823 protein-coding genes, 5 tRNA genes, 3 rRNA genes, 8 pseudogenes and 4 riboswitches (2 of these 843 cut by a window edge) are annotated in these 922746 nt (G+C 45.0%); of the genes and pseudogenes, 418 read left to right on the top strand and 421 right to left on the bottom strand.

Going from position 1 to position 922746, the window contains the following annotated elements:
- Together UQW94_RS08105 and UQW94_RS08100 are read right to left on the bottom strand one after the other, a co-directional pair.
- On the bottom strand, nt 1-47 hold the 5' end (the start) of the coding sequence (locus UQW94_RS08105) for a formyltransferase family protein (RefSeq protein ID WP_322142169.1). It extends 766 nt beyond the left edge of the window; the window shows 47 of its 813 coding nt (coding positions 1-47); it begins with the start codon at nt 45-47; its stop codon lies off the left edge, out of view.
- Nucleotides 48-54: 7 nt separating this feature from the next.
- Entirely contained in the window at nt 55-1353 is a 1299-nt protein-coding gene (locus UQW94_RS08100) for a hypothetical protein (RefSeq protein WP_053304510.1), read from the bottom strand.
- Between the two features lie 1367 nt (nt 1354-2720).
- Here UQW94_RS08100 and UQW94_RS08095 point away from each other — a divergent pair.
- Nucleotides 2721-5393 (top strand): ATP-binding protein, encoded by a 2673-nt coding sequence (locus UQW94_RS08095; protein ID WP_322142168.1) that lies wholly within the window; start codon nt 2721-2723, stop codon nt 5391-5393.
- Nucleotides 5394-5527: 134 nt separating this feature from the next.
- Here UQW94_RS08095 and UQW94_RS08090 read toward each other — a convergent pair whose 3' ends face one another.
- Nucleotides 5528-6001 (bottom strand): DUF1842 domain-containing protein, encoded by a 474-nt coding sequence (locus UQW94_RS08090; RefSeq protein ID WP_005373450.1) that lies wholly within the window; start codon nt 5999-6001, stop codon nt 5528-5530.
- A gap of 283 nt (nt 6002-6284) precedes the next feature.
- On the opposite strand from UQW94_RS08090, the gene UQW94_RS08085 reads away from it, so the two are divergent.
- The 3 genes from UQW94_RS08085 (at nt 6285) to UQW94_RS08075 (ending at nt 10151) form a co-directional block, all read left to right on the top strand.
- Nucleotides 6285-7976, top strand: a complete 1692-nt coding sequence (locus UQW94_RS08085) for an FAD-dependent oxidoreductase (RefSeq protein WP_322142167.1) — start codon at nt 6285-6287, stop codon at nt 7974-7976.
- 87 nt (nt 7977-8063) lie between these two features.
- A complete protein-coding gene (locus UQW94_RS08080; RefSeq protein ID WP_005373454.1) occupies nt 8064-8390 on the top strand; it encodes a hypothetical protein in 327 nt (108 codons plus the stop codon).
- Between the two features lie 471 nt (nt 8391-8861).
- The gene (locus UQW94_RS08075; RefSeq protein WP_258479505.1) at nt 8862-10151 is read left to right on the top strand and encodes a linear amide C-N hydrolase; all 1290 of its coding nucleotides are present in this window, start codon (nt 8862-8864) and stop codon (nt 10149-10151) included.
- A gap of 146 nt (nt 10152-10297) precedes the next feature.
- Here the strand turns inward: UQW94_RS08075 and UQW94_RS08070 are convergent, their stop codons facing one another.
- From UQW94_RS08070 to UQW94_RS08050, 5 genes are all read right to left on the bottom strand, one after another.
- Complete coding sequence (locus UQW94_RS08070) at nt 10298-11341, bottom strand: GMP reductase (RefSeq protein WP_053304513.1); 1044 nt, start codon at nt 11339-11341, stop codon at nt 10298-10300.
- 437 nt (nt 11342-11778) lie between these two features.
- Entirely contained in the window at nt 11779-13320 is a 1542-nt protein-coding gene (locus tag UQW94_RS08065; RefSeq protein WP_161441179.1) for an NAD(P)H-hydrate dehydratase, read from the bottom strand.
- Nucleotides 13321-13406: 86 nt separating this feature from the next.
- The gene (locus UQW94_RS08060) at nt 13407-13844 is read right to left on the bottom strand and encodes a PAS domain-containing protein (protein ID WP_005373463.1); all 438 of its coding nucleotides are present in this window, start codon (nt 13842-13844) and stop codon (nt 13407-13409) included.
- Nucleotides 13844-14848, bottom strand: coding sequence for a response regulator (locus UQW94_RS08055; RefSeq protein WP_322142166.1), 1005 nt, complete (start codon nt 14846-14848; stop codon nt 13844-13846). Before UQW94_RS08055 ends, UQW94_RS08060 begins: the two co-directional genes overlap by 1 nt.
- Nucleotides 14849-15215: 367 nt before the next feature.
- Entirely contained in the window at nt 15216-16124 is a 909-nt protein-coding gene (locus UQW94_RS08050) for an aldo/keto reductase (RefSeq protein ID WP_151515713.1), read from the bottom strand.
- Nucleotides 16125-16219: 95 nt separating this feature from the next.
- Between UQW94_RS08050 and UQW94_RS08045 the strand changes: the two genes are divergently transcribed.
- Nucleotides 16220-16633, top strand: a complete 414-nt coding sequence (locus UQW94_RS08045; RefSeq protein ID WP_005387686.1) for a helix-turn-helix domain-containing protein — start codon at nt 16220-16222, stop codon at nt 16631-16633.
- On the opposite strand, the gene UQW94_RS08040 is transcribed toward UQW94_RS08045, so the two are convergent.
- Nucleotides 16614-17093, bottom strand: coding sequence for a hypothetical protein (locus UQW94_RS08040; protein WP_322142165.1), 480 nt, complete (start codon nt 17091-17093; stop codon nt 16614-16616). The genes UQW94_RS08045 and UQW94_RS08040 overlap by 20 nt on opposite strands.
- 590 nt (nt 17094-17683) lie before the next feature.
- On the opposite strand from UQW94_RS08040, the gene clcA reads away from it, so the two are divergent.
- Nucleotides 17684-19087: a H(+)/Cl(-) exchange transporter ClcA gene (clcA, locus tag UQW94_RS08035; RefSeq protein WP_258497259.1), complete on the top strand. Its 1404-nt coding sequence runs from the start codon at nt 17684-17686 to the stop codon at nt 19085-19087.
- A 261-nt stretch (nt 19088-19348) separates the two neighbouring features.
- Nucleotides 19349-20296: a TDT family transporter gene (locus tag UQW94_RS08030; RefSeq protein ID WP_005373475.1), complete on the top strand. Its 948-nt coding sequence runs from the start codon at nt 19349-19351 to the stop codon at nt 20294-20296.
- Between the two features lie 45 nt (nt 20297-20341).
- On the opposite strand, the gene folE is transcribed toward UQW94_RS08030, so the two are convergent.
- A complete protein-coding gene (gene folE, locus UQW94_RS08025; protein WP_005373478.1) occupies nt 20342-20995 on the bottom strand; it encodes a GTP cyclohydrolase I FolE in 654 nt (217 codons plus the stop codon).
- A gap of 288 nt (nt 20996-21283) precedes the next feature.
- On the opposite strand from folE, the gene moeA reads away from it, so the two are divergent.
- The 5 genes from moeA (at nt 21284) to UQW94_RS08000 (ending at nt 27032) form a co-directional block, all read left to right on the top strand.
- The gene (gene moeA, locus UQW94_RS08020) at nt 21284-22519 is read left to right on the top strand and encodes a molybdopterin molybdotransferase MoeA (protein WP_213895772.1); all 1236 of its coding nucleotides are present in this window, start codon (nt 21284-21286) and stop codon (nt 22517-22519) included.
- A 9-nt stretch (nt 22520-22528) separates the two neighbouring features.
- On the top strand, nt 22529-23278 hold the full coding sequence (moeB, locus tag UQW94_RS08015) for a molybdopterin-synthase adenylyltransferase MoeB (RefSeq protein WP_005387678.1): 750 nt from the start codon (nt 22529-22531) through the stop codon (nt 23276-23278).
- A gap of 175 nt (nt 23279-23453) precedes the next feature.
- The gene (locus UQW94_RS08010) at nt 23454-25559 is read left to right on the top strand and encodes an LruC domain-containing protein (protein ID WP_262592095.1); all 2106 of its coding nucleotides are present in this window, start codon (nt 23454-23456) and stop codon (nt 25557-25559) included.
- A 12-nt stretch (nt 25560-25571) separates the two neighbouring features.
- Nucleotides 25572-26072, top strand: coding sequence for a hypothetical protein (locus tag UQW94_RS08005; protein ID WP_130546363.1), 501 nt, complete (start codon nt 25572-25574; stop codon nt 26070-26072).
- 129 nt (nt 26073-26201) lie between these two features.
- A complete protein-coding gene (locus UQW94_RS08000; protein WP_042522665.1) occupies nt 26202-27032 on the top strand; it encodes a sulfurtransferase in 831 nt (276 codons plus the stop codon).
- Nucleotides 27033-27197: 165 nt separating this feature from the next.
- On the opposite strand, the gene UQW94_RS07995 is transcribed toward UQW94_RS08000, so the two are convergent.
- Nucleotides 27198-28199 (bottom strand): sugar-binding transcriptional regulator, encoded by a 1002-nt coding sequence (locus UQW94_RS07995; RefSeq protein ID WP_005387670.1) that lies wholly within the window; start codon nt 28197-28199, stop codon nt 27198-27200.
- A gap of 466 nt (nt 28200-28665) precedes the next feature.
- Between UQW94_RS07995 and tal the strand changes: the two genes are divergently transcribed.
- Together tal and tkt are read left to right on the top strand one after the other, a co-directional pair.
- Nucleotides 28666-29616: a transaldolase gene (gene tal / locus UQW94_RS07990; RefSeq protein WP_005373488.1), complete on the top strand. Its 951-nt coding sequence runs from the start codon at nt 28666-28668 to the stop codon at nt 29614-29616.
- Nucleotides 29617-29741: 125 nt separating this feature from the next.
- Nucleotides 29742-31733, top strand: a complete 1992-nt coding sequence (tkt, locus tag UQW94_RS07985; protein ID WP_042522667.1) for a transketolase — start codon at nt 29742-29744, stop codon at nt 31731-31733.
- A gap of 140 nt (nt 31734-31873) precedes the next feature.
- Here tkt and UQW94_RS07980 read toward each other — a convergent pair whose 3' ends face one another.
- From UQW94_RS07980 to aroG, 3 genes are all read right to left on the bottom strand, one after another.
- On the bottom strand, nt 31874-33436 hold the full coding sequence (locus UQW94_RS07980; RefSeq protein WP_005389027.1) for a methyl-accepting chemotaxis protein: 1563 nt from the start codon (nt 33434-33436) through the stop codon (nt 31874-31876).
- A 209-nt stretch (nt 33437-33645) separates the two neighbouring features.
- The gene (locus UQW94_RS07975) at nt 33646-34818 is read right to left on the bottom strand and encodes an MFS transporter (RefSeq protein ID WP_021035943.1); all 1173 of its coding nucleotides are present in this window, start codon (nt 34816-34818) and stop codon (nt 33646-33648) included.
- 159 nt (nt 34819-34977) lie between these two features.
- Nucleotides 34978-36030: a 3-deoxy-7-phosphoheptulonate synthase AroG gene (aroG, locus tag UQW94_RS07970; RefSeq protein WP_017635200.1), complete on the bottom strand. Its 1053-nt coding sequence runs from the start codon at nt 36028-36030 to the stop codon at nt 34978-34980.
- A 459-nt stretch (nt 36031-36489) separates the two neighbouring features.
- On the opposite strand from aroG, the gene UQW94_RS07965 reads away from it, so the two are divergent.
- On the top strand, nt 36490-37482 hold the full coding sequence (locus UQW94_RS07965) for an OmpA family protein (RefSeq protein WP_005373499.1): 993 nt from the start codon (nt 36490-36492) through the stop codon (nt 37480-37482).
- A gap of 88 nt (nt 37483-37570) precedes the next feature.
- Here UQW94_RS07965 and UQW94_RS07960 read toward each other — a convergent pair whose 3' ends face one another.
- Nucleotides 37571-38173 (bottom strand): beta-phosphoglucomutase family hydrolase, encoded by a 603-nt coding sequence (locus UQW94_RS07960; RefSeq protein WP_017819896.1) that lies wholly within the window; start codon nt 38171-38173, stop codon nt 37571-37573.
- Between the two features lie 76 nt (nt 38174-38249).
- On the opposite strand from UQW94_RS07960, the gene arfB reads away from it, so the two are divergent.
- The gene (arfB, locus tag UQW94_RS07955) at nt 38250-38663 is read left to right on the top strand and encodes an alternative ribosome rescue aminoacyl-tRNA hydrolase ArfB (RefSeq protein ID WP_017635196.1); all 414 of its coding nucleotides are present in this window, start codon (nt 38250-38252) and stop codon (nt 38661-38663) included.
- 100 nt (nt 38664-38763) lie between these two features.
- Complete coding sequence (locus UQW94_RS07950; RefSeq protein ID WP_064354851.1) at nt 38764-40533, top strand: methyl-accepting chemotaxis protein; 1770 nt, start codon at nt 38764-38766, stop codon at nt 40531-40533.
- A gap of 89 nt (nt 40534-40622) precedes the next feature.
- Here UQW94_RS07950 and vmeZ read toward each other — a convergent pair whose 3' ends face one another.
- On the bottom strand, nt 40623-43775 hold the full coding sequence (gene vmeZ, locus UQW94_RS07945) for a multidrug efflux RND transporter permease subunit VmeZ (RefSeq protein ID WP_017635194.1): 3153 nt from the start codon (nt 43773-43775) through the stop codon (nt 40623-40625).
- A gap of 8 nt (nt 43776-43783) precedes the next feature.
- The gene (gene vmeY, locus UQW94_RS07940; RefSeq protein ID WP_064369359.1) at nt 43784-44911 is read right to left on the bottom strand and encodes a multidrug efflux RND transporter periplasmic adaptor subunit VmeY; all 1128 of its coding nucleotides are present in this window, start codon (nt 44909-44911) and stop codon (nt 43784-43786) included.
- A gap of 419 nt (nt 44912-45330) precedes the next feature.
- Here vmeY and UQW94_RS07935 point away from each other — a divergent pair, with 419 nt between their 5' ends.
- On the top strand, nt 45331-45795 hold the full coding sequence (locus UQW94_RS07935; protein WP_005373515.1) for a dCMP deaminase family protein: 465 nt from the start codon (nt 45331-45333) through the stop codon (nt 45793-45795).
- Nucleotides 45796-45877: 82 nt separating this feature from the next.
- Here the strand turns inward: UQW94_RS07935 and pepT are convergent, their stop codons facing one another.
- Complete coding sequence (gene pepT / locus UQW94_RS07930; protein ID WP_322142164.1) at nt 45878-47107, bottom strand: peptidase T; 1230 nt, start codon at nt 47105-47107, stop codon at nt 45878-45880.
- A gap of 170 nt (nt 47108-47277) precedes the next feature.
- Nucleotides 47278-48141: a DUF6279 family lipoprotein gene (locus tag UQW94_RS07925; protein ID WP_053349259.1), complete on the bottom strand. Its 864-nt coding sequence runs from the start codon at nt 48139-48141 to the stop codon at nt 47278-47280.
- Nucleotides 48142-48402: 261 nt separating this feature from the next.
- On the opposite strand from UQW94_RS07925, the gene UQW94_RS07920 reads away from it, so the two are divergent.
- A complete protein-coding gene (locus UQW94_RS07920) occupies nt 48403-48576 on the top strand; it encodes a hypothetical protein (RefSeq protein WP_005373524.1) in 174 nt (57 codons plus the stop codon).
- 90 nt (nt 48577-48666) lie between these two features.
- Here UQW94_RS07920 and UQW94_RS07915 read toward each other — a convergent pair whose 3' ends face one another.
- Complete coding sequence (locus tag UQW94_RS07915) at nt 48667-49281, bottom strand: response regulator (RefSeq protein ID WP_031777156.1); 615 nt, start codon at nt 49279-49281, stop codon at nt 48667-48669.
- Nucleotides 49282-49285: 4 nt separating this feature from the next.
- Nucleotides 49286-51022, bottom strand: coding sequence for a nitrate/nitrite two-component system sensor histidine kinase NarQ (narQ, locus tag UQW94_RS07910; RefSeq protein WP_053349410.1), 1737 nt, complete (start codon nt 51020-51022; stop codon nt 49286-49288).
- A gap of 247 nt (nt 51023-51269) precedes the next feature.
- On the opposite strand from narQ, the gene napF reads away from it, so the two are divergent.
- From napF to UQW94_RS07880, 6 genes are all read left to right on the top strand, one after another.
- Entirely contained in the window at nt 51270-51755 is a 486-nt protein-coding gene (gene napF / locus UQW94_RS07905) for a ferredoxin-type protein NapF (RefSeq protein WP_080276949.1), read from the top strand.
- A gap of 47 nt (nt 51756-51802) precedes the next feature.
- Nucleotides 51803-52111: a chaperone NapD gene (locus UQW94_RS07900; RefSeq protein WP_005373535.1), complete on the top strand. Its 309-nt coding sequence runs from the start codon at nt 51803-51805 to the stop codon at nt 52109-52111.
- Nucleotides 52108-54597, top strand: coding sequence for a periplasmic nitrate reductase subunit alpha (napA, locus tag UQW94_RS07895; protein ID WP_005373537.1), 2490 nt, complete (start codon nt 52108-52110; stop codon nt 54595-54597). Before UQW94_RS07900 ends, napA begins: the two co-directional genes overlap by 4 nt.
- A 78-nt stretch (nt 54598-54675) precedes the next feature.
- A complete protein-coding gene (locus tag UQW94_RS07890) occupies nt 54676-55131 on the top strand; it encodes a nitrate reductase cytochrome c-type subunit (RefSeq protein WP_005389061.1) in 456 nt (151 codons plus the stop codon).
- Between the two features lie 28 nt (nt 55132-55159).
- Nucleotides 55160-55738, top strand: coding sequence for a NapC/NirT family cytochrome c (locus UQW94_RS07885; protein WP_005373542.1), 579 nt, complete (start codon nt 55160-55162; stop codon nt 55736-55738).
- A gap of 11 nt (nt 55739-55749) precedes the next feature.
- The gene (locus UQW94_RS07880) at nt 55750-55884 is read left to right on the top strand and encodes a TIGR02808 family protein (protein ID WP_005373546.1); all 135 of its coding nucleotides are present in this window, start codon (nt 55750-55752) and stop codon (nt 55882-55884) included.
- Nucleotides 55885-56054: 170 nt separating this feature from the next.
- Here the strand turns inward: UQW94_RS07880 and phaC are convergent, their stop codons facing one another.
- The 4 genes from phaC to UQW94_RS07860 all read right to left on the bottom strand — a co-directional run bounded on the left by phaC (nt 56055) and on the right by UQW94_RS07860 (nt 60251).
- On the bottom strand, nt 56055-57830 hold the full coding sequence (gene phaC, locus UQW94_RS07875) for a class I poly(R)-hydroxyalkanoic acid synthase (RefSeq protein WP_322142163.1): 1776 nt from the start codon (nt 57828-57830) through the stop codon (nt 56055-56057).
- A gap of 66 nt (nt 57831-57896) precedes the next feature.
- The gene (locus UQW94_RS07870) at nt 57897-58244 is read right to left on the bottom strand and encodes a phasin family protein (protein WP_005373550.1); all 348 of its coding nucleotides are present in this window, start codon (nt 58242-58244) and stop codon (nt 57897-57899) included.
- A gap of 45 nt (nt 58245-58289) precedes the next feature.
- Nucleotides 58290-59498: an acetyl-CoA C-acetyltransferase gene (locus UQW94_RS07865; protein WP_137283142.1), complete on the bottom strand. Its 1209-nt coding sequence runs from the start codon at nt 59496-59498 to the stop codon at nt 58290-58292.
- Nucleotides 59499-59510: 12 nt separating this feature from the next.
- A complete protein-coding gene (locus UQW94_RS07860) occupies nt 59511-60251 on the bottom strand; it encodes an SDR family oxidoreductase (RefSeq protein ID WP_005373555.1) in 741 nt (246 codons plus the stop codon).
- 739 nt (nt 60252-60990) lie between these two features.
- On the opposite strand from UQW94_RS07860, the gene UQW94_RS07855 reads away from it, so the two are divergent.
- On the top strand, nt 60991-61611 hold the full coding sequence (locus tag UQW94_RS07855; protein WP_021035942.1) for a LysE family translocator: 621 nt from the start codon (nt 60991-60993) through the stop codon (nt 61609-61611).
- Between the two features lie 15 nt (nt 61612-61626).
- Entirely contained in the window at nt 61627-61893 is a 267-nt protein-coding gene (locus tag UQW94_RS07850) for a hypothetical protein (RefSeq protein WP_005389279.1), read from the top strand.
- A 58-nt stretch (nt 61894-61951) separates the two neighbouring features.
- Here the strand turns inward: UQW94_RS07850 and secF are convergent, their stop codons facing one another.
- From secF to UQW94_RS07830, 4 genes are all read right to left on the bottom strand, one after another.
- The gene (secF, locus tag UQW94_RS07845; RefSeq protein ID WP_005373567.1) at nt 61952-62854 is read right to left on the bottom strand and encodes a protein translocase subunit SecF; all 903 of its coding nucleotides are present in this window, start codon (nt 62852-62854) and stop codon (nt 61952-61954) included.
- Nucleotides 62855-62856: 2 nt separating this feature from the next.
- Complete coding sequence (gene secD / locus UQW94_RS07840) at nt 62857-64695, bottom strand: protein translocase subunit SecD (protein ID WP_005373570.1); 1839 nt, start codon at nt 64693-64695, stop codon at nt 62857-62859.
- 164 nt (nt 64696-64859) lie between these two features.
- A complete protein-coding gene (locus UQW94_RS07835; protein ID WP_005373572.1) occupies nt 64860-65339 on the bottom strand; it encodes a hypothetical protein in 480 nt (159 codons plus the stop codon).
- 168 nt (nt 65340-65507) lie between these two features.
- The gene (locus UQW94_RS07830) at nt 65508-66176 is read right to left on the bottom strand and encodes an SH3 domain-containing protein (RefSeq protein ID WP_005385650.1); all 669 of its coding nucleotides are present in this window, start codon (nt 66174-66176) and stop codon (nt 65508-65510) included.
- Nucleotides 66177-66279: 103 nt separating this feature from the next.
- Here UQW94_RS07830 and UQW94_RS07825 point away from each other — a divergent pair, with 103 nt between their 5' ends.
- A complete protein-coding gene (locus UQW94_RS07825) occupies nt 66280-66828 on the top strand; it encodes a hypothetical protein (RefSeq protein WP_017635183.1) in 549 nt (182 codons plus the stop codon).
- 526 nt (nt 66829-67354) lie between these two features.
- On the opposite strand, the gene UQW94_RS07815 is transcribed toward UQW94_RS07825, so the two are convergent.
- Complete coding sequence (locus tag UQW94_RS07815; RefSeq protein ID WP_167416148.1) at nt 67355-67978, bottom strand: class I SAM-dependent methyltransferase; 624 nt, start codon at nt 67976-67978, stop codon at nt 67355-67357.
- A 5-nt stretch (nt 67979-67983) separates the two neighbouring features.
- Nucleotides 67984-68439: an Lrp/AsnC family transcriptional regulator gene (locus UQW94_RS07810; protein WP_005373581.1), complete on the bottom strand. Its 456-nt coding sequence runs from the start codon at nt 68437-68439 to the stop codon at nt 67984-67986.
- 148 nt (nt 68440-68587) lie between these two features.
- On the opposite strand from UQW94_RS07810, the gene UQW94_RS07805 reads away from it, so the two are divergent.
- Together UQW94_RS07805 and UQW94_RS07800 are read left to right on the top strand one after the other, a co-directional pair.
- Nucleotides 68588-69514: a DMT family transporter gene (locus tag UQW94_RS07805; protein ID WP_025767932.1), complete on the top strand. Its 927-nt coding sequence runs from the start codon at nt 68588-68590 to the stop codon at nt 69512-69514.
- Between the two features lie 95 nt (nt 69515-69609).
- A complete protein-coding gene (locus UQW94_RS07800) occupies nt 69610-70272 on the top strand; it encodes a flagellar brake protein (RefSeq protein ID WP_017635180.1) in 663 nt (220 codons plus the stop codon).
- 2 nt (nt 70273-70274) lie between these two features.
- On the opposite strand, the gene UQW94_RS07795 is transcribed toward UQW94_RS07800, so the two are convergent.
- From UQW94_RS07795 to UQW94_RS07760, 8 genes are all read right to left on the bottom strand, one after another.
- The gene (locus UQW94_RS07795; RefSeq protein ID WP_017635179.1) at nt 70275-71312 is read right to left on the bottom strand and encodes a DUF2955 domain-containing protein; all 1038 of its coding nucleotides are present in this window, start codon (nt 71310-71312) and stop codon (nt 70275-70277) included.
- A 12-nt stretch (nt 71313-71324) separates the two neighbouring features.
- Nucleotides 71325-72383: an HlyD family secretion protein gene (locus UQW94_RS07790; protein ID WP_005373588.1), complete on the bottom strand. Its 1059-nt coding sequence runs from the start codon at nt 72381-72383 to the stop codon at nt 71325-71327.
- A 35-nt stretch (nt 72384-72418) separates the two neighbouring features.
- Nucleotides 72419-72874: a transcriptional regulator SlyA gene (gene slyA, locus UQW94_RS07785; RefSeq protein ID WP_005373589.1), complete on the bottom strand. Its 456-nt coding sequence runs from the start codon at nt 72872-72874 to the stop codon at nt 72419-72421.
- Nucleotides 72875-73169: 295 nt separating this feature from the next.
- Nucleotides 73170-75746, bottom strand: coding sequence for a quorum-sensing autoinducer 2 sensor kinase/phosphatase LuxQ (gene luxQ / locus UQW94_RS07780; protein WP_322142162.1), 2577 nt, complete (start codon nt 75744-75746; stop codon nt 73170-73172).
- On the bottom strand, nt 75746-76843 hold the full coding sequence (locus UQW94_RS07775) for an autoinducer 2-binding periplasmic protein LuxP (protein ID WP_104976231.1): 1098 nt from the start codon (nt 76841-76843) through the stop codon (nt 75746-75748). Before UQW94_RS07775 ends, luxQ begins: the two co-directional genes overlap by 1 nt.
- Nucleotides 76844-77173: 330 nt before the next feature.
- On the bottom strand, nt 77174-77491 hold the full coding sequence (locus tag UQW94_RS07770) for a GIY-YIG nuclease family protein (RefSeq protein ID WP_005373593.1): 318 nt from the start codon (nt 77489-77491) through the stop codon (nt 77174-77176).
- Nucleotides 77488-78138: a YceH family protein gene (locus tag UQW94_RS07765; protein WP_005373594.1), complete on the bottom strand. Its 651-nt coding sequence runs from the start codon at nt 78136-78138 to the stop codon at nt 77488-77490. The genes UQW94_RS07770 and UQW94_RS07765 overlap by 4 nt, the downstream gene beginning before the upstream one ends.
- 165 nt (nt 78139-78303) lie before the next feature.
- Nucleotides 78304-78507, bottom strand: coding sequence for a hypothetical protein (locus UQW94_RS07760; protein ID WP_031777159.1), 204 nt, complete (start codon nt 78505-78507; stop codon nt 78304-78306).
- A gap of 241 nt (nt 78508-78748) precedes the next feature.
- On the opposite strand from UQW94_RS07760, the gene UQW94_RS07755 reads away from it, so the two are divergent.
- Together UQW94_RS07755 and UQW94_RS07750 are read left to right on the top strand one after the other, a co-directional pair.
- Nucleotides 78749-79063 carry a DUF496 family protein gene (locus UQW94_RS07755; RefSeq protein WP_005373603.1) on the top strand — a complete coding sequence of 105 codons (315 nt, stop codon included), beginning with the start codon at nt 78749-78751 and terminating at the stop codon, nt 79061-79063.
- A gap of 121 nt (nt 79064-79184) precedes the next feature.
- Entirely contained in the window at nt 79185-80528 is a 1344-nt protein-coding gene (locus UQW94_RS07750; protein WP_025767935.1) for an MATE family efflux transporter, read from the top strand.
- Between the two features lie 68 nt (nt 80529-80596).
- Here UQW94_RS07750 and UQW94_RS07745 read toward each other — a convergent pair whose 3' ends face one another.
- Nucleotides 80597-83233, bottom strand: coding sequence for a hybrid sensor histidine kinase/response regulator (locus UQW94_RS07745; RefSeq protein WP_167416150.1), 2637 nt, complete (start codon nt 83231-83233; stop codon nt 80597-80599).
- Between the two features lie 615 nt (nt 83234-83848).
- Here UQW94_RS07745 and UQW94_RS07740 point away from each other — a divergent pair.
- A complete protein-coding gene (locus UQW94_RS07740) occupies nt 83849-85282 on the top strand; it encodes a glyceraldehyde-3-phosphate dehydrogenase (RefSeq protein ID WP_005373606.1) in 1434 nt (477 codons plus the stop codon).
- Between the two features lie 240 nt (nt 85283-85522).
- Complete coding sequence (locus UQW94_RS07735; protein WP_005373607.1) at nt 85523-85744, top strand: hypothetical protein; 222 nt, start codon at nt 85523-85525, stop codon at nt 85742-85744.
- A 125-nt stretch (nt 85745-85869) separates the two neighbouring features.
- Here UQW94_RS07735 and UQW94_RS07730 read toward each other — a convergent pair whose 3' ends face one another.
- From UQW94_RS07730 to UQW94_RS07715, 4 genes are all read right to left on the bottom strand, one after another.
- Nucleotides 85870-86199, bottom strand: a complete 330-nt coding sequence (locus UQW94_RS07730; protein WP_005373609.1) for a hypothetical protein — start codon at nt 86197-86199, stop codon at nt 85870-85872.
- A gap of 329 nt (nt 86200-86528) precedes the next feature.
- A complete protein-coding gene (locus tag UQW94_RS07725) occupies nt 86529-87143 on the bottom strand; it encodes a LysE family translocator (RefSeq protein WP_005373611.1) in 615 nt (204 codons plus the stop codon).
- Nucleotides 87144-87252: 109 nt separating this feature from the next.
- Nucleotides 87253-88167 carry a LysR family transcriptional regulator gene (locus UQW94_RS07720; RefSeq protein WP_017819875.1) on the bottom strand — a complete coding sequence of 305 codons (915 nt, stop codon included), beginning with the start codon at nt 88165-88167 and terminating at the stop codon, nt 87253-87255.
- 40 nt (nt 88168-88207) lie between these two features.
- Entirely contained in the window at nt 88208-88663 is a 456-nt protein-coding gene (locus tag UQW94_RS07715; RefSeq protein WP_005373615.1) for an Lrp/AsnC family transcriptional regulator, read from the bottom strand.
- Nucleotides 88664-88990: 327 nt separating this feature from the next.
- On the opposite strand from UQW94_RS07715, the gene yjeH reads away from it, so the two are divergent.
- The gene (yjeH, locus tag UQW94_RS07710; RefSeq protein ID WP_017635168.1) at nt 88991-90253 is read left to right on the top strand and encodes an L-methionine/branched-chain amino acid transporter; all 1263 of its coding nucleotides are present in this window, start codon (nt 88991-88993) and stop codon (nt 90251-90253) included.
- Here yjeH and UQW94_RS07705 read toward each other — a convergent pair whose 3' ends face one another.
- Nucleotides 90254-91699: a PLP-dependent aminotransferase family protein gene (locus tag UQW94_RS07705; protein WP_213874316.1), complete on the bottom strand. Its 1446-nt coding sequence runs from the start codon at nt 91697-91699 to the stop codon at nt 90254-90256.
- Nucleotides 91700-91799: 100 nt separating this feature from the next.
- Here UQW94_RS07705 and UQW94_RS07700 point away from each other — a divergent pair, with 100 nt between their 5' ends.
- The gene (locus UQW94_RS07700) at nt 91800-92456 is read left to right on the top strand and encodes a pyridoxamine 5'-phosphate oxidase family protein (protein WP_322142161.1); all 657 of its coding nucleotides are present in this window, start codon (nt 91800-91802) and stop codon (nt 92454-92456) included.
- On the opposite strand, the gene UQW94_RS07695 is transcribed toward UQW94_RS07700, so the two are convergent.
- Nucleotides 92437-93759 (bottom strand): ATP-binding protein, encoded by a 1323-nt coding sequence (locus UQW94_RS07695; RefSeq protein ID WP_191115785.1) that lies wholly within the window; start codon nt 93757-93759, stop codon nt 92437-92439. The two genes, UQW94_RS07700 and UQW94_RS07695, sit on opposite strands and share 20 nt — an antisense overlap.
- A gap of 3 nt (nt 93760-93762) precedes the next feature.
- Nucleotides 93763-94455 carry a response regulator transcription factor gene (locus UQW94_RS07690; RefSeq protein ID WP_005373624.1) on the bottom strand — a complete coding sequence of 231 codons (693 nt, stop codon included), beginning with the start codon at nt 94453-94455 and terminating at the stop codon, nt 93763-93765.
- A gap of 366 nt (nt 94456-94821) precedes the next feature.
- On the opposite strand from UQW94_RS07690, the gene UQW94_RS07685 reads away from it, so the two are divergent.
- Together UQW94_RS07685 and UQW94_RS07680 are read left to right on the top strand one after the other, a co-directional pair.
- Nucleotides 94822-96357, top strand: a complete 1536-nt coding sequence (locus UQW94_RS07685) for a hypothetical protein (protein ID WP_213867605.1) — start codon at nt 94822-94824, stop codon at nt 96355-96357.
- 12 nt (nt 96358-96369) lie between these two features.
- A complete protein-coding gene (locus UQW94_RS07680) occupies nt 96370-97059 on the top strand; it encodes a hypothetical protein (protein ID WP_262593116.1) in 690 nt (229 codons plus the stop codon).
- A 91-nt stretch (nt 97060-97150) separates the two neighbouring features.
- Here UQW94_RS07680 and UQW94_RS07675 read toward each other — a convergent pair whose 3' ends face one another.
- A complete protein-coding gene (locus tag UQW94_RS07675) occupies nt 97151-98152 on the bottom strand; it encodes an AraC family transcriptional regulator (protein WP_062731051.1) in 1002 nt (333 codons plus the stop codon).
- 107 nt (nt 98153-98259) lie between these two features.
- On the opposite strand from UQW94_RS07675, the gene UQW94_RS07670 reads away from it, so the two are divergent.
- From UQW94_RS07670 to UQW94_RS07605, 14 genes are all read left to right on the top strand, one after another.
- Entirely contained in the window at nt 98260-98586 is a 327-nt protein-coding gene (locus UQW94_RS07670; RefSeq protein ID WP_017635162.1) for an MFS transporter, read from the top strand.
- Entirely contained in the window at nt 98586-99809 is a 1224-nt protein-coding gene (locus UQW94_RS07665; protein ID WP_005373637.1) for an HlyD family secretion protein, read from the top strand. Before UQW94_RS07670 ends, UQW94_RS07665 begins: the two co-directional genes overlap by 1 nt.
- A 101-nt stretch (nt 99810-99910) precedes the next feature.
- Entirely contained in the window at nt 99911-101233 is a 1323-nt protein-coding gene (locus tag UQW94_RS07660; protein WP_005373639.1) for an ABC1 kinase family protein, read from the top strand.
- A 112-nt stretch (nt 101234-101345) separates the two neighbouring features.
- Nucleotides 101346-102692, top strand: coding sequence for a magnesium transporter (locus UQW94_RS07655; RefSeq protein WP_005373641.1), 1347 nt, complete (start codon nt 101346-101348; stop codon nt 102690-102692).
- Nucleotides 102693-103497: 805 nt separating this feature from the next.
- Nucleotides 103498-104736, top strand: a complete 1239-nt coding sequence (gene codB / locus UQW94_RS07650) for a cytosine permease (protein ID WP_064354865.1) — start codon at nt 103498-103500, stop codon at nt 104734-104736.
- A 9-nt stretch (nt 104737-104745) separates the two neighbouring features.
- Nucleotides 104746-106023, top strand: coding sequence for a cytosine deaminase (locus tag UQW94_RS07645; protein ID WP_085569158.1), 1278 nt, complete (start codon nt 104746-104748; stop codon nt 106021-106023).
- 248 nt (nt 106024-106271) lie between these two features.
- On the top strand, nt 106272-106910 hold the full coding sequence (locus UQW94_RS07640; RefSeq protein WP_017819864.1) for an HD domain-containing protein: 639 nt from the start codon (nt 106272-106274) through the stop codon (nt 106908-106910).
- Nucleotides 106911-107669, top strand: coding sequence for a helix-turn-helix transcriptional regulator (locus UQW94_RS07635; protein ID WP_322142160.1), 759 nt, complete (start codon nt 106911-106913; stop codon nt 107667-107669). It abuts the gene before it with no gap.
- A gap of 146 nt (nt 107670-107815) precedes the next feature.
- A complete protein-coding gene (locus UQW94_RS07630; RefSeq protein WP_322142159.1) occupies nt 107816-109669 on the top strand; it encodes an MFS transporter in 1854 nt (617 codons plus the stop codon).
- 117 nt (nt 109670-109786) lie between these two features.
- On the top strand, nt 109787-110404 hold the full coding sequence (locus UQW94_RS07625; protein WP_322142158.1) for a triacylglycerol lipase: 618 nt from the start codon (nt 109787-109789) through the stop codon (nt 110402-110404).
- A 104-nt stretch (nt 110405-110508) separates the two neighbouring features.
- A riboswitch (FMN riboswitch) is annotated at nt 110509-110649 on the top strand.
- 113 nt (nt 110650-110762) lie between these two features.
- Complete coding sequence (gene ribB, locus UQW94_RS07620) at nt 110763-111419, top strand: 3,4-dihydroxy-2-butanone-4-phosphate synthase (RefSeq protein WP_005373655.1); 657 nt, start codon at nt 110763-110765, stop codon at nt 111417-111419.
- A 105-nt stretch (nt 111420-111524) separates the two neighbouring features.
- On the top strand, nt 111525-112070 hold the full coding sequence (locus tag UQW94_RS07615; protein WP_033906358.1) for a glutathione peroxidase: 546 nt from the start codon (nt 111525-111527) through the stop codon (nt 112068-112070).
- Between the two features lie 10 nt (nt 112071-112080).
- Nucleotides 112081-112524 carry a DUF3429 domain-containing protein gene (locus UQW94_RS07610; RefSeq protein WP_017819861.1) on the top strand — a complete coding sequence of 148 codons (444 nt, stop codon included), beginning with the start codon at nt 112081-112083 and terminating at the stop codon, nt 112522-112524.
- A gap of 152 nt (nt 112525-112676) precedes the next feature.
- On the top strand, nt 112677-112922 hold the full coding sequence (locus tag UQW94_RS07605) for a hypothetical protein (protein WP_005373664.1): 246 nt from the start codon (nt 112677-112679) through the stop codon (nt 112920-112922).
- Nucleotides 112923-112992: 70 nt separating this feature from the next.
- Here UQW94_RS07605 and UQW94_RS07600 read toward each other — a convergent pair whose 3' ends face one another.
- Together UQW94_RS07600 and UQW94_RS07595 are read right to left on the bottom strand one after the other, a co-directional pair.
- The gene (locus UQW94_RS07600) at nt 112993-113592 is read right to left on the bottom strand and encodes a thiol:disulfide interchange protein DsbA/DsbL (protein WP_005373667.1); all 600 of its coding nucleotides are present in this window, start codon (nt 113590-113592) and stop codon (nt 112993-112995) included.
- An 83-nt stretch (nt 113593-113675) separates the two neighbouring features.
- Nucleotides 113676-114056 (bottom strand): hypothetical protein, encoded by a 381-nt coding sequence (locus UQW94_RS07595; RefSeq protein WP_238952748.1) that lies wholly within the window; start codon nt 114054-114056, stop codon nt 113676-113678.
- A gap of 278 nt (nt 114057-114334) precedes the next feature.
- Between UQW94_RS07595 and UQW94_RS07590 the strand changes: the two genes are divergently transcribed.
- The 10 genes from UQW94_RS07590 to UQW94_RS07545 all read left to right on the top strand — a co-directional run bounded on the left by UQW94_RS07590 (nt 114335) and on the right by UQW94_RS07545 (nt 123372).
- Nucleotides 114335-114631: an isoamylase early set domain-containing protein gene (locus tag UQW94_RS07590; RefSeq protein WP_005373671.1), complete on the top strand. Its 297-nt coding sequence runs from the start codon at nt 114335-114337 to the stop codon at nt 114629-114631.
- Nucleotides 114632-114844: 213 nt separating this feature from the next.
- On the top strand, nt 114845-115558 hold the full coding sequence (locus tag UQW94_RS07585; protein WP_005373673.1) for a response regulator: 714 nt from the start codon (nt 114845-114847) through the stop codon (nt 115556-115558).
- Entirely contained in the window at nt 115558-116856 is a 1299-nt protein-coding gene (locus UQW94_RS07580; RefSeq protein ID WP_005373675.1) for an ATP-binding protein, read from the top strand. Before UQW94_RS07585 ends, UQW94_RS07580 begins: the two co-directional genes overlap by 1 nt.
- A gap of 119 nt (nt 116857-116975) precedes the next feature.
- Complete coding sequence (locus UQW94_RS07575; RefSeq protein WP_248486491.1) at nt 116976-117368, top strand: glycine zipper family protein; 393 nt, start codon at nt 116976-116978, stop codon at nt 117366-117368.
- Nucleotides 117369-117495: 127 nt separating this feature from the next.
- The gene (locus tag UQW94_RS07570) at nt 117496-117852 is read left to right on the top strand and encodes a diacylglycerol kinase (protein WP_017635149.1); all 357 of its coding nucleotides are present in this window, start codon (nt 117496-117498) and stop codon (nt 117850-117852) included.
- Nucleotides 117853-117873: 21 nt separating this feature from the next.
- A complete protein-coding gene (locus UQW94_RS07565; RefSeq protein ID WP_239939187.1) occupies nt 117874-119529 on the top strand; it encodes a phosphoethanolamine transferase in 1656 nt (551 codons plus the stop codon).
- 123 nt (nt 119530-119652) lie between these two features.
- The gene (locus UQW94_RS07560) at nt 119653-120585 is read left to right on the top strand and encodes a Gfo/Idh/MocA family protein (protein WP_115386524.1); all 933 of its coding nucleotides are present in this window, start codon (nt 119653-119655) and stop codon (nt 120583-120585) included.
- A gap of 218 nt (nt 120586-120803) precedes the next feature.
- Nucleotides 120804-121235, top strand: a complete 432-nt coding sequence (locus UQW94_RS07555) for a YccF domain-containing protein (protein ID WP_005373685.1) — start codon at nt 120804-120806, stop codon at nt 121233-121235.
- 690 nt (nt 121236-121925) lie between these two features.
- Complete coding sequence (locus UQW94_RS07550; protein WP_017635147.1) at nt 121926-122264, top strand: hypothetical protein; 339 nt, start codon at nt 121926-121928, stop codon at nt 122262-122264.
- A 259-nt stretch (nt 122265-122523) separates the two neighbouring features.
- Nucleotides 122524-123372 (top strand): patatin family protein, encoded by an 849-nt coding sequence (locus UQW94_RS07545; RefSeq protein WP_322142157.1) that lies wholly within the window; start codon nt 122524-122526, stop codon nt 123370-123372.
- Nucleotides 123373-123514: 142 nt separating this feature from the next.
- On the opposite strand, the gene UQW94_RS07540 is transcribed toward UQW94_RS07545, so the two are convergent.
- The gene (locus UQW94_RS07540) at nt 123515-124363 is read right to left on the bottom strand and encodes a pirin family protein (RefSeq protein WP_137282785.1); all 849 of its coding nucleotides are present in this window, start codon (nt 124361-124363) and stop codon (nt 123515-123517) included.
- Nucleotides 124364-124764: 401 nt separating this feature from the next.
- Between UQW94_RS07540 and UQW94_RS07535 the strand changes: the two genes are divergently transcribed.
- From UQW94_RS07535 to UQW94_RS07515, 5 genes are all read left to right on the top strand, one after another.
- Nucleotides 124765-124974 (top strand): cold-shock protein, encoded by a 210-nt coding sequence (locus UQW94_RS07535; RefSeq protein ID WP_005373691.1) that lies wholly within the window; start codon nt 124765-124767, stop codon nt 124972-124974.
- 240 nt (nt 124975-125214) lie between these two features.
- A complete protein-coding gene (locus tag UQW94_RS07530) occupies nt 125215-125424 on the top strand; it encodes a hypothetical protein (RefSeq protein WP_005373692.1) in 210 nt (69 codons plus the stop codon).
- 50 nt (nt 125425-125474) lie between these two features.
- Nucleotides 125475-125615 carry a PA3496 family putative envelope integrity protein gene (locus UQW94_RS07525; protein ID WP_017633782.1) on the top strand — a complete coding sequence of 47 codons (141 nt, stop codon included), beginning with the start codon at nt 125475-125477 and terminating at the stop codon, nt 125613-125615.
- Nucleotides 125616-125852: 237 nt separating this feature from the next.
- Nucleotides 125853-125952, top strand: a riboswitch (purine riboswitch).
- Between the two features lie 89 nt (nt 125953-126041).
- The gene (locus UQW94_RS07520) at nt 126042-127058 is read left to right on the top strand and encodes an adenosine deaminase (RefSeq protein ID WP_322142156.1); all 1017 of its coding nucleotides are present in this window, start codon (nt 126042-126044) and stop codon (nt 127056-127058) included.
- Between the two features lie 125 nt (nt 127059-127183).
- A complete protein-coding gene (locus tag UQW94_RS07515) occupies nt 127184-127657 on the top strand; it encodes a peroxiredoxin (RefSeq protein WP_005373699.1) in 474 nt (157 codons plus the stop codon).
- 60 nt (nt 127658-127717) lie between these two features.
- Here the strand turns inward: UQW94_RS07515 and UQW94_RS07510 are convergent, their stop codons facing one another.
- From UQW94_RS07510 to yghU, 5 genes are all read right to left on the bottom strand, one after another.
- The gene (locus UQW94_RS07510) at nt 127718-128995 is read right to left on the bottom strand and encodes a S1 family peptidase (RefSeq protein WP_151515744.1); all 1278 of its coding nucleotides are present in this window, start codon (nt 128993-128995) and stop codon (nt 127718-127720) included.
- A 235-nt stretch (nt 128996-129230) separates the two neighbouring features.
- Nucleotides 129231-129638 carry an SPOR domain-containing protein gene (locus UQW94_RS07505; RefSeq protein ID WP_005373701.1) on the bottom strand — a complete coding sequence of 136 codons (408 nt, stop codon included), beginning with the start codon at nt 129636-129638 and terminating at the stop codon, nt 129231-129233.
- 211 nt (nt 129639-129849) lie between these two features.
- The gene (locus UQW94_RS07500; protein WP_053304564.1) at nt 129850-131019 is read right to left on the bottom strand and encodes a D-alanyl-D-alanine carboxypeptidase family protein; all 1170 of its coding nucleotides are present in this window, start codon (nt 131017-131019) and stop codon (nt 129850-129852) included.
- A gap of 1141 nt (nt 131020-132160) precedes the next feature.
- A complete protein-coding gene (tnpA, locus tag UQW94_RS07495) occupies nt 132161-132595 on the bottom strand; it encodes an IS200/IS605 family transposase (RefSeq protein ID WP_017633711.1) in 435 nt (144 codons plus the stop codon).
- Nucleotides 132596-132816: 221 nt separating this feature from the next.
- A complete protein-coding gene (gene yghU / locus UQW94_RS07490) occupies nt 132817-133674 on the bottom strand; it encodes a glutathione-dependent disulfide-bond oxidoreductase (RefSeq protein ID WP_005373705.1) in 858 nt (285 codons plus the stop codon).
- A gap of 253 nt (nt 133675-133927) precedes the next feature.
- On the opposite strand from yghU, the pseudogene UQW94_RS07485 reads away from it, so the two are divergent.
- Nucleotides 133928-134038 (top strand): annotated as a pseudogene (locus UQW94_RS07485) (dihydrofolate reductase); the annotation flags it as partial.
- Nucleotides 134039-134164: 126 nt separating this feature from the next.
- Here UQW94_RS07485 and UQW94_RS07480 read toward each other — a convergent pair.
- From UQW94_RS07480 to UQW94_RS07470, 3 genes are all read right to left on the bottom strand, one after another.
- Nucleotides 134165-135619, bottom strand: coding sequence for a sucrose-6-phosphate hydrolase (locus UQW94_RS07480; protein WP_322142155.1), 1455 nt, complete (start codon nt 135617-135619; stop codon nt 134165-134167).
- Between the two features lie 31 nt (nt 135620-135650).
- Nucleotides 135651-136574, bottom strand: a complete 924-nt coding sequence (locus UQW94_RS07475; RefSeq protein ID WP_152163562.1) for an aminoimidazole riboside kinase — start codon at nt 136572-136574, stop codon at nt 135651-135653.
- 165 nt (nt 136575-136739) lie between these two features.
- A complete protein-coding gene (locus tag UQW94_RS07470; protein ID WP_322142154.1) occupies nt 136740-138179 on the bottom strand; it encodes a sucrose-specific PTS transporter subunit IIBC in 1440 nt (479 codons plus the stop codon).
- 235 nt (nt 138180-138414) lie between these two features.
- Between UQW94_RS07470 and UQW94_RS07465 the strand changes: the two genes are divergently transcribed.
- Nucleotides 138415-139401: a LacI family DNA-binding transcriptional regulator gene (locus tag UQW94_RS07465; protein ID WP_009698245.1), complete on the top strand. Its 987-nt coding sequence runs from the start codon at nt 138415-138417 to the stop codon at nt 139399-139401.
- A 72-nt stretch (nt 139402-139473) separates the two neighbouring features.
- Here UQW94_RS07465 and UQW94_RS07460 read toward each other — a convergent pair whose 3' ends face one another.
- Both UQW94_RS07460 and UQW94_RS07455 read right to left on the bottom strand, forming a co-directional pair.
- Entirely contained in the window at nt 139474-140847 is a 1374-nt protein-coding gene (locus tag UQW94_RS07460; protein WP_009698246.1) for a carbohydrate porin, read from the bottom strand.
- Nucleotides 140848-141568: 721 nt separating this feature from the next.
- Nucleotides 141569-142927: a PLP-dependent aminotransferase family protein gene (locus tag UQW94_RS07455; protein WP_225474197.1), complete on the bottom strand. Its 1359-nt coding sequence runs from the start codon at nt 142925-142927 to the stop codon at nt 141569-141571.
- A gap of 161 nt (nt 142928-143088) precedes the next feature.
- On the opposite strand from UQW94_RS07455, the gene UQW94_RS07450 reads away from it, so the two are divergent.
- Entirely contained in the window at nt 143089-143697 is a 609-nt protein-coding gene (locus tag UQW94_RS07450) for a LysE family translocator (RefSeq protein ID WP_225474198.1), read from the top strand.
- 1018 nt (nt 143698-144715) lie between these two features.
- Here UQW94_RS07450 and UQW94_RS07445 read toward each other — a convergent pair.
- Both UQW94_RS07445 and UQW94_RS07440 read right to left on the bottom strand, forming a co-directional pair.
- Nucleotides 144716-146845, bottom strand: a complete 2130-nt coding sequence (locus tag UQW94_RS07445) for a peptidase domain-containing ABC transporter (RefSeq protein WP_225474199.1) — start codon at nt 146843-146845, stop codon at nt 144716-144718.
- A complete protein-coding gene (locus UQW94_RS07440) occupies nt 146845-148095 on the bottom strand; it encodes an HlyD family efflux transporter periplasmic adaptor subunit (RefSeq protein WP_262634369.1) in 1251 nt (416 codons plus the stop codon). The genes UQW94_RS07445 and UQW94_RS07440 overlap by 1 nt, the downstream gene beginning before the upstream one ends.
- A gap of 262 nt (nt 148096-148357) precedes the next feature.
- Here UQW94_RS07440 and UQW94_RS07435 point away from each other — a divergent pair, with 262 nt between their 5' ends.
- The 4 genes from UQW94_RS07435 (at nt 148358) to UQW94_RS07420 (ending at nt 151563) form a co-directional block, all read left to right on the top strand.
- Nucleotides 148358-148684 (top strand): hypothetical protein, encoded by a 327-nt coding sequence (locus tag UQW94_RS07435; protein ID WP_171346316.1) that lies wholly within the window; start codon nt 148358-148360, stop codon nt 148682-148684.
- Between the two features lie 299 nt (nt 148685-148983).
- On the top strand, nt 148984-149781 hold the full coding sequence (locus tag UQW94_RS07430; RefSeq protein ID WP_171346317.1) for a hypothetical protein: 798 nt from the start codon (nt 148984-148986) through the stop codon (nt 149779-149781).
- 4 nt (nt 149782-149785) lie between these two features.
- Nucleotides 149786-151138, top strand: coding sequence for a TcdA/TcdB catalytic glycosyltransferase domain-containing protein (locus tag UQW94_RS07425; protein ID WP_225474201.1), 1353 nt, complete (start codon nt 149786-149788; stop codon nt 151136-151138).
- Complete coding sequence (locus UQW94_RS07420; RefSeq protein ID WP_225474202.1) at nt 151135-151563, top strand: hypothetical protein; 429 nt, start codon at nt 151135-151137, stop codon at nt 151561-151563. Before UQW94_RS07425 ends, UQW94_RS07420 begins: the two co-directional genes overlap by 4 nt.
- Before the next feature lie 1086 nt (nt 151564-152649).
- On the opposite strand, the gene UQW94_RS07415 is transcribed toward UQW94_RS07420, so the two are convergent.
- Both UQW94_RS07415 and tnpA (UQW94_RS07410) read right to left on the bottom strand, forming a co-directional pair.
- On the bottom strand, nt 152650-153564 hold the full coding sequence (locus UQW94_RS07415; protein WP_225474203.1) for a hypothetical protein: 915 nt from the start codon (nt 153562-153564) through the stop codon (nt 152650-152652).
- A gap of 458 nt (nt 153565-154022) precedes the next feature.
- Entirely contained in the window at nt 154023-154457 is a 435-nt protein-coding gene (gene tnpA / locus UQW94_RS07410; RefSeq protein WP_017633711.1) for an IS200/IS605 family transposase, read from the bottom strand.
- A gap of 271 nt (nt 154458-154728) precedes the next feature.
- Here tnpA (UQW94_RS07410) and UQW94_RS07405 point away from each other — a divergent pair, with 271 nt between their 5' ends.
- The 4 genes from UQW94_RS07405 to UQW94_RS07390 all read left to right on the top strand — a co-directional run bounded on the left by UQW94_RS07405 (nt 154729) and on the right by UQW94_RS07390 (nt 158377).
- Nucleotides 154729-157182: an S-type pyocin domain-containing protein gene (locus UQW94_RS07405; RefSeq protein ID WP_322142185.1), complete on the top strand. Its 2454-nt coding sequence runs from the start codon at nt 154729-154731 to the stop codon at nt 157180-157182.
- Entirely contained in the window at nt 157182-157427 is a 246-nt protein-coding gene (locus UQW94_RS07400; protein ID WP_225473908.1) for a hypothetical protein, read from the top strand. The genes UQW94_RS07405 and UQW94_RS07400 overlap by 1 nt, the downstream gene beginning before the upstream one ends.
- Nucleotides 157428-157770: 343 nt before the next feature.
- A complete protein-coding gene (locus tag UQW94_RS07395) occupies nt 157771-158055 on the top strand; it encodes a bacteriocin immunity protein (protein WP_322142153.1) in 285 nt (94 codons plus the stop codon).
- 91 nt (nt 158056-158146) lie between these two features.
- Entirely contained in the window at nt 158147-158377 is a 231-nt protein-coding gene (locus tag UQW94_RS07390; protein ID WP_322142152.1) for a hypothetical protein, read from the top strand.
- 182 nt (nt 158378-158559) lie between these two features.
- Here UQW94_RS07390 and UQW94_RS07385 read toward each other — a convergent pair whose 3' ends face one another.
- The 4 genes and pseudogenes from UQW94_RS07385 to UQW94_RS07370 form a co-directional block, all read right to left on the bottom strand.
- Nucleotides 158560-158814: a hypothetical protein gene (locus UQW94_RS07385; RefSeq protein WP_262635726.1), complete on the bottom strand. Its 255-nt coding sequence runs from the start codon at nt 158812-158814 to the stop codon at nt 158560-158562.
- Nucleotides 158815-158846: 32 nt separating this feature from the next.
- Complete coding sequence (locus tag UQW94_RS07380; RefSeq protein ID WP_225473901.1) at nt 158847-159278, bottom strand: hypothetical protein; 432 nt, start codon at nt 159276-159278, stop codon at nt 158847-158849.
- A 287-nt stretch (nt 159279-159565) separates the two neighbouring features.
- Nucleotides 159566-160546 carry a porphobilinogen synthase gene (gene hemB / locus UQW94_RS07375; protein WP_225473899.1) on the bottom strand — a complete coding sequence of 327 codons (981 nt, stop codon included), beginning with the start codon at nt 160544-160546 and terminating at the stop codon, nt 159566-159568.
- Between the two features lie 336 nt (nt 160547-160882).
- Nucleotides 160883-161208: pseudogene (locus UQW94_RS07370) on the bottom strand (transposase); the annotation flags it as partial.
- A 395-nt stretch (nt 161209-161603) separates the two neighbouring features.
- Between UQW94_RS07370 and UQW94_RS07365 the strand changes: the two are divergent.
- Complete coding sequence (locus UQW94_RS07365) at nt 161604-163208, top strand: S8 family peptidase (protein WP_318122971.1); 1605 nt, start codon at nt 161604-161606, stop codon at nt 163206-163208.
- A 257-nt stretch (nt 163209-163465) separates the two neighbouring features.
- Here UQW94_RS07365 and fabG read toward each other — a convergent pair whose 3' ends face one another.
- From fabG to UQW94_RS07345, 4 genes are all read right to left on the bottom strand, one after another.
- Nucleotides 163466-164185, bottom strand: coding sequence for a 3-oxoacyl-ACP reductase FabG (gene fabG / locus UQW94_RS07360; protein ID WP_213874331.1), 720 nt, complete (start codon nt 164183-164185; stop codon nt 163466-163468).
- Between the two features lie 300 nt (nt 164186-164485).
- Nucleotides 164486-165280, bottom strand: coding sequence for a metal ABC transporter permease (locus UQW94_RS07355; RefSeq protein ID WP_130546403.1), 795 nt, complete (start codon nt 165278-165280; stop codon nt 164486-164488).
- 3 nt (nt 165281-165283) lie between these two features.
- Complete coding sequence (locus UQW94_RS07350; RefSeq protein WP_322142151.1) at nt 165284-166210, bottom strand: metal ABC transporter solute-binding protein, Zn/Mn family; 927 nt, start codon at nt 166208-166210, stop codon at nt 165284-165286.
- Entirely contained in the window at nt 166200-167342 is a 1143-nt protein-coding gene (locus UQW94_RS07345; protein WP_213874333.1) for a hypothetical protein, read from the bottom strand. Before UQW94_RS07345 ends, UQW94_RS07350 begins: the two co-directional genes overlap by 11 nt.
- Nucleotides 167343-167550: 208 nt before the next feature.
- Between UQW94_RS07345 and UQW94_RS07340 the strand changes: the two genes are divergently transcribed.
- Complete coding sequence (locus UQW94_RS07340) at nt 167551-168222, top strand: cupin domain-containing protein (protein ID WP_213910126.1); 672 nt, start codon at nt 167551-167553, stop codon at nt 168220-168222.
- A gap of 72 nt (nt 168223-168294) precedes the next feature.
- Here UQW94_RS07340 and UQW94_RS07335 read toward each other — a convergent pair whose 3' ends face one another.
- Nucleotides 168295-168534, bottom strand: a complete 240-nt coding sequence (locus tag UQW94_RS07335) for a YdcH family protein (protein WP_213874335.1) — start codon at nt 168532-168534, stop codon at nt 168295-168297.
- A 232-nt stretch (nt 168535-168766) separates the two neighbouring features.
- Here UQW94_RS07335 and UQW94_RS07330 point away from each other — a divergent pair, with 232 nt between their 5' ends.
- Nucleotides 168767-169804 (top strand): DUF4382 domain-containing protein, encoded by a 1038-nt coding sequence (locus tag UQW94_RS07330; protein WP_130546407.1) that lies wholly within the window; start codon nt 168767-168769, stop codon nt 169802-169804.
- 81 nt (nt 169805-169885) lie between these two features.
- On the opposite strand, the gene UQW94_RS07325 is transcribed toward UQW94_RS07330, so the two are convergent.
- Nucleotides 169886-170782, bottom strand: a complete 897-nt coding sequence (locus UQW94_RS07325; RefSeq protein WP_213867584.1) for a LysR family transcriptional regulator — start codon at nt 170780-170782, stop codon at nt 169886-169888.
- A gap of 80 nt (nt 170783-170862) precedes the next feature.
- Complete coding sequence (locus UQW94_RS07320; protein ID WP_064369384.1) at nt 170863-171732, bottom strand: AraC family transcriptional regulator; 870 nt, start codon at nt 171730-171732, stop codon at nt 170863-170865.
- A gap of 124 nt (nt 171733-171856) precedes the next feature.
- On the opposite strand from UQW94_RS07320, the gene UQW94_RS07315 reads away from it, so the two are divergent.
- Together UQW94_RS07315 and UQW94_RS07310 are read left to right on the top strand one after the other, a co-directional pair.
- Nucleotides 171857-173005 (top strand): PLP-dependent aminotransferase family protein, encoded by a 1149-nt coding sequence (locus UQW94_RS07315; protein WP_017819834.1) that lies wholly within the window; start codon nt 171857-171859, stop codon nt 173003-173005.
- Nucleotides 173006-173416: 411 nt separating this feature from the next.
- Entirely contained in the window at nt 173417-174445 is a 1029-nt protein-coding gene (locus UQW94_RS07310; protein ID WP_322142150.1) for a hypothetical protein, read from the top strand.
- Nucleotides 174446-174513: 68 nt separating this feature from the next.
- On the opposite strand, the gene UQW94_RS07305 is transcribed toward UQW94_RS07310, so the two are convergent.
- Nucleotides 174514-174840 (bottom strand): DUF4156 domain-containing protein, encoded by a 327-nt coding sequence (locus UQW94_RS07305; RefSeq protein WP_322142149.1) that lies wholly within the window; start codon nt 174838-174840, stop codon nt 174514-174516.
- A gap of 225 nt (nt 174841-175065) precedes the next feature.
- On the opposite strand from UQW94_RS07305, the gene UQW94_RS07300 reads away from it, so the two are divergent.
- Nucleotides 175066-175776, top strand: a complete 711-nt coding sequence (locus UQW94_RS07300) for a lipoate--protein ligase family protein (RefSeq protein WP_322142148.1) — start codon at nt 175066-175068, stop codon at nt 175774-175776.
- A 51-nt stretch (nt 175777-175827) separates the two neighbouring features.
- Here the strand turns inward: UQW94_RS07300 and UQW94_RS07295 are convergent, their stop codons facing one another.
- Genes UQW94_RS07295 through UQW94_RS07285 form a run of 3 tightly spaced genes read right to left on the bottom strand, consistent with a single transcriptional unit; the run spans nt 175828 to nt 179525 of the window.
- On the bottom strand, nt 175828-176865 hold the full coding sequence (locus UQW94_RS07295) for an HlyD family secretion protein (RefSeq protein WP_322142147.1): 1038 nt from the start codon (nt 176863-176865) through the stop codon (nt 175828-175830).
- 1 nt (nt 176866) lies between these two features.
- Nucleotides 176867-178183, bottom strand: a complete 1317-nt coding sequence (locus UQW94_RS07290; protein ID WP_322142146.1) for a glycosyltransferase — start codon at nt 178181-178183, stop codon at nt 176867-176869.
- Nucleotides 178170-179525: a diguanylate cyclase domain-containing protein gene (locus tag UQW94_RS07285; protein ID WP_064354545.1), complete on the bottom strand. Its 1356-nt coding sequence runs from the start codon at nt 179523-179525 to the stop codon at nt 178170-178172. The genes UQW94_RS07290 and UQW94_RS07285 overlap by 14 nt, the downstream gene beginning before the upstream one ends.
- A 718-nt stretch (nt 179526-180243) precedes the next feature.
- Between UQW94_RS07285 and UQW94_RS07280 the strand changes: the two genes are divergently transcribed.
- A complete protein-coding gene (locus UQW94_RS07280) occupies nt 180244-181812 on the top strand; it encodes a DEAD/DEAH box helicase (RefSeq protein WP_322142145.1) in 1569 nt (522 codons plus the stop codon).
- Between the two features lie 106 nt (nt 181813-181918).
- Here UQW94_RS07280 and UQW94_RS07275 read toward each other — a convergent pair whose 3' ends face one another.
- Nucleotides 181919-184798 (bottom strand): MGH1-like glycoside hydrolase domain-containing protein, encoded by a 2880-nt coding sequence (locus UQW94_RS07275; RefSeq protein WP_322142144.1) that lies wholly within the window; start codon nt 184796-184798, stop codon nt 181919-181921.
- A gap of 220 nt (nt 184799-185018) precedes the next feature.
- Between UQW94_RS07275 and UQW94_RS07270 the strand changes: the two genes are divergently transcribed.
- On the top strand, nt 185019-185930 hold the full coding sequence (locus UQW94_RS07270; RefSeq protein ID WP_005392753.1) for a LysR family transcriptional regulator: 912 nt from the start codon (nt 185019-185021) through the stop codon (nt 185928-185930).
- On the opposite strand, the gene UQW94_RS07265 is transcribed toward UQW94_RS07270, so the two are convergent.
- Nucleotides 185883-186818: a LysR family transcriptional regulator gene (locus UQW94_RS07265; RefSeq protein WP_322142143.1), complete on the bottom strand. Its 936-nt coding sequence runs from the start codon at nt 186816-186818 to the stop codon at nt 185883-185885. The two genes, UQW94_RS07270 and UQW94_RS07265, sit on opposite strands and share 48 nt — an antisense overlap.
- 199 nt (nt 186819-187017) lie before the next feature.
- On the opposite strand from UQW94_RS07265, the gene grxB reads away from it, so the two are divergent.
- A complete protein-coding gene (grxB, locus tag UQW94_RS07260) occupies nt 187018-187647 on the top strand; it encodes a glutaredoxin 2 (protein WP_213970312.1) in 630 nt (209 codons plus the stop codon).
- 10 nt (nt 187648-187657) lie between these two features.
- Nucleotides 187658-188782: an alkene reductase gene (locus UQW94_RS07255; protein ID WP_213970311.1), complete on the top strand. Its 1125-nt coding sequence runs from the start codon at nt 187658-187660 to the stop codon at nt 188780-188782.
- Nucleotides 188783-188864: 82 nt separating this feature from the next.
- Here UQW94_RS07255 and UQW94_RS07250 read toward each other — a convergent pair whose 3' ends face one another.
- From UQW94_RS07250 to UQW94_RS07240, 3 genes are read right to left on the bottom strand one after another with little or no spacing between them, the layout of a single operon-like run.
- Nucleotides 188865-189923 carry a zinc-binding dehydrogenase gene (locus UQW94_RS07250; protein ID WP_322142142.1) on the bottom strand — a complete coding sequence of 353 codons (1059 nt, stop codon included), beginning with the start codon at nt 189921-189923 and terminating at the stop codon, nt 188865-188867.
- A gap of 4 nt (nt 189924-189927) precedes the next feature.
- The gene (locus tag UQW94_RS07245) at nt 189928-190440 is read right to left on the bottom strand and encodes a 2,4'-dihydroxyacetophenone dioxygenase family protein (RefSeq protein ID WP_104976255.1); all 513 of its coding nucleotides are present in this window, start codon (nt 190438-190440) and stop codon (nt 189928-189930) included.
- Nucleotides 190441-190480: 40 nt separating this feature from the next.
- Complete coding sequence (locus UQW94_RS07240; RefSeq protein ID WP_322142141.1) at nt 190481-191242, bottom strand: SDR family oxidoreductase; 762 nt, start codon at nt 191240-191242, stop codon at nt 190481-190483.
- A gap of 131 nt (nt 191243-191373) precedes the next feature.
- On the opposite strand from UQW94_RS07240, the gene UQW94_RS07235 reads away from it, so the two are divergent.
- Nucleotides 191374-192396, top strand: a complete 1023-nt coding sequence (locus UQW94_RS07235; protein WP_213874343.1) for a helix-turn-helix domain-containing protein — start codon at nt 191374-191376, stop codon at nt 192394-192396.
- Nucleotides 192397-192416: 20 nt separating this feature from the next.
- Here UQW94_RS07235 and UQW94_RS07230 read toward each other — a convergent pair whose 3' ends face one another.
- Entirely contained in the window at nt 192417-193850 is a 1434-nt protein-coding gene (locus UQW94_RS07230) for a PLP-dependent aminotransferase family protein (RefSeq protein ID WP_213874344.1), read from the bottom strand.
- 271 nt (nt 193851-194121) lie between these two features.
- On the opposite strand from UQW94_RS07230, the gene doeA reads away from it, so the two are divergent.
- From doeA to UQW94_RS07200, 6 genes are all read left to right on the top strand, one after another.
- The gene (gene doeA, locus UQW94_RS07225) at nt 194122-195309 is read left to right on the top strand and encodes an ectoine hydrolase DoeA (protein WP_005373780.1); all 1188 of its coding nucleotides are present in this window, start codon (nt 194122-194124) and stop codon (nt 195307-195309) included.
- 54 nt (nt 195310-195363) lie between these two features.
- Nucleotides 195364-196371 carry a N(2)-acetyl-L-2,4-diaminobutanoate deacetylase DoeB gene (gene doeB, locus UQW94_RS07220; protein ID WP_005373782.1) on the top strand — a complete coding sequence of 336 codons (1008 nt, stop codon included), beginning with the start codon at nt 195364-195366 and terminating at the stop codon, nt 196369-196371.
- Between the two features lie 124 nt (nt 196372-196495).
- A complete protein-coding gene (locus UQW94_RS07215; protein WP_053349313.1) occupies nt 196496-196975 on the top strand; it encodes an Lrp/AsnC family transcriptional regulator in 480 nt (159 codons plus the stop codon).
- A gap of 155 nt (nt 196976-197130) precedes the next feature.
- A complete protein-coding gene (locus tag UQW94_RS07210) occupies nt 197131-198651 on the top strand; it encodes an NAD-dependent succinate-semialdehyde dehydrogenase (protein ID WP_262639733.1) in 1521 nt (506 codons plus the stop codon).
- Between the two features lie 41 nt (nt 198652-198692).
- On the top strand, nt 198693-200096 hold the full coding sequence (locus tag UQW94_RS07205) for an aspartate aminotransferase family protein (RefSeq protein WP_005373789.1): 1404 nt from the start codon (nt 198693-198695) through the stop codon (nt 200094-200096).
- Nucleotides 200097-200268: 172 nt separating this feature from the next.
- The gene (locus UQW94_RS07200) at nt 200269-200790 is read left to right on the top strand and encodes a DUF2058 domain-containing protein (RefSeq protein WP_054574550.1); all 522 of its coding nucleotides are present in this window, start codon (nt 200269-200271) and stop codon (nt 200788-200790) included.
- A gap of 93 nt (nt 200791-200883) precedes the next feature.
- On the opposite strand, the gene UQW94_RS07195 is transcribed toward UQW94_RS07200, so the two are convergent.
- The 3 genes from UQW94_RS07195 to UQW94_RS07185 form a co-directional block, all read right to left on the bottom strand.
- Nucleotides 200884-201498, bottom strand: a complete 615-nt coding sequence (locus tag UQW94_RS07195) for a LysE family translocator (protein WP_017633575.1) — start codon at nt 201496-201498, stop codon at nt 200884-200886.
- Between the two features lie 77 nt (nt 201499-201575).
- Nucleotides 201576-201968 carry a ribosome recycling factor family protein gene (locus UQW94_RS07190; protein WP_017819813.1) on the bottom strand — a complete coding sequence of 131 codons (393 nt, stop codon included), beginning with the start codon at nt 201966-201968 and terminating at the stop codon, nt 201576-201578.
- 19 nt (nt 201969-201987) lie between these two features.
- Nucleotides 201988-202857 carry a LysR family transcriptional regulator gene (locus tag UQW94_RS07185; RefSeq protein ID WP_005373812.1) on the bottom strand — a complete coding sequence of 290 codons (870 nt, stop codon included), beginning with the start codon at nt 202855-202857 and terminating at the stop codon, nt 201988-201990.
- A gap of 105 nt (nt 202858-202962) precedes the next feature.
- Here UQW94_RS07185 and UQW94_RS07180 point away from each other — a divergent pair, with 105 nt between their 5' ends.
- Entirely contained in the window at nt 202963-204219 is a 1257-nt protein-coding gene (locus tag UQW94_RS07180) for an adenylosuccinate synthase (protein ID WP_054574549.1), read from the top strand.
- Between the two features lie 370 nt (nt 204220-204589).
- Nucleotides 204590-205654: an L-asparaginase 2 gene (ansB, locus tag UQW94_RS07175; protein WP_053304594.1), complete on the top strand. Its 1065-nt coding sequence runs from the start codon at nt 204590-204592 to the stop codon at nt 205652-205654.
- Between the two features lie 76 nt (nt 205655-205730).
- Here ansB and UQW94_RS07170 read toward each other — a convergent pair whose 3' ends face one another.
- Complete coding sequence (locus UQW94_RS07170) at nt 205731-206567, bottom strand: pyruvate, water dikinase regulatory protein (RefSeq protein WP_005373820.1); 837 nt, start codon at nt 206565-206567, stop codon at nt 205731-205733.
- A gap of 251 nt (nt 206568-206818) precedes the next feature.
- Between UQW94_RS07170 and ppsA the strand changes: the two genes are divergently transcribed.
- The 4 genes from ppsA (at nt 206819) to tyrS (ending at nt 212483) form a co-directional block, all read left to right on the top strand.
- The gene (gene ppsA / locus UQW94_RS07165; RefSeq protein WP_005373822.1) at nt 206819-209191 is read left to right on the top strand and encodes a phosphoenolpyruvate synthase; all 2373 of its coding nucleotides are present in this window, start codon (nt 206819-206821) and stop codon (nt 209189-209191) included.
- Nucleotides 209192-209361: 170 nt separating this feature from the next.
- A complete protein-coding gene (locus UQW94_RS07160) occupies nt 209362-210141 on the top strand; it encodes a hypothetical protein (RefSeq protein WP_104976261.1) in 780 nt (259 codons plus the stop codon).
- 193 nt (nt 210142-210334) lie between these two features.
- Nucleotides 210335-211141: a response regulator transcription factor gene (locus UQW94_RS07155; RefSeq protein WP_021707696.1), complete on the top strand. Its 807-nt coding sequence runs from the start codon at nt 210335-210337 to the stop codon at nt 211139-211141.
- Nucleotides 211142-211223: 82 nt separating this feature from the next.
- The gene (tyrS, locus tag UQW94_RS07150) at nt 211224-212483 is read left to right on the top strand and encodes a tyrosine--tRNA ligase (protein ID WP_322142140.1); all 1260 of its coding nucleotides are present in this window, start codon (nt 211224-211226) and stop codon (nt 212481-212483) included.
- A gap of 106 nt (nt 212484-212589) precedes the next feature.
- On the opposite strand, the gene UQW94_RS07145 is transcribed toward tyrS, so the two are convergent.
- Together UQW94_RS07145 and UQW94_RS07140 are read right to left on the bottom strand one after the other, a co-directional pair.
- The gene (locus tag UQW94_RS07145) at nt 212590-213624 is read right to left on the bottom strand and encodes an ABC transporter substrate-binding protein (RefSeq protein ID WP_005387081.1); all 1035 of its coding nucleotides are present in this window, start codon (nt 213622-213624) and stop codon (nt 212590-212592) included.
- Between the two features lie 137 nt (nt 213625-213761).
- Complete coding sequence (locus tag UQW94_RS07140; protein WP_322142139.1) at nt 213762-214121, bottom strand: DUF6559 family protein; 360 nt, start codon at nt 214119-214121, stop codon at nt 213762-213764.
- A 167-nt stretch (nt 214122-214288) separates the two neighbouring features.
- Between UQW94_RS07140 and UQW94_RS07135 the strand changes: the two genes are divergently transcribed.
- Nucleotides 214289-214543 carry a hypothetical protein gene (locus tag UQW94_RS07135; RefSeq protein WP_005387084.1) on the top strand — a complete coding sequence of 85 codons (255 nt, stop codon included), beginning with the start codon at nt 214289-214291 and terminating at the stop codon, nt 214541-214543.
- 79 nt (nt 214544-214622) lie between these two features.
- Here the strand turns inward: UQW94_RS07135 and UQW94_RS07130 are convergent, their stop codons facing one another.
- Nucleotides 214623-217031: a beta-mannosidase gene (locus tag UQW94_RS07130; RefSeq protein WP_322142138.1), complete on the bottom strand. Its 2409-nt coding sequence runs from the start codon at nt 217029-217031 to the stop codon at nt 214623-214625.
- Nucleotides 217032-217334: 303 nt separating this feature from the next.
- Between UQW94_RS07130 and UQW94_RS07125 the strand changes: the two genes are divergently transcribed.
- Nucleotides 217335-218921: a BCCT family transporter gene (locus tag UQW94_RS07125; RefSeq protein WP_005373846.1), complete on the top strand. Its 1587-nt coding sequence runs from the start codon at nt 217335-217337 to the stop codon at nt 218919-218921.
- A gap of 62 nt (nt 218922-218983) precedes the next feature.
- Here the strand turns inward: UQW94_RS07125 and UQW94_RS07120 are convergent, their stop codons facing one another.
- On the bottom strand, nt 218984-219712 hold the full coding sequence (locus UQW94_RS07120) for a UTRA domain-containing protein (protein ID WP_115386502.1): 729 nt from the start codon (nt 219710-219712) through the stop codon (nt 218984-218986).
- Nucleotides 219713-219922: 210 nt separating this feature from the next.
- On the opposite strand from UQW94_RS07120, the gene UQW94_RS07115 reads away from it, so the two are divergent.
- The 9 genes from UQW94_RS07115 to UQW94_RS07075 all read left to right on the top strand — a co-directional run bounded on the left by UQW94_RS07115 (nt 219923) and on the right by UQW94_RS07075 (nt 230445).
- Nucleotides 219923-220990, top strand: a complete 1068-nt coding sequence (locus UQW94_RS07115) for an ABC transporter substrate-binding protein (RefSeq protein ID WP_239939088.1) — start codon at nt 219923-219925, stop codon at nt 220988-220990.
- 12 nt (nt 220991-221002) lie between these two features.
- Nucleotides 221003-221827, top strand: a complete 825-nt coding sequence (locus tag UQW94_RS07110; RefSeq protein WP_005373854.1) for an alkaline phosphatase family protein — start codon at nt 221003-221005, stop codon at nt 221825-221827.
- Nucleotides 221824-222714: an ABC transporter permease gene (locus UQW94_RS07105; protein WP_017633568.1), complete on the top strand. Its 891-nt coding sequence runs from the start codon at nt 221824-221826 to the stop codon at nt 222712-222714. The genes UQW94_RS07110 and UQW94_RS07105 overlap by 4 nt, the downstream gene beginning before the upstream one ends.
- Nucleotides 222715-222716: 2 nt before the next feature.
- The gene (locus UQW94_RS07100; RefSeq protein ID WP_005373859.1) at nt 222717-223505 is read left to right on the top strand and encodes an ABC transporter permease; all 789 of its coding nucleotides are present in this window, start codon (nt 222717-222719) and stop codon (nt 223503-223505) included.
- Nucleotides 223502-224521, top strand: a complete 1020-nt coding sequence (locus UQW94_RS07095) for an ABC transporter ATP-binding protein (RefSeq protein ID WP_005373862.1) — start codon at nt 223502-223504, stop codon at nt 224519-224521. The genes UQW94_RS07100 and UQW94_RS07095 overlap by 4 nt, the downstream gene beginning before the upstream one ends.
- 2 nt (nt 224522-224523) lie before the next feature.
- The gene (locus UQW94_RS07090) at nt 224524-225183 is read left to right on the top strand and encodes an HAD family hydrolase (protein WP_225473857.1); all 660 of its coding nucleotides are present in this window, start codon (nt 224524-224526) and stop codon (nt 225181-225183) included.
- 192 nt (nt 225184-225375) lie between these two features.
- A complete protein-coding gene (locus tag UQW94_RS07085) occupies nt 225376-226032 on the top strand; it encodes a TetR/AcrR family transcriptional regulator (protein WP_225473855.1) in 657 nt (218 codons plus the stop codon).
- Entirely contained in the window at nt 226019-227347 is a 1329-nt protein-coding gene (locus UQW94_RS07080; RefSeq protein ID WP_225473854.1) for an efflux RND transporter periplasmic adaptor subunit, read from the top strand. Before UQW94_RS07085 ends, UQW94_RS07080 begins: the two co-directional genes overlap by 14 nt.
- A complete protein-coding gene (locus UQW94_RS07075; RefSeq protein ID WP_322142137.1) occupies nt 227344-230445 on the top strand; it encodes an efflux RND transporter permease subunit in 3102 nt (1033 codons plus the stop codon). The genes UQW94_RS07080 and UQW94_RS07075 overlap by 4 nt, the downstream gene beginning before the upstream one ends.
- Before the next feature lie 498 nt (nt 230446-230943).
- Here UQW94_RS07075 and UQW94_RS07070 read toward each other — a convergent pair whose 3' ends face one another.
- The 5 genes from UQW94_RS07070 to UQW94_RS07050 all read right to left on the bottom strand — a co-directional run bounded on the left by UQW94_RS07070 (nt 230944) and on the right by UQW94_RS07050 (nt 237723).
- The gene (locus tag UQW94_RS07070; RefSeq protein WP_322142136.1) at nt 230944-231792 is read right to left on the bottom strand and encodes a DNAase; all 849 of its coding nucleotides are present in this window, start codon (nt 231790-231792) and stop codon (nt 230944-230946) included.
- A 396-nt stretch (nt 231793-232188) separates the two neighbouring features.
- Complete coding sequence (locus UQW94_RS07065) at nt 232189-232455, bottom strand: hypothetical protein (protein ID WP_005373876.1); 267 nt, start codon at nt 232453-232455, stop codon at nt 232189-232191.
- A gap of 337 nt (nt 232456-232792) precedes the next feature.
- Entirely contained in the window at nt 232793-233227 is a 435-nt protein-coding gene (gene tnpA / locus UQW94_RS07060; RefSeq protein ID WP_017633711.1) for an IS200/IS605 family transposase, read from the bottom strand.
- Between the two features lie 166 nt (nt 233228-233393).
- Nucleotides 233394-236552: an efflux RND transporter permease subunit gene (locus UQW94_RS07055; protein WP_322142135.1), complete on the bottom strand. Its 3159-nt coding sequence runs from the start codon at nt 236550-236552 to the stop codon at nt 233394-233396.
- Nucleotides 236553-236565: 13 nt separating this feature from the next.
- Entirely contained in the window at nt 236566-237723 is a 1158-nt protein-coding gene (locus UQW94_RS07050) for an efflux RND transporter periplasmic adaptor subunit (protein ID WP_025767993.1), read from the bottom strand.
- 518 nt (nt 237724-238241) lie between these two features.
- Here UQW94_RS07050 and UQW94_RS07045 point away from each other — a divergent pair.
- Nucleotides 238242-239759 (top strand): phospholipase D family protein, encoded by a 1518-nt coding sequence (locus UQW94_RS07045; RefSeq protein WP_322142134.1) that lies wholly within the window; start codon nt 238242-238244, stop codon nt 239757-239759.
- A gap of 90 nt (nt 239760-239849) precedes the next feature.
- The gene (locus UQW94_RS07040) at nt 239850-240437 is read left to right on the top strand and encodes a class I SAM-dependent methyltransferase (RefSeq protein ID WP_262645163.1); all 588 of its coding nucleotides are present in this window, start codon (nt 239850-239852) and stop codon (nt 240435-240437) included.
- A 54-nt stretch (nt 240438-240491) separates the two neighbouring features.
- Here the strand turns inward: UQW94_RS07040 and UQW94_RS07035 are convergent, their stop codons facing one another.
- Nucleotides 240492-240962, bottom strand: coding sequence for an ASCH domain-containing protein (locus tag UQW94_RS07035; protein ID WP_017635141.1), 471 nt, complete (start codon nt 240960-240962; stop codon nt 240492-240494).
- A 200-nt stretch (nt 240963-241162) separates the two neighbouring features.
- On the opposite strand from UQW94_RS07035, the gene UQW94_RS07030 reads away from it, so the two are divergent.
- A complete protein-coding gene (locus UQW94_RS07030; protein ID WP_005373890.1) occupies nt 241163-242008 on the top strand; it encodes a tetratricopeptide repeat protein in 846 nt (281 codons plus the stop codon).
- 13 nt (nt 242009-242021) lie between these two features.
- Nucleotides 242022-242417: a DUF2391 family protein gene (locus UQW94_RS07025; protein WP_005373896.1), complete on the top strand. Its 396-nt coding sequence runs from the start codon at nt 242022-242024 to the stop codon at nt 242415-242417.
- A 9-nt stretch (nt 242418-242426) separates the two neighbouring features.
- Here UQW94_RS07025 and soxR read toward each other — a convergent pair whose 3' ends face one another.
- Nucleotides 242427-242861: a redox-sensitive transcriptional activator SoxR gene (soxR, locus tag UQW94_RS07020; protein WP_005373898.1), complete on the bottom strand. Its 435-nt coding sequence runs from the start codon at nt 242859-242861 to the stop codon at nt 242427-242429.
- Nucleotides 242862-243062: 201 nt separating this feature from the next.
- Here soxR and UQW94_RS07015 point away from each other — a divergent pair, with 201 nt between their 5' ends.
- The 5 genes from UQW94_RS07015 (at nt 243063) to fusA (ending at nt 249773) form a co-directional block, all read left to right on the top strand.
- A complete protein-coding gene (locus UQW94_RS07015; RefSeq protein WP_225473846.1) occupies nt 243063-244271 on the top strand; it encodes an MFS transporter in 1209 nt (402 codons plus the stop codon).
- 153 nt (nt 244272-244424) lie between these two features.
- Nucleotides 244425-245306, top strand: coding sequence for a LysR family transcriptional regulator (locus UQW94_RS07010; RefSeq protein WP_005373905.1), 882 nt, complete (start codon nt 244425-244427; stop codon nt 245304-245306).
- Between the two features lie 101 nt (nt 245307-245407).
- The gene (gene dgcN / locus UQW94_RS07005) at nt 245408-246412 is read left to right on the top strand and encodes an N-acetyltransferase DgcN (protein ID WP_005373907.1); all 1005 of its coding nucleotides are present in this window, start codon (nt 245408-245410) and stop codon (nt 246410-246412) included.
- A 50-nt stretch (nt 246413-246462) separates the two neighbouring features.
- Nucleotides 246463-247455 carry an N-acetyl-D-Glu racemase DgcA gene (gene dgcA / locus UQW94_RS07000; RefSeq protein WP_225473844.1) on the top strand — a complete coding sequence of 331 codons (993 nt, stop codon included), beginning with the start codon at nt 246463-246465 and terminating at the stop codon, nt 247453-247455.
- Between the two features lie 293 nt (nt 247456-247748).
- Entirely contained in the window at nt 247749-249773 is a 2025-nt protein-coding gene (fusA, locus tag UQW94_RS06995) for an elongation factor G (RefSeq protein ID WP_047102779.1), read from the top strand.
- Nucleotides 249774-249848: 75 nt separating this feature from the next.
- Here the strand turns inward: fusA and UQW94_RS06990 are convergent, their stop codons facing one another.
- A complete protein-coding gene (locus tag UQW94_RS06990; RefSeq protein ID WP_005373920.1) occupies nt 249849-250043 on the bottom strand; it encodes a hypothetical protein in 195 nt (64 codons plus the stop codon).
- Nucleotides 250044-250230: 187 nt separating this feature from the next.
- Between UQW94_RS06990 and UQW94_RS06985 the strand changes: the two genes are divergently transcribed.
- Nucleotides 250231-251043: an aminoglycoside phosphotransferase family protein gene (locus UQW94_RS06985; protein WP_213867563.1), complete on the top strand. Its 813-nt coding sequence runs from the start codon at nt 250231-250233 to the stop codon at nt 251041-251043.
- On the opposite strand, the gene nqrM is transcribed toward UQW94_RS06985, so the two are convergent.
- The 3 genes from nqrM to UQW94_RS06970 are packed head-to-tail and all read right to left on the bottom strand — an operon-like array spanning nt 251021 to nt 252019.
- Complete coding sequence (gene nqrM, locus UQW94_RS06980; RefSeq protein WP_017635136.1) at nt 251021-251230, bottom strand: (Na+)-NQR maturation NqrM; 210 nt, start codon at nt 251228-251230, stop codon at nt 251021-251023. The genes UQW94_RS06985 and nqrM overlap by 23 nt on opposite strands.
- Nucleotide 251231: 1 nt before the next feature.
- Nucleotides 251232-251732, bottom strand: coding sequence for a NifB/NifX family molybdenum-iron cluster-binding protein (locus tag UQW94_RS06975; protein WP_025577643.1), 501 nt, complete (start codon nt 251730-251732; stop codon nt 251232-251234).
- Nucleotides 251729-252019 carry a DUF134 domain-containing protein gene (locus tag UQW94_RS06970; RefSeq protein WP_005373924.1) on the bottom strand — a complete coding sequence of 97 codons (291 nt, stop codon included), beginning with the start codon at nt 252017-252019 and terminating at the stop codon, nt 251729-251731. The genes UQW94_RS06975 and UQW94_RS06970 overlap by 4 nt, the downstream gene beginning before the upstream one ends.
- Nucleotides 252020-252519: 500 nt before the next feature.
- On the opposite strand from UQW94_RS06970, the gene UQW94_RS06965 reads away from it, so the two are divergent.
- The 4 genes from UQW94_RS06965 (at nt 252520) to ompV (ending at nt 256434) form a co-directional block, all read left to right on the top strand.
- Nucleotides 252520-253419: an ABC transporter permease gene (locus UQW94_RS06965; protein ID WP_064354518.1), complete on the top strand. Its 900-nt coding sequence runs from the start codon at nt 252520-252522 to the stop codon at nt 253417-253419.
- Nucleotides 253412-254641: a glycine betaine/L-proline ABC transporter ATP-binding protein gene (locus UQW94_RS06960; protein WP_322142133.1), complete on the top strand. Its 1230-nt coding sequence runs from the start codon at nt 253412-253414 to the stop codon at nt 254639-254641. Before UQW94_RS06965 ends, UQW94_RS06960 begins: the two co-directional genes overlap by 8 nt.
- 261 nt (nt 254642-254902) lie before the next feature.
- On the top strand, nt 254903-255436 hold the full coding sequence (locus UQW94_RS06955) for a copper resistance protein NlpE (protein WP_005373930.1): 534 nt from the start codon (nt 254903-254905) through the stop codon (nt 255434-255436).
- A 221-nt stretch (nt 255437-255657) separates the two neighbouring features.
- Nucleotides 255658-256434, top strand: a complete 777-nt coding sequence (gene ompV, locus UQW94_RS06950; protein ID WP_017635134.1) for an outer membrane protein OmpV — start codon at nt 255658-255660, stop codon at nt 256432-256434.
- Between the two features lie 75 nt (nt 256435-256509).
- On the opposite strand, the gene UQW94_RS06945 is transcribed toward ompV, so the two are convergent.
- From UQW94_RS06945 to UQW94_RS06935, 3 genes are all read right to left on the bottom strand, one after another.
- Complete coding sequence (locus tag UQW94_RS06945) at nt 256510-258177, bottom strand: ABC transporter substrate-binding protein (RefSeq protein WP_225491676.1); 1668 nt, start codon at nt 258175-258177, stop codon at nt 256510-256512.
- Nucleotides 258178-258337: 160 nt separating this feature from the next.
- Nucleotides 258338-258952 (bottom strand): outer membrane beta-barrel protein, encoded by a 615-nt coding sequence (locus UQW94_RS06940; RefSeq protein WP_005373936.1) that lies wholly within the window; start codon nt 258950-258952, stop codon nt 258338-258340.
- A gap of 180 nt (nt 258953-259132) precedes the next feature.
- Nucleotides 259133-260017, bottom strand: coding sequence for a LysR family transcriptional regulator (locus UQW94_RS06935; protein ID WP_213866887.1), 885 nt, complete (start codon nt 260015-260017; stop codon nt 259133-259135).
- Between the two features lie 93 nt (nt 260018-260110).
- On the opposite strand from UQW94_RS06935, the gene UQW94_RS06930 reads away from it, so the two are divergent.
- Nucleotides 260111-260992 carry a DMT family transporter gene (locus UQW94_RS06930; RefSeq protein ID WP_005373940.1) on the top strand — a complete coding sequence of 294 codons (882 nt, stop codon included), beginning with the start codon at nt 260111-260113 and terminating at the stop codon, nt 260990-260992.
- Between the two features lie 63 nt (nt 260993-261055).
- On the opposite strand, the gene UQW94_RS06925 is transcribed toward UQW94_RS06930, so the two are convergent.
- The 4 genes from UQW94_RS06925 to pncB form a co-directional block, all read right to left on the bottom strand.
- On the bottom strand, nt 261056-261835 hold the full coding sequence (locus UQW94_RS06925) for a methyltransferase domain-containing protein (RefSeq protein WP_085569201.1): 780 nt from the start codon (nt 261833-261835) through the stop codon (nt 261056-261058).
- 170 nt (nt 261836-262005) lie between these two features.
- Nucleotides 262006-262524 (bottom strand): glycine zipper 2TM domain-containing protein, encoded by a 519-nt coding sequence (locus UQW94_RS06920; protein WP_238844263.1) that lies wholly within the window; start codon nt 262522-262524, stop codon nt 262006-262008.
- A gap of 214 nt (nt 262525-262738) precedes the next feature.
- Entirely contained in the window at nt 262739-263098 is a 360-nt protein-coding gene (locus UQW94_RS06915; protein ID WP_005373947.1) for a hypothetical protein, read from the bottom strand.
- Between the two features lie 320 nt (nt 263099-263418).
- Nucleotides 263419-264729: a nicotinate phosphoribosyltransferase gene (gene pncB / locus UQW94_RS06910; RefSeq protein WP_042523435.1), complete on the bottom strand. Its 1311-nt coding sequence runs from the start codon at nt 264727-264729 to the stop codon at nt 263419-263421.
- A 298-nt stretch (nt 264730-265027) separates the two neighbouring features.
- On the opposite strand from pncB, the gene UQW94_RS06905 reads away from it, so the two are divergent.
- The 4 genes from UQW94_RS06905 to UQW94_RS06890 all read left to right on the top strand — a co-directional run bounded on the left by UQW94_RS06905 (nt 265028) and on the right by UQW94_RS06890 (nt 267873).
- Nucleotides 265028-265753 (top strand): NUDIX domain-containing protein, encoded by a 726-nt coding sequence (locus UQW94_RS06905; RefSeq protein WP_005373953.1) that lies wholly within the window; start codon nt 265028-265030, stop codon nt 265751-265753.
- Nucleotides 265754-265785: 32 nt separating this feature from the next.
- Nucleotides 265786-266439 carry an isochorismatase family protein gene (locus UQW94_RS06900; RefSeq protein ID WP_017635129.1) on the top strand — a complete coding sequence of 218 codons (654 nt, stop codon included), beginning with the start codon at nt 265786-265788 and terminating at the stop codon, nt 266437-266439.
- Nucleotides 266440-266468: 29 nt separating this feature from the next.
- Complete coding sequence (locus UQW94_RS06895; protein ID WP_042523322.1) at nt 266469-266825, top strand: VOC family protein; 357 nt, start codon at nt 266469-266471, stop codon at nt 266823-266825.
- 154 nt (nt 266826-266979) lie between these two features.
- Nucleotides 266980-267873: a DMT family transporter gene (locus UQW94_RS06890; RefSeq protein ID WP_322142132.1), complete on the top strand. Its 894-nt coding sequence runs from the start codon at nt 266980-266982 to the stop codon at nt 267871-267873.
- Here the strand turns inward: UQW94_RS06890 and UQW94_RS06885 are convergent, their stop codons facing one another.
- A complete protein-coding gene (locus UQW94_RS06885; protein ID WP_017635127.1) occupies nt 267874-268614 on the bottom strand; it encodes a DNA-binding transcriptional regulator YciT in 741 nt (246 codons plus the stop codon).
- A 217-nt stretch (nt 268615-268831) separates the two neighbouring features.
- Between UQW94_RS06885 and UQW94_RS06880 the strand changes: the two genes are divergently transcribed.
- Nucleotides 268832-269311 (top strand): peptide-methionine (S)-S-oxide reductase, encoded by a 480-nt coding sequence (locus UQW94_RS06880; RefSeq protein ID WP_005388723.1) that lies wholly within the window; start codon nt 268832-268834, stop codon nt 269309-269311.
- Between the two features lie 38 nt (nt 269312-269349).
- On the opposite strand, the gene UQW94_RS06875 is transcribed toward UQW94_RS06880, so the two are convergent.
- From UQW94_RS06875 to UQW94_RS06860, 4 genes are all read right to left on the bottom strand, one after another.
- The gene (locus UQW94_RS06875; protein WP_322142131.1) at nt 269350-270405 is read right to left on the bottom strand and encodes a nitronate monooxygenase; all 1056 of its coding nucleotides are present in this window, start codon (nt 270403-270405) and stop codon (nt 269350-269352) included.
- A gap of 187 nt (nt 270406-270592) precedes the next feature.
- On the bottom strand, nt 270593-271996 hold the full coding sequence (eat, locus tag UQW94_RS06870; protein ID WP_005373969.1) for an ethanolamine permease: 1404 nt from the start codon (nt 271994-271996) through the stop codon (nt 270593-270595).
- Between the two features lie 11 nt (nt 271997-272007).
- The gene (eutC, locus tag UQW94_RS06865) at nt 272008-272892 is read right to left on the bottom strand and encodes an ethanolamine ammonia-lyase subunit EutC (protein ID WP_005373971.1); all 885 of its coding nucleotides are present in this window, start codon (nt 272890-272892) and stop codon (nt 272008-272010) included.
- Entirely contained in the window at nt 272885-274297 is a 1413-nt protein-coding gene (locus UQW94_RS06860) for an ethanolamine ammonia-lyase subunit EutB (RefSeq protein ID WP_322142130.1), read from the bottom strand. Before UQW94_RS06860 ends, eutC begins: the two co-directional genes overlap by 8 nt.
- 184 nt (nt 274298-274481) lie before the next feature.
- Here UQW94_RS06860 and UQW94_RS06855 point away from each other — a divergent pair, with 184 nt between their 5' ends.
- Nucleotides 274482-275432, top strand: coding sequence for a helix-turn-helix domain-containing protein (locus tag UQW94_RS06855; RefSeq protein ID WP_322142129.1), 951 nt, complete (start codon nt 274482-274484; stop codon nt 275430-275432).
- Nucleotides 275433-275476: 44 nt separating this feature from the next.
- Here UQW94_RS06855 and UQW94_RS06850 read toward each other — a convergent pair whose 3' ends face one another.
- Nucleotides 275477-276004 carry a TetR/AcrR family transcriptional regulator gene (locus UQW94_RS06850; RefSeq protein WP_005373975.1) on the bottom strand — a complete coding sequence of 176 codons (528 nt, stop codon included), beginning with the start codon at nt 276002-276004 and terminating at the stop codon, nt 275477-275479.
- A gap of 122 nt (nt 276005-276126) precedes the next feature.
- Here UQW94_RS06850 and UQW94_RS06845 point away from each other — a divergent pair, with 122 nt between their 5' ends.
- Nucleotides 276127-276348, top strand: a complete 222-nt coding sequence (locus UQW94_RS06845) for a hypothetical protein (protein WP_017635120.1) — start codon at nt 276127-276129, stop codon at nt 276346-276348.
- Between the two features lie 98 nt (nt 276349-276446).
- Here the strand turns inward: UQW94_RS06845 and UQW94_RS06840 are convergent, their stop codons facing one another.
- Both UQW94_RS06840 and UQW94_RS06835 read right to left on the bottom strand, forming a co-directional pair.
- Complete coding sequence (locus UQW94_RS06840) at nt 276447-276818, bottom strand: VOC family protein (protein ID WP_258650054.1); 372 nt, start codon at nt 276816-276818, stop codon at nt 276447-276449.
- A gap of 59 nt (nt 276819-276877) precedes the next feature.
- Nucleotides 276878-277768, bottom strand: a complete 891-nt coding sequence (locus UQW94_RS06835) for a LysR family transcriptional regulator (RefSeq protein ID WP_258650052.1) — start codon at nt 277766-277768, stop codon at nt 276878-276880.
- A 109-nt stretch (nt 277769-277877) separates the two neighbouring features.
- Here UQW94_RS06835 and UQW94_RS06830 point away from each other — a divergent pair, with 109 nt between their 5' ends.
- A complete protein-coding gene (locus UQW94_RS06830; RefSeq protein WP_308387471.1) occupies nt 277878-278489 on the top strand; it encodes a LysE family translocator in 612 nt (203 codons plus the stop codon).
- A gap of 130 nt (nt 278490-278619) precedes the next feature.
- On the opposite strand, the gene UQW94_RS06825 is transcribed toward UQW94_RS06830, so the two are convergent.
- The 3 genes from UQW94_RS06825 to UQW94_RS06815 form a co-directional block, all read right to left on the bottom strand.
- Nucleotides 278620-278829, bottom strand: a complete 210-nt coding sequence (locus UQW94_RS06825; RefSeq protein ID WP_115386481.1) for a hypothetical protein — start codon at nt 278827-278829, stop codon at nt 278620-278622.
- A gap of 105 nt (nt 278830-278934) precedes the next feature.
- Nucleotides 278935-280533 carry a chaperonin GroEL gene (gene groL, locus UQW94_RS06820; protein WP_053304624.1) on the bottom strand — a complete coding sequence of 533 codons (1599 nt, stop codon included), beginning with the start codon at nt 280531-280533 and terminating at the stop codon, nt 278935-278937.
- 33 nt (nt 280534-280566) lie between these two features.
- The gene (locus UQW94_RS06815; protein WP_005373989.1) at nt 280567-280857 is read right to left on the bottom strand and encodes a co-chaperone GroES; all 291 of its coding nucleotides are present in this window, start codon (nt 280855-280857) and stop codon (nt 280567-280569) included.
- Nucleotides 280858-281124: 267 nt separating this feature from the next.
- Between UQW94_RS06815 and UQW94_RS06810 the strand changes: the two genes are divergently transcribed.
- A complete protein-coding gene (locus UQW94_RS06810; RefSeq protein WP_025768015.1) occupies nt 281125-281475 on the top strand; it encodes a rhodanese-like domain-containing protein in 351 nt (116 codons plus the stop codon).
- Between the two features lie 93 nt (nt 281476-281568).
- Here the strand turns inward: UQW94_RS06810 and UQW94_RS06805 are convergent, their stop codons facing one another.
- The 4 genes from UQW94_RS06805 to UQW94_RS06790 form a co-directional block, all read right to left on the bottom strand.
- The gene (locus UQW94_RS06805) at nt 281569-281967 is read right to left on the bottom strand and encodes a GFA family protein (RefSeq protein WP_005388696.1); all 399 of its coding nucleotides are present in this window, start codon (nt 281965-281967) and stop codon (nt 281569-281571) included.
- A 252-nt stretch (nt 281968-282219) separates the two neighbouring features.
- The gene (locus UQW94_RS06800; RefSeq protein WP_322142128.1) at nt 282220-282483 is read right to left on the bottom strand and encodes a DUF3012 domain-containing protein; all 264 of its coding nucleotides are present in this window, start codon (nt 282481-282483) and stop codon (nt 282220-282222) included.
- A gap of 194 nt (nt 282484-282677) precedes the next feature.
- Entirely contained in the window at nt 282678-283697 is a 1020-nt protein-coding gene (fni, locus tag UQW94_RS06795; RefSeq protein WP_322142127.1) for a type 2 isopentenyl-diphosphate Delta-isomerase, read from the bottom strand.
- Nucleotides 283698-283935: 238 nt separating this feature from the next.
- Complete coding sequence (locus UQW94_RS06790) at nt 283936-285735, bottom strand: cation:proton antiporter (protein WP_005388694.1); 1800 nt, start codon at nt 285733-285735, stop codon at nt 283936-283938.
- 440 nt (nt 285736-286175) lie between these two features.
- Between UQW94_RS06790 and UQW94_RS06785 the strand changes: the two genes are divergently transcribed.
- Nucleotides 286176-288839, top strand: a complete 2664-nt coding sequence (locus tag UQW94_RS06785) for a DUF2339 domain-containing protein (RefSeq protein ID WP_049872757.1) — start codon at nt 286176-286178, stop codon at nt 288837-288839.
- An 88-nt stretch (nt 288840-288927) separates the two neighbouring features.
- Here UQW94_RS06785 and UQW94_RS06780 read toward each other — a convergent pair whose 3' ends face one another.
- The 12 genes from UQW94_RS06780 to flgB are packed head-to-tail and all read right to left on the bottom strand — an operon-like array spanning nt 288928 to nt 298918.
- Nucleotides 288928-289968, bottom strand: coding sequence for a flagellin (locus UQW94_RS06780; RefSeq protein ID WP_005373996.1), 1041 nt, complete (start codon nt 289966-289968; stop codon nt 288928-288930).
- A gap of 18 nt (nt 289969-289986) precedes the next feature.
- Nucleotides 289987-290886: a flagellar hook-associated protein FlgL gene (gene flgL, locus UQW94_RS06775; protein ID WP_005373998.1), complete on the bottom strand. Its 900-nt coding sequence runs from the start codon at nt 290884-290886 to the stop codon at nt 289987-289989.
- Between the two features lie 13 nt (nt 290887-290899).
- Nucleotides 290900-292273 carry a flagellar hook-associated protein FlgK gene (flgK, locus tag UQW94_RS06770; protein WP_322142126.1) on the bottom strand — a complete coding sequence of 458 codons (1374 nt, stop codon included), beginning with the start codon at nt 292271-292273 and terminating at the stop codon, nt 290900-290902.
- Nucleotides 292274-292822 carry a rod-binding protein gene (locus UQW94_RS06765; RefSeq protein ID WP_005384422.1) on the bottom strand — a complete coding sequence of 183 codons (549 nt, stop codon included), beginning with the start codon at nt 292820-292822 and terminating at the stop codon, nt 292274-292276.
- A 10-nt stretch (nt 292823-292832) separates the two neighbouring features.
- Nucleotides 292833-293969: a flagellar basal body P-ring protein FlgI gene (locus UQW94_RS06760; RefSeq protein WP_086026720.1), complete on the bottom strand. Its 1137-nt coding sequence runs from the start codon at nt 293967-293969 to the stop codon at nt 292833-292835.
- Nucleotides 293954-294625: a flagellar basal body L-ring protein FlgH gene (gene flgH, locus UQW94_RS06755; protein WP_017635111.1), complete on the bottom strand. Its 672-nt coding sequence runs from the start codon at nt 294623-294625 to the stop codon at nt 293954-293956. The genes UQW94_RS06760 and flgH overlap by 16 nt, the downstream gene beginning before the upstream one ends.
- 32 nt (nt 294626-294657) lie before the next feature.
- Nucleotides 294658-295443 carry a flagellar basal-body rod protein FlgG gene (gene flgG, locus UQW94_RS06750; protein ID WP_005374008.1) on the bottom strand — a complete coding sequence of 262 codons (786 nt, stop codon included), beginning with the start codon at nt 295441-295443 and terminating at the stop codon, nt 294658-294660.
- Nucleotides 295444-295467: 24 nt separating this feature from the next.
- A complete protein-coding gene (flgF, locus tag UQW94_RS06745) occupies nt 295468-296199 on the bottom strand; it encodes a flagellar basal-body rod protein FlgF (RefSeq protein WP_005374009.1) in 732 nt (243 codons plus the stop codon).
- Nucleotides 296200-296211: 12 nt separating this feature from the next.
- Nucleotides 296212-297408, bottom strand: a complete 1197-nt coding sequence (gene flgE, locus UQW94_RS06740; RefSeq protein WP_322142125.1) for a flagellar hook protein FlgE — start codon at nt 297406-297408, stop codon at nt 296212-296214.
- Nucleotides 297409-297435: 27 nt separating this feature from the next.
- The gene (gene flgD / locus UQW94_RS06735; RefSeq protein WP_322142124.1) at nt 297436-298119 is read right to left on the bottom strand and encodes a flagellar hook assembly protein FlgD; all 684 of its coding nucleotides are present in this window, start codon (nt 298117-298119) and stop codon (nt 297436-297438) included.
- Nucleotides 298119-298553, bottom strand: a complete 435-nt coding sequence (flgC, locus tag UQW94_RS06730; protein WP_005374012.1) for a flagellar basal body rod protein FlgC — start codon at nt 298551-298553, stop codon at nt 298119-298121. Before flgC ends, flgD begins: the two co-directional genes overlap by 1 nt.
- Nucleotides 298554-298555: 2 nt before the next feature.
- The gene (gene flgB, locus UQW94_RS06725; RefSeq protein ID WP_005374013.1) at nt 298556-298918 is read right to left on the bottom strand and encodes a flagellar basal body rod protein FlgB; all 363 of its coding nucleotides are present in this window, start codon (nt 298916-298918) and stop codon (nt 298556-298558) included.
- Nucleotides 298919-298995: 77 nt separating this feature from the next.
- On the opposite strand from flgB, the gene flgA reads away from it, so the two are divergent.
- From flgA to UQW94_RS06705, 4 genes are all read left to right on the top strand, one after another.
- A complete protein-coding gene (gene flgA, locus UQW94_RS06720) occupies nt 298996-299793 on the top strand; it encodes a flagellar basal body P-ring formation chaperone FlgA (protein WP_322142123.1) in 798 nt (265 codons plus the stop codon).
- A gap of 135 nt (nt 299794-299928) precedes the next feature.
- Entirely contained in the window at nt 299929-300210 is a 282-nt protein-coding gene (gene flgM / locus UQW94_RS06715) for a flagellar biosynthesis anti-sigma factor FlgM (protein ID WP_005374016.1), read from the top strand.
- A 20-nt stretch (nt 300211-300230) separates the two neighbouring features.
- Entirely contained in the window at nt 300231-300668 is a 438-nt protein-coding gene (gene flgN / locus UQW94_RS06710) for a flagellar export chaperone FlgN (protein WP_005374018.1), read from the top strand.
- Nucleotides 300649-301395 carry a lytic transglycosylase domain-containing protein gene (locus UQW94_RS06705; protein ID WP_054576173.1) on the top strand — a complete coding sequence of 249 codons (747 nt, stop codon included), beginning with the start codon at nt 300649-300651 and terminating at the stop codon, nt 301393-301395. Before flgN ends, UQW94_RS06705 begins: the two co-directional genes overlap by 20 nt.
- Nucleotides 301396-301830: 435 nt before the next feature.
- Here the strand turns inward: UQW94_RS06705 and UQW94_RS06700 are convergent, their stop codons facing one another.
- Nucleotides 301831-302349 carry an NUDIX hydrolase gene (locus tag UQW94_RS06700; protein ID WP_322142122.1) on the bottom strand — a complete coding sequence of 173 codons (519 nt, stop codon included), beginning with the start codon at nt 302347-302349 and terminating at the stop codon, nt 301831-301833.
- 277 nt (nt 302350-302626) lie between these two features.
- Between UQW94_RS06700 and UQW94_RS06695 the strand changes: the two genes are divergently transcribed.
- Both UQW94_RS06695 and UQW94_RS06690 read left to right on the top strand, forming a co-directional pair.
- Complete coding sequence (locus UQW94_RS06695) at nt 302627-302893, top strand: DUF333 domain-containing protein (protein ID WP_005374023.1); 267 nt, start codon at nt 302627-302629, stop codon at nt 302891-302893.
- A 249-nt stretch (nt 302894-303142) separates the two neighbouring features.
- Entirely contained in the window at nt 303143-303799 is a 657-nt protein-coding gene (locus UQW94_RS06690; RefSeq protein WP_005374025.1) for a hypothetical protein, read from the top strand.
- On the opposite strand, the gene UQW94_RS06685 is transcribed toward UQW94_RS06690, so the two are convergent.
- Entirely contained in the window at nt 303789-304631 is an 843-nt protein-coding gene (locus UQW94_RS06685) for a YdcF family protein (RefSeq protein ID WP_322142121.1), read from the bottom strand. The two genes, UQW94_RS06690 and UQW94_RS06685, sit on opposite strands and share 11 nt — an antisense overlap.
- Before the next feature lie 131 nt (nt 304632-304762).
- On the opposite strand from UQW94_RS06685, the gene UQW94_RS06680 reads away from it, so the two are divergent.
- Nucleotides 304763-306133, top strand: a complete 1371-nt coding sequence (locus UQW94_RS06680) for an L-serine ammonia-lyase (RefSeq protein WP_017819764.1) — start codon at nt 304763-304765, stop codon at nt 306131-306133.
- A gap of 121 nt (nt 306134-306254) precedes the next feature.
- Here UQW94_RS06680 and UQW94_RS06675 read toward each other — a convergent pair whose 3' ends face one another.
- Complete coding sequence (locus tag UQW94_RS06675; RefSeq protein WP_005374030.1) at nt 306255-306491, bottom strand: hypothetical protein; 237 nt, start codon at nt 306489-306491, stop codon at nt 306255-306257.
- Nucleotides 306492-306739: 248 nt separating this feature from the next.
- On the opposite strand from UQW94_RS06675, the gene UQW94_RS06670 reads away from it, so the two are divergent.
- On the top strand, nt 306740-307615 hold the full coding sequence (locus tag UQW94_RS06670) for a LysR family transcriptional regulator (RefSeq protein ID WP_005384388.1): 876 nt from the start codon (nt 306740-306742) through the stop codon (nt 307613-307615).
- Nucleotides 307616-307683: 68 nt separating this feature from the next.
- On the opposite strand, the gene UQW94_RS06665 is transcribed toward UQW94_RS06670, so the two are convergent.
- From UQW94_RS06665 to UQW94_RS06630, 8 genes and pseudogenes are all read right to left on the bottom strand, one after another.
- Nucleotides 307684-308553, bottom strand: coding sequence for a LysR substrate-binding domain-containing protein (locus tag UQW94_RS06665; protein WP_064369425.1), 870 nt, complete (start codon nt 308551-308553; stop codon nt 307684-307686).
- Between the two features lie 200 nt (nt 308554-308753).
- The gene (locus tag UQW94_RS06660) at nt 308754-309734 is read right to left on the bottom strand and encodes an OmpA family protein (RefSeq protein WP_322142120.1); all 981 of its coding nucleotides are present in this window, start codon (nt 309732-309734) and stop codon (nt 308754-308756) included.
- A gap of 454 nt (nt 309735-310188) precedes the next feature.
- A complete protein-coding gene (locus UQW94_RS06655; protein ID WP_222712018.1) occupies nt 310189-311313 on the bottom strand; it encodes a M14-type cytosolic carboxypeptidase in 1125 nt (374 codons plus the stop codon).
- 113 nt (nt 311314-311426) lie between these two features.
- Nucleotides 311427-312827 (bottom strand): annotated as a pseudogene (locus tag UQW94_RS06650) (FAD-dependent oxidoreductase).
- 116 nt (nt 312828-312943) lie between these two features.
- Nucleotides 312944-313691, bottom strand: a pseudogene (locus UQW94_RS06645) (IS5 family transposase).
- Nucleotides 313692-313813: 122 nt separating this feature from the next.
- Nucleotides 313814-315352: a hypothetical protein gene (locus UQW94_RS06640; protein WP_155489403.1), complete on the bottom strand. Its 1539-nt coding sequence runs from the start codon at nt 315350-315352 to the stop codon at nt 313814-313816.
- 165 nt (nt 315353-315517) lie between these two features.
- Nucleotides 315518-315852, bottom strand: a pseudogene (locus UQW94_RS06635) (transposase); the annotation flags it as partial.
- A gap of 207 nt (nt 315853-316059) precedes the next feature.
- Complete coding sequence (locus UQW94_RS06630) at nt 316060-316419, bottom strand: DUF3316 domain-containing protein (protein ID WP_322142119.1); 360 nt, start codon at nt 316417-316419, stop codon at nt 316060-316062.
- Nucleotides 316420-316831: 412 nt separating this feature from the next.
- Here UQW94_RS06630 and UQW94_RS06625 point away from each other — a divergent pair, with 412 nt between their 5' ends.
- A complete protein-coding gene (locus UQW94_RS06625; RefSeq protein WP_005384371.1) occupies nt 316832-317758 on the top strand; it encodes a VirK/YbjX family protein in 927 nt (308 codons plus the stop codon).
- Nucleotides 317759-317770: 12 nt separating this feature from the next.
- Nucleotides 317771-318322, top strand: a complete 552-nt coding sequence (locus tag UQW94_RS06620; RefSeq protein WP_005374044.1) for an outer membrane beta-barrel protein — start codon at nt 317771-317773, stop codon at nt 318320-318322.
- A gap of 68 nt (nt 318323-318390) precedes the next feature.
- Here the strand turns inward: UQW94_RS06620 and UQW94_RS06615 are convergent, their stop codons facing one another.
- The 6 genes from UQW94_RS06615 to UQW94_RS06590 all read right to left on the bottom strand — a co-directional run bounded on the left by UQW94_RS06615 (nt 318391) and on the right by UQW94_RS06590 (nt 325527).
- Nucleotides 318391-319296 (bottom strand): EamA family transporter, encoded by a 906-nt coding sequence (locus tag UQW94_RS06615; RefSeq protein ID WP_239945240.1) that lies wholly within the window; start codon nt 319294-319296, stop codon nt 318391-318393.
- Between the two features lie 66 nt (nt 319297-319362).
- Complete coding sequence (gene phnR / locus UQW94_RS06610) at nt 319363-320067, bottom strand: phosphonate utilization transcriptional regulator PhnR (protein WP_005374048.1); 705 nt, start codon at nt 320065-320067, stop codon at nt 319363-319365.
- A 9-nt stretch (nt 320068-320076) separates the two neighbouring features.
- Nucleotides 320077-321801: a putative 2-aminoethylphosphonate ABC transporter permease subunit gene (locus tag UQW94_RS06605; RefSeq protein ID WP_322142118.1), complete on the bottom strand. Its 1725-nt coding sequence runs from the start codon at nt 321799-321801 to the stop codon at nt 320077-320079.
- Between the two features lie 8 nt (nt 321802-321809).
- A complete protein-coding gene (locus tag UQW94_RS06600) occupies nt 321810-322916 on the bottom strand; it encodes a putative 2-aminoethylphosphonate ABC transporter ATP-binding protein (protein ID WP_025768029.1) in 1107 nt (368 codons plus the stop codon).
- Between the two features lie 374 nt (nt 322917-323290).
- On the bottom strand, nt 323291-324328 hold the full coding sequence (locus tag UQW94_RS06595) for an IS110 family transposase (protein ID WP_161440720.1): 1038 nt from the start codon (nt 324326-324328) through the stop codon (nt 323291-323293).
- A 188-nt stretch (nt 324329-324516) separates the two neighbouring features.
- A complete protein-coding gene (locus UQW94_RS06590; RefSeq protein ID WP_322142117.1) occupies nt 324517-325527 on the bottom strand; it encodes a putative 2-aminoethylphosphonate ABC transporter substrate-binding protein in 1011 nt (336 codons plus the stop codon).
- A gap of 265 nt (nt 325528-325792) precedes the next feature.
- Between UQW94_RS06590 and phnW the strand changes: the two genes are divergently transcribed.
- The 3 genes from phnW (at nt 325793) to phnX (ending at nt 329474) form a co-directional block, all read left to right on the top strand.
- The gene (gene phnW / locus UQW94_RS06585) at nt 325793-326896 is read left to right on the top strand and encodes a 2-aminoethylphosphonate--pyruvate transaminase (RefSeq protein ID WP_322142116.1); all 1104 of its coding nucleotides are present in this window, start codon (nt 325793-325795) and stop codon (nt 326894-326896) included.
- Between the two features lie 26 nt (nt 326897-326922).
- A complete protein-coding gene (locus UQW94_RS06580) occupies nt 326923-328302 on the top strand; it encodes an aspartate aminotransferase family protein (protein WP_161441644.1) in 1380 nt (459 codons plus the stop codon).
- Between the two features lie 356 nt (nt 328303-328658).
- Nucleotides 328659-329474: a phosphonoacetaldehyde hydrolase gene (gene phnX / locus UQW94_RS06575; protein WP_122069386.1), complete on the top strand. Its 816-nt coding sequence runs from the start codon at nt 328659-328661 to the stop codon at nt 329472-329474.
- Nucleotides 329475-329559: 85 nt separating this feature from the next.
- Here the strand turns inward: phnX and UQW94_RS06570 are convergent, their stop codons facing one another.
- The gene (locus tag UQW94_RS06570) at nt 329560-329922 is read right to left on the bottom strand and encodes an ATPase (protein WP_011999176.1); all 363 of its coding nucleotides are present in this window, start codon (nt 329920-329922) and stop codon (nt 329560-329562) included.
- 9 nt (nt 329923-329931) lie between these two features.
- Entirely contained in the window at nt 329932-331962 is a 2031-nt protein-coding gene (locus tag UQW94_RS06565) for a S8 family serine peptidase (RefSeq protein WP_025768035.1), read from the bottom strand.
- 466 nt (nt 331963-332428) lie between these two features.
- On the opposite strand from UQW94_RS06565, the gene UQW94_RS06560 reads away from it, so the two are divergent.
- Nucleotides 332429-333685 carry a type 2 secretion system lipase gene (locus UQW94_RS06560; RefSeq protein ID WP_017819748.1) on the top strand — a complete coding sequence of 419 codons (1257 nt, stop codon included), beginning with the start codon at nt 332429-332431 and terminating at the stop codon, nt 333683-333685.
- Nucleotides 333686-333836: 151 nt separating this feature from the next.
- Here the strand turns inward: UQW94_RS06560 and UQW94_RS06555 are convergent, their stop codons facing one another.
- Nucleotides 333837-334439, bottom strand: coding sequence for a TetR/AcrR family transcriptional regulator (locus UQW94_RS06555; protein ID WP_047102806.1), 603 nt, complete (start codon nt 334437-334439; stop codon nt 333837-333839).
- A 111-nt stretch (nt 334440-334550) separates the two neighbouring features.
- Here UQW94_RS06555 and UQW94_RS06550 point away from each other — a divergent pair, with 111 nt between their 5' ends.
- Complete coding sequence (locus UQW94_RS06550; RefSeq protein ID WP_005374097.1) at nt 334551-335093, top strand: carboxymuconolactone decarboxylase family protein; 543 nt, start codon at nt 334551-334553, stop codon at nt 335091-335093.
- Nucleotides 335094-335188: 95 nt separating this feature from the next.
- On the opposite strand, the gene UQW94_RS06545 is transcribed toward UQW94_RS06550, so the two are convergent.
- From UQW94_RS06545 to UQW94_RS06535, 3 genes are read right to left on the bottom strand one after another with little or no spacing between them, the layout of a single operon-like run.
- Complete coding sequence (locus UQW94_RS06545) at nt 335189-336565, bottom strand: efflux transporter outer membrane subunit (protein WP_322142115.1); 1377 nt, start codon at nt 336563-336565, stop codon at nt 335189-335191.
- A 14-nt stretch (nt 336566-336579) separates the two neighbouring features.
- Nucleotides 336580-338544, bottom strand: a complete 1965-nt coding sequence (locus UQW94_RS06540; protein ID WP_213903188.1) for a MacB family efflux pump subunit — start codon at nt 338542-338544, stop codon at nt 336580-336582.
- Between the two features lies 1 nt (nt 338545).
- A complete protein-coding gene (locus UQW94_RS06535) occupies nt 338546-339721 on the bottom strand; it encodes an efflux RND transporter periplasmic adaptor subunit (RefSeq protein ID WP_005384341.1) in 1176 nt (391 codons plus the stop codon).
- Between the two features lie 772 nt (nt 339722-340493).
- Between UQW94_RS06535 and UQW94_RS06530 the strand changes: the two genes are divergently transcribed.
- The 4 genes from UQW94_RS06530 to UQW94_RS06515 all read left to right on the top strand — a co-directional run bounded on the left by UQW94_RS06530 (nt 340494) and on the right by UQW94_RS06515 (nt 343721).
- A complete protein-coding gene (locus tag UQW94_RS06530; protein ID WP_322142114.1) occupies nt 340494-341837 on the top strand; it encodes an OmpP1/FadL family transporter in 1344 nt (447 codons plus the stop codon).
- Nucleotides 341838-341915: 78 nt separating this feature from the next.
- Nucleotides 341916-342635, top strand: coding sequence for a carbonic anhydrase family protein (locus tag UQW94_RS06525; RefSeq protein ID WP_322142113.1), 720 nt, complete (start codon nt 341916-341918; stop codon nt 342633-342635).
- A gap of 79 nt (nt 342636-342714) precedes the next feature.
- On the top strand, nt 342715-343266 hold the full coding sequence (locus UQW94_RS06520; RefSeq protein ID WP_005374105.1) for a YtfJ family protein: 552 nt from the start codon (nt 342715-342717) through the stop codon (nt 343264-343266).
- 20 nt (nt 343267-343286) lie between these two features.
- Entirely contained in the window at nt 343287-343721 is a 435-nt protein-coding gene (locus tag UQW94_RS06515; protein ID WP_005480927.1) for a hypothetical protein, read from the top strand.
- 79 nt (nt 343722-343800) lie between these two features.
- On the opposite strand, the gene UQW94_RS06510 is transcribed toward UQW94_RS06515, so the two are convergent.
- Nucleotides 343801-344340: an NUDIX domain-containing protein gene (locus UQW94_RS06510; protein ID WP_017635078.1), complete on the bottom strand. Its 540-nt coding sequence runs from the start codon at nt 344338-344340 to the stop codon at nt 343801-343803.
- Between the two features lie 51 nt (nt 344341-344391).
- Nucleotides 344392-345066, bottom strand: coding sequence for a pyrimidine 5'-nucleotidase (yjjG, locus tag UQW94_RS06505; RefSeq protein WP_005374109.1), 675 nt, complete (start codon nt 345064-345066; stop codon nt 344392-344394).
- A gap of 138 nt (nt 345067-345204) precedes the next feature.
- Between yjjG and UQW94_RS06500 the strand changes: the two genes are divergently transcribed.
- The 4 genes from UQW94_RS06500 (at nt 345205) to UQW94_RS06485 (ending at nt 347639) form a co-directional block, all read left to right on the top strand.
- A complete protein-coding gene (locus UQW94_RS06500) occupies nt 345205-346128 on the top strand; it encodes a LysR family transcriptional regulator (protein WP_053307145.1) in 924 nt (307 codons plus the stop codon).
- Nucleotides 346129-346243: 115 nt separating this feature from the next.
- A complete protein-coding gene (locus UQW94_RS06495) occupies nt 346244-346558 on the top strand; it encodes a hypothetical protein (RefSeq protein ID WP_025637937.1) in 315 nt (104 codons plus the stop codon).
- Between the two features lie 47 nt (nt 346559-346605).
- The gene (locus tag UQW94_RS06490) at nt 346606-347292 is read left to right on the top strand and encodes a helix-turn-helix transcriptional regulator (RefSeq protein WP_213867539.1); all 687 of its coding nucleotides are present in this window, start codon (nt 346606-346608) and stop codon (nt 347290-347292) included.
- Between the two features lie 164 nt (nt 347293-347456).
- Complete coding sequence (locus UQW94_RS06485; protein WP_005393690.1) at nt 347457-347639, top strand: hypothetical protein; 183 nt, start codon at nt 347457-347459, stop codon at nt 347637-347639.
- Nucleotides 347640-347709: 70 nt separating this feature from the next.
- On the opposite strand, the gene UQW94_RS06480 is transcribed toward UQW94_RS06485, so the two are convergent.
- The 5 genes from UQW94_RS06480 to UQW94_RS06460 form a co-directional block, all read right to left on the bottom strand.
- On the bottom strand, nt 347710-351828 hold the full coding sequence (locus UQW94_RS06480; RefSeq protein ID WP_322142112.1) for a M66 family metalloprotease: 4119 nt from the start codon (nt 351826-351828) through the stop codon (nt 347710-347712).
- Between the two features lie 31 nt (nt 351829-351859).
- Nucleotides 351860-352729, bottom strand: a complete 870-nt coding sequence (locus UQW94_RS06475) for a hypothetical protein (protein ID WP_318222417.1) — start codon at nt 352727-352729, stop codon at nt 351860-351862.
- Nucleotides 352730-353764: 1035 nt separating this feature from the next.
- Entirely contained in the window at nt 353765-353995 is a 231-nt protein-coding gene (locus tag UQW94_RS06470; RefSeq protein WP_025535771.1) for a hypothetical protein, read from the bottom strand.
- An 87-nt stretch (nt 353996-354082) separates the two neighbouring features.
- Entirely contained in the window at nt 354083-354637 is a 555-nt protein-coding gene (locus UQW94_RS06465) for a sugar O-acetyltransferase (protein ID WP_322142111.1), read from the bottom strand.
- A gap of 129 nt (nt 354638-354766) precedes the next feature.
- Entirely contained in the window at nt 354767-355165 is a 399-nt protein-coding gene (locus UQW94_RS06460) for an OsmC family protein (RefSeq protein ID WP_005374132.1), read from the bottom strand.
- 202 nt (nt 355166-355367) lie between these two features.
- Here UQW94_RS06460 and msrB point away from each other — a divergent pair, with 202 nt between their 5' ends.
- Both msrB and UQW94_RS06450 read left to right on the top strand, forming a co-directional pair.
- The gene (msrB, locus tag UQW94_RS06455; protein ID WP_005374134.1) at nt 355368-356510 is read left to right on the top strand and encodes a peptide-methionine (R)-S-oxide reductase MsrB; all 1143 of its coding nucleotides are present in this window, start codon (nt 355368-355370) and stop codon (nt 356508-356510) included.
- A gap of 33 nt (nt 356511-356543) precedes the next feature.
- Nucleotides 356544-356690 (top strand): DUF2256 domain-containing protein, encoded by a 147-nt coding sequence (locus tag UQW94_RS06450; RefSeq protein WP_005374142.1) that lies wholly within the window; start codon nt 356544-356546, stop codon nt 356688-356690.
- A gap of 61 nt (nt 356691-356751) precedes the next feature.
- Here the strand turns inward: UQW94_RS06450 and UQW94_RS06445 are convergent, their stop codons facing one another.
- From UQW94_RS06445 to UQW94_RS06435, 3 genes are read right to left on the bottom strand one after another with little or no spacing between them, the layout of a single operon-like run.
- Complete coding sequence (locus UQW94_RS06445) at nt 356752-357459, bottom strand: SDR family oxidoreductase (protein ID WP_017819732.1); 708 nt, start codon at nt 357457-357459, stop codon at nt 356752-356754.
- On the bottom strand, nt 357459-359003 hold the full coding sequence (locus UQW94_RS06440) for a cryptochrome/photolyase family protein (RefSeq protein ID WP_138939785.1): 1545 nt from the start codon (nt 359001-359003) through the stop codon (nt 357459-357461). Before UQW94_RS06440 ends, UQW94_RS06445 begins: the two co-directional genes overlap by 1 nt.
- Nucleotides 359003-360355 (bottom strand): DASH family cryptochrome, encoded by a 1353-nt coding sequence (locus tag UQW94_RS06435; protein ID WP_322142110.1) that lies wholly within the window; start codon nt 360353-360355, stop codon nt 359003-359005. Before UQW94_RS06435 ends, UQW94_RS06440 begins: the two co-directional genes overlap by 1 nt.
- Before the next feature lie 349 nt (nt 360356-360704).
- Between UQW94_RS06435 and UQW94_RS06430 the strand changes: the two genes are divergently transcribed.
- Complete coding sequence (locus UQW94_RS06430) at nt 360705-361718, top strand: GGDEF domain-containing protein (protein ID WP_047102820.1); 1014 nt, start codon at nt 360705-360707, stop codon at nt 361716-361718.
- Nucleotides 361719-361808: 90 nt separating this feature from the next.
- Here UQW94_RS06430 and UQW94_RS06425 read toward each other — a convergent pair whose 3' ends face one another.
- On the bottom strand, nt 361809-362387 hold the full coding sequence (locus UQW94_RS06425; RefSeq protein WP_005374156.1) for a malate synthase: 579 nt from the start codon (nt 362385-362387) through the stop codon (nt 361809-361811).
- A 174-nt stretch (nt 362388-362561) separates the two neighbouring features.
- Here UQW94_RS06425 and UQW94_RS06420 point away from each other — a divergent pair, with 174 nt between their 5' ends.
- The gene (locus tag UQW94_RS06420) at nt 362562-364118 is read left to right on the top strand and encodes a DUF3612 domain-containing protein (protein WP_080773721.1); all 1557 of its coding nucleotides are present in this window, start codon (nt 362562-362564) and stop codon (nt 364116-364118) included.
- Nucleotides 364119-364505: 387 nt separating this feature from the next.
- Here UQW94_RS06420 and UQW94_RS06415 read toward each other — a convergent pair whose 3' ends face one another.
- Nucleotides 364506-365861: a diguanylate cyclase gene (locus UQW94_RS06415; protein ID WP_322142109.1), complete on the bottom strand. Its 1356-nt coding sequence runs from the start codon at nt 365859-365861 to the stop codon at nt 364506-364508.
- A gap of 132 nt (nt 365862-365993) precedes the next feature.
- Here UQW94_RS06415 and UQW94_RS06410 point away from each other — a divergent pair, with 132 nt between their 5' ends.
- Together UQW94_RS06410 and UQW94_RS06405 are read left to right on the top strand one after the other, a co-directional pair.
- The gene (locus tag UQW94_RS06410) at nt 365994-366599 is read left to right on the top strand and encodes an alpha-ketoglutarate-dependent dioxygenase AlkB family protein (protein WP_213910678.1); all 606 of its coding nucleotides are present in this window, start codon (nt 365994-365996) and stop codon (nt 366597-366599) included.
- A gap of 69 nt (nt 366600-366668) precedes the next feature.
- Complete coding sequence (locus UQW94_RS06405) at nt 366669-367757, top strand: DUF3541 domain-containing protein (RefSeq protein ID WP_322142108.1); 1089 nt, start codon at nt 366669-366671, stop codon at nt 367755-367757.
- Between the two features lie 54 nt (nt 367758-367811).
- On the opposite strand, the gene UQW94_RS06400 is transcribed toward UQW94_RS06405, so the two are convergent.
- Complete coding sequence (locus UQW94_RS06400; protein ID WP_017635515.1) at nt 367812-369020, bottom strand: NupC/NupG family nucleoside CNT transporter; 1209 nt, start codon at nt 369018-369020, stop codon at nt 367812-367814.
- A gap of 412 nt (nt 369021-369432) precedes the next feature.
- Between UQW94_RS06400 and UQW94_RS06395 the strand changes: the two genes are divergently transcribed.
- The 3 genes from UQW94_RS06395 (at nt 369433) to UQW94_RS06385 (ending at nt 370307) form a co-directional block, all read left to right on the top strand.
- On the top strand, nt 369433-369615 hold the full coding sequence (locus UQW94_RS06395; protein WP_021035910.1) for a hypothetical protein: 183 nt from the start codon (nt 369433-369435) through the stop codon (nt 369613-369615).
- A tRNA-Leu gene (locus tag UQW94_RS06390) sits at nt 369580-369663 on the top strand. Before UQW94_RS06395 ends, UQW94_RS06390 begins: the two co-directional genes overlap by 36 nt.
- A 32-nt stretch (nt 369664-369695) precedes the next feature.
- Nucleotides 369696-370307 (top strand): DUF2913 family protein, encoded by a 612-nt coding sequence (locus UQW94_RS06385; RefSeq protein WP_005374167.1) that lies wholly within the window; start codon nt 369696-369698, stop codon nt 370305-370307.
- Nucleotides 370308-370385: 78 nt separating this feature from the next.
- Here UQW94_RS06385 and UQW94_RS06380 read toward each other — a convergent pair whose 3' ends face one another.
- Nucleotides 370386-371786 carry a tryptophanase gene (locus UQW94_RS06380; protein WP_104976313.1) on the bottom strand — a complete coding sequence of 467 codons (1401 nt, stop codon included), beginning with the start codon at nt 371784-371786 and terminating at the stop codon, nt 370386-370388.
- A gap of 298 nt (nt 371787-372084) precedes the next feature.
- Nucleotides 372085-373329 (bottom strand): NADH:ubiquinone reductase (Na(+)-transporting) subunit B, encoded by a 1245-nt coding sequence (locus UQW94_RS06375; protein ID WP_322142107.1) that lies wholly within the window; start codon nt 373327-373329, stop codon nt 372085-372087.
- A 159-nt stretch (nt 373330-373488) separates the two neighbouring features.
- Here UQW94_RS06375 and UQW94_RS06370 point away from each other — a divergent pair, with 159 nt between their 5' ends.
- From UQW94_RS06370 to UQW94_RS06360, 3 genes are all read left to right on the top strand, one after another.
- Nucleotides 373489-374877 (top strand): cytochrome ubiquinol oxidase subunit I, encoded by a 1389-nt coding sequence (locus tag UQW94_RS06370; protein ID WP_238855207.1) that lies wholly within the window; start codon nt 373489-373491, stop codon nt 374875-374877.
- 10 nt (nt 374878-374887) lie between these two features.
- The gene (gene cydB / locus UQW94_RS06365) at nt 374888-375886 is read left to right on the top strand and encodes a cytochrome d ubiquinol oxidase subunit II (RefSeq protein ID WP_005374173.1); all 999 of its coding nucleotides are present in this window, start codon (nt 374888-374890) and stop codon (nt 375884-375886) included.
- A 174-nt stretch (nt 375887-376060) separates the two neighbouring features.
- Nucleotides 376061-376465 (top strand): cystatin, encoded by a 405-nt coding sequence (locus UQW94_RS06360; protein ID WP_213870221.1) that lies wholly within the window; start codon nt 376061-376063, stop codon nt 376463-376465.
- Between the two features lie 47 nt (nt 376466-376512).
- Here the strand turns inward: UQW94_RS06360 and lhgO are convergent, their stop codons facing one another.
- From lhgO to UQW94_RS06345, 3 genes are all read right to left on the bottom strand, one after another.
- Nucleotides 376513-377739: an L-2-hydroxyglutarate oxidase gene (lhgO, locus tag UQW94_RS06355; protein ID WP_258614174.1), complete on the bottom strand. Its 1227-nt coding sequence runs from the start codon at nt 377737-377739 to the stop codon at nt 376513-376515.
- Nucleotides 377740-377747: 8 nt separating this feature from the next.
- A complete protein-coding gene (locus UQW94_RS06350; RefSeq protein WP_009705104.1) occupies nt 377748-379871 on the bottom strand; it encodes a TRAP transporter permease in 2124 nt (707 codons plus the stop codon).
- Between the two features lie 88 nt (nt 379872-379959).
- Nucleotides 379960-380970 carry a TAXI family TRAP transporter solute-binding subunit gene (locus UQW94_RS06345; RefSeq protein WP_017635521.1) on the bottom strand — a complete coding sequence of 337 codons (1011 nt, stop codon included), beginning with the start codon at nt 380968-380970 and terminating at the stop codon, nt 379960-379962.
- A gap of 836 nt (nt 380971-381806) precedes the next feature.
- Between UQW94_RS06345 and brnQ the strand changes: the two genes are divergently transcribed.
- Both brnQ and UQW94_RS06335 read left to right on the top strand, forming a co-directional pair.
- The gene (brnQ, locus tag UQW94_RS06340; RefSeq protein WP_104980348.1) at nt 381807-383117 is read left to right on the top strand and encodes a branched-chain amino acid transport system II carrier protein; all 1311 of its coding nucleotides are present in this window, start codon (nt 381807-381809) and stop codon (nt 383115-383117) included.
- 103 nt (nt 383118-383220) lie between these two features.
- Nucleotides 383221-384429 carry a GGDEF domain-containing protein gene (locus tag UQW94_RS06335; RefSeq protein WP_005374203.1) on the top strand — a complete coding sequence of 403 codons (1209 nt, stop codon included), beginning with the start codon at nt 383221-383223 and terminating at the stop codon, nt 384427-384429.
- 43 nt (nt 384430-384472) lie between these two features.
- On the opposite strand, the gene UQW94_RS06330 is transcribed toward UQW94_RS06335, so the two are convergent.
- Entirely contained in the window at nt 384473-385822 is a 1350-nt protein-coding gene (locus tag UQW94_RS06330) for a sigma-54 dependent transcriptional regulator (RefSeq protein ID WP_322142106.1), read from the bottom strand.
- Nucleotides 385823-385993: 171 nt separating this feature from the next.
- On the opposite strand from UQW94_RS06330, the gene UQW94_RS06325 reads away from it, so the two are divergent.
- From UQW94_RS06325 to UQW94_RS06315, 3 genes are all read left to right on the top strand, one after another.
- Nucleotides 385994-388066 carry a sensor histidine kinase gene (locus UQW94_RS06325; RefSeq protein ID WP_322142105.1) on the top strand — a complete coding sequence of 691 codons (2073 nt, stop codon included), beginning with the start codon at nt 385994-385996 and terminating at the stop codon, nt 388064-388066.
- Nucleotides 388067-388278: 212 nt separating this feature from the next.
- Entirely contained in the window at nt 388279-389406 is a 1128-nt protein-coding gene (locus UQW94_RS06320) for a conjugal transfer protein TraF (protein WP_322142104.1), read from the top strand.
- 191 nt (nt 389407-389597) lie between these two features.
- Nucleotides 389598-390989 (top strand): 6-phospho-beta-glucosidase, encoded by a 1392-nt coding sequence (locus UQW94_RS06315; RefSeq protein ID WP_322142103.1) that lies wholly within the window; start codon nt 389598-389600, stop codon nt 390987-390989.
- 99 nt (nt 390990-391088) lie between these two features.
- On the opposite strand, the gene UQW94_RS06310 is transcribed toward UQW94_RS06315, so the two are convergent.
- A complete protein-coding gene (locus tag UQW94_RS06310) occupies nt 391089-393125 on the bottom strand; it encodes a PhoX family protein (RefSeq protein WP_005384183.1) in 2037 nt (678 codons plus the stop codon).
- Nucleotides 393126-393391: 266 nt separating this feature from the next.
- On the opposite strand from UQW94_RS06310, the gene UQW94_RS06305 reads away from it, so the two are divergent.
- Entirely contained in the window at nt 393392-393730 is a 339-nt protein-coding gene (locus UQW94_RS06305; RefSeq protein WP_005374208.1) for a YggL family protein, read from the top strand.
- Nucleotides 393731-395061: 1331 nt separating this feature from the next.
- Complete coding sequence (locus UQW94_RS06300; protein ID WP_053349393.1) at nt 395062-395961, top strand: LysR family transcriptional regulator; 900 nt, start codon at nt 395062-395064, stop codon at nt 395959-395961.
- On the opposite strand, the gene UQW94_RS06295 is transcribed toward UQW94_RS06300, so the two are convergent.
- Together UQW94_RS06295 and UQW94_RS06290 are read right to left on the bottom strand one after the other, a co-directional pair.
- A complete protein-coding gene (locus UQW94_RS06295) occupies nt 395929-396273 on the bottom strand; it encodes a DUF5329 family protein (RefSeq protein ID WP_033906240.1) in 345 nt (114 codons plus the stop codon). The genes UQW94_RS06300 and UQW94_RS06295 overlap by 33 nt on opposite strands.
- Before the next feature lie 95 nt (nt 396274-396368).
- Nucleotides 396369-397382, bottom strand: a complete 1014-nt coding sequence (locus UQW94_RS06290; RefSeq protein ID WP_213879698.1) for an MBL fold metallo-hydrolase — start codon at nt 397380-397382, stop codon at nt 396369-396371.
- A 155-nt stretch (nt 397383-397537) separates the two neighbouring features.
- Between UQW94_RS06290 and UQW94_RS06285 the strand changes: the two genes are divergently transcribed.
- The 3 genes from UQW94_RS06285 (at nt 397538) to UQW94_RS06275 (ending at nt 399881) form a co-directional block, all read left to right on the top strand.
- Complete coding sequence (locus UQW94_RS06285; RefSeq protein WP_137282875.1) at nt 397538-398152, top strand: TetR/AcrR family transcriptional regulator; 615 nt, start codon at nt 397538-397540, stop codon at nt 398150-398152.
- A 329-nt stretch (nt 398153-398481) separates the two neighbouring features.
- On the top strand, nt 398482-399387 hold the full coding sequence (rimK, locus tag UQW94_RS06280) for a 30S ribosomal protein S6--L-glutamate ligase (protein ID WP_005374224.1): 906 nt from the start codon (nt 398482-398484) through the stop codon (nt 399385-399387).
- A gap of 65 nt (nt 399388-399452) precedes the next feature.
- The gene (locus UQW94_RS06275; RefSeq protein WP_005384193.1) at nt 399453-399881 is read left to right on the top strand and encodes an ATP-dependent zinc protease; all 429 of its coding nucleotides are present in this window, start codon (nt 399453-399455) and stop codon (nt 399879-399881) included.
- Nucleotides 399882-399947: 66 nt separating this feature from the next.
- On the opposite strand, the gene UQW94_RS06270 is transcribed toward UQW94_RS06275, so the two are convergent.
- Nucleotides 399948-400673, bottom strand: coding sequence for an MBL fold metallo-hydrolase (locus tag UQW94_RS06270; protein WP_044129549.1), 726 nt, complete (start codon nt 400671-400673; stop codon nt 399948-399950).
- Nucleotides 400674-400996: 323 nt separating this feature from the next.
- On the opposite strand from UQW94_RS06270, the gene speA reads away from it, so the two are divergent.
- The 4 genes from speA (at nt 400997) to UQW94_RS06250 (ending at nt 407920) form a co-directional block, all read left to right on the top strand.
- Nucleotides 400997-402907 carry an arginine decarboxylase gene (gene speA / locus UQW94_RS06265; RefSeq protein WP_033906546.1) on the top strand — a complete coding sequence of 637 codons (1911 nt, stop codon included), beginning with the start codon at nt 400997-400999 and terminating at the stop codon, nt 402905-402907.
- A gap of 1 nt (nt 402908) precedes the next feature.
- Nucleotides 402909-403829, top strand: a complete 921-nt coding sequence (gene speB, locus UQW94_RS06260) for an agmatinase (RefSeq protein ID WP_322142102.1) — start codon at nt 402909-402911, stop codon at nt 403827-403829.
- Between the two features lie 409 nt (nt 403830-404238).
- Nucleotides 404239-405444: a multidrug efflux MFS transporter EmrD gene (gene emrD, locus UQW94_RS06255; RefSeq protein ID WP_322142101.1), complete on the top strand. Its 1206-nt coding sequence runs from the start codon at nt 404239-404241 to the stop codon at nt 405442-405444.
- Between the two features lie 310 nt (nt 405445-405754).
- Entirely contained in the window at nt 405755-407920 is a 2166-nt protein-coding gene (locus UQW94_RS06250) for a S9 family peptidase (protein WP_081886414.1), read from the top strand.
- Nucleotides 407921-408134: 214 nt separating this feature from the next.
- Here UQW94_RS06250 and UQW94_RS06245 read toward each other — a convergent pair whose 3' ends face one another.
- The 19 genes from UQW94_RS06245 to UQW94_RS06155 all read right to left on the bottom strand — a co-directional run bounded on the left by UQW94_RS06245 (nt 408135) and on the right by UQW94_RS06155 (nt 425164).
- A complete protein-coding gene (locus tag UQW94_RS06245; protein ID WP_017635534.1) occupies nt 408135-409130 on the bottom strand; it encodes a porin in 996 nt (331 codons plus the stop codon).
- A 215-nt stretch (nt 409131-409345) separates the two neighbouring features.
- Nucleotides 409346-410215, bottom strand: a complete 870-nt coding sequence (locus UQW94_RS06240; protein ID WP_225496542.1) for a metal ABC transporter solute-binding protein, Zn/Mn family — start codon at nt 410213-410215, stop codon at nt 409346-409348.
- Between the two features lie 22 nt (nt 410216-410237).
- Nucleotides 410238-411113, bottom strand: a complete 876-nt coding sequence (locus UQW94_RS06235) for a metal ABC transporter permease (RefSeq protein ID WP_005374244.1) — start codon at nt 411111-411113, stop codon at nt 410238-410240.
- Nucleotides 411113-411841 carry a metal ABC transporter ATP-binding protein gene (locus UQW94_RS06230; RefSeq protein ID WP_017635536.1) on the bottom strand — a complete coding sequence of 243 codons (729 nt, stop codon included), beginning with the start codon at nt 411839-411841 and terminating at the stop codon, nt 411113-411115. The genes UQW94_RS06235 and UQW94_RS06230 overlap by 1 nt, the downstream gene beginning before the upstream one ends.
- Nucleotides 411841-412767, bottom strand: a complete 927-nt coding sequence (locus tag UQW94_RS06225; protein WP_322142100.1) for a metal ABC transporter solute-binding protein, Zn/Mn family — start codon at nt 412765-412767, stop codon at nt 411841-411843. Before UQW94_RS06225 ends, UQW94_RS06230 begins: the two co-directional genes overlap by 1 nt.
- Nucleotides 412768-412789: 22 nt before the next feature.
- Nucleotides 412790-413341 carry a DUF6162 family protein gene (locus UQW94_RS06220; RefSeq protein WP_225496544.1) on the bottom strand — a complete coding sequence of 184 codons (552 nt, stop codon included), beginning with the start codon at nt 413339-413341 and terminating at the stop codon, nt 412790-412792.
- Nucleotides 413338-413658 carry a hypothetical protein gene (locus UQW94_RS06215; protein ID WP_005374251.1) on the bottom strand — a complete coding sequence of 107 codons (321 nt, stop codon included), beginning with the start codon at nt 413656-413658 and terminating at the stop codon, nt 413338-413340. The genes UQW94_RS06220 and UQW94_RS06215 overlap by 4 nt, the downstream gene beginning before the upstream one ends.
- A gap of 42 nt (nt 413659-413700) precedes the next feature.
- The gene (locus UQW94_RS06210; protein ID WP_322142099.1) at nt 413701-414531 is read right to left on the bottom strand and encodes a DUF4198 domain-containing protein; all 831 of its coding nucleotides are present in this window, start codon (nt 414529-414531) and stop codon (nt 413701-413703) included.
- A 15-nt stretch (nt 414532-414546) separates the two neighbouring features.
- On the bottom strand, nt 414547-415086 hold the full coding sequence (locus UQW94_RS06205) for a DUF2271 domain-containing protein (protein ID WP_225496549.1): 540 nt from the start codon (nt 415084-415086) through the stop codon (nt 414547-414549).
- A 21-nt stretch (nt 415087-415107) separates the two neighbouring features.
- Nucleotides 415108-415737 carry a PepSY-associated TM helix domain-containing protein gene (locus tag UQW94_RS06200; protein WP_021035904.1) on the bottom strand — a complete coding sequence of 210 codons (630 nt, stop codon included), beginning with the start codon at nt 415735-415737 and terminating at the stop codon, nt 415108-415110.
- Nucleotides 415738-415870: 133 nt separating this feature from the next.
- On the bottom strand, nt 415871-417043 hold the full coding sequence (locus UQW94_RS06195; protein ID WP_054574485.1) for a tetratricopeptide repeat protein: 1173 nt from the start codon (nt 417041-417043) through the stop codon (nt 415871-415873).
- A complete protein-coding gene (locus UQW94_RS06190; RefSeq protein ID WP_005374256.1) occupies nt 417040-417660 on the bottom strand; it encodes an energy transducer TonB in 621 nt (206 codons plus the stop codon). Before UQW94_RS06190 ends, UQW94_RS06195 begins: the two co-directional genes overlap by 4 nt.
- The gene (locus tag UQW94_RS06185; RefSeq protein WP_005374257.1) at nt 417660-418064 is read right to left on the bottom strand and encodes an ExbD/TolR family protein; all 405 of its coding nucleotides are present in this window, start codon (nt 418062-418064) and stop codon (nt 417660-417662) included. The genes UQW94_RS06190 and UQW94_RS06185 overlap by 1 nt, the downstream gene beginning before the upstream one ends.
- Nucleotides 418061-418615 (bottom strand): MotA/TolQ/ExbB proton channel family protein, encoded by a 555-nt coding sequence (locus UQW94_RS06180; RefSeq protein WP_017635540.1) that lies wholly within the window; start codon nt 418613-418615, stop codon nt 418061-418063. The genes UQW94_RS06185 and UQW94_RS06180 overlap by 4 nt, the downstream gene beginning before the upstream one ends.
- Entirely contained in the window at nt 418615-419982 is a 1368-nt protein-coding gene (locus tag UQW94_RS06175; protein WP_053304674.1) for a MotA/TolQ/ExbB proton channel family protein, read from the bottom strand. Before UQW94_RS06175 ends, UQW94_RS06180 begins: the two co-directional genes overlap by 1 nt.
- The gene (locus tag UQW94_RS06170) at nt 419983-420750 is read right to left on the bottom strand and encodes a DUF3450 domain-containing protein (RefSeq protein WP_053304675.1); all 768 of its coding nucleotides are present in this window, start codon (nt 420748-420750) and stop codon (nt 419983-419985) included. It abuts the gene before it with no gap.
- A gap of 74 nt (nt 420751-420824) precedes the next feature.
- Nucleotides 420825-422918: a TonB-dependent siderophore receptor gene (locus tag UQW94_RS06165; protein WP_322142098.1), complete on the bottom strand. Its 2094-nt coding sequence runs from the start codon at nt 422916-422918 to the stop codon at nt 420825-420827.
- 207 nt (nt 422919-423125) lie between these two features.
- On the bottom strand, nt 423126-424499 hold the full coding sequence (locus UQW94_RS06160) for a sensor histidine kinase (protein WP_005374264.1): 1374 nt from the start codon (nt 424497-424499) through the stop codon (nt 423126-423128).
- Nucleotides 424499-425164, bottom strand: a complete 666-nt coding sequence (locus UQW94_RS06155) for a response regulator transcription factor (protein ID WP_005386018.1) — start codon at nt 425162-425164, stop codon at nt 424499-424501. Before UQW94_RS06155 ends, UQW94_RS06160 begins: the two co-directional genes overlap by 1 nt.
- Nucleotides 425165-425393: 229 nt before the next feature.
- Here UQW94_RS06155 and UQW94_RS06150 point away from each other — a divergent pair, with 229 nt between their 5' ends.
- Nucleotides 425394-426104 (top strand): glycerophosphodiester phosphodiesterase family protein, encoded by a 711-nt coding sequence (locus UQW94_RS06150; protein ID WP_115386912.1) that lies wholly within the window; start codon nt 425394-425396, stop codon nt 426102-426104.
- A 35-nt stretch (nt 426105-426139) separates the two neighbouring features.
- On the opposite strand, the gene UQW94_RS06145 is transcribed toward UQW94_RS06150, so the two are convergent.
- Nucleotides 426140-426622 carry a L,D-transpeptidase family protein gene (locus UQW94_RS06145; RefSeq protein ID WP_115386911.1) on the bottom strand — a complete coding sequence of 161 codons (483 nt, stop codon included), beginning with the start codon at nt 426620-426622 and terminating at the stop codon, nt 426140-426142.
- Between the two features lie 241 nt (nt 426623-426863).
- Between UQW94_RS06145 and UQW94_RS06140 the strand changes: the two genes are divergently transcribed.
- Nucleotides 426864-427859, top strand: coding sequence for a 2-hydroxyacid dehydrogenase (locus UQW94_RS06140; protein WP_054579202.1), 996 nt, complete (start codon nt 426864-426866; stop codon nt 427857-427859).
- 85 nt (nt 427860-427944) lie between these two features.
- The gene (locus tag UQW94_RS06135) at nt 427945-428301 is read left to right on the top strand and encodes a YibL family ribosome-associated protein (RefSeq protein ID WP_005374274.1); all 357 of its coding nucleotides are present in this window, start codon (nt 427945-427947) and stop codon (nt 428299-428301) included.
- Nucleotides 428302-428464: 163 nt separating this feature from the next.
- On the opposite strand, the gene UQW94_RS06130 is transcribed toward UQW94_RS06135, so the two are convergent.
- The 10 genes from UQW94_RS06130 to UQW94_RS06085 all read right to left on the bottom strand — a co-directional run bounded on the left by UQW94_RS06130 (nt 428465) and on the right by UQW94_RS06085 (nt 437179).
- Nucleotides 428465-429496 carry a cytosolic protein gene (locus UQW94_RS06130; protein ID WP_115386910.1) on the bottom strand — a complete coding sequence of 344 codons (1032 nt, stop codon included), beginning with the start codon at nt 429494-429496 and terminating at the stop codon, nt 428465-428467.
- 103 nt (nt 429497-429599) lie between these two features.
- Nucleotides 429600-430361 (bottom strand): cytosolic protein, encoded by a 762-nt coding sequence (locus tag UQW94_RS06125; protein ID WP_115386909.1) that lies wholly within the window; start codon nt 430359-430361, stop codon nt 429600-429602.
- Nucleotides 430362-430637: 276 nt separating this feature from the next.
- A tRNA-Ser gene (locus tag UQW94_RS06120) sits at nt 430638-430728 on the bottom strand.
- A 99-nt stretch (nt 430729-430827) separates the two neighbouring features.
- Nucleotides 430828-430944: ribosomal RNA gene (gene rrf / locus UQW94_RS06115) — 5S ribosomal RNA — on the bottom strand.
- A 94-nt stretch (nt 430945-431038) separates the two neighbouring features.
- Nucleotides 431039-433929 (bottom strand): 23S ribosomal RNA (locus UQW94_RS06110).
- A gap of 358 nt (nt 433930-434287) precedes the next feature.
- Nucleotides 434288-434363 (bottom strand) — tRNA-Val (locus tag UQW94_RS06105).
- A 28-nt stretch (nt 434364-434391) separates the two neighbouring features.
- Nucleotides 434392-434467, bottom strand: a tRNA-Lys gene (locus UQW94_RS06100).
- Between the two features lie 2 nt (nt 434468-434469).
- A tRNA-Glu gene (locus tag UQW94_RS06095) sits at nt 434470-434545 on the bottom strand.
- Between the two features lie 89 nt (nt 434546-434634).
- Nucleotides 434635-436187 (bottom strand): 16S ribosomal RNA (locus tag UQW94_RS06090).
- The 16S, 23S and 5S rRNA genes sit together here with 4 tRNA genes alongside, the layout of an rRNA operon.
- A 467-nt stretch (nt 436188-436654) precedes the next feature.
- Nucleotides 436655-437179, bottom strand: a complete 525-nt coding sequence (locus UQW94_RS06085; protein WP_033907183.1) for a DUF3087 domain-containing protein — start codon at nt 437177-437179, stop codon at nt 436655-436657.
- Nucleotides 437180-437339: 160 nt separating this feature from the next.
- Between UQW94_RS06085 and trmY the strand changes: the two genes are divergently transcribed.
- Entirely contained in the window at nt 437340-437939 is a 600-nt protein-coding gene (gene trmY / locus UQW94_RS06080) for a tRNA (pseudouridine(54)-N(1))-methyltransferase TrmY (RefSeq protein WP_017634347.1), read from the top strand.
- A gap of 77 nt (nt 437940-438016) precedes the next feature.
- Here trmY and UQW94_RS06075 read toward each other — a convergent pair whose 3' ends face one another.
- A complete protein-coding gene (locus UQW94_RS06075; RefSeq protein WP_154204139.1) occupies nt 438017-439360 on the bottom strand; it encodes a TldD/PmbA family protein in 1344 nt (447 codons plus the stop codon).
- Entirely contained in the window at nt 439360-440745 is a 1386-nt protein-coding gene (locus tag UQW94_RS06070; protein WP_017820998.1) for a TldD/PmbA family protein, read from the bottom strand. Before UQW94_RS06070 ends, UQW94_RS06075 begins: the two co-directional genes overlap by 1 nt.
- A gap of 311 nt (nt 440746-441056) precedes the next feature.
- Nucleotides 441057-441164, top strand: a riboswitch (TPP riboswitch).
- A 97-nt stretch (nt 441165-441261) separates the two neighbouring features.
- Between UQW94_RS06070 and thiD the strand changes: the two genes are divergently transcribed.
- From thiD to UQW94_RS06030, 8 genes are all read left to right on the top strand, one after another.
- Nucleotides 441262-442119, top strand: coding sequence for a bifunctional hydroxymethylpyrimidine kinase/phosphomethylpyrimidine kinase (gene thiD, locus UQW94_RS06065; RefSeq protein ID WP_005383329.1), 858 nt, complete (start codon nt 441262-441264; stop codon nt 442117-442119).
- Nucleotides 442109-442864: an ABC transporter ATP-binding protein gene (locus UQW94_RS06060; RefSeq protein WP_033907185.1), complete on the top strand. Its 756-nt coding sequence runs from the start codon at nt 442109-442111 to the stop codon at nt 442862-442864. The genes thiD and UQW94_RS06060 overlap by 11 nt, the downstream gene beginning before the upstream one ends.
- On the top strand, nt 442857-443657 hold the full coding sequence (locus tag UQW94_RS06055; protein WP_322142097.1) for an ABC transporter permease: 801 nt from the start codon (nt 442857-442859) through the stop codon (nt 443655-443657). Before UQW94_RS06060 ends, UQW94_RS06055 begins: the two co-directional genes overlap by 8 nt.
- A gap of 47 nt (nt 443658-443704) precedes the next feature.
- Nucleotides 443705-444655, top strand: coding sequence for an ABC transporter substrate-binding protein (locus UQW94_RS06050; protein WP_322142096.1), 951 nt, complete (start codon nt 443705-443707; stop codon nt 444653-444655).
- 18 nt (nt 444656-444673) lie between these two features.
- On the top strand, nt 444674-445342 hold the full coding sequence (gene tenA / locus UQW94_RS06045; RefSeq protein WP_322142095.1) for a thiaminase II: 669 nt from the start codon (nt 444674-444676) through the stop codon (nt 445340-445342).
- A gap of 12 nt (nt 445343-445354) precedes the next feature.
- Entirely contained in the window at nt 445355-446146 is a 792-nt protein-coding gene (gene thiM / locus UQW94_RS06040; RefSeq protein WP_322142094.1) for a hydroxyethylthiazole kinase, read from the top strand.
- A 64-nt stretch (nt 446147-446210) separates the two neighbouring features.
- Nucleotides 446211-446825 (top strand): thiamine phosphate synthase, encoded by a 615-nt coding sequence (thiE, locus tag UQW94_RS06035; protein WP_213966462.1) that lies wholly within the window; start codon nt 446211-446213, stop codon nt 446823-446825.
- A 182-nt stretch (nt 446826-447007) separates the two neighbouring features.
- The gene (locus UQW94_RS06030; RefSeq protein WP_322142093.1) at nt 447008-447733 is read left to right on the top strand and encodes a phosphatase PAP2 family protein; all 726 of its coding nucleotides are present in this window, start codon (nt 447008-447010) and stop codon (nt 447731-447733) included.
- Between the two features lie 70 nt (nt 447734-447803).
- On the opposite strand, the gene UQW94_RS06025 is transcribed toward UQW94_RS06030, so the two are convergent.
- Entirely contained in the window at nt 447804-450251 is a 2448-nt protein-coding gene (locus UQW94_RS06025; RefSeq protein WP_322142092.1) for a trimethylamine-N-oxide reductase 2, read from the bottom strand.
- Between the two features lie 22 nt (nt 450252-450273).
- Entirely contained in the window at nt 450274-451368 is a 1095-nt protein-coding gene (locus UQW94_RS06020) for a NapC/NirT family cytochrome c (RefSeq protein WP_005374302.1), read from the bottom strand.
- A 270-nt stretch (nt 451369-451638) separates the two neighbouring features.
- Here UQW94_RS06020 and UQW94_RS06015 point away from each other — a divergent pair, with 270 nt between their 5' ends.
- The 5 genes from UQW94_RS06015 (at nt 451639) to UQW94_RS05995 (ending at nt 454515) form a co-directional block, all read left to right on the top strand.
- Nucleotides 451639-452154 carry a GNAT family N-acetyltransferase gene (locus UQW94_RS06015; RefSeq protein WP_262639087.1) on the top strand — a complete coding sequence of 172 codons (516 nt, stop codon included), beginning with the start codon at nt 451639-451641 and terminating at the stop codon, nt 452152-452154.
- Nucleotides 452155-452163: 9 nt separating this feature from the next.
- The gene (locus UQW94_RS06010; protein ID WP_104980318.1) at nt 452164-452895 is read left to right on the top strand and encodes a glucose 1-dehydrogenase; all 732 of its coding nucleotides are present in this window, start codon (nt 452164-452166) and stop codon (nt 452893-452895) included.
- A gap of 1 nt (nt 452896) precedes the next feature.
- Nucleotides 452897-453367, top strand: coding sequence for a GNAT family N-acetyltransferase (locus UQW94_RS06005; protein ID WP_062730850.1), 471 nt, complete (start codon nt 452897-452899; stop codon nt 453365-453367).
- A gap of 119 nt (nt 453368-453486) precedes the next feature.
- A complete protein-coding gene (locus UQW94_RS06000; protein ID WP_213966459.1) occupies nt 453487-453954 on the top strand; it encodes an HAD family hydrolase in 468 nt (155 codons plus the stop codon).
- A gap of 33 nt (nt 453955-453987) precedes the next feature.
- Nucleotides 453988-454515, top strand: a complete 528-nt coding sequence (locus tag UQW94_RS05995; RefSeq protein WP_213966458.1) for a GNAT family N-acetyltransferase — start codon at nt 453988-453990, stop codon at nt 454513-454515.
- A gap of 37 nt (nt 454516-454552) precedes the next feature.
- On the opposite strand, the gene UQW94_RS05990 is transcribed toward UQW94_RS05995, so the two are convergent.
- The 3 genes from UQW94_RS05990 to UQW94_RS05980 all read right to left on the bottom strand — a co-directional run bounded on the left by UQW94_RS05990 (nt 454553) and on the right by UQW94_RS05980 (nt 456550).
- Nucleotides 454553-455143: a type II secretion system protein gene (locus tag UQW94_RS05990; protein WP_225455765.1), complete on the bottom strand. Its 591-nt coding sequence runs from the start codon at nt 455141-455143 to the stop codon at nt 454553-454555.
- Between the two features lie 153 nt (nt 455144-455296).
- Entirely contained in the window at nt 455297-455584 is a 288-nt protein-coding gene (locus UQW94_RS05985; protein ID WP_005374318.1) for a hypothetical protein, read from the bottom strand.
- A gap of 66 nt (nt 455585-455650) precedes the next feature.
- Nucleotides 455651-456550, bottom strand: coding sequence for a DMT family transporter (locus UQW94_RS05980; protein WP_017634359.1), 900 nt, complete (start codon nt 456548-456550; stop codon nt 455651-455653).
- 92 nt (nt 456551-456642) lie between these two features.
- Between UQW94_RS05980 and UQW94_RS05975 the strand changes: the two genes are divergently transcribed.
- The gene (locus UQW94_RS05975) at nt 456643-458079 is read left to right on the top strand and encodes a PLP-dependent aminotransferase family protein (protein ID WP_322142091.1); all 1437 of its coding nucleotides are present in this window, start codon (nt 456643-456645) and stop codon (nt 458077-458079) included.
- A gap of 95 nt (nt 458080-458174) precedes the next feature.
- Here the strand turns inward: UQW94_RS05975 and UQW94_RS05970 are convergent, their stop codons facing one another.
- From UQW94_RS05970 to UQW94_RS05960, 3 genes are all read right to left on the bottom strand, one after another.
- On the bottom strand, nt 458175-459311 hold the full coding sequence (locus UQW94_RS05970; protein ID WP_213890965.1) for a glycerate kinase: 1137 nt from the start codon (nt 459309-459311) through the stop codon (nt 458175-458177).
- A gap of 16 nt (nt 459312-459327) precedes the next feature.
- Entirely contained in the window at nt 459328-460680 is a 1353-nt protein-coding gene (locus UQW94_RS05965; RefSeq protein ID WP_017634362.1) for a GntP family permease, read from the bottom strand.
- A 158-nt stretch (nt 460681-460838) separates the two neighbouring features.
- Nucleotides 460839-461981: a sugar diacid recognition domain-containing protein gene (locus tag UQW94_RS05960; protein WP_080259109.1), complete on the bottom strand. Its 1143-nt coding sequence runs from the start codon at nt 461979-461981 to the stop codon at nt 460839-460841.
- A gap of 234 nt (nt 461982-462215) precedes the next feature.
- Between UQW94_RS05960 and UQW94_RS05955 the strand changes: the two genes are divergently transcribed.
- Entirely contained in the window at nt 462216-462389 is a 174-nt protein-coding gene (locus tag UQW94_RS05955) for a hypothetical protein (protein ID WP_005374332.1), read from the top strand.
- Nucleotides 462390-462458: 69 nt separating this feature from the next.
- Here the strand turns inward: UQW94_RS05955 and UQW94_RS05950 are convergent, their stop codons facing one another.
- Nucleotides 462459-462821, bottom strand: a complete 363-nt coding sequence (locus UQW94_RS05950) for a hypothetical protein (RefSeq protein ID WP_322142090.1) — start codon at nt 462819-462821, stop codon at nt 462459-462461.
- Between the two features lie 276 nt (nt 462822-463097).
- On the opposite strand from UQW94_RS05950, the gene UQW94_RS05945 reads away from it, so the two are divergent.
- From UQW94_RS05945 to UQW94_RS05925, 5 genes are all read left to right on the top strand, one after another.
- Nucleotides 463098-464945, top strand: a complete 1848-nt coding sequence (locus tag UQW94_RS05945; protein WP_322142089.1) for a M3 family metallopeptidase — start codon at nt 463098-463100, stop codon at nt 464943-464945.
- Nucleotides 464946-465014: 69 nt separating this feature from the next.
- Nucleotides 465015-465551, top strand: a complete 537-nt coding sequence (locus UQW94_RS05940) for a DUF924 family protein (RefSeq protein ID WP_064369523.1) — start codon at nt 465015-465017, stop codon at nt 465549-465551.
- Nucleotides 465552-465575: 24 nt separating this feature from the next.
- The gene (locus tag UQW94_RS05935; protein WP_017634368.1) at nt 465576-465905 is read left to right on the top strand and encodes a DUF4144 domain-containing protein; all 330 of its coding nucleotides are present in this window, start codon (nt 465576-465578) and stop codon (nt 465903-465905) included.
- A gap of 139 nt (nt 465906-466044) precedes the next feature.
- Complete coding sequence (locus UQW94_RS05930) at nt 466045-466530, top strand: VOC family protein (RefSeq protein ID WP_005374344.1); 486 nt, start codon at nt 466045-466047, stop codon at nt 466528-466530.
- 175 nt (nt 466531-466705) lie between these two features.
- The gene (locus tag UQW94_RS05925) at nt 466706-467131 is read left to right on the top strand and encodes a VOC family protein (protein ID WP_017821017.1); all 426 of its coding nucleotides are present in this window, start codon (nt 466706-466708) and stop codon (nt 467129-467131) included.
- A 77-nt stretch (nt 467132-467208) separates the two neighbouring features.
- Here UQW94_RS05925 and UQW94_RS05920 read toward each other — a convergent pair whose 3' ends face one another.
- A complete protein-coding gene (locus UQW94_RS05920; protein ID WP_322142088.1) occupies nt 467209-468345 on the bottom strand; it encodes an MBL fold metallo-hydrolase in 1137 nt (378 codons plus the stop codon).
- Between the two features lie 182 nt (nt 468346-468527).
- Here UQW94_RS05920 and UQW94_RS05915 point away from each other — a divergent pair, with 182 nt between their 5' ends.
- A complete protein-coding gene (locus tag UQW94_RS05915) occupies nt 468528-468773 on the top strand; it encodes a Rho-binding antiterminator (RefSeq protein WP_005374351.1) in 246 nt (81 codons plus the stop codon).
- A gap of 96 nt (nt 468774-468869) precedes the next feature.
- Here UQW94_RS05915 and UQW94_RS05910 read toward each other — a convergent pair whose 3' ends face one another.
- From UQW94_RS05910 to ompW, 3 genes are all read right to left on the bottom strand, one after another.
- Nucleotides 468870-470360 carry an MDR family MFS transporter gene (locus UQW94_RS05910; RefSeq protein WP_006740970.1) on the bottom strand — a complete coding sequence of 497 codons (1491 nt, stop codon included), beginning with the start codon at nt 470358-470360 and terminating at the stop codon, nt 468870-468872.
- Nucleotides 470357-471382, bottom strand: a complete 1026-nt coding sequence (locus UQW94_RS05905) for an HlyD family secretion protein (protein WP_322142087.1) — start codon at nt 471380-471382, stop codon at nt 470357-470359. The genes UQW94_RS05910 and UQW94_RS05905 overlap by 4 nt, the downstream gene beginning before the upstream one ends.
- Nucleotides 471383-471596: 214 nt before the next feature.
- Nucleotides 471597-472238 carry an outer membrane protein OmpW gene (ompW, locus tag UQW94_RS05900; protein ID WP_065275593.1) on the bottom strand — a complete coding sequence of 214 codons (642 nt, stop codon included), beginning with the start codon at nt 472236-472238 and terminating at the stop codon, nt 471597-471599.
- 497 nt (nt 472239-472735) lie between these two features.
- On the opposite strand from ompW, the pseudogene UQW94_RS05895 reads away from it, so the two are divergent.
- The 3 genes and pseudogenes from UQW94_RS05895 (at nt 472736) to UQW94_RS05885 (ending at nt 474361) form a co-directional block, all read left to right on the top strand.
- Nucleotides 472736-473381, top strand: a pseudogene (locus UQW94_RS05895) (Qnr family pentapeptide repeat protein).
- A 9-nt stretch (nt 473382-473390) separates the two neighbouring features.
- Entirely contained in the window at nt 473391-473702 is a 312-nt protein-coding gene (locus UQW94_RS05890) for a cupin domain-containing protein (RefSeq protein WP_005383281.1), read from the top strand.
- Nucleotides 473703-473740: 38 nt separating this feature from the next.
- Nucleotides 473741-474361 (top strand): HAD-IB family hydrolase, encoded by a 621-nt coding sequence (locus tag UQW94_RS05885; protein ID WP_047102502.1) that lies wholly within the window; start codon nt 473741-473743, stop codon nt 474359-474361.
- Nucleotides 474362-474477: 116 nt separating this feature from the next.
- Here UQW94_RS05885 and UQW94_RS05880 read toward each other — a convergent pair whose 3' ends face one another.
- Nucleotides 474478-475656, bottom strand: coding sequence for a lytic polysaccharide monooxygenase (locus UQW94_RS05880; RefSeq protein WP_322142086.1), 1179 nt, complete (start codon nt 475654-475656; stop codon nt 474478-474480).
- Nucleotides 475657-475869: 213 nt separating this feature from the next.
- Complete coding sequence (locus UQW94_RS05875) at nt 475870-476310, bottom strand: Lrp/AsnC family transcriptional regulator (protein ID WP_031780811.1); 441 nt, start codon at nt 476308-476310, stop codon at nt 475870-475872.
- 114 nt (nt 476311-476424) lie between these two features.
- On the opposite strand from UQW94_RS05875, the gene UQW94_RS05870 reads away from it, so the two are divergent.
- Both UQW94_RS05870 and UQW94_RS05865 read left to right on the top strand, forming a co-directional pair.
- On the top strand, nt 476425-477009 hold the full coding sequence (locus UQW94_RS05870) for a LysE family translocator (RefSeq protein WP_062730858.1): 585 nt from the start codon (nt 476425-476427) through the stop codon (nt 477007-477009).
- Between the two features lie 179 nt (nt 477010-477188).
- Nucleotides 477189-477962, top strand: a complete 774-nt coding sequence (locus UQW94_RS05865) for a siderophore-interacting protein (protein ID WP_258660446.1) — start codon at nt 477189-477191, stop codon at nt 477960-477962.
- A gap of 99 nt (nt 477963-478061) precedes the next feature.
- Here UQW94_RS05865 and UQW94_RS05860 read toward each other — a convergent pair whose 3' ends face one another.
- Both UQW94_RS05860 and UQW94_RS05855 read right to left on the bottom strand, forming a co-directional pair.
- Nucleotides 478062-478934: a LysR family transcriptional regulator gene (locus UQW94_RS05860; RefSeq protein WP_017633836.1), complete on the bottom strand. Its 873-nt coding sequence runs from the start codon at nt 478932-478934 to the stop codon at nt 478062-478064.
- Between the two features lie 80 nt (nt 478935-479014).
- The gene (locus UQW94_RS05855; protein ID WP_322142085.1) at nt 479015-479821 is read right to left on the bottom strand and encodes an arylamine N-acetyltransferase family protein; all 807 of its coding nucleotides are present in this window, start codon (nt 479819-479821) and stop codon (nt 479015-479017) included.
- A 293-nt stretch (nt 479822-480114) separates the two neighbouring features.
- Here UQW94_RS05855 and UQW94_RS05850 point away from each other — a divergent pair, with 293 nt between their 5' ends.
- The 5 genes from UQW94_RS05850 to UQW94_RS05830 all read left to right on the top strand — a co-directional run bounded on the left by UQW94_RS05850 (nt 480115) and on the right by UQW94_RS05830 (nt 484582).
- Nucleotides 480115-481263, top strand: a complete 1149-nt coding sequence (locus UQW94_RS05850; protein WP_213906617.1) for an S-(hydroxymethyl)glutathione dehydrogenase/class III alcohol dehydrogenase — start codon at nt 480115-480117, stop codon at nt 481261-481263.
- Between the two features lie 62 nt (nt 481264-481325).
- Nucleotides 481326-482165 (top strand): S-formylglutathione hydrolase, encoded by an 840-nt coding sequence (gene fghA / locus UQW94_RS05845; RefSeq protein ID WP_005374382.1) that lies wholly within the window; start codon nt 481326-481328, stop codon nt 482163-482165.
- 444 nt (nt 482166-482609) lie between these two features.
- Nucleotides 482610-483065: a hypothetical protein gene (locus UQW94_RS05840; protein ID WP_005374384.1), complete on the top strand. Its 456-nt coding sequence runs from the start codon at nt 482610-482612 to the stop codon at nt 483063-483065.
- A 5-nt stretch (nt 483066-483070) separates the two neighbouring features.
- Nucleotides 483071-484168 (top strand): GGDEF domain-containing protein, encoded by a 1098-nt coding sequence (locus UQW94_RS05835; protein WP_005383270.1) that lies wholly within the window; start codon nt 483071-483073, stop codon nt 484166-484168.
- A gap of 24 nt (nt 484169-484192) precedes the next feature.
- Complete coding sequence (locus UQW94_RS05830; RefSeq protein ID WP_322142084.1) at nt 484193-484582, top strand: hypothetical protein; 390 nt, start codon at nt 484193-484195, stop codon at nt 484580-484582.
- A 110-nt stretch (nt 484583-484692) separates the two neighbouring features.
- On the opposite strand, the gene UQW94_RS05825 is transcribed toward UQW94_RS05830, so the two are convergent.
- Together UQW94_RS05825 and UQW94_RS05820 are read right to left on the bottom strand one after the other, a co-directional pair.
- Nucleotides 484693-485496, bottom strand: coding sequence for a Cof-type HAD-IIB family hydrolase (locus UQW94_RS05825; RefSeq protein WP_047706325.1), 804 nt, complete (start codon nt 485494-485496; stop codon nt 484693-484695).
- Between the two features lie 95 nt (nt 485497-485591).
- Nucleotides 485592-486479, bottom strand: coding sequence for a LysR family transcriptional regulator (locus UQW94_RS05820; protein ID WP_025553238.1), 888 nt, complete (start codon nt 486477-486479; stop codon nt 485592-485594).
- A 126-nt stretch (nt 486480-486605) separates the two neighbouring features.
- On the opposite strand from UQW94_RS05820, the gene UQW94_RS05815 reads away from it, so the two are divergent.
- The 3 genes from UQW94_RS05815 to UQW94_RS05805 all read left to right on the top strand — a co-directional run bounded on the left by UQW94_RS05815 (nt 486606) and on the right by UQW94_RS05805 (nt 489883).
- Nucleotides 486606-487472: an MBL fold metallo-hydrolase gene (locus UQW94_RS05815; protein ID WP_005497688.1), complete on the top strand. Its 867-nt coding sequence runs from the start codon at nt 486606-486608 to the stop codon at nt 487470-487472.
- Nucleotides 487466-488086: a DsbA family protein gene (locus UQW94_RS05810; RefSeq protein ID WP_005497686.1), complete on the top strand. Its 621-nt coding sequence runs from the start codon at nt 487466-487468 to the stop codon at nt 488084-488086. Before UQW94_RS05815 ends, UQW94_RS05810 begins: the two co-directional genes overlap by 7 nt.
- A gap of 117 nt (nt 488087-488203) precedes the next feature.
- The gene (locus UQW94_RS05805) at nt 488204-489883 is read left to right on the top strand and encodes an RluA family pseudouridine synthase (RefSeq protein ID WP_322142083.1); all 1680 of its coding nucleotides are present in this window, start codon (nt 488204-488206) and stop codon (nt 489881-489883) included.
- A gap of 94 nt (nt 489884-489977) precedes the next feature.
- Here UQW94_RS05805 and UQW94_RS05800 read toward each other — a convergent pair whose 3' ends face one another.
- Nucleotides 489978-491318, bottom strand: coding sequence for an MATE family efflux transporter (locus UQW94_RS05800; protein WP_322142082.1), 1341 nt, complete (start codon nt 491316-491318; stop codon nt 489978-489980).
- Between the two features lie 506 nt (nt 491319-491824).
- On the opposite strand from UQW94_RS05800, the gene UQW94_RS05795 reads away from it, so the two are divergent.
- Nucleotides 491825-492973, top strand: a complete 1149-nt coding sequence (locus UQW94_RS05795; RefSeq protein ID WP_025768745.1) for a GGDEF domain-containing protein — start codon at nt 491825-491827, stop codon at nt 492971-492973.
- Nucleotides 492974-492976: 3 nt separating this feature from the next.
- On the opposite strand, the gene UQW94_RS05790 is transcribed toward UQW94_RS05795, so the two are convergent.
- Nucleotides 492977-493258: a hypothetical protein gene (locus tag UQW94_RS05790; protein WP_005374405.1), complete on the bottom strand. Its 282-nt coding sequence runs from the start codon at nt 493256-493258 to the stop codon at nt 492977-492979.
- Between the two features lie 132 nt (nt 493259-493390).
- Nucleotides 493391-493675: a pyrimidine/purine nucleoside phosphorylase gene (locus UQW94_RS05785; RefSeq protein WP_005383244.1), complete on the bottom strand. Its 285-nt coding sequence runs from the start codon at nt 493673-493675 to the stop codon at nt 493391-493393.
- A gap of 328 nt (nt 493676-494003) precedes the next feature.
- Between UQW94_RS05785 and UQW94_RS05780 the strand changes: the two genes are divergently transcribed.
- Together UQW94_RS05780 and UQW94_RS05775 are read left to right on the top strand one after the other, a co-directional pair.
- Nucleotides 494004-494507, top strand: a complete 504-nt coding sequence (locus tag UQW94_RS05780; protein ID WP_053308095.1) for a DUF2850 domain-containing protein — start codon at nt 494004-494006, stop codon at nt 494505-494507.
- A gap of 369 nt (nt 494508-494876) precedes the next feature.
- Nucleotides 494877-497423, top strand: coding sequence for a glycosyl hydrolase family 18 protein (locus UQW94_RS05775; protein ID WP_322142081.1), 2547 nt, complete (start codon nt 494877-494879; stop codon nt 497421-497423).
- Between the two features lie 168 nt (nt 497424-497591).
- Here the strand turns inward: UQW94_RS05775 and UQW94_RS05770 are convergent, their stop codons facing one another.
- Together UQW94_RS05770 and UQW94_RS05765 are read right to left on the bottom strand one after the other, a co-directional pair.
- Nucleotides 497592-498449, bottom strand: a complete 858-nt coding sequence (locus UQW94_RS05770) for an alpha/beta hydrolase (protein WP_017633823.1) — start codon at nt 498447-498449, stop codon at nt 497592-497594.
- Nucleotides 498450-498577: 128 nt separating this feature from the next.
- Complete coding sequence (locus UQW94_RS05765) at nt 498578-499168, bottom strand: TetR/AcrR family transcriptional regulator (RefSeq protein ID WP_047102492.1); 591 nt, start codon at nt 499166-499168, stop codon at nt 498578-498580.
- Nucleotides 499169-499418: 250 nt separating this feature from the next.
- Here UQW94_RS05765 and UQW94_RS05760 point away from each other — a divergent pair, with 250 nt between their 5' ends.
- The gene (locus UQW94_RS05760) at nt 499419-500444 is read left to right on the top strand and encodes an acyltransferase (protein WP_322142080.1); all 1026 of its coding nucleotides are present in this window, start codon (nt 499419-499421) and stop codon (nt 500442-500444) included.
- 420 nt (nt 500445-500864) lie between these two features.
- Nucleotides 500865-502295, top strand: a complete 1431-nt coding sequence (gene nhaD, locus UQW94_RS05755) for a sodium:proton antiporter NhaD (RefSeq protein ID WP_054576508.1) — start codon at nt 500865-500867, stop codon at nt 502293-502295.
- Nucleotides 502296-502332: 37 nt separating this feature from the next.
- Here nhaD and UQW94_RS05750 read toward each other — a convergent pair whose 3' ends face one another.
- The gene (locus UQW94_RS05750; RefSeq protein ID WP_033907219.1) at nt 502333-502728 is read right to left on the bottom strand and encodes a GFA family protein; all 396 of its coding nucleotides are present in this window, start codon (nt 502726-502728) and stop codon (nt 502333-502335) included.
- 201 nt (nt 502729-502929) lie between these two features.
- On the opposite strand from UQW94_RS05750, the gene UQW94_RS05745 reads away from it, so the two are divergent.
- Nucleotides 502930-503538: a YitT family protein gene (locus UQW94_RS05745; protein ID WP_005374427.1), complete on the top strand. Its 609-nt coding sequence runs from the start codon at nt 502930-502932 to the stop codon at nt 503536-503538.
- A gap of 72 nt (nt 503539-503610) precedes the next feature.
- Here the strand turns inward: UQW94_RS05745 and UQW94_RS05740 are convergent, their stop codons facing one another.
- From UQW94_RS05740 to UQW94_RS05730, 3 genes are all read right to left on the bottom strand, one after another.
- Complete coding sequence (locus tag UQW94_RS05740) at nt 503611-504429, bottom strand: hypothetical protein (protein ID WP_322142079.1); 819 nt, start codon at nt 504427-504429, stop codon at nt 503611-503613.
- A gap of 100 nt (nt 504430-504529) precedes the next feature.
- Nucleotides 504530-505012, bottom strand: a complete 483-nt coding sequence (locus UQW94_RS05735; RefSeq protein ID WP_005374431.1) for a methylated-DNA--[protein]-cysteine S-methyltransferase — start codon at nt 505010-505012, stop codon at nt 504530-504532.
- Complete coding sequence (locus UQW94_RS05730; protein ID WP_065275580.1) at nt 505009-506376, bottom strand: AlkA N-terminal domain-containing protein; 1368 nt, start codon at nt 506374-506376, stop codon at nt 505009-505011. The genes UQW94_RS05735 and UQW94_RS05730 overlap by 4 nt, the downstream gene beginning before the upstream one ends.
- A 194-nt stretch (nt 506377-506570) precedes the next feature.
- On the opposite strand from UQW94_RS05730, the gene UQW94_RS05725 reads away from it, so the two are divergent.
- The 3 genes from UQW94_RS05725 to UQW94_RS05715 all read left to right on the top strand — a co-directional run bounded on the left by UQW94_RS05725 (nt 506571) and on the right by UQW94_RS05715 (nt 508248).
- Nucleotides 506571-506774, top strand: coding sequence for a hypothetical protein (locus UQW94_RS05725; protein ID WP_017633816.1), 204 nt, complete (start codon nt 506571-506573; stop codon nt 506772-506774).
- Nucleotides 506775-507099: 325 nt separating this feature from the next.
- Nucleotides 507100-507543 (top strand): DoxX family protein, encoded by a 444-nt coding sequence (locus tag UQW94_RS05720; RefSeq protein WP_005374434.1) that lies wholly within the window; start codon nt 507100-507102, stop codon nt 507541-507543.
- Between the two features lie 9 nt (nt 507544-507552).
- Nucleotides 507553-508248 (top strand): pirin family protein, encoded by a 696-nt coding sequence (locus UQW94_RS05715; RefSeq protein WP_017821043.1) that lies wholly within the window; start codon nt 507553-507555, stop codon nt 508246-508248.
- 81 nt (nt 508249-508329) lie between these two features.
- Here the strand turns inward: UQW94_RS05715 and UQW94_RS05710 are convergent, their stop codons facing one another.
- A complete protein-coding gene (locus tag UQW94_RS05710) occupies nt 508330-509223 on the bottom strand; it encodes a LysR family transcriptional regulator (protein WP_005374436.1) in 894 nt (297 codons plus the stop codon).
- A 149-nt stretch (nt 509224-509372) separates the two neighbouring features.
- On the opposite strand from UQW94_RS05710, the gene UQW94_RS05705 reads away from it, so the two are divergent.
- A complete protein-coding gene (locus UQW94_RS05705; RefSeq protein WP_005374439.1) occupies nt 509373-509726 on the top strand; it encodes a DUF413 domain-containing protein in 354 nt (117 codons plus the stop codon).
- A 147-nt stretch (nt 509727-509873) separates the two neighbouring features.
- Here the strand turns inward: UQW94_RS05705 and UQW94_RS05700 are convergent, their stop codons facing one another.
- A complete protein-coding gene (locus tag UQW94_RS05700; protein ID WP_005374440.1) occupies nt 509874-510125 on the bottom strand; it encodes a DUF3081 domain-containing protein in 252 nt (83 codons plus the stop codon).
- Between the two features lie 374 nt (nt 510126-510499).
- On the opposite strand from UQW94_RS05700, the gene nagB reads away from it, so the two are divergent.
- A complete protein-coding gene (nagB, locus tag UQW94_RS05695) occupies nt 510500-511300 on the top strand; it encodes a glucosamine-6-phosphate deaminase (protein ID WP_005374441.1) in 801 nt (266 codons plus the stop codon).
- 90 nt (nt 511301-511390) lie between these two features.
- Here the strand turns inward: nagB and UQW94_RS05690 are convergent, their stop codons facing one another.
- Nucleotides 511391-512257 (bottom strand): hypothetical protein, encoded by an 867-nt coding sequence (locus UQW94_RS05690; RefSeq protein WP_005374442.1) that lies wholly within the window; start codon nt 512255-512257, stop codon nt 511391-511393.
- Nucleotides 512258-512411: 154 nt separating this feature from the next.
- On the bottom strand, nt 512412-513638 hold the full coding sequence (gene gltS, locus UQW94_RS05685; protein ID WP_025768732.1) for a sodium/glutamate symporter: 1227 nt from the start codon (nt 513636-513638) through the stop codon (nt 512412-512414).
- Between the two features lie 413 nt (nt 513639-514051).
- Between gltS (UQW94_RS05685) and UQW94_RS05680 the strand changes: the two genes are divergently transcribed.
- From UQW94_RS05680 to UQW94_RS05670, 3 genes are read left to right on the top strand one after another with little or no spacing between them, the layout of a single operon-like run.
- Nucleotides 514052-514423 carry a GntR family transcriptional regulator gene (locus UQW94_RS05680; RefSeq protein WP_005374444.1) on the top strand — a complete coding sequence of 124 codons (372 nt, stop codon included), beginning with the start codon at nt 514052-514054 and terminating at the stop codon, nt 514421-514423.
- Nucleotides 514420-515277 (top strand): ABC transporter ATP-binding protein, encoded by an 858-nt coding sequence (locus UQW94_RS05675; protein ID WP_322142078.1) that lies wholly within the window; start codon nt 514420-514422, stop codon nt 515275-515277. Before UQW94_RS05680 ends, UQW94_RS05675 begins: the two co-directional genes overlap by 4 nt.
- Nucleotides 515277-516107, top strand: coding sequence for a hypothetical protein (locus tag UQW94_RS05670; protein ID WP_213966445.1), 831 nt, complete (start codon nt 515277-515279; stop codon nt 516105-516107). The genes UQW94_RS05675 and UQW94_RS05670 overlap by 1 nt, the downstream gene beginning before the upstream one ends.
- Nucleotides 516108-516208: 101 nt before the next feature.
- On the opposite strand, the gene gltS (UQW94_RS05665) is transcribed toward UQW94_RS05670, so the two are convergent.
- Nucleotides 516209-517444 (bottom strand): sodium/glutamate symporter, encoded by a 1236-nt coding sequence (gene gltS, locus UQW94_RS05665; protein WP_005374448.1) that lies wholly within the window; start codon nt 517442-517444, stop codon nt 516209-516211.
- Between the two features lie 862 nt (nt 517445-518306).
- Here gltS (UQW94_RS05665) and UQW94_RS05660 point away from each other — a divergent pair.
- From UQW94_RS05660 to UQW94_RS05645, 4 genes are all read left to right on the top strand, one after another.
- Nucleotides 518307-519101 (top strand): DUF4344 domain-containing metallopeptidase, encoded by a 795-nt coding sequence (locus UQW94_RS05660; RefSeq protein WP_065275575.1) that lies wholly within the window; start codon nt 518307-518309, stop codon nt 519099-519101.
- Nucleotides 519102-519125: 24 nt separating this feature from the next.
- On the top strand, nt 519126-519512 hold the full coding sequence (locus UQW94_RS05655; RefSeq protein ID WP_322142077.1) for a DUF393 domain-containing protein: 387 nt from the start codon (nt 519126-519128) through the stop codon (nt 519510-519512).
- Nucleotides 519513-519687: 175 nt separating this feature from the next.
- Entirely contained in the window at nt 519688-521349 is a 1662-nt protein-coding gene (locus UQW94_RS05650; RefSeq protein ID WP_025768726.1) for a methyl-accepting chemotaxis protein, read from the top strand.
- Nucleotides 521350-521470: 121 nt separating this feature from the next.
- On the top strand, nt 521471-521965 hold the full coding sequence (locus tag UQW94_RS05645) for a peptidylprolyl isomerase (protein WP_005374458.1): 495 nt from the start codon (nt 521471-521473) through the stop codon (nt 521963-521965).
- 140 nt (nt 521966-522105) lie between these two features.
- Here the strand turns inward: UQW94_RS05645 and UQW94_RS05640 are convergent, their stop codons facing one another.
- From UQW94_RS05640 to UQW94_RS05610, 7 genes are read right to left on the bottom strand one after another with little or no spacing between them, the layout of a single operon-like run.
- Entirely contained in the window at nt 522106-522897 is a 792-nt protein-coding gene (locus UQW94_RS05640) for a LytTR family DNA-binding domain-containing protein (protein ID WP_322142076.1), read from the bottom strand.
- Between the two features lie 15 nt (nt 522898-522912).
- The gene (locus tag UQW94_RS05635) at nt 522913-523935 is read right to left on the bottom strand and encodes a sensor histidine kinase (RefSeq protein WP_115386889.1); all 1023 of its coding nucleotides are present in this window, start codon (nt 523933-523935) and stop codon (nt 522913-522915) included.
- Nucleotides 523936-525264, bottom strand: a complete 1329-nt coding sequence (locus tag UQW94_RS05630) for a hypothetical protein (protein ID WP_322142075.1) — start codon at nt 525262-525264, stop codon at nt 523936-523938. It abuts the gene before it with no gap.
- Between the two features lie 45 nt (nt 525265-525309).
- Nucleotides 525310-526095, bottom strand: a complete 786-nt coding sequence (locus tag UQW94_RS05625) for an outer membrane lipoprotein-sorting protein (RefSeq protein WP_258661953.1) — start codon at nt 526093-526095, stop codon at nt 525310-525312.
- Complete coding sequence (locus UQW94_RS05620) at nt 526088-527356, bottom strand: ABC transporter permease (RefSeq protein WP_322142074.1); 1269 nt, start codon at nt 527354-527356, stop codon at nt 526088-526090. The genes UQW94_RS05625 and UQW94_RS05620 overlap by 8 nt, the downstream gene beginning before the upstream one ends.
- Complete coding sequence (locus tag UQW94_RS05615) at nt 527344-528042, bottom strand: ABC transporter ATP-binding protein (RefSeq protein ID WP_005374479.1); 699 nt, start codon at nt 528040-528042, stop codon at nt 527344-527346. Before UQW94_RS05615 ends, UQW94_RS05620 begins: the two co-directional genes overlap by 13 nt.
- Before the next feature lie 9 nt (nt 528043-528051).
- Nucleotides 528052-528720, bottom strand: coding sequence for a hypothetical protein (locus tag UQW94_RS05610; protein ID WP_243327406.1), 669 nt, complete (start codon nt 528718-528720; stop codon nt 528052-528054).
- A gap of 392 nt (nt 528721-529112) precedes the next feature.
- On the opposite strand from UQW94_RS05610, the gene rodA reads away from it, so the two are divergent.
- On the top strand, nt 529113-530195 hold the full coding sequence (rodA, locus tag UQW94_RS05605; protein ID WP_322142073.1) for a rod shape-determining protein RodA: 1083 nt from the start codon (nt 529113-529115) through the stop codon (nt 530193-530195).
- A 73-nt stretch (nt 530196-530268) separates the two neighbouring features.
- On the opposite strand, the gene UQW94_RS05600 is transcribed toward rodA, so the two are convergent.
- The 3 genes from UQW94_RS05600 to UQW94_RS05590 all read right to left on the bottom strand — a co-directional run bounded on the left by UQW94_RS05600 (nt 530269) and on the right by UQW94_RS05590 (nt 533329).
- Entirely contained in the window at nt 530269-530985 is a 717-nt protein-coding gene (locus tag UQW94_RS05600; RefSeq protein WP_005374482.1) for a YebC/PmpR family DNA-binding transcriptional regulator, read from the bottom strand.
- Between the two features lie 135 nt (nt 530986-531120).
- Nucleotides 531121-531330, bottom strand: a complete 210-nt coding sequence (locus UQW94_RS05595) for a DUF3283 family protein (RefSeq protein WP_005374484.1) — start codon at nt 531328-531330, stop codon at nt 531121-531123.
- Nucleotides 531331-531430: 100 nt separating this feature from the next.
- A complete protein-coding gene (locus UQW94_RS05590) occupies nt 531431-533329 on the bottom strand; it encodes an ATP-binding protein (RefSeq protein WP_017633805.1) in 1899 nt (632 codons plus the stop codon).
- Between the two features lie 68 nt (nt 533330-533397).
- Here UQW94_RS05590 and UQW94_RS05585 point away from each other — a divergent pair, with 68 nt between their 5' ends.
- Complete coding sequence (locus UQW94_RS05585; RefSeq protein ID WP_005374490.1) at nt 533398-534153, top strand: substrate-binding periplasmic protein; 756 nt, start codon at nt 533398-533400, stop codon at nt 534151-534153.
- Between the two features lie 68 nt (nt 534154-534221).
- Here the strand turns inward: UQW94_RS05585 and ribA are convergent, their stop codons facing one another.
- Together ribA and UQW94_RS05575 are read right to left on the bottom strand one after the other, a co-directional pair.
- The gene (ribA, locus tag UQW94_RS05580) at nt 534222-535283 is read right to left on the bottom strand and encodes a GTP cyclohydrolase II (RefSeq protein ID WP_017635221.1); all 1062 of its coding nucleotides are present in this window, start codon (nt 535281-535283) and stop codon (nt 534222-534224) included.
- A 238-nt stretch (nt 535284-535521) separates the two neighbouring features.
- Complete coding sequence (locus UQW94_RS05575; protein WP_005374493.1) at nt 535522-535719, bottom strand: PA3496 family putative envelope integrity protein; 198 nt, start codon at nt 535717-535719, stop codon at nt 535522-535524.
- Between the two features lie 361 nt (nt 535720-536080).
- Here UQW94_RS05575 and UQW94_RS05570 point away from each other — a divergent pair, with 361 nt between their 5' ends.
- Genes UQW94_RS05570 through UQW94_RS05560 form a run of 3 tightly spaced genes read left to right on the top strand, consistent with a single transcriptional unit; the run spans nt 536081 to nt 538331 of the window.
- Nucleotides 536081-536929: an ABC transporter ATP-binding protein gene (locus tag UQW94_RS05570; RefSeq protein ID WP_005374497.1), complete on the top strand. Its 849-nt coding sequence runs from the start codon at nt 536081-536083 to the stop codon at nt 536927-536929.
- A gap of 2 nt (nt 536930-536931) precedes the next feature.
- Complete coding sequence (locus UQW94_RS05565; RefSeq protein WP_017821873.1) at nt 536932-537864, top strand: ATP-binding cassette domain-containing protein; 933 nt, start codon at nt 536932-536934, stop codon at nt 537862-537864.
- Nucleotides 537864-538331, top strand: coding sequence for a hypothetical protein (locus tag UQW94_RS05560; protein ID WP_047102478.1), 468 nt, complete (start codon nt 537864-537866; stop codon nt 538329-538331). Before UQW94_RS05565 ends, UQW94_RS05560 begins: the two co-directional genes overlap by 1 nt.
- 289 nt (nt 538332-538620) lie before the next feature.
- On the opposite strand, the gene UQW94_RS05555 is transcribed toward UQW94_RS05560, so the two are convergent.
- Nucleotides 538621-540591, bottom strand: coding sequence for a replication initiator protein RctB domain-containing protein (locus UQW94_RS05555; RefSeq protein ID WP_017635223.1), 1971 nt, complete (start codon nt 540589-540591; stop codon nt 538621-538623).
- A 1238-nt stretch (nt 540592-541829) separates the two neighbouring features.
- On the opposite strand from UQW94_RS05555, the gene UQW94_RS05550 reads away from it, so the two are divergent.
- From UQW94_RS05550 to UQW94_RS05535, 4 genes are all read left to right on the top strand, one after another.
- A complete protein-coding gene (locus UQW94_RS05550) occupies nt 541830-543047 on the top strand; it encodes an AAA family ATPase (protein ID WP_005374503.1) in 1218 nt (405 codons plus the stop codon).
- Between the two features lie 7 nt (nt 543048-543054).
- Nucleotides 543055-544029 carry a ParB/RepB/Spo0J family partition protein gene (locus UQW94_RS05545; protein WP_005374504.1) on the top strand — a complete coding sequence of 325 codons (975 nt, stop codon included), beginning with the start codon at nt 543055-543057 and terminating at the stop codon, nt 544027-544029.
- A 105-nt stretch (nt 544030-544134) separates the two neighbouring features.
- A complete protein-coding gene (locus UQW94_RS05540; protein ID WP_322142072.1) occupies nt 544135-546162 on the top strand; it encodes a tRNA(Met) cytidine acetyltransferase TmcA in 2028 nt (675 codons plus the stop codon).
- 251 nt (nt 546163-546413) lie between these two features.
- Entirely contained in the window at nt 546414-548093 is a 1680-nt protein-coding gene (locus UQW94_RS05535; protein WP_115386882.1) for a DUF342 domain-containing protein, read from the top strand.
- 56 nt (nt 548094-548149) lie between these two features.
- Here UQW94_RS05535 and catC read toward each other — a convergent pair whose 3' ends face one another.
- The gene (gene catC, locus UQW94_RS05530) at nt 548150-548809 is read right to left on the bottom strand and encodes a type C chloramphenicol O-acetyltransferase (protein ID WP_322142071.1); all 660 of its coding nucleotides are present in this window, start codon (nt 548807-548809) and stop codon (nt 548150-548152) included.
- Between the two features lie 88 nt (nt 548810-548897).
- On the opposite strand from catC, the gene UQW94_RS05525 reads away from it, so the two are divergent.
- Nucleotides 548898-549809 (top strand): LysR family transcriptional regulator, encoded by a 912-nt coding sequence (locus UQW94_RS05525; protein WP_085569464.1) that lies wholly within the window; start codon nt 548898-548900, stop codon nt 549807-549809.
- A gap of 37 nt (nt 549810-549846) precedes the next feature.
- A complete protein-coding gene (locus tag UQW94_RS05520) occupies nt 549847-550512 on the top strand; it encodes a peptidase E (RefSeq protein WP_017821878.1) in 666 nt (221 codons plus the stop codon).
- Between the two features lie 89 nt (nt 550513-550601).
- Here the strand turns inward: UQW94_RS05520 and UQW94_RS05515 are convergent, their stop codons facing one another.
- The 3 genes from UQW94_RS05515 to murQ all read right to left on the bottom strand — a co-directional run bounded on the left by UQW94_RS05515 (nt 550602) and on the right by murQ (nt 554191).
- A complete protein-coding gene (locus tag UQW94_RS05515) occupies nt 550602-551657 on the bottom strand; it encodes a porin (RefSeq protein ID WP_017821879.1) in 1056 nt (351 codons plus the stop codon).
- 148 nt (nt 551658-551805) lie between these two features.
- Complete coding sequence (gene murP, locus UQW94_RS05510) at nt 551806-553260, bottom strand: PTS N-acetylmuramic acid transporter subunit IIBC (protein WP_322142070.1); 1455 nt, start codon at nt 553258-553260, stop codon at nt 551806-551808.
- Between the two features lie 28 nt (nt 553261-553288).
- Nucleotides 553289-554191 carry an N-acetylmuramic acid 6-phosphate etherase gene (murQ, locus tag UQW94_RS05505; protein ID WP_053303963.1) on the bottom strand — a complete coding sequence of 301 codons (903 nt, stop codon included), beginning with the start codon at nt 554189-554191 and terminating at the stop codon, nt 553289-553291.
- Nucleotides 554192-554433: 242 nt separating this feature from the next.
- Here murQ and UQW94_RS05500 point away from each other — a divergent pair, with 242 nt between their 5' ends.
- On the top strand, nt 554434-555285 hold the full coding sequence (locus tag UQW94_RS05500; protein ID WP_053303962.1) for an SIS domain-containing protein: 852 nt from the start codon (nt 554434-554436) through the stop codon (nt 555283-555285).
- Between the two features lie 19 nt (nt 555286-555304).
- On the opposite strand, the gene mpaA is transcribed toward UQW94_RS05500, so the two are convergent.
- The gene (gene mpaA, locus UQW94_RS05495) at nt 555305-556015 is read right to left on the bottom strand and encodes a murein tripeptide amidase MpaA (RefSeq protein ID WP_033907251.1); all 711 of its coding nucleotides are present in this window, start codon (nt 556013-556015) and stop codon (nt 555305-555307) included.
- A gap of 141 nt (nt 556016-556156) precedes the next feature.
- On the opposite strand from mpaA, the gene UQW94_RS05490 reads away from it, so the two are divergent.
- Nucleotides 556157-557782 (top strand): ABC transporter substrate-binding protein, encoded by a 1626-nt coding sequence (locus UQW94_RS05490; protein ID WP_322142069.1) that lies wholly within the window; start codon nt 556157-556159, stop codon nt 557780-557782.
- Nucleotides 557783-557845: 63 nt separating this feature from the next.
- Here UQW94_RS05490 and UQW94_RS05485 read toward each other — a convergent pair whose 3' ends face one another.
- The gene (locus UQW94_RS05485) at nt 557846-558430 is read right to left on the bottom strand and encodes a flavodoxin family protein (RefSeq protein ID WP_025521460.1); all 585 of its coding nucleotides are present in this window, start codon (nt 558428-558430) and stop codon (nt 557846-557848) included.
- A 193-nt stretch (nt 558431-558623) separates the two neighbouring features.
- Here UQW94_RS05485 and UQW94_RS05480 point away from each other — a divergent pair.
- Nucleotides 558624-559828 (top strand): IS3 family transposase gene (locus tag UQW94_RS05480; RefSeq protein ID WP_086013821.1). Its coding sequence is split into 2 segments (ribosomal slippage): nt 558624-558975 and nt 558975-559828, totalling 1206 coding nucleotides; the frame shifts between segments, so codons are not numbered across the junction.
- 20 nt (nt 559829-559848) lie between these two features.
- On the opposite strand, the gene UQW94_RS05475 is transcribed toward UQW94_RS05480, so the two are convergent.
- From UQW94_RS05475 to UQW94_RS05445, 7 genes are all read right to left on the bottom strand, one after another.
- Nucleotides 559849-560454, bottom strand: coding sequence for a mechanosensitive ion channel family protein (locus tag UQW94_RS05475; protein ID WP_258650571.1), 606 nt, complete (start codon nt 560452-560454; stop codon nt 559849-559851).
- Nucleotides 560455-560947: 493 nt separating this feature from the next.
- A complete protein-coding gene (locus tag UQW94_RS05470; protein ID WP_005374556.1) occupies nt 560948-563062 on the bottom strand; it encodes a type I secretion system permease/ATPase in 2115 nt (704 codons plus the stop codon).
- A 15-nt stretch (nt 563063-563077) separates the two neighbouring features.
- The gene (locus tag UQW94_RS05465) at nt 563078-564991 is read right to left on the bottom strand and encodes an EAL domain-containing protein (protein WP_182016056.1); all 1914 of its coding nucleotides are present in this window, start codon (nt 564989-564991) and stop codon (nt 563078-563080) included.
- A gap of 5 nt (nt 564992-564996) precedes the next feature.
- Nucleotides 564997-565680 (bottom strand): transglutaminase-like cysteine peptidase, encoded by a 684-nt coding sequence (locus UQW94_RS05460; RefSeq protein ID WP_005374561.1) that lies wholly within the window; start codon nt 565678-565680, stop codon nt 564997-564999.
- Nucleotides 565681-565794: 114 nt separating this feature from the next.
- A complete protein-coding gene (locus tag UQW94_RS05455; protein ID WP_005374562.1) occupies nt 565795-567186 on the bottom strand; it encodes an HlyD family type I secretion periplasmic adaptor subunit in 1392 nt (463 codons plus the stop codon).
- Between the two features lie 173 nt (nt 567187-567359).
- A complete protein-coding gene (locus tag UQW94_RS05450; RefSeq protein ID WP_064376340.1) occupies nt 567360-568583 on the bottom strand; it encodes a sigma-54-dependent transcriptional regulator in 1224 nt (407 codons plus the stop codon).
- Complete coding sequence (locus tag UQW94_RS05445) at nt 568576-570450, bottom strand: sensor histidine kinase (protein ID WP_225495770.1); 1875 nt, start codon at nt 570448-570450, stop codon at nt 568576-568578. The genes UQW94_RS05450 and UQW94_RS05445 overlap by 8 nt, the downstream gene beginning before the upstream one ends.
- Nucleotides 570451-570565: 115 nt before the next feature.
- Between UQW94_RS05445 and pdxH the strand changes: the two genes are divergently transcribed.
- Nucleotides 570566-571201, top strand: coding sequence for a pyridoxamine 5'-phosphate oxidase (gene pdxH, locus UQW94_RS05440; protein ID WP_005374570.1), 636 nt, complete (start codon nt 570566-570568; stop codon nt 571199-571201).
- A gap of 73 nt (nt 571202-571274) precedes the next feature.
- Here pdxH and UQW94_RS05435 read toward each other — a convergent pair whose 3' ends face one another.
- Nucleotides 571275-571994, bottom strand: a complete 720-nt coding sequence (locus UQW94_RS05435) for a PAS domain-containing protein (RefSeq protein ID WP_017820063.1) — start codon at nt 571992-571994, stop codon at nt 571275-571277.
- A gap of 972 nt (nt 571995-572966) precedes the next feature.
- Here UQW94_RS05435 and UQW94_RS05430 point away from each other — a divergent pair.
- From UQW94_RS05430 to putP, 4 genes are all read left to right on the top strand, one after another.
- Nucleotides 572967-573779: an AraC family transcriptional regulator gene (locus tag UQW94_RS05430; protein ID WP_225495768.1), complete on the top strand. Its 813-nt coding sequence runs from the start codon at nt 572967-572969 to the stop codon at nt 573777-573779.
- Between the two features lie 406 nt (nt 573780-574185).
- On the top strand, nt 574186-577317 hold the full coding sequence (gene putA, locus UQW94_RS05425) for a bifunctional proline dehydrogenase/L-glutamate gamma-semialdehyde dehydrogenase PutA (RefSeq protein ID WP_222712164.1): 3132 nt from the start codon (nt 574186-574188) through the stop codon (nt 577315-577317).
- A gap of 11 nt (nt 577318-577328) precedes the next feature.
- Nucleotides 577329-578036: a 1-pyrroline-5-carboxylate dehydrogenase gene (locus UQW94_RS05420; protein WP_005374581.1), complete on the top strand. Its 708-nt coding sequence runs from the start codon at nt 577329-577331 to the stop codon at nt 578034-578036.
- 136 nt (nt 578037-578172) lie between these two features.
- On the top strand, nt 578173-579666 hold the full coding sequence (gene putP / locus UQW94_RS05415) for a sodium/proline symporter PutP (RefSeq protein ID WP_213873680.1): 1494 nt from the start codon (nt 578173-578175) through the stop codon (nt 579664-579666).
- A 124-nt stretch (nt 579667-579790) separates the two neighbouring features.
- Here putP and UQW94_RS05410 read toward each other — a convergent pair whose 3' ends face one another.
- Entirely contained in the window at nt 579791-580324 is a 534-nt protein-coding gene (locus UQW94_RS05410; protein WP_017820066.1) for a GNAT family N-acetyltransferase, read from the bottom strand.
- Between the two features lie 148 nt (nt 580325-580472).
- On the opposite strand from UQW94_RS05410, the gene UQW94_RS05405 reads away from it, so the two are divergent.
- The gene (locus UQW94_RS05405; RefSeq protein WP_005374587.1) at nt 580473-580712 is read left to right on the top strand and encodes an RNA recognition motif domain-containing protein; all 240 of its coding nucleotides are present in this window, start codon (nt 580473-580475) and stop codon (nt 580710-580712) included.
- A gap of 91 nt (nt 580713-580803) precedes the next feature.
- Here the strand turns inward: UQW94_RS05405 and UQW94_RS05400 are convergent, their stop codons facing one another.
- Both UQW94_RS05400 and UQW94_RS05395 read right to left on the bottom strand, forming a co-directional pair.
- Nucleotides 580804-581238 carry a hypothetical protein gene (locus UQW94_RS05400; RefSeq protein WP_222712163.1) on the bottom strand — a complete coding sequence of 145 codons (435 nt, stop codon included), beginning with the start codon at nt 581236-581238 and terminating at the stop codon, nt 580804-580806.
- A gap of 18 nt (nt 581239-581256) precedes the next feature.
- The gene (locus tag UQW94_RS05395) at nt 581257-581790 is read right to left on the bottom strand and encodes a GNAT family N-acetyltransferase (protein ID WP_053350137.1); all 534 of its coding nucleotides are present in this window, start codon (nt 581788-581790) and stop codon (nt 581257-581259) included.
- 358 nt (nt 581791-582148) lie between these two features.
- Between UQW94_RS05395 and UQW94_RS05390 the strand changes: the two genes are divergently transcribed.
- Together UQW94_RS05390 and UQW94_RS05385 are read left to right on the top strand one after the other, a co-directional pair.
- Complete coding sequence (locus UQW94_RS05390) at nt 582149-582397, top strand: hypothetical protein (RefSeq protein ID WP_005374593.1); 249 nt, start codon at nt 582149-582151, stop codon at nt 582395-582397.
- A 292-nt stretch (nt 582398-582689) separates the two neighbouring features.
- Entirely contained in the window at nt 582690-583166 is a 477-nt protein-coding gene (locus UQW94_RS05385) for an Lrp/AsnC family transcriptional regulator (RefSeq protein ID WP_005374595.1), read from the top strand.
- A gap of 103 nt (nt 583167-583269) precedes the next feature.
- On the opposite strand, the gene UQW94_RS05380 is transcribed toward UQW94_RS05385, so the two are convergent.
- Nucleotides 583270-583977: a DUF445 domain-containing protein gene (locus UQW94_RS05380; RefSeq protein WP_322142068.1), complete on the bottom strand. Its 708-nt coding sequence runs from the start codon at nt 583975-583977 to the stop codon at nt 583270-583272.
- 592 nt (nt 583978-584569) lie between these two features.
- Complete coding sequence (locus UQW94_RS05375) at nt 584570-586420, bottom strand: ABC transporter ATP-binding protein (RefSeq protein ID WP_005374597.1); 1851 nt, start codon at nt 586418-586420, stop codon at nt 584570-584572.
- A gap of 404 nt (nt 586421-586824) precedes the next feature.
- Between UQW94_RS05375 and UQW94_RS05370 the strand changes: the two genes are divergently transcribed.
- Together UQW94_RS05370 and UQW94_RS05365 are read left to right on the top strand one after the other, a co-directional pair.
- Nucleotides 586825-587826: an arginine deiminase-related protein gene (locus tag UQW94_RS05370; RefSeq protein ID WP_005374598.1), complete on the top strand. Its 1002-nt coding sequence runs from the start codon at nt 586825-586827 to the stop codon at nt 587824-587826.
- Nucleotides 587827-588091: 265 nt separating this feature from the next.
- On the top strand, nt 588092-589330 hold the full coding sequence (locus tag UQW94_RS05365; protein ID WP_256913718.1) for a DEAD/DEAH box helicase: 1239 nt from the start codon (nt 588092-588094) through the stop codon (nt 589328-589330).
- Between the two features lie 66 nt (nt 589331-589396).
- Here UQW94_RS05365 and UQW94_RS05360 read toward each other — a convergent pair whose 3' ends face one another.
- A complete protein-coding gene (locus tag UQW94_RS05360; protein ID WP_005383543.1) occupies nt 589397-590089 on the bottom strand; it encodes an MOSC domain-containing protein in 693 nt (230 codons plus the stop codon).
- 111 nt (nt 590090-590200) lie between these two features.
- Here UQW94_RS05360 and UQW94_RS05355 point away from each other — a divergent pair, with 111 nt between their 5' ends.
- Both UQW94_RS05355 and UQW94_RS05350 read left to right on the top strand, forming a co-directional pair.
- The gene (locus tag UQW94_RS05355; protein WP_025768697.1) at nt 590201-591016 is read left to right on the top strand and encodes an AraC family transcriptional regulator; all 816 of its coding nucleotides are present in this window, start codon (nt 590201-590203) and stop codon (nt 591014-591016) included.
- Nucleotides 591017-591104: 88 nt separating this feature from the next.
- Complete coding sequence (locus tag UQW94_RS05350; RefSeq protein WP_154204091.1) at nt 591105-592097, top strand: zinc-dependent alcohol dehydrogenase family protein; 993 nt, start codon at nt 591105-591107, stop codon at nt 592095-592097.
- Between the two features lie 73 nt (nt 592098-592170).
- Here UQW94_RS05350 and UQW94_RS05345 read toward each other — a convergent pair whose 3' ends face one another.
- The 3 genes from UQW94_RS05345 to UQW94_RS05335 all read right to left on the bottom strand — a co-directional run bounded on the left by UQW94_RS05345 (nt 592171) and on the right by UQW94_RS05335 (nt 594370).
- Nucleotides 592171-592866, bottom strand: a complete 696-nt coding sequence (locus UQW94_RS05345) for a VC0807 family protein (protein ID WP_005383527.1) — start codon at nt 592864-592866, stop codon at nt 592171-592173.
- Nucleotides 592867-593032: 166 nt separating this feature from the next.
- Entirely contained in the window at nt 593033-593563 is a 531-nt protein-coding gene (locus tag UQW94_RS05340; protein ID WP_322142184.1) for a sigma-70 family RNA polymerase sigma factor, read from the bottom strand.
- 120 nt (nt 593564-593683) lie between these two features.
- The gene (locus tag UQW94_RS05335; protein WP_005374612.1) at nt 593684-594370 is read right to left on the bottom strand and encodes a DJ-1/PfpI family protein; all 687 of its coding nucleotides are present in this window, start codon (nt 594368-594370) and stop codon (nt 593684-593686) included.
- A gap of 126 nt (nt 594371-594496) precedes the next feature.
- On the opposite strand from UQW94_RS05335, the gene UQW94_RS05330 reads away from it, so the two are divergent.
- A complete protein-coding gene (locus UQW94_RS05330; protein WP_322142067.1) occupies nt 594497-595453 on the top strand; it encodes a LysR family transcriptional regulator in 957 nt (318 codons plus the stop codon).
- Nucleotides 595454-595580: 127 nt separating this feature from the next.
- Entirely contained in the window at nt 595581-596120 is a 540-nt protein-coding gene (locus UQW94_RS05325; RefSeq protein ID WP_213962284.1) for a CAP domain-containing protein, read from the top strand.
- A gap of 77 nt (nt 596121-596197) precedes the next feature.
- On the opposite strand, the gene UQW94_RS05320 is transcribed toward UQW94_RS05325, so the two are convergent.
- Nucleotides 596198-596617 (bottom strand): VOC family protein, encoded by a 420-nt coding sequence (locus tag UQW94_RS05320; RefSeq protein ID WP_186585576.1) that lies wholly within the window; start codon nt 596615-596617, stop codon nt 596198-596200.
- A gap of 319 nt (nt 596618-596936) precedes the next feature.
- Here UQW94_RS05320 and UQW94_RS05315 point away from each other — a divergent pair, with 319 nt between their 5' ends.
- Complete coding sequence (locus UQW94_RS05315) at nt 596937-597542, top strand: AHH domain-containing protein (protein WP_198039125.1); 606 nt, start codon at nt 596937-596939, stop codon at nt 597540-597542.
- Nucleotides 597543-597553: 11 nt separating this feature from the next.
- Nucleotides 597554-598123 carry an imm11 family protein gene (locus tag UQW94_RS05310; protein ID WP_322142066.1) on the top strand — a complete coding sequence of 190 codons (570 nt, stop codon included), beginning with the start codon at nt 597554-597556 and terminating at the stop codon, nt 598121-598123.
- A gap of 250 nt (nt 598124-598373) precedes the next feature.
- On the opposite strand, the gene ahpF is transcribed toward UQW94_RS05310, so the two are convergent.
- The 3 genes from ahpF to UQW94_RS05295 all read right to left on the bottom strand — a co-directional run bounded on the left by ahpF (nt 598374) and on the right by UQW94_RS05295 (nt 601599).
- Nucleotides 598374-599942, bottom strand: coding sequence for an alkyl hydroperoxide reductase subunit F (ahpF, locus tag UQW94_RS05305; protein WP_238952382.1), 1569 nt, complete (start codon nt 599940-599942; stop codon nt 598374-598376).
- Between the two features lie 334 nt (nt 599943-600276).
- A complete protein-coding gene (gene ahpC / locus UQW94_RS05300) occupies nt 600277-600834 on the bottom strand; it encodes an alkyl hydroperoxide reductase subunit C (protein ID WP_005374632.1) in 558 nt (185 codons plus the stop codon).
- Nucleotides 600835-601140: 306 nt separating this feature from the next.
- Nucleotides 601141-601599, bottom strand: a complete 459-nt coding sequence (locus tag UQW94_RS05295; protein WP_238855405.1) for a MarR family winged helix-turn-helix transcriptional regulator — start codon at nt 601597-601599, stop codon at nt 601141-601143.
- A gap of 137 nt (nt 601600-601736) precedes the next feature.
- On the opposite strand from UQW94_RS05295, the gene UQW94_RS05290 reads away from it, so the two are divergent.
- Nucleotides 601737-602159: an organic hydroperoxide resistance protein gene (locus tag UQW94_RS05290; protein WP_005374640.1), complete on the top strand. Its 423-nt coding sequence runs from the start codon at nt 601737-601739 to the stop codon at nt 602157-602159.
- Between the two features lie 77 nt (nt 602160-602236).
- On the opposite strand, the gene UQW94_RS05285 is transcribed toward UQW94_RS05290, so the two are convergent.
- Both UQW94_RS05285 and UQW94_RS05280 read right to left on the bottom strand, forming a co-directional pair.
- Nucleotides 602237-603334, bottom strand: coding sequence for an ElyC/SanA/YdcF family protein (locus tag UQW94_RS05285; RefSeq protein WP_322142065.1), 1098 nt, complete (start codon nt 603332-603334; stop codon nt 602237-602239).
- A gap of 298 nt (nt 603335-603632) precedes the next feature.
- A complete protein-coding gene (locus tag UQW94_RS05280) occupies nt 603633-604532 on the bottom strand; it encodes an AraC family transcriptional regulator (protein WP_322142064.1) in 900 nt (299 codons plus the stop codon).
- Between the two features lie 184 nt (nt 604533-604716).
- On the opposite strand from UQW94_RS05280, the gene UQW94_RS05275 reads away from it, so the two are divergent.
- A complete protein-coding gene (locus UQW94_RS05275; RefSeq protein WP_322142063.1) occupies nt 604717-605580 on the top strand; it encodes a helix-turn-helix transcriptional regulator in 864 nt (287 codons plus the stop codon).
- A gap of 90 nt (nt 605581-605670) precedes the next feature.
- The gene (locus UQW94_RS05270) at nt 605671-606258 is read left to right on the top strand and encodes a GNAT family protein (protein ID WP_322142062.1); all 588 of its coding nucleotides are present in this window, start codon (nt 605671-605673) and stop codon (nt 606256-606258) included.
- A gap of 110 nt (nt 606259-606368) precedes the next feature.
- Here UQW94_RS05270 and UQW94_RS05265 read toward each other — a convergent pair whose 3' ends face one another.
- The 5 genes from UQW94_RS05265 to UQW94_RS05245 form a co-directional block, all read right to left on the bottom strand.
- Entirely contained in the window at nt 606369-606635 is a 267-nt protein-coding gene (locus tag UQW94_RS05265; protein ID WP_004746427.1) for a DUF2999 family protein, read from the bottom strand.
- A gap of 79 nt (nt 606636-606714) precedes the next feature.
- Complete coding sequence (locus UQW94_RS05260) at nt 606715-607839, bottom strand: lipocalin-like domain-containing protein (RefSeq protein WP_054576546.1); 1125 nt, start codon at nt 607837-607839, stop codon at nt 606715-606717.
- Complete coding sequence (locus tag UQW94_RS05255; RefSeq protein WP_322142061.1) at nt 607839-610349, bottom strand: ABC transporter permease; 2511 nt, start codon at nt 610347-610349, stop codon at nt 607839-607841. Before UQW94_RS05255 ends, UQW94_RS05260 begins: the two co-directional genes overlap by 1 nt.
- Nucleotides 610336-611046 carry an ABC transporter ATP-binding protein gene (locus UQW94_RS05250; protein ID WP_041059132.1) on the bottom strand — a complete coding sequence of 237 codons (711 nt, stop codon included), beginning with the start codon at nt 611044-611046 and terminating at the stop codon, nt 610336-610338. Before UQW94_RS05250 ends, UQW94_RS05255 begins: the two co-directional genes overlap by 14 nt.
- A 487-nt stretch (nt 611047-611533) precedes the next feature.
- Nucleotides 611534-611779: a DUF3297 family protein gene (locus UQW94_RS05245; protein ID WP_005374689.1), complete on the bottom strand. Its 246-nt coding sequence runs from the start codon at nt 611777-611779 to the stop codon at nt 611534-611536.
- 304 nt (nt 611780-612083) lie between these two features.
- Here UQW94_RS05245 and UQW94_RS05240 point away from each other — a divergent pair, with 304 nt between their 5' ends.
- On the top strand, nt 612084-613805 hold the full coding sequence (locus UQW94_RS05240; RefSeq protein ID WP_225473609.1) for an ArnT family glycosyltransferase: 1722 nt from the start codon (nt 612084-612086) through the stop codon (nt 613803-613805).
- A 39-nt stretch (nt 613806-613844) separates the two neighbouring features.
- Nucleotides 613845-614846, top strand: a complete 1002-nt coding sequence (locus UQW94_RS05235; protein ID WP_005395558.1) for a glycosyltransferase family 2 protein — start codon at nt 613845-613847, stop codon at nt 614844-614846.
- 20 nt (nt 614847-614866) lie between these two features.
- Here UQW94_RS05235 and UQW94_RS05230 read toward each other — a convergent pair whose 3' ends face one another.
- The 3 genes from UQW94_RS05230 to UQW94_RS05220 form a co-directional block, all read right to left on the bottom strand.
- Nucleotides 614867-615751 carry a hypothetical protein gene (locus UQW94_RS05230; protein ID WP_225473611.1) on the bottom strand — a complete coding sequence of 295 codons (885 nt, stop codon included), beginning with the start codon at nt 615749-615751 and terminating at the stop codon, nt 614867-614869.
- Entirely contained in the window at nt 615741-616385 is a 645-nt protein-coding gene (locus UQW94_RS05225; RefSeq protein WP_322142060.1) for a class I SAM-dependent methyltransferase, read from the bottom strand. The genes UQW94_RS05230 and UQW94_RS05225 overlap by 11 nt, the downstream gene beginning before the upstream one ends.
- 152 nt (nt 616386-616537) lie before the next feature.
- Nucleotides 616538-618529: a U32 family peptidase gene (locus UQW94_RS05220; protein WP_322142059.1), complete on the bottom strand. Its 1992-nt coding sequence runs from the start codon at nt 618527-618529 to the stop codon at nt 616538-616540.
- A 227-nt stretch (nt 618530-618756) separates the two neighbouring features.
- Here UQW94_RS05220 and UQW94_RS05215 point away from each other — a divergent pair, with 227 nt between their 5' ends.
- Nucleotides 618757-619203: a DUF302 domain-containing protein gene (locus UQW94_RS05215; protein ID WP_023584460.1), complete on the top strand. Its 447-nt coding sequence runs from the start codon at nt 618757-618759 to the stop codon at nt 619201-619203.
- Between the two features lie 96 nt (nt 619204-619299).
- On the opposite strand, the gene ptsG is transcribed toward UQW94_RS05215, so the two are convergent.
- Entirely contained in the window at nt 619300-620742 is a 1443-nt protein-coding gene (gene ptsG / locus UQW94_RS05210; protein ID WP_025500127.1) for a glucose-specific PTS transporter subunit IIBC, read from the bottom strand.
- A gap of 265 nt (nt 620743-621007) precedes the next feature.
- Here ptsG and UQW94_RS05205 point away from each other — a divergent pair, with 265 nt between their 5' ends.
- From UQW94_RS05205 to UQW94_RS05195, 3 genes are read left to right on the top strand one after another with little or no spacing between them, the layout of a single operon-like run.
- Nucleotides 621008-621715, top strand: coding sequence for a response regulator (locus UQW94_RS05205; RefSeq protein ID WP_021450481.1), 708 nt, complete (start codon nt 621008-621010; stop codon nt 621713-621715).
- The gene (locus UQW94_RS05200; protein ID WP_322142058.1) at nt 621705-623135 is read left to right on the top strand and encodes an ATP-binding protein; all 1431 of its coding nucleotides are present in this window, start codon (nt 621705-621707) and stop codon (nt 623133-623135) included. Before UQW94_RS05205 ends, UQW94_RS05200 begins: the two co-directional genes overlap by 11 nt.
- A gap of 2 nt (nt 623136-623137) precedes the next feature.
- Complete coding sequence (locus tag UQW94_RS05195) at nt 623138-624382, top strand: ABC transporter substrate-binding protein (protein WP_322142057.1); 1245 nt, start codon at nt 623138-623140, stop codon at nt 624380-624382.
- A 73-nt stretch (nt 624383-624455) separates the two neighbouring features.
- Here the strand turns inward: UQW94_RS05195 and UQW94_RS05190 are convergent, their stop codons facing one another.
- The 5 genes from UQW94_RS05190 to UQW94_RS05170 are packed head-to-tail and all read right to left on the bottom strand — an operon-like array spanning nt 624456 to nt 631704.
- Nucleotides 624456-625658, bottom strand: a complete 1203-nt coding sequence (locus tag UQW94_RS05190) for a type III PLP-dependent enzyme (RefSeq protein WP_322142056.1) — start codon at nt 625656-625658, stop codon at nt 624456-624458.
- Nucleotides 625651-627480, bottom strand: a complete 1830-nt coding sequence (locus tag UQW94_RS05185; protein WP_322142055.1) for an IucA/IucC family protein — start codon at nt 627478-627480, stop codon at nt 625651-625653. The genes UQW94_RS05190 and UQW94_RS05185 overlap by 8 nt, the downstream gene beginning before the upstream one ends.
- Nucleotides 627452-628657: an MFS transporter gene (locus UQW94_RS05180; protein WP_151515253.1), complete on the bottom strand. Its 1206-nt coding sequence runs from the start codon at nt 628655-628657 to the stop codon at nt 627452-627454. Before UQW94_RS05180 ends, UQW94_RS05185 begins: the two co-directional genes overlap by 29 nt.
- 6 nt (nt 628658-628663) lie before the next feature.
- A complete protein-coding gene (locus UQW94_RS05175) occupies nt 628664-630496 on the bottom strand; it encodes an IucA/IucC family protein (RefSeq protein WP_322142054.1) in 1833 nt (610 codons plus the stop codon).
- Entirely contained in the window at nt 630493-631704 is a 1212-nt protein-coding gene (locus UQW94_RS05170; protein WP_151515255.1) for an ATP-grasp domain-containing protein, read from the bottom strand. The genes UQW94_RS05175 and UQW94_RS05170 overlap by 4 nt, the downstream gene beginning before the upstream one ends.
- 250 nt (nt 631705-631954) lie before the next feature.
- Here UQW94_RS05170 and UQW94_RS05165 point away from each other — a divergent pair, with 250 nt between their 5' ends.
- The 6 genes from UQW94_RS05165 (at nt 631955) to fecE (ending at nt 640041) form a co-directional block, all read left to right on the top strand.
- Nucleotides 631955-633991 carry a TonB-dependent receptor gene (locus tag UQW94_RS05165; protein ID WP_005383467.1) on the top strand — a complete coding sequence of 679 codons (2037 nt, stop codon included), beginning with the start codon at nt 631955-631957 and terminating at the stop codon, nt 633989-633991.
- A 120-nt stretch (nt 633992-634111) separates the two neighbouring features.
- Nucleotides 634112-636247: a TonB-dependent receptor family protein gene (locus UQW94_RS05160; protein WP_213966415.1), complete on the top strand. Its 2136-nt coding sequence runs from the start codon at nt 634112-634114 to the stop codon at nt 636245-636247.
- Between the two features lie 101 nt (nt 636248-636348).
- Nucleotides 636349-637272 (top strand): Fe(3+) dicitrate ABC transporter substrate-binding protein FecB, encoded by a 924-nt coding sequence (locus tag UQW94_RS05155; protein ID WP_308387653.1) that lies wholly within the window; start codon nt 636349-636351, stop codon nt 637270-637272.
- A gap of 74 nt (nt 637273-637346) precedes the next feature.
- Nucleotides 637347-638306: a FecCD family ABC transporter permease gene (locus UQW94_RS05150; RefSeq protein WP_370685978.1), complete on the top strand. Its 960-nt coding sequence runs from the start codon at nt 637347-637349 to the stop codon at nt 638304-638306.
- Entirely contained in the window at nt 638303-639274 is a 972-nt protein-coding gene (locus UQW94_RS05145; RefSeq protein ID WP_322142053.1) for a FecCD family ABC transporter permease, read from the top strand. The genes UQW94_RS05150 and UQW94_RS05145 overlap by 4 nt, the downstream gene beginning before the upstream one ends.
- A gap of 2 nt (nt 639275-639276) precedes the next feature.
- On the top strand, nt 639277-640041 hold the full coding sequence (fecE, locus tag UQW94_RS05140; RefSeq protein ID WP_005477430.1) for a Fe(3+) dicitrate ABC transporter ATP-binding protein FecE: 765 nt from the start codon (nt 639277-639279) through the stop codon (nt 640039-640041).
- 118 nt (nt 640042-640159) lie between these two features.
- Here fecE and UQW94_RS05135 read toward each other — a convergent pair whose 3' ends face one another.
- A complete protein-coding gene (locus tag UQW94_RS05135) occupies nt 640160-642046 on the bottom strand; it encodes a methyl-accepting chemotaxis protein (RefSeq protein ID WP_015313668.1) in 1887 nt (628 codons plus the stop codon).
- Nucleotides 642047-642462: 416 nt separating this feature from the next.
- On the opposite strand from UQW94_RS05135, the gene UQW94_RS05130 reads away from it, so the two are divergent.
- Entirely contained in the window at nt 642463-645213 is a 2751-nt protein-coding gene (locus UQW94_RS05130) for a M16 family metallopeptidase (protein WP_322142052.1), read from the top strand.
- 88 nt (nt 645214-645301) lie between these two features.
- On the opposite strand, the gene UQW94_RS05125 is transcribed toward UQW94_RS05130, so the two are convergent.
- Both UQW94_RS05125 and UQW94_RS05120 read right to left on the bottom strand, forming a co-directional pair.
- A complete protein-coding gene (locus tag UQW94_RS05125) occupies nt 645302-645754 on the bottom strand; it encodes a bactofilin family protein (RefSeq protein ID WP_080773744.1) in 453 nt (150 codons plus the stop codon).
- Nucleotides 645658-646611, bottom strand: coding sequence for a M23 family metallopeptidase (locus UQW94_RS05120; RefSeq protein WP_005374721.1), 954 nt, complete (start codon nt 646609-646611; stop codon nt 645658-645660). Before UQW94_RS05120 ends, UQW94_RS05125 begins: the two co-directional genes overlap by 97 nt.
- Nucleotides 646612-647038: 427 nt before the next feature.
- Between UQW94_RS05120 and UQW94_RS05115 the strand changes: the two genes are divergently transcribed.
- Both UQW94_RS05115 and tnpA (UQW94_RS05110) read left to right on the top strand, forming a co-directional pair.
- Nucleotides 647039-648793 (top strand): hypothetical protein, encoded by a 1755-nt coding sequence (locus UQW94_RS05115; RefSeq protein WP_206970572.1) that lies wholly within the window; start codon nt 647039-647041, stop codon nt 648791-648793.
- 157 nt (nt 648794-648950) lie between these two features.
- Nucleotides 648951-649385 carry an IS200/IS605 family transposase gene (tnpA, locus tag UQW94_RS05110; RefSeq protein WP_017633711.1) on the top strand — a complete coding sequence of 145 codons (435 nt, stop codon included), beginning with the start codon at nt 648951-648953 and terminating at the stop codon, nt 649383-649385.
- A 102-nt stretch (nt 649386-649487) separates the two neighbouring features.
- Here the strand turns inward: tnpA (UQW94_RS05110) and UQW94_RS05105 are convergent, their stop codons facing one another.
- The 12 genes from UQW94_RS05105 to UQW94_RS05050 all read right to left on the bottom strand — a co-directional run bounded on the left by UQW94_RS05105 (nt 649488) and on the right by UQW94_RS05050 (nt 662696).
- Nucleotides 649488-650132: an START domain-containing protein gene (locus UQW94_RS05105; RefSeq protein ID WP_213869922.1), complete on the bottom strand. Its 645-nt coding sequence runs from the start codon at nt 650130-650132 to the stop codon at nt 649488-649490.
- 77 nt (nt 650133-650209) lie between these two features.
- The gene (locus tag UQW94_RS05100; RefSeq protein ID WP_213867928.1) at nt 650210-651394 is read right to left on the bottom strand and encodes a multidrug effflux MFS transporter; all 1185 of its coding nucleotides are present in this window, start codon (nt 651392-651394) and stop codon (nt 650210-650212) included.
- Nucleotides 651391-652035, bottom strand: a complete 645-nt coding sequence (locus tag UQW94_RS05095) for a recombinase family protein (RefSeq protein WP_322142051.1) — start codon at nt 652033-652035, stop codon at nt 651391-651393. Before UQW94_RS05095 ends, UQW94_RS05100 begins: the two co-directional genes overlap by 4 nt.
- Before the next feature lie 146 nt (nt 652036-652181).
- Nucleotides 652182-653189 (bottom strand): LacI family DNA-binding transcriptional regulator, encoded by a 1008-nt coding sequence (locus UQW94_RS05090; RefSeq protein ID WP_322142050.1) that lies wholly within the window; start codon nt 653187-653189, stop codon nt 652182-652184.
- Between the two features lie 218 nt (nt 653190-653407).
- A complete protein-coding gene (locus tag UQW94_RS05085) occupies nt 653408-655141 on the bottom strand; it encodes a sodium:solute symporter family transporter (protein ID WP_206970575.1) in 1734 nt (577 codons plus the stop codon).
- Nucleotides 655134-656129 (bottom strand): ester cyclase, encoded by a 996-nt coding sequence (locus UQW94_RS05080; protein WP_262647319.1) that lies wholly within the window; start codon nt 656127-656129, stop codon nt 655134-655136. The genes UQW94_RS05085 and UQW94_RS05080 overlap by 8 nt, the downstream gene beginning before the upstream one ends.
- Nucleotides 656130-656178: 49 nt before the next feature.
- Nucleotides 656179-657153 (bottom strand): ester cyclase, encoded by a 975-nt coding sequence (locus tag UQW94_RS05075; RefSeq protein WP_213871304.1) that lies wholly within the window; start codon nt 657151-657153, stop codon nt 656179-656181.
- Between the two features lie 524 nt (nt 657154-657677).
- Nucleotides 657678-658958 carry a TRAP transporter large permease gene (locus UQW94_RS05070; protein ID WP_054578612.1) on the bottom strand — a complete coding sequence of 427 codons (1281 nt, stop codon included), beginning with the start codon at nt 658956-658958 and terminating at the stop codon, nt 657678-657680.
- Nucleotides 658955-659518 (bottom strand): TRAP transporter small permease, encoded by a 564-nt coding sequence (locus UQW94_RS05065; protein ID WP_054574865.1) that lies wholly within the window; start codon nt 659516-659518, stop codon nt 658955-658957. Before UQW94_RS05065 ends, UQW94_RS05070 begins: the two co-directional genes overlap by 4 nt.
- 58 nt (nt 659519-659576) lie before the next feature.
- Nucleotides 659577-660572 (bottom strand): TRAP transporter substrate-binding protein, encoded by a 996-nt coding sequence (locus UQW94_RS05060; RefSeq protein ID WP_171344789.1) that lies wholly within the window; start codon nt 660570-660572, stop codon nt 659577-659579.
- 267 nt (nt 660573-660839) lie between these two features.
- Entirely contained in the window at nt 660840-661796 is a 957-nt protein-coding gene (locus tag UQW94_RS05055; protein ID WP_025768661.1) for a LacI family DNA-binding transcriptional regulator, read from the bottom strand.
- A gap of 150 nt (nt 661797-661946) precedes the next feature.
- A complete protein-coding gene (locus tag UQW94_RS05050) occupies nt 661947-662696 on the bottom strand; it encodes an HpcH/HpaI aldolase family protein (protein ID WP_005374748.1) in 750 nt (249 codons plus the stop codon).
- 288 nt (nt 662697-662984) lie between these two features.
- Here UQW94_RS05050 and hisD point away from each other — a divergent pair, with 288 nt between their 5' ends.
- The 4 genes from hisD to UQW94_RS05030 all read left to right on the top strand — a co-directional run bounded on the left by hisD (nt 662985) and on the right by UQW94_RS05030 (nt 666834).
- The gene (gene hisD, locus UQW94_RS05045) at nt 662985-664277 is read left to right on the top strand and encodes a histidinol dehydrogenase (RefSeq protein WP_005374756.1); all 1293 of its coding nucleotides are present in this window, start codon (nt 662985-662987) and stop codon (nt 664275-664277) included.
- Between the two features lies 1 nt (nt 664278).
- Complete coding sequence (locus tag UQW94_RS05040) at nt 664279-665013, top strand: SDR family NAD(P)-dependent oxidoreductase (protein WP_025768659.1); 735 nt, start codon at nt 664279-664281, stop codon at nt 665011-665013.
- A 101-nt stretch (nt 665014-665114) separates the two neighbouring features.
- Nucleotides 665115-666119 (top strand): cupin, encoded by a 1005-nt coding sequence (locus UQW94_RS05035; protein WP_005374765.1) that lies wholly within the window; start codon nt 665115-665117, stop codon nt 666117-666119.
- A gap of 1 nt (nt 666120) precedes the next feature.
- Nucleotides 666121-666834 (top strand): alpha/beta hydrolase, encoded by a 714-nt coding sequence (locus tag UQW94_RS05030; RefSeq protein WP_322142049.1) that lies wholly within the window; start codon nt 666121-666123, stop codon nt 666832-666834.
- Nucleotides 666835-666903: 69 nt separating this feature from the next.
- On the opposite strand, the gene UQW94_RS05025 is transcribed toward UQW94_RS05030, so the two are convergent.
- From UQW94_RS05025 to UQW94_RS05015, 3 genes are all read right to left on the bottom strand, one after another.
- Nucleotides 666904-667989, bottom strand: a complete 1086-nt coding sequence (locus UQW94_RS05025; protein WP_009706550.1) for a porin — start codon at nt 667987-667989, stop codon at nt 666904-666906.
- A gap of 177 nt (nt 667990-668166) precedes the next feature.
- Nucleotides 668167-669183, bottom strand: a complete 1017-nt coding sequence (locus UQW94_RS05020; protein ID WP_005374772.1) for a nuclear transport factor 2 family protein — start codon at nt 669181-669183, stop codon at nt 668167-668169.
- Between the two features lie 101 nt (nt 669184-669284).
- Entirely contained in the window at nt 669285-670580 is a 1296-nt protein-coding gene (locus UQW94_RS05015) for an MFS transporter (protein WP_158173275.1), read from the bottom strand.
- Nucleotides 670581-670919: 339 nt separating this feature from the next.
- Here UQW94_RS05015 and UQW94_RS05010 point away from each other — a divergent pair, with 339 nt between their 5' ends.
- Both UQW94_RS05010 and UQW94_RS05005 read left to right on the top strand, forming a co-directional pair.
- Nucleotides 670920-672461, top strand: coding sequence for a sodium:solute symporter (locus UQW94_RS05010; RefSeq protein ID WP_158173274.1), 1542 nt, complete (start codon nt 670920-670922; stop codon nt 672459-672461).
- A gap of 11 nt (nt 672462-672472) precedes the next feature.
- Nucleotides 672473-673843: an L-serine ammonia-lyase gene (locus UQW94_RS05005; protein WP_005383410.1), complete on the top strand. Its 1371-nt coding sequence runs from the start codon at nt 672473-672475 to the stop codon at nt 673841-673843.
- Nucleotides 673844-673920: 77 nt separating this feature from the next.
- Here the strand turns inward: UQW94_RS05005 and glgX are convergent, their stop codons facing one another.
- A complete protein-coding gene (glgX, locus tag UQW94_RS05000; protein ID WP_033906651.1) occupies nt 673921-675912 on the bottom strand; it encodes a glycogen debranching protein GlgX in 1992 nt (663 codons plus the stop codon).
- A 446-nt stretch (nt 675913-676358) separates the two neighbouring features.
- Between glgX and UQW94_RS04995 the strand changes: the two genes are divergently transcribed.
- The 5 genes from UQW94_RS04995 to UQW94_RS04975 all read left to right on the top strand — a co-directional run bounded on the left by UQW94_RS04995 (nt 676359) and on the right by UQW94_RS04975 (nt 683046).
- Nucleotides 676359-677630, top strand: coding sequence for a maltoporin (locus UQW94_RS04995; protein WP_005374784.1), 1272 nt, complete (start codon nt 676359-676361; stop codon nt 677628-677630).
- Between the two features lie 100 nt (nt 677631-677730).
- Nucleotides 677731-678540, top strand: coding sequence for a MalM family protein (locus UQW94_RS04990; protein ID WP_005374786.1), 810 nt, complete (start codon nt 677731-677733; stop codon nt 678538-678540).
- A gap of 317 nt (nt 678541-678857) precedes the next feature.
- A complete protein-coding gene (locus UQW94_RS04985; RefSeq protein WP_017634473.1) occupies nt 678858-679364 on the top strand; it encodes a hypothetical protein in 507 nt (168 codons plus the stop codon).
- Between the two features lie 120 nt (nt 679365-679484).
- Nucleotides 679485-681098, top strand: coding sequence for an alpha-amylase family glycosyl hydrolase (locus UQW94_RS04980; protein ID WP_322142048.1), 1614 nt, complete (start codon nt 679485-679487; stop codon nt 681096-681098).
- A 331-nt stretch (nt 681099-681429) separates the two neighbouring features.
- The gene (locus tag UQW94_RS04975; RefSeq protein ID WP_322142047.1) at nt 681430-683046 is read left to right on the top strand and encodes an endonuclease; all 1617 of its coding nucleotides are present in this window, start codon (nt 681430-681432) and stop codon (nt 683044-683046) included.
- A gap of 99 nt (nt 683047-683145) precedes the next feature.
- Here the strand turns inward: UQW94_RS04975 and pulA are convergent, their stop codons facing one another.
- Nucleotides 683146-687135, bottom strand: coding sequence for a pullulanase-type alpha-1,6-glucosidase (gene pulA, locus UQW94_RS04970; RefSeq protein ID WP_239938921.1), 3990 nt, complete (start codon nt 687133-687135; stop codon nt 683146-683148).
- Nucleotides 687136-687681: 546 nt separating this feature from the next.
- Here pulA and UQW94_RS04965 point away from each other — a divergent pair.
- The 3 genes from UQW94_RS04965 (at nt 687682) to pdxY (ending at nt 690177) form a co-directional block, all read left to right on the top strand.
- Nucleotides 687682-688878, top strand: a complete 1197-nt coding sequence (locus tag UQW94_RS04965; RefSeq protein ID WP_132936243.1) for a tetratricopeptide repeat protein — start codon at nt 687682-687684, stop codon at nt 688876-688878.
- Nucleotides 688879-689017: 139 nt separating this feature from the next.
- On the top strand, nt 689018-689206 hold the full coding sequence (locus UQW94_RS04960) for an AbrB/MazE/SpoVT family DNA-binding domain-containing protein (protein ID WP_017634469.1): 189 nt from the start codon (nt 689018-689020) through the stop codon (nt 689204-689206).
- 101 nt (nt 689207-689307) lie between these two features.
- On the top strand, nt 689308-690177 hold the full coding sequence (gene pdxY, locus UQW94_RS04955) for a pyridoxal kinase PdxY (RefSeq protein WP_182038106.1): 870 nt from the start codon (nt 689308-689310) through the stop codon (nt 690175-690177).
- A 65-nt stretch (nt 690178-690242) separates the two neighbouring features.
- Here the strand turns inward: pdxY and sstT are convergent, their stop codons facing one another.
- From sstT to malT, 7 genes are all read right to left on the bottom strand, one after another.
- Nucleotides 690243-691460, bottom strand: coding sequence for a serine/threonine transporter SstT (gene sstT, locus UQW94_RS04950; RefSeq protein WP_213869934.1), 1218 nt, complete (start codon nt 691458-691460; stop codon nt 690243-690245).
- 356 nt (nt 691461-691816) lie between these two features.
- Entirely contained in the window at nt 691817-692893 is a 1077-nt protein-coding gene (gene rsgA, locus UQW94_RS04945; RefSeq protein WP_225473757.1) for a ribosome small subunit-dependent GTPase A, read from the bottom strand.
- A 275-nt stretch (nt 692894-693168) separates the two neighbouring features.
- Nucleotides 693169-693477: a PTS transporter subunit EIIB gene (locus tag UQW94_RS04940; RefSeq protein WP_005384641.1), complete on the bottom strand. Its 309-nt coding sequence runs from the start codon at nt 693475-693477 to the stop codon at nt 693169-693171.
- Nucleotides 693467-694081: an SCO family protein gene (locus UQW94_RS04935; RefSeq protein ID WP_017820122.1), complete on the bottom strand. Its 615-nt coding sequence runs from the start codon at nt 694079-694081 to the stop codon at nt 693467-693469. The genes UQW94_RS04940 and UQW94_RS04935 overlap by 11 nt, the downstream gene beginning before the upstream one ends.
- A 9-nt stretch (nt 694082-694090) precedes the next feature.
- Nucleotides 694091-694516 (bottom strand): hypothetical protein, encoded by a 426-nt coding sequence (locus tag UQW94_RS04930; RefSeq protein ID WP_017820123.1) that lies wholly within the window; start codon nt 694514-694516, stop codon nt 694091-694093.
- A gap of 243 nt (nt 694517-694759) precedes the next feature.
- Nucleotides 694760-695677 (bottom strand): DUF368 domain-containing protein, encoded by a 918-nt coding sequence (locus UQW94_RS04925; RefSeq protein ID WP_017820124.1) that lies wholly within the window; start codon nt 695675-695677, stop codon nt 694760-694762.
- A 578-nt stretch (nt 695678-696255) separates the two neighbouring features.
- Nucleotides 696256-698964, bottom strand: coding sequence for an HTH-type transcriptional regulator MalT (malT, locus tag UQW94_RS04920; protein ID WP_005374834.1), 2709 nt, complete (start codon nt 698962-698964; stop codon nt 696256-696258).
- Between the two features lie 734 nt (nt 698965-699698).
- Here malT and UQW94_RS04915 point away from each other — a divergent pair.
- From UQW94_RS04915 to UQW94_RS04895, 5 genes are all read left to right on the top strand, one after another.
- A complete protein-coding gene (locus UQW94_RS04915) occupies nt 699699-702152 on the top strand; it encodes a glycogen/starch/alpha-glucan phosphorylase (protein WP_005374836.1) in 2454 nt (817 codons plus the stop codon).
- Between the two features lie 117 nt (nt 702153-702269).
- Nucleotides 702270-704450 carry a 4-alpha-glucanotransferase gene (gene malQ / locus UQW94_RS04910; protein ID WP_213866692.1) on the top strand — a complete coding sequence of 727 codons (2181 nt, stop codon included), beginning with the start codon at nt 702270-702272 and terminating at the stop codon, nt 704448-704450.
- A 283-nt stretch (nt 704451-704733) separates the two neighbouring features.
- On the top strand, nt 704734-706926 hold the full coding sequence (gene glgB / locus UQW94_RS04905; RefSeq protein ID WP_322142046.1) for a 1,4-alpha-glucan branching protein GlgB: 2193 nt from the start codon (nt 704734-704736) through the stop codon (nt 706924-706926).
- 150 nt (nt 706927-707076) lie between these two features.
- On the top strand, nt 707077-707754 hold the full coding sequence (gene mtgA, locus UQW94_RS04900; protein ID WP_062855380.1) for a monofunctional biosynthetic peptidoglycan transglycosylase: 678 nt from the start codon (nt 707077-707079) through the stop codon (nt 707752-707754).
- A 180-nt stretch (nt 707755-707934) separates the two neighbouring features.
- Complete coding sequence (locus tag UQW94_RS04895) at nt 707935-709995, top strand: alpha-amylase (protein WP_322142045.1); 2061 nt, start codon at nt 707935-707937, stop codon at nt 709993-709995.
- A gap of 69 nt (nt 709996-710064) precedes the next feature.
- Here the strand turns inward: UQW94_RS04895 and UQW94_RS04890 are convergent, their stop codons facing one another.
- Nucleotides 710065-710781, bottom strand: a complete 717-nt coding sequence (locus tag UQW94_RS04890) for a DsbA family protein (RefSeq protein WP_005374842.1) — start codon at nt 710779-710781, stop codon at nt 710065-710067.
- A gap of 96 nt (nt 710782-710877) precedes the next feature.
- Nucleotides 710878-711165: a hypothetical protein gene (locus tag UQW94_RS04885; RefSeq protein WP_049872671.1), complete on the bottom strand. Its 288-nt coding sequence runs from the start codon at nt 711163-711165 to the stop codon at nt 710878-710880.
- Between the two features lie 448 nt (nt 711166-711613).
- On the opposite strand from UQW94_RS04885, the gene UQW94_RS04880 reads away from it, so the two are divergent.
- The 4 genes from UQW94_RS04880 (at nt 711614) to UQW94_RS04865 (ending at nt 714539) form a co-directional block, all read left to right on the top strand.
- Nucleotides 711614-712354, top strand: coding sequence for a nucleoside recognition domain-containing protein (locus UQW94_RS04880; protein ID WP_213891063.1), 741 nt, complete (start codon nt 711614-711616; stop codon nt 712352-712354).
- On the top strand, nt 712354-712821 hold the full coding sequence (locus UQW94_RS04875; RefSeq protein WP_005374849.1) for a YjiG family protein: 468 nt from the start codon (nt 712354-712356) through the stop codon (nt 712819-712821). Before UQW94_RS04880 ends, UQW94_RS04875 begins: the two co-directional genes overlap by 1 nt.
- Before the next feature lie 9 nt (nt 712822-712830).
- Nucleotides 712831-713955, top strand: coding sequence for a M20 family metallopeptidase (locus UQW94_RS04870; RefSeq protein ID WP_262634429.1), 1125 nt, complete (start codon nt 712831-712833; stop codon nt 713953-713955).
- A 209-nt stretch (nt 713956-714164) separates the two neighbouring features.
- Nucleotides 714165-714539 (top strand): YkvA family protein, encoded by a 375-nt coding sequence (locus UQW94_RS04865; protein WP_322142044.1) that lies wholly within the window; start codon nt 714165-714167, stop codon nt 714537-714539.
- Nucleotides 714540-714643: 104 nt separating this feature from the next.
- Here UQW94_RS04865 and UQW94_RS04860 read toward each other — a convergent pair whose 3' ends face one another.
- From UQW94_RS04860 to UQW94_RS04850, 3 genes are all read right to left on the bottom strand, one after another.
- The gene (locus UQW94_RS04860) at nt 714644-715948 is read right to left on the bottom strand and encodes a dicarboxylate/amino acid:cation symporter (RefSeq protein ID WP_017820133.1); all 1305 of its coding nucleotides are present in this window, start codon (nt 715946-715948) and stop codon (nt 714644-714646) included.
- Nucleotides 715949-716337: 389 nt separating this feature from the next.
- Nucleotides 716338-717603, bottom strand: coding sequence for a DUF1835 domain-containing protein (locus tag UQW94_RS04855; protein ID WP_085569412.1), 1266 nt, complete (start codon nt 717601-717603; stop codon nt 716338-716340).
- A 280-nt stretch (nt 717604-717883) separates the two neighbouring features.
- A complete protein-coding gene (locus UQW94_RS04850; RefSeq protein WP_322142043.1) occupies nt 717884-718774 on the bottom strand; it encodes a LysR family transcriptional regulator in 891 nt (296 codons plus the stop codon).
- Between the two features lie 109 nt (nt 718775-718883).
- On the opposite strand from UQW94_RS04850, the gene UQW94_RS04845 reads away from it, so the two are divergent.
- Both UQW94_RS04845 and UQW94_RS04840 read left to right on the top strand, forming a co-directional pair.
- Nucleotides 718884-719192 (top strand): monooxygenase, encoded by a 309-nt coding sequence (locus UQW94_RS04845; RefSeq protein ID WP_005374871.1) that lies wholly within the window; start codon nt 718884-718886, stop codon nt 719190-719192.
- Nucleotides 719193-719199: 7 nt separating this feature from the next.
- Nucleotides 719200-719571, top strand: a complete 372-nt coding sequence (locus UQW94_RS04840) for a hypothetical protein (RefSeq protein WP_017634450.1) — start codon at nt 719200-719202, stop codon at nt 719569-719571.
- Nucleotides 719572-719636: 65 nt separating this feature from the next.
- On the opposite strand, the gene UQW94_RS04835 is transcribed toward UQW94_RS04840, so the two are convergent.
- The 3 genes from UQW94_RS04835 to UQW94_RS04825 form a co-directional block, all read right to left on the bottom strand.
- Nucleotides 719637-721805, bottom strand: coding sequence for a polysaccharide biosynthesis tyrosine autokinase (locus UQW94_RS04835; RefSeq protein ID WP_322142042.1), 2169 nt, complete (start codon nt 721803-721805; stop codon nt 719637-719639).
- A 51-nt stretch (nt 721806-721856) separates the two neighbouring features.
- Nucleotides 721857-722297, bottom strand: a complete 441-nt coding sequence (locus UQW94_RS04830; protein ID WP_031780905.1) for a phosphotyrosine protein phosphatase — start codon at nt 722295-722297, stop codon at nt 721857-721859.
- Nucleotides 722298-722426: 129 nt separating this feature from the next.
- Nucleotides 722427-723545, bottom strand: a complete 1119-nt coding sequence (locus UQW94_RS04825; RefSeq protein WP_017820139.1) for a polysaccharide export protein — start codon at nt 723543-723545, stop codon at nt 722427-722429.
- A gap of 458 nt (nt 723546-724003) precedes the next feature.
- Between UQW94_RS04825 and UQW94_RS04820 the strand changes: the two genes are divergently transcribed.
- Entirely contained in the window at nt 724004-724897 is an 894-nt protein-coding gene (locus UQW94_RS04820) for a hypothetical protein (protein WP_017820140.1), read from the top strand.
- A 69-nt stretch (nt 724898-724966) separates the two neighbouring features.
- Here the strand turns inward: UQW94_RS04820 and nfsA are convergent, their stop codons facing one another.
- Nucleotides 724967-725689 (bottom strand): oxygen-insensitive NADPH nitroreductase, encoded by a 723-nt coding sequence (gene nfsA / locus UQW94_RS04815; protein WP_149191710.1) that lies wholly within the window; start codon nt 725687-725689, stop codon nt 724967-724969.
- Nucleotides 725690-725883: 194 nt separating this feature from the next.
- Here nfsA and UQW94_RS04810 point away from each other — a divergent pair, with 194 nt between their 5' ends.
- Nucleotides 725884-726525 carry a MarC family protein gene (locus UQW94_RS04810; protein WP_005374889.1) on the top strand — a complete coding sequence of 214 codons (642 nt, stop codon included), beginning with the start codon at nt 725884-725886 and terminating at the stop codon, nt 726523-726525.
- Between the two features lie 190 nt (nt 726526-726715).
- Nucleotides 726716-727588, top strand: a complete 873-nt coding sequence (locus UQW94_RS04805; protein WP_322142041.1) for a patatin family protein — start codon at nt 726716-726718, stop codon at nt 727586-727588.
- A gap of 53 nt (nt 727589-727641) precedes the next feature.
- On the opposite strand, the gene gbpA is transcribed toward UQW94_RS04805, so the two are convergent.
- The 3 genes from gbpA to UQW94_RS04790 all read right to left on the bottom strand — a co-directional run bounded on the left by gbpA (nt 727642) and on the right by UQW94_RS04790 (nt 731640).
- On the bottom strand, nt 727642-729105 hold the full coding sequence (gene gbpA / locus UQW94_RS04800) for an N-acetylglucosamine-binding protein GbpA (protein WP_205461240.1): 1464 nt from the start codon (nt 729103-729105) through the stop codon (nt 727642-727644).
- Between the two features lie 98 nt (nt 729106-729203).
- Nucleotides 729204-729304, bottom strand: a riboswitch (cyclic di-GMP riboswitch).
- 273 nt (nt 729305-729577) lie between these two features.
- On the bottom strand, nt 729578-730078 hold the full coding sequence (locus tag UQW94_RS04795; protein WP_322142040.1) for a fasciclin domain-containing protein: 501 nt from the start codon (nt 730076-730078) through the stop codon (nt 729578-729580).
- Nucleotides 730079-730158: 80 nt separating this feature from the next.
- Nucleotides 730159-731640 carry a cryptochrome/deoxyribodipyrimidine photo-lyase family protein gene (locus tag UQW94_RS04790; protein WP_170893945.1) on the bottom strand — a complete coding sequence of 494 codons (1482 nt, stop codon included), beginning with the start codon at nt 731638-731640 and terminating at the stop codon, nt 730159-730161.
- A gap of 109 nt (nt 731641-731749) precedes the next feature.
- On the opposite strand from UQW94_RS04790, the gene UQW94_RS04785 reads away from it, so the two are divergent.
- On the top strand, nt 731750-732055 hold the full coding sequence (locus UQW94_RS04785; RefSeq protein ID WP_005374898.1) for a DUF6482 family protein: 306 nt from the start codon (nt 731750-731752) through the stop codon (nt 732053-732055).
- A gap of 68 nt (nt 732056-732123) precedes the next feature.
- On the opposite strand, the gene UQW94_RS04780 is transcribed toward UQW94_RS04785, so the two are convergent.
- Both UQW94_RS04780 and UQW94_RS04775 read right to left on the bottom strand, forming a co-directional pair.
- Complete coding sequence (locus UQW94_RS04780; protein ID WP_132936263.1) at nt 732124-733104, bottom strand: rhodanese-related sulfurtransferase; 981 nt, start codon at nt 733102-733104, stop codon at nt 732124-732126.
- A gap of 464 nt (nt 733105-733568) precedes the next feature.
- Nucleotides 733569-734864, bottom strand: a complete 1296-nt coding sequence (locus UQW94_RS04775) for an alpha/beta fold hydrolase (protein ID WP_322142039.1) — start codon at nt 734862-734864, stop codon at nt 733569-733571.
- 210 nt (nt 734865-735074) lie between these two features.
- Between UQW94_RS04775 and UQW94_RS04770 the strand changes: the two genes are divergently transcribed.
- Complete coding sequence (locus UQW94_RS04770) at nt 735075-736232, top strand: D-alanyl-D-alanine carboxypeptidase family protein (protein WP_322142038.1); 1158 nt, start codon at nt 735075-735077, stop codon at nt 736230-736232.
- An 84-nt stretch (nt 736233-736316) separates the two neighbouring features.
- On the opposite strand, the gene UQW94_RS04765 is transcribed toward UQW94_RS04770, so the two are convergent.
- A complete protein-coding gene (locus UQW94_RS04765; protein ID WP_322142037.1) occupies nt 736317-738974 on the bottom strand; it encodes an alpha-amylase family glycosyl hydrolase in 2658 nt (885 codons plus the stop codon).
- 129 nt (nt 738975-739103) lie between these two features.
- Nucleotides 739104-740567 (bottom strand): helix-turn-helix transcriptional regulator, encoded by a 1464-nt coding sequence (locus UQW94_RS04760; protein ID WP_322142036.1) that lies wholly within the window; start codon nt 740565-740567, stop codon nt 739104-739106.
- Nucleotides 740568-740749: 182 nt separating this feature from the next.
- On the opposite strand from UQW94_RS04760, the gene nfsB reads away from it, so the two are divergent.
- Nucleotides 740750-741403 (top strand): oxygen-insensitive NAD(P)H nitroreductase, encoded by a 654-nt coding sequence (gene nfsB, locus UQW94_RS04755; protein WP_322142035.1) that lies wholly within the window; start codon nt 740750-740752, stop codon nt 741401-741403.
- A 69-nt stretch (nt 741404-741472) separates the two neighbouring features.
- Nucleotides 741473-741763 carry a putative quinol monooxygenase gene (locus tag UQW94_RS04750; RefSeq protein ID WP_322142034.1) on the top strand — a complete coding sequence of 97 codons (291 nt, stop codon included), beginning with the start codon at nt 741473-741475 and terminating at the stop codon, nt 741761-741763.
- Here UQW94_RS04750 and UQW94_RS04745 read toward each other — a convergent pair.
- Nucleotides 741760-742683 (bottom strand): LysR family transcriptional regulator, encoded by a 924-nt coding sequence (locus UQW94_RS04745; protein WP_322142183.1) that lies wholly within the window; start codon nt 742681-742683, stop codon nt 741760-741762. The genes UQW94_RS04750 and UQW94_RS04745 overlap by 4 nt on opposite strands.
- A 150-nt stretch (nt 742684-742833) precedes the next feature.
- Between UQW94_RS04745 and UQW94_RS04740 the strand changes: the two genes are divergently transcribed.
- Entirely contained in the window at nt 742834-743052 is a 219-nt protein-coding gene (locus tag UQW94_RS04740; RefSeq protein ID WP_005396617.1) for a VF530 family DNA-binding protein, read from the top strand.
- Nucleotides 743053-744280: 1228 nt separating this feature from the next.
- Here the strand turns inward: UQW94_RS04740 and UQW94_RS04735 are convergent.
- On the bottom strand, nt 744281-744733 hold the full coding sequence (locus UQW94_RS04735) for an acyl-CoA thioesterase (protein ID WP_005374933.1): 453 nt from the start codon (nt 744731-744733) through the stop codon (nt 744281-744283).
- Between the two features lie 210 nt (nt 744734-744943).
- Between UQW94_RS04735 and UQW94_RS04730 the strand changes: the two genes are divergently transcribed.
- Together UQW94_RS04730 and UQW94_RS04725 are read left to right on the top strand one after the other, a co-directional pair.
- Nucleotides 744944-745708, top strand: a complete 765-nt coding sequence (locus tag UQW94_RS04730; protein WP_005374935.1) for a ferredoxin--NADP reductase — start codon at nt 744944-744946, stop codon at nt 745706-745708.
- Between the two features lie 180 nt (nt 745709-745888).
- Nucleotides 745889-746335, top strand: coding sequence for an RDD family protein (locus tag UQW94_RS04725; protein ID WP_047102393.1), 447 nt, complete (start codon nt 745889-745891; stop codon nt 746333-746335).
- Nucleotides 746336-746394: 59 nt separating this feature from the next.
- On the opposite strand, the gene UQW94_RS04720 is transcribed toward UQW94_RS04725, so the two are convergent.
- The 10 genes from UQW94_RS04720 to UQW94_RS04675 all read right to left on the bottom strand — a co-directional run bounded on the left by UQW94_RS04720 (nt 746395) and on the right by UQW94_RS04675 (nt 757594).
- Entirely contained in the window at nt 746395-747066 is a 672-nt protein-coding gene (locus UQW94_RS04720) for a DUF2057 domain-containing protein (protein WP_017634411.1), read from the bottom strand.
- 216 nt (nt 747067-747282) lie between these two features.
- Nucleotides 747283-748431, bottom strand: a complete 1149-nt coding sequence (locus UQW94_RS04715) for an AI-2E family transporter (RefSeq protein ID WP_005386936.1) — start codon at nt 748429-748431, stop codon at nt 747283-747285.
- Complete coding sequence (locus UQW94_RS04710) at nt 748424-749110, bottom strand: potassium channel family protein (protein WP_017634413.1); 687 nt, start codon at nt 749108-749110, stop codon at nt 748424-748426. The genes UQW94_RS04715 and UQW94_RS04710 overlap by 8 nt, the downstream gene beginning before the upstream one ends.
- A 16-nt stretch (nt 749111-749126) precedes the next feature.
- Nucleotides 749127-750017 (bottom strand): HlyD family secretion protein, encoded by an 891-nt coding sequence (locus tag UQW94_RS04705; protein WP_047102391.1) that lies wholly within the window; start codon nt 750015-750017, stop codon nt 749127-749129.
- A gap of 12 nt (nt 750018-750029) precedes the next feature.
- A complete protein-coding gene (locus UQW94_RS04700) occupies nt 750030-750233 on the bottom strand; it encodes a DUF1656 domain-containing protein (protein WP_005374946.1) in 204 nt (67 codons plus the stop codon).
- Nucleotides 750233-751876, bottom strand: coding sequence for a TolC family protein (locus UQW94_RS04695; protein WP_025768612.1), 1644 nt, complete (start codon nt 751874-751876; stop codon nt 750233-750235). Before UQW94_RS04695 ends, UQW94_RS04700 begins: the two co-directional genes overlap by 1 nt.
- A 10-nt stretch (nt 751877-751886) precedes the next feature.
- Nucleotides 751887-754061 carry an FUSC family protein gene (locus UQW94_RS04690; protein ID WP_213875842.1) on the bottom strand — a complete coding sequence of 725 codons (2175 nt, stop codon included), beginning with the start codon at nt 754059-754061 and terminating at the stop codon, nt 751887-751889.
- A 388-nt stretch (nt 754062-754449) separates the two neighbouring features.
- Complete coding sequence (locus tag UQW94_RS04685) at nt 754450-755319, bottom strand: DMT family transporter (RefSeq protein ID WP_322142033.1); 870 nt, start codon at nt 755317-755319, stop codon at nt 754450-754452.
- A 141-nt stretch (nt 755320-755460) separates the two neighbouring features.
- A complete protein-coding gene (yidZ, locus tag UQW94_RS04680) occupies nt 755461-756429 on the bottom strand; it encodes an HTH-type transcriptional regulator YidZ (RefSeq protein WP_047102388.1) in 969 nt (322 codons plus the stop codon).
- Complete coding sequence (locus tag UQW94_RS04675) at nt 756404-757594, bottom strand: MFS transporter (RefSeq protein WP_005386919.1); 1191 nt, start codon at nt 757592-757594, stop codon at nt 756404-756406. The genes yidZ and UQW94_RS04675 overlap by 26 nt, the downstream gene beginning before the upstream one ends.
- A 132-nt stretch (nt 757595-757726) precedes the next feature.
- Between UQW94_RS04675 and UQW94_RS04670 the strand changes: the two genes are divergently transcribed.
- Together UQW94_RS04670 and UQW94_RS04665 are read left to right on the top strand one after the other, a co-directional pair.
- Complete coding sequence (locus UQW94_RS04670; protein ID WP_017634420.1) at nt 757727-758197, top strand: GNAT family N-acetyltransferase; 471 nt, start codon at nt 757727-757729, stop codon at nt 758195-758197.
- A 24-nt stretch (nt 758198-758221) separates the two neighbouring features.
- The gene (locus UQW94_RS04665) at nt 758222-758680 is read left to right on the top strand and encodes a GNAT family N-acetyltransferase (RefSeq protein ID WP_053303884.1); all 459 of its coding nucleotides are present in this window, start codon (nt 758222-758224) and stop codon (nt 758678-758680) included.
- Nucleotides 758681-758714: 34 nt separating this feature from the next.
- Here UQW94_RS04665 and UQW94_RS04660 read toward each other — a convergent pair whose 3' ends face one another.
- A complete protein-coding gene (locus tag UQW94_RS04660) occupies nt 758715-759227 on the bottom strand; it encodes a DUF2799 domain-containing protein (RefSeq protein ID WP_005374970.1) in 513 nt (170 codons plus the stop codon).
- Nucleotides 759228-759487: 260 nt separating this feature from the next.
- On the opposite strand from UQW94_RS04660, the gene UQW94_RS04655 reads away from it, so the two are divergent.
- The 5 genes from UQW94_RS04655 to UQW94_RS04635 all read left to right on the top strand — a co-directional run bounded on the left by UQW94_RS04655 (nt 759488) and on the right by UQW94_RS04635 (nt 763602).
- Nucleotides 759488-760198, top strand: a complete 711-nt coding sequence (locus UQW94_RS04655; protein WP_322142032.1) for a response regulator — start codon at nt 759488-759490, stop codon at nt 760196-760198.
- Nucleotides 760198-761640: a two-component system sensor histidine kinase CreC gene (gene creC / locus UQW94_RS04650; protein ID WP_104980176.1), complete on the top strand. Its 1443-nt coding sequence runs from the start codon at nt 760198-760200 to the stop codon at nt 761638-761640. The genes UQW94_RS04655 and creC overlap by 1 nt, the downstream gene beginning before the upstream one ends.
- A gap of 75 nt (nt 761641-761715) precedes the next feature.
- Nucleotides 761716-763056 (top strand): cell envelope integrity protein CreD, encoded by a 1341-nt coding sequence (creD, locus tag UQW94_RS04645; protein ID WP_322142031.1) that lies wholly within the window; start codon nt 761716-761718, stop codon nt 763054-763056.
- Nucleotides 763043-763471, top strand: a complete 429-nt coding sequence (locus UQW94_RS04640; protein ID WP_322142030.1) for a DUF2809 domain-containing protein — start codon at nt 763043-763045, stop codon at nt 763469-763471. Before creD ends, UQW94_RS04640 begins: the two co-directional genes overlap by 14 nt.
- Nucleotides 763468-763602 (top strand): hypothetical protein, encoded by a 135-nt coding sequence (locus UQW94_RS04635; protein WP_258644613.1) that lies wholly within the window; start codon nt 763468-763470, stop codon nt 763600-763602. The genes UQW94_RS04640 and UQW94_RS04635 overlap by 4 nt, the downstream gene beginning before the upstream one ends.
- A 109-nt stretch (nt 763603-763711) precedes the next feature.
- Here the strand turns inward: UQW94_RS04635 and UQW94_RS04630 are convergent, their stop codons facing one another.
- Nucleotides 763712-764386: a fructose-6-phosphate aldolase gene (locus UQW94_RS04630; RefSeq protein WP_009706445.1), complete on the bottom strand. Its 675-nt coding sequence runs from the start codon at nt 764384-764386 to the stop codon at nt 763712-763714.
- A gap of 254 nt (nt 764387-764640) precedes the next feature.
- Here UQW94_RS04630 and UQW94_RS04625 point away from each other — a divergent pair, with 254 nt between their 5' ends.
- Both UQW94_RS04625 and UQW94_RS04620 read left to right on the top strand, forming a co-directional pair.
- Complete coding sequence (locus UQW94_RS04625; protein WP_061007638.1) at nt 764641-765582, top strand: glycyl-radical enzyme activating protein; 942 nt, start codon at nt 764641-764643, stop codon at nt 765580-765582.
- 2 nt (nt 765583-765584) lie between these two features.
- Nucleotides 765585-768008 carry a formate C-acetyltransferase/glycerol dehydratase family glycyl radical enzyme gene (locus UQW94_RS04620; RefSeq protein ID WP_322142029.1) on the top strand — a complete coding sequence of 808 codons (2424 nt, stop codon included), beginning with the start codon at nt 765585-765587 and terminating at the stop codon, nt 768006-768008.
- An 84-nt stretch (nt 768009-768092) separates the two neighbouring features.
- On the opposite strand, the gene UQW94_RS04615 is transcribed toward UQW94_RS04620, so the two are convergent.
- Nucleotides 768093-768638, bottom strand: a complete 546-nt coding sequence (locus UQW94_RS04615) for a TetR/AcrR family transcriptional regulator (RefSeq protein ID WP_239933071.1) — start codon at nt 768636-768638, stop codon at nt 768093-768095.
- 98 nt (nt 768639-768736) lie between these two features.
- Between UQW94_RS04615 and UQW94_RS04610 the strand changes: the two genes are divergently transcribed.
- The 4 genes from UQW94_RS04610 (at nt 768737) to UQW94_RS04595 (ending at nt 770283) form a co-directional block, all read left to right on the top strand.
- Nucleotides 768737-769210, top strand: a complete 474-nt coding sequence (locus UQW94_RS04610; protein ID WP_064369614.1) for an HPP family protein — start codon at nt 768737-768739, stop codon at nt 769208-769210.
- Between the two features lie 138 nt (nt 769211-769348).
- Nucleotides 769349-769564 carry a TIGR02450 family Trp-rich protein gene (locus tag UQW94_RS04605; protein ID WP_005374999.1) on the top strand — a complete coding sequence of 72 codons (216 nt, stop codon included), beginning with the start codon at nt 769349-769351 and terminating at the stop codon, nt 769562-769564.
- A 112-nt stretch (nt 769565-769676) separates the two neighbouring features.
- Nucleotides 769677-770054 carry a PH domain-containing protein gene (locus UQW94_RS04600; protein WP_086047234.1) on the top strand — a complete coding sequence of 126 codons (378 nt, stop codon included), beginning with the start codon at nt 769677-769679 and terminating at the stop codon, nt 770052-770054.
- A gap of 10 nt (nt 770055-770064) precedes the next feature.
- Nucleotides 770065-770283, top strand: a complete 219-nt coding sequence (locus UQW94_RS04595) for a DUF6500 family protein (RefSeq protein ID WP_065275490.1) — start codon at nt 770065-770067, stop codon at nt 770281-770283.
- Here the strand turns inward: UQW94_RS04595 and UQW94_RS04590 are convergent.
- The 9 genes from UQW94_RS04590 to fliD form a co-directional block, all read right to left on the bottom strand.
- Nucleotides 770280-770567, bottom strand: a complete 288-nt coding sequence (locus UQW94_RS04590; protein WP_005375002.1) for a hypothetical protein — start codon at nt 770565-770567, stop codon at nt 770280-770282. The two genes, UQW94_RS04595 and UQW94_RS04590, sit on opposite strands and share 4 nt — an antisense overlap.
- 77 nt (nt 770568-770644) lie before the next feature.
- On the bottom strand, nt 770645-771640 hold the full coding sequence (locus UQW94_RS04585) for a flagellar motor protein MotB (RefSeq protein WP_005375003.1): 996 nt from the start codon (nt 771638-771640) through the stop codon (nt 770645-770647).
- Nucleotides 771640-772497: a flagellar motor stator protein MotA gene (motA, locus tag UQW94_RS04580; protein ID WP_005375006.1), complete on the bottom strand. Its 858-nt coding sequence runs from the start codon at nt 772495-772497 to the stop codon at nt 771640-771642. Before motA ends, UQW94_RS04585 begins: the two co-directional genes overlap by 1 nt.
- Nucleotides 772498-772507: 10 nt before the next feature.
- Complete coding sequence (locus UQW94_RS04575) at nt 772508-773236, bottom strand: FliA/WhiG family RNA polymerase sigma factor (protein WP_005375008.1); 729 nt, start codon at nt 773234-773236, stop codon at nt 772508-772510.
- A gap of 12 nt (nt 773237-773248) precedes the next feature.
- Nucleotides 773249-773749, bottom strand: a complete 501-nt coding sequence (locus UQW94_RS04570; protein ID WP_005375011.1) for a flagellar basal body-associated FliL family protein — start codon at nt 773747-773749, stop codon at nt 773249-773251.
- A gap of 22 nt (nt 773750-773771) precedes the next feature.
- On the bottom strand, nt 773772-774845 hold the full coding sequence (locus tag UQW94_RS04565; protein ID WP_213871272.1) for a flagellar hook-length control protein FliK: 1074 nt from the start codon (nt 774843-774845) through the stop codon (nt 773772-773774).
- Complete coding sequence (locus tag UQW94_RS04560) at nt 774842-775162, bottom strand: hypothetical protein (protein ID WP_005375013.1); 321 nt, start codon at nt 775160-775162, stop codon at nt 774842-774844. The genes UQW94_RS04565 and UQW94_RS04560 overlap by 4 nt, the downstream gene beginning before the upstream one ends.
- Complete coding sequence (gene fliS, locus UQW94_RS04555; RefSeq protein ID WP_005375014.1) at nt 775146-775532, bottom strand: flagellar export chaperone FliS; 387 nt, start codon at nt 775530-775532, stop codon at nt 775146-775148. Before fliS ends, UQW94_RS04560 begins: the two co-directional genes overlap by 17 nt.
- Before the next feature lie 32 nt (nt 775533-775564).
- On the bottom strand, nt 775565-776911 hold the full coding sequence (gene fliD, locus UQW94_RS04550; RefSeq protein ID WP_042521679.1) for a flagellar filament capping protein FliD: 1347 nt from the start codon (nt 776909-776911) through the stop codon (nt 775565-775567).
- A 416-nt stretch (nt 776912-777327) separates the two neighbouring features.
- Here fliD and UQW94_RS04545 point away from each other — a divergent pair, with 416 nt between their 5' ends.
- On the top strand, nt 777328-777615 hold the full coding sequence (locus UQW94_RS04545) for a hypothetical protein (protein ID WP_005375016.1): 288 nt from the start codon (nt 777328-777330) through the stop codon (nt 777613-777615).
- Between the two features lie 70 nt (nt 777616-777685).
- On the opposite strand, the gene lafA is transcribed toward UQW94_RS04545, so the two are convergent.
- The 9 genes from lafA to UQW94_RS04500 all read right to left on the bottom strand — a co-directional run bounded on the left by lafA (nt 777686) and on the right by UQW94_RS04500 (nt 785896).
- Nucleotides 777686-778537 (bottom strand): lateral flagellin LafA, encoded by an 852-nt coding sequence (gene lafA / locus UQW94_RS04540; protein ID WP_005375019.1) that lies wholly within the window; start codon nt 778535-778537, stop codon nt 777686-777688.
- Between the two features lie 301 nt (nt 778538-778838).
- Nucleotides 778839-779609: an EAL domain-containing protein gene (locus UQW94_RS04535; RefSeq protein WP_005375023.1), complete on the bottom strand. Its 771-nt coding sequence runs from the start codon at nt 779607-779609 to the stop codon at nt 778839-778841.
- A gap of 19 nt (nt 779610-779628) precedes the next feature.
- Nucleotides 779629-781719 (bottom strand): flagellar biosynthesis protein FlhA, encoded by a 2091-nt coding sequence (flhA, locus tag UQW94_RS04530; RefSeq protein ID WP_005375024.1) that lies wholly within the window; start codon nt 781717-781719, stop codon nt 779629-779631.
- A gap of 31 nt (nt 781720-781750) precedes the next feature.
- Nucleotides 781751-782878: a flagellar biosynthesis protein FlhB gene (flhB, locus tag UQW94_RS04525; protein WP_005375025.1), complete on the bottom strand. Its 1128-nt coding sequence runs from the start codon at nt 782876-782878 to the stop codon at nt 781751-781753.
- A complete protein-coding gene (gene fliR / locus UQW94_RS04520; protein WP_005375027.1) occupies nt 782875-783651 on the bottom strand; it encodes a flagellar biosynthetic protein FliR in 777 nt (258 codons plus the stop codon). The genes flhB and fliR overlap by 4 nt, the downstream gene beginning before the upstream one ends.
- A complete protein-coding gene (gene fliQ / locus UQW94_RS04515; RefSeq protein WP_005375036.1) occupies nt 783651-783920 on the bottom strand; it encodes a flagellar biosynthesis protein FliQ in 270 nt (89 codons plus the stop codon). Before fliQ ends, fliR begins: the two co-directional genes overlap by 1 nt.
- Before the next feature lie 12 nt (nt 783921-783932).
- On the bottom strand, nt 783933-784691 hold the full coding sequence (fliP, locus tag UQW94_RS04510) for a flagellar type III secretion system pore protein FliP (RefSeq protein WP_005375037.1): 759 nt from the start codon (nt 784689-784691) through the stop codon (nt 783933-783935).
- A gap of 18 nt (nt 784692-784709) precedes the next feature.
- Nucleotides 784710-785081 (bottom strand): flagellar motor switch protein FliN, encoded by a 372-nt coding sequence (gene fliN, locus UQW94_RS04505; protein ID WP_005375038.1) that lies wholly within the window; start codon nt 785079-785081, stop codon nt 784710-784712.
- Nucleotides 785078-785896 carry a FliM/FliN family flagellar motor switch protein gene (locus tag UQW94_RS04500; protein ID WP_005375039.1) on the bottom strand — a complete coding sequence of 273 codons (819 nt, stop codon included), beginning with the start codon at nt 785894-785896 and terminating at the stop codon, nt 785078-785080. Before UQW94_RS04500 ends, fliN begins: the two co-directional genes overlap by 4 nt.
- A 379-nt stretch (nt 785897-786275) precedes the next feature.
- On the opposite strand from UQW94_RS04500, the gene UQW94_RS04495 reads away from it, so the two are divergent.
- From UQW94_RS04495 to fliJ, 8 genes are read left to right on the top strand one after another with little or no spacing between them, the layout of a single operon-like run.
- Nucleotides 786276-787295, top strand: coding sequence for an OmpA family protein (locus tag UQW94_RS04495; RefSeq protein ID WP_256896028.1), 1020 nt, complete (start codon nt 786276-786278; stop codon nt 787293-787295).
- On the top strand, nt 787295-788626 hold the full coding sequence (locus UQW94_RS04490) for a sigma-54 interaction domain-containing protein (RefSeq protein ID WP_031778880.1): 1332 nt from the start codon (nt 787295-787297) through the stop codon (nt 788624-788626). Before UQW94_RS04495 ends, UQW94_RS04490 begins: the two co-directional genes overlap by 1 nt.
- Nucleotides 788627-788641: 15 nt before the next feature.
- A complete protein-coding gene (gene fliE, locus UQW94_RS04485) occupies nt 788642-788998 on the top strand; it encodes a flagellar hook-basal body complex protein FliE (RefSeq protein ID WP_005375045.1) in 357 nt (118 codons plus the stop codon).
- A 3-nt stretch (nt 788999-789001) separates the two neighbouring features.
- Complete coding sequence (gene fliF, locus UQW94_RS04480) at nt 789002-790753, top strand: flagellar basal-body MS-ring/collar protein FliF (RefSeq protein ID WP_005384024.1); 1752 nt, start codon at nt 789002-789004, stop codon at nt 790751-790753.
- Nucleotides 790722-791735: a flagellar motor switch protein FliG gene (locus UQW94_RS04475; RefSeq protein WP_005375048.1), complete on the top strand. Its 1014-nt coding sequence runs from the start codon at nt 790722-790724 to the stop codon at nt 791733-791735. Before fliF ends, UQW94_RS04475 begins: the two co-directional genes overlap by 32 nt.
- 4 nt (nt 791736-791739) lie before the next feature.
- Entirely contained in the window at nt 791740-792495 is a 756-nt protein-coding gene (fliH, locus tag UQW94_RS04470; protein ID WP_005375050.1) for a flagellar assembly protein FliH, read from the top strand.
- On the top strand, nt 792488-793834 hold the full coding sequence (gene fliI / locus UQW94_RS04465) for a flagellar protein export ATPase FliI (RefSeq protein ID WP_005375057.1): 1347 nt from the start codon (nt 792488-792490) through the stop codon (nt 793832-793834). The genes fliH and fliI overlap by 8 nt, the downstream gene beginning before the upstream one ends.
- 24 nt (nt 793835-793858) lie before the next feature.
- Nucleotides 793859-794299, top strand: a complete 441-nt coding sequence (fliJ, locus tag UQW94_RS04460) for a flagellar export protein FliJ (protein ID WP_005384016.1) — start codon at nt 793859-793861, stop codon at nt 794297-794299.
- Nucleotides 794300-794315: 16 nt separating this feature from the next.
- Here fliJ and UQW94_RS04455 read toward each other — a convergent pair whose 3' ends face one another.
- Together UQW94_RS04455 and UQW94_RS04450 are read right to left on the bottom strand one after the other, a co-directional pair.
- The gene (locus tag UQW94_RS04455) at nt 794316-795371 is read right to left on the bottom strand and encodes a serine protease (protein ID WP_322142028.1); all 1056 of its coding nucleotides are present in this window, start codon (nt 795369-795371) and stop codon (nt 794316-794318) included.
- A gap of 73 nt (nt 795372-795444) precedes the next feature.
- Entirely contained in the window at nt 795445-796338 is an 894-nt protein-coding gene (locus tag UQW94_RS04450) for a LysR substrate-binding domain-containing protein (RefSeq protein WP_033906699.1), read from the bottom strand.
- A gap of 128 nt (nt 796339-796466) precedes the next feature.
- Between UQW94_RS04450 and UQW94_RS04445 the strand changes: the two genes are divergently transcribed.
- The 6 genes from UQW94_RS04445 to UQW94_RS04420 all read left to right on the top strand — a co-directional run bounded on the left by UQW94_RS04445 (nt 796467) and on the right by UQW94_RS04420 (nt 801491).
- Nucleotides 796467-797390 (top strand): DMT family transporter, encoded by a 924-nt coding sequence (locus UQW94_RS04445; RefSeq protein WP_322142027.1) that lies wholly within the window; start codon nt 796467-796469, stop codon nt 797388-797390.
- Nucleotides 797391-797489: 99 nt separating this feature from the next.
- On the top strand, nt 797490-797936 hold the full coding sequence (locus UQW94_RS04440) for an SRPBCC family protein (RefSeq protein ID WP_005375065.1): 447 nt from the start codon (nt 797490-797492) through the stop codon (nt 797934-797936).
- Nucleotides 797937-798019: 83 nt separating this feature from the next.
- A complete protein-coding gene (locus UQW94_RS04435; RefSeq protein WP_322142182.1) occupies nt 798020-798772 on the top strand; it encodes a phosphatase in 753 nt (250 codons plus the stop codon).
- Between the two features lie 156 nt (nt 798773-798928).
- Nucleotides 798929-799318, top strand: coding sequence for a cytochrome b562 (locus UQW94_RS04430; protein WP_005375067.1), 390 nt, complete (start codon nt 798929-798931; stop codon nt 799316-799318).
- A gap of 219 nt (nt 799319-799537) precedes the next feature.
- Nucleotides 799538-799897 carry a hypothetical protein gene (locus UQW94_RS04425; protein WP_318118680.1) on the top strand — a complete coding sequence of 120 codons (360 nt, stop codon included), beginning with the start codon at nt 799538-799540 and terminating at the stop codon, nt 799895-799897.
- Between the two features lie 154 nt (nt 799898-800051).
- Complete coding sequence (locus UQW94_RS04420; RefSeq protein ID WP_318118681.1) at nt 800052-801491, top strand: PepSY domain-containing protein; 1440 nt, start codon at nt 800052-800054, stop codon at nt 801489-801491.
- Nucleotides 801492-801542: 51 nt separating this feature from the next.
- Here UQW94_RS04420 and UQW94_RS04415 read toward each other — a convergent pair whose 3' ends face one another.
- The 3 genes from UQW94_RS04415 to UQW94_RS04405 form a co-directional block, all read right to left on the bottom strand.
- The gene (locus tag UQW94_RS04415; RefSeq protein ID WP_237305712.1) at nt 801543-801926 is read right to left on the bottom strand and encodes a VOC family protein; all 384 of its coding nucleotides are present in this window, start codon (nt 801924-801926) and stop codon (nt 801543-801545) included.
- 30 nt (nt 801927-801956) lie between these two features.
- The gene (locus UQW94_RS04410) at nt 801957-802886 is read right to left on the bottom strand and encodes a LysR family transcriptional regulator (protein WP_042601221.1); all 930 of its coding nucleotides are present in this window, start codon (nt 802884-802886) and stop codon (nt 801957-801959) included.
- A gap of 77 nt (nt 802887-802963) precedes the next feature.
- Nucleotides 802964-803437 carry a hypothetical protein gene (locus UQW94_RS04405; protein WP_085569384.1) on the bottom strand — a complete coding sequence of 158 codons (474 nt, stop codon included), beginning with the start codon at nt 803435-803437 and terminating at the stop codon, nt 802964-802966.
- 288 nt (nt 803438-803725) lie between these two features.
- Between UQW94_RS04405 and UQW94_RS04400 the strand changes: the two genes are divergently transcribed.
- The 4 genes from UQW94_RS04400 to UQW94_RS04385 all read left to right on the top strand — a co-directional run bounded on the left by UQW94_RS04400 (nt 803726) and on the right by UQW94_RS04385 (nt 807482).
- Entirely contained in the window at nt 803726-804409 is a 684-nt protein-coding gene (locus UQW94_RS04400) for a spondin domain-containing protein (RefSeq protein ID WP_005384002.1), read from the top strand.
- Between the two features lie 9 nt (nt 804410-804418).
- Nucleotides 804419-805114 carry a spondin domain-containing protein gene (locus tag UQW94_RS04395; RefSeq protein WP_045413258.1) on the top strand — a complete coding sequence of 232 codons (696 nt, stop codon included), beginning with the start codon at nt 804419-804421 and terminating at the stop codon, nt 805112-805114.
- Between the two features lie 146 nt (nt 805115-805260).
- The gene (locus UQW94_RS04390; protein ID WP_054574909.1) at nt 805261-805992 is read left to right on the top strand and encodes a response regulator transcription factor; all 732 of its coding nucleotides are present in this window, start codon (nt 805261-805263) and stop codon (nt 805990-805992) included.
- A 116-nt stretch (nt 805993-806108) separates the two neighbouring features.
- Nucleotides 806109-807482: a sensor histidine kinase gene (locus UQW94_RS04385; RefSeq protein ID WP_213871262.1), complete on the top strand. Its 1374-nt coding sequence runs from the start codon at nt 806109-806111 to the stop codon at nt 807480-807482.
- Between the two features lie 27 nt (nt 807483-807509).
- Here the strand turns inward: UQW94_RS04385 and UQW94_RS04380 are convergent, their stop codons facing one another.
- On the bottom strand, nt 807510-808025 hold the full coding sequence (locus tag UQW94_RS04380) for a superoxide dismutase family protein (RefSeq protein ID WP_322142026.1): 516 nt from the start codon (nt 808023-808025) through the stop codon (nt 807510-807512).
- A gap of 541 nt (nt 808026-808566) precedes the next feature.
- Between UQW94_RS04380 and UQW94_RS04375 the strand changes: the two genes are divergently transcribed.
- The 11 genes from UQW94_RS04375 (at nt 808567) to UQW94_RS04325 (ending at nt 822281) form a co-directional block, all read left to right on the top strand.
- Nucleotides 808567-809976, top strand: coding sequence for an aminotransferase class V-fold PLP-dependent enzyme (locus tag UQW94_RS04375; protein ID WP_005375092.1), 1410 nt, complete (start codon nt 808567-808569; stop codon nt 809974-809976).
- A gap of 62 nt (nt 809977-810038) precedes the next feature.
- Entirely contained in the window at nt 810039-810971 is a 933-nt protein-coding gene (locus UQW94_RS04370; RefSeq protein WP_005375093.1) for a transporter substrate-binding domain-containing protein, read from the top strand.
- The gene (locus UQW94_RS04365; protein ID WP_053307924.1) at nt 810968-813298 is read left to right on the top strand and encodes a putative bifunctional diguanylate cyclase/phosphodiesterase; all 2331 of its coding nucleotides are present in this window, start codon (nt 810968-810970) and stop codon (nt 813296-813298) included. The genes UQW94_RS04370 and UQW94_RS04365 overlap by 4 nt, the downstream gene beginning before the upstream one ends.
- A 212-nt stretch (nt 813299-813510) precedes the next feature.
- Nucleotides 813511-814704 (top strand): glycine C-acetyltransferase, encoded by a 1194-nt coding sequence (locus tag UQW94_RS04360; RefSeq protein ID WP_005375095.1) that lies wholly within the window; start codon nt 813511-813513, stop codon nt 814702-814704.
- A gap of 44 nt (nt 814705-814748) precedes the next feature.
- On the top strand, nt 814749-815780 hold the full coding sequence (gene tdh / locus UQW94_RS04355) for an L-threonine 3-dehydrogenase (RefSeq protein ID WP_005383983.1): 1032 nt from the start codon (nt 814749-814751) through the stop codon (nt 815778-815780).
- A 390-nt stretch (nt 815781-816170) separates the two neighbouring features.
- A complete protein-coding gene (locus tag UQW94_RS04350; RefSeq protein WP_005375099.1) occupies nt 816171-816716 on the top strand; it encodes a spore coat U domain-containing protein in 546 nt (181 codons plus the stop codon).
- A 39-nt stretch (nt 816717-816755) separates the two neighbouring features.
- Complete coding sequence (locus tag UQW94_RS04345; protein ID WP_044129605.1) at nt 816756-817253, top strand: spore coat U domain-containing protein; 498 nt, start codon at nt 816756-816758, stop codon at nt 817251-817253.
- A gap of 20 nt (nt 817254-817273) precedes the next feature.
- Nucleotides 817274-818029 carry a molecular chaperone gene (locus UQW94_RS04340; protein ID WP_025768578.1) on the top strand — a complete coding sequence of 252 codons (756 nt, stop codon included), beginning with the start codon at nt 817274-817276 and terminating at the stop codon, nt 818027-818029.
- Nucleotides 818029-820455, top strand: a complete 2427-nt coding sequence (locus UQW94_RS04335) for a fimbria/pilus outer membrane usher protein (protein WP_411912990.1) — start codon at nt 818029-818031, stop codon at nt 820453-820455. The genes UQW94_RS04340 and UQW94_RS04335 overlap by 1 nt, the downstream gene beginning before the upstream one ends.
- On the top strand, nt 820452-821420 hold the full coding sequence (locus UQW94_RS04330; RefSeq protein ID WP_318118696.1) for a spore coat protein U domain-containing protein: 969 nt from the start codon (nt 820452-820454) through the stop codon (nt 821418-821420). The genes UQW94_RS04335 and UQW94_RS04330 overlap by 4 nt, the downstream gene beginning before the upstream one ends.
- A 141-nt stretch (nt 821421-821561) precedes the next feature.
- Nucleotides 821562-822281, top strand: a complete 720-nt coding sequence (locus UQW94_RS04325; RefSeq protein ID WP_322142025.1) for a carbonic anhydrase — start codon at nt 821562-821564, stop codon at nt 822279-822281.
- 72 nt (nt 822282-822353) lie between these two features.
- Here UQW94_RS04325 and UQW94_RS04320 read toward each other — a convergent pair whose 3' ends face one another.
- Nucleotides 822354-823457: a mechanosensitive ion channel family protein gene (locus UQW94_RS04320; RefSeq protein WP_065275477.1), complete on the bottom strand. Its 1104-nt coding sequence runs from the start codon at nt 823455-823457 to the stop codon at nt 822354-822356.
- A gap of 301 nt (nt 823458-823758) precedes the next feature.
- On the opposite strand from UQW94_RS04320, the gene UQW94_RS04315 reads away from it, so the two are divergent.
- Together UQW94_RS04315 and tnpA (UQW94_RS04310) are read left to right on the top strand one after the other, a co-directional pair.
- On the top strand, nt 823759-824106 hold the full coding sequence (locus UQW94_RS04315) for a helix-turn-helix domain-containing protein (protein ID WP_005375109.1): 348 nt from the start codon (nt 823759-823761) through the stop codon (nt 824104-824106).
- 184 nt (nt 824107-824290) lie between these two features.
- A complete protein-coding gene (gene tnpA, locus UQW94_RS04310; RefSeq protein WP_017633711.1) occupies nt 824291-824725 on the top strand; it encodes an IS200/IS605 family transposase in 435 nt (144 codons plus the stop codon).
- Between the two features lie 85 nt (nt 824726-824810).
- Here the strand turns inward: tnpA (UQW94_RS04310) and lldD are convergent, their stop codons facing one another.
- On the bottom strand, nt 824811-825950 hold the full coding sequence (gene lldD / locus UQW94_RS04305) for an FMN-dependent L-lactate dehydrogenase LldD (RefSeq protein WP_005383962.1): 1140 nt from the start codon (nt 825948-825950) through the stop codon (nt 824811-824813).
- 315 nt (nt 825951-826265) lie between these two features.
- Nucleotides 826266-827957 carry an L-lactate permease gene (locus UQW94_RS04300; protein ID WP_005375111.1) on the bottom strand — a complete coding sequence of 564 codons (1692 nt, stop codon included), beginning with the start codon at nt 827955-827957 and terminating at the stop codon, nt 826266-826268.
- A 162-nt stretch (nt 827958-828119) separates the two neighbouring features.
- Here UQW94_RS04300 and UQW94_RS04295 point away from each other — a divergent pair, with 162 nt between their 5' ends.
- Nucleotides 828120-829019 carry a LysR family transcriptional regulator gene (locus UQW94_RS04295; RefSeq protein WP_005375112.1) on the top strand — a complete coding sequence of 300 codons (900 nt, stop codon included), beginning with the start codon at nt 828120-828122 and terminating at the stop codon, nt 829017-829019.
- A 120-nt stretch (nt 829020-829139) separates the two neighbouring features.
- Nucleotides 829140-831173, top strand: a complete 2034-nt coding sequence (locus tag UQW94_RS04290) for a prolyl oligopeptidase family serine peptidase (RefSeq protein WP_086047242.1) — start codon at nt 829140-829142, stop codon at nt 831171-831173.
- Between the two features lie 242 nt (nt 831174-831415).
- On the opposite strand, the gene UQW94_RS04285 is transcribed toward UQW94_RS04290, so the two are convergent.
- The gene (locus UQW94_RS04285; protein WP_169628867.1) at nt 831416-833047 is read right to left on the bottom strand and encodes an ABC transporter ATP-binding protein; all 1632 of its coding nucleotides are present in this window, start codon (nt 833045-833047) and stop codon (nt 831416-831418) included.
- A gap of 85 nt (nt 833048-833132) precedes the next feature.
- Complete coding sequence (locus UQW94_RS04280; RefSeq protein ID WP_005375116.1) at nt 833133-833630, bottom strand: hypothetical protein; 498 nt, start codon at nt 833628-833630, stop codon at nt 833133-833135.
- A 187-nt stretch (nt 833631-833817) separates the two neighbouring features.
- Between UQW94_RS04280 and UQW94_RS04275 the strand changes: the two genes are divergently transcribed.
- The 3 genes from UQW94_RS04275 to UQW94_RS04265 all read left to right on the top strand — a co-directional run bounded on the left by UQW94_RS04275 (nt 833818) and on the right by UQW94_RS04265 (nt 839457).
- Nucleotides 833818-836178: a Lon protease family protein gene (locus tag UQW94_RS04275; RefSeq protein ID WP_005375118.1), complete on the top strand. Its 2361-nt coding sequence runs from the start codon at nt 833818-833820 to the stop codon at nt 836176-836178.
- A gap of 293 nt (nt 836179-836471) precedes the next feature.
- Nucleotides 836472-838100, top strand: coding sequence for a methyl-accepting chemotaxis protein (locus UQW94_RS04270; protein ID WP_005375120.1), 1629 nt, complete (start codon nt 836472-836474; stop codon nt 838098-838100).
- Nucleotides 838101-838497: 397 nt separating this feature from the next.
- Entirely contained in the window at nt 838498-839457 is a 960-nt protein-coding gene (locus UQW94_RS04265) for a porin (RefSeq protein ID WP_053350045.1), read from the top strand.
- 123 nt (nt 839458-839580) lie between these two features.
- Here the strand turns inward: UQW94_RS04265 and UQW94_RS04260 are convergent, their stop codons facing one another.
- Nucleotides 839581-840327, bottom strand: a complete 747-nt coding sequence (locus UQW94_RS04260) for a flagellar brake protein (RefSeq protein ID WP_042521645.1) — start codon at nt 840325-840327, stop codon at nt 839581-839583.
- A 127-nt stretch (nt 840328-840454) separates the two neighbouring features.
- On the opposite strand from UQW94_RS04260, the gene UQW94_RS04255 reads away from it, so the two are divergent.
- A complete protein-coding gene (locus UQW94_RS04255; RefSeq protein WP_017820514.1) occupies nt 840455-840730 on the top strand; it encodes a GNAT family N-acetyltransferase in 276 nt (91 codons plus the stop codon).
- The gene (locus UQW94_RS04250; protein WP_206970624.1) at nt 840727-841704 is read left to right on the top strand and encodes a phosphotransferase; all 978 of its coding nucleotides are present in this window, start codon (nt 840727-840729) and stop codon (nt 841702-841704) included. Before UQW94_RS04255 ends, UQW94_RS04250 begins: the two co-directional genes overlap by 4 nt.
- Nucleotides 841705-841750: 46 nt before the next feature.
- Here the strand turns inward: UQW94_RS04250 and UQW94_RS04245 are convergent, their stop codons facing one another.
- The gene (locus UQW94_RS04245) at nt 841751-842251 is read right to left on the bottom strand and encodes a GNAT family N-acetyltransferase (RefSeq protein ID WP_017820512.1); all 501 of its coding nucleotides are present in this window, start codon (nt 842249-842251) and stop codon (nt 841751-841753) included.
- Between the two features lie 395 nt (nt 842252-842646).
- Between UQW94_RS04245 and napG the strand changes: the two genes are divergently transcribed.
- The 4 genes from napG (at nt 842647) to UQW94_RS04225 (ending at nt 846140) form a co-directional block, all read left to right on the top strand.
- The gene (napG, locus tag UQW94_RS04240) at nt 842647-843417 is read left to right on the top strand and encodes a ferredoxin-type protein NapG (protein WP_064376387.1); all 771 of its coding nucleotides are present in this window, start codon (nt 842647-842649) and stop codon (nt 843415-843417) included.
- Nucleotides 843417-844271, top strand: coding sequence for a quinol dehydrogenase ferredoxin subunit NapH (gene napH, locus UQW94_RS04235; RefSeq protein WP_017635480.1), 855 nt, complete (start codon nt 843417-843419; stop codon nt 844269-844271). The genes napG and napH overlap by 1 nt, the downstream gene beginning before the upstream one ends.
- Before the next feature lie 199 nt (nt 844272-844470).
- Nucleotides 844471-845652 (top strand): MFS transporter, encoded by a 1182-nt coding sequence (locus UQW94_RS04230; RefSeq protein WP_005375129.1) that lies wholly within the window; start codon nt 844471-844473, stop codon nt 845650-845652.
- Nucleotides 845653-845858: 206 nt separating this feature from the next.
- On the top strand, nt 845859-846140 hold the full coding sequence (locus tag UQW94_RS04225) for a YrhK family protein (RefSeq protein WP_025768568.1): 282 nt from the start codon (nt 845859-845861) through the stop codon (nt 846138-846140).
- A 122-nt stretch (nt 846141-846262) separates the two neighbouring features.
- Here UQW94_RS04225 and UQW94_RS04220 read toward each other — a convergent pair whose 3' ends face one another.
- The 9 genes from UQW94_RS04220 to deoD all read right to left on the bottom strand — a co-directional run bounded on the left by UQW94_RS04220 (nt 846263) and on the right by deoD (nt 856952).
- On the bottom strand, nt 846263-847102 hold the full coding sequence (locus UQW94_RS04220; RefSeq protein ID WP_322142024.1) for an energy-coupling factor transporter transmembrane component T: 840 nt from the start codon (nt 847100-847102) through the stop codon (nt 846263-846265).
- Nucleotides 847099-848838, bottom strand: a complete 1740-nt coding sequence (locus tag UQW94_RS04215; RefSeq protein WP_149191632.1) for an ABC transporter ATP-binding protein — start codon at nt 848836-848838, stop codon at nt 847099-847101. The genes UQW94_RS04220 and UQW94_RS04215 overlap by 4 nt, the downstream gene beginning before the upstream one ends.
- 6 nt (nt 848839-848844) lie before the next feature.
- Nucleotides 848845-849393 carry an ECF-type riboflavin transporter substrate-binding protein gene (locus UQW94_RS04210; RefSeq protein ID WP_005375133.1) on the bottom strand — a complete coding sequence of 183 codons (549 nt, stop codon included), beginning with the start codon at nt 849391-849393 and terminating at the stop codon, nt 848845-848847.
- 335 nt (nt 849394-849728) lie between these two features.
- Complete coding sequence (locus tag UQW94_RS04205; RefSeq protein ID WP_005375134.1) at nt 849729-850859, bottom strand: HlyD family secretion protein; 1131 nt, start codon at nt 850857-850859, stop codon at nt 849729-849731.
- Nucleotides 850859-851239: a DUF3302 domain-containing protein gene (locus tag UQW94_RS04200; protein WP_005375135.1), complete on the bottom strand. Its 381-nt coding sequence runs from the start codon at nt 851237-851239 to the stop codon at nt 850859-850861. Before UQW94_RS04200 ends, UQW94_RS04205 begins: the two co-directional genes overlap by 1 nt.
- A gap of 244 nt (nt 851240-851483) precedes the next feature.
- The gene (locus tag UQW94_RS04195) at nt 851484-853067 is read right to left on the bottom strand and encodes a GGDEF domain-containing protein (RefSeq protein ID WP_252094189.1); all 1584 of its coding nucleotides are present in this window, start codon (nt 853065-853067) and stop codon (nt 851484-851486) included.
- Complete coding sequence (locus UQW94_RS04190; RefSeq protein ID WP_213972887.1) at nt 853051-854535, bottom strand: hypothetical protein; 1485 nt, start codon at nt 854533-854535, stop codon at nt 853051-853053. Before UQW94_RS04190 ends, UQW94_RS04195 begins: the two co-directional genes overlap by 17 nt.
- Nucleotides 854536-854701: 166 nt before the next feature.
- On the bottom strand, nt 854702-856171 hold the full coding sequence (locus UQW94_RS04185) for a hypothetical protein (RefSeq protein WP_005383936.1): 1470 nt from the start codon (nt 856169-856171) through the stop codon (nt 854702-854704).
- Nucleotides 856172-856241: 70 nt separating this feature from the next.
- Nucleotides 856242-856952, bottom strand: a complete 711-nt coding sequence (deoD, locus tag UQW94_RS04180; RefSeq protein ID WP_005375140.1) for a purine-nucleoside phosphorylase — start codon at nt 856950-856952, stop codon at nt 856242-856244.
- Nucleotides 856953-857350: 398 nt separating this feature from the next.
- Here deoD and UQW94_RS04175 point away from each other — a divergent pair, with 398 nt between their 5' ends.
- From UQW94_RS04175 to UQW94_RS04160, 4 genes are read left to right on the top strand one after another with little or no spacing between them, the layout of a single operon-like run.
- Nucleotides 857351-858301, top strand: a complete 951-nt coding sequence (locus UQW94_RS04175) for a YbgA family protein (RefSeq protein WP_138939428.1) — start codon at nt 857351-857353, stop codon at nt 858299-858301.
- The gene (locus UQW94_RS04170; RefSeq protein ID WP_005375142.1) at nt 858291-859091 is read left to right on the top strand and encodes a MerR family transcriptional regulator; all 801 of its coding nucleotides are present in this window, start codon (nt 858291-858293) and stop codon (nt 859089-859091) included. Before UQW94_RS04175 ends, UQW94_RS04170 begins: the two co-directional genes overlap by 11 nt.
- 22 nt (nt 859092-859113) lie before the next feature.
- Nucleotides 859114-860529: a deoxyribodipyrimidine photo-lyase gene (gene phrB, locus UQW94_RS04165; protein WP_322142023.1), complete on the top strand. Its 1416-nt coding sequence runs from the start codon at nt 859114-859116 to the stop codon at nt 860527-860529.
- Between the two features lie 6 nt (nt 860530-860535).
- Entirely contained in the window at nt 860536-861462 is a 927-nt protein-coding gene (locus tag UQW94_RS04160) for a L,D-transpeptidase family protein (protein ID WP_005383933.1), read from the top strand.
- Between the two features lie 26 nt (nt 861463-861488).
- On the opposite strand, the gene UQW94_RS04155 is transcribed toward UQW94_RS04160, so the two are convergent.
- Nucleotides 861489-861743 carry an Lpp/OprI family alanine-zipper lipoprotein gene (locus UQW94_RS04155; protein ID WP_005375145.1) on the bottom strand — a complete coding sequence of 85 codons (255 nt, stop codon included), beginning with the start codon at nt 861741-861743 and terminating at the stop codon, nt 861489-861491.
- A gap of 550 nt (nt 861744-862293) precedes the next feature.
- On the opposite strand from UQW94_RS04155, the gene UQW94_RS04150 reads away from it, so the two are divergent.
- The 6 genes from UQW94_RS04150 (at nt 862294) to UQW94_RS04125 (ending at nt 872417) form a co-directional block, all read left to right on the top strand.
- Entirely contained in the window at nt 862294-863637 is a 1344-nt protein-coding gene (locus UQW94_RS04150; RefSeq protein WP_151515347.1) for a DEAD/DEAH box helicase, read from the top strand.
- Between the two features lie 324 nt (nt 863638-863961).
- Nucleotides 863962-865959: a prolyl oligopeptidase family serine peptidase gene (locus UQW94_RS04145; protein ID WP_322142022.1), complete on the top strand. Its 1998-nt coding sequence runs from the start codon at nt 863962-863964 to the stop codon at nt 865957-865959.
- Nucleotides 865960-868101 (top strand): TonB-dependent hemoglobin/transferrin/lactoferrin family receptor, encoded by a 2142-nt coding sequence (locus UQW94_RS04140; protein ID WP_017635425.1) that lies wholly within the window; start codon nt 865960-865962, stop codon nt 868099-868101.
- 9 nt (nt 868102-868110) lie between these two features.
- Complete coding sequence (locus tag UQW94_RS04135; RefSeq protein ID WP_322142021.1) at nt 868111-870363, top strand: proprotein convertase P-domain-containing protein; 2253 nt, start codon at nt 868111-868113, stop codon at nt 870361-870363.
- Between the two features lie 25 nt (nt 870364-870388).
- Nucleotides 870389-871840, top strand: coding sequence for a DUF1566 domain-containing protein (locus UQW94_RS04130; protein ID WP_322142020.1), 1452 nt, complete (start codon nt 870389-870391; stop codon nt 871838-871840).
- 1 nt (nt 871841) lies between these two features.
- Nucleotides 871842-872417 (top strand): DUF1566 domain-containing protein, encoded by a 576-nt coding sequence (locus UQW94_RS04125; RefSeq protein WP_213968266.1) that lies wholly within the window; start codon nt 871842-871844, stop codon nt 872415-872417.
- Between the two features lie 107 nt (nt 872418-872524).
- Here the strand turns inward: UQW94_RS04125 and UQW94_RS04120 are convergent, their stop codons facing one another.
- Nucleotides 872525-874168, bottom strand: a complete 1644-nt coding sequence (locus UQW94_RS04120; protein WP_154203997.1) for a methyl-accepting chemotaxis protein — start codon at nt 874166-874168, stop codon at nt 872525-872527.
- Nucleotides 874169-874498: 330 nt separating this feature from the next.
- Here UQW94_RS04120 and UQW94_RS04115 point away from each other — a divergent pair, with 330 nt between their 5' ends.
- From UQW94_RS04115 to UQW94_RS04095, 5 genes are all read left to right on the top strand, one after another.
- On the top strand, nt 874499-875320 hold the full coding sequence (locus UQW94_RS04115) for a phosphate ABC transporter substrate-binding protein (RefSeq protein ID WP_005375153.1): 822 nt from the start codon (nt 874499-874501) through the stop codon (nt 875318-875320).
- A gap of 100 nt (nt 875321-875420) precedes the next feature.
- Nucleotides 875421-876353 carry a phosphate ABC transporter permease subunit PstC gene (gene pstC, locus UQW94_RS04110; protein WP_005375154.1) on the top strand — a complete coding sequence of 311 codons (933 nt, stop codon included), beginning with the start codon at nt 875421-875423 and terminating at the stop codon, nt 876351-876353.
- 22 nt (nt 876354-876375) lie between these two features.
- Nucleotides 876376-877239 carry a phosphate ABC transporter permease PstA gene (gene pstA / locus UQW94_RS04105; protein WP_005383923.1) on the top strand — a complete coding sequence of 288 codons (864 nt, stop codon included), beginning with the start codon at nt 876376-876378 and terminating at the stop codon, nt 877237-877239.
- Between the two features lie 60 nt (nt 877240-877299).
- On the top strand, nt 877300-878049 hold the full coding sequence (pstB, locus tag UQW94_RS04100) for a phosphate ABC transporter ATP-binding protein PstB (protein ID WP_005375156.1): 750 nt from the start codon (nt 877300-877302) through the stop codon (nt 878047-878049).
- A 327-nt stretch (nt 878050-878376) separates the two neighbouring features.
- Nucleotides 878377-880500: a diguanylate cyclase gene (locus UQW94_RS04095; RefSeq protein WP_238843698.1), complete on the top strand. Its 2124-nt coding sequence runs from the start codon at nt 878377-878379 to the stop codon at nt 880498-880500.
- A 129-nt stretch (nt 880501-880629) separates the two neighbouring features.
- On the opposite strand, the gene UQW94_RS04090 is transcribed toward UQW94_RS04095, so the two are convergent.
- The 6 genes from UQW94_RS04090 to UQW94_RS04065 are packed head-to-tail and all read right to left on the bottom strand — an operon-like array spanning nt 880630 to nt 887498.
- Nucleotides 880630-882276: a BatD family protein gene (locus UQW94_RS04090; RefSeq protein WP_322142019.1), complete on the bottom strand. Its 1647-nt coding sequence runs from the start codon at nt 882274-882276 to the stop codon at nt 880630-880632.
- 4 nt (nt 882277-882280) lie between these two features.
- Nucleotides 882281-884098 carry a VWA domain-containing protein gene (locus UQW94_RS04085; RefSeq protein ID WP_322142018.1) on the bottom strand — a complete coding sequence of 606 codons (1818 nt, stop codon included), beginning with the start codon at nt 884096-884098 and terminating at the stop codon, nt 882281-882283.
- The gene (locus tag UQW94_RS04080; protein ID WP_318122849.1) at nt 884091-885095 is read right to left on the bottom strand and encodes a vWA domain-containing protein; all 1005 of its coding nucleotides are present in this window, start codon (nt 885093-885095) and stop codon (nt 884091-884093) included. The genes UQW94_RS04085 and UQW94_RS04080 overlap by 8 nt, the downstream gene beginning before the upstream one ends.
- A complete protein-coding gene (locus UQW94_RS04075; RefSeq protein WP_322142017.1) occupies nt 885088-885564 on the bottom strand; it encodes a DUF4381 domain-containing protein in 477 nt (158 codons plus the stop codon). Before UQW94_RS04075 ends, UQW94_RS04080 begins: the two co-directional genes overlap by 8 nt.
- A gap of 37 nt (nt 885565-885601) precedes the next feature.
- On the bottom strand, nt 885602-886528 hold the full coding sequence (locus UQW94_RS04070) for a DUF58 domain-containing protein (RefSeq protein ID WP_318303318.1): 927 nt from the start codon (nt 886526-886528) through the stop codon (nt 885602-885604).
- A 13-nt stretch (nt 886529-886541) separates the two neighbouring features.
- Nucleotides 886542-887498, bottom strand: a complete 957-nt coding sequence (locus UQW94_RS04065) for a MoxR family ATPase (RefSeq protein ID WP_318303317.1) — start codon at nt 887496-887498, stop codon at nt 886542-886544.
- Between the two features lie 310 nt (nt 887499-887808).
- Between UQW94_RS04065 and UQW94_RS04060 the strand changes: the two genes are divergently transcribed.
- From UQW94_RS04060 to UQW94_RS04025, 8 genes are all read left to right on the top strand, one after another.
- Complete coding sequence (locus tag UQW94_RS04060; protein ID WP_017821859.1) at nt 887809-889725, top strand: methyl-accepting chemotaxis protein; 1917 nt, start codon at nt 887809-887811, stop codon at nt 889723-889725.
- Nucleotides 889726-889781: 56 nt separating this feature from the next.
- Nucleotides 889782-889982 (top strand): restriction endonuclease subunit S, encoded by a 201-nt coding sequence (locus UQW94_RS04055; RefSeq protein ID WP_005375165.1) that lies wholly within the window; start codon nt 889782-889784, stop codon nt 889980-889982.
- A gap of 246 nt (nt 889983-890228) precedes the next feature.
- Entirely contained in the window at nt 890229-890897 is a 669-nt protein-coding gene (locus tag UQW94_RS04050; protein ID WP_322142016.1) for a LuxR C-terminal-related transcriptional regulator, read from the top strand.
- Nucleotides 890898-891125: 228 nt separating this feature from the next.
- Nucleotides 891126-891782 (top strand): LuxR C-terminal-related transcriptional regulator, encoded by a 657-nt coding sequence (locus UQW94_RS04045; protein ID WP_005383910.1) that lies wholly within the window; start codon nt 891126-891128, stop codon nt 891780-891782.
- A gap of 206 nt (nt 891783-891988) precedes the next feature.
- A complete protein-coding gene (locus tag UQW94_RS04040) occupies nt 891989-892579 on the top strand; it encodes a calcium-binding protein (protein WP_005375168.1) in 591 nt (196 codons plus the stop codon).
- Nucleotides 892580-892731: 152 nt separating this feature from the next.
- The gene (locus tag UQW94_RS04035; protein ID WP_053350060.1) at nt 892732-894450 is read left to right on the top strand and encodes a type I secretion system permease/ATPase; all 1719 of its coding nucleotides are present in this window, start codon (nt 892732-892734) and stop codon (nt 894448-894450) included.
- Complete coding sequence (locus tag UQW94_RS04030; protein WP_005383906.1) at nt 894425-895765, top strand: HlyD family type I secretion periplasmic adaptor subunit; 1341 nt, start codon at nt 894425-894427, stop codon at nt 895763-895765. Before UQW94_RS04035 ends, UQW94_RS04030 begins: the two co-directional genes overlap by 26 nt.
- A gap of 95 nt (nt 895766-895860) precedes the next feature.
- Nucleotides 895861-896709, top strand: a complete 849-nt coding sequence (locus UQW94_RS04025) for a mechanosensitive ion channel family protein (RefSeq protein WP_005375171.1) — start codon at nt 895861-895863, stop codon at nt 896707-896709.
- 95 nt (nt 896710-896804) lie between these two features.
- Here the strand turns inward: UQW94_RS04025 and fhuB are convergent, their stop codons facing one another.
- Genes fhuB through UQW94_RS04005 form a run of 4 tightly spaced genes read right to left on the bottom strand, consistent with a single transcriptional unit; the run spans nt 896805 to nt 902628 of the window.
- A complete protein-coding gene (gene fhuB, locus UQW94_RS04020; protein WP_322142015.1) occupies nt 896805-898772 on the bottom strand; it encodes a Fe(3+)-hydroxamate ABC transporter permease FhuB in 1968 nt (655 codons plus the stop codon).
- Complete coding sequence (locus tag UQW94_RS04015; protein WP_154203993.1) at nt 898769-899698, bottom strand: iron-siderophore ABC transporter substrate-binding protein; 930 nt, start codon at nt 899696-899698, stop codon at nt 898769-898771. The genes fhuB and UQW94_RS04015 overlap by 4 nt, the downstream gene beginning before the upstream one ends.
- A complete protein-coding gene (locus tag UQW94_RS04010) occupies nt 899689-900474 on the bottom strand; it encodes an ABC transporter ATP-binding protein (RefSeq protein WP_005375174.1) in 786 nt (261 codons plus the stop codon). The genes UQW94_RS04015 and UQW94_RS04010 overlap by 10 nt, the downstream gene beginning before the upstream one ends.
- Nucleotides 900475-900525: 51 nt before the next feature.
- The gene (locus UQW94_RS04005) at nt 900526-902628 is read right to left on the bottom strand and encodes a TonB-dependent siderophore receptor (RefSeq protein ID WP_025768541.1); all 2103 of its coding nucleotides are present in this window, start codon (nt 902626-902628) and stop codon (nt 900526-900528) included.
- A 145-nt stretch (nt 902629-902773) separates the two neighbouring features.
- Here UQW94_RS04005 and UQW94_RS04000 point away from each other — a divergent pair, with 145 nt between their 5' ends.
- The 6 genes from UQW94_RS04000 (at nt 902774) to UQW94_RS03975 (ending at nt 909939) form a co-directional block, all read left to right on the top strand.
- Entirely contained in the window at nt 902774-904627 is a 1854-nt protein-coding gene (locus UQW94_RS04000; RefSeq protein WP_213962338.1) for an ABC transporter ATP-binding protein, read from the top strand.
- Between the two features lie 237 nt (nt 904628-904864).
- Nucleotides 904865-905899 (top strand): DUF4118 domain-containing protein, encoded by a 1035-nt coding sequence (locus UQW94_RS03995; protein ID WP_031778887.1) that lies wholly within the window; start codon nt 904865-904867, stop codon nt 905897-905899.
- On the top strand, nt 905896-906594 hold the full coding sequence (locus UQW94_RS03990) for a response regulator transcription factor (protein ID WP_005375179.1): 699 nt from the start codon (nt 905896-905898) through the stop codon (nt 906592-906594). The genes UQW94_RS03995 and UQW94_RS03990 overlap by 4 nt, the downstream gene beginning before the upstream one ends.
- Before the next feature lie 151 nt (nt 906595-906745).
- Nucleotides 906746-907399 (top strand): potassium channel family protein, encoded by a 654-nt coding sequence (locus UQW94_RS03985; RefSeq protein WP_005375180.1) that lies wholly within the window; start codon nt 906746-906748, stop codon nt 907397-907399.
- Nucleotide 907400: 1 nt separating this feature from the next.
- Entirely contained in the window at nt 907401-908765 is a 1365-nt protein-coding gene (locus UQW94_RS03980) for a TrkH family potassium uptake protein (protein ID WP_322142014.1), read from the top strand.
- 247 nt (nt 908766-909012) lie between these two features.
- Nucleotides 909013-909939, top strand: coding sequence for a LysR substrate-binding domain-containing protein (locus tag UQW94_RS03975; RefSeq protein ID WP_005385892.1), 927 nt, complete (start codon nt 909013-909015; stop codon nt 909937-909939).
- Between the two features lie 65 nt (nt 909940-910004).
- Here UQW94_RS03975 and UQW94_RS03970 read toward each other — a convergent pair.
- Nucleotides 910005-911209, bottom strand: a protein-coding gene (locus UQW94_RS03970; protein WP_086013821.1) for an IS3 family transposase whose coding sequence is annotated in 2 segments (ribosomal slippage) — nt 910005-910858 and nt 910858-911209 — 1206 coding nt in all. Because the reading frame shifts where the segments join, the coding sequence is not laid out codon by codon here.
- A 71-nt stretch (nt 911210-911280) separates the two neighbouring features.
- Here UQW94_RS03970 and UQW94_RS03965 point away from each other — a divergent pair.
- The 5 genes and pseudogenes from UQW94_RS03965 to UQW94_RS03945 all read left to right on the top strand — a co-directional run.
- Nucleotides 911281-912144: pseudogene (locus UQW94_RS03965) on the top strand (aldehyde dehydrogenase family protein); the annotation flags it as partial.
- A 142-nt stretch (nt 912145-912286) separates the two neighbouring features.
- A pseudogene (locus UQW94_RS03960) lies at nt 912287-912448 on the top strand (rubredoxin); the annotation flags it as partial.
- A complete protein-coding gene (locus tag UQW94_RS03955) occupies nt 912437-913720 on the top strand; it encodes an NAD(P)/FAD-dependent oxidoreductase (protein ID WP_225495832.1) in 1284 nt (427 codons plus the stop codon). The pseudogene UQW94_RS03960 and the gene UQW94_RS03955, both read left to right, overlap by 12 nt.
- Before the next feature lie 12 nt (nt 913721-913732).
- The gene (locus UQW94_RS03950; protein WP_005385877.1) at nt 913733-915049 is read left to right on the top strand and encodes an NAD(P)/FAD-dependent oxidoreductase; all 1317 of its coding nucleotides are present in this window, start codon (nt 913733-913735) and stop codon (nt 915047-915049) included.
- Nucleotides 915046-915396 carry an ethanolamine utilization protein EutQ gene (locus tag UQW94_RS03945; RefSeq protein ID WP_005385875.1) on the top strand — a complete coding sequence of 117 codons (351 nt, stop codon included), beginning with the start codon at nt 915046-915048 and terminating at the stop codon, nt 915394-915396. Before UQW94_RS03950 ends, UQW94_RS03945 begins: the two co-directional genes overlap by 4 nt.
- A gap of 226 nt (nt 915397-915622) precedes the next feature.
- Here UQW94_RS03945 and azu read toward each other — a convergent pair whose 3' ends face one another.
- The 4 genes from azu to norR all read right to left on the bottom strand — a co-directional run bounded on the left by azu (nt 915623) and on the right by norR (nt 919778).
- Nucleotides 915623-916075 (bottom strand): azurin, encoded by a 453-nt coding sequence (gene azu, locus UQW94_RS03940; protein ID WP_005375211.1) that lies wholly within the window; start codon nt 916073-916075, stop codon nt 915623-915625.
- A 335-nt stretch (nt 916076-916410) separates the two neighbouring features.
- Complete coding sequence (locus UQW94_RS03935) at nt 916411-917061, bottom strand: HAD family hydrolase (RefSeq protein ID WP_005385872.1); 651 nt, start codon at nt 917059-917061, stop codon at nt 916411-916413.
- A 267-nt stretch (nt 917062-917328) separates the two neighbouring features.
- Nucleotides 917329-917847, bottom strand: a complete 519-nt coding sequence (locus UQW94_RS03930; protein ID WP_005375218.1) for a hypothetical protein — start codon at nt 917845-917847, stop codon at nt 917329-917331.
- Between the two features lie 398 nt (nt 917848-918245).
- On the bottom strand, nt 918246-919778 hold the full coding sequence (gene norR, locus UQW94_RS03925) for a nitric oxide reductase transcriptional regulator NorR (RefSeq protein WP_322142013.1): 1533 nt from the start codon (nt 919776-919778) through the stop codon (nt 918246-918248).
- Nucleotides 919779-919968: 190 nt separating this feature from the next.
- Here norR and norV point away from each other — a divergent pair, with 190 nt between their 5' ends.
- The 3 genes in view from norV to UQW94_RS03910 are tightly spaced (at most 42 nt apart) and all read left to right on the top strand, a layout consistent with a single transcriptional unit that may run on beyond the window.
- Complete coding sequence (gene norV / locus UQW94_RS03920) at nt 919969-921471, top strand: anaerobic nitric oxide reductase flavorubredoxin (protein WP_213897542.1); 1503 nt, start codon at nt 919969-919971, stop codon at nt 921469-921471.
- A gap of 10 nt (nt 921472-921481) precedes the next feature.
- On the top strand, nt 921482-922630 hold the full coding sequence (gene norW / locus UQW94_RS03915) for an NADH:flavorubredoxin reductase NorW (protein ID WP_161441255.1): 1149 nt from the start codon (nt 921482-921484) through the stop codon (nt 922628-922630).
- Nucleotides 922631-922672: 42 nt separating this feature from the next.
- A protein-coding gene (locus UQW94_RS03910; protein ID WP_225496357.1) for a DUF1971 domain-containing protein crosses the window boundary here: on the top strand, nt 922673-922746 show its 5' portion. 265 nt of this gene lie beyond the right edge of the window; 74 of the gene's 339 nt are visible here — the first part of the coding sequence; its start codon is at nt 922673-922675; the stop codon falls past the right edge of the window.

Raw genomic sequence — 922746 nt, 5'->3', positions numbered from 1 at the left:
GGCAAGGCGTAACAACTTCCTGTAAAAACGACGTATTTTTGCTGCATATCGAAATCATCCATGGGTGGCGACAAAACCTGGCAATCCGGTTAACTGATAATAGAAACTGACCTTATCCCCTCCCTTCGCTTCAAAGTAATGGTGTTCAACAGCTTTGGGCTTGGCATCCACATAAAAAGTCATGTCGGGTTTAGGATGGGTAATACCAGAGTCGTATTGTCCGACCATCGCATCTCCGTAAGTATCGATATGGCTGTAAATGGCGAGGATACGTTTTGCCATATCTGGCACATCTTTCGGCAGCTCAATGGTGTTGCCTTGCAGCATTTTTATTCCACCATCTAGCTCAAAAATCTCGCTTCTGAGCAACATGGCTTTATTGACGTTAAGAATTTCTCCCAGATCAATTCGATCATCGATCGCTTCCGGCTGGCAATGGTTGGAATGTGCATACTCTGCTTTTTCCCATTGTTGATTAAATTCCGTCTCCCCGATGACCATCATGGCGCGCACAGATACCTGATTGGGGATCATTTCGCCTTGAATATGTAAATATTGAACCAAATGTTTCGCGATGCTGAGGAACCCTTCCCGACTAAAGCCATGCTGCATCGCTTCAAGTATCAGGAGATCAAACGTTTGAGTTGGCGAAAATTGGGTAGCATCTTCTTCCACTAAGGCTTCAATGTAGTCTGCGATATCGAGATCCGCGATCAATTGATTGAGTGCTTTAATGGCTCCGGGGTGAATATCTACTAGTGTCACCTGAAGCTGCTCTGCGCTAATTCGATCACTTTGTTTGTAGTGAGCAAGTAAAGGCAGCAGCAATGGTGCAAAGGGGCCGCAAGCTGGATAAAGCACTTTAACCTGTGACTTGTTGGCAAGCATATGTTGGATAGCTTTGTTTATACCACACGCAAAGCCTTTAATTCGGTACACATCTTTGATGGTGTGTTTACAGTTAAGTGGGGACATCACCAGCCCAGACGTGGAAATGTACTGTCGGGTCAGTTCCTCTTGAGTGAGTTTAGCCAGAGAAAGAGATTGGCAAGCGTTGCCATACATGGTCTGAAAGGCTTGCACCAGTGTTCGGTGCTCAACTTTCGTCTCCTTCAATACGAGCTCAACTGCCGCAGCGAAACTCTCTTTCAGTTGTCGTCGGCGTTCAGCCGTGCTGAGTTGGTTTTGGAGCATAGCCTCAAGTTGAGTCCGTAATGAGTACTTAAGCAGCTCATCCATTTCGGGTTCAGCAAAACCAAACTGTTGAGTTTGTTGCTGCACTTCTTCAACACCGACCGTCTCACGAGATTGAGGACGTTGCTGGTAGAATTCTATAGATGAGCCTTTTTGCATAATTCATGAACCTCACTTGCCGCTGTAGCAGTAGTTAATGATGTAACACACCTGTACTTGAGAAAAACATATGCCAGAGGTCCGCGTTACAATATCTCAGCTCCCGGCTCTAACTTCATAAACCGTACTGACAAAATTGGGCAGAAAAATTGAGATAAAAACAGTTCTAATCCTGTAAATTCAGAGAGTAGTAAATAGTTAGGGTAATAGGCCTTTCGATAGGATTCTTCTAAAGCAAGCGCTTGCCAATCCCCTCGATGGCAAGATCGTTTGACATATGGCAGCCACGCAGTCTCCTTAATAGAGGTAAGCGCGGCACTCAAGTGTGGTGTAATATGAAAGCCTTTTAACAGGCAGAAAAAGCCAATATCCATAGTATAAAGCCAACTATTTATAATATTGAAATTAAAATAATTTTTTCGGCAGTTATTTTGAAATTGCCGATATTTGATTTATAGACTAGAAAAAATCAGTTAGCCAGAATAGAGAATCAAAAAAAACACTAAAAATAAGATTGTCAATTTATATCTCTAAAATTAAAGAATTTAATTTTTAAAGTTTAATGAAGTCCAATATAAGTTTAAGGTGTGCAATCTTTTAAAAGATATAAGTTTAAAGATATTTCAAAAAACTTATTAAGAAAAACATGAACTCACAAAAATAAATATCAAAATTATTAATAAAAAACACCACTAATATAACAATGAATTAAGGTGGTTTGAAGATTAAAATGCCCATTTCATTTTCGTATATAACATTTTAACTACTAGTATTATATGTGGTGAAATAAGATAAATTTATTCAATCAACATATCCAATCGATTCAGGTTTACTGGGAAAAGCTATACGTTACAACGGAGTGAAATATGGCAAATAGGGATGGAAGAATTCCACTCAACGTATTACGACTCAAAGAACTGAGAAAGAAATTAGGACTGAGCCAAGAAAGACTGGCGGAAGAATGCTTTCAACAGGGTTTTGTCGTATCTATTGCTTCTATAAAGCGAGCAGAGTCTGGGGCGAATGTGCTGTATCGTACCGCATCCAATCTCGCGGAATACTTTTCTGTCCCCGTAGAGGACCTTTTAATAAATCGGGCCTCAGAACCATTATTTACAAATGTATCTTCATCACCACCATATTTTTTTATTTTTGCAATCGAAGCAAAGTGTGATTTGACCGCAAAGGCTCTGCAAACCTTACTTCTCAGCCAAAACACTACACCCATAATACAAAACCGAACGTTTGTTCTTACTTGGTCTTTACAGGAATCGGACGAATATATTTTTGAGCGAATTCGACAACTAGCCCTTCAATTAAAGGTTGCTCTTTCGGCTTCGATTCGGTCTTTTATCAATGTGAAATACATGCATCGAATCACTGAGCTATCGGAACATCCGAATGCGATAACCCCAATCAATGAAATCCTAGTTAAAATCCCTTGGGGAGAAATAGCTGCTTGTCCTTGCTTTATCTCGTCCAATTGTGCCAGACCAATAAAACCTTTTCTAACAGGAGAGCCAGACTTCAACAACTGGCATTTTGTATCCTTACACCAAAACCATACTGACTGTTTCGTAGGGCGTAAACTTGAACTAGAAACATTGAATAGCGGAATCAAGCGATGGCAAAAACAAGAAGCAGGCCAAACGTATTGTATTACTGGTACCGCAGGGATAGGAAAGACCAGCCTACTCAACCAGGTCATTTCGTCTTTGAGTCGTTCTTCGTGTTTAACCACAGAGATTCAAATCCTGAATCATGGCAGTGCTGATCTCTTGTCCCCTCAAAATATATTCACTCGGGCAATTTGTTCATTTACTCGTGAAGATACCGATGATTCTATTCGTCAGCAGACTGTCGAGTCATCAATTCCCTCTTCTTTCCATCTCTGCCTTTATTGGTTAATGGGGGTAACACTCAACGAATCAGAAAAACAGCTGCTGAACTTAATGGAGTTCCAAACGCTGAAACAAACGATAGAGCAATCTATCCCTTTCTTAATTCAACAACGGCAGAGCAGCAAACCGCATTTGATTATTGTTGAAGATGTCCATTGGGCCGACGAGGTAATGTTGGCATTTCTTGAGACACTGCTACCTTATATTACAAACACCAATATTTTACTCTTTCTGACGTTTAGGCAGCAAAAACGACTTAGTTCCAAACAATCTTGGTTTGCCAACGTGAATCTAATCGAACTTAGGGAGTTATCATCTGAAGAGTCTTACGAGTTAGCTTGCTCAATCACATGCCAACAGAATAAACATATCAATGACTGTATAAAGCTTGCGAAAGGCCATCCTCTATACTTACGCCAAACACTACTTTGTTCTCAGTTTGATAAAGACGTTCCGGAGTCATTGGAACATTTAGTTTCGATACAATTAGCTCAACTTCCAGCCCAAGATCGCCAAGCACTCTGTACTGCATCTGTGTTGGGGCAGTACTTTCAACTGGAGCAACTGCGTGAAATCACTCGAATTCCCGGCTACGTACCAGATAAGTTAGTCGACGCTGGCTTAGTAAAACTCAATGGCGATCAATACCTTTTCCATCATGATTTGATTTGTAATGCTGTTTTCCGTCAAATAGACAAGTCACAGTGTTCAAAAATACACATGGCCTGCGCAAAATGGTATGAGAACCGAGATCGGTTCTTATATGCAGTCCATATCAATCATGCCAAGGGCGAAGGTGTATTTACTGTTCTTGACCAGACCGCCAAACATTACCTGAGCAATTATCAATTTGAAAAAGCACTGACTCTTATTGAATACGCTATTAAAGAGTCACCTAAAGCACAGATGGCGTATGCACTAAATATGAAAGGAAACTGCCTGTATTCGATGGGACGCATCAAAGAGAGTATTGAGGTTCTTGAGCAAGCGATTCATCACACAGAAAATGATTCTGAACGTGTTCAATACTATTTAGACCTCATTAACCCCTACCGTTTAACCGACAACTTTGTACAAGCGATGTCGATTTTAGACCAAGCCCAAGCCCTGTGCGAAAAGCTGACGTTAAATAAATCTTTGTGTGAAATTCACTCGATGAGAGGTAATATGCTGTTCCCCACTGGGCAGCTAGACGAATGTGAGAAAGAACATTTACTTGCATTAGATTACAGTCAACGAGCAAACTGTTTTCGCGCGAAAGCAAAATCGCTTGGCGGCCTCGGTGATTGTGCCTACGCACAAGGAAAAATGGCTCGCTCATACGAGCACTTAACCGAGTGTTTGCAACTGTGTGAAGAGCATCAGTTGCTTTCGATTGAAACTGCCAATCGCTACATGCTGGCAACAGTGATGATCTATCAACTGCAATCTGACGAAGCACTAAAACAGGCTCAGCATGCCTCGAATCTTGCCTATCTCACGGCAAACCGCCGAGCAGAAATTGTTTCTAGGCTTACGGCTGCATGGATCTTTCTCGACCGTAATGTCTTGGTGCAAGCTGAAAACGAAATCTCGACCGCTCTACAACTTTCAAAACAGCTTAATGCTCATCGATTTGTCGCTTTTCTTTTGGAGTCCAGTGCAAGATTGCACTGGTATCAGGGAAAAGAGGAGAAAGCCCTTTCGGACATCGACACGGCTCTAGATCTTGTTCATATCAATAAGCTACACAATTTTATTGGTCCTTGGCTCGTATCTACCAAGGCACTTATTTGTGGCGATGAATCAACGGCCCTCTCCGCTTTGCGCACTGGTGAGGCTTGGCTAGAATCTACCTGTGTTGGTCATAACTATTTACGCTTTTACCAACAAGGAATCCAAGTAGCGTGGCAGTATAAGCAGCCTACGCTACTTCGAAAATATCGCGATAAGCTGTCTAACTTCACCCAAGAAGATCCGCATCCATGGGGTGATTTTTATATTGAACAAGCGAATCTGATGCTTGCCTTACTCGACCAGTCCAGCTCCGTCTCTGAGTTGTTAAACTTCAATCAGGCCGCGCGTAAGCATCAACTGAATCAGGCTCAAATAAGTGTTGATGAGCTCGACCATTGGCTCTCCACATCTACTCAACCATGAAATATTCAATAAACGAAGAAAGTCGATTAATTGCACCGTCAAGTCATCGTGTTTACTCGATTTACCTCGTCAAACACAGATATTCGAAACCATCGAATATCTGTGTTTTGGCACAGTGTCATCGCTGATGAGATTTATGCTGGCGCAAGATCATTTTGCTCCACCTTAAAGTTCTCGATGCTAGGAACATGCTCAGGCAAAAGTAGAGTAACGCGTTGATTTGCTGCTTCAATCCATTTACCTGAACTATTTTTATATCGATAGAATGCCACGCCTGACTTCCAATCATCATTAAGTAGGAGGTTGAGCGTTACGTTATGAAGATCAGCTCCTAAAGGAGCAATGCCTAGATAAGGCTGGTAGCCCTGCAACGTCACCATGATATGACAATCACGCATCGTGCATTGATAGTTGAAACTACCATTGAGATCAGACACCACATTTAACGGTGGGTTAACGGCCTGAAAGATATGTCCTTTACCCACTATTGATTTGTCTTCGCTGGCCACGAGTAGATTAACATCGAAGCTCACTCCTCCAGGTAAGCCGTTACCAATTTGATAATGAGCAGTAAAAATTGCTTGTGATTCTTTTGAGTCCATTTTCATTGTGTTCTCCAACTGAATTTATTGTCGTTAGTGACCCATTCAATGTAGATAACACGTCATTCTGGTTCAGTATCAATTTAGGCTCAGATCTACTTGACTACATAAATTATCCACGGTCACGCAGATGCCGATCGTTCTTTTCATCAACCAGATATTGTTGCTCTCTCGCTGATGCTTTTGGCGATTTGTACAGAACAACTGATACCAAACTGATATGGTGAATGTATGCATTTGGTTTAATATTTGAACAACTATTCAATACATAAGCCAAATGGAAAAAATAATGGAACATGAATGGATGCAGGGAACTAAAGAAAACCAAGTGGTAGAACAGCACACTAACCCTCAAATACAACGCCTCGCTGTACTTAGCGCGTACTCAATCTCAGTCAATAATGCCAAACTGTTTATTCAGAAAATGGATAAGTGCGGTTTTCCTAAAGAACGATTACTGACACCTCTTGAAAACACGGTTTCACCGGTTCCCGGTTTGAACCAATATCAAGTCGAGTCACTCATCTTCAATACTCGCTATCAACACCAACCCTTTGTCATTGTCATGTGCGAAAGTACGCAAGAAGTTCAGCAAGCCTATCTAACAGCAACTCAATTCAATCTCCCGATTCGTGTTCGCTCAGGAGGGCATGATCACGCAGGTGAATGCAGTGGTGACAACGTCATTTTGATTGACGTGAGCAGAATTAAGACCTTCCAATTGTGTGACAATATTGCCACCATTGGTGCTGGCTATCGCTTCTATCAACTGACACCAAAACTTGCAGAGCATGATCGAATGATTGCACATGGAACCTGTGCCACAGTTGGGTTGACTGGCTATATTCAAGGCGGAGGATGGGGCCCTTGGACGCGAAAATACGGCATGTGTTGTGAGCACCTAGTGAGTGCAACCGTGGTATTGGGTGATGGTACGATCACAGAAGTCTCAGCAGAGTCCAACCCTCACCTATTTTGGGCACTAAGAGGCGGCGGAGGCATGAGCTATGGCATTGTTACCGAGCTACGCGTAAAAACATTCCCTTTACCCAAAGAGATCCACCGCTTCGAGCTTCAGTGGAACCTCTATCCAAAAATCAACGGTATGCTTCAGCCAATACCAACGCACCCTACCATAGATGTGCTAAAAAATTGGGAGCAGGCTATAAAAAGCCTCGATACGCCTAAACTTCTTGGCACCAACTTGCAAATTGATGCTCTGCCTGAATCATCTAACCACTGTGATATTGAAACCATCAGCCATCACTGCACCATGTATGGCTACTGGGAAGGAACAGAACAAGATCTTCACCAATTTATAGCCGTTCAATTTGGCGCTTGCTTCCCTGATTTAGTTCAAGTCTATGAAGCACATGGCACTGACTTTGACGGGAAGAAATACGATCACTCCCTGATGAGCACATGGGGGCGCGATTCTTTGTGTCAAAACGGTTCTCCTTTCCCTCCCGATTATGACGCCCCAGCACCTCACAAAATCACTTCGCGATTGGTGTCAGAGCGAGGTCTTAAACCAGAAGGCTATACTGCACTTTTGCAAAGCTTAACTTCACCTTTGATAAAGCCAGAAAACCGCGATCAAGGGCTATTTAGTTACGTAACCTTAGGGGCGATCACTGGCAGTTTTTATCATCACTCAGACGACCTTGAAGACATATCTTTCCCCTACCGCCAGTGTCAATATACAGTCCAATACCAAACCTGGTGGAATGAAGAGATAAAGCAAAAACTAGAACTACAAAACAACCCAGTACTTGTTGATGTAAACAGAGCCATGGACTGGATTGATAAAGCCAGAGAAGCTGATATACCGGGAACCTATGGTGCCTTCATCAGCTTTAAAGATCCGGCAATTCCGACAAGCGTTTATTTTGATCGAAGCTACCGCGACTTAATCGGTATAAAAGAAAAATACGCTAAGGATAAGTTTAATCACCTTAGAACTAATAAGACCATCATTTAACATCAATATGCATCTTAAAAAGCATATATTAACAGAACGTCATTTGGCCGTTCTATCACGTATAGAAATTAAAAAAGAGGAAAAATTATGACAACTAAGGGTTCATTTTACGTTAAAAATAACTCCAACGATAAAATCACCGGATATGTGAGATTTAAAGACTCTCCGGAAATGGAGGTTCATTTCGACTTGAATATTGGCGAACAATCTGAATCTGCTAGTTTTGAATCCGGTGCCGCTACCCATGACTCCTGGTATTACAGTTTCAAAAAGGCAGGTAAAACCTATACTGGGGACAAGTCCTGTGCATACTATGCAAAAGATGAAAATAAAGGCCCCGTCGTTGTAGAAATCTTTAATGATAATTTAAAAATATCTCCACCACTTAGCGGTTCTTGTGAGAAAACTTTATAGCTGCTCACCTGATTCATCACTTCGCCCGAGACAGTTGCACAACTTCTCGGGCAGTTTCATTTCTCGGTATTTGGATTGAAGACTCTCCCCATTTTCAATCACAATCTGAAATTGTTAACTTTATGTTCTCACTTTATATCACCACTGCAAGATAATCGAATAAATACAAATCACTTTTAAAATAAACTTTAAATCTAGAGTAACCAAGATTGAAAAAATAAATATATTATTAATTTCTAGAATCAAAGAGTTTTACTTAATACATCACTTTTTATTTTAACTCTATCAACTGATACTAAACTGCTACTGACGTTTTTTGATTGAATGCTTAACTTAATAGCATGTGCTTATCTCAATGGCTAAAACCATTACTAAAGCGCAATTCATCTATATCCACGTAATCTCTAAGCATTTGATTCAGAGGGTTTCTTGGATATTCATCATTCAAGATAAACAACGGAAAGCATGGCTATGTGTACAGATGTTAATATCAATTATGGTTGCAACAACCAAACCTTATCCGCTAGAACCATGGAGTTTGCAGTTAACCTTCAGACCGAGATTTGGTTTAGAGCCCAACAAACTTACCAAATTACGACCTTTACTTCCGACGGAAAAGCCGACCGTGTTTTCAATGGTCAGCCGCCAAAACGTCACAGTAAAGAATGTGAGTTTCGAGCAAATTGGCAGGGAGAGTTGAGCTTCATACACTGCAATGCCATTACCCGGTATAATAACCCTCTTTTAACAGCTGATGGCATTAATGAATCTGGCCTTTCTGTTGGGTCACTGTACTTGCCCATTCTCAATCAAAATGTATCGACCTCTCACATCCCTGATGATGCCTTTGCATTAGGCAGCGGCCTGTTTGGTACTTTTATCTTGTCTACGTTTAATACTGTGGACGAGATGGTGACCTACTTCACCACCCACCCCGTTTACGTGTTTAACTCGACTATTTCAACTGGTGAAACAGAGAGTGACAACATGGCTTTGGACCAGCATTTCGTGATTCACGATGCAAATAATGACAGTGCCGTCATTGAGTTTCTTAACGGTAATATGCATATCTATCGAGCATTCAAAGAAAGCGATATGTTCAGCAAAGAGGAAAATCAGCAAGCACGCTATCAATGTACCGAATACGACTTTGATGATTATAAAGTGGTTGTGGACCACTCCTACGTTGGAGTAATGACTAACTGCCCAAATTACCATTGGCATGTCAATCACCTCTCTTATTTTTCTAATTTGCGCAACTACAACCCAGAACCGAACAATGAAGCAACCATGCAACGTCATATCCAAGTGCCTGGCCCACTTCAATCAATCAATGGCGCTGGCTTGATGGGTCTACCCGCCGACCCAACACCGCCGTCTCGATTTGTACAAACCTATGCAATTAAGCAGTTAAGCGAACAACCAACTAACTTCGACGAAGCCTTCTCACTCGGACAAAAGCTACTTAATCGCGTTGATATACCTTTGGGCATCATGGCGAATGAGTTTGAGACATCCGATAACCCTGAAGTCTTTTTTAGTGATATTACCCAATGGAGCGTTATTAGACATAACAGTCATCAATCACCCGCGTTCTATCTGCGTACTTACGGAGACATGACTTGGCGAGTCGCTAATGTCAAAGACTATATTGGGTTAAATAGAGACTGTCAGATTTCAAGCGTTTTACAGCTCATGCCAGTTACAACATCATTACCGTTTGAACAAGTCGAATCTCGACCAACTATTAAAATCGCTTAGAGTTAATTTTGAAGCGCAAACAAATGAGAAGCAAAAAGCCAGAGTAAGAAATCAATCTCACTCTGGCTCATAGCTGCATATAGTATAGTTTTATCTGCTATAGATATAACGTATGGTTGCTTTTACACTTGTTACATTCAGTCGACTTACTCTTTACCGAACACGTTGTTCTCTTGTTCTTGAACGCGGATGAATGTAGTACGCTTGGTTAGCTCTTTAAGCTTTGCTGCACCCACGTATGTACAAGTTGAGCGAACGCCTCCAAGGATGTCTTGAATAGTACCGTGAACGCTACCACGGTATGGCAATAATACGGTTTTACCTTCGGCCGCACGGTAGCCAGCGACACCACCTGAGTGCTTATCCATCGCGCTCTTCGACGACATGCCATAGAATTTCATGAACTTCTCGCCGTCTTTCTCGATCACTTCGCCGCCTGACTCTTCGTGACCCGCTAGCATCCCGCCTAGCATTACGAAATCCGCTCCACCACCGAATGCTTTCGCTACGTCACCCGCACAAGAACAACCACCGTCACCGACGATCATGCCACCAAGGCCGTGCGCTGCATCGCCACACTCGATGATTGCAGAAAGCTGCGGGTAACCAACACCCGTTTTTACACGAGTTGTACAAACTGAGCCTGGGCCGATACCCACTTTAACGATGTCTGCACCAGCTAGGATTAGCTCTTCACACATATCACCAGTAACCACGTTGCCTGCAGAAATGACCTTGTCTGGGAACTCTGCTCGCACGCGTTCAACATACTCGACCAAATGCTCTGAGTAACCATTTGCAATGTCGATACAAATGAAAATAAATTCATCTGAAAGTGCCATGATGTCTTTGGTTTTTTGGAAGTCTGCGTCAGATGTTCCCGTAGACACCATAACGTTATTCATGGTTACTTTATCTGCTGATTTAGAAAACTCAGCCCAATCTTCTACCGTGTAATGTTTGTGAACAGCGGTCATTACACCATGCTCAGCCAGCGCTTTAGCCATTGCAAAGCTACCAACCGAATCCATGTTTGCTGCGATTACTGGCACACCAGACCATTGACGACCACTATGCTTGAATGTAAAATCGCGGGTTAAATTTACTTGAGAACGGCTCTTAAGGGTAGAACGTTTCGGGCGAAACAGTACATCTTTAAAACCTAACTTAAGTTCTTGTTCGATACGCATTGTGTAATTCCTTGATTCATATGTATATGGGTCATTTCAGAGTGCGTAGTGATTTCGTTGGCAGACGAGTTCACTGTTCTTCGGACACAAAAAAACCGGAGCGTTGGCAGACGCTCCGGTTTTCAGCATTATAGGCTGTGATTTATTTCCTACAAGTCTGATATTTGAATTTTTTTTGTGATACCATCTTGAAAATCGCATATCAAAAACGCTCCCCAAGTCACCAAAACCTCTTATTATTTATAACTATCAACAACTTGAGAAAGCACTTAAGTTAACCCATTGCGCAAACCTTTGCGTCATATCTTAAAAATTAAAACGCATCACCTCTCAAATCTGCCTAAAACTCAATCACCTAATACTAAGATGCCCTGCTAATTCGTAAAAAAAGTACTCAAAAAAATCGACCAATTTTCTCAGCAATGCATGAAATCTAATTAATTTCGATAGAGCTCTTGGGTGATAGCGGTACGAAGAGTGCTAACGACATCACTTGCCAAAAGACCAATTTGACCATTCTGACTCACGTTTATATCAGCAGCATGACTGTGAAGTACCACACCTAAACGTGCGGCAACAGAAATTGGTAAACCTTTGGCTAGTAATGCACCAATGACTCCAGATAACACATCTCCCATTCCCCCCGTCGCCATTCCGGCGTTACCCGCTAGACAGACGTACATTCTCGTTCCATCGTAAATAAGCGTCCCCGCGCCTTTTAAAACCACTACACCGCCATAACGCTCTTGCAGTTGTCTTGCAGCAGAGTATCGGTCACTTTCTATTTGTTGAATGGTTACATTTAGTAGTCGAGCTGCCTCTCCAGGATGCGGCGTGATCACTCGATGGTTGTCGCACACTAGAGTGCCATCGCATCGCTGGCTCAGCATCGCTAGAATATTGAGGCCATCAGCATCAACAACTTTAGGTTTCTGCTCTTGAGCCAGATATTGATAGGCTTGATAAGCCCACTCATCATCTCCAAAGCCAGGACCAAACACTAATACGTCAGCCCAGCGTATGCGTTTAGTTAAGTCGTTCTCAGTATCCCTGAGCAAGTCAGTGGTGATGCTCTGGCTCATTACTTCTGGGCAACCAACCTGCAGTGGAATAAGGCTACTCGTGTGAGTAATTGCGGCAGTTAAACCCGCTCCGGCTCTAATCGCTGCGGAGGAACATAAACGAATCGCCCCAGACATCCCTTGATTGCCACCAACACAAAGCAACTTCCCGTTGTCACCTTTATGGACCGTTGGATTTGGCTTGGGCATTAATCTTGAAACAACCTGATGATCAATACCTAATGCACTTTCTACTTCGATAGTATCAAACTTAGTATTGACGCCTAAACCACAAAAGTAGAGCTCGCCAACTCGATCTCTCGCTTGTCCAGTGCATAAGCCTTGCTTAACCCCAATGAAGGTTACAGTATGCTCGGCACGAATAGCATCACCTAAAACTGCACCTGTATTAGCACACAGACCAGAAGGAACGTCGACTGCAATCACAGGGGTATGAATTTGATTAATTTGGTCAATATAGCGACGATACTCCGAACGAACCTCACCGCTTAAACCAGTGCCTAACATGGCATCGATGATCACATCTGCTTCTAGCAATGCGGTATTCCATTCATCCCAATCATTGTTAACACCGTCGATTGACTGCCAGTCTTGGTATGCGCGCAAAGCATCACCTTTTAGCACAGATACATCACCAATTTGGAAAACATGTACATTGAGTTGAGCTTGTTTCGCAAGAGATGCAAATACGTAACCATCGCCACCGTTATTCCCTTTACCGCAAATCACTAAGATATTTTTTGATTTAGGATACAGATGTAAAAAGCGCTCATACACGGCCATACCAGCGCGTTGCATTAAGCTATACATAGAAACACCAGCCATTTGCGCAGCCAGCGTTTCACCGTTTTTTACTTGCTCTGCGGTGTAGAGTTTTAGGGCGAGATTAAAGTCCATATTCACGTTCTACGCATTGGGAAACACAATTATAAGTATACAAAAAAGCCAAGGCGGACCTTGGCTTTTGAGAAAGTTTTTTATCGCTATTGATTCTGAGACATCAGAGCTTCAGCCGTCGCGTCTTGTATAGACAAAAACAACGAGTTGATTTTTCCAGTCGGTGTGCGCATTGGGTTCAACGTAACATTCTGGTACATAAACTCCGCTTGCTGCGTAACTGGTCGAACATTGCGACAGCAGAATAAGTAAGGTCGTTGTCGCCATGTGATGAAGCTGCGACAGCCTAGGTCATACACTGGTTTTGTTTTTAATTTAAACCACTCCTGTGGGATTTCAGGGAAGATATCAAATATAGAACGACCTATCGCATCATGAGACTGCAAACCACTGTGATGAGTCATAAACCCATTCCAGACCTGTACATTGTAATCTCGATCAATGACCACTAAGCCCATGTCGACGTTTTGTACCATATCCACCATCCAATGGAATTGTTCAAACTCTGCTGGCATATTCAACATTAGAACTCCTCCATTAGATAAGACAGTTTGTTATCAAGCAGCGGCAAGGATTCATCCACAAACATAAACAACAAGTCACAACGAATCGACGTTCCTTCAATGTTGTAGCTCACTTCGAATGTCATCGTGCGGCTGAATGCTCCAGTTGTAGATTCAATGATCGAGTCAATTGAGATATGCTGACCAAGGAGTACTGGTGGACTTTGGAAGAATCGGACTTCAGACTGCTCGCCTAAACCATTTAAGAACGACCCCACCAAAATATTAGAAATATCCATTAGCAACTCAAGCTCTTCTAACTCTTCGCTGTCTGCTGGTACTTTCATCAACTTTTTGAGATCAGATACGCTTGAATCACTCAAAATCACTAGCGCTTCGCCAGCAATACCTTCGCCACAAAATCCCTGACAAACACCCGATACGTTGTCATGCGACGCCAAGTCGCGTAGGGCCATGTGAAGTTCGCTCACTTCAAAGATATTGACGTTCGGCAGAGGTAGTTGCACAAACACATCAAAGTGACGCGCCAATGCATCGGCTGCTCGACCAATTGAAACGTTAGCCACTTCCATGTAAATATCGCGACGACGTAAAATCGGTAACTCAATAGAGACAGGCGTGATAATTTGAGGACGAGGTTCTGGCTCGACCAACTCTTTAAGCGCCTTCTTGAGTTCATCTTTGGCGATCGGTTTTTGAATAAACGCTTTTGCACCCAGTGCGAACACGCGCTCTTTCGCTTTAGGTTGGATATCCCCCGACACCACAACCAACGGAGTTTTATCCCCCAACCGTTGCATGTGCTCTAGTGTTTCAAAGCCATCCATTTCTGGCATGGTCAAATCAAGAAACATCAATTTAAACTCGTTTTTTTCGAGTTCTTCTAGCGCGTTTTTTCCGTGGATAGCAAACGTAATATCGGCATTCAATGTGGCTGGTAGTGATCTCGCCATCTGTTTGCGTGCTAACGCTGAATCATCACAGATGAGTACGGGAAAAGACATTCAATCACCTTTTTATATTCCACAATCTGCGCCGGAGTCTAACAGATTGTTACAGCATGTAATACGAGAAAACTGACGAGTTTTTTATTTCTTTATTATTCAGTAAGCATACGCAATATGAATGAATGAGTGAACAAAATGACTAAAAAGCAAGCATCACATTCGCTGTTTAGTGACATAAAACAAACATGGGTAAAACTCCTCCACCCAAAGTAAGCAAAAAGTTGCAGCTAACATCCAAAGCCCATTTTTGCTCGAATTTCATTCTTTCTATTTCCATAATGGGTAAACAGTAACGCGCTAAAACTAAAAAGGCACCCTGCTAGAGGATGCCTTTAATAACAATTTCATCGATAAGATATCAATTCTATGGCACACCATGACCTTTAGAAGCCACCCATACGCGATACCATTGCTCTCGAGTAAGTTCGATGTTCAATGCATTAACTGCAGTTTGCACACGCTCGATTTTACCAGAGCCAATGATTGGAATAGGGTTAGATGGCAAACGACGTACCCAGGCATAAATTACTTGGTCAATACTCGCTGCGCCCACTTCTTCACGAATTGCTTCTAATTCGTTACGGACACGAACAGCTTGCTCACTGTCACCACTAAAAATTGAACCACCACCGAGGCAAGACCAAGCCATTGGTCGCGTGCGGAACATTTGCATTTGATCAAGCGTTCCATCGTGAGCAACCTCAAAGTTAAGTGGGTTGATTTCCACTTGGTTAGTAACCAACGGCTTACCTAAGCGAGATTGCAGCAGTTCAAACTGGCGTGGAGTGAAGTTAGACACGCCAAAGTGCTTCACTTTGCCGACTTTGTGAAGCTCAGAAAATGCTTCTGCAACCTCGTCTGCATCCATTAACACGTCAGGACGATGAATTAAAAGTACGTCGATTTCATCCACATTCAAACGTTCTAGCGAGTTATTCACCGATTGGTAGATATGTGCTGAGCTCGTGTCGTAGTGATTGATCTTACGCTCTGGCGTTTTATCGCCACACAAATTGATGTCGCATTTCGTCACGATCTGAATTTGCTCACGAACACTCTTGTCTAAAGCTAACGCTTCACCAAACAACGCCTCACACTCGTAATTACCGTAGATGTCGGCGTGATCGACTGTCGTAATGCCTAACTCAATGTGTTGCTTAAGAAATGACAAACGCTCTTGAGCCGTCATTCCCCACTCAACTGCACGCCAATATCCTTGAACCAGCTCTGAGAACTCTGGGCCTTTTGGTGCAGTTACTACTTTTGCAACCATGGATTTTCTCCTTCAATTGATCTGCATTCATCGTAGTCTTGTTTTCGTACCGGCTCAACGGGTAAACTTTCGCAATTCGAACTGGAGTACGAAATATGTCTTTTGCCCAACGCCTAGCCACCCTGATCGGAGAAGAAAGCATCAGCGGGTTCGCACGACGCGTCGATGTGTCTGAAGCTTTAATACGCAAATACCTTAAAGGCAGTGAACCTAGCCTAACTAAAGCAAATCAAATTGCAATGCGCGCCAATTGCTCTCTCGAATGGTTAGCAACGGGATGCGGTTATTTATATCGCCGTGCTGAAGTCGTGGATATGGATGCGTACAAACTTGCCTTTCAACACGTTATGAATCAGCCGTTGTCAGACGATGCAGAAGAGCTACACCGCAAGCTAATCGCAGGCTATCAATACCTGCGCGCTCACAAAAAATCGGATGGTTTTTTGGATGAATCAGCAATGGCGACCTTCCTATCTCTCCATAAAGAATCTAAAAACGAGTCACTTTGACCTCGATAATTTCGCCATCACTGCGCAAGTGCACATTTAAGGACGGTGATGGCGTAAGAAACTCGTCCGGTTTTACCCAAAGCAAACTTCGAATCGTTTCTTGTGGATAGCGGTTCATCAACAAAATAACTTCTTTATCGACAAGCTCGGAAGATTTCTTTTCCAGAGCTTCAACGACATCATATTGCTCTTTTCCGATAGTGACTCTGCGTAAAACTAACCCATCCTTTCTTAAGTTGAGAAGTAAGTCATTCAGACGCTGCCACTCGTATTCAGTAAGAAACGAGAACTGAGCACTTTCTCTTCTCAAAATCACTTCACCATACAAGTGCTGCTGGTAGTACGAAAAATCATCCAAACAAAATGCGCTGATAAACGTTGAGTTGTCTCGCAGCTGCACTTCGCAACCATACCAGCTTCCACTTTTTTCTATACGTTCTTTTAGATTGGAATATGGCATTGCTGACAACGTGTCTTGCCACCAGCTCGGCGTTGAAAGTGCCGGAAACGTTACCGAACAACAACATAAAGAAAGTAAGGGTCGAAGATAAAAGCGCATGCACTGCTCTAGTTGGTTGACATCGAACTAAGACATTACTAACTGCAAGAAAATGTTCAAGAGAAAAATAGTTGTAGGTGGTGATGAAAGTTATGACGCAGAAATTAAGAAGGCGCACATGTGCGTGCGCCTCTACCTCGTTACTCAATCGTGAGTGTGCGAATCGGCGATGTCTATTGATGCATCCCGAACATAAAACGAGGACTTACCGTAGGGTTTGAATCCATCCAAATTGTGTGTAAAACCTCACATCCCTCCTTCTGAAGCAGTCATGTTGCTTTACATTTAAAGCATGGTTCATTTTTCTCAAAAAACAAGTTTTTTATCCTAAATTATGAGAGCAATAGCACAATCTGAGTGAATGAATAATATCGCGACACTTCAAACACTCAATAGTGAAAAGCTAAATTGCATCTTTATTGATTAGGTCTAGACTCTGCGAAGCGTATACTTTCTTTCGTCCCTTCCCCCAGCAACAGGAGAGCTTGTTAATGACCAAACGCGAGAGAATTGTGAAATCTGTGTTGGCGCACGTACCGAAAGATGCGATTAACCAGTTTGTCTCTCGAGGGTCAACACCATTTTCTGTTCTCATTATGGCCGCCATTGTGGGTACGTTGGCTGGTTTTGTCGGTACGTATTTCGAGCTTGCCGTTCATTTCGTTTCTGAAACACGAACAGAATGGTTAAGAAGCGAAATTGGTAATGTTCTACCGTTGTGGCTGGCAGCGGTTCTCATTAGCGCACTTTTAGCTTTTATTGGCTATTTTCTTGTGCACCGCTTTGCGCCAGAAGCGGCAGGTTCTGGTATTCCTGAAATCGAAGGGGCAATGGATAATATTCGTCCAGTGCGCTGGTGGCGAGTTCTACCAGTAAAATTCTTCGGCGGCATGGGAGCACTTGGCTCAGGTATGGTGCTGGGTCGTGAAGGCCCAACCGTTCAAATGGGTGGTGCTGTAGGTCGAATGGTGACCGATATATTCCGGGTAAAGGATGACGATACCCGCCACTCCCTGCTCGCTTCTGGTGCTGCTGGCGGTTTGGCTGCGGCTTTTAATGCCCCACTCGCAGGCATTATGTTCGTTGTGGAGGAAATGCGACCTCAGTTTCGCTACTCTTTGATCTCAATTCGCGCAGTGATCATTTCTGCCATTATGGCGAACATAGTGTTTCGCGCCATCAACGGGCAAGACGCCGTTATCACTATGCCGCAATACCAGTCGCCAGAGCTTCAAACCCTATGGCTGTTTTTATTGCTTGGCGCATTGTTTGGCGTGTTTGGCGTGATCTTCAATAAACTGATTACCGTGGCACAAGACAGTTTTGTCGCAATTCACAAAAACGATCGTAAGCGCTACTTGATTGTGGGTTCGTTACTGGGAGGCGTGTTTGGTTTGCTTCTTTTGTACGTACCCCAACTAACTGGTGGTGGTATCGACCTTATTCCTGACATTACTAACGGTAACTACTCGGTATCCATTTTAGTTTTGCTTTTCTTTGGTCGTGTAATTACAACCCTGCTCTGTTTTGGTTCTGGTGCGCCGGGAGGCATCTTTGCACCTATGCTTGCTCTGGGAACCTTATTTGGCTATGCGTTCGGATCAAGTGCTGATGTCTTGCTCCCTGCGCTTGATATCGAGCCTGGTGTATTTGCGATTGCGGGCATGGGTGCCCTGTTTGCTGCAACGGTACGTGCACCGATTACTGGTATTCTGTTAGTGATTGAAATGACGAATAACTACTACTTAATCCTGCCATTGATCATTACTTGTTTGGGCGCTGTGATTATTGCTCAATTGTTGGGTGGACAACCTATTTACAGCCAGCTGCTGCATCGCACAATCAAAAACGAAAAGTTACGCCAACAGGATCTACCGGAGAATCAATCAACATAACATTCTCTTTGTTATCACTTCGCTCCAGACTATCGAAGGGTTTGGAGCGATAAACGCTGCATTTTTGCATCTTTTCCCAAATATTCGATACCAAACTCACAAAATTATCATTCTCTGATATTTGCTCACCACCTTTCATGAGAAACCCCTCTCCATACTTGTTAGTATTCGCTACTTAAATAGAGCATTTCATCCAAATCGTCATGTTTTGTTTCATTCAGGCAAAAATCAAATGGAGTAGATTTGAACTGGAGAAGACTTGTGCAGTTTTATAGTGTCCCGCCGTCTCAAGCCGCGTTGGCACTAGGTATGATAGGTTTAGGGCAAGCTTGGGCACTCTATGTTCCTGAGATTGGTGAACCGATACGCCCATTTTTGGCGTCACTCGGCGCACTTTTACTCGCCCCTGTACTCATAAAATATGCCGCTAATCCACGATTATTCATGGTCGACATTCGTCACCCGCTGAGTGGTAGTTTAATGGCACCAATGAGTATGGCGTTACTGATCCTTGCAGATTATCTTGCCGCTGTAGCGCCTATCATCGCTTATCCACTTTGGTTTATGGCGCTTTTGCTGCATTTTACTATGATGGTGCTGTTTTTTAGCTTTCAGCTAATGAACTTCAAAATGTCCAATATCGTACCGAGTTGGTTTCTTTATCCGGTGGGGCTGATCAGTAGTTCACTAGCCGGTTCTCAACTAGGTCACAACTTATTCTCCGAAACGCTAGCGATGATGTGCATCGGCATTTATTTCTTCATGCTGCCACTCGTGTTGTATCGTTTGGTGTTTTTCGGCTCTCTACCAAGGCGAGCAAGACCGACCCTCGCGATTATGGCCGCGCCGGTAAACTTATCATTAGCAGCATACTTGGTGAACTTTCCCTTACCTGATCCGATACTAACAGGCGCATTGGCAGGGATCGCCATCACTATGACTTTATTGATCTACTTATGTTACTTCCGCTTACTTCGCTTGAAGTTTCAACCTTCTATCGCGGCAGTAACCTTTCCTTCCGTGATCAGCGCTATCGCAATGCATCGCTTAACCTCTTTTTTTGCCGAATCGCACCCTCACTGGCACTGGCTACACGACTTTGGTTTTCTAGAGCTCAGTATCGCGACTGTATTGGTTGTTTGGGTATCGGCAGGTTACGTCAAAATGTATTGGCCAGAAATCATGAAGTCATTTTCTAAACAAGCATAAAAAAAGGATGGCGTTTGCCATCCTCTTAGAAACTTGCTTAGTTACCTAGCGTAAACCGTGCAGAAATTCGGCACGCGTTGCTGGGTTGCTCTTGAAGATACCGCCCAATGCTGTTGTCGTGGTTTCGCTGGTTGCATCCATCACACCGCGAGATTTCACGCAGTAGTGTGTTGCGTCAATCGTCACTGCCACATCATCGGACTCAAGCAACGTTTGAAGTGCAACAAGAATTTGCTGAGTCATACGCTCTTGAACTTGTGGACGCTGGGCAAAGAAGCGAACGATACGGTTGATCTTTGACAGGCCAATGATCTTGCCACGTGGAATGTAAGCCACAGCAGCCTTGCCATCGATGGTCACAAGGTGGTGTTCACAAGTACTGGTCACTGTGATGTCCTTCACGCGAACCATCTCGCTCACGTTCATCTTGTTCTCAATCACCGTGATTTTAGGAAAGTTGGAGTAATCCAGACCAGAGAAGATTTCGTCAACGTACATCTTAGCAATGCGGTGAGGGGTTTCTTCTAGGCTATCGTCAGTGAGGTCAAGTTGAAGCAGACCTAAGATCTCACGCATGTGGTGTTCGATCTTCTCTTTCTTCTCTTCACGACTTACGTTGTTTGGACGCATTGGCGTTTCCAAACCGCGTTGCTCTAGCGCTTCTTTTACTAACTTCGCTGACTCGCTAAGACCTGACATTCCACTTCCTCTTTTGTTTTACTTCAGCCTTCGTACAAACCCAATCAAAATTGCATTCATACTTTTCGCTTTGAGTTGCTCAGTTCGTGTCTTTACACCAAGTCACATCAGATGAAGGTACTGAGCTGATTTTCTTGAGCTCCGCAGGTTTTTTACCCCTTTTGGATGGCTGACAAGGATACTCGGATTTTTGAATAATTACACCCATATTTTATAGGTGGACATTCTTACTCGGTCCCCTTTTTATGGTAAAGTTGCCACAAAACAAAAGAACACAGGATTTTCTCAATGGGCTGCTGCGACGCACCTGGCTTGATGCCAATTGAAGAAGCGATGGACAAAATGCTATCGCGAATCAAACCTATCCAAACAACGCTTTCTCTTCCACTTGCTGAAGCACTCGGTTTTGTACTGGCAGAAGACATTTTGTCTCCTATTCACGTACCACCATTCGATAACTCAGCAATGGATGGCTACGCTATTCGCATTCAAGATCTTGAGTCATCTTCTGTATTGCCTCTGGCAGGTAAATCATTTGCAGGACAACCTTTTGAAGGTGAATGGCCTCAAGGTACCTGTGTTCGCATCATGACTGGCGCAAAAATCCCACAGGGTTGTGATGCCGTTATCATGCAAGAAAGCACTGAAGTAACAGATGCTGGCATTCAGTTCAACCAAACCGACGTGAAGCCACAAAACAACATCCGCCCAACAGGTGACGACATCAAGCAAGGCGACATCGTGCTGGCAAAAGGTGCACGTTTAACACCTCGCGATATTCCGATGATCGCGTCGCTTGGTGTTAGCCATGTGACAGTAGTACGTAAACCCAAAGTTGCGTTCTTCTCTACTGGTGATGAACTTAGACCACTGGGCGAGCCGCTAGACGAAGGTCAGATCTACGACAGCAACCGTTACGGTATTAAACCACTTATCGAGAACTTCGGTTGTGAAGCCGTTGATCTTGGCATCATTCCAGATTGCCCAGAGACTCTAAAAGCAACCTTTGAACAAGCGCAAACATTGGCAGATGTGGTTGTGACCTCCGGCGGTGTCAGTGTAGGCGAAGCGGATTACACCAAAGACATTCTTGAAGAGCTTGGTGAAATCGGTTTCTGGAAGCTAGCAATCAAGCCGGGTAAACCTTTCGCGTTTGGTAAGCTAAGCACTGCTTGGTTCTGTGGTCTGCCGGGGAACCCGGTTTCTGCCGTGCTCACTATGTACGTGCTTGTTCAACCAATGCTGGCAAAACTTGCAGGCCATACCGAATGGAAAGCACCCGAGTCTATTCCAGCAACAACCAAAACCGCCTTTAAGAAAGCACCAGGTCGTACCGATTACCAACGTGGTATCTACACATTGGAAGATGGCAAGTTTGTGGTTGAAACAACCGGTAACCAAAGCTCTGGTGCATTCCGCTCAATGAGCCTAGCGAACTGTTTTGTTGTCTTGGAACGTGAGCGCGGCCGAGTTGAAGTGGGCGAAACGGTTCAGGTTCAACTATTCAACTCAACCCTTTACTAGGAAGACGTTGTGGATATTCTTTCCGATCAGGAAATGCTGCGTTACAACCGCCAAATCATTCTTCGTCAGTTTGACTTTGAAGGACAAGAAGCACTCAAACAAGCATCGGTATTGATGCTTGGTGCTGGCGGTTTAGGCTGCGCATCAAGCCAATATTTGGCGACGGCTGGTGTCGGTAAAATCACGCTGATTGATGATGATATCGTCGAGTTGTCTAACCTTCAGCGCCAAGTACTGCATCACGATGCGGATATTGGTCGTAAGAAGGTAGAATCAGCGGCCGATGCACTACGCGAGCTTAACCCGCACATCATTGTAGATACCATCGCAAAGCGTCTTGATGATACAGAGCTAAAAAGCTTGATCGAACAGCACACTATTGTTGTCGATGCATCAGATAACGTCGATACGCGCAATCAACTTAACCGCCTATGTTTTGCGACCAAAACACCGCTGATTTCAGGCGCGGCCATTCGCATGGAAGGCCAAGTGAGTGTGTTTACTTACGATGATCCAGCGCAACCATGTTACCAGTGCTTAAGTGCCCTCTTCGGCAGCGATGCGCTAAGTTGTGTCGAAGCCGGAGTAATGGCGCCTGTTGTGGGTATTGTTGGCGCAGTGCAAGCGATGGAAGCGATTAAAGTGATTGCTGATTACGGCCAACCAAAGAAAGGAAAAATTCTGATTTTGGATGCGCTCAGCATGTCTTGGCGAGAAATGAATCTGATGAAAATGCCCTCCTGTCCGGTTTGTAGTTAGTTCTATACCTCTAATCATTCCCAAAAAGCCCAACTCGATGTTGGGCTTTTTCTCATTTTGACAATCAGATTTACAACCCTTCTTCTTACAAATCTTAGATCTATAAAATTCAACAACTTAAAAGTTGGCACATTCCTTTCATTGCATATATCACGAACCAATGAGAGGGCGAATTATGAAAAGGACATCACTACTACTTGGGTCTCTAATAGCGAGCGCTTACGCACAAGCGGCGCCATTTGATACGTGCCCAAGCCAAGCATACCTATTCCAATCAACCCCGGTTCAAATCTATGGCGTCAATTTGGTTACAGGCTCTACGACTCTTTTAGAGGACGACACAGGTTTGGCTTCGGGCATCAACGGTGTAGGCTTTAACTTCACTGACCGTTATATCTACGGCTACGACACCACAAACAAAAAGATTGTTCGTCTTGGTCAAGACTTCCAAGCAGAGACACTTAATGTTTCGGGTCTTCCTACCGACCACACGTTTTACGTAGGTGACGTTTACAACCACGTCTACTACTTGTACCGCAAAGGCAAAGGACTTTTCTCCATTGACCTTTCTCCGCTCGATTCTGATCCAAATGCGACATTGAGCATCGTGAAAATCAGCTCAACAGCGACTGTGAACCTAACCGACTTTGCATTCCATCCAGGTGATGGCTCCCTTTACGGCATCGACAACAACTCTGGTTTGCTATATCAGTTCAACCCATCAAATGGTAGCGCAACTGCGATAGGTGACACAGGTGAGAAAGGCACATTTGGTGCTGGCTACTTCGATGTAAACGGCAACTACTATGTGTCACGTAACCAAGATGGCAAAATCTATCGCGTTGACCTTTCGGAAGGTAAGGCAGCCAATATCGCAGCAGGTATCGTTCCTGCGGTTGAGTTTGTATCCAACGGTCCAAGCTCAAGCCAAAATGACGGTGCACGTTGTGCAAATGCTCCGGTGATTAACGAAGACGAGCCAATTGATTTCGGTGATGCTCCAGACAGCTACCACACAACACTTGCGTCAAACGGTCCTCGTCACGAAGTGGACGGTGTAACTTGGCTTGGTTCCGTCGCTCCAGATGGTGATGCCGACGGTCAAGCAAACGACAACTCTGTGGGCACAGCCGATGAAGATGGTGTTGGTTTTGTATCCGCACTTGATCCAGGCTTAAGCTCAATTGTGAATGTGACAGCTTCTACTTCTGGCTACCTATCAGCATGGTTTGACTGGAACCGCGATGGTGACTTTGATGATGAAGGCGAACAGGTCTTTACTGACCAATTACTGTCTGCGGGTAATAATCCCCTACCGTTTGTCGTTTCAACCGCTGCAACGGAAGGTTCAAGCTGGAGTCGATTCCGCTTTAGCCAACAAACCGGATTAAACTACGATGGTGGTTCGACATCTGGTGAGGTGGAAGATTACCCAATTACCATCACTGGTAATGGCTACTCAGTGGAATATTTCCCGAGTGCAGAAGATTACGCCACCGTGGCTTATGAAGATAATTGGCCATACACCGCAGACTACGACATGAACGATGTGGTCGTGAAATTCCGCATCACTGAAACCAGTCTTGCTGGTCATGTTGAGAATATTCAGATTACTGGCGACCTAGCGGCTTACGGCGCAAGTTACAAAAATGGCTTCGCAATCCGACTACCGGGTGTATTGAGAAGCTCGATTGAAAACGGATTAACGACGCTATCCTTCAATGGTGTAGAGCAAGCATCCAATGGCTTGGAAAGCATTTCTGATGAAGCCATTTTCATCATCAGTGAAGACTTAAGCACACACGCGGCGAGCAGCTGTAGCTACTTCCGTACCGAGTCTGGCTGTGATGATAACGTTTCACTCACCTTTACCTTGAATGTGTACTTCACTGAAGGATCTGACCGTTCAGCCATTCAAGCCATGCCATACGACCCGTTCATCTTTGCAACACCGGGCACTTACCATGGCGATGGTATTACCTTCCAGCCAGGTCGTAAATGGGAAGTTCACTTAGCAGACCAAGCACCAACTGAACAGTTTGATGACCAAAACCTCTTCGGTGTCGGAGTCGATGCAAGTGACCCAGCACAAGGTGTGTACTTCAAAACAGCAAACAACTTACCTTGGGCACTGTTGATAGTAGAAGATTGGGATTGGCCGCTAGAGCGTGTAGACATGGTCGATGCATACCCTCAATTCCAAACTTGGGCTGAGTCTGGTGGCGAACTAAGCACAGATTGGCACACCGCTCCAACACCTAACAAATGCTACATTCCATAGGGAGATAACATTATGAAAGCACTTATCACAATCATCATGGGATTAGCACTAACAGCTTGTGGCGGAGGCGGTGGCGGCGGAGGTGGTAACAGTACACCACCTTCACCAACCCAAACCACCATTGCAGAGGAAGAGACTACCCAACAGGAAGAAACAACTGAAGAAGAGACAACGGTAACAGTGGAAGATGCAACCATGCAGGATCTAGTAGTACCAGATGGCTTTAGCTACAACCCAGTGACGGAAGGTACGCTCAATGTAGACATCAGTGGTTTCTCTTCACAACGAGCACACCTAAGCGTGTACAAAGAGTTTGTCGAGAACAGTTCAGGTAACTACGATGCAAAATACCCAAGCAAAGTCGCATCGGTTCCACTCAACAATGGTACAGCAAATGTCGACTTTAATGTTTCTGATAGCCAAGGTAGCCTACTTGTTGAAATTTGGTTCTATGACGGTAGTGACCCAATTCAGAAAGTGATTACTTCTGGAGACAACACTTGGACCATGTAACTGGGTAAATCGAAAGCTGTCTTTCAGAACAAATCTTCAATCTTTAACTTAAAAATCGCATCGTTCTTTTGAACATGCGATTTTTTTGTTGTAAAACAGTAAGATTATCCACCTAGCAAACTAAAGACAATGCAAGCACTGATTAGTACTGATGAACTCAATAGCCTTCTCGGCCAACCTAACGTCAAGCTCCTCGACGCTAGTATTGCGTTTCAAATCCCTTCTGAAGGCAAAAAGATTCAAGATAAGTGGATTCCAAATACTTTACGCTTTGATTACGACAATGACTTTTGCTTACCCGGTTCTTCTCTGCCGCATATGATGCCAACAGAAGAAGGCTTCAACCAAAGTGCGAAACAACTCGGTTTGAACAACGAAGATTTGATTGTGGTTTACGACAACTCTGGCACTTTAGCCGCGCCAAGAGCTTGGTGGATGTTCAAAGCTATGGGACATGATAATGTTCGAGTCTTAAACGGCGGTCTTCCTGCTTGGATTGAAGCCGGATTTCCTGTCGAAAGTGCCCTATCGCAACCAAGCGAAAAAGGTAACTTTGCGGGTAAGCTCAATCAAAATGCCTTTTTGAGTGCACAAGATGTTCTTGCTCATTCCACCAATAAAAGTGCAAATATCATCGATGCCAGAGCCAAAGCACGCTTCCTTGGTGAAGTGCCTGAGCCACGAGAAGGTCTACGTAGTGGGCACATTCCAAATTCGGTTTGCTTACCGTTTCAAGAACTCTTAACCAACGGTCACATTAAACCAAATTCAGAGTTGCAACAGATATTTAGCGCACTAACGATAGATAGTGACACTTCAATTATTTTTAGTTGCGGCTCCGGTGTGACCGCATGCATTTTATTACTCGCGGCGTATCAAATTGGTCTGGACAATCTGTCGGTGTACGACGGTTCTTGGACCGAATGGGGTGCAGACCACTCTCTACCTATCGAGCGTTAAGACAAGTGTCTGTTTAACAAAGTATCTTACGTTTATCTAAAGATGATGTGTTCCAATATACTAAACGCAGCTTCTAAACCAAACTTGTCATTTCGAAATAGAAACTGGCTATGAGTGATTTGTCACCCCTCATAGCCTGACTACATCAAAAGCCGACTATTTCCGTTAGCGTTCAGATGTCGCGTTGCCGTGCATTTGCTCATCTAAGTTGAGCACGGTTAATGCGTTGCTAACGCTCGTGGCGATCACGTCTATCGCTCCAGTTCTTAATGCTCCGAGTAGAGCGAGTGGCTTGCTGTTCTCAGCTGCGATCGCAATGACTTCCGAGATCGGCCGAAACTCTTCAATACCAAGTCCAATTACTCGGTCACTCATTACCGTGTTCGCTACATTACCGTGAATATCAAAGAAGTCATAACCTGCAAAATCCCCTACCACACCTTGTTGAAGTCTCGACTGAACCACTTCATCAGGCGTAAACCAACCTAAGTCGACCATGTAACTGTTTTCGCTCATGTCACCAATACCAACCAAAGCGACATCGGCTTTACGTGCTAGGTCGAGCGTTTGTTTCACGGTTGCATTTTGCATAAAGGCCAACTTCTGTTCTCTGTTTTCTGCGTAAGCCGGCGCATAAAGTGTTTCAGAGGTCCCCCCATATTTCTTCGCCAACTGACGACAAATATGGTCGGCGTTATACATACCGCCACGCGGATGAATACCACCAATGCCACACACAAATTTACAATCACGCGGCGTAATAACACCAATATGGTGAGCGACAGACGACACGTTGCGCCCTTGTCCGACCGTCACCACCATGCCGTTTTTGAGCGTGCTAGTGAGATAATTGGACACCAATCCCGATACCTGTAGTCGTTGCGCTTCTTCATTCGGTTGATCAAGAGCAACAAGCGCGCGCTTAACGCCGAATCGCTCGATCAAACGTTGTTCGATCTTGGCGCTGAACACCGGATGGTATTTAACGGTAATTTCAACAATGCCTTCATCACGCGCCTGCTTGAGCATTCGCCCAACCTTTGCGCGTGATATGGCAAATTTTCTCGATATCTCTTCCTGAGTCGCACCGTCTTGATAATACGCGACGGAAATCTCTGTCAACAAATCCGTGTTTTCAATGGAAATATCTTGATTAGAACTGCTCATGGTTTCTCTCGCCCTTTAAGAGGATCGATATTGTATGCAATAAGTGAACATATGCTCATTGACTTAGCATATGTTCTTTATCAATTTAAACGCTACATTTGCTCATCGCAATAACATTTTCTCACTACAATTTTTTACCCTATTGGACAACGCTCAAGCTTTGAACAATAAGGGCAAACGTTTATTTGGGTTAACCACTAAACACACAGTAAAAAAACGTTGATGAAGTTCACTATAAGTCCATTTCAGCGATTGACTTTCAGCATAGATAGGATAAATATGAACACATCATTTACTCAGCTATCGATCAAATGTTCATAGCATTTGTTCGGTAACGAAATTTTCCGTAGTTGGCTGAGCAGATGTCTCATTAAATGCGATGAGACGGTTAGCTAACTCGCTTGCAAATGCACAAGCTGTGATAACAAAAATCACGCTTAAGCCCATTTAAATAGGATGATCGATTATGAGCAACAAGTTAGAGCAACTTCGTAAACTAACGACTGTAGTAGCAGACACTGGCGAAATTGATGCAATTAAAAAGTATCAGCCAGAAGACGCAACAACTAACCCTTCTCTTATCCTTAAAGCCGCTCAAATCGCAGAGTACGCACCTCTAATCGATGCTTCAATCGAATACGCTAAAGCACAGAGCAACGACAAAGCTCAACAAGTTCAAGACACTTGTGACATGCTTGCAGTAAACATCGGTAAAGAAATCCTAAAAACTATCCCAGGTCGTATCTCTACAGAAGTAGACGCTCGTCTATCTTACGATATGGAAGGCAGCGTAGCGAAAGCTCGTCAACTAGTGAAAATGTACAACGATGCTGGCATCACTAACGACCGTATCCTTATCAAACTGGCTTCAACTTGGGAAGGCATTCGCGCAGCTGAGATCCTAGAAAAAGAAGGCATCAACTGTAACCTAACGCTTCTATTCTCGTTCGCTCAAGCACGTGCTTGTGCAGAAGCGGGCGTATTCCTAATCTCGCCATTCGTTGGTCGTATCATGGACTGGTACAAAGCGAAAGAAGGCCGTGACTTCGAAGCTCAAGAAGACCCAGGCGTACTATCTGTAACTAAGATCTACAACTACTACAAAGAATACGGCTACAAAACTGTAGTTATGGGCGCAAGCTTCCGTAATATCGGTGAGATCTTAGAACTAGCTGGTTGTGACCGTCTAACTATCGCTCCTGCTCTACTTGCAGAACTAGAAGCAGCTGAAGGTGAAGTAGTTGAGAAACTAGTTGATTCTAAAGGCGCAGCTGAGCGTCCAGCACCAATGACTCACGCTGAATTCCTATGGGAACATAACCAAGACCCAATGGCTGTTGAGAAGCTGGCTGAAGGTATCCGCAACTTCGCCGTTGACCAAGGCAAACTAGAAGCGATGATCGAAGCTAAGCTTTAATTGCTTACCAAAAGCGAGTAGCCCGTCTACTCGCTTTTACCATCAGCACTATTTTCAAAAAATTCTATTTGAACTTGTTTCGGCGAGTTCCCTCTATTTAAATCAAATATCGAGAAGTAATCACTATGGATCGTAAACATCTAGCAAATGCAATCCGTGCGCTAAGCATGGATGGTGTTCAACAAGCTAACTCTGGTCACCCAGGTGCACCTATGGGTATGGCTGACATCGCTGAAGTTCTTTGGCGCTCTCATCTAAACCACAACCCATCAAACCCTGAGTGGGCAGACCGCGACCGTTTCGTACTGTCTAACGGCCACGGCTCAATGCTGATTTACTCTCTACTGCACCTTGCAGGTTACGAGTTGTCTATCGATGATCTGAAAAACTTCCGTCAGCTTCACTCTAAAACTCCTGGTCACCCAGAGTATGGTTACGCGCCAGGTATCGAGACCACAACGGGTCCGCTAGGTCAAGGCATCACTAACGCGGTTGGTATGGCTCTAGCTGAAAAAGCGCTAGCAGCACAGTTCAACAAAGAAGGCCACGACATCGTTGACCACTTCACTTACGTGTTCATGGGCGACGGCTGTCTGATGGAAGGTATTTCGCACGAGGCATGTTCTCTTGCAGGTACTCTAGGTCTAGGCAAGCTGATCGCGTTCTGGGATGACAACGGCATCTCTATCGACGGTCACGTTGAAGGTTGGTTCTCTGACGACACACCTAAGCGTTTCGAAGCTTACGGTTGGCACGTAATCCCTGCAGTCGATGGTCACGATGCTGACGCAATCAACGCAGCAATTGAAGCAGCGAAAGCGGATCCACGTCCTACACTTATCTGTACTAAGACTATCATCGGTTTTGGTTCACCAAACAAATCTGGTTCACACGATTGTCACGGTGCGCCACTAGGTGCAGAAGAAATCGCAGCAACACGCAAAGAACTAGGTTGGGAGCACGGTCCTTTTGAAATTCCGCAAGAAGTCTACGCAGAATGGTCAGCGAAAGAAACAGGCGCAGCTAAGGAAGCAGCGTGGAACGAGAAATTTGCAGCTTATGAAGCAGCGTACCCTGAGCTGGCAGCTGAATTTAAACGCCGCGTAAACGGTGAGCTTCCTGCACAGTGGGAAGAGAAAGCAAGCCAAATCATTGCTGATCTTCAAGCTAACCCAGCAAACATTGCATCACGTAAAGCGTCTCAAAATGCTCTAGAAGCATTTGGTGCTCTACTACCAGAGTTCATGGGTGGCTCTGCTGACCTAGCACCTTCTAACCTAACAATGTGGTCTGGTTCTAAGTCTCTAGAAGCAAGCGACTTCTCTGGTAACTACATCCACTACGGCGTACGTGAATTCGGTATGACAGCGATCATGAACGGTATCGCGCTACACGGTGGTTTCGTTCCTTACGGCGCAACATTCCTAATGTTCATGGAGTACGCACGTAACGCAATGCGTATGGCTGCGCTGATGAAAATTCAGAACATCCAAGTGTACACGCATGACTCTATCGGTCTTGGCGAAGATGGTCCAACTCACCAACCAGTTGAGCAAATGGCATCGCTACGCCTAACACCAAACATGAGCACATGGCGTCCATGTGACCAAGTTGAGTCCGCTGTAGCTTGGAAACTAGCGATTGAACGTAAAGATGCACCGACAGCACTTATCTTCTCTCGTCAAAACCTTGCGCAACAAGAGCGCACAGCAGAACAAGTAGCAGACATCGCGAAAGGTGCTTACATTCTGAAAGATTGCGAAGGCAAGCCTGAGCTAATCCTTATCGCAACAGGTTCTGAAGTTGAACTAGCAGTAGAAGCAGCAGCACAGCTAACTGCTGAAGGTAAGAAAGTACGCGTTGTTTCAATGCCATCAACAGACGCATTTGACAAACAAGACGCCGCTTACCGTGAAGCTGTACTGCCATCAGACGTAACAGCACGTATCGCAATTGAAGCAGGTATTGCTGACTTCTGGTACAAGTACGTAGGCTTTGACGGTCGCATCATCGGTATGACTTCATTCGGTGAATCTGCACCAGCTGGCGAACTATTCAAAATGTTTGGTTTCACAACTGAAAACGTAGTGAACACAGCAAAAGAGCTACTCGCGTAATTGCAGTAAAAAGATAGTCAGTTTTCTCTATTGCGAATGTGAAAACTGAAAAGCCCCACCAGCAATGGCGGGGCTTTCTTTATCTGGCTCCTATTCGCATAAACGCAGCCAGGGCATAAACATCACAACTTTCGTTACGACTATTTGTCTTCAAATCGAAGTGCGAGCTGATAGAAATCTTGTACTTGGTCTTTCAACTGTCGGCTATTTTGCTCAACTGAATGTGTTGCTGCCAAGTTTTGTTCTGCGGTCGAAGCGATAGAATGAATGTGCTGGTTTACATCACTAGATAGCTTTAACTGGTTATTCGCCGCTTCTGCTACATCAACCATCAGCCCACTCATGGTTTGCATCATCTGTTCAACTTCAGACAAACGCAACGCGCTTTGTTCTGCTACTTGAGAACAGGCATCGGTTTGCTCTTTGTTTGCCAGAATATCTTTCTGCCAACTTTGAATCGTTGCCAACATAGTGGAGATAGAAGCTTGGATTTGTTCAGTTGCATTGGATGTACGCCCAGAAAGCGCGCGGACCTCATCAGCTACAACAGCAAAACCACGACCTTGCTCCCCTGCCCTTGCTGCTTCAATCGCCGCGTTAAGTGCCAGTAAATTGGTTTGCTCTGCGATCCCACCAATCTCTTCCATCAAATGGTTCACCTTCTGCGCCTGATCACTCAGTTGATACGTCGTTTCCGTCGCTTTTTCAGCTTGAAGGCTTAATTGCGCTAGATTGGTGTGCGTTTGATCAATGGTCTCCTTCGCCATCAAGCATGACTTCAATGTATCATCAATCAACATATGGGCATCATTGGTACTCGAAGAAACCGAATTTGCCGACGACTCCACCTCTTGGGTAGCATCTCGCACACGATGAATATCGGTATTTTGCTGATTTAATGCAGCCGAGACTTCTGCCGTTGTTTGACTGAGCTCTTCGGCGCAATGCTGCAAAGGCAATGCGGAGTCAGTCATTCTTCCTAACACGGTTCGAATTCTTGCGGATAGCATTTTGATATGGAAATCGGCAATCGAAAATGCCGTGTTACCGGAATAGATCAAGCGACTTACGCTGTCATATTGCTTTTGTAACTTTTTAAGTTGCTGAGGTGTATCAATTAACTCTTGGCGGAATAACAGAGCCAGAACACTTGCAGGTAACGCACTTGCAAGCCAAGCCAACGGCCCTTCAACAGACAACGCATATGCGGTTGCAGGTGCGGTTAGTGCACCAAGTAGAATCGCATAGCGAATGGTTTCATTGATTTTCAACGACCAAGTTCGACCAGACTTCTCTGCAGCACGCATGCTTTTGTAGGCTTTTGTCGCAATATCAACCCACTCTCGCTTTGGTTTCACGCGCACTGATTGATACCCAACAACATGGTTGTCTTCGTAGATAGGGGTGACATAAGCATCAACCCAATAGTAACCGCCAGACTTAGTGGCATTCTTAACCATTCCACGCCAGGCTTTACCTTGTTTAAGGCGTGCCCACATGTCACCGAAAGCGGCTTTAGGCATATCATTATGACGAACTATATTGTGGTTCTGACCGACAAGTTCTTCGTGAGTGTATTCAGCAACGCGGCAAAAGGCTTCATTACAATATGTAATAACACCTTGTAAGTTCGTTGTTGAGACGAGTTCCTCAGACTCCCTCACGAGAGTTTCTTGAGCTTTATGAGAAATATTGGCTGACATAGACGAAACTTCTTTAGTTTTTATTGATTTTCGGCAAGATATATACAGGATTTTTATTTTTATTACAAAAAGTTAGATAAAAAGTCTTATCAAATCGACATTTTTATTGTGGGAATTCACATTATCGATAAAAACATAAAGAAGAGATTGTTGATTTGAGCTAATAAACAAACCCGACACGATCGGCCGGGTTATATATTAAGCCTTAATTAAGCGGTTTGTGATTCTGGCTTTTTATTCGTTTTTAACGCAAACATCGCGATAACGAGTAACACAAATGGAAGAACATACAAATTAAGATTCTGCCAACCTACGGTAGACTCAAGCCAACCAGATAGTAATGCGGTGATGGTGACACAACTGAACACGAAGAATTCATTAAACGCTTGAGCCTTGCTTCTGTTTTTCGCTTCATAGCTTTGACTAAACAGCCCGGTTGCTGCGATAAACATAAAGTTCCACCCTATTCCTAACAGGATTAAAGCAAGACTAAAATGCCAGATAGACACTCCATGTATATTAATTCCAATACAAGCAACAAATAGCAATCCACCCGCCAAAATCATATTCTTAGCGCCAAACCGTTCTATCAGACGGCCCGTGACAAACGCAGGTGCAAACATACCCAACACGTGCCATTCGATCACTCCCGCCGCTTTATCAAAATCAAAGCCACAACCAATCATCGCTAAAGGAGTTGCTGTCATTAAAATGTTCATCACCGCGTACGCAACCATTGCCGCGATAACTGCCAGCATGAAATTAGGTCGACGAATAATCAGTCTCAGCTTATCCGCCTTAGCGTGTAGCGCCTGCGTGTGTGCAGGTGGAAAACGAATGGTTTGTAGCACAACCAACGCGGTTATATAAAGCACGACAAGCACAGCAAATGCACTAATGTATAAGCCATCATCTGACCACTGCTGCGAGTACACGGCCAGATTAGGCCCAAGGATCGCCGCTAACACCCCACCCGCCATAGATATCGAAATCGCCCTATGCCTTGCCGACTCTTCACACACTTCAATGGCAGCAAACCTGTATAGAGTACCGAAACCTATACCAACACCAAGCAAAAACGTAGACATGCAGAACAGATAGAAGTTTTGTTGACTTAATGCATACGTCGCTAGACTAGCACCCAAAATGCCAATGACATTACCAAGGCTAAAACCAAGGCGACGCCCTAACTTGCCCATAATTAGCGACGCAGGAATTGTCGCGGCCATCAGTCCCAAAAACTGCAGTGCAACTGGTAATGTGATAAAACTTGATGACGGCGCAAGTGTTTTGCCAATAAGGGCAATAACAGATATGAGTAAAATATTCCCTGTCATTAATAAGGCTTGGCAGAGGGATAGAAGCCATACATTACGATTCAATTCCAAATTCCTTTTGGTTACAACGTATACAGATAACATATAGGAAAGCAGAAACAATAGAAAGATATGAGAGTAATTCTCAACAAAAAGAGCCAGAGGCATAGTACCTCTGGCTCTTCACTATTCACTTTTCGCTTTTAAAAAGTTTTTCTGTTGAGCTTACTTGTTGCGGCGCGCTTTTACTGCATCAGAAAGCTGACGAAGTACCGTTTCCGTATCTTCCCAACCAATACATGCATCAGTAATCGACTGACCATAAGTGGCAGCTTTACCATCCACTAAGTCTTGGCGACCTTCAACTAAATGAGACTCGATCATCACTCCAAAAATGGCTTCTTCGCCAGCAGAGATTTGCTCGGATACATCATCAGACACCAGCATTTGACGCTTGAACTGCTTCGAGCTGTTAGCATGGCTAAAATCAATCATCACTTTTTTCGGCAGACCTGCAGTGTCCAGCTCATCTTTAATTTGAGCTACATGTGCTGCACTGTAGTTTGGTTCTTTACCGCCACGTAGAATAATATGGCAGTCTGGATTACCAGCGGTTTCTACGATCGCGGAATGACCGTATTTTGTTACTGAAAGGAAGTGATGGGAAGCGCTTGCAGAACGAATCGCGTCGCTCGCTATTTTAATATTCCCGTCTGTACCGTTTTTGAAACCTACAGGACAAGAAAGACCAGAAGCTAGCTCGCGGTGAACCTGAGATTCTGTCGTACGAGCACCGATAGCGCCCCAACTGATCAAATCCGCCACGTACTGAGGTGTGATCATATCTAGGAATTCACTTGCCGTTGGCAAGCCCATATCGGTTAGATCAAGAAGAAGTTTACGTCCGATACGTAGACCATCATTTAGCTTATAGGTGTCATTTAAATAAGGGTCATTGATAAGGCCTTTCCAACCAACGGTCGTACGCGGCTTTTCAAAATAAACTCGCATAACAACCTCAAGCTGCTCGCCCAGTTCATCACGTAGTACTTTTAGCTTTTTGCCGTACTCAACCGCGGCAGCCGGATCGTGAATAGAACACGGGCCAACGATCACGAGTAATCGATCGTCTTTTCCTTCAAGAATATTGTGAATGGCGTTACGGCAATCAAAAGTGGTCGAAGAAGCGGTTTCAGTCGCTGGGAACTTCTCTAATACTGCAACAGGTGGCAATAACTCTTTTACTCTATTTATTCTTACATCATCAGTTTGAAACATTACTTCTACTTCCTGGTTTTATTTCCGACCCCATTTTTACCAACTGAACTCATTGCAACATTGTTCACAAAGCGAGCAGCATCAAGGGCTGTGGTCATTTTCTGTCTAGCGTTTAAGTAACTTATCGGCTTAGGCGTAGACTTGCAATCAGTTTTTGCAAATAAATGCAAATAAAAACCACCTGTTAACCACCGCGCACAATGTAAAGTAAAGTTTACGAAAAAAAGTTCAAAATAATCATCAATTTTCTTATGCACCAAAAAATCTTTACTACAATGTAAGAAATATCAGAAGTTTGTGAGGTATTTTTGGGTAGTAAATGTTGATCAAGTTCAAATATATTGTTGCTTGATATGAAATGATTAGAATATTAAACTAATTTCTTATAAACGCTGGTTTTTTCTAATTTTTTGATAAAACGAAGTAGAAGTTAATATGCAATCAATACAAGGAAACATTATGAACAAAGTAGCAATTGCAGTAGCAGCAGTGGTAGCTGGTAGTAGCGCGCTTTTAAACTCTGCTCAAGCTGAAATGTACATCGGGGGCAAAGTGGGCATGACTACACTTGACGACGCTTGCTATCTAAATAGCCCTTGTGATGATGAAGCGTTCGGTGCAGGACTACATATCGGTTATGACTTTACCGATATCATCGGGCTAGAGTACGGCGTAGACTTCTTAGGCGACTATGAAGGAAACTCTAGGTCAGGGGCTAATACGATTAATACGATTGACGGCAATCTAACGGCTTTAACACTTGCACCTAAATTCAACTGGCACTTAAACGACTCTTGGAATCTGTTTGCTAAGATCGGTGGTGCTTACATGATGTCTGATGACGAAACAGACTTTGTCCCAACAGGTTCTTTGGGTGCTGAATACTCGATCGATAGAAACTGGAGTGTTCGCGCTGAATACCAACGTTACCAAGACATGTCTGACGACGTGTGGGACGACATGGATGCTAACTTCTTTGGTATCGGTGTTAACTACAAATTCGCAGCAGCTCCAGTTGTTGCAGCAGTTGTAACGGAAGAAGTGATCGAGCCAGATCCAGAACCAGTGATGATGAGCAAGGTGCACAAAGAAGAGTACGGTACAGGTACGTTTGAATTCGATAGTGCTAAGTTAACAGAGTCCGTTTCTGAACGTCTGGACAACTTTGTTTCATTCTTGAACGAATATCCTCAAGCTCAAGTAGAGATTACTGGTTACACGGATAGCTCAGGCCCTGCGGCATACAACCAAAAACTGTCTGAGCGTCGTGCTCAATCTGTTGCTGATTACCTAACCGCAGCTGGCATTGGTTCAGATCGTTTGACAGTTAAAGGTATGGGTGAAGAAAACCCAGTTGCTGACAACAGCACTCGCGAAGGTCGTGAGAAAAACCGTCGCGTAGAAGTTGTGGTACCTTCATTTGAATACCAAGAGCTAGTTCAACCAGAATAAGCATCTATGATTCATGATCGATGATGTGGTAAAAATTAATGGGGTGCATTTGCACCCCATTTTGATCTCATATTAAGGGATATTGCCACTATGGTTTTGGGAAAAAGATCAACTCATTATCTTGCACCATAACGCAATCCATACCAGCGGCATGCGCCGCTCGTTTCCCCAGCTCAGTATCCTCGAACACAAGACACTGTGACGCCTCCAAGTCGAGTTGTTCCGCGGCCACCAAAAAGGTATCTGGAAAGGGTTTATGGTTCTCTACATCACTCGCGGTTACTACAACATCCAACTTGTCTAATAAACCTGCATGACTTAATAAGCGCATGGCACTTTCTCGTTGGCTGCCAGTCCCGACTGCAATTTTCTTATGGCCTAAATATTCCTCTAACACGATGTTCGTGCAAGGAATAACGTCACCATGAAGCTCCATAGCAGCGAATGTTTCCATTTTAAATGTCGCGACAGTTTTAGGATCTAATGAAAGCTCATGCACACGATTTAGTTCCTCAACAATTTTAAAGCTCGGCATCCCTCCTAAACTGTGAAACCACTCCTGACAAAACGGAAAATCAAAACGCTCAGCAGTTGCTTGCCAAGCTGCCAAGTGGGCTGGCATGGTATCGATTAGAGTACCATCCATATCAAATATGAATCCTTCATAGGGTCTAAAATCAATCGTGCTCATGTCTTTTCTTCTATTTGTGCATCTGTAATGTTAATTTATCAGCTCTTTCAATCGTCCTTACCGGCATTTACTTATCATGCTCAAAATTTCGAACTCCGTCACAATTCAAGAGTGGGAAATTCAATTATCCCCAATTAGAGCTCAAGGAAATGGTGGCCAGAACGTTAACAAGGTAGCGTCCGCTATACACCTGCGCTTTGATATCCGGCATTCAAGCTTACCTGACTTTTACAAAGAGCGATTACTTGCACTTTCTGATAGTCGTATAAGTAAAGATGGCGTGATCATCATCAAAGCGCAACAATTTCGGACACAAGAACAAAATAAGGAAGACGCCCTAAATCGGCTTCAAGCATTGATAAAAGCTGCCGCTTTACAGGAGAAGAAGCGTATTAAAACGAAACCAACCCGCGCTTCTCAACGCCGACGACTTGATACAAAAAACAAGCACGGAGCGAAAAAACAGCAACGTAAAAAAGTGCTGTATTAGTGCATGTCGTTTTCTCGACATGTTAGTTGAACAACGTTTGCTAGCCCTTGGAAATCTCATTGGATTTCTCTTTTTAGTTACTTATTCAGGAAACAACAATATGACTATTAGGCAAAAACTCTACTTCCTCGGAGTTATCGCCATTTTAGGCATCGTGGCCCTTTTGGGTACGTCATCCCATTTTGAAAATAAGAGCAATGACCTTAATCACGCCATCAAACTCGTTGGTGATCTAGAAATACGCTTACTCAACTTACGCAGAAATGAAAAAGATTTCCTACTACGTAGTAATGACAAATATCTAAATAAGTTTGACGCCAATGTTGACAAGTTTATAGACACAGAAAAAGAGCTTGCGAACATACTCAAGAGTAATGAATTACCTTCCAGTCAACAATTTAAGCAAGACTTGCTCGCATACCAAAGGGGCTTTCAGAATCTGGTCAGCGCTTACCAACTATACGGGCTTGATTCCAAGAGTGGGCTTCTCGCTGGTTACGAACAAGCACTATTAGAAGCAAAACAACGTTCAGACCACCAGCAGTTATTGGCATTAGTCCGTTTTGACTCTGCGGTAAAAGCAGGACTATTCAATAGTGACTTGCTTGAGGGGCAATATGCTCCGGAGCTTATCAAAACAGGTAAGCAATTGGCGGCCCAAAAGCAAGTTGTTGGGGTTGCTTATGACAAAGGCCTACTCGGTGAAACTCGCGCATTATCTCATGCCGTAGAAGAGCAATTTGAAACCTTTTCCACAGCCCTTAGCTCTGCTGCCGCACAACGTGATGAACAAATGTCGACCATCAAGCAGGTCATTACAGCTCTGATCTTAGTCGTTATTTTCGCATTGATTTGGCAAATTTCACGTTCAATCAATACGCGAGTGAATAGCTTACTTGGCACCATTCGAAGTATCAGCGAAACGAACAACATGGGACTTCGATCTGATTTGAAAGGTCAAGACGAGCTATTTGATATCAGTCATCACCTCAATGACCTATTGGATAAGCTTGAGCATCTAATTAGTAGTACCCAAGAAAAATCGGCGCAACTCACTGCAAGTACCGATAATATGCATCGTGAGTTAGAAGGCGTTATGGAGCAATTCCACACTCAAACTGACCACACTGCATCAATGGCGACGGCAGTTCAGCAAATGGTTGCCACAATAGGTGAAATCTCTGAAAGCACATCAGTTGCGGTAGAAGGCGTACATCAGGCAGCGAATAATGCCGAACAAGGTCGAGGAGTTGTTGAGGCGACGGTAACCAACATCGGTCAACTAACCACGATTTTATCAAACAGCCAGCAGTCGATTGGCTCGCTGAATCAGCATGTAGATAAAATTGGTGGTGCCGTGAACATCATCCAAGAAATAGCAGAGCAAACCAACCTACTAGCTCTCAACGCAGCAATTGAAGCCGCGCGAGCAGGCGAACAAGGCCGCGGGTTTGCAGTTGTTGCCGATGAAGTACGCGCCCTAGCTAGCCGAACTCATCAATCCACAGAGGAAATCACGCGAGTCGTTGCAGATATTCAAACTCAAATGTCTACAGTTGTTGCTGATATTGATCAATGTAACGATCAAGGGCAACAAACACTTAATGCTTCTGAAAAACTGGATTCTAGCCTGCAGCAGATCATCACTGACATGCATTCAATTCAAGGTAATTCGGAGCGCATAGCTTCAGCAATTGAAGAACAAGGTATCGTTATGAACCAAGTTAGCGGTTCAATCACCGAGCTAAACGCAATATCTGAGAATAACATGCAATCCGCTCAGGAATGCTTGCATGAAGTGAACTCTGTCTCTGCTCAAGCTCATGATATGGATGAAGCCGTTGCACAATTCAAAACTGCGCTAAAATAACCCTTTTCAAAATAGAAAGCCCGAGGCAATCATTGCTTCGGGCTTTTTTTCAATTGTCACTTCGTGCTTACTGCGCACTTCGGATGTGATTACTCATCATCAAGAGGAACCAGCTTGGTGTTGCCGCCATGAACTTTCTCACGCTGTCTTTGCACCAGGGCGTAGAAGCCTGGGATCAAGAATGTACCTGCTAGAAGCACACACAATAGACCACCAATCAGCGACACGCCGAGTGAGTTTTGACTCACGTGCCCCGCACCAGCGGCAAAGATAAGCGGGAAGATACCCAGGATAAATGACCAAGATGTCATATTCACAGCGCGGAAACGTAACGTGCCTCCTTTAACCGCTGCACTATCGATATCAGCATCTTTTTCTTCACGCTCTTGCTTGGCGAACTCCACAATCAAAATTGCGTTTTTCGCCGCCAAGGCTATGAGCAAGACAAGACCAATTTGGGCATACAAGTTAAGCGGCGTGCCAGTTAGATTCAACGCAAGGAAGGAACCTAACGTTGCTACTGGGACCACCAAAATAATAGCCAGTGGAATACTCCAACTCTCATACTGAGCCACCATAAACAAGTAAATGAAGATCAAAGCCAGCGCAAACGCATAAATGGCTTGGTTACCCGCGAGCACTTCCTGATAAGCCATACCTGTCCATTCATACGTGTACCCTTGTGGAAGAACTTCAGCAGCAACGCGTTCCATTGCGGCAATCGCATCACCACTAGAGTAACCCGGTGCTGGTTGGCCTTGAATGATAGCACTGCGGTACATGTTGTAACGCCACGCCACATCAGGCTCAAACACTTGCTCGTAGCTCACTAGCGTACTTAACGGAACCATATCACCGTTCGAAGAACGAACATGGAAACGCTCTAGATCTTCCATGCTGCTACGGTGCTGGCTATCAGCTTGCATGGTTACGCGGAAGTTCTTACCAAACATGGTGAAGTCATTCACATAAAGCGAACCTAAGTTGCCTTGCAAGGTTTGGAAAATAGACGACAGCGAAATACCTAATTGCTGCGCTTTCTCACGATCGATATCAACGTAGTAGTGCGGAACATTCGCGCGGAACGTGCTAAACGTGTAGGCAATTTCAGGCGCTTGGTTAGCCGCTTGGATCATTTCTCCCATGACCATCGACAAATCGGTACGACTTCGCCCTAGCGTGTCTTCAAGCACAAACTCAAAACCAGACGCAGCGCCCATACCAGGGACCGCCGGTGGCCCCATCGCAAAAACAACCGCTTGAGGTAACTCTGTCGCCGCTCGCCCGTTAATACGTGCCGCGATAGCATTAGCAGAGTGCTCTCCTTGCAGCGAGTTACGAGTATCCCAGTCATGCAATTTGATAAATACAGAAGCACCGTTTGATGCTGCTGCGCCTGTCATAAACGAGTAACCGTTCGCAACCGTCACACCATCCACACCAGGTTCTTCACCGATCATTTTCATTAAATCATTGGTGACTTCTTCAGTACGTGATAAAGAGGCTGAATCTGGTAGCTGTACGTTAACCAGCAAAATGCCTTTATCTTCTTGAGGAACAAACGCTGTAGAGGTGGTTTTCGCAAAGAAAGTGACCGCTGCGATAGCAACTATAAAGAACGTCACGAGCAGTAAAGACTTCTTCACCAAGAAACCAGCGATCTGGCCATAACGCGTAGTGATGCGCTCTAAGCCTCGGTTGAAAGCCTGGAACCAGTTAGCGGTATTGCCCCCACCCTGCTTCAATACCAGAGAACAAAGTGCTGGGGACAGCGTCAATGCATTGATGGATGAAATCACAACCGAAATACAGATGGTCAAAGCGAACTGGCGATACATGATACCGGTGATACCTGGCAGCATGGCGACGGGTATGAATACCGCAAGTAGAACCAAGGTCGACGTGATGATTGGTCCCGTGACTTCTTTCATCGCTAGCAACGTCGCTTTACGCGGTGAAATGGTTGGGTCTTTCGCCATGGTAGTATCGACGTTTTCGATAACCAGAATCGCATCGTCCACCACGATACCAATCGCAAGGATCAAGCCAAACAAAGTAACCGTATTAATGGTGAAGCCCGTTGCCTGCATGATGGCAAACGTACCAATCAGAGAAACGGGGATCGCGACAACAGGAATCAACGTTGCACGCGCACTACCCAAGAACAAGTAAGTTACAGCAATCACCAATAGAATCGCTTCAATCAGTGTTTTTACTACCCCTTTGATCGATTCAGATACGAACACGGTTGTATCGTAGCTGGTCTCGTATTCCATTCCCTCTGGGAAGTTTTTGCTCAAGCCTTCAAGGAGCTCCATGACGGCCTGACCACTTTCTAACGCATTCGCATCCGATTGAAGAGACAACGCAACGATTGACGCGTCCTGGCCACGGAACTTACCGTTACCATCGTAGAACTTTTTGCCTAGTTCAACGCGAGCAACATCTTTCAGATAAACCGTAGAGCCATTGGGATTAGCTCGAAGGACTACGTTCTCAAACTCACTCACGCTTTCCAAGCGACCTTTGGTCACAAGGTTAAACTGAACTTCTTGCGGATTGTTGTATGGTGCTGCACCTACACGCCCTGCCGCAACTTGGACGTTCTGTTCAGCCAAAGCGGCGTATACGTCTGACGTGGTTAGCTTAAGGTTGGCCATTTTTTCAGGATCTAACCAAACACGCATTGCGTATTCGCCACCACCAATCACGTTAACTTCACTGATACCTTTCGCACGAGCCAACTGATCTTTTACATTCAAGTTAATGTAGTTAATCAAGAACTGATCATCGTATTTGCCATCAGGTGAATAGAAGTTAAGCACCATCAGCAAGTCAGGTGAACGCTTTTTCACCGTCACACCAACCATGCGAACTTCTTGAGGCAGTTTTGACTCAATCTGTGACACGCGGTTTTGCACGTTAACTTGCGCCATATCTGGATCGGTGCCGACATCGAACGTGACGTTTAGGCTGTAAGAGCCATCGTTCGCGCTCTTTGAAGACATGTATATCATATCCTCAACGCCGTTGACTGAGGTCTCTATGGGGTCCGCAATGGCCTGCTCGACAACTTCCGCACTCGCGCCAGTGTAGTAAGCCGAAACGCTGACTGATGGCGGGCTTATCTGTGGATACTCAGCCACTGGCAAAATCGCCAGTGAGATCGCGCCGGCTAGCGTTAATATGATCGAAATAACCAGCGCGAATTTAGGTCTCTGAATAAAGAAACGACTTAACATAGTGCCCCCTACTGCTTGTCTTCAGCAGGTGCTTGAAGGCGCACTTCTACACCATTACGCACACGTTGTAGGCCTTGTGTAATAACCGTATCTTCCTGATCGAGCCCTTCTCGAATGATAATGCCTTGTTCAACCTGAGGGCCAAGCTCGACGTTACGACGCTCTGCCACATTTCCCTCAGCCATCACCATCACAAAGTCACCTTCTAAGTCAGTCTGAACGGCACGTCGTGGAATAACAATAACGTCTTTCGTGTTCTTATCTCTCAAGTTCACTTTGATGTGTTGACCCGGAAGTAACTTCTGCTCTGGGTTTGGCACTAGCGCGCGCATAGCAATCGTACCCGTTTTGGTGTCAATACGATTACCTAAGAAATCAAGCTTACCGAGATGCTCAAAAAACTGTCCATTTTCCAGTTCAAGCTGAACTTCAACGCGGTTTGATTCAGCCGAGCCATCACCTTTTACTTGATCCATACCCATAGCTAAACGCTCACGCTCACTCACACTAAATGAGGTATGAACGGGATCTAAACTCACCAGAGTTGTCAGCACGCCAGATGATGGAGACACCAGATCACCCGTACTCACTTTGGTATCACTAATACGTCCGCTAAAAGGTGCTCGGATTTGAGTATAGGAAAGGTTAACTTCAGCAAGTTTAAGTTGAGCATTTGCCGCTTCTAGCTCTGCTCTCGCACCAAGAAGTGCCGCAGTTAAAGCATCAAACTCAGATTGAGAGATACTACCGCGAGGCAACAAGTTTTTACCTCGAGTATGATCTAATTCGGCTTTTTTTAGCGCCGCTTTAGCTTGTGCAAGTGCGGCTTTAGCACTCGCGACTTGGGCTTCAAAAGAAGATGGCTCGATAGAGTAAAGGAGCTGCCCTTTTTCTACCATTTGCCCTTCTTCAAAGTGACGAGCTTTTAAGTAGCCAGAAATCTGCGCGGTAATATTGGTATCTTCTACTGCTTCAATGCGACCGATATAAGACTTGCTCGGTTGGTAGTCGATAACCGTGACATCCTGAGTCACTACGAGAGGCGCTTGACCTTTCGTTTGGGCATTATTAGCTTCCCCGCATCCAGCGAGGATTGCTGTAGCCGCCATTAGTGCGACAAGTGGTTTCTTTTGCATGTATTTACCGTCTTTATAGAACAGGATATTGTTGAATTCCTATCAACCTTACTCCTTGCTGCCACTGAAAACTTCACTGAAAAGCGCCCAAGGTGTTTCTAAATGTAAACATGAGAAACAAAAGGAAAATAAAGTAATTTAGTTAACAGTGGTATTCAATGAGCAATATACATACAAGTCAATCATAACTATTTAATATACGCCTTAGGAGATCGCGAATTTTAGCGTGGGCTTGGAAACACTAACGGGAGTATTGTATTCGGGCGTAAAGTGAGATTCAGTGCTCAAGATAAGAACGTTTTGTGGCTAAAAAGGTAAAAAGTGACGCCTTCATACTCAAGACCCCGATTTTGACTATTTTTTTAATATAAATGGGTTATCATTCAATTAATTCAACGCCTTCGACAGAGAGGATGACTATGATTTCTAAATGGGCGAAACGCTTTTACCAGATGGCAGAACTAGTGGCGTCTTGGAGTAAGGACCCATCAACACAAGTCGGTGCCGTTATTACTAAACAGAATCGCATTGTATCTGTTGGATTTAATGGCTATCCGCATGGTGTTTCTGACAGTGTCGACACCGATGAGCGCGAGTTGAAATACCTTAAAACACTGCACGCGGAAGAGAACGCAATTTTGTTCTCAAAACGTGACTTAGACGGATGTGATATTTGGGTAACGCATTTTCCTTGCCCTAACTGCGCGGCAAAGATCATTCAAACAGGGATCTCACACGTACACTGCCCTGAACAGTCTGAAGACTTTTTATCTCGCTGGGGAGATAAAATCCAAGTCAGTCAAGATATGTTCGATCAAGCGGGTGTGAAAGTCGACTGGTTACCACTAGAAGACATTGAAATTGAAGACAAAGACGTGCGCTAGTATTCCATCTTAATATTTAAATAGCCCAGAGAGATCTGGGCTATTTTGTTATTAAATCTGCAAGAGGTCTCGACGTAGTCTTTTAACTGTGTTTTTTCGCTGTAAGCTCAGCAATTTTGACGATAACGAGTACTGATTTTTCCATCATTTCAACAGAAATAAACTCATGAATTCCGTGGAAGTTAAAACCACCGGTGAAGATATTCGGGCACGGCAAACCCATAAAAGATAAACGAGCACCATCTGTACCACCACGAATAGGTTTTATAATCGGTTCCACATCACACGCTTCCATCGCTTGCTTTGCCAGCTCAATGATATGAGGGTAAGGCTCAACCATTTCTCTCATATTGTAATAGCTGTCTTTTATTTTTAGCTCTACAGAACCATGGCGTAAACCCGTGTTCATTTCATCGACGAGTTCCTGCATAAAGGCTTTTCGATCCTCAAGTCTTTGACGGTCAAAGTCTCTAATAATGTAACCTAGCTCGCTTCGTGCAACGCCCATTTCTGCCGATTTTAGATGGAAGAACCCTTCGTAACCTTCGGTTGTTTCCGGAGTTTGATCTTGGGGCATTTGAACTTGAAATTTCGCAGCCAAGTTCATCGCATTGACCATTTTGCCTTTTGCAGTACCTGGATGAACGCTAACTCCATGAAAAATTACATCAGCGTTTGCTGCATTAAAGTTTTCGTATTCCAATTCACCTTGTGGGCCACCATCTATAGTGTATGCCCATTTCGCGCCAAATTTTTTAACATCAAACAAATCTGCACCACGACCGATTTCTTCATCCGGAGTAAAGCCGATACAAATGTCGCCGTGTGGAATGTCTGGGTTTTCCAGTAGCAGAGCTACCGCGGAAAGAATCTCTGCGATACCGGCTTTGTTATCCGCGCCAAGTAATGTAGTGCCATCGGTAGTAATAAGATTGTGGCCATGTAGGTGATGTAAATCTGGGTATTGCACGGGAGATAACACTTCATCCCCCAACCCTAATGCAATATCGCCACCCTGGTAATCTTCGATGAATTGCGGCTTTACGTTTTTGCCAGATGCATCCGGCGCGGTATCCATATGGGCAATGAAGCCGATAGGAGGAACCTCATAATCAACATTGGCTGGCAGTTTAGCCATCAAGTAGCCATTTTTATCCAAAGTCACGTCACTTAAACCAAGCTCGATCATCTCATTTTTAAGTAACTCAGCAAACACAAGCTGACCAGGTGAACTTGGGCAAAGCGTCACATGTGGATTGGATTGGGTATCAAACGTGACGTATCGAAGAAATCTTTCAACTAAATGTTTCATATTTATTCTCATTGTTTTGTACGATGAGGCCTTATCACGCATTGATAAGCTGACGTTGCCTCATCAAACCTCACGCTATGTTACGCTCTTAGCTCAATAAGAATTTGCTTTGAATCATTTTTTGATAAGAAAGGCTTTTGCGCTTTGCTTTCGCTCATTGAAGCATGAATTTAATCTAAAAGTTCCTCAGCCAGTACTCGCCACTCTTTAACCTTTTCACGAAAATGACGCCATTGCTTATCGGTCATCGAACGAGAAACATCTAATGTCAGTTGATCAACCAATGCAAAGTTAGAATCAATATTCAGAGAAAGCTGCTCACTATAATAACTCTCTGGCTCGAACAAGAGTCGCATAAATATATCTTGATAAGTCACAACATTAGATTTGTTGTCGAACAAGTATTCGAGCTCTTGATATACCGTGGCTCGATAATCTCTCCATAAAGGGCTGTTTAAAATAACTTGCTGAGAAAATGTTTGAGCTAGTTGACGCTGATTTCCTGATAGATTCCCCAGCCATTCTTCCATCCACTCTTCAGTGTTATCCAGAATAATTTCACGCACTTCGTCTTCTGTCTTATCGGCATATTTTGTGTTTCGCTCTTGATAATGTTCTTGTACATTACTCAAAAACTCGCGTTCTTGCTCTTTCGTTAATTGCAAACTTAACGCAAAAAGATCTGGTGCTGCTTTGCTGACCACTCTATCGTAATGCGCTCGCATTCTATCTCGATTTTGTTGTAAGTAATTTAAGGTGATATCGCTCGCTTTTAATCTCTCAAGGTCTTTTAAATGTTCGATATATATTGGTAACTCCTCTTTCTTGTGCCAGTCTGCCAACAATAATAAGCGCTCTTCCACCAGGACTTCTTGTTCCCCTTGCAACGAGACATAGTCCTCTAAGTAATCGAGCACGAACCAATCGATATTGCTGTATAAAAACTTTTTCGCACAACCGGCAAGCAGAAATACGAAGCAAAATAGAAGGCCATAACGAAGCGCCTTATTAGATACATCCTTTAATTTAGTCACTTATTCGTATTCCCTTTTCTGTTGATTAAGTTCTATACTCAACCTGTATCACTTAGTATTGCGGCAAACTTACACCAGTGTGACAAATATTGATTGCCACCTTAATAATATATAGAGTTTGAAATTAACTTTTTGATCACAGCTATCCGCAAAAAAGTGAGTTAGAGCGCAATTATCGGCTAAAAAACGTACCGAACGACGCTCCCTATAACGGTATATAATTTGCATGGATGTTTTTTGGATGGTTTATGGAGGCGAAGTATGGCAGCCGCTGAGCAACTTGATACCAGTGTAGAATATGAGATTCGATATTTTGAACAGGGGAAAATGCACTGCATGAGAGTCATTGCTGAAAGCAAAAAAGTGGCTTATCAGTACTATTTGGAGTGTGGTAAGCACAACAGTGACTTGTACTCTATTCGCCCAGACAAGTAAAAAAACCGCCTAAAAGGCGGTTTTTTTACTTGTCAGAATCCATATAACTGTTTGATTTTATTTATTATTACAGATTAAAATCCAACAATGTTATTTGATGTCGCCAAAGCGCTCAAGATAAAGGACGGTTGCTGCAGTACGAGAAGGAACTTGAAGCTTTTTAAGTAAACTCTTCATATGTACTTTAACCGTAGACTCAGAGATAAAAAGACGATCGGCAATTTGCTTGTTGCGGAAACCTCTTGCCACCTCTCTTAAGATCTGCGATTCACGATCGGTCAGTGTATCAAACACGTCCTCTTGCTCTGAACGTTCACTCAAATACTTAGAAACTTCTTGGCTGTATGCCTTGTCCCCTTGATGCGCTTGTTTTAGCAACTCAACCAACTCATCAGGCTCAGTGTCTTTCAATAAATAGCCATCGGCACCACTTCGAACTATTGCTTCTATATCTGCTGGGCTATCCGAAACGGTTAGAATGACAATTCTGGCTTCACAGCCATCTGCACGCAGTGCTTGCAAAGTATCAAGGCCAGACATGCCTTTCATATTAAGATCAAGAAGTACAAGATCCAGTTCCAGCTCATGCGCTTTCGCTACTGCATCCGCGCCATTACTTGCTTCTGCAATGACCTCAAACTCAGGCTCAAAGCTTAAAAGCTGGTGGATACCTCTTCGCATGAGTGGATGATCATCCACCAGCATTACTTTACACACTGTCACTGTTTACTTCCTTACTATGTTGGAATTCTAATTTTACGGTACAACCTTTGTTTATCGATGCTTCGATGTGCAGATCGGCATGCAGTCTAGCGGCCCGCTCTTGCATGATACTCATACCGTAATGATTTAATTTTTCGTCTTGATGTTCAAAGCCTATTCCATCGTCGCTAACGGTTACTGTGACTTTTCCATCATTATCGAGACATTGAATGTGAATATTATCTGCTTGCGCATGTTTGATAGCATTAATTGCCGCTTCTCTTATCAACTGTAGTAAATGAACCTGCTGATGTGCATCCAGTTCAGTTGATGAAAGTCTATTTTTTAGCGTAATGTCCGCAGTAGTTTGTTCACTGAGCGTTTCAACCATGTCTTGCAATGCTTGGCCAAAACTGCCCTCTTTAATCGTAAGACGAAACGTCGTCAGTAACTCGCGTAACTGCGTATAAGCCGCAGATAAGCCCGTATCTAGCTCAGCAATAACTTGATTAGCCTGCGCGATCGCCTTTTCGTCAGGCAAGTTCTTTACGCTTCTCTTTAACAAAGCGACCTGAATTTTTAAGTAAGAGAGTGCTTGAGCCAATGAATCATGCAACTCCCGAGCAATAGTGGCTCGCTCTTCCATCAGCAGAATTTGTTCTGCTTGGCGCTGCGCCCGATTGTAATACACGGCGCGTGATAAAATCTGCACGAAGTTGTCAATAAGAGCCTCGTTCGGACAAGGTAACCCTGCTTTCCAATATAAATAACCCAAGTGCTCACCATCTAGCATCAGGGCTTTACCGTGGCAATCTTCATCACAATCTTGGCAGCATTCTTCTCCTTCCATCAATATCCAGCTCGGTTCTCCCAGCTGCTCGATTTCAAGTTTGACCGCTTTAATGCCCTCAAGACTGACGATATGCTGCAAAATCGCCTGGAAATTGTCTTGATTAATACGCGACGCCGTGAGTTCTTTTGACGAGTCATACAGCACCTCTAAAGACTGGTTGGCATGCTGCAATTTACGTGTTTTCTCATCAACCGCTTGTTCTAATCCTCGGTACAACTTACCAAGGTCTGTCGCCATCCGATTAAAGGTTCGAGTCAGTATTCCCATTTCATTATCGCTGGATACATTGAGCGATATATTAAATGAGCGATTTTTAATTTGCTCGCTAGCAAAAACTAAGGCACGCAGAGGCCGAACAACTTCGAGGCGCACAAAATGAACGACAAACATACTGACACAAAGAATGCCCCCCAACCCTAACCCGCCGATCCAGGCTAAGTTAATCAGTTTTTGCTCCGAAAAGCTCTGCAGCTTAAATACAAACTCATCGATTTGTTCAACAAAACCGGCCACTAGGAGTTGATATTCTGCCGGGTTGTCTCCTCTCAGCACCGCCTTGAGTTCATGCCATCTGATAATAAGACGGTAGTAATCGTGAGTGATGTCTTCTGGCACAGACCAATGCTGAAGCGCTTTCATTGAAGGTGAATATATCGAATGTTCAAATGCGTCAATATGTGAAGAATAGTCAACAGATTTAACCTGAATATCATTCGCCAGACGGTAGCTTTGCATTCGCATCGAGCCAGCAACATTGACGGCTTCAGCATCGTTCAAACTCGACGCTAACGTAAAAATCGCAAAACCAGTCGTAGCGACTGAGAGCAGCAAAATAAGAAGCATCGCGGATGCAATCGTGCGCGTCACCGACTTTTTCACATTTTTAAACAATCTGAGTTCCTCGCCCATTAACAATCCTATATGTACGTGCAATGAACCCATTACCTTTCAACTTTATCAATATGTGATCACCTGCGACGGAATTTATTGATCCAAAACAATATTGCATACCATTTACCCCCTAAGAGGTATTTATACAAATATGTCAAAAACTACAATTTCGTTAGTTTAAATGACAGTTTATTAATGAAAATTGTGGACTATGCTTAGTTTGGGTTCCAAGTTTCGAGGTGACTAAGTGGTAGACCTTTCCAGAAGAAGACTCTTTGCAAGAAAAGCGCACCCCGACAACGCCGTACGTTTGCCTTGGTTAACTAAACCGCAACAGTTTACGGACGATTGCACTCGCTGCGGTAAATGCATTGAGGCCTGTGAAACAAAGATTATAACCAAAAGTGATGGCGGATTCCCCTCGGTCGATTTTTCCATCGATGAATGCACATTTTGCTATCAATGTGCAAACGCCTGTCCTGAGCCCCTTTTCTTGCCAGAAACAGAACAACCTTGGCAAGCAAAAGCAAGTATCAACGATAACTGCTTAGCAAAACAAAATGTCGAATGCCGAAGCTGTGGGGATATGTGCGACCCGATGGCAATTCAGTTCAAATTAGAACTGGGGAAAGTAGCACAACCCAATTTAGACCTTGATGAGTGTAACGGCTGCGGCGCCTGTGTTTCAGTGTGCCCGACTTCATCCATCAATGTGAGCAATATAACAGCCTAAGCCGAATGTCGTCGGCCAAAGGCAATAAAAATAAATGAGAGAGCTATATGTCACTAAATGAAGTGCATATTTCAAGTTTGGTAGTACATGTGCTGCCGGAACATTTGGACGAAATCAAACAAAAGATAGAAGCACACGAAAATGCGGAAATCTATGGTGACAGTCCTGAAGGCAAGATTATCGTCGTACTTGAAACTGAGAACCAAGGTTTCATCACAGACACTATCGATGCCATTAACAATTTACCGAACGTCTTAAGCACGGTATTGGTTTATCACCAAATCGAAACTGGGCTTGAAGAAACGGATGAAGAAGACACTGGAACACAACATTCCCAAATCGAGGGTGAAGTATGAAAATGACAAGACGTGCGTTTGTGAAAGCAAACGCGGCTGCATCAGCTGCTGCTGTCGCAGGTGTGACACTACCAGCATCTGCAGCCAACCTGATTGCAAGCTCTGATCAAACCAAAATCACATGGGACAAAGCACCTTGTCGTTTCTGTGGTACAGGCTGTTCTGTTCTTGTTGGCACTCAAAACGGCAAAGTGGTAGCAACACAGGGTGACCCAGAAGCACCAGTAAACAAAGGTCTGAACTGTATCAAAGGTTACTTCCTTTCTAAGATCATGTACGGTCAAGACCGTCTAACTCAACCGATGCTACGAATGAAAGATGGCAAATTCCACAAAGATGGTGAATTTACACCTATCTCTTGGGATGACGCTTTCGACATCATGGCTGAGAAATGGAAAGCTTCCCTCGAGAAAAAAGGCCCAACAAGCGTAGGTATGTTTGGCTCAGGCCAATGGACAGTAATGGAAGGCTACGCTGCATCAAAGTTAATGAAAGCAGGCTTCCGATCAAACAACATTGATCCAAACGCTCGTCACTGTATGGCTTCTGCCGTTGTAGGTTTCATGCGCGCATTCGGTATCGATGAGCCAATGGGTTGTTACGATGACTTCGAGAACGCAGACGCTTTCGTTCTTTGGGGCTCAAACATGGCAGAAATGCACCCGGTTCTATGGACTCGCATTACTGACCGCCGTCTAAGCCACCCTCACGTTAAAGTGAACGTGCTTTCTACTTACTACCATCGTTCATTTGAGTTGGCAGACCACGGCTACATTTTCAATCCTCAGTCTGACCTTGCAATTGCTAACTTCATCGCAAACTACATCATCGAAAACGATGCAGTAAACTGGGACTTCGTGAACAAACACACGAACTTCACTCAAGCAGACACTGACATCGGCTACGGTCTACGTGACGATGATCCGCTACAAAAAGCAGCGAAGAACCCGAACTCTGGCAAACTCACTTCTATCTCATTCGAAGAGTACAAGAAATCAGTAGCGCCATACACAGTAGAGAAAGCATCTGAAATCTCTGGTGTTGAGAAAGAGAAGCTTATCGAGCTTGCGAAGCAATACGCGGATCCAAACACGAAAGTGATGTCTCTATGGACGATGGGTATGAACCAGCATACTCGTGGTGTATGGATGAATAACTTGGTTTACAACATCCACCTACTAACCGGTAAGATCTCGACTCCGGGGAACAGCCCATTCTCACTAACGGGCCAACCATCAGCATGTGGTACCGCTCGTGAGGTTGGTACGTTTGCTCACCGCCTACCAGCGGACATGGTGGTTGCTAACCCTAAACACCGTAAGATTGCAGAAGACATCTGGAAACTGCCAGAAGGTACGATTCCACCAAAGCCTGGCTTCCACGCCGTATTGCAAGACCGTATGCTGAATGACGGCGTTCTGAACTGTTACTGGGTTCAATGTAACAACAACATGCAAGCCGGTCCAAACATCAACACAGAACGTCTTCCAGGTTACCGCAACCCAGAAAACTTCATCGTTGTGTCTGACCCATACCCGACAGCAACAGCACAAGCAGCAGACCTTATTCTTCCTACCGCAATGTGGATTGAAAAAGAAGGTGCTTACGGTAACGCAGAGCGTCGTACCCAAGCTTGGTACCAACAAGTGGGCACAGTCGGTCAAGCAAAATCCGACCTGTGGCAGCTAATGGAGTTCTCGAAACGCTTCAAAATGGAAGAAGTGTGGCCTGAAGAGCTTCTAGCGAAAGCGCCTCAATACCGTGGTAAAACAATGTACGACGTACTTTACCGCAATGGTAACGTCGACAAATTCCCTATCGAAGAAGCTCGTGAACTGAATGACGATGCTCACCACTTCGGTTTCTATGTCCAAAAAGGTCTGTTTGAGGAATACGCAACATTTGGCCGTGGTCACGGGCATGATTTGGCTCCATACGACCGTTACCATGAAGTACGTGGTCTACGTTGGCCTGTTGTTGATGGTAAAGAAACACAGTGGCGCTTTAAAGAAGGTTCAGACCCATACGCGAAAGAAGGTTCTGGTTGGGACTTCTACGGCAATGCTGATGGCAAAGCGAAGATCATTTCCGCGCCATACGAAGCGCCACCAGAAGTACCGAACGATGAATTTGATATGTGGTTATGTACTGGTCGTGTTCTTGAACATTGGCACACAGGCACCATGACTCGTCGTGTACCTGAATTATACAAAGCAGTACCAGACGCAGTGTGTTACATGCACCCAGAAGACGCAAAAGCACGCAATGTTCGCCGTGGTGAAGAAGTACTCATGGCAAACAAACGCGGTGAAGTACGCGTTCGTGTTGAAACTCGCGGTCGTAACCGTCCGCCAAAAGGCTTGGTATTCGTACCGTTCTTTGATGCACGTATTTTGATTAACAAGCTTATCCTAGATGCGACTGATCCACTGTCTAAACAGACAGACTTTAAGAAGTGCCCAGTCAAAATTACTAAGATTGCTTAACCTTCAGATACTGAATGCTACGGCCGTCATTATGGCGGCCTAATAAAGAATTTAAGCCATAAAGGCGGAGATGAAATGATGAAAAAATTACTTGTCGCAGTTTTATCTGTAGGTGCGTTAGTGACAGGCATTGCGCAAGCTGAGTTGGATAATCCAGGTGGTATTGGTGGTCTAGAATCTTTACGTGGAATGTCTCAATTGGAAGATACGCGTCCAGCAGACGAGTTCAAAGACTTCCCTAAAGATCAAATTGTTGAAGACAGCTATGTTTATCAACCACCGTTGATCCCACACAGCATTCGTCACTACGAAATTTCGTTAAATGCTAACAAGTGTCTTGCATGCCATAGCTGGAAAAATGCAAAAGAGTCAGGTGCGACTAAAATTAGCGTAACGCACTATGTAAACAGAGAAGATGCGGTACTGGCAGATATGTCTCCTCGTCGTTACTTCTGTTTGCAATGTCACGTTCCACAAACGGATGCAAAACCACTAGTGGAAAACGAGTTTAAGGCAGTCGATTCGCTTCAGTAATTGAAACGCGAGTACTAAGAGGTTACTTATGAAAATACTTAAAGCGTTTTGGAAGAGACTGTCGAGCCCGAGTAAAGCTGCCGCTGGTGTGGTTTTATTTCTAGGCTTCGCTGGTGGCCTTCTATTTTGGGGCGCATTCAACACAGGTATGGAAGCAACCAACACAGAAGAATTCTGTTCTGGCTGTCACGCGCCGATCGTTGCTGAAATTCAAGAAACAATTCACTACTCCAACCGATCTGGTGTTCGTGCGATTTGTTCAGACTGTCACGTTCCTCATGAATGGACGGATAAGATCGTTCGTAAAGTACAGGCATCTAAAGAGCTATTTGCACACTTCGTAACGAAGACGATCGATACGCCAGAGAAGTTCCAAGAGCGTCGTGGACACCTCGCAGAACGAGAGTGGGCACGTATGAAAAAGAATGACTCTCTTGAATGTCGTAACTGTCATGAATTTGATTTCATGGATTACTCTCAGCAAGGATCACGTGCGGCAGAACAACACTCCACCGCTCTAGCTTCAGGCGAGAAAACATGTGTAGACTGTCACAAAGGTATTGCGCACAAACTACCAGACATGAGCGGCGTTGAAGGCTGGCACTAAGGAGACTTACCATGAGTACATTAGAATCTGTAATTTGGCATATCCTTGGCTACAGTGCTATGCCAGTGATTATTCTTTCCGGCTTTGTGGCGGTAGCAGCAATCTCTCTCTGGCTGCTGTCATTTGGTAAGGATAAAGAGGTGTAACGTAACGCATCTCTACTCGTCAACTAGCCTATTTGTTGACACTGAGCGCCGAGCAAATGCTCGGCGCTTTTTATTTATTAATCAATGGTACTTGCCAACAATAAACAAGCAATCATACATAAAAAAAGCGACCATAAAGGCCGCTAAGATTTACTGCTATAGGGAGTCGTTTAAGATTCTTTTACTGGCAGAACCTGTTTGACGTATTGTCCTGGCGCCTCATCAATAACCGGATGGTTTTCTGAGCCAATAGGGAAAGGCTCAACTTGCTCTTTAGGGTTGAATTGGAGTAACCACTCGTTCCAGTGTGTCCACCACGATCCCTCTTTGTGTTCCGCGTTATTCAACCACTCATCAGCAGAGTCATCCAAATTATCGTTCAACCAATAACCATACTTATTTTTAGCTGGAGGGTTCACGATGCCCGCAATATGACCAGACTCACCGAGGACAAACGTTTTGTTACCACCCGTGTTCAGCGCACCACGGTAAGTTCCCTGCCATAACGCAATGTGGTCTTCTTTCGTTGACACAAAATAGCTAGGAATTTTGATCTTATTTAGATCAATCCATACTCCACCAATTTTGACGCCTTTATCTTGCACCAGCTTGTTCTCTAAATAGAGCTCGCGAAGCAAGAAATTGTGAGATGCAGCGCTGACGTTGGTGCTGTCACTATTCCAGTACAACAAGTCAAAATCAACCGGACTGTTACCCTTCAAGTAATTGTCGACGTAGTAGTTCCAGTACAAGCTGTTTTCACGCAGTAAACTAAACGTCACGCTTAAGGAACGGCCGTCCATATACCCTTTTGCGTTATTTTGCGCTTCAATTGCACTAACAATGGTGTCATTGATATACGCGCCGACTTCACCTGGTTGAGAGAAGTCGAGCAACGTGGTGAAGAAAGTGGCAGACTTAATGCGCTTCTTCATACGTTTTGCAGCGTAGTACGCAACCGTGCTTGCTAAAACAGTACCACCAATACAATAACCAGCAGCATTGATTTGCTCTTGTCCTGTTATATCTTCAATTGCAGCGACGGCTTTCACTACGCCTTCTGTCACGTAGTCACCAAACTCTATGTGCGCTTGTGGCTTGCCTGGATTGCGCCAAGACATCATAAATACACTGTGCCCCTGCTCTAACAACCATCGAACCATTGAGTTCTTTGCCGTTAAATCAAGGATGTAGTATTTATTGATGAAAGGTGGGACGATGAGCAGCGGCGTCGCATTCACTTTCTCTGTTAGAGGTCGATATTGAATCAACTCAAACAATTCGTTTTGAAAAACCACATTGCCCTGTGTCGTCGCAACGTCATCTCCCACGCGGAATGCATTGTTATTCGTCATACGAATTTTTAAAATGTCTGCGCTCGACTCAACGTCTTCTTTCAACTGCTCTAAGCCTGCCAGTAAGTTTTGACCGTTTTGCTCAAGTGTCAGCTTCAAAAGCTCTGGGTTAGTGGCGATGAAGTTGGAAGGAGAAAGGGCGTTAATGGCTTGGCGAGAGAAAAAAATAATACGTTCTTTCGTCTTTTCATCTAAGCCTTCCAAAGACTCGATGGTGTCCAGATAGGTCTTACTAAATAAAAGGTAGGATTGTTTGATGAAGCTATACATGGCTTCATTTTGCCACGCTTCGTTTGAGAAACGCTTATCCCCTTTTTCAGCTTCGACGATTTGTGCTTGGTTCCCTGCCAATGCAACATTCTGCCAAATTTGCAGCTGCTGTTCCCACCACTGTGCTTGCAGCTTTAAAATCGCAGCAGGCTGATTCGCAGCTTGTTCGAACAGTTTGGCAGTATCCTCAAAGTTCACTTCTTGCATGGCCTTGTTTAAAGGAGAGTTCACGACTGCCTTGTTCACTTCGAAATCATGCCACCACTGATGATTGGTTTCCTGAAGCTTCACAAGATAGTCCGAAAAGAAGTGTTGAAACATAGTCTTACTCCTATATTCGGAAAAAACAACGCCGCCCAAATCTAGGGGCGGCGAGAATCGGACAAATTACGCTGGAGTAACAGTCTTTAGATTTTCCGAAGTCATTTTCTCAACGTCTTCTTTGAACTCTTTTGCAATCGCTTGAAGCTTGTTGCTGTCATCCATCATTTGTTGAGAAAGTTTAGTAAGTACGCTTAGTTGCTGACTGTTGAAAGCAGTCAATGACGTTACGTCTTTGATTTCTGTCGCTGCTTTCATCTGGTTTAGACCCACTTCACTGTATGTGCGAATGGCGTTCAATTGAAGCTCGGTCAACACTTCTACGTTTTTTGTCACTAGCTTGTTGAACTTCAAGTAAGGTTCTAGATTTTTTTCAGTTTGATCGCTAAATGTTTTGAAGAAATCGGTGTACATGGTTTGTCTCCTAGAGAAAGAATTAAAAAATGTCCGTTTAAATAATTACTTAACTGTCTTTACAACCACAGCCGTGCCCATGCCGCCGCCCACACAAAGTGAAGCAACGCCATATTGACCATTTTGCTTATGCAGCTCGTGAACCAGCGTGACTAAGATTCGGTTGCCAGATGCACCAAGCGGGTGTCCTAGCGCGATAGCACCACCGTTAAAGTTCGCTTTATCTTGAATCGCGTTAACTGGAACTTGGTTTGTTTCCGCCAACTGATGAATCACGCCAAGTGCTTGCGCTGCAAATGCTTCGTTTAACTCGTAAACGTCGATATCATTTACTGTGAGTTCCGCTTTTTCGAGTGCTTTATTGACCGACTCAACAGGACCTAGGCCCATGACCTTCGGATCAAGACCCGATTGCGCGTAGCTTACGATCTCAGCAAGCGGCGTTAATCCATGCGCTTTAACTGCGCTTTCAGACACCACGATAATCGCACTCGCGCCATCGTTAATGCCTGATGCATTACCCGCAGTCACAGTGCCTTCGCGGTCAAAAGCAGGACGTAGCTTGCTTAAGGCTTCCATTGTCGCGTTCGCTTTTGGGTATTCATCCGTATCAAACATCACGGTTTCACGGCGTTGCTTTACTTCCACTGGCACAATTTCGTCTTGAAATTTGCCAGCTTCGATAGCGGCTACCGCTTTCTGTTGGCTAGACAGCGCGTATTCGTCTTGCTGCTGGCGAGTTAAGCCGATTTGTTTTGCTACGTTTTCTGCCGTCACACCCATGTGATATTGGTTGTAAACATCGGTTAAACCGTCCGCTACGAGCAGATCTTTTAGCTCCAGATTGCCCATTTTGTTGCCATCACGAATGCTGCTTGGTGCGGCAAACGGAATCTGAGACATGACTTCAACACCCGCTGCAACAACGATCTCAGCATCGCCACTACGGATATGGGACACGGCATCCATGACCGTTTTCATGCCACTACCGCAAACCATGTTTACGCCATATGCAGGAACAGATTCAGGAATCCCCGCAAACAGTGCCGCTTGGCGGCCAACACCCATTCCTTGACCTGCACCAACAACGTTGCCAACAATCACTTCGTCAACCTTGTCGCCAGGCAACTTTGCCGCTTCCAACGCGCCTTTAATCGCTACTGCTGCCAGATCGCCAGCAGAAGTATTTTTCAGGCTGCCACCAAAAGCACCAATTGGAGTACGCTTCGCCGCTACGATAAATACTTTTTCCATCATCTTCTCTCCTTAGTGCATGTATAGGCCGCCGTTCACCGACAAAGTCTCTCCGGTGATGTAGGCGCCCGCATCGCTGACCAAGAAGCTCACTGATGCTGCAATTTCTTCTGGTGTCGCAAGACGTTTCATTGGAATTTGGTTCGTGATGGATTCCAGCACTTCTGGCTTCATTTGCTCAACCATTGGCGTACCCGTGTAACCCGGAGCGATAACATTAACTGTCACACCCGAGCGAGCACCTTCGTATGCTAAGGCTTTAGAGAAACCGATCATCCCAGCTTTCGCCGCCGAGTAGTTTGCTTGACCAAACTGCCCTTTAAGACCATTGACTGAAGAGATATTGATGACACGACCACCGCCTTTTTCGCACATTGCTGCAAAGAGGGGTTGCGTAACGTTGAATAAACTATTGAGGTTGGTATTGATGACATCATTCCAAGCTTGCGCAGTCATCTTTTTAAACACGCCATCACGTGTGATTCCTGCGTTGTTGACAACAACATCAATGGTTCCTTCCTCCCCAAGCAATTGCGCCAATTTCTCTGCACACTCTGTCGTGTTTGTTACATCCAACTCAAAAAGGCGAACCTGATCTTTGGTAAACCCTTTGCTGTTGAACCACTCCAGCGCACATTCGTAGTTACCTGTGAAATAAGTAGCGATTACACGGTAACCGTCATTGACTAATTGAGAGGAAATAGCAGAACCAATTCCGCCTTTTGATCCAGTGATCAAAGCGACTTTCTTCATTGAAGACTCCATTCTTAACGGCATTTAAAAAGCAAACTTAATACACTGATGAAATAGTTCACCACCTGACGTGTTTATTTATTCTTTTGACAACCAATCCCGTGCTGCCTTTATTTTAAGTTAACCTAGAAATATTACATTTCAAATAAAAAACTCACCCAATTGCATAAGATTGATTTAGATCTCATTACCCGTGAAATGTTATAAAATGGTTAATTTTACATAAGTCATTGTTTTAAATCACACTTCCACAAAAGCCACACCAACAGAAATAGAAACATAATTATTAAATATCATGCACTTACATACAGAATGGTAGACGTTACATTATGTCATGATTTAAGATCTGAATCTTAAGCCTATATGATTACAACAAACTTGAGATTAGAATAATAATTCAATTATCAGTAAAAATAATTATCAAACATATCATTTAATTACTGCATTTAATGATAATTTAGTTATCAATTTGATTATTTTAATACAGTGATAATTAATACCGATAAAATATAATAAATTAAATATATTTAATCTAAAAATGATATAAGAGCTTGTCTCATACTGGTGCAATACGCACTATTATGACGCATAGATTAAAATATAATTTCATTTTAAATTTATATATTCGAAGAACATCAACTAGCTACTAGTGAAAGTAATCGTTCGCTTTGTAGTAGCATCCTTTTCCACTTTGCACTATCTTTGTGGCTTCTCTTTAATCACTAAATCATCAACAGATATGAATCTTGCATTGCTCAGTATGTTCATCCCTACTTTCTTTTTTGTCTCAATCACGCCTGGTATGTGCATGACTCTCGCCCTAACGTTAGGTATGAGTATCGGTTATCGTCGCACGTTATGGATGATGATAGGAGAGCTTCTCGGTGTTGCGCTGGTGTCAGTCTCTGCGGTGTTAGGCATCGCTGCGATTATGCTCAATTATCCTTGGATGTTTATCGCGTTAAAGTTCATTGGTGGCGGTTATTTACTCTATCTTGGTGTTGAAATGTGGCGATCGCGAGGGAAACTTGCGATTAATGTCGACAACTTAGAAACACCAAAGAGTGACAATATCGCACTGATCATGCAAGGCTTCGTTACCGCAATCGCAAACCCAAAAGGCTGGGCATTTATGATTTCTCTTTTACCGCCTTTTATAGACCAAAACGCAGCGCTTGCACCGCAACTGATCATACTTGTCTCCATTATTTTACTGTTTGAGTTCATTTGCATGTCTCTGTACGCTACTGGTGGTAAAGGATTGAAACACGTATTAGGTCAGTCTAAGAATGTACGTCTAATGAACCGTATCGCAGGCACTTTAATGATGGGAGTTGGTGTCTGGTTGCTACTAAGCTAAGGCAAACTGGAAACAATGAAAAATATTCTGAATAAAATCGCTAAAGTCATGGGTGAAGTATTGGACTTTCAAGCCCGAGTTTGGGTTGTGAACGTCTATACCGGTGAGCATAAAGGCGAGTCTTATGTCGTTAATGAAGATGCTTTCTCTGTACCTCTTCAGTGGATGAAGAAGAAAGGCTACCAAGAGTCAATGTTGAATAAAGTCGAAGCAATGAAGCGCTCACAAGTCTTAGAGTTCGATTTGGGACTTGTGAAACATCGCTTGATGCGCGTGAAATAAGCACAAAAAAGCGCCACTCAAGATGAGTGGCGCAAGCACTTTTACCTTAAAAATAATGCTACGGCGCAGCGTCGATCTCAACTGGAAGATAATGTTTCGGCTCCAGTTTCAACCACTCAGGCAGCACAGTACCAATCGAAATCGAAGACCATGTACCCGACAGAACGCCAATAAACATGGCGGTTGAGAAACCAGCCAAAGGCGCTCCTCCCATAATCCATAATGCACCAACAGTGATCAATGTCGTACCAGATGTCACCATAGTGCGTGAAAACGTCGCGATAACAGCTTGGTCATTGATGTCTTCTGTTTTCCAACTCTGCTTCGCAATCAACAGCTCACGGATTCGGTCTGCAATGATGATCGAGTCATTCAATGAGTAACCTAAAATCGCCAGCACAGCAGCAAAAACGGTTAAGTTGAACTCCATTTGAGTAATTGCAAAGAAGCCAAGCACTAAGATCACATCATGGGCCAAAGCAAACAGTGAACCACTCGCTAAACGCCACTCAAAACGGAAACACAAGTAACCGAGAATACTCAACACACAAATCAACAATGCTAAGCCACCTTGCTCAAACAAGTCTTGGCCAACTTGAGCGCCAACTATACTGTTGCTGACAACATCAACTTGGTGAGAGATTGGCTTCAACACCTCTTCTACACTTGGCAACGTTTGCCCATCTTCCGGCGCAGAGTAACGAATCACCCAACGGCCATCTTCACCAGAGCGTGTCACTGACGCAGATTCACCAAGCTTTGGTTGCAGAACGTCAAGCAGATCATGGTTAGTTAGCTGCTTATCTACCTTTACTTCTGTCACCATACCGCCAGTGAAATCCAAACCTAGGTTCAACCCTTTAAAGCCTAGAGCGACGATGGCGATCACCGTTAAAATGATGGAAACTAGCGTAGTAAAGTAGCGAATTTTACGAATATTTTGTTTTAGCATTTCGACCATGATTAAACCCTCACATCACGACGGGCATCGCGGCCCCAAATTAAATTGATCATTGCTCGAGAGGCAAATACGCCTGTAAACATACTGGTTAACAAACCTAATCCGAGTGTTAAGGCAAAGCCTTGGATTGGGCCATTACCGATGGCGTACAAAATCACGGCGGTGATCATGGTAGTAATGTTGGCATCAAGGATGGTCGAGAATGCGCTGTCAAAGCCAAGATCAATCGCTTGAGCGAAGCTGCGGCCTTCACGCATTTTGTCCTTAATACGTTCGAAAATAATAACGTTGGTGTCCACTGCCATACCGACGGTTAACACTAAACCGGCAATACCCGGAAGCGTTAGAACCGCTCCTGGTAACAAGGCGATTAAGCCAAGCAAACAAAGCATGTTGGCACAAAGCGCCACGTTTGCTACCCAACCTAAGCGGCGGTACCAAAGTGCCATAAAGGTCAGTGTTAAACCCATACCTAAAGCCAGTGCTGCAAAACCGTTTTCAATGTTTTCTGCACCCAGAGAAGCACCGATTGTTCGCTCTTCCACAATAGTAACCGGCGCAGTTAGTGAACCCGCTCGAAGTAATAGCGCTAACTGCTGTGCATCGTCCATGCTACCTGCCCCAGTAATACGGAACTGGCTACCAAGTTGAGATTGAATAGTTGCGACGCTGATAACGCGCTCACTACGCTCAGTTACACCGCGATCGTTTGTTTTGTACTCTCGGTAAACGGTCGCCATTGGCTTGCCGATGTGAGTTGCTGAGAAGTCACTCATTTTCTTACCACCAGCGTGGTCAAGAGAAATATTTACCTCTGACATGCCCATTTTGTCGACACCAGCACGAGCGTTCACGATGTGCTCGCCCGTTAGAACTGGTCGTTTTGCCAAAATCACAGTACGACCGTCATTATCTTGAAGAACAAGATCTTGGCTGCTGTGTGCTTGGCTCGCATCTTTCACTTCATAAAACGCCAAGCTTGCTGTTGCACCAATAACGTTTTTCGCTTGAGCAGGATCTTGTACACCAGGGAGCTCAATTCGAATGCTCTCTTTACCTTGGCGTTGCACTAGTGCCTCTGTGATACCAAGTTCTTCAATACGACCACGCATGATCTTCAGGTTTTGTTGAAGAGTCGACGATTGAAATTCTTGGATATTTTGTTCACTCGGTTCAAGCACAAAGCCACGAGATGAACTTTTTGAAATCCAGCCCGGGTAGTTTTGACGCAAGAACTTGTTTACTTCCGACAATGCTTGCTCGCTGTCACTGTTTACCGTAATTCGGTTGCCGCTTTCTGCTCGAACTTGCACACCACGAACACGTTGATCACGCAGATTCGCTTTGATTTCATCAATCAACGCATCACGTTGCTCTTCAAACGCTTTATTCACATCAACATTCAACAAGAACTGAACGCCACCACGAAGATCAAGACCGAGTTTAATTGGGCTAAAGCCCATCTCATTCAACCATTCTGGCGCAACCGATACGTATGAGAAAGTGATGCTGTCGTCTTTATTTAGCTCTTTGTTTAACAACGCACGAGCTTTACTTTGCGCATCTTCACCATCGAATACAATGGTTGTTTTGCCGTCTTTTTCGATGATTTTGTCGGCTGAAATATGGTTGGTTTTTAGCAGTTGATTCAGATGAACAACCGACATTTCACTGTTGTTTTGATCCGCAAACGTCAACTGGATAGAAGGCTGTTCGCCAAACCAAGTTGGTATAGCACTTAGGGTTAAAATAATGACCGTCGTGATTAATACGACATATTTCCAAGCTGAGTAGTGATTCATCAGCTTTCTGTTCTTTTGCTGCTTTGGTGTTTTTTTCATGTAAACATCATCCCTTCACAATGAAGTGAAGCTTTTAATAACAAGGCTTAACACACGACAGATGCTCCCAGAATAAATTCAGGGTATGAAATGCTCAGAACGCTCACGTCCTGTCGAATACAATCGTCGTGTTAAGAGTGCACAATGGTGCAAATAAATGGTGTTTAGGCAGAAAACTGACTATTGAGTGCGACGTACATGGCATTGGTCTCTTTCCAACCAGAAATGCGATGATCGCTTGTGAAATGATAAAATGTGGACTGGTTGTGACGCCAGTTAATGTCCATCAAGCTGTATGCGTAACCCGCATCAGCGTAAAACGGAGTAGTGAGATCGCCGACAAAATCTACGTGCTCGTCATCAAGCCCTTCCCGTAAGTAAGACGTCCAGCGCTGAGAGTTAAACAAAGCAACGGAATCGAGACTTGCATGGCCTTCAGATACTGGAGATTGAGAGCTTTCTTCTGAAACTTCAGAAAAATCGACGGAAGAGTTTGGCGATACACTTACGGCTACAAAAGGTTGTAGCTTAGAAAAGTGCGGTACGTGAGCCTTGTGGTCGATTTGCGCAGCAGATACATGCACTGGTAGCAATACCATTGCAAATAGCAGCAAAATCAACTTTCTAAGGTAAATCCAAGGCATAGGAACTCACTAAAAACACAAAGAGCCAAGTTAGGTCACTTGACTCGTTGATAGTATTCCTATTGATTATGGTTCACAACTAAAAAGTTATAAATCTCTGATTTCAGGTTTGCATCGTTATTGCATTTATCAAAACGTCTTTAGAAAACTAGTGTAATTGGTGGTGAGTTATCGATAAAAAATATCGCCCTTATCAACATCTAAGTAGATCTTGTTCTCTTGCTCCAAACCGCCACAATAGATGAAGTAAACGTTGCGCTTTTTGAACGTCACAGAACGAACCCAGCCTCCGAGCTCCTCAAAATCACTCGGATCACAGGTTTCATCGTCTAACAATTGCTGTGTTTTCTTACGGAAAATATCCAAGTGAACTTTTAAATCATCCGACTTCTGTAGGTATTCATCCAATATCTCTAAGCGCTCTTGCTCTTTAATAACTGGCTCTGCATCCGATAACCCTTCAGCATTCAACCATTCGGCTTTTTCTTCTCCACCCTCTTCATAGACAAGATAGCCGGAGATTCGGTACCACCCATCTACTTTTTCTAACACCGATACTTTTTCTCCCTTATAGAGCGTATCGACAACTAAAGCATTAGGGTTAGGCTTGTTGTAAACATTGACACGACGCTCAATAACGTAGTACTCGGTAACTTCCGGGGGAACGGCTTCTAAATCCAGAATCGGTTTGGATGTTTCTTTTTGCAGTGACGATTGCTCGACTTGTGTAGCCTTTGGTGCTTCAGGTTCATCTTTCTGCATAAAGAAGAAATAGTATCCAGCCCCCGCTCCGCCGAGCAACAGCATGACAATCAATGCGACGAGAATTTTCTTCATGCCCTTTTCCTTTTCATTCTTTATTCTTATCCCACCAGCAGCACGCATGTCGTAGAAATTTGGGTATATACTCAAAAGAGCAAGTCAACTAACGCGAGCAATAATGATCAACAGACTCAATTGGATACTACTATTTCTTCTGTTCCCGATAACGGGGCACGCCAATATTCAATGTAACCCATCGTCGTGGAATGACAATCTTACCCAATTCAATCGTTTAGAGTCCAATTACAATCAGCATGTTGAGGTATTCAATACACTTTTGACCGAACATAAACAGCGTCAGTTATTGTCCGAAACCTTTTCACTGCATGAGCTCGTGCTACTTTGGCGTGCCAAGTCGAACCAAAATGTGTTCAAAGCGCAATTAAAAGCATCGATTCAATACAAAGAAGAGCTCACAACTAAAGCGAATCAGCTGCTTAAATTGAGCACACAATCCCAATGGTCAGCAAATGGGTGGGAGATACTGGCCCAGAAGTGCCGCGAGTCAAACAAAACAGCCAATCAAATAACTGCGGAATGGTATAACACCAACGCTTTGGAACTTGCTGAAGATTACAAGCGCCTCTCTTCACAATATCAAACTCTGTCACAAGTCTATGATAAAGAAGCCCGAGCGCTTCAATACGCTCAAGATGTTTCGAAGTAAAAACAGAGCCAGTTTTGAATAGACGATGTTGGTTTTTCACTCCAATATTGGACGTTATTCGTGCTTTTTATCTTTCCTTAGTCGTGAACGATATCAAATGTAAATAATGGGATTGTTCCCTTTGACAAACTTGACTAAACCATGACCAAGACAATCAATTTATAGAGACATACGTCACATTAATGCTTTACTTATGGACATTTTTTGGTTAGTTTAGCCATTAATAAAATTTAATAAAAAGTCACATTTGGCTGGAGATGATGCTACAAACATGGTTATCAATCGATTAAGTAACAGGGAATGTCCTAATGCTACCAAAGCCAAGTTTTTGTCAGTAGTTAGGCACGTAAAAGAGTTCGGTTCAATCAGTGATTTGGATCTTTGTAAAATCTTCGGAGAAACAATATGGAGTGATGGGAGGGAATACCATTCAGCCGCGTTCTCATTCAAGGTTGATAGATACACAGGTAACTGTGAAATCTCACAATACAAAAACCAATAAGGCTTAAGAATTTATTAAGCGGAGTCAGGAAACGGACTCCGCTTTTTTGATCATGGCAATCGTAAAGTCGTGCTCGGAGTATCCCTCAATCAATCGTGTATTCGGACACAGCAACCGACAATAGCGAAAGACACCTTCTTTATTGTGCGACGCTAACATTTTCATGCTGGGTAGTTTGGATTCATCCAACAAGTTAAACACACAACCTTTCTCTGTCGCTCGGTACATTTTATCAATCATTTCAATGGTATGATTTGGGTTGGTGGATTGATAGTTCAATGATCCGGAAGCAAAAACAAAATCGCAACGAGGCAATACCAACGTTGAAAAGTCGCCACATATAAACTTACTTTGCGTACGAAAATCTCGTTTTCTGGCTTCAGAGATAAATTGTTTTTGCTGATCAATGCCAATATAGCTTTGAGGATGCAACCCCGTAAGTTCGATAAACGCTAACAAGTCTCCGTAGCCGCACCCAATATCTAAAATACTTGAACCGTCTAACGTTAACCCTCGGCACAACGCCTCAAAACGGCTGTTCTGACTATACTTATCTGCCCATCCCAAAGTTCGGGCTCTGTCTTTACCAAACTGTCTATATCGCTTTCGATGATAGTGGGCAATCTTAAGTCTATCGAAAAATTTCATCTTTCTTATGCATAAATCGGCAAACTGCCATTTCCTTTCACTTGTCTAATCGCCAGGTGGGTATGAATATCTTTCACATTTTCTAATCGCTGTAACTTTCTAGTAAATGTTTCATAACCAGCGAGATCTTTACTGACCACCTCTAACAGGTAATCATAGGCCCCTGATACGACATGGCATGAGATCACTTCATCCATCTCAACAACGGCATGTTCAAACTCATCAATCGAAGAAGCTTGGTGGTTATTTAAACTCACTTCAACAAATACAGTCATTGCGATGCCTACAGTGTCTCTGGACACAATAGCTCGATAACCACTTATTACACCTTCCTGCTCCAAACGCTTAATGCGTCTTGCACAAGGTGATGCCGATAGCCCTACTTGATCAGCAAGTTCTGCCGTTGTCAGAGTGGCATCCTTCTGCATTAGGTTGATAAGTTGCCTGTCAATTTTATCCATTTATTCTTCCGTGCCTTTAATCACCAACAATTAACACTTATACGCAATTTATCACCAACATCAAGCCTAATCACGTCAAACTTTGCCTCCCTTTGGCAAGAGTTTTATTCAACAATTAACACATCATTTACAAATGGACATGTCGATAATGATCTTGGGATACGCAGCTATATTAACGACCTTACTGCTTTGGTCTGGTTTCTTTATTTCTTTAAAAGGGGGCGCAATTTCTGCCTTGCAGCCAGCCGATATCGCGTTAGTTCGCTTTCTCATCCCAAGTATAATTTTATTACCATTTGTGATTAAGCATAAACAGTCGCTGCGCGTAGTGCCTAAACGCTACCTGGTTGGTGTTGTGGTTGGAAGCGGCCTTCCCTATCTTCTGGTCGTCGGAACGGCTATGCATTTCGCTCCCGTGGCGCACGGCAGTGCATTAGTACCTGGCACTTTGCCATTGTTTGTTTCTGCTATCGCGGTACTTTGTTATCAACAGTCGCTGAGTGCTCACCGCTTAATCGGGCTTTCTACGGTGCTGTTAGGGATTTTCGTATTCCTTCTTTCTAATAGCGGCGCAGAGTACAACTGGTCTCAATTACAAGGGCATATCCTGTTTCTAACTGGCAGCATCATGTGGGCTGCTTTCACCATCAGCGCTCGTGTCGCCAATCTTAATGCACACGTCTGTGCAGGATTCGTTGCAATCGCGTCTTTGGCTCTGCTCATCATCGCCGTTGGTTTCGGGTGGGTAGACAGTTATTTGGTGGTAACACCGTTCAGCCAGTGGCCATGGGAGGAGTTATTTGGCCACGCGATGCTACAAGGTGTTGGCGCAGGTTTAATCGCTTCTTTCACTTTCATTTATGCAATTAGGATCATCGGTGCCGAAGCCAGCGCTGCTTTTGGTTCATTAACTCCAGTCGTCGCGACACTTCTTGCCGTTCCAATTTTTGGTGAACAACCAGATTCTCTCACTTGGTTAGCGCTGATGTTGGTCACATGCGGCAGTATTGTGGCAAGCCAAATCTTTATGAAAGATGGAATGAACCAAACTTATCGCCCACCACTTCACAGATAGCGATGATTTTACAAAAACTTATGCCTTACTATCTTGAATAACAAAATGGCGTTTTGATAGCCTCAGCTTAACTAAAAAATTAAAACGCCAATGTGATGCCAGCCACTCATACTAAAGATGAACTGCATAGGTTTCTCAAACCGGGAATGAAGCTTTCTACTAATTTCGAATTTGGGCCTAAGGATCAATATACGTATTCCACCACCTATCTGGGGATGAAAGAAAATGCTTATTTGATTCTTGATATACCAATGCGTTTGCTTGAAGAGCAAGTGATGAGAAAACTCCCCAACGCCGATGTCATCGTGCGTGGTGTATCAGATACGGAGTTAGGCCATGTCATTGCGTTTAAGTCCAGCGTGCTGACGACGACCGTTCGACCATCCCCCCTTTTGTTTATCCGCATTCCAGGAACATTTGCAACCAAACCAGTTCGGGAACATGAGCGTTACAAGTTGCAAATGGACTGTAACGTTATTCATGCAGGGAATGTCTACGACGGTAGCCTTATCGATTTCTCTCTAGCAGGTGTTGGTATATCAACCTTGATTGAGCCCGAATTCAACGTGGGTGAGAGTGTTACCATCGAATGCCCGTTAAGCCACTATATCGGAGAAGAAAATCGATGTGTCATTGCCAACATTAAGAAATTGGTGAAGGGATGGGTAGTTGGAATTAAGTTTGCCAGTCCCATTGAGATGACTCACGAACTAAAAACAGAGTTACTGGAGCAATCCTTTCTAACCAGTAACGTCTGAACTTACTGCTCGCTAAAGCGCGTCGCCTCAAAGCTGTTGAGTATTCTGTGAACCGTATAGGTCACAAGCAGCGTCGCAACAATAGCAAACAAAATACTGCTCACGCGATACAGCGCACTGAACATTAAGTCACCATCCGGAGTAAGATATTGGCCGAACAAAATGCCTAATGTGGTTAAACCGCCAAATCCGGCTCCCGAACCGCTAGACTCTTTCACGTGCATATAACTGAACATCATCGCACCAATCCAAAGCAATGGGACGATAAACAATAAGGTATCCGACCAATCGTATAATACAAGTTGTCCGACGATACCAAAGGTCACCCCCATCAAGGTTCCCATTGCTCTTTTTCGCGCATACCCTAAAGCACCGTTCCAATGCATAGGAAACAATAAAAGTAAGGTTGTCGCCTGAGCAGACATAGAGTCACTGAGGTCAAATAGCTGGAATACAAGGAAAGACATTGTAGCGATACTCGCCCCCATAAGGGCTTCATGACGCATTCGATGACTCTGTTTAGGCTGCGACGGTTTCGCTGGTGGCTGACGAGGTTCCGCATCGGGAATCAAAAATGTCACCACATAAGCAACGATCACTGAAATAACATTCGCTTGCAGATTGCTAAATATTAGGTCATTTAAGTCAGTGGTTGGATAACTCGCAAAATGCAGCATGATGCTTAAGCTCAGTACGCTGTTCGCTCCAAATAAGAACAAGCTCCCTTTTGACATACAGGCGAATTTATACAGAAACAACCCGAATGCAATGATTGTCATCATGCCAGGGTGCCCACCAAATAACCCACCAAGAACACCAACTTCTAATCCACACACAACCGCTGAAAAAATCAGTTGTCGTGCGGCATGTAGACTCATGACTGGCACCATTCCAAGTAACAGCATCGGGGTTACAGTAAAGAATACGCCATAGTTCCAACCAAATACTTTACATAAAGTGAAACCAATGGTCGCACCAGTTGCAATGCGCAAACACTGACGGAAGTCGTTTTCCGACATGGGGTGGTCCCATAACTTCATATCGCCTCCTCGTTAATAAATATAATGAAGAAGACTCAAGAATTGGATCTGGCACCTCGCTAACCAGCCAGATAATGCGTTTTCTGGCAACAACTGCACGGTTGCTCGTGCCCCTGCTGGAAATGCGCGCTGCTGAGGTTCATCGATAGCTAAATGTAAACGTAAGCGCTGCGCGTCTCTCACCCAACGGTTTGAGTCAGTTGGTGTTGCTAAGCGACCATCCGCATCGAATTGACCCGAGCTGACCCCGGCATCCACACTTGTAATACGAGCTTCAAATACATCACCAGGCAAGCTATCAAAAGCCACTAACGCACGGCTGTTCTGATTAAAGTGTCGTAAACTCTTTTCACGAAAGTCGGCAATGATATCCACGTCATCGGAGACTAAAGCGACAAGAGGTGTACCAGCTGCCGCATAGGCCCCCGTCTCCAACTGCAAGTTAGCGACAACGCCATCATGTTCCGCCGAGACTTGAGTGTAAGACAGATTAAGTTCCGCTTGTTTTAGCTGGTTTTGCGCTACGCGGATATTCACATTCGTCGCGCCTAAATCACCGCGGTTTACTTCCAACTCTTTTAAACGAGCACGTGCGGCCAGTAAGTTCGCTTTAGCTGCCGTTGCACTGCTCTGTGCGTCATCGCGCTGCTGTTGCGAAGTACCATTACGGTGAAACAGAGTATTAAGACGTTTTGCTTCGCGAACTTTTTGTTCCGCCACGATTTTGCTCGCTTCAACGTCTGCTTTTGCCGCAGCAATAGAAGCATCAAGTTGTTCGTTGTTTTGAATCACACGCTCGAGGTTAAGCTGAGCCTTTTCTACGGCGAGCTGATAAGGCTGGGGATCAATCTGAAATAGTAGATCGCCTTGGCTTATTTCTTGGTTGTTGGCAACATAAAGATGCGTAATCTGCCCACTCACACGGGGGGCCACTTTAGTTACCACACGCGTTGCCATTGCCTGAGGCGTCAACGGCATAGCGAGATCTGCAACTAGAAAATAGGCAAAGACAAGGACAAACGCGACGCAAGAATATTTGATCCAACGTGCGAATTTTTGATCTGGAGTCATAGGCGTTTACTTCTCTTTTTATTCGGTTTTCTGACTTATTCGCTAAGTGAATCAAGCGCATTGTGAGCAATCTGATCAAGAATCAATGAAAGCTGCTGAAGTTCCTGGTCGTTGATGTCCGTTAGGAGCTTGCTTCGAACTTGAAGAATCCGAGCCTCCATTTGCTTTAGTAGGGTTTTCCCCTCTTCTGTGAGGCTAACAATACGTGCTCGCTTATCGTGTTCACAGCAATGGCGAGTGATCAGAGATTGCTCTTCTAATAATTTTAATGTTCGCATCAACGACGCTAACTCGATCTCAAGCGCTTCAGCCAAATGCTTCTGACTGATGTTGTCACCCATTCGATAAAGCTTCCATAACGCAGTCCAACGCGGATACGTTAGGTTTAAAGGCTCTAACTCGCGATCTGCAACCATTTTCCACAAACGAGCAACACGAGATAATTTTTCAGCCAGAGAAAGGTCTCGCAAACTGTTGATGTCTTGAATCATAAGATCTACTCAATTACTTAGCGTGCTAAGTAATATAAAATAGTTAGCACGCTAAGTAAATATCTTTTTGTGATTGAAATCACGTTGGGTGTGTCAGTGAAGGGGCAGAAATCTAAGTAACACAACACTATGTTTGAACTTGAAATGCAGCGATGTACACAACAAACGTCGAGACCAATAAAGTCTGATTTGTATAAGAGTAAAAGGGTCAGATACAAAAAAGCACAACCCACAGTCATGGTGTTGTGCTTTTCAGATAATGAATAATTGGGTTATCTCGTAGTGAGCCAATTATTCATGTTCGCTCGACTAAGAACCGCTGTTTAAAATCCACAAATGCTTCATGGAGCGCATTTTCTTTAATCGGCTTGAGAAGCACGTAATTTGCACCCGATTCCATAAAGGCGTCACTGGTTTCTTTCGCGGTGTCAGCAGTACACGCATAAATTGGCGTGCCTAGTTTTAGCTTTTGTCGGATCTCTTTGGTCGTTTCAATTCCACCAAGATGCGGAAGTTGGTTGTCCATCAGTATCAAATCGTAAGTATGATCTTTTAAGAATTCCATTGCTTCTAACCCATCTTTCGCCCAATCAACCTGCATTTTGTACTTGTTACAAAACGCTTTTAGAATGAATGCGTTAGTATGGTTATCCTCTACCAACAACACTTTGAGACTCTCTGCAAATAGTTCACCTGGCTTAACTCGCAAACTCGAATCAAGAGGGGTGAGTACTCGCTCACGATCTTTCACTGGCATTGTAATGACAAAAGTCGTTCCTAAACCTTTCTGACTGCGGACTTGAACATCACCTTCCAGCATGTCGACAAGGCTCTTCACAATGGTCAGCCCTAAGCCACTACCACCGTATTCTCGAGTCGTTGTTGCTTCTTCTTGAACAAAAGGTTCGAACATTTGGTCGAGTTTGTCAGACTCGATGCCGATACCTGTATCCGTAATTTCCACGACCAGCACGCTATTGTCAGCACCATAGAACTGCTCCAGTTCCGCATGCAAGCGCACGCTACCCGAGGGCGTAAACTTCACAGAATTACTGACTAGGTTGAATAAAATTTGGTTCAGACGAACTTGGTCAGTAAAGATTTCAACATTGGGATCTATTTTGTTTTCAATGACAAGGTTGACGCCTTTACTTTCACAAATAGGACGATAAATGTTTTCTAACGTTCGAATTGTATCAGTGAAAGAAAACGGGTGCTTTTGGATATTAAACTTACCCTGCTCAATCTTCGAAAAGTCCAAAATATCATTCAAAACAGCAAGTAAGTGCTCACCACTATGCCGAAGTACGTCAATTTGGTTATTCTGCTCTTCTGTTTCCACAGAGTCTTTTAGCAATTGAGCAACCCCTAAAATTCCATTGATTGGCGTTCGGATCTCATGGCTCATTTTAGCCAGAAAGTCGGCACGGGCTTGAGCAGATTTTTCTGCTTCTTTGCGCGCCAAGTTACTCTGTTTTTCCGCCTCAATAAGCGTGGTTATATCCTGACCTTGAACAATAATACCGCTAATATCTCCATCAACTCGAATCGGCGATAAGTTCCAGCGATATACTTTGTCTCCAATTGGCACATTAACGCCTGTCAACGTAGCTCCCTGAGCCGCCATGCGAAGGTGTGGCATCAACTTTTCTTTGAAACCTTTGAACACTGGGTGCATGGTTTCAACATCGTTTTCCATGACTAACTCTTTGCGTGCTGCCGGATTGATTTGGACAAGTACACCCGATTCAGACCACACCATAATAGGTGATAACGCAAAGTTAAACAGGTCGCGGAAAGACCGCTTTTGTGCTTCAAGCTCTTCAAAAGTGTTTTCTAGTGTCGAACCAATATGATCGAATTCCTCAATATCTGACCCCTCAAAACGCTCAAATCCTTTTTCTTCACGAGCCGAGCGGGTATATGCCATCAGGGATCCTAACTCTTCAACTACACGATTCTCGATCCATTCTTTAGTCATTAGCGCAATCATGACCATACCGATAACTGAGGCTAGCATTGCTAGCAGGTGTTGGATTTGCAATGTCACCACGCTCTGATTGTCTTGCACAGTAAGCAAGCACAAGTCAGTCTCGGCGGCATTTACCTCAATAGGGGTTTTGATGATCAATAATTGGTCAAGCTTGTGCTGGGACTCTCGTCGTTTGAGTACGTCAAATATTTGATAAGCCTCATCTCCTACTAATGAACTTGCCAATGGTGTGTTGTTAGCGACCAACACAACATTGTCGACGTTGCCTTCATTTTTTAGCCTTTCCATCAACCCAAAGTTATTATCTAAAACAACAACATTGTAAGAGTACCCCATCACTTCACCGGTTTTAGGTTGTAAAACGGGTACGCGACGAAGTAACAGATGGCGAGTTCCCATCGGGGTCTGTGAGGGTAGATAATACCAGTTGTTGCTAAAGGTCACCTGACTGGCAAGTCGGCTAAGTATCAGATTGTTGATGCCATAGAAATGCGCGTTGCCATCGTCCCAAATAATACCTTGATGATCGGTTAGGAAACGAAACTCTGGTGTATGGGAAGGATCACTCTGGTCAATACTCATGAAAAAGTAATTGAGTGCCTCTTCATCACGTTCTGTATAAAAATCCAATACAACATCACTTTTCGAATTGCTGTTGTGATGAATCTGAATCGCTGCAAAATGGCTATCAAAAATGTTCAGGATCAGGGCAGAGGTCTGCTGATTGGTTCGGTCGACTTCCTGCCAAATAATCTGCTTCGAGAAGTAATAACTCTGAACAAAGATGCCTAGAATGATCGGAGCAAGTACGAGAATAATTATTTTGGTAATAAGCGTCGACAGTGAGCGACGCTTTCTTGTTTTTGATGTAGTTGTCATCAATTATCTGAGTATCTAAATGCACGTTTTCTTAATGCTTCAATTCTTTCTGGAGAGTCCGATTTGGTAACGACTTCAAAATCACCAGAGTAAACGGTGGGAACTGGCTTTCCTTCTAAATCCCACTTAATGGCCTCAGCCATTGCAATACCTGTATCATCGTTCATACGCATAACGGTAACGTCTAACTCCCCTTTAGAAAGCGCCTCTAACTCTGCTGAACCGCCGCCCCAACCATTGATCATGACATCGTCACGACCTAACTCTTTAAGAGCGTCAACAGCACCTAATGCTACATCGGTAGAACACGCGTAAATGAAATCAACGTCCGGATACTTCTCCAAACTGGCTTTTGCTGCTTCATACCCAGATTGCTTTGTTGCTTTGGTGTAGTAAGCAGATTGTAGTTTAAATTGATTATCGCGGTTCACTTGGTTGATAAAAGTGTTGCCTCTGATGTCACTAATGTAGCCCTCTGAGAAGTAGAGAACACTATAGTGGCTATGTTTAGGGAAACGCTTGCCAAACTCAACGGCCAATTCACGACTTCCTTCTGCGTGGTCGAAACCAACATAAAGAAACGGCTGATGATGTTCCCAATCCCTAACAGGTGTGGTGATATTTTGTAAAATTAACTTGGTTTTCTTTGAATCTAAGACATGCTCAACAAACTTACGATGTCTTGTGGTATCTAGAGTAAAGATCAAGTAATCGGAGTTGCTTTTCAGCGCCTCCATTAAAGACAAACTTTGCTGCTTTATATCTGCATTAGGACGAGTAAACACTTGATTTAGTTGATAGTCGATATCAAGCTTATCTAGGCGTTTTTCAAACGCATCGATGTTTCGAATCCAATAATCAGAGATCTGCTGCCCTGGATAAACAACAGAAATTTTCAGTGGACGCTTTTTGTCTTTTGCTACGGGTACAGGGGTTTCTCTTACCACTTCAGCCAACGCACTAGTTAACTGCTTCTGTTGTGGAAACTGGTCTAAAAACTCTTGATATGCCCAATACCCATTAAGAACTTGGGTGGCCTGCACATTCGGCGCAAAAGCGGCCATTGAAATCAGGGAGAATACTAACGCTTTTTTCATCTACTGCTCTTTTAGCTTTTTTATGAGCCTAATTCAGCTCTATTCATTACCTAGCCGAGTCATCCTATACTCTTGTAATCTACCTTCCTCTTAGTGCCTGTTTCAATAGTAAATTGGTTCTTGGTCTGAGTGGATGCAAATAAAGTACATTGAGTCGCTTCCTTTGTCTCGATAACGTAGAGACATTTCGCGCTTTTCATATTCAGGACCTTTAAACAGAACACCAGCCCATTATGCGTCAGTTTATTCCTACATGGTACTCCAAAAACAAAAAGAAACCGCCAATGTGACATAGGCGGTTTCCGTGTATCTTTGCGTAGCAAGGGCTTGTCAGAGTGCCACTATCTCTAACATCATTTGTTGATGTTCGTCGACGACAATATTTGCTTTTGACATAACGAGCAGCTCTTTTTTCGCTTTAGTTAGTTGCTTAATATAGTACTCTGCTCGCATGGCAAGCGTCTTTGAGTCAAAATCCGATGACCATTCCAATACCAAAGGGCCTTTTCCCTTCAAAGCTTTCGCTCCTTTTCCGGTTTGGTGCTGATTGAATCTTCGTTCAACATCATTGGTAACACCACAATACAACGCGTTGCGGTTATTTCGTATCAGGTAGACACTCCAACGCTGCGTTGTATTTTCCATCATGAAAGCAGTGACTCAACCTTAGCTTTTAATTCATCCAGCTCTTCTTTCAGCTGAGCGACTTCGAGCTCTAGCTGACTTACTCGATCGGAGCTCGAGCTTGCAGCAGACACAGGCGCTGCAAGTTCGGACGCATCAACATCACCACAGAACAAATGCATATAACGCGACTCCCGCTTACCAGCCTCACGTGGTAATTTGACCACTAATGGTCCTTTCTCTTCGCTTGCTAAATGCTCAAGGACCGTTTCCACTTCTTTTACATCATGAAATGTCGCGAGACGATTAGTACGAGTACGAATTTCCCCAGGTGTTTGAGCACCGCGCAAAAGCATACAGCATACAATGCCCTTCTCCTGCTCTGTCAGCTTTAAATCACCAAATTCCGTATTACAGAAACGGTGTTGATACTTGCTGACGCGGCTGTTGAACGCACTTTCGTCACTGACGAGCCTGCGCTCAATAAGAGCATCAACGGCATCGAGAACGTCTGACTCAGAGAGTGACATCACGGGATCACGGTTGCTTTTTTGATTACACGCGTTGGTTAATGCGTTTAGGCTGAGGGGGTAAAGATCTGGGGTAGTGACTTCTTTTTCGATCAAGCAACCAATAACTCGTGCTTCAATTGCCGTTAGCTCAACTTTCATAATGCATTTCCTTATTATTTTTGCATTTGACTTTGTACCTAAATCGCTTCGAAATCATACGCCATAAATTCACACAGCAGTGCAAGAAGCGTTAGCGGTTCAGGTGTTGGTGTCAGGCTAAAGCATAGCGTAAGACCTGACACCCCTTACGAATAGGGTCAGGTATCAATGCTCCGAGAGAATCGGCACTCTCGTCAAATTGCCATCTTGGTCGACCATCATTATTTTTGAACGATTAAGCTCAACTTCGATGATTTCGAGTTGCTCGCGAGCGTTGATATACGCCGTTTTTAACTTTTCAGCCACAGAGCGAGTGACTTGCTCATTATCTTGACTATTTACTTGCTCCGCAGTGTTACCAGAGTCCATATCAAGTTCATCATTTTGCATTCAATGGTGTTGATAATATAGTGAAGGCCACGTTATGACAATGAATCGATGGATTCTACAATGTTGGCCAAAACTCGAAGAAAGCAGCACGATTATATGGACACAACGCAATTGGTTGAGAAATGTTCAACTCTGCATTGCTATTGATCTAAAGACTGTTATGCCACTGGATGTTGTGCTTTAATCGAGGAAGATATTCATAAAATTAGGAAAGAGAACTATGAGTAGCGTATTTGAAATCGTTAACCAAGCTCGTCGTAAAAACAAACTAAAACGTGAGCTTCTTGATAACGAGAAGAAAGTTCGTGATAACCGTAAACGTGTTGATCTTCTAGAAAACCTTCTAGACTACATCAAACCAGAAATGACTCACGATGAAATCGTCGCAATCATCAAAAATATGAAAGCAGACTATGAAGATCGTGTTGATGACCACATCATTAAAAGCGCTGAGATCTCTAAAGCACGTCGTGACATCAGCCGTCGCATTCGTGAGCTGACTGAAGAAGACAAGCAAACTAGCGGCAAAAAATAAACGCGTAAGCTAGATTTTCGAACCCCGAGCAAGAATATCTTCCTCGGGGTTTATTTTTGTCTCTAAACTAACCGCCGTGTACAATCAATCTAACTCTTATTCCTAACGCATTCAGCTTTCTATGTCTTCAACTACGACAAGTACACAACCAACGCTTGCAAAACAATTATTTACGATGACCTGGCCAATGCTTTTTGGCGTTCTGTCTTTAATGAGCTTTCAGCTTGTGGATAGCGCGTTTATCGGTCAGCTCGGCGTTTTACCGTTAGCCGCTCAAGGTTTCACTCTGCCTTTGCAAATGGTCATTATCGGCATTCAAGTCGGTCTAGGGATCGCAACGACAGCGGTCATTTCTAAAGCTCTTGGGGCGAATGAAAGTCGGTATGCCAAACAACTGGGCGGATTAGTATTGATGATCGGCTCAATTGGTGTCGCTATTTTTGGCGGGCTAATTTGGCTTTTGCGCTACCCCATTTTAGCTCTATTAAGCGCTCCAGAATCTGTTATGCCGATAATCGACAGTTACTGGCCTTGGTGGTTATTAAGCTCATGGACTGGTGCGGTTTTGTATTTTTATTACAGTATCTGCCGAGCTAATGGCAATACAATGTTACCTGGCACAATGATGATGATAACCAGCGGCGTGAACCTTGTGCTCGATCCGCTATTTATTTTCACATTTGACTTGGGTATTAACGGAGCGGCAATAGCAACCATCGTCGCTTTTGGGTTTGGTATTTTAGTCGTCGCTCCTCGCGTGAAAAAGAATCACTGGGCAACGACACAATGGCAAGATCTTAACGTAGCCAAAAGTGTTGCATCTATCGGTAACATTATGGGCCCTGCGATGATTAGCCAACTGCTGCCACCGTTGTCTTCCATGCTAGCAACAAAATTATTGGCGAGCTTTGGAACCGCAGCAGTCGCCGCTTGGGCGCTTGGTTCACGCTATGAGTTCTTTGCTATCGTTTCGGTCTTGGCGCTGACAATGTCTATGCCTCCAATGGTTGGACGCTTACTTGGAGCAAAGAACTATGAAGATATCCAAAGGCTCGTCAGTATTGCCGTAAAATTCATTCTAGGTTTCCAACTTTTGATTGCTGCCATTACATTTGCCGTCGCAAACCCACTCGCATTATTGATGACAAGTGATGTGCAAGTGGAGCAAGTCTTGGAAATGCATTTACTGATAGTGCCGATCAGTTTGGGTTCATTAGGGGTTTGTATGCTAATGGTTTCTCTTTGTAATGCATTAGGCAAATCTTACACCGCGCTCACTATTTCAGCGCTGCGCTTGTTTGTCTTTTTCCTACCGTGCTTGTGGGTTGGCGCTCAAATGGATGGAATCCGAGGTTTACTCTTAGGCGCTTGTATCGGCAACCTGTTAGCTGGTGTTTCCGCATACCTAACCTATCGCCAAACCATACGCAAACTCGCAGGCGCTCAAGCCAACGCACAACAATGAATAATCAGAACTAAGCCCCTGAAGTGGGGCTTTATCGTTTTGACGCCTTGTCTAAGTTGAAATGTTAGCTAGGCGAGTTTTAATTCACTAAAGAGCTCAAATAACTGGTTCGATTTATACGGCTTAGGTAAATAAGCATCCATGCCTGCCGCAAAACAGTTGTGGATGTCTTCTTCCAAAACACTCGCAGTGAGTGCGATAATCATCGTTTTTTCACGTCCTGCTTTCTTTTCCCAACGACGAATTTCTTTCGTCGCGGTCAGTCCATCCATCACGGGCATCATGCAGTCCATTAAAATTGCATCGAATTCTTCTCCCTTTGTGATGGCTTCTAACGCTTCTTGGCCGTTGCTTGTTATCAAATAGTCATAACCTGCTTTATCCAGAAAAAAACTCGCTATTTTCTGGTTCATCAAATTATCCTCCGCAATTAAGATCCTCCGATGAGAGCGCGACGCTCGATATTCAGAGCTGACAACATTATTGGTGACATTGTCACTTGATATAGTCTTTTCAACCTTAGCTAAATCATCAATGACATGCTTAAATCGATTGCCAAGGAAAGGTAATGTGAGTACGGCATGTACTTTTTCTGCATTTTCGTAGGGAGTGGATAAATGATGCTGGCAAATAATCACACGGCGAAGATCGTAATTAAATGATAGATTATCCAAAACTTCATCGGTATTAGCGTCGTTACTGTGGCACAGAAATATGACATCAAAGTCATCATTTATCGCTTGCACTTCATTCACATTATTAACGCCAAAGAGATTGATTTTCGCTAAGCGACACTCTTTTAATATTTGGTCGGCGTAGTCGTAATTTGAGCAGATCAAAAGCCCTTTATTAATCACCTCCGAACGCCAGCCAAACACCGGAATTGCTTCAACCTCAATCGAGAATTCAAAGCATGTGCCCACTCCTTTTGTAGATGTTGCTACGAGCTTGCCCCCCATCATCGACACAAGCTGACAACAAATTGCCAAACCCAACCCTGTACCGCCAAATTGCCTCGACACTCCTTCATCTTCCTGAGTAAAGGGTTCAAAAATCGTGGTTAACTTATCTTGATCAATGCCTATTCCGGTATCTTCTACTTTAAACGTCAGCACTCCACGTTCTTTCTCAAGTAACTCTTCATAACTAACATCAACGCATACATGCCCACTTTCGGTAAACTTAACCGCATTCGATACCAGATTCGTAACTACCTGTTTGACACGATGATCATCGACCATCACGCGAATGGGGATATTTTCAGCTAAATTAATACCTAACTTTAGCTGTTTAGATGTTGCTTTGGATTGGAATAAAATCATCGACTGATACACGACTTCTCGGATATCCGCTTCTATTAGTGACAGCTCCAATCGTCCAGACTCGATTTTAGAGAGATCCAATATATCGTTAAGTAAAGTAAGCAGTGTTTGAGATGAGGAGTCAATGTCATCAACAACTTCTTGTTGATGCGAAGACAACTCACTTTGAGAGAGTATTTCTGTCATGCCCATGATCCCGTTAAGGGGCGTGCGTATTTCATGTGACATGTTGGCAAGAAACACAGATTTTGCACGATTAGCCGATACTGCTGACTCTTTTGCATGCAGTATTTCTTCAGTTTGTCTCTGCATTTCTTCAACCACTCGATTCACTTGCTGAGCAAAAATGGTCAGTTCATCACTTCCATCAACTTTGACTTTTGTTTGCTTCTCTTCGGAGTTGATCAACGCGTTTAAAGTATGAATGATCGCATCGAGTTTGCTGTTAACTCGGAACCAAGTACTAAATCCGAGCCAACAAAGCAGGATAACCACTAAGGCGACGCCAAAACTGATCATCGCTATATTGGCCTTTTGTTCATGAACCTGCGTGAGAAGCGACTGCTCAGTTTGTTTGGTGAACCCATCAATGAGCACTTGTAAGCGCTGCACACGAAAATCGAGTTCTTTTAAATACGCGGCGTAGTCACTTTGTGACATGTCTCCTGACATTAATTGTCCGCGAGACGCCAAGTTTCTCTGATATCTCGGCGAAGTAAACAAGCCAAGCAATTTATCCACTTGCTCGTATGACCCACCTAAGTTTAAAAACGCATCCAAATTTTGCTGCTGTCGGTCAATCGCCTGATAAAACATACTTTGACTTAGCCGACTCTTAGGGTCTTGGACTAAACGGTTCGTCAGCCAAGCTTCTTTCTGTGTCCAAAAAGAGAGCTGAGCAAGGTAGGCAATAAAATTTTGCATGCGAATGCCGTCGTCACTGCCATACCATTGATGATTTTGCAACAAAGAGCGCGACATATTTTGGAGCTGTTGAAATGCCCAATCACCCAGGTCGTCCATCTCACTCAATCTACCTGACAATACCCCCAGCATGGCTTCTTTCAGTTCATCAGCATACTCAGCAGTATTAGGGTTACTCACAAACTTTTGATGCAAAGAAGAAATAACTTCACCTTGTTCTTCAATATTAATGGCTGCAGAGACTTGAAGATCAGGCTGTCGGCGTACTTTCTCTATGGAGTAAATAAAGTGGGAGGCCTTGGATATCAATTGGAAACCTTGAATATTGCTAACCGTTTGATTGAGACGGCTCACGCGCAACGCATTATCAGAAAACTGCTGAACTGCAAACACCACTATTACCACAGCGGGTAATAGTGCGAGGAGTGCTAAGCGTGTTTTTATTGATAATCTCAACATCCATCAGCCTAATGGTTGATTTCATCCGTTTATTTAATATTAGACTAGTTTCTTGCATTGAAAGGCATATACGACATTGTTACTTTCAAACAACATTCACCTACCTAGATTATGGTTATTGTGAGTGTTTTATCATCGGCTAATGAAGTGGCAATTGTGATTCAAGTCATATTTTTTGATCTTAAAGTTGGATGCAAACAATAAAGTTTCACTCACAACTAAGAGTCGCATCACTTTTCAGGAAATCATCTATTGTATGTTTACCTATTGAGTTGCCTTATCGAGTCAAATCACACAAAAATGCAAAATATCCATTTTTGTCAACAAAACTAATTTGAAAGCAAACGTTATCATCGCAAAAAAAGTAAGTTACTTTCTAAATGTCAATACGTGAAAACCACTGCTTTAGTCACATTAATCCACCACTAACGTCCCCTTAAGTAGTGTTTTACACTGGATTTAATTTTCCTAGCAGAATAAGGACTCCGACCTTAGAATCCGCACACATAACTATTACAACCCGATTACATAACCCACCACACTCTTGCACGCTGCCGAAGAGGCAACAGCAGAGAGTATGGTTAGCCCCCAAAACGTGAAAGGTCTAATACAACAATGAGTCCAGAGAAATATCTCCAAGACTGGCAAACTAGCCAAACGATTGCTGAATCTATTTCCCCTCTAATTGGTAAGCTATATCGTCAAAAAGGAATCGAAGTGGTTCTGTTTGGTAAAACGCTTATTAATGCTACTACTATAGACATTCTCAAAACTCATCGCGTTGCAAGACGTTATACCGGTAACCCACTTTCGCTTGAGCACACGATGCCTATTATTCAAGCGCTTTGTGAAATGAGCATTTCTTCATGCCGTGTCGATGTTGGCCAATTGGCAACTATGTACTGGAATGAACATGACGATACAAGCTCTCTAAACGATTTCCTTATCACTGCACTTGATGGTGCTCGCGACGCAGATTCTTCATTGAAAGCGCGTGATGTGGTTCTTTACGGGTTCGGTCGCATTGGTCGACTACTTACTCGCCTTCTCATTGAGAAAAGTGGTCCAGGTTACCCACTAAGACTACGTGCGATTGTGGTTCGTGGCGGTAAAAAAGGCGATTTGGAGAAGCGTGCTAGCTTGCTGCGTCGTGACTCAGTTCACGGTCAGTTCAACGGTAGTATTGTTATCGATGAAGAGCGTAAAGCACTGATCGTTAACGGCAACTACATCCAAATCATCTACGCAAATAACCCAAGCGAAGTGGATTACTCAGCTTTCGGTATCAATAACGCGCTAGTTGTTGATAACACAGGTGTTTGGCGTGATTCTGAAGGCCTGAGCCAACACTTAGCGTGTCAAGGCGCAGAGAAAGTACTGCTAACAGCACCAGGTAAAGGTGACATCAAAAACGTTGTATTCGGTGTAAATGAGTCGGTAATTAAAGAAGATGACACCATCATCTCTGCGGCAAGCTGTACAACAAATGCAATCACGCCAGTCCTTAAGGCTCTGAACGATAAATATGGTGTTCTTTCTGGCCATATTGAAACCGTGCACTCATACACAAACGACCAAAATTTGATTGACAACTTCCACTCTGGTGACCGTCGCGGACGTAGTGCTTCGCTAAACATGGTTCTGACTTCAACAGGTGCGGCAAAAGCAGTTGCTAAAGCATTGCCAGAGCTTGCAGGCAAGCTAACAGGCAACGCGATTCGCGTACCGACACCAAACGTTTCTATGGCAGTCGCTAATCTAAACTTAGGTGAAGACGTAGACCGTGATTCACTGAACGATTACTTGCGTGAAATGGCGTTGAACTCTGAGCTTTCGGCACAGATTGACTACACCGATTCAACAGAAATTGTATCAACTGACTTAGTTGGTTCTCGTCATGCAGGCGTCGTAGATGGTCAAGCGACTATCGCACAAGACAAGCGTTGTGTACTTTACATCTGGTACGACAACGAATTCGGTTACAGCTGCCAAGTTGTGCACTGTATGGAACAAATGATGGGTGTTCGTTACCAAACATTCCCTCGATAGGTGAACATTGCTCCACAACGTTAACCACACAGCGTAGCGGACAATATCTCATATTTGTTCTAAATAATAAGCGCCATGCGCATTACTAATATTTTTCCCCGTTTATACGCCTGATCACCCTCAGGCGTTTTTTCGTTTCATTCATTTGACACTCTCCGGACAAACTGAACGTCAGCATTCATGTTTTGTTCATGTTCACAGCATTAATCTGAGCACATAAATTACAGAGAGGTCATGATTATGAATCGGATTATTGTAACTGCACTAGCACTGATTACCGGCTTTTTTACGTTAGTATTTAGCTTGATCATTGCGATTCCGTTGACCATCGCAGCATTAATTACCGGTAAACGTATTGAAAAGCGCGTCAAGAAAATGCAGAGAGAAATGCACGAAGAGTATGAGTTTAATACAGGTAAAGCAGATGCGATTGAAGGTGAATTTGAAGAGGTTCGCCGGTAAGTAAATAAGATTTAGATGAGTTTCTCTCCCCCGACCGCTCCTGAGAAACTTCTTGCTTTCACCCTGTCCTTAAAATGGCAGGGTGCTTTTTTGAAAAGCACAATATTGAATAAGCACCTAGCGGTTTATTGCTTTATCTTTTTGTTGTAGGAGGCTGTGTAACCAGCCTCCCATAAATCACCATCGACACCAGAGTATGGGTTGGATTCTTTCGGAGCGCCGCTTAGGCAAGCATCTTTGCCTTCCTTCTTAATTTCATCGATGTGATTTAAAACAAAGTCAAAGTGTTTAGGATCAGCCTTTTGTAGTAACCCGTACAAAAGGCCAAAGCCAAGCATCGTAAATACAAACAGTTCAAAAAACACCCAAATGCTCTTTGTTGAAAAGAATATCCAGGCAACGCTGCAAACACTGGTCAAAATTACTACTGGAGCTAAATCTACTATTCTTTGCATATTGCTCTCACCTTCTAAACGGTCATGAAGTCTCTACCCCTTTCATAGGGTAAGTAAGAGGAAAGTCCGTTTTTATCCAATAAAGCACTCTCGACTTAATATGCGACACTGTTAGTATTAACGTTAAGTGGCTATCGTTCTCATTATAACAATGCGTTGGAAAGTAGCTTTCACAGCAAATGAGAATATGAACCAAAGTAACACTATTGATAATATTAATTTTAGCAACATTTAGCGTCAGAATTACGTAAATTGTGTAAGGGTTACTGAGAGTAGACAAAAAAGCAGCCACACGGGCTGCTTTTAGTATTTCTGTCTTGCGAGCTTGTCTATACCGTTACGACCACTCTAAGAGCCAGCAGCATGAGTACTACTCCTGACAAACGATCAATCAACACTGCCTTAGAGCGAATTCTGTCAACGACTTTAGAGCTCGATAGCACTAGGGTAATAAAGGTGTACCAAAGCCCATCCACAACAAACGGCGTGGCAACAATGATCATCTGATTACTCAAATCATTACCGAGCGCGACAAACTGACTGAATAATGCGATAAAAAACAAAGCAATTTTGGGACTTAAAATCGAGATAAAAAAGCCTTCTCGCGCAGACTGGATTACCGTTGTTTCCTCACCTGACTCCAACTTCGCAGCCACACCACCTTTTGAACGCAAAGCATTAAACCCTAAATACGCAAGATATGCCGCACCCACAAGGCTAATCGTCTTGAACAGCATCGGGCTTTGCTGCAAAACAACAGCGAGCCCAATCAAGGTAATAAACGCATATATACCAATGCCAAACGCATGAGCCCAAGCCGTAGCTAATCCATTGATACGTCCACCAGCCAACGAGTGCTTAGCGACAATAGCTAAACTGGGACCTGGTGACATAGCCCCTAATAAACACACGGTAAAAAGTGATAACCAAACTGTTAGTGTCATAAGAATCTCCCCTCTTTGACGCTCACTCTATCAACGGAAGAGGTATAATTAGAAATCAAAGTTATTCATACTAATCATGACTTCAAGTCATGGCTAAACGGTGTACGTATTAGCGAATGGAATATTCAGAGATTTGCATTACTGAGCGAATCTCTTCTCGCACCCATTTATGCGCAGGATCCGTGTCGTATTTGGGGTGCCACATTAACCAATATTGATGAATAGGTGTTTCGAGTGGTAATGCTTTATGGGTTAAGTCCCAATGCTTAGCGAGGTTAACGGCAATATGTTCAGGAGCCACCATCAGGTGCTCACTTGCAACTAAGCGATTGATCGCAGCAGAGAAGAATGGAACCTTAAAGGTAACGTGGCGGGTGTGCCCTAGCTCTTTCAATGCTAAATCAGTGTAGGAATCTTTGTCTCCGCCGCCAGTCACTTTGATGTGTGAATATGAAATCAAGTCTTCAATACTGATCTGGTCCTGCTTTGCTAACGGATGAGAAGATTTCATCAAACAAACTGATGAATCCTCACCAATTTTAACGCTCGACACACTCTGTGGTTTTTCTGGATACATAGAAGACGCGATATGGATGCCCGTCTCATGAAGTTTATCAAGAAAGTTGGGTTGCCACAGTCGGTACGCCATATCTAACTGTGGCGCTTGTTCACCCAAGTGAGAGGCAATATCGGGCAATACGTATTGCGCCACGTAGTCACTAGAAGCAATAACAAGCTCACCTTGCCACTGCCGCGGCTCAAAAGGTTGGTCATCGAGTAAATGGTCAAACTCAGCCAGTAATGCATCAAGCTTTGATTTTAACGCTATTGCTCGTGGCGTTGGTATCAGTTGATTACCTTGACGAATAAGCAGTGGGTCACCACACAGATCGCGCAATTGTGCAAGCTGTCGACTGACGGCAGACTGCGTAATGTGCAAACGGTCTGCGGTCCGGCTGACATGACACTCCTCTAAAAGTACATGCAAGGATCTAAGTAGATTCAAATTAATGTTGTTTAACATATTCGCTCAGAAGGGTTTTCAACATGGCATCCATTCATGGTCACTTCACAAACAGGTTCCCAGTCGTGTTAAAGAATTCAGCTAAGACGGTATGAGTCATCAGGTTTCGAAGCTCTGGATATCGTTGAATTTGATCTCTGATTTCATTCAAGCGAGCCATAGTAGGCACTTCGACAAAAACCATCATGTCCGTCTCACCGCTGATCGCATGACACCATTTTACGCCATCAATTTTGTATAATTCGTCCGCGTATGATTCGCAATAATACGTAGAGGTTGATTTATCGAACTTTAAGGCAAAATAGGCGCAAATCGAATCCCCACCCGAAGGCGCAATTTCAGCGTGATACCCTAGAATCACTTTGTCATGCTCTAGCTTACGAATACGGGCCGTTACCGCAGAACGAGAAAGGTTTACTTTATCCGCAATTTCAGTCACCGACAGCCGAGCGTTGTGCCTGAGCAGATCCACAATCTTATGATCAAACTTGTCCATACCGTTACCAAGCTTTCCTTATTTTTCTCATTCTATACCGATTCTAACTGCATAAGAAACCAACATTTTGTTGGAATTATTTAAAACAACCGTCATATTGACGGTTTAGTAAATCATTTTGTTATTAACATTTTGGATATGCTATTTGGCGGGCATGAGATGAGTGCTGTTATCCATTTCAACAGAAAATAGATAACACATTGAAATCAAATTCCCAACTTAAGTACTCAGCACATAAATAGCATCGCTTAAACACATAAAACGAAATAACCAGAAGCCACAAGCTTTTTCGTAATAAGCCTCATAACATTGGATGAATCAATTCGCATGGAAGAGCTCAAAAAAGACATTTCACTCACATCAGGTATCGCACAGTTATCCACCACATTAATGGGAACGGGGCTGTTTATGATCCCGGCTATCGCAGCAGGTATAGCTGGCCATTTTTCACTATGGGCTTGGATTTTATTGTTCATCGCGATTTGTCCTATTGCGCTGACTTTTGCTCAACTGGGTAAACGATACCCCAACGCGGGCGGAACAGCCTTTTTTGTACGCAAAGCCTTTAACGCCAAGCTGGAAAGTAGTGTCGCTTGGCTATTTGTTAGTGTCATTCCGGTAGGGGTTCCGGCCGCGATTGCACTCGCCGCAGGCTTTCTACAACAAATATTGCCAGAGCCTATTAGCAACAATCTGTTTGCACAAGTTCTCACGGTAGTACTTCTTGTGTTCGTCAACTTGATGGGCACAAAATCATCAGGTCATTTACAAACTCTTATTGCTTTGAGTGTCTTCGCACTTGTTGGCGCATTTTTATGGAAAGGCGACGTTAACAGCGCCGATCTTGTGATGCCCGCCATCACACAAGAGTCAATTTGGCCTATTACCGCAGCGTTAGGCGTGATGTTCTGGTGTTTTGTTGGCATAGAGGCTTTTGCCCATATGGGGGAAGAGTTCAAAAACCCTCAAAGAGATTTCCCTATTGCCATTGTGGTCGGTTGTTTTGTAGCAGGGGCTACCTATTGGGCATGCTCTGTCGTTATTTTAAAATTTGGCGCGTATGGTAACGCTCAATTTGATAACGCATCCATCCCCTGGCTTAGTGCCCAACTACTAGGCGATGGAGCCAAATGGATAATCAGCTTGATAGGTTTCTCCGCTTGTTTCGCGAGCGTTAACTTATACACACAGAGCCTAGCGCGAATGGTCTGGGCTCAAGCTCGGGAACATCGTCCTTCTAGTCCACTAGCCAAGATTTCGCGTCGTGGTGTCCCTTTCTCAGCCACCATATTAGTTGGCGGTATATTATTGATATCTTGTGTGATAGGAACCCTATCACAGCTCGATCTGGAGTTTTTCCTAAAACTCGCAAACAGCGTATTCGTTCTGGTTTACATGTTGGCGATGTTAGCCGCTTTTAAATTGCTTCGAGGATTTGGTAAAACACTTGCGGGACTGTCCCTACTGCTTTGTACCGGTGTTTTTATATGTTTAGGCTGGTCAATGTTTTATGCACTTGGCATTTTTACTCTACTTTTACTGCCTTGGAAACAGTGGCGACATAAGCGACAAACACGTGTAGTTGAATAGTCATCGCTTCCCATTTCGAAATATGTGAGCTAAACGTTGGATACCAGCGTCTATGTTCTCTAACGCGATATTGCCGTAACCAAGCACGGCACCATGCCAGTGACGTGCTTGAAAATCTGGGTGTTCATAATAGCTCAAAGGTCGCAAGATGATCCCTTCATGCTCTGCTAGTTTTATAAAACGCTGCTCATCCATACCGTCTTGCCATTTCAACGTAACATGAAGCCCCGCCGCTTGGCTAACGACGCAAACACGGTCGCCAAAATGCTGTTGAATGGATACATGCATCTGTTCATGCTTAGTTTTGTACAGTCGACGCATTTTTCGAATATGACGTAATAACCCACCTTCAGTAATAAAGTCTGCCAATGCTTCTTGTGTATGCGTCGGCGAATCACCACTTAACGCATCCTTAACCACTAAGCATTGCTCTACTGAACGTTCAGGAACTACAAGGTAGCCAAGCCGCAATCCGTTAAACATCACTTTACTGAAGGAACCCACATACAACACACGATCATCTCGACCCATTTGAGCTGCTAGCCCCTGTAAGCTGGTATAGGGACGATGAGCAAACTGAAATTCGCTGTCATAATCATCCTCGATGATCCAACTTGATTGTTCGACCGCCCAGTTGATGATCTTTCCTCTTTGCTCGGTATTGAGTGTGGTACCCATCGGATATTGATTACTTGGTGTAATATACAGCGCATCGGCATCGCTTGAGGTCACCGCTTCCACATCAAAACCTAATTTCTCTGTTACGAACAAAGGCTCAAATTGATAGTTTTGGAACTGAATCAACTTCCGCATTTGCGCGTAACCTGGTTGCTCCATCAGAACCTTATCACCTTGTTTGAGCACTACCATCGTCGCAATCGACAACGCTTGCTGCGCCCCAGAGGTAATAATAATGCGCTCTGGAGAACAATTCACTGAACGGCTTGATGCGAGGTAGTCAGCTAAAGCACAGCGCAATGCCCAACTACCCTGAATATCTTGATTCCCCAACAAGCAAGTACGAGACATATGGCGAGTGAGTAACTTTTGCCATTGCGCCATCGGAAATGCGTCCAAATCCGGCACACCCGGTGCAAATGCGCGGTTGATATCAAAGTGAGCTTTCGGTGATGAGTCTCTCTGAACTGAACTAGGTTCAGGCAAGTACTGCTCTGGCAGTTCTACGGCAACATAAAAACCAGAACCCTTTTGGCTGTTCAAGTACCCTTCCGCCACTAACTGTTCGTAGGCAGAAATCACGGTGTTCCTACTTAGATTAAGCTCTTGTGAAAGCTTCCGCGTAGAAGGCAGCTTCCCATTCTTCATCCACAGTCCTTGAACAATTTTCTTGCGAATAGCAAAAAACAACGCTTGCTGACGCGTTCCATCACTGTCTTTTAAATGCAGGTCACCGATATCAATCAAAGACAAACTGGATCCATCCATTAGTTAAAAGTGGCTCTCTTTAAGCTACCAGTTAAACGCTACATTGCAATCAAAGAATGAGGATCAATCGCTCGTAATCGTGAGCAAACAAGGAGAGAAAATGCTATCCAACACCAATAGAACGGAAGTTAAGAAAGGCGCACATAAAGCCGTCTCTGATGTTAGCAAACTGCACGCCATCATAGATGAAAGCCTAATCGCTCATATTGCGATAACCAACGAGTCAGGCCCTGTGGTCATCCCTATGCTGGCATGGCGTGTCGATGATTACGTGTATATCCATGGTGCCAACAACAGTCGACTGTTACGCTCACTCAAACAAGGAGTGCAAACGTGCTTAACCTTTACTTTGTTTGATGGTTGGGTATTGGCTCGAAGTGCGTTTCACCACAGTGCGCATTATCGCAGTGCTGTGGTCTTTGGCCAGTTTGAGGTGGTGGAAGATAACCAAGAGAAAGACAGGTTGCTGAATCACTTTATTGAACAGATCGCTCCGGGGAGAACAGAACAAGTCCGTTTGAGTAATGAAAAAGAACTCAAAGCCACCATGCTACTGCGTATCCCGCTCACGGAGGCATCAGTGAAAATCAGCAATTTTGGCGTCAACGACGATGCGGAAGACATGGACATCCCTGTTTGGGCAGGTGTCCTACCCTACCGAACCGTCGTAGGTCCGCTGCAATCTTGTGACGATTTGTATGAAGGTATCGCAGAGCCAGACTACCGCAGTGCCTACTCTAACCGTTGGCAGGAATAAGCACCGTAAAACGTGCGCCGCCTAAGTGACTCTCGCCGACAGAAAGCTCCCACCCCAGTTGCCGCGCTGCACTGGTAGCGATGGCAAGCCCTAAACCAAAGCCTTTCATGTCGGCGTTGCGGCTTTTGTCTAAGCGCGAAAATGGCATAAATACTTCTTCTCGCATCGCCTCAGGGATGCCCGGACCATCGTCCTCAATATCGATGCTCCAGCAATCCGCTACCGTTCGAATCGTCACCTCAACGCAGGATTCACCGTAACGCTTGGCGTTTTGCAGTAAATTATCGAGGACGAGGTTACCCAAAGTAGGCTGAAAGTGAATCAATTGGTTCGCGAGTTCATTTTCTGCTCTCAACATGGCGGACTCTAAGCCTAGGTAATTCATGCGGCTTTTACACCAAAGTGGCAGTTCCATGGTTTCAACAGAATCGATCCATGAGTGGTTTTTCACACTCAAGCGAGACAGCATGACGATGTCGGATGTTAAATCCGTCACTACATCAACGTATCGTTCAATATCGTCATGTAACTCTGCCTGCATTTCACCACTCGTGCGTCGAGCTAAATCCGTCGCTAGCTGAATACGACTCAGCGGAGTGCGCACTTCATGAGGAATAGCTTGAGTAAAGATGTGTGTTTGGCGCACTCGTCTCTCAATCTCTTCAGACATGCAGTTGAAGCCTTGGGCGAGCTCTTTCACGGGTTGCGAAAATTGCTTTAGATCGACTCGCGTATTCAACTCACCAGAACCAAATTGTTGTTGCGCAGCCGTTAGTTGCCGAATTTGGCGGTCAAGACGTCGTACAGGTATGTAAACCATAATGCCTAAACTGCATACAACAACCAAAAGCAGAGTAAGTATAAATACAATCTCAGAATCTTCATTCCAATCAACGTGTGGGCTAAAGAAGTCCGTTTTTTCTTTGAAAACTAAATTCTTCGAGGTGTTAGGTAAAGGGAATACCGCGGCATAGGTACTGCCATCAATAAGATAAACAGGTATCCCTTGCATTCGGTACAGCAGCTTACAATCTCGACAAGGCGGTGATCCGTCCCAGTTTTCAACCAATGTTAAATCAAAGATAAAGAAATCTTGCTTGCCGTTTTCGGTTAACTTCTTATAGAGAGAATCCGGAGTGCCTCGTTGCTCAATGTATTGATCGACAAAATAAGCACCATCACTCAAAAAAACACCGACTTCTGTTTTGCGCATGTACTCTTCCCCCATAAAGAGAAACAAAGCAACAGTCAGCGCAAGGCCAGTAACTAACCCCACATATAGACGAGTAAACAGGGAAAACATGCGTCATTTACCTGTCAGCATATAGCCGTGGTGACGTATGGTCTTAATGGTAGCAGTATGGATATGAGCCTTAGAGAATTTCTTCCTTAGTGAGGATATACGCATATCAATCGAACGATCAGTAATGCAGTATTCAATGCCTCTGGCAAGACGGCAACATGATTCACGAGATACTGGCTTATCGACATTCAGCATCAGGAGCTCTAAAATTTCAAACTCAGAACTCGTTAAACCAATATCTTTTTGCAAATAAAATGCTTGGGAGCGACGAAGACAAAGACTAATGCCATATCGGCTCAGCTTTTCTTCTTCAACGATATCAACTTGACGACAATAGCGACGCAACGCTGCTTCAATACGGGCGAGCAAAATATTACCTTTTATCGGTTTGGTAAGGTAATCATCAGCACCGAACTTAAATAAGCTCACCTCGCTCATTTCATCATCGGTCGCAGTCAAAACAATGATAATACCATGATAAAACTTACGCGCCTCTTGGCATATTTCTGCGCCATTTTTTCCTGGTAACATCAAATCTAACAGCACTAGGTCCGGCTTGAGCCCCTTAATCGTTTCTAATGCATTTTGACCGTTATCGATGACAGTTACCGTATACCCTTCGGCTTCGAGGTACATTTTGGTTAATCGAGCAATCTCTGAGTCGTCTTCTACCAGTAAGATTGTATTACCCACCATGAATCATTTACTCCACCAATATGATGGAGGGAGTATATCGCTCGTCCTATACTGCGCAACCTACTTAAATGATAATTTTAATAAAACGCAGGCTTACATACGCTTACAAACCATACATATACGATAATCCTAATCATTCTATACCCCTAAAGCCATGCAATAACCTGAGGTTTTATTCATTATCAGAATATAGCTTCACATAGAAAATAAAATTCGGAATAAAAATCCACTATATTTTTAAATATATCGAATAATAGGTCTTACCAAAAAATAATATCAACATATATGACTTAGTTTGCTTATATAGACAGGACTTTATGTTGCTTCTAAGTTTCCTGCTCTAATAAAGTCTACGAGTAACATGAAATGAGATATTCCAAATTAACACCTTTAGCCATATTTTGCGCGATAAGTCTAACTGCTTGTGGCGGCAGTGAATCTAATCCGAAACCATCGAAAACAACACCTCCACCAATGCCAACATTGAGCACTGTCACAATCCCAACTGTCGTTTCTACAAAGTTTCCAGCCAAGTTAAAAGTGGCTGCTGATTCGGGCTTCACCCACTATGTGAAAATCTCCCTTTCCGAAGCAAACAACAACGATACATTTCACATTGTGGCTGTTGATGACGGTGCGAATAATGAAAAAATCTTTCGTGCAGCCAAAATCATCCAACACCTTCTCACAAACCAACCAGACTCTAAGTACGGTGCTGACAAGTCTCGTATCGCTAAGACATTAGCCGAGCGTGATGCCACACTAATGCTGACCGAAAACGACGAACAGAATGATGAGATGTTAACCAAAATCTTTATCAACGAACTGATTCGCCAAGACAAATTGAACGATGCAGTTGCAAACTCGGGCTTAGCACACTCTTTTGATACGAGTTCTCTAGAAAAGTTTGTTGTAAGCATGATGGTACTTAGCGAAGATGATATGGATACACTTGTCACATCTATCGCGTCAACATTAGTAACTAGTAAAGAAACACCAAACTGGCTAAGGAATAGCCAATCTTTAATGTATCGAGAACTGACAGTTGAAGGCGATTGCCATTACATGAGTAATTTTGCCGATTACTGCGCCAATCTTGGCAAAAAAGCCGAACGAGACGCCGCTTTTGAAGAAATTTTACACTTGGTCCAAGCGCAAGGTATTGCACCTAACACGGAGACTGCGGCACTGCAAAATGACATTCAAGCTCATGCGTTAACAATCTATAACGATATTAAATCGGGCAAACCGACGGTGTGGCGCCCTACTCAGTATGACTGGGACGATTGGAAATCGGACGACTTCGATCCTGAAAGTGTGAAACAAACGGGCCCCTCATATTCTCACGAATATTTTGCTGCCGCTTTTGAAGCTTACATGGGTGTAGCAAAAGCAAACGGACATGGTCTAGATGGCTACCAAGCGTTAACGCGTGAAGAAATGCAAACCCAAGATCCACAAGCCGTTGATTGGATCAGTGGCTTATTCCACGGATACTTGCAATATACCGCGAATATCGACTCTGCGGGCGTCAAGCTCTACACCGAAAAGACAAATCCAGGCACAGTACCTACCTTCCGTATGGCTCCCAACAAAGATGGTTTGATAGAAGCGTACACCTACAAATCTCAATGGCTAACAAAAGTGAAGATCATTGGCGACGACGCGATGAATGTGATCGGTAATGATCAAAACAATACTTTTGAAGGCAACAGCAAAGACAACAGCATTTATGGTGAAGGCGGTATCAACACCTATATCGTGCCACACAAACTGGCGGAATGTACTGTTATCAAAGCAAAGAGTGTTTCTGTTGAGTGCCCAAATACAGGCACTGACGAGTTGTACGACATTCAGAACATCCAATTCACCGACCAAACCCTAGATGTAACCAAGCTATAAACAATGAAAAACATGAAGAAACTTATTCTATTCGCTCCCTTGCTCCTTGTTGGTTGTGGTGGCCTAGCCGTCATGGATCGTACTGATGCCGTAAAAGCACAACCAGAAATGCTGATCAAAACCGACGGTGATTTTTGGGGATTCGGTGCAGATGGCCATTTTGATTTTGCTGGTAAGTACAAAGGCAAGTATTCACGCAGTGCTTCTAACTCAAGTTGGTTTAACCGTATCTCTTTCAAAGAAGGTTCAATGGGCGCAGAAGTGACTCGTATCGACAGCGGGGAAACTTGGCTTTTGAACTGCACTGGAGGCGGTATGTCGGTTAACTACATGGGCGTCGATTTTGGTGGGAATGATCCTTACACCTGTGACATTACTCAAGATGGTAAAAAAGTCGGTGAGTTTGCGATGGAGCCAAAATCCGCTCTCATCGACATCAGCTTTGAGAAGAAAGAGACAGGCGTAGTGCGTATTGGTAGCACCCACTTTAATGTAGAAACTGTACATACTAGTCCTGACGCCATGATGGCGGTAGACATTCCATTGGGTTATAGCTTTAAGGAAGGCACACAAGAAATTGCCGCTGTGCAGACGAACGGTACCATTGCGGTACAGATGCTCCCTGAACTTAGCGAACAAAAAAAGGATGTAGTTGCCATCGGCGCTGTTGCAAGTGCACTAAGTTGGCGCCCTAAAAAATAGCCATTACATAAAACAACAACACACAAAAAAACAAAGCCCTCTACTTTTTTGAGGGCTTTTATTGCTTGTACTCATAGAAATAAGTGGAGCACTACTTCTCTAATCTTCCCATATACTGCTTGGGCGTTAATCCACGATGTTTCTTAAACATACGATTGCAGCTCGCCACATTGGTGTAACCAAGGCGCGTGGCAATGTCATCAATACTCACGCGCTTACTCAACAAACCAGCTGCAATATTACTCAATACATAGCCAGAAACCGTCGAAAAATTGAGCCCTAATTTATGCAAACGACGTTGAAACTGCTGTTCAGATAAATCAAGCAGAGAAGACACGCGCTCTAACGTTGGCAATCCATAATGGCTGCTGTAATTCACCACTTCATAAATCACTTTCAACTCATCTTCTGGGTCGGGCATATTAAGCAAATCATCCAAATCGGAAAAACTCATCGCTAGACGGTTGTCTTCTCGATGGCTCACTTGGCGAGAAGCTAGTCGGTCATCTCCCGGGATCCATATCTCTGTTTTTGGCTGACTCCATTCCACCTCGCAGCCGAAATATTCCCGGTATCGCTCAGTATTTTTTCTCGAGCCTGAAACCTTGACACGTAAAGGCTGGTAATCTTTACCAAGAAATTCGCGTAACACCTTAATCATAAATACCGCACAGCGGATACTATCGTGCACCTTTACTGACGTTTCTATAAACGGGTTGTGGTAAGTCCATTTGATGATTTTACCCGACTGTTCGCCAGCAAAAAACGCCCCTGATTGTAGGTTGCTCACACCATAATTCACTCGCCGAATGGTACTGGCCAAATCATTGCCGGAGAATAACCAGCGTCCCACTGGCCCTAGCTTTTGCAGTTCAATACCTCGGCTGAGACTCAACACCACATCCGGGTCACCACTGGCTTGTTCAACACAACGATACCATTCCGCAACGGCTTTTAGCGGGATCAGTGTCATTGGGTTACGAAACACCGATGCTGGGATCCCTAACTCATCCGAGTCCAAATTGTATTTAGATAACGCGAGGTTATGCATGTTTAGAATGCCCATCGCGCGAATAAACCGAACCGTTTTCATAACCAATTACATCAAATTTAATCCTATAGTGATTGAATCTGTCACAAAGAAAGCCGCAAATCAAATTCAGATCACAATACACCAACAGTTTGATAGAGGAGTGTTTAATGAGTTTACTGAGTGTCCCATTTGTCGGTACAGGCGCAGATACGGCGTTACATGTTGTCGCTGCTGTCGTTTTAATCGCGAGTGTCGCGGGCGCGTGTTACGGCTTTTGGAAAATCCATGAATTACCTATCAATAAAGCACACAGCAAAGACCATCATCAGATAGGGCTCATCACTGCGCTTACCTGGATAGGGTTTGTCTGGCACTGGGTTTGGGTGCTAGCCGTGATCTTTGCATTCGTTGATATGGAAAAAGCCATCATCAATCTGCGTGATACATGGAAAAGTAAACCGCAAACAGAAACACAGCCAAAAGAGGAAGCATAATGTTAGAAGGTTTAGCGGTATGGGCACTCTTCATCTATCTGTTGCGTTTGGTTGGCATGCCTTGGAACAAAGCAACCAAATCGTTCGCTTATCTTGGCGGCTTGGGTTGGCTAATGTTCGTCTGGGTAGGTTTGATTAACTTCACCCCGATGGATTTATCCGGCGGTTCTGTCGTGCAGTCACCACACATCCAATTGCGTCCAGATTCAACCAATGTAAAAGGTAAAGTTGACCACATTTACATTGAGCCGAATCAGAAAGTTAAAGAAGGTCAGCTCATTTATGAACTTGACCCAACGCAATACAAAATCGCATTAAATCAAGCGAACGTATCCGCTGATTCTGCTCGCGTTGCATTAGCTACGGCAAAAGGCGACATCGAGATTGAAGAAGCTAACCACGAGGCGCTAGTGCAAGATCTAGAAACATCTAAGAGCCAGTTGGAAGCGGCGAAAGTTGACTACAAATTGCAGAAAAAAATGCTAGATCGTTATGTTGAGCAAAACCGAGTGGTGCACAACACCATCACGGAAAGCGATATCGACAAACAATCGAGTGCGGTTGATATGGCACGTCACAACGTGTTGACCCTTGAGTCTCAAATCAAGAAGAAACAAGTCGATATTTCCCGTGCAAAACTGGCGATTCATAAAGCGGAACTTGCAGTTGAAACTAAACAAGCCGAACTGCGCCAAGCTGAAGAGCAAATTGCAAAAGCGCAATGGGATTTGAATAGCACAAAAGTTCATGCCCCAACAGATGGCTTTGTCACCAACTTTATCCTGCGTGAAGGTCAGCGTGTATCGATGATGCCGCGTATCAACATGTACACTAACGAGAAGTACGTGCTGATGCGAGTCAACCACCAGGCGATTCGTAACATCAAACCGGGTCAGCCAGCGGAATTCTCTTCGTCCGTTTACCCAGGTAAGATCTTCTCAGCGACCGTCGAAGGCATTGTTGAAGCAACAGGTGAGTCACAAGGTAATCTACTGGGTTTCGATGATTCCGTACGTGTCACCACTGGAAAGAACTTACAGAACAAACACCACTTTGTTCGTCTTAAGATTGATGAGCCAGAAGGCTACGATATCCCAGTTGGCTCTGTTGGCCTGGCATGGGTCAGCGGTGAAAAACCGATAGGCTTCATGGCCTTCTTAGATGTGATTCGCGGGATCATCATCCGAATGAAGTCTCAACTGTACTTCTTCTACTCTATCTAAACTCGCAAACCGCCAGTTACGCTGGCGGTTTTCTTTTCATTTGTATCCAAACATATCCTTTTCCCGTATAACAATTAGTTAGTAAATAGCGGAGAAGATTCATGTCGGCAAAGGAAAGAAGCCTACCTACCCATCGCATCTCAAGATTCAGCAAGTTCGCTTCACTTGCTACCCGTGTCGCAGGCAATGTGATTACAGAAGGCACGAAGCAGATAGCCAAAGGCAACAAACCAAAAGCGAAAGACCTCTTGCTGACGCCACAGAACATCGCGCGTTTAACTGACCAACTTGCTCACCTACGTGGCGCTGCAATGAAGCTTGGTCAAATGCTGTCAATGGATGCTGGTGATGTTTTAGAACCTGAACTTGCCGATATTCTTTCCCGTCTTCGTTCCAACGCAGACCCAATGCCTGCAAAACAACTCAACGCAGTAATGGAAAGTTCGCTAGGAACGAATTGGAAAGCTGAGTTTCTGTCATTTAACTTCAAACCAATCGCCAGTGCATCAATAGGACAAGTGCACCAAGCTTACAGCGATGCGGGCGATAACCTAGCCGTCAAAGTGCAATATCCGGGCATACGGAAAAGTATCGATAGCGACGTCGATAATGTCGGTACACTGCTCAAGGTCGTTGGGTTGATTCCCGAGTCTGTCGACTACAAAGGATTGCTCGAAGAAGCGAAAAAGCAGCTACATGACGAGGCCGATTACGCACGAGAGGCACAATTTGCCATTCGTTATCATGACGCTTTGAAGGAGCACCCTCATTTTGTCGTACCGAAGATTCATACTGAAAGTTGCTCAGACTCCGTTCTCGCGATGGAATTCATTGATGGTAGCCCGATTGAGCAAATCGAACATTATGATCAGAGTACACGGGATTTTGTCATGCACAGCCTACTCGAATTACTGTTTCGAGAGCTGTTCGAATTTAAGATGGTACAAACCGACCCAAACTTCGCCAACTACTTATATATCGAAAACACTCGTCAAATCGGCTTGCTAGATTTCGGGGCGACCCGCGAATACAGCGAACGGTTCAGTACCGGCTATCGCCAAGCTTTTGCGTCTGTCGTGAATAATGACGAACAAGGCTTAAATGATGCGCTTGAACAAATAGGCTTCTTCAGCCAAACCATCCTTCCAGACCAGCGCCAAGCGATTCTCGATCTAGTGAAAATGGCATGTGAACCGATGTTAGTTGATGAGCCTTATGACTTTAAAGCCAGTGGCTTAGCACAAAAGCTTCGCGAAGCTGGCACTATTTTAAGCATGGAACAAGAATACTGGCATACTCCACCAGCAGATGCCCTATTTTTGCACAGAAAAATAGGCGGAATGTACTTGCTGGCAGCCCGTATTGGCGCAAAAGTGAACATTCGCCAATTGGTACAGCCATATCTCACCATCAACAGCAAATAGCCTATTGTTTTTCTGTTACTTTCAAGTACCTTGAGCAAGGTTAAGATGCATAGTTGTGCATCTCAATAACATGCCATACTTCCATAAAACGAATTAACTATCGGGGTACTCGGTGAGCAAGTTTCAAGATCTCTCCACTCTAATCCAGCAAATTGGCCAAGCCGAAGAAGCGGATCAAGTCGCAACGCTCAATGAATCTATTGAAGCGGGCCTCGAGCCCGGCGCGGTTGCCCTGATTCTAGAAGCATTTCCAATCGACGATCGTGTTCGCTTATGGCGAGCTTTACCACTAGAGCTACATATCGACGTGTTAACGGAAATGCGTGCGGACGTACGTTTCTCTATCATCAATGCGTTATCTGAAGTCGAGCTAAAGCTCACTCTCGCTAAACTCGACAACTTGTCGCTCATCGAATGGGCCGATTCGTTGCCAGAGTCGATCATCAACGAAGCGCTCTCGTTGATAGAAAAAGATGAGTTGGAACTTTACGATCAAGCAAACGAGTATGCTGATGAAGAACTCGGCCACTGGGCTGAACGTAAGATCATCACCCTGCCCTTCAACATTACGATTGGGACAGCTAAGCAGTTAATGGAGCGCTATAGCTACGACACGCCTCAACAGGTGTATCTGATTAATCGTAATAAACAGTATCGTGGAACGGTCAACTACTTCGATATCTTACGTGGTGACCCCGATACTCGCTTAAAAACACTCGTTATTGAGGCTGTGACGGTTCTAGACAGTAAAATGATGCTTCCTGAAGCGGTAGAGGCATTAGAACACAGCACACTGCCCGCTCTCCCTGTAACTGATGCAGACCAAACACTGATCGGTGAAGTCGATTGGCAGTTTGCATTGAGTACACAGCGTGAAATCTACGAAGCACGTTTGATGGCCGGTACAGGTATGGATGAAGGCGATGACTTGTTTGCGCCAGTATTAAAAAGCTCGCAAAAGCGCGGTGTTTGGTTAGGCATCAATTTGCTTACTGCGATTTTGGCGTCTGTCACTATCGGACTATTTGAAGATGTAATTGCGCAGGTGGTGGCTTTGGCGGTGCTCATGCCAATTGTTGCATCCATGGGGGGCATTGCTGGCAGCCAAACGCTCACTCTAATGATTCGTGCGATGGCGCTTAATCAGATCACCCCAGGTAACCGTTTCAAGCTATTGAAAAATGAGTTGGGTATTGGCTCTCTGAACGGCATTGCTTGGGCGTTAATCATCGGCGGGCTCGCCGGATTGTGGTTTCAATCTCCGGTTCTAGGTGGGACCATCGCGCTGGCCATTATCGTCAATATTATTACCGCAGCTTTATTTGGTGTGCTGATTCCCATCATTCTGGATAAGTTTAAATTGGACCCCGCTTTGGCTGGCTCGGTGATTCTAACAACAGTGACAGATGTAGTTGGTTTTTTCGCCTTTTTAGGAACGGCGAGTTTAGTCATGCTTTAAAAGGTTCATTGTTTATTAATCAATCATTAGCATAATAGAGTCAAATTGCATAACGCAGTTGCAAATTGCAAACACACTCAAACTTTAAGCAACGCATGTCACAGAAACTACGTATTTTAGGGCATATTAAAGTTGGCACAGTAACTGCATTATATAAATCGACCCTTCTTAAGCCGAGGGTCACCTAGCCAACTGACGTTGTTAGTGAACTTGATTTTGTTCACATGTATATAAGCCAATCGCACTCTTTGCGGTTGGCTATTTTTTTATGTGGCTATTGCCCTCTTATCCTCTGACCGAGCTCGGTTGTACTTTTCTTACCCACAACAGATTGTTTACTGTTTATAAAATTCAAATATTCGCCCACTAAACCATTAGAAATGCCAGCTTCAACAAAAACAAATCACCTACATAAAATAAAACCAAGAAAACACACCCAAGAAAAGAACAAATAACGTCCAAACCAAAAACCTCATCATGAAATCGTTTTCTTTTCATAGAAATCGACTGAACAATCCAGAGTTATAGATAAATTTAATCCATAAAAACAAATAGCAATTCAAAACATTCATTTCACATAGAAAACCTGTCTATAAATCATAGAAAATACGTAAAATCAAAATTTCCACCTTTAGAATTTAAAAATCAAACCATTGTTATTAAAAGAAAAAATACACATCAAAAACAAAGCAAACGTTTAAATTGCAATTTTATCATTGACTATTAAATTTACATCACGATAATACGCGCCGTTTGCCTGAAAATCAGGTGCTATAATTTAATATTTCAATGTGCGGAGGTAATAATGGCTGGAGACAATAACTACAGTCTTGGACCAGTTCCTAACACGGCCAGAAAAGGCGTGGCGTCACTTACAATGGTGATGTTAGGACTCACTTTTTTCTCCGCAAGTATGTGGACTGGGGGTTCTCTCGGTACTGGGCTCTCCTTTAATGATTTTTTCCTCGCTGTTCTCATCGGTAACCTAATCCTCGGTATTTACACTTCTTTCCTCGGTTACATCGGCGCTTCTACTGGTCTCTCTACTCACCTTCTTGCTCGTTTCTCTTTTGGTTCTAAAGGCTCTTGGCTTCCTTCTGCTCTTCTTGGCGGTACTCAAGTTGGGTGGTTTGGAGTTGGTGTCGCGATGTTTGCGATTCCGGTGCACAAAGCAACGGGCATCGATACCAATACTTTGATCCTCGTCTCCGGTTTGCTCATGACCGCGACCGTTTACTTTGGCATCTCCGCACTGATGGTGTTGTCAGCAATTGCCGTTCCTGCCATTGCGCTACTTGGCGGCTACTCTGTCATCGAGGCAGTAAATAGTGTTGGCGGTATAAGCGAACTACAACAGGTTCAACCAACCGAGCCACTCGATTTTTCAATAGCTCTCGCGATGGTTGTCGGCTCTTTTGTCAGTGCTGGTACATTAACGGCGGATTTCGTACGCTTTGGTAAAAAGCCGCGCAGCGCCGTGATGATCACCATGGTGGCATTTTTCATCGGTAACTCGTTAATGTTTATCTTTGGCGCGGCAGGTGCGTCGGTGACGGGTCAATCAGACATCTCTGAAGTGATGATCGCGCAAGGTCTTCTTATTCCAGCTATCATCGTTCTTGGCTTGAACATCTGGACGACCAACGACAACGCGCTCTACGCATCGGGTCTTGGATTTTCCAACATCACAGGCTTACCAAGTAAATACATCTCAATGGCGAACGGTCTTGTTGGCACACTTTGCGCTCTCTGGCTCTACAATAACTTTGTTGGCTGGCTGACCTTCTTATCTTTGGCAATTCCACCGATTGGCGGTGTGATCATCGCTGACTTCTTCACGAACCGTAAACGCTACGCAAACTTTGAAGCCGCCCAATTCCAAAACGTTAACTGGGCTGGCATTATCGCTGTCGTGATTGGCGTTGGTGCGGGACACTTCCTGCCTGGCGTAGTGCCGATTAACGCTGTACTTGGCGGCGCAATTAGCTTCCTGATTCTTAATCCTGTTCTCAACAAAAAAGCACTGGCTACACAGCCAGCGTAAGGAACCATCATGACAACACTACTGATCAAAAACGTAACGCTAAAAGGACAAGAAGGTCTGCAGCAAATTTTGATTGAAGATGGTCAATTCAAGCGCATTGAAAGCAACGATGTGGAGCTTAGTCATAACGGTGACATCATCGATGCTGAAGGCGGTATGGCGGTTGCGCCTTTCTGCGAGCCACACATTCACTTAGATACAACTCAAACCGCAGGTGAGCCAAGCTGGAACATCTCTGGCACATTGTTTGAGGGTATTGAACGTTGGGCTGAGCGCAAAGAAATGCTGTCGATTGAAGACGTGAAAGCGCGCGCAAAACAAACCTTAAAATGGCAGATAGCAAACGGCGTACAACACGTTCGTACCCACGTCGATGTTTCAGACCCTACCCTAATTGCCCTAAAAGCGATGGTAGAAGTGCGTGAAGAGATGAAAGAATGGGTAGATATCCAAATCGTCGCCTTCCCGCAGGAAGGAATTCTCTCTTACCCAAATGGCAAAGAGCTGCTAGAAGAAGCCGTCAAATTAGGTGCGGACGTGATTGGCGCGATTCCACACTTTGAATTCACACGCGAATATGGCATTGAATCGCTGCACTACGTATTCGAGTTAGCGAAAAAATACGACCGCCTGATCGACGTGCATTGTGATGAAATCGATGACGAACAATCTCGGTTCGTTGAAACACTGGCAGCATTAGCGCACAAGTTTGATATGGGGAATAAAGTCACGGCCAGTCACACCACAGCGATGGGTTCCTACAACGGTGCATACGCATCTCGCCTGTTCCGTTTATTACGCATGTCCGGTATCAACTTCGTGGCAAATCCATTGGTGAACATTCACTTACAAGGACGTTTTGATGATTACCCAAAACGTCGCGGCGTAACACGAGTGAAAGAGATGCTGAATGCCAACATCAACGTCTGCTTTGGACACGATGATGTATTTGACCCTTGGTACCCACTAGGCACTGCAAACATGCTGCAAGTACTGCATATGGGTCTGCACGTGTGTCAGGTGATGGGTTACGACCAAATCAACAACTCACTGGATCTGATCAGCAACAATTCAGCACGTACACTGAACATTCAAGACAAGCACGGCATTGAAGAAGGCAAACCAGGTAGTTTACTGATTCTTCCCGCAGAAAATGGTTTTGACGCAGTACGTCGCCAAGTGCCGGTTCGTTACTCTGTTCGTCACGGTAAAGTGATTGCAGAAACACAGCCTGCGACAACTCATATTCATCTTGAACAAGCAGAGCAAGTAACGTTCAAACGCTAAAAAGATCGGCGAAACGAAAAAGGCCTGACGACATCGTCAGGCCTTTTTTCTACTGGTAAACATCACTGCTCGCTCTGTCTATTCTTGTCTCATAAACCACTGAACACATTGAAAGGCCATATAAAACGGCTCAGTACCAAACGTTGCACAAGGTTCTGGTGGCTGAATCTCAATTACACCATCGCACTTGGAAATTATTCTAAGCGTTGGGCATACTTCTGACTTCATTTTAGTTGTAGATATGAACCATGACGTCATTAAGCCAGATAGAACCGCAATTTTTGGAATTTATGCAGCAAGAGATGCAAGTAGATGCAGCTCATGATCTTAAACACGTAAAACGCGTGGTCAAAACAGCGAAACAGCTCTGCAAAGAAGAAAATGCAGACATCGCGATTGTATTACCGGCTGCCTATTTGCATGATTGCTTTACTTACCCGAAAGATCACCCAAATCGCAAAGAGAGCTCAATCATCGCAGCCAAAAAAGCGGTCGCATTTTTAGAGAGTATCGATTATCCGCAGCAATATCATGATGCCATTGCTCATGCGATAGAGGCACACAGCTTTAGCGCAAACATCAGGCCAAATACGTTGGAAGCCAAAATCGTCCAAGATGCCGACCGTCTGGACGCTTTAGGCGCAATTGGCGTGACGCGATGCATTCAAGTCAGCACTCAATTTAACGCGCAACTTTACAACGACAGCGATATATTTGCCGAAGAACGTGAACTTAACGATAAACAATTCACTCTGGATCACTTTCAAACCAAGTTATTCAAAATCGCTGAAACCATGAACACGGAGTCAGCGAGACGCGAAGCGCAAAAACGCAAAACCTTTATGCAAACGTACCTAGAGCAGTTACACGACGAGGTAACAGCGTAAATGTCAGAAAGCTATACGTTAATTAAAGAGCTTAAACGCCAACTAAAGTTAGCTGGGCTGCATTATGCGGATGTTGCACAACACCTTAATTTAAGTGAAGGAAGCGTCAAACGTTTACTCGCTGAAGGTCAGCACATTAGCCTTGAGCGCTTAGAACGAATTTGCCAATTGATTGGTTTAGAAATGGCGGAACTATTTAAGCTCGCGGCTGCGCACAATAAAGGTCTAGAGTCGCTAACGTTAGAGCAAGAAAAGCAGCTGGTTGACGATAAAGCCCTGCTGCTCGTGGCGATCTGTGTTGTAAATGGCTATCAGTTTGAACAAATCGTTCAGCAATATACCTTCAATGAGTTGGAACTGGTGCAAAAGCTTGCTCATTTGGATCGGCTGAACATCATCGACTTGCAGCCAAATAACAAAATTCGTTTGCGTATATCTCCGACATTTAAGTGGCAGATGGGCGGCCCTATTCAACGGTTCTTCCAACAGCAAGTTCAAGACGCCTTTTTCCAAAGCTACTTTTCTGGTGAAGATGAAAAGTTCTCCATGGCAACAGGATTGATGAGTGTACCAACCAACAAGAAGCTACAACAGAAACTGCAAAAGGTCATCGATGAGTTTTATCAGGCTTGCCAAAGTGATAGCTCTCTCGATATGGACGAAAAACACGGCACCTCTCTGATTATTGCGATGCGTCGCTGGACGTTCCCTTTATTTGAACCATGGGAAAGAAAACCTACTCAGAAGTCTCGCAATTAGTAACTCAATAAACAAATGGAAATAGAAGTAACGAATTTCGTTACTTTTGGTGGCATACAACGTCACTTGAAAGAGAAAGCTGGTTTAATCGTTCATTGAGCATAAAGTGCTCCCATCTCATTCGACTTTGTTTAATCGGGGCCCGTATGTTTTTCTCAAAACGCTTTTTTCCTTACTTTGTGACGCAATGCCTTGGCGCACTCAATGACAACATCTACAAAAACGTTCTGTTATTGATGGTGACATACAGCCAAATTGATAACCTACCAATATCCGTCAATCTATTCGTTAATTTGGCGGCAGGCTTATTCATCCTACCTTTCTTTCTATTCTCAGCGCATGCTGGTGCCGTCGCTGACAGCATGGACAAAGCCAAATTAATCCGACGTCTAAAGCTCATCGAGCTGGCTATCATGTCTTGCGCAGCAACCGCTATTGCCACCCAAAGTGCCATGCTGATGCTGGTTCTGCTGTTTATGACAGGCACTCAATCGGCCTATTTTGGTCCCGTGAAATACGCCTTGCTACCACAAGCGCTCAAACCAAATGAGCTTGTTAAAGGAAATGCTTGGGTTGAAATGGGCACGTTCCTTTCGATTCTTATAGGTACGCTTAGTGCAGGCCTGCTGCTATCCATTCCTAATGGTACCTTGATTGCTTCTTGTACCGTGATTGCCTTGTCTTTGCTTGGGTTCATGAGCAGCGTGAATATTCCAGCGATGCCTAGCCAATCGAATGACAAAGCGAAATTTGAACCGATTTCTGGTCTAAAGGACACGTTAAAAGTGGCAAAAAAGCAGAGAGGCATTTGGATGTCTATTCTAGCTATCAGTTGGTTTTGGTTCATGGGTGCGACTTACCTAACTCAATTCCCTAACTTCGCACGCGAACATTTGTTCGCAGATAGCACTGTCGTTTCTTTACTGTTGGCATTGTTTTCCATTGGTATCGCTACAGGCTCTTGGTTGTGTGAAAAACTTTCTTTCAACCACGTTGAGCTTGGTATTTTGCCATTCGGTATCCTTGGTCTGACAGTCTTTGGCGTCGACTTGCTATGGGCAGTCCCAAGTTATCTATCACTTCCGGTGCACTTTTATGATGTGCAAAACTTCGTTGCTGAATCCAAACATCTGCGCGTCATGATTGACCTGTTCCTTGTTGGTGTAAGCGGCGGTGTCTTTATTGTTCCTCTTTATGCGTTCATCCAATCTCGTTCAAACAAAGGGGAGTGTGCACGTGCCATTGCTGCTAACAACATCATGAATGCGTTGTTTATGGTGGTGTCTGCTTTGGTTTCGATCGTTGTACTCAGCGTACTAGAGCTTTCTATTGTGGAACTGTTTGCCATGATGGCAATAGGTAACTTCTTCGTGGCGATCTATGTCTATCGCCAAGTACCGGAATTTACACAACGCTTTATCAGTTATTTACTCAGCCATTGTATGTATCGTGTGTACGTAAAGGGGCGCCAACATATTCCTGAACAAGGTGCTGCGTTAATCGTGGCTAACCATGTTAGCTATGTCGATGCATTGATTTTGATGGGAACCTCTACTCGCCCGGTTCGTTTTGTGATGGACAAGTCCATCAGCGAGCTACCTGTTCTTAAATATGTATTCCGTCATGCCGGTGTTATCCCGATCTGTTCTCCACGTAAGTGTGCCGACACTTACCGACGAGCATTTGAACAGATTGAACAAGCACTTAACGACGGTGAGGTTGTCTGTATCTTCCCTGAGGGTCGTTTAACGTCTAACGGTCAATTGGGTGAGTTTCGCCCAGGTGTAGAAAAAATCCTTGAACGTAACCCTGTTCCTGTCATCCCTATGGCGTTAAAAGGGCTTTGGGGTTCTTTTTTCAGCCACAAAGGCGGACATGCTCTCACAAAACGACCGACTCGTTTTTGGTCAAAAGTGGATGTTGTTATCGGTGAAGTGTTAAGTCCTGCGTCTTTAAATCGTCATCAATTACAACAACAAGTACAGGATTTACTGGGCTGAGTCGCTTGCTATACCGATCAAACTTTGCAGCAAAACGTAAATATGCACCACAAAGGGCAAGTAGTTCTTTGTTAATTAGAGTAGGATATCTACAACGTCATAAATCTAGGAGGTATTATGAAAATCATCATCTTACATGGTCTTTATATGCATGGGCTGGTCATGCAGCCTCTTAGCCAAAAGCTGAGAAAACTCGGATACGAAACGCAAGTACTCAGCTATAACACTGTTGCTATCGATGAGTCTTCACTGTTTGCTTCTATTGATCATTCGCTTAATCCACTGACCACAAACGTGCTCGTGGGACACAGCTTGGGAGGCTTGATGATTAAGCGCTATCTCGCCAACAGAAAACCGAGCACTAACTTAATCTCTCATGTTGTCGCTATCGGTTCGCCTCTGAAAGGCGCGTCCATTGTAGGTCGAATTCAAGATCTCGGATTGGGTGCAATTTTAGGCAATTCGCCACACCACGGATTAAACAAACATGATGACGCTTGGGATTTCCCTCAAAAACTCGGCAGTATCGCAGGAACGATGCCGATTGGCGCTCGCCCATTGTTGATCCGTAATGACAACACCATGTCGGACGGTACCGTTACCGTAGAAGAGACAAGACTGGACGGTATGCAAGATCATATCGAAGTGAAGCAAACGCATACGAGCCTGATTTACAACACCTTCGTGCCGCAGCAGATTGATCACTTTATTCGCACAGATTATTTCCGTCGATAGCACACTTTTCCATCATACAGATGGAATCGACTTTCCAAGCTATTCAGTTCGCAGTACTATCCTAGCTCCACTTCTTCACAACTTGGATGAAGTGGTACATTTTTAATTGTTCTCAGGGCGGGGCGAAATTCCCCACCGGCGGTATACTTTTTCAAGTGAGCCCGCGAGCGCTCGATTCGTCGAGGTCAGCAGATCTGGTGAGATGCCAGAGCCGACGGTTATAGTCCGGATGAAAGAGAATAAGAATACACCAGCATAGCGAGTCAGATCGCTAAGAATGCTGGTGCACTTCTTTTTGATCGTATTTTACGGCGATCTCTCATACCGCCCTGATTCTGGTGAAATTTAGGAGTTAACCATGAATCAGTCATCACTACTTGCCGAATTCGGCGACCCAATTACTCGCGTTGAAAACGCACTTATCGCTTTAAAAGAAGGCCGTGGCGTACTGCTTCTTGATGATGAAGATCGCGAAAACGAAGGCGATATCATTTATTCAGTCGAGCACCTCACTAACGAGCAAATGGCATTGATGATCCGCGAATGTAGCGGCATCGTTTGTTTGTGCTTAACAGATGCTCAAGCAGACAAACTGGAACTGCCTCCAATGGTGGTAAACAACAACAGCGCAAACCAAACCGCATTCACGGTTTCTATTGAAGCGAAAGTTGGTGTAACAACGGGTGTTTCAGCAGCAGACCGCGTAACGACCATTAAAACGGCGGCAAACCCGCACGCAAAACCGGAAGATCTTGCTCGCCCGGGTCACGTATTCCCTCTGCGCGCACGTCCAGGTGGTGTAATGACTCGCCGTGGTCACACAGAAGGTACGATTGATCTGATGCAAATGGCAGGGCTTCAACCCGCTGGCGTACTGTGTGAAGTGACCAATCCAGATGGCACGATGGCAAAGGCACCGGAGATCGTAGCATTCGGTCGCCTGCACAACATGCCGGTACTGACGATTGAAGACATGGTAATGTACCTGAACCAGTTCGAGTTGAAACTGGCATAGTCAGATCTCAGCTCTTGAAAAAAGCCGCGCATTTGTGCGGCTTTTTTGATCGATCCTCTTTGCACTTGAGTAGTTATACTTATTGAAAACAAGGGGAACAACACCATGAAAGGATTACTGAAACTCGCCGCTCTCGTTAGCTTTCTCTCCATGAATTCGCTTGCTCTTGCATCTGAGTGCCCTGATATTCTTCAAGGTAAGCAAAGGTTGTTAAACTCAACGGAAGAAGTCGATCTATGCGAAAGCTTTAAGGGAAAGACACTACTAGTCGTCAATACAGCAAGTCAGTGCGGCTTCACTCCTCAGTTCGAACAGTTAGAAACCCTCTATCAAACTTACAAAGACCAAAACTTCACCGTTATCGGTTTCCCGAGCAATGACTTTCGACAAGATAGAGGAAGCGAAACAAACACAGCGAAAGTCTGTTATCTCGATTACGGGGTAACCTTTCCAATGATGGCTCGCTCTTCAGTATTAGGTGTAGATGCGAACCCAGTCTTCAACCAGATTACTAACCAAGCAGGCATAAAACCAAAATGGAACTTCTACAAGTTTCTAATTAGCTCTGAAGGTAAAGTTATTGCTACTTTTCCAAGCTCCACATCACCGACAAGTACTACGCTTACCAATATGATAGAGCAACAATTATAAGGTGACGACCATGACAACACGCTCAACCATGCTACAACTCGGTTACTTAGGCCTGGTTCCATTTGTGTTTAGTTTAGGGCTGATTTTCACTGACATCTCACTCTTCAATTTAAGTGGTCAGCAATTTTTCATCGCATATAGCGCCGTTATATTAAGTTTTTTATCCGGCATCCTTTGGGGTAATGGCATTGAGCATTACTACCATCGCCTTAGCCGAAATGTATTAATTCTCAGCAACCTTTTTGTCTTACTGGCTTGGGGCGCATTACTGCAGGGCCACAAACATTACGCAGTCGCAACCCTACTATTAGCAATTGGGTACCTTGCTGTTTGGTATGCAGAAAAGCTCGTGAGGAAAGTCGAACAAGACGCCGAACCCAAGGGATATCAAGGAATGAGGAGCAAACTGACCTTCGGCGTAATCGTAATGCACGGATTGGCTTTAGTTTCATAACCTGGTCTGTCCAGTACTAAGATCACAAAAAAACGTCTTTTTATAAAACAATGTTCATTTCGTGAATGCACACATATTTTGAACACTGTTTTGTTTCATTTATGAATCAATCCACATATAAGTAATTCAAAGCATTCACAAAGGATATGAATATGTTTTTTCGCAAACTTTTGTTTAGCACTGCGATGATCAATGCAACGACAGGTTGCGTGTCTTACCAGGCACAACAAGCCGCCGCTCAAACAGTAAATAATACAGGCGCTGTGCTTACCAATGTGATTAAAACCACGATTGCTCAGCCATGTAATGTTGCAATCACTGCTGCTAGCTTGTTTTATCCGCATGCCATATTTATGACTAGTGTTCCGACTCAAGCATGTACAAGCGTTCTTAGATAATACGAAAGTGATAAGCATAAAAAATGGCGACTCTACCGTCGCCATTTTTAAGCATCAATGCTATTTACAGTTACAGCGTCAATAAGTAATTAACTAATTGATTGTACTCGTCGTAAGTACGAATTTCGTTGGCCAAAACAATGTATTTATTGTTCACAACCACACCCGGAACCCCTCTTAACGTGCTGGCAGAGAATTGCTTATCAAAACCTTTCTGCATTGAGTTTACGGCGAAACTGTTGTACGCCGCATCAAACTTCTTACCTTCTACGCCATTATCAACGAACAGTTGTTTCAGCTCAGCTTCGTCTTTTGGCGCTTGTCGCTTTTGATGAATTTGGGCAAACATGGCAGGAATCATTGTATCTTCAACTCCTAGCGACACCATCGTCGCGTAGGACTTGGCCATCGGAATCGCCATATCTCCGCCCATGAACCCCACATGCACCTTTTCAAACTTTGCCTCTTTTGGCAGAGCAGGTTTTAAACGCTCAATAAGCGACTCAAACTTGTAGCAATGTGGGCAATAAAAAGAAAAGAATTCCGTCACAACAGGTTTCGATGCTTTCTTTACATCCAGAACTTTGTAGTGCTTCCCTTCTTCAAATTGCGCTGCATGAGCGGTAAAAGTCAGTAAAAGTGCACTACATAAGGCAAGTAGTTTTTTCATTGTTTATTTCCTTGTGGCATTCAAATGCCAAATCATTTCATTTGGTAAAAAGGGGTAAACCCCAAGTAATTTGAGATGAGGAATTAAACAATCGGAGGACGATAAAGCTTGGTGATCACTGTCACTACTTTTTCGACTAGAGGCCTACCAATCAAGGCAAGGCTATAAGGAAGAAGCAGTAAGTCGTTTTGAGATAAGTTGGCGGGAATTTTGACCATGCAGGAAGAGCTACAACTCGTGTGAGATTGTTGTGCCTTATTGATGGCTGACTCATCGTGATGTGATTCTACGCAGTCGTCATTGACGCCAAGTTGTTTGTGTAGAGCAGCCTGTTGAACAATAAGATCGCGTACTTCAATTGTTTTCATCGGAACGGAAGCCTGCGCCACAGGAGCGACACTACTCAAAAGCATAGCAACTAAGCAAACTATCGCAGTCAACAATGTACGGTTAAACTTCAACATAGCTACATCAAGGAAAATGGTGATTTAAGATAATACATGATAACGGTTTGACTTCAAGATACGGACTCTCGGCTCGCTAACAAACTCTGTTCTTTGACCATTTTAGGCTAGTGAATTTTCTCTCTAACGCTCCCTCAGTACACGAAACCAGCACAACGAACTATTCACCGTTCGGATACTCCCCTCATCAGATACCAGCAACAATTCGATAAAACTTGAAATCATTATGAAACACGAGTAATAGTTAGAACAGTTTTTGTACGAACAAGGAAAGATCAATGCTTAAAAAGAGATTCTTTAAGACAAAAGATGAAGTCGAAGTCACGTTCGAGCTAGATAAAGATCAGTGGGACTCTGTCCAAATTGCTGGAGACTTCAACAACTGGCAGCCAGAACCGATGAAATTAGTGAAGAAAAGTCGTCAGTTTAAATTTAAAACCCGCTTACCTAAAGCGCAGAATGTTCAGTTCCGTTACTTGCTCGATGACGCGAAGTGGGAAAATGACCCACAAGCTGATGCTTACGTTCCAAATGCATTTGGCAGCGACAACAGCGTCGTGTGTACCACCGAATAAGCGGTAATTTCGCTTTAAGATTCCATACCTAGGCGCAAACGTTGCGCCTTTTTGCATCTCTCTAAATGTGATAGGTGATTAGATTTAAATCATTAATTGGCAATTTTATCCAGTTAACTCATCCGATAACCTTATTCTGAGAAAGCTTTATTTGAAATAATTCGTAAATTTGTTTAAGTTCCATTGATATTAAATATTGTATACATCACTTAAATGAACGCACAACAAATCAAACCATCTCTAATCATTGTGGAAGACGATCCCAAATTACAAACTATGTTGGGTGAGTATTTTGTTGAACAAGGTTTTCAGGTCAAATGTATCGACAATGGGACGGACGCACCTAATGCGATTATTGACACACAACCAGACGTGGTGCTGTTAGATTTGATGCTACCCGGGCAAGATGGTCTGAGTGTATGTCGTCAAATCCGAGAATGCTACAAAGGCAAAGTGTTGATGCTGACAGCAAGTGATGATGACTTCGATCATGTCGCCGCATTAGAAATAGGCGCAGATGACTTTGTTACTAAACCCATCAAACCTCGCGTATTACTGGCTCGTATTCGCATGCTATTAAGAAGAAAAGAGGCGGCGCCTACCGAGTCCGAAAACGGCCTACAAATTGGTGTTCTGTGTTTAAACCGATTGCGTAAATCGTGCGTAATGAACCAAGAAGAAATTGCGCTGACAGACGGCGAGTTCGATTTGTTGTGGGTTCTTGCTACGCATGCTGAAAAAACACTATCACGTGAGTGGCTGACCAAAACACTACGTGGTATTGAATACGATGGAACAGACCGCACCATTGATAATCGCATAGTGACACTGAGAAAGAAGCTAGGCGATGCTTCTTGCTCACCACAAAAAATCATTACCGTTCGCGGCAAAGGCTACCTATTTATGCCTGATGCATGGAATGAATAATGAGACGGATTTATCTGGAAAGCTTTGTTGGCCTTATCATTCTGTTTATGGCTAGCTTGTGGGGATACGAGTTCTTAGTTTATGAGATAAACACAGATTATGACTACCTATTACAAGAGCATGAGGGTCAAGCTTTTCACGATCTGATCTACCCTATCTATAAAGAACACGGATTAGAATATACTCAACAACAGTTGGAACAATTTGCCACATCAAGCCATCGTTTGTTGGTGCCTCATACGCTTGAAGAGCTTCCAACAGACATCAAAAAGGCGTTTGAAAGTGATACCTCCGTTAACGTCGCTTACGATGAAGAAAGGGATATCTGGTTCCGCCTAGATGCGAGCACGCCTATCTTTAAAATGAGCGATAATCCGAATAGTCCTGTGGTTAAAGCAGCCAACTTTGATGACAATATCGTTTGGTTGTTCTTTTTAGCTGGATTTGCTCTGTATTGCATATTGTTGATCTGGTTCTTAAGCCGTCGGATTCGAGAGCTAGAGAGAGTGACCGTTGAGTTTGCCTCAGGTAACTTCAAGGCTCGAGCTAGTACCTCAAGCGCTAAGTCTGTTGGGACGTTAAACAAAAGCTTTAACACGATGGCCGATAAAGTATCTCGCTTGATCACTAGCAATAAAATGCTAACTAACGCCGTTGCACATGAATTGCGTACCCCAATCTTCCGCTTACAATGGCAAGCAGATTTGTTATCGGATTCAACCTTAACTGAACAACAGAAAAAGTATGTTTACAGTATCGTCGAAGACATTGACGAGATGGAAGAAATGGTTGAAGAATTGCTTTACTACGCAAAGATGGAGCGTCCTGACACAGCATTACAAACTCAAGAAGAAGTCGTCCTATTCAACTTAGTCAAAGAGTTACGACAGAGATGGCAAAAAGAGACTACGCTCGCTATCTCGCTTCAAGAAGTAAACTCAGAAAACGTTCTCGCGTTTGCTGACCCAAAATTGTTAAAGCGAGCCTTAGATAACTTGCTGCGCAATGCAATGCGGTACGCAGATAAGCAGATTTTAGTAGAGATAAAACACGATCAGCACCGCTGCTTCATCAATGTTCATGATGATGGCATAGGTATTGAAGAAAAGCATTGGCCTCATCTATTCGAACCATTTTACAGCGCGGATGAATCTCGCAACAAAAAGACGAGCGGGTTTGGGCTCGGTTTGGCGATTGTCAGACAGATAATGGAGCTTCAACGTGGAGAAGTTTCGATTTGCCATAGCCCACTTGGAGGAGCTTGCTTCACACTTAGCCTCAAAAAATCAGACAGTTAACTTAACCTTCCTACCCCGTTTACAGAAGACGACACTTCAATACACTCAAGCGACAGAGCCCAACAATAAAACAGTGTACATTTAATCCATAAGATTCACACACTAAATGGATAGTACTCATGTATAAATCTTTTATCCTGATTATGGCGCTTACTTCTACGCTTACAGCTTGCGCCTACAACCAAAAACCTGTCGTCGACATGACCAATGTCGACCCTAGTACATATGAACAAGACTTTCTTTACTGCCAAGGCTATGCAGAAAATGTCGACAAATCAGAGGCAGCGAAATCTGAAGCCACTAATGGGGCAGTTACAGGCGCATTGATCGGCGCAGCTGCTGGTGCGCTAGAAGACGGATTAGGTGGAGTGGCTGTCGGTGCTGCTGCCGGCGGTGCTGTAGGAGCTGGAGCTGGTGCTTTGAGTGGAACAAATGATTCAACCAAAACTCAATCTCTCGTATTGCGTAAATGCCTCCAGCACAAAGGCTATACCGTCTACGATCTTGATTAAATAAGCACTTTTCTTAAATTATCGCGCGATGGATTCTATTCACAAATGTTTCACGCTGTAACGATTAATCTCGTTACCTCTCTGGGATATGTGTTCCATCCCAATGCTTAAATAGTAAGGTCATATTTTGAAGCCAGGTAAAACAGGTATACGCCGTGTCATGGATGCGACCGGCTATTCATTTCAAGGATTGAAAGCCGCATGGACACACGAAGCCGCTTTTAGACAAGAATTGATTCTCGCCTTGGTGCTTTCCGTCTGTGCTTTTTTCCTTCCTGTCACCACATACGAAAGAGTGCTGATGATCAGTAGCCTGTTCTTGGTATTGATCGTCGAACTCATTAATTCCGCCGTAGAAGCGGTTGTCGACCGTGTTAGCGATGACTGGCACGAGCTCAGTGGTAGAGCCAAAGATATTGGCTCAGCAGCAGTATTTGTTGCGTTAACTCTTGCCCTTTTTATTTGGGCTTCGTTCTTGCTCTAATTTTTATTCAAGACACTCATTATGAAGACACATGATTTACAACAGAGAGGTATCTCTTACGTTACCTTTACTTTCCTGTTGGCGCTGTATTTCGCTCTCGTCGTAAATATCCCTATTTATAAAGAACTGATCGGCATCTTTACACACTTAGATAATGTCAAGATTGGATTTATTATCACAATACCAATTTTCTTTCTTGCCGCGCTCAATTTCCTTTTTAATTTATTTAGTTGGCCTTGGATCGGCAAGCCGTTCTTTATAATTTTAATCATTGTTTCAAGTATGGTGAGCTACGCAAGCTATAACTATGGCACACTTTTCGATTCTGGAATGATTGCCAATATTGTTGAAACCGATTCGAGCGAGGCGAGTTCTTACCTGAGTGCTCACTCTGTAATTTGGACGCTGATTATGGGAGTTATCCCAGCGATAATTGTCTTTAAGGTCAAGCTGCAATCTCAACGTCACCAATTACTGTACTTCTCTGTTACCAAATTAGTATCGATGCTGTCGTCGCTAGCTGTCATCGCCGTCATTGCCAGCGTGTACTATCAAGACTACGCATCTGTAGGGCGCAACAATAGCCACCTAAAAAAAATCATCATACCCACCCAGTTCGTTTACAGCGCGACCGGGTATGTGAAGGAGAAATATTTCACCACGCCAGAGCCATATCGAGAAATCGGCACAGATGCAAAGCAGTCAGATAGCGCCGTACAGCAAGCACAGCACAAACCAACACTACTGGTTTTTGTCGTAGGAGAAACCGCTAGAACGCAGAACTACCAACTCAATGGCTATACACGAGAGACAAACCCTTATACTAGTAAATTGGATGTTATCTCATTTCAAGACGTCGCATCTTGTGGCACCGCGACTGCTGTATCTGTGCCTTGTATGTTTTCACAGCTCACGCGAAACGAGTTTGAACGCACCAAAGCGGATAACCAGGACAATGCTCTCGATATAATGCTGCGCGCTGGGGTTGACCTCATTTGGAAAGAAAATGACGGTGGGGATAAAGAAGTAGCCCACAAGATCAAGAAGATTGAAGTGGATCGAAAGCAAGTAAGCCCTATGTGTAATGGCCAAACTTGTTACGACATGGCGCTATTAGATCATTTTGATCAGGAAGTCGCGGATATGCACGGTAACCGAGTGGTCGCCATGCACCTTATAGGAAGCCACGGTCCGACCTACTTTCAGCGTTACCCAAGAGACAACGCCTTCTTTAAACCAGACTGTCCACGTGCAGATATCGAAAACTGTAGCATCGAACAAATAGTGAACACATATGACAATACAATACGCTACACCGATCTTGTATTGGCAGAAACCATCAAAAAACTTAAAGCGTTAGAGTCTGAGTATAATACCGCGCTAATTTACATATCGGATCACGGTGAGTCACTAGGCGAAAACGGATTGTTCTTACATGGTATGCCTTATGGCCTTGCACCAGATTTCCAAAAACGTGTTCCTTTGATTATGTGGCTGTCTTCGGGCTTTAAACAAGCGAAGCAGATCAATACCGACTGTTTGTATAAACAAGCACAGAATGCAGGCCAATACTCACATGATAACGTGTTCCACTCTTTATTAGGCATTATGGATGTACAAACTCAAGCCTACGATAGCAAGTTAGATATATTCAAAGCCTGCCGAGCCGTTTCCTAAATCATTCAATAAAGCCTGGCTCAAAGTGTGAATCAGGCTTTTTCTAACAAGGTATTTAAACTCATCGCCGCGCCAAGCGTTATACTGACAGTCCGCGATCCATACATCGAGATAAGGACTAGGATGAAAATTGGTATTATTGGTCTAGGGGATATCGCTCAGAAAGCATACCTTCCTGTTATCACTCAGCTTCCAAATATCGAACTTGTATTTTGTACCCGCAACCCAAACACACTTGAGAGCCTGGCTAAGCAGTATCGAATCTCAGAGATCTGCCAAGACTACCAGCAACTTCTGCACTTTGGCGTCGATGCCGTCATGATTCATGCGGCAACAAGCGTACACCCTCAAATAGCGGCATTTTTTCTGCAGCATGGAATTCCAACCTTTGTCGACAAACCATTAGCGAATAGTGCTGATGACGTGGAAAAGCTGTACGACATTGCCGAAAAAGAGAGACAGCCACTCTATGTGGGCTTTAACCGTCGTCACATTCCACTTTACAACCAACATATGCCACAAGTGCAGCAAGGCAACATATCTGACTTAAAGTCGCTACGCTGGGAAAAGAACCGTCACCAACTACCGGGGGATGTTCGTACCTTTATATTTGATGATTTTATTCACCCATTAGACAGCGTTAACGTCACAGCCAAAGCCGATCTAAAAGATGCTTATGTAACTCATCAACTTGAAGGCGGTCAGTTGGCGCGTTTAGATATTCAGTGGCAACATGGAGATACTTTGCTCCACGCCTCGATGAATCGCCACTTCGGTATCACTACAGAGCGCGTTCAAGCTTGTTATGCAAACAAGGCAGTTGAGTTCGACTCCTTCGTTGAAGGCAAACTATGGCAAGCTAACCAAGAGCAAAAAATCAATTTGAAAGACTGGACGCCAATGCTGACGAGTAAAGGTTTCCATTCGATGTTGCTCGATTGGTTTGGCGTCGTTGAGTCTGGAAATATTGCTGATGAAGTAGTAACACGCAACATTGCTAGCCATCGATTGGCAGAGCAAATTTGTCAATATCTCGAGAAAGTTGTCTCTAGATAATGCGATTCTTGGCTATATGCTTGATTGAGTATTACGCTCTATACTAAAAAGACTTGCCTTAAGGAAGGCATTCATTCTCTGTTAAGACTACGGCGATTATTCTATCAATCAGGTGAATGAGGGCACAAAAGCACACATCGACAAAACAGACGGTTTAGATTTGTTTTACACTGCTCTCAGGTATCTGAATCATCACATTCAAGAATAAAGGAAATAGAATGAGAACACTTGGTAACATCATTTGGTTTGTATTTGGTGGCGTATTTATGGGGTTGCTATGGTGGTTTTTTGGTATTTTGGCCTTTATTAGCATCATCGGAATACCTTGGGGGCGTGCGTGTATCGTTATGGGTAATTTTTCCTTTTTCCCATTCGGTAAAGAGGCCATCTCACGCGATGAATTGACCAATGAAATGGACATTGGCACGAGTCCGCTCGGCGTTATTGGTAACGTCCTTTGGTTTGTATTTGCAGGCCTTTGGTTAGCTATCGGTCACGTACTTTCTGCCGCAGCATGCTTTGTCACCATAATCGGCATTCCGTTTGCGCTCCAACACCTCAAGCTAGCGGTTATTTCACTCGCACCAATTGGTAAAACGGTTGTATCGTCAGAAGAAGCTGCAATGGCTCGATACAACATCAATCGTTAGCAAAAAGCTAATGCGCTTTCTATCCTCTGGGCAGTCATGCTCAGAGGGTAACGCCCGTCAAAAGTAAGCCTATAATCGCTATCGCATATTCAATAATGGCTGATTGTATATTCATACCGTCACCTTTACGTTGAAGTTTATCCTAGCTCAGCACTGCTTTACTTTTATAATTAATTAATACGCCCAATCGAGTTCAAGATGCTAGACTCATAGCGTCGTCACTGACTCAAACTCCAAGAACGACGTAACGAAAAAGCGAGCTATCCTATGCTCGAAATATGGATTCTTTCCCCCTCGAAGTAGAGTTCAACAACAAAAAGACGAACTATAATCATAGCCAAAATTAATGCTTTTCGACCTAAAATATCTCACATCAATCAAAGAAAGCTTCTAAGATTTTCTCTTTTTGAGTAAATATAGACAGTTACAGTAGCGAAATTCTTCTCGGTAAAACTCCCCACTCAATCTCATGATCAGTTTTTTTAAAAAACAACAAAAATTCGTTGTTATCTAGAGTAATTATTTTATTTGTCGCAGAGCAATTCCATCAATATCATTTGCGACATCGGAGTGCTAGAGCATTGAACTTTTTAGCATTTATCACAGGTATAGAACGTAAAAAACCTTTTATTACTTATTTTTCTTTTTACATATGTTCTAACTCAACGTCTATTCAGACAGGAATATACCGTGGATAAATATCAAGCAGCTTATGCTAAGCGTCTAGAGAAACTAAATGGGGATCCATCTCCTAAAACGATAGCCCGCCTTTCGGCTTGGGATGCGTTTTTTAACAAGGAGTACGAGCTCCAAGACTTGGAATACCAGCTATCGGACGCTGCGCACCAGCACTATGAACAGTCGCATGCGAAGAGCGACATTAGCTTCAAAGAATTCAAACGAGCGTTCTATAATGAATCCATCAAAATTTACAATTTAACTGATGGCGCTTCTATCCAGAAAGTATTCACCCCATTACTTTTGCTTACAACGCTCTGGATAGTGTTTGTATGCCTATTTAACAAGTGATCATCAAACTATTCCAACAACGATCAGTATGGGACTACAGGTATGGCTCTATGTAAGGGGGCTAATTCGCTCGGTCTCCTTCACTAAATTAGCGACTCAATTACCCGCAATTCCATAAGCTAAAAGTGACAAGGGCATCCGCTGATGCCCTTTTTATTCAAAGGAACGCAACCAATAGACCTTTGGCCCACTTGGGTATAAAACCATTATGCGTTAAGCTGCACGCTATTATCCGATTGATAAAGAGTGGAGCGAAGTGATGGAAAAAGTAGGCTCTCGAGCATTGATTGTCGAAGGTGGAGCCATGCGAGGCGTATTTTCATGCGGCATACTCGATCATTTTCTTGCTAGCGAGTTCTCTCCATTTGATAGCTTTTGGGGAGTGTCTGCGGGTGCTAGCAACTTGGCTGCCTACTTAGCTAAAATGCCCGGACGTAACTTAAAAATCTACCTCGATTACAGCTTAAGAAAAGAATTTATCTCTCCATCTCAACTTCTACGTGGTGGTGATATGATGAACTTAGACTGGATGTGGAATGTCACCCTCGAAGAACTTGGAATCGATAAATCTGCGCTCAAAGCTGATTCACGACCTTTCTTTTTAGGCGTGACGCGTCAAGACAATGGGCAAGCGGAGTACCACCTTCCTGATGTCGACGACTTGGCAGAAATAATGAAAGCCAGCAGCGCACTGCCTGTACTTTACCGAAATGGCGTATCACTGAACGGAATTCAATACGTTGATGGTGGCGTCTCAGACGCACTTCCTGTTGCAGAAGCAATAAAGCGAGGAGCCAAAAAGATTATGGTTTTACGCAGTCAGCCCGCAAGCTATCAAAAGCCAAGAGGAAAATTCAGCGCCCTAACTAGGAGGATGTTGAAAGAAACGCCCGGATTAATTGAACCTATGTTGACACGTGAAGTTCGCTACAATCAGACCTTAGCGCTGATCAACAACCCACCACCTGGTATCGAAATCATTCAAGTGTGTCCTCCTGAAACATTCAAGTTGAAACGGCTGAGTCGATCGCCAGCACCACTGCGTCATGCTTATGAGTTAGGAATTGAAGCAGGAAAGGAAGCCATCATACGCTGGAGTCAGAAGTAGAAAAAAGCCACGTGGATTAAACGTGGCTAACGCAAATTCGATGGCAGTGGATTATCGTATTTGCTTCTGGTCGAGCCCAATATTCAGGCTCAAAACTGTTTTAATTTGCTCGCTAACTGAAAAAGCGAGTAGGCAGTCAAAACTAGTAAGTTTCAAATAACCCAGAGTTGTAGTCTTGGATAGCTTGTTCTATCTCTTCCATGCTATTCATGACAAAAGGGCCATAATGCACCACGGGTTCATTAATTGGCTCACCAATAAAGATCAGTGCACCACTCTCTTTTTCGGCCTGCAATTCAGCCCATTCACCTTTCGATAAAATGGCCATTTCGCCTTGATTGATCTCACGACCTTTTAATTGAATACGACCTTTATAGACATAGAGCATCATGTTGTTGTCTTGCTCCGTGTTCAAATTCAAAGCTTGACCACCCATCGCTCTCCAATCGGCTACCGTGGCAGCAACACCTGTCTCTGTTAGCGGCCCCTGAATTCGTTCGTTGTTTATAGTCATATGACCCGCAATCAAACGTACAACCCCCGTATTCGGAGTATCAAACTCAGTGATCGTTTCAGGTTGAAAGTCATGATATTGAGCTGGCTGCAGCTTATTTTTCGCGGGCTGGTTAATCCAAATTTGGAAACCATGCAATTCGCCTTCCTTCATAATAGGCATTTCGCTATGGATGACGCCTCTTCCTGCCGCCATCCACTGTGCACCACCGGAACGAAGCTCACCAACATTATCCATATGATCACGATGCTGGAAATGACCTTTCAACATATAAGTAAGCGTCTCGATACCGCGGTGCGGATGCGGAGGGAAACCGCCGATATAGTCAGCACGGTCTTCTGATTTGAGTTCATCCATCATCAAAAATGGAGAAAAGCTAGCATGATTGAAACCCGCTACTCGGCGAATTTTCACTCCATCACCATCAGCAGTAGGTTGCGCAGGAATAAGCTGACGAATTTCTCTGAATGTACTCATACTAGTTCTCCTAGTTTATCTTTGTGACCGCTTGCAAATCGCATGTTCAATCTATGGCTATCTATAAGGTTCTATTTTAGGTTGATGAGCTAAAATTATGAGCCATACTATTCGTTCTACTTATTCAACTTTTTCGAACAATACAGTTTATCGAGTTAATAATGAGCACATTTAATTTATCTAAAATAAATGTAGCTATTTTCTAAACAAGGTGTATAGTGTGCCTTGGCTCTTAGAAGAGAGCTGTTAATGCAACATTTAGTTTAAGTTTCCTCTCAGTAAAATCTTGAATTCCCAATTCAGACACCTGCGTACAACTTCCTCTTGATTGAACATTCAATAGCTTAGAAAAGATCCACAAAACAAATCATAATTTTAATGTTTAATTCAAAGGTATTTTTATGTCTAAAGTAACTGGTTCAGTAAAATGGTTTAACGAAACTAAAGGCTTCGGTTTTCTATCTCAAGACAACGGCGGCCAAGATGTATTCGTACACTTTAACGCTATCGTTTCTGACGGTTTCAAAACACTGACTGAAGGTCAGAAAGTAAGCTTCAATGTAGAGCAAGGTAAAAAAGGTCCTCAAGCGACTGAAGTAACTCCTCTATAATACTGCTTTTCTTGGTGTAGCATGCCCATGCTGCACCAAACCTCTCTCCTTCAAAAATATTCTTTCATCAATCACTCAGCCTAATTTTAGGCATTGCTTTGTGCTATCTAAAATAAACTGAATAGTACTGCTTAATTTATTATTTATAGGAAAAATCATGTCCTCAAAAAGAACTGGCCGTCAAAGGCATTGGTATCAATTACTTAACAAAGAGAAAATCACTAAAAAACAGGAGAATAAATGTTAGAAATTGAATTTAATTTAGAACAACCTCAAACCTCTTGGAACGCTAAAATACATCAATTAAATGGTGATATTTTACGAAGACACGTATTACCGAAACTTCTTTCTCATAGCTTCATGATCGATTTTGAATATTGTGAGAAAACGCAATCTGGAACTATTCTCTGTGATTCAGGTTCAAAGTTAGGAAGTTTTACTGTTAACTGATTCAGTTTTCATGCATTAATGGATAATGCAACTAATTTGGAAGGTATCCAATGGCTAGAAAAAGTAAGAAGCAGTCAGAAAAAGACAAAAAAGAGTCTGAACAAAACGCGGCGGCGGTAAAGCAGAAAACTCGACGCCGCATAGAAGACATTATGGAACAAAGAGAATTTGATAAGTTATTCGATCTATAAATGCTCTCTAGTGCTTTCTCTGCCTTTATCGTTGTGCAAGGTACCGCCACCTACCTTTGCTCAAACGAATCTCCACTCTTTTAGACTACTCTTCTAATTACACGTGCCTCTCACACACGCAAAAACAACTGGCTCCTCTATACTCAAGTGACTTGCAAATAGTCGTTTCGCTCACAGGAAAACCCGTGACTAATGACAGTTAGGTTATTTGCGTATAGCCAAAGCGATATTTTTGCGTATAATCCCTCTCGTTTGCTTCGTATAACCCCAATGATATGGTTTGGGGGTCTCTACCAGTTCCCGCAAAGTGCTGATTACGAAGAGTTGAGATCATCGTGGGTCTTACTCTTTGTGATAGCGTTCGATTTATTTCTATCTATACCTATTCTTAGAGTAACTGCATCCACAATACACATAAGGTGGAATATGAACGCATTTATTCAAGGTCTTCCAAAAGTAGAGCTGCACTTACATATCGAAGGTTCACTTGAGCCGGAACTCTTATTCAAATTAGCAAAACGAAACGGCATCGAGATCCCTTACTCTTCTCCGAGTGAACTACGCAGCGCATATCAGTTCACAGACTTACAATCATTTCTCGACCTCTATTACCAAGGAGCGGGAGTTCTGCGTACTGAGCAAGATTTTTACGATCTCACTTGGGAATACTTACTGCACTGTAAAGAAGACAACGTTATTCATACCGAAATCTTTTTTGACCCTCAAACACACACAGAACGCGGCATAGACTTTGACACTGTTATCAATGGAATCGCTCGTGCGCTAAAAGATGGTCATGAAAAACTTGGCATTACCTCGCAAATTATTGCGTGTTTTCTCCGTCACCTTTCAGAAGAGAGCGCCATAGAGACCCTACAGGCTATTCTGAAACACCGTGATAAGATCATTGGTGTTGGACTAGATTCTTCAGAACAAGGTCATCCGCCAGCTAAATTCAAGCGCGTATTTAAACAAGCAGTAGAAGAAGGCTTACTTACCGTTGCTCACGCAGGAGAAGAAGGCCCCGCACAAAATATTAGCGATGCCATTGAAATGCTTTACGTGAGCCGCGTGGATCACGGTGTTCGCTGTGTTGATGATGAAGCATTAGTTGAATCCTTAATCGAAAGCCAAATGCCACTGACAGTGTGTCCGTTATCGAATCTTAAGCTATGTGTATTCGACGATATGAAAGATCACAATATTGTGGATTTGCTACGAAAAGGTGTCGCAGTAACGATTAACTCAGACGATCCTGTGTACTTTGGTGGCTACATGACGGACAACTTTTTGGCCGTCAACAACGCACATCCAATGAGTAAGAGTGAACTTGCCCAATTTACAATGAACGCGATTGTTGCCAGCTTTATCGATAACGAGTTAAAGGCGAAATATCGTCACCTTGTTAGCCAATACGTAAACCAGCACGAAGCGTTGCAATAAAGGCATAGTGCCACGCCTTAGGTCAAACGCGTAGGTATTAAAACCCTACAAAGACTCTGTGGTTAACCGCATTTATAAACGCTAGACTGAGAAAGCTAAACTAGCACACAAAAAGGAATAGAATCATGATTCAACAAGGCCAAGCTCTACCAGTTGCAACTCTTAGTGAGTTGACTGCCGATGGTATGGTTAACCACGACGTTACAGAACTGTTTGCGAACAAGAAAGTCGTACTCTTTGCTGTACCTGGCGCATTCACCCCTACCTGTTCAGAAGCTCATCTACCAGGCTATGTGGTATTAGCTGATGAGCTAAAGGCAAAAGGTGTTGATTTAATTGCTTGCGTTTCTGTAAACGATGCATTTGTGATGCAAGCGTGGGGCGAAGCTCAAAACGCTTCTGAGATTCTGATGTTGGGTGATGGCGACGCTAGCTTTACTAAAGCATTAGGTCTTGAAATGGATACAGGCGGCTTTGGTGGTATTCGCTCACAACGTTACGCAATGATCATTGAAAACGGCACAGTGACTAAGCTAAACGTTGAAGAGCCAAAAGAGTTTGAAGCAAGCAAAGCAGAAACGATTTTAGCGGCGCTTTAAACTAAAAATAACTGTCGCCCCACAAACCTGTGGGGCGTTCATCTTTTAAAGCTTTTCTCACTATCTTCTTCGAATCCACATTATCAGTAACATAGCGAACAAGTAAACTTTCTCAGTGGTTCCTCCACTACCGCTTTCATCATTACAACCAAATTCCGTTTCTTCTCCCCCAATATTTATCTGACTCGGATTATTACATTGGCTAGTGTCAGATACTTCCTCTTCATCACTTGGGCTATCGCTATCTTCGTCTTCTTGAGCTTCATCATCAGAGCTTAATAAAAAATCAGGCTTGGTCACTATATCCTCTGGAGGTTCTGTAGACGTAGTAAATGAGTCGATCCAATCTCTAAAGTGAGAAACATTGGTATACCAAGTAGGCAGAGTGATTGAACTACAAACCGTATTTATTATCGGGCTAGCACTAATAATTCCAACTTGATAAAAGCTATTATCATCAATGCTATATCTTAACAATGGGCCTCCTGTATCCCCCCCACATGCTCCATTTCCATAAATGTTGTCCCCTCTCGTAATGCTCTTCGTAGGCAATGAACATAACTTTGTGGGATCAACCGGGGATTCAATGTAGATAGGTAGATCTTCCGCAGACTCTAAACGGTTGTAGCAAAGAGAAACTGGGTAATAAGAGACATCAGTTTCTCTAAATTTTGTATTACTTTCACCTATATCTGGGTCGTTATCTCCTCCACTACCCCACCCTGCGACCTTGAGGTTCGGCTCTGGCTCTCCAGAGTCCCAATCACTCTCAGGATTTACCAAATCTAACAGCATCTGATCACTATCAGAGTTACCCAATAATAAGGAATTGGCCATTTCATCTGGAAAATCCCTCTCTACGTATAACAATGCTAAGTCATTTTGATAAGCGGTCGATTCCACTACCGCCAAACCGGACTCGTCAGTGGTTACTGAGTTAATAGGATAATAATCGGGATGAATAACGACATGGGTAACTTTATATATATCTGGTAGCTCAACTCTTTCCAAGTCAGACTTCCCTACAGTCACCGATATTTCTTTTGGTTTTGCTACATCGAAATTGGTGAAGACATCTTTGTTTTCGTTACCGTCCTCATAACTTGCATCCGAAGCAACTAGGCAATGTGCAGCTGTCAGCACCCAGCGACTGCTGATTATAGTGCCGCCACAAGAGTGGTCTTCGGCGAAAATACTAGCCCTTACTGATGCCATAAAGGAATAGTGAGTTTCGTACTCATCTTGAGTTGGTACGGTATAATTGTCTTCAACAACAATTGCATACGCTGGTATACAAGTGATCAATAAGCTGATTAAAAATCTCCATCTGTTCAACATACTACCCCCCTCCCCCTAAGTTTATTGAAACAGAGATAAATGCATGCTGAGCTTCAATTGCACTCACATGCATAGATAAGTGTTCTTAGAGAGTGTAGGTGCTCATTCAACTATTGACTTAATTTCTACCTAAAGTTGAAAAATATGTGATTGCATTCCAATAAATAAGACCCTTAAACGAGGCCCCCTACTTAATTAGATCCTGTTGCAGGGGGCCTAGAGAAGAGCTAAAGGGCTAACGCATTCTCACAACACTCGTTTGTTGCTTACGCTGCATTTCCGCAAAAGTCAGCACAAACGGGGATGACTGCTTTACACGGCTTGGTAATGAAGAAAGCGCATTGTAGGCATCCTGTTTCGTTTTAAAATCACCAACAGTTACCGTATACCAACGCGTGCCTCGGCTGTTTTTCCAGTTAACCCAAACCGGATGCTTAGGATCGATATAGCGAATATAATCTTTCACATCTTTTTCTTGCTTTAGCGCGAGTACCTGCATCGTGTAATGGTTTGGGTTTAAATAACCATATGCATCCTGAGAGGTCATGACTCCAACACATTGGCCGCTATCGACCTCCTGCTGGTAAGGCATAGCGCAGCCCATGAGCGATAAAATCAATGTCAAAGATAAAATCTTGTGCACGTGTCACTCCATTCTTGTTCTAGTTTCTTTTCTCTCGCACCCAAAAACACAAAACGCTCTTGGTCAGGTAAAACACACCCTTACAAGAAGGCCTGCGTTTTAACGCAACGAGTATTCCAAAAACGTAAGGCGACCACGTTGGCCGCCTTAGTAAATTGATTTAATAGAACATTAACAAGATAGAGTGATATAGACAGAAGTTCGCTACTATTTAGAACCAGCTAGCGACCAATTGCTTAAACCAGTCTAAAATTCGCTTGAATAAACTGCCTTCCTCCACTGACTCCAATGCAACTAGCTCGGCTTCATTTACGACCTTACCTTCGACTTTGTAAAGCACTTTACCAACCACTTGTTGCTCAGAAATTGGCGCAACTAAATCACCGTTGTATTCAACTTCCGCTTGCAGATTTTTTACATCTCCTTTTGGCAAAGTGAGATAAACATCGTTAGCTACGCCGACAGTAAGCTCGTCTTTTTCGCCCATCCAAACTCGAGCTTTCGCAAGTTCCGCACCCGCCTCAGTCGGCATTACCGTATCGTAAAAGCGGAAGCCATAACTCAACAGCTGCTTGCTTTCTGATTCACGAACATTCTCGCTCTTCGCTCCCATCACTACGGCAATCAAACGCATATCACCTTGTGTTGCAGAAGTCGCTAGACTATAACCAGCACCGCTTGTATAACCAGTTTTCATGCCATCGACATTCATACTACGATCACGAAGCAAGCCATTACGGTTGTATTGAGTGATGCCATTGTAAGTAAACGAGGTTTCGCTATACAGCGGATAGATATCAGGTAAGTCACGAATAATCGCTTGGCCCAACTTGGCAATATCATAAGGTGTCGAATATAAACCGTCACTGTCTAGGCCGTGAGGATTGGTGAATGCCGTGTTAGACAATTCAAGCTTGGCGGCCCAACTATTCATCAAACTCACAAACCCTGATTCACTTCCCGCAACATGCTCAGCAATAGCAACACTGGCATCGTTACCAGATTGAACAATCAGACCACGGTATAAGTCAGACAAAGAAACGGAAGTATTGACTTCAATAAACATTTTTGAAGAATCTGGGAAGTTTTTTGCCCAAGCATTTCGGCTGATGACAACCTCATCATTCAACGTAATATTGCCTGTATTAATTTCTTGACCAGCTACATAAGCAGTCATCAACTTCGTTAAACTCGCGGGGTTTAAACGTTTGTGGGCATCACGTTCAACCAGTACTTTCCCCGTATGGAAGTCCATCAAAACATAACCACGAGAACTGAGTTCCGGCGCATTTGGCACAACTGAAGGCGCAGCATAAGCCAACGAGGATACAGCAGCGAACCCTGTAATTAACACTGTGTGTAATATAGTACTTTTTCTCATCATGACATCTTATCTTAGTCGCATTTAAGGCTTACAAACGGTACCCGAATGAATTCAAAGCGCGGGATTACCTAGTTAAAAAACGAGTATATTGAAACGGCGCTCAGTTACAGCCACCTTGTTACGATTGGTTACTTTTACTCAATGTTTGTCGAAAATAATGAGAGGTAGGTAGAGCTTTCGTCTTGAAGAATGAAACAGGAGCGAAAATAATTCCGTAACGCTATGTTTTTTGAGAGGAGAGAAAAAGCGCGCAAGTCAATTCAGGGAGTAAGTTGGTATAGGAAAAGTAGTTGAGCTTTTATCCATATCTAAATAGGAAACAACAAAAACAATCAACAATAAGCCCAGCTAATTACTTACCAAGAAAACATACTGAAAACGCATCATAAAATCGCAATTAATTATCGATAAATTTAAAAACCTCAGATTATAATTTATGTAAATTTCATTTATTATTAAATCGGAGAAAAATACAGCTTTCCTTTTTTAAAACTAAGAGACGATTTTTTCGATGTTTTTAGGTTTATCTCATCAGAGAACTTGGTATAACAGTGAGGGATAAGGCATCCGGACTTAGCGCGAAAGGATAACCCACTGTTATTTAAGTTCACACGCTGCTTTTTAATGACTAGAGACTTTAAACTGCGGTTACCTTGGGTTTGTGTAGCTATTCTTTGACGTATCCCAACCCAATACGACTCAAACGACGACATCATACATATCCTCTTTCATGATATAAGCATTAATAATTAAACATCGCTAAAAGCTAAGCTTGTCTTAAATAAAAGTACTAGAAATTAATTTTATTTCTTCAAAACAAATCAACCCGCATATTCCACATAAATTTAGTGGTTATGTCAAATATTAATTATCATTAATTTTATTTATAATGGATATAAAATCGGTTTATAATTTTTAAATAATTTAATTATTAGAAAGCAGTATAACCAGTCCATATTTAACATGGAAATATGAGCTTTGTTTTGCATCATAACATATAAACACATTAAAGATTCATCTACGAACTAAATGCTCTTCAATAGGTGATATAAATTAGAATTTCGAGACTAAATGAGAGTAAATTACCACCTTCTAAAGAAGGTGGCTTTGTGTGAGCCCCCTAAAAGGGGGCCTTTGTTTAGTCCAGCGCCAATTGCTGCTGCTCTACTCGCTCTTGCTTCTCTTGATGTCTTACATATCGGCGTATTATTTCTTCATTGATTCCAACACTATCGACAAAATAGCCTCTTTGCCAAAAGTGATTACCCCAAAGCCTGTTCTTCCTAAGGTGAGGAAACTTGCTAAATAGCTTTAAGGCTATTTTGCCTTTCAATACCCCCATCAACTTGGATATCGAAAGCTTTGGTGGGACCTTTACAACTAAATGTACGTGGTCAACTTGTACGTTTAGCTCTACGACTTCACATCCAAGTTGATTACAGTAAACATAAATACATCGATAAACTTCTTTACCTATATTGTTCTTCAAGATCCTAAATCGATACTTTGGCGTCCACACTATATGGTATTGACAACGCCAAAATACGTGGGAAGCTTGATTGTATCTACTCATGTTATTTGTCCTCTTTGACTTCTGGAAAAATCAAAGACGCATTTAGCATGAGTAGTTTTACAGGCAAAGCCGAAACGGATGATAACCACCTACTGAAGTAGGTGGTTTAGGGCTGAAAATAAAAATAGCGCACCGTATATGGTGCGCTATAGATTTGATTAAGGTCACTGTATAAGCATAGATAAAACTAAACTCATTTGACGTAGCTAGGCCAAGATTGCTTATGGTTTAAGTTTCAATACTTTATCAATATCTTCTGCGCTGTGGCGCTCAGGTAACTGCTCCCATTCTTCACCCCATGAACGGTTCACAATTCGACCACGTTTTACCGCTTCACGCTCATCAATTACTTTTGCCCAACGCACAACGTTTTTGTAGCTTTCTACGTCTAAGAATTCAGCCGCATCGTAAGCACGACCCAACACAAGGTTGCCGTACCATGGCCATGTTGCGATATCAGCGATGCTGTACTCATCGCCACCTAGGAATTCATTGTTCGCAAGACGCTTGTCTAATACATCTAACTGACGTTTTGCTTCCATTGTAAAGCGGTTGATTGGGTACTCGAACTTCTCTGGTGCGTACGCATAGAAGTGACCAAAACCACCGCCTAGATATGGCGCAGAACCTTGCAGCCAGAATAACCAGTTCATTACCTCAGCACGCTTAGCGCCTTCTTTTGGTAAGAAATGATCAAACTTCTCTGCTAGATAAAACAAGATGTTGCCAGATTCAAACACGTTCACTGGCTCAGAACCCGAACGGTCAACCAATGCCGGAATTTTTGAGTTTGGGTTAACAGCCACAAAGCCAGAGCCAAACTGGTCGCCATCGCCAATCTTAATCAGGTATGCATCGTATTCTGCTGCCGTTACGCCAGCCGCCAAAAGCTCTTCAAACATGATCGTCACTTTCTGACCATTTGGGGTACCCATTGAGTAAAGTTGGAATGGGTGCTCACCAACTGGAAGCTCTTGCTCATGACGTGCGCCAGAATCCGGACGGTTGATGCTCGCCCACTGACCGCCGTTTTCATTATCGTTTGTCCAAACTTTTGGTGGAATGTATTCGTTAGCCATTGTTTTCCCTTATTGTGTTTGAATGCATCTTCAAACTGACGGGTCTTACGCGCCAGCAAGCATTATTAACATCACCTCTTCGCCAACTGCGATTAGGCATACTCAAGATATTAGGTCGAATTCGCCAAATAAAAGTCCTGCAATCTCTTTTAGTTAGAACCTTTGGTTATGGGATTTTCTTTCACGCTATAAGTAAAAACGTCGCGATAATGTGAACTAGGTTCGAGATGCCAACGATGAGTAAGCTACACTCGGCGGCGCACCTCTATTTGGGGATTTAGAACAACCGCTAAACTTCAAAGTCACCAAGAGTGAAGTTGTTTTGGATACTTTAGTTCAAACGACCTACGTGCGTGAAAGATAATCTACCTAGGTATTTTGAACAAAAAACGCCCTTCATGGAGATATGAAGGGCGTTTTTGATGCCTACTGAGGAGCTGTTATATCAAAAGGCTCGTATATCAAAAGGCACTCCGCTTGATATGACCAATTATAAAGATGACTCAAACAAGCCTGTAATACCTTTCAAAGGGAAAAGCCTTGCTTGCTCCAACCCTCTCAACGTTACCGTATTCAGGTCATCAATAAAGAAACGACTGGTCATCGTGTGTTTGCCACCATTAATGAAAATCTCGATGACAGAATTGTCGATATATATATCAATCGTCTGCTTAGCGTCCAATCTTGGTGCTTTTCGAATGCTACCAAATTCTTCTGCGTACAAATGAGACATGTGACGACGGTCCAGCATAAACTCGTGCTTTGTCGCACTAAAGACGATGTTGTCACCTTTGAGGTTACTCAGCTCAAGTTCAAAGCCATCGCCCACAAGGTCTAATTGGATCAAACAACTGGTGCTTTCCAGTGTATGGGATTGTGCAAAGATCACCTCTTCTTTTCTTAAACTTTTCAGCTCAGGGAGCGGAGTTTGAACAAGAAAACCATCTGTCAACGCTAGTTCTCTAGGAAGAGACAACATTCCTGCCCACTGGTGTGTGACCGATGGTGTGTCGATTTCTGGCAACCCTATCCACGCAATAAGAATGCGACGCCCATTCTCATCTAAATAGGTTTGTGGGGCGTAGAAATCAAACCCATAATCTGGCTGCAAAATATCTTGGTGGTTTTCTAAAGTCATCGACTCTAGGTTCAACTGATCACCCACGATATATGCGACAGAATAGATGTTTTTAAAATCATAAGGATTACTACTGCTCACGCCCTGTGGAGAAAACAGCATCACCGATTGACCATTAATCTCAAAGAAATCAGGACACTCCCACATGTACCCAAGGTCAGAAAACTTGGTCTTGATAGAACCTTTATGCTGCCACGTTTTCAAATCTTTGCTTTGATAGAGCGCCATTGAACCATGCTCAGTTTTGGTTTGAGCACCCACCACCATCAAATAGTCGTCGCCTTTCTTCCAAACTTTTGGATCACGAAAGTGCTCCGTGTAATGTTCGTTCTCAATGACCACACCGTGCTTTTCAATGTTGCCGTCTGAATCCATGGTGGCAAAACACTGTGTTGGGATTCGATTCCAGTTTTGGTCACGCTTGTTGCCAGTAAAAAACAGCAAAGCCTTGTTGTTTTCCACCAAAGCGCCGCCCGAATAGACACCATGTGAATCGTAGTCTTGGTCGGGATGAAGACCCACGCCATGATCAGTAAAATGGATGAAGTCTTTAGTAGAAAGGTGATACCAATACTTCATTCCATGAACTGGTCCCACAGGCGTCCACTGGTAAAAGATGTGGTGCTCACCATTGAAATAGCACAACCCATTTGGGTCATTTAACAGCCCAAATCTAGGGGCGATATGAAAACTAGGAAAGCCTTTATCTTGCTGACGTAAAAGTGTCATTTCTTCGATATCACACTGAGGGATTTGCTCAAGTCGGCGATATCTTTGCTCTACAGTCCAACGGTTGTTTAAGCTCATAATTTTTCTCAACTGAAATTGGATCTGAAGATCATTGCCCAATAAACTGCAGCAATTCTGTCTGGGTTGGAAGCGCGGTCATTGCGCCTTTTTGCGTCGTCGCTAATGCACCACAGCCATTTGCCCATTGAATCGCAGAGCTAACAACAGGATGATTTTTCCAATCGTCATGCTGAGACAGACATGCCAGTAGCCCTCCGACAAAAGCATCACCCGCACCTGTGGTATCAATCGGACTAACGACTTGACCTGCGATCAGTTCACTCTGACTTTCAAAGACGCGCCAAACACCTTTCGCACCTTGTGTCACCAAGACCAAAGCAATATTCAAAGCGGCTATTTGTTGTAAACCTTGTGCCATCGATGTTGAGTCAGTTAAAAACAAAAGCTCTTCTTCAGAGAACTTAACCACATCAGCCATCGCTACAGCCTTCATCACGACAGCTTGGATTTCTGATTGATCTTGCCACACTTCATCACGCAAGTTAGGGTCAAAGCTAATGAAACCACCAGCGGCTTTTGCTCTTTTAATCGCCTCAAATGTGCTGCTTCTACTTGGCTCATTTGCCAGTGAAATCGAGCAAACATGCAGCCAGTCACCTTGCTTAAAGTTTGGGATATCTTCAACAGACATAAACTGATCAGCGCTCGGTTTTACCATAAACGTAAAGCTGCGCTCACCTTGATCGTCTAAATCCACCACCACTGTTGATGTTCTTTGCTCAGGATCTTTAACGAGAAACTCCGTGCACACGCCCTCTTGATCCAGAGTTGATTTCATAAAGCGACCAAATGGGTCATCACCCACACGTCCAAAAAACGCACTCTTACCAGATAGACGAGCAATTGCTACGGCGACATTCGCTGGTGCACCACCGGGACATTTGAGTAAAGAAGTCTCAGATTCCGGTATTAGATCGACAACAGCATCACCAGTTACCCACACTTGATTCATCTTGCTTACCTTAAAATTAAAGCCCTGATAGCCCAACGTGTTGAACACCTTCACTACCAAGTAAAAATTGAAAAAGGCTAGCCAAGCCATTAGTGCTTGGCTAGCACCCCAAACATTTAGGAAAAGAAGTGGATTTTGGGGGACTCCACCCTTAAGGAGTTCAGATTAAGCCGCTGCTTTTTTACCGACTTTAGTGCGGTCACGCATACCAAGAACAATGGTGAGAACAAATGCGGTCAAGAACGCGATTACCATACCCGCGATGTAGTAACCAATCTTATCCGGCGTGATGGAAATGATGCCTGGAAGACCAGCTGCCCCCAATGCCTGAGCTTTCACATTAAACATTGTGATGAACGCACTTGATAACGCCGCAGCGCAAACTGCCGCAATAAATGGGTAACGTAGTTTTAAGTTAACACCAAACATGGCTGGTTCTGTAATACCCAGCAAACCCGTGACACCCGATGGAATCGCAATACCTTTCATCTTCTTATCTTTACTCATCACGCCCACCGCCAACGCTGCTGCGCCTTGAGAAACGTTAGACATCGCCGCAATAGGAAAGATAAAGGTGCCGCCTGTCGTCGCAATATCCGCAAGAAGTTGCGTTTCAATCGCAATGAAGCTGTGATGCATACCGGTAATAACAAACGGAGCATAGATAAGACCAAATACCGCACCACCAACAAAGCCAGCTGTGTTGTATAGCCAGTTCAGACCATCACCCAATAGGAAACCGATATCACGCGTGAATGGACCAACGACAGTAAACGTCAATAAACCCGTGATGAAAATCGCAAGTAGCGGCGTTAAAAGGTTATCTAAAACAGAAGGAATGACCTTGCGCAGACCTAACTCAACCTTCGCAAGAATGAATGCCGATACCAAAACCGGTAACACCGAACCTTGGTAGCCCACTTTTTGAATTTCAAAGCCAAGAATATTCCAAACCGGAATGTTGCCAGATACCGCAGCCCCCCCGAAGCCCCACCCGTTAAGTAATTCTGGGTGAACCATCAACATACCTAGCGCCGCCCCTAAATATGGGTTACCGCCAAACTTCTTACTGGCTGAAAATGCCAGCAGAATAGGCAGGTAAACAAACGGAGCATTCGCAAACGTGTTGATCATGTTCGCCAAGTCTGTCAGTCCTGGGTTGGCATCAATCAAAGATTTGCCATCAATAAACAAGCCTTGGGCAGTCAATAGGTTATAGATACCCATCAACAAACCGCCAGCGACGATTGCGGGAATGATTGGAACGAAAATATCAGACAGCCCTTTCACCGCGCGCTGAACGATGTTTTGTTTCTCTGCGCCAGCAGACGCAACGTCGTTGGTGGACATTTCACTCATTCCCGTCAACTTCGCCATTTCTGCATAAACTTGGTTTACGATGCCTGATCCAAAAATGATTTGGTACTGACCCGCAACTTTGAACTGCCCTTTTACCCCTTCAAGGCTATCAATCGCTTGTTCATCTATTTTTTGCTCATCTGCAACGGCAAGGCGTAAGCGTGTCGCACAATGTGCAAGTGCGGTGATGTTGCTTTTACCACCTAATAGAGTTAACAACTCTTTTGCTACTGCCGGATAATTCATTTCATACCCCATTGGATTATTATCTGAGCTTGCGAAATTTTCGGGAACGTTTGCAAAACAGATTTTTGCTCAATAAGACCAAATGATCAAAGATAAAGCAGAGAGAATGTGAGAATGATCGTCAAATTCTCTCCCTAAGAGCAGTATAGGAGGTTAGAATCGCTACTTATCAAAGAGCTTTTCATCTTCTCTTTGCAAACAATCCCAAAAACGAAAAACAGAATGGATAGGAACAATGGCGAGTCTGCATGATGTCGCCCGTCTGGCTGGCGTATCAAAATCAACAGTGTCACGGGTTATAAACGATGAGTATGGCGTAAAAGAAGCGACAAAACAGAAGGTCCGCCAAGCAGTAGCGGAGTGTGGCTATGTGCCGAACCAAGTAGCTAAAGATCTAAAATCTCAAAAGACCAATCTGGTTGGTGTCATTGTTCCTCGGGTTTCCTCTCATGCCACATCCCAAGGTGTCGATGGATTAACCGATGTCCTTGAAAAAGCTGGGAAACATGTCTTACTTGCTAGCACTCACCAAGCCCACGAAAAAGAACTGGAATACATTCAGATCTTTAACCAAAAACGGGTTGAAGGGATCATTCTTTACGCCACCCACCTCGATTCCAAGCTGGTAAAAGCAATTCAAAACTCAGCCGTCCCAGTTGTGCTCGTCGGTCAAGATGGTTCCATGTTTAATATTCCAAGCATCATTCATGATGACGCACGAGTAGGGTTTGAAGCGGGAAATAGACTGGTTGCAAAAGGTTGCCAAACCATGGGTTTTATTGGTGTGCAAGGTGACGATATCGCGGTAGATAAGCAACGCTCTGAAGGATTTGTTCAAGCGCTACAACACCATGGTTTTGAGCTCGCCTTCCATGCTCGTGGTGACTTTACAATCGATTCTGGCTATTCATTGGCAAAACAACACTTAACAAAGAACCCTAAGCTAGATGGCTTGTTCTGTGCGACAGACCGTATTGCTATCGGTGCGATGAGAGCGATTCAAGAGCTCGGGTTAACACCGGGTAAAGACGTTTTAGTGCTAGGAGTTGGTGATGATGAGCTCGCATCAGTGTGCACCCCAACCTTATCAACATTTAACTATGCATTTGATAAAGCAGGGGAAAATGGTGCGAAACTATTACTAGATAGAATTGCCAACAGAAGTTTTGAAATGAGTAAGATGGTACTAACCTTCAAAACAATTGAGCGTCAGTCCTGTTAATGAAAAAGCGCCAACTGAAATCAGTTGGCGCTTTTCTTATTACTCTTTTTACTCTTTGTCGGTTAAAGCCCTTTAGAACCAAGTTTCCATTTGCAGTGCAAACAGAACTTCACCGCCATCACCCATCGTTGCAGCACCCGCATCCTGGCTAATCGAGTAGCCATTCAAGTCTTCGCTCCAATCAACGTAGCTAACTGCAAAACGTAGCTCCGGACGGTCAAAGAAACCTGCTGCGGTAGACATCTTAAGCGTTGGTGCAATTGTCGCTTTATAAAAACTGCCACTTGCTTTATCAATCGCATTGTCTAGGTCCATGTATTGGTATGAGCCTTCATAAACCATCTCAAAGTTTTGTGTAAACTCTTGCGCTAAGCGGATGTTGAACGATGCCCAAGTAAATTCATCATTTTTAGCAAAGCGATCTTGGCTATGTTCTGCTAGCAACGCAGGTGCTACACGCCAGTTGTCGCCGATGCGTGTTACACCATAACTGAACAAACGTACGGCTTTTGCGTCTTCTAGCAAATCACCGTTTGAACCAATGCCTTTAAGTTCTGCACCCAGTCCATCACCCATCAAAATACCAGTTTTAGAGAAGCCTTCACTCATGCCAAAGAAGTTATCGCCATGGTAAGCAAACATCGCATGTAAACCTTTGTCTGCTGCACCTTCTACGCGATCATTGTTATCAGCAGACGTCATGCCGCTCAGCATCAATTGCCAATTACCAAAACGGTTGTTCATTGTCGCGATATAGTTTTCAACATCAGTTGACGAGCTATCAATCTCACCAAAATCACGACCATAGATCGAGAAGTTTGCTTTCCATGAATCGTTCATTTGGACGTCATACACGCCAGCACCAGTACCAGATAGGAAAACGATATCCGAGTCAAAGAAGTGAATGTCAAAGTTATCACGGTCAAATCGTTTACCTGCCCAAAACGTTGCGTCAGCAAACGCACTTGATTCAGAGAACATGCTCAACTTGTTTAGCTCAGCATATACCTGACGAACGTTTAATTGACTCTCACTCGCTGTCCATTCGTTATTGGTTTCCGTACTATCTGCCAACATGATTCGGAACAATGCGCTGGAACCATCATCTGCAAAGCGTTTGTGAATAAGGTTTGCTTCCACATAATGATCATCCTCAACCCCTAATCGTCCAATTGGCGCGCCAATAGCACCAGCTGCCGTCATGTAAGGACCAGTACCCACTGCACCATTCAGATCATCATTAATGAGCAGCCCGGAACGAGCGTAGCCATGAAACTCAAAGCTTGAGGCTTTCTCATTTGCTTCTGTGGATACTTTTTCTGTCTGTTCAAGTCTCTGTTCTAATTCATTAATTCGCTTTTCAAGAGCGTCAACATCTGTTGTTGCGAATGCAGGTGCTGTAACCAGCCCAAGCGCTACTGCCATCGTCAAAGTGTGTAGTTTCATTTCCATAGTCTCACGTAAATTTATACTTAGGTTATTTGCAAACGTTCCCAAGTAAAATTGCAAACTTATGGTGACTTTAAATACCTATCTAAAGTCTGAATTTCAGAGCGCTCAGACTCAGAGCGTCTCTACCACTTGTGTCAATGATGGCGATAATATATAAACTTTTCGGGAACGTTACCGTTAAGAGGCCATTTTGTTACTTCTATCACGTTCAATTGTGTTACTTACAGAAAAATCATTAACCAGCGCACATTTGAATTAATTGTTAGCGCTAGAGGAAGTAGTTTGAAGGTGACAGGCTACAAGGAAGGAGTTTAGTGTTCATTTGAGAGAATAGTGCTCACTCGCTTCTCTATGCTCCTTGATGGTAACTCATCTCTATTTATTGATGAAAAGTAGCAGCTAAGGTTGAACGTAACTAAGAGCGAAGCGGATCTCGATACCTTGGTTCAAACGACATGAAAGGCAGTTAAGACCCTTAACTTTCGTGAAGAGCGTTTTGTTATTCTAGTCCAAGCTAACGAAACTCATTTTTGGACAAAAATGAGTTAGATTTCTTGCTCAAACTCACCGATCTAGGATTAGCAACACTAAACCATATTTTCTAGCAGCAAAATGTAAGACCTGACTCCATCGTGTTTTGTAGCTACGAATGCTTATATCCCACTGCCTAGTGGTGCTTAGTTAGGCAGTGAATAATCAATATGAGCTATGAAGTTTAAGTGAGCCTTGTGATTTGGTCTCTGACGATATCTAGAGCTGATTGCAATTGTGGGCGGCTTAATGGACCTGCCAGTGATATCCTCACTGCTGCCGGCACTTCATACCGACCCACAGCAAACATTTCCGCTTCTCTCACTCTGACCCCATGTTTCAACAACGATTGGTTAAAATGATACCCTGTTAACGGCTCTGGCAAAGGTAGCCAGACATTGTAGCCAGGAACGCCGATATGGATTTCGGGAAATACAGTCTTCCAGATCCGATGACGAGCACTGAGTTCCATTGCGATCTCTTCATCTACTGCCTGCATAGCTCCACTGGTTAGCCAACGACATACCAGGTCGATGATTAGAGGGCTAACATACATACAACTGGCTCGTAGCGCACGTTGCAATAAATCCTTAAAGGGTAGTGGCAAAATGATAAATCCCAGTCGTAATCCCCCTGCGAAGTACTTAGAAAAACTGCCCACGTATAAGGTAATATCTGGAGCGATAGCAACTAAGGGACTCTTTCGATCAGGCGGTGGGCAGTAGAGAACATCGTCCTCAATAATCAACACATTGTAACGACGACATATCTCTATGATTTTTAGTCTTCGGCTATCCGTTAACTGAGCTCCGGTCGGGTTCTGTATTCCCGGCGTTAGATAAAGCAGTTTTGGGCGATGCCTCTTACAGTGCAAAGCCATATCTTCTGGATCCAATCCATGTTCATCGACTTTTACTGGCACTAGCTTTCGTTCGGATTGCTGACATGCATAGATGAACTCTGGATAACACAGCCCTTCAGCAAGAATTGTATCTTTAGGGCGGCTCAGAGATTGAATAATCAACGATATCCCGTGTTGCCCTCCATGAGTCCAAACTAGACGCCGTGCATCAATATCGATATTGAATTTGGTCATCAGCCATTGTCGAAGAGTCTCGTTATGACCCTGAATGCCATCAGCGGAGTAGTAATCCAGCACGGCTGCCTGCGCAATTTCCTTGTGTGATAGCTCTTTCAACGCATTCGCCAGAAATTTCGGCTGCGATAATAGCAAAGGTCGGCAACGTGCCAGATCAATGCCTTTTTCTTCCAATACCGGATGATAAAAGTGGTTCAGTTCAGTTTCTCTGTTACGTACATAAGTACCGCTTCCTACTTTTGGTTCCGTTAAGCCCCTCCGCTCTAGCTCCCTATATGCCCTCGTCACCGTTCCAACCGTCACACCTAAGCGATAAGATAAAATACGCTGAGGAGGTAATTTCGTATCTGGTTCGAGTTCACCACTCTCTATCACCTCTGCAATCGCTTCAGCCAGTGCCATAAACTTAGGTCCGGAACGACCCGATATATCAGGGACTAACATTGTCTCTCTCCGAAGGGGTACAATTAATTCTTGTATTCAGGATAAATAAGGCCTGACGAAAATGAAATCAAAGAATTGTCACCATGACGCATTAACTGTAGGTCTCTCTCACTTCATCCCTTTATTCTTGGCTTATCAGCACTAATTTGAGAAGAAAAGAAATGACAACATTATGGGAACTCACTCCAGCGATGAGTTTATTTGCGTTTGTCACCGCCATAACACCCGGCCCAAATAATTTATTGCTCGCCAACTCTGGGGCACAATTTGGTATAAGGAAATCATGGCGACACCTAATTGGTATCCGTATTGGCGTAATAGGGTTAATTCTGCTTTGTGCGTGTGGTGTCGGTGTAGCCCTCCAGACTCATCCAAGTTGGTATCTAGCCATAAAATACATCGGTCTGGTTTACATGTTCTGGCTGATGATTAAGCTGCTATGTACCAACCCTTTCTCGGGCGAACCCACTAAAAGCAAACCAATCAACGTAACTCAGGCTACGTTGTTTCAACTGGGTAATATGAAGGCTTGGATGGCATCACTTGCTTTGGTCACAAGTTATAGTCTCCCTTCTAACTATTGGTTCTCTGTTACATTGATTACTTTCGTGTTTACGACATTCGGACTGTTTGCAAATATTACTTGGGTCTGGATTGGTAAAAAAATTCGTATTTATCTCAATACCGTATTAAGACAGCGCATGTTCAACATCAGCCTAGCGACGATCACATTCATATCATTGTTACCAGTTTTGGGGCACTCTGCCTGAATGGCAAAGATTAGAATTTTGTATGCCTAAAAGTGTAGATTATCTAAATTCGGATTTTGAATTGTAACGCACTTCGGGGCACTTCTGTGCTACGAAGTGCCAACTGTAAAGGTTCTGTACAGAAATCATTTACGGGAATTTGAATATTAACAAGCAATGAATTTATTAAAAGCATGGAAAGTAGATCGTGTTTGATAACACAGCTCAAAGTCCACTAGAGCTCTAGTTCAACAACATTGCTTAAGTGTGTCTATACACAAATGCAACTCGAAACTAACCAAACTCGCAAACATTGTGACACAGGCATATCAGAGGTTTTGCCAGTGCCCTTTTCCCAGAGGTGATTACTTAGCTAGCTACTGTTCCACAAACGTTTGCCAATAACACATATCTGCCCCCCCAAATTTCATCATTAAAGTCATAAAGTGGATTGTGAAGTGCCGCTCTACCGCATTAATCGACGCCATTAACAACTATGTTATAGCAGCTTTTTACCTCACGTTGCATTAAGGGGACCTCTTCACTATCAACGGACAACGCATATAGAGTACATACATCTTAATTGAAGTACCCCCAACCCAAAGTATTATGATTTAAAACTAATACCAAAATTTAACTCCAGTTTTGGTATTCCACACTTTTCGTGTCGTATATTTGAGCGCCAATACTAAAAGCAACGCTGGATTTAGTACATGTACTCAAAATGTGCATAAACTTTTGTTGTATTCCTGTACCTACTCAACAACATTATTGCCACCTTTAGCTGTCGCCAATGCTACCTTCTAGTTAAGTTCAGGAGAGTTGTTTCCACGTCTTTCAGTTATAATATGTTTCAATGATTCTAAAAGCCTGTCAAAACAGGTCAATAACTGAAAACCATGTTCGAAGATTAGGGCGACTTCTGTTAAGCCTTGTGCTTAAGCTAATTAAAACAAAGTTGAATTCTGGAGTTTGAGGTGATAATGGAACAAATATCAACCTAAACCTAAACCTAAACCTAAACCTAAACCCAAAAACTTTACGACAGAACATTAATTTTAGAAAGTTCTATAACACGATCTGCTCGTTCGATAGTTTGCTTTCGATGTGCTATTACGACCTTAGTAACTCCAAGTTGAGCTAAGTTATTATTGACCGAAATTTCATTGTTTTCATCTAAATGACTTGAGGATTCATCTAAACATAATAACTTTGGTGATTTATACAATGCTCTGGCTAAAAACAAACGTTGCAACTGCCCGCCGGAAAACGCGCTCCCCATGTCCCCTACTAAAGAGTGATATCCCATTGGCATTAAGTCTATATCATCCGAAATACAAGCCATTTTGCAGCAATCGAGCATCTTTTTTTCATCAAGGCTAGAATCAAACATCGTAATATTTTCTGCAATCGTACCGGATAACAAGCTATCATTTTGCATCACAGAACCAATACAGGATCGATACTCACTCAAGTTAAAAGCAGTGATATCAATGCCATCAAGAAAGATCTTCCCTTGAGTAGGCTTTAGTAACCCTAATAAAAGCTTCATCAAGGTGGTTTTGCCACATCCAGAAGGCCCTGTAATTGCGATACATTCACCAGGTTTTACATCGAAAGACACTGACTTTAAAACCCACTCTGTATTATCTGCATAGCGAAAGGCAAGGTTTTCCACTGTCAAGTGCCCTTGAATTTGTGTAGGTAAGACAGCTTTTGCATCGGTACTTTCTCGATTTTCTAGTGCTATATCGGAGAGCCGTTCAAGATGGAGCCCAAGTAATTTAAAGGAGATTACGTTATCAATGAATGCGAACATACTTGAAGTAAACTGTCCTTTGTAAGCAATAAATGCTAGAAGCATTCCAACTGTCAACTCGTTCTCCATTGTTGCTAATGCACCAAAGTACACAACCAATATTGATTCAAGTCCAGATAGTAGGTTGACCAACACTCCTTCAGAGATACGTAGCTTACCCAATCGAATGTCAGTATTGATAACTTCCGCGTATCGGTTGAGCCAATTGTTTTGCCTCACCGACTCATGGCTAAATAATTTTATAGTTTGAATCGCCCTAATAGACTCAAGAAAATTAGAATCTTCCTTCGCACTAGCAACAATCGACTCTTCTGTAACTTGACGGCAAGGATAGTAAAAAAAAACCTGAATAATAAACGATGTAAATACAAACCCTAAAACTAAGGTCGCTAACATAGGGTGATATAAATACATCATGATAATAACGACTATAGCCATGACACCATCAATAAATGTCTCGACTAAACCTGTCGTAAACAACTCTCGAATAGAATTGAGGGAACTAAAGCGTGAAACAACATCGCCGACATGACGTTTTTCAAAATATAACAAAGGTAAACGTATCATATGCTGAAATAGATTTGCACCCATTTGAATGTTAAGGGCACTACTGAGGCGAATTACAATCCAGCTCCGAAACGCACTGATTAGAATTTGGACTAGATTGAGTAATGCAAACCCAGAAGCAAGTACAAATAGCAGAGGTTTATCGTTACTGAGTAAAACATTATCTATCACCCATTGCATGTAATAGGGGGAAATCAATGCCGAAAATTGTAATAGCAATGAAAGTATCAATAACGTACCTAAAGTTCGTTTAAGGCCTGTCACCTTTTCCCACAACTGATTGATACGAATTGTTTTACTAGTATCATTTTTCTCAAACTTGGCGGTAGGAGTGAGTTCCAACGCTATACCCGTAAATGATTGACTAAACTGTGCGAGAGTGAGTTTACGTCGACCAAAAGCAGGGTCATTGATATAAACGTGCCTTGACGAGACTTTCGTAAGTACTACAAAATGATCAAGATTCCAATGTAGAACACATGGTAATGCAAGGTGTGAGATATCTTCGGCTTCACATTTGACTCCGCGGCCCGCGAGATGTAGTTGATCTGCTATGTGAATTACTTGCTTGAGATTCATTCCTTGTAATCCAAGCTTCATGTGACTACGCAGAGAGCTAACGTTTACTTTATGACCGTAGAACGATGAAATCATGGCCAAGCATGCTAAACCACACTCTGATACCTCTGACTGTAATATGATAGGTACACGCTTAAGACCTGAGAAAGAAAGTAGATCTAGGGATTGAGTTGTGATCTTGTCAGATATATTTGAGACTTCCATTAACCTAATTGCCCTTTAAGCGCGTAAATGGGGTCTAGGAGCCATTCTAGCAATGTTCTCTTCTCTAGTATAATGTCTGCATCAGCTATCATACCTACCTTAAGTGGAAATTCTTTTCCATAGGCGGTAACTGACTGCTGATTTATCTTTGCTCTAACACGGTACACTGCTTCATTAATTTTAACCGGTAGCACTTTGTCTGTTGGCAAGATCAATGCTTTATCCATATTCACAACCGCCCCCGTTATCAAACCAAATTTTTGGTAAGGAAAAGCATCAAATCGAACTTGTACTATATCTCCATTCTGAACAAAACCTGCAGAACGTGTCGGAAGTAGTAATTCAATTTCCAACGATGAATTCTCAGGAATGATGCTAAGAATGGGAGATTGGTTATTTATACGCATGCCTAACGATGGATGAATTGCAGTTACCACTCCTGATTCTGGTGCCATTTTTACAAATTCATATTGGTTTTCTAACTCGTATTGCCTTGTCTCCAATTCGGAAATTTGTCTTTCTAATAGAGCTTTCTTTATTAACATCTTTTCTGGCAAGCTTTCTAATTCAGACTCCAATTTAGATAAATCAACCATAGTTATTGCTATTTCTCTCTCAAAACGATCATTCGTTTCCTTAGTTTCGAGATATTCTTCTTGAAACATAGAAAGCTGTGTATCAGAAATATACCTTTTTTTAAATAGTTTTAAGTTTTTTAAGTATTGTTCTTCTTTAATAGTCAGGCGTCTTTTATTCGTGGCTCTTGCTTTTTTCACAGAAGACAAACTCTGATTTAATTGTACAATCTGTCGCTCAATCCGTAACCGTTCATTTCCAAGAATTTTCTCTCTTGTCTTAAGCTCTACCCGAAGTGTTGATATCTGCTTACCAATTTCTTTACTCAATGCATCAGATAGTTCCATACCAGTTGCTAAACTTTGACTATTTCTGACCTTGATTAATGGTTGCCCAGCGGTAACGTATTCGGCCTCTTGAACATATAGTTCATCTACAACACCTTCTCTATCCGAGAACACTTTAACTAACCCTTTCTCTGGAATTAAGTACCCTTTAACTTTCTCTTTACGTGAGTACTCAGAATGTGTGAGAAACATTACGACCAAAATAAATATCAAGAATATCATTAAAGAAGAAGTATAAATTGATATAGGCTGAACAATTATTATATTCCCAGTAATTCTGGTTCGCTTAGATTTAACAACCTCATCCCTAAACAGCATTGATTCCATTCCAAAATTATAGAATTTAGATATATCTATAGTATGCCCTAATCATATAAATGGAATAGTGAATAATTCACAAAACATGTGCCAAATGTCACACATCATGAATTTATGTAATAATTATGTTGAAATCATTCACTTTGAGAGCGTATAAGTCATACAGCAGCGCAATATTTCATTAACAAAACTAGTTTTATTGTGTTGTTTGCAAAAGCACCGGCTTTTTAAGGTCACGCTAATATAAGTTAAATTGACAAGGATATAAATAATGAAGAAAGTGACTTGCTCTAAAGTTCAAACTTTAAGTGAAGAAGATTTAAATCAAGTTGTAGGCGGCTTTGACCCCAGAAATCCAAATGATTATACAAATGCAATAAATGAGATTGTAGGTAGTGCGTTAGGCGGTGGTCAGTATGGTGGTTCTGGTACAAATGCAGCAAACATTAAGAAAGGTAACGATATGGGTCAAAGCACTCCAATTAAAACCGGAGGCTGTAATACCCGAGCCAGTGGCAGAGGTCGAGGTTCAAGTAGCAGTTCGAGTAGCGGTTCTGGCCTAAATGTAATTCGCGTTTTCGCTGCTAAAGCATCTTAGAAACTTAAAACTAATAGCCAAACTTAAATATAACTGTACCATAACTTTCCATATTTTTACCAAATAAGGTTGTTTTTGTTAATTATTTAGTTGATTTAGTTCTTTATATGAAAATGTTTCTCATTTCAAAAGTTACAAATCAAGTTTGGCTTATTCTATAGATTTTTAGGCTTTGGCTTATACTGTTTGGTATTGAGACTAAAAAATTTTTTGGTTGACTGTACGGATTAATTATTAGTTAACAAATAGCTAATTAGATTTATCTGCGTCAAAGTAATTAAACTTTAATAACTTTTAATATGAAAAAAAAATCACTCTTCTTTTTGGGATTTTTTGCGTTATTGTTCTTCTTGTCGTGGTTATTGTTTTCTAACGCAAATACTTCTAGAGAGAATGAACTAGTAGTGCATAAATGTAGTAAAAATGATACATTAACCACCACTTTAAAGTTTTTCGTCGAGCGCTCAATTGATATGAGTGAAGACGAGATTTTACTCCAGATTTCCGAATTAGTGGCCACCTCCAATCAAGTTTTGCAACGTTCATGTATACCTATTGAACGTCTCTTGACTAGTGTTACTTTTGTTGATAATGCTTTCACTCCGCACAGTGCGAAAGAATTTTCACTTTTATACGATCGCCTGATAAACAATTTGTCTGACCAAGAAAAGCAAGAGCATCTAGGGTCATTAACTGACTTTATAGTTGTTGTCGTTAAGACTCTACCATCAGAATATAAAGGTTACACTTATCCTGGAGACGTTGCTCGAATGGCTGCTATTACACTAAATGGTAACCAATATGTTCTTGAACATGAACTAGGCCACCTTGCAATGGCAGGTCATGAGAAAGGCGGACTCCAATGGTTTCAGTCAGCACAATCCCAAGCGCACGCTTACCATTGCGGACCTTACCGTACAGTAATGAATGAGAACCTAAAAGATGGTTTTGTGATTGGTTTGTATTCGAACCCTGATATTAGTATTGGTGGTCAGCAATGTGGAGTGCAAAACGAAGCTAACAATAGTGAGGTGCTCAGGCAATGGGTTACTTTTACTCAAGAGAAGCAAAAATTGCTAGAGAAAGTACGAGGATAATTAATTGGTCGACTTATTTAAACGAGCGGTCTGCACGTTCGATAAATTTATAGATGAAGAGAACTATGATCTAATCAATGAGATTATCTGCAAAGAAAACATAAGAACGAGAGAACTTTCTAGCTTAAATATGTATGAAGTGCCAAATTCGTGTCATTTTATCTGGCTTGGTAACCTTAACCTAAATAGCTTGGATTACTTAAATATCTGGCAAAAAAAAACTTCATCTTTGACACTTTGGATAGACAGTCAAACACAATACTCTTCTTTGAGAAATGAATTATTGAACTTAATTTGCAATAAAAATGGCTGTAATCTTATAAAATCACAAAATATTTTATATCAATTTGCAACAAAAAATGGGATTTCAAGCTTAGATAAAACATTAGAGTCATACTCTCAAATTTATTTCCCAGAATTAGTATTCAAACTTCAATTAGAGAAAGATAAATATAGTCATAATTTATCAATTTTGGAAAGTAAGTTTGAAGTCAAAGATATACGTGGAGATTTTGAAGCTATTTTTTTTGATGATGATTTCAAAAAGTTCTACTTGTATGAAACGATCTTAAGGGGTAATTTCGCAGCTGCAAGCGATATATTAAGAATATTGATCCTTAAGTTGTATGGTGGTGTTTATATTGATGTGGATACACTTCCTAAATTGGAATACAACTCCACATTACTTCAACATACAAGCCAACTGACCCCTTCTCTTTTAAATTTAGTTGATGTTGTACTTAGTCACACCGCCGCATCTCAGTTGCTAGGTAGCAATCCTAAGAATGAACCTGAGTTAGATGGTTGTATTGAGCTGCTCAATGCGCATCACCCGAAGGTCTTATCTGAGTTAGAACAAGTCATCTCTAAGGGGCTGCATTTTTCAATGTTTAAATATCCTGTTGTACACCGGCACCTTTTATCGATATCAGCTTCTAAGAACAGTTTGGGTGAATTTAATAATAATCTCATAGCTGCTCATCCAAACTCAAAAGCGCTGGGGATAGTATTAAGAGAAATGAAAAAACGCTATCGACACTGTGAAACTCACGGCTACATATTTGAGGCGTTATCTAATACTAGGATGAATGACGATGATTATTACCGAAGACTCCAGCACTATCGTTATGATGGACTTAAAAAAGGAGTTGATGAAGAAGTAACCCTTATACTAACTGGACCATCACTATTGTTAGAAGTCATGATTGGATGTGCTTATCAATTGTGCAAACTAGACAACGAAGCAAGCCCCAGTGCTATCTCCTATGCTTTTAAACTTAGACAGTTTGGTCTTTCTTATTCAGAGCAAACTATGTTCACCCTCAAACACATAAACTCTTCTTGGATGAATAAATGAGATTATTACTAATTTTGATATTTAGCTTCTCCAGTTATACGTATGCTAACGAAAAGTCCATTTTAGGCAGTTGGAAATGCATCAAAGACGGACCCGCCGCAGCCACTATTGATAAGACCATCTACAGTCAAGAATCCTTTCAAAGTGATATATTCACACTACTATTAAAAGTCCCCGGTGGAGAGGTTTTACGATACAAGACAGCAGTAAAAGGGCAATGGAAATTGTTAGATAATACTGTGCATCACCAAATCCAAGAGATCCAAATTACAGCGCTCAATGAACTAGCATCTTCTTATGTCAAAGTACTTAGAAAAAAGGCAGATAATATCACTGGATACAGCTCAAAAATTCACAGTGTTGGTCCTCGCTTTATGAGTTTTTGGGTCTCCTCACAAAGTCTTAGCTACTGTTTTAAAATATAATGTGCTTTATTGCGTGGTTTAGTTTCAAAGCCAAGCGAATTTTTTGCGAAATTCAACTTGAGATTGAACACTAACAAAATTGTCTGCATTTTAAACGATATACTGAGTTTCGAGTATGCCTATTCCTGTTAGTTTGTTGAGTTATTTTATCATGGCGTATGTCTCCGAAAATTTCGAAGCGTTAGTGAAGCGCATATGTAGGAGAGGAATAAAGTTTCATACTACTTCCTACTACAAAGTCTGACTCACGCTACAACTGAGTGATAAAGTATCAAACTGGTTGTCTTGAGCATCCACAGATTGAGCGGTCCCATTCAAACACGTTTCTGGACATTTTTGAGTTAGTGATTTTGCTAAATTAGCGAAATACTGATTAGTTTATGTATGGATGGGCTTCAAATGCGTGGCCAAACTCCTTTGGCCACTACAAACGGTAGGATTAGTATCCCATTAACCAACCAAGGTGTGTTAGCTCCAAGAATGGTAAGAATGCTGAAAATTGGCTAGGACATTCGTGACGTGCACCACCCAGTGGACGTTAATGATATTACCCCTATGAAGATGCCCCTGCGCTATGTGACGAAGTATTGGCAGTGATTACCAAGCTTCCTCAAAAAGTAAACGGCTATTTACTTTCATTGATTACCAGTTCGCTAGTGGCCATCTTCACTAAACCTTTAATCGCAAGTCTCGGGTGGAAGAACATAAGTTTTGCTTGAGAACTTCAATGCAAGCTCCCGTTCAGATACACATTCAATATAGCCTTTCTCATTAAGCTCTTGTTTTGTTGATACATTCGTATGCCAACCATATGCAAAGGAAGCCAAGAATAAGCAGCTTAGAACTAGCACAACCGCTTTAGGTAACCATCTTAAGCATCGGCCAGTAGTGAATACTATCAATGACAATAACGATGCAGTGATCATTGCGTAGCTAAGAGCCAGTAATGACGCGTCATTTAGTGGGCTGTATATTTCGACCACATTTGGGAGACTTTCTGAGTCGTAAAGGCCATTGGTAGAGAACGGGACTATGAGCAATGATGATGCTATGCATGCCGCCAAAAATAGTCCAGAGCGAAAACGATTAATTTTCATCAATCAACCTCTCAATTTCTTTTTTCATTGGTTCGGTGAACTTGTATTGGTCATCAATAGCCGAAACAACTTTACCAATACCGAAAGCAGTAAGCACAAAGAAACCCAACAATAACGCTGTTGGTGGCGCTGCAAACGCTGCGGTAACTCCAACTCTAAGCCCTATCGTTATGCCTTGAGCAATCACACCAGCAACCACACCTTTTGATACATCCGATGTAAACTGTCCTACTACCTCACCTAGCGTTTTTTCATCGTGCAATATGTAATCAACTGCATTAACCGCACCAATGAACACAAGTTCTACATAGATATTGCTGCTCAAGAAACTGACATTGCCTCGAACGGTGTTTAGGTCGTGGCCAATTTTAAGCATTTTAGACGTTGCTTCCTGCCAACGGACACCTAAATCTAAATATCGAGGCTTGTAGTTCTCAACCACAATGTTCATTACACCATTGATATTGACGGCTTTGGCGGTTGCCCCAAATCCACCGAGAGCTTTGGCCACGTCATAAGCGTCTTTAAGTCCCTTGCTAACGCCAGTGTAGTCCTTACCTATAGTGAGCTGTCCGTGCGTGTCTTTAATGAGCAAATCCAAATACTCGTTGGCTTCTTCAACGGTTAGTACGGCAATACTGACGTTCTCTTGTTGAGAGGTGTCCCATTGATATTCTTTAGCTTGCTTTTGTAAATCATCGTCCCATTCTTTTTCTGTTAAGCCATAAGCTTGTTGGGCAGCTTTGCGTTCAGCAAGAACGCGCTCTCTATTTTCAGCCCATCGTTTCTCATCGCTCGCGGTATATCTCAGCTCTTCCTGACGTTCTAGGCGTTGACGTACTGTACGTTCTCTTGTGGTTTTTTGTCTTTCTACTGGATCTACAGGAGCGGATTCATATCTCATGGGGTTTAGTTTTACTAGTAAATGAAAAAGGATAATAACAATATTTTCAGTGCTTTATCATTCCCCAACAAGATGCCTCGAGGAATTAACTGGTTAAATAGGCAAATTATCAAGTCAAACAAGCAATAGTGAAGGGGCAGTTATGTTGGTTTGTATTCTATCGGATAACTTTTTGTAGGGTAAATTTACATCAGCAAGATATGAAAGAGCATTTACTCTGAATGACTTTGGGGCAAAACCTTCTTAGAACTATTACATACACAACGTGCCCACTACGAATGTGTTCACGGGTAAAAACACCATATGTATCGCTTCAACTAAACAGGTACCGTACACAAAGACCACAGCCAACATCGACCAACTTCTTGGATTTGTATCCAACTTTTTGGCTCGATAAGTAAATTACCACCTTCTAAAGAAGGTGGCTTTGTGTGAGCCCCCTAAAAGGGGGCCTTTGTTTAGTCCAGCGCCAATTGCTGCTGCTCTACTCGCTCTTGCTTCTCTTGATGTCTTACATATCGGCGTATTATTTCTTCATTGATTCCAACACTATCGACAAAATAGCCTCTTTGCCAAAAGTGATTACCCCAAAGCCTGTTCTTCCTAAGGTGAGGAAACTTGCTAAATAGCTTTAAGGCTATTTTGCCTTTCAATACCCCCATCAACTTGGATATCGAAAGCTTTGGTGGGACCTTTACAACTAAATGTACGTGGTCAACTTGTACGTTTAGCTCTACGACTTCACATCCAAGTTGATTACAGTAAACATAAATACATCGATAAACTTCTTTACCTATATTGTTCTTCAAGATCCTAAATCGATACTTTGGCGTCCACACTATATGGTATTGACAACGCCAAAATACGTGGGAAGCTTGATTGTATCTACTCATGTTATTTGTCCTCTTTGACTTCTGGAAAAATCAAAGACGCATTTAGCATGAGTAGTTTTACAGGCAAAGCCGAAACGGATGATAACCACCTACTGAAGTAGGTGGTTTAGGGCTGAAAACAAAAAATTGTATCGGCGTATACTTCTATCGTCCTACCTAGCTGATTTTTTCAGAAGAAAGTTAATGGCATGCTTACTGCTTATTTCCGTAATAACTAGTATTTACTTTAGGTATTTGTGTGTCCTATAAAGTCCTCCCTCTTTCGGAAGTGATGTCTCATGAATTTGGATTGATAGAGGGCAACTTCCATAATATTTCGAAAGCAGATATCGCCTCTGCTATTCCTTCACATCTTACTTTTGAACAGCTAAAACAGCATCTCTACGAAGGCAATCTCGCACTCGTGAGTGATACGCCTCAAACTCCCGCTCTGCTTAGTTACAACGACCCAATAGGTCCTAAAACTTGGCGGCTGAATTCTGAGGTTATCTCTGAGCTTTCGGATGATGCGGCTAATAATTTGTTAGCAATAACGAAAACCACCAGAGCAACGGGAGATTACCGCTCTTGTATCGGGGAAACCTCGACGCCCGAACGAGTTTACACGCCGCCGCCAATCACAACCGCAAGTGAAGAGGAACTAATCAAGGAGTTTGAGTACAGCTTCGAAGTCGGATGCTCGGATACCACCATAAAGAAAATGGTGCACAGTGACTTTGCTTTAGCGAAAACTGAAAAAGAGAACGCGGTGACCCGTTGGGAGCAAGCCAATACCGAGCAAGGCACCCGCTACACAGCGTTATGTGTGTTTGATGAGCCAAAGCGTTTAAATATCCACATCGCTGATGACAATCTCGGACTGACACCATTGGAAGCCGTCACATTACAAAAAGCCGGCAGCCATAAAGCTGAGGAAGGTTTTATACCTGTTGTCCCTGCAGTGCGATTGGGTGAACGTTTAGGTTTGCCTACAGAAGGCTATTACTACCACTTTAATGATGGCGAACTTGTCCAAGAATACAAAATTCTTGGGGAAGAAAAGTGGGCGTTTTACGCTACGCAATCGACACAAGACAAGCTCAATGACGAGCGTGGTTTTACTAAAGACCAAAGCGCTATTTTGGTGTATTGGAAATTAGCCGATCAAATCATCGAAAATCAATACATCATTTATCTTGAGCGACAAATCACGCGTGAAGAGCTCGATAATCTCAGTGAAGATTGGCTGTGTGAAAACGGGATAAAGTTGGATATCCCCGCATTGTTTGATACGGTCAAACAGCCGGAAGAAGCGCGCTCAGAAGTTAACAACGATGAGACGCAAGCGGAACAAACCGCAGCGACGCACACCGTAACAGCAGGGGAAGACTGGCAAAGCATCGCTGAACTATATGGTATGGGAGCTAAAGCCTTGCTCTTGCTTAACCCAGTGTTTGAGGCCGACCCTCTGTCACTCGCGGTCGGTGATGAAATTACTGTTGCTGAGAAACAGCAACAACAAGCACCGGACAAAAAGAATACCTTTCCGCCGCTGCGCCCACAAACTTACAACCACATCCGCAACAGTCATTATCAGCACAGTGATCCATTGCTCGGGTTGACCAAATATAGAGCCATTAACACTGCCGATTGCATAGAAGGCGATGTGGTAATCCTCAATTTAAAAGACGCCACAAGCTTGCTCGTGTTCGCTAAATCCTGCACCAGACCAGAGGGATGTATTGAAATTGGCGACCAACAAGAGTCAATAAGTAACTTTGGTCCTTGGTCATTCTTCTTTGCACAAGCCAATGCAAACCCAGCTGCTGTCATACCCGCCATTCAAGCGACACAAGCACAAATGGCTATGGGCAGTTCCGCAGCTGTCGCCGGTTCCCCAGAGCAAATGCAGCAAACTCAAACCGCAGCGATGCAGTTAGATAAACTGGCCGGCACATTGAAAGACAAAATCGTCGAGGGCTACCGCTGGCAGGTCGAGGGCATTGGCGCTTTGTTTGCCATGCAGCAAAGCTTGTTTGGTGATAACACCCAATACACAGACCAAGATTTACGCCAAGTGACCACAGCGCAAAGCCGTGTTCGTGTCCACATTACCGAGCCCCAAGATGGCGAGTTTTATCCGCACGTACAGGGCTATCATGTAGATGACACACGAATCCCCATCAAATATGTGAAACAGGGGAACAATGGTCAGTTGTTCGTTGCGATTGAAGAGAACGGACCAACCATCTATTGGACACCAGAAGAAAACGGTGAAGCAAGTTGGCAAACTACCCCCGATCATAGTGATGGGTTTGAAAAAGACGATATACTGGTCACGCCAATCCACTCGGGTAGCGATGCGAACGTCACCGTTACGCCTGCGCCAGAAGAAAAAGACTGGCGTGATGCGATTTTAGTGTTCCCTGAAAGCTCAGGTATTGCTCCGCTCTATGTGGTTTACAACAAACCGAATAGCGATATTAAGTACATTCCAGCCCCTAAGGGGAGCCCACCATTACCCGTTTTCCCTGATGCAATTAAAGCAAAGAAAAAAACGTCAGTACAAGGTGGAGGGAAACTAAGAGAACGGTGGAAAGATAAAAAAGGACGAATCTACGAGTGGGATTCTCAGCATGGAAAAGTCGAAATTTATACGAAAAATGGTAAACATATCGGCGAGTTTGATCACATATCGGGAGAGCAAACAAAAGAAGCAGACCCGGCTAGAAAGGTAGAGAAATAATGAAAATTGTTATTGAAAAGTTCGACAAACAGACTGAGTTACTCGTTTCAGAGTTAGCCATTGAACAAGAACACCTCGATGGAATTGCTCAAGTATTAGGGTTAAAAGAAGATGATATTCAGTTCCTAACAAGTGGGGTTGGCGGATTTGATATTAGTGACGCGCAAGCTTTAGACATAGAGAAGTTGATTGATAAATACTTCTATGAACCAGAGTATGATTATCAGTTAGGTACTGCCGACTAAATATGAGAAAACCTCGGCTCCGATGAATCTATCACAAATAGTACAAAACAATAGGCATTTACATTTAGATCCTGACTTAACTATTTACATTGACAGTACATGGAATCCTGAATCCCATATTTTACTTTGCACAGAGCCAGAGGATGGAGGCTTACCGAAGGGGTATGACTACTTCTTAAAAGTATTTATACTGCAAGAATTACTTGAAGGTGTCCCTGAAATCACCGTCGAGCGAATCATCAAATATGCTCAAGTTAATGCTTAATATCAGCTCAAAACTCTCTTGTGACACTTTCAAAGCGGACATTTACTACTGTTGCTGAGATACATAAGGTTCAATAATATGAAGCTTGTGATTAAAGATGCCTTACAAGACTACACCGAGGCGGAATTGTATCGCTTCTTAGAAGAATTTTTCGAAGATACCGACACTAACGATTTAGATGATGAAGCTTATGACTTGCATATATCAAATCTATCCGCTCATTTTTCAGAGTTAGTATCTCACCCTGATGGTAATGCTGTGATCTTCCACCCTTCCCCAGGTAGAGATGACTCTCCTGACGGTGTTATTTTAGAAATAAAAGAGTGGTATACTAATCAAGGAAAACCTTGCTTAAAAGAGTAAAAAGCAAAAGGAGTCACGATGACGCCTTTTCTTATTCACACGATTCAATCTGTTCTAAAAACAGTTCAAAGTCCTCTTGTGTCAGAACCTTATGGCTGTTCTCGGTGAACATAACATTTTGTCCATTGCGATTGAAGATAACGGACCAACCATCAATTGGACGCCAGAAGAAAACGGTGAAGCAAGTTGGCAAACTAATCCCGATTCAAGTCAATTTATACCTGAGAACCTTAAAAAGATGATGGATGGCAAAGCTCCTCAAGCAAGGTTTAAGGGTGCCGTTGGGGGAAGACGTTCTTTCGAAATGCACCATTTTGAATAAATACAACATGGCGGTTCTGTATACGATGTAGACAACTTAAGAACCCCCCCGTAATACAACACGAGGATTAACAACGAACAGAATTAGAAGAATGGATTACTTTTAGTAAGGCAAAACCCAATTAACAGGATATGAATGAGTATTTACTCTGTCTTATAATGGGGAAAAAATAAGCTATTTTGTTACAGCCCATCAATTAAGTAATTTGGAAAATGACCGATATCCCATGGCTTTTCATTCTTTGCTTCGAAGTCATTCATGACGCTCTCGAGCAAAGTATCACATAGTTTAGCCAAAAATTGAGTAGGGTAAATAAGTTCTAGTTGACCGCCATTCTCAAGTTTATTCCAGAAAATGTAATGTACGTTTTCTTGTTCCTTCGGAAATAGAGGCAAGCCTTTAGCAGCATACTGTTGGTGTAATAGTCCATTTCTCATACCGTATAGTAAATTTGCGTAAGTGAAATGACTTAGTGTTTTTTTATGATGTTTTTTTCTCCATTGTCCGGCCATAATACCGCTATTTCAATTTTGGTCGGAGCTAAATCTAGAAAAATCATACCATCCTGGTTGCTTCTCCAATCATCGATTAAAAATGCCAAGTGTTGTGTTAGTTTGGGCAAGCCTGGTGAGATGTCCAAAAAACGATGTAGATGCATTGGGCATATTTTTTCAGCTTCGAGCCAATTGCCATGTTCTATGATTACACGAGTAAAGCGTTCTCGAGTGTCAACATTACTACCATATCGTGTAGCCCCTAATGCATCTATAAAGGATGAGTACAATACAGCCTGCATTACGGGGAGGTTGTCCGGATGTGCTTGAATCTCATGTATATCAGTTAATCGTACTTGCAGAAAGTAGCGAACTTCTGTAATACGGTCTTGAATTGCCGCTACCATAGCTACCTCTTTAATCGGCATTAGAGTGATATATAGTTGCATATTAAGTGTATTAGATTAATTGAGTCAAAAGAGAACTTTCGCAAATGTTGCAACCATGAGTTCTAACACACTTAGGGGCAGAAATGTTTCAGCCAGAACGGGCTGAAACCTTAAAGCTTTAAACACTTGGGAATATGCCAAATCTGAAAGTTGAATAATGTGGACGAAGAGCATTCCTTTAGTCCACAGTCCTGTTGCGGCAGAGAACTTATGTTACTTATTAAAATTCATAGTCAAATATTCAGCTAAACTTCTTCACTTAACCATTTCGCATACTGCTTGGTGTAGTAGCTGACAATTAAATCTGCTCCCGCTCGTTTTAGCCCAATAAAAGTTTCGTTCACCACTAACTTTTCATCTAGAGCACCAGCCAGAGCCGCAAATTTAATACTCGCATACTCTCCACCTACTTGATAAGCTGCTAACGGTAAATGAGTCTCTTGTCTTAAGCGGGAAAGCACATCTAAATAAGGTGTACCTGGTTTGACCATAAGGATATCAGCACCTTCAGCTTCATCAAGTGAAGCTTCGAGTAAAGCTTGTCGACCGTTGGCATAGTCAAGTTGATAGTCTTTCCTATCACCATTGAGTTCACAATCTACTGCCGTTCTAAATGGCCCGTAAAAGGAAGAAGCAAACTTAGCTGAATGTGCCAAAATTGCCACGTCATGATAACCGGCAGCATCAAGACCCAGACGAATCGCTTTTACTTGACCATCCATCATTGCTGAAGGGGCTAACATGTCAGCACCCGCTCGAGCTGCTGCTAAAGCTTGCTTGACCAAGTTTTCAACCGTAAGATCGTTACACACTTTACTACTCTTTATTGCTCCACAATGTCCATGATCAGTATATTCACAGAAACAAATATCTGGAATGACCATCATATCTGGCACAGCAGACTTTATTATTTTAATCATACGTGCAAGTAAACCATGATCATTCCATGTGTCGCTTCCTTGCGCATCTTTAGTATGAGATATACCAAAAGGCATCACATAGCGTATACCTAAAGCATAAAGTTCTCGGACCTCATCCGCTAAATGAGACTCTGGGATTCTGCTTATGTTAGGTAGAGTAGAAATTGGCACAGCTCGCTCTATATGTTCCTCGACAAATATAGGATGAATTAAATCACCTAGCTGCACATAATTTTCTCTTAATAAATCTCGCATAGCTTCGGAACTGCGGAGGCGTCTAAGGCGTCGTATTGGGGCCGTATTCAAAATATCATATCCTAATTTAAGTTACTCGATGAAAAGATTCGTTAGTCAGATCTTATGATTTCTCTTTAGCAACAAATCACTTTTTGATCTAAAAATGCAGTTTTTTCACTCTGCTCTTCAATACAAAATCAGTCAATAGTTATTTAAGAAATGAGGTGGCAGCCCGTAACGCAATACTTTTCTATATTTAGGATTCGTATAACTTAAGGTATGGAAAACATATGCCCTCAAAGTTTAAAAGAGTATTTGCACCAAATGATTTTGGGGCAAAAGTGTGTTTCAGTTCTTAAATGGGGAAGTGTTTTCCTCATATTCCTCAACCAATACAGCTAGCCTTTCAAGTTTACAAATTAGTCTTATATTTGCTTTATCGAAAGGCATTGAGGTTACTTACCTTGGCGAGATTTTTTAAAGTACTCAATACCGTGTTGTAAGCGAAATTCAACACTTTTACTGTTTCCCTAACGCCAGAACTATTCGTTGACATATCGACAATTTTTTCTTTTTCATCTGGCTTGCAGGCTTCGTAAACTTAATCGAGCTGAAAGCTCTTTAGACACTCGATACATCTGGAGCGAGGAAAGCCAGAATGCCCTTTTCCATGTTCACGAACGGGCTCTAGTTTTATTATAGAAACGACATTGAACTTGGATAGTAACCATGAGTTAAAAAACATCAGAAATCAGGTGGCTATATTAACATCTATCAACCGATTTGAGTTATGACCAATAAAAGGATAATTAGGTTTTTATTGCGTAAATCATCGGTAAGATGAAGTCATATAACAGGCAATATGTCAGGTGTGTAGAATTATTCTATTTTAGGGATTTTGCTCTAAGTCTAAATGAATCTTTGCATTTCAATTTCAATAAAGCTTGGTTATTGATCATGTTTCTGAGTATGCGAATTATTATCAGTTATGCATATGATTGCTCATTGTCTAGTTTGACTTGTGTAACGTCACTTCAGCACGTACTACGCTGATTGTCTGTGTTTTCGTGTTGACAGTTTGGTACTAGGTAAAAATCAACAAGACTATGATTTCAAGGAATATTTTATGTTAAAGAAACTACTAAGTTGTTGTATCACCTCCGCGCTCTGTTTTCATTCTTCTCTCGCTTTTTCGCAATCCAATGAGATTGTGTACAGTACAGAGTTACAACAAGCTCCGGACATATTACCAGCCACATTAATGCTCGCACCGGACGAGATCGCCATTGCAGATCGCTACATAGTGGTATTTCAACAACCACAAATGATGGCGAGCAACTCACCGGAACTCGAGCAATTCACGCAACAATCCGTAGACCGCATGTCTGGTTTGTATTCGATACAAGTGGAGTCGGTTTTTGACCACTCGATAAGTGGATTTGTCGCTAACTTGAGTCCTGAGCAACTAAAAGATCTGCGTTCTGATCCTCGTGTGGACTACATTGAGCAAGACAGAATCCTATCGCTTGACCCAATAGTCTCGGAAGACGCAAATCAAACCAATGCCATTTGGGGACTAGACCGAATCGACCAACGAAACTTGCCACTCGATAACAACTACAGTGCCAACTTTGATGGGACTGGGGTAACGGCTTATGTTATCGATACTGGTGTGAATAACGCGCATGTTGAGCTCGGTGGTCGCTCAGTTTCAGGGTATGACTTTGTCGATAACGATGCAGATGCAAGTGACTGTAATGGACACGGCACACACGTAGCTGGCACCATTGGCGGCAGCTTGTATGGTGTTGCAAAAAACGTCAACCTTGTCGGCGTGAGAGTATTGAGCTGTACCGGATCGGGTTCTACTTCTGGTGTTATTGCCGGTGTGGACTGGGTGGCTGCGAACGCTTCCGGACCTTCAGTCGCCAACATGAGTTTAGGCGGCGGTCAATCCGTCGCTCTGGATAGTGCGGTGCAAAGTGCGGTTCAGTCAGGTGTCAGCTTTATGCTTGCAGCAGGTAACTCCAACTCCGATGCGTGTAACTATTCTCCAGCACGCGTTGCTTCCGGAGTAACTGTCGGATCGACCACTAGCACGGATGCACGTTCGAGTTTTTCAAACTGGGGCAGTTGTGTGGACGTGTTTGCGCCAGGTTCACAAATCAAATCCGCATGGTATGACGGTGGCTACAAAACCATTAGTGGCACTTCGATGGCGACGCCACATGTGGCGGGTGTAGCAGCATTATATCTTCAAGAAAACCGTTCACTGTCTCCAAGCCAAGTAGAGGCCTTGATCGTTAGCCGCGCAACTAGCGGAAAAGTGACGGACACAAGAGGCAGCGTGAACAAGCTACTTTATAGCTTAACGGATGCAGATTGTGGCCAAGACTGTGGTGGCCCAGATCCAACACCGGACCCAGAAGGCAAATTAACCTCGGGCGTGCCAGTAAGTGGTTTAAGTGGTTCAACTGGTCAAGTAGCGTATTACTATGTTGATGTAGAAGCTGGGCAGCGCTTAACCGTACAAATGTATGGTGGCAGTGGCGATGCGGATTTGTATCTCCGTTTTGGAGCAAAACCAGCACTGAATGCATGGGACTGCCGACCTTTCAAATACGGTAACAATGAAACATGTACGGTCAGTGCGACGCAAAGTGGAAGTTATCACGTCATGATTCAAGGTTACTCAAACTATAGCGGTGTCAGCATTCAAGCGAGCTACTAGTTATTCTTCTCTTTACTAAAAGAGAACAAAGCCCGCTTTTCGGTGGGCTTTTCTTTTGGGAATACGGTGCTTTAGGGAATGCAGTGTTTAAGAGGAGACGCTATTCAAACGTATTGGCCTTTTGCTTCAAAAACTCAACTCGAAGCGGCATCGAAGCTTTCTATTAGTTAGTAGTACTCGCATAAGTCGGGTTCCTCAAACAAAAAAGCCCTTTACATAAGTAAAAGGCATTTTTAATTTAGTTTTTGATTAACGAGCTATAATACCAACCCACCGTCAATCTTGAGCACTTGGCCTGTGATGTAGGCGCTCTTGTCTGAGGTTAGGAAAGAGACGCCATTGGCAATATCTTGCACTGAGCCCATGCGCCCTAAAGGGGTTTTGCCTTCCATCATTTGAATGACTTTCTCTGGCAGGTTCTTGGTCATATCGGTGGCGATAAAGCCTGGCGCGACACAGTTGACGCGTATCTGTGCACCCTTTCTTGAAAGTTCTTTCGCCCAGCCTTTGCTCATTGAGATGACGCCGCCTTTACTTGCGCCGTAGTTGCTCTGGCCGATATTACCATCCGTTCCCACTATAGAAGAAATGCTAACAATACTGCCTGTGCCCTGCTCTAGCATGACAGGAGCAACACGTTGGGTGAGTAAGAACACCGCTTTTAGGTTCACGTCGATCACGCTGTCCCAGTCTTGCTCTAACATATCTGGCAACAATGCATCTCGAGTGATGCCCGCGTTGTTAACCAGAGCATCGATTCTTCCGTGCTGCTCTACAACACTTTCTACTACTTCACTGACGGCTTCGGCATCACACAAGTTGACTTGATAACTGCTTAGCTGCGCCGACTGATTCCATTCCACGGGAGATATGTCTAGCCCGATTACGTGGAATCCATCCTCCAGTAATTGCTCACAAATCGCTTGGCCAATACCACGAGCCGCACCAGTGACTACTGCTACTTTTTCCGGTTTCATCTTGGTCTTCCTTAAATGTTGAGATTACAAATTAGCTTGTATCCCTAGCGTTTTTTGTTTTTATGCCTAGTCGCGTTACAGCTGCGCTTCTCATACGCAGGGTCTTTTATATCTTATAAAAACTATAGAAACAGTCTGGGAGTCGGATGTGAACTAATCAAGGCAACTTGATGACTATGGCAAGATCAACGTAAGAAAGTGTGTTGGAAGGCGCAAAGTTACGCGATTGGAGGACTTGGATAGAAAAGTATTGGTCTGATTAATCAAATACTACTTCATCAGACCAATATTACTTGTCTCTTAATCTCTTACAAAAGCTGGTTTTGTTATTTTCACCAGAAAAGGCTGAAGCAAGAGATTAAACAACATGCCAGCAATAAACAGGGTGATCACAATACTCGCACCACTCGGTAAGTCATAGCGAGCCGATGCGGCAATACCCGATAAGATCCCAACAATACCAATGCTGATACTGGCGACAAAGAATCGAGTTCCCTTCAATGCTGCCGCACATAAAGCTGGAATCACCAACAAAGCAAATTCTAAATAAATGCCGGTTAACTTGACCGTAATGGGCATCAGAATAGCAAAGATCAGATAAAAACCACTACCGCGCATAAACGCAGGTTTTAACCAAACTAATAGCAACATCGCAGCGGTAATGAGTGCCAAAGGCCAAACGTCTGCCCAAGTCGCCCATAACAGTTGCCCATTAAGAATGCCTTGAATAAAGTCTCCGCCGTGTGGGTCTTTGCTCACCAGCAGGATCGCCAACGATGCAGACACGACAAACAAGCTGCCAATCATAGGCTCTAAATGTTGCTGGTATCGCTTCTCCATTAAGGCAATCAAACCGCAAAGCATCAAAGACATCACCCAAGGGCCAATCATTTCGCCAAAGAATGAGCCTGAGAACAGCGCGTATTGGCTCAACCAGTAGTGGCTTAGTGCTGCCCCCAATGCCGCGACTTGCGCCACCGCCAAATCTATAAAGATGATCTGACGATTAAGAACTTGCTGCCCCAGTACGATGTTGCCAACCAACGCAATTAAACCACAAAAAACCGCAGGTAAAAGCCATGCATAATCAGCCATGGCTTAGATCTTCACAGGAACGGGCGGCACTAACACATCCAGTAAATCATCAATGACCTGATCGTACATCTCATCCAAGCTTTCACCCTCAGAAACGGTCAATGGGAGTTGAATCACAGGTTTGTCAGTATGATCTTGCAACCAGTTCGCTGGACGCTGATCCTGATGAGAGGAGTAAACAATCGCATCAAAACTGTCAGCATCTAACTTGGTAAGCGATTGCAGGTGAGATGTGGTCGGTGAAATGCCCGGTTTAGGTTCGAGATCGGCAATCTGCTTCATTCCGAGCCAATCGTACAAATAACGATACGTCGCGTGATAACCGACAACTTGCTTACCCTTTAAAGCCGCACCTTTCTCATTCCATTCTTTAAGCTTTTTACGCCAATGAGCACGAAACTTCATACCATTCACTTGGTAACTTGGTGCGTTCTCGGGATCAATCGCTTTTAGGCGCTCTGTGACTTTACGAGATAATGGAATCATGTCATTTGCCGCAAATTGAACATGTGGGTTACCGTGAGCGTGTATATCTCCCATGCTACGGTCAACGTGAGCATGAGTATCTAACATGCGCACGAAGTCCGTCGCGTAGATCATGCTCGGCGCACCATTTTGCACCGCCGCATTGCTGCTACGAACTTGCAGCATAGGTAACCACCCCACCTCTAGTTCTGCGCCCGAACACATTGCCATGTCCGCTTGGCGCATCTTCGCAATCAAAGAAGGGCTAGCTTGTACGTAATGTGGGTCTTGCTTGACCGTTGTCGCTGAATAAATACTGGCATCTGGCGCGTGGCTTTCAAGAAAGGCTTTCCATTCTGGCTCACAAACGAAAATGTTGAGAGCCAAAGCTGGCGAAGAGATGATGGCAGCTCCTGCCGCCATCATCACCAAGCTGCATTTATTCAATGTTAGCTTAGAACACATGAGCACCGTGCGCTCCAAATGTCATCACGTATTGCAGAGTGAATACGTTGTCTGTCTCACTGTCTTGGTTATCAATGCGAGTGTATTGCGCACGGATAGTACCGAAATGAGAAGAATCCCATGCGATCATCGCATCCATTTCTTTATCATTCAGCTCAGTAAAATGCATGTGGTCGCCGTGTGCATGACCATCGTAGCTTTCTGCTTCGCCGTAACGTAGACCTGCTGACCAGCTTGGGTTGAAGCGATAAACGCCCGAAACATAGTAGGCGCTTAAGTTGTCTGGTGACTCTGCATCGTTTTTATATTTACTGTCTACCACACCGTCTAGCAGCATGTATTCAGCCGATAGCGTGAAGTTGCTGTATTTGTAATTACCGTCTGGTGCCCATTTCCAAACAAAATCAGCCCCGTAAAGGTTCGCACCTGTCACTGCTGCGCCATGATGGTGATCGTGATCATGCTCTTCTTCATGACCGTGGTCGTGATCTTCGAATTCTTTAACCTTGCCGTTTTCGTTGCGCAGGTAACTTAAACCAAACTGCCAACTTGAAGATTCGGAGAAGTCATTCCCAAGCTTCAGCGTCGTGGTGTACACGCCAACTTCAGAACCATCTTCGACAGAAGACATTTTGCTACCACTAAGCGCTTCTACACCAAATTTTACGTAAAGGTCGGTTGGCAACACGATGTTTGCACGTACACCATCATCGTAGTAGTGCGAGCCAAGGAAAGTACGATAAGCAATTGGACGCTCGACAAAGCTATCGGTGTGCATGTGTTGGTTATTCAGATAACCAAAGTCAGATAGGAATCGGCCAGCGCGCACATTTACACCATATGGCAATGCCAAAGTTTCGATGAATGCCTCTTCAAGCTCTAATTCTGTCTCATCACCGTGACTTTCAAGAACCGCGGTCAATGCACCGTAAAACTTGTCGTCGATATTCGATGAGAAGTTTAATTCCGTATGGCCTAGACCAAAGCCTTCTTCGCGCTCAGAATTATGACGTTGGCCATCTTGGTAGTAGCCATCAACAACAACACCAATCTGTGGGTTCGATAGTGTGTCGGCAAAAACAGGGGATGCAAAAATGCTACCGATCACGAGAGACACCAATTTCTTATTCACTACTTTTTCCTTTTTGTTATGTTATAACATTTAATTTTGCGATGTTATAATATAACAATTCTCATTACACAAGCAGAAATTTAAATTAGGTTCCGATTTCCTGTTCGTACTCAATCCATGAATTAGGCTATCAACAAATGAATCAATTGATGTTTTTTAAACGTATACTAATGAGAATTAGTAATTAAATAAGTAACGGAATTTCAATATGTTGAATATGGATTTTTCAAAAAGAATCGTGATAGATACTGCTCAACAGGAATGGATCGCCAGCCCTTCCAAAGGTGTGTGGCGTAAACCTTTGGAACGAGAAGCCAAAGAATCAGGGCACACCACCAGCGTCGTTAAATACGAGCCAAATTCGCACTTTTCGACTCATCCTCATCCTCACGGAGAAGAAATATTAGTGCTCGAAGGAGTGTTCTCTGACGAATACGGTGACTACCCTGCCGGCACTTACCTTCGTAACCCTCCAGGAAGTCAACACGCACCATTTAGCAAAGAAGGCTGTGTGATTTTAGTTAAACTAAATCAATTCAATTCTGATGATCTTGAAACAGTTCGCATCAACACGAACGAAGCGAATTGGTTACCTGGCATCGGTGGGCTGAAAGTCATGCCATTGCATGATTTTGAGCATGAACATGTCGCATTGGTTAAATGGCCGAAAGGCGAGAAGTTTCAACCACACCGTCACTTTGGTGGTGAAGAAATTTTTGTGTTATCGGGGGAATTTAAAGACGAGCTAGGAACCTATCCTCCCTACTCTTGGATACGCAGTCCACATATGAGTGAGCACTTTCCTTTTGTAGAGCAAGAAACGGTCATTTGGGTAAAAACAGGCCACCTGCCACTCCAAGCTCCTGCTCAGCAATCCTAATGTTTGCACACTGGCATCGTCCATTGGAACTAAAATCGGCCCGCTATTTACGAGCCGATGATCATTTCGTCACTAAGAACCCATTATTCGCGAGTGGAGCCAGTCTTTGAGCCCAGCCCGGTTATGTTTTAACACGTTCATTTCGTGATCATCAATCGGGCTTCCTTGCAGTTCTAGTACGCGGATTTCCTTATCTAAAGCATTGTAGTTTTTAACGGTTTCAGCAAATGATGCATCGTTTTCGGCAAGCTGAGTAATGGTATCCAAATGTTCTGGGAATTCATGAGTTAATGAGTGATTTTCACCTAACATAGAGACCTCTTGGCTAGAGTTGTTGATGTATTTACCCGCTCATTTTTTGAGCGACACATTTCTAACCATAGCACTTCAAATAGCACAATATCGTCGATTTGAGCACACTTTTACTGAACTTCTTAGTCATGGTTTATCACTCTTTTAACCGCGCGACTCCGCTCGTTATTATTCTGTGTTTTATCAATAATCGACTACATTTAATACACTTCTCATAAAAAGGTACATCTAAATGAACAGCATGAAAATTGGCTTGATCAGTGCGTCAATAACAGTTGCGTTGATTGGCTGTAATTCAGACAGTGACTCTGTCAGCACAATGACTCCGGTTACCTTGTCTGTATCAGATGCCCCTATTGATGACGTATCAGAAGTGGTTATCGCATACAACAAAGTGGCATTTCTCCCTTTGGATGGTGGTACACCACAAGTTTTCGATGTGTATAAAACCGACGAAGACGGAAATTTCGTTGACGAAAATGGTAATCCTCTGCTCGATAATGAAGATCCAATACCATTAAGCGTTAACTTACTCGACTTCCAGGGCAGTAACGCTCAAGAGTTAGTGGACGATGAGCTGATACCCACTGGCAATTACAAACTCTGCGTGTTTGCGAATGATGGCGATCATCCGGATTATCCATCCTATGTTGTTGATGAAGCGACCGGCAATCAAATACCACTGACCGTAAAAGGTAATGGGGCTTGTCCGCAGGGAGTCGGAAAAGATCCGAATTCTGGGGTACTGTTCTTTAATGATACCTTCGCAGTCAACCCTGACAACAACGAATTTGTGGTGGAGTTTGACCTGCGTCGTGGCTTAAAAGACGGAACTGGACAAAACGAGGGTTACAGTATTCAGCGCACCTCAGTCACTTTAATTAACACGGTTACAACGGGTGAAATTCAGGGAGATATCGCAACATTGACCTACCAAAACTGCGAAACGGATACCCCAAGCGCAAATGGGTATGCACACGCGGTCTACCTATATGAAGGAAATATCGCCGAAGAGAACATGGGGCCATTTGCAGGCGCAGAAGGCCAAATAATGCCAATCGCAGCGGCGAACGTAGTGGAAGACATTGATGAAGCAAATTACGAATATGAATTTGGCTTTGTAGAGCCCGGTACGTACTCCGTCGGCTATACCTGTACCGCAAATGACGATTCTGTAGATGGTATTGTTGCAGGTGAAACCTTTAGCATTTATCAATCTACCAGCGGAATTAGCGTCTTTGTTGGTACCGATACAAACGCAGACTTTTAATCTCTCTAACACTGCAGACCCTGCATGGGTCTGCTTTTTTTTGCTATTCCAACTGAGCACGGATTATGGTCTTTGTGACTTTTAAACCTCTTCCCAATAAGGTGGCGTGCCATAGTATTCAGCAAAGTAATCAATAAAGGCACGCACCTTAGGCGCAATTAAACGAGAGCTTGGGTACACAGCCCAAATCCCAGCATCCATCGCTAAAGGGTGATCTTCGAGTACTTCCACTAGCTGACCACTTTGTAATTCTTGATAAACACTCCAAACCGAGTTGATAGAAATACCTAACCCGTTTACCGTCGCGTCTCTCATCGCATCACCATTATCGGTTTTAAAACGACCAGAAGTTCTTACATTGAACATTCCATCTTTTGTATTGAATGACCAATTATTCATTCCAACTAAGTTAATACATTCATGATTCGTCAAGTCTTGGGGCTTGTTAGGTCTCCCAAATTGTTCAATATAATCTGGTGATGCAACGATAATACGACGATCTGGCGCAAGCTTTCTTGCGACCAATGAAGAATCTTTCAACTCAGCGACACGAATGGCGACATCAAAACCTCCCTCAACCAGATCAATAATGGAATCAGAAAATCGGCAGTCCACGGTTAACCCTGGGTAACGCGCCATAAAACCTTTTAATGCGGGCACAATATGCAAGCGACCAAAAGTTGCAGAAGCGGTTATACGTAATACTCCCGTTGGCGCGCTCTGCCCTGAGCCAACAGCTCCCCTTGCTGCCTCCACTGTTGCAAGGACCTCCTCCGCGTGAGGTAAAAATGCCTGCCCCTCTTCAGTTAAGGAAACTTTGCGTGTGGTGCGATGAACTAAACGTACTCCTAAGCTGTCCTCAAGTTTATTGATGTGTGCGCTAGCGACAGCAGGAGAAAGTCCAAGCTCCTGGCCAGCCATGCTGATGTTGTGTGTCGAAGCCAAACGGACAAATAGCTTTACATGATCGATGTTCATTTAATTTTCAATTATTTGTAAAAAATCACCATATAGAGCTTAGCATTTTCTTCCTTACGGATAGTAAATAAATACTCCGGTTAGAAAAAACTGACGGGAAGATAGAAGTCCAGCTCAAACGCCTCATCATGGCTGAGGAAATGGTTTTTATGATAGTGAACATAAGCGGGAGTAGAACGCTGCTTAAAGCCTGAATTCGGCAACCACTTCTCTAATACCATACTCAGTTGAGGAAGAAGCTCACCATATACTCCCGTTAAGCGAAAAACAGCATGTAAACCACCCGGAATCGTCATTTGATTCACGACACCGCGTACTTTAAGCGGCTTATCAATCGCCATACAAGCCACATAGCGACACTTATCTAGCTCGACCCAAGCGGGGTTGGAGTGATGCAAACCATATTGAACCGAAAAGTCCCGATTCTCAGAGCTTGCCCACGCCTTCAAAATCAGCCACGCATTGCGAATGGAACGGCTATAACCCTCATGCCGCACATAAGCCGCAAAGCGTTGTGGAACCTCCATAATTTTAGGTTCTGGCAACTCGCGTTTAGCAACCCGATGATAACCCGCAGCCACTTCCGGATCTTTTAGATACGGCTTTTCTGCGACTTGTAAATCATGCTTTCGCCACGCACCAGGAGACATAGCGAACGTTGCTTTAAACGCTCGGCTAAAAGAAGATACCGAGCTAAAGCCGCACTTGTTAGCAATGTCTAACACCGATGAGCTGGTATCAAACATCAGTTGATTGGCTGCGTATTCCATTCTTGTGCGACGGATATATTGATGGACAGACTCCCCTACCACATCTTTAAAAATACGATGGAAGTGCTGTTCAGAATAGGCTGCTACATCTGCTAGCTCTTTAGCCGATAAATCTCTGCTAATGTCCTGGTGAATGTAAAACAGCACGTCATTGATTCTGGAAACTTGTTGATGGCTCACGGAGTAAACTTTCACTTAAATAGCATAAATGGACATGTTTAACAGCATAAATGGACACACCAAGCTTGGCAATTTACCTATACTATTTCTGACATAAAAAAGACAATTACGAGAAGCACAGCACATGGAAATCGCACAGTCATTACAACAAACTAAGTCATCCTACATCCGAGAGATCCTCGCAGCAGCGAGCGATAAGAACGTCATTTCTCTTGCAGGTGGCTTGCCGGACGAAAAAACCTTCCCGATCGACTTAATGAAACCGACGCTAGAAAACCTCGCGAATATGCCAGAGGTGTTTCAATATGGCGCAACAGCAGGCTACGCACCGCTACTTAATTTTTTGACCGATTATTACCAGCTGCCAGAATCTCATTTGGCTATGATCACAACGGGCTCTCAGCAAGGGCTAGATTTGATTGCGCGTGCGTACGTAAATCCGGGCGATAAAGTGGTGATGGAAGCACCGAGCTACCTTGGTGCTATGCAAGTATTCGGTCTAGTGCAAGCCAACATCGTGACCGTTTCACAAACCGAGTGTGGCCCAAACCTTGAAGAACTCGAACAATGCTTTGCCACGCAGCAACCAAAAATGTTCTACGCCGTACCCGATTTTCACAACCCAACGGGCGTATGCTGGGCGCTAGAGACTCGCCAAAAAGTTGCCGAGCTTTGTATCCAATACGACGTTGCATTCATTGAAGACGCACCATACCGTGAGCTGCGTTTTTCTGGTGAAGCACTACCGCTAGTTTCAGATTTCTGCCCGCAACACTCCATCGTATTGCGCTCTTTCTCCAAAATAGCTTCACCAGGCTTGCGTATTGGTGTAGTTACGGGCAAAAGCAGCTACCTTGAGCCACTTATCAAAATTAAACAAGGTGCCGATCTGCACTCTAGTATTCCTATGCAAGCTTTGCTGCATGGTCTACTGCAACATGACAACTTCGAAACGCACATTTCAACCATCTGTGCTCTTTACAAATCACGTTACGATGTCATGTTTGCTGAACTGCAAAAACAGCTGCCAGAAAGTTGCGTACTCAAACCCGTCGATGGTGGTATGTTCGTTTGGGTCGAGATTCCAGAATGCGACACCTTCGAACTGGCGAAAAACCTTCTCGCAAACTGGGTTGCTGTAGTGCCGAGCCCGGTCTTTTATCCAGAAGGTTCAAAGGTAAAAGCCGCTCTGCGTCTTAACTTTACCAATGCTACACCAGAAGAACTGACGACAGCTGTCTCTCGACTCGCGGATGTCCTCAACACATTGTAATTGAACGCGAGTGTAAGAACCTGCCTTTGAAATTCAAAAAAAGTCTCAAAGGCAGCATCAAAAAAGTTCCCCAAAAAAATTTATATTTTTCCTTCAAATCAACTCTCTACAGTAAGTGCCTGTTTTCTCTTGAACCTCTCACTCATATAAAAATGAGAACTCAATCACGTATTTGATGGTTGGAAAAGTTACGTCTATCTTTCAGTCAAAGACATCAACTTCGCAGCGTTAATGCTCTCAATTTCAGACACTTTATCAATCGTGGCTTAGCGGTTGATAAACGACTAAAAAAGCATCTGTGGGCATACCCACTACGAAGGGTTGACCAGAACCATTCTGAATGTCGCGAGCCAATCTTTTGATTGGCAATTACGTCAGTGAATCGCACCAAATGACAGAGGGGTTATCAGGATGAATACTCGAACCACGACAGGACTCGTCACCATCGGCTGGTCCGTTACACTTTCACTTTTTACCGCATTCGCCGTGTATGCCAATACGTCGCCAAACTGTAGTGACGTATTAGCGGGCAACACAACCGCCGCATCGCAAAAAATGATGGTTTTATTGGGCGAAGACATCACCAAATCCAACCGTATCACTACGGTGATTCCTGCCGAAAACAATCCATTTGTGACCGAAGAACTGGTTTCGGTTTCTAACGACGTATCGCCAAACGGTCGTCTTTCACAAAAGAGTTTGGAAGAGATTCGGAAAGTCCGCTCAAATCTAGAGAAAGCAGCACAGGAAGTAAGCCGATTACAAGGCACTTTTGAAGTGGCTTTCATCAGTTTGATTGATGGTTACTGCCAATTTTCTAATCATAAACGTACTCAACATGCCAAAATCGACTTTGACCATTTGGAAGGCCTCACTTTGTATTCAATCCCCGCTTTAATAGCAATGGTCGATCAGTCGTACTACATGGCAAAGAATCGAATCGCTAATGAGCAGAAACAGTTAAGCGACATTGAAAAAGAGAAACAGAGGCAGAAACAGCAAGCAACTGCGGCAGCAGCCGCTCGTTACCAAGACAGTAACGTACTTGTAAGAGTCGAGAACTTTGATGGCGCTAATGTGACATTTTCCGTTACTAACATTGGTTCACAAGGATCATTGCAACCAAATTTCAACTCGTTTAATGCATATCGCACAGAAAGTGGAGAATTAATCTACAAGTCAGAATCTTTACTACACCTGGCGGATACTGCCGGTAACACACTTGAAACAATGGGTATCGCTGAGCTCTCATCACAAGGTGGAAGTGACATATCGATCTCTCCTAGAGAAACCCGAAAATTCGTTACTAGCATTGCTTCAGAAGTCGCGCCACATACGCAGTTGAGCTTAGAGTTTCCAGCCAAAGTGCTTAATACCGAGCGAGACTTTACATTGTCGTTTTCTGATACATCAGCGGTGGCGACAGCAAACGTCAATTAACGCAAAGTCTCCAGTATTTGTAGAGCGCATCAAAGACAGGCGAGCAGCGCCTGTCTTCAAGCCTATAGCTACTGTTTGCACTTGTAAGCATTTGCAAACATCGTTACTGACGTAGAAAAGCTCAATGGTTGATATAAGTACAAGGTATCTGCGTCTAAATCCGCCGCCTTGATGCGCATTTGGTTTAGCGTACCCCAAACCATGTCTTTATCTGCGTGAAGCCAATAGTCGTAAAAGTGTCCTTCTGAGCCGATCACGGTACCTATTAGTTCACAGTTTTCAATCGCATTAACATTGTCCCAAAGCACCTGTACTTGCTCAGATTCTTGAGTTGGGAACGTTACACATCCCGTTAATGATGCCGCTAACGCGAGAGTCATCACTCGCTTTTTCATACTTATATCGCCAAAATTTTTCATAGATGGCAGATTTTATGAATGGCTGATGTGATGACTAGCAAAAACTTTTTATCGCGTGTTCAAGTAGAATTAATGGACAACGGAAAAGATCCAAAAGGTGATCATGCAGCTAGCGAGCAAAAACCTAATAATCACAGACCTAGCAATAAAGCTGTATCTGAGATACAACAGTAATGATTAAATAGCCGCGAGGGATAGAGTTTGGTTGCTAAAAATAAGCTAATTCGCTACACAGCTACGGAAGTCGCTGATGCATTTGACAAAGAAGATGAGCTCATTAAACAAGTTCAGTCCAACCAACTCTCGCAAGTGCTATTGCTTTGGCAAGTAAAAAGTCCAACGCTCGTGCTTCCCGCGGGTAAGAAATGGCCAGTGTCTAATGAGTTAGAACATGCGTTAAATACGTCTGGCTGGAAGCTCTTTTCTCGTAAAACCGGTGGTGCACCAGTCCCTCAGGTGCCAGGTATTATCAATCTATCCCACATTTACCACTGGTCAGAAGGCGAGCCTTACAACATCAAAAAAGCGTATTTCGATTTATGTGCGATATTAACGGTTTTCTTTAAACAGCTCGGCGTGAAAGTGGATGTTCATGCTACGCCTTATTCCTACTGCGATGGCGAGTACAACCTCAACATTGGCGGGCAAAAAGTCGTGGGAACCGCGCAGCGTGTTTTACTTAAAAAAGGCGGCGGACAAGTGGTATTGTCACAAGCATGCATTCTGATTGATTCCGACGTCGAGAAGATTGTCGAACCAGTACGAATGTGTAATCATTTTTGTGGTCATGACGATGATATTCGTGGTGATGTCCACACACCGCTCTTCCATCATATATCCGACCGTCCGTCGGTAGATTCTCTCTTTCAGCAATTAACTAGCGCGTTTTTAATGCATGCAAAAGCGGAGTAAAAATCAGTGTAAACAAAAAGGGAGCAAAAGCTCCTTTTTTGTTTAACGATATTAAAAGCGAACTTCGACTTCTACGCCTTCAATCCAACGGCTTTTTTCTAGAGCTTCATCAAAACTCAGCGTCACCTTCAAATACGCAGATTGACCTTCGAATGGACTTTGCAGTTCAGAAGGCAACTTGTTCACAACCTCAACTGGCTTCGATAGCGTCGCTCTAAACTTTCGACCATCAGGAAATACAACTTTCGCTTTAGTATCCATCTTACTGTATTGGAGATATTTAGGGTTTAAGAAAGCGGTTATCTCCGGCGTAACATTGCGAGCGATCGTAAGTAAGGGAGTATTTTCAGAGACATTTTGCCCTTCGTGTACATGAACATCGAGCACACGCCCTTTCATAGGAGAACGAAAAGTTAAATTTTCTTGTTGCGCGCGTTTGACTACCAATTCACGCATTAATGATCGATACTCTTGTGTCACTGGACCAGCCAACTCTAACTCTTCCAAGTTACGCATCGCATCCACATAAGCAATTTTCTGACTGCTTAACTGATTGCTCAGTGAGTTATTCACACTCACAATAGCCGCGTAATCCACCTCAGACACCTGCCCTTTCTTTCTGTAAACGTCGTATTTTTTCTGAATATCACGGACCTTCTTCAAGCCTTCGGCTGAGCTTTCAATAGCACTTTTGTATAGCTCATCAGTACTCTGAACTTGATTTTTTGACAATTTAATCAACTCTTCTTTTATAAAATCAATCTCCTTGTTCAACGCATTATCTTTTAACAACACCAGCGCTTGATCCTGAGTCACTTCCGTACCGACATTCACAGGCACTGGCCCAACAATGGCAGAGCGAGTTGCCGTCACCGTAAGTGGATGTGACGTGATAATGGCGGGTGCCGTCACTAATACTTGCGTTCTAAACAAGTAATAAGCCATAAACAAAAGCGGACTGATTACAATCGCTAAAATCAAGTACCAACGGAGACGATAACCGCCACGCTTTGCCTGTCCGTAGACGACTTTCATCCCGTTCTCAGACTGCGGTTTATTTTTCTTATCTAAGTGAAAGTTAACTTTCATACTAAAACTTTTTACCTCGCTTCAATACCCACCAAGGTGCCATACTCGACTCTTCATGACTTCTCCTTACAACTTCATTAACCATTGAGAAAGCGGTAATCAAACGCATGAAAAACTGGTAGAAAGGGTAAAGAAATAACCATTTCGCTGACTTCAAATCCTCTTTTTTTCTCTCTGATACAAGCCCAATGTAGACAACAAAAATCAGAGCAGATAAGAAGAGGTAGACAAAATAGAGCATTAGCATCAACGCCAATACAAATTTAAGTGGATAGACAATCACCATGTACACGCTAAATATCACCACAAGCAGCGGCAATAAAACGTTTTGAATCACGCCATAAGCCAAAGTGAATAAGAAGTTTCCCCAACCAAGTAACCGTGGAGACAACCCTTCATTGTGTTTACGCAAAAACAAAAACAATAAATCGCCATCCCAACGCAACCGCTGCAATACCAAACCTTTCAACGTATCTGGTACATCAGTATGGCCGATGGAGTGCGTCGAAAAGGCCAATTTATTATCAGGGTAACGACGTTTGTATTGCTTCAAGCGCATGGTTAAGTCGAGATCTTCTGCGGTATGCGTATCCCAGCCCCCCACTTGCTTAAGCAGGTTCTTCCGAAACGCTCCGAAGGCGCCAGAAATGTTATTGAGCACTCCCCACGTCGCCATCCCCGTTTTACCGGCTTGCATCGACAGCATGTACTCCAAGGATTGCATTTTGGTCAACAAGTTGGCGTTATGGTTGCGAACTCTTAACGCACCACCGCTCGCAATCACATTTTTATCCGCAAACTGTTTCATCATGGTGAAGACCATGTCGTTATCGAATGACGTATCTCCATCCACGTTAATGACGATTTCACCACTAGCCATTGATAAGCCAGCATTCAGTGTTGAGACCCTGCCTCCTCGTTGCCATTTTGGCAACACGCGCACTTTACGATTACGAACGCCTGCATGCCTTTTCTCACCATTTAACGCGGCTTGATAGGTATCTTGGTTTTGTACCGCCCCATCAACCACAGCAAGTACTTCAATATGACCTGGGTAAACTTGCTCAACTAACGTATCGATAGTGATCCCAATCGCATCACCTTCACCATAACAAGTAATAACGAAACTCACTGAAGGAAACCGCTTTAATTCTTGGTCTTCTTGCGCATATGACCAACGAAATATCCCTGTTAGCACCAGCAAATATAGAGGTAGCTCGATAATGATCATGACGGGAAACAGTAATAGCCATAACTCTTCATTGTGAAGTAGCATGCCTCGAAGATAGTCGAGCAGAACGAGACTATCTTGCAGCATAAATCTCACCCATCAGCGATTCCATCCAAACAGAAACACCGTCTTCAATGATCGGATCGGGCAGGTCCCAAGCAAAGACATCCAACTCAAACTCTTCGTCTTCAACTAGTTCACCCAGATCCGATAATTTTTGCTGTAAAATGGACAGGCTCGCGTTGGTCGTATTTGGCATTAGGACAAGCAAAACATCCTGTTTGTACTGACAACAGATATCGGTATCTCTAAACAAGCCGCTAAGACGACGCGTCAGTTGATCCATCAATGAGAACAATCTTGCATCGCCATATTGCTTACCGTATTCATCGATCGTCGGTAAATGCAGTCCAAGTAGAAGGTGCTGTTCTTTGTGTCTCAGCGCGACTTTATTTAACCATGCAAGCAAATTTTGGAAAAAGCTGACTTCCACTTTGCCTTTGATCGAGAGTTCAGGAGCTTGAATGGACTTACCGTGTTGGAAAATGTATTCACCCACTTCACCAAGTCGATATTGGTAAATTTTACGGACAACAAGCTCTTCAACCTTGATCTTTGAGTCACAACTTAAACATTGACTGATCGTCGCCGCTTCAACAAATAAACTGGAGCAACTATTACAAACGTGGTTTTCAAGCGGGCGATCATAATCAACGCCGATATGGCGCAGCTGAGTCAAACATTTGGGGCACTCGAGCTTTCCACGGCGCTGAAAGCTGTGTTGTTCACCAACATGGCCACAAGTGAAGCAGTGCAAAGAGCTTTGAGAGTCGATATCGATGCTGCTGCAATCCGGGCACACCTCTACATAATTCAAGTGCCCGCTATTACATTGAGAACAAACACGAATTCTGTCGATCAGTACTTCTGCTTCTAATACTCCGCGACCTTGCTCTGAGAGTACGTATCGATAAGTCGAATAAATATCAGGAAAGAACATATCGATAATTGGATACGAATAAACCGACATAGACTCTAAGCTTTTTAAAGCAGTCACTCTTCGCTGACGATTGACCCCAAGCCAACCAATCAAAGGGTCTAACACTTCCGGTTCATCAATGGCATCGAGCTTATTTTGAATAGATCGCCAAATTTTTATTGATTCTCTAACTTCAAATACACCGTCGGTAACGCATCGAGAATAAGGGGTTTCCACGGAGACATAAACCGCCCAAGACCAACGTCCTTTCTCCTGATAAAACGCTTTCAGCGCGGTATCTATTTGGTGTGAATCTTGATAAGCAATACACACCATGCCACCGAGTCCCGTTGCCACCTCATCAATATGATTAACCAAAACCATATCTTCAGCTAACTCACTGACAGGCTGTTCACCAACCCAGTAGAAATTGTTATTTATTGACGACATTTTATTAGTTCTCACAACCACAAAATTAATTCATAACATCAGAAATATAGAACTTGCAGTAACAAGGCACTCTAGGTAGACAAACCTTGCCACCGTTAAATACAACAATAGAACAAATATTTAGAGAGCTTTAACTCAGGCAGTAAAAGCAGAAAGATCTCTGAATAAAGTGTGAAGGAGTCTGTGAGTAGAGAAATCGGACAGCAAAGCGCATAGTACAACCTTTTGTTAGCAAGCTGGGATAATAGTGCGATTTGATGCAGAATTAGATCCTTGCATTCACATCAAGCTCATTGTTTTATATCAGTCGATTCCTTTCTGCTCAGCATTTAACCATACCGTCATGTATCAAATCTGAGACTTGGTAATACTTTACCAACTAATTTCCATTAAAATTGAGTGGCAAAACACTGAATAACATTCAATCATTCTGATTATTTATCAAATAAGTATTTTTAAGCCGTTTGAGTGATTAATAATCACCATTTTTCTCGCTGTTTTTTCCGAAAGAACACGTAACACATTCAAACTACAGAATGAATCTACGTCACTTTTCTATGCTCTTTTTTGTTCAAAAAATAAATGAGATCCAGTTCAAATATTTATCCATGACGGAATTAGTTGAAGCCTGCGCGTAAAAGCCTCAGAATGTCGCACTTTTCGCACCGATTTATTTTCGGCGCGTTGTTATCTAACTCTACAATTGAGAATCATACATATGGGTTTTACCTCGTTAGGTCTATCTGCTCCAATCCTTAAAGCTATTCAAGAGAAAGGCTACGACACCCCTTCGCCAATTCAGGCAAAAGCAATTCCTGCTATTTTGGAAGGGAAAGACGTAATGGCAGCAGCGCAGACTGGTACAGGTAAAACTGCAGGCTTTACGCTACCGATTCTTGAGCGTTTATCGAACGGCTCTCGCGTCCGTGCTAACCAAGTTCGTGCACTTATCCTAACGCCAACACGTGAGCTTGCAGCTCAGGTGCAAGAAAACGTGTTTATGTACGGCCGTCACCTTCCACTAAGCAGTGCGGTTGTTTTTGGTGGTGTGAAGATCAACCCGCAAATGCTGCGTCTTCGCAAAGGTGCGGATGTGCTGGTAGCAACACCAGGCCGCCTGATGGATTTGTACAACCAAAATGCGGTCAAATTCGACCAACTAGAAGTTCTGGTACTGGACGAAGCAGACCGCATGCTGGATATGGGCTTTATCCGTGACATTCGTAAAATCCTAGCTCTGCTACCAAAACAGCGTCAGAACCTACTTTTCTCTGCAACTTTCTCGGATGAAATCCGCGACCTTGCGAAAGGCTTGGTGAACAATCCGGTTGAGATTTCAGTGAACCCGGCGAACTCGACAGCGAGAACGGTTGAGCAAAGCATCTACCCAGCAGACGTGAAGAAGAAAGCACCGATTTTGGTTAAACTGATCAAAGACGGCGATTGGAAGCAAGTGCTGGTGTTTACGAAAACGAAACACGGCGCAAACCGTCTGGCGAAGTTCCTGATCGAACAAAATCTACCGGCTGCTGCCATCCACGGCAACAAGAGCCAAGGCGCACGTACCAAAGCACTGGCGGATTTCAAATCGGGTGAAATTCGTGTGTTGGTCGCGACGGACATTGCTGCGCGCGGTATCGATATTCCGCAATTACCGCAAGTGGTGAACTTTGAGCTACCTAAAGTGGCAGAAGACTACGTTCACCGTATTGGTCGTACTGGCCGCGCAGGCGAAGTAGGTAAAGCGATTTCACTCGTGTGTGCGCTAGAAGCATCTGAGTTGTTTGCGATTGAACGTTTGATTCAAGAAGTACTACCACGTAAAGAGCTGGAAGGTTTTGCGCCAACCAATGTGGTGCCAGAATCTAAACTGGATACTCGCCCAATCAAACCGAAAAAACCTAAGAAGCCGAAAAAACCAAAAGCGCCAAATGCTGCAAGTGAAAACGCCCCAGCAATCCATAAGAAATCAGGCAATGGTGCAAACAAACCTAAACGTCGCTTCAACGGCGGTAACAACGGCAACAAAAACAGCACCAACCAAGGCGGTGCGGGTAAGCCTAAAGGTAACCGTGAAGGCCAAGGTCGTGCACACAGCAAACCAGATGACCGTAAACCTAACGGCAACAAGCCAAATGACAATAAACCGAGTGGAAATAAACCAAACGGTAATAAGAGTGGCAACGCTGGTAAACCGTCTGGTAACCGCAAGCCAAACAATGCTAAGCCTGCAGGAAACAAACCGTCAGGTCAGCGCCGTAAACCTCGTCCGCAGGCTGCAAACTAATCTGTAAACGGCCACCGATAGCAAATACAACAAAGCCGCTGATAATCTCAGCGGCTTTGTTTTTCTTAGAACACAGTTTTCTAGAACACTGCTTTGTTAAAACAGCCTACATTAAAGGTGTGATTCGAATATCTGCGATTTGCGCTTCGTTCTTTTCACCCTCAATACCACCAGCGTAGATGTAGGTTTCATTCGATTTGAGGTAACTCATATTGAAGTGGTCCTTCAGCGCGATCTGATAGGTTTTCCCCTGCTCCAACGCTACTTCAATTGGCGTTGAGTAACGCATACCTTGGTTTTCACCAATATGGCCCATCTGCAAGTAACCTTGACCAACCACTTTACCTGCATCATCCAATACCTCTAACAGTTTCACGGTATTCGTGATGCCAGTATTAAGTTGCCCTAGGTTATTGTTGTACCAAGCATCGAACTGGTAAGTGCCCGTTACAGGGGCTGTAAACGACTCTGCACCTTTTACGATGCCACTGTCTTTACTCACCGTAACCACTGAGACATTATCTTTGAGTGGCTGATATTCGCCATCGAGTTTGATGCGGATCTCTTCACCGACACAAACTGGTTGGCTTGGGTTAGAACGGAAGCCTTTATCGTTAATGCTTTCAGCCAAATAACAAGCAAAACCTGTTGGCGTATCGGAATAAGATTGAGCAATCACGTTCTTTTGAATCAGCTCGCCATTGCGATACAAGTTCACGTTGTACTTGCTCGTCACGTCAATCGAAACCGAATTATCAACGCTTTTTACCACCAATGTTGGCTCTTGCGGAGAATAAACGCGACTGTCTTCACTCACATACGGTTTCACCCCAGAAACTAAAGTAATGCTGCTATCTACATTCACAAACGCGCCCAGTGTCACGTGGAAATGCCCCTCTTCGTCCATCGTGACATTTTCAACTGGGTAGTAACCTGTTTCATCTTTGCTTACTTCAGGCAAGTCAATCGTTACCGAGTAGTTCTTTCCTTTGAAGGCAAAGTTTTCCAACGTGATTTGTTCAGACTGAGCCAACAAGTTATTGCGCACCCAACTTGTGATAAATGGCTTCACTTCCAAATTACCCGTTTCGGTATGGATGCCGAATAGGGTCTCTATCACCATGTTCAAGTAGCCACCCACAGACCAAAGCTGACGCTGAGAGTTAATAACTGGGCCATCCATGCTTGGATCTTCACCATGATCACTATGGATGATGAATGACTTACCAGAAAGCCACTCTAAGTTTTCCATGTTGGATAAATTAGTTGCCGTGCCACGAACCAACGATTGAATCGCATTGTTCGCCGCAGCCACGTTTTGTGTTTGATGCGCGGCGCGCAAGCTGTACGCGGTAACAAATGGCCAAATTGCGCGATTATGGTACACAGGCACGTCCGGTTGTTGAGGGAAGTAAACCGGCACGCCAAACTCACTGTGTGGGTAATTGGCCATGATTTGTTTCGCCTGCGCATCACTTGCCACGCCACTGATGATCGCCAACGCTTCGCCCAACATATCGTATTTGTCGACCGCGATGTCTTTGCCATTGTCAAACAAATAGCTTACGTACATACCGCGTTCGGCATTCCAAAACTGATCGTTGATAGCGGTTTTTAACTGCTCAGCCCACTCGGTGTATTTGACCGCGTTGGTTGAGTCGTACTTCTCTGCCAACTTAGCCGCGAGCTGAATCGCGCGATAGTGAACCACGTTTGTCGATAACGCTTTGCTGCTACCAATCGCATTGACATCGTTTGGCGTCCACGTTGAATACGTTTGCTCACGCCAATCGAGGAAGGATTGTTCACCAGTGTATAAACCGGATTTCGCATCAAAAGCCGCCAGGCGATCGGCTTCAAGTGTATTGCTGATAGCTTTATATGCGCGCTCAGCAAACTGGTTGTACTCTTCTCCATCCAATGCCGAAAGTAAGCGTTCTGCACCAAGCGCCCAAGTCGTGCGGTCGGTACTGATTGGCCAACTGCCGCCAGTGCCCGTGTCTTGCACAATCTGCTCGCCATCGTATTGCTGATCGGTCGTGTCGCGGAAAGCAGACAATTTGAAATTCAAACCATTTTGCACCCGAGTTGGATTCATCAATGCAAGCGAAAGGTCTGCTGCGTACGCCAAATCACGCGTCCACACGTAATGCCACTTCGCGCCCGTCTCAAAAACTTCCGCTTTGATTGGGTTGTTGTAGTTGTAATTGCCGTCTTTGATTTCAGAAACAGCAAGCTGGTCTAGCTCTTTCATCGTCAACGCAAACAACGCGTCAAACGCGACATCATCCGACACCACTCGCGGCCCTGCTTGCTCATTAATCACTAAGCCTTGGTCGAGCGCATCACGCAATTCTGTCGTCGTTGAAATACCAAATTCACGCAGTTCAGCTTTAGGATCTTTCACCGAGAAAATCACGGTATCACTCGAGTCATCGTAATTGGCGAACAGTTTCACTTCTCTGCTCTGATGCCCTTCATGCACCATTGCAGGGTCGAGAATCGCATCAGAGTAGTATTTTTCCGCTTCTTCTTGCGTTGCTTTCGTCACAGTCATTGTCGCGCGACTTTCATCGGCAAAGCTCACAGAAAACTTGTAATACCCTTTGTCTTCAAACGTGATCTCAGAGTTGCAATCATCGTTCATACACGCTTCATTCGTGTCTGGTTTTGGCAGGTACTCCTGAGCTTTATCGAACGCCGCGGGCTCCTCAAAATAGGTGTATTGGATCTGCCAACCCGGATCAGCAATCTTGAACTGATTGCTACCTCGAGCGACGCGCAGTACGGTTTCGTACTCGTTATTACCCAAATAGTTTAGCTTGGCATGCTCTGCCGTGCCCCAATCCCCATTTAAACCACGTAAATATAAGTCGGCTGAAATAATTGGTTTGTCGACCGGCACAGGCGCATCAGAGGAATCTGACCCACATCCAGCAAGACCAATACAAGACGCGACAGCAAGCGCAATAAAACTCGGTTTCATGTTCATCCCTTAGATTGTTGTTTTGGCGACAGTCTAAAGAACACCTTTTTGAGGGGAAAATAGGAAGTCAGGAGCGAGCTATAGATAACATCTATACGTCAGACCCCAACAGTGATGTAGATCTATGAAATGCGCATAATTTCAATCAAATGAGATTACAGATTTGTGATTTATAAATGAAATTGTGCAAAATACCCCTCGTTCTTAGAGGGGAAAGAAAATGGACAAATCTCTGCAGCAATTTTTACTGGTTGCACGCTGCCAAAGCATCAGCGCTGCGGCAAGAATGGCAGGGTTAAGCCAGCCAACGGTAACAAGCAATTTAAAGAAGCTGGAAGAGAATCTCGGCGTGACGCTGTTTGAACGTCATCCTAATGGCATGGTGTTGACCGAATACGGACGCATCCTCTATCGCCATAGCAACGCGATGCAGCATGAATACAACCAAATGATGCAAAGCATTGATGAACGGAAACAGTATCAAGTCGGAAAAATTAAAATGGGTACTGGCGATGCGTGGTGGCCGCTGTTCGTCAAACAAGCACTCAATGAACATCTGACCAAGCAGCCATCGGCATCTACACACGTCGAATTTGGCAACCACTTAGGCTTGATGGATTCATTAATCAACGAACAGATTGAATTTTTCATCGGCCACGAGATTGTCGGCTTGTCGTCTAAATGCGATGTTACGTTTATTCCGTTATTTCAAACGGTTGATGCCTATTTTGTTTCCCCAAACCATCCACTGCTAGGTAAAACCGTCACCGAAGAGATGCTGCACGAATACCCTGCTCTTTCGGTCACTTATGACGCTAAGAAATTCGCTCACGTCATCGATAACCCAATCCCGAAACAAAATGAACGCGAAAGGCAGCAACTGGATGACAGACCGACTTACGAAGTGGATTCTCTGCTCGCCAGTATTGATGTACTGAAAGAAAGCGTCGCGGTGATGTCTTATACCGGCCACCTCAAACCGTATTTGGAATCCTTTGGCTTACGATGCTTAACCATGGAAAACGAACCAAACCCTGGCACCGTCGGGATTTATCGCCACCGCCGAGAAACCTCTGAATCGCATCTAGATCTGATTGCTGGCATCACTCAGCGCGCTAAATTGCTCAACTAGAAAGTCCAAAAACAGGCGAACTCTTTTCGGTTGATATTGGCGGCTTTTATAAATGACATGTAGATCCGCTTCAGCGCCTTGCGAAAAGGCGCTGAAGTTTTTCATATACCCATCCAAAACCGTTACTAAACGTTGCTGTTTGAGGTCTTGCTGAATATCTAAAATCGATTTCAACGCAATCCCCGCCCCCTCCAACGCCCATTGTCGAATCACTTCACCATCATCAGAAAAGCGCTTTGGCGTGACCGTGATCGTTTGGTGAGACTCTTCATCTTTAAAGTGCCACGTCTTTAATTCTTCATTGCTGCGCACCATGGCTAAGCAGCGATGGTCCGCGAGATCTTGTGGACAGTTTGGGACACCTTGCTTCGCCAAATAATCAGGTGACGCGCACAGCACGCGTTGACTCGACGCCAGCCTGCGCGAAATGAGATTACTGTCCGCTAACTCACCGTAACGAATCACTAAATCGAGCCCCGATTCAGCCAAGTTCGATAAATTGTCATTAAGATAAAGATAAGGCGTCACATCCGGATATTGCTCAGAAAAAGCCGACACCATCGGCGAAATAATTTGTTTGCCAATATCTCGTGGAGCTGAAATTTTCAACGTTCCGCGCACTTCCGAAATACCCGTTTGCAGCAAGTTTTCCGTCTCTTTCACGCTATCAATGATGTTCAGACAAGCTTGATGGTACATTGCCCCTGCGTCCGTGAGTGATACGTGGCGTGTGCTTCGGTTGAGCAGCTTTACACCATAGCGTTCTTCTATCGCTTGCAGCCTTGCCGTTACCGTCGCCGGAGACAAACCTAACTCCCTTCCCGCCGCTGCCAGACCTTGATGTTTAACGATGCTAACAAACAACGTCATATCCGAAAACTTATCCACCTTCGCGCCCTTATTATTTGGAAAAACTGAATAATCAATTCAGATATAACCCAATTATCAAATTAAGTCGAATCCATATACTGACCCTATCGACATTGTTTAGACCCAGAACGTTATGTGACAGGGCAAAGTTAAACGCCGTAACGCTGTTCAACGCACAACAACACGCCCTACCCAGCCAAGAGATAGGAAACAAAAAATGAAACTGTACATTTATGAACATTGCCCCTTTAGCGCCCGCGTCCGTTTTGTCGCAGGCATGCTGAATATTCAGCTCGACGTCATCAACATTGCTTATGACGACGAGAGCACCACCACAAACATCATCGGCGCAAAACAAGTTCCTCTTTTGATCAAAGACGATGGTGAAGCGATGGCGGAAAGCTTAGACATCATCAACTACTTCCTTGAATTGGCATCTTCCAAAGAAAGCAGCCAACCCTCAGCACCGGTTTTAGACTGGCAAAAACAAGCGTTTTTACCGCTACAAAAAGTCGGGTATCCGCGTTGGTCAAACATGACGTTACCGGAATTTGCAACAGAAACCGCTAAACAAGCATGGCGTGCAAAAAAAGAAACCGAAGCGTTAAATTTTGAAGCCTTGATTAACGATACACCTGCGATTGCGAAAGAAGTCGCCGCTTTGATAGAACAAACCAAACCCTTGCTCAACCTAAGTTCAGAAAAGCAAACGTCACTGGTTGACCAAGCCATTATGTTCTCCATTCTACGCGGTTTTTTCAGTGCGCCCGAAGTGCAATGGGATCCAGCCGTACTTCACTGGATGGCAACCGCTCGTAAAGCGACCAACGTGCCAGTACTTATCTGAGGAGCGCAACATGAAACAAAGAACAAATAAGCTGTTTGAACCAGCTCAACTAAAAGCGTTGTCACTACAAAACCGTATTGTCATGGCACCAATGACTCGCGCACGCACCACTCAGCCGGGCAACATCCCGAATGAGATGATGGCAACGTATTATCAACAGCGCGCTTCTGCCGGGCTGATCATTTCCGAAGCCACGCAAATTTCGGACGATTCTCAAGGCTATTCGTTCACCCCTGGCGTTTACACCGATGCGCAAGTGGCGGGCTGGCAGGGTGTGACCCAAGCGGTCAAATCACAAGGCTCAGCGATGTTTTGTCAGCTATGGCATGTGGGCAGAGTGTCTCACCCAACATTCCAAAATGGTGAACAGCCTATCGCACCATCTGCGCTCGCTCCGGTAGAGACGCAAGTTTGGATTGCAGATGAACAAGGCAACGGCAATATGGTCGATTGTGTTGAGCCTCGCGCCATGACACAAGCGGATATCAACCGAGTTGTCGGTGATTTCGCGAACGCAGCCAAACGCGCCATTGAATCGGGTTTTGATGGTGTAGAAATCCACGGCGGGAATGGGTATCTGATCGATCAGTTCTTAAGAACCAACTCAAACCATCGAATAGACAACTACGGCGGTTCACGAGAAAATCGTATCCGTTTTCTTATCGAAGTAGTGGATGCAGTTATCGCCGCTATTGGTGCGCATCGAGTTGGGGTGAGATTGGCACCATTCATTACCTTTAAAGATATGGACTGCCCAGATATCGTGCCAACGATCTTAGAGGCATCAAAACAGCTACAGGAGCGCGACATTGCCTACTTGCACTTGTCCGAGGCCGATTGGGCCGATGCACCAACGATTCCAGAGACGTTCCGAATCGAACTTAGAAAGCGCTTTCGCAACGCTATCATTGTCGCAGGTCGCTACAATCCTCAACGAGCAAACGAAGTGTTAGAGAAAGGCTACGCGGATCTTGTCGCATTCGGACGACCATTCGTAGCAAACCCAGACTTGGTCTCTCGATTGCAACATCACCATCCGTTGGCAGAACTCGATGGCTCAACGTTGTTTGGCGGAAACGAACGAGGCTACACCGATTACCCTGCTCTGCAACAGGAATGCGCAGAACAGGCCTAACAAAAAAGCCCCAACCTAGCTGCTACGGTTGGGGCTGTCACCAAACTAAAATTGGTTTTAGCTAGCTAAATCTGGCTAAGAGTTAAATCACTTCTAACGCGCCGCTGCGCCAAGGTTCGATAACCACTTTGATGTGGTCATTGGGAGTCATTAACTGTCTAAACGCATCTTCCACACCATCGATCCCTACTTTGGCAGTGAGCATTTTCTGCCAAGGCAACGTATGTTCGGCAATCGCTTGTAGGCATTGCTCAAACTCGTGCGGTTGATAGTAGTAAGAGAATCTCAAGTCGAGCTCTTTTACCGTCGCGTACGCGTAGTTAATGATTGCGGGTGTAGTATGGATACCCGAGATGACGATTCGCGCTCGGGCAGGGGCGCGGCGCAGAAAATCGTCAATCAAAGTATGCTTGCCAACACACTCGTAAATGACCAGACGTGAGTTCATCGCGTACTGCTCACCAACGGCGATCTCGTCTTCCTTGGTCGAGTTGATCAATCGATTTGCGCCAAACTCACTAGCAAGTTGCAGTTTCTCTTCCTGAAGATCGACCGCAAGAATATTGCTCACACCACGTTGTTTCAGTGCAGCAATCACCGCCAACCCTATAGGGCCGCAACCGACAACCAGCGCGGTTTCTTCCGTCTCGATTTCACTGCGATTGACCGCGTGCAAACCGACCGCCAGTGGTTCGGTTAATGCCGCCGCCTCAGACGGCATTCCGTCTGGGACAGGTAGCAATAACGCTTCATCAAGCAGGAAGTACTCAGAGTACGCGCCATAAGTACCCGGAGTAACACCAACGCCCGCGCCATTTTGACTGAGCAACATCGGCACTGAGGTGACTCGGCTACCAACGGACAACGTTTGCTGCGTACCGGCACCGTATTCGACAATTTCCGCACAGAACTCGTGCCCTAACATCACTTGAGCGTGCTCACCGGCTTCATCAGGTATCAACCCGAGCTGGTGGAATACATCAAATACCTCATCCGCGTGTCGAGTAATGTGAAGGTCGGAGCCACAAATGCCACAGGCAAGGCTGCGAACCAACACTTGTCCCGCTGCAGGTTTGGGGATTTCGACTTGCTTCAGGCGGACACTACCATCCTGCATTATGATACTGTTCATCTGTTGCATGGGGTTACTCCGCTAGCTCATCGCTGAGACCAGCAATCGCACCCGGTTTGATGTAGCGCGCGGTGAAGCCTTGTGCTTTCGCTGTTGCAATAACAACTTGCTCAATCCAACCTGCATCCATGATGTTGATGAAGTTACCCTCGTCGTCAAAGTTAATGTTCGCACCTTGGATCACCATAAAGCCATCTGCACCACCCGACTCTTCTGGACAGTGAAAGGTATGAATCGAACCGCCCGGCTCATATAAGTAGCTACCAGAAGTTTGGACTTGATCTGGGTACTCAATGTAGTGCCAAGCGCCACTCAGCGTATAGAAATGCACCACGCCAGTGTGGAAGTGCTTAGGCAGAGTGATACCCGGTTTGAATTTGGCACGAATCACCCAAGTACCGTTTTCTGGGTCAAGAAACAACGGGTAAACATCAACACCCGGTAACGCGTCTTTGATGAGCGACTCCTCATTGGTATTAAGAGTTAATAAGAAATCTTGGTGCTGAATAACTTCTGGTAATGACATAACTTACATCCTCGCTATTGCTGTAATGTGGCGTACTCGCCTATCCCATAAGTGGGTACTTAAAATTCTCGAAACCGTCAGATGCGCTGATGGTACAACCGTTGATACAGTTGGCTTTCTCGCTGACCAGAAACGCCACCACATCAGCAATCTCTTCTGGTTGTGTGAAGTTTTGACGCATCTGTTCTTTGCGGATGTGGTCCCACAGGCCAATCTCTTCGTATTGCCTTAACATAGGAGTATCAACGCGTCCCGGAGCGACAGCGCAAACACGAATACCCAATGGTGCGAGTTCTAATGCGGCGCATTTGGTCATCATATCGACTGCGGCTTTACTGACGTTGTAGGTAAAGGTCATCTCAGACGCCATTCGTGCGTAAACAGAAGAAGTATTGAGGATCACGCCCGGCGTGCCTTGCGCTTGGAATTGTCTTCCAGAGGCAAGAATGCCGTAGTAAACGCCATTTTGGTTGACCTTAGAGATCGGCTCAAAATCGGCAATTGGGTCGTGGTCAAGCAGAGGTTTCGGTGCACCGATGCCCGCGTTGTTGACCATGATGTCAAGCGAGCCAAACTGTTCAACCGCGCACTTCACCATAGCTTCAACTTGTTGGTAATCGGTGACGTCCGCGACAAAGGTTCCCAACTGCTTTGGGTCAAAACTTGTGTACATTGGCAATGATTGTTCTGAAATATCGACAGCAAGCACTTTGGCTCCTTGCTCTCTCAGCTTTGCAATGATGGCTTGGCCAATTCCACCAGCTGCCCCAGTCACAATGGCAGTTTTATTGATAAGTTCCATACAGCTTCTCATCCATGCGTTGTTGTTATCGAAATGTAACTTAGATCAACTCACTGGCACTCACTTGACCTTTTACGAAGTAAATTTGATACATTGCGATTTACAACCTGTTAACATTTAAAAATCGAGACATGTATATCGTACGAAGTGGCGCTGCCGATAAATTTGATAGCTTGGTTTCCGAACTGGGGCAGAATCCGGTTGAGATTATGGCTGCCGCCGGGCTGTCTGCGGCGCAGTTTCGCAATCCCGATACGTATCTCGCCTACCCTAGGCTGGCTGAATTGCTGGAGGAAGCGGCTGCTCGTTGTCAGCAACCGCTGTTTGGCGTGTTGCTCGCCGAGCGTCAAAACCTACAGAGCTTGGGAGACTTGCCAATGCTGGTTTCCCGGGCGCAAACGGTCGGTGAAGCCTTGGCGCGGGTGAATGATTTTCTCTATCTGCATTCGTCAGGGGTCACTCTCAACATGACGCCACAAGATGATTGGGTACGGTTGTCGCTCAATATTGATGTGCACAGCGAACGAGGTATCGCGCAGTTGATGCAGCTCAGTGTGTCGCATCTGGCGATGTTTATTGCCAGTCTGCTTGATATTGAAGCAAGTCACTTCGCGCTACATTTGACTCAACACGCAACATTGGAAGTAGAAAAAAGCAAGTTTGCCCAGCAGAACAAACTGCGTTTCGGTGATAAGTTTGACGGTATCCTACTTAAAGCGACTCTGCTTAACGCTAAGAACCACCAAGATGAAGACGCACTAGAGCGCCATTTTCAACAGCACCTCAAAGAGCTGCAAACCCGTTACCCCAACAATCTCAGTGACCAAGCAGCAAACATGATTGGCCGTCTGCTCTCAACCGGAGAATGCAGCGTTGAGCGCGTTGCAAGAGCATTGGACCTGCATCCGAGAATGCTGCAAAACAAGCTGAAACAACAGGGCACAAATTATCGACAGCTTTTACAACAAGTGCGTCAGGATTTCGCCGAACAGCGATTGCATGAGAATATTCAGAGTATTACCGATATCGCGTTGCAACTGGGCTATGCAGAAACTGCGGTCTTCAGCCGCCACTTTCGTCGCTGGACGGGAAAATCACCAAGGCAATGGCGACAAGAAAAAACTCAGTTACAAACGTTTAAGCCCATCAGTTAAAAGCATAAATAACCTATCGTTCAAACCAAAAAGTGTGAGGTGGGAGGGTTGGTATCGAGAATTTCAGCAATCACAGATAACCCGTGTTTGATGTAGCCTCGGTTTGTTTCTGCTCCCAAGCTGATTCGCACGTAAGGCATTGGCTGATTAGTATCGAGAACAAACGGTTTATATCCAGTGATCTGCACCCCTGAACGCTTAGCCGAAGCAACCAGGTCATCGCTATTCCACTGCTCGGGTAGTCTCAACCAAATGTGCTGTCCATTCGGGTGCGAGCTATAAACATGCCCTTCTAAAGCGGCTTTTGCTATTCGCTGTCGCTTAGCAAACTCATTGACTTGAAAGCGAATAAGTCGATTTAACGTACCGTTTTCGATCCACAAATGAGCAACTTCAAATGGTAATGGAGTCGCAGACCAACTCGTTGCCGCTAAACGACCAATCGCGTGCTGCAAAAAATGACGTGGGACCGTCAGATAGCCAGTGCGCATGCCTGGCGCTACAACTTTGGTTAAACTGGTGACATAGAAAGCTTGTTCGGGTAACAATGTGGCAAGGGGTGGGACACGGTTAGGTTCTAGTGCTCCATACACGTCATCTTCAATGACATAGATGTCGTATTGCTGCGCAATATTCGCTATCGCCTCTCGGCGTTCAACATCCATATGCGCACTAGTCGGGTTAGCCATGCTCGGTGTGCAACACAATACCTTGATTGGTTTGTGTTTACATGCCCATTCAAATGCATCCGGCGTTATACCAAACTCATCCATTTCAAGTGGTTGCAACTTAAATCCAAGCATTCTCGAGCGAGAGATCAAGCCATGATCAACCAAGTGACCACAAGCAACTACATCACCGTGTTCAACAACTGTGCTTAAAGCCAACGTTAAACCATGGCATGCACCATTTGTGAGTAATATTTGATCGGCACCCACATCCAGCCCTTGGCTACTTAGAAATCGTGCTCCTGACTCAATATGATGAGGCTGACCTGTTACCGGCTTTGCTTTACTGATCAAACCACGATTGTTTGTTTGCCCAGCAATCGCCATTAACGCCTGATTAAAAAGCGTAATGTGGCGATCGGTCACCACTGGATGTGCAATCGACATATCAATTTCATCCGGCGTTTCTTTCATCTCTTGTGTCAGCATGAACTCCGTGTCCGTACTTTCATCCACAAAACCTGATTTGACAAAAGTACCATTCCCAACCCAAGACTCGATCGCCCCTTTTTTCTCTGCATAACCATATGCATGGCTCACCGTTTGTACGCTGACGCCAATTTGCTCTGCAAACTCACGATGTGTGGGTAATCGAGTCCCCGGTTTTAGATAACCACTGCGGACACATTCGACAAGATAGTTACCAATGGAGATGTATTTAGCGGTGCCTGGCCGAATGATCGGGTTCAAAGAAATTGTCATGACACAATATTTTAATTGATTCATTTTTAACGCTCATTGTAACTTCCATTTAACAAATGGCGAACTTTAACTCACAAAATGAGGTGAAATGCACAAAAATAAACCACAATTGTAATGATTGATATGAAATGTATGGGTTAAACAAACATGTTAAACAGCATCGTTTAATCCAAATACAACCCCAGAGGTAAGTTGCAATCATTTTTAACGCAGATCTGGCTAGCTGGTAGAAGGTAGAAATACCTCAGCGTCTCCGAAGGCCCATAAGGCGTCGGATTTCTAACAAGGAGAAAATATGAGAGGCGTTGCTTTGCATTTTACACTGGATGAGTTCCAGGATCGGTTAACGAAAGTTCGGCAATCGATGGAAGAAAGAGAATTGGATGTCCTTATCATTCATGACCCTTCTAACATGGCGTGGCTGACAGGCTATGATGGGTGGTCTTTTTACGTGCCACAATGTGTCGTTGTTGGTCCATCTGATGAACCCGTTTGGTTTGGACGCTGCCAAGATGCCAACGGAGCATACAGGACTGCGTATATGTCGGCAGAAAACATCACCTACTATCCAGACCATTATGTAATGAATCCGCCGCTACACCCGATGGATTTCCTGGTCGAAGCCGTACTGGCTCCGCGCCTTTGGGATCGTGGTCGTATCGGTGTAGAAAAAGATAACTATTACTTTAGCGCCACCGCTTACGAATCACTCACCACGCACCTACCGAATGCTCAACTTCTCGATGCAACTGGACTAGTCAACTGGTGCCGCGCCGTTAAATCCGATCAAGAACTGGCGTACATGTACCGTGCCGCTCGCATTGTTGAAAATATGCACCGTGTCGCGTTCGACATGATTGAACCAGGATTACCGAAACACCACCTTGTTGCCGAGATTAACCGCCAAGCCGTGCTCGGGCATGAAGACCACTTTGGCGATTACACCGCGATTGTGCCGCTTTTGCCATCAGGTTCTGATGCTTCCGCACCTCACCTGACTTGGGATGACAGACCCTTCAAGAAAGGCGAAGGGACGTTTTTTGAAATTGCAGGAGCGCACCGCCGTTACCATTGTCCACTCTCTCGCACTATTTTTCTTGGCGAGCCTGACGACAAGTTTAAACGAGCCGACGAAGCCCTAACTTTAGGGCTTGAAGCAGGCTTAAAAGTGGCAAAGCCCGGAAATACCTGCGCCGACATCGCCAATGCACTAAACCAGGTTCTCGATAAAGCGGGATTCTCACGCGAAGGTGCCCGTTGTGGCTACCCAATAGGTTTGAGCTACCCACCAGATTGGGGGGAACGAACCATGAGTTTGCGAGACACCGATAAAACCATCTTGAGAGAAGGCATGACATTCCATTTTATGCCGGGGCTGTGGTTCAAAGATTGGGGGTTAGAAACAACGGAAAGTATCGTCATTACCCATGATGGAGCAAAAACATTGTGTGATTTTCCACGCCACTTATTTGTTAAACACTAATTTTTCAAACCTTAAGCTCTGTTGAGCCAGGTCTGAGAACTAAAAGGACTTGATATGCAAAAAAGCTCGATCACAGCCACCATAGACTTTGACCGAGAAGGTGTACAGCACGGCTTTTTAACGCTGCCCTATTCACATGACGACTCCGCTTGGGGCAGTATTATGATACCTATCACCGTGATCAAAAATGGTCACGGACCAACCGCACTGCTTACTGGCGGTAATCACGGAGACGAATACGAAGGCATCACCAGCCTGCTAAAATTGACGAACTCGCTTCAGGCAGATCAAATCCAAGGTCGTGTCATTATTGTACCCATGATGAACTTACCTGCGGTACAAAATGCCTCACGTACGTCGTTTATCGATAAAGGGAATTTAAATCGCAGCTTTCCTGGCAACCCCATAGGCACAGTGACCGAGAAAATTGCGGATTATTTTACTCGTTACCTAGTTCCTAAGTGCGATTTTGCGTTAGACATTCACTCAGGTGGTAAAACGTTAGATATCGTGCCGTTCGCCGCTGCCCATCGTCTCGACAATCTCGATCAAGAAGAAGCCTGCATATTAGGTGCAAAACTGTTTGGCGCACCTTACACCATGATCTTGCTCGAAATGGACGCCACCAGCCTGTATGACACTGCCGTGGAGTCTCAGGGAAAAATCTTTGTTACCACCGAACTCAGAGGAGGCGGAACCAGCACTCCAGAAACAATCGCTTATTCCGACCGTGGCATTCGCAACTTCTTACGCTTCTCAGGCAACTTGCCCGGTGACTACGAACAACCAACCCAACCAACTAAGTTATTAGATATGCCAGATGCAAGTTGTTATGTGCAAAGCCAACACCACGGCATCACAGAATACTTATTTGATCTTGGCGATACCGTCAAAAAGGGCGATGTATTAGTGAGAATCTTCTCGACCGAGCGCACAGGTACCGCCCCCGTTGAGTACAAGTCACAGCGCAATGGTATTTTCGCGGCACGTCGTTTTCCTGCTATGGTGAATATCGGTGACACTATCGCAGTTATAGCCGAAGACTGCGGCGAGATAGGCTGATTGAAAAGCCAACTAAAGAAATCAAAACAAATGGCATACCAGAAGCAAACTGGAAAGCACCTTATAACAGCGACCAGTCATCAGCCTTTCATGAAATGATTAGTATTCAACAGGGAGACTCATAATGCGCCTCGATCGCTACGACGTAAAAATTCTACAAATACTTCATGATAATGGTCGTATCACCAAATCTCACCTTGCCGAGGCCATCAACCTATCCGTGAGCCCTTGCTGGGAGCGCGTCAAAAAACTGGAAGAAGCAGGCATCATTGAAGGTTACGGAGCAAAAGTAAATACCGATATTTTGTTCAAACGAACGTCAGTTATGGTTGAAGTTACGCTCAAAGAACACAACGCCCAAGCGTTCAAACGCTTCGAGCAACTGGTTCAACATTCACAAGAAGTCACTGATTGCTATGCCACGGGCGGTGGTGTCGATTACATCCTTAAAATTCAGTCAGAAGATATCGACCAATATCAGCGGCTTATCGACAACTGGTTAGACTCAGATGTGGGCATTGAGCGCTACTTTACTTACATTGTGACAAAAACAATCAAACGTGATGCGGGCACATTCGAAGTAAACCAAAACGCTTTGTTATAAAAGGGAAAATGCGTATCAGGCGTGAACAGAAAAAACACCATATTTAACGGCACTAAAAAGAAAGTTCTGACGTTTTAAACCTCGGTATCAGAAATTATTTCGGTCACTTCTCCATTACAGTTTCATTATGGACAACGATGCTGGGAGAAGGACTCATGGCAGCACTGCACAGCTTACACGCTGAAGAATTAAAAGCCTCGCACGACATGATGGCGATAATGAAAGACGTACGTTTGGTGAGAGGTTTAGCGTACGTGAATGGCAAATGGGTAAGTGGTGATCAATTTCATCCGGTGGATAATCCAGCAGATGGCACGGTCATCGGTTACATCACTAAGCTATCTCAGCAACAACTCTATCAAGCGATTGATGAAGCCGACCAAGCCTTTCGTCAATGGCGAAAAATGCAAGCAGAAGAGCGCGCTGAAATTCTCATGCGTTGGCACGACCTGATTCTAGAATCAAAGCAAGACCTTGCTCATTTGATGGTGATGGAGCAAGGAAAAACACTAGGTGATGCTGTAGGTGAGATTGACTACGGCGCATCCTTTGTTCGTTGGTTTGCCGAAGAAGCACGCCGCTGTTATGGCGAAACCATCCCAAGTCATATTCCGAATGCGCAGCTATCAACGGTGCGCGAGCCAATTGGTGTCGCAGCTCTGATTACACCATGGAATTTTCCTAATGCCATGATCACACGCAAAGCCGCAGCCGCACTAGCAATAGGCTGTCCGGTGCTCATTAAGCCCGCCAGTGAAACGCCTTTTTCTGCGTTAGCGTTGGCAGAGTTAGCAGACCGAGCTGGCTTTCCACCTGGTGTATTTAACGTTATCACTGGCGATGCGATGATGGTGTCACAAACCTTGTGCCACTCCGATAAAGTCAAAGCGCTCTCGTTCACAGGCTCAACTCGAGTAGGCAAACTATTGCTACGCGACGCGGCACAAACCGTGAAGAAGTGCAGTATGGAGCTCGGTGGTAACGCCCCTTTCATCGTGCTGCCAGATATGGATGTCGAGCAAGCAGCCAAAGCCGCCGTGGATGCGAAGTTTCAAACCGCAGGACAAGACTGCTTGGCCGCAAACCGTATTTTCGTCCCTGACGATAAGTACGAAGCGTTTTTGGAAGCGTTTGCCAAAGAAATGAGCCACATCGTTTTGGGCAATGGCTTAGACGAAAAAACCACCATGGGACCGCTTATTAATCGCACTGCGGTGGATAAAGCGCATGATTTGGTGCGTGACGCGCTCGACAAAGGCGCGCGATTGGTAGCGGGATACCACCAGCCCGTGCCAGGCGAAAACTTCTTCGCGCCGACATTGCTAGCCGATGTAACCCCTGAAATGGCGGTGTATCGCGAAGAGAATTTTTGTCCTGTGGCAGGCGTATTGCCTTACCAAGACTTAGATACCGTGATTGAAATGAGCAACGACACTGAGTACGGCTTAGCTGCCTATGTTTATGGTCACGATATTCACCAAATTTGGCACTGCATGCGCGGTTTGGAGTTTGGCATGGTGAGCGTGAACTCCGTCAAAATGACAGGGCACCCTATCCCATTCGGCGGCGTGAAACAGTCTGGTCTTGGACGAGAAGGAAGCCGTCACGGATTTGAAGAATACAGCGAAATCAAATACTGCTGCTTAGGCGCTTTACCAACCGTCAGTGGCAGTTGAGACACGAAATATGGATATCCAATTATTCGAGGAGAAGGATCATGAGTAACAAAACCCAACAACTTTTAGAGATCGATCGTCAGAGAGTATTTCATGCCTCAACCCACCTGAAGCAGTATGCGGCCGGGGAGCTTTCGGGAAGAATTATCTCGAGCGGAAGCGGAATACGCATCACCGATTCAGAAGGCATCGAGCTGATAGACGGCTTTGCCGGGTTGTATTGTGTGAACATTGGCTATGGCAGGACTGAAATGGCCGATGCGATTTATGAACAAGCCAAAGAACTGGCGTACTACCACACGTACGTCGGCCATACGAACGAAGCGCTCGTGACACTGTCAGATCGCATCATCAAAATGGCGCCTGAAGGCATGAGCAAAGTTTACTACGGCATGTCAGGCAGCGACGCGAACGAAACTCAACTTAAGTTGGTGTGGTATTACAACAATGCTCGTGGTCTACCAGAGAAGAAAAAAATCATTTCGCGTGACCGCGGCTACCATGGTTCAAGTATCGCGTCCGGTTCAATGACAGGTTTACCGTTGTTCCACGCCCATTTTGATTTACCACTTGAGCGTATCAAACACACCATCGCGCCATATTATTATCGCCGTGAAGACGAGAGTATGTCTGAGCTTGAATTCTCTCAATATTGCGCAGATCAACTCGAAGCGATGATCTTGGAAGAAGGCCCAGAAACGGTAGCAGCAATGATTGCGGAACCAGTGCTCGGTACTGGCGGTATTGTGCCACCACCAGCAGGGTACTGGCAGGCGATTCGCAAAGTACTCGACAAATACGATGTACTCTTGATTGCGGATGAAGTGGTGTGTGGCTTTGGTCGCCTCGGCTCCGATTTTGGCTCACTCCACTACGACATGAAACCAGATCTCATCACGGTAGCGAAAGGGTTAACCTCAGCGTATCAACCGCTGTCTGGCGTGATCGTCGGTGAACGAGTTTGGAGTGTGCTAGAAAACGGCACCGACCAATGGGGCGCTATCGGACACGGTTATACCTACTCTGGTCACCCAATGGGAGCGGCAGCCGCGAACTGCAACCTCGATATCATTGAGCGTGAAGGCTTAGTGCAAAACGCGGCCGAAGTCGGCGCTTACTTGCAGCAACGTATGGCAGAGACGTTTAACGATCATCCATTAGTCGGTGATACTCGTGGCGTTGGCTTGTTGCATGCGTTGGAGTTTTCTTCAGACAAGCTTCGCCGAGCACACTTTGATCCAAACTTGAAAGTAGGCCCGCAAATCGCGGCGGCCTGTTTAGAGCAAGGCTTAATCGCTCGCGCTATGCCACATGGTGACATCCTCGGTTTTGCTCCACCGCTTATCGCGAATCGCAACGATATAGACACCATTGTCGACAAAGCGCATCAAGCGGTAAACAAAGTGATGGATAACCTCGTCACATCTAAACAGTGGCAACCATAACCCACCTAGATTTCAGTAATGCTCGCGGGCTTTGGAGAAGGCCCGCTTTGCACTTTCCATTAAAGAGATAACAAGCCAACCAAACATTTTAGACCCATAGAAAGCACTATTATTTACTACAAGTGGCAATAGTGGGTAAAATGCCCAAAATTGCGCACTAACTGGATAAAACATGGCAAAACTTACCCTTCAAGAACAAATGCTGAAAGCTGGCTTAGTTAATGAAAAGAAACTAAAGAAAGCGAAGAAAGGCTCTAAAAAATCACGCGTTCAAGCACGCGAAGTAAAAGCGGCGGTTGAAGAGAATAAACGCCAACAGTTAGAGCGTGATAAACAATTGAGCGAGCAACAAAATGCTGAGCGATTAAATAAAGAGATCAAAGCGCAGATCAATCAATTGATTGAGATGAACAAGATCGACTTAAAAGATGGCGACATCAAATACAACTTCACTCACGGTACGCTAGTGAAATCACTTTATGTAGATTCACTTATCCGCGAGCAGTTGATCAAAGGTATTTTGGCAATCGCAATTGTTGGTGAAAGCTATGTTGTCATTCCACGTGGAGTAGCGAATAAAATTACTCAACGTGATGAGTCCGTAATCATCGAACAAAAAGAACCTGAATCGGACATTCCAGCAGAAGACGATCCATACGCAGATTTCGTCGTGCCTGACGATTTGATGTGGTAACAATAAATTAATCGATACATCAACGAAAAGAGCCGCTAATGTAACATCAGCGGCTTTTTTTATAGAAAAATAATCTACAGAGATGATGTTTTGTTATTGCTTACTTAGAAGCAAATTCGCACCTGATGCAGCTAAAAACAACGAACATCCGCGATTGAAACGTTTCGCCATTTTTGGATTTGAAAACCAGTGTCTCAAGTACAAACCAAAGATGGCATAGATTGAAATGGCGACCATTTCTAATATCAAAAACGTCGAGCCAAGGGCAAAAAACTGCTCTTGAACGTTGGCATTGGCATCAACAAATTGCGGCAAGAATGCAGTAAAAATAAGAATCGCTTTCGGGTTGCCAGCAGCAAGCGTAAATTCTTGCTTCGCAAGTCCTGCGTAATTGCGCGAATTGTCCAAGTCAGAGATCGGACTGGACTCTGAACGCCAAAGGTTGAACGCAATCCACAGTAGATACAGCGCCCCTACCAGCTTTATTGCCAAAAATAGCATTTCTGACGTATACAAAATCACAGCCAGACCTGATGCAGACAACGCAATCATTGCTGAAAAAGCGGCAATTCTGCCTAAACTGGCCGTAAACGCGGCCCTAAAGCCGTAACAACGCGCATTATTCATTGCCAATAAATTGTTTGGGCCTGGAGCCATATTTAGAGCGAAGCAAGCAGGAATAAAAAGGAGAAGCTGCCAAATATCCATAATAAAATGGTCTTAGTGAGTGATATTGATCGGTACCCTAACATCTGTTAATAAAGTGAGTAAACCACAAACCGATCTTAAAGCAACTCAGCATCAAATCGTGCCGTGCGAGCTTGAACTAACGTGCAGTTCGTTTCAGCCATCAGCTCCGCTAAGGTGATGTTTGGGTTTTGTCTCACCAAACGTATCAACTTCACGTCCAAAGGTTCCAATTTGTCTTGGTGAGCAAGTAGAGCTTGTTCGATTTTGTTGATCGCAAATCGCATCGTCTCTGCTTCTTCGTTTTTGAGATGCTCTAAAAACGCTTTTACATCCAAAGCCTCGCCCGAGATTTGCCAGTGACGAGATCGTCTAATTCGCTTAAGATCGCACTGTTTTTCTGCTGCGAGTGTTTTCGCTCGCTTGGCATGGTCGCCCCCAATACGGTGAATCAAGGATGGGAGCGAAATCGTAATCTTCGTCTCTTTCATGGCCTTTTCTTTCATCGTCTCAGCCCTCAACCACCGACACATTCTCGCCAACCCAAGCCAACAACTGTTTTGCCGCTTTGGATAACACCTGATTTTGACGCACGATGTAGCCGAAATCAGTGTTTGGAAAACTTGGCAAAGGCGTAACTTCACGAGAAAGCTTTAATCTCGGATCGAGCGAGAAATCCGGCACAATAGCAGTCCCAAACCCCGCTTCCGCCCAGTCGATTTGTGCTTCCACACTGCCCACTTCCATCACGCGATGCTTAGGCAGATTTAGTTCAGGTAAAGACGCATCAATCAGCTCTCGGGTTCGAGTATCGTGCCCTAGCAGGATCAGCGTCTGGCTCTCTTTTCGATTGTCTTGCCACTCAAAAATGTTATCGCCAAACGCACACCAGTGAATCTGCGTGAGAGGCGTAAAATGCAGCGGTTGACTCTCTTTTTGTGCGATAACAAAGCCGATATCGGCACGCGCACTTTTCACCAAATCCACCGCTTGAGAAGATGTGGTGTTGAACAATGCCAAGTCGATCCCCGGATATTCACTTTTGAATTGCTGAAATGGTTTGATAAGCAGTAAACGTGAAACAATATCGCTCGCCGCAATAGAAAGCGTCCCCTGCGTAAGATCGTTGATGGCATTGAGATCTGACTGACAAATTTGCAGCTCATTGAGCATCCGCTGCGCCGTAGCTAACAAACGCTTCCCCGCTTGCGTCAACTGCACGGGATTTCGCTCAATCAATTTCGTGCGCGTGGCTTGCTCCAACTGCTTGATATGCAAACTTACGTTCGGCTGCGTCATGTGCAGTTCCGTCGCTGTTTTACCAAAGTGTTTTACCTCTGCAAGAGTTACGAAGGTTCGCAGCCAGTTCAAATCTAACATTGCCAATTCCGATATGAAATTCTTATCAAGTTAATGAGTATAATTAATTTCTCTTATTATGGCGAACACCTTAAGATTTTTGCATCTGTTTTTGGAGATTAAATTATGTCGTCTATCGTTGTTGTGGGTGCAAACTGGGGTGATGAAGGCAAAGGCCGCATCGTTGACTTTTTGGCAGAGCAAGCTTCTGCGAGCATTCGTTTCCAAGGTGGTAACAACGCGGGTCACACCGTGGTTAACGATCTAGGTACGTTTAAGCTGCACCAGCTACCAAGTGGCGTATTCAACCCAGACTGTTTGGCAGTGTTAGGTCCGGGTATGGTTATCAGCCCTGCGTTGCTGTCTCAGGAGATTGCGGAAGTTGAAGAAGCGGGCGTAAAAGTGAATATGTGCATCTCTGATCGCGCAACACTGTGTCTACCTCTACACGCACTAGAAGATACGCTAGAAGAACAACGTTTAGGCGACAAAGCATACGGTTCAACTCGTCAAGGTATTGCACCTGCGTACGGTGACCGCGTAATGAAGAAAGGCATCCTAGTTGGTTGGTTAAAGCAACCAGAAGTATTGGTTGAGCGCCTTCAATTCATGATGGATTGGAAACTGCCGCAACTGCGTGCACTTTACCCGACGTTCGAGTTTGAACAAACCGCTGAAGAACTGGCGAACTGGCTGCTAGAAGTCTCTGCACCTTGGCGCAATTCAATTTGCAACGTAACGCTTCCTCTAAAAGAACTACAAGCGAAAGACAAAACTCTATTGTTCGAAGCGCAGCTTGGCGCGGGTCGTGACCTTGTTTACGGTGAGTACCCTTGGACAACATCTTCTAACGTTGTATCAATGTACGCGGGTATCGGTAGTGGCCTTCCGGCACTTCGTCCTGAACGCGTTATTGCGGTTGCAAAAGCCTTCAGCTCATCAGTGGGTACTGGTACGTTGATCACTGCAATGGAAGAGCAAGACGCTTTCCGCGAACTTGCTGGCGAGTTCGGTGCAACTACGGGTCGTCCACGCGACATGGGCTACTTCGACGCAGTCGCTACGAAAAATGGCGTTGAACTGCAAGCCGCAACTGAAATTGCACTAACGAAAGTAGACTGTTTGACTGGCCTTAACGATCTGAAAATCTGTGTTGGCTACGAAGGCGACCACAGCGAAAACCCAATCTGGCCTCAAACTGCCTCTCTTGCGCCAATCTACGAGAAGATGGAAAGCTGGAGCGAGGACATCACAGGTTGTCGTAAGTTTGAAGAGCTTCCAGTAGCAGCACAGAAATACGTTCTACGCATTGAGGAACTCATGGGCGTACCAGTAAAAATGGTGTCTGTGGGTCCTGGTCGTGAACAAATGATTATGCGATAAGATGTGAATTAACACATCATTGGCAAGCGGCTTTTATCTGTTCCGGGGTAAAGCCGCTTTTTTTTACACTGTAAACTTTGAAAAATTGCACGGCTAAATTCATGTTTAGTAACCTCATCACGAGACTCCTACCTCCTTTATTTATAAATCAATAAATTATAGGGCTTAACACGTTGTGCACGTTACTAGCACATCTCACTTGTTAAAGAAGCACGTCAATTAGGTTAACTGGTTGATTTGATATTCTTTAAGTGATTAGTTGATCACGATCTTCATCTGCAATTTGTTGAACTAGTACTCAAAAAATCTAACCCGCTGTTTTTAGGATAGATGAGTTCCCCAACATCCAACCTAACAGCAGGTGATTCCCATGACGAAAAATCTTTTCCGCCTCAGTACGATAACCCTTGGTTTGTGCCTTAGTTCTTTGTCTTTCGCGCAATCCGATCTTCCGAACATTAAAATTCTTGCCACTGGCGGCACCATAGCAGGCGCAGGTCAATCTGCAACAGAGTCAAACTACACAGCAGGTAAAGTCGGCGTTGAATCATTGATTTCTGCGGTGCCGAGTATGACCAACATTGCCGATATTTCTGGAGAGCAAGTGGTCAGTATCGGTTCACAAGATATGAATGATGAAGTGTGGCTAAAATTATCGAAAAGAGTTAATGAGCTACTCGCTCAAGATGATGTTGACGGCATCGTCATTACTCATGGTACGGATACGTTAGAGGAAACCGCTTACTTCCTTGATCTGACCGTCAAGAGCAAAAAGCCTGTCGTGATCGTCGGTGCAATGCGTCCTTCCACCGCAATGAGTGCTGATGGACCAGTCAACTTATACAATGCAGTCGTAACAGCCACCGATGAAGATTCAGAAGGACGTGGCGTGCTAGTCGCAATGAATGACACGATTTTCGATGCGCGAGATGTGACAAAAACCAATACAACCTCCGTCAGCACTTTCCAGTCACCCAACTTTGGTGCTATCGGCTACATTCATAATAGCGATGCCAAATATCAACGAAGCCCAGAGCGTAAACATACGACAGAAACCCCATTCGATGTATCAAAGCTTACTAAGTTGCCTAAGGTCGGTATTGTTTATAACTATGCAAATGCCTCCAATTTGCCAGTGAAAGCCTTTGTGGATGCGAAGTTTGACGGCATCGTAAGTGCTGGTGTCGGTAATGGTAACTTGTACCACACTGTGTTTGATGAGCTAGAGAAAGCGAGTAAAGATGGCGTTGTTGTTGTAAGAAGCTCCCGAACGCCTAGCGGCTCAACCACTTTGGATGCTGAAATTGATGACGAAAAATACGGCTTTGTTGCCGCTGGTACATTGAACCCACAAAAAGCACGTATCTTACTGATGCTGTCACTGACTCAGACCAAAAACTATCAAGACATCCAAAAGATGTTCCAATACTATTAATTCTGTCTAAGGTTCATTCGATAGAGGAGGTACACACCTTACCTCCTCTTACACATAGCGACATAAGCGTCTCTTGTTAGCCAAACAAGCGACGCTTCATTCCTGCTTTTTCCAGAATACGCGTAGTAATTTCCTCAACAGACAGAGAGGACGTATTGATATATGGGATCGCCTCTCTTCTAAACAACGCCTCAACAGTGTCTAGCTCCAGCTTGCACTGCTCTGTGCTAGCGTAATCACTTCCAGACAAACGATTTTCACGGATTTCAGTCAAGCGCTCGGGATCGATAGTCAGCCCAAACAACTTATGACGATGGATCTCAAACTCAGGCAACAAACGCATCATCTTCACATCTTCCGCAATGAACGGATAGTTCACAACACGTAAACCAAATTGCATCGCCATGTACAAGCTAGTCGGCGTTTTTCCGCTGCGCGATACTCCCAGCAGGATAATATCGGCTTGTTCCAACCCTTTTAGCGTGATGCCATCATCATGCGCCAATGTGTATTCAATAGCCGCAATACGGTCAAAATAGGTGTCGGAATCTTTCCCCACACTGCGAGAACGCTGCAACTTAGGCTTTGGTGCCATCTGAATGTCGTCTTGCACTTTCTGCACAATACTCTCCAACACATCGTAACTGTATGCCGGCGCTTCAAGCAGCATTTCACGTACTTCTGGAACGACAATTGAGAAAAAGACCAGAGGTTTGACGCCATTGCGCTGGTAGGAAGTTTCAATTTCTTTGACTACGTCAGTAGCTTTGTCCTGGCTTTCTACGAACGGAAAGGTTTTTTCGTTAGGAATGAACGGAAATTGACCGAGAACAACATGCCCTAATGTCTCACATGTTATCGCCGTACCGTCAGAAACATAGAATACATCACGACTTTGGTTATTTATTTGCATTTCTGTTTAATTTTTCAAAATCTTTTGAGTAGGATGGTACACATAATATTAATAAATCAGTTTGGCTTTCAGTTAGGTTCACCACAGCTTTAAAAATTCTTTTGAATTTTTTTCAGCCAGAACGTAATCGTTTGCCTTTGATATCAATCTAAATGAAGCAATGTATGGTCAACGTGTAATAACAGCCAACATGCGATTGTTTAGATCGATTTAAGTCCCCCTACTAAGCTGCAATGTTTCTGGAGAAAGACATGCAAAAGAACACCCTCTGGTTCAATGGCCTATCCATGGATGATGTCGACAAAGTCGGCGGTAAGAATGCTTCACTTGGCGAAATGGTTTCTAACCTAGCAAACGCAGGCGTTTCTGTACCAAATGGTTTTGCGACAACCTCATACGCGTTTAACCAATTCCTTGACCACGAAGGTTTGGATGAGCGTATTCACCAATTACTCGATGAACTAGACGTTGAAGATGTAGAAGCTCTGCGTAAGACAGGTGCAAACATTCGTCAATGGGTATTAGAGGCCCCTTTCCCTGCGGACCTTGAACAAGAAATTCGTGAAAACTACCAAGAACTGATCGAAGGCAATCCTGAGCTTTCAGTCGCAGTTCGTTCATCTGCTACGGCAGAAGACCTACCTGATGCTTCTTTTGCTGGTCAGCAAGAAACGTTTTTGAACGTGAAAGGCATCGACGCAGTACTAGAAGCAACTAAGCACGTTTACGCTTCTCTATTTAACGACCGTGCGATTTCTTACCGCGTTCACCAAGGGTTCGACCACCGTGGCATCTCGCTATCTGCGGGTATCCAACGTATGGTGCGTTCAGATAAAGCCTCGTCGGGTGTTATGTTTACACTAGACACTGAATCGGGTTTCGACCAAGTTGTCTTCATCACCTCTTCATGGGGTCTAGGCGAGATGGTCGTTCAAGGTGCAGTAAACCCTGACGAGTTCTACGTTCACAAGCCAATGCTTGAAGCAGGCGAACACCCAATCGTTAAGAAAACATTTGGTTCTAAGTTGATCAAAATGATCTACTCAGATAACCAAGAAATCGGCAAACAAGTTGATATCGTTGATACTTCTGATGAAGAGCGCAACACGTTCTCATTGAACGACGACGAGATCAAAGAGCTCGCAAAACAAGCAATGATCATCGAAAAGCACTATCAGCGTCCAATGGACATTGAATGGGCAAAAGATGGCATTGATGGCAAGCTGTACATTGTTCAAGCGCGTCCTGAAACCGTATGTTCACAAACGGAACAAAACGTGATTGAGCGCTACGAGCTACAAAACAAAGCGGATGTTTTGGTTGAAGGTCGTGCAATCGGTCAGCGCATCGGTAAAGGCGTGGTTCGCTTGGTTGACTCTCTGGACCAAATGTCTTTAGTCCAAGAAGGTGACGTGCTAGTTACAGACATGACTGACCCAGATTGGGAACCAGTGATGAAAAAAGCATCTGCAATCGTAACCAACCGTGGTGGCCGTACTTGCCACGCTGCCATCATCGCTCGTGAGCTTGGTATTCCTGCAATCGTTGGCTGTGGCGATGCGACAAGCAAGTTAACCGATGGCGCAACCGTGACCGTATCTTGTTCAGAAGGTGAAACGGGCTACGTTTACCAAGGTGAACTTGAGTTTGACGTAAAACGCTCTTCTGTTGATGAACTGCCACTGCTACCAACAAAAGTGATGATGAACGTGGGTAACCCTGATCGCGCGTTTGACTTCGCACAAATTCCAAATGAAGGTGTTGGTCTTGCTCGTCTTGAATTCATCATCAATAAGATGATTGGTATCCACCCGAAAGCATTACTTAACTTTGATGCACAAAGCGATGAGCTAAAAGCAGAAATCACTCAGCGTATTCGTGGTTACAAAGATCCTATCGATTTCTACGTAAGCAAGCTGACAGAAGGTATCGCAACCATTGCTGCGGCATTTTGGCCGAAACGCGTTATTGTTCGTATGTCTGACTTTAAGTCTAACGAATACAGCAACTTGGTTGGCGGTAAAGCATACGAACCGCATGAAGAAAACCCAATGCTTGGCTTCCGTGGCGCGTCTCGTTACATTTCTCCAGTGTTTGAAGACTGCTTCGAGCTAGAAACTCAAGCAATCAAACGCGTTCGTAACGAAATGGGTCTGAAAAACGTTGAAATCATGATCCCATTTGTTCGTACACCAAGCGAAGCAGCATCAGTGATTGATTTGCTAGCGAAGTTTGATCTGCGCCGTGGCGATCAGGGTCTTAAAGTCATCATGATGTGCGAACTGCCATCCAACGCGGTCCTTGCCGATGAGTTCTTAAAGTACTTTGATGGCTTCTCGATTGGCTCAAACGACATGACTCAGCTAACGCTTGGACTTGATCGTGACTCTGGCGATGTTGCACATCTATTTGATGAGCGTAACCCAGCGGTTAAGGTGATGCTTCAGATGGCGATTGATGCAGCAACAAAAGCAGGCAAATACGTTGGTATTTGTGGTCAAGGCCCATCAGACCACGACGACTTAGCGGAATGGCTAATGGATCAAGGTATTAGCTCTGTATCACTAAACCCAGATACGGTTATCGATACTTGGTTAAAACTCGGTAAAGTTAGCAGCAAGTAACACACGATAAACTCTAGCCCTCACACACCCCTTGTGAGGGCTTTGTTATTCACACGTCATTTCACAATCAGTTCGTGATTCCTCTCTCAAGTTCGTCATTTAGTCAATTTCATTATCAAAGTCTGATGACCTAAAATGAATGGTATATCGATAACTCCAGAGAGAATTTGATGAAAAAGCCTATCGCACTCCTTACTACATTTATGCTCCTGGCATCCCCTGCTTATGCCGATTGGGATGAAATTTCCAATAAAATGTCTGAGCTTGGCGACGCAGTTTCTGATACTGCACAAGATGCTTGGGACGATACCAAAGCGTTTTCAAAACAAGCGTGGCAAGATTTCACGAACTGGTCCGAGGAAGCGATCAATACCGCAGGCGAATGGACAGAAGCCAGCATCGAGAAGAGCAAAGAATGGATAGATGCTGCCGACAAAAAAATTGATGAGCTGATGGAAGGCGATACGCCAGAAGAAGCTCGCCAAGCCGTGGACTTAATGGCAGATAGCGCTTTGCTCAAGTTATTTAATGAAAAGCCGGAGGCAAAAGCTATTTACGACAACGCGTACGGCTACGCGGTCTTTGATTCTCGTAAATTATCTTTGCTGTTTCACACCAACTCAGGGTCAGGAGTCGCAGTGAATAAGGAAACAGAAGAACGCACTTATATGAATATGTTTGGTTTGGGCGTTGCACTTGGGGCTGGCGGCAAATTTTACCAACAAGTGGTTCTGTTTGAGAGCAAAGAAGACTTTGATACGTTCGTCAACGAAGGATGGGAGGCCACAAGTGAAGCCTCTGCTGTTGCGGGCGAAGATTCAGAGCAACTTTCAAAACAATTTAACAGCGGCGTCGCCGTCTATCAGTTGAACGCTAAAGGTTTGCTCATCGATGCTAACGTGTCTGGTTCTAAATATTGGGTTAACGAAGAGCTCACTAACTCGCAGTAATGCATAGCAACTAATCGCTTAAATAAAACCGTTGTTATGCACCCTTATCAATAAGTTAACGGGGATATGATTCCTCAAAACTGAGCACTTACGCAACTTTCTCTATGGAAGTCACCAGAAGATGGCGACTTCCCTTTCTCGTTGGATTGCTTTTGGTTATGCTTGCGCAAAACCACCTGCAATTCGGTATCCCATGCCTGACAATAACTTTAATAATCTGCTAGCAGAAGCAATTTCTGCTCTTAACACGCCTAACTTTACTCCTAAACTTATGCGTGTCATTCGCACTCTTTTTCATTTTGATTGCGCAGTTATTTTAGGTTACCGAGAAGGTAAACATCCTATTTATCTCTACGACTCAATTGAGAACGAGCGAGAGTTACTTTTTCAACGCTACCTTACTGACTCATTTCAAAATGACCCTTTTTTTCTCAAACTAAACGAGACAAAGCAACAAGGCGTATTTACGCTCAAAGACGTGGCGCGTAAAGGCGTTGACTTCACCTCATACTGCGAGCAGTTCTATCATCAAACAGGGTGGAAAGACGAGCTTAGCATGCTAGTCGAAGTTGAATCTGGCCGTTGGGTCATGCTGTACTTCGGATATATGACTGATGGAAAATACTTTTCTCAGCAACAAATCAATAAGCTAAAGCCCTATTTCCCGATAATTCAGTCGCTTTGTCAGCAGCATTGGAAACAAACGGAATTTACCTTTTCTGAGCCTGTTTTTGCACAGAGTGCTTATTCTGGCAGTATGCGATTAGCCATTGAGCAAGCTTTAGCAACGTTTGGCGTAGAATCACTCACCCGTCGCGAACAAGAGGTAGCTTCGCTTCTCGCTCAAGGGTTTGACACAAAAGAAATTGCCGCGCGGTTACACTTAGTTCAAGGCACGGTCAAAAATCATCGAAAGCGAATTTACTCGCAATTAAATGTGTCTTCATTGAGTGAGTTATTCCAGCTTTTCCTCAATCACCTCATTCTCCATTCAAGATAAAAAACTGTCCCTTAAGGGATATATCGAGAAAAGGTGTCGCGTTTTAGTCTGAATGTAACAACCACTAAAACAGACAAAAAGAATGACGACACCATTACTGCAAGATTTACAAGATCGCGGCTTGATTGCACAAGCCAGCGATTTGGAAGAAATTCAGACACTTCTCTCACAGCCACAAACCGTTTACTGCGGCTTCGATCCTACAGCTGGCAGCTTACATATCGGCCACCTCGTGCCTTTGATTATGCTTAAGCGCTTTCAAGATGCCGGACACCAAGCTGTTGCCTTGATTGGCGGTGCAACGGGCATGATTGGCGACCCAAGCTTTAAAGCGACTGAGCGCAGTCTGAACTCAGAAGAAATCGTCTCAGGCTGGGTTAACGATCTTTCTAATCAAATTCAGCAGTTGATGAACCACCAACTGACCAAGCCGATGATCATGGTGAACAATGCTGACTGGATGAAAGCGATCAATGTGATCGACTTCTTTCGCGATGTGGGTAAGCACTTCTCGATCAATACTATGGTCAACCGAGAATCGGTAAAACAACGCCTGCAACGACCTGACCAAGGTATCTCCTTCACCGAATTTAGCTACGCCCTACTGCAATCGTACGATTTTTCCGAGCTAAACCGTCGATACGGTTGCCGTTTGCAAATCGGTGGCAATGACCAATGGGGAAACATCGTCAGCGGGATCGATTTAACTCGCCGTCAAAATGGTGAGCAAGTATTTGGCTTAACTCTGCCGCTGATCACCAAATCCGATGGTACCAAATTTGGCAAAACCGAAGGCGGTGCAGTATGGCTAGATCCTAGCAAAACCTCTCCTTACGCGTTCTACCAGTTCTGGCTTGGCGCAGAAGACGCAGACGTTTACCACTTCTTGCGTTACTACACATTCTTGAGCTGCGAAGAAATTGCCAGCATTGAAGCGCAAGACCAAGCAAGCCAAGGTAAGCCACAAGCACAACGTATCCTCGCTGAGGAAATGACGCGATTTGTTCATGGCGAAGAAGGCCTAGCTAGCGCCGAGCGCATCACTCAAGCTTTATTCAGCGGTAATGTGCAACAACTGAGTTTGGGTGAATTAAAACAATTGGAGTTGGATGGTTTACCAAGCATTGAGAGCGCACAACAAGATTTGGTTGAGCTGTTGATTGAGTCGGGTTTAGCAAGTTCGAAGCGTGTTGCACGCGAACACATCAGCAACAACGCCATCAGTGTAAACGGTGAAAAAGTGGCGGCTGATAACCCAAGTTTGAGCTTCCCACTGTTTGATCAATATTGGTTACTGCAACGCGGTAAAAAGCACTTCTGCCTCGTGAAGCGTGCCGCGTAGTAACACTCGAAGTACAAAGCCCATAAAAAATTCCCCTCACCGCTTTCGTGATGAGGGGAATTCAAATTTGAACGATTTTAAGCCTAACAATAGGCAAAGGCGTTGCTTATTGCGTTCTTAAACGTTGCCAGTACTTTTCGTAAATCGCTAACGTTTCTGCGCCAACATCATTAATAAACTCGCCTTTTTTCATGTCTTCTGATGAAGGGAAAATAGTACGGTTATTTTTCAACTCTTCTGGCAATTTGTCACGCCCAGCGTTCGTTGCCGACGCATAACCCAAACTGGTCACGATTTCCGCTTGGTTCTCTGATTGGTACATAAAGTTAATAAATTTATGCGCCAATGCTTTGTTTTTACTGCCAGACGGAATAGTGAAGTTGTCCATCCATAATACCGCGCCCTCTTCCGGCATCACGAACTTCAGCTCAGGCATTTCAACCTGTCCTTGGAATGCGTTGCCGTTCCATTGCATGCCGACCGATGTTTCACCGGACACGTAAGGGACTTGCGGCGCATCTGAGTTATACAGTAATACGTTGTTTTTCAGCGCAACTAGAGAATCAAAAGCCTGTTCGATTTCAGCTTCGTCTTTTGTGTTCACGCTATGGCCATTTTTCTTCAGCGCCATACCGAACACGTCGCGGACGTCATCAATCAACATAACTTGTTGTTCGTATTGCGACTCCCATAAGTCAGCCCATTTTTTCACTGGTTGCTCAACCATGGATTCGTTGTAGCTGATCCCGGTAATGCCCCAAATATAAGGCAGAGAGTAATCATTTTTCGGATCGTGCGCTTGGCCAAGTAAACCGTCCATTGTGTCTTGCATGTTTGGCACTTGAGCGTGATCTATTTTCGAAAGCAGCCCTTCTCGACCCATTTTTTCAATGAAGTACGCAGAAGCAAAAACCACATCGTAGCCAGAACCTTTTAGCAATTTCAGCTTAGTGTACATTGATTCATTATTCTCAAATGTCGAATAATTAATCGTAACGCCTTCTTGTTTTTCAAACGCTTTTAACGATGCTTCCGGCAAATAGCCACCCCATGCATAAACGTTCAACGTTTTGCTATCTGCATGAGCAAACATGCTGAGCACAAGAGCACTCAGCCCCAATCCTTTGATGATTAATTTCATGGTATGCAATCCAACCAGTCCAGCGACGCGCTGGGATTCGGGTGCATAATTAGGTAATTGTTACCCAATTGAAAGAAAATTTAATTAATCTTTAACAGCAAAAATATTTATCGAATTTATAAAATTAACGCATGTTTTTAATATCGACTGTGCATACCAAAATGATGAGACATTCCATCTTCCATTCGGCCGCCTTTCCAGCCACCAGAGCCGAGTAAATTAAGCACATCTTGAGCGGTATAGTCGGCACCAGAAAAGAAATCATGCGCCACGTCTGAGCGTATTGCTTGCAACTCTGGTTGATTTTCCAAATCAAGCTCTTGCGGATCCGCATATAATGCTAACGCAATTTTTTGTTGGCACGCGCTTAACTCACTGGTGCTCGTCTTTACCTGACCAACCGAAAAATACTCACGACTGCCGTATCCCACCACCAATCTGGTACTCATTAGTTTAATCACTTTCTTAATGCGACGACGTTGTATAAATCTCAACATGTTTTGTTATTCCTGTATTAAGTTGGCTATGGTCGTATTCTTTTGTTCGAATTAAAACACTCTGTTTTATCCGCGAAATTTCTCTAGCGCTTTTCGCGATGATCGGTTGTATAATACGATCCTGAAATATTTTGTTACGTTACCTCGGTAACCCCTGAGACTGCAACATGAACAACAGCAGATGGGTCGGCTTTATAGGCGGCACGATTGTCTTACTTAGTACCTTTATCCTCTTCGGATCTTCCGTCCACGCTGCTTGGTACCGAATCCCTGCGGAAGCCATTCATGGTATCGCCTTCACTTTGGCTTTTGGTTTAGGGTTAAACAGCCTGCTGGCGTACGCGACGGCAGTGATTACTCTTGCTGCACTATTCTACATTGGCTTTGTCGTTAGCTATCGGGTCCATCAGAAACTTAAATAGCCTTCTGTCTCAACCTGAGCTTAAAAGGGAGCAAACGCTCCCTTTTTAGTTATCAGCATGTAGATGTTCTATGCCCGCTTTAATCATTAAGGTGGCATACCCTCAACGACTGCTGCATACCTGAAACATCATCACCTAAATACTCAACCGTCATTGGAACCTTGGCCAACAGAGTAAAACTAGAGTCACTGAACCTTCCATCAGCGTCACTCTCCAAATGAACAAAAAACGCAGGCTTATCCGCAATCAATGTAATTCGCCTCCCTTCAATAGAGACACCTATATTGGCTTTCGCTATCGGCAAGGTTTTTAGCTCGTGAGTACTAAACCATGTGTTGCTTATTCTGTCTTCACCGATTTGCGCTTCAACATAGAAGAAGCCTGACGTAAGTTCATCCTTCTCGATCAATTCATCCAACTGCCACAAAATCGTATTGCTGTCTGCTATGACTGTTTGTTCTAAGCTCCAACATTGCTTTTCTTCCCCTTGCCAATCTACCCACTTAAGCAGTGCGTTGACGCTTGCGGATTCTTTGGCATCATTGAGCAAATGTAGGCTCAACTTGCCTGTATGCTCGGAAAATACCAAATACTGTGGCGCAAAAAATCGCTTCGCATGGTAGTGCAACTGCTTCCATCGACCACTGTATTCCAAACTAGACCAAGAACTGACAGGCCAATTGTCGTTGAGTTGCCAGTACAGCATGCCGCGACAAACTGGAGAAATGGCACGCCAATGATCGCATGCAGTTTTGATCGCGATTGCCTGCTGAACTTGACTTAAATACAGCATGCTCTCGAATCCAGAGGGAAAACGAAAATAGCGCGTGAACATCTCTGTGATAATACTATTACCTCGAGGGTTCTTCTGATGTTGTTCGAAAGTTGGGGATGTAATATTCCAGTCTTGCTCAGGGACAAACCGCTTAACTTCAGCAAAAGATGGCCAAGATTGAAAACCAAACTCAGAGCAAAAACGAGGATTCACGTCAAGGTAGGCACTGAATGATTTTCCTGAATGCCAAACGTCCCAAAAGTGCATATCGCCTTTACTATCATCATGCCACGCATCACCGAAATCCAGTTCACCATTACATGGGGAACTTGGCCAGAAACGGCGAGTGCTATCTTGCTCGGTAATCTCCTTCTCAATCATGCGGTTGAGGCGATCGTAGTTAACCGTGTATTTGACTTTACTGCGCTTAGATTCGTCATACCAACCAATAGCTCCAATCACTTCATTGTCACCACACCAAAGTGCGATTGATGGGTGCTCCTTGAGCCTCGGGATTTGGAATCTAAGTTCTTCTTCTACCTCTTTTAAAAACTCGTCGTTTGATGGGTACAACGAGCAGGCGAACATCATGTCTTGCCACACCAACAAGCCAAGTTCATCACAAAGGTTATAAAAGATTTCACTCTCGTACTGACCACCGCCCCATACGCGAATCATGTTCATGTTGGCGTCAACCGCACTTTGCAAAAGGTTGCGATAACGTGTTTCGCACTCTCGCCCCGGCATTGCGTCAATAGGGATCCAGTTGGCACCTTTAGCATTAATCGGTACGCCATTGACGATAAATTCCATTGCAGAGCCGTGCTCATCAGCTTGATTATTTAGAGTTAGCTGACGCAAACCAATGTTGTGCGTTAACTTTTGCTCTCTGCAAGAAATGGTAATGGGATAGAGATACGCTTCGCCATAACCCGATGGCCACCAGCGTTGAGGCTCCAAAATGTGGAACTGGCAATGATAGTGACCACTTCCTTTTGTTTGAATACATTGACGCTCACCATTAAATTCAACCATCATTCCATGGCGTTGACTGTCCGTTTCCACTTCAACTACTACATCAAGAAACACACTTCCATCGGCTTGCCATTGCTGCTCTGTCGAGAAGCCTTTGAGCCAAAGCTCATTCACAATGTCGATTTGAATGGGGTCGTAAATACCCGATACCATCAAGCAAATGCCCCAGTCCCATCCGGAATGGCATTGTGTTTTGCGGATCAAGTTCATGTGTGGAATTTGGTTGTTGCCGATTGCCGATGGAATAGGAAATGGCAGTTTTTTTGCTCTTGCGATACCTTCTAAATCCACCCGAGCAAACTCAACCCGAATCGTGTTAGTACCTTGCTTTAAATGCGGTTTAATATCCACACGTTGCTGGGTAAACATGTTGCTGCAAGTTAGTGCTAACTCACCATTAACATAGAAGGTTGCCAAGGTATCGACACGAGTTAACGTCATCCAAATTTGTTTGGCAGACAACGTAAACGCGTCGACGTCAAACTCACGTGAGATATGCCACTCACACTCTTCAATCCATCGAACTTTGTTTTCATTATCGGCAAAATAAGGATCTGGAATCTGCTCTGCTTGTAAAAGCGCCGACACATTATCGCCCGGAATAAACATTGGAATTTCAAGATCGGGACGCTGTGGCGAGGTAAGCATCCACTGCCCGTTAAGTTCGAAGTGAGCCATCGAGTTAAACCTTAGCTTGGGAAAAACATGTTTTCTCAATGTAATCCTGACAATCCCATGCAAAAACAAGGGAAATGTTAATTACATACGAAATGCGGTGCATTTCACGTAAAAACTCTTTCTTTTGATCTCTACCCAAAAATCAGCAACTTGGCTAACCTGTTAAAAATTAATCGAAATCTAAGGTTATATTTGCAACTTCGACATGTTAACATCATCGGCTTTTTGAACATCCTCACACTTTTCGTTGAAACGATGTGAGGGGAAATGCACGGCTTCATAGCCCTAAAAAGCGAAGTAATTATGTCAAATATGACGAATGCCGCCTCCCACACAGCGCCTATTCAGGATGCTGACTATTCTGCTATTCATCCCCCATCTTTACTCAAGCGCCTCGAACTCACCAATCCTGTCTTTTGGTTAAGTGGTAGCTTCCTCACTCTATTCGTTTTACTTGCTCTAACGAATACCGACTCTCTAACCGCAATGGTTAACACCGGCTTCGGCTTTGCTACTAAATATTTCGGAGCTTACTGGCAAGTACTGCTTCTTCTGAATTTCCTAATTGGTTTGGCTCTTGCGTTTGGTCGCACTGGTTATGTGCGCCTAGGTGGTCTAGCGAAACCTGATATTGATAACTTTAAGTGGTTGTCAATCGTACTCTGTACTCTACTTGCAGGTGGTGGTGTGTTCTGGGCCGCTGCTGAGCCTATCGCGCACTTTGTGACTGCTCCGCCTCTATACGGGGAAGCCTCACCGAAAACTGCCGCAATCAATGCCCTATCTCAGTCTTTTATGCACTGGGGCTTCTTAGCTTGGGCGATCCTTGGTGGTCTATCTTCCATTGTCTTAATGCACTTGCATTACGATAAAGGCCTGCCTCTTAAACCGCGTACTCTGCTTTACCCTGTGTTTGGTGATAAAGCCATTAAAGGCTGGATTGGTGATGTTGCTGACGCATGTAGCATCATTGCAGTAGCAGCAGGAACCATTGGTCCTATCGGCTTCTTAGGTTTACAAATTAGCTACGCGCTAAACTCATTGTTTGGCCTGCCAGATACGTTCGTAACGCAAAGTATGGTTATTATGGCTGCGATCCTGATGTATACCCTTTCCGCACTGAGCGGTTTGAGCAAGGGTATTCAAATCGTCAGTCGTTACAACATCATTTTGTCTGTACTATTAATTGGTTACATCCTGTTCTTCGGGCCGACAAGCTTTATCGTTGATGGCTACGTGCAAGGCGTTGGTCGTATGGTGGATAACTTCTTCCCTATGGCACTTTACCGTGGTGATACAGGCTGGCTAAGTTGGTGGACAGTATTCTTCTGGGGTTGGTTTATCGGTTATGGCCCAATGATGGCGATCTTTATTGCTCGTATCTCTCGTGGTCGTACAATTCGCCAATTAATCATGTCTATTAGCATCGCGGCACCGCTGATTACTTGCTTCTGGTTTAGTATCGTTGGTGGCAGTGGCCTTGCGTTTGAACTTGATAACCCTGGTTTGATTTCATCTGCGTTTGAAGGCTTTAACTTGCCTGCAGCACTGCTAGCGATTACTGGTGAATTACCTTACCCAATGATCATTTCGGTTCTTTTCCTGATCTTAACGACAACATTTATCGTGACGACGGGTGACTCGATGACTTACACAATCAGTGTAGTGATGACGGGCTCAACAGAACCAAACGCAGTGATTCGCTCGTTCTGGGGGCTGATTATGGGTATTGTCGCTATTGCGCTTATCTCAATGGGCTCTGGTGGTATTTCTGCATTGCAGTCTTTCATTGTGATTACCGCCGTACCTGTGTCTTTCATTTTGCTGCCAAGCATTTGGAAAGCACCCGGCATTGCAAGCAGAATGGCGAAAGAGCAAGGCCTCGTTTAAACCGCCTCTCTAACCAATATGCGAAAAAGAGCCCTTCATTGGGCTCTTTTTAATTCTGCGCTTTATCCTACGCTATCAATGCGAATCATCACTGCGTCTGGACGCCAATACTCGAATTCGCAGTCCATTAAATGCCCATCTTGTTTGTAGTTTACCCGCCGAATTTTCAGAACGGGTTGTCCTTCAACTAGGTTCAACGCCTTAGCGACATGAGCAGGAGCTGACGTGGGAATCACATCAAAACGAGAGCGCTTTGTCTCGTAACCATACTTCTCACGATAAATGCCCGTCAGGGACATGGTGAGGTTCTCAGACAATATACCCTCAAACAGTGCCGCTTTGAGCACGTTCTCAACAAACAATACCGCTCGCCCATCAATAAAACGTAACCGTTCAATTACATAAATTGGGGTAATTCGCTCCACCTCTAACGATTTGGCATACTCACCTGCGGCCATTTCACTTCGCACGTTGAGTAACTTAGTTTCTGCAATACGATGCTGCTCTCGAATCATCTGATGGAAGTGAGAACGAGACAACGGGTTGTAACAGATACGCTCAGGAGATACATACCAACCCCGGCGCTCTTCTCGATAAATAAGACCTTCCGTTTCCAAAGACACCAACGCATCTTTGATAGTGATTCGAGTTGTAGAAAACAGCTCACTGAGCTCTCTCTCTGACGGCAGTTTTTGTCCTTCCGACATGATGCCGGAAAGAATCTGCTGTTTTAAGCTGCTTCTAATTTTTCCTAATTGGGTACCAAATTGTCCGGTGCCTGTCGCTCTCATTCTGATCTAGTCCAAGGATAATTTGACGAATAACATAAGGCGTTTACGTAACAAAAATATGACATTAATCAACAGAACACATACTGAACGTATGAAATATAAGTGCCATATAAAATCAGCAAAACTGTCAAATTACTTGCGCTAAATCGTCACATTCCATCCATAGCATACAAAGCGAACTTACTGACCTAGTCCAGAAGGATGGAGACAATGAAAACTTTGCTAAGTCGTTCAATTACCGCACCAGCGGCAATCATTGCGGTAACGCTCTCTACGCCAACAGTAGCGAAAGAAGCCGATATTGAATCTTTGGTAGTAGCAGCACAAAAAGAAGGGGCGGTTTACAGTGTGGGTATGCCTGACAGTTGGGCAAACTGGAAAGACACTTGGGCTGATTTAAAGTCAAATTACAACCTTAAGCACCAAGACACGGATATGAGCTCGGCTCAAGAAATCGCAAAATTCGAAGCTGAGAAAAAAAACGCGACCGCAGACATTGGTGACGTAGGCTTTGCCTTCGCACGTGTAGCGGTTAAAAAAGGCGTCACTCAGCCATATAAACCAACAACTTGGAATGACATCCCAGATTGGGCAAAAGACGAAGATGGTCATTGGGCACTTGCTTACACTGGCACTATTTCTTTTATCTCCAACAATAACCTCGTAAAAGACGCGCCAAAAACGTGGGATGACCTATTAAAAGGCGACTACAAAGTGACCGTAGGTGACGTAGGCGTAGCAGCACAGGCAAACAACGCGGTTCTCGCCGCAGCGTTCGCCAACGGTGGAGACGAATCCAACCTCAAGCCTGCGCTCAAATTCTTTTCTGAACTCGCGAAGCAAGGTCGTCTTTCATTTACCGATCCGAACATCGCCAACCTAGAAAAAGGCGAAGTGGAAGTGGCGATCATGTGGGACTTCAATGCATTGAACTACCGCGACAAAATTGACCGCGACCGCTTTACAGTGAGCATTCCTCAAGATGGCTCTGTGATTTCTGGTTATACAACCATAATCAATAAATACGCGAAGAACCCTAATGCAGCAAAGCTTGCTCGTGAATACATCTTCAGCGATCAAGGGCAAATTAACTTAGCAGAAGGTTATGCGCGTCCAATCCGCACCAACATCACACTGCCTCAAGCAGTGCAAGACAAGCTAATTGCTAATGACCAATACAGCAATGTTCACCCAGTGACTGACTTCTCAGCTTGGGAAAAGTCCGCACGTAAGCTGCCACGTCAATGGCAAGAAAGTGTCTTAATCCACCAGCAATAAGAGTAAGTCGTTATGAGCAATAAGGTCATCCTGGTTGTTCTAGATGGACTGAACTATCAGGTAGCCCGTGATTGCATGGGCTACCTCAATGGTCTTCTAGAACAAAGTCGTTCCCAACAAGAAACTCGCGCAACGCTTTATCCTGTGCAGTGTGAGCTGCCCTCTATGTCTCGCCCACTTTATGAGTGCATTTTAACGGGCGTTCGCCCTGTAGAAAGCGGCATCGTAAACAACAATATCGTTCGTCTATCCAAACACGATTCCATTTTCAGTTTGGCAAAAGCCCAAGGAAAAGTGACCGCTGCGGCTGCCTACCACTGGGTAAGTGAGCTTTATAATCGCGCGCCATTTGAACCTGTTCGCGATCGTTTCACGCATGATGAAACCCTGAATATCCAGCACGGCTGCTTTTACCATTGGGATCATTATCCTGATGAAGCCTTGTTCCTGGACGCAGAGTATTTACGTCGAAACTATCAACCTGATTTCTTACTGATCCATCCGATGAATATCGACGATACAGGACATAAGTTTGGCCTAGACTCTCGCCAATACCGCAATTGTGCGCGAGGTGCAGACATTATTCTTTCCAACTACATCGATCAATGGCTTGCTGATGGGTATCAAATCATTGTGACCAGCGATCATGGCATGAACAACGATCTTTCTCACGGTGGGATTTTACCTGAAGAGCGAGAAGTTCCCCTGTTTGTCATTGGTGATAAGTTTACCCATCAAGATTGTCATATTAAGCAAACTGATATTTGTGGCACCGTTTGTCAATTGCTAAACCTTGACCACACGAAGCCATACACTCAGGAATTGTTAGCACTATGAGCAGTTCAGTCCTCTCCCCAAGCTCCAGCGAATCACGTTCAAATTTGGCAAGTACTTGGTTAAAGCGCTTTAAGCCAGCCATTTGGTTGGCGCCTTTCGCACTGTTTTTCTATCTATTTCAACTCGCACCGATGATTTGGGTACTGTTAAACAGCTTTATCTACGATGGCGAGTTTGCCTTCGATAACTACATTGAAGTGCTCGACTCCGCCTTTATGATGCAGGCGTTTGGCAACAGTTTGTGGTTAGCTGTATGGTCGAGCATTTTTGGCTTAGCCATTGCGACTCTGTTGGTCTCTTCTCTGCGCAGAGTCGATTCTAAAGTCCGCGACGGTGTGATTGCGTTTACGAACATGAGCAGCAACTTTGCAGGCGTACCTCTGTCATTCGCTTTTATTATTATTTTGGGCACCAATGGGGCGATTACCCTTTTGCTCAAGCAGTATGGCTTACTCGGTGATTTCGACCTTTATGGTAAATGGGGCCTGCTGGCCATTTACATCTACTTCCAAATCCCGCTGGCGGTATTGTTGCTCTACCCTGCGTTCGACGCGTTGAGTGATGATTGGCAAGCTGCTGCTGCGCTACTGGGAGCCAAAACATCACAGTATTGGGCGAAAATCGCGCTGCCAGTGCTCTCACCAGCCTTATTCGGTACCTTTATTATCTTAATAGCCAACGCAATTGGCGCTTATGCGAGTGTTTATGCGCTGACCTCCGGTAACTATAACGTCATCACAATTAGAATTGCGAGTCTGGTATCGGGAGACCTGTTCCTTGAACCTAATCTCGCCGCTGCAATTTCGGTGATTCTAATGGCGTTACTTGCCTTTATCACAGTGATTAACCAATGGCTCATTTCGAAAAGCTATGCAGGTAGGAAGTAGTCATGAACAACGTTAATACTCGATTCCATAAAACGGTGGTTTATTCCATTGTTGGGATCATGCTCATCCCGATTTTAGCGACCTTTGTCTATTCGCTTTCATCACGCTGGGGCGCCACGGTGCTTCCAGATGGTTTCACTTTTGATTGGTACGTTAAATTGCTGACCGACCCACGCTTTTTGCAAGCGTTTGGGCGTTCGCTGTTTATTTGTATTGCTTCGCTAACCCTCAGTGTGATTCTAGTTCTGCCAGCGATATTCGTGGTGTTTTACTACTTTCCAAGGCTCGATAAGCTCATGAACGTATTGATTTTGCTACCATTCGCTGTACCACCAGTGGTGTCCTCCGTCGGCTTGCTTCAACTTTATGCTGACAGTGAAATCTCCCTTATCGGTACTCCTTGGATTCTAGTAGGTACTTACTTCACCATCGCGTTACCGTTCATGTATCGTGCGATTTCTAATAGCTTCGAAGCAATTAACCTTAACGATTTAATGGACGCTGCACACTTGCTAGGAGCAAGCACAACCAAAGCGTTTTTGATGGTCATTTTACCTAACCTCAAAAAAGGACTGATGGCATCGCTTTTCCTTTCATTTTCATTTCTATTGGGAGAGTTTGTGTTCGCCAATATTTTAGTCGGCACACGTTATGAAACCCTGCAAATCTACTTGTATAACATGCGTCAGACGAGCGGCCACTTTACGTCTGCCTTAGTGATGACCTACTTCCTATTTATTTTTTTACTGACTTGGTTGGCAAGTCGTTTCAGCCGAGGAGTCAAACAATGAGCTACGTAACAGCGAAAAATCTGACTAAACGTTTTGGTGATAACACCGTATTTGAGGACATTCACTTTAACATCGAGCAAGGTGAATTCATTACGCTTTTGGGCCCTAGCGGTTGTGGTAAATCGACACTACTTCGCAGCCTTGCAGGGCTTAACCCTGTCGATGGAGGCGAGATTTGGGTAAACGGAGAAGATATCACGCATCAAGTCCCGCAAGAGCGTGGTATTGGGATGGTCTTTCAATCGTATGCGCTGTTTCCCAATATGACCGTCGAAGGCAACATTGCATTTGGCTTAAAAATGAAAAAGCTTGCGAATGATGATATTCGACGTGAAGTGGCTAAAGTCATCAAACTGGTGGATCTGGCAGGTAAAGAAAAACACTATCCGCATCAACTTTCTGGCGGTCAGCGCCAGCGTGTCGCACTCGCACGAGCGTTGGTGGTGAAACCTCGCATATTATTGCTTGATGAACCACTTTCTGCGCTTGATGCCAAAATCCGCAAACACCTTCGTCAGCAAATCCGAGACATTCAGAAAGAGATGAATCTCACCACTATCTTCGTAACTCATGACCAAGAAGAGGCGATGATTATGTCTGATCGTATCTTCCTAATGAGTAAAGGGGAAATTGTTCAAGCAGGAACACCTGAAGAAATTTATACTCATCCTGCTAACGAGTTTGTGGCCGGTTTCATGGGGCACTACAACCTTGTAGAGGCCAATAAAGCCAAGCAACTCTTCAACATTGATACCGAATGGAAAGTAGCGATTCGCCCAGAGTCTATATATGTAAAAGAGCAAGGTCGTCAATATGATAGCCACATCTCAGCGCCACAAGTAGGTACGATCACCAACCACCAGCTTCTAGGTAATGTTATTCGCTATCAAGTGAACGTTGAAGAGTGTGAGCTCACTGTTGACTTGCTTAACCGCTCTTCAGAACGCTTACTAGCGAATGGCAGCCAACTAGAGCTACTCTTTAACCTAAACGAAATTCAGCCAGTGAGAGCCTAAACATGTCCAAACCTTTGTATGTTTTTGATATGGATGAAACCCTAATAAACGCTGACTGCGCAATGATTTGGAACGAGTTTATGGTTGAGAGAGACATCGCGACTGATCCTTTATTTATTAAGGAAGATCAGCGTCTAATGGCCTTGTACTCTGAAGGCAAAATGGACATGGAAGATTACCTAGCGTTCTCCATGAAGCCACTAGAAAACATGCCGATTGAAGAAGTAAACGCCTTGGTTGAAGAATGTGTTGAAAGCCATATTTTGCCTAAACAGTTCCCTCAAGCCAAAACCCTGATTGAGCAACTGTCTCGTGATGGTATAGATATGGTTATCATCTCTGCCAGCGTCACTTTTTTGGTGGAAGCCGTTGGTCGCCGTCTTAATATTCCAACCGCACTCGGAATTGATTTAATCGAGAAAGACAACTGTTTTACCGCTGAAATCGAGGGTATCCCGAGTTATCGTGAAGGCAAAGTCACGCGATTAAAACAGTGGCTAGAAAATCAGCCTGAGCGTTATTCCGAAATCCATTTCTATACCGATTCAATCAACGATTTACCGCTTTGTGAATACGCGAACTACGCTTATCTGGTAAATCCATGCCCACAACTAAAAGAACACGCCAACAGACCGAATTGGAGTGTGTTAAGTTGGGGGTGATATAGCCTCACAAGACCGTTCTTCCTAAGTAAATACTTTTCTATTTGTTCAAAGAGCAGTTCTTTCTGCTCTTTTTTACTTCTCTTCATCACAAATTAATCACTTGATTAAATACTGATTAATTTTTCACATGTCGCATGAGAAATCAGCGTCTTATAATTAATCAAATGTTTAATATTTTGAGAGAAGATTGTGACGGAAGCGCATCGAAGGGCGGGAAGACCCACAGATAATATCGACGCACGGGAAAAACTGATTTTCCACGCGCGCGAACTCTTCACCATTATGGCTTATGACAAGGTCTCTACTCGCCTAGTCGCGCAGAAAGCAGGCGTGAACGTGGCGATGATTCGTTACTACTTTGGCAACAAAGAAGGCTTGTTCGAGACCATGTTGCGCGAAACACTGTCACCGATGCAAAAGCAGATGCAGACGTTGGTATCCAACAGTAACGAGCAAAACTTTCTCGATCTAATGCGCACCTACTACCGCGAAATGATCAAGGTACCACAGTTCCCACGCTTAGTTGCCCAAGTTATGAATATGCCCCCATCGGAAACCCAACGCAAACTGCTCGAAAAAGTCTTCGCAGATATCAGCAAGCCAATGCAAGGCGTGATCTTTGATAAGTTGATCGACAGTGGCGTTTTACGAAAAAACGCCGACCCTCAACTTTGTCGCGTCTCTTACATCAGCTTGATGGTGTTTCCTTTTATGGCACCACCAGCACTGCTCGCCATTCATGGCATTGAACTTTCTGAAGCCTTCTTGAACCGATTATTCGAACACAACATACAACTGATGAAACATGGATTTTTGGACTCGGGCGACCAATATGAAGATAAATAAAAAGCTGCTGTTCTTTCCTGCTCTTGCGGTGGGGGTCGTCATTCTGTTTTTGGCGATTAGCCTAAAACCAGATTTGCCCGTAAAACCCTCTGGAGATCGTGCACGGTTGGTCGAGACGATTCCACTTGAGCTAAAAGCCATTGCTCCAGTAGCCATAGGGTTTGGCAAGATCGCCCCAAAAGTGGAATGGAAAGCGATAGCCGAAGTGACGGGTAAAGTGGTCTACCGCCATCCGCAACTGGAAAAAGGACAAGTGTTGCAAGCAGGGACAGAAATCTTGCGCATCGACCCGCTCGATTACGAGTTGAAACTGGTTCAAGCTCAAGCCGATCTCAAATCTGCCCAAACCTCTCTGGCTAAGCTGAACCAAGAAGAAGCGAATCTCAAAAGCACACTCAAGATAGAAGCCAACCGTCTGGTTATCGCCAACAAAGAGTTAGACCGTAAACAAAACCTACGTAAGAAAGGCTTAACCTCGCAATCGGATGTAGATCAGCAAGAGCAAAGCGCGCTCTCTCAACGTAAGTTAGTACTGGATATTGAAAATCAAATTGGTTTGATGCCGGATGAGAAACGAGTCGCGGAAGCCCTAGTTAAAGTTAATGCATCAAAAGTGGATGAGGCCGAACGCTCGCTTGATAAAACCATCATCACGCTTCCTTACGATTTGCGTATTGCTGACGTAGAAATTGAGAAAAAGCAAGTGGTTAACCTCCAACAAACCATGGTGACAGGACATGGTATTGATGTCATGGAAGTGGAAGCTCAACTATCCATTCATGACATGCAAACTTTGGCGGCGAGCATCGGTGAGTTTGTCCGCGATGAATCTGGTATTCCACAACCTGATATGAATGCGATTCATGCCAACATTGAACTCAGCAGCGGTAACCTCTCTGCAAGCTGGCCTGCGAAAGTTGCACGCATCAGCGAAACGGTTGATCCAAGCCAAGCGACGGCCGGTGTGATTCTGGAAATTGAACAAGACTACCGTGCATTAAACCCAACGTCTGCGCCTCCATTGGTGAACGGCATGTTTGTGCGAGCCTTAATTGAGGGGCAAGAGAACCCGAGTTGGGTCATCCCAGAGCGTGCGCTTCATGGCGATAAGATTTACCTGATGGGCGATGACAACCGTCTGCAAGTCGTCACGGTTGAAGTGTTATATCGTCGCAATAACCAAGTGGTGATCGATGGTGAACTAGAGCAAGGTCAGAAGCTGATCATCAACGATTTGCTGCCTGCGATTAACGGCATGCTATTGAAAGAGTCACCTGAACAGTCAGAAACGGCTATTGAGGAGTCTGATTCATGATCCGATTCTTCGCCAAGCATCCAACAGCAGCCAACTTGCTGATGCTAACGCTGCTGATATTGGGGATTTCTTCACTTTCCACGATTAAGCGTGAAACTTTTCCTGAGTTTGATCCGCCCTACATCCTAGCTGGTGTGGTTTACCCCGGCGCTTCCCCTCAAGAGGTAGAAGAGAGCATCTGTATCCGAATGGAAGATGCTGTCGATGGCCTTGCCAACATTAAAGAAACTCAGTGTGAAGCGATTGAGGGTTCTGCGCGTCTTATCTTAAAACTGAATGAAGAAGCCGACATTGGGCGCATGTTGGTTGATGTTCAAACCCAGATCAACTCGATAAACGACTTCCCACAAGAGATTGAATCTCCTGTGGTCCAAGAGCTCGATTGGAACGAGCCAGTTGTGGATGTCGCGATCACCGCAGATACCACATGGCCAGAGCTAAAAGCGTATGCCGAACAGCTTAAACGCACGTTAAAAATCGATTACGATGTCTCTTTGGTTGAAGTTGCAGGCTTCTCTGACCACCAATACCGAGTAGAGTTAGATACTCAAGCCATTCGCCAACTTGGCTTGAGTGTGGGTGATATTGCAGAGCAGATTGGTCGTCAAAACGTCAAGTTGCCAAGTGGTAATGTCGAAACGCCAGATAAGAACTTTCTGATCCGCTTTGACGAACGACGCGTGACGCCGGAAGAGCTTGAGACTATCGTCGTGGGCTCTGGTACAAATGGCTCAATCATCCGTCTAAGAGATATTGCGACGATTACCGACCGGTTTGAATTGGACGAACAGAAAGTCCTCTTCGATGGTCACCCTTCTGCCCTACTAAAAGTCAGCAAAAACGAAGAAGACGATGCACTGCGCATTAAAGAACGTGTTGCTCAATTTGTCGAAGAACAACAAGCCATCGCGCCAGACGGTGTGATGCTACAAATGACCAATGACCTTTCATCCGTGCTTTGGGATCGCCTGACCATGATGGTCAAAAACGGTTGGCAAGGTATCATTCTGGTCTTCGCCACCATGTGGTTGTTCTTTAGTTTTCGCTATTCCTTTTGGGTCGCAGCTGGTTTGCCCGTTGCCTTCTTAGGTGGGTTATTTTTGATGGCGCAACTTGGCCTGTCCATCAACATCATGTCTTTAGTCGGGCTACTCATGGCCATCGGTATCATGATGGATGACGCCATCGTTATTGCCGAATCGATTGCCGCTCACCTCGACCGAGGAGAAGAGATCGATGATGCCGTGATAAAAGGCGTGAAAAAGGTACTGCCGGGGGTCATCTCTTCCTTTTTAACTACGGTGTGTATTTTCGGTAGCTTGTTATTTTTGCAAGGTGAAATGGGTGCGGTACTTAAAGCGGTTCCTCAAGTTCTGATCCTCGTACTGAGTTTAAGTTTGGTGGAAGCCTTCTTGATCTTACCTAACCACCTTTCTCATTCACTGCATAAACAAAAGCAAGAGCGAACAACACCGAAGTTCAAACAAAAGCTGCTCGCTTCTTTTGAAAACTTCCGCAACACCACCTTGGTCAACGCAGTGGATAAAGTGGTCGAGTATCGCTATGCCTTTATGGGTGGCGTGGTTGCCTTGCTTCTTATCTCCGCTGCCACGTTAGTAGGTGGTTTGCTCAAGTTCCAACCCTTCCCTGAACTGGATGGCGACATTGCAGAAGCGCGTATTATTCTTCCTCCGGGTTCTTCTCTGTCTCAAACGGAAGCTGTCGTCGGTAAGATCGTTGCTTCCGCTCAAAAGCTAGATAAAGAATGGACAGAAAAAGTGGAAGACGGCAATCCATTGGTTCTGCACATCACCAGTCAATTCAATGCTAACGCCGACGCGAATGAATCTGGCCCTCACATTGCCACGGTACGTCTGGATTTGCTGGGCGCCGAGAGTCGTAACACACTCATCGATGAATTTATCGACGCATGGCGTGAAGACATTGGTGAACTTGCGGATCCTATCTCACTGGTATTTAAACAACCGACCATGGGGCCAGGTGGCCGGGCGATTGAGATTCGAGCGAAGCATGATGATCTGGATGCACTCAAAGCAGCCTCTATCGACATTCAGCAATACTTGAATGAATTTGACGGTGTCCATGGCGTATTAGATGACATGCGCATGGGTAAAGAAGAAGTCTTGGTTAAACTTCGTCCTGGGGCGGAAGCTTATGGTATTAACGGTCAGCTCATTGCCAATCAATTGCGCGCGGCTTTCTTTGGCCAAACCGCAGACGAGATCCAAGTTGGGGTAGAAAACATTTCCATCGAAGTTCGCCTCAATAAAGCGCAAGCTGGTGACTTACAGCAATTGGCAAACTTCCCAATAATCTTGTCCGATGGTAATCAAATCCCACTCGCGACCATTGCAACTTTGGATTTCCAGCGTAATTACGTAAGAATCCAGCGCATTGATGGCTTGCGCACTGTAAGCGTATTCGGCGATATCGACAATACGAAAGCCAACTCAACCGCCATTATTCGTCAGTTCCAACAGGATGAAGCACCAAAGCTTATGCAAAAGTATCCTGGTCTTCGCTTTGATTTTGAAGGTGAAGCCAAAGATACCGCTGAAACTGGCGCATCAATGGGTAAAGGCTTCTTGCTTGGTTTGTTTGGCGTGTTTGCGATTCTGAGTTACCAATTCCGCAGTTATTTGGAACCATTCGTCGTCATGCTTGCGATTCCCCTCGCTTTTATTGGCGTGGTATGGGGACACATCCTACTTGGTCACTCATTAAGTATGCCAAGTATGATGGGCTTCGTCTCATTAGCAGGGATTGTGGTGAATGACTCGATTCTGTTAGTTCAGTACATACGCCATCATGTGGATGAAGGGGATAATGTGCATGACTCAGTAGTCAAAGCCAGTCGGGAACGCTTTAGAGCAGTATTCCTAACATCAATGACCACTGCAGCAGGTTTGCTTCCGTTACTGACTGAAACCAGTTTGCAAGCACAGGTTATCCAACCACTGGTTATCTCCATCGTGTTTGGTATTTTCGCATCCACTCTGCTGGTGTTGTTTATGATCCCTGCTGCGTATGCCATTTTAGCTGACTTCGGCCTAGTCCATAAGCACGAAGAAATCTAAAACGACTGATAAGTAAACTTATCAAAATGAACAAGAGCGGCTTAGGTCGCTTTTTGTTCAATACCAACACGTTAAAAAACACACAATCACTTAACAAACAGAGGGTTATTGTGTCTCATTAAGTGTGAATATGAACAGTTAAGGATTAAGTATGTTGAGTTTTATATAACCAAATCAAATAACCAACACAAGATTTATAATATGTCTTATTGTCAAAAACGGAATTTCACAGAGTAAAAATACACGTAGGCAACACATTCACAATTTAAACTCACGATAATGAAAACATTGATTGAAGAATTAACATTTTAACAATCATTACAACAATGTTAACTTTAGCCTCGTTGGTCGCGCTGGTGGTAAGCCTCTCACCAAGCCTATTGTCAGTTTTATATGGACGTTCGACCACCTCCAAAATGAATAGACACCCAATTTGGTGCCCTTTTTTCGCCCGTGAAAGCATTCTTCGCGGGCTTTTTTCTTCCCACTGAAATGGGCTTAATCTGCGTTAGTTTCTTTGCTCAATCTCTCTGTTTTTCCAGTCGTATACGATTCGATTACCGGAGACAAGTCCAGTAATTCCAATACTTTTTTTTCAAAAGTTTCATCAGCACTTCTCACCCAATCTAAAAACTTCTGCTTAGCAAACATCGATTCGTACTTATACCAAAACTCGATGCTCAGGTAGAATTCATTTTTTATGGGTAAATTGTATACTCTTCGTAATTCACTCTTATACTTAATATTACCTTCTGAGTATTTTGAGTATTTGTTTTTTCCAACTTCAACTAGCTCACACTTTATTGGTGGATAACCACTTAAGAAACCTCTAATTAAATATTCTTCTTTTTCTCTTTTTCGGTCTTCACTTTCTGGAATTTCTCCCCATTGTTTATTCGCACGCTTAGTCAATTCTTTCATCAAGTCTGTATGATATCCCCTCATAGAGCCTTCACTTTGCTCCGGGGCATGATAAAAATCATAATATTCTCTCTCTAAAAATGAGGACAATTGACTAATATTATCAATATCTTCTCCAATAGATTTAACCCGTAGCCTAATATATAATCCACCTAGTTTGTTAATAGGAAGCAAAGGGTTTAATATTTTCTTCTGAAACAAAAAATATACCGTAGCTAATTTTATAAACCTTTCATGCCTCTCTATTTTTGATTCAACATCGAACTGTTCTAAATTAACAAGATCCTGGTATACATGTCCTTCATATATGTTGTTCGGACACTCAAATGACAGTACTAAGTCATCTATCTGGAACGCATTATGTAATAAATTAGAGAAATCCGGCTTTCCTCTAAAACCATCTTTACACATTTTAATAAAACTCATATGTCTATCTCTTATTCTTCAAATATGCATCAATACCTTTAAACGAGAGCCTGCAATATGAGTTCTAATTCAAGTAAAGGTAAGCCACATACTAAGGTATTATGAAGGTCAAAAAGGAGATCGGATCTTTTCTAAATTTTAAATATCTAACATCACCTCCACTTTACTGAAATCTACACTTTTAAAAGTTACATCCGCTCCATCCAGCAATAGCTCATCAAACACGCCAACTATTGATAATAAGCTTGAGGATTCTGATCTCCACCCATGAAATGAGAAACAAAAAAGCCAGCCTTAAAAGGCTGGCAAGTTGAGCAACAAGGTCAGTGCTTACTGCTAACTAACACCGAACTCGTATTGGATTCATTTTCGTCTGTTAGTCTCTCTTAGCGGCGTTTATGACTTGCTTGCTTTCTCTTTGTGGCACGTTACCTTTACTAACTGTTCTTGCTCATCTTTAATGTTTTTCACGATACGCTCATCACGTGCGTGAATGGCATCCATGTTCATTTGCTGAATATCTGCTATAGCTTCATGTTTCATCTCAGAAAAGTCCTGACGTAAATCTGAGCTCCACTCCTCTTTGTCTAAAGTGTTAGCAGCAGCGATTGGTGATGACATTACAGCAATAAGACTTAGAGTAGATAGAAATACGCTTTTCATAATAAGCTCCTTGAGGATTAGCAGTTAATTTTAATTACAATTTATATATTGCACATACGATGCCAACTTTTATTTTGTTATTTTTCAACAACTTAAATAAACCCTCATATTCAAAGTTATCTTCGTCTGGTAAATTTCGCTAACCAAGTGTCAAATTAACCATACGAATTTAAAACATTAGAAACATACACATTGAAAATGCTTTGTCAGGCAGTTTTCTCATCAGATAATTACGTAACTGCCCACTAAAAAATCGCTTTGAATCAAAATGCGGAAGTAAATTACCACCTTCTAAAGAAGGTGGCTTTGTGTGAGCCCCCTAAAAGGGGGCCTTTGTTTAGTCCAGCGCCAATTGCTGCTGCTCTACTCGCTCTTGCTTCTCTTGATGTCTTACATATCGGCGTATTATTTCTTCATTGATTCCAACACTATCGACAAAATAGCCTCTTTGCCAAAAGTGATTACCCCAAAGCCTGTTCTTCCTAAGGTGAGGAAACTTGCTAAATAGCTTTAAGGCTATTTTGCCTTTCAATACCCCCATCAACTTGGATATCGAAAGCTTTGGTGGGACCTTTACAACTAAATGTACGTGGTCAACTTGTACGTTTAGCTCTACGACTTCACATCCAAGTTGATTACAGTAAACATAAATACATCGATAAACTTCTTTACCTATATTGTTCTTCAAGATCCTAAATCGATACTTTGGCGTCCACACTATATGGTATTGACAACGCCAAAATACGTGGGAAGCTTGATTGTATCTACTCATGTTATTTGTCCTCTTTGACTTCTGGAAAAATCAAAGACGCATTTAGCATGAGTAGTTTTACAGGCAAAGCCGAAACGGATGATAACCACCTACTGAAGTAGGTGGTTTAGGGCTGAAAACAAAAAAGCAGCCCGAAGGCTGCTCCTAATCGTTAACATCAAGCTTGTTAACTCGATACGCTTGCTTCAACGCTCGACGTCACTGGCGACTTTCTGAAACGATTAATCAAACGATGGATAAACCTCTTAATCGATCTGAAAATATTTTTAATATCTTCAAGCATTAAATACAAACAAGGCACCAACACTAAAGTCAGAACCGTTGCGTACAACACCGCAAAGCCCAAAGCGACAGCCATCGGTATGACAAAACGCGCCTGCAAACTCGTTTCAAACATTATCGGCAATACACCCGCAAACGTCGTTATTGAGGTGAGCGTGATAGCTCGAAAACGAGCACAACCCGCCTCAACAACCGCTTGTTTGATGTTCATACCCTTTTCTCTCACTTGGTTTACGTAATCTGTCATAACCAGAGAGTCGTTAATAACCACGCCAGCAGCGGCGATCAAACCAAATGTCGACATCATACTGATGTCTAAACCTAGCCAGAAATGGCCCCAAATCGCCCCCGTCAGACTAAACGGAATGACGGACATTACAATCAAAGGTTGGGTATAACTTTTTAACGGTACAGCTAACAAGATGTAGACGATGATCATGCCTGCAATAAAGAACAAAATCTGTTCATTACGCTGCGCAGCCTGCTCTTCAATATCACCACCCAATTCTGTTTTCACACTCGAGAACGCTCGCTTCATATCCGGTAAGATATTGTCGTCAATGACCTTCACGATTTCTTGAGGTTCAACCAATTCTTCGTCTATCGAACCATAGACATAAACGGTTTGATACCCGCCTTCACGTCGAATGCTACTCACGCCCGGCTGCTCATTGATCTTCACCACATCACCCAACATGACCTTCTTACCTGCTGGTGTGGTAATCACAGCGTAACGCAATGATGAGAATGCTTCACGCGTCAATTGCGGGTAACGCACCATAACTTTAATTTCTTCACCATCACGAATAATGCGCTGTGCTTCGCCACCATAAAAGCTGCCACCAACTTGCTCTGCGATCATGGTGAGATCCAGACCGAGATCGTACGCTACAGGCGCAAGAGACAGGAGTACTTCTTTGCTTCCAGAATCAATAGAAGATGAAATATCATATAACCCTTCTTCCTGCTGTAAACGCTCTATCAAGTAACGCCCAGCCTCGTTGAGCTCATTGATGTTAGAACCAAACAACAAGTAGCCAAACTCATCTCTGTCACCACCACCCGCACTCTGCTCGCGGATTTTGATGCTCTTCATACCTGGAATAACAGGCATAGCTTCACGCCAACGTCGAGCCAGTTCAAATGTATTGAACGGGCGTAACTCTTCATCAACCAGAGGTACTAATACACGACCTTCGGTGCGGCTTCTGTTGTACGACAGCACATCACGAATCATTCCTTGACCATGTTCTGCAATGGTCTCAGATTCGATCTTTTGCATGACACGTTCAATAGCCTTGAGTGCACTGATTGTCTGCTCACTTGAAACGGTATCATTCATTTCAATAGTGATCGCAGGATAGTCAGTCGGCACTTTAGGGTTAGGGATCACCCGAACATAATTCGCGTTGATCAAAGCCGCGCTGATCAGCAGTAAACCACAGAACACCGCAAACACTGTCCAGCGCCAATGGGTGCATGTTGTTACAAAGTTCCGATATGGACCATTTACAAAACCAAAAAAACGTTGGTTAAATCGGTCACGCCAGCCACCTGGTTTAACTGGCTTAAAATGAGTATGCGCAAGGTGTGCAGGAAGGATCAGCTTCGATTCAATCAAACTGAAGATCAAACAAAGAATCACGACCCCCGCGATACCATAAAAGAAGGCACTATCAATACCGCTAGACAACAAGAAAGGGGCAAACACCGCAATTGTGGTTAACACACCGAAAGTGGCTGGTGTGGCAACACGTTTTACACCACGAACCACGTTTTCGACGCCACCGCCTTTTTCTTCAATTTCGCTGTAAGCGCTCTCTCCCATCACGATGGCGTCATCAACTACAATACCGAGCACCATAATGAAGGCAAAAAGAGACACGATGTTTACCGTGATTCCTAATGCAGGCATCATCATTACGGCACCGAGAAAACAGACAGGTAGCCCAATCATTACCCACATAGCCAAGCGGAAACGTAGGAAAATGGTCAGCATAATCGCGACTAATGCAGCGCCTTGCAGCAAGTTTTTCAACATCATGTCGAGACGCCCATTTAAATAATAAGTCGTATCAACTAAGACTTTGAGCTTAACATCCTGCGGTAATGTCTTGTTTTTTGCTTCAATATAATTACGAACGGACTGTGCAACAGGGATAATGTTCTGGTCACGAGTTGCTTCAACAGACATGTAGATCGCATTTTGACCTGAGTATTCAAAGTAGCGCTCTTCTTCCGTAAAGCCATCTTTTATTGTGGCAATATCTTGCAACAGAACCTTTGCACCATTTGCGCCAAGCTTTACAGGAATATTTCTAAACTCATCACCACGGTAGTATTGGTTTTCAATCCTTACTGCAATCATCCCTGAGTTTGTTTTTACTTCGCCCGCAGAAAAGTTGGCTGAGTAACGGCTGATCGCGCTGCTGATATCGCTCAACGTCAGGTCGTATTTACGAAGAACAAGTGGGTCAACTTCAATCGCTATTTCTTCTTCTGGCGCACTCAGGTACACCAGCATGACGTTTTCTAACTGAAGTAATTCATCTTCGATTTGCTTAGCAATCGGTTTAAGCTCCTCGAGCGGTCGGTCCCCAACTAACCCCATTTCAATTACATCTTGGCGCCATTCAACTTGGTAGACATTGATTGGTTCCATACCCGCTGGTAAGTTAGACAAGGTATCAATACGTTGGTTTACATCATCCAAGACACGCTTGATATCGGCATTAACGTCTACCTCGATGGAAACATACGCGCTACCTCTAGAGGCCGTTGAGACTGCTTTTTTAATCCCGGTGACGTCTTTAATCGATTCCTCGACCTTAACGAGAATACTCTCTTCTATCTCTTGAGGAGAAGCGCCAGGATAAGTCGCACGAACATCAATGTAGTTCACCTCAATATTCGGAAACATCTGCCTTTGAATAAAGAGAAAACTCACCACACCCATGATAATGATGAACACCATCAAAAGGTTGGCAGCGACGGGGTTATTCGCAAAATAGGCAATTAAGCCCTTTTGTTTAGTATCTTCCATGACATACTCCTACTTACTGTACGACGGTTTCGGAGTCGTCACTCTTTTTTGCGATTTGTACCGCCATGCCTTTTTGAGGGTACTCGGGCAAGGTCAGTACCAACTTATCACTTTGCTCTAAACCTTCGCCCACCAGCAAAAACTCACCTTCTGCTCTCAAAACCGTGACAGTTCTGGGTTGAAGTTGATTATCGCCATTCACTACCCACACGGTACGATTTTTTACTAATTCCTGTGGCAAGCGGTAGATATGCTTAAGTTCCTTACCAGTGAAGCTCACTTCAACGTAGGAGCCGAATTTAATTGGAGGCTGCTGGTTATCGACACCGTATGGGTCCGCGATTTGAATGACCATGTTAATCATTCGGGTAGCGCTATCAATCATGCCTAAATCACGAACTACTCGACCTTCTCTAGTGGTAGAAAACACACCTTGCTGCGTCACTGTCGCAGTGAGTTCACCAATGGATTCGGGTAAAAATGCACTATCAAAACCGGCAATGGGTACGTGCACCTCTGCCACTTCGATGTTGTTTAACGTGGCAACTCGAGAACCAGATGTAACAAATTGACCAACACCAATATCACGCTCAACAACCAGCGCATCGTAAGGTGCAACGACTTTGCAATTTTCTAACTCTCTTTTTGCTCGTTTGAGTGCCGCTTGAGCCGACTTTACTTGCGCTTGTGCGCTCAAAACGTGAGGCTTGCGTAAATACAGATCCGTCACTTGCTTATCGCTCAGTCTCTTTGCCTGACGTTTTGCCACTTCGGCTTTCGCTTGTTCCTCAATCAAGTTTGCGCGTGCACTAGCTAAATCGGCTTCAGCTTGTAAAACCGACGCTTCATAGTTGTCGCTTTCAATTGTGAAAAGAACCTCTCCTCGTTTCACGATGCCACCCGTTACAAAATTCGGGTGCCAACTTATCACTTCACCACTGACTTGCGCGGAAAGGTGTGTTTTTTCAAAAGGGACTAATTCACCGTGACTGGTAATCACCACTTTGTGATCAGTAGGAAAAAGAGAAGAAGCCTGAACAGTAGGTTCTGTAATTGCATCTTTGGTTGACTCTTTTTCCGGCGCAGTTGCGGCAATTGCAGCATATCCTGCATAAGAGCCTCCAACGACGACGAAGGGTAAAAGCCAACGTAATATGGGTTTTGCTAACATCGAAAATCCTTTTTTATTGTTGTTTTCAACACCACACTTTTATTCAGTCCATTGCTCCCGGTAAGCATGGTGATGAGAGAATTGAATTTGAATAAACATCAAAGCGGCGCTTGCCTAGTCTTTTAAGCAGCGAACTAGATAGTTATTGCCAATTCAAAGTTAATAAAATTAACAAAAAATTAACCAACTGCGCAAGTTGCTCTGACTTAACTTTTGTTCTAAACAGCAAATGACATGCCAAGCATTTATTTATTAAAAATCATATGGTTATATAAAAAGCATTATTTTATCCAGTGTGCTATTGGTCATAATCACCAGATATTAGTGATTATGACCAATACGGCCATAATGATAATTAAAATAAATGATTATCTGCGCTCTAAAAGTTGAACTTAGTGCAGGCTCTATGGCAATTCATTGATTAATCGCTCGTTATCAAACGGTTCTGGGTGCATGTGGCGTCAGCTTAAGTCTATAATTTGGAGTAGGTAACACTCTGTAAGACAAGGAAATGTGCTTTGTTACAAACACTCGCCAAGTTGCTCTTCCCCTCGCTGCTCACTATTTTATCGGCATGCTCATCCGTATCGTTGAATAACGCCAGTGAAAAGTCCACCAGCTTTCAGCTCGGTTATCAAAAGGATTCTGTTCTTGCGCAGTACTTTGAAGCTTACGGGAGAGACCCTAAGTCCATAACTGGCTTTGCACCGTTAAATCAGGGACACGATGCCCTTCTTGCTCGAACCTCTTTGATCGAGTCCGCCCAGAAAAGCCTTGATCTTCAATACTATATTTACCGTGGTGACGAAACGAGTCAGCTAATAACGTGGCGCTTGTATGAAGCGGCAAAGCGTGGTGTTCGAGTAAGGCTGTTGCTTGACGATATGCAAAAGCGAAACGACGATGTGATGGCTGCCCTCAATGCACATCCTAATATAGAAATCCGCTTATTTAACCCGCATCAGTATCGCGACTCCCGTTGGTTCGCTCTTGCTAGCGATTTTGAACGTCTTAATCGTCGTATGCACAATAAGTCTCTGATTGCAGACAGTGTTTCCGCCATTGTCGGAGGTAGAAATATCGGCAATGAATACTTCTCTTTTGAATCGCAAGTTGAGTTTGGTGATTTTGATCTTCTGCTCTATGGTGAGGCGGTACAACAAACTGCCGATCAGTTCGACCTCTACTGGAATAGCGCCTATGCGATACCAATGGAATGGATTACACCGAATTCACAGCAAATTACCGACCAAGCGATTCAAAAGCAGGTCAATAAACTCCGGTTAGAGGAAAAGTTTTCAACCGGCCGCTATGACTTCACACAACTGGATATGTACCAAGGTCTAAAACAAGGCAAACTCAAGCTCTACTGGGGAGAAGCGAAAGTATGGTTTGATCTGCCCGATAAAGTCGCAACCCGAGAGAGCCAACTTATTGATAATTTGTCGGAACTGGTTAAAAGTGTTGAGGATTCATTTGTGCTCATTTCTCCTTATTTCGTTCCAACTAAAGTAGGTACTCAAGCATTAAGTAACGCGGCCAAGCGAGGCGTTGATATCACGATTGTGACCAATAGCCTCGCGTCTAACGATGTGTTTGCCGTGCATGGTTGGTACGCAAAATATCGAAAAGATCTACTCGAAGCTGGAATCAAGCTTTGGGAAGTAAAAGCGAGCGCAAAACTCAAAAGTAAGTGGAGCCTCACGGGGAGTAGCAGAGCAAGTTTACACGCTAAAGCAATGACGATTGATAACAAAACACTTTTCGTTGGTTCAATGAACTGGGACCCACGTTCGGCAGCTTTGAATACCGAAATGGCCGTTGTTATCGAACAGCCAGAATATGTGCAAATGTTTCTAGAACAACTGCCGAATCAACTGTCGAGTAACGCCTACGCCTTAACTCTGCGCGACGGGGACATTGTCTGGATCGACGTAAAAACAGGCGAAGAATACGACTCCGAACCAGAAGCAGGAGTATGGCGAAAAATGGGCGCTTGGTTCTCCGGAATATTACCGATTGAAGATCAGCTATAACAGCTGCCAATACTGCAAACCTCCCCAGTCAAGCAAAACAAAATGGACGCTAGTTTTGGGCAGGGGACACAACCAACATAAGGAAGTTCAATGCCAGCGCAATGGAATGAATACTATCAGAAGATTTTAAGCCAACCTCACCGCCCAAACGTGGAAAATGCCCTGAACCTACTTAAGATAGAAGGCAAAGTCGCTCTCGATATTGGCTGCGGAATAGGTCGAGACAGCCACTTTCTCCTCGAACAGGGATTTAAGGTTCACGCATGTGATAGCAATGAAGATGCAGTAAAAACTTGTTTAACACGCTTTGAAGGTAATAAACGATTTTCGGTTTCGCAGTGCTGTTTTACTGAATTTAATTACCCTAAGTGCAGCTTGGTTATCGCAAATGCCAGTTTGTTCTTTTGCCCTGACACAGGCTTCAAACAAGTCTGGACAAAAATAGACAGCGCATTACAACCGGGCGGTATCTTCTGCGGCGATTTCTTGGGAGTGAAAGACTCCTGGGTTACCTCCGAAATGCACCCAAACATTACCGCATTAACAAAAAAGGAAGTGGAAAGCTTATTCGAAGGTTACGACCTTATTTCATTGCATGAAAGAGATGAAGACGGGACCACTGTAGTCGGAAGCCAAAAACATTGGCACATGTTTAGTGTGACCGCTCGAAAGCGCTAAAAATGGTCTCTCAGTAAAGAAAGCAGCACTTCAAATCAGTGCTGCTATCAGAGATTAATTGACGGGATACACCACTTCAAAACGCTCTAAAACCAGCGTACGTTTCTCATGCCAATCGATGTTCAACTCATCGCATTCAGCTTTAAAAAATGCAGTATGTGCATCACGCCACCAGTTTAAGGTTCTATCACCTTCGCCTTCTGCGAAGGCAAACTCTGCGGTTACATCCTCATATTTGCATGTACTTACGTCAGTAATTCGTATCACGCAAACCGGGTCCCCATCCCAATTCGTCACTACTTGTAAATGACCGACTTGGGGCATGATTTCACCATGCTCTCGATACCAAAGCTCCAAACTGCACGATGCAGTTTTCTGTCCAATACGAACCAAATCTGCGCATACATTCGCGTTGTATTCATCGGCACAATAATAGTCAGCACTGACTGATGGTACAGCTTCCCTTTGTTCTGGTGATAATAATTCTAGGAATTGTTCTAAGTAATCCTTAGCTCGCGCGTCCATGCTCACTCCATTAATCATAAATTCGCAAGGAGGATAAAAGATATCACAACAAATAACCACCAGGAACAAACTGAAAAACAACAAGAATATGACTTCTACGTAGACGACTGTTATTTCTTTTGTAATAACTTTGCTAAACGTTTGTGCTATTTGCTATTGTTGCATGGTCTATCTGTACTCTTCTCGTGAAAGGACGTTATATGCGCTTATTTATTGGTATTTTTTTCTCGCTGATACTTGCCTTGCCAACAATGGCATCGGAGGAAAAGTATTCAGAATCGGATCTGTTAGATAGACCATTAATGGAACGCTATATTTTAGATGAACTAAAAGCGCTGCGTCAGGACTATCAAAGCCTAGAAAAGCGAATGATCACAGAGATCACCGATCGCGAGCTAACGGTCGCAGATAAATCGTTGAACTATGCCAACGTGACCGTTACATACTTCTTCTACATCATTGCTGGTGTCGCATCGCTGATTGCCTTTGTCGGATGGCAATCTCTGCGTGAGTTTAAACACAACACCAAAGAGATGGCTGATAAACGATTGGAGAAGATCGCCCAAGAATACGAGAAAAAGTTTGTCGCCCTTGAGCGAGATTTAAAACGCAAAACTCGCATTATCAGTGAAAACAACAAAGAAATTGAGAAAATCAACGAGATCCATAACTTATGGCTACGTGCACAAAGCTCTCAAACTCCAGAGCAACGTATCGAAATCTATGATGAAATCTTGTTAATTCGTCCAGGTGATTTAGAAGCGTTGACGTACAAAGCCGACGCAGCGATGGAAATCAACGAATACCATTGGGCACTTAGCATTTGTAACCGCGTACTTGAAGTCGATTACACCAACGGCCCTGCACTGTATCAACGCGCGTGTGCATACTCTCGCCTTGGTATCGAAGAGCAAGCTATTGAAGACTTGGAACGCGCAATTGAATACAGCCCATCCATTCGTGATTTACTTGCCGAAGAACGAGACCTCGAATTGCTGCACGGTAATGAGCGTTTTGAAAAGCTCTTACATCTAGCAAGCGAATAATGGAATAAACAGCATGAGCAGCCACTTTAATCTAGAAGACGCTAGCCAAGTATTGGTTGGCGCTTTTGCCCTAGCAGTCCCGATCTCATTTTCGGAGGAAGCGTGGCGATTGGGTGAGAGCCTACCAATGGCAAACTTGCTCATGCTGTTAAGTCTTTCTGTCATTTTCCTCAGTTTTTTCGCGTATCAAAGCGTGTTTCAAAGCCACATCAAGAATCGCGTATCCATCTTTATTTTTCGTGTGGTTATCGCGTACCTCATTGCGGCCGTTGTGGTAGCGTTAGTTCTTTTCTGTCTTGATAAGCTGCCACTCATGAATGAGCCTTTGGTTGCGATAAAGCGCGTTATCGTCATCACAATGCCTGCTTCGATGGGCGCGATCGTAGTCGACAGTTTCGACAAAGAATAGAGATAATCGCTACTCTTCTTCTAACGTTAAGTTCGACCCCGAGTGGTCTTTCCCTAATACATCTTCTGGGTTTCGCAGTGCGCAGGTTTCTAACGACAAGCACCCGCAGCCAATGCATCCTCCTAAATCGTTTTGCAACGCTTTAAGTTTTTGAATCTTTTGTTCTAACTGTTCATGCCAATGGCTTGCCATTTCTTCCCATTGCGCTTTGTTAGGGGCTTGGTGTTTCGGCAGTTCATCTAACGCATGTTTAATTTCTTCTAACGACAACCCAACTTGCTGCGCTGCTTTGATCACCGCAACACGGCGCAACACACTGCGATGGTAGCGACGCTGATTACCTTGATTTCTCCAGCTCGAAATCAGTCCTTTTTGCTCGTAAAAATGTAGGGCAGATACTTTCACTCCAGAACGTTTTGCCACTTCTCCTACGCTGATTTCCATCCTTGACTCCCTGTATATCAATTTTGTTAAAAAAACGCTTTACCTCAAGTTTACTTGAGGTTTTAAAGTTGCACCATCTTAATTAACGCTAAACCCCGGCGATCTCAAGATAATGTGTTCAGCGCGAACGACTTGGTTGTTAACCACAAGACAGTTGGACATCAACCTTTTGAAATCCATCGGGAGTTAGAGGCAAACATAATGAAAAATAAAACTCAGCCGTACTTAGCTGGCCGCTTCTTCGACAGTATCTCCTCTGGCTTATTCATGATGGCGCTGCCATGGGTCATGCTTTCCGAACCTAACATGGGCACTTTCGTAGCTTTAGTTTCTCTGATCTGCACCGCGATTTCTTTTCTAGCAACGCCTTTCTTTTCCACTTTAATTGACCGACATTCACGCAAAGTACTACTCGTGCTCAATCAATGGTTTCAATCGGGTATGGCTTTGGTGGTGTTCATTGCTTATTGGTTAGGGTTTGAGTCACACTGGTTGCTGGCTTTTGCGCAATTGGTGTATTGGGTTTCGAGTAATTTTGCATGGACGACCAACAATGCCTTCACCCAAGAAAATTATCAGCACCATGAGTATGCGAAAATTTCGGGTCAGCAAGAAATTGTAATGCAATCCACGACCCTCGGAGCTGGCGCGTTGGGTATTGTTTTGCTTGAAGTGTGGGGCATGAAAGAGTTTGCTTTGTTTGCGGCCAGCGCCTCTGCGTTAGCAGCGATGTTCTATATTCTGACGCCTTATACTCAACAATTAAGGGCATCAAAATCCGTTGCTTTCATCGCGCAACTCAAAGAGAGCAAACAAATATTCCGTCTCGAACCCCGATTTTATGGCTTTATTCTGCTCTCTTGCCTCTCTTATCCTGCATTGACGTATTTGAGCAAACTGGTGCCGATTTGGTTTTCTGAACAAGGCATCTCTGGCGATTGGTTTGCAGGGTTCAACATCAGTTTTGGCCTCGGCTCGTTGCTAACCGGCTTTATTGTCACCAAAGTGCTAAACCGTGCCTCCCATAGCCACATTATGTTCGCTTCGATGGTTATGGTCTCTTTTGCGCTTATCGGGATGAGTTTTACGATGAGCCCGCAGATCATCTTGTTGTTTACGGCGCTGTTTGGCGTATTTAACGCGCTAAATCGCATTGCGAGAGTCAACTGGATGCATCACACCGTAGCGGTTCATCAACGAGGTCGCGTCGATGGCGGCATCAGCATGTTTGCCACCACCATTCAATCTCTCAGTTACGTCCTGATTGCAATATTGAGTCATTACGAACTAACACAATACGGTTTTGCAATCGCAGCTGCTGTCATGGTGTTAGCAGTGATTTTGATGGGATTACTCAGTCGAGACGTCGAGCCGTTTAACGACCTGCCCCTTCATGCAGCAGCAAAGTGAAGCATAGAAATTGAGAAGTTGAGAAATTGAAAAAGCGAGATAGGAAGGCAACCAACATCGTCTTCCTATTTTTACGCCAGCACTTTTGCCTCTATCGCTTATCAGCAAGGTTGGGTATTCTGAGGTGACCAACATGAGCAGAGGGAAATCGCAGTGAACTTAAGGCAATTAGAAGTCTTTTACGCCATTATGCAAGCAGGAACGGTGTCAGGCGCGGCTCGCTTACTGCACGTTTCCCAACCTAATGTCACTCGAGTTCTCGCCCATACAGAACAACAACTGAGCTTCGCTTTATTTGAGCGTGTAAAGGGCCGTCTCGTTCCAACTCAAGAAGCCAAAGCCTTATTGCCAGAGGCTGAAAAAGTCTATCAACAACTCGGACAATTTCGCTCTCTGACCAACAAAGTCAAACAGGGAACTCAACATTTACGAGTCGGTGCTCCGCCTGTTTTGGCCGCACACTTGTTAGCGCCGACTGTCGCGTTGCTGTCGAAAGAGCACGGCATCTCCTTTGAGCTCTCAACGGCTAATCGCGATGAGCTGTGCTCAGGTTTACTGAAACATGAACTGGATGTCGCCATTGCGTTCGGTGAAGAAACGCCACCAGCGATCATGGGACACATGTTATTAAAAGAAAACTTGGCGCTAATTGCCCCTAAAAGCGCAGCGATACCCACAGAAAAAACCGTCACTTTAGAAGAACTCATCAGTCACGATTTACCCATTATCGGTTTAGATAGCCGAGACCCTCTGGGCTTGCTGTTACATCAAACCTTGTCAGCGCGTGACGAGCATTATCAACATGCCATTACCGTCCGCAGCTACTCCGCGGCGGCTGAACTGGTGAAAAACGAAGCAGGATTCGCGATTGTAGACCCTTGGACTGCAAAACAATATCGCCAAGATAATGCCGTTTCCGTGCATGCTTTGGAGCCAAATATGTCCTTCTCCGTCTCTATTTTATTCGCAGAGCACACACCTCAATCCATTGCGACAAAGCAATTTATCACCGCCCTAAAACAACAGATGGGTTAAAGGTATAACCTGAAGTTATACCTGCCTAACAAATAAGCATTCGGTTTCCTAAATCAGTCTGGCTACATTAATGAGCAATAACGATGACGAAGGGAACCATCATGCAAATTGCTCAACCTTACCTACTCTTTCTTGGCGATGTAACCGATCCACTCGCAGCAAAAACCGCGCGTGGCATATACCAATGGCGACCTGAGATTTGTCTTGGCCAAATCCGCCTGACGCCAGAAACCGTATCGCTTGGTTTAACCGACATGACACTACAACAAGCGCAGCAGCAAGGAGCAAAAACGCTGGTGCTCGGCACGGCAAATCCAGGAGGCGTCATTCCCGAAGCTTGGCAAGCAACCTTACTTGAAGCGGCAGAGATGGGATTTGAAATTGCATCGGGCATGCACCAACGTTTGGCGGAACTTTCTCCTCTTGCCGATCTAGAACAACGCGGATTAACCAAACTGTATGATGTTCGCCATTATGATGCCCCGCTCAAGGTCGGCAATGGCAAAGCTCGCGCAGGCAAGCGAGTACTTACTGTAGGAACAGATTGCTCCGTTGGCAAAATGTACTCTGCCCTCGCCATTGAGCACACATTAAAGCGTAAAAACTGTCGCGCAGAGTTCAAAGCAACGGGTCAAACTGGAATTCTCATCGCAGGCAGTGGCATTTCAATTGATGCCGTAGTTGCCGATTTTATCTCCGGCGCAGTAGAAACGATCAGCCCTGAGTTCACCGATCACGATTGGGACATCATCGAAGGGCAAGGTTCGTTATTTAACCCTTCGTTTGCTGGCGTAAGTTTGGGCTTACTTCACGGCGCACAAGCTGACGCTCTGATACTGTGCCATGAGATTGGTCGCCCGCACATCCGCAACTTACCACATGCGAGCTTGCCAACCATTGAACAAACGATAGAAGCGAATCTGGCCGCTGCTCGCCTAACAAATCCAAACGCTCAATTAGTGGGTATTTGCTTAAACACTTCGGCGCTCAGCGAAGAAGATGCTGCCCAGTTATGCCAGGATTGGAGCGACAAATACCAAGTGCCCGTCACCGACCCTGTACGTTTTGGCGTTGATGCGGTTGCAGATAGGCTCCTTACGATTTAAGAAACATTTACGGTTTAGAAAATAACTGCGGTTTAGGGAAAACTAGTGAGATGAAAATTCATGTAGAACCTGTCACGATTGCCATGGCGACACCATTTCGCATCTCTCGCGGCAGTCGGACAGAGTGCCACGTAGTCCGAGTGACAATTGAACATCGAGGCATGACCGCCCAAGGTGAATGCACGCCATACCCTCGTTATGGTGAATCGGTTGAATCGGTGATTAAGGCGATTTCTCACGCCGCACATGAACTGCAAAGTTTGTATGCCAAAGGCGAAGCTGATGTCATGGTTCTCAAAAGCCAGCTTCAATCGTTATTGCCCGCGGGGGCGGCAAGAAATGCATTGGATTGCGCCCTTTGGCATCTTCACGCGCTTTTGAGCCACAAGCAGCAGGTTAACGACCTCTTTGCGTTACCAGAGGCGATTGTGACGGCGATGACGGTTTCTATCGACACGCCGCAAGCGATGGCCAAACAGGCGCAAGCTTACGTTAGTCAAGGCGCAAAACTGCTAAAGGTAAAACTGGATGGTGAACACGTACTTGATCGCGTTGCAGCAGTACGCGATGCTGCGCCGCACGCGCAAATTGTTTTAGATGCGAATGAAGCATGGCAAGGCCTCGACCTCGCGACGGTATTTGCTCAACTCGAACCGCTAGACATCACCATGATCGAACAACCGTTGCCACAAGACTGCGATGACGTACTCGCCAGCATTCCGCACCCCATTCCACTTTGCGCCGATGAAAGTTGTCACACCAGAGAGCAATTGCATCAGTTGGTTGGCAAATATGAAATGGTGAATATTAAGCTAGATAAAACTGGCGGGCTCACTGAAGCACTATTATTAGCCGACGACGCCCAAAAACTCGGTTTTAGCCTCATGTCCGGTTGTATGTTGGGGACGTCGCTGGCGATGCGAGCCGCGTTACCTATTGCAGCTCAGGCAAGCGTTGTCGATCTTGATGGCCCGGTGCTGCTCGGACAAGATGTAACGCCAAGCTTGGTTTATTGCGACGGCGAAATCGTTCTTTCCAAATAGCCTAAACAATCCAGAGGTTTTGCTCCAAAAGTCAGAACCTCTGAGTTTATGATCTCGATTAAAAGACAATCAGCCCCATCATGAAATAAGTCACATAAATTATATGGTTATTGAGGCATGCTAAGATTCCAGTAGTCCAAGAAGGTGGTCTTATGCATCGAGTCATCCGGAAAATGACGTGGAAAACGAATAGGCGGTAATCCCGCCCTACTCCAATGCAGTGCGTGGGTTTCTATAACAACCCACTTCCTAGCAATTCGTAGGTTTTTCACGCCATCTTGCAAGGAGGCTCTATGCCTATCAACAAAATACGCAATATCGCTTTTGTCGGCCAAACCGGGACCGGTAAAACCACGCTGATAGAAAAACTGCTCTTCACCTGCGATGCCACGCACCATTTAGGCAGCGTAGAAAAAGGCGATACCGTTACCGACTTCGACCCTCAATCCATCCAATATCAACACAGTATTGAAGCAACGCCAGTCGCACTGCGCTGGAATAAACACCGGCTCAATATCATCGACACTCCGGGACAAAACGAGTTACTTGGCCGTACTATCAGCGTTTTTCCTGCCGTTGAAACATCTGCCCTTGTCATCGACCCTCAAACCCCACTAAACCAAACTTCCGATCGCTTATTCACCTTTGCTAAAGAGCAGCAAAAATGTCAGATGATCATCATCAATAAGCTCGATAACCACGGTAATCAGTTAGAAAGATTGATGGAGAACATCGTTGAGCATTTTGGTGACCACTGCTTGCCGATCAACTTACCTTCGGCTGACGGGGAATCTGTAGTTGACTGCTATTTCGAACCAGAATTGGGACGAGAAACCTTACTTGCAACGGTAGATGAAGCTCATGAGACCTTAATTGACCAAGTCATCGAAGTCGATGAAGAACTGATGGAACTGTATCTGGAACAAGGCTCCGAACTCACCGCAGAGCAACTGCATGATCCGTTTGAAGAAGCACTGAGAACTGGACATGTGATTCCGGTCTGTTTTGTCTCAGCACAAACCGGCGCGGGCGTCGAGTTGCTGCTGCGCACCTTGGCGGAGATCATGCCCATGCCAAACGAGGGTAACCCTCCTCTACTGGAAAAGAACGGCAAAAAAATCAAAGTAAATTGCGAAACCTTAGAGCACACCGTCGCACACGTGTACAAAGTCAGCGTCGACCCATATATGGGAAAACTTGCCTACTTACGTGTGTATCAGGGTGAAATCAATGCGGGCAGCCTGCTTTATATTGGCGAAAGCAACAAGGCATTTAAAGTTGGGCACTTATATCAACTGCAGGGCAAAGATAGAACCGAGATCCCTCGCGCGCTTGCAGGCGACTTCTGCGTTTTAGCCAAAGTGGATGATCTCGAATTCGATTCAATCGTTCATGACTCTCACGAAGAAGATGGAGTTCAACTCAAAACGTTGGACCTTCCTGACTCCATGTATTCTTTGTGCTTGAAGCCTCTTAAGCGTGGAGATGAGCAAAAATTAGGAGATGTGCTGAATAAAATTGCCAGTGAAGACCCTTCTCTGCGCATCGAACATCGCGCTCGCACCAACGAAACCATCATCAGCGGCCAAGGGGAGTTTCACCTCAAAGTCGCATTAGAAAAGATGGCGAACGTGTACAAACTGGACGTCGAAACCTGCCAACCAAGCGTCGAATACTTTGAAACCATCACCAAACCTGCCGAAGGGCATTATCGACACAAAAAACAAAGTGGCGGTGCAGGCCAGTTTGGTGAAGTGCAATTGAAGGTTCGTCCACTCGAACGTGGTGCCGGATTTAAGTTCATCAACAAAGTAGTGGGTGGCGCCATTCCAACCGCGCTCATTCCTGCTGTTGAAAAAGGTATTTTGCAAGCGTTAGAGGAAGGCGCGATTTCTGGCAACCCAATTAAGGATGTGGAAGTCACCGTTTATGACGGTAAATATCACTCCGTCGATTCGAAAGAAATTGCGTTTGTCATCGCAGGTAAGAAAGCCTTTTTAGATGCGATTAACAACGCAGATCCTATTGTGCTAGAACCCATTGTCCAGATGGAACTGCACATCCCAACCGCGAACGTTGGCGATGTTTCTGGAGATTTATCTGGAAACCGAGGCTTAATCGAAGGCACCGAGCCAATCGACAGCAGCTTCACCTTACTCAGAGCCAAGTCACCTGTAAACGAGCTGCAAGATTACGCTCGTCGATTACGCTCTATCACTGGTGGTGAAGGCAGCTTTAGTATGACCTTAAGCCATTACGAGCCTGCGCCACCAGCAGTGCAAAAACAGGTCTGCCAAGGCAGTACACAACAAGGTTAATTCCCTAAGATTCAAATCAATCACATAAACAAAAAAGCGCCCTCATTTTGAGGGCGCTTTTAGGTAAAAGAAAAATTATTTATCGAGAGACAAACCTATCTGACTGATTTTGCTTTCAAACTCTTCGATGCTGTTCGCTTTGTAAGTCGGAGCACCGTTAAAGTAGCGCGGTTTCTCTGGCAGCATCGCATTTTTCAGCTCTTGTTCTTGATCGATATTGTCATGGTAAACCGTTACACGATTTGGAATATCCTGCTTCATTACAGCCATTTTGGTTCTCCTTTATTAAGACGAATAGTAAGCGTAGAACGAATTTATCGGAGTACAGGCGTAACTGTGTAAAATTTAGACACCAACGACAAAATCATATTTAAACAGTTGCATTTAATATTTTTGAGGCACTTTGTCGTGGCTATTGGCAAACGTGAGTGCAGCGATTAAGGTGAGCTCTCTCTACATGAAGACAGGAAGTCCGGTGTCGCAGCAAGAACTCAACCAAATGGGCAGTGCCAAAGTTTTTCTCATCGAAAAAGATGGCGTCCAAGTAATAGAAAAACGTAACCCTACTCAAATAGAAGTCGCGTTTTATCAACGCTATGCCGAACAGTTTAACGCGCTTGGAATACACGTACCGCGCTTGATTCAATTCGACGACCAGAAAAACGTTCTGCACATTGAATACGTTCCCCACGCAGTCGAGCAAGCATTCTTACTTGAAGATGATCGAGTCATTGAACAACTCGTCAAACTGCACCAACTTCCACCAACATCAGATGGTGTTTATCACCGCCACCAGTGGACACCACAAGCGACTCAACAAGCACTCGCTACACTTGAACTGGGCTCAGAGACAGAGCAGTTCTTCCACAACCTCCAACAACGATCGGCGCATCTTTTCGATGGACAGAACTTGATCTCCGGAGACTCGAATGCTGGAAACTGGGGACAGCGCGAAAATGGCGAGCTGGTGCTGTTCGACTGGGAACGCTTTTCTACAGGGCATGTCGCGATAGATTTAGCGCCGCTCATCGAGGGCATGGGCACATTTGATGATTACTTGAACGTAGCAGGCAAGTATATAGAGTGCGCAGAGAAAGGTGAAACAACAGAATTGGCGCGCGATATCGGACTAGCAAAAGCGTGGATCGTTGTCGAGGTAGTCAACATACTGGTCTCCAGAGAGAATCCGCAGACCAGCAAATATTTGGACTGGTTTCGGCAAACCTTGCCGCAATGGGCCAAAAGCCTTAGCGCTCAGGTGATGAGTTAGGCTCTGAGATTTGATATAAACGCCTTTCAGGTTCTGCGCATGAGGTTTCACAATTGCACACCTTGTCAACGCCGACATTATTCAAACCACCACAACTCCCTTGAATGCGCTTGTTGTGAAAAATGACGCCAAGTGACATCAACAAAATGATTGCGAGAAAACCAAGAAAGGTAAATAACCAAACCATATTAACCTGCCTTATTAGCCATCGACTCTAGCTTAAGTATAGCAGGGCTAGATGTTGCTTTGAGTAGCGCTTTAGGTCTTGCCAACAAGGAGGGTTTTGATTTTGGGCCACCACAGGAGCCGCAGCCACCTTTTTGTTTGTGAACACTTTTCTTATGATTGTTTGATGGGCGTCCTTGAGAGGGCTCAATCAAAGGCTCTCTTGGAACCGCAAGCACATCTTCCAAGGAACTACGAGTAGACAGCCTAAATACTGGCGTACCACTGCTAAGTAGCTTTGCCAATACACGTTCACCGATATTTCGCACAAGAACAGCATCCACATTGTACCCTTGTAGAGACTGAATCAACTGAGACTTCGCATTACAACCAGCTTGTGGCATAGAAGCAATGTTCGCTAGGTTTTTAAGCATTCCGTCAGTATCAGAATAAATAGCGATGTATGGTGCTTTTACAAAGTGGTTTGCCACCCGCTCACCATCATTAGGAATAGCATAAATCATAAGTTTGACTCCTCATTCGGAAAAACTAATGCATGACCTTCAACTAAACTTTTTGCGACTTTCAATCTTGCACTTTTTACTGTGTTACCAAAAGTTTGTCTGGAAACGCCCATCTGCTCCGCAGCTTGCTGCTGGCTAAGCCCCTCTAAGTCGGCTAAACGTAGCGCTTCTAACTCTTCTGGTAATATGGCGACTTGCTCCAACTGATTAAATGGAATGCCATTGGGCTTAAAGCAATGGTGAGCCGCACGTCCGCATATTCGTCTTTCTATCTTTGGTCTTGCCATCATTGTCCCTCAAAAACACAGAGTCAAATTACGCCTTAAACTGGCATATGCCAATAACATTTTTAGCATATGCCAATAAACTAAGTTTGCAAAAATCAACACGACAAATACGTAATACATCAACATTAATTAGACATCTAATAATTTAGGAATTTTGATGACAAACGAACAAAAAGATCAATTCTAATTAACCGGATAATAAAAACGTTAGTTTGCGCAGATTTTTCATACAAATACACGCTAATGTGTTCATTTTATTGAAGAAGAAAAACTATAATCCAAGCAAATCATTAGTTTGAACACTAATGATTGTTTTATTTAAAAGGATGTATACCTAAGGAACGAAAAAGAGAAGTTTGACAACATTGGTCTGAGCTTAAAGGGTAATACGTTCGATACAGAACCTGTCGAACGACCATTACTTGGCCTAGGTGCCCTACTCTTCTTGCCAAATTAAGTTTCTTGAAAGCGCTTAGGTATATCAGAAAAAGGAAGTACATATGTCTGACTCAAATTGGCTCAGCGAATTCCCGGAAATGGATGCCTCTGATCTCAGGGCGATTCGCAAAACACTCGACGGCGCCTACAGAGATTTCTCTCGCGAGTATGGTGAACTCATTGAGTCTCTGTTTGATCCGCTCCTTTCGTTTCTTGTCTGGTTTGAAAAACTTCTGATTTCTACACCTTGGTTCATTATTTTAGGTGTCTGCACCACTCTCGTTTATGCCGCCAGCCGCTCTTGGAAACTGGCCGCTGCATGTTTTGGTTCGCTGATTCTGATTGGCTATTTTGGAATGTGGGAAGACACTATGCGTACGCTCAGTATCATCACTGTATGTACTATGCTTGCCATCGCACTTGGTATCCCTATCGGCATCGCTATGGCGCGCTCTAATCGCATTCAGTCGGTGGTAACACCATTACTCGACGTCATGCAGACCATGCCGGCATTTGTGTATCTCATTCCAGTTGTGATGTTATTGGGCATTGGGAAAATTCCTGGCCTTATCGCAGTAGTGATCTACGCGATTCCACCGGTTATTCGTTTAACCAATTTGGGCATTCGTCTAGTTGATAAAGAAGTATTGGAAGCCGCAACCGCATTTGGTGCCAGCACTCGGCAACGGCTTTTTGGGGTTCAGCTTCCGCTTGCAATGCCAACCATCATGGCGGGAATTAACCAAACGATCATGATGGCACTGTCAATGGTGGTCATCGCATCAATGATTGGGGTAAAAGGTTTAGGTCAGCCTGTTCTAAAGTCTATTACCAATCAATATTTCACTCTTGGTCTTCTCAATGGTTTAGCCATTGTCGCCCTAGCAATCCTTTTTGACCGCGCTTCACAAGCGTATGCGAAACGCACTCAAGCTCATTTAGGAGACTCAAAACATGACTAGTCCACTTATCGAAATCAGCGGTCTGTATAAAATCTTCGGCCCCAAACCCAATAGCGTGATTGAGCGCGTTAAGTTGGGACATAGTAAAGAGCAGGTTTTAGCGGAAACGGGCCACACGGTCGGACTAAAAGACATCAACCTGCAAATTCAAAAGGGTGAAATTTTTGTCATTATGGGATTATCCGGTTCTGGAAAATCCACCATGATTCGCCACTTCAACCGATTAATCGATCCAACCATGGGGCAGATTTTGGTAGAAGGGGTGGATGTCATGCAACTTTCTAACAAAGAGCTTGAACAGTTTCGCCGTCACAAGATGTCTATGGTGTTCCAACGCTTTGGCTTGCTGCCTCATCGCACTGTTATCGACAACATCGCATATGGTTTAGAAGTTCAGGGAATAAATAAAGAGGCGCGCTTAGAAAAAGCAAATGAATGGTTAGAAACCGTTGGACTGACGGGTTATGAGCACCAGTATCCTGCTCAACTATCGGGTGGACAGCAACAGCGTGTGGGCCTTGCACGGGCACTGGCTACCGACGCCGAAATACTGTTGATGGACGAGGCTTTCTCAGCATTGGACCCTCTGATTCGGAGCGAAATGCAAGATCAGTTGGTAGAGCTGCAACAGAAGCTGCACAAAACCATTATTTTCATTACTCATGATTTAGATGAAGCGCTTCGACTTGGCGATCGCATCGCGATACTTAAAGACGGTGAACTTGTCCAACAAGGTTCACCGGACGAAATCTTACTGCATCCTGCCGATGAGTACGTTGAAGCCTTTGTAAAAGACGTCAATAGAGCGCGAGCACTGACGGTCGAAACGCTGATGCAGCCACCTTCGTACTGTGTTCGCGCTGAAACCATTGAAGATGCGCTGAGTGAAATGAAACGTGTTAAACGTGATTATGCCTACCATGAGACCAATGCAGGCTATCAAGGCGTGATAACACAGCAAGGATTGCTAAACGCAGCGAAGTTAACTCATATATCAGATTGGCGTGATGATATCTATGAAGAGGTGCCTATCATCTCTCCACATTTAGCCATTGAGCAAGTGCTGACTGAAGTCATGTCGTGTGAATATTCACTGCCCGTCATCGATAAGCACGGCAATTTGAAAGGCGAATTAAATCGTCAGGTTATTGCGGAGCTGTTTTCTGATCAACGAAGCACAAAACGAGGCACTTCACGCTCAAGCTTCAATAACGTTTCTTAGATGATGTTGATAATACAACTCACAATAATGTGGGCTGTTATCAATTAACTCGCTCCCACTCCCCTTTTTAGATATTTGTCTGTGGGCTCAAGCTTGATACCCAAAGCAACATTTACATTGTTCTGATTTTCCTGACAATTTCATGCTCATATCCGGTTTTATTGACATAGTTAGATCATTCTATTGCTTTTTGATGACGCAAATCCTCGATAAATGTCTACTATTACTCTCATACAAAATCTTGATTTAAAGAGGGATAAAATGAAAAAGACAATGTTGGCACTAACAGGCGCGGTAATCATTCTTGCAGGCTGTCAAGATGAGAAACCTGCCGAAACAAGCGCAGTTGAAGTACCTCAGGCAACGGAAACTGAAGTCACCACCAGTGCAGACGTTACGACTGAGACAATTGACACGTTACCAGTAGAAGAAGAACAGGTAATTACTGAAGAGACATTTGTAGACTCTGAACACAACGCACAAAGTGCTCTGGACTGGAACGGCACCTACAAAGGAACACTACCTTGCGCGGATTGTGCTGGTATCGATATGACAATCACACTAAATCAAGATGGCACTTACGTACTTGAAGAAAGCTACCAAGACAAAGAAGACGGTCAATCAAAATCTGAAGGTCAATTCACTTGGGACGCAAATGGCAGCATCGTAACGTTGACAAATGAAGATGCACCAAACCAATACTTTGTTGGTGAAAACGTACTTATGAAGCTAGACATGAATGGCGAAAAAGTAACGGGTGACCTAGCACCACTATACAACTTAACGAAACAGTAAGAAGTTAGTATCAATACCTGATAAATACCTCAAATCCGAGCCACCCCAGCTCGGATTTTTCGTTATTTTAACGAAAGCTATTCCAGCAACCTTTCTATTCTGAAGCAACATTCTGCTTCTTACCCTGATTGTTCATTACATTTCCATACGCTTTGCCGATAGATGCTTACAACATCATTTTGTACAGTGTTCAAAACAAAACAGAACAACTCGGAAAAATGATGAAAAAAACATTAATTGCACTACTTACTTTGACAGCTGCTGGCTCAGCTTTCGCTGGCGATACTTACATTCGTAACGGTAACATCTACAACAACGAAGGCGGTTGGAACGTAGAAGCTGGTGTGGCTCAAGGCAGCGATCTTTTCAAAGATCAAAAGCATAATACAGCACCAATTCTCAACGGTGGTTACCATGGTGACGACTTTAATGCCGACCTAAGTGGCATTAACTACCGCTTCTTCGGTAACACCAATGAGTTAATCAACATGAGTGCCTACCTTGTAGGTAGCGGTGTAATGCGCGACGGTGATACAGCGAAAAGCCTAAAAGGCACAGATAAACGCCGTTTCGCCGTCGATCTAGGTTTAAACGCAGACTTTACACTGGATCAAAACAACGTCATTTCTACGTACCTTCAGCACGATATCAGTGGTGCTTACAAAGGTTACTTAGCGGGCGCGACTTACTTCCACATTATGAAATTCGGTAGTGTTGATTTTGTTCCTTTTGCTAACCTAACTTATCAAAGTGAAGACTACGTAGATTATTACTTTGGTGTAAAACAACGCGAAGCAAACGCAAACCGCAAAGCATACAAAGGTGATTCAACGGTAAGCTATGGTGTGGGCTACAAACTTGTTATGCCAATCAACGACAACTGGCAAGTAAGCCAAATGACACAATACACGCGCCTAGGCAGCGGTATCAGCGACTCTTCTATCGTTGATAGCGCAAACCAATGGGTTGTTGGCGCAAGTGTGTCGTACAACTTCTAATCCGATACGCCCTTATAAAGCCATCATTTCGATGGCTTTATGCGTTGGACATTTGCATAATCTTGAACACCGACTCTAGTGTGAATGAGCAATCCATAACCTATGTAAATCGCTATAGCCTGTATTCTTCACCTGCACACCTCGCACTTGCTGTGTTTTTGTCACTTCTTCGTAGCCAACAAACAAAGGCAAATATAGGTACTGATCGCGCAGCGCTTTCTCTAGGTTTAATAAAGACTGTAGCGAGTGATCATCTGCCATCGCCCTGCGAACCTTTTCTCTATGGCTTAACATCTGGCTTTGATCAAAACTAAAACGCAGTCCAGTTGCTATCGACAGCCATTCGAAGATGCCATATTCAAATGGTGCTTCCATGACTTCCTCAATGAAGAGCAAATCTGCTTGGTGAGACACTACCTCAGGAAAACTAATGTCATCAATAACAATGATCTCTAACTCTAATCCCGTTGCACGAATCACACTGTGCAACCATTCGGAATGACGAATTAAACTCGGAATCGTCCAGACAGGTTCAGCTAATACCACTTTACCTTTCAGTTTAGGTATCACAACACCATCTGTTATTGATAAATCTTGCTCGTGAGTCTCTAACTGAATGCTGTCAACGGCACTTGGCGCATCATAAATTTGCTTTTGCACATGGATGTAATCAGCGAGTTGATACCAAGTCTCTTTTGTGAGTTGGGATTCCACGCGTTCGCGGTAGGTCAGATATGAAAATGCGCTAATTTTTTCCACTTCAACGTGATCGGAGCTTTGGTTAAAGCTCAACATATTTAAGGTTTTAACATCACCATGAGACAGCGTTATTTGATCTAACAATGCGCGTGCTGAAAAATACTCTTTGTGCGCTTCAAGAGTCATACTCTCCTGGTTCCAGCCGCTGATTTTAAATGGCCCAGTCCCTATGTGGTAGGAATAACTAGAACCGAAAGAGACGACATCTCGACACAGAATAGACGCATGAGGAGTTGCTAGCATGTATGGAAACAACTTGTTCGGATACTTCAATATGATTTTTAAGCAGTTAGATGTTTCTGCAACCACGCTATCAATGCATTGCCAGAGCTCGTGAACTGGTCCTTTTATCTCCCTAAGTCTTTCTATACTCCAAACCACATCCTGTATGTTAAGGGGCTCGCCATCATGGCGATATATGCCTGGCCGCAACCATAACGTCATTACCTTGCCTTCCATTTTCCATTCGTGTGCTAACGATGGCTCGATACCACCATTGGAATTTTGGGTCAGCAATACGTCATAAACGCTTTTCGCGACGTGTAATTCAGTGTGACGGTAAGTATTCGCAGGGTCGATTTTGGATACCCAAGGGTAAGAAGAAATCAAAATAGCGTTATTTGATTCATTCAATCGATTCACTTTTTCAGATGCGATAGTTAGTGCTCTAACCGCGGTTTGACCGAACCAATCAATAAGTTTCGTTATTGAGTTCATTCTTCCTCTGCCAAGCTCCTCAACCAAAAACTCGGTCATCGCTTGTTGGAGGGAAATATTAATACTGAGACGGCTAGCGTTACTTCGGCCAATCGCAGGTTGCCAATCGACCCAATCGTAAGTGGCAAGCTTTTTCATCACAATAGAAACATTGCGCCTCGACGTGCAAACCACCGCTTCTAGCTCAGAAAGCGTAACAAGGTGATACTGGTGAGGTTCAAAGTGCTTTAACAGTAGATCCAGATACCTAAGATTGACATCGTTCACAAAGATTCCTAAGAGTTATTCCAAAGCAAAAAAATAGCACAGGACGCTTAGCAACTAAACTTCCTGTGCTATATCTAAACAAATTCAAATCTTGGACTCAGCTCGACCAACAGAAGTCACAAACGTTTACTAAGCCAAGAGGTAACTTGAATAAGTATTCTTAGAAACGGTAGCTCATACCTACAGAGAATACATTGATGTCTGCATCAACCGTTACTTTTTCATTGCCAAATTTCGCAATGTCTAGCTCAGGCATCATGTATTCCCATTCAACTTGTAGAGCAAAGTTTTCAGTAATAGCGAACTCTGCGCCTAAACCGTACATGCCTGTTACAGTGCTGTCAGAAATGGTGGTATGGCCTGCGCTACCGTCAATCACAGAGTTGCTAATTTTGAATTCAGCATTGAAGTAAGAAAGACCAGCTTTAGCAAAAAGGTTGAAACGATCGCCAATCGGTAGAGTCGCTTTTGGCTGAATCGATAGATACTTCATATCACCAACAGTAACAACTTTGCCGTCTAAAGCATCGTAACCACCAATGGCTGCTTCTAGAGAAATGTATTCGTTGAATTTGTAACCACCGAATACTTTGCCTGAAAGGCTTGAGTCATCTTCAAGTTTAAGTTTAGTGCTAGCGTTAGTACCACCACCATTGATAGAGCCATTAACATCACCAAACGATGCTTGACCTACAGATGCACCAACGTAAGGAGCTGCGTTTGCAACAGAACATGTTGCTAGAAGGGCTGTCATTAGCCATGTTTTTTTAAACATTGTATTTCACTGCCTGTTAATTATTGAGGTTGTGTTTTGCCCATCCTTAAGCATGCCATGCTATCCATTTCACTTGGTTTCAAAACCAAGTGGATGTTAATGAATAAAAACTCAATAAAACATGAAATATTTAGACACAACTTTGCCACTTTCTTTCTTAATTTTGACAATTTAGTCATTTCACAAGCATTGCTGCTTCAACCAGTTAGTGAGCTTGATGATTTCCGCTTGCTTGGCTCGACTCTTTTTATGAATAAAATAGAAGCTGTCGCCGGTTTCCAATCCATGAGAAGGGATATACACCAAATCGTGCGCTTTATCTCTTTCATTAAGCATAAAATCATTCGCAAATGCGATGCCTTGGTCATAACGCGCCGCCTCAATTGCCAACAACATATGACTAAAATGTTGAACATCGACATCTTTCGGCAAGGTGTAACCGCCCGCTATACACCACTCAGCCCAGTCTTTTCCTCTCTCACGATAAATTGAGTCTGTCGACAAAATAGGGTATCGCCAAAGCGCTTCTGGAATCGGTTGATCTTGCAACTCTTTCCAAATTTTATGGCTGCAGACCGGATACAGCGTCTCCGCGTATAACTTTACCGACATGTAGTTTCGCTTTGGCTTTTCTACCGTGATAAAACAATCGCCAACGCTGTCTGTCTGTTCAGGATCACCAACGACCATATTGAGTGTCAGATCGATTTCTGGATGTAAGCGCTTAAAATCAGACAAACGCGGAATAAGCCACTTTACGGCAAGCGAGCTATAAATCGCCAACCGTATGCTGCCTTTGTCCCCTTCTCGCACCTTTTGGCTGGCCATCGCAATTGAGCTAATTGCTGGGCTAATATCCTCTAAATAGCGGGTGCCCGTATCGGACAAAGAGAGCTTTCTGCCTTGACGGATAAATAATGATTCACCCAAATAATCTTCTAATAGTCGTATCTGGTGACTAACGGCACTTTGCGTCACATTGAGTTCTTCAGCAGCAAGCGAAAAGCTAGAGTTTCTGGCAACAGATTCAAAACAGTGAACCGCTCTGAGTGGTGGCAATTTCATTATCTAAAAATCTCATACTTAAACTAATAAATATCACTTCACTTCATCCTATGACATCACCTACTCTTTGGCAAAGACAGAGGAGAGGAAAAAGTGAAAGTTACATCGGTCGGAGCAGCGATGCTGCTATTAATTGTTGGAAATCTCATTGCGGTGCTTTCGGACTCTTTAATTAAAAGTGTCGGAAATGAAGTGCCTATTTTTCAATTTGTCTTTTTCCGACAAATTTCAGCGGTGCTTTTCCTGCTGCCAGTCTACTTGCTAACAAAAAATGCGCCTTTTCTTGAAGGGTTTAAGTGGCATGCTGTTCGCGCTCACGTATGGTTACTTGGTGCAATATTCATGGTTTTGGCGATCTCATCTTTACCGCTCGCAACTGCGAATGCGATCTTTTACGCCGCGCCATTGATCATGTTGCCACTTGCAGCAATCTTTTTTGGAGAACAGTTGTCTAAGCAATCGGTCGCCGCAGCGATAATGGGCTTTGCCGGTGTGTTAGTCATCATTCGTCCAGACCAAATCGATTGGGCAGCAATTTCAGCTTTAGTTGTTGCAATTACTTTAGCAATCAATAACTTGCTCATTCGAAAACTGCCAAAAAATCAGTCTGTGATGCAAACATTATTGATGACAAACTTGGCAGGTATTCCAGTAGCCTTCTTGCTTGTTCTGATCGAAGCAGAACCTTGGGACTGGAGTGCTTTCCCTGTTGCTGCTGGCTCAAGTCTGTTCATCATGATTTATGCAGCAACATGTGTCATCGCTTACCGCTCGATCGATAGCAACAAAATTGCCAGCGCTGAATACAGTGGCTTAATTGGTGCCGTGTTTGTGGGATTGATTTGGTTTGGAGAAGTGCCTGATATATTTATGGCAATAGGAACCATTATGATTGTTGTGCCTCTCGTTTGGCTTTCTAAACGAGAGCGTCGCAAGAAAAAGTTGCAAGAGCAACAAGAAGCGCACGTTACTTAAAGTTGTGCTCTAACCCAAAGACTAAAAAACCGAGCCGTAAGTGCTCGGTTTTTTTATGTGGCTCTAATCGGTTTTTACGTAAGCGACTACGTGAGATAAAAACTGCCTTGCAAAGCGATCATTAAACCGGATGCGATATTCATGCTCGGCTTCCGACACTAGACGCCAGCCTTCAGCAAAGTATTCTTTGATATCATCAACCGCCTCTTCTTTATTTTTGATGTGTTTCGCGTTCCACTGATAAGTGCAAGAGACAACGATCAGCCCACCCACCTTGGTGGTTTTTTTTAGAGCATTGATCACGCTAAGTGGCGACTCACATTGATCAATCACATTTAAACATACGACTAAATCAAAGCGAGATTGGAGAGTATCGAGCTCAAAAGGCTGGTTAATTAGCGTCAAATCAACATGAGCACATTTCTGTACGATATCTCTATTCTCTACCTCTAAAGTGTTTAAGGTGTTCACATCGTGAAGGTAAGTAAGCTCGACGCGTTGTTCTTCTATTAATAGTTGCTTCAAGCCATCCATTAACCTATTTGAAGGCTCCACAAGCGTCGCTTCTTTAAGGTTAGGTAAGCGTTGCACTAACTCATAATAATTTCTTCCCAGCGCCGCCCCAACCTCAAGTAGGGAATACGGCTGAACGCTGCTTTCGATTACCGCCTGCGCAATAAAATCAGCAACTTGGGAGCAGTGAGGTGATGACAAAAAAGAAAATGGGACTTGTTTTGAGCGACTGGTTATCATCTCAATCTGTTGATCCTCAATGAACTTGTCGAACCATTGCGCTTCGAAATAACCAGCCAGACCGTGCTCGGTCAGGTAAAAATCTTCCATGTTTTTTCCGTTCGTACTTTAAGAAAAGTGATTGTATCGAACGCGGAAATTAACGGGTATTTCTGGCCGCACATTCCAATGGGAAAACAGATGAAAACGCCGCTTATGTGAAAAAGCCCTTTCATCTCAAAGATAAAAGGGCTTGTTAATCGCTTCGGTTAAGTCGCTAACTATTGTGGTAGAACAACGTTACCATCTTGAATTGGGAACGTTTTTGTCGCTGGCTTGCTCGCCAAACGAACCGTCGTTGGTGCACCTGAAACTTCGTAAGTGACGTCGTAACCCACTACTTTATCAGATGTCGTATATTCTGTATGACACTGTTTTTTCGTCGTTGTTACTACATCACCTTTTTGCACATTCTCCTGGATCTTACGACCTGTCATTGCACCAGCAATCGTACCAGCTGCAGTTGCAATCACTTTACCTGAGCCACCACCGATTTGGTTGCCCAGCGCTGCTCCAGCTGCTGCGCCACCAACCGTACCAATAATTTTATTGTCATCCGCAGGGGCAACTTGCTCGGTTACTACCACGTCTTTACATACTTGGTGCGGCTTTTTCACCGTTTCAGTCACCGCTTCAACCAAAGTAATGTTTGCTTGAGTTGGAGCTGGTGGCGTTTTGTCTTTACAGCCTGCTAGTACAGCAACAACTGCCGTTGCAATTGCGATAGATTTCATATTCATGATTTACATCCCAGTATGGTTTGCTTTGATGAGCGTTATGGTAAATCGCAAAAGGGAAATCACATCAGACGAAAACAAACCCTCTGTTATTAACAAGTAAAGAAACACTGTTTTATAAGAGGTACGTCAAGAAACACTCAGCAGAATGTCAACAGAGCTAAAACTGTATCACTACTGATTATGATTGGGCTGGACTAGTCTATGAGATTTATTTTTAAGCCAAGCTCAAAAATAGTTCGTCATCCGTTAAATACTTATGACGGTGGCTTAGATTACGCACGTGCATAAACATAAAATCAGGGAAACCAGGCGCTATAATGTTATTTGGTTCCCAGCATACACCGCCAACAAACACATATCGCCCCTGCTTGTCATCTTCGTGAAGGGGGTTATTAAGAGGAGAAGAAAACTCTGCTCGGCAACCTTCAACCACACAAACAATTTGTCCTTTAAAAAGGCCAATCACGCGCTTTACAAGATTTGCCTTGATACCACACTTCCATGCTTGGCGAGTGGCCATCTCATAGCCATATTTTCGGATCGCTTTCTTTTGCAAATGTACTACTAGGTTCATTTTGACTCCTGATTCAAGCAACTACGTGAAGCCCAAAGTCATAAAAGCAGATAGACGTCTATACCCGAGTGAGCTCATGGTACGTGGGAATAAACTACGTGATTAGACTGAGTTTAGTGTCGGATGAGATACACCGTCCACGATGCTGTAACGTATCGATTTACACCAATCAAAGGCAGATAACACATCAACTTTTGAGTGCTTTCCTGCGCTGTATCTGGTTACTTCTGTATATTACTATAACGAAATCACCCTCCACGTTTACCTATATAAATTTGTCGTAACGATAGAGGGTGCTTATCATGGAGAGAGGATAACGCCTACGCGTCGATGAGATAATTTTGACCTTCAGTTTCTAAACGATCAATCATTTTACGACACTCATTTAAATCAAGAGGTTGTTCAAAGCGGCGCTTGAGATTCATCAAAAAGAAGATATCTTCACACATGGCTTTCTCAGGTTCGTCACTGATTTTGGCGACCGGTGAACCATTGCACGTGACCATTTTTATCACGATAGAAAGTGGCTGGTAGGCTTCACCATCTTTATTGACATAATCACCCATATCATTGGCAAGAAAAGTACCGATACCAAAACTCACCTGAATACGTCCTTGGAAATACTCGCAAATATCTAACGCTTGTTCGAAGTTAAGTCCGTCGGTAAACACCAGTGTTTTTGTTAATGGGTCTATATTCAGCGACTGGTAGTGTGCAATCATTTTTTCACCCCAGCTATAAGGGCAACCACTATCGTGACGTACACCGAAGTATGCGTTACTTAGTTCTTCATCAAAGTCTTTAAGGAAAGCATCGATACCAATCGTATCGGTTAACGCAATACCTAGTGCACCATTAAACATTTTTTGCCAACGTTGCAACGCCACTTTTTGCGAATCTCGCACATTCACCAGAGCTTGGTGTCCCATAAACCATTCATGAGCAACGGTGCCGATAGGCGTCAAGTTTAGCTCTTTTGCTAAGTGATAGTTACTTGTTCCTGTCAAACATTCCGGCACTTCCTGGCACAAATATTCCAGCATAGTGCGCTGAGCTTGAAAGGAAAAACGTCGACGCGTCGACATGTCAGAAAATTTAAAGTTAGTAATGTTACGACGTTTTAGTTCCGACTTTAGGTGTCGAACTTTCTCTTCTAAAACAGTGGTAAATTGCGCAACAGGGATATCTGACCAACGCTGACGGCTACGAACTTCAGACACGATGCTCATGATGATCGTTTCGTACAAGATGGTGTCTCGCCACAAACCGTTAATGGTAATTCTTAACTGGCTTGAGCCATCAGCCATGGCTTTGTTATGGAAAGAGACATCGCTTTGTGGGTTGAAACGGAAATGGCGCAGTGCATCAACAAAGTCAGGATTCAGGTAAGGCGCGACACGCTTAATATATTCAATTTCTTCTTGCGTAAATTGAATATCTTGCAGTTTAAGGACTTCGGCTTTTACCTCGGGCAAAAGCTCAGAGAGGTCTTCCTCACTGCGCACGATAAACTTATATGACACCATCGCATCAGGGTAAAGCGCTGTTACAGCGCTCATCATATTGACTTTGTAGACATCGAAATCCAAAGCGCTTTGAATGATGCGGGAAGAAAATAGTTTGGTGGTCATTAGGTGCCCTTCTACATGCCCTTCCTGGGTATATAACTTTTTGTTACTAACTAATTTGCGTAAACAATAAACACCCATCTATAGTTTGTCAACTTTTGTTACTAACCACTCATTTTTATAAGGTTTTTTTGTCTAGAATTCGAGCAAGCATTGTGAATAAGTCAGAGTCATCCGTAAATTTATGCTCAAACCGTATTAAGAACACTACCGAAAACGTTTCTAACAACTCGTTACTTACCCATTGATTGACCACTTGTTATGCGCTAGATTACTTACAAATCAATATTAGGACCCAACCATGATCGTATCTGTCGACATTATTCCATTCAGGCTATCTGGCTGTGCCGATAAGGGATTGGAAGTGTTGTTGATTAAACGTTCAAATCCAAATCGGCCATACCATGGAGTCTGGGCACTACCGGGCGGATTTGTCTTTGATAAAGACTTAACCAGTGAAGGCGGACGCCCGGCCGATGAAAACTTTGAAGCGGCGCGTCGCCGAATTTGCCGTGAGAAAATCCATACCTACCCTCGCCATTTTAGCGAAGCGTTTATCGACGGTGATCCAAAGCGCGATCCAGAAGACTGGAGCTTAAACATTACGCACTACGCCTTAGTTGATCGTAACAATGTAGAGCAAATAAATAATGCAGGTGTACCGGAATGCCAACTTAAATGGTTTTCGCTACAGGCTATTCTCAATGGAGAAGAAACCCTCGCATTTGATCATCAAAAAACCATTGAAAAAGCGTGGCAAAAGCTTCGTGCATCCATTGAATACACATCGGTTCTTTTGTTTGCATTAGACAAAGAGTTTTTGGTTGCGGACATCATTTCTGCTTATCAAGAGTTTGGTATTGATATCAGCCGAATGACGATTAAGCGCCGCTTGATAGATTCAGGCGTACTAAAACCCACTAATAAAGTCGCTTCAACCAACAAAGGCAAAGGTGGAAAACCCGCAATGGTATATACGCTGACTAGCGACGAAGTAACCTTTTTTCAAAACTGTTTGCGTGGATAAACGCAGACAATCAGACAGACAAGGAGTCTGCCATGACTGTTCGAGTAAACTATCAAACTACAGCAGTGATCGACGTTGATCCAGAGAAAGGCTTTAGTGAGTTATGTCCAAATGAACTGCCCGTTGCAGGTGCGTTGGAAATCGTACCGGAGCTTTTGAACAATCATGCCAAAGGCCGATTAAAACTGGTCAGTCGTGACTTACACCCACCAAAAGCAAAGTGGGATGCAGAATCGCCATCCAATATGCTTGAGCCCGTTGGTTTACCGAATGTGGATATAAAGTGGAACCGTCACTGTGTGCTTGGCACAACAGGTTCTGAGCTGCTAGATGGCTTACCACCCGTGTTGGACTATGATTTTCAAGTTAATAAAGGTATGGATCCTGACGCACACCCTTACGGTATTTTTTTCCATGATATTGCCGACACCAAAACGACAGGTGCGCATGAATTTCTAAAGTTCAACGGGATTGATACCTTAGTTATCGGTGGCCTTGCCTTAGACTTTTGCGTGAAAAAATCCGTCATGCAAGCGCTGGAACTTGGCTACAATGTGGTAGTTAATCTTGCTTCAACTCGTGCGGTGCTGCCTGATAATGTAGAGAATGTGCTGACAGAGCTCAGAGATAATGGCGCATTATTTGTCGAAAAAGCGGACGACATCATCGTAGAAAAGTTCGCCTAGAAACGATAGTAACCGAGAAGGGTTTCACCATGCATCAACATGAAAAATTGAATTACGTTGAATTTGGTTCCACTAATGTCAGTGCGACCAAACAATTTTTTGAGCGTGCTTTTGACTGGAGCTTTACCGATTATGGTCCAGAATATTCTGCATTTTCAGGACAAGGGTTGGATGGCGGATTCTTCAAATCTGAGTTTATAAACCAAACCGCAAATGGTGGCGCACTTTTAGTATTTTATAGCTCAGACATTCAGGCCACTCAGACAAAAGTAGAGCAGCATGGTGGAAAAATTATCCGCCCTATTTTCGAATTCCCCGGCGGCTGTCGATTCCACTTCACTGAACCGAGTGGAAATGAATTCGCAGTATGGTCAGAGAGCCATTAAGTGATCACAAATCAACAACACACCATCAACGTGAGCCCAAGCTAGCCAGATCCGGAACTGGCATTACATTTCTGGTTGACCTCATCCTTGGTTTAATTCACTGTTAGCGCAACAATTAATCGATGAGGCGCTAGACCTCGACCAAGGATGTCAAATGACTGCCGTCAGTTTTTTTCGCTTACTCTGCCTCGCTGCTATTTGGGGTGGCTCGTTTCTGTTTATGCGAGTCGCCGCCAACACATTCGGGCCGGCTTACTTAATCGAATTTCGAGTTACATTTGCCGCCGTCGCTTTGTTATTGATCGCCGTATATTTGAAGAAGAAACTCACGTTAACTGCGCATACTAAACACTTCTTTATTATTGGCTTATTCAATAGCGCAGTTCCATTTTTACTCTTTGCGTACGCAGCCCAGACACTGAATGCATCAACTTTAGCAATATTGAACTCAACCGCCCCAATATGGGGAGCACTAGTTGGCTTTGTTTGGTACCGCAGCCCACTCACAGCGAAATCTGTTCTCGGTATGCTAATAGGCATTGGAGGCGTTGCAGTCTTGGTCGGCTTAGATACTTCAACCATAGGTGAAGAAGCCATGCTCCCTATTGCCGCCAGTTTGATGGCTTCTTTCAGCTATGGCATTGCTACCAACTACACTAAAAATGCGCCACAAGTACTTGCTTTTGACAATGCTCACGGCAGCATGTGGGCGGCGGTTATTTGGGTACTGCCGCTGCTACCATTCTTACCAATGCGTGCAGAACCAAGTCATTTCGAATGGAGCTCTGTTGTCACGCTCGGCGTTGTATGCACAGGGTTCGCTTATTTGCTCTATTTCCGCTTAGTTTCTGATATCGGCCCAGCGTCAGCACTGACTGTCACTTTTCTTGTTCCTGTTTTTGGTATCTTATGGGGCTACTTGGTGCTAGATGAGCCCGTCGGCTCTAACACCATCATAGGAACAATTCTAGTGCTTAGCGGCACTATGCTAGTCACCGGTTTCTCCCCAACAGCAATGCTCGCGAAGCGAAAACGAAGCGTGGCTTAATCAGCCTAATATAACTTCCACACCTCGCTTTTTGATTTGTTCAAGGTCGCTTTTCGGAGCGGCTTTGTCAGTCAGCAGCACTGATATTTCGTCAGTCTTACCAATTGATGAGGGATAAATTTGCCCAAATTTACTAGAATCCGTTAGAACAATATTGCGCCTTTTTTTCGCAATGATGGTTTCTGCGATCTCAGCGCGCATCATGTCGCGGCTAGTAAAGCCAGTGTCTTGATGGAAGCCGTCAATACCCAAGAAGGCCGTGCTGAAATGAATGTTCTCAATACACAACTTAGTCAGCGGTCCGACCAAGCTCTCGCCTTGGTGCTGATACACGCCACCAAGCAAGATAATGTTGGCAGAAGTGTTACGGATGAGATGGGCGATATACGCCGATGGCGTAATGATGGTCACATCGCCGCGCTCAGCCAATGTCCGAGCCAACAACGCATTGGCACTGCCTCCTTCAATCAGCACTGTCTCATTCGGTGCGACCAAATCCGCAGCTTGGTTTGCGAGCGATTGTTTAATATCGAAACGTACTTCTAGACGGGCATCAATGTCATCACTTTGCAACGCGGTAGCTGCGCCGTGAACGCGCTTTAGGTAGCCCTGTTGCTCCAGAAAGTTCAAATCCTGTCTGATGGTCACACCCGACACGCCAATGATGTCAGAAAGCTCTGTGACTTGAACGCGTTTACGGTCGTTCACTAATTGCAGGATTTCATTTTGTCTTGGGTTCACAGGTTCGCTCCTTATTGATGAGCTTACAGTATACTCACCTGATGTTTCATATGAAAAGAACTTGAAAGTAAAAAGGAAAAAACGCGTGGTCTGATTAGCCAAGCTGTACCTTGCGAATATCGCTCCCATCAACAGATAATAGGGCAACGAAAATGGGATGGAAGAAGAGGGGTTAACTCCCTACATCCCAACAACGATAGAGACTAGGATCAAAGTAATGGAAGAAATTTACTTCGCAGGCGGCTGCCTTTGGGGCGTGCAAGAATTTATGCGCCACCTTCCGGGCGTAATCAACACAGAAGCCGGGCGAGCAAATGGCACAACGGATAACACTCAATCCGAATACGATGGCTACGCAGAGTGCGTGAAAACCCAGTTCGATGCTGAGCAAGTTTCGGTTGAAACTTTAATGGGGTATTTGTTTGAGATAATCGACCCTTACAGCGTTAACAAGCAAGGTGAAGACGTAGGTGAGAAGTACCGTACTGGTGTTTATAGCCAAAACGAACAGCATCTCACCATCGCGAAAGCGTTTATCGCAGCACGACCGGACGCCGACAAGATCGCCGTAGAAGTACTGCCACTCACAAATTATGTGCCAAGTGATGATGAGCACCAAGACAGACTCACAAACTTTCCGAATGATTACTGCCACATCCCATTAGATTTACTACATAAATACAGGGATAACTCGTAACCATTCAGTCAGCATCGCTTTAAAAGGCAAGATGCATATCAGTTTAAATCGATGCCTTCCACTAATGACAATGTCATTTCTGCCGCCGATATTTCCTTACAACCCGACGAGTTTTGTCCGCACCACAACGGTGTGAATTCATCTCGGTTTTGCTTTTCCATAAGCGCTCTTAGTTGAGCCATTTCAATGGAGGCGTATGGGAATTTCGGCGCAAACTCACTGATGTAGCCTAGCTCCGACATCGCGCGATTCACAATGCCTCTCGCTGGTCGGCCCGAGAAAACATTGGTCACAGCGGTATGTTGCGCGCGTTCACTGGCAATGGCATATCGATGTAAAGACGATGTTTTCGCCTCATCACACAACAAATAGGCGCTGCCAACTTGAACGGCACTCGCTCCTAATCTCAACGCGGCTTCCACCCCACTTCTATCAGCGATTCCGCCTGCAGCAATAACAGGCAAATTCACCCGTTTGGCGATTTGTGGTAATAACGCCATCAAACTTAATTGAGTAGTTAAATCATCCGATAAAAACATACCTCGGTGTCCACCAGCCTCCAAGCCTTGGGCGATAATACCGTCAACGCCTTTTGCTTCTAGCCAAAGTGCTTCGTCCACCGTGGTCGCTGACGAAAGGATCTTCCCTCCCCACCCTCTAATTCGAGCTAACAGATCATCGTCTGGCAAACCAAAGTGGAAACTGATCACTGGCGGTGCAAATGGTTCAATCGCGTCAGCAATATCATGATTGAAAGGCATCCTTGTCGGAGCGTTTGGCTGAGTCTGAACGGTTGCATCAACCTCGGAAAAATACGGTTGCAGCGTTTTTTGCCACTTTTCGTGCTTGTTGGCGTCATACTCCGGCATTTCATGGCAAAAGAAATTGAGGTTAAACGGTCGGTTAGTTGCCTGCTTGATAAGTTGAAGTTCTTTTACGATGGCGTCTTTGTTCAGCATTCCACAAGGTAACGAGCCAAGCCCGCCAACATTACTGACGGCGATGGTCATTTGGCTGTCTTGCACACCGGCCATTGGCGCTTGAATAATCGGTAACTCTGTTCCCAAAAGTGTATTAAATACCTTGTTTATCATGATCTTTCCTTGAAAACTTAACCTTTACCTGTGATGGATCTGCGCCATCGTTATCCAGACTAGACTTTCACATGATTAAACACTTATAAAGTTAAAGTGATGCATTTGTGCGCTATGCACTTTTGATAGAAATGACAAAGGGAGCCTATGGCTCCCTTAATATGCTGAATAACAAGAATCAAAGTGACTATCGTACGACATCTGATTCAAGCTCTAGCTCTGCTACAGACAGCATGGCAAACTCTTCCTCGGCGGTTGCTGCCACCAGTTTGTTGCGGCTGTATAACCCATAATAAACACCACCGATAAGAAACAATCCCATTGTCATGAAAAAGGCTGAGGGATCAAAAGCATAAACACCTGTCATTGCGATCAAAGAAAGCACCAGAGAAATACTCGAAGTAATTATCCCACCAGGCGTTTTATATGGACGAGTTAATTCCGGCTGTTTAATTCGCAATAAAATATGGCTCAAGGACATTAATGCGTACGATACAGTCGCACCGACAACAGCCATCGCCAAGATTAAGTCCCCCTCACCCGTAAGTGAAACCAAGAACCCAAAAACGCCCGGAACCAAAAGCGCACGAGAAGGCACTTTTTTGTCACTGGTTAATGACAAAGTTTGCGGTAAATAACCCGCGCGGGAAAGCGCAAACACCAAGCGACTGTAACCATAAATGATTGAAAAGAAAGAAGCGATAAGACCAGCCAATCCAAGTAAGTTCACGGCCATTGCTACCGTTGAATTGCCCGTAAGCTTTAGGGCGTCAACTAATGGCACCGCGCTATCGCCTATGACCTTTGAGCCAACCGCACCAGCCAAAAGGACGACTACGAGAGTTGCGGTTAGCAATAAAAACAGCATCGCACCAATGATGCCTTTGGGAACATCTTTTGCCGGATTTTTTGCCTCCTCTGCCGCTAAAGGCACACCTTCAACCGCAAGAAACAACCACATTGCAAATGGCAACGCAGCCCATACGCCATACCACCCAAACGGCAAGATTTCTGTTGCCTGAGCCGTCGCCGGAGCAATATCGAATAAGTTATTAACATCAAAGTGACCAATAAGCACAGCAGCAGTAATGAGAATAGCTAGCACAGCCAAACCGCTGATGACCATCATCACTTTGAGAGCTTCGCCAACACCTGCCATATGAATAGCGATAAAGACGGCGTAGAAAAGTGCGTAAACAACAGGGCCATCGATACCAACCAATTCATTCACGGCTGAGCCAATAAAAATCACTATCGCAGCAGGCGCGAGCGCATATTCAATCAAAACTGATAAGCCAGTGAAAAAGCCGCCTGTCGGCCCCATCGCCTGTCTTGCGAAGCTGTAACCACCACCCGCAGCAGGAATAGCCGCAGACATTTCAGCTAAAGACAATACTAGCGTGAAATACATTACTGCCATCGCGATAGCAGCAATAAGAAAGCCTCCCCATCCTGCTTGAGCGATGCCAAAGTTCCAACCGGCGAAGTCACCAGATATAACATACGAGACACCTAAGCCAGCAAGTAAAATCCAACCTGCGGTGCCTCTTTTTAGCTGCCTTTTGGCCAAGTACTCCTGATGTTTAGACATAGTAAATCCTTCTACTTTGATGAAATTAAAAAGTTGTCGCTGTGTTTATCTTCAACGCTTGCGCCACTTGGCTCATTGATATCTGAGCGATCTTTCAGATTCACTCCTGACAGTTGTAATTTTCGAGCTTCCTTGAGCAAGTAAAATGCGCGTTCACAGGCATCGTCATAGTTGAGCCCCTGAGGGCGCACATTGGAAATGCAGTTTCTTTGGGAATCTTTAGAGCCTCGTTTAGCCCCCCAAGTGAGATACATACCCATGCTATCCGGAGAAGTTAGACCGGGCCTCTCTCCAATTAAAACCAGCACGGCCTTAGCGTTAAAACATTCACCAACATCATCCCCTACCGCTACTCTTCCTTGCTTTACGATTGTGATAGGTGTGAATTTCCATTGATGTTCATCATCAGCGCTTAAAAGAGAAATCAATCGCGTAACAACAGGCACGGCATGGTTTTGAATTGCGACGGAAGAAAGTCCATCAGCAATAACAATCGCAAGATCAATGTCAGTGTTATGCTCATTTGCTATCGAGTTGAGCGTTTTCCAAGAAGATTCATCGAGCTGCCGTCCTAAATCGGGCCTTTGCAAGTACATAAGCCGATCACTCACTTGGCTGCTCACTACCACTGGAGGCTCTAAGGTATTTTCAAGAATCGAGTAAGAGTCCGACAAACCAGCAACGAGAGACTCAATATTCAAACTGCAATGCACTGCATCCATAGCTTGGGCATGATCCAGCTGAAATGAGAGTAACTCGTTGGTTGGTACACTGTTTCCGCTGCGACCCAGAGCGATCCGAGCAGAGGTGAAGTCGCGTAACTTGCCCCAAGGGTTGTGTGTGACAACTTCAGACTCATCTTGTGGGGACTGAGCAATGGTGATTACTTTACCCATGAGAATACCCCTTATTCAGTTGATTAATTGCTCCCGAAAACGAGCGAGAGATTTGCTCACTTAACCGAACGTCTTGCACGCTCTCGAAAATCTGCATCTCCATTAACCATTGTTCAAACTCTGGAGCTGGCTTCAGACCGAATACTTTTCTTGCGTAAAGGGCATCGTGAAATGAGGTAGTTTGATAGTTGAGCATGATGTCATCAGACCCTGGAATACCCATGATGAAAGAGCACTCGGCCACGCCTAACAGTGTCAGCAAATTATCCATGTCATTCTGATCGGCATAGGCATGATTGGTGTAACAGATGTCGCAACCCATGGGTAAACCAAGCAGCTTCCCACAAAAATGATCTTCAAGCCCAGCACGAATGATCTGTTTGCCATCAAACAGATACTCAGGGCCAATAAACCCAACAACTGTATTAACCAACAAAGGATCGAACTGTTTCGCGACAGCATAAGCACGGGCTTCACAAGTCTGTTGATCGACCCCATGAAATGCATTCGCAGACAGCGCGGTACCTTGTCCGGTTTCAAAATACATCACATTGTTTCCTACGCTACCTCGATTCAAAGACAACGCGGCTTCATGGGCCTCTTTCAAAATCGACAAGTCGATTCCGAAGGTATCATTCGTCCCTTGCGTGCCGCCTATCGACTGAAAAACGAGATCGACTGGTGCGCCCATTTCAATGGCTTCGATCGTGTTCGTTACATGAGTTAACACACAAGACTGAGTCGGTATTTGATAGTGTTGAATCACCTCATCCATTAAGTTCATTAACTTGATAGCTTGAGGCACATTATCTGTTGCCGGATTGATACCGATAACCGCATCGCCATTTCCGTACATCAGACCATCAAAAATGGTCGCTGCGATACCGTTGAGAGAATCAGTGGGATGATTCGGCTGTAAGCGAGTAGACAGGCGACTCGGCAAACCTATCGTATTCCGAAAAGCCGTGACAACTTGGCATTTTTTAGCAACGAGAATCAAATCCTGGTTGCGCATAATCTTACTGACTGCGGCCACCATTTCTGGTGTTAAACCTTGACGAATTTTAGCCAACGTTTCACCATCGGCTTCTTCACTCAGCAGCCAATTTCGAAAATCTCCGACCGTCAAGTGCTCAATCTGCTTAAAGGCTTCAAGGTCATGCGTATCGATAATTAGGCGAGTGATATCGTCGCTTTCGTATGGAATAACCGCCTCGTTAAGAAACGTTTTAAGTGGTAACTCAGACAGCGCCATTTGTGCGACTACACGTTCTGCCGCTGACTGAGCACAAACCCCGGCTAACGCATCGCCTGAGCGCTCCGGTGTCGCTTTCGCCATCAAGTCAGCTAATGACTTAAAGGTATAGACTTTACTTCCTTGTTGCCGACGATAAGTTGCCGTCATTGCTCTTCCTCTTCACTATTTGGTTCGCTTTTTGCTGAACTATCAATAAGCTTTAAGAAAGTATTGCCAAATGTGTTCCGTAGCGTTATCAAAAACTGGCAACATTTATAAACCAATAATAAACAATGAGTTATGTAAATACTGCTCCAACATGACTCACAAAAAAGGAATGAGCATCACAAGGATGAGTAACCAAATGCCCCAAACTGCACCAATGCTGTGCATCCATCACACTAAGGATGCAAACCAACAAGCTGCGAGTCTGATAAACTGGCAACAGGAATATGACCAACTCAGCGATGGTCGATTTTTAGGTCAAATTCGAGAACGACGATTTCCCAATTTCCATGTGTTTCGTGAAGACAGTAACCGCTCGCTAAGACAGCAATGCAGGGTTGAAGAGGGAGGTATTTGGTTGGGTTTGAGTGCGGAAAATAAGCCGCTACACCTAAATCACAGTCAGTTTAATTCAAGCCAACTTTTGCTTAGGCAAGGTGGCGCTGATTTTGAGTTAATGACACCGGAGCAGTTTTCTATCTATGGAATAGTGCTCGACAAAAACTTCGTTCACATCATAGAAAATCAACTTGAGCTTGGGAGTATCCAAAACAACACATTACACTTAACGGGTTTGACGGAAAAACACATTCAACAACTTAAATACTACTTAGGCACGTTACTTGGTTCCGCCGAGCCAAGATGGTCTGAAACCACACATCAAGCAATCTTAAAAGATATTGTGCTGGAGTTGTTCTCACTCAGTTCACTGCACACGAGCCATCCGATATCAATCTCTCATCGTCAACACGTGATGCAGCGTATAAAACAACAGCTACAGGATCTAGACTACCGTACACCGATAACCGTCAGTGAACTGTGTGACGCAGTACACGTCAGTCGTCGCACACTACAGTACACCTTTGAACATTGCTGTAATACTTCCCCAAAGCAGTTCATACATCGAATACGCCTGAATCAAGTACGTAGAGTGCTACAAAACCCTGAAGATAATCGAACAATTGCAGAAATCGCTTTTGACTTTGGTTTTTTCCATCTCGGGCAGTTCAGTCAAAGCTACAAGCGGCTATTTGGTGAGACGCCAACTGAAACGAGAAAATGGGAGCCCAGCAAATAAAATGACAGGCAGTATATTCTTTCAGATCCTGCGTTGGGGCCATGTTATGCAGTCGCAATGATTTGCTGAAACTTAGCATGAAGCTCTTCAAGTGCCGCTTCAACATCCGGTTCTGCACGGCTCAAGTGCGAGATTAACGTCATAAAATAGCAGTCAAAAATCAGCGGTATTTTTCCCTCAAGGACGGAGCTTCCGTTTACAGATTGAAACAAAGCTTGGTTAAACGACTGATAATAATCCAAATCCCAAATCACTTCTTTCAACAAAGCTCGGCTCAGCTCAACGTTCGCAAAATAGTAGCGATAGTATTTCTCCGTCAGCGCCAAACCAATGTCGATATCGGTTTTACCTTCCACACTGACTAGCGTTTCTTGGCTGATCTGTTGCAGTTGCGCCAGCATCCCTTCGCGCAAAATCGACAGTTTAGTCGGGAAATGGCTAAACACTGTACCATCGGCTACTCCTGCTTCTCTCGCTATCTGCCTTGTGGTCGTCATGTCATAGCCATTTTGAGCAAAAGATGCCCATGCGGCTTTTAGAATTTTATCTCTGGTTTGTTGTCGCTTCGTCATTGATGTGTCTGCTTAATGAGCCTGAAAGGATCATACCTTGCGTGGTTGAGATTGACAAATTGAGCGCGCTCATTTATAAAATTGAGCATGCTCATTTTATATAAAAACAAAAGGAATCGCTCATGTACGTATTAAACAAACTAGGCCAAGGATTGATTTTCTTCCCGACCATCTTCTGCTTTTCGTATATTTTAAGACCGATATTAATGGTCATCCTTATTCCAGGAGGACTCGCACTTTTGGCGTTAATCGGTGGCGCAGAAGTCAGAGCAGAACTCAAAGCCATGCTGCTTGAGGAGTTTTTTGGCGTTAGCCCATCGCACACCACCTCAAAAAAGGCGTGAGTGCGCTACAAACGTTGGCAAGGCTAAGTAAAAAAGAAAACGCGCAGATATCGAGATCTCAATACCTGCGCGTAGATGTGGTGAAAATAAGACTGGCGTTAGTCAGTATTCATGTTCTGACCAATTCGCCATAAAACGCCGCTAGGGTCAAACAAACAACATTCGCGCATGCCCCAAGGTTGCTCGACCAGCTCAGTCAAACGCGAACCAAATTCTTCATGACCCACTTTGGATAAGTGCTGATGCCAGCTTTCTGCGTCTTCTACGAGCAAGTGCATCATGAAGTTATTGCCGTGTTCTGGCTCATAAAAATTCTGTAAAAGAAACGCGCAGCTACCTTGAGAGAAGTATGCTACATCACCGAAGTCTGACGCCATTTCAAAGCCAATCGCCTCATAAAAGCGTTTTGATAGCGCGTAATCTTTCGCCGGAACAAATGATTTGACTTCAACAATATTGAGGTTTTCCATTTCCAATTTCCTAAGCCTTTTTCCATAAAACTGACTGACGTAATCTCGCTCTATGCCTTCTATTCGCCTTGCGTAATCTGCTGTGATGACAGTGGCACACACTCTGCCATTTGCGTTTGTAACCACGTGATAAATTTATGTTCGAGTTCTGTACGCTTTTTATCTTGACTCAATAAAACATAATTGCAACTTGATGGAGAAAACCCAAATGGTGCGACCAAATTACCACGCTTAATATCGTCCATGACAAAAGGATACGATCCCATTGCGACGCCTAAGCCATCCACTGCGGCTTGTATGCAAAAATAAAAATGCGCGAATGATTGCTGAATGTTGCCGTTGAAAGTTTCACAACGTGTTGATTGCTGCCAATCCGCCCAAGCATTCGGTCTGGTTTGGCTATTCAACAATCGAGCTGCTTTCAAATTGTCTTTAATGGATTGCCAATACTCAGGAGAAAATACCGGCCCCACCCACTCTTCCACAAGAATGGTTTTGTCGTAATCGTGATGCTGCGCAAAATCGTCTCGACGAATCGCCATCGAAAGCCCAGTTGATCCTAATGTTACCGGGCCACCAGCCGTCGACAAACGAACATCAGCACGGTGTTCATCATTAAACGCGGCCAACCTTGGCATCAACCAGCGCATGGTTAATGTCGGTTCACAAGACACTTCAAGATGCTGATGCTTCTCTTGCATAAGCGTATTCACGCCTGTTTCTAGCGTTTGGAATGCCGTTTCTGTGTATGTCTTGAGTAATTCGCCTTCTGCCGTCAACACGACTTTCCTGCCCTCTTTGAAGAACAAAGGTTGAGACAGATATTGCTCAAGTTGCTTGATCTGCTTACTCACGGCTCCGTGGGTAATGTTCAGTTTGTCAGCCGCTTCAGTGTAGCTTGAAGAACTCGCCGCAACGTGGAAGACATAAAAAGATTTCAGGTGACGCATCTGTGAGTTTTTCTCACCAATATGGGAATATTTTTCGATTATAGTCAGTAATAAAGACGCCTACAATTCCGCTACATCCCAGACTTCATCATTCAAACAGGAAATCGATATGGAATTTGTAACTCTTGCGTTATTAGGTGTGCTTATTGTTATTAGCCCTGGCGCAGACTTTGTTTTGGTATTAAGAAATAGCTTAAATCAAGGACGAAAAGCAGGCGTGTACAGTGCGATTGGTATCAGCATGGCGATCAGCATCCACATCGCTTACTCCATGCTGGGGATCAGTTACTTAATTTCACAAAATGAATGGTTGTTTAATCTCGTGCGCTATCTTGGGGCCGCTTATCTTGTCTACCTTGGGATTAAAGGAATATTCTCCTCGCAGCCTGCGTCAAACTCAGAAACCATTCAACAGAGCGAGTATTCAATGTGGCGATTTTTCATGCAGGGATTTCTGTGTAATTTACTCAATCCCAAGACGATGCTGTTTTTTCTGAGTATTTTTAGCCAAGTGATTTCTCCCGACTCTAGTCAGCAACACATCGCCTTGTTTTACGGGATTTATATGATTGCGCTGCATGGTATTTGGTTTTCTATCGTTGCTGTTTTATTCACGTCACCCCAACTACAAGCTTTCTTGTTGAAGATTAAGCATCGACTCAATCAAGCATGTGGGGCGGGATTAATCATTTTCGGCGCGATGCTGGGCTTAAAAGTGTAGTACGCTTGCGGTCCGATTACCCCAGTTCAAATTGATCATTGAACAAGTGGCAGTAATCAAATAAAAATCTGCATTATCAATACCTTAAATTAGAAAAAACAGCCAACGTGCGCTGGCTGTTTCGATACAGTTAATGGATGACCCGAGCGTCCCCTTTAAATAACTGAGACAGATCGATAGTGAATATCGTCACCGTCGGACGTTTAGGCAGAGCATTTTCGATCGAAAACTCTGGCCCAGCTGGAACGAGGGGGAAGTGAATAGCAGTCGGCCACGTTGACGAAGCTTCATTACCGCCCGGCTCAGATATTGAGAAAGAAAACTCAGGTAAACGGGTCATAACACTTACCTCAAATGACTGATTAGCGGGCTCAAGCGAGCCCGCTTAGGTTTTGCAATGTTATTGTTATTTTAACGCTTACTTAATCACTAACGGTTGATGACGTTAGATATCAAGTTCTTTGTCTTCAACGTGGTTGGTGATCATCGCTTCAGTGGTGATCATCAAGCCAGCAACAGACGCTGCGAATTGAAGCGCTGAACGTGTTACTTTCGCAGGGTCCAAGATGCCCATTTCGATCATGTTGCCGTATTCACCTGTTGCAGCGTTGTAACCGTAATCGGAATCACCAGCTTTGACAGCGTTCGCCACAACAGAAGCTTCGTCACCTGCGTTAGTTGCGATTTGACGAAGAGGCTCTTCCATTGCACGTAACGCAACTCGGATACCCACGTTTTGGTCATCATTGTCGCCTTTTAGATCCGCCAATTCTTTCGCGATCTTAGTTAGGGCAACACCACCACCAGCAACAATACCTTCTTCAACCGCTGCGCGAGTAGCGTGTAGTGCATCGTCCACGCGATCTTTCTTCTCTTTCATCTCAACTTCGGTTGCAGCGCCGATCTTGATCACCGCTACGCCGCCAGAAAGCTTCGCAACACGTTGTTGAAGCTTGTCTTTATCGTATTGAGAGGTGGTTGTTTCGATTTGTTTTTCAATCGAAGCCACACGATCAGCAATCGCGCTTGCTTCTGCTGCGCCACCCACAATGGTTGTTGTGTCTTTGGTGATGGTCACTTTCTTCGCACTACCTAGTTGCTCTAACGTTGCTTTTTCGAGCTCTAGGCCGATTTCTTCAGAGATGACCGTACCAGCAGTTAGTACCGCAATGTCTTCCATCATCGCTTTACGGTTGTCACCAAAGCCAGGCGCTTTCACCGCGGTCGCACGCACGATGCCGCGCATGTTGTTCACAACCAATGTCGCTAGCGCTTCACCTTCGATGTCTTCAGCAATGATCAATAGCGAGCGAGAAGATTTCGCCACTTCTTCTAGTACAGGCAATAGCTCGCGGATGCTGCTGACTTTTTTGTCCACCAATAGGATGTAAGGGTTGTCTAGCTCTACGCTGCCATTTTCTTGGTTAGTGATGAAGTATGGCGACAAGTAACCGCGGTCAAATTGCATACCTTCAACCACAGACAATTCGTTGTTTAGACCTTGGCCTTCTTCAACCGTAATCACGCCATTGCGACCCACTTTCTCCATCGCTTCTGCAATGATTTCACCGATCGCGCGATCGCTGTTTGCAGAAATGCTACCCACTTGGGTGATGGATTCTTTGTCGCTGCATGGCTTAGACATTTCACGTAGTTTCTCAACCGCCGCTTCAGTGGCTTTGTCGATACCACGTTTTAGGTCCATTGGGTTCATGCCAGAGGCTACCGCTTTAAGACCTTCATTGATGAAAGATTGCGCCAGTACGGTAGCGGTCGTTGTACCGTCCCCCGCTTCATCATTCGCTTTGGACGCCACTTGTTTCACCATTTGTGCGCCCATGTTTTCGAACTTATCTTTCAGTTCGATTTCTTTCGCTACAGACACGCCATCTTTGGTGATGGTTGGCGCGCCGTAAGATTTATCAAGCACAACGTTGCGGCCTTTCGGGCCTAGTGTCACTTTTACTGCGTCCGCCAGTAAGTTCACACCTTTCAGCATTTTTTGACGTGCGTCATTAGCAAATAATACGTCTTTTGCAGCCATGGTTATCTCCTCAAAAAACTACTACAAAAATAATTACTCAACGATTGCTAACACATCAGATTCGGACAGAATTAAGTATTCTGCGCCGTCAATTTTCTCGGTTTTCACGCCGTAACCGTCATTGAAAATGATTTGGTCGCCCACTTTGACTTCCATCGCAGCGCGTTCGCCATTTTCAAGACGTTTACCTAAACCAACAGCAATGACTTTCCCGCGGTTTGATTTTTTCACCGACTGAGAAGTTAAAACGATTCCCCCTTCAGATTTATTTTCCACCTCTTGTCTTTCAACAATTAGCTTGTCATTTAAAGGACGAATTTTCATTTTTAAGTGCCTCCTACTTGGAACCAAAAATAAAAGACAAAATAAACATCAAGATGGATTTGCGAGTCGACAGCTCGCTTTCGATGAAAATAATAAGGTCGAAAAATGAGAGTTCAAGAGGTGAATTTGATAAAAATTTTTTATTAAATTAAATAAAATTTTCTATCGAATTATCGCATTCACAACCACTTAGCATCTCTTTATGATGGAAAATGTGCTCAATCAAATCTAGAGTGGTTACGTACTCTTAAAAAGGATAATCAAACAATGAAAAAGGCCGTATCTCTATTTCTTGCAACGTTATGCGTTGGCTTCCTCTCACCCAACGTGTCAGCTTCTGAACGCGCTGAACAAGGTTGGCAATTGATTGACGAGGGCGCGATGATTGTCGATGTGCGCACGCCGCAAGAGTTTTCTGAAGGGCATTTGGATAATGCCGTCAACTTCCCTTTATCTGAACTTGATAAACATTTTCAAGACGTCGATAAAGATCAAGCTATCGTGTTGTACTGTCGCAGTGGTAACCGCTCTGGCAAAGCGTATCAATACTTACAATCGCAAGGCTTTACGAATCTGCACAATGCAGGTGGCTTTGAAGAACTACAAGACGCCAAATAGTCGTCTCCGTTCTAATATACAAAGTAAAAGCACAGAGCGCGTCGCAAGCGTATTGTAACGCGCTCTGTTTCTAAATACTTATCTACAACAACTCTATTTTGGCCCTGCATCAAATTGAGTCAGGTTATCCGATATCTCGAGCCACGGCGCTTTCGACGCGACAAAAATATGGAAATCAGGCTTGTGAGAAGGTGTGTCATCCAAGATACCAAGGCGAATATTGACGATCCCATTGTTCTTTTTCGAATACAGACTTGATCCGCAGTGGCGACAAAAGCATAGCATGGTATTTTCGCTTTTCTGATAAGTTTGAATATCTTCTTTCCCTTGGATAATAAGCAGTTTATCCAACGCAATACCACCGGCAGATGAATAGTCAGAACCTGTGAACTTGCGGCATTCAGAGCAATGGCAATTTCCCATGTACTTGAATTCATCTGCCACTTCCAACTTTACCTTGCCGCACAGACATGAGCCTTTTAGTACTTCCATTTGAATTCCTTTTTGTTATGAATCTAATTGAATTAGATGGCTATCTCGACACCATGCCACTGCAATACGAAAAATTAAAGACAGGCAATACAGGTTTTCAAAAATGAAACGAAAATGTAAAACATTCCATTCAGAGGGAAGTGCGCTCGACACGTGAAAAATCGAGCTATTTTAGATACAAAAACACCAAGCAATAACGCTTGGTGTTTACCTCACAGAATGTCGCCTCAGAAAAGGCGCGTTCCGCTGTGCTTAAAAAATGCAGTGTTTAGTAAAGCTGGTCGCATCGTTTGCAGTCCAGTCACCTTTCGGCTTATCTTTCAGGTTTTCACACCATTGCTCGCTGCCGACACCATCTTGCAGAACACAATGCTTTGCAAAGTCTACCGCGTTGTCTGCTGTCCATTCTGTTTTTGGCTTATCGCGCATGTCGTTACACCAGCCTTCAGTGCCCACTTCATCACTACAAGCGGTCAAAGCAGAAGCCGCCAACATCAGCATGACTAGTTTTTTCATAAATTTGAGGTTCCAGTTGCAAACAATAGTAAAATTAAACTCAATCTCTTCAACACATGCCCATTCAAGTGTCTGAATAAAGGCGTCACTAGCTGAAGTGACTTTTGTATCAACTATAACGAAATTATCAGTCTACGTGTTAAGACACCGAAAAATTATTGAGCGACTCTGTGTAAAGCGCGCCATTCTAAAAGCTATAGGCAGCGCGCTTTTGTTAGCTCACCAACCTTAAAAGAGCCAGTACCAAAGCACGCTAAACGCAGCTCTAATGCCATTTGTTCAAAGTGATCGACGACAGACTGCGTGCTGATCGTCGCAGCTTTTAATACCGCACCAGCTTGCCCAATGAGATTAGCACCCAAATGAATGGCTTTCGCCGCTTCAAGTCCGTTATGAACACCTCCCGAGGCGATCAAGGGTAATGTAGGATGCAGTGCGCGGATTTGAGCCAAACATGTTGCTGTAGGGACACCCCAATCGCGGAAAAGCTCGGCTGCACGCTGCATTTTCGGATTATCTTGGCAATACCCTTCAACCGCACTCCAGCTTGTGCCACCCACGCCCGCAACGTCGATTGCATCCACACCAGCATCAATTAATCGCTGCGCAACGTGTCCGCTAATACCAAAACCGACTTCTTTGATAATGATAGGAACCTTCACGCGAGATTTAAGCATCTCAATTGCCTGGAAAACACCAACCCAATTGTGGTCGCCATTTTTCTGAAACGCTTCCTGCATTGGATTAACGTGCACAAACAAGGCATCTGCTTGAATCGCCTCAACCGCACGTTGTGCATTATCGAGTTTACCTTTATCGAGCAATTGAGCGGCTCCAAGGTTGGAATACAACGGTACTTCTTTCGCCAACTCACGAATGGTTTTACCCAAGCCCGAATGCTGACTTTCTTCTAAGCTAATCCGTTGCGAGCCCACACCCATGGCAATACCTAATTCACTTGCGGCTTCAGCCAAACGACAATTGATCGTTTCTGCGTCTTTTGCTCCGCCAGTCATCGAGCTAATCAAAAATGGTAGCGCTAATTGATGACCAAGAAACTCTGTCGATAAATCGATCGCGTGAAAGTCACATTCTGGCAGCGCACAGTGTTCGAACTCGACAGACTCAAAACCCGCCGTTTTATGCTTCATGCTCATATCATGATGTAAAACAGCATCTAGGTGTAAATCTTTTCGGTTAGTTTGCGGAGCCATAATGTCACCCTAAAGTAAAACAGTCGCGCAGTATTGCGATCCTTATCAGTAACGTCAATGCGAATTTTGTGAATTTGCCGGATTACTTTTCCGAAACGAGTAATGAATCTCGACTGCCCCTGACATTATAAGAAAAGAAACTCGCTTTCCGTTTTCAACAAGCCGGCAAGTTTCTCTTCAAATTGAGATAATCAGCGTACGATACCCATGATGCAAATGGATCACATTGCTCTGTAGTTTACTTTACGCTGTCCGACAGAATTAGCGACACAACAGTGCTTGTCGTCGTTGGTTCAAACTGCTCTGGATCATCACAGAATTGAATTTTTCCTTTTTCTTCTACATGGAACAGCGGTACAACTGAACTACCTTTGTGATGCGCTAAATAATCTTGATACGTGAAGTTATCGCTCAATTTCGTGTGTTTAACCTCTGCACCACGACTTAACATACTGGCTAGCTGGGTATAGCTTACATTGCCGCCCATCAGCAATTTACCATGGTACTCCTGAGCCACGGAGTGCTTCTCGCTGCCATTGCTGTTGGTTTTCACTTTTTGTAAGCAGTGAACTTTATCTTCCCCGAACTCGTCGACGAATTGCATGCAAGCCATAATGTTGAAATGCTGATCGGGCGTTAATGCAACCACTTGACCTATTCCTATCAAGTTCAAGTTGTCGTCCGCGTGACTAGAAATAGGGTTGCCGTAATAGTAATCCAGTCCCAACATACGAACCTGACTGATGTACTCCCAGTTTGAGTCAGTCATTAATACGCGACGGTCATAACGCGACAACGCCTGCCCTATTTCTCTTGCTACTCGGTTAGCACCAATCAACAAGAAGCCGCGTGGTGCTGGCTCTGCGACGCCCAACGTCAGCGCTACAGGACGTGCCGTCGCACTTTGTAACACGACCGTTCCTATAATCACCATGAAGGTCATAGGGACCAGTAAAATCGCTTCATCAATGCCGTATTCAGTCAATTTGATCGCGAAAAGAGACGAAATCGAAGCAGCAACAATACCGCGCGGTGCAACCCAAGACAAAAACAGCTTATCTTTGAGACGCAAGTTGCTGCGGAAGGTTGAAAGAAAAATCGATAACGGACGCGACACTAACTGCATAAATACAAACAACAATAACGCACCGCTACCTAGCGCAGCAAAATCATCCAGACTGATTCGAGCCGCAAGGAAGATGAACAATCCGGTGATCAGTAAAATGGTTAAATGCTCTTTAAAATGCAGAATTTGCTGAATATTGATGTCTTTAGCGTTTGCGAGCCACATACCCATTACGGTGACGGTTAGTAACCCAGCTTCAGACTCAATGTGGTTAGAGACCGAAAATACACCTAGAACCACCATCAAAACCGCAAATGGCTGCAAATATTCCGGTAGCCAAGAACGACGCATGATCGTCGCAACTGCATAGCCTGAGGCCGCACCTAGCATGACACCGACAGCAATGATCGTCCCAAACACTTCGACGCTATTTATCGCACTGTGAGATACGATAAACTCGTAAACCATCACAACAAAAAGCGCACCGAGCGGGTCAATCAAAATCCCTTCCCATCGCAAAATGTTAGCAAGCGTACTGTTAGGTCTTACGGTTCTTAGAAGTGGCACGATGACCGTCGGCCCTGTTACTACGGTTAAGCTGCCGAACAACATGGCAAGCTCCCAAGTAAAGCCGAGGAAATAGTGTGTTGCGATACTGGTCGCTGCCCACGAAATGATCGCCCCGATGGAAACAATGCTCCATACCGAACCACTCACGCCACGAATTTCTTTAAAATTTAAGGTCAAACTGCCTTCAAATAAAATCACTGCCACCGCTAAAGAAACCAACGGAAAGAGCAAATTACCTAATATCTCATCAGGATTTAACCACTGCATAAATGGCCCGACGATCAGCCCTGCCAACAACAAAAATAAAATCGCTGGCAAACGCAATCGCCAAGCTAACCATTGGCAACCTAAACCAATAACCCCAACCGCTGACAGCACCAGCGCTTCATTACCCACTTGCATCAATAATTACCTGTTTTTGTCTTTTTTCGCGTGAATGCGCTATACCCGAATACATTCAGCCTTACGGTCAAATAGAAACAACCGAACGTGCAAATCAAACGACTGACCTTCGATGACATCGCTACGAAACGCACATGTTTGAAGTCATTTGGCGATCGCATCAGAACTATGAATATAGTTGACCCCCAATGACTTAACGACTCATTTTTGTTCATCAGGTCTTAAAGTGGCACACAAGTGTGCGACTTTGTCGAATTCATCATTACGCATTGAGTTTCATTATGTAGAATGATTTCTGAAGAAAGCGCGGAACCTAGCACTATATGAGGCTAAGGCATAGAGCATGAACTAAGCTTTAGCGTAAGTGCTCAAAGTTAAGAATCGTGGGTCACGCGACGTACGCAAGGAGAAATGGATTGTACGTAATACTAGCACTGTTCATGGCGTGTCTCGCCATCCTCATCGGAGTGAAAGCCGCCAACCGAGCTGCACTTTTAGAAAAAGAACTAACCAAACTTCGTGAGGAAGTCACATCACTACGAGCCAGTGTCCATGGGGGCTCAAACCAACAAGTACACCAACAATCCAGCATCGAAAAAGACACACCATCTGTAGCGACGTCACCTCACATAGAATCACAACAGAAAAATGTCTCATCCTTTGGGGAACATGAACCAGCTGCCAACCTAGACTTGGACCAGAGCGCTGCGAATCAAGGGTACGCCCAGACAAGAGAAGTGCAACTGGATGTTTTTAGTCAAGAAAATGAGTCATTCCTTCAGAGTAAAGTTCAGAGCCTGCTTAGCAACATTCAAGAAAATTGGTTGGTTTGGGTAGGCGCATTGGCCATGCTGATCGGTGGAGGTTATCTCGTACAGGTAATTGGTAGTCACATCCAGTTTTCGCCATTTATGCGAGTGTCCTTTGCCTTTGTGATCTCATTACTTATGGTGCTTGTTGGCGAGTGGTTTCACCGTAAAGAACAACAGAATCCGCAACGGGCAGCACGAGCCCAAGGTTTTACGTATGTTCCTGCTGCTGTTACCGGTACGGGATTAACGGGCATTTACTGCACCGTCATTTTTGCCTTTGTGGTTTATCAAATGCTAACGCCGAGTATCTCGTTGATCATCTTGGCTTCAGCGGCATTTTTCAGTTTAGCATTATCATTGCGACAAGGGCCGTTAATGGCCGTGCTTGGCTTAATTGGTGGCTACACAGCACCACTGTGGATTGGGGGTAATGAACCCAACTACTTCTTGTTAGCCGGATACATCTGCGCAATTTCGTTCGCGGCGACCTTATTGATGCAAAAAGTGCGTAGGGCATGGATTACGCCAAGTATCGCGATTCCACATGTCATTTGGATGTTGCTGTTGATTGAGAGTGTACCAACAGAACTGTTGTTCTCGTGGCTCGCGATTTATCTCTCCATCACTTTGTATCTCATTTTCGCGGTTCCGAGAATGGGTTGGATGCTCAATCCTCGCTTTCGTCACTATCAAAGCAAGTGGACAAACTCGCCGACCGCTACCGCTCTCGCAACTGCTTTATTGACCTTTTCTGCCGTCACCAGAATGCCGGAGCTGAACACTCTACAAATGGCGTACTGTTATACGCTGCTTGTTGCGAGCATCTGGCTACCAGCACTTCGTACAGGCTGGTCATTACGTGTATTTTTGCCATCCATACTCGTCTCGGCAACCGCGCTGATAGTTCTTACCATCGCTTTTGATGCGCTGTATATGGTAGAGCGAGAAGCTAGCATCCTATTCGCATTGGCGGTGAGTATTGCGCTGATCTGCTATCGAACATATTGCCAATCACTTAGTGACCGTTCGCAACTCAGTGGGCTGCTTCTGCTGGTACTGGCTCCCGCGATGAGCTTAATTACGTTGTTTTATATTGACGAATTTATGCAGGGCTACCTGTGGTATTGGACTGCATTCTGCGCATTGATGGCCACTTACTACGTTGTGCTTGGTCAGCGTGCACGTTCGTTGGCATTAGAATGCTCTGCCGTTATGCATGCTTTAATCATAGGTATTGCTTTTGTTTGGTTGAGCGATACTTGGTTAACAACAGCAATCTCAATACAAGTTGCGATAATGGCCTTACAGGCTCAAGTCGGGTTATTTCGACCTGCGAGTTGGGCGATTAAAGTGGCAATGGGAATACTGGTTATCCGACTCACGCTGCTACCTTTCATCCCCGAATGGCAACCGGTAGAAGCTGGGCATTGGGCTTGGGTTCTTGTGAGTTATCTGCCTTCTCTCTTCATCTTGTCTTATGCTCGTTCAACACTAAAACAAGTGGACCGAGAACTGACCAACTGGTTTGAAGGGGCGTTTTTACATGTATTCTTAATGGCATTGTTCACCCAAACTAACTACTGGTTAACGGGGCAATATGGTTACTTGGGGCACATCGACTTCACAAGTGCGGCAGTCTTTGCCAATCAAGCATTAGTTATGGGTTTGGTATACAGCTACCGCAGCCAATTTGCGCAACGCTTAAGCCGTATCTACGAAATCTATAGTTACTTGCTTTGGTGCGCGTTCGCTATATTGATTATTTTGCTTAATACGGCAGAATCGCCGTTGGTGACTGATAACGTCTCGGCACAAGCACTTCCCATCTTTAACATGCTGAGTATCGGCTGGCTGTTACCAGCTTGCATCCTGCTTATCGCAACCTTTAAACGCTGGAATACGTTGCAAGTTCATCGATTTGCGATTGCTAGTCTAGGCTTTTTACTTGCAGCCATTTGGTTGGGGATGTCTATCCGTCAATTCTGGCAAACCACATCGATGATGCTGTATCAGCCAACCAGCATGGCAGAGTTGTTCAGTTATTCTGTGGCTGGCTTGCTCGTAGGTGGATTGCTGACTTGGCGCGGCGTGACCCAACAGGGGCTGATGATGCAGCGTGTCGGTCTAGTGGTCCTTGCCTGTGTCGCACTGAAAGTATTCTTATGGGATGTGAGCTCTCTGGATGGGTTCTGGCGAGCAATAAGCTTCTTAGGCTTAGGTGCGTCTTTGATAGCACTTGGATGGCTATTCCAGAAATTGAATCGTTCGGTGGCAAAAGCACTCGAGCCCTAGACGAGTCGAAGAGAGATTCCCGACAGTGCGCTGTTTTCGTTATTGGGGGACGATAACAGTGTAAAGCCGGGAATCATTGGAGTGTTCGTTACTTCAGTAAAGCGACCACGGTATGACGACGCACGTTTGCTTGCGCATTCAATGCCTGAAAAGTTGAAGTAAACTCGCCAGACTTTTGCATGAATCCATCCAGTTTTGCATTCACTTCATTGACTGAAAGCTGTGCGGTTTTGGTTTGGATAGAACGCATTTGAGTATTCAGTTCACCATGAAAAGCTTTCGCTTCCTGCAAGCTCGTTTGAACTTGTTTCAGATGCTGATTTACTTTGGCAATCGTCTGCTTGATGCCGTCGCGTGAGCCTAGATCAAACCCGAGCTCCGCAATACCATCTGGCTCAGACTTTAAGTTCAAAACGTTAGGCTGTCCCGCAGGGAAGCGGTGCCCTTCCCCCGTTACCATCACCTTTTGTTGCATTTGTTGATAAGCGTTGTCTCTGGCTTCAAATAAAATGCTGCCATCATCGGCTAATGAGGCTCGCATTCCTAACGCAATCAAGCTGCGATCCAGCATTTTGACCGTTCGCTCACCGTCTGATTGTCCATCAAACTGAATCATCACCGCTTGACCTTGAGGAAAATCCAAACGGATTTGCTCGGCCTTGTCGCTTAAGCGATGAACATTCAAACCTGGAATAGAAAAGCGACGAATGTCCGCTTTATCCAGTTTTAAGTGCAGTTCGTTATTTAGGACTTTCTGGCCATCGAAACGTGCTTGCTCAACGACTTTTTGGATGGTGGCTTTAGATCGAACCAATGTATCCTGCAAACCAGGAACATTTTGTACGCCTTGATTAATAGCTTGCGTCAAACCACGTTTAATTTGCGTGAGCTCTTTGCCAATCACCTGCAGCGATTTGGACGCGATCTGAACCGCCGTGGCTTGCTGCTGACCCTGCGTAAGCTGAATACCAGATACAGAGTAGGCTGACGCAGTGTCAGCCTGAATTTGCGCCGGGCGCGGTTTAATTGCCGTACTTGAGTCTGCAGAACGGGTCGGCATGATAGAGGCTTGTTCTTGTCCACCTAAGCGTATGCTATGGGGTCTAACCTCTACTGTACTCATTACCATAAAAAGAACTTCCTAACCTTATAAACGGTCAAACAGCGACAAACCATCGATCTTCACATAGCTTGCTTGCGTTGCTTGCAAAGCGGCCATGTAATTACTCAATCGTACCGACGCTTCACCATAGTCCAGAGCAGAGAGGTCTCCAGATACTTTGTCAACGAACAGCTTGTTTTCACTGTGCGCGCCACCAACAAGATCTAAGTTGTTGTGTCGACCACCAATCTCAGTCATGGTCCCTAGTACGTTTGAAAAAGTATCGTCGATAGCGCTGATACTCGCCTCAACTTCAGCTCTGAAGTTGGCGGTAGGGCTCTCAAACTCTTTGATCAGCGCATCAATTTGGTTAAGCACGTTATGGCCTCCCCCAAGGTCCAATATTTCTTTTGCAGTCATATTGGAATCCATCGTGACACCTTTAGCAATTGTTACTACGCGCTTGTCACTATTACCTTCAATTACGTAGCTGCCGCTCGCTTTACTTACAGCCGCAGTATCCGTTTTAGTACCAGAGAAAAGGTAGTGCCCTTCTTCATCCTGCGCGTTAAAAGACGACTCAATAGAGTCACGGTAACTCTTAAGCTCTGTAATCATACCGCCACGACTTTCGTCAGTAAGAGAGCCGTTCGCACCCCAAAGCGCGATGTCTCGCATGCTTTTTAAGCTTTCTTTGATCGAATCTAAATGGGTTTCTTGACTCGATAGCGTCGTTTTTACGTTTTCAATGTTGTTTTTGTACTGAGCAATCGCACTGGTTTCTCGGTCTAAGTTAAGCAACTTGATCGAAGCCATTGGATCGTCAGACAGCTTGGTCAAGCGCTTGCCAGTAGACATCTGTTGCAGAGCTTCGCCTAATCCCGCGCTATTGCTCTGCAAGCTGTGCAACATCATTTGACTAAATTGATTGTCACTAATTCGCATCTAAACTTTCCTCTTAGAATAACTGCAGAATAGAATCGAGCAGTTGATTTGCTGTGCTGATCACTTTCATGTTGGCATTGTGCGCATTAGCAAACATCATTAGGTTAGCCGCTTCTTCATCGCTGTTTACGGAACTAACATTATCGCGAGCTTTGTGTGCTTGCTTGTTCATGGCTAACTTTGCTTGATAATCAGCATTAGCTTGGCGTGCTTTAATTGCGGTTTGACCCACCATTGAACTAAAGGCATCGTTCAAGCTTACTGAGCCGTAACCTGATACCGCCACTGGCTTGTTGCTTAACTCGATCAATGATTGCAACGTATCTGCGTTACCAGGTGTGCCATCACTTGAGAACGCAAGCTCATCTGGAGTTAGCTTGGTTATATCCAAACTGGCTGCAGGGTTTGCTGGGTCATAGCTGAACAAAGGTTTACCTGGGTTGCCATTTAAGTCTTTGCCAGTTGCAAGCACGGCGTTGTATTCATCCGCGAGAGCTTTCGCCATGTCATTCAGAGCCAATTGGTTTGGTTTCAACACTTCGGTTTGATAGTCATTAATCGCACCTAATTTGCCACCAAGCGAGTCACCAATTGCAAAACTTTGCTTCGAGAACGTGACGTGTAAGTCCGCTAAGTAAGGATCACTCGGGTCAGGAATGGCTTCCAGTTTGCCATGGTCCGTACCCATCACAAGCGGTTGACCAGAGGTTAGTGTGACCTGAACACTGCCGTCATGCTGCTGTGTTGTTTTGATTTCAATGGTTTGAGATAACTCACCGATTAACCTATCTCGTTCATCCATTAACTGTGATGGGTTACCACCTGTACCTTGCATCTCTACCAGTTGCTTGTTCACCTTCGCGATATTTTCCATAAGGCTATTCGCGTGGTTAAGCGCTGCACTACGTTGGTCGCTCATGTCTTTATGTTGATTGTATAAAGACTCGGTAAGCGTATTAAAACGGCGGGCCAAAGCTTCAGATTCGTTAATGATCTGCTGGCGGTAAGGTATGGATTCCGGCTTAACGGTCGCATCGTTAAGCGCAGCGTTTAGTGAGTCCAAGCCAGCCGATATGCTGAAACCATCAGCACCAAGCGTATTCTCCAGCTGACTCATGTTACTGGTGTATCCAGATGCGTATGCCGCCATACTGTTAGTCGACCACGTTTGCTTAATCAGAAATTGATCAGTAACGCGGCGAATGCTAGTGACTTCTACCCCTAAACCTGGGCTTAAGCGATTGGCTTTACCATCATCGACAGACGCCATCAACGCTTGTTGACGACTGTAACCCACGGTATTCACGTTTGCCACGTTTTGCGCGGTTACGTCTAGGGCCACACGGTTCGCGCCTAAACCTGAAAGGGCAATATTAACTAGGTTCATTTACAGCTCCATTTTTCTGATCAACGGCTGAGAAAACGCGGTAGTCATACCGGCCTCACCGAATACCTGTTTAACAGAGGCGACGGCTTGAGAAGCGGTATTAAATAGGCTTGAATTCTTCTCCACCTCTTTAGAATCTACTTGTGAGATAGATTCAGAATTCGAACCTTTACCATCGTTAGCGGATGAGATGTTGCGCGCAGCATCGAAAGCAACCTCACGCATAGACGGGCTCAGCTGCTGGATGAGCATATTGGCAATGCCTGAGCTCTGTTTCTTTGCTAGTTCCATCGCCAGCTGACCGTCATACATATCACGGAATACCCCTTGTTGCTGACTGGCAAACGGGCTGTCTTTATCAGCAAGAGCGTCACTACTGCTACGCATTTGGCGTAACACCATTTGTAGGAACATTGCCTCAAATTGACCTGCGACGACTTCAAGTGCGCCTTCTTGATCACGACTATGCTTGATGTTAGCCAATGCACTGTTGTCGTGATAAAGCATCGAATTTAACTGAGTTTGTTCATTGGTACTGTCTAGCTTCATCCTTAACTCCTTATATCACGACCAATTCAGCGTTCAATGCACCCGCTTCACTCAAAGCTTGCAGGATAGACATCAAGTCTGTAGGCGTGGCACCTAAACTATTTACCGCATTAACTATGGTGTTAAGTTCCGTGCCTGGAGGCCAAATCACCATCTGAGCGAGATCTTCATTCACATCAAGATCCGTTTGGTTAACGACTTTCGTATCGCCATTTGCAAACGCATTAGGCTGACTAACTTGTTGTGATTCAGAAATTCGCACGGTTAAGTTACCGTGACTTACTGCTGCTTCACTCACTTTGACACTCTTACCGATCACCACGGTGCCAGTGCGAGAGTTAAAGACAATACGAGCAGGTTTACGGCCTTCAACAACGCTCATTTCTTCAAGCATCGACATCATGACGACACGCTGCTGTGTATCTTTTGGTGCACGCATATCAATGCGCGCTTTATTGATCGCAACTGCAACGTTAGGTCCAAAAGTGTTGTTAATTTCACGCGCAATATTTTTTGCTGTAGTGAAGCTAGGCTTGCGCAGGTTTAGGGTGATTTCATCACGTTGGTTGAAATCGGTTTTGATTTCTCTCTCTAAAGTCGCACCATTCGGAACGCGACCCGCCGTTGGTGTGTTCACTTCTACTTTGGAGCCACTTCGCCCCTCTGCAGATAAGCCCCCCACAACCACGTTGCCTTGCGCAATCGCGTACACTTCGCCATCAATACCACGTAAAGGCGTTAGCAATAACGTACCACCGCGAAGGCTCTTTGCATCACCGATTGAAGACACAACCACATCCAACGTTTGTCCTGGGCCTGCCATTGGATCAACGGACGCTGTCACACTCACAGAAGCCACATTTCGTAGCTTAGGGTTCATACTGTCATCAATTTGAACCCCAAACTGACGTAGCATGTTGGTAATAGATTGAGAGGTAAATTTCACTTGGTTTCGGTCACCTTGGCCGGCTAAGCCAACCACCAAACCATAACCAACCAGCTGGTTTTCTCGAATGCCGCGAACATCGACCAAGTCCATGATCGGAATTTCCGCTTCAGCACGTGAAGTGCCTGGTAGTCCCAAGGTCAACACCAATAGGAGAGACATAAAGAAAGATTGCATTGTCTTCATTAGAAAGGTACCCATGGGCTGTTGAAGAACTGAGTTAGCCACCCGGCTGCGTTGCTGTCAGCTAGCGCTCCGCGACCTGCGTAGGTAATTCTTGCATCAGCAATTCGTTGAGAAGAAACTTGGTTACTGCGGTTAATATCATCCACACGGACGATACCGGTTAGACGAATAAACTCGTCGCCTTGATTCAGACGAAGCCATTTTTCACCGCTGATACGTAATACGCCATTAGGTAATACTTCGTGTACCGTTACCGTAATGGCACCTTGAAGCTTGTTGCCTTGTGAACTTGATGCACTGCCATCGAAGTTACGTTTGCCATCCACGCTAACCCCTAACTCATCGATAGTTTTCGTGCCTATGGTCGGCGCCACAAAGTTAATTGCTGAACTTTTACCGAACTTAGTACCCGCATTTTTACTCGATGAGGTTTCTTCTGATAATTGAACCGTTAATACATCGCCAACTCGGTAAGCACGACGATCCTGGAACAGGGTCATCGTGTATTGGTGACGATAAAGGCTACCAGATTGGGTTTCCGGCAGCGTGTAATCGAGCGTTGGTGGTGCATATTCCTCAGCATTCGGCTCAGGCGGAATAAATTCCTGACGGCCAGCACATCCCACCAGCAACACGGCGGCTACTGCCCAACTCTTAGAAAGCCATTTCATTGCTTTTTCCTTCATCATCACCAATTTCATACTTACATTGATTGCGAAACAAACTTCAGCATGTCATCTGCAGCAGAGACCACTTTCGCATTCATCTCATACGCACGTTGAGTGGTGATCATGTCGACCATCTCTTCTACTACTTGTACGTTTGACCCTTCCAGTGCACCTTGCTTGATAATGCCGGCGCCATCAGCTCCTGCAATCAGCTCATCAGCTGGACCGCTAGCTTCCGTTTCACGAAATAAGTTGCCACCCATGGCCTCTAAGCCTGCTGGATTGATGAATTTTGCAAGTGTAATTTGACCAAGCTGCTGAGGTGTTGGATCGTCTGCTGTTGTTGTAGTCACGGTGCCATCAACACCCACAGAGAAAGAGACCGCATTGTCAGGGATCTGGATTTGAGGCTCTAAAGGCAGGCCCTGACTGTTCACCATTAAGCCTTCTGAGTTTCGATGGAACTGACCATTACGTGTATACATGATCTGTCCGTCCGAGTTTTCTATTTGGAAGAAACCCTGACCCATTACAGCAAGATCCAACTCTTGCGTTGTGTTTTGGGTATTACCTTGCGTGAACACTTTTTGTGTGCCAACAACGCGAACACCGCTACCTAGCTGAATACCACTTGGTAGTTCGTTAACTTGGTCTACTTGAGCGCCTGGTTGACGCTGAATGCTGTAGAAAAGGTCTTCAAATACGACTCGGTCACGCTTAAAGCCAACCGTGTTTACGTTTGCTAGGTTGTTAGAAATGGCAGTCATCTTCGTGTCTTGCGCTGCCATGCCTGTTTTACTTACCCATAATGCTGAATGCATTTTTTACTCCTTGCGGGGCGAGACTTAGCTCGCCGCCATTAATTTGTTACCAGCTTTTGCTAGAGTTTCCGCCGTTTTCATCATGCGAACTTGCATTTCAAAGTTGCGCGTCAGCGACATCACACTAACCAATTCATCAATAGCAGATACGTTACTGCCCTCAATGTGCTCAGGAGAGAGTTGCACGGTTTCATCTGCCGCGAATGGCACGCCATCTACGCTGTGCAGCAAGCTATCGCTCTCTTTTTGCAGTTGATTAATTTCCGGTTTAACCAACTTCAAAGTGCCTGCCACAATTTCTGCGCCGCCACCTGGTGGGATCACTGAGACTTGACCACGCTCGCTGATTTCAATCTTTTGATAATCCGGCACAACCAAAGGACCATTGTCACCGAGGACAGGGAACCCATTGATTGTTAGAGCGCCAAAAGTATCGACCTGAATATTGCCTGCACGGGTGTAAGCTTCGTTACCCGCTGGGGTTTCTACAGAGAGATACCCCTCACCCATAACCGCAACGTCCAACGGACGTCCTGTTTTCACAATATCGCCAGCGTCGAAACGTGTTGAGGCAGAGTTGGTCACAACCATAGTGCGACCATCAAAACCTGGGCCTTGCATCTCTACACTACGCACACGCTCCATATCCGCTCGAAAACCCGCAGTATCAGCATTTGATAAGTTGTTTGAACGAACGTGCTGCGCTTTAAGAACTCGGCTGGCACCCGACGTTGCCGTAAATAACAAACTATCCATGCAAAACTCCCATTACACCGCGTTAAATAAAGCTTGAGTAAGCTTATCGCTGGTAGAAATTGTCTTCGAGTTTGCTTGGTAGTTGCGCTGTGCGGTCATTAAAGCAACAAGTTCACTGGTTATATTAACGTTAGAACCTTCTAATGCACCCGGAGTTAGGTCACCCATCGTACCTGAACCCGGAACTCCCATAATTGGAGCGCCTGAGCTAAAGCTTTGAGTCCACGCTGTACCACTCGCTTTTGCTAAACCTTGAGGATTGGCAAAATCAGCAAGAACAACCTGACCTTGTAGCTGTGATTGGCCGTTAGTGTAAGTCGCGTAAACCATGCCGTTATCTTCAACACGTACACCCACAAGTTTGCCTGAAGCATAACCATTTGGACTATTGGTACTTACACCAAATTTCGCACCAAACTGCGTGCTGCCTTTCAGATTAATGTCTACACTCATCGCCTTTGCACCTGCTGCAGGGAATGAAACATTAAACGGCGCAGTCGGTGTTGAAAGCGAGCCGTCTTTATCAAACGTTACAGGCACGGTTGCTACTGGCGTCGTGCCGCCATCTACTTGAACGTTCACTTCCCACGAGTTAGAAGCAGTCTTAGTAAAGTATTGAGTTACCGTGTGCGAGTTACCCAATGAGTCGTAGACTTTTGTTGTGTAAGACGAGTTAAATGAGCTTGGATCTTTTGGATTGAATGGCGTTACGGCTTTATCAATAACAGACGCGCTTGCGTCGAAGTTCGCAACAAAATCTAAGCTGTCTGTTGCTTTAGCATTCAGTGAGGAAGTCGATACCTGAATATTACCTACAGAACCTGTCATTAGCTTATTGTTACTATCAACACTGTAACCTTGAAGCTTTGCACCGCTGTTATTCGTTATAAAGTTGTTCTTATCCGTCAAGAACACACCTGAACGTGTGTACAACATTTGGCCCATATTATCTTTAGTAACAAAAAAACCCCCTCCTTTGATAGCCAAGTCCAACGCACGGCCAGTTCCTGTGATACTGCCGTTTTTGTCGAAGTTCTGTGAAATTGACGCGACTTCCACGCCACCAGGTTGCATACCGTTGTATACAGCGGAGAATTCTGTACGGCCACTTTTAAAACCATACGTTGATGCGTTGGCAATGTTGTGGCTGATTGTATTTAACTCTGAGTTGGTCGCGTCCAGAGCACTTAGTGCGATGTTAAAACTCATAAATAGACCTCTGATTTTCGTATTTGGTTAAGCACCAAACTGATAGATTTGATAGAAAGGAACGTTGCCAACGCCATGAACATTGACTAATGTAGCACCACCATTTTTTTGGATACGCACTTGCTCAACAGTGCCTGCCATCAGCACATTTGGGCTTGCTTGCCCTTCTTGCACTTTGACTGCCACAGAGTATTTGCCTGGTTTAAGACCAAGTTCTTCAGGATTAATTGAAAAGTCGACGTCACCTTTGCCGTGAGCACCTAATGGCACTTTAGTTGATTGACCAAATTCATCTTTAACAACTAACGTGACTTGGTTTGAGCTATGAGCGAGTTCGATTTTTCCGTTTTGTACGCCTTCACCAAGCTGAAATTCATCAGCCTTCACATAAACCGTTTGCCCAACAAGGCCCGCTGTTGATAGCACTTGCATGTTATTCAGTAATACCATGTTCTGTTGCATTCTCTCGGACATATTCTCGGTACTTTGTACCTGCGAGAACTGAGCCAATTGACCAACGTATTCCGTACCATCAAGGGGATTAAGTGGGTCTTGGTTTTTAATTTGAGCCACCATCAAAGAAATAAACTCATTCTGCAATGAAGAAGCACTGTTCATGTCTTTAGGGTTTGGTGAGATACCGTTGCTGTCTTTTGCTTTTGTATTTACTGGAGCGTCAGACGATAAAGGGGTGTATTGCGCAATACTCATTAGCTGCCCTGCCCTAATCTAAGCAGACCTTGCTGCATACTTTTTACATTGGCTAATACTTCAACATTCGTTTCGAAGCTGCGTGTTGCGGACATCATGTCTGCCATTTCAGCAACTACATCAATATCGGGGTAAAACACATAGCCTTCATCATTAGCCAGTGGGTTGTTCGGCTCAAAACGCTTCTCTGCATCTCCAGCATTTTTAACAACGTCAACAATGCGAACTTCTGCATTGGGATAAGCTCCATTTTCTGTTGTCATTTGCGTTTTTTGGTACACAGTCGCAAATACTGGCTTAAGCGCTTTATAAGCATCTTCTGGATTTGCAGATACTGCATCTGCGTTTGCTAAGTTACTGGCTACCGTATTCAGACGCACAGTTTGTGCTGTCATCGCGGAACCAGTGATCGAGTAAATATCAGTGAATGACATAATTAACGTCCCTCAATCGCTTTCGCTAAGCCATTAAATTTCATGTTGAGAAACGTCAGGCTAGTTTGAAAGTCCATGTTGTTTTGCGTGAATTTTGCTTGTTCAACACCAAGCTCTACGGTGTTGCCATTTTTGCTATTCTGGTAAGGCACCGAGTATTGGGCCTGAACCTGGAACTTTGGCACCGGTTTGTTCACACCACCTGCCGTTACTTGGTTCATTACGGTGGTGAAACTTAGGTCTTTCGCCAAATACCCAGGGGTGTCAACATTTGCTAGGTTACTGGCGAGGACTTTGGTACGCTGAACGCGAAAATTAAGTGCCTCTGGATGTACTCCTAAAGCATTTTCAAATGTGATCGCCATGCATCTTCCTTACAGTTGGCTCGAATACGCCAACATACAAACAAGATACGTGCCATAAAAAATAGCTATATATATCAATGATTTACAAACAAGGATGGAAGCCAAACTTCCGGTTCTCGGAAAGCATTAAAAACAAGAGGAAAATGTCTACTTCCTCAACAATAATGCTGACGTTACTCGCTTTGACATCAGAACAAGCATTCGCCAACACCAATGACAAAACCCTAAGCGTTGAAGAGATAAGGTCCGTTGTAGCAACGGATTTCGAACAAGAGGTGGATCGCGTAGCGCTCTCCAATCAGTGGGGGGAGTACAAACTAGACTTCGACATGTGGGTGCCCGGTTCAGCCAATCACTTGCCAGAATGTCAATCGCCTTTAGTTATCACAGGTCGTGACAACAACACGTTGCCAGTCGGTAACCTCAAGCGCTCAGTCAGCTGCGACAATATCGCATCACCATGGCGAATTAACGTTACGATAAAGTCTTCGCTGACTCTGCCTGTTTTGGTCGCGACAACCACGGTTGGCCGAAATGAAGTCGTAACGGCTAAACACATAAAGCTTGAAACCCGAACCATCTCTCGCCAAGACGATTTTTATACTCGCCCCGAGCAAGCAGTAGGCTTAGAAACCTCTCGTCGTTTGCGGGCTGGACAAGTGGTTAATCCATCCAATTTGTCGGCCCCACCTCTAATCGAGAAAGGCAATGAAGTCATAGTCATTGCGAGCAAAAATGGATTTAGTGCCAGCACAAAAGGAGTCGCCTTAGAAGATGGAGCGAAAGGGCAACAAATTGACGTGGAAAACCCAAGTTCGGGCAAGGTCATAAGAGCAGTCGTAACTGGATTAAACCAGGTTCATACTCAATTTTGATTTTTTGACTCGGGGTAACATTTTTTAATTTTGGCTCTCGTCAGTAACACTGAACTTCGAGTACAAAAAAATATTTAATGTTTATCACATTCTAACCGCCTACTTAATTTAGAACATGATGATGAGGACCACAGCATGAAAATCGACAAAGTCGCGGGCGGTCATGTCCCACAAACAAAATTACAGCAAGCAAGCAAACAGCCTGTCGACGTCGTCGAACAGAGCAAAGTACACGAGCCTGCATTTCAAGCGAATACCGTAGCGATAGATCGCGCTCAAGCTGAAATGGCATCACTACCTGATGTTGATATGGAAAAAGTAGAACAAGTACGCAACGCATTAGCGCGTGGTGAACTTAGCCTAGATACAAAAGTGCTATCCAAGGCAATCATGCAGTTCCATACAGGTCACGAGTAATAAAACGCTAGGAAGACATCATGGCAAGCGCAGTATCGCAGCGAATTCAACAATTTGTTCGCTCTATATCTGAGGATATTAAGCTTTATCAACAACTGCTTCCTTTGCTTCAGCAGCAAAAGGTATTGTACTTAAAGTTTGATGGAGAGGCACTGAACGACAATGTTCAGAAACAAATGCCGATACTCAATAAACTCAGCCGCTCCGCCAATGACAGAAGCCAGTGTATGCGAGCGCTGGGGTTAGCGTGTAATGACGCCAGCGTAAAACGAATTTTCAACGCTTTGCCTGCCCAAATAGGTATGCAAGCTAGAAAACAATGGGCGCTATTGGAAACGTTGGTAAGTCAGTGCCAACAATACAATCAGAGCAATGGCCACAGCTCTGCGGCGTTCCATGAGTTGGTCAGTCAACTCAAACAACCTGTGCAACACACTTATGAAGATAAATCGTTCTAAACGATGTTCGTCTTGCCTACAGATTCAGTCGCCATCTCGGCTGAGTACTGTAGGCCTTTTTATTTTTATTGCCTTTCTGTCCTACCTTCCAATCACATGCCAGGCAAAACCAAATGCTGTCGATATTCAAACGCAGTATCAAGTATTAGCACCATACAAACCACAAATTGCCAAGCGTCTCGATTCATCCAAACCGGTAATTAACCACATTTTCAAACAGCTTCAAAACCACTCATTACCAAATAGCCTAGCCTTAGTGCCAATGTTAGAATCTTCTTACAACCCCAAAGCCGTTTCTCACGCTAACGCCGCCGGACTTTGGCAATTGATACCAACCACAGCGAAACGATTCGGATTAACGATAAATACAAAACAAGACGATCGCTTTGACACAGAAGCCAGCACAACGGCCGCGCTCAAGTACCTGGCGTTTTTATACAACAAATTCGATCAAAATATGGCTCTCACTTTAGCTGCCTACAATGCCGGAGAAGGACGTGTTGCACGTGCTATTCAGCGAGCAGGAAGTCGAGATTTCCAACAACTCACGCTGCCTAACGAGACTCGCCAATATGTCAGCCGCTTCTATGCATTGGAAAAGTTGATAGATATCGGTCAGTTACAATCCTCATCATTTCAACCTTTACTCTTGTTTGCTCCAGACGCTCCTATGATTTCACAACCGCTGGTCGACTTTAGCCGACTGCCTCCGCTAGTTAATTTGTGATAAAAGCTACGACAGAGCTCAATGTCAGAGAAACGTAAAATTACAAGATCCTGTTCGGCGAATTTGAAAACTCGTGATCTCTATGCAAACGTGTGCAAAAAAGTTGAGGTAAGGTATCTCAAAGATAAGAAAGAGTAGTGGTTTACTAAAAAGCGCCCCAATTGCGCTTGGCAATTGGGTAGATATGCGTCACATTGCGTTTGCAAAAAAACATGAAAACCAATGGTCAGACCTAATAATTATTTACACACTAAATGTAAAACAGCTATTGTTTTCATAGTTCGAAACAAATCTAACATATCAAGATGACGCTTCGCTTGCGCGTCTGGAATAAGTCCGGGTTCCGGGGGGGAGTCCGGACTTTTTTATTGCTCTAAAATCTTTGCCCACAATAGAGCCAACAGAAGCTAAGTCGTAATGCTGCAAACTAGCTGTTTATAGTAATTCTTTAGAAATCAACTGAAGTAAAAACGTTTCGCGCTCAATGCTCATGCCTTTTTTCGGGCTTTCTGCCATCGTTTTTTCATTGTGTGCAATTGCTTCGTGTATGTTCATCCATACCGGGCGCATTCCATTTTTAACTTCGTAATCTTCATACACCGTTTCGCCTAGCTCACGTTCGATTTTACATGTATAACAATACGACACCATGTGCATCACGTCAGCGTCATCCTTGTACCACGGACGAAACTCCTCAAAGATTCCGAAAGGCTTAATACCATGTATATTTTGGGCGCCCGTTTCTTCCTCTAATTCACGGACTAATCCAGCAATGACATCTTCACCATCATCAATACCACCGCCTGGTAGCGTGTAGTCATGGTAACGTTCTGTATAGAGCAACAGCACATCTTCACCATCAAGTACAATGGCTCGCGCTGCATTGCGCTGAAAAACAATTTTGTCATCCAAATGCTCTATGTCTGGATGAACGGTCGATTTTAAATGTCTCATCGAAAATACCACGGTCAATGTTTTGTGCGCATATTACCGAATTTCACACTTTAAATCATTGTTGTAGGCCAGGTACGTTCGAGCGCTTGTCAGGAAGTGATTGATATGACCTTCACAACAATACGCCAAGAACAGAAGTGTGACGTGCTAATCAGCAATAAATGAGAATATCTAAATTCTTATACGTCCCTCTTACTTTTAACATCGATAAGACAATAATCTCTTAAAGTTGCCTATAATCAATACAATACTCGCCCACCCCATGCGGAGATAAAGAATGAAAAAGACAAATTTAATGATGGCTATGGCTGCAACATTGGTACTGGCTGGTTGTTCAACTTACGAGGGAGCGACCCGATCAACTGAGTATACCTCCGTTGCAAATCCCGCAGCCGTATACTGTGTTCAGCAAGGTGGTGAGCTGGATACCGTGTCGGAAAACGGCGAACGTGTCACTTACTGTGTGCTGTCGGACAATGAACGCGTCGAGCAATGGGAATACTATCGCGAGAATCACAAAGAAAATGAGGGTGACAACTACTAATTATTTTTATCGATACGTCACCTTCCCTCTATCACTTAGGAGCCTTTGGGCTCCTTTTTTATTTGATTTATCAAAGTGTTCTTACGTTGTTTTTACATATCTCTGACTTTACCGCACATCGACCCTATATCGAACAGTGTTCTATTCTTGACATTCACCTGACATAACTTTCCACTTGGACAATAAAATTCCAAACACAGATCACACTAATTCACATTTCTTCCACATTTTCTGGGACAGGTGAGCAAGATGAAAACACAAATAGTAAAAGAAGCCGAGTCAGCCCCAAGCAACGTTGTTACTGAAAAATCAAAGCGCATTATTTATAAATCGAGTTTAAACGCCTTGATGATTGTCGCTATAAGTATTCTCGTTAACCTTAGTCTTCGTCTTGATTATGTCGTGTTGGGATCAAGCCTTGGCGAGCTTTCCGTTACAGAAACGCTCCAGCTTGTGATGCTTGCTATTGCATCATGGTCGTTTTTCAGCTTATCGAAACAACAGCCTCAGCTAAAGCATGCGGCTATTTTGATTGCAGGATTTTTTGCAGTACTGATTATTCGCGAAACGGACTATTGGACAGACATGATTCATCATGGCTCTTGGGTTTTCCCAGCACTTGCTGTCACCGCACTGGCTTGCGCCAAAGCCTACCAAGGTGGTAAAGGTACCATGAACGAAATGGCGACTATTTTAACAGTGCCACATATGAAGCTATTAGTTGGCGCTGTGATGCTATTATTAGTCTTCTCTCGTCTGTATGGTATGGGCAGTTTTTGGCAACAAGTGATGGACGAAAATTACATCCGTGATGTTAAAAATATCTCAGAAGAAGGTATAGAACTGCTTTGCTACTGTTTGATCGCATTAAGCGCCGTCCGCACAAAACGCGAGCTTAATGAATAGACTCTGGGTCAAAGCGACGGTTCAATGCAGTCAGTATCGGATGGAAGATACTTAATGCCTTTTCCGCAGCACCCACAGATTCATCCAAGGCCGTCATTTCGACGGCCTTTTTCATTTCTTCAATATGTTGCAAAGCCTCTTTATCGAGCGGTAAAGAGAGCAATTTGCTAATAGCATCTCTTGCGATCATCAGTGGCTTTTTTCGGACAATTGATAAGTCTCGGAAAAATGCGCCATGCTTGACCCCTTCTAAATAAACTCGGTAGGTTGTGAGTTCATCGAGTAGCAAGAATGTCTCCGCCATAAGCTCTTTATGTGGGTATGGCACGCTAATATGTTTGCTGATATCCAGTGGAATATTGAGAGTCACCCCCATGGATTCGCAATCGGATTTAAGTACTCGTAATAAGCCTTGCTCATCCATCAAATTCTGGATATCAATGATTCGTTCGAGGTGGTAGTCATTAGACAGCAAGATAACCTCAACCGGATGCCCCGACCATAACTCGAACAACCCACTTTTGCACAAAACTTGGGAAACATAACGCATGTTTTGAAACGTGTTCAACGACTCCGTTTCTAAGAGTATATGACGTTCAGGGAACGGATTCACAGAGTCTGCGTTTAGGGTTCTAAAATACGCGTACATCGCCTCTGCTTCAGAAACACTTTGTCCTTGCGTTACTCCGCCACAAAAAATAATCGCCGTTCGCTCTGTCGGTAGTGATGCAGTCCTACAAGACAAAGCTTCGACTCTTGTTATGCCCTCAGAGGTCAACCTGTTATTGACGAGGCGTTTACCTAAAACGATGACGATGTTGTCTAACTTCATTTTAAAATCTCGCGCTTAGTTGGCAGTGTTACAAAAATCTTCTTTCACTCCCGACCCACAAGCTTTAACATCTAGTTAACAACACTGTTCTAGAGACCTTTATAAAGGTTCACTGCTAAAGGAAGTCAATTATGCTGTCGATTTTCGATATATTTAAAATTGGTGTCGGGCCATCCAGCTCCCACACTAATGGTCCTATGCTTGCCGGATTCCATTTCACTCAGCTAGTTAGCGACTCTATGGCGAAAGTGCATCGGGTGCAAGTGGACCTTTATGGCTCATTGTCACTGACAGGTAGAGGGCACCATACAGACCGAGCCACGGTCCTTGGTTTGATGGGAAATAAACCTGATACCATCAAAATGAGCAGTGCCAAAAGTGCGCTACAAAATACCATAGACAATAATACGCTCATGCTCGCCGGTACACACCAGATTGAGTTTAGCTACGACCATGACATCGTCTTTCATAGCGACAACCTTCCCCTGCATGAAAATGGCATGACGATTACGGCATTAGACGCTGCTGGAGATCAAGTAGCGTTTGAAATTTATTACTCCATTGGGGGCGGATTCATCGCCACCGCCGACGAACTAGAGAACGGCACGCAACAAGATGAGGTCGCAGTACCATTTCCGTTTACATCCGCAGATGAGATGCTGGAAAAAGCCGAGACGAACGGTTTCAGCTTGGGAGGCATGATCCTCCAAAACGAACTCGCATTTCGCTCAGACGAAGAAATTAACCAAAGAGCAGAGCAAATTTGGAAAGTGATGTCGCTCTGCATGCAACGTGGCTTCGATACGGAAGGGATTTTGGAAGGTGGTCTAAATGTCACTCGTCGAGCACCAAACCTTTTGAAAAAGCTCGAAGCCAACGCTGCAGTTGAAAACGATCCGATGGAGATCATGGATTGGATCAATCTCTTCGCCTTTGCGGTTAGTGAAGAAAATGCAGCAGGAGGGCAAGTCGTCACTTCTCCAACGAATGGTGCAGCAGGGGTGATTCCGGCGGTATTGATGTACTACCATCGCTTCATCAAAGAGCTCGATGTTAAACAGCTAAAAGACTTTCTCGCAGTCGCCGGCGCTATCGGCATCTTATATAAAACTAACGCGTCAATTTCTGGTGCAGAAGTGGGGTGTCAGGGAGAAGTTGGGGTTTCTTCATCCATGGCTGCCGCTGGCTTAACAGCGCTAAGAGGGGGCAGTAACGAGCAGATTTGTATTGCTGCGGAAATTGCGATGGAGCATTCATTGGGTATGACTTGTGACCCGATTGGCGGCTTGGTTCAAGTACCTTGTATTGAAAGAAATGCCATGGGAGCAATGAAAGCGATTAATGCATCGCGTATGGCATTAAAGCGCACAAGTAAATGTTTAATTTCGTTAGATAAAGTTATCGAAACCATGTATCAGACTGGTAAAGATATGAATAAAAAATACCGTGAAACCTCTTTGGGGGGCTTAGCTGTCATTCATATGGCACCGCCATGCGAATAATGGCAGGTGGTCATTGCGCTTAGCTTCTCACCATACGCTTATCTGGTAATTATGATCTGATGATATTACATATAGAAATGCCGCGTTCTTCGCGGCATTTTCTTAACAAGAAACTATTCGATTAATCACGTCGACCACGAAGTTCAATTTTTTGAGTTGCAGCATCCGAATGGATTGTTACACCGCCATAGGCCATTTCATTGCGACCCTTCAGCGTCAATTGAGAATCTGCACGCTCTACGTCAACCTGATTTTTCGTTGCCATCGTCATATCAATCGTGCCCGTGTATGACCCATCGCCAGCAAATGCTACGTTTGTTGAGCAAACCATCAAAACAAGTGCGATTAGTTTTTTCATACATCACCTCTATTATCGTTCTTACTTTCTGTCGGTGGAAAAACTGTAACAACAGAAACGCGCTCATACGAGGAAAGCCATTATTTACCAAATGGAAATCCATGCTAATAAACTGATGTAACCAAGAATAACTTATCGTTACCTTCAATAAATCAGGGATAAGGCAGCAACTTAAATTGACCGAGCGTTGTCTTTTCTTAAGAAATTCAGCGATATGATTTGTCGACAAAAGCCAAGCGAGAGAATGTATGAGCGTTAATCTGGATATTCAAAACATTTTGGTATTAAAACGGATGTATGAGCTACGTAACGTCCGGTTAGTCGCAGAATCACTCGGTAAAACGTCAGGAGCAATCAGCAAAAATCTGACTAAGATGAAAACTCAGCTCAATGATCCGCTATTCGTTCAGACCAAAAATGGCTTTGAACCAACAGCTTTTGTGGAAGCGAACATTGCGCATTTTGAGCAAATAATCAACAGTATTGATTCCATCAAACCACAGCATTTTTCACCAGCTCATTTTGACGGTTCAATCACTATTTATGCCAACACATTGTTTTGGGAGTACTTTGGTGACAAGTTTTACTTGGAGTTACTAAAGCACGCCCCAAACGCAAAATTCTCATGTTTGCGCTGGGGTAGCGAAGCAAAAAAACGATTAATTGACGGTGAAAACGCCATTGCGATTCATTACTTCGATGAAGATCTGCCACAGTCAATTGTTCAGACCGAACTAGGGCGAGGAAAAGCGGTATTTTTTGTTCGACAAGATCATCCCGCTCAAAACTCCCAAGAACTAGAAGAATACCCTTTTATACTTTTTAAAACGCCGGGATGGAATGACTACCGATACCCAGTGTTGGAAAGGCTCAAACATATGGGTTTTAGAACCACACCTAAAGTGGAAATTGAGCATCCAGCGATGATTCAAAAAGTGCTTCTGCAAACGAATCATTTTGGCATAACGATGAGTGGACATGTTCCTAAGGGTTGCCGGAGTATCGCGCTTCCTGCTGGGCTAGAGCTTGATGTTCGCTACGTGATGAGCTGTCGTCGCTCTCAACAGCAAGCTCCGGTAAATCAGTGGTTATTAGATGTCATTAAGCATGTCGCTCAGTCCTAGACTGATGACTTGCTACTGCTAATAATAGCTAAACCACACATGCGCTCTACTCACTCGCTGAACGAACATTAAAGACTCTGTATTAACCATTGAGCAAAGGTGTTTACGTGTGATTTTTCGGATGCTCGAACCATCATATAATGTGCACCAGAACTTGGCATATGCCAATTTCCAGCCTGGACTAATACGCCCTGTTGCAGCTCATCCTCAACAAGAAAGTCTCTTACCAGCAACACGCCAAGTTGATTAATCGCAGCATGAATAGCAAGCAATGAGTGTTCAAACTCGGCGACGACTTTGCTCACCTTCCCTTGGTAACCTTGGTGTGAAAGCCACTCTTGCCAAGATTCATGATAACCGCTAGTACAGATTTTAGGCGCTTTAGCTAACTGCGAGAGGTCATTTATCGGGTTTAAATGCATAAAGCCGGGGCTTGCGACAACAATCCAGTTTTCTTGGGTTAATCGTATGGCTTCTTGCTCTTGCCAATCTCCATCTCCGTTAATAATTTCGATATCCGCAATCGCACTGGCGTTTGGAACCGTATTAGCAGTGGTCGAGATTTTAAAGGAAATGTCTGGGAATTGTCGCTGAAAATCAGCCAACCTTGGCATTAACCACTGAGAGCAAAAGCTGTGAGCGACATGTAAGTTAACTTGCGTATTCTTGGGACGAGTAAATAAATGCTGCGTCGTGGTCGACAATGTTTGAAGCACATGATTAACCACAGGCCAGTATTCTTGTGCTGAGCAGGTCAGCGTAAGGTGCGTGCCCTTGCGCTCGAATAACGTCGCATTGAGCTGTGACTCTAGCGATTTCACCTGTTGGCTTACGGCCGCACGAGTCACATTTAGCTCCTCTGCGGCTTTTGTAAAACTCTGTAGTCGCGCCGTGGCTTCAAAAGCTCGGAGCAAATTGAGCGGCGGTAAACTTTGCATATCATTCTCCCAGACATTTAGCTGTCATGCTATGAACTGGTGATGACAAATTGATGAAGGTGCTGAGTTTACGTATGTTGAGCATATGTCAAAGCGTCCCGATATAACTATGTTTCTACACAACTACTTAGTTTGTTAAGCGGGATTAAAAAAGCCAGCGTGATACACGCTGGCTTTTGGAACTTTATCTTAAGCAGGAATTATTCTGCTTTTTCAGTTGTTTGGTATTCAAACGCAGGAACAACCACTTCAACACGACGGTTCATTTGACGACCTTGACGTGTCTCGTTGCTTGCTACTGGGTTAGCTTCACCCATGCCTTTCACTGTCATACGCTCAGCCGCAATACCTTTTGCTTGGAACTCGTCAGCAACGGCTTTCGCACGTTTTTCTGTGAGTTGCTTGTTGTAAGCAGCAGAACCTGTCGTATCGCTGTAACCCGTGATCTCAACTTGAGCTTGTGGGTAAGTATTCATCAAATCAACGGTACCAGAAAGGTTCGACGCGTCTTTCACTTCTGCACTTTCTAAGTCGAATTGTACTGTCGCTGTTGTTTGAGCAGGGTAAACGTGATCTACAATGCGTGTTGCAGGACGTGCTTCTACCACCTCTTCAACGGCTTTTTTTTGAACGACTGGCTCAGAACCAAACTTGTAGTTGAAACCGATACCGAAGAAATCTGAATCCATGTCTTCAATTACATCATCAGACATATCTTGGTAGCGTTGGTATTCAGCACGTAGGCTCCAGTTGTAGTTGATTTGGTATTCAGCACCCAGAGAGCCAGTTGGTACGAAATCTTTCTCGTCACCAGCCATCATGTATGCAGCACCAACTTTCGCGAATAGATTCCAAGAATCCGTTAGTGGTAGGTTGAACTTAGGAGCTAGAGTTAGTGCCCATAGGTCACCGTCAACTGTGTTTAGGCCAGGCTTTTTGAAGTTTGCAGTGAAGTCACCAAGGTAATCAACACCATACTCTGCTGCAACGTACTTGTTGAAGCTGTAGCCTAAGTGCATAGATGCTGCAAAACTGTCGTCGTCACAAGGTTCGTTTAGGTAACACGCATCGTTTAGAGAGTTGTAACCTACTTTACCGCCCATGTAAGTGTCAGCAAGTGCAACGTTTGAGATCACACCACCAGCAAGTACAGTAGCCACTGCTATAGCGATTTTTTTCATTATTCTTTTCCTTTTTCTTGTACACAAAGCAACACACCGCGGCAGCATACTGCCGTAAAATATGAAGCCGTAACTTTCTCTTTTCTTCGAATAGAAATAGCTAAATAGCGTAGGAAAGAATCAAAAATGATATTCAAACGCCAATGACGTAAAACGGAAAAAGGTAACCTCAAGACCATCTATTCATGAGCTTCATCCGCATACCCAACCGAAAAATAAAGTTCGTTGCGTTGGTTTAGCCATAGTCAATTCGTTGCGGAGAATATCACAAAGAAGCCAACTTTCTGTGACGCAAATCACCATAAAAGGCCACTTTCTCAAATTTAAGAATCATCATTTAAGCTTGTGAATGGCAACAAATTTTTACAGGGGAGCGTGGTTCTGGAGAGCACAAAAAAACAGCTCATTTAAATGAGCTGTTTTCGAAATAATGAAAAAGCGTTAACTCGTCGAGCTAAATTTTATCCGCTACGGTTAACGTTGCAGCTAATACATCTTGCCCAAACAAAACACTACGCTCAGGAGACCAACCGTAAAGTGGATCTGGGTGATTGTTGTTATCTTTAAATGGCATTTCGATTGTGTAAGACAAGCATTTGAACTGCTCTGCAACCCAATTTGAACCGACCGTCAAATTCGCTTTACCAGGCTCATCTTTATCGTAACCAATCTCATCTTGGAACTCTGGCGTAATAGTCAGTAACGCTTGCTTAAATGATGTCTCTAAAGCGGCAAGATTTTCATCGTAAGAAGGAATACCTTCTGAGCCAGCGACGAAGTTATACGGAATCGCTTCATCGCCATGAATATCTAAAAACATGTCAACACCCGTTTCCAGCATGCGCTGACGCACAAGGTAGACTTCTGGGCTCTTTTCCATTGATGGCGTTTGCCATTCACGATTTAGGTTTACGCCTACTGCGTTGGTACGCAAGTGACCGCGAATACCACCGTCTGGGTTCATGTTTGGTACGACGTAAAGCACCGCTTTTTCAAGCAATGCACGCGCAACCGTGTCGTTTTCATCTAACAGACGTTGGATCATACCTTCCATGAACCATTCCGCCATTGTCTCACCTGGGTGCTGACGTGCAATCATCCAGATTTTCTTTTTACCTTCTTCTGGCTCACCGAAAGTAAGCAAGCTCATGTCGTTGCCGTCTAATGTGTGGCCTAGTGTTTCAAGTTGGCAATGGTGCGTGCTTTGTGCCATGTGTAACAAGTCTAAATGACGATCGTACGTGTATGGCGCAAAGTACGCGAAGTAAATTGAACTGCGCTCAGGGATTACAGTGAAAGTCAGCGTGTCGCCATCGAACTCTGCCGGTACTCGGAACCATTCTTCACGATCGTAAGACGCAACCACATCGTAACCTTGCCATCCTTCTGGATAAGCCGATTTAGCCAAATCAAGCAATTTGATGGTGTGCGATTGCTCAGCTTCTGTCTCAAGACGGAAGTGGAACCACTGGTAGAATTCCGACATATTGTCGTTAGGAATTTTGAGTTGGATGTCGTTTTTGTCGTCCGCTTTCACTACGTGAATGCTGCCGCTATCGAAGTTGCTGAATACTTTCATTTTATGACTCACCTTTTAAATCTGAGCTTGAAAGACAGAGGCTAACACAAGGCTTCATCGCGCCCCAATGACTTTCACTGCAAACTGTCTCGTTTGTGGCTAAAGTCTTCAGTTTAGTCAAGCTTATCCGCTTTGCCTGCTGGTCCCGCGAGTTTTGCTAGCCACTTATCCCAGATAAACGGCGTTTTCTCGTTATCTTCTGCTTCATCTTTTCGACGTACCGCGTTGCGCACTATCATAGCCCCGGTCCAGCGAAGCGGTTCTGGAGGGAAATACCCCAACGGTCCTTTGGCTAAACCACTGTTCGTCCACTCGTTATCGATTCCCAATATCAATGAAGATAAGATCTTTCCGCCCATTCGAGTCTGCGCTACACCATTGCCTGAATAACCAAATCCGTAAAAGATATTGCTCTGTTTATCTAGCTCGCCGAAAAAAGGGAAACCAGTAGCAGAACGATCAGAGCCCCCCGTCCATGAATAAGCAAACTCCTCTCCTCTCAAATGAGGAAACAACTTATCGAACGACTTGCGCAGTAGACCTTGGTAGCGTGTTGGCTTGTTAAACATTGCGTCAACTTGGTTATTGAAAGAAAACTGATTGCCGCCTTTCCCCAACATCAAACGGCCATCTGGCGTATCTCGGTAATAGTGGACGAAGATACGTGAATCCAACACGCTAGAACCTGCCTGCCAACCAGATAGAGGTAGTGCGTCACCAAGCGGCTTGGTGATCACCATGTCGGAAGAGACCACCACGATACTGTTTTTGAACTGTTTAAACTGCTCCACCATCCATGCATTTAATGCCAATACCACCTGCTGCGCTTGAACATTTCCTTTAGGTGTACAGACAGTGGCAGGTTTTCCATAATCTAGACGCGTCATCGGCGTATTCTCATAGATTTCAACACCCAACTCCATTGCGACGCGTCTTAATCCTCTCGCCAATAAAGGAGGTTGAACGCTGGCTGCATCTGGAGAGTGAAAGCCTTCTATATTGCGCGGCGATCCCGCATTGGCACGCAGTTCCTCCACCGAGCAACGACGCCAACTGTTCACTTCTAATCGCTTTAACTCGTCCACAACTGGCTGCATTCCCCCAGTTTGAGCCTGATTGGTTGCAGTGTAATAAACCCCTTTCAACGATAATTGCGCATCGATGTTGTGCTACTGACAAAAGTCGTCAATCTCTAGCACTGCTTGTTCCGACTCTTTTACCAACCAAGCAGCATGTTCTTCACCGAATAACCGTTTCAATGTCGGAAACTTTGTCGACCAAGTCAGCATACAACCGCCGTTTGCGCCCGATGCACCACTGCCACAAAGGCCTTTTTCAATCACGACTACCTTTTTTTCCGGAGATTGCTGCTTAATCATAATCGCGGTCCAAAGTCCGGTGTATCCGCCACCAACAATCGCAACGTCAGTATTAATGTTCTGCTGTAACGGTTGTGGCGTTTCTGGTTGCTCAGCTTCAATTGCCTGCTTGAACCAATATGAATGATGTGTCATCGGGTATCCTTTGTAGAAGTGACGCACACAACCGTGCTTTGTCACCACTTTACAAACCTACCGAATATTCAACGAGCTAGAAAAACTTACGCTGAGCATTAGAAAATATTTAGATCCTATCCCAAAAGGGGTTTATTCCAAACAATGAGGCCACAAGCAAAATGCGACATGGCCTCGTAGTTTTCTATTTCTTATCCCAACGAACAAGCAATCTACGATAATGGTTTAACCAGCTATGGGTTCGCTCCACTACCCAACTATGAGCCTTAAAATCATCCGATTGTTTTAAGCTAGCTGCCTCTTCTTCTCGTGATTGAACATGAGGGATGTAGTTCAAAGTAACCAGTTCATCATGTAACCTCTGTCGAGATACAGTGGCGCTTGTAAAGGTGGTCGATAGCTTTCTAATGCATCTAAAGTTTGAAGTACCCATTTGATATCGTGAACGTTGGCACCACGCTGACTACAGCAAGTGGCAATCCATTCGCATCCGTCAACAAACTGCGTTTTATGCCTTGTTTTTGGGTTCTTTGCTGTTTTTTTGAGCCAGATAAAGGCACTTTAGTTTGGCAGCCATCCATTGATATAGAGCGCCAATCAACACCAACGTAAATCATGCCATTTTGCCAAAATCGCTCAAAAACGCCTGCATCTCGCCACTCTTGAAAGCGACGATGTGCGAAGCTAGAGGTACAAATGCCCGTTGCGTTAAGCGCATTCCACTGACAACCAGTTCTAAAGACAAAAAGAATGCCGTTCATCGCATCACTATTATCGACTCGTTTTCGATGCGTACCGAAGGATGGTTAGTCTTATGAACGGGCAACAATGGCTCAATTTTTCCCAGAGCACATTAAAGATCAGGTATTATGTTGAACTCATTTACAGTATTTTCAATAGGTGTTGATTTAGCTCAGGCAACACCTATTGAGATAGGTTCTTAGCTCGAGGGCTGCGATATCACTTGGGAAGTCGACGATTGATTATTACATGGGGGTCGCTAAATAGAGTTTGTCTTTGTCTCGATCGACATACACCACATAAGGGACATTGCCAACACGAAATCCATAGGGCTCAACGGCAGCTTCTATCGGAATAACTCGTTCGATTTTACGGTTGAGTAAATCAACTCGCCAGATGCAGGCATAGGCTGATGAGTTATCAAAATAGATTTCATAACTATCGCCCCCCCAAGAAAGGTTATTGATCACCCAGTTTTCGTAGTGATCATTAATCAGAATGCTTTTATGGTAGGGGCTTTCAACGAGTAATTGGCCGTCATCGCTGCTTATTTGACTTTGTTGGTCGGCTGATACTAGCGGTACGGACGAATAGCGTCCTTTGTGCGGAGGTGGCACATAGGGAACCTGTACCAGAGAGGGGGATGCTGCAGTGAGATCTAGCTCAAAATAATCATCCTGTTTGTTTTTTATATACAGCAGTGATTCTTCGATACTATGGACATAGACCTGTTCAGGTGCTGTGAATACGGTCTTTTTGTTACCCGTTAGCAAATCAAGCGTCTTTATATCATTGCCAAGATTATAAATTAGCTCAATACGGTCCTTATATTGAGCGACAAGGAAGTTTTCCTCACTAGCCATTTCATTGATGTCGATGAGCGCTTTATGTCCCCACCAGTTGTATGGGTCGACGGTAAAATCTGTCGTTATTGTTTTTTCTAGCTCAGTAAGGTGTTCCGGTGAGTAATCATTGTCGCTTTTGCTCTGTACCATACCGGTATTGAGCTGTGCGACTTGCTGTTGCGTTGTTTCGTTGGTTTGATAAGCGCGTAATGAATAGTATTCGGTACGTTTGTTAACGGATTGGGGTTGCAGGGGGCCTTCTGTGTTAAAGACATAGGCAACCATCATAGAGCGTTCGTCGCCAAGGAAGAGAAGACGGGTCTTGCCATCGTTGGGTATAACACCGTCGAAGGGAATGCGAATTGCTTTATTTTCGGTGTCCGCCTTTAGTAAGGTTAGTGATGTCCCTTGTGTTAATGTTTTGGGGCCAATACATTCTATCGAGTCATGATTTGCGACTTTGCCTTGCCAAGATGCCGGCACGGAAAGGAAGTTTTTGTCAAAAGCACAACTTGAGCGAGTAAGCCGTGTATCAATCCGTGATTCGGTTTGCTTAAGTGAACATAGGCCAAGGTTGGTTTGTATTGCTTGGGCGATACGGGAATGTTTCTGTAACGTATCGGCCTTAACAAGGGAGGCTATGTCGTCACATGCTTTTTGATTATCGCTCCGTGATGCCGCGAGAGAATAGTCGCTAAGCAGCCATAGTGTTTCTACTGACGGTGAATGCGCCGAAAACAAAGCTGGGCAACTATCAGCATAAAGATAAGCTGCGTAGTAGGCTGCTGTGTAATCTTTTTTCTGATAATGCTTTAAAAATAGTGCTCGCGTTTTAGCAGTGGTTGTATCGTTGCATGCATTGTTTTCCGTATTGGCTTTAAGCGCAGTGGGAAGTGCAAAAAATCCAACCATGACAAGCGGTAAGATAATTTTTCTCATTAACTGGTGTAATTGTTGTTTATGGTATCAGCACTATAACAGAAAATAGTGGCAAGGCGGTGATGTTAAATCAGCGAAACAGAGCCAGCGAAAGAGTTGAGCAGTTTCATTCTGGTTTGTGGTCGGTATGAACAGTGCTAAGAATCAAAAGGATTGTCGCTCATAGCCAGCAAAAGGTGCTTTAGTTTGGCAGCCATTGATCTAGAACGCCAATCAACACCCTCGTAAATCAGACCATTTTGCCAAAATAGCTCAAAAACGCCTGCATCTCACCACTATTGAAAGCTACGATGCGCAGAGCTAGAGGTACAAATACCCGTTGTGTTAAGCGCATTCCATTGACAACTAGTTCTGAGAACAAAAAGAATGCCATTCATCGCATCACGATTATCGACTCGTTTTCAATGCGTACCGAGAGGATGGTTAGTCTTGTGAGCGGGCAACAATGGCTCTATTTTTTCCCAGAGCGCATCGAAGATTAGGTATTGTGTTGAACTCATTTACAGTGTTTTCAATAGGTGTTGATTTAACTCAGGCAACACCTATTGAGATAGGTTCTTACGAGATATTACATTTAAGACACACATTCATCAGGAATATATATTTAATAATAAAAAGGGGAGCAAATGCTCCCCAAAAATAATAAAACGAATTCACAACAAGGATTAAATAGGCAATAGAGTTATAAATGCTAGCGAATAAATTAATTAACGATTACCAGGTTCACGCATGCGGTACTCGTATTGAACATTGAGAATAGGCTGGTAAACAACTTGCCCGTCACTTTGCAAGAACTCATTTACCATGACTTTTGAGTCAGTGATAGAAAACGATTGGCGATCAACATACGTTGTAAGGCTCGTAAACTCATCACGGAGTTGTCCAGATGATTTATTTTGGTAGCTTTGGATCATGTCTCGGCCCATTTCATAAGCCGCTTGTTTGCTATCCATTACGTCGCCATGGATAGTTTCGGTATCGTTTGTCCAATGATAACCACCAGCAAGAGCCATAGAAGGTGCAGCAATCAGAGCAATCGTACTTGCTAAAGTTGTTAAGCGTTTCATAAACCTCTCCTTACTTACCTTTACATCGGGCCAAAATTGGCTCGATACTTATAAGGTACGTATAAAGACCTAAAACACGTCAAAACAATTTCAAATAATGTTCAATTTTCGTTCAACTTATTTCACATTAACTTAGCAACTCAACGTCATATTCAGCCGACATTCGCATTTTCTTCCTTTTGAACAATGGGTTTCAACCTGACATTTCCTTACCAAACCATACAATACCTAAGGTCAATTTTCTCTTAGAATTCCAGCAAAAGAACAGTGTTCAAAACCTTACAAAAACGTCGGACACAGCAAAAACCACCTCTTTTCAGTCGTGCTTTGCATTCCTCCTTTTCGGGTTCTTCGCTGCTCGTCCGTCGGTTCTTAATTGTCGCTATTGAGCACAAGTTAATCTGGAGTGAAAATGACCGCGAACAAATCCATTTTTTACCATAGCAAATCGATTTACTCAGATGATTATGCTGATGTCTACAAGCCAATTTGGACCTACAGAGCTAAGTTCATCTTACGTGCGCTTTATTACAAACGTGCGTTTAAGCACCTTTCAGACAATATTGAATCGTCATTGTTAGAGTTGCTTTGTACACGTACGCATCGATTTTTAGAGAAGCCGTTTCGTCCGTATATCATCAAAAACAACTCAGCGTTCGATCGTTCTAACTTGGTGGTTGATCACTACAAAACGATTTCAGAACTGTTTTCTAAACAAACAATCGAAGAAATCTACACAGACTCGAAAGGCCTAACATTAGCCTCTTTTGAAATTGACGAAATACTGTACTCGGTGAGATTAGTATACGAAGCACGTTATCAAAAAGAAGGCGACATGAGCCTAGTGCTGCACAGCGCTGAAGATGGCAACTTCTACACGCTCTCTTTTACGCTAGGTCACATCGAATCTGGACGCAGCATTATGATTGGCGGCTTACAAGGACCGCGAAGCAGTGAAGAAAACAACGCGAAAATTAAAAAGCTAACTCGTAAGCTTTACGGACAGAGACCAAAAAGCTTGATGGTGAGCTTGCTCACTTTGCTCGCACAAATTTGGGAAGTGAACACGATTCTAGCAGTGAAAACGCAGTCCCATACTTACGCAGCTAAGCGCTACAGCAAAGGGCGAATCAAAACAGATTACGATGCACTCTGGCAAGAATTAGGCGGCACCGAATACAATCGTCATTTTTACTCAATTGATGTAAATGCACCCCGTCGAGATATCGAAGGCATGTCGCGCTCTAAGCGTTCGATGTATCGTCGCCGTTATGAATGGCTAGACAACACCAAGATCACTTTCGAACAAATATTAAAAGGCGAGCAAGCTAAAAGCTAAGGAGAAGCGTTCATGCGTTATTCATTCATTACTGCTTTAGTGTTGTCGGCTTTTTCTTTGTCAGCCAATGCAGAAACCAGTGAGCACATCATAGGTACAAACATTGGCTATGGCGATGTGAACTACGATGCTCCGACAAGCAAAGAATCAGGCGACATGTTCTTAGGTGAAATATATTACCGCTACATGCCAACACATAACTTTGGTATCGAAGCAGGTTATAAAGGCGCGTTTGACGGTATCGGCTCGATACTCGTGAGTCCGATTTCAGAAGTCACCGATACGAGCTTCTCCGGACCTCGCTTGAGTGGCTATGCTAGCTATCCTCTGGGTTCAGGTTTCGAACTGTACGGCAAGGCAGGTGTCACTCTCTACACTCTCGAGTACACTTATAAAGTGAACGGTCAGAGCAAGAACATCGAACACTCAAGTGTCGGAGGTGAAGCGGCTGGCGGTATCGGCTGGAGCTATAAACACTTTGGTTTGAATGCAGAATATGTGTACTCAAAAAACAGCGATTTTGACTCTAGCGGCGTGATGTTTGGTGCGCAACTGCGTTTTTAAACAAGGCTTACAAGTTAATACAAAAGGCAGCGAGAAGCTCATTCGCTGCCTTTTTTCGTGAATATAGGTCAATACGTAAGCACGAGAATGATCCCCGCCACGATAGAAGTAACGCCAAGCCCTCGGGTGAGATACCATTTCTCAGACAGAAACCAAATCCCCATAAACAATCCAAACACGATGCTGATTTGCCTTAGTGCCACCACCAAACTTACGTTGTCGGTCATGGTCATCGCAAACAACACCAAGCCGTAGGTGGATGCCATCATTACCCCTGCCATGCTGGCTGTTTTGCGGATCTGCCACGCTGTCTTAATCTCATCTGGCTTGTCCGTAACTAAGCACCACACAAGGGCAGGAATACCAATTGCCCAAAACTGCACGCCCAAGTAGAAGATTGCACTGTACTGATCATTCAAGATCTCTGATGCTTGTCCTGTGAGTAAACTCAGCGCTTCTTTATCGACTACCGAGTAACCCGTTGTGCCTATTGCGGCAATCAATGCCCAGAACACACCAACGTTCAAATAAGAGCCCAATGTCATCTGACGAAAATTCGTCAGTGGTACAAGCATACAACCAAGAGTAATTAGTAAGAATCCAAGCCACTGCTGACTAGATAATTCATGTCCCAATGCAACACTGATTGCGCCGACCATCATCACAGGCAGTGCCCGAGCAATCGGATAAACCACCCCCACATCAGCGTGCTTATAAGCGACAATCAAACCAACCAGATAAACCATTTGTGAAATGCCGCTAATGAACAGCAATCCCCAAAACTCACTCGGTAATGATGTCCAGCCAATGGTTGCCAAATACCAAATCAAATAAGGGGTAAGAATGAAACATGCAGAAAAGCTGGCGGCCATGGTAAACGCGAGCCCTGACCCAGAGTTGCTTTTGCCAAGGATATTCCACCCCGCATGGAGAACAGCAGAGAAAACGACGAGACCAATCGCCAACAAATCCATTTCAATGTTCCTGTCTGAATAAAAGAAAGGCCCCGAGATGGAGCCTTAGATAATGAGAAAATCCACTTAACGATTGAGTTCCGCCAGAGATTCAATGCTAATGGCATCGTGTCGCCAATATTCGATATCGCAATCAATCAACTCACCGTGCTGGTTGTAGTTGATGCGCTCCACTACCATCGCTGGCGTACCGGCTGTCGCGCGCAGTGCCTGAGCCATTTCACCCAACAAAGTGCTGGTTGAAATGCGGTAGCGAATCTTTTGATACGTCACGCCATAATGCTCGCGGTAAATGTCCGTCAGTGAGTTTGACAAATCATAGTCCAGCAGATTCGGAAACAGCTCTGGGCGAATATAGTTTGTTACGAATACTACAGGTCTATCTTCAAGGTATCGCACACGGTCGACTCGATACACGTCCGAGAAAGGCTGCAAGTCCAGCAAGCGCGCAGCTTGTTTGTTTGCCAACGTTCCTTTTGCTGCGACCAACTCCGTTTTTGGCACGCGATTTTGCGCTTTCGCCATGTTCGGGAAGTTTAGCGTTTGGGTTGGGTCGTAACGCAATGGCTCAGGTGAGATAAACCAACCTCGGCGATCTTCGCGATAGATTCGACCTTCCGCTTCGAGCAGTGATAAAGCTTCACGCAGAGTGACGCGTGTAGTATCGAACGACTCCGCCAACTTACGCTCTGCTGGCAGTTTTTGACGCGGCGATAGCATGCCCGCTTCAATCTGTTCAACAATCGAATCTTTAATTTTTACGTATTGCACGAAGTGTCCTTATCTTTTGCGCCAAGCTTGTGTGCGATTTTCTAACAATTTACCCAAAGTCATCTGAACAATCTTCGCAATTGCGGCAGCCATCATGATCATCACAGCCATCGCTGCTGCAGCGCCAGTTTGACCTGCATCGTCCATATTCAGAATCGAGACCGAAGCCGGAATCGTATCGGTTGAGTAAAGGAATACTACCGCAGAAGTGGTGGTCAATGCATTAACAAACAAATAAGTCGCAATGTCCAAAATCGCAGGTAAGCACACAGGTAATGTCACTTTAAAGAACAACTTGTATTGAGGAAGCTTCACCGATGCCGCCGTGGCTTCAATCTCCGATGGCAACTGCTTTAGCGCTGTCAGGGCGGTCATGTGACCCACGGTGTAGTAATGCACTACCGTGTTAATCACCAAGAATGCCATGGTGCCATAAAGCACATTCAGAGGATTGTTCGCGTCATTGAAGTAAAAGATGTAACCCAAGCCAAGCACCATACCAGGAACCGCCATTGGCACCACGCTGAGCATTTGCATAACCTGACGAATTGGACCAAACGCACGCCCTTTCTCAATGCAATAAGCACCGACAAAGATGATGGCTGTACCAATAACCGCTGTCCAACCTGCCAGCGTTAGCGAGTTGAAGAATGGGCTCCAACCGTAAGTGCTCATTTCAGCAAAGTTGTAATTGTTTAGCGTCAACGCTTTGTTCCAAGGCCAGAACGTAACTAACGAGCCATACACCGCCATGCCAAGCACAGCCAGCACTGCGATAGAAATGATGCTGCAGTAAACCAAACAGATGCTGTCGCGCGCTTTATTAGGTTCTGGCTGATAAGGCACCGAGCGAGTGTCGAATAAGCTCTTTTGTTTTTTCTGTACCCAGCGGTCTGCGCCAAACGCCATTACCGCAGGGAATAACAACATAATGCTAGTCACCGCACCCATGGCAAAGTTTTGCTGTCCCACGACTTGCTTGAAGATGTCAGTCGCCAGAACGTTGTAGCCGCCCCCAATCACTTTCGGCACACCAAAGTCCGTGATAACCAATGTAAAAACCACAATAAGCGTACTGATCAAACCGTATTTCGCCGCAGGTAACGTCACCATAAAGAAGGTTTTGATGGGTGAAGTTTTAAGTGCGCGCGCTGCTTCATACAAACGGGCATCTGAAGTACGCAGCGAAGTGGTTAAGATCATCAATGCATGAGGGAAGGTCCAGAAAATCAAACCCATCGAGATACCAATCACGCCGTAAACCGAGTTTCCTAACAGCATCTCTTTGGCAATGCCTTGATTACCGAAAAGGAAGATCAAACTGATCGCCGGCAACAACGAAGGCGCAAGGATTGGCGCAGTACCTAAGATTTGGAACAAACCTTTAAACGGCATGCATGAACGAGTCAGCGCGTAGGCATAGCCAAACGCAAGTACACCCACTACCGAGGTCACTATCACGCCCAAAGTGAAGGTGTTGCCCACCGACACCCACAAGCTTGAAGAAGAAAAGTACGTCGCAAAGTTTGCCAATCCGACAAATTCGCCATTGGCATTTTGCACACTCTTGGCCAACATTGCCCAAAGCGGCATTAAGATGAACAGCACCATCATAGTCGACAAACCAGCGAGCAAACCGAACAACACAAGGTTGTCGCGGCTAACACGTCCGAGTAAGGATTTTGCTTTGTCTTGTGTGGTCAGGCTATTCATCGTCATTGTCTTCGCATCCATGTTTACACCTACGCCGCTAGCGCTTTATCAACCGAGGGCACGGCGTAACCATGCAGCCCTTCTTCAGCAAACTGGATGTAACGTACATCGCCCGCCTTGATATTGAGTTTTTGAACCGTTTCCACAGGCACATCCACGACGATGGTTTTCGTTGAGCTGTCGTTTTGCAATACGCAATCAATGCGGAAAAACGCCCCTAGAAACTCGGTTGCGGTAACTCGCACAGGTAAAGAGTTGTTGTAGTTTTCAACAAACTTGATGCTTTCAGGGCGCACCGCAAGGTCGAAGCGGTCACCACGTTGGATCTCACGATTGGTCAAGCTTGGCGCTGGCATTAGGGTTTCTGCAATGCGTACTTGGGAGTCCGTTGCTACTGAGGTTTCAATAAAGTTCATGCTGCCGACAAACTCAGCGACAAAGCGCGTTGCTGGTTGTTGGTAGATTTCTTGAGGTGTGCCAACTTGCTCAATCACGCCATGGTTCATTACCACGATACGATCCGCCATCGACAACGCTTCATCCTGATCGTGCGTAACCATGATGGTGGTAATGCCAAGCTTGCGTTGCAGCTTACAAATCTCATCACGTAAGTGAACACGTACTTTTGCATCCAGCGCTGACAGCGGCTCATCAAGTAGCAGTAGGCCCGGAGACAACGCCAATGCGCGAGCAAGTGCCACACGCTGCTGCTGACCACCAGAAAGTTGGTTAGGAAATTTCTCGCCAGAGGTTGGAAGACCAATGGTTTCTAACCAGTAATCCACCTTCTCTAGCGCTTCTTTTGTCGACATGCCTTGGTTCTTCAAACCCACTGCAATGTTCTCTTGCACAGTTAGGTTCGGAAACAGCGCGTAAGATTGGAATACGATACCGAAATCGCGCTTCTCTGGTGGTAGGAATGTGGTCTCTTGACCGTTTTGAAAAATCGCACCAGACGTTGGCAAGTCTAAACCTGCAATGGCACGTAGCAGAGTGGTTTTACCGCAGCCAGAAGGACCAAGAAAACAAACGAACTCGCCCTTTTCAATCGCTAGCGAGATTTTCTTTAATGCAGTGAACTGTCCGAATTGCTTCACTACATTTTCGATATTTAGGTAATGTTGGTTAGTTGACATAACACACGCTCCAGATGGTATATACCAACTTTAGTTTTGGAGTGTTACGTTCCAATGACAAATTTATAGCCAGAAGATGACAAATAGATGAAGAGAGATAAGGTTTGTTTAAGTGGTAATTAGAGATTCCCGACTTTCTTAAGTTCGTCATTCCAGTATATGGACTCCCGAGTTATTACAACTTGTTTAGCGAGAATAGATTAGATGCATGCGTATATTCGGGTTTTAATGAGTAGCTAACTCGACCCTAGATGTATTCGCACCTTGATGCCATTTCGCGAGCGCGGAAATAATCCAAAGGAATGATCTGGCTCTTCAAGGTCGGTCTTACCTGTTCTTCGCTATATCAAGATGTAAATAACGTCTTTGACTTACTACTCGTAAGTTAGAGGCACTTGATACTCACTGCCATAATGAAGCAATGCCCAAGCTGTTCTTGTGGTCTTATTTGCTAAAGCAACCGCGGCTTTCATTAACCCTGCACGCTGAATCAGTGACTTGAGCCAAGTCTCTTTAACATTCCTTGGCTCTCGTTTATTTACAACCTTCGCAACAGCAAGCGCTCCCTGTATCAAGCTTGAACGTAACTTCTTCTGTCCAACTTTTTTGCTGATACCCAAAAGGGTAACTCTTCCTCCAGTACTATGCTGTTTTGGAGTAAGTCCAATACAAGCCGAAGCCTCTCGACCATTTTTGAAGTTACCGCCATTGGCTCCTAACGAAAGATAAAGCCCTAAAGCATTGACTGGACCAACGCCCTCTAGAGCTTCAAGTTTTCTACATGCATCATGGTGCTTGAGGTGTTGGGTTAAGCTCGTTTCTAAATCTGCCCTCTTTTTTGCTAAGGTCTCATGCAAATGAAATGCGTTTGCTATGTGCTCTCTTAAGATATCAGGAAGTGAGTTCTGACCATCTTCCAGAATTTCAATAATGTGCCTTTTAAAGGCGCTATGTCCTTTGGGGATATTGAAGCCAAACTCTGAAAGCAAGGAGCGAACCATGTTACTTGTCGCTGTCATCGAATCGGTTAAGTGCTGTCTTATTCTATCGATCGATTGTAGTGCCTGTTCATCAATAGATTTTAAAGCGACAAAACGGGCGTTAGCTTGCTGAGATGCAACAGCAATCGCTGTTGCATCATTCTTATCTGTTTTTTGTCCCGTTCGATATGCCGTGACATATTTTGGGGCAATGAGGCAAACCGAATGCCCATGGTTGCAGCAGAACCGTCCCCAATAATGGGCTGTAGAGCATGCCTCCATAACCACGGTCGTTGGAGGTTGTTGTATTAACCAAGCTTTTAATTTTTCGCGAGTAAATACTTTATTAAACTCATCAGAGCTTCCTTGAAGCTTACAAACTTGGAAAGAGTGCTTTGCTAAATCAATGGCGATAGTAGTAGACTTTTTCATGTATGGACTCCTTAGATTTAGGCTTTGACACCATAAATTCTAGCTCCCTCCAGAGGGAGGGAGTCCATACATCGCGAACCTAGGTGAGACTAGGAATCTACTTTCAGCAAACTCTGAAATAACAGAGAAAACAAAAAAATCCACCTCAACCGAGGTGGATTTCAGTATTCAACTCAAAGCAAATTCAATTAAGACTTTGGCTCTGATTTCGCGTCAAACTTCTCAGACCATGCCGCTAGAATCTCTGCACGCTTGCTGCCCATTTGCGCGAAGTCCATCTTCGCCATGTTCTCTTGAACATTCGGGAAGTTAGATACTGTCGCTTTCACTTCTTTATGTGCAACCACTGGGTACATTTCTACGTAAAGCTCGTTTGCCGCTTTAGAGATTGACCAGTCGACAACGCGCTTCGCTGCATCCGACTCTTTTACTAGACCAACCGCTTCTGATTCCCAGCCGATGCCTTTTGGTGTGATAACCGCTAGTGGTGCACCTTGTGTTTTCAGCTTCGCGCCGCGGCTTGCCATCGAGATACCGATAGCCACTTCACCCATACCCGCTTGAACACATGGCTTAGAGCCAGAGTGCGTGTAGTGTGCAATGTTCTTGTCTAAGTCACGCATGTAGTTCCATGCTTGATCTTCACCCATGTTTTGTAGCCAAGCAGAAACCTGCATGTAGCCAGTGCCAGAAGACACTGGATTCGGCATTGCAATGTGACCTTTGTAAACCGGCTTCGTTAGGTCTTCCCAAGACGTTGGTTTCGGTAGGTTAAGTTGTTTCGCTACCGCTTCGTTGAAACAAACTGCGTTAAAGAACGCATCGTTACCGAACCAAGCTTGGTTTGATTGAGGGTCGTTTAGGTTCGCGTGCAGCTCTTCCAAACCTTTTGGTGTGTAAGGCTTAAGAAGACCTTCATCTTTAAGCAGTGCCATTGACGAGCCAGCAAGACCCCAAACCACTTCCGCTTGAGGGTTGTTCTTTTCGGCCAGCAATTTCGCCGTCATGATACCGGTGGAATCGCGAACCCACTTAATCTTGATATCTGGGTTATCTTTCTCAAACGCAGACTTGTATTTAGCAAGAATGTCAGTTTCGAAAGCGGTGTAAACCGTGACTTCCTGTGCTGCCATTGCATTCGTAGCTAGCAGAGAGACAAGTGCAGCCAGCGATCCTTTCATCAAACGGTTTTTCATCATTTTCTCCAGTTAATTTGGCTAAGTTTCATTTGGTCTGTACCAGTTGACGATAACCACACTACTGAGCCTTTGTGACGAAATCATGACCATTAAATGGCAGTTTTACGAAAATTTGCGATTAATAATCGTTCAATTGTTCCGCCATTTTCTGGATATTAAAGTTTTATGAAATTGGATATTCGCCTATTTACTGCCCTTTTCTTCCTCGCTAGAGTGAACTCGAAATTTGGTGTAGACCAACTAGCCTATTCTAATGGAAATCGAGATGAAAAACGAATACCTACTACTGACTCCAGGTCCTCTATCTACTTCTGAAACGGTACGTGAAGCCATGCTAAAAGACTGGTGTACTTGGGATGATGAATACAACAAAGACATTGTAGAAGTGATCCGCACTAAGCTTGTAAAACTGGCGACGGAGCAAGACGGCTACACCAGCGTACTAATGCAAGGTAGCGGCACTGCATCAGTAGAAGCGACGATTGGCAGCGCCATTGGCAAAGATGGAAAATTGTTGGTTGTCGACAACGGTGCTTACGGTGCGCGTATCGCTCAGATCGCTGATTACCTAAATATTCCATGCCATGTAGTTTCCCCAGGCGAAACATCACAGCCACACTTGAACGAGGTGGAAACTGCATTGGCATCGGATCCAGCTATTACCCACGTTGCAATTGTTCACTGTGAGACAACCACTGGCATGCTTAACCCAATTGAGGCGTTTGCTTCTGCTGCAAAAGCGCACGGTAAAGTGGTGATTCTCGATGCCATGTCGAGCTTTGGTGGCATCCCTATCGATATCGCTCAACTAGGTATCGATTTTATGATCAGCTCTGCTAACAAGTGTATCCAAGGCGTACCAGGCTTTGGCTTTGTGATTGCAAAACAAACTGAACTCGAAAAGTGCCAAGGTCAGGCACGTTCTTTGAGCCTTGATCTTTACGACCAGTGGCACTGCATGGAAGTGAACCACGGTAAATGGCGTTTCACGTCTCCAACGCACACGGTTCGCGCTTTCTACCAAGCCTTGTTAGAGCTGGAACAAGAAGGCGGCATTGAAGCTCGTCATAACCGTTACCAAACTAACCAGAAAACACTGGTTGCAGGTATGCGTTCTTTGGGGTTTGAGCCACTACTGAGTGATGACCTTCACTCGCCAATCATCACTTCTTTCTACTCTCCGACGCACAGTGATTACCAGTTCAAAGCGTTCTACACGCGTTTGAAAGAGCAAGGTTTTGTGATTTATCCGGGTAAGGTATCGAACGCAGATTGCTTCCGTATCGGCAACATTGGCGAAGTTTACCCAGCAGATATCGAGCGCTTAATCGGTGCGATTGAAAAAGCAATGTACTGGCAAGTTGCGTAAAGCAGCCTTCTGATTGAGAGAGCGTTATGACTCAGAATATCAAACCGACCCATTTCCGTAGCGAAGGCGATGTCAACACGACGCCAGCGCGCCAAGCTTGGAATGCATCGATGGATGACGAACGCACGCAAGCATTATTGAAGCGTGATTCGGAGGTCTTTCTTCACCAAGCCATGTCGACGCCTTGCTTAGATACCTTGGAAGCAGCAAAAGGCATCTACATCCAAGATGCTACCGGCAAAAAGTACATGGATTTCCATGGCAATAACGTCCACCAGTTGGGCTATGGTCATCCGCATGTGATTAAACGTGTGCAAGAGCAAATTGCCAAACTGCCGTTTTCACCACGTCGTTTTACTAATGAAACCGCGATTGAATGTGCCGAAAAGCTCACACAAATCTGTGGCGGCGAATTGAACCGCGTGTTGTTTGCTCCGGGTGGCACATCTGCGGTTGGCATGGCACTTAAACTAGCGCGCCACATCACGGGCAACTACAAGGTGGTGTCTCTGTGGGATTCCTTCCACGGCGCATCATTGGATGCCATCTCAGTAGGTGGCGAAGCGTGTTTCCGCCAAGGCATGGGACCATTAATGGCAGGTGTTGAACGCATCCCCCCAGCCGTATCTTACCGTGGTGCTTTCCCTGTCGCGGACGGCAGCGACGTGCATTACGCCGACTACCTTGAATACGTGATTGAGAAAGAAGGTGGCGTGGGCGCGTTTATCGCAGAAGCGGTTCGTAATACCGACGTACAAGTGCCAAGTAAAGCCTACTGGAAACGTATCCGTGAAATCTGTGACAAACACAATGTCATGCTGATCATCGACGACATCCCGAATGGCATGGGTCGCAGCGGTGAATGGTTTACCTACCAAGCCTACGACATCGAGCCAGATATGCTCTGCATCGGTAAAGGTTTGGGTGGTGGCTTAGTGCCTATCGCAGCCATGGTAACCAAAGACAAATACAACACTGCCGAGCAAATCTCCATGGGCCATTACACTCATGAGAAAAGTCCTATTGGTTGTGCTGCAGCACTGGCAACCATGGAAGCTATTGAGCAAGACGGCTTGCTAGATAAAGCCAAAGCCGACAGCCAGTTCATGCGTGAAAAGCTGCTAGAGATGAAAGCTAAGTACCCGGTGATTGGTGATGTACGTGGCATCGGCATGTTGTGGGGCATTGAACTGGTCACTGACCACGAAAGCAAAGCACGCGCGTATGACGAAGCGGAAGCTGTATTGTACCAATGCCTCAACAACGGCGTGAGCTTCAAGGTATCGCAAGGTAACGTGATTCAACTCAGCCCACCGCTGATCATCACTCGCGAACAACTGACAGAAGCGTTGGCGATCTTCGAAGAAGCGATCGCCAAAGTGTGTAAAGACTTTAACTACATTTAGGTTTTGTTGACCTTTTGAGCTGATTTTTGCAGCAGTTTGTGGGTTCTTTATGCAAGGCAGAGGCTTTGAGTTGTAGCTGTCCTACCTGATAAGCCGATAACGCAGAAGAAAGGAACCACAAACGCTGCCCGAAGGGTTCGGCTAAAAGCGTTTTACTCTTTGTTGTGAGGTGTTGTGCTTAGAATGACTAGGCTACAAACCTCTCGCCGCGATTAAAACGCTTTTATCTCGAACAAAATTTAACCGCAAAAGGTCAACAAAACCTAGAGTCAACAGACCTCAACAAAAACCAATTTATCCTGAGCGCAGTTCCAACGTGTAGGCAGCGCTCTGGCAAGCAAGAAAAAGGATTGAACATGAGCAACTCACCAATTCAAGCAGTGATCTTTGACTGGGCTGGCACTATCGTCGATTTCGGCTCTTTTGCACCGACCAGTATCTTTGTGGAAGCGTTCAAACAAGGCTTTGATTTCGATATCGATCTTGAGGAAGCGCGCGAACCAATGGGGCTTGGTAAGTGGGATCACATCCAAGCTGTGGGTCGTATCCCTGCAGTTGATAAACGTTGGAATGAGAAGTTTGGTCGCTCAATGACCAGTGAAGACATCGACGCTATCTACGCAGCATTTATGCCTCTGCAAAAAGCAAAAGTAGCTGACCATGCAGAGCCTATCTTAAATGCGATTGAAGTTGTGAACGGCCTGAAAGACAAAGGCATTAAGATCGGTTCTTGTTCTGGTTACCCTCGCGAAGTGATGGACGTACTGATTCCAGTGGCAGCGGATTACGGCTACAAACCGGATTACGTAGTAGCAACGGATGACCTGCCGCAAGGTGGTCGCCCTGCACCATTTATGGCACTGAAAAACGTGATTGAGCTGAATGTTACCGACGTTAATGCGTGCATCAAAGTGGATGACGCCGCACCGGGTATCGATGAAGGTCACAACGCAGGTATGTGGACCGTTGGTTTGCTGCTTTCTGGTAACGAAGCAGGTCTAACGTTTGAAGAATACCAAGCCGCGGACGAAGCAACGCTTGATGCCGCTCGTGAAAAAGCGCGTGCAAAACTGCTCAAGAGCTCGCCGCACTACCTTATCGATACGATCGCTGACTTCCCAGAGGTGGTTGCGGATATCGAACGTCGCCTAGCGGCAGGTGAACGTCCTTAGTCTTCATCTTCCACAAATAAATGAAACAAACGCCCCTCACGTGAGGGGCGTTTTTCTTTTTGGCACTATCTCAAGGAAGTTTGGCTTATTGAAGCGTAGTTCCGTTAGATAGCAGCTTTCTTGTCGGCTCTTGCTCAGTGTATTCGACCGCATCGTGATCCGCGAGCTTATCGACTTCCGCCTGTTCACCCACCACAACCAACACGTGTTGTTTCACCAGAGCGTCGACCACTTCAATGTTGTGCTGACGAAGAAGCGCTCTCACCTCGCTCTCTTTTCCTTCATGATACTTAACAAAGTAGCGTGCAGGTTGCTGCTCGGCTTGATCTTGGCGTTCATCCACGAGAGGAAATCCTTGATTGTTTGCCAAGCTGCTTGAGCTCAGTCCGATTGCCAATAGTGCGGTAGCGCCTACCACAGACAAAGAAAGTAAGGTCAACTTCTTCATAGTCACTCCTTATTGAAAGGTCAGAGTCCAACTGTTGATGGTGCCTGTGTCTCTTCTGGCACTGTCCACCGCTTTTAGTTCCCATGTGCCTTGCGATTCAAAACCAGAAAAATCCGCTTGGAACGTGTTTTTTATATCGTTAGCGCTGCCGCCAGTATTATTGTGAAGTACAACTTCTCCACCAGTCGGTGACGTTAAAGTCACTCGTAGATCACCGATGTAAGTGTGGCTAATATCAACGTCAATACTTACTGTGCCTGAATCACCAGAGCGATCGACTTCTACTGCACTGATTGCGCCAGAAGATTTATTATCTGGAATCGCAACAGGGCTGGTATTTGAGAAGCTAGAGTCCGAAGAGCTACCACCATCAGGTCCATTACAGCCAGCGTCCAAGAACAGCTTCGCCGCTTCAGCATTAACTAGGCCGTGGCCAGTACGGTTGTCTCGACCAGCAACATCAATATCTGTTGCAGTTTTCACTAGGGCATTACGTACTTGCGCTGCTGTACAGGTTGGGTGGTAACTCCACACCAAGCCAGCTACGCCCGTTACGTGCGGTGTCGCCATTGATGTACCATTGTAGTACTCGTAATCTTCACCAGAGGTTGTTGCAACAGTAATTTCCTGACCAACATACCCCAATAGCTCTTGACCAAATGCACGATCAACCGTTACCGAAACCATACGATAAGCGTTGTTTGTGTCTACCAAGAAAGGGTTTTGTAAACCAGGTAGTTCAGAGTTGCTGTATACGATTGCAGCTCGCGCACCCGCATTGTAACAAGCCTGAACCGCATCTACTTCAGGGTAGTTTCCTGAAGACTGGTTGCCGATACGCTCAGTCAAACAAATTTTGCCCGACATATCACCACAGTTAAAGTTACCGCCAGAGACATCACAGCTATCTAGCGTTGCAGTTACTGAACCCGCGATTGGATCCGGAACATACGAAGAACCGTTATTGATCAAACGATTGTGAGGAACAATCCCACGATCAAACTGACTGACACCATTCAAGGTAATATCAGAAAGTTTACCTTCACCTACCGTAACCGTTGATAAGATCGCCACACCCGGGCCTGAGATCTCAACTTGATTAGTAGATTGTGAGAACGCTGCATGATCATTTTGATTATCAACAGCCGCAACAGACATCACTGAGTCATAAGAAGCTGGATAGCTGTGCGCTGTATTGCCATCATTACCCGCTGCGGCGATCAATAGAACGCCTTGATCGTAAATATTTTGCAGTGCATTTTGCTCAGTTCGGCTTGATTGACTACCACCAAGGCTCATGTTCACAACGTTAGCACCATTATCGGCACAGGTTTGGATTGCTTTAACAAGCCCAGATGAGTAACCCCAACCCGATTCGTTAAATACTTTCACGATGTGCAAATTCACATTCTGGTTTGGCATCACACCCTTTACACCTTCGGTGTTGGCAATCGCAGCAATCGTACCCGCGACGTGAGTACCGTGGGCATTGTTGTTACCCGGATCACTCCATGATCCCGTACCACTATCGTTAGTACCAGCAACGCGGTTTCCGCTTAGGTCGTTGTGCGAAATGTCGTACCCTGAATCGATAATACATACAGTGCGATTACCCGCATTGAAGTCAGCTAACAGTTGAGCATTAACCGCTTCATATCCCCATGGAGTCGTTTCGCTGAGCAAATAGCGAGGTGGATCGACTTCCACGTATTCCACATCACTACGGTTGCGAAGCGGCTCTAAGTCATCGCCATCCAATTCAACGCTGTAAATGGCGCGATTGCCCAGTTTTTCCACCTTACGTGCCTTCACCTGTTCTAGAACAGACTCCTGCGCGATTCGTGGCCCCCAGAATGAGTTACCCCCCATTGAAGAACGGCTGACTGCATCTTCTTTGAATTTGACGATGTACTTCGTCGGTAACTTAGATTCATCAAATCCCATTGGTGGAGCCGCAAACGCTGACATCGAAGTGGTCAGTGCTATTGCTACGGCAGACAACGAAAATAAGCCTTGTTTTTTACTTGTTGTGTAGTGCATTTGCCCTATTCCTTATTTGAGCTAATTTTTATTCACTATATTCTCATGAAAAGTCATCATCATGATGTTTGCATGAGAGCTTCAGCTATAGTTTACAGAGCAAAAATGCCAAACAATTTGTTTCATGAATATACAAATTTGTACAAAAGATCATTCAATAAACACTTTAAGTTAACATTAAAAATTATCTACAAAACCTTATAAAGCAATTACTTAATTAACAAAAAGTGAATGTTAAATTAATGTTAGTGAGTAATTATTCTAAATATCACCCATTTAATCGATTGCTATGCTGAATGGATTTTTTGACCGTGGTGCCAAAACTGAAATATTGAATATTTAGTTGTTGACTGTCTTGAGCATTTACTCAGAATTAGAAGGTTTAGTGAGAAAAATTCTCATCTAAATACTGTTATAGCCGAGCGTATTCACGCATTCGGAACAATAACCATTACAAGAAGAGTGAATGATGAAAAAAACAATCACACTATTAACTGCATTACTTCCGCTTGCCTCCGCCATTGCAGAGGAGCCAACTTTATCACCAGCAATGGTTTCTGCGGCTGAAGTGGTTAGCGCGCAAGAAAATCAAACTTATACGTACGTTCGATGCTGGTATCGTACGAGCCACTCTAAGGACGATGCGGCTACCGATTGGAAATGGGCAAAAAACCAAGATGGTAGTGACTTCACTATCGATGGCTATTGGTGGAGCTCTGTTTCATTTAAAAACATGTTCTACACCAATACCTCACAAAACGTAATTCGTCAGCGTTGTGAAGAAACACTAGATCTAGCGAACGAGAACGCAGACATTACATTTTTTGCTGCTGACAATCGTTATTCTTATAACCACACGATCTGGAGCAATGATGCTGCAATGCAACCAGATCAAATAAACAAAGTAGTGGCTTTGGGCGATAGCTTGTCTGATACAGGCAACATCTTTAACGCGTCCCAATGGCGCTTCCCTAACCCGAATAGCTGGTTCTTGGGTCACTTCTCAAACGGTTTTGTTTGGACGGAATACGTTGCTAAAGCCAAAAACTTACCGCTATACAACTGGGCAGTTGGTGGCGCAGCAGGTGAAAACCAATACATCGCGCTAACTGGTGTCGGCGAACAAGTTTCTTCTTACTTAACCTACACAAAGCTGGCGAAGAACTACAACCCTGCTAACACATTGTTTACGTTAGAGTTTGGTTTAAATGACTTCATGAACTACAACCGTAGCGTGCCGGAAGTAAAAGCGGATTACGCTGAAGCTCTGATTCGTTTAACAGACGCTGGCGCGAAGAACTTCATGTTGATGACACTGCCAGATGCAACCAAAGCACCACAGTTCAAATACTCAACACAGGAAGAAATTGAAACGATTCGTGCGAAAGTATTGAAGATGAACGAGTTCATCAAAGCACAAGCGATGTACTACAAAGCCCAAGGCTACAACATCGCATTGTTTGATACACACGCACTGTTTGAGAAGTTAACCTCGGCACCAGAAGAACACGGTTTCGTAAATGCAAGCGACCCTTGCTTAGACATCAACCGTTCATCCTCTGTTGACTACATGTACACTCACTCATTACGTTCTGAATGTGCAGCATCTGGCGCAGATAAGTTCGTGTTCTGGGATGTGACTCACCCAACCACAGCAACGCATCGTTATGTGGCTGAAAAAATGTTAGAAAGCAGCAATAACTTAGAAGAGTTTCGCTTTTAATAAGCCGTTGTTGTTCATTGCAAGTTAATCTGCATAAAAATGACCACGATGCTTCGTGGTCATTTTTTATCGATATCGACCCCCGATAACGGGTTTATTTGAGCTCGCTTACTTCAAGCCGTTGATTTAGAGACGTTGACTTTGAGCAGTCTCATTCAGCGTTCTGTTTTGGTACGTTACCGCGGAAGCTGTTCACCATAATAGAGATCAACGTCTTTAAGGTTACATCATCACTGCGGTATGAGTAGGCTCGTATACCCGTAAACTGAACCTGGAACAACTGAGCAAGAAGCAATGTATCCTGGGCTTCAATTTCGCCATTCTCGATTGCTCGCTCAAACAGCTTTGCAAGAAAAGATTCAAATTGGTTTGCTAAGCTGTTTGTTTGATTGCGCAGCGCATTAAAATCCTCAGCAAATTCACTTGCTGATTTGACTAACATGCACACTTCACTGGGATTAGAGTCTCGCTGATTGATAACCACATCAATCGCGAAAGCTTCTATTGCATCTAGAACCGTTGTGTTCTGAGCTAAATGCAACTCAAACAGGGCTTGTAAGTTCGCAACGTACATTTTTAGCGCTTCACAATATAGCCCCTCTTTTGACCCAAACGTCGCATAAATACTTCCAGGACGCAGATTAACGCTATCTTGTAAATCACGTGTAGATGTTGCATGAAAACCTTTCTTCCAGAATAGATCCGAGGCGGCTTTCACCACTTCATCACGTTGGAATTTCTTTGTATTCGCCATGAGCAATTATCAATTTTGAACATATGCTCAATTTTATATTGAGCGACCGCTCAAAATCAACTATCCTGTTCTTGCATAATCCGCTCATATCCAATTACAGGAGATTTAAACATGGCAGAATTTAAACTGTATACCGCAGAAAACGCACCCGAAGGATCAAAGCACCTGATTGAAAATTCAGTCAAAGCGTTTGGCATGCTACCAAATCTTCATGCTGTTATGGCTGAAGCGCCAACCTTGCTTGAGGGTTATCAAGTTGTGCATGAGCTCTTTCAACAAACATCATTTAACGCAGAAGAATTGACCGTCGTATGGCAAACCATCAACGTTGAACATGGTTGTCACTACTGCGTTCCTGCTCATAGTGCGATCGCGGCGTCAATGAAAGTGGATCAGGAGATTGTCGATGCTCTCGTCAACCAAACACCATTGGCAGACGAAAAACTTGAAACACTACGAGAGACAACGCTTCAAATGGTGCGCCAACGTGGTGTAGTGGAAGAGTCTCAGATAGAGAAATTCTTTGCGGCGGGTTACGGACAGCAGCAACTGCTTGAAATTGTTCTTGGTCTAGCGCAAAAAGTGATGAGTAACTACACCAATCACCTAGCTGACACCCCGGTTGATGCACCTTTCAAGAAGTTCGCCAAGTAACTTAAGCTTTTATTACTGGTCCCATTCATGGGACCAGTAATACCTTCAAAAAGGCTTTGTTGCATGGCGCTTCGCTAGTGTGAGCTGACACCTAATTACAACGGCGCAACGTCGGTTCCTCCTAAAGACTGGTAAAGCGTAACCTGAGTGAGAAACTGGTTGTAGCGGTTCTCCAACAAAGAAGCTTGTGCGTTTCTGGTGTCTTCTTGGGCATTCAAATAGTCCATGATCGATGTCGAGCCATACTGATACCGCGCAGCATATATGGACTCAGCGGCACTTGCGGCATCATATTGTTCTTGTAAACGCGCCGCTTGATACTTCAATTTTTCTCGTGCCGACAAGGCATTTTCGACATCTTGGAATGCGGCGTACAACACTTGGCGATAGCTCACAATGGCCGATTGATAGTCTAAATCGGCAATGGCTTGGCTGTTTTTCATCTCATTCCACTGCAAAAACGGTAGCGTCATATCCGCACCTAAACTGCCGATCGGGTTGGAAAGCAGGTTTTTGAGCGCTTGTGACGATCCCCCCAAAGCCCCAGTGAGCGTCAGCTTAGGCAAATAGTCCAAATCTGCTGCGTCTTTATTTGCTAGCGCGGCTTTGACTTCGTAAATCGCTGCTTTAATGTCGGGTCTGCGGATCAATAAATCAGACGGAGCACCAACACTCAACGATGGCATATCGCCTTCAGGCAGCATTTGGATGTTTGCACTGATGCTCTTCGGCGGTTGATTGAACAAAATCGCAAAGGCGTAGTTTGCCTCAAGTAAACTCTGTTCAAACTCACTTTGCTGCGCTTGTAAGCTTGCCAACGTACGTTTGGCTTCAAGCACATCTAACTGATCCACAGCGCCAAGTTGGTACTGTTTTTCAATCAATTGTAGCGTTTGAGCTGCGTCTGCCACATTACGCTGACTGAGGTTTAAGCGCTGTTTTAGATAGCCGATTTGCCAATATAACGATGCCGTCGTTGCCACCAAACTTTGTGCGGTCGCCTCGCGATCTTGTTGACTTGCCATCGCCGTCCACTTGGCTTGGTCAACGTCTGCCGAGATTTTTCCCCACAAATCCAACTCGTAATTGACGGACAAGTTAGTGCTGTAGCTATCTGCCGATTCCCCGCTATCAAGAGATTTTTGAACTTGTCCTGATGTGGAAGAACTCAACGTAGGGAAAAAGTCATCTTGCGTTAAACCCAGCTGTAAACGCGCTTTCTTTAGCGTTAGCGTTGCCAGCGTCAAATCGTTGTTTTGAGCCAACACCTGAGTAATGTATTGATTAAGCGTTGGGTCGTTAAACGCCAACCACCAAGGATCCATACTGACATCACCCGCAACATGCATCTGTTGCCAATTTGCAGGCACTTGCACCTCAGGAGCTTGATAGTCGCTACGCATAAGCGAACCACAACCTGACAACCACACTGCGCTTAAGGCAGCCGCGACCAATCGAGTCTTGAATTTCATTGTGTTACTCATTTTTAGTCTCTCGCTAGCGCTTCTATAGGATCGAGTTTGGCGGCATTGCGAGCGGGTAAAAAGCCGAAAGCGATGCCAATCAACGTTGAGCAAATAAACGCCCAGATGATCGAGTTCATTGAGTAAATCATTTGGAAGCTGCTGCCAGATGTACTGAATGCAAAACCAATCAAAAACGCCAAGCCAATACCAGCAATGCCACCACACAAACACACTAGTACCGCTTCAATCAAAAACTGACGCAAAATATCCGCTTGCCGCGCACCTACAGCCATTCGCACACCGATCTCTTTCGTGCGCTCTGTCACCGACACCAACATGATGTTCATTACGCCAATTCCGCCGACAATTAGGGAGATCACCGCAATCGCTGAGATCAGTAACGTCATGGTTGCGGTGGTTTTCTCGATGCTCTGACGAATGGTGTCAGTGTTAATCGTGAAGAAATCTTCTGTACCGTGGCGCATTTTTAACAAGTTGATGATGCTCTGCTCTACCGCCGCACTTGGGGCGTTCTCATCAATCCGTACAGTAATGCCGTTGAGGTAGCGTTGTCCCATCATGCGTCCCGACATAGTGGTGTATGGCACCCAAATTTTCAGCGCGTCGCTGTTACCAAACGCGTCTTCTTTTTTCTGCGTGACACCCACAATACGCACTGGCAATGAACCAAGAAAAATCACTTCACCAATCGGATTTCTATCCGCAAACATTTCCTTTCTGGTGTTGTCATCAATCACTGCTTCTTGGGCGAGCGAATTCACGCTCTCTTCATCCCAAAACTGACCTTTGGCGATCTCATAACCGCGCACACGGAAATAATCTTCCCCAACCCCTTCCACAGACGCGGTTGCATCCTGATTGGCGTAACGCACGGTTAAGCTGTTGGATAAAGACGGCGTGACACTGTCGACAAAAGGCAGACTCTCCAACGATTTAGCATCGTCGGCGGTTAGCGTTTTCACTCGTCCGGAGCGGCGGTCACCAAACCCTTTGCCCGGCCTGACATCAATGGTGTTTGTTCCCATGGATGAAATATTCGACAAAATTTGCTGTTGTGAACCATTACCTAGTGCCACCACGGAAACCACCGAGGCTATACCAATAATGATGCCGAGCATGGTCAAAAACGTGCGCATTCTGTGGCTAGACATCGCCAGCAACGCCATTTTTAGCGCGTCAATAAAACTGTCCCACTTCCACCACTTACTGGCGGCTTGCGCTGCGCGATGAAAAGATGCGCTCGGTGTCTTTTCTGCTTGCTCATTAATTACAACTTGTGCATTTGGCGTATCTGCAATGATTTCACCATCTTTGATTTCAATGATGCGATCCGCAAAGTTCGCCACGTTCATATCATGAGTCACTAAGATGATCGTATGCCCAAGTTGATGCAACTCTTTAAGCAGAGCCATCATCTCTTGCCCACTGTGACTGTCTAATGCGCCAGTGGGCTCATCAGCGAGAATCGCCTCACCACCGTTCATCAGTGCACGAGCAACACTCACGCGCTGTTGCTGGCCACCACTCAGCTGGCTGGGCTTGTGAGTCAAACGATCTTCCAGCCCCAAGCGAGCCAATAGTGACTGCGCTCGCTCCGTTCTTTGACGATGAGGAACTCCCGCGTAAACCGCAGGTACTTCAACGTTTGCCACCGCGGTTAAATCCCCCAGCAGATGGTAACGCTGGAATATAAAGCCAAAATACTCACGGCGCAGTTCCGCCAGTTGGTCGGATTCCAACGTCGAGACATCTTGCCCATTAATGAAGTATCGACCGCTGGACGGTTTATCCAAGCAGCCGAGCAAATTCATCAGCGTCGATTTACCTGAGCCCGAAGCCCCCACGATCGCGACCATTTCACCGCGTTTTATCTCTAAATTAATGTGGTTCAACACAGTAAGCGACTCGTCGCCAGAGACAAAACGTCGAGTTAAATCCTCAACTTTTAAAAGCACGTCACTCATCTTAGAACCTCATTGGAGGTCGACGACGATCACCTCGGCTTGATGATTCTCCATCCATAGCATTGCCAAGAACAACTTGGTCGCCCTCCTTCAAACCTGAGAGAATTTCTGCGTTCACTTTGTTGTTAATACCCACTGTCACGGGCTTTTGCACCACTTGGCCCTGTTCAAGCACTGGCACGGTATAGTTGCCTTTGCCGCCAGATTTTTGCAGCACTTGTGAAGGGACAATCAAGGTATTTTCCGATTGCTCAAGGACAATCGAAACTTGCGCAGTCATGCCGATGCGCAAAATACCTTGCGGGTTCTTCACATCAAATACAGCGTTGTAGTAAATGGCGTCGCTATCTGAAATGCTCAAATCGCTGTCATCGCCATCCATGATGGTTGGCCCCGGCTCAATGGCGCGCAATGTACCTTTAAACTGCTGATTCGGTTTACCTAAAATGGTGAACAGCGCCGTTTGGCCTGGGTGAACAAAAATCACATCTGCTTCCGAAATTTCAGCTTTCACCGTCATCGTATCTAACTTGGCTAACTCGATAATAGTTGGCGTGGTTTGATTGGCGTTTACGGTTTGTCCTTCTTCCACCGCGGTGTAGACCACCGTGCCATCCATCGGTGCGTTGATGGTGGTGTAACCGAGATCTAACTGCGCATTGTCGACGTTGATTTTGGCTTTCTCGATTTCGGCATCCAGTTGCGCTAACTCGGCTTTGTAGATGGCGAGCGTCGCTTCGGCATTCTCGTAATCAGCTCGTGAGCTCGCTTTCGCTGCCAACATGCCTTTTTGGCGCACGTATTCATAGTTTGCTTGTTTAATCTGCGCTTGCTTAGCCTGGTACTGAGCGTTGAGACTATTAAGAGACGCTTGGGCTTCTTTGAGGCTGTTTTGCTGAGTCAGGCTGTCAATCTGTGCAATCAAGTCCCCCTGTTTTATCTCATCCCCTAAGTTCACAGCGAGGCGTTGAATTTGCCCAGATACTTGCGCACCTACATTCACCAATTTGGACGCTTGCAACATGCCGTTAGCTAATACCGCCTTTTCGATATTGCCTTTGCGAACGACTTCTGTCGCGTAAGGAGAAATGGGTTCTGGACGTTGCAGATAATGATAACCACCAGCACCAATAGCAAGTAGGCCACACAAAACGAGCCATTTTTTATTGAGTTTCATAGCAGGAGTGAAGTAAATAATCGTTTTGATTTTATACTGCTATTTGTCTTAGCCGTACAGGGTACGAGACGTAAAGATAGGTAAATTAACGTCAAGAAACTGAATGAATAACTTCACTAACGTGAAAAATCCGAGATATTATAGTCACTTCAAAACTTTATCATTCAATAAATATAACAAAGATCATTTTTAATATAGAAATTCAAGTTATAAGTATTATAAACAAAACTTTTAAATACCAACAAACCAGTAAAATCCAAAATTATTCAACATTCCATCCATTTAGATTTCATTATGGCCATTTTTAATTATTGAATTTCAAGAGGAGTTAAGTGACAAGTGAAATAAAAAATACCCACATAACACAGGTAAGACCGAGAGGAGTGTGTCATGTGGGTTTAAAACGATAGTTCTCTTGCTGATTCGAACTACCAACGTTGGGATGCAATGGAAATACAAATGACTCAGAGTTTCCATCACGGACACTTTATCGCTGGATTTGCCTCTGTTTGTTAGGGGACAGTCAGCACAATAAAAATAGAGAAGTAATACCGCAAAAATAAAAATAGGGGCTCTGAGTTTAATTTACACGTAAAATAATCACCACATTCACGACATCAACCATTAATAAATTCATCAATAAATATTTATTAATTTAAATCTATTTATTGTCAACATACTGTTAGTTTTACCCCTAAATGTACTGGTCAGATTTGTTTATTTTACTTCTTTTCGTTGCAATACAACCTCTAATTAATTCATGAGAAAAAACATGCAGCGACAATTAACTCTTTCACCGATTTATTTATTAATCGGGTTAGCCTCATCGACGGCGTATGCCGGTGGTTTTCAAATTAACGAACATTCGGCGACGGGTCTTGGTCGTGCTTTTGCTGGTGATGCTGTTATTGGTGATAATGCGTCTGTAGTCAGCCGCAACGCCGCAGCGATGACGCTGTTTAAACAAAATGCCTTATCGTTCGGTGTCACTTACGTCAAACCTGACGTTACCGTTAAAAATGCGCAATATCATCGAGCTAACATTAATGCGGATGTCAATGTTGGTATGGGCGGTTTTCCTCCGTCCCCTCAAGTTGACATTACCCCGTCCTTCTCTCAAACCGTGACCGACATTGATGACGTCGATGGCGTTGGTCAACCAGCCGTTGTACCCAATTTTTACTTTATTCACCCTATCAACGACGACTGGTATCTAGGCTTATCGGCATACTCCAACTTCGGAACCGACATGGAGTTTAAACCAAACTATGGCGCACCTGTTTTTGGCGGTGTCACCAGCGTAGCGAGTGTCAACCTTGGCGCAAGCTTGGCATACAAGGTGAGCGATCGTTTTAGTATCGGTGGTGGTATTGATGTGATTTACGGCTCTGGTGAGCTGTACCGCGATATGGACGTGGGTGTTTGCGTTGGTGGGAACATACTTGGAAACGAACTAGAACAACGTTGCGGAGCCGTAAAAGGCAACGCACTTGATGTGGAAGCTGGCGGCATTGGGCTTGGCGCGAACATTGGCATGATGTACGAGTTTAACGAACGTCATCGCTTGGGTTTGAGCTACAAGCACAGCCCTAACATCGATGCCAAGGGTGACATCCACTTTGCTGGCGAATCGTACGACTCACTTGCTATGCCGCTACCGGATATTGCGGAGTTTTCCGGTTATCACCGCGTCTTACCTAAATTTGCCCTGCACTATTCTGTGCAGTGGATTGGTTGGTCAGCATTTGACAGCTTGAAAGCTGATGATCAGTTGCTAAAAGATTTTCAGTGGCAAGACTCCGCGCACTACTCCATCGGTGCGACTTGGTACGCCAATGAACGTTGGACACTTCGCACGGGTTACATGTTCGACAAAACACCTGTCGATGAGCTGACTTCGCTTTCTATTCCAGATTCGAACCGTCACTGGTTATCTGCGGGTGCCTCTTACCAATGGTCATCAGATACCACGGTTGACATCGGCATGACGTACTTGATTGGTGAAGATGTCAACGTAGAAGAGTACGCGTATGAAGGTGTTCCTGCACCGATGGTAACGGGTGTGACCCATTCAAATGCGTTCCTAATTGGTGCCCAACTCAGCCACCGTTTCTAATTTGTCAGGCAGTGATCAAACCTCTAGGTCATTGCCTTGTAACAACGCTTATCAAAGCGACCGAACAGAGACATTATTATGAACAAAACACTACTTGCTTTTTCACTCTCACTTCTCACTCTAAGCGCGGCTCAGGCTTCGGAATGGGGCTATGGCAATGACAAACACGGGCCAGAACACTGGGGAGAAATCGCCAAAGACTGCGCAACCACGAAAAACCAAAGCCCAATCAACATCGACAACCCAGCCGATGCAAAACTGGAAGCACTGAACCTTTCGTACACTGGTCAGGTCATTGGTTTAACCAACAATGGTCATACGCTGCAAGCGCAAGTGAACGGACGTAACAGCTTCACCATCGATGGCGAGACGTTCGAGCTGCAACAGTTCCATTTCCACACACCTTCAGAAAACCAAATCAAAGGCCGCCAATATCCACTTGAAGCGCACTTTGTACACGCCAACGCAGACGACGAGTTGGCGGTAATTTCGGTGATGTTTGATGCTGGCGATCAAAACGCAGCACTGTCTAAACTGATCAACGCAATCCCACAAGAGAATCAAACCACTTTCTTTAAAGATACTATTGAGATTAACGACTTACTGCCAAAAGCTGCAAACTACTATCGATTTAACGGCTCTTTAACCACACCACCATGTTCAGAAGGTGTGCGATGGTTTGTGCTTAAAGACACTCAAACCTTATCCAAAGATCAAGCCGCGAAACTGATGGAAGTCATGGGACAAAACAATCGTCCGCTGCAACCGCTAAATGCGCGCGTTGTACTTTCTAACTAAACGCCACATCCGATAAGGGGCATCGTATTTGCCCCTTATTTTGATTCGCTCTAACCTCACTTAGTTACAGGAACCCCCAATGAAAACTCCATCTGTTCTGTCACTCTTACTCGCACTCGCCCCGACACTCGCCTTCTCTCATAACCTTTCTGTCGGTCAAACCACCCCTTCCGTCAGCATTGATACCTATGGCGAAATGACGCTGCAAGGAGACGATGTGGCTTATCAACCTTGGGCAACTCAGCAGATGTTAGGCAAAGTCCGTGTGATACAAGCCATTGCAGGTCGTAGTAAAGCTAAAGAGATGAACGCGCCGCTGATGTCAGCAATCACTGCCGCTCACTTTCCTGAAGATCAGTATCAGACCACAACCGTGATCAACCAAGAAGACGCCATCTGGGGAACCGGTACATTTGTAAAATCGTCGGCAGAGGACAGCAAAAAGACATTCTCTTGGTCTTCCATGGTGTTAGACAAAAATGGCGTATTAGCAACAACTTGGGATCTGCAGCAAGAAAGTTCTGCGATTATCGTACAAAATAAACAAGGCGAAATTTTATTCGTGAAAGAAGGGGCTTTAACTCAAGACGAAGTCACACACGTCATCGAACTGATTAAACAGAATATCTAAACCTAAGGTAAGGAAAAGCTATGAAACTGTTCAACACCATCGCACTCTGTCTTTTAGCGGCTGTAGCCTCTTTCCAATCGGTTGCAGGAGACAACGATTGGGATAAGATTGCAGATAAGACCGTCAGTTTTAAATCGGAAACCGACACAGTCAATCCACTGTCACCATTTGCTAACGCTCGTTTCAGCCACATAAAAATCAAATGTACGCAAGGTACGGTCGATCTGAAAAGCGTTAAAGTAATCATGAAAGATGGTCAGGAAAAGACGTTCGACAGTTTAGGGGTTCTGACTAAAGGCATGTCATCAAGAAGCTTAAGCCTACCAACAAAAGATAACGCGAAGTTAGACAAAATCGAGTTGAACTATGAATCGGTTGGCAGCACAGCGCTGCAAGTCGCGGGGGTGACCAAAAAAGCGCAAGTGGAAATCTTAGGTAAGAAAATCGACGAGTAAGCGATGGCTCAACGAACTCACCCAAACTAAAAACAGCGGCACTAGGCCGCTGTTTTCATTAAAAAATCGTCATGGATAACTAAATGAATTTCTTCAGCTTCGCCAAACCATAAGCGGCGATGGTGACACAATCTTTGATCGTGCCGTCGATCATCATCTGTTCGAACTCCTCAACAGAAAAAGCGCGAGTGATCAAATCCTCTTCTTCACTGTCGAGTTGATTGCCCACGTCCGTTAAATCAGTGGCGAAGTAGACGTGACATGTCTGATTCAAAAAGCCGTATGCGATAAACTGCGCGCCAACATACGCCATTGCGCTCGCCTGCATGCCCGTTTCTTCACGCAGCTCGCCTTTGGCAAGCTCAAGATGATCCGCATCTGGGTTTGATTCCCACGCCCCTTGTGGGATCTCCCAACAACGTTGGCCTACGGTGTAACGGTACTGCTGAACCAAGTGAATCATCCCGTTATCGATAGCCAGAATCGCAGCACAATCAGGTTTGTCGACCACACCATAGATGCCCTCTGCGCCGCTCGGACGTAAAATTTTGTCCTCACGCACCGTCATCCACTTATTCTGGTAAACGACTTTGCTGTCTAGCTGTTTGATGTCTGACATGGTTATTCCTTGATTTTTCTGAGGGTTACTGCGGAATAATACCCGATTCGGTTACGCCACCAAAATGTTCTTTAGTTCACTCAAAGACTCAACGGTGTAATTTGGTGCGATACGCTCATCGACGCTTGCGCCTGTGGTATTTAACCAGCAAGTTTCAATACCAAAATTATTACCACCCAGAATATCGGAATGCAGGTTGTCACCCACCATCAGTACGCGCGTTTTGCATGGGTTGCCCATTTGCTGCATCGCGTATTCAAAAATACCTAAGTCCGGTTTTGCTACGCCCACTTGTTCAGAGATCACCACTTTATCGAAGTACTCAGTCATCCCTGTGCGCTCAAGGCGAATTGCTTGCAACTCTGTAAAACCGTTGGTGATGATGCCCATTTTAGCTTTGCCTTGCAGCGCTTCCATCAGCTCTTTTGCACCTGGCAACAAGCTGCAAATATCGGCCATTGCTTCTAAAAATGCGCTATTGAGATCTGCTGTTGTGGTATTCAACTTCTCAGCCCACTCGGTAAAACGCTTATGTTTTAGCTCATCTGCCGTTACTTTGCCGTCTTGGTAATCCACCCAAAGCGGTTTGTTTACGGTTTGGTAATGAGCAAAATCTTGTTCAGTAAAATCTACGCCTTTGCGAGAAAACATAAGCTGTAAACCTTTGAAAGCATCAAAGTGGAATAAGGTTTCGTCAGCGTCAAACAGGATCCAATCGTACTTCATTTTCTTCTTCCCAAAATCAAGGTCGTAATACTGGTGCATAGTCTAGATTGTTTTCTTCTTGAAGATAATCTCTATAATTGGAAATTAATTGTATCCTTGTGCTCAACAATAAATGCTTCACGATAATAGGAGATTGATGTGAACGCGATTGCCTCCCTGCCCGTTTTTGTTGCTGTTGTCGAATGCGGCAGCTTTTCCCTTGCGGCCAAACAGCTGAATCTGACGAAATCGGCGATCAGCAAACGCATCAACCAACTAGAAGACGATTTGGGCATTCGTCTCCTTAATCGAACTACACGTAAGCTGAGCCTGACCGAAGCAGGAGAACGCTATTTTGAGTACGCCTCTCAAGCGCTCAACCTAGCCCAGCAAGGCGTAGACGCGGTATCGGAACTGCAAGGCTCGCCACAAGGTCGGCTCAAAATTACCGTGCCGATGTCTTTCGGTGTGCTGCATATCGCGCCTTTGATCAGCGAGTTTCTCGCTCGTTACCCGAAAATTGAAGTGGATTTAAACCTCGAAGACAAAATGGTCGATTTGGTTAAAGACGGTTTTGATTTGGGGATCCGTATTGGTGAACTCACCTCTTCCAATCTAATCGCAAAACGTCTCGCCCCTTGTAAAAGTGTGCTTTGTGCCTCACCAGATTACTTAGCGGAGTTTGGAACACCACAAAAACCAAGTGATTTAGTCGGTCACAACTGCCTGCGCTACTCCTATTTCCGTGGCGGCGTCGAATGGATGTTCATCAACAACGGCAGCGAATACAAGGTACTTCCAAAAGGAAACTTTATCGTCAATAACAGCGAAGCCATTCGCCAGTTGCTGTTAAGAGGTTCGGGCATTGCTCAACTGCCAACATTTATTGCAGGAAGAGACTTTGCCGCAGGAAATCTAAAACCGGTGATGGAAGAGTACTCTCTACCAGAACACGCCATTTATGCGGTGTTCCCTGAGCGCAAGCACATGCCGTTGAAAGTAAGAGCCTTTATCGATTTTATCAGCGAAAAGCTCGGCACAGATTTACCTTACTGGGATCGTTACAATAGCCCAGAAAAATAACCATATTGATGATAAGTGAGTGAGATTTCACTACTGACACGTTCTGACATTCCATCCGCGTAACCTTATTTGGAACTCAACAGGCAATCCGCCAAAACCAATAAGGAATCACAATATGGAAACCGTTATCGAAACTGTGCAATTTCGTCTAACCGCAGGCACAACAGAGCAAGACGTGATCGCCGCTGCCAAACAGTCACAAACGTTTGTGAAGAATCTGCCGGGCTTTTTGTATCGCTCACTCAGTCACGAAGCGACTGACGGTGTGTGGACAGACATCATTTACTGGCGTTCAATGGACGATGCAAAACAGGCGGGAAAACAGATTAAGCAAGCCGTTGAATTTCAGCCTCTGTTATCAATGATTGACTGCGAAAGCTTCGAGCTTAAACATCACAACTTAAAAATGTGCAGTGAGCTAGAGAAGTAATCAGCCACACTACCACTAACAACCAGTAGGTCTAGATAAGGAACATCATGAGCAAATCAGAACGACTGTTTGAGCTACTGACGCTTCTGCGCGCAAAGCGTTACGCCGTGACAGCGAAAGAGCTCGCAGAAAGAATGGAAGTTAGCGAACGTACGATTTATCGCGATATTCAGTCGTTGCTTAGTTCTGGTGTTCCGATTCAAGGTGAAGCAGGTGTTGGCTACCTGTTGCAAGCTGGCTCTCATCTGCCGCCTTTGATGTTCTCAGAAAAAGAGATGATGGCGCTTGAACTGGGTATGCGGATGGTTCGAGCCTGGTCGGATGTTGAACTCGCCGAAGCGTCTCACTCTGCGTCCACCAAAATACTTTCGGTATTGCCCGATAAGCTCAAACAACAAGTGGAAGATTGTCCGCTGATTGTGCCCGATTATCACACCCAATCCGAGACTGCCAAACGAGGGCAGCTTCTGCGCCACGCGATTGATCATCAGTTTAAGGTCAGTTTGGATTACCAAGATGAAAGCGGACAAGTGACCGAAAGAAAAATCCAACCGTTAGGCCAGTTCTTTTGGGGCAAAGTCTGGACGCTGGTCGCCTGGTGCGAATTGCGCGATGGCTACCGCCAGTTCCGCCTCGACCGTATCCAAGCACTGCGTATGCACGATGAAGAGTTTCAGAGTGCGGAAACCAAATCTCTCAAACATTATATTGCGCAGTATGAATCGAAAGATTGAGTGTTCTTCATCCTTCCATCACAAGGATTCTAAATTGCTCTGCTCAATGCGAGATATTTGGAAAGGCACGTTTAGTTAAACTAATGTTTCATTTTTAACAGATGCGCAACCAACCTAAGATCGTTAACTTAAGTAGCACGTCAACCACACCGGAGCGTGAAGCTATGAAAGTACTGATTCAATACACCCAAGCAGGGAAATATCGAGATCAAGCGTGGGAGTCTTTAACTCTTCGATCTAAAGGTGATATGCAGGCAGTTACCCCTTCTTATGCTGCCCAACTTATCGAACAAAGCAAAGCGACACTTGTGATGACAGAAGACGGACAGATCATCTTTCACTCCTAAATTCCATCAATCCTATGACGAAAAAGGCCTGCATTGCTGCAGGCCTTTGTATGAGTGAATTAAGAGTTATTTACTGGAAACTCACTGCAGTTGGTAGGCGATCAAGCATCTTGTAGTAATCACCAGCCACAGCGCCGATATCACCACGCAAATACGCTTGAATCATATTGAGATCTTTCAGCCAAAGTTCTTTGTCAGCATCTGAAGACGCCATGTACCCTGCGTACACATTGTCGACCGCGAACATCATGTCTTCGGCGTGATCGTTGTAAATCAAAAGCATCGCATCTGTGTAAGCTTCGAACGCTTTCAGCTCATCGTGCGCTTTACCACCTTTATAGCTCAATGTGCCTGAAGTTGCATCGATGACCAAATCACCCGAAGTCACATTCGCTGTCGTAAAGTTGATGAACGACTGGCTAAACGACAGCACACCTGCCGCAATATCCGCATCAATGGTTCGCTTCATTGCGTTGACCATTGGCGCATCCAGCAGCAATACAGGATCGTGGAACGCTGGGACAATCGCTGTTCGGAATGGCCCCCAAGCACTATCGATGCTCTCTGCGACCTTGTTTAGTGTTGCAGGCTCATAGCTATCTAGGTAAGTTTTTAGATCGTAACCTTTGGACGTCACCAGTTGATTTGCGTAGTCGTAAGCCAGCTTGTTTGCTTTTGTTGCCACAAACTTCTCGCCGTCGATAACAAACTCAACCTTGTCACCCGCGATAATACCGTAGCGGTCTTGTTGCTTCGTAAACGTATCAAACTGAGATTGACCACGAGTCTTCACTGTGTAGTCGTAAGACTTCATTTGGCGCACACCCATTCTCAAGATGACATCGCCAACACGTCCGCGGCCTTCTGCACCAATATCAAGGAATCTTGCAATACCACGAGGCATTGGTGGTAGGGACTCCATTTGCTCAGTGATGTGTAGGTTCACGGTAACACCTTTTAGATTGATGTATTCCTTACCGTCTTTACCCACCAATTTAACTGGCGTATTTAACGCATCATTTGCCACGACGTTGCCCATGATGTCTTCGTATTCAGCTTGCACCCCAGGGATATCAAGCAGCGATGCAAAGCTCACCTCATCAGTAAAACGGTTCGAGAATCGACGTGCCAAGAAATAGCTAGCAAGCGCTTTGTCTGGCCAGTTACCCAACACAGACACCGCATTTGACCAAGGGTAATCCGGGTCAAAGCTACCAATTGAGTTTAGGAAGCGTCCATTCGCAGTTTCCGCAACAGCTATATAGCCCTCATCTGAATCTTCGATAAAGCGTGCTGCCAAATCATCAAAACAGCTGGCTGTTGAAAGATCGTAATCAGCCGGAATTTGGTGTGAGTTGTTGTCTAACAGTTGACCAAAAGAAATCACTTTTTGGTTGCCTGCCGCATTTTCTATCACACATTGATGCTCTGGTGTGCGCAAGATATCAAGGAAGAACGCCGCGGATTTTTTCGCCCCATTCGCGTAATCACAGAACCATGAGTTATCGGCTTTGCCTTCGCTACAGTATTGAGGGTTTGAAGCAAGGCGCAATAAGAAATCACCCGGCTTATCCGTTGACGAAGTGTAACCTAAATTGGTGTACAGGTTATCGATGCGCTCAAGATCTTCCATCTTGTCACGGATAGCGCTCATTTCCATGTAACGGCGCACTAAGTAACCAGGATAATCGGACGAGAATAATCCTGTGGTCCCATATAACTCCAAGTTGCGTCGATCATAGCTATCGAGATAGTTCTGCCACTCGTAAGAAACAATTTCTTCTAGGTTTGTACCTTCGTCAAAACGGTTACAGTCGCTGTTTAGAGAAACGTTCCCATCGGTACAGAAATCGTAAGACTTACGCTCAATTTCATTCACTTTATCTAGGTAGTAAAGTGCGCCATAACGAGTTTTCGCATTCAGTTCAGGATCATCAGACAACGCAGCGATATCGAATCGGCTAAAGTCACAGTTGTAGAGTGATTTGCCTTTCTCGTCCCCCGTTAGCGCCTTCACTTCAGAACACACCATCAGCGATGTGTTGTCTGGATTGTTGCCAAACTTGTATGCAAAGCTTTGTTGGTAGGCTTGCTGATCAGCGAGGTAACGAGCATATACCGCTTTGTCTTCATCGCTCGCACTGTCTGCCGGTTTCGCAACAGGTGCAGGAGCTGAACCTGAAGAATCTTGAATCGTCTCGACTTTACGGCCGTAGCCGAACTTAAACGCCGCAATGTCGTACAGACCCCAAGTTGGCGTTTCATCCAACATGCTTGGTGCGTAGTCCATTGTCGAACTGTAAGCAGGAATGTTGTTCAAGCCGAGTTGATGCGCTTGCTCTAGCGTGTAGTAGTTCGCTTTGTCATTTGAGCCTTTAAAGTTATGGCGCAGACCCATGTTATGACCAAGCTCGTGAACAAGCGTATTGCTGTAAGTCGCAACCGTAATCGCATCTGCGGCTTTCACTTGCAACTCTTTTGGCAGGTATTTCCAACGCTTAAGCTGACGCGATACTTCGTTACCTGCGTCATCAAGTTTGATCTCAAAGTAACGCTCGTCATCCAACTTCAAGTTGTCCAACATGGCCTTGTTGGTTGAAGAAACCCACGACGCTTCGATTGGATAGACGTTGTTCTCTGCCCAGAAAGACAAACGGTTCTCTTCAGCTTCAACCACCTTTTCAAACTCCATGTCATCATTGAAGTTTTTCATTAGCTGAGTTGGGCTCTTCGTCGCTGCTTTTCCAGAAACGATGTCTTCTTTTGAAACGAGCGGCGCATGAATGTTTTCATCCGATTTCAGGCTAGCCATCGCCGCCATTGTAGAAAGCGCTTCAATTCTATCCGCAACTTCTGTTTTCACAGATTCGCTGCTGGTTGGCAATGGATCTAAGCCATCTAAGTCCAGTTGATTACGATTATAGAAACGCGCCAAGTTATCCCAATAGAAAGGCACACCCGTTCTTGCAACGCCTGCGTATTGGTTCACGTGGCCTTTGATGATTTCCCCCGTCATCGGGTTAGAAACCGACGGGCCATAGCCAAGCAGACCGTTCGCTAAAGGCTCGTCAATCAGGTTAATCACGTTGTAACGCAGATCTCCTGGGTGAATACCAGCCGCTTTGGTTTTGTTCACAATCTCGATTTCAGGCTTGCCTGCATCCGCCCCAAATACATTCAGAGCTTGGTTCATCTTTTCGATCGATTGCAGCGTTGCATCCAAGAACAACTTGTTCTTCTCTTCAAAAAAGTTATCGCTCAAGTAGTATTTGATAGAGCCTTGATCTGGGTTGAAACGATTGAGGTAAACCACATCACGGTCGTATTTATTCGTGACTGGGTTAAGCTTTTTCGTCGACGTGGTGAAGAAACCAATGTCGTTCTCATCACCCACTGGGTACAAGATCGGTTGGTAACCTTCGGTTGCCACTTCACTTTCGTGAACTAACGAATAGTAGAACCGAGATTTAAACGCGCCATCCACAAGCGCTTCATCCAAGCTCGCTTTCGTTGCAAAGTTGATGTAGTCGGAAATATTATCTAAATCGATACGGAACGTGCGCTCTAGTTCGAAATTGAGAAGACCGTTTTTAGGGTCAAAGTCCCACGAGATCAATCGTGGTGCGCCAATTTCATCAATGCCCTCAGTAATGCCATACAGATCTTCCATATTGAATTCTGCAATTTCGAGATCTTCAGGACGAGGAGTGAAGTGGGTTTTCTTCTTGTAGTTTAGGCTTGCGTCTTCGTTGGTTTCTTCTTTGTTGGTGCAATCACCATGCGCGTCTTCTTGACAGCGATACGCCGCAAAGTCACCCGGAATCGTCAGCACTTGCGCGAAGTTAACGCCGTCGTCGTCTGCGACAAATTTCTCTTCACCGCAGTAGTTATTAGCATCTTTGCTTAGATGCGCGTCTGGGTAGTTTTTATCGTAACTGCGAACTTCCAGACCTTCTTTGGTAAAACAAAGCTCAACGTAACGAGGTGAACCTTGCAAGAATGGGAATTGGTTAAGAGCAAAGCGTGGAGCGGCACCAGTCGTCGGAACGTAAAACCAACGACCGTCTTTAAGATCTTTTACTGCGACTTCTTTTGCATCTCTTTCGACATAGTCATACGCCTGATCATCTGCGCCACAGCCTGCAAGTGCGGCCGTTATTGCTGACACCAGAGTCAAGTTTTTAAACATTATTTGGATATCCTTAATTGTTGTTATTTTCCTAGAAGGAGTAAGTCACTGTCACGATGTAAGACGCTTTCTCTTGGTCCAACAAATCGATGTTGCCCAAGGTGCCTCGCTCTGCATCTTGATAGAAACCCGTTGATGATGCCGCGAGTAGCAATGACCAGCTTTCATCAAGCTCGTATGTGCCGTACAACGCCCCCTCATACTGCCAACTGCTTCTGCGCGTACCTTGATAACTGATGCTGTTACCACCTAACGCCGTAATCCCCACTGCGAACGATTCCCACGACTTTTCCGCAACAGCAAACAACGAGTAAGTCCACTCAGTCAGCGAGCGTCCACCCATGGTTTTGTATTCGTGGAAATTTTTTCTCAGTCTTGGCGAAACCGAAAAATCGACTCTCCAAGCTGAAAAAGAGATCGGCACATCTAAACGAACCGCGGTGTGCAGTTCATCTTTACGAGATGTTTCTGAAGTTGGAATGGTGAGCTGACCCGCAACGCCGATTTTCCCTGTATCTCCAAAGCGATATAGGTTCGTGTATTGCAAGCCCAACACCGAATCTGTCGCGTAGGTGCCGACTTCATCTTCTAGGGCACGATAGCCCCCCGTAGAAAAATAGGCTTTTGTGTCGCTCGAAAAGGAATAAACGAGATCGCCTCCCCACGAGAAATTGCGGACAGAACGGTAGTCGTCTTTATCGTAAATGTTTGTATCGTAAGATAGGTAAACGGCCCCACTAAACTTACAAACAATACAGGACGTATCTCCTTCATTTTGTGTAGATTCAGGCGTGCTAGTGCTATCAATTACACTCGTTTCCACCGCGAATGATGGCGCTGAAAACAGCGTACCCAACAACATTGCAAGCGGCGTCATCATCCACTTTGTTGTGTGCTGCATGTTTTGAAACTTCCATGAGAATTAAGTTCATTAGAATAAACTTAAAGACAAACAGATTATTGGGATGAAATTCCATAAAAATTCAGATAATCAACCCCAATAAACCTATCAACCATAAAATTACTCTTATGGTTAAATCCTTATTTAATTTTTTAATACTATTTATCTTAGTATTGTCACGTTCTACTTTGCTTAAAAACGTACTTTAAAATGACTTTTTATAAATAAAGCCACACACCACAACATTAAAGAAGCAGCAAAGCAACGCCATTAAAACAAAAGTTAAAAGACAATTATTATCAACAACTTAAAATCAACAAAAACAGTTAAAATGAATGAGTCAAAATGTATAAGTTAAAATAAAATAAAAATATAAGAACATCATTCCGTTTAATTTTAGTCGTTATTGTATTGAGAAAGTTTAATTTTCAATTTCTAAAATTGGTGGGATACACATAAGAGAAATCATCAAAACCATCCGTTGTTAATAATGAATTTCGCATTTAAAACAAAAGATAGAAACAAGATCAAATTCATGTTTTCTAATATATCGATTCAACCTTTCACAAGTTTGAATAGAAAATCAAACTTTCAGTCAATCTAAAAACAACAAAACATTCACCAAGTGAATATTCAAAAGATAAGTCAAAACTAAATAGCACATACGGTCAGCATATTTGTGAATTACTATTCATTAATTATTTTTTCATAAATTAAACATTAATGTGAGCAATTTCACACAATTGCACCGCGTACAACATAAAGTAAACGAAATTTAAGTGTTTACTGACTCAAAACGTGTCGATAGAACAGAGTTTAAACATCGAGCTGAAACACGTATTTCCCACCAAAATTTATTATATATAGCAGTGAGTTATCTGTACCCAAGCGATTAAAATGCGTACTGATGTGACTCATTTTTGAGAGAGGAACACAAGAAGAGCAAAAACACTAAAAGAGGATGATGCGATTTGAATAACCAGTGCTTCAAACCGCACTTATGAACTTATGCAGAGAAAGAAAGACTATCAGTTACTATTGAATGGTTTTATGACCACAGTTTTCGCAGATCAAGTGACGTTCAAATTCATCCATAGAAGCAAGGAAGGCGCCGAACACTACACTTTTGAGAAAGCCAGCGATGAACTCTTTCTTGTTGCGATTTTTATCGCCTTCAAAGCCACTTTTTTTTCTAACTAACACCACGACATGATGCGTTTCTACCCCACATGTAGGGCACATGAGGACTTCTGTCTTGTTCGACATCTTAGACTCCTTGACGAATTATCCCTTTCTGATGGCATGATTCTCATACGCCTGTAAAGCGAGTCATCATGCCATCACTATCGATTCTTACTCTTCTTCGTTTAGACGGCGAATCAACTTAGCTGGCGTGCCTCCGTATAGACAATCTGGCGGCACATCATGGTTGACTACCGAGTTCGCCGCAATAACCGAACGAGCACTAATCGTTACACCTTGGTTAATGACGGAGTTACCGCCAATCCACACATCATCTTCAATCGTGATGGGTTTACAAAACGTTTCCCAACGTCGGCGACTTCGGTAATCCACAGAATGAGAAGCGGTATAGAATTGCACGCTCGGTCCAATGAGCACGTGGTTCCCGATGGTAATTTTGGCACCATCGAGCATGACCACGTTCATGTTGATAAAGGTTTCTTCACCTATTTCGATGGTCTTACCAAATTCACAATGAAAAGGGGACTGGACAATACAACGGCCTACCTTGCCAAATAGCTGCTTTTGCAATTCGTCGCGCTGACTTTCGTCGGTGTTATTATTAAGCGCTCTAAGTGCTTGAAGAGCATGGCTTCTAATGGCGTCAATTTCTTTGTCCATGCCATCAAAGACCTGGCCAGACATCATTTTTTCTAGTTCTGTCACTGGAAGACTCCTACAACCTGCAATTACTGCTTTCAGATTCTTCACAAGGTACGTGAACTGCGAAATAAAAAAAGAGAAAAGCCCGGACTTTTCTCTTTCCTGTTTTTATATTTTGTGGAGTCTGTCAACTTACACAATTTCCCAACTGTGGGTCATCTCAACACCTTCGCCTAGCATTAAGCAAACCGAGCAGTATTTTTCTAGCGAGTCAGCCGCCACTTTTGCTACGACTTCTGGGTCAAGCTCGTCACCTGACACTTCAAAGTGGATATTCACTTGCGTAAAGATACGCGGTGCGGTTTCACGACGCTCTGTGGTTAGCTTGGCATTAACTGACGAAACCTTTTGGCCTGCTGTTTTCAAACCATCAACAACATCGACAGAGCTACAGCCACCAGCAGCCATTAGTACCATTTCCATTGGGCTTGGTGCGGTTGCACCGCCATTGCCATCCATCACTACGGAGTGGCCCGACTGAGATTGCCCAAGGAATTTAAAATCTTCTATCCATTTAACTTCAGCTTGCATGATTTACCTCATTTAGCATCGCTTATTCAAGGCATCGTTGCCCTTACTAGCGGTGTGTTTCTTGTCGATACTTTAGCTCTATCGCATAAAAGGGCAACGGAATTTTCAACATTACTGTAATTTTTTCGCTCGGTTACCTTTCTCTATACGTAACACTTTTTATTTAAGTAACACTTTCTACAAAAATAACGATGAGGTAGCTATGAAGAATATGTCTAAGTTATTGGCCGGTTTCTCCTTCGCACTTCCAGTCTTGTTTCTACTATTGAGTAAAACAGGTACCGCCGATACGATGGATAAGCTGAAGGCTTCAGAGAATACAAGAATCGCAACGCTAGCTGGCGGTTGTTTCTGGTGTACAGAATCGGATTTAGAGCAACTGCCCGGCGTAATCGATGTTGTATCAGGTTATTCAGGTGGTCATATTGAAAACCCGACTTACCGCCAAGTCTCTTCTGGTAAATCTGGTCATATTGAAGTGATTGAGGTGAAGTACGATCCTGCTGTCGTGAACTACGAGCAAGTGCTGGACTACTTCTTCCGTCATATCGACCCTACCGACGATAAAGGTTCATTTGTTGACCGTGGCCCTCAATACCGTCCAGCGATCTTCTACCATAATGCGGAGCAAAAACAGATTGCTAAGCAGTTTATGATGGAAATCGACAAGGCGATGATCTATCCAAAGCCGTTGAAAACAGAGCTGATCGAGTTTGAAAAGTTTTACCCTGCGGAGTCGTACCATCAGGATTACTACAAGAAGAGTAGTCTGAAATACAAATACTACCGCTACGCATCAGGTCGCGATAAATACCTCGACGAAGTGTTTGGTGAAGATCGAAAAGAAAGCCCTAAAACACTTCGACAGTTGATTGAAGAAAAAAAGCTGCTTTCGAAAGTGAAAGCGTACAGTAAACCTGCTCAGTCTGAAATCAAATCAAACTTAACAGAGCTACAGTATTACGTGACGCAAGAAGAAGGCACGGAGCGTCCGTTTGATAATGAATACTGGGACAACAAAGAAGCGGGAATTTATGTTGATATTGTGACCGGTGAACCGCTATTTTCTTCTACTGATAAATACAAATCTGGCACAGGTTGGCCAAGCTTTACTCGACCAATTAACCCGGGTTACATCGTGGAGAAAACCGATTATAAACTGCTCTACCCTAGAACGGAGATCCGCAGTAAGTTTGGTGATTCACACCTAGGTCATGTGTTTAAAGATGGTCCGAAGCCGACGGGATTACGCTATTGTATGAACTCTGCTGCGATGAAATTTGTACCTGTGAACAAGATGGCGAGTTTAGGCTACGGCGATTACCTGTACCTATTTGATAAGTAGTTTTAACCAAATTAGGAGTGAACATTCAGCGCGATGAAAGGTTTTAAATCCAACCTTCCCATGAAAGTCTGTCCGGTCTGTCAGCGCCCATTTTCTTGGAGAAAGAAGTGGGCGCGAAATTGGGAGGAAATCGTTTATTGTTCTGAGCGTTGCCGAAGAAATAAATCAACGAAAACGTAGGTCACTCCGACCCTCTCTGGAAAACGCTATTTCCTTTGTATTAATGTTTATACGCGCTCTCTTACCAAGGTAATAACGTCCCATCATAAGCCCAAAACGCCCCGCTATCTTGCGGGGTTGCTTTTTCTATCAAGCCTAATAAATCCTTAGCAACTCGCTCTGGCGTGAACAACTTTCCCTCTGGGACATTGGTTTGAAAAGGTGCCGACAAAGCGGTATCTGTGGTGCCAGGGTGAAGTGAAAGCACCGTGCCATGTTTGACCACTCTTTGCCATTCGATCGACATGGTTTTTAGGAACATGTTTAATGCGGCTTTCGATGCTCGATAGCTGTACCAACCACCTAACTGATTATCGCTAATGCTGCCAACTTTGGCCGAAATGGTCGCAAACTTGGGTGCAGTACTGCGCTTTAGCTTGGGCGTGAAGTATTTCGCCAACAGCAAACTTGGCAAAGTATTAACCGTGATGGTTTGCTGAAAGAAGTCTGCGTCGAGCGAGCTAAGATTCTTCTCAGGACCTTTCTCTTGGGTGTGCAACATACCAACACAGTTCACCAACCAATCGACGTGTTCAATCTGCTCACTGAACGCTTTTACCTGCTCGTCTTGCGATACATCCACTTGATGCCAAACGACATTTGGGTGTTGCCAATCTGGTTGCTGCTTACGATAAGTGGCATGCACGCGAGCTTGAGGAAACCGAGCTGCGGCTTCTCTCACCATCGCCAAACCAATTCCACCATTGCCACCGACGATGAGTATTTCCATCACAAGTTCTCCACGTTTTCTATGTAGTGCTCTGCGGTATCAAGAATCGCTTGGCGTTGTTGTTCTTCCATGTTGTCCCAAGAGCGGAAAATCATCCCGATTCGTGGATTGGCTGCGAGGCGCTTGTCGTGTTTGTTCATAAAGCGCCAATAAAGGCTGTTAAACGGACACGATCCTTCCCCACTCCTCGCCTTATTGTCGTAATAGCAACCCTTACAGTAGTCGCTCATTTTGTTGATGTAAGAACCACTCGCCGCGTAAGGTTTGGTGCCAACAATGCCGCCATCCGCAAACAATGCCATGCCACGTGTGTTCGGCATTTCGACCCATTCAATCGCATCAACATAGATACCGAGATACCACTCATCCACTTGATCTGGGTCGATCTCGGTTAGCAAGCAAAAGTTACCAGTGACCATCAATCGTTGGATGTGGTGTGCGTAGGCGTAATCGAGGGACTGCCCAATCGCATTGCGCATACAAGCCATTTTAGTTTCACCATTCCAGAAGAAATCTGGCAGCTTTCTTTCTGCGCCCAATTCGTTGTTTTTCGGGTAATGAGGCATGTTCGCCCAATAGACCCCTCGAATGTACTCTCGCCATCCTAAGATTTGGCGAATAAACCCTTCAACTTGAGAAATGTCGATGTCCGCGTTGGAATGAAATGCCTTGAGTGAAGCATCAATGACTTCTCTCGGGTGCAGTAATTTGCTGTTAAGCGAGAATGAAATTCGGCTGTGATACAAGCTCCACTTAGCGTCGTGCTGGCCTGTCATGGCATCTTGAAAACGTCCGAATAACGGCAGACAGACTTGGCAGAAATGCGCGAGTAAAGAGAGGCTTTGCGCGCGATTAATCGGCCACAACAAGTCCCCTTCGAGATTTCCGATGGTTTTGATGTCATGTCGTGCCAGCCGCTCAATAATGCCGTGGATGTCAGTACTGAACATCAAAGGTTGTGGCAGTTGTTCAATGTCTTTGGCTTTGAGCTTGTTACGATTATTGGCATCGTAATTCCATTTTCCGCCGACGGGCTTTCCGTCTTGCATCAAGATGTCGAAGCGCTTGCGCATACGGCGGTAAAAGTGCTCCATCATGATGTGTTTACCTTGAGGAAACTGCGATTCTATTTCCTCAAACGGCAACAAAAAATGTTCCGAGTCGACACAACGCGTCACGACCCCATCAAGCTTTAGTTTGGCTAACTGCTCCAGAAGACGGTATTCATCCGGGCGTTGATATTCAAACTTACTTGCACCAACTTCACTCGCGTAGTGTTGCAAGACTTGCTCAAGATCGTCGAAGGATTGTGTGTCATCCAACGTGAGGTGCAGAACTTGGTGACCTTCACTCTGACGCTCTTTCGCAAACTGTTCCATTGCGGAAAAGAACGCACACACTTTCTGAATATGATGCGTGACGTAAGTATTCTCTTGCTTGAGCTCCGCAATCAGGTAAAGCACTTGCTCATCCGGTTGCTGAAACCAAGAGTGCTCACTGTTAAGTTGATCGCCCAAGATCAATCGTACGGTTTCAAATTGCATTACGGTTTCTCCGATGACGAAGCTTTGTTACTGCTACCCATCACAATCGGCCAATCGACCATGTCTACACTATCCAAATGCGCGCCAGGACAACGACCTTGCCACCTATCGATGAACTCCATGTGCGGGTCGTACATTTCGGTTTGCTTTTCGAGGTTGAATTGTCGTGAACCACGCGGATCAGCACCAACGCCTGCTAAGTATTGCCAATTTCCCCAGTTTGATGCCACATCGTAATCGACCAGTTGTGACTCAAAGTACGCCGCGCCATAACGCCAATCGAGGCCAAGCTCATGCACCAAACAACTGGCAACTAACTGTCTGCCACGATTCGACATATAACCCGTTTCATTAAGTTGGTGCATACACGCATTGACGATAGGAAATGGCGTTTCACCTTTCTTCCATTGTTGAAAACGGTGCGCGTAAAAGCTGGTGAGTGGTGCTCGATTTTGGATGCCACCGAATCGGAAGAGCTGTCGCTTGTGTCGACGGGCATACCAATAAAAGTATTCACGCCAAAGCAGTTCGAAGTAAATCCAGTAGGTTGAATCATTTGCACCATTCTCCGCTTCATAACGTTTCAACATGGCATAAATAGTTTTCGGAGAAACGCACCCATGAGCTAACCAAGGAGAGAACTTGGTGGAGTAATCCATGCCATCTAAACCGTTGCGTGTTTGTTTGTATTCACTGGCTAGTGTGGAAGCAAAATACTGGCGACAATGTTCAAGCCCGCGGCTTTCTCCACCATGAAACGCAGCTTTTGCGTCAAAGTAATATGCAGTAACGGAAGGAAGATTCACACCTAAAGGAATTGGAGGTAACGAACGGATACTCTCGTGGGGCCGAGAGATGTCTAAACCTTCAACTTGCTTTCTAAACTGCGTGAAAGTGGTAGGCAGATTGCTCAAGTCAAATGGCAGTTGTTCTTCCCTTAACAGGGTCCGGATTGCTTGCTGTTTTATTTTTACATGAGAAGCGCCTTCAGCTACGCGATCTAACGCTTGTTGCTCATCCGAACCGGGAAAGGCGTCAGCATATATATGTGTGACGCCGAAGCGATTAACAGCATACTTGATTGCTTGATCGGGCGTTAGTTCAACCGCCCATAATCGCTGACCAAGGTGATTCAAAGATTGATTGAGTTCACTAAGCGATGAGTCGAGAAACTGCAATTTCGCGCGCCCGAAAGAGGCTTCCTGCGCAAAGTGATGCAAGTAAGGCGTCATTGAAGGGTAGCAATACAAGCAAATTAACTCGTCCATTTCTACACTGGCGCTTTTCAACAGTGGGTTGTCGTGCAATCGCAAGTCGTTCGTGAACCAATAAAGTCCTATTTTCTTTTTCAATTCGCACCCTCAGATGTTAATTCTTCGTCTACGAGTTCTTTTCACGGAGACCCTGACGTTAAGCCTTTTGATTTACTTGCTTTTATACGAAAACGAGAGTTTGACGATCATTAGGTTACTAACGTTTACACAGAATCCATTTGCTGGATATCTCAAAACACGCAATACCACCAAATGCCTGTACATGTTTCATACTGATATTTTATAAAATTCGAATCCAACGGTATTGATCACGATCTTAATCACTCATTTTCTATATAAACCATGCAAAAGTGATAAAAATTAAAGCGACATTAGTTAATATCCGTTAATCTAAGCCCAATCCCATTTTGCTAGTACCATCGCAGAAATGACCGACGAGTTTAAGAAATCAACCGCTAATTTAAAAAAAGCGGTCCCACTGATGATCAAAAACCATGTTGCTGCCACGCCAGCCAACTACGCGCTTTGGTATACCTACGTTGACAAGACCATTCCAGAACTCAACTTTGAGTTAGACATGGTGTTAGAAAACTACGGTATTTGCCCGCCAGCAACCAATAAACAGCTTTACAACAACTATGTGGCCAGCAAAGCAGAAACCAGCCTTGAAGATCTTAGAACCAATGTAGAAGTTCTGCTACACGAAGTATCCAGTTCAATGAGCGATACGATTTCAGATACTTCCTCCTTTTCTGAGATGGTAGACAAAAGCTTTAATAAACTGGAAAAAGTTGAGGACAATAGCCTAAGCATTGAAGAAGTGATGGTAGTGATTCGTCAACTTGTCGCAGAGTCACACGAAATTCGTCACTCAACAAAGTTTTTGAATAGCCAATTGACTAACGCGAGTGAAGAAATTTCTCGCCTCAAAAACCAACTGGCTGAAGTACAGCAAGATGCGTTGTTCGATGGTTTGTCAAACCTATACAACCGCCGAGCATTTGACAAAGATCTCTCTTCACTTATTGCATCAAATCAGGCAATGACCTTGATCATGCTTGATATCGATCATTTCAAATCATTTAACGACAATTACGGGCACCTTTTTGGCGATACAGTATTAAAAGCCATTGCCCGCCGGCTACAACAAAGTTGTCGAGATGGGATATGTGCGTACCGTTTTGGTGGTGAAGAATTCGCGTTAATTGTACCTAACAAATCTCTGCGAATTGCTCGCCAATATGCAGACACACTACGCCGGATGATAGAAAAACTGCGTATCAGAGATAAGCGCTCAGGCACACAAGTTCACAGCATTACCGCTTCTTTTGGGGTAGCAGAATTTGAGCCGGGTGATACGCCTGAAGCCTTAATCAATAAAGCCGATAAACAGCTTTATGAAGCAAAACAACTCGGTCGTAACCGCGTGATGCCAATTTAAATAAACTGACTAAGCGAAAACGACTTTTACGATGAAAAAGAAAACCCCGCGACGTAAAGTGCGGGGTTTTTATATCCAATCATGAGTATCTTAATCGACGCTGTAACAGTAACTTAGAATGTAGTCGTCACCATTTTTTGCGGTATATTCTTTATCTTCACTGCATGCCATCGGCTTACCTTTTTTGTCGCCTTTGATTAGACTTATCCAATGGCGCATCGCGGTTGGTGCATTGCCAGTTAGTTCAGGATGAAACGTCGTGCGAGTTTCCAATTGAATATCGTCAATGTCCACTAATTCCACGCAACCAGTGCCTTTGTGACAGCCAAACAGCACTTCTACATGATTACCCGAATCATCTTTAAACAAAATCGATTTTGGATCTTCCTTTTCACCAGTGTACGCCACGAAGTGTTTTGGGCTTTTCAGGCCGCTGTGTGTACCGTCTTTGAAATAAGCCAAAACATGGCGGTAATCAATCACGTAACTTGATACATCTTGGTGCGACCCGTTCTCCAATGGAAACATGCGGTCTAGTAGTTGCTTCGCTTTTACTTGTTTCTCACTCTGCTGCTCAGCACTTACCGCTTCGACGGCAAATACGGCTTCAGCGATAAATGGGCGTTGTTGTTGTTGCATCTCTTTTTTATCGAAGTTCAGCATATTCATCGTCATATCCTCGCACTTAAAAACTCGTCCTAGAGTAAAAACTTAAATCCTTTATTTAAGTTTCAGGCAATTCTGTGAAGTGGATGGTTAAATTCCTTGCCTGCTCATTATGTAGACTAGCGAAATATTGACTACAATTTCACAACAAAAATTTTACAATGTGAATTTTACAAAATGTCTGTGTCAAAAAGCCTTATTCGTCAGTCTCATTTTCTTGGTACGAAAATTCGTAACCTAAGAAAAAACAACCATTTAACGATGGAAGATTTGTCTGCCCGTTGTGTAAGAATTAATCCAGAGTACGCTCCGTCGGTTTCTTACCTTTCAATGATTGAGCGCGGAAAACGCGTACCGAGTATCGATATGCTCGAAGTGATCGCGGAAGTTTTTCAAAAAGATCCTGCTTGGTTTTTAGATGATGAACCCGAATTAGAAGCCATCACACCCAACAAAGGAAATCGTGGCGGGATTAGTGGCATGGCGTTGGAGCCGAGCTTCCTGTTTTCCAATGATATTCTTCAAATCGCGATACCAGAAATGCTCTCCCAAACAGGTATCACGGGGCGTCAATTCGCCCACTTACTGATCCGCGCACACCAAGAAAACCATCAAAACCATTTTCCTGATTTAGAGCGCGCCGCCGAAGAGGTCGGCTTGAAGCGGTTGAATCTATCTGTAGAAGATCTCGTAGACATTGCAAAGAGTATGGGATTGGATATCCGCTGGGTAGATCGAGCGCCACAAGATGTGATTGATGAACTGGGCGTCAGCGCCAAACAGTTGATTACGTCTTTCATGGAGCCACCTGGGACTATTTATCTCAATAAACGAATGCGTGACTATCCAACCCGATTGAAGTATGACTTGGCGGTATATATCGGCCATCGAGTGCTCCATAGCAGCGATGCAATGAATAACGTTTTATCTATCGGGCATCAAAACAATTGGGAGCAAATGGACAGCCCTGTGTCTAACTCTGAACTCAATTCGCAAGATATCCTGCAAGCTTGGCGTGATTTTGAGTCCAGCTTCTTTGCCGGTGCCCTACTCTGCCCCAAAGTACCCTTTCGTCAGTTGCTTGACCGTTCTGGTTACGAGATTGATGTTCACAAAAAGGCGGGGGTTTCTCCTTCTGTTGCAATGCGTCGCATGACGGTGGTCTCGCCTTACCCTCATTGGCACTATTTTGATGCCTATGGCCCTGGCAAGTTAAAAGCCGTGTATCGCGGAAATGGTATTCCATTGCCTTGGGGTAACATGCGCAAAGTGAACGACCCTTGCCAGCACTGGGCGGTATTCCGACGCCTTTCCCAGCCTTTGGATACCAGTTCAGCGCAAATTTCGATTTTAAATGTTGGCGACGAGCCACGTATCTACTGCTGCGAATCGGTCAACGTATTTGATCCTGCGGGGAATAATCGCGTGCTATGTGCCGGTATTGATCTTAACCCTGCCATTTCTGCACAAGGTGGCGATGCCGTTTCCATAGCGGAAGAACTTAAGTCCCTTTGTGTCGCTTCCGGCGGAAGTAGTGTTATTCCTCCCCACATCAAAAAAGACTTAACGACTATCGCTAAGATATTAAACATCAACTGGATAGAGCGCGGGATTCAAACCCAAGCAAGGTTGATCTGCTCCAGAGGGGCGGTTTGTCCAAGACAACCTAGTTGTTACAGCAAGTGCGGAGAAGCTGATGAGACGGGCAGCGACGTGAATATCATCGGGCTTTAGAAAGAAAAAACGCCAATCACAATAAACGTGATTGGCGGTATATACTTGTGAACAATTTGTATTCACTAACAACGTCAGTTGGCTAGGTGACCCTCGGCTTAATAAGGGTCACTCTAAGTAATGCACGATGCGTGCCAACTTTAAAAAAGCCGTTTTTTAGTAGATCCAGATGCATATCGTTGCTTTATTAACCATTAATTTCGCAAACTGCATTTGCAAAATGCAACATTATGCAAATATGCCACTGAATGCACTGCTAATAACGACTCTCTCAGCAAAGTGTCTGTGAACATATGAAGTCACATATTCTTGCACCTCAATGATGATGAGATTTCGGGCTCCCAACTTTACCATTCTTCTAACCCCTTATTGAAACTGGGTTCAGGCTCATCCGCCATGCTTTTGTTGATACATTCTCCCATCGGCTATTTTCATCATTTGCTCAGGAGATGACATTTTCGGGTCAAATATCGCGTACCCAATACTGGCTTTCAAATAGATAAGCGTTTCATCGTAAATGACGGGCGTCGAGCATAGCGCTAATCGAAGTTTTTGTAGAAGGGACTGAACATTTTCTTCCGTTCCTGGGTGATGAACTACAACTAAAAACTCATCACCGCCCATTCTGGCCACGATGTCTGATTTACGCAGAGAGCTTTTTACCCTTTCAGCCGTAGCGATTAAAACTTTGTCACCTGCGTCGTGACCATAGGTGTCGTTAATGTGTTTAAACCTATCTAGGTCAATATTAATTAAGGCGAAGCTATAACGCTTTTTATAACGTTTCGCTATTTCGAACTGCTGCTTGTAAAACTTCATAAAATAGCGACGGTTTGGTAAATTCGTGAGTTCATCGTGTAAAGCTCTGTCATCTGCAATGGTATACAGTCGATAAATGGCGAACAGCGCGAGGCTAAGTGCGAATATAATGGGATAGCCGATTACTCTAGCTAAATGCAACTGATGCCAAGAGATTTGGCGATCAGCTTTGCCTCCAGAGAAAACCACCATACTCCACCCACCATAAGGAAAATGAACCATCTCTTTTGCATATACCATGCTATTTACACTTTGCGCGCCAAAGAAAGCATCACCAAATGAGCCACCGCTATCGTAACCACGGATCATTAAAGGGTAACGATACGAGAAATCAATTACGCCGGTTTCTCTCATCAGAGCATCGAAATCAATCACCGCACTGATCACTCCCCAGTAGTCCTGATTCATTGGAGGATCAAGAAAAACAGGCACACGCACGATCAAACCTCGGCCACCTTGAATCAAAGTCACTGGCCCTGCGATGAAAATTTCTTGTACATCCTTGGCTTTTTGCACCTGTACCCACTGCTGTGGCACTGCGCGGTAATCAAGGCCGATTAGGCGCTCATTACCTTGGCGTGGAAATACATGACTAATTACATCATTTTTCGCGATACCGATGATTGTAATATGTTTACTTTTATTTAGGATTCGGTGAGCGGCGATACTCAATTCTTCTTCTTGGTTTTTAGGAAGTAACGTAATGAGTGTCGCTAAAGTACTGGCTTTGTAGATATCCGCCATAAGTACCGCTTCCAAATTGGAACGGAGAATGGAAAGTTGTTCTTTGGCCTCAACTTGAACTCGCTCTTTGTGAAGCTCTTGCTGGTTTCGATTTAACAGCTCGATAACCCCAATACACAAAGCGAAAAAGGTGAGGAAGAACAATGCAAAATAGCATCGTTTTCTGGGTAAATAACGCATTTTCTCCCCACAACTCGTATACAACTACGAGATTTTTTATTTATTGTTAAAATTCTTATTATCACAAGAATAACCAATCATAATCAGAAAGGTAACAGTGATTGACAACTTTTATGTTTTAGGTGTGAGATGATGCATCAACAAGGCGATTTATTTGGCGGCGATCTATGGCAAGAAGTAGAAAGAGGAAAACTTTATTATGATCCTCAATTTCTTAACCATCTTGAGGCGGATAATTACTTTGACCAACTTCGAAAGACACTGCCATGGCACCAAGAACACGTTACTATGTTCGGCAAGTCAGTACTTCAACCTCGCTTACAAGCGTGGCACGGTGATGCAGCATATACTTACTCAGGCTTAACCATGCAGCCTCACCCTTGGACTCCTGAGTTAACTCAGCTCAAGGTGCGTTGTGAATCAGTTGCTGATGTCACTTTTAATTCTGTTCTCGCTAACTTATATCGACACGGCCAAGACTCAATGGGCTGGCACCAAGATAATGAACCAGAGTTAGGTAGAAACCCTGTTATCGCATCTTTGAACTTAGGTGAAACACGTCGATTTTTGCTTAGAAATTTACATTGTAAAACTGAGATTGAATACGAGCTTTCTCACGGCTCCTTACTGATTATGGCTGGCGAGCTTCAGCATCACTGGAAGCACTGCGTACCAAAAACCGCGAAAACCAAAGATGAACGTATCAACCTGACTTTTAGGCAAATTTTCAACTATTGACTCTGCTTTTACATTCTCAATTAATATTGATGGTAGGTTTAGGTTCAGGACTTCATAGGGAATGGATTTATGCGTATTAAACCTCTTAGCTTAGCGGTCTTACTCTCTTGCTCACTTACCTTTGCAGCTCAGGCATCACAGGAAGAGGTACCGCTTCTCGATAATACTCAATCAGCGCAGTTGATTCGTAGTACCTACGAACAGGAACTGTTCACTTTCCCGGCGTTTAAAGAGGGCCATTTTGGCTTACGCATGTACCGCCAAACATTAGATGAGAAATATCACGCTGCCATTTGGACCGACATGTCACAAGTAGCCAGCCGGTTAAACCAATTTGCTAATGAAGTTGTTGAACCAGAAGACATCATTCTCTATTCATCTCAAAGGCTGACCACGTATCAAGAGAAAGAAACCGAACGAGGGCAGCGACGCTATACCGTGACTAAACACCATCCTGAGTACCTTTATCTTGGTGTGGATTTGCTTGGCGCAATGGCAAGAGCAAACGAATACGGCCTAAAGCATAAACAAGACAAAACGCTGAGAAAAATTATTAGGCGCTACGATTTCTCGCGTTACGTTACGGACAAAGAGATGATAGAAGCATGGGCAGCTCAGCTTGCAAACCAAGTCTACTGGCTTCGTCAGTTAGGAGAGCAAGATGTGGTCGAGGAATTCACTCAAACCTTCCGTGACACCTACCCCGACGATAAAGATAAGATGCTTTCAGCTCAGCAGTATTGGAACAAACTTTATGGTATGACGCACATCATCTTTGCCGATTCACAGTATTATCAGGAGCGAGTAAGCGAGAAGAAACACCAATGGATTTATGATTACTTTCGCAACAATATCGACACTATCCTACTGCGCGCCAAAGAAGACGTGATTGCGGAAGTCGGCATTTCGTTTTTGTTAGCAGGCTTGGACCATGATCCGGTCGTAAAGAAAACCCGCCAAGCCATTCGTCACGCAATCAACGCAGAAAAAGGGATGATTCCGTCGGTCGACGGTAACTTTGATCTCAAGTACGGCGAACACCGTAACGTACTAGCCATCATGCTGCTCGATTGGAAAGGGGTACATAAAGCGCCAACTTATCAAGAGCACCCAGAGGCTTTTAAATCGATACCTTACGGCTTAATGCCCAAGCCTTAGAAATAACAAAACCCGCCATTTAGGCGGGTTTTTAGTGTGTATCTTCAATCTAAATTAGAGAGAGATAAAAATGCCCGCTAAGCACGCACTCATCAGGTTAGCGAGTGTACCAGCAGCAACCGCTTTTAGGCCTAGACTTGCAACATCTTTGCGGCGCTCAGGTGCCATCACGCCGATAGAACCCAACTGAATCGCAATTGAGCCAATGTTCGCAAAACCACACAACGCAAAAGTGATAATAATTTGAGTATGCTCAGACAGTGTCGCTTTGTGCTGCACAAAATCGATAAACGCAACAAACTCATTCATCACCACTTTCTGACCAATGTATGAACCCGCAGCTAGAATTTCGTGGCTTGGCACACCAATCAACCACGCTAGAGGTGCAAACAAATAACCAAAAATCGCTTGTAGCGTTACGCCAGAGAAACCAAGTATCTCACCCAAGTTTTCTAGCCCCGTGTTCACCATCGCGATAACACTCACGAAAGCGATAAGCATGGTACCAACAGCAACGGCAACTTTCATACCGCCCATGGCACCGCTTGCTAGCGCATCAATAACGTTACTTTCTTCTGATTTATCTAGCTCAATATTGTTGTAATCGCTTGGCGTTTGACGCTCAGGAACGATGATTTTTGCCATCATCAAACTACCTGGTGCTGCCATAAAGCTTGCCGCGATCAAGTATTTGAGGTCGACACCCAAACCAGCATAACCACCAAGCACACTGCCCGCCACTGAAGCCATACCACCAGCCATCACGGCAAACAGTTCAGAGCGAGTCATGTTAGAAAGAAATGGACGAATAAGAAGTGGTGACTCGCCTTGAGATAAGAAAATGTTCCCTGTTGCAACCAAAGACTCTGCTTTACTCGTACCCAAGAACTTCTGGATAGCGCCGCCAATAAATTGAATCACTTTTTGCATAATGCCCAAATAGTAAAGGGCGGAGATAAGAGCACTGAAGAAGATGATGATAGGAAGGACACGGATAGCGAAGATAAAGCCAGAAGAAGCGAGGTCACCAAAGAGGAATTTAATCCCTTCATCAGCAAAGCTGAGTAGCCCCGCGACACCATTACTTAAACTCGCCAGCGCCGCTTGACCCAACGGGAAATAGAGCACCAAAGCAGCAAACCCCATTTGTAGCATCAAGGCGCGAGATACAGTTTTCCAATTAATGGAAGAACGACCCTCAGAAAGTAGGAAAGCACAACCTAGCAGTGCAACAATACCAAATAGACTAAATAGAACACTCATGAGCTGGACCTACTAAACGTTGAAAAAGAAAAAAGAGCCAAAGGAATTGGCAGAAGAAAGGGACAACGCAGCGAGTGATAACTCACTTTTAGATCCAGAATGTAGACAGAACGAATAGTTCGACATCTTATTTTTACCTTATACAAGCAATTGAACGTAGCTGGTCCGGTCCGTGGGGTCATTCACTGCTGGCGAGCATGTTGCTTGGCCTGCTCCATGTGACGGCTTGTATGGGTAAGGGTCCTGAACAACTAAACCCTAATTCCCGCTTAAACGGGACGCAAGTATAGCCAACAAAAAGAGATATTCATCACATTTATTTACGCAAACGTTCAAGCGTTCAAAATTTAGGCAAAAGTACTCTTTTGTCGTCATACCATTAATAAAAGTAAGGGCATAAGGATAGGCGTTGATGGTAAAAAACATAAAAGTGACCAATAAATATGCAATCAAACTCGAAAGAGCCAAAATTCGTCATTTTGCTCTCGCCAACAGGTGGATTTTGGTTATAATTCGCGTTGCTTCTTTCGAGGCCTCTGAGTATTCAGAGCATCATGATGCCGAGATGGTGAAATTGGTAGACACGCTAGCATGAGGTGCTAGTGCCTTTGGTGTGAGGGTTCGAGTCCCTCTCTCGGCACCATTATCCTTCTTCCCTAATTTTGTTCGAGTGTAATGCAAAGTTCTAAGCAGGCAAGACAGTCTACAGATGCTAACCAACTTCTGAGTGAGCTTGCGGTTCACGCTTTATTACACCTGCACTTTAAAATTCACGCGTCCTCGCATGGCCTCTCCCTTAAAGAACGTAATGACTTACTTCAGAAATGGCTGAAACCAAAACTGAAGAGTAATCGCTATAAGCTGATTAAAAAGCCGTTAAAATCTTTGACTCAGCAGGCAAAAGGTGAGAACGGAAATCTGGAAGCATTACTCGAGCGCTGCGTCGGTGCAGACAAACCCAGCAACCCTCAACCCGATCTAGATAGCTACTTGCTGCTGATCAACGAGATTGAGAAGAAACTGGGGACTACCGTGTTATTATCTCGACCGGAAGACGTCGACTTATCTCACGACCAACACGGCTGTTTGCTGTGTGTGCTTTCTGAGAACTTAAATCAGCACTTCGATGATAATAACGCCCTAATAGCTCCTATTTCGATGCTGTTCCGCGGACCAATGAGTCAACGCTCACTTTTCCTTGGCAGCATTTACGCCAGTGGTACCTTCAATTATGAAGTGCAGTATCAAGACGACCAGTTCGTTCGCATCACGTTAGAGTTAGCCTAACTGTAACGCTAAGAAATAAACGAATCGAAAAAGGCCGCGAAACTCGCGGCCTTTTGATTATCTAGATTTAAACTTGAGTTAATCGATCTCTTTAAATCGAGCAGTAAAGTGGCGCAGCACTGGTGGCTCGTACTCGAAAGTGAGCCCTTTTAACTCATGTGCACGATTTTTCAGTTCGATAATCGCATCCGCAATGTAATCCATATGATCGTTTGTGTAGACACGACGTGGAATGGTCAAACGCATCAACTCAAGCTCTGACGCTTTTTGTTTACCCGTTTCCGGATCTCGACCAAGCAGCAACGATCCTATCTCTACTGCTCGAATACCCGCTTCCAAGTACAAAGCATTACACAATACCTGCGCAGGAAACTGATCAGCTGGAATATGTGGCAAAATCTTAGCGGCATCCACAAACACCGCATGACCACCCGTTGGGTATTGAATCGGAATACCGCCTTCACGTAAGCGCTCACCTAAGTATTGAACTTGGCTAATTCTATAGTGAAGAAAATCCTCATCCGCGGCTTCATACAAACCGCGAGCGAGCGCTTCCATATCACGCCCAGCCATGCCGCCGTATGTTACAAATCCTTCCATGGGTACGCAGCGCGTCTGCACCGCCTGGAACAACTCCTTATGATCACGAATACAACACATGCCACCAATGTTTACCATCGGGTCTTTCTTAGCTGACATGGTGAGCATATCACCGTACTGGTACATCTCACGGATGATTTCCAGAATCGATTTATTCTCGTAACCCGCTTCACGCTGCTTGATAAAGTAGGCGTTCTCACAGTAACGAGCCGAGTCAATCACCACTGGAATATCGTACTTGGTTGCAATCTCGTACACACTGCGCATGTTTTCCATCGACACAGGCTGACCACCGGAGCTATTACAAGTAATCGTGGTGATAATTGCACAAATGTTATGCGAACCGTGCGCTTCAATTGTTGCCACCAGCTTATCGATATCAAAATTGCCCTTCCAATCATAAGGCGTAGTGGTGTCGAATGCTTCTTCCGTTACCACGTTAATCGCTTTACCGCCATTGAGTTCAATGTGACCCGCTGTGGTATCAAAATGGTAGTTCGAGATAAATACTGGCGTTTCACCACCACGCACCTGACGCATACGCTCAATCAAAGCGGGGAACAAAATTTGCTCGGCACCACGCCCTTGGTGTGCAGGCACGGTGAGCTTATAACCGAAGAAGTGCTCCACTGCATCACACAGGTTGTAGTAATTTCGACTCCCCGCATAGGATTCATCCCCCATCATGATGCCAGCCCACTGGTTATCACTCATGGCACCAGTGCCAGAGTCAGTCAGCAAATCGATATAAACATCATCACTACGAAGAAGAAATGGATTATAGCCCGCTTCTTTTAACGCGACTTCACGGTCTGACAAAGTCGTCATTTTGATTGGCTCAACCATTTTGATACGGAAAGGTTCTGGAATACGTTTCATTGTTAATTTCCTTATACGCATTGCCCTACGCAGTTTCACGTAAGACTAAAAAACAAATAGATAGAATGCTTTTCAATGCGATTGCATTGAGGAAATCAACGAGAAGAGATTTTACTAAGAAGAGACAAGCAGTAGTCTAGGTTATACCAGAACGACAGCACCAAACGGCTATCGAGAATATCCTTTATTCTCATCGTCTTCGTCCTCCTGATAAAAATAAAAGGTCAGAAACCCCATGTCTCTGACCTTTTCAATATAGTTTAGTTTTCAATCAATTTTCAGTGAGGTCACCCTCATTTTAAGAAGGTCTCGCCCTTTTCATTCTGCGTTTGATATTACTTTCTTTGACTAAGTAATCGAAAAGTGGCGCGAATAAGTTAGCAAATAGAATCGCTAACATGATGCCTTCTGGATAAGCCGGGTTCAGCACTCGGATAAAAATCGTCATCACACCGATTAATAGTCCGTATGCCCATTTCCCGTTATTGGTAAAAGCTGCCGAGACAGGGTCTGTCGCCATAAAGAAGGTACCAAACGCAACCCCACCAATCACGAAGTGCCAGTAGAACGGCATGGAGAACATGGGGTTAGAGTCTGAACCGATCGCATTCAATAGTAGTGAAGCTCCGATTAAACCGACCAACACGCCCGCAACAATTCTCCACGATGCAATCTTCATAAAGATGAGAACCAAGCCTGTTAGTGCGATCAACAACGTGGAGACTTCACCCATCGAGCCTGGTAAATTACCAACAAAAGCATCTCCCCATGAAATTGTTTGTCCTGTCATATTATTTATCAAAGCACTTTGCCCGCCTTCATACCATTGACTAAGTGGAGTAGCGCCAGAGTAACCATCAGCCGCGACCCACACAGCACCACCGGACATGTTGGCAGGATAGGCAAAGTATAAGAACGCTCGCCCTGCTAAAGCTGGATTTAGGAAGTTTCGTCCAGTACCACCGAAAATCTCCTTCGCCACAACAATACCGAAAGTGATACCTAAAGCCGCTTGCCATAGTGGAATTGTCGGAGGAAGGATCAGCGCAAAGAGTATAGAGCTGACAAAAAAACCTTCATTCACCTCATGCTTTCGCACAATAGCAAACAGAACTTCCCAGAAACCACCAACGATAAACACCGTCGCATAAACCGGGAGAAAGTAAGTAGCACCAAGCCACATTTTACTTTCCCACCCCGCTTGTGAAACCGCATCTAACGAGCCCCATACCCAACTCAGTTGCCATGAAGAAACAAGCGCTTGCTGAGCTGAGGCTTGTTCCATTCCATACAACAAGGCATCACTCGCTTGCTGTCCTATGTTGTACATACCCCAGAACATGGCAGGGAAGACCGCCAACCACAACATGATCATAATACGTTTTAAATCGATGCTATCTCGAACGTGAGTCATGCCCTGGTTTACCTTACCAGGCGTGTAAAAAATGGTTTCGACAGCTTCGAAAAGTGGGTAGAACTTGTGATACTTCCCACCTGGACCAAACTTAGGTGTCGCTTTCTCAAAGTAATGTTTAAGGCTCATAACGCTCCTCCTTTATCTAAAAGATGGTACGCACATGTGTAAAAAGCGATCGTTTTTTAATCTCTTCGTCTTCCTTCTTCGTACTTCACCTTGTTCGCCACTCTTCTGTCTCCTCTTTAAATCCGGCGAACAGTTTATCCAACGAAAAAGGGACCGCTCATGGACACACTCGCCATTGACCTAGCTAGATTCCAATTTGCCTTTACTGTCTCTTTCCACATTATTTTTCCAGCTTTTACGATTGGTTTGGCAAGTTATCTCGCTGTATTAGAGGGCTTGTACTTAAAAACGGGCAACAAACAGTACATGCAAATCTATAAGTACTGGCTCAAAATCTTTGCCATCAGTTTTGGTATGGGTGTGGTGAGTGGCATCGTGTTGAGCTATCAATTCGGTACTAACTGGAGCGTGTTTGCCGACAAAACAGGCCCAATCCTAGGCCCGCTAATGGGTTATGAAGTTTTTACTGCGTTTTTCCTCGAAGCTGGGTTTTTAGGCGTGATGCTTTTCGGTATGGATAAGGTGGGTAAGAAGCTTCACTTCGCCGCGACTTGTATTGTTGCATTCGGGACGTTTTTGTCTGCGTTTTGGATACTTTCGGTTAATAGTTGGATGCAAACACCAGCGGGCTATAGTATCAACGAAGCCGGACAGTTTATCCCAGAAGACTGGTGGGCGATTGTCTTCAACCCTTCCTTCCCTTACCGGCTCGTTCATATGTTGCTCGCCGCTTACCTTACTACTGCCTTTGTTGTAGCCGGCGTTGCCGCTTATCACTTGCTAAAAGCAAACCATAACCCTCTAGCCAGAATTATGTTCTCGATGGCAATGTGGATGGCTGCCATCGTTACACCAATTCAAATCGTTGCTGGAGACATGCATGGATTAAACACCCTTGAACATCAACCCGCCAAAGTCGCCGCGATGGAAGGGCACTATGAGTCTCACCAAGGCGCGCCATTGATCCTCTTCGGTAGCCCTAACGATGAAGAAAAACGCATGGAATACGCACTGGAAATCCCCAAACTCGGTAGTTTGATTTTAACTCATGACCTCAACGGTGAAGTGAAGGGATTAGATGCTTTTCCAGAGGAGGAACACCCTCCTGTCTCTATCGTTTTCTGGTCTTTCCGAGTAATGGTCGCGCTTGGTTTTGGCATGCTTGTTATTGGTTTGTGGAGCCTTTGGCTAAGAAAACGTCGCAAACTTTTTGATTCGAGGGCACTTCAACGTATTTGTGTGCTGTTTGCCCCAGCGGGGTTCATTGCAGTTTTAGCAGGCTGGATAACTACCGAAGTCGGTCGACAGCCTTACACCGTATACGGTCTTTTAACCACAGCCAATTCGGCATCGCCTATTGATGCCGCCGCGGTGAGCGTCTCCCTGACGGCGTTCATCGTGGTTTACTTTGTGGTTTTTGGAGCTGGCTTCTTCTATCTCCTACGTTTGATGCGCAAGTCTCCAACTCGATATGAAGAAGGTCTAGATAGCCGACTTCCTGATGGCACGAAAACCGATGCCATCACACATTCTAACCATCTAACCTAGGAGCTTACTCATGGATTACGCATTAATTTGGTACGCTTTGATTGGGCTCGCTGTTCTGATTTATGTCGTGTTAGATGGCTTTGATCTCGGTATTGGTATCCTATTTCTCAGCGCTAATGACGATGAAGAGCGCGACATGATGATGAACAGCATCGCTCCTGTTTGGGATGGGAATGAAACTTGGCTAGTTCTTGGCGGAGGTGGGCTTTTTGCCGTGTTCCCCCTCGCCTACGCGGTCATTATGCCAGCACTCTATGCTCCCCTGATTTTAATGCTGCTCGGGTTAATTCTGCGCGGGGTTTCTTTTGAGTATCGCTTCCGAACACAACGCGGAAAGTTTTTATGGGATAGCGCTTTTTTCATTGGTTCACTCACCGCGGCATTGATGCAAGGCATTATGCTCGGAACCCTGCTCCAAGGTATAGAGGTTAGTGAACGAGCATACGCAGGTGGATGGTTTGATTGGCTTTCGCCATTTAGCGTATTTTGTGGCCTGGCGCTTGTTTGTGCTTATATTCTGCTCGGTTCATGCTGGTTATTAATCAAGCTTCCAGAAGAGCTGATGGGGCGCTATTACGTGGTCGCGCGACGATGGGGACTAGCGATGGTAGCCTGTATATTCATCGCCAGTTTGTGGCTGCCATTGAGCCAAAATATCGTATTTGAACGTTGGTTCTCATTACCAAACTCGCTACTGTTTTTCATTTTACCAATTATTGCAGCGGCACTTATTTGGCAGCTATTCAAAGCCTTACTCGACCACAAAGCCGTCCGAGCCTACGTTCTTGCGATCGGCCTGTTTCTTGTGTCCGCGATGGGTTTCGGTGTCAGTACATTCCCTTACTTGGTCCCATTCGCACTCACTTATCAAGACGTCGCTGCGCCAGACAAAAGTTTGGCATTTTTACTTGCCGGTGCGGTGGTATTACTTCCTCTGATCATAGCCTACACGGCTTATTCGTACTGGGTTTTCCGCGGCAAGATGAAACGTGGAGAAGGATATCACTGATGAAACTAAAACCCATTTTGTGGTTCATTGGCATTTGGCTGGCAAGCGTGGTCGCCTTGTTTGTTATCAGTTCGTTGATACGAACTGCGATATTGTAGGCCCGGAGTCAACTGCACCACATCTGAAGCTATTGAGGTCTATACTCAAGCAAGAGTAAAACAACGGAGTGTTTTTATGACCTTAAAGCAGTTTCTGGTAACTTTGATTCTTTTGACGGTTCCACTGTTTTCACCAAATGCATTGGCCGTAGACAAGCAGATGTCATCCGCCATGAAAAGTAAAATGCGGTCTATTTGCTCCGCAACAAACGAGCAGGGTCATTGGCAACTTGCTGAGGCAACTCCTGACGCCAGACGCTCACTCAACATGGTGCTTTATCAAATGAATGCCGATGATAAATTGAGAGCAATTCATGAGGTGAGAACCAAAATGGTCGGCGGCACCCATTATGCGTTTGAGTTCGAGTTGCAAGATGGTCAAGTCTGGAATGCAATTGTATTGCACAGTGCTCGCGGCGATTACATGATCGAGAGACACGCCAAGAAAGGCGAACTCTGCCCTAAAGATGGCAACTCCTAATTCCCAGATTCAAATACAATAAAGGCGACAGTTACATCGCCTTTGTTTTATACCGTTTTCGCCTCTATCTTTTCATTCACTTTATCGCAAATGTACTCCCCAATCGGCATTGCAGATGTCGCTGCTGGAGAGGGGGCGTTGCAAACGTGCAGGCTTCTTGCGCTCTCGGCAAACAGGAAGTCATGAACCAAAGAGCCATCGGATAACACTGCTTGTGCACGAATACCCGCAGGATATGGTTTGAGGTCTTCGACCTTGATGCTTGGGCAGTACTTATTGACCAGTTTGAGATAGCCCGGCTTCCACCACGAGTTCTTGAACTCATCCAATCCGGTTTTTAGATGCTTTTGTGTTACCTTCCAGAAACCGGAGAATCTCAGCATTTGCATGGTATCTTGCAAGCTGAAGTTGACCTTATCGTACCCTTCTCGCTTCCAGCCTTGCACCGCATTTGGACCAACAGTCACACTGCCATCAATCATACGAGTCAGGTGGACGCCCAAGAATGGCAAATCAGGGTCGGGAATTGGGTAAATAAGATGATTCACCACTTGGTCGTGTTTGCTATCTAAGCGGTAGTATTCACCACGATAAGGGATGATCTGAAAGTCAGTTGGAATACCCATCATCTTAGTCATTCGATCCGCCATCAAGCCGCTGCAAGTAACCAAGAACTTAGTATTAAGCTGCATCGTTTGACCGTCTGAAATGCAGGTCAGTTGGACTTCCTCGTCCTTCTCTTCGGCAGCCACCACTTTGGTTCTCAAGCTGATTTGACCGCCGAGCTTTTTGAATTCTTCCGCCATCTGCTCAGTGACCAAACGATAATCGACAATACTGGTGGTTTTGACATAAATCGCGCCCAAGCCTGTGATGTTTGGTTCAGCCAGTTTGAGTTGAACTTCATCGAGTAGCTTTACGTCGATGCCGTTGACATGGCAGCGCTCATAGAGGGCATTCATGCGTTCGACTTCTTGCTCATTAGTGGCAACCAACAACTTGCCACAGTTCTCCACCGGAATATCGTGCTCAGCACAGAACGAAATGGTTCGCTCTACCCCACGCTTACAAAAGTCGGCTTTTAAGCTGCCCGGAGCATAGTACACCCCAGCATGAATCACACCGCTATTGTGTCCGGTTTGGTGCTTGGCAAAACCGGACTCTTTCTCAACCAATAAAATGGATTTGTCTGGGTGACGTTGTTGCAGTTGCCATGCTGTCGATACGCCGACGATACCGCCACCGACAATAATGTAGTCATAGACTGATTTCATACGACCTCTTATAAAACCGATAGTTGAGATTGTTGCAATTTGAACTTGCGACCACTGTAAATGAACACCGCGACAAATACCGCGCAGCTTGCCACACGAACCAACATTGGGATGTCGTGCCAAACCAGCAATGTACCCACCACTACCAACAAGAGACGAGTCAGAATGTTTAGAGGACCTTCCAAGTAGCCTTCAATCGCACCAATCAATGCATAGGTTCCGATGATGGCGAAGAAGCCCACGGTAATTACCGACGTTACATCCCAACTTACTAAGCCTGTGTAAGCAATCAGCAGCGGTACAAGATACAAACCTTTAGCGATTTTCCATGCCATCAAACCGGTACGCATTGGCGGTGTTTTGGCGATGGTTGCCGCAGCAAAGGCGGTCAAACACACTGGAGGCGTTACGTTGCTGTCTTGCGATAACCAGAAGATGATGAGGTGAGCAGCCAGCAATGCCAAGCCTACCGCTTCCATACCCAAACTTTGCTCTAGTAGGGTTTCCATAAAGTCTGCAGGTACTAACGCCACCATTTCTTTCGCGGTTTCCAACGCCATTGGAGCATTAAGCAGTTCCAGCTTTTCTGGCGCCGCCAACATAAAGATGGCTTTTGCTTGTTCAGGCAATTGACCCGATACCATCAATTCAAGTAATTGGTTTTCTGCAATCAACTTGTAAAGCGCAGGGGCAGACAATGTGCCCAATACAATATACGCCGCTGTTACAGGTAAACCCATACCCAAAACAAGAGAAGCGAGCGCAATCAGAACGATCATGATGAACAAGTCGCCATTCGCCCAACCGTCGATCATCAGTGAGAACGTGTTGCCGATGCCTGTTGTACTGATCACGTTGATCACCAAACCAATACCCACCAGCAATACGGCTGTTGTCGCCATGTTCTTCGCACCTTGCGATAGCGCTTCGATGATCGCTTTTGGTCCCATCTTGTGATCTTTCGAGAACCAAGAAGCCACGACCACAGAAATGATCGACAAGCCAGCAGCGTAAGTTGGCGTAAAGCCTTGAACCAACAAAGTAACCAATACCGCCAGCGGGATAAGGTTGTGCCAACCGCTGATCAACACTTTCAGTAAAGATTCATCGCTGGTCGTGATCTTTTGAACGCCGCTGCGTTTAGCTTCGATACGCACAAAGAACGCCACAGACAAGAAATAGATAAGAGCAGGAATGAAAGAAACGGCAATAATATCAACATAAGGAATTTGCGTGTAAGACGCCATGATGAAAGCACCCGCGCCCATCACTGGTGGCATCAACTGACCACCTGTCGACGCCGCAGCTTCAACGCCCGCTGCAAAGCGCGAAGGGAAACCTGCTTTTTGCATTAAAGGAATACTGATAACACCAGTTGAAACCGTATTTGCCACACTAGAGCCAGATACTGAGCCCATCAAACCGGAGCCAATCACAGCAATAAAACCGGGGCCGCCGATGATTTTGCCAGCCGCAGCACGTGCCACATTGATAATGTAATCACCAACACCAGAGCGAACAAGAAACGCACCAAACAGAATGAACATGAATACGAAAGTCCAACTGATGCGCGAGATAGAGCCAAACATGCCCTCAGAAGAATAGAAGCTGCGGTAGAGCAAGGTTTCCATGCTCAAACCCGGGAAGTGGAAAATACCTGTCGCCCATTTACCCCAAAGCACAACGTAACTGAGACACACCACAATCAGCACTGGAATAAACCAGCCCATGGTGCGTCTAATCAATTCAATAACAATCAAAATTGCCATAATGGCGAAGACCCAGTCGCTGGTCACGAACTTAACACCGCGTTCGTACAGCGCATCTTCGGCATAGGGAATGTAAAGCAAACACGCGACCGCGCCCATGGCAATTAACACATCGATACCGAGTGCAATCTTACTCTGCTTGAGAGAGATATGAGCCGGATACCAAAGCGCACAAATCACCGCAAAGCCAGCAAAGTGGGTCGCGGAAATCCATAACTCTGGTAACGTCGATAAGGTATTAAACCAAATGTGCAAAGCAGACAACACAACGCCAAACACTGTAATTGTGGTGGTTACCCACGGAAAATCAGTGCGCGTGGGCAGCTCAAACTTCTGCAATTCCTTTTCTATTGAGTCGCTCATCTCATACTCCAAGCTCTGGCGGCTTTTTCCATCTTAGAAATCGGTAGGGATAAAATGCCCCGAGCCAAAACTCGGGGCCAAGTAGGCGTTATTTCGCCATTAGGTCTGATGGGATTTCGATGCCCATTTCTTTGTAGTAACGCACCGCACCTGGGTGAAGAGGCACTGGCAAGCCTGCAATTGCTTTCTCAATTGCCATTGCTTTGGTTGCTTTATGAATACCTTGTAGGAAAGGCAGGTTCTCGTAGATCGCTTTGGTTAGCTGGTAAACGTCCTCTTCCGAGATATCTTCACGAACTGCCAAGAAGTTAGGCTGTGCAATGGTGGTGATCGGCTTATCTAGACCTGGATACGTGTTCGCAGGGATCTCGTACTTCGTCCATAGATTGTAGTTACCGTTCGCCTCTTTAATTTGTTCGTCAGTAAACGAAAGAATCGAAATGTCTTTACCCAGCGCAGCAAAAGCTTGAGTAACCGCACCAACAGGTACACCCGCAGGCGTGTTCATGCCGTCAATGGTGCCGTTTTGAAGTGCGCTCGCACTGCCACCGTAACCCATGTAAGCAAGATTGAATTTATCAGGATCTACCTTCAGACCTTTCATGATTTGGCGACCCGAGTTCTCAGTACCTGAGTTCTTCTTACCGATAGAGAACTTCTTGCCATCTAGGTTGTTCAGGTCAGTCACCGTGCCAGTTTTTGCTAGGTCAGAGCGAACAATAAAGTGCTCAACGTTTTGCCACAGCATAGAGACTGAACGCAGCTGCTCTTGGCGACCGCTTTTCTCATAAGGACCTTCGCCAGACCAAGCCCACGCACCGTAAAGACCTTGTAGAATCGCGAACTGTGCTTCGTTTTCGTTCAGCAGTTTGACGTTTTCACCAGAGCCCGCAGAGCTGATTGCAGAAAGGGAGAAGTGGTGCTTTGGTGCCAACTTCACTTTGCTTAACGTCGCCAACGCTACGCCCACAGGGTAGTAAGTACCACCTGTCGATGCCGTTGCAAGAATGTAGCTACGGTCCTCTGCCGCAGCGTTAGCAGCAATACCAAAAGAAGTCACAGCGACAGCCAAAGCTTTTACCAGCTTATTCATTTTCATTATTACTCTCCGTGTAGTCGTTTCACGATTAGGGATTTACATCATGTTAAATCTTTATTAACAACACATTCCCTAGAGCAATTGAAATGCCAACTTTTAACCCTTTGTATTTATTGAACTAAGTGCTGAAAGACATCAAAAATGAGCAAAATCATGCTGATTTGATAGTAAAGCAATGAGCAAGATCTTGCCTATTTAAGATGAGAAGGTTGCATGCCTAGATCGCAAAAGGTTAATAAAATGTGATCAAGACAAAATAAATGCACGATTCACTAATAAGCAATATTTTGCCGATGCAATTTTGGATTGAATTGCAACTAATGAGCGTCTTAACAATAAGAAGAAAAAGCGCATCATTCTAAACTGCTCAATTTATCAGCTGAGGTTTATAGCCTAAACGACTACAAATAGCACAAAAATACAGCAAAGAAAGCCATGTTACAAAAATGAAAAGTCATTTATTCTAATTTTTAATTTAAAAAGCAGCTCGATCCACCAGTTAAGAAATAAACATTGACCGTATCAACTTATTTTCTACTTCGGGGTTGTGCCAATGGCCCTATGTTCGTTAGTGTAACAACACGCCAAGGCAAACGTATTCCTTGGTATTTTTTCGTCTTTAAGGATCACCCATGTCAGCAACTGCGCAATTACAATTCGCTTTAAAACGCCCATCTGGCGTTGCTGCTGCGATCCTCCTGCTCTCTCTGGAACTGATTCAGAGCTGACAGGCTATATCTAAACTTTCTGTCAGCTTGAGAAGAAGCTGACGGGAACACCACATACTCCTCCCATTCCTTTCAGTTTCTTCCAAGCGAAACATAAGAGGAATAACAATGTTAAGCGCACGCAATATCGCCGCTTTGGGCTTCATGACTTTCGCCATGTACTTAGGCGCGGGTAACCTGATCTTCCCTCCATTTTTGGGTTACCAAGCAGGTGAAAACTTTCTGAGCGGGATGTCTGGCTTCCTCTTAACGGGCGTAGGCCTGCCTGCAATGGCACTGGTGATGGTGGCTATAGTAAACGGTTCAGACAAACTAACCGCCGCCCTACCTAAACCTTTGGCGACCAGTTTTTGGGTGATGGTATTTATTGTGATTGGTCCTGCGTTCGTGATCCCACGTGCGATTACCGTAGCTTACCAATTTAGCTTTGCACCAATGTTTGGTGATGCCGCTTTGGTGCCTTTCACTATTGCCTTCTGTGCTATCACCATTCTATTTGCCCTATATCCGGGTAAGTTGGTCGACAACCTAGGCAAGATCTTAACGCCTGCATTGATGGCGATCTTAATCATCATGTCTGTGACGGCTTTGGTTTCTCCTGCAGGCGAGCTAACTGCCGCAACGGGACCATACGTATCTGGCGCATTTGCTGAAGGCTTGACCCAAGGCTACATGACCATGGATGCGCTAGGTTCTATCGGTTTTGGTTGGATCATCTTCCGTGCGATTCGCAGCATGGGTGTAGATTGCCCGAAAGCGACCGCAAAATACACGCTAATTGCAGCTTTGATGTACGCGGTTGCCATGGCATTTGTTTACATCTCATTGGCTTACATTGGTTCGACAAGCTCATACTTGGGTTCTGAGTTCAGCAATGGTGGCGACATTTTAACGGCATTCACCTTCAGCCACTTCGGCGCATTTGGCTCACTATTACTAGGTGCCGTGATGGTATTGGCGTGTTTGACTACTGCTATCGGCGTAACCACCGCAGGCAGTGAGTTTTACGACAACACTTTCAGCAAAGTGAACTACAAAGGCTGCGTTATCACGACCATGGTATTGGCTGGTTTGATCGCCAACGTAGGTCTAGAGCAACTATTGGCTATCACATTACCAGCGGTTGTGGCGCTTCACCCAGTCGCGATTGCGTTGATGATCATGGCACCGGTGCGCGACAAGATGTCGCAAATCATGGTCGTCGCAACCGCGTTCACTGCTCTAATGTTTGGTTGTGTTGATGCGCTGCACATCCTAGGTTACATGCCAAGTTCCACTGATGAGTGGATGGGTAATTACATGCCTCTGTACAATGACTTTGCTAGCTGGATTGTGCCTAGCGTATTTATGATGATTGTTGGTCTGCTGTTTACGACGAAAACCAACCAAACCGAACAATTCGAGCTGGTGAATGAATAGCCGTTTAACATAAGACATCGCTCAATAAGTGCGTTACTATGTAGCTCGCTTATTGATATCAGGCAAAGGAGTTGCCTGAATGAAAGATTGATATGGGTCGCCTATGGATAATCAGTATCTAGACATCAGAACACTGAACTTTATCGTTATTCTGTTCTCTTGCATTTACTCTATTAGTCTGCTTTGTTATCAATACACTCAGGGTAGAGTCAAAGGCCTAAAAACCTTCTCGATATCACTACTGTTTATTGGTTTAGGCCCTTTTTTACTTGGCTTTAGAGGCTCTGCGCCAGACTGGCTGACCATCGTCATAGCCAACACTCTCATATTAGTCGGCTTCTTGCTTACGCTATATAGCGTAAGCATTTTTCGTCAATACCCTTTAAAATTGGCTCACTGTCTCACCTTGTTAACACCTGTTTTCAGTGGTTCATTTTACTATTTCACCTTCCATGATCCTTCTATCAAAAGCCGTATTATTTATCTGAGCATGTATATTTGTATCGTCACCTTCTTTAGTGGTGTCGCTATGCTTAAAGGTACCCAAAAGGACTTAAAGCTCCCTGTTAAAGCAATGGCTTACTCTTTCTTTGGATTTAGTTTTTTTATGGGATTTAGGGCGCTTTGGAGTACTTTTTCAGGTGAGTTACCAAGCTTTATGGTCGCAGGCCTTATCCATCAGCTGACTTTCTTATTTAGCATCTGCCTGATCGTTGCTTTGAGCTTTAGTATGCTGTGGTTAATTAACGGACGCTTGGTGCAATCCATTAATGATCTCTCTCATTTAGATGCACTCACAGGGCTATATAATCGTCGAGCCATGGAAGAAATCGTTCCAAACTTGGTTAGTAAAGCACATAAAAAAAGCCAAGCAATCAGCATTATTATGACTGATGTCGACAAGTTCAAAGCGATTAATGATCACTATGGTCACACGGTTGGCGACTCCGTCATGGCAACGATCTCCACTATTTTTAAAAAGCATCTTCCTGAGTCCGCCTGCATTGTGCGATTTGGTGGTGACGAGTTCATGATTGTTTTGCTCGAAAAAGCACAGCAAGCCAAAATTGTCGCAGAGCAAATTCGCCTTGCGGTCGAAACTGAAACCGCTTTGCAATCATTTAAAACTGAAGTGACCATGAGCTTTGGTATCAGTCAGTTATCTGAGGGGCAATCACTTCAAGAGGCGCTTGCTGAAGCAGACGAAGCGTTATATAGCTCTAAACATACTGGAAGGAACCTCGTTACCTTGTTTGGAGAAGGTAAAGACCTAAATTATAAGTTTGTCCCAGCTCCAGCCAAAAGCGCATAACGTGTTTGTTATGCCAGTAATTTCGAATTAGCTAGAAATCGCACTAAGTATAGTCGGAGCGATTCAAACCAAACTTCTGCATCTTTTGGTTAAGGGTTCGACGTGGTAAATCCAACTCCTGCATCACCTCATTGATGCGTCCATGATGCCTGACTAAAGAATCATGTAGCACCTTACGTTCAAAGTTATGTAGCTGAATCGCCAACGGCACGCCCGCATGCGTCTCTTCGGTTGTTGAGGATGGTCGACTGGAGAGAATTTCCATCACGGAGACGGTTTCATCCAATGCAAAACGCATCGCTACATTCCTAAGCTCACGTACGTTACCGGGCCAAGAGTAAGCAAGAATGGCCTTTCTATCGGCTTCACTCAGCAGACGACTCTCAGGATTACTTTTCAGAGCAAAGTGTTCGAACAAGATCAACGCATCTTCTTCTCGCTCACGTAGCGGTGGCAAATAGATCTGCGCCACATTAAGACGATAGTACAAATCCTGACGAAACTCGTCATGATCATTGAGATCTTCTTTCGCGGCGGCGATCACTCTCAAATCAACTGAGATCTGTTGGTTGCCCCCAACGCGCTCTACCGTATGTTCCTGTAATGAACGCAACACTTTCACCTGCATGGACAGCGGCATACTCTCGATTTCATCAAAGAATAAAGTGCCTTTATCCGCGTATTCCAACTTACCAATGCGCTTTTTACCCGCTCCGGTAAATGCCCCTGCTTCATGCCCAAACAGCTCACTTTCAAACAGGTTCTCAGGAATAGCGCCACAGTTGATTGGCACAAAATGATAGGATCTGCGTTGGCTTTCATTATGCAAACTGGTCGCCACCAGCTCTTTACCACAACCTGTTTCGCCGTAAATGATCACGTTAGTATCAATGCGTGCTAACTTGGCTACTTGTTCTCTAAGCTGTTGCATCACTCGGCTTCGCCCAATCAACACCTCTTCTAAGCCGCTAACGCTAGATAGGTACTCTTGGCGATCTTGAGTAGACGTTTGTGCGCGATAGCTCTCGACCGCTTCGGTTACTCGTTGGGATAAACGCTCAGGTTGGAAAGGTTTCTCAATAAAATCGAACGCACCGTTTTGTAACGCCCCTACTGCCATATCGACGTCACCATGTCCGGTGATCAAGATAACTGGCGTTGGGATGTGATTAGCAATCAGGCTTTCTAGTATCGACAAGCCGTCGGTGTCCGGCAGGCGAACATCACTGACAATCGCATCAAATTCTTGGCTAAGAATGGCCTCTTTACCCTCTTCTCCTAAACTGAATGCGGTCACGTCGAACCCCGCCAGTTGCAGCCACTGACTGGTAGCCTGACGAACAATGTCATCGTCTTCGATAAGTGCAATTTTAGGGGTGTCGTCAAAAGCCATGAGTTACTACCGTAGGTGGAATAGAAATCGCTCTTTGCTAACGGTAGCAAAAACCACTGAGGAGAAAAGGAGCTAGATCTCACTTCTTGCTTACAAGTCTTTAACATCCAACCAGTTAGGCGCACTCTTTAATAACTGTTGGTGAGAACGCACTAGCTGAATGGAGTCGGTATGCAGCGTAAAAGGAATGGCAAAACATGGCTTGTAGTCGCAATTGCGGCAGTGCTGATGTTGTCTTGCTATAGCGCCAGCAGAGAGGTTGCCCGTCAGTGGTTGAGTGTACAAACTCAAACCGAAGCTCAACAAAAACTACTCGACTATATTGGTGAAGTTCGCCGTGCACTCAAACGCTTCTACCACTTACCTTACCTCGTCACCAATAACCCAGAAACCATCGCGTTTGTGAAAGGAAACCGGACTTATTACGAGCCATTGCAAACCCAACTGACTCAGCTAGATAAAGCCGCCAATACGGAAGGTTGGCTAATCCTGTCTAACTCTGGCGAAGTATTGGTATCGAGTTTGATCGAAGAGCGCTTTAGCCTGTCTGACCGAAAAGCCATTGTGGAACAAATTCACAATCAAGGCGGCGGTGTTTCCTTGGTGAACAAAACCAAAGGTTCGAGCCCGTTGTATTATCTTGCAGCCCCTATCTACGACGGTCTGGATATCGCAGGCATTGTAGTGGTGCAAATCAACCTTAGCTTATTGACCGAACAGACTATTACTAGCCAAGACATCATTACGTTGCAAAATCGTCAGCAACGCTTTTTCCTATCGAGCAGCTCGCTCTATAACGCTGACTGGTTTAACGAACCGAGCAACACCGTTCAGTTAGAAACGCAGCGCTTATACGACAACACCAATATCAGTGTGTGGACGCTCAATCAGCAACGCTATTTTGCGCACACCGTAAAATTGGATGATTTGAATTGGTACGTAAGCTACCTCACCCCTTCTAAGCCGATTCAGCAAACCATCAACGTAATTGGTTGGAGCGTAGCAGCGCTACTCTTATTGGTTATATTACTCGTCATCATTGGTCTACAACGTCGCCAAAAGCACATCAATCAACAGCGAATTCAAGCCCTGTTGGAAGAGTCTCAACGCCGCTTGAAACAGATGATCAATAAGACCCACGTTGGTTTGCTATTGATTGATGAACAAGGGCAACTGTTCGATCTCAACCCAATGGCGAAGCGTTTGTTCTGTTTACCAGAAAGCGTCAATCGACATGCTTTTGCTTGGGAGTTATTCGACGCAGGCAATCCCAACTCCACCACACTCAAGTTGCTTAAGGATTTACCTAAACATAAAGAGCTCGCAGAGATCAGCACGGTCGAAACCATTGCCAGACGCAGTGACGGAAGCGTCTTCCCTGTCTTGTTCTCGCTAACCAGTTTCCCTTGGCATGGCGAGCAGTATTTCCTTGCAACGATCATCGACATCAGCAAGCGGAAAAAAGCCGAGCAATCACTGCAACAGGTCAACCAAGAACTGGCGCAGCGAGTAGAAGAGCGAACTCAAGCGCTAAAAGAAGCACAAAGCCAGTTAATTGAATCGAGCAAAATGGCCGCTTTGGGGCGCATGTCGAGCGCTATTACTCATGAGCTCAATCAGCCACTGACAGGCTTGCGTACCCTGCTCACCACGAACGAACTGCTGGCGGAACGCGGCGAAGCCGAGATGATGAAAGCCAACAATGTTTTGGTGCAAAAGCTGATTGATCGTATGGCAAGCATGACCAGTCAGCTAAAGACGTTCGCCTACAACAAACCAGAAAGCCTACAAGCAATTTCTCTTACCTCCGCACTCGAAGAAACCCTACGCGTTTATCAAACCCAATTAGACAAGGTGGATGTACGTGTTCGAGTTCCTCATGACTTACCTAACATCATGGGTGAAGAACAACGACTGCTTCAGGTGCTCGGTAATCTTGTCTCGAATGCGCTAGACGCAATGAACCGTACCACCCACCCGCAGCTCAGCTTGATCGTCAACCCAACCGGCAATCAGGTCGAACTGATCGTCAGTGATAATGGCTGCGGCGTGTCGGATGAGATGCTTGAGTCGATGTTCGAGCCCTTCCAAACCTCAAAGAAAATTGGTGAAGGATTGGGGCTAGGTTTAGCAATTACGGCCAACAATATGCGTGATATGCAAGGGAAAGTCAGCGCACAGCTCAACACTACTGAAGGAATGTCCTTTATCTTAGTATTTAAACTCGCCCCTCACCGAAGCTGACCTAACTTCTCCCATCTATCAATCCTTTTCTCTCAATAAGAGAGCAATATAAATCCTGTTCAACTTTATAAAGCGAGTTGCCTAACCTACGCTTAACTTGATGAATTGCCACATACCATTCATCAGAACAATTTTTGGTGGTTGACACCAGTTTTAGCTCCCACCGTCTAATTTAATGATAAGTAATTATTTAAAGTAAGAATGGATGCGTTATGAGAAAAATAACTTTAGCTGCAGCAGGAGCGCTTTTTATATTATCACCTCACGCTTTTTCTGCACCTTACGCTGCCGACGCTCGAAGTCATGGTATGGGAAATACAGGCGTCGTTTCTGCTGACTATTTGACCGCCCCCCTACATAACCCAGCCTTGGGTGCCCTCTATCGAGAAAATGATGATATCGGTCTGCTCATTCCGGCTGTCGGGGTCAATATCCACGACGAGGATGAAGCGTTGTCAGCCGTAGATGAGGCCCAAGACCTTTATGATAGTATTCAGGGCATTCCTACTCCAGCGAACGAGGCCGAGCTTACTCGCCTCCTCGATCAGTTGGATAAGAGCGTCCCAGTTGTCATTAACGGAGGGCTAAGCCTCGCAATTGCTATTCCGACGCGCTACATGTCTGTAAACCTGTTTAGCACTGGTTATGTGGAGATACTTGCTGCACCCGATATCTCAGATTCAACAAACACCGCAGATCGATACCTCAATTCTGCCGTTAACCTAGCTGCTTTCGGTAATGTGGAATATGGTATTGCTCTATCTCGTGCTTACACTATAGGCGAACAACAATTCGCATTTGGTATTACACCAAAATACCAACAACTTAAAACCTACACACAACGTACAACACTAGACGACTTTGACATCGAGGATTACGACAAAAGTGAAGTATCAAAGAATACTTTCAATATGGATCTTGGGGTCGCTTGGTATCACAACGCATTTAGAGCAGGCCTTTCATTAAAAGACGTCTTCGAGCAAGATATTGAAACAAAACTGGGCAACTATACCTACGAACTCACACCACAAGCGACAGTTGGCATCGGTTATGTCGGGAACTATGTAGCTCTGAGCTTAGACGCTGATCTCACCAGACAAAAGCGCTTTAAAGAGCTCGACGATGACACTCAGTTTATTCGTGTCGGTATCGAGGGGAATGCTTGGGGGTGGGCACAACTTCGCGCTGGTTATGAAATTGACCTAGAAAATAATCTCGATAACTCAGTGACAGGTGGCATTGGCATCAGTCCTTTTGATGTGATCAGTTTAGACCTCGCTGGCTCTTACGCTGGCGATAACCAGTTTGGTGCGGCGGCGAATTTAGCATTTACGTTTTGAATATGAATGCCAATCTAAATTCACTTAGGTTGGCATTGTTAACAACCATCCTATATATCAATGTTTATCATTACTGACGTTTGGTGATGAACTGATAAAAATACGATCTCGATACAAGTATCGAGGTGTCTCCTACACTATTCTCAAGCAATAAATCCACAAACATTTCCTAAATATAAAGAGTGAGAAACATGATTAAGTTTCCTGAACATTTTCTTTGGGGTGGTGCCATTGCTGCAAACCAAGTAGAAGGGGCGTACAACCTTGGGGGGAAAGGGTTATCGACATCAGACATGCTGCCAAACGGTATTTTGAGTCCGCATCAAACCCGTGAAGAGCGTACACCGGGTATCAAAGAAGTGGCGATCGACTTCTACAATCGCTATCCAGAAGACATCGCGCTGTTCAAAGAGATGGGCTTTAACTGTCTGCGCCTATCTTTAGCTTGGAGCCGCATCTTCCCGAACGGGGACGAGTTAGAACCGAACGAAGAAGGTTTGGCGTTCTACGATAAAATTTTTGACGAACTTGCCGAGCACAACATCCAACCTTTCGTGACCTTATCTCACTACGAAATGCCTTACGCACTGGTTGAAAACTATGGCGGTTGGGGCGATCGTCGCGTCATCGAATTCTTCGAACGTTATGCTCGCACAGTGCTGGAACGCTACAAAGACAAAGTGAAGCTGTGGTTAACGTTCAACGAAATCAACATGTCTCTACACGCACCATTTACTGGTGTTGGTTTGCAAGAAGACGCCAATGAACAAGATATTTACCAAGCGATTCACCACCAGCTAGTCGCAAACGCAAAAGCGGTAAAACTGTGTCAGCAAATCGTACCAAACGGCAAGATTGGTAACATGCTGCTTGGCGCAATCAACTACCCATACACCTGTAATCCTGATGACGTGCTGGCAGCAATGCATGAAAACAACAAGTGGTTGTTCTTCGGTGATGTGCAAACACGTGGTCAGTACCCTGGCTACATGAAGCGTTACTTCCGTGAAAACGGCATCGAAATTCAGATGGAAGCAGGCGACTTAGAAGAAATTGCATCGGCAAGTGTCGATTTCATCTCATTCAGCTACTACGCAAGTGGCTGTGCAAGTGCAGACCCGAAACAGAAGGAAGTAGGTAACATCGTCGATAGCGTACCAAACCCATATCTTGAGAAGAGCCAATGGGGTTGGTTGATCGATCCAAAAGGCCTTCGCCTTCTGCTGAACTTCCTTCACGATCGCTACCAAAAGCCACTGTTCGTCGTAGAAAACGGCTTAGGTGCACGTGATGAAATCGATGAAAACGGTGAGATTCAAGATGATTACCGCATCGCTTACTTGAACGACCATCTTGTACAAGCACATGAAGCAATTTTGGATGGCGTTGAGCTGATGGGCTTCACCAGTTGGGGACCAATCGATTTGGTCGCGAACTCAACCGCTGAGATGAGCAAACGTTACGGCTTTATCTATGTCGATCGTCATGATGATGGGCAAGGAACACTAGAACGTAAACGTAAGAAAAGCTTTTTCTGGTATCAAGACGTGATTCGTACTTCAGGCGGTTCATTGAAAAGCTAAGCCTGTTGTCTAGGTATAAAGTGCAACTAGGCATTCGCCTAAACCATCAAGCCCTGCAATTGCAGGGCTTGAATTTTAAGGTGTTTATTCATTTAGAGATTAAACTGCAATCTCTCCACCGTCTTCACGGCGAATAACCACTGTCGCCGCTCGTGGGCGCACAGAAACACCAGCAGGCGTTTCTTCGGCTGCATCTTCACTGTATGGCCAGTTACCTGGGTGCTGAATATTCACAAACAATGATTTGTAATCAGGGCTGATGGTAAAGCCTGTTACTTCACAACCATTTGGTCCGACAAAGAAGCGTTTCAATTCAGCTTGATTATCCGCACCAATCACAGCTTGATCACCATTCTCATCTGTTAGCTTAGATGGCACAACAGCCAACATTTGATCATTGGTGTAAGACGTGACTTCATCTGCGCCGTTATCAGTCTGAATCCACAAAATACCACGGCCATCAAACGCTAATCCGTCTGGGCTCGCAAACTGGTTTAACTCATTCAAGCCAGAACGGTTGGTATCTGCATCACCATTTGCTGGCGAACCAAACACAAAGATATCCCAAGTAAAGTCAGTTGCTGAAGCACCTTCATCCCAACGAATAACATGACCAAACTTATTATTTAAACGTGGATTCGCAGGATTGGTTTCATCTGTACGGCGCGTATTGTTCGTCAATGTTAAATATACTGAACCCGTGAATGGATCAACCGTACACCACTCAGGTCGATCCATTGGTGTTGCCCCAACTAAATCCGCCGCGCCAGCAGTATTGATGATAATTTCAGCCAGTGAGTTAAAGTGATCCGCTAACGTACCACCAGCGGTTGTTACGCTATCAAGCGTTAATGGTAACCAAGTACCTGTGCTGTCTTCATTGAAGCGCGCCACATACAGTGTGCCTTCGTCCATGTACTTGTCACCCATCGCCAAGCGGTTATCAGGGTTAGCATCTGCTGGATCCCACGCTGCCGCAGATTCAAATTTGTATAGGTATTCAAAGCGAGAATCGTGACCAGAATAAAATACCACTGGTTTGCCTTCTTCAAGCTTACCGAAAGTACAGCCCTCGTGACGGAAACGACCTAGCGCAGTACGTTTCTTCGCACGTGAGTTTTGCGTGTAAGGGTCAATCTCGACAATGTAACCGTGACCATTGGCTTCATTACGGTAATCATCCATCGCACTTGCTCCTGTTGGAGCCACATTAAAGCGAGAGAACTCATCAAGACGCTCTTCTGCATTACCTGCTAATGTCTCCCACAAGTAGCGTGTGCTTTGGTCATCAACACCAATGCGATCTTGCTCTTCTGTACGAGTCCCGGCGTTAACAAAGTAACCAGGCCAGTTCTCTTCACACGTTAAGTAAGTGCCCCACGGCGTGTAGCCGTTGCCACAGTTGTTTAACGTACCACGCGCTTGGCTGCCATCTGGTGAGAAACGAGTGACAGTTAAAGATGTGTGGGCTACCGGGCCAGACAAATCCATGACTGTCGCACCAGTATAACGACGGTTTAGTGGGTCGGTATCAACCAACTTCCACATGTTATCTTCCAGTTGAATGCGAACCACTGATACACCGTGCGCGTTAATCTCTTTGCGCACTTCATCTACAATGGTACGTACGCCATTTTCAACCGTCGGACCGTTTGGATGCAGTGCTGATGTGTCGATGTACTCGTGGTTAATACATAGCAAGCCATCTGTAGTGCTATCGTTCAATGGGAAAAAATGCATGCCGTCATGGTGCATGCCTAGCGCATTTAACTGATCGGTACTGGTGTTGGTACCATCATTTTGCCATGCGCTGCCTTGTGCATTAAGTGGTGTTCCCCAAGGTACTAGTACTTGTGCGGTGTAGCCTTGTGGAATTGAAACTGCGTCAGTGAGTGAGCCAGGGATAGATTCAAAGTTAAGAACGGCTTTAGATGCGCCCGAACCACTGCTTACTGTACTCCCTGAGTCAGACGAGTTACAACCAGCCAATCCGAAAGCACCAAACGCTGTCATCGCACTGATACCTAAACCACCTTTCAGAATGCTGCGTCGAGATAGGCTCGCTTCTAATACTTCTTCAAATGGTTTGTTTTCACTTTGGTTATAACGCGTCGCGTCAAAGGTTTCCTTGCTCATTTTTACTTTCCCGATCTTATAGTTTAATTAATAAATAAGTGATTAGTTGAACGGCAAGAAGTTTGGATAAGAAAAATGACAAAAGTGCTTAAAACATATGAAACTTGTGTTTCAACAATACTGCAAACCAACCAACACAGCTAACGAAGCAATTAAATTCTGGTTACATAATCACCAACTGTATCGCTTCATTCTGATTTTACTTGGGCTAAAGTGTGATAGAAGGTATAAGGTGTACGAAATCAAATCATCTACGAGAGATAATCATGAAATTAGACAAGATCGATAACAAGAGCCGTCGTATCCGTAAAAAGCTGTTCTTAGGTGAGTTCGCAATCCTAGGTTTCGAGATCAGCTGTGAAACAGACATTAACGACTTCGACCGTTACGATGCATTCGTTGATGACTTTATCGACTACATTGACGAGCTTGGTCTTTGCTTCGGTGGCGGTGGTCTAGAACTGTTTGAAGGCTTCCTATGTTCTACTGACCGTTACGGCAGTGCGACTGAAGAACAGAAAGCGCAAGTTATCAAATGGTTAGAAGCACGCCCAGAAGTGAAAAGCGCGCAAGCGGGCGAACTAGTTGACGCCAACTACCTGTAACTAAAGGGCAACCTGTAATACGCAGAGCTCGATAAATGGTAGAGAAAGCTGGTCTTAAGACTGGCTTTTTTATTTTTGGAAGAATGCGATATTAAAAATAGGGTGCTTGGGAAGTTGCGCGGAGTGATTGTGGCGTTTTTGAGCTGGCAATCAACGGGAAACTGCGTTCCACAGCCAGCTCGTGCCTTTAGGTATAATTAACTATGATTTTTTAGCTGGTGCGTCTTTCGTGTCTTTCCAGTATTGAATACGCACACGATGTAGCTGAGCTCTTCTAGTCTTTTTCATAGTAAAGTCCCTCATCTTATATAAGTAACGCTCCTCATGGAGCTTATTGTCTAAGGTCGTATCCCCTTCAATCTATAAGGGAATCAATCATTTAACCGTGACCAATTTCACAACATAATGATAATTACCGATTTCTTGCAGCCTGTTTTTACTGGCAAACGGCATATTATCTATCTGACACAGTTAACTTACTCACCAGATATGACAGAAAAATGGCAATCAAGTTCCCTACTTATACTGTCATTGAATCTTAATAAGGATTAACAAGGTGGGCATTTCAGATTTACCATACTGTTTATAAAAACCGCAAGAATTTTTATTTCTTTTCAAACAAATCTCTACTCAAGATCAATTCACTTTCATCTTTATCGTCTCCCTTTTAACGCATTGTGATCCAGTTCAATCCACAGAACTCGGAACAAAAAGCGCACATTAATACATTCACCACCAAACTTGTGCGAGATCTCTTACAAGAGTTGTAAGCAAATAGATTAATCACCTCTAAGAGCAATGCCAGAAAAAACATTAAATATATGATTTAAAAGTAATATTTAAATTCACTTAAAATAATAAGTAAAAATAATTTAGAAAAGTTAATTGAGTCAAATCAGCAAAACATCAATACTCAATTTGTCGACAGGATGTTGGCGGGAACAGGAAAAAAGCCTAAAGGATTGGGTATCTTCAGGATGAAGATTTGATAACTTAGGATGAGTTGTCAGCAAGGATGTAGTTAAGCTCTAGGATAGAGTTCGCCCGTCAGGATGATAGGTAAGAATGGACACCGCTAGGAAGGCGATGAACAAGGAACTCGGTTAAAGGACTTAGCCACAATCAAGGATAGATGCAGGGAGCACCTATTAGTAGCTGGATTGCTGCGAAAAAGAATAAGCCCCGTCTGGGAAACCAGGCGGGGTTTTATTTTGTCTGTAATGTATTGATAGCGATTCATCTTTATCGTTTAAGTCTTCTCTGTTTTCATAAAACACCGTGCTATCATTTTCTTTACGTCTCCCAACAAAGCTCTCAGAAAATCACACACTATGCTTAATCCTGTTTGGTTACATACATTTAAGACATTGATTGAAGTCGGTCATTTTACGCAAACGGCAGAAAAACTTTTTATGACTCAGCCTGGCGTCAGCCAACACATCAAAAAATTAGAGCAAAGTTGTCAGCATGCCTTGATCAAGCGCGAAAACAAAAGCTTCGAATTAACCGAGCAAGGCAGGATTGTCTACGCATATGCGCTCGAGTTAGAAGATAGAGAGAAGAAGCTGCTCGAAGAGCTCAGTTTTGATGATGCGTTTTCAGGCCACTGTAAACTGGCTTGTTCTGGTGCAATGGCGTTAATGTTGTATGGGCCCATTTTGGAGAAGCAAAAACAGCACCCGAGCTTATCGTTACATTTAGAAGCCGCGCCAAATCAATCTATTCTCAACGCCATAACGCAAGGGCACATCGATATTGGTATCGTGACTGATGTTCCCAACAAAGGTCTGTTTCACAGTGAGCGAATTGGTAAAGAGAGGTTGTGCTTGGTTCTGCCAAAGCAATATCAAAATAAGCAGATAACGCCACAACTCTTGCATGACTGTGGTGTCATTAGCCACCCTGATGCCGAGCATTACATGACACTTTTTTTTGACCAATGTGAAGAACCACAGCTCCAAGAAATTAAGATGAGCGATTTACCATTATCCGGCTACGTAAATCAATTGAGCCAAATTTTGCTGCCTGTCAGCAAAGGACTTGGCTTCACCGTGCTGCCTCAAAGTGCGGTCGACAATTTTCCGCTAAAAGACACGTTACACATTGCTCAATTGAAAAACACTGTATGTGAAGAGCTATTTCTAGTTCGTAAGCGCAGTCGTGCTCTACCTCTCCGCTATCAGACCATCAAAGAAGTGTTATTGGATGTGATCGGTGGCGCGCATCAATGATGTTAGCCACTCTTCGCTGGTAATGCGTTCCTCTTGGCAATCCACCCAATATGGTTTGCCAGATAACCAGCTCTTTGACGCGACCTCTTTTATAAACACATCCACGGAATCAACGTCATCTTTGGCGTAATCCCATTTATTGCGCATGTGTTCTGCCGCTTCTTGATTAGTGTACGCCTTGCCGTTGCGGATAAAGGTGCAAGAGGATTGCTCAACTCGTTTTATCAACGTCGAGATATCTTGCTCTACCCCTGCTAGTGCAAAGGTCGGCAGAATGCTTAATGTAAGTAACAACGTCCACTTTGCTTTCATCGCACCTTTATCCTTATCCCTGACCACGTAACTACTAATAGTAACTACTGATAAGTGACTTAACTATTCTGGTGTTTGGCTGTTTAGTTCAGCCATTATTGCCACCATGCCTGAGCAGGCTGAGGCTCCGCAATCGCCAAGCGTTGACCAATCTCAGGGCTAACTAACGTTACACCGCGCTCTTCACTGATGTCTAACGCGCGTTGCATCGGTTCATTCCAATCGTGCATCGATAAATCAAACGTGCTGTTATGGATCGGCATCATAACTTTGCCCTGCACATCGATGTGTGCTTGAACGCTTTGCTCTGGGAACATGTGAATGTCTGACCAGAGTTCATTGTACGCACCTGTTTCAATCATGGTGAAGTCAAATGGACCGTACTTTTCGCCAATCTCTTTAAAGCCATTGAAGTAACCAGAGTCACCACTGAAGAACACTTTGTGTTGTTGTGCATTGATAACCCAACTGCCCCACAGCGTCGTATCGCGGTCTGTCAAACCTCGACCGGAGAAATGCTGAGTCGGAGTCAATGTATATTCAATGCCGTCGACAGAATGTGACTCCCACCAATCTAGCTCGATCACTTTCTCCTTCGGCACACCCCAGTTAACCAGTAATTGCCCCACTTTTAACGGCACCAAGAAAGTGCCCACCTTGTCGCCTAGCACTTTAATAGAAGCTTTATCTAGGTGATCGTAATGGTCATGACTGATCACCACCACATCGATAGTTGGCAAATCTTCTATCGTGATGGGGGTTTGGTGAAAGCGTTTTGGCCCTGCCCATTGTACAGGAGACGCGCGATCACTGAATACAGGGTCGGTCATCACCAGTTTTCCATCGAGCTTCATTAATACGCTTGAGTGACCCAGACGATAGATGACGTCATCTTGCTCTTCTAACAGTTGCCGCGCTGTGATCGCATGCACTGGAATTTCAATCGTTGGTGTTGGGTTAAGGCGCTCAGTCGTAAAATATGCTTTCATGATTTCGAACATGTCGCCCAAACCGCTTTTGTATTCCAACTCTGTATTTGCAAATTTGTCCGGGTATGTTGGCGCTTTTTCAGTATCAACATTAGAACAAGAAATCATTGATGTACCCATCGCGAACGCTCCTACTGTGGCTAGCAAAGTTTTTTTCATAAAAAGTTAACCCGAACAAAAGTAAACTACACGGTGCAGTTTACATTCTAATTATCAAAAGTAAACTACTTAGTGTAAAATAGAACAAGAAATGATCTTCTTAACTTAGCAAGCTTATGAATGTAAAAAGAAAAAGTCGTAGCGAAACCAAAAGAGAAGCCATCTTGTGCGCGGCAAGGCAAGCGTTCCAAGAGTTTGGGGTGCAAAACACCAGCATGGATAAGCTCTCTGCAATCGCACAAGTCTCTAAGCGCACGGTCTATAATCACTTCCCTTCTAAGGAAGCGATCGTGACGGAGTTGCTGACTGAGCTTTGGCGTTCGTCAATAATGGAAAGCGATATTAAACGCTTGGCCACTCTGCCACTCAAAGATCAATTGATTGAATTACTCTACAGCGAGATCATTGTGGTGACGGAACCAAACTATATTGAGCTGGCAAAAGTGGCATTTGGGCACTTCTTATTTAAGCCAGAAGATCTCAAAGAACAAGCAGAACAAATGTCGAAACAGGAAACCGCCCTGTACCGCTGGCTTACGGAGAAATCGAACAGTGGCGCTTTGCAAATTGATGATGTACATATAGCAAGCACTCAATTGCACAACTTACTTAAAGGCAGTGCATTCTGGCCGCAGTTAATGGGAATTCGCCCCTCTTTGTCGAATGAAGAATCTAGGCTGTTAGCTACCCAAACGGCGGAACTTTTTTTAAGTCACTATCAAAACAGCTAAAAACAGCGGTCAAATTGGCCGCTTTTTTAAGCGATAATTCGTGACAAAGCGATGAAATTTTTGCTCAATTTTATTTATCTCACCCTTGACAGTCTCATACCGCAAGGCGTGAGCGTTCGATAAAATATTTTTGTCGTGTCGACGATGCTTTTTCGTTTTCATCTCACAAAAAAACGCCCTAAGGTGCGCACCTCTGACGACGTGGTTGTTCAACCACAATTCTAAATCGTTGAAGTAAGTAGGTTATGTCATAACATGATCACCTGCCTACTGCATTCTATGCTCTATACTTATATTTTAATTTGGTACTGACTTACTAAGGAATTGCCATGCGTATTGCTATTCTCTCTCGTAATGAGAATTTATATTCAACCATGCGCCTAAAACAGGCGGGTGAAGAACGTGGGCATCAAATCGATGTGATCGACACGCTTCACTGTTATATGGACATTACGAGCAACAACCCTAAGATCCGCTACAAGGGTGAAGAATTACCGCAATACGATGCTGTTATTCCACGTATTGGGGCATCTATTACGTTTTACGGCACTGCTGTTGTACGTCAGTTTGAAATGATGGGTACATTTTGTGTCAACGAATCTGTCGCGATCAGCCGCTCTCGTGACAAGTTGCGCTCATTGCAACTGCTATCACGTAAAGGCATCGGTTTGCCACGCACTGGCTTTGCTCACCATCCTGACAACATTCAGGACGTGATCAAAAACGTTGGTGGCGCACCTCTAGTAATTAAATTGCTAGAAGGCACTCAAGGCATTGGTGTTGTACTTGCTGAAACAAATAAAGCGGCAGAAAGCGTGATTGAAGCTTTCATGGGTTTGAAAGCTAACATCATGGTGCAAGAATTTATCGAAGAAGCAAAAGGCGCGGACATCCGTTGTTTTGTTGTCGGAAATAAGGTGATTGCCGCAATGAAGCGCCAAGCAAAAGAAGGCGAGTTCCGTTCTAACCTTCACCGTGGCGGCTCTGCACAACTCGTGCGTTTGAGCAAAGAAGAGCGTGCGACCGCTGTAAATGCTGCGAAAGTGATGGGCTTGAACCTTTGTGGTGTGGATATCCTTCAATCTAAAAATGGCCCAGTGGTAATGGAAGTGAATTCTTCCCCTGGTCTAGAAGGCATCGAACTAGCAACGGGTAAAAACATTGCAGGTATGATCTTCGATTTTATCGAGAAAAACGCTAAGCCAAATTCAAACCGTACTCGCGGTAAAGGTTGATTTTTGTTTAACGTACAAGAGAGCCAAAAACCGGCTCTCTTGTTACTCGTCGCTAGGATGACACTATGAATCAGAAAATGATCATTGGGAATGCCGAAGCTATTTGCTTGCCAGAGTTAGGGATTACTCACCTTGAAGCGCGTATTGATACAGGCGCTCAAACCTCTTCATTACATGTAGACAATATTGATTGCTTTGAAAAAGATGGTCAGTCTTATGTTGCATTCGATCTGCACCCAGATGTATACCATTTAGAACAAGTGGTTCGCTGCACAGCGAAACTAAAAGCAAACCGTAAGGTTAAATCTTCTAACGGTACTTTTGAGCACCGCTGCGTGATCACGACGATGCTGCGTATGGGCGACCAACAATGGCCAATCGACATTACGTTGACTAACCGTGAAAAAATGACTTACATGATGTTGTTAGGTCGTCAGGGCATGGCAGACAAAGTGCTCGTTGATCCTAGCCAATCTCATTTATTGGCATCTTAACCCCGTAGCTTCAGATGAGTGATCGAACGTTTTTGTTGAGCATCACTCGTCTGGCTTTATCTTCGCTTACTTCCTACGAAATAACGCAAACAACAATCCCTTCGCTTTAACTTTTGTCACTCGCCAGTGCGTCATTGGCTTAGTCGGCGCTGTATTCAAAATGTGCTGATACGCTTTTTCATCCAAAGTCACCTCTCCCCCATGTGCCAAAAGCAAACATTGCGGATTCATCTCAAACACACGCTTTAATGATTGCCGATATTGATTCGGATGAAATATGGGAAACGGCGCAATCAGATGCTTTTTCACCTGCACCATTAAATCCGCCACATACAACACATCTTGTTCAGAATGATAAACCGACAGATCTCGGTCGGTATGCCCTAGCGTTTCTAGCACCTGCCAATCATCAAATCCAGGAATAAACTGTCCATCAATAAGTTCAATATCTGGCTTTAACTTGCGGGAATACCACAGGTTTTGCTTTGGTTTACGCATCCGATTCGCCATCCAGCGTGCTAACATCAAATCGGTCAAATGCATTAGCCAACCGTCTACACCGCTATACCACTGGTTCTCTCGCTTTGCGGCCAATAGCTTGCATCCTGTTAAATCACGTAGTTTGTGCGCACCACCAGCATGGTCTGGATGCATGTGGGTCACAACAACCAACTTTAGGTCAGAAAAAGGACGATGGAGTTGATGTTCAATAAAGTCTTTAAGATGAGGGATGTCTGCTCGACTGGCACCATCAAGCAACAATAATTTATCGGGATATTCGGCGAGATACATGGTCTGAATGTACCCCTGAATTCTGTGCAGCTTCAAAATATGTCCTTATTTTAGTGAGATGCTTCATGACCGAATCCTTACTGGTCAGACCAAATATAACAGCAGAATGGACGCTTCGGTAAACAAATATTCACACGTAGCGACGACAACAAATCATAATCGAGATGATAGATTTTAATCATTAGACTCAAAGGCACTTTTATCCGTTAATGCGCGCACACGGAGTTCGTGTCAGGGTATGAGGTAAATGCCTCATGATTTGCTTTTTTGTACTTTTCCTTCTAATTAATTAAGGAGTTAAGTACATTTTTGTGAGAATCGAGTTGGAAAAAGCAACTAAATTAGACCGCATCCGCGCGGACTACAACGTTCACTACTGGAGCCAAGGTTTCTACGGCATTGATGACCAAGGCGAAGTATATGTATCACCACGTAGTGATCGTGCACATCAAATCCCTTTCAGCGCTATTGTAAATGAGCTAGAAGCGAAGCAGTTAAATCTGCCTGTATTAGTACGCTTCCCGCAAATCGTGCACCAACGTGTGCATGGTATTTGCCACGCATTCAACCAAGCAATTGAAGAATACCAATATCCAAACAAATACTTGTTGGTGTACCCAATTAAAGTAAACCAACAACGTGAAGTGGTGGATGAAATTCTAGCGAGCCAAGCTCAACTAGAAACCAAGCAGCTTGGTCTTGAAGCGGGTAGCAAGCCAGAATTGTTGGCGGTACTTGCATTGGCTCAACAAGGTAGCTCCGTAATCGTGTGTAATGGCTACAAAGACCGTGAGTATGTGCGTCTTGCACTGATCGGTGAAAAGCTGGGTCACAAGGTATTCATCGTACTAGAGAAGCTTTCTGAGCTGGATCTGGTACTAGAAGAAGCGAAAAGTTTGGGCGTAAAACCGCGCCTTGGTTTACGCATTCGCCTCGCCTCTCAAGGCGCAGGGAAATGGCAAGCAAGTGGCGGTGAAAAATCGAAGTTTGGTTTATCAGCATCGCAAGTGCTTAGCGTTATTGAACGTCTTAAACGCGAAGGCAACCTAGACGCGATGCAACTGGTTCACTTCCACCTTGGTTCACAGATGGCAAACATCCGTGATGTACGCAATGGTGTGAACGAGTCTGCACGTTTCTACTGCGAACTACGCGCACTCGGTGCAAACATCGAGTACTTCGATGTGGGCGGCGGCTTGGCAGTGGATTATGACGGCACACGCAGCCAATCATCGAATTCGATGAACTACGGCCTTGCAGAATACGCACGTAATATCGTGAACACAGTGGGCGATGTGTGTCTGCAATACGAACAACCAATGCCAGTGATCATTTCGGAATCGGGTCGCTCGCTAACAGCGCACCACGCTGTATTGATTTCTAACGTAATTGGTACCGAGTCGTACCTACCGGAAGAAGTACATGAGCTTGATGATGACGCTCCGCTTTTGCTACAAAACATGTGGCGAAACTGGGAAAACTTACAAGATGGTACAGACGCTCGTGCGTTAATTGAGATTTACAATGATACCCAAAGTGATTTGGCAGAAGTGCACTCTCAATTTGCTACAGGCGTGCTTAACTTGGAACAACGTGCGTGGGCAGAACAATTGTCACTACGCATTTACTTCGAATTAAGCCGAAAGATGAGCACTAAGAATCGCTTCCACCGTCCGATTCTGGACGAGTTGAGCGAACGTCTTGCAGATAAGTTCTTCGTGAACTTCTCTCTCTTCCAATCTCTACCAGATGCTTGGGGTATTGATCAGGTGTTCCCTGTTCTGCCACTTTCTGGTCTTGGCGAGGCGGAAGAACGTCGTGCAGTGATGTTGGACATCACATGTGACTCTGATGGCGCGATCGATCACTACGTTGATGGTCAAGGCATCGAGAGCACGCTACCTGTACCAGCTTGGAGCAAAGACAAACCGTACCTAATGGGCTTTTTCCTAGTAGGCGCATACCAAGAAATCCTTGGTGACATGCACAACCTATTTGGTGATACCCACAGTGCTGTAGTCAATGTTGATGAACATGGTCAATTTGAGATCAGTTACATCAACGAAGGTGATAGTGTAGAAGACATGATGCGCTACGTTCATATCGACGTGGATGCGATTCGTGACAATTATAAACAATTGGTTTCACAGCGAGTTGAAGCCAATGAACAAGCACAAATCCTAGCAGAACTAGAACAAGGTCTAGCAGGATATACCTATTTAGAGGACTTCTGATATGAATGATTTGTTTACTAAAACTGATTATTCGCTTTACTCCAACTCTATGTCGTTTTTACGTCTGCCGTACATTCGTAACCCGGTATCGGCAGACGCAGACGTTGTGGTGTTGGGAGTCCCTCTGGACATGGCAACATCTGGGCGTCCAGGTGCGCGTATGGGTCCAGATGCAATTCGCCGTGCCTCAGTCAACTTGGCATGGGAAGGTAAGAAGTTCCCGTGGAGCTTCAACGTATTGGATAAACTGAAAGTGATCGACGCAGGTGATCTCGTGTTCGATTGCGGTGATGCGGAAGATTTTACTTACCGCCTTGAAGCGGCAACCAGTGAAATTCTAAAAAGTGGTAAAACCATTTTGGGATTGGGCGGTGACCACTTCATCACGCTACCTATCCTACGTGCCTATGCGAAGCATCATGGCCAAATGGCTTTGATTCACTTTGATGCTCATACGGACACCTATGCAAATGGCAGTTCATACGACCACGGTACGATGTTCTACCATGCGCCGAAAGAAGGTTTGATCTCAGCAAAGAACTCAATACAAATTGGCATTCGTACGGAGTACAAACAGCAAGATCACGGCTTCAATGTGATTAATGCGATGCAAGCGAATGACATGTCGGTGAACGAGCTCCTAGAAGAAATTCGTCGCACCGTCGCAGACAAGCCAGTATATGTCACTTTTGACATCGACTGCTTAGACCCGGCCTTCGCACCGGGAACTGGTACACCAGTTTGTGGTGGCTTGAACTCAGACAAAGCGCTGAAAATTATTCGTGGTTTAGCCGGCATGAATATCGTGGGTATGGATGTTGTCGAAGTATCGCCTCCATACGACCACAGTGATGTTACCGCACTAGCGGGAGCAACCATCGCACTAGAAATGCTTTACGCATACGCATCTGAGCGCGAATAGACATAATCATTTCTAAGGGAGCTTCGGCTCCCTTTTCTTTCTGATGCCTTCCTCTACCTTTTATTCACTCGTTTCATCTTGAACTCAGATCAACCGAGCAGACGCTTTATTTTTGCACTTTAACCATTAAAAACAGTTACCTATAAGGCTCATACTATTCACGAAAAGCAAAAGATTTAACGTAAATAGACAAAGAAATGCACCGCTTTTTGAAAACAAAATCGGATTAGTTTTTCTAATTTAAATCATAGATTTTTATCTTGCTCGACTTCACACTTTTCGATTGCTAATTATACAAGCAAGCACTATTATCTCGCGCAAATATCCCCGCAACACAAGAAGTCAGTTGGCACTCTGTAAAAGAGCGCTAAGGGTTTTTACGTCTTAAACTTTTTGGAGAGATACGCAAATGTCTGCTTCGTTTCCATTAGCGAAACTTACCTTTTTAATCGCTATATTGACTGCCGTGGGTCAAATGACCCAGACAATGTACGTGCCTTCAATCGGTCATATGGTGGGCGAGTTTTTGGTATCTGCGTCATCACTTCAAGCTGTGATGGCTTGTTACCTGATCCCATATGGCTTGTCGCAATTTGCGTATGGCACACTATCGGACCGCTTGGGACGCAAACCGATCATCATCGTCGGGCTGCTTATCTACATCGCGGGTACACTGGTAGCATTATTTGCACATCAATTTGAATGGTTCTTGATTGGTAGCTTTATCCAAGGCTTAGGTATTGGTTGCGGCGGTGCGATGTCACGCACTCTGACTCGCGATTGCTTTGAAGGCTCTGATCTACACAGAGCAAACAGCTTAATTAGCATGTGTGTGATTTTCTCACCATTAATGGCACCAGTATTAGGCGGCTACCTAACAGAAGCTTTCGGATGGCGGTCAAGCTACTTGTTCTTAGCGCTATTTGCTATCGCGGTTGTGATCACCATGATGACAAGCATGATGGAGACGCTACCAAAAGAGAAACGCAAATTCGAACCAGTAGCCAAAAGCTACAAACACGTTTTGTCTGACCGCCGCTTTCAAGGCTTTTTGATTTGCCTGGTTGCAACATTCGCTGGTGTGGGTGTATTCGAAGCGGCGGCTGGGGTGTTGTTAGGTGGAGTATTAGAATTACCAGCAACAACGGTAAGTTTGCTGTTTATATTGCCGATCCCAGGTTACTTGGTGGGCGCAGGCTTATCTAGCTATATAGCAAGACGTCGCTCTGAGCGTCGTGCTCTAAATGTAGGCTTGGTCTCTATTTTTGTGGGCTCTGCTATTGTGCTCATCCCAGGCTTGTTTGGTTTAACCACAGCATTAACGCTGGTTGGAGGCGCAACCGTGTACTTTTTGGGTGCAGGTATTCTCTTCCCAGCAGCAACAACTGGAGCGATTGCGCCATTCCCATACCATGCAGGAACAGCAGGCGCGACATTGGGTGGAATGCAAAACTTGGGGGCAGGTGTAGCAACTTTGCTCGCGTCACTATTTCCAGCGCATAACCAGATGCCTTTGGGCATTTTGATGATGGCAATGTCGGTAATTGCAATGCTTGGGTTAATGTGGGTGAATCGAGCACACAATCACTCAAACGAAGTACCGCAAGTTATCTGATCATTATCAGCTTACTTTCAAAATCCAAAAGGGACACACTCAACAAGTGTGTCCCTTTTTTCATATCACACTATATCGATTTCCCGATGAGAATGATTTAACTTTCGAATTGATATTTGTTAAAAATAACAGCTGCTTACACAATGTGTTTTCAGCTCCCTTCAAATTGAGTATCCAACTCGAAATATTGAGGATTCTCACTTTTTCGGTATACCCCATAACAAAGAATGGACAACTGAAAACCACTAACAAAATGAAAGCCCAGCCCTCAGGATGAGGCCACTTGGGTGTACAATAAGGATAAAATCAGATGCGTTTCACTTTAACTACGTTGGCCGTCTCGGTCGCGCTTGTCGCCGGATGCAGCAATCAAGGAATCCCCAGCATGACTCAATACTCCCAAACACAGATCGTTGCTCAACAAACTCAAGCTCCGGTTGCGAAAAAAGTCCCTCACTCGATGACTATTCATGGCGATACCCGCGTTGATAACTACTACTGGATGCGTGACGACGAACGTAAAGACCCTGAAATTTTACAGCACCTAGAGAAAGAAAATCAGTACGCAGAAACCGTTCTAAAGCACACTGAAACACTTCAAGATACGCTATTTGAAGAAATTAAAGGGCGCATCGCAAAAGACGACAACTCAGTACCGGTTCGTAAAGGCAACTATTTCTACTCCAGTGAAGTGACCGGAGATAACGAGTACGAAGTCCATTTGCGAGCTAAAGACTTTGCAGGCAAAGACAAACAAATCATTTTAGATGTCAATGAACTAGCAAAAGAACATGAATTTTTCAGTATCGGCGGCCTATACGTTAGTCCGAATGAAAACTTATTGGCGTATGGCGAAGACACATTAAGCCGCCGCGTGTACACCCTTAAGATCAAAGACCTGACAACAGGCAATTACCTACAAGATGAAATCGAAGGGGCCTCAAGCGCTGTCGCATGGCAGAACGATAACAACGCCTTTTACTACATCAAAAAAGATCCACAGACCTTATTGGGCTACCAAGTTTATCGTCATGTATTGGGCACACCACAAAGCAGCGATGAGCTGATTTTTGAGGAAACCGACAGCGCCTATTACACCTCACTAAGCAAAAGCAAAGATGGCGAAGATATTTATATCTGGCATTCGAGTACAGAAACCAGTGGGGTCTCTATCATTGATGCGAACAACCCTAAAGCAAAGGCGAAACCGTTCTATCCTCGTGAAGATGGCATTGAATACAGTATTTCTAAGCTAGGCGATTGGTACTACATTTATACTAACTATCAAGCCGTCAACTTCCGTTTGATGAAAGTTCATCAAAATGACATGCATGACCGCTCTAAATGGCAAGATGTGATTGCCGCAGACGACAACACTCAACTTGTCGACTTCGAGTTATTCGATGATCACATCGTCTATGAGCAGCGCTCTAACGGCCTAGCAAGCGTCACTGTACGTCAGCTTTCAACAGGAAAAGAACTCCCCCTCACATTTAATGACGATGCGTTTGCTGCCTATTTGACAGGTAACCTAGAGCTGGATAACGAGAAAGTTCGTATTTATTACAGCAGTTTAACCACTCCAGGAACCTACTACGATTTCGATCTAAAAACGGGCGGGTCAGAAATCATGAAGCAAACACCTGTACTTGGTGATTTTAATCCTGACAATTACCAATCAGAACGCATCATGGTCACAGCCCGTGACGGTAAAGAAGTACCCGTTTCTTTGGTGTATCGTAAAGACTTATTTAAGAAAGATGGTACGAATCCACTCTACCAATATGGTTATGGATCTTATGGCGCAACCATTGAGCCAACTTTCCGCTCGACACGTTTGAGTCTATTGGATCGCGGCTTTGTTTACGCCATTGCTCATATTCGTGGATCTGAAATGCTTGGCCGCCCTTGGTATGAAGACGGTAAAAAACTAACCAAGCAAAACACATTCAACGACTTTATTGATGTGACTAAAGGTTTGGTTGAACAAGGCTACGGCGCGAAAGATAAAGTCTTCGCTGTTGGTGGCTCTGCAGGAGGTCTCTTAATGGGGGCTATCATCAACCAAGCACCAGAACTGTACCGCGGTATCGGTGCACATGTTCCGTTTGTGGACGTGGTAACCACCATGCTCGATGAATCGATTCCATTGACCACCAATGAGTATGATGAATGGGGTAACCCAAATAACAAAACATACTATGACTATATGTTGAGTTACTCGCCTTACGACAACATCAAGGCGCAAAACTACCCGAACATGTTGGTAACGACTGGCTTGCACGACTCTCAAGTACAGTACTTTGAACCAATGAAGTGGGTCGCCAAACTTCGTGAAATGAAGACAGACGATAACGTCTTGTTGTTCAAAACCGATATGGAAGCCGGACACGGCGGCGCATCTGGTCGATTTAAGCGCTTAAAAGAAGATGCGCTAGAGTATGCCTTCTTCCTCGATTTACTCGATAAAAAATAAGCGTATTAATAGAACTGTATCTCTAACAACAAAAAATGCCCGCAAGTTGCGGGCATTTTTATAGACGCACTCTCTAAACAAAGAGTGGGTTACCTAAGCAGAGAACTAACAGTGTCTCTTATAGCCAAAGAATAGCAGAAAGAAAAACGCCTACTCACAACGAGTAGGCGTTAACACAATAAATGTGTTTAGGCAGTAGAAACTGGCCTATTTATTAGAAGTAGTAACGAGCACCTAGAGTCCAGTAGTCGTTCTCTTCATTGTTGTAGTCGTTACCTAGATCAAACTGGTAAGCTGCAAACGTTACGAAAGCAGGAGTTACAGCGTACTCTGCTTGTAGCGCAGTTTCGCTTGAAACTGTCTTATTGTCTTCTTCGTCTTCTACGCCTTCGTAGTTAACGCTGAATGTCCAATCGTTTACGCCGTATGCCAAAAGAGCTTCAAGTTGAGAAGTATCTTTACGCATTTGGTAGAAGTACTCGTTCATACCGTATACTACCGCTGCGTAAAGGCCTGAACCGTATTGACCGTAGTTTACAGAGAATAGGTGTGATTCAGCGTTCTTAGTACCTAGAGTCGCGTTTTTAACATCACCGCCGCTGTATACGTAGCCTAGACCAAAGCCAGCTACAGAACCGCTCAATGCAACTTGACCACGTTGCTCGTATGTTGTTGCATCTGAAGTTTGCTCACCTTGCCAACCTAGACCTAGGTTGAAAGCAAAACCTTCACCAAATTCAAAACCTTTACGGTAGCTAAGCATTTTATCAGCACGAGCTGAGCCTAGGTTGCCGTGGTTGTCGTACAAAAAGTCGTTCGCAAACGCGATTGGTAGATCCGCAACGCCAGCGACATCGTAGTAAGGTGACCATTGAGTACCTGCTACTAAACGGCCAAACTGCTCATGAGTAGCACCGATGTAACCTAGACGAGTTTTGAACGATTGCTCACCACCATTTAGGTAGTTAAGCGCCCATTCACCTTTAGCGTCGATAGTAATACCGTTGCCAATGTCTTTCTTACCCGCAACGTTAATACGTGGAGACACTTGGTGAACTTTTACATCTTCTTCGAAATACTCACCCACGCCAACTGAAACGTGACCGCCGATCGATAAAGATGTACCATCGCTGTTGTAAACTTCTGCTGCGAAGGCCTGTGAACCACATGCTAGTGCCGCCACTGCAACGGCTAGAGTTTTCATTTTCATTGTTAACATCCGTATAGTTGTTTGTACCGGTTCGCTTAGAAACAGATTAAATCCGAATCAATCGCAACGAACACATAACAAAGTAGTAATGAAATAGAAATGAAACAAACACTTTCTTATGCAACCAGTGGTATTAATGTTCACATTTTGAACTGGATCACAAAAAAATAGGGAACTTTTCATTCCCCATCATAAAATCTGTGGCTTTTTACGTGTCACATCTCCCAACGTGCGAGTGGCTTCTCAGTTTTGATACCCTTACCGCCCCAGCGGTCAATAACATCAATTTGCAGTATGCGGCTCGGTTTAATAAGCGATGTCAAGGTTTTCGACGGTCGTTTATCCGTCACTAACCATAGCGTTTTATCTTGCTCAAACTGAGCTTTTAAAGATAATTTGTCTTCTTCTGTCCACTCAAATTCCGGCTTAAATTCGCGCCCAACCACAAACAATTGGTTGCCAGAGGCAAAGTCCTCTAATGACTCACTCATCAGTACCACTGAATCGATGCCTTTATCGAAGATATCTGCCTGTTGTTGGTTGATCAGTTCACGCACATTAATCATAAGAGCCTGTTGATTCGTTTGAATCGCCTTTTGGTGTTCAGGATATACACGTTGTAGATCCTCTCCGACAATACCCGCCATTCGGATTAAGTTTGTAGGGTTCAGCCATGCGTACTTCGATGTTGACCCGTTTTCCAATGTCAGTACTGCAACTCCTTGAGCTCTAGGAGAAATGGCCTGCGATGCATCGATTTCAATCAAGTGAATGTTGCCCTGTCGAGCGTAAACATAAGTCGGGTCTTGTTTCCAAATCGCACCAAGAGTAATAGCAACCGTCGCGGCTTGCCCCGCTTGCTTAACTTGCTCTGTACCTTTATTTGCGAACCAGTTCTCAAGACGCTCAACGCCGTAACGCTTTGGAGGCAGATACTGAGTCTCTATCCCTGTACCTTTCATGAGTTGCTCAGACAACATGTACGTGACGGGAGTGCTGGTTAAAATATCTTTGGCGCTTGCCAACGATGGAAGTGTTGTCGCTATAACCAAACCAAAAGTTATCGCTAATTTTTTTATCTTCATGTTCATTACTTTATAAAAAGGGTTACGCTTTTTGGATAATTCGGTAAACCGTTGCTGTTAGGAAAAATGCCGCAGAAACAATGATGATGGATGCGCCTGATGGCACTGGTAGCTCAAGCTCCATCGGCAGTATGGTTCCTATTAAACACGCAATGGTTGCCAATAAAGAAGAAAGGAGAACAAAACTGCCCATGCGTTTAGTCAATAACCGAGCCGTTGCACCAGGAATCAGTAGCAATGCACCAACCAATACAGCGCCAATAATCTTTACCGCGGCGATGGTGACCAAGGTGATCATCATGACAAATAAGTAATCATAAAAGCTGGTATTAAAGCCGCGTACACGTGCAATATCCGGGCTGATACAAGTTAGCAAAATGCGGTTAAACGTTGGAATAAGAAGCAGTAATATGATCAAACAACTGATCGCTAAAATAAGGATATCGTTGTCCGTCACAGTCAAGATCGAGCCAAACAACACGTTCTCCAACATGTGAATGTTGATCTTACGAGCAACGTACATTAACAGCGCAGCACCAACCGCTAACGCTAATGCAAGAAAAACTCCAACCAGTGTGTCGTAAGGTACATTCGTACGATTACGAACAAAGTGAAGCAACAGCGCAAAAATCATACAAAAGCTAAACAATCCGATGATCGGATTCTCTGGCGGCTCACCGAGCAACACACCAATCGCAATTCCGGTAAGCGCAGCATGCCCAACCGCTTCAGAGAAAAAAGCCAGTCGCTTGGCGATGACTAATGTACCAAGACCACCAAGTAATGGTCCTAATATCAGCGCTGCCACAATTGCGTTCACCATGAAGGCATAAGAAAAGCTATCGCTTAACCATCCAGCTTCAACGCCGCTAACCGCTAACTCTCGCAACCAATCCATTATGCAGCCTCCACTTTTGCTGTGTAGTGCTTGAATAATGTTTCTATACGATCAGGACTTAACACATCTGAGTGGTGCCCTGACGCCACAATTTGACGATTTACGACATGGACCTGCGCGTCTAAACGGCGCACTGCGGTCACGTCATGGTGTACTGCCAGTACCGTTTTGCCTTCTCCAACGACTTCATGAATCAAACCTTCAAGGTACCGAACACCTTGCTCGTCCATCCCAGTTGTAGGTTCGTCTAAAACCAATAAATTGGGCTCATCCAGTAAAGCTTGCGCAAACAAAACACGTTGTTGCTCACCGCCAGAGAGTTGCCCCATACGACGGTCGCTACGCGTTGCCATACCCACGCGATCCAGCTGGGCCAGGGCATGTTGAGTTTGTTTCGTTTTACGTCGCCAAAATAGAGGGATACGAGTTTGGTTAAGCAGTACAAAATCCATCACGGTTAACGGGAGGCTTGCTTCAAACATCGCTTTTTGTGGCACATACCCTATCTTCCCCGATGCAGCTGATGGTTCTGGCCAATTGAGCGCTATGTTTCCCGAAAATGGCGTGAGTCCAAGTACCGAACGAAGCAAAGAGGTTTTACCACCGCCGTTCGGTCCCATAATCACGTGACATTTCGCGTTCTCGAATTCGGCGCTGATGTTCTGCAAAATGATATTGTCGGCGTATTTTAGGCCCACGTTACTTAAGGAAACGGAAGGTCCAGTCATTACGCCTTTTCCCCTGCTCGCTTACTCGCCACAAATTTCATGGCTTCGATTAGTGTTTCCACATTATCTCGCATCTCAACCTCGACTTTATCAGCCTCATACTCACCGTGAGTCATGTGAGAAAAGCGATAAAGCTGCACCCCAGTCGCCTCTTCGATGGTATCAACAAAGCGATTCGGCATATTGAGCTCATAAAACAGAACATCAATGCCCGATTCACGAATTTTCTCTATCGTTTCCTGTAGCTGACTTGCACTTGGTTCAACGCCATGAGCAGGCTCAATGACAGCGGCAACGTCAACACCAAACTCCTGAAGGATATATCCGTAAGCATTGTGGGTTGTCGCCACCTTCATACCAGCCGTGTCCAACTCACCAAAAGACAACATTGCATCACGCTTCATCAGGCGAAATGTTTTCGCGTATTTACGAGCATTTTGGCGATAGAACGTAGCATTGTCTGGGTCCAATTGGCTTAGCTCACTCGCGATGGTGTAAACCTTTTGAATGGTTGTTGATAGACCGACAAAGGTGTGAGGGTTCACTGCTCCTTGACCAACAGACTGCCCCATAGCGGGCAATAAAGGCACTTCTTTGTTCGCTTCGATAACCACGAGATCATCACGCTGAGAAGCCTTGATCACTTTCAGTGCAAAATCGTCATGACCAATACCATTGATCACTATTACGTCCATTTCATTTAAGCGCTTAAGATCATTAGGTTGTGGCAAATAGTTGTGAGGATTAAAACCAGCATCAACCAAAGGAACGATGTCCGCCTTCTCACCAACAACGGCTTTAACATAGCTGTAATAAGGTTGAAGCGTAATACCAATACTGAGTTTATCGGCAGCAAAGCCAGTAGAAGACACCGTCAATAACGCGGTGGCTGTAAGAATACGACGTAAAAGAGAGCGTTTGATCATAGTACTTATCAATTATGTTGTCTTAATGGGCGTGAGAATGAGAGGAAGAGTCTGACAGAACGATTTGTTTCCACCCGAAATCGTGGCGTTTAGCTAGATCGCTTAGTCCCTCCACATTTAACGAACGGCTAGAATCATTAAACCAAATATCAGCTTGAGAACTGCGGCTATCCAACAGCATGGAAGCAGAGCCTTGGGCACTGGTCTTCACGCCAATGTAGACACCGTCATCAATTCGTTGCCACTGATGAGAACCTTTACGCTTCCAGTTTTGGTCTTTCACGAACGGAGCAATCCAAAGCACCTCCATATCAGAGATCTCAGGCCAAGTTCCGGTATCTAACTGCAAATCACGAATCTCTTCATGAGCGAGCTTAAGCTCAGCGATCAACCCCAACTCATTTTGATGTAAATCCGTGATTAACACTTGATGAGACTGCATGTCTGGCTTTTCAGTCGCGACCTGATGGTAGGGCATAAGTATGGCTGCTGAACTGAGAATTGCTGCGATTGTCAGTGCGACCCACTTTCCTTCTCGGTTACCATCATCAGGGCGAACTTTCTTTACACTCATTTCTCTTTCAGCTCAACGATATCCACTTCCACCGGGCTTTCATGTCCGGCATCAAATACCAAATAGAAATCTGTTTCAGGGTGAGTAAATTCTGCGATGGAACGCTTATCTGTTTTTTCTTTGGCGATCAGATTGTCGTCGTAATCGTACATTTCGACATCGTAGTCGACCGCTGTCGATCCATCCGAGTAGCCCGCTTCACAAATCACTTTATCTTGCGCCAAGTGACAGCTCATCAGAGGAAAATGTGCAGCAGCGTGAAAGGACGCAAATCCAGAAAAAAGCAAAACCGCTTTTAGAAGAGAAGTGTTATTCATGATAATTCCAAAATGGCCCAGCAATTGCTGAGCCTAATTCGATTAGTTAAGTTGAGTTTCAAACGTAAGGTGAACATTGGCACTCGCTTTATCCGCCAATGGATTATCTTTCAATTCACCTTTGTAGTTCGCTTTCATTAAGTAGCGCCCGGCGACTTCTGGCGTGAAAATCACTTTGCCATCTTTATCGCTCACCACATCGATTTGTTCTTGATGGTTTCGGTACATGGTCCCTTCACGTGTAATCTCAGCAGTAACGCCCTCTTGTGGCTCTCCGTTAAAGAAAAACTGGAAAGTCACAGGCTCACCTTCAATGATGTCCGATGGATGCGTGATCGGTTTCATCTCTAGCATTTTGCCTTCAATCTCCAACGCTTTGTCCGTTGGCATACCAACCGTAATGTAGCTTTCTGCTCGGGTGTAACTTAGTTGAGTAACCACATCACGCGCTTGCTCGGGAAGCACATCACCACGCTCAGCTTTGCTTGCTCGCGCCCATTTCACCGTATCACGACGGCCCGCTTTGTATTGTGTGTAGTAGCTCGGCTGATTATTAATCGCAACTTTGTGCGTGCCTTCTTCTGTAAAAAAGAAATCAAACATAGAGCGACGCTTGCCACGAACAACAAAGTTAGGACGCTCAGAGCGGCCATCCGGCATCACCACAAATGCCTGATCACTACTCGCAGGCTTATCAAAAACAAACGTTCCGTGAGAGGCAGTAACATCAAATGTCAGCCAGTCACCGCCTTCTTTAGAAACCGTAAAGTGAGAGGGCAGAACCCAACGTGGATGTGCTTGCGCGGTGGTGGTTACAGCCAATCCCATTGCCATTACACTCGCCAATGCCACTGCTTTCATTTTGGTTTTCATTGTTGTGTCCTTTAATCACTTAACTTGATAATTGACGGTGATGACACCCGTCTCTTGTGTTGGTTTAAGCTCATAGCGCACGTCACTGTCCGCTAGCGTTATTTTTTGACGTAAGTAGTTTCGCCCACCGTGTTCACGAACGACCTCGACGTACAACGTGTAATTTCCTTGTTCCAAACGCTCCCCTGCGTCATTGGTTCCATCCCAGACAAAGCGGTATTGACCAGCAGAACGTGTTGCAGAAGTCACCGCATCAACAAGTTCACGATCATAACGACCCGCTTTTCTCCACCAGCTGCGTAGATCTTTTAACCATTCGTCTTTCCCTACCCATAACTGGATGGTTTTAACCGGTTTACGCTGATCGTTTTCAACCCAAACCGCCACATAAGGGCGTGCATACATTGAGGTATCTATCTTTGGAAGTTCGAGTTCGAAGTCGACCTTCGCGTTATCTGGTAGAGGCGCCGCGGAAAGAGAGAAAGGAGTAAAAGCCGCGATCAAAGCGGCTTTACAAAAGTGATTACGGCGGAAAAATCTTCCTGTGTTCAACATAAGTGTTCTCTAAAAAAGCTGTTATGGAACAGCAACAAAATAAATTACGAGCGACAGTAACGTACCAAAGCTCATCCATTGCATTGACGTTCTGAGCGTCTTCTTCTTAGGCAGTAACAAGCACACGCCTGTAAGAACAAAAAACACCATCAAAAGCGCAGTGACGTCGATAAACCACTTCCAAATCCCACCACTGTTGCGTCCTTTATGTAGATCGTTCAGCAGCGCAACAATACCGTAGTGCGTCGTTTCGACGTCTGCTGCACCAGTAGTCATATCAATAAAGACCGTAGCGTTATAACCCGGGCCTTTAAAATCCATAGAAAGCTCTCCGAGTAACAACTCACCTTGCTCAACTTCGGTATACACATCTAGTGCGGAGGGAGTGCCGCGAAGCTCGGTTTCTTTAGTCAAGAAAGCTACCAGTTCTTCACGATTAGGTTGAAAGGTATCTGAATGTGAGAATAGAACTGAGTGCGGAACCGTCAGAGTATGTTGTTGAATGATAGGTTCACTGCGTTCAAACAATTCGGGGCGATTGAGGGTAATACCAGTTACTGCAAAAAACAGCGTAACTAAGAGAAGAGCCATCGAAATATAGATATGTAGGCGGCGAGCCCAAGTTTGAACACCTTTGCTTTTAAGCAACATAGAAACAATCATCACCAATAAATGTGGGGCATAATTTAGGTGATAATCATTCGTATTGGCATTTAATTTACATTGTTTACTTTAAACAAAAAAATACCCGAGACTGAGCTCGGGTATTTAATAAAAATGTTCGCTATGAGTTCTGCGTCGATTCTACTTTGCGTAGCTGTGATAGATACTTAACCCAACTTTTTGCCTGATTCGATGGCTTAATCTCATTCGCTCTTTTGGCATTAGCGAGCGCATCGTCAAACCGCTTAAGTTTGTAGTAAGCGCGAGTTTTGATAAGTGCAACATCCGCTTTACGACCTCTGACCTTATCGAGCGCGGCAATGGCATCTTTATAATGGCCTTCTTGCACCAACAGTTGAGAATAGTTCCAGTAATACTGCCTATCTAGCTGAGCTGCAATACGCCAGCTATCAATAGACTCTTCCCACTCTTTTGCCATTTGCCAATATGTTGCTTGCTGAGCTTTTAGCTTACTATTCGAGTTTACATCCTCTAGCTCGTTCATCACCAACGCAGCTCTCTCAGGAATACCTCGTTTCGCGTACAATTGTGCCAGCAGCTTTAAGTCATCTTGGCTAAGTTGTAACCCTTTCAGTTTTGCCAACGCCAAAGAGTCTAGGGCACGTTTGTTGTCATCAACCCGTAGGTATAGAGCAACAAGCTGACGCCACCATTCAATTCGTTCAGGTTCAATCACGATTAAGCGTTTGATGGTCGAGATTGCCGGCTTCCACTTTTTCAGTTCTAGCTCAGCAGAAAGCTTTATCGACAATGCGCCAAGCTTGTCTGGCTGACCAAATTTCTCATAACGAGCCATTGCTGAAAGCACTTTTTGCCACTGACTCAGTTGATAATGAGATTGGGAAATACGCAGCCATAGCTCATGCGCTTTTTGACCTTTAGGAATGTTTTGGCTCAAGGCATAGTAATGAGGTAACGCCTTAGAAAAACGTTGCTCGTTCAGCAGTATATCAGCCAACATTTTTCGGGTTTGCCATGCTTGCTCATCTTGTAGCAAACCACTATTGACTGCCAACTCAAGTTGCTTAATCGCCGCTTGAGTTTGCTCATTCTGCCAGTAAAAAATACCCAACATTCGAGCGACATAAGCTTGATCATATCCACGAGAAAGCTCCATAGCTTCAAGAGATGAAATCGCTTCTTTCAGTTTCTCTTCTTGAGCCAAATTATGTGCTCGTTGAACTCTCGCTGCGGTGTATTGGCTTAACTCACTGGCAATGGTTGAGAGTGCACTCAGGCTTAATACCGTACCGATTAAGAATTTTTTCATCATTTGGCTAACTTGAACTCCACTTTAGCGGTTTGTCCGAACTGCTCAATTGACACACCATCCTCAACTTTTGGCTGATACTTCCATTTTTTAAGCGCACGGATTGCTTCCCTTTCAAACATGCGCTCGGGCTCAGCCTCGATCACTTCAATATCTTTTGGTCGTCCAGTTGCATCGATCGTGAAACGCATAATGACATAACCTTCCACTCTACGTTTCAGCGCCTTACTTGGATAGCGAGGATCAACACGATACAACGGCAGTGCTTGCTGGTTGCCCATTGTTCCCTTCAAGTTTGGGGCGCTAATCGCGATGCCTTCAAGGGCTGTGTTTAAACCTAAAGCACTGACTGGCGTCATCTGACTCATTGGTTCCATTTGAGTGTCAGCTTGAGACAGATCCATTGGCTCCGGCGCTTGAGGTGGCTCTGGTTGCTCCGGCACTGAACGTTGACGACGCTGCACGTCTGCTTCATTCTCTACCATCACCATATCAAAACGAACGGCTTCTGAAGCTTCTGGTGCACGCTGGTTGCCTTTATCAACCATCCACGCCATAAAGCTAAACAAGCTCACAGAAATTAACAGTGATGCTGGTAGTGCAAGTAACAGCCTGCCCATTAAGGTTTCTCCGCCGCCAATGCAATGTTCTTCACACCCGCCGCCTTTGCAGCGTCCATCACTTTCACGACAGTGCCATTGTAAGCATGCTCGTCAGCTTGGATAACTAACGAGGCATCAGGCTGATCAAGTAACAGGTGCTCAATAGAGGCCTCAACACGCTCAATATCAACCACTCGTTTGTCGATGTACACATCATTCGCTGCCGTTACTGCGATAAAAATGCCCGCATCTTTTTGGCTTACTACATTAGAAGCCTGAGGGCGATTCACTTCTACACCGGATTCACGTACAAACGAACTGGTCACAATGAAGAAGATCAACATGATGAAGACGATATCAAGCATCGAGGTTAAATCGACTTGAGCTTCATCTTGTTGGTTAGGTCTGCGTCCGAGTCTCACTTTTGACTCCTTAAAGATTGTTCTAACTGGATAGCTTTTCGTTCACACACTTTGCTAAGACGAGCATGAATAAACATGCCCGCAAGCGCTGCTACCATACCTGCCATGGTTGGCAGCGTAGCAAGTGAGATACCAGAAGCCATCAATTTCGGATTGCTGCTGCCTTGCGATGCCATTACGTCAAACACCGTAATCATGCCTGTCACCGTCCCTAACAACCCTAGCATTGGGCAAACCGCCACAAGTAGCTTAATAGTCGATAGGTTTTGGCGCAGTTCGATTTGCGCTTTTGCAATCCATCCTTCACGGATTTGATGCGCGTACCAAGAGTGGTGCTCTGATCTTGCTTGCCACTGCTCACAAAGCTGTTTTTTTACCCCAGGGAAAACCGTTGTGAGATAAATAACTCGCTCCATAACCAACAGCCAGCACACCGCCACGACGGCGGCCAGCCACCATAGGATTTGACCACCTTGCTGCATAAAGCTCATCAATGTTGTGGCCCAATCCTCACTGATCAAACCCAATGTGCTGAGTAGGATCTGCTCCATTACGCTGCGTTCTCCGCTAAGGTGTTAGAGTGACTTTTGTTACTCGGCATATCACGCTCAGCTTGTTCTGCAACTAAACCGATGCCTTGTTTTTCTAAGATACTGCGAATATTTTCTGCTTGAGAGCTCAATACGTTGTGCGCTAATAGCAAAGGCATGGCTGAAACAAGGCCAAGTACGGTAGTCACAAGTGCCATTGAAATACCACCCGCCATTACTTTCGGATCACCATTACCAAATTGAGTGATGACTTGGAAGGTTTCGATCATACCCGTTACCGTGCCTAGTAGGCCAAGCATAGGAGCTAGAGCAGCAAGAAGCTTAAGCATCGACAACCCTTTTTCTAGGTGGGTTTGCTCATCAACAACAGCTTCCAAAAGACGTAGTTCTAACGCTTCTACGCTGCGATGCTTGTCTTTCTGGTATACCGCAAGCACGCGACCCAAAGGGTTGTCTCCTGGCTGCACTGGGGTTTTCAGTTGCTTCATGATTTTCTGGCGCGAAATCATCAGTGATGCACCACGTACGAGCGCAATCAATAGGCCGATAGCCAATAAACCAAGGATGATTTTACCGACAACGCCACCCGCATTTAGGCGATCAGCCAAAGTCGGTGAGTTTGCAAGCTGTTCAAGAAGAATGCCACGTGACGGATCAATGACAAGTGCATCAATGTCACCAGAGGAAATAGTATTCGCTGTTGGACCGTTCTCAGGCTGACGAAGATAGTTTACCGCGTCTCCGCGTTGACCATTCCACTTAACGTAGCCAGTCTTATCCAGCAGCGCCATAGAACCAAGACGAACACCATTAACCGTTTGTTCACGACCTTCGCCATTTAGCAGTGTGAAAGAGACGTTTGCCATTTCACCGCTTGCTTTGATTTGTTCTTCCATGCTGCGCCACATCGCCTGAAGTTGGGTCAACGTTGGCAGTGATTTAGCCGCAACAATAGCATCGATATCTTTCTGATATGAGTTTGCATCAACACCGGTTACTGAGCTTTTTAGCTCAGACTCTAGCTCTTTTGCGTTCTGGCGAACGACGCCAAATAACTCACCTAGGCTCCCGGTTTCTAGACGCAACTTTTCTTCTAGCTGTGCCAGTTCTGCTTCATTTTCACCGAAGGTAACACTTAATGAGTCCGCTTCTGCTTGAAGAGCAGCCCGCTCTGCCACCAATTTATTCTTTATAGCCTGTAGCTCTTGCTCTGTTTGCTTAAAACCTGATTCACGCGCGACATTGTGCGATTGCTGTTGACGATTTTCTTGCTGCGCCTTTTGTAACAACGCATCACTAGCAAAAGTTGTATGAGGCATTAATGCGGCTGTCGAGATTAATGCAACCGATAACCATTTTTTCATCATTTATTTGCCCTCCGCAGCGGTTAACGACACTGGCAGAGTTAACATACTCGGCGCGATCTGTTTATTCGCCATAGCGAACGCTTTGTCTAGCTCTGATTTTTGCTCAGAACCCACTTGTTGCCATGCTTGTTGTTGCTGTGACCAGCTCCAAAATGTGTCACCAGATAAGCTACGCGCTACCAAAGACAAACGCCCTAAATAGAGAATGTCCGCCTCCACAGCTTCATTGTCACCTAGGTTAATCTTGCCTTGGTAAACGCCAAGCTTGGTGCCATAATCCATTTCAATTTGGTACGCTTCTAAAATACGACGAAACTTCTCTGCATCTGCAACGTCTGCACGCGTCATCATGGAATCCAGCTTTGCAATTCGCTCCTCACGCTGCGTTTTGCGTATAGGCTTGTCGTTAGCGACGAGCACTTTTAAGCCCTCAAGCATGTGATACATCAAAGGCACGACACCTTGACGAGTTTGAGCAATCTGCTCAATTTGCTCGTTCAAGCTATCAACTTCTTGATTTTGGCTCTCAACAAGGCTTGCAAGATGATCGCGATAAATCTTCAAGTTACCGACTTCCTCTTGCAGCTGCTCAATTTCAGCTTCTAGAGTAAGTGATTTTTCTGCGCTTGCATCAATACGTTTTTGGCTTACCGCCGACGACTGGTTTGTTTTACTCTGCACAGCTTGTGCATCGTTTAAGTTCGCCGCGTGAGCGGGAATCAAAACCGATGATATCAACAGAGCGATACTTGATTTCATTAGATTCATACGAGTTATATTTCTGTGCTCCAAAAACGACCAAAGGGGAAGACTACCCTTCCCCTCTAATAATCAAATTGTTATCAGTACTTGAACTGGATTGTTGCCATGTAGTTGCGGCTTTCTCCAACCACAACCCCACTCGCACCTTTTTGCTCGCCATTCGTGCTACCACCACCTGCGAAGTAGTCGGTATCGAATAAGTTTTCGACATTGAATCGAGCAATAATATCCAAGTTTTCATCGTACTTATGTTTGTATGACACGCCCATATCAACGCGAGCGTAGCCATCTTTCTTGAAGGTGTTCTTTGCATCACCGTAGCGATCACCTTCATAAATCAAACCAAGGTTTAAGTTAGTGTTGTCTTGAACCTTGTAGCTAGACCATAGACTTGCCGAGAACTCTGGCACGTCTACAGGGCGGTTACCTTCATATCTTTCTGCCTTCTTAAGCTCTGCATCCAAATACATTGCAGAAGCGGTTAGCGACAACTCTGGGGTCACAAAACCTTGAGCCATTAACTCAGCGCCTTTGTGAACTTGCTCACCACCTTGCGTTTTCTTGTGTAGGAGATTGCCGCCCGCGTCTTTGCCGCTTTCAACATCCAGCGAGATGTTCTCTAACGTGATATCAAACACAGCACCAGATACAAATAAACGCTGATCAAACAGTTCCCACTTCGTACCGATTTCATAAGAGATACCACGCTCAGCGTCGAGTTTCTCACCTTCATTGATGTAGGTACGACTACCGTTGCTGACTTCACCTTGAGGCATGAAGCTTTCAGAATACTGAACGTAAACCGAGCCATTCGTCGATGGGTGGAATATCACACCTAACTTTGGAGAAACTTGGTTTTCAGTCAGTTCATCATCACGCTTTTCGTCATAACGAACACCTGCAAGCACTTGCCAGTAATCATTAATCGTCATCATATTTTGCGCGTAGATACCCCAAGTATCGTACTCAGCTGTTGGTGATTTCCTCGAACTACTATAGCTAGGCTTAGGCACCGTTTCTCCTGGCGCAATACTCGCCTCATTATGAAATGCCATAAAGCGATCATAACTGTAATCTAAGTAGTTAGCGCCCACTAACAACGTGTTTTCCGTACCGAACAAAGTAAAGTCCGTCGTCACATCTATATATGCAGTATCAAATACCCAATTATCGGAGCGATCGTTGCCTCGATGCTTAATCGTATTTAACTCTTCATACTGATCAAACTTAGGGTAAGACTCTACATCAAAACGCTTAAAGTCTTGACGGTTGTAACCTGCTTTTACGTTCACGTTATCCGTGACTTGCGCATTAATATCGACACCGTAGTTTTCTACTTCGTTATCAATTTCAGACCACTGCGCATCCCAAATGTACTTATCACCGCGAACCGCTTTGCCATCAACAATGTATGCGCCAGAGTCTACGCTACCATCGTCTTTCGTGCGATCGTAATGAGCCGATACCATAAAGTTGTCGGTGATGTCGTACTCAACCACTAGGCCCGCTACCGTACGATCTGTTTTAGGCTCAGTGCCATCACCGTACCTGCGCCAAGAGCCGTAGCTTTCTTTGGCAAAAATTGCGCGCGCTCGCAGTGTCTCTGCATCATTTAGCGCGCCACTCACATCAAGCACAGTGCGTGAGTGATCATTCGAACCTAGATCTTGACTCAAACTTGCTTGTGTTTGAGTTGTTGGTTTTTTCGAAACCATGTTTACCAAGCCACCCGGCTCAGATTTACCGTATAGCAGACCTGATGGACCTTTAAGCACTTCAACACGCTCTAAAAGCTCAATTGGCTGACGGTAGTGTGACCAGTGTTGACGACCATCACGAAGAAAACCGTCTGAACTGCTAAGTTCAAAACCACGTAGAGAGAAACGTTCGCGGTTACGGCTTGTACCACCCGCGCTAACACTTGCATCGTTACGTAGCACTTCACCAAGTGTACTTGCACGCTGCTCATCAATTACCGTTTCATCGATAACCGCTACTTGTCCCGGCGTTTCCAGCTGCGTCATTTCCATGCGCATTGCTGTACTGTTTGTATCTGCCTTGTAGCCGAACTCTCGACCTTCTACAACTACATGTTCGTCTGTTTGAACTTCCGCCACTGCAGGTGTTGCTAACGCTGCACCGATCACTAACGCCAAATGGCTCTTAGTAAACATATCCTTTCACTCCGATTATTATTTTTCGGGTCACATACTTGTTGAATGCGATTCCCTCTTAATTATTTCGCGGGTGAATATAAGTGATAAGTATTACCATTTGCATTAAATTTACATTCTTTGCATTTGCAAACTTTTGTAAAGTACTCTCTGATGACGTGCCATGATAATGTGATATTAATCACAAAAATTACGACTTAATCATACTTATTGCTTGAACACTAAAGTAACCCTCAGACCACCTTGCTCACGGTTTTTCGCCGTAACTGCTCCACCCATAATACGCATGGATTCTTTGACAATCGCAAGACCTAAACCGTAGCCACCAAGCTTTTTATCTCTAGAAGCATCTAAGCGCGTAAACGGATCAAAAATATCGACCAGCTTGTTATCTGGAATACCAGGCCCATCATCAGATACTGACATGATGGTGAACTGCTGCCCTTCTTTGACATAATTTTCCAGAGAAACTTCTATCTGAGATGCTTGTCCTGAATATTTAATGGCATTACCAATAAGATTGTTCAAACAACGAATGACGAGCGTTTCTTCACAAAAAGCTTTAGCACATACAGCTTCTGAGCGGAAAGACAACGTCTGTTCTGACTTCAAATCTATTTTGCAACGCTCTACTTGCGGGGAGAGCAAAACTTCTAAATCACAGCGTTTCGTGGCTTTGTCGAAACGCGCATTTTCCAAGCGACTGAACTCCAATATATCGCTGATCAAATGGTTTAGCTCTTTTGCTTCATCTTCTAGCCTTGTCACTAGGCTTTGCTCACTTTCTCCAACACGCTTTCGCAAAAGATGCAGAACCAAGTTCTGCCTCGCTAACGGCGTTCTCAATTCGTGAGAGACATCTCTTATAAGCAGTCGCTGCTTTTCAGCGAGAGAATGAATCTGTTGCGTCATGTGATCGAAGTCTTGCGCTAACTCGTTAAACTCACGCGTGCTCGACTTCAGCTCTTTCACGACACTAACATTAAAATCGCCATTAGATAGCTTTTTGCTTGCTTCTCTCAATCGATCCAATGGTTGCTGTAAGTTACGTGCCATTAGCAGCGAAAAGAGCGCCAAAATAACCACTGCAATCACGACTTTGAGAATAGAGAAATACAGAATGAAGTCATTTGCAGGGTGCAGTCGATGTGGCAATTGAATCACTAAAGTATTGCCATGAACTAAAGGAATATTGATGATGGGGCGATTCACTTTCCCCTCAAGTTGATCATCAATGCTTCTCTTAAATTGAAGTTTGAACTCGAAGTGCGGATGCATCAGACGGTGCGTAACTGGTTGCTGATGTTCATTCAACACAAATAAATAAAAGTTTTGCGCATTTGCCCAGTCAGCAAGTTCGTCCATGTCTCCGTGCTCAATCAATACATTGGCTTGATGTGCAAGGTCTAGCATTTCTTCTCGCACACTATCGGGCACTTTCAACATGGCTTTCACCAGAGCTTGTTCCGCTAAGGATTGCACGACCAAAATACTAATTACAATTGCGGTCATGCAACTAAATAACTTGAACGCTAAGCTATCTTTACGTTTTGCAATAAAAGGTGGACACCGGAGCTTCATTAACGGTTTACAGCCTCTAAATAACTGTAACCTTTGCCACGGAAGGTTTTGATATGTTGCTTGGAAAGCCCCGCTTCAACTAACTTGCGACGTATGTTACTGATGTGCATATCAAGGTTGCGATCAAAAGGACTCAGCTCTTTCTTTAACACTTCGGTTTGAAGCTCTGCTTTTGAAATCACGACTCCTTGGTTTTTTACCAAGTAGCTCAATAGTTCAGCTTCCGTACTTGTGAGGGGTAAGCTATTAAGCTGGTCACTGATCGTTTGAACGGTACTACACATCGTCTGACGTTGACGTTCCAAGCCGACACGACGAAGAATCGCTTTGATGCGCATTAGAAGCTCAGCGACATTAAAAGGCTTTCCGATATACTGATCGGCCCCCGCTTGGTAACCATCAAGCATCGAGTTTTCATCGTTGAGAGCGGTAAGCATTAGGATAGGTGTCGCGAAGCGCTGACAGATCCTACGAGCAACTTGCATGCCGTTAAGGTTTGGTAACATGACATCAAGCAATACAAGATCTACAGGCGTTTTTTCCATATATTGCAGCGCACTTTCACCGCAATGTACAGAAGAGACGATGTAGCCCTCCTCTTGCAAAACCGCTTCTAACAGCTCACACAAAGGAACGTCATCATCGACTATCAAAACTCGTGACATTACCACTCACCATTCAAATAAAAATGGTTCGCATTTTATTACTCATTTACCAATTAAACAACTAACACTCTAATGCTTTAAGTCCACAGGACTCAGTCCAAGAAGCAGCAACGTGCCATTAGAGTTTAATGTTCACTTTTACTAAAGGTCCCTAACAATATGCACCTAGATATATCTTCATAGAAAAAACGAGTACAATCTGGCAACCGCAAAGCAAAAGATAAAGCGAATGGAAACGTTATTAATTGGTCACCGTGGCGTGGCAGGTTCATACCCTGAGAATACAAAAATAAGCATTCAGGCAGCCATTGACCTGGGGTTGAAGTGGGTGGAAGTGGATATACAGCCTACCAAAGATAATGTTTTAGTGGTTTGCCATGATCATACCGTCAATCGATGCAGCAATGGACAAGGGCGTGTTGATGAGCTCACCCTGGAAGAGTTAAAAGCATTAGATTTCGGTAGTTGGTTTAGCACAGACTTTTCAGGCGAGAAGATCGTGACACTAGATGAACTGCTCACTTTAGCTACTGAGAATAAGCTTAACTTGAATATCGAAGTTAAAGTAGACAACCATCCAGCGGAAGAAGTGGTGCAGACTCTCGCCAATGCGTTAGCAAAAAGTCCAATGCCGCAAGAGAATGTACTCCTATCGAGCTTTAGTCATGACGTCATTAGAGCGATGCACAAATACTGCAGTGGCTACCGATTGGGTGTGTTAAGTGAATTCTTTACGAGAAAAGATAAACGCCTTTTGGAAGAAGTTAGTGCCTATAGCTGCAACCTAAACATTAACTGGGTTCGTACTCGCCAGATAAACAAACTCCAACAAGCCGGTTACAAAGTGATGTGCTATACGGTGAACAATCCAAATAAACTGAAATACCTGCCTCAGTTAGACGGTATTTTTAGTGATCATCCACAGCGCTTTATGCCATAGCCTATAAGAGCCAGAACATTAAAGGGGACCTTTTGTTACCACTCAATCTGAATTGGTGTCCCCATCTCGACAAGCTGGATAAATTCGTCCATCTCCTCGTTGGTAATCGCAATACACCCATTAGTCCAATCAAAACTTTGGATGTAAATCGGCAACTGACTCTCACCGTTTTTTAAGCCATGAATTTTGATGTTCCCTCCAGGGGACACACCTTGGCGCTTCGCTTCCAACGTATCAATCGCATCAGGGTAACTGATATGCACAGAACGATAAAAAGCAGAGTCCTCTATAACATAATCTAGAGTGTATTCGCCCTCTGGTGTGCGATTGTCTCCCTCTTCTTGTTTATGTCCTTGAGGGTTCGCTCCTAAAGCAATTCGGTATTCTTTTAGCACTGCTCCTTGTTCCATCAAATACATTCGACGCTTAGACTTGTCGACTTTAACGAGGTCAACAGCTGCGTGAGTGCCAGAAGCAAACACACAACACAAGAACATAGAGCACCATTTTACTGACATTGTCGTAACGCCTAAGCTAATAAAGTGAACAAGAAAAGAGCGATAATGCTAGTCAGTTAATGCTCGTAAAGCAAACAGTATCTAATGCGGAACCATAAGATAGACTCGCTGAAAGGCGTACTTCTTATCGTTATTTGATACAACAAAAGTCAAAGAGAAGATTTCTCTATTCATTGCGGCTAAGTTGCATTACTTTATAAGCATATTTATTTATAAAGTCCGCACTTTTTGAGAGGGAACCATGATTAACATTGCTTTTTTTAGTGCAAAATCCTACGACGAAGCCTCTTTTAATAAAATTAAAAATAACCGCGATTTTGAATTTCACTATCACGACTTCCGACTAACCGAAAAAACAGCCAAGATGGCGCACGGCAGTGATGTCGTATGTGCGTTTGTTAATGATGATCTTTCAGCTCCTGTCCTTAAACAGCTTTCTCTGGGCGGGACCAAGCTTATTGCTATGCGCTGCGCGGGATATGATAAAGTTGATCAACAAGCAGCCAAAGAACTAGGCTTACAAGTGGTTCGAGTTCCTGCTTACTCACCAGAAGCAGTGGCAGAGCACACGGTTGGTTTAATGATGTGCCTAAACCGCCGCCTTCACAAGGCCTACCAACGGACACGTGACGCCAACTTCTCGCTAGAAGGTCTTGTTGGCTTTAACTTTTTCGGAAAAACCGTTGGTGTTATTGGTACGGGTAAGATTGGTATCGCGACGATGCGTATCTTCAAAGGGCTTGGCATGGAACTGCTTTGCTACGACCCCTACGAAAACCCATTAGCGCTAGAAATGGGAGCCCGTTACTGTTCGCTTGAAGAAATCTACGCTAATGCGGATATTATCTCTCTCCATTGTCCAATGAGTGAAGAAAACTATCACTTATTGAACGAAAAAGCCTTCGCGCAAATGAAAGATGGTGTAATGATCATTAACACCAGTCGAGGCGAGTTGCTAGATTCACTAGCGGCGATAGAAGCGTTGAAACAAGGTAAGATTGGTGCGCTTGGCCTAGACGTGTATGACAATGAAAAAGACTTATTCTTCCAAGATAAATCTAACGATGTCATTGTAGATGATGTTTTCCGCCGTTTATCGGCTTGTCATAACGTGCTGTTTACTGGCCACCAAGCATTCTTGACTCACGAAGCACTGAATAATATTGCCTCTGTGACGCTTGATAACGTCGAAGCCTTTTTCTCTGGTAACGTATCGGGCAATGAACTGATTAACTAAAGCCAGACAATCGAGAAGTATAGTAGAGCGTGTGATCTCAGCTATGCTATACTCCTCGACTATTTAAAATTTGAGCCAAATTACCATGAGCATAAAAACTGATATTCAAAAGCTGCACAACCGTTTAGATACATGCCAACGTAAACTTGATGCGGCACGTTCTCGTGGTGATCACGAAATGATTACAAAGTTCACGGATGAAGTAGAACAGCTTACCAAAAAGCTTAACCAGTTAAAGCACAAGCAAAACTATGAGCTGAACAAAGAACGTAAAAGCTTACTTGATATGCCTTTCTCTCGTGAAATCACCAAAGCAGAACAAGCGGACATCGGCAAACTGAAAAAACGCGTACGCGGCTTAGTAATCGTTCACCCATTAACAAAAGTTGGTAAAGAACTTCGCCTTGATGTGATGACAGGCTTTGCGCCAAAAGAGTTTTAAAACTCGCATTAACATTTATGGAGCCCAAGCATTTGCTTGGGCTTTTTATTTTGTACTGCTTCATTAGATTTCATCGAAATATCAATCCATAAGCTATTAAAAAGGCCAGCGACAAAAGCCACTGACCTATTTCGACCAATATCGTCCGCATTATATCTCAACGTTACGACAGTTGCTGCAACTTGTGCTCCACAACGGGATCATTCGGAACCAACTGCTGAGCGACTTCCAAAAGCTGTACTGCATCTTGCGGGTTGTCATACTCATGCTTAAGTGCAATATCAACAAGTGGCTGAATATCGATTTGTGCTTGATGCTCCTTCACATGTTCTTTCTTTTCTTCAATTAGTACATTATGAGCGGTACTCAGTAAGTTTAAACGATGCTGTGAGCTCGCATTCGCCTTGTTAAGGCACTGATAGTAATCTTCTTTTAAGCGCAGCGTTTTGGTCTGATGACGAAACTGCGCTATATCTATCTTCTGATAACGTATAAAGTCTACGGCCACTTGCTTATAAAAACCGAATTTATTCAAATACGTCGCGTGGGTACCATGTCCCATCCCGAAGACTCTTAAGTGAGTGAGCTCTGGGTAGCGTTTGGCGTGAAGGCGGTCGATTTCATTAGTTGGATCATAAATGATATAGCCTTTTGCATCGCCAAGGTCGAGGTCGTGATACTTTCCTTTCCAATCAAATTGTTGGGCTAGTTCAGTACTTGGCCTATCATCCCATGGCACCAAAACTTTGTTTTTTGTGCTGACCGGGTGAAACATCAATACTTGATCCAACTTTAATAGATTGGAAAAGGCACCAATAGCAAAACCACCGCGGCTAAGTCCATAGCCTAAACGACATTCAAAGGGCTCAAGTAAAGTCGACAGTTGCTCTAGAAAGAAAATTAAATTACGGCTACGAAACCAGTTACTTTTCCCAAGGTGCTGAAATGAAATAATATTTACTTTTTGTTTCTGGGCTAAGCGATAGCCCCAAGGCGCAAAGTCTGAGTGTAAGTCCTGTACTTGTAGATTCGTACCAGCAGGGGAAAAGGTGAACAACAACGGTTTATTGCGGTCGACAAACTCATACTTAACAAATACATCATCAAGTAAGTCCTCCCCGGACATCGGTAGCCTGGTTTGCTGTTCTTCACGAGAAAGAACTAGCCATTCATCCAACCAGTACAGTAACTTCATTAATCCTCCATCTAAATTGCGCCTAGCAATTGTGTTAAAAATCTAGTTTTTAGTGCGTGATCATCTCCCCCTGGTTACAGGGGACTCTGATATCAGTCCTCTTTTAAAACAAAGCGTGAATTTGCTTATTAAATTGGTCAATATCTAAGGTTTGATGGCGAACAAACTCCTGCGCCACCAGATTAAAAAATTCTAATTTATCTAATTGTGTGGATTGAGTGCCGTGTCCCATACCGACGACTTTTAAATGGGTAAGCTCTGGATAACGTTCAGCATGAAGACAATCAATGCGATTGGATGGGTCATAAATAATATAACCTTTGGCATTGCCCAAATCTCGATCATGGTAGCCGCTTTCCCAAGCAAACTGCTGAGCAAGCTCAGTACTCGGCCGATCATCCCAAGGCACTAACGCTTTATTTTTAGTGCTAACAGGATAAAACAACAAAAGATGTTCTAGTTTCAGCAAGTTAGCGAACGCGCCAATTGCAAAGCCACCTCTACTTTGCCCATAACCTAAACGACATTTGAAGGGATGAAGCAACTCAGATAGCTGCTCCAGAAAGAAAATCAAATTCCGACTACGGAACCAATTACTTTGTCCTAAATGTTGAAAGGCAATAATGTTTACTTGTTGTTGTATTCCGAGCTCGTAGCCCCAAGGAGAAAAATCCGGAGTTAAATCTTGTACCTGCACATCAGTACCGGAAGGAGAAAATGTAAACAACAATGGCTTGTTAAGATCGACGAGTTCATACTTCACAAACACATCATCAAGTAAATCGTAGCCAGAGATAGGTAAAGCCATCTCTTGTTCTTGTTGAGTAAGAGCTTGCCATTCATCTAACCAGTAAAGTAGCTTCATTTTTTCTCCAAGTGCATCCGCAGTATTTAGACTGGAACTCTATCAAAATGCGTTTAAGCATCCCACGTTGAGACTTAAGAAAGCTCTATTTGAAGCCCAAATGAGACGTATGGAAATGTCTTCGATTGAAGGTATTACTGCGTAAACTAAACCCAAAGTAGGTACGCAAAAACTTGGAGAAAGAGCTAGAGAAAAATCAATTAGAAGTTTCGATAACAGCGGTTAAAAAACAGCAGATACAAAAAAACCGCTGTAAGAACAGCGGTTTTTTAAAAGTGGCGGAGAGATAGGGATTTGAACCCTAGATACGCTATTAACGTATGCCGGTTTTCAAGACCGGTGCTTTCAACCACTCAGCCATCTCTCCACAAATTGTCACTAAAACTTAGTCTTATACTATTGATGCTAATTTTTAGTTTTGCCTTCAGTTATCTCAATTAAAGAGAACTTGAAAGCGATGTTTAAAGCCTGGCGATGTCCTACTCTCACATGGGGAAGCCCCACACTACCATCGGCGCTATTTCGTTTCACTTCTGAGTTCGGCATGGAAATCAGGTGGGTCCAAAACGCTATGGTCGCCAAGCAAATTCTTTAATCTGGAAAGCTGTTTTTTTAATTCTCGTTCTTACACATTCAATGTTCTTTCATTGAGTCCATCAAAACCCCTTGGGTGTTGTATGGTTAAGCCTCACGGGCAATTAGTACAGGTTAGCTCAACGCCTCACAACGCTTACACACCCTGCCTATCAACGTCGTAGTCTACGACAACCCTTTAGGATACTTAAAGTATCAGGGAGAACTCATCTCAAGGCTCGCTTCCCGCTTAGATGCTTTCAGCGGTTATCGATCCCGAACTTAGCTACCGGGCAATGCGTCTGGCGACACAACCCGAACACCAGAGGTTCGTCCACTCCGGTCCTCTCGTACTAGGAGCAGCCCCTTTCAATTCTCCAACGCCCACGGCAGATAGGGACCGAACTGTCTCACGACGTTCTAAACCCAGCTCGCGTACCACTTTAAATGGCGAACAGCCATACCCTTGGGACCGACTTCAGCCCCAGGATGTGATGAGCCGACATCGAGGTGCCAAACACCGCCGTCGATATGAACTCTTGGGCGGTATCAGCCTGTTATCCCCGGAGTACCTTTTATCCGTTGAGCGATGGCCCTTCCATTCAGAACCACCGGATCACTATGACCTGCTTTCGCACCTGCTCGAATTGTCATTCTCGCAGTCAAGCGGGCTTATGCCATTGCACTAACCTCACGATGTCCAACCGTGATTAGCCCACCTTCGTGCTCCTCCGTTACGCTTTGGGAGGAGACCGCCCCAGTCAAACTACCCACCAGGCACTGTCCGCAACCCCGATAAGGGGTCGACGTTAGAACATCAACACTACAAGGGTGGTATTTCAAGGACGGCTCCACGCAATCTAGCGACTGCGCTTCAAAGCCTCCCACCTATCCTACACATGTAGGGTCAATGTTCAGTGCCAAGCTGTAGTAAAGGTTCACGGGGTCTTTCCGTCTAGCCGCGGGTACACTGCATCTTCACAGCGATTTCAATTTCACTGAGTCTCGGGTGGAGACAGCGTGGCCATCATTACGCCATTCGTGCAGGTCGGAACTTACCCGACAAGGAATTTCGCTACCTTAGGACCGTTATAGTTACGGCCGCCGTTTACCGGGGCTTCGATCAAGAGCTTCGACCGAAGTCTAACCCCATCAATTAACCTTCCGGCACCGGGCAGGCGTCACACCGTATACGTCATCTTGCGATTTTGCACAGTGCTGTGTTTTTAATAAACAGTTGCAGCCACCTGGTATCTGCGACTCTCAATAGCTCCATCCGCGAGGGACTTCACCGTCGAGAGCGTACCTTCTCCCGAAGTTACGGTACCATTTTGCCTAGTTCCTTCACCCGAGTTCTCTCAAGCGCCTTGGTATTCTCTACCCGACCACCTGTGTCGGTTTGGGGTACGATTCCTTACAATCTGAAGCTTAGAGGCTTTTCCTGGAAGCATGGCATCAATGACTTCACTACCGTAGTAGCTCGACGTCGTGTCTCAGCCTTAAGAGAAACCGGATTTACCTAATTTCTCAGCCTACACACTTGAACCTGGACAACCGTCGCCAGGCCCACCTAGCCTTCTCCGTCCCCCCATCGCAATTGTAAGAAGTACGGGAATATTAACCCGTTTCCCATCGACTACGCCTTTCGGCCTCGCCTTAGGGGTCGACTTACCCTGCCCCGATTAACGTTGGACAGGAACCCTTGGTCTTCCGGCGAGGAGGTTTTTCACCCCCTTTATCGTTACTCATGTCAGCATTCGCACTTCTGATACGTCCAGCATGCGTTACCACACACCTTCAACCGCTTACAGAACGCTCCCCTACCCAATGCACTAAAGTACATTGCCGCAGCTTCGGTTTACTACTTAGCCCCGTTACATCTTCCGCGCAGGCCGACTCGACCAGTGAGCTATTACGCTTTCTTTAAATGATGGCTGCTTCTAAGCCAACATCCTGGCTGTCTGAGCCTTCCCACATCGTTTCCCACTTAGTAGTAATTTGGGACCTTAGCTGGCGGTCTGGGTTGTTTCCCTCTCCACGACGGACGTTAGCACCCGCCGTGTGTCTCCCGGATAGTACTTACTGGTATTCGGAGTTTGCAAAGGGTTGGTAAGTCGGGATGACCCCCTAGCCTTAACAGTGCTCTACCCCCAGTAGTATTCGTCCGAGGCGCTACCTAAATAGCTTTCGGGGAGAACCAGCTATCTCCAGGTTTGATTGGCCTTTCACCCCTAGCCACAAGTCATCCGCTAATTTTTCAACATTAGTCGGTTCGGTCCTCCAGTTGATGTTACTCAACCTTCAACCTGCCCATGGCTAGATCACCTGGTTTCGGGTCTATATCCAGAGACTGAACGCCCAGTTAAGACTCGGTTTCCCTACGGCTCCCCTAGATGGTTAACCTTGCCACTGAATATAAGTCGCTGACCCATTATACAAAAGGTACGCAGTCACAGGACAAAGCCTGCTCCTACTGCTTGTACGTACACGGTTTCAGGTTCTATTTCACTCCCCTCACAGGGGTTCTTTTCGCCTTTCCCTCACGGTACTGGTTCACTATCGGTCAGTCAGTAGTATTTAGCCTTGGAGGATGGTCCCCCCATATTCAGACAGGATATCACGTGTCCCGCCCTACTCGATTTCACTGAACACACGTCGTCAACTACGGGACTATCACCCTGTATCGTCGGCCTTTCCAGGCTGTTCGTCTAACGCGTGTAAAGCTTAAGGGCTAGTCCAATTTCGCTCGCCGCTACTTTCGGAATCTCGGTTGATTTCTTTTCCTCGGGGTACTTAGATGTTTCAGTTCCCCCGGTTCGCCCTGTTGAGCTATGTATTCACTCAACAGTAATACCTTATGGTATTGGGTTTCCCCATTCGGAAATCCCAGACTCAAATGGTTTTTACTACCTAATCTGGGCTTATCGCAAGTTAATACGTCCTTCATCGCCTCTGACTGCCAAGGCATCCACCGTGTACGCTTAGTCACTTAACCATACAACCCGAAGGAGTTTCGAGTTGATGTTCAAATCACCAAAGTTGTCTCTCATTATTTGAATGAGCGAGAGACATTCGATTTTGCCGGACTCATCTCTTTATCTTCATTTTTAGAAAAAATGAAAACAAAAAGCCAAGAACACTTGAATGTGTTTTTTGGTGTTTATCTTTCGATAAACATTGAGAACTTTACAAACAACAATAAATTGTTGTTTTGTCAGCTTTCCAAATTGTTAAAGAGCTATGTTTCTTCACAAGGAAGTTACATTTTCTAAAGACTTTCAGAGTCAAAAATACCAACCAGTATCAATTGCTTGTTCTGGTTTGGACGTTTTATTCCAAAAATACTTAGAGAATGGTGGGCGATACCGGGCTCGAACCAGTGACCCCCTGCTTGTAAGGCAGGTGCTCTCCCAACTGAGCTAATCGCCCACATTGTTTTGATTTCCGTGGAAGGAAATGGTGGGTCGTGCAGGATTCGAACCTGCGACCAATTGATTAAAAGTCAACTGCTCTACCAACTGAGCTAACGACCCAATGGTATCCCGTAGGGGAGTCGAACCCCTGTTACCGCCGTGAAAGGGCGGTGTCCTAGGCCTCTAGACGAACGGGACACTAAGTGAACATCTTGGGGGATGTTCTATCTCTTAAACTTTATAAACCGTATCAATCTGTGTGAACACTCATCGCAATAATCATCGTTTAAGGAGGTGATCCAGCGCCAGGTTCCCCTAGCGCTACCTTGTTACGACTTCACCCCAGTCATGAACCACAAAGTGGTAAGCGTCCCCCCGAAGGTTAAACTACCTACTTCTTTTGCAGCCCACTCCCATGGTGTGACGGGCGGTGTGTACAAGGCCCGGGAACGTATTCACCGTGGCATTCTGATCCACGATTACTAGCGATTCCGACTTCATGGAGTCGAGTTGCAGACTCCAATCCGGACTACGACGCACTTTTTGGGATTCGCTCACTTTCGCAAGTTGGCCGCCCTCTGTATGCGCCATTGTAGCACGTGTGTAGCCCTACTCGTAAGGGCCATGATGACTTGACGTCGTCCCCACCTTCCTCCGGTTTATCACCGGCAGTCTCCCTGGAGTTCCCGACATTACTCGCTGGCAAACAAGGATAAGGGTTGCGCTCGTTGCGGGACTTAACCCAACATTTCACAACACGAGCTGACGACAGCCATGCAGCACCTGTCTCAGAGTTCCCGAAGGCACCAATCCATCTCTGGAAAGTTCTCTGGATGTCAAGAGTAGGTAAGGTTCTTCGCGTTGCATCGAATTAAACCACATGCTCCACCGCTTGTGCGGGCCCCCGTCAATTCATTTGAGTTTTAATCTTGCGACCGTACTCCCCAGGCGGTCTACTTAACGCGTTAGCTCCGAAAGCCACGGCTCAAGGCCACAACCTCCAAGTAGACATCGTTTACGGCGTGGACTACCAGGGTATCTAATCCTGTTTGCTCCCCACGCTTTCGCATCTGAGTGTCAGTATCTGTCCAGGGGGCCGCCTTCGCCACCGGTATTCCTTCAGATCTCTACGCATTTCACCGCTACACCTGAAATTCTACCCCCCTCTACAGTACTCTAGTCTGCCAGTTTCAAATGCTATTCCGAGGTTGAGCCCCGGGCTTTCACATCTGACTTAACAAACCACCTGCATGCGCTTTACGCCCAGTAATTCCGATTAACGCTCGCACCCTCCGTATTACCGCGGCTGCTGGCACGGAGTTAGCCGGTGCTTCTTCTGTCGCTAACGTCAAATAATGCAGCTATTAACTACACTACCTTCCTCACGACTGAAAGTGCTTTACAACCCGAAGGCCTTCTTCACACACGCGGCATGGCTGCATCAGGCTTGCGCCCATTGTGCAATATTCCCCACTGCTGCCTCCCGTAGGAGTCTGGACCGTGTCTCAGTTCCAGTGTGGCTGATCATCCTCTCAGACCAGCTAGGGATCGTCGCCTTGGTGAGCCCTTACCTCACCAACTAGCTAATCCCACCTAGGCATATCCTGACGCGAGAGGCCCGAAGGTCCCCCTCTTTGGCCCGTAGGCATCATGCGGTATTAGCCATCGTTTCCAATGGTTATCCCCCACATCAGGGCAATTTCCTAGGCATTACTCACCCGTCCGCCGCTCGACGCCGTTATCGTTCCCCGAAGGTTCAGATAACTCGTTTCCGCTCGACTTGCATGTGTTAGGCCTGCCGCCAGCGTTCAATCTGAGCCATGATCAAACTCTTCAATTTAAGATTTTGTTCGGCTCAATGAATACTGAACATTACATAAGTAATGTTTGAATTGACTGTGCTGAGTCTTTCGACTCAATGGTCACTTCGTTTCATTGAAACCTAATTTGAAGCCGAAGCTTCTAATTGGATTATCATCAACGAGTGCCCACACAGATTGATAGGTCTATATTGTTAAAGAGCTTGCTTCGTAAGCTTTGCTATCGAAGCGGAGGCGTATTCTAAGGAATTAATTTTCAGTGTCAAACACTTTTTTAAATTAATTTTTAGAAGTTTTCTTTCGCCTTCTTGCCAACCGCTTTTGCGTTTCCGCTTTGCCCTGACAACGGAGGCGCATTATAGGGAGATGATTTTTCTTGGCAACCCCTTTTCAGAAAAAAAATCAAAAAAAAGCGTCGAATGATTAAATCTCACTCAAACGCTTAATTTTAGCACTCAGTTGTTAACTTCAAGTAGCAAATAGGCAATCAATATGTGTCTAGCCAAGACTCTTCAAAGCCTGTGATATCGAGACTCATTGATTGCGCCGCTTCGATTTGCTCGATAGCCTCCAATTCTTTATTTACACTGCTCATCGTCAGTGTGTTGTTGTCTAGCTCAAACACCTGACTTTGAGTCGTATAGTAGAACTTAAGGATCGTCAGCGCTTTTACATCGCCATTGTTCGCGGCTGCTTTAATGCTTTTTAGTTTACGAAAGATCTTGTTGTGCAGCTGCTTGAGTTTCCAAACGTACAGCACTTCTTCCATGTATGGTCGAGTTTTAATTTGATTCAATAAAGAGAGGGAAGTTGCAACTGCGAGAACGACACCAATCAAATTCCAATGGAAATTGCCCGTTGATTGTTCTGGTACGACTTCAGTGTTGCCAAACAAAACAATCAACAAGGTACTAAAGGCAAGAGAGGAGATGGCGAGCAACGCAACAAAACCGCCAATCACAAGGTTTACTTTCTTTTTATAAATGTCTTTATTTATCTGTTTGATTTCCATATACCACTCCTAACAGGGTTGCCTCCTATTCTAACCAGCACACCCAGCTCCACAATCGAAGCTTTGTAAGTAAGTTCACATTTGCTATTAAACTCGCATCCCTTCCCTGCTTGGGTATATACTTCCGCGCATTCACTCTTCCTATATAGAGGCTAAATTCATGCGCTCTTTTGTTTTACGAGCTCGCGCGGCGCCAACCACCAGCAAAGCACTGTTAGAAGGTGTTGGTAATGAAGCGCATACAGAGATTCTTGCTCATACCATGATGAACACGATGTTCGTTGCTCAATCACACCGTGAAGATGTGGTTGTTCACTTGGTTTTAGAAAGCACAAAAGATTTCTCACGCACCATTACTATTCGCTCTAACGACATCACCAACATTGGCGGCTTCCATGAGTCAACCTTGATTGCAGCAGTGGCTCGCGCTTTGGATGCTTCGGTTGGTATGGGCAAAGAGCAACTTCGTGAAGTCGAACCTGGTATTACCGTTCGTACAGTGAGCTTTGAACGCCTAGTACAAGAGCTGGCAGAAGATCACCAACTATATATGCTGGATAAGAAAGGCGAATTTGTTCGTGATGCAGAAATTGGTGAAAATCCATGTTTCTTGCTAACTGACCATATACCGATGCCGAAGAAGTCTTTTAACAGCTTGAAGCGCCTTGGCACAGAGAAAATCAGCTTAGGTCCTAAGATGCTTTTCGCTTCTCAGTGTGTGGTATTGATCCACAATGAGTTGGACATTCGCGAATTTTAATTCTCGCGAGTTAATCACTCTATAAAAGAAAGAGGACTCCATTGAGTCCTCTTTTTGTTTCTATAGGAATGCTACGTTTACTTACCACCAATGCTCAAGCGTGCAAAGCGAACGTCTGGCGAGAAGAAAGTGCGGCTATCGTTAATTAACTGAGTATCACCCACTGCCTCAACTTCTTGCAGCATCTTGTAGAAGTTACCCGCTACTGTAATACCACGTACTGGTTGAATGCGCTCACCATCACGGCACAAGAAGCCACTCGCCCCAAATGAGAAATCACCACTCACTGCATCCGCACCAGAATGGACACCTTGAAGCTCGACTAACTCTAGGTACTCTCCCGCTTTTACTTCTGATGCACTGCTGTTGCCTGTCGCAATCACTTTGTGATTCGCTGATACGTCTAGGCTCGATTTTGCACCGCGAGCGGCACTTGCTGTCGAGACTGCGCCCAAGTAACTTGCGGTCTGGCTGTTGTGTAGCAAGGTTTTCAACTCACCATTAGCAATCATGACATTATCTTGAGTAGCGAAGCCTTCACTATCAAAACTCGCGATTGCCATACCATTTGGCATGTAAGCCGTATCAGTAAAGGTAATTAAATCACTCGCAACACGTTGACCAAGCTTGTCACCCAGTGGCGTAATGCCTTTCATCGCGCTTACGCCAGAGAAAGCACTGCCGAAAGCACCGAATAAACTTGCTAGCGCATTGATGTGGAAAATAGCAGGGTAGTTACCTGTCGCAACCGGAGCGCCTTCCAGAAGATCACGAGCAAGGTTGTAGCCACCTTCTATACAGTAAGCTGGATTCAACTCATCAAAACGGCGACCCAGTGACATTCTACCCGCCATTGACTGTTTGCCGTCTTTTTCAAACAAGGTATACGCGTAACAAGTGAACGAGCGCTCGAAGTGTTGACACAATGTGCCTTGAGTATTGGCAATGATCAGTTGTGTTTCGCCATCGCTGTAACCATTGTAAGGTGCGCTAGAAGCGTGAGGCAGAGCCACTACGCCTTGCTCAAGTGCGAGAGACAGTTCGATTTTTTCGTCAACAGAAGTGGTATCTTCTTGCACAATCTCAGCAACATCAGTCGTGATTTGGCTGTTAACGCAACTAATAGTCTGATGTTCATCTTGCTTGGAAAAGCGAGCACTTTGCAGCGCATTAGTTAGCATTAAATCCAAGCTTGGTTGCTCTAACGACTCAGAATAGCTTGTTGCAACACGCGCATCTTTCACAACACGAACACCCAGAACTTGGCTTGAGCTTACTTTGTACTCATCCAGCTTTCCTTGGTTCGCTTTCAAAGAAAAGCTACTGTTACGGTTTACAATTACGTCCGCTTCTGCACCTTGGCGTTTTGCTTCTGATAGGACGTAATCAACCGCATTAAGAAGTTGTTGTTCTTGGCTCATTAGTTACCGCCTCCTACCAGAATGTTATCGACTTTCAGCGTTGGCTGACCGACAGTTGTTGGTACTGAACCACTCACGGAACCACACATGCCCGGCGCAAGCGCCATGTCTTTGCCGACCATGCTGATTTCTTTCAACACTTTTGGACCCGTGCTGATCAGCGTTGCTGTTTTCAGAGGCTTGGTGATTTTGCCATTTTCAATGAGGTAGGCTTCACGAACAGCAAAGTTAAACTCCCCCGTACCCGGTTGAACAGAGCCACCGCCCATCTTCTTCGCATAGATACCACGTTCGATGCCTGCCAGCATGTCATTAAGTGAATGCTCGCCCTCTTCGATAAAGGTGTTACGCATGCGCGAGGTTGGTGCGAACTTGTAGTTTTGACGACGACCAGAACCCGTAGGCTCATAACCTGTCTTCATGCCACCCATTTTATCGACCATGAAGCTGGTTAGCTTACCGTCTTTGATCAGTTGAGTGCGCTGAGTCTTCATACCTTCATCATCAATGTGAATCGAGCCCCATTCGTTGGTCATGGTGCCATCATCGACTGCATTCACTGCGGTGTGAGCAACCATTTCGCCCATCTTGTCGTGGAAGACTGATGCTTTCTTCGCAACTGAAGTGGTTTCTAGCAAGTGACCACATGCTTCATGGAAGATAACGCCGCCAAAGCCGTTACCAATCACCACCGGCATTTCACCCGATGGACAAGCATCCGCGCCAAGTTTTACTAACGCTTGCTGCGCGATAGTTTGACCTAGCTCTTTGGCATCAAGCTGTTCACTGAATTCCCAACCAGCAAGAGCGCCAGGACCTTCCATACCAGAAGACTGCTCATTACCTTTTTGCGCGACAGTGTTACCAGCAACACGAATGTAGTGGCGAGTATCGTCAACGTGTAGACCTTCTGAGTTGAAGATAGACACTTGTTGCTCGCGCTGAAGAACGCTGCCAATAAACTGGCTGATATGTTCACTCTCAGCACGTGCGGCTTGGTCAACTTTCAATAGAAACGCGATTTTTGAATCTAGGTTAGCATCCTTACCTAGCGGCATGCGGCAACCATGTTGGATTGGGTAGCGGTTCAAATTCAAAGAACCCGCTGACGCGATTTGCTCACGCTTGTCTTTTGCAGCAAGCAGCGAGGTTACGCGCTTTAGTTCGGCTTCATCTGTGCTGTTGGTGTAACCGTAAAGCACCTTATGACCGAAAAAAAGACGAATACCGATACCAAAATCGATACCCGAGTTAACCTTATCCACTTCACCAGATGCGATCTGGACAGTGTTGGTTTGGTGATGTTCAACGAATAGTTCAGCGAAATCAGCCCCCAAAAAGAGCGCATGATCGATCACTGACTTCGCTGTTACAGAATTAAGCATGAAGTCTCCTTGCTCGATGATCGTCTTAGCCTTCCTAATTAACTGTGAAAAAGTTCAACAAAGTTAAATTGGCAACACGTTAAATTTTAACAGTTTTTTAACCTTGTTTTGTGCTAATCCTTGCTTAACGAGACCACGATTATTTATTAAATATTCCAGGTTCTACTCATTCACCAGAGCGTTGCACTAGTAAATTCCACCCAGCAAACCATTTAGGTGCTTACTTTATCACTCACCTCGCATAATTGAATACTCATTATAATTACGCTCAAAAAACGTATCCCTTCCGCAATGGTCCTGCTATCATCCGAACGAAATAGTCGGGGGGCCACACGACAAGTGTTGGCTGAGATCGAAATTCGAGACCCGTTGAACCTGATTCAGTTAGCACTGACGTAGGGAACTATGCACACTTTGCCTTTCGTCGCCCCTCTTAGGTAAGCGATAGCGATCGAAAAATCGATCTATCTGCAACGGTCAAAGTCAGTTCCTATACGTCTTGTAGTAGGAGCGACCATGACGCAGCAATCACAACCTCATTCACATCACACGCCAGCCTTGCCTACCCCTATCGTATTGACCATCGCGGGCTCAGACAGTGGTGGCGGTGCAGGTATTCAAGCCGACATCAAAGCGATGTCCGCAACCGGCAGTTTTGCTTGCTCGGTAATCACGGCGATTACTTCGCAAAATACCCAAGGCGTTTCTGCGATTTTCCCCATTCCTCTCGACCATGTAGAGAGCCAACTTGATGCAGTATTTACCGACCTCAACATCGTTGCAGTCAAAGTGGGCATGCTGGCAGATTCCAACATCATCAAAGTCGTTGCAGACAAAATTAAACAATACCAGCCAAAACACCTCGTGATTGACCCTGTGATGGTGGCCACCAGCGGCGATCTATTACTGGAACAGTCGGCAATCAGCACTTTAAAAGAAGAATTGATTCCGCTCGCAGACATCATTACCCCTAACCTACCCGAAGGCGCAGCATTGACGGGTAAGCCAATGCCTCAATCAGAATCTGAAATGAACGATATGATTACCGACCTTCGTGCGCTTGGCGCCAAAGCTATTCTGCTCAAAGGCGGTCACCTTGAAGAAAATGAAAACAGCAACGATCTGCTTATCATGCAAGACAGTGCCGAGTTAATTAGCGCCAAGCGATTTCCAACCAAAAACACTCATGGCACAGGCTGTACACTTTCTTCCGCCATTGCGTCTTATCTTGGCCAAGGCAACAACCTACACAAAGCGGTGCACCTGGGTAAGCAGTACATCAGCCAAGCTATCGCACACGCTGATGAATTGGATGTAGGTAAAGGCCATGGCCCTGTGAACCACTTTTTTGCGGGTCATACTTATGTTCGCTAACGCGATTGGCATTCAGCTTTCCGATGCTAGTCTGCGATACAAAGACAGCCAAACACCAACGCTAGCAGGGTTGAGTATGACTATTCCTGCTAATCAATGGACAGTGTTACTTGGTCGCAGTGGCTGCGGGAAAACCACAATATTGCGTTACTTAGCTGGCCTACTGGATGACCAAGTTGACTGGCATGGCGAACTCATCACAACGGATGGCGCTGCACTGCATGACCGTATCGCTTACATGGCTCAGCAGGATTTATTGCTACCGTGGTTGAATGTGTTAGACAACGTCTGCCTCAGTTCTCGATTTTCTCAAGTGCAAGCACCAGAGCAAAATAGACAACGTGCACTGACTTTACTAAGCCAAGTGGGACTCGCCGATTACGCGGATGCTAAGCCAGCTCAGCTCTCTGGCGGCATGAGACAACGTGTTGCCCTTGCTCGCACTCTGATGCAAGACAAGCCTCTAGTTCTGATGGATGAGCCTTTCTCTGCACTGGACGCGGTTACTCGTCATAAGTTGCAAACCTTGTCTGCCGAATTGCTGAAAGATAAGACGGTTGTTCTGATTACCCACGACCCACAAGAAGCGGTGCGATTAGCTCACCAACTCTATGTGTTGCAAGGCACACCTGCGCAAGCTCAGCACTTGGTCGTTCCAGACTCCAAGCCGCCCCGAGTTCTCGATGGAGAGTGCGCGGCGTTACAACAAGCGATTTTGGATCAACTGGAGAAAGACTATGAGTGATATGACTCAGTACAACTCCGTTTCGGCACGCATTAGTAAAAAAGAACGCGTGACCCATCCGGCTCTGCGCTTGGTCATTAGCACAGCGGTGATCTTGGGATTGTGGCAGTTGGTTGTTGTGGGATTCGACATGCCAAGCTTCATCTTACCTTCACCAATTGAAGTGCTGGATAGATTGGTCACTCGTTACGATGTCTTGCTCAAACATACTTGGGTTACCGCGCAAGAGATTTTACTTGGTTTGGCGCTTGGATTATCAATGGGTTTGCTGTTCGCATTGCAAATGCTGATGTTCGAACCGCTGAAGCGTTGGTTACTGCCCATTCTGATTGCTAGCCAAGCGATCCCTGTGTTCGCCATCGCGCCAGTACTCATGCTTTGGCTGGGTTACGGCATTGCATCGAAAGTCGTCATGGCGGCGATCATCATCTTTTTCCCCGTCACCACATGTTGCTACGACGGCTTACGTAATACACCAACAGGTTACCTCGACCTTGCCAAGACCATGGGCGCGTCTAAATGGCAGTTACTTCGTCATATTCAATTGCCAGCCGCCCTACCAACTTTAGCCTCAGGCATTCGTGTTGCCGTCGTTATTGCGCCGATTGGAGCAGTGGTCGGTGAGTGGGTAGGTTCAAGTGAAGGCTTGGGTTATCTGATGCTCCAAGCTAATGCTCGCATGATCATTGATGAGATGTTTGCGGCGCTGTTTATCCTAGCCGTGCTGTCTATCTCATTCTACTTCATCACCGATAAATTATTGAAAAAAGCCATCCCTTGGGAAAGCAAGTAATTGCCGAAAATAACCAAAGGAAATTGGGAAAGAAAAGGAAGAACCCCGTGAATAAAAACAAACTTATGAGCGCTGCTGCTCTACTCGCTTCAGTGGTATCAACCAACGTCCTTGCCGCTGAAAAAGAGATGACACTGATGTTGGATTGGTTCGTCAATCCAAACCATGGTCCTATCGTGATTGCCAAAGAGCGCGGTTACTTCAAAGAACAAGGTTTGAAGGTCAACATTCAGGAGCCGGCAGATCCAAGCACGCCACCTAAGTTGGTCGCGGCGGGTAAAGTCGACATGGCGATTTCTTACCAACCAAGCCTAACCATCGATGTCGCGGCTGGTTTGCCACTAATCCGCTCTGCGACTTTGATTGCTACGCCACTCAACACGTTGATGGTGTTGGACAACGGTAAGAATGAAAACCTTGGCGACTTGAAAGGCAAGAAGATCGGTATTGCGATCGCAGGCAACGAAGAAGCGGCAATCGGCACCATGCTAACGCAAGAAAACGTGAAGTTTTCTGACGTACAAATCATCAACGTAGGTTGGGCGCTGTCTTCGTCTCTTGCGTCTGGCAAGGTGGATGCGATTTGGGGCGGTCTACGTAACTTCGAAACCAACCAACTGGCACTAGAAGGTTATAAAGCTAAGGCCTTTTTCCCTGAAGAACACGGCGTGCCAGCGTATGACGAGTTAGTCTTCGTTGCCAATGCAAAAACCTACGACAAAGAAGCCATCAAGGCATTTAATAAAGCACTTGAGCAAGCGACCACTTACATCGTCAACCACCCTAAAGAGTCTTGGAAAGAGTTTGTCGCTTACTCACCAGACACGCTAAACAACGAGCTCAACCAACGCGCTTGGAATGACACGTTAACTCGTTTCGCGCTTCGCCCATCGGCAGTTGACCTAAAACGCTACGACGATTACGCCGAGTTCATGTATTCACAAAAAATCATCGAAACGCTACCAAAAGCGAAAGATTACGTACCGAGCTTTGACTAATTACGAGGCTGCCACATTATGAAATACCAAGATTTGATCGACGCTTGCCGCCAAGATTGGCAAGAATACACTGAGCATGCTTTCGTGCTGCAGTTGGCGAAAGGCACTCTGGCTCAACCTTGTTTTCTGCACTATCTAAAGCAGGATTTTCTTTTCCTAAAGCAGTACGCACGAGCTTACGCATTAGCGATCTACAAAGCGCGTACTTTGGATGACATGCGCCGTGCTCTCCCAAGCGTACATGCATTGCTCGATTCTGAAATCGCCCACCACGTGACTTACTGTGAGCAATGGGGACTGACAGAATCCGATCTAGAAAACGAGCCAGAAGATTTCGGCACTGTGGCTTACACCCGCTACGTATTGGATGCTGGCATGACGGGCGATCTTGTTGATCTATACGCGGCACTAGCGCCATGCTCTATCGGTTATGCCGTTATCGGTAAGATGCTGATTGAAGATGAAAAGACAGTAATCGAAGGCAATCCATACGCAAGTTGGATCAATCTCTACGGTGGTGAAGAGTTCCAATCTGGTGTCGCAAAAGGTGCAGAACACTTTAACCAGTTATTGGCGGAAATCGACATCAATAGCCAGCGTGGTCAAAACCTGATTCAGGTATTCAAAACTGCAACGCGTATGGAAGTAGCATTCTGGCAACAAGGTCTGAATGCTCAGCAAGATTAATCGGAGAGTCTCATGTTAATTGAACAAATCACCCAAGCATTAACCGCAGTACGCCAGCAAAAGCCATTAGTCGTCAACATCACTAACTACGTGGTGATGAACAACACCGCAAACGCGCTATTGGCTATCGGCGCTTCTCCAATCATGGCGCACTCCAAGCAGGAAATGGCAGAGATGATGTCGTTCGCGGGCTCACTGGTTATCAACATTGGTACCCTAGACAGCGTTTGGACACCTCGTATGAGCTATGCCGTAGAGCAAGCCAATGCCAATGGTAAAATCGTTATACTCGACCCAGTCGGTTGTGGAGCAAGCTCACTACGTACCGAGACATCACGTGAAATCGCACGCCTTGCAAACAAGCTGATCATCCGTGGTAACGCCTCAGAAATCATTGCTCTTGCCGGCGAGCAAGCACAAAGCAAAGGCGTCGATGCGTTAGACAGCAGCGACACAGCACTTGGCGCTGCCAACTTCTTAGTCACAGAGTATGATGCAAGCGTGGTGATTTCTGGCGAGACCGATTACATCGTCACGAAAGGGCAAACCGTGCAACTGAACAATGGTCACGAGATGATGCCATACGTAACAGGAATGGGCTGTACGCTCACGGCACTAACGGGCGCTTTTGCTGCCGTTGGTGATGACACTGGTCTCGCAGCAGCAGCGGTACTAGGTGTTGTTGGCGAGATTGCAGCGGAACAAGCTCGCGGCCCAGGTAGCCTGCAAATGAACCTGTTGGATGAACTTTACCAGTTGGATGAAGAAACATTGGCGAAGCGCCTCAAACTGCACGTGCAATAAGCTTTTATCTCTTTTAACACTAGCCTCTCAATCCTCTTTCAATGAGAGGCTTAAAGGAAACCCAATGAACGCCTATCGTTTATATTTGGTCACCGATGACCAACAAGATTTAGCCACACTAAAGCGTGTTGTGAGAAAAGCCGTGGAAGGTGGCGTGACCATGGTTCAAGTCCGCGAAAAACACGGTGATGTGCGTGCATTTATTGAACGAGCTCAAGCCGTGAAGACGATCCTTGAAGGCACTGGCGTCCCGTTAATCATCAATGATCGTGTTGATGTTGCCCTTGCCGTCGATGCCGATGGTGTTCACCTCGGGCAATCAGACATGCCAGCAGAGATCGCTCGTCAATTGATTGGCCCAAACAAGATCCTCGGCTTATCAATTGAGACTGAAGATCAGCTGGCAGAAGCAGACTCTCTGCCGATTGATTACATCGGCTTGAGTGCCATCTTCGCTACGCCAACCAAAACCAACACCAAAAAACACTGGGGTATAGAAGGTTTAAAAATGGCGCTGAACACCACGTCCTTACCAATCGTCGCTATTGGTGGCATCAACGAAACCAACATTCCTGTTCTGAGTGCGACAGGTGTACATGGTTTGGCTTTGGTTTCTGCCATTTGTCATGCAGAAAACCCAACCAAAGCAGCAGAGTACTTACTTTCTCTGATGGATTAAGACCCCAACGCTTAAGGATGAGCGCCTTTACCCTCCGGATAAATGTCATCAATTCATCACTCAACCTTCATTCTCTCGTCAAATTGACAAAGCGTTGATAAGTTTTTCACGCCAGATAACGTAAGATAAGCCCCTTATTTTCACGTGGTTGAATAACCCTCAATAAAAACAAAACGCTCTCAATGAAAACCAAAAAATATGGATTGATGATGCTCGCCTTGTTTGTTCTTGGCATCATCCCAATGTCGCTGTTTGGCTCTTATCACGATCTCACCTCACAGGTGCCTGAAAGTCTGGGTATTACTTTTACTTTGCTCACAGATTCTGCTGGTAGCAAAGGCTTTTTAATTACGTTAACGCTACTACTGCTTTCTTTATTTCGCTTTAAACCAAGTCGCATTGAGTGGATGCAAAAACTCTCAATGTTAGGGTTGTTACTTGTGATTGGCTTTGCCAGCAAAACGGGGCTCAAACTGATGACAGAAAGCCCGCGTCCCTACACGGAATTGCTCGCAGCAGAACAATTGATTGAAACACCAGAAACGTTTTATCAGTTGGATACAAAGCAGCAAGCCAACGTAATTAACCAGATTTCTGAACACGTCAGTGATTGGCGAACGCGCCATTGGCAAGGCGAGAAAGACTATTCTTTCCCGTCGGGCCATACGATTTTCGTTTCGATTTGTTTGGCTTTCTTTGGTGGGTTGTTCTTACAGAACAAGTGCTATATCTCTGCACTGTCATTATGGATGTGGGGAATGAGTATCGCATATAGCCGCTTATGGCTGGGCATGCATCGCCCTGAAGATTTAATAGGCTCGGTCTTGTTTGTCGCGATTGTATTTACTTTACTCCCGACATTTCAAATTAAGAAACAGATGCCGTTTGTTTCTCTTGCTTCACGCTAATGTGAACGATTACTAGAAAAAAAAGAAGCCAGCGATTCGCTGGCTTCTTGCTTTCAAGCGCTACTTTTTTCTAGCCATTTTTTGGTGGTTCAAACGCTGTTAGTTCTAATTCTGGGCCAGTGTATTTTTCAATACGAACCAGCGCCGAGTTCGCCGCACAGCCGTTTGCAAGTCGAGAGGTCGGAATATCCAACGTTAACACGTTACAACCGCCGTTCTTACAAATGCCGGTTTTCGGATCCAGATCCGGCCAACCGCCTTCATGAATACACACTGAACCTTGCTTGATTCGGTCAGTGACTTCTGCGCCGACCAATACTTGGCCACGGTTGTTAAACGCACGAACTAGATCGCCCGTTTTAATACCACGCGCTTTCGCATCTTCAGGGTGAATCCAAATAGGTTCACGGTTTGCAATTGCGTACTCTTCGCGAATCTTCGCGTAGTTAAACTGGCTGTGTAGACGATGTGCTGCGTGCGCGGTCATTAACTGCAACTCGCCATCTTTTGCATTGCCGGTGTACTCGGTTGGTGCCATCCACGTTGGGTGTGGAGGACAGTCTTCCAACTGGTAACCTTCAATGGTTTTCGAGAAGATTTCGATCTTACCACTTGGTGTACCGAGTGGATTCATGATCGGGTCTTCACGGAAATCTGCGTAACGAACAAACTGTGCGTTCTTCTCGTTCCACTTCATCTCGATCAGTTGGTTATCTTCCCAGAACTTGCTGAAGTTCGGCATTGCTACGCGAGAGCCACGGCCACCTTGTTGCGCCGCCTTGTAGAAGCCGTACAGCCATTCCATTTCAGTTTTGCCTTCGGTGTATACGTCACGGCCACCCGGAGCTAGCATCTCTGCCATGTCCGCGAATACATCGAAATCATTACGCGCTTCACCTTGCGGCTCAACCACTTGCTTCATTGGCACCAAATGTTGGTTACTGTAGTCACCCGTCATCGTTAAGTCGTTACGCTCGAACGATGTGGTAATTGGCAGAACGATGTCCGCATGCTTCGCAGCCGCCGTCCAGTAAGGCTCTGAAATCACGATCAGTTCAGGCTTTTGCCACGCTTTGATCAGACGGTTGGTGTCTTGGTGGTGAGTAAAGTTCGCACCACCTGCCCACCAAATCATCTTGATGTCCGGGAACGTCAGTTCATGACCGTTATGATGGTAGGATTGACCTGGGTTTTCCAACGCCTCGACAATACGCGCCACAGGGAAGCTTTGCACCGCGCCAGACACCGCCCAGTCGTTCCCCGCAGAAGAGCCGCCACCCAGCGATGCCGAAATCGCAGGAAGTACGCCAGCATCACGAGCAGGGTTACCACCGTTTGAGTAGTGGTAAGAGAAACCAAAACCACCGCCCGGTAAACCGATTTGACCCAACATTGTTGCCAGTGTAACCAGCATCCAGTGACGCTGCTCACCGTATTGTTGGCGCTGCATGCCCCAACCAGCCATCAGCATGGTGCGGTTTTTACTGAAGATGTCAGCCAGTAGCTCAAGTTGCTTCGCAGGTACGCCACAGATTTGTGATGCCCATTCTGCTGATTTTTCTACGCCGTCTTCTTCGCCCATCAGGTACGCTTCAAACTTGTCGTAACCTGCGGTGTATTTATCGAGGAAGGCTTTATCGTGCTTACCTTGTTTCACTAAGGTGTGTGCGATACCCATCATCATTGCCACGTCGGTCATTGGGTGAGGAGCAATCCACTCCGCATTCTCGCCAAAGAACTCGATGGTTTCAGAACGAATTGGGTCAATCGCAATGATCGTCTTGCCTGATTTTTTCAATTGATGGAAGAATTCAAGACCAGCACAGTCTGTTGAGCTCCACGCGATTTTTAGGGTGTTGATTGGGTTTAAGCCCCAAAGCACAACCACATCACTGTGCTCTAGTACCACTGGGTACGTGGTTTGTTGCTCGTACACTTCGATAGAGCCCACAACGTGCGGCATGATGATCTGCGCAGCACCCGTTGAGTAGTCACCCAAGTGGCCTGAATAACCGCCCGCCATGCTCATGTAACGTTGCAGCAAGGTTTGTGCTTTGTGCAGCACGCCACTTGAACGCCAGCCGTAAGAACCAGCAAACACAGAAGCCGGGCCATATTCTTTGCGAATTCGCATGTGCTGTTCGTGGATCAGCTTGTAAGCCTCATCCCAAGACACACGCACAAACTCATCACTACCGCGCACACCTTCTGGCGACGATGGGTTTGCCAAGTAACCTTTGCGAACCATTGGGTACTTAACACGCGCTTTAGTGTGCACTTGGTCAGGACCGGTGCTTTGTAGGCTGTTTGGTACCGTTTGTGGCAATGCGTTCGTGGTTGAAACCAGCTTACCGTCTTGCACTTCACACAGCATTGGGCCCATGCGGCCCGCCGTTAGAATGCCTTTGCCGCGAGCATTAGAAGAAGCAACAGACATAGGTGCAAATGAAGTGAATGCCATTGCACCAGCCGCCATACCAGTGCCTTTTAGAAATCCGCGACGGGTCATATTAGTCATAATCTTATCCTTCTATTTATCGTTAGTGACCAACCACATCTTTCGCGTGGTGCTGGAAGAACTTGGTTAGAATTTCTAGGTTCTCGGCTGAAATATCAGTTCGATCACCCATACTTTTCGCTACCGGTCCCCATGCATTCACTGTGAAGTGATTTGAAGGAATTTTCGCGTGACAAGTTGCACAGTAAACGTTGTCCAACTCTTCTGCGTATGACCATACTGGTTCAAGCGTGTCAACAACTGGAGAATCAATAGCGCCAGTTAGAGAAACCGCGCGCCATTCGTTGCCGTAAACATCTGCCTCAAATTCACCAGTTTCAAGCGCTTGTTGGCCTTGCTCTGTTAGCGTTGCAACGATGGCACGTTGACCTTCTCCCATGTAAAGCACTTGCTCTGCGCCTTTCATTTGGAATGCGTTCAACTTAACAGTGCGGTTGTCGCCTTCAGAGCTGATTACTTCCAACTTCGTCGTTGGGTTAATTTTACCCATCTCACCCATTGCGATTTCAGTCACAGGGTAAACAACCTTGGCATTAGGTGATGTTTTTGTGGTGAAGCTCATCAACGTTTCAAATGCCTTGCTGTCTAGCTCTGCTTCTGGTGCAAAGTGCGCCACACCTTTATGACAATCGATACACGTTTGATCGTTTGCTTTCGCGTAAGCGTGCATCTTCGCCGCATCACGTGATTGCTCAAACTCTTCCATTGCATCGAAATCATGACACGAACGACACGTCGCTGAATCATTTTCACGGAACTGAGCCCATACCGTTTCAGCCATATCTTTACGATGTGCTTCATATTTCTCTGGCGTGTCGATCTTACCTGTCACAAATTCATGGTAGATGTCTTTCGACGCGCGAATTTTGGTGATCAGGTAATCCATTGGTTCTTGAGGAATATGACAGTCAGAACATTCCGCGCGAATGCCTTTCGCATTACTGAAGTGCACTGAGCCTTGGTACTCTTTGTAAGGGGTTTCCATAGAGTGGCACGAGAGACAAAATTCAGTATCTGAGGTGTAATGCATTACTGCCGCACTCCCCCCCAAAGTTAACCAGCCCACACCAATGCCGGCAGCAACCAGCAGTGCAACATATCGTTTTTTTATTGACATAATTAGCAACACTTCCAAATAAAATGTAATTATAGGTCGCAAATTACTACTTTATGGGTAGTCCTCTCTTGATCCACATCATTTCCGTGTTGCTCTGTATGCCTCAAGTATGAAATTTTGTTATTTGCATCTCAAAGATGAATATATGGCAATAATCCATTACCCAGCCAACTATTCACCACATAAATCACTTTTATGAATGCAACTATTTGATTAAACAGATAAGAGGATGAGAGACTGAATCTCCACATTGATGCAGTAAGGACACGCATGTCAGTTTACATCGAGACGCACAGAAGCCAATTAAGACCCATCAAAGCCAGTGACTGGGAACTCTTTCAACGATTACTTTCCGAACAAGAGGTTATTGCGCTCTGTTTCGATCGTCCCAGCGAAACAGAAATAAGAGAAAAATTTGCTTCGCGATTATTACCATGGACCCCAAATAGCCAGCATTGGCTTTGCCTTGTAATACTCGATAAGCAATCTGAACAACCCATCGGCATCACTGGCTTTGCTACTGAAAACGGTAAGGCAGAGGTAGGTTACTTACTTTTGCCGGAATTTCATGGCCAACAGTTTGGAACAGAAACTCTTCAAGCGCTTCTATATTGGGCAACCTCGACACATAACATCAACCACTTTTCCGCGACGGTCACTGAAGGCAATATTGCGTCAGAACGTGTCCTGATAAAATGTGGTTTCGAACTCATTGAGGTCATTCCAGACGCATACCAAATTGGTGGCAAACCCTACGCCGATAAAATCTACTCACTACAAAAATAAGGACGTATTTTGAATAAAGTAGTCATCATTACCGGCGCAAGCCGAGGCATTGGAGCCGCAACGGCGAAAAAGCTGGCCGAGCAAGGCTATCGCGTTTGCGTTAATTACCGCACTCAGCAAGAGGCCGCCGACCAAGTTGTGGCAGAAATACAAGCAAACGGTGGCAAAGCGATTGCCATAGCCGCAGACGTAGCCGATGAGAAGCAAGTGCTCTCCTTGTTTGATGAAACAGAACGTGAATTTGGTGCAGTGACGCACTTGGTCAACAACGTTGGCATCCTATTTACTCAATCGCCTTTGTCAGAAATTAGCTTGGAACGCTTTCAGAAAGTAATGAACACCAATGTGAATAGCTGTTTTCTCTGCTGTCGAGAAGCGGCGAGGCGATTCAGTGCAGGCGGTGCAATTGTGAATGTCTCCTCTGGAGCGTCGCGCTCAGGAGCGCCATTTGAGTATGTCGATTACGCCACATCAAAAGGCGCGATGGATACCTTAACTAAAGGGCTCTCGCTAGAGTTGGCAGAGCGCAATATTCGCGTCAATGGCGTTCGACCTGGTTTCATTTACACTGATATGCATGCCGACGGCGGAGAACCAAACCGAGTAGATAGACTCAGCCCTCAAATTCCTCTTAAACGCGGTGGCACGGTAGAAGAAGTAGCAAATGCGATCGCTTGGCTATTAAGTGACGAAGCCTCTTATGTCACAGGATCATTTATCGATATTGCAGGGGGCAGATAGAATGCAAGTCCATATCCGACAAGCAACTCCCGATGATTTAGACGAAATTTTTCAGCTTAATTTTCAAATTAATTCACTGCATTTTGCGAATGCGCCAGAAGCCTTTGTTGCGCCTTCAGAAGCTGACCGTAAATTTCTTGCACAAGCACTAGAGAACAAAGAGCGACTCTTTTTGATTGCCGAACGCGAACAGCAAATTCTCGGCTTCTTAACCGCGATGATCACCCAAAACGACACCGTCAGTTTTCTGATCAAAGACCCAATTTGTCGCGTGGGAACAATTGTTGTCGATGAAGCGCAAAAGCAGCAAGGAATCGGCCGCCAACTGCTCCAAACCTGTGAGCAATGGGCGCGCGATGCCAATGCCACACAAGTTCGATTGGAAGTGATGGAATTCAATCAGCCAGCACAGCGCTTTTACGATAATCAAGGTTTTAAAACTAACTCACGCATTATGCTGAAACATTTGTAACGATAACGACAATTAAGCGCTTTTCACGACTAAACCCACCTAAATCGCATTTATCGATGCAATTTCCCCCCCTGATTTTAGAAAAAGACGATATGATGTGCGGATAAGGAGATTCGAACATGATTTATCTTTTCGATTGGGGGAACACCTTGATGGTAGATTTCCCTCACGCACAAGGAAAAATGTGCGATTGGGAACACGTAGAAGCAGTTCCTCAAGCCAGAGAAACACTGGCAATACTTTCCCAAAATCATCCCATCTACATTGCGACCAGTGCATCTGATTCCAACATGGAAGAGGTTCAGCGTGCATTTGTTCGCGTCGACTTAGACCAATACTTAAATGACTATTTTTGTTTTGCCAACCTCGGCATCGCTAAAAACCAACCTGAGTTTTATCTCGCCATCGCAAAACAGTTAGAGGTTAACGTGAGTGGAATAACCATGGTTGGCGATTTACCTCACAAAGATATTTACCCTGCGATGAAAGCGGGCGTAAACACAATTTGGTTTAACCCAACGGGCGCTGATGCACCAGCCGAAGCCATTCCTAAACAAATTCGTTGTTTATCTGAGCTTATCCCCTAACCGTTACTAACCTGCACTAATCAAGGAAGATGAATGCAAATCAGATCCATCAAGGTGAGCGATATCGCGCGCTTCACCGCGCTGTGGAATCGAGTGTACTCCGAAGGGGAATTTTTGATTTCTCCTGCACCCGATAACACAACGCTTCGCAGAATCCTGCAACGTGTGGAAAACGAGTCCATCCCTCAGTTTGTCGCGTTTGACCGCCAAAAACTTATCGGTAGTGTTGAAATCTACCCAGCTGAGATGTGCGGTTACGAAAGAGAGCAACGCCTTCGCGTCGGTATTCTTGGTATTCACATCGACAAAAACTACCGAGGCAAAGGATTGGGGCGAAAACTGTTGGCTGTCGCGATCGCACGTGGTTGGGAATTTGGTTACGACCAAATCGCACTCTACGTATACAAAACCAACACACCAGCGATTGCTTTGTATGAACGGTTTGGATTTGAACATCAGGGGGAACTTGGGGAAGTGACCTTGCCAAATGGTAAAGTCTTGATGAGTCAAAAAATGGTATTGTATAAAGCGCAAAGCCGTTCGAAAAACCCAGATTTGTAGAGTCACGATAACCGTTGTTCGCAACACTTATTCGGGGTTAACACCCTTGCGTCACATGCCCTCGAACAATTGAATCGTTAGAGGCTTGATTCACGTAGTAGAAATAGCATGCTTCTTCTGCCAGTGTGTAACCTTGCGGCCAAATGTACACAACGCGATCAACACCCGATTTATCTAAGAACTGATAATCAGGAATCGCGACAAAATGAGCACTGTTTGGGTGCTGCTGACCGATGATGCAAAAATCACTGCCTTTGCACGGCACGTCAATTTTCGAATAACCTCTGGCTGGTAGATCGATTTCTAACAAAGCTCGAATACTATCGGCACTCGCTTCTGGCATGCCTTTGCGTGTTTTGACATGTCGGTCAATGTAGTGAACGTGCTCTTGGCCGTAAGCGTTATCAATCACTGATTGAGCATGAAAGAATTTGAGAGCCGTACCCAAAGAAGACTGAGAACTGTGCAGCATCGCAGCGTATGCTTGGCGATGAATATCGAGTAGTACTGGTAAAGCAGCTAATGCGATGAAAGCCAAAGTGGTGAGCACTATGGTGATTTCCATCAGCGTAAATCCCTTTGATTTCACGTTTCTTATCTCAACTAGCCCAAGACAATAGCCCCACATCCATGTGAGACCGAGCCAATATATCGCCAATTTCTTACGATTAAAGGCTTAAGGGGTAAGAAGAGACAAACACCACTCAAACTTGAGAACAGCAGCCAAAGAGCTGTGTAACAAAACGACGCTATGTGTCAGATATTAGACGGTTTTTACTCTCTAGTTACTGAGTAAAGGCACATTATTTCGCACCAGACCACGACGAACATTCGTGCACATTTTGCCAAAACGACGAATCTCATCGAACTGCGGAACAATGCCGCGCTCCATGGCTGACTCCCAATAAGTGACTTCTGAATCGACCATTTCCAACAATTTCTTCGGACAGCCAATGCACTGCCCTTCTGGTCCACATACAAACGTTTCTGGTTCATAAATTGGTAGTTCCGCTTTTACTTGCTCGATGATGCTACGCATGGCGGTCATTCGATCTGGCTTTACCTTCATCATTCTGCTCCACGGATTAAGATGAAGCAGATTGTACCCACTGATACGCAAATGTCCCTACCCAATTTAGGTATATTCTGTTTGAATCGATTTCTTTATCGTCAGATCCGGCTTTTTAACCACCAAATACACCGCCGTAGCTGCCAGTACGAAACCAGAAATCCCCATCCAATCAAATGACTCTCCAAACGCGAGCCAAGCCTGAATCGCCGTCGTTGGCGGCACCAGGTAGAATACAGAAGCTACGCTCGATGCAGCACCGTTCTTAACCATGTACAGCAGCAGTAGAATAGCTACACAAGAGAGCACGACGACCAACCACAACACAGTCAAAATAAACTCCAGTTCCCACTGCACTTGCATGGTTTCAAACTGCATCGCAACGGGCAGAAACATGACGAGCGCGGCCAAATATTGCACCGTCGCACCACCCACCATATCCACTTGTTGGCAATGTTTTTTCTGATAAAGCGTCCCTAGCGTGATACCAACCAAAGCCAACAAACACAAACCAATGGCCAACACTTTATGCTGCTCGGATTGCCACTCCATTTTGCCCATCAACACCATAGCGATACCGACAAAACCAAGAGCCAAACCCAGCCATTGCGAGGGCTTAAACTCCTCACGAACAAACGCCACCAGCAAAGCCGCGGTTAAAATCGGTTGAATACCCACCAGCAACGAACTCAACCCAGCAGGCATACCCAAGGCGATAGCGAAATAAGTACCGCCCAGATAGAAACCGTGGATCAACGCACCAACCACACAGCTGTGCCAAAAATCTTTTCCTGTCGGCAACCTTCTACGCAATACCGCCACAAGAACCAAAAACAATAAGACATTGAATGCCATACGGATAGAAAGTAGTGTCGCTGGCTCGGCATATTGCAAACCAAAACGCGCACCAACGAATCCAGAAGCCCAAAGGATGACAAATACAAAAGGGATGGCTCGGATTAACATGATCGCCTCACTCACGCTTGTTTTATGTTTTGAGATACTGCTAATGTAATTAGGTACAGTGTTTTCAAAAAGTGACAGATGGAAGTGTTTTTATGGGTACAGATTTATTGGGAAGCGGTGAAGGGAATAAGTACCTCGTGGTGGAAAAACACCTCAAACAAGCCATCAATGGTGGCGTTTATCAGGCGGATGATCGACTGCCCTCCATTCGCTCGTTGAGCCAAGAATTAAACGTCAGTAAAAATACCGTGATTCGTGCGTATCAAGAGCTGGAAGCACAAAACTTGGTTTACTCGGTTCCCAAATCGGGTTATCGAGTTAAAGTCGCCTTGCCGACCTCTCGCTCAATTCCGGATCCGACTCGCGTGGATTTGCTCTCGATCTGCAAAGAAATCCTTACTTATCCTGAATACCAAGAGAGTTTGCCTACCGGTTCTGCCCACCCAAACATTGACTCCCCCGCGATCAAAAGCTTGTACGCCGAGATCGGCCGCCACAGCCGCCAGCAAACGCATGTACCGAGCCATTACCAATTACCACCCGGTGATCACCTCTTAATCAAACAACTAGCGAAAATCACACAAGATTTGGGCACGCCAGCCAAGTTGGATGAGATCATGGTGACGCACGGCGCGCAACAAGCCATTAGCCTAGCGCTGCGCGCAACGACACAAAAAGGCGATATCGTCGCGGTGGAGTCCCCTTGCTATTTTGGCAACTTATTGATGCTAGAATCACTCGGCCTCAAAGTGGTGGAAATTCCGAGTTGCCCACGCGACGGTATGTGCCCCGAAGCCTTAGCAAAAGCAATGGCGACATGGGACATAAAAGCGATCATCGTAACGCCAAACTTCACCAATCCAACTGGTGCCATGATGCCGCTAGAAAAGCGTCAACAATTACTATTGGCGTCCGGCAATATTCCTATTATCGAAGACGATGTGTTTGGCGGGTTAAGTTATGATAAGCCGTTGCCAAGCTTGAGATTGCTCGATGACAAGCAACGCGTAATTTACGTAAATTCGTTATCCAAAACGCTCGATTCGCGTTTGAGAATTGGTTGGATGTTGGCGGGGCGATATCGAGATCAAATTGAGCAATATCTACTGTGTGAGAACATGGGCAGTTTGAACCTAATGCAATCCGCCGTGGCAACGTTTCTAACGTCAGGCAAGTATCGAACGCATACTGCGCGAATGGGTCGGGTTTATCAAAACAACATGCGACGATTTATCCAGATGCTTCATCAATACTTGGATGAATACGAACCTCTAAAAAATCGATACCAGATCAACGCCGTGCAAGGTTCGTTCTTGCTTTGGTTGCGACTGCCCGAAGACACGGACAGCTATGCGTTGTATCAAGCATGCAATAAGCACAGAATCAGCCTACTTCCCGGCACCGTATTTGGCACTCAAGGGCAATATCGGCATTGCGTACGCCTCAGCGTGGCAAACTTTGGTCATGAAACCGATTGGAGTCAAGCGATGCAAACACTGGCAAAATTGATAGCAAAGCATGCCTGTTAACTCGCTCTTGCTAAATGAACTTATGCCTACACACGCAAACACGTAACAACAAAAAACTCCACGCAAAGGTGGAGTTTTTCATATCGTCATCGCCTTCAGTGCGACTTAATTTGCCACATTCTCGAGACGTTTTCGGCTAAGTTAGCAACGTTGACGTCGGCCTCTTTCATGGCCTCAGGTAAGCTCATCGCCCTTGGTACACAAGCAAACACCGCATCAATGCCGCACTCATAAACCGCCTGATAGTTGTCGCCCACACAGCCTGCTAATGCAATGACTGGTAAATTACACTGCTTGGCGACCTGAGCAACACCCATCGGCGTTTTGCCATGTGCGGTTTGATGATCGATTCGACCCTCGCCTGTAAATACGATATCCGCATCCGCAACATGCTGAGCAAGTTTGACCGTTTCAAGCACAATCTCAATTCCCGGTTGCAAACGTGCTGGCGTGTACCCGAGCAAGGCCGCGCCCATACCACCAGCAGCACCCGCCCCTTCACGAGTCAGTACATGCTTACCAGTCGCTTGTTCCGTCAACTCGCCAAACTTGCGCAATGCGTTATCGAGCAGAGTAACGTCTGATACGGTCGCTCCCTTTTGAGGGCCAAAGATAGCCGACGCGCCTTTGTCACCACAGAGTGGGTTATCAACATCGCACGCTACCAACACTTCGCAAGTTGCTAAGCGAGGGTCAATACCAGAAATATCGATGGACGCAAGCGCCGCTAACCCGCCTCCATTTGGGGTAATTGCATGACCAGATTCATCAAGAAACGCCACCCCCAACGCGGTCAACATGCCCACGCCACCATCATTGGTAGCGCTGCCGCCCAAACCAATGATTAAGCGTTGAATGCCTCTGTCTAGCGCGTGTTTGATCAGCTGTCCGGTACCAATGCTACTGGTCAGTTTTGGGTCGCGAGCATCACTCGGCACAAGGTGCAGACCACTGGCCTCCGCCATTTCAATAACCGCGGTTTCGCCGTCGCCGAGGATGCCATAAAACGCTTCAACATCATTCCCTAATGGCGCGGTCACCGTTGTGAAGACTTGTTCGCCTTGAGTTGCATCTATCAAAGATTGGACCGTGCCTTCGCCACCGTCTGCGACCGGAACCGTAACAAACTCGGCATCATGCCATACGCGAGCAAGACCCGTTTTGATCGCCTCGCTCACTTGTTTGGCGGTTAAGCTTTCTTTAAATGAATCAGGTGCAATTACCACTTTCATACGTATTTCCAGAGACTTATAAGAGAACGAGGCTCAAAATGTACACCAATGCCATTGCCGTGACACCTTGAACGAGCGTAGCCATGGTTTGCGCGCGGTACGCTAAGCCCACCGACATGCGGCTAAACTGCGAAACTACCCAGAAGAAACTGTCGTTTGCATGAGAAACCGTCATCGCACCAGCACCGATCGCCATCACCGTTAATACGCGGCCCATTTCTGAATCGAGCCCCAATTGCGTAAGCATAGGCGCAACCAAAGCCGATGTGGTCACCAATGCAACCGTTGATGAACCTTGCGCCGACTTTAGCGCAGCCGCAACGATAAATGGCATGAAAATACCCACGCCCAGCGCCGATAGCGTCGTACCTAAGTATTCACCTAGCGGCGTTGCTTTTAATACCGCGCCAAAAGCACCACCCGCACCGGTAATCAAAAGAATAGGCGCAGCAGCCGTAATACCTTGGCTGATTCGCTCGCCAAATTCTTCAATCTTGTTGTCTGATTTGAGTAGGCGAACAGAAAGGAACAGGCCAATCACTAATGCCGTTAGTGGCTGTCCTAAGAAAGTCAGAACATCAAACACAAAACCTTCGCCCAGCGGTAGGCTTGGGAATTTCGCGATAGAGCCAAAACAGATCAATAAGATAGGAACAAAAATAGGAGCGAATGCTTGGCTCGCCGTTGGCAATTTGCCGTAAGACGCTTTGAGTGCTTGCCAGTCTTGCTGAATTTCTTCTGCGGCTTCAATGCCATCTGGTTCAACATGTTGGAATCGGTTCGCCCACAACATCCCCGCTAGCGCCGCAACCGCTGCAACAAACACACCCACACCAATCACTAAACCAAGGTTAGATTCCAGGCCTAAGTTACCCGCAGCGGCAATCGGTCCAGGAGTTGGCGGCACAAATGTGTGCGTTGCGTATAGGCCAGTTGCCAACGCCACACTCATCGCAACGCTTGAGGTTTTTAAACGCTTCGCGAGTGATTCTTTGAGCGAGTTCAGAATGACAAAGCCTGAATCACAAAATACTGGAACAGAAACGATGTAACCGATGATACTCATGGTCAATGTTGGGAAACGCTCACCCAAAACTTTGATGACCGTATCGGCCATGGTGATCGCCGCACCACTTTTTTCCAAAATAACACCAATGATGGTACCTAAAACGATAACCAAACCAATGTAACCAAGGATGCCGCCAAAGCCAGAAGCAATGGTTTTGGCAATGCTATCTGCCGGTAAGCCGTAAGCAAATGCCGCAAGGAACGCCGCGATGATCAGCGCTAAAAAGGGATGTAATTTGAATTTGGTGGTCGTGAGCACAATAAATGCGATCACCCCAAGCAGGATTAATATAAGGTTCATGATAACTCCATTTATTCTTATTTTGCTGAGCGAGTCCGTGTTGGCTCACTCAACATGTAGGGACGCATGAATTATTAATCGTTTGCTTTAGAATTCCTTTAGGCGGAGTGACAAATGATGTGGTCAAAAAATAACGCGTATTGTGCAAATGCACAATGTCACGCCATTTTTGAGAGCCGAGTCGCAATATAAAGCTCCGCTAACCCCACAAAATTGGTGGTTGGTAGCCCCGTTATCTCGGTGATTTTTTCTAACCGATAACGCAGAGTGTTCCGGTGAATAAACAGCATTTTAGAGCATTCCGTCACATTGCCATTGCATTCAAACAACGCATCTAGGGTTTTCAATAATTGCCCGGATTTGTCTTTCTCTTTCAACCGTTTCACGCCATCAATAATTTGTTCACCTTGCCAAATATCCGCCAACGGCGCTAACAAAACAGGCAAACGAAGTTCATCGAACAGGTACTTACGTTTCTCTGGGTAGAACTGCTTGCCAATGGCTAATACCTGCTTCGCGCTTTGGTATGACAACGCGACATCTTTAGGCTCATTAAACAGCTGTCCTAGCGCAATGTGAAACGTATGCGAATCGTGATCGCTTAAACGCGACATCAACTTATCAATGCGCTCACTTTCAACTTGGCTGTCCCACTGCTTGGCGGAATGACACGGTTTCAACACCACAATTTCATTCACCGAGACAATCGCAACTAGATTGTTACGCTCTGGGTATTCAAGCAGTTCAACAATATTGCGCACACTCTTCATGCTTTTTGAGGCCGACGGCGTCGAGACTTCAATCACCGTTGCCACCCGTGGTTGAGTAACATCGATAGAAAGACGCATCGCCCAATCTTTCAGCTCTTCATCGGTCAATTTCCCATTGATCCAAGCCAGAATAAACTCTTCGCGATGACGTCTGTCCCACTGAAATTTTTCCACCAGCGCGGCTTGCTCGATTGTCAATTCAGCGGTCATTTTAACCAGTTTGGCAAAATCTCGGATTTTCTCCGGCTCGCCTGTGACACCAACAATACCGACCACGTCACCATGTAATTTCAACAACATATTGATACCGGGTTTGACACCCTGCAACGTCAAACATTGCTGCTCATTAAGCTCTAGCGAATCGCCATGATTCAGCGCCAGTACCGCGCCATCATGCACTTGCCCAACACGTTTAGGGTCGCCACTGCCAATGATGATGCCTGCCGAGTTCATCACATTCACATTGTGACCAATGATGGACATGGTTCGATCAACAATTTGTTGTGCTAAAGCGTGGTCGAGAATCACCATTTCGAGTTTCCAAATTGACCGTTTAATCACTCAATAAATCACAAATGGCAAACTATCGCGATGCTGCGGTTCTAAATAACGGAAGCAGCTCAAAGCATTATCCAATTACCCATATTTAAAAAGTGGATTAAACCTTCATTTTTAGCAGAGGGTTATATACTTAGAACAAAGGTTACCAATGCATTCTTCACTGTGCATTGATGCCACTCGTCTACCTACAGAGGAGAGATCAACATGGAGTTACGGAATAAATCGGGGGAAGTTGCAAATATTGCTGATAACCTCACTTTGAAGGAAATCACAGAAATGGGCTACACCGTAGATTTATGCGATGAAGCATTTGCCCCTGGAGAGCATTGGAAAGCGGAAGGTAAAACGCAAGGTATGGGCGAGTATCCAGAGGAGTAAACGTCCTGACTAACCAGCGCACAAAGCGCTCCACAAACAGAAAAGCCGAGCGACTTAACGCTCGGTTTTCTACTTTTGAACTTCTTGAATAAACAAGCCCATCTCTTCAAGATAATTGCCGTTTGAGCATCCCCAATCGGTGACTTCAATCAGCTCGGTAACTAACTGTCCAGATTCATCATTTTGTACTCGCTGCACAAACGCTTCAAAGCGTTCCAGTTGCGCCTGACTGTTAACGCCATGCACGGCATATTCTACAAGCAAGCCGTTGTACGTCTGCCAGCGCTGGTCGCCCGCAACATCATTGCTTAAAATCACAGAACACTTTTGTTGAATGCTTTCAACCGCATCATTTCTTGGTGGCGCGACTGTGGAACATCCAACTAAAATCGTACCTACCGCCAATAACGTAACTTTTGTCTTATTTATCATATCGTTTCCAACTGTATCGCCACGATATGGAAATCTTATTACACCTGATAAGGATCATCGATAGCGCACCGCAGATTAATTACTTAATAAACTGTAAACTCCATACCAGTCTTAACACTGCAAGCTCAGAACTCCTATTAACCCACCCAAATGTAAACAAATAGTAAAATCACCTTTACGCGATGCAAAATCGACAAATGAGATTAGCGTTCCTTTCTCGCGGCCAAGCGTGCAATAATCAACTGTCTACATAACGAAACCATTTGAAGGATCAAAATGACCGCAACGGATTATCTCAACGACCTCAATCAACGTTACCTTGCGATTCACCGCACCAAAGAAGATTTCTTTTGGGAAACTTACATGGGGATCAGCGATGACCATGATGGCTCGACGCAAGCACAAACGGCATGGACAAGCTTTTTAAGCAACGCCGAGCAAATTACTGCCATCAAACAACAGCTTGAAGCCGCGGACTCAATTACCGACCCACAAGAGAAACAACAAACCATTACAGGTCTTTCGGGTTGGCTGGCGATGTTTGAATCTCACGCTATCGAGGGCGAAAAGGCACAAGCGTTGAAAAATCAGCTCATTGCCTTTGAAGCTGAGCTGTTCGAGAAAAAACAGAACCACGTACAAACGTTTACCGATGAAAACGGCGAGCAAGTGGAAGGTTCACTTCCAGTATTAAGCTCAACCATTCGCACCAGCAATCATGAAGAAGTTCGCCAATCGGCTCATCAAGCGTTGCTGAACCTTGAACAATGGCTACTGCAAAACGGCTTTATTGAACTGATCAAACTGCGCAACCAGTTCGCTCGCTCACTGGGTTATGCGACTTTCTTTGATTACTCCGTGCAAAAAACGGAAAAGATGAGCACTGAGCAGCTATTCGAAATTTTGGAAGATTTCGAACAACGCACGCGAGATGCGCATCTAAACAGCTTAGAAAACTTGGCGAAAGAGAAAGGCGCAAGCGCACTAGCAGGCTACAACTTTGTTTACTCATTCGCGGGTGACGTTATGCGTGACCTTGACCCATATGTGCCGTTCTCAAAATCTCTGAGACGCTGGGTAGAATCATTTGGTCGCCTAAATATTGATTACTCTGGTGCGACGCTAACGCTGGATTTACTAGATCGCAAAGGTAAGTACCCGAATGGGTTCTGCCACGGCCCTATTCCTTCTTTCTATAATCAAGGCGAATGGGTCGCAGCGCAGGTGAACTTCACCAGTAATGCCAAACCAGACCAAGTGGGCAGCGGCTACGATGGCATTAACACGCTGTTCCACGAAGGCGGCCACGCAGCACACTTTGCGAACGTAAAAATGAACGCACCTTGTTTCTCGCAGGAGTTTGCGCCGACGTCAATGGCTTATGCAGAAACTCAGTCGATGTTCTGTGATAGCCTGTTAACCGATGCCGATTGGCTAAAACAATACGCACTGGATGATGAAGGGAATCCGGTTCCTGATGAGATCATTCAAGCGATGATCAACAGCCGTCAGCCATTCAAAGCTTATGAAGAACGTAGCATCTTGGTTGTGCCGTACTTTGAGCGCGCGTTATATCAACTGAGCGATGATGAGTTAACGCCAGAACGCATCACTAAGCTGGCTCGCGATTGTGAAAAACAGATCCTTGGTTTGGAATGCAGCCCTCGCCCACTGATGGCGATTCCACATTTGCTATCCGACGAAGCGGCTTGCGCGTATCAAGGTTACCTACTCGCGCACATGGCTGTGTACCAGACCCGTGCATACTTCCTTGAGAAGTTTGGTTACCTGACGGATAACCCAGAAATTGGCCCACTGCTGGCAAAACACTACTGGCACGCAGGCAATCACTTGTCGCACAACGAAACCATTGTCAGCCTGACTGGCGAAGGCTTCAATGCCAAATACCTTGCAGACGTGTGTAACCTGTCGCCAGAACAGGCATGGGAAGTGCAGCAGAAGAAAATCGACTCACTTGCGACGCGAGAGCGAGTACCAGTCGCTTCACTGAACGCCGCGATTAAAGTCGTCGACGGCAGTAAAGAGCTGGCAAGCAACGCCATCTCTGACGAACAAATGTGTGACGATTTTGAACATTACATCATAGAGACTTACGGTCGATAACACGCAGAAAGCCAGGAGCTCGCCTTCTGGCTTTTTATTCTTTAGCTAATGCAATAGGAAGGAAGATCCATGTACCAAGAAGTCATCAAATTTTGGTTCGAGGAGCTATCGCCCCAAAATTGGTTTGAAAACAACCCAGAACTGGACAAGCGTATTGCATCGCGATTTGCCTCGGTATTAGAACAAGCCGCTCGTTGTGAACTGTTTAATTGGCGTGACAGCGCACAAGGACGATTGGCCGAAATCATCGTCCTCGACCAGTTTTCACGTAATGTGTATCGCAACACCCCAAAAGCGTTTGCACAAGACCCACTCGCATTAGCATTGGCTCAAGAGGCAATTCGGTTAGGTCACGACAAAGAATTAGCGCCCGAGCAGCTAAGCTTTTTGTACATGCCGTTTATGCACAGCGAATCTCGCCTCATTCATGTCCAAGCTGAAAAATTGTTTCGCGCATCAGGGCTTGAAAATAACTACGATTTTGAGCTAAAACACAAAGCCATCATCGACCAGTTTGGGCGCTATCCTCATCGCAATGCGATACTGGGAAGAAAGAGCACTCCCGAAGAGTTAGCGTTTTTGCAACAACCTGGGTCAAGTTTCTAAATAACAATGAATAATGAGTTAACCATGAGAGACCACGCAGTGTGTTGGCCATGCTTGCTAAAACTAGACGGCGACGATGAGCTGATCTACACGCATTCCCAGTCCGACTTAGACTCTGAATGCGAAGCCCTCATTTTTGGGCAAGATGATTACGTTATCGACTCAAATGGCAACACGTTTGAATTGAAAAACAATGGCTCGAACACCACTCTTTTACATCTAAAAGAACGAACGCTGTCCGTAGAAGAGGTTACGTCATTAATCCAATCGCATGAATTCAGCCTCGCGCAACGGTGCATTATCAAGATTCATTTCACCTCGGTGAGGCAAGCTGTTGAGGCCTTAGCTCACTAACTCAATCCCAACATGCACAACATTAAATAAAATTATCATTTTTATAATTTATGATAATTTCATGTAATCAACATCACGCCATATACTCTCCCACATCGAAACAAGACAACGTTCAAACACTCATGTTGGGAGCAAACAAATGAAAATGAATCATGTCGGTATTATGGTCGGAGATATGGACAAAGCGGTTGAGTTTTACACGCAAGCGCTAGGTCTAAAAGTCGTTATGGGCAACACGAAAGTGATTGAAGAACGCGAAACGGCAATTGGCAGAATGTGTATTGCGGTCTTTGGGGAAGGCTTTAAAGGCTTCAACATTGCGCACCTTGTGACAAGTGATGGCATCGGCCTTGAGTTATTCGAAATGAAAGAGCGTCAAGAGCGCCATGAAGTGGATTTTTCTCGCATCGGTATCTTCCATTTCTGTTTGCAGACAGACGATTTTGAAGGTGCTATCAAACGCACCGAAGCACTAGGTGGCAAAGTTCGCATGGACATCATGCGTTACCACCCAGAAGACGATAATAAGCCTGCGAAAATGGTTTACCTAGAAGACCCATTCGGCAACCTATTCGAGCTTTACTCACACACTTACGAAGAAACTTACGCTTCTGATTACGAGTAATAGCCCCATCCATATTCCAAAAGGCTAGCAATACGCTAGCCTTTTTTTGTTTGCTTTGAGTTGCAGTGTTTCTGCACTCGCTCTAGCAAAAAAACATCTGGAATTTGATCATTTCTCTCACCACTTTTAAGGTCACTTTATACTTACCTCAACACAATGCAAAAAGGAGTGAAGTATGCCCACCAAAAATCCAATCGCCATCAAAGCGCTTGATCATGTTGTTTTAAGGACCTGTAACCTCGATGCTATGTTGCATTTCTATCGAGACATTTTGGGCTGCCCTGTCGAACGCGAAGTAACGGAACTTGGTTTAACTCAACTTAGGGCAGGTAACGCATTGATTGATGTTGTGACGGTAGACAGCGAATTAGGCCAACTCGGCGGTAAGCCACCAGTTCAAAATGGTCGTAATATTGACCATTTTTGCCTGCAATTGGCGCCTTTTTCCGAGGATGAATTACTGGAATATCTGCGTTCGAACGGCATTGAAACCGAAGAGTTTGCGAAACGCTACGGAGCACAAGGATTCGGTCGCTCACTCTATATTCATGATCCGGAAGGAAATGTCGTCGAGTTAAAACCTCAAGTGATTGATGAGTAAGCGAGTAAAAAACCTTGTTATATTCTGAAAATAACAAGGTTAACTTCTAAAATAATTATTGAAGTAAGAACATATTATTAAGTCAAAATTCTAGCTGGCTCACCTGTTTCTTTTTCTCGCCACCATTGTTTATTTATCTGTTTTTTATGAACGTAAAAACTCTCCCCCGGCATTGGCGTCAGCAGCGTTATATGTTCTTTTTGACAATGGGCAAGCAAATCTAAAATCGGTTCGTCCCAGCGGTGAGTAAATAGCTCGTATGTAGCCCAATGTACTGGCAGCAGTTTTTTCGCATTTAAATCGCGAAACGCTTGCACGGTATGATGAGCCTGCATGTGCCCCCAGTTTTCGACTGGATAACCTTGGCCTTTCACATCGGCAGCCACTTCCAAACAGGCAATGTCGATTGGTCCACATCGCTGTGCGATCTCGGAAAAGTGCGAATCGTAAGCTGAATCGCCACTAAAATAGAGCGTCTCTTCTTTGCCTTTGATGACCCAAGAAGCCCACAGGGTCGCGTTTTTATCGAAATAAGTACGACCCGAATTATGGTTAGCAGGCGTACAAATCAGTTCGATTCCAGCATAGTGTACGCTATCCCACCAATCGAATTCCACGATGTTGTCTGCGCAAACGCCCCACTTTATCAGATGCTTGCCAACCCCTAAGGGCACATAAAACGTCACGGGTTTATCGGCGTAGAAACGTATGGTCGATGCTTCTAAATGGTCGTAATGATCGTGCGAAATCACGATAATTTCAGGAATCGGCAAACAATCTCTGGCATGGGTATTGGGAATATTGCGTTCAAACCACGCTTTTGCGATGAACGGAGAAGCGTAATCAAATACCGGATCAGTCAGAATTCGAATGCCATCGACCTCCACCAGCATGGTGGAATGGCCCAGCCAAGTAACGCGCATCGATTCACTTCGCTGCGCAAACTGCGTAGGTTGAATTGGGAAATGTGGCAGATGTTCGTTAGGACTCAATGGCGTTCTACCACCAAGATAGCTCCAACACACCTGCCAGAATGATTGCGGGCTAGGGACATTTGGCATCTCGTTTTTAACGCGGCCGTTTTCAAATTGAGGCGAGTGGTGAACACGGTGCGCCAACTGCGCATGGTAGGTTTGAGGGGAAATCAGTGAACTTGGCTTTTGTGTCTTTTGTTCACTCGTTAGGTATGTGCGCTTAAGTATCGTCTCAGACATATCGTTATTTTGTCTCGCTTGTGAACGCTCAACAGTAGGTTTATTAAAACGTGCGTGTATGTCTATTTCGTGACCAAAATGAGGTGTAAGATGAAGATTCAGTTTCAATCAAACGTTTTCTATATTAAGGAAGCAGTTCTCAAACCTTCTGAATACTGCGTCGGTTTGAAAAGGAGAAAACTATGGTGACTTGCAGCCAATACGATTTTATTGAAATCGCCTGTATGTTTAAGCTCCCTATCGAGATCACACTAAAGAATGGTGAAACTCATCAGGGCAACGCGTTCGACACAGGCTACGACATGCAGCGACAAGAGTGCTTGTTTTTAGATATGGATGGTGAGCACACCGCCTTCCCGACTGAACAATTAGTCGCAATGCGCGCGCTCAAAACCAATCCGCATTTTGACGAAGTGACGTTTGAGTAAACGTCCTTCTTTCACTGACACCGTCCAATAAAAAACGCCTCTCAAGCTGACACAACTTGAGAGGCGTTCTCTTACACTATTCACCGGAACTTCATGTTATTCACGCGACCGAATGAAAACCAGCATCGGCATCATGATCACGAACATCACTCCCACAAGCTGGAAGGTGTGCACAAACGCGACCATTTGCGATTGCTGCTGCAACATCTGTTGGTATTGGTCTAACGCAACCGGGTCGGTAATAGAAAGCCCCTGATTGGCCGCCCAGTCATGCAAGTTAGGATTATAAGGATTAATACCCTCTCCCAGTGCATGCCATTGCTGCTGACTATCACGATATTGGAACGTGGTGGCGATAGAAATACCAAACGAGCTACCAATGGTACGGAACAGATTGTAAATACTCGCCGCCGCAACAGATTGCTCTTTCGGAATCGTTAAATACGCCAAGGTGGATAGCGTCGAGAAGGTTAAACCAAGCCCCATCCCCTGAATCATACTCGGCATCACAATCCAAAATGTATCGATCTGCAGTGAGTATTGCGTCATCAAATAACTACCAATCCCGATGCAGCTTAAGCCAAAGACTATTTTGATTCTGGGATCGAATTGCGGATTGAGCTTAATCACCAAAATCAACATCGCCGCTGACGCCAACCCACGCGGTGCCATTAATAAACCAGTGGTTGAGACCGGATAATCCAGCAAGCTTTCCAACAGCATTGGTTGTTGAGTCGTCAGGCCAAACATCGCCATCGACACCACGGCAATCATCAATGACGAGACCATAAGGTTTCGGTCTTTCAGCAGCCACAATGGCGCTATTGGACTTTTGGTTTTCCAACTGCGATAGATCCACATCACCAATCCCATGACTGCGAGCAATATCGCCGTCTGGATCATGCGTGAGTTGAGCCAGTCTTCTTCATTCCCTTTATCCAACACAAACTGCAACGCGCCCACACCTAACGCCATGTAACCGATGATCCACCAGTCAAAGTTAGGTTTGGATTTGTTGTCGATGTGGATATAGCGATAAATCAAAGAGGTACAGATCAAACCGAATGGCAAGTTGATGTAAAAAATCCAGCGCCAGTTAATGTTGTCGGTGATCACACCACCCACAACTGGGCCCAAAATAGGACCAAGCAAAATGCCGATGGAGAAAATTGCCATCGCTTTGCCTTTTTGCTCATACGGATAAATCTGCACTAACGTCGACTGCGCCAATGGAATCACCGACGCGCCGAAAGCGCCTTGGATAATGCGAAATAGCACCATCTCTTCAAGAGACTGTGCTTGCCCACAAAGCGCACTGGCAATCACGAAACCGACCACGGCAACCAGCATGACTTTGCGTTCACCAAAGCGCGACACCCAGAAACTGGTCATCGGAATGAAGATCGCTTCCGCCATGCTGTAACCCGTCAGCACCCACGTAATTTGGTCTGCCGTTGCGCCCAACGCGCCCATCATGTGCGATAGCGACACGTTCGCAACGGTCATATCGATTAACACCATGATGGCAGAAAGCATCACGGCGACGGTGGCAATCCCCCGTTTGTCTGCCGTAATTTGATGGCTCATTGCACGCGACTTTGCAAATCGATGGTGACTTCTGAGCTCGCACCCACGCGAAGTTGCGGCGCATCGGCCGGTACTTCTAATACCAAACGTACAGGGAAACGCTGTTTGATTTTAACCCAGTTACCCGTTGCGTTTTCTGGTGGCATCAAGGAGAACGATGTACCACTCGCAGGCGATAGTTGTTCTACCGTTGCTTTCCACACCACGTCTGGGTACATATCAATCACCACATCCGCATGCATACCAGGTTTGATGTGAGTAAGATCGGTTTCTTTAAAGTTCGCGCGTACCCAATAGCTGTCTTTTAAAATCACAGGGAACAGCGTTTGACCCACGCTAACAACCGAGCCTACGTGCGTATTGATCTCACCGGCAATGCCATCCACTGGTGACGTAATGTCGGTGTAGCTCAAGTTCAGCTCTGCTTGCGCTAACTGTGCTGCCGCTTGTTGAACAACCGCAGCCTCTGCGCCTTCTTCACCACGGTTCGCAATGGCTTTTTCTACCGTCGCGCGCGCTTGCTCCAGGCTCGCTTGGGCATTGGCTAGTTTGTTTTTTGCCGTATCTAAATCTTGGTCCGACGCCAGTTTGCGTTTCACCAAGGAATCCGTACGTTTGTACTCTACTTGCGCTTCTGTCAGGTTAGAGCGCGCCGCATCTAAGCCCGCAACAGCTTCAGTTACCTGCTTATCGGCAACGTCATGTTGCTGGACCGCCAATTGGTATGCCGCTTTTGCTTGCTTCACTGCCAACAAATATGGGCGTGAATCTATCTTCAGCAGTAGGTCACCTTTGTTAACAGATTGGAAGTCTTTGACATCCACAGAAACCACTTGGCCTTTTACCTGAGGCGCTACCGACAAAATTTTTGCCCTAACGTAGGCATCTTCCGTGCTTGGATGACTGTCAGAATACTGCCAAGACCAATACATCGCACTAAATGCAATAACACAGAGAGTGAAGAAAAGAGTTTTTACCAGCTTAGATCTGGCGGAAGAATGCTTCGCGATGTCGTCGCTCATTTATATTGTCCACTTGTTCAATTATGTGATCAGTGTAGGACTTTTCGATCTTCGGACAATAAAATGATCTGCAAGGTAAAGATCCAATTTTGCATGTTGCTAAGTTGAGTAAATGATGTGCAATCAAAACGAGGATAAAAAAGAGGGGCAGTCCCCGTAACCGCCCCCAAAGTCATGCCAATAATAGTAATATGCGTGTAACTACTGGTTTTTCTTAGAACTTGTAACCGCCGCTGATCATAAATACCCAAGGGTTAATTTTGACGTCGGTTTTTTGCTTCGCTCCACCTGCTTTGTAAGTTGCTTCTGTTTCAATGTTTGCGTACCACGCAGCAGCGTTGAGGAACCATTGATCGTTGATCATGTAGTCCACACCAATATTCGCTGCTAGACCGAATGAATCATCTAATTTCAAATCTGATAAGCCATTGTCTTTACCCGTGCTATTGAAACCCTCATCAAAGAACATGGTGTAGTTGAGACCTGCACCAACGTATGGACGGAACTTACTTTGTGGCTCGCCAAAGTAGTACTGCACCATTAGCGTTGGTGGTAAATGTTTGGTTTTCGCGATATCACTACCAACCAAATCTGTCGAAATATCGTGGCTGAATGGTGTTGCTGCTAGAAGCTCTAAACTGATGTTGTCTGTGAACATGTAGCCAAACGTCAAACCAAGCTGCGTATTTGAGTCAACTTCTAACTCTTCTTGAGAACCAAGAATCTTATCACTGCTGTCATTTGGAACGACAGATGCCGCACCAACACGAAGAACGAAGTCACCTTGTTTATGAGCGAAAACACTTGGTGACACGAGTGCAGCAACCACTGCTAGACTGCAGATTGTTTTTTTCATTTTTTATTTCCTTTTGTAGGGCTTCGTTATGTTACACCCAAAGGTGTGCCTGCTGACTGGCCTTAGATTTCAAGTAAACTCAGCGCCTTGAAGCACACGGGCATCTATATTTTTTTTGAGCTGCGCGCAATCTAGCACATAGAAACCCTACTATTTTGATGGAAATCAATTTGTGAAAAATATAGGTTTTCTGTATGGAGAAACGCCATATTGATCAACAAATTATGCAAATAGGATACAATTCTGTAATGCAAACTGTGCGTGTGAGTTGCCATGCATACCCATAAATGCGAATCCTCTCGTTAAGGCTCGTAGCCAGCAAAAACTTTTTTCGTCCTCTACGTCTTCTATTTTCAAAAAACAACCCACTTATAACGCTCGTTTGCCCCCTTAAAATCGCGATTTGAGGGGTTTGTAAAGCACTGAAATACAAGAAGTTATTTTTCTGGAAAATCAGTCACTTGGAGTGCTAGTCTGCTCGCAGCTAAGGAGAAGACATGTTAAAAACCGACCTCATTTTTGAACGAGAAAACTTTTCTCATCACGATTTTCAGAATGCCACCTTTAAAAACTGCCACTTTTATATGTGCTGTTTCGACCATGCCGATCTGCGCGATGCTAAGTTCATCGACTGTCGCTTTATCGAATCCAAAGCGCTAGAAGGGTGTAGTTTTCGCTTCGCGAACTTAAAAGACGCCAGCTTTACGAACTGTATGTTGGCGATGAGCCTGTTTAACGGCGCAAATTGTATGGGCTTGGAGCTGCGTAAGTGCGATCTCAAAGGGGCAAACTTCCAAGGTGCGAACTTTGCGCATCAGTAACACCATGTTTTTCTGTTCTGCTTTTATTACTGGCTGCAACCTCACCTACTGTAACTTCGAACGAGTGTTACTAGAAAAATGTGACCTCTTTGAAAACCGTTGGAACGGTGCGAACCTCGCAGGGGCAACTCTCAAAGGCTCGGATTTATCTCGCTGCGAATTCTCGCCAGAACAATGGGGAACCTTTAACGTTGAGCAGTGTGATCTGACTCATGTCGAACTAGACGGGCTGGATGTTCGCCGCGTTTCTCTGTTTGGTGTTAAAATTTGTGATTGGCAACAAGAGCAATTGCTTGCGCCTTTTGGACTGATCATTCTCTAAGGAAAGGCCATGAACCTGTTTAAAGACTTACCGAATAACCTCGACGAGGAAGTGTTCGAAGACCTGCTGACCCACAAAAACCTGCGTATAGAACGCATTGTCTCAACGGGGCAAACCTCGCCCGAAAGTGGCTGGTACGATCAAGAAGAACATGAATGGGTCTTGGTTCTTAAAGGAGCTGGAGAGCTGACTTTTGAATCAGGTGTAGTGCAACGACTTGAGGCAGGCGATCACGTTACGATTCCAGCTCATACCAAACACAAAGTGAGCTGGACTGACCCAACGCAAGAAACCATCTGGTTGGCGGTGTTTTATCAATAAACACAAAACGATCTTAAACCCCAAAATAGGCGCTGAGTTTGCTCGATACTACTAAGCCGTCACTGGCACTGTTTGATTTTGATGGCACCATCACCCGAGAGGATATGTTTAGCCTTTTCCTCCACTATTCTGCTTATGGCCTGCGCAAACGAGTAGGAAAGGTCGCTATCATGCCATTTTATGCGCTGTACAAACTCGGAGTGTTACCCGCTCGTGTTATGCGCCCTCTCAGCAGTTTTATTGCATTTTCAGGGAAAGAAACGCAGAAAATTGAAGCGATTGGCGCTCAGTTTGCCCATGAAGTGATCCCGCTGTACTTACGGCCAGAAGCGATGGAAAGGTTGGCGTGGCATCAGCACAGAGGCGATACCATTGTGGTGGTGTCGGCATCACTCAATGCGTATCTCAAGCCTTGGTGTGAAGCGAACGGTTACCACTTGCTGTGCAGTGAACTGATCTCAGAACAGCCAAAACTGAGTGGCTTTTACCAGCAAGGTGATTGCAGTTTAGAAAAAAAAGTCTCGCGCGTTAGGGCCACGTTTTCGCTCGACGAATTTGCGTCTGTTTATGCCTACGGTGATACACACGAAGACATTCCGATGCTAAAACTGGCAGACTACGCGATGCTCAACTGGAGCGAGTGGAGAGCAAGCGAATAACGATATGTGCTCTGATTTTCAAGACAACCACTCGACCAAAGTGGTCGTTTTAGACTGAACAATAAAACCCTTCTCACATGAGAAGGGTTTTATTGTTCAGAGCCCGAATAACTGGCTTAACGCCATACACCCCATTGGCCTGTTGTGCCTGGTTCCTCACCAGACGTCCACCACTGGGCAGTCCATTCTTTGCCGTTGTGCGTCACCACATCACCTTGGTTGTAAACGGCCGTCTTGTCCCACAAGTTGGTTGGTTCAACTGGTGGCGGTACATCCGCTTTGATCAGTGACAACGCATAACTGAAGTCTGCACTTGGCGCTAATACTTGGTTTGCATTCACGTTCTTACTATCGAACATGTAGTGGTTCATCTCTTGATGCCAAATGCCAACATACCAATCGCCCGTTTGCTGCGCGTTAAATTGATCTGCTATTTCTGCAGCCCAAGTCGCCGTATTGTTTGCGCTGATTGGTAGTGAAATATCGACAATTTCATTCCCCGTCGCATTAAACGTACGGAAACGCACCGTATCGCCAGACTCTACTGGCCCAAAACCTTGCTGAACAAAGTAGCCTAGAGATGTCAGATTGTTGCCTGGTTCGGTTGGATCAACAGGGTCAGTCGGTGGCGTCGTACCCGTTCCGTTTAACGTAATGTCACTACAGTTGTAGAAGCCTTCCCCAGCGACATCAATGCGCTGCCAACGAGTATAAAGCACCGCATCGCCGGAACGATCAGCAGGGAAAGTCACCTGAATACGGTAGCGTTTTTCCGCATCAACATACACATCACCTGCGGTGTCGATAAGCTCTAAATCACTCCAAGTAAGAGGCTTTGAATCATCATAAGTTGGCTTGGTGAGATAGAATTCCCAGTACGATGGGTTGTGCGGCGCTTTGCCGTAAAACACCAATTCAATCTGGTTATTTGCATCTGGCGTAACATTGGTGCGCTGCCAGTTTGGAGAAGGAATGTTCAAGCCTTTCTTAGCTGTATCGCCAGCAGAACATAGCTCACCGTCGCGAACCACGGCTTTCACATGCTCCATATCTCGGTAATTTGGTACGTTTGCTGCAATTTCGCTACGCTGCACAAACGGATACGCGCCAGATTCTTCAAAAGCCGCTTTACACGCTTGGTTAGGGATCTCGTTGGTCCAAAAGCCACCGTCTAAATAACACGTATTTTGACGAGCACTTGGAAACTCTACCCAGCCGTGGGCGTTGACGTTAAATGAGCTCAATGCGGCAACAGCGCTTAAGCTCAAAAGAGGAAGTGTTACATGTGATTTCATCGTTCATCCTTAATTTTGCTGACTCGCCGCTCATGAACACAAGCGGTTTAAGCAAAACTAGCAGGATGGGATTATTTAGAAGGTGAGAATAAATATGGAAATTGTAAGAGTGCCATCTGCTTTCCAGCATTTGTTGTGAACCATTCTCATACTCGACTGACTCTTTCGAGTCACTTCAAATTCGTGCGCAACAAAACTGTCACTCTCGGTCGGCTAGCGTTCGTCTTTTGGTGTGTCCATCACCACCATGGTTGTGATCGACTTGACGTGCTCACACTCACCCAACACATCAGCATGGAACGCTTTATAAGCGGCGAGATTTTGCGTCTCTACGCGTATGAGATATTCGTTAGATCCCGTAATGTTGTGACATTCCACCACCTCGTTTACAAAACGCACATGCTCTTCGAAACCCAGCTGTGCCTGCTTAGAGTGCGAGGCCAAACCAATCGACACATAAGCGACAAAACCCACGCCAAGTTGCTGATTATCCAGTACTGCTCGGTAGCCTTTGATCACGCCTTTACGCTCTAAATCTTGCACTCGGCGTAAGGTTGCAGAAGGAGATAAACCAACGCGTTCCGACAGCTCCACATTGGAGATTCTTCCGTCTCGTTTGAGCACTTGCAATATTCTTTCGTCAAATCTATCCATCATGATGTTTCATTGCTTATTTAGTTTCTAATCATCAAATAAAAGCACAATATTGACCTCAGTTCTACTTATAGTTGTTCTCAACTTATCGAGAACTGATTCAAGGAACAATCTATGGAATATCATCAACTGGGCGCTTTGGCGTTGTTCGCTTTTGTCTCCACTTTTACGCCGGGTCCCAATAACATTATGTTGATGACCTCAGGGGCAAATGTCGGCTTTAAACGCACTATCCCACATATGTTGGGCATTACCTTTGGCTTTGGTGCCATGCTAATTTTGGTGGGCATTGGCTTGATGAGCCTGTTCCACGCATATCCAATTACACACTCCATTTTGAAAGTGTTAAGCTTGAGTTATTTGCTGTACTTGACGTACAAAATCGCCACCAGCGACAAAACCGAAGCAAAACACGATTTTCGCCCAATGTCTTTTTTAGGGGCTGTCGCATTCCAATGGGTGAACCCAAAAGGTTGGTCGATGGCGTTGACGGCCATTACGGTATACAGCAGTGGCGGTGCATGGCTCGAACTGACTTTTATCGCCGGTATCTTCTGTTTAGCCAACTTGCCATCGGTGACATTTTGGACGGCGGCAGGTATGCAATTGCAGCGTTGGTTGACCACCGATAAACGCGTTAAGGGGTTCAACTACAGCATGGCTGCGCTGTTGCTTTTGTCTACGATTCCAATGATATAAGTCCATTTATGGTTAAAAAACGACTCACTTTACGTGGTTAGAGAAAGGATAGAGGTAATATTTTTCTTGAGGCTTTGGCGTTAATTCACAGTGTAAATTTGTTTAAAGACGCTACCCTCTTGTTAGGGAACTTGATAATCTTTAAATGAGAAAGAGAATAATTATCGAGTAAAGTAACAATGAAAAAGAAGCCTCAACCTAAAACGCTTGTTGTCACAGACACAGAAACCATCACTCCAAACATGCAGCGCATTACCTTGCAAGGTGAGGCGCTGAGCCACTTTCCTCGTGACTGCGAAGGCAGTTACATCAAATTACTGTTTAACGATATGGGCGGCGCGGATCTGAGCATCCTGTCAGAAGACGACCGACCAATCATGCGCACTTACACAATTCGACGCTTTCATCCAGAAACCAGCTCAATCGAAGTGGATTTCGTCCGACACGTAACGCAAGATCTGCAATGCGGGTTTGCCGCACGTTGGGCAATGGCCGCGCAAAAAGGCGACACGATCAACATCGTGGGGCCGGGTAGCATTTCCAACTTAAATACTGAGGCGGATTGGTTCTTCATGGCTGCCGATATGACGGCACTTCCAGCGCTTTCTGCGAAAATTCGCACGTTGCCAGAGGAGGCCAAAGGCTACGCTGTGATCAGCGTGATGTCTCCAGACGACATCCAACCCCTACACGCGCCAGCAGGCGTGGAGTTGATTTGGTTAACCGAAGGGCAAGCCTTGGCTGATAGCGTTCGCGAACTCGAGTGGTTAGATGGTAACGCTTCGGTATGGTGTGCGTGTGAGTTCGATTCAATGCGCGCGCTGCGCCAATATTTCCGCAACGAAAAAGAAGTCGATCGCGAGAATATCTACATCAGCAGCTATTGGAAAAAAGGCGTGTCTGAAGATGGGCACAAAGTGATTAAACGTGAAGACGCGGAATCCAACCAATAGTGATTCATGTCTTTTCGATTCCAGCTCTCATCCTAATAAAAACGCCCGGCATCACCGGGCGTTTTAGCAACTTCAGTTGTATTAAAGTTCATGAAAACTCTAATCTGCTAGTTCCTGCGCTAAAAAGTCGATCAACAACCTCACTTTGGGCGATAAATTTCGGCTTTGTGGATACAGTGCCCAAATGCCTTCACGGTCGTCTCGGTAATCGGTCAGCACCTCGACTAGCTCACCGTTATCTAGAGCTTCTTGAACGTAATAGTCCGGCAACTGCACTAAACCCAAACCACGTTTGGCGGCGCCCATTAGCGCAAAACCACTATTGCATTTAATCCTCCCCGACACGCGCAAAGACTTATCGCGTTTATTTTCCTTAAAATGCCAATAATCGACCGAACCAACCAAGCACTGATGTCGAGCCAGTTCGGATAATGTGTGAGGCTCGCCAAATCGCTCCAAATACATAGGGCTAGCACACACGTAATTTTGACGCGACGAAAGACGCTTTGCGATCATGCTGGAATCTTGCAGGCGGCCAAGACGAATCGCCACGTCTACCCCTTGCTCTATCAAATCCAGTTTTTGGTTGGTCAGAACTAAATCGAGGTCCACACGCGGGTACTTCTCCAAAAACTGATGCAAGAGCGGCGCGAGGTTCATTTCCCCATAGGTCACGGGCGCTGTCACACGCAGCAAACCTCGCGGTTCGGTCTGCATTTGTGTTACAGCAAGCTCAGCCAGTTCTAGCCCTTCGACCAAATGTTTGCACTGCTGATAATAAAGCTGTCCAGCTTCAGACAGAGAAACTTTTCGCGTCGTGCGATGCAGTAACTTAACCGCAAGACGCTCTTCAAGTGCCGATACACGGCGACTGATTTGTGCCACTGACGTTTTCAGTTTAGCCGCGGCAGCTGTAAAGCTGTTAGTTTCCGCTACGGCAACAAACTCGCTGACTCCTTCCCAATTCGCCATGCTGTATTCCTGTCGACCTCTTCTAGACAAATAGTGATTACATTGTTCTCGTCGCGCTACGCTTTGAAAACTGGAAAACTTTACGCGTCAGGTAACGGACGAAGTTCGTCGTATTGCGCATCAAGCTCAATGCCAAAATATTCTTTCAACGCATCCAGGTAGGTTTGACCTGGCTCTAGCTCTATTTCTGTTAGCTCTTCATGATTGGTGCATCTGAGTGTGTAGTTAAGCAGCGTCACCAACCCACTTTCTGTCGCTCTAGCAGCGACTCTTGCGCTAGTAAAACGCGAATTAGGCGAAGTCGAGGTAAAGAAGTTGCTACATGCAATGTCACCAGCACACACGAACTCTAGGTCAAAGCTGTATAGATTGTTCCACACGTCCGTTCCATCGGTTGAAAGCACTTGGAGGAAATAACCAAACTGAGCATCTTTGACAAAACGGAAGGTTTGTAAATCCGTCTGAATCACTTGGTCAAGGATAAACGGCAATGGCGCTCGAGGGGTATTGGAGCCAAAGCCCACATCAATAATCCATGTTTGTTCCTCGAACGTCACTAACGTGATTTGATGACTACGACCTGTTGGTGTACCAGACACATGTACACGCCCTAGCAAACTTCGCGCTTCAAACCCAAGAGTGTTGAGCACATCAAGCATTAAACCATTTAATTCAAAGCAGTAACCACCGCGAGAGTGGTACACGGTTTTTTGAATAATATCTTCAATCTCAACAGAGACGCCTCGCTGCAATGCGATGTCAAAATTCTCAAACGGCAGGCAACGATGCTGCGCCACGTGAACTCTGTGCAATGACTCCAAATCGGCGGGCAATTCACTAGGCAAGCCTAGCTTGGTTAAATAGGCACTCAGATCCGTCTTATTCATAATCACTCTTACTTAGCAGATGGTTTGACTGTTTTCTACTTTAGCCCCTCTATCTAACTTCAGGTCAATCACCTTTTCCATTTCCCTTCCGCTTTAAGGAGGCATAGCACTCTTTTCACACGCTCACCTTATCATTATTACGCATATGTAAAAATCATTTTCAAAATGGACGGATTATCATTTTTACTGAAACACCTAAAATGAGCACCAACAAAACGACGCAGCGCGGTAAGCAAACCTTAACTACGCTTATTACGTCACTCCATATACTGAAAATATAAAGGAAACATCCAATGTCGCTTGAAATCAAACTTGGTCAAACTCACATAAAATCAAAAGCAATGGTCGCTTGGGCTGCAGGTGAGCCGCTTAAAATGGAAGAAGTTGATGTACAACTTCCAAAAGCCGGCGAAGTGCTAGTACGCATCGTAGCAACTGGTGTTTGCCACACTGACGCATTCACTCTATCAGGCGATGATCCTGAAGGTATCTTCCCTTCAATCCTTGGCCACGAAGGTGGTGGTATCGTTGAAATGGTTGGCGAAGGCGTAACAAGCGTTGAAGTTGGCGACCACGTTATCCCACTTTACACTGCTGAATGTGGTGAGTGTAAGTTCTGTAAATCTGGCAAAACGAACCTATGTCAGGCCGTTCGTGAAACTCAAGGTAAAGGCCTAATGCCAGATGGCACAAGCCGATTCTCTATCAACGGCGAAACTATCTTCCACTACATGGGTTGTTCTACTTTCTCTGAGTACACGGTTCTTCCAGAAATCTCACTAGCGAAAGTAAACAAAGAAGCACCACTTGAAGAAGTTTGTCTTCTAGGTTGTGGCGTAACCACTGGTATGGGTGCGGTATTAAACACAGCTAAAGTTGAAAAAGGCGACACAGTGGCAATCTTTGGTCTAGGCGGTATCGGTCTTTCTGCAATCATCGGTGCTCGCATGGCTGGTGCCAGCCGCATCATCGGTGTAGACATCAACGAAAGCAAATTCGACCTAGCGAAACAACTTGGTGCAACTGATTGCATCAACCCACAAAAATTCGACAAGCCAATCCAAGAAGTGATTGTTGAAATGACAGACGGTGGTGTTGACTACTCATTCGAGTGTATCGGTAACGTAAACGTGATGCGTCAAGCACTTGAGTGTTGTCACAAAGGTTGGGGTGAGTCAGTCATCATTGGTGTTGCTGGTGCAGGTCAAGAGATCTCAACTCGTCCGTTCCAACTAGTAACTGGTCGCGTATGGCGTGGCAGCGCTTTCGGTGGCGTTAAAGGCCGCTCTGAGCTTCCAGAAATCGTGAACCGTTACATGGCTGGTGAGTTCGGCTTACAGGAGTTCATTACCCACACAATGGGATTAGCAGACGTCAACAAAGCGTTTGATCTGATGCATGAAGGTAAGAGCATCCGAACAGTTATCCATATGGATCAATAATGCTGCCTCAGGCTCTCCTTTTGGGGAGCCTGAATTCCTTCTGCTAATTAGAGAGTTTATTCATGACCATTGAAAATGTAAGCCAAGCCAAAGTGTTTGGCGGTTGGCACAAGCAATATACACACGAATCCAATGCCCTAAACTGCACCATGCGCTTCGCGATATTCTTGCCACCTAACGCAACGAAATCAAATCCCGTACCCGCGCTATACTGGCTCTCTGGTTTAACGTGTACCGATGAGAACTTTATGCAGAAAGCGGGCGCATTTCGTATGGCGGCCGAGCTTGGCATTGCGATCATTGCACCAGACACAAGTCCGAGAGGCGAAGGTATCGCTGACGACGAAAGCTATGACCTAGGAAAAGGAGCTGGCTTTTACCTTAATGCGACGCAAGCACCTTGGTCACTGCATTACTGCATGTACGACTATGTGACTGAGGAGTTACCTGCGATCATCGAAAGTAACTTCCCTGTCTCTGACGTGAAGTCGATTTCGGGTCACAGCATGGGCGGCCACGGAGCGCTCACCATTGGTCTGAAAAATTCAGAACAGTACCGTTCTATTTCAGCGTTCAGTCCAATCAGTAACCCAATGCAATGCCCTTGGGGACAAAAAGCCTTTACTGCTTACTTAGGCAAGGAGCTTGAAAGCTGGAAGCAATACGATGCAAGTGAACTTCTAAAACAACAACAATCACCATTACCAATTTTGGTTGATCAAGGTGATGCTGATGGCTTCTTAAATGAGCAGCTTAGACCGGAAGCGCTGATTGCTGCGGCAAAAATACACGATTCAAACCTAACCTTGAGAATGCAACCAGGCTATGACCATAGCTATTACTTCATCTCAAGCTTTATTGAAGAGCACCTCAACTTCCATGCAAAATATTTGTTTGCATAGTTAATTTAAGTAAGCTCATGAAATAAAAAATAAAGTCACCAAAACTAGGTGACTTTATTTTCTTTACGTACTAACAAATACATATCTGAATATCGATGATTTAAATATGTAAAATAATGTAACTTAAGAACAAATTCGACGTCCATTTCTCGCCTTATTAAATTCTCATTTCCGACACGGCATCTTTATTAAAAATGATACAAAGTTGCACTAAAAAGTAATTAAATACCGCGAAATCATTACGAAACTCTACCATCATCCCAATACTCTGAGCTTTTAATTAAGAAGCAACTTAATAACCTTGACGTGACGTAAACCGACAGTTATTTTTGAAACATAACGTATTATAAAATCTCATCCGGTTGGCTCTATAATTATAAATAAATTACCGCTAGCACCTTTGTCCTAGCTAAGAAAAAAGAATAAAACTCAAAAGGGCATATGATGAAAAAGATAGTCGCGCTAGGTCTGTTTTTTGTTGCGCCATTCTTGTCTGCAAATACGATCGTATTTAGTAGTAGCCAGCAGCCTAGTGTCATACTGGAACTGGAAGAGATCCAAGCTTTACCTACCACTAGCTACACGATGACATTGCCTTGGCTTCCTGCCTCGTCAGAATTTTTAGGCGTTAAACTCAGCACGCTTCTTACACACGTCTACGGAAAGGTACCAGAGCAGGTTGATATCAGCAGCTTAAACGACTATCACTCGACATTGTCCCGACAAGATATTCTTCGATATCAACCAATACTGGCTTATCAACAAGATCAGAATTACATAAAAGTCAGGAATAAAGGCCCTTTCTGGGTGATATATCCACTCAATCTCTATCCAGAGCTAAACTACAATAAATATCATGCGCAAATGGTATGGCAAGTAAATGAAATAAAAGAAAAATAATAAGAATGAAGTTATCAGAACCCTATTCTAAGAAACAAAGAATATTGCAATATTCTACCACCAGCAAAATGCTGCTGGTGGTGTTTGCCGTTTCTTTGCTTCTCGCGAATGTCGTGCTTTTACAGCAAACACGTTCACTCTCACAAAATTTTAATAACGAACAAAAACAAGCGACTTGGTTTTTATTCCAACTCTCCAAAGAACTATCAGAACTTGTCGGTGAGGCCAGACGGTTAGATGAAAACGTATTGAATATTGATGGTGCAGAGCTTCAATACGAGTTAGCGTGGAGTCGCTTTGACTTATTGACCAGTAGCACGAAAGCCAATAAGTTCTTTTCTCGGAACAACATGCACCTTTACTTCATTAACCTTTTTGAAGAGTTCAAAGAGCTAGAAAAACAACTAGTAGAAGCTAGAACAGGTGATAGCCAAGCTGCTGCTGCATTTTATCGTTCAACTCAAACACTATATTTAGGCTTAATAGACTTCGTTAATCAAAACTTCCGCCTAAGCAGTAAAGCTTATGAAGCACAAAAAGGTCAAACCCAGCGCTTAATGCAAGCACAATATATGTTGTTTGCGACGTTCGTTTTGTCGATTATCTCTCTAACTTATTTCTTTTATCGTGAATCCCATTTTCATAGAAAATTGGCGCTCAGCGACCCTTTGACGAACCTAGGGAACCGCAATGCACTATTCATAACCCTAAACAAATTTACTCAAGAAAAAAGGCCCTTTTCTCTCTGGATTCTAGATTTAAATGGTTTTAAAGAAGTCAACGACACACACGGACACCAAGTTGGCGACACTGTACTGCGGGAAATCGCTAGGCGGCTTAATTCTATGGCACTCAATGATTTTACTGTTTATCGCATGGGAGGAGATGAGTTCGCGGTTATCCTTGAAGGTGAACATCTCAATGAAGAGAACGTACGTGAGCAGATAAATACCGTCTTTGATGCACAAATATTAAACTCCGATAAAGTCTCAACACTTTCAACAAGCATGGGCTTAGCGCAATACCCTAAAGACAGTGACAATGTTGACTTTCTTATCAGCATAGCGGATAAGCGCATGTACAAAATGAAATTTCAACGTTAAACGGTATATATGATGAGAAAGTTCATGCAAGTACTGCTTCTACTGGCAGTCATTGCGGCAGGTGTGTTGGCTTGGGTATTTATTCCATCGCACGAAACCATCGGGCAAAAAACGCTTGAGCAGGCACTCAACGACGACTACAGCCTCGTTGGACATCGAATCTACTCAACCGATCCGGATGCTGGCAACCGATTCGGCTACTTCGTATTGACAACGGGCCAGAGCATTGAAGAGCAAGAGCCGTTTTTGGTCACTTCGGATCAGTTTATTCGCATGGAGCAAACGGGTGATAATACCTTGTCTGTGACCATCAATGGCCGTATTTACCATTATCATAACGACTTGTGGGTGCCAAAATCAGACGGGAAATTGCAACACTTTTTAGTCAGCGCAACCGCCAAGTACGTACGCTAAAACGGGAACATTACTACCCCCTCCCACCACACACACAAAAAAAAACGAAGCCCCGCATACACTGCGGGGCTTTTTACGTGAAGAAGAAAATAACATCGAATAAATGAGCGTTACTTCGCTAACACTTTCTCTTTAATCACTTTGAGTACCCCAGCCTCTTGGTTGCTTGGCGCAGAATAACGAGCGATTTTCTTAATCTCTTCATGCGCATTGGCAACCGCGTACGAATGCTCACTGACTTGCAGCATTTCGAGGTCATTGAGGTAATCACCAAACGTCATGGTTTCGGCCGGAGTAAAATTCATCGTCTCTTGAAGATGCTTAATGGCCGCGCCTTTAGACGCCTCGGCATTCATCACATCCAGCCAAATTTTTGCGCTCACTACAACTTTATGCGTTGCGCCAAACTTCGTGTTCATGGTCGGGAACAGGAGCTCTTCCGAACCGTCAAAGTGACAAATCGCTACCTTGATGAACTCGTCTTCGACCTCAAGCAAATCCGTCACCGTTTCACAGCGATGGTAGTACTTTTGAAACTCTTCCAGTGATTGCTGATCATGCGTTTCGATGTACGCCGAGCGCTTGCCACACAATACGATGTTCGCTCCATCAATTTCACGAGCCGCTTGCACAATCTCCGCCACTTCCGCTTTAGGAATGGTGCAACTGTAGAGCTCTTTGTCTTGGTACATCACCAAGGTGCCGTTTTCGGCCACATACAACACTCGATCTTTGATTGGCGCGAACGTGTCTCGCAGGCTGTAATACTGACGACCAGACGCAGCAGAGAACAAAATGCCTTGCTCTTCCAGTTGCAAAAACAGGTCGAAAAACTCTGGATCCAAACGACCGTATTGGTCAAGCAAAGTGCCATCCATATCGGAAGCAATAAATTTGATGCGAACTTGTGACATTAACTAAAACTCTAAATGACGCTGCGAAAAATATATCCATGTAAGGTACAGGATCTTGTATGAATCTCAAGTCGGGATAACGACGCCTTTCGCGATTACCAAGGGTGCAGTTTAAAGTAATCTTCACTGTGATCGATGAAGGCTCTCACCGCAGGAGACAAGTGTTTACGCGATGAATACAGCGCGTAAATGTTGAGATCATTTGGCTTCCAATCCGGCAACACCGACTCAAGCTGACCCGATTGCAGATAGATATTGCTCAAATAGGTTGGCAACATCGAAATACCCATGCCTTGTAAAGCGCCATGCAATAACGCCGTGGCCTCATTGCTGGTTAGGCGACACTCAATTCCCACCGACTCGAACTGGTCGCCCTGAGACAAATGCCACACGTGACGCTCAAAGTTTTTGTAACCCAAACAGTCGTGTGAAGATAAATCTCTCGGATGCGTGATCGCGTGGTGAGTTTGCAAGTATTGCGGCGATGCCACCAACACCGATTCACACACCGCAATCGGCTTACCAATCAAAGAAGGATCGGGATCTGACGCAATTCGGATTGCCAGATCGATACGTTGCTCGGTTAGATCACTCACTGAATCTTGCAGATCTATGTCGATATGCACTTTGGGGTGCTTTTGCATAAAACTGTTTACTGCTGGGATCAACTGTGAGAATCCAAATGAAGTGCTAGACGCGAGACGGATTTTTCCGGACAGCTCACCATCAACGGCAATGTTCGACGTCAACGTATCGGCCTGTTTTAACCAGCGCTCAATCTGAGGCAAGCTGCGCTCCCCTGCGGTGGTGAGCGACACCTTGCGCGTGGTGCGGTGCAACAAACGAGTTTGCAGCCAGTTCTCCATCGCCTCTACATAACGAGTCACCATAGGCCGAGACATGTCTAACCGCTCTGCGGTCGCAGTAAAACTGCCAGAATACACCACATCCACAAATACTTTTGCTGCCGTTACTCTGTCCATACATTTGCTCGAAATAAGAAATAGTGATGCACATTATTGTGTATTTTTCCGAGCGTATCAATTTCCTAATATAGCTCCCGTTCCCAAGCCATCGTCGCTTGGCCCCAAATTCTTTAGGAGCTTATTATGAAAAAATTCACTTTGATTGCTGCATCCGTTTTAATGGCAAGCCCTGTCCTAGCGGCAAACCACTCTCCCCTTACTCTTGAGGTTTACAACGCCGACGGTAACAGCTTCCACGTTAACTCAACCTTGGTATACGGTGAGACTGACGCCATGGTCATCGACACTGGCTTCACCAAAGCTGACGCGATGCGCATTGCCGCTAAAGTGTTGGACTCAGGCAAAACGCTTAAAACCATTTTTATCAGCCAAGCGGACCCAGACTACTACTTTGGCGCAGAGGCCCTACACCAACAGTTCCCTGATGCGCAGATCATCGCAACGCCTGCGGTTCAAAAAATTATTAAAGAGAAACTGGCTGGAAAGCTGGCGTACTGGGGACCAAAGCTGGGCGCAAACGCACCGGTAAAACCAGTGATCCCTGTCGCGTACGACAAAGCATCATTGGAGCTAGAAGGTCATAAGATTGAAATTCGTGGTAACCACGGCACATCAGCACACCGCCCTTACCTATGGATTCCAGATAACAAAGCGATTCTAGGTAACGTAGCCGTGTACTCTAACGTACATTTGTGGATGGCCGATGCCGCTGACCAAACCGCTATCAATGCTTGGGAGCAACAACTTAGCGAGATGCTTGCGCTTAAACCTCAAGTGGTCATCCCTGGTCACATGAAAGCAGGCACAAAGCTGAACGCAGACACCATTCGCTACTCGCAACAATACTTGCAGGATTTTCAGCAAGCGAAAAAACACAGCAATAACAGCGTTCAACTCATTGACACCATGTCAGCGAAATACCCAGAAGCTCAATTGCCAATCGCGCTAGAAATCGGTGCAAAAGTGCATACTGGTGAAATGTCATGGTAACCGTGCATTACTTCTTCGATCCCATGTGTGGTTGGTGCTACGGGGCATCACCACTCATCGAAGCCTTGATGGACACCTCTCAATTTAAGGTAGAGCTTCATCCCGGCGGTATGATTGAGAAACGCGCGATTGAATCTGAATTTCGTCAGCACATCATCAACAGTGACGCTCGTATCGCAACCGAAACCGGAGCAACGTTTGGTGAAGCATATCTGCAACGCGTGAAAAGCGAAGATGCGTTTGTTCTTGATTCTTATCTACCAACACAAGCGATCTTGAGTGCGGAGAAAATGGGGCTGAATCCATGGCACATGCTAAAGGCCATCCAATCCGCGCATTATCAGCTCGGGTTAAAAGTGAATGAAGCATCGACGCTCAAAGCCATTGCAGAATCGCTAGGTTTAGCAAACGATGTGTGGGAGCAAAACATGACGTTAAGCGAAGCCGATCTAGATGAGAAAATTCGCTCTAGCCGACAGTTGATGCGCCAGTTACACGTTGGTGGCTATCCAACCCTGATTGCAGAAGTAAATGGCGAGTACCTGACCTTGCCGCACTCGGCCTACTACGACAAACCGGCACAGTGGAAGCTGGCATTACAAAAACTGCAATAAGCTCTTCCCCACTCGCTCTTGTTCTTAATCCAAGAGCGAGTGCCAACACCGACATGGCAATCCTGACTCAAACAGGTACAATCCTCGCTCGATTTTTTACTCGCGCGGATACCCACCATGCACTCGCCTGAACATTGTTTTACTCGTTTTACTGCTGATACTTCTGACTATGAATTACCAACGCAGTTTACGTTTCCGTTCTACTACACGCCGCATCCTCTTTGCGTTATGGCTGCAAAGCAATTGCAACAGCACTTATTAGCGCAAACCGACTTCGAACACGATTTTGGTTTGGTTAATGTAGAAACGGGGCGAGGCAAAATGTTTGGCGTATTGCTGGTAGAAAGCTCTCAAGGCGATCTCGGCTTTTTAAGTGCGTTTTCTGGCAAAATTGCTGACCAAAACTTGATTCCAGGATTTGTCCCTCCTGTGTACGACATGCTGACCGATGAAGGCTTCTTCCGCGCAGAAACGGATGCCATCAACGCCGCCAATGCGGAGTACAAAACCTGTGCCGCGAATCCGGAATTAGCGGATCTTAAAGCGCAAATCCAAGCCGACCGAGCCGCTTATCAGCAAGAGGAGCAAACACAGCGCCAAGTGATGATTGATGGCCGCGCCGCACGCAAGCGACAGCGCCAACAGGGCGAGCAAACGCTCAATGCCGATGATCTCAAAATCTTGTTGGATGAGTTGGGTAAGCAAAGTGTCGCTGAGAAAAACGTTCTCAAATACTTAAAGCAAGCGTGGGATGAAAAGCTTGCAATCAAAGAAGCGCGATTGGCCGAGTTAGAGCAGCAACTTGCTCACCTGAAAGAGCAGCGCAAAACGCTCTCCAACGCTTTACAGCACAAATTGCATAAACAATACCGCTTCCTAAACAGCCATGGCGAAGCACGCGACTTGGTGGACATTTTTGCAGACACCACAAACCCAGTTCCACCAGCAGGTGCGGGGGAATGTGCTGCGCCAAAACTGCTCCAATACGCGTTTAAACACGGATTCAAACCGCTGGCGTTGGCAGAATTTTGGTGGGGTGTGTCGCCAAAGTCTGAAGTTCGCCAACACAAAAAATTCTACCCATCGTGTAATAGCAAATGTCAGCCGATTTTGGGCCATATGATGCAAGGGCTGGATGTCGAACCTAATCCATTGGCGGAGAATTGGGCAGAAGACAAAGAACTAGAGATAATCTACCAAGACGACGCTATGGTCGTCGTCAACAAGCCCTCGGGCTTACTTTCAGTGCCTGGTAAAACTATCAAGGACTCTGCTTATACGCGCCTACAAGCGATGTACCCTGATGTGGAAGGGCCGTTTGTGATTCATCGCCTCGACATGGCGACCTCTGGCATTTTGGTGTTTGCCTTAACCAAGCGCGCGAACAAAAGTCTGCAAAAACAGTTTATGGCTCGCGGCGTAAAAAAACGTTATATGGCACTGCTCGAAGGCGTATTAAACGAGCCTGAAGGGGAAATTTCACTGCCAATGCGTGGTGACCCCGACGACCGCCCACGTCAACTGGTGTGTTTTGAACACGGGAAACATGCAGAAACCTACTGGCAACTGATTGAAGTCAAAGATGGACGCAGCAAGGTATACATGTATCCGAAAACAGGGAGAACTCACCAACTACGTGTACACAGTGCTCATCACATGGGGTTAAACATGCCGATGGTTGGTGATGGTTTATACGGCGAAAAAGCGAATCGCTTGCACCTGCATGCTGAGATGCTAGAGCTGGATCATCCATACAGCAAAGAACGCATGGTGTTCCAAGCTGAGTGCGAATTCTAACGTCTTCCCAAGTTTAAATAACAAAAAGGCACTGACTATCAGTGCCTTTTTTTTCTAACACCAGAATAAGCGTGATGCGCGATACCGAAAACCGTTAGCTCACCTTAAACTTGGTCCACACCTGAGAGCGCCAACGCCTTGCCATGATGATACCACGTACCCATTCATCGAGTGCGATTGCCATCCAAGCCCCTAAAACGCCATAACCCAAGTGGATGCCAAAGATGTAAGAGAAAAGCACGCCTAATCCCCACATACTCAAAATCCCCATTTGCACTGGGAACTTGATGTCACCCGCGCCTTTGAGCCCCGCGATAAAAATCAGGTTAAACACACGTCCGGCCTCGAGCAAAATTGAGCCCATGACTAACGAACCTGCCAATGCGAGTATCTCTGGTTGATCGGTAAATACGCGCAGAATCTCTTCTCTAAACAGGTAAATCAGTGTGGTTGCCGCCGTTGATGCCACAAACCCCACTAAGAAGTAGATTTGTACGCGTTTTAAAATGCTACTCACCCAACCTTTACCGATGTAGTAACCGGTCTGAATTTGCGCTGCCTGACCAATTGCCAACGCGAAAGCAAACGAGAAACGGGCAATGTTTTGTGCATAAGTGAAAGCCGCCAACGATGCCGTCCCCATTTGCACCACAAAGTACACAATGCAGATTTGCGCCACGTTGTAAGACAGCACTTCACCCGCGTTCATACCGCCGATTTTTAAGATCTTTTTGTAAATCTCTGCCGGTACTTGTTTCATAGTCGACATTGGTAGTTCAATGCTACTGCGAGCGAGAATAAACCATAACATTAACGTACCGATGATTTGGCTGACGACGGTTGCTATTGCCACGCCTTGCACACCATACACAAGTAAACCAAATGGCTGGTAAAGCGCAATATAGTTACCAATGATGTTGAACACACCCGAGATCAAATTCACCACCATTGGGGAACGTGAATAACCATGACTACGCAGAATAGTTGTAAAAACAACGCCAATCGTAACGTTAAACGTCATCGCACCGCTTATCAGCAGATATTCATGAGCGTACTGCTCGACTTGCGCTTCCAAGCCGTAATACGGGAGTAGGTATATCGCACCAAGCACGGCAATCACACTCAATAGCACACCGACGAGCACAGACAACGCAATACTCGCAACACCAACGCTCACTGACTCTTGCTCGCGTCCAGCGCCATTGTATTGGGCAATCAAAATCCCCGTACCGCTACTGACAAACGTCGAAACGATGATTAAAAAGAAGGTAATCTGCGTGATCACACCAACAGCGGATACGGCTTTGTCTGAGTAGCCACTCAGCATGAACACGTCACTGGTTCCTAAAGCCGTCCGTAGCAAAATTTCGACAAGAATTGGCCAAGCTAATGCCACGATGGACATTCGTTGGTTGATGTTTTGGCTTTTAGGCATGCTTGTAACCTTTCCTACAACTAAAAACTGCCTCACAATTTTGTGAAGCAGTTTAAAAATAGTGACTCGAACGAAGCTCGATATGAGGTTGTGATTTAGCGCGGATTCTAGTCGCATATTGGTCATAACGACAACAATATTTCGCCCTGTTTCGGAAAAATATTTCTAATGCATTTTCGAAACGACATATGCCTTGACGATACGTAGAGCAGAGATTGGTGAACAATACTCTCAATCAACGAGCACCGAACAGAATTAGGATAATCAATATAAATGCGTCTAACTAGATACATTACTTTGAGTTATCAGTCCAACCATATAGAGCCATGAAGAACCGTCATGAAAACCTGCATGCGCCACCATTCCTCTTTGAACACTCGCACCAAATCACACTGATGGCTTTGCACTAAAAATGACTGATATCACATTTGGAAACTTTGTTGTTCTATTTATCGCGAAAATACCGCCTAGAATAAGCGTACACGTTAATTAAGCAAGGATACGTAATGTCGACATTGGCTGGGGCGCGCTTAGAAGAAATGGCGGACATCCGCTCAACAAGAAAAAAGAAAATTGTCTTTTTATGCTCCAGTATCGCCGCTGCCTGTTTAACTTATGGTTCCATTGCTCAATCACTTGAGAATAACTGGGGTTTAAGCTTTTTCCATGCTTTGTGTGCCTTGGCATGCTTAGCAATCAGTTATGTAATAAAAGTCCAGCGGCACCATCAATACGCCGACTTATGGCTAAGTGCTGTCTTAATGTTCGAAGGGTTATTGTTACTTCTGTATAACGACGCTCCGTCAGGCAAGATGCTATGGCTATATCCTATTGTCGCCACTCTGGTATTAATTAATGAGTTTAAGGTCGGTCTGCTGTTCAGTGGCACCTACATTTTACTGATCTTTTTTGGGGTCGCTTTTTTAGATCGACTGCCAACAGCCACAGAAATCATAGAGCGGAGATTGATGCTGACCCTGATAGCGACCGCGTTTGTGTGTCACACGTTCTCGTATTACTACACGAAAGTCCTCAATTACATTCAAACACTGTATCGTGAGGGGATTGAGGAGTTAGCATATTTTGACCAGCTCACTGGGCTTGCCAATCGCTGGAGCTTTGAAACTTGGGCGCGCGCAAAGCTCGATGAAATCAAGCACTCATCTGATGACAGCATCACCGCATTGGTCTTTCTCGATATCGATAACTTCAAGCACATCAACGACACCTACGGGCACGATATTGGTGACCAAGTACTTCAAGCCTTCGCCACTCGATTAAAAAATAACATTCGCAACAAAGACAGAAAAACAGATAAACACGACTACTCCATCGCTCGATTTGCGGGCGACGAGTTTGTAATCATGCTTTACGATGTAAAAAGTAAAGATGACCTCGACAGCATCCTAAAACGGATCGTAAATCTGTTTCCGACAGGTTACCGAAGCTACGATATGATTAACGAGTTAACGATGAGTGTAGGTGCTGCTATCTATAAGCAAGATGCAAAGGATTTGTCTGAATTGACTCGATGTGCAGACAAAGCGATGTACGCAGCTAAACATACTGGTAAAAACCAGTACGCCTTTTATGAGCACTGCAATACTGAAGAACAGTCAACATCTGATGCACCAGCGGTACCAGAAGCTTGCTAATGACTAAGCGAACACATGCATCACCCAAAGCCCCACAACGAGGAATACGATTAACCACACTACTTGCAACGTTCTGTTCGGCTTGTCTTGCTGACGAGTGGGGTGATCTTTAAACGCACGGCCCTTCATTTTGCCCATTAAGCTCTTTCCTAGAGCACGTCGATAAAATTCACGTCTCTTATGAGCGGCATTGGCAACTTCGGTAAAGCGCTGTCTTTGCTCATTGGTGAGATCTTTGTCCTCGTAACGAGGAGGGAGATCAGAATGCTTGCGTTGTACTGCCATCACTTCCTCCCTAGTCGATGGGTACATTTTTATTAAGTATATACCCAAATAACCAAAAAGATGCGTTATAAGTGAAGCACATAGACGAAAAAACCACCCGAAGGTGGTTTTATGACGAGCAACAAATGAACGCTAGAAGTACTCACATAAATACGCAGTCGCTTCTTTCACTTGAAGCTCAAATGAAGAATTACCTTCCACTTCAAAAAACTCACCACTTTGATAAGTCGTCCAATCGCTCTCGCCAACACGCTTGACCACAAGCGCACCTTTTACAACCGTCATACGCTCTGGTGCTTGAGTACCAAACGTGTACTCACCAGGAAGCATCACACCAACGCTAACATCCTGATCTTTCTGGTTAAAGCCTAGTGATTTTACACTACCAGCAAAATAGCTATTTTCCTTAATATTCATTATTGGTTTCCTTATCAAAAGTCCGCTCTTTTTTACCTTGTTTCTTTCCGTTACTCAAGCTTTGAAAGCCATTAAACTCAACGTAATAACGCACATCCTTTGCTACTGAGCGAGAACCTCTTTTCGCGAGGATTAATCAGGCGACCTAAACCGAGCAAGAAAACCTGCGAAGTAATGAATGTGAGCAAACAACAAAATCATCAATAAGATGTGTATCTGAATGTAAAAGTGGACATTAGATCATAGTTTCGTCGTCTCAATGGCGGGATTGTTTGTTTTTAAAAAGGAAGGTTTCCACCATGTTAAAAAAGTGGAGAAAATTAGATCTATGACGGACTCGACTCGCCGAAGGCGAAAAGCACGACAAGAACCAAAACTTTCATTTTTGGCTCGCCACCAATCCAAAATCCTCAAGAGTACATTTGTCTGCTTCGGGATGGGTATGTTGACGTTTTTTGGCTATCAAATCCACCTCTCCTATCAAGACCACATTGATCCGGAAAAGGTGTACGGCGAATGGATTGAGATTGGCGCGCCACCCTACCAAACAGAACGTCTCGTTTTCACTGAAGATGGGGTATACCGAAACCATCGACTTATTACGACGGAATTTGAATTCGATGGCAAGGTCATCACGTTGAATACCGGATTAGGAAAGACCGCGTATCAGATCTCAGGCTCTCATCTTTCACCTCAAATACGCCGTATTGAGCCTCTTATTCCAGATCAGCGATTCATTCGTAAAGGATTTGAGCATACCGTTCAGGGCTCAGAAACCGGCGCAGCCTCTAAACGTCGTGCCGCGTTGAGTGAACACTTCAGCCGTGACTAATACGTCTTCACGGCTATTTTTCCTTTCAATTCTCTTTCTATATCAATGAAACAAAACCTTAATAAACAACAAAATAAGGTCTTCATCGCATTTAACTAACTCATTACTGAGTAAACAATAATTTTAGTTTCTGCTGAGATTTTATAAATTATTGACTCAGTCTGACACTTTCTGTGTAACAGAGTGCGAGTTTTAGTTAAGTTCTCTCAAGTGCCTCGAAAACTGTCTTAATTTTTTTTGACGAAAAAAAACTCTCTGAAATGCTGAGTGTGATGCTTTTGCACGTGGAGTAAATCCAATCATCTTATCTGGTGCAAGAGCAGCCTATGTTCTAGGTAGAACATGAATCCAAGGATTGAGAGAGAAGTTATGATTCGATTTAACCTATGTGCAGCTGGAGTTGCTTTAGCGCTATCAGGTGCTGCAGTTGCGGCTCCAACCGCACCAAGTATCGATATGTACGGTTCCAACAACCTTCAGTTTTCTAAAATTGAACTCGCGATGGAAACCACGTCAGGCTACTACGACATGGTGAAATACCATGAGCAAGCGAAGATCACTGTTAAATTTAACCAGTGGAGTGGCACACCTGGTGACACTTACAACGTCTATTTTGATGGTGTAAAAGTAGCAAGCGGCCCTATCACTGGTAGCCAAACGACAGCTTCGTTTGAATACGGCCAAGGTGGCTTATACCAAATGGAAATCGAAGCATGTGATGCGACAGGTTGTGCGAAAAGCGCACCAGCTGAAATCACAATTGCAGATACCGATGGTTCTCACCTGAAGCCACTAACGATGAATGTTGATCCAAACAACAAAACCTACAATACCGATCCAAGCGTCGTGATGGGTACGTATTTTGTTGAATGGGGCATCTATGGCCGTGACTACACAGTCGATAATATGCCGGTCGACAACTTGACTCACATCCTTTACGGTTTTATCCCAATTTGTGGCCCAAATGAGTCTGTGAAGTCTGTTGGCGGCAACAGTTTCAACGCGCTACAAACTGCTTGTACAGGTGTGCCTGATTATGAAGTCGTTATCCATGACCCTTGGGCTGCTTATCAGAAGAGCTTCCCACAAGCTGGTCATGAATACAGCACGCCTATCAAGGGTAACTACGCAATGCTAATGGCATTGAAACAACGTAACCCTGATCTAAAAATCATCCCATCGATCGGTGGTTGGACACTGTCTGACCCATTCTTCGATTTCGTGGACAAGAAAAACCGAGACACATTCGTCGCATCAGTTAAGAAGTTCCTGAAAACTTGGAAATTCTACGACGGTGTTGATATCGACTGGGAATTCCCTGGCGGCGGCGGTGCAGCAGCCGATAAGGGCGACCCTGTAAACGATGGCCCAGCATACATCGCACTGATGCGTGAACTGCGCGTAATGCTTGATGAATTAGAAGCTGAGACAGGCCGTACTTACGAGCTAACGTCCGCTATCGGTGTCGGTTACGACAAGATTGAAGACGTAGACTACGCAGATGCAGTTCAGTACATGGATTACATCTTCGCAATGACTTACGACTTCTACGGCGGTTGGAATAACGTTCCTGGTCACCAGACTGCGCTTTACTGTGGTTCATTCATGCGTCCTGGTCAGTGTGACGGTAGTGGCGTTGATGAGAACGGCGAACCGTACAAAGGTCCTGCTTACACAGCAGATAACGGCATTCAACTTCTTCTTGCTCAAGGCGTTCCTGCAAACAAGCTAGTACTTGGTACAGCAATGTACGGTCGTGGCTGGGAAGGCGTAACTCCAGATACGCTAACCGATCCAAACGACCCAATGACGGGTACTGCTACAGGTAAACTGAAGGGCAGCACAGCGCAAGGTGTTTGGGAAGATGGCGTAATTGACTACAAAGGCATTAAGTCATTCATGCTAGGCGCAAACAACACTGGTATTAACGGCTTCGAGTACGGCTACGATGCACAAGCAGAAGCACCATGGGTATGGAACCGTACTACGGGCGAGTTGATCACATTTGATGACCACCGTTCAGTGCTAGCAAAAGGTAGCTACGCGAAGTCTCTTGGTCTTGCTGGTCTATTCTCTTGGGAAATTGACGCGGATAACGGTGACATTCTAAACGCGATGCACGAAGGTATGGCCGGTGGTGTGGTACCTCAACCAAACCGTAAACCAACCGCAGCCGCTGGCGCAGATCAATCGGTAACAGGTCCTGCAAATGTGGTTCTAGATGGCAGCCTGTCAAAAGACTCTGACGGCACCATCGCAAGCTACGCTTGGGAACAAGTATCTGGCACAGCAGTGGTACTAACAGGTGCAAACACAGCGAAAGCAAGCTTTGATGCAGCAGAAGTTACTGTTGAAGAGCAATTAACTTTCAAGCTGACGGTGACTGATAACGAGGGTGCAACGGCATCTGACCTCGTTGTAGTAACAGTGAAACCAGCAGGTGTTGTTGACCCAGTGAACAGCGCACCAGTAGCGCAAGTTGTTGCTCCAGCAACAGCAAACGCTGGTGACGTTGTGGTTGTAGATGCAGCTGCGTCTAGCGATGCAGACAACGATACCCTGACATTCAACTGGACTCTACCTCAAGGTCTGAATGCAACGGTTGAAGGCTCTAAAGTCACGTTCACTGCTGCGGAATACCCGCAAGACACAAGCTTAAGCTTCACTGTAAGTGTGAGCGACGGTAAAGCGTCTTCATCGGCAAACGCGACAGTGGTTGTTGCACAGCACACAACCGATCCAAACCCTGGTACTTGTGACAACGCATGGGATGCGAGCGCAGTGTACACAGGTGGTAACCAAGTGACTCACGCAGGTAAAACGTGGGAAGCGAAATGGTGGACTCAGGGTGACGATCCTAGCCAATCTGGCGAATGGGGCGTTTGGAAAGAAGTTGGCGTAGCTAACTGTAACTAATTTCAGCCTTGCAGACTTTCTGCTAAATAAACAAAGGACAGCTTCGGCTGTCCTTTTTGGATTTAACCTCTTAACGAGGAGAGCAACACCAGAGACGAAAAAATCTGAGGTGTTACTTTCAAATCGAATTAGCGCAAAACGGAGCGAGTCAATCAGTAAAAGTAAGGGTTACCAAGCACTATCGAGCAAACGGTCAAAACTACTGAAGACTTGCTCACACTTCATCACTCGACCATGCCCCTGACCTTGTGTTGTCACTAACTCAACGTTTTTAATCTCTTCAGCCGCTTTTGCCGAGACACTGTATTTGGTGAACTTGTCTTGCTCATCATGAATAATAATGGTGTGAGACGGACGCTCAGACAAACGCTTCATCGGATCAATGGACTGTAACGGATAGCCAAATTGGTCTTCAACTTCTGAAACCACAGCATTAAAAAGCTTCATCGAGTAACCGGAACGCGCAATGCTACCGAATAAGTTCTCTACGTAATTTAATACCGGAGCAATAAGCAGCAAAGGCTTGTTTTCTAATTTACTGTGCCTACACTCAAGAGCAGAAGCGGTGCCCATGCTGTGCCCAACTAGGCCAACAATATCCTCGACCGTATCCAACACATCTTCTAATCCTCTGACAAACCCCGGAATGTGCCCATACTGCCCCTCACTCTCACCATGTGCCGGATGATCGTACGCCAAAGCAGTAAACCCTTTCGACGCAATATGTTCCATCAGTGGATAAAACTGACTTGCCGTTCCAGACCAACCATGAGTTAGCACCCAAATAGGTCCAGAGCCCAAAGTATAGGTTTTGATGATGCCTGCATGCCCTTTAATTTCACCTTTGATAAGCCCTTGAGGCTCAATATTTTTAGGTTGCGTACGAGCAGGTGTCAGAAGAAGCTTGCGCGCGGTCTTCTTTGCATGTGACGGGGCCAGTGTATGGTGTAACCGAGTACTAATGTTCACCAAACTGCGCTTAATACTGAAACGTTGCGATGTATTAAAGTAAATTTTTTCACTCATAATCATGTCCTTAACTATCAGCTTTGCACAAAATAGAACGGTCGTGCTTTTTACGCTGATAAGAAAGAGCGAACTCAGCCGCTCTTTGTGATTTTATGTCTACGAATCTGGGAAGCGAATAACCGATATTAGCCTTTCCAGCGAGAAAATAAGTTGTCGATCCCTTGCCAAAACAGACGCAAGCTTTCTTGCTCACCTTTAATTGAGTAAAAAACATGCGCACTCAAATAGAGACCGTACAAATCAAACGTTGCTTGGCGTGTATCTAAGTCTGCTGCAAATTCTTGCTTCTCTTTGCCTTTCGTTATTTGGATCTCCAAATAGCTCAGCCAAGTGTCTATGGATTTACGCAGCCCGGCCTGAAGCGGGCAATCTTTATCTGCCGTATCATTCCAAGCGTCAAGAAACATACAACTTCCTTGGAATGCGTGATTCCAAGTCATCCAAGAGTCGAGCAACCCTCGAATTTTACGCTCGATATTGCCATCCCCGAGTTCTCGAGCAGGCTCAATAACCCGATCAGCGAACACTTTATTGGCGTGATCAAGCACCGATAGCTGTAAATTCAACTTCGAATTAAAGTGGGCAAACAGACCACTTTTCGACATACCGCATTGCTTGGCTAACTCTCCAATCGTAAGACTTTCTAATCCGTCTTCGCTGGCGATCTCAAAAGCCCGCTGCAGAATAAACTCTTTTGTCACTTTTCCTTTTTGCATAGTCTTATTTTTAGCACGATCGTTCTTTTTTGCAATCTCGAGTTAACTGGTCTAACCATTATTCAGTGCTATTTTCGACTCACGAATCAGGTATTGATTGCGTTAATAGGTTAATAATTAAGAAGTTTGAAGTAAGTCTTAATTTTCAAAACAGCTTCAATGTAAGCGCAAGTCTGTTGACTTTTTCACGTATTACTTCAGTAACAACCTGCTATTTTCACCTAAGTTTTTTACTTAGGTAAACAATGTAATGGCAAAGAAACAAAAAATAGCCAGCTTAGAGTTTGCACGTATCATTGCGATGCTTGCGATTGTGGGTTTGCATTGCCAGATGGCGTTGACGTACTGGCAGTGGGATGGGATACCATGGGTTGGCTATATGCTCAACCAACTGGCTCGTTTTGCTGTTCCGTTGTTCTTTCTCATCTCGGGTTATCTAATCCAGCCGAAGTTGAGTCACTCACCTATTGATACTCTTAAGAACTACGCCAAACCGTTAATGAAGGTTTGGCTCATTTGGAGCATGATCAGTTTACTGATGCCATTCCAATGGCAGACGGTCGCTGAGGCTTGGTATCTCGCCGAAAGGCAAGGTTATTGGGGGTACTTAATGTCAACCCCGATCAATTCACTCATCGAAGGCGGACTCGTTCATCTGTGGTTTATTCCGGCTCTGGTCATTGCCGTAGCGTTAATTGCCTTTCTCGTGCATATCAATATGGCGCAACTGATACTGCCAACCGCAGTATTGCTATACATATACGGGGTCTTTGCTGGCAGTTACGCGACCATTACCGACCTGCCAGCGCCTTTCTTTACTCGTAACGGGCCTTTTTTCAGCACGTTGCTAGTTGCTCTAGGTTATTTCGCACGAGAAGCGCAGTGGCGGTGGTCGAGAAACAATACGGTTCGATGCATTATTCTTGGCATGGCACTGCATTTTGGTGAAGCTTACTGGCTGATGCAACATGACATCGCTTTCAACTCGCACGACTTCCTATTCGGTACCGTTATCTGGGCTGTAGGTGTCTTTATGTGGCTTTTGGCTCACCCTCATTTTGGCGACATGCCTTGGGTCTTCAAACTATCTCCTTGCGTGTTAGGAATATATGTTAGCCATCTGCTTATCATAATTGTCATGATGAATGTCGCTGAATTTATCGGGCTGCAACACCTCGCGAAAGATGTGTTTATCTATCCCGCAACGATTGTTGCAACCATACTGCTTGTGAAAGCAATTGATGCTTCACCGTTGAAAAAATGGCTCCTACGCTAAATGCATTCAGCTCTAGATATAGCTAGCTTTAACTCAAAAGGGTTAGAGCTAGCCAGTTAAAAATGAGATTTCTCTCTCACTGACCAATTTTTGACTTTCTAATCCTTCAGAATTTGCTTTCACTCACAAAAAACATTGTTCATTTCCTTTAAATTGGCTCGACTATTACAACATTGCTCATTAAACGGAGGCTGTATGTGGGCAGGTCAAGGACTCGTTCCTTTTTTAGAGATTAGTCACTGGTTAACTTACGGTTTATATGCCGCTGCGGTTTTATTCGGCGCAGCAAGCATTGCGTCACTCAGAAAATAGTGGCGCACACTATCATTTCCTAACTCCTACTGTTAATTCGAGCTCTCTCACAACTAACTCATTCATTTGTGGCTAATATTTCTCCAACCAGACAAAGGAGAAATGTCTATGCCGATCTATCCAATTGTGGCTTTCTGCTGTTTGTTGTTCTCTAGCGCCACCTTTGCTGCATCAACCAATGAACTGAATCTTGTTAATTCTGGTGTCGGTTACGCGGCTCTGATTATCTTTTCGTTCGCTTACATACTGGTTATGTTGGAAGAGTATCTGAAAATGAGAAAATCCAAGCCTGTGCTGCTCGCTGCAGGGTTAATTTGGATTCTGATTGGCTACACCTTTGCTCAGCACAACCAGCCTGAAATCGCCAAATCCGCACTAGAACACAACTTGTTGGAATATGCCGAGTTGCTGCTGTTTTTGCTCGTGGCGATGACTTACATCAACGCAATGGAAGAACGCAAACTCTTCGATGCCTTACAGGCGTGGATGGTTGGTAAAGGTTTTGGATTCAAAAAGTTGTTCTGGCTGACGGGGTTTCTCGCTTTTGTCATTTCACCGATTGCCGATAACTTAACTACGGCCCTTTTGATGTGCGCTGTAGTGATGAAAGTCTCTGGTGATAATCCTAAGTTCGTCAATCTTGCTTGTATCAACATTGTTATCGCAGCCAACGCTGGCGGTGCATTCAGCCCATTTGGTGATATTACAACCCTGATGGTGTGGCAGGCCGGTCATGTCAGCTTTGCTGAGTTCATTCCGTTGTTTGTACCGTCATTGGTGAACTACTTGGTTCCCGCATTTTTGATGTCACTTTTTGTTCCAAACACAAAACCGAATACGATTCACCAACACGTTGAGCTAAAACGCGGGGCAAGGCGTATTGTCGCGTTGTTCATTTTGACGATTGCCACCGCAGTCTCTTTCCATGCTGTGCTGCACTTCCCACCCGTTATGGGCATGATGATGGGCTTGGCGTACTTACAGTTTTTCGGATATTTTTTGCGCCAAACTCTCAAACACTCACTCGCAAAAAAAGCAGCTATGGCAATTGCCAATGGCGATGATCAGGCATTGAAGCGCTTAGGCTCAGTGGTTCCGTTTGATGTGTTTCATCGTGTGTCTCGAGCCGAATGGGACACCTTGTTGTTCTTCTACGGTGTTGTAATGTGTGTTGGCGGTTTAAGTTTACTTGGCTACCTCGAACTGGTTTCAAACGTCATGTACACGCAATGGAACCCAGTCTGGGCAAACGTAATGGTTGGTGTCCTATCTGCAATCGTCGATAACATTCCGGTTATGTTTGCTGTACTGACCATGGAACCAAGCATGTCGATGGGCAACTGGCTACTGGTCACATTAACCGCAGGTGTCGGTGGCAGTTTGCTTTCCATTGGCTCCGCGGCAGGCGTCGCTTTAATGGGAGCCGCGCGTGGACAATACACCTTCTTTGGCCACCTAAAGTGGGCTCCCGTCATCGCCTTGGGTTATGCCGCCAGTATTGCGGTACACTTGTGGATGAATAGCGGCTTATTTACTTAAAAACACCGATAATCAGGCACTTAAATCGCAATATAACCTAGCGGTCAGATGGATGGTTAACGCCATCCATCACTTCAATCGCTCCCAACTCATATGGGTTGACGCCCTCTAAGCAGCCGACATTATAGCCATACTCACTCGGGTCAGAACGACGCTGATGGTGCGTATAAATACCGCACTCGCCACAGAAAAAGTGCTTCGCAGTGTGTGTATTAAATTGATACTGCTTCAAGACTTCTTCGCCTTGCACAATACGAATACCGTTCAAAGGTACAGACGCGACAATCGCGCCACGACGTCGACACATAGAACAGTCACACCGTCTCGGCTTCTCAATACCATTGGGTAACGCCAGTTCCAGCTCAACTTTTCCACAGTGACAACTCAGTCGATGTAATGTGCTGATTTGGGTGTTGCCAACTTTCTTAATCATAACTTTTCCTTGTTGTTTTTCTATCTGTGTACATTATGTTAAACAGGTTAATATCATCATAATCTCGTCCAAAAACTCGACATCCATCACTTTTCGCGACATTTTATTGGCCGATTTGTTAGTTGCTATTTTGGCGACTGTCTATCGCGTCCGTGAGACGTGTTGTCTCCGGCGCGTTTTTTAAACCAAGGAAATTAATTTATGGACAAAGATCATAGCCTAAGAGAGAACCTCTTGGCTCTGACGCTCGGCAGTGCGTTGGTGTCACTTGGGGTGATATTTTTTAGCAAAGTAGGATTGCTCACTGGTGGTACGGCTGGTTTGGCGATCTTCCTAACCAAAGTGAGTGACTTCAGTTTTGGTCAGATATTTTTCGCTCTTAACCTCCCTTTTTATATTTTATCTGTGATGCGCATGGGTTGGCGCTTCACTATCAATACCTTTATTGCGGTTTCGATTGTCTCTTTTGCGGTCGATCATCTGCATCATGTGATTGAGATTTCACGAATCGAACCTTTCTATGCGGCACTTTTGGGTGGTGGGCTGATTGGAATCGGTATGTTGGTAATTTTCCGTCACAAAATGAGTTTGGGTGGCTTTAACATTCTTGCGTTGTACCTTCAGGAACGTTTTGGAGTTCGAGCGGGTAAAGTTCAAATGGCGTTAGATTGTGCCATCGTGGTGATGTCACTGTTCATTGTAGATGTGCACCTTATCGCTCTATCTGTTCTCGGTGCCATCGCAACAAACTTGATTTTGGCGATGAACCATAAACCAGGACGATACCAAGCAAAAGCGCAAGCAGCATAATCATCGCTGCATAGTCAACAACCCTAAAGCCCCCAGCCAGTCGCTCGGGGCTTTTTTCATTCAACGCTAAGATCACGTCAACGAGCTCGTTTTGCAGTGCTGCTGCATCTCTTCATCCAATTTAGCTTTATATTTCTGGCTAAGATGGAAGTGTACTTGCATCAACAAGTCATGTGCGTGGAACAGCTCAAACGCGTCGCTACCATTTTGCTGACAAATAGCCTCACAGCGCTCAGCATGCACTTTGGCTTCTTGCGGTTTATCCGCTTTAAGCAAGCTCATCGCTAAGCGATACTCTGCGCGCTCTTCTTGCATCCAACCCCCTGCCACTTTCCAATAGTCTAGCGCGAGTGTTGCTGCTTCTAACATCTTCGATTTTTCCATGCACGTGCGCTCAGCCAGCGCTTCGTACTGACATGCTAAGTTGTTTGCAGTGATCGCGATAGCGCGCGCTAATGGCCCTTCTGCATCGTTCGGCGTCATTCCTAACGCTGCCTTCACCAACCATTGACTCGCCAGTTCAAGCTGAACAAGTGCAGAAAGTTCATTCGAAATCAAAGCGTAAACTCGGCGTTGCTCTTGCTCTTCCAATGATTCCATATTGTCAGTGCCATCTACGAAATAGCGCGCAACGGCAATACTGCGTTGAAATGCCAAACTCTCGGCAACCTTGCGTTCATCAAAGTGCTCTAAACAAGTAAGAAACTGTTCTGGGCACTGGAGATGCCCAATAGCGGTATGCAGCATCAATGCGAATATTCGCTCGATTTGGGTAACATCTTCCACCTCGCTCATAGCCGTTTCTAACTGAGCATAAATTTGTTCGGGATTTTCCTCGTGATGCTGCCAACACTCACTCATGAAGGCATCAAAATCCGTTTTGAAAGGCATGTCCTTATTGTCCTTTTTCTGTTCGTATAACGAATATGAAACTCTACACTATCGTTCCCCCTGTGTAGCACGCTTAATCCCAATATGAGAATCGCCTCACTTAAAGCGGTGTACCTTGCTCCAACGCGAGCAAACGTTGCTTGCGCTCCACTCCACCTGCATACCCAGTCAGTTTTCCGCTTTTGCCAATAACGCGATGACAAGGCACCACGATAGAAATCGGATTCTTCCCATTTGCTAACCCAACAGCACGCACAGCTTTAGGGTTACCTATCGCATTCGCGAGATCTTGATAGCTCCACGTTTCCCCATATGGAATGGTCGTTAGTGCCTGCCAAACTTGATTTTGAAAATCAGTGCCTGTCGCAGCAAGGGGCAAGTCGAATTCGTTGCGCAGACCAGCAAAGTATTCATCCAGTTGGGTGACAGCTTGGCGCAAGACCGGATGCTGCTCGTCTCGCACCCCCAGCTCACTCGGCTTAGTGGTGCATGTTTCAAACCAAATGCCAAGTAAGCCCTCAGCGTTCGATTGGATAGTCACCGTTCCTAGTGGACTCGGCATTTCGGTATAAAATGTTTTCATGATTGATTCCATAAGTGAAACGTCGCGTAGCTTCCCCAAGGGGCCGCAGTGTGCGTATTCAGTGATGGGTAACGCTGCATCGCCTTTTTCACCACTAAGTCTTTATCTAGAAAGCAATCGGGTTGAGATTGCCCTCGCAGTTGAGCATAACTGACGGTCCAAGGTCCAATGCCTTTCAAAGCTAGCCACTGCTGGGGGTCAGCTTCTGAGTTGTCCTGCATAAACTGGGCGAAGCGCACTAGCGTCTCTTTACGGCTTTGCGGCATGCGCAAAAAGCTCACGTCGGCGTTCGCAATATCACTGGGAGTCGGGAAACAACGTTTTTCTGACTCTCCACTAAGTGTGGCCACCAATAAGTTAAGTTGACCAATCGCAGCTTTAACCGACACTTGCTGGCCTAAAATAGCTCTAACCCCTGCTTCCCATGCATTCCATACACCAGGAATACGAATACCTTTACTCGACACGAGCCCAGGCGCGACATACTCCAAATGCTGCTCAACAGTACAAATATCAGCGTCAAGATCGAACATACGACGAATGTCAGACACCAAGTTTTGCAGCTTCGTTACGTCTTCAATTTCAAACGCCAGTTCTAAGTATCCTTCACCTTTTGTCGCTTTAAACCAGGCTTTGCTGTCATCCAAAAAAACGTTGCGCTGATAACTCTCATCACTCACCAGCTCAACTCCCTCAACCGCTCGCAAACGATAGAAGTCCAACATGTGCGACCAATTCAACTCACCTCGATAAGGTAAGGCAATTCGATTGCAACCCGCACCATCAAACTCTTTACGGCGTACTTGAGAAGGCGTTAGTTTGAGAAACTTTTGAAAAGCATCGTTAAAGCGGCGCGTACTGTTAAAACCTGACGCAAACCCCACGTCGGTGACCGACATAGAGCTGGAGTGAAGCAACTGTTTGGCGAACATTAATTGCTGATATTGCGCATACTGCTTGGGTGACATACCTAAATACTGCTCAAACAACATACGTAAGTAACGGTCAGAAATCCCAACACGCTCAGCCAACTCAGACACCGAATGGTGATGCAACTCCCCTCTATCAATTAACGAAATCGCTCGTTGAAAGGTCGTCTCGACACCTTTCCATGCCCAAGATCCAGGCGCGCTATCAGGTCGACAGCGTAAACACGGACGATACCCTGCTTGAAGGGCTTGCGTCTTATCAGCGAAATACTCAACATTTTCTTCTTTAGGCAAATTTGCCGGGCAAATCGGACGACAAAAGATTCCCGTTGTTTTTACCGCCACATAAAATCGCCCATCAAAACGACTGTCTCGCGCGACTCGCGCCTTGTGACACTGCTCGAAGGTCAGTGAGGTATGGGGGTGAATAAACATAGTGCTTTCCTTGCTCATGCCTTTTGTCATTTATTGTTCATAGGCATCGTTCAATATAGTGTTATTGTAGCTTGCTTAAGCGCCCACAATTAGCCATTTTCGGAACTCAATATTGAGATTTATTGGCATTAGCGCTTTTGTACACTAAAGTTAGATCCAGAACATCACAACAACGTCGGCTAAAGGGAATTGGCATGGACTTACATACTTGCGTAATTGTATTAAGAAACCAAAAGGTTATTACCAGTAAATCCGTAGATCATTCTATTGGAATTATCGAACGAGACTCAGATAACGAGATCTCAGAAATTCAGATTAATGCGACGGATGGACGTAATATTCGAACTTATCACTACAACAATGTAGAGGAGTCATTAGAGAGCTTAATGAACCTCTGACGGTTTTCTTTAACACACCTTTCTCCCTTGTTAAAAGCGAAAGCAATAGAGCACAGTACATGTGCTCTTTTTTTGTTTAACAGAAAAAATGTTTATCGAAAATAATGACAGACCTTGATTTAAAACAGACAATAATCTGCAAATAAACACTCGAATATAAAAATCAAGGCATTGATTTAAATAAATAAAAACCAACTATTCAATTTTTTAGAACGAGTTTATCAAAATCCTCCCGTTATTTTTATGTTCGCCTCTACCTAAACTGTTCTCAACAGCACGGGAGCACACGCTTCCCACTCATTGAAAAGAGTCAGAGGACAGAATCATGAAAGCACTATTACAGAAAATTACCACGTCAAACGCAGGTTACAGCGCACTATCACTTCGCGTTCCAATCGGCATTATCTTTATGGCGCACGGCGCACAAAAACTATTTGGCTGGTTTGGTGGCTACGGGCTAGAAGGCACAGGTCAGTGGATGGCATCTATCGGTTTAGGTCCTGGCGTGCTCATGGCGTTACTTGCGGGCAGCGCAGAGTTCTTTGGCGGCTTGTTCATTTTACTTGGTCTGCTAACTCGACCAGCAGCGGTTGCTTTGGCGTTCACGATGGTGGTAGCGATATTCTCTGTCCACTTTGAAAATGGCCTATTCATGGCAAACAACGGTTACGAGTTTGGCTTAGCATTACTGGCAGCAAGCGTTTCTCTGGCGTTCTCTGGCGCAGGTAAAGCAGCGTTAGATAACTTTTTAAACAAAAAGCTCTCTTAAGGAGGCCTTATGATTACGGTAAGACATGCAGCAGACCGAGGTCGAGCAAACTTTGGCTGGCTTGATAGCAAACATACGTTTTCTTTTGGTAGCTACTACGATCCTCAACATATGGGCTTTTCTGAGCTGAGAGTCATTAATGACGATGTAGTCAAGCCTGGCGCGGGTTTTGATACACATGGCCACCGTGATATGGAGATCATCAGCTATGTGTTGGAAGGTGTTATCGCACACAAAGACAGTGAAGGTAACGTCAAAACACTACCTGCAGGTGAATTCCAACTCATGTCGGCAGGGAAAGGGATTTACCACAGTGAGTACAATGCATCGAACCAAGATACGCTGCGGTTTCTACAGATTTGGATTCAACCGAACACATTTGGAACCAAACCAGGTTATCAGCAAAAAGATTTTGGTCGCAATCCTGGGTTAACGACTATCGCAACTCCAACTGGAGAAAACGGCACGCTACTTATTAAGCAAGATGCGACTTTGCATCAGTTAATTCTTGAGCCAAGTAGCGAACTAAACTTTGAGATTGAGTCGGGCCGAAATCTATTCATCCATCAAGTGACTGGGAGCCTTAGTGTCGACAATACCACTTTGACGGCTGGCGACGGCGCGAAGGTTGAACACCAGAGTAAGGTTGTTTTGCGCAATACATCAAACGAAAGCACAACAGCCCTGTTGTTTGACTTACCATAACTATCGATTCATCGAGATAAAAACAAAGCCGCCTTGATTTCTCAAGGCGGCTTTTTCGTTTTTCTGACTTTTCATTCAACGCTATTCGTCGGAAGTGCCAGAACCAATTTGCTGAAAACTGTAAGCGGTCAGTGGATCGATCTCTTTGACAATTTCTTCCACTTGCTTAATCGCGTCTACAGACGAGCTAGCTTTACGATAGCTCAAATAGATAGGGCGACACCAATCTTCTACTCCAGACACCTTGTGAAGCTGCCCATTAGCGATAAATGGCTCCACGAGAGAGATTGGTAAGTACGCGGCTCCACCCTTCTCTAAAATAAAGTCCAATGCGATACGCGCTGTTGAAGTGCGTAAATATGGAGCCGGAATCTTAGGGTGACGCTCAGAATGCTCTGAGGAGAAACGCGTCCCCCAGTCAACGTACACATATTTGTTTTCGAAAACGGTGTCTAAAGAATCTTTCTCAGTTGATACCAGAACGAGAACAACATCCGCCACTTTTTTACAGTTAAGCTCATCAGCTTTGATCTGATCGAACGCAAATGCCATATCTAACGTGCGCTCTAGCAAGCTACGACTGAGCATCTCACGTCCCATCACTTCTGCCATGAAGCCATAACCACCAAACGAATCTGTGACGACACTTAAACAATTCTGTAAATAAGCGTCCCAAATGTTTGGCGTGCCACCTAACGTTAGTTGCAGCGCTTTGCCATCTTCAAGCGATAATTCTAGCTTCGCTTGTTGCAATGTAGTGACCATTACCTCGGCATAGCTGATTAAGCGCTCACCTGCAGAGGTCAACTTTATGTTATTTCGATCACGAATAAACAATTGCGTATCGAAGTAACTTTCCAACTGTTTGATACGTGCGCTCACAGCGGCTTGGGTAATATAAAGGTTCTCAGCAGCACGTCCGAAGTGACGAACTCTTGCCAGCTCTAAAAATGTTCGAAAGACTTTTACATCCATAAACCATCTCCTGGTTAATATAAAACCAGATTAACAACTAATTAAAATCATGACGACAAAAAAGTTTTGTTTTTCTTTTGTTAGATTTAAGCCTAATTTTCGCCGTAAGTTCACTACATTCATCAATAACGGTTACAGAGGCTGTTGACATGTCTGACACTGAATTCCGTCATGGCAAAAAACGTTTTTACGATAACGTAAAATTCCCACGCGGCTTTGCAAAGTCTGGCGATTTTACTCTTTCAGAAGAGGAAATCCTAACAATTTATGGGGATACAATGCTTGGCTTAGAGTCAGGCGAATTAACACCTGAAAACAGCGAAGAGAAACACTTCATCAAGGTGTTAGAAAACCCGGGCAAAGCAAAAACAAAACTTGAGCGTACGTGGCTAAAGTACACCCAACTTGCTCGTGGTCGCAAGCGCTTCCATACGCTAAATGGTCGTAACAAGCCTGACGCCACAGAAGAATACATTGAAGAGAGTTTGGTTGAAGACGATTAATAACCAATAACCTAGTTCTCGCCTTTTTCTAGCAGTAGGCGAAAGCTCGTTTGACTTTACTGAGCGAGCAATACAAGCTCATTTCTTCTCCTAAAGCCCAAGGGGGCATTCTCCCAAGGGCTTTTTTAATATTTGGGTGATGACCGTTTACTTGGCGAGCGTCGCAATCTTTTTCAGAAAGCTCTCTTTCAAATGCTCTTGGTCATATTCCAAGTGATAGGTGTTGTGGAAGCCAATTTTTAGCTCAACACCATTTCCTCTCAAGAAAACGTTGTACCCATCGTAGTCAGAAAACGCTTCTACACCTTCATACATTTTACCAAATTCGGTTGGCGTACCGTTGTTCATCACACATTCGTAAGCCTGTAGTACTTTGCTCGGATCTAACTCATTTTTCATACCGAATTCCTCACTGGTTTACACATTTCAATTATGGTTAAAGAATGAGCGCCATGCCATATCTAACCCATAATATTTGAAGTTCGTGTGCGATTTCGCACTCTGTAGGTTGTTAAAAAACAAGGTTAAGTGCGAAGGCAGAACTTAATTTAGATCATAAATTTTATCTATTGATTCGTCAGTTTCATAATGCAATTTCTTTGTAAAAAATCGTCTTATAAAAGCATTTAGATATAAAAATCGTCGACAAAACCAACATTGGTTAAAGAAAAAGCAAAATTTTGACCTAAAACAATAGCAGTTCGCCATTACTTATTTTATAATGCGAATTAATGTTTCAGTACATCGTCAATTCCAATAACTAGGGGCACAAAATGAGACTTATCCCGTTAACTCGAGCAGCACAAGTAGGTAAGTGGGCAGCTGCGCATATCGCTAAGCGTATCAACGACTTTAAACCTACTGCTGAGCGTCCATTCGTTCTGGGTCTACCAACTGGTGGCACTCCTCTAGCAACCTACAAAGCCCTAATCGAGCTTTACCAAGCCGGCGAAGTCAGCTTCAAAAACGTCGTGACTTTTAACATGGATGAGTACATTGGCATCCCTGCGGATCACCCAGAATCTTACCGCTCGTTCATGTACAACAACTTCTTTAATCACATTGATATTCAAGAAGAAAATATCAACCTACTGAACGGTAACACAGACGATCACGACGCAGAATGTAAGCGTTACGAAGACAAAATTAAGTCTTACGGCAAGATCAACCTGTTCATGGGCGGCGTGGGTAACGACGGTCACATCGCGTTCAACGAGCCAGCGTCATCTCTTTCTTCTCGTACTCGCATCAAGACCCTCACTGAAGACACTCGCATTGCGAACTCTCGCTTCTTTGACGGCGATATCAACCAAGTGCCTAAATACGCGCTGACTATCGGTGTTGGTACGCTTCTAGACTCAGAAGAAGTGATGATCTTGGTCACTGGCCATAACAAAGCTCAGGCACTTGAAGCAGCCGTGGAAGGTTGTGTAAACCACCTATGGACAGTTTCTGCTCTTCAACTTCACCCTAAAGCGGTGATCGTATGCGACGAACCAGCTCAACAAGAACTGAAAGTGAAGACAGTGAAGTACTTCTCTGAGCTAGAAGCAGAAAACATCAAAGGCTTTTAACCCATAGGATGGCAGCCTAGAAACACACTAAAAATACAAAACCCGTGTTGAACACGGGTTTTTTCTTATCTGAACAGCGGGCTTAAGTCGTCAATAAGCTTTAATACCAAACTGACGAAGACGCTTAGGAAGCACTTCATCCAACTTGTCTAGTTCACTCGGTTCGACTTCGATAAGGTTGAAATGATGCTGCTCATAAACAGTACGAATGGTCTCACGGTCGGCCTGAGCCATCTCCCCATCGTCACTTCCCCAAAATTGCAAATAGACTTTACCGCCTGGTAAGTAAAAATCGCTAGTGACATCTTGGTCAATCGGCAACTGACGCTCATAAGCGTGCACAACACCAGCCAAGTACAGCCAGTTGTCGATGAGCAACTCCCCCTTAGAGCGCACGTAATGCCCATCTAATGTTCGGTGCTTGGCTTCAAATTTTTGGCGAAAGCTTGAGTACGATTTATCCGTAGAATGTGACTCCGCGTCTTGCCCTAAAAACTCAATGACAGACTGCTTAAGACGCTTGTTACGCAGCACCACATCGTGCCATACGACAAAGGTATTTTGTGTTTCTTTATCGGTTCTTTGCTGTCCACCAGCGCGCACACCAGCTTCAGTGACACTCCATCCCTCTTCGGATTTGGTCAACCAACCCAGTTCACTCAAAAGCTGATTCATGCGCTTCGCATTCAATTTCAGCTTTTCACCCAGTTGTGTCGCGCTCAATGTTTTCCCTGAGCTGGGAGTCAGCTCAATATGTAAGTTGGTCGGCCAGACGATGAACTGGCCAAATTTAGGGTGATCCACATACTCACCGCCAAACTTTGCCCCTTCTTCGGTCAAAATCCACTTTTCATCTTGGCGAACGATGTAGCCTGCACGTTTGAGATCGGCAAACAGCAGCTTAGCTTCTACCTTGCGCATTTTCGCTAATGCCGACGTCGATATTTTTTCAGACATGTGGGTACCTCATGCTGCTGCAAAATTGAACACTATGTCGTCATAGTAACGCATTGATTTCACGGCTTGAAGTCAGGCAAACAAGATTTCGTGTTACAAATAGCAAAGCCAGCGTATAGGTGCTGGCTTTGTTATTTCGGTAAAAAAGCGAATGTTACTTAATAAAAGCGATGCATCCTTGCAAAATCACTAAATTCACAATATCGATGAAGAATGCACCGACAATTGGAACCACCATAAATGCTTGTGGTGATGGACCATATCGACTCACGATGGAGCCCATATTCATGACCGCAGTCGGTGTAGCACCTAACCCAAAACCGCAGTGTCCGCTAGCGATCACCGCCGCATCGTAGTTGCCTCCCATCATGCGGAATGTTACGTAGTAAGTGAACATCGCCAACACTGCCGACTGAATAGCAAGAATAATAAGGAATGGGATCGCAAGATCGAAAATATTCCACAATTTCAAACTCATCAAGGCCATGGCAAGAAATAGAGATAGTGCAACCGTGCCAAGAATATCAACGGTTTCTAAATCAACCTTGCGCGCCTTCGTCACTTCCATGATGTTAGTGATAACAACACCAATAAACAGCGCATAAACAAAATCGGGAATCATTAACCACTTGATGTCAAAACTGCTTACCCAACTCTCGAGATACTTCGCGCCTGTCACGCAAAGTAGAATGATGGACAAGCTTTCAACGACTCTTTTCGCTGTGACACGATCTTCCTCATGTTCGTTGTACGTCACCAGTTCAGGGAAACTCTGATGACTTTGATTGGTGCGTCCGTATTCCGATTCCAAGTTGTGTTTGTTTAGTAGCTTTTGTGCAACAGGGCTGCCAATAATCCCACCCATCACCAAGCCAAATGTAGCAGAAGCCATTGCCACCTCTAGAACATTATGCAAACCATACATTTCTTGAAAAGTTTGCGACCACGCAGCTCCAGTTCCATGTCCGCCAGAAAGCGTAATGGATCCGGCGATCAACCCCATGAGTGGATCTAACCCCAACGCTGTTGCTAAGGACACGCCGACCGCATTTTGGATAAGAATGTAGACCGATGCCACAACTAGGAAGATGAAAACCTTCGCACCGCCTTTAATCAGTTGGGTGTAATTTGCCGCTAAGCCAACGGTTGCAAAAAACATCAGCATAAAGACGTTTTGAAGTGGTAAATCAAAGGAAACATCCACACCGTTTAAGTGCATCGTCGTGATGACGCAAGCGACCACTAGACCACCAACAATTGGCTCTGGAATATTAAATTTTTTTAAGGTTGGTAACTTGGTATTGATGAACTGCCCTAAAAACAACACGCAAATTGCGACGAGGAACGACTCCTGTGGGCCGATAGATATTACCTGATTCATGAGACCTCTTTACTCTACTCTTTCTCATTCATTGAGCACGCGCTCAACGTGAGATAGGTGCCTAAGCCAGTCAGATTGCCTCTCGAAACTTTTGTTTTCTAGGCCTCTTTGACCATTGATTCTCATCAAGTAAGAAATAGGCAGACCTAAAATTATGCTAATTATCATTCAGTGAGAATATTCATTTAGAACAGGCGATAAGTGTATTGATGGGAAGAGAAAAACAACACTTCTCAACTTATGAGAAGCAATTAATTTCCATATTAAACAAAACCTCAAAACAACGACCACATAGGTGGATATTTAGAGCGAATGAGACAGGCGGATACACTAGGTTTTAAATTATTACTTTCTCTCTAATGCACTAGGTGTTATACATATATATAACACCATCTCAACCAAGAGATTCACTCATGACTAATTGGCATGATCGCCAACCGATATTTCGACAGTTGGCAGACCAGATCACGCAGCAAATACTGCAAGGTGTCTGGCAAGAAGGCGATGCTCTGCCCTCCGTCCGTAGCATCTCTGCAGATATGAAAATTAACCACCTCACCGTTATGAAAGGCTATCAATTGCTTGTTGATGACGGGCTAGTGGAGAAAAAACGCGGTCAAGGTATGTTTGTCGCTTCAGGAGCAAAGCTCAAATTACTCGCAGACGAGAAGGCACGTTTTCTTCAGCAACAAATTCCGCAGATAGCCGACACAATACAGCGTCTGGATATGTCACTCGACGAATTCATTCAACAACTAAAACCACACTTGAAAGGTGACCAATGAGCGCATTAGTCAGTGTAAACAACGTATCCAAGCAATATCAGCAACAAGGAGAAGCACTGCATGAAGTGAGTTTCGACCTACATGCAGGACAAGTACTTGGCTTACTCGGCCATAATGGCGCAGGTAAATCAACGCTTATTAATGCCCTACTCGGTGCACATGAATATCAGGGCACTATTCGTATCAACGGATTTGAACCCATTATGCAACGCGACAAGATAATGCAGAGCTTATCCTACATCTCGGATGTCAACGTTCTGCCAGATTGGATGACCGTTGCTCAACTGCTTAACTATACCGAGGGCGTGCATCCAGGGTTCAATCGCGCCCAAGCAGATACGCTACTTCGTCAAACGGACATCAAACCTCGTGCGCGCATCAAATCTTTATCCAAAGGGATGAAGGTGCAATTACACCTCGCGATTGTGATCGCGACCAACACCCAAATCCTCATATTGGATGAACCGACACTCGGGTTAGATCTCGTGTATCGCGAGACGTTTTATCGTCACTTATTGGAATGGTTTCACGACGGCGAGCGCGTGTTGATCATCGCCAGTCATGAAGTATCAGAGATTGAGCACTTGCTGACAGATGTTCTGATTCTTAAGCATGGTCGCCCCGTTCTGCAAACCTCGATGGACAGTATCAGTGAAGACTATTTCATTCTTGAAGCCAACGACGAGCACCGCACACAAATTGAAGCGATGAACCCACTCTCGTCACAAAAAGGCCTCGGTTCAACGAAATGGTTCCTCAAAGCCCAGTATGCCCAACAAGCAGAAACAATGGGTTCCATCCATGGGGTGAAGTTAGCGGATCTATTTTTAGCATTGCAGAAGGAGGCAGCGTAATGCGTTCAGTTGTCGCGATGTTGCAAAAAGAGTGGTTAGAAAACCCTCTTGTTTTACGTATTCCACTGTTTGTGTTGGCGTGTGGAGTTATTCTCTTTGTGAGTTTAATGAGTAACGATACTCTACAACACAATATGTTTTTCCAAATGAGCTTTGGTGGCGATGTCAGTGACATTCACAAAGAGCTTGGTGATGACGTCAATATGTTGATTACCGGAGGAGCAGGGCTGCTGTCTATCTTGTTAGCCGTTCAGTACTTCCCAAGAACGCTACGCAAAGAACGGGCGGAAGGCAGCATTATGTTTTGGCGCAGTATGCCTGTCAGTGACATAAAAACCCATTTAGTGAAGCTAGGGTTTGGCTTATTGGTGATTCCGCTCGTCTGCTCGGTGCTCGTACTCGCTGCAAATTTAATGTTGTGGTTGCTGAACATCTCTACTGATCACCAATTGGCTTTATTGTACCGCCAAGCCTCGTTAGGTTACGTGCTGCTGCATTGGGGAGAGTTTTTAATCAGAATGTTGTTCGCCGGTATTCTGCTGTTACCGCTGGCATTAACTGCGATGGCTATTTCACAAAAAGTGAACTCACCACTGGTCATTTTGTTTATCGCCATTTATGCGCTACGTTGGATGCCTATCGCACTTTTTGGTTACTACGGGCTAGATCACTTTTTCTCCGAAGTGCTTTACCTTCCGCTGCACGCCATTATTACACCAAACCCATTCAATACCATTCCTCAAGCGGGTTGGTTAAACGTTGGCATTTACGCCTTCATTGGTATTCTTGGTTGGACAGCTAGCCTCAAGTTCAGCCGAACCATTCAATAATCCGTCGTCCGATAAACGGCCAAAATCGAGCCATAAAAAAACGGTCACAACCTGTGTTGTGACCGTTTTTATTTCGACCTTAGGAGATCATGAACTTAAATTTAACCAAGGAATGAAATGTAACCTTGTAAAATGATTAAGTTAACGATGTCGATAAAGAAAGCCCCCACAATTGGCACCACCATAAATGCCTGCGGCGACGGGCCAAATCGGTTAACGATCGAACCCATGTTCATTACGGCTGTTGGGGTTGCACCCAAGCCAAAACCGCAGTGCCCCCCTGCAATAACCGCAGCATCGTAGTTGCTTCCCATCACTTTGAACGTAACATAGTACGTAAAGATAGCTAAGACGACAGACTGCACAGCTAAAATAACCAAGAATGGAATCGCTAGATCAAAGATATTCCATAACTTCAAGCTCATCAGAGCCATCGCTAGGAACAGAGATAGCGATACCGTACCTAACATATCGACCGTTTCGGCATCTAACTTACGAATCTTGGTCACTTCCAAGAAATTCGTAATGATCACACCAATAAATAGCGCATATACGAAGTCTGGAATCATCAGCCATGAGATTTCATACGTGCTTACCCATTGCTCGACATACTTGGCCCCAGTAACACAGATCAGTAGGAAGAAGAGTTTCTCAACCACTTTTTTCGCCGTTACTTTATCTTCTTCGTATTCATTGTAAGTCACCAACTCCGGGAACTTCTCGTGAGTTTTGGCATCTCGACCACCACGACCATACTCAGACTCTATGCTGTTCTTTTCGACCAGGCGCTGCGCTACAGGGCTACCAATGATACCGCCGATGATCAAACCAAAAGTCGCTGATGCCATTGCAATTTCTAAGACGTTATCCAATCCATACACGTCTTGAAAGGTTTGTGACCACGCAGCACCTGTACCATGACCACCTGACAGAGTAATCGAGCCAGCAATTAACCCCATCAAAGGATCTAAACCGAGCGCCGCCGCGAGTGAAACGCCAACGCCGTTTTGTATGATGATGTAAAACGATGCGACAGCTAAGAAGATAAAAACCTTCGCACCTCCTTTCATCAACTGAGTGTAATTTGCGGCCAAACCAACTGTCGCAAAAAACATTAACATAAACGTATTTTGTAATGGCAAGTCGAACTCTAAATCGATGCCGTTGAAATGAAGAGCAGTAATCATGCAGGCCACAATAAGGCCACCTACAATCGGCTCAGGTATGTTGAATTTCTTTAAAATCGGTAGCTTAGCATTAATAAAATGCCCCAGGAAAAGCACACTAATTGCGACCAAGAAGGACTCCAGTGCACCTACAGATATTAAATGATTCATATCGCCTCTTATTATTGTTCTCTTCATTCTCCGTAATGAATGAGTGTTAGTTTAACCTTCGTTCAATAGCAAATTTTCTCGCTTTATTGTTTCGAAAATACTCAAAAAGTTGGTGTAGATGCGCCTTAGGCTAGTTTAAGGGGCGCTCCTTAAGCGATGTGTCAGTTTTTACGCTGTTAGCAAGCCCTTAAATGTGAAAGGAGCTGATACAGCTCCTTCAAATGGCCCCTCGCAATACCTGTGCGTTATCGCTTGGGGTGTCGTGTTGTGAGTAAATTCTGGGTGACACTTTCTGAACCACTTCGGGCTCCCTTACTTAAACAGAATGTGTCAATTACTATCAAACAAAGTTCCTTCCCGTTGTAACCGCTAAACGCCGAGAGCGCGTTCAAAACAATTGGGTTTGCCTGTTCCTGTCGTAGCTTTTCAACTCTGACTCATGGTGTATAAACGAGCCGAATCCAAGGAAACTCTCAGGCTGCAACAAACGTTTTCGTCACAACGGAGCAGAATTATAACATATCGCTGATAATTTTCTTCAATTCAGTGACATTCACCAACCCCATAGTTAAACCTTGCAATGATTAACTGCCTATTATCATTTTCACAGATAAAGATCGAAGCACAGTTACTCAGTAAGCTTCTTAGAAAACGATGCATAGCTAATAACTTCACCGCCGTTCTTATCCAAGAGGTCTTGATAAACGCCCTAGAGAACCAAGCAGCCGAAATATGCGATGTTATCATGATTGCTTTTCGAGACCGACGTCCCGACTTTGGCTGATGAGTACAACCCCAACTATGCATCAGACAAAAACATGTATAATTTTTTATACAAGTTATTCAATAACAAGAGTCCCACATGAACATTCATTCGCTTTGCCCTGCGCTATTACTCAGCATAGCCTCATCAGCTACAGCAGCTGAAAACATTCGTATTCAATATTCTCCCGTAGAGACAACTCATGAAAAAATAGCCCAACAATCTATTCAAAGCAGCGATGTAAACACCATCTTTGCTGAGCTATCTCAGGCCTACTTTCCATTTGATAAAGCTCTCACGCTGGTTTACGGCGGAGAAGATGGTCCAATGTATGACCCTGATACACACACAATATACGTTCCTTACACTTTTTATTTGGAGTCGCTCAATTACTTCTCCAATAATCAGTATGAAGAACGCTTCGGAAAATCCCCAAAAACAGGGGCGCTAGATACGTTATTGCACACTTTACTTCATGAAGCTGGACATGCTTACATCGAAGATCAAAGCATCCCTGTTCTCGGAAAAGAAGAAGATGCGGTCGATAATTTTGCCACTATTTTAATGATTGACTTCCTAGAAGATGGCGCAGATATGGCCATTAGCGCCGCCGACATGTTCGCATTCGAATCCGACGACAGACCGGACTACTACGATTTTGGCGAGTACATTGACGAACACAGCTTTGATTTGCAGCGTTACTTTTCAACGTTATGTCTGGTGTACGGTAGTGATCCTGAGCAATACAAAGCCTTACTCGATGAAGTAGAAAAAGACTACCTGCGTGATCGCAAAGAGTTCTGCCAATTCAATTACGGCAACATTCGCGACAATTGGCTGCATTACTTGCAAAACAATGAACCAAAAGAAAATTCGCCACGTAAAAGCGATTAGAAAATCTCAAACAAGAAAACCGCAATGACAAAACTCACCATATTTTATGACGGAACCTGCCCGCTTTGTGCCAAAGAGATGAAGGTGCTAAAACAACGCGATGCCAAGCAGCAAATCAAAACCGTCGATATCTATAGTGATGCATTCGCAGATTATCCTCAGATCGATCCTGAACAAGCCAACACCATTTTGCACGCCCTCAACGAAAAGGGGGAGCTTCTGCTTGGGTTGGACGTGACTCATCGTGCGTGGCAATTAGTTGGTCGCGGTTGGCTCTACGCTCCACTGCGTTGGCGCCTCGTTAAACCTGTTGCTGACTGGCTTTACCTGAAATTCGCAAAGAATAGGTATCGCGTCTCATATTGGTTAACGGGGACTTCTCGTTGCAATAGTGGGTCGTGTTCACGTTAATTGTGATCCCGCTTAAAAATGCTACGACCTTCGTCTAGATTTACAAATTTCCAGTACTTCTGATTGAGTAACTCGGTTAATCTCTAAGCATTACAACAATAAGTATTAACACTTTTATCAGGCAAGCTTATTCAGCTTGTCACTTGTAACGCTGCGCCGAGAGAAGGACGTCTCTATGAATCTGACGATCAGAAAACGACTATATATCCTTTCAATAATTCCAATTCTAACTATGGCAATAGGCATGATGTGGTTCACCTATGTACAAACCACGGCCTACAACGAGCACGAGATTGAGCAAACTCGAAGTCGAATGATGGAGATGAAAAAAGCCGAACTCAAAAGTTACGTACAAATGGCGCGTTCCGCTGTCGAGCCGCTACTCGCACAAAATGCCCCACTGGAAGAGGCTCTGCCTATCTTGAAACAACTAGAGTTTGGTCAATCCGGCTACATCTTTGGTTATGATTCAAAAGGCGTTCGCGTCGTGGTGGGTAAAAACACCAAAGGCATCGGGGAAAACTTCTATAACTTGCAGGACAAGAAAGGCAATTACCTGATTCAGGATTTGCTAAAAAATGCCAAAACTGGTGAGTTCACGACTTATTACTTCCCGAAACTCGGTCAGAGTGAAGCACTACCGAAACTCAGCTACTCAGTCTTTATTCCTGAATGGGACTTGATGTTAGGAACGGGTTTCTACACGGACGATATCGACGCCATTGTGGCAGACATGGAAAAAGCCGCACACGAAGATCTCAACACCACACTAACTGCGATAGCCCTGTTTTGTGCCTCGATTACAGCGATAGTTGCAGTCTTTGCCGTGTTTGTTAACCGCAGCATCATGAAGCCTATTGAGCAGTTTGATGCTTCAATTCACTCTTTCGCGCAAGGCGATGCAGATTTAACCGCGCGCATGGAAGAATCGAGCGTGCCGGAGTTCACCCAACTTAGCCGTAACTTCAATATCTTCGTTGAAAGCCTGCAAGGCATCATCAAGAGTGTTAGCCATGTCGGACAAGAAGTGGTTTCAGAGACCAACGAGATGTCACAGCGTGCATCGCAAGTGGATGAGTTAGCTTCAGGTCAACGTGAAGAAACCGAACAGGTCGCTGCGGCAATGACCGAGATGACAGCAACGGCGCACGAGATTTCAAACAACGCTAACCAAGCAGCGCAATCAGCCAGAGACGCCGATGAAAACTCACAACAAGCAAAACACATTGTTGATTCAGCAGCGAACTCTGTCGAAGCGCTCGCGCTAGAAGTGTCAGAAGCCAGCACGGTGATTTCTCGTTTAGAGAGCGACGTAAAAAACATTTCTTCTTCTCTAGAAGTGATTCAGGATATCGCCGAGCAAACCAACCTATTGGCACTGAACGCAGCCATTGAAGCAGCCCGTGCTGGTGAACAAGGTCGCGGCTTCGCAGTCGTTGCCGATGAGGTCCGTAAACTGGCGAGTCGCACTCAAGACAGCACAGGCGAAATTCACCAAATGATCGAGCAGTTGAAGTCTGGCTCGGATGCGGCAGTGAAAGCCATGGGTTCAAGCCAAGCTCGTGGTGAAGCAACAGTGGAAGAAGCACGGGCAGCCTCTGCCGCACTGCAAGAAATCCAAGCCGCGATTGCTAACATCATGGACATGAACACGCTGATCGCAACGGCAACCGAAGAACAAAGCCAAGTTGGGCAAGAGATTTCACAACGCATCGAAGTCATCTCTCAACAAAGCAGCCAATCGGCGCACCTTGCGAATCAAAACCGCGCAGGCAGTGGCAACCTCAACCACAAAGCTAACGAGCTGTACGACTTGGTCGGTCGCTTTACGGTCTAGAGCTTTCCTCAAACACTCAACATGCAAACAGCGACGCCAAAACGTCGCTGTTTTTATTTCTGCTATCATAATGCGACTTAGCTATAATGCCGCCAACTTAGCACCCACAAGGGCAAACAAGATGATTATTATGACCACCAATTTCGGTGACATCGAAATTGAATTGAACCTAGAACGAGCGCCAGTTAGCTCAAAGAACTTCAAAAAATACTGTGAAGATGGCTTCTACGACGGCACCATTTTCCACCGCGTTATCGACGGCTTTATGATCCAAGGTGGCGGTCATACCGAAGACATGGCAGAAAAGCCAACACGCGCCCCTATCGCGAACGAAGCAAACCGTGGTCTAAAGAACCTTGTTGGCACTATCGCAATGGCGCGTACCGATGCTCCGCACTCTGCAACAGCACAGTTCTTCATTAACTTGGAAGACAATGATTTCCTAGACCACACCGCAACTACCAACCTAGGCTGGGGCTACGCCGTGTTTGGTAAAGTGACCGCGGGTATGGATGTCGTAAACCGCATCGCGAAAGTGAAAACGACCTCTAAGCTTGGTCACGATGATGTGCCATGCGATCCAATCATTATCGAGAAAGTGACGATCAGCGAATAAGCCCATTCATCTCTTCGGAGAAGTCGTCGCTATAAAACGACAAAAGCGCCTAACGTCTGATGACTTAGGCGCTTTTTGTTTTCGTTGCCGAAACAAATGAGCAGCGAGTTTACAGTGTAAAGAGTGAGCAGTTCTAGCGATTACATCCCTTTGAACAAACTTTGAGATGCACGACTCACAGGGAGCTTAGTTTCTCCAACATGCACAAACATTCTTCCAGCAAAGTCTTTGTTTACTTTGTTAATTTTGCACACTTGCACCACGCTTGAACGGTGCACTTGCCAGAACTGTTCTGGGTTAAGCTGCCCTATCAACTCTTTCAACGATGTACGAATCAAATACTCCTGCACTTTGCCTTGTCCTTGTTGGGCATACACAGAAACGTATTTTTCTTCCGCTTTGAAATACAACACATCAGACGTGGCGATCAGATGAATATCTTCCCCTTGCGTCGCTTTAATCCACTGTAAATACTGCGGCGTTTGTGGCGCGGATAATTGCTGCAACTGCTCTAACAGGCTGCTCATCTGCACATTACTGCTCTCTTGCTCTCGCTTAGCAAGGCGTATTTTCACTCTTTCACACGTCGTCAGGAGGCGCTCATCCGAGATAGGCTTGAGCAAATAATCGGCGGCATTTTGCTCAAAAGCTTTGATGGCGTAATCATCGTACGCGGTGACAAACACAATCAAAGGTGGATTGGCGAATTGATTGAGTTTTTGCGCTAATGTCATGCCATCCAAAACTGGCATACGAATATCGAGAAACGCAATATCAGGTTGACTTTGCTCAATGGCTTGCAACGCTTGTTCACCATCGGCGACTTTGGCTATCACCTCTAGCTCTGGCCACACTTCAGCTAGGCTTTTATCAAGATGACGCCTCAATAACGGTTCATCATCAGCAATAATGGCAGTAAACCCTGTATTCATTCCTTTCTTCCTTGATTACGATTCCATTGGCCAGCGCAAGCGAACACAAACGCCACCCTGAGCAGACTCACTGATAGAAACCTCTCCTTGACCTGCGAACAAAGCTTCAACTCGCTGCTTGAGATTACTTAGACCCACGCCAGACCCCATGTGCCCACTCACGTGATTCAAGCCAACACCTGTGTCTCTGACTTCAATCTTCAAGTTCTGTTGTTCGCGCTTAATGAGTAAGCTGACTTCGCCACCTTCTCGCTTCGGTTCAATACCATGGATGATGGCGTTTTCGATTAAAGGTTGGAGCATCATCGGCGGTAACTCGGTTCTGCCTAGTCCCTCTTCAACCTCAATCTTGTAGCTGAGTCGGTCACCTAAACGGGTTTGTTGGATGCTTAAGTAAGCCTCAAGTAACGCCGTTTCATTGTCTATGGTGGTGTGTTCTTCGCGTGAGCTTTTTAGCGTTGCTCGCAGCAGCGCGGTCAACTGTTCTAGCATCAGCTTGGCTTTATCGACATCTTGCGACATGAGCGCGCTGATATTCGCCAAGGTATTGAATAGAAAATGCGGTTCAATCTGGCTTTGCATCTGCTTAAGCTGACTCAGCAAGAGCGCACGATCTTGCTCTGCTTTCTCGCGCTTGATGGCTTCCAACTCTCGTTGAGCAACCGCCTCTTTCTCACGCGAGTAAAAATAGAAATAACACATACCGCTAAACAGTAATCCCATTAAGCCAACAGGGATCATATCGGAGATACCAAAATACTCTCCGAGCCAAAATTGCGCATTAATCACCCCAAACAATAAACAGGCAACAAGCGAACACACCACTTCTATCATACGTGGGATGGTTGGAAACAAACGGTCAATCAACCATGAGAAGAAGATAGCCGAATAGCCAAATCCAAAGCTAACCGCCACATGAATGTAAAATGGACCGCCCCAAACCGAGAGCGTCATTGCTGCGATAAAGAGACAAAATGCCGTGGTCACTAATAAGCTACGCGGCCATCCACTTTTCACCACTGATTTTGCTGAACACATTTAGAATTTCCCTTTGATGTTAAATACAATCATATGCTTATCATTGATTTGTGCGTAAGCAGATTGGTCGTCTCCGGTTAAAAAGCGTGCGGCAACTTCCACTTCTACACTTTGATCGCCAGTATCAATCCATTGGTAGTTAAGCCACTGCGTGACAATCACACCACCATCTTGTAGCGACAGCATCACATCCAACGTAGGGGTTACATCACTTAGCCAGCCCATATCCGCTTTGCCGTTCCAAGAAGCCCACGCTTCCAAATCCCAACTCCAGTGCAGCATTACGTTATGCTGAACGATATTGGCATGCTGAAACCCTTGGGCGTAGCTTGTTGCAAGCAGAGACGTTTGAGGATTAAGGGTTTGAGAGAGTAATTCTCCACGCTCTATTGCTTGCTGCCATTCGCTTTTCGACCATGATCGGCTGTCGTACCAATATTCAGCAATCACGTTGTGTCCAGCTTGGTTTGCCCAGTTCACCCCAACTAAAGCTTGGAATGCGTTTCCCTGCTCCTCAACTGAAACGGGTTGGTAAAGATCATCCTGCTGAAAGTGATAGCCGACACTTTGCTTTTGCCACAGCATGGAACCGTGCATGGCGATGGATTCATCCCACACGGCAATGGCACTGGCTCCGAGTAAACCTCGGCGCACATCATCGTAATAACCAATAAGTTGATACTCGGTGTCACCCACCAGCGCATAACGACGAATACCAACACCTTGTTGCTCTGCGGCTTGATCAAGTGCACTTTGGTCTTGTTGCCCCCAGCTTGAATCGGTCGCAATGACGGTCCATTCGCCGGCCATATCGTAGTGTGAAAGTGAAAACACGCCCGCGCCCTCTTCTGCGACTAAGCCAACCGGGTTTTGTCGATAAGGCTTAAACAGATCCAAAGGTCGATAGCCATAACCTACGCCCCAATCCACGCGCAACTTACCCAAACTCACATCAAGAGTGGTATCACCGACTTGCCACTCCCCTAGCCAAGCCAGCTCTCGAATCAGCAGTTGGTTATCAGCTTCACTCCACCACTCACTCTCTCCTTGTTGATTTAGGTACAAACCTTGGCTGTACAGAGCAAACAAGCCACTGAAGTTCTGATAATTCACCTGCACATCCAAGAGTGCATTAAGTGAATCACGAGAACTGCTCTGCGCTTGTATAAATGCGCTGTCACGCTGCTTGGCCGTTTCGTAACTGACAGCCCAATCCCACTCAAAACTCAGTTCATCATTGGCAAAAGCAGGGGCTGACGCGCCCACACACAATGAGGCAGCAATCAACAAACTGGTGCTTTTGTTAAGGTTAGGCTGATGCGATTTCATGTGACTTCCTTGCTCGTTTTCATGGTTCTCTTTACAAAGCTCAGGCTAAAGCTGAGTCGTGTTGGCTTTCGGCAAATAGCTTGGGTTGTAGAACTTGTTATCCAGTTGCCAAGGCACGATTTCTTGATACTCGATAACGGTCTTTTTGCTCGGCTGAATGCTATCAAGCAAGGTCATCTCACTGACGTAGTCTTCACCGTTGTCGCTTGCACGCCCATATTGCGCTTGCTTGGCGAGTTTGCCAGAGCGCAAGTAGAGATCGGCTTTGATTGGAAACGCATCTTGCTCAGACAACCATAAGTCGATCTTCTGATAACTCGCCCCTTTGGTTTTCGCGGTTAAAGCTAGGTGATAAGCCGCCACACTTTCCCCGTTTACCGAGACAGTTTCTGTCGCTTTCCATTCTCCTTGATAATCTTGGCTCCACGTCAGGGTTGAGATGTCACCGATAGACGCTTCACCAAGCAACTTCTGCATTGGCGTAATGCGAATCGGACGGCGGCTCTTTGGCATTTGTAGCCAGTAGTTATCGCCCATCATCAGCATCTTTTGCCCGGCTTCGACTGCCGATTTGAACACCACCAACGATTCACGATTTGGACGTGTGTACACGTGGTAGAGACGGGTTTTATCTAATTCTTGGTCTTGATATAGGCGCACTAATGACACCACTTTGGAGGAATCATCTTGCAAGCGGTAGCTATCCGCTTTTTCAATCAATTGCGCGACTTGCTGTGCATCTAGCGCAGTTTCATTCGCACTGGCATTCATGCTTGCAACGCCGATTGCCGTCAGCAATGCAATTGGTAATAGTGATTTGAAATTAAACATAAATCAGTGCCTCCGTAATTGGCTTGTTCACCCCTTTGCGCGCCGAGAAAAACGCCGCAACCAAACAAATCATCAATACCGCGAATCCTGCGACAGCCACCAACTCCCAAGAGAAGTAAATCGTAAATGGGTAACCTTCTGTGCGTCCTGGCGGTGGCGGCATTTGCACATCCACGACCATCAGTAAAATGGTGACTAATGCAGTGAACAAAGCGCCGATTAAGCTGCCAATCACCGCTAGTAACCCTGCTTCGCGCAAGAACCCAGCAATGATTTCGCGAGGGTAGCTACCAAGTGCTGACAAGGTGCCAATTTCACGAGTGCGTTCTGTTACCGACATGGTCATGGTGTTGAACAGCGCGACAAAGACCACCAGCGCCATTACTGCACCCATGATGCCGAAGATGCGGTCGTACAAATCTTTCACTTTGAGATAGAAGAACGCACGTTCTTGCCAAGGCGTAATCTCAATATCTTGATCACCAAAGTTCTGTTTTTGCTTACTCAGAACCGCAGCCACTTGTTGCTCGACTTGGCTCGTTAAACTGGTGTCGAACAAGAAGACAGATAGCGCACTGACTTTGTCTGAACCGAGCAACGATTGCGCGCTGTTGATGTGCACGTAAAGCTGACGTTTATCAAGCTCAGGCACGCCGGTTGAATAGATGCCACGAACTTTGAAGTCATACGCGTTCAGTGCACCGTCGGTTGTGGTCGCCAGCAAGGTAATCCAATCGCCAACGTGCACGCTTAGGTTGTTCGCCAAATCAACGCCAAGCATCACTTCCGGCTCTGCAGGGTCATAACGCGATGCGTGAATGTTGGACAGCGTCTGCCCTTCGCGCACATCCAAAAACGGTCCTTTCATATCGAATTCTCGTTCGTTCACGCCAATGCCGATAAAGATCGAGGACTTGTTGCCGTTGGAAATCAAACCACTGAACTCAACTCGTGGTTGAACGCCTCGCACTTCGTTTAAGCCAATCAATTGCTTGGTAATGTCGTCTGCATGAGTTAACCCGTTACTCAGCGGCATCTCTTCTTCTTTAGCGAAGTAACCTGGCGTGGTTAACGTCAGATGCCCCGTGTCACGCGCTGTCGATTCTTTCAAACTGTCATAGGTGTACAGACCAAAACCACCCGCACTGGTTAACGCAAACACGGCAATGGCAATGATCAGCATCGACAACAAACTGCGGCGGCGATTGCGTTGCAGGTTCAACCAAGCAAGGCGAACCGAAACAGGAATTAGCTTGCCCATGAAACCTCCTCCACACTTGCGTGCGTTTGGGTAATCTTGCCATCCACCAATTCAATGGTGCGATCACAGCGGGATGCCATACGAGGGTCGTGTGTAGCGACAATAAAAGTGGTACCAAGCTCGTGTCCAAGTCCTTTCATAATGTCGATGACCTTGTTGGCAGTTTGGCTATCAAGACTTGCGGTTGGCTCATCCGCAATCACCAGCGCCGGTTTGTGCACTAAAGCACGAGCAATTGCCACGCGTTGTTGCTGACCGCCTGATAGGTTATCGGGCATGTGATGAATAAACTCGCCCAAACCAACGTGTTCTAGCATTTGTGTGGCGAGCTCGGTTTGTTCTGCTTTTGAAAAGCCGTTGAGATGCAGCGGATACGCCACGTTCTCTAACGCTGTCATCACGGGCACAAGATTGAATTTTTGGAACACAAAGCCAAGCTTTTCACGACGCATTTTCGCCGCCTGCATTTGTCCAGTGGGATATGGGCTGCCTGCAAATGTCACCTGACCTTGGTATTGAGTATCCAGCATGCCAAGCACGTTAAGTAAGGTGCTTTTGCCTGAGCCAGACGGTCCACACAGAGCCACCATTTCGCCGGCAAACACTTCACCAGACACGTCTCGCAATGCACGCACGGTTTGGCTGCCAAGGGCGTAATCGCGACTAAGTTGATTAAAAACGATCATGACGCCTCCCTAATATTTCGCTAGCAGCGCTTTCGCGGTTTGCGTTTCTAAATTGCTGTCATCCAACTGCTCCATTTGCGCTAACCATGTTTTGGCTTGTTGAACATCTTCAGCACGCAGTGCCGCTTCAATGGCGTAGCGATAAATCCACGACGTTGCCGCGAAAGGTTGTTGGCTAAAACTCGGCTCATCGAGCAATGAAAGGTACAGCTCGTAGCCACGCTCAAAGTGATTGAACATGTCAGGTAAAGAGGTAAACGTAGTGGCTGCCATAGCGGTGGCTAATTGGTATTCCGGCAAGCCTTGTAAGCGTTGTTGTTCTTGCAGTGGTAATGGCTGATTCGCCATTAAGTCCAAGCCTTTTTGGATAGTGGCAAGACCGCGCTCGGTGAATTTCATCTTGTTCCAAGGCATAAACGCCTCACGACCTTGCAACGTCTCAGCACTGCCTAAGTAAACCAAGGTCACCGGCGTTGCGCCCTGCTCTTCGAGTTGTTTGGATAATTCGCCGTAAACGGTATCAACTAAGCCAGAGTCACCCTGCGCTGCTTGATTGAATTGACTGAGTGTGCGCTCACTTGGATTAGCCAGAGCCAAATTGCTGCTGAGTGCAAATGCGGCGATAAATGTACTTGCCAGTTTAAGAGCTTTGATTGAGCGAGATTGAGAAACCATCATGTACTGTCCTTAGTTGAACGTGATTTGATGGTTTCAGATTAAGAGAGAAGATCGCACGCTGCTTTTGCATGCGACCAATGGCAATTATGCGGAGTGAATGGTATTGAGAGAGGATGAATGACATTCACTTAAACAGAAAATACAATTCCGTTCATTCGTAACGCTACATTTTTACGGCAGTCACAATAAAAACACTGGCTTAAAATCTGAGGCTAGTGTATTTATCCATCCCACAACTACCCATAACAGACAGTGCGCACTCTCCTTTCTTACACACCTTTGCATGGTGTCTGTTGTTTCGAAATCGAGATTCTTAGCATCGGAATAGTTTGAACTCTTCGAGTTTTAGTTGTTTTCGCACTCAAAATAGGTGCGTTATTAGGTCGTTGAAAATGAATAAGCGTTATTTCCCAAGAGTTGATTTGCCACTACTCATGGCGATCATTCCGATCATGCTGTTAAGTTCGCTCACTCTCTGGAGTGCCAGTAGCTTTAATGAGGCGATGCTCTTCAAACATTTGGCGCGCTGCGGACTGACATTAGTTTGTATCTTGGTCATGTCCTCGATTCCAGCGTCCAGCTATCAGCGCTCAGCTCCATATCTCTACATTATTGCGGTTGCTCTGCTACTTGCTGTCGCTTTATTTGGTGATAGCACCAATGGCTCTCAACGTTGGCTCGATATCGGCTTCTTCCGCTTTCAACCGTCTGAGCTAATCAAACTTTCCATTCCAATCATGATCGCCTGGATGCTGCATATTGAAGGAGGTCGACCAGACAGTCGGAAAATTGCGTTTTGCTTACTTATTACAATGATTCCTGCCGGGTTAATCGCGCTACAACCGGATTTAGACGGTGCAGTTTTTACCATCATTTATGCATTGTTCGTTTTGTTTTTGGCTGGCATGAGCTGGAAAATAATCTGCGGGTTTATTGCGAGCATTTTAACGTTAGCACCTATTTTATGGTTCTTCGTTATGGAAACCTATCAAAAGAGCCGTGTAACACAGTTCTTGCACCCTGAGTCCGATCCACTGGGGTCGGGCTACCAAACAATCCAATCTTTGATTGCGATTGGCTCAGGCGGTATGAAAGGCAAAGGTTGGATGAATGCAACGCAGGGAACACTTGGCTTTATTCCAGAAAGTCATACGGACTTTATTTTTTCGACCTATGCGGAAGAATGGGGCTTTGTTGGCAGTTTAGTCTTACTCGCATTGTACTTGTTTATTACTGCACGCGTTATGTTGCTTGCATGTCAGTCTGACCACTTTTTTAGTCGGCTGGTAAGTGGCGCATTAGCGATGAGCTTTTTTCTGTATGCTTTTATCAATACGGGCATGGTGAGTGGCTTGTTGCCAGTAATGGGTAGCCCACTTCCCTTCTTTAGCTATGGCGGCACGGCGATGCTAACTCAAGGTATCTGTTTTGGTGTAATCATGTCGCTGTGTTATTCCAAATATCGTAACGCATAGCTCTGCTTGAGAAAAAGCGATCAAAAAAAGGCTTCCCTGAGGAAGCCTTTTTACAACGATATGAGCGAATTAATTACAGCTCTGCGTTGTGGTAAACCTGCTGAACATCATCACAGTCATCTAGAAGATCTAGGAATTTCTGGAACTTCTCAGCATCTTCACCCGATACAGGCGTATGAGTTTGCGGAACGAATGTGATTTCTTCAACATCGATCGTTAGATCTGGGAATGCACCGTTAAGCGCAGTTTTTGTTTTGAAGAATTCTGTGTGAGGTGCGAATACAGTGATAACACCGTCTTCTAGCTCAACGTCAGTAACGTCTACGTCTTCCATCATTAGCGTTTCTAGGATGATTTCATCATCGTCGCCTTTGAACTGGAATACCGCTTGGTGATCGAACATGTGAGAAACCGAGCCCTCAACACCAATTTTCGCACCGACTTTCACAAAGCATTGGCGTACATCTTGGAAAGTACGGTTGCCGTTGTCTGTTAGACAGTCAACGATAACGCTAGTACCGCCAGGGCCGAAGCCTTCGTAACGTGCTGGAGTGTAGTCTTCACCACCGCCACCGTTCGCTTTGTCGATCGCTTTATCGATAACGTGCGCAGGAACTTGGTCTTTTTTCGCTTTTGCGATCAGGTGTTTCAAAGACAAGTTCATGTCTGGATCACCACCACCGTTTTTCGCGCACATGTAAATTTCTTTACCGTATTTGGAATAAACTTTAATTTTCGCGCCTGCAGTTTTCGCCATAGAGGCTTTGCGCACTTCAAAACTTCTTCCCATCGGGATGTCTCTCTAAATTCAAATTTAATGCGAAGGATTTTAGCAAAAAGCGAAACCTTTTCAATTTCGCTTAGCAAAGGAATAGGGAGGTTACCTCATTCGTCACATTGGATTGAACCATTGCCACGGTTCGCGTTAAGCGACACCCATTACTCGTTTGTACTTTTCGACCGATTGCTGGAAAAACGCCTTTTCATCAGCATCGTTAATCTTGGACAACTGTTCTTCTATTGCTTCAGGACCAGATTTGGCCTCTCTGAGCTTCCAAACCAAAAACGACGCCTGCTTATCCAGTTCGATTTTGTTTTTTTCGTCAGGCGGCAATAGGGATAGATTAAACGACATTCACAGCCTCAAGGTACTTTAAATACTAGCCGGGCACTATATCACACAGAGTTACAATTACAGAATAGAAACGCACTTAACTTGATCGATTTCAAGTTAACTATTTAGGCACAGCGCTGATTTTCAGTGCTTTTGGTAAATGCTGTTCGAATATTTGTTGTAATCGAGTCTTGGTAACGGGTTTAGCCACGAACTCGTTCATCCCGACATCGAAGCAATGTTGCTGATCCTCTTTAATGACATTGGCACTTAGCGCAATAATTGGAACGTGTTTCCCCCACTCTCCCATTTTTCGAATTCGCTCCGTAGCAATAAACCCATCCATCACAGGCATTTGGCAGTCCATAAAAATCAAATCGAAAGGCTGCTGATCACACAGCTGCAATGCTTCTTCGCCATGGTTGGCGACACTCACTCGCACACCCAGTTTTTCTAACATGATGCGAACTACCTTCTGATTGACGATGGTATCTTCAACAACCAATACCCAAGGTTTATCATTATCTTGAGGGCTGATTTCGTTGTCTTCCGCTTTCGGGAAATCTAATACATTAAGTTGGTCGGTATAGGTCGATTGCGCATTTATTACAGCAACAGGAATCGAAAATTCAAAACAGCTTCCCAGCCCAAGCTCACTTGTTAGTTGTATTTCCCCTCCCATCAAGTTAACCAACTGTGCAGCTATCGCCAAACCAAGCCCTGTCCCACCATACTTTCTGGTGGTACTACCATCAGCTTGTTGGAAGCGTTCGAAGATTGCTTGTTGGTGCTCTTTCGCAATACCAATACCAGAATCCACAACTCGAAACCGGATATGAGCGGTCTCTCCATCAAGTCGAGATAACGCTACAAGAAGCTTCACATGGCCGCGCTCGGTAAATTTAATCGCGTTGCTCAACAAATTGTTCAGAACTTGTTTCAATCGTGTGGCATCACCTTGCACTTCCATTGGCAAGTGAGGATCAATATCGCTGAGCAGCTGTAAGTTTTTCTGCTTGGCTTTGACACTATGTAAACTGATGACATCGTCAAGTAGCTCGCGAAGATCATAGCTCGTGTATTCCAGCTCTACTTTGCCAGCTTCAACTTTAGAGAAGTCCAAAATGTCGTCGATGATCGTCATTAGTGAGTGAGAAGAACTGTCAATGATCTCTACAAACTCTTTTTGCTGGGGATCGAGGTCGGTGTCATTGAGCAACGACGACACACCAATAATGCCATTCATCGGTGTGCGGATCTCATGACTCATAGTGGCAAGAAACTCACTTTTCTTACGATTAGCGACTTCTGCCCTATCGCGTTCAGCCTCTAACTCAGTCTGGTGCTCTTTCACTTTCTCAACACTTCGGTTGTATTTCTCTGCCAAAACACTCACTTCATCAAAGCACCATCGTTTAGGGAGAGTCACTTTACTCGGCACTGTACCGCCACGAAAATCGCTCACCGCACCAGACAGCAATTGTAACGGATTGACCAACAAGCGAAACGCCACCCAAAGAACACCAATGATGAGGACAAGAATTTTGATCGCTTCTGTCGTAAGTAGAAAAAAGAACTGCTGCCAAAGATCTTCATATATCGCGCTAAGATCCGATTGAACCGTTAATATCGCGAGATCATACGTTTTATCGCCGACCCGATACTGCATCGGCCAGCTTCTCTCGACAACATCCTCAGAAAGCGCCGAACCTAATTCAATGATAACTTCGTCTTCACTAGCAATACGTAAGTAGTCCACCGAGGGCATACGCATTGCACCTTGAGCTTGTGTCAGCAACAGCTCCCTATCCTCTACCCACAAACTCGCAGAAAAACTCGATAAATAGCTAGACTCAACCTGCTTTAATTCAACATCTAAATGGGCTAAATCTTCGTGAAAAACTCGATATAAGCTCACTGTAGAAATGATGACCGTAAAGATTAAACTCAACGTTAATACCGCCAACATAAGTTGGTTGCCGATACTAAAACGACGTTGAGATCGCTCTTTTTCATCCATATGAAACCGCTCCGATAAACTTGCGCTACTCTAAATATAGCTACGCACAAATAATAATCGAGGATACGATGAAAAGACTTCTACTTAGATTGGCTTTTAGCTTAATTGTTGTAAGTTCTCATGTGACCGCAAATCAAGTGAACTATTACGTCATTGCTGAACAAGCTCGACCATTTCAAATTGAACAACAGGGACAAATGCACTCCGGAATTGTGACCGATATCGTCAGCGCTATCTTCGCGGAGTCGGATTACCAAGTGAATTATCATACTTATCCATTTAAACGTATGATTTCCATATTGGAAGAAGGCGCTGAGCCAAACTGGTTAACTTATGGCAGCCCGAACTGGGGCAAGGTGCAATCGGAAAATTTATCTGAGGAGCCCATTTACACTGTAAAACATGTACTGGTGTCTAGTAGCGAGAAGCCTTTAGAATTCAAAAATATGGATACGATGCATGGTCGTTCTATTGTATTACTGCTGGGGTTTGATTATCCAAATTTAACACCGTTCTTTGAAAATGGCAGTGTCAATGAAATGCGCGTGAAAGACTACAACGCCGCATACCGAGTGATAAGCCGAACCCCTGGAGATACAGCTTTTGTCGAGATGGAATCCCGAGTCCTTTACAACTTAAAGCGACTCAATTTGCCGTTAGAGAATTTTCAGATACAGCCTTTCAGCTCGGTTATTCCTGACTACTCAATCTACCTGGCTTTTTCACCTCAAATGCAACCAGAAACTCAAAATTACATCAATACACGACTCGTTGAATTAAAAGCCTCAGGGGAAATTGATGAAATCATTCAAAAGTATCAATGAATCAACTCATTAACAAAAACGCCAACGATGATACGTTGGCGTTTTTGTTTCTGTAAAATCTGTAGCACTTACTTAGTGTGGTTAACAAACTTAGGATCAAACATGTGCCCCAATTTACTCGCCTTGGTTTGCAGGTAATGTTGATTACTTGGGTTATTCCCTTCTTGTAATGGCACTCGTTCAATGACGTTAATATCAACCGCTTTTAAGGCGGCGAGCTTGCGTGGGTTATTCGTCATTAGACGCACAGCGTCAATCCCCAAATGCTCTAGCATTCCTTTACAGAACGCGTAATCACGCATATCAGCGGCAAAACCTAAACGTTCATTTGCTTCCACGGTATCTGCGCCATCATCTTGTAAGTGATAGGCACGAATTTTATTAATCAAGCCGATTCCACGTCCTTCTTGACGTAAATAAAGCAGCACGCCACATCCCTCTTTGACGATGTTTTGTAGCGCTCTATTAAGCTGAAAACCACAGTCACAACGCGTGCTAAATAGAGCATCTCCGGTAAGACACTCCGAATGCAACCGAATAAGTGGTGCTGCACTTTTTGTTGGCTCGCCATAGACCAGAGCAAGATGCTCTTTATTTGTCGCGGCTTCAATAAAGCCGTACATCATAAATGTGCCCCACTGGGTGGGCAATTTGGCTTTATCGATAAACTTCACGAGATTGTAAGGCTCAACATGTCTCAGCTCTGCCCGCACATTCATCAGAATCTCTCCTAGATGATTTTCTCCTTTACCATCTCCCCCGTCTCCCCAAAAGGCATCTTTATGAGAATGCTCTGTTAGGCAAGCGTTACCCGTTCTCATTAATTGCTGCGCTAATGGTGGATTTTGTAGAAACTTTTCCCTAACGATGAAAGCCATAACAGCCAACTTTATATCGTCCCAATCGCTTCTGACAAAGTGTTCGTATTTACGGCTTAAAGCAAACGCTTCATCAGGGGTGCTTGCGTGCTGAATTTTACTTTGCAACTGAGCATCGAGAAACTTTTGGGCTTGGTAATAATGTTCGCTGGTGGGCCAAGTTTGGGAGGAGATATTGACTGGGGCATGGCAAAAATTTGAGAGAAAACCGTGGGGCTCATCGGGCTCATAAAAAAGGATTTGATCAACCATACTTGCGCTCCTTGCTTTGTGGTTGCGATAATCAACAAAAAGCATATCGCTACTGATATATCTAGTAACACAAGGTCAGATTGTCAAACTTCTTCGGGACGGGACGTGAGTGTGAAACTCGTGCTTTTGAGGCGCAAGACAGATAAATGGAGGTTTTGAATAAGAGAGTAATAGAGTGACAAAATAAAAAGGGCAGTCCGTCGACTACCCTATGGGTTGCTAAACCAACCTGAGGCGATCAGTGTATCAAGCCAAGCTCCCTTGCTTCTTCAATGGTCAACCCACTTTCACGGATCTCACGTAACGCTTCAATGCGTCTTCTGGCTTCTGCTGATTTCACTGTTTTCTCTGGCTTCACAACGGTTTCCTCATCAGGTAATTCCCATTTGTGAGCGATGTTGGTCATCTCGTCATGGTCGATAGAATTAATGGACATATTTCCTCCGAACACACCATGTTTTCGATGCGTAATCTATAGCAAAACCGGAACAAGGTGGTAAGAAAAACTGTAGGGAAATGTGACCCCTCCCGCCCTTTCGTTAACTCCTTAATAGATTCATCATTTAAGTTTTGCCAAGGGACAAATTTACGATTAAATTTGAGTAATTCCCCCTACGAAAAGTGTGCTGATCTAGCTCTCAATTCTGCTCTTCTTTAGTTTTATCAACGACGCATTACACCACTTCCTGTTTCACCTAACTTTCGAGTCACTTCACTGATTCATGGTTTGATACTTTCTAAAAACCGCCACACCTGATAATGATAATAATTATCCTTTAGATTGATAAGGTGTTTATATGGATGGTATTAACTTAAGTCATGCATACCACAATGACCCGGTCATCCAGATCCGAGATTTGTGCGTCGATTACATCACTGATAATGGTGATTTTAATGCGGTAAAGTCCGTCAGCTTTGATATCGGCAAAGGCGAAGTATTTGGTCTTGCCGGTGAATCTGGATGTGGTAAAAGCACAATCGCATTCTCAATAAATCGTCTTCATAAGCCGCCAGCGTTCATTTCTGGCGGTAAAATATGGTTTGATGGCAAAGATATCCTTAGTATCTCAGACTCTGAACTGACCGCTCTAAGGTGGAGTGAAATCGCCATGGTGTTCCAGAGCGCGATGAACTCACTCAACCCTGTCTTAACGATACAAGAGCAATTTGCAGATGTGTTACGACATCATCAAGGCCTCACTAACGCTCAAGCAAAAGATAGAGCAGAAAAGTTGTTGGACTTGGTCAATATTCCTCGAGAACGCTTAGCAGAATATCCTCATCAATTTTCAGGAGGAATGCGTCAGCGCTTGGTGATAGCCATTGCTTTGTCTCTAAATCCAAAACTGATCATTATGGATGAACCCACTACAGCATTAGATGTAGTGGTACAGAGAGAAATTTTACAGCAAATTTATCAGCTTAGAGATGAGTTCGGTTTTTCAGTCCTCTTTATCACTCATGACCTGGCACTCATGAGCCAACTATGTGATCGAATTGCAATCATGCGTCACGGAGAAATCGTCGAAGTCAATCGAGCATACGATATACGCAATCATCCTCAACACCCCTACACGCAAAAGCTATGGGCTTCTTTCCCAAACATCCATGACGTCCACAAACAACCAGAGTTACAAGGAGCGTAACCATGAGCCAGCCTATCATCCAAATGAAAAATGTGATTAAAGAATTCAAAGTGGGCGGTGGTTTAGCGAAAGAGGAAACCTTTCGTGCGCTTCAAGGAGTGACTTTTGATCTGTACGCAGGAAAAACCTTGGCTTTGGTTGGAGAGTCAGGCTGCGGTAAGAGTACTTGCGCTCGTTTAATAACCAAAGTCTATCCTGCAACGGAAGGCGAGATCCTTTTCAATGGCACTGACATAAATGAGATCACGTCACGATCGGCTCTACAAGAATATCGCAGTAAAGTACAAATGGTGTTTCAAGATCCGTTTGGCTCTCTCAATCCAACTCATACCATTCGCCATCACCTAACGCGTCCTTTGAAAATTCATAAACAAGTCAAAAACGAGCGCGACATCCCAGCCCGCTTGGAAGAGCTTCTAAAGCTGGTGGAACTACCTGAAGAGACATTGAATAAGTTCCCTCACGAACTCAGTGGTGGGCAACGTCAGCGAGTAAACTTAGCAAGGGCTTTAGCGGTAGGTTCGCAAATCATTCTTGCGGATGAGCCTACGTCTATGCTGGATGTTTCTATTCGCTTGGGAGTGTTGAATTTAATGCAACGAATGAAGCAAGAACTGGGAATTGGTTTTTTATACATCACTCATGATCTGGCGACTGCGCACTACATCGCGGAAGAAACCGCAGTAATGTACAAAGGGCAAATCGTTGAATGGGGCGACACTCATTCAATACTTAAGAATCCGCAGCATCCTTATACTAAGCTGTTGATTTCTGCCGTTCCTGATCCTGACTTACCTTTTGGTAACTTAGTGAAAAATGAGCCAAACTATTCGATAGATGCCGATGAAATTCGTCAACGTAGCAGCATAATTGTCGACGAATTTGATCAAATAGGGCCAAATCACTATGTAAAACAATGGACTGAGGCAGCGTAATGGATTTGAGTACTTGGCAAGATCAAATCGCCATGTGGTACGAACAGCGGAAACATGATCAAGTAGAAAAATTGGAAACGATCTTATATCAGGTGCCTGATGACGTGTTTGGACCCGAATTGAGTGATCTTCAAAGTAAAGCGATTGCTTGCTGGTTGGATGGATGTTTACGCGTGTTTCAACATGCAAGCTACCAAGACCCTCAGAAAGCATATCAAACCTTGCTTTATACGAGTGCAAAGCTTGAACAAGCAGCATGCCAAGTCTCGACTGATATTCTGATCAAAGATTGGTGTTTGAGACGACTTCAGCATCTCACCGTTGTGGCGTTAGAGTTTTGTAATCAGCAGTGTGATCAAAACAAGTGGCAGGAACAAGCCCATAGCTTAATCGAATCACATGTTGCGTTGATGCGTTCATTACATTGGAATGAACCCAAGAAGCATGATCAAGGTTTACCTCATTAGTCCGGAAAAATGATCAAGGCTTAATTAGCGGAATTTTAGGCAAAAAAAAGCGAGTTTCCTGAGGAGAAACTCGCGAAGTCTATTCAGAATGAATGTAACAATATGAGCCAATCTATTAATCATCAGAAAGGACAAAAGGTTGTCTATTCGGGATAAATAGTAGTATTAGGCTTGGCTTCTAATGTCAGTGGTTTGTAAGAGTTAAGTCTGTTTTTTATCATCGAAAGACATTGTTACATTTCAAACCGATACATCACACCTATAGCTTGATACACATCAAGCGACACTTTTAAATCGCCATTTCATCCAAGGCACGAAATACCATTTCATCCATGTGACCATCGAAGATTTGACGACAAACTTTCCGACGCACCGCTAACCCCGCAATCAAGCGCTCGATGGTAAGATGCTTAACATCGTTCTGGGTGTTAAACAGCTCGACGGTTTTACTTAATGTCTCATAAGGAATCGGCTCATCCCCTACCCTTAGCCAATCGAGCTTCTCTATGTAATCTGAGCACTCTTCTTTGATTGAGGCATACGAGTGCCCTGTCATCGCAGACAAAGCCGTTATACTGCGTTCTAGAGCCTCTGGTGAGGTATATTTAGATAGAGTAATGGTGATCTCATCAGCATTGATCTCTACCAAATGTTTTCTTTGCTTCACGCGTCGCCCTAAATTTCCTCTTGGAGACGGTGCTTTGCGTTGAATGGGCTCAAATTCGCCGTCTATGATGCCTGAGAGCTCCTCAAGCTGCTGTCGGGTTACCATCTCATTACGAAGCGGGTTTGGCAGCGTAGGCGCCATGTTGCGCTTACCTGCGTTGGTTGTACGCGCTCGCGAATAACGTAAGACCTCTTCGACATCACATTTGATGTCGATCTGGTAGTCCATCACTTTGTCATTTTCGATCATGGTTTCGATCGTCAGGTGATAACCCCACAAATTAACGACGAATAGATCATCATTCCCTTTTCCATCAGACAAACGCTTTAGTTCTCGGATCAAATCCATGGAGAAACGTCGCCATTCAATGTTACGTGCAAGTTTCTGGTTTAACTCACTCAGTAGCATGCAATCCGTGTGACGACGAACCATGCGACTACGGAAGAAAGAGTACAGTTGAAACACCAAAGTATGTTGTTTCAAGATCTCTGGCGGAAACAAGAAGAAATAATCGCGCGTTAACAGCTCTTCATAGAACGAAGGTTCCCAAACTAAAATATATAAGTTTGGCTTGATACGAATTTCACCATCGCTTCCCTCCACAGGTGCCTCTTCAGAGGCCGTGATGGTTCGAGCAAGAAAACGAAAACGATCACTTTTGAAGCCCTCTGGCATGTTTTCACTTAGCCAACGTCCAGTAAGTTCATGGAGCTGAAAATCAGTGAATTCAATGCGATCAATGCTATCGCGAATGGAATCACGAGCTGGACCACTGTCTTTTTTGCCTCTGAGCGACAAAATATCAGTGATGTATAGCGGCGTTTTGTTTGGTACGTGAGCCGCATCAAGCTGATACTGATCTTTGTGATGATCATGATACTGAACCGTTAACGTGAAGAGAGCGAACAGGGTCATGAGATCATCCACAGTCATGATATTTTTGGATGATCGCGTCTCGATAACGGCTTTTGTGCCAGAGATCGACACCATGGATTTCTGATAACTTTTTCGAGTTCTTGGTGGCGCAAGTGCTTGGTCAATGATCCCAGCCCAATTTGTTGGAGATACAACAAATTGATCGGCTTCATCTTTCATCGTGGGAGGTGTGTTTAACCCGTGCTCATTCAACAAACGTTTGTTTACTTGAGTCTGAGCCAATGCTTTCGAACGTTTTTGTTTCTCGTTCTGGCGAACTTTGTCGGTAACAAGACTTGTTGCTCCCAACACAGATATAAGCTGATTGGGATTCACAAATTTATGTAGCATCGTTTTACCAGCAAGTCCCTCTTCAAAACGCACTGGAGTTTGAGTAAATAAACCAATATTTACTGCCGCGCGCAAACGTTGTTGCAGGGCTGCGCGTGTGAGTTGCCCATCTGTTGCTTCCACAATCTCTGTGGTTGAAACCAAACCATCCTTGCTGCTGAAGCCTCGTAATGAGATCAGATTAAGCAACTCTAAGATGCTTTTGGTCACCCCTTTGAAATGTTGGTACTGCTCTACCCAATCCGCAGAGGATTCATGTACCTCAAAAAGATGGCCATCTTTGTGGCTTCTCGGTGCTTTAATCAGAATTTTTTCATCAGCCGTCATTTTAGATCCAGATCACACTAGCCGTAGTTGTGCTATGGTTCCGAAGAATAAAGAAAAACAGATCATAAATAAAGAAAAAAGATTGTTTTTTAAATAACTGATCTTTTTGATTAATCTGATCTTAATTGATTATATGATCTAATGATCTGGCTTGGAGTTTTTCTCTAAGCTTTTGTTCTATAAGGCTATTATTTTCATGTATTTCGGAACTATGATCATAAGAAGTCTGAAAGTATGATCAACAATAACCTGAAAGCATGATCATATTTATTCGTAAGCATGATCATTAAGGTTATGAAAAGATGATCAAAAGAGTCTTGAAACGATGATCATGATGTTTTTACAGGTTATCCACAGATGCAGTATTTAATAATGATCTTCACGATGATTATATTGTGCATTGGTAATGTTATTTATACTCGGATCGATGATCAAGAGCCAATATATCTATCGTTCTGGCACCCATATTGATGAGATATCACTCATCTGATTAAAATACATTCAAGTCGCTCATATTTAGAAGTAAATCCTAGTCTCTGCTTATTTACAGGAAGCATGATCATGAGAGTGTGATTTATCATAGCAACTTGCGCAATTTCATTGTTCCGGCTTCTATACCGTCAATTTCTGCTCAATCCCCCATTCTGTCTGCACTCAACCGTAAATCAGAGAAGAAAACTCATGCTTCCGAGAGATTCTAAGGCTTGATCATATTTCCGATTAATGGATCTTATTTTATTTGCGTGTTTACACCGTACTCTGCTCAATTTTGCCATGATCATGCTTTCGGATTTGTTTATTAACACGGAAGCATGATCATAAGTATACCTTGATCATACTTCCATAGATGTTTCGCTAGAACTGCCCTATTTTGTTCGGAGACATGATCAAGGTGTTCAGGTCTTTATTGTTCCGATATTACTTACTATTTTTCGTTTAAATTAGGTTGGTCTAACATAATCCGTAATTTAGCTTAAGATTATAATCGTTCCGGTAGAAAATTGATTTACATTGTAAATGAGTGACGCTGTAACACTTTTTATTTTTAAGTTTAGGTGTCCACTTATGAGAAGATTATTTGATTAAAAATAGTTATCTTTTTGACCATAAATCATAAAAGCGTCGATTTGGGTGTTTTTTTATGTGATGGTTATTCAAAATGTTTGTGCACCTTTTTGTTGTTTTTGGTCTTTACTGCTGTACAATTGCAATTATAAATCCTTCCAACGGAATTTGGCATGAAAAGAGAAAAAACGATTGAAAACCTTCTTGAGTTAGCGGAGCTGACTCAGCAGGTTCAAGCTGACCGTATTGAAATTGTTTTAGAAGAGCGAAGCGATAACTACTTCCCACCAATGTCGAAAGCGATGATGGAAACCCGTTCTGGTCTAACTCGCCGTAAGCTCGACGACGCGATTGGTAAAATGGAAGCCGCTGGGCATCAATTTACCAAAAACAACGCGAATCATTATTCAATTACGTTAGAAGAAGCACACATGCTCATGGATGCGGCTGAAGTGCCTAAATTTCATGAGCGTAAAAAGAATTCAGGTAACAAACCTTGGATTATTAATGTGCAGAACCAAAAGGGCGGTACAGGTAAATCAATGACCGCGGTTCATTTAGCAGCATGTTTAGCGCTAAATTTGGATAAACGATACCGTATTTGTTTAATCGACTTAGACCCACAAGGCTCGCTACGTTTATTCCTCAACCCGCAAATCAGCATGGCAGAGCATGATAATATCTATTCTGCGGTAGACATTATGTTGGGTAACGTGCCTGATGGTGTGGAAATTGACAGTGAATTTTTACGTAAAAACGTATTGCTGCCAACGCAATATCCGAACTTAAAGTCGATTTCAGCGTTTCCAGAAGACGCGATGTTTAATGCGGAAGCATGGCAAACGCTATCTGAAGACCCATCACTCGATATCGTCCGTCTGCTGAAAGAGCAACTGATTGATAAAATTGCTGATGACTTCGATATCATTATGATTGATACCGGTCCACACGTTGACCCATTAGTATGGAATGCGATGTATGCATCAAATGCCTTGCTAATTCCTTGTGCGGCTAAGCGTCTGGACTGGGCTTCAACAGTAAACTTCTTCCAGCATTTGCCTACGGTATATGAAATGTTCCCGGAGGACTGGAATGGTCTTGAGTTTGTTCGCTTGATGCCAACCATGTTTGAGGACGACAATAAGAAGCAAGTTTCTGTTTTAACTGAAATGAACTATCTTCTAGGTGACCAAGTTATGATGGCTACTATTCCTCGTAGCCGTGCGTTTGAAACCTGTGCCGATACCTACAGCACAGTATTTGATCTGACAGTAAGCGATTTTGAAGGCGGTAAGAAGACACTAGCTACCGCGCAAGACGCTGTTCATAAAAGCGCACTGGAATTAGAGCGTGTGCTGCACTCTAATTGGCCGTCATTGAATCAGGGGTAATAAGTAAATGGCTTTGAAAACGTCTGAATTAAACGCGAAATTATTTGGCAAAACGAATAAGCGTCGTGTTGTGACTCCGCAAGAGGCGCAAACTGCGGCAAAAGAGAAAGCTCAAACGATTGAACTAGCAGTTGCAGGTGAAAATATTGTTCAGTTTGAACTTGTGCGTATTCCTGCAAATAAAGTTGCGACAGAAACAACAGTATTTGTTGATAACGCTCGTGAGCAATCGTTCTTAAACGAACATGCTTTATCTGATGTTTTAGTCACACTCAAAGAGCGTGGCCAACAATATCCAGCAGTGGGTCGTAGAACTGAAGATGGCAAGATTGAAGTTTTAGATGGTAGCCGTCGTCGCATGTCTTGTATCCTCGCTGAACAAGACTTTTTGGTTTATGTTGCTGACAACATTAATACTGACCATGCTAAGTTTTTGTCTGATGTGGCAAATGCTCACAAGCCGCTCTCTTTATATGAAAAAGGGAAAGAGATGCAGGCTAAGCTTGATAGTGGTGAAGCTGAGGATCAGAAAGCATTGGCAAAAATGTTCCAGTGCAGTGAAGCGTTGGTAAGTGGCGCTTTAAAAGCCGCAGCATTACCGTTAGAACTGCTTCAAGCGTATCCGAATGTTGGCGATCTCGGTCGCCCAACAATCGTGAAACTGCACAAACAGTTTTCAACGCTAACGCCAGAGCAGCAGCAAGAGCTGTTAGATAAATGTCGCTCTAGCGAAGGGTTTTTGTGGCAGCGAAGCACTGCTCAAGGCGTTGCTCGTCTGACAAAAGAAGTCACGGAAAGCATCGAAAATTGGATTACTGAACTTGCACCAGCAAAACCTGGTAAGAAGACGGAAAAAGTCGACTTAGTTAAAGGTCGAGCAAGCTATAGCCGAAAAGGTAGCAGCCTGGCGTTGAACTTGAAGAAAGTTGACGACAGCTTAATGGAAGAGATTCTTGCGTTTGTACAAACCAAACTGCAATAACAAATGATGATTGAATCAACCGCCTCCGGGCGGTTTTTTTATATCTGAGAAGCGTCAAATTAAAGATGTGATACCATTGCGTCAGTTCAACGTTGGATAGACAAAATGCAGACACAATCTGATTTCCTTTCATCACTTCAACATCAAGCTCACCAATCTTTCCAAAGGATTGGTGTTGTCATTCAAGGGGAGGCTTCTTGGCAAAATGCGTTGATGTCAGAGTTCCATAAAACGCAGCGCCATCAACGTTGGTTTTCTGTTGGTTATTTTGGTTTGAAAAACGTATCCAGTGTTTCGTCTAAACAAGGGCACATGTTGCTAGGCAGAGAGTGTGACGTTCTATTGTTTGATGCTCGAAATGGCTTTGACGCCAATAGTTTTACCGCCGCGCTTGGCTCATTGGTTGGCGGCGGTTTTCTTATTGTCATTACTGAGCTGCGACAAAATGCGAATTTTGCTCAGCAATGGATGCACAAACAATGGGAGAAGTTCGTTGTTATTGAGCAAGACAAACCATTGCCAACGGCTCCAGACATCAAGCAAGCAGAAAAAGAAAGCCACTACACGGAACAAGAACATGCCATTTCTCTAATTGAAAAGGTGGTGACAGGACATCGAAAGCGACCATTAATTTTGACCGCTGATCGTGGACGTGGAAAAACAAGTGCCCTCGGAATTGCGTGTGCGAACTTATTACAGCAGAAGCCGCTTAGAATCTTAATTACGGCACCATCTATAAAAGCCGTTGAGCCTGTTTACCAACATGCTTTACGTTTACTCCCTAGCGCACAGCGTATTAAGAAGGACAGATTAGAATCAGGGCAGGGAGCCATTCAATTTATTGCTCCAGATGAACTATTATTGAGTCGACCTGAATGTGATTTGTTACTTGTCGATGAAGCGGCTGCAACTCCAGTTCCTATGCTCAAAAGCATTACCGAACATTATCATCGACTCGTTTTTTCTACGACTGTTCATGGTTATGAAGGTTGTGGCCGGGGCTTTACGATTAAATTTGTTGATTGGCTTCAGAAACAGCGTTCGGGAATGAAAACATGGCACATGACACAGCCCATCCGCTGGAGCATGAATGATGCGCTTGAATCATGGCTCTATGACGCGTTTTTGTTGGATGCGGAGTTAACGCACCATCAACTTAAACAGGTCGACTCAATTTCCCTTTCTAAAGCCGATAAGAACAATTTGATATCGCAGCCTAGTTTGCTGCGTGAGTGCTTCGCTCTTTTGGTGAATGCTCATTATCAGACCTCGCCGAATGATTTGATTCACCTTTTGCAAGACGACAACAGTCAGCTCTATTTTGCTAAGCAAGATAATGCGGTTGTGGGGGTGATATTAGCGGTCGAAGAGGGGGGCCTTGACGATGAATTGATTGAAGAAATCCAGCTTGGTAAGCGTCGTCCTAAAGGACACTTAGCCCCAATTACGATTGCAAACCACCTAGGATTCCCGAATGTCGCGAATCTATCGACGCTGCGAGTCATGAGAATTGCGGTTCATCCAGCATTGCAAGGCAAAGGCATTGGTCAAAAAATTCTGCAGCAACTTGAGCAAATGGCTGCTAAACACATTGCCTACTTATCCACGAGTTTTGGTGCGACGGAAGAGTTGCTCTATTTCTGGCGACAATCGAACTTCCGTACAATTCGCTTAGGGTCAATGCGCGATGCTGCTAGCGGTTGTTATTCAGTCTTGATGGTCAAACCTTGTGATTCCCAACAGACGGCTTGGGTCGACCAATCTCAGGCGCTATTTGAAGAAATGTTGTCTAACAATGTGGCTGACGTCTATCCAAAATTAGAAGCCCCTATTTTTCGAGCTCTATTGCCGCAACCTTTGGGAATGAGTCCACTTCATCCCGCTAAGTTATTACTAATTGAATGTTATGCTGATGGTGGTAACAGTTATGAGTCTGTGTCTGTGTGGCTTCAACAGTGGTTACTTAATTTAGGTTTGAACTCTGTTTCCGACTTGATGATTAGTAAGCTTTTTCTTAACCGTAGTTGGACTGAATGTGCTCAGCAATTTGGTTTACCTGGAAGAAGGCAAGTTGAGCAGCAGTTAAGGGACGAAGTAAGACACATTTGGAGCGATTTACACTGTAAACAATAAAGGGAAATTTACACTGTAAATGAAATTATTGGGAGCTGATTTTACACTGTAAATCCAGCTCCTTTTTGTTTCAGCGTGTATTTTGATTGAGCTTTAGGTTAAATCGAGTTTTCTCTTAATATGCGGTTTAACCGTTATTGATGGATTACTTTCTTTAGTGACGTGAGCCCTATAATAAGAAATGCGAGGTTTGTTCAGAAAACGGATTTGGTTAGACTGAAAGTGTTGATGGGAAGCAAAGTGGTAAGGGTATGTGGAAGCTGTGTCTTGAGTTATCTGAAGATAAGACCAAGGTGATAGCCCGTCTTCCGGGAGAAGTGGACCTCGGTGGTGAGCTAAATCAAAATGAATTAAACGAGCAGCTCGTCGCAATGAACGCTGAAAGGATGTTTGTTGTTGAGGGGGAAGTCGTTAGGTTCATTAACTGCGCCAAAGAACGTAAAGCCGAAGCTTACGAAGGCATCGTCATTGCGGAAAAACGCAACGCGCAAGTTGAGGTCGAATTATCGAATAATGACATGCTCGCCAGTATGAACGTTGTCGGTGCGTACGGAGGCCGAGGTTTACGTGGCCCCGAGATTGTTCAAGCCCTTGCTCAAGCGCGAGTTTCGAAAGGCATCAACAAACTGGCTTTGAAGAAAGTGTTGGTTGTCAGCACTCAGCTCAAACCCGGCGAAACTTTTTCTCAACCTGTAGCGGTTGGTAAGCAACCTATCAAAGGCAAAGACGCTCTTTTTACTCCTCTCGTTAAAGACATCACCAAACGCATCCTCAAACCCAAAGACGGCCAATCTGCTAGCGACAAAATTGATTTACGTAACCTCGGTGAAACTATCGCGGTTGACGTAGGCGATGAGGTGATGCGCCGCACGCCTGCGACCAAAGGTACGCCAGGTTTTACTGTTCAAGGGCGAGTGATTCCTCCACAAGCTGGAAAAGACAGCCCAATGAAGCCAGGCAAGGGCACCGAGATAAGCAAGCACGACCCAAACCTATTGATTGCATCGGTATCCGGTACGCCTCTAATTAAAGACAAAACCATTGAAGTTGATAACGCACTCTGTCTCAATAGCGTTGGCGTGAATACAGGTCACGTGAAATTCAAAGGGAATGTGATTATCGGTGGCAACATCGAATCCGGAATGATTGTTAAAGCGACGGGCTCTATTACTGTAGGCGGCTTCATTGAATCGGCTGAAGTACAAGCGCAAGACGACATTCAAGTTGGTAAAGGGATCATTGGCCACACCGTGAGTGATGGCCAGCCAAAGAGTTGTCACGTCAAAGCCAAAGGTTCGATTCGTGCCAGCTACGCCCAATATTGTGATTTGCAAGCCGGCGAAGATATTGAGTTGGCGGTGCACAGTATGAATAACGATATTGTTTGTCGGCGCAATCTGACGGTGCTGGATGCGAACGGTAGGAACGGTACGCTCAGCGGCGGAGATGCAAAAGTCGGTGGCAAAGTGGTGTGCTTACAATTGGGCGTAGAAGGCGACACCGCCACAAAGGTAGAAGCGTTTGCGCGCTATTCTGCATTTAAGGAGCGATTAGCAGAGCTCAAAGATCAATACAAACGCGCTCAAGAAGGAACGATGGATGTGATTCGTAAAGAGCTCGAATTTAAGAAACGTCCTAAAGCCGAACGTACCGACGAAGAACAAGCTCAGATTGACGTGATGAAAACACAAAACAACGAGCAGCTTGAAGCGATAAAGCAAAAGCTAGAACAAACGGAACATGACTTTGAAGTCGCGTTAGAAGAAAATATTGTCGAAGCCAAAGAGCGTGTCTTCACACGCGTGACGGTGCAGTTTGGCGACGAACAAGTAACGACAAAGCGCACTCATGGCGGTTGTTCGTTCCGTTTCAATCAATACGAAATTAAAGTCTCGGCGAACTTGGAAGAAGAGGACGTCGCTGCGGTTTAAGCTTTCTTACTCATTGAGCCCACACGTCGCAACAAGATGTGTGGGCTTTTGTTTATCTACAAATCGACAATGTGCTCTTGATAGTAGTCCGCAAGCGCACCGGCTTGGCTGCTACACATTACTTTCATTGCTTGTTTAATGTGTTCTATTGGCCAGTTCCACCAATGGATATTGAGTAGAGTCTCAATCTCTTTATCGCTAAATCGTTGACGTACGACTTGGTTGTTTCCAACCACCACCGAATAAGGTTGCACGTCTTTCGTCACTACGGCGCGTGCTCCGATGACGGCTCCATCGCCGATGTTTACTCCGGGCATGATCATCGCCTCACTGCCAATCCAAACATCGTTCCCCACCACTGTATCTCCGGCACGCTCGAAACCGTCTTGTACGCCTTCTCCAAATTCTTCAGGAGAGAAGGGGAAGGTCGAAATCCAGTCAATGCGATGACCTTGGTTTCCTGCCATCATGAAGGTGGCTCCAGAAGCGATGGAACAAAACTTGCCAATGATTAATTTGTCGATGCTATCGGGTTCTCTACTTTGCCATTCTTGAAGTGTGACGGGGTCACCCAACAAGTAGCGTACCGCTTGCTCTTCGAAGCTTTTTTGATGATAGAAGCCCGAGTAATAGCTGTAATCGCCAACGATGATATTGGGATTAGTGATGTGATCTTTAATGACTTGACCTTTTAACCACGTGTCGAAAACACTCATAACTCATCCTTTCAAATTTAGGTTGTACAGAGTTTAGAGGCTTTCTATTATTTCCAGTAGTTTGATTTTAGAGATTCAGAATTACTGTATGGAAATAAAATGGCTCAGCTACGTACCACTTTACGTCGCTTTGTGTGAGGAACGAAGTATTGCTGGTGCAGCAAAGCGACTGAATTGTTCGAATGCGCATGTAAGTCGGCAACTTAAACAGCTTGAAGACATATTGTCGGTGCAGCTTATTCAGCGAACTACGCGCCAGTTTAATTTGACCTACGATGGTTTGCGGTTTTATCAGCAGGTAAAGCAACTGCTCGAAGGCGCTGAGCAGATCAATGAGCAAGTCATGGCAAACGAGATCGTATCGGGAAAATTGAGAATAGCGGCGTCCGCTTCTTTCGGAGCTGCGTTACTCAGCCAAACATTGATCGAGTTTCGATTGCAACATCCACAAGTGAGTGTTGAAGTGATCTTCACAGAGACACCTCTCGACTTGATTGAGGCTGGGTTTGATATCGCATTCTACTTTACCGATACTCCCCCAGAGGGATACGTCGGCCATCAGCTACGCACTTTACACTGTAAACCGATCGCTCATCGCTCGTATTTAGCTGATAAACCAAATGTAAGTACGCCAGAGGAGCTTGGTGACTTAGAGCACATCCTTTATAAAAGTCGTGACTTGGTGTTAGACAAGTGGACGTTTACGCATAAGCAAACTCAACAGCAGTGCAGCATTGAGTTAGAAAGTACGCTGAGTTTTAATCTTGTCCAGTCCATGTTGGATGCTACTTTGACTGGCTGTGGTGTAGCCATGTTAGATGAATTTGCACTGGCTAAACTCGACCCTGCACAAAAAGAACAACTCGTGAGTTTGCTGCCAGAATGGCAAACGGATGCGATTTTGCCGCTTTATCTGCTTTACCCAAAACGTGAGCACTTACCAAGAAGAACGCGAGCGTTCATCGAACACTTTAGGAACATATATTCTGTCGGCGAATAGCGACAACAAACTTAGCAACAATTGAGGAAGCAAAGGAATGCGAAAACACTGTATTGCGATTGGCGGTGGGGGCTGGATGATGGGAGAGAATCCGAGCCCGCTCGATCAATACATTTTGTCTTTGTCTTGTAAGGAGAATCCAAACATTTGTTTTATACCTACAGCCACGGGAGATGCTGATGAAGTGATTGAACGTTTTTACGATGCGAAGCTTAGTGAAAACGTGACCCATTTTCCGCTGTTTAAGTTTGAAGCTGGTTGGAAAGAAACGCTATTTGAACAAGACATCATTTACGTAGGTGGCGGTAATACGCGTTCGATGTTGGCCATTTGGCGCGAATGGGGAATCGATAGAATACTCAAGCAGTGTTATGAACAAGGCATCATCATTTGTGGCATGAGCGCAGGTGCAATTTGTTGGTTTGAGTTTGCGGTGACAGACAGTGATCCCGAAGCATACCAAGTTATGCGTTGTCTTGGATTTATTGACGGTTTGGCTGCGGCACATTTTTCTCATGTAGGTGAGAAGTTCGAGGTTTTCCAAGCCTTTGCTCGTTCTCAACCGAGCATCACTTGTTATGGCATTCACGATTATGCGGCATTGCACTTTGTTGATGGAAAATTGTTAGCTACTGTCACCAGCCTCCCTGATGCAGGCGTGTTGGTTAAAACAGGTAACGAAGAAAACATATTGCGAGGGTGAGCTTCTTCAAATCAGCATTAAAGGCAATAACTACTGACCGGACATAGAAGAAGCTCATGGATTCAGCTAACTTACATTAAGTATCGTGCTTACAGCTCGTAACGGAGACCTAAGTGGTAGTAGCTTTCGTCTGCGTGTGCACCGCCAAACGAGACTTCTTGTCCATTGCTGTAGCCACGCGAGCCGTTACGATCAACGTAGTTTGTGTAGATAGAAGAACGAGGCGTCAGTTTGTATTGCACTTCTAGCGTTGTATCTTTCAGCTCTAGCTCGTCACCATCACTATTTTCTAAAGAACGATAACCAGCACGCAGTGCCCATTTGTCATTTACACTGTAAACCGCCGTTAGTTCCATCACTTTGTCGGTACTGGTTTGTGAGTAATAGCCCTCTAGTTCATCTTCCGAGTACAACGCACCCAACATCAAATCACCTAGGTAGTAACGCGTACCTGCACCCCAGAATGTGTAATCGGTGTCGTTGCTTTCACGTGCATCACCTTTATTCTTCTGCATCGCTATCACTGGTGCCAAGGTACCCAAATTCCCCATGTCTAGCGTATAACGCAGTGCAGCGTTGTAACCGTAGTCGAGCTCAGAAGTGTTGTTTCCTAAAATGTACGCGACAGAAAAATCGACATTACCTAGGCTGTTTTGGTATTGCAGCGTGCCATCTTGACGGAAAACTTGCGTTGCGGTTTTGTCGACTTTATTCGCTTGGCGCGCCATAGAAACATCGGAAGAGGCGAACACATCACCAATGTCGGTAAACATAATCAACCCAGATGCCACGCGACCACCAGTAATGCGACCATAATCTTTCGCATCAATACCCGCCCATACATAACGTGCGGTCAGAGACGGTTTGTCGTTTACTTGGTTTGCGTATTCAGCGGCACCCACTTGGTATTGCGCTTGGCCGATGATCGACGCGTACTCGTTGATGGTTTGTGAACCGTTTAAACCAATACGGCCATCAAACTCGCCATTTGCATCGCCGTGCTCGTTATTTTTACTGGTGACATTGAAACCAAGACGAGAGTAAATATTTAAAACTGACCCATCTTCCGCTTGATACAGCTGCGCTGCCATTGCGTTTGATGCCATCAATGTAGGGAGAAGTAGAGTCAAAATGTGCTTTTTCATGATTAACGACCTTTCATTTCTATTGTTTTAGGTACGACAAAGCCCCTTCCGAGTAACGGAATAAGAAAAATTATCGTGAAGTAGAGAGAGGGTGCGCCCTTGTTTGCCAAGGGCGCGAGCTAGTCCATTCCTATAGGGGAAGAATGATTTAGCTTAAATCGACGTCTTTGCAGCCAAAGAAGTAAGTCGCGAGGAAGCCAACGATATAAGAGATAAGCAGGCCAGCAACAAACACCATCATGCCCGGGAAGATGCCATTTTCAGATGTCATGAGAGGAATCGCCACGATACCGGACGGGCCAAACACCGTATTAAGACCAACTGGTAAGCCAAGGTAAGAAACTAAACCGATAAAGAAGCCGCCCGCAGCACCACCAATACAAGCGGTAACGAATGGTTTTACACGTGGTAATGTCACGCCGTAAATCAATGGTTCGCCAATGCCTAGAAGACCCGGAATAATAGCGCCTTTAACTTGAGTGCGCAGTAGAGCGTCTTTTTTGGCTTTGAAATACAGCGCCATTGACGCGCCAACCTGACCGCCACCTGCCATCGCCAGGATAGGGAATAGTGAGTTAAAGCCCTGTGCTTCCATCAATGCGAAGTACACTGGAACAAAACCCTGGTGGATGCCAAATACCACAGAAATTAAGAACAAACCTGCCAAGATTGCAGCGCCTAATGGGTTATCGTTCAAGTTGAGGAATAACCAAGACATCCCTTTAAACAGCTCGCCGCCGATTGGCATGATGATCAAGAAGGTTACCGCACCCATGATCAACAGAGTGATAACGGACGTTAAGATCATGTCCAGATCATCTGGCATGTATTGACGAACCTTACGCTCGACTTGTGCACCGATGATCGCTGCTAAAAGTACGCCGATAATGTTGCCGCGCGGATCAATCGCAAAGCCGAAAAACTCGTTCATGCCAGAGTAAATGCCGGATGTCGCCTCTGGGTTGTAACCCAGCACAAACAAAGAGGCGAGAATGGCACCATTAACACCAGAGCCGCCAAATGCTTGCTGCGCGTTGTAACCAATCAGAATACTTAGGAAAGCAAACAGACCCTTACCAAAGACTTTCATGTAGGCGATCAAATCCAACATAAACTGGCTTGGTGTCTGGTCGAGAACAAACATTTGTTCCAATAACGTCGCAAAACCTAGCAACAAACCAGCGGCAATAAAACCAGGGATCAACGGCGTAAAGATAGTGGCAAACTTGCTTAAAAAACGCTGAACCGCACTGGTTTGCTTGCTCTTCATCTGTTTTTTCTGCTCGGCCGCGACGGCAGAAAGATCTTGTTGCGGCATATCTGGTTCTTCACTGTCACCAGAAGTTAAGCTGTTGATCAATTGATTCATCATCTCAGCCGCTTGTTGAGCTTTTCCGGGACCGAGAATGATCTGAAATTGCTCATCGCTTTCCACCACACCCATTACGCCGGGAATTTGCTTGATAACAGACTGATCAGCCAAACCATTGTTGGCGAGCGATAAACGCAAACGCGTCATACAGTTACCACATTTGCTTACGTTGTTACTGCCACCCACTGCGGACAGCAACTGCGATACTGTGTTTGAAGTTATTTTTGCCATAGGGTCTATCCTTCAGAACTCGGATTATTTAGTTATTATTTAGTGCTGCGCGAATAAAGCCGTTGTGCGCGGCGAGGCGTGATTTGGCTTGTTCGGCATCCAAATCGGCCAAAATCATTAAGATGGCGGTTTTGCAGTGGCGACCGCAGGCCTTTAATGCTCGCTCTGCTTCTTCTTTTGATGCGCCGGTTGCTTCCACAACAATGTTGGTTTGGCGTTGGATGAGCTTGGCGTTAGTGGCTTCTACATCCACCATTAAGTTGCCAAATACCTTACCGCTACGAATCATTGCGCCTGTCGTGAGCATGTTTAGCACCAGTTTTTGTGCGGTGCCGGCTTTCATGCGAGAAGATCCAGTGACAACCTCTGCGCCAACTATCGGCAGAATCGCGATGTCGGCTGCTTCTGCCATGGCACATTCTGGATTACAGGCGATAGATGCGGTCGTGGCTCCGATGGATTTAGCGTAGTCCAAACCACCTAGTACATAAGGTGTACGGCCACTCGCTGCAATGCCTACAACCACGTCATGCTTGGTGAGGTGAAGTGCTTTTAAGTCGTCTTGACCCATTTTCGCGTTGTCTTCTGCGTTTTCTACCGCTTTTAAAATCGCTTGATGCCCACCAGCAATTAAGCCAATCACCATATCTGGATGCGTGCCGTAGGTAGGAGGACACTCGCTTGCATCAAGAATGCCTAAGCGACCTGACGTACCAGCTCCCATGTAAATTAAACGGCCACCATTTGCAAAAGCTTGGGTAATTGCGTCAACTGTCTCTGCAATTTGTGGTAGCACCGCTTTTACCGCGAGCGGGACTTTTTGATCCTCTTCATTAATGACTTGCAGCATCTCGATGGTCGAAAGCGTATCGATCTCGGCACTGGCTGGGTTACGGCTTTCTGTCACCAATCTGCTTAAATCAATTTTCATGTTTTGCACTCTTCGTAATGTTCAATCTGAGGGCGATTTTATGGAATAAAATATTCAGGTTTGGTGATAAAAATCACACTTGAGGTTATTCTTTATGCAGGAGAAATTTGGAATAATGAGAGAAAATATACGTCTATTACATCCAGGATTAACTGCCTTGGTTAGAATAATCAGGGGGTTAAATCAAACTCTTATTATTTTTGTTTTGGAATAATTTATTTAAAATTTTTGAGGTTTTTGTTGTGTCAGTTATCAATAAGATAGTCGCGAGGCGTACTCAGCTTTCGCAAAGTGGTCGTTTGGTCGGCGATTGGATTGTTGAAAACGCAGAAAAGGCAGCGCAGCTCACCAGCCAAGAACTTGCGGCGCAAGTAAAAGTGAGTCAATCGAGCATTGTGAAATTTACTCAGCGTATTGGCTTTAAAGGCTACAGCGAGTTTAAGTTAGCTCTGAATGAAGAGATTGGCCGTAAGCATGCGATGCAGTCGACACCGTTGCACAGTGATATTTTGGCAGATGATCCCATCGCGGTTATTTCACAGAAACTGGTGAAAGCAAAAACCGACGCTATGTTTCAAACCACCAATGCGCTGTCTTATGAAGCGTGTCACCAAGCGGTGAAATGGTTGAGTGAAGCGCGTCGAGTGCAAGTGGTCGGGATTGGGGGCTCTGCACTGACCGCGAAGGATTTAAGCTTTAAACTGCTTAAACTTGGTATTACGGCGCTTTCTGAACAAGACAGCCACGTGCAGATTGCTGTTGCCCGCACGCTCTCTCCAGAAGATGTTCAGATCGCAATCTCGTTTTCGGGTGAGCGCAAAGAAATTCTCGTCGCGGCAGAAGCGGCAAAAGAACAGGGCGCGAAGGTGATTGCGTTATCTGCGCCTGGAAGAAGTCGCTTGCGCGGTATTGCCGATATTACGTTTGATACGATTGCCAATGAAACGGAACATCGCAGCTCATCCATTGCTTCGCGTACCGCGCAAAACGTGATCACCGATTTGCTGTTTATCATCTTGGTTCAGCAAAGAGACGACAGTGCCCGTCAGTTGATCAGCGATATCAGTACCGACATCAAACAGATCCTCACATGATCGCTTGTTTAACAGCGGACTAGAGATCCGGATCGTGCCTCAGCAAAGCAATAAAAGCAGAGAGATGTTTTTCAATGGTGAGATCGGCAGAAATCGCTGGTAACTCCAACGTGATGCAAGGTAAATCACGTTCACTACACCAAGTGCCGAATGAGCCGGGTGTTTCGTAGTCGATATCGTCAACGATTGGCAGTTGGAACTGCTCGCCGAGCCATTTGGCAAGGTCGGAATGTTTGGGATCATCCACAAAAGCAAGCGGTTCATGAAACGACACCACAAACTTTGGCTTGCGCAGTTCAATCAAGTTAATTAATGCGCTAACTTCAGGCTCTAGTTGGTTTTTAGTGCCAGTTTTCACCTGTACGTCTCGAACGGGTGTGTGAGAGCTCCATCGATACACTGTGCCATGCTCAGTCCAATTTTGGGTTGGAAACGCGCGATTGAGATCCACTTGGTTTGCATTTGCGCGTGTGCCTAGTTGGTTGCCGTCAGGATTCATTGACAGAATCACATCATGTCGTAAGTTTTCAGCAGGCAAGCTTCTTAGCGCGCAGGACAAACCTGCAATCGAGGCCGTCTCGTCCCCGTGAGTGCCTGCCAAAATCAAACCTCGCGAAGCACTTTCGACTTGAGCCGGAAAATACAGTAATGGCGCACCAAGCACGGATTGACCGTATGATGTTGGCCGAATTAAAAATGCCGCTCTTTCCGTTCTTGGAATTAGACTCACCGTAATCTCCTGATTGATGAAGTAGTATCAATATCTAAGCTAATTACACCTAGCTAAACTGAACCGTTTAAACTCGTCAACGGTTGAAATGTTAATTGTGGAATTTGCTTCACAAGACTCGTTAGGAGAACGAAAAACGATATGGATTTTAAAAAACATTCAACGGCGTTGCTGATTTCCTCTTTATTCACCCCTTTTCTTGCTACATCAGTTGCTGCGGAGACCTTACCTAAAGGCATTCAACTTGCCGCAGAACAGCATTTAGTACGTGCGAATGACGCAGAGGCGGCGACGCTTGACCCAGCGAAAGCCGAAGGTCTGCCAGAAATGCATGTGATTCGTGACTTATTTGAAGGGCTTGTGATTCAAGATCGTGACGGAAACATTATTCCCGGTGTGGCAGAATCATGGGAAACCAACGACAACCAAACCTTTACTTTTCACTTGCGCAAAGACGCGAAATGGTCGAATGGCGAGCCTGTGACAGCGGATGATTTTGTCTATTCACTGCGCCGAGCGGTAGATCCGAAAACCGCTTCTCCAAATGTTTGGTATCTCAAACTCACCAAGATCAAAAACATCACCGATGTAGCAGAGGGCAAAAAGCCTTTGGACGATCTCGGTATCAAGGCAGTGGATAAATACACCCTACGTTTTGAGTTGGACAGTCAAGTGCCGTACTTTGTTGCTATGACTGGGCACACGTCCATGATGCCAGTGCATCAAGCGACAGTGGAAAACCGCGACAAGCCGTGGAGTGATCCAGACCAATTTGTTAGCAACGGTGCATTCACATTGGATGAGTGGGTCGTGAATGAGCGCATTGAACTGGTTAAGAGTCCAAGTTACTGGGACAGCGCAGATACGCATCTAAACAGAGTGACTTATATTCCGTTTGAAAACCAAAACGCGTCGATCAATCGTTATGCGGCAGGAGAGCTGGATATCACGTCAGATGTGCCGACTCATATGGCGCAGAAGCTTAAACAAGATTACAAGCAGGCTTACACGGTGGTGCCATTATTGTGCACGTATTACTACGCGTTCAATACCACTCGTCCGCCATTTGATGATGTGCGAGTGCGTCAAGCGGTGTCGTACTCCATCATGCGCGATGTGATTACGAATGGTGTCACGCAAGTGGGCAACCTTCCTGCTTATACTTTTGCGCATCAGTACACCGCAGGGTTTGATGCGACGCCGCCTGAATACAGTAAGTGGAGTCAGCAACAACGTGACGAGAAAGCGCGTCAGTTGTTAAAAGAAGCGGGTTACAGCCAAGACAAGCCGCTCGATTTTAAATTGTTGTACAACACCAGTGAGGCAAACAAATCGATCGCGGTTGCGATAGCGTCGATGCTACAAAAAAATCTCGGTGCACACGTGGAGTTAGAAAACCAAGAGTGGAAGTCATACTTAGTGGCGCGTAAACAAGGCAATTTCGATGTGATGCGCGCTTCCTGGTGTGGTGATTACAATGAAGCGTCTACTTTCCTGAGCTTACTTCGCTCAGGTTCTTCGGGTAACTTTGCACGTTACAGCAGTGAAGCGTACGACAACGCGATGAACAGTGCATTGGCTGCAACCAATGAGAAAGCACGCCAAGGTTTCTATGATCAAGCCGAGCAATTGTTGGCGGCGGATATGCCAATCGCACCGATTTACTACTACATGCAAGCGCGTTTGGTTCGTCCTACGGTTGGCGGTTTTGCCAAGAACAACGTAGAAGGTCGTATCTACTCGAAAGACCTCTACATCAAGAAGTAGCGCTCAAAACAAGCGATAAATATGAAGCCCCGAAGATGTATCTTACGGGGCTTCTTTTTATTGTTAGCGAGTGGAGAGCTTATTCACGAGCATAGCGACTCGTTTGCCAAGATACTCCGCCGTTGCAACATCAGAAGCATGCAACTGACCACCTTCACCACCTTGTGCAACAATACCACCTTGTACACCATAACGATTCAGGTTTTGCTCCCCAGAATTGCTGATCTTATCCAACCCGACCCACATCATGCCGTGTTGGTTAGCGAGCGTTTGTAGATATTGTAATGTGCAAGATTGGTCGCCATTCATTGCCCCACCACTGGTAAAGCCAGCCGCGATTTTGCTCGCCCATTTTTGGTAATACCAAGATTCACTGCTTGCATCTGCAAATGCTTTAAACTGCGCTGCTACACCGCCCATATAGGTCGGTGAGCCAAAGATAATCGCATCACACTCAGCAAGTTCATCCATTAGTTTAGGGTTCACAAAACGTCCCTCAATAATCTCACTGCCTTCAATTCGGTGAGAGAGGATTTCACATTCATCTTGCTGCTTAATGCCTTGTTGTTCAAGGCCTGCGGCAATCGCGCGAGCAAGCTGACCAGTAACGTCGGTTTTAGAGAAATAAATAATCGCAATTTTGGACACAATGGTTCCTTTTTTCATTGTTGATTTTTAATCGTGCGACTAAGGCTAAAACCTCAAGCTAAGTTGAGGTCAACACTAAAACTTAAAAAGAAGTGTATTAAAAAAGCCGATGTAGATACATCGGCTTTTTAGTGGGTTATTGTTCCGTCCTAAATAAGGTTGACACTTTCCACACCCAAAATTGGAGAGTGTTATGAAATCAACAACTAAAAGAACTCAGCGCGATTACTCCCTCGCTTTTAAACTCACTGTAGTTGATGAGGTTGAAAAGGGAAGCCTCACTTACAAACAAGCCCAAGAGAAGTATGGCATCCAAGGTTGCTCTACGGTTTTGGTTTGGCTTCGTAAGCATGGTCGACTAGATTGGTCTAAAGGGACACCTAACTTTATGTCCAAAGGAGACTCTATGGCCGAGTTCAATTCACCTCCTACACCAGAGCAACGTATTAAAGAGCTTGAGAAGCAGCTCGAAGATGCTCAACTCAAAGCCGACTTCTTTGAAGCTGTCGTGAACGTTATGGAACGTGACTATGGTGTTAGAGTGACAAAAAAGCACAAAGAAGCGTTGTCCAAGAGAAAACCATAGTAGGTTTGAGCGTTACGAAGTTTTGTCAGTTAGTACAAATCTCTCGCCAAGCTTATTATAAGCAATGCCAAACTCAATCTCGTTGTGAACATCATGAGCATGCTGTCATTGGCTTTGTCCATGAAGTCAGGCTGAAGCAGCCACGCATTGGCACGCGTAAACTGAAGTTCTTAGCAGCAACAAAGGGCATTCAAATAGGTCGCGATAAGCTCTTTGAACTTCTCAGAAAGCATCGGCTGTTAGTGAGAGCAAGACGAGCCTATCACCGAACGACTGACAGCCGTCATCGATTTTTCTGTCACCCAAACAAAGTGAAAGATGGGCTGACACCAACGAAGCCAGAACAACTGTGGGTTGCTGATATTACTTACTTGCCAACTCAAAATGGAGAGAGTTATCTCAGCTTGGTTACAGACGCTTATTCAAGGAAGATTGTTGGTTTTTATGTGGATGACAACATGAAAACTCAATCAGTTAAGCGGGCATTTATCTCAGCTCTCAGGCAACGGCAGAGTGAAGAAAAGCTAATACACCACTCAGATAGAGGTTCACAATACTGTTCGAAGGAATATCAAGATATCCATAAGAAACATAGAGTGACTTGCTCAATGACTGACGGGTATGACTGTTATCAGAATGCTTTAGCTGAGCGTGTAAATGGGATACTCAAAATGGAGCTCTTGCTGAAGAAACCGAAAGATCTGAAAGAAGCAAGGACGATGGTAGCAGAGTCCGTAGATATCTATAATCAAATGAGGCCTCATACGGCTTTAAAATACAAAACGCCCGATGAAGTACATCGAGCGTTTTAGTTAAAAAGTGTCAACCCATATCAGGACGGGTCATATTTCTTTCTGCGAGTATAAATCCGAGATTTTACTTTACTTGGCTCTAGCTTGTTTTTCGCCAGTTTTAGCACTGCTTTTTGCAAAATCTGGTTGTTTGGGTAAGTGATCAAGTTACCGTTGTCGTGCTTAATTAACACGTGAAACATGCTGATTTCTTGAATCTCACCGCAGATGTCTTCATCTTTGTCTACGACTTTAATTCGGTCACCCACTCGGTATGGGAAGACAAAAAAGATCAAAAAGCTGGCAGTGATGTTGCTCAGAATTGACCACTGCGCAATAAACGCCACACCTAATACGGCAAAAATGGACGATAGGAACAAAGACACATCGCCATAGCCAATACCTGTGATAATGGCAAAAATAGAGGCGGTCAAAAATAGCAGCGCGACATTGAAACAGCGCTGAATAAAACTCAAACGAGCCTTTTTTACACCTTTCGTTGTTGCCAAATTTAGGATGGCTCTATTTACAATCCTCTTCAGGATGCGATACGCGATCAGGACAAAAATGCCCATCAATAGTTTGTAACCGAGGGAGCCCGTAGTGAAATACTGGCTCACTTGCTCTAATTGGATCCAATCATTCATTTCTTCATCTCGACGATATCTAGAAAGCGGCTTTTATAGCTGATTTTTTGCTGTAAGTAATCACAATTTTTCTTTACACCATTTGTCTCTGTGTTGAGGTACCACAGAGTACTATATTGGTTAATCAAAGACTTAGTGAGCATTGCGAACTCTTTGGCTTCATTACTTATATTCAACCAAAGCAGACGTGATTTTGAAAAGAGCAATCTTTGAGCTGTATCCCATATCCGACATTCTATGACGCTAGTTCCTTATAAACGAGCTGAATATGACTTTTGTCCTGATAACCTAAGGTGTATTAATTGAAATAGCTTTTAGGGCGTTGAAAAATGGAAGAAGATGAAAAGGCGATTATGATTTTATTCGTGATTGTTGGCCTTGTACTCGTTTGGGTCGCGCTTGAAGAACTTAATTATCTCGGGCTCACAATAAAATAAGCCCCGTTAAACACAAGTTAAACGGGGCCCTTGTCTTTTATCAATGTGAATTCAGGCTAGCTAACCGCACGCACTTTGCCTTGTTTCAAATCGTTCAGCACTTGCGCTTTAGGACCATCTGCAATGATGCTGCCTTTTTCCATCACAATTACGCGATCAACGATGTCGAGCATAGACGTTTTATGCGTAATCAGAATCAGCGTTTCACTAGGTTTCAACTGTGCTAATTGATGCTTAATGTGCATCTCTGAGCGGTTATCCATCGCACTGGTTGGTTCATCCATGAGTAGAACAGGAGGACGACCCAAAAATGCACGAGCGATCGTGACTGCTTGACGTTGACCACCCGAAAGCATTGCACCACCTTCACCAACTTGGCGTTCTAAGCCCGCTGGGTCAGATTGCGTAAACGCAGTAACACCGGCACGATTCGCTGCGTCTAGTACGTCACGGTCATCGGTTAATGGGCGACCTAGCGTAATGTTGTCGCGGATAGAACCAAAGAACAGATTCGAATCTTGCGGCACACAACCAATATTACGGCGAATGTCGACATGATGCAGTTGTGCGATGTCGGTATCATCAATGCGAACATGACCTTCCGTCGGCTGATACAAGCCCATGATGAGACGCTCTAACGTGGTTTTACCCGAACCGATACGGCCTATGATCGCTACTTTTTCGCCTGGGTTAATGGTCAAGCTCAAATCTCGAATCGACGCCACCGGTGAATCTGGGTAGTGGAAGGTCACGCGTTCAAGTTCAATTTTGCCTTGTACTATTGGACGGTGAATGTAACGTTTACCTTCTTCTTGTTCATCCGGCATTTCCATGACTTGATTGATAATTGTCATAGAAGACTTCGCTTGGTTGTAGCGCGTAGAGAGTAAGGATAACTGAACCAAAGGACCTATCGCGCGGCCGCTAAGCATGGTTGCGGCAATCAAACCACCCATGGTTAAGTCGCCCTCTGCAATCAAGTAAACGCCTAGGATGATCATCCCTACGTTACTACTTTGCTGCACAAAACCTGCTGCGTTTTGAATGCTATCCGTAATTCGGCGGCTTTTTATATTCCAGTTCGCCATGTGCGCAACTGCCTCTTCCCAGCGGTATTGGAATTGGCTTTGCGCACTGAGCATTTTTACGGTTTCTAACCCAGCCAAGCTCTCTATCAAATTGGCATATTTTTGCGATGCTAGGCGTGAACCCTCCTCAATGGAGCGGCGCAGCGGCCCTTGTATCAGTAGCGAGTGAATAATCAAAATGACCACGCCCACCATCGGTACATACACAAGATCGCCAGCCATTAGCCATATAATCACTAAGAACAAAATGGCAAAAGGCAAATCAATGAGAGCACTGACGGTCGCTGAAGTAAAAAACTCTCGAATAGATTCGAATTCTTGTAAATGGCGAGCGAAGGCACCGACCGAAGGCGGCTTCGATTCCATTCTAATCCCCATCACTTTGCTGAACAGTTTGGATGAAATCAGAATGTCAGACTTCTTGCCCGCCACATCAATGAAGTAATTTCTCAGCGACTTGAGAATGAAGTCGAACAGGAACACGACAAAGATGCCACTTGCTAGTACCCATAGGGTTTCAAACGCAAGATTCGGAACCACTTTGTCGTACACCAAGCGAGTGAATAGCGGAGCGGCAACCGCAAAGAGGTTGATGAGAAGTGATGCGATTAAAACATCACGGTAGATGCGTTTTGACTGCCACAAGGTGGACCAGAACCAGTGGCCTTCGTTGGTTTTGAGCACTTCGGGAGAGCGCTCATCGAAACGGAATTGCTTTTTAACTAAAAAGTACCGACCAGTGTATTGCTCAAGTAGGTCTTCTAATGGAATAGAGATCGGCACCATTCCACTTTCTAGGGTGGTGACTTCGGCCTCGCGTTTCTCCATATTGATGCTGTTGAGAACGCAAGAGTCACCGCCTTTAAGAACTAAGATTGCCGGCAGAATTAGGCTGGAGATGCTCTCCAGCTCTGCGCGGTTTTCCTTGGCAACCAATCCGGCCCTTTCCGCTGCTCTTGGTAGCAAAAATGGGGTCAGTTTACCGTCAGATAGCGGTAGTCCGTTGACTAGCGCTTCTGGCGAGTTAGCTAACCCATAGTAACGGCTAACGTAGATGAGCGAATTCAGTAAAGGGTCTTTCATCGTTGATAAACCTTTTTATTCCTTGTCGACGATGAATCCTTGGAATACCTCAACAAAGTGTTCAGTGAGGAAATCCAACTGGATTTGAGTTTCGATACGCGATGCGATAGTCGTAATACCAAGGTTGTGGGCAGTACGAGAGATCGACGTTAGCGTGAATTTCTGTTTTTCGTCGTGCAAGTTGTGTGTGAATAGGTAATCGAGCTTCACATAGTTCGGGCGGAACTCTTGGATGTATTCCAAAGATTGGAAGTTACGTCCGTAGTTATCTACGCCGAACTCAGCACCTGATTGGCGAATGGCATTACATAACAGTGCTGCGTGGTGAGGCTGATCGATAAAGCATTCCTCTGGAATTTCAAAGTGTAGCTTAGAGGCGACTTTGGCGTGTTTTTCCAGCATGCTAGTTGTCCAGCGAATAAACGATGGTTGAGACAAGCTGCTTTGCGCGATGTTAATCGCGACTGGGTCATTAAGTTCACCACTTTCTAGCATCTTAATCATTGATTCAATGACATACTGGTCAAAGATGTTGGTGGCGTCTAACTGTTCTAGTGCGAATAGGTATTGATTCGCACGATACGTTTCACCATCTTTTTCGATGCTTGAAAATACTTCGTTGTGGAATACTTTACCCCATGTGTTTTTCGCAGCTTGGAAACGGAATTTAACCCAATCACTATGAATGGCTTCTTCAACCAACGCTTTCCATTGCTGTTTACCCATCAAACTAGAAGGTGTATCACTGCCAATGAAGCCGTATGGCTTGTCTGGTTGCGCTTTGGCTTTCGATAGTGCGTTGTCCACCATCGAGAGGATTTCAGAGCGCGTTTTCTGATCTTTGCTGTGTGCAACCCCTAGTGACGCTTTAGGTTTTGCTAAGCCTGTTGGGTCAGTATTTAGGCCGTTCACACAATTGACGATGCTGTCCGATAAAATGCGTAACTCGCTCTCATCCATATGAGGGAAAAGCAAACCGAACTCATCACTAGATAAGCGAGCAATAGTGGCACCCGGTACATCAATGGTGTTTTTCAAACGTTGAGACAGTTCTTTAACGTGGGCATCTGCGCGTTGGTAATCTTTGGTCTCGTAAATGTCCCCAATGTATTCAGCATGGAGTAGCGCGATACCCCCTTGCGTTTGCTCTGCAAGCCATTGGTCGATTTGGTTGATGTAGAATGAGCGGTTACCCAATTTAGATATAGGATCGAGGTAAGCCTGAGCACGCAGACGTTGCGCCTCTTTGGCTTGCTCTTTGAATGATAGCTCGATTTGAGCAGACATCATGTTAATGCCATCTACCACCGCGATAAGATCTTTGGTTCTTGGACGAGCAAGCGGTTCACCAAATTGGTTATTCGCGATTTCATGCATTTTATTCACGATGGCCGTTAACGGCTTTAGCGAGCGACGTAGGATATATGAAATTGCCACTAAACCAGCCAGAAAAATGACACTGAATACAGACAGCAACCCAATAAAACCTTGCCAGAGCTGCTCGTAAGCTGCGCCTGGGTGGCTAATGATTTCTACTTCGGCGAGCTGCATCCAACCACTGGTCACAACACGCTTATCGTGAATCGCTTTAAATAGATTCATGTCGATAAACCATTGTGGCACCGTACTTGGTTTAACTGGGTAGGTACGCACGATCTGGTAGTCAGAATCTAATGCTGTAAGACGAACAACGGAGTAGGTGCTGCCGTCAAACAGAGCATTAATCACGGACTCAACCGCGACTTTATCTTTGTCCTTTAGGTAAGGAGCCAGTGCCAAACCTACGGTGTTAATAGTGTTGTTGACCTCTGAACGTTGCTGTTGCTCCAAGCTGTCTCGAGTCGTGTTGAATTGGATTACGAATACTGATGCCAACAAGAGTATAAAGACCGTAACCATCCCCACCACAAGCTTCTTATATAGGGTCATGTTTCTCACTCGTCATAGTTAATTTTAGGTTTATTTAACTGCAACTTACGTTCGCGCGAGCGTAAGTCATTCCAAAGGCTCAACCGTGATGCTTTCCCTGCCAGCTCTCCAGTGCTAGCAGATGACTTCATCAACCACAGGTTTGTACCATTAAAACTGTATATCGGTAGCAAGTCGCTACGCTTAGAGGCTCGGACAATGTCAGGATTGATATTATCGAGAATGAGCGGCTCAGAACTTGGGGTAGGGTAGTAAGCTAATACCATGTGAAACTGATTCAGTTCGATGGCTTTTACGTATATTAAGCGCATCTTTGAATCTGGTATTCCTAGCTCGAGTAAAGAGAAGTACTTAGCAATAGTGAAATCTTCACAGTCTCCTGCGTTACTCCCTAAAAATTCGAGTGGCGTAGCCCAATAATCTGTCTTTCCCCACAGTTTTATGTCGTCAACGAAATACAGCTGATTAAAAAAGTCGTTAACGCCAGCGAGCTGTTCATGAGTCTCTAATTGTTTAAATAAGTCGAGGTTCTTTCGCCATGTATTTACGCGCAATCCCGCACGTTCGCCGTACACCGCTGTGACCGTATTGACCCATCGTTGTTCTTTACTGTTCAGCGCACCAAGTTGGAACGACAAACAACTTAAGCTGATTAATAATGTAACTTTACGCTGCAAATTGGATCGCATATTCGACTCGTATCACAAGTATACTCTTCTAGAGAGTTCGTCAGTGAGAAATAAGTGCTTTTTATTTAATCACTTATCGCTCAATACTCTCTATCGCGAGTATCTTAATGTGGTTTACTCCTTCAAGGCGTTAGTTTTGGCACTTAAGATAGGCTTAAGTAGATACTCCAAAACGGTTCGCTTCCCTGTGATGATATCGACCGATGCTGTCATTCCTGGAATGATTGGTAAATCTGCATCTTGACCAAAGTTTGTTTTTTCGGTGCGTACACGAACAATGTAGAAGCTGTTGCCTTCTTCATCTTGAGTGGTATCCGCGCTGATATGTTCCAACTCACCCTCTAAACCGCCGTACTTTGTGAAGTCGTAAGCTGTAAACTTCACGATAGCATGAAGATCTGGGCGTAAAAATGCGATGTCTTTTGGCGCAATTTTCGCCTCTACCAATAGTGTGTCTTCTGTTGGTACGATCTCGACGATATCCATACCAGGTTGGATAACACCACCGACAGTATTGATGTTCAGTGTTTTGATTTTGCCTGTTACTGGCGAATTCACAACCGTTCGGTTTACTCTATCTTCCAAGCCCACCGCTGATTCAACCAAAGCAGATAATTGGTCTTGGGCGCTGTTGAGTTTCTCTTGCTGTTCAGAGCGGAATTTGAGTGCAACATCAATACGGTTGAGCATGGATTCTCGAATCGCTGATTGCAATACGGGAATCTTGAGCTCACTGGACGTCATTTCACGACGGGTATCGTTGACTTGGCGCTGTAATTTGAGCAGTTCAATACGAGGAACAACGCCCTCGTCTGCCAAAGGTTTGGTGATATCGAGTTCTTTTTTCGCGTATTGGTAGCTTTGACGCAAGTTCCTTACTCGTGCTTGGATCTCTACCAAGTCCTGCTGCTTTTGCTGCACTTGTTGGTCAATAACAGAAAGTTGGTTGCGCAAATTATCTAGATCTTCGCGATATTCTGCTTTTTGACGCTGTGTGAGTTGAGGTCGAGTCTCTTCCAAGGTTGGTGGGAAGGTCAGTTTACCGTAATCAAGTAGTACACTTTGACGCCAGTTTTCCGTTTCAAAATCACGATTAACGGCAACACTGTTAATAGAAGCGGATAGTTGCAGCACAGATGCGGTAAGGTTGGCAACTTGTTGCTCACGTTCACGAAAATCTGAGCGAAAGCGGGTGTCATCAATAAGCAGTAACTGTTGGCCTTTTTCAACCAACTGACCTTCTTTGACCAAGATTTCTTTGACTAAGCCACCTTCTAAGTTTTGGACTACTTGTATCTGTGAGGAGGGAATCACTTTGCCTTGACCAACCGTGACTTTGTCGATTTCAGCCCAAGATGCCCAACCTATTGCTGCAATGAAAAATAGCACCATAACCCAGAGCATAAAACGCGCGCTGTTGGGGGTATTGAGGAGCAATGCTGCAGTTTTGTCATCAACAAAATCCAACTCTTCATCGTTGAGTTTGTTGTAGTTATCTCGGCTCATCACAGTCCCTGCTTATATAATTACGGATTATCTTTTTGATCTTATTATTATTAACCGATCATGTCAGCATGCTCGGCTAATAAAATATGAGAAGAGGGTTATTCTCTCTTCAAATGAGCTTTCTTACACTTTCTAAATCAAACAAAAGCATAATTAGCGCCGGAGTATAGCTATTACGCCTTGAACTTGGCTTTATCCAACTGATGTTTTTTTAGTTTGTCGTACAAGGTTTTGCGTGATACCTGTAATTCTAGTTGAACCTCTTTGAGTCTGCCGCGATGTCTTTGCAATGCATCGAATAACAAGCAATATTCAAAGTATTCTGTGCGCTGAGTCATACTCTGAATTTCAAGACTTTTCTCACTGTTCCAATCTTCCATTCTAAAAGTATCTGGCTTGAGGGCACGAAGTTCAGCAAATTGGCGTAGCTGCTTAACGTTTTCTGGCCACTCGAGACTGGTGAGGTGTTTGACCTCTTCTAGGCTGATATGTGGCGGCTGTAACTGATATCGACTCGCTGTGTGGCGCACAAAGTGCTTGTATAAAGGCCCTATATCTTCCTTTCTTTCATCGAGCGTCGGTAAGTGAATTAGAGTCGCCAGGGATTTTAGAGGTGGCTCGGCTTGGGTGGTCGCGCCAAAAACACGTTCAAGTTTCGGGTGCTTGAACAAGTATTCCCATTGTTCAAATGATACATGCTCTGCGCTATGTAAGTACAAACTGCAGTGGCGTTTTCCTTCACTTAAGCGGTGTATGGCTTTGTCGAGAGCTTCTAATGAAAACTCATAAAGGTCTTCACCAGAAGCGGCGATTAACTCACTATCCGGTGTTGCATGTATGTCGTGGGCGAATTGTGCAGCGAGTCGCCGACCCGTACCATCTTGACCTACAAAAATGAGCGGCTGGCTTGTAGGCGCACTGATCAAGGCGCGACGAATACTAACCATGGCCTTACTGTGACCAATCATTTTCGGACCAACATGAGTTTGCATGTCGAGCTCTTTCTTAAGCCAGATGTTTTCTTGCAACAAGTTCAGTTTATCGCTGGCATTGTTGAGCGATTTCATGAGCTGTTCCGTTGAAAACGGTTTTTCTAGAAAGTCGTACGCGCCGCTTTTCATCGCATCTACCGCGGTTTTCACATCTCCATGTCCAGTAAGTACGATGAATTGAAAGTGATCGTTTTTGCTTCGCAAAGTTCGCATAAACTCCAAGCCATCCATCACGGGCATATGGATATCGGTAATGATAATCGCAGGTGTATTTGAGTCGATTACGCGTAAGGCTTCTACTGCGTTTGGTAAGCAGGTGACGTCTATCCCTTCAATCAGCAGGGCTTGAGACACGGCATCACGAATGTGTGGTTCGTCATCAACAAAGAAAACTGGGTTATTCATGGTCGTTTTCCACTTCTGGGGTACGTTTATTCTGATTGACTATTGGTAGCGTCACGATAAAGGTCATCCCTCCTGCTTGTTGTTCTGTGTTCTGATGTTTATAGGCACAGAGGGAGCCGTGATAGCTCTCTATAATCCGCTTGGAGATTGTTAAACCTAATCCAAGACCCTCCGGCTTAGTCGTAAAAAATGGGTCGAACACTTTTGCTAGGGCTTCGTCTGACATCCCTGGTCCGTTATCGGAAACAAGAATGTCGCAACTGTCATCATGACACTGAACAGCAATGGATATTTGCGGATCGATACAGTGGTTTTCCATCGCTTGTGCCGCGTTGTGGAAGAGATTGATCAGCACTTGTTCTAATTCAACGCTGTGAATGGCCAGCTTCACATCATAGTCGATGGCCGGAACTTTTAGTGTTACTCCTTGCTTAATAAGCTTGTTGCTCAAAATGCTGGTGGCAGTATGTACCGCGTCGTGCAGTACTGAGATTTCATTGTGTGAATCGTGCGTGGCTTTCCGAGTAAAGACTTTTAAGCGGGCAATGACTTCCGAAATGGTGTCATTAAGTGTCAGCATTTTGCCCAAATTGTCGGCGACCATTGGGTATTTTTCCATTGCCAACAAACGCTGCGAGTTTTCGGTATAGGTTCTTAGTGCGGAAAGTGGCTGATTTATCTCATGATTAATACTGGCTGATAGCTCGCCCAACAGTGCCAATTTCGCGGCTTGCGTCAGCTCTTGTTGTGTTTGTTTAAGCTCTTGTTGGCTTTGTTCATATTGGCGGATGGTCTGTTGTAGCTTTTGGTTGGCTTCACTCAGAACTAGTGTCCGTTGCACTACTTTTTCTTCTAGGCTCACATTGAGATGGGCAAGGCGTGCTTTGTTAACTAGGGTTTGGAACCACGCTAACGCAATTAGAGCAATGAGCGCATATAAGATCAGGAAGACGATATCGGCCTGTAAAACGGCGGCAAGAACGCTGTTGTGGTTAATTAAGGCAACGACGCGAAACCCTTTATCCAATAAGTGTGTTGCGTATGCGAGGTAATTCGGTGATAGAAGCAATTGATTGTCATCAAACTCCGTGACACCACTGTGTGCCGTTAACTCACCAAAATATTCGGGTAAGGTATCGCCATATTGACGCGTTTCGGTAAGTTCATTTATTGCACTCGATGACAGTGGGAAAAGTGCACGATAGCGCCAGTCTGGTAAATTGCTCATAAACACGACATTGTGTTTATCTGTAATGAGTACGTCAGTCGTGGTTTGCGAAAGGCGCTGTTCTAATTGCTCCAAATTCACTTTTACTGTGATCACGCCAACGACTTCCTCATTTACCCACAGCGGAGATGAGAAGAAGTACCCACGTTTATTCGAGCGCACGCCTAATCCAACGTATTGAGCGGGCTCACCGCGTCGCGCATTTTTAAAATAGGGGCGATAGCTAAAGCTAGAGCCAACAAACGTATCTTCTTGCTGAAAGTTACTTGAGGCTATGACTAACCCGGTACGGTCATGAACGTAAATCGTATCGGCCAAACTTTGCTTCAACCAATCTGATAACAGTAGGTTGAGCTCTTGAGAGGGCGTTCCGCGCTCGACTGCTTTGAGTAGTCTTGGGTCGTGACTTAATAGGTTTGGTATCTGTTCAAACTTTGCCAGTTCGTAGTCCACTTCTTGTGATACTTGCGCGGCTTGTATCTCTAGCTTTTGTTGCCATTGATCATGTTGGTATTGAGTTGCGTAATGATGAGTAAGCGCAAGCCCTGAAATGCCGACGGCACACAGTAGCAGTAAAAAATGACGTAGGGCTTTGGGGTTGAGTAAGTTCACGATCGGCTCACTGGTTTTTTGTGTCATGGTATCAAATGACGCACTGTGATGCTGTGAGCGGCAACGATAACAAGCACAATGATGTCCTTGTATTTCCTCAGTATCGGGAGCACAATCGACAAAAACGAGTGAAGGAGTAAAGATGGAACTTGCTGATATTCGTCGTGAGTACACCAAAGGTGGGCTGCGTCGTAAAGATTTGAAAGCTGATCCTATTGATCAATTTAATCTGTGGCTAGAGCAAGCAGTTGAAGCGGGTTTAACGGACCCGACTGCGATGACAGTTGCAACGGTTGATGAAAATGGCATGCCGTTTCAACGCATTGTTCTATTGAAAAACGTCGACAAAGATGGTTTTGTGTTTTACACCAACCTAGGCAGTCGCAAGGCCCAGCAGCTAGAGCATAACAGCAATATTAGTTTGCACTTCCCTTGGCATCCGTTAGAGCGCCAAGTTCATATTACTGGTGTGGCTGAAAAGCTTACCGCCGTAGAGAATATGAAATACTTTACTTCTCGTCCTAAAGAGAGCCAGTTGGCCGCAATCGCGAGCAAACAAAGTAGCCGTATTTCTGCCAGAGGTGTGTTGGAAGGTAAGTTTTTAGAGCTAAAACAGAAGTTTGCTAAGGGTGAAATACCAGTACCAACCTTTTGGGGTGGCTTTCGCGTAAAACCAAAGAGCATCGAATTTTGGCAAGGTGGCGAACATCGCCTTCACGATCGTTTTCTTTTCTCCCAGCATGATGGAAGTTGGGACATTGATCGTTTAGCGCCATAGGCTTATGGTCCCTCATGAATAAACAAACACCGCCGAATTGGGGCGGTGTTTTTGTAGGTGGAAGCGATGTGAATTATCGCTCTCCATTCAACACAACCGATAATTGATGCTTAAGCAGGGTTTTGGGTACAACAGAGCCGTAGCCTGCTTCCATTGCTTTATCTATTAGCTCGTTCTTGCTGTTCGCTGCAAACTTATTACGTAAGCGTGCGACGTGACCTTCAACGGTTTTTGTTGATATGCCCATGACCTGAGAGATAAATTGAGGCTTTTTGCCATAGAGCAAGAGGAAAAGCGTTTCTTGCTCGCGGCATGTGAGCTTCTCTGGTTTTGGTTGTAAGTCAGAAAAACGAAAGATGGATTGTTGATTTGGGTTGGTACTGATTGCACGACAAACCCAATACCCGACTTCAATCACGGCGGTGTCGGTGAGTTCCCTTCCGTAGAAAATGGTGCCTACAATGTCGCCTTTGTCATCTCGCCACGGTGTTTTAGTAAATATATGTGCTCGCCAGCGGCCATCTGGATAAGGGTGGATATCCAGAATTTTTAGTGACTCGCCAGTTTCGAGAACGTGTTTATCTTGGCGTTGAAATTCTTGCGCGCATTCAGTGGTTGGGCTGGCCATATCAAAATCAGTTTTACCCAAGCACTCCTCGGGCGACGTGTGCCCTAACAGTTCTGCGTATTCCTGGTTTACGTATAGGAATACCGAATCTTTATCTTTGCATCCCCAACAACCTGGTAGCTGTTTAAGGAGGGATTGTTCTATGGTATCGACTGAAATATTCACAAAAGGACTCACTACATACTGCTTTTACCAATACAGAGACGTCCGTGTTACATGGCTCGTATTGATGTTGCCAAGTAGGCAGTTACGTTGCTAGAACACGTTCGTTGATTGGCGCTCAATCCAATTAAATTCATGGTGTTCGATGTTTTCGTCAGGTAGTCATAGACAACGACGAAATGGAACGAAGAGTTTAATTGGGAAAATGGTCTGTTTCATTACAGATATGTGCGCTCACGGATGTCCGCCTAATGTTCGGCTTACAACTCGTATCGTCCTTGATCATGCTTCCTACAACTCAGTTGTAATGTGTTTGACTTTCATATCACTTGTGAGCGAAAGAGCAGCACCTAAGCATATGAGAGGGACAGTGAGACAAAAGCTATGATATCAGCTTATGCCATTGTTTTCATTGTTGAGAAGCGAAAAAAAAGCCAGCCTGAAGACGGGCTGGCAACACAAGATATAATCTTGTCGACGTGTAGAAGAGGTTCTAAATTACCTAGCGAGGGTCTGCTAAGTAAGTTAGAGGTATCAATGAGATACCGAGAGCTTTAGATCGTATGCATCTTAAAGCTCGATAACTAATGTATTGAATCAGAGGCATATTAGTAAGGGGGGAAATCCCTCTATGTTGAGCTTAAGAGTGGGTTTCGATCCGTTTCAGGGGCGACTTATCTAATATGGAGCACGGTGTTTTACAAAATAACAGATTGTTCGGTAATAAGGATCTTTACATTGATTGATTATGTATACGTAAGGTGTTGCCTATATATCCGTTTTTGTTAATAAAATTGGTTGCTCACTGACCGTAAATTAACCTCGCATGATCATCGTTCCGGAACTATGATCATGTAAATGAACTTGATCATGCTGGTTTGATCTTGTCGATTGAGTTGGGTAAAAGTTGCAACCCAACAAAGAAGGTATATGATGCGAAGACGTAAGCTGACCGTGTAAAGACGACTGTTTAAAATGAGTGATTCAGATAACCAAAAAATCCTTTCATATCAAGATATTATGCTGCCAAAGCCGGCGGAGCTGATCACACTTCCGTCTTATATGGATTGCCACGATCATTCTTATACGCAGATCGTGATTGGTTTAAAAGGGCAAGCCGAATTTGAAGTGCGCGGGCGAGGTAATCTTGTCGGCCCTGGTCAAGGTTGTGTGGTTACCGCATGCTCTGATCATGCTTTCGGTGGCGTCATCAATCAATCGGATATTTTGGTGCTGAATATGCCCAAACCGACAAATGATGATCCTGAAATGCTTCAAAAAATCAATAACCTGGAGAGAGACCATGTCTACTTCCAGTTAGATAGTCAAATTCAGAAGCTGATACAGATGTTGGTTCAGGAAATGCGAAACCATCCGGATGACCTGCTGTTAAGTCGTGCGTGTAACGACACTGTGATTGCGTTAATGCAGCGCCATATCTCGGCATTTGAGACCAGTCGAAAAGAGTCGCGCTTTGATTTGGAGGCGATTGATCGTTACATTGAGCAGCACCTGAGTCATAAGATTAGTGTGGCTCAATTGGCCGGGCGAGTGTTTCTTGGGGAAAGTCAGTTCCATTGCTTGTTTAAAGAGCAGATGGGGATTACACCTCATCAATATGTTCTCGGAAAGCGAATCGACATGGCTCGCGAATTAATCGAGCAAGGTCACCTTTCTTTAGGGCAAATTGCCGAGTTTACTGGCTTCTCAAGCCAGAGTACTTTTACTCATACTTTTACTCGCTTACAGGGAATATCACCTTCCCGTTATAAAAAACAAGTTGGATAACAACGCGTTTTTTTAGGTCAAATAATCATCAATTAGAATAAAGCCATGCACTATGCATGGTTTTTTTATGTTTTATTCACGTGATCTATCTCTCGTTTTTTTAAATTCTCTGTTCTTTGCAGTGGTTGATATGCCACTTGATCCTACATTTTCTCTTAGAACGAGCTCTTCACAAAAATCTTATTGATATTCTTGATATTTTGTTGTGAATGCAATGAAAAAATTAAAATTTACAACACAAAATATTACCTATTTGAATGTGACTATGTGGATGTTTTGTTATAAAAGCGAGTTTTTGGCAAAAATGTCGTAGTTTTTGACAAGTATTCTTATCGGCCTCAAAATACACTGCCAGCCATTGATAATCCTCGAAGCGGTTTTCGAGGAGTGAGATTGAGGAACACACATGTTTACAGCTACGAACGTGTTGACACCGGAATTTATCGGGCAGCCGCTTGATAAGTTGTGGTCACTGATCTCGCCATTATATATGGTGGACGAGTCTCAATGGCTAGAGCAACTATTGCCACTAGCGACGCCGACAGAGGATGAAAAATCGGCGATCACTACCCAAACGACCCACCTTATCGAAGCCATTCGTGCCGATAAGAAGTCAATCCAGATGATTGATGCTTTATTGCTGGAATACAGCTTAGATACTCAAGAAGGTATCTTGCTGATGTGTCTTGCAGAAGCATTAATGCGCATCCCAGATGCCGCGACAGCAGATTCTTTGATTAAAGATAAGTTGAGTGTCGCAGACTGGAAATCTCACCTGAAGAACTCTGACTCTGTGTTTGTTAACGCATCAACATGGGGCCTCATGCTAACAGGTAAAGTGGTTGGTCTTGGTGAGCAAGGCACCCAGAGCCCAGGTCAGGCTGTAAACCGTCTGGTAAATAAATTCTCTGAGCCCGTGATTCGTAAAGCCATGTATCAGGCAATGAAGATCATGGGTCACCAGTTTGTTCGTGGTCGTACGATCGAAGAAGCGCAAAAGAACGGTCGCCCAATGCGCGACAAAGGTTTCACCTACTCGTTTGATATGTTGGGTGAGGCGGCGTTAACGACAGCGGACGCGAACAAGTACTTCAAAGATTACCTAATGGCGATCGAAGCGGTGGGTCGCGAGACTTACGGTAACGACACCAGCCCTGCGCCTTCGATTTCCATCAAGCTTTCTGCATTACATCCGCGCTACGAAGTCGCAAATGAAGAACGTGTAATGACAGAGTTGTATGACTCACTAATGCAACTACTAAAACGTGCTATTGAAGTCGACGTTGCAATCACAATCGATGCAGAAGAAGCGGATCGCCTTGAGCTTTCTCTGAAGCTATTTGAGAAAGTGTACCGTAGCGATCTTGTGAAAGGTTGGGGCAAGTTTGGTTTGGTTATTCAAGCCTACTCAAAACGTGCGCTACCAGTCTTGGTGTGGCTAAATGCACTCGCAAAAGAGCAAGGTGACGTTATTCCTCTGCGTTTGGTTAAAGGCGCGTACTGGGACAGCGAAATCAAGTGGTCTCAACAAGCGGGTTATGCAAACTACCCAGTATACACTCGCAAAGAAGCGACGGACGTTGCATACCTAGCTTGTGCTCGTTTCCTACTTAGCGAAGGTGTTCGCGGTAATATCTACCCACAATTTGCAAGCCACAATGCTCACACAGTTACGGCAATTGCTGTCATGGCGGAGCACAAAGAATACGAGTTCCAGCGCCTGCATGGTATGGGTGATTCACTGTATAACCATGTTATGAAAATGTACGGTCAGCCAGTACGTATTTATGCTCCTGTCGGTAGCCATGCTGATCTTCTTCCGTACTTGGTTCGTCGTCTGCTTGAAAATGGTGCGAACAGCTCGTTTGTACACCGTCTAGTTGATGCGCGTTGTCCGATTTATGAGTTGACCCATCACCCTGTGGATGTGTTGACGGGTTTTGACACGCTACACAACGACAAAATTCCATTGCCTGCCGATATTTTCCCTGAGCGTAAGAACTCATATGGCGTCAACATTGACATCGACAGTGAAGCGAAGCCATTTGAAGCTCAGGTCGAAAGCTTCATGGACAACCAGTGGGTTGCAGGCCCGATGATCAATGGTGAACGCTTTGCCGAAAGCATGATCAAGGAAAATGCGGCTGAGATCATCACCGCACCATACGATCGCCGAATTGAAGTCGGCAAAGTGGCATTTGCAACACTTGATCATGTTTCCGCTGCAATTGATGCGGCGCAAACTGCTTTCTCTGATTGGAAAGGTGTTCCTGTAGAGCAAAAAGCGGCTTGTTTAGAAAAGCTTGCTGGCTTAATGGAAGAAAATCTGGCTGAGCTGGTGGCGATTTGTCACAAAGAAGCGGGCAAGACGATTCACGATAGTATTGATGAAGTTCGTGAAGCAGTGGATTTCTGTCGTTATTACGCGAAACAAGCGCAAAACCTACAGCCATTTGAGCTAGAAGGTTTTGACGGTGTGAAACGCATTTCTAGCCGTGAAGGTCTTGGTGTGTTTGTGTGTATCAGCCCTTGGAACTTCCCGTTGGCTATCTTCCTTGGTCAGGTAACGGCAGCACTGATTGCAGGTAACACTGTGGTTGCAAAACCTGCTGAGCAAACAAGCTTAATTGCCGCTCGCGCTATTGAACTAATGCTTGATGCTGGCTTCCCTGCAGGTGTGATTCAGTTACTTACTGGTCGCGGCGCTGAGATTGGTCATGCACTGACTTCTCATGATGCTATTGCTGGTGTGGCATTCACTGGCTCAACGGCAACGGCGCAACGCATTAACGTCACGCTCGCGGAGCGCAGCGCGAAACCGGTTCCGTTTATTGCGGAAACAGGTGGTCAAAACGCAATGATTGTGGACAGTACTGCATTGCCAGAGCAGGTGGTGCGTGATGTGATTCGTTCGGCGTTTGCATCTGCTGGTCAGCGTTGTTCTGCCCTTCGTGTTCTATTTGTACAAGAAGATGTAGCAGACCGTATGATCAACCTGATTCAGGGTGCGATGAATGAACTGCATGTTGGTTTACCTTACCTACACAAAACAGATGTTGGTCCGGTTATCGACAGCAATGCTAAACAAAAACTCCTCGCTCACCTTGAGCAAATGAGCAAAACACAGACTAAAGTCGCTCAGCTACAGCTGGATGAATCGTGCCAGCATGGTGACTTTGTCTCACCAAGTGCGTTTGAAATCTCGGGCATCGATGTGCTGAAAGAAGAACAATTTGGTCCAATCTTACACATTGTTCGCTTTAAAGCGTCTGAATTACCGAACGTGGTTGCGCAGATCAACAAAACGGGTTTTGGCTTGACGATGGGTATCCATAGCCGTAACGAAACCACGTACCGTTGGATTGAGAAACATGCTCGAGTAGGTAACTGCTACATCAACCGAGACCAAGTTGGCGCTGTGGTTGGTGTACAGCCGTTTGGTGGTCAAGGCTTGTCGGGTACTGGCCCGAAAGCTGGTGGTCCACACTACCTCTTCCGCTTTACTCAACATCTTCTTGCTCAAGCAGAAAACGCATAAGGAGTCGCATAATGGTTCATCAGATCACCTATTTTAAAGATGCATTCTCTGCGTGGGAGCAGTGGAATCTGACTGATTTTGATTACAAATGCGAGCATGTTCTGGCATTTAAATCTGCACTAGAAGGGCAGCAGTCTACCGTTGCCAAAGTGGTTTCTTACCACTTGCAACAAGCATCAACTCTTCTTGCAGAAACTCACCAGTTAGTTGGCCCTACAGGGGAAACTAACGAACTGTATGCCGCAGGACGCGGTGTGGCTTTGGTGATTTGTGAAAACAACATCGAGCCTGCTGATAATGCGTTATACAGTGCTTTTGCGATGATCACCTGTGCCTTAATTGCAGGCAACAGTGTGGTCGTTTGCAGTGACAATGCAGAGCTAAACCAACTGGTTAAGCAAGCTGTAGCGTTGGCAAACTTCCCATCTAACTTAGTCCAGGTTGTTGCGTACGATGCGTCTGCCCCGTTGCTTGAGAGCGATGTACGTAGTGTGGGTTATGTTGGGCGTTCACAGATTGAGCATGCGCTCAATCTTCAACTAGCTAAGCGTGACGGTGCAATCGTCGGCTTAGTTTCTGAAACGGATTTAGAGTCACCGAAATTGGCTCATGATCCTCATCTCTCGTTGCGCTTCATTACTGAGCGCACTCGAACGATAAATATTACCGCGGTGGGTGGTAACGCAACTCTACTCGAGTTGGGGAACGAAACTCACTAACCTGACTTGTAATGCCAATCTGGAGTAACTGGACTGAGAGCCGGTCCAGATTGGTTTTTTATACTCTGATGTATTGCTGAGACGGTAAAATATCAGGGCAGGCAAGGAAGGAAATAATTATAACGAGGACTATCTAATGATAGAAAATAGCTTTGCTATCACGTCCACTTTTGTGGCGTATTTACTGATTATGGTTGCTATTGGCGTTTACGCGTATAAGAGGACTTCCAATTCATCTGACTACTTCCTAGGTGGCCGTAGCCTAGGTCCGTGGCCTGCTGCATTATCTGCAGGTGCTTCAGACATGAGTGGTTGGTTGCTGCTAGGCTTGCCTGGCTATGCGTACGCTGCGGGTATCGAGGCCTTCTGGTTAGCCGGCGGTCTACTTCTTGGTACATGGGCAAACTGGCTCATCAGTGCAAAACGCCTCCGTACCTACAGTATCCAAACTGACGCGCTAACGTTGCCAGAGTTCCTGTCACGTCGCTTCAACGATAAGTCGAAACTGATTCAGACAATCTCTGCGTTTTTCATTCTTCTATTTTTCCTTTTCTACACCAGCTCAGGTTTGGTCGCAGGGGGCAAACTGTTTGAGACGGTATTCGGTCTAGATTACACCTACGCTGTTATCATCGGTACGGTGTGTGTCGTTTCTTACACACTATTCGGTGGTTTCCTAGCGGTATCTTGGACTGACTTAGTGCAAGGTCTGCTAATGGCGGCTGCGCTAATGATTGTTCCTATAGCGGTAATGGACGGTGGTTTAGGTCAGCTAAGTTCTGATCTACATGACATCAACCCAGAACTTGCAACGCTATGGAGTGACGCGAAAGGCGAACCATTGTCTGCGATTGCCATTATCTCTCTAGCGGCGTGGGGCCTTGGTTACTTTGGTCAGCCACACATCCTAGCGCGTTTTAAAGCGTCTCGTTCAAACAAAGATCTAACGACTGCACGTCGTATCGCAGTGATTTGGACGGCACTATCTATGGTTGGTGCAATGCTTGTTGGTCTTGTTGGTCTGGTTTGGGTTACGGGTCATCCGGGTACTCAACTAGAAGACGGCGAGAAGATCTTCATGCTATTGGTTAACGCAGTATTCCACCCTGTCGTTGCGGGTATGTTGTTAGCAGCAATCCTAGCGGCGGTAATGAGTACCGCTGACTCACAGCTCCTTGTTTCATCTTCAGCGCTTGCAGAAGATTTCTACAAGCAAGTATTCAAGCCAGAAGCGTCTTCTGAAGAAATCGTAATGATTGGTCGTATCGGTGTTATCGTTATTTCGCTTGTTGCGCTATTCCTAGCGATGACGCCTGATAGCTCAGTACTTGGTCTTGTATCTTACGCTTGGGCTGGTTTTGGTGCGGCATTTGGTCCTGCGGTTGTACTTAGCCTTTACTGGAGCGGTATGAACCGTAATGGCGCGTTAGCAGGTATTCTTGTTGGTGGTATCACTATCGTAGTTTGGAAGCAGCTAACAGGCGGTTGGTTTGATGTGTACGAAATCGTACCGGGCATCATCTTCTCTACGCTTGCCATCATTGTGGTAAGTAAAGCAACGGGTGGTGCTGCGCAAGACGTGTTAGACCAACACCAGTCGTTCGAGAAAAAACTGGTTGAACTAGACTAGTAACTTCCCGTATATGAACACAAAGCTCGCTATTTTAGCGGGCTTTGTTTTATCTGAAACTTAATTAACGTTAATGGTGGTAGCTTGAGATCAAAGCTTAGCATTGCTCGGTTAGATTGGAGTGTTAGTCGCGACGAATTTTGGCGTAAATAACGGTGTTACTCAGCTCTCCCGATGTAGTCAGACGTTCGTTTCTGAGCTCTCCTTCGAACTCATAACCACAGCGCTCGGCTACAGCCCGGCTCTTTTGGTTGGTGCTATCAGCATGAATTGCGATTCTCTTGGCGCCCAAGTCATCAAACGCATAGCGCTCAACTTCGAGCACAGCCTCGGCAACATAACCATTGCCAACGGCAGCATTATCTAACCAATAACCTATCTCAAAGGATGGTACGTCGGGATCTCGAATCATCAAGCCGACCGCACCCAGTAAGCGATCGCTTTCCTTTTCAATGATGTAGTAACGCAGCTCTTCTTCGAAGTTTTCAAAGTTTGCGATGGCTTTCTCTGTCCCTTCTATCATCGCTTCTAATGTCAGCACATGAGGCACCCACGGCAGATAGACTTCGAGAGTCTTTTGGCTGCGAACGACAGCTTGATGCGCCTCTTCGGCTCGTTCTAAACAAGCAGGGATGAGTTTGAGACGTTTCGTTTCCATGCCGACTCTCCTATGGGTGAAAAATGAACGGAAAATCATTTAAACAGATGTACTTAGAATGATCTAGTCAACGCCGTCATATTATTCACTTGGTTTGCCAGAGAGAAACTGAGAGAATCGAACCGTTATCAAACCAACTAGGTTCATTATGAAACTTTTAGTAAGAAACTTGGCTCGTCACATGACCGAGCAAGATATCCGCAAATTATTCTCAGCGTACGGCAAAGTAGAACTGTGTTCGCTAGTGCTTGATCAAGACACGGGTTTGTCGAAAGGCTTCGGTTTTGTCATCATGCCGGACGAAGCAGAAGCCATTTCTGCTCTTGAAGCACTGAATTTGACGAACGTAGAAAAAAGCAAAATTCGCGTGAAAGTCGCACAAGACTAATACAGAGAAAAGCCAGCGTTATTGCTGGCTTTTTTGTCTTTCTATTTAGAGACCAAATTGGCAACATTCTAGAATGTCTTCTCTTTTCGTTTTAGCGAGATTGATCATCAATTCTCTCTTCAAGTAGTTTCATTAAATCCTTTAACTGTAGAGAATCGAAATTGTCTGAATTCGGCACTTGGTAAGCGTCGTTGACTGTGTAGAGCATCAAACTTTTGCTAGAGAGGAACTCTTTCTGTATTTGGACTTTGACAATGTCATCAAGAGGTAGACGGAAGTAAACCGTTGAGCCCTGGCGGTACTTCAAGGTGTTGGTGCTTGCATCGACATCTAGCGTTTTAGGATTGAACGCGCGGCGCGTGAAGTACGTTGAGAGCAGTTTCAATCCTATTATTGTGAGTGCTACGAGTCCAAACTCGACGATCTTGTCTGCTAGGTAGGAAAAATAGAACAGCGACAACAATACAGTTCCTAGCAAGAAAGGGTTGTTCTTGGGCAGATTTTGTGAAGTTTCATGGATGATCATCCGACATATCCCTCGACTTTATTCAGAAGCGACGAACGTGAGTTGGTAGACACAAACCTTTCGTTCTTTGCCTTGCATGCGCAATGTTTTGTCACCGATGTAAGGGATATTTAGTTTTTGGATCACCGATTTAGAACGCTGATTGTCCACCAAATGCATCACGGTTATTCCGTTTAACTCAAAGTGCATTCGAGCAAATTCGAGTAAGGCTTTGGAGGCCTCGAATGCATAGCCTTTCCCCCAATGTGGCACGCCAACCCAGTAGCCTAATGTACCGTAGCCCTCTTCGATACGCGGTAAACTCACTGCACCAAGTAACTCCCCAGTGTTTCGCAAGGTAATAGCGTACGCCACGCCTTGATGCTGCTGATACATCGGATCGTGCCTATCTATCCATGCTTGCGCCATCGGTCGCTCATAAGGATGAGGGATGTTTGCTGTCATGTCGGCAATTCGCTTATCTCCAGCGAGTAAAGACACTTGTTGGCAGTCATCGATATTGAATGGCCGGAGGACGAGTCTTTCGGTAGTGAGAATCGGTTGTATCGTCATGCATTTCTTCCTTGATGAGACGGCTATAGCTGCGAGCAACTGGTTTGCGGGGTAAATCAAGATAACAAGGCGTCTCGAAAGCTCGATCTAGCCAGCTGTAAAGTTGTCATGCGCCTTACTAAATAATAAGCCCGAACAATTGCTTATGTGTAATGTGTCGTATTATTACACACATAAGCACGTTTGCTCATATTGATGGTACAAAAGTTGAGGTCTGACCAATGTCTCAGTTTTTTGATACTTTCGTTCAATTTTTTGAAGATAGGGCACAAAAAATTAAAGGAGCTTTTTAATTGTGGAATTATTTTGAACAAAATATGTCAATTGTCAGTAGGACGAAAAAGTAGGGAGAAGAGAAATGCCGGATATATATTGCGCAGCTTGTAGAAAATCAACGCAACATAAAGTGATTATGAAGCGTTGCGAGCCTCAGTCTGTTGACTCGTTAACAGGCAAAATGGTGAGTTTTACACAGCTGATGGCGAAATTTGTATCAGGTGAACATTATTACGAGATGGAGCCTCAATACTACTGCCGTTGTTGTAATCATCGTGCAATTGGAGAGGTTGTTCCACATCCTACACGGCATACATCGGCCGCACTCTAATTCTGAGTGATAGCCATGATTAATGGCTAAATAGGGCAGTGTTGCCCGAACGACATATCTATACAGGCGTGTCATGCGCTTTCAAATTTGCGACTCCGCGGGAGCCGCTAGGTTGCTTTTTCTCTTCATATCACGGTTACTAAGTGAGCGGCAATAATCATAGCTCTTTCCCTCCTTCGTTGTTTTCTGGTTATTCTCTGCTGAATTTCACATGCTGTGCATTTGATGGTTTGCAATTTTTTGAGCAACGATTAATGTGATGCTTTCTAAGTGGTTACAAGGAAGTGGGTTAATGAGTTATCAATTGGACCGGATTGATTTACATATTTTGAGAGTGCTTCATTCGAGAGGCAGAATTCCAGTTGTAGAACTAGCAAAGCTGATTAACTTAACGACTTCTCCATGTTCTGATCGTGTAAAGCGACTAGAAAAAGAAGGGTATATCAATGGTTACCATGCAGAGTTGAATGCGGAAAAGTTGGGGCTGGATGTGCAAGTATTCATCCATATTCGTTTAGACCAAACCAGTTTTTCTATTTTTGAAAAGTTTGCGAAAGCGGTGGAATTGATGCCTGAAATTGAAGAGTGCTACTCGCTCTCTGGAGATTTCGATACCATGATAAAAGTTCGTGTTAAGAGCATGAAAGCGTATCAGGAGTTTATGTCGAGTAAGTTAGGCACGCTTCCGGGCGTGATTCAAACTCGTAGTGAAGTGGTCATAGAAGAACATAAAACGGGATTTGGTGTTAATCCCGAGCTCCTTGGTTAGGCGAGGCATGTGTTGAGCCTCCTTATTTAGCGTGGCTTGGTATATTACTTTTTCTCGATTAAAAAAGGAGCCGAAGCTCCTTTTTTAATAAATCGGTGAGCGATTATGCCCCGATAAAGGTACTGATGACGCCAATTAAACCACCAAAAACACCGCCCCAAACGACTAGCCAGCCAAGGTGCTGTTTAATCATCTTTTGCACCATTTCTTTAACTAATGCCGGTGTTAATTCGCTTAAACGTTGATCGATGATACCTTCAATGTTCTGCTTTATCTCATCCATCATTGCAGGAGATTCGAATTGCTCTTTCAGTGCTTCTTTGATGTTATCGCTCTTGCTCAACTCAATGATGGATTCTTGCATCTTTTCGACGAAAGGTTGGCGCATGGGTTGTAGCGCTTCCGAGCCGCCAAACATCGCTAGCATGCCACCAAACTGAGAGCCTTCAATTACTTCCACTAGGGAATCAAATGCTGGATTTAAATCTACTTTCTCAATTACTGGTTGAAGATCGATGTTCACACCGCCCGCCATTTCTTTATTCAAGAATCGGTCAATGTTCGCTTCAGTAAAAAACTGTTCCATCATCAGGTTTTTGATAGCCAGTTTAAACTCTTCAAATCGTGCGGGGATCACGCCAGAACCGTATAATCCAGGCACTTTCTCAAACAGCATATGGATGGCAAGCCAGTTGGTGATGGCGCCTGAGAACGCAAACAGCCCTGCATACCAAAGATAGTCGTTTTGTAATTGATGACCTCCAGCTATCAAAGCGATAGCGAGGACATTCGTTAGCAAACTTTTGTTCATAGTGACCAGTTATATATGAATATCGGAAAGAATAAGTGGGCCTGATTCTATACCTAAGTCACATTAAGATGCTAGGTTTTGCCGTGATGAGTAGTCTTGTAGAGAAGGGACAAAAAATGAATGTTCAGAAAAACAAAACCCGACAATCATTGTCGGGCCACTGCTTTTTCTTAGAAAAACTAAGATTCTATTTTTAATTTTAGATGCGGTAGATCTTACAACAAAGTTGGCATTTCCATCTTTCTGAGTAGCCAAATAGCTTGTCAGCCCAACTTGGTTTGAGTTGTACGATCTGCATTGAACCACATTTACACATAAGCTAATTACCTTATTGTTAATATAATAACTAAGCCATCTATTGAGTATAGCTGTTTCTCAAAAAGTGAAATGACAAATGAAGACGGCTCAATACTCTGTATTGTGTTCATTGCAATGGATACGCAACGAGGCGGTATATTAGCAGAAAAAGTGTGAGCTTTATCATGGAGAGTGTTTCATATATGAGAAACCACAATGGCTATATGAGCGTCTAGCCATGGATTAAAATAAAAAACGGCGCTTAAAGCGCCGTTTTTATTGAGCTTATCACTCGTTAAGAAGCGTGTTGATTGTCTAGTTCTTCAGCGATAAATCCGCCAGTTTGATGCGCCCAAAGCTGGGCGTAAATGCCGTTATTCGCAATGAGTTCTTGATGAGAACCTTGTTCAACGATGCTGCCTTTATCTAGCACGATGAGGCGATCCATTTGTGCGATGGTCGATAATCGGTGAGCGATAGCAATAACCGTTTTCCCTTGCATTAATTCATTCAAGCTTTCCTGAATCGCTGCTTCGACTTCTGAATCCAGAGCCGATGTGGCTTCATCCAGCACCAGCAATGGTGCGTCTTTGAGTAGCACACGAGATATTGCGATTCGCTGACGTTGGCCTCCAGACAGTTTTACACCACGTTCACCAACTTGCGCATCGTATCCGACATTACCAAATGGGTCGGTCAGAGTTTCGATAAACTCATGGGCATGCGCTTGCTTAGTGGCTTTCAGCAAATCTTCTTCTGTCGCATCTGGATTGCCATACAAAATATTGTCTCGAATTGAACGGTGTAACAGAGAAGTATCTTGGGTCACCATACCGATCTTTGAGCGCAAAGAGTCTTGTGTGACTTCTGAGATGTTCTGTCCATCGATCTTAATGCTGCCGTCTTCGACATCGTGGAAACGAAGTAACAAGTTCACCAAAGTCGATTTCCCGGCGCCGGAGCGCCCAACCAAGCCTACTTTCTCTCCTGGTTTGATGTTGAGGTCGAGATGGCTAATCACGCCTTTGTTCTCACCGTAATGGAAGCTGACGTTATCAAAGTGAATGCCTCCTTCAGTGACAACCAAGTCTTTTGCGCCTGGTTTATCTTTAATATCAATAGGCTTAGAGAGCGTTTTCATTCCATCGACAACGGTTCCCATGTTTTCAAAGAGGGCGCCAACTTCCCACATTATCCACATAGACATACCGTTTACGCGCAATGCAAGACTAACAGCAATCGCAATCGCGCCAACGCTAATGGCACTATCCAACCACAGGTAAATCGATAAAGCAGCAACGGAAAATACCAAAATATAGTTTGAGATCTCTACAGCGACGTCGAAGCCGGTCACTAGGCGCATTTGACGATAGACCGTATTCAAAAATCCTTTCATGCCTTGCTCGGCATATTGGGTTTCGCGCTGGCTATGAGAAAACAGTTTGACGGTTTGAATATTGGTATAACTGTCGACGATACGCCCTGTCATTGTCGAACGTGCATCGGCCTGCGCTGAAGCGACGTCTTTGAGCTTAGGGACAAAATAGATTTGGATAGCGATGTAAGCGAGTAGCCAGACGATCATTGGGATCATCAAACGCCAGTCTGCCGTCGCTAACATAATGATCATGCTGGTGAAGTAAACCGTAACGTAAACAAACACATCCATAGCTTTCATCACGGTTTCGCGCACAGCTAATGAGGTTTGCATGACTTTCGTTGCGACTCGACCTGCAAAATCATCTTGATAGAAGTTCAAGCTTTGATTGAGCAAATACCGGTGTGCAAGCCAGCGGATAGACATTGGGTAGTTGCCCAATAACGTTTGATGAACGAGCAACGAGTACAAGATCACCAATATAGGCATGACAACCAGCAATAAGGCTCCGTAGAAAATCAAATCCGATTTATTGTCTTGTAAGAACGTTTCTGGATTGCTGGTAGACAACCAATCAACCAGTTGTCCCATGGCGCCAAACAACATTACCTCAACAACAGCCACAATTGTGGCCATCAAAGACATGATGATCAAAGGCTTTTCATAACCACGAGTGTAATAACGCAGAAAAGCGAACATCCCTGAAGGAGGCTGATCCGGTGTAGATTTGGGGAACGGCTCTGTAAAGCCTTCAAATCGTTTAAACATAACTCATCCTAAAGTTAAAACAGTGCCATTTGGGGTGGCTAAATCCATCGATTCACGCTGCTTTGGACGAAACCGCGTGTATGAGAGTTTCTTGCCTGCTCCTCGATAAAGCAGACCGATTGACGAGAGGGGCGAAAAAATAGTCTAACCGATTGTGTCTTAAATGTAACTAGTTGGTTATGAGTGTGATTGTCTATGGTTCTGATTCTTATGATGAATTCTTATCATGTTCATCACGGTGCCATAAAATCTTAAACCTGCAAAGTGACAATAAAATTTAGGGAAAAATAAACTTAATGCAGCAAAAAACACTTTTGTGCAATTAAATTAATTGTCAAAACAGCAAAACTGAAGTTAACAATAAATTTACAATCTCCTCATTCTAGTGATAAGGAATATATTGGATGCTATTACACGAATCAGTGACCCAATTTGCTAATGGGAAAGAAGAAAGCACGCAAAGTGCTCAGCGCCAAACCGCAAACTGCGTAGTGATGGTGCCACCGAAAGAGTTTCGTTTTAATGAAGAAACCGCACAAGATAATGAGTTCCAACATAAAGTGTCACTCAGCCAAGAAGAAGTCTCACGTCGAGTAATGGCCGAGTTCGCGAGTATGGTTGCAACGCTGCGTCAAGAGGGCGTTCAAGTTGTTGAGTTTGATTATCCAACTTCAGATGTTGCGACGCCAGACGCGGTATTTCCAAACAATTGGTTTAGCACTACGCCAGATGGCACGTTGTACACCTTTCCAATGGCCTGTGAAAACCGTCAAAAAGAAGTACGTCCCGATGCGCTTGTGGCAGCACTAGCGCAAGCAGGGCGAGAAGTTCATCGACGCAGCAGTCTAACTGAATATCTTGACGAGCAAGCGTATTTAGAAAGCACGGGTGTGATGGTGTTTGACCACCTAAATAAAACGGTCTATGCCGCACTCTCACAACGTTGTGATCGTCTGGTTTTAGAAGATTACGCCGATCGTATTGGCTATGAACGAGTGATTTCTTTCCAAACTCGTTTGCCGTCTGGTGCGCCGATTTATCACACCAATGTGATGATGGCGGTTGGCGAACAGTTTTGCGTGATTTGTGACGAAGTGATCCCAGAATTTGAGCGTCGTTTTGTAATGAAGTCACTCGCCAAAGACAAGCAAGTCATCTCAATTTCGCTTGATCAGATGAACCAGTTCTGCGGTAACATTCTGCAACTAGAAACGATCAACGGCGACAAGGTGATTGCGATGTCGCAATCGGCGTACGATGCATTTTCACCAGCACAAAGAAACCAATTGGCAACGCACGGTAAATTGCTGCCATTCGACGTTTCTACCATAGAATCTATTGGTGGTGGTTCGGTTCGTTGCATGTTGGGTGAAGTGTTCTTACCGAATCGTAAAGCTGTGCTTTAATAAACTGCACATTTCTTTTCAGCCGCAGTGAAAGGCTGATGAAGCGTTCTCTTCAAGGGTTTTTAGCCGTTAGCTCTGTGGCAGTACAGACTAACGGCTTTTTTGCGCTTTTTAGTTTTCTGACGATTTGCGTAGGCGACGCTTGGTTTAAGCGCCTAAAATAGGATGGTTCACCTAGCAGATTGTGGTAAAGTCCGCGCCTGCGTTTTACCGCATCTTCATTATTTTTATTGCTTCTTCAACCCAAAGCACAAGGTTTTCGTTAATGCCATTTTCTACTCTCTCATTGAGTTCTGAGCTGATTCACGCACTGCCAAAAGATTTCAAGAAACCGACCGATATTCAAGCGTTGGCCATTCCTGAGCTGTTGGCTGGTCAAGATCTATTGGCTTTGGCAAATACAGGCAGCGGCAAAACCCTTGCTTATGGTTTGCCTTTGTTGGAAAAGCTGAGTGTCAATCCAGAGCAAAAAGCGCTGATTCTTGTGCCAACTCGTGAGCTGGCAATGCAAGTGAGTGAAGCAATTAACCAAGTTGGTCAAGTTCTTGAACTCAACGCAGTGTGTTTGTGTGGCGGCGTTGATAAAGAGCAACAACAGCAGGCGCTAGCGACAAATCCTCATATCCTTGTCGCGACGACTGGTCGTTTGGTTGACCTAGCAAATAATGGCTTGGATTTGAGCAATGTTCATTATCTAGTATTGGATGAAGCGGATCGTCTGTTGGATATGGGCTTTTGGCCTGACGTACAAAAGATTTCGATGCAAACCTTCAATCAGCGTCAAACCGCGATGTTCTCGGCAACGTTTTCAGATGAGTTGAAGGGTAAAGCGAAGCTGCTTATGCAGGCACCAAAGCAAGTTGCAGCGCATCAAGAAAACAGCACCAACCAAGATATTGCTGAAACGCTGTACCTCGTCAACAAAGGCAGTAAAACCAAGGCATTGATTGAACTGATTCAAAAAAAAGCGTGGACTCAGGCATTAGTCTTTATTGGTGCGAAAGAGAACGCCGATGGCTTAGCGAAGAAGCTGAATAAAGCGGGTATTCTGCCCAATGCGCTGCATGGCAATAAGAGTCAAGATGAGCGAGAAGAAGCACTGGCGCAGTTTAAATCTGGGCAAATTCAGGTGTTGATTGCCACCGATCTACTAGCGCGTGGCATTCACATTGAGCAATTACCTGTAGTGATCAACTTTGAACTGCCAATGCATGCAGAAACCTATGTTCACCGAGTAGGACGTACCGCTCGCGCAGGCGAACAAGGTGTGGCGGTGTCATTGGTTTGTCATGGTGAAATGGACGCACTAAACGCGATTCGTCACCTGACTCAACGTGCATTACCAGTGCAAGATCTGGCAGGTTTTCCAGTAACGGATAAGCCATCAACTGGCGAGAGCAAACGCGCGCCACGCGATAAAAAAGCCAACCGCCGAACTAATGCTAAGAAGAGCATTAAGCAGTTCCAAGGTAAGTCGAAACGCCCAGCCCCGAGTGCGAAGTAAACCAAAAAAAACACGCTCTGACGGCATAGTCGGTTCAGAGCGTGGCTTAAATTTTACTTTGGGGTGTTAACCCACAGTTGGGCCAACCAAGCGCATTTCCCAATCTTCAACTTCGCCAGTTTCTAGGCGGCGCTCGACCAACTTGCCCCAAGACTCGACTAACGGCAGCTCAGACAGCTTAGTGAGTTCTTTTCTATCTAAACAGCCAGTGAAAACCGCGCCCATGATGCGAGCCAGTGGCCATTCTGGATAAGGTCTTTCGCACAGAATAATCTCGTCACCTGCACCGATATCGCCTTCTTCCAACACTCGGAAATACCAGCCTGTTCGAAGCGTATCTTGCAGTCTTCTCGCCATGTCGTGTTGGTCAAAACGTACGTTAAGTTTCCAACAAGGCATGCGACCTTGCGACACTTCCAGTAGTGTTGAGCCGATGCGAATTTTATCTTTCAAGCAAATCGTGGATTCGGTGACGCCTTCGGAGCTGATGTTTTCGCCAAAGCCGCCGGCGGATTGGAAAATTGGTCTTTTGCCTAATTCTTGTTGCCATATTGGGTAGTGCTCGCTTGGGTAAATATGAAGCGCTTTTTGAATGCCACCATGAAAGCGCGGATCACCTTGCTCATCACTGGTAAAGCCAAGCTCTGTTGCGTGCTGGCGCTCAGGTAGCACTTGTTTGTTGATTGCGCTTTGCACTCCATGAGCATAAGGGACGGTTTTCCCTGCTAGCACAGCTTTTACGACGCCGATTTTCTTCATATAACCTCCTTATTATTTGAATGAGAGATAAAGTGTTTACCTTCATTCGCGATGCGGAGCATGATAGCCTAGTAAACTTGTGTCGGTGTAGGGATGAAAAGACAACTAACAATGCTAACTCGCCAAATTGATTCGAAGTCAGGCGTCGTCACCTCCAATGAGATGATGGCCGCGAATCCCCATTCTCCTGTTTTAGTGAAAACCATCGACATGCCAAAAGGTTACATTGATGCGCTGCATCAACACACTTGGCATCAAATCATCTTTCCTATCAAAGGGTTATTGCAAACACAAACGGAGCATTATCAGCACTTGGTTCCACACACCTCTGCGTTATTTGTTCCTGCGGGTGTTCAACACGAGTCGATTGCTCTAAGCAATACGATATTTGTTGGCATTTACCTCAACCCTGAGTTTGGTGCGACGTACGAGCCACAAGTGAGAACCATTGCTTTAACGTCGTTTTTAAATGAGCTTTTACAAGAGATCCGCAGACTGTGTGAAGGTGAGACAAGCCACGAAGAAGTGTTGCATTTACTGGCGGTGCTGCATGATCAAATTTTGAAACGCAACGTGCAGACATTTCAGTTATTGCTGCCACAAGACAGACGACTAAAACTGATTTTCGAGCGACTGACTGACGAGCCAGCGTTGAGCTGTTCGCTAAAAGAGTGGGGGGAGAAAATTGGGGCGTCTGAGCGTACTTTATCACGGCTGTTCGCCAAGGAATTCAACACTTCATTTCTACTTTGGCGGCAACAAATTCGGCTAATTTACTCGCTTTCTTTGTTAGATGAATCGTTGCCAATCCAAGCCATTGCAGACCTAGTGGGTTATCAAAATGACTCATCCTACATCAAAGCATTTAAAGCCTATTTTGATATGACGCCACAACAGTTTAGAGTGAACGGCGCATCGCGCAGGTAGAAATACAGAGCTTCGACTTCACTTAATGCTTTTGAGTAGAAGTCGCGAAACTTCCTTTTTGAATTTCAATTACATGGTATGAATAACAATGGCACCAACGATAAATACTCGAGTGAATCAATTCTGTTTTGGTCAACCCAAAACGTCGCTGTCGTTGGAAAAAGAGCCCCTCAAACCGCTTGCTCAGGGCAAGGTTCGGGTGCGACTGGAAGCCACCAATATTAACCCAAGTGACTTGCTTTCCATTCATGGTGTTGGGCAATACCGCCGCGTTCACGTACCACCTCGCGTGCCGGGATTTGAAGCGGTTGGGCGTGTGGTGGAAGTCAGTGCAGTTGGTCAAACTGGCCTTCAAGTTGGGCAAAAGGTGTTGGTGGCGATGAGTGGTACTTGGCAATACTACATAGATGCCTCGCCTGAGAATCTTTTTCCGCTACCTGAGAGTTTGGAGAACGGCTATGCCTGCCAATTGTACATCAACGCGCTAACCGCGTGGGTTATCACCACTAAAGTGGCGAAGTTGAACAAAGGCGATGTGGTGATCATCAATGCGGCAGGGTCAGCGATCGGTAAGATATTCGCCCAGCTTGCTCACTCACTGGGTTTTACACTGATTGCTGTGACTTCAAAGCCAGAAAAGTATCCGTACGATACGATTCCAGTGTTGGACGCAAAACAAGACTTACACGCGCAGCTGCAAACGCGCCAACTGCCACAACCAACGGTCGCTTTGGATGCGATAGGCGGTGAGGCTGGCACGGATCTCATTCGTACCTTGAAAGAAAACGGCCAATACATCAACTACGGAACATTGTCGTTAACGCCTTATACGCCTGAGTTTTTTGAATCGATGAAGGCCAACAACATCGACTTTAGTACATTCTTTTTGCGGTATTGGGAAGAATCGGTAGGTAAAGGCGGGAGAAAGACGGTGTTCGCTGAAATGTTAGAACACTTTATTAGCAGCGACATAAAGTTAAACGTTGCATATGATCTGTCGTTAGAGGACTTTCAAACAGCGATTGAAATGGTTGAGCGACGCTCGTCAGCAGTGTCAGGTAAAATCATTTTGACGCTATGATTTACAGTGAGTCTGTTGAGAAAAGGGAGGATAAAATCCTCCCTTTTTTATGGGTTTATTTGTAATGATAGGGCTATTTTAGATGGAAGATTTGCTCTGTTTCGAGCGATGTCATCGCACGTACTTGACGCCAAATGTAATAAAAAATACCGAACATCATCAACATACTTGGGATGGCAATCATTGGGTAACTGTACAGCGTCATTTTCCCTAACTCTTCGTTAAAGGCAGCAGTACCAGAAGGGCTAGTCACAATCCAAGTCGCAAGGAAGTAGTTCATTGCAGATGAGAACGCAAAAGTACTTGCAAACAGGTAGTTAGAAGACATAAGGCAACGTTCGAACGCATCGGTTTTACCATTTTCTTTTAAACGTTGGTTAATCAACGCGAGATTCAACACTGTGTCATTCAGTACTAACTTCTGCATCAGTGGGTAGCGGGTAAACGTTGAACCCAAAACCGCTAAACCGATCAGGCCAGGAATCAGGGCTTCTTTTAGTGCTAACCAGCGTGTATCAAGCTCTAACAAGCCGATGCCACCAGTTAGTAGAACACTGATAAAGCCCAGAGCAGAAATAAAGTTAAATTTCTTGTTACGGACAAGGTCCATACCGCCATAAATGATAGGAAATAGCAAAGCGACAACCAGCGCCATTGCTGTCCCTAGATGCTCATCGCCACTAAACTTCATCAAAATGAAGGAAGGGATAAATACGTTGAAAAGGATTTCAAATAAGGGATTCGGCTTTTTCGCCGTCGTGTTACTCATAATGTTTTACTGACTCTACTCTATGTCGGCTGTTATTGTACTTTGACAAGAAGTGTTCATCTAGTCGCGCTTGATGTAAAGCGTTAAAGCGTCGAGTTGTGTAACGACTTATGAAATAGACCGGAGCATAGCCAGTTAGTTTACATGGTTGACTACTTTTTGTGTCTTAATGACTTTCCTTCTGTGCGATGATCTGATTACGCGCTCTGAATAATCGAGTCGCCACTGTGTTGTGGTTGAGCCTCAAGGCTTGGGCAATTTCATCATGATTCAACCCAGCCACTAAGCTCAAGAGCAACGGCTCTCGGTATTTGGGTTCGAGAATCATCATTTGTTTTTGAAGCCAATCTTGGGCCATGTCGTAGTCACTGCCAGGGTAGGTTTTTGTCTGTATTACACACTCATCAATGTCGACAAAATCGTACTGTTTTCTATCAAAGCGCCGAGCATTCTCACGACGCAAAATAGTAATGAGCCAAGACTTCGCGGCGTTGGGGTCATTTAATTTATCAAAGAATCGCCACGCTTTCAGAAAGGTTTCTTGCGCTAAATCTTGAGCAAGGTGGTGATCTTTGCATAACCAATACGCGAGACGGTAAATCTCTTGGTATCGATCTTTCGTCAGTGCTTCGTAACGTTTATGTTTTTCCATAGCATTAAGATAAAAAGTTTGGAGAGCACGTTGTGTCTGCCAGATGAACGACAACCCTTTTTATCGCTTTTACAGTGATAAAAAGGGTTGTTCGATTAGGAAGACAAATTCGAAGAGTTAACCTTCCAAATATCGAAGGGTGACTCTGATTTCTTTCTTACACGCTTAAAATGGTTGGTTGGAAAAACGTGAGTACTGGATGGCATCTGCGACTTCCTGAGCTTTAGACTCTGAAGTCATAAGGTGAAGTAGCTTAAGAGCAGCTTGATAGCTAACTAGGCTACCGTTCGAAGTGATAACGCCATCATCAATGACAAAATTCTGGTCGACTTGTACTTTGACTGCTGGGTAATCTCTTTGAAAGCCGTTTTCACCTCCGGCCCAAGTTGTTGCTTTTTTGCCGTTTAAAAGGCCAGCTTCGGCTAACAAATACGCGCCAGAGCAATTACTTGCCATCCAATCTGCCGCCTTTGAGGTAGTTTTAATAAAGTGAATGAGATCTTTATTTTCGATTAGTGCATCCATGTCATAGCTGGATGTTAAAACCAATACGTCGAGTTCCGGCAGATCACCAATCCAAGCATCCACCCCAATTTTTAATCCTTCTTCAGTGGTGATGGTTTTCTGATCGGAGACGGAAATGGTGAGCACGTCATAATCACTAAACCAAGTGAGACGACTTGCGACGCCAAAAACCTCTAAAGGCGCAGTAACATCAGAGGTCAGTACGCCATCGTAAACCAGAATACCAATTCGTTTATCTGCGGCATGTGCTGTTTGAAGCACCCCAAAGAATAGGACTAGTGTCGCTATCAATAGTTGTAGTGCATTCTTCAATCCGTTTTTACCCATGGTTTTTTCCTCGCTAACAGAGCATCAAGTTATTGAGGTTCATTATATTTAGGCTAATTAGTGATTGAAGAGCCACTTGGTCTTTACTAAAGTGAATAAAATTCATGAATAGAGTTCATTGGTTATATGGATAAGATACGGTCCCTACGATTTTTTATTGCCACTTTAGATGGCGGTAGTTTTGCTGCGGCTGCCAAAGTGTATGGCACTGACCCTTCGACCGTGAGTAAAGCCATACATCGTCTTGAAAGCGATTTGGGTATACAGCTTTTTCAACGTTCTACGCGACAGAGCCGCCTGACAGAAGCTGGTCGTAGGTACGCAAATACTGCTAGGTTTGTACTGGAGGAGCTGGCGGCATGTGAGGATTCATTAAAAAGTCACAATGATGCGCTTTCAGGGCAGCTTAAGATTAATGTGCCAGTCTCGTACGGTCGCCTCTATATTCGTCCTTTATTAAAAGAGTTTTGTCGCCGCTACCCTAACATCACTATCGATATTCATTACGATGACGCCTACGTTGATATTATTGAGCAAGGTATTGATGTGTCGATTCGCTCTGGTGTCGTTCACGATAGTCAATTGATTGTGCGTCAGCTGAGCCCTATCGATTTTATCATTTGTGCCAGTCAGGATTACTTAGCGCGCCATGGTGTTCCGAGTGGCCCGGGTGTATTCAATGACCATTCTTGGGTTCGTTTTCGTTTTAAACAAACGGGAAAACTGTTGCCGATTCGGATGCCAGAACCAGACGGTGCGAGTGAATATGACCCCGAAAGAAACTACATTGTAAATGACGGTGAATCCATGGCAGAGCTTTGCGCAGAAGGCTTAGGATTAACTCAGATCCCTCATTTTATCGCGAGAGACTGGCTTAAAGCGGGGCGTTTAGTGCCGATATTTCCGAGCATGCGCCAAGCAGGAAATGGCGTGTATCTTCTCTATGCCAACCGGGAATATGTGCCTGCCCGAGTGAGGGTGTTCATCGATTTTATCACTCAAGCAATACAGGATATGGATGAAACGCCATTCCATACTTGGGCTGAAACGTTGCCGATTTATCGACCGAACCAAGGCGATTGAAAACTTCATGTGAGTCTTTGGTTAAAAACCCCTAAGCTATATGGTGCTTTTATTGGTTTTTGTTAGTTTATTGGGCGTTATTATCGAAAAGCGCAGTTTGCTCTTCGTCACTCATAAAGGAAAGACAATGCCAACTAAGATCTTAGTGCCTGCTTTGGCCCTACTTCTCAGCGCATGTGGCGGCGATGGGGAGTCGTCAGCCCCAACAGAAAGCGGCTCACAAAACACAGGTTCCACATCGTCACAAGGCACATTTGCCGAGCAGATGCTTGCAGCGGTCAACAGCGCCCGCTCTACTACACAACAGTGTGGCGCAACCACCATGCCACCTGTTGGGGCCCTGACTTGGAGCTACGATTTGGAAAGCGCCGCTTATCGACATTCAAGCGATATGGCGAACAGCGATTTCATGAGCCACACAGGCTCTGATGGCAGCAAAATGTCAGATCGAGTTAACGCAACGGGTTATGCTTGGAGCGCCATTGGTGAGAATGTCGCCGTAGGGCAAAGTACCATTAACGCCGTCGTTAACGCGTGGTTATCGAGTGAAGGTCACTGCCTTAATATCATGAGTGCGGATTTTGATCAGATGGGCGCGTCGCTTGTCGAAAATCACTCTGCACGTTACGGGTATTACTGGACTCAGGTTTTCGCCAAACAGCGCTAATGCGATAAAGAAGCCTGATAGATAAAATAAAACGCCAGCAGTCACTATCTGCTGGCGTTTTATTATTTACATCTCTTTTAGCTTGTCAGGTTACGAAGTTTTGGGTCATCCACCAGGTATTCAACAAATTCAATCTCAAAACCTGCAGGGTCAATAAAATACACATTTTTGCGGTATGGTTCATCAGCGCCAGGTTGGGCAATCGGATAACCTGCATCGGTTAGTCTTTTGATGATTGCATCGACGTTGTTGGTCACATAAGCAAAATGCGCTAGCCCAACTTGGTGCCCGCTCAACTCGCGGTTTTCTCCTTCGCCGTGGTCACTCATGGCTATGTATTGATACTCGTCGCCAAAATGTAGCCAGTTTCTTGGTTTGCCACTCCATTCGCCTTTACCTTCATCACGCACGTACCAATGTGGAAATGCAGTTTGGTAAAACTTCAGCATTTCAGGGATATCTTTCACGACTAAGTTAATATGTTCTAGTTGGATCATGATGTGCTCCTTTTTGTCATTTTCTAGCCAACGATGAATATGCTAAAACCTCAAGTTAAGTTGAGGTAAAGGGCTTTTTTAAAATTTTTTAGGGTGACCCCGTATTTAACTTAGAGTTCGGGATGTGGATGGCTTTAGAGTAGGAGTCAACAGGTTGCGTATAACGGACAGTTTGAAAATAGTTAGTTTATAGATGGAAATATATAATACTGTCATTTTCAAGAATATTAGACTGCTTTTGTAGACTTACTAATAAGCATTTTAACAACTAGATTCATAGTTTATTTTTTACACTTATTTTATTGCAAAGGGTTTGTTTGTGAGTGGTGTGAAAGAAAAATGTGTGTCGATTAAAGAGTTAGAGATTGATTTGCTTAATTCGACAGGTAACCCTAGTTTGGCTAAACAGCAGGCTCAAGCCTTTGCGATTCACTATGCAGGACGAGTAATTGACGCTGTAAAGTTTAGAAAAGGAAATATAAGTAAGGATGATTTGCTGCTGAGTAGACATATACGGTGGGAACATCACAAGAGACATAGTCAAAACTTAGCCAAAAACATGCTTTCGGCAAATCGAGGACCAAAGCCTAGCAATACTTGTGCTCACCATATAGTTCCTTGGTTTGATGATAAAAGCGCGGCCTGCTCTCGTTCGAGATTGCGTTTAGCTGCATGGGGAATAGATATTGACCATGAGGCGAACGGTGTTTGGCTACCTCGTTTCAGGTGTCATATACCTCATGATGGCATTCCAACAAAAGTAGCTCATAGCCAAACACATACTATGGTTTATTATCTCAACGTGGACTCTCTCCTTCGAGATACGATCGCAGAAGGACTTGGTCGTACTGGTATCATTGATACCTTGCGTGAAGTCGGAGAAATGTTACATGATGGGGACTTCCCAGTTAACCGTTTGATTTAAGTAAGCAAAAGATGAAAGTTTTTAAACTAAATCATGATGTTGAGAATTTCCCTTTTTTACAAGAAACTCAACTAGAGATTTCTATACAATACTCGGATGGCGATTTGCGGGAGTTATATGGTGAGCGTGTCGCTGATACTTGGATGATTATTGATTTGGAGTGGGTGAGTGATAACCACATGCTTACAACAAAACCTGATTTTGCAATCTGGCGTGCAGGCGAGTTTGCTTGTTCTGAGTCCGCATATAATCAAATAAACGAAGCTCTTGATTCCAGTTGTGAGTTTTTGCCATTACGCGTCGCTGGCGAGCGTTGGTATGCTATAAACATACTCAAAACTTGCGATGCCATTGATAAGGATCGCACTGTGTTAAATGTAAGAGCTAATGGTAAGCCAAGTCGTGTAAAGCGGTTTAAAAAATTAGTGTTGAGTAGTAAATCAATCAAATCCGGAGGCTTGTTCAGGATTGAAAATAACGGAAGCGGTGTTTACTGCAATGATGAATTAGGTGGTTTGTATGAAATTTACCATCGTTGTCAGCTAAAAGGTCTGATATTTGAAGCAGTAGAAACGAGTTAAAGCCCGCAATGTTTCACCCTAAGTGTATTTCGGCAGCTTTATTTTACTCTGTTATTTCTAGTAATAATTTGTTCCCCCCCCCCCAAAAAAAAAACCAAAAAAGCCAGCAGTTAGTACCTGCTGGCAAAGTCTTTGGGCTTCTAGTTTTTTGATTTTATTTCTTGTTACTCATCGCTGTCACGGTGCCCCGATTGGTTTTCCGGGGAAGAAAACACAGCACCGTGCGCTTTGTGTCCAAGAAATTTGGAGATTAGCCTTGCTTACGGATTAGGTAGTCAAATGCGCCTAAGCTTGCTTTTGCACCTTCACCCATCGCAATGATGATCTGCTTGTAAGGAACGGTTGTTGCGTCACCCGCTGCGAACACACCTTCTAAGCTAGTATCGCCACGGCTACCGACTTCAATCTCGCCGCGCTCAGATAGGGCTACTTCTGAATCTTTTAGCCATTCTGTGTTTGGTACTAGACCGATTTGAACAAAGATACCTGACAATTCAATCTCTTTGATCTCATCTGTGTTGCGATCTTTGTACTTCAAGCTTGTTACGCGAGTACCGTCACCCACTACTTCTGTTGTTTGCGCCATCGTGATGATGTCTACGTTTGGTAGTGAGTTCGCTTTGTCGATAAGCACTTGGTCTGCACGAAGTACGTCTGCAAATTCAAGAACCGTTACATGTTCTACAATACCAGCAAGGTCGATAGCAGCTTCGATGCCTGAGTTACCACCACCGATAACTGCGGTTTTCTTGCCTTTGAACAGTGGGCCGTCACAGTGTGGGCAGTACGCGACACCTTTGTTGCGGTACTCTTGCTCACCCGGAACGTTCATTTCACGCCAGCGTGCACCAGGGCTTAAGATGACACTCTTACTCTTCAGCGTTGCGCCGCTTTCAAGTTGGATGTGAATCAAACCATCTTCTGTATGTGCTGCGCCCATTAGCTTCTCAGCTTGTTGCTCAGTCACGACGTCTACGTCGTATTCTTTTAGGTGTTCTGCTAGGTCAGTTGCTAGTTTTGGACCTTCAGTACGTTTTACCGAAATGAAGTTCTCGATTGCCATGGTGTCCATAACCTGACCACCAAAACGCTTAGCAACAACGCCAGTACGAATACCTTTACGAGCAGCGTATAGTGCAGCTGCGCTACCACCAGGACCACCGCCGACAACAAGCACGTCGTATGGGTCTTTTTCGCTCAGTGCTTTCGCCGCTTTCTCGCTCGCGCCGTCATCCACTTTGTTTAGGATTTCAGTCAGAGACATACGGCCTTGACCGAATAGCTCACCGTTCACGAATACACTTGGTACTGCCATGATGTCGCGTTGTTTCACTTCATCTTGGAACAAACCACCGTCGATCATGGTTGCTTTTACTTTCGGGTTGATCGCCGCCATCATGTTGAACGCTTGAACCACGTCCGGACAGTTTTGACACGACAATGAAATGAAGATTTCTACGTCTAGATCTTTGTCTAGTGCTGCGATTTGCTCAATCACTTCTGGTTCTAGTTTGATTGGGTGACCGCCAGAATGAAGCAGTGCCAATACTAGAGAGGTAAATTCGTGACCCATTGGCAAGCCTGCAAAGCGTAGTGCTGTGCCTTTTGCTGGGCTAGTTACCGCCATCACTGGTTTACGTGCGCTTGCGTTGTCGTCACGTTCAACGGTGATTAGGTCGCTCATCTCTGCGATTTGGTTCGCTAGAGACAAAATGTCATTCGATGCTTTGCTTTCATCTAGACTAACCACTAAACGAACTTCTTCTTTTACATTAGCCAGATATTGTTTGAGTTGTTGTTGGATCGCTTGGTCTAACATAGTTGTTACTACCTTAATTAAATAGTTACCAATCAAAACAAGTATTTGTTCATTCTTGCTAGCTAAAATCGTTGATAACTGCGTTATAGATTTTGTAGTTAGAGTAACTAGCTATCGAAAATCTATGCCTGGTTCTAAACGATTTTTTCTACGCAATTACTGCACACCTACTTATTCAGATAGGTAATAAAAAGTGGTTACTGTAGATAAAACCTGAGGGGGAGAGAGCAAATCAGGCAGAAGGTCGTCAAGGTATCTAACCTGAAGTGCTCTCTAATTCAGTTCTAATCAGAAAAAGGAAATCGGAACTGATTAGAACTTAAATTTCAGTGGCTTAGATTTTGCCAACTAGGTCTAGTGATGGAGCTAGTGTCTCTTCACCTTCTTTCCATTTAGCTGGACAAACTTCGCCTGGGTGCGCTGCTACGTATTGAGCTGCTTTCACTTTGCGTAGTAGGTCTTCTGCGTCACGACCGATACCTTCAGCAGTGATTTCCATTGCTTGGATAGTACCTTCTGGGTCGATTAGGAACGTTGCACGGTCTGCAAGACCTTGACCTTCACGCATCACACCGAAGTTGTTTGTGATGTTGCCTGTTTGGTCGCCAAGCATGTAGTACTGAATCTTACCGATTGTGTCTGAGCTGTCGTGCCATGCTTTGTGAGTGAAGTGTGTGTCAGTTGATACTGAGTAAACTTCTACGCCACGTTTTTGTAGCTCTTCGTAGTGGTCTGCTAGGTCGCCCAGTTCTGTTGGACATACAAACGTAAAGTCTGCTGGGTAGAAGAAGAATACTGCCCATTTACCTAGAACGTCTTGTTCTGTTACTTCAACGAATTCGCCGTTTTTGTACGCTGTAGCTGCAAATGGTTTGATTTGAGTATTAATCATAATTTACTTTCCTTTGAATGTTTTAAGCTGAGCTGTTGTTGCTTTCGGAAAGTATATTCTCATCGGAGTGTGTTTAAGGAAAATCGCTTGTAACTATCCTATTGATAGCCATTTCCTATTTCACTTGATAGGGTAATCCGATGTAAGTGAGTTTGCTTTGATAGGTTTTATTGAAGATGAAGGCAGATTAGCAATAGAGAATACCGATGATGACTTTGAGTAGATCTTCTAGCTAGAGATCGAAAGAGCCTGCATCTCGGCAGGCTCTTTCTAATAGGAAGTGGAGAAGCGGATGCTTCTATCTTGTTAGCTCAGATTGTCGAGCACTTTGCCACACAGCTTTTTCAGCATGATCATTTCATCTAGCTCTAAGGTGATTTTACACATCATGGCGTTTGGCACTGACTTAGCTTGTTCTTTAAGGTCACGACCTTGCTCGGTGAGGTTGAGTACGCGGACGCGCTCATCGGTTTCACTTCGGCCGCGCTCTACATAGCCTTTTGCTTCTAAGCGTTTAAGCAGCGGCGTGAGTGTGCCTGAGTCCAAATGCAGTTGAGACCCCAACTCTTTCACGCTGGCACCATCTTTCTCCCACAGCAACATCATCACTAGGTACTGCGAATAAGTCAGATCAAGCTCGTCCAACAACGGACGGTAAGCTCGGATCACTGCGTTTGCAGCGCTGTAGAGCGGGAAGCAAACTTGGTTTTCGAGTAAGAGTTTATCGTCGTCGGTCATGGTGTTGTCGGTGTAACACTGGCTCATTGGTGTTGCCTACCTGCTTACAGATAAAGAGAGTTATAAAATAAATTGTGCACAATATAGTTGCAAGCTATCTTCACTTCGATATAAGATTGCAAGCAATTAAATTGTGCGCAACTTAAATTAAGAAGGACATTCGCATGACTACTCTATACAAAACTCAAGCTACCGCTTTGGCTGGTCGTAATGGTCAAGTAAAAACTGATGACGGTCTTCTCGATCTAGAGCTGTCATACCCGAAAGAAATGGGCGGCACAGGCGCAGCAACTAACCCAGAACAGCTTTTCGCAGCGGGTTATTCAGCGTGTTTTTCTAACGCGATTTTGCACGTAGCGCGTGAAGGTAAAGTAAACCTGAAAAGCGCTCCTGTAACGGCAGAAGTGGGCATCGGTCCGAACGACAACGGCGGCTTTGCACTAACAGTGAGTCTAGCGGTAGAGCTAGACATGCCACAAGAACAAGCGCTAGAGCTAACGCGCATTGCACACCAAGTTTGCCCATATTCAAACGCAGTTCGTGGCAACATTGATGTGGCAGTAACGGTAAACGGCGAAGCAATTTAAGCGGTTCTTACCACGTTACAAAGACAAGAAAGCCTGCAAGTGCGCAGGCTTTGTTGATTGGTATGAGTCGAGAATACTTAACGCGACTCTAGCGGGTAAGAGCGGTAGCTCCGCATGCCGTAAGTACGCAGTGCATCGCGGTAGATACCAAGCAATTCGCCATCGCTGGCTTTGGTTAAGTCTTTCAATGGCTTGTCTGGGTAGCTCACTGTGTCGAAAGTGATGCCTTGTGGGCCAGTTTGCCAGCTTGCGATTTCAAACAAGGTTTGACCACGGCGCACGTGGCTCGCTGAGCTGATGATGGTTGCGTGCTTGATGTTATGACGCGCCAATGCGTAGCTGCTGAATAGGGCGTTACCTACCGTGCTGGTGGCGTAGTTTTCTTCAATGATGCGATCTTTGCTGATGCCTTTTTCAATCAGCCAATCCGCCATTAACTTGCCTTCGGTTTTGTGGTTCTTCGGTACACCACCCGTCAATACGATCAACGCGTCTGGATTTGCTTTCGCCATTGCTAACGTCGTTTCCAAACGCTCAACTAAGATCTGGTGCATCGAACCATCTGGGTTCAGCGCGTATCCCAATGTGACGATTGCGCCTTTGTCATCCAATTTGCCTTTGTCGGCTTTCTCTTTTAGTGGCGTAGCGAGTACGCGGTCTACGGTGTCGAAGATGCGTTGGATGTCTGCCGCTTTACCTGCATTGAGCTTCGTGAGCGTCGCCATGTGTTTCGCTGATTCTGCTTGGTTGCCCTCAAAGCGTTGCCATACCGCTAAGTAAGCGTGCAAATCCACATCGTCTGGTGCGACAGAAAGAGCTTGTTCAAATAGTTCAATCGCGCGGTCTGCATTCTTGTTGTAGATCTGTGCGTTTGCCGCAGAAATCAGTAGGTCAGTGCGGTACGGCTCAAGTTTGTAGGCTTCTAGTAAGCGGTCGGTAACAATCTCCATGTTGCTCGGCATTTTGGCGGTAAAACCTGCATGCGAGATACGCGCAGGGGATTTGAATGCTTGTACTGCGTCATTCAGCAGTTGGTCGACAACTTGACGTTTAGTGACGATCTGTGAGTAATCGGCGGAAGATTGAACGGCAGCATCGTTAGCCGCGATAGAGTATGGGGCAGCAGTCAGCGCAATTACGCTACCAAGAGCAATGGCAAGTAAGTTCTTCTTCATGGAATGTCCTAGAGGTGCTGTAGTACCTAGTTTTTATTGTGCCTAGCGTTGTAGGTCGAACGGGGTCGATGGGATTTTTTCAGTCTAGGTTCGCTTCATGAATAATCTGTGAAATGAATCCCAACTCAGCCGAGCGAATGAACGCGCGTGGTCAAAACGCGAAGTAGGATCACGAAAATATTGAGGTATTCGTTCGTGTTCTAAGTAATTGGATTAAAAGATAAACAGCGTTTGGAAGAACGAATTTAAGCAACCAGAATAAGAAATGAAAAAGCCTGCAACGATGCAGGCTTTTGGTTTATTTGATGGCGGTGCAGAAGCTAACGTCTGCATGGTGTGTTTGTGGGTCGAAGCTGTGGTAAAGCTCAAAGCAAGGACGATCGTCGTTCTCAATACCGGATTCAATCACTTTGCTCATGACATCATCCCACGCTTTTGAGTATTGGCTCGGGTCAGTAATGTGCTGGCGCATCACCGCATATTGACCACCGGGGAAGTCTTGCAGCTCAATGCCTTTTGGAACTTCCGTATCTTCTGGCACCATCAAGCAGATATCAGTGCGACACTTCTCGTCTGGCGTGATTTCAGGATTATCATGGTAGATGAAGATGCAGGTATTGCCTGCCAAACCTTTCATTCCTGCCCATTGATACAAGCGACCTGATGGCTCTTCATAGCCTTGGCCGTAAGGGCCGTTTACGCGAATGTAAGCCAGTTTTGCTTTTTCAAAGTTTTGCGTTTCCATTGTCATGCTCCATTTGGTGAGTTCAGAGCCAGTATATGAATCGCTTGGTGTTACTTCGTTTCCATTCTTGCGCAACGTGTGTCCAATCTTGCTGTTTCGTGCTAATTCAGAAAACTGCTGGTAGTTCTCACAGTCACGAAAGGCCGTAGGTGTAACGCCATAATGTTGTTTGAAGGCTTTGGCTAAGCTCTGTGAGCTAGAAAATCCGTACTCTAGGGCAATGTTCAATACCGGTTGCTTGGATTTGAACAAGTCATCGGCGGCGGCTTCTAAACGCAAACGTCGAATGAAATCGGCTAATGTCTCGCCTTGCACGGCTTTGAAGGTGCGATGAAAGTGATAAGGGGAAAGGTTCGCCAGCGCGGCCACTTCTGGCAGGTTGAGTGGTTCATTAAAGTGTTGTTCTAAATAACGAATCACAGGAATCAGTCGTTGGTGGTAGTCGACGCGCATCGGGGGATTTCCTTGTTCTGTTCAGCTTGTTTTCTCTGCTCAAAGCCTACCGCAATCCAACAAGCTTACAAGGGAGCAGGGTGAGAAATGCGTGGCGAGATGAGCGTCAATCAGTCACACTCAACGAGCAGATGTTTAAGCAAAAACGTTGCGCTCATTATCTTTATTAACCGCTAGGACAATCATGATAGCTTGGAAACAGTCTCTGCCAGAGTACAACTGGCTCATTCATCAAATTTGGTACTTGGAAGTGCCAGAGGGTGAAGTCATTGACCCCAAGCCGCATCTTATCCCAAACCCGCGTGCTCATTTACTCTTTACGCCACCAGAGCAAGGCTACAGTTACGACACGAGGGACATTAAGCTTGCTGGCAAAGGCTGCCACTTATTAACGGCTAACGAACATTTGCTGTTGTTGGAAGATAGGGCGCCCATCAAGCGTATTGGTATCACCTTTCGTCCAGAGGGTTTGTATGCCATTGAGTCACTTTTTAGTGATGCATCCCAAGTTACAGCAATTAACCAATGCGAATGGTTTGATTGGCTCAACACGGCGTTTGATGAGCGCTTTCAACAAGGTCTATGGCAGTTAGAGTTGCAGGATTCACCGCAATGTTTGCTGGACTATATCAAGCGACATTTAGATGCGTTAGATATCGAACCTTGCCGTATCAAACCGTTTTTGGCATCGCAAAAAGCGGTGTCCGTGATGGATGCTCAGGCGCTACGCTCACCTGAGTTAGCGATGGATATTGATGAGATAGCCAAACAGTGCGCCTGTTCTCGCAGAACGCTTGAGCGCAGTTTCAAGCAGGTGGTGGGGTTGAGCGTTAAGCAGTATCAACAAATGGCACGTCTGGAGCAGATGATTTTGACTCTCTACAAGCAACAAGAAGCGATTGATTGGGCGAGTTTCTCCCAACAATTTGGTTTCAGTGACCAATCGCATTTGATTCGATCCCTCAAACAGCAGCTAAGAAAAACGCCAAGCAAGTATTTGAAAAAGCGCGACTTAACCATCGATATCTATGGCGACTTTGAGTCGTAATACATTGCTAATCAGCCCGAAAGTTGTCGCAAAAATCCAATTTTTTCTTATCCGCTGGGCTACTATTTTCCGCAGATAACGAGGTAACACATGTCATATCAAAAACTAAAACAAGGCGAAGCCATCCCATTTAACGAATCGTTGACTATCCAACTGATTCAAGGCTCTGATCTACAAGATATTATCGAGATGTTGAACGACGATAAGGTCAATCAATATCTGTTCTTCGCACCTGCTGACAACAGCCTATATGAAGGCTTCTTTGGCCCTATTATTGAAAATACGGCACAAGCGATTAAAGACGATGTTTGGCCAGATAGCCCAACGTTCGTGATTCGTGACCAACAAGGTCAGTACATGGGAATGTGTGCAGTGACCGCAGTGATGTTCTTAACTGGCAACTACGAAGTGGGTTATCAGTTACCTACTTGTGCATGGGGCAAAGGCGTTGCGACTCGCGCTTGCCAAATGATGACCGAGATTGGATTTACTGAGCTAAACGCCCATAAAGTCAGTGCCGATTGCTACGCTTCTAATGCTGGTTCTTACAAGACGTTAGAGAAAAATGGTTTTACTCAAGAAGGCCGTCAGAAAGACTACTACAAACTAGATCAAGGCTTTGACGACAAGCTTTACTACGGTATGACCGCAGAACAATTCGCGTCTTTAAATCGCTAATAATTAGCTGACAAAAAGTAGCTAACAACAAAGTAGCCAACAAAAAAGGCCGTTAACCCACATGCTCGGGTTAACGGCCTTTTCTATATTCAGCGCTAAATGGCTAAGACTTAGTTGCCTTGGTTCTGGCTTTGAAGCTTCTCTTTTGCTTCTTCAACCTTTGAGAAATCCAATCCCAACTCGTCTACGGCTTCTTTAATTAGCGCAGGGTTTTGCATCACTTGCGCCATCAGCATTTGTAGCTTGTCTTGTGGCAAACCTAGTTGGCTGATGGTTGCCATTGCTGCGAGCGGGTTTTGCGTCAGAGTCTGGAAGATTTCGTTGATCTGTTCATCGCTGATGTTGTTCTCTTTCAGCAAGGCGATAATTGGGTTCATCATATTTCCTTTCAATCAGTGTATGACTTGGTTGCCAGTATTTGTTCTAGCAGAATAATTGGGGCTCCCGCGCAATATTTCAATACCCTGTTAGCTCCATGTAACCCGTCCCAGAATGAGAGCCATCAATACGCACCGGGCCTTCCCAATAAGGCACAGAAAGGGGCATTTTTGCGTTCGGGTTGAGTGCAGAAACCGTAAGCTCAATTTGCTGGTTCGGAATCGACACTCGCCACTGGGTTGGATACTTTCGCCCTTGGATTTCTGTTTGCTTGGTCGCCTTTAACTGAATGTCTTTTTGAGAAATGGCGATGCCAGCCCCATCTTGCTGCATCAGCCTTGCGCTGGAGTAACTGGCTTGACCGGTTTTGGAATCCCGCAACTGGAACACCACCAAGCTGGTGTCGTCACTCAATCTTAGGGCAAACCAGTCCCAGCCTTGTTGTGAGTCGAGTAAGAATTGCGAGCTCCACTCTCGGTCTATCCAGCCTTTGCCCGACACTTGATGGGTTTTGCTGTCGATCGTGACTTCACCGGAGACATCAATAAACGGTTGGCTGTAGTAATACGAAGCCACCTGACCATCGGCGCTTTTGGTGCTGTACCCTTGCTCTCCTTGTTTTTGATACGGTGCGCTGCTGGTAAGAGTGAGCGAATAGCCAAACTGTTCGGAGTTTGCATTCAATGTGGCAGGGAAGAGATCGGTGGTTGAAGAAGTCCACTGCCAATCATCGAGATAAACCCGAAATGGTGAAGTGTCGACGCCAGCGAGAGAGGCTTGATCGCGCGACCATTTTTCATCGGCGTAGTGTTTGTCTGCGGTCGTCACTGCGCTGTGCGCCATGTAGATTTGTTGAGCTTGCCATTCGGTTTTCTTCACGTCATCTTCGCCCGTTGGCGGCGCAGCAGCAAAGCGAAACTGTGTCCACTGGACGCCAAGTGGAGTGCCATCTTCATCAATTAAGTTAGCGGTTAAGTACCACCATTCATGACGAAAGTTTGGGTGTGCTTGATGGTCTGCAGGGAAGGTGAGTTCAATCCCTTTTTCTACGGGTGTGAATAAGTTGCTCTCGCTTTGTGTATCTCCACTGCCCAGCAACGTGCCCATATTTTGCGTGCCCATATTTTTTTGTTGGGCATCTTCACAACCGAATAGGAATAAGCTGCTTATGAGTAGAGTAAGCTTGCTTGCCAATCGAACCATCACAACACCTCGCTTTGCAAACTGGATACGACAGGCTTACTGACCAATCGCCACAGCGGAATCAAGGTTGCGATCACTGCCACCAAGATGGTGATTGCCGCAATGCTCAGCGCATCACTCCAATTCCACAGATAATTTAAGCTCCAACCAAAAGCGCGCAAGGTGACAATATCTGTCAGCACATATCCCACCATGGCTCCTAAAGGTAGGGCAATAACCAGCGTAAAACTGACTAAAGCGACGATCTGTCCGACCACCATGGTCATTAATTTACGACGACTAACGCCAAGTGCATACAGCCTTGCAATGGCGGCTTTGCGCGCGTCAAGCAACATAAAACAAGCACTGAACAAACCAATCACCGCGACCATCAACGTCACGCCGTTGAGTGCGCGTGTAATGGCGAAGGTCTGCGAGAAAATATCCAACGCGATGGATTTGATTTGCGCCTGGTCGTAGAGTTGACTCGGATGCAGATTCAATTGCTCGCGCAGTTGCTCGTAGACGATTTGTGGGTCCCCTGAGACTTTAATGCCAAGGCTTGTTGGCAGGTCGGTAAAGCCACTCTCTTGCCATAACTTTGGTGCTAATAAGACTTCACCGTTAGGTGAGCCGTAATCATGGAATACCGCACCCACAAGTAGGTTCTTATTTGGAACGGCATCAAGCGTGAGCTCGCTACCCAGTGATAAACCCAGTTTGACCGCGGTTGGCTCACTGATAGCGACTAACTCACCTTGGTAAAAGCGTGGCCAGAAGTTTTCCAACTGCGATTTGAACACCATGGTTTGTTCTAAGGTGTCTTTGTCTTTGGTGCCAAGCAAAATCGGTAAGCCTTGCAGGTTATCGTCGACGTAGTATTGCTTGTAGACGGTCTCAACCTTGTCGAACTGCCCTAACGCGCGCTCTACATCAGCGATTTCTCCTTGGGCAGGACTGACGTAAATATCGGCGTGCAACCTTTGTTCTAACCACTGTTTTAGGGTGGATTCAAAGCTGCCCACTAAGGTGTTCATCCCCATATTGGCAGTAACGGCGAGTAGCAGTGCCATCATGGCGAGAGAAAGCGGAGAAATCAGCTCGCGTAGCTCAGCAAACAGATACTGCATCAAACCAGAACTGGTGCGCTTTTCACACCAATTGGCTAACACGCTGAGTGTTTTGGGTAGGTACAAAGGAATCGACACCACAAGCACGCCGAGCCACGCCATGGTGAAGCGGTGATGCTCACTCAGCCATAACCCTGCGAGTGCGAGAGTCGTCAACGCAGCACCTATCACGAACAATTGGTTTTCGTTAGAAGCTTCAGGTGCTTGATAAAATCCACCATGAGAGGAAAGCGGCTGACGCACTCGCTGTTTAAAGTGCTGCCAACATGCTAATAGGGTGGCGGCTAACGTGAGCAGCAGGGCTTGCGCCCACCATTGCCACTGCCAAGTGCCGGGCAGAAGTGTCGCGCCATAAAGTTGTTCTAGAGTCAGTGCCACGGTCGGGTGTAACCAATGGCTGAGCTGCATGCCCAATACAAAACCGAGGGAAGCGCCGATGGTAACGAGAAGAGTGAGTTCAACTAACAGCGCAGAGAACACAATGCTCGGCGCAACGCCCGCCTGTTGAATCTGCACTAACAGCCGATTGCGTTTCAACAAGCTGTATTTTACGCCGTTGTAGGCAATGAACAGCCCGACTAAAAAGGCAAGTAAGCTCATTGCGGTGAGGTTGAGGTGAAAGCTGTCGGTCAGCGAACCAAGGTCTGTACTTTGGTTATTGGAAATCCATTGTCCTTGCTCGCCAATGATGCTTTGCCAATTTGCTTGCGTGTCTTTATTCCCTTTATCACCCGAATGGAAAACCGCAATGTAACTGAGCTGTCCTTGTTTATTGAGCAGTTGCTGCGCAAAACCAATGTCCATCAACATTCGGCTACCTAACTGCCATTCGTCAGGTAGCACCACCACTTGGGTTGGGATGTCGTCCAGAGTTAGGGTTTCTACCTCTCCTAAGTTTTGATGTTGAGATTGGCTCATCATCACGATTGGCTTGCCAGCTAAAAGCTCAGGCAAAGGTAAAGCACTGTCGAACAAAGACACGTTTTGCTCACTATCCGATGAATAGCGCGAACGTGAAGAGATGGCGGCAATTAACTCGCTACCTTGTACTGACCAACGACGACCTTGTTCGTCTCTCACTCGCCCTTCGATTACAGGTAGTGTTGCACTGAGTCCGTTTTGTCTGAGGGTGAAGTAGAGCGATTCGGGCAGATAGTTTTGCCCTGCGGGTGGAATAATTAAGTTCTGAGCTTGTGCGCTAAGCTGCTCGGTAGACTCCGCATAACTGCGCTTGGCATTGAGGTTGATGGCTTGTACCGCAACAAACAAGGTCACAGCCAGCACGATACCGATCAGAATTGCGGCGGCTTGCAGTGGCGCCTGCCGATAGTGCGCTACAAACAGATTCAGGGCGAGTCGAGTATGAGTAAATCTGGTGTTTGATAGCTTAGCTTGCTTCATGGCGAAGCTCATGTTTGTTTACTTGATGACAGTTCTGTAGCTGACTATTATCCAATCGCAGCCGTGTTTTCATAAATTCAGCGCATTCAGGGCTGTGGGTGACTAACAGCACTGCCGTATTGCCTTGGGTGGTGATTTCACTGAGTAATTTCATCACTTCCAAGCCCGCTTTTTGGTCGAGGTTACCTGTGGGTTCATCGGCGAGTAGAAGCTTAGGTTTGTGTGCCAATGCGCGCGCAATAGCGACTCGTTGTTGTTGACCGCCGGAAAGGGCAGAAACATGTCTATCAAGCAGTTGGCTGATGCCTAGAGTCTCGACCAAATAATCGCACCAGTCATTCCATTTGTGTTGATTCAAATGCAGAGGGAAGGCGATGTTCTGCTGTACGTTGAGCGGTGTTAATAGGTTGAATTGCTGGAAGATAACACCGAGTTTTTGGTGTCGAAATTGGCTCCATTGTGGGTCTTTCCAAGCCGCTGTGTTATCGCCATCTAACCACAACTCACCTTCGGAAAGTGGCTCAAAGCCAGCAATGACATTGAGTAAGGTACTTTTGCCGCTGCCACTTGCGCCCGTCAGTGCAACACTCGCTCCTGTGTTCAACGTAAAGTCGACGCCTTCCAACACGCGATGTGTCTCTTTGCCATCAACAAAGCTTTTGCTGGCGTGTTTGAGTGTGACAAGTGGGCTTTCCATTTCCTCTCCCTGTATTAAAAAGGTGTCGTTTCTTTTGGCAATCGCTATTGCAGTTCGTTCTTTAGAAACTTTAGACAACAATCAGATAAAAACAGCGATTTACATCGAGTTTAGGGTCTGTTGACCTTTCGAGCTGATTTTTGCAGCGAATTGTTGGGTATTTGTGCAAGGCAGAAGCTTTGATGTGTAGTTAGCCTACATGAAAAAGCTGATAACGCAGGAGAAATGACCAACAAACGCTGCCCAAAGGGTTCGGCTAAAATCGTTCTATGCTTTGTTAAGGAGTATTTACTTAGAATGCTAGGCTACACACTCCTTGCCTCGCCTAAAACGATTTTATCTCGAACAAAACTTAATCTCGAAAGATAAACAGACCCTCCTTTGTACTGAAAAGAAGAGGGAATAGATTAAACGAGAAGGGGATATGACAGGCATTAAAAAAGCCCGAGTCAGACTCGAGCTTTCAAAGAAATTCAGCGTGGTTAGCTTACACGTAGTACGCTTCAACTTCGCCTTTAAGTTTGATTAGCATTGGGTTACCGAAACGGTCTTTTGCTTTAGGAGAAGCAATTTTTACCCAACCTTCGCTGATGCAGTATTCTTCTACGTCAGTACGCTCTTGGCCGTTGATACGAATACCGATTTGGTGCTCGAAGCATTCTTTGATGAAGAATGGGCTACGTGGGTTACCTGCTAGGCGATCTGGTAGAGCTGGTTTAGCTGTATCTGTCATGTTTGTGACCTAAATTCCGTAAAAAGTGCGCCATTGTAGTCAGTGCACAGTGAGTGTTCAAGATATGTTGAGAGACTTAATACTAAAGCCTTTTGAAATAATGCAAAGTTTCCCGCTTTCAAAGTGTGGAATAAAAACACGGTCTCGTTGCTCAACGGTGTTTTGCTCTCGAAACTTCTCCTGCCACCCCTTATTTGGTTTTGAATCATGACTATACTCATTACTGGCAGTTCTAACCTTATTCATACAACTTAATGTCTCAGAGCATGCCACTAGTCGAGAAACGATTAACAAGGAAGGGTGAATGAAGACTGTTGAACAGGTTAATAAACGTCATTTATCGGATAGAGATACTACCTCTAGCACTTCTATTTTTCTTTGTATTCTAATCGTAGTGGCTGTAATCGCTCGGTTTTTTGTTGCGTTTAATTACGAAGTAAATTGGGACGAGTTTTATTACCTATCTTTTGTGCATCGGTTTATTAACGGCGAGGTGATTAATAGTTTCCAAACCTTTCACATTCACTTCTTTACTTGGCTGAGTGGTGTATCAGATAACGATGTTGACCAGATCATTGTGGCGAGAGTCGTTATGGTCTTCTTTCAATTACTCACGGGATTTTATCTATACAAGTTATGTCGATTGTACTGCAGCAAATCGGCGGCACTTTTTGCGGTGCTTGCCTATTTTTCTTTTGTTTATAATGTTCGTATGGGGGCCAGTTTTCGTACTGATCCTATCGCGACATGTATGATCATGGCGGCGCTGTATTATGTGTTTAGTACAACATTTTCTTGGCGTGTATCCATTCTTGCTGGTGTCCTTACGGCTGTCGCCTTGCTCGTCACTTTAAAGACCGCTCTGTATATCCCGACTTTTATAGGCATAGTTTTAACCTCGCTTTATTGGTCGCGAAATCGTAAGCGTTATTTTAGGCAAGTTCTCATGTATGGAGTCGCAATACTGGTTGCCTTTGCGATGCTATACAGTTGGCATTACTTCTCTATACATGGAGCGAGTTCGGTTGGTGATGCAGGAACGATGTTCGGTGCTGCGGATAAGACACTAAACCAGCGCGAGCTTTTTCCTCGATTGTTTTACTTTGTTCATTCAGTTTCGACGAACTCATGGTATTGGTTAGCTCTTTTCATTGGTATTGGTACTGCTGTTTATGCGTGTTTTTCGCAAAAGCTATTAAGCCGTGAGTCATCGATTAAGTTTTTGTGCCTAAGTTTATTACTCTTCACTTTGCTCTTTTATCGCAACGCTTTCCCATACTATTACTCTTTTATGCTTGCTCCAGTGAGTGCTTTGTTTGCTGTGGCTTGGGTTGGTATCCAGAATTTCACTAACGCAAGAGTTGCACAATTTTTTAATTTTATTGTTCCCTGCTTGTTTGCGGTATCCATTGTGGTGAATGGTTTTGTTTTACCGATAAAAAGCAACTTGGCCTACCAGCGTCAGTTTCTTGATGAAATACATAAAATCTTTCCTCAGCCTGTTGCTTATATTGATCGATGCTCCATGGTTCCGACTTTTTCAAAACAAGGTTTTTTCATGAGTACGTGGGGTTACGAAGATTATATTGCGAGAAACATCCCCGTTATTCGCAATGCAATAGAGCAAGACAATCCGGCTTTTGTACTGGTTAATTCGCACTATTTAGATGTGTTTGGCCCTGACAAAACCGATAAAGGGCTATTAAGGCAAGATATTCAAGCGTTAAGGCAGAACTACATTCATCATTGGTCGCATCTGTATGTTGCAGGAAAGACGTTTGAACTGACGCCCAACTCTCTTAGTCGGGAAGTTAAGGTCAACATCGAGGGCGTATATACGCTTGAAGCTAGCAATAGTCTTCTGATTAATGGCAAGGTTTGGTTGGCAGGTCAAGCACGGTACTTGGCGCGGGGGGGCTATGAATTAGTGTCGAAAGAGCCAGGTAAAGTCGTTCTGCGTTGGGGAGATAACCTGTACCGACCTCGCAATCTTGAAGAGAAGCAGAGGTTATTTACCGGCTTCTAATACGCACAGTAATGTTGATTCAGAACATGAGGAGCAAGCATGAAGTTAATTGTTCAAATTCCGTGCTTTAACGAAGCGGACAATATTGCTGATGTTATTCGCTCAATACCAAAGCGCGTTGATGGTATCGCTAAGATAGAGATTCTAATCATCGATGATGGTTCTACGGATGGTACTTCAGAAGTCGCACGCAAGTGTGGTGTTGAGCACATTATTACTAACCAGGGCAATAAGGGGCTTGCTTACTCATTTCGAAGAGGGATTGAGGAGTGCCTTCGTCTTCATGCTGATATCATTGTGAACACCGATGGCGATAATCAATATAATGGGGCCGATATTCCGCACTTGGTTAAGCCTATTATCGAGCACAAAGCAGAAATTGTTGTTGGTGACCGAGGAGGGTATAGCAATACACATTTCTCTGTATTTAAACGATGTTTACAAGTGTCGGGGAGCTTTATTATTGCCAAAGCGACGGGATTGGATGTTAAAGATGCTGTGAGTGGTTTTCGCGCAATATCGAGAAGTGCGGCACAACAACTTAATATCGTATCGGATTTTAGCTACACAATAGAAATGTTGATTCAAGCAAGTGCAAAAAGGATTGGTGTGGTTTCGGTGCCAATCCGAACTAATGAAAAAACGCGAGAGTCCCGTCTGTTTAAGAGCATTCCGCAGTTTCTAAAAATGTCGCTCTCTACCTTGGTCAGGGTTTATACCATGTATCGACCTCTGCAAGTGTTTTTGTTTATTGGCTCGGTGGCGATGATTTGTGGTGTGATTCCCATTATGCGATTCCTGTATTTCTTTTTAAATGGAGCAGGAGATGGCCATATTCAGTCATTGGTCTTGGGGTCAACGCTACTTATCTTGGGTTTCATCACTTTATTGATGGGGTTGGTGGCCGATCTAATAGGGTTCAATCGAAAGCTGACCGAAAAAGTATTGCACCGAATTGAGGTATTGGAAGAAAAGCTGGAGCATCAGGAAAAGTTGCCCACTTATCAGTTTGAAACCAAGCGAAAACGATCTGGAGAGTAATAGCGAGTTACCTCGATACTTTAAAGAAGTGAGTTATTTGATACGGCTTGCTTAGGCCTAAATAAACTCGAGATAGCGAAGAACAACATATCCCCTAGAACCGTGACGATTCTGGAAACAAGGACTGCAACTAAGAGTGTATCTTCAATACTCGGCGAATCTAGAAGTGTGATTAAAACAGCCTCTCGGACACCCAACCCTGCAGGAGAACCTGGGGTGGCAAACCCTATTAACCATGCGATGATGAAGTAACAAGATGTATGTAAAAATGTCTCTAAAGTTGGAGTTAGATTGTCGTTTAGCGTAAAAAATATGAGTGAGAAAATGCCGCCCGATACCAAAAAAAAGCAGAGATAAAGCCCACAAGCTTTTAGGTAATTGCGACTGGCTATCAAGCTTAATATTGATCCGGTGATCACGATAAATCCAGCGAATAAAGTCATCTCGTACCCCATTAAACTAGGGAAGTACTCATTCAGCAGAAAGACGCCAAACGAACCAGCCGCAATACCCATCAACCCTATTTCCCATAAGGTCGATTTCAGTAATACATTATTCTTAATTCCGTGTTGTACGCCAATTACTTGTCGGCTAGCGAATTGGAAAATGTTTCCAGGTAGATACTTAGCAATTTGAGATCCGCCAAACACCCAAATAGCAGTTGATGCAGACAAAGTATATTCACTGTTCGCGACTAAAAGTCGCCACGCCATAGAAAGAACATAATTGCCAAAGGCGTAGAGGCCTATGCAAAAAATAAATACCAGATAGGAGTAAGAGGGAATATCCTGAATATTCAGTTGCTGCGAGTATGTAGAGAGCTTGATTAATACAAAGGCGATGGAAAAAATAGTAATGATTCGCCCAACCCAACTTAATATGAATTTACTCTTATTATGTTTCATGATTCACACGCTGGCATAAAACCATGGTCCAAGGAATGGGAGAGCGTACTTCGAGAATCTCAAAGTGTTGATTGAGCAAAGTCAGAAAGGCATTCTTGGACCAGTGTTGGATATGTCCGGGAGTATTGCCCCAACTGTTTAAATATTTACCTCTTGCCATGTTTAACGCACACCACAACGGCTCTCTTGGCACACTAAAAATGTAATAGTCAGTATCGAGATCTTGCAATGTTGCTAGTGCTTGCTCGGGATGCTCTAGGTGTTCCAAGACCTCACAACAAACAACAAGGTCAGCAGAATCAGTGTTTCTAGCAACGTCATACACACTTTTTTGTTCAAACAAAATGTCTTCCAAGTTGTGTGCTTGGGCATTGTCTCTTGCTAGTTGAATCACTTGTTGGGAGAAGTCACTCCCTTTCACACGGATCCCTTGTTGATGCCATTTAAGTGCCCAGACTCCTTCTCCGCAGCCGATTTCGTGTATCGACTTTGGTGTGACCATATCAACCAGTTGCGATAAATGATGATCGAAATTGCTCATCATTTTTCTGGCGATGGGGTTCTGAGTATTGTATTTGTCGTAATAGTTTCCGACAGGGATCCCCTGCTCTTCGATACCTTTAGATATTTTCATGGCGTACTCAAATAAATTATCTCAAATGGCCAGGAAGTTCTTCTATTGATGAACTATGTTCTTCAGCCAACCATCTGACTTACAAAGCGTTACGCTTCCCTCTAGTAGAGTGTAGGATAATTTATTGTTTTGTTTGCCTCGTTAGAAAAATTCTACAACCCCTTTAAATACTGCGCGTTGGCTGTTGGTTGAATCATGGCATTCAGCGTTTGGACGGTTTGTTCGCTGTGTTCTTCAAGTAGAGCTAAGAACGCGTCAATCAACTCAGGTTTGCTCGCTGAGACTTTCGTTTCGGTCTGGATATCACGCAGATCGATCAACACATCGGTAAATAATTGAGGCAGATCGTGCAGCACTTGCAGGTTTAAGACGTTGTGTTCGCTGTAGATCGAATTGTGGCTGCCTTTCTGTTTTTGCACCACGTAAGGATTGTATTTTAAGTTGATGATAGACGTGCGTTTATCACAGCGTTTCAAACAACCTTTGTTGACCTTCACCTTACGGCATCCTTCGGTTTGTTGGAACAAACATTGGCGGCTCGTGAGTAGGGTATTTGGATTATAAATGCTGTAGAAGCTGCGCATGTTTTTCGGACGCTTGATATGGCGCATCTGCTTCATATTCAGCTCGTTAGAAACAAACGCGCCACTTGCCGCGAACTCGTCTTGAAGGCATTTAAACGCGTATGAGTTCACCGTGTTCATTTGTGGGCCTGCCACCCAGCCTAAGCCGAGCTCTTTTGCGATCATGCCGACGCCTGAGTTGTTGGTGATCAACAACTCAGGTTGGATGGTTTCCAAAAATACGCGCGCGGCGTGGTAGTCTTCGCCAATCAAAATGGCTGGGAACCAAGGTTTGAGCATTGGGTTGGCGTGGAACAACTCAATCATCGCGCTCAGTTCGCCAGACAATCCCATTGGCAATTGATAGTAAACATCAATGTCGTGGTATTCGCACAGCATGGCTTCTTGTGCTGACGAGATCAGAACCGATAATTTTGGCGCACCTTGGCGAGGCTCTGGTTGAGGTAACGCTGGCAGAGCTGGCACATCAATCGACCCTTTCAAGCTGCTGCCGGATACTTGTGTCGAAGTGACATCGAACGACTTAGTTTGCTCTGCCACTTTCTCAATGATCGCGGTTTTGTCGTCGTAGAGTTTCTTTTTCACCGCTTGTACATCATCAGCAGACTGGCATTGGTAAACCTTCGAAAAATGCTTTACAGCGTGGTCGCGCGGGTTGTCGATGTACATCGCCTTGCCGAAATCACCTTGCAAAAATGCGTTGGAGAAATCACGGTTGAACACCGTGTATAACTCGGTTGTGTCTTCAGAGAGTTCCAAACCCTCGCACAAGCGATCGATTTGCTGGCGCCAATTGTCGACCACGGTATAGACGTAGTGCGATTTCTTGATTCGTCCTTCCACTTTTAATGAATACACGCCAGCATCGGCAAGCGCTTCCAAGTCCCCAAAGGCGGAATTGTCTTTCATATTGAGTGGGTAGTTGTTGCCCGTTTTGGTCGTTTCGTACTGTTCGCGACAAGGTTGGCTACAGCGTCCACGGTTACCTGATGCGCCATTGCGAGCTGAACTGATGTAGCAAATTCCGGAGAATCCGATGCAGTATGAGCCGTGGACAAACACTTCCATCATTACGTTGTGCTCGCGACCAAATTGCGCCAGATGTTTTATCTCACTGATGTTAAGTTCGCGAGATAAGTTTACTCGGCTTGCGGTGAGCTGGTTGAGAAAGAGGATCTGGCCTTCGTTATGCGTGTTTAGTTGCGTTGAAGCGTGCATATCCAAATCGGGAAAGTGATGTTTGAGAATGTAGGCCAGACCGAGATCTTGCACGATCACGCCATCGATTTTGGTGGTGTTCAGTTGACTGAGTAAGCGAACAATCGCCGGAATTTCACTTTCTAAAATCAGCACATTCAACGTTAGGAAAATCTTACAGCTGTGCTGATGGGCTAACGTTAACACGCCATTTAAGTTATCTAAGGTGAGGTTGGTCGCTCGGTTACGAGCATTGAAGCGGTCGAGCCCACAGTAAATTGCATCGGCGCCAGCGGCAATGGCGGCTTTGATGGAATCTAAATCACCACCGGGTGCTAATAACTCAAATTGATCGCGTGTCACTACTTTTCTCTTTCTTACTAAAATAGGCTGCAAATGTTACGTATTTCACGCTTTTGATGCTCAGCTAGTTAACGCTTTATTAATCTGAATCAATTAATCCGTGTTACACGGTCGACTCTTGAGTGGGTAGAGTGCAGTTCGCGATAGCGGAATCTGACTTCTATAGTTTTCCTACACTTGGTTTTTCTATATTTAGTTTTCGACTCAGAGAGAGGAAGGGACGACAAATGAAAAAAGTAATCATCGGGTTGGTCGTGGCGTTGACGTCATTGAGTGCGTTAGCTGGTGAGGGTGTGGTAACCGTTGCGAGCACGCATTCAGCAAAAGATACGGCGGATAAATTTGTCGCTATCGCGCAAGAAAAAGGGTTGAACGTCTTTGCGCGCATTAACCATCAAGAGAACGCCGTGAAAGTCGATATGACGTTGCGACCAACCGAAGTTATCGTGTTTGGGAACCCTAAAGTGGGCACGCCACTGATGATCTGTGCGCAGGAAGTGGCGCTCGATTTACCCCAAAAAGTGTTGGTGTATGAAGATGCAGAAGGCAAAACGTGGTTAGCTTATAACGATCCGATGTATTTAAAACAGCGCCATCATATTGAAGGCTGCGACGAGGTATTGAACAAAATCAGCGGCGTGCTGGGCAATTTAACCAACGCGGCGGCGAAGTAGGGCTGGTTATTGGCTTCGCTTTTTTTATCCCAAAAACGAAAAAGCCAACCTCACAAGGAGGTTGGCAAATCTTACCTAGACTGGGGGTAGATAAGATCAGGAGGTGGCGAGTACGCTGTGCACTTCTGACTTAATTGAGTCAGACTGCGTGCCGAAAATCGCTTGTAAACTGTCGCCAATCACTAACACATCTCGCGCGCCAAGTGCTTTTAGCTTAGCAACATCAACGTTAGCGATGTCTTTCACCGAGACACGCAGACGAGTGATACACGCATCGACTGACTTAATATTGGCTTTGCCGCCCAATGCAGCGACTACATCCACCGCAATTTCATCAGGCTGTCCGGCAATCTTCACTTCTGCAATGTCGGTTTCACGACCTGGCGTTTTCAGATCCAACTTCACAATTAGGAAGCGGAACAAGCCGTAGTACAGCGTCGCCCAGATTGGACCGATGATGATGAACATCCACGCGTTGGTCGACATTGGGTAGTAAAGGAAGAACTGGATCGCGCCGTGCGCAAAGTCCGTACTGTGTTTGATTTCCAAAAACGCGGTGATCGCAAACGCAATACCGGTGAGGAAAATATGGATCACGTACAGCACTGGCGCGACGAATAGGAAGGTAAATTCGATTGGCTCTGTGATACCAGTCAACCAAGAGGTCAACGCCGCAGACATCATCAAACCGCCGACGATTTTCTTACGCTCAGGAGACGCGCAGTGGTAAATCGCCAGTGCCGCTGCTGGTAGTGCCCACATGGAGTACATAAAGCCACCAGACAGATAACCTGCGGTTTTATCGCCCGCGAAGAAGCGAGTGAGCTCACCGGTAAACTCTTTGCCGGTTTCTGGGTCTACATAGCTGCCGACTTCAAAGAAGAACGGCGCATTCCAGATGTGGTGCAAACCAACCGGGAGTAGTGAACGTTCGCCCGCGCCGTAAACCGCCCACGCGAGTACAGGGTTTTGGTACGCTGCCCAATGAGAGAATGCATCAAGAAGTTGTCCGACAGGTGGCCATGCAAACGCGAGAATCGCACCAACGACGATCGCCGATAAACCGGTGACAATGGGCACAAATCGCTTACCCGCGAAGAAGCCCAAATACTCCGGCAGTTTGATGTTGTAGAAGCGGTTGTACATGATTGCCGCGACCGCACCGATAAAGATGCCGCCAAACACCCCGGTTTGCAGCGTCTCAACGCCCATGATGGTAGCATCAGTTTCTAAGCCGCGTAGGCCAGTCACAATACCGAGCGATGCGTTCATAATAATTAGGCCAACTAAGCCTGCGAGCGCAGCGGCACCGTCATTGCCTTTTGATAACCCGAGCGCCACACCGACCGCAAACATCAACTGCATGTTGCCGAACACGCCTTCACCGGCGGCGAGCATCACTTTGTTGACCGCGTCTGGAATAAACGCAAACCCCGCGTTACCAATACCCAGCATCAAGCCAGCCACCGGTAACACCGCCACAGGCAGCATCAACGACCGCCCTATTTTTTGTAGTTGTCCAAATATACTTGCAAACATGGTTTCCTCCTGACGAATGCCAGTGTTGTAGGACCTGATTCCTTCAGGTCATGTTGTTTCACGTAAGGTCAGGATGATCATAGCGAGCAAGGCGGCGCCTAAGGTTACAAAAGGCAATCAGTTTGTAAGTGGCCGCTTACAAATCTCTTACACCGAGAAGTGAAAATTGCAATCGGCTCGATTGTGCATGGGCGTTTAAGAATGCATCATATTGGCCAGCGCCAAACTCAGGGGCAGGCACAGGGACGGACACAGGGAAAGTAGGATGGAAAACAAGCAGATACTGGTCGTCGATGACAACCTCGACCTTCGCGAAGCATTGTCAGATTACCTTGGTCGCGCAGGGTTTGAAGTGCTTTGCGCAGAAAACGGCGGCGTGATGTGGCAACTGCTCAACGATCACCATCCTGATTTAATCATCCTCGATATTATGATGCCCGGTGAAGACGGCTTTACCCTGTGCCAGAAACTGCGCAAAAACTCCGATATCCCGATCATCATGCTGACCGCCGTCACTGAAGAAGCCGACCGAGTCGCAGGGCTAGAAATGGGCGCTGACGACTACATCACCAAATCATTCAGCCCGCGTGAACTGCTCGCGCGCATCAAAACGATTCTGAGACGCAGCCAAACGACCGCCAATAGCAAACTGACGCGTAAAGTGCGTTTTGACGACTGGTTGTTAGATACCGTAACCCGGCAACTGACCCACGTTGCTAGCCGCGAGGTCAAACAACTGAGTGGCGCGGATTTGTCACTGCTCGGTTTGTTCGTCAACCACGCGCAATCAATATTGTCTCGCGATGACATTGCGCGCGAGATCTGGGGACGCGATGCTGACCCGTTTGAACGCGGTATTGACGTGCAGATCAGCCGCTTGCGTCATCACCTTGAAGATAAAGACCGCTCGCTGATCCTAACAGTGCGCAACAAAGGCTACATGCTGACCACGGACGTGCATTATGAGAATTAAACGCTGGACGGGATCACTGGTCGTTCGTACCAGTGTATTCCTGTTGCTGGTGATCATTCTGGCGCAGGTATTATCCGGAATTATCTGGTATCAACACGCCAGCGAACGCGATAAAGAAGGCCTGACCACCACAGTCAAAAGCTTAGCACTGAGTGCTTCTTCTACCATCGCCTTCTTTCAAACCCTCCCTTCGGAATACCGCCACTTGGTGCTCAATCAACTACGCAATATGGGCGGCACGCGCTTCTTCGTCTCACTCAACAATCACCAGATTAACGTCGACCCGCTGCCGGAGAGCGAACGCAAAACGTTGGTCATCAACCAAGTTCGCGAGGTATTAGAAAGTGAGTTGAGCGGCATTCCTAATATCGAGGTGGAGTTCACCCAGCGCGACAAACTCAAAGTGTTCAACAACGAGCTACCTATCGACGAACTGCCGCTATTGTGGGCGCATTATTCGCTTTCGTTTGGTGACCTCAATCCGCCTATTCTGGTGATGCAGGTCGAAGTCGCGCAGAACGAATGGTTTTATCTCGCGGCGGTGCTACCCGCGCCTTACATCAACCTAGAGACTAACTATTTTGAGCTGCGCCAATGGCTGACACTATTGCTGTCCGCGCTAATGTTGTTGCTGTGTACCTGGTTTATCGTTCGCAAAGAGATTCAACCCATTCGAGAGCTGGCAAAAGCAGCAACCCTGATGTCGAGCCGACTAGACGTGCCCGAAGTCTCTGAGCGAGGCAGTAACGAACTGAAAGCGGCGGTACGTGCGTTTAACAAGATGAATCGACGCATCGACAGCCACATTAAAGACCGCGAGATGCTGTTCAGCGCCATCTCCCACGATCTGAAAACGCCGATAGCCTGCCTAAAACTGCGGGCGGAAATGCTGGATGACGACGCCGACCGAGAACGCTTTATCCGCCTGAGTAACGACCTAGACTTGATGGTCAAAGGCGCATTGCAATGCATTAAAGAGACCGATATCCACGAGGAAATCGAGCCGATCAATTTCACCCAACTGATTCAGCACATTTCCGCCAATATCGCCGATGCGCCAGACACAATTCGCATCCACGGTGAAATCCGCACCCACTTTGCTGGTAAACCGTTAGCGATTAAGCGCTGCATTCAGAATTTGGTCGATAACGCGCTCAAATACGGCCATCAAGCGGACATTACGCTGAGTGAAAGCCCAGAGTCGATCCAGATTGAAATTGAAGATCACGGTGATGGTGTTGACGATTTATTACTTGAAAAGCTCTGCCAGCCATACTTCCGCGCTAGCAACGATAAAGAAGGCAGTGGGCTGGGGTTAACCATTTCACAGAGCATTGCAAAGGCTCACGGCGGCAGTTTGTCGCTGAGCCATTCTCAGTTTGGCGGCCTCTGCGCCACACTGACTTTCCCGAGAGACTGACTATGAACAAACTGGCATTCTTGTTCCCACTGTTGCTCGCCCCTTGCGTCGCTCACGCTGAGTCGCCACAAGGGGTAGAGTTTTTACATTGGTGGACTTCTGACGGCGAGCAGCAAGCGCTGCAAACACTTAAAGCACAACTGAAACAGCACGATATTGAGCTGCTGCAAAGCCCGGTGTTAGGCGGTGGTGGTGACAGCGCGATGACGGTACTGCAAGCTCGCGCGCTGGCGGGTAATCCACCGAGCTTCGCGCAAATCGAAGGGCCAAGTATTAAGGCGTGGGATGCCATCGGTATTTTGCACAACGTCAACGCGGTTGCCGATGAGCAGCTCTGGGACGAGGTGCTCTACCCGCTATCTATTGAAATCAACAAAACACAAAACGGCTACATCGCCCTGCCACTTACGCTGCACCGTTTGAACTGGCTGTGGGTCAACTACAAGCTGCTTAAACAACTGAATCTATCCGCGCCGAAAAACTGGCAAGAGATGTTCGCCGCCATGGAGCTTGCGAAGCAAAATGGCATCGTGCCGATCGCAGTCGGTGAGCAGCCGTGGCAAGTCGCCCAACTTTTCGAGAACTTAGTGATCTCCACTGGCGGCGTTGAGTTCTACACCAATGCAATGGTTAAACTTGAGCGAGACAGCATCGACAGTGATACCCTGCGCCAAGCGTTGACGCAATTTCGTCGCCTCAGTTTGTTGATCGACAACCAATTACCCGACAGTAAGTGGGATACGGCGACCCAAGCGCTAGCCGACGGTCAAGCGCTGTTTCAAATCGGTGGAGATTGGATTTTAGGTGAGCTGCTCGCCAATCAAGTCTCAGTCCCGCAAGAGGTCGGCTGTTACCCAACGCCTGACAGCGATGGTGTATTCCTCTACAACATGGACAGCTTGGTGTTTATGTCGAGCAAGTCGTTTTCTGCCGAGGCGGCTCAGCAAACCGCAAGCGCGCTGGCAGATGTCGAGTTTCAAGCTAAGTTCAATAAGGTAAAAGGCTCGATTCCGGTACGTACCGATATCGACATCAGCGATTTTAATCCGTGTCAGGTCCAGTCATATCAAGACTTTCACTACGGCGTTAAACACAACCTCGCTGTGCCGAGTATGATTGATTCGATGGCGGTCAATCCGGTTGCCCAGCAAGCGATAAACTCGGAAATCTTCCGTTTTTACCGCAATCCCAAGATGGAACCCGACGAGCTGATAAAACGCATTATTGCTATTTCGCAAAGCGGTTAATGGCAATGAATTTGTGCCGAGTGGAATAAAAAAGCCCCAATGATTGGGGCTTGAGTAAAGCGAAGTGTGCCGTTTAGAAATAGTGGAAGATCGGCGGTTCATGCATCAAGAAGTTTTGATGGGAGATGTTCCACGCATAGGCGCCCGCTAAGGTAAACACAACATAATCACCAATATCGACGTGGGCGACGTGTTGATTGCGTGCCAGCACATCTTTGGGCGTACAAAGCTGGCCGACAAAGGTCGCTTGTGCATGCTGAATTGGGTGAGAAATCTCATGGTGTTGCTCGCTTTTCAGGATGACGAATGGATGATCATGGCTCTGCGCTGCTGGCGTGCGGAAATGGTGAGTCCCCCCGCGTGCGATGACAAAGTTTTCGCCAAGATTTTGCTTAATATCCAGTACTTCCATCACGTAATAACCGCATGCCGCCGTGATGAAACGTCCGCATTCAAAACGCAGTGTCCAATCTTGCACTTGCTCTTTAGCGATGAGGAATTCCAACTTGTCGCAAAACTCCATCCACGGAAAGTGTTGCTCAGGGTTTTGGTAGTTAATCCCCATGCCTCCGCCTAAGTTGATCATCAGCTCACCGAGTTCGAACTCCTGTTGCCACGCCTTCACGACTTGGAAATAGCGCTGCATCAACGCTAAGTGACGTTCAACATCGAGCTGATGCGACATCAAGTGAAAATGGAAACCTTTCAGTGACACTTGCGGGAAATCGCGCAGCAACATTAAAGCATTACTCAGTTCGGACTCGTCCAAGCCAAATGGAGTCGGCTTGCCACCCATCGCCAACTTGCTGAGCGTGATGTCGCCAATATCAATGTTCATACGCAAAAAGATCGAAGTAGGGCGGTTGAGGCGCTCGGTTAGTGCTCCAATGCGCTTTAGCTCGGTGAGGCTTTCGACATGAATTCCATCGACATCCAGCTCAATCGCTTGTTGCAATTCACTTAGCATTTTTCCGGGGCCACCGAAGATCAATGGCTTATCGAGTTGTTGCTGGTGGAGGTGTGTCAACTCCCCGCCAGACGCCGCTTCAAAACCATCGACATACGGCGCGAGCGTTTTGAGAATAGGGCCCGATGGATTGGCTTTGGCTGCGTAAAATAGCTCGACATTTTTCGGCAAAACGTGACGCAGTTGTTTGATGTGTTCTTCTAAGGCGTTTAGGTCATACACGTACGCGCACAAGGGTTGATTTTGCTGCTGTGCGAGCGTGTGAACTTGCTGGCTAACGCGTGTCGGTAGAGAGAGTGAGTTAGGCATGTTGCGCTCCTTTTTCGTGTTGTTGCCAAGGTGCGGCGACTTGGGTATAGCCCGACTCCTTATCGGCTTTTTGCATCAAACGTGTGGTGAAATTATTTTTGCTTGGGAAGTGACCGCCATTCAGCAATGCTTCTAGTTCCGGCTGTTTCCCATTCACTGATTGCCAACGCACAATGGCACTTTGCACCGCATTCCACAGCGTTTGCTCTAGTGGCTCATCACCTTCTGCGATGAAGAAAATCGCTTCGCTGATGTTGTTGATAAAGGTGCAGTATCCGATGCGATTCCAGCCTTGTTCGCGACTGTAGTAAACCGATTGTCGCGCGCGTTCAGACAAGTCAGTTAATGTTTCTGCTGGCCAAAACTCCGGCAGTAACTTGGTGCCTTCCAAATCACGAATCCAAACACAACACGGCATCTCTTGTTCAAAGCCAATCAAGGTGTTTTGCAAATGCGGCTCAAACGCCACCCCGTGTTTGAAGTAGTAGTTAAACACACCTGGAATTAGGCAATGCAAATAGCGTTCAAACCACAGTGTCGCGATGTCGGAATAGCGATTTTGCGTAGTACGCGCTTTGTTTTTAAGGCGTTGAGCAATGCAACTGTTGCCGTTTTTGTCGTAAGCAAACAGAGCGCCAGCGAGGGTTGGTTTTAAGATGTCGACTTCGCTCAGCGAGAAATTTTCGCGGTATAAAATCCCAAACGATTCGCGCGCTTTGGTGTTGTCGTCCCAATTACGCTCAGCGACACTTTCTAGATTCAACGTAGTGGCGTAAGGCTCTGTCATCACTTTAAATACGGGGTTGTGCAGCTGTTCGTTTTCTCTTATTGGTTTGAGAATCGACGTGAGCTGCACGGCGCTGTCGAGTTCGTACCACGCGTTTTTACGCACGCAATTGGTTAATCGTACGTTGATGGAGAATTTCGCAAACCAGTCCATATCTGGGTGGTAGAGGGTACGAACTGAAGAGGTCGGCTGCATCTTTTCACCACCTAAACCCAGTGGCGTGATTTTGCCTTGTTCAATGGAGCGCTTCACGCTTGGGTTGCTCAAAATGGTGTAGCTTTCCCAAGGATGGCAAGGGTAGAGGGTCTTCCCATTGCTGGTGGCGTGTTGTGGCGCGAGCTGTTGTAGCATGTGCTGAGCAGGGTTAGCTTCTCCGTCGGAACTCAGCACATCAAGTAAGGACGTATCCACTTCAAACCAGTACAACGGGACTTGCGCGCCGACTTCTGGAGAAAACGCCAAGAGATCATCCATGGTGACGCCCGAACGACTTTTCGGGGTCGGATGGAAAGTATGCCCCCAAATCAGAGACTGTTCCGAAGCGATAAACTCGTTGTGATGCGATTTGGGCGCGACGTTGAGAAACTGCTCGGTAACCAGCACGCTATTTTCTAGTTGTTCGATCAGCTCATGGTTAAACGGGATCGCCAACACCTGCTTGAGATAGTTAAGCAAAAGCGTAAGAGTTTGCGTGGCATCCAATTTCGCCCAACCAGATCCCGGCATTTTCGCCCACGGCAGTTCTGCCAATTTGATTTTGCCCAGTTTGCTCGCGTAGTGAATCGGCAAAACCAGCACGCCATTTTGTTGAGAAAGATGAACGGCTACCCGCTGCTTGGCGGAATAGTTGCGTTTTAACGTTTGGGGTAGCGATGTCGATTGGTAGTGCCATTCCACTTGTTGATTCGGTAGCGCAAATTCACGTAAGTAACAATTAAGAACACCCATTATCGTGTTGAGTTGGGCCTTCTCCCGATTGAGCTGCACATCATGCGCGCGCAACTCGCTAGTCTGAGAGGATTGAGTTTGTAACATGTTGATTTCCAAATTTTGAATGGAGAACCAGCGCGATCAAGGTGATTACGCTGACTATCGCAGAAAGTAGGAAAGGAACCTCAAGTAGCCCCAAGCTAGAAATGAAAGAAGCGCAAAATCCCGCCGCCACGCCACCCCATTTGGACATGGCATCAAAGCGAGAAAATACTTTGCCACTGAGTTTGCGATCCAGATTGCTCGCAAGATGCTGATGCAATCCGTGATAACAACACACCATCGCGATGCCAAAGATAATTCTCGCAGCAATGAGTGCGGTTTCGGACGCAATCAAATGCAAGGCAGAGCTCACGGCAAGCAATGCAAACCCGAGCCACAACGTGCGCAGCGGTTGATGGCGATTCAGCCCATCTGACAACACGTGGATTTTGCCTGCCAGCAACAGATAGACGCCATGCGGCAGTGCGTACAAAAAACCGATCCATGCGTGGTGAGTGATGCCATATTGCTGCACAAACGGCGAGAAATAAGGAAAGGTCACCACCATGGAAAACGCAAACCCGAACTGAGCAAAGAAGATCCAGCGAATGGCATGCATTGCGTTTTTCTGTGCAACCGGTTTTTCTTGCTGAGATTCTGAGTTTGGCTTTTCGAGGTTTCGTTCGGCGGGTTTATCCGCAGGCAGTGTTAGCGTGATGCCCATAGCAATTAAAGGCAAAACGCATAACCACAGGTACGCGTTGAGTGGGTTGGTTTCGGACAAGCTCCAGCCGAGCCCAATGGGCGCAACGATCAGCGCCAAGCGAGCAGATAGCTGGGTTTTATTGAGTGACTTGCCGAGTGTTTTGGCTTCTTTAATTTGACTAGATAAGTAGCTGTTCGAGGCGGCCATGGTGCCGCCAAAGGTTCCTTGAACAATAAGACCAAACACAAACATGGCGAGGTTGTCTGCCAAGCCGCACAGCGCAAAACCTGCTGCAAGGCCAAGTTGCGCACGCAAGAGTGAGCGGCGGCGACCGTAGCGATCGGCAAAGTTGCCCCAAAATCGCGCCGCCAACGCAGTACAAAACGTAGGTAGGATAAACAATACCCCTGCCCAGTCCGCATCAATGCTTGCGCCTAATGTTGGCAACACGACGGGTAGAAATAGCGGCATACCTAACGCGGCAAACGCAGCGATAAAGTGGCACAACAACACACTGTAGATGAGTTTGGTCATAATCGTTTAACGTACGCTTTTTTTGATGGCTTCTAAGTAGGCGCGCTGCGCTTCTTCGCTAGAAAGCAGCAAGAAGTTCGGGGCCGACAAACCATAGAACTTATTGATGTCACTCGCGCCGGAGGCTTCTTTCGAGAGCAAACTGCCAGAGCTCAACAAGTACTTGGCGTACAAATCAGGCGCCTCTTGCAGTAACTCGCGTGCCAGTTTTGTTTCTAACCCTTCGCCTTCCAATCGGTTGAGTTGCTCAGCAATGCTTTTGGCCACGATGGCGTAAAGCGATGTTGAAGAGGCAATGCCCTTTGTAGCCATGGCTTCTACAATCGCTGCGATATCCAATTGTAATGTGATGGTGGTAAACATCTGACCGAGCGCCAATTCATTGTCGACTTTGATGCGTTGGTCGAGCAGTTCATCGCAATCCACTGGAATTGTTCCTGCGCCCTGTTTTTGGGCGGCATGCTCTGTTGCAAAGTGGAAGCGCTCTGGCCAAATTCGCGCTGCGTCGTTGTCTTTCATCGCGAGCGTCATTTTGCCCTGTTGATCAAATGCAACGATGGCGTTTTGCTGGTTGGACTCCAATGCAATGCCATAACGAAGCCACAAGGTAAGGTGTACTTGGCATAATAGGTCGACGTAATCTTTGAACCACGCCAGCGTATCTTGTTGATAGTACTGCTCTGCCAAGTGTTCTAAGAACAATCGGTCGTCAGGCATTGGGCTAGCCAGTGCTGCAACCGGAACTAACGCTTTATCTTCGCAATGAGTAAGTGGGTACTCACGTACGATGTACGCGAAGGTTTTATCCTCGCCGACGTGCCCACCGTGTTTTTCGTTGCAATGGAACAAGCGAGTGTTTAAGTCTGCGTCCGTTTGTTCAAGGTGGTTGAGTAGGCGTTCACACCAGTGGCCGTCATACAGTGTTGAAGGCTTGATTAAGCGAATGTTTTTCGTGCCTAGCGATCGCATGATCAGCGGAACTTTGATGTGAATGTGCGGTGCGTCGTTCACGACCACCGTACGAACGGAAAGCGTCGGCGTCACGTCTAGATACGTTAAAGGCGCTTCTATCATACCTTCGGGTAAGGCTTCTAAAGATCGCAGGGTGAGCGGATGCGCAGGGAACAGTACGTGGCTCAGTGCAAAATCAGCAGGAAGCCCAACTTGCTCCATGGTTGGCCAGCAATCAGGTTGTTCGCTGGTTAATGTCACCAGTGATTTTTCAATCGCAATCCAATGCAGAGCAAAGCTTTGTGCAAACTCGGGCGCGTACTTAGCAAGGTCTTTATCGCTCAGACCAAACTTCGCCCGCGCAGTTGGATAGTACGGATGGTCAAGGTAAGAAGCGATCTGGTCGGCTAGCAGCAGTTTTTGATGCCAAGAACCAAGCTCGGATATTGGTTGAGAAATGTGGTCTGCGTGATGATGAAACGCTTGGTCACACAGCGCTTTGTGTTTCTCTGCACATTCCAGTTCTTGAAGGTATCCCGCCAGCAACTCGTGAGAGCTCTCATGCGCCAGTGTCGTTAGTAGCGCAATCCACTCTTTGTAATGCTGTTGATGCTCGATTTGGCCATTTTTCTCCACCCACCAACCTGGTGGTGTTTCGTCATTGGCGTGACCGTAGCGCCAGTGCTGCATGTAATACGTTGGCGCAACAGGTAAATACAACGTGAAATCAGAGTTGGCAAATATCAGCCAGACTTGCTCGTCTTGAGGAACAATTACCCCTTTTGGCGCGTCTCTACTGAACTTGGCCTTCGACAAAATGCCAAACATGTCTTCGCGCAAGCAAGTGTCGATCAATCGTTGCGTTAGATACAAAGCGTTGTCATTCATGCTGCCACCTCACGAGTCGGAGCGAGATCGAAATTGCTAAGCGCGTTCTGCAGCGCTTGGTCGAGGTTTCGCCCTGATGGTGAGACAATCGAAATTCGGGCGAGATAATCCTTATTGGAATAACTCTGTTGGAAGTGTTCTCCAGCGGTTTTTAGTACCTGTTGCTGGGTGATGATATCGTCATCGTGTTGGATGAACGACGTCGAACCTCCGTCAATCACACCACTGTGTCCCGCAACTACGTAGTGCACGTGCGCTGACCCATGAATTTGGTAATCGCCGTCCAATCTTCGACCCAGATGCAGACCCAAAATCGTGCTAAACCAGCCGAAGTGAGCGAGATTGTTGAGCAAGAATTCGCGGCCATCTCCAATACTGCGGTAGTTGATTTCCACCAGAACTGGGCCGTTTTCCGTGATGATAAATTCGCTGTGGCAAACTCCAAAACCAACGCCGAACGCTTTCAGTTGAGCCAAGCAAGCTTCTCGGTGAGCAATGCCGTTTGGTCCGTTCCAGTCTGCGGCGGTTTCGATAAAGTAAGGCGGCTCAGAGAGCGACACATCAAAACCGCCCACGGCGATAAGTTGGTTACCGTCTCCTAAAGTTTCGAGCGTAACCAACGGTCCTTGAAGAAACTGCTCCACCAGAATGGCGGCGTTTGGGTGCTTTTGCCAAAACGCCTCGCAGTAAGCATCGAGCTCGCTTTGGGAGTCACAGCGCTGTACATCTATACTTGCCACGCCTTCTTTGGGTTTTGCTACGACAGGGAAGGCCATGCCTAATGCCACATTCGAATGGCGATGCAGCAAACAGCTTTGTGTGTTGGGTAAGGATTTTTCATTTAACACTTGTCGAGTTAAGTGTTTGTTTTTGGCCTTTAACGTGACAGACCAATCTTTGGATGGGAGGCCAAAAAATTGCGCGCAGATGGCGGTGGAAGTTTGTAAGTGATCACTATTGCTGAAAATAGCGTCTGGCTTTAATTCATGCTCCGTGATGGTTTCGATGAGTTCTAATGGGTTGAAGACATCACATTCTAGAATGGTATCCGGATTAAAGTGACTATCACGACTCGCCAACTCTAAATGGCTGAGCTTATGGTCGGTGATAAGAACGACGTGAAGGTCCATCGCTTTAGCTGCAGGCACAAAGCCGTGAGTGACTGCATCATTAACGACATGACTTACGATAATCATCGTAGATTTCATGAGCTTTCCTAATTTTCTAACATTTTCTTCTAACGTTGATAAAGTCGCTCACGGTCGTCTTCCAATGTGCCTCTCTCGAGACGGAGGGCAGAAGTTTTAGTGTTTATTGTTATGATATTTGGTTTTTTTTGTTGTTAGTTGTGTTTTTAGGGTAAATAAATATAGAGCATAAAATTAATATTGCAAATAGAAATAATATTTGTTCTTATTTCCATCCGTTGGCTTTATAACAACTAAACGGAATTATGGAATGAATAAATTATTGACCCTGACCCCCTTGGCGGTCGCGATTGGTTCTTCATTAGTAGCACCAAGCGCAGTGGCTTCAGAAGAGACGAACTCAACCCCATCAGCAACTGAAACGATTCAAGTCTTCGGGCATCAGTACGAAGGTTATGCTGAACACATGCCTCAATCAGGCACCAAAACCGATGTGGAATGGCTTGATGTGCCACAAGCGGTATCCGTAGTAACGAAAACAGAAATGCAAGACCGAGGCGCGGTGCGTTTAGTGGATGCGCTAGATGGGGTAGCCGGGGTCAATAACACCTTGGGCGAAGGCAGCCGCGATCAGTTCATGATCCGTGGTTTTGATTCACTCAACGATATGTACCGTGATGGCTTGCGAGATGACGGTACGTTGCAGTCTTACCGCAGCTTAGCAAACGTTGAACGCGTTGAAATTGTGAAAGGCCCTGCGGGTGCTTTGTATGGCCGCGGTTCGGCTGGGGGCATCATCAACTTGGTGACGAAACGCGCTAACGGTGAGAATTTTACTCACGTAAACGGTAGTGTAGGCAGCAACAACCAGTATGTTGGTCAGGTCGACAGCTCAATGGCGTTTACAGATAAGGTCAACGGGCGTATTAACTTGGAATACCGTCAAGCCGACTCGTACGTTGATCATGTTGATTCAAACGATTTCTTCATTGCACCGACCATTCGTGTGTTACCAGCGGAAGGTCACACCATTGATATTGACGTGGAATACGCCCATCAAGAACTAGTGCCGTATCGTGGTGTGCCATCAAAAAATGGCAAGCCAGTTGATTTGCCAGTAAGCACTTACTTTGGCGGCACAAACGACTATCAGGAGTCAGACAGTCTCCGTATTGCGGTGGATTACGAATGGCGTCTGAATGATCAATGGGTATGGAACAACCGAGCGGCATTCAACCATATCGAACTTGAGCAAAAAGGCACGCGTCAGGGCAAAGTGACGGGTAATGAAGTGTCTCAAACCGTCAACAACTTTGGTTACGATCCACGTACTACGACCACTTTACAATCTGAGTTGGTTTGGGAAACCAGGGACAATCAATTGATGGTGGGTGCAGATTTCAACCAGATCGATATCGACCTAACGTTGGCAAGTGACAAAACGCTTCCTCCGCAAAATATCTACGACCCAGTCGTTGGTCCAACGCCTGATCCGGGCTTTAAGCCATTTCGTGACAATACCACCACCACGACAGGTTTGTATGTGCAAGACGTCTATACGTGGGGTGACCTTTCTTTGATCGGTAACGTGCGTTACGACTCGATGGAGCTCGAACAACAAAAAGCGGGCTCAGATAAGGAAAAATTGGATGATGACAAAGTCAGCTACCGTGCTGGTTTGGTATACCGCATCAATTCCGACACATCCGTATACGCCAGTTTAGCGCGCTCTTGGCAGTTACCGTACGCTGGTATCTACATCAATCCAAAATTGGCGGAATTCTTCCACACCGACTTAAAAGAGGTGGGTGCGAAAGCGTACCTTTTGGATAACGCATTAATGTTGAATGCGGCACTGTTCCAGATTGATCAAGAGCAACCACAAACTAACGTGGACGGCGATGTGATCGATAAAATTGAAGTGCGTCACCAAGGCATTGAATTAGAGGCTCGCGGCCAAATCACCAAACAGTGGGATATCTCTGTTGGTTACAGCTACTTAGATGCGGAAGACAAAGCCACAGGCAAAAAGCCTAACGATGTATCAGACCACTTGTTCTCTCTTTGGAGCACTTACCAATTGGATGACAACTGGCGTTTAGGCGGTGGTGTGAAGTACGTGGGCGACCGTTACGCAGGTAACGACGAAGCCGTCGCACTTGGCGATTACACAACGGTGGATTTGATGGCGGCGTACACCACTGGTCGTCACAAAATCCAAGCGAACGCTTACAACATTTTGGATGAGAAATACATTCTTGGCGCAACAAACGGCACGTCTGGCTTAAACCAGATTGGCTACGGCGCACCAGCCGAGTTCATGCTCAGCTACGGATATCAGTTCTAGGCTTTTTGTGCGTAGTTAGCGCCTGTTAGCCGATTTTTTCCTCATATTGAGGATGTTTAGCCCCTAGAGCCTACGGGATGTATTCTGCCCGAGGCTCAATTTCTCGCAAAGGAGATCTTAATGTCTTACCAGAATTTGGATGGTAAAGTGCGTGTACGTGCTGGTTTGTCTACCACTTACAGTGTGCTTGCGATTGCAATCGCTTCTGCCACATCCATGAGCACGGTTGCTGCTCCTGCTAAAAAAGAACAAACTACCACGATGGAAACCGTCGTTGTCACTGGTAGCGTGATTGGTAAATCTGAAATTGAAGACGTCAAAGAGTACCCAGGTGCTCGTACCGTCATTACCCGCGATCAAATCGAGAAAACCGCCGCAGGCTCGATTGATAACGCGCTACAGCGCGTGCCGGGTATTAAAGTTCAGGATGAAAGCGGAACGGGCGTATTGCCTAACATTTCCGTACGTGGTTTGAAAGCAAGCCGTAGTGGTCATGCTCAGTTCTTGATGGATGGTGTACCGCTAACACTTGCGCCATATGGTCACACTGGTCAGTCTATCTTCCCAGCAACACTGTCGATGCTTGATCGTATTGACATTGTACGCGGTGGTGCCGCAGTACAGTACGGCCCAAACAACGTCGGTGGTGTGATCAACTTAGTGACCAAACCGATTCCACACACGTGGCAAACTGAAATCAGTAACCGCCTTACCGTGTTTGATGGCGGTGATGCGCCGCTGAATGATTTTTACCTACGCACGGGCGGCTGGTTAAGCGACACATTTGCACTACAGTTGGAAGGTAACTTCCTAAAAGGTGAAAGCTTCCGTGAACATTCCGATACGGACGTGAAGAACTTCCAAGCCAAAGCACAGTGGCTACTGAGTGACACTCAAGAGATTCAAGCATTCCTGCAACGTTACGATGCTGAAACGCAAATGCCGGGCGCACTTTCGCCACAAGATTACGAGCAAGATCGTCACCAATCGAAACGTCCTTACGATGATTATGAAGGTAAGTCGACACGCTGGAGTGTTAAGTACATCCACGATTTGCCATTTTCCGACAGTGCTGAGCTAGAAGTGCTAACGTTTGGCCATAAGTCAGAGCGTCTTTTCAAGTGGGGCTTTAACAGCGCGGGTGGCCATTGGGCTGATCCGGCTTTGCCTTCTACGAAAGTAAGTACTTCACCACGAGAGTTCCGTGTTTATGGTATCGAACCAAAGCTTGCTGTTTTTGTTGATGGAGGTGCCATTACGCAAAACTGGATTATAGGGACTCGTTACATTAATGAAGACATTCAATATAAAGTGACACAAACACCAGTGTCAGGCGGAGCCACAAATGTACCGCGAAATTGGCACCTTGATACCGATGCGTACGCAGGCTATGTGAGCAACGAAGTCGGGTTGTTTAATGGTGCGTTAAAAGTCACGCCCGGACTTCGTTATGAATTTGTTGATATGTCCTATAAAGATTTGGGCAGCGGGCAAGAATCTGGAAATAAGGTGACTGAATTATTGCCTGGTGTGACGATCGCATATAACTGGAATGAACAATGGCTGAGCTATGCCAATGCCCAGAAATCTCTTCGCGTTCCTCAGCTTGTTAATGTTCGAGGGGTCGGTGAGGAAAGCAGTGAGTTGGCATGGAACTACGAATTGGGCGTTCGGTATGTTCAAGATTCAACAAGCTTCAATGCAGCTTTGTATCGCATTGACTTTAAGGATCAGTTGCAGTGGCGGAGTGCGACAAATACGTCTGAAAATATAGGTAGAACCCTTCACCAAGGTTTAGAGCTTTCTGCTCGTTACGTGCCTGAAGTTCTACCTGCTCTGAGCTTGGGCGCAAGTTACAACTACCTCGACGCTACGCTTGAAGAAGAGGGCGAGAATAAAGGTAATCAACTGCCTTACACCTCTAAGCATCAGCTTGGTTGGGATGCAACCTACGCATTTTACGGCATGGATACCACGCTATCGGGCTTCTACTTCAGTGATTCGTATACTGATAACGCCAACACTAGTGACGAAGACGCAACAGGTGCAACGGGCAAAGTGCCGTCTTACATGGTGTGGAACTTCAACTTAGGCACGGATTTATACAAAGACGACAAAGGCAAGTTACGCATGAATGTTGCGGTGAACAACTTGTTTGACGAGGAGTATTACTTCCGCGGGATTGATACCAGCCCAGTTGGTCGGTACCCAGCTCCGGGACGCTCTTACACACTGGATCTGAATTATCAGTTTTAAGCGTTTCGTTCACCGAGTTTGAAAAGAAAAGTCGCCAATTTACCTTGGCGACTTTGCCGATCTTAGGTACTGGAAAACACTTAGCACTGGAAAAAAGCAAGATGAAAAATAAAAAACAATTTACGATCAAACACTTTTCAACCGTTTTGCTGATGCTGTTGAGCTCAGTTTTTATGTCATTTTCCGCAAGTGCTCAGGTGCGCAGCGTGCAAGATGAGCAAGGCACTTTTGAGCTAGAAGCGATACCTCAACGTATTGTGGTTTTAGAATTTTCGTTTGTCGATGCATTAGCGGCAGTCGATGTCTCACCTGTAGGCGTCGCCGATGACAACGATGCCACACGAGTCATCCCTGCTGTTCGCGCCAAGATTGAACCTTGGCAATCGGTCGGCATGCGTTCACAACCGAGTTTAGAGGCGATTGCGGTGCTCAAGCCGGATTTGATCATTGCCGATGCCGAACGTCATCGCGCGATTTATCAAGATTTGCAGCGAATTGCGCCAACCTTGCTGTTAAAAAGCCGTGGAGAGACGTATAAAGAAAACCTCGAATCTGCACAGAAAATCGGGGTTGCGATTGGCAAGCAAGCGAAAATGACACAACGAATTGAGCAGCACAAACAGACAATGGCGGAGTTCAAACAGCATTTTGCGACACAAGAAACCATTCAGTTTGGTGTGGTTTCTGACAAAGGGATGTGGCTGCATAGCCCGGTTTCTTACGCTGGGGGCGTTTTGAGTACGCTGGGCATCCAAAGCCCGCTGGCTCCATCTGAGCAAAAAGCGTATATCCCAACCAGCTTTGAACTTTTACTAAAAACCAACCCTGATTGGTTACTAGTTGGACTTTACTCTCAACCAAATATTGTGGATGAGTGGCGCAAAAACCCATTATTTAAGCTGCTAACCGCTGCGAAAAAACAGCAACTTGTTGAGGTCTCTCCTGAACTGTGGTCGTTAAATCGCGGCATGTTGGCGGCGGAAGAAATTGCCCGCAATCTTGAAGCGTTATTGGAGCGCTCATGAGTGCGGCGATAATCTCAGAAAGCCCGACTTCGGTTAGAAAACCGCATTGGAAAGCGAGCTTGTTTGTCTGTGCTATGGCGTTGTGTACGCTGTCAGGCTATACCGCCTCAATGATTGGCTGGTCTAACTTTTCCTTGAGTGTTAATGATCTGACAAGCTATTGGTTTGCGTTTGATGAGGGCAATATGCTTCATCAAATTCTTGCGACGTTGCGCGCTCCTCGCACCTATGCTGGGTTATTGATTGGTGCTTCGCTTGCGGTATCCGGTGTGCTGATGCAAGGGTTAACTCGTAACCCTTTGGCGTCGCCATCTATTCTCGGCATTAATGCTGGTGCGGCGTGTTTTATGGCCTTGGCCTCCATCGGCGTACCATTCTTTAGTCAATTGAACCCCATCATCAACGCAGTATTCGGCGCGCTACTAAGTGGTGGTGCGGTCATGTTGTTGGGTGGTTTTTTCTCTGCGCGTTCTCACCCGTTGCGTTTGGTGTTGGCGGGCATTGCCATCAGTGCGCTACTGATAGGGTTAACTCGTGCGTCGGTAATTTTGGCAGATGACATGGCTTACAGCGTGTTGCATTGGTTAACGGGTTCACTCTCTGCGGTAGATTCTCAGCAGTGGCAGCAACTGTGGCCTTTTGCGACTTTAGGTTTGGTGCTCGCTATGGGCTTAGCGCGAAACTTAAATTTACTCGCGTTGGGGGACGAAGTTGCTGTCGGGTTGGGTGGTAACATTCGTCTTACGCGATTAATCAGTGGTTTAGCGGTTGTGCTGTTGGCGGGTACTAGCGTGGCGATTGCTGGGCCAATTGGCTTTGTCGGGTTGTTAGTGCCGCACTTAGTACGCCCGATTGTTGGTCACAACTATCACATTCTCATTCCGGTTTCCGCTTTGTGTGGCGCGGCATTGGTGACGTGGTCAGATGCTTTGTCACGCGCGATTGCTTTTCCGGCCGAAACGCCAGTGGGCGTGATTACCGCACTGTTGGGCACACCTTGCTTTATCGCGATTGCAATGAGGAAATCATCATGATGAATCAAACCAAACTGATGGCACTGCTTGGGCTTTTGCTGATTGCGTCGTCTCTCACGCTGTTTGTTGGCGCGGCGAATCTGTCGGCTCAACAGGTTTTTGCATTGCTGTTTTCTTTCTCTGATTCGGACTTTGTGATTCACCAATATCGACTGCCGAGAATGTTGCTCGCTATTGGCGTGGGCGCTGGATTAGGGCTATCAGGCGTTTTAGTGCAAGGTGTCATCCGCAATCCACTTGCCTCCCCAGATTTAATGGGGATAAGCGCAGGGGCAGGGCTGGCGGCTACCGCTTGCTTGGTGTTGTATCCGAATGCGCCGGTGGCAATGTTGCCGATGGTCGCTATGGCGGGAGGTTTGCTTGCTGCAGGCTTTATTGCTGTTCTGGCTTATTGGTTGAAGCCAACACCTGCGCGTTTGGCGCTGATTGGCGTTGCTGTCAGCGCATTTTTAGCCAGCGGTATCGACTTTCTTCTGATTGTGCACCCTATCGAAATCAACACAGCGATGGTATGGCTAACGGGTAGTTTGTGGGGACGAAACTGGCAACAAGTGCCGTTTATTTGGAGTGCTCTAATACTGCTATTGCCATTGGCGTTTTGGCTGGCTTGGCGGTTAGATGTGATGGGGCTGGGAGAAGAAAGTGCCACTACACTTGGCACGAAACCAAGACAGATCCAAATTCTTGCGTTGATTGCTGCCGTGCTATTGGCGAGCATCAGCGTGTCTGTGGCAGGCACTATCAGCTTTGTTGGCCTGCTTGCGCCGCATCTTGCGCGTTTGCTGTTTGGTCACAACCACAAGTTATTGATTCCTGCTTCTGCAACCCTTGGCGCGCTGTTGGTGATTTGCGCCGATGGTCTAGCGAGAGGCTTACAGCCACCAATTGAGTTGCCAGCGGGTGTGCTGACTTCTGTTATTGGCGCACCATATTTCATTTTTCTTTTGTATCGTTATCGAGGTTGGTAAGCATGTTACGAACGCAGAACTTATCCGTCGCGTACGGCAAACAGACCATCATTCCGGATCTCTCTTTGTCGATTCCTCAAGGTAAAATTACCGCGCTTGTTGGCCCAAATGGTTGCGGTAAATCGACACTATTAAAAACCTTGGTACGCATCAATAAACCAGCTTCTGGCGAAGTGTTGTATGACGATAAGCCGCTAAGCAACTACGGCGATAAACGCTTGGCGCGTTCGTTGTCTTTACTGCCGCAGATTCTTGTCAGTCCTGAAGGTATTACAGTCAGAAAACTGGTCGAATATGGCCGATCGCCTTATCTCTCTCACTGGGGGCGGTTAAGTCAGCAAGATAAAGCGTTGGTCGAGCAAGCAATGCAAGATACTGGCGTGATTGAGTTTGCTGACAAGCCAGTTGAATCGTTGTCTGGCGGTCAAAGGCAAAGGGCGTGGATTGCGATGGTAATGGCGCAAGATACCGACGTAGTGATGCTTGATGAGCCAACCACTTACTTGGATCTCTCTCACCAAGTTGAGCTGATGAAACTCATGAGGCAGATGAACGACAAAGGCAAAACAGTGGTCGTAGTGCTACACGATCTAAACCAAGCCTGCCGTTACTGCGATCATTTGGTGGTGTTGGAAAAAGGTCAGTTAGTCACGCAGGGAACGCCGCAAGAGGTACTGACAGAAGGCATGTTGGCATCGGTGTTTGATTTACAAGCGAGAGTATTTAACGACCCAATCTCAGGCACGCCGATGTGTGTGGCGGTGTAGGTCTTACGTCTTTCGAAAGCTATCTGCAGTTAAAACGCTGAGCCATAAAAACAAACCCCGTTAGCAACTCAGTTACTAGCGGGGTTTGTTGTTTTTAAGAGCGTTTCTAACGTGGCGCTTAAGCCAGTTTAAACGTTGCCACTTTCGAGTTGAGATCCTCGGCTTGCGATTTCAGCTCAGCAGATTGATTCATCGATTCTTCGGCACCAATCACCAAGTGATCGGTCACATCTTTAATGGACGTGACGTTTTGTGTGATTTCATTGGTTACGTGCGTTTGCTCTTCGGCTGCGGTCGCGATTTGTGTTGCCATATCGCTGATCAGCGCAACGGCCGCGTTGATTTCATCCAGAGCCAGTGCTGCGCGATCAGCATCTTCTACCGAACCTTGCGCGAGCTGGGAGCTTTTATCCATGATGGTCACAGCGCGTTGTGTGGTTTGCTGCAAAGTCTCGATCGTCGAGCGAATCTCTTCGGTTGAGGTGTGTGTGCGTTGTGATAGCACGCGAACCTCGTCTGCAACTACGGCAAAACCGCGACCTTGTTCACCTGCACGCGCCGCTTCAATCGCCGCATTCAGAGCCAATAAGTTGGTTTGCTCTGCGATGTCTCGAATCGTTGATAGCACGGTTGAGATGTCTTGCGCGTGCTGGTTGAGCTCGCCGATGACAACGCTCGCTTGGTTGACTTCAGAAGACAAATTGTTGATGGACGACTTGGAGTTGATCACCAATTCATGACCATTTTGTGTGCTCGCTGAAGAGTCTTGAGCGGCTTTAGCCGTCTGCTCTGCATGCGCTGCAATCTCTTGCGTTGCCGATGCCATTTCAGTCACAGCGGTCGCCACCATAGTAATTTCTTGTTGCTGATGGTTCAGATCAGAAACCGACTGATTCGCGCGAGTCGTGCTCAGTTCTGATTGTTGGCTTAGCTCTTCCGCTTGGTGACGAATGTGACCTATAAGCTGCTGTAAACTTTCGACAAACTGGTTGAAGTTTTCAGCCAGCTCACCAACTTCGTCACGGTTTTCTACTTTGATGCGTTGAGTCAAGTCGCCGCTACCGTTAGCGATTTGCGAAAGCGCATTCGAAACGTTGTAGAGTGGGCGGAACAAGATGTTACATAGCAGGTTAAACAGCGCCACACAGATGATAACCACGATAGCCGTCGCGATAATTTGATCCCAAACGGCATCGTAAAGTGGTGCAACCAACGAGTTGTGATCCAACACAGTTACCGTCGTGAGCTTGGTGCCCTCAATTGGACGCGCATAAATCACATAATCGGTGCCGCTGATCGATACGCGACGTTCAGTGCCTGAGCGTGCAGCGTTGGTGATGTCGTTGTTGTTTAAGCCCAGTTTGCTAACTGGTTGGTTTAGGAGCTTGCTGTCGTTATGGGTGAAAATATTGCCCTGATCGTTGGCAATAAACATGTAGCCTTCACCCGGTAGGATCACTTGGTTGAGGCTGTTTAAAATATCTCCAATTTCGACATCTGCACCCAGTACAGTTGTTTGGCCGTGCAGTTGTAACGCCTTACCGAGCGACACCACATTCGCACCAGTTGCAGCAGCAACGGTCGGGTTATCCATAAAGACTTTCGATGGATTGGCAATGGCGTTGGTGTACCAGCCCCACTTGCGAGGGTCATTATTGCCTGGCGGTAAAATCACCCCATTGGCGTTGTTTTGTGAGCCGTCTGGGTAAGCGAGGAAGACGTTATCGAACGCGCCAGAATCTCGTACCTGCTTCAAGTGCGTCACGATGGCTCGTTTTTCTGACTCAGCAGAAAGGGAGGTGAGTGCTCGCTCTTTAGAGAGTAGCCAATCACTTACGTACTGGTTGTATGACGCGCTGGTGCTTTCCAGACGCTGGGCAACTTCCGCATCCAACCGTTGTAACGAATCTCGAAAAGACAAGCCTTCGACTAACACGCCCCCAAGGATGATGGCAGCACTGGCCGAGATAGCCAGTTTATTCTTCAGTGATAAATTTTTGAACATAGCAGCGATTAATAGATTTTTTGTACCCAAGCGGCGTTAAGTGTCGGGCTTAATGCCCATTGACCTAAAAGCGCGGGGTAGTTTGTTATTGGTTATTTTCATTCGTATATGATCCGGCGTCGTCGCTGAAAAGCGGTTTTGACGCCGAAATCATCGATTGATTATATTTTACTGCTCAAAATAAATACTGGCGCTATGTCGCGAATTTGAGCTTTATAAGAAATAAGAATCTAATACGAGAGCGGCTTGTTTTATGTATTTGTAAAGTAAGGATTTGTCGTGTTTTGTAAATGATAATTGATTTCATTAAATAGTGATAAAGATCACATTTGAGTAGTAAATAATCCATTAAAAATGTGAAGGTCATGGAACGAGGATTATATTGATCGGCTTAATCATAGTTATGGACAATAGTTATGCGCAGTATATTGTTAGTCCCCGCGTTATTGTTGTCAGGGTGTGCTCTGACACAACAATCCACGCCGATTCAGCCTGATGCCAACTGGCACGTTAATCAGCTATCCAATGGAATGAAATACCACATCTATCCAACTCAAGACCAAGAAGTTTCGGTTCGTTTGGTGATGCACATTGGTTCGTTCCAAGAAGAAGCCAATCAAAAAGGCTACGCTCACTTCGTTGAGCACATGGCATTTAATGGCAGCACACACTTTACCGGCAATGACGTTGTTAAGCTTTTTGAGCAATCTGGCGGCAGTTTTGGCGCAGATATCAACGCGTTTACCACCTATCAGCAAACGTCTTACCAGCTTGACCTTGCGAATAATACGAAGCTAGAAGATGCCCTGAAGTGGATGAGAGATATCGGTAACGGACTTGAGTTTGCTCCTGAGCAAGTAGAGAAAGAAAAAGGGGTGATTCTTGGGGAATGGCGACGTGCTAATCCGGATGATAAGTCCTTTTCTATGCATGCTTACCAAGCCTCGATTGAAGGCACTATGTATGGTGAGCATGACCCAATTGGTACTCGCGAAGCGATTCAAAACGCTTCCTCGAGTAAGTTAAAGGCGTTTTACGACAAATGGTACCAGCCACAAAATGCCGAGTTGATTGTGACTGGTAATATCGACGTAGATTCACTGTCCAAGATTATCAAAAGCAAGTTCTCGAACTGGGAAAGTACCTCGGATACGGTAATAGAGAAGCGCCGTGATATTCGAGTGAACAACGAAAACAGAATCTTGCCAAGTAACACGATGGAATCACCAAGTCTTCATTTAGTGATTGAGCGTGGTCTAAGTGGCGGCACGACGATTGAGCAACAACATGAAGTGTGGCGTGATGAAGTCGCAACACAACTCATTCAACAGCGTTTGATCCGTGTACTCAGTGATGCCGCTGAACCTTTTCAATACGCTTATGCAGAGCCCTATTACTCTAACTATCAGCGTATGATGTCGGCAGGGATTTCGTTTGCACCAGATCGCCGCGAACAAATGCACCAGACTTTCATTCGTACCTTGGCGTCGTTGAGAGATTATGGTGCGACTCAATCCGAGTTAGATAGCGTTATGTCAAATTGGCAAGGTGAACTTGCAAATATTGATTCAGATTGGAGTCAGCGTAAGCCAAACAGTTACGCAGAAGCACGTGTTTTTCAAATTGGACAAGACAGTGTCAGCCAATCAAAAGAGAATTATGCCCAGAGTTTGGCAGAATTCATCAACAACGAGAATTTAGAGAGCATTAACACACAATTGGCGGCTTTGTTATGTCAGCAGCCAAGCTTTTTTATTGGTTTGGGGAAAAGCGAAACGTCAGAACAGTTCAATGGTGTATTTGCCGCTCTAAACAGTGCCTATCTTCAAACTGGCGAAAAACCGTTAGAGATGTATGACAAAGTGGATGGATTCTTAAAGCCTACCCAGGAAGGCAGCATCACGAGCATGCGTCAGGAAGCGGGTGGTTTTCAAGTCTATACGCTATCAAACGGTATCGAAGTGTGGTTCCAAAAAGATACTAAAGCGGGTGGTCGAGCGTATATTTACTATGCGAGCCAAGGTGGTAAAGCCGCTGTTGATCCGACGTTGTATGCCGCTTATGAAATCGCAGCAACAACGGCAATACGCAGTGGGTTAGGGGCATTTTCTGGTTCAGAGCTAGATAGCTACTTACGCAAAAACAACATTGCGCTTGGCGCGATGCTTGATGCGACCAGTCACGGAGCACAAATTACGGCGCCAAATACGCACCTAACTGATGCTTTGAATGGACTATACAACCTAGCGACGGAGATTAAAGTCGACGAGCGCCAGATGGCGGCAGCGAAGCAAGAGTTTAAACAGCAGAGCGGCGCTTTTTTTGAATCACCGATGGGAAAACTGATTCAAAAAGCAAACGGCAATTCTTATTTGCCGGGTAGTCGTCATCGTATAGTGTCCAGTGATGATGTTGAACAAGTGACTTCCGAGCAGATACTAGCGGTGCATGAGCAACTTTTCAAAACCAATGATGGTTTTAAGATGGTTATTGTTGCAAACGTAGAGCCGGAAGAAATTACACCACTTTTGCGTAAGTATGTGGCCTCTATCGAAATGAAACCGAGTCGTTCGATTGATTATCACGTTGCGTTTAACCCGGAAGTGCCGGAGCGAACTGTGGTTGCGGATGGGCATGAACCTTCATCGTTGTATGTAATGCGTTTGACTAATACGAGCGATTACCAACGTACGGCAAGAGACACGGTTATCGAAGATATTTTGCAACGTATTAGTAATGCACGTGTTTTGGATATTGTGCGAGAAGAGTCTAGCCTTGATTACAGCCCGAGCATTTACACCATGACACAAGATCGCGAACCCATCTCTGATTGGCTCTTGGAGTCTCAAGTCGAGCCCGAAGACGTGGCACTTTTAGAGAGTAAACTGGGCAAAGTGTTTGATGATTTAGCATCAAATATTACCCAAAAAGAAGTGGATACGGCCGCGAAACAATTGGCAGTCGCGATGCAAGGATTGGATGACAACCCAGCACAGAGATCATGGGCATATACTCGTTATTTGGTGCATGATTACGGCGTCGATGTGTTACTTGACGTTGAGAAAGTGGCTAAAAGTGTGACGTTAGATGAAGTGAAAGCGCATGCAAAATCAGCTTTTGGTCCACAAGCAAAACGCTCGGTGATGGTTTTAAATCCGGCCGAATAATCACGTAGTTTCTGACGAAAATCGTGGCAATAGTAATAAAAAAGACGGCGTGAAAGCCGTCTTTTTTAAGCACTTTAATCAAAGCGTTTTATGCTGATTTACGCGCAAGTCGCTTTTCATTGTTGGTGTTGTTTTCTTTTGTGATCGCACTGTCTTGAGCCTTACCCTTTAACGTTACCACTTCCTTTTCAGGTAATTCGGCTGCTTCACCAAAGAATTTGCCACCAGGTTCAATGCTGAGGTTATTGCTCCAGATCCTACCGCTTACGCGTCCCTTGGCAAGCACTTGAATGTGTTCTGCGTGACAGTTTCCGTCCATCATGCCGTTAATGATCAGCTGTTTAGCGTAGATTTCACCGTTTACTCGCCCGCTTTCTGCGACAACGAGAGTGCCTTCCACGTTAATTTGACCATCGACGATGCCATCAATCTGGACATCGTTTTCTACTTTGAGTTCTCCGCTAAGAGAACAGCCTTTGGCGATGAGAGTTGAAGCTGCTGAGCTACTCGTTGTTCCACTGTTTTGATTAAAGATTCCCATCGTATTCTTCGCTCCTTAGTAAAAATGTCTTCGAAATCATTAAGGCTCCAATCGACAAATGGTTTCGGATTCAGTGCTCGCCCAACAAATCGCACCTCGTAATGCAGGTGAGGGCCAGAAGAGAGCCCACTGTTGCCGGAAATTGCAATCAGCTGCCCTTTTTTGACGAACTGACCACTTTTTACTTTGAACGCTTTCAAGTGCGAATAAGAACTCGAAAAACCGAAAGAATGTTGCAGCCTGAGGAAGTTACCAGAGCCTTTATTACTGCGGCGGGTGACTTCCACTACCCCATCGGCAGGGGCATAAATTTTGGTGCCGATATTTACGGCAAAATCGAGCCCACGATGCATCTTGGCAACTTTTGTCACCGGATGGATACGCTTACCGAATCCGGAAGATAGCCGTACGTTGCCGACTGGAGAGCCACTTGGTATTTGGTTTAATAACACCATGCGAACGTTTGAGGTTATCGCCGCTGCATCGAGCCTAGCATCCAAGTTATTTGTCGAGGTATGTTCTCCAACCCCAAGCACTTTCTCTAATTCACCCAAACGTTCCGAAACAAGTTGTACCCGTTCTTCACGTTCTGAAAGGTCATTTTCTAGCTCTGATTTAAGTGTTTTCAGTGTGCTGAGTTCTTCACCCATGGTGCGTGAATGCTCTGTCAATTCAGCTTGTTTTAACGCTGCATTATCAACGCGAGTGTACAAGTGATGAATTAAGATTACGGTCGCGGCCAGAGCAACAACAAAAAAAACGAAAAACGTTTTTATGTTGCGTTGCATCCTTTTACTGAAGTACCAATGTCTTGAGCCATTGATAGTTGATATAGAGATCGTCAACTGGTCTTTCATCGTCTTCTATTGCTCGTATTTGGTATACGTCTCGTCACTGAGTTAGTAGGAATGTAAGGAAAACGAGTAGGGACCGCCAGAGGCAAATTGGAAAGAAGTGTCAGGTCGTGAGGCGTTTTCAGATATTAGATAAAAGACTCAATAAAGATTTAATATTCTGCTGATTTTGGTCGTAATTACTCCAAATCGCTTCATTTAACTGAATATTATGATTTTTAAGGCGGTTATCCGAGAAATTGGATTGTGAATATTGCCAATAGCATCCGCACGCAATTCAACTTACTTCACGGTTTGCCTTATAAATGTTGGATAATTTATCAAACCGACATTCATTACATCGATAACTTGTTTATGATAGCGGTTGATATAAAGCACTATTCATTGGCTTTAAACCTAAGCGTTACATTTCGTTTAGGAACACATAACTATGACAACGGAGTTGGTCGTGAAAAAACTACTATTGGCTACAGCAGTGGTCGCAGCTGCAGGGGGCGCTGGCTACCTGTACCAAAACAATACTACCGCAAGTGATGCAGGCTCACTGTTAACGCAAGTTCCTGCAGATTCACTTATGGTGACGTATCAGACTGAACCTTTTAACCATTATAAATATATGAACGCATTCGGTACGGCGAACCAAGGCTCGATTGCAGAACTTTTTGCCGATGAACCACTGTCTCCACAACAGCAGTTTGCAGTTAACTTATTCGATGGGTACCTAGAGAGTGCTGCGTCGCCAGAAACATTAAAAGCTTATTTGGGCACCGGGGAAAACATTAATCCTGTGTTGTACACAATTGGTATGGTACCGGTGTACAAAGTGGATATTGAAGACCCTGCCGCGTTATGGAAAACACTGGATCATGAAGAGCAGATGAGCGGCGCTAAGCATGAGTTGGTTAAGCTTGGTGAAGTCGAGTATCGTCGTTACGAGATGACTGATTCAATTGACCCGCAGGACGGTATTGGCTTGGTTGTAGCCGTGGTTGATAACGTGCTTACGTTAACGATTGATGTTCCGCAACTGGGCGTTCAAAACCCGATTAAAATGGCACTAGGGCTTGAAGCACCAAGTCAAAATATTGCTGACAGTGGACGCCTTGAGGCGTTGCAAGCCAAATACGGTGAAAACAACAACTCTTTTGGTTACTTTGATCATCGCGAAGTGATTAAAGGTTTGACGACGAAAGATGGCAATATGTTTGCTCGTCAAATCAGCACGTTGGATGCAATAGATCCTGAACCAACTATTGAGGAAATGCGTTCACCAGCCTGCCATACTGAGCTTACTCAAGTTGCAGAAAACTGGCCTCAGTCCGTCGCGTTTGCAGAATACAAGATGAAAGGCGATCAGGCGTTCATTAAAGGTTCTTTTGTTGTTGAGTCCAACAATAAAGTGATTCTAGATGCGCTCAAGTCGATTCGTGGTGTATTGGCAGAGTCTAAAAGTGATAAGAGTTTCTTTAGTATGGCGCTTGGTTTAGACATTAATACGCTAGCGCCATCGATTGGTCAGATTTGGGCTGACTTGACTCAGCCTCAATACCAATGCTCTTTATTGACGCAAATGCAGCAAGAGATGGGTGGCCAGAATCCAGCAGCCGCTGTAAGCATGGGGTCAGGCATGGTTAACGGCCTCAAAGGGTTAAGCCTGCAAATGTTTGATATCAAAGTAGATACTAATGCTCAGCATGGTGAAGTATTTAGCCAGCTAGATGGTATGTTGTCTCTTTCTGCCAATGATCCAATGATGCTTATTCAAACTGCGCAAATGTTCGTTCCTGAACTTGCTCAATTGCAAATTCAACCGGATAACCAACCTGTTAATGTCAGTGACCTATTAGAAATGCATACTGGCATGAAGGTGGACGTGTTTGCTCGTCTAAACGAAAACCATTTCACCCTTTACAGTGGTGATAGTGCTGCGGAAGCAAGCAAAGAAGTGATGGCGCAATCACTTTCTCCAAATGGCTTGTTCAGCTTTGATTTTGATTCAGAGCGTATTTTGGAAGTGTTAGAGAGTGCGTCGTCAATCACTGGGGAGCCGGTTCCGGATGATGTTGTCAAAAGCTTACAAGGCGAGCTTGTTGGTGGTATGACGATGGACGTGACAGACCAAGGTATTGGTTTTGAGTTTGATTACCGTGGTGCAACTAAACCTGTAACGGTTGCACAACAGTAACACATTGAGTAGAAAAAGGCGGCATATGCCGCCTTTTGTTTTCAGCCCTAAACCACCTACTTCAGTAGGTGGTTATCATCCGTTTCGGCTTTGCCTGTAAAACTACTCATGCTAAATGCGTCTTTGATTTTTCCAGAAGTCAAAGAGGACAAATAACATGAGTAGATACAATCAAGCTTCCCACGTATTTTGGCGTTGTCAATACCATATAGTGTGGACGCCAAAGTATCGATTTAGGATCTTGAAGAACAATATAGGTAAAGAAGTTTATCGATGTATTTATGTTTACTGTAATCAACTTGGATGTGAAGTCGTAGAGCTAAACGTACAAGTTGACCACGTACATTTAGTTGTAAAGGTCCCACCAAAGCTTTCGATATCCAAGTTGATGGGGGTATTGAAAGGCAAAATAGCCTTAAAGCTATTTAGCAAGTTTCCTCACCTTAGGAAGAACAGGCTTTGGGGTAATCACTTTTGGCAAAGAGGCTATTTTGTCGATAGTGTTGGAATCAATGAAGAAATAATACGCCGATATGTAAGACATCAAGAGAAGCAAGAGCGAGTAGAGCAGCAGCAATTGGCGCTGGACTAAACAAAGGCCCCCTTTTAGGGGGCTCACACAAAGCCACCTTCTTTAGAAGGTGGTAATTTACTATTATGTACCGCATTAAAAAGCGAGTGGGAAGAGCGACGCTTACTCATCTATTTGAGGATGAGAGTATTGCTGATATTCAGGTAACTCTTTTCTTAAGTTACTAAATGTCGCCCATGCACTTTCTTTTGAAAGTTTGTTGATCAGCCAGTTTGGCAATAGACCTCCGGGATCAGCAAACGCCTTGTATTCCACGAGTGTTGTATCGTTTGTGAGTTTTTGTAACTCCCAAGTCGCATCAACCGAGCGAATTCGAACATAACCATTTTGTTCAGCAAGATATGAGTCAGGTGCGCTTTTGATTTCTATCGTGAATCCCAGCTCATCGACCCAGTACTTTGAGTAGGTGACCATATCCCGATTTTTGGCAGGCCATGGCGCTTTAAACTGGGTGTAAACGATGTTCTCGGTGGCCGATATTTGATTTAAAACCCGGCTATGACTGGCATTGTCAATCCAGTTCGGGATATTGTCACTGTCTTCCAGTAGCGTTAAAAATGCACCATAGCTGGTGGGTGTGAACATCCGAGCACGGATCTCAACTAAACCGTTACTATGTTCTCGGGAGTAAATTGTGATTCCATTCTTGTCACGCTCGAACTGCCAGTTCTCGTTGGCGCTCGCGTCAGTACCAGCGGATATCAATGTGGCGAGTGTTAAGGCGCCAATTCTTAAATGCAACATCATGTTAGTATCCGCCAACTTTTCCTAAATTTAAGTTTATACGATTTGTCGTAACTATAAGGACAATAGTATGTTTTTTGTTATCGTTCTGAAGGTTGCTCTGCACTGAAGCCACGTTGAATGTTGGTGAAGGTAAGCGATGCAAATATTACGATAACGATCGCTAGATGCCATGCTTGACTCAATCCAAGCTGCACCAGAGCTAAGCTGACCAATGAGGAGACGACCATTTGTCCACCACCAGACATTGCCGCTGCGGCACCTGCTTGCTTTTTATAAGGTTGCATTACCATCGCTTGTGCACAAGGTAGGGCAATACCATTACCCAAGATCATTAATAGCTGTCCTAGCATCAGAAATAGAGGCTCAACAGGGCAGAAAAATAACCATATTGCTGCAGCGAGGTGAAGAAATGGGGTGCAGAGCAGCATTTTCTTATTGCCAATAATTGGCCTTACTCGGTTACAAATCGTGGTACCACATAACATACCCAAAGCGGGAATGAGTGCCCACATCGCATATTGAGCGGAGGTCATGCCAATTTGATCTTGCATGATAAATGGCATCACAGAGACTGTCGTAATCATTAAGCTGAAGTTTAACCAACTGATACTGGCGAAACTCATAAAGTAACGAGACGTAAGTAAGCTCTTGTATTGGAGCAACATTTTTCGGGGTGACGGAATGACAGAACGTTTTGCGATGGTTTCTGTGAACTTAAAGGCGATGATTACCCAGGCCAGCGAGACATAGCCCAACAGAGAAATAAACACCATACTCCAACCGAAGTGGAAGTTGATAAAGCCGCCAATCACAGGTGCAATAAGTGGCGTGATTGAAGCCGCCATGGCGATGTAAGACATTGCCACTGGGAGTTCATCCCCGCTAAATCTATCTCGAGTCGACGCCCTCGCGAGTACCGCGCAGCATCCTGTACCTAACCCTTGTAAAAAGCGCCCCATCACCATCCCTGTAAATGTGTCACTGAAGAAAATAATCATCAGCAGACCAGACATCGCGATGAGTAAACCGGTAAGTAATACTCTTTTTCGTCCTAAAGCATCTGACACTGGCCCGTAGATAAATTGAGAGGGGCCAAAGCCGAGCAAATAAATACTCACAAGTAGTTGAGCTTGGTCGAGGGAGATGGAAAAGTCTTTTGCTATCCATGGCAAAGAGGGCATGACTAGCCCCATGCTCAACTGGCCAACGCTAATAATAAGACAGGCGAGTAGTATAGTATGAAAGTTGATTGGGCGACTCATGACTGGTCTCCATTCAAACAACCTTTTTGGCGTCGTGATCTTAAGCCGCCTTCGTCATCCACTTCATTTAGCTTTGCTTTGACCCGCTTCACAGTCGATAGACTGACTTCGCATTGCTCTGCTACGTTTTGCAATGTGTAGCCTTCTAGCAGTAACGTTGCGATCTGTTGGTGTTTGGTTTTGTTTGCGGGGCGGCCGCGAAACTTCTGTTTCCATAATTCTGGCTGCTCTTTAATGGCCTGTCGCCCTTGCTCTGCGGCAAACAGGCGATGTTCAGTCTGCACTTTCCCATATCCAGATAACACTGTGAGTAGTGTTTGAGTTTGAACAGAAACTGGCTCAAAAGTTATTGATTCACATACGGTTTTCAATGTTACCCCTTTATCGAGTAGCATTTTTATCGTGTTCAATGCTTGACTAAAGTCGCGACCAAATGCGGTCAGCCACCAGAGCACAATCGTATCCCCAGCTCTGACGGAATCGAGCAGTCGTAAGAATGCCTCTCTCTCGGTTGGAGGCATGCAACCACGAACCTTATCCTCAAAATGCTGAGCTTCGGGCGCAAAAGCTTTTAGAGTATTAAGGTGCTCTTGGTAAGCTCGATTTTTTGGCGAATAACGAGTGTAAAGATACGTGGTCATAAGGATTATGAGCCTTTTTTTGTTTGGTTCATATAGTGTAATAGCTCATAAATATACATGGGTTCATTAATGCTTACAACACTAAATGAGCCGTTTGGGAGTCAGAGGCAAATAAAAAAGCCAACCGAATGGCTGGCTATAGCTATTTAAGCTTTTGTTGTCTGGCGCTCGATTAACTTCACTGGCACCATCATTTTTACTAGGCTGCCGTTTTTCGTATTAATTTGATCAACAATGATCTTCACGCACTCGCGAGCGAGGCGACGGAAATCCTGGCGGAACGTGGTTAATTGATAGCTTAACCATTCTGTCTGAGGAATATTATCAAAACCAATGACTTGTAAGTCCTGAGGAATCCTCAACCCGCATTCTATACGGGCGATATCCATGACCGCCATCGCAAGGTTATCGGTTGCACAGAACACTGCTTCAGGCCGATTTTTGTCTGCCAGTATGGCACGGACTTTATCAAGTGAGCTCGCGTAGTCATAGCTGGCTTCAATGATGCGTGGCGTCTTGCCGGTTAGGTCTTCAAATTCAGAGCAGAAGCCGCTTTGGCGTTCGTCATTCGTAAAGGTTGGCACTTCTCCCGTCAAATAAACCGCGTTCTTCACGCCACTTTTGTGCAGAAGTTGCGCGGCTTGTTGGCCTGCTTCGTAGTTGTCACTGATAACGTAGCTACTCCTAGTACCTTCAACAACTCGTGCGTATTGAACAATTGGGATATTAAACTCTTCACATTCTTCATAAAGGGACTTATTGAAGGTTGCGGAAGCAGCAATGACACCATCGACGCGATACTGGAAGATATTTGGGATTGAGTGGCCCTCTTCTTCATCCACTTGCCATGGAATCAATACGGCAGAATAACCTTTTTTCTGTAACTCACTGGAAATTAATTGCATTGTTTTCATATGGATAGGGTAATCCGCATCAGGAAACACTAAACCTATCAATTTCGATTCGTTTGTGGTCAGGCTACGTGCAAAGGCGTTAGGGCGGTAGTTAAGGGCTTTAGCCGCTTCAAAGACTTTTTGCTTGGTCTTTTCGGATACTGAGCTACCCGGAACAAACACGCGCGATACAGTAGATTGAGAGACGCCTGCCATCTTTGCCACATCTTTTGATGTGACTACGTGTTTAATTGATTTCATGAATAAAACTTAGTTGCCAGTAATTGAGGTCATAAGACTAGCATAAATAGGTACGTATTCATAAATGTTCTGACGGGGTATCCTAAGTAGAATAATGGCTTTGGAGTGTTAAAAAGCAAAATGTGGGTTAACCCATTTAGTTTGCTTTGAGCTAGCACTAGATTCTAGTGCGTAGATACTGTCCGTTTGTTGGACGTACAGTATCTACGTAAAGAACATTAATTTGCTTGTTTGACTGCAACTTTACGTTTCGGGGAGAGGAGTGAATACCCCATGTATCCGATGCAAGCGGTTGCGACAAGAATAGAGCAGCCACGCATAAAGTTAATCAGCATAGGAGCGTTGTCGGTAAACGCGTTGATTCCCCATAGCATCACGAGTGAGAATACAAACATTACTAGCAAGCCATAACACGGTGCATCGATTTTACCAGGAATGACGTACCATCCATCTTCCTTAATCGGCTTGTTTAAACGAGCGTACTCCGCTTGCTGGCCTTTAATTGTGTAAAGGTGCATTTCTTCCTGTTTGCCTGTTAGGAGAAGGCTTGCGGCGTAGGCGACAACGGCATTCACAAGGACGCCAATCACGCAATACCAAGGCCACGCAATATCGGTCGCGACGGCTACATACCAAATCACCAAGAAGCTAGCAGCAACGCCAATCAACAAGCCTTTTTCCGTAATGTGTTTTGAGTAGAACCCAAGGACAAACATGCAGAAGCTCGCACCGACAAAGTAAGAGCCTGCCTTACTCAGCACTTCCAGTACCGAGCCTGTGCTGGTGGCAAACATGATCGCTGGAATGATGACCAAAATCGCCCACGCCACCGTGAAGAAACGCGATACCTTCAAGTAATGCTCTTCCGACTCGTTTTGCTTGTAGAAGCGTTTGTAAAAGTCAGCCACAGAAACGGTCGCCATTGAGTTGAACGCAGAATCGAGACTCGACATACTTGCCGCCAGAATCGCAGCGGCAATGATGCCCATCAAGCCTGGCATTCCATATTCACTCGCATAATGAAGAATGATGGTGTTGCCGTTTTCGAACTCTTTACCGTCGTAATAAGCGTTGAACAGGACGCCAAGCAAGATAAAGACAAAGTAAATAAAGAAGGCCACGTAGCCCATCATCAGCATTGCCTTTTTCGCATCGCCCATGTTTTTCGCGGCCATACATCGTTGTACCATCATCTGGTTACCGCCATACACGGTGGTGTGGAACATCGTCATTGCGATAACACCAGCCCATACCGTCGTTACTTGGCTTAGGTCAAAACTTGTCTGTAGGGCATCGGTCATTCCTTTCGCTTTGAGTTCTGCCATGACCTCCGTCATTGGAGCAGGCATGCCATTCCAAACGGCTTCAATGATGATGAATGCGCCAATAAATAAGATTACTGCTTGAATCACATCGGTCCAAATGACAGCCGCGATACCGCCCATTACGGTGTAGATAAGGGCAATTGCAGTGACGATCATGATGCAGTACATCACGTCGATACCAGTAATGAACTCTAAAATCATTGCTGTCGCGTAGAGTACGGCTGCCGAGCTCAATGCTTGTTTGATAAGGAAGATAAACGACAAAGTCAGTCGTGAAGCCTTACCGAAGCGTCGTTCTTGATACTCGTAGATGGAGGTTAAACCGTTGTTGTAGAAAAACGGCATAAACACAGCCACGATGAAGAAGATCACCAGCGGATAATTGAGGTGAATCGCGATAACCGACAGGCCTTCTTTGTAAGACCAAGCTGGCCCACCAAGGAACGACATGGCACTCACGTAAGTACAAACGACAGAAATACCGATCGCCCACCAAGGGATGCTCTTATCACCCAAGGCGAATTGACTAGCTGAAGTGACTCGCTTTCCGATTACTGCACCCAGTACTAGCGTTAGGGCAATGTATCCGCCAAGGATGCTCCAGTTAAGTGCGCCAAACTCATGCATAATTAGGTCCTTCTAACTGTTCTTTCATTTGTGCAAATACGTCGTATCCAAGTTGCAGCAGGATATGAACGATGTCGATCGCCACCCAGTTTTCCTTCAGTAAATCGCCTTCGCGTCGCCAAATGTCCATAACGCGAAGTTCGATGTGTTTTCCTGTCGGAGCAAGACCGAGCCAGCCACTGTGACCCGTGTGAGTACCATGCATATGTGGCCAGCCACCTGTGGATACGTAGTCATTTTTGGCCAAAAAATTGACCTCAATATCGACACTTCGATCAGGGAAGGCGAACACGAATGGTGCTTGATGGTGGTTACGGAAACCTTTGATACCGCGCGTAGTGCCAATACCTGCTGGGCCGTACCACATAAAGTCACTGTGCCAGTAGTTTTCTAAATCCATCGAGAAGAGATCTTGACCATCAAAACGACCCAAGCAAGACAACATATCTTCGACTAATTGGGCGCTCTTCTCACTTTCTTTCAGAGACACAACAGAATGTTGGATACCGTTTGACGTCGCAGGCGAAGGGACTAAGCCATCGTGGCCTAAGCTTTTTCTAAGAGGGTTGCTTCCCGCTTGATTCATCGCATCGATGAAGTCTGGAATCATATATGATTCGGTGATTTGGTCGTTCTCCACACACACCATTTCGGTGTAACGTAAGTAGAGTGTTTTCCCTGTTGCAGGGATGCCAAACAGTGGCTGTTCAAACGTACCGATAAAGTAACCAGTAGAGTTGTACCAAGTGCGGCCTTCGTATTCGCCGTGCATCACAATCATTGGTCGGCGCTCGGCATCAGGTAAAGCATTAACAAGTGGTGAGAGGAAAGATTCGTGGGTTGCATCTGGGCCATTAAGATCGTTCACAGGGTGCGCCACGCACCATTTTACGTCAGGGTTCAAAGCTTGCAGAGCGGCCTGTTTTTGCTCTTTGTCTGCGGCTTTGAAGTAGTTCTGGTAGAACTGTTCGATGATGTTGAGTGACATGTTGCTTCCTTACTGTCTGTGATTTTAATAAATAGTGTTTAGTCAGCCGTTAGCCTTGCTGAAGCAGGATTTGCTTCCAGATTGCGGTCTCGTCAAACAAAGTGAATTCGCGACGAAGACCCCAAGGGCCAAACTCAGCGTGGCTGATCCCCATGATGTAAACCTCTTTTCCTGAGGGTTTACCAAACATCCCATATCCCTCATGCTTACCGTGCAAAGACCATCGAATTGCAGCGCGTGGTGACATCATGTCGTCATCTCGGCCAATACGATGGTGAACGGTAAATTGAGCATTTGGGAAAGACGCGCGAAGTGCCATCCAAAAATGATCGACTTCCGAGTGTGATAGGGCAGTTTGACCTCCAGTGTATTCGCCGATGCAAGCGCGGTCGTACTCTTTCGGTACTATAGAGAACTCGGCATTCATAAGGCTTCTGAGAATTGCTTCATAGCGCTGACCATATTCGTTGTCGTTGCCTACGCCCAAATAAGGTCCAGGAATGTCGACTTCAGGTGTGAACGGAAATGGGCTTGATTCCACGCCACCTTCAAATTCGATTTGTTGGCGTGCAAACTCTTCTGACGTCATACCCAGTTGTTTCGCGATATCGGCTTGATCGCGAACCAACCATTCGTCATTGATTTGGTTATTGATAGCGTGGCAATCTGCGATAATACGGAAACGAATTTTGCGGTTCGAGGCTTGCCCGTAGAAGCCGTTGCCACTGTGTGTTGCAGTAGAGATGATTCGATGAGAAGAAAGCATGCCTTGTTCCGGGGTGCCTGACCAAATGACGTCTTCGCCATATAGCGTGCGATCGGGAAACTCGGCCAGTGTCGCCATTGTTGCACTGATCACCCCTTCGTTTCCTTGAACGATAGAGAGTGGAGTACGCACAACAATGTCGGGAGAGTAGTAGTGTTCTAAGGTGTTTAAACCTCGGTCTTCCCAAATCTCTTTTGTGATACCAAGAATGTAGTCGGGAAAATCACGCCACTTTTCATCGAAGCCAACCATGGCCATAAATCACCTCCGTAATTGAATAATTATGTTTGAATTATGTTTTGATTACGTATTCAAAATATATCATGTTGCCATTTTGTCAACGGATTGTTTTTCGGTTGTTTAAATAGCGTGCTGATGATCAGATTTTTAACAATTGAGCGGAAAATAAACTAAAAAAGTACAGGCGAGATGGAAGCTATCTCTTATCGAGACGTGTTAATAAGAAAGGAGGTCAAAGTTTTTTGTATGAATTTTCTAGTATCTTATTGTTTTTTAATCGCTTAATTTATTTTGATCTGTTTGAATGGAAACAAATGATTAAGCCAAAACTGATAATCATGCAGATCAAGGCACCCAAATAGACTTTATCGCTAATATTCAGCTATTTTGGTGTCAATTATCCTAATATCTTTCAGATTTTCCCTTTGCATACGAATGCTTAAAGGCTTTTTTATTAAATCGGAAGTAGATAACGAATAAGCCACTAGAAAGGTGTTTATCTAGTGGCTATAACAGTCATAAGCGCTCTATGAGTGCAACGATCAGGATAAAAGCGCAGGTAATGATAGCGAGATGGCAGGGATGAAGGTAATCAACATCAAGGCCACTATCATTGCACCAATCCAACCCATGATGGCTTTAGAGAGCGACTCTATCGGCACTTTGCCTACCTGACTTGCCATAAACAGGTTGGCACCCAGAGGAGGCGTAACAAAGCCAATGGCCAAGTTCACGATCATCACGATCCCAAAATGAACGGGATCCATGCCGAGTGCTGACGTAATGGGTAACAGAATTGGCGTGAGAATAACAATGGCTGCCAGCGTTTCCATAAAGGTACCGACAAGCAACAACAGGACATTGATGCAAAGCAGTATCAGAAGTTTGTTTTCAGTAATCGATAGAATGAACTGAGCAATCTCGGTCGGTAGACGTTCTAGGGTCAATATGCGGCCAAACGTCACGGACGCACCCACAATGACGAGTACTGCGCCAACTAACAGTGACGACTCTAGAATGATTTTCACAACTTGCGCTGGTTTGAGCTCTTTATAAACAAACATGCCAAAGAATAAGCCATAGAGCACACCAATGGCGGCTGATTCGGTAGGTGTGAAGATACCGGAATAGATACCGCCGAGAATGATCACGGGGAGTAGCATTGCCCAACTGGCTTCTTTTAGCGCATCAAGACGCTCTGCCCAGGTCGCTTTGCGCTCGTTACCTGTGTAGCCCCGCAATTTTGAGACAATTAGACAATAGCCGATCAATACCATACCGACGACCAAGCCAGGAATGATGCCCGCCATGAACATCTTAGTTACCGAGACTTCAGCTGTGATCGCGTAGACGATCATCACCACAGAGGGTGGAATAATGACGCCAATTCCGCCGGAGGACGCGATTAAAGCACCTGCAAAGCTGCGGTCGTAGCCTTTCTTCACCATCGAAGGAATCATCGTCAGGCCGATAGCGGCAACAGTGGCAGACCCTGTTCCAGAGATGGATGCGAAGAACATACACGCCACAATGGCCACGATACCAAGCCCGCCAGTAAAGTGGCCAAAGAAGACCTCCGCCACATGCAATAATCGTTTTGAGATCCCTCCTTGGCTCATAAGGTTACCTGCTAAGGTAAAAAGAACGACGGCGAGGAGAGGGAAGGAGTCGAGCCCTGTCACCAAGCCTTGTACTAAAAACTCGATGTTAAGGAATGGCAGGCTTAATATCGCGACCATACTGGCTGCCGCCAGAGCAATACCGACCGGAACGCCAATGAGCAGAAGCAGACCAAAGCTGCCAAACAAAAGTGCAGACGTCATGCGTTAAACTCCAATAGTCGGTTAGAAGTACGATACTTTGCTTTGATATGGCGATAGCGTTGGCGAGAAAAGCGAACTCGTTCATTGCTGGTGGAGCACGCGTTCACACGTTGATAAATGCTTGTCACTAGGCGCGCGCAGCTTAATAGTGCGCAAACTAAAACAGAGGCATACAAACACGCAATAGGAATTTCCATTGCGGGTGCAATCTGACCGAGTTGCAGGCTGCGGTTTATAACCTTAAATCCAAACCAGGCGACAGTGGCACTAAAGGCAAGGTAGATAAGATCAGAAACAATCAAACTGAATTGCGTCCAATTGCCCGGAAGTTTATCGATGAACACACGAATGCGGATGTGCCGATCATCTCGGATACAATAGCTGATACTCAGGTACATCGCCCATACGAATAAATAACGAGCCAGCTCTTCAGCCCACGCGATCGTTGCATCGAACAGGCGTAGGGCGATTTGCAAGCACAGTAAAGTTGTCATCGTTGAGATCGCGATAACGATAAGGGTTGGTTCTAGGTATTTGCCTAGTAAGCGAAACCACTTCATGTTCACCTCCAAAACGAGAAAGCACGACCTGTTGCCAGATCGTGAAAAAGAGTGGGAGTTATAGGCGTTCTATCTCGGCCATCACGTTGTCAAACAAGTCTTTACCCGTTTTACTGCGCAAGTCCTGGTACACGGCCGCATTCATTTTCTCTTTCATGATGCTGCGTACCTCGTCTGGGACGATGTTAACCGTCATGCCTTTTGCTTCGAGCTCTTTGATTACTTCTTGGTTTTGCTGCGCGGCGAGCTCACGCTGTTTTGCGATGGTTTCTTTGCTTACTTCACTGATCAGCGCCTGTTGCTCTACAGGCAGTGAATCCCAAAACGATTTGTTCATGAACAGCACGTAGTTAGTGTAAATGTGGTTAGTCAAAGAGAGGTATTTCTGCGCTTCATAAAAGCGTTCGGCATAAATTGAATAGATGCCGCTTTCTTGAGCGTTAATCAGACCTTGTTGGAGCGAGGTAAAAATTTCTCCCCAAGACAGAGGTGTTGGCGCAGTACCAATAGATTTCCACGCGCTTATTTGAGTGGGGTTAGATGCCGAGCGAATCTTTAGCCCTTTCAGGTCCTCAATACTATCAATTGGCTGTTTGTTGTTGGTCACGCTACGAAAGCCGACCTCCATAAAGCCAAGTCCATGAAAGCCTTTTGATTCCATAGCATTCAACAATGGTTGTCCGATCTTCTCACTGTCGAGCGCTTTGTGTGCTTGCTCTTCGCTATCAAAAAGGTAGAACACGTCGAGCACGTTAAACTCTGGGACGTAGGGAGAGAGTAAAACTGACGCACCAAACGTCATTTGTAAGTTGCCTTGCTGTACGAGTTCAGTCGTCTCACGCACATCGCCTAGTTGTCTCGCCGGATAGATTTCAACTTCTATCTCACCGTTTGAGCGAGCTTCCACTTCTTGTTCGAAATAGAGCATTGCTTTGTGTACGGGAGAGGTTTCTTGACTGTCATGAGCAAGACGAATAACACTGGTTGCAAACGTATTCATACTGCTAAATGCAAGCCCCAGTGCGGTAAGTGAAGTCAGGATTACTTTCTTCATCGTTCTTCCTTGTTTCTGGTATGACCTGCCATTGGCATTCGTCGGCAAGTCACACAACTTTTTATGTTTTTATAAATTAGTTGAGCAATTCATATCCATTTTGCATACGAATCCAAAATAAAACATTAAAGTAACAAGTCAATAACAAGATTGATGAATTGATGAGGAATTAAATAACGATTGGTGAAAATTTAATCGTGATCACAGAAAATGCCTTACTCGAAAGCAAGGCATTTTGTTTATGAAGAATGAATAAAAATGGATTTATTAAATGGTGCTACTACGTTCGATCAAGGTGCCTTGCTCGAAAAGGTATTCGCCAGTTGCATCCAGGTTGCCGTTGATTCGATTCATCAAATCTTCAACCGCTCGTTTAACAATTTTGTCGACTGGTTGAGCAATGGTGGTCAAATCATAGCTCGGCCATGCAGACATCGGAATGTTATCTACACCCATCACAGAGAAGTCTTGGGGGATCTTTGCTCCGGCTTGTCGCAAGCCATCCATAACGCCCATTGCTAAGATGTCGTTTGCACAGAAAATCGCATCGGGTTTGCTAGTGTGAGACAAGATCGCTTTCGCCGCTTCTAAGCCTGCTTCAAAGCTGTACTTGGCTTGGATAAAGGTTGGTGACGGGGAGCCGAGTTCTTGCAATTTTGAAGAGAAACCCAGCCAACGCTCTTCACTGGTCATGGAGCCAGCATCGCCACTGATGTAAGCACACTGTTTTGCGCCTTTCTGCGTTAAATACTCGGCTGCTTGTTGGCCCGCCAAGCGGTTATCAATACCAGAGCTGTTGGCATTAATGCCTTCGGCGTAGCGGTTGATCAAGCTTAAGTGAACGCCAAACTTTTCGCATTGGGCAAACGCGCGTGAAGTTAAACGGCTGGTGGCGATAACGAGTCCGTCCACTTGGTATTCAATGGCGCGTGAAATGGCGAGATCGAGGTCGTCCTTGTCGATAGGGCAAAGCACAACTTGTCCGCCACGCTTTTGAATTTCGACAGCCAAAGCACGAGATTGCATGTCGTACATTGGGTTTGATTCGCTATCTAACGCAATCGCCACTAAGCCTGAACGATTCGAAATCAGACCTCGGGCGATGGCATTCGGTGTGTATCCGAGCTTAGCTGCGGCATCCATCACCATTTTGCGTTTCTTCTCGCTAATACTCGCAGTCGGGCTGAATGCTCTAGATACCGTCGATTGAGAGACGCCGAGCATCTTCGCGACGTCGATCGAAGTTACTTTCGCTTTAATGGTGATACTCCTTATTTAAGGCCATTGAACCTGCTCATACGTGCTGAGTGTATGGGCTAGGGGATTTCTGTGTCTAGAGCATTACATTGATAAGGCGTAAATATCAGAGAAAACTCAAGAATTCATCACATTTCTCTCTTGTTTGAAGCCATCAATGATCATTTTGTGTTCAGACCCAACACAAAAGAAGCTAACGCCGAGTTCACGCCATTCCCGAGCTTGTTGAGCCGTCGCGACAAACATGCCAACAGGTTTATTGGCGGCTCTGGCCGCTTCGATTACTCGCATACTTGCTTGTGCGACTTTCTCATCATGAACGCTATCAGCACCATAAGCGACAGTGAGATCAACTTGGCCAATGAAGAGCGCATCAATACCTTCAACATTGGCAATCGCTTCAACATTTTCGACCCCTTGAGGGTCTTCAATTTGTGCAATGACAATCGTATTCGCACGGCTGTCTTTTAAGTGTTCAACCATGGGTTTAGTGGCGTATTGCGCTGCTCGACTGGAACCAGCATACCCTCGGCCACCTTCGCCGTAATGGCAGATTTTCGCCAGTTGCGTCGCTTGCTCAGCAGTACAAACATGGGGAATTTGTACACCCGCCGCGCCACAGTCAAGCGCGTTCAAAATGGTTGAAGGGGCGCTGTCTTGTACTCGTACCACGCACGCGAGGTCATTCGCTCTGGCCGCCATGATGCACAGATCAAGCGAGGAACGATCGAAAGGTGCGTGCTCTGCATCCAGTACCACAAAAGGCAATTCTGCCAGTGCCAATACCTCGATAATGTGAGGATGAGGGGTTTTAACAAATGTACCTAATAGCGTTTCTTTAGTCAGACGTTGCTTAAAATTGCTCATAATTCTCTCCTTTGCAAAGGTATGCAAAAACTAACACGGAGAAATGTAAATGATGAGTAAAAATGATGTGATCTAAAACTCATTTTTGATTAAAAATTAAACTCATCAAGGTCCTTATTACTTGCTTTTATTTATTTAAATTAATTAATACAAAGGCTTAAGGATGGTTTTCGTTGTTTGTTGACTTAACTTGTCAAATGTTAATTAAGTGTTTAATCTTATTTTGCATTCGTATCCAAAATCATAAAAATAACCGTTCGTCAGCCTCAATGTTCAAGGAGAAACCCAATGGCACGCATTTTAAAAAACGGAATCACTGAAGAAGCATCAGCATCAAACGACGCAAAAGTGCGTCAGATTGTTGAAAACATTCTTGCTGATATTGAATCGAAAGGTGATAGCGCTGTACGTGAGTTGTCTGAAAAGTTTGATAACTGGTCGCCGGAGCAATTCCGCCTGTCAGAAGAGCAAATCCAAGCCTGTGTGGATGCGCTTGATGAATCGACTCGTCATGATATCGAGTTCGCTCAGCAACAAGTTCGAAACTTTGCTCAAATTCAACGTGACTCAATGAAAGACGTCGAAGTAGAAACCATGCCTGGTGTGGTACTGGGGCATAAAAATATTCCAGTCAACAGCGTGGGTTGTTACATCCCTGGCGGTAAATACCCATTGGTTGCATCCGCTCACATGAGTGTACTGACGGCGAAAGTCGCGGGCGTAAAACGTGTTATTGCTTGTGCGCCACCGTTTAATGGCCAGCCGAATGTGGCGATTGTCGCTGCGATGGCAATGGCGGGTGCGGATGAAATCTATTGCTTCGGTGGTGTTCAGGCGGTAGGTGCAATGGCTCTGGGGACGGAGACTATTGCACCGGTCGATATGATTGTAGGGCCGGGTAACGCATTTGTAGCAGAGGCAAAACGTCAGTTGTTTGGTCGCGTCGGTATCGATTTGTTTGCAGGCCCAACGGAAACCCTAGTCATTGCCGATGAGAAAGGCTGTGACCCGGAATTGGCAGCGGCAGACTTGCTTGGTCAGGCTGAGCATGGTTACAACTCTCCCGCTGTATTGTTGACCAATAGCGAAACATTTGCGCAAGAAACCATCAAAGAGATCGAACGTCAGTTAACCATTCTCCCAACGGCTGAAGTTGCGGGTAAAGCGTGGGCAGATTACGGACAAGTGATTGTGTGTGATAGCTACGAAGAAATGGTGGAAGTGGCAGACGATATCGCTTCTGAACACGTGCAAGTGATGACGGAAGATCCTAAATACTTCCTAGATAACATGACCAACTACGGTGCCTTGTTCCTAGGTCGTGAAACCAACGTTTCTTACGGCGATAAATGTATTGGTACCAACCATACACTGCCAACGAAGAAAGCGGCGCGATACACCGGTGGTCTTTGGGTAGGTAAATTTATCAAGACCTGTACTTACCAGCGTGTAACGGAAGCTGCGTCGCTAAAAGTCGGTGAGTACTGCTCTCGCTTGTGTGCACTCGAAGGTTTTGCTGGCCACAAAGAGCAAGCGGATATTCGTGTGCGCCGTTACAAAGGCAAAGTGGAAGAGGCGTAATATGTCGAAACTTGCCTTAGTCACAGGCGGCAGTGGCGGACTGGGTGCCGCCATTTGTCGCAAGCTAGCTGAATCGGGATATCGCGTAATTCTGACTTACAACAGTAATCAGAAAGCGGCCGAGGATGTGCTTTCTTCGCTGCCACGTAACGAGCATCTAGCATTCAAACTGAACGTGGCAGATTCTAGTGCGATTGAACAGCTTAAACATCAAGTCAGTGAAATAAGCGACAAGCTGGATCTGTTGGTCAACTGTGCGGGGATGACGAAATTCGTCGCGCACTCTGATTTGCAAAGCTTAGATGACCAGCTGTTTGACCAAATATTCCAAGTGAATGTTCGTGCGCCTTTTGCCATGGTTCGAGCGTTTGAGCCTTGGCTTAAGCAAGCCAATGGTTGTGTGGTGAACATTACCTCTATCGCGGCACAGACTGCGATGGGGAGCAACATTGCTTACTGTGCAAGTAAATCTGCCGCGGAGAACATGACCCGTTCTTTAGCTCGCGCTCTGTCTCCCGAGGTTCGCGTTTTGGCTGTTGCTCCAGGGCTTGTCGACACTGAGTTTGTCAAAGGCTTGGATGACGCATGGCGTAATCAACAAGAACAATCCACACCGCTTAAGCGTTTAGCCAATGATGAAGAAGTCGCTCAAGCCGTGTACGCCGCGGCAGATCTTCTGACCTTCTCGACAGGCAATACCATCGCGGTTGATGGTGGGCGACCTTTAGGTCTGTAACACACTTTCGGTCTGTAACTAACTTTCGGTCTGTAACTAACTTTAGGTTTGTAACTAACAATTCAAAGGCTAGGTCCAAACAAGGACAACAAGGATTTACAATGACTCTACAATCTAAAATGAATAATAACCTGGTCCGCTACATGGAACTGATTCCGGGTACGAGTGCGTTTATTGATGCGCGCACGCCAGGCAGTGATCTCAAAGATAACTTTTGTATTATCGGTGCAGGGGTGGCAGAGAGCAGTCGTCAGCATGTTCATATTCGCGATACGGCGGGCTTTAATATTGGTGCCGCAGGCCAACCGCCGGGCATCAAAAATTCGTTACATTCTCATCGCACCGCTGAGCTTTTCTTGGTGTTCAAAGGTCAGTTCCGTTTTTATTGGGGGAACGATGGAGAGCATGAGGCGGTGTTGTCTCACGGTGACGTCATCTCGATTCCAACCAATCTCTTCCGTGGATTTGAAGTGGTTGGCCGCGATTACGGCTTTATGTTCTCGGTACTTGGCGGCGACGATTCAGGTGGCGGCGTTATTTGGCATCCAAACGTTATTAAAGACAGTCAAGGTTATGGTTTATACCTCAAAGCCGATGGCACACTCGTGGACACCATTAATGGCGACCCGGTGCCACAAGAATCAGAATTGATGCCGCTGCTTACCGAAGAAGAGCTCGCGACCTTCGATACCTACACCGCAGAAGAGATGATGCCATTTGTCGCTCTGCAAAAAGATTATCGTGAAATCAAAGGCGATTTCGGCGGAAGCAACGTGAAACAATACGCCTTAACGGGTCATCCTTTGGCGAGTTATGACTTCCAAGTAAAGAGTGAAGATGAAGTGAGCATCATGGCTTATGAGCTTTCTGAAGGTGGCTCGATTCCTCAACACTGCCGAGAAGAAAAACAAGTGCTTATCAACTTTGATGGCGATACTGAAGTGGTCCTCACGCATCAAGGCGAACAAGCGAGTGTTGTTTTAACGCGCGGTGATGTGCTGAATGTTCCAGAAGGTGCGTCTTATTCACTGACGAACTTGCGTGGTAATAGTTTGACGTATTGCATTCTTGGGTCTGATCAACCAAAGCCGCTGGCAGGAGAATAAAATGACGCAACCCACCTCGTTAGTTTGGCTACCCGGACTACTTTGTAATGGCACATTGTTTGAGGAAGTCAACCGAGCGTTGCCAAGTTGGGTTGAGCCTTCATGCCCGACGCTGGCCTCATTGCCGTCAATGGAACAGCTGGCGCAGAAAGTGTTGCAAGACGCACCGCAGGAGTTTGTCTTGGGTGGCCTATCAATGGGTGGGATTCTTGCCTTTGAGGTGTACCGTCAAGCGCCAAACAGAGTCAAAGGCTTGATCCTCATGGATACCAATGCAGCAGATGAAAAGCCAGAGGTGACACAAAAGCGTGATGCACTGGTTAGTCAGGCATTAAATGGTGAGTTTGAACGCATTACGCCTGACACTCTGATGCCTGTGCTGATTCATCCAAGCCGTTTGCAAGACAAAGCGTTAACTGAGCGTATAGAAGGCATGGCGGTCAATGTAGGTTTGGAGGCATTTGAAGCACATGCTAAAGCGTTAGCAACTCGCCCGGATGCTCGACCTTTATTGGCGGACATTCAAGCTCCTACGTTGGTGATAACAGGTAAAGAAGATAAGCTTTGTCCGCTAGACAATCATCTGCTTATGGAGCGATGCATCCCAAACGTCACGCTTCATGTTATCCCTGAGTGTGGGCATCTATCTACGCTTGAGCAGCCTTTAATTATTAGTGAAGTGATGACTACTTGGCTTCAAGATAACTTTGCTTAGTGTTGATAAGAACTTCATCACTCACCACCTTAAGGTTACTTGGGTATAGGTGGTGAGCGATGAGTATTATCAGAAGTAGTAGCGAATACCTGCCGCGAATTGATCATCACGGTTTTCGAATTTGCTGCCATCGTACTGATCTTTACCTAGGTCGAACTGGTATTCAGTCCAAACTAGGAATTTGTTCTTCTGGAAGTGGTATTCAAGACCAGGAATCAGCAAGTTACGCTCGTAGCCTTGTGTCTCGTCACCGCGATCTTCCATGTAGTTGTAGTTCAACGTTGGGCGTAGGCCGTTATCGAAGTGGTAGTAAGTGTAGATTTCGCCACCTAGGGTATCGAACATTACGTCCGTACCGCCTTGGCTCACTGCTTCCCAGTTTTCGCCAACGTGGAAAGTCGCACCCGCGTAGAAGCCGCCGTTGCTGTAGTTCGCGCCCAATAGCATGATGCGCATGTTGTCGCCGTTTTCTACGCCAACTACGCTTGCGTCTAGATCCGCAACTTCATTTTGATGGTAAGCCGCACCCAGTGTTACGCCATCAACGGGTTTGTAAGTGATCGACGCACCCATGCCGTTTTTCAGTGAGGCTGTCGCATTGCCTGCTAGAGCAACATCTTCACGCGTGGTTTGGTAAGTAAAGCCGTAGCTCACTTTTTCATTGATTGAATTACGGTACGTAATTGAGTTTTCTGCACGACCAGCACCGGATGCGATACCCCAGTCAGCTAGGTTGTAAACACCTGAGCCACGAGTACCGAATACACGACCTAAATCGGTGTACCATGCTACGTCGTAGAAGGTAGACCACTGCTTAGTACCCGCAGCAATCTTGCCGTATTTTTCGTGATCAACACCTGCGTATAGCAAGCGGTCGTAAATGTTGTCGCCGTTCGCGCCAGAGTTGTAGCCCCATTCCGCGTGACCGAAACCAGTCCAGCCGTTATCCAGACCCATTTGGCCTTTCAAACCGAAACGTGAGCTGCCGCTGTTCCATTCGCCGTTGTCATCACCGCCACGGTCTTGGTAGCGAAGATCGAAACGGCCATCGATGGTTAGGCTGTCGCCAGCGTCATTAACAAAAGTGTGTGCAGCAAAGGCTGAGCTAGAAGTAAGCGCTGCTAAAATCACTGCAGAAAGGGTCGACTTTTTCATCATCAATCTCATTATTCAGGGCGCAGAAAGCCACCGTGCGTTCATGCCCGTTTTGAATAAGGGTTCTATCTTGAGGTTGTGCCCCATCCTTGAGGCACGAGTTGGGAGCATGTCACCTGAACCGAGAGGGGATTCAGGCAACATAAAGGCGGGTTGACAATCCGCCCCTAGGACTTCTTATAGAGAAGGGTTTAGGATCTGTTGAGTACGCTCGAACACGTCTAGACCTTGCTGTTTTAGCCAGTAAGGAAGGTCGATCAGTACCCAGTTCTCAGATAGCTTGTCGCCGTCACGGTAGTAAACGTCAACCACTTGCATGTCTGCACGTACTTCACCACCTGTCATACCTAGGAAACCACCGATTGGCGTGTTAGATAGGTTTGGCCAGCCGAAGAAACAAGAGAAGTTACCTTCTGCGAAACGACATACGTGGCCGTTAAACTTCTTGTCTTTCAGGTTGTTACGGAACGGCAATTGGTGCTGCTGTTGGTAACGAGGAATTGTGTAAGACGCACCGATACCACATGGACCGTACCAGATCATGTCTTTAGACCAGCTCTTCTCAAGAACTTCTGGTGGGCAACCCATAGCGCCGCTGTCGTTTAGTGCAGATAAGTCATCAACCATCTTGTTCACTAGTGCTAGTGTTGCTACGCCTTCTTCTGGTGCTGCGTCTTCGAACAGTAGACCGTCGTGGTTACGAGGACCAGGGTATACGAAGTGCTTACCTGTTGATGGTGGTAGTGGGTAACAACCCGCTTGGTCCATCGCGCCTAGAAGGTCTAGGAATAGGCCAGTCTTAGTGATCTTGCCGTTTTCAACACAGTTAAATTCTGCGTAACGGATGTTCATGATTTTGCCAGTTGGGCGCATGCCTAGGTATTCAGCGTCGAATAGACCCATGAAGTGACCCATGCTCATTACCCAGATTTCACCTGATGTTACTTCGTTCTCACCACCGATGAAGATGTCTTGACGACGCTGCATGCGAGTCATTGATTTCATCAAAGGAGCCCAGAAAACGTCAGCCGCTGCTTGAGCGCCTTGTTGCTCACGGAATGGGTAAACCCCACGCCATAGGTAATCTTCTGACGTGTGTGCTTTTAGTACTTCTGCTACGTTCTCGTGAGTTGCGTTTTCCATTGCGCTGAAGTATTCACGTACAACGCGTTTCGCTTCTTGATATTTAGACATAATAAACTCTCTTATTTGCTGTCGAGTCGGCTTTGGGAACAGGACTCGAAATTAAGTTTTTTCATCCGGCCGGGGAGCCAGCCGGAGTTTTTGAAATTCAGTTACGCTTTTACTGCTTCGGCTTTTTTGCTCTTATCGAACACGCCGCCTTTTAGTGTCTCTGGCAGTGATAGCCATAGAAGACCTGCAAGGATCCATACGATTGGTGAACCCCACATTGCGGTTTGTAGGTCGGTACGCTCTTGGATGAAGATAAGTACCATTGGTGCCCACATACCGAGGATACGACCGCCGTGGAATAGCGCCGCGCCGTAGCTACGTAGGTGTGCTGGGAACAGTTCTGAGAAGTAACCACCCCATACCGCTGAAGAAGACAGACCGAAGTTGTAAATCAGACCAAGTAGAGCCAGCATGTTTAGGCCGCCAATCACCATGTCGCCAGGTGCAACAAAGAAGATTGAAACCATGATGCCCGCTAGGATGAAGCCAAATGCGTTCACCTTACGACCGAATTTGTCAGCTACCCAACCCCAGAACCACGCACCAAACAGTGAACCAAATGCTGAGATAGAGAAGATGAGACCGATGGTTGCACCGTCGAACATACGTACATCACGTAGGTAAGTGGTTACGAAGCCACCAAAGAATTGGAAACCATAGAAGTTAAGGCCAGCCAGTAATAGACACGTTAGAGTGATCTTACGGTAAGGCTTGCTTAACATTTCGCCCCAAGAGCCTGTTTTCGCTGGTGCGTCTGATTCTTCCGCTTTTGCTTGTTCTTCTTCACCGTAAGCGATCACTTTGCTGTCGCTAGGTAGCACAAAGATCATGACCACAGCGGCTGCCAATGGTGGGATACCACCAACAAGCATTAGGCTTTCCCATGGTGCATCAATGCTTGCAATAAATGCTGCATACGCACCCATTACCATCAGTGCTACAGAGAACATAGAAGACGCGAATGCCGTCAACTTACCACGTACCGTTGGCGTAAATAGGCCGATCATCAAGCTTACTGCCACGGTGAAGTAACCACCCAGTGACAAACCAATGATGAAACGCATTGCTGCCCATGTTGTGTAGTCGGTGAACATCATATTGATGATCGTAGCGCCACCGTTTAGGGCTGTGATGGTAATAAGAGTGGATTTCTTACCAAATTTTGTTGCGAACCAAGCACAGCTCAATGCACCGATAAGTGCACCAACCGACTGCCATGTATAGAACTGGGCAGTGTCTGACAGGCTAATACCATCATACGCTTCAACGATGTATGGGCGTACGTAGTCAATAATTACAAAGTTATAACAATAGAAAAAGTAACCAACCAGTATCGCTAGATAGGCAGCTACCCTTTGAATCATAGGAACTTCGCTCATGTGTCTTTTGGCATTCATGACCGATAAACCTCTATTTCACTTAGGATTTGTTGCTATTCAAACTCAATGAACACGATCTTATTGGGATCATCTTCGATTTCGTGTCGGTGTGAATCATAGTTTTTTTAAGGTCATTAGATCCGTGATCAATATCAATTTTAAAATGAATGCGTACCCAATTAGTGGTTTTTAGTGATGGGAGTCTCATTAAATCGGTCTTTTTGGCATTTTTGAATATATAACCGTCTATATTGGTGATTGTAGTCACAGTTATGGCGGGATTATCGTTTAGATATGCTTTTTTAAAGTAATATCCAAGCACAAATAATTAGCACCCAGAATTATGGAAACCCTGAAATGGTTACGTACTCAAGTTTTGTGGTGATTGCGTTATACGTGTTAATCACCATATTAATCAGCTATTTAGTGAATAAGCGCTACAGCAATGGTGGCGACTTTTCTACGGGTGGAAAGCAATTTGGCTGGTTTACGGCAGGTGTTTCGATACTTGCGACTTACATTAGTGCGATGACGTTTGTAGGGATGCCAGGTTGGGTTTATAGCTCTGGCATGGAAGCGATGAGTATTCACCTTAACTATCCCATCGTTATTTTTTTCACTGTCATTTTCTTTGTGCCTGTCTTCTATAAGCTGGGCCTGACTTCGATTTATGAATATCTTGAGCACCGCTTTGGGGTGTATGCAAGAACCATCAACTCGATTGTGTTCATTGTGGTTCAATGTATCTCTGCGGGTGTGATTCTGTATGCCGTGGCGCTGATCTTAGTGCAAGTTCTGCCTATCAGTATTTCTGAAGCTATTATCTACATTAGTATTTTCACCGCTTGCTATACCTATGCGGGTGGGATTTCCACGGTGATCTGGACCGATATGTTGCAATCTGCAGTATTGGTAGCAGGCAGCATCGCTATCTTTGCCATTCTAATGACAGAGATTAATGCGGCAGATTACCTTTCTCGTGATCACCTGAATATCATCAACTTAGATTTTGATTTGGGCGTAGATACCACACTCTGGGCTGGCGTGGTTGCCGTGAGCTTTTTGCATTTGAGTGTGTACGGCACCAACCAATTGATCATCCAACGCACGTTAGCGACGAGATGTGAAAAGACGGCGCAGAAGTCGATGCTGTTGTGTGGTTACGGTGCGTTTTTCGTGTACTTGTTCTTCGCGGTACTCGGTGTTCTTTTGAGTGTTTTCTATCAAGATCAATCGTTTGAAAACAGCAATGAAGTGATTTTGGATTTCGTCTTCAACCACACTAACCCAATCGTCGTTGGTTTGATCATTTCCGCGTTGGCGGCGGCCGCAATGTCGACCTTGGATTCGACCTACAACTCAATTGCGACTGTCGCAACGTTCGATATCTACAAGCGTTTCGTTCGCAAGAGTGCCGATGATGAGCACTACGAAAAAGTCGCAAGAAAGATGAGTTTGCTAGCTGCGGCTATGGTGGTAGTGCCAGCTCTTCTGGCGGTATCGAATGAATCGGTACTCAAAACCATCGCTAGCCTGACTTCCATCTTTGTTGGTATCCGTCTTGGGTCATTCGTGCTTGGCTTATTCTGGGCAAAAGCCAATGAGAAAGGCGTGATCGTTGGCAGTATCATGAGTGTGATTGCGGTGTTTACTGCAATGTATCTCGACGTGGCTTGGCCGTGGTTCGCGCCAATTGGTACGTTCGTCTTCCTTTTGTTTGGTGTGTTAGTGAGCCGTCGTTGGGGCGCTGTGACTGCCGAGCAACAAATTTTTATCAATAATCAAAAACATCTTTTTGCAAAGCCAACCGCAAGCCATTATGGGCTGTTGGTGTTCGCCGTGGCGACCATCGCTGCTTGTATGGTTCTCCCTGATTGGCTTTATGCTGCATTGTCGTAATAGGTGAGTTTATGCTGTCCATCTTTGATATTTACAAGATTGGTGTGGGCCCTTCTAGCTCTCACACCAATGGTCCAATGATCGCGGGTTACCACTTCACTCGTTTGATTGAATCGAACTTGGCAAAAGTGGTTCGTATTCAAGTCGATTTATACGGCTCACTCTCGTTAACAGGGATTGGTCACCATACTGACCGTGCAACCATTTTGGGTCTGTTGGGTAACAAACCAGATACCATCAAAATCGCTTCTGCGAATAAAGCGATGCGCAAGGCGATTGAAGAGGGCATGATGTCTGTCGATGGCCGTCATGAAATCGAATTCAACTACAAAACGGACATGTTGTTCCATGAAGAGAACCTTCCTCTGCATGAGAATGGCATGACGATTACTGCGTTAGATGCGCATGGCAATCAGGTTGGGTTTGAAACTTACTACTCTATCGGTGGTGGGTTCATCGCAACGGCGGATGAACTGCAAAATGGCAGTGCGACTGCACCCGTAGAAGTAGAGTTTCCATTCTCCAGTGCAGACGAAATGTTGGCACAGGCTGAGAAGAATGGCATGAGCCTCGGCGGCATGATTCTGAAAAACGAACAAGCGTTTCAGGATATGGAAGCCATCAATCAACGTGCAGAACAGATCTGGCGTGTGATGACGCGTTGCATGGAGCGCGGTTTCGAGACAGAAGGTATCTTGGATGGCGGCTTGAACGTGACCCGCCGTGCGCCTAACTTGCTGAAGAAGCTTGAAGCAAATGCAGCAATCGAAAACGATCCGATGGAAATCATGGATTGGATTAACCTGTTTGCTTTTGCTGTGAGTGAAGAAAACGCGGCTGGTGGACAAGTCGTAACGTCGCCAACTAATGGTGCGGCGGGTGTGATTCCGGCGGTATTGATGTATTACCATCGCTTCATCAAAGAGCTCGATACCAAACAGCTTAAAGACTTCCTTGCTGTATCCGGTGCGATTGGCATCTTGTACAAAACCAATGCGTCTATCTCGGGTGCCGAAGTGGGTTGTCAGGGCGAAGTTGGCGTGTCTTCTTCCATGGCGGCAGCTGGCTTGACCGCGCTGCGTGGTGGTAGCAATGAGCAAATTTGTATTGCGGCCGAGATCGCCATGGAGCACTCACTAGGCATGACTTGTGACCCAATTGGTGGCTTAGTGCAAGTACCATGTATTGAGCGTAATGCGATGGGGGCAATGAAAGCGATCAATGCTTCTCGCATGGCATTAAAGCGTAATAGTAAATGTTTGATCTCGTTGGATAAGGTGATTGAAACCATGTACCAAACGGGCAAGGACATGAACAAGAAATACCGCGAGACGTCACTGGGTGGGTTAGCTTTGATTCACCTAGCGCCGCCTTGCGAATAATGAGTTAGGCACATCTAACCAAAAAAAAGCCGAAGCACTGAGATGCATCGGCTTTCCTTTTTTGGATCGTTTATAACTTAGCTATGCGTTTGCTCACCTTTTGGTGTGCTTTGGTTTGGTTGATAGTGCAAAATCACCATTGAGGTGGGTGACAGCAAGACTTCGCCTTCAGCATGTCCTGGGTTGAGGTTACGTACGTTTGTATCACAGATCGTCACCCACTCTTGCTTTCGCTCATTGGGGAGTTTAAAGCGCGCTGTGGCGTTAGTTTGGTTGATGAGGTAGACCAGTTCTTGTCCTTCTTTACCGATACCAAGGTGAAGTGCGACAGAGCTTAAACGGTTCCAATCATCGTGCTCCATTAAGCGACCGTCTGTACGGCGCCAGAAAATACGGTTGTTATTGCGGTTTTCGCCACTGAAAGCTCGGATAAATGGCACCATGTATTGATTTCGGTTGGCGACCATTTGTGACATCCATGCTTTGAAATGTTGCTTACGTTCTGTCTCTTCCCAGTTCAGCCAACTGGTTTCGTTATCTTGGCAATAGGCATTATTGTTACCGCCTTGGGTGTGAGACAGAACATCAGCAGTGAGAATGTGTGGGATACCGAAGGCAAACAGCAAGCTAGCAATAAGGTTGCGTTTTTGCTTCTCACGCGTGGCGATGATCATCAGATTTTCGGTCTCGCCTTCAACACCGTAGTTTTCTGAACGATTGTCGCCGTGACCGTCGCGATTTTCTTCGCCATTGGCTTCGTTATGTTTGTGCTTGTAAGACACTAAATCTTGCAGTGTGAAGCCATCGTGATACGTGATGTAATTTACGGTGAGTTTGTATGGCCAGTTCGCTGCACTATAAATGTCACGAGAGCCCATTAATCGAGTGGCAAACTCTTTTAAATAGCCTTGATCACCGCGCCAAAAACTGCGGGAAATATCACGCAGTTTGTCATTACATTCGTTCCAACCAAATGGAAAGTTACCCACTTGGTAGCCATTTGGACCAATATCCCAAGGTTCGGCAATCAATTTGGTTTCACGCAAAATTGGGTCTTGCGCAACGGCTTTAAAGAAAGCTGCTTCTGGGTTGTAATCATCGCCCTGTCGACCTAACGTTGCAGCCAAGTCAAAACGGAAGCCATCGACTTTAAATTCGCTAACCCAGTAGCGCAATGTATCCATCACAAGGTTTAAGGCTGGTTGGTAGGTGAGATCCACTGTATTTCCGCAGCCAGTGTAATTGGCGAAGTGGTTGCCATGTTTGATGTAAAAACAGGAGTCGAGGGCTTTCAGGTTGAAAATTGTAGGCCCTTCACCACCTTCAGCAGTGTGGTTGTAAACCACGTCGAGAATCACTTCGATGCCGTTTTTATGCAATTCGCGAATTGTTGTTTTTAATTCCGTAACGGCGTCTTGTTCTGCGTAGCGCGGATCGGGCACCATAAAGAGATAAGGGTTGTATCCCCAATAATTGACCTTTTCCATCTCTAGTAGGTGAGGCTCATGCATGCATGCTGCGACAGGTAGCAATTGCAGCGTGTTGATGTTTTGCTGTTTGTAAAAGGCCAGCATTTCAGGTGATGCAAGACCTAAATAGCGCCCCTTCAGCTTGTCCTCAACCTCAGGGTGGCGTTGGGTAAGCCCTTTGACGTGCGTCTCAAACAACACCATCTCTTCTCTGGGTATACGCGGGTGATCCGTGTTTTGCCAGTCAAAATCATCTTCGATAACGACGCACTTCGGCATATCGAAACTTTTGGCTGGAGAGTAGGGAGGGTGATAGTGGAGGGCTTTATCTATTGATTTTGCGTACGGATCAGAAATTAACAGTGGCTCGTCCTTGTGGGAGACAAGATAACCGTATTTTTGCCCTGGCTTAATATCTGGAATAAAAGTATGACGTATGCCAGCGTATTCATTCGGTAAACCGTGAAGCTCGTAGCTGCCATCGTCTGCAAACAATGCCAGTTGAATGTCTTTTACGCCCGGAGCATGAATAGAGAAGTTACAGCCTTCTTTATTCAATGTTGCGCCCAGGGGGTAGGGGCGAGAGAGAAGTCGTGTCATCGGAGATACTTTATTTAATATTTATTGCTACCTTTAGGAAACTATAAGTTAAAAACTTTGTCTTACTAAGGTCAACCACCCTAAATATAAAAATATTCGTGTAATTTAATTACTTTATGTGACGGCTTAGAGTCAAAAATATGAAATGGCTATCACTTTGTAGCGGCTCAAAACCGAACAAACTTACTAATTCCTCCCTAGATTGGTGATCTGACTCGAAAAAACACCATTCGGTAAATTTTCTACTCCCTTCTCATCCCCCTTAAATTAGTTTAGGGCGGAGGAAGTCATCCTTGTACGCCTCGGGTAATCTCACAACTGTTGAAACAAACGGGGATTCGTTCCCATCTTACCTCTCTTTCTTTAGGTGTGTTTTTACTGCCTATATTCACCTAAAAGAGTGAGCAGGGAAGACAGAATTATAAATACCCTTAATGGAGTTAAGAATGAAAAAAGTAAGTGCAATTGCTGCTGCTGTAGCTGCAACTTTAGCTGCTGGTTCTGCATTCGCAGTGGATTTCCACGGTTACATGCGTGCTGGCGTTGGCGTGAACGCTGACGGTGGTCAACAATTAACATTCGAAAAGAACAAGATCGGTCGTCTAGGTAATGAAAGCGATATCTACGGCGAGATTCAACTAGGTAAAGAAGTTTACAACAACAACGGCAAAACGTTCTACGTAGACTCTATGGTTGCAATGACTTCTAACGGTTCAAACGACTGGGAAAGCACTTCTGCTAACTGTGGTTTGGATAACGGCGAAGTGAAATGTGTAGACGATGCACAATTCGCACTACGTCAGTTCAACGTTCAAGCTAAAGGCCTACTAAACTTTGCTCCTGAAGCAACGCTTTGGGCAGGTAAACGCTACTACCAACGTCACGACATTCATATCTCTGACTTCTACTACTGGAACATCTCTGGCGCGGGCGCTGGTGTTGAAGGTATCGAAGCTGGTCCTGGTAAAGTTTCTTTCGCTTGGGTTCGTAACGATCGCGGCGATATCGCAGACCCAGGCAACGATGGCGGCGCAACAAACGTAAACACTCTAGACGTACGTTACGCAGGTCTTCCTCTATGGGACAATGGCTCTCTAGAAATGGGCTTGAACTACGCAATTCTTAACGAAACTGACGCTGCGCCAAACGGCACTAAAGATGCGAAAAACGGCGTAATGTTCACAGCAGAATTGACTCAAGGTCTAGACGCTGGTTTCAACAAAACAGTGCTTCAGTACGGTACTGAAGGTTACTCTAAAACAATGGCATTCTACGGCGACGGCAGCTGGTACGGCGCAGAAGCTGACAACGGTGCATCTGGTTACCGCCTAATCAACTGGGGTGTAATCGGCATGGGCGACAGCTGGGAAATGGGTCACCAGCTAGTGTACGGTGTTGGTGAAGACATGTGGGCTGGCCAAGACAAGTGGGAAACAATGTCTGTTGTTGTTCGTCCAATGTACAAATGGGATGACAACCACAAAACTATTTTCGAAGCTGGTTACGCTATCGACGATAACGACGGCGAAGAAAACAAATACGGTAAGCTAACTGTTGCTCAAGCATGGTCTGCTGGCTCTAGCTTCTGGGCTCGTCCTGAGATCCGTGTTTACGCTTCTTACCTAACGGCTGACAAAGAAGACAACTCAAACACATTTGACAACGGTCGTTCAGACGATACGTTCCAGTTCGGTGTACAAGCTGAAGCTTGGTGGTAATCATCTAACCACTAAGTCCTAAATTGTCCTAGAATGATACAGCCAGAACTTATCTGGCTGTATTTATTTAAAAAACAATAAAGAGTCGAGGTAGACAGTAATGAAAAAATGGCTTGCTCCCGTACTGCTGGGCATGTTGGCTACTGGTTGTGCGTCTGTAGAACAAGTAGAGATGAGTCCAAAAGGTCAGCAACAAGTGATCACGCAATCGGGTGATATTCAATGGGTACCGCTTAACGTGCCTGTGGTTACTGAATTCGCTTTGACTGATAAAAGCCAAATGTTGTTGGATGGTAACAGTGCTGGCGCTATTGCAGCGTTTGCTCTTCCAGGTAACCGTGGCAGTCTCGATATCAAATTAGAGACATTCGTAAGTAAAGAACTTCAATTTTATGCTCCTAATGTCGCAGTGATGAACTCGGCAGGAGAAACCATTTACCAAGCAGATTTTTCAAAGTTTAAGTATGAACCAGCAAAACTGTTGGACAACGATAAATTCGTACTTGATCTCAATGTGATTCCAGACATGACAGGTAACGATCTGCATGTGTTGGTTTACACGACTTCCGCCGATCTAAAAGGAAGTACACAAGTTTTACACCCTGCAAAAGCCTTCGCCATGGCGCGTCACACTCAGCCGCCAGATATTGCAGACCCTCTAGCGAAACATAGCCCACTTGGTCAGTTCCGCTTTTCGGTATCCGCGAATGATATTGTGAATACTAAGATTGTTGCGAAAAACGATAACATTCCCCAAGGTACGGACCTTACTAGCTACTACTACAGCTCAATTGAAGCAGCAGTCGCAGCGAATGATATTCCGAAAGCGCTCACTTTGCTTGATGAAGCAAAAGAGCTGGGTATCGAAGGTGCGCAACAAGTGTTTGTGAAAGCCGTAAATAGAAAATAATCAGATAAAAAAAGGTCAGCGAAATGCTGGCCTTTTTCATAGAAAATAAACCAATAAAAATACCCCTACATAGAGTTACCTTATTCACATAATTATTTTTATTACTTTGTTTTTTATATAGGTTGGATCAATAATTAATGGCAGTTCCTAATTTATTTTTTGTACTTAGGAAATAAACAAACTTCTCGAAGTGATTTAAATTCGCAATCCGAAAATATTTATTTGGCGTTTGATATTTCCATTTTAATAACGATTAATATTTCTTTTAACCGTTGAGTTTATTTTGCTTTGGATATACTAAAAAGGAATTACGTGAAATGAACATGATGAAGACCTCTCTTGCTGCTGCCCTACTTGTTGCCTTAGTAGGTTGTCAATCGACGGCAGAACCTGAAGCGGCCACAGAGCCAGTTGTTAATATGTCTCAAGACGAAGTGGTTGCTTTCATGAAAGCGTGTGACAACCCAGACAGCACGGCGAAAGGGCCTATTTCTAAACCACTATTTGTGGTGGGTACTTTTGCGGATTCCGATTGGAAACACGTGCCTCAGCGTCAATACACCTACAAAGGGAATAATTTCTACCAAGCCGTGGTTCAAGAAAAAGTAGGCTCCTACAAAATGCAGTATGCGACCGAATTATGGTTCCCACAATTTACCGCAAAAGGCAATCGAATGAACGTTGGTGAATTAACACCATTAACATTTGGTGGTTACGGTACGGATACTTCGGTTGATATTAAAGAAGATGGTAAATATGTATGGAGTCTTCAGTTTGAAGGAAAAGGCAAACCTGTTCATGTCATGGTAAATAAGTGCCAATAATATTCCATTCAGTTATTTAAAATCTATTTTTATTTATTAACCCCTGCATGAAACAAATGTCGGGGTTAATTTTATTACTCAAATGTCATTAGTTTATTTGAGTAAGTTAGGGAGAGTAAAATGCGTAATACCCTACGTAACCATCACCTGTCTCGCTCGTTGCTTGCGTTAAGTGTGATTGGTGCTTTATCTGCGTGTAATTCTTCTGGTGGTGGCGACACTAATAGCAGCACTCCGCTACCGGATACCAGTTATGCTTGCCAAGCCAATGTCATGGCGCAAAGTAACCAACTTCGTACTTATCAAATCATGGTAGAGAGTTTTGTGGATGGTGATGCGAGCATTGGTCACGGTACAGGTTATGGCACCAGCCATCATAACGGCGATTTGCAAGGAGTGATTGATTCACTCGATTACATCCAAGATTTAGGGATGAACGCGATTTGGTTGACGCCAGTTTTTGAATCGGAAGCGATAGCGGGCCAAGAACACTGGGCCGATCGTCTGGATGCCACGGGCTACTTTGCAACGGATTACTTCACCATTGATCCACGTTTTGGTGATTTAGAAACGGCGAGAACCTTGGTCGAGGAAGCACACAAACGCGGCTTATACGTGTTTTTTGATGGTGTATTTGGTCATCACAAAGATGGTTTGATCAAACCATCTCCCTCCGGTTTGTTGCCATCGGGAGCGAGCAATCCCGTTGATTACCCGGCCAGTCTCGATTTCTACAAAGAAGTGGCAACGTATTGGATCAAAGAACTGAAGATTGACGGCTGGCGTTTAGATCAAGCCTATCAAGTTCCGACAGACGCTTGGACACAACTTCGTAAAGCCGTCGATGAAGCCTCACAAAGTGTGACGTACACCAATAGCAAAGGCGAACAAGTGAATCCGTTGGGCTATATGGTGGCAGAGATTTGGAAAGGGGAGTCTGAAATCGCGAATGAGGCGTATGGATCGAACAGCGATCCAGCATTGTGCTCTGCGTTTGACTTCCCTATGCGATATCGCATCGTTGAAACTTTGGCCGTGAATGAGAGCGGCGTGGGTGGTCACGGTGCGGATTGGTTAGACAACGGCTACAGCACACACAACCAATATCCAACACATGCGCAGTCGAATTTGATGATCGGCAACCATGATTTAGTGCGCTTTGGTGACTTGTTACAGCGCGGAAACTTGGCGGATGTGAATGATGCAGAATATTGGTTACGCCATAAAGCCGCGTTTGCTTTCCAAGCGGCGTACACAGGGCCAATCACGTTGTACTACGGTGATGAAATCGGGGATCAAGTGGATGGTTTTGCCGTAAAAGAAGACAACAGCACCTGCGCCATTCAAGGTTTGTGCGATGATCACGTTGCGCGCAGCAGTGCGAAAATTGAAGGCGTGACGGCGACGCTTGATGCAAACCAAGCCGATCTCAAATCTTATGTGACATCGCTGATGACAATGCGCGATGCGCATCCTGCACTTTATCAGGGGTCACGCACGAATTTAGTTGCGAGTAACGGCAGTTATGTGGATTTGAAACAATCTGGTTCGGACAAAGTCTTGTTTGCGCTAAATACCTTAGAGAGCGCTAGAAGCGTCACTCTTACTCAGGAGAGTGTTGGTACTGGTGAGTTGGTGGATTTGCTCACGAATGAAAAAATTACTCCGAGTAATGGTCAATATCAGATTCTGATGTCGCCACTACAAGGACGATTCTTTGCGGTAAAACCTTAAGGAATTATTCAGAATTGATGCTCACCAGTTGAGCTGACCACAAGCTTTCTTATAAACAAGCCAAGTGTTGTTGCTGACCCCCATAGGCGCACACTTGGCTTTTTTCTGTCTGTTTTACTTTTCCCTTAATGGTTTTGCGACGATGTAGCCAACAAGTTGCTTCGCTTTTTGTATTGGCGTTTGTTTTCAGCAGATGGATATTTGTGAGATAAGCTGCACATTAAAAAGTAAATTAACACTTGTGCAACGTAAAAATGTGACTGAAGGATTACTTATGCCCCACTAATATGTTTATCGTGTTTGGGATTTATATAACTAATGGAAAAGTATAATGAAATCCATAACGAACTCCCTCTGTCTCCTTGCTGCTGTTAGCTCGCCGTTTGCATATAGCCAAATTATCAACGGTGACTTTGAACAGTGGAATGGCAATGTACCTACGCAGTGGTCAGAGATTGACGCTGGCATTGCAGTGTCGCCAAGCAGCGAGCAAATCAAATCGGGTGGTCTGGCTGCCCAGGTCGTCGTGAATACAGGTACCCAAAGCAACACCGACTTTTTGCAAACCATTAATGTGGAGCAAGGGAAAACCTATCCGTTTTCTGTCTCGGTTTATCATACCGAAGGAAATGTAAAAGCACGTCTGGTGGTTGATGGTTATCACAATTACTCGAACCCACAACAGATAAACCAGTGGCAAGAGCTTGCGCACAACTACACAGCGAGCTCGAACAAGACCATCAACGTCGGTTTGCGTTTTTACGATGAAGCCAGTTTTGATGGCTCAGAAGTTGTCTACGTCGATAATTTTCAACCGACTGAGACGAGTACACAACCTCCTGTAGAAAGTTGTAGTGATCACCAAGTGGTCTTGACTCTCACAACAGATAATTATGGTTCAGAAACTAGCTGGACGTTAAAAAACAACCAAGCTGAAGTACTGTTTTCTGGTCAGGGATATGAGTCAGCAATCACCATTGAAAAGAGCATGTGCTTAGCTGACGGTAACTACCAATTCACGATTCAAGACGAGTATGGTGACGGCATTTGTTGTGGCAGTGGCGCGGGGTCGTACACGCTGACTGAGGGAGATAAGACTCTTGCTTCTGGCGCTGAATTCTCGAAAAGTGAAACCACCGATTTTAACTTAGGTGACACAACGACGACCCCACCAGTGGTTGATGGTTACTATCAAGCGGCATCTGGTAAGACGGGATACGCTCTAAAAACAGCGTTGTTTAACATTATCAATAATCACTCCAGCCGAGGCTATTCTGCGGTCTGGACCTTGGTAAAAGATGCCGATATTGATCGTTATTATGAAAATGATGGCTCTATTCTCGATATGTACTCTGAAAAGCCATCTGCTAGCGATACAGTAAGCTTTACCAAAGTCACAGACCAATGTGGCCAATACAAAACGGAAGGGGATTGCTACAACCGTGAGCACTCTTTTCCGAAAAGCTGGTTTGGCGGTAAGGTTGAGCCGATGAACTCAGACGGTCATCACTTGTTTGCGACTGATGGTTATGTAAACGCGAAGCGCAGTAATTGGCCATTTGGTGAAGTGGGCACCGCGACCTACGTGTCTAGTAATGGCTCTAAACTTGGCCAAGCAAGCACTAGTCTGGGCTACTCCGGTACGGTGTTTGAGCCGATTGATGAGTTTAAGGGCGACTTCGCCCGTGCTTATTTCTACATGGCAACCCGCTATGAAAATATTGTAGGTAACTGGGAAGGCAATTCAAGCAATGCGGATGCTGTCCTTGATGGTTCAAGTTCGACGGTTTTTGAACCTTGGGTGTTAAACATGCTTAAGCGTTGGCACAAAAATGATCCCGTTAGTGAAAAAGAACGAAATCGCAATCAACAAGTGTTTGATTTTCAGGGCAATCGTAATCCATTCATTGATCATCCTGAGTTTGTTGAACAGATTTGGGGAAACTAACACCTTTTTGATTTTGGTATCCACCATTTAGTGACGCCAACAAAACAAAGGGGAAGCGTGATGCTTCCCCTTTTTCATTACGGATGTTTTTAAATGAAACTAGTTTTTGGTTACCGTCACGATTGGCGCCGACTTGTCAGCCGCGTTGAAGTGGAAGTTGTAATTTCCTGCTTCTGCAATCGCAATTTTCAGGTTTGCACTACCGCCACCGACTTCCATCGTTAGCGCTTTACCAAGCTCAACACTGCCTTCGCCACCGAAGTTGGTGTCTGCTGCCCAGTCTGCGCTCGCAACTTTCATCTCGTAGTTGCCCGCCGCTAGGGTAATGTCTAGCGAGTAAACGTCATTTGCTACATAGCTGAACTTCGCAGTTGAGTCTTGTGCTGGAGCATCCCATGTAGTGATAGTGCCACGTAAGTAAAGTGCTGTTTCACCGAATGTTGGTGCATCTGCTGACTTGGTCACTGACACGACCGGTTTTTCTACGCTTTCATCTTGAACATGTAGCGCGTTCAGAGTGAAGTTGTACTTACCTGTTTCAGCAACAGACAGCTTACAGTTACCTTCTGAACCTAAGTCTAGTGAACCAGAAGCTATATTCGCAATATCACAACCGATGTTTGGATTTGCCCAACCAGAGTCCGCGAATTTGAACTCGTGTTCACCAGCTTCAAGAACGCCAGTTACAGAGTACATACCGTTGCCAATAAAGGTCATCGCCCAATCACTGCTATCAGACCACTCGTTCATCGTGCCTTTCACGTAAACAACGGTTTCGCCGTAAGGAGGAATGCTCGATACGTCTTTGTTATCCGTGTTTACTGGTAGGCCAGCACCTTGTGCGCCGTTTTGTGGCTGCACGAATACCGCTGTTGTCAGTGCTGGTACTGTGAACGTTTCATTGGTGAAGCTTGCACCTTTCACGATGTCATCCGCAGAGTTTTGTTGAACTTCATGTAACTCGAAACCAGTTGCGCCAGCAACTTTGAAAGACTTCTCAGTTGATGTTGAGTTCACAACGGCCACGACAGCATCGTAGTTCGAATCTAAATCGGCACCTGCTGATGTACCATCGTCGATAGACATCACAATCAAGCCTTCCACTTGGTCTTTCCCTACGTTGCGGAAGTCCACACGGTTCATCACTTCTTGCGCGGTATCTAGGCGGAACAGTTCGCTTGTGCTACGGATTTTTAGTAGCTCTAGGAATTGTTGCTTAGTCAGCTCGATGTCGGTTGAATCTGGTTTCGCCGTGCTGTCACCAACGATGGTTTTGATCAGCTCCCAGTTTGCACCGTCTTTGTCTTCACGTGGTAGACCAACGTTCCAGTTATTGTCGCTTCCGTCGAAGAATACACGGTTGAACCAGTCACCAGAATCGTACGAGTCGCGCTGCATGGATTTAGAGCGCAATAGCTCAGAACCCATGTGGATGAATGGAATGCCTTGACCAAGCATCACCGTTGATAGGGACACAGCCTGCATACGTGCACGCTCGGCAGATGAAGTGCCAGTCGCAATCTTGTAGGCGTTGTTATCCCACAATGTTTGGTTGTCGTGCTTAGACACGTAAGAGATGTTCTCTGATGGCACTTTTGTGTAGCCTGCAGGCGCACCATTGTAATCAACGTTCTTACCCAGTTTGGTTTCGCCTTTGTAATCAAGAAGGATGTAGTCAGCCAAGTTACCAGCCATACCTAGACGAACCAGATCTTGGTTGTGTAAACGACCATTCACCGATTCTGCGTCAGTTTTGGTTTCTTCGTTAGGGTAAGCAGCATTACCAAAGCCTTGGTTAAAGCGAAGTGGGTGCTTACCTTCAGAATCTACACCGCCATCAAACGGGCTTCCGCCACGAACTGCGTCACGCAGACGATCAGAGAAAGTACCGATTTCTGTCCCTGCCATGTTGACTTGTGTCGCCTGATCGAAGCGAGCGTTTTGCGCGACTTCACCAAAGTCCCAACCTTCGCCGTAGAACAAGGTATTCGGGTCAATTTCACGGACTTTTTCAAGTGCGTAAACCATCACATCTTTCGGCTGGTGGCCCATAAGGTCAAAACGGAAACCATCGACTTTATAGTCATCCGCCCATACCATCAATGAGTCAACCATTAGTTTACCCATCATCAAGTTCTCGGTTGCGGTGTTATCACAACAGGTTGAGTTTTCGACGCCGCCAGTGTTGACGTTTAGGCGGTGGTAGTACCCAGGGACAATCTTATCCAGTACTGATTTTTCGTTCACACCAGATGCATTTGTGTGGTTGTACACGACGTCCATGACCAGTTTCAGATCCATTTTATGCGTCGCTTGAACCATTTCGCGGAACTCAAGAATACGCTTAGACCCGTTAGGATCGGTCGCATAACTGCCTTCCGGCACGGTGTAGTGGTAAGGGTCGTAACCCCAGTTGAAGCTGTCTAGCATGCGAAGATCGTTCATCAACGCTTGTGCTTTGCCCGTTGTTGGGTCGTAGCTATTTAATACCTCTTCAATTACTTTGCCGTCATCTTCGGTCTCACAAATGGAGGCTTCTGGCTTGATGCCACAAAGTTTACCCACGGTGTCGGTGATATCGACTCGCTGGTCAGCGTCTTCATCCACGGTTGCAATATCAAATGCTGGCAAGATATGTAGCGTTGTTAGGCCAGCATCTTTTAAAGCTTGTAAGTGAGATACAGACTCACGCTCAGGTTCTGTAAGCGCCAGATATTTGCCATCAAGACTTGGTGTGCCTTTGCTGTCGTTAAAGCTGAAATCACGAATGTGTGACTCGTAAAGGACGTGGTCTTCGTCTTTTTTAACCGTTGGGCGTGCGTAGTTTTTCCAATCTTGAGGCATTAAGCTTGGATCATCTAAATCAACCACTTGCGAGTATCGTGAGTTCTTAGACAAGCTCATTGAATATGGGTCTGTTACCAAACGCGTTTCAACGACGCCAGTTGTTGGGTGGTATACCTTAACTTGGTAGCGATAGTATTTGTTGACAACGTTGCTTTGTGCCTCAGAAACCCAGATACCTGTTGCTGGGTCTTCCGTCATGGCAACGGTCGCTTCTTCTGCTAAGTTTTCATCGTAGATTATCAGATCAACATCTTGGGCAGTTGGTGCCCATAGTTTGAAGGTTGCGGCACCGCCTTCCACAATCGCACCGAGTTCTTGACCGATCGCGTTACCTGTCTTGGAATCGGCAAACACCGCATCCAAAACGCCCGGTTTTTGCACTTCAGTTGCAGAAATGACGTCACCATTTGCGTTGTAAGCCACCATAACGATTTGTGACTTCAGGATCGTACGCAAGGTCGCGTCATCGACATCGATACCCGCAGCTTGAAGGCTAGCAAGGTGACGGAAGCGTGATTTCAGACCATCAGACAACTCACCAGCCTTTGTCAGCTCAACCGCTGTACCGCCAGAGATTTGCTTATCTTCATCCATTTTGATGTCATTGCTAAGGCTGTAGAACAGCTTCATGGAATCCGCATTGGCCGCCGCTTCCCACGCGATGGTGTTGGCATCTAGCCAATGCGCTTTTTGACCATCAATATCAACAGGGCGTTCTTCGATTGGCTCGTAGTAAAGCTCACTGCTGCCGTGGAAGCCAAACAACCCTTTAGATTCGCCGATTTTCGTCAGCTCCACTTTTGAGTTTGCACTGCCGAATGCTTTCTCATCACCTTTGTGCAGAATGAAGTTCATGCATTCGTGTGGGTCAGAGGCATCTGGGTTCACTTTCAGTACGTAGTAAGCACCGTAGGTGTCGTTGATGCCATCGAATGGGTGTGGCGCAGACCAATCCGTTCCTGTTCCCGGAATGCCCATTGCGTCTAAATCTGTGCTGGTACAGCCCTCACCGTTCCATAGGTGCAAGCCCCAACCTTCGTAGTCGCTTGCTGTTGAAGCTGATGCTACATCACGTTTGTAATAAATGACGACTTCGTTCTCTCCCGCAGGGTACAAGCCTGAGCCAGGGTTCGTCGTATCTTCGTTCGTGCTATCACTACCACAACCGCTGATTACCGCGACGGAAATCAAAGGCAGTACGGTTTTGGCAATTGTTGATAATTTAAATGTCTTATTGTCCACGTTTACAAATCCATTGTTATTGAATTGATATTGAGCTGCGCGCTGCCTTCGCTGACTCAATCATCAAGAAGGTTTTGCACACGCTAGAAAGGCAGATGCCAAAAAAGGAAATGTTCAATTAGATGCTAATACACTGAATCATCAGCAAAATGTGAGAGCAGGCTGTTAAGTTTTTTACAGATGCAAATTTTCTGTCACAGTCGATTTTGTTCACAAATTAAATAATAAAACAGGCGCATAGTGAGAGATTCTGCACATCATTAAAATGTAAATTTTTATGGGATGAGTAAGGGGGGATGATAGGGGATGAGAATGCCTCAGCCCCAAAACCGTGATTAAGTTCTATAAAAATGAGGGCTATATTTTTCTTTTAAAAATAAGTTGCAGTGATGTTGAATAAAATACCGCCATTAAGTCTTCGCAAGCTTCAGATTTTCGCTAAGTGGTCGTTATATAATGAAGGTAGTCGGCGTTATGTCGGCGCGTAATCATAAGATTTCCCTGAAAGGGAGTTGAATTGGGCCCTGAAACCAAAAGAGGCTATTTATGAGTAGTATGGGCATTGCCATTGCGGCAACTGGCCTTTCACTCGTCCTGATATTTGTGTGGATGATCTCGTTGTCGATGCGGAAACAGAGACTCGAGGCAGAGAGGAAAGCTCGCGAAGCCGCTTATCGAAAGGCGATGCATAAAGCGCGAGAGCAAGAGCGTAAAGAGCGAGAGTTCAAAGCAGAAACCGGGCATATCCCCACCATTTTATTTCTAGCGAAAGAAGCCGAAAAGGACAACATTCGTCAAGCGCTGTATTGGTATGATAAAGCCGCTAAACTGGACAATGTGACGGGGATGTACGGCATTGTTCGCTTAAGTGAACGCATGCGCGAAGATGTGATTTTAAAAGAGCAGGCAAACTTCTGGCGTACCGCAATTGCGGGAATGGAAGGGGATACCGAAGCGAAATTTTCGACGGGCAAGGCCTTGGTCTTTGGTCGAGGAACTGAAAAAAATATCCCAAAAGGTAACCAACTGATTGAAACTGCCGCCGAAGAAGGCTGCATTGATGCCATGATTTATATGGGGGAATGGCAGCTTTCACCAGACAATAGTGCAGGACGCAGTGCAGATGCGCTTTACTGGTTTATGAAAGCGGCGGAAAAAGACAGTGCAGATGGCAAGATCCAAGTCGGCTTATGTTACCTAAATGGCATTGGTACAGAAAAAAGCATGGTTAAAGGTTGCTACTGGCTGGAACGGGCCGCGGAAGGTGGCAGTGCTAAAGCGATGTATCATGCTGGCGAAGCGTGGAAGGATAAAGGTAAAACGGGTAATGCAATTGCTTACGTTTGGCTGTTTCTTGCTGCCAATATGGGCTACCAACCTGCGCGTACGTTACGTGATGAAGTGGCAACCAATATTGGTGTTGATGTTGTCGTTGGATTGCAGTCCATAGCGAAGCCGTTGCAAAGAAAGCTGGCCTCAGGAATGGTGAGAAAGCACTCTATTATTCGAGCCCTTAACAAAGTGTACAAACGCGAAGCGTATTTTCCTGCGGAAGAGGAGCTCAATGCGGTGTTGAATGATGAGAATAAAGACGCCTCCGAAGCTTGGGAGGAGGCATCAACACTAGATTTTCAGCCTAACATGACAACGGTAACAGCAGAAGACCAGGCAAGCACATCGCCCAACGAAAAAAAACTCTCTAAAGAGGCGCTCGATTTCACTCAAAACTTCCTTCAGCCATAACCTATCTTATCCAGAAGCCTCAAGATTGAGGCTTTTCTTTTGTCTTTAAAATGTTACGCCAATCCAAGTCAGCTCAACGTATTTGAGGCTAGACATCCAATGACGTGAAAACTCATTTTCGACATTTGGAGGACGAAAGATGATAAGTCAACCTGTTAAAATCGGTGACGACACCGCCGTAGTCATTCCAAGCGTAATCCTGGCTCAGCTCGGGATAAGGGAAGGAGATACCCTAGAAATCGCACTGAATAAAGACAAAATGGAAATTAAGAAGATGGTGTTGAAAACCAGCGCGCCAACTTACTCTGAAGATATTGAGGAGAATTGAGTTAGAGAATCTTGGTTTGTCGGATACACTACTGGTTTCGCAAAACTGGCGCTTGCCGCTGTCTTTGAACTATCGATAACTACAATAAGAGGTAAGGTACTATGCAAGGTATCCTCTCTATACAATCTCATGTTTCTTTTGGTCATGCTGGTAACAGCAGTGCCGTTTTCCCAATGCAACGCATGGGTTTCGAAGTATGGCCGATTCATACCGTTCAATTTTCTAACCACACGCAGTATCAAGAAGGCTGGACTGGGCGAGCGTTTGCGGCTGAAGACATCAGCGAGTTAGTTCGTGGCCTTGGTAACATCGGTGCATTGGAAAAGTGCCAAGCGGTATTGACGGGCTACCAAGGTAGCGCAGAGCAGTGTCTTGTTGTTGAAGATACCGTGACGAAAGTGAAGCAAGCGAACCCGAACGCACTTTATGTTTGCGACCCTGTGATGGGCGCGCCAGACAAAGGCTGCATTGTGGCTCCGGGCATTGCTGAAAATCTTCTAACGCGTTTGATGCCAATGGCGGACGTGATCGTTCCGAACCAATTCGAGCTAAGTCAATTTGCTGAGATGGAAATCCACTCACTAGACGATGCGATCACCGCATGCCAACGTGCGCTAGAGAAAGGTCCAAAGGTGGTGCTAGTTAAGCACCTTTACTGCCTAGAAAATGGCAGCTTCAACATGCTATTGGCTACGCAAGAAGGTATTTACCTTGCGAAGCGTCCTCAATTTGAGTTTGCTAAACAACCTGTTGGCGTGGGCGATCTTATTTCAGCTATCTTTACCGCGGGACTCTTAAAAGGCTGGTCTCCTAAGCAAGCTTTCCAACATTGTCATGACGCATGCTACGGGGTGTTAAGTGCAACGTACCATGCAGGCGAATGGGAGCTGCAAACTATTGCGGCGCAGCAAGAGTTTGTTGAGCCAAGCAAACACTTCCCGATTGAAGAAGTGGCTCTGGTCACCGCATAATTGAGCGCAATTAAACAAAAAAGGGGAGCCATCATCGGCTCCCCTTTCTATTTGTTCTGTCAGTCTTACTGAGCTTTTTGCTGCTCTGATTTACAAACTGCTGCCGTAAAGACAACGTCTGTTGAGCTGTTTAGCGCAGTTTCTGCAGAGTCTTGAATCACACCGATAATGAAGCCAACCGCTACAACCTGCATTGCTACGTCGTTTGAGATACCAAACAGGCCACACGCAAGTGGGATAAGTAGTAGAGAGCCACCTGCAACACCTGATGCGCCGCATGCAGAAACCGCAGCTACAATACTTAGAAGTAGCGCAGTCAGTAGATCAACTTCGATACCCATAGTGTGCACAGCTGCAAGCGTTAGTGTTGTGATAGTGATTGCAGCACCAGCCATGTTGATGGTCGCACCTAGAGGGATAGATACTGAGTATGTATCCTCGTCCAGTTTTAGCTTCTCACATAGTGCCATGTTTACTGGAATATTCGCCGCACTTGAACGAGTGAAGAACGCAGTTACACCACTTTCACGTAGACAACGGAATACAAGTGGGTAAGGGTTTTGTTTGGTTTTAGCGAACACGATCGCTGGGTTTACAACGAGTGCGATGATCATCATTGCGCCAAGAAGAACCGCCAGAAGGTGTGCGTAGCTTGCTAGTGCGCTAAAGCCCGTTGTCGCAAACGTTGAAGCAACCAAGCCAAAGATACCAAATGGTGCAAGACGAATGATAAAGCGCACAATGTGAGACACGCTGTGGCTTAGATCTTCAAATACGGCCTTCGTTGTTGCCGATGCGTGGTGTAGTGCAAGACCCAGACCCACACCCCAAGCAAGAATGCCGATGTAGTTTGCTTCTACTAGTGCATTTACTGGGTTGTCGACCAGTTTAAACAACAATGTGCGTAGAATTTCAGCAATACCTTGAGGAGGCGTTGCACCTTCAGCGCCGGTGACAAGCGTTAAATTGGTCGGGAAAAGGAAGCTTAGAACCACTGCTGATAGCGCCGCGAAGAATGTACCCATCAGGTACAGTACAACGATTGGGCGCATGTAAGTGTGTTGGTTTTTCTTTTGGTTTGCAATTGAAGCGGCAACCAAAATAAACACAAGGATTGGCGCGATCGCTTTAAGCGCACCGACAAAAAGGCTACCAATTAATCCCGCGCTTTCGGCATGGCTTGGAGAAATTGTCGCGAGCAAAATACCAAAGACGATACCGACAAGGATCTGGACGACGAGGTTACCACGAGCATATCGGGCAACGAGGCTGTTGTGTTGCATACATCATTCCTGCAATTTTATGCCAGAGTGGCAGGGCAATAGTCCATCATTACACGGCGATAATGCCCTTATATTACAAGGGGTGAGCATTGCTTCTGGTCACTAAGACACATGATTATCAATTATCCTGTTTTTATAAATTCAGCCATTTTCTTGCTGAATATCACATATCTTAGCTTGGTAATATTTTGTGTCTAGTTTTAGTTTGTTTTTGGATTAAATGTTTGCTCAATGTTATTTAAATAAGATTTTTATGTTGAAAATTATCATTAGTTATGAGTAATGGTTTTTAATAAAGTTGTTAAAAAGGAGACTTTCGTCTCCTTTGATTTTATTGACAACTCAAACGCAACAAATTAATAACTTTGTTGGCGCCTGCGCTTATCACTCATGGCATTTCGAGTGAGTTTCCCGAATTGTCGACTTTGAGCTCGTTGCTCTGCCAAAGTCGCACCGTTAAAGGCTTGTTCTCGCAATAGTTTTTGATAGTTATTGAAACGACGAACTTCCAGTTTGCCATTTTCAATCGCAGTTTGAATTGCGCAACCCGGCTCAGTTTGATGCTGGCAATCACCAAAGCGACAACGCTGAGCGAGAGCCTCAATGTCAGAAAATGCCTCACTGACCCCCGATTCACAATCTACTAGTTGAAGCTCGCGCATTCCCGGAGTATCAATCAAGATGCCGCCATCAGGTAATAGATGGATAGAGCGCGATGTAGTTGTATGTCGCCCTTTGCTATCGTCTTCACGAATATGCCCAGTTGCCTGTTCTTGTTGCCCGAGTAATGCATTAACAAGAGTTGATTTGCCAACGCCTGAAGAACCGATAAAAGCGAGGGTTTGTCCTTCTTTGCACCAGGTCATGAGTTTAGAAGCACTCTCTATTTCTAAGCCGTTGACTGTCTCTATAGCTAATAGAGGGTCGAGCTTCTGTACTTGGCTTTTTAGTTCATCAGTATTGTCACACAAATCGGCTTTGGAAAGCACGATGACGGGTTCGACTTCGGCTTCATGAGCCAAGGCAAGATAACGTTCAATACGACTTAAATTGAAGTCGTCGTTAAGGGAACACACGATAAACACTGTATCCACATTGGCTGCGATGAGTTGCTCTGCCACTTTGCTGCCAGCGGCTTTGCGGCTAAAGAGGCTCAAGCGATCCAGTAAGCGAACAAATTGCTGATCTTCATTTAAGATTACCCAGTCTCCGACGGTCATATTGGGTAAAGAATGGTGGGTATTAAGATGAACTTGCCCAGTTTCTGTTGCCAATAAATAACCACTTCGGTGATGCGCAATTACACGAGCAAAGATAGTGTTGTCGTAATCGTCTAATGTCAGTTGTTGCTGAAAAAATGGTTTCCAACCCAATTGTTTTAGAGGGTTTGAAGTTGAAACTAATGTGTCACAAAAAGTATGTGTTTGATTCATTATTGAATTATCCCAGACGCAACAAAGCGCCTTAATACAAATCGCATTAGGGTCTAATTCGGATAGAGTTGACCCCGGTGAAGACCGGGCAGAGAAGGGGAGTTGTGGCTATGCCACAGAGTTGGTGCTGTTAGGGTTACCCTTGCGATGCCCAGTTAGTGTTATTCAATACAATCATCTTGTGTCCTCTTCGTTGGTTAATAAATAAGTGAGTTAATTAAGCCAAAAGAGTATAGCCGCCGTTTTTTAAAGAGGGTAGCTATACTGCAAAAATATTAACTTTGTTTTGTGATGCGCTCTTCCATAATCTGCGAATACGTGTTGGCTTTTAAGCCGTATATGATTTGGACATGACGATCATCCAATATCACGACGCCATGCGCGCCATGATTTTTGAGTGCGTTCTTATCGATGACGGACGTCGCTCTGAGGGTAAGGCGCAGCCGAGTCGCACATGCACCAGTTTCTAGCAGGTTCTCTATGCCCCCAATGGCGTCAATGATCGTATCGACGTCTTGTTCGACATTGGGGTTGGTATGAGTTAGGAAATTGAAAAATTGCTTCAGCACTGACTTAACCGTCATTTGAAGAGCCTTCGGTCGTTAGTTTTGAAATGGCTTCAACAATCGGTGCCGGTGAGAGTGTATGCGGTACTTTAGTGATTAACGTGCCATCCGGCTTCAAGAAGTAAAAGTAAGAGCTATGATCCAGCGTGTACTTTAGTTCCGAGCCTTCCAATTCTGTCTTACGGAAAATGACACCATAGTTGTGTGCCAAAGGTGTCGTTACATCAAGTGGTGCCGATAGGCCTTCAATCATTGGATGGAAGTAATGGGCATATTTTGCTGATGCATCGGCCTCATCACGCTCTGGGTCTAAAGAAATGAACATCGGGCGTAGTTGTGCTTTTTGCGCGTCGTCAATTTGATTCAGTGCCCCTGCCAGCATTGCAAGAGAAGTTGGGCAAACGTCTGGGCAGCGAGTAAAGCCAAAATAGACAACTCGGATGCGAGGGTCATTCACATCGAAGATATTGACGGCTTGGTTATTTTCCCCAAACAATACCGTTTGTTGAGAGGTGGAACTGTCCACTAGCTCTGGCTTCGTGTTCTGATTATCTAAATAGCTCTTTACGCCAAACCCGAGTGCGAAAGCAGCTACGAGAAATAGGGACCAATTGCGGCTCATAACGATTCCTTATCTTTGCATTTTTATAGCAGGGTAAACGGTATTCTCTCCATCACTGAGTTCACCAACCCAAGTCATCGCATCCTCCGTGCAAACCGGGAGAATGATGTCACCTTGATATTGGCCAGGAGCGATTTGCTTCAGCAAAAACTTAGGCTCACCCATCTCCATTTCTCTTCCTGAAAGACTTAGGATGAGTTGCTTAGCATCGCTTGTATGCCACTCAACATTTAGAGTGGTAGGAACCAAGGGTTGAGCAGTTTCTGAGTTTAGTGTCATCGTAACATTTTCTTGGACGCAAGAGGTTGTAGAGAGAAAGCAGTATTCATCTATTGACTTGCTTTGAGTGGAAGAAGAAAAGCTTTTTATTAGAGTCGGGGCATAAAATCCCGCAACTAATGCGGCTGAAACAGCGGCGATTTGTAACACTTTCATGAAGGTTCAGCATTTATCACTTAACATTACGAGCATCGTAGCACAGATGCGCCGCTCGCCAACTCGTGACCTCGGTAAATTGTGCGTTATACCTCGGTGACCAGCTTCCTAGTAACGCGACGGACTTTATTGCATCAAATACAGCAGAGTTTTCAATTGAGATGTTTTGCCCTTAGCCAATAGATAAAAACGGAGCCAATTGGCTCCGTTTTTATTTGGTTCAGTATGTGTTTGATACCAAAGTTATTTATCTGAATCTGCGAATTTCTCTAGACCCAAAACCAGAGCAATGGCTGCAAGCATCATTACGACAGCAAGTACTAACTGAGAAGGTTGTGATGTCACGTGTTCAAATTCAAATGGTGATAGGTTGTGCTGTAGCAATGGCACTTGTTCGCCCTTCGAATTGGTGCGCCAAGTGATGGTTTCTTTCCATGGCCAAATCTTTGGCAACGTACCAATCATTAATCCAGTCAAAAACATCAGGGTGAAATCACGGAACTTGCGTAGTAACCACGACAATAAGTGAGAGAAGGACAGTAAACCGATCACGCAGCCAGACAAAAATAGCGCTAATGTATCGACTTGAAAACCTTTCACTGCGGCTAATACAGGAGCATACATGCCAATCAGCAGCAAAATAAAACTGCCAGAGATACCCGGCAAGATCATCGCACAAATCGCGATAGCTCCAGCGAATAAGGTGTTAATGGCCGTTGGTTCCATGTGTAAAGGTTTGAGCACAGTAATACTATAAGCAAACCCGACACCAACGAGCAGAATGACAAAGCGGACAAGATCGCGTTGCTCAACCTGACGAATAATGTGATACACAGAGACCAAAATCAGACCAAAGAAAAATGACCAAAGTGGGATCGGGTGTGTGTCAAGAAGCCAAGTAATCAACTTTGCTAGCGTTGCAATACTGGTGAAAATGCCGGCAAACAGAGCGATAAGGAAGAATCCGTTGATGTGATTAAACGCGGCTTTAAACCCTTCTTTTCGCCAGATAGAGAAAAGTGAGGGGTTAATGCGTCGAATGCTTTCAAGCAGCGTATCGTAAATACCAGTGATAAACGCGATGGTGCCGCCAGATACACCAGGTACAACATCTGCTGCACCCATGGCGATTCCCTTGAAGAAAGTAATTAAGTAGTTCATTGCTCTAATGCTAAGTCGTTTCGATGGCAGAGAGTATACAAACATTGCGATGAAAAAAGTATGAAATAGTGCTGTAACTACTTGGTTTTATATCCAATCTATTGCCTATCTTTATTACCCGCCAAGAGACAATGCCGCCGTAACGAGCTTTTAATGCTTGGTTTACATTTTTGAGATGATTAACTCTACTATCAATTATCAATCTTGGTTGCATTATGCAATTGCAATTTGCATTATAAAATTGCATTTTGATAATTTGCGCGTGAATAAATCCAGCTTATATGAGATCTTGTGCCCAAAAATAAGTCTTTGCTTTTTGGCATGATTAATGCATAATACTGCTCGACCCTTCTTAAGCCGAGGGTCACCTAGCCAACTGACGTTGTTAGTGAATACAATTTGTTCACACTAAATATAAGCCAATCGCGATTATTGCGGTTGGCTATTTTTTTATATGAACAACGTTACTTACGTGCTTTGCAAATTGCACTTCTCTTTCTGTCAGTCATAAAAAAGGGCTGACGTGTTATGTCAACCCTTGTGTTTTACTTTACGTTTTAACCCGTTTATCGAGCAGTTCAGTATCCCATTAACTGTAGCAAATTTTCAGCTGTCACAATGGCTTCTTTACGATTAGCAATATTAAGCTTTTGGTACAGGTTGCGAATGTGGGTTTTAATTGTCGTACCTGCCACATCCAGCTCTTGTGCGATTTGCTCGTTACTAAAGCCTGAATAAATCAGTCCCAGAACCTGCCATTCGCGTTGTGTTAATGGGCTGGTACGTACTAGCTCTGGCACATTAGGGTGATTCACCAACTTTTCAATAAAGTCTTCATCAAAGTGAATTGACCGGCTACGTTGATTCGATGAAATGTCCTTCATTAACTGTTGAGCACGGTGACGCTCAAGATCGCCCAGTTCATGGCGGAGGCTCAACTTCTCCAGCAGACCGCCAATGGTTGCACCATCAATCAGGAAGTTTCCGACCATGCCAGTTTGGTTCGTCATTACTAATGCTTCTTTTAACAGAGCCTTGGCTTGCTCCTCATCTTTTTGGCGAGCAGAAAGGACCGCTTCAACCACTAAGTTGCGATTAGTATCTGTGATTAGGTTAGTGCGACGAGCTTCACCTTGGAGGAAATCTAACGCAGCACGAGCGTCGGTATATTGGCCTAAGTTAATGTGGGCGCGGGCAATGTTACGCCATTGCAATTGAGAAAAGTGGTTGCATGCCGATTCAGGACGAACCGCAGTGTTGAGCCATTCTTGCATTGCATCGGTATTCCCGCGCGCTTGCCAAAATAGAATCAACGATAGTGAAGCGTTTGCAGTCCAATCTACGTGGTAAGTCGACTGTTTCATCAAGTGTTGGATGTGCTCAATGAATTTACCGGCTTTGTCTAATTCACCGCGTCCAATCGCAATACGCGCCAACATCGAATAGCTATGTAAGTGCTTGCTTGGTGAATGGTTTTCGAGAATTTGCAGACCTTTGTACGCGCATTCTTCCGCTTCATCAAGTCGGTTCCAGCACCAAAGTACTTGCGCGCGAATACGCAGCAAAAATTCATGAAGAGGAACATGCTGAAGCTGCTGATCTTCAATCAGACGAAATGCGGAATCTTGTAGTTCAAAGGCAGCTTGCACGTAACCTTGTGCAATTAAAATCTCGCTTTGCTGCAATATTGCCCATAACGCTTGGTGATATACTTGATACTGACGAGCTAGCTTTTCAGTTTGTTGCATCATCGGCAAAGCACGGTCTAGTTTACCTAGCACGTGGTTAACTTCACCAACAACCGAAGTCGCCACAATTCGGCTACGGTAAATAGTGTTATCAAGTTGGCTAAGCGCTAGCTCCGCTAATTCGAGAGCTTTTTCTGGTTGGTTACTGTTGATAGCCACTTGAGCAAGCAACGCGTTTGCTTGACCTTGATAATGAATATCTAACGCAATGTTACGCTTTTTGTGTTCCTCTTCCGCTTCTTCAAGCAGGTGGCCCACTTGGTTATAACGATGCTGACTTTGAGCCAACCATGCTCGGAGCATCGTAAGTTTTGGGTGGCTGAACAACAGATCATCGTCCAACTTGTTAATTGAGCTTTCCAGTGTGCTGAGTTCGCCTTGGTTAAACATCTTCCAGCCGAATTCGTTTAGGATCTCTACCACTAAGTCCTTATCATTCGATTTTTGTGCATGATGAATCGCTTGGTGTGGTGCTTTTTGCTGTAACCAAGCGATAGCAGCATTGCGGTGGAGATCTTTTTCTTGCTGAGGAATACGAGCTTGGCGCTCATGAGATAAAAACTCGCCAAATAAGTTATGGAACCGGAACCAGTTCTGTTCCCCTTCGAGCGGGTAAATGAATAAGCCGTAACGGTTAAGCGATTCAATCATTCCCAGTGCGTCTTCGCGTTGGGTAAGGGCAAACACTAGCTCATCATTGAAGTGGTCAAGCACGGATACTTGCATTAAAAAGTGACGAGTTTCGTGATCGAGTAAGTCAAACACTTCTTCGACCAAGTAATCCCACAAGTGCGCGTGATTGAACTGCGATACCGACTCTACAGTTTGCGCCAATGTGCGGTTTTGATGTTGGGCTTGTAATGCGATCAACTGCATCGCCGATGGCCAACCTTCAACATAGGTTCTTAGGCTGTTCGCCATGTCTTCATCAATACCATCGGCGATACGCTGGTTAAAGAAGCGAGTGGTTTCTTCGGTATCAAACGCCAACATCTCGTTGCCAATTTCGATCATTAAATCACGAACACGTAAGTTTGCAGTGCCTAGAGGCGGCGCTGCACGACTGGTTACCACAACGGTGAGGTTGTCTGGCATGTGCTTTAAGAAGAAACGCATGGATTCATGGATTTCATCATTCGTGATTAAATGGTAGTCATCAAGCACCACGTAGCATTCTTGATGAAAGTCAGCCATTTCAGCGAATACTTCGCTAAATAGGGAGCGTAAAGACGAGATCTGACGTTTTTCCGCCAGTTTTTGTGCGTTAGCGCAACTGAAGTTGGTGGCTTTGTTTAATGCTTGAAGCAGATAGTTTACAAAGCGAAAGCCGTCGTTATCGCTGTCATCAATGCTGTACCAACCGACGTTTGGCTTATCGGATAGCCACTGCGCTGCCATTGTTGTTTTTCCGTAACCTGCTGGGGATCGGAATAAAACCAATTTGTAGTAAGGCGCTTGCTGTAGTAAGTCCAACACTCGTGGGCGCACGATGGCATTGTGCAGGCGTCCTGGTCGAGTAAGCTTAGATGGAATCCACATTAGTAGTTATGTCCTTATTTATGTATACCCAAATGACAGCAACGTGATCATTCTAGTAAAGCCCCCTTGAAAGCCGTCTTACTGAATGATGTCATCAGCATCAAAAACACTGTTTGAATACCGGATAATGTCGCTACTGTTGGGGCTTGCGTCCGTCTGAAAAACCATTCCATACGGTCACTTAGATATAAAAGCTAGCGAAAACTAGAAATAACTCACATCGCCTAATTCTAGTTTGTATAAAAAGCGTACAATCCTGTGAGCTGAGAGGGATGTTACGACATCAGAAATGTTCGTTACTTTGATCCACTTCCTAATTCTCAAGGGTTGATGGATTTACCATCAACTACGCCCTTTATTTGTGATTGTCGTCACTTAAATGTCGTTTGTTTCGTTAGCGTTAAGATCGCGTTGCACATAGATTACGAAAAGTTCTTCTACGCTGACCGAGTTAATGTGACCGATATTACAATTTTCACATCATCAGATGAGTGGACTATAAAAAGCGTCATGAACGGGTTTTAACCTTTCTCACATTCCATTGTGATCAAAATCACTAAGAACTGGTGCAAAGTTCACTTTGTTGAGATTTGGATCACTAACCTAGCAATGGTACCCCCTCTACGCCCTCAGCCCTCCTCCTTCAAAGGATGAGAATTAGGAGGATGTTTATTCACAGAGGTAAATGCACGATGTATGGCAGATGAATTACCAAAAGACGTGAGAATTTCGTAATGAAACCTACTCAACAAAAACAATTTGACAAGAAGTCGTTCCAAGAAAGCGTAAAGAAACACCTATCTGTAACTTACGCTCATACGATTGAAAACGCAGACAGCCGCGCATGGTACCTAGCAATGGGGCATGCTCTGGCTGAATTTACTACTCTAGATTTGCTTGCGACAGAAGAAGATCCACGCATTAAAAGTGCGAAGAGCGTTAACTACCTTTCGCTAGAATTCCTTATCGGTCGTTTGACTGGTAACAACCTAATCAGCATGGGTCTGTACGAACAAGTAACAGAAGCAATGGCTGAACTAGGTTACAACCTAACTGATCTGCTAGAAGAAGAGCGCGACCCATCATTGGGTAATGGTGGCCTTGGTCGTCTGGCTGCGTGTTTCATGGATTCATGTGCGGCACAAGAATTCCCAACTGTCGGCTATGGTTTACATTACGAATACGGTCTATTTAAACAGTCATTCAAAGATGGTCGCCAGCAAGAAGCACCTGACGCTTGGCGCGGTGTAGAAGGCTACCCTTGGGAAATTGCGCGTCCAGAACTTGCGCAAGAGATCGGTTTCTACGGTCACGTTGAAGTGATTAACGAGAACGGTAAAGAAGTTCGCAAATGGGTACCAGGCATGACAGTAAGAGCAATGCCTTGGGATCTTCCAATTGTGGGTTACGAATCAGACACGGTTTACCCGCTACGTCTTTGGGAATGTCAGGCGATTGCACCATTCTCACTAGCAAGCTTTAACAATGGTGATTACTTCGAAGCTCAGCACGCACTGATCGACGCAGGTAACATCACTAAAGTGCTTTACCCGAACGACAACCACGAGAAAGGTAAAACACTGCGTCTAATGCAGCAGTACTTCCACTCAGCAGCGTCTGTACGTGACATCCTACGTCGCCACGAAGCTGCGGGCTACTCGCTAGCGGATCTACCTAAGCAAGAGACTATCCAGCTTAACGATACGCACCCAACGATTGCGATTCCTGAACTAATGCGCATCCTGATGGATGAAAAAGGTTTAGCTTGGGAAGCGGCTTGGGAAATCAGCTCTAAGACATTTGCGTACACCAACCACACGCTACTTCCAGAAGCACTAGAGACATGGCCAGAGTCGCTAATCCAGCACCTGCTACCACGTCATATGGAGATCATTTACGAGATCAACCACCGCTTCCTACAAGACGTACGTGCAATGTGGCCGGGTGATGTCGCGAAGCAACAGAAGCTTTCTATCATCGAAGAAGGTTTCCACCGCATGGTTCGCATGGCAAACCTATGTGTAATCGGCTCTTACGCAGTAAACGGTGTAGCAGCACTTCATTCTGAATTGGTTAAGAAAGACCTATTCCCAGAGTTCCACGAAATGTACCCGACACGTCTACACAACGTAACGAACGGTATTACGCCACGTCGCTGGTTGAAGTTCTGTAACCCAGGTCTGTCTCAGCTTATCACTGAGAAAGTCGGCCCAGAATGGCCAGCGAAACTAGAGCAACTTGAAGGTATTGCGAAGTACGCCACTGACGCGACATTCCAAAAAGAATTCATGGCAGTGAAGAAAGAGAACAAAGAACGCCTAGCAACTTGGGTGAAAGAGAACATGGGTATCGAGCTCGATACTAATGCAATCTTCGATGTTCAAATCAAGCGTCTACACGAGTACAAACGTCAGCATCTAGACTTGCTACACGTACTGTCTCTGTACCACCGTATTCTTAATGAACCAGGTTTTGAGTGTACGCCACGCGTTGTGTTCTTCGCAGCAAAAGCAGCACCGGGTTACCACCTAGCGAAAGAAATCATCTTCGCAATCAACAAGATTGCAGACAAGGTGAACAACGATCCTCGCATCGGTAACAAGCTGAAAGTGGTATTCATCCCTGACTACCGTGTGAGCATGGCTGAAATCATTATCCCTGCGGCTGACGTTTCTCAACAAATCTCGCTAGCGGGTAAAGAAGCATCAGGTACAGGTAACATGAAGATGGCGCTAAACGGTGCGCTAACTATCGGTACAATGGATGGTGCAAACGTTGAGATTCGTGAGGAAGTAGGCGATGAGAACATCTATATCTTCGGTCTAGATGTTGAAGGTGTGAAAGCGCTGAAAGCTCAAGGTTACAACCCATTTGATTACTACAATGCGGATCACTTACTCAAAGCGTCAATGGACTTGCTATTGGGTGAAGAGTTCACACCAGGTCAACCAGGCTTACTGCGTGCAACGTATGACAGCCTACTAGACGGCGGTGACCCGTACTTATGTCTTGCGGACTTTGCATCTTACGTGAAAGCGCACGAAGACATGAGCGAACAATATAAAGATCAAGCTGGCTGGGCGAAGAAGGCCATTCTTAATACCGCCCTTGTTGGCAAGTTCACGTCAGACCGCTCAATCCGCGACTACGTGAACAATATCTGGAAACTTGAAGCGGTGAAACGCTAATAGAACCTAGTTAAGACCAAGGTAGCCAAGCGCTACCTTTGGTCATTTTCCAAAAGAAGTTATTGATAACAATAAAACCCTACATGGAAGGTGTTGGTATTACCTTCGGAGAAAGCGATGAAAGAACAAACAGCATTAAAGAAAGTCGCGGAAATGGCGAGATTGGCTGATAGCTATGTCAGTGCTTGGGGAGATGAGGCTAAAGTGTCTGAGGAGACGCTACGCCGCTTGCTCGCTTCGCTTGGCTACGATACTAGCAGTGATGAAAAACTACTGGCTTCTGCTGAAAAGAAACATAAAAAAGACGTACTAGCCCCTGTTCTTGTTTTACGCGACGGCGAACCAGTCGAAGTGGAACTAAACCTAGGTACGAGTGCTCGTGAGAGTGAATTCAGCTGGCGTTTAGAAACAGAACAAGGAGAGGTACTTGAAGGCTATCTTCAGTCCCAAATTGTTCGTGATGAGCGTGCTGAGGGTGGCCCTCTAGTGTTTGCATTGCCAAAGAACTTGGCTTGGGGTTATCACAAACTGATCATCAGTCGTAAGCGTCGTAAAACACCTTACGAGATGTCATTGATCATTACGCCGAAAGCGTGTTTCAAACAAGACGATCTAAACCAACACAAAAAGCTATGGGGTCCTAGTATCCAGCTTTACACACTGCGTACTCAGCATAACTGGGGCATCGGTGATTTTGGTGACCTAAAACAACTGGTGAGTGATATTGCCTCTCGTGGCGGTGACTTCATTGGCTTGAACCCGATTCACTCGCTGTTCCCTGCGAATCCAGAAGGGGCAAGCCCATACAGCCCGTCTTCTCGTCGTTGGTTGAACATTATGTACATCGACGTAAGCTCTGTACCTGAATTCGCGCTAAGTGCAGAAGCACAACAGCGAGTGGGTAGTGCAGAGTTCCAACAACGTTTACAAAAAGCGCGAGACTCTCATTGGGTGAATTACACCGAAGTTTCGCAACTAAAAATGAGCGTTCTTCCGTTGCTATTCAGTGAGTTTAAAGCTCGCCATTTAGACAAAAACACCGATCGCGCTCGTGCCTTCTTGGACTTTGTTGAAAAAGGCGGCGACAGCTTGCTACACCAAGCTGCATTCGATGCACTTCATGCTGATTTACATTCAGAAGATGCAAACATGTGGGGCTGGCCAGTATTCCCTGAGAAATACCGCACATTCGACGCAGCTGGTACTCAGAAGTACATCAAGGATAACCAAGATCGTGTTCACTTGTACATGTACCTGCAATGGATCGCAGACGATCAAATCAAAGAAGCGCAAGCGCTAGCCGAAGAAAAAGGCATGGCTGTGGGTTTGTACCGCGACCTTGCGGTTGGTGTTGCAGATTCAGGTAGCGAAACATGGGCCGACGACGGTAACTTAGTGTTAGACGCAAGCATCGGTGCGCCGCCGGATGTACTTGGTCCTCTGGGTCAAAACTGGGGTCTGCCTCCGCTTAACCCTCAAGTTTTAGAAGCGACGGGTTACGACGCGTACATCAAGTTGTTACGTGCCAACATGAAGCACTGTGGTGCATTGCGTATCGACCACGTACTTGGTCTGCTTCGCCTTTGGTGGATTCCAAAAGGCGAGAAGGCGACAGAAGGTGCGTATCTGTACTACCCAGTGGAAGACATGCTAGCAATCTTAGCGCTTGAGTCGCACCGTCATCAGTGTTCTGTGATTGGTGAAGACTTAGGTACTGTGCCAGATGAAATCGTCGATATCCTACGCGATGCAGGTGTGCACTCATACAAAGTATTCTTCTTCGAAACTTCGAAAGAAGACGGTGGGTTCATTTCTCCGAAGCACTACGCAGAGCAATCGATGGCGGCACTGTGTACGCATGACATGCCAACCCTCCGTGGTTTCTGGCACTGCGATGATTTGAAAATGGGTCGTGAGATTGGCCTTTACCCAGATGAAAAACAGTTGGAAGGCTTATTTGCTGATCGCTTGAAGTGCAAGCAAGGCATTCTAGACAGCGTTCGCTGGCATGGCTATTTGCCAGAAGGCATTGGTCATGATGCTCAGTACGTGCCAATGGATTCATACCTAAGCGAAGCGCTGCAACTGCACGTAGCCGCGGGTGACTCTGCACTGCTTAGTGTTCAGCTTGAAGACTGGCTAGAAATGGATCAACCGGTCAATATTCCTGGTACGGTGGATGAGTATCCAAACTGGCGTCGTAAATTGTCGATGAACCTAGATGAAATCTTCAGCCGTGAAGATGTGAATCGTATTTCTAAACGCCTTACTGAAGTTCGTGCACAGGCGAGTAAGTAAGATGCCTAGAGTGGCGTAGATGGACGAGCTGATTACCAATTTTGTTAGCTCAGAGGTACGAAAGTTCCGTCTAGGTCACTCATTCCTAAAACACAATCCGTTAGGATGAAGTACCGTTATTATGCCCGCGACAATAGCGGGCATTTTTGTATTTTGACGCCGTTTACGCAACGAACGTGAGAAGCGGAGTCTTTTTGTGAGTTCACAACGTTGGCTGTGGAGAAACCGATGTTTGATTCAGATCTCTGGTCTTGAAAAGGATGTTGGCTCTAGGGAGAAAGATTTGAAAACCACCAAAACCAAGAAAATAAAGAAACAACACGAACGCGCATACGAACTGCTTGCTGAGGCGGCTTACTCAGATCCATTTGCGGCGCTGGGTCCATTCATTGACGACGAAGCTTCGCTGAGAGTTTGGATGCCGGGCGCAAACAAGGTTGAACTACTTGTTAATGGTGAACCTCGCGTGGCGCTTGAGCGTGATGGCGACAGCGGTTTCATCTTAAAAGAGCAACGCGATTTACACCTGACCCACTACCGTTTAGCGGTCGATTGGAATGGTGTTGAACAAATTATTGATGACCCGTACCAGTATCACAATATCTACCAAGAGTACGAGCATCTGCATACGCCAAAAGACATGTATCACTACATGGGCGCACACTTTGTCACGCTAGAACGTGGCGGTGAAAACATCTCTGGTGTGCGTTTCCTTGTTTATGCACCACATGCATCGGCTGTTAGCCTTGTGGGTTGCTTCAACCAATGGGATGGCCGTCGTCATCCAATGCAACGCCTAGACTACGGTATCTGGGGCCTATTCATTCCTGGTCTGGAAGAAGGGGTACAATACAAATTTGAGCTCAAAGGGCCAAATGGGGAAGGGCTTCCTCATAAACAAGACCCTTGGGGTTTCTACTCTGAGCAATACCCATCGTTCGCGTCCATTACTTACGATCACAAGCGTTACCAATGGCAAGATGCGAAATGGCAAAATCGCGCAGTGACGCAAAAGCGTGATGAAGCGTTATCGTTTTACGAGCTGCATGCTGGGTCATGGAAGCGCAACGAGAAAGGTGATTTCCTGAACTACCGCGAACTTGCGGAGCAGTTGGTGCCATACCTTGTGGATATGGGCTACACCCACGTTGAGCTGATGCCTGTGTCTGAGCATCCATTCTATGGTTCATGGGGCTATCAACCTGTTGGCTTGTTTGCACCAACTAGCCGTTTTGGCTCACCTGATGATTTCAAATTCTTCGTGGATGCGTGTCACCAAGCTGGTATCGGTGTAGTGCTCGATTGGGTTCCTGCGCATTTCCCATCGGATGATCATGGTTTAGCGAACTTTGATGGTACGCCTCTGTTCCATGATCCAGATCCGCGTCGCGGTTGGCACCAAGACTGGAACTCCTACATTTACGATTTAGGCCTCGAACATGTGCGTCGCTTCCTTGTCTCGAATGCGCTGTACTGGTTTGAACAATTCCATATTGATGGTATTCGCGTGGACGCAGTCGCATCGATGCTTTACCTCGACTACTCACGTAGCCACGACCAGTGGGTACCAAACGTCGATGGTGGCAACGAAAACTACGACGCAATCGCAACCTTAAAATGGATGAACGAAGAAGTGTACAAGCACTTCCCGAATGCGATGACGATTGCGGAAGAGTCAACGGCGTTTCCGGGGGTGTCTGCGCCAACCTTTATGGGTGGTTTAGGTTTTGGCTTCAAGTGGAATATGGGGTGGATGCACGACAGTCTTTCATACATCAAAGAAGATCCTGTTCACCGCAAATACCACCACAATACCATCACCTTCCCGCTGGTTTATGCGCACAGCGAAAACTACGTCTTGTCTCTCTCTCACGATGAGGTGGTGTACGGAAAAGGCTCTATCCATAACAAGATGCCAGGTGATGAATGGCAGCAAACCGCAAACCTACGAGCATACTACGGTTATATGTATGGTCAACCGGGCAAAAAGCTGAACTTTATGGGCGCGGAAATTGGCCAAACGGCGGAGTGGAACCACGATGATCAGTTGCAATGGTTCTTACTGGAATATGAGCGTCATCAAGGTGTCCAAAAGCTGATGCGAGATTTGAACCACTTGTACCGAAATGAAGCGGCGATGCACGATCAAGATTGTGTTCCTGCTGGTTTTGAGTGGCGTCTACAAGACGAAGCGGATGCGAGCATCCTAGCGCACGAGCGTATTAGTAAAGAAGGTGAGCGTATTCTGATCATCACCAACTTTACGCCCGTACCACACGAGCGCTTTCGTTTAGGCGTTCCAAATGCAGGTCAATACGAACTGCTACTGAATACAGACGATAGCAAATACGGCGGCAGCGATTTTAAAGTGCTGACCAGTGTGAAAACGGAAAAAGTTGAAAGTGAATCACTGCCTCAATCACTTGAGCTTCGTTTGCCTCCACTTTCAACCGTGTTCTACAAGCTGCACAAATAATTTAGTCTAATCAAATTCTAAGCCCGTTTTACATTGTAAATCGGGCTTTTTTGACCTATTTTTTACCTCTAAAACTTGTTGTTCTTGATTGAATCAGGCAAGCTCACGGGTTTGTTTATCATCAATCGCTAATGCATTGGGGAACTACACATGTTGAAAAGGCTTAAGTCATTTCTATTTAAAATGGTGTTGATATTGCTGATCGCCCCAGTCGTTTTGGTTGGTTTGGTGAAATATGTCGATCCACCAATATGGGGATGGAAGTTAAGCCGCATTGTTGCGCCACCAAAGAACTATCCAGACAATAGTCAACACGAATGGGTATCCTTGTCGCGCATTTCAAAAAATATGCAGTTAGCGGTGATTGCGACCGAAGATCAAAAATTCCCTCATCATTATGGTGTCGATTTCGAATCGCTATTCGACGTGATTTCCGAGGCTGGTGATAATGGTCCGTCGAGAGGCGCGAGCACCATTACCCAACAAGCCGCGAAAAATGTGTTTTTGTTTCCGTCTCACTCCTACGTTCGCAAGGCTTATGAGCTTTACTTTGCTTTGCTGATGGAGCTGATGTGGAGCAAAGAGCGCATTCTCGAAGTGTATCTAAATGTGGTTGAATTTGGTCCCGGTATTTACGGCGCTGAAGCGGCGGCGCAGAATTATTTTGGTGTCAGTGCAAAGCAACTCTCGAAGTGGCAAGCAGCGCGTTTAGCCGTGGTGTTGCCAAATCCATATCGAATCAAAGTCTATCCACAAAGTGATTACACTGCTCGCCGCACAAGATGGGCGATGAATCAAATGAGCAATCTTGGCAGCGTGCAACTTTAACTCCCTCAATCTATTGCGCTTAAATAGAACTACGCCCCTATATCAATAAAATGTGAAGCGTCACAAGCTTTAGGGCGTAGCCTTTCAGAATGATGTGCTCAGTTTTTCATCCATTTACTATTAGTGTGAATAAAAATACAACACGAATACTGCGCCTATGCGCAACCAATGGACTGAACGATGAAACTGAATCTGATTACGACTACCTTATTGCTTGCATCGGCAAGTGCCATCGCCGAGCCAAACATCACCATTTCGACCACGACCAACAGCCGTGACTTTCCTTTAAATGCAGAGCAGCCTTTGGTTGTGCCCTTAACCAAAGATGGATACACGCTCAAAATTACGGGTGTTGAAGGCGACTGTGTCGCGCCTGATGGCCAGAAGGTCAAATTCAATAAACCTATCGCGCTGAACTGCGGAAAGCCAACGGAACTGCCGTTAAAAATCCGCTTTACTGGCGATTACTCTTTTGCTTTTGATGCGGAAGCGAAAACACTGCGCTTCAAGCGTGAACCTAAGAAAGCCGCGAAGACAGAATTCAAACGCCCAATCCCACAAGTGCAATGTGAGGTTTATCAAGGCGGCGAAGTCACCATTGCGCTGGGTGACAGTTTCCCCGATGGCACCAAGTTGCGTGATGCTTACTCTGGGCAAATGGTCGAAGTAAAAGATCAGCAAGTATCGCTGACGCCAAGCAAAGATTCAGGCGGGTTGGTGCTACTAGAGCCAGTGAAGAAAACCAAAGAAGCAGTATCGTTTGATTATCGCAATGCCAACATTTACTTCGTGATGGTCGACCGTTTCAAGAATGCTGATACGAGCAATGACAACAGCTATGGACGCAAGAAAGACGGCAAAGAAGAGATCGGCACCTTCCACGGCGGTGATCTAAAAGGCGTGATCGAAAAGCTAGATTACATCAAGAGCCTAGGTACAGATGCGATTTGGTTGTCGCCAATCGTTGAACAAGTGCACGGCTTTGTTGGCGGCGGCGATAGCGGCTCATTCCCATTCTACGCTTACCACGGTTACTGGACGCGTGACTTTACCAAGATTGATGAGAACTTCGGTAACGAAGCTGATCTGAAAAAGCTGGTGGAAGAGGCACACAAACGTGGCCTTAAAGTCTTGATGGACGCAGTAATCAACCACACCGGTTACTCAACGTTAGCCGATTTGCAATTTGACGGTATTGAGGTGTTAAAACCAAACGCTGATTTACCGAATAAGTGGGGTGACTGGCAACCAAAAGCGGGTGAAAATTGGCATAGCTATCACCAGAATATTGATTACCAGAGTCCAAACTGGTCGAAATGGTGGGGCGGTGACTGGGTAAGAACAGGTCTACCGGGATACCCAGCTCCGGGCAGCAGTGATATCACTATGTCATTGGCGGGTTTACCTGACTTTATCACTGAATCAGACAAAGCCGTGAAGCCAGCTCAATGGCTATTGGATAACCCTGGCACTCGCGTTGAGGAGCGTGATAATTACACCGTCTCGGACTACCTAATTGAGTGGCAAACTGATTGGGTGAAACGCTTTGGTATTGATGGTTACCGTGTCGACACGGTGAAGCACGTTGAAGGCGATGTGTGGAAACGCTTGAAAGAAGAGGCATCAAGCAGCCTTGAGCAGTGGCGTAAAGAGAACGGTAAGTCAGGTCAGCCATTCTGGATGATGGGTGAAGTATGGGGACATACCGCATATCGCAGCCCTTACTTCGACGACGGCTTTGATGCGTTGATTAACTTCGATATGCAGAAGAAGTTAGACAAAGGCGCGGCGTGTTTCAGCCAAATGGCAGACACTTACCAAAGCTATGCGGACACTATCGCCAATGAGAAAGACTTTAACCCTGTGAGCTACATGTCTTCTCACGATACCGAGCTGTTCTTCTCTCGCTTCAAAGATTACGGTATGCAGCGTAACGCCGCGAATGCACTGCTTCTGAGTCCTGGTGCTGTTCAGGTTTATTATGGTGATGAAGTTGGTCGTAACATTGGTCCTTACGCGGACGATTTCCACCAAGGCACTCGTTCTGACATGGTATGGAAGCTATCTGATGAGAAGCAAGCGCTGCTCAAACACTGGCAAACTCTTGGTCAGTTCCGTAAAGCGCACCCAGCGATTGGTGCGGGTCAGCATCAAGTAATTGAACAAGAAGGCGCGTACGTGTTCTCTCGCTCGCTTGGCAATGACAAAGTCGTTGTGGCGTTTGTGGGTCGCGACAAGTAGTTAGAACTTCGTTTTAAGCCTAGATAGAAAAAGCCCTTCCTTGAGTTATCAGGGAAGGGCTTTGTTGTATTAGTTCGCCAGTTCTTGGTCGATGACTTTTTCTAGCTCGTCAAACGGCACATAGCCAGGAATGACTTGATCATTAATGATCAACGCGGGCGTGCCGCGTAAACCAAGTTGCGTGAAATACTGATAGTTTTTATCAAGCAACGCCTTGGTCTCTTTGTCGTCGACAAGCTGTGCTTCTGTCCCCGTTTTTTTCGCGATTTGATTTAAGGAACGTGCGTCATGTGCGCCCGGTTTTTTCACCAATAACTCATGCACTTGTTCGTACTTATCTCGCTGGTTTTGCCAAACATTTAATGCGTAACTTGCCGAGTTGTAGCCGTTTTTCTCGTATTGTTCTTTAAAAGAGACATTGAGGTTAAGCACTTTTACCTGCGGATATTCCTTACCAACTTTGACCAGCTCTCCTTCTAAACGTTTACAAAAAGGGCAGCTGTAGTCTGTTACGTTAATAATGGTTAACTCAGGGTTTTCAGCACCAAAAGAGGAATGTTTGCCATCACTTAGATATTGACGAACCTCCTTCAAGGTGTCGCCAAATGACTGTTGATACGCAATGTACTCTTGAAGGTTTTGGTGCAATGAATCAAGAATTTGAGGGTTTTCTTTTAGTATCTGAGTAACTTCCTCTAGCTTTTGTTCTGCGGTCTTTTCTGATGCGAAAGATACGGCAGGTACGATAGCCATCGTTAACGCCAAAAGTGTACGAGTGAATGTCATAATATTTCCTAAAACTTTTAAATTTCGTTGTTTGTTATGTGAAGTGAATAAAATATGTACAAAAGTCAGGCAGAAAGGTCTCTCGCCTTGCTGGCTTTATTCTCTAAATACGCAAAGTTTTAGGTGAACCCGATACTTTTCCGGTATCGGTTCTGTGTATTCCAGATAACGAATTGCTGTGGTTGTCATCGGCAGCGCCACAATCAAAGCAAATAGAAAAAATGGAATAAGAATATGATCAAACTGATGTTGGTACGCTTGAACCAGCTTTTCTGAAAGGTCGCAAGATGGTGATAAATTCACACTCTCATCTTGCTGACTCTGTATTTGGTGAGCCTTCGGGCAGCTTTTCGAGAAACCAGAATTTTGGCTTAAGCATATCATCACCACCCAAAGCACGAGGGCGAGTGTCCATTTGGCTATTTTATATTGTGAGCGTAACAATGGGTCGTATAGTCCTGTTAATTCTGGTTTATGCCGTTTACATATGACCGGGCCATCCTAACCTAAATTTCGTGGCTGAATGTTACTTTCGAGTTAATCGATATTGCCTCAATGCCAAAGTATGAAGTACGTCATGAATGTTGTAGAAAGCAATATTCGTCAGAATCATTTGTTGAGTTGATGAAGAAGTCGTGAGCTATCGACATAGATTAATATACCTAATTGTTAGCACAAATTTTTATTATCTTTCAATTGTGATTGGAATCATAAAACAAAACTTCATAACTGAGTCGCGATAATGTTCGGCAGGCGGATTGATTTTGATCATCTCTCTAGCACATTATTCAGGTGAACATATGTGTTAAGTTCCACATGTGTAGGTAATGTTATGAAAATTCCTGTTCAAACTGAGCGTAAAGTTACACTGGGGTGCTACGTTGCTCTGGCGTTTGCGGTTGTGTTCTTTTCTGGTCTGATGCAATCCAACGAATGGTACGGTGTATTCGACTTTACAACGCTTAATGGCTCTTTCGGTAAAGTGGCTTACGGCGTAACGGAAGGTGCGGATGGCGAGGTACAAGCTGCGACCACATCTTTCCGTGGTACTGGCGGTAGCGGTGCTCGTGACGGTTTCATTTTCGCACTTACTTTGATTCCAACCGTTATGTTCGCATTAGGTATGATCAACGTACTTGAGCACTACGGTGCACTTGAAGCAGCTCGTAAGCTTCTTACTCCTCTTCTACGTCCTCTAATGGGCATCCCTGGTAACTCTGGTCTGGCTTTAATTGCTTCTCTACAAAGTACCGATGCAGGTGCGGCAATGACGCGTCAGCTAAAAGACGAAGGTCACCTAACTAAGCGTGAAACGGACGTATTTACCATGTTCCAGTTCACTGCAGGTGCAACCATCGTGAACTTCTTCTCATCGGGTGCTGTGCTGTTCACACTGACGATGGCTGACGGCTCTCTAGCAGTAACGTCTTCTATTGGTTTAGCAGTTGTGGTGATGTTCGCATTTAAGATCATCGGCGCGAACCTGTTCCGTATCTACCTGAACATGACGGAAGGTAAAGAAGACAAGCAAGACCAAAACAAATCAGAGAACCTAAAAGAGGAGACGGCATAATGGGTGACGTTAAAGCGAAAAAACCAATGGTGACGGATATCTTCGTCGAGGGTGCTAAGAAAGGCTGGGTAATTGCGACTACCTCTACGGTGCCTAACGTATTGATGGCGTTCGTTATCATCAAAGCGCTTCAAATCACTGGCGCGTTGGATCTGATGGGCACGGTGTTTTCTCCAATCATGGCAGTGTTTGGTCTTCCGGGTGAAGCAGCAGCGGTATTGATCGGTGCTTGGATGTCGATGGGCGGTGCGGTTGGCGTAGTGATTACGCTGTTTGACCAAGGTATCCTGAACGGTACGCACATTGCGATTCTTGCGCCTGCTATCTACCTAATGGGCTCTCAAGTTCAGTACATGGGTCGTATCATGGGTCCAATTGGTACTGAAGGTCGTTACATCCCAGTTATGATTGCAATCTCAGTATTGAACGCGTTTGGCGCAATGCTGGTGATGAATCTGTTTGTCTAGGAGTGAGTCATGCAATTCTCTCTAAATGAATATCTAGAAGAGCTACGTCCGCTGATTAATGTGGATTGTGGCACTTACACGACTGATGGTATCGAGTTTATCGCTTCTCAATTTGAAGAGAAGTACCAAGCGATGTCAGGTTGGAGCGTAAAACGCATCGACTGTGGCAGAGCGGGCATCGGTCTTGAAGTTCGAAACAAGCCGGAAGCTGAGCAAATCGACGTAATGCTGATTGGTCACATGGATACCGTGTTCCCTGTGGGTACTGCTGAGCTTCGTCCAATGTCTCAAGATGCAGAGAAAGCCTACGGTCCGGGCGTCTCGGACATGAAATCTGGCTTGCTGAACATCGTATACGCGATGCGCAATCTAGACCAAGCGGTGTTGGATAAGTTGTCTATCGCTATCTGCATGAACCCAGATGAAGAGACGGGCTCTCTGGACTCTGTGGATTGGATTCAATCAGTAGCGAAAAACGCTAAGAATGTGCTGGTTGCAGAAGCAGCACGTGCAGACGGTGGTTTAGTGAAAGCGCGCAAAGGCATGGCTCGCTACAAAATGACCTTTAATGGCGTTGCTGCTCACGCAGGTAACGAGCCAGAAAACGGCCGCAGCGCAATCACTGAGATGGCGAATTGGATTCTGGCTGTCAATGCAATGACCAACTTTGAATCTGGTACTACGCTGAACGTCGGCATTGTTTCTGGCGGCAACGGTGCGAACATCGTCCCTGAGCACGCGGAAGCGATCGTGGATGTGCGTTTCTGGAGCAATGAAGAATACGATGATGTCGACAGCAAGCTAAACGGCATGCTGGAAACACCATTCGTTGATGGCGTGAGCATTGAGTTGGTTCGTGAAGCGTATAAGCCTTCTATGGTGCCAAGCCCACAAACAGAAAGTTTAATGACATTAGTTGAAGAAGCGGCAAGTGAACTGGCTATCGACATCAACTGGAAAGAAGTGGGTGGCGGCTCTGATGCAAACAACACGGCGATTCTTGGCGTTCCAACTTTGGATGGTCTAGGGCCTATCGGTGCAGGCTTCCACAGTGATCAAGAGTACTTGTTGCTTAAGTCTATTGAACCACGTATCAAAATGCTGATGCGTGTACTGGAGAAGATTGTTCAATAAGGCATTCTGCTTTTAAAGCTTGGTTCCCAAAGCTTTCGGCTTCAACTTTTTGGTTTCCAAGACTTTTTTTTCAATGCAATAATCCCCGGACTTCGGTTTGGGGATTTTTCTATCTGTGTTTCACTTTACTATCATTTCTTGTTATTAATCTTGCGTTCAGGTTCGATTAATTAATATGTTGGACATAGTCATAAATTTCGGAGGCAACGATGACCACAACAATGTCTGTAAAATCGGCGCCGAAAGACGCCAAAGATCAAACGATGCAAGCGCCAGATGAGAAAAACTTCTGGCGAAAAATGAAAGGGTCGGTTAAGAAAGCGGGTGAAGAAATTGCCGTAATGGGCATAAAATCATGGCTCGCGATGGCAGATTCCAACACCTCAGTTCGCCACAAGGCTATACTAGGTGGCGCGCTGGCTTACTTCGTCCTACCAACAGATATGGTGCCAGACGTACTAGCTGGCGTCGGTTTTACCGATGATATGGCGGCACTTACCTTAGCCGCGAACTCAGTCGGTAATGCCATCACTAAAGAACACGAAGCACAAGCCAGAGAAAAACTGAATTCGATGGCGGATTAGAAAGAGTATTTCTAGACGCGGAGAAAACAAAAGCCCCGATGTTTCCATCGGGGCTTTCTTTTAGACAGGACTATATAATTTCAGAATGGTAATCGTAGAACGATTTAGGCGTCAGCGCGTTTAAGATGCACTTCTTCTTCGGCTACGCCTGCCATTGGGTCGTTGAAGCGAGCTTCATCCAATGCACCTTCTGATTTCGCAACGATGACGGTCACAGCACTATCACCAGTGATATTTACCGCGGTACGAATCATATCAAGAAGACGGTCAACACCCATGATAAGTGCAATACCCTCTAGAGGCAGGCCTACTTGGTTCAATACCATTGCCAACATTACTAGACCCACACCAGGAACACCTGCGGTACCGATAGACGCCAGAGTTGCCGTCATGATAACCATTAGGTAATCGCCCATAGTTAAATCAATATTGAAAGCTTGAGCAATAAACGCAGTTGCTACGCCTTGCATGATCGCCGTACCGTCCATGTTCACGGTTGCACCAAGTGGTACAGTGAACGATGATACACGGTTCTCAACACCCATGCGGTGCTTTGCTGTTTCCATTGTCACTGGAATCGTCGCGTTCGATGATGCTGTAGAAAAAGCAAACATGATCGCGTCTTCCATCTTGCGTAGGAACGTAATTGGGTTTAGACCAGTGAAACCTTTTAACATCAAGCTGTAAGTGACTAGACCGTGTAGGACAAGCGTACCAGCCAGTACTAAGAAGTACTCTGCCAGATTGACGATCGCGCCCAGACCAAGACCAGTGAATAGCTTCGCCATTAAGAAGAACACCCCATAAGGCGCCAAGTTCATCAAAATCGCGACCAGCTTCATGATCACTTCATTCAGATCAGAGAAGAATGCTGCGATGCGTTCGCCTGGTTTACCCGCTGCACTGATCGCGATACCGAATAGCACGGCGAACACGATAACTTGCAGAGTTTTACCTTCTGCCATTGCGCTGATTGGGTTGGTCGGGAACATATCGATGATCACCTGACCTAAAGATGGCGCTTCGGCTGATTTGAATGAACTTGCTGCCGTTAGATCTGCCCCTGCCCCTGGCTGGAATAGAGTACCCATAGTTAGAGCAAGCGTAATCGCGATAGCCGTTGTCGTAACGTAGAAAGCGAGGGTTTTACCGCCCATGCGACCCAGTGTAGAGAGGTCTTTGAGAGAGCTAGTACCACAAACTAACGAAACAAATACTAGCGGTACAACAAGCATTTTTAAGCTGGCAACGAAGATCTGTCCACCAACTTCGAATAATCCATTAACAATGTATGCGTCGACAAATCCGTTGTCGGCAAAAAGTGTGCGAATTGCAAATCCTGTCAAGATACCCGCAACCATACCTAAAATTACGCGGCTGGTAAGCGACATCGGTTTCTTGGTATTCATGAGAACACTCCTTATAGTTATGCACCTTGAGTTCACTTCAAAGCGGCGAGCAGATTAGCAGCGGAGTGAGAAAATACGAAAGAATAATCCTCTAAATGGTTAATAGATGTGAACTTTATCACTAATAAAAATGGAATTTTAACCAAATATTAACGAATTGGCTGGATAAAAAGTTTGTATTTTAACACTTTTATCGAATATACAACCGATAACAAAGAGGATTTACAATAAATTCTAATAAGAGATAGAGTGCATACTCTCTTTGAGTGGATGCATTTCTGCATAACTATTTAAGTTATATTCAGGCTAGCGGTCGCTTCTTTAGGGATAATTTAGTATTGAGTGTTCATCAGAGCCAACGAACCCTTTATGCTTTCATATTTGTCAACTCAATGATGGTTGGCAAGTGTAGTTAGTTGGAGGTGATCCCAGCTCCAATAACTTTGACTGGTATTTTTAATCCCTCCAACCCAATAGCATTGTTTCGCTCGTATTAAGCCTTCCAAACACTGCTTGCCAGCCTCAGTGATACGGACGCTTTGTTCCCACCAGTGCCTTTCACGTGACTCAATCGTGATCAAAGGTGTTTGACACTGTGCTAGAGGGAGGAGTAACGCGTAAAACATCACGTCTCCTAGGTAAGGAAGAGGTTCTAGTTGTTGATATTGCTCAAACCAATCTTTGATGGGAATTGAACGATTTTGCGAGCTCAAGACCTTTAGTGCGAGGTGTTGTGTCAAGCTCAATCCAGTTTGTGAATTAGGTAACTCTTGCAAATGGCGTTTAAGCACGTTGAATATATTGGGCAAGCAATCCAGGTTATGCTGCTGAATCAAATTAACTATGGAAATAGGTGTCGGTGATGTAATAGCGTGCCAACACCGTTTAGCCTGACTGAATAATTTTGCTGTCACAGGTTTACGGTATCGCCAACAAGAACGAATAGCTTCTTCAGGCAACTGCCCAAAGCCGATGAATCGTTCAGTGCCCGGGAACTGGTTCAACTCAATGATCTCTATCACTTTATTCTCTACATTCTCTAACTGTGTTAGAGCACGAATTAGCATCAATTGATCATAACTGTCATGTTCGACCCAAAAGACGATTCGTTCAAATACATCACTTTGCAACAGATCGAGGTTTGATTGTTCCAATGTGACTATATCTTGAACCGAGTCTTCACGCTTCATCACAGGCAGCAGAGTCTCTACGACATATTGGGCACGAATGGCAAGGAAGTTCTGCGGTGTTGCTGGTATGGGGCCAATACAAAGCGGATCGATCAGGGCTAAAAATGTCCCTTCAAATCCACTGGTTTTAAGCTGTTGTTGTATATCGTGACCGCAACGAACGTGTAGCGTTTTTACTTTCGCATCTAGGGGCGGTTTTTGTTGTTTGATGGCTAGTTTGTGCGCTTCTAGCTCTTCGACATGAGCTTTTAGTTTACTCCAACTGGATAAGCCAAGTTCTCTTGCGAGTGCATGTTGAACGTCAGCCAATTGAATTGTATTGGGAGCCAAAGATTCTGGTTTGGAGTGAAATCGCTTAACTAACTCCAACATGGCGTCATCGTATAGGCGGATAGCTTTGAGCCTTTTTTTAGCAATGGATTTTTGCTGATTGATATTGATCGAGAAGCTATTTGTAGAGTTCATATTTCACCTTTCTTATTTCTTCCACACTCGCCTATATAGAAGCAAAAAAGAAGGTAAAAACAGATTGTGCCTGCTAAACCAAGCAGGTGAGGATATTGCCGTGAACCGAGTTCTTTCCGCGAGTGTTGGGTGCTTTAGGCATGAGCAGAGTGATAGTAGGTGGTCGCTATCCTTCGTGCAACCTTTTGTGAGAGTGTAGCGTCACAAAATGGCCGTTTCTCTATATTTAGGGAGAATCAATAGCCGATAACACTAGCGATTCAACTCAATACCACTGTTGCTAGACTCGAGTTTCTACACTTTTGAGTAAAGTACGATAAAGCGCTTGAGTCGCAGGACCACTTTTGGCTCCTTTGGGCAAAGTGAGGTGCAGCGCAACTTGATATTGATGGGAGTGTTCGATCTCCAATACGTTAATTTTATCGCTCTTGCGGGTTGCGACTAAGTGCGCTGGTAGCCGACAAAATCCAGCGCCTTGCTCTACGGCGTGAAAAGCGTGGTCGAAGTTATCGACGGTAATACGCTGACGTGCGCGTAACCAACCCACATCTCTTTTCGTTTTGTCTGAATCACCTAAGTCACGGATGACAATTTGGCTGGTGGTTGCAAAATCGTCGATGGAAACATGCGGCTTTTTAGCGAGTGGATGGTGTGCTGCGATTACAGGCAGCATGGTTGTTACGCCAAATGCTTCGGCAGGGTAGTTGGTTATCGGTAAGTTGATGATTGCGATGTCAGCGAGCTCATTTACGACCATTTCGGTTGTTTTGCTCAGTGACGTTTCAACCACTTGAACGGAGGTCGTGTTGTTGTCCTCCAAAAATTGACTGAGTGGTGCATAAAGCCAACAAGGGTCACAAAGATGATCTATTGCGACCGTGATTTGAGATTCCACCCCACTTTTTAACTGCTCGCTGATGACTTCTAGTTCCCGCGCTTGTTCAAGCATGGATTGTGCACGACGCAGTATGGTTTTGCCGTGCTCTGTCAAACCCACTTTGCGCCCTCGTACTTCGATAAGTTGAATACCAAGTTGGTCTTCTAACTTCCTCACCGAGTAGATCAATGTGGTATGGCTCTTGTTGAGCAGTAAAGCTGCGGATTGAATGCTGCCTTCTTGATTAATCGCTTGTAGCGTTTGCCATTGTTCTAAGGTCGTTTTTAGTCTCATGAGTCAATTTTTTAGACAGTTAATGGCGAAATTATGAACTTTTCTGTCAGTTTTATAAAGGTAATAATCTTGTCATCGAAAACGAGTCAATAAGAAGAGGAGACTCAAGATGGCGAAATTATTGCAAGTTGATTTTGAATTTCATGGTCCGTTTGGTGACGAGATGTCGAATGCTCTGGTCGACTTAGCTAAGTCGATTAACCAAGAGCCGGGCATGATTTGGAAAATCTGGACGGAAAGCGAAAAAGACAAACTCGGTGGCGGTATCTATCTTTTTGAAGATGAAGCCACGGCGCAAGCTTATCTCGAAATGCATGCCGCACGCTTACGAAAAATGGGCGTAGTCGAAGTACGAGGTCAAATTTTCGATATCAATGTGCCGTTAACGACGCTCAATCAAGGGCCTATTAGAGGATAAGGAGATGATGACCAACCGCACTTTTCTAACCGTTCATGGTGTCGTATATACGGTATTCGCTTTTGCGTTGTTTTTTGTACCAACCATAATGTGGCCGATGTATGGAGTACAAATTAACGACCAGTACGCGCTGTTTTTATCGCAGCATACTTCGATCTTTTTAGGTGGAATCGCAGCGGTGAGTTTGATGTTACGTAATGTGGAATCAGGGCATACTGCGAAACAGCTGTTTAAAGCATTATTGATTACTAATGGCTTAGGGGCAGTGATTACTACCTATGCCGGCATTATCGGAGTATTTGTCGGTTTTGGTTGGAGTGACCCAATATTCTTTGTCTTGCTTAGTTTGATTACGTACAAGCAATTAAGAGTGCAATAGAAAAAGCCCTGCTGTTTCTAGCAGGGCTTTGTCATATTTGGTTTAATTAGCGATCTAAATTCAACTTATGATTCGCTTTTGTACGCGTAGTTATAGTAGCCGTATCCATAGCCGTATGAGTTAGATGCTTTTTTCTCAACTGCATTGAGAATCACACCTTTAACTTCAACGCCTGATTGCTCGAAGCGACCTTGCGCGACTTCAATCTCCTTCAAAGTCGTTTGATCAAAACGAGCGACCATCAGAGTTGTTCCTGCAAGCGCGCCAACAATGCTTGGGTCGGTAACTGCGAGTACAGGCGGCGTATCGATGATGACTAGATCGTATTGTGCAGACATCTCGTCAACAAAGCTCTTGAAGCGAGGGTGCATAAGAAGTTCTGACGGATTTGGTGGTACTTGGCCGCGAGTCACAACATCTAAATTATCAATGGATGTAGATTTAATGATGTTGCTAAGGGATGTCTTACCGCTCAAGTAATCAGAAAGACCGTTGTCCCAGCGTAGACCGAAGCATTGCTGCAAATAACCTTTACGCATATCCGCATCAATAAGCAGCACTTTCTGACCGGTTTTCGCAGCGACGGCCGCAAAGTTGGTCGATACAAATGTTTTGCCGATAGATGGTGCAGGACCTGAAATCATAAGAACGTTATTCTTCGCTTCCATCATTGCAAAGTGCAAGCTAGTGCGAAGACTACGTAGAGCCTCAATGGAAAGATCGGCTGGGTTAGCTTCCGCTAGAAGGACTAGCTCATTGTTGCTGCCTTTGTTGCGCTTAAGCTTGTTTGCAAATTCCAGTTGTTGAATAGATTTTGGAACGCTTGCGTAAACTGGCATGCCAATCTGTTCAATTTGATCTGGTGTTTCCACACCACGGTGGAATGCTGCACGAATTAATACGAAAGCCACGCCTGCCATACCGCCAAGCAGTGTTGCTAGCACAACGATAAGCGCTTTTTTCGGCTTGATTGGCTTAGAGAAAGATTGAGAGTTATCTAAGATTCGAACGTTGCCAACTGTTCCGGCTTTAATAATGTTGAGCTCTTGAACCTTGTTCAATAGTTGGATGTAGATTTGTTGGTTTACTTCTACATCGCGTGTCATACGTAGAACTTCACGCTGTGTTTTCGGTAACTTTTGAACTTGTTTATTAAGACGTTCTTTCTCTTTTAGTAGTGTTTCACGTTTATCAAGTAGCGACTTATAAGCTGGGTGATCCTGTGTGAAGCGTTGGCTGATCTCACTTTCTTTGAATGTAAGCTCATTTAGCTGTGCTTCTAACTCAACCATTACTTTCAGCGTTGACTGAGCTTCAAGGCCTAAATCGATAGATTCATTTTCTTGACGGAATCGATTTAAAACGTCTTCAGAAGCGGTCAGTTTTGTTTTGATGTCTGGGAGGTGACCTTTCAAGAACTCGAGGCTTTGCTCTGCCTCTGCAGAATTTCTTTGAACGTTTTGTAAGAAGTAGTTTTGGCTAATGTCGTTCAAGATATCTTGAATCTTAGCGCGGTCTTCACCAGAGAAGCTTAAAGATATAATCCCGGTTTGCTTACCACGTTCGCTAATCGATAAGTTTTCTTGAAGTTTATTAATTGCATCTAATTTACTGATTTTGCTGACCGTGAATGAGTCACCAGTTTGAGCCACAAGTTCAGTCGCCAAAAATTGGTATCCATTCTTCTCAAGCAGTTCACCAACTTTACCTTCTAAAATGACGTTATTGTCATCTTCTAAGAGCCTGAACGTCTGTTTTTCAGAATCAATAACTTCAAGAGTTAAAGGAACGCCAACTGCGTAAGAAGGAGCATTAAATCGTGAAACGCTCAGACTGATTTGCTCACCTTGTAGTCGAGCTAGGCCTTTACCAATAATTGGCATGTAGTTTGGAGAAACGACAGTCGTTAAGTTGAACTTATCAACAGTACCGCCCAAGATCATACGAGATTTGATGATCTCTATTTCTGTTGTCGCTGATGATTCTGCTGAAAACAGCTCTCCCATATCACCAACCATCGCTGAAATACCACCTGAACTCTTACTTTCGATTTGGATAAGAGCGTCAGCTTTATAGATAGGTGTTGATAGAATGGCAACGCCGACGCCTATAATCGAAAATAGGACTACGGTACATAGAATGAGCCATTTGGCATCGAGAATGATCCCAAATAACTTTCCCAAATCGATCTCATCGTCGGCTTGACGTGATTGCTTAATAGTTTGTGTTGTCATTACTTTAACTTCTTAAATACCTTGCCATTGGCGTTTATTTAGCCTTGCGGCTTATAGTTTTTGAGACCACGCTTTTGCTGCTTTTTCTATAAGCGTATATGCATGTTCGAAAGCTTCTCTACTTTGTCTGTATGGATCAGGGATGTTTTGTTCATTTATCCACTGTCCAAACAGCATCGTTTTACCTCGTGCCTCAGGAGCGATTTTGGTTAAGGCTTCTAAATGACCTTTTTCCATAACCAATATCAGATCGTATTGAGCGCAAAGCTCAGGTGTTAATTGTCGTGCTTCGTGTCCATCTAAGCTTACGCTATGTTCGTTCGCGATAGTGGTTGCCATCTCGTCAGCAGCTTTTCCCGTTAGATGGCTCTTATCTACTGCGATTCCTGCTGATGCGACATGTTTGTTTGGTAGTAAAGACTGCAAAAGCCGCTCTCCTGTTGGAGAGCGGCAAATATTACCGACACAGACGACAAGAATATTAGAAAACAAATGCTTACCCTACTTTAAGTTGTATGCTTATGATCTCAACTGAATTGCTGGTTTCTTTATATTGCGCAATTGAGCTGAGTAGCTATCGATTACGTGCCGCAAGAGATAATTTTCTTGCGGCACGTTGTTTTACGGCCAAGTGCGTACTCGTAGTACACCTTCAGTTAGTTCATTAAAGCCGGAAATGGTTGGAACGAGCTGAGCAATCACACGATTCCAACGACTAACAGGTGCAGCCGTCACATAGACTATGTCGTAAGGGTTGAGATCAAACTCAGTACCAATCACCAAAGCAGAAGCGTCAGAAACATCTAGCTGATAAATGTCCGCCATTTTAGCTTCTTCTTTTGAACGTCTGATGACAAACACACCGGTAGCATCTGCGGAGATTTCACTGATACCACCAACGCTGCTAAGAGCCTCAGTAAGGCTCATGCCGCTACGATCAATTTTGAGTAATTTCGGATCGTTAACCTCGCCCATAACAAATACTTTTTGCGCATCGTTTCGAGGAATATGAACAATATCGCCAGGCTTTAGAAGGCGGTTTTGAGTTAAATCGCCTTGTTGCATCAGAGCATACAAAGAGACGTTTTCAACAACGCCATTGCGTGTCAGTGTCGCATTACGCCAATCAGCCTCGGCAGCCAGTCCGCCAGCTCTATTCACAGCATCTAGAAGTGTAAGGGGGATGTTTGTAATTGGTTGTTGTCCTGGCTTGTTAACTTCGCCAGTTACATAAGTCTTTTTAGAGCGAAATGCCGCAACGCTTACATCGACCTGTGGGCTCTCAATGTATTTTGCAAGGCGGCTTGCAATGTCTGCACGAATCTGACGTACGTTTTTGCCTTCAACATGTACGACACCTATGTAAGGGTAGAAGATCGTGCCATCCGAATGCACCCAGTTACCCGCTTCGGCTGAGCTTCGGTATGAGCCCGCTGGGATCGTTAGCTCTGGGTGATCCCAAATAGTGATATTTAGGATATCGCCAGGTCCTACTTCGTATTCATATTTTGCGATTTCAATATCTAACTCTGGGTTTGGTTTTGAAAAAGGGTCCACTGAATTTAAAGACGTTACGCGCTCCAAAGTTAAGGGATAAACGGTAACCTGAGACTCTATATCACTCGATTCAGTGCTCATGACTGTTTTGTCACTGACCGAAAGGTGGCTACCAGGCAAAGTACACCCTGTAAGAAGGATAGGAAGTACTGATATCCCCAAAAATTTATTAAATGTGTTCATTGGTTTATAACTACCGAAAGAAAGTTTGCCGACTGAAATTGATTCATTCTAATTGAACTGCATTTCATCAATATTGATGATTTACTGCAGTTTTAAGCCTTTAGAAAGCGAGTCCATTCAGAATTATTTGTGTAATAAACACTCCAAATGGCTGCTAGCGACTTAGAGCTCTTAGTTTCATTAATGAAGGTGTGAAAATCCGACCCACAAAAAATAGTCAACTATTATCCATCTGGTTGCAATAAAGGCAACAAGTTACTTGAAAAAATACTGACGAATACATGACAAAATTGTGTCTATTTAACGTTAATGAGATGAATGCATGATTTTGCACAAGCAAACAGGCAAGAATGTGAAAAAACTCATGCCAAAGTTGTATGCATCCTATTTACACTATATGCAACTGCCGTTATGCTTCCTGTTGCGGTCGGATATAACAACAAATATTGGAGCTAATTTTGAAAATCAAACTTTTAACGGCAAGTGTGGCAGCAGTCCTACTAGCAGGTTGTGGTAGTGACAGCGATCCTGAGGTAAAAAGATACTCAGTTCAGGCTTATGACCCAGCTGTTATCGGCATGAAAGTTCAAGCAGTATGTGGTGGTGAGACATACGACGCTATTGAAAATACAACAAACTATGAAGGTATGGTTGGTAAAGCGCGTTTTGAAAATATCAACGTTGTAAATGCGCCAGGTGATTGTGCTTTCGTATTAACGCACACAGAAGATAGTAAAGACGCGTCAAATGGTAAACCTATTACATCTGACTACAAAATCCCTCAAGGCCTAGCCCAGACGGATTCATTGGTAACAGGCTCTCCATTTACGACTTTGGTTGCTAACTCTTTAAAAGATGGTGAAGTATACTCTTCTGATATCGCTGAAAAAGTATTCGAGAATTTGGGTATCGATATCAATGCAAGTGGTAAAACAGTTGACGAAATCCTTCGTGATACAGAATCTGTAGTAGCAGGACTTGGTAGTGAGGGTGGTAACAGCGCACTTGCTACTCAGCTAGTTGCAACAGCAAACGTTGTATCAGATATCATCAAAGCGAACCCAACAGCTTCGCCTGAAGCTGTAGCTGTTGCTGCAAAAGCAATAACAGAAGATGTAATCGCGGCGAACCCAAATTATCCTGAGAATGATTCGGGTGATGTTATCTACGTAACGATTCCAGCTGAAGATACTCAGAAAGTTGTTGCTGATGTACAAGAGGCTATTGATAACGACACTCCACTAGAAGATATCGAACCTGAAGTACCACAAATCCCAGATGCGGAAGTCGGTGAGCCAATTGAACCTGAAGATCCACCGGGTCCAGGCACTGGCGCGACAGGCGGTAACTAAGCAAGTTTTTGCTGATAAATTCTAAAGGCCTCTTCAGAGGCCTTTTTTGATCCTATCGTATTGTAGTCATCACCTTTTAGTGAGCCCTTTTCTGTTTAAGTAAGGCAGGATGTGCGGACGTGATTCGCCAGCCAGTTTACTGGTGACTTCTTGCGACCAAGTACTCTGTTTTTGATTGCTCGAACGGTTTGCATAGTAGTTTTGCATGGTTTGGTCATACGTCTGAATATCATCCAAGTTTAGGTCTTGATACTGATTCTCATGCACCACGACATGCTTAGGTAGGCGAGGTTTTACTTCAGGGGCTTGATCTGGATGACCAAGACACATACCAAATAAAATGGCGGTATTTTTAGGTAAACCTAATAATTCGTCTACTTTTGGGGCATTGTTTCGTAAACCACCAATATACACGCCTCCTAGTCCCATCGACTCCGCCGCAAGCAAGCAATTTTGTGCCATGATCCCCGAGTCTACAGCGCCTATTAGTGTTAACTCGGTAAAATCAGCTTGAATATCTGGGTTGATACTGGCATGGCGCTGGTAATCAATACAAAACACCAAAAACTCAGCCGCGCTTTCAACGTACCCTTGATTTCCGGCATATTGAGCTAATAGCGTACGTTTTTCTTTGTCGGTCACGCGGATAATTGAAACGACTTGCAACATGCTTGATGAGGACGCCGCAAGGCCGGCTTGAAGAATGGCATCTAATTGTTCGCTCTCAATCGGTTGTGAGGTGAATTTTCGAATTGAGCGGTGATTGAGAATTGTTTGAATCGTGCTGTTCATGGTGACTTAACATCCCCTGTTACGTTAAAGGCTGAAGACTCACCTTAGCGACATTTGATGAGTCGGTAAACTATCTCAAAAGAAAAACAATGCTTGGCGCATAAGTGTGAAGACGATTCGAGATTACACCACTCGTTCTGTTTGAGAGCGTATATACTGTTTTTAGAATCAATAATTTAAATGCAGTGGAAAATATGAAAGAACTCATTGTTCATACAGTTACGGTGTTTATGGGCTTCTTTGCCATCATGAACCCTATCGCCAATATTCCCATCTTTTTGAGTTTAACTGCTGATGAAGATAAAGAAACCATCCGTTCCATTGCGCTCCGCTCGGTTTTTATTGCATTTATTATCATCGCGATATTTTCTATTGCCGGTAAGTTAATTTTTGATTTGTTTGGTATCACGCTTTATGCATTGCGAATAACAGGCGGCATTTTGGTGTTTTTGATAGGTTTTAACATGCTTCAAGGTGATTCGACGCATCAGAAAACCAAAGAGAAGGCGTATTCACCAGCTCAGCAACGGGCGGCATTGAGTATTGCAGTGTCTCCACTGGCGATGCCAATATTAGCTGGGCCTGGAACGATTGCTACCGCGATGAACTTTGCGACAGCGGGTGGTTTCGATCAAACCATTATTACTATCGTTTCTTTCGCTGTCCTCTGTGTGATCACCTATGTACTGTTTTTATTTGGAGACAAATTGGTCAAAGCGGTTGGACCAAGTGCTCTAAATGTTGTGACTAAAATGATGGGCTTAATTCTAGCGGTTATTGGTACTCAAATGTTCATTGATGGCGCGGGCGAAGCCTATAAAACGGTTTTCTCCTAGATTTCTCTTAGACCTTGCCACCTTGGTTAAGCCCGCAATTACATTTCTAACGGGTACGGATTTTTTGAACTTTAGTTTTCATTTTCTAAGAGAGAAATAAATAGACTTCACCTATTTCAATAATAAGAATATTCAATTGTTGTGATTGCACGAATTTCATTACTCTTTTGGCAAGGAGAATGGGGGAAATATGGCAACAAAAGCAATTGTAGTAGAAGGTGGCGCGATGCGAGGCGTCTTCGCAAGCGGAGTGTTAGATGCGTTTTTAGAGCAGAGTTATAAACCGTTTGATTTTGCAATCGGTGTATCTGCTGGTGCATCAAATTTGATTGGGTATTTGACCGACTACCCGCATCGCAGTATTAACGTCATTACTAAGCTGGCCACAAGCAAACGCTTTTTTGACCCGACTCGCTTCGTTAAAGGTGGAGACCTCATCGATGTGAAGTGGTTGTTTGAAGAATCTAATCGCTTGTATCCCGTCGATGAAAATAAACTGTTTAATGGCGTTCCTTTTCTCGCAGCGACAACAAATGTAGATACAGGGCAAGCAGATTACTATCGCGTGACACGTGATAATTTTCAACATGCGATTGAAGCGACAACAGCATTACCGATTGCCTACAAGCATACCCCTTGTTTTTCTGGTGGTTGTTATACCGATGGTGGGGTCGCTGATTCTATCCCAGTGCGTGAGGCTTATCGTCGAGGGGCTCGCGACATAACCGTAGTACTCTCTCACCCGCTGAATTATGCCAAAAAACCAGTTAAGACCACATGGCTGATGAAGAAACTGTTTGCGGAGCACCCCAAAATGGCGGATGCGATGTTAAGACGTGCAGATAACTATAATCAATCATTAGAGTTTATTCGTAACCCTCCACCAGGAACACATGTTAGGGTGATTGCCCCACCAGATAATTTTCATGTTCAGCGCTTATCAATGCGACAATCCGTTTTACTAGAAGGGTATGAAATGGGGCTGATTGAGGGGCGAGCGCATCTCACTAGTTTATCTGGTGTTTATGGTTTAGACCGGGAAAATTGTCATTTTTGCGTTTGATTATAAAAGAGCCTCATAGTGAGGCTCTTTTTACTTAACGTTCGAAGGGTGATTTAGTTGACTTTATCCCAAGCCATCTCCCAGTGTGAACCTATTCCAGGCTCGTAATGGTTTGCGCTTTCTTTCCACTGCATACAGTAACCAGAGTATGGGAAAGGTTTACATTGATAAATGCCCCCGTCGCTGGCAAGCACTTTTGTGCCCGCCGTGTAGCTAGATAGTCCTTCAGGGAAGACAAAATCGTACTCATCAGATGGTGGTGGAGTAACTGACTCTTCTTTTAAGTGAAAGTCGAGTGTTTGCTGATCCACCAAGTTGCCATCTTTATCCTTAATACGTGTTACGAGCATATGGTGACCCGGCTCCGATTTACTTAAAGCGAGCGATATCGCCTCTACCGAGCCGTCTTTCATTTCGTTTGCCCAACTTGCAAGTGGTTCGCGATGGTGATTGTAAACGGTGAGTTCTGCATTTAAATCGCCTTCAGCAGTTAGTGTCAGATCCAACGTTGTCGGTGTTGACTCAATGATATACTCGTCTGCTAAGCCATCTACTGTGAGTGAGTATTCTGGGACAGGAGTTTCAATGTTATAGCCGATCTCTACTCGCTCAAGGCCGCTATTTGCTTGCAGATACACCGGATTAGTACCATAAACAGGAGTGAATTTATCCTCTGCATACTGCCCGGCTTGCAGTTTTGCTTGTTCTTGGTTTAGCTTAGTCGCGAGTGCGTAAGACCAGTTTTTCGCTTGGCCCATTGCTGCATCGGTAATTTCTAGTTCAGTTCTATACGCCAAGTTTTCACCTGCTTGATCAAATACGCGTGTATAAACCGAATCCCCAATATTTAAATCCATTGTAGGAATAATTTGACCGCCTTGCTTCCAATCTGGAATAACGGGACTGTCACCATCAAATTTCACATCGATCACGTTATAAAATGAGGCTGCAGTGTCGCCAACATCCCATACTGCCAGGATGACATGGTATCCCTCGCGAGTAGGCACATTACATTGATGGCTTACCTGTTTCGGGGGTTGAACCATATTGCCGTCGACGACACAGAAAGGAGTTAGATCAAAAGAGTCTCGTGATAGTGAAGCGTTTGGGTTCCAATCAGGCTTGGTGATGTAATATTTCCAGTCGCGCGTCACGTGGTTAGCGGTAAATGTCCATTCAAAAGTTTGTGTACCTGCTTGAATAGTGCGTTTTACCCAACGGTCGGCAGTTTGCTCATCAAGGGCAGCTGCTAAAGCGGTTTCGGCACTCGCTATTTTACCATCGCGAGGCCCTGTTTCGGGAAAGCCATCAGGGCCTTCAACGCTTTGCGGTTCATATTGAATCGCACCGCAGTTATTATTTTTTTCGTTAGTATCTGGCGTTGGATACTTACATAGTGCCGAGCGACTTGCAGCGACACCACCATTGGTTTCTGATACATAACCGTGAGCCGCAGCACCTGAGCTAATGCTTGCAAGTGCTAACGCGAGTACGGATTTGGTTGGAAATGATTTCATCACATGTCCTCTGTTATGGCTGACAAACTAGTGTCACACCCCGGCGCATGCTGAGCATAAAGCAACGCTACAGAAATTGGACTTCTGTAACACTGCGTCATGGTAACCCCGCTATCATGAGCATTCTTTTAGATTTTTAAATGCTGACAGACCGGAAGCTTTGCGTCCCACCCTTTCGAATGGTTTGCCGAAATGTGATTGAGCAGCCAAAATTTAGCTTAAGAATTTACATGTGGAAAAGTAAACGTCACTGACATGGAATCCTGTTCTCAAATTGAAAGATAACGATATCTTAACCTCGTCAATATTGTGCAGTGTTGTCTTGCAAGATATTGATTTTAATTTTGTTTTTATCTTTTTTTATAGTCATCGTGAATGAGTGGGGGTTTGTTGGAGATAAGTGGAGAGGAATCGTGCTAAGGGTGGAAGAAGTTCTGTCTAAAGGGCGGAGTGTACCGCCCTTTGAATGGTGTTATTTCGGCATGATGACAGTATCAATCACGTGAATGACACCGTTTTTAGCTTTCACATCGGTTGCAATGACATTTGCATCGTTAACCATGACTTTATCGCCCATGGTTGTAATCATCACATCTTGCCCCTGAACCGTAGTCGCTTTGTCTAGCTTAACAACATCGGCAGCCATCACTTTCCCTGGGACGACGTGATAAGTCAAAACAGATACTAACTTGTCTTTGTTTTCCGGCATTAAGAGCATGTCGACTGTGCCGTCTGGCAGTTTTGCAAAAGCGTCATCCGTTGGTGCAAAAACAGTAAATGGGCCTTCCCCTTTGAGAGTGTCAACCAAGCCCGCTGCTTTTACCGCAGCAACAAGCGTATTGAAAGAGCCGTTTTCAGCGGCAACGTCGACAATATCGGCTTTCATCATGCCATGCTCATGAGCCTTGACGGGAAGCATAAAAGATAACGTCGCCATCAGTGTCGCCGCGATAACTAAGATACGTTTGAACATAATGTGTTCCTTACTAGTTGAGGGTACAACGGGTTCCCTGGAGTGTGTTTGCATTTGTACGCATTGTGATTGAGAGATGATCATCGCGTCCTACTTTCTTTTGAGGGTCTAACATGTCGCGCAAGAATTCGTCTGCCTTCTTGTTTCACATCGGCTCGTTTCCGCCACGTCCATAAGCGCTCTCTTGCTGCCTTAGCTGCGTTGTCTGGTGTGATAATAGGTGCAAGGTAACGGCTATCTGGCTGCAACTGATACATGACAGCTTCCATCTGGGTCATTGTCCAAGGCTCGAATAAAAGAGGGGGAGGAACCATTTGCAATTCAGGTACCCACTTGTAGATGAACGTGCCGTCAGGATCATGTTCTTGGGCTTGCTTGATCGGATTATAAATACGGATTGTGTTAGTCCCGGTTACTCCTGCTTGCATTTGGAATTGTGGGTAATGAATTCCGGGCTCAAAGTCGAGAAACAGTTGCGCTAAATGCGTTACACCTACTCGCCAATTCATGTTCATGTGGTGAGTAAGAAAGCTAACCAGCATGGCACGCATGCGAAAGTTAATGTAACCAGTGTGGTGCAAACAGCGCATGCAGGCATCAATCAAAGGTACGCCAGTATGCCCGGATTTCCATGCTGCTAACTTTTCTTCATCGAAAGTACTACTTTGTTTAATCAATGGTTCGTAAGCCCGATTAACGCAGTAAAACTCCATGTCGTATTCCGATTCGAATTTTTGGATGAAGTGACAGTGCCAATGAAGCCGTGAAGACAATGCAATTAAGCTGCGACGAAACCCAGCGACTTGCCAGTGTTTCAAAAGGTATTGATAAACTTCACGCAAGGATATGTTACCCCAAGCGAGATATGGAGAAAGTCGAGTACAGGCTGTGCGTGAGGCTGTGGGACTAGAAATGCTTCGATAGTAATCACGACCTCGACGATGGAAAAAGTCCTCTAGTGTTTTCCAAGCGAGCCGGCTTCCTCCCGTTTGCATTCCTTTGCATTTTGATAGCCAGGATGATGGTGGCGAAAACGAACAGCCGAGAGCTTCTGCATCCAATGAATGCAATAAGTCGGTTTGGAGCTCAATAGGGCTTATTGAGGCTCTCATGACAGAGTCCCAATGTTTGTCCCAACCTTGCCGGTTTTTTGCACCTCTGATAACAGCACCGTGTTCGAACTCAAACCAGTCGATGTTCTGCTCATACAGCCAAGCGGCAACTTGTTTGTCGCGCTCAAAGGTGCAGTTGAGTCCTATTTCTTGGTGAGAAAAAACAGCGTTGATTTGATATTGCGCTTGAATTGATTGAAAACATGCTAAGGCATCGTCAAACAGCACCGTGATTCGATGCCCATATGCTTTGAGCGTCTCATCCATGTCTTGCAGTGATTGCCAAACAAATCGCCAGTGGCGCTCAGAATAGTGTGGGTTGTTCAATAGCAATGGTTCAACAATATATAAAAGCACAGTTGGGTGCTTTGTTGATAATGCTTGAGTTAGTGGTTGATGGTCAGTCAGCCTTAAATCTCGTTTTAACCACACGACATTGATTGTTTGCATCGGAATCCTCTTTAGTTTCCGATGTTGTACGCAAGTAAACCGAAGAAATCTCATCCAATGATCGGTTTTATTCTACAAAACGTAGAGGTAACTTTTAGGGAGGTGACACATGGCAATACCATTGAGTAAGTTACAAAAATACTTCTATGTAGACAAATTGGTCATTCATTCGCTTGATCTCGCATTGTACCAGGCATCTGTCGTGATTGATGGAGAAGCGCAATTTATCACTGATGACAACGGTATCTTTTTGAGGGCTCACTCCCTGATCGAGATGCAAAAGAAGTGCAGGAATATCAAAGCAAATAAGCAGGTTTTAGTACATCAAAGTGCTTATGATGAAATGGTGGGGCTACCCGAAGGCAAAAGAGACAATCAACTAGAGGTATTGGTGAGGGATACAAAATTGTATTGAAAGAGTATTGGTGCGTAGTAAAAGCGAGCCACCTTACGGCAGCTCGCTAAATATAAGGAGAGTTGGGCTTAGTCTTGTTTACGCTGCGCTTCTTTTTGCGCGTACTTAGCGGCACGTCGGGCTTCTCTTTGCTTGGCACTTTCACCACCAACATGCTGCTCGCCTCGCTGCTCTGCAAGAACAACTTGTTTTTCACGCTCGCGGAATCGAGCAATTTGTTCTTCTGAGTGTGTGCCGTGACATTTTGGACAGCTCACGCCTTGCTCGAACAATTCTGACTGTTTGTCTTCTTCAGTGATCGGTAGACGACAAGCGTTACATAAATCGTAATCTGCTTTTTCTAGCTGGTGGTTCACTGCAACACGACCGTCAAATACGTAACAATCGCCTTCCCACATGCTCTCTTCTTGAGGAACTTCTTCAAGATATTTAAGAATGCCGCCTTCTAGGTGGTAGACCTCATCAAAGCCCTGTTCTTTCATGTAAGCCGTTGATTTTTCGCAGCGGATACCACCGGTACAGAACATCGCAACTTTCTTGTGTTTTGCCGGGTCCATGTTTTCTTTTACATAGTCTGGGAATTCACGAAAGGTTTCAGTATTTGGGTTTACAGCGCCTTTGAATGTCCCGATCTCGATTTCGTAATCATTACGTGTATCGACAACAAACACTTCAGGATCAGCAATAAGATCGTTCCACTCTTGAGGTTTCACGTAAGTACCCACTACGTGGCGAGGGTCTATACCTTCAACACCTAATGTTACGATCTCTTTTTTCAATTTCACTTTGGTGCGATTGAATGGCTGGGTCTCAGAATACGACTCTTTGTATACGGTGCCAGTCAAACGAGGTTCGTTGTTTAGCCACTCCAGTAGCGTATCAATACCTGCACGATCAGATGCAACAGTACCGTTGATACCTTCACTTGCCAGTAGTAATGTTCCGCGAATATGGTGTTTTTCCATCAACGCAAGTAATGGCTCGCGTAGCTCTCGATAGTTATTCAGCTCAACAAACTTGTACAGCGCACAAACTACATACTGACTCATGAGGTTTCCTTTAAAAATACAGGTGGTCAACGACCTTAAAATTTTAGCGGCACGAAGTATACCTGACTAAACTAGTCGGAAATACGGACAAATTATACGGATATTATGAGTAGGCGGGGCCTGGCGGTCTTTGATAGGGGGAGCATGTCCGCAGGTGAAGCCGATATGTGTTCAATTTATAAGCATTAATTATAGTGAGTTAGGTAGGTTGGAGCCGATACTTTTGGCTTAAATTTATGCTGTTATTCTGTTTTAGGCCCTTCAAAAAAGTTAGGCGCAAGAAGCACCAAATAATCACCGGAGTCATTGACAAGGAAAGGACATGTCGCAGTTTTATACATGAGGTGGTGAGGGATAAAGGTTTAGGGACAAAGAGTGAATGACTGATCGCCATTGTTCATAAACCGCTATAAAACGCCTTTTCACCACATACTGAAAAGGCGTTTTTCTAACGTCTGCCGTGCTTATTTCAACGTAGCTGCGGTCTGTTTGCCCATGGCGATGAGCCTGTCGAGAATACGTTCACCGTCGGCACGTAAGCCGTTGTGCTCGTACTCATTGGTGATCCACGCTTTTGAGTTTGGTATTAACGCGAGCGTCTCTCGGCTGATATCCATTTCAACAAACATATCATCGGCGTAAACGGCGCAACTGACAGGCACTTTATTTTGAGCCAATTGTGTTTGATCGTACAGCGCAGCCCAATCGTCTTTCGCGGACAATATTTCTGCGGCGTCTTTTAGTTGCTTGAGGTTGACGTATTGGTCGAACATCCACGGGAAGACCATTTCCCCCGTAAAGTAAAATGGCTGGCCAGGTTCATAATTAAACTCTGGTCGAGTTTGGCGAACACGGTGTGCACTCCAATTCGACGCAAAGCCTTGGCAGTAAATCGATTCATGCAAAATGGCGTAGATCGGGTTGGTTTGGAAGTTTTGCTGCGCCAACATATCGTTCAAGAACTCATAGCGAAGTTGTGGTTTGCCGTCCACTTCAATCAACGCGCTTTCTAGCCAATAGTAAGTCGGCAAGAAAGTATCACTCACACCAAAGTTGATGCCGATTTGTTGAAATTGCTCCACCGTGAAGCGTTGACCATTTGGTAGGTACTCTTCGTTTTCCAGCAAGTGATTCGCAATGTTTTGGCAAAGTTGCTGTGCACTTGGAAATTGTTGGAAGAACGCTTGGTTTTTCTCCATGGTGCGTTTGAAGGTGGCTTCATACACATCGTCGGCATGACGCGAGACAGGTGGCACGCCACCTGTAATGTAGCTTTGTAGCAAGCTGTCTGGGAACAAAGACAAATAGGTGAGGGAACAAAAACCACCAAAGCTTTGACCTAAGATCGCCCATTTTTCGACGCCAAATTGCTTACGAATGTACTCCGCGTCGCGCACGATTTTATCTGCGCGGAAGTGGCTCAAGTAGTCTGCTTGTTGCTGCGGTGTGAAATGAGCCAGAGTCTGATGATTAATCACCGAACTATTGCCCGTACCGCGCTGGTCGAGGAGCAAAACTCGGTACTCTTGCAGCGCGCGCTTTACCCAGCCGCTATTGCCGTTTTGACGCGGAGAGGGAAAGCCCGGCCCGCCCTGAAAGTAAACCAACCAAGGTTTGGTCGATTCTTCATCGCCAACTAGGCAAACCGCACGGGCGAAGACTTCAATGGTGCCTTTGCTCGTGTCTTGGTAATCCAGAGGAACGGTAAAACTGTGGGGAGTGTAATGCAATCCTGCGTCGATAAATGATTGAGCGTTCATTGTTATCTTTATTTCCTTATTGAGGGGTAGCGCTACTTTACGGCGAATGGCATGAAGAACCAATGCTATTTCCCAATCGCCTCTTCAGTTCTATACCTTGGTCAAATCAATGTAAGTTCAAGAAAATGAAACGATTAGCGACTGGTGCAACTGGTTGAGTGAGCTATGCTCAATAGAGTTGCGACAAAGTAAGAGCATGGAGGAAGTCGGATGAAAGTGTCACTGGCTCGATGGACAATTGTGACTTGTTTAATAAGCGTACCTACTTTTGCCGTTGTTACGCCCAACCCACCTCAGTTACAGGCAAAAGGCTACGTATTAATGGACTTTCAATCCGGTGCCATTATTGCCGAGCATAACGGGCGAGCAGGCCTTGCTCCAGCGAGTTTAACCAAGTTGATGACCGCTTATGTAGTTGGACAAGAAATCAAAGCGGGGCGTTTGAAATGGGATGATGTTGTCACCGTGAGTGAAAACGCGTGGTCGGCCAAGTTTCCCGGTTCTTCTAAAATGTTCATCAAACCGAAAGATGAAATTAGTGTTGCGAACTTAATGCGCGGCGTGATCATCCAATCAGGAAATGACGCGTGCGTTGCACTGGCTGAGCATGTTGCAGGCAGTGAACGCGGCTTTGTCGCCTTGATGAATGGTTGGGCGGAGAAATTAGGACTGCAAGACACCTATTTTGTGAACTCCCATGGTCTTGATAGTGATGGCATCCAAACCTCACCAACCGATATGGCAAGACTCATGCAGTCGATCATCAGCGATGTTCCTGATGTGTACGCGCTATACAGTGAGAAAGTCTTCAAGTGGAACGACATTACGCAGTACAACCGCAATAAGTTGTTGTGGGACAATTCCATTGATGTCGACGGGGGAAAAACCGGCTACACCAGCAATGCCGGATACAGCTTGGTGAGCTCGGCCAAAGAAGGAAGAATGCGCCTTATCTCGGTGGTGATGGGTACGCCAAGTAAACAGGCTCGGATCAGCCAATCGAAGAATCTACTCAGCTATGGTTTTCGCTTTTATGACACCAAGCAAGTTGCTAAACAGGGGGAAGTTGAGTCTAAAGTTCGCGTTTGGAAGGGAAATGCTAATCAAGTTGAGGCGATCTTTGCTAAAGATGCCTATCTCACTCTGCCTCGTTCAATGACGGCTGGGCTTGATAAGAGTGTGGTGTTAAATGAACCGTTGATTGCGCCGATCGCGCAAGGAGACGAGATTGGTAAGGTCGTTTGGAAAAGCGATGACAGTACCGTGGCGAGTTATCCCTTGGTCAGCAGCCAAGCGGTAGAAGAGGGCTCGTGGTTCGGTCAGCTTTGGGACAGTCTGGTGCTGTGGGTGAAATCGTTCTTTAACTAGAATAAAAACGAGCAGAAGTGTCTTTCTGCATTTTTTTGTTGATGTCCGCCCAGCTAAACGCTGGGCGGTGTTTTATTTAACGGTTTATTCCGACAAGGTGATGATTGGTAAATCGTCCCAAATCTTACTTTCACCCGATGCGCCACCGGAGAAGTTCCAAGGGCCTTTGTCTTGTTCTAGCGGACGGTAAGTTGCCGAAAGGCCGTCTAAGTCCCAAGTCGTGACATAGAAGCGGATACCATCGAGCGAATCTGGGCGGCCTAGTGCATCGCTAGCAAAGTCCATCGAAATGGTGTTGTTGGCTTTGTCTACCGTGACCATTGGTGCTGGCGTTACGGCTTCTCCCCATGTCGTCGCATTTGCTCTTTTGGTGTTGTAAATCGAGCTTTGCCAGCCAAAAACAACCGCATTGCGACTCCAGGTTCCGTTTGGCATAGAAGCGTTGATCTTCGGTAGCTCAGACAAGTTGGTTGCGGCTTCTTCCGGTAAATCAATAAAGATGGTGAAACCCACGTGGTCGAAACCGTTTGGTGGCAACCAAGTGTCGGTAATTTTGTCCATAGTGAAGGTCAAACGTACGTTACTGCCAACGGTAAACACTTCTGCTTTGTTGATCGCGAGTTGGCTGTTGTCTTTGTCGAACGTTGGATCCGTTGGTAATGAGTAGTTGCCATTAGGGCCGCCCACGCCGTCTTGTGCATCGCCCGCATCATCAATGGTGTCGTCCGGCGTGTTTGACCAGCTTAGGTTGGAGACAAAATTCACGTCCTCGATGCCTGCTTTTTTCTCGGTGGAATAAATCGCGAAGCGGTGCTGTTGCTCGCCAATCGCAAAATGACGAGTCGACAGCGTGACACTAAACTGACCATCAGCACCTACAGTAATGGTTTGCGCTGTTTCCAAGTTACCATCGACGACGAGGTTCAACTTCTCGTTGGCGTTCGCACTACCCGCGATAACAATATCACCAGTGATGGTTTTTCCTTCCCAACCCTGCGCCAGTTGGATGTTGAGGTCTGGGGTATCTACCGATTGGGTATCGTTAGTTTTTGAGTAAATCACGGCAGATTTGGCTGGTAGCTCAAGGGTTACGTGACCGTTTTCATCTGCGATTAACTGCTCTGGAGCGTCTACCCAGTTCGACATGATTTGTTGTTTGAAGACGGTGCCACCAACTTGTTCTACATCGAGTTGGTTCATCAACATCGGGGAATTCGATGTGTTCATCACAACCAAGACTTCGTCGTTATCCAACGTTCGGGTAAAGGCGAAGACGCCCACGCCCGCTTTATCGCTGCCAATCACTTTCATTTCGCCGCGTGTCATGACTTTGTTTTCAGTGCGTAGCTTGGCAAGTTCTTGAACAAACAAGTACATCTCACTGTTTTGGTCGAACGAGTCTACGTAGTTGCCATCTTCACGGTACCCTCCGGCGAACATAGCATCGCGTGCCGCTGACATCGCCTGTTCTGTACCTTGGTAAATCACAGGAATACCCGGTACGCTCATCATGGTGATCAATGCTTGTTTCATGTCATTCACGCTGCCTTGCGATAGAAAACGTGGCATATCGTGGTTATCAATGAAGTTCGGCATGATGTATGGATTTGGGAACATCTCCATCATTTTCTCAAGACGGAAGCGTAAGTAATCGGTCGGTTGCCCTGCTGCAAACACGCGAGTCATGGTTGCTTGCAATGGGAAGTTCAACACCGAGGTTAACTGCTCCGGCGAGCCGCTTTCGCCGATGTAAGTCAGCATCTTCTCTTCGCCTTCTGTGTTGTAAGGCGTAGATGTTTCGAAGACTTCACCAAAGGTCAGGAAGTTATCGCGACCAGTATCAACCGCTTGAGTCATCACACCATCGTCGGCGTGCAGGAAGTCGTTCCAGAAATCGTGCTCAACAAACTTCACGGTATCGATACGGAAACCGTCAACGCCCACTTCGCGGATCCATTTTCGGTAGCTCTCTTTTAAATAAGCGCGTACTTCAGGATCGGACGTATTCAGGTCATCCAGATCCGACAGTTGCCAGGTTTTTTCTTGGACGGGATCGTTGTGGTCGGTGATGCTTGGTGTCCAGTGGTAAATGCCAGTACCGTCTTCTTTACACTCATTCATGTTGAGCGGATAAGGCAGTTCTTGCCCTGCTGGCAGCGCATTTTCAATCAAGCGAAAACCTTGGCAAGGAAGGCTAGGATCGTAACTGTATGGGTCATCGTAAGTGAAGAAGTTACCAACGTGGTTGGTCACGATGTCTTGGATCAAAAACATGTTACGAGCGTGCACTTCTCGCGCTAACGCTTGGTAGCTTTCCATGTCACCAAAGTGCTCATCCACTTTTTGGAAATCACGCGCCCAGTAACCGTGGTAGCCGCCGTAGTTTTGTGCGGCATCCCACCATTGGTTTGCCACTGGCGGCGTAATCCAGATAGAGGTAGCGCCTAGGTCTTCGATGTAGCCTAGCTTGTCACTGACACCAACAAGGTCACCACCACTGAATTTTTTGTCTGAGGTAGGATCGTACTCATTCTGACCTTGATTGTTAAGCGTGTTGTCGCCGTCGTTAAAACGGTCGATCATCAAGAAGTAAATGATCTGGTCTTGCCAATCAGGAGATGCCACGTGGCTTCCTGTATCGGTTGGCGTAGTTTCATCGCTACCACAGCCAGAAAGAGCTAGGGCGATCGCTATAGGGAGTATTTTTATTTTATTCATAGGGTTAGGTAAGGTTTCAAACACGGTTTTTGTCTCCGTTGTGCAGCAATGCGGAAACGATAAATCAAAGGTTTGAAATTGAGAGTGTCATTTCACGCCAAAAAAGACGTGAAATGATGTCACGAAGTGCTGAATTTGAACTGTGCTACATATTTAACTGAGTGGTTGCATAATTGGGTATTGAATCGGGTAATGGTCTTTGGCTAACTCATTACCAGAATGATCATAGAGTCGAAATCGACACTGTTTAGCCGTTTGGGTGAGGGGAAGTTGTAGCGCCCAGCATGTGTAATCTTCTGCATTCTGAGTTTGGCTCATTGTGTGCGGAGCTGGCGCATCACCCACGTAGCAATCGATCTTCGCCACGTCTTTTAATCTACATGCGAGTTCCACAAACAAGGTGTACTGTGTACCGAGTTGGATAAGTTGTTTTGTCGGGACAATGTATTCCGTTGCGCCAATTAAAAGCCCCTTGGAGACCACGTAATCACGCTGGTGGTTGTTATCAATGTAGCGCTCACCATCGACTTCATAACACAGTCTAAAGGTCAGTGGATGTGCGACAGGAAGCTCTGTTGTCGCCCATAGTTCGGTGCCATTATTCAAAAAACGCTCGAAGAAGGCTGGGTAGCGACGCCACGTGCCATCACGGTCTCGACATTCAACGGAGACCACTTTTTCAAACGCAATATTATCCACTTCCATCCAGATTTTACCGACGGGTTGGTCAATGTCGTTATCGGCTAAAGTATTGGCTTTGGCGTAGTATAAGCGGATGGGTTGGTTATTGAGGTGAGTGCGATTATCCAAGCATTGCTGGCGATATTGCATTGGCGAAAACGGATACCAACGGCGAAAGGTTCTATGGAAGTTGGAAGGTTCTTCATAACCAAGTTGATAAGCGATTTGCTGCGTTGTGAGTTGAGTGTCGGCAAGCAAAGTGAGTGCTTGCTTTCTTTTCGCGAAATCAACGCATTGAGAGTAGCTCATTTGCTTTTCTTGCAGTCGACGTTGCAAGGTGCGTTTGGAGACGCCCAGTTGCCTTGCCGCTTGCTCTAACTTGAGCGCGTAATTACTGTTTTTGATGAACAAGGCGTTCAAAACACTCAGCAATTCTGGCTGTTCAATTGGTTGGTGAGACAGCAGCAAATAAACATGTTTCCCCAGTTCAAACACGCTTGAACTCGTTTTAGAATCTCGCGTTTCCTTTAGAAAAATATCGGCCGTGAGTGGATTGTTGGCGTGAACTTGTACCTGTATTGATTCGCTTAACTCAAGCATTTCCAACTGCATTTTGAGCAAGCCAAACACCGACTCCGCCCAATTTGGCATACCGCCCGTTCTACATTCGACTTGCAGATGGATTTGGGCATCATCATGTTGCAATGTGACGTACAAACGGCGGTCGAATAATGAGACACTTTTGCTCCACCAAAGCAGCCCTTCTTGGAGGTTAGGCGCTTCTTTCAACATCATGCATTGCAAGGCCACCAACTTCTCAATGTGCCAATATTCGCCGGCAATTCGAAGGTGATTGTGACCGAGCTTTTTGCACAGAAAGGATGTAACAACGTTATCTTGAGGCAGCATGAGTTGAGTTTGGTTGCGAGCAAACATGCATTATTCAAACATGCATTATTGCCGAAAAGATGAAGAAGTTCAGTGAGAACGCTCAAAGCCTTTCTTGTCGTTTTATTTTCAAATTTATTTTGAAAATGTTTTTAATCGAAATCGGTTTTTCCCTTTATCTCATGAGGTTATGCTGTTACTCAGCTTAAACTCATTAATTGGAGAACCTCATGGATATCATACAAGCTGCAAAATCTCGTTACTCAACGAAAGTGTTTGACCCAACGCGCAAGCTACCTCAAGAAAAAATCGACGCAGTTAAAGAGCTGATTCGTTTTAGTCCATCGAGTGTGAACTCCCAGCCTTGGCATTTCATTCTGGCAAGCACAGAAGAAGGCAAACAGCGCATCGCTAAAGCGGCGCAAGAGAACTACGCGTTTAACGCGGCGAAGATTCTCAACGCTTCTCACGTATTGGTGTTTTGTGCGAAAACAGGCATTGATAACGACTACATTGAAGCGCTAATCGTGCAAGAAGAAAAAGATGGTCGATTCCCAACTGAAGAAGCGAAAGCGGCTGTACGCGGTGGTCGTAGCTACTTTGTGAACATGCACCGTTTTGATCTGAAAGATGCAAACCATTGGATGGAGAAACAAGTTTACCTCAACGTGGGTACGTTGCTGTTGGGTGCTTCGACGCTAGAAATCGATGCAGTACCAATTGAAGGGTTTGATCCCAAAGTGCTGGATGAAGAATTTGGCTTGCGTGAAAAAGGTTATACCAGTGTTGTGATCGTGCCGCTTGGCTACCACGCGGAAGATGACTTCAACGCGAAAACGCCAAAGTCTCGCTGGGACGCAGAAACCGTATTCACCGAGATCTAATTCGAGCTTACTTACAGGTGACGTAGAACCCTGTAATCAATATATAAATCGCAAAAGAGTGATAAAACGATGATCCACTTAGTTGCAGAAGTTAAAGCCTATCCAGACCGTAAGGATCAGGTGGCGAATTTGCTTTCTGGTTTACTAGAGCCATCTCGCAAAGAAGAAGGCTGTTGCCAATACGAGTTGTATCTCGACGAAAAAGTTGATGGCCTATTTATGTTCCAAGAAATCTGGGCATCGCAAGAGGCCTTGGATAAGCATTTGCAAAGCCCGCATATGGCGACGTTTCTTGAAACATTGGAAGAGAATGATTGGGTTGAATATACCCAGATTCGTCCTCTTCGATTTATCGCCTAATGACAGAAGGTTGCCAGCACGTTGGCGCGTTGCTGGCAGCATTTTTGTTGGATAAAGTCGCGGAAAGTCCGAATCGTTGGCGTCAATAATCGACGATCGGCACATACCATGTAGAGCGGCACTGGGCCGCAATCCCACTCTGGTAACACTCGTACCAATCTTCCCTCGATTAAGTCTCGGCTAATGTCCATCAATGATTTATTCGCAATGCCTTTGCCTTTGATCGCTAACCGGTGTGGCAAGTCACTATCGTTGCTCATTAAGTTACCGCTGACCACGATTTGTTCTTTCTCGCCGTCACGCGTGAGCGTCCATTTGTTGTAGACCGAATCCGCGACCATGTAGCACAAGCAGTTGTGTTGCGTTAAATCGGCAGGAGAGGCGAGTTCTGGATGTGTAGCTACGTACTCTGGCGATGCACATAATATCCGTTCATTTGACCCACATAATGCCAATACGACCAGATTGGAGTCGGCCGGCTCGCCGTAGCGAATCGCAATATCGACAGGCTTGGTGTACATATCCGTCAAGCTATCGGACAGCTCTAGTTTAATGGAAACATTTGGGTAGAGACCGATGAACTCATCCACCCAATCGAGCAACATATTGCGACCAAAATCGGAGGGTGCAGTAATGTGCAGCTGACCAGACAACTCCCCGCGCGCACTTGAGATCTGATCCAACCCCTCTTGCAATGTTGCCAACGCTTGCGTGGTTTTGTCTAAAAACAGTTCGCCCTCTGAGGTTAAACGCAGGCTTCGGGTGGAACGCACAAACAACGGGAAACCGATTTGCCCTTCAAGACGCTTAATCGATGCGCTAATGGCGGCAGGTGTCATGTCCATGCTGTTAGCGGCTTTTGAAAAGCTGCCTTGGCGCGCGGTTTCGACAAAAATATTGAGGTCGTTGAGGGCTTTCATCGTGAAAAGGATGTTTGTGAAGTTTGAGCTACTATAGGGGAGATGAGCAAAGTAATTCAAGCTAAACGCCTTTGAAGGTGAAAACATTAGGTTAAGTGGTCACTTTGAGTTAGATTAGCCCGCCACTTACATCGTTACTGGATCAACAACATGAGCAACGAACAGCCGAATAACCCTCTGCATGGGTTGAGTTTAGAAAAAATCGTCACCCGACTAGTTGAACACTTTGGTTGGAATGGCCTGTATGAGCGCGTTCGAGTGAACTGTTTTAAAAAAGATCCGTCGATCAAATCTTCTCTGAAGTTTTTGCGTAAAACGCAATGGGCGCGAGACAAAGTCGAAGCGCTGTATATCGAGACGTTCTGCTAACCGCTCTATGGTCTGCAGCAAGCGGTAAGTAGATTCTTAGTCTCGCTTTGGATCGCTAGAATGACGCAGCTTTTCTTATCGCGTAGGCTGGAAGAGTCGCTCTGCTGATGCGTCTAAAGCGAGATTCCGGATGGTCAAATAGGCTCGTCTGGAATCGCTTTTTTAGATGGTTTTGTAGAGGTCAGAGCCAAACTCGAACCGTCATTCTGAACCGCGAGGAACGAGCGTGATTCAGAATCTACTCTCAGATTGTATTGAGTTTATTCATGGCTTTATGGTCTGCAGCAAGCGGCAAGTAGATTCTTAGTCTCGCTATGGCTCGCTAGAATGACGCAGCTTTTCTTATCGCGTAGGCTGGAAGAGTCGCTCTACTGATACGTCTAAAGCGAGATTCCGAGTGACTCACTTAGGCTTGTCTGGAATCGCTTTTTTTGATGGTTTTGTAGAGGTCAGAGCCAAACTCGAACCGTCATTCTGAACCGCGAGGAACGAGCGTGATTCAGAATTTACCCTCAGATTGTATTGAGTTTATTCATGGTTCTATGGTCTGCAGCAAGCGGTAAGTAGATTCTTAGTCTCGCTATGGCTCGCTAGAATGACGCTAGTTTTCTTATCGCGTAGGCTTGAAGAGTGGCTCTGCTATTACGTCTAGCGAGATTTCGGATGACTCGCTTGTGCTCGTCTGGGATGGTTTTCTTAGATAGTGTTGTAGAGTTCAGAACCTAAACGAGGTTCGTCATTCTGAACCGCGAGGAACGAGCGTGATTCAGAATTTACCCTCAGATTGCATTGAGTTTATTCATGGTTCTATGGTCTGCAGCAAGCGGCAAGTAGATTCTTAGTCTCGCTATGGCTCGCTAGAATGACGTAGCTTTTCTTATCGCGTAGGCTGGAAGAGTCGCTCTGCTGATTCGTCTAAAGCGAGATTCCGAGTGACTCACTTAGGTTCTTCTGGAATCGCTTTTTTAGATGGTTTTGTAAAGCTCAGAGCCAAACTCGAACCGTCATTCTGAACTGCGAGGAACGAGCGTGAATCAGAATCTACCTTCAGATTGTATTGAGTTTATTCATAGCTCTATGGCCTGCAGCAAGCGGTAAGTAGATTCTTAGTCTCGCTATGACTCATTAGAATGACGCTAGTTTTCTTATCACGCGGGCTGGAATGGTATCTCAGCATCATTCCCGATAGCGATGAAGAAGCGCTGTCGGGAACCTTGCCTGTTTCTTGCTACTCCAAATGATGCGTACTACCCACGGTTCCTTCCAAGTCTAAAATCGACTGGCGAACGTGATCTGGAATCGCAGCTTTAACGTTGTTCTTAAAATCAAACATCACACCAGTGGCGGTCGCGATGGTCGCAATTTTACCCCACTTCTTACTCAGCACTTGGTACTCCATCGTGATGCGATCTTCTTGCATGTCGATTACGCGAGAACCGACTAATAGCGTGTCTGGGTAAGTAACAGGCAATTTGTAGCGGCATTGAGTCTCGCTCAGTACTGGCCCAATTTGCGAGGTCTGCAGGTCGACCAGCAGGTTAATTTTGTTGAAGTAATCTAAACGTGCGGTCTCGAAGTAGCGAAAATAGACCACGTTATTAACGTGTTGCAGAGCATCCATTTCACCCCATGCGACTTTTATCTCTGTGATAACGGGAAAGTCCTTTAACAGTGTGTCCATTTTTATAGCTCCTTTTTCATCTGCTTTGCCACAAATTGCGACGCGACTTATCACTTTGAGCATTTATTCTAGATGTAATCATTTAATATGTAATAAAATTGTTTTAAAAATGTGAAATGAAATAGTGGTTTGATTATGTAAACTAGAAACTTTACATAATCGAGTTGAAGGCGTAAGTTTAACTAAGAGTAACCAGATAGGAGGTGTCTCATGATTGAACTCAAAGGTTTCAACCTCGCAAGAGTTGAGAAACGCATTGATTGGACAGGTGAGCTGTTCAGTTTGAGAATATCTGGCGCGCCTCTTTCCTTTAAAGCTGGCCAATTCACCAAGCTTGCTTTGCTTGATGATGAAGGTAAGCCGATCAGCCGTGCTTACTCTGTGGTTAATGCGCCAAGCGAGCAATTCGATTGGTTGGAGTTTCTAATAGTAGCCGACCCTCAAGGACAACTTTCTCCACGGCTCCAAAAGCTTAAATCTGGTGATAGCATTTATGTCGGTGCCACCGCACATGGCGATTTAATCCATGATTCTATTCCTAAACAGGCTCATGACCTGTGGCTGCTATCTACAGGTACGGGGATTGGACCGTTTTTATCGCTGCTAGATGATATAAACTTACCGCCTCACAATGAGCGCATTGTTCTGGTTCATGCCGTTCGTTTCGAAAAAGATCTGGTTTATAAATACCTAATTGAACAGCTTCAGCAACGATATGAAGGCAGATTAAAGTATATACCGATAGTCAGCAGGGAAGTGGTTGATGGTAAATTACAAGGCCGAATTCCTGAACTCATCGAATCGGGTTTACTGTCCAACGCCGCTGATGCGCCATTCTCAGCTCAGCGTAGCTTTGTCATGATGTGTGGGAATCCACAAATGATCAAAGATACCGTGCCCGTCTTACAAGAGCTAGGCTTGGAAAAGTATCGCCATCAAACAGGGGGAAATATCATTTACGAACGTTACTGGTAGCGTTTTGTTAAATTGATACGGTTATGCTCAAGATGTAATGATTACTTTTGAGATACGACCGCGATTTAGTATGTTCTTAGTTGAATATTATGTTGGCAATACCTAAACTGCGCTCACCATTGCGCGTCTGTACACTCAGTCATTCTCGCTTAACCAATTACATTGAGGTGACTGAAGTCCATGTATGCTTTTATCGCGAGCAAGCAACAGAGAATCATTGCTGGTTTTATCGACCTGCTCTTTACGATGGTGGTCGTGTTAATAATTGCATTGAGTATTAACTCTTTTCTTAACGACTTTCAGCTCTCTTTAGCAGATAACCTCACGCTTGTTCGTGAAACTCAGGCGTTTTACTTGCTTTCTTTACCAACGGTTTTAATGATCAACTGGAATGCATTGAGTCATGGGCAAACCATTGGTATGCGCATGATTGGTATTAAAGTTGTAATGAAAAATGATAGTAAGGCAACGAAAGTTACAGCAGGGTTAAGGCTTGTTATTAGCTACTTACTGGAGATGCTCATTCCGGGGATCCCGTTGGTAAATTTGGCATTGTTGTTCTTTCATCCGGAGCGACGTTTGTTGCATGACTTGATCGCCAATACTAAAGTTGTCCAAGCTTCCTAATTTTTGATCAAAAAAGCCACGTGAAGTGGCTTTTTTAATATCGATAAAGTTAACCAGATTTACTGTTGATTAACATATTTCTTAAAGCGAGCTTTGGTTTCTGCGTCTGCTTTTTGGTACCAGAAGTGCAGCATCTCTTCAGCTGTCGAATCCGCTTTAACCGCAGTTGCTCTCACTTGCTTCATATCCGCAGGAACCTTTGCAGGAAGCGTGACTGGCTGCATGGTTGCTGCGCCAGCAAAAGCCACGGCTGCTGCACCGCCAGCTTGGTTATAATCTTCGATTTCACGTACGTAATCACGACCGATTTGCATACCCGGTTTGAGCAACTTGTCCTGGTCAACCGCGATTGCGTTGCCAGAATCATCAACCAGTTTCCAATCTAAGTCTTTGATCTTCTCTTCCGCATCACGTAGGTTGCGGTATTCTGGCATTTGTAGAGTGAGTTCGGCATTGGTCGCGTCAAATCGTGTAACGATAACATCGCTTTCAACACTTAAACGGTCATTACCTTGGTTGAAGTAAGGGGCGAAACGAAATACGACTTGGTTAAGGCCATCAGGTAACGTCAGTGTTCTTTCAGAGGCGAAAAAACCACCCGAAAGATCTGCTTTTTCACCGTTAGCCGCCAATACTGAAACGTTGTCAGGAACACTCACGGTTACATCTGCGAATGCCATGCCACTCATTGCGAGAGCAAGCGCACAAGTTAAAGGCTTGATCAATTTCATTGTTTTTATCCTAAGCAAATTAGTGGTCATCGAGAGTGCATCGTTCATTGCCCGATTGCAACTCCCAAGTGTAATAAGTATGAAAATTTAACAAGAACGTCATTTTTATCGCATTTATTACGACGAAACTGTGATCCAAATAGAATCAAACCGCTGAAATGCAGCGGTTTGATATCATAAGTTATAGATTAAATTTCTTTCTAACTTATTGATTTATTAAATACCAGCACCGTGTCCAGGTTCTGATTGGTCATCAGAAGCGTCTTGTTGTTCTGCCATTTCTTCTTGCTGTTGTGCTTTCTCAATGCTCAACCACCAAACAAATAACTCATACCAAATTGCTAGGATAACGGCACCTAAGAACAGACCAACGATGCCGTAGAAAAGCATACCACCGATGGCACCGAGCAGAATCACAGGCATTGGCACGTCGACGCCACGTCCCATTAACATTGGTTTGAACAGGTTTTCAGAAAGAGCCGCAACTACGACCCAAACAGTAAACATGGTTGCTGTTGAGGTGTCTTGGGTCATGTACATGAAGCCAATCACAGGTAGCACTGCGAGCAACGCCGGGAGCTGAGCGATACATAAAATCATTAGAAGCAGTGTGAGTAAACCTGCTGCCGGAACGCCAAATACGAAGAAACCAGCACCGATCAACAGTGCTTGAATTGCCGCTACACCGACTACGCCAAGCAGTACGCTTTTAATTGTCGCAGCGATAAGCGTGGTCCAGCTTTTTGCGTTTTCACCAGCGGTTCGAATCGCGATGGTTCTTAAGCCTGATGCTGCAGATTCAGAGTACGTCATGAAACCTGCTGCAATCGCAAGTGACAAGATTGAAAGCAGTAAACTTCCCAATACGCCCCCCAGTGTACCCAGTAAAGATGTGAGTCCTGCCTTTATTTGTGGCATAAAGGTTTGAATAGCTTGTTCAAGATTAGTAGCGAATAGGGTCCACACTTCGTAGAGCTTATCACCCACGATAGGCCAATCCGCTACGGAAGGTTTTGGCCCTGGTATTTTCACTTGTCCATTTTGTAGTACTTCAAGCGCGTGCGTTGCACCATCCACAATGGAGCCTGATACCATAACAAGTGGCGTGACAAGGAGGGCAATACCAAGTAAAGCAATGGTTGTGGCTGCCAAGCCTCTACGACCACCATATACACGCTGCAATTTTTGGGTAAGCGGCATTAAAGCGACGGCTATAATAGCGCCCCAAATAACCGGAAGGATGAAGGGTTTGATGATGTCGTACGTAAACATCAGCAAGACAAAGATCAAGCCAATGCGTATTGCCGATTCCACCATATTACTGATGAAAAGCTTACTGTCGATTTTTACCGATTGTTTATCCATTTTTGTTTACCTGATGATCAATGTTAGAACTGACGAGACTTGAAACAACAATCGCCATATAAAAAACACCTGTGATGGCCTCTAAATACACCACGACTTGAGCCAGTGGTGTTAGAGGACTAATGTCGCCATAACCGAGCGTGGTTAAGGTAACGAAACTGAAATACGCTGCATTGGAGAAGTTCTGCCCCCAAGAAATCGCTTCCATACCGGTAAAGGCTTCAGGCGAAAACTCAAGCAGAATGAGGTAGGCAATCGCCCACATCAGACCAAGCAGCAAGAAAAGCGCTACCGAGCCAATGACTTTGTTGCTGTTGACATGGCCGGTGAAAAGAATCTGTCTTGCGATGGATTTGAAAGTGCCGAAAAAGAACGCAAAGGTGAGGGCAAGCATCACCACATTCATCTCTCTGATGTCGAAAACGGTCTTGATCACAATCACAAGAACCCAAACACCAAACAGGCTGTAGAGGAAACGAGACCAGGTTTTGTCAAAGCGAAGGCTCGCAAAACAGACGATAAACGTCAGAACCGTGAAAGCCTGAAGTATGTGTTCAATCGTCCCTTCACCTACTACTTGTGCCATCGCACTCCCTAGCAACAAAATCACTAGCGCTAAGGTTAGATAGAAGAAGTTGTTTTCTTCATTAATGTTTTTGAGGTTTTTACCAATGACCATGGCTCTTCTCACTTAGTTATTGTTCACTGTCTGCGGATGACTCTTTCATCACCATGATGGACGCAGAAAGCCCGAATCGAAGATCAACATCTTCAGGAAGTTCTTGTAGGGAGATTCGCACCGGAATACGTTGTGCTAAGCGAATCCACTGAAAAACAGGGTTTACGTTTGGAAGAAGGTTGTAGCCGACCGTGCCGTCTTTGGGCGCAATACCCCAACCAATCGAGTCAACCGTCGCGTCAATTGGCGTGTCTGGGTGAGACATCAAAGTGACACGCGCTTGGCTGCCAGGTTCGATTTGCGCAAGTTGGTTTTCACGGAAGAAACCAAATACCCAAAAGCTGTTTTTGTCGATCAGTGCGAGCAGTGGTTGGTTTGCGACCGCTTGCGTACCGTTTCTAATATCGAGGTTAGATACAAAACCATCGACGGTCGCATAAACTTTGGTAAAGCTGAGGTTAAGGCGTGCTGATTTTAGTTGTTCTTCTGCAGATTTGATTTGCAGTAGCGATTCTTCGTAAGCGATTTCACGACGAATCAGATCCTTATGAGAAACTGCGCCACGGTCTTTGGCACGAATGTCTTTTAAGCGGTCATATTCGATTTTTTTACCGCGAGAGCTAACAATGGAGCGCTCCAGTGCTACTTCGGCTTGAGATAACGCAACCTGGTAAGTCGCAGGGTCGATTTCAAACAGTAAATCCCCCGTTTTTACTTCTTGGTTGTCTTGCACCGCGACATTTACAATTGGGCCTGATACGCGAGGAGCCACTTTGATGACGTTAGCACGCACTTGCCCATCTCGTGTCCATGGGTTATTAAAGTATTCCTCAAACTTTTGATAGCCGAGCCAAGCTGCGCCACCAAGAATGACAAGATTGAGTGCGATTACGAATAGTTTTTTCATCTTGTTTGGCACCTAAAATTGAATATAAAAGCTGTCGATGGCCACCACATAACCGACCATGATGGCAATAAACGTCAGAGACGGAAAAGCGATGAAGCGAGACAAACGTGTCTTGTTCAATATCATCACCGTTATCCACGTGGCCGTGACGGCGAGAAAGAGCACGAGTAGCGTAGGAGAAAAGTAAACGTCTCCCCAAGAGAGTTCATGAGGCATTACCGATCCTCCGTTTTGTTTTCATCACTGGTCTCAGCCGGAGTTTCGAGTCGCAAAGGCGGCAATACGCGGTTTTCTTCATTTAAATAACTTCCCCAGTCAGTGCGCTCTGTCATCTGCGTGGCAATCGATTCACTGATGAAAGGTTTGCCTGTTTGGGTTTGCCAGCCTCCACCGAGGGCTTTGTAGAGCGCGACAACTTGGTTCGCAACATTACCTTTGATCGTTGCGTAGCTGTCTTCTGCGCGGGTCATTTTTTCTACCGAGTTAAGCAGACGTTCGAATGAAATTTGTCCGTTTTCGTACTGTGTCATGGATATGTTGAACGCACGAATGGAAGAGTTGACCGATTGCAAGCGTAAATCTTTTTGCTGCAAATACAGGTCATATGCTTCGATTGCATTGGTGACTTCATTAACGGCTTGCAGTACCTTTTTGTTGTAGTTCGTCAGTGTTTCTTGGAAGCGAGCATCTTCGAAACGAATGTTATTTTTCACGCGTCCGTATTGGAAAATGTTCCAACTGAACGTTGGGCCAACCACCATGGTGAGCGAATCGCTAAAACTGAAACTGCTGCCATCGGGAACCGTACTGTCGATACCGATGGAACCGAACAACGAAAAGCTTGGGTACAGAGCGGTTTCTGCCACGCCAATCTGCGCACTTTGCGCGCGAGCTTGCATCTCAGAGACTTGCAAATCCGGACGTCGCATCACTAAGTTAGCATTCACTTGCGTATCCAAAAGCGGTGGACGTGGCACAATGGAACGCTCGTCGGTGCCCGATAGCGCCGATTTTCTGCCCGTCGATTTGAACTGGGCTTCGTACTCAGCGATTTGCTTGTGCATCCCATCCGACTGTAGCAGTCGATCTACTTCTTCTGGTAACAGACCCAGTAGCAAAGCCAACACAGTACGTGATTGCTTCATTGCCACTTCGAGGCTCGGTAACGCTGCTTTGGTGGTGTAGAGTTGGTTTTTAGCTTGTTGAACGTCCAATTCTGTAACGTTGCCAGAGTCGAACTGCACCTGAGTAATACGTACGACACGCTCTTGAATCTCGATATTGCGGCGAGACAGCAAAATACGTTCTTGGAATGTGCGATAGTTGATGTAATTGCGCGCCACTTCGGCGGTTATAGTGACCATGATGTCGTGATACGATGCGATGGATGCGTAGTAACCCGCTTCTGCCGACTCAATACCGCGAGCATACTTGCCCCAAACATCCATTTCCCAAGCAGCATCAAACGACAAAGTGGCGTTATTCACGCCCTGATCATTTACGTAGGCACGCGCTAGGTTTCCTGACACGGTTTGAACTTGTGGGTATTGCAAGCCAGTCGAAATACCAAGCAATGAACGTGCTTGGACAATTCGTAGCCCTGCGGCTTCTAAATCGAGGTTTTGTTTGCTCGCCAACTCAACCAGCTGATTAAGAGTTGAGTCATTAAATTGCTGCCACCATTGTTGTAGCTGTTGCTCTGATTGCTGCGTATCTTTGGCTGCTTTTTGCACCGACCAGTCACTTGGCAGTGGCGCCTGCTTTGGATGAACATAATCTGGTCCTACCGTGGTACACGCACTGAGTCCGAGCAAAGAAAGTATGGCGAGGCTTGGTTTGGTTAGTTTTGGAAGCATCATATCCCCACCTTTAAAAACGCTTCTGTTGTAAGTTCACCCAATCGATATCCTCGTAGGTTTGCTTGCAATGCTTGATTGCTTCGAACACGTTCCGTTTTAAATTCAGCAAGATATAAAAACCGGCTATCTCTGAATAAGCGTAGTCAGATAAATCCAACTCACTAAAAAAATCTTCCAGTTTATCTTCGAATGTTTGGTAATCCTGACTGTATTGGTCGAATACGGAGTCGAGTTCTTGTGTTGCTTGATGGCTGGCTAAAGCGCCTGCCATCAAAGGAATGATGGAATCGCGGTGTTGTTGACGAAGCTGAGTAATCAGCGGATTGGCCATCAACTTTTTCTCGGCGGCCATTAAGATGTTGATGTGATTACTGAGTACATCACACGCTTTGCTAAACGCGCCAATCGCTTCTGGCGTGGTTTTATCAAAGTGTTTGTGGTTGATTTTCGAACCCCAGACTTTGAGCTTTTTCGATGAGACATTGAGTGTCACCAAGTGCAAGGCCCGTTTGAGCGGCGTAATAACCGAGCTGGACTGCTGTTGATAGGTAGTGAACAGCTCTCGGGTATGTCGGAAGTAGCGTTCTTTTATGGTCAAAAAGAGGTGTTCTGGTCGTGAGCTAAACGGGAAGTAGTGCGCGAAAATAATCATGAACACCACCATGTAGAACAACAGCATGATCGTCATGAGGATCCCGAAGTGATAAAACATGTTGTTGTCTAAACCAAGAACAAACAAGCCAATCATATAGAAAATCGTCACTGGCCCGTTAAACAGATAAAAGCCGATAAAGGTGTAGATAAAGATGAACAGGCCAAGTTCTAACCCGAGATCCAATTGCGGAAGAATGAAGACGTAAGAAGGCACCGCGAACAAGAAGCCGAAAGTGAACAGCACAAGCAACAAAATTGGGTGCACAGGCACGAACGACAGCAAAGACATAAACATGGTCGAGAAGACCACGAACGAGTAGCCGCCTGGTGGATTGAAATAAATCCAAATCAGTCCTGCAACCCAATAGGTAACAAAGGTTTTGACCGCAGTTTTAAAGTTTTCTGCGTCCCACCATAGAAACTTGCCTTTCGGTTTCGGCAGTGGCACGTCAAAGGAGACATTGTTCGTCACAGAGTCAATACAGCTAATGCTCTCCGCTAAACGCGACAAGTTTTGATGCATCAGTTCCAACAGGTGACCAAGCGTAAGCGCAGAGCCTTTCTCTAGGTGAGCTGCGTCTTCTAGCAACGCTTGGTTGTATTTGACTTTGAATTCCTGAGCACGAAAAGCGGGCTCTTTTTCGTCCCAGACTTGTTGGCAGGTATCAAATAGCGCGTCAATTTCCGCAACGGCTTGATCAAAGTTGCTGATGCTTTCACGGTCTTGCTGGTGGCTAAAGTGGCTGTGCGCCGCAACGGTCAATTGTTGCGTTACCTGCTTGTTCAAATGAACCGCCAAGCGCCACTCTTTCATGTAGGCCGACACGTCACTGCATTCCACACTGACCGTAGCAAAGCGCTGTTCGAGCGCATTTTGGGCGGCAAACATCTGTTCGATGAGAGTGTCCACGCTAGGTTGTGGCTCTTCAGCTTCTGGATTTTCTTCTCCGCCTTCTTGAGGAGAGATTTGCCCTGCCGATTTTTGCTCGAAATTTTGCAAGATAGCGGTGAACAACGCGCGTTGTGCTTGGTTGAGTTGTTCGATGAGCTGTCTTAGGTTTTGTTCTGTTTTGGTCGGGAATAAGAAAGTCCCCACGAGTGTGTAAACCACCACCCCAAACACCGTCATATAGGCGCGGTCAACGCCATAAAGAAACGCACCTTCTGCGTCACCGCCATTGGACATCATCAGTGTCATCACACCGGTCAGCATGAGTAGCGTAGGATCTTTTTGATAGGCATTACGGAAGTAAAAAATGAAAGAGACCACAACCGACACGCTCAGCATGTACAGCAAGCGATCTTGAGCAAACAACCCCACCAGTAACAAGCCAACCACGGCACCAACCAATGTACCTAACACGCGTAAGGTACCTTTGGCGAGGGATTCACGACGACTGCCTGTGGATGCAATCAGCATCACTGTGGTTGCGGCCGTCGATGCTTGCGGCCAACCCATGGCAAACGGGATCAGATAAGCCAGAGTTAGGCTAAGCGATACTTTAATAGCGAATTTTATTTTGTCGTTCATAGTGTCAAAGTTTGCTCAGGCTTATCGTTATAAGTTGATGAATTTCTTATATGAATAATCAGAATCTTGTTCTGAATAAATTCGGGGGGCGGAATATAGCGGGTGAAAAAGTGTGCTTTGTAAACCCTTTGTCAAAACAAAAAGTGCGTATTTGGCTTGATCTCGTGCTAGCCCTTGGCGTTATTGGTGAAACGCCTAAAACGAGCAAATTCGCGATCTGTGATGATTCTCACTTTTGAAACAAAATCGCTGCATTGTGTGAGCCAATTCTCACCTTATATTCTTCGCCTGGTACCAAAGCAGACCACTTGTACCATCTGCAATGAGCTTTAATGCTTTAAAAAGCATAGATGATGAATGGGTACTTGAGAGGGAAAGTTATTACTTTTTATCGGCTTGCCGATTGTTTGTTTATTTTTTTGGATCGAGATAAAAAAACCAAAGCGATCCCACCAAGAATGATGCCGCTGGTTAAAAGAATATGCAGTGAAAGAGGCTCGTGGAGTACGATGCTGCCGAGTAGCAAAGCAATGGCTGGCACGGAAAGTTGGCTGGCGGCGGCTTGAAGCAAAGAGAGCTTAAGTACGACTTGGTACCAAAGCGTATAACCAAGGCCAGAGGCAATGGCACCAGATGCGATAGCGAGCAACACTCCGCTCAAAGAAAGGTGGATTGAGGACAGCATCAATGGTGATAGGAGTATGCCAATTATAGATGCAGCGATGAATCCCCACGTGATGCCACTACTTGGAGAAGGCGCTTGTTTGCCGAGCGCAGTAAACGCAGCCCAGCAAACGCCAGAAATCAACATGAGAAGTGCAGAACTGATATCGGGGCGAGTGGCAGATGGCAACATTAACCAAACAAAGCCAACAATCGAAAGGCCGATACCGATGATTTCGAGAAACTGAAAGCGCTCACCTTGCCACCAATAGATTGCCAGTAACGTCAGTTGCACGGCACCAAACAAAAGCAAAGCACCGGTTCCTGTCGCCAGTTGTAAGTACGCGAAAGAGAAAAGGGCAGCGTAACCAAATAACGCCACGCCAGCAAAAAAGCGAAAGCGAGAAGTTGGCCGATCGGTTTTCCACTGGCCTCTCACGACAAGCATTGCGATTAAGGTAATCGCGCCAGATATCAATCGAACGAGCGTGAAGCTTCCTGCATCAATTAACCCTTCTGCCAAGGCAATTCGACACAATAATGAATTGGCAGCGAACGCCAGCATTGCAATGGCAGTGAGTAAAAAGGTCGACATCCTTGATCCTTAGCGTGTAAATGAACAGCTAGTGTAGATCCAAAAGAACATTTTTATTAGTTGATAAAGTGATTAGTTATAGCTATCAGAGCAAGAAAGTCATTAAAAATAACCAGAGAAAACCTGACCTTAGCCTGAGTCTTACTGTGGTTGGGAAGGTTGTTTGTACAATGACTTAATGGTGTTTTTCAACCATAGCAATTTGGGATTGTACGCATTGCGTTTATGCCAAATCATGGTAAATGGAATCAGTAACTTGTCTTGTTGAGCTTGGTCTAATGGAATTGGCAAGCACACCAAATCGAGATGCAGCTTTTCTGTGTAACTTTTGCAATAGTGCGGCGCGGTGGTGATCATGTCATGCGTCGGCTGCGCTGCCATAAAAAGAGATTGCTCAAAGTTGGACATCGTCAGCCCGATAGAGCGCTGTAGCCCTAGTTCCGTTAATACTTCATCCAACGCCCAAGTTTCACTTTTTTCCCAAACAATATTGATGTGTTGGTAGCTCAGAAAGGTCTCGAGATTCCACTCTTGCTGTAATGCCGGATGATCTTTATGTAAATACACCATCGGCAGGTCATAAAATAGAATCTCAAAATCCAAGAAATAAGGCAGAAGATCCAACGACTCTTTCGATCTAGGGTGACTTTCTCGGCCGGTAAAACCGATATCCGCCTCGCCTCGAATGATGGCGTCGAGTGAGTCGTAATCCCAGTTACTGGTTTTTACTTTCGCTTCAGGGTATCGCTGGTGGATAGCGACGATGAGTCTGTCCAGCATTGTGAGCACTAATGGCGACTCAATCGTGATATCAAAACGCACTCCTTTAGGCGTAATATCGCTGCGTTTTTCTGCAATCTGGCAGCCAATTTGCAGCCATTCTGCAAGATCTTGCTCCATGCTTTGCGCCAAGGGCGTTGGCGCAAGACCTTTAGGTGTTTTGACAAACAAAGGATCATCGAACCAATGACGAAGTTTGTTGAGCGACTTACTTACGGTAGAGGGCGTAACGTTCAGCTTTTTCGAGGCTTTCGAGACGCTTTGCTCTTGCAACAATAATTGCAGAGTGAACAGTAAGTTTAAATCAAGTCGCGCTAGGGATTTCTTCATAATGGGTATCGTGAACAGGCTTTGGAATCAATAGTATTAGAGCAAGGCTGATTACGCTACCTAGCACTAAGATAAACACCAACATATTCAGTGCAGTAACGCCGATGAAACCCATAAACCAAATATAGAACGCGGAACTACAAACTTGAGCAATGCCCAGTAACGAGCTTGCCACGCCAGCTTGTTGAGAGAATGGGCTGAGCGCTTGGCTCATGGCCACGCCAAAGCCACAAGCGAAGCCTGCGCAAATCAGCCCAAGTCCGAAAACATAGTAAAAAGGTTGTCCATCATGGAAATGGGCTGCACTGAGCACGATGGCTGAACAAACGAGCAATCCTTGAGAGCTCATCATTAAGGTTCGCTGCTTGAAAATCCCCAATGCCAATGGCGCCGAGAACGAAATCAACATACTGATCGTCGCAGTCCCCGCCATGATGGAAGAATAGCCACCGCGATCAAAACCAAGCATACTCATCACAACAATTGGTGAAGCGTTAACAAAGGTCAGGATGGTGGTCACTCCAAGTGCAGTAATGATCAGCCTACTGATAAAAAATCGCTCGAAGAAAGTCTCTTGATGGCTCTCTGGCGTTGTCTGTTCTTCACATTGTTGGCTGGGTAGTGATTCCTTGAGAACAAAAATGGCCAATACACTGACGAGAATGCCCATTCCTGCCATCGTGGTAAACAAACTCGGCCAAGGAAATTTCAGCATAATCAAGTGACCAATCACGGGTGCGATCACTGGAATGATACAGGTGATGCCATTGAGCATCGACAATACTTTCGCGCGGCGTTCATCGTCTAACGTGTCGCGTAAAATCGCGAACGCGACGACATAGCAAGATCCTGCACCGATGCCTTGGCAAAAGCGAGCAATCAAGAAAGCGTTTGGTTGTTCAGCCATTCCGCCGAGAAAAGACGCGAGCACGAAGATCATCGCGCCGACGACGGCAACAGGCTTTCGTCCCACAGAGTCTGCAATTTTCCCCGCGAATAACATGGTGGTAGCCATGCCAGCTAAATAGATCGAAAACGCAATATGCAACTGAGATTCACTGGCGTTGAGATCTGACGCAATTTGAGGCAAACCAACAAGATACAAATCAATGGCAGTAGGGTAGAGTAAAACGAGTGCAAAACTACAAAGTAAAAAACGGGACATGGAAACCTCTCTATCGAATGGCGAGGATAATAGAGTGCTAAACGTTTGCCTGCGAGTGGGAAATACGACACTAGGTATTTCTATTTACGACATACCCTGTATGAATTGAGCATAAAAACAACAAGGAAGATTATGATTACTATTGAAAAGTATTCGCCTGAGCGACATGAACACACTTGCGAACTTAGCGTGCTAGAAGAGCAATCGCAGTTTACGGTCGCGGATGTGGGTGAAATGCTTACACGTCTTGAACCCACAGAGCTTCCGCATCTGATTCTGGCGGACGATGACGTGGTTGGCTTTTTTCTATTTGATGCTGCTTACAGCGAGAAATACGATTTTTGCCCGAAAAACAGTTTAGGCGTGCGTGCTTTGCTGGTGGATCACCGTCATCAAGGCAAAGGCATCGCCAAGCGAGCAATTCAACAGTTTGCCAATTTCGCCAAACGCCATTATCCCGAATTTGATGCGCTTTATCTCACTGTGAATTGCCGCAACATACCTGCTTATCAGTGCTATTTAAAATCAGGGTTTGAAGATACCAATGAGCTTTACCACGGCGGCCCTGTTGGACCGCAGCACATTATGAGACAGCCGCTTTAGCTATGAAAAACCAAGGATGGAAAGATGAGGATTGAAATCGACAATTTAGAACGGTCGCAAGTGATAGCGCTGTTGGAAGGACATTTACAGGACATGTACGCCACGTCACCACCAGAAAGCGTGCATGCGTTAGATTTAGATAAGCTCAAAGCGCCAGAAGTGACATTTTGGACCGGATGGAAAGGTGAGCAACTGCTTGGGTGTGCGGCGATTAAAGAGTTGGATGACCAACACGCGGAGCTGAAATCCATGCGCACCACGCCTACGGCAAGAAACCAAGGTGTGGCATCTCAATTATTGATTCATGTGATTGAGCAAGCGAAGCAAAAAGGTTTGCAGCGCTTGAGTTTAGAAACGGGCTCGATGGAGTTTTTTAAACCAGCGCGCCTGTTGTATGAAAAGCATGGCTTTGTGTACTGCGAGCCGTTCGGGGATTACGAACTCGATCCGAACAGTCAATTCATGACCCTAGAACTGAGCTAGGGCCATGAATTTTTAGAAGCTAAATCCAATCGATTTAGAAATTCAGATTCAAGTTGATGGTTGGCGACAAGAGGCTTGAACGCTCGTCAGCCAATCGCTTTCTCTTCTCTTTCAGTCTCTTGGCATTATCTTTGTCTGGATTGCCATCAAGCTGATTATCGATGACCGAGATTTCAGTATCGATTTGTTGGATGCGTTGCTGGCGTTGATATTCTTGATGACCTAACTGGTAGTTCTCAATAAACTCTTTGCTGCTGCATACACCGTAATATTCTTTGCCTTCGATACCGACAGTGTACCCATTGTCTGGTGAGCAATATTGGATAGTGCCTTTATCAAAGCCTTCTTTCCATTTCGCTCGGTCGGGTGTCACACCCGCTTCACCACAGTCTTCGGTATAGCTATTGATAATGTTTGGATCGTTGCCGTCTCGGCCATCTTGATAACCTACGTTGTACCAGTTTGCCGTTTTGCACTCATCCGGAGACATGCTGGCGCAACCTGAGAGCAAAGTCAGTAAAGCCAGGGGGATTAGCGCTCTTTTCATCAGTGACTGTCCTTTAAATAAAATCGAATTGATAACTTGAGTTTAAAATGAACACTGTTCACATCAATGGTTGAAATCATTGTATTCACAATTGTAGTGACTCATCAGCGTGGGTGATAAGTTCACCACGCTGAATGAGAGGGTGTTTGATTAATATTGTTCACGGATTTTGCCTTTGTGCTATCAATCCGATAGCCTTTGCGCCAAAGTAAGTGAACAAGATGTGCATCTAAACAAGTATCGTCAGTGAGGTTAGAACATTGAGCGACCAATCAACCGTCGTCATTATTGAGGATGAATCTGCCATCGCAGAGAACCTGATTCATGTATTAGAGATGGATGGCTACCACGCAGAGTGGTTTACAACAGCAGGAGAGGGCTTAGCTTTTTTGCAGCACAACTCCGCAGCGTTACTTGTCTTAGACGTAGGCTTACCGGATGGCAATGGTTTTGAATTATGCAAAACCATCCGTGAGTTTTCTGATATTCCCATAATCTTTCTCACCGCAAGAAGCGATGAAATTGATCGCGTAGTCGGTTTGGAAATTGGCGCGGATGATTACGTGACTAAGCCATTTAGCCCGCGCGAAATGTTGGCTCGCATTAAACTTCGAATCAAAGCTAAAGCGCCAATGATGGAGGACAAACCAGAGCCTGTAGCTGTTCCAGAACAACCTCATTTGAACCATGATTTAGTTGCGCAGAACTTCGACTACGGTGTTGGCGGGCAAATGCTTGGGTTAACTGCGGTCGAATTTAAGATTCTCGATAAACTGATTTCTGTCTCTTCCAATGTATTGAGCCGAGAGCAACTTATGGTCGCTGCTGACATGGCGCCGGAAGCTGCGTACGAGCGCAATATTGATACCCACATCAAAGCCATTCGCCATAAGTTGAAGCCGTTTGAGATGTCTGAACGCATCTGTACCAAGCGTGGCTTTGGTTACTTTTACTGCATTAAAGGTGAATGATGAATCGCTGGCCGAAGATCCCTCTTGGACTCAGACTGTTTTTTCTCTACTTCATCTTAGTCGGAATGACGGCTTACATGGTGAGCAAAACGGTCGTCCAAGAACTTAAGCCAACCGTGCGTCAAACCACCGAAGAGACGCTGGTGGATATGGCGAACTTGCTTGCAGTATTGGCAGAAGAAGATGTTGCGAACGGAAAGTTGTCTGAAAGTCGCTTCTCCAAACTACTAGCGGCTTATGGGCAGCGAGAGCCTCAAGCGCGCATTTGGGAAATTGGCAAAAAAGCGATTAACCATCGAATTTACATTACCGATAAACAAGGCATTGTGATTGCGGATTCTTGGCAGCAAGACGTAGGCAAAGACTACTCGCAATGGAACGATGTATATCTCACGTTGCGTGGTCAATACGGCGCGCGCAGTACCATCGAAGACCCGAAAGATCCGCTCTCAACCGTTATGCACGTGGCTGCGCCCATTTACCACAAAGGTGAAATCATTGGCAGCGTGACGGTGGCAAAATCCAATCGCTCAGTACAACCCTTCATCGATCTTTCTAAACGCAATGTGCTGTTTTGGATGGTGTGGATGAGTGGTTTAGTGCTATTGGCAGGGGCATTGTTTGCTTGGCGAATTCACTCAGCACTGAACAAGCTAGAAGACTACGCGACCAAAATGGGTGAAGGTGAAAAGGTCTCTAAGCCGACATTTCGTATCTTTTATGAGTACGGCACGCTAAGCGACGCATTAGAGAAGATGCGCAATCAACTCGATGGTAAACAATATGTGGAAGAGTACGTACAGACGCTGACTCATGAGCTGAAAAGCCCGTTATCAGCGATTAAAGGCGCGAGTGAAATATTGCAAATGCCGTTGCCTGCAGAAAAGGTCACGCGCTTTGCTGGCAACATTGAGCGAGAAAGCGACCGCATGCAGTCATTGATTGATAAGTTGCTCGAACTGGCTCGTCTTGAAAAGCGCCCCGAGCTAGAGCAAGTCGAAGCTATCTCGCTAAAACAAATGGTCAATGAAGTGGTTGAATCGGCGGATGCGCGCTTGAGTGCAAAGTCGGTGATTGCCAACATCCAAATTGATGACCATCTCGCCGTGCTTGGTGATGCCTTCTTACTGAAACAAGCCGTTTTTAACTTGATGGACAATGCGCTGGATTTTGTTGATTCGGAGGGATGCATTGAATGGAAAGCTGAGGTCGCGAAAGAGAAAATGTGCCTGTCGATTTTCAATTCAGGTCCTCACATTCCCGACTACGCGATGTCGCGTTTGACGGAACGCTTCTACTCCCTCGCTCGGGAAAATGGCGTTAAGAGCACTGGGCTCGGGCTGAATTTTGTTGAGCAAGTGATCAAGCTGCACAAAGGTCAGTTACAAGTCGAAAACGTCGATTCTGGCGTGAAAGTGACCCTGATTTTACCAACTCCATAGAAACTCCACATTAGCTCCATTCGTTCTCCAAATTGCTGATTTAGATTACTCCCATCAGCAAATGGAGAATGAAACATGAAAAAGATCCTCAATAACCAACTCGGCACGAAGTTCGCCTTCGTGCTGTTTTTGTTTGTCTTACTGCAAATCCCGCTTTCAATGGTCACAGGGCTGATATCAGAACGCTCATATCGCCAAGATGAAGTCAGAAACGACATCGCACGCAGTAGCAGCGGCGAACAGCGCATCATTGGTCCATTCATCATGGTTAACTACACCGAAACCAGTTACCGAGATGACAAAGTACAGATTAAAGAGCGTCGTAAATTCCTCCTACCTAGCACTTTTGATATGAGCGCGAATCTGGACAGTTTTGAAAAGTACCGAGGTATTTACCGCGCGCGTTTATACAAAGCACAAGTGGCGCTGAAAGGCACTTTTGATGCAGACGATCTCGCGGCGTTGCAGGGGCTTGATATTGAAAACATGAGCCTAGTGGTTGGTATTGAAGACAGCCGCGGATTGATTCGTTTGGATGATATGACCATGGCGAGTGCTGGTATCGAAGTCGCACCGGGAACGGGATTAGATCAGTTACCACAAGGCTTCCACAGTGCTCTGACTCTCGCTGACCTGAACATAGAGCAACCTTTGGCTTTCGATCTTAACTTCTTGCTGCAAGGGATGGGTCAGCTTCAAGTCACACCAATCGGCAGTCAAACAACGGTTGAACTCTCTTCAACTTGGGCACATCCAAGCTTTATTGGTGATTACTTACCGGTGTCGTCAGAAGTATCTGAAGATGGATTTAACGCGCAATGGGCGAGCAACAACTTCTCAACCAATATCGCGCAGCTGTTCCAAAGCTGTTTGTCATCGAATCACGCTTGTCACGAGCTTGAACAGCGACAAATGGGCGTAGATTTGATTGACCCCGTTGACCACTATTTGAAATCCCACCGAGCCGTTAACTATTCACTGTTGGTTATCACACTAGTATTTGCGAGTTTCTTCTTACTGGAGCTGTTCCAAGCGCGTCCGGTTCACCCAGTGCAATACGGCTTTATTGGTCTGGCTTTAGCGCTTTTCTATCTGTTGCTGATTTCGATGAGTGAACACCTCGGCTTTAACTGGGCGTATGTGGTGTCAGCAGTCGCATCGACGGGGCTTTTAAGTGTGTACGTGAGCGGTATGTTGAGCAACACCAAACACGGCGCGATATTCGGAGTATGTTTGCTCACTCTCTACGGATTACTGTTTGGCTTGCTACAAGCAGAAAGCTACGCATTGGTTATGGGGACATTGCTGTGTTTCGCGATTTTGAGCTTCACTATGGTCATTACACGCAACATCGACTGGTACGCACGAAATAAGAAAGTAGAAGAAAGTGCAAAGGCGAATCATGAAGACGTTTAAGCGAGCAGTTTTCACTGGGCAGCCAAGCGATATGGTGGAAGAGACGTCCGCTATCCGCCTGCAACTTTCTGCAAAAAATGGACTGAAAAGCTTGGTGTGTTTTATCACATTGGTCGTTATTGCGCTCTATGTTCGAGACAGCTTTATTCGCCCGACATTTGGTGATGTTCTCGTTGTGGTTTGGCTCTACTACTTTCTTGCAAGCTTGTTCTCCATGCCCGTTAACTGGCTGGTTTCACTGGTGGTGTTGATTGCGTTTGCTGTTGAGTTAGGGCAATTTTTACAGGTCGCGGTTTGGCTTGGTATCGAATCTTCATCGCCTCTGGCAGTGATTTTGGGCGCCACATTTGATTGGAATGATCTGCTGGCTTATTGCATCGGAGGTCTACTGTGTTGGTGGATGGAAAAGAAATGAAAACCGAGATGAAAGCCATTGCGCTACCAAACCGATTCCGCCATTCCAAACGAGGTATTCGTAAGAGGTTCAAAATCAGTTTACTCAAGCGCGTGTACCTTTGGTCACTGACCAATAGAGAACTGCTGTAAACCTCACCTCTTTATATGAAATACAAAAGGGAACCTTAAACTCACCGGCGCACAGGGTGAGTTAAGATTCCCTTTATTATTCATTGAAAGGTCTAGCTGCTACTTTTAATTAGCTTTCAAATGAAAGTTTCTCGCCGAACGTCTCTTTCCAGTCTTTATCGAACTGCTCAACCGCCGGTTTTACTGCTGGATGTGCGAACATTTGTGCCGCCACATCAGTTGGCAATGTAATGGCTTCGATGCCTAGCTTCATCACTTCCATCGCTTGTTGAGTGTTCTTGAAGCTGGCTGCCAAAATCTTCGCTGGTAGTTGGTTTTGATCGAGCAACAATTGAAGATCCGCGACCACTTCAACACCGTTGCCGTTCATCGCATCAATGCGGTTTACGTAAGGTGCTAGGTAGTCAGCACCGCACAGTGCTGCTAGGAAACCTTGTTGAGCTGAATAGATAGCAGTAGCAAGAACCTGAATTCCCTCTTTTTTCATTAACTTAATTGCTGCTAAGCCGGTTTCTGTTGCAGGTACTTTTACCACCATATCGTAGGGCAATTCATTCAGTTGGCGCGCTTCTGCCAGCATGCCTTCGACGGTTGAACTCACGACTTGAGCGTGAAAGCGAGGTGTCCCGCCAAGTGCTTCTTGCATGCCTGCTAGGGTTTCATTCAGTCCCTGTTTTGACTTCGCCAAAATGCTTGGGTTTGTCGTCACGCCTTTTAGCGGTAGGCACTGGTTAAAGCGTTTTACTTCTGCCACATCAGCAGTATCTAAATAAAGTTCAATCATGGTTTCTACCTTAAACAAAATCTTCGTTTTGATGATGGGATCACTATAGATCTGACAATCGAACGAGATCTTGATTTTGATCAATTGAAATTTCATTTGAAACTATAATAATTTCATTAAATGAAAGTTAAGTGAAACTTGTAAACGCTCAAATGAAGCTTTCAGTTAGAAGACAGAGAAGCTGCTGATAAGACTTAACCAGCAAGAAACGGATTAAGTACACAGCGGTAGCACAGACCAAGAGGCAAGCAGAGATGTATTTCAATATCCAACGATTCTCTACCCATGATGGCGATGGCATTCGTTCCATTCTTTTTCTTAAAGGATGCAGCTTGTCTTGCCCTTGGTGTCAAAACCCAGAAAGTCGCAGCGAAAAGCATTCACTGTTGTTTGATCAGCGAAGCTGCATGGAAGATTGCCAGCTGTGCGTTTCTGCTTATCAAGCCACAACTCAATCTACAGCGGATAGTGAAACGGTGGGTGATGGTATTCAACGCATCGACAACCAGATCATCATCAATCGCAAAGCCATCAAAGAAGACCAACTGATCGCGCTGCGCAATGTCTGTCCTACGCAAGCACTGACTGTCTGCGGTGAAGAGGCAAAATCAGACATGCTGTTCGACACCTTGATGAAAGACAAACCTTTCTACGACCAAAGCCAAGGTGGCGTGACCTTCTCGGGTGGTGAGCCACTCATGCAAGCGGATTTGGTGGCAGAACTCGCGCAGCGTCTGCATGACAACCAAGTCTCTACCGCTATTGAATCGTGCATGCATGTGCCGTGGAAGAACGTCGAAAAAGCCGCGCCGCATATTGATTGCTGGTTGGCGGATTTAAAACATACCGACGAAGAAAAGTTTCTTAGCTGGGCGAAAGGTTCACTAAAACGCATCAAAGACAATTTCCGAAAACTGGCACCTATCGCGAAACGCATTGTGATTCGCGTTCCAGTGGTACCGGGGTTCAATGACACCATCGAAGAGTTGAAAGACATCATCGATTTTGCGGCTTCACTAGAAAGCTGCCAAGAACTTCACTTGCTGCCGTACCACACGCTCGGCATCAATAAATACCGTTTGCTCGATATGCCTTACGAGTGTTCTGACAAGCCATTAAACAAACCAGAACTGCTAGAAAGCGCCATGCAATATGCAAGCGAAAACACCCAACTTAACGTGATTGTAAGAGGTTAACTATGGACCTGAATTACCTTCCTGAGCGTATCAAAGCGCACAAATCGGCACTGGTAAATATCGTAACGCCACCTGTCTGTACCGAGCGTGCAGAGGCATACACTCGTGCTTATCAAGCAAACGAAGACAAACCTGTAATTGTCCAACGTGCGCTAGCATTGCAAGAGCACTTACGCACTCGTACTATTTGGATTAAACACGATGAATTGATCGTCGGTAACCAAGCGAGCAAAGTGCGCGCTGCGCCTATTTTCCCAGAATACACTGTACGTTGGATTGAAGCGGAAATTGATGAGCTAGCCGACCGTCCTGGTGCAGGCTTTGCGGTCACTGAAGAAGATAAGCAAAGCATCCACAGCATCACACCGTACTGGCGTGGCAAAACCGTTCAAGACCGTTGTTATGGCTTGTTCACTGATGAGCAGCAAGAAATCTTAGCCAGCACCATCATTAAAGCTGAAGGCAACATGACTTCGGGTGACGCGCACCTTGCCGTGGATAACGAGAAAATCTTGAAGCTAGGCATGAACGGCTTGCTAGAGGATGTTCGTCAGCACCGTGCTAACAATGATGCTTCGACCTTTGGAGGCTTGAAGAAAGAGCAGTTCTACAAGTCGGTCGAAATCGTACTGCTTGCGATTCAAGAGCACATGGTGAGCTACGCTGAATTGGCGGCAAAAATGGCGTTAGAAGAGACACGCCCGCTGCGCAAAGCTGAGTTAGAAAGTATTGCGGCAAACTGTCGTCATGTCGCGAGCCACGCGCCAGAAAACTTCTGGCAAGCACTGCAATTGAGCTACTTCGTTCAATTGATGCTACAAATCGAATCGAATGGTCACTCGGTTTCTTTCGGTCGTATGGACCAGTTCCTAAACGAATTTTATGTTCGTGATATCGAAAACGGCACAATTGAGAAAGACTTTGCATTAGAGCTTTTACAAAGCTGTTGGTTGAAGCTGCTTGAAGTTAACAAGATTCGCTCTGGTGCGCACTCTAAAGCCTCCGCAGGTTCTCCGCTGTACCAAAACGTGTGTATCGGCGGTCAGAAGTTGAATGAAAAGGGTGAGCCTGAAGACGCTGTGAATCCACTTTCTTGGGCGATTCTAGAATCTTGTGGTCAGTTGCGTTCGACGCAACCTAACTTGAGTGTGCGTTACCATGAGGGTTTAAACCAAGAATTCCTGATGGGTTGTGTTGAAGTGATTAAATGTGGCTTCGGTATGCCAGCGTTCAACAACGATGAAATTGTCATCCCTGAATTCATCAAGCTTGGAGTAGAGAAAGAAGACGCTTACAACTACGCCTCTATCGGCTGTATCGAGACGGCGGTTCCGGGAAAATGGGGTTACCGTTGTACGGGCATGAGCTTCATTAACTTTGCTCGTATCCTGCTCGCTTCATTGAACGAAGGTGTGGATGCAACAACGGGTAAAGCCTTCTTGCCGCACGATAAGTCATTAGCAAAAGGTAACTTTGAGAACTTTGAGCAAATGACGGCTTCTTGGGCAGAGCAAATCCGCTACTACACCCGTAAATCGATTGAGATTGATACAGTCGTCGACAGCGTGCTTGAACAGCAAGCACAAGACATCTTCTGTTCAACGCTGGTGGATGACTGTTTGGCTCGTGGTAAAACTGTGAAAGAAGGCGGCGCGAAATACGACTGGGTATCTGGCTTGCAAGTCGGTATCGCAAACTTGGGTAACAGCCTAGCAGCAATCAAACACCTTGTTTTCGATGACGCACAAATCACTCAGCCAGAGCTGGCAAAAGCACTAGCAGAAGATTTCGACGGCATGGAGAACGAGCAGCTTCGCCAACGTCTTATCAACTTTGCACCAAAATACGGTAACGATGATGATGCAGTAGACCAACTACTGGCAGACGCTTACCAAGTGTACATTGATGAGCTAGAGCAGTTCGTTAATACGCGTCATGGGCGTGGTCCAATTGGCGGCGGTTACTACGCAGGTACATCAAGTATCTCGGCAAACGTCCCGTTCGGCGCTTCAACCATGGCAACGCCAGACGGCCGCAAAGCGAAAACGCCATTGGCAGAAGGTGCAAGCCCGTCATCTGGCTCAGACCGTTTAGGTCCAACAGCGGTATACAACTCGGTCGGTAAGATCCAAGCGAATAAGATCCTTGGTGGCGTGCTGCTTAACCAGAAGTTAAGCCCAGCGGCGGTTGAGTCTGAAGGGGATAAGCTCAAGCTCTCTATGCTGATTCGCACCTTCTTCAACCACCACAAAGGTTGGCACGTGCAATACAACATCGTCTCTCGTGAGACCTTGCTAGCTGCGAAGAAGAACCCAGAGCAATATCGTGATCTTGTCGTGCGAGTTGCAGGCTACTCAGCGTTTTTCACCGCGCTATCACCAGACGCGCAAGACGACATCATCGCACGTACCGAGCACGAGCTGTAAGTACACTGGCTAACTAAAACAAAAGGCACCGATTGGTGCCTTTGGTTTGAATACTTAATTCGCGAATGACTATCCCTGACCGCATTACAGCTTGTGCAAAATGGTCACGCATTTCTTCGTGACATTGTCGTATTCTTTCGTTATGTAAGCGGTAGTGATCGCGCCTTCTTTCATGATGCAAATGGCATCGAGTAATGAAGCGTTGTCTGATTTGAGATAGCGTTGAATTAGCTCTCTGACTTGCTGCTTATGGTAGCGGCAATACGTTGCGATCTCGCCGCTGTCGTCACTGAATTCCGCGGACGTATTGATGAAAAAGCAGCCGCGAAACTCGCCCAATTTTTCTTCAGAGCCATGAAACCAACCGTTGAGTGCAGTAAATAACTGATCGATCACCTCCGCGCACGTTTGTGCTGAAGAAAGCTTTTCCTCCAACCATTCCATAAATATTTGGTGGCGTTGTTCTAATGCGGCAATGATAAGCGCTTCTTTGCTCTCAAAATGGTTATATAGCGTGCGTTTAGCCACGCCGGAAACATTGAGAACTTCATTGATGCCAATAGAGTTGATGCCTTGTTTATAAAACAGTGACAAAGCTGTGTCGATCAATAACTGTTTCTTTTTCTTCATAACTACGTCCTCAAAAAGTTCCATAAACACATATTGACAAAGGTAGACAGATTTGTCTATTTTATTTTGTAGACAATTCGGTCTACTTTGAGGTGTTTATGAATAATTTAATTTTATCGTTGGTTGCCGGGCTTGGCGCTACGTTGGCTATTGGCGTATTGTCCTACGCTGAGGTATCACTGACGGAGGTTGTACTCCTGATGGCACCATTTGGTGCTACCGCAGTACTGGTGTTTGGGGTGCCAGGCAGCCCTCTTGCTCAACCCAAAAACGTGATCATTGGTCACTTTATCACGGCCTCTATCGGTATTGCGTTTAGCCAGTATGTTGACGTCACGCCGGTCACGCTAGCGATTGCGACGGGGCTAGGTGTGTCTGCGATGCTGATTACGAAGACCACTCATCCACCTGCGGGTGCAAATCCAATTTTGATCATGGCGTCTGGGCAGGGATGGAGTTTTCTCTTCACGCCTGTCCTGATTGGCGCGATAGTGATTGTTCTGGTCGGTAAAGGGTTACAGTTGCTACAAAGTCAGTACTTAAACCCTCGATTGAATGGTCAGAAGACCTAGTCGGATTGTAGTTAGGGCCGCGAAAGGGAGTGATCTCTTTTGCGGTTTTATCTTTTGTAGGTTTGCAAAAACAAAATCTGATTCTCTCTTGGTATTCAGTCGTATACATCAACATGGTAGTTAAATTGGTACAATGCGATGAACAGAATCCACCCTAAGAAACTATTGCACAGTAAATGGACGGCAATTTCACCTAAAAACAAAGAGAAGCATTTTGTTGTGACGGAAATGGAACTAGATGAAGATGGTAACGTTGTGAGATGTGTCATCGAGGCAGTCATGAGTAAACGCGACCGAGAGATGAACTGGCAAGACCTAAAAGACTCTGAGCAATGGATGCAAGGGTGGAAGTGAGTGACGCTTCGTTGTTGGGCGAATCAAGCAGAAACGTGCGTTGCGAGTAGGCAAAAGTGGTGCTATCTGATACGTTGATAATTCGTTCTAACGCCCACTCAAAGGATTAATTATGATTGATTTCGACAATTCCTCTGTATTTAAGCTTAAGCCGATTGACGTTTCTAGTGCCAGAGAAGACTTCCTTAAGTTCTTGATTGATGGTGAGACTATTTTCGCTGCTTTTAAAACAGTTCGTGACCAAGTGGTGTTTACGAACAAGCGAGTGATAGCGGCAAATGTGCAAGGGATTACCGGCTCAAAAGTGGATTACACTTCTTTGCCTTACAGTAAGATCAATGCATTTTCTATCGAGACCTCTGGTACTTTTGATTTGGACTGTGAAATCGAGTTCTTCATGAGTGAGGTGGGAAGAGTGCGTTTTGAAATTAAAGGCTCGTTTGATTTGATTTCTTTCAACCGTATGGTTAGTGAGTATGTACTAGGTTAAGGGATTAGAAATGAGAGCTTCGCTGAGAGACAAAATTATAGAGATCTGTGACAAAAAGATCGCGAGTAAAGGTGAATTGGTTGGTCTCTCATTTTATGCGTTTTTCGCTAATAAAAATGACGACCCAGAGCTGTTGATGGAAGCGGCTACGTGGTGGATTCAGACTCATCAGCTCGACCACTTCGAAAAAGCAGTAAAAATAAAATCAATGGTCGAGTCGGGGAGCTAAATTAAAAAAAAGAAGTAAAGAAAGCAGACAAATGCTAATAACGTTGCGGACAAAACAGGGTAGATAATGTAAGAGTCCTGCTTGTTGGTTCGTTGAAAACATAGCGAAACAAGTAAGACGTTATAAACAACAAGTAACAAGCTGATCATGGTTCCGCTGTTTAGTGTCATACTTGATAGCTGAGTTAAGAAAAACGCCAATAAAAGGTAATCGAAGACAATGAGCCATAAAAAGGCTTTCTTTAGTAAGTCGCTTTTTCTTTTTTCGGATGATGTTATGTGCATATAGAACTCAACTAAAAAGTCACAGTAACAGAGGCTTTGGTTAGAGAGGTCACCATCAGAGTGGTGACCTTTTAAGATTATAATTCTTGAATTTTTACTTCGCTGGTGGCGGTATCGCCGGAGTAATTGATGACTTCTTGACGAATGACTGGTTGGTTGAATTCAGCCTTATCTTTCGCTTTTTGCAGTTCGCTTTCTTGGTGGTTGCCAAAAAGGGTCTCAAGCACTTTAGCGGCAGGAGTCGTTAAAACAAACAGCTCAATACGACGGTTTTCGCTAGAATCTGGCTCATCAGGATTAAGCAGCGCTCTATCTGACATACCCGTTACCTGCATTACTCTATCATCCGGCATACCGCCTTCAACTAACGTATTTCTTGCTACGTCTGCTCGAGAGGCTGATAACGCCCAGTTAGATTGACGACCAAAACGCTTTTTAAATGGAATTGCATCTGTGTGTCCGCTGATGATCAGAGGGTTGTTAACACGATGAAATACAGGTGCTAGTGCGAGCAGTAAATCTTCAAAAAAAGGAGTAAGTTCTGCACCACCACGGCTGAACATATGCTGTTTGTAATCATCTTGAAGGACGATACGCAAACCTTGTGGTGTCACCGTGACGTTTACATTTCCCTGCGCATTAATTTGGGCAGTCATTTGCTCAATTACTTTCGCTAGTGCGGCAAGTTGCTCTTGAGTATCGAAGTTACCAGGAATCAAAGAATCAATTTCTGGTCCATCCCCATCACCTTTGAAGTAAGAGCTTACCACATGGTTGGAGTTGTGTTTACTTGGCACAGAAGAGTCCTGTGCCAAGTCGATAGGAGAAATACTTTGTGACGTATCAAATGGGTTGCCGTAACTCTTGTCGAATACGCTTGAACTATGCAAGTGGGCAACAATCGCTTTACGCTCTTCTTTGTCTACCACCTGCATAACCCAAAGTACAAGAAACAGCGCCATTAGGGCGATCATGAAGTCAGCAAACGCGACTTTCCACGCGCCGCCATGAGACGACTCATCATGGCTGTATACTTTGGCACGTTTGAACACTACATGCTCTTGTTTTTGCATTATCCCTCCTGTTCAGCTAACCACTTCTCCATTTGGTTGAATGTTGGTTTGATGTCTAGCTGAATATGTTTACGACCAGCGTCAATGGCGAGCAATGTCGGCTTTTTCGCTACGTAGGCAACCAAGGTTGCACGAACGCACTCAAAAGCAGTCATATTACGTTTTACTCGCTGAGCCATGGCGTTACTTAGTGGATCTAAGCCACAGTAACAACCGAAAATACCAATGAATGTACCAACGAGAGCTGCCGCAACGTGATACCCAATCATAGCGATTGAGCCATCAATAGCTTGCATGGTGATAATAATGCCACCAACTGCTGCAAGAATACCGAAGCCAGGTAGTGCTTCTGCTGTACGCTGTAGTGAGCGTGAAGGTAAAAGCATTTCGTTCTGTATTGCTTCGATTTCTTGCTCTAGCAGTCCCTCTAATTCATGAGGCGACATCTGTCCCATTGCCATTAAACGTAAATTGTCAGTAATGAAAGAAATTAGGCGATGATCTTCTGCGATCGTCGGGTAAGCGAGGAACATAGAGCTTTGCTCCGGAGCCTCAATATGAGAATCCAGAAACTTGTATCCGCGGTTTCTCGCTGTCTCTAGCAAGTTGTTGAGTAGTGCCATTAATTCCATGTAGTACTCATGCTCTTCTGTTGGACCTTTAATGGTCGCTGGCACTTGGCGACGCATTTCTTTCAGTACATGAGGCGGATTACCGATGATCAAAGAACCAGCAGCGGCGCCAATAATGATAAGGAATTCGGCTGGCTGCCAGATAGCACCTAAGCTACCACCGGCCCACATATATCCACCGAAGACGCACACCAGGATAGTGAGCACTCCAAAAAACTTTTGCATCTTGTGACTCCTAAGAGGACATTAATTGGTTGAGTTGTTTCAGCGCTTGTTTGTGAAGCTGACATATACGAGGTGGTGTCAGATCCAATACCAGAGCTATTTCGTGTAAGTTGAGTTCATGTTGATAGAACAGAGTCAGGAGCAGTTGATCGCGCTTAGGTAACTTACCCAAAGCACTGTCTAAACTACGACGAATATGTTCATGTTCCATGCCATCGTATTGCCCGCCAATGTAGCTATCACCGCTGCTCTCCATCAGTTGGTCAAGGCTTTGCATCTCGCCTGCGAGAGCGGCATTTTGGCGGTTGTAATAATCTTGCTCATTCGTCCCTAAAGCCTGGATGATTTCGGCATCCGTTGGCATTCGACCTAACGTTCGAGTGAGATCTCGAGTCACGTCGTTGAGCTCGTGGGCTTGTTGACGAGTCTTACGTGAACGCCAATCTAGTCGGCGTAATTCGTCTAAAATAGCTCCCCGAACTCGACAAACGGCGAAAGCAGGAAAGTGAGGATCGTCAACATCGCCATATCGGCGTCCAGCCTCGACTAGAGCGATAAGGCCTATCTGCTGCATATCTTCAATACTACAGTGAGAAGTGGCATGAACGCGCAGCTGGTTAACTACGCGTTTTACCATGACCTGATGACGTTGTAGCAATGCGTTTTCATCAATTGGTCGTGACGGTGTTGTCACTTCCTCTTCTGTGGTGTAAGTGTCTTGTACATTCATGTCTAACATGGTTGTGCTCCGTTATTGCACAACATATTTAGTCAACAAAACATCGTCGATTTCTCGGACGATGTCTGTTTTGGCAAAAGCGAGTAGAAGCGTTTGCTTCACTTCGTCTTGCAGAATATCGATGGCACCCGCTTGCTGTAACTGATCAAACGTTTTGTCGCTAAACAGTTTTAATAGAGAGTTTTGTACCATAGGCATGTATTCATCGATCTCTTTGATACGCTCTGGACGGCGTGTCTCAATTGCCAGTTCTAGCATCACAAAGTGAGTCTGTTTCTTGCCTTTAACGGTCAAAACGACTTTGTCCAAAGGATGGAAGCTAGGACCTTTACTTGTCGGTTGTTCTGTGACCAAAAAAGACAGTGGAGAGTCTTCGATCAGTGAACCAGAGTCAGGTGACTCTTGAGCGTGTTTGTTTAAGTACCAGATTCCGCCCATAATTGTGACGGCCGAAACGAGGGCACTGGTGATGATCATGGCGATAAACAGGGCGATCATTTGTTGTTTGGTCATAACCTTTTTCCTCGAAGATTCACTAAGCTTGAGTGCTTAGCCAGTGTTCTGAATAGTTAGTTGTTGTCGTGGTTTGGAATGCACCAGATTCTCGTGCGGCGAAAATATTGGCGTCTTCTTCGTTTGCATGTGGGTCATTTCGACCTTGGTTTTGATCAGAGCCAACATTGACATCGACATGAACGAAGTTTTGCTCTTGTAACTCAGTACGCAATCGTTCCGAAACTTGCATTAAAGCTTCTCGTGTTGCTGCGGCATTGGCGTTGATGTGGACACTCAATCGGTCACCTTCAACACGTACAAGTAAATCCAGTTTCCCCAAGTCTGGTGGGTCTAGGCGGATTTTTGCTTCTTGTACATTTTGTTGAGCTTGGAGCGTCACGCGATCATGTAAAACTTGCATCATTTGCTCCCCCCACTTTCCGGCAGTGGTATCAACACGCACCGCTGCCCACTCAGAGCCTTGAGCTTGAACATGACTCGTCGCAACCGGTGAATGTGCAGGTTGTGTTGTAGGAGCTTGTGCTTGAAGTAGAGATGCGGTTGGTTGGCCTTGAACAGGTTGATTCAAAAGAGTTTGAAACTCAGCACCGGAGATAGGCAAACGCGAACTCGATGAAGTCGGCAGACTTTGCTTCACATCTTGTTTTGATGATGTGTTTAACATAGCGTTAGACGAATCTTGAGTAACAGACTTAACTTCGCTCGCAGTCATTAAAGATGACGCTTTTCCTAGTTTCTCAGCCTGCTTCTCTGCCATGGTAATCATACCCTGGGTTAAAGCTTGAGCTTGCGCTGCAAGATCAGTCGATTCTGTTAACCCTGGTGTACTGGTCAAGTTGGCATCCGGATCTGAAGCTGAGCGGTCATCTGTATCAAAACCATGACTTTGTACTTTGTTTGCGCTGTTCAAAGTAGAGGCCGTAAGGTGAAAACTCGGTACCGCTGACGCAGAGTTAAAGTCTTGCTCACTATTCTGCTTGTTCCCTGATTTAAAACCATGAGAAAAGCCGTGTACCGAGTTCGCTTGCTTGATGTGACCCTCATTGTTAGCTGGCGAATTACCCGAGTGCTGAGTTGAAGAAGGTATGATCATTGAGTTAGCTCCATGGTCATTGCTAATTGATAGGCCATAGCGCGTTCTTGATGGTCATTGACCATGTTCATCTCTTTTTTCAACTCGTTGGTCGACTTCTCTAATACTGCGAAGGCATTAGCGTGCACTGTTTTCGCTCGCTGGATTTCAGGGGCAAGCTTAGGATCTTTCAAAAAAGGCTTGTGACTGATCAAAAGCTCTCGCAACTGCAAGTCGTACCGCTTGAGCGCATGCCAATCGGCCGTTTTTGCGGCGAACTGGATGAGCTGAGATAAATGACGGAATCGCTCTGGCGATACTTTATGCTTGTTGTCCAAAATTCATCCAACCTTCACGAATGTTACCCATTACACGCTCAACGTTAACCAAGCGATTTGCATCGTTTTGCACGCTAGCGTAATAAAGTTCGACTTGGCAGAAGTCATACAGCTGGCGTAGGTTTTCCGCAATTTCACCGCCGTTTTCATCATCTAGAGCACTTGTTAGTCCAATCAAGATGTTCATGCATTTGTTGATTCCATTCCCTTTCTCGGCCAAACGATTTGCGGCTAGGTGGCCGCGAATACGTTCAACTTCATCGAGTAGGCCATCGATTAACATGATGACCAATTGGTGTGGATTTGCTGCTGCCGCTTGAGCGTCGAGATCGACTTGTTGGTACGAATCGTAACCAGAATCCATAAGCATGAATATTTCTCCTAAATTTGGAACCAAATGTCTTATTTTTGAGCTTTAAACATGGACATGGTTTGGTTCATTTGGGTCATAATTGAATTCATTTGAGTGAATTGTTTGAGATAGCGGTTGTACGACATTTCGTACTTACGCTCTAAATTGGTTTGTTTATCTTTGATTCGGTCTAAGCTTGACTGTATTGCGTCTTTACGCGTGCTAAAGGTACCTGATGAGAACTTCAAGAAAGGCTCTACCATTGCGTCAAGAGAATCTAGCAAAGCGTCATCCCCATTAAACAACGCCTCTAAGCCTGCGCTGTTTGTTTGTTGAGCTTCTTTGAACTTTTCTTGATCAACTTTCATTTTACCGTTGCGGTCTAGGCTCACGCCGATTTCGCTTAGGCGCATACCATTGTGTTCACCTCGGATTAACCCCGTTAACTGACTCTCAATAGAACGCAATGTCGAGTCGCTAGCGAGCACGCCGCGTTTCTGATCTTCACCGCCAATTTGGGTGTACTGATCGATAGTCGAAACAAGGGCATTGTAGGTTTCCACAAACTTATCTAGTTGTTCTTTAGTGCCTTCGCTATCAGCTCCGATTTTTAAACCGATTGGCGAATCTCCCGCGGCTTGCGGTTTAGATACGGTAATGTCAACACCGTCGATGACACCTTCAAAAGTATTACTTGCGTTGGTTAGTTTCAGGCCTGAGTCTTTTGCACCTAGCCACATAACCGCATCTTGCGGAGCGTTAATTTGCTTGAGGTTGGTGAAGGCGTCTTCAAACCACGCTTGGCCGGTACCTGTTGCAGATACGTTGATCTTATTTTCGACACCAGTCTCAGTGCTCGATAGCATAAAGTGTGTTTGACCATTCGAGCGAACTAGAGTGGCGTTAACGCCAGGGTTATCCGTGTGATTGTTAATCGCACTTGCTAAATCACTGATCGTTGCAGTGCCGTCACCATTAACATCAACGGAGGACAAGTCTAGAGTCATTGTTTCACCGTTGATGGTGAATTCTAAAGATCCAGTTGTTGGTACTTCTGTCGTCGCCTCAAGGTCTGCAGGCATTCCTGTAGATACTTGATGTGCTGTTGCCACTTTTTCTACAAAAATCTGATAGTTACCCGTTAGCGCTTTAGCATCCGCGTTTGCAGTAAAGTTACCTTCTTGAGAGAGTGTCGCACTGTTTTTGATGATGCTGTTTGTGCTGTTATTCATCTCTTTCATTGCAGTACGAAAATCACGTAGTGCGCTTTCAACTTTATTAAAAGCTGACAGTTGTGACTGGTACACATTAGCTTGCGCTTGGTAACGGTTTTTGAATGGGTTTGTGTCCAATTGTGCGAATTGGGTTGCCATTTTTACTGGGTCTAAAGAACTCATGAGGTGTGCTCCTCTCATCTCTTATTGGCTTGAATACTTTGAATGCTACGCCTTAGTTTAATTATCAGTGGCAAGATACGTGCCGTATATTAAATTCAATTAAAACAAAGGTTTAAAGCTATTTTGTTTTCTTGGGAGGAAGTGGTGTTTCCACCTTGTTTGTTCCGCCTTCCTCCATGGAAAAAGTAATTTCCTTATAAGAAAAGGCGACCTAAACAAAGAAAATATTTAATTGTATTGACGGTTCTAATTAGGAGAGATGTTTTAATTAGACGTTATATTCAGCCTTTACTTCAGCTTGATTCAGATAATTCTTACAGAGTACATTAATTACGTTTTGATATTATTTTTGATAGTGTGACGTGCAAGTGTTCTCACTAAAAATTAAATTTTTTACGTTTCAAAGAATGTCAGTTATGAATGAATTTGCGTTACGATTGATGAAGTGTGCTCGTGCATATGAAGAGTTCATTAACAAAAAACTATTAAGTAAACAGAGCATCAATTCTGATGAGATAGCTAGTATCTTAAAGGAAGCTAAGTTCAATTTTCCTGAACTTAGAGATAGTAAAATAGGAAGCAAATTAGAGACGATAGAATTAGAACTGTTTAATAAGGTTTTATTTAATATTATGTTGAAATTCGGATTCAGAGTGCCTGAATCTCACAAAGATAATACGAGCTCTATTTATATTCGTAGATAAAAATAAAGCCTTCCATAGGAAGGCTTTATAATTAAGACGATTTAAATTAAGCGCACTATTAACTAAGTAATTAGCGTAGTAGTGACATTGCCATGCTTGGAAGCTGGTTAGTTTGAGACAGAACAGTTGTACCTGCTTGCATCAACATTTGGTTCTTAGTCATGTTTGAAGACTCTACTGCAAAGTCTGTATCCATGATACGACCTTTAGATGCTGTAACGTTTTCTACCATGTTACCAAGGTTAGCCATAGTGTGCTCAAGACGGTTGATGTTCGCACCGAAGTCTGCACGAGAGCTACCAATTTTTTCTACTAGACCGTCAGCGCCGCTGATTTTGTCTAGTGCTGCTTTTGCTTTAGTCGCGTCATCGATACCATCTGTAATTGCTGCATCAGCAAGAATAGTAGTGATTTCACCGATACCTGCGCTTGCGCTTACAGTCAATGTTTCAGCAGAAGATGCACCGATTTGGAATGTTACGTCACCTGCACCGAAGCCGCCGCCTTTAAGAAGGTTTTGACCACCGAACTTAGTGTTGTCTACGATGTTGTTTAGTTCTGCAGTAAGCTGTGTGAACTCTTTGTTAAGAGACGCACGGTCTGTTGCACTGTTTGAACCGTTCAACGATTGTGTAGCAAGGTCGTTCATACGGTAAACGATGTTTGTCATTTCATCCATCGCACCTTCAGCAGTTTGCATCATAGAGATGCCGTCTTGTGCGTTACGCATTGCTACTGACATGCCGCGTGTTTGCGCTTCTAGACGGTTAGCAATTTGAAGACCAGCAGCGTCATCAGCAGCTGAGTTCACACGGTAGCCTGTGCTTAGACGTTCCATTGCTGTGTTTAGAAGTCCGCTTGTTGTGTTCATTGTGTTTTGAGTTACAAGCGAAGCGTAGTTAGTGTGCATTGATAAAGCCATCTTAGTCTCCTTAGTTAGTCACTATATCTTTCAGGCCTCGGGATATTCCCTTGTCACTAACTAGAGGCGGTCGGTCGGCTTTAATGATTAATTTGAAAATTAAAAAATTTCTAAAAAAGATAAAAATTGATGATTTTTAGTGATTTGTATTCCATGAAAACCGGGAAAATCATCATATAAGCCTAAATTTTTTAGTTAAGTTAAAGAAACTATTGCCCAATGATCTTGTGGTTATCCGTTATAAATAAAAAAACAGCACGAATAAATCGTGCTGTTTTAAATATAAATGGTTGAGTTTCAACTATTCCTCATCAAAAGACTGAAAGGAGAGAGAGGTTGGGATATCGCTGAAATAACCAAAATAATAACTGGCACCCAATAAACGATAACGGTTAAGTTCCGTTTGACTCGCTACACGTCCGGCAACCCAAGTATATTTATGCTTTCTTAAGAACTTAGCAATAGGTAGGAAAGCGTGTCTTTCTTCTTTATCCTCTAGTGTGACTGACAATTTGATCATATCGGGACTAAAGTCTGCGACGCGCTCGAAGTTCACTTGCGATGTCGCGACTTCAAACCAAAGTGAATATGCATTCTCTTTTAACTTTTTGGTGAGTGTGGCGACTTTATCACGATCACATAACGTTTCATCAGCTTGAAGAGAAGGAATCACATGTTGAAAAGCAGAAGAGTGGAATTGAATCGTCTGTTCGAGGAAATAAACCCCAGGCTCCCACAGTAATGCATCCACGCGAATCGGCACGACAACATTACTAATCAAGTCGTGATGAAAGGCTTCTAACTGAAATTGTGTTTGTCTTAGTGCAAGGTAAAGACTGAACAAATCCAGGCAGTACTGCATTTGTTCAGAGAGTTTGAATTGATAGACACTTTGTTCTCCACGCATACCAAATCTCAACGTCAGGTGTTGGAATTCTACTTCTCCTGATTGAGCTTCCCTAATTGCTTGGCATGCGTGTTGGACATCATTGTGTTTTAAAGCATCAAAGACTAATTGATCGTCATCCGTGACGATATGTTGTACTGCGAGACCAACCAAATGTTCGTACATCGCATGTGTTGAAATAAGATTAACCAAGGTTTCCTACCACATTGATTTGTTTGTTTTCTGGGATTTCGTTGTAAGACAATACTGCCAGCCCTTGTGTAAATGTACGAGCGTAACGCGCTAGAAGAGGGCGCAGCTGTGGCATAACGAGAAGGATCGGAGGTAGCCCCTGTTGTTTAAGCTGTTGTCTGATCAATGGCAAGTTTTGTTGGAACTGACCAAGAATGTTTGGCTCAATTGGGAAGCTATCTAGTGTTACCGTACCAGAAGATTGTGCTTGTTGCAGTGAAGTTAGTAGCATTTGTTCTAACTCATCAGACAGTGCGTAGACATTTAATTCGTTCTTTTGTCCTGCAATTAAGTTAACAAGCGTACGCTTTAGTGCACAGCGTACATCAGATGCAAGTAGGATCGGGTCCTTTGTATTTTCCGCGGATTCCAACATTGTGTTGGCAATCGTGCGAATATCTTTTAGTGGCACTTGGTCCAATAAAAGCTGACGATATACTTTCAGCTGCTGTGCTGGATTAAGTGCTGCTGCTAATGCTTCTGCTAGTTTCGGGGCTTGTTGTGTCAAACGCTGGGTTATTGCTTCCACATCGTCGTGCGTAAACAATTCTGCAAGGTTTGTCTTCATGATTTTACTAATATGAGTGGCAATAACAGTGCCATCATCGACAACTTGGTAACCCATATTAAGTGCTTTTGCTTTATCTTGATGCTCAATCCACACAGCTGGCAACTGATAAGCAGGATCGCTACCCAAAATGCCATCTACCTCACCGTAAGTTTCGCCAACCGCTATCGCCATTAAACGCTCTGGTTCAATAAAACCTTGCTCAATGACTTCGCCATTTAGAGAAATTGTGTATTGGTTTGGCTTGAGGCTCAGGTTGTCACGAATACGAACTTCAGGTAATAAAAAGCCAACTTGTTCAGAAAGGTTTCGACGCACACCGCGGATACGTTGTGATAAAGGAGCCCCTTGTTCTTTGTTGACTAGATGGACGAGTCGATAACCAAGCGCAAGTGATAATGTTTGGACGTGAGGAATATCATCCCATGTCAGCGGTGTATCATCGTCTTGCATTGCTTGTGAAAGTGCTTCGACCTCTTCAATCTGGGAGTCTTGCACTGGCTTCTTGGTTTGACGCCACCCTGCGAACGCTAATGCGCCAGCAAACGCAAAAAAGGCTAGGTGTGGCATACCCGGTACCATACCGATTACCGCCATAATACCTGCGACAGTAAATAGCGTTGCAGGAGTTGCCAGTAATTGCTTTTGCATGGTTTCCGACATGCCATTATCGCTATCATTAATTCGCGTAACGATAATCGCGGCAGCCGTTGCCAATAGTAGTGAAGGAATTTGAGCAACTAGACCATCACCGATTGTGAGTAGGGCATAAGTTTTAAAGGCGTCAGACGCAGCGAGTCCATGCTCGAAGACACCAATACTGATACCACCAATGATATTGATAAACAGAATCAACAAACCTGCGATGGCATCGCCACGCACAAACTTTGATGCACCATCCATCGAACCATGAAAATCGGCTTCGTTGGCGACTTCTTTACGGCGTAAGCGAGCCGTTTCCTGATCGATAAGGCCAGCGTTTAAGTCGGCATCAATTGCCATTTGTTTGCCTGGTAAAGCATCCAACGTAAAGCGGGCTGAAACCTCAGAAATACGTTCACCACCTTTGGTGATTACGACGAAGTTGATGATCATCAAGATGACGAACACCACCATACCAACGACGTAGTTACCGCCAATGACGACTTCACCGAATGCTTGAATGACCTTACCCGCTGCGTCACCACCATTATGTCCTTCTAGGAGTACAATTCGCGTAGAAGCCACGTTCAATGTGAGACGTAATAATGTTGCGACCAGCAAAATAGTTGGAAAAACAGAGAAATCTAATGGTCGCTTTGCGGTTGTGCTGACCAGCAATACTAGGATTGCTAAGACGATATTAAAGGTAAACAGCGCATCCAGTAGCAGAGGAGGCAAAGGAAGAATCACCATTGCTAATATCATTAGCAAGACGATTGGAATGCCAACGTAGCCTTTGGTTGATGTTTGAAGTTGTTTTAACCGGTTAAGCATACTTTCGTGTCCTTGGATAAACGCGGGTTAATCAGTGCTGCAAATGTTTTGGAATCGAAAAATGAGGTAAAGGAATTGGCTCTTTTCCCTCACCTTTACGAAAGGCTTTCAATTGCAAAACGTAAGTAAGAATATGTGCCACTGCGATGTACAGTTGGCTTGGGATTGCTTGTTCAATCGCCGTCGTGTGATAAATCGAACGGGTAAGTGGCGGGGAGTTAATGATTTCCACTTTGTTTTCTCGGGCGATACGTTGAATGTGCATAGCAGTTTCGTCTACGCCTTTTGCGACGACAAAGGGCGCGTCAGAAAGCGAAGGCTCGTATTTCAGTGCGACTGCGTAGTGCGTTGGGTTTGTGATGATCACGTCAGCCGTCGGCACCATTTTATCGATCTTACGGCGCGCAAACTGTTGCTGTATTTGACGAATACGTTGTTTTACTTCCGGACGACCTTCATTATTTTTAAATTCCTCTTTCAATTCTTGTTTCGTCATGCGGAGTTCTTTTAGGTGTTCCCAACGCTGATAAGGAATGTCGATAACCCCAAATAACAACAAGGCGAAGCCCATTAAGAGTAAGCCTTCAAACAGAATTGACATTACTAGAGAAAAACCTTGGCTGAGTGGGAGGTTTTGCATGCCAAGTAATGGCTGTAAGTGGTTGTCTAAATAGCCATATAAGATGCCGAAGATCACGGCTACTTTGAACGTCGACTTTAAGAGCTCAACCACTGAGCGGGTCGAAAAAATGCGCTTTATCCCGCTCAAAGGATTAATTTTGCTGAGCTTTGGCATCACGTTCGCGGGACGGAACATCCAGCCGCCTAGCACAAGGCTACTACCACAGGTCACGATAATAATGACGGTAAACAATGGTAATAGCATGTCGATGATGACTGCTAAACTTTGTCCCAATTGCTCGACAAGTTGTTTAGGATTTTCTAGGTCGGCTCGCGTCAGCATCATGTTGTAGCGAAAGATCCCCGACATGCTTTCCCAAATACTATTAAGCTGAGAGTAAAAGTAGAGCGCCACCGCTAGAAATATAACCGCAGTAGTAAACTCTTTCGCGCGAGGAATTTGTCCTTCCTGACGGGCTTTCTTTACCTTCTGCGGTGAGGCTTTTTCAGTTTTGTCTTGAGAAGATTGATCGCTCATGCTCCCCCCAACATAAAGTTACTCAAGTGTCTAATGGTGTCGTGAACGAGCGCCGTGTAGCGACCAGGAACACCAGAAACTGAGATTAATACGCTGAATAGACCCAGCAGCATCGTCATAGGAAAACCTAACGCATAGACATTAAGTGATGGTGCGGCTCGGTTCATTACACCAAAACTGATGTTGGCTAGAAGCATGGAAACAATAGCGGGCAAAGCCAAAGCGAGTGAAGAGGCAAACATCCAACCGAAAATATTGACAACACCTTGCAGAGAAAGCGATGTGATACCAGATCCGACTGGCCAAACAACAAAGCTTTGAATCACGATATCTATGACGAGTAAGTGTCCTTCTAGCGCAAGAAACAACAAGGTTGAGAAAATCAGAAATATGCGTCCCAAAATGGCGACAGAAAGCCCGTTAATAGGATCATTCATCATCGCCATACCTAAGCCCATTTGCAGAGAAATCACCTGACCAAGCATGGTGAAAACGTTAAAGAGCATGTGCAAAATTAACCCAAACATTACTCCCCAAATAGCTTGCTCAAAAGCAAGGAACAGAGAAGTCATAGAGAATAACTCGACTTGTGGCATGGGTGGCATTAACGGTCCAGTAATGACAACGATCGAGAGGGCCAGTAAAGTACGAACCCAAACAGGAATAATCGCATCACCAAAGAAAGGCATTGAAATAAATACGGCTCCCACACGAAAAAACGGCCACCAGAGTTGACCGAGTATCGCCGAGAGCTCTGCAAATGTGATGGCCATTAGCCAATCATCCCTGGTATGTTGTGGAACAAGAAATCAAACAGTTCCATGATCTTACGGAGCATCCAGTGACCTGCAAAAATCACCATTAATAAGGTAACGAGCAAACGTGGCAAAAAGCTGAGTGTTTGCTCGTTGATTTGTGTGGCAGCCTGAAATACGGCGATACACAAACCGACAATTAAGCCTGGAACAACCAATACGGCAACCATCAAAATGATCAGCCATACTGCATCGGAAAATAACGTTACGGTTAGTTCTGGGGTCATAACTGCTCCTAGTTAACCGAAGCTGGCAGATAAGGTGCCAACTGTCATTGCCCAACCATCCACGAGTACAAATACCACCAACTTAAAGGGAAGTGAGACAATTAAAGGTGATAGCATCATCATACCCATTGCCATCAGGACACTGGCGACAACCAAGTCGATGACCAAAAACGGGATGAAAAGCATAAAACCAATTTGGAAGGCGGTTTTTAGTTCACTAATGACAAATGCAGGCAAGACAACGGCAAATGAAATATCCTCAACGTTTTGGTCGAGAGGCTCATTGGCAATACGTAACATTTGTTCAAGAGAGCTTTGGTGCGTCTGTGCCAGCATGAACTCTCTCACTGGTTTCTCTGCAACAGAAAAAGCCTGTATTAGCGTGATTTCGCCGTTGTCGTATGGCTGAAACGCATTTTCATAAATATCGCTCCAGACAGGGCGCATAATCAGTAACGTCAATGCGAGAGCGATCCCGACCAACACTCTGTTAGGTGGGCTTTGTTGAAGACCAAGAGCTTGGCGCAAAATCGCAAGGACAACGACAATTCGAGTAAAGCTCGTCGCCATCAAAATAAATGCTGGAAGAAAACTGAGCGCCGTCATCAACAACAGAATTTGCAGTTTAACGCTGTATTCTTGTTGTGTGTCGCCATCAGAAACGGACAAGATAGTTAAGCCGTTGTCAGCCGCCATTGTTGGGAAAGCAAACAAAAGTGACACCAATACCAAAAGAGGTAACCAACGGTGCCAAGCGCTCAGATTTTTCATTGTGATGCCTACCTAAGATTATTGACCAACGCCACTCAATGCAGAGTCATGTACATCGATCAGACGAAGTCCATACTTATCATTGACAACGACAACTTCAGCGTGGCCCATAAGAGAACCGTTTACTTTCACGTCTAAAGGCTCGCCATTGAGCTTTTCCAACTCGATAACCGTGCCTTCACCCGCTTTCATTAAGTCCCCAAGTGGGATCTCCTTACTCGCAACTTCCAGCGTGACTGTGACAGGAATGCTTTTGAAAAAGCTAAGGTCACGTTCCGCAGTGGCTGGTTCTTGTTGGAGCGTATCTTCGGCTTCAAAGTCTTCTAATTGAAAATCATCAAAGTTCAGTTCTTCTGCGTCGAATGCATTAGTTTCTAGCGCTTCGCTCATCGCTGCGGTTCCTTATCAGGGTTAAAGATCAAAACAAGTTGGCCGTCTTGCTCGGCAATACGACCTGTAAATAGAGATTGGTTGCCAATGCTTACTGGAACCGTGTTAAGAAGCTCAATAGGTAAAATATCGTTGGGTTGTAAGCCAACCACATCACTTAAAGGCATCTTCTTTTTACTTAGAACAACGTTCAGTCGAACGGGGGTCGTCTCTAAAGAACGACAGAAAGGTTGAAATAAATCGGTATCAGGTTGTAGTTCAAGCTGCTCGATCAGCGTTTGAATAAGATGACCATCTAGCTTGAGATGAATTGAGCCTTGATGATCGTCAAACGCAATGTTTAATTGAACGTTAATGCCAATTCCTCTAGGGGTCTCATACTCACCCGTGTCCCACATTTCACCAGGAGCAAGCCAACCGATGATGATTCGACTGATGCGCTCTTGTAAACGTAAGTCACTGGCCGTCAGAGTAGCGGCTGAACGCTCTGCACTTGCACCATAAAATCTATCAGCCAACTTTATTAGCGTGTGAGGGTTACCATGGATGAATACCATGCCGCCTTCCTGATGTTGATAGGTCGACGTTTGCTCTTTGTCCATCTCAACCGATGTAAAGCGGTGCAAGTCTACTGAGGTTAAGCTAGCTTCCACTTTTCCTGTGCTGAGCCAATTTTGTAATTCAGTCGTAAGGTTTGAGCAAGATTCTGAAATTAAATTATCGAGCTTCTCACGAATGATATGAATAGGTTTGCCTAATAATTCTACATCAAGTAGTTGACTATCAGAAATAGGCTCGCTAACTCTATTTTCCATTTATATTTTACCGTGCGTTAACAATCGAAAGTGTTTTAACTTAATGGCGTGTAGTCTACACAGAAATTTTAATGATCTTTTAGCTCCAAACTCTAAGATTGTGACTTTAGTTCACATGTTGCTTTGTTCATATAGTCATAATCTTTTAATGAAATTTAAAAAGAGTTAGTTTTCGTTATAAATCACTTAATAAATAAAATAACAATGTTGAGCGTTTTAGTTGTTATAGATTTTTTAAATTGCCTTTATGGCGTAACAACCACTTCAAATAAATAAATTATAAGATACTGTTTTTTATGCTTAAAGCTTCCGTTGGAGGCTAAGCGTGCTCTCTTGAGCGTTTTGTAACCAATTTTAATATTCAGAATAGGTAATTAAAATGATTAGCTATGCCAGTTCTCTCGGCTTGGTGGCATATTTAATTAAACGGTTTAAGTCATGGGAATGTAAGATATACATGAATCATGTCCGTTTGATAATTTGTAACACAATTATTGTTATCAGTTTTATTTTTTCAAAAGTGTCATATTCAGAAGAAGTCTTAACAATCCCTATGGACCTCTCTAAATGGACATATGAGGGAAATAAATTCAAATGCAACTTGTTGCAATCAAATAATGACTATGGGAAGTTTTATTTCCTAGCGGAACCTAATAATAAATTCTATTTTATTTCCGATATAGAATATGAAAACAATAAATGGAAAACGATTGCTTTAACAACTCAAAATGCTCCTTGGAGTAATGAGCTTTATAGAAAAGAATTTGGCTCCCTTGAATTTACTAAGCCGTCTCAGCGTTTCATCTTTAATAAAGGCGCTGAAGAATTCATGGATTCAATTGCTTCGGGTAGTTGGGTGACACTGTCACTTAAAGGAAGTAATGCTTCCTCTGTTTCAGAGATTGTGATTCCTACTCTTCAAATTCAAAACGCATTGAAATCATTTAATGCGTGTCGCGCGCGATTGCCTAAATTGTCTTTTTCAGAGGCAAGGGATATGGCGCTCTCATTTGAGTTTGGTCAGAAGACGTTAAGTCGTGGACAGAAAGCAACACTAAAAGCGCTGTATAGCTATGTATCTGTGGATGATCGAGTGACCAAAATCCTCATCGACGGTCACACCGATAACGTTGGTTCAAGTTTAACGAACCTTTCTGTGTCACGTACTCGAGCAGAGCAAGTCACCAACGCTTTGATTGAGCTTGGGGTCGACGAGTCGATGATCGAAACACGAGCTCATGGTTCGCGTTACCCAATTGCCAGCAATAACTCGGTTAATGGCCAAGCAAAAAACCGACGTGTCACCCTGCGTTTAGTGAGGGACAACGAGTATACGGCTACGAAACACTACCCAGATCTACAATCACAAAATCAACAAACGAAAGTTAAGGTTCAATGATGACGAAAACGAAAATTTTGTTGGTTGAGCCAAATGAAGCTCTTGCTCAACCAGTATTGGATGTGTTGCAAAATGCAGGTTACACCGCGAAACACACTCGTACTGGTCGAGGCGCTTTGCTTGAAGAGCGAGCAGAAATCACTTTAGTGAGCTCTACGCTGCCGGATATGTGTGTTCGTGAGTTTGTCGCGTGTCACCAAAAGCAGCGAAATTCGGGTGTTGTTATTGCGATTGTCGACCAAGAACAAGGCATCTTGGCTGCTGAGACGATGAAAGCGGGCGCTACTGATTATCTATTACGCCCATTTGAATCTAATCAGTTGGTTAATCTGCTTAAACGTGTTGAAGCGTTAGGTAAGCCAATGGCCAACATTGTTGCGGAGTCTTGGAGAAGCAAACAAGTTCTGCAATTGGCGCATCGTGCAGCATGTACTAACGCGAGTGTGCTTATTACAGGTGAATCGGGAACGGGTAAAGAAGTGCTGGCGCGATATGTGCATGAGCACTCTCCGCGTATCAATGGTCCATTTGTGGCGGTTAACTGTGCCGCCATTCCAGAGTCAATGTTAGAGGCTGTGCTATTCGGTCATGTAAAAGGCGCGTTCACCGGAGCGACAAATTCTCAAAGCGGTAAGTTTGAAGAAGCAAATGGCGGGACGATTCTGCTTGACGAGATTGGTGAAATGTCACCTGCGGTTCAAGCTAAATTGTTACGCGTCCTTCAAGAGCGTGAAGTAGAACGTGTTGGTAGCCATAAAGCCGTTCAGCTCGATATTCGTGTTATTGCGGCAACCAACAAAGACTTACGTGAGGAAGTTCAAAAAGGCACGTTCCGTGAAGATCTTTATTATCGATTAGATGTGCTGCCTCTGCACTGGCCGCCTTTGCGTGAAAGAAAAGAGGACATTCTACCGATTAGCCAATTCTTTATTGAAAAGTATCAAGATAGCAGCCGCTGTCACCTATCCCAAGATGCGATTAGTGCGCTGAGTCAGTATCACTGGCCGGGCAATATTCGTGAGTTGGAAAATGTCATTCAACGCGCTTTGGTCATGCGTCATGGTGATTACATTACAGCCCATGACCTGATGCTGCCTATTGAGCTTGTCGCGTCAGTTCCTACAGCAGAGCCAACTTCAAGTTTTGGTCATGTAGAAGCGAAGAAGCAAGCTGAATATCAGTTTATTTTGGAAAAGTTACGTCAGTTTGGTGGAAACCGAACGAAAACCGCAAACGCGCTTGGAGTCTCTACTCGAGCGCTACGCTACAAGCTCGCAGCAATGCGAGAACATGGTATTGATTTACAGTCGGCACTAGGCTCGGCTGCCTAATAGGAGAAAAAATAGATGGCAAGTCAACCTACTCATGCGGTCTCGGCAGAGCAACTTATGTTGTCAAAAATGCAGGCGATGCAGGCACAAGTGCAGCCGCCAGAGTTTATCGTGAGTGCAAATCCTTTAGATCAACAATCACTAAACGCACCTTTATCGTTCTCACAAGCGATGACAAATGTGTTGGATACAGTGAATCAACATCAATCAGTGGCTAGTCAAAAAATGACGGCCGTAGAAACAGGAAAAAGTGATGACCTAGTTGGTGCAATGGTCGCGAGCCAAAAAGCCAGCTTGTCCTTTAATGCTTTGATGCAAGTGCGCAACAAAGTCGTGACCTCATTTGAAGATATTATGAAGATGCCGGTGTAATTCATGTCAGAACTAACCCCCCAAGTCGCCGGAAACACAGCTATGGCTACCGGCACAGCACAGACATTTTCTACTGCCAACGGCATGGACGATGTGACAACGAAGCTGAAGCAAATCTGGTCTAGCAGTCAGAGAAACTTAGTGCTATCTGCGGTGTTAGCTGCGATTGTTGCAGCGATTATTGTGGTTGCACTATGGAGTTCCTCGCAGAGCTTTCGTCCGCTATATAGCCAGCAAGAGCGTTTTGATATCGGCGAAATTGTGTCGGTATTAGAAAGCGAAGGCGTAAGCTACCGCATGCAAGAGCAAAATGGACAAGTTCTTGTACCAGAAGGTGAGGTTGCGAAGGTACGCATGTTGCTTGCATCAAAAGGTGTTAAAGCTAAGCTGCCGACAGGTTTGGATTCGCTCAAGGAAGATAGCTCTCTTGGTACGAGCCAATTTATGGAAACGGCGCGTTATCGTCATGGTTTAGAAGGTGAGTTAGTACGTACTATCATGTCTTTGAACTCAGTAGCGAACGCGCGTGTTCATTTAGCAATACCTCGTCAAACTCTATTCGTCCGCCAAAACAGTGAGAATCCTTCAGCATCTGTCATGCTTGAGCTCAAACCTGGTGAAGACTTAAAGCCTGAACAAGTTGAAGCGATCATTAACCTAGTGGTCGGCAGTGTCACGGCAATGAAGCCAGAATTTGTTTCTGTCATTGACCAGTATGGCCGTCTTCTTAGTGCGGATGTCGCTTCCGCGGAAGCTGGTAAAGTAAATGCGAAATATCTTGAATACCAGAAGAGTGTTGAAAAACAGATCATCCAACGCGCAGCAGATATGCTTACGCCGATTGTGGGGCCGAGTAACTTCCGAGTACAAGTCGCTGCCGATCTGGACTTTAGCCAAGTTGAAGAAACACAAGAAATTTTGGATAACGCACCGGTTGTGCGTAATGAGCACACCATTCATAACAACTCGGTTGATCAAATTGCGTTGGGTGTTCCTGGTTCTCTAAGTAACCAACCGCCAGTGACAGGATCTGGTGAAGTGGAAACGAACGATAGCCAAAACACGAATGCGCGATCTGAAGTGAATCGTCAATATGCTGTAGGGAGCAGTGTTCGTCGTACTCAATACCAACAAGGCCAAATAGAAAAGCTTAGTGTCTCGGTTCTGTTGAACTCGAAAGCTTCGCCAGATGGTGTGGCGTGGAGTGAAGCCGATAAAGAGCAAATCTCAAACATGATCATGGATGCTGTTGGTATCTCTGCCACACGAGGTGACAGCTTAAGTTTAATGAGTTTCAACTTCACCCCAATTGAAATTGATGCTCCTCCTGCACTGCCGTGGTGGCAAGACCCTACAGTACAGCAGCCAATACGCTACGTTATTGGTGGCTTGTTAGGCTTGGCGATGATCTTCTTCGTACTGCGTCCATTAATCATGCACCTAACTGGCGTTGATAAACCTGTGCCTGAGCTAAATTTTGCTGAGCCTCAGGAAGAGCCTGACTACGAAAACTTGCAAACGCGTGAAGAGCGCGAGCATGAAGAAGTACTTGATCGCCGCCTATCTGAAAAAGGCATCTCAGCCTCTTCAGGTTTAGATGTAAACAGCGACATGCTACCACCAGCAGGTTCGCCATTAGAAATTCAATTGAAACACCTACAGCTTATTGCTAATGAAGAGCCAGAGCGCGTAGCCGAAATACTGAAACAATGGGTAAACATCAATGAACACAGTTCTATCAAAGCAGACGCTTAGTTATGTTGAACAAACCGCGCTCGTGCTATTAGGCATGGGCGAGGATGCCGCAGCGAAGGTTTTGCAACACTTTAGCCGTGATGAAACCCAGCGTGTGACTCGTGCAATGGCGAAGTTAAATGGCATTAAGAGCGATTCTGCTCGTGGTGTTATTCAAACTTTCTTTGAAGATTTCCGTGAGCACAGCGGTATTCGAGGAGCCTCTAAGGAATACCTATCTAATACATTGCGTAAAGCATTGGGTAACGATTTGGCAAAAGGGTTATTAAATACCTTATATGGCGATGAAATTCGCAACAATATGCAGCGCTTACAGTGGGTGGAAGCAGAAACTCTCGCTCGTTTCATTGTGAATGAGCACCCACAAATGCAAGCAATTTTTCTAGCGTATTTGCCAGCAGACAGCTCTTCAGCGGTATTGAAGCACTTGCCACAAGATTACCATGACGAAATCTTGTTCCGTATTGCTCAATTGCAAGATATCGATCATCAAGTTGCCGTTGATTTGCATGAACTCGTTGAGCGTTGCATCGAAAAAGTATCCGCAAGTCAAAGCACGCCGTTATCAGGTGTTAAGCAAGCAGCAGATATCATTAACCGCTTTGAAGGTGACCGTGGTTCATTGATGGAAATGCTGAAGTTGCATGATGAAGATGTTGTTAATGCAATCGAAGAAAACATGTTCGACTTTATGGTTCTTGGCCGACAACGCGAAGAAACCATGGACATGTTGGTGCAGCAAATCCCGCTAGAGTTGTGGGCAGTCGCGCTAAAAGGTTCCGATATTACCTTACAGCAAGCTATTAAGCGTTCAATGCCGCAACGTATGGTGAAAGCGCTAGAAGATGACATGGACGCACGCGGCGCTGTTGCGTTAAGTCGAGTTCAAAAAGCACGTCAAGACATCATGCAAATGGTACGTGAGCTGGATGAATCTGGTGAAGTTCAGCTGCTTCTCTATGAAGAGCCAACGGTGGAGTAAGGTCATGCTAGAGACAAAATCAAGTACTATGCGATTGCCTCCGAGCGGGTATCGTTTACACCGTTTTCCGCCTTTAGCGCAACCTAAGACTATCGAAGACGAATTCGGGCTAGATAACCAAGGCTGGCAAGAACCTCAAATAGATATCCAACAGCAACTTGAAGAAGGTTTTCAACAAGGTTTGCAACAAGGACATGAGGAAGGCTTACGCCAAGGTATCGAACAGGGGAAGCAACAAGGTCTGTTGGAAGGCCAAAAAGAAGGTTTCCAAAAAGGCTTTGTTTCCGGTGAGCAGTCTGGAAAGCAAGGCTTTTTGGAGGCGGCGAAGCCTGTCAATGAACTTTTTCACGCCCTTTCTCGTTGGCAAGATGAAAAAGAACAGCAACAACGCCATATGATTTGTGAACTGGTACAAAAGGTAGCTCAGCAAGTGATTCGTGCCGAGCTCACTTTAATGCCTCAGCAGATCCTAGCTTTGGTGGACGAGACATTGTCTGCCATGCCTGGTAAAGCGGAAACAGTAACTGTGCATTTAAATCCGCAAGATTTAGAGCGCATTACTCACATCAATGCTGATTTGCCGCAATCTTGGAAACTGGTCCCTAATACGGAGCTTCCTATTGGTGGCTGTCAGTTAGTGACTGATGACGCAGAAGCGGATGCGAGCTGCGACTCTCGTTTGGAAGCCTGTATGGACAATGTAAAGCAACACCTTTTGGATGAAGTCAGTATTCCACAGGTAGAGTCTGAGCATGAGTAATACCCTAAGCCATGAACTATTAAGTGAGCGTTTGAGCGAAGCCTTGGCTTCGCTCGATTCAATCCCTGTTGCTCGCGTAACAGGGCGATTGATAAAAGTAAACGGCTTAATGTTACAAGCCGTAGGGTGTCGGTTTAAGCTTGAGCAGCGTTGTCTCGTAGAAACCGCGGAAGGCGATATGATCGAAGCGCAAGTTGTGGGCTTTGAACACACTATTGCTTACCTCATGCCTATCCGCCGTTTAGGCGGTCTGTTTGCAGGTGCAAAAGTCATCCCTCTTGATGGTGACAGTACCGTGCAGCTAAGCTCTCAGTGGTTAGGACGCGTACTGAATGGTTTAGGTGAGCCGTTAGATGACGGGGCACCGCTTAAGGGGGGTGATCGAGTTTCACTTGAACCAAAACCGATTAACCCACTGAAGCGACGCCCAGTTGATACGCCACTCAACGTAGGCGTGCGAGCGATTAATGGACTATTGACGGTAGGCAAAGGCCAACGTATTGGTTTGATGGCTGGCAGTGGCGTCGGTAAAAGTGTGTTAATGGGGATGATCACCAAAAACACGGAGGCCGATGTAATTGTGGTCGGGCTTATCGGTGAGCGAGGCAGAGAAGTACGTGAGTTCATCGAGAGAAACTTAACCCCAGAAGCGCGCAAGAAAGCGATCATTATCGCGGCTCCTGCTGATGAATCCCCGCTAATGAGGTTAAGAGCGACACTACTTTGTCATCGCGTTTCAGAGTATTTCCGAGACCAAGGCAAAGACGTTCTACTTCTGATGGACTCTCTAACCCGATACGCCATGGCACAGCGCGAAATCGCTCTTTCGCTCGGTGAGCCTCCAGCTTCTCGTGGTTATCCGCCTTCTGTCTTCAGCGTGTTACCTCAACTCCTAGAGCGAGCGGGTAACAGTGAAAATCAACATGGTAGCTTAACGGCAATTTACACCGTATTGGCAGAAGGGGACGACCAACAAGATCCTGTCGTGGATTCCGCGCGCGCCATCTTAGATGGGCATGTTGTTTTATCGCGTCAACTAGCTGAGCAAGGGCATTATCCCGCGATAGATATCAACGCGTCTATTAGCCGTTGTATGAATACTTGTACGCAGGACGCACACAGCACGATTGCGAATAACTTCCGTCAAATGTACTCCAACTACCTTCAGGTTAAAGAGTTACTGCCATTAGGGGGTTATCAACCAGGACAAGATCCTGAGTTAGATCAATCTGTTGCTATGTATCCAAACTTGCGTGCATATCTACAACAAGCTGCCAATGAGTCTGTAGATTACCCAACCAGTTTGACCGAGCTCGCGCAGCTTTTTCAAAGTGCTTAATCAAATGGGAGTGACAAGGCTGAAATGAAATCCAAGTTAAAAGCCGTAGGCAAGTTACAGCAAATGGAAGAAAAACAGCGTGATCGTGTGGGTCAACAACTTGATGCCATGCGTCAGCGTCACTCCCATCTTTCAATGCAATTGGAACAGTTATCGGCGTTGAAAGGCCACGCTGGACAATCAACCCGAACCGGCCCGACGCTGACGAGCGCGGCTTTGATGAACTTTAATCGTGTTGACCAAATGCTACAAAGAATGCTTCGTCACCACGAGCAAGAGCAAGCCGTTATGCAAGCGGAATGTGCATCTGTACAGAAAACACTAGAACACAAGCACGCACGCGTTCAAGGGTTAGAAAAAGTGCTTGAGCGTTGGCGTACTAAGCAGAACTATGAAAAAGCGAAAAAAGAGCAAAAGATGATTGAAGACATCATTAACTCTCGCGTTAAGCGCAAGATATTATGATGTCTTGTTGACGCAACTAGGAGCGCGAATCATTTCTGCGGTGTCTTAGCCAACCAAACCAGCCTCCAAGCATGATCAACCCTGATCCGAGAGCACCGCCGCCGCTGCCGTTATCGTCAAAGCCCGACGTGTTAGTATCTTCTGGTTCAAAGCCGGAATCGCCTTCACTATGATAATCTTCTGTACTTGCTAAGAGGGCGTTATAACGAGTTTTCACTCCCGAACTGGTTTGGGCTTCAATCCACGTTGTATAATTTAGAACCTCAGTAAACACACTCGGAATCGCAGCAGATTCACAAACAGAAGAACCATAGCTAACAATACCGATTTGCTGATACATGCCATTATTGTCTTGATAAGTGAGAGGACCGCCTGAGTCACCGCGGCAGATACCAGTGTAGCTTCGCTCAGGAAATCCATTCGCACACAAACTTTCCTGAGCATTAAACCCTGTTACCAGTGAAGCGCATTGGCTGTCGGTAAGGGGTTTTACTTCTGCCCAGCGTAAATAGTTTGGCCCGTTTTCATCACTAGTCGAGGTCTGACCTAAACCGAATATCTGATAAACCGTCTTGCTGCTGTAGTCTCCAAAGTCTTGCGGTAAAGTGATGGATTGAACGTTATCGGTAATAGGGCGAGTCAATTCAAGGACAGCGATGTCATTAATCCATAAATCGCTAGGCACATAATCAGGATGAATCGTGATAGAGCGAACATCTTTGAATTCTTCAACAAACACGTCATTCATCGTAGGGTTTTTGACTAGCACTCGTAGATCGTTGATTGTCCACCCGTCAGTGAAAACGCTTGGTTCTACGCAGTGAGCCGCAGTTAAAATGAAACGGTCGTTTACAATGGTTCCCCCACAAATATTGGCAAACTGATTAGCGCCAGTTTTATGTAGAATAAGACGTGCAAAAAAAGGAAGTTGGTTTTGGGTCGCCTGCTGCCCTCCAATAATTGCCGTGGAGATCCCTTGTTCTGAAAGGCGGTTATCATTTTCTGCTTCTGCGGTCGCACTCAAAGATACTGCAAAACAGAGTGCGCTTAGCCATATTTGATACTGCTTCATAAACCATCCTTGGATGAAAAGTGCTCCTCTAACTTTATACTAGTTTTTCAGTGAATGTGCTTAACAAAAGTTTCTAATAGTTGAATGATTGTTGTAGCCAAGATCGCAACAGATGAAACGATTCAAGCTTTAGCTTGTGTGGCGGGCATACAAAGTAAAGCTGTTGATGAGGATTAATGACGGGTTCACCCAGCTCGATTAGCTGACCATATTTGATGTCATCCTTCACAAACAAGCGATGAGTGACTAATAACCCCAAACGACGAGTTGTGGCCTGGACGGCTTGTATCGACATGTTAAAAGTGATTGGTTTTTTATTTTTAGGTCGCTGGATACCCGTCGCGTCCAGCCACACGTTCCAGTCATTTTTTCTTCGTTCGTTAGTAACTTCAATGATGGGATACTGCTTTAAGAGTTGAGTGATGTTTGAGTCCTTTGTCTTCGCTATCAATTCAGGACTGCACACCAAAACCAGTTCATCTTCACTGAGCTTTTCGCAGTAGTAATCCTGCCATTCTTCGGGATTTCCATGCACCAAGGCCGCGTCGATACCTTCTTGTTCTAAATTGAATCTGCCAGACAGGTTTGATAAACGAACGTCTAATTGAGGAGCAAACCCTTGTAAATCTGACATTCGAGGAATCCACCAGTGAAGAGCCAATGAATTCACCATATTGAGCGTAACACGCTGCAAGTTCTGATCTTGGATGAGTGCTTCCGTTGCATCGACAATTTGCTCTAAAGCGGGTGCCACCTTTCTGTAATACTTTTTACCGTCTGCATTGAGTTGAACTTGTCTGCCTATGCGATCAAACAGAGGCTTGTTTACTTGACTCTCCAGCGATTTAATTGCCTGACTTACGGCTGAGTGGCTCACACTTAATATCTGTGCTGCTTCTGTCATGCTGCCAGACTCAGCTACTGCAACAAATGCGTAGATGGACTTTAAGGGGACTAGTTTCCGCATAATTTAAAAACCGTAGCTGGTGATAGATAAGTTAAACTGTAAGTTTTTCTTACATCAATGGTTAATATTACTCGCTATTTACGATAAGTGATGTCTTTTAAAATGCTCCATATATTAAGGAGTATTGAATGAATGCTGTAAATAAATCTATCCTTTTCATGTTGATGTCTACGTTAAGCTTATCTGTTACTGGACTGTTAGCAAAGCAGTTGTCAGGCGAACTTTCCGTCACACTATTTAGCTTCTTACGTTTTTTGGTGCCTGCGCTTATCTTACTTATCTTACTTCGTGTGAAAAACCTTACCTTTCCTAAAGCGGGCACGCTAAAGCCTATTTTATTGCGTGCTCTTTGTATCGGTTTGTCACAACTTTGCTTTATCGCGTCATTACAAACGTTAACGCTCGTTGAGGGGGTCGTTTTGTTTGCTACTGGCCCATTATTTATTCCCTTGGTTGAAAAGCTGTTCATGAGGGGGCGCATTCGTGTTTCAACATTGGTGGCTTTAGCAATGGCGTTCACTGGTGTGGTTATGTTGGCGGGCGGTGGAAGTGAGATTACATGGCGAGCGGATTTATTGCTCGGCTTGGCTGGTGGACTCTTCAATTCTGGTTCTCAGCTTACGTTATATAAAGTGAGTAAAACAAATATGTCGCCGCTAGAAATCAACTTTTGGGCGTTTGGTTTTGCTGCCGTATTTCTGTTGCCGCTAGCTTTGTTTAATGACTTCGACGCGTTACTTAATATGAGTGTTATGGCGCCTGAGATTTCTTCAAATACGCTGTGGATCGGTATGATGTCTCTGATGATCATTAACACCCAAGTTTTTCGCTCCAAAGCATATAAACTGGCAAGCAGTGGCTCTCAACTTGCGCCACTCATTTTTACTAACTTATTGTTCACTGCGGTTTGGCAGAGCCTGTTTTTTGAAGACCGAATAAGTCAAAGTCAAATTGTTGGGATGAGTTTAATAGTGCTCGCAATCATACTGAACACATGTTGGGTTCGTTTTACGGCGCATCGCAGTGGCGGTTTACAAGCGAGAACTTCTTAGTCTGTCGGAAAATGAAGGGGGCAGGTAGATAAATTGGTCGTGTGGTTTGATTTTTCCTGAGTATGGGCTAGCGTCAAGAAAGGTTCAGGGAGAGAAATCATGCTTACGCTAAATTATTACGTCGAAATTTCGGCGACACCGCAACGAGTGTGGGAAGTGCTAACCGATGTTGAGTTGTATAAACGTTGGGCACAAGCCTTTTCACCGCAGTCTCAATTTGAAGGAGCTTGGGAAGAAGGAGGTGGCATCACTTTTTTTGATCCAGATATGGGCGGGACAAGGGCGATCATAGATACGGTGCTACCGCTTCAAAAACTTGAATTTCATCATGTTGCCATTTTTAATCCGGATAATCGTCAACAACTCGATGCTGACCTAGCATCTAGGTGGATCGGATCGCGAGAGATCTACCAGATCGATACCAACAACGATCGTTTACTACTCAATGTTACCATTCATACTCACAACGACTTTGTTTCCATGTTTAATCACGGATGGGAAAAAGCTTTACCCTTGATAAAAGCCATTAGTGAAGAGCAAGCTTAGGGTTCTTGCTTATCTTAGGCTGACGATGCGTTGCCGGAAGGTATACAATAGCACGCAAGATAGCGCACCTAAGAGAGTGGATGATGGAATTTAAAGTTGATACCCATACACATACGTACGCCAGTGGTCACGCGTACAGTACCTTGATTGAAAATGCAAAGTTGGCAAAAGAGAACGGGCTGGATATGTTCTGCACGACCGATCACGCAGAATCAATGCCGGGTGCGCCTCATTACTGGTTCTTCTCTAACCAGAAAATTCTGCCTCGTTTTCTTGAAGGCGTTGCGATTATTCGCGGCGTTGAATCTAACATTATGAATACCGAAGGCGACATTGATATTCCACTGAGTGTGGACCGCAACTTAGATTGGGTGATCGCGAGTTTTCATGAACCCGTTTTTCGTCCAGCAAACAAGCAAACTCACACGGAAGCACTTGTTAATGTCATTCAGAGTGGTCGTATTGATGCGCTCGGTCATCTTGGTAATCCAAATTTCGACTTTGATTTTCAGACCGTTTTAGCGTGCGCGAAAGAGCACAATGTCGCGATTGAAATTAATAACACCACGCTGAAAGGCAACAGCCGAGTAGGCAGCGTAGACCGTTGCCACGAGATTGCAGAAATCGGGAAAGATCTCGGTGTTTTCTTCACCACGGGCAGTGACGCGCACTTCTGTCACGATGTTGGTAATCTGGAGTTGGTTGGAGAGTTAATGGACAAAGTGGGTATTGATAGCAAGAAAGTGATTACTCACACCGCTCAGCAGTTTTTGTCTTTCTTAGCTTTGAGAGGCCGTAAACCAATTGCAGAATATGACAGCATTCTCAACGCATAAACTTGATTACATTTAAGGTATGCACCCGACGCCAGATTGCTTTACACTGCGACCCGGAAATACTCAACTAAGCTAGTTTTTCGCCTTTTATGGCGTAGGTTATTTGGGTGAATAAAGCCGACACAGAATTCGGCACTATAAATGGAGAAGTGAAAAATGTTACGTCCTTTAGTCCTAGGGTGTGCGATTGCGTTTGGCTCAACATACGCAATGGCAGAAGCGGTTGATTTAAAACAAAACATGAAACAGATGAAGATGGAATTCAAACAGGCGGCAGAAGCATCTGATGTCGAAACCATGAAATCTGCGATTGATAGCTTGCAAGCGATTGTTGAACAATCTAAGCGTGGTAATTACCCACCAGAGAAGTTTGATACTTACTTAGAAGGCTTTAACAAGCTGACGGTAACGCTAGATAAGATTGAAGCGGATCTTGATGCGGGCAAGCTACAAGAAGCAAAAGACCAACTGCGTGAAATCGATAGCCTTCGTGAAGAGTACCACGACAAGCGCAATCCAAGCATTTGGAGCAAGTTGTTCGGCTAATTATCTACTGAGCGGAGCATTTGCTCGTGGCAGTGGATTACGCGTTATCTCTAAGTAATGAATGAACACATTATCAGCCTGCCATTTCGGCGGGCTTTTTTGCGCCTGTCAATCGATGCATTCAAGAAAACCTGTGAGGTAGCAACCACTTATTGATACTGTTTTTTGAGCTATCACTCAAAATTGGTTACGCTGTGTGAAATTTGTTAAGTCACCGTTATGCGTAGATTAATTTCCTTTTACCGCTCGATGTTATTTGCTAGTGCTCTCAGTTGGGTGCTAGTGACGCTGATGCCTGTTATCAATGCTCATGGTAACAGCATGGGCGTGTGGGCGACGCTATGTACGCTTAACGGTTTTGAATTGGTCCAAATAGAAGAGGGCGACAATTCGGTCAGCCACAAAGGCAAGCCTTGTCCGTTTAGCCACTTCTCGACTTTTCATCACGATACACTTCCAACGACACCGATACTTTCAAGACAGAGCTTGGTGACTTCTGACAGCTACGCTTATTTGGCTCTAAGTGTGCGATTTGAAACACCTGTTCCTCGAGCGCCGCCAGTTTCCCTTTTCTCATAACGAAAACAATTACAAGTAAATAAAGCCAACAACACTGCCACTTCGAGCAGTGGTACTCCCAAATCTAAGTCAAATAACGCCGCATACGAATGCGTATGTGTAGGATGCGTTTGACTGAATTTGGGTGTTCAACAATGAAAAAAGGAAAATACACATGTTGAGAAACTCGGCAAAGCCTCAACTCAAGGAAGCCTCACGCGCAAAATCCATCTACTTTATGACGTGGCGATGGCACTTCTACGCAGGTTTGTTCGTCATTCCATTTATGCTGATGCTTTCCCTCACGGGGTTGGTGATGTTGTTTGATGATGAAATCGAACTGGCTCGATACGAAGCGACATTACAGGTTTCACCACAAGAGCAAATGGTTCCTGTCTCTGCACAATTGGAAACCGTAAAGCAGGCGTATCCCGATTTTAATGTCACTCAATTTGTACCTGCTAAAACCGCCGATATTGCCAACCGATTCTCGATTCAAAACCAAGAAGGCAGCTCACTGATTGTTGCAGTAAATCCTTATACAGGAGACGTACAAGGTACCATTAATCGTGGTGATAGCATCTATGAACTGATGAACAGCATTCACGGTACGTTGCTCATCGGAGACTTAGGCGACCGTTTAATTGAAATCGCCGCAAGTCTGGGGATTTTGCTGTTGATGTCTGGTTTGTACCTTTGGTTACCGAGAGACAACGCCAGCCGCGCCGGCTTTTTGAAAATCCGCTTTAACAATGGCCCTCGAATTTTGATGCGTGACCTGCATGCGAATTTAGGTGGTGTGCTGTCGATTGTTCTGTTGTTCTTTTTGATTTCAGGTTTGTCTTGGGCAGGGATCTGGGGCGCGAAAATGGTGCAAGCTTGGAATACCTTCCCAACCTATTACACATGGGGTGAGAAACCAGAGTCGACACTGACACACAAAGACCTGAATCATGGTGCATCAGAAGAGATGCCATGGAACTTAGAGCTTGCTGCTGTGCCTGAATCGAAAGACAAACCCGCTCATGATCATGCCAATATGAAGGAAGATATGGCATACGCAGGCAACCATGATGCGCTCTCTATTGATGATATTGTCCTCAAAGCTGAAATGATGGGCTTCACTGGCTATAAGCTGTTTTTGCCACGCTCTGAGACGGGCGTTTACACCGTTGCAGCTAACTCTATGGGCGGCGATATTTCCGACCCAAGACAAGATCGCACCAGCCACTTTGACCAGTATTCCGGTCGCTTGTTGGTGGATGTAACGTGGCAAGATTACAGTTTGTTTGCCAAGTTCATGGCGGCAGGTGTGTCATTGCACCAAGGCGATGTCAGTGTGCTTAACAAAGTGCTCAACGTGGTGTTCTGTCTAGCGTTCATTTTAATCTCAATCACAGGTGTGGTGATGTGGTGGATTCGTAGACCAAGTCGCAGTGCCGCATTGGGCGCACCACCTAAGTTTCAGCAAGACGGTATTTGGAAGCTTGGCTTAGTAACGTTAGTGATATTGTGTCTCGCGTTCCCGATGGGTGGTTTGGCAATTGTTACGGTTCTCGCACTGGATTGGCTGTTGTTCAGCCGCGTCGAGAAGCTGAAAACGGCGTTGAATTAGTAACAGACAAAGAATGGAATAGTAAAAGAGCCAGCGACGTGCTGGCTCTTTTTATTTCTGGTAAATCTCAAGCGGCAAGCCATCTGGGTCTTGGAAGAAGGTAAAGGCTTTGCCTGTGAATTCGTCAATACGAATTGGTTCAACTTCAACGTCATTCGATTCTAGGTAGGCTTTTACTTGCTCAACATCATCAACCAAAAACGCGAGATGTCGTAGCCCTTGTGCTTCAGGAAAGCTCGGTCTATTGGGTGCCCCCGGAAAGCTAAACAGTTCCACTTGGCTGCCGTCAGGTAAAGCGAGGTCAAGCTTGTAGGAGTCTCTGGTTTCACGATAGTTTTCAGCAATGACTTTTAACCCCAACACTTCAGTGTAAAAGCGTTTTGACCTTGGGTAGTCGCTACAAATGATCGCGACGTGATGAATAGCATTAAACATGGTTAGCCTCTTCAGACATGGCTCGTATCCTCAAGCATGGTTAGTGTCCTCGGAGACTAAATGCTCCTTAACGAAGTCGATAAACACGCGCAGACGAGCAGGCATGTATTTGGTTTGTGCATACTGCATCGCGATAGCGCCGTGGTAGTTACTCTTTATCATCCAATCCGGCAGAACCTCCACCACTTCTCCTTGCTCTAACGCGTCTTTGATCACGAAGTCATGGAAGATCCCAATTCCCAAGCCAGACTTAACCCCGTTCAAGCGCATTTGAGAGTGGTTGACGGCGTAGCGTCCACTTACTGCAATCGAATGAAAGGCTTCTTCTTTAAAGAATGACCAGATGTTGTCTTTGTCGTTCTCGGCAAGGTAAATACAGTCGTGCTGCTCAAGCTCGGTTGGGTGCTCAGGCATACCGTGTTTGGTGAGGTAATCTGGAGAAGCACACAAAACAAGATTGGTCTTGCTGATCTCTTTGAGGACCAGATTCTCATCAGGTTTGTCGGTGAGCTTAAACGCGACATCAATACCTTGGCGGAACAGATCGATCTCACCATCTGCTGCACGCAGCTTAAGCTGTATATTTGGATAACGTTCTAGGAATGGCAACACAAACGGTTGAAGCACCGAATTAAGAAATGCTTCAGGGGCTGCCACTGTGAGTGCGCCTGTTGGCTCGGCATGATCTTCCGCAGATAGCTCAACGGCTTGCTGCGCGGCATTCACCATTGCAATGCTTTGGTCGTAAACCTTTTGCCCAGCTTGAGTGATGATCAACTTACGAGTCGTACGCTCAAACAGTTTGACCGAGAGGGCTTGTTCCAACCGTGTGATCAACTTACTCAAAGCCGATGGCGTTACGCCGAGTTGTTTGGCTGCAGCGGTAAAACTGCCTTCGTTTACCACTAGGATAAACGAAGCAAGATCAGGAAGTAGGGCAATGAGTTTTGGATTAACCATAATTGTTCAGTTCTGCGCAGCGGAATAACGATATTGTCTGGTACGGTTTCACGAGGTTCAAGTGTCACCGTCTCGCTTTAACGATATTTTGCCAAAAATGCATTGAGTGCAGGCAAGCCAGATTCACCAGTATGGTATTGCTGCCAACAGTGATAAATGGCCGTTTCGTGGTCTGCAATCAACTCGATAGCTTCTCGCTCAGCGTTTGAATACTGCTGTGAAGCGTTCACTTCTTCATGCCACTCTCGATATTTGACCTCATAAGGTTCTACCCACTTCAGAAGAGTCGCTACCAACTCTTGCCATGGTAAACCAATCCACTTGGTTGCATCTGCCAAGCCTTTATCCAGCATCTCTTGGTATCGACTTTCGATATCCATGCCATTTGTCAGCAGTACAGGTTTGAGCTTTTCTGCGGTGAGTTCTTCCACTTCAATCAAGGTTTGCCACAGCGTTTGTTGTTCACTTTGGGCGTAATGGCTCAAGTAGTGGTTGAAAAAAGCGATGCCGTAGATTTCGCCATAGTAGGCAGACAGAACGTTATGAATCATGGTGAGAATCGTGATTTAAACAGAGAATACCGCATTGTAGGAGGGGAAAGCGCGACGTGTAAACACCTGATTAAGAGTAAAAAAGTGCTGCTGACAGAATTCGAACAGAACTTGTGAGAATTTTATGAGAATTCGATGAAGTTGCTGATAGATTTGCTCGTCATTCTTAGAGGCAAGAACGCAAAACGTTCGAAACGTAATGCTTAACCTACTCAAGTCACGAACAAAGAAGTAAAGCCGTACACATGGGCTTGGGTAGTTCAACCCTCATTAAAGGATGGAATCACAATGAAAAAACGTACCCAACTCGGACTCGTCATGACTTCAGTCGCTATGGCACTAGGCTCTGCATCAGTGAATGCGGCGGAATTGGAAATCACCGTGACAAACGCAACCAAAGGCATCTACTTTACGCCACTTATTGTTGCTGCACATGGCTCCGACCTTCAAATGTTCAGAACGGGTCAAGCAGCGACTCCGGAACTTGAAGCAATGGCAGAAGGCGGTGATATCTCTGGGCTTGCTAGTGTGATTGGTAACGCTGGTGGTGCGGTGGTAGAGAACCCTGCTGGTGGCATTTTGAATCCGGGTGTTGCAACCACCTTCACCTTGGACAGTGGCGACCACGGATATCTTTCTCTGAGCGCGATGTTGCTGCCAACTAATGACGGTTTTGTCGGTCTAGATAGTTGGAAGATTCCAACGGAAGCGGGTACATACCGAGCAACGCTAAGAAGTTACGATGCTGGTACAGAAGCGAACGATGAACTTGCGTCTAGCATGCCAAACCCACCTTTCATTACCTTTGGCACTGGCGGCACAGGCGTTGAAGCAACGGTAACTAACGACAAAGTTCACGTGCATCCGGGTAACCTTGGTGATAGCGATCCAACTGGCGGCATCAGTGACTTAGACAGCAGCAGCCATCGTTGGTTAAACCCAGTTGCAACCATCACAATCGTTGTGAAGTAAGGGGGATGTATGAAATACAGAATCTTACTAGTAGCAGCTTCAGTCGGCTTGCTCGCCGGTTGTCCAAGCGATGATGATAATGACGTAGTGAAATCGTACCGCTACACCGTCAACGTGGCGAACTTGACTGCGAATCAACCTATGTCTCCGCTCGCGGTACTCAGTCACAATGGTGATTACCAACTGTTTGAAATTGGCCAAGCGGCATCTGTTGAACTTGAGCATCTTGCCGAAGGCGGTAGTAACGCAGAGCTAATTGAATTGATGAACAGCAATGACAGTGTTTACCAAGGCATTTCGGGTAATGGATTGGTGTTGCCGGGTGCATCGGACGAAGTCACCATCACGGTTGACCCTAGTCGTTACGGTTACTTGTCTGTGGCGTCTATGTTTGTGAATACCAATGATGCCTTTGTTGGCGAAACGGGGTTATCGCTCAAATCGCTCGCAGTAGGTGAAAGCTATGAAATGAGCATGAACGTTTGGGATTCCGGTACAGAGCTAAACGATGAGCTTGCTGCAACCATTCCGGGCCCAGCAGGTGGCGGTGAGGGCTTCAATGCCGCCCGTAATGACAGCAATGACGTTGTTGCATTCCATGCGGGGGTAGTTAGCCAAGATGATGGATTAGCAAACTCAGCACTTTCTGCGAACCATCGTTTCTTGAACCCAGGTGCGAAAGTCACCATCACTCGAGTCGAGTAACACAGGCTCCGATGACGTCTCCTTTCCAAAGCGCTTGTAGCCGAGCGCTTTATCCCTCATGGCGTCATCGGAACCTTTTTTGAAAGAATTTCTAATTTGTTCCGGTCATGTGCAAAGTGAGGATACTCGAAGGCAAGGAAAGGACCATGGAACAACAGGCAATCAATTTAGTCGCGAACATCTTGTTGGTGGAAGATGACGATGATTTGGCAGAACTGGTTCAGATGCATCTCAAGTTTCAAGGACACCAAGTGTCGCGAGCCACAAATGTCGCCGATGCTAAAGCGCAATATCAGCAACAACCCTTTGATTTATTGATCCTGGACCGAGGTTTACCAGATGGTGATGGCTTAGACATCTGCCATTATTTGCGCCAGCAACAAGATTGGAGCCCAGTGCTTATGCTGACAGCCAGAGACGGTGAAATGGACAAGGTTGATGGTTTAGAAGCGGGCGTTGATGACTACATCACTAAGCCATTTAGCGTATTAGAATTCCAAGCACGAGTGCGAAACGTGCTACGCAGAGTCAGCCAAACCGTAGAAGCCAAAGTAGCAAATGAAGTCCTCAATGATGCGATGGATTTTGGTCCGCTGAGAATCATTCCGGAGTTGCACCAAGTATCCTTAAACGACAAGGATGTCACTCTTACCGCGACAGAGTTTACTTTGCTGCAGTTTCTCGCGACTCGTCCGGGCAGAGTCTACAGTAAAGATGAATTGCTCGATCACGTTTGGAACACCAGTCATTCTGGTTATCACCACACTGTGTGTAGCACCATTAACCGTTTACGCAGCAAGTTGTCTTTGTCTGATTCTGATCATCACTTCATTCAAACTGTTTGGGGTGTTGGGTATAAGTTTCAGCCAAGACACTAATGCAAGAAAGTAAGTCAAAACATCAAGCCAAGACAGTAAGTCGGCAGTTGTTTTCACCGTCACTTTTCAATCATCACGGGTGTTTCTAAAACATCGCTGTTTAAGGAGGCGATAGGATGAGCTTCAAATCTCGCTTAGTGGTATTTACTAGCTTGTGGTTCTGCCTCGCGGCGGTGGTGATTGCACTGACTTACAATTGGCAAAAAGAAACCATTGAGTTACGCACCAAGCAAAGCCTGCATAAAGAGCTAGCCAGCCACATGCGTGATGATAATCCGCTGATGATCGGAACGGATTACAACCCTAAAGCGCTCAAGTCGATTTTTCACACGCTCATGCTGATTGGCCCTGATTTTGAAATCTACTTCCTCGATAGCCAAGGCAATATCACCACCCATGCAGCACCAGAAGGAGCGGAGATCATGGGAGCGGTGGATCTCAATCCCATTAAGCAATTCTTAAATGACCAGCCTTTTCCTATTTTGGGTGAAGACCCACGTAATCGTGGTGAGCACAAAGTCTTTTCTGTCGCGGCGATAGAGGAATTAGGCTCAACGGTCGGTTATCTCTACGTGGTGATTGGCAGTACCCGACATGACGCCATTGCCAATGCTCAAGTCGACACCCCTTACATCGCGCTGGCAGGATTGGTCTTAGTGTCCATTTTAGGCTTTGCTCTTGGAGCTTATGTGCTGGTCAAACGTAGTCTGTTGAACCCGATTGAGCGTGTGACCAAACAACTTCAACAGCAAGCTGAACATGATTTCCGCCTACAACCTGATTTCACTCACCAAGTGCCGGAGCTCGTGCCGATTGCGAACTCTTATCAGATGATGGCGAAGCATATTCAGCAGCAGTTTTTACAGTTGGAGTATCAATCGTCTCATCGTCGTCAAAGCTTGTTGCAGCTTAGTCATGATTTAAAAACGCCGTTATCAAGCGTGCTGGGCTATTTGGAAACGTGGCGTTTGCAACATCCGGAATCTGATCCTTTGATTGACGTCGCTTTCCGAAATTGTGAGAAGCTCTCAACTCAATTGCATTCTTTGTTAGACGCCGCACGCAAAGAAGCTCCAATGCCAAACTACGAGTACCGCCCCGTAGATCTGGGCGCTTTGATGGCAGAATGTGCTGAAACGATGCAGAGCCAGTTTTCTCGTAAAGAAGTGGTATTGAAAGTGGATATCGATAGCGAAATCCAAACCGTGGGTGACAAGGGGCTATTGGAGCGATTGGTATTGAACCTGCTTGAAAATGCATTGCGCCACAGCCCAATCGGTTCAGAAGTGCATTGCCAAGCGCATTTGAGTGAAGATAAGTCGCGTATCCACTTTACCTTCGTCAATCACATCGAGGAAGAAGCGGAGGGCGGTTCTTTGGGGATCGGGACGAAGATTGTCCAATCGATCTTAATGCTTCACCACAGCTACCTTGAGACCAATGCAACCTCCTCTCAGTATCAACAGAAGTTCACACTTCTCGCAATCTAAAGAGAAGTGTGAGACATAAGTTAATGTTTATTCAATAACACCACATACGACGCGAGCGCCGCCACCACCTAGCTTACTTGGGTGATCGGAGTGATTGTCACCGCCTGCATGGATCATTAACGCTCGACCTTTTAAATCTGATAATTTTAGGCGAGGAGCGACAACGGGCTGATTGGCATTGCCGTCCATGTCCACATAGAGTGGAGGCAAGTCGCCTAAATGATTGTCATCGGTCCAAGGATAGCCATGCTTCCCTGTGTTGTTAGGATCATAATGGCCACCTGCTGCGCCGCCTAATACGGTTTTGTCATCCTTTTCTATGCTATCGCAAGATGGATTAGTGTGAACATGGAAACCGTGCACACCTGCTGACAAACCTGATAATTGAGGCGTAAAAACAACGCCATAATCACTTTGTGAAATCTCAATGGTACCAGCGCTCTCATTGGTGTTGAGAGCAGTCATTTCTACCGTTTTTGCTAGCGCGTTAGGGGCGGCGACAAGAGCGGGTGCAACTGAAATGCATAGCAATCCTTTTAACATGGGACCTCCTTCTTTTAGGGTGTACGCTCAAGCACATATTAGTGAAAACCTGTTTTACTTATGTCTGTTGAGCGGTGAGTTTATGTCATAGAGTGATGTGTATCACTTTATGGTCTTAAACTGATATCTCGGCCCGAAATCAGCTTTCTTTTATTTAGTCTTAACATGTTGAGATCGTTAAGATATAAAAAGAATAGACGCCAATCTTAAAATAGCCTGAATATTTTTAAATTAACGCAAAGTTAAATTTTTAATGACTTTATAACAAAGCTCATAATTGTTTTATAAAGAATTTGGTGGAATTGTCCGCAATAAAGAATAATCAAATTAACGAATATATTAATGTGAACATTGTTGTTTATAGATTTGTGGTCAAACTGTTGCTTATATCATCAAATAAGATAAAAAATTGGAACTAAAGTCACTTAATGGCAGAGGAAAAAATTAAACTCTGATTGTAATGGGTAATAATGTTTTAGTAACAGATAGTTACGCACTTAAAATTAATAATATGGCTAATTTCCGACAAGGATTGAAAAAGATGAAAGACAAGGAATCTATTCAGACTAATAGCAGCCGCCGTAATTTTCTGAAAGGCGCAACAGGAGCTGTTGTTGCTGGTGTGAGTGCTTCCGCTTTCTCAGGCGTAGCTCAAGCACGAGAACAGAAAATTGATTGGAGCAGCCGCGGGCTAGGTAGGAAACACGATAAGCGCTTCTGGCGTAAAGTGCGAAGACAGTTCGTTTTGGACAAACGAACCACTTACATGAACATTGGTACAACAGGTTCAATGCCAAAACATGTTCTTGAAGATTACGAGCATAACAACAAGCTGGTGGCTAAATATCCTTGGGACATGAAAGGCAAATTTGGCTCTTGGCCGTATGTTTCTGAGATGGTTAAAGACGTCGCACCAGGTTTTGGTGCTAACCCAGAAGAGATCATTCTCAGCCGCAACACTACTGATGGCTTATGCTCGATCATTAATGGCTTACACTTTGAACCAGGTGATGTGATTCTAACGACACACCATGAACATATTGCTGCAACATCACCTATGAACGTAGCGAAACATCGTTTTGGTGTGGATGTGGTAGAAATTCAACTACCAGTATTTACTGGTACCGAAAACGTTTCTGAGCAAGATTACATTCAAGCGTTCCGAGACGCGCTTGATGCGAATCAAAACGTTCGCCTAATTGTTTTCTCTCATATCACATACAAAACAGGAACCGCGCTACCAGCAAAAGCCATTTGTGCTTTAGCAAAAGAGTATGGTGTGCCTACTCTTGTTGATGGCGCGCATACGGTCGGTATGTTTGACCTTGATTTCCACGATATGGATTGTGATTTCTATGCAGGATCTGGTCATAAGTGGCAGTGTGGTCCGGGCGCGACGGGTATTCTGTATGTTCGTGATAACGGTAACCGTTTGAATGAGTATTGGAGTGACCGAGAGAACCCGTTATGGTTGATCAACTCCTCACTTTCTCATGCTGATTACCTGGGTAAACAGCTGCAAATGCAATACATTGGTAACGATAACTATCCTGCGAAACAAGCACTAGTTGATAGTTGCAAAATGTGGGATGAGATTGGTCGAGACCGTATCGAAGAGCGAGTTGTAAGCCTTGGTAGTTTATGTAAAACCTTGCTTCAAGAGTACTTACCACAAGCCAAAATGTATTCACCAAACGTGGAAGGCTTAACCAGTGGCTTAACGACGGTTAACCCGTTCTCCGATGTAACTAATGAAGAGATACTGACGGAATTCCGAGATCGTTTACGTGAAGAATATGGTTACATCATCCGTACGACTAGCTTTAAGCTGCATAAGGATGATGACTTTGATACTTACGCGCTGCGTATCTCTACGCATTTGTTCCATGACGAACAAGATGTGGAAGGGCTCGTAGTGGCGATGACGAATTTGTATTACTCGTCGTTCTAACATCGTTGTTTATCACTCAAGCGCCCATTATTGGGCGCTTTGTGAAAGGTAAGGATATTATTATGTCAGTCATAACATTCAAAAGAACTTTAGCGACGGTGGCGCTCATGGTTACCTCTGTTGCGTCGTCTGCCGCTTGGTCAGACGATTTACAACAAATCCGTGAACGCGGTGTACTGCGTCACATTGGTGTCCCGTACGCTAACTTTGTCTCCTATATTGAACAAGGTGAAGTGGAAACTTTGACTGGCTTGGATGTAGAGATAATAAAAGGTTTTGCCAAGTCGTTAGGTGTTCAGTACCAGTATGTTCCAGCACAGTGGAGCGACGTGGTTGGTAAGTTGACAGGGCAAAATGTGCAATATCACAACAAGCAGGCTGTTGTCGGAGAAAGTGTTCCAATTGAAGGCGATTTGATCGCAAATGGCGTTACTATTCTTGATTGGCGCTCTGAGGTTGTCGATTTTTCACAAGATTATTTTCCTTCAGGTGTATGGTTGGTTTCCAGATCCGACTCTAGTCTGAGCCCGATTAAACCAAGTGGGTCGGTCGATGAAGATGTTAAAAACGTCAAGCAGCTGATCGATGGTCGCGAAGTGTTAGCTTTAGAACATTCTTGCTTGGATCCTAACCTTTATGACTTATATGACACAGGTGCAAAAGTTATATTACCTGATGGGGCGCGTCTCCTTAATGAGATGGTTCCAGCGATAATGAAAAATGATGCGGAAAGCACATTATTAGATGTTGCGGATACGCTAATTGCCCTCGAAAAATGGCCGGGTGAAATAAAAGTCATTGGCCCTATATCTGAAAATCAAAAAATGGCTGTTGCATTCCGTAAAAATTCCCCTGAATTACGCAAAGCATTTGATCGTTATTTAGACTCGATAAAAAAAGACGGTTCATACGAAAAACTAGTAAAAAAATACTATCCATCTATTTACTACTTTTATAACGATTACTTTATAGAAGATAAAAAGAAAGTCCGATGAATAAGGCCGTTAAAAAATTTTCCAGTAAAAGATTTATTACAATAAGCGCAATATTAGTTTCAATTTACTTAGCTATGCTTATTACTGTGACTAGCGTAGGTCAAAATAAATTAAAAGAATCTCAATACAGAGAACTAGATTTAAAAGTAAAAAGTTATGCAAGCACACTCGATAATTTATTTACCATAGCGAGTGAAGATGTTGATAATTTAGCTACAGATAAAACAATACAAACATTCTTTGGTAATTTAGCTTCTGGCATGTCAATGGAGTATGGGTTAGGTGCAAGTTTAATTAATTTAAAGCGTCGCTTCGATGAGAAGATAGACAGTAAGCTAATTAATAGCAGCCAAATCTATAAGAAGCTCACGCTGGTAGGCAGTGATGGAGTCACCATTGTCACCACTGGATCTGAAAACCTTGCCGAGCACAAAATGGACATACAAACCTTAATGACTCAACACGGGCATCCCGAAGAGGTTTGTGCGACGCGATACAATGATGACGTTCGCATTCAAGTCATTAAGCAAGTTAAGTTCTCCGGAAAGCCTGTTGCCTTTTTAATTGCCGATCTTAATAAGAATATTGTTATTGACCAACTTACTAACCAAGAACACGAAGATAGTTATAGCCGAATGGTGCTAAAAATAAAAGACGTGGAAATGGTTGTATGGGATACCATAAATAAAACACCTTCTCACAATAAGGATGAGAACTATTTCGTTTCTGAGGCTATAGACGGAAAAATTTACTTTGAAGTGCCTGTGGATAAACATCACTTCAAATTGATGGCGTGGTTCGAGCCTTTGAGTGAACGAGATATATTTACATCACGGCTCTTTATTATTGGTTTGAGTATTCTCGCCGTTATGATCGTCATTGCTTTATGTTATGCATTCATCACGAACAATAATAGGATTGAATTGAAAATTAAGCTTGAGGAAGAAAAAAAGCGTAAAGATATTCTTTCTAAACAGAATAAAAAATTAACGAACGAAATTGAACGTCGAAAAGCGTCTGAAAAAGAACTCGCCTTCCAAGCTAAATATGACACATTAACCAATTTACCTAATCGTAGTTATGGTTCCGAGCGATTGGCTTTGGAGTTAATTAGGGCATCGCGTAGTGGGTCTAAAGTTTTGGTGATGTTCATCGACTTAGACCACTTTAAGCAGATTAACGATTCAATGGGACACTTTGTTGGGGATGAAATCCTTAAACTCAGTGCTCAGCGACTGTATCAAGTCGCAAGAAAAACAGACTTATTGGCGAGAATTGGTGGGGATGAGTTTTTACTCGTCATCCCAGACTTGCCTGATAATGATACTGCAAAGCGAGTTGCTTCAAGTGTGCTTTCGGCGTTTAACGATCCGTTTGTTTGGAACAACCATGAATTCTTCTTGAGTAGCAGTGTTGGAATGTCTGTGTTCCCGGATGACGGAGACAACGCTGAGCAGCTCCTTGCATGTGCTGATATGGCAATGTATCGGGCGAAACAAGATGGGCGTGATGGCTTTTGTTTTTATAACCATAATATGAACCAAGATTTGCAACGCTATTTGGATCTGGAAAATCGTCTGAGAAGTGCGATCTCCAATCAGTTATTAGAGCTGTATTATCAGCCAATTATTGAGCTGAGTAGTGGTAAAATCGTAGGTGCAGAAGCGCTAATGCGTTGGAATGATGACAAGTACGGATTTGTAAACCCTGAAGAGTTTATCTCTATTGCAGAGAAAAATGGTTTAATTCATCAAATTGGTGAGTTTGCTATTCAACAAGCGTGTCGACAAGCGGCACAATGGCAAAGTCTGACTCCGTTGTTTGTTTCTGTAAACTTTTCTAGTGTTCAATTTAGGTACTGCGAGCGCTTACTTACGTTTATTAAACACAGCCTTGAGGAGTCTGGTCTTCCGTCAAATAAGTTCGATATTGAAGTGACAGAAAGTCTCCTCTTCAATCACGATTCTGAGCTATTAGACATGCTTAATAACTTACGAGCGTTAGGCACCAAACTTACTATTGATGATTTTGGTACTGGTTATTCTGCGCTGAGTTACTTGCAGAAGTTTCCGTTCGACCGCTTAAAAATTGATCGTAGCTTTATGCAAAATATGTTCGAGAACGACTCAGACCGCGAGCTTGTGAACGTAATCATAGCAATGGCAAAAGCGCTGGATCTTAAGATCGTCGCAGAAGGCATCGAAGAACAGCGTCATGTGGATTACCTGAAAAACCTAAACTGTGAGTTCGGACAAGGTTTCCACTATAGCCGACCATTACCTGCTAAGGACTTTGAAGCACTTTTGGCTAAGCCTACCTGGCTATAATTCCTTTTATAACAACCTCATAGAAAAGCATTAATTGAATTTGTGTCTAGGATTCATTAATGCTTTTCCACCTTAAGGTATAATCCTTCCTCCTTCCTTGAATTACACTACAATTAATTGATGAGTGATAGCCCGTGACGCCCGTCACATAAAGGCTAAGCCTAATTCTAAACGAGTAAATACTCGCCAAAATAACTAGGAAGGAATTTCAAATGTCTTCTGCATTCTACCAACAGATTCAGCAGCAAATCGAAGAAGTAAAGGCGGAAGGCCTTTACAAATCAGAGCGTGTCATTACGTCTCAACAGCAAGCGGCTGTTAAAATCTCTACTGGTGAAGAAGTACTAAACTTCTGTGCGAACAACTACCTTGGTCTTGCTAACCACCCGGCACTTATCGAAGCGGGTAAAGCAGGCATGGACGAGCACGGTTTTGGTATGGCTTCAGTACGTTTCATCTGTGGTACTCAAGACATCCACAAAGAGCTTGAGCAGAAGCTTTCTAAGTTCCTAGGTAAAGAAGACACGATTCTTTACACATCATGTTTCGATGCAAACGCGGGCCTATTTGAAACGATTCTAGGTAAAGAAGACGCAATCATCTCTGACGCACTAAACCACGCTTCAATCATCGATGGTGTTCGTCTATGTAAAGCAATGCGTTTCCGCTACTCAAACAACAACATGGAAGAGCTAGAGCAACAATTGATCGCTGCGAAAGAAGCAGGTGCTCGCCACATTCTTATCGTAACGGACGGCGTGTTCTCAATGGACGGCGTAGTAGCAAACCTACCAGCTATCTGTGACCTAGCAGAGAAGTACGGCGCATTGACTATGGTTGACGACTCTCACGCTGTTGGCTTCATGGGCAAAACAGGTGCAGGTACGCACGAGCACCACAACGTAGTTGACCGTATCGACATCATCACTGGTACGCTAGGCAAAGCAATGGGCGGCGCTTCAGGCGGTTACACATCTGGTAAAGCGGAAGTGATTGACTGGCTACGTCAGCGTTCTCGTCCATACCTATTCTCTAACTCTGTTGCACCAGCAATCGTAAGCGCTTCTATCCGCGTTCTAGACCTACTAGAAGAGAGCGGTGACCTACGTGACCGTCTATGGGAAAACGCAGCACACTTCCGTACTCGTATGGAAGACGCAGGCTTCACAATGGGTGGTGCTGACCACGCAATCATTCCGATCATGCTTGGTGACGCAAAAGTAGCAGCAGAATTTGCAGAGCGTGCGCTGGAGAAAGGCATCTACGTAATCGGCTTCTCATTCCCTGTAGTACCAAAAGGTCAAGCACGTATCCGTACTCAAATGTCTGCGGCGCACTCTCGCGAGCAACTAGACCGTGCAATCGACGCGTTCATCCAAGTTGGTAAGGACATGGGTCTTATTTAAGATTCTAGGCCTTAGACAATAGGGCCTTTAATTAAGGTTACATTATGAAAATTAAAGCATTATCAAAGCTAAAGCCTGAAGAAGGCATCTGGATGACTGAGGTTGATAAACCTGAAGTCGGCCATAACGATATTCTGATCAAAATTAAGAAAACCGCTATCTGTGGTACAGACGTACACATCTATAACTGGGACGAATGGTCACAAAAAACCATTCCAGTGCCTATGGTTGTCGGTCACGAATACGTGGGTGAAGTGGTTGCGATTGGTCAGGAAGTTCGTGGCTTTGAAATCGGTGACCGCGTATCTGGCGAAGGTCACATCACGTGTGGTCATTGTCGTAACTGTCGTGGCGGCCGTACTCACCTATGTCGTAACACGATTGGTGTGGGCGTTAACCGCGAAGGTGCATTCGCAGAATACCTAGTGATCCCAGCGTTCAACGCGTTCAAGATCCCTGAAGGCATCTCTGACGATCTAGCGTCTATCTTTGACCCGTTTGGTAACGCAGTACACACAGCACTTTCTTTCGACCTAGTAGGCGAAGACGTGCTTATCACAGGTGCTGGCCCAATCGGTATCATGGCAGCGGCAGTAGCAAAGCACGTTGGTGCTCGTCACGTAGTGATCACAGACGTGAACGAATACCGTCTAGAACTTGCTCGTAAGATGGGTGTAACACGCGCAGTAAACGTGGCTGAAGAGAAGCTTGAAGATGTAATGGCTGAGCTAGGCATGACAGAAGGCTTCGACGTTGGTCTAGAAATGTCTGGTAACCCAGCAGCATTCAACTCAATGCTAACCACAATGAACCACGGTGGTCGCATTGCACTACTCGGTATTCCACCATCAGACATGGGTATCGACTGGAACCAAGTTATCTTCAAAGGCTTGGTGATCAAAGGTATCTACGGTCGCGAAATGTTCGAAACTTGGTACAAGATGGCTTCACTGATCCAATCTGGTCTGGATCTATCGCCAATCATCACGCACCACTACAAGATTGACGATTTCCAAGAAGGCTTCGACGTAATGCGCAGCGGCATGTCAGGCAAGGTTATTCTTGATTGGGAATAACTTATTCAAGTAAGAAATGCGCTCCTTTTTGGAGCGCATTTTTGTTTCATGAAGATTTTTGTTTCGGGAAGAAATGGTCGCCAATCTTTTCTAAACTTCTCGTATCGTTCTGCTACTTTTTTTTAGATTTTTTCCACTCAACTTCGCCCTACCTTCTAACTCATTGTCGATTCTGTATTTGGAATAAGATAATAACCATTTGTTTTTAGTGGTTATTATTTAGTATTACATGCTTAAAAATCGTCATTTTTAAGTTTAATGTTTTTATTTGCTGTTCGTCTTTATCCTTATCCTGCTTCTTTTTATTGTTTTACATTTTATATGCATTTGGTTTGTCATAATTGAGCTATAACTAATAAAAAGGTTACCGATATACAGTGGAATGTAAAAATGGAGCTTTATATGAAAAGATTTTATCTGATGATGCCTCTGCTCTTAACCTCATTTAGTTGGCAAGCGAGTGGAGCGTCAGTGAGCGGTACGATTGATGTTTCAATTAACCTTGTACAAGGTTGTGTGATTAATGGAAATAATGCGGTAGATGCAGCTTCTGGCGTTGGCTTTGGCTCACTCGCCTTTGGAGACGTGCCTGCAATCTTCAGTGAACAAGATGGTGTGGTAAATGGTGGTAGTGCGACGGGTATTGAAGTGCTTTGTAGTAATGGTGTGACACCGACGTTTACATTGGGCACCGGATTGTATGATGCAAGTGCGACCGTTGGTACCTACGCGATGTCAAATGGCGCGCAATTTATTGATTATACGTTGTTTACCGACTCAGACCGAAGCACACAAATTATACAAGGTGGGACGGTAGCTCTGTCTGAATTTACTAGTGCAACATCGCAAACTATTGAGCTTTTTGCGAAAGCTTACGGTACGAGCAGCATTGCCGGTACATACTCCGATACCATCAGTGTGACGCTAAGCTGGTAAAACGTGACGCTGGTTGTTAGGAGCTTTTCACTTGTCGCGATGAGTTTGTGTTCTTTAACTGTGCTGGCTGATGCGACACAAACTTTTCAGGTGTCTGCCATCGTAGATACAGGTTGTTTGATTAACGGCTCAGTACAAGAAGAAAGCCCAACCCAAGCCGGGCAAATAGGTACGTTAGATTTTGGTGAGCATTCTTCAGTTTACGCGACGGAAGTACAAGGCAGCATCACTTACAGTTCATCACTCACATTAAGTTGTACTCCGGGTATTACGATGAATGTTTCCGTAAATGGCGGGATGAATGCATCGGATGGTGTACGTAAGCTAAAGCACAGTGAAGAAGCGACAACGGTAGATTACTTTTTGTTCCAGGATCTAAATTACACGCAGGTGCTTGATATTGACACGCAATATTCCGTCGATACTGACCAAGACCCAGATAATATTCAGTTTCCTATCTGGGCAAAGGCGACAATAAATGGGAATGAAATGGCTGGAATTTATATGGATACGCTTACGCTGACATTAGAGTGGTAAGTGAACTTTGGAGGGGTGAAATGGAATTCATACTCAAAAAACTATTATTAATAACCTTCCTTTTTGTTTTTTTCTCAAATGCCAACGCTAACTCATTATTAATTTGGCCGATTTACCCCAAAATATCAGAGGAGAGTAATGCAACATCACTTTGGATGGTAAATAAAGGCAGTGTTGATTCTTATTTACAGGTGAGAATTTTTAAGTGGGAACAAAACGAAGGAGAAGATAGTTATTCAAGTCAAAGCCAGTTAATTGCAACTCCTCCGTTTGTCAAAATTGAACCAGGTGAAAAGCAGTTAATCCGCATCATCAACCAAGATGAGGCCTCTGCGGGTAAGGAGTATGCATACCGAGTGATCATAGATGAATTACCGCCAACTCAAAACCCTCAAACAGAATTGACGGAAAATGAACTCGCTGTAAAAGTCCGAATGCGTTACTCGATACCTTTGTTTATTTACGGGAAAGGGCTGACTGATACTCAAAAACCAAACCGTGACAGTGAATTATGGGGTGATTTACAGGCACAGTTTATTAAGAAAAATAATCAGCGTTTTGTTCACATTAAAAATTCAGGAAAACACCATGTTCGCTTAGTGAATTTACAGTTGAATCTACCAAATAAAGATCCTGTCGTTATTTCCGATGGACTAGCTGGCTATATTCTTCCTGAACAGTATAAGGTTTGGTCTATTCCCCATAGTAATGTCAGACCCTTGAGTTTGAGCGCGAATATTGGAGGTAAACGTTACCAAATACCATTGAAGCAATAATGAATAGATTTAATACAATGAATGCTTTCTTTTGGTTGGTATTACTTAGCGTAACGTGGAGCAGTATTGGTCTCTGTGCAAATTCAGCAAACCACTTCTCTGAGCTACCGAGTCCTGAAAATTTCTCTTTAGAAAAGTTTGAGAATATTAGCCTCAATCTGGAGTTGGTGATCAATCAAAGAGCAACAGGGCTTGTTGCGAAAGTTGAGCGAGTTGGCGATCAGTTCTTTTTGCTCCGGGAGGACCTCATTTCAGTTGGGGTTACCGCCACGTCGTTGCCTGGAACCGAAGAGAGACTTGAGGTTACGTCTATCCCAGGTGTTAACGTGCGTTACTTGCAATCGTCATTGCAACTTGCAATTGACGTACCGCCTAATTGGTTACCGATGCAGAGCTTATCAGCGCAGGATATGGGGCGATTTTCCCCGGCTCAGTTTGGGCGTGGTGGCCTGCTTAACTACAACGTATTTGGTGTGTACGAGAACGAAAACCGACAAAAGGAGGTTTCTATAAATCATGAAGTCAGAGCCTTTTCTGAGTTTGGCGTTTTTTCTACTACCGGGATATTTAAATCTAACTTTCATCGCGATGTTCAGTCCCAGCAAAGCAGCCAGTACACTCGTTTTGATACGAGTTACGAGTACGTCAATCAAGAGAAGCGAATTCGTATGGAGGTAGGGGACTATATTGTTCGCCCTTTATCTTGGAGCCAACCAGTAAGACTGGCGGGTATTCAGTTGTCGCATGATTTCTCTATGCGTCCGGATGTCGTGACGACGCCGTTACCTGCATTTTACGGTGAGGTCACAGCGCCCACTACGTTAGATTTGTTTATCAATGGCTTTAAAACTGACTCAATGAATGTTGGGCCCGGTCCTTTCATTATTAACGATATTCCAATGCTCTCTGGTGCTGGGGAAGCAACGGTAATTGCAACGGATGCTCAAGGTAAGCAAACGGTCATGACCAGCCCATTTTTTCTCTCTTCCGATCTACTGAAGACCGGATTTACATCTTACAGTGCGAGTATTGGTGCGATCAGAGAAAATTTCGGTAATGCATCTAACGACTATGGAGACGGTGGCGTGGTTACCGCTCTGCGTCATGGCATGACTGATTGGTTAACATTAGAAGCTCAAGCCGAAGCAAAAGATGACCTGATCGTTGCGGGGCTGGGCTTTGTCACCAATGCTTTCAATTTAGGTACGGTGGATGCCTCGTTTCGCGTGAGTAATTTTCAGGATCAATCTACCTCATATGCGCTAGGTTATAGTTATCAGTCTCGGCGGTTTAGCTTCGCTGCTCGAACTCAAGTAGAACAAGCCGACTTTTATACCTTATCTCATTTACCAAATTACGAAATGCTCGATGACGGCAAGGACGCTTCACTCGCGTCGCGCCATCTATCACAAATCAATATGGGAGTCCGTTTGGGAGATTGGGGCTCACTTTCTGGTGGGTACTTTGATATTCAACAATCCGACTCAGATTCACGTACCCTAAATCTTACTTATAGCTACGCTCTGCCTTTTAATATCAATATGTCCCTGTCTTACAACCATAGTATTGGTGGTCAGAGTGTTACGTTGGCGCAATTCTCTCTACCTTTCAGTTCTTTGGGGGGAAGTTCGGGGCTAACGCTGAAAAGAGAGGATGATGGCGATGTGCGAGGGCGAGTGGGTTACAGCCGCCTTGCGCCAATACGAGGTGGGTGGGGCGTCAATTTAGCGCATGATATTAACGAACACCCAGAAAACCGTAAACAGGCTGATTTGACCTACCGTGCGTCATGGGCGCAGTTCAGAGCGGGGTTAAATGGCACCAGTGGCGACTATGATTATTTTGCGGAAATGGCAGGTTCGGTCTCTACGTTGGATGGAGAAATATTCCCGGCGAATGAAGTGTATGACAGCTTCGCTGTGGTGAGCACCAGTGGTTTTGAAGGTATTCCGGTTAAATATGAAAATCAAATTGTCGGAGTGACAGACGATGAAGGTTACTTACTTGTTCCTTGGGCTACGGCGTATTACACCGCCAAATATGAAATCGATCCACTTAATTTACCTGCCAATGCTGCGTTTTCTGCAACAGAGCAGTTTGCTTCGATACATTCGGGCTACGGCTACCTGTTAGAGTTCCCAATAGAGCTACAAATTGCACTGAGCATGACGGTGGTAGACGAAAATCATTTGTTCCTTCCGATTGGTACATATGGCCGCTCAGAAACGGGCTTAACAAGCCAAATTGGTTGGGATGGTTTTACCTACTTTGAAGGTGTTGACCCAGGCCGCTACATTCAGTTTTATCCTCAAGGACAGCCGCCATGTAAAGTGTTTATTGAGGGGTTGTATCAGCGTGAGAGTCAAAAAATACAAACATTGCCTGAGCAGGTTTGTATCAAAGCCGAAGAAGAGACCGCACTATGATTTTGCGCCGCTGGCTTGCTAGCCTACTTTTCTTTTTCTCGTGCTCGACAATGGCTTGTCAGCTCACGGCGGCAACACCTTTAATCTTGTTTGGCAATGTTTCTTCGTTTACTGTTTCAAGCTCTCAGCAGCAAAGCTCAGCTCAGCCTCATGCGGGGATTACGTGTGACTTTTCTACACTTGTGTCTTTGTTAAGTGGCGACTACGTATCAGCAACGTTTAACAGCATAAATAATGGTTTGCTATTAAATGAGGATGATCCGAGTTCGGAGCTCAGCTATCAGATTTTTGGCGATCCAGGTCTTTCACAAGAGTATGTATTCGGCCAAACTTACAATTTTTTTGAAATCGGGTTACTCGATTTACTCGGGTTGTTTGGCACTCAAGCCGAGTTTCCGCTCTATGCTCGGACGGGAGTGGGTAGTAATCTTTCCGCTGGGACTTATAAAGACCAAATCACCGTATCCTGGATTTGGGATTACTGTAAGGGTATCGGGGTTCTAGGGGTATGCATTGGCCGCGCCAATGGCAGCGCTCAAAGCGTGATTACGGTTGAGTTGGAAGTGACCCCTGATTGTATGATCACGGCGCCAGATATTGATTTTGGTTCGTCCCCATTAGTGGCCGGTTTTGAGCCAGTCAGTCAGGTTATATCGTTAACTTGTACCAAGAATAGTTCCTTCTCCATTGGCTTGAATGACGGCCTAAATGCGTCCGGCGGTCAGCGGCGAATGATTTCTAGTGGTCACTATTTGGAGTATGAAATCTATAAGTCATCAACGATGGAGCGCTGGGGAGGAACCAGTTCTGAACGTCGTGAACACAGTGACGTCGATACTGGCGGCTCCATTCCGGATGGTATCACGCCACAGAATTATAATTATCGCGCGCAGATACTAACCAGCCAAACGACCCCTCCTGCAGGTACTTACACCGACTCAATAATCGTTGACGTTCAATTTTGAGCATCATGTCAATTACATCATTAGAGGCTTCTATTCCAAAAATCTTTTGTAATCATAGTTTTCACTCTGTCACTGCTTAATTTTGTGAGATTAGTATGGCTTTATTCTCACGGAATTTAACTTTCAGAAATAAGGAAAATGATGAAGAAGTCACTAACAACATTAGGTTTGGCACTGGTATTTACAGGAACAGCTTATGCAGCAAGCTGGGGCTACGAGGGAAACCATGGGCCAGCTCATTGGGGTGAGTTTGCATCTGAGTGCGCGAAAGGTCAAAACCAGAGCCCAATCAACATTGAATCGGCGACCGAAGCGAAGCTAGAAAAATTGAATTTCGACTACGAAGGTAAGGCAATTTCACTGCTGAACAACGGTCACACTTTACAGACTGGTTTAGAAGGTAAAAACACACTCACCATTGATGGTAAAGAGTTTATGTTGAAACAGTTCCACTTCCATACGCCATCTGAAAACCATGTGGATGGTAAAGAATACCCACTAGAAGTACACTTTGTGCATGCCGACAAAGTAGGTCATCTAGCTGTTGTCGCGGTGTTCTTTAAACTGGGTGACGCGAACCCAAATCTAGCTAAGATGCTAGCTAACATTCCAACTAAAGATCAAGATGTTACCATCAAGGTTCCATTTGATGCGGATGCCCTTATCCCAAGTGATAAAGACTACTACCGCTTTAACGGCTCACTAACGACACCACCATGCTCTGAAGGTGTGCGTTGGTTGGTGATGAAAGAAGCACAAACTATTTCTCCTGAGCAGATAAAATCTTTTTCGGAAGTAATGGGGAAAAACAATCGCCCAATCCAACCGCTGAATGCACGTATGGTGTTAACGCAACAATAACCACTTCATGCGAAGAAAAATAAAAAGCCCGCTTAAACACAGCGGGCTTGATTATTGGGGTATTGGTGAGAACTAGAAGCCGTGATCTTCTTGCTCTTCCGATTTTACCATTTGTATAGGGTCGAGCTTAAGCGTCTGAGTAGGAAACGCGATATCTGCATCGTGCTCTTTAATGATGTTGATTACCTTAAGCAGTATGTCCTGCTTAACCTCATGGTATCTCACCCAATTCACGGTTTTAGTAAAGGTATAGATAAAGAAGTGCAATGATGATGGACCGAATGTATCGAAATTAACGATAAGAGTTTGGCGTGCATCAATGTCTTTGTGATTTTTCAGCATTTCTTTTACCGCGGTGATAATTTGCGGCATTTTTTCAGCATCGTCGTAACGAAGTCCAATTTTTTCGTAGATACGTCGGTTCAGCATGCGAGATGGGTTTTCTACGACAATGCTGCTAAACACTGAGTTTGGTACATACAGTGGACGCTTATCGAAAGTTCGGATAATGGTCATGCGCCAGCCAATGCGTTCTACTGTCCCCTCTATTTGTCGGTCTGGAGAACGGATCCAATCGCCAACTTTAAATGGACGATCGAAGTAGATCATAAGACCTCCAAAGAAGTTAGACAGCAAATCCTTCGCCGCTAAACCGACGATCAAACCACCAACACCACCGAAGGTAAGTAGGCCCGATAGTGACAGACCAAATGCCTGCATTACGGTTAGAATTCCGACGGTAATAAAGAACAGGCGCGCGACCTTAGCTATCGCTTGTACTGTTGTTTCATCTCGGTTCTTTTGTTCGAGAACATGCTCTTCAACATTGGTAATGAGCCGCATAACGGTCCATACGAAGATGCTGATGATTAAAATCAGTTTCAGCGTACTCAACCAGTTTATTTTATCGTTGAGCTCGCTCTCTAATATGATGCCGATAGAGACGGTTGCTGGCCAACACCAAATGAGTGTACTGACTGGTGCTTTTAGCGCATCAAGCAACATGTCATCCCAGTGGAAGGGCGTTTTCTCTACGAGCGCAGCGAGGCGAGAGCGGATCAGCCGCCAAGCTATCCAAGCTATAAAGCTAGCGAGCGTAATGAAAAGGACGCTCCCACTCCAATTTTGATGAGACGTTTCAATGTAGCTTTGTAATTCGGTAAACCACTGTGGCATATGTAACTTATTTCTAGTGAACCATGGAAGGAAAGGTAGCAGATATTACTCCTTCACCCCAGTGATTTCCTTTAAATCATTTACTTATGTCTAAACCGTCCGAGATGGACTTTTCCTTCCGATGACAAGAGAGTCACCTCAATGTTCTGTTGAGCGATCGCTTCATGCATGTTCAGAGGTACGCTACCAATGATTGAGGGTTGATATTTGGACGATCAATTATAACTTCTCTGACTTATCGCTAACATTTATCTTAAGTAAGTGTGAGAGTGTATTGGCTCTTGAATTAGCGGAGGCAGATATGGAATTTACAGAGCTGGATCGAAACGCGCTCTACGACATCTGGATGTCACAAAAAGCCAAAATGCACATCACTCAAATGGAAATGGCGAAGCGCCTTGGTTTGAGTCTACACGAGTTTTCTGGCTTGTTACGTGGTAATTCTCCACTGACGCTAGGTTTTGTAAAACAGCTATGCGAGCAGCTACATGTACGTCCTGGTCAGGTGATTCCGTCTTTGACGGAGCGTGATCTATCTGCATCTGGTACCGTTTATTTACAAAATCGTGTGACGGTGGATGGCGATATCAGTAACGTGTTTATCGACGGAAACCAAGTCGTGATCGAGTACGTTCACCAAGTTAGCTAGCTTGCTCGTCAAATTATCGGGTTGAAGAGCAATAAAAAACGAGCCACTGTTGGCTCGTTTTTTCGTTTTCAGCCCTAAACCACCTACTTCAGTAGGTGGTTATCATCCGTTTCGGCTTTGCCTGTAAAACTACTCATGCTAAATGCGTCTTTGATTTTTCCAGAAGTCAAAGAGGACAAATAACATGAGTAGATACAATCAAGCTTCCCACGTATTTTGGCGTTGTCAATACCATATAGTGTGGACGCCAAAGTATCGATTTAGGATCTTGAAGAACAATATAGGTAAAGAAGTTTATCGATGTATTTATGTTTACTGTAATCAACTTGGATGTGAAGTCGTAGAGCTAAACGTACAAGTTGACCACGTACATTTAGTTGTAAAGGTCCCACCAAAGCTTTCGATATCCAAGTTGATGGGGGTATTGAAAGGCAAAATAGCCTTAAAGCTATTTAGCAAGTTTCCTCACCTTAGGAAGAACAGGCTTTGGGGTAATCACTTTTGGCAAAGAGGCTATTTTGTCGATAGTGTTGGAATCAATGAAGAAATAATACGCCGATATGTAAGACATCAAGAGAAGCAAGAGCGAGTAGAGCAGCAGCAATTGGCGCTGGACTAAACAAAGGCCCCCTTTTAGGGGGCTCACACAAAGCCACCTTCTTTAGAAGGTGGTAATTTACTTCTGTTTTGCTCGATTGCAAAGATTATGGGATTTTCACTAGCGAATCGCGTGAAAGATCCGCGATAGACTTAGCGCCAGTCAGCGTCATTGCTACACGCATTTCTTTATCGTACAGATCCAGTAGGTTTTCAACGCCTGCTCCGCCTTGTGCTGCCAATGCGTACACAAATGAACGGCCAAGAAGCGTACAGTCTGCACCAAGTGCGAGCATACGAACGACATCAAGACCAGTACGAATACCAGAGTCTACGAAGATCTTAAGATCACCTTTTACCGCATCCGCAATGCTTGGTAGTGCTTTAGCACTTGAAAGTACGCCATCTAACTGACGGCCACCATGGTTAGATACCACAATGCCATCTGCGCCGAAACGTACCGCATCTTTCGCGTCTTCTTCATCCAGAATGCCTTTGATAACCATTGGACCATCCCAAAAATCACGAATCCACTCAAGATCTTTCCAGGAGATAGAAGGGTCGAAGTTTGCGCCTAACCAGCCGATGTAATCTTCTAGCTTTGTTGGTTCGCCACGATAAGTTGAGATGTTACCTAAGTCGTGCGGTTTACCAAGTAGACCCACATCCAGCGCCCAGCTTGGGTGGCGCATCGCCTGGAATACACGACGCATGGCTGCGTTAGGACCACTCATACCTGAGTGCATGTCACGGTAACGTGCGCCAGGAACTGGCATATCAACGGTAAACACCAGCGTTGTTACACCTGCTGCTTTTGCACGCTCAAGTACGTTTTTCATAAAGCCACGATCTTTCAGCACGTAAAGCTGGAACCACATTGGACGTTCAATTGCAGGTGCGACTTCTTCAATCGGACAAACCGAAACAGTCGACATAGTAAATGGGATGCCTTTTTTCTCGGCTGCTTTTGCTGCTTGCACCTCGCCTCGGCGCGCGTACATACCAGTTAGACCAACAGGAGCTAGCGCGATTGGCATTGCCAGTTTCTCACCGAAGATCTCGGTTTCGAGGCTCAAATCTGTCATATCGCGTAGGACGCGTTGGCGAAGAGCGACATCACCTAAATCGTCAGTATTACGCTTCAGCGTGCGTTCGTCGTAAGAGCCGCCATCAATATAATGGAATAGAAACGGGGGAAGCTTGGCTTTCGCGGCAGCGCGGTAGTCAGTAGAAGCTGAGATAATCATAATGGTGTCCTAGCGGTTATTCTAAGCAAAGTTGTGGAGCAATTTGCTCTTTCGTTGAGTCTTCATCGCAAAGCAGTGAAGACATCAAAATGAGTATAGTTACCTATGGTTCACTTACGTTTGAACCGGTGATGTTGGTAACCCATTTACATAATTGGTTGAAAAATTTTATTAAATCACTCAATCAGTTATGCAAACTGGAAAGGGTGACACAGCTGTCGGGGGAATTGATGTAGCAAGCTAAATCAACATGTCGGGGTAGTAGTGCAGACAGCTGTGTCAAATTAGGCAGGGTTGTAAACCCTGCGTTTCGCGTTACTTCATTAAGACATCTGTCATTTGGAAGCCATAAATCAGCACCAATCCAATAATGCCTGTCATTACAATGTAGTAGAACGTAGGGATAATCGTCTTACGCAATGTTGCGCCTTCTCGACCAAGCAAACCTACCGTGGCTGATGCGGCAACAACGTTGTGAATCGCAATCATGTTACCTGCAGCAGCACCGACGGCCTGGAGTGATACAACAATCACACTCGAAATAGACAACGTTTGTGCCACTTCGAATTGGAACTGGCTGAACATCATATTTGATACCGTGTTTGAGCCAGCGATGAACGCACCCAGTGCACCAACGGTGGCACTCAGCGCTGGGAACGCAGAACCAACAAGGTCAGAGGCGAAGTTTGCGGTTGTGACGGGCATACTTGCTAGGTCAGCACCGTTGATGCCTGAGTTGATAAAGATACGAACCATCGGAATGGTAAATACCAAGACAAAACCCGCCCCAATCAGTGTTTTGCTTGACTCGCCAAACGCTTCACGCAATGGCTTTACACTACCGCTTTGTAACATTGCAGCAAGTAGTGCGACAAACACCAGAATGCCACCAGGAAGGTATAACGGCTGAATCGCAGCGCTAACGCCAGTCTCACCAAGAATGTTGCTGAACGACAAACTTACGCTTTGTACAAAGCCTTTCAGCTCAGGGCTAACGCGGCTTGCGACGAGAATAACTGCCAGCATTACATATGGAACCCAAGCTTTTACGATGCTCATTGGCTTGCCCGGATTGTCGTTTAGATCGACTTTTAGCGAGCCTAACCACTCTGCAGGCCATTTGTCTTCGCTTTCGAAATCCCACTTAGTCTTTGGTACTAAGAAGCCTTTTTTCGCTGCGGTAACAACGATAGACAGACCAACCAAACCACCGATAAGTGAAGGAAACTCTGCGCCCAAGAATACGCCGGTTAACGCGTATGGAACGGTGAAAGAGACACCAGCGAATAGCGCAAATGGTAGAATATCCAGGCCTTCACTCCAGCTTCTGTTCTTGCCGAAGAAACGTGTTAACATCATCGCCATTAATACCGGGATCATCGTACCTACGACTGCGTGAATGACAGCAACGTGTGCTGTGATATCTTGCAGGTACATTTCCCACGTTGCACCTTGTGCGGCCAACGACTCACTGATGTTATGGGTGTCTAAACCTTTGTTTACACCTACGATGATAGGCGTGCCTACCGCGCCGAATGAAACAGGCGTAGACTGAATCATCATGCCCATTAGGACAGCGGCTAGCGCAGGGAAGCCGATTGCAACCAGCAGTGGTGCAGCGATTGCTGCCGGGGTACCGAACCCAGATGCGCCTTCAATGAACGAGCCAAAGCACCAAGCAATGATGATGGCTTGTACACGGCGGTCAGCCGAAATATCGGTAAATCCATTACGGATTGTGGTGATCGCTCCAGTGTGTTTTAAAGTGTTGAGCAAGAAGATGGCACCAAACACGATCCATAGAACAGAGACAGTAATGCCGAGTCCTTGGAATACGGAAGCCAGTACGCGATTGGCTGACATATCCCAAAACATAAGTGCGATAGCGACGGTTAGACCGAACGCAACAGGCATGGCTTTTTTAGCAGGCCAGTTGAGACCAACCAATAAGATGGCGGCAACAACAATTGGCGAAAATGCCACTAGGGCAAGTAGGGTTTCACTCATTTGTACATCCTTCGTACGCTGACTTCTCGAACGGTGTCAATCCGCTGTAGAGGTGACTTTTTGTTGTAATGGTTTTGTTAATTTGGCGTGAATTTACTCCTTTATTTTTTGTTGATATAGGGAAATAATGAAAATAATTAATTCCAAAAGTGACATAATGGTATGAGAGCAGACGACTTAATCCTATTTTCTCAAGTAATCGAACTTGGCAGCTTTAGTAAGGTTGCAGAGGCAAATAACCTTACAAATTCGGTAGTTAGCAAAAGAATGGCGAGGTTGGAGGAAGAAATAGGGGCTCAGCTATTATATCGAACAACGCGCAAATTAACCTTGACCGAGGCAGGTAAGGTGTTACTCCACAGTGCTAAAAATGTGAAGCAGGCCACTCAGGAGGCTATGGATGCTGTTGCAGGCTTTGGAGAGAATGTGAGCGGTCATATAAAAATGTCCGTGCCGTGTATCTCTGGAGATTTGATACTTGCTGATGCTGTTGCCGAATTTTGTAACCTTCATCCGGGTCTGACCGTGGACATGTCATTGGATAATCGCTTTGTCGATTTAGTGGCTGATGGTTACGATTTAGTCATTCGAACTGGCTACCTAGCCGACTCCAGTTTGATCGCACGACATATTCTCGATTCCCAATGGGTGGTATGCGCGTCACCTTCTTATATTGCGAAAAATGGGAAACCGATCGAGCCGATTGATCTCACCACGCACAATTGTCTGCAATACGCTTACCAAACCACAGGTGCAACGGATTGGGAGTTTAAAGGAGAAGATGGCAATTACATCGTCAAAGTATCGGGCTGCTTTTCTACTGATAACGCGACCGCATTACGTAAAGCCGCTCTGGGCGGCCATGGTATTGCTTACGTCCCGCGCTGCTTGGTGTATCACGATATTCGTAATGGTCAACTGGTGGATATTTTTCCTGAATTAGTAGGTAAAAAGTTGGGTATCTACGCGGTGTATCCGTTTACTCGTCAACCACCGAACAAAGTGAAGCTGCTTATTGAGCACATTCGTGACCGGTACTTAACGATATCTCATTATTTCTAGGTTCTTCATAGATTTAAAACAATGTCGTTGAAATCAAAATTGGGTGCTCTAAGGTAATCACCGCAATAAAACGATTGAAGATAAACAACTTAATAAAAACAACGGAGTAACACGGACGTTATGCATTACCCAAAAACACGTAAAGATTCTGTCGTGGACACTTATTTTGGTCACGACATTGCCGACCCTTATCGCTGGTTAGAAGATGATCGCAGTGAAGAAACCGCACAATGGGTTTCGGGTCAAAATTCGGTCACCTTCGATTTCCTTGGTCAGATACCGTACCGCCAACAAATCCGTGACTTAGTGGCGAACAGTCAAAACTACGAAAAATATTCCCAGCCATTTGTACGTGGTGACTACACCTACTTCTACAAAAACGACGGTTTGCAAAACCAAAGCGTATTGTATCGACGTAAAGGCGAGGGAGAAGCCGAGGTTTTCCTTGATCCAAATACTTTCTCCGAAGAGGGCACGACCTCTCTTGGCGAAGTCAGCTTCTCTAAAGACTATCGTTTGGTCGCGTATTCCATCTCGGAAGGGGGCAGTGATTGGCGTAAGATCTTTGTCATTGATACGGAAACCAAAGAACAGTTAGAGCCTGAGATTGTTGATGCGAAGTTTACGTCGATTTCTTGGCTGGGCAGCAAAGGCTTCTATTACTCAAGCTACGATAAGCCGCAAGGCAGCGAGTTGTCAGCTCGAACTGAGCATCACAAGCTTTATTATCATGAACTCGGTACACCTCAGTCTGAAGATAAAGTGATTTTCGGTGAGTTGGATACGCAAGTTCATCGTTATGTGTCTGGTACGACGACGACAGATGATCGCCTCCTCATTATCTCTGGCGCAGAATCTACATCGGGTAATCGTCTGTTTTATATTGATTTACAGTCTGAGTTACAGGCAATTGTGACGCTGCGCGAGACAACGCAAGGAGACACCTACTTAATTGATAGCCAAGACGCAACCTTGCTGCTTTACACCAACCTAGACGCGCCGAATGGCAAAGTTGTCAGCTACAACACTCAGACAGAACAATGGGCTGACGTGATTGCTGAACAAGAACAGCCGTTAGAAATCAGCAAAGGTGGCGGTTATCTGTTTGCGACTTATATGGTAGATGTGCTTTCTAAAGTGCAGCAGTTTAACTACCAAGGTGAGTGGATTCGAGCTGTACAATTGCCGGGAGAAGGTACGGCTTATGGTCTGGCGGGTAAAAAAGAAGAAACCACACTTTATTACACATTCACTAACTACGTGACGCCTCCGACGATCTTCTCATTTGATGTTGAGTCTGGTGAATCGACACTGTTTCAAGAATCAAAGGCACCGTTCGATCGTAATGAGTATGAATCAAAACAGGTGTTTTACACCTCAAAAGACGGCACGCAAGTTCCGATGATCATTTCATACAAGAAGGGCATTGCACTTGATAGTAGAGCACCAACCATGTTGTATGGTTACGGCGGTTTTAACATCAGCCTCACCCCAATGTTTTCTGGCAATGTAGCCAACTGGCTAGAGTTGGGTGGTATATACGCTGTCGCCAACATGCGAGGCGGCGGTGAATACGGTAAAGCCTGGCACAACGCAGGCACTCAGCAGCAAAAGCAAAACGTGTTTGATGACTTTATTGCGGCGGCGGAATACCTGATTGAAAACGACTACACTAGCTCGGATCGCCTAGCGATTCGCGGTGGTTCTAATGGTGGTTTGTTAGTTGGAGCGTGTATGACGCAACGCCCTGAACTATTCAAAGTCGCGCTGCCTGCGGTTGGCGTGCTTGATATGCTGCGTTACCACACGTTTACGTCTGGAGAAGGCTGGAAGTATGACTATGGCACGTCTTCGCAAAGCGAAGCGATGTTCCAATACTTGCTTGGCTACTCTCCTGTTCACAATGTAAAAGAAAACGTGCAATATCCTGCGACATTGGTGACAACTGCTGATCACGACGACCGAGTTGTGCCAGCACATTCGTACAAATTTATTGCGGAGCTGCAAGACAAACAGCAAGGCGCTAATCCAGTATTGATACGCATTGATGTTAATGCCGGTCATGGTGCAGGAATGCCGCTGAGTAAGCAAATTGACCTCACCACAGACGTGTATGCATTTACGTTACATAATATGGGTATTGAGTCGATTTAATGCCCTAGTTGTTAGAAACTTCTGAGAATAAAAAAATGCCGCGACAGTGTCGCGGCATTTTTCATGGTTGGGGGAACTCAATTCATACTGTTTGCCAGTATTTGAGCCAGGTTGACTAAGTCTGACCCTTGAACCAACCAGTCTCGGCGGCCAAACCGAAAGGCAGCTACGCCATTCTTAAGACAAGATGAATTTATCACCTTTTCTTAATCCTAGTTTATGAATATGAAACTGTGATGAACCTAAGCCGCATTGTGCTGATTTTCACTGTTTTCAAGATCAAATGAGGCATCTATCAGTTTTTTCGTGTAGTCATTTTTAGGGTTTTGGAAAATCTTTTCGGCCGTACCTTGTTCCATGACCTCGCCCTTTTGCATGACTAGAACACGATCAGAGAGTGCTTTAACTACTGATAGATCGTGGCTAATAAACAAGTAGCCAATATTGTGTTTTTTCTGCAAATCTTTCAGAAGGTCAATCACTGTCAGTTGCACCGAGCGGTCTAATGCAGAGGTTGGCTCATCAAGCAGAATAAACGAAGGTTCAAGGATCAGTGCTCGCGCGATAGCAATACGCTGACGCTGGCCTCCTGAAAACTCGTGCGGATAACGGTTGATGGACGCGGGATCTAAGCGGACCTCACGGAGCACGTCGCGCGCTTTCTGCATACGTTCTTTTTTACTCAACATTGGTTGGTGGACAGTTAATCCTTCTGTGATGATCTCGCCGATAGTCATACGAGGAGAAAGCGAACCATAAGGGTCTTGGAATACCATCTGAACGTCTTTTTTCAGCTCAAAACGTTCTTTGTTTGTCAGCAAGGCCATATCTTGGCCTTTGTATTCTATTTTGCCAGTTGAGGGCAGTAGACCTATCAAAGCTCGGCCGAGTGTAGACTTACCTGAACCGGACTCCCCAACGATCCCGAGGGTCTCTCCTTGTTTAAGCTCAAGAGAAATGCCTTTTACCGCTTCGAAGTACTCATTCTTGCTCGCAATAAAATGCGACTTTACCAAGAATTTGACTCGTATATCGTCGGCCTTTAACAGCTGTGTAGCACTTTCGCTAATAGGCTCCTTACTGCCTTTAGGAATCGAGTTGATTAGCATACGTGTATATTCGTGCTTTGGGTCCTCGAAGAGTATTTGCGTTTCGCCTTCTTCGACGACTTCTCCTTTACACATCACAATGACACGGTCTGCAAAGTGTTTTACGACGCCTAAGTCATGAGTAATAAATAGGATTGCCATGCCCATCTGAGCCTGAATTTCTTTAATCAGGTGCAACACTTCTGCTTGAACCGTGACATCCAACGCTGTTGTAGGTTCGTCGGCAATCAAAATATCGGGCTCGTTAATCAGTGCCATCGCAATCATGATGCGTTGCAATTGACCACCAGAAAATTCGTGTGGGTACTTGTTATACGCTTTTTCTGGGTTTGGCATATGAACCAATTCAAACAGCTCTAACACCTTTGCTTTTGCTGTTCGTCTGTCGACCGGGCGGTGACACATGATGGCCTCAGCGACTTGGATACCCACCCGCATGTACGGGTTTAGTGAGGTCATCGGCTCTTGAAAAATCATGCCAATGCGATCACCGCGAATACTTTGCATTTCACGCTCTGTTTTATCCAAGATGGAGCTACCCTCAAACATGATGGATGAGCTTTCATGCAAAATAGCGTTGTCTGGCAGTAGTTTCATCAGTGCATTGGTTGATACTGACTTGCCAGAGCCAGATTCGCCAACGATGGACAGCGTCTCGCCTGCTTTTAAATCGAAGCTAACATTCTTTACTGCATCGACGATCCCATCGTTTGTCGTAAAGCTGACTGATAGGTTGTTCACCGAAAGAATGGTTTTAGAAGACATCACAGATCCTTGTGGTTGATAAAGCAAATGATACTCAAGTAATGGACAGCACAAACCTAGCTGGCCTCAATGCTTGAGCTTTAGATTAATTATACAGGTGAGAAGGCGAAGATTTTGCCGAACTCATTGCTTGCAAATGTAAGAACTGCTCATGCGCGCGCGTTACGTGCTCGAGTTCTATCATCCATTGAGCATTACGTTGGGCAGAGCAAAATGCCGCCATGTGAGCTAACAAGTCTTCGCTCTGTTGACCAAGTAGGTGACCTACGCGCTCAATCAGTTCATGGCTCTCTAGCTGCAAAAATTGAAATAGCGCGTAAGTTTGATTGAGTATTGAGAACGCATCATGCTGTAAGCCGAGTTTGTTGAGAATCTCTGATTGCGTCACGCTGGCATCTCTAAGCCCCGTAATGAGACATACAAACTGGCAAGGTTTAGTTTGTGCATTTTCTAGCGCTAGATGAATGTGGTTGGGTAGATTGTTGAGCACGTCGTCATATAAACGATGAGCTTCTGGCCAATGGCCTTGTTCCATCAGTTGCTCCGCTTTTAAGTAGCGCATCCAGCATTGCTCAATATTCATATCCATCTCCACAACATTTGATTTGTTTAGATATTAAATGAAATTGATTATCAATTGCAAGTGCGTGTTAATATCACTTATGTGTTCATAAAATGTCCAATCAATCTAGGGTGGAAGGTAAATCACTTAAAATTAAGCAAATAATCTCTACACTCAAATAACGAAAATAAGAAAAAAGGAAGTGGATATGGCAATACTAAGATTGGAAGCTAAGCAGCTATATTCTGTAGCAGATCTAGAGAATATGCCATGTAAGTCGACCAAGGAGTTACCTCCAATTGATGAAATCGTGGGCCAAGAGCGCGCGCAAAAAGCGGTCGAGTTTGCGATGTCCATCAAAGAGAAAGGGTATAACATCTACGCCATTGGTCAGAATGGGCTAGGTAAACGCACCATGATCTTGCGCTATCTGAATCGTCACCAGCACGATGCAGCAGCCCTGTTTGATTGGTGTTACGTTGCGAACTTTGAGGATACCCGTACACCAAAGGTATTAAAGCTGCCTTGTGGTATCGGAAATAAGCTACGTGTTGATATTGAAGCTTTAATGGGCAAATTATTAAATGCTTTACCCCTAGCATTCGACAATGAAATGTACTTTAGCCGCGCTGAGCGATTAAAAAATCAATTGGCAGCTAAGCAACAAAACGAGCTGGATCGTATTAGTCGAGAGGCAAAAGAAAAGGGCATCAGCCTAACACTGACTACGCAGGGGGATTATCAGTTTGTCGCCATGAACGGTGATGAGCTTCATACGGAAGAGTCTTTTGATGTACTAAGCAAAAAAGAACAAGAGCAATTCAGCGATGCTATTGATGAACTCGAAGTGCGATTGCGCTCGATGGTTCGTGAGCTTACGGAGTGGGAAGAGACATACAGCGATAAAATCAAAAAGCTCAATGATGAAGTGACGCTTGATGTGATTACTCACTTCATCAAAAAACTCAAAGTGGATTACGCGCAATATTCCGAAATCAAAACCTACTTAACTGAGCTGCAAAAAGATATTGTTGAAAACGCAGATATCTTCCTTGACCAAAGTGGCGAGCAAGGCGAAATTGCGACGGCATCCTTGGATAAAAAATTGCCACGTCGTTATAAAGTGAATGTCTTGGTAAGCCGTAAAAGCAGCGAATTTCCTATCGTTGTTGAAGAAAATCCCAACTATCATTCACTCTTCGGGTCGATTGAGACTGCCACTTTCAAGGGAACGGTGTTTACCGACTTCTCGCTGATTCGTGCAGGGAGCTTGCATAAGGCGAATGGCGGCGTTCTATTAATGGATGCTCAGAAAGTACTTGAACAGCCTTACGTTTGGGATGGTTTGAAGCGCGCATTGCGTGCTCGTCAATTGAGTTTTACGTCTCTAGAAAAAGAAGTCACATTGACGGGAGCGGTATCACTCGATCCTGAACCGATTCCGCTTGATATCAAAATTATCTTATTTGGTGATTACCGAACTTACCAATTACTCCAACATTACGATCCAGAGTTCAGCGAGTTGTTCCGTGTGACGGCAGATTTCGAAGACGAAATGAAACGTACGCCGGAGTCTGAGCTGCATTACGCGCGCTTTATCTCTAGCGTGGTGCATGACAACAATATGCTGCATTGCGATCGCAAAGCCATTGCTCGGATCATCGAATACAGCTCACGTTTGTCTGGCGACCAATCCAAGCTATCTCTACATTCGGCTAATATCGCCAACTTGCTTCGAGAGTCGAACTACGTTGCTCGTCAAGCCAACTCCAACATGATCCGTATTGGGCATGTTGAAGAGGCGCTCAATAACCAAGAAATGCGAGTAAGCCGATTACGCGATAACGTAATGGAAACCTTTATTAACGGCACAACGCTGATTCGCACCGAAGGAGAAGCCGTAGGCCAAGTGAACGCACTTTCGGTATTGAGCACTAGTGACTACATGTTTGGTGCACCGAATCGCATCACAGCGACGACGTGTTACGGTGATGGGGATGTTATCGATATCGAGCGCAGCGTGGATTTGGGGGGCAGTATTCACTCTAAGGGCGTAATGATTTTGTCTGCCTACTTATCTTCCGTATTTGGTAAAACGGCACGAGTGCCATTAACGACAACCATTACCTTTGAGCAATCTTATGGTGGTGTTGATGGTGATAGTGCCAGCATGGCTGAGTTATGTGCGGTTGTGTCTGCTTTTTCAAAGCAACCAAACCGACAAGACATTGCGATAACAGGGTCGATGAATCAATTTGGTCAAGCTCAGCCTATTGGTGGCGTAAACGAAAAGATCGAAGGCTTTTATGATGTGTGTGTAATTAAAGGTCGTCATGACGGGCAGGGAGTCATTATTCCGCGCTCTAATGTTCACAATCTAATGCTTCGTTCCGACATCGTGAAAGCAGTCGAAAAAGGCGAGTTTAATATTTGGGCGATTGACCATGTTACTGAAGCTATCGAATTGTTTACGGGGAAAGTTGCTGGTGAGCCAACCGATGAAGGCTCTTATCCAATCGATACCATTTTTGGCCTTGCTCAAGCTAAGCTCAATTCGTTGAGAAAATAGGCTGAAACCGTCCTAAATGTGAATGTATCTCATCATAAGTGATCATAAGTTATCATAACGACAATATCCCGACGCTACTGTCGGGATATTGTCAATAACAGATTGAAAATGGAGAGTTTTTGTACTAGACAAAAGTGTGATCGACCTCTAATATTCGCCACTTGTTTATTCGTCTGGGATTTATCCCGTCGCAAGGAAGCATAGATATTCAAACTGCCGAAAAGTAACGTTGTTATAAGCACTGCTCGAGTTTGTTTGGATATAGACATCACGCATACAACTGAGGCCCTGTCATGCAGTTATCACTGAAAAATTTGTCAGTACGAACGCAAATTTTGGTTCCGGTATTATTTACCGCTATTGTTTTGTTTATTGCTCTTTGGATTACTAAAAACAATCTTCAAGCAGAGCAAGATGTTATTGCTTCCAACCAAGAATCTTTGGTTTTTCACAAAGACACATTGGCGAGTATTGACGACCAAATTTACCCTCTGCGCATAAGCGCGGTTTACGCTATTTACGATGCTTCTCGTCGTGAGAATTTTCTAACCGAATTGAAAGAAGGCTTAAAGCAAGTTGATGCCGATTTAAGCGCAATTGAAGCCCGAAACCTATTCCGTGACGATGCCGTTAAAGTTCGCCAAGCAATTGAATCCTATGTGCGATATTCAGAGCGCTCAGTTGCTTTCTTCAACCAATACGATCAAGGTTTGAAATCGGATAGCGAGTACCGTGCATTTGTCAAAGAGTATCGCAATGTTGGCCGAGAAATGGTCCAACAAATTAACACACTATCAAAGCATGTAAACGAGCAAGCTGAACAATCTACTATCAGAAGTCATCAGCAAAATGAACGTGTGCAAAATAACGCTATGTTGACGGTTTTAGCGGTATTTGCTTTCTCATTGATAGGCGCTTGGTTCCTATCTGGCATGATTGTTACACCAATCCAAAAGCTGCAAGAAGTGATGCGTCAGTTAGCAATGGGTAATCTATCAGTACGTGCAGATGTCGATGGGGACAATGAGATCTCTAAGCTGAGCAAAGATGTAAACCAAACCGCAGAGCAGTTATACAACACTGTGGACCAGTTAACCCGTATTAGTGAGGAAGTTGCATCTGCATCGACCGAATTAGCTGCGGTAATGACGCAAGCGGAAGCGAACGCTCAACAAGAGTTGGCGGAGATCGAGCAAGTTGCATCTGCGGTTAACGAGCTTGCAAGCACTGCGAATAATGTGAGTGATAACGCGACCTCTGCTGACGCAACCGCGCGTGAAGCTGATGGACTTGCTCAATCAGGTTTGGCTATCTTCCAAGAAAGTGCGGAAGCAAGTGCGCAAATGTCTCAAGCATTGAACGATGCAGCGCAAGTTGTTTTGCGTCTAAAAGAGCAATCTGTACAGATCAACGATGTTATTGAAGTGATTCGCGGCGTATCTGAGCAGACCAACTTGCTAGCATTGAATGCTGCGATTGAAGCGGCGCGAGCTGGTGAGTCTGGTCGTGGTTTTGCGGTAGTAGCTGATGAAGTACGAATGCTAGCAGCGCGTACTCAAGACTCGACACAAGAGATCCAAACGATCATTGAAGAGCTTCAAGCGCAGTCTGGGCTTGCGAATGACAGTATGCAAGTCAGCCTTGATATGCTTAGCCGCAACAACGAGCTGACGCAACAAGCTAATGAAGCGTTGGTTGGAATTACCGAGTCAGTCGCCAACATCAACGATTCAAACACGCAAGTAGCAACCGCAGCCGAAGAGCAGTCTCAAGTTACGCAAGATATCAATCGCAACGTGGTTAACATGTCGGAGCTTGTAAACCAAAACGTAGCGGGCATCAGCCAGAGTGCAAGTGCGAGTACTGAGCTTTCATTACTTGCAGAGAAGCAGAAAGAGCAATTAAGTTTCTTTAAGCTTTAATTCATCATCTACTTATCAAATCTCTAAATCCCTGAGTGAATGCTCAGGGATTTTTTTGTTTGTAACAATCGGATTTATTATCAATAAGTCTATCTAAAACAGTCAGTTAACAAGATTTTTTTGCGGGCAATATCACGTTTTGTGATATTGTTTTTACATTTTTTTCGTCAATTTTTTTTTGACGCGAACATTTTTTTTAACTCAACCGATAACTTGATGGTTGAGAGGTATTCATATCGTCATTTTAAGTGGTGTTTTCTTCTATAAGCGCTGTTTATTCAACACGTTGCGTGAAAAATAACAGCTGCTACTATGCCGCCAGTTTTCTCGTTGGTACAGAAAAGTCCTGTTTTTCTGGTGAGAAAGCACATATAAAACAATGATATGGAAAATAAAAATGAAATTAAAAACTTTAGCTGTAGCAGTGGCGCTAATGGCATCAGGATCTCAAGTTGTCGCTTCAGAACTATACAACCAAGATGGCACTTCTCTTGAGATGGGCGGCCGCGCGGAAGCGCGTCTTTCTATGATGGATGGTAAGGCAGAAGACCGTACTCGCATCCGTCTTAACTTCCTAGGCAAACAGGAAATCAATGAAAACCTATACGGTGTTGGTTTTTGGGAAGGTGAGTTCAAAACAAAAGAAGAAGGTGCTGTAGATAACGATAGTGATCTTGAAACTCGTTACGCTTATGCAGGTCTGGGTGGCAAATACGGTGAAGTAACTTACGGTAAAAACGACGGCGCACTAGTGGTTCTTACTGACTTTACTGACATTATGGCTTACCACGGTAACACAGCAGCACTTAAACTGCCTGTTTCTGACCGTACAGATAACATGCTGTCTTACAAAGGCCAATTCGAGCAACTAGCTGTACGCGCTAGCTACCGTTTTGCTGATCGCACAACAGATGCACAAGGCTTTACAGACAACGAGGAAGATGGCTTCTCTCTATCTGGTGTTTACGCGTTTGCTAACACTGGTTTTGAACTAGGTGCTGGTTACGCAGATCAAAACGACAGCGATGAGTTCATGCTGGTAGCTGCATACTCTGTAGGTGACTTCTACTTCGCTGGTAACTACACTGGCGCGGATATGGATGTTGCAGGCAAGACTCTTGATTACAAAGGCTACGAACTAGCCGCTGCTTACACTATGGGTCAAACTGTATTCACTTCTACGTTCAACAAAGGTGAACTAGAAGACGCAGATACTGTAGAAAACCTAGCTGTTGATGTAACTTACTACTTCAAGCCTAACTTCCGTGGCTACGCATCATACAACTTCGATCTAATGGATAACGAAGGCGCTGATGAAAAAGATGAGCTAGCGCTAGGTCTACGTTACGACTTTTAAGTCATGACTTTTATCTAAGATACTGCCTTATTCTTAGTAAATAAAACCCCTTACTGAAAAGTAAGGGGTTTCTTGTTTTCTAGCACTTCAAAGCTTCTTGATAAGCGATAGGGGTTATCAAATCTATCTTTTTAGTGTGAGCTTAGTACCATCAAATTTGAGGTGACTGAGGAGGTTTTTAGCGTTGTTTTTACCAACCTCATCAAACTCCATTCCGTAGCGAGCATAGTGCGTTGATTTTTGTAAATTACAAATACGACCTCGCAACGGCGCTAGCATACGACTTTCTCCGGGCATCGTTAGATCCAATGAAACGTGGTCACCAACCTGAAGTGGTCGGCTCATTGGTGATGTTACAAAACGACAGCCACTACGAGATAAATCTCTTATTTCGCATTCAGTTCGATAGGCTTCTAAACAAACACGCGCTCTCAAATTTACTTCGTAACGCACTTCTTTGCGAAGCTGAAAGACCTGCATAGTGTTGGGTAGGTCTAGCACCAAAATTGGGTACGGATCGCCTAGTCGATGCTGTAATTGGGCCCGAAATGGGATAACGGCCCCTTCACCTCGATGAGAGTAGGCTTTTACATTGATCCAAAAGCCTTCTTGAAAATAGAACTTCAAGTCTTCATCGGAGATGTTCGGAACCTCTATCAATGCAGTATTATTTGAGTGACAGCCAACAAATGTGCTGGTTGTAATAAACTTTGTACCAACGGGGGTGGTGACGTTTAAGCTCACTTCACTGCCATGTTCGACCATTGCCATTGCATCGGTGCTATTTAATGTACTTGCCTGACGTTCTGGTGCCTTCTTGCTTTGCAGAGGTAGCTTGCCGTCTCTGGCAATTGGGCTCATATTTCTCATTATAATTGTCGTACCTGATGTAAGAAGGTAATCGCGTGAGGCGAAGCAGCACTCTCGCATGGTATCGATTTTATTCAGTGATATAGTTTGATTCAATCAATCTGTAACAAAAATTAGAGAGCAAGATATGCATAAAGTAACTCATGAGACCACGAATAGTACATTCTGGGTTGATTTAGAGCAGGGTTATAAAGCCAAGGTGATTTATCAGCTTAAGGGTAATGTCATGCACATTACATCAACGGTTGTTCCTGAAGCACTGCGAGGTAAGGGGTACGGAAAAGTGATGATGGAAGCGGTGTTGCCAGAAATTGAGTCACTCGGTTATCAAATCAAACCAGTTTGCCCATATGTTATTCACTATATGGAGAAGAACCAAACGTGGTCACATCTGATCGCATGATGAGTAACAACCACCAATGCTACCAAAATATTGGCCAGGAACTCAATCTCGGTAATTACCGCTCTGTAGAAGTCATACAATCGCTATGGGGAGGCTATGGGGAGTTAGTCCGAGTTACTTATTCTACTCGTTCGGTGATCATTAAGCATGTAAAACTCCCTAAGCCTTCAGAGCATCCTAGAGGCTGGAATACGGACCGTTCTCATCAAAGAAAGTTGCACTCTTATCAGGTGGAAGTGAATTGGTATGAGTATTTTTCCGGAGGGGTGGATACTCGCTGCCGAGTACCACAAGGTCTAAAAACGTTCCAATCGGAGAATGAATGGCTCATTGTGATGGAAGATCTCGCCGAGGTGGGCTTTCCAAAAGTCATCACAGATGCACAGCTAAAGCATCTACAAGCCTGCCTCACTTGGTTGGCGAACTTTCATGCGCGATACATCAATGTTCGTTCTGATAAGTTGTGGCATATCGGTACATACTGGCACTTAGCAACCAGACCCGACGAGCTTGAAGCATTGCAAGACACTGAGCTACAAAATGCGGCTCAATTGATTGATCAAACGCTTTCGCAAGCTAAGTTTAAAACACTAGTACACGGTGATGCCAAATTGGCGAACTTCTGTTTTGATGAAGAAGAATCAAACGTTGCTGCGGTTGACTTTCAATACGTTGGATGTGGGTGTGCCATGAAAGATGTGGCACTGTTTATGAGTAGTGCCGTTAAGCCAGAACGTTGTGCAGAGATGGAAGTTTGGGTTTTGGATACGTATTTTGCTCAGTTGCAACACGCGCTAATTGTCTATCAACCGAATCTTGACCCTAATGAAGTCGAGCGTGAGTGGCGTCCTTTGTTTGCTGTGGCTTGGGCAGACTTTCAGCGATTTGTGAAAGGTTGGAGTCCCGACCACTGGAAGATCAATCCCTACACAGAAGCATTGACTCGCAGAGCGTTGGCTTACTTACGAAAGTGAGTCGAAGTTTAAAAAGAAAAGCCTCCAATTAGTAGGAGGCTTTGTTTTATCTTTGGCCTGGTCTGATGCGCGCCATGTAATAGGTATTGATGAATTCACCATCACGGAAGGAACCGTCAATCGCTTCACCTTCAATTTGAAATCCATGCTTTTTATAAAGCCCAATGGCGGCGTCGTTATCGGCATTGACCTCTATCTGAATTCTTCTCACATTTAACCAGTTATCTGCTAGTTCAGTGACTGTTTCTATCAATTTGCTACCAATACCGAGTCCATGGAAACTATCATGTACTCCGATGCCAAACGATGCCGTGTGCATCGTTCTTGGACGTAGAGAGTGGTGAAAGCCAATATTTCCGACGACTTTACCATCAATTTCAGCGACATAGCTATAAACACCATCAGGTATGTTTGACAACCTTTCCACCCACATCGCGAGCGAAGGCTTTGGGAGTTGCAGGGTTTCACGTTGTGCTTTTGGTTGTGAATAGATTTCTACGAGTGCCGCTGCGTCTTCGACGGTCGTTGGACGTACGATAATTTCCATGCCTCTCTCCTTCGCTTTTTAGTTTTAATTTTTAATCTAACCACAGTTTTCTTATTTGGATAGTGTTTTTTTATGTTTAATGGATAAATGCCTTTTAAATTAGCTTGTTATGATGTCATTTTTTGAATTTTTAGTAGTGATTTATCATCGAATTGAGCGAGTAGATTGAAAAGGTGTTGAATTATTGTACTGAGAATGGCGCGTACTGCAGAGTATCGTGGTGAATTTCATGTCGCAGTAAATAAACGCATTTAGTCAAACTGTGACGACGGCACTGTGCGTCAGTTGACTTGAATCAATAGAGGATGGGGTTACCTCCTATGAGGTATAGGGAAACGACACGTTTAGGGCTATTTATGCTTAACTTGATAAGGGAGTTTTGTTGAGGAAATAGCATGAAATCCTCTCAGTCTAAAATATCGCAAAGTCGGCGCCGATTTTTGCGTGATACAGCTCGAACTGCGGCTGGTGTTGGCGCAGCTGCGTGTGTATTGGGCTTACAATCGCTACAAAGCCAAGCTCGAGAAACCAAAGGTGTGCCTATTCGTCCGCCTGGTGCACTGCCGGAAGGCGATTTCGAATCAGCTTGTATTCGATGTGGCTTGTGTGTTCAGGCATGTCCTTACGATACCCTGAAACTTGCGACATTACTTTCACCCGTCGCGACTGGCTCACCTTACTTTACTGCACGCGATATTCCCTGCGAAATGTGCGAAGACATTCCTTGTGTTGTCGCTTGTCCGAGTGGGGCGCTGGATCCGAAACTAACCGATATTGATGATGCTCGAATGGGTACAGCGGTTCTTATTGACCATGAAACTTGCCTTAACTGGCAAGGGTTACGATGCGACGTTTGTTATCGCGTTTGTCCGCTGATTGATGAAGCCATCACGTTAGAGATGGTTCACAACGATCGAACTGGCTATCACGCCAAACTTATCCCTACAGTGAATTCCGAAGTGTGTACCGGATGTGGTAAGTGTGAACAAGCGTGCGTGTTGGATGTCGCTGCTATTAAAGTCGTCCCGACGGATTTGGCGAAAGGCAAAGTGGGCAGCCACTACAATTTTGGTTGGAAAGAGCTCGACAAACCACTCGAAAATATCCTCCCTAGTGAGACGCCTGTGCCGGAAGGTGCGCTTGAATCGCTAAAAGGAGGTAAGTAATGGCAAAGAATTTAGCTCAAAATGCTGGCAAAGAAGCGCTTGAAAAGCTTGGTTGGTGGCGCGCGCATCGGTTTTTGATTTTACGTCGGCTATGTCAGTTCACCATCATTGCGCTATTTATGGCTGGGCCGACGCTGGGAATTCTAACTGGTAATCTGTCATCAAGTATGTTGCTCGATACCGTGCCGTTAAGTGACCCGTTAATCGTGCTTCAAGCTTTGGCGACAGGGCATGTTCCGGAGTTTAATGCGTTGTTAGGCGTAGTGATTGTCGTGGTGTTTTACGCGATTTTGGCGCCGCGCGCATTTTGTGCTTGGGTGTGCCCGTTGAACATCGTGACAGACTTGGCGGCGTGGTTGCGTCGAAAGCTCAACATTAAAGCGAGCTATCGTTGGTCTCCCGTGATTCGTTATTGGCTGATCCCTGTTTTGATGTTGGGCAGTGCGCTGTCTGGCGCAATTCTTTGGACATGGTTAGATCCGGTGGCGGCACTGCATCGCGGGTTGGTGTTTGGTATGGGCGCAGGTTGGGTGTTGATCGCCCTAGTGTTCGTGTTGGATTTACTCTTGGTTGAGCATGGGTGGTGTGGGCACTTATGTCCACTGGGGGCTACCTATGGCGTGATAGGCCGAAAAAGCCTGTTGCGCGTTACTGCTGTTCGCCGCGAAGATTGCACCAAATGCATGGATTGCTTTTACGTTTGCCCAGAACCAGAAGTGCTTCGGCAGCCTTTGAAAGAGGGAGATCGTCGAGTTATGGATCAAAACTGCATTAGCTGTGGTCGTTGTTTGGATGTATGTCCAGAACATGTGTTTGAATTTAAAAATCGCCTATCAGTAAAAGTCATTGATTAAGCCACTGAGCACATTTACTCATGCTTTATTTCTCTTGATACTTGAACATCGCGCTTAGCCAAGGAGTTAAGTGCGATGTTTATCTTCATAACAATATCCCTCAGCCATATCTGCTTGCTCTGGGCTGAAAATAATAATGATATTGCGAATTTGTTACATTTAAAGCTATGATGATGCCTTCATATTTAAAGGATACATCATGACTACCTCATCGCACGGCTGGAGAACGCCGCAAAATTTCCTCCTGTTAATTTCCATTATCGTGCCCATTGCTTTTTCTACCTGGATGGCGTTGTTGAACAACTTTGTTATCGAGAAAGCAAACTTTGATGGTGCCGACATAGGCTTATTGCAAAGTGTGCGTGAAATTCCGGGTTTTTTGGCCTTTACCGCCGTGTTTGTATTGCTGTTTATCCGAGAGCAACGCTTTATGCTCGTCTCTTTGGCGATGCTTACGCTTGGTACGGCATTAACAGGTTATTTTCCCACTTTGTACGGTCTACTTTTTACAACCTTGTTAATGTCCACCGGCTTCCATTACTTTGAAACACTCAAGCAGTCTTTGTCTTTACAATGGCTATCTAAAGAAGAAGCGCCAGAAATGCTGGGTAAGTTTATTTCTGTTGGAGCTTTGGCTTCTCTGTTTACCTACGGCGCCATTTGGGTTTCGCTCGAACAGCTCAAACTTGATTTTAAAACGGTCTATTTAATGGCTGGTGGTTTAGGTTTTGTGCTCATTTTGGTGATGGCATTTGCCTTCCCACAATTTAAGACAAAAGTTCCTCAGAACAAGAAGCTCATCCTGCGTAAACGTTACTGGTTATACTATGCGCTTACGTTTATGAGTGGAGCACGCCGTCAAATTTTTACGGTGTTCGCTGGTTTCTTGATGGTAGAAAAGTTTGGTTACTCCGCCGCAGATATTACGTTGCTGTTCCTGATTAACTATGTCTTTAACTTCTTGTTTGCGAAGCGAATAGGCCGTTTTATCGGCGTTGTAGGTGAGCGCAAAGCGTTGATGTTTGAATACGTCGGTTTGATCTTCGTGTTCGTCGGGTACGGTTTGGTGCAAACGGCTGAGTGGGCGGCAGCATTGTATGTTGTCGATCATTTATTTTTCGCGTTAGCGCTTGCGATTAAAACCTACTTCCAGAAAATTGCCGACCCAGCAGATATGGCGTCGACCGCGGGCGTTGCGTTTACGATTAACCATATTGCGGCGGTTGTAATACCTGTTACGTTTGGTGTGATTTGGCTGGTTTCACCTGCTAGCGTATTTTACATCGGCGCTGGTATGGCAGCAGTGAGCTTGCTGTTGTCACTCAATATTCCAGCGAAGCCGGAAGAAGGCAACGAAACTCGCTTGTTGAAGTGGAGTTAAGTTGGTACTCACTATCTAATCATTAAAGCGAATACCTGTAATTAGACTCGCTAAAAAGGGTGCTTATGCGCCCTTTTCTTTTTATTGCAAATAGATAATCCCTCCAATGGTTGTCAATGCATGCCACGTCCGTTAGGGTTTAGAACTAAGTATTTCGAAATAACTTGGGCATAACTGACGCGAAACAATAAGAGGGGAGCTATACAGTGCAGATACATGGCAGAGAGTTGGATTTAGATTTAGGAAGCCGTCACATCGTTATTCAGCGCCGCTATGAGGCGTTAGGTGCTGCAAACGACCTACTCATTGCTATTTGGTTTTTAATTGGTAGCTTTTTCTTTTTGAATGATTCGTTGATTGAAAGTGGTACTTGGCTTTTCATTGTAGGCAGTGCGCAGTTGATCATTAAGCCCCTGATAAAACTGATGAGTTTAGTTCATGTTGGTCGTTTGAATAAGCAACTTTCTGGCACATCAGCGAGCCGCTGAAATTACCGCTTCTTTTGAATACTTGCAAGCAAGAAGCCAACAGGCGAGTTATCGAGGGGAAAGACGGAAGATAACGTGGTCACAACACTAACCACGTTATGTTCAGTTTGAAGCTTCAGAATTTAAAACGGATACCAGAACAGTTGTGTGTCCATCACACGCTTGCTTATCGCAGCAATCACTATCACCGCAATTACCGCCATGCAGATCATATCGGCTTTGGTCAGTGGTTTTAAGCTGTACCAAGTGCGAGAGGAGTGGCGGCCAAAACCACGTAGCGTCATCGCGTTTGAGATTTGATCGGCTCTGTCCAAACTAGAGAAAATCAGAGGGCCAAGAATCTTCGCCACGTTCTTCATACGAGTGAGCAACGGAGCCTTCTTACTCAGTTCTACTCCGCGTGCTTGTTGCGCGTGCATGATGTTAACAAAGTCCTTTTTCACTTCCGGCAAGTAGCGCAGCGTTAAGCTCACAGCATAGGCGATTTTGTAAGGCACACCTAAACGGTTCAAGCTGGCTGAAAACTCTGTCGGATGAGTGGTAAATACAAACACCAACGCGATTGGGAACATGCTGAAGTACTTCAACGTCACTGTTACTAGGTAAAACAATGTCTCTTGAGTGAGCGAGTAATTACCGGGTAACGAGAGTAAAACCGTTGATGAGCTCATGAACTCAGTACCTTGTTGCGGTGCTAACGCGAACATAAACAGGGCATTGATCAGTAATACCGTGCCAGTACCGAATAACAGCGGTTTGTAGACATGAAAGGGCACTTTGGTCATTTTCAGTAAGCCTAAACCAAGCACGATCAACAGCGCGATGATTCGCAAGTCAAATGTGGTCAACACCACCGTTACCCAAGCAATGAAAAGCAAGAACTTAGTAATGCCATTCAACTTATGAAGTGGTGATTGGGTATCGATGTAGTTGATACCAAACTTCATCTTATTGTCTTTCATGCCACCGCTTTCTCTAGTTGGTTTACGTCGTCGCTTTTTTGTTGGCGGTGCGCTTTTTCTACATTGATAAAGTGCTGCATAAAGCCATTGGTGTCTTCGATGCCAACTTTTGTAGCCAACTCAAACAGACTTGTTGTGGTGAGGTTTGCTTGGTCTAGTAGCTCTGGACTGCTGAATACCTGCGTCATTGGTGCATCCGCGACTAATTTACTGTCTGCAATCACGATAGAGCGCGTGGTGTATTCCAGCACTAAATGCATGTCATGAGAGATGATCATCACGGTTACGCCCAACTCGCGATTGAGCTTTTCGATGAAACTCAGCATAGACGTGTAGTTTCGATAGTCCTGACCTGCCGTCGGTTCATCAAGGATCAGAAGCTCTGGTTCCAATACCAAAATTGACGCAATGGTTACGCGCTTTTTCTGGCCGTAGCTCAATGCTTCGATTGGCCAGTGACGGTATTTGCTCAAACCGCACAGCTCAAGGACTTCAAGTACTTTAGCTTCGATTTGTTTCTCTTCAACGCCACGATTACGGAGGCCGAAGGCCACTTCGTCGAAAATCATGTGATGGGAAATCATGTGATTCGGGTTTTGCATCACCACGCCCACTTTCTGGCTGCGCTCGAAGATGGTCAGTTCGTTAAGATCTTGACCATTCATACTCATTGAGCCGCTATCCGCTTCAATAACGCCCATAATCAGTTTGGTGATGGTCGATTTACCCGAGCCATTTTTACCAAGTACAGAGACAAACTCGCCACGCTTGATGTCAAAACTCACGTCTTCTAACGCGTTTTTCTCACCGTCGTAAGAATAGGTGAGGCCACGGACTTCAAACAAAGTCTCGGCTGGCGTTTTAGGTGGTTGTGCTGTTGAACCATCAAACCATGCTTGTACTGCCGGTTTATATTGCTCCAACGGTAAGGTAGTTAAGCTAGAAGGTTTTGCATCGTCCTCAATCGCGCAGCCTGCTTCTTTCAGTGCTGAAATATAAAGCGGTTCGCGGATGCCGTAATCTTCTAGCAGAGGCGACGCTAAAATTTCATCTGGCGTTGTATCGGCAATGATTTCGCCGCTTTCCATCAAGATAATACGGTCAACTGAGCGATGCAGAACGTCTTCAAGACGATGCTCAATGATTACGATGGTTTTGCCCGTTTCGCGGTGTAGATCATCGATGATCTCGATGGTTTTTTTTCCCGTTTTAGGGTCAAGCGCAGCTAGTGGTTCATCAAACAAAAGGATATCGACATCATCGACGAGAATGCCCGCCAAAGAAACACGCTGTTTCTGCCCGCCAGATAAATCGTGGGGTGAGCGTTCTAGCATCTGTTCCAAGTCGACCATTTTGGCCGTGGCTTTGACCAATGGGTACATGTCGATATTTGAAGTTAGCTGGTTCTCCAGCGCAAATGCAATGTCTTCGCCAATGCTCAAACCGACAAATTGGCTGTCCGTATCTTGCAGTACGGTGCCAACTTGCTCAGTGTATTGGTGCATGTCGAAGGGGGCGGTGTCTTGACCATTGATGGTCAATGTTCCACTGGTTTCCCCTTTGATTGCGTGTGGGATCAGTCCGTTAAGACATTGCCCAAGGGTAGATTTACCACTACCACTTGGACCGATAATGACGATTTTCTCTCCTTTCTCTATCCTTAGATTGATATTTTTTAGCGTCGGTTTGTCCAGCGACTCATATCTAAAAGAGAAGTTAGAAAATTCGATTGTCATTCGACATTAAGCCTCTGTTAAGTTACGGCTTTGCTTGTTACGTTTAGCGACAGATTTAAGAATGAAGAAGCCAACAATAGCAATAAGAATGGTGTTACCGATCGCGATAATAGAAAGCTGGGTAAACACTTTAGTGAACGGTTCTGCGTATAAAATCGTGTCGAGGAATGCAGAGCAACCGTAACCAAATACGTTGCCTAATAGCGCAAGTACTACGAATAACGCGAAGTCTTTCATATTGAAATCACCTTTCTCCAAACGGTAGCGCGTTAGAGAAGGGAATAGACCGATAATCAAACCAACAATACCTGAACCAAGTACCCAAGTGAGCCATACGCCCCAACCTGCAAATAGGTCAGTAACCCAGTGACCAATAAAACCAACCAAGAAGCCAACAAGTGGTCCAAATAGTACTGAGAACAATGCTAATACTGCCATTGCTGGTTTTAGCGTTGTGTTTGCAAACACAGGGATGCCAAACATAGGTAAGCCGCCGATACCGTAAAGAGCAGCACCGATTGCAATAACCACAACAGTTTTAGCGGAAAGATTCATAGATAACCTCAGTTCAATAGTCGATTTTAAAGAACGTTTAATTGTTTTGTCGGAAAGCGTTAGTTATTTGATTGTGTAACATATATTCAAAACAACCAAGCTGCTTATTGTTTGCTCTATTTTTCTTCAGGAAATGTGTGATTTGATTCACGCATCCCTTTGACTGGCTTTGGTTTTAGCAAGCATTAAAAATAAGGCGCGCATTATACAGAATATTAATAAAAGTGGGAATGCTATCTATCTGGATGGCTAGAATGAATCAGGGGCTGATCGTCAGCCCCTGATTACACTGTTTGATGTTATTTTTACCGATAAATGAATGCGCTATATGTTCATTAATGGTCGAGGTATAAATAGTTCTGCCAGCTCTTCATACGAATAAGAACTTTGCGCATCACTGATACGTGAGTAAAGCTGTCTGAATAAACTGCAACTTCAACCGCAGTACCCATTGGTAGGTGGTATCCACTCAAGTCGTCGGTAATTTTCAGCTTCGCAAAAACACGTCCGCTCGTGCGCAAGGCATCAGTCCCAAGCAGAGCGCCTCGCGCTTGAATTTGGCTTTCACCAATGGCTGGAATCACGTCAATGACTTCGCCACGGAACACTTTGCCCGGAATTGCGCGGAACATAAATTCTGCTTCAAAGCCTGGCTTCAAGCGTTGTAATGAGTTCTGTCTGAATGCCGCGGTGTACGTAATGTCTTCGGTATGTACGAAGGTCATTGCCGGGGCAAGTGGCAACGGCACAGCCATAACACCAGGACGCAAAGCCAATTGCGTAACGTAACCATCGGTTGGCGCACGAACGACGGTTTGCTCTAGGTTAAACTCTGCTTTACGCAGCTCGGCAAGAAGTTGCGCGACTTGGGTATTTTCGCCTCCGATTTCAGAGTCCAGAGCGATTTGCGCTTGTTCTTGTTGCAAAATCGCAACGTCTAACATGGCTTCTGCCGCTTTATACGCTTGGCGTCGAGTATCCAAATCTTGTTCAGTAAACGCGCCACGATCAAAGCCCCTTTGATATCGGCTGAATTCCCTTTGTGCTTTATCTCTGTCCGCTTGCGCTTTCAATACAGCAGCTTCTGCCTCTCTTAGATCCGACTCTAAGCCCAACGCACCTTGGCTTGCTTCTTTGACTTTCGCTTCCAGGCGAGCAACTTCTGCTTCAAAAGGCACAGGATCGATTTTGAAAAGAATATCGCCCGTTTTGAGCGGTTGGTTGGCCTGGACTGGCACTTCCACCACGCGGCCACGCACGCCAGAGACGATAGGCGTAGTCGGGAACACTTGGTTACCCAATTGAGTAAATGGGTGGTTGTAGTTCATAAGCAGCACGAGTGTGCCCACTAACACTACGCCGCCAAGTACGGCGGTTGGAACGGTCCATTTGTTTAGAGGAATATTGAAAATTTTAAAAATGGCAATACAAAGAGCTGCGTAAGTCAGAATCAGCAATAAGTCCATTATTCGTCCTCTTTACTTTGTTCAGGCAAAGGCTTTTGCTGAATCTTTTGTTGTTTCAACATCGATACTTCGTTTTTGAGTTCGTTGACTTCATCGATGAGTTCTTCAAGGCGGTGATGAATGTCGTGTGTTTCTTGTTCTAGTTGTTTAAAACCCCAGCCGCGTTCCTTGCGCCATAATGTTGCCCAGATCCATAAAAATGGCCACAGCGCATGCAAAGTGAAAAGGCTGACCCAGCCAGCGTAGTGAATTGCGTCTTGGTGCGGGTGCTCTCTCTCTTTGGCGATTTCATATGGAATATCATGAATGACAATGATTCCGTAAAAGATCACTAAAGCAACGAAGATGAGTAACCCAAGTGCAAAATAGTCTAGAAACATCTTACCTACCTGTGCTTATTGCGAAATGGAAAATCTACGTAAATTAACAATTTAAGTATTTGTCTTAACTACAGATGAATCAAGCGGTTTTTATGTAGGAATTATGTTTATGCGATGTAAGTATCCACTGATGTTTATTGGCAGTTAAGGTGTTGCTGAGTACTTATTTAAACAAACAGTGAAGTGATAGAGGAAGGATAAGTAAAAAGTATAACAAAGCCCCAGATGTCAACCGGGGCATGGTTTAAAGTTCGGTACAGACTTGGTTTCTGCCGTTGGCTTTGGCGCGATAAAGAGCTTTGTCTGCACGATAAAAAGTTCGCTGAGTATTCTCGCCTTCTCGATGCAAGGTAATCCCTATGGATACGGTCAGCCCCCGTTCACCAAGAATATCGTCCCAACCATATTGATAAATCCGTTCACGATAATTCTCGGCATGCATTTCTGCGCGTTCCAGTTGGGTATTCTCAAGGATCACGAGGAACTCTTCACCACCAAATCGTACGCACGATGCGCCTTTAAATCTGAAGTAGGACGCCAGTTCCTGTGACACACTTTTGATCGCTTTGTCGCCCACCAAGTGGCTTAGTTCGTCATTGATGGATTTGAAGTGATCGATATCGATGACCATCAATGCAAATGCAGTATCGTGCAGAAGTAGATCTTTTAGTTTAACTTCTAACCAGCGTCGGTTGTGTAAAGACGTAAGTGGATCGGTAAAGACGTCCTGCTGTAGCTGAGCAACAGTATTTTTATGCTGCTTGGTGGTTTCTTTTAGTTCTTTGTTTTCTAGCTCTGACAAAATGAGTTTGAGTTGTAACTCAAAGCGTGAAAGTCGGCGTAGTTGAGCAGACCCTAACTCACCGATCGGAATATGTTTTACAAGATCAGATTCGATTCTATGCGCTTTTTTTTCACAATTTAATGCTTCTTGATACACCCCTTGAGAGGCGTAAACTTGACTCATCGCGTTATAAAAATGCTGAGTAACGATAGGAGATAGCTGCTTTTGAATCCTTTTACTGATGGAGTCCAGCGTTAAGTTAGCTAAAGAAGTGTGCCCTACACCGTTTAGACAATACGCAGTCTCAATTTTGACCATCGTGGATAACCAGTATGTCGTGGCACTACCCGTTGTATACTGAACATTCGAAATAGCCAGCAACGCACTGGGGTAGTCTTCTTGCAGACGATGTAATTTGGCTCGGTAGAGGTGAATTTGTGCGGCGAGGTTTTTATCACTGACGAGAATGCTCAGTTCTTCACATTCACTCAATAGCTCTTTGGCGTCTGCGGTACGGTTCAAGCTGATATAACAGGCAAGCATGTACAGCTTGTAACGAAGGCGTAGGGATCGACTGCCAATAGCGTGATCGATAGCATCTATTTTTTGATAATAACGTAATGCACGTTGGTGATCCCCATAGGCATCGCACAAATTACCCATTCCAATAATGGCCAATACGTACTCATCAATATAGCCGTACTCGACGGCGATATTGGTTGAAGCAACATACTCGGTTAATGCCGCATTGTAGTCACCTACTTCAACTAAACGCTCACTCAAGCTTGCTTTCACAGAAAGAATATCTTCTACATCCTCTGGTAAAACAAGCAACTCAAGCGCTTGTTTCAATTCACTAATGCTGTCGTTGAGCTGTTTGATCTCTCTTCGATACTCGGCGCTAATGATATAGCAATGCGCTTTCTCTCGGTTTGTTGACGCAATATGTAACCCTATGTGTTCCCATAGCGTAATCGCTTCTTCACCTGAAACGGAAGAAGGATCGATACCTGCGTCAGTCACCTTGCTAAGCAGTTGTTCCATTCTTCATTACCTCAATATAACTTTCTTCGAGCTGTTCTAACGTGAATGGGAAGGTCAGGATATCTTGCAAATACAGTATCGGTTTAGGGCCTTTGATTCCGCGTCGCTTCCATGGATAGATGTCTAACATCGCTTGGACAGTGCGGTAGACCTCTTCTGCTGCTTTACCTTTTTCTGCAATTAACATTGCTAGCCTGTTACTGGAAATTCTCGAGATGAGGTCGCTGGAGGTTGTCAATGCATGAACGAGCTCGGTACAAACATCGAGAACTTCGGGGTTTGAATGCTGAATCATAATGATGGCGTGGTTAGAGCGTTTGAGCTCCGTTTTAAACAAAACTAACTGTTCCCACCAGTAGGTCTCAGAAACGACATTAGAGAACTGTTTTTCAGGGTCGTATTCGTGTTGAGAGCGAATATGATTGATCAGCTTACGTGCTCGCTGCTCTAGTTGGCGTTTAGAGCCTCTTGCTTTATCCATGCTGATTCGGTGAGTTTGTTCTTTGAGCATTTTGAGTGCGTGCTTACGGTATTTCTTGAACGCGTTAAACGCAGACTCAAAGTCTCCTTGTTCTTCAGCGACTCGTGATTGTTGGAAGCAAATTTGGCTGAGTAGCTCACCGTGGTCGAAACTGAGTGCAGACTCTTCTGCTGCAAGTAGCAACTTGGCAGCGCTGTCTGTATTTTGGCGCAAAAGCTCAAGTCTTGCTCGGCTAATAAAAGAGTGTGCTTTCATCCAAACGAGATCATGCTCAATGGCGAGCTGGTGGGCTTTTTGGGTGGCTTCTTCGGCCGCATCAAGGCGTTCTAGTCCAAGCAGTGCTAACCCTTTAAAGTCCCAGATCTCGGCTTGCCACGTACTGTCATCATGATCTTTTAATACTTCGGTTGCTCCATCCAGTACCGTAAGCATCTCGACAAACTTATTTAGTAAGTAATAGTCCCAAGCTAATAGGATGCGCGCTTTGCCTTCTAACCAAGCAATACGAACATTGTTTGCCACTTTAACGGCTAACTCATGAGTTGAAGCGGCAAGTTGGTGTTCATTAGTGATGCGCCATACATTACCAAGCCCAATTAGAGATTCGATTTGAATTTCAACATCATCAACAAGAGCAGATTGTTCGAGCGCATTAATCCAATATTGTTGCGCGGAATAATACTTTGCTTGGCCCCAATATTGGAGTGCAAAAAGATGGAGAATTTCCGGGAGATGATCGTCGGTTTCAAGCTGTGTTTGTTTGCTGTAAGCGTCTTTGACGAGTTTTAAGCCTTGTCGATAATCCATTAGGCACCAACAGCATTGCGCCATGATGAGTAAGGCTTTGATCTCTCCGTCCACAAATAAAATTTGTTCCGCGCGGATAAGATATTGCTGCGCAACATTAAAGGTATGTTTAGGGGCCGATTTTATTTGGCCTTTAAGCTTAGTGAGATCATCTTCTAGCTGAATTTGGTTTTTATCCAACGTTCACATCCATGACTATCGAACTGGAAATCACACCTAATATTAAGTGGTTAGATGCATGTTTCTTTACCAAAGCGATGCGGATAACGTTTTGGTAAACGATCAGGGGCCGTAATGTATACCGTTACAACCCCTAATTACTACATCTAAATTACCAATAGAATAGCTACGATAGGAGCTGTTTGATTGTCAAAGGTGCATCAGAGACTTCTAACCTTTGTGCAGCGGTAAGACCTTGTTTATCCTGATAGCACAAATTATGCCAAGCTCTGAATATATCTAAAAGAGGTAAAATACCAGCAGGTCGTAATTTGCGACGTGGCTCGTTAATGAAGCTTTCGAAAAGAATCTGAAAGCGGTTTTGATAAAACTTCACATGACGAGTTGTCGCAACGTTAAACCATTTTTCAGGCTCATTTTGATCGCCAGCGAGGTAGCAAATGCCTTTGTGGTTTTCGTTTTGACTAGAGATTGCCCAACGATCGCGCCACCAACTCATATAGGCGATATCGACTTTGCCAAAGGGAGTACTCATGTCCCAACTAGCGTCCTCTTCTACGTACATCAAGTCGACACTTTTCTCTTTAATGCGAGGTAAACAAACGCTCAGTGCAGCCGAACGTAGTAGGGGATCTTGAGGCATGTATAGAGATACACGTTTGTTTGGGCAGCACATATCAAGTACGTGCAAATAGTGTGCATATGAGGTGTATGGTGGACGGACTAATGCCCCTTTTGAAGGGTAATGAAATACAGATAGATTACCAAGAGGGTCTTCTACGTTACCGCGAGCCAAAATTGTTTGGTATTTTTGGTCAATTCGCTCTCTGAGGTGATGAGAAGGTTCCGCAAGCGGCTCACTTGCTTCCGCTACGTACTCCTGGGAAACAAAACGAGACACCTCATCGTAAGGATTATGATCGAGCGTTGCGATTGGCTCTTCATCAGCGGAATAATTGACGTGCTGGCAAAGAATATAGCCAGAATGCGCTTCGCCAGAAACAATCCAATACACACCATTATTGCTGTTCGGTTGCAATGCAATATAGTTTGAGGCCAATTCATAATGCGTTGCGTGGTTTACCCAGCGCGCATCAATGGTTGCCAGCTTACGGCGGCAGCGGCTAGCTATATGGTCAACATGGTCGTAAAAGGTTTTTGGGTTAATACTAAGCTTACGGCAGATTTCTCGTACGGAATATCCCGTAAACAACAAGCCCATCAAGTTCTCTTGAAATTGAAGCTTCTTGTTGGCACCAGACCACTTGTCGACAAAGGTACTTTGACACACTTTACAGCGGTAACGTTGGCGATCGCCACTGTAACCGAAAGCGTGATAGAGGTGTTTGTGAGTGTGGACAGAAAGTCCAAAGTTGTCGCAATCATCATTACGGCAAGCAGGCAACCCGTCACTGTGGACGTGCCGCAGGCGATGAAGTTCGTTCACGACATCGCGATTATTAAGTAAGGGGGGGAAAGCTCCACATTCACGGCATACCATCGCCGGACGCTTAGGGTTCGCATGTTGCAGAACGTAACGCTTTGCATCACTCAATCCAAAGTTGTCACACGCCAATGTTTTACAAAAGTTGAGTTGTAACCCATCTGCGTCTTTTGGCAGTTCGCCGTTAGACACAATCGCCCCCTCGGGATAATTCGGGCAGCCAGCATAACTCTGGCTGCAAATTATTACTTACTATTTGTTCTTAGATGTTGATTGCAGTTTCTAGTGCAACTTTCATCATGTCGTTGAACGACTTCTGACGCTCTTCTGAGCTTAGTTTTTCACCACGGATGATGTGGTCAGAAACTGTCAGGATAGTCAGTGCTTTCGCGCCTAGGTCAGCTGCTACGCCGTAGATACCAGCCGCTTCCATGTCTACACCTAGGATGCCTAGTTTTTCCATCTTCTCGAAGATGTCTGCTTCTGGTGTGTAGAACAGGTCAGCAGAGAATACGTTACCTACTTTTACAGGCACTTCCTGAGCGCGCGCTTGGTTAACTGCTTCTTCTAGAAGACCGTAATCAGCGATTGCTGCGAAATCGTGGTTGTTGAAACGGATACGGTTAACTTTAGAGTCTGTAGAAGCACCCATACCGATAACAACGTCCATTAGTTTCACGTCGTCACGTACTGCACCACAGCTACCCACACGGATAACGTTTTTCACGCCGTATTCAGCGATTAGCTCGTGTACGTAGATACAGCAAGACGGGATACCCATGCCGTGGCCCATTACAGAAACTTTTTTGCCTTTGTAAGTGCCAGTAAAGCCGAACATGTTGCGAACGTCACAAACTTGTTTCACATCTTCTAGGAACGTTTCAGCGATGTATTTAGCGCGCAACGGGTCGCCTGGCATTAGAACTGTTTCAGCGAAATCACCTGGTTGTGCGTTAATGTGTGGGGTTGCCATAAGTGCTCTCCAAAGTTTTGTTTTGATAAAACGCCTCTATTATAGAGCGCTATTACCAATTCTGTTGAACTTGTTCGTTTTCGTTGAGGCAATAATATCGGGACGTACAGTAGCCCCTTGAGAGCTTAGTCACAAAAACCACGCATTTAGAAACTGCAACTCCTATTGATAACTAAATCTGTTGAAATCAAAAGAGCAATCGATTTGCTTTTGAGCAGTTTGTCGATTGCGCGCACAAATTCTTTGTTTTTGGGCCAAGCTTTTTTCTGAAAGCTGGTTGATCGAAATACTTTCGAGTGAAGTAAAACGATTAAATTGTACAACTTATTTTCTTGTACAATATGGAAAGGCTTGCTATAAGTTATACAACAAAAATTTTTGTATAGGGATGCGTCATCATGGAATCTTCAATCAAAGTAGGTATCAGTTCGTGTGTTTTGGGTGAACGAGTGCGTTTTGACTCTGGTCATAAGGTGAGCAACTTTGTGACTAAAGAGCTCAGCCCGTATTTTGACTTTATTTCGGTATGCCCTGAAGTCGGCGTAGGTATGCCAGTACCCCGTCCAACCATTCGTCTTGTTTCTAATGAAGAGCGTGTTGCATTGGTTGAAACCAAAAATCCAGAAAATGATCATACCGACAATATGCTCACTTACTCGGCCAATAAAGTAGATGAACTTCAAAGCGAGCAGCTTTGTGGTTACATCGTTTGTGCCAAGTCACCAACTTGTGGCATGGAGCGAGTCAAGGTTTACAGCAAGAACAGTGCTGCGAAAGAAGGTGTTGGCTTGTATACACAAACATTGATGCAAAAAATGCCTTGGTTGCCTGTTGAAGAGGATGGCAGACTTAACGACCCTGTATTGAAAGAAAATTTTATTACTCGAGTATTTTGTCTAAATGACTTTTACGACTCGATGGATGGTGAGCCTACTCGTGGCAAAATCATCGACTTTCATTCGCGCTACAAACTGACGTTAATGGCACACCACCCAGAGTCATACCGCTCCCTTGGCCGCTTAGTCGCTGATGTCGCTAATTATGAAATTGAAGACTTTTACCAAGAGTATCGTTTAGGACTGATGAAGGCGTTAACGAATCGGGCTAGCCGCAAAAATAACACAAATGTGTTGATGCATTTACAAGGGTACTTCAAACGCTCATTAACCAAAGAAGAAAAAGAAGAGTTAGCGACAGTGATTCACGACTACCGTATCGGAATGCTGCCTCTGCTAGCACCACTTACATTGATTAAGCATTACTTAAATACTTACCCAGACGAGTATTTATCAAAACAGAAGTTTTTAGAACCGTATCCGCAGGAGATGAGATTACGCTATGGTTTGTAGTTCAGAAGAAAAACTATACGCGATCCGAGATGTCGCAGAAATCACGGGTGTAAAACCAGTTACGCTGAGAGCTTGGCAACGAAGATACAACTTGATCCAACCTCAGCGAACTGAAAAAGGACACAGACTCTATCGCCAGCAAGATCTCGATACGATTCGCGAAGTCCAGAGTTGGCTCGCGAAGGGGATTTCGATTGGTAAAGTGAAGGGGCTGCTAGGAAAAAGCGCCGATGTCGAAGTCAAAAACGAGGTTCGCACACTCGAAGAAGTTGAAAACATGCTGCTTGCGCTGTCTACCCTGAATCGAGGAAAAGCAGAGAGTTTACTTGCCTCTGTTCTTAAAGAGTACCCACTAAAACTCGTTATCGATCAGTTTATTAGCCCAGTATTTGATGCGCTAGATATGGTAAAAGGATCGTTGCGATCCTTGCAGGTGGGGTTATTTCAGACTTGTTTAATCACTCGACTTGCCCTTGTAATCGATTCTGAAAACAAAGCCGCTTCCAAAGGAAAGTGTCTGCTCATTAGCTTTGAACAAAACAGAGAATCTGAGAGTTGGATTCAAGCAGCGAAGCTTTGTGAACAAGGGTATCACACGACTTTGATCGATAAGGTTGATGATGTTTCTGGTCTACTAGATCATGAGGTCATTGAAAATGGTTCGTTTATCTACCTTTTCTCCAATAAAGCACTAGCTGCTAAACAAGTAGCGTCCATCAAAATGCTTCACGCACAGCTAGGTGATCGGATGGGGTGCTCTGAAGTGATAGAGAAATTACACCTAACTTAGTAGACAAAAGATAGGAGCTACCATGATTTTAGTATGGTTTCGACGTGACTTGCGTACGTTAGACCACACGGCACTCAAAGCGGCATTGGATTCAGGGCAGCCTGTCGTCGCTTGCTTTATCGCGACGCCAGAGCAGTGGCGGGAGCATCACATGGCGCCGATGCAGGCAGACCTCATTGCTCGTCGCTTAGCTTGTCTTAACGAGGAGCTTGAAAGCCTTAATATTCCCTTTTTGTACAAAGAGGTACCGTCGTTTTCCGATTGTACAGATGTGATTAGTGGGTGGGCGGAAACACTTGAAGCCACGTCTGTCATGGCAAACATTCACTATGAGGTGAACGAACGAGAGCTCGATACACAAGTAAGTGAAGCGTTAGCTTCTCACGATATCGAATTTGAACTGTTTCATGACAAATGTGCGCACGCGCCAACGACGGTTCTTAATAAGCAAGGCGAATATTTTAAGGTATTTACGCCATTCAAGCGTGCTTGGTTAACGCAGTTCCATATGCCGACGGTAGTAAAACCTCACGAGCAAGCGCTACTCAATAAAAAGGTACTCGAACAATTAGAGTCGGCTCGATTTAATTCAAGCTTCACATTTAGCTATCCTCGAGAATCCAGTGAAGACTGGCTGGCTTCGACTAATGATATTTTGAAGCAGCTTAGGGAATTTGCACGGGAGCGCAGTGACGCGTATCAAAGCGAGCGAGACTTTCCAGCTATTGATGGCACTAGCCAACTGTCTCCATACCTTGCGATTGGCGCGCTATCACCAAGGCAGTGTATTGCTCGTTTGTATGCTGAAAATCAACAAAATGACCTTACAGAAGGGAAAGCAACTTGGTTAAGTGAGATCATTTGGCGTGAGTTTTATCAGCACCTATTGGTTTTCGAACCAAAACTCGTCAAAGGCAAAGGATTTATCGATTGGGAGGATAAAATCCAGTGGTCCTATGATGAGAAGGCCTTTGAGCGATGGAAGACAGGAACAACAGGATACCCAATCGTTGATGCAGCAATGCGTCAGCTCAATCAAACAGGTTGGATGCACAATCGATTACGTATGATTGTCGCGAGCTTTCTTACCAAGGACTTACATATTGATTGGCGATGGGGAGAAGCGTACTTCATGAGTAAGCTGGTGGATGGCGATTTTGCAGCGAACAATGGTGGCTGGCAATGGTCTGCTTCTACGGGCTGTGACGGGCAGCCATACTTTCGTATTTTCAACCCGATAAGCCAAGGCGAAAAGTTCGATGCTAATGGTGAATTTGTGCGCCACTGGGTACCAGAAATCAAAAGTGTACCGAACAAATACATCCATAAACCTTGGACTTGGGAGGGCTTTTCTTTACTGGAATATCACAAGCCGATGGTTGATCACAAGACAGAAAGAGAGATAACCTTACAGCTCTTTAAAAGTGCCAAGGAATAGAGTGAAATGCTTAGCAAAAAGCGATCAATGAGTTTCGCAAAACGTACCCTGCTATCTGTGTCGTTATCTTTAGTGAGTGGTCTATCATTCGCTAAGATGTACGAATTACCAGAGGATGGCAGCCGTTTAATTGGTCGCCTTGAAAACCACGTCGTGCAAGAAGGCGAAACCATGGCAAATATCGCTAAGCTCTACGATGTGGGTATGCTAGGTTTAATGGCCGCAAACAAAGGCGTGGATCCCTTCTTACCAGAAGAGGGGCATGTTCTTACTATTCCGACACAGCTAATCCTCCCAGACGTACCTTATAAAGGTATCGTTATTAATCTAGCCGAGCTGCGCTTGTATTACTTTCCGAAAGGAGAGGATATTGTCCATGTATTTCCTGTCGGAATTGGCCGAATAGGGCGCGATACCCCAGTAATGACAACGCGTATCAGCCAAAAACGACCGAACCCTACATGGACTCCTCCAGCCTCTATTCGTGCCGAGTACAAAGCAAAGGGCATTGATCTACCAGCCGTTGTTCCTGCGGGGCCTGATAATCCACTTGGTATGTTTGCATTGCGTTTAGCTTACGGGAATGGCGAATACCTAATTCATGGTACCAACAAGGACTTTGGGATTGGTATGCGAGTCAGCGCGGGTTGTATTCGTATGGACCCAAGTGACATTGAGTGGTTATTTGACAAGGTTCGTAACGGCGAAGACGTTAACATCATTAATCAGCCTATCAAAATGACACTTGAACCTGACAGAAGTGTGTTCTTAGAAGCACATGAGCCTTTGACTCGTAGTAATGGCGAGAAAGATGAACTCAAAGTGCCGAAAGAGTTAAAGTGGTGGCTGGATGAATTCGGTATGAAAAACGTAAAGGCTAAAGCAGCAATCGCTGCACAGAATGGGGTTCCTGTCGAAATAACCGCGCCTTAACGGGCGTTAAGACGCGGTATCAAATCTTACTTAGTGTAAGACTGAGCGATGTTATCGATACGCTCGTTAGCACGCTCAGCTTCTTCTTGAGCAGCCATTGCTGCTGCGCCTGATTTTTGAACGTCAGATTGAAGAGCTTGTACGTCTTGGCTTAGTTGGCTAACTTGGTTGCTTAGTTCGTCTAATTTTGCTGCATTTGCTGTTGCTGCGTCATCAGAAGAAGCACAACCGGCTAGTAGAAGTACTGAAGTTGCTGCAGCTGCGATCAACGTTTTGTTCATATAAGAACTCCTTGCTTATAGTGAAAGTCTCGCCACCAACTATTATTTTATACAGTAGCGAGGTTAAATGTGGTTACATTTTATCAGTACATGATGTAGCAAAAGTCAAAAAAACCCAAGAATTTCATGGAGTACCTGACGTCAACTTTTACCTGAGCTTAACAAAGGTGAATAGTCTATCTTCTCCCTCGCTCTCACAACAGTTTTCATAGCAGGTGTATTTGCCACGTTCCTGATATCAATAATTTAGACGATATTGACACAAATGAAAGTTTATTGGCCCAAATAACTGCTATTTACGTCGTTTTGTTGAAGAATAGAAGATATATCTGAAAGGCCTTTCACTGAACTTCACGTTCAGATGCATATCAAAAAGGCTAGGGTTTACTCTGAACTGAGCCACAAATGATGTTTTACCGTCACCACAGGGAATTAGTTTGTGTGATCTCTATCTATACTCCTATGATTTGCGGTATTATACCGAGCTTTATTTTTTTGCTGCGTTAGAGCGGAAACGACACTACAGAGCGCTCAGACGCTGACTGATTTATTGGAGAATACTTTGCAATTTAAAGATCTAGGCCTAGACAACCGATTGTTGAAGAACCTAAAACACTACGATTTTAAAAAAGCGACTGACATTCAGCAGCAGGCGATTCCTGTTGCGATTGCAGGCAAGGATCTATTGGCATCTTCGAAAACGGGTTCGGGCAAGACTTTGGCGTTTGTATTGCCAATGCTTCATAAGTCTTTAAAGACAAAATCGTTTTCTGCGAAAGACCCTCGCGCGGTTATCCTTGCTCCTACTCGTGAGCTAGCGAAACAAGTATATGGTGAGCTTCGTTCTATGCTAGCTGGCCTATCTTATGAAGCAGCACTGATTTTGGGTGGTGAGAACTTTAACGATCAGGTAAAAGCTCTGCGTCGTTACCCGAAATTTATCGTGGCGACACCAGGACGTTTGGCTGATCACTTAGATCATCGTTCGCTTTATCTGGATGGTTTGGAAACGCTGATTCTTGACGAAGCAGACCGTATGTTGGATTTGGGCTTTGCACCAGAGCTTCGTCGCATTCATAAAGCAGCCAAGCATCGTCGTCGTCAAACGTTGATGTTCTCTGCGACATTAGATCATGCAGACGTCAATGAAATCGCGGCTGAAATGCTCAATACGCCAAAGCGTATTGCTATCGGCGTTTCTAACGAAGAACATAAAGATATTACGCAAAAATTTTACTTGTGTGATCACCTGGATCATAAAGAGGCAATTTTAGATCGTGTTCTTTCTGAGGCTGAATACCGTCAAGTTATTATCTTTACGGCAACGCGTGATGATACTGAGCGACTAACAGAAAAGCTAAACGAAAAGAAACTGAAGGCTGTAGCACTGAGTGGTAACTTGAACCAGACTCAACGTAACACCATTATGAGTCAGTTTGAGCGCGCAGTATTTAAGATCCTTGTAACGACTGATGTTGCTTCCCGCGGTTTGGATATTGCAACTGTGACACACGTCATCAACTTCGATATGCCAAAGCATACCGAAGAATACGTACACCGAGTTGGTCGTACTGGTCGTGCTGGAAACAAAGGGGATGCAATCTCTCTTGTTGGTCCAAAAGACTGGGATAGCTTTAAACGTGTAGAAGCATACCTACAACAAGATCTTGAGTTTTCAGTGTTCGAAGATTTGAAAGGTAAGTTTAAAGGCCTTAAGCCACCTAAACCAGATTTTCGCAATAAGAAAGCGACCGCAAAGAAAGCTCGCCCTCAAGCGAAAAAGTCGGCGAAAAAACCAGCTAAGCGTGACAAGAGCTTCTACAAAAACGTATCTGTGGGTGATGATGTCTTCATCCCTAAGAAAAAACCAGCGGCACCGAGCTCTGAAGAGTAAAAGCTGCTGTAGTTTCCCATTGATTTTAGTTCTTAAAAATCCGAGTGTTCGCACTCGGATTTTTTATGTCTGTCGCTAGGTGAAATAGCCTCTTTCCATACTCACTCGTTTGTCAGTTTTTATATTTGTCTGGTTGTATATAAACAGCATAGAACGCTAATTTAGGAAGTTATTAAGTTTTATTACCTCGGTCAAAGCAAACGTTTTTCCTCACACACTAGATAAAAATCTCACATGATTATGAAAATGATAATTGATCTCATTTTTATTTGAGGGCAGAATACGCGCCATTGTATTAATCCTATAAATGAATTCGCTCTCTATATGAAATTTACTCATGTTTTTTTAGGGCTCATAATTACCTCTAGTTCTGGCTTTGCTGCTGATGATTTCAACTGGCTTCGAGATGATGCTCGTAAAGATGAACGAGTTCTTACCTACCTAACAGAACAAAACCACAAAACTGAACAGCACCAAAAAAGTTATCAGACGTTGACAAAAAACCTACTCACACAGTGGGGTACCATGGTGGCAGACAAAGGTGATAAGCCATGGTCGATCGTGAGTGGAAGAGAATGGACGCTAACGCGTCGCGATGGTCGTTACTTACTGTTATCCCGTGCGAGTCAACATGCACCAGAAAACGTGGTGTTCGATTTCGATGAACGACAATCTGCGCATCAGTACTACCAACTTGGTCAATGGCAAGTGAATGGTGACACATTACTTTTCACGGAAGATATCGACGGCAGCGAACAATATCGCGCCGTGGTTGTTGATTTACTCTCCGGCCAATCTACGGAACTGGCGACGCACGTCGATAGTGGCGTATTGTTGTCACCTAACGGGAAAGTGGCATTCCTCGTTGCAAAGGAAAAGCGCACTCAGCGACCTCATCAGATCTTACGTATCTCCACTGAATCTTTGGCAAAAACAGTCCTATGGAATGAACCCAAGTCAGATTGGTTACTTTCTTTCTATCGTGCGGCAGATAGCCGTTATGCTGTGCTGCAAAGCAACAACGAGTCAACAACAGAGCAGAAGCTTGTCGACCTAGAAACGGGCACTGTCTCAGATTCATTGCGAAAGCCTGAAGTGGGTGTGGAATATTACGCGGATGTGGCGAAAGGTTACATTTATCTGAAAAGCAACCTTGAAGGAAAGTTCGCCCTTTACCAAGCCGAACTCGCACCGCTTGGCGCAACATGGCAACGCTTCACCAATCCTCGTGAGCCGCTTGAACAGTTCTACCTTTATGATGCAGGAGTTGTGGCACTTAGCAAGCCAAACAATGTGTCGACTTTGACGGTGTATTCTTACCAAGGTCAGGAAAAAGTGATACTGCCATTGGAACACGATGGTCATGTCGCTTGGCTAAGCACGTTGGGCGATTTTGAATCAAACAAGATTCGTATCCGAAGCATGTCGATGACTACGCCTCCTCAGTGGGAAGAGTTCGATGTAAAAACGCTGAATAAATCCTTGTACTCTCAAGATGCTTACCAAGACTTTGATAGTCAGCGTTATGTATCCCAACGTATTTTTATTAAGCACGACGGGGTTTCTGTCCCGGTCTCTTTGGCGTATCGCAAAGACAAATTGCACCCACAATCTCCTGTGATGATTTACGGTTACGGCGCGTATGGTTTTACGATGAAACCGTACTTTATGCCTCAGGTTATCAGTTTACTCGACCAAGGTGTGATTTACGCTATCGCCCATGTCCGTGGCGGTGGGTACTTTGGCGATGAATGGCACGAGCAAGGCCGTGGTGTGCGAAAAGCCAATTCTATTGGTGATTTTGTCGCGGCCGCGAAGGCGCTGCAAACATTCGAACGTGGCAATAGAGAGGTTTTCGCCATCGGTTCTAGTGCTGGTGGCACGTTGGTGGCCGGAGCGGTTAATCAAGATCCTAAATTGTTTTCAGGTGTCGTACTTAAAGTGCCTTTTGTTGATGTGGTTGCAAGTATGTCGGATACCTCACTTCCGCTTACCACACAGCAGTATGGCGAATGGGGTAACCCAACCAAACCTGAACAATTGGCGTTAATGAAGGCGTACGATCCGATTCTCAATATCCATAAAGACGCTTACCCACCCATGTTTGTTCAAGTCGGTTTAATCGATCAGCGCGTGCCATATTGGGAAGGCGCAAAGTATCTCGCTAAAGTTTCAGCGTTAAGTGAGCGCAACGGGCCGTACTTGTTGCAAACTGATTTTAATTCGGGCCACCAAATGGACCCACGACAAGCGCAAGAACAACAAGCAAAAGAATACGCATTTCTACTATCACTCATTAAAACATCTAAAGCGGAGCAGTAAATGAAGCTTACCCCAGTGTCAGCGGCAGTACTTTCGGTACTTGCTGCCAGTCAAGTGCACGCCGAATCTAAGGTTTTCTCAATGGAAGAGGTGGTGGTAACCGCCAATAAAATCGATCAGCCATTGTCAAAAGTGGCAGGTAGTGTCGCGGTTATCACAAACGAGCAAATCGAAGAAAGAGGCGAGACCGAGCTATATGACGTGCTGCGTAACGAACCTGGTGTAAGCGTGACGGGCGGTGCAGGACGTCCGCAAAACATTACCATCCGTGGTATGACGGGTAACCGTATTATGATCGTTCGTGATGGCATTCGTTCTGCGGATGGCTTCGGTGCGAATGACATTAATGATGCCGTTGGGCGAGATACTTTTGATTTATCCAATTTTGAATCGCTGCAAATCATTAAAGGGGCAAGTTCTTCGGTGCATGGCTCTGGCGCGATCGGCGGTGTGGTGATTTTAGAATCCAGTCAGCCGGGTGATTTCTTAAAAGACAAAGACTTCTACACCGATGTTTCCGGTACTTACACCGATATCAGCAACAAGTACAAAGGCACGAGTAATCTAGCTTTTCGTTCCGGTGATACAGAGAGTTTGTTTAACGTTTCATACTGGCAAGGACAAGAGACACGTAACTTTGATGAAGATTTGTATAACCGCGACCTCGATGGTTACAGCGGTGCTTATACGATCAACCACTTTTTCAATGAAGAGGTGATGTTGAAAGCCAAAGCGGAACTCTACACCCAGAACCAAGAGCGTTTGGAGGGTTCACCGTCCATTCAACCTGATGGAATTTGGCATATTGAAGACTTTGCTGAGGATGAAACCACGGAAGAGTACAGCGCTTATATTGGTGCAGAGGTGACTCCGATTAATCCAACTTGGTTCGAAGAGTTGGATACCAAAGTTTACTGGCGTCACACCGAAGTGGTGGAAGACACCAACCGTTTAATGCGCCAAGTGGATCACAATGGTTTGATCACCAAGCGTCGCGAGCTGGAACACAAAACCTTCATTGACGAAACAATTGGCTTCCGTGGCGATTTCACCAATACGATTTATGCAGCAAATGCTGAGCACCAATTGGCTTACGGTGTCGAGCTTTCTACTGACTATTACGAACGCACAGATAGCGACTCCAAGATTGATTGGAACGGAGTAACACCTTCGACCAAACAACCTTTCGCTCCTGCTCGTGCTTATAACATTGGCTTGTATGTCCGAGACATGGTGGAACTGGATAAATGGACCATCACAGGTGGCCTACGCTTTGATGCGCACCGTCTCACGCCAGACGGTGCGGGTGAAGTGGGCGGCTTCCCATTAAAAGACATGGATAGCTCAGAGGTATCTCCAAGTCTTTCGGTTTCTCGTGAAATGTTTGCCAACAACATCGCTTATGTATCTTATAACCATGGTTACCGTGCTCCGGAATACGATAAAGCGTATGGCTTCGTAAGCCACGACTTTGTGCCGCTCACGCCGTTTGTCATTGCACCAAACATGGATCTAGAAGCTGAAACTTCCGACTCATTTGAAATCGGTAACAAGTTCGATAACGGTCGTGCGTATGTCTATGCGTCTTTGTTCTACAACAAGTTTGAAAACTTCATCGACGTTGTGACCACGGGCTTTGACTCAAGCAATGGTAATTACATTAAACAATACCAAAACCTCGATGGTGTCGAGACGTATGGTGCAGAGCTTTCTGCGGGTTACGCGATCACTAAGCGATGGAACATCAGCACCAAGTTTGGTTACGTAGATGGCAAAGACGCGGAAGGTGAATACGTTCGAAGCATTACGCCATTCGAAGGTAACGCTCAACTGAAATACGCCAACCAAGACTTCAATGCTTACGTGGCTTGGAACTGGGCCGCGGCAATGGATCGCGTTCCTAAATGCCAGACTACGCTTGGCCTAGCGACAGATTGCGCGCAGACAAGTGCGTGGAATACGTTTGATATTGGCGCAACTTACCACGTTTCCAAAGACCTTCGTGTTAGCGCAAACATCATCAACCTGTTCGACAAAGAATACATCCGATACCAAGACGTAGCGGGTATCGCTGAGGAAAGTAAGCGTTACTCAACTGAGCCAGGGCGCTACTTCACGCTGACTGCAAAATACGAATTCTAGGACGAAATCATGAAGCTAAAACCATTGGCGTTTTCACTGCTTATTGCATGTACCCCTGCGGCGCTGGCTGCAGAGTGGGATTATCCCTCAACGGATTCTGTGGTGACCAATGAAGCGCAAGCGAAAACTTATCTAGACAGCCACTACTCAGAAGCGGGCGAGTTTAAGTTCCGTTACAAAACCCAGTCTCAGCTTGGTGAGCATTACAATTTTGATGTTTGGGTAAACGGTGAATATCAAGCACAGCGTGCCCTAGTAGTAACAACCGATAAAAATCATCACGTTGTGCGAGTGTTTAAGAGCCTTGAAGATACGATAATTCGCAACGGTAAACCAACGGTTGCAATGGAATTGGAATCGCCTCGCCAACTGCAAGCACAAGAGCCACCTGCTCTGAGCTCTGGAAGTCTGGTTGATGTTGAGGTTTCTTTATTCAACCCAGATCTTCGTACCATGCAACAGCAAGCGGCACCAGAATCGACGTGGTCAGCACTGTCTGATTACCCTCAGCCGATCGAGTACGTCACCAAGTCGATTGAGGTTTTACAGTCGGGCGGCAAGTTCTATTTGTCTAACCCAAGATTAAAGCAAGTGGATGCGACGGGTTTACTTGCAGCCCCAGCACCTGGTGAAGCGCCTGTACTCGATACGTTGGACTTCCTCAGCGCAGAAGGGGTTCAAGCATTTGACAGTGTTGATGAGATGCAAAGGACCGAGTTTGGTGACAATGCGTTCCCACAGTTGATGGCTTTTTATCATCTTGATAGCTCGATCCAATATCTGACAAGCCTGACTTACGAATTGTTTGACGAACCGCTTCGTTTTGATGCTCGCGGTTTATCAAAAGATAACTCTACTTACTATTACGGTCCGAAAGCACTCATGCTGGGTGTCGGTGGTGTTTCTCCGGATGCAGTCGATGCTGATGTAGTGATACACGAGCTTGGGCATGGCATTCATTACCAAATCGTACCGGATTGGGCGTACGGTCACACTGGTGCTATCGCAGAAGGTTTTGCTGATTACTGGGCGGGCAGCGCGAGCTACCGCACTCAATATTTGGATGCTTCGCGTCGTGGTCAAGAATTCGAGTTAGATACGGTGTTCAACTGGGACGGTGTGTTCGGAACACGCAAAACAACTCGTAGCTTATGGAACCAAAGAGCGCGTTACTTCGAGGGCTCAGAGTATCCAGCGCACGTCAGTGTGGGCGGTGAACTAGGCGACGAGCTATGGTCAACGCCACTGTTCCAAGCACTTAAAGCATCGGTTGAGCGATACGGTGATGATACCGATAACGTATTCCGTGAGTTTGACGCCATTATACTTGAAGGCATGTATGGCATTGGTCGTGGCGTGAAAATGCATGATCTGGCGGAATCGACCGTGTTTGCCGCAAACACCTTGTTCCCAAATAAAGATTACGCCCAACTCCTGACGGACAGCTTCAACAAACACAACTTACTTAAAGCGCCTCTTCGCGTTCGCTATGACGCTCGATACATCGCACAAGGTCAAGACGTGGGTGTGAGCCTGAGCCAAACTGGCCGCGAAGCGAGCATCAAAGGGCAATGGCAGCTAAACAACGCATCCGTTTTCGACTTTGATGAAACGCTTTCTGATTCGACCTCTATGAAGGTGGCGTTACCAAGCGGTCTGACGTGTGGCACGCAATTCGATTCCTCTATTTCATTGGATTACCAATTTGCAGAAGGTTTAAAGACTCACCAGTGGAGTGAACAGGTGATGCTGGTTAATGGTACGCCAGAGCTTGATATCCAGCCTCAATCAGTGAATTCCGCTTTGCCAGAGCAGGGCGACAGGCTGTTCTCTCAGACGCTATCGGACAAGTCACTCACGATTGATGATTCGTTTGCGGTTTACCTGAACATCGAACATGACTCACTGCAGGATCTGCAAGTGACGCTTGTGTCTCCACAAGGCAAATCGGTCGTGCTACTTAGTCATCAATCAAGCAATACCAATGGATTTAAAGGTTACTTCACAGCTCAGTATGACGATGAGTTACAAGCGCTTGTCGGTCAACCGAGTTGGGGTACTTGGCGTCTCGAAGTGTCTGACCGCGTGTCAGGAAACTCTGGGGTGTTGAAAGAGTGGGGTGTGAGTCACTTTGCTCAGTATCAGTGCAGTGCTGATACCACTAAAGAAAGCAGTGGTGGTGGTTCAGGTGGCAGTGGTTCGCCTTGGACCTTGTTAGGACTTTTCCTGCTTTCAATGGTGAGAGTGATTCGCTCTCGTTAATTAAAATCAAAAGAAGATAAAATCTATGAAGTTTCAATATTCTTTCGTTGCTATGTCACTAGCCCTAGCTGGCTGTGGCGGTGGTTCTGGTGGTGACACGTCGGCACCGACCTATGATGTAGCTGGCACCATCGTTTCTGCAGGTACACTTCTTGATACGCCAGTGTGCATCGATTTAAACCAAAACTACGTTTGTGATACTACTGAACCGAGTGCTAAAACGGATAATGCCGGTAAATTTAGCCTGACTTCAAGCGACAAAAACGTACTAACCAGCACCATTCTTGCTCAAGTTGATCAAGGTTCGAACCAAACGTTGCGTCTTGCGGCTCCGGGTCAAAATTTAGCAACGGGTAACACGGTCAATGGTGTAACAACGCTGCTCGCAGGTCTTGTGGTTGACGGTAAAACCGTTGCTCAAGCTGAAGAGATTGTGAAAGCGCAACTCACCGATGCCGGCGTTTCTCTTTCTGGTACGGTGATGTCTAACGCAGAAGCTAGCGAACTAGACAAGCTAGAGCAAAACACGGTTGCGCTATTAGCTGCGATGCAACCAAAGCAAATGATCAAAGGCGTAGCGCTGCTTGCTCAAAATCTTAGCTTCCAAGGTAAATCGTTGGCCTCTGATCTTCTGTCTGAAGCGGAAATAAGTGCATTTGCTGAAGAAATTGTAGCGGTTGCTGAACAAACGGTTGGTAGTAACGATACGGGCGCCGTTCTTTATTTTGCTGAAGGAGCAGCAGACGTAGTAGAGGTTCAAGCGTCTTACCCTGGTCAAGATGCGGAATACGGCTTCGATAAAGAGGACAAGCAAACGTCGACAGGCGCTGGCTTTAAGTTCGTTAAGCTAGATTCACAAGGTGCAGCTTTAGCTGCAGATGCGACTGAGTGGGCTTGTACTATGGACGAGCGTACTGGTCTTGTTTGGGAAAATAAGAGTGCGGATGCGAGCTCGGTTCAATTTAAAGATCGCCTATTTGCGTTTGAGTCTGAAACATTTAAGCCATTTAGCAAAGATGTAGAGCTTGCAGGTTGTAAAGACGCTGGTGATGAAGTTTGTACCACTAGCCAATATGTTGAGTACATAAACAAACAATCGTTATGTGGAATCACTGGTTGGCGCTTGCCTACTTACCGTGAAACATATGACTTATTAGACTTTGGTGAACAAACACTGTTCGCTCCGAACGAGGAATATGCGCCACACAACGTGTATGGTTTCAATGTTAAATACTTCCCACAGCAAACGATAGGCAGTCCTTATTTAGAGTATGGTGCGTTTTGGCATAGTGACTTTACGTTTGTGAATACATCATCACAGCTCGTTGATGCTGAGGTTTATTTTCCTGCAATTATCTCTCGGGGCGCAGATAGAGGCACTATTTCACTCGTCGATATTCGCTCAAGCAACACAAGTGCAGACGCCGATGACTCATACCAATTCCCAATCCGTCTAGTAGCAGTAAAGGGCCAATAAGATGAAGAAATTAATAACTGTACTATCTCTTGCTTTGGCTTCTCAAACTGCAATGGCTGCACAAGAGTGTTCTACTGACTTTGCTAAAACGGCACCTAACACGCGTTATACATATTCTGAAAACGGTACCGTAACTGACTTAAAAACAGGTCTTACATGGATGCGCTGTCCAGTTGGTATGACATGGAATGTAGGAAATCAAGAATGCCAGGGGACACGATCTACAATGTCATGGCAACTCGCTCTCTCCACAGCCAAACAAATTCGTAATAAGGACGGCAACCATCCTCTTCACAATTTTGCTGACAAAAAAAATTGGCGACTAGCAAATATCAAAGAGCTGGTATCTCTAACTGAGCGAGCTTGCCACAGCCCAGCCATAAATAGTACAGGGTTTGCTAGCGGCTATAGTCTGACAGATGGAGATGATGTTCTAGGGCGTTATGTCTGGAGCAACACACCTAATGGCGACGGTAAGCATGTTGCAACTTTTGATACGACTAATGGTGAGGTTTTCAATAGAGATCCGTTAAACTCAAGTTTCAAAAGTTCTCTCTTGTTAGTGACAGATGAATAATAATTATTACGTTAATAAGGGTTGATAGCTTTGCCTTTATAATAAGCTCCGCCAGTGCGGAGCTTTTTCTTTTGTGACCTTTGGAGCTTATCGTGTTGTTCAGAGATTTAAACTTGGAACTGCTTAAGCTGATGTTTTTGGTTTTCCGCTAAGCCAGAAAGCTCTTGAGCGGCAGCAGCGGATTGCGTAATGCCAGTGACGTTCTGGCTCACTAGTTCATAGATGTTCGTTAAGTTGTTGTTGATATCAGCCGTGACCTGCTTCTGCTCTTCTGATGCGGTCGCAACTTGAGTGTTGATTGAGTTCAGATCGGCGATAGCATTACTGATATTAGCAAGTGATTGGCTAACTTCTTGTGTAAGAGCTTGGTTGTCTGATAACATGGCTAAGCTGAAATGCATACTTTCATTTGCGTGACCAGATTGTTGCTGTAGCTCTTCTATAATGGTTTGGATCTCTTTGGTGGACTCCTGAGTTCGCGCTGCCAGCATACGTACTTCATCGGCCACTACCGCAAAGCCTCTGCCACTTTCGCCCGCTCGTGCAGCTTCAATCGCTGCATTCAGTGCAAGTAGATTCGTTTGCTCAGAAATACCTTCAATCACTTCGATCACGCGACCAATGTGTTCTGATTGATCTTTTAGCGAAGTCACGACGGCAGCGGCTTCGTTAAGTTGTTCCGCCATCTTTTCACTTGCGCGAGTACTTTCTCCAAACATGCTTATACTTTGTGAGGTTAACGTACGTGCTTGATTTGATGCACTATCGGCTTCTTGTGCATTGGTCGATACTTCAGCTGCGGTCGACTCTAGCTGATTGATCGCCGAGGCTACTTGCTCAACTTCTTGCTTTTCTTGATCCGAGTTGACGCTGCTTTGAGTCATAACAGTTGCTAACTCGGTTGATGCTGATGCCACATCTTCACTAATGCGAACCAATGCGCTTACAGTTTCACGCAGTTTTTCTATGGTCTGGTTTACATCCCGAGCCAACTGAGACACTTCGTTTTTCCCGATGGCTTCGGCCTTAACTAGTAGGTTTCCCTTCGCGACTTCCTGCATCGTTACTTGAAGGTTACGAATCGGCGCAACGATGTAGCTGGCGAGTACCCAACTAATAAGTGAAGCGGCACTCAAGATCACCGCAAGCGAGACGGCGCTGTAAGTTAGCGTGGTTGAATGTTGTTCGCCATTCGTTTCGACTTCATCGGTGACGATTTGATTCAATTGTTTAGACAGTTTGTCGATGGCGTTGATCATCGCTTCGCCAGCTAATCGATACTCAGCCATTGCAGATTCGTACTTTTGATTGAAATCAGAGGTGGTGTAATCAGAAGAGTGTTTAGTGGTGAGCAGAGGTGTCATGGTAACGCGAGTGAAATCAACATAGTGATTCATGGCCTTACGCATAGCATTGACTTCATTTTGAACGCCAGGGAGATTGTCGATGGAGTTAAGAAAATCGCGGTTTTTGTTTTGTCGCTCAGAAAGCTCTTGGTTGAGAGACTGAACATCTTCGGCTCTAAATAGACTATAAATGGCTTTGATGCGCATGGCGTAAGTGTTGTCTACGATGCCGCTAAGTTCCTCTTTGTGAATGATTAGCTTATGGGTGGAAGCCGAAACCTTATTGAATGCTTGATCGAGTTTACCGATTCCGACACTCAGTCCAATGATGAGTAATATAACTGTGAATAGAACAGGCAGAAAAACCTGAAGTTTAATAGAAAGCGTACTAAGAAATTGACGCATGAGATTGACCCTCTATCGGTTTGATTATTATCTTTTTTATAAATAAGCATTTCGATTTTAATTGTTACATTCGCTAAATCAATGAGTTACTCATATCTAATTGTTATGAAATGTACCAAAATCGATGGGGTTATCATCTTGAACATGAGGCAACTTATAAAAACGTTACGTTCAAATTGAGAGAGGGATAAGTCGCGGAATTAATAGTTAGAAATGACAACGTGTCATAGAGGGTTCAACTAAGTGAAACACAACTGTCATATTCAAATTCTAAAGTGAGCACCGTTCAAGTGAAACACAACGGCAATAAAGCCACTTAAGGAAATTGTGATGAAAAAGACAGTAATCGGTGCAATCGCACTTCTAGGCGCAATGGCAGTGACTCCTGTTTCTGCTAAAGAAACTATCTCTGCAGTGGGTTCTAGCAGCGTAACTCCACTGATGGAAGTTTTCTCTGAAACGTACATGAAGAAGAACCCTAACGTATTTATCGAAGTTCAAGGTCCTGGTTCTTCAGCTGGTGTAAAAGCAGCGAAAAATGGTTCAGCAGACCTTGGTATGTCTTCTCGTAATCTAAAAGACTCTGAAAAAGAATCAACACTAATCGAAGAAGTGGTTGCTCGTGATGGTATCGCAGTGGTTGTTAACCCACAAAACAAACTGCCAGGTCTAACAGCCGAGCAAGTGACTGCAATCTACAAAGGCGAAGTATCAAACTGGAAAGAAGTCGGTGGTGCAGACAAGCCAATCGTAGCCATTACTCGTGACACGGCTTCTGGTACTCGTGGCGCATTTGAAGACATCATGTCTCTAAAAATGAAGATTTCTGGTAAGAAAGTATCAGCTATCTCTCAACGTGCTCAAGTTGCAAACGGTAACGGCGCACTGAAAACAATGGTTGCATCTAACCCATACGCAATCGGCTACATTTCTCTTGGTACTGTAGACAACACTGTTAATGCGCTAGCAATCGACGGCGTTGATGCAACGGTAGCTAACGTTAAAAACGGTTCTTACAAAGTAGCGCGTCCATTCCTTGTTCTTTACAAAGAAGGCAAGCCATCAACAGAAACGCAAAAATTCCTAGACTGGATGCTAACTGACGAAGCGCAAGCGCTAGTTGACCAAAAAGGTTACATCTCAGTTAACTAATCCCATCGGGACTCTAAAGTTTGCTCAGCCCAACGTTTCGGGCTGAGCCTTTTCTATCCATTGTGTTCAACGGCATTGCCCAGAACCGTGAGATTTTTAAATGACCATCGCAACAAATAGTGAAAAGCTTATGAATACTGACGCTAGAGCTATCAGCAAGTCAGGCCTACGCGAGAAGCGTCGTGTAGACTGGAAAGAGCGCATCTTCCACGGCTTGTTCCTAACGAGTGCCGTAATCGGCATTGTTTCATTAGCCGTTATTGCATACTTCATCGTTCGAGAGAGTATTCCGGCATTCCAAGAAGCAGGCGTATCGGGCATTGTCTTAGGACAAAACTGGTTACCACCTGCGCTTTACGGTGTCGCCACCATGATTGTGGCATCTATCGTATCGACGGCTGGTGCTGTCATTGTTGGGGTTCCAATTGGTGTTCTGACCGCCATTTTTATCGCTGAAATCGCACCAAAGCGATTAGCAGACATTATCCGTCCAGCGGTTGAGCTGCTAGCCGGTATTCCTTCAGTGGTCTACGGTTTCTTCGGTCTGGTTATTATCGTTCCATTGATTCAGAAGGTATTTGATGTACCTGCAGGTAACACTATCTTGGCCGGTATTATTGTTCTTGGTGTGATGATTCTACCAACAGTAATTACGGTATCTGAAACGTCTATCCGCGCTGTCCCTCGTACTTATAAAGAAGGTTCTTTGGCACTGGGCGCATCGAAAATCTACACCATCTTTAAGTTGCTCGTTCCAGCGGCTCGCTCAGGCATCATGACAGGTGTGATACTGGGTATCGGTCGTGCGTTGGGTGAGACCATGGCGATTATCATGGTTATGGGTAATGCGCCGGCAATGCCAGAAGGCATCCTTGATTCGGCTCGTACACTAACTGCAAACATCGCTATTGAAATGTCTTACGCAAGTGGTGTTCACGCGAACGCACTTTACGCTACAGGTGTAGTACTTCTGGTCTTCATCATGTCGTTGAACGCTGTACTACTGTACCTAAACCGAGAAAAAGCGAAGTAATCGCTCGTTAAAGGTGACTATTATGGATCGCGCAAAACTAAAAAAAGCACGCCAGTTCAAAGATAATGTCTTTAACGCATTTGTCTGGATCTCGGCAGCACTAACGGTAGGTTTCTTGTTCTGGATTATCTGGTACATCCTATCAAACGGTCTACAACACGTAGATTGGAACTTCATTACTGATAATTATACGCGCACAGGTGAAGAGCACGGTATCTTCCCAATGATTGTGGCGACCATTTACATGGTTATCGCTTCTATCGCAGTGGCAGCGCCACTCGGTATCATGACGGCAATCTACTTGACCGAATACGCGAAAGTGGGCAGTCGTTTGGTGAAAATCATCCGATTCTGTACCGAGTCATTGGCGGGTATCCCGTCGATCATTTTCGGCCTGTTTGGTATGACTTTCTTCGTGGCGATTCTTGGCCTTGGCTTCTCGATTCTGTCGGGTGCATTGACGCTAAGTATCCTAATCCTGCCAGTTATCATCCGTACAACGGAAGAAGCGCTGATGGCAGTACCACAAACGTACCGTGAAGGCTCTTATGGCCTCGGTGCTTCTAAGATTTACACTATCTGGCGTTTGATTCTTCCGAGCGCAATGCCAGGTATCTTAACCTCGGTCATTCTAAGTATTGGTCGTGTCATTGGTGAGTCTGCTCCAGTATTCCTGACAGCAGGTATGGTTGCACGTATTCCGGATTCTTTATTGGATTCAGGTCGTACGCTAACCGTTCACCTATACAAACTGACTACCGAACTGTTTACCGTTGAAGAATGGAATCAGGCTTACGGTACGGCAACAGTGCTTATCGTAGTTGTTCTCTTGATCAACATGGTAACGAAACTGATTGCTAGACGTTTTAACACCGCAACTTACTAACAACACTAATTAAGAACGCACGTTAAAAGACACGAATTCAAGAATTAAGAGATTAAGACAATGAACAAATTTGATATTGAAAACCTAGACCTATTCTACGGTGACAACCAAGCACTGAAATCGATCAACTTACCAATTCCAGTTCGCCAAGTAACTGCACTTATCGGCCCGTCAGGTTGCGGAAAATCAACGCTTCTACGCTGTTTGAACCGAATGAATGATCTAATCGAAGGCGTGAAAATTACAGGTAAATTGGCGATGGACGGCGAAGATATTTACGGCAACATTGATGTTGCTGACCTTCGCATCAAAGTCGGCATGGTATTCCAAAAGCCAAACCCATTCCCGATGAGCATTTACGAGAACGTGGCTTACGGCTTACGTGCTCAAGGTATCAAAGACAAAAAGACAATTGATGAAGTGGTAGAGCGTTCGCTGCGCGGTGCTGCACTTTGGGATGAGGTGAAAGATCGCCTTAAATCACACGCATTCGGTCTTTCTGGTGGTCAGCAGCAACGTTTATGTATTGCACGTACAATCGCGATGGAGCCTGATGTGATTCTGATGGATGAACCAACGTCGGCACTTGACCCAATTGCGACACACAAAATCGAAGAACTGATGGAAGAGCTAAAGAAGAACTACACCATCGTTATCGTGACTCACTCAATGCAACAGGCGCGTCGTATTTCTGACCGCACTGCGTTTTTCCTAATGGGTGAACTGGTTGAGCACAACGATACGCAAGTGATCTTTAGCAACCCTCAAGACGACCGTACTCAAGGCTACGTAAATGGTGATTTCGGTTAATCCACCGTATTTACAAGCATAACTAAATAACTATAAGCGATGGTAACTTTGCCCCTCTTGATGAGGGGCCTTTTTCTTTTTAAGTCGTAGGCTTAAAACATCTACCAACACAAAAATCTTGTAAATAAGTACAACTTTCCTCCCCAGTTTATAAAGCATGTAACTTATGTGAAACATGGCTTTAAAAGTGCTGAAGAGTTCTCGAATGTAACACTAAGTCTGATAATTTTGCGAATGACTTAACAGCTCAAATTTGAACGTATTGATTGCATATCATGGCCTAAGTAGTTTTTTATCGAGGATAAAAAAGTAGATTAGGTTGGTAGGGTGAGTTTAAGAAGTTTTACAAGAAAAGTGTCTTCAACGAGGGACCATCGGTTGCTAGCGGAGGCAATCTTTGATCATTTAGAGAGTCTGTTCTCCCCTCAAGCCCTCGCTATTTTTGAAGATCCTTCAATTAACCCTCGTCATTCGATGAGCTTCTCTCGCGGAGAGCTTTACCCAACCCAAAACTATCCTGAGACATTCTGGGAGTGGGCAAGTCAGTTTGATACCTCTGAAAGCATCATACCTCTGGCGATCAACACTTGTAACTGGAATCACACCCGAGATTTAGGGGGTGACAGTTACATCATGATGCTCGACAACACGCCTATCAAACGTACCTACCTACTGATTCAATCTGTACATGCTCTCACGGCACATAATATCTATGAAGAAAGTTACGACGCAATGCAACTCGCAGCGGCGCGTTGGCAATGTATTCGTGCTGAAAAAAATGCCTCGAAAGAGATCAGGCACAGAGATATTCGTGAAGCGCAATATGTTGATGAGATTAGCCAACGCGAGCGCTTTATCGAAAATATGAAGTTAGTTCAGCAAGTTGCACTCGAAATCTCTAATCCTGATTCTTTAAAGGACTTGTACTACAAAGCCGTCGAAGCGTTACGTGAACGACTTGGGTTTGATCGCTCTACACTGATGCTTCTCGATATGAAAAAGCGCAGCTTCAGTGGTACATACGGCACGGATGAGTCAGGAATTACGATTGATGAATTTCACACACAATACGATTTACACCAACTTAGCGAGGAGTATATCACCGCGTTATCTAGCCTAGAGAGCAACTTAGTGATTGTAGAAGACGCGCCAATATACACAGCAGGCAAGGTCATCGGGCAGGGCTGGAATGCGATGTTGATTTTACGCGATGGCAATGAACCGTTTGGGTGGTTCGCGCTAGATAACTTTATTCATCGTAAGCCGATAACGGCATATCAAAAACAGATGTTGGACTCGTTTGGTTCACTCTTCTCTCAAATTTACATTCGTAAGCGCCAAGAACAAAACGTACGCATGTTGCATTCAAGCATGGTTGAGTTATCACGTTGCACTACTGTCAGCGGAGTATGTAAATCGGCCGTCACTTTCGCCATTAAAAATCTTGGTATTGATCGAATGGCGGTGTTTTTAACTGATGAAAATTGCTCTTACATGCAAGGAACGTGGGGCACCGATATTCAAGGGAACGTGGTGGATGAATCTTACTTCTTTGGCGAAACCCAAGATTTCTCTCTTATAAATTTGGCTCGCTCAATGCCAAACGAAGTCGCATTTGAAGAATCAGTGCCTATTTATCATGACTGTAATATTGTTGGCTTTGGTTGGGCTGCGATGACGGTATTGACTTCAAATAGCAGTGGTCCTATCGCCTTTATCGCTGTTGATAATTTGCTGACACGTGCGCCCTTAACTTCTCAGTTACGTGAAGTGATTCGTATGTTCGCGTCCAGCTTAGCTGAAGTATTGCAACGTACTCAAGCTCAAGAGGCGATTCGCGAACTAAACGAAAACTTAGAGCTGGAGGTTCAGAACCGAACAAAAGAGTTGGAGGAAGCCAATCGACAGCTTGAGGTACTTTCTAAGCTCGATCCTTTGACGCGTCTTGGTAATCGCCGCATGTTAGAGCATGTGATGCAAAAATATTGTGCCCTAGAGTGTGAAGACGACATGTCGTTTGGCCTGATCCTGATTGATATTGACCATTTTGGCTTATTCAATAATCACTATGGTCATCTCGAAGGCGATATTGCATTGATGCGAATTGGCTATATCTTGGATCATCATACCAAAGGTGAAGATGAAGTTTTTTGCCGTATCGGTGGTGAGGAGTTTGCGTTGCTCATGATTGGTTCTGAGCAAGAGGAGGTTCGATTGAGAGCAGAGTGCATTCGTCAGTGCATCGAGGGCGAGGGGATAAAGCATCGACATAACCCAGAAGGAGAGTTACTTACCGTTTCAGTCGGTTACTCTTGTTATAAAGCGAAAGGCAAAGACTTTAATTTCGACCATTTATATCAGTTGTCGGATAAGGCACTCTATCAAGCGAAGAATCATGGGCGAAATTGTGTAAGGCGATACGAATACGAGCCCCAAGTGTTTGTTGAGTGAGTGATGTTCATAAGATCAACTTGATAGGGAAGGGGGCGGCGGTTGGTGCTCTAGATAAAACCGCTAAAGCAAATTTGACCGCATAAGAGAATGGGCAGCTCATGAGAGCTGCCATTGTTATCTAGTTATTTATAGCTTTTCGAGTTGGTGGTCGGTTTTCGTTACGTTTGCTTTGCCAAGGTTTTGAATTTTCGCTAGCAGCGAATCAGGGCTCCAAGGTTGTTGGTTAGCACTAAAATACGCTTGATTCATGGCATTAAGCTCTTGCTTAATTGCTTGTACGTCACCAGGGTTTAACCTGTCTTGATGAGTGGTTAAATACTCATTTACAGAGCGCTCAATTTTCGCAGCATCGCCCTCTTCGATGACTTTTTTTAGCGCGTCGATGCAAAGTGGTTGTTCAGTATTTGAAACCGTTCCACTCGCTGTTATTGACCGCTTTTTCCATGCCCAAGTAGCGATTACCAATGTCATTATCCAAAGCCCTAAGAAAACAAAGGTTAATGTTCGCCAGAGACTGTTTACATCGCCGCTTGATTCAGGACTAGGGGCTGACACTAAAGGCGCTGAAAGAGGCGATTCCGGCAACGTGATTAGCCCAGTGTCATTTTTCTCTACGTCTAATGTTAGCTCTGGTAACGTTGTTTTCTTCGCTTCATCATTTTGACTGTCCCACCAGTTCAAGTCGTATCCTGGTAAGGTATATTTCCCGGCCTCTGTAGGAATAATGACTTGCTTCACCGTCATGGTAACGGTGCCATCTCTCGCGCTATCGAACTTAGGTTGTTCGGGATACACGCGCAGTGAACTCGGGTAACTAATATTGACTCGTGGCAGATATTCGGCTTGTGTACCGCGAGCCTTAACTTGAATGGTTCGAGTGAGTGAAGAACCTTGCTTTACTGTGTTGATCGCGTTAGTCGACAGTAGATTACCTTGATCGTCTTGCCAGCTCTGTGTCATTTCTAACGCTGAAGCAGGAAGCCATTCACCTTTAAATTCGCTCGGAATCGGTTTGACCGTGATTGGCATGCGTTCCGCTTTGGTGTTGATAGGCATTATTTTGGTTGAGCCCGTCAAGCTGTCGCCATAAATATAAGAACCGGTCAGTTTAGGACCTATCAAGGTATAAGTGCCTGGTTGATTGGCCGTTAGGCGAAACGACTGCTCTATGACCGCTACTTCTAACCCATTTAAGATCTTCTGTCTTTGCTGTAAGCCACCCAGTGCCTCAAGCTTCATGCCTTCAATTTGCGGAGGTACTATTTGTGGGTTATCTAGGCGTCGAGTGTCCGCTTTGATTAGAAGCTGTATACGTAATGTTGCAGATTGCTGAGGGTAGAGCGTACTGTTGTCGACCGTAATATTGAAGCTAAATAGATCATCAAGATTGGGGTCTGTTTGGCTCGCGTTGACACGTAGTTTGATCGGCTCCGTTCTCATACCATCAGCGGAAAAACTTGGAATAGTCAAAACACCTTCTTTCATTGGTGCAATTGAGATACTCCACTCGGTACGCACTGATTTTCTTCCGTTAATGTTATTGCTAGAGCGGCCATAACGAGGTTGACCCAAGAAGAAGTCTTTCTCTAGAACGTTGAAGTCGATTGCGTCTGAGCTGAGCTCAGTATCTGAAATGATTCTGAGGTTAATCACTTCATTCTTGGCTACTTGTGTTTTATTCACACTAGCTTGAAGTGTCTGTGCCATCACCGAGAAATTGGATATTAGGCTGGCCACAAAAATAAAGACCAGTTTTACGCCTTTGTTCATCACAGGCTTACCACTCCTTTTGAGATTGTTGTGGAGGTTGTTTTTGTTGCGCTTGAAGTTGCATTTGCGCACGGATCAAAAAGCTTGGGTCGCGAGCACTTTCTACTGCTTCTAGTCGACGAAACTCAGGATCATCCTGATGCATTTTTTCGGGATGCGCTTTAGCCTGTATTGGTTCACCTTGATCCTTCACTTGCTTGTCATCTCGTTGCGGTTGATGTTGTTCCGTTTTTTGTTTTTCTTTTTTATTTTCAGAATCCTGCTGATTTTGTGACTGTTGTCCTTGCGCTTCTTTCCCTTCGTTTTGAGACTTTTGTTGCTGTTGCTGTTGCTGTTGCTGTTGCTGTTGCTGTTGCTGTTGCTGTTGCTGTTGCTGTTGCTGTTGCTGTTGCTGTTGCTGTTGCTGTTGCTGTTGCTGTTGCTGTTGCTGTTGCTGTTGCTGTTGCTGTTGCTGTTGCTGTTGCTGTTGCTGTTGCTGTTGCTGTTGCTGTTTTAGCTTTTCTTCTACAACCGATAGGTTTTTCTTCGCGGCTTCAAAGTTAGGCTTTTCCTCTAGCAGTCTTTTATACAAATCAGCCGCATCTTCTAATTGACCATTTTGAGCGAGCGAGTTGGCGAGGTTATAGCGGCCGTTAAGGGAGGCATCATGAGAAAATGCTTCGATAGCGGCTTCGTAGTCACCTTTTTGATAACTGGCGGCTCCTTTCCAGCTTGGGTTTGTAAATAGGTTTTGCGCCTGTTCATACTCACCTTGCTTGTAGAGTTCCGCTCCTTGTTGGTCGGCATTTAAGAACGGATTAGCTTCTGCATGCGGTGTCCACGTTACTGGGGCTACACTCGCAACTACCATCCAAATCAGGCCGCGTCGAAACAGTAAAGCCGCAGGAAGAAGTAACAACGGCAGTAACCAAAAGCCACTGTTGAGACGAGAATCAGTTTTAACTTCTTCGCTTTGGGTCGCAGAAAGCTGGCTACCAATGTTATTAGTAAAGGCCGCGATATTTTCAACATCACGGTTGGTGTGCTGAATAGGAACAAATAGACCGCCAGTTTTATTCGCTAGCGTCTGTAGGTTTTTCAGGTTTGTTTTCGCTACGACGGTTGTGCCTTGTGCCGTTTTTAGCAGAGAGCCATCGGGCAGCGCGATAGGTGCACCGTTAGGAGTCCCGACGGCAAGAACAGAAATGCGAAACTTTGTACCTTGGACTAAATCTAACGCGCGAGACAGCTCTGACGTATCAAGATCATCCGCTAACACGATGATATCGCCTTGTTGCGTGCCGGCTTGAGAAAACTGGTTGATCGCAAGTTCAATCGCGGCAGGCAGGTTTGCTCCTTGAAAAGGCATCAGCTCTGGTGACAAATTTTCGATAATGCCCGCAAGCGTACTGGAATCAGTTGTCAGTGGACTTAAGTTATAGGCATCGCCAGCGTAAGCAATAAGTCCAGTGGCTCCCTCTTTCCATTTTGGCAGCAAATCGAGCGCCTTATAACGTGTTTGTGCTAGCCGATTGGGTTTGATGTCTGTAGCAAACATAGAGCGAGACATATCAAGTACCAAGATCCGGTTTTGGTTTAACTCAAAGCTTGGTCGAGCATTGGACTGCCAGCTTGGCCCCGCTAATGAAATGCAAGTTATTGCCCAAGCTAAACCCCATAGAGTGAAGTAATGCTTAGACTGCGTGTTTTGTCCGAGCATCCGCGATAGGTGAGGGGCAATCAGTGTGGACTTTTGGGCTCTAAATTTGTGATTAAGCAAGAGTGCTATAGGGATCACGATGAGCCCCAAAAGCCAATAAGGATTGAGGAAAATAAACTCAGCCATGTTTTCTCCTTAATAGGAATAACAATACCGATAATACAAATGCAGCGCTTAATGGATATGGAAACCATTCAGACTGTGGGCGCCAAGTTTGTGTGTCGCTAGATACGGGTTCTAGCTGGTTGATTGTGTCATAAATCTTTTCGAGCTCTTCCGTATCTCGCGCTCGAAAATATTGTCCACCTGTCACCTCTGCCACTTTAGTCAGTGTTTGTTCATCTAAGTCGGCTGCGGTGTTGACTTTGCGAGTCATGAAAAACTCTTTCACCATCATTTCACCAGCGCCCACGCCCACGGTGTAAATAGTGGCGTTGTATTTTTTCGCAATTTCCGCTGCTTTTAGCGGCTCGAGCACCCCTGCAGTATTGCTGCCGTCACTGAGCAAAATCATGACTCGTTGGGGAGCATCACTGTCTACAAAGGTTTTTGTGCCTAAACCAATACCATCACCAATGGCGGTTCGTTGACCAACCAAACCGATGACGGTTTGATTAATCTGTTGCATGACGCTTTTTCGGTCTGCAGTGAGTGGTGTTTGCAAATAAGCATGGTCGCCAAACAAAACAACTCCGAGACGGTCACCTTTTCTCTTTGCTACGAAATCAGACAGAACTTTTTTGACTGCTGTGAGGCGATCGATATATTCGCCGTTGAGTTCCATGTCTTCCTGCTGCATCGAACCGGACAGATCGACGACTAACATCAAGTCCCGATATTTGGGTTGGAATTCAACGGGATCACCAAACCAAACTGGACGCGCACAAGCGACGACAAGAAGGCCCCAGATCGCGATTGAAAGTGCTTTTTGCAGCGCTTGCTTAGGCTTGCTGCGATTCTCATTAGTTGGTAAGTACGCCAATTTGATCTCGGCTTGTTGAGATTCTTGTGGCAGAAACTTGTATACCAGCCAGGGGATGGGCAACAAAAACAGTGCCCACCACCAGACAAATTCAATGTTTAGCCATTGGGCAAGATCGGTTATGAGTGTTTGCTCAGTCACGGTTATTTGCCTTTTTCTTTGGTGGCAAAGCGTAGGTTATCCAAAAGACACAATCGTCTACCAAGCTTTGATGCTGCTCTTGGGAAGAATTCTGATACAACGCTTCTTGCCACTGATGTTGTTTGTCTACGAATCGACTTTCTTTGGTATGGCTATCGAGAAATTCATACCAAGCGATTCCAGTTAATGGTGCGATCTCTTCACGCGGAAAGTAACTCAATGCTGCCTGGCGCAATATTTCCAGAGCAGAGGAAGGGGTATGAGGCGCGGTAGGTTGAGTTAAAAGTGTTAATGCTGTCTTTTTTGCGCGTAAGTGTTTTTTACGCCATCTCACATAAAGACAAATGCCGAAAACGAACAGCAAGGTTGCTGCAAGCACCACCCACCATCCCCAAGCGAGCGGAAACCAATCCGGTGCGTTTGGCAAAATCAAAGGTTCAAGGTCTAGGCTTTGGTTGTTTGTTGTCATTATTATTACTGCTTAATAAATACTGCTTGTCAGTTTGTTAGCTTAATTGTGAAATTAAGGGCCAGCCACTTGATAGCGTGTTAAATGGAATTGCTATCGAATGGCACTGCTGCTTAATGGTTTCTTGATGTTGGGTAAAGTGGTTTTCGAGTTCTCTTCGTTGTCCTTTAGAGCCAAAGTTAAACCATTGACTATGCAGCCCATCCGAAGCTTTCACTTGACCTCTAAAGTCTGTTTCGCCTCTTTCTAACGGATCATAAAATTGAACAGCCCTTACGCTATTGTGTTGTTTGAGTCGACGTAGTTGTGCCAGTTCCGTTGGTATTACGTGGGCAAAATCACTGAGCATAATCAATTCGCTACCTTTTGGGGTGAGCGTATGAAGTGTCTCCAATACTTGTGCATACGGCAGTGTACGAGTGTCGTTGCTTGCAGTACGAGTTACTTGCGCATTATGTATGTCGACTATGGCGTTAAGAATCCGCAGCCCTTGTCTTTGTAAAGAAGAGGGGCGAAATTCAAGACATTGATGTCCGTCATCAATCACTGCGCCGATGCGATCTTTTTTAGCTAGAGTTAGCCAAATTAGAACACTGGCAAAGTGGGCCAATTGAACGGATTTGAGTACATACTTAGATCCAAAATGTAGACTAGAACTTAGATCAAGATAAAGAATGACCGCTTGCTCTTTATCTTCTGCAAACAACTTCGTATGTGCTTTACCGGTCCTAGCGGTGACTCGCCAATCAATGCTGCGAATATCGTCGCCAGGTTGATATTGGCGCACCTCCATAAAATCCATACCTCGCCCTTTTTGGCGACTGGTATGGTTACCACTCATCTGCGACCAGAGACTCTGTGCTGGTGGTAACCAACGTATAGATTGAGTGCGATATTGGAGCAGCTCTTCAAGGGTTAATGTCACCCCATTCGCATGAGGTGGTAATGAATGTGTAGCGGACATATCACTCACCTGTTTATGCACTGCCAACAAGTTTTAGCAGTTTATCGATGACCTGGTTTGCCGTAATGCCTTCCGCTTGAGCGTGGTAACTCAATAATAAACGGTGGCGCAGTACCGGATAAGCCATGGTTTGAACATCTTCCGGAGAGACAAAATCACGACCAGCAAGCCAAGCGTGCGCACGTGCACAGCGATCAAGAGCGATGGTGGCACGCGGACTCACACCCATTGACAACCACTTGTCCAACTCAGTGTCATATTCGTTGGCTTGACGTGTCGCCATAACTAAACGGACGATGTACTGCTCTATCGTTTCTGCCATATGAATATCCAACACTTCTTTACGTGCAGTGAATATATCTTGTTGGCTTAACATTGGGCGTTCAACCTTTACTTCGCCCTTTGCTTCTCCGCGGTTAATACGCAAGATAGATAGCTCATGCTCTGCATCTGGGTATTCCACTTCTAAATGCAATAAAAAGCGGTCTAGCTGCGCTTCAGGAAGGGGGTAGGTCCCTTCTTGCTCTATCGGGTTTTGAGTTGCCATAACCAAAAACAACTCTGGCAGCGGGTAGGTATGACGACCTGCTGTGACTTGTTTCTCTGCCATTGCTTCAAGCATTGCCGCTTGTACTTTGGCCGGTGCACGGTTTATCTCATCCGCAAGAATAAGCGAGTTGAAGATAGGACCTGACTGGAAAGTGAATTCTCCGGTTTCTGGACGGAAGATATCGGTGCCGGTTAAATCGGCTGGCAGCAAGTCAGGGGTGAACTGAATTCGGTGGAAGTCACCTTCAACACAGTCTGAGAGTGATTTTACTGCACGGGTTTTTGCTAACCCAGGAGGGCCTTCAACTAAAATATGCCCATCCGCAAGAAGCGCAACAAGCAGTTGCTTTACCAGATCTTGCTGTCCGATGATCTGCGACTCTAAGTATTGCTGAAGAGTTTCGAAGTTAGATTTATGCATGCTTTGGACTCTCGGTATCCATGTGATTTTCGTGTTGAGTATTGGTCATTTTCCATGTGAAAAAAGTTCCAATGCTCTATTGCAATTTATCTTTTCAATATTGGGACGCTACAGAGAATTGCAAGTACGTGCTATCTCTGAAAGTGATTATTTGACAGTGTGTTACATTTATTTTTCATAATATAATGAGAAATGCCTCTAGTTTTGTACATATGAGCCGATAAAGATTCCGTGGTGTGCGTGTCATGAGATATGCACCTGATTCCCCTTGTGGGGCCAATAACAAGTGATTCTTTTAAAAGGTCCGAATATGTTGAAACTTCATTCCTTGAGCATCAAACAGAAGGTTGTACTTGGCATTACGTTTGCTGTTCTAGCATCAACAATCATTGTTGGTGTTATGGCTCAGCGTCATGCGAGAGATGTATTGAGCCATCGTCTTATTGACATCGAGCTACCTGCGATGTTGCAGCAAATCAATACCGAAATTGACCGCGAAGTTGTCGAAATGCAACAAGCGGCAAAACAGCTGGCTACAAACGAATTTATTGTTGAAGCCCTATCTAATACAGACCGTGATCCGTCAGTAGAAGTTCAGTTGGTTCAGCAGCTCAATAACGTTAAATCACAGTATGGTCTTAATGATGCGTCGGTAGCGAATCGTCAAACGGCATATTACTGGAATCAAAACGGATTCTTACGTCAACTTAACCGAACGCAAGATGCTTGGTTCTTTGGATTTACGTCGTCTGGTCAAGAAACGTCCGTGAGTGTGTTCCAAGAGGCAAATGGCGAAGTGAAAATGTTTGCCAATTTCCAAGATCTTAATGGTACATCAATGTCAGGTCTCTCTAAATCTATGGGAGACATGGTTGCTTTGCTCAATGGGTTTAAAATTGAAGATACGGGTTACGTGTTCCTCACTAATGAACAAGGCCAGATTCAAATACACCGCCAACAAGGTAAGAACCAAACTTCTATCACTAAACTATTTGGTAGTGACGCAAGTGCGCTGTTGAACAAAAATAGCTTCAACCTAATTAATGTGGAGTTTGAAGGGCAGGATACTTTTGTTTCTAGTTTGTATGTTCCTTCAATGAACTGGTTTGTTATTGGCGTGGTTCCCGTTGATGAAGTATTCGCAGACCTGAATGCGACAGCTAAAAAAATGCTGTTTACGACCATCATTGTTGCCGTTGTATTCATCCTCATGGGCGTATGGTTGGCAAACAGCATTACGAAACCAATCCGACTGATTGCCGATCGTTTTACCGACCTTGGGCAAGGTGAAGGCGATTTGGCGCAGCGTATTGAAATTAAGGGTAATGATGAAATTGCTCAGCTTTCAAAAGGCTTTAATGGATTTATTGAGAAGATTCATGCCACGATGAAAGAGGTTGCTTTAACCAGTGGCTCATTAAGTCAAGCGGCAGAAAGTGTGTCAACGAAAGCAACATCCACACACGACAACAGCCAAGAGCAGCGTGATCAAACCATTCAAGTAGTTGCAGCTATCAACCAAATGGGTGCGACCATCAGTGAAATTGCATCGAACGCTGCTACCGCTGCTGATACGGCAAATCAGGCTTCAGATAACACTCAAACTGGTCGAGAAGTTGTGATGAAAGCAAAAGAGGTGATCAGCCGCCTAGCCGATGATGTTGAAACAACCAATATTGTTGTTACGCAGTTGGCATCGACAACCAAAGATATTGGCTCGATTCTGGGTGTAATTCGTGACATCTCTGAACAAACGAATTTACTTGCGCTAAACGCTGCAATTGAAGCTGCTCGTGCTGGTGAGCAGGGACGTGGTTTTGCGGTTGTTGCTGATGAGGTAAGAAACCTAGCTTCACGCACGGCTGATTCTACAGAAGAGATTCAGCGCATGATCAATCAGCTTCAAAGTGACGCACAAGACGCGGTAAGTGCTATGGAAGCGGGCAAAGCGGTCACCATAGAAGGGGTTACTTCTACCGATGAAGCAGTCGAGGTATTAATCAGTATTTCTGAACGAATCACCGACATCTCTGATCGTAATACACAAGTTGCAACGGCGACGGAAGAGCAATCCACGGTGGTGCATACCATTAATCAAAATATCGAAGAAATCAACGCGATAAATGAAATGACAACCGCGACAGCAGAAGAGTTGGCGGATGCAAGTCGCGATCTTCAAGCGCTCTCTTCTCGTTTGGACAAGATGGTTGGTAGCTTCAAGTTATAGAGTTGGATAGAATAGGCGAAGTTTAAAAGTTCAATCATTAATTTTAGGTAAGTACTATGAATGACTTCGAAAAAGAACTAGAGCAAATTTCTCAAGAAACCGCTCAGGAGCCAGAAGTAAAACTGCCGTCGCTAGAAGAGCAAAAAGCGATCGTCGCTGAGCTGAAAAAGCTGGAAGCGGAAGGTAAGCTGACGCCAGAAGTGTTAGAACAACACTTTGGTAAGTTTAACCAAAAAAACGCAGTTCCAATCCACTAAGTTAGGTGGTGTTTTGCCTCTAACGTGCGTGATTAAATCACCTGCTCAAACACAAAAAGGGAGTTTATACTCCCTTTTTTAATGTCTGAAAAATGCTAATACCTCTCACATACTTGCCACTTAAAAATTATTGACACTTCAATGAGTTATTAATTAGTACTAGTGATTTTCATACTTGACAATACTACCGCTCTATCTAAATCTATTGCGTATTTCAATAAAAACGACCAAGGGAATGCGATCAGGATGGAGCAGCAAAAAAAAAGAAACGTTATTTTAATCACGGAGGGAAGTCTACAGTCATCTCTGTTGAAAGATGTATTGGAGACCAAACTCGGTATTAGTGTTGCTCTAATCACGCCAGATAATCTGATTCACGGAGTGTTACATGAATCTCTTGCATCAGCCATTATTGTTGATTGCAGCGTGATCACGGATGAAATTTTTCGCCGTTATGCGGAGTTTAAAGCGGCCAAGCAGAAAGACACGCTTGAAATCTTAATTAATTGTGAGCAATCCATATCGACAGAAGATCTCTTTGCTTGGCGTACTTTGGCCGGTATTTTCTATACCTCTGATGATATAAAAACGTTGCAAGTTGGTATTGGTAAGGTGCTTCAAGGAGATATGTGGTTCAGCCGTAAGTTTTCTCAGCAGTACATTACTTACCTTCGTCGACATTGCAAACCTATAAATAAGAATGTTTCCGCTATTCTGACCAAACGAGAGCAACAAATAATTACCTTTCTTTCCATGGGGGCGTCCAATCAACAAATCGCCGAACAATTATTTGTCAGCGAGAATACGGTAAAAACGCATTTACATAATATTTTCAAGAAGATTGATGTGAAAAATAGAGTTCAAGCACTTATTTGGGCAAAGGAACATATTTCAGACAACTCGTTAACGGTGTAATGCTATTGCAATATTAGGTTGCCTAATTTAGTAAACTCTTAATAATTTCTGTGACCTGAATGTGTTAAAAGTGTTTCTTTTATGAGAAACACTTTTTTTGATTCTCTTTTTAATAACTTTAGAATTTAAAAAAGTAGCAAATAACTTTACTCTGTGAACTAGCACTTACATATCAAACTAAGTGCTGACGATTAACTACTAATTTAAGAATGTTAAGTCACTGAAAGTATGAGAAACATTATGGAACAGTATATGGAAAAGCCTGAAATCCTAATGCTCACTCAACAAAGTTTACAGAGTGAAAACTTTAAGGAAATGCTTTCTAAAAATACAGAAACTAAAATAACGATCATTGATACTAAAAACCCTAGCTATCATGAACTCATTCCGGAACGCTACTTTTTGCTTGTTGATTTTTCAGTTGAGATTCCTTCCGAAACTTTAGTTTATTTAAAAGATAGTAATAAAGTGCTAGGAACCATAATGCTTAATCTAGGTTATGACTTAGACACAGAAGAACTCGCTTCTTGGCCTCATGTAAAAGGTATATTTGGTCCAGGAGATTCAATGGACAAGGTTTGTCAGGGATTAAAAGCAATAATAAAAGGGGATAACTGGCTGTCTCGAAGATTACTTGATCAGCTAGTAAATTATTATCGAGGTAGAGAAGCAAATAACATTATCGAACCTGCTATTGAGGTTGAGCTTACTCGGCGTGAAGTTCAGGTTTTAAAAATGTTGAAAGAAGGTGGTTCAAATATGGAAATCGCTGATTCTTTATTTATCAGCGAGCATACTATTAAATCACATCTATACAATATTTTTAGAAAGTTAGAAGTAAAGAACCGTACGCAAGCTACAAGTTGGGCTAAGAGAAACCTGTAGTACTAGTATTAACTTGCTGTAATAAAAAGAAAATACTCTATAAAGTACTAAATTTTATATTTATTATTAAAATGTCAGTCTGAAATATCATCCCATATTCAAACTTATTCCTATTCAGTTGACTATTAGACTTCTCATGTCGTGACGAATCTAGTCAGACGTGGAACAGAAGGTCTATTCAATTAATAAGCTAAGAGGGAATAAAAATGAGCGCAAGTGACAATGACACGTATTTAGGCGATGCAGGTGTAAATAACCAATTTGCTGATTTCGATGGCGGCGATGATTTGTTTATCGGTTTTGGTGGTAATGACTCGTTTGTTGGCGGTGGCGGTAATGATTATGTGATCGGCGGCGACGGCGATGATCGCCTAACTGGTGGTGCAGGAGATGACATCCTTAGGGCTGGTACAGGAAACGACTACCTCGGCGGTGGTACCGGTAATGACTTGCTGTTGGGTTTGCTGGGCGACAATAAATTAAATGGTGGTGTCGGTGAAGATATTCTTGTTGCTGGTTCTGGTGACAACGTTTTAGTTGGCGGCAGCAATGGCGATAAGTTTGTGTTCACGGATAAGTTTGGTGGCCATGGCGAAGCCAAAGTTGTTGATTTCACCATTGGTGAAGACTCTTTGCACATCATTAGCGACTCTGTCACAGACTTTGGTGATTTAAGCTTTAGCTACGATGCAGTTGGGAATGCAGTGTTTACCGATGGGGCTGATCTAACAGTGAAACTTATTGGCGTGACTGAAACTGACATCAACACCTATGGTGCTGATCTGTTCGTAATCTAAACGACTGAAAATAACTCTGGATGGGAATTAGTTTGCGTGGCTCTGCCATGCTGAGGTGAACTAATCGGACACTCTAGAGCGATTTGAGGTTACCTTAAGCTAGGCGCTAGTATTTCTGGCGCCTACAATTTTCACGTTAAACGGAAGTAGTCGTGCAAAAAACGGTTTTCAAAGAAGTGAAACAAAAACTATGCACGCTTGCGGGCTTGCTGATCGTTTTTAGCCTTTTTATCAACTTATTGGTTCTCTCGATTCCGCTGTACATGCTTCAAGTGTACAACCGAGTGATATCCTCCTACTCAACCGATACTTTATTCTTGCTCACTGTCATCGTAATTGTCGCGCTGTTAACCATGTCCATCATCGACATTGCACGAGCACAAATGAGTAAATCTTTTGGTTATTGGATGGATACAAAACTCTCCGCTTTCATGCTCAAGCGCACGATTCAATATCAATCACATACCGGGAAGAGTTATACCTCGCAAACTCTGAGAGACATTCAGAACATCAAAAGCTTTTTGAGCAGTCAAGCACCTTACCCACTGTTGGATGCGCCCTGGACACCGCTGTTTATTTTATTTGTGTATTTATTGCACCCGATATTAGGTCACATCGCGTTACTTGGATCTATCGTATTGTTTAGCCTAGGTCTACTTAATGAGCTAATGACGCGTAAAACAATGCAAGAGAGCGAAGTCAGAGCGATTTCTCATATCAACAACGCAGAATTAGCCACGCAAAACTCCAATTCAATTCTCGCAATGGGGATGATGAATGCATTTTTAGAGAAGTGGCAGTCGCGCGTGAGCGAAGTGAATGTGCTTGAAGAGCGAGTTGCAGGTAAGTCTATCTACATGGCTAACTTTTCTAAGTTTGTGCGTGGCTCATTACAGATATTTTTACTGGGAGGTGGTGCATGGTTAGTTATCCAACATGAGATAACGGCAGGGGCGATGATCGCGAGCTCCATATTAATGAGTCGGGCATTATCGCCGATGGAGCAGGCGATAGGCACGTGGCGAAGCGCGATGTCTGCTAAAGGCGCCTATAAAAGGTTGAAAGAAATCGATGCGATCGTGCGCCAAGATGAATCAGATATGCCACTGCCTAAACCAAAAGGACACTATGAGCTTACCGGACTGGCCTATCGCCATCCTGGAGCAACCGAACCAGTGCTCTCATCGATCAGCTTATCGATTCCTCCGGGTGTTGCTGTTGGGGTGATTGGCCCTTCTGGTACGGGTAAATCGACGTTTGCTCGGCTGTTATTAGGTACGGTTAAGCCATTAGCGGGTAAAGTGACTCTTGATGGAATGGAAGTCTCCGTATGGGCATCTGAAGATCGCGGCGTGCATTTTGGGTATCTCGCTCAAGAGGTGGAGTTATTTCCTGGCACAATTCGAGAGAACATCGCGCGCTTTAAAGAAGAAGACCCCGCTAAAGTCATCAAGGCGGCTCAACTAGCAGGATGTCATGAATTAATACTCAAGAAAAACAAAGGCTATGATTGCATTATTGGTGAAAATGGCCGTGGTTTATCTGGGGGGGAAAGGCAGAGAATCGCTCTTGCAAGAGCCGTTTATGGCGACCCATCTATTGTGATTTTCGATGAAGCGAATGCCAACCTCGATGGTGAGGGAGAGGCTGCGTATCAACGTTTGATTGCCCATTTAAAAGCACAGAGTACAACGATTATCGTCATTGCCCACAATCCGAGTACGTTACGACAAATGGATAGGCTGTTGTATTTGGCTGACGGCCGAGTCAAGTTATACGGCGCTAAAGATGAAGTATTAAAACGTTTGATGGGCGAAGAAAGAACAGATATCCCAAGGGTAAGAAATGAGCAATCAACTGCCAACCGTTAATCAGAGTTCTACCGAGATCGTATATCGTTTTAGCCCCAAAGCGAGACTAAGCTTTCGAAAACCAATTTTACTCGGTGTGGTGACCTTAAGTGTTTTTCTTGGAGGCCTTGGCTACTGGGCTGCAACAGCCAAATTAGAAAGTGCAGCGATTGCTTATGGTGATTTGTCAGTTCTCACTAAGCGACAAGAAATTCAGCATTTAGAAGGCGGCATTATTGAAAAGCTATATGTACAGGAAGGGGATTTAGTCGAAAAAGGTCAGTTATTAATTCAACTTTCTAAGCGTCAAGCTATGGCTAAGTTGGATTCGTTAAGTGGTCGTTTTATCCATACTCTAGCAAAGGAAAACCGTTTAAGTGCGGAGCTTGATGAGCTTCCAACGATTGTATGGTCTGATGATCTTGAAAGCATTCCCCGTGTCGATATCGTCCAAGAAGCACAACTGGTTCAAAACAAGATCTTTGAAGCGAGAAAGCGATTCTTTGACAGTAAACTGAGTATCATTGAGCAGAGTATTTCTGGAGCAAATTTAGAGCTTGAAAACCTTCAGCAAACCAAAGTGATTGAGACGGAACGGCTCAACTTTATTGCTGAAGAAATAGACAGTAACCAAGCCTTGGTGCAAAAAGGTTTCTCGGGAAAATCTACTTTACTTCAACTCAAGCGCTTAGCAGCGGAGGTGAGAAGTACCTTAAGCCAGTTAGACAGGCAGTCGCTCACCGTTAGAAAAAGGTTAGATGAGAACCTAGCGCAAATTGAAGAGTTGAAGCTTGAAAGGCTGAATGAGATTGTCGAGGAACTACGAAATACCAAAACGGAAATTGTCGCAATTCGGGAAGAATATCGCTCCGCTCAAGATATTGTCGCAAGAACAACGATCAACGCACCTATTTCTGGTCGCGTAGTCAACATGCAAGTGTTTACCGAGAAAGGTGTGATTGGCTCGGGTGAAACGTTACTAGAACTGGTCCCGCAAGACGATAAGTTGTTAGTCGAGGCTCGTGTTAATCCTCAGGATATTGATTTAGTGAATCCAGGCCAGCAAGCGCATGTTCGTCTGACCGCTCTGAATGCACGGACGTTGGCACCTTTAGACGGTACTGTGCTGACGATTTCTGCCGATAAGCTCTCGCAAGAAAACCAAGAAGATTTTTATCTCGCTAGAATTGCAATTTCACCGGAAGATGTGACAAAACATCGTTTAACCTCAGGCATGAATGCCGAAGTGCTTATTTTATCTGAGCCACGAACGCCATTGAGCTACCTAATAAAGCCAATTACAGAAAGCATGAATCGCGCCTTTAGAGAGGAGTAATTTCAAAAAGACTTGAGTGAGCACGGACAACAGACAAAATAATTTGTTATCGTTAGCTGTTACTGGGCCGTATTTTTATTCGAGGGAGCCGTGGAATGGAGAAAGTGCAGTTAGTTGTCGATTTTCTTCTCACTCATAAATTGATTTTTACCGCACTGATCTTTGCGATTATGTGGTTAATTCGTCGTGCAATTTTATCGATGATTCGTGGTGATCACGCTTTTCTCTCAGAAGATCAGCGTAGTTGGATGTCCAGAACTAAAAATGGCACCTTCGCTGTTACATTACTGATTTTATTTATTTTATGGCAATCAGAAATTAACGAGTTTGCTCTGAGTGTAACGGCGATTGCCGTTGCCATTGTAGTGGCATCCAAAGAAATCATTTTGTGTTTTACGGGTTCGATTCAAAGAGCAAGTTCGCGTTCTTTTCGCGTTGGAGACTGGATTGAGGTCGGAAAGTTGTGTGGTGAAGTGATTGAGCACAATATGATGGCGACGGTGATTCAAGAGATCGACCTGCATCACGGGCAATATCATTACACCGGCAAAACAGCGACATTGCCTAATAGTATGTTCTTTACCTATCCAGTAAAGAACCTCAACTTCATGAAGCGGTACGTTTACCACAACTTTTCTGTAGTGGTGAAAGACTTCGTCAATTTGTATCCACTGTTACCGATTTTAACTGATAAAATTGAAGAACATTGCAGTTACTTTGCTGATGTTGCACATCGTTACAATGCGATGATTGAAAAACATGCCGGTGTTGACCTTCCTGGTTCTGAGCCACATATGCATATTTCTAGCAACATTAATGGTGAACAAATTCTGCACGTGATGATTTTCTGCCCAACCGATAAAGCGAACCACTTAGAGCACTTAATTCGTAAGGACTTTATGGAACTTTATGAGCAACGTTTTCCTGTAGTGCGAGAAGAATAGAGCATCGTACTTCGCCTTTAATTTCAAACCCCGCTATCAAAATAGCGGGGTTTGTTTTTCTTAGCGTATTTTTAGGCTGTAACAATATTCCCAACTTAGCTGAATTTACTCTTCAGCATTAAAAATAGGAAGTAAGTGCTGCCTATAATAGCGACCAACGTGCCAGCTGCGACCTGACTTGGATAAATAGCGATTTGTCCTAGCCAATCTGCCCACAACATTAGGGTTGCGCCAATTAAGGCACCGACACACAGTTGCTCTTTCACTTTTCTTGCTCCTAACATCATCGCCATATGGGGAGCGACCAAGCCAACAAAAGATATTGGACCAACTGTAGCGGTAGAAAAGGCGCATAACAAAGCAACGATGGTGAGCATAAGCGTATTGGCTACGGTAGGGTTAAGCCCTCGTGCATTTGAGAATTGTCGCCCGATGGAAATTAGTGTTAGCCAACGAGAAATCGAGAATACAGCGGCAAGCAGAACTATTATGGCCAAACATAGCATCAGTGCGGTGTCGGCTGTGACTCGATAAATTGAACCAGTTAACCACAATAAAATTTTGTAACTGTCACCAGAACCTTGAGCTAGCGAAAATTGAACGAGGGCTTCTAGTAGTGCCGTTAGTGCGATGCCGGACAACACGAAGTTAGATGGATTAAAATGGCTTCGTTTACCGATAATCAGCAATAACATCAATACGGACATACTTCCGAAAAAAGCGATACCCCAGCTAAATGCGGAGAGAAGCGACCCAGCGATGACTCCTGTCGTAATAATGGCAAACGTGGCTCCGGAAGACACACCGAGAATATCGGGACTTGCCAGAGGGTTGTAAACTATGCGTTGCAAAATGATTCCGGCAACGGATAGAGCAATACCGACAGAAAGTGCGGTTAACATGCGCGGCCAGCGCAATTGCCATTGGAACTCACCTGGCACAGACCATTGAACTCCGTTTATACCATGGGTAACGAATGAGTAAGCTAGAATCCCAACCAGACTGAATAGCGCAATGCTGCATACCGCGCGTTTAGAAAGCGCCGTTTTTCCTTGGCTCATTGAAAGGTTAAGTTGATCGGTTGCCGTCAGTTTTTTACGAGTAAACCAAATTAAAGCGGGAGCGCCAATAGCTGCAGCCGCTACGCCGCTAGGAATGGTTTCCTCTAACCATAAGCTCAGCGAGATAGCGGCAGAGTCTGTGATGATTAGTAGCATTGCGCCCAAAAGCATGCTGCTGATCAATTCGTCGCGCGGTGTTCTTGCCCCCATCGCTCTGGCAATATTGGGTGTCAGTAACCCGATGAAGCTGATAATGCCAACTGCGGTGATTGAGGCAGATACCAGCCAAATACCCATCACCATTAACGCACCAAACGCGGGTAATACCGCTAAGCCTCGGGCTGCTGCGCCTTCTTGTCCTAGTTTCATTAAGGTCAGAATACGTGGTGCGACGATCAAAATTACGATTGCGATAGCGCAGCGAGGTAATAACCACTCAAACCAATCCCAGCTGTATTGAGAGAGGTCTCCTGCTCCCCACATAAAAATATTCTGTGCGAACTGGGCGTTTAAAATAATAATGGCTGTGGCGATAGAACCAAGCAAGATATTGATCACCATCCCCGAAACGACCAGCGGCAAACCTGTCATATTACGCACGCCTGCAATTGATACGATCAGGCCAAACGCCACTAAAGCCCCCACCATTGCGGCTAATGCAGAGTAATCGGCTACCCAATCGACGAACCAAATGTTTACCACGACTAATGCAAGCCAAGCACCAGAAGAGGTGCCAAGAGTCAACGGCGAGGTGAGGTTATTCTGCGTTAATTGCTGCATTAAGCTGCCGGTGAGACCAAGCATGGCACCAACAAGCAGGGTCATACTTAACCTAGGAAGCTGCGCTTGAGTAAAGAATACATCACGAAACTCGGTTGCTACCTCTGGTTTTGTTAATAATTGCCATTGTTCGAAAAGTGATAAATTAGTATCAATTTGTAGGCTAAAGACGCTAAGTAACGTAATCAGCGCCAGATAACCAATATAATGTTTCGTTCTCATTGTTCTGGTGCCAACTCTATTAGACTGTCGGTAATCGCTTCAGCGGTGTATTGCAAAGACATGGCACCGCCATACGCCCACACTGCTCTGACTGAATTTACCCGCTGCTTTTTCACAAACGGCATCGCTTGCCAAAGTGGCGACTCTTTCAGTTTTCGTTCTTCTGGGAAAGGTTGTACGTAGAGAACGTAGCTGTTTTGAAGGCTCTGAAGCCGATTGATTCGATCTTGCTTTACTCCCCACGCACGTGGGTCCTCTTTAATTGGAGCCTGTAATCCCAGTTTTCTAACCACGTAGTCAGTGGTGGAGTTTTCGGTTGCAAGTAATACAGTATTCGGGGTTGAAAATCGCATCACAAGAACGCTGAGTGGAGCAGAGTAATAGTGGCGAATTCGCTGGCGCATCTGCGCAAATGAAGCATCTAATTCTGCCAGTTTCTGTTCAGCAAGTGCCTCTTTATTGAATAGCTTGCTGAGCGTACGAAAGTGACGAATGGCCGTTTCAGCTGCGGCCTCATTTTCAGAAAAATTAGGTAAATAGATTACCGGAGCAATTTGTTTGAGTAACGGAATCAAGTCTTGCTGTGGAGACGCAGCAAGGATGACATCTGGTTTCAAACTGGCTATTTTTTCTAAGTTGGGCTCTGCTCGGGTTCCAATATCTTCAATTGACTCTGGTGCAGTTGGATTGACGACCCATTGGCGGTAGCCTGGTAAATTTGGGGCTGCGATTGGTTCTACGTTTAGCGCCAAAACTTGTTCTAAGATGTCCCAGTTTAAGGCTACAACGCGTTGTGGCGCGTGCTCAAAACTATGCTCACCATATTCATCGGTAACGGTGATGACTGCATGTGCATTGGTCATAAAAAATGCGAGGAGAAAAGCAGATTGTGTAACCACAGTAAGTAAACGAGCTATTATGCGCATACAACAGCCACCTTTTGGCTCGCTAATGTGTTAGCCGGGCTTGGGTGTTCAATCAGCTTAATTGGTGACTCATATAGTTTAGAAAGGCGTGCCTCGTCTAACAACATGTCGGCGTTGCCTTCAAAGGCAATCTTACCTTTTTTGAGCGCAACAATGTGGGTGGCGTAGCGCAGTGCTAAGTTCAGATCGTGCAGGATCACGATAATGCCTACATTCTCGGTTCGATTCAGTTCTGCCAGCAGCGCCATTAGTTGAAACTGATGGTGAACATCGAGCGCCGAGGTTGGCTCATCGAGAATTAAAATTGGCGATTGTTGAGCCAGTAGCATAGACACCCAAGCACGTTGGCGCTCACCGCCCGATAAGTCATCCGCCAAAGCTTGAGCAAAAGGTGTAACCCCTGTTCGTTCCATAGCCTGCGTGATGATCTGTTTGTCTTCGGTTTTCCAACGACCAAGTGCCCCACGCCACGGAAAGCGACCTAAGCGCACTAGCTCTTCGACCGTTAAACCAGCTGAAGAGGGCAGCTTTTGTGGCAAATAGGCGATCTGTTTTGCCAACTCTTTGGTTTTAAGTGATGAAAGGGAAGTATCGTTTAGTGTTACCGTACCTTTATCTGGCGACATTTGACCAGAAAGCAGGTTCACCAGTGTCGACTTACCTGAACCGTTATGGCCTAAAACGACCGTTAGCTCATTTGTTGGGATGTTAAGTTGTTCGATGCCGAGGATCTGACGTCCACCTCGCACGATCTCAATATTAGACAGTTGAAACATGGATGGCTCTTAGGAGAAAACTCCCCTCAATAGAGGGGAGTAGAAGTACAATTACCAGCGGTAGTTTGCGTTTAGCATAACAGAGCGAGACTGGCCGTAGTAACACCAGTAATCGCAACCTGAAACAAACTCTTTATCTAGGATGTTGTTCACGTTTAGCTGTGCTTGCCACTGTGAAGTGATGTCGTAAGTGACTGACGCATCCCAAAGAGTGACAGAAGGAACCGTTAGGTTCGAGCTCTTAGGGTTATCTTTTGACTCACCTACGTAGCGCACACCAGTACCGATATTGAGGCCTGGAATCAGGCTGTAGGCGCTGTAGTCTACCCATGCAGACGCTTGATGCTCAGGAATAAGTGCGGCTTGTTTTTTACCTTGGCCAAAGCTCTCATCTGTTTTCGCTTTAGTGTAGGTGTAGCTTGCCATCAGTTTTAGATCGTCGGTTAGCTGCGCCGTGCTTTCTAGCTCAATACCTTGAGATGTCACTTCACCTGTTTGTGTCGCAATCCATGTTGATGGGTTAGTGACCAACGCGTTCTTTTGCGTGATGTCGAACCATGCAAGGTTGATAAAGCCATCCATAAAGCTTGGCTCATACTTTACACCCACTTCTACTTGCTCGCCTTCCAGCGGTTTGTAAAGTTCATTGGTTGCCGCATCAATAGTGCTGATCACTTCAAACGACTGAGAGTAGTTTGCGTAAGGTGACAGGCCATTGTTTGCAAGGTACATCACACCCGCACTTAGAGAGAGCTGACCATCATCACGAGATTCACTTTGATCAACGGTAGCGCCTTTGCCAGAGTTTTCTGTTTTCACCCAGTCGTAACGAGCACCTATGTTACCAATCCACTGTTCATGCAGTTTCAATTGGTATTGTGAATAGAGACTTGCTTGAGATTTCTCAATCTCACGTTTCACGTTGTTGGCAGGATCAAGAGGGGTGAAGTTGCCGTAAACTGGGTTCCACGGGTTGATAGTGCCAAATGCATAGTTGTCTTGCTCGTCGCCATCGGTTTTGTGGAATTGCAGATCCATACCGATAAGCACTGTGTGCTCTGCGTTGTCTGTCATCCAGTTGCCGACAGCATTGTTATCGAACGTGATGCTCTGGTTTTTTCCGTCACGGAATACGATGCCTTGCGTTAACTCTTCTTTCGCTGGATCGTTGTTTGAGAACGCGTAAGAGCTGCGCAAGTACAACTCATTCGAACCGTAGTTGAGGTTTTGCGAGAGTGACCACGTGTCATTGATGTCGTGCTCTAGTAAGTAACCTAGAGAAAACTGCGTGCGTTCGTATTTATCGTAGTTTGGCTGACCAAGGTTAGTCGAAGGATCGATTTTGCCAAAGTTAGAACCAATCAGAGTACCTGCTGCCGGGAAGAATGGGTTAGTTGGTACACCGTCATCATGAAGGTAAGTTGCCAAAACGGTCAGCATTGTACGGTCAGAAATGTCGAACTCGACACTTGGCGCTAGGTAGAAACGCTCGTTATTTGTGCCGTCCAGTTCACCATCTTGGCTTGTCATCAAGCCAACCAAACGATAGCGCACAGTGCCTGCGTCGTTTGCTTCGTCAGCAATGTCAAAACCTACGGATTGGTGTTGGTTGTTGCCAACTTCGACTTTTACTTCGCCTTGAGGCGTAAACGTTGGTTTTTTCTGAACAGCATTCACGATACCGCCTGGTGCCGATTCACCAAACAGAATAGCCGATGGACCTTTAACGACTTCTACACTTTCTAGGCCGTAAGGTTCGACCAACCATGTGTAGTAACCATCGCGGAATAGGCGGTTGCCGTTTAGGTAAGTCGCTGCATCAAATCCACGAACTTTGAACCAATCAGTGTCGTTGTCTGCGCCATAAGGCTGAGCGGTTACACCAGACGTGTAGCGTAATGCTTCATCTAGCTTTTTCGGTGCACGAACACGAAGTTCATCTTCAGAAATGATAGATACGCTGCGCGGCGTTTCTGCTGCCGGGGTTTCTACTTTAAGTGCTTGCGCGGTGACCGTTATGGTCTCCATGGCAATCACGTCATCTTGTACGACGTCTTCTTGAGCTTGTGCTGTGAATGCAACCACTGCTGTAGGTGCTAAAGCACAAACCAACGCGTTGCGGATAGCGATGGTCAGTGAGTTATTCTTTTGCATAAATCTATTCCCGATAATTATGATTAACGCTAAGCTTAATTGTAATTATTATCATTTGAGCTTTTGTTTCGGTATTTTACTGACTTTTGTATCAAAAGATAGTAAAACGTTCGCAAATTCATTCGCGGTACCTAAAGTCATTGTTATGTTCAATTGGTTTGAAAAACTGACCCAACCCTTTCCCCAGATGGAAACCGAAAAGCCACCGAAGACGCTATTTGGCTTTTGTCGTTTTTACACTCGTGGCTTTGAAGCCCCTTTACTCGTTATGGCTGTGTTCAGTGCGCTTATTGCCATTACAGAGGTGACGCTGTTGCGTTATATGGGCGAGCTCGTCGATATTCTCTCTAATCAAGATCGCGCAACATTCTGGCAAGACCAGGGTGATCGCATGCTAATGATGCTGTTCTTAGTGGCGGTTGTGATGCCAGCTCTCGGTTTTGTCCACTCAATGGTGATGCACCAAACGTTATTGGGTAACTACCCGATGTCTATCCGTTGGTTGATTCACCGTTACTTGCTAAAACAAGCGGTTGGATTTTTCCAGCGTGACTTTGCAGGCCGAGTTGCGACCAAAGTGATGCAAAGTGCGTTAGCGGTACGAGAAACGGTCATGAAGCTGGTGGATGTACTGGTTTATATCAGCGTTTATTTTCTTTCGATGCTCTGGATGATGGGCGAAGCCGATGGTTTGCTAATGTTGCCTATTGTGATTTGGATAGGAATGTACGCGGTTATCCAGTTCTACTTTATCCCTAATATGAAACAAGTAGCGACAGAGCAAGCGGATGCTCGTTCTGTAATGACTGGGCGCATTGTCGATTCTTACACCAACATATCTACCGTAAAGCTATTCGCGCACTCGCAACGAGAGTTGGAATACGCAGAAAGCAGCATGAAGCAATTTTTGGTGACGGTTTACCGCCAAATGCGCATGGTGACTTGTTTACTGTTTAGTGTGGATGCCATCAACTATTTGCTGCTGATGTCTATTAGTGCCATTTCGGTTTATCTATGGCTAGATCACGCTGTAACAATTGGTGCTATTGCGATTGCCATCAGTATTGCGTTGCGCGTACAAGGTATGTCGAAGTGGATCATGTGGGAAGTTAGCGCGCTGTTTGAAAACATCGGTACAGTAGTAGACGGTATTAATACGATTTCAAACGATGTTGAAGTGAAAGACGTACCAAATGCTAAGCCTTTGCAAATCTCTCAAGGTGAGATCTGCTTTGATCACGTAGGTTTTAACTACAGTGATGAGAAGGCAGTATTTGAGAACTTGAATCTGACTATCAAACCGGGCGAAAAAGTCGGCATTGTCGGTCGCTCTGGGGCAGGTAAATCCACGTTGGTCAACTTGTTGCTGCGCTTTTACGACGTAAATAGCGGTAAGATTTGTATTGATGGACAGGACATTTCTCAAGTTGAACAAGAGTCGCTTCGCCAACACATCGGTATGATCACGCAAGACACCTCTTTGCTACATCGCTCAATTAAAGAGAACATTCTTTACGGTGATCCAGATGCTTCAATGGATGCCGTTATCGCAGCTGCTGAGAAAGCACATGCTCATGATTTCATTCAATCTCTACGAGACGAGCAAGGTAACGTTGGCTATGACGTTGAAGTGGGTGAACGCGGTGTGAAGCTGTCTGGTGGTCAGCGTCAACGTGTGGCGATTGCTCGCGTTCTGCTGAAAAACGCGCCAATTTTGATCATGGATGAAGCAACGTCTGCACTTGATTCAGAAGTAGAATCGGCAATTCAAGAAAACCTTGAAGTTCTGATGGAAGGAAAAACAGTGATTGCGATTGCTCACCGTTTATCAACGATTGCCGCGATGGATCGTTTGATTGTAATGGATGACGGCAAAATCATTGAGCAAGGCTCGCATTACGAGCTGCTGCAATTGGGTGGTGTTTACGCTCAGTTGTGGAAGCATCAAACCGGCGGATTTTTGTCTGAGCAAGGTGATGCTCAACTGCAAGTCATCTAATATGACGCTACACGAAAGAGGAGCAAATGCTCCTCTTTTTTGTGTCTGTCGTTTATACCGAGTAAGTAGGCGTTAATGGGCAACGTTAACTTGTGATTATTCATTAAGTTAGGCCAACTTAATGATGATTATGTTTATAACTCACTGTCGTTATTGAATTTTTTACGCTTTTTTTACGCGAACTCCGAATGGGCTTTTGCTAAAGTTTTCTACATCGAATTTTGGTTGATGTATTTTATGTTTGTTCAATGGCGAGATAACACCTTTCTCTTTTCTACTACCGTGATTGTTGGCGCGGTTGTCGTCTCATGGTTGTTAGACCAACTGTTTGGCTCTACAGCCGCAGTCCTGCTGATTTTACAGTTAGCGGTCGTGGTAGTGGCGTTTCAATGCAACTCGCGATTCGCTTATGCGGCGGCGGTGATCGAAGCGTTGAGCTTCAACTTCTTTTTCACGACGCCTCGTTACTCTTTGCAGATGTTTCGTCCGGAAGACATTTTTAATTTAGTCGTGTTTATGGTGGTGGCATTTATCACCAGCACCTTTGCGGATCTTTATCGTCGCCAGCAGGGAGAGTTAAAACAAACCAAGCTGCAAAACAGCATCCTGCTATCGGTGTCCCATGACCTACGCACGCCGCTGGCAACCATTATTGGAACACTGACCACACTCAACGAGTACATGCCCAAGCTCAATGACTTAGAGCGCAAAGAATTGCTCGACAGTGCGACTTCAGAAAGCCATCGCTTGCATCAATATATCGAGAACCTCTTACAGGCGACTAAGCTCCAGCACGGCACATTAAAAATTACCAAAAAAGATGAGCTGATTGCAGATATTGTGCGGGATGCGGTTTCTCGTTTGCCAAATTACACCGAGAAAGTGTCCATGAATATGGATGATTCCGTTGATTATTTGTCAGTAAGTCGTTCGCTCATCGAACAAGCGATTTTTAATGTGTTGGATAATGCCATGCGATTTTCACCAGAGAATGAATCTGTTGAGGTTTCTCTTTCTAAGCAGGGGTCGTCGTGCGTGATTGATGTTCGGGACATGGGGATTGGCATCAAAGCTGAAGATGCGGAAAAAATTTTCAACCTTTTCTATTCCGGTGTGAACAACAAATCGGCCGATTCAGGCACCGGAATGGGACTCGCGGTTGCCAAAGGCATCATCACCGCACACCAAGGATATATTCAATCTATGCCAGTATCAGAAGGGACGCTGATCCGCATTCGACTTCCACTCAATCAAGGAGCAGAGCAGGCGTGAGTTACAAAGTTTTAGTCGTGGACGATGAGCCTCGCATTCATACCTTTATTCGAATTTCGCTGTCTGCTGAAGGGTTTGATTACATTGGCGCGAGTACCATTGCAGAAGCCAAAGCGTGTTTCGAAGCGTATTCGCCGCACGTCATTCTGCTAGATTTAGGCTTGCCCGACGGCGATGGGGCGGAGTTTCTCACTACGCTTCGTCAGACGTATAAAACGCCAGTGCTAGTGCTGACAGCTCGCGATCAAGAAGAGGAAAAAATCCGCCTTTTAGAAGCGGGCGCGAATGATTACTTGAGCAAGCCTTTTGGCGTAAAAGAGCTCATCGCGCGCATCAAAGTGCTGGTTCGAGATTTGGTGGATGAGCAAACCGTCGCTGATGAGCTGGTGGCTGGCCGAGTCAAAATCATCAAAAGTACTCACCAATTTTGGTTGGATCAGAGGGAAATTCCACTCACCAAGAAAGAGTTTTCTTTCATTGAACAGTTGATTCTCAAACCGGGAAAACTCATTGAGCAAACTCATTTGCTAGCGGTGATTTGGGGAAAAAGTCATGTCGAAGACACTCACTACTTACGCGTGTTAGTGAGTCAACTACGCAAAAAACTGAACGATAGTGCTGACGAACAGCGGCTATTAAAAACCGAGCCGGGGCTGGGTTATCGTTTAGTGCTTGAGACGTCCAAGCACCACTAAATTCCAAATTTAATCAACGTTAATGCCAAGGTTTAGTGCTGGTTATCAGCACTCGAACAGGATTCGTGTTGCCTATTTTCCGCGACGGAAAATCAGTCTAGCCCTTAACGCATTAGCATTTTCTATACATAAAACACAGTTAGGTATTGATATGGCTCACTTTACAGTAATTGGTTTAGGGCGATTTGGCGTTGCCGCCAGCTTAGAACTTATTCATCTTGGACACACCGTAACGGGGGTGGATAGCGACCCGAAAATCGTCGAAAAATACGTCGAAGAGTTAACGCAAGCGGTCATATGTGACGCAACAGACGAAGGTGCACTCAGAGAGTTAGCGCTAGCGAACAGTGATGTGGTGTTGGTGGCGATTGGTGAAGACATGCAAGCCAGTTTGTTGTGTACGCTGGCGCTGAAAAATCTGGGTGTGAAATCCATTTGGGTCAAAGCGAGCACCAAAGCGCACCATACCATCGTGTCTAAGCTTGGTGTACAACGTATTATTCATCCTGAAGAGGAGATGGGCGTAAGAGTCGCGCAGGCACTCAACTATCCGATGGTGAACAACTATTTAGAAATGGGGCATGGCTTGTATGTGGTGGAAATCCACGTTAAATCCAATCTGCACGATACGCCGCTTTCTAAGTTGATCAGCCGAGGCAGTTACAACATTCAGCCTATCTTGGTGAAGCGCGAAGAAGCCGTCTACACCAATATCAATGATGAGTTTGTGCTTAATGAGTTCGACACGCTGTTGCTTTGTGGTAGTCGCGCTGAGCTGAAATACGTCGCTCCAAGGTTGGTGTAACATGGTTTTGTGGCATCCCTCTATTATCCCAATCGAGCGAAAACCCAAAGCGGGCAAAAAACTGTTGGGCGCACCGCCGCTGATACTTAGCCTCAGCTTTGCGTGCTTGATCATGCTCGGCACAGTTTTACTCAAACTGCCGATTGCCACCACAGAGCCCATCACTTGGATTCAAAGCCTGTTTACTGCGACATCGGCCATTACGGTGACGGGATTAGTTGTGGTGGACACGGGCACGGCGTTTACGCCTTTTGGGCAAATGGTTATTGCTTTCCTGATTCAATGTGGTGGCCTAGGTTTAATGACGTTTGCCATCGTGACCTTGCTGGCTCTGGGCGGAAAAATTGGCTTTTTGGAGAGAGCCGTCGCGAGAGAGGCGTTCAACCAAACTGATTCATCGACACTCATTGCCACCGCTAAATCTGTATTGATGTTCGCTCTGCTCGTTGAACTTATTGGTTTCACTATTTTGAGCGTTTATTGGAGTGAAGAGCTGGGCTGGAAAACCAGTTTGTTCCATGGTTTCTTCTACACCATCAGTGCGTTTAACAATGCAGGTTTTGCGTTGAGTGCCGATAGCTTAATGCCTTACGTGGACGACCCGATCGTTAACTTCACCATTACCAGTTTGTTCATTATTGGTGGTTTAGGCTTCTCGGTTTGGATTGACTTAAAACGCAATCGCCGTTGGCACCGACTCACCGTTTACAGTCGAATGATGATCTTAGGCACGGTGACCATTAACGTGGTGGCACTTATCGCGATTTACCTGATTGAATATGACAACCCCAACACGCTTGCCCCTTTGAGCGAAGCAGGGAAATGGTGGGCATCGTGGTTTCAAGCGGTGACGCCAAGAACGGCGGGGTTCAATACTTTAGCTATCGATCAGTTGGAAGATGCCACAACGGCGATCATTCTGGTGTTGATGTTTATCGGCGGTGGTTCATTGAGTACGGCAAGTGGCATTAAAGTTGTGACATTTATGGTATTGGTCTTGGCAACTTACAGCTATTTGCGTCGCGATGAAGCAACCTATGCCTTTCAACGCGAGATTCCCAAAGAGACCATCAGCAAGGCATTGGCGCTGACTCTGATCTCGGTGGGGGTGACTTGGTTTGCCATATTCACGCTGTTACTGACAGAGAAAGCGTCTATGTTAGACATTATGTTCGAAGCAGTCTCGGCACTGGGTACGGTTGGTTTGTCGCGAGGCTTAACGGGCAGTTTATCCGAACCGGGTGAGTTAGTGATCATCTTCATGATGTTTATGGGACGATTAGGCCCCCTTACTTTGGCGTACTTCTTAGCCAGTCCAAGAAAGAAAAAAGCGCGTTACGCGAGCACTAAATTGGCAATAGGGTAAATGGGCTAACTCGAAGAAAGTGAGCAAAAGGCTAGGCAAAAGAGGAGTAACTGCTCCTCTTTTTGTGCTCGTTGTAGCCACGAAACTGTATACGGCAGTCTCTCTCACAACAATTTATGATTCATCTCTATTTTTTATCATTTATAAATTGTCGTTTTTGGGGTGTTGTCCAGAATGGCATTATCCACGTGCAACATAAGATTGCCGGGAATAAAAATAATTACAATACTGCCTTACTGGAAGATACATGAAAATCAAACCCCTCCCACCTTTAAATAGCCTCGTTGCGTTTGAAGCGTCGGCGCGGCACTTGAGTTTTACGTTAGCCGCTGACGAGCTAAACGTGACCCAAGGTGCTATCAGTCGCCAAATTAGACAATTAGAAGAATACTTAGGCAAGGCTATGTTCACGCGAGCCAATCGAAGCATTAATTTAACGCCTACAGGTCTTCAATATTATCAAGCTGTCAGCCAATCTTTGCTCGATATTGCTCAAATCACGGGTGAAGTGAAGAAGTGGCAGGGCGAACAAAAGATCACGGTTGCGACGACAAATGCAATGGCAGCCTTGTGGTTGTTGCCTAAGGTTGCTCAATTTCAAAATGAACATGATGACATCGATATAAGAATATTGGCCTCAGATAATGTGTTGGACTTACGCCGATTAGATTGCGATCTCGCCTTGTTTTATTGTCGCACTCCACCTGCGGAAATGGATGTGACAACGCTATTTTCAGAAGAAGTATTCCCTGTGTGTAGCCCGCTTTATTTAGAGAAAATCGGCCAGCCTAGTGAGCCAGAAGAAATCTTCAATAAAACGTTACTCTATCTGGAAGAGTCTCAAAGAGATTGGGTGAATTGGGAGCAGTGGTTTGCGAGTGTAGGATTGCCAAATATTTCGCCTCGTAATCGCATGAACATCAATAACTATCCAATGCTGTTACAAGCGGCAATTAATGGTCAGGGAATCGCGTTAGCCTGGGGGTCATTAGTGGACGACTATTTACAAAGCGGTGCTTTAGTTAGGCCAGTCGAACACGTGCTTTCAACACCTTCCAATTTCTCTATGCTTGAACCTAAAAATAGAGGTTTAATCCCAGCAAGCGTCAAGCGTTTTAGAGAGTGGCTTTTGCAACAGTTGCCAGATGAGGTGGGTGATCGAGGTTTAGCCTAAATCAATAAGCAGAGAAAATAACAGAGTTTGGTTGACCCGTCCTGATATGGGTTGACACTTTTTAACTAAAACGCTCGATGTACTTCATCGGGCGTTTTGTATTTTAAAGCCGTATGAGGCCTCATTTGATTATAGATATCTACGGACTCTGCTACCATCGTCCTTGCTTCTTTCAGATCTTTCGGTTTCTTCAGCAAGAGCTCCATTTTGAGTATCCCATTTACACGCTCAGCTAAAGCATTCTGATAACAGTCATACCCGTCTGTCATTGAGCAAGTCACTCTATGTTTCTTATGGATATCTTGATATTCCTTCGAACAGTATTGTGAGCCTCTATCTGAGTGGTGTATTAGCTTTTCTTCACTCTGCCGTTGCCTGAGAGCTGAGATAAATGCCCGCTTAACTGATTGAGTTTTCATGTTGTCATCCACATAAAAACCAACAATCTTCCTTGAATAAGCGTCTGTAACCAAGCTGAGATAACTCTCTCCATTTTGAGTTGGCAAGTAAGTAATATCAGCAACCCACAGTTGTTCTGGCTTCGTTGGTGTCAGCCCATCTTTCACTTTGTTTGGGTGACAGAAAAATCGATGACGGCTGTCAGTCGTTCGGTGATAGGCTCGTCTTGCTCTCACTAACAGCCGATGCTTTCTGAGAAGTTCAAAGAGCTTATCGCGACCTATTTGAATGCCCTTTGTTGCTGCTAAGAACTTCAGTTTACGCGTGCCAATGCGTGGCTGCTTCAGCCTGACTTCATGGACAAAGCCAATGACAGCATGCTCATGATGTTCACAACGAGATTGAGTTTGGCATTGCTTATAATAAGCTTGGCGAGAGATTTGTACTAACTGACAAAACTTCGTAACGCTCAAACCTACTATGGTTTTCTCTTGGACAACGCTTCTTTGTGCTTTTTTGTCACTCTAACACCATAGTCACGTTCCATAACGTTCACGACAGCTTCAAAGAAGTCGGCTTTGAGTTGAGCATCTTCGAGCTGCTTCTCAAGCTCTTTAATACGTTGCTCTGGTGTAGGAGGTGAATTGAACTCGGCCATAGAGTCTCCTTTGGACATAAAGTTAGGTGTCCCTTTAGACCAATCTAGTCGACCATGCTTACGAAGCCAAACCAAAACCGTAGAGCAACCTTGGATGCCATACTTCTCTTGGGCTTGTTTGTAAGTGAGGCTTCCTTTTTCAACCTCATCAACTACAGTGAGTTTAAAAGCGAGGGAGTAATCGCGCTGAGTTCTTTTAGTTGTTGATTTCATAACACTCTCCAATTTTGGGTGTGGAAAGTGTCAACCTTATTTAGGACGGAACAGGTAATGTTAAAAAAGCGGGCTTCCCAAAAGGCACGATTAACTTGCTATGTGGCAAAGGCTCAGTCGTTGGCAGTCATTTGGTGCAGCATCAAGACGTTGATCAAATTGTCTTTACGGGTTCTGTACCGACCGGCCAACGCATCCTGCAAGATTCAGCGCAACGCGCCACACCATCTGTGATGGAGCTGGGTGGTAAATCGGCTGCTATCGCACTGAAAGATGTGAGTCTCGAAACACTTTTGAAAAGTGTCCAGGTCGGTATTTTCTTTAACGCTGGTCAAGTGTGCTCGGCAATGTCTCGTTTGCTGATTCAAAAAGAGCGTTATGAAGAAGTAAAAGCGGCGGTAGTGGAAATGGCAAAAAGCCTAACTATTGGCCAAGGCGAGAGCCAACCAGATATCACGCCACTGGTTTCCGCTGATCAGCAAGCACGCGTGCTTGAAATGATAGAACAAGCAAAAGCCGACGGCGCGAACATCCTAACGGGTGGATACGCCCCTGATTTGTCGGGTTACTTTGTGGCACCGACGGTGATTGAAGCCTCACCAGATATGCGTATTGCTCAAGAAGAAGTGTTTGGTCCTGTACTGGTGATTACACCGTTCGAAACCGAGCAAGAAGCTGTCGCGATCGCCAATGGAACAGACTTTGGCCTTGTCGCAGGCGTATTTGGTGAGAACTTAAATCAGACGTTACGCGTTGCGCAGCAACTTCGTGGTGGGCAAGTGTTCATCAACGAATGGTTCGCTGGTGGCATTGAAACACCATTTGGTGGTGTAGGGTTATCTGGCTTCGGCCGAGAGAAAGGACAAGAAGCGATATATAGCTATGTCCAGACACGCAATATTGCCATTCGTTTGCAGCAAGACAGCAACGTATAGCCACCGTGTAACTGTATTTTCATCACCTCGTACCGGCTTGGACTTCAGACCACAAGCTAGGGCGAGGTTGATGGAATCACAACAAATCTGACAACGGTTTGTAAACACGGAAATTCTGAACAAGGTAGTTGGAGTATAAGTGATGAGAAAGTGGCTCTGTATTATTTGCGGCTTAATCTATGATGAAGCACAAGGTTGGCCATCCGATGGCATTGCACCAGGAACAGCATGGGAAGATGTACCGGATGACTGGTTATGTCCTGACTGTTTAGTGGGTAAGGCCGATTTTGAAATGATCGAAATTACCGACGATGCGCCACTAGAAGAGGTTGCAGCGGTGTCTTCGGTGTCGGTAGAAGCGTCTGTTCAGCCAAATACTGCTCAGCCTCTTCCATCTGAAGTTACTCAACCTGTATTCTCAAATGACCCTATCGTTATCATCGGTAGTGGCTACAGTGGTTACCAGTTGGCGGCGGCACTTAGAGCGCAATCTGAGACGGTTCCGATCACTGTCTTTACCGCTGATGATGGCGCTCTGTACAGCAAACCAGCTTTGTCTAATGCACTGGTCATGAATAAAGACGGCGACGCGCTACAAAGTGAGAGCGCGTTGGAGTGGGAAAGCCGTCTCAATATCCGAGTTTACCCGCATACCCGTGTTGAACAGATCGATCGTGCCAATTCAACGTTACATACCTCCATCGGTAAATACGCCTACAGCCGCTTGGTACTGGCAACAGGTGCATCACCGATTGAAATCCCAATTGAGGGCGATCGCTCTTGGGTTATGAGTGTGAACGACTTAGTTGATTACCGCCGTTTCAGAGCGGAGCTGCAAGACAAAAAGCGCATCGCGATCCTAGGTGATGGCTTAATTGGCTGTGAGTTCGCAAATGATCTGATCGAAAGCGGTTATGAAGTAACAGTTATCGGGTTGGGTCAATGGCCAATGGAGCGTTTGATCCCGCAACAGTTGGGTGAATCATTACAAAGCGCACTTGCCGATCGAGGCGTGCAATGGGCTCTACAAGACAGTATCACCAGAATCGAACCAAGGTCGGAATCTAGTGCGGTTTTACATCTAAACAGTGGCAAGCAGATTGAAGCAGACCTAGTGCTAAGCGCGGTTGGACTCAAACCAAATGTTTCTCTGGCTGAGCGCGCGGGGCTCGAAGTGGGCCGCGGCATTAAAGTGAATCAATTCGGCCAGACGAGTGATGAGAGTATTTACTCGCTAGGCGACTGTGTTGAAACGGAGCAAGGTTGGCAGCCGTATATTGCGCCGATTAATCAAATGATTCCTTCCGTAGCGAAAAGCTTGCTAGGTGATATTACGCCTACCTCTTTAACACCAACTCCAGTGATTGTAAAAACGCCGATTCTTCCACTCACGATTTTCCCGGTAGCCGCTGAAGAACAGGGACAATGGTACATCGAGAACCAAGCAGATGAATTGACCGCTGCGTTTTATTCACCAGAAGGAGCAATGCTCGGTTTTGCGTTGCTAGGAAGAAAAGTACAGTCATTACGCGGCCCTTGGCTAGATCAATTGTCATTGAAACTGTCAGCAGCGTAGCGGAGAAAAAAGATGATTCATTTACCCAATGATGACGTGACGTGTGGTTGGTATCATGCGTTGCCAAGTATTCCAGAAAAATCGGCGTTAAAAGGTAAACAAAGTGCTGACTATGCCGTGTTAGGTGCCGGTTTCGCAGGCCTAGCTATGGCAAGACGTTTAGCTGAACTTATGCCTAATGCACGAATTATACTGATTGATGCGCAACGTATCGGCCAAGGGGCTTCAGGAAGAAATTCGGGCTTTGTTATCGATTTGCCTCATAAGTTTTCACTTGAGCATCCCGACCCTGAGCACAAGCAAAAGTTATTATCACTCAACCGTTCTGCGATTGCTCAGCTAAACACTTTAGTGTCGAAGCACAGTATTTCTTGTCAGTGGTCAGCAAAGGGCAAATATCAAGGAGCCGTAGGGGCGCGCGGTGAAGCATATCTCGATCACTTTGAGCACCTAATGAAAGACCTTGGCGAACCATACTTCCATGTTAATGGCAGTGAGCTTGCGAAAGTCTTAGGGACAAATTACTACAGCCGCGCAATTTACACGCCAGGTGGTTATTTAATGCAACCTGCTGCTCTGGTGCGTGGGCTAGGGGAAAGCCTTCCAGAGAATGTCGAGGTGTTAGAAAACTCGCCAATCCGCAAGCTCAGTAAAGAAAACGGTTGCTGGGTATTACATGGAGATAGTGGCTCTGTTGAAACCCCTGAACTGCTGCTTGGGACCAGCATTTTTACTCGGGAGTTTGGTTATCTTAAAAACAGACTACTTCCAGTGATGACGTTTGCAAGCTGGACGCGTCCATTAACCGACGCAGAAATGCAACGATACGGAGGTGAGCTGAATTGGGGGTTAACTCCAGCTGATCATGCGGGAACGACGTTACGTATGACCGCCGATCGACGTATTTTGATCCGCAATACTTACAAACACGTGCCGAAATATGGCTCAAGCATGAACGATAAAGTCAGAGAACAAATTCGCGACGATCATCGTCAGGTCTTTCTGGCGCGTTATCCCGAGCTGGCCGACGTACCATTTACTCACACATGGGGTGGGGTGTATGCCATCTCTCGTAACTTTACTAACTTTTTCGGTCAATTAGATGAAGGTGTTTATGCCAGCGCTTGTGACAATGGTGTTGGTGCTGCGTGGGGAACCATTTCTGGAACACTGTTAGCTGACTATGTCGTTGGTGCGACATCTAAATCATTGGATGACATACAGCAAGTGACAGGAATGCCTTGTTTGAATCCGCCAGAGCCTTTTTTAGGTTTGGGAGTAAAAACGCGTATCCAATTAGCAAAATGGCAAAGCCGGAGTGAATTATGAAGCAAGTCAAACTTGTTGATAGTAAAAGTCTAGATTTCAATGTTCGTGGTGATACGCCGGGAATGGCGTATGTTGCCAGGGCGTTAAGCCCAGAAATTTCACCAAACATTGGTGTAGGCTTTGCTAAATGGGAAGGCGCTAAAGTGGCTTGGACAGTGCTTTATGATGAAGTTGTTTTTGTGATTGAAGGCTGTTTTGAGCTGACCGCAAATGGTGAGACACATTTTGTGCACCCAGGTCAGATGCTTTGGATACCGGAAGGAACTGAATTGGTTTATGGTGGGCATGCTCTGTTCGGCTATGTGGTTCATCCAGGAAACTGGAAAGAGTTACATGGTATTGAATGACTTTTATCATTTAGTAGTGTCTCGGAAAGGCAAAACAAAAATCCGATTTTTACCCATGAGTTTTCGTAAAAGAACTTAATCTCAATGGAGCAAGGGTTTCTTACTTGCTATGTTTCTTGGTCACGTTTCCAGACGTGTTAGACCTTTCTCAATTGCTATTTTATCTATCAAAAAGGGAAGCCTTGGCTTCCCTATAATGAGTCTTCTTTTGGCTTGGCTAAATCTTTTATTTTAGCTCAAATTTACCCTGCATGATTGCCCAGTGACCCGGGAATGAACAGAAGAATGAATAGTCACCGCCGGCTTTCATTTTCTCAGTACTGAACGTAATGCTGGTGCTTTCACCGCCACCAATTACTTTTGTGTGAGCGTAGACGCGATCATCATTTGGTTTTACGTAGTTATTTTCTGCTCCAGCTGCCATGCCATCAGTACCGACTGCTTGTAGGTTGGCTGTGTCAGAGATGACCACGTTGTGACCCATCGATTGCGCTGGCATCTTACCTGTGTGATTCAGCGTCAGTTTTACCTCTTTACAAGTGGCTGGTACGCTCAATGTTTTAGTAGAAAACTGCATCATATCGTTAGCATCTAATGACACTTCACACTCGGCACTGGCTTGGGCACCAAAGCTCATTCCGACTAATGCGAAGGTTGTTGCTAATAAACGTAAAGACATATAACACTCTCCATTTTGTATTTTAGGCTGACTTGGATTGATCTTATCCAATAGTTCTCATTATCAGCCAATTTTCACTCCAAAAACGTGCTTCAATCGGTATATTGACGTTTTGTTGCAAGCTTGTACTGGTCAGTTCCGCTATTTGATCACTCAAATACCTTATTTCATGCGATTGCGTGAGTTAAATCAAAAGTCGTGATTAGCCAGAGTTAAGGTGAAATTAATCTCGCTAAACGGGTGGAAGAATCGTTTGGTTTTAAGGTATTGGAGAGGTTTCGAGAAAGAAGCTCAGCTAAATTGCTGAGCTTCTAGAGAACAGATGACAAGTAAACCTAGCGAGTTTGTTTTAACGTGTGCAACACATCATGCAGTGAAGGTGCGACAGTATGGCCTAATTGCTTTATTTCGTCACAAGGCTCAACCAGATCAGGAATTTGATAAGTGATCATGTTCGCTGCTACCGCAGCACGTACGCCATTATTTGAATCTTCAAAGGCGAGACATTTGGTTGGATCTACGCTTAGACGACTTGCTGCAAGCAGGTAGATCTCTGGATCAGGTTTGCCGTGTGACACTTCACAGCCTGTCGTTAAGTTGTCGAAATACTTGCTTAGGCCCGCTAACTCCAACTTCTTCTGTGCCACTTCTTTTGCTGTAGAAGTGGCGACTGCAATTGGCAACCCTTGGCCTTTCAACCACTCAAGCAGCTCAATCACCCCTTCTTTTACCGGTATAGCTTGGTGCTTAACCACAGCGTCGTAACGGTCGCGCCACTCTTGGTGTAAGCGGTCAAGATCATCCCCATAAGCTTTACGAAAAATCACTTCAATGCCCGCTGCATTGCGACCAATGATTGAAAGGTAAACATCTTTATAGAAGGGTAGGTTCTGGGCTTCACATGCTTCTTGGAAAATATGCATACAGACGCGCTCAGTATCAAGGAGCAAACCATCCATATCAAAAATAGCAGCTTGGTAGTTCATTACATTAAGACTTTTTGGTTGGGATGGAGCATTTTGACACAAGCAGATCGGTTTTTCTTCTAAAAATTAGAACTTGATTTTGATCCTATGAGTTCACATTGCCTCTGAACACACTATACACAGAGTCTATAAATTAGGTGTGAAATATAATGTTTTTAAAATTATAAAATTCAGTTAAATAGATAAAACTCTATCTTAATATAAGCTAGAGTTTTATTAATATTCTATTGTTATTTTAACTATTGGATAATTTATTAATAGTTAAAATTAATAATAAAATAATACCAAATCACGATTGTTTACGACTGCATGAGTGTACCAGCTCTTGACTTCAGATATTTGTTGCTCTGATAAGCCTCCGAAGTCAACGTTATCTTGGTGAATATCTTGATTTTTTATCATAAAAACAACAGGGAAATCGTCAGGGAATGGGAATTTTATAGGATAATCGGTATTAGTGAATGGAATATCGCAGAAATCGTTTACATCGCAAGGATACCAAGAGTTATTGGATAAGTAATAACCAGTTATCTTACATATAGCTTCAAGCAAGTAAGCATAGGCGTAACCCAAGTGACTGTATTTTATCTCTTCAGACAACATTTGCATAAGAAGCTCTTCAGCTCGGATGCTTTCGCCACTACTTTCCAGCATTTCATTAATCACTTTAAAGGAGTCTTGACACCTTTCCATGATGGCTTTTTCTAGCTCTGGATTACGCTCATTCTTTAGTACGTTAAAAACCTTTTCAGTATCTAATGAATATACTGTCGCCCCATATCCCATATTTTTATTCTCCTCACTTTTATACAGTTAAATTCATTTAAGTGTTTTTATCGAAGGGATTATATTTTGATGTTTTTTGAAGGTAAAGTGTATACATAGAGGTTGTATTTATTATGATGAACTTTGAAAGTTTAGATTCTTAAAATAAATACTATATATTTAATTTTATTAGATCTGGCTCATAAAAATACCTTAACTATTATTGTGTTTATTGTTAAGGGTTATTAAATCTGTGAGGTGGTTCAAGACAATAAAATTTAGAAGAAAATACCGTCAAACTTAGGTGGCTATTCTATCTGAGCACTCAGCTCACTACTTATAGTGGGCTGAGTGAGCGGTTGGGCATCGGCTCTTTATTTGGCGATGAATATGCCATATTAGGTGATATTCGTTAGTGTCTATTTTATCGCCAGCCGTTTTGCTAATCGGTGCAAATTGCCGTTATCTAATTCAAGCTGACGTGCCGTTGCTGCCCAGTTGCCTTGGTTTTTTTCCAGAGCTCGAACAATCATCGCTTTTTGGAAGGCGTCTGTGGCAGGCTTTAATCCGCCTTCTGGTAGCTCAAGCCGAGATTTTTGTTCCGTTTTTTCAACGTTCTTGATGTTCTGATTCGGCGTTCGAATATCAAAATCTTGCTCAACTAACTCAATGTCCATGGCGTGAGTACGCGCCTTTGCCAAAACACCAGCACGTTTAATGACATGTTCAAGCTCTCGCACGTTGCCTGGCCATGAATAGTCTTTGAGTGCCTGCACCAAAGTGGGAGACAAACGAATGCTGTTCAATCCCAATTTGCTTCTTAAGCGTTCGGCGAAAAAGCCCGCTAACAACACCACATCGTCTTCACGTTCACGAAGAGGTGGAACATGAAGCGGGAAGACGCTTAGGCGGTGATATAAGTCGGCTCGGAAGCGACCAGCAGTCACTTCTTCATGCAATATACGGTTAGTTGCGGCGACAATGCGTGTGTTGACTCGAATATGGCGGTCATCACCCACACGTTGAATGTCTCCATATTGTAGAGCTCGAAGTAACTTGGCTTGCAGCTCTAACGACAGTTCGCCGACTTCATCCAAAAACAGTGTGCCGCCATCGGCTTGTTCGAACTTACCTTTACGATTGCTGATCGCGCCCGTAAATGCGCCTTTGATATGTCCGAACAACTCGCTTTCCGCGACTGATTCGGGCAGCGCCGCACAGTTGAGGTAAACCAAGGTATTGTTAGAGCGGCTAGAGCGATGGTGAATAGCGCTGGCAACCAACTCTTTACCTACGCCCGTTTCTCCCATCACTAGCACAGACAATTCCGTATCGGCGACTGCATCAATCTGCTCTTGAAGATTCTTCATCCCCTTAGAGTTGCCAATGATTTCATTACTTAAGGTGCGTTTCTCGGCGTAAGAGTCGCGTGGCAGGCTCGCTTGTGTCTCGAGCTGTTCTAGTAGGAGTGCAGTGTGCAAGCCACCTGCTGCCAATGCGCTGACAAAACGTAACTCTTGGTTGCGTAGCCCATGAAATTGGTTGGGATCGAAGGCGTCAATCGTAATGGCACCAATCAGTTGATCGTCGATCAGTAGAGGTAAACCAATGCAGGAATGGACATGCAGTTTGTCATCGTGGTTTGGAATCAAGCCGTCGTATGGATCAGGTAAGTCGCTGTCAGAGGGAAAGCGCACGATGTCGCCTGCTCGGGCAATGGCTTCTAATCTTGGGTGCTGCTCAATGGAGAAACGGCGTCCAAGCACTTCTTTCGCCAATCCATTGATTGCTAAAGGTTTAAAGTGCTGGTCTTCATACAAAAGAAGGGCAGAAGAGTCACACTTCAATACATCTCGAATCGTGGTTAACAACGTATCGAAGCGAGCCTGTTGAGTGAGCGCCGAGTTAAGGTCTTGCGTGATGTGTAGCCATTGCGCGATTAAAGAAGTCATAGCCAATACCGATTGTGTCAATATGACTATTGTAGTGTCTTAATGACAATTTTCAACTGTGTCTAAATGACACTTGTCAAAGTTGGATTTTAATTAAGATATTGAAATGTATAGTAATTAAAAGTTGGCGCGCCCAGTGCAATACAAGAAGAAATTATTTTTGTTTATCCCGTCATTCAAGGTAGTAATTATGACAATTCACGTAAAAAACAACATCCACTGGGTAGGTCAACGCGATTGGGAAGTTCAAGACTTCCACGGTACAGAATACAAAATGACAAAAGGTACCAGCTACAACAGTTATCTAATTCGTGAAGAGAAAACCGTATTGATTGATACGGTCGATCATCGATTCAGTCAACAATTCATCCAAAATTTAGAGATGGAAATCGACCTTAAGTCTATCGACTTTATCGTGGTAAACCATGCAGAGGAAGATCACTCAGGCGCATTGTCGGCATTAATGGAGAAGATTCCGAACACGCCAATTTACTGTACAGAAGCGGCGATTGATTCGATTGTGGGTCATCACCACCATCCTGAGTGGAACTTCAAAACCGTAAAAACGGGCGACAGCATCGATATTGGTAACGGTAAGCAATTGGTCTTCGTGGAAGCGCCGATGCTGCATTGGCCAGACAGCATGATGACTTACCTAACTGGCGATGCAGTGTTATTCAGCAATGACGCATTTGGTCAGCACTACTGCGATGAACGCCTGTTCAATGATGAGGTGGATCAAAATGAGTTGATGGAACAGTGTTTGCGTTACTACTCAAACATCCTAACGCCATTCAGCAGCTTGGTAACCGCTAAAATCAAAGAAGTGCTGAGTTTCAATTTGCCTGTCGACATGATCGCAACGTCACACGGTATTGTATGGCGCGATAATCCGGTTCAAATCATCGAGCAATACTTGGCGTGGGCAGACAATTATCAAGAAGATCGCATTACGATTTTCTACGATTCTATGTCAAATAACACCCGAATGATGGCAGATGCAATCGCGCAAGGCATTCACGATGTCGATCCTAGTGTGGCGGTCAAAGTCTTTAATGTCTCTAAGCACGATAAGAATGAAATTCTCGCCAACGTATTCCGCTCAAAAGGCATCTTGGTTGGTTCGTCTACCATGAACAACGTCATGATGCCGAAGATCGCAGGCATGCTAGAAGAAATTACCGGTCTGCGCTTTAAGGCGAAGAAAGCCGCTGCATTCGGTAGCTACGGGTGGAATGGTGGCGCGGTGGATCGTATCCATGCTCGATTGACCGACGCAGGTTTTGAAACCGCAGTGAGCTTGAAAACCAAATGGCGACCAGATGGTAAAGCGATGCGTGAATGTCGCGAACATGGTCAAAACATCGCGAAATTGTGGGCAAAGCATGATCTGACAAGTCCTGTTCTTGCTCCGGCGATTGCTGCGTCTGCGCCACAAGTTCAATCACAACCCGCTGCGCCAGCGACAACACAGGCGGTAGTAGATGCTGCTCCTAGCAACCCTAGTACTGAGGCGCATCCTGCAGATTGTCAATGCATGGTTTGTACGGTTTGTAATTGGGTATACGACCCAGCTAAAGGCGAGCCTAATCAAGGCGTTGAACCGGGCACGGCATGGTCTGAAGTGCCAGATTACTTCTTGTGCCCAGAATGCCATTTGGGTAAAGACGTCTTTGTCGAATACAACGGGTAAGGGGGCGAATATGCAAGCACCTATTGTGATTATTGGTAGCGGCTTTGCGGCTTACCAATTGGTGAAAACAGTGCGTCGAATGGACGCACATATTCCGCTGCAAGTGTTTACTGCTGATGATGGCGCGGAATACAACAAGCCCGATTTGAGTCATGTATTCAGCAACAAGCAAACCGCCCGAGACTTGGTAGTTAAAAGTGGTGAGGCGTTTGCACAGGAACACAACATCGAACTGTTCGCCCATACCAAGGTTGAGCATGTCGACGTGCAAGCTCAGCAAGTGGTCGCCAAAGGCCAAACCTATCCTTATTCCAAACTGGTGTTTGCGACAGGCGCGAAAGCCTTTGTGCCACCAATATCTGGCGATGCAGCACCTGAGGTGATAACGCTAAACTCGCTACAAGAATATCAATTAGCGGAAGAGCAAATTAGCCGTGCGAAACGAATTCTAGTAATGGGTGGTGGTTTGATCGGCGTCGAGATCGCCATGGATCTCGCAACCAGTGGTAAAGCCGTTACGGTGGTTGAGCCAAATCCCCGTTTGCTCGCTAACTTGATTCCTGAATTTGTTGCATTACCGCTGGAGAATCAACTTAAGCAGCAAGGTATTCAACTTGCTTTGGAGACTGGAGTTGTCGCGATCAATCACTCGGAAGATTCGCTGGTGGCAAGCTTGAGCAAAGGTAAGGAAATCGAAGCCGATGTAGTGATTTCAGCGGCGGGTTTACGTGCAAACACTTGGTTAGCGAAGGCTTGTGGGGTGAGTGTCAATAAAGGCATCGAGGTAGATGCCCGATTACAGACATCAGCAGCCAATGTATTTGCATTAGGCGATTGTGCTGAGATCCAAGGTCGAATGATGCCGTACCTCCAACCGATCGTGCTAAGTGCCAATGCTTTGGGCAAACAACTACTGGGGCAAGAAGCAGAGTTGAAACTACCGCCTATGATGGTAAAGGTCAAAACGCCGAGCTACCCAATTCAATTGGCAGGCGATTTTAGCTCGGTGACGAACTGGAGCGTGCAGATTTCTCAAACTGGCATTGCCGCGAAAGCAGAAGATGAAAATAGCCGACTCATGGGCTTCGTCGTGACGGGAGAACAAGTTACGCAAGCATTTCCACTACTCCGAGAGTTGTCTCAAGCCGCTCAGGCTTAACCGATTTTAACGAAAAAAATTGTAATTAGAGAGGGTATCATTATGTCGCATCTAAGAATTCCTAAAGACTGGACTGTTCAACGTTCAACGCCTTTCTTCACTAAAGACAGTGTGCC

Source organism: Vibrio sp. PBL-C16 (genome assembly GCF_034321865.1).
GTDB classification, from domain to species: domain Bacteria; phylum Pseudomonadota; class Gammaproteobacteria; order Enterobacterales; family Vibrionaceae; genus Vibrio; species Vibrio alginolyticus.
The sequence above is the reverse complement of the archived record's forward strand: the minus strand, read 5'-3'. Positions and strand labels throughout refer to the sequence as shown.

Coding starts and splice junctions, on each gene's coding strand:
- nfsA (WP_149191710.1), bottom strand. CDS start 725,689: ATGAACAGCACGATTCAAACAATTCTCAATCACCGCTCAATTCGAAAA.
- UQW94_RS06070 (WP_017820998.1), bottom strand. CDS start 440,745: ATGCTTAATTCTGTAACAGCGAAGTCAGTGATCGATCATGCGCTCTTT.
- UQW94_RS04270 (WP_005375120.1), top strand. CDS start 836,472: ATGCAGTTATCACTGAAAAATTTGTCAGTACGAACGCAAATTTTGGTT.
- UQW94_RS05400 (WP_222712163.1), bottom strand. CDS start 581,238: ATGATCATCCATGAAACTTCACAAAATCTGCCCAAGAACAACCCTTTC.
- UQW94_RS04040 (WP_005375168.1), top strand. CDS start 891,989: ATGAGCGCAAGTGACAATGACACGTATTTAGGCGATGCAGGTGTAAAT.
- UQW94_RS07100 (WP_005373859.1), top strand. CDS start 222,717: ATGAACAACGTTAATACTCGATTCCATAAAACGGTGGTTTATTCCATT.
- UQW94_RS05725 (WP_017633816.1), top strand. CDS start 506,571: ATGGACTTACATACTTGCGTAATTGTATTAAGAAACCAAAAGGTTATT.
- doeA (WP_005373780.1), top strand. CDS start 194,122: ATGAGAGGCGTTGCTTTGCATTTTACACTGGATGAGTTCCAGGATCGG.
- flgN (WP_005374018.1), top strand. CDS start 300,231: ATGGCAAGCGCAGTATCGCAGCGAATTCAACAATTTGTTCGCTCTATA.
- UQW94_RS04330 (WP_318118696.1), top strand. CDS start 820,452: ATGATTTTGCGCCGCTGGCTTGCTAGCCTACTTTTCTTTTTCTCGTGC.
- UQW94_RS04145 (WP_322142022.1), top strand. CDS start 863,962: ATGAAATTTACTCATGTTTTTTTAGGGCTCATAATTACCTCTAGTTCT.
- UQW94_RS04885 (WP_049872671.1), bottom strand. CDS start 711,165: ATGATATGCTTAAGCCAAAATTCTGGTTTCTCGAAAAGCTGCCCGAAG.
- napA (WP_005373537.1), top strand. CDS start 52,108: ATGAAAATGACAAGACGTGCGTTTGTGAAAGCAAACGCGGCTGCATCA.
- UQW94_RS07600 (WP_005373667.1), bottom strand. CDS start 113,592: ATGAAAAAACTACTTGCCTTATGTAGTGCACTTTTACTGACTTTTACC.
- UQW94_RS05975 (WP_322142091.1), top strand. CDS start 456,643: ATGGGTACAGATTTATTGGGAAGCGGTGAAGGGAATAAGTACCTCGTG.
- rodA (WP_322142073.1), top strand. CDS start 529,113: ATGAATAAGCGTTATTTCCCAAGAGTTGATTTGCCACTACTCATGGCG.
- UQW94_RS04435 (WP_322142182.1), top strand. CDS start 798,020: ATGGAATTTAAAGTTGATACCCATACACATACGTACGCCAGTGGTCAC.
- UQW94_RS07120 (WP_115386502.1), bottom strand. CDS start 219,712: ATGAGAGCGACAGGCACCGGACAATTTGGTACCCAATTAGGAAAAATT.
- fghA (WP_005374382.1), top strand. CDS start 481,326: ATGACCATTGAAAATGTAAGCCAAGCCAAAGTGTTTGGCGGTTGGCAC.
- UQW94_RS07695 (WP_191115785.1), bottom strand. CDS start 93,759: ATGTTTTCCCTGTTTACTCGTCTATATGTGGGGTTAGTTACTGGCCTT.
- UQW94_RS06000 (WP_213966459.1), top strand. CDS start 453,487: ATGATTTATCTTTTCGATTGGGGGAACACCTTGATGGTAGATTTCCCT.
- fliH (WP_005375050.1), top strand. CDS start 791,740: ATGCTAGAGACAAAATCAAGTACTATGCGATTGCCTCCGAGCGGGTAT.
- UQW94_RS05950 (WP_322142090.1), bottom strand. CDS start 462,821: ATGATAAATAAGACAAAAGTTACGTTATTGGCGGTAGGTACGATTTTA.
- UQW94_RS05285 (WP_322142065.1), bottom strand. CDS start 603,334: ATGAAGAAGAACTTACTTGCCATTGCTCTTGGTAGCGTAATTGCGCTG.
- UQW94_RS05035 (WP_005374765.1), top strand. CDS start 665,115: ATGACTCTACAATCTAAAATGAATAATAACCTGGTCCGCTACATGGAA.
- UQW94_RS04430 (WP_005375067.1), top strand. CDS start 798,929: ATGTTACGTCCTTTAGTCCTAGGGTGTGCGATTGCGTTTGGCTCAACA.
- UQW94_RS04780 (WP_132936263.1), bottom strand. CDS start 733,104: ATGAGTCAGTATGTAGTTTGTGCGCTGTACAAGTTTGTTGAGCTGAAT.
- UQW94_RS07860 (WP_005373555.1), bottom strand. CDS start 60,251: ATGAAGAAAGTCGCTTTGATCACTGGATCAAAAGGCGGAATTGGTTCT.
- UQW94_RS05465 (WP_182016056.1), bottom strand. CDS start 564,991: ATGACCCTATATAAGAAGCTTGTGGTGGGGATGGTTACGGTCTTTATA.
- UQW94_RS05350 (WP_154204091.1), top strand. CDS start 591,105: ATGGCACCAACGATAAATACTCGAGTGAATCAATTCTGTTTTGGTCAA.
- UQW94_RS07635 (WP_322142160.1), top strand. CDS start 106,911: ATGTCAGAAAGCTATACGTTAATTAAAGAGCTTAAACGCCAACTAAAG.
- lldD (WP_005383962.1), bottom strand. CDS start 825,950: ATGATTATCTCAGCTTCTACTGACTACCGCGCTGCCGCGAAAGCCAAG.
- UQW94_RS05535 (WP_115386882.1), top strand. CDS start 546,414: ATGTGGAAGCTGTGTCTTGAGTTATCTGAAGATAAGACCAAGGTGATA.
- UQW94_RS07915 (WP_031777156.1), bottom strand. CDS start 49,281: ATGCTGGTGGATGATCATCCACTCATGCGAAGAGGTATCCACCAGCTT.
- fliP (WP_005375037.1), bottom strand. CDS start 784,691: ATGAAAAATCTGAGCGCTTGGCACCGTTGGTTACCTCTTTTGGTATTG.
- UQW94_RS07190 (WP_017819813.1), bottom strand. CDS start 201,968: ATGAAAGAGACGAAGATTACGATTTCGCTCCCATCCTTGATTCACCGT.
- UQW94_RS05170 (WP_151515255.1), bottom strand. CDS start 631,704: ATGAAATCTACGATGATTATCGTAAGTCATGTCGTTAATGATGCAGTC.
- UQW94_RS07445 (WP_225474199.1), bottom strand. CDS start 146,845: ATGGAAGTCTCAAATATATCTGACAAGATCACAACTCAATCCCTAGAT.
- UQW94_RS06970 (WP_005373924.1), bottom strand. CDS start 252,019: ATGGCAAGACCAAAGATAGAAAGACGAATATGCGGACGTGCGGCTCAC.
- UQW94_RS05520 (WP_017821878.1), top strand. CDS start 549,847: ATGCGAAAACACTGTATTGCGATTGGCGGTGGGGGCTGGATGATGGGA.
- UQW94_RS05835 (WP_005383270.1), top strand. CDS start 483,071: ATGAAGTTATCAGAACCCTATTCTAAGAAACAAAGAATATTGCAATAT.
- UQW94_RS07435 (WP_171346316.1), top strand. CDS start 148,358: ATGAAGAAAGTGACTTGCTCTAAAGTTCAAACTTTAAGTGAAGAAGAT.
- UQW94_RS07325 (WP_213867584.1), bottom strand. CDS start 170,782: ATGAACATCGATCATGTAAAGCTATTTGTCCGTTTGGCTTCGACACAC.
- UQW94_RS06380 (WP_104976313.1), bottom strand. CDS start 371,786: ATGAAACGTATTCCAGAACCTTTCCGTATCAAAATGGTTGAGCCAATC.
- UQW94_RS04770 (WP_322142038.1), top strand. CDS start 735,075: ATGAAAGTGTCACTGGCTCGATGGACAATTGTGACTTGTTTAATAAGC.
- UQW94_RS04700 (WP_005374946.1), bottom strand. CDS start 750,233: ATGCCTCATGAACTCTCTTGGGGAGACGTTTACTTTTCTCCTACGCTA.
- UQW94_RS07810 (WP_005373581.1), bottom strand. CDS start 68,439: ATGGATAAAATTGACAGGCAACTTATCAACCTAATGCAGAAGGATGCC.
- UQW94_RS05005 (WP_005383410.1), top strand. CDS start 672,473: ATGCTGTCCATCTTTGATATTTACAAGATTGGTGTGGGCCCTTCTAGC.
- UQW94_RS07545 (WP_322142157.1), top strand. CDS start 122,524: ATGGAAAAAGTAGGCTCTCGAGCATTGATTGTCGAAGGTGGAGCCATG.
- UQW94_RS04675 (WP_005386919.1), bottom strand. CDS start 757,594: ATGTCCCGTTTTTTACTTTGTAGTTTTGCACTCGTTTTACTCTACCCT.
- UQW94_RS06485 (WP_005393690.1), top strand. CDS start 347,457: ATGAAAGTACTGATTCAATACACCCAAGCAGGGAAATATCGAGATCAA.
- UQW94_RS06810 (WP_025768015.1), top strand. CDS start 281,125: ATGAAAAAGGCCGTATCTCTATTTCTTGCAACGTTATGCGTTGGCTTC.
- UQW94_RS05385 (WP_005374595.1), top strand. CDS start 582,690: ATGAGTTATCAATTGGACCGGATTGATTTACATATTTTGAGAGTGCTT.
- UQW94_RS07365 (WP_318122971.1), top strand. CDS start 161,604: ATGTTAAAGAAACTACTAAGTTGTTGTATCACCTCCGCGCTCTGTTTT.
- UQW94_RS06235 (WP_005374244.1), bottom strand. CDS start 411,113: ATGGATTGGTTGCGAGAGTTAGCGGTTAGCGGCGTTGAAGCTGGATGG.
- grxB (WP_213970312.1), top strand. CDS start 187,018: ATGAAACTGTACATTTATGAACATTGCCCCTTTAGCGCCCGCGTCCGT.
- UQW94_RS05260 (WP_054576546.1), bottom strand. CDS start 607,839: ATGGTTCGATTGGCAAGCAAGCTTACTCTACTCATAAGCAGCTTATTC.
- UQW94_RS05940 (WP_064369523.1), top strand. CDS start 465,015: ATGTACCAAGAAGTCATCAAATTTTGGTTCGAGGAGCTATCGCCCCAA.
- UQW94_RS06020 (WP_005374302.1), bottom strand. CDS start 451,368: ATGTCAATAAAAAAACGATATGTTGCACTGCTGGTTGCTGCCGGCATT.
- motA (WP_005375006.1), bottom strand. CDS start 772,497: ATGCAAAAGTTTTTTGGAGTGCTCACTATCCTGGTGTGCGTCTTCGGT.
- UQW94_RS06345 (WP_017635521.1), bottom strand. CDS start 380,970: ATGAAAATGAATAAGCTGGTAAAAGCTTTGGCTGTCGCTGTGACTTCT.
- UQW94_RS07670 (WP_017635162.1), top strand. CDS start 98,260: ATGAGTTTACTGAGTGTCCCATTTGTCGGTACAGGCGCAGATACGGCG.
- UQW94_RS04300 (WP_005375111.1), bottom strand. CDS start 827,957: ATGAGTGAAACCCTACTTGCCCTAGTGGCATTTTCGCCAATTGTTGTT.
- UQW94_RS06170 (WP_053304675.1), bottom strand. CDS start 420,750: ATGAATCTAATGAAATCAAGTATCGCTCTGTTGATATCATCGGTTTTG.
- UQW94_RS07040 (WP_262645163.1), top strand. CDS start 239,850: ATGCCAGCGCAATGGAATGAATACTATCAGAAGATTTTAAGCCAACCT.
- UQW94_RS05395 (WP_053350137.1), bottom strand. CDS start 581,790: ATGACGATACAACCGATTCTCACTACCGAAAGACTCGTCCTCCGGCCA.
- UQW94_RS05025 (WP_009706550.1), bottom strand. CDS start 667,989: ATGAAAAAGTCGACCCTTTCTGCAGTGATTTTAGCAGCGCTTACTTCT.
- UQW94_RS04930 (WP_017820123.1), bottom strand. CDS start 694,516: ATGAAAGTGTTACAAATCGCCGCTGTTTCAGCCGCATTAGTTGCGGGA.
- UQW94_RS04690 (WP_213875842.1), bottom strand. CDS start 754,061: ATGAACGACAAAATAAAATTCGCTATTAAAGTATCGCTTAGCCTAACT.
- UQW94_RS04170 (WP_005375142.1), top strand. CDS start 858,291: ATGGTTTGTAGTTCAGAAGAAAAACTATACGCGATCCGAGATGTCGCA.
- UQW94_RS05855 (WP_322142085.1), bottom strand. CDS start 479,821: ATGAATAAGACGGATCTGAGTGCCTATTTAACCAAGCTAGGCTTGCCT.
- UQW94_RS07825 (WP_017635183.1), top strand. CDS start 66,280: ATGATCAACAGACTCAATTGGATACTACTATTTCTTCTGTTCCCGATA.
- UQW94_RS07275 (WP_322142144.1), bottom strand. CDS start 184,798: ATGAAACCGAGTTTTATTGCGCTTGCTGTCGCGTCTTGTATTGGTCTT.
- UQW94_RS04855 (WP_085569412.1), bottom strand. CDS start 717,603: ATGAACTCTACAAATAGCTTCTCGATCAATATCAATCAGCAAAAATCC.
- UQW94_RS07880 (WP_005373546.1), top strand. CDS start 55,750: ATGAGTACATTAGAATCTGTAATTTGGCATATCCTTGGCTACAGTGCT.
- pstC (WP_005375154.1), top strand. CDS start 875,421: ATGACCATCGCAACAAATAGTGAAAAGCTTATGAATACTGACGCTAGA.
- UQW94_RS05590 (WP_017633805.1), bottom strand. CDS start 533,329: ATGGATGAAAAAGAGCGATCTCAACGTCGTTTTAGTATCGGCAACCAA.
- tnpA (WP_017633711.1), bottom strand. CDS start 154,457: ATGAGTAGATACAATCAAGCTTCCCACGTATTTTGGCGTTGTCAATAC.
- UQW94_RS06640 (WP_155489403.1), bottom strand. CDS start 315,352: ATGAGAAAAATTATCTTACCGCTTGTCATGGTTGGATTTTTTGCACTT.
- UQW94_RS06230 (WP_017635536.1), bottom strand. CDS start 411,841: ATGACTGGACCTTCCGTTTCCTTAAGTAACGTGGGCCTAAAATACGCC.
- UQW94_RS07280 (WP_322142145.1), top strand. CDS start 180,244: ATGGGTTTTACCTCGTTAGGTCTATCTGCTCCAATCCTTAAAGCTATT.
- UQW94_RS04410 (WP_042601221.1), bottom strand. CDS start 802,886: ATGGTTAATCCAAAACTCATTGCCCTACTTCCTGATCTTGCTTCGTTT.
- UQW94_RS07755 (WP_005373603.1), top strand. CDS start 78,749: ATGAGTAGCGTATTTGAAATCGTTAACCAAGCTCGTCGTAAAAACAAA.
- UQW94_RS07330 (WP_130546407.1), top strand. CDS start 168,767: ATGAACAGCATGAAAATTGGCTTGATCAGTGCGTCAATAACAGTTGCG.
- nqrM (WP_017635136.1), bottom strand. CDS start 251,230: ATGGTTTGGTTATTTACCTTTCTTGGTTTTCTCGCAATCATTTTGTTG.
- UQW94_RS05775 (WP_322142081.1), top strand. CDS start 494,877: ATGATTCGATTTAACCTATGTGCAGCTGGAGTTGCTTTAGCGCTATCA.
- pncB (WP_042523435.1), bottom strand. CDS start 264,729: ATGACCACCAAACTATTTTCTTCCCGCATCATTCAAAGCGCTTTGGAT.
- UQW94_RS06400 (WP_017635515.1), bottom strand. CDS start 369,020: ATGAGTGTTCTATTTAGTCTATTTGGTATTGTTGCACTGCTAGGTTGT.
- UQW94_RS04160 (WP_005383933.1), top strand. CDS start 860,536: ATGCTTAGCAAAAAGCGATCAATGAGTTTCGCAAAACGTACCCTGCTA.
- UQW94_RS05065 (WP_054574865.1), bottom strand. CDS start 659,518: ATGAAGTGGTTTCGCTTACTAGGCAAATACCTAGAACCAACCCTTATC.
- UQW94_RS04045 (WP_005383910.1), top strand. CDS start 891,126: ATGAGAAACATTATGGAACAGTATATGGAAAAGCCTGAAATCCTAATG.
- UQW94_RS04730 (WP_005374935.1), top strand. CDS start 744,944: ATGATTGAACTCAAAGGTTTCAACCTCGCAAGAGTTGAGAAACGCATT.
- UQW94_RS07565 (WP_239939187.1), top strand. CDS start 117,874: ATGAAGACACATGATTTACAACAGAGAGGTATCTCTTACGTTACCTTT.
- UQW94_RS05915 (WP_005374351.1), top strand. CDS start 468,528: ATGGTGACTTGCAGCCAATACGATTTTATTGAAATCGCCTGTATGTTT.
- UQW94_RS06350 (WP_009705104.1), bottom strand. CDS start 379,871: ATGAGCGACTCAATAGAAAAGGAATTGCAGAAGTTTGAGCTGCCCACG.
- UQW94_RS05290 (WP_005374640.1), top strand. CDS start 601,737: ATGACTACTCTATACAAAACTCAAGCTACCGCTTTGGCTGGTCGTAAT.
- UQW94_RS05625 (WP_258661953.1), bottom strand. CDS start 526,095: ATGTTTAATTTCAAATCACTATTACCAATTGCATTGCTGACGGCAATC.
- UQW94_RS06625 (WP_005384371.1), top strand. CDS start 316,832: ATGACCGCGAACAAATCCATTTTTTACCATAGCAAATCGATTTACTCA.
- UQW94_RS07245 (WP_104976255.1), bottom strand. CDS start 190,440: ATGTCATTACCAGAAGTTATTCAGCACCAAGATTTCTTATTAACTCTT.
- UQW94_RS04975 (WP_322142047.1), top strand. CDS start 681,430: ATGAAATCCATAACGAACTCCCTCTGTCTCCTTGCTGCTGTTAGCTCG.
- UQW94_RS05960 (WP_080259109.1), bottom strand. CDS start 461,981: ATGGTGATTCTCGACCACGCTTTAGCACAACAAATTGTTGATCGAACC.
- UQW94_RS04890 (WP_005374842.1), bottom strand. CDS start 710,781: ATGACATTCACTCGTACACTTTTGGCGTTAACGATGGCTATCGTACCT.
- UQW94_RS05250 (WP_041059132.1), bottom strand. CDS start 611,046: ATGGAAAGCCCACTTGTCACACTCAAACACGCCAGCAAAAGCTTTGTT.
- UQW94_RS04450 (WP_033906699.1), bottom strand. CDS start 796,338: ATGCGGAAACTAGTCCCCTTAAAGTCCATCTACGCATTTGTTGCAGTA.
- UQW94_RS04715 (WP_005386936.1), bottom strand. CDS start 748,431: ATGGATAAACAATCGGTAAAAATCGACAGTAAGCTTTTCATCAGTAAT.
- UQW94_RS06990 (WP_005373920.1), bottom strand. CDS start 250,043: ATGGCTGTAATGAAGCAGGATATTCCAAATCGTGTAACGGTTTACCAT.
- UQW94_RS04935 (WP_017820122.1), bottom strand. CDS start 694,081: ATGAGCCGCAATTGGTCCCTATTTCTCGTAGCTGCTTTCGCACTCGGG.
- flgD (WP_322142124.1), bottom strand. CDS start 298,119: ATGAGTATTGCGCAATACACCCCTTTATCGTCTGACGCTCCAGTAAAT.
- UQW94_RS07615 (WP_033906358.1), top strand. CDS start 111,525: ATGAAAGGATTACTGAAACTCGCCGCTCTCGTTAGCTTTCTCTCCATG.
- UQW94_RS05060 (WP_171344789.1), bottom strand. CDS start 660,572: ATGAAGAAAGTAATCCTGACTTCACTTACCGCACTGGGGCTTGCATTT.
- UQW94_RS04260 (WP_042521645.1), bottom strand. CDS start 840,327: ATGAGAAATATGAGCCCAATTGCCAGAGACGGCAAGCTACCTCTGCAA.
- UQW94_RS04590 (WP_005375002.1), bottom strand. CDS start 770,567: ATGCACATAACATCATCCGAAAAAAGAAAAAGCGACTTACTAAAGAAA.
- flgH (WP_017635111.1), bottom strand. CDS start 294,625: ATGAAATGGCTTTCTAAGAGTTGGGCAGTAGCCGCCGTGTTGCTGGTG.
- UQW94_RS07885 (WP_005373542.1), top strand. CDS start 55,160: ATGAAAATACTTAAAGCGTTTTGGAAGAGACTGTCGAGCCCGAGTAAA.
- UQW94_RS04750 (WP_322142034.1), top strand. CDS start 741,473: ATGATCCACTTAGTTGCAGAAGTTAAAGCCTATCCAGACCGTAAGGAT.
- UQW94_RS05255 (WP_322142061.1), bottom strand. CDS start 610,349: ATGAAGCAAGCTAAGCTATCAAACACCAGATTTACTCATACTCGACTC.
- UQW94_RS05075 (WP_213871304.1), bottom strand. CDS start 657,153: ATGGCCATGGTTGGCTTCGATGAAAAGTGGCGTGATTTTCCCGACTAC.
- UQW94_RS05380 (WP_322142068.1), bottom strand. CDS start 583,977: ATGAACAAAAGTTTGCTAACGAATGTCCTCGCTATCGCTTTGATAGCT.
- UQW94_RS04340 (WP_025768578.1), top strand. CDS start 817,274: ATGGAATTCATACTCAAAAAACTATTATTAATAACCTTCCTTTTTGTT.
- UQW94_RS07835 (WP_005373572.1), bottom strand. CDS start 65,339: ATGCCTTGGATTTACCTTAGAAAGTTGATTTTGCTGCTATTTGCAATG.
- UQW94_RS05295 (WP_238855405.1), bottom strand. CDS start 601,599: ATGAGCCAGTGTTACACCGACAACACCATGACCGACGACGATAAACTC.
- UQW94_RS05160 (WP_213966415.1), top strand. CDS start 634,112: ATGTCTTACCAGAATTTGGATGGTAAAGTGCGTGTACGTGCTGGTTTG.
- UQW94_RS04795 (WP_322142040.1), bottom strand. CDS start 730,078: ATGTTCAAACGTATCTTAGTTATCGCGGCGACACTGATGGCGACGTTA.
- UQW94_RS07585 (WP_005373673.1), top strand. CDS start 114,845: ATGAACGCACAACAAATCAAACCATCTCTAATCATTGTGGAAGACGAT.
- UQW94_RS05790 (WP_005374405.1), bottom strand. CDS start 493,258: ATGGCAGTACAACGCAAGCATTCTGATCTCCCTCCTCGTTACGAGGAC.
- dgcN (WP_005373907.1), top strand. CDS start 245,408: ATGCAAATTGCTCAACCTTACCTACTCTTTCTTGGCGATGTAACCGAT.
- UQW94_RS06445 (WP_017819732.1), bottom strand. CDS start 357,459: ATGGAAATACTCATCGTCGGTGGCAATGGTGGAATTGGTTTGGCGATG.
- UQW94_RS07590 (WP_005373671.1), top strand. CDS start 114,335: ATGCTTAAAAAGAGATTCTTTAAGACAAAAGATGAAGTCGAAGTCACG.
- UQW94_RS05115 (WP_206970572.1), top strand. CDS start 647,039: ATGACAACGGAGTTGGTCGTGAAAAAACTACTATTGGCTACAGCAGTG.
- UQW94_RS04210 (WP_005375133.1), bottom strand. CDS start 849,393: ATGAATCTTTCCGCTAAAACTGTTGTGGTTATTGCAATCGGTGCTGCT.
- UQW94_RS06895 (WP_042523322.1), top strand. CDS start 266,469: ATGCATCAACATGAAAAATTGAATTACGTTGAATTTGGTTCCACTAAT.
- tal (WP_005373488.1), top strand. CDS start 28,666: ATGAGCAACAAGTTAGAGCAACTTCGTAAACTAACGACTGTAGTAGCA.
- fliJ (WP_005384016.1), top strand. CDS start 793,859: ATGAAATCCAAGTTAAAAGCCGTAGGCAAGTTACAGCAAATGGAAGAA.
- UQW94_RS05925 (WP_017821017.1), top strand. CDS start 466,706: ATGCCCACCAAAAATCCAATCGCCATCAAAGCGCTTGATCATGTTGTT.
- fliI (WP_005375057.1), top strand. CDS start 792,488: ATGAGTAATACCCTAAGCCATGAACTATTAAGTGAGCGTTTGAGCGAA.
- UQW94_RS04545 (WP_005375016.1), top strand. CDS start 777,328: ATGAATGAATTTGCGTTACGATTGATGAAGTGTGCTCGTGCATATGAA.
- UQW94_RS05540 (WP_322142072.1), top strand. CDS start 544,135: ATGCAGACACAATCTGATTTCCTTTCATCACTTCAACATCAAGCTCAC.
- UQW94_RS04445 (WP_322142027.1), top strand. CDS start 796,467: ATGAATGCTGTAAATAAATCTATCCTTTTCATGTTGATGTCTACGTTA.
- UQW94_RS04370 (WP_005375093.1), top strand. CDS start 810,039: ATGTCAGTCATAACATTCAAAAGAACTTTAGCGACGGTGGCGCTCATG.
- UQW94_RS06285 (WP_137282875.1), top strand. CDS start 397,538: ATGAATGTAAAAAGAAAAAGTCGTAGCGAAACCAAAAGAGAAGCCATC.
- UQW94_RS04415 (WP_237305712.1), bottom strand. CDS start 801,926: ATGTTTAATGCTATTCATCACGTCGCGATCATTTGTAGCGACTACCCA.
- fliN (WP_005375038.1), bottom strand. CDS start 785,081: ATGAGCGAAGCGCTAGAAACTAATGCATTCGACGCAGAAGAACTGAAC.
- UQW94_RS06790 (WP_005388694.1), bottom strand. CDS start 285,735: ATGCAAGTGGGTAATGAAGCGCTGGTGCTGTCAGCGGTTGGGGTTATT.
- UQW94_RS06290 (WP_213879698.1), bottom strand. CDS start 397,382: ATGGGTACATCAATGATTTCTTGTTCTAATGTTGATACTGAAAAAGCG.
- UQW94_RS05945 (WP_322142089.1), top strand. CDS start 463,098: ATGACCGCAACGGATTATCTCAACGACCTCAATCAACGTTACCTTGCG.
- yjeH (WP_017635168.1), top strand. CDS start 88,991: ATGGAAGAGCTCAAAAAAGACATTTCACTCACATCAGGTATCGCACAG.
- UQW94_RS05860 (WP_017633836.1), bottom strand. CDS start 478,934: ATGGCGAATTGGGAAGGAGTCAGCGAGTTTGTTGCCGTAGCGGAAACT.
- UQW94_RS04135 (WP_322142021.1), top strand. CDS start 868,111: ATGAAGCTAAAACCATTGGCGTTTTCACTGCTTATTGCATGTACCCCT.
- pdxH (WP_005374570.1), top strand. CDS start 570,566: ATGGAACTTGCTGATATTCGTCGTGAGTACACCAAAGGTGGGCTGCGT.
- UQW94_RS04610 (WP_064369614.1), top strand. CDS start 768,737: ATGAATAATTTAATTTTATCGTTGGTTGCCGGGCTTGGCGCTACGTTG.
- nagB (WP_005374441.1), top strand. CDS start 510,500: ATGAGACTTATCCCGTTAACTCGAGCAGCACAAGTAGGTAAGTGGGCA.
- UQW94_RS06985 (WP_213867563.1), top strand. CDS start 250,231: ATGAAGACAGGAAGTCCGGTGTCGCAGCAAGAACTCAACCAAATGGGC.
- UQW94_RS04775 (WP_322142039.1), bottom strand. CDS start 734,864: ATGAACGCTCAATCATTTATCGACGCAGGATTGCATTACACTCCCCAC.
- UQW94_RS07455 (WP_225474197.1), bottom strand. CDS start 142,927: ATGTTAGTCCCTGATATATCGGGTCGTTCCGGACCTAAGTTTATGGCA.
- UQW94_RS04405 (WP_085569384.1), bottom strand. CDS start 803,437: ATGATTCATAACGTTCTGTCTGCCTACTATGGCGAAATCTACGGCATC.
- UQW94_RS05360 (WP_005383543.1), bottom strand. CDS start 590,089: ATGAAGAAAATCGGCGTCGTAAAAGCTGTGCTAGCAGGGAAAACCGTC.
- UQW94_RS06940 (WP_005373936.1), bottom strand. CDS start 258,952: ATGTTTAAAAAAACATGGCTAATGACAGCCCTTCTAGCAACATGTTCT.
- lafA (WP_005375019.1), bottom strand. CDS start 778,537: ATGGCTTTATCAATGCACACTAACTACGCTTCGCTTGTAACTCAAAAC.
- UQW94_RS04395 (WP_045413258.1), top strand. CDS start 804,419: ATGAAATACAGAATCTTACTAGTAGCAGCTTCAGTCGGCTTGCTCGCC.
- flgC (WP_005374012.1), bottom strand. CDS start 298,553: ATGTCATTCACTGATATTTACTCGATCACTGGTTCCGCGATGACAGCA.
- UQW94_RS05020 (WP_005374772.1), bottom strand. CDS start 669,183: ATGTCTAAATATCAAGAAGCGAAACGCGTTGTACGTGAATACTTCAGC.
- UQW94_RS05815 (WP_005497688.1), top strand. CDS start 486,606: ATGAAAAAATTCACTTTGATTGCTGCATCCGTTTTAATGGCAAGCCCT.
- ppsA (WP_005373822.1), top strand. CDS start 206,819: ATGCAAAAGAACACCCTCTGGTTCAATGGCCTATCCATGGATGATGTC.
- UQW94_RS07805 (WP_025767932.1), top strand. CDS start 68,588: ATGATCTTGGGATACGCAGCTATATTAACGACCTTACTGCTTTGGTCT.
- UQW94_RS05690 (WP_005374442.1), bottom strand. CDS start 512,257: ATGTCTGAAAAAATATCGACGTCGGCATTAGCGAAAATGCGCAAGGTA.
- UQW94_RS06915 (WP_005373947.1), bottom strand. CDS start 263,098: ATGAACCTAGTAGTACATTTGCAAAAGAAAGCGATCCGAAAATATGGC.
- UQW94_RS06270 (WP_044129549.1), bottom strand. CDS start 400,673: ATGTATCTCGCCGAATATCCCGATAAATTATTGTTGCTTGATGGTGCC.
- pstB (WP_005375156.1), top strand. CDS start 877,300: ATGAACAAATTTGATATTGAAAACCTAGACCTATTCTACGGTGACAAC.
- UQW94_RS06845 (WP_017635120.1), top strand. CDS start 276,127: ATGTACGTATTAAACAAACTAGGCCAAGGATTGATTTTCTTCCCGACC.
- UQW94_RS06535 (WP_005384341.1), bottom strand. CDS start 339,721: ATGAAACTCAATAAAAAATGGCTCGTTTTGTGTGGCCTACTTGCTATT.
- UQW94_RS07535 (WP_005373691.1), top strand. CDS start 124,765: ATGTCTAAAGTAACTGGTTCAGTAAAATGGTTTAACGAAACTAAAGGC.
- UQW94_RS06495 (WP_025637937.1), top strand. CDS start 346,244: ATGGAAACCGTTATCGAAACTGTGCAATTTCGTCTAACCGCAGGCACA.
- UQW94_RS05720 (WP_005374434.1), top strand. CDS start 507,100: ATGAAAGCACTATTACAGAAAATTACCACGTCAAACGCAGGTTACAGC.
- UQW94_RS05565 (WP_017821873.1), top strand. CDS start 536,932: ATGAGCCAGCCTATCATCCAAATGAAAAATGTGATTAAAGAATTCAAA.
- slyA (WP_005373589.1), bottom strand. CDS start 72,874: ATGATTCAAGACATCAACAGTTTGCGAGACCTTTCTCTGGCTGAAAAA.
- UQW94_RS05920 (WP_322142088.1), bottom strand. CDS start 468,345: ATGTCTGAGACGATACTTAAGCGCACATACCTAACGAGTGAACAAAAG.
- tnpA (WP_017633711.1), top strand. CDS start 648,951: ATGAGTAGATACAATCAAGCTTCCCACGTATTTTGGCGTTGTCAATAC.
- UQW94_RS06620 (WP_005374044.1), top strand. CDS start 317,771: ATGCGTTATTCATTCATTACTGCTTTAGTGTTGTCGGCTTTTTCTTTG.
- UQW94_RS06130 (WP_115386910.1), bottom strand. CDS start 429,496: ATGAAGTTACTGTACTGGTTGGATGAATGGCTAGTTCTTTCTCGTGAA.
- UQW94_RS07855 (WP_021035942.1), top strand. CDS start 60,991: ATGAATCTTGCATTGCTCAGTATGTTCATCCCTACTTTCTTTTTTGTC.
- fliF (WP_005384024.1), top strand. CDS start 789,002: ATGTCAGAACTAACCCCCCAAGTCGCCGGAAACACAGCTATGGCTACC.
- UQW94_RS06385 (WP_005374167.1), top strand. CDS start 369,696: ATGCAAAGTTCTAAGCAGGCAAGACAGTCTACAGATGCTAACCAACTT.
- UQW94_RS04915 (WP_005374836.1), top strand. CDS start 699,699: ATGAAACCTACTCAACAAAAACAATTTGACAAGAAGTCGTTCCAAGAA.
- UQW94_RS05225 (WP_322142060.1), bottom strand. CDS start 616,385: ATGAAAATATCTAAAGGTATCGAAGAGCAGGGGATCCCTGTCGGAAAC.
- UQW94_RS04600 (WP_086047234.1), top strand. CDS start 769,677: ATGATTGATTTCGACAATTCCTCTGTATTTAAGCTTAAGCCGATTGAC.
- UQW94_RS07775 (WP_104976231.1), bottom strand. CDS start 76,843: ATGAAAAAAGCGTTAGTATTCTCCCTGATTTCAATGGCCGCTTTTGCG.
- UQW94_RS04710 (WP_017634413.1), bottom strand. CDS start 749,110: ATGGTCATTGGTAAAAACCTCAAAAACATTAATGAAGAAAACAACTTC.
- UQW94_RS07760 (WP_031777159.1), bottom strand. CDS start 78,507: ATGGACTCTGGTAACACTGCGGAGCAAGTAAATAGTCAAGATAATGAG.
- UQW94_RS04720 (WP_017634411.1), bottom strand. CDS start 747,066: ATGAAATTGATCAAGCCTTTAACTTGTGCGCTTGCTCTCGCAATGAGT.
- UQW94_RS04980 (WP_322142048.1), top strand. CDS start 679,485: ATGCGTAATACCCTACGTAACCATCACCTGTCTCGCTCGTTGCTTGCG.
- UQW94_RS04130 (WP_322142020.1), top strand. CDS start 870,389: ATGAAGTTTCAATATTCTTTCGTTGCTATGTCACTAGCCCTAGCTGGC.
- UQW94_RS04790 (WP_170893945.1), bottom strand. CDS start 731,640: ATGCAAACAATCAATGTCGTGTGGTTAAAACGAGATTTAAGGCTGACT.
- UQW94_RS07380 (WP_225473901.1), bottom strand. CDS start 159,278: ATGGTAGCGGCAATTCAAGACCGTATTACAGAAGTTCGCTACTTTCTG.
- gbpA (WP_205461240.1), bottom strand. CDS start 729,105: ATGAAATCATTTCCAACCAAATCCGTACTCGCGTTAGCACTTGCAAGC.
- UQW94_RS05410 (WP_017820066.1), bottom strand. CDS start 580,324: ATGGAAACGAAACGTCTCAAACTCATCCCTGCTTGTTTAGAACGAGCC.
- UQW94_RS07605 (WP_005373664.1), top strand. CDS start 112,677: ATGTTTTTTCGCAAACTTTTGTTTAGCACTGCGATGATCAATGCAACG.
- UQW94_RS05585 (WP_005374490.1), top strand. CDS start 533,398: ATGAAAAGACTTCTACTTAGATTGGCTTTTAGCTTAATTGTTGTAAGT.
- UQW94_RS05865 (WP_258660446.1), top strand. CDS start 477,189: ATGAAAAAGAAGCCTCAACCTAAAACGCTTGTTGTCACAGACACAGAA.
- UQW94_RS07420 (WP_225474202.1), top strand. CDS start 151,135: ATGAGATTATTACTAATTTTGATATTTAGCTTCTCCAGTTATACGTAT.
- UQW94_RS06855 (WP_322142129.1), top strand. CDS start 274,482: ATGAGTAACCAAATGCCCCAAACTGCACCAATGCTGTGCATCCATCAC.
- UQW94_RS07415 (WP_225474203.1), bottom strand. CDS start 153,564: ATGAGATATGAATCCGCTCCTGTAGATCCAGTAGAAAGACAAAAAACC.
- UQW94_RS06360 (WP_213870221.1), top strand. CDS start 376,061: ATGACCTTAAAGCAGTTTCTGGTAACTTTGATTCTTTTGACGGTTCCA.
- UQW94_RS05450 (WP_064376340.1), bottom strand. CDS start 568,583: ATGAATAACCCAGTTTTCTTTGTTGATGACGAACCACACATTCGTGAT.
- UQW94_RS06655 (WP_222712018.1), bottom strand. CDS start 311,313: ATGAAAGTATTCAGCAACTTCGATAGCGGCAGCATTCACGTAGTGAAA.
- UQW94_RS06615 (WP_239945240.1), bottom strand. CDS start 319,296: ATGGATTTGTTGGCGATTGGTCTCGTCGTTTTCTCTGCTGTTCTCCAT.
- UQW94_RS07215 (WP_053349313.1), top strand. CDS start 196,496: ATGCGCCTCGATCGCTACGACGTAAAAATTCTACAAATACTTCATGAT.
- UQW94_RS07965 (WP_005373499.1), top strand. CDS start 36,490: ATGAACAAAGTAGCAATTGCAGTAGCAGCAGTGGTAGCTGGTAGTAGC.
- phnW (WP_322142116.1), top strand. CDS start 325,793: ATGAAAAACGAATACCTACTACTGACTCCAGGTCCTCTATCTACTTCT.
- UQW94_RS06055 (WP_322142097.1), top strand. CDS start 442,857: ATGAGTGATATGACTCAGTACAACTCCGTTTCGGCACGCATTAGTAAA.
- UQW94_RS06975 (WP_025577643.1), bottom strand. CDS start 251,732: ATGATTTATGCTATTCCTAATGATGGTGAGCGGGTGGCAAACCACTTT.
- UQW94_RS05880 (WP_322142086.1), bottom strand. CDS start 475,656: ATGAAATCACATGTAACACTTCCTCTTTTGAGCTTAAGCGCTGTTGCC.
- UQW94_RS06815 (WP_005373989.1), bottom strand. CDS start 280,857: ATGAAAATTCGTCCTTTAAATGACAAGCTAATTGTTGAAAGACAAGAG.
- UQW94_RS04640 (WP_322142030.1), top strand. CDS start 763,043: ATGAAGACGTTTAAGCGAGCAGTTTTCACTGGGCAGCCAAGCGATATG.
- UQW94_RS07750 (WP_025767935.1), top strand. CDS start 79,185: ATGTCTTCAACTACGACAAGTACACAACCAACGCTTGCAAAACAATTA.
- UQW94_RS05120 (WP_005374721.1), bottom strand. CDS start 646,611: ATGAAAGACCAGTTGACGATCTCTATATCAACTATCAATGGCTCAAGA.
- cydB (WP_005374173.1), top strand. CDS start 374,888: ATGGATTACGCATTAATTTGGTACGCTTTGATTGGGCTCGCTGTTCTG.
- UQW94_RS06145 (WP_115386911.1), bottom strand. CDS start 426,622: ATGTCAGTAAAATGGTGCTCTATGTTCTTGTGTTGTGTGTTTGCTTCT.
- UQW94_RS05270 (WP_322142062.1), top strand. CDS start 605,671: ATGTCATATCAAAAACTAAAACAAGGCGAAGCCATCCCATTTAACGAA.
- UQW94_RS04015 (WP_154203993.1), bottom strand. CDS start 899,698: ATGCGCATAATAGCTCGTTTACTTACTGTGGTTACACAATCTGCTTTT.
- flgG (WP_005374008.1), bottom strand. CDS start 295,443: ATGCATTCAGCATTATGGGTAAGTAAAACAGGCATGGCAGCGCAAGAC.
- UQW94_RS05825 (WP_047706325.1), bottom strand. CDS start 485,496: ATGTCACAAGTTCGCATCAAATTTATTGCTTCCGATATGGATGGCACT.
- UQW94_RS08005 (WP_130546363.1), top strand. CDS start 25,572: ATGAAAGCACTTATCACAATCATCATGGGATTAGCACTAACAGCTTGT.
- UQW94_RS04870 (WP_262634429.1), top strand. CDS start 712,831: ATGCAATTCTCTCTAAATGAATATCTAGAAGAGCTACGTCCGCTGATT.
- UQW94_RS05405 (WP_005374587.1), top strand. CDS start 580,473: ATGAAACTTTTAGTAAGAAACTTGGCTCGTCACATGACCGAGCAAGAT.
- UQW94_RS05130 (WP_322142052.1), top strand. CDS start 642,463: ATGCGCAGTATATTGTTAGTCCCCGCGTTATTGTTGTCAGGGTGTGCT.
- UQW94_RS06155 (WP_005386018.1), bottom strand. CDS start 425,164: ATGTCACGAGTTTTGATAGTCGATGATGACGTTCCTTTGTGTGAGCTG.
- UQW94_RS05630 (WP_322142075.1), bottom strand. CDS start 525,264: ATGAAATCGCATCAGCCTAACCTTAACAAAAGCACCAGTTTGTTGATT.
- UQW94_RS03995 (WP_031778887.1), top strand. CDS start 904,865: ATGTTTGTTCAATGGCGAGATAACACCTTTCTCTTTTCTACTACCGTG.
- putP (WP_213873680.1), top strand. CDS start 578,173: ATGATAGAAAATAGCTTTGCTATCACGTCCACTTTTGTGGCGTATTTA.
- UQW94_RS06935 (WP_213866887.1), bottom strand. CDS start 260,017: ATGAAATTGCCACCACTCAGAGCGGTTCACTGTTTTGAATCTGTTGCC.
- UQW94_RS04065 (WP_318303317.1), bottom strand. CDS start 887,498: ATGCATAAATCTAACTTCGAAACTCTTCAGCAATACTTAGAGTCGCAG.
- UQW94_RS04050 (WP_322142016.1), top strand. CDS start 890,229: ATGGAGCAGCAAAAAAAAAGAAACGTTATTTTAATCACGGAGGGAAGT.
- UQW94_RS05175 (WP_322142054.1), bottom strand. CDS start 630,496: ATGAATGACAACGCTTTGTATCTAACGCAACGATTGATCGACACTTGC.
- gltS (WP_005374448.1), bottom strand. CDS start 517,444: ATGAATCATTTAATATCTGTAGGTGCACTGGAGTCCTTCTTGGTCGCA.
- UQW94_RS07035 (WP_017635141.1), bottom strand. CDS start 240,962: ATGGACGCGCGAGCTAAGGATTACTTAGAACAATTCCTAGAATTATTA.
- UQW94_RS04625 (WP_061007638.1), top strand. CDS start 764,641: ATGTATTTCAATATCCAACGATTCTCTACCCATGATGGCGATGGCATT.
- UQW94_RS04200 (WP_005375135.1), bottom strand. CDS start 851,239: ATGTTTCTAGACTATTTTGCACTTGGGTTACTCATCTTCGTTGCTTTA.
- mtgA (WP_062855380.1), top strand. CDS start 707,077: ATGTTGAAAAGGCTTAAGTCATTTCTATTTAAAATGGTGTTGATATTG.
- creD (WP_322142031.1), top strand. CDS start 761,716: ATGAAAAAGATCCTCAATAACCAACTCGGCACGAAGTTCGCCTTCGTG.
- UQW94_RS06300 (WP_053349393.1), top strand. CDS start 395,062: ATGCTTAATCCTGTTTGGTTACATACATTTAAGACATTGATTGAAGTC.
- UQW94_RS05275 (WP_322142063.1), top strand. CDS start 604,717: ATGATAGCTTGGAAACAGTCTCTGCCAGAGTACAACTGGCTCATTCAT.
- fliQ (WP_005375036.1), bottom strand. CDS start 783,920: ATGACCCCAGAACTAACCGTAACGTTATTTTCCGATGCAGTATGGCTG.
- UQW94_RS06700 (WP_322142122.1), bottom strand. CDS start 302,349: ATGAGACATTTAAAATCGACCGTTCATCCAGACATAGAGCATTTGGAT.
- ansB (WP_053304594.1), top strand. CDS start 204,590: ATGACGAAAAATCTTTTCCGCCTCAGTACGATAACCCTTGGTTTGTGC.
- UQW94_RS05700 (WP_005374440.1), bottom strand. CDS start 510,125: ATGAAAAATGAGTTAGATCCGAGCAAAGTACTACAGGCTTACGAATGT.
- UQW94_RS05600 (WP_005374482.1), bottom strand. CDS start 530,985: ATGGGAAGAAGTTTTGAAGTGCGCAAAGCCTCTATGGCGAAAACTGCA.
- UQW94_RS04565 (WP_213871272.1), bottom strand. CDS start 774,845: ATGATCATACCTTCTTCAACTCAGCACTCGGGTAATTCGCCAGCTAAC.
- ptsG (WP_025500127.1), bottom strand. CDS start 620,742: ATGTTTGCAAGTATATTTGGACAACTACAAAAAATAGGGCGGTCGTTG.
- fabG (WP_213874331.1), bottom strand. CDS start 164,185: ATGAAACCGGAAAAAGTAGCAGTAGTCACTGGTGCGGCTCGTGGTATT.
- murP (WP_322142070.1), bottom strand. CDS start 553,260: ATGGCAAAAATAACTTCAAACACAGTATCGCAGTTGCTGTCCGCAGTG.
- UQW94_RS06225 (WP_322142100.1), bottom strand. CDS start 412,767: ATGATCAAACGCTCTCTTTTACGTCGTATTCTTACAGCCACCGCGTTA.
- UQW94_RS03945 (WP_005385875.1), top strand. CDS start 915,046: ATGAAGCAAGTCAAACTTGTTGATAGTAAAAGTCTAGATTTCAATGTT.
- UQW94_RS06780 (WP_005373996.1), bottom strand. CDS start 289,968: ATGGTAATGAGTACAGTAGAGGTTAGACCCCATAGCATACGCTTAGGT.
- fni (WP_322142127.1), bottom strand. CDS start 283,697: ATGGCTCCGCAAACTAACCGAAAAGATTTACACCTAGATGCTGTTTTA.
- flgE (WP_322142125.1), bottom strand. CDS start 297,408: ATGAGTTTTAACATCGCACTAAGTGCTCTGGACGCGACCAACTCAGAG.
- UQW94_RS06525 (WP_322142113.1), top strand. CDS start 341,916: ATGAACAAAACACTACTTGCTTTTTCACTCTCACTTCTCACTCTAAGC.
- UQW94_RS06295 (WP_033906240.1), bottom strand. CDS start 396,273: ATGAAAGCAAAGTGGACGTTGTTACTTACATTAAGCATTCTGCCGACC.
- UQW94_RS07255 (WP_213970311.1), top strand. CDS start 187,658: ATGAAACAAAGAACAAATAAGCTGTTTGAACCAGCTCAACTAAAAGCG.
- UQW94_RS05930 (WP_005374344.1), top strand. CDS start 466,045: ATGAAAATGAATCATGTCGGTATTATGGTCGGAGATATGGACAAAGCG.
- UQW94_RS07200 (WP_054574550.1), top strand. CDS start 200,269: ATGGCAAAACTTACCCTTCAAGAACAAATGCTGAAAGCTGGCTTAGTT.
- UQW94_RS08055 (WP_322142166.1), bottom strand. CDS start 14,848: ATGTCTTTTCCCGTACTCATCTGTGATGATTCAGCGTTAGCACGCAAA.
- UQW94_RS06005 (WP_062730850.1), top strand. CDS start 452,897: ATGCAAGTCCATATCCGACAAGCAACTCCCGATGATTTAGACGAAATT.
- UQW94_RS06205 (WP_225496549.1), bottom strand. CDS start 415,086: ATGTTGAACACAGGAAGATTTTTCCGCCGTAATCACTTTTGTAAAGCC.
- UQW94_RS06085 (WP_033907183.1), bottom strand. CDS start 437,179: ATGGAAATCAAACAGATAAATAAAGACATTTATAAAAAGAAAGTAAAC.
- UQW94_RS07210 (WP_262639733.1), top strand. CDS start 197,131: ATGGCAGCACTGCACAGCTTACACGCTGAAGAATTAAAAGCCTCGCAC.
- luxQ (WP_322142162.1), bottom strand. CDS start 75,746: ATGACAACTACATCAAAAACAAGAAAGCGTCGCTCACTGTCGACGCTT.
- UQW94_RS04220 (WP_322142024.1), bottom strand. CDS start 847,102: ATGAAAGACAATAAGATGAAGTTTGGTATCAACTACATCGATACCCAA.
- fliS (WP_005375014.1), bottom strand. CDS start 775,532: ATGCTTATGGATTCTGGTTACGATTCGTACCAACAAGTCGATCTCGAC.
- malT (WP_005374834.1), bottom strand. CDS start 698,964: ATGTGGATTCCATCTAAGCTTACTCGACCAGGACGCCTGCACAATGCC.
- UQW94_RS04075 (WP_322142017.1), bottom strand. CDS start 885,564: ATGACAACAAACAACCAAAGCCTAGACCTTGAACCTTTGATTTTGCCA.
- UQW94_RS04810 (WP_005374889.1), top strand. CDS start 725,884: ATGAAAGAACTCATTGTTCATACAGTTACGGTGTTTATGGGCTTCTTT.
- sstT (WP_213869934.1), bottom strand. CDS start 691,460: ATGCAACACAACAGCCTCGTTGCCCGATATGCTCGTGGTAACCTCGTC.
- UQW94_RS07675 (WP_062731051.1), bottom strand. CDS start 98,152: ATGAAAACGGTTCGGTTTATTCGCGCGATGGGCATTCTAAACATGCAT.
- napG (WP_064376387.1), top strand. CDS start 842,647: ATGAAATCCTCTCAGTCTAAAATATCGCAAAGTCGGCGCCGATTTTTG.
- UQW94_RS07725 (WP_005373611.1), bottom strand. CDS start 87,143: ATGACACTAACAGTTTGGTTATCACTTTTTACCGTGTGTTTATTAGGG.
- UQW94_RS07135 (WP_005387084.1), top strand. CDS start 214,289: ATGAACAACAGCAGATGGGTCGGCTTTATAGGCGGCACGATTGTCTTA.
- UQW94_RS04990 (WP_005374786.1), top strand. CDS start 677,731: ATGAAAAAATGGCTTGCTCCCGTACTGCTGGGCATGTTGGCTACTGGT.
- UQW94_RS04070 (WP_318303318.1), bottom strand. CDS start 886,528: ATGTCCGCTACACATTCATTACCACCTCATGCGAATGGGGTGACATTA.
- vmeZ (WP_017635194.1), bottom strand. CDS start 43,775: ATGTTAAGTCGTTTCTTTATTCAGAGACCTAAATTCGCGCTGGTTATT.
- UQW94_RS05820 (WP_025553238.1), bottom strand. CDS start 486,479: ATGGACAGAGTAACGGCAGCAAAAGTATTTGTGGATGTGGTGTATTCT.
- UQW94_RS05460 (WP_005374561.1), bottom strand. CDS start 565,680: ATGCGATCCAATTTGCAGCGTAAAGTTACATTATTAATCAGCTTAAGT.
- UQW94_RS06025 (WP_322142092.1), bottom strand. CDS start 450,251: ATGACTAATATGACCCGTCGCGGATTTCTAAAAGGCACTGGTATGGCG.
- tyrS (WP_322142140.1), top strand. CDS start 211,224: ATGACGACACCATTACTGCAAGATTTACAAGATCGCGGCTTGATTGCA.
- UQW94_RS05240 (WP_225473609.1), top strand. CDS start 612,084: ATGAAGACTGTTGAACAGGTTAATAAACGTCATTTATCGGATAGAGAT.
- UQW94_RS06060 (WP_033907185.1), top strand. CDS start 442,109: ATGTTCGCTAACGCGATTGGCATTCAGCTTTCCGATGCTAGTCTGCGA.
- UQW94_RS05310 (WP_322142066.1), top strand. CDS start 597,554: ATGAAAGTTTTTAAACTAAATCATGATGTTGAGAATTTCCCTTTTTTA.
- gltS (WP_025768732.1), bottom strand. CDS start 513,638: ATGAATCAGGTAATATCTATCGGCCCACAGGAGTCGTTCCTCGTCGCA.
- UQW94_RS07715 (WP_005373615.1), bottom strand. CDS start 88,663: ATGGACAAGTTTGATCATAAGATTGTGGATCTGCTCAGGCACAACGCT.
- UQW94_RS06215 (WP_005374251.1), bottom strand. CDS start 413,658: ATGAATAACACTTCTCTTCTAAAAGCGGTTTTGCTTTTTTCTGGATTT.
- UQW94_RS06160 (WP_005374264.1), bottom strand. CDS start 424,499: ATGAAGCTCCGGTGTCCACCTTTTATTGCAAAACGTAAAGATAGCTTA.
- UQW94_RS07950 (WP_064354851.1), top strand. CDS start 38,764: ATGACTATTAGGCAAAAACTCTACTTCCTCGGAGTTATCGCCATTTTA.
- UQW94_RS05525 (WP_085569464.1), top strand. CDS start 548,898: ATGGAAATAAAATGGCTCAGCTACGTACCACTTTACGTCGCTTTGTGT.
- UQW94_RS04535 (WP_005375023.1), bottom strand. CDS start 779,609: ATGTACGAACATTTGGTTGGTCTCGCAGTACAACATATCGTCACGGAT.
- UQW94_RS04335 (WP_411912990.1), top strand. CDS start 818,029: ATGAATAGATTTAATACAATGAATGCTTTCTTTTGGTTGGTATTACTT.
- UQW94_RS04425 (WP_318118680.1), top strand. CDS start 799,538: ATGCGTAGATTAATTTCCTTTTACCGCTCGATGTTATTTGCTAGTGCT.
- UQW94_RS06570 (WP_011999176.1), bottom strand. CDS start 329,922: ATGAAGAAGTTGACCTTACTTTCTTTGTCTGTGGTAGGCGCTACCGCA.
- UQW94_RS05475 (WP_258650571.1), bottom strand. CDS start 560,454: ATGAATGATTGGATCCAATTAGAGCAAGTGAGCCAGTATTTCACTACG.
- UQW94_RS08065 (WP_161441179.1), bottom strand. CDS start 13,320: ATGGACTTTAATCTCGCCCTAAAACTCTACACCGCAGAGCAAGTAAAA.
- UQW94_RS04635 (WP_258644613.1), top strand. CDS start 763,468: ATGAAAACCGAGATGAAAGCCATTGCGCTACCAAACCGATTCCGCCAT.
- UQW94_RS07740 (WP_005373606.1), top strand. CDS start 83,849: ATGAGTCCAGAGAAATATCTCCAAGACTGGCAAACTAGCCAAACGATT.
- UQW94_RS06305 (WP_005374208.1), top strand. CDS start 393,392: ATGAAATTAGACAAGATCGATAACAAGAGCCGTCGTATCCGTAAAAAG.
- ompV (WP_017635134.1), top strand. CDS start 255,658: ATGAAAAAAACATTAATTGCACTACTTACTTTGACAGCTGCTGGCTCA.
- UQW94_RS04835 (WP_322142042.1), bottom strand. CDS start 721,805: ATGACAACACAAACTATTAAGCAATCACGTCAAGCCGACGATGAGATC.
- UQW94_RS07610 (WP_017819861.1), top strand. CDS start 112,081: ATGACAACACGCTCAACCATGCTACAACTCGGTTACTTAGGCCTGGTT.
- UQW94_RS06540 (WP_213903188.1), bottom strand. CDS start 338,544: ATGAGTGACGTGCTTTTAAAAGTTGAGGATTTAACTCGACGTTTTGTC.
- norR (WP_322142013.1), bottom strand. CDS start 919,778: ATGACTTCTTTAATCGCGCAATGGCTACACATCACGCAAGACCTTAAC.
- UQW94_RS04850 (WP_322142043.1), bottom strand. CDS start 718,774: ATGAGACTAAAAACGACCTTAGAACAATGGCAAACGCTACAAGCGATT.
- phaC (WP_322142163.1), bottom strand. CDS start 57,830: ATGTTTCAACACTTCTTTTCGGACTATCTTGTGAAGCTTCAGGAAACC.
- UQW94_RS07195 (WP_017633575.1), bottom strand. CDS start 201,498: ATGGATATTTGGCAGCTTCTCCTTTTTATTCCTGCTTGCTTCGCTCTA.
- UQW94_RS05750 (WP_033907219.1), bottom strand. CDS start 502,728: ATGATTAAGAAAGTTGGCAACACCCAAATCAGCACATTACATCGACTG.
- UQW94_RS06375 (WP_322142107.1), bottom strand. CDS start 373,329: ATGAGCCTTAAACATTACTTTGAGAAAGCGACACCTAAGTTTGGTCCA.
- UQW94_RS04620 (WP_322142029.1), top strand. CDS start 765,585: ATGGACCTGAATTACCTTCCTGAGCGTATCAAAGCGCACAAATCGGCA.
- UQW94_RS07575 (WP_248486491.1), top strand. CDS start 116,976: ATGTATAAATCTTTTATCCTGATTATGGCGCTTACTTCTACGCTTACA.
- UQW94_RS05370 (WP_005374598.1), top strand. CDS start 586,825: ATGCTATTACACGAATCAGTGACCCAATTTGCTAATGGGAAAGAAGAA.
- UQW94_RS05345 (WP_005383527.1), bottom strand. CDS start 592,866: ATGAGTAACACGACGGCGAAAAAGCCGAATCCCTTATTTGAAATCCTT.
- UQW94_RS08100 (WP_053304510.1), bottom strand. CDS start 1,353: ATGCAAAAAGGCTCATCTATAGAATTCTACCAGCAACGTCCTCAATCT.
- UQW94_RS07180 (WP_054574549.1), top strand. CDS start 202,963: ATGTCGTCTATCGTTGTTGTGGGTGCAAACTGGGGTGATGAAGGCAAA.
- UQW94_RS06925 (WP_085569201.1), bottom strand. CDS start 261,835: ATGGAAGATTTTTACCTGACCGAGCACGGTCTGGCTGGTTATTTCGAA.
- UQW94_RS07770 (WP_005373593.1), bottom strand. CDS start 77,491: ATGATGGAAAATACAACGCAGCGTTGGAGTGTCTACCTGATACGAAAT.
- UQW94_RS04475 (WP_005375048.1), top strand. CDS start 790,722: ATGAACACAGTTCTATCAAAGCAGACGCTTAGTTATGTTGAACAAACC.
- UQW94_RS05810 (WP_005497686.1), top strand. CDS start 487,466: ATGGTAACCGTGCATTACTTCTTCGATCCCATGTGTGGTTGGTGCTAC.
- UQW94_RS05100 (WP_213867928.1), bottom strand. CDS start 651,394: ATGAGTCGCCCAATCAACTTTCATACTATACTACTCGCCTGTCTTATT.
- UQW94_RS06600 (WP_025768029.1), bottom strand. CDS start 322,916: ATGTCAACTAACCAACATTACCTAAATATCGAAAATGTAGTGAAGCAA.
- UQW94_RS07935 (WP_005373515.1), top strand. CDS start 45,331: ATGATTTCTAAATGGGCGAAACGCTTTTACCAGATGGCAGAACTAGTG.
- UQW94_RS06630 (WP_322142119.1), bottom strand. CDS start 316,419: ATGAAACGCTTAACAACTTTAGCAAGTACGATTGCTCTGATTGCTGCA.
- UQW94_RS07340 (WP_213910126.1), top strand. CDS start 167,551: ATGTTGAATATGGATTTTTCAAAAAGAATCGTGATAGATACTGCTCAA.
- UQW94_RS07475 (WP_152163562.1), bottom strand. CDS start 136,574: ATGAATCAAGTGTGGGTAACTGGTGATGCTGTTGTCGATCTAATACCG.
- UQW94_RS07430 (WP_171346317.1), top strand. CDS start 148,984: ATGAAAAAAAAATCACTCTTCTTTTTGGGATTTTTTGCGTTATTGTTC.
- UQW94_RS04025 (WP_005375171.1), top strand. CDS start 895,861: ATGGAGAAAGTGCAGTTAGTTGTCGATTTTCTTCTCACTCATAAATTG.
- UQW94_RS05910 (WP_006740970.1), bottom strand. CDS start 470,360: ATGAGCCATCAAATTACGGCAGACAAACGGGGGATTGCCACCGTCGCC.
- UQW94_RS04740 (WP_005396617.1), top strand. CDS start 742,834: ATGAGCAACGAACAGCCGAATAACCCTCTGCATGGGTTGAGTTTAGAA.
- UQW94_RS07470 (WP_322142154.1), bottom strand. CDS start 138,179: ATGAATTATCCGGCAGTAGCAAAAGAGTTGTTAACTCTATTAGGTGGT.
- UQW94_RS05050 (WP_005374748.1), bottom strand. CDS start 662,696: ATGAGCAATTTTAAGCAACGTCTGACTAAAGAAACGCTATTAGGTACA.
- nhaD (WP_054576508.1), top strand. CDS start 500,865: ATGCCGATCTATCCAATTGTGGCTTTCTGCTGTTTGTTGTTCTCTAGC.
- UQW94_RS05615 (WP_005374479.1), bottom strand. CDS start 528,042: ATGATCGTTTTTAATCAACTTAGTCGCGATTACGCCCTTGGCAGCCAA.
- UQW94_RS06830 (WP_308387471.1), top strand. CDS start 277,878: ATGGAATTTGTAACTCTTGCGTTATTAGGTGTGCTTATTGTTATTAGC.
- UQW94_RS07285 (WP_064354545.1), bottom strand. CDS start 179,525: ATGTCGTCAATAAATAACAATTTCTACTGGGTTGGTGAACAGCCTGTC.
- UQW94_RS07720 (WP_017819875.1), bottom strand. CDS start 88,167: ATGTTAAACAACATTAATTTGAATCTACTTAGATCCTTGCATGTACTT.
- UQW94_RS07385 (WP_262635726.1), bottom strand. CDS start 158,814: ATGAGAAATGGACTATTACACCAACAGTATGCTGCTAAAGGCTTGCCT.
- UQW94_RS05215 (WP_023584460.1), top strand. CDS start 618,757: ATGAAAAAAGTAATCATCGGGTTGGTCGTGGCGTTGACGTCATTGAGT.
- UQW94_RS07730 (WP_005373609.1), bottom strand. CDS start 86,199: ATGCAAAGAATAGTAGATTTAGCTCCAGTAGTAATTTTGACCAGTGTT.
- napH (WP_017635480.1), top strand. CDS start 843,417: ATGGCAAAGAATTTAGCTCAAAATGCTGGCAAAGAAGCGCTTGAAAAG.
- UQW94_RS04255 (WP_017820514.1), top strand. CDS start 840,455: ATGCATAAAGTAACTCATGAGACCACGAATAGTACATTCTGGGTTGAT.
- UQW94_RS05190 (WP_322142056.1), bottom strand. CDS start 625,658: ATGCCTAACTCACTCTCTCTACCGACACGCGTTAGCCAGCAAGTTCAC.
- UQW94_RS05125 (WP_080773744.1), bottom strand. CDS start 645,754: ATGGGAATCTTTAATCAAAACAGTGGAACAACGAGTAGCTCAGCAGCT.
- UQW94_RS04665 (WP_053303884.1), top strand. CDS start 758,222: ATGAGGATTGAAATCGACAATTTAGAACGGTCGCAAGTGATAGCGCTG.
- UQW94_RS07665 (WP_005373637.1), top strand. CDS start 98,586: ATGTTAGAAGGTTTAGCGGTATGGGCACTCTTCATCTATCTGTTGCGT.
- UQW94_RS07395 (WP_322142153.1), top strand. CDS start 157,771: ATGAAGCTTGTGATTAAAGATGCCTTACAAGACTACACCGAGGCGGAA.
- flgF (WP_005374009.1), bottom strand. CDS start 296,199: ATGGATAGTTTGTTATTTACGGCAACGTCGGGTGCCAGCCGAGTTCTT.
- UQW94_RS04420 (WP_318118681.1), top strand. CDS start 800,052: ATGTTGAGAAACTCGGCAAAGCCTCAACTCAAGGAAGCCTCACGCGCA.
- UQW94_RS06765 (WP_005384422.1), bottom strand. CDS start 292,822: ATGAAGCTAGACAGTACCAATGAACAAACTCAGTTAAATTCGATGCTT.
- tenA (WP_322142095.1), top strand. CDS start 444,674: ATGAAATACCAAGATTTGATCGACGCTTGCCGCCAAGATTGGCAAGAA.
- UQW94_RS05575 (WP_005374493.1), bottom strand. CDS start 535,719: ATGTCCATTAATTCTATCGACCATGACGAGATGACCAACATCGCTCAC.
- UQW94_RS07355 (WP_130546403.1), bottom strand. CDS start 165,280: ATGGCTGATTATGCATGGCTTTTACCTGCGGTTTTTTGTGGTTTAATT.
- UQW94_RS05640 (WP_322142076.1), bottom strand. CDS start 522,897: ATGAATACAGGGTTTACTGCCATTATTGCTGATGATGAACCGTTATTG.
- UQW94_RS04360 (WP_005375095.1), top strand. CDS start 813,511: ATGTCTTCTGCATTCTACCAACAGATTCAGCAGCAAATCGAAGAAGTA.
- UQW94_RS06965 (WP_064354518.1), top strand. CDS start 252,520: ATGTCTGACTCAAATTGGCTCAGCGAATTCCCGGAAATGGATGCCTCT.
- UQW94_RS07685 (WP_213867605.1), top strand. CDS start 94,822: ATGAGATATTCCAAATTAACACCTTTAGCCATATTTTGCGCGATAAGT.
- flhB (WP_005375025.1), bottom strand. CDS start 782,878: ATGAGCGATCAATCTTCTCAAGACAAAACTGAAAAAGCCTCACCGCAG.
- UQW94_RS06325 (WP_322142105.1), top strand. CDS start 385,994: ATGCAGCGTAAAAGGAATGGCAAAACATGGCTTGTAGTCGCAATTGCG.
- UQW94_RS06675 (WP_005374030.1), bottom strand. CDS start 306,491: ATGAAAAAACTAATCGCACTTGTTTTGATGGTTTGCTCAACAAACGTA.
- UQW94_RS07540 (WP_137282785.1), bottom strand. CDS start 124,363: ATGAGTACATTCAGAGAAATTCGTCAGCTTATTCCTGCGCAACCTACT.
- UQW94_RS05830 (WP_322142084.1), top strand. CDS start 484,193: ATGCAAGTACTGCTTCTACTGGCAGTCATTGCGGCAGGTGTGTTGGCT.
- UQW94_RS05070 (WP_054578612.1), bottom strand. CDS start 658,958: ATGACGTCTGCACTTTTGTTTGGCAGCTTTGGTCTGCTTCTGCTCATT.
- UQW94_RS05730 (WP_065275580.1), bottom strand. CDS start 506,376: ATGTTTATTCACCCCCATACCTCACTGACCTTCGAGCAGTGTCACAAG.
- UQW94_RS06460 (WP_005374132.1), bottom strand. CDS start 355,165: ATGCAAGCTGAAGTTAAATGGATAGAAGATTTTAAATTCCTTGGGCAA.
- UQW94_RS05795 (WP_025768745.1), top strand. CDS start 491,825: ATGTCGACATTGGCTGGGGCGCGCTTAGAAGAAATGGCGGACATCCGC.
- UQW94_RS04280 (WP_005375116.1), bottom strand. CDS start 833,630: ATGAATATTGAGCAATGCTGGATGCGCTACTTAAAAGCGGAGCAACTG.
- thiM (WP_322142094.1), top strand. CDS start 445,355: ATGTTAATTGAACAAATCACCCAAGCATTAACCGCAGTACGCCAGCAA.
- UQW94_RS05800 (WP_322142082.1), bottom strand. CDS start 491,318: ATGCCTAAAAGCCAAAACATCAACCAACGAATGTCCATCGTGGCATTA.
- UQW94_RS07920 (WP_005373524.1), top strand. CDS start 48,403: ATGGCAGCCGCTGAGCAACTTGATACCAGTGTAGAATATGAGATTCGA.
- UQW94_RS04390 (WP_054574909.1), top strand. CDS start 805,261: ATGGAACAACAGGCAATCAATTTAGTCGCGAACATCTTGTTGGTGGAA.
- UQW94_RS07555 (WP_005373685.1), top strand. CDS start 120,804: ATGAGAACACTTGGTAACATCATTTGGTTTGTATTTGGTGGCGTATTT.
- UQW94_RS07745 (WP_167416150.1), bottom strand. CDS start 83,233: ATGTTGAGATTATCAATAAAAACACGCTTAGCACTCCTCGCACTATTA.
- fusA (WP_047102779.1), top strand. CDS start 247,749: ATGCCTATCAACAAAATACGCAATATCGCTTTTGTCGGCCAAACCGGG.
- UQW94_RS04195 (WP_252094189.1), bottom strand. CDS start 853,067: ATGGAACAACTGCTTAGCAAGGTGACTGACGCAGGTATCGATCCTTCT.
- UQW94_RS06605 (WP_322142118.1), bottom strand. CDS start 321,801: ATGGATGCGAAGACAATGACGATGAATAGCCTGACCACACAAGACAAA.
- UQW94_RS06150 (WP_115386912.1), top strand. CDS start 425,394: ATGGAAACGTTATTAATTGGTCACCGTGGCGTGGCAGGTTCATACCCT.
- UQW94_RS07270 (WP_005392753.1), top strand. CDS start 185,019: ATGGACAAATCTCTGCAGCAATTTTTACTGGTTGCACGCTGCCAAAGC.
- UQW94_RS07890 (WP_005389061.1), top strand. CDS start 54,676: ATGAAAAAATTACTTGTCGCAGTTTTATCTGTAGGTGCGTTAGTGACA.
- nfsB (WP_322142035.1), top strand. CDS start 740,750: ATGGATATCATACAAGCTGCAAAATCTCGTTACTCAACGAAAGTGTTT.
- UQW94_RS07465 (WP_009698245.1), top strand. CDS start 138,415: ATGGCGAGTCTGCATGATGTCGCCCGTCTGGCTGGCGTATCAAAATCA.
- UQW94_RS04595 (WP_065275490.1), top strand. CDS start 770,065: ATGAGAGCTTCGCTGAGAGACAAAATTATAGAGATCTGTGACAAAAAG.
- UQW94_RS05715 (WP_017821043.1), top strand. CDS start 507,553: ATGATTACGGTAAGACATGCAGCAGACCGAGGTCGAGCAAACTTTGGC.
- UQW94_RS04875 (WP_005374849.1), top strand. CDS start 712,354: ATGGGTGACGTTAAAGCGAAAAAACCAATGGTGACGGATATCTTCGTC.
- UQW94_RS05145 (WP_322142053.1), top strand. CDS start 638,303: ATGATGAATCAAACCAAACTGATGGCACTGCTTGGGCTTTTGCTGATT.
- UQW94_RS04895 (WP_322142045.1), top strand. CDS start 707,935: ATGAAACTGAATCTGATTACGACTACCTTATTGCTTGCATCGGCAAGT.
- UQW94_RS04005 (WP_025768541.1), bottom strand. CDS start 902,628: ATGCAAAAGAATAACTCACTGACCATCGCTATCCGCAACGCGTTGGTT.
- UQW94_RS06490 (WP_213867539.1), top strand. CDS start 346,606: ATGAGCAAATCAGAACGACTGTTTGAGCTACTGACGCTTCTGCGCGCA.
- UQW94_RS04175 (WP_138939428.1), top strand. CDS start 857,351: ATGGAATCTTCAATCAAAGTAGGTATCAGTTCGTGTGTTTTGGGTGAA.
- UQW94_RS07390 (WP_322142152.1), top strand. CDS start 158,147: ATGGCTGTTCTCGGTGAACATAACATTTTGTCCATTGCGATTGAAGAT.
- UQW94_RS05780 (WP_053308095.1), top strand. CDS start 494,004: ATGACGGACTCGACTCGCCGAAGGCGAAAAGCACGACAAGAACCAAAA.
- UQW94_RS07400 (WP_225473908.1), top strand. CDS start 157,182: ATGAAAATTGTTATTGAAAAGTTCGACAAACAGACTGAGTTACTCGTT.
- UQW94_RS06510 (WP_017635078.1), bottom strand. CDS start 344,340: ATGTCAGACATCAAACAGCTAGACAGCAAAGTCGTTTACCAGAATAAG.
- UQW94_RS05670 (WP_213966445.1), top strand. CDS start 515,277: ATGCGTTCAGTTGTCGCGATGTTGCAAAAAGAGTGGTTAGAAAACCCT.
- UQW94_RS04630 (WP_009706445.1), bottom strand. CDS start 764,386: ATGATTGAACTTTATTTAGATACTGCTGATGTGGCAGAAGTAAAACGC.
- UQW94_RS04125 (WP_213968266.1), top strand. CDS start 871,842: ATGAAGAAATTAATAACTGTACTATCTCTTGCTTTGGCTTCTCAAACT.
- azu (WP_005375211.1), bottom strand. CDS start 916,075: ATGTCTTTACGTTTATTAGCAACAACCTTCGCATTAGTCGGAATGAGC.
- UQW94_RS07645 (WP_085569158.1), top strand. CDS start 104,746: ATGACAACACTACTGATCAAAAACGTAACGCTAAAAGGACAAGAAGGT.
- UQW94_RS05840 (WP_005374384.1), top strand. CDS start 482,610: ATGAAAAAGATAGTCGCGCTAGGTCTGTTTTTTGTTGCGCCATTCTTG.
- tkt (WP_042522667.1), top strand. CDS start 29,742: ATGGATCGTAAACATCTAGCAAATGCAATCCGTGCGCTAAGCATGGAT.
- UQW94_RS06545 (WP_322142115.1), bottom strand. CDS start 336,565: ATGAAATTCAAGACTCGATTGGTCGCGGCTGCCTTAAGCGCAGTGTGG.
- UQW94_RS04320 (WP_065275477.1), bottom strand. CDS start 823,457: ATGCCACAGTGGTTTACCGAATTACAAAGCTACATTGAAACGTCTCAT.
- UQW94_RS06125 (WP_115386909.1), bottom strand. CDS start 430,361: ATGAAGCTACTTTACTGGTTAGATGAATGGCAAGCTCTTACTCAACAA.
- UQW94_RS05550 (WP_005374503.1), top strand. CDS start 541,830: ATGAAAAGAGAAAAAACGATTGAAAACCTTCTTGAGTTAGCGGAGCTG.
- UQW94_RS07140 (WP_322142139.1), bottom strand. CDS start 214,121: ATGTTGAGATTTATACAACGTCGTCGCATTAAGAAAGTGATTAAACTA.
- UQW94_RS07205 (WP_005373789.1), top strand. CDS start 198,693: ATGAGTAACAAAACCCAACAACTTTTAGAGATCGATCGTCAGAGAGTA.
- UQW94_RS04695 (WP_025768612.1), bottom strand. CDS start 751,876: ATGATGCTTCCAAAACTAACCAAACCAAGCCTCGCCATACTTTCTTTG.
- creC (WP_104980176.1), top strand. CDS start 760,198: ATGAATCGCTGGCCGAAGATCCCTCTTGGACTCAGACTGTTTTTTCTC.
- UQW94_RS06760 (WP_086026720.1), bottom strand. CDS start 293,969: ATGGGTACCTTTCTAATGAAGACAATGCAATCTTTCTTTATGTCTCTC.
- UQW94_RS04865 (WP_322142044.1), top strand. CDS start 714,165: ATGACCACAACAATGTCTGTAAAATCGGCGCCGAAAGACGCCAAAGAT.
- UQW94_RS06705 (WP_054576173.1), top strand. CDS start 300,649: ATGAAGATAAATCGTTCTAAACGATGTTCGTCTTGCCTACAGATTCAG.
- UQW94_RS07815 (WP_167416148.1), bottom strand. CDS start 67,978: ATGAAATTTTTCGATAGACTTAAGATTGCCCACTATCATCGAAAGCGA.
- UQW94_RS05770 (WP_017633823.1), bottom strand. CDS start 498,449: ATGAGTGAAAAAATTTACTTTAATACATCGCAACGTTTCAGTATTAAG.
- rimK (WP_005374224.1), top strand. CDS start 398,482: ATGCGTATTGCTATTCTCTCTCGTAATGAGAATTTATATTCAACCATG.
- UQW94_RS05935 (WP_017634368.1), top strand. CDS start 465,576: ATGAGAGACCACGCAGTGTGTTGGCCATGCTTGCTAAAACTAGACGGC.
- UQW94_RS06410 (WP_213910678.1), top strand. CDS start 365,994: ATGCATCAACAAGGCGATTTATTTGGCGGCGATCTATGGCAAGAAGTA.
- dgcA (WP_225473844.1), top strand. CDS start 246,463: ATGAAAATTCATGTAGAACCTGTCACGATTGCCATGGCGACACCATTT.
- UQW94_RS04275 (WP_005375118.1), top strand. CDS start 833,818: ATGGCAATACTAAGATTGGAAGCTAAGCAGCTATATTCTGTAGCAGAT.
- UQW94_RS07295 (WP_322142147.1), bottom strand. CDS start 176,865: ATGAAAGTTAACTTTCACTTAGATAAGAAAAATAAACCGCAGTCTGAG.
- UQW94_RS03930 (WP_005375218.1), bottom strand. CDS start 917,847: ATGGGATATGGGGCGACAGTATATTCATTAGATACTGAAAAGGTTTTT.
- UQW94_RS05165 (WP_005383467.1), top strand. CDS start 631,955: ATGAATAAATTATTGACCCTGACCCCCTTGGCGGTCGCGATTGGTTCT.
- UQW94_RS05905 (WP_322142087.1), bottom strand. CDS start 471,382: ATGAGCGACGACATCGCGAAGCATTCTTCCGCCAGATCTAAGCTGGTA.
- UQW94_RS05985 (WP_005374318.1), bottom strand. CDS start 455,584: ATGAAGGTAAAGCCAGATCGAATGACCGCCATGCGTAGCATCATCGAG.
- UQW94_RS07235 (WP_213874343.1), top strand. CDS start 191,374: ATGTATATCGTACGAAGTGGCGCTGCCGATAAATTTGATAGCTTGGTT.
- UQW94_RS04745 (WP_322142183.1), bottom strand. CDS start 742,683: ATGAAAGCCCTCAACGACCTCAATATTTTTGTCGAAACCGCGCGCCAA.
- UQW94_RS05955 (WP_005374332.1), top strand. CDS start 462,216: ATGGAGTTACGGAATAAATCGGGGGAAGTTGCAAATATTGCTGATAAC.
- UQW94_RS04985 (WP_017634473.1), top strand. CDS start 678,858: ATGAACATGATGAAGACCTCTCTTGCTGCTGCCCTACTTGTTGCCTTA.
- UQW94_RS05040 (WP_025768659.1), top strand. CDS start 664,279: ATGTCGAAACTTGCCTTAGTCACAGGCGGCAGTGGCGGACTGGGTGCC.
- flgB (WP_005374013.1), bottom strand. CDS start 298,918: ATGGCGATCACATTTGAAAATGCTTTAGGAGTACATCCAGAGGCACTT.
- UQW94_RS08000 (WP_042522665.1), top strand. CDS start 26,202: ATGCAAGCACTGATTAGTACTGATGAACTCAATAGCCTTCTCGGCCAA.
- UQW94_RS04060 (WP_017821859.1), top strand. CDS start 887,809: ATGTTGAAACTTCATTCCTTGAGCATCAAACAGAAGGTTGTACTTGGC.
- UQW94_RS05155 (WP_308387653.1), top strand. CDS start 636,349: ATGAAAAATAAAAAACAATTTACGATCAAACACTTTTCAACCGTTTTG.
- glgX (WP_033906651.1), bottom strand. CDS start 675,912: ATGACACGACTTCTCTCTCGCCCCTACCCCCTGGGCGCAACATTGAAT.
- aroG (WP_017635200.1), bottom strand. CDS start 36,030: ATGTTTCAAACTGATGATGTAAGAATAAATAGAGTAAAAGAGTTATTG.
- UQW94_RS07900 (WP_005373535.1), top strand. CDS start 51,803: ATGTCACTAAATGAAGTGCATATTTCAAGTTTGGTAGTACATGTGCTG.
- UQW94_RS05875 (WP_031780811.1), bottom strand. CDS start 476,310: ATGGATAGATTTGACGAAAGAATATTGCAAGTGCTCAAACGAGACGGA.
- UQW94_RS06480 (WP_322142112.1), bottom strand. CDS start 351,828: ATGTTTAAAAACTTGACTCTGGTGTCAGCAATAACGGCCGCACTTGCA.
- UQW94_RS05760 (WP_322142080.1), top strand. CDS start 499,419: ATGGCAAAGAAACAAAAAATAGCCAGCTTAGAGTTTGCACGTATCATT.
- UQW94_RS07595 (WP_238952748.1), bottom strand. CDS start 114,056: ATGTTGAAGTTTAACCGTACATTGTTGACTGCGATAGTTTGCTTAGTT.
- UQW94_RS04455 (WP_322142028.1), bottom strand. CDS start 795,371: ATGAAGCAGTATCAAATATGGCTAAGCGCACTCTGTTTTGCAGTATCT.
- UQW94_RS06370 (WP_238855207.1), top strand. CDS start 373,489: ATGGACACACTCGCCATTGACCTAGCTAGATTCCAATTTGCCTTTACT.
- UQW94_RS04940 (WP_005384641.1), bottom strand. CDS start 693,477: ATGACGGTTAAGTCAGTGCTGAAGCAATTTTTCAATTTCCTAACTCAT.
- UQW94_RS05850 (WP_213906617.1), top strand. CDS start 480,115: ATGTCGCTTGAAATCAAACTTGGTCAAACTCACATAAAATCAAAAGCA.
- UQW94_RS06690 (WP_005374025.1), top strand. CDS start 303,143: ATGAAAACACAAATAGTAAAAGAAGCCGAGTCAGCCCCAAGCAACGTT.
- UQW94_RS05095 (WP_322142051.1), bottom strand. CDS start 652,035: ATGACCACGTATCTTTACACTCGTTATTCGCCAAAAAATCGAGCTTAC.
- UQW94_RS05200 (WP_322142058.1), top strand. CDS start 621,705: ATGAGAATTAAACGCTGGACGGGATCACTGGTCGTTCGTACCAGTGTA.
- UQW94_RS04325 (WP_322142025.1), top strand. CDS start 821,562: ATGAAGAAGTCACTAACAACATTAGGTTTGGCACTGGTATTTACAGGA.
- UQW94_RS06075 (WP_154204139.1), bottom strand. CDS start 439,360: ATGAGCCAAGAACAACAACTTCTTAATGCGGTTGATTACGTCCTATCA.
- murQ (WP_053303963.1), bottom strand. CDS start 554,191: ATGAAAATTGATTTAAGCAGATTGGTGACAGAAAGCCGTAACCCAGCC.
- UQW94_RS05430 (WP_225495768.1), top strand. CDS start 572,967: ATGAGTGATTCAGATAACCAAAAAATCCTTTCATATCAAGATATTATG.
- ribB (WP_005373655.1), top strand. CDS start 110,763: ATGAATCAGTCATCACTACTTGCCGAATTCGGCGACCCAATTACTCGC.
- UQW94_RS06195 (WP_054574485.1), bottom strand. CDS start 417,043: ATGATGAAAAAATTCTTAATCGGTACGGTATTAAGCCTGAGTGCACTC.
- UQW94_RS06560 (WP_017819748.1), top strand. CDS start 332,429: ATGATGAAAAAAACAATCACACTATTAACTGCATTACTTCCGCTTGCC.
- UQW94_RS05555 (WP_017635223.1), bottom strand. CDS start 540,591: ATGACGGCTGATGAAAAAATTCTGATTAAAGCACCGAGAAGCCACAAA.
- UQW94_RS04350 (WP_005375099.1), top strand. CDS start 816,171: ATGGAGCTTTATATGAAAAGATTTTATCTGATGATGCCTCTGCTCTTA.
- UQW94_RS04495 (WP_256896028.1), top strand. CDS start 786,276: ATGATTAGCTATGCCAGTTCTCTCGGCTTGGTGGCATATTTAATTAAA.
- UQW94_RS03980 (WP_322142014.1), top strand. CDS start 907,401: ATGGTTTTGTGGCATCCCTCTATTATCCCAATCGAGCGAAAACCCAAA.
- UQW94_RS07795 (WP_017635179.1), bottom strand. CDS start 71,312: ATGAAGTTATGGGACCACCCCATGTCGGAAAACGACTTCCGTCAGTGT.
- UQW94_RS06015 (WP_262639087.1), top strand. CDS start 451,639: ATGTCAGTTTACATCGAGACGCACAGAAGCCAATTAAGACCCATCAAA.
- UQW94_RS05650 (WP_025768726.1), top strand. CDS start 519,688: ATGAATCTGACGATCAGAAAACGACTATATATCCTTTCAATAATTCCA.
- UQW94_RS07155 (WP_021707696.1), top strand. CDS start 210,335: ATGCCTGACAATAACTTTAATAATCTGCTAGCAGAAGCAATTTCTGCT.
- UQW94_RS05280 (WP_322142064.1), bottom strand. CDS start 604,532: ATGCGCGTCGACTACCACCAACGACTGATTCCTGTGATTCGTTATTTA.
- UQW94_RS04670 (WP_017634420.1), top strand. CDS start 757,727: ATGATTACTATTGAAAAGTATTCGCCTGAGCGACATGAACACACTTGC.
- UQW94_RS06860 (WP_322142130.1), bottom strand. CDS start 274,297: ATGACGGCAACTTATCGTCGGCAACAAGGAAGTAAAGTCTATACCTTT.
- UQW94_RS04725 (WP_047102393.1), top strand. CDS start 745,889: ATGTATGCTTTTATCGCGAGCAAGCAACAGAGAATCATTGCTGGTTTT.
- UQW94_RS07305 (WP_322142149.1), bottom strand. CDS start 174,840: ATGAAAAAGCGAGTGATGACTCTCGCGTTAGCGGCATCATTAACGGGA.
- UQW94_RS04705 (WP_047102391.1), bottom strand. CDS start 750,017: ATGAAAAAACTATTCGTAATCGCACTCAATCTTGTCATTCTTGGTGGC.
- UQW94_RS07080 (WP_225473854.1), top strand. CDS start 226,019: ATGAAGATAAATAAAAAGCTGCTGTTCTTTCCTGCTCTTGCGGTGGGG.
- UQW94_RS06660 (WP_322142120.1), bottom strand. CDS start 309,734: ATGAAAAAAATCGCTATAGCAGTGGCTACTGTACTTGCTGGTGGTGTG.
- UQW94_RS07350 (WP_322142151.1), bottom strand. CDS start 166,210: ATGTGTTCTAAGCTAACATTGAATAAATGCAGCTTGGTGATGATGGCG.
- msrB (WP_005374134.1), top strand. CDS start 355,368: ATGAAGAATATGTCTAAGTTATTGGCCGGTTTCTCCTTCGCACTTCCA.
- UQW94_RS04085 (WP_322142018.1), bottom strand. CDS start 884,098: ATGGCTGAGTTTATTTTCCTCAATCCTTATTGGCTTTTGGGGCTCATC.
- UQW94_RS07145 (WP_005387081.1), bottom strand. CDS start 213,624: ATGAAATTAATCATCAAAGGATTGGGGCTGAGTGCTCTTGTGCTCAGC.
- UQW94_RS08080 (WP_005373454.1), top strand. CDS start 8,064: ATGACAACTAAGGGTTCATTTTACGTTAAAAATAACTCCAACGATAAA.
- UQW94_RS04965 (WP_132936243.1), top strand. CDS start 687,682: ATGAGTAGTATGGGCATTGCCATTGCGGCAACTGGCCTTTCACTCGTC.
- UQW94_RS05515 (WP_017821879.1), bottom strand. CDS start 551,657: ATGAAAAAGCACATTTTGACTCTACTTCTCCCTACATTGATGGCATCA.
- UQW94_RS04400 (WP_005384002.1), top strand. CDS start 803,726: ATGAAAAAACGTACCCAACTCGGACTCGTCATGACTTCAGTCGCTATG.
- soxR (WP_005373898.1), bottom strand. CDS start 242,861: ATGGAAATCAGCGTAGGAGAAGTGGCAAAACGTTCTGGAGTGAAAGTA.
- UQW94_RS07790 (WP_005373588.1), bottom strand. CDS start 72,383: ATGACTCCAGATCAAAAATTCGCACGTTGGATCAAATATTCTTGCGTC.
- UQW94_RS07025 (WP_005373896.1), top strand. CDS start 242,022: ATGAGCAGCCACTTTAATCTAGAAGACGCTAGCCAAGTATTGGTTGGC.
- UQW94_RS06335 (WP_005374203.1), top strand. CDS start 383,221: ATGGATAATCAGTATCTAGACATCAGAACACTGAACTTTATCGTTATT.
- ahpC (WP_005374632.1), bottom strand. CDS start 600,834: ATGATTAATACTCAAATCAAACCATTTGCAGCTACAGCGTACAAAAAC.
- UQW94_RS05180 (WP_151515253.1), bottom strand. CDS start 628,657: ATGACCAAACTCATCTACAGTGTGTTGTTGTGCCACTTTATCGCTGCG.
- UQW94_RS07830 (WP_005385650.1), bottom strand. CDS start 66,176: ATGAAGAAAATTCTCGTCGCATTGATTGTCATGCTGTTGCTCGGCGGA.
- UQW94_RS05375 (WP_005374597.1), bottom strand. CDS start 586,420: ATGTTTAAACGATTTGAAGGCTTTACAGAGCCGTTCCCCAAATCTACA.
- UQW94_RS04375 (WP_005375092.1), top strand. CDS start 808,567: ATGAAAGACAAGGAATCTATTCAGACTAATAGCAGCCGCCGTAATTTT.
- UQW94_RS06530 (WP_322142114.1), top strand. CDS start 340,494: ATGCAGCGACAATTAACTCTTTCACCGATTTATTTATTAATCGGGTTA.
- UQW94_RS07405 (WP_322142185.1), top strand. CDS start 154,729: ATGTCTCATGAATTTGGATTGATAGAGGGCAACTTCCATAATATTTCG.
- codB (WP_064354865.1), top strand. CDS start 103,498: ATGGCTGGAGACAATAACTACAGTCTTGGACCAGTTCCTAACACGGCC.
- UQW94_RS07050 (WP_025767993.1), bottom strand. CDS start 237,723: ATGTTAGCAAAACCCATATTACGTTGGCTTTTACCCTTCGTCGTCGTT.
- UQW94_RS03975 (WP_005385892.1), top strand. CDS start 909,013: ATGAAAATCAAACCCCTCCCACCTTTAAATAGCCTCGTTGCGTTTGAA.
- UQW94_RS07870 (WP_005373550.1), bottom strand. CDS start 58,244: ATGTACACCGATTTCTTCAAAACATTTAGCGATCAAACTGAAAAAAAT.
- tnpA (WP_017633711.1), bottom strand. CDS start 132,595: ATGAGTAGATACAATCAAGCTTCCCACGTATTTTGGCGTTGTCAATAC.
- UQW94_RS04925 (WP_017820124.1), bottom strand. CDS start 695,677: ATGAACTACTTAATTACTTTCTTCAAGGGAATCGCCATGGGTGCAGCA.
- fhuB (WP_322142015.1), bottom strand. CDS start 898,772: ATGAGAACGAAACATTATATTGGTTATCTGGCGCTGATTACGTTACTT.
- UQW94_RS06900 (WP_017635129.1), top strand. CDS start 265,786: ATGACTGTTCGAGTAAACTATCAAACTACAGCAGTGATCGACGTTGAT.
- UQW94_RS07700 (WP_322142161.1), top strand. CDS start 91,800: ATGCTATCCAACACCAATAGAACGGAAGTTAAGAAAGGCGCACATAAA.
- UQW94_RS04605 (WP_005374999.1), top strand. CDS start 769,349: ATGAACAGAATCCACCCTAAGAAACTATTGCACAGTAAATGGACGGCA.
- UQW94_RS05890 (WP_005383281.1), top strand. CDS start 473,391: ATGAACCTGTTTAAAGACTTACCGAATAACCTCGACGAGGAAGTGTTC.
- fliE (WP_005375045.1), top strand. CDS start 788,642: ATGGCAAGTCAACCTACTCATGCGGTCTCGGCAGAGCAACTTATGTTG.
- UQW94_RS05740 (WP_322142079.1), bottom strand. CDS start 504,429: ATGCCTTTCAAAACGGATTTTGATGCCTTCATGAGTGAGTGTTGGCAG.
- UQW94_RS07960 (WP_017819896.1), bottom strand. CDS start 38,173: ATGAGCACGATTGATTTTAGACCCTATGAAGGATTCATATTTGATATG.
- UQW94_RS04685 (WP_322142033.1), bottom strand. CDS start 755,319: ATGTCGACCTTTTTACTCACTGCCATTGCAATGCTGGCGTTCGCTGCC.
- UQW94_RS07630 (WP_322142159.1), top strand. CDS start 107,816: ATGTTTTTCTCAAAACGCTTTTTTCCTTACTTTGTGACGCAATGCCTT.
- UQW94_RS06405 (WP_322142108.1), top strand. CDS start 366,669: ATGCGTATTAAACCTCTTAGCTTAGCGGTCTTACTCTCTTGCTCACTT.
- UQW94_RS07510 (WP_151515744.1), bottom strand. CDS start 128,995: ATGTTGAACAGATGGAGATTTTTAATCAGCTTATTGATCACTTGTATA.
- UQW94_RS05735 (WP_005374431.1), bottom strand. CDS start 505,012: ATGAAAACATTTTATACCGAAATGCCGAGTCCACTAGGAACGGTGACT.
- UQW94_RS07560 (WP_115386524.1), top strand. CDS start 119,653: ATGAAAATTGGTATTATTGGTCTAGGGGATATCGCTCAGAAAGCATAC.
- UQW94_RS04785 (WP_005374898.1), top strand. CDS start 731,750: ATGGCAATACCATTGAGTAAGTTACAAAAATACTTCTATGTAGACAAA.
- UQW94_RS07580 (WP_005373675.1), top strand. CDS start 115,558: ATGAGACGGATTTATCTGGAAAGCTTTGTTGGCCTTATCATTCTGTTT.
- UQW94_RS06590 (WP_322142117.1), bottom strand. CDS start 325,527: ATGATGAAAAACCGTTTGATGAAAGGATCGCTGGCTGCACTTGTCTCT.
- UQW94_RS06520 (WP_005374105.1), top strand. CDS start 342,715: ATGAAAACTCCATCTGTTCTGTCACTCTTACTCGCACTCGCCCCGACA.
- UQW94_RS06960 (WP_322142133.1), top strand. CDS start 253,412: ATGACTAGTCCACTTATCGAAATCAGCGGTCTGTATAAAATCTTCGGC.
- UQW94_RS07110 (WP_005373854.1), top strand. CDS start 221,003: ATGAGCAATAAGGTCATCCTGGTTGTTCTAGATGGACTGAACTATCAG.
- UQW94_RS05090 (WP_322142050.1), bottom strand. CDS start 653,189: ATGAAATCAATTAAACACGTAGTCACATCAAAAGATGTGGCAAAGATG.
- UQW94_RS06175 (WP_053304674.1), bottom strand. CDS start 419,982: ATGATGAAAAAATGGTTATCGGTTGCATTAATCTCGACAGCCGCATTA.
- UQW94_RS06680 (WP_017819764.1), top strand. CDS start 304,763: ATGCTGTCGATTTTCGATATATTTAAAATTGGTGTCGGGCCATCCAGC.
- norV (WP_213897542.1), top strand. CDS start 919,969: ATGACAATTCACGTAAAAAACAACATCCACTGGGTAGGTCAACGCGAT.
- UQW94_RS08040 (WP_322142165.1), bottom strand. CDS start 17,093: ATGCCATATTCCAATCTAAAAGAACGTATAGAAAAAAGTGGAAGCTGG.
- UQW94_RS05870 (WP_062730858.1), top strand. CDS start 476,425: ATGGAATATCATCAACTGGGCGCTTTGGCGTTGTTCGCTTTTGTCTCC.
- UQW94_RS06850 (WP_005373975.1), bottom strand. CDS start 276,004: ATGACGAAGCGACAACAAACCAGAGATAAAATTCTAAAAGCCGCATGG.
- UQW94_RS04385 (WP_213871262.1), top strand. CDS start 806,109: ATGAGCTTCAAATCTCGCTTAGTGGTATTTACTAGCTTGTGGTTCTGC.
- doeB (WP_005373782.1), top strand. CDS start 195,364: ATGCAAAAAAGCTCGATCACAGCCACCATAGACTTTGACCGAGAAGGT.
- UQW94_RS04295 (WP_005375112.1), top strand. CDS start 828,120: ATGAGAGCAGACGACTTAATCCTATTTTCTCAAGTAATCGAACTTGGC.
- UQW94_RS06420 (WP_080773721.1), top strand. CDS start 362,562: ATGTCTGTGTCAAAAAGCCTTATTCGTCAGTCTCATTTTCTTGGTACG.
- UQW94_RS04250 (WP_206970624.1), top strand. CDS start 840,727: ATGATGAGTAACAACCACCAATGCTACCAAAATATTGGCCAGGAACTC.
- hisD (WP_005374756.1), top strand. CDS start 662,985: ATGGCACGCATTTTAAAAAACGGAATCACTGAAGAAGCATCAGCATCA.
- UQW94_RS07075 (WP_322142137.1), top strand. CDS start 227,344: ATGATCCGATTCTTCGCCAAGCATCCAACAGCAGCCAACTTGCTGATG.
- UQW94_RS07705 (WP_213874316.1), bottom strand. CDS start 91,699: ATGGATGGATCCAGTTTGTCTTTGATTGATATCGGTGACCTGCATTTA.
- UQW94_RS06665 (WP_064369425.1), bottom strand. CDS start 308,553: ATGCAAAGTTTACCGCCGCTCAATTTGCTCCGAGCTTTTGAAGCCACG.
- ompW (WP_065275593.1), bottom strand. CDS start 472,238: ATGAAAAAAACAATCTGCAGTCTAGCAGTGGTTGCTGCACTCGTGTCA.
- flgL (WP_005373998.1), bottom strand. CDS start 290,886: ATGCGAATTAGTGACAATCAATTTAGTCAAATGATGTTGCACAGCTTG.
- lhgO (WP_258614174.1), bottom strand. CDS start 377,739: ATGAAATCAGTCTATGACTACATTATTGTCGGTGGCGGTATCGTCGGC.
- UQW94_RS06800 (WP_322142128.1), bottom strand. CDS start 282,483: ATGAAAAAACTAGTCATGCTGATGTTGGCGGCTTCTGCTTTGACCGCT.
- UQW94_RS06880 (WP_005388723.1), top strand. CDS start 268,832: ATGGAAGAAATTTACTTCGCAGGCGGCTGCCTTTGGGGCGTGCAAGAA.
- UQW94_RS07995 (WP_005387670.1), bottom strand. CDS start 28,199: ATGAGCAGTTCTAATCAAGATATTTCCATTGAAAACACGGATTTGTTG.
- thiE (WP_213966462.1), top strand. CDS start 446,211: ATGAACGCCTATCGTTTATATTTGGTCACCGATGACCAACAAGATTTA.
- pdxY (WP_182038106.1), top strand. CDS start 689,308: ATGCAAGGTATCCTCTCTATACAATCTCATGTTTCTTTTGGTCATGCT.
- UQW94_RS05365 (WP_256913718.1), top strand. CDS start 588,092: ATGCCATTTTCTACTCTCTCATTGAGTTCTGAGCTGATTCACGCACTG.
- UQW94_RS05235 (WP_005395558.1), top strand. CDS start 613,845: ATGAAGTTAATTGTTCAAATTCCGTGCTTTAACGAAGCGGACAATATT.
- yjjG (WP_005374109.1), bottom strand. CDS start 345,066: ATGAAGTACGATTGGATCCTGTTTGACGCTGACGAAACCTTATTCCAC.
- UQW94_RS08090 (WP_005373450.1), bottom strand. CDS start 6,001: ATGAAAATGGACTCAAAAGAATCACAAGCAATTTTTACTGCTCATTAT.
- UQW94_RS03985 (WP_005375180.1), top strand. CDS start 906,746: ATGGCTCACTTTACAGTAATTGGTTTAGGGCGATTTGGCGTTGCCGCC.
- UQW94_RS06685 (WP_322142121.1), bottom strand. CDS start 304,631: ATGAAGTTAGACAACATCGTCATCGTTTTAGGTAAACGCCTCGTCAAT.
- UQW94_RS03950 (WP_005385877.1), top strand. CDS start 913,733: ATGATTCATTTACCCAATGATGACGTGACGTGTGGTTGGTATCATGCG.
- UQW94_RS06415 (WP_322142109.1), bottom strand. CDS start 365,861: ATGCGTTATTTACCCAGAAAACGATGCTATTTTGCATTGTTCTTCCTC.
- flgK (WP_322142126.1), bottom strand. CDS start 292,273: ATGAACCTAGTTAATATTGCCCTTTCAGGTTTAGGCGCGAACCGTGTG.
- UQW94_RS06240 (WP_225496542.1), bottom strand. CDS start 410,215: ATGAAGATAAAAAAATTAGCGATAACTTTTGGTTTGGTTATAGCGACA.
- UQW94_RS07130 (WP_322142138.1), bottom strand. CDS start 217,031: ATGGCTCACTTCGAACTTAACGGGCAGTGGATGCTTACCTCGCCACAG.
- UQW94_RS07115 (WP_239939088.1), top strand. CDS start 219,923: ATGAAAACTTTGCTAAGTCGTTCAATTACCGCACCAGCGGCAATCATT.
- UQW94_RS06890 (WP_322142132.1), top strand. CDS start 266,980: ATGACTGCCGTCAGTTTTTTTCGCTTACTCTGCCTCGCTGCTATTTGG.
- UQW94_RS08085 (WP_322142167.1), top strand. CDS start 6,285: ATGGAACATGAATGGATGCAGGGAACTAAAGAAAACCAAGTGGTAGAA.
- UQW94_RS06135 (WP_005374274.1), top strand. CDS start 427,945: ATGAGCATAAAAACTGATATTCAAAAGCTGCACAACCGTTTAGATACA.
- UQW94_RS06310 (WP_005384183.1), bottom strand. CDS start 393,125: ATGAGCAAGGAAACCTTTGACGCGACGCGTTATAACCAAAGTGAAAAC.
- tnpA (WP_017633711.1), top strand. CDS start 824,291: ATGAGTAGATACAATCAAGCTTCCCACGTATTTTGGCGTTGTCAATAC.
- UQW94_RS08060 (WP_005373463.1), bottom strand. CDS start 13,844: ATGTTGAATATGCCAGCAGAGTTTGAACAATTCCATTGGATGGTGGAT.
- UQW94_RS07240 (WP_322142141.1), bottom strand. CDS start 191,242: ATGGAACTTATCAATAAAACTGCCATTGTGACTGGGGCAGCTGGTGGA.
- UQW94_RS06555 (WP_047102806.1), bottom strand. CDS start 334,439: ATGGCGAATACAAAGAAATTCCAACGTGATGAAGTGGTGAAAGCCGCC.
- UQW94_RS04615 (WP_239933071.1), bottom strand. CDS start 768,638: ATGAAGAAAAAGAAACAGTTATTGATCGACACAGCTTTGTCACTGTTT.
- thiD (WP_005383329.1), top strand. CDS start 441,262: ATGACGCAGCAATCACAACCTCATTCACATCACACGCCAGCCTTGCCT.
- secF (WP_005373567.1), bottom strand. CDS start 62,854: ATGGTCGAAATGCTAAAACAAAATATTCGTAAAATTCGCTACTTTACT.
- UQW94_RS06595 (WP_161440720.1), bottom strand. CDS start 324,328: ATGAAAAAGTCTACTACTATCGCCATTGATTTAGCAAAGCACTCTTTC.
- UQW94_RS05015 (WP_158173275.1), bottom strand. CDS start 670,580: ATGAATGCCAAAAGACACATGAGCGAAGTTCCTATGATTCAAAGGGTA.
- UQW94_RS06805 (WP_005388696.1), bottom strand. CDS start 281,967: ATGGAAGTACTAAAAGGCTCATGTCTGTGCGGCAAGGTAAAGTTGGAA.
- UQW94_RS05230 (WP_225473611.1), bottom strand. CDS start 615,751: ATGAAACATAATAAGAGTAAATTCATATTAAGTTGGGTTGGGCGAATC.
- UQW94_RS04825 (WP_017820139.1), bottom strand. CDS start 723,545: ATGAACACATTTAATAAATTTTTGGGGATATCAGTACTTCCTATCCTT.
- UQW94_RS05245 (WP_005374689.1), bottom strand. CDS start 611,779: ATGACAGATACAGCTAAACCAGCTCTACCAGATCGCCTAGCAGGTAAC.
- UQW94_RS07055 (WP_322142135.1), bottom strand. CDS start 236,552: ATGGAAGATACTAAACAAAAGGGCTTAATTGCCTATTTTGCGAATAAC.
- UQW94_RS04055 (WP_005375165.1), top strand. CDS start 889,782: ATGAATGACTTCGAAAAAGAACTAGAGCAAATTTCTCAAGAAACCGCT.
- UQW94_RS05745 (WP_005374427.1), top strand. CDS start 502,930: ATGGACAAAGATCATAGCCTAAGAGAGAACCTCTTGGCTCTGACGCTC.
- eat (WP_005373969.1), bottom strand. CDS start 271,996: ATGTCTAAACATCAGGAGTACTTGGCCAAAAGGCAGCTAAAAAGAGGC.
- UQW94_RS07015 (WP_225473846.1), top strand. CDS start 243,063: ATGAAAAATAAAACTCAGCCGTACTTAGCTGGCCGCTTCTTCGACAGT.
- UQW94_RS05655 (WP_322142077.1), top strand. CDS start 519,126: ATGACAAAACTCACCATATTTTATGACGGAACCTGCCCGCTTTGTGCC.
- UQW94_RS04115 (WP_005375153.1), top strand. CDS start 874,499: ATGAAAAAGACAGTAATCGGTGCAATCGCACTTCTAGGCGCAATGGCA.
- UQW94_RS05010 (WP_158173274.1), top strand. CDS start 670,920: ATGGTTACGTACTCAAGTTTTGTGGTGATTGCGTTATACGTGTTAATC.
- UQW94_RS04285 (WP_169628867.1), bottom strand. CDS start 833,047: ATGTCTTCTAAAACCATTCTTTCGGTGAACAACCTATCAGTCAGCTTT.
- UQW94_RS04735 (WP_005374933.1), bottom strand. CDS start 744,733: ATGGACACACTGTTAAAGGACTTTCCCGTTATCACAGAGATAAAAGTC.
- UQW94_RS08070 (WP_053304513.1), bottom strand. CDS start 11,341: ATGCGTATCGAACAAGAACTTAAGTTAGGTTTTAAAGATGTACTGTTT.
- UQW94_RS05785 (WP_005383244.1), bottom strand. CDS start 493,675: ATGAATATTAAGGAAAATAGCTATTTTGCTGGTAGTGTAAAATCACTA.
- UQW94_RS07515 (WP_005373699.1), top strand. CDS start 127,184: ATGATTCAACAAGGCCAAGCTCTACCAGTTGCAACTCTTAGTGAGTTG.
- UQW94_RS05195 (WP_322142057.1), top strand. CDS start 623,138: ATGAACAAACTGGCATTCTTGTTCCCACTGTTGCTCGCCCCTTGCGTC.
- pepT (WP_322142164.1), bottom strand. CDS start 47,107: ATGAAACATTTAGTTGAAAGATTTCTTCGATACGTCACGTTTGATACC.
- UQW94_RS05635 (WP_115386889.1), bottom strand. CDS start 523,935: ATGTGTTCAGCAAAATCAGTGGTGAAAAGTGGATGGCCGCGTAGCTTA.
- UQW94_RS04880 (WP_213891063.1), top strand. CDS start 711,614: ATGAAAATTCCTGTTCAAACTGAGCGTAAAGTTACACTGGGGTGCTAC.
- UQW94_RS04380 (WP_322142026.1), bottom strand. CDS start 808,025: ATGTTAAAAGGATTGCTATGCATTTCAGTTGCACCCGCTCTTGTCGCC.
- UQW94_RS07090 (WP_225473857.1), top strand. CDS start 224,524: ATGTCCAAACCTTTGTATGTTTTTGATATGGATGAAACCCTAATAAAC.
- UQW94_RS05030 (WP_322142049.1), top strand. CDS start 666,121: ATGACGCAACCCACCTCGTTAGTTTGGCTACCCGGACTACTTTGTAAT.
- secD (WP_005373570.1), bottom strand. CDS start 64,695: ATGAAAAAAACACCAAAGCAGCAAAAGAACAGAAAGCTGATGAATCAC.
- UQW94_RS04500 (WP_005375039.1), bottom strand. CDS start 785,896: ATGGAAAATAGAGTTAGCGAGCCTATTTCTGATAGTCAACTACTTGAT.
- UQW94_RS04575 (WP_005375008.1), bottom strand. CDS start 773,236: ATGTTAGACATGAATGTACAAGACACTTACACCACAGAAGAGGAAGTG.
- UQW94_RS06550 (WP_005374097.1), top strand. CDS start 334,551: ATGGCAGAATTTAAACTGTATACCGCAGAAAACGCACCCGAAGGATCA.
- phnX (WP_122069386.1), top strand. CDS start 328,659: ATGAGCAACTCACCAATTCAAGCAGTGATCTTTGACTGGGCTGGCACT.
- catC (WP_322142071.1), bottom strand. CDS start 548,809: ATGAGTGTTTTCGACACGTGGTTAAAAGGTCAAGTCATTAAAGATCAC.
- UQW94_RS04265 (WP_053350045.1), top strand. CDS start 838,498: ATGAAATTAAAAACTTTAGCTGTAGCAGTGGCGCTAATGGCATCAGGA.
- UQW94_RS04205 (WP_005375134.1), bottom strand. CDS start 850,859: ATGGACTTATTGCTGATTCTGACTTACGCAGCTCTTTGTATTGCCATT.
- UQW94_RS07625 (WP_322142158.1), top strand. CDS start 109,787: ATGAAAATCATCATCTTACATGGTCTTTATATGCATGGGCTGGTCATG.
- UQW94_RS04155 (WP_005375145.1), bottom strand. CDS start 861,743: ATGAACAAAACGTTGATCGCAGCTGCAGCAACTTCAGTACTTCTACTA.
- UQW94_RS05320 (WP_186585576.1), bottom strand. CDS start 596,617: ATGATCCAACTAGAACATATTAACTTAGTCGTGAAAGATATCCCTGAA.
- UQW94_RS07065 (WP_005373876.1), bottom strand. CDS start 232,455: ATGAAAAGCGTATTTCTATCTACTCTAAGTCTTATTGCTGTAATGTCA.
- UQW94_RS04440 (WP_005375065.1), top strand. CDS start 797,490: ATGCTTACGCTAAATTATTACGTCGAAATTTCGGCGACACCGCAACGA.
- UQW94_RS05105 (WP_213869922.1), bottom strand. CDS start 650,132: ATGATGTTGCATTTAAGAATTGGCGCCTTAACACTCGCCACATTGATA.
- UQW94_RS07125 (WP_005373846.1), top strand. CDS start 217,335: ATGTCAAATATGACGAATGCCGCCTCCCACACAGCGCCTATTCAGGAT.
- UQW94_RS07765 (WP_005373594.1), bottom strand. CDS start 78,138: ATGAAAGTTGAGCTAACGGCAATTGAAGCACGAGTTATTGGTTGCTTG.
- UQW94_RS07290 (WP_322142146.1), bottom strand. CDS start 178,183: ATGCTGCAAGATAGTCTCGTTCTGCTCGACTATCTTCGAGGCATGCTA.
- UQW94_RS04290 (WP_086047242.1), top strand. CDS start 829,140: ATGCATTACCCAAAAACACGTAAAGATTCTGTCGTGGACACTTATTTT.
- UQW94_RS04365 (WP_053307924.1), top strand. CDS start 810,968: ATGAATAAGGCCGTTAAAAAATTTTCCAGTAAAAGATTTATTACAATA.
- UQW94_RS04840 (WP_017634450.1), top strand. CDS start 719,200: ATGACCAACCGCACTTTTCTAACCGTTCATGGTGTCGTATATACGGTA.
- putA (WP_222712164.1), top strand. CDS start 574,186: ATGTTTACAGCTACGAACGTGTTGACACCGGAATTTATCGGGCAGCCG.
- UQW94_RS07315 (WP_017819834.1), top strand. CDS start 171,857: ATGGAAATCGCACAGTCATTACAACAAACTAAGTCATCCTACATCCGA.
- UQW94_RS07500 (WP_053304564.1), bottom strand. CDS start 131,019: ATGAGAAAAAGTACTATATTACACACAGTGTTAATTACAGGGTTCGCT.
- UQW94_RS04245 (WP_017820512.1), bottom strand. CDS start 842,251: ATGGAAATTATCGTACGTCCAACGACCGTCGAAGACGCAGCGGCACTC.
- UQW94_RS07230 (WP_213874344.1), bottom strand. CDS start 193,850: ATGAATCAATTAAAATATTGTGTCATGACAATTTCTTTGAACCCGATC.
- UQW94_RS08045 (WP_005387686.1), top strand. CDS start 16,220: ATGTCTTTTGCCCAACGCCTAGCCACCCTGATCGGAGAAGAAAGCATC.
- UQW94_RS06200 (WP_021035904.1), bottom strand. CDS start 415,737: ATGTTGCTTAAAAGCAAAGGTGTTCAAACTTGGGCTCGCCGCCTACAT.
- UQW94_RS05595 (WP_005374484.1), bottom strand. CDS start 531,330: ATGTCGTTTAATCTATCCCTATTGCCGCCTGACGAAAAAAACAAAATC.
- UQW94_RS04315 (WP_005375109.1), top strand. CDS start 823,759: ATGGAATTTACAGAGCTGGATCGAAACGCGCTCTACGACATCTGGATG.
- UQW94_RS05150 (WP_370685978.1), top strand. CDS start 637,347: ATGGCGTTGTGTACGCTGTCAGGCTATACCGCCTCAATGATTGGCTGG.
- UQW94_RS06450 (WP_005374142.1), top strand. CDS start 356,544: ATGAAAGGTTTTAAATCCAACCTTCCCATGAAAGTCTGTCCGGTCTGT.
- UQW94_RS05455 (WP_005374562.1), bottom strand. CDS start 567,186: ATGAGCCGAGATAACTACAACAAACTCAACGATGAAGAGTTGGATTTT.
- UQW94_RS07525 (WP_017633782.1), top strand. CDS start 125,475: ATGGCTAGAAAAAGTAAGAAGCAGTCAGAAAAAGACAAAAAAGAGTCT.
- UQW94_RS06245 (WP_017635534.1), bottom strand. CDS start 409,130: ATGAAAATGAAAACTCTAGCCGTTGCAGTGGCGGCACTAGCATGTGGT.
- UQW94_RS04140 (WP_017635425.1), top strand. CDS start 865,960: ATGAAGCTTACCCCAGTGTCAGCGGCAGTACTTTCGGTACTTGCTGCC.
- UQW94_RS06220 (WP_225496544.1), bottom strand. CDS start 413,341: ATGAGTGTAAAGAAAGTTCGCCCTGATGATGGTAACCGAGAAGGAAAG.
- eutC (WP_005373971.1), bottom strand. CDS start 272,892: ATGGGTAAAGTAATCACCATTGCTCAGTCCCCACAAGATGAGTCTGAA.
- UQW94_RS03935 (WP_005385872.1), bottom strand. CDS start 917,061: ATGAACTACCAAGCTGCTATTTTTGATATGGATGGTTTGCTCCTTGAT.
- UQW94_RS05080 (WP_262647319.1), bottom strand. CDS start 656,129: ATGTCACTCAACATCATCGAACAGTTCTACCAGAACTACTTCAAAGCC.
- UQW94_RS05620 (WP_322142074.1), bottom strand. CDS start 527,356: ATGGGCAAGCTAATTCCTGTTTCGGTTCGCCTTGCTTGGTTGAACCTG.
- UQW94_RS07480 (WP_322142155.1), bottom strand. CDS start 135,619: ATGAGCTTAAACAACCGTTGGACTGTAGAGCAAAGATATCGCCGACTT.
- UQW94_RS06430 (WP_047102820.1), top strand. CDS start 360,705: ATGACCGACGAGTTTAAGAAATCAACCGCTAATTTAAAAAAAGCGGTC.
- UQW94_RS04345 (WP_044129605.1), top strand. CDS start 816,756: ATGAGTTTGTGTTCTTTAACTGTGCTGGCTGATGCGACACAAACTTTT.
- tdh (WP_005383983.1), top strand. CDS start 814,749: ATGAAAATTAAAGCATTATCAAAGCTAAAGCCTGAAGAAGGCATCTGG.
- brnQ (WP_104980348.1), top strand. CDS start 381,807: ATGTTAAGCGCACGCAATATCGCCGCTTTGGGCTTCATGACTTTCGCC.
- UQW94_RS04995 (WP_005374784.1), top strand. CDS start 676,359: ATGAAAAAAGTAAGTGCAATTGCTGCTGCTGTAGCTGCAACTTTAGCT.
- UQW94_RS07640 (WP_017819864.1), top strand. CDS start 106,272: ATGACGTCATTAAGCCAGATAGAACCGCAATTTTTGGAATTTATGCAG.
- UQW94_RS05265 (WP_004746427.1), bottom strand. CDS start 606,635: ATGAACCCAATTATCGCCTTGCTGAAAGAGAACAACATCAGCGATGAA.
- UQW94_RS07170 (WP_005373820.1), bottom strand. CDS start 206,567: ATGCAAATAAATAACCAAAGTCGTGATGTATTCTATGTTTCTGACGGT.
- yghU (WP_005373705.1), bottom strand. CDS start 133,674: ATGGCTAACGAATACATTCCACCAAAAGTTTGGACAAACGATAATGAA.
- UQW94_RS05390 (WP_005374593.1), top strand. CDS start 582,149: ATGCCGGATATATATTGCGCAGCTTGTAGAAAATCAACGCAACATAAA.
- UQW94_RS05560 (WP_047102478.1), top strand. CDS start 537,864: ATGGATTTGAGTACTTGGCAAGATCAAATCGCCATGTGGTACGAACAG.
- UQW94_RS06470 (WP_025535771.1), bottom strand. CDS start 353,995: ATGTCGAACAAGACAGAAGTCCTCATGTGCCCTACATGTGGGGTAGAA.
- UQW94_RS07520 (WP_322142156.1), top strand. CDS start 126,042: ATGAACGCATTTATTCAAGGTCTTCCAAAAGTAGAGCTGCACTTACAT.
- UQW94_RS05995 (WP_213966458.1), top strand. CDS start 453,988: ATGCAAATCAGATCCATCAAGGTGAGCGATATCGCGCGCTTCACCGCG.
- ribA (WP_017635221.1), bottom strand. CDS start 535,283: ATGGTTGATCAAATCCTTTTTTATGAGCCCGATGAGCCCCACGGTTTT.
- UQW94_RS05660 (WP_065275575.1), top strand. CDS start 518,307: ATGAACATTCATTCGCTTTGCCCTGCGCTATTACTCAGCATAGCCTCA.
- UQW94_RS05055 (WP_025768661.1), bottom strand. CDS start 661,796: ATGCTCGGCGTCTCTCAATCGACGGTATCTAGAGCATTCAGCCCGACT.
- UQW94_RS06440 (WP_138939785.1), bottom strand. CDS start 359,003: ATGCAATTTGAAACCGTACGATTGATCTTGGGCGATCAACTTAACAGT.
- UQW94_RS05185 (WP_322142055.1), bottom strand. CDS start 627,480: ATGTTACAAACTCAATCCTCTCAGACTAGCGAGTTGCGCGCGCATGAT.
- UQW94_RS06180 (WP_017635540.1), bottom strand. CDS start 418,615: ATGGAGCAGATCCTACTCAGCACATTGGGTTTGATCAGTGAGGATTGG.
- UQW94_RS07690 (WP_005373624.1), bottom strand. CDS start 94,455: ATGGTGGGTAATACAATCTTACTGGTAGAAGACGACTCAGAGATTGCT.
- flgA (WP_322142123.1), top strand. CDS start 298,996: ATGATTTACAAACAAGGATGGAAGCCAAACTTCCGGTTCTCGGAAAGC.
- UQW94_RS04860 (WP_017820133.1), bottom strand. CDS start 715,948: ATGAATACCAAGAAACCGATGTCGCTTACCAGCCGCGTAATTTTAGGT.
- UQW94_RS05085 (WP_206970575.1), bottom strand. CDS start 655,141: ATGCATGAGTTTGGCGCACTTAACTGGAGCATCCTTGGCGGATACATT.
- UQW94_RS06395 (WP_021035910.1), top strand. CDS start 369,433: ATGGTAAAAAACATAAAAGTGACCAATAAATATGCAATCAAACTCGAA.
- UQW94_RS05710 (WP_005374436.1), bottom strand. CDS start 509,223: ATGGATGTAAAAGTCTTTCGAACATTTTTAGAGCTGGCAAGAGTTCGT.
- UQW94_RS04230 (WP_005375129.1), top strand. CDS start 844,471: ATGACTACCTCATCGCACGGCTGGAGAACGCCGCAAAATTTCCTCCTG.
- UQW94_RS07865 (WP_137283142.1), bottom strand. CDS start 59,498: ATGGAAAAAGTATTTATCGTAGCGGCGAAGCGTACTCCAATTGGTGCT.
- UQW94_RS06190 (WP_005374256.1), bottom strand. CDS start 417,660: ATGGGCAGGCTGTTACTTGCACTACCAGCATCACTGTTAATTTCTGTG.
- speB (WP_322142102.1), top strand. CDS start 402,909: ATGAATGATTTGTTTACTAAAACTGATTATTCGCTTTACTCCAACTCT.
- UQW94_RS06515 (WP_005480927.1), top strand. CDS start 343,287: ATGAAACTGTTCAACACCATCGCACTCTGTCTTTTAGCGGCTGTAGCC.
- UQW94_RS06905 (WP_005373953.1), top strand. CDS start 265,028: ATGATCGTATCTGTCGACATTATTCCATTCAGGCTATCTGGCTGTGCC.
- UQW94_RS06580 (WP_161441644.1), top strand. CDS start 326,923: ATGACTCAGAATATCAAACCGACCCATTTCCGTAGCGAAGGCGATGTC.
- UQW94_RS04960 (WP_017634469.1), top strand. CDS start 689,018: ATGATAAGTCAACCTGTTAAAATCGGTGACGACACCGCCGTAGTCATT.
- UQW94_RS04030 (WP_005383906.1), top strand. CDS start 894,425: ATGAGCAATCAACTGCCAACCGTTAATCAGAGTTCTACCGAGATCGTA.
- UQW94_RS05970 (WP_213890965.1), bottom strand. CDS start 459,311: ATGAAAGTGGTAATTGCACCTGATTCATTTAAAGAAAGCTTAACCGCC.
- UQW94_RS06250 (WP_081886414.1), top strand. CDS start 405,755: ATGCGTTTCACTTTAACTACGTTGGCCGTCTCGGTCGCGCTTGTCGCC.
- UQW94_RS07160 (WP_104976261.1), top strand. CDS start 209,362: ATGAAAAAGCCTATCGCACTCCTTACTACATTTATGCTCCTGGCATCC.
- UQW94_RS07980 (WP_005389027.1), bottom strand. CDS start 33,436: ATGTCAGCCAATATTTCTCATAAAGCTCAAGAAACTCTCGTGAGGGAG.
- yidZ (WP_047102388.1), bottom strand. CDS start 756,429: ATGAAGAAATCCCTAGCGCGACTTGATTTAAACTTACTGTTCACTCTG.
- UQW94_RS07800 (WP_017635180.1), top strand. CDS start 69,610: ATGCCAGCCACTCATACTAAAGATGAACTGCATAGGTTTCTCAAACCG.
- UQW94_RS06695 (WP_005374023.1), top strand. CDS start 302,627: ATGAAAAAGACAAATTTAATGATGGCTATGGCTGCAACATTGGTACTG.
- UQW94_RS05675 (WP_322142078.1), top strand. CDS start 514,420: ATGAGCGCATTAGTCAGTGTAAACAACGTATCCAAGCAATATCAGCAA.
- UQW94_RS08010 (WP_262592095.1), top strand. CDS start 23,454: ATGAAAAGGACATCACTACTACTTGGGTCTCTAATAGCGAGCGCTTAC.
- UQW94_RS07660 (WP_005373639.1), top strand. CDS start 99,911: ATGTCGGCAAAGGAAAGAAGCCTACCTACCCATCGCATCTCAAGATTC.
- UQW94_RS06875 (WP_322142131.1), bottom strand. CDS start 270,405: ATGATAAACAAGGTATTTAATACACTTTTGGGAACAGAGTTACCGATT.
- ahpF (WP_238952382.1), bottom strand. CDS start 599,942: ATGTTAGACCAAGCGATCCAACAACAACTCAAACAATATCTGGCTAAT.
- UQW94_RS04585 (WP_005375003.1), bottom strand. CDS start 771,640: ATGCAAAAACAAGAGCATGTAGTGTTCAAACGTGCCAAAGTATACAGC.
- UQW94_RS06210 (WP_322142099.1), bottom strand. CDS start 414,531: ATGAAAACCAAAATGAAAGCAGTGGCATTGGCGAGTGTAATGGCAATG.
- UQW94_RS07735 (WP_005373607.1), top strand. CDS start 85,523: ATGAATCGGATTATTGTAACTGCACTAGCACTGATTACCGGCTTTTTT.
- UQW94_RS05545 (WP_005374504.1), top strand. CDS start 543,055: ATGGCTTTGAAAACGTCTGAATTAAACGCGAAATTATTTGGCAAAACG.
- UQW94_RS03955 (WP_225495832.1), top strand. CDS start 912,437: ATGATCGAAATTACCGACGATGCGCCACTAGAAGAGGTTGCAGCGGTG.
- UQW94_RS05980 (WP_017634359.1), bottom strand. CDS start 456,550: ATGTTAATCCGAGCCATCCCTTTTGTATTTGTCATCCTTTGGGCTTCT.
- UQW94_RS08075 (WP_258479505.1), top strand. CDS start 8,862: ATGTGTACAGATGTTAATATCAATTATGGTTGCAACAACCAAACCTTA.
- UQW94_RS05680 (WP_005374444.1), top strand. CDS start 514,052: ATGACTAATTGGCATGATCGCCAACCGATATTTCGACAGTTGGCAGAC.
- UQW94_RS07680 (WP_262593116.1), top strand. CDS start 96,370: ATGAAGAAACTTATTCTATTCGCTCCCTTGCTCCTTGTTGGTTGTGGT.
- UQW94_RS06030 (WP_322142093.1), top strand. CDS start 447,008: ATGAAAACCAAAAAATATGGATTGATGATGCTCGCCTTGTTTGTTCTT.
- UQW94_RS05135 (WP_015313668.1), bottom strand. CDS start 642,046: ATGTTCAAAAATTTATCACTGAAGAATAAACTGGCTATCTCGGCCAGT.
- pstA (WP_005383923.1), top strand. CDS start 876,376: ATGGATCGCGCAAAACTAAAAAAAGCACGCCAGTTCAAAGATAATGTC.
- UQW94_RS07440 (WP_262634369.1), bottom strand. CDS start 148,095: ATGGAATCAATGCTGTTTAGGGATGAGGTTGTTAAATCTAAGCGAACC.
- UQW94_RS06275 (WP_005384193.1), top strand. CDS start 399,453: ATGAATCAGAAAATGATCATTGGGAATGCCGAAGCTATTTGCTTGCCA.
- UQW94_RS06475 (WP_318222417.1), bottom strand. CDS start 352,729: ATGCAGCACACAACAAAGTGGATGATGACGCCGCTTGCAATGTTGTTG.
- UQW94_RS05705 (WP_005374439.1), top strand. CDS start 509,373: ATGTCTGACACTGAATTCCGTCATGGCAAAAAACGTTTTTACGATAAC.
- UQW94_RS05610 (WP_243327406.1), bottom strand. CDS start 528,720: ATGATGGTTTCTCAATCTCGCTCAATCAAAGCTCTTAAACTGGCAAGT.
- UQW94_RS06670 (WP_005384388.1), top strand. CDS start 306,740: ATGAGCGTTAATCTGGATATTCAAAACATTTTGGTATTAAAACGGATG.
- clcA (WP_258497259.1), top strand. CDS start 17,684: ATGACCAAACGCGAGAGAATTGTGAAATCTGTGTTGGCGCACGTACCG.
- UQW94_RS06920 (WP_238844263.1), bottom strand. CDS start 262,524: ATGAATATGAAATCTATCGCAATTGCAACGGCAGTTGTTGCTGTACTA.
- malQ (WP_213866692.1), top strand. CDS start 702,270: ATGAAAGAACAAACAGCATTAAAGAAAGTCGCGGAAATGGCGAGATTG.
- UQW94_RS04215 (WP_149191632.1), bottom strand. CDS start 848,838: ATGACAATCGAATTTTCTAACTTCTCTTTTAGATATGAGTCGCTGGAC.
- UQW94_RS07530 (WP_005373692.1), top strand. CDS start 125,215: ATGTTAGAAATTGAATTTAATTTAGAACAACCTCAAACCTCTTGGAAC.
- UQW94_RS07450 (WP_225474198.1), top strand. CDS start 143,089: ATGACAACATTATGGGAACTCACTCCAGCGATGAGTTTATTTGCGTTT.
- UQW94_RS05490 (WP_322142069.1), top strand. CDS start 556,157: ATGGATTTTAAAAAACATTCAACGGCGTTGCTGATTTCCTCTTTATTC.
- UQW94_RS04845 (WP_005374871.1), top strand. CDS start 718,884: ATGGCGAAATTATTGCAAGTTGATTTTGAATTTCATGGTCCGTTTGGT.
- UQW94_RS04120 (WP_154203997.1), bottom strand. CDS start 874,168: ATGCGTCAATTTCTTAGTACGCTTTCTATTAAACTTCAGGTTTTTCTG.
- UQW94_RS07095 (WP_005373862.1), top strand. CDS start 223,502: ATGAGCTACGTAACAGCGAAAAATCTGACTAAACGTTTTGGTGATAAC.
- UQW94_RS07850 (WP_005389279.1), top strand. CDS start 61,627: ATGAAAAATATTCTGAATAAAATCGCTAAAGTCATGGGTGAAGTATTG.
- fliD (WP_042521679.1), bottom strand. CDS start 776,911: ATGAGTTCTTTAGACCCAGTAAAAATGGCAACCCAATTCGCACAATTG.
- UQW94_RS05990 (WP_225455765.1), bottom strand. CDS start 455,143: ATGTGGGGCTATTGTCTTGGGCTAGTTGAGATAAGAAACGTGAAATCA.
- UQW94_RS07185 (WP_005373812.1), bottom strand. CDS start 202,857: ATGTTAGATTTGAACTGGCTGCGAACCTTCGTAACTCTTGCAGAGGTA.
- UQW94_RS04805 (WP_322142041.1), top strand. CDS start 726,716: ATGGCAACAAAAGCAATTGTAGTAGAAGGTGGCGCGATGCGAGGCGTC.
- UQW94_RS06330 (WP_322142106.1), bottom strand. CDS start 385,822: ATGGCTTTTGACGACACCCCTAAAATTGCACTTATCGAAGACGATGAC.
- UQW94_RS04570 (WP_005375011.1), bottom strand. CDS start 773,749: ATGACCAAACAACAAATGATCGCCCTGTTTATCGCCATGATCATCACC.
- UQW94_RS06165 (WP_322142098.1), bottom strand. CDS start 422,918: ATGTTTACTAAGAGCCATTTGGCGTTAGTGATCGGTGCAGCGTTAGCA.
- phrB (WP_322142023.1), top strand. CDS start 859,114: ATGATTTTAGTATGGTTTCGACGTGACTTGCGTACGTTAGACCACACG.
- norW (WP_161441255.1), top strand. CDS start 921,482: ATGCAAGCACCTATTGTGATTATTGGTAGCGGCTTTGCGGCTTACCAA.
- vmeY (WP_064369359.1), bottom strand. CDS start 44,911: ATGCAAAAGAAACCACTTGTCGCACTAATGGCGGCTACAGCAATCCTC.
- UQW94_RS05570 (WP_005374497.1), top strand. CDS start 536,081: ATGGATGGTATTAACTTAAGTCATGCATACCACAATGACCCGGTCATC.
- UQW94_RS04010 (WP_005375174.1), bottom strand. CDS start 900,474: ATGTTTCAACTGTCTAATATTGAGATCGTGCGAGGTGGACGTCAGATC.
- UQW94_RS07310 (WP_322142150.1), top strand. CDS start 173,417: ATGAATACTCGAACCACGACAGGACTCGTCACCATCGGCTGGTCCGTT.
- fliR (WP_005375027.1), bottom strand. CDS start 783,651: ATGGCCATCACATTTGCAGAGCTCTCGGCGATACTCGGTCAACTCTGG.
- UQW94_RS04660 (WP_005374970.1), bottom strand. CDS start 759,227: ATGAAAAGAGCGCTAATCCCCCTGGCTTTACTGACTTTGCTCTCAGGT.
- groL (WP_053304624.1), bottom strand. CDS start 280,533: ATGGCTGCAAAAGACGTATTATTTGCTAATGACGCACGTCAAAAAATG.
- UQW94_RS06565 (WP_025768035.1), bottom strand. CDS start 331,962: ATGCACTACACAACAAGTAAAAAACAAGGCTTATTTTCGTTGTCTGCC.
- tnpA (WP_017633711.1), bottom strand. CDS start 233,227: ATGAGTAGATACAATCAAGCTTCCCACGTATTTTGGCGTTGTCAATAC.
- UQW94_RS05205 (WP_021450481.1), top strand. CDS start 621,008: ATGGAAAACAAGCAGATACTGGTCGTCGATGACAACCTCGACCTTCGC.
- UQW94_RS05335 (WP_005374612.1), bottom strand. CDS start 594,370: ATGGGTAAAAACGGATTGAAGAATGCACTACAACTATTGATAGCGACA.
- UQW94_RS07105 (WP_017633568.1), top strand. CDS start 221,824: ATGAGCAGTTCAGTCCTCTCCCCAAGCTCCAGCGAATCACGTTCAAAT.
- UQW94_RS07335 (WP_213874335.1), bottom strand. CDS start 168,534: ATGTTAGGTGAAAATCACTCATTAACTCATGAATTCCCAGAACATTTG.
- UQW94_RS05965 (WP_017634362.1), bottom strand. CDS start 460,680: ATGAACCTTATATTAATCCTGCTTGGGGTGATCGCATTTATTGTGCTC.
- UQW94_RS05645 (WP_005374458.1), top strand. CDS start 521,471: ATGATTATTATGACCACCAATTTCGGTGACATCGAAATTGAATTGAAC.
- UQW94_RS04000 (WP_213962338.1), top strand. CDS start 902,774: ATGTTCAATTGGTTTGAAAAACTGACCCAACCCTTTCCCCAGATGGAA.
- UQW94_RS05805 (WP_322142083.1), top strand. CDS start 488,204: ATGCACTCGCCTGAACATTGTTTTACTCGTTTTACTGCTGATACTTCT.
- UQW94_RS05445 (WP_225495770.1), bottom strand. CDS start 570,450: ATGACACAAAAAACCAGTGAGCCGATCGTGAACTTACTCAACCCCAAA.
- UQW94_RS05325 (WP_213962284.1), top strand. CDS start 595,581: ATGCCAACTAAGATCTTAGTGCCTGCTTTGGCCCTACTTCTCAGCGCA.
- UQW94_RS07030 (WP_005373890.1), top strand. CDS start 241,163: ATGCGCTTATTTATTGGTATTTTTTTCTCGCTGATACTTGCCTTGCCA.
- UQW94_RS05420 (WP_005374581.1), top strand. CDS start 577,329: ATGGTTCATCAGATCACCTATTTTAAAGATGCATTCTCTGCGTGGGAG.
- fecE (WP_005477430.1), top strand. CDS start 639,277: ATGTTACGAACGCAGAACTTATCCGTCGCGTACGGCAAACAGACCATC.
- flgM (WP_005374016.1), top strand. CDS start 299,929: ATGAAAATCGACAAAGTCGCGGGCGGTCATGTCCCACAAACAAAATTA.
- UQW94_RS07460 (WP_009698246.1), bottom strand. CDS start 140,847: ATGAAACTACACACTTTGACGATGGCAGTAGCGCTTGGGCTGGTTACA.
- UQW94_RS05765 (WP_047102492.1), bottom strand. CDS start 499,168: ATGCAAAAAGGAAAAGTGACAAAAGAGTTTATTCTGCAGCGGGCTTTT.
- UQW94_RS04760 (WP_322142036.1), bottom strand. CDS start 740,567: ATGTTTGCTCGCAACCAAACTCAACTCATGCTGCCTCAAGATAACGTT.
- UQW94_RS06320 (WP_322142104.1), top strand. CDS start 388,279: ATGAGAAAAATAACTTTAGCTGCAGCAGGAGCGCTTTTTATATTATCA.
- UQW94_RS05330 (WP_322142067.1), top strand. CDS start 594,497: ATGGATAAGATACGGTCCCTACGATTTTTTATTGCCACTTTAGATGGC.
- UQW94_RS06840 (WP_258650054.1), bottom strand. CDS start 276,818: ATGGAAAACCTCAATATTGTTGAAGTCAAATCATTTGTTCCGGCGAAA.
- flhA (WP_005375024.1), bottom strand. CDS start 781,719: ATGCTTAACCGGTTAAAACAACTTCAAACATCAACCAAAGGCTACGTT.
- deoD (WP_005375140.1), bottom strand. CDS start 856,952: ATGGCAACCCCACACATTAACGCACAACCAGGTGATTTCGCTGAAACA.
- UQW94_RS08095 (WP_322142168.1), top strand. CDS start 2,721: ATGCATCGAATCACTGAGCTATCGGAACATCCGAATGCGATAACCCCA.
- UQW94_RS06140 (WP_054579202.1), top strand. CDS start 426,864: ATGATTAACATTGCTTTTTTTAGTGCAAAATCCTACGACGAAGCCTCT.
- UQW94_RS07250 (WP_322142142.1), bottom strand. CDS start 189,923: ATGCAACAGATGAACAGTATCATAATGCAGGATGGTAGTGTCCGCCTG.
- trmY (WP_017634347.1), top strand. CDS start 437,340: ATGCGCTCTTTTGTTTTACGAGCTCGCGCGGCGCCAACCACCAGCAAA.
- rsgA (WP_225473757.1), bottom strand. CDS start 692,893: ATGAATCAAACACATACTTTTTGTGACACATTAGTTTCAACTTCAAAC.
- UQW94_RS05470 (WP_005374556.1), bottom strand. CDS start 563,062: ATGAAAGACCCTTTACTGAATTCGCTCATCTACGTTAGCCGTTACTAT.
- UQW94_RS06785 (WP_049872757.1), top strand. CDS start 286,176: ATGGCGTGTCTCGCCATCCTCATCGGAGTGAAAGCCGCCAACCGAGCT.
- UQW94_RS07070 (WP_322142136.1), bottom strand. CDS start 231,792: ATGAGTTTTATTAAAATGTGTAAAGATGGTTTTAGAGGAAAGCCGGAT.
- UQW94_RS06825 (WP_115386481.1), bottom strand. CDS start 278,829: ATGACCCGTTTACCTGAGTTTTCTTTCTCAATATCTGAGCCGGGCGGT.
- moeA (WP_213895772.1), top strand. CDS start 21,284: ATGGGCTGCTGCGACGCACCTGGCTTGATGCCAATTGAAGAAGCGATG.
- UQW94_RS06425 (WP_005374156.1), bottom strand. CDS start 362,387: ATGAATATGCTGAACTTCGATAAAAAAGAGATGCAACAACAACAACGC.
- folE (WP_005373478.1), bottom strand. CDS start 20,995: ATGTCAGGTCTTAGCGAGTCAGCGAAGTTAGTAAAAGAAGCGCTAGAG.
- arfB (WP_017635196.1), top strand. CDS start 38,250: ATGCTCAAAATTTCGAACTCCGTCACAATTCAAGAGTGGGAAATTCAA.
- UQW94_RS06955 (WP_005373930.1), top strand. CDS start 254,903: ATGAAAAAGACAATGTTGGCACTAACAGGCGCGGTAATCATTCTTGCA.
- UQW94_RS05355 (WP_025768697.1), top strand. CDS start 590,201: ATGCTAACTCGCCAAATTGATTCGAAGTCAGGCGTCGTCACCTCCAAT.
- UQW94_RS04490 (WP_031778880.1), top strand. CDS start 787,295: ATGACGAAAACGAAAATTTTGTTGGTTGAGCCAAATGAAGCTCTTGCT.
- emrD (WP_322142101.1), top strand. CDS start 404,239: ATGTCTGCTTCGTTTCCATTAGCGAAACTTACCTTTTTAATCGCTATA.
- UQW94_RS06315 (WP_322142103.1), top strand. CDS start 389,598: ATGATTAAGTTTCCTGAACATTTTCTTTGGGGTGGTGCCATTGCTGCA.
- UQW94_RS08050 (WP_151515713.1), bottom strand. CDS start 16,124: ATGGTTGCAAAAGTAGTAACTGCACCAAAAGGCCCAGAGTTCTCAGAG.
- UQW94_RS06835 (WP_258650052.1), bottom strand. CDS start 277,768: ATGCGTCACCTGAAATCTTTTTATGTCTTCCACGTTGCGGCGAGTTCT.